Annotated in this window: 749 protein-coding genes, 3 tRNA genes, 86 pseudogenes and 2 riboswitches (1 of these 840 running past the window's edge); of the genes and pseudogenes, 357 read left to right on the top strand and 481 right to left on the bottom strand. The window is 61.3% G+C overall.

The window, feature by feature from the left end:
• Positions 1–1,172: 1,172 nt before the first annotated feature.
• The 19 genes and pseudogenes from ACVMIH_RS38115 to ACVMIH_RS38025 form a co-directional block, all read right to left on the bottom strand.
• Positions 1,173–3,650 (bottom strand): CaiB/BaiF CoA transferase family protein, encoded by a 2,478-nt coding sequence (locus ACVMIH_RS38115; RefSeq protein ID WP_456865592.1) that lies wholly within the window; start codon positions 3,648–3,650, stop codon positions 1,173–1,175.
• Positions 3,651–4,695: 1,045 nt separating this feature from the next.
• Complete coding sequence (locus tag ACVMIH_RS38110) at positions 4,696–5,496, bottom strand: SDR family oxidoreductase (protein ID WP_456865589.1); 801 nt, start codon at positions 5,494–5,496, stop codon at positions 4,696–4,698.
• A 133-nt stretch (positions 5,497–5,629) separates the two neighbouring features.
• Entirely contained in the window at positions 5,630–6,922 is a 1,293-nt protein-coding gene (locus ACVMIH_RS38105) for an aminotransferase class I/II-fold pyridoxal phosphate-dependent enzyme (RefSeq protein WP_456865586.1), read from the bottom strand.
• 421 nt (positions 6,923–7,343) lie between these two features.
• Complete coding sequence (locus tag ACVMIH_RS38100) at positions 7,344–8,669, bottom strand: aspartate aminotransferase family protein (RefSeq protein WP_456865583.1); 1,326 nt, start codon at positions 8,667–8,669, stop codon at positions 7,344–7,346.
• Between the two features lie 98 nt (positions 8,670–8,767).
• A pseudogene (locus ACVMIH_RS38095) lies at positions 8,768–9,092 on the bottom strand (enoyl-CoA hydratase-related protein); the annotation flags it as partial.
• Between the two features lie 33 nt (positions 9,093–9,125).
• A complete protein-coding gene (ectB, locus tag ACVMIH_RS38090) occupies positions 9,126–10,418 on the bottom strand; it encodes a diaminobutyrate--2-oxoglutarate transaminase (RefSeq protein WP_456865581.1) in 1,293 nt (430 codons plus the stop codon).
• Positions 10,419–10,664: 246 nt separating this feature from the next.
• Positions 10,665–11,413, bottom strand: a pseudogene (locus tag ACVMIH_RS38085) (transposase); the annotation flags it as partial.
• Between the two features lie 75 nt (positions 11,414–11,488).
• Positions 11,489–11,710, bottom strand: a pseudogene (locus ACVMIH_RS38080) (IS66 family transposase); the annotation flags it as partial.
• A 301-nt stretch (positions 11,711–12,011) separates the two neighbouring features.
• The gene (locus ACVMIH_RS38075) at positions 12,012–12,395 is read right to left on the bottom strand and encodes a group II intron maturase-specific domain-containing protein (protein WP_456865578.1); all 384 of its coding nucleotides are present in this window, start codon (positions 12,393–12,395) and stop codon (positions 12,012–12,014) included.
• On the bottom strand, positions 12,358–12,702 hold the full coding sequence (locus ACVMIH_RS38070; RefSeq protein WP_456865576.1) for a hypothetical protein: 345 nt from the start codon (positions 12,700–12,702) through the stop codon (positions 12,358–12,360). Before ACVMIH_RS38070 ends, ACVMIH_RS38075 begins: the two co-directional genes overlap by 38 nt.
• A complete protein-coding gene (locus ACVMIH_RS38065; RefSeq protein WP_456865573.1) occupies positions 12,702–13,793 on the bottom strand; it encodes an IS5 family transposase in 1,092 nt (363 codons plus the stop codon). Before ACVMIH_RS38065 ends, ACVMIH_RS38070 begins: the two co-directional genes overlap by 1 nt.
• Before the next feature lie 66 nt (positions 13,794–13,859).
• On the bottom strand, positions 13,860–14,060 hold the full coding sequence (locus ACVMIH_RS38060; protein WP_456865571.1) for a hypothetical protein: 201 nt from the start codon (positions 14,058–14,060) through the stop codon (positions 13,860–13,862).
• A gap of 7 nt (positions 14,061–14,067) precedes the next feature.
• Positions 14,068–14,361 carry a group II intron maturase-specific domain-containing protein gene (locus ACVMIH_RS38055; RefSeq protein WP_316399185.1) on the bottom strand — a complete coding sequence of 98 codons (294 nt, stop codon included), beginning with the start codon at positions 14,359–14,361 and terminating at the stop codon, positions 14,068–14,070.
• Between the two features lie 3 nt (positions 14,362–14,364).
• Complete coding sequence (gene ltrA / locus ACVMIH_RS38050) at positions 14,365–15,318, bottom strand: group II intron reverse transcriptase/maturase (RefSeq protein ID WP_456865568.1); 954 nt, start codon at positions 15,316–15,318, stop codon at positions 14,365–14,367.
• A 518-nt stretch (positions 15,319–15,836) separates the two neighbouring features.
• Positions 15,837–16,037: a reverse transcriptase domain-containing protein gene (locus tag ACVMIH_RS38045; protein WP_456866665.1), complete on the bottom strand. Its 201-nt coding sequence runs from the start codon at positions 16,035–16,037 to the stop codon at positions 15,837–15,839.
• Positions 15,973–16,290, bottom strand: a complete 318-nt coding sequence (locus ACVMIH_RS38040) for a hypothetical protein (protein WP_456866721.1) — start codon at positions 16,288–16,290, stop codon at positions 15,973–15,975. Before ACVMIH_RS38040 ends, ACVMIH_RS38045 begins: the two co-directional genes overlap by 65 nt.
• On the bottom strand, positions 16,287–16,934 hold the full coding sequence (locus ACVMIH_RS38035; protein WP_456865565.1) for a site-specific integrase: 648 nt from the start codon (positions 16,932–16,934) through the stop codon (positions 16,287–16,289). The genes ACVMIH_RS38040 and ACVMIH_RS38035 overlap by 4 nt, the downstream gene beginning before the upstream one ends.
• Positions 16,935–17,202: 268 nt before the next feature.
• The gene (locus ACVMIH_RS38030) at positions 17,203–17,505 is read right to left on the bottom strand and encodes a hypothetical protein (protein WP_456865562.1); all 303 of its coding nucleotides are present in this window, start codon (positions 17,503–17,505) and stop codon (positions 17,203–17,205) included.
• 246 nt (positions 17,506–17,751) lie between these two features.
• Entirely contained in the window at positions 17,752–18,099 is a 348-nt protein-coding gene (locus ACVMIH_RS38025; RefSeq protein ID WP_229167410.1) for a transposase, read from the bottom strand.
• Between ACVMIH_RS38025 and ACVMIH_RS38020 the strand changes: the two genes are divergently transcribed.
• The gene (locus ACVMIH_RS38020; protein ID WP_456865559.1) at positions 18,100–18,564 is read left to right on the top strand and encodes an amidohydrolase family protein; all 465 of its coding nucleotides are present in this window, start codon (positions 18,100–18,102) and stop codon (positions 18,562–18,564) included.
• A gap of 926 nt (positions 18,565–19,490) precedes the next feature.
• On the opposite strand, the gene ACVMIH_RS38015 is transcribed toward ACVMIH_RS38020, so the two are convergent.
• From ACVMIH_RS38015 to ACVMIH_RS37980, 8 genes and pseudogenes are all read right to left on the bottom strand, one after another.
• The gene (locus ACVMIH_RS38015; protein WP_456865556.1) at positions 19,491–20,849 is read right to left on the bottom strand and encodes an LLM class flavin-dependent oxidoreductase; all 1,359 of its coding nucleotides are present in this window, start codon (positions 20,847–20,849) and stop codon (positions 19,491–19,493) included.
• A gap of 798 nt (positions 20,850–21,647) precedes the next feature.
• Positions 21,648–22,136: a hypothetical protein gene (locus tag ACVMIH_RS38010; RefSeq protein WP_456865553.1), complete on the bottom strand. Its 489-nt coding sequence runs from the start codon at positions 22,134–22,136 to the stop codon at positions 21,648–21,650.
• An 8-nt stretch (positions 22,137–22,144) separates the two neighbouring features.
• The gene (locus ACVMIH_RS38005; RefSeq protein WP_456865550.1) at positions 22,145–23,185 is read right to left on the bottom strand and encodes an aminotransferase class I/II-fold pyridoxal phosphate-dependent enzyme; all 1,041 of its coding nucleotides are present in this window, start codon (positions 23,183–23,185) and stop codon (positions 22,145–22,147) included.
• A 1,038-nt stretch (positions 23,186–24,223) separates the two neighbouring features.
• The gene (locus tag ACVMIH_RS38000; protein ID WP_456865548.1) at positions 24,224–25,597 is read right to left on the bottom strand and encodes an aspartate aminotransferase family protein; all 1,374 of its coding nucleotides are present in this window, start codon (positions 25,595–25,597) and stop codon (positions 24,224–24,226) included.
• A 449-nt stretch (positions 25,598–26,046) separates the two neighbouring features.
• Positions 26,047–26,742, bottom strand: a complete 696-nt coding sequence (locus tag ACVMIH_RS37995) for a hypothetical protein (RefSeq protein ID WP_456865546.1) — start codon at positions 26,740–26,742, stop codon at positions 26,047–26,049.
• A 703-nt stretch (positions 26,743–27,445) separates the two neighbouring features.
• Positions 27,446–28,336: a crotonase/enoyl-CoA hydratase family protein gene (locus ACVMIH_RS37990; protein ID WP_456865543.1), complete on the bottom strand. Its 891-nt coding sequence runs from the start codon at positions 28,334–28,336 to the stop codon at positions 27,446–27,448.
• 46 nt (positions 28,337–28,382) lie between these two features.
• Positions 28,383–29,642: pseudogene (ectB, locus tag ACVMIH_RS37985) on the bottom strand (diaminobutyrate--2-oxoglutarate transaminase).
• Between the two features lie 951 nt (positions 29,643–30,593).
• Entirely contained in the window at positions 30,594–33,029 is a 2,436-nt protein-coding gene (locus ACVMIH_RS37980) for a CoA transferase (protein ID WP_456865541.1), read from the bottom strand.
• A gap of 2,564 nt (positions 33,030–35,593) precedes the next feature.
• Here ACVMIH_RS37980 and ACVMIH_RS37975 point away from each other — a divergent pair.
• Together ACVMIH_RS37975 and ACVMIH_RS37970 are read left to right on the top strand one after the other, a co-directional pair.
• A complete protein-coding gene (locus tag ACVMIH_RS37975) occupies positions 35,594–36,019 on the top strand; it encodes a hypothetical protein (protein ID WP_456865538.1) in 426 nt (141 codons plus the stop codon).
• Between the two features lie 167 nt (positions 36,020–36,186).
• The gene (locus ACVMIH_RS37970) at positions 36,187–37,341 is read left to right on the top strand and encodes a M24 family metallopeptidase (RefSeq protein WP_456865536.1); all 1,155 of its coding nucleotides are present in this window, start codon (positions 36,187–36,189) and stop codon (positions 37,339–37,341) included.
• A gap of 297 nt (positions 37,342–37,638) precedes the next feature.
• Here ACVMIH_RS37970 and ACVMIH_RS37965 read toward each other — a convergent pair whose 3' ends face one another.
• The 13 genes and pseudogenes from ACVMIH_RS37965 to ACVMIH_RS37905 form a co-directional block, all read right to left on the bottom strand.
• Positions 37,639–37,875, bottom strand: coding sequence for a M20/M25/M40 family metallo-hydrolase (locus tag ACVMIH_RS37965; protein ID WP_456865533.1), 237 nt, complete (start codon positions 37,873–37,875; stop codon positions 37,639–37,641).
• Between the two features lie 652 nt (positions 37,876–38,527).
• Positions 38,528–39,577 (bottom strand): extracellular solute-binding protein, encoded by a 1,050-nt coding sequence (locus ACVMIH_RS37960; RefSeq protein ID WP_456865530.1) that lies wholly within the window; start codon positions 39,575–39,577, stop codon positions 38,528–38,530.
• A gap of 36 nt (positions 39,578–39,613) precedes the next feature.
• The gene (locus ACVMIH_RS37955; protein ID WP_456865528.1) at positions 39,614–39,880 is read right to left on the bottom strand and encodes a TOBE domain-containing protein; all 267 of its coding nucleotides are present in this window, start codon (positions 39,878–39,880) and stop codon (positions 39,614–39,616) included.
• The gene (locus ACVMIH_RS37950) at positions 39,877–40,281 is read right to left on the bottom strand and encodes an ATP-binding cassette domain-containing protein (protein WP_456865525.1); all 405 of its coding nucleotides are present in this window, start codon (positions 40,279–40,281) and stop codon (positions 39,877–39,879) included. The genes ACVMIH_RS37955 and ACVMIH_RS37950 overlap by 4 nt, the downstream gene beginning before the upstream one ends.
• Positions 40,282–40,369: 88 nt before the next feature.
• Entirely contained in the window at positions 40,370–40,687 is a 318-nt protein-coding gene (locus ACVMIH_RS37945) for an ATP-binding cassette domain-containing protein (protein WP_456865523.1), read from the bottom strand.
• A 438-nt stretch (positions 40,688–41,125) separates the two neighbouring features.
• Positions 41,126–41,338, bottom strand: a complete 213-nt coding sequence (locus ACVMIH_RS37940) for a hypothetical protein (protein WP_456865520.1) — start codon at positions 41,336–41,338, stop codon at positions 41,126–41,128.
• A 126-nt stretch (positions 41,339–41,464) separates the two neighbouring features.
• Positions 41,465–42,870 (bottom strand): annotated as a pseudogene (locus ACVMIH_RS37935) (IS110 family RNA-guided transposase).
• 200 nt (positions 42,871–43,070) lie between these two features.
• Entirely contained in the window at positions 43,071–43,325 is a 255-nt protein-coding gene (locus tag ACVMIH_RS37930; protein WP_456865518.1) for a transposase, read from the bottom strand.
• A gap of 243 nt (positions 43,326–43,568) precedes the next feature.
• Positions 43,569–44,738 carry a M24 family metallopeptidase gene (locus ACVMIH_RS37925; RefSeq protein WP_456865515.1) on the bottom strand — a complete coding sequence of 390 codons (1,170 nt, stop codon included), beginning with the start codon at positions 44,736–44,738 and terminating at the stop codon, positions 43,569–43,571.
• A 209-nt stretch (positions 44,739–44,947) separates the two neighbouring features.
• Positions 44,948–45,727: a carnitinyl-CoA dehydratase gene (locus ACVMIH_RS37920; RefSeq protein WP_456865513.1), complete on the bottom strand. Its 780-nt coding sequence runs from the start codon at positions 45,725–45,727 to the stop codon at positions 44,948–44,950.
• Entirely contained in the window at positions 45,720–47,795 is a 2,076-nt protein-coding gene (locus ACVMIH_RS37915) for an acetate--CoA ligase family protein (RefSeq protein ID WP_456865511.1), read from the bottom strand. Before ACVMIH_RS37915 ends, ACVMIH_RS37920 begins: the two co-directional genes overlap by 8 nt.
• Positions 47,796–47,993: 198 nt before the next feature.
• Entirely contained in the window at positions 47,994–49,151 is a 1,158-nt protein-coding gene (locus ACVMIH_RS37910; protein ID WP_456865508.1) for an acyl-CoA dehydrogenase family protein, read from the bottom strand.
• 49 nt (positions 49,152–49,200) lie between these two features.
• On the bottom strand, positions 49,201–50,415 hold the full coding sequence (locus ACVMIH_RS37905) for an acyl-CoA dehydrogenase family protein (protein WP_456865505.1): 1,215 nt from the start codon (positions 50,413–50,415) through the stop codon (positions 49,201–49,203).
• Positions 50,416–50,807: 392 nt separating this feature from the next.
• On the opposite strand from ACVMIH_RS37905, the pseudogene ACVMIH_RS37900 reads away from it, so the two are divergent.
• The 3 genes and pseudogenes from ACVMIH_RS37900 to ACVMIH_RS37890 all read left to right on the top strand — a co-directional run.
• Positions 50,808–51,019 (top strand): annotated as a pseudogene (locus ACVMIH_RS37900) (methylmalonate-semialdehyde dehydrogenase (CoA acylating)); the annotation flags it as partial.
• A complete protein-coding gene (locus ACVMIH_RS37895; RefSeq protein WP_456865503.1) occupies positions 51,019–51,201 on the top strand; it encodes a hypothetical protein in 183 nt (60 codons plus the stop codon). The pseudogene ACVMIH_RS37900 and the gene ACVMIH_RS37895, both read left to right, overlap by 1 nt.
• A 207-nt stretch (positions 51,202–51,408) precedes the next feature.
• A complete protein-coding gene (locus tag ACVMIH_RS37890) occupies positions 51,409–51,783 on the top strand; it encodes a helix-turn-helix domain-containing protein (RefSeq protein ID WP_456865501.1) in 375 nt (124 codons plus the stop codon).
• A gap of 200 nt (positions 51,784–51,983) precedes the next feature.
• Here the strand turns inward: ACVMIH_RS37890 and ACVMIH_RS37885 are convergent, their stop codons facing one another.
• On the bottom strand, positions 51,984–52,853 hold the full coding sequence (locus tag ACVMIH_RS37885) for a tyrosine-type recombinase/integrase (protein WP_456865337.1): 870 nt from the start codon (positions 52,851–52,853) through the stop codon (positions 51,984–51,986).
• 125 nt (positions 52,854–52,978) lie between these two features.
• On the opposite strand from ACVMIH_RS37885, the gene ACVMIH_RS37880 reads away from it, so the two are divergent.
• Both ACVMIH_RS37880 and ACVMIH_RS37875 read left to right on the top strand, forming a co-directional pair.
• Positions 52,979–53,446, top strand: coding sequence for a hypothetical protein (locus ACVMIH_RS37880; protein WP_456865498.1), 468 nt, complete (start codon positions 52,979–52,981; stop codon positions 53,444–53,446).
• A 5-nt stretch (positions 53,447–53,451) separates the two neighbouring features.
• Positions 53,452–53,649, top strand: a pseudogene (locus tag ACVMIH_RS37875) (ATP-binding protein); the annotation flags it as partial.
• Positions 53,650–53,706: 57 nt separating this feature from the next.
• On the opposite strand, the pseudogene ACVMIH_RS37870 reads toward ACVMIH_RS37875, so the two are convergent.
• The 3 genes and pseudogenes from ACVMIH_RS37870 to ACVMIH_RS37860 all read right to left on the bottom strand — a co-directional run.
• Positions 53,707–54,174, bottom strand: a pseudogene (locus ACVMIH_RS37870) (tyrosine-type recombinase/integrase); the annotation flags it as partial.
• Positions 54,175–54,306: 132 nt separating this feature from the next.
• Positions 54,307–54,528 (bottom strand): hypothetical protein, encoded by a 222-nt coding sequence (locus ACVMIH_RS37865; RefSeq protein WP_456865342.1) that lies wholly within the window; start codon positions 54,526–54,528, stop codon positions 54,307–54,309.
• The gene (locus tag ACVMIH_RS37860; protein WP_456865340.1) at positions 54,525–55,538 is read right to left on the bottom strand and encodes a tyrosine-type recombinase/integrase; all 1,014 of its coding nucleotides are present in this window, start codon (positions 55,536–55,538) and stop codon (positions 54,525–54,527) included. Before ACVMIH_RS37860 ends, ACVMIH_RS37865 begins: the two co-directional genes overlap by 4 nt.
• 358 nt (positions 55,539–55,896) lie before the next feature.
• Between ACVMIH_RS37860 and ACVMIH_RS37855 the strand changes: the two are divergent.
• Positions 55,897–56,136: pseudogene (locus ACVMIH_RS37855) on the top strand (ATP-binding protein); the annotation flags it as partial.
• A gap of 646 nt (positions 56,137–56,782) precedes the next feature.
• On the opposite strand, the gene ACVMIH_RS37850 reads toward ACVMIH_RS37855, so the two are convergent.
• Both ACVMIH_RS37850 and ACVMIH_RS37845 read right to left on the bottom strand, forming a co-directional pair.
• Positions 56,783–58,246, bottom strand: a complete 1,464-nt coding sequence (locus ACVMIH_RS37850) for a 3-hydroxyacyl-CoA dehydrogenase NAD-binding domain-containing protein (protein ID WP_456865496.1) — start codon at positions 58,244–58,246, stop codon at positions 56,783–56,785.
• 12 nt (positions 58,247–58,258) lie between these two features.
• A pseudogene (locus ACVMIH_RS37845) lies at positions 58,259–59,150 on the bottom strand (3-keto-5-aminohexanoate cleavage protein).
• A gap of 1,041 nt (positions 59,151–60,191) precedes the next feature.
• On the opposite strand from ACVMIH_RS37845, the gene tnpA (ACVMIH_RS37840) reads away from it, so the two are divergent.
• Positions 60,192–60,644 (top strand): IS66-like element accessory protein TnpA, encoded by a 453-nt coding sequence (tnpA, locus tag ACVMIH_RS37840; protein ID WP_456865494.1) that lies wholly within the window; start codon positions 60,192–60,194, stop codon positions 60,642–60,644.
• 26 nt (positions 60,645–60,670) lie between these two features.
• Complete coding sequence (gene tnpB, locus ACVMIH_RS37835) at positions 60,671–60,796, top strand: IS66 family insertion sequence element accessory protein TnpB (protein WP_456865491.1); 126 nt, start codon at positions 60,671–60,673, stop codon at positions 60,794–60,796.
• Positions 60,797–60,841: 45 nt separating this feature from the next.
• Here tnpB (ACVMIH_RS37835) and ACVMIH_RS37830 read toward each other — a convergent pair whose 3' ends face one another.
• Positions 60,842–61,603 (bottom strand): tyrosine-type recombinase/integrase, encoded by a 762-nt coding sequence (locus ACVMIH_RS37830; protein WP_456865488.1) that lies wholly within the window; start codon positions 61,601–61,603, stop codon positions 60,842–60,844.
• 660 nt (positions 61,604–62,263) lie between these two features.
• Between ACVMIH_RS37830 and ACVMIH_RS37825 the strand changes: the two are divergent.
• Positions 62,264–62,481 (top strand): annotated as a pseudogene (locus ACVMIH_RS37825) (integrase core domain-containing protein); the annotation flags it as partial.
• Between the two features lie 89 nt (positions 62,482–62,570).
• On the opposite strand, the gene ACVMIH_RS37820 reads toward ACVMIH_RS37825, so the two are convergent.
• The 5 genes and pseudogenes from ACVMIH_RS37820 to ACVMIH_RS37800 all read right to left on the bottom strand — a co-directional run.
• Positions 62,571–63,350, bottom strand: a complete 780-nt coding sequence (locus tag ACVMIH_RS37820) for an SDR family NAD(P)-dependent oxidoreductase (protein WP_456865486.1) — start codon at positions 63,348–63,350, stop codon at positions 62,571–62,573.
• Positions 63,351–63,554: 204 nt separating this feature from the next.
• Positions 63,555–64,688, bottom strand: a pseudogene (locus ACVMIH_RS37815) (integrase core domain-containing protein).
• A gap of 153 nt (positions 64,689–64,841) precedes the next feature.
• Positions 64,842–65,600, bottom strand: a complete 759-nt coding sequence (locus ACVMIH_RS37810) for a class I SAM-dependent DNA methyltransferase (RefSeq protein WP_456865484.1) — start codon at positions 65,598–65,600, stop codon at positions 64,842–64,844.
• Positions 65,601–66,290: 690 nt separating this feature from the next.
• Positions 66,291–66,704, bottom strand: coding sequence for a group II intron maturase-specific domain-containing protein (locus tag ACVMIH_RS37805; protein WP_456866662.1), 414 nt, complete (start codon positions 66,702–66,704; stop codon positions 66,291–66,293).
• A 7-nt stretch (positions 66,705–66,711) separates the two neighbouring features.
• Positions 66,712–66,888, bottom strand: a pseudogene (locus ACVMIH_RS37800) (group II intron reverse transcriptase/maturase); the annotation flags it as partial.
• A gap of 113 nt (positions 66,889–67,001) precedes the next feature.
• Between ACVMIH_RS37800 and ACVMIH_RS37795 the strand changes: the two are divergent.
• The 4 genes and pseudogenes from ACVMIH_RS37795 to ACVMIH_RS37780 form a co-directional block, all read left to right on the top strand.
• Positions 67,002–67,907 (top strand): annotated as a pseudogene (locus ACVMIH_RS37795) (IS481 family transposase); the annotation flags it as partial.
• Positions 67,898–68,671: a tyrosine-type recombinase/integrase gene (locus ACVMIH_RS37790; RefSeq protein WP_456865480.1), complete on the top strand. Its 774-nt coding sequence runs from the start codon at positions 67,898–67,900 to the stop codon at positions 68,669–68,671. The pseudogene ACVMIH_RS37795 and the gene ACVMIH_RS37790, both read left to right, overlap by 10 nt.
• On the top strand, positions 68,668–69,003 hold the full coding sequence (locus tag ACVMIH_RS37785) for a hypothetical protein (protein ID WP_456865477.1): 336 nt from the start codon (positions 68,668–68,670) through the stop codon (positions 69,001–69,003). Before ACVMIH_RS37790 ends, ACVMIH_RS37785 begins: the two co-directional genes overlap by 4 nt.
• Positions 69,004–69,216: 213 nt before the next feature.
• On the top strand, positions 69,217–69,750 hold the full coding sequence (locus ACVMIH_RS37780) for a hypothetical protein (protein ID WP_456865475.1): 534 nt from the start codon (positions 69,217–69,219) through the stop codon (positions 69,748–69,750).
• A 152-nt stretch (positions 69,751–69,902) separates the two neighbouring features.
• Here the strand turns inward: ACVMIH_RS37780 and ACVMIH_RS37775 are convergent, their stop codons facing one another.
• Together ACVMIH_RS37775 and ACVMIH_RS37770 are read right to left on the bottom strand one after the other, a co-directional pair.
• Positions 69,903–70,094 carry a hypothetical protein gene (locus ACVMIH_RS37775; protein ID WP_253624690.1) on the bottom strand — a complete coding sequence of 64 codons (192 nt, stop codon included), beginning with the start codon at positions 70,092–70,094 and terminating at the stop codon, positions 69,903–69,905.
• Positions 70,091–70,771 carry a Fic family protein gene (locus ACVMIH_RS37770; protein WP_456865473.1) on the bottom strand — a complete coding sequence of 227 codons (681 nt, stop codon included), beginning with the start codon at positions 70,769–70,771 and terminating at the stop codon, positions 70,091–70,093. The genes ACVMIH_RS37775 and ACVMIH_RS37770 overlap by 4 nt, the downstream gene beginning before the upstream one ends.
• Here ACVMIH_RS37770 and istA (ACVMIH_RS37765) point away from each other — a divergent pair.
• Both istA (ACVMIH_RS37765) and istB (ACVMIH_RS37760) read left to right on the top strand, forming a co-directional pair.
• Positions 70,763–72,300, top strand: a pseudogene (gene istA, locus ACVMIH_RS37765) (IS21 family transposase). The gene ACVMIH_RS37770 and the pseudogene istA (ACVMIH_RS37765) overlap by 9 nt on opposite strands.
• Before the next feature lie 11 nt (positions 72,301–72,311).
• Positions 72,312–73,055: an IS21-like element helper ATPase IstB gene (istB, locus tag ACVMIH_RS37760; protein ID WP_076828398.1), complete on the top strand. Its 744-nt coding sequence runs from the start codon at positions 72,312–72,314 to the stop codon at positions 73,053–73,055.
• Between the two features lie 329 nt (positions 73,056–73,384).
• Here the strand turns inward: istB (ACVMIH_RS37760) and ACVMIH_RS37755 are convergent, their stop codons facing one another.
• The 5 genes from ACVMIH_RS37755 to ACVMIH_RS37735 all read right to left on the bottom strand — a co-directional run bounded on the left by ACVMIH_RS37755 (position 73,385) and on the right by ACVMIH_RS37735 (position 77,855).
• The gene (locus ACVMIH_RS37755) at positions 73,385–73,777 is read right to left on the bottom strand and encodes a transposase (RefSeq protein ID WP_456865470.1); all 393 of its coding nucleotides are present in this window, start codon (positions 73,775–73,777) and stop codon (positions 73,385–73,387) included.
• 462 nt (positions 73,778–74,239) lie between these two features.
• The gene (locus tag ACVMIH_RS37750) at positions 74,240–75,457 is read right to left on the bottom strand and encodes an NAD(P)/FAD-dependent oxidoreductase (protein ID WP_456865467.1); all 1,218 of its coding nucleotides are present in this window, start codon (positions 75,455–75,457) and stop codon (positions 74,240–74,242) included.
• A gap of 14 nt (positions 75,458–75,471) precedes the next feature.
• On the bottom strand, positions 75,472–76,305 hold the full coding sequence (locus tag ACVMIH_RS37745; RefSeq protein WP_456866660.1) for a sugar phosphate isomerase/epimerase family protein: 834 nt from the start codon (positions 76,303–76,305) through the stop codon (positions 75,472–75,474).
• Positions 76,306–76,382: 77 nt separating this feature from the next.
• Positions 76,383–76,745: a Rieske 2Fe-2S domain-containing protein gene (locus ACVMIH_RS37740; protein WP_456866657.1), complete on the bottom strand. Its 363-nt coding sequence runs from the start codon at positions 76,743–76,745 to the stop codon at positions 76,383–76,385.
• Between the two features lie 117 nt (positions 76,746–76,862).
• The gene (locus tag ACVMIH_RS37735) at positions 76,863–77,855 is read right to left on the bottom strand and encodes a sterol desaturase family protein (protein WP_456865465.1); all 993 of its coding nucleotides are present in this window, start codon (positions 77,853–77,855) and stop codon (positions 76,863–76,865) included.
• Between the two features lie 652 nt (positions 77,856–78,507).
• Here ACVMIH_RS37735 and ACVMIH_RS37730 point away from each other — a divergent pair.
• On the top strand, positions 78,508–78,774 hold the full coding sequence (locus tag ACVMIH_RS37730; protein WP_456865463.1) for a hypothetical protein: 267 nt from the start codon (positions 78,508–78,510) through the stop codon (positions 78,772–78,774).
• 160 nt (positions 78,775–78,934) lie between these two features.
• On the opposite strand, the gene ACVMIH_RS37725 is transcribed toward ACVMIH_RS37730, so the two are convergent.
• A complete protein-coding gene (locus ACVMIH_RS37725) occupies positions 78,935–79,315 on the bottom strand; it encodes a hypothetical protein (protein WP_456865461.1) in 381 nt (126 codons plus the stop codon).
• A pseudogene (locus ACVMIH_RS37720) lies at positions 79,312–80,401 on the bottom strand (IS5 family transposase). Before ACVMIH_RS37720 ends, ACVMIH_RS37725 begins: the two are co-directional and overlap by 4 nt.
• Positions 80,402–80,774: 373 nt before the next feature.
• Here ACVMIH_RS37720 and ACVMIH_RS37715 point away from each other — a divergent pair.
• Positions 80,775–81,020, top strand: a complete 246-nt coding sequence (locus ACVMIH_RS37715) for an AAA-type ATPase lid domain-containing protein (RefSeq protein WP_456865459.1) — start codon at positions 80,775–80,777, stop codon at positions 81,018–81,020.
• Positions 81,021–81,443: 423 nt separating this feature from the next.
• On the opposite strand, the pseudogene ACVMIH_RS37710 reads toward ACVMIH_RS37715, so the two are convergent.
• Positions 81,444–82,024: pseudogene (locus ACVMIH_RS37710) on the bottom strand (recombinase family protein); the annotation flags it as partial.
• A 361-nt stretch (positions 82,025–82,385) separates the two neighbouring features.
• Positions 82,386–82,565: a hypothetical protein gene (locus ACVMIH_RS37705; RefSeq protein WP_456865457.1), complete on the bottom strand. Its 180-nt coding sequence runs from the start codon at positions 82,563–82,565 to the stop codon at positions 82,386–82,388.
• A 567-nt stretch (positions 82,566–83,132) separates the two neighbouring features.
• Here ACVMIH_RS37705 and ACVMIH_RS37700 point away from each other — a divergent pair.
• The 4 genes and pseudogenes from ACVMIH_RS37700 to ACVMIH_RS37685 all read left to right on the top strand — a co-directional run.
• Positions 83,133–83,378 (top strand): hypothetical protein, encoded by a 246-nt coding sequence (locus tag ACVMIH_RS37700; protein ID WP_456865455.1) that lies wholly within the window; start codon positions 83,133–83,135, stop codon positions 83,376–83,378.
• Complete coding sequence (locus ACVMIH_RS37695; RefSeq protein WP_456865453.1) at positions 83,379–84,632, top strand: NAD-dependent epimerase/dehydratase family protein; 1,254 nt, start codon at positions 83,379–83,381, stop codon at positions 84,630–84,632.
• Positions 84,632–85,975 (top strand): UDP-glucose dehydrogenase family protein, encoded by a 1,344-nt coding sequence (locus tag ACVMIH_RS37690; protein WP_456866654.1) that lies wholly within the window; start codon positions 84,632–84,634, stop codon positions 85,973–85,975. Before ACVMIH_RS37695 ends, ACVMIH_RS37690 begins: the two co-directional genes overlap by 1 nt.
• Before the next feature lie 287 nt (positions 85,976–86,262).
• Positions 86,263–86,523: pseudogene (locus ACVMIH_RS37685) on the top strand (helix-turn-helix domain-containing protein); the annotation flags it as partial.
• Here the strand turns inward: ACVMIH_RS37685 and ACVMIH_RS37680 are convergent.
• Positions 86,522–86,904 (bottom strand): annotated as a pseudogene (locus ACVMIH_RS37680) (helix-turn-helix domain-containing protein); the annotation flags it as partial. The pseudogenes ACVMIH_RS37685 and ACVMIH_RS37680 sit on opposite strands and share 2 nt — an antisense overlap.
• On the opposite strand from ACVMIH_RS37680, the gene ACVMIH_RS37675 reads away from it, so the two are divergent.
• The 5 genes and pseudogenes from ACVMIH_RS37675 to ACVMIH_RS37655 all read left to right on the top strand — a co-directional run.
• Positions 86,827–87,225 carry a LexA family protein gene (locus ACVMIH_RS37675; RefSeq protein WP_456865451.1) on the top strand — a complete coding sequence of 133 codons (399 nt, stop codon included), beginning with the start codon at positions 86,827–86,829 and terminating at the stop codon, positions 87,223–87,225. The pseudogene ACVMIH_RS37680 and the gene ACVMIH_RS37675 sit on opposite strands and share 78 nt — an antisense overlap.
• 634 nt (positions 87,226–87,859) lie before the next feature.
• Positions 87,860–89,242, top strand: a complete 1,383-nt coding sequence (gene rfbH, locus ACVMIH_RS37670) for a lipopolysaccharide biosynthesis protein RfbH (RefSeq protein ID WP_456865449.1) — start codon at positions 87,860–87,862, stop codon at positions 89,240–89,242.
• Positions 89,243–89,617: 375 nt separating this feature from the next.
• Complete coding sequence (locus ACVMIH_RS37665) at positions 89,618–89,944, top strand: dTDP-4-dehydrorhamnose 3,5-epimerase family protein (RefSeq protein ID WP_456865447.1); 327 nt, start codon at positions 89,618–89,620, stop codon at positions 89,942–89,944.
• Entirely contained in the window at positions 89,944–90,069 is a 126-nt protein-coding gene (locus tag ACVMIH_RS37660; RefSeq protein WP_456865445.1) for a dTDP-4-dehydrorhamnose 3,5-epimerase family protein, read from the top strand. Before ACVMIH_RS37665 ends, ACVMIH_RS37660 begins: the two co-directional genes overlap by 1 nt.
• 36 nt (positions 90,070–90,105) lie before the next feature.
• A pseudogene (locus tag ACVMIH_RS37655) lies at positions 90,106–90,375 on the top strand (transposase); the annotation flags it as partial.
• Between the two features lie 10 nt (positions 90,376–90,385).
• Here ACVMIH_RS37655 and ACVMIH_RS37650 read toward each other — a convergent pair.
• Positions 90,386–90,497 (bottom strand): annotated as a pseudogene (locus ACVMIH_RS37650) (transposase); the annotation flags it as partial.
• A gap of 9 nt (positions 90,498–90,506) precedes the next feature.
• Here ACVMIH_RS37650 and ACVMIH_RS37645 point away from each other — a divergent pair.
• A pseudogene (locus ACVMIH_RS37645) lies at positions 90,507–91,265 on the top strand (IS701 family transposase); the annotation flags it as partial.
• Positions 91,266–91,899: 634 nt separating this feature from the next.
• Here the strand turns inward: ACVMIH_RS37645 and ACVMIH_RS37640 are convergent.
• From ACVMIH_RS37640 to ACVMIH_RS37630, 3 genes are all read right to left on the bottom strand, one after another.
• Entirely contained in the window at positions 91,900–92,307 is a 408-nt protein-coding gene (locus ACVMIH_RS37640) for a hypothetical protein (RefSeq protein ID WP_456865442.1), read from the bottom strand.
• A gap of 846 nt (positions 92,308–93,153) precedes the next feature.
• Entirely contained in the window at positions 93,154–93,942 is a 789-nt protein-coding gene (locus ACVMIH_RS37635) for a reverse transcriptase domain-containing protein (protein ID WP_456866651.1), read from the bottom strand.
• A 5-nt stretch (positions 93,943–93,947) separates the two neighbouring features.
• A complete protein-coding gene (locus ACVMIH_RS37630) occupies positions 93,948–94,121 on the bottom strand; it encodes a hypothetical protein (protein WP_456865440.1) in 174 nt (57 codons plus the stop codon).
• A gap of 371 nt (positions 94,122–94,492) precedes the next feature.
• Between ACVMIH_RS37630 and ACVMIH_RS37625 the strand changes: the two genes are divergently transcribed.
• The 3 genes from ACVMIH_RS37625 to ACVMIH_RS37615 are packed head-to-tail and all read left to right on the top strand — an operon-like array spanning position 94,493 to position 96,720.
• Positions 94,493–94,654 (top strand): hypothetical protein, encoded by a 162-nt coding sequence (locus ACVMIH_RS37625; protein WP_456865383.1) that lies wholly within the window; start codon positions 94,493–94,495, stop codon positions 94,652–94,654.
• Positions 94,655–95,467: a recombinase family protein gene (locus ACVMIH_RS37620; protein WP_456865380.1), complete on the top strand. Its 813-nt coding sequence runs from the start codon at positions 94,655–94,657 to the stop codon at positions 95,465–95,467. It begins immediately after the preceding gene.
• Complete coding sequence (locus ACVMIH_RS37615) at positions 95,464–96,720, top strand: zinc ribbon domain-containing protein (RefSeq protein ID WP_456865438.1); 1,257 nt, start codon at positions 95,464–95,466, stop codon at positions 96,718–96,720. Before ACVMIH_RS37620 ends, ACVMIH_RS37615 begins: the two co-directional genes overlap by 4 nt.
• An 844-nt stretch (positions 96,721–97,564) precedes the next feature.
• On the opposite strand, the pseudogene ACVMIH_RS37610 reads toward ACVMIH_RS37615, so the two are convergent.
• The 4 genes and pseudogenes from ACVMIH_RS37610 to ACVMIH_RS37595 form a co-directional block, all read right to left on the bottom strand.
• Positions 97,565–98,951: pseudogene (locus ACVMIH_RS37610) on the bottom strand (IS1182 family transposase).
• A gap of 304 nt (positions 98,952–99,255) precedes the next feature.
• A pseudogene (locus ACVMIH_RS37605) lies at positions 99,256–99,735 on the bottom strand (IS91 family transposase); the annotation flags it as partial.
• Between the two features lie 9 nt (positions 99,736–99,744).
• Complete coding sequence (locus ACVMIH_RS37600; RefSeq protein ID WP_456865410.1) at positions 99,745–100,605, bottom strand: tyrosine-type recombinase/integrase; 861 nt, start codon at positions 100,603–100,605, stop codon at positions 99,745–99,747.
• Between the two features lie 280 nt (positions 100,606–100,885).
• Positions 100,886–101,368 (bottom strand): MarR family winged helix-turn-helix transcriptional regulator, encoded by a 483-nt coding sequence (locus ACVMIH_RS37595; protein ID WP_456865436.1) that lies wholly within the window; start codon positions 101,366–101,368, stop codon positions 100,886–100,888.
• Positions 101,369–101,834: 466 nt separating this feature from the next.
• On the opposite strand from ACVMIH_RS37595, the gene ACVMIH_RS37590 reads away from it, so the two are divergent.
• Entirely contained in the window at positions 101,835–103,367 is a 1,533-nt protein-coding gene (locus ACVMIH_RS37590) for a porin (protein WP_456865434.1), read from the top strand.
• 276 nt (positions 103,368–103,643) lie between these two features.
• Here the strand turns inward: ACVMIH_RS37590 and ACVMIH_RS37585 are convergent, their stop codons facing one another.
• Positions 103,644–104,603: an IS481 family transposase gene (locus ACVMIH_RS37585; RefSeq protein ID WP_456866648.1), complete on the bottom strand. Its 960-nt coding sequence runs from the start codon at positions 104,601–104,603 to the stop codon at positions 103,644–103,646.
• 77 nt (positions 104,604–104,680) lie between these two features.
• Here ACVMIH_RS37585 and ACVMIH_RS37580 point away from each other — a divergent pair, with 77 nt between their 5' ends.
• The gene (locus ACVMIH_RS37580) at positions 104,681–105,028 is read left to right on the top strand and encodes a transposase (protein ID WP_456865432.1); all 348 of its coding nucleotides are present in this window, start codon (positions 104,681–104,683) and stop codon (positions 105,026–105,028) included.
• Between the two features lie 188 nt (positions 105,029–105,216).
• Here ACVMIH_RS37580 and ACVMIH_RS37575 read toward each other — a convergent pair whose 3' ends face one another.
• Positions 105,217–105,465: a tyrosine-type recombinase/integrase gene (locus tag ACVMIH_RS37575; protein ID WP_456865430.1), complete on the bottom strand. Its 249-nt coding sequence runs from the start codon at positions 105,463–105,465 to the stop codon at positions 105,217–105,219.
• Between ACVMIH_RS37575 and ACVMIH_RS37570 the strand changes: the two genes are divergently transcribed.
• Positions 105,416–105,583, top strand: a complete 168-nt coding sequence (locus tag ACVMIH_RS37570) for a hypothetical protein (RefSeq protein WP_456866718.1) — start codon at positions 105,416–105,418, stop codon at positions 105,581–105,583. The two genes, ACVMIH_RS37575 and ACVMIH_RS37570, sit on opposite strands and share 50 nt — an antisense overlap.
• Before the next feature lie 207 nt (positions 105,584–105,790).
• Here the strand turns inward: ACVMIH_RS37570 and istB (ACVMIH_RS37565) are convergent.
• From istB (ACVMIH_RS37565) to ACVMIH_RS37545, 5 genes and pseudogenes are all read right to left on the bottom strand, one after another.
• Positions 105,791–106,444: pseudogene (gene istB / locus ACVMIH_RS37565) on the bottom strand (IS21-like element helper ATPase IstB); the annotation flags it as partial.
• An 11-nt stretch (positions 106,445–106,455) separates the two neighbouring features.
• A pseudogene (gene ltrA, locus ACVMIH_RS37560) lies at positions 106,456–107,522 on the bottom strand (group II intron reverse transcriptase/maturase); the annotation flags it as partial.
• 970 nt (positions 107,523–108,492) lie between these two features.
• Complete coding sequence (tnpB, locus tag ACVMIH_RS37555) at positions 108,493–108,711, bottom strand: IS66 family insertion sequence element accessory protein TnpB (protein WP_456865428.1); 219 nt, start codon at positions 108,709–108,711, stop codon at positions 108,493–108,495.
• On the bottom strand, positions 108,708–109,109 hold the full coding sequence (gene tnpA, locus ACVMIH_RS37550) for an IS66-like element accessory protein TnpA (protein WP_141343525.1): 402 nt from the start codon (positions 109,107–109,109) through the stop codon (positions 108,708–108,710). Before tnpA (ACVMIH_RS37550) ends, tnpB (ACVMIH_RS37555) begins: the two co-directional genes overlap by 4 nt.
• Positions 109,110–109,438: 329 nt before the next feature.
• On the bottom strand, positions 109,439–111,337 hold the full coding sequence (locus tag ACVMIH_RS37545) for a hypothetical protein (RefSeq protein WP_456865426.1): 1,899 nt from the start codon (positions 111,335–111,337) through the stop codon (positions 109,439–109,441).
• A 115-nt stretch (positions 111,338–111,452) separates the two neighbouring features.
• On the opposite strand from ACVMIH_RS37545, the pseudogene ACVMIH_RS37540 reads away from it, so the two are divergent.
• Positions 111,453–111,729, top strand: a pseudogene (locus tag ACVMIH_RS37540) (transposase); the annotation flags it as partial.
• 216 nt (positions 111,730–111,945) lie between these two features.
• Here the strand turns inward: ACVMIH_RS37540 and ACVMIH_RS37535 are convergent.
• Both ACVMIH_RS37535 and ACVMIH_RS37530 read right to left on the bottom strand, forming a co-directional pair.
• Positions 111,946–112,248: pseudogene (locus ACVMIH_RS37535) on the bottom strand (transposase); the annotation flags it as partial.
• A gap of 41 nt (positions 112,249–112,289) precedes the next feature.
• A pseudogene (locus ACVMIH_RS37530) lies at positions 112,290–112,445 on the bottom strand (IS5/IS1182 family transposase); the annotation flags it as partial.
• 303 nt (positions 112,446–112,748) lie between these two features.
• Between ACVMIH_RS37530 and ACVMIH_RS37525 the strand changes: the two are divergent.
• The 9 genes and pseudogenes from ACVMIH_RS37525 (at position 112,749) to ACVMIH_RS37485 (ending at position 120,885) form a co-directional block, all read left to right on the top strand.
• Positions 112,749–113,408, top strand: a pseudogene (locus ACVMIH_RS37525) (SDR family NAD(P)-dependent oxidoreductase).
• A 174-nt stretch (positions 113,409–113,582) separates the two neighbouring features.
• Positions 113,583–114,020 carry a thiamine pyrophosphate-binding protein gene (locus tag ACVMIH_RS37520; RefSeq protein ID WP_456865423.1) on the top strand — a complete coding sequence of 146 codons (438 nt, stop codon included), beginning with the start codon at positions 113,583–113,585 and terminating at the stop codon, positions 114,018–114,020.
• Positions 114,021–114,062: 42 nt separating this feature from the next.
• Positions 114,063–115,128, top strand: a pseudogene (locus ACVMIH_RS37515) (IS630 family transposase).
• 221 nt (positions 115,129–115,349) lie between these two features.
• The gene (locus ACVMIH_RS37510; RefSeq protein WP_456865420.1) at positions 115,350–115,880 is read left to right on the top strand and encodes a thiamine pyrophosphate-dependent enzyme; all 531 of its coding nucleotides are present in this window, start codon (positions 115,350–115,352) and stop codon (positions 115,878–115,880) included.
• Between the two features lie 549 nt (positions 115,881–116,429).
• Positions 116,430–117,444: pseudogene (locus tag ACVMIH_RS37505) on the top strand (NADPH:quinone oxidoreductase family protein).
• Positions 117,445–118,353: 909 nt separating this feature from the next.
• Positions 118,354–118,635, top strand: coding sequence for a transposase (locus ACVMIH_RS37500; RefSeq protein ID WP_456865418.1), 282 nt, complete (start codon positions 118,354–118,356; stop codon positions 118,633–118,635).
• A 115-nt stretch (positions 118,636–118,750) separates the two neighbouring features.
• Positions 118,751–118,891 (top strand): annotated as a pseudogene (locus ACVMIH_RS37495) (IS3 family transposase); the annotation flags it as partial.
• The gene (locus ACVMIH_RS37490) at positions 118,874–119,296 is read left to right on the top strand and encodes a DDE-type integrase/transposase/recombinase (RefSeq protein ID WP_456866645.1); all 423 of its coding nucleotides are present in this window, start codon (positions 118,874–118,876) and stop codon (positions 119,294–119,296) included. The pseudogene ACVMIH_RS37495 and the gene ACVMIH_RS37490, both read left to right, overlap by 18 nt.
• Positions 119,297–120,069: 773 nt before the next feature.
• Positions 120,070–120,885, top strand: a complete 816-nt coding sequence (locus ACVMIH_RS37485; RefSeq protein ID WP_456865416.1) for an alpha/beta hydrolase family protein — start codon at positions 120,070–120,072, stop codon at positions 120,883–120,885.
• A gap of 334 nt (positions 120,886–121,219) precedes the next feature.
• Here ACVMIH_RS37485 and ACVMIH_RS37480 read toward each other — a convergent pair whose 3' ends face one another.
• A complete protein-coding gene (locus ACVMIH_RS37480) occupies positions 121,220–121,426 on the bottom strand; it encodes a LexA family protein (RefSeq protein ID WP_456866642.1) in 207 nt (68 codons plus the stop codon).
• A 114-nt stretch (positions 121,427–121,540) separates the two neighbouring features.
• On the opposite strand from ACVMIH_RS37480, the pseudogene ACVMIH_RS37475 reads away from it, so the two are divergent.
• Positions 121,541–122,624 (top strand): annotated as a pseudogene (locus tag ACVMIH_RS37475) (IS630 family transposase).
• An 18-nt stretch (positions 122,625–122,642) separates the two neighbouring features.
• On the opposite strand, the gene ACVMIH_RS37470 reads toward ACVMIH_RS37475, so the two are convergent.
• The 12 genes and pseudogenes from ACVMIH_RS37470 to ACVMIH_RS37415 all read right to left on the bottom strand — a co-directional run bounded on the left by ACVMIH_RS37470 (position 122,643) and on the right by ACVMIH_RS37415 (position 133,696).
• The gene (locus tag ACVMIH_RS37470) at positions 122,643–123,989 is read right to left on the bottom strand and encodes an IS5 family transposase (RefSeq protein ID WP_456865414.1); all 1,347 of its coding nucleotides are present in this window, start codon (positions 123,987–123,989) and stop codon (positions 122,643–122,645) included.
• 405 nt (positions 123,990–124,394) lie between these two features.
• Entirely contained in the window at positions 124,395–125,573 is a 1,179-nt protein-coding gene (locus ACVMIH_RS37465; protein WP_456865412.1) for an IS91 family transposase, read from the bottom strand.
• 9 nt (positions 125,574–125,582) lie between these two features.
• Complete coding sequence (locus ACVMIH_RS37460) at positions 125,583–126,443, bottom strand: tyrosine-type recombinase/integrase (RefSeq protein WP_456865410.1); 861 nt, start codon at positions 126,441–126,443, stop codon at positions 125,583–125,585.
• Between the two features lie 138 nt (positions 126,444–126,581).
• Positions 126,582–127,070: pseudogene (locus ACVMIH_RS37455) on the bottom strand (IS110 family transposase); the annotation flags it as partial.
• A gap of 263 nt (positions 127,071–127,333) precedes the next feature.
• Positions 127,334–128,077 (bottom strand): IS21-like element helper ATPase IstB, encoded by a 744-nt coding sequence (gene istB, locus ACVMIH_RS37450; RefSeq protein WP_456864986.1) that lies wholly within the window; start codon positions 128,075–128,077, stop codon positions 127,334–127,336.
• Positions 128,078–128,088: 11 nt separating this feature from the next.
• A complete protein-coding gene (gene istA, locus ACVMIH_RS37445) occupies positions 128,089–129,627 on the bottom strand; it encodes an IS21 family transposase (protein WP_456866612.1) in 1,539 nt (512 codons plus the stop codon).
• Between the two features lie 203 nt (positions 129,628–129,830).
• Positions 129,831–130,046 (bottom strand): annotated as a pseudogene (locus ACVMIH_RS37440) (IS110 family transposase); the annotation flags it as partial.
• A 151-nt stretch (positions 130,047–130,197) separates the two neighbouring features.
• Positions 130,198–131,199, bottom strand: coding sequence for a glycosyltransferase family 2 protein (locus tag ACVMIH_RS37435; RefSeq protein WP_456865408.1), 1,002 nt, complete (start codon positions 131,197–131,199; stop codon positions 130,198–130,200).
• Positions 131,200–131,479: 280 nt separating this feature from the next.
• Positions 131,480–132,133 (bottom strand): hypothetical protein, encoded by a 654-nt coding sequence (locus ACVMIH_RS37430; protein ID WP_456865406.1) that lies wholly within the window; start codon positions 132,131–132,133, stop codon positions 131,480–131,482.
• A gap of 17 nt (positions 132,134–132,150) precedes the next feature.
• The gene (locus tag ACVMIH_RS37425) at positions 132,151–132,552 is read right to left on the bottom strand and encodes a hypothetical protein (protein WP_456865403.1); all 402 of its coding nucleotides are present in this window, start codon (positions 132,550–132,552) and stop codon (positions 132,151–132,153) included.
• Positions 132,549–133,328, bottom strand: coding sequence for a glucose-1-phosphate cytidylyltransferase (gene rfbF / locus ACVMIH_RS37420; RefSeq protein WP_456865401.1), 780 nt, complete (start codon positions 133,326–133,328; stop codon positions 132,549–132,551). The genes ACVMIH_RS37425 and rfbF overlap by 4 nt, the downstream gene beginning before the upstream one ends.
• Entirely contained in the window at positions 133,325–133,696 is a 372-nt protein-coding gene (locus ACVMIH_RS37415) for a hypothetical protein (RefSeq protein WP_456865398.1), read from the bottom strand. The genes rfbF and ACVMIH_RS37415 overlap by 4 nt, the downstream gene beginning before the upstream one ends.
• Before the next feature lie 585 nt (positions 133,697–134,281).
• On the opposite strand from ACVMIH_RS37415, the gene ACVMIH_RS37410 reads away from it, so the two are divergent.
• Positions 134,282–135,781: an ISNCY family transposase gene (locus tag ACVMIH_RS37410; protein ID WP_456865395.1), complete on the top strand. Its 1,500-nt coding sequence runs from the start codon at positions 134,282–134,284 to the stop codon at positions 135,779–135,781.
• Positions 135,782–135,960: 179 nt separating this feature from the next.
• Here the strand turns inward: ACVMIH_RS37410 and ACVMIH_RS37405 are convergent.
• From ACVMIH_RS37405 to ACVMIH_RS37385, 5 genes and pseudogenes are all read right to left on the bottom strand, one after another.
• Positions 135,961–136,208 (bottom strand): annotated as a pseudogene (locus tag ACVMIH_RS37405) (ATP-binding protein).
• A 160-nt stretch (positions 136,209–136,368) separates the two neighbouring features.
• Positions 136,369–136,920: a hypothetical protein gene (locus ACVMIH_RS37400; RefSeq protein ID WP_456865392.1), complete on the bottom strand. Its 552-nt coding sequence runs from the start codon at positions 136,918–136,920 to the stop codon at positions 136,369–136,371.
• Between the two features lie 178 nt (positions 136,921–137,098).
• Positions 137,099–137,638 carry a group II intron maturase-specific domain-containing protein gene (locus ACVMIH_RS37395; RefSeq protein WP_456865389.1) on the bottom strand — a complete coding sequence of 180 codons (540 nt, stop codon included), beginning with the start codon at positions 137,636–137,638 and terminating at the stop codon, positions 137,099–137,101.
• Positions 137,639–137,714: 76 nt separating this feature from the next.
• Complete coding sequence (gene ltrA, locus ACVMIH_RS37390; protein ID WP_456865386.1) at positions 137,715–138,965, bottom strand: group II intron reverse transcriptase/maturase; 1,251 nt, start codon at positions 138,963–138,965, stop codon at positions 137,715–137,717.
• Between the two features lie 523 nt (positions 138,966–139,488).
• Positions 139,489–139,755, bottom strand: a pseudogene (locus ACVMIH_RS37385) (hypothetical protein); the annotation flags it as partial.
• Between the two features lie 527 nt (positions 139,756–140,282).
• Between ACVMIH_RS37385 and ACVMIH_RS37380 the strand changes: the two are divergent.
• The 10 genes and pseudogenes from ACVMIH_RS37380 (at position 140,283) to ACVMIH_RS37335 (ending at position 147,571) form a co-directional block, all read left to right on the top strand.
• Entirely contained in the window at positions 140,283–140,444 is a 162-nt protein-coding gene (locus ACVMIH_RS37380; RefSeq protein ID WP_456865383.1) for a hypothetical protein, read from the top strand.
• Positions 140,445–141,257, top strand: a complete 813-nt coding sequence (locus ACVMIH_RS37375; RefSeq protein ID WP_456865380.1) for a recombinase family protein — start codon at positions 140,445–140,447, stop codon at positions 141,255–141,257.
• Positions 141,254–142,555, top strand: coding sequence for a zinc ribbon domain-containing protein (locus ACVMIH_RS37370; RefSeq protein ID WP_456865377.1), 1,302 nt, complete (start codon positions 141,254–141,256; stop codon positions 142,553–142,555). Before ACVMIH_RS37375 ends, ACVMIH_RS37370 begins: the two co-directional genes overlap by 4 nt.
• Positions 142,556–143,020: 465 nt before the next feature.
• Positions 143,021–143,167: a hypothetical protein gene (locus tag ACVMIH_RS37365; RefSeq protein ID WP_456865374.1), complete on the top strand. Its 147-nt coding sequence runs from the start codon at positions 143,021–143,023 to the stop codon at positions 143,165–143,167.
• Between the two features lie 72 nt (positions 143,168–143,239).
• On the top strand, positions 143,240–143,668 hold the full coding sequence (locus tag ACVMIH_RS37360; protein ID WP_456865372.1) for a tyrosine-type recombinase/integrase: 429 nt from the start codon (positions 143,240–143,242) through the stop codon (positions 143,666–143,668).
• 309 nt (positions 143,669–143,977) lie between these two features.
• The gene (locus tag ACVMIH_RS37355; RefSeq protein ID WP_456865369.1) at positions 143,978–144,721 is read left to right on the top strand and encodes an NAD-dependent epimerase/dehydratase family protein; all 744 of its coding nucleotides are present in this window, start codon (positions 143,978–143,980) and stop codon (positions 144,719–144,721) included.
• Positions 144,718–145,431 carry an SDR family oxidoreductase gene (locus ACVMIH_RS37350; protein WP_456865366.1) on the top strand — a complete coding sequence of 238 codons (714 nt, stop codon included), beginning with the start codon at positions 144,718–144,720 and terminating at the stop codon, positions 145,429–145,431. Before ACVMIH_RS37355 ends, ACVMIH_RS37350 begins: the two co-directional genes overlap by 4 nt.
• A 312-nt stretch (positions 145,432–145,743) precedes the next feature.
• Positions 145,744–146,729 (top strand): annotated as a pseudogene (locus ACVMIH_RS37345) (IS110 family RNA-guided transposase).
• Positions 146,699–147,115 carry a transposase gene (locus ACVMIH_RS37340; protein ID WP_456865363.1) on the top strand — a complete coding sequence of 139 codons (417 nt, stop codon included), beginning with the start codon at positions 146,699–146,701 and terminating at the stop codon, positions 147,113–147,115. The pseudogene ACVMIH_RS37345 and the gene ACVMIH_RS37340 overlap by 31 nt, the downstream one beginning before the upstream one ends.
• Positions 147,087–147,571 (top strand): annotated as a pseudogene (locus tag ACVMIH_RS37335) (transposase). The gene ACVMIH_RS37340 and the pseudogene ACVMIH_RS37335 overlap by 29 nt, the downstream one beginning before the upstream one ends.
• A 220-nt stretch (positions 147,572–147,791) precedes the next feature.
• Here ACVMIH_RS37335 and ACVMIH_RS37330 read toward each other — a convergent pair.
• Positions 147,792–148,046, bottom strand: a complete 255-nt coding sequence (locus tag ACVMIH_RS37330; protein WP_456865360.1) for a hypothetical protein — start codon at positions 148,044–148,046, stop codon at positions 147,792–147,794.
• Positions 148,047–148,262: 216 nt separating this feature from the next.
• Here ACVMIH_RS37330 and ACVMIH_RS37325 point away from each other — a divergent pair, with 216 nt between their 5' ends.
• The 6 genes and pseudogenes from ACVMIH_RS37325 to ACVMIH_RS37300 form a co-directional block, all read left to right on the top strand.
• Positions 148,263–149,399 carry a tyrosine-type recombinase/integrase gene (locus ACVMIH_RS37325; RefSeq protein ID WP_456865357.1) on the top strand — a complete coding sequence of 379 codons (1,137 nt, stop codon included), beginning with the start codon at positions 148,263–148,265 and terminating at the stop codon, positions 149,397–149,399.
• Positions 149,285–149,677: a tyrosine-type recombinase/integrase gene (locus tag ACVMIH_RS37320; protein ID WP_456866639.1), complete on the top strand. Its 393-nt coding sequence runs from the start codon at positions 149,285–149,287 to the stop codon at positions 149,675–149,677. The genes ACVMIH_RS37325 and ACVMIH_RS37320 overlap by 115 nt, the downstream gene beginning before the upstream one ends.
• A 25-nt stretch (positions 149,678–149,702) precedes the next feature.
• On the top strand, positions 149,703–150,266 hold the full coding sequence (locus ACVMIH_RS37315; RefSeq protein ID WP_456866637.1) for a tyrosine-type recombinase/integrase: 564 nt from the start codon (positions 149,703–149,705) through the stop codon (positions 150,264–150,266).
• Between the two features lie 253 nt (positions 150,267–150,519).
• Complete coding sequence (locus tag ACVMIH_RS37310) at positions 150,520–151,524, top strand: tyrosine-type recombinase/integrase (protein ID WP_456865355.1); 1,005 nt, start codon at positions 150,520–150,522, stop codon at positions 151,522–151,524.
• A gap of 425 nt (positions 151,525–151,949) precedes the next feature.
• Positions 151,950–153,149, top strand: a pseudogene (gene istA, locus ACVMIH_RS37305) (IS21 family transposase); the annotation flags it as partial.
• Positions 153,150–153,160: 11 nt separating this feature from the next.
• A pseudogene (locus tag ACVMIH_RS37300) lies at positions 153,161–153,490 on the top strand (ATP-binding protein); the annotation flags it as partial.
• 25 nt (positions 153,491–153,515) lie between these two features.
• Here ACVMIH_RS37300 and ACVMIH_RS37295 read toward each other — a convergent pair.
• The 3 genes from ACVMIH_RS37295 to ACVMIH_RS37285 are packed head-to-tail and all read right to left on the bottom strand — an operon-like array spanning position 153,516 to position 155,723.
• Positions 153,516–154,085 (bottom strand): helix-turn-helix domain-containing protein, encoded by a 570-nt coding sequence (locus ACVMIH_RS37295; RefSeq protein WP_456865352.1) that lies wholly within the window; start codon positions 154,083–154,085, stop codon positions 153,516–153,518.
• Positions 154,055–155,563 carry a recombinase family protein gene (locus ACVMIH_RS37290; protein ID WP_456865349.1) on the bottom strand — a complete coding sequence of 503 codons (1,509 nt, stop codon included), beginning with the start codon at positions 155,561–155,563 and terminating at the stop codon, positions 154,055–154,057. The genes ACVMIH_RS37295 and ACVMIH_RS37290 overlap by 31 nt, the downstream gene beginning before the upstream one ends.
• Entirely contained in the window at positions 155,556–155,723 is a 168-nt protein-coding gene (locus tag ACVMIH_RS37285; RefSeq protein ID WP_225649575.1) for a hypothetical protein, read from the bottom strand. The genes ACVMIH_RS37290 and ACVMIH_RS37285 overlap by 8 nt, the downstream gene beginning before the upstream one ends.
• 312 nt (positions 155,724–156,035) lie before the next feature.
• Between ACVMIH_RS37285 and ACVMIH_RS37280 the strand changes: the two are divergent.
• Positions 156,036–156,220: pseudogene (locus ACVMIH_RS37280) on the top strand (ATP-binding protein); the annotation flags it as partial.
• A 95-nt stretch (positions 156,221–156,315) separates the two neighbouring features.
• On the opposite strand, the gene ACVMIH_RS37275 reads toward ACVMIH_RS37280, so the two are convergent.
• The 4 genes from ACVMIH_RS37275 to ACVMIH_RS37260 all read right to left on the bottom strand — a co-directional run bounded on the left by ACVMIH_RS37275 (position 156,316) and on the right by ACVMIH_RS37260 (position 159,325).
• The gene (locus ACVMIH_RS37275) at positions 156,316–157,341 is read right to left on the bottom strand and encodes a tyrosine-type recombinase/integrase (RefSeq protein WP_456865346.1); all 1,026 of its coding nucleotides are present in this window, start codon (positions 157,339–157,341) and stop codon (positions 156,316–156,318) included.
• Positions 157,338–157,961, bottom strand: a complete 624-nt coding sequence (locus ACVMIH_RS37270) for a tyrosine-type recombinase/integrase (RefSeq protein WP_456865344.1) — start codon at positions 157,959–157,961, stop codon at positions 157,338–157,340. The genes ACVMIH_RS37275 and ACVMIH_RS37270 overlap by 4 nt, the downstream gene beginning before the upstream one ends.
• Positions 157,962–158,093: 132 nt before the next feature.
• The gene (locus tag ACVMIH_RS37265) at positions 158,094–158,315 is read right to left on the bottom strand and encodes a hypothetical protein (RefSeq protein WP_456865342.1); all 222 of its coding nucleotides are present in this window, start codon (positions 158,313–158,315) and stop codon (positions 158,094–158,096) included.
• Positions 158,312–159,325 carry a tyrosine-type recombinase/integrase gene (locus tag ACVMIH_RS37260; protein WP_456865340.1) on the bottom strand — a complete coding sequence of 338 codons (1,014 nt, stop codon included), beginning with the start codon at positions 159,323–159,325 and terminating at the stop codon, positions 158,312–158,314. Before ACVMIH_RS37260 ends, ACVMIH_RS37265 begins: the two co-directional genes overlap by 4 nt.
• 358 nt (positions 159,326–159,683) lie before the next feature.
• On the opposite strand from ACVMIH_RS37260, the pseudogene ACVMIH_RS37255 reads away from it, so the two are divergent.
• Positions 159,684–159,932 (top strand): annotated as a pseudogene (locus ACVMIH_RS37255) (ATP-binding protein); the annotation flags it as partial.
• Between the two features lie 561 nt (positions 159,933–160,493).
• Here ACVMIH_RS37255 and ACVMIH_RS37250 read toward each other — a convergent pair.
• From ACVMIH_RS37250 to ACVMIH_RS37240, 3 genes and pseudogenes are all read right to left on the bottom strand, one after another.
• Positions 160,494–161,671 (bottom strand): annotated as a pseudogene (locus ACVMIH_RS37250) (IS91 family transposase).
• Positions 161,672–162,541, bottom strand: coding sequence for a tyrosine-type recombinase/integrase (locus ACVMIH_RS37245; RefSeq protein WP_456865337.1), 870 nt, complete (start codon positions 162,539–162,541; stop codon positions 161,672–161,674).
• A gap of 153 nt (positions 162,542–162,694) precedes the next feature.
• Positions 162,695–163,543: pseudogene (locus tag ACVMIH_RS37240) on the bottom strand (IS481 family transposase); the annotation flags it as partial.
• 1,047 nt (positions 163,544–164,590) lie between these two features.
• Here ACVMIH_RS37240 and ACVMIH_RS37235 point away from each other — a divergent pair.
• The 9 genes and pseudogenes from ACVMIH_RS37235 to ACVMIH_RS37195 all read left to right on the top strand — a co-directional run bounded on the left by ACVMIH_RS37235 (position 164,591) and on the right by ACVMIH_RS37195 (position 170,053).
• A complete protein-coding gene (locus ACVMIH_RS37235; protein WP_456865335.1) occupies positions 164,591–165,232 on the top strand; it encodes an SDR family oxidoreductase in 642 nt (213 codons plus the stop codon).
• Complete coding sequence (locus ACVMIH_RS37230) at positions 165,229–166,296, top strand: hypothetical protein (RefSeq protein ID WP_456865333.1); 1,068 nt, start codon at positions 165,229–165,231, stop codon at positions 166,294–166,296. Before ACVMIH_RS37235 ends, ACVMIH_RS37230 begins: the two co-directional genes overlap by 4 nt.
• A 202-nt stretch (positions 166,297–166,498) precedes the next feature.
• The gene (locus ACVMIH_RS37225; protein WP_456865332.1) at positions 166,499–166,651 is read left to right on the top strand and encodes a hypothetical protein; all 153 of its coding nucleotides are present in this window, start codon (positions 166,499–166,501) and stop codon (positions 166,649–166,651) included.
• 58 nt (positions 166,652–166,709) lie between these two features.
• Positions 166,710–167,054, top strand: a complete 345-nt coding sequence (locus ACVMIH_RS37220) for an SDR family oxidoreductase (protein WP_456865330.1) — start codon at positions 166,710–166,712, stop codon at positions 167,052–167,054.
• A gap of 1,160 nt (positions 167,055–168,214) precedes the next feature.
• Positions 168,215–168,526: pseudogene (locus ACVMIH_RS37215) on the top strand (IS66 family transposase); the annotation flags it as partial.
• Positions 168,509–168,771, top strand: a pseudogene (locus ACVMIH_RS37210) (ISAs1 family transposase); the annotation flags it as partial. The pseudogenes ACVMIH_RS37215 and ACVMIH_RS37210, both read left to right, overlap by 18 nt.
• Before the next feature lie 133 nt (positions 168,772–168,904).
• Positions 168,905–169,075: pseudogene (locus tag ACVMIH_RS37205) on the top strand (IS21 family transposase); the annotation flags it as partial.
• A gap of 141 nt (positions 169,076–169,216) precedes the next feature.
• Positions 169,217–169,796 (top strand): annotated as a pseudogene (locus ACVMIH_RS37200) (transposase); the annotation flags it as partial.
• A complete protein-coding gene (locus tag ACVMIH_RS37195; protein WP_456865327.1) occupies positions 169,793–170,053 on the top strand; it encodes a hypothetical protein in 261 nt (86 codons plus the stop codon). The pseudogene ACVMIH_RS37200 and the gene ACVMIH_RS37195, both read left to right, overlap by 4 nt.
• Positions 170,054–170,233: 180 nt before the next feature.
• Here ACVMIH_RS37195 and ACVMIH_RS37190 read toward each other — a convergent pair whose 3' ends face one another.
• The gene (locus ACVMIH_RS37190) at positions 170,234–171,307 is read right to left on the bottom strand and encodes a glycoside hydrolase family 36 protein (RefSeq protein WP_456865324.1); all 1,074 of its coding nucleotides are present in this window, start codon (positions 171,305–171,307) and stop codon (positions 170,234–170,236) included.
• Here ACVMIH_RS37190 and ACVMIH_RS37185 point away from each other — a divergent pair.
• The gene (locus ACVMIH_RS37185) at positions 171,294–171,884 is read left to right on the top strand and encodes a hypothetical protein (protein WP_456865321.1); all 591 of its coding nucleotides are present in this window, start codon (positions 171,294–171,296) and stop codon (positions 171,882–171,884) included. The two genes, ACVMIH_RS37190 and ACVMIH_RS37185, sit on opposite strands and share 14 nt — an antisense overlap.
• Before the next feature lie 305 nt (positions 171,885–172,189).
• Here ACVMIH_RS37185 and ACVMIH_RS37180 read toward each other — a convergent pair whose 3' ends face one another.
• From ACVMIH_RS37180 to ACVMIH_RS37165, 4 genes and pseudogenes are all read right to left on the bottom strand, one after another.
• On the bottom strand, positions 172,190–172,963 hold the full coding sequence (locus ACVMIH_RS37180) for an SDR family oxidoreductase (protein ID WP_456865318.1): 774 nt from the start codon (positions 172,961–172,963) through the stop codon (positions 172,190–172,192).
• The gene (locus ACVMIH_RS37175; RefSeq protein WP_456865315.1) at positions 172,960–173,235 is read right to left on the bottom strand and encodes a hypothetical protein; all 276 of its coding nucleotides are present in this window, start codon (positions 173,233–173,235) and stop codon (positions 172,960–172,962) included. The genes ACVMIH_RS37180 and ACVMIH_RS37175 overlap by 4 nt, the downstream gene beginning before the upstream one ends.
• Before the next feature lie 646 nt (positions 173,236–173,881).
• Positions 173,882–174,423: pseudogene (locus tag ACVMIH_RS37170) on the bottom strand (SMP-30/gluconolactonase/LRE family protein); the annotation flags it as partial.
• A gap of 232 nt (positions 174,424–174,655) precedes the next feature.
• On the bottom strand, positions 174,656–175,609 hold the full coding sequence (locus ACVMIH_RS37165; protein WP_456865312.1) for a tyrosine-type recombinase/integrase: 954 nt from the start codon (positions 175,607–175,609) through the stop codon (positions 174,656–174,658).
• 44 nt (positions 175,610–175,653) lie between these two features.
• Here ACVMIH_RS37165 and tnpB (ACVMIH_RS37160) point away from each other — a divergent pair, with 44 nt between their 5' ends.
• From tnpB (ACVMIH_RS37160) to ACVMIH_RS37125, 8 genes and pseudogenes are all read left to right on the top strand, one after another.
• On the top strand, positions 175,654–175,812 hold the full coding sequence (gene tnpB, locus ACVMIH_RS37160) for an IS66 family insertion sequence element accessory protein TnpB (protein WP_456865310.1): 159 nt from the start codon (positions 175,654–175,656) through the stop codon (positions 175,810–175,812).
• 209 nt (positions 175,813–176,021) lie between these two features.
• Positions 176,022–176,344 (top strand): annotated as a pseudogene (locus tag ACVMIH_RS37155) (IS66 family transposase); the annotation flags it as partial.
• Between the two features lie 1,062 nt (positions 176,345–177,406).
• A complete protein-coding gene (locus tag ACVMIH_RS37150; protein ID WP_456865308.1) occupies positions 177,407–178,498 on the top strand; it encodes an ABC transporter ATP-binding protein in 1,092 nt (363 codons plus the stop codon).
• Positions 178,499–178,586: 88 nt separating this feature from the next.
• A complete protein-coding gene (locus tag ACVMIH_RS37145; protein WP_456865306.1) occupies positions 178,587–179,639 on the top strand; it encodes an ABC transporter substrate-binding protein in 1,053 nt (350 codons plus the stop codon).
• Between the two features lie 150 nt (positions 179,640–179,789).
• On the top strand, positions 179,790–180,854 hold the full coding sequence (locus tag ACVMIH_RS37140) for an ABC transporter substrate-binding protein (protein ID WP_456865303.1): 1,065 nt from the start codon (positions 179,790–179,792) through the stop codon (positions 180,852–180,854).
• A 77-nt stretch (positions 180,855–180,931) separates the two neighbouring features.
• Positions 180,932–182,182 (top strand): ABC transporter permease, encoded by a 1,251-nt coding sequence (locus ACVMIH_RS37135; RefSeq protein ID WP_456865300.1) that lies wholly within the window; start codon positions 180,932–180,934, stop codon positions 182,180–182,182.
• Positions 182,183–182,187: 5 nt separating this feature from the next.
• Complete coding sequence (locus tag ACVMIH_RS37130; protein WP_456865298.1) at positions 182,188–183,018, top strand: ABC transporter permease; 831 nt, start codon at positions 182,188–182,190, stop codon at positions 183,016–183,018.
• Between the two features lie 725 nt (positions 183,019–183,743).
• Positions 183,744–184,612, top strand: a pseudogene (locus ACVMIH_RS37125) (IS256 family transposase); the annotation flags it as partial.
• On the opposite strand, the gene ACVMIH_RS37120 reads toward ACVMIH_RS37125, so the two are convergent.
• On the bottom strand, positions 184,603–184,836 hold the full coding sequence (locus ACVMIH_RS37120; RefSeq protein WP_456866716.1) for a hypothetical protein: 234 nt from the start codon (positions 184,834–184,836) through the stop codon (positions 184,603–184,605). The pseudogene ACVMIH_RS37125 and the gene ACVMIH_RS37120 sit on opposite strands and share 10 nt — an antisense overlap.
• A 460-nt stretch (positions 184,837–185,296) precedes the next feature.
• Between ACVMIH_RS37120 and ACVMIH_RS37115 the strand changes: the two genes are divergently transcribed.
• From ACVMIH_RS37115 to ACVMIH_RS37105, 3 genes are all read left to right on the top strand, one after another.
• Positions 185,297–186,052, top strand: a complete 756-nt coding sequence (locus ACVMIH_RS37115; RefSeq protein WP_456865296.1) for a hypothetical protein — start codon at positions 185,297–185,299, stop codon at positions 186,050–186,052.
• A 150-nt stretch (positions 186,053–186,202) separates the two neighbouring features.
• Complete coding sequence (locus ACVMIH_RS37110) at positions 186,203–187,360, top strand: M24 family metallopeptidase (protein ID WP_456865293.1); 1,158 nt, start codon at positions 186,203–186,205, stop codon at positions 187,358–187,360.
• A 185-nt stretch (positions 187,361–187,545) separates the two neighbouring features.
• Positions 187,546–188,655 carry a M14 family metallopeptidase gene (locus ACVMIH_RS37105; RefSeq protein WP_456865290.1) on the top strand — a complete coding sequence of 370 codons (1,110 nt, stop codon included), beginning with the start codon at positions 187,546–187,548 and terminating at the stop codon, positions 188,653–188,655.
• 182 nt (positions 188,656–188,837) lie between these two features.
• Here the strand turns inward: ACVMIH_RS37105 and ACVMIH_RS37100 are convergent.
• A pseudogene (locus ACVMIH_RS37100) lies at positions 188,838–189,181 on the bottom strand (hypothetical protein).
• A pseudogene (locus tag ACVMIH_RS37095) lies at positions 189,181–189,408 on the bottom strand (transposase); the annotation flags it as partial. The pseudogenes ACVMIH_RS37100 and ACVMIH_RS37095, both read right to left, overlap by 1 nt.
• A 204-nt stretch (positions 189,409–189,612) precedes the next feature.
• Here ACVMIH_RS37095 and istA (ACVMIH_RS37090) point away from each other — a divergent pair.
• The 5 genes and pseudogenes from istA (ACVMIH_RS37090) (at position 189,613) to ACVMIH_RS37070 (ending at position 193,396) form a co-directional block, all read left to right on the top strand.
• The gene (istA, locus tag ACVMIH_RS37090; RefSeq protein WP_456865219.1) at positions 189,613–191,136 is read left to right on the top strand and encodes an IS21 family transposase; all 1,524 of its coding nucleotides are present in this window, start codon (positions 189,613–189,615) and stop codon (positions 191,134–191,136) included.
• Between the two features lie 11 nt (positions 191,137–191,147).
• The gene (gene istB, locus ACVMIH_RS37085; protein ID WP_253624463.1) at positions 191,148–191,888 is read left to right on the top strand and encodes an IS21-like element helper ATPase IstB; all 741 of its coding nucleotides are present in this window, start codon (positions 191,148–191,150) and stop codon (positions 191,886–191,888) included.
• Positions 191,889–192,160: 272 nt separating this feature from the next.
• Positions 192,161–192,724: pseudogene (locus tag ACVMIH_RS37080) on the top strand (IS630 family transposase); the annotation flags it as partial.
• 32 nt (positions 192,725–192,756) lie between these two features.
• Positions 192,757–193,091, top strand: a pseudogene (locus ACVMIH_RS37075) (IS21 family transposase); the annotation flags it as partial.
• Positions 193,061–193,396 carry an ATP-binding protein gene (locus tag ACVMIH_RS37070; RefSeq protein ID WP_456865287.1) on the top strand — a complete coding sequence of 112 codons (336 nt, stop codon included), beginning with the start codon at positions 193,061–193,063 and terminating at the stop codon, positions 193,394–193,396. The pseudogene ACVMIH_RS37075 and the gene ACVMIH_RS37070, both read left to right, overlap by 31 nt.
• A gap of 127 nt (positions 193,397–193,523) precedes the next feature.
• Here the strand turns inward: ACVMIH_RS37070 and ACVMIH_RS37065 are convergent.
• The 11 genes and pseudogenes from ACVMIH_RS37065 to ACVMIH_RS37015 all read right to left on the bottom strand — a co-directional run bounded on the left by ACVMIH_RS37065 (position 193,524) and on the right by ACVMIH_RS37015 (position 205,645).
• A pseudogene (locus tag ACVMIH_RS37065) lies at positions 193,524–194,285 on the bottom strand (MaoC/PaaZ C-terminal domain-containing protein).
• 162 nt (positions 194,286–194,447) lie between these two features.
• Positions 194,448–195,249 (bottom strand): annotated as a pseudogene (locus tag ACVMIH_RS37060) (enoyl-CoA hydratase).
• 395 nt (positions 195,250–195,644) lie between these two features.
• Positions 195,645–196,328 (bottom strand): SDR family oxidoreductase, encoded by a 684-nt coding sequence (locus ACVMIH_RS37055; RefSeq protein ID WP_456865284.1) that lies wholly within the window; start codon positions 196,326–196,328, stop codon positions 195,645–195,647.
• Between the two features lie 110 nt (positions 196,329–196,438).
• Positions 196,439–197,254 (bottom strand): CmcJ/NvfI family oxidoreductase, encoded by an 816-nt coding sequence (locus ACVMIH_RS37050; RefSeq protein WP_456865281.1) that lies wholly within the window; start codon positions 197,252–197,254, stop codon positions 196,439–196,441.
• Between the two features lie 647 nt (positions 197,255–197,901).
• Positions 197,902–198,369, bottom strand: a complete 468-nt coding sequence (locus ACVMIH_RS37045) for a reverse transcriptase domain-containing protein (protein WP_456865279.1) — start codon at positions 198,367–198,369, stop codon at positions 197,902–197,904.
• A gap of 52 nt (positions 198,370–198,421) precedes the next feature.
• Positions 198,422–199,668: pseudogene (gene ltrA, locus ACVMIH_RS37040) on the bottom strand (group II intron reverse transcriptase/maturase).
• Between the two features lie 559 nt (positions 199,669–200,227).
• A pseudogene (locus ACVMIH_RS37035) lies at positions 200,228–200,584 on the bottom strand (reverse transcriptase domain-containing protein); the annotation flags it as partial.
• A 455-nt stretch (positions 200,585–201,039) separates the two neighbouring features.
• Positions 201,040–201,590 (bottom strand): annotated as a pseudogene (locus ACVMIH_RS37030) (carboxymuconolactone decarboxylase family protein).
• A 7-nt stretch (positions 201,591–201,597) separates the two neighbouring features.
• Positions 201,598–201,813, bottom strand: a pseudogene (locus ACVMIH_RS37025) (peroxiredoxin); the annotation flags it as partial.
• Between the two features lie 930 nt (positions 201,814–202,743).
• Positions 202,744–204,156 carry an aminotransferase gene (locus tag ACVMIH_RS37020; protein ID WP_456865276.1) on the bottom strand — a complete coding sequence of 471 codons (1,413 nt, stop codon included), beginning with the start codon at positions 204,154–204,156 and terminating at the stop codon, positions 202,744–202,746.
• 10 nt (positions 204,157–204,166) lie between these two features.
• Complete coding sequence (locus tag ACVMIH_RS37015; RefSeq protein ID WP_456866634.1) at positions 204,167–205,645, bottom strand: NAD-dependent succinate-semialdehyde dehydrogenase; 1,479 nt, start codon at positions 205,643–205,645, stop codon at positions 204,167–204,169.
• 1,103 nt (positions 205,646–206,748) lie between these two features.
• Here ACVMIH_RS37015 and ACVMIH_RS37010 point away from each other — a divergent pair.
• The 3 genes and pseudogenes from ACVMIH_RS37010 (at position 206,749) to ACVMIH_RS37000 (ending at position 211,079) form a co-directional block, all read left to right on the top strand.
• The gene (locus ACVMIH_RS37010; RefSeq protein ID WP_456865274.1) at positions 206,749–207,225 is read left to right on the top strand and encodes an Lrp/AsnC family transcriptional regulator; all 477 of its coding nucleotides are present in this window, start codon (positions 206,749–206,751) and stop codon (positions 207,223–207,225) included.
• A 296-nt stretch (positions 207,226–207,521) separates the two neighbouring features.
• Positions 207,522–208,968: pseudogene (locus ACVMIH_RS37005) on the top strand (aspartate ammonia-lyase).
• 425 nt (positions 208,969–209,393) lie between these two features.
• Positions 209,394–211,079: an MFS transporter gene (locus ACVMIH_RS37000; protein WP_456865271.1), complete on the top strand. Its 1,686-nt coding sequence runs from the start codon at positions 209,394–209,396 to the stop codon at positions 211,077–211,079.
• A gap of 13 nt (positions 211,080–211,092) precedes the next feature.
• Here ACVMIH_RS37000 and ACVMIH_RS36995 read toward each other — a convergent pair.
• From ACVMIH_RS36995 to pimC, 4 genes are all read right to left on the bottom strand, one after another.
• A protein-coding gene (locus tag ACVMIH_RS36995; RefSeq protein ID WP_456865268.1) for an IS5 family transposase occupies positions 211,093–211,844 on the bottom strand; the annotation gives its coding sequence in 2 pieces (ribosomal slippage) (positions 211,093–211,514 and positions 211,514–211,844; 753 coding nt in all).
• 770 nt (positions 211,845–212,614) lie between these two features.
• Positions 212,615–213,439 (bottom strand): enoyl-CoA hydratase-related protein, encoded by an 825-nt coding sequence (locus tag ACVMIH_RS36990; RefSeq protein WP_456865265.1) that lies wholly within the window; start codon positions 213,437–213,439, stop codon positions 212,615–212,617.
• 420 nt (positions 213,440–213,859) lie between these two features.
• Positions 213,860–215,002 carry a pimeloyl-CoA dehydrogenase small subunit gene (gene pimD / locus ACVMIH_RS36985; RefSeq protein WP_456865262.1) on the bottom strand — a complete coding sequence of 381 codons (1,143 nt, stop codon included), beginning with the start codon at positions 215,000–215,002 and terminating at the stop codon, positions 213,860–213,862.
• A gap of 72 nt (positions 215,003–215,074) precedes the next feature.
• Complete coding sequence (gene pimC, locus ACVMIH_RS36980) at positions 215,075–216,262, bottom strand: pimeloyl-CoA dehydrogenase large subunit (RefSeq protein WP_456865259.1); 1,188 nt, start codon at positions 216,260–216,262, stop codon at positions 215,075–215,077.
• A 1,597-nt stretch (positions 216,263–217,859) separates the two neighbouring features.
• On the opposite strand from pimC, the gene ACVMIH_RS36975 reads away from it, so the two are divergent.
• Entirely contained in the window at positions 217,860–219,956 is a 2,097-nt protein-coding gene (locus ACVMIH_RS36975; protein ID WP_456865256.1) for a 3-hydroxyacyl-CoA dehydrogenase NAD-binding domain-containing protein, read from the top strand.
• 1,437 nt (positions 219,957–221,393) lie between these two features.
• Here ACVMIH_RS36975 and tesB read toward each other — a convergent pair.
• From tesB to ACVMIH_RS36925, 10 genes and pseudogenes are all read right to left on the bottom strand, one after another.
• Positions 221,394–222,254, bottom strand: a complete 861-nt coding sequence (gene tesB, locus ACVMIH_RS36970) for an acyl-CoA thioesterase II (RefSeq protein ID WP_456865254.1) — start codon at positions 222,252–222,254, stop codon at positions 221,394–221,396.
• Positions 222,255–223,333: 1,079 nt separating this feature from the next.
• A complete protein-coding gene (locus tag ACVMIH_RS36965; protein ID WP_456865252.1) occupies positions 223,334–224,605 on the bottom strand; it encodes a Coenzyme F420 hydrogenase/dehydrogenase, beta subunit C-terminal domain in 1,272 nt (423 codons plus the stop codon).
• A gap of 76 nt (positions 224,606–224,681) precedes the next feature.
• The gene (locus ACVMIH_RS36960; RefSeq protein WP_456865249.1) at positions 224,682–226,145 is read right to left on the bottom strand and encodes a 3-hydroxyacyl-CoA dehydrogenase NAD-binding domain-containing protein; all 1,464 of its coding nucleotides are present in this window, start codon (positions 226,143–226,145) and stop codon (positions 224,682–224,684) included.
• A gap of 12 nt (positions 226,146–226,157) precedes the next feature.
• Entirely contained in the window at positions 226,158–227,048 is an 891-nt protein-coding gene (locus ACVMIH_RS36955; RefSeq protein WP_456865247.1) for a 3-keto-5-aminohexanoate cleavage protein, read from the bottom strand.
• 773 nt (positions 227,049–227,821) lie between these two features.
• Positions 227,822–230,332, bottom strand: a complete 2,511-nt coding sequence (locus ACVMIH_RS36950; RefSeq protein ID WP_456865245.1) for a CoA transferase — start codon at positions 230,330–230,332, stop codon at positions 227,822–227,824.
• 185 nt (positions 230,333–230,517) lie between these two features.
• Positions 230,518–231,249, bottom strand: coding sequence for a 3-keto-5-aminohexanoate cleavage protein (locus ACVMIH_RS36945; RefSeq protein WP_456865242.1), 732 nt, complete (start codon positions 231,247–231,249; stop codon positions 230,518–230,520).
• Positions 231,250–232,771: 1,522 nt separating this feature from the next.
• The gene (locus tag ACVMIH_RS36940) at positions 232,772–234,409 is read right to left on the bottom strand and encodes a class I adenylate-forming enzyme family protein (protein WP_456865239.1); all 1,638 of its coding nucleotides are present in this window, start codon (positions 234,407–234,409) and stop codon (positions 232,772–232,774) included.
• A gap of 352 nt (positions 234,410–234,761) precedes the next feature.
• Positions 234,762–235,129 (bottom strand): annotated as a pseudogene (locus tag ACVMIH_RS36935) (transposase); the annotation flags it as partial.
• Positions 235,130–235,524: 395 nt separating this feature from the next.
• Complete coding sequence (locus ACVMIH_RS36930; RefSeq protein WP_456866631.1) at positions 235,525–236,382, bottom strand: MaoC/PaaZ C-terminal domain-containing protein; 858 nt, start codon at positions 236,380–236,382, stop codon at positions 235,525–235,527.
• A gap of 398 nt (positions 236,383–236,780) precedes the next feature.
• A complete protein-coding gene (locus ACVMIH_RS36925; RefSeq protein ID WP_456865237.1) occupies positions 236,781–237,410 on the bottom strand; it encodes an IS66 family transposase in 630 nt (209 codons plus the stop codon).
• Positions 237,411–237,445: 35 nt separating this feature from the next.
• Between ACVMIH_RS36925 and ACVMIH_RS36920 the strand changes: the two genes are divergently transcribed.
• Positions 237,446–238,471, top strand: coding sequence for an IS110 family RNA-guided transposase (locus ACVMIH_RS36920; protein ID WP_456865234.1), 1,026 nt, complete (start codon positions 237,446–237,448; stop codon positions 238,469–238,471).
• A gap of 265 nt (positions 238,472–238,736) precedes the next feature.
• Here the strand turns inward: ACVMIH_RS36920 and ACVMIH_RS36915 are convergent.
• A pseudogene (locus ACVMIH_RS36915) lies at positions 238,737–238,907 on the bottom strand (IS66 family transposase); the annotation flags it as partial.
• 548 nt (positions 238,908–239,455) lie between these two features.
• Here ACVMIH_RS36915 and ACVMIH_RS36910 point away from each other — a divergent pair.
• Positions 239,456–239,881, top strand: coding sequence for a GNAT family N-acetyltransferase (locus ACVMIH_RS36910; RefSeq protein WP_456865232.1), 426 nt, complete (start codon positions 239,456–239,458; stop codon positions 239,879–239,881).
• Positions 239,882–240,197: 316 nt separating this feature from the next.
• Complete coding sequence (locus ACVMIH_RS36905; RefSeq protein ID WP_456865229.1) at positions 240,198–240,350, top strand: hypothetical protein; 153 nt, start codon at positions 240,198–240,200, stop codon at positions 240,348–240,350.
• A 150-nt stretch (positions 240,351–240,500) separates the two neighbouring features.
• Here the strand turns inward: ACVMIH_RS36905 and ACVMIH_RS36900 are convergent, their stop codons facing one another.
• Both ACVMIH_RS36900 and ACVMIH_RS36895 read right to left on the bottom strand, forming a co-directional pair.
• Entirely contained in the window at positions 240,501–241,595 is a 1,095-nt protein-coding gene (locus ACVMIH_RS36900) for a KamA family radical SAM protein (RefSeq protein ID WP_456865226.1), read from the bottom strand.
• A 563-nt stretch (positions 241,596–242,158) separates the two neighbouring features.
• Entirely contained in the window at positions 242,159–243,136 is a 978-nt protein-coding gene (locus ACVMIH_RS36895) for a TauD/TfdA dioxygenase family protein (protein WP_456865223.1), read from the bottom strand.
• A 1,679-nt stretch (positions 243,137–244,815) separates the two neighbouring features.
• Here ACVMIH_RS36895 and ACVMIH_RS36890 point away from each other — a divergent pair.
• The 3 genes from ACVMIH_RS36890 (at position 244,816) to istB (ACVMIH_RS36880) (ending at position 248,926) form a co-directional block, all read left to right on the top strand.
• Positions 244,816–245,310, top strand: a complete 495-nt coding sequence (locus ACVMIH_RS36890; protein ID WP_456865221.1) for an avidin/streptavidin family protein — start codon at positions 244,816–244,818, stop codon at positions 245,308–245,310.
• Positions 245,311–246,650: 1,340 nt separating this feature from the next.
• Positions 246,651–248,174, top strand: a complete 1,524-nt coding sequence (gene istA / locus ACVMIH_RS36885; protein ID WP_456865219.1) for an IS21 family transposase — start codon at positions 246,651–246,653, stop codon at positions 248,172–248,174.
• A gap of 11 nt (positions 248,175–248,185) precedes the next feature.
• Positions 248,186–248,926 carry an IS21-like element helper ATPase IstB gene (istB, locus tag ACVMIH_RS36880; RefSeq protein WP_253624463.1) on the top strand — a complete coding sequence of 247 codons (741 nt, stop codon included), beginning with the start codon at positions 248,186–248,188 and terminating at the stop codon, positions 248,924–248,926.
• A gap of 912 nt (positions 248,927–249,838) precedes the next feature.
• On the opposite strand, the gene ACVMIH_RS36875 is transcribed toward istB (ACVMIH_RS36880), so the two are convergent.
• From ACVMIH_RS36875 to ACVMIH_RS36865, 3 genes are all read right to left on the bottom strand, one after another.
• A complete protein-coding gene (locus ACVMIH_RS36875) occupies positions 249,839–252,088 on the bottom strand; it encodes a di-heme-cytochrome C peroxidase (RefSeq protein WP_456865216.1) in 2,250 nt (749 codons plus the stop codon).
• A gap of 63 nt (positions 252,089–252,151) precedes the next feature.
• Positions 252,152–253,537: a hypothetical protein gene (locus ACVMIH_RS36870; RefSeq protein ID WP_456865213.1), complete on the bottom strand. Its 1,386-nt coding sequence runs from the start codon at positions 253,535–253,537 to the stop codon at positions 252,152–252,154.
• Positions 253,538–253,624: 87 nt separating this feature from the next.
• Entirely contained in the window at positions 253,625–256,840 is a 3,216-nt protein-coding gene (locus ACVMIH_RS36865) for a hypothetical protein (RefSeq protein ID WP_456865210.1), read from the bottom strand.
• 797 nt (positions 256,841–257,637) lie between these two features.
• Between ACVMIH_RS36865 and ACVMIH_RS36860 the strand changes: the two genes are divergently transcribed.
• The 3 genes from ACVMIH_RS36860 (at position 257,638) to ACVMIH_RS36850 (ending at position 260,465) form a co-directional block, all read left to right on the top strand.
• Complete coding sequence (locus ACVMIH_RS36860) at positions 257,638–258,549, top strand: ComEC/Rec2 family competence protein (RefSeq protein WP_456852776.1); 912 nt, start codon at positions 257,638–257,640, stop codon at positions 258,547–258,549.
• A gap of 53 nt (positions 258,550–258,602) precedes the next feature.
• Positions 258,603–259,190 (top strand): hypothetical protein, encoded by a 588-nt coding sequence (locus tag ACVMIH_RS36855; protein WP_456865207.1) that lies wholly within the window; start codon positions 258,603–258,605, stop codon positions 259,188–259,190.
• Positions 259,191–259,625: 435 nt separating this feature from the next.
• Entirely contained in the window at positions 259,626–260,465 is an 840-nt protein-coding gene (locus ACVMIH_RS36850; RefSeq protein WP_456865205.1) for a hypothetical protein, read from the top strand.
• 194 nt (positions 260,466–260,659) lie between these two features.
• Here ACVMIH_RS36850 and ACVMIH_RS36845 read toward each other — a convergent pair whose 3' ends face one another.
• The 8 genes and pseudogenes from ACVMIH_RS36845 to ACVMIH_RS36810 form a co-directional block, all read right to left on the bottom strand.
• Entirely contained in the window at positions 260,660–260,878 is a 219-nt protein-coding gene (locus ACVMIH_RS36845; protein ID WP_456865202.1) for a phospholipase effector Tle1 domain-containing protein, read from the bottom strand.
• Positions 260,879–261,164: 286 nt separating this feature from the next.
• Positions 261,165–262,103 (bottom strand): SMP-30/gluconolactonase/LRE family protein, encoded by a 939-nt coding sequence (locus ACVMIH_RS36840; RefSeq protein WP_456865199.1) that lies wholly within the window; start codon positions 262,101–262,103, stop codon positions 261,165–261,167.
• Positions 262,060–264,060 (bottom strand): PQQ-dependent sugar dehydrogenase, encoded by a 2,001-nt coding sequence (locus tag ACVMIH_RS36835; RefSeq protein WP_456865196.1) that lies wholly within the window; start codon positions 264,058–264,060, stop codon positions 262,060–262,062. The genes ACVMIH_RS36840 and ACVMIH_RS36835 overlap by 44 nt, the downstream gene beginning before the upstream one ends.
• A gap of 444 nt (positions 264,061–264,504) precedes the next feature.
• The gene (locus ACVMIH_RS36830; protein WP_456865193.1) at positions 264,505–265,110 is read right to left on the bottom strand and encodes a HipA N-terminal domain-containing protein; all 606 of its coding nucleotides are present in this window, start codon (positions 265,108–265,110) and stop codon (positions 264,505–264,507) included.
• Complete coding sequence (locus ACVMIH_RS36825) at positions 265,107–265,886, bottom strand: helix-turn-helix domain-containing protein (protein WP_456865191.1); 780 nt, start codon at positions 265,884–265,886, stop codon at positions 265,107–265,109. The genes ACVMIH_RS36830 and ACVMIH_RS36825 overlap by 4 nt, the downstream gene beginning before the upstream one ends.
• A 217-nt stretch (positions 265,887–266,103) precedes the next feature.
• Positions 266,104–267,171, bottom strand: a complete 1,068-nt coding sequence (darG, locus tag ACVMIH_RS36820; RefSeq protein WP_456865189.1) for a type II toxin-antitoxin system antitoxin DNA ADP-ribosyl glycohydrolase DarG — start codon at positions 267,169–267,171, stop codon at positions 266,104–266,106.
• Positions 267,171–267,479, bottom strand: coding sequence for a DarT ssDNA thymidine ADP-ribosyltransferase family protein (locus tag ACVMIH_RS36815; RefSeq protein WP_456865186.1), 309 nt, complete (start codon positions 267,477–267,479; stop codon positions 267,171–267,173). The genes darG and ACVMIH_RS36815 overlap by 1 nt, the downstream gene beginning before the upstream one ends.
• A gap of 232 nt (positions 267,480–267,711) precedes the next feature.
• A pseudogene (locus ACVMIH_RS36810) lies at positions 267,712–267,864 on the bottom strand (IS1595 family transposase); the annotation flags it as partial.
• Between the two features lie 23 nt (positions 267,865–267,887).
• Between ACVMIH_RS36810 and ACVMIH_RS36805 the strand changes: the two are divergent.
• Positions 267,888–268,184 carry a type II toxin-antitoxin system HigB family toxin gene (locus ACVMIH_RS36805; protein ID WP_456865183.1) on the top strand — a complete coding sequence of 99 codons (297 nt, stop codon included), beginning with the start codon at positions 267,888–267,890 and terminating at the stop codon, positions 268,182–268,184.
• Positions 268,090–268,470 carry a helix-turn-helix domain-containing protein gene (locus ACVMIH_RS36800; RefSeq protein ID WP_456865180.1) on the top strand — a complete coding sequence of 127 codons (381 nt, stop codon included), beginning with the start codon at positions 268,090–268,092 and terminating at the stop codon, positions 268,468–268,470. The genes ACVMIH_RS36805 and ACVMIH_RS36800 overlap by 95 nt, the downstream gene beginning before the upstream one ends.
• A gap of 1,083 nt (positions 268,471–269,553) precedes the next feature.
• Here the strand turns inward: ACVMIH_RS36800 and ACVMIH_RS36795 are convergent.
• Positions 269,554–270,504: a sensor histidine kinase gene (locus tag ACVMIH_RS36795; RefSeq protein ID WP_456852800.1), complete on the bottom strand. Its 951-nt coding sequence runs from the start codon at positions 270,502–270,504 to the stop codon at positions 269,554–269,556.
• A 2,423-nt stretch (positions 270,505–272,927) separates the two neighbouring features.
• Between ACVMIH_RS36795 and tnpA (ACVMIH_RS36790) the strand changes: the two genes are divergently transcribed.
• The 3 genes from tnpA (ACVMIH_RS36790) to tnpC all read left to right on the top strand — a co-directional run bounded on the left by tnpA (ACVMIH_RS36790) (position 272,928) and on the right by tnpC (position 275,289).
• Positions 272,928–273,353, top strand: coding sequence for an IS66-like element accessory protein TnpA (gene tnpA, locus ACVMIH_RS36790; RefSeq protein ID WP_225162502.1), 426 nt, complete (start codon positions 272,928–272,930; stop codon positions 273,351–273,353).
• On the top strand, positions 273,350–273,706 hold the full coding sequence (tnpB, locus tag ACVMIH_RS36785) for an IS66 family insertion sequence element accessory protein TnpB (protein ID WP_456865178.1): 357 nt from the start codon (positions 273,350–273,352) through the stop codon (positions 273,704–273,706). The genes tnpA (ACVMIH_RS36790) and tnpB (ACVMIH_RS36785) overlap by 4 nt, the downstream gene beginning before the upstream one ends.
• Positions 273,707–273,828: 122 nt before the next feature.
• On the top strand, positions 273,829–275,289 hold the full coding sequence (tnpC, locus tag ACVMIH_RS36780; RefSeq protein WP_456866628.1) for an IS66 family transposase: 1,461 nt from the start codon (positions 273,829–273,831) through the stop codon (positions 275,287–275,289).
• Between the two features lie 199 nt (positions 275,290–275,488).
• On the opposite strand, the gene ACVMIH_RS36775 is transcribed toward tnpC, so the two are convergent.
• Complete coding sequence (locus ACVMIH_RS36775) at positions 275,489–276,124, bottom strand: dethiobiotin synthase (RefSeq protein ID WP_456865176.1); 636 nt, start codon at positions 276,122–276,124, stop codon at positions 275,489–275,491.
• A gap of 980 nt (positions 276,125–277,104) precedes the next feature.
• On the opposite strand from ACVMIH_RS36775, the gene ACVMIH_RS36770 reads away from it, so the two are divergent.
• The 7 genes from ACVMIH_RS36770 (at position 277,105) to ACVMIH_RS36740 (ending at position 282,855) form a co-directional block, all read left to right on the top strand.
• Positions 277,105–277,464 carry a Dabb family protein gene (locus ACVMIH_RS36770; RefSeq protein WP_456865173.1) on the top strand — a complete coding sequence of 120 codons (360 nt, stop codon included), beginning with the start codon at positions 277,105–277,107 and terminating at the stop codon, positions 277,462–277,464.
• Between the two features lie 107 nt (positions 277,465–277,571).
• Entirely contained in the window at positions 277,572–278,966 is a 1,395-nt protein-coding gene (pabB, locus tag ACVMIH_RS36765) for an aminodeoxychorismate synthase component I (RefSeq protein ID WP_456865170.1), read from the top strand.
• The gene (locus ACVMIH_RS36760) at positions 278,963–279,547 is read left to right on the top strand and encodes an anthranilate synthase component II (protein WP_456865168.1); all 585 of its coding nucleotides are present in this window, start codon (positions 278,963–278,965) and stop codon (positions 279,545–279,547) included. Before pabB ends, ACVMIH_RS36760 begins: the two co-directional genes overlap by 4 nt.
• Before the next feature lie 520 nt (positions 279,548–280,067).
• Positions 280,068–280,238, top strand: coding sequence for a hypothetical protein (locus tag ACVMIH_RS36755; protein WP_456865166.1), 171 nt, complete (start codon positions 280,068–280,070; stop codon positions 280,236–280,238).
• Positions 280,239–280,537: 299 nt separating this feature from the next.
• On the top strand, positions 280,538–281,485 hold the full coding sequence (locus tag ACVMIH_RS36750) for a S1/P1 nuclease (RefSeq protein ID WP_456865163.1): 948 nt from the start codon (positions 280,538–280,540) through the stop codon (positions 281,483–281,485).
• 217 nt (positions 281,486–281,702) lie between these two features.
• On the top strand, positions 281,703–281,987 hold the full coding sequence (locus tag ACVMIH_RS36745) for a hypothetical protein (RefSeq protein ID WP_456865161.1): 285 nt from the start codon (positions 281,703–281,705) through the stop codon (positions 281,985–281,987).
• 301 nt (positions 281,988–282,288) lie between these two features.
• Positions 282,289–282,855 (top strand): hypothetical protein, encoded by a 567-nt coding sequence (locus ACVMIH_RS36740; protein ID WP_456865159.1) that lies wholly within the window; start codon positions 282,289–282,291, stop codon positions 282,853–282,855.
• Between the two features lie 193 nt (positions 282,856–283,048).
• On the opposite strand, the pseudogene ACVMIH_RS36735 reads toward ACVMIH_RS36740, so the two are convergent.
• The 9 genes and pseudogenes from ACVMIH_RS36735 to ACVMIH_RS36695 all read right to left on the bottom strand — a co-directional run.
• Positions 283,049–283,800: pseudogene (locus tag ACVMIH_RS36735) on the bottom strand (IS3 family transposase); the annotation flags it as partial.
• Between the two features lie 373 nt (positions 283,801–284,173).
• Positions 284,174–284,665 (bottom strand): Lrp/AsnC family transcriptional regulator, encoded by a 492-nt coding sequence (locus ACVMIH_RS36730; RefSeq protein WP_253624639.1) that lies wholly within the window; start codon positions 284,663–284,665, stop codon positions 284,174–284,176.
• A gap of 596 nt (positions 284,666–285,261) precedes the next feature.
• The gene (locus tag ACVMIH_RS36725) at positions 285,262–286,614 is read right to left on the bottom strand and encodes an amidohydrolase family protein (protein ID WP_456865156.1); all 1,353 of its coding nucleotides are present in this window, start codon (positions 286,612–286,614) and stop codon (positions 285,262–285,264) included.
• 136 nt (positions 286,615–286,750) lie between these two features.
• Entirely contained in the window at positions 286,751–287,644 is an 894-nt protein-coding gene (locus ACVMIH_RS36720; RefSeq protein WP_456828239.1) for an amino acid ABC transporter substrate-binding protein, read from the bottom strand.
• A gap of 1,092 nt (positions 287,645–288,736) precedes the next feature.
• Positions 288,737–290,161, bottom strand: a complete 1,425-nt coding sequence (locus tag ACVMIH_RS36715) for an aspartate ammonia-lyase (protein WP_456865153.1) — start codon at positions 290,159–290,161, stop codon at positions 288,737–288,739.
• Between the two features lie 56 nt (positions 290,162–290,217).
• Positions 290,218–290,985, bottom strand: a complete 768-nt coding sequence (locus tag ACVMIH_RS36710) for an amino acid ABC transporter ATP-binding protein (protein WP_456865151.1) — start codon at positions 290,983–290,985, stop codon at positions 290,218–290,220.
• Between the two features lie 54 nt (positions 290,986–291,039).
• Positions 291,040–291,735: an amino acid ABC transporter permease gene (locus ACVMIH_RS36705; protein ID WP_456865149.1), complete on the bottom strand. Its 696-nt coding sequence runs from the start codon at positions 291,733–291,735 to the stop codon at positions 291,040–291,042.
• A complete protein-coding gene (locus ACVMIH_RS36700; protein WP_456865146.1) occupies positions 291,732–292,523 on the bottom strand; it encodes an amino acid ABC transporter permease in 792 nt (263 codons plus the stop codon). The genes ACVMIH_RS36705 and ACVMIH_RS36700 overlap by 4 nt, the downstream gene beginning before the upstream one ends.
• Positions 292,524–292,735: 212 nt before the next feature.
• On the bottom strand, positions 292,736–293,896 hold the full coding sequence (locus ACVMIH_RS36695; protein ID WP_456865144.1) for an aminotransferase class V-fold PLP-dependent enzyme: 1,161 nt from the start codon (positions 293,894–293,896) through the stop codon (positions 292,736–292,738).
• A 210-nt stretch (positions 293,897–294,106) separates the two neighbouring features.
• Between ACVMIH_RS36695 and ACVMIH_RS36690 the strand changes: the two genes are divergently transcribed.
• Complete coding sequence (locus ACVMIH_RS36690) at positions 294,107–294,904, top strand: IclR family transcriptional regulator (protein ID WP_456865143.1); 798 nt, start codon at positions 294,107–294,109, stop codon at positions 294,902–294,904.
• A gap of 128 nt (positions 294,905–295,032) precedes the next feature.
• Here ACVMIH_RS36690 and ACVMIH_RS36685 read toward each other — a convergent pair whose 3' ends face one another.
• Positions 295,033–295,404: a hypothetical protein gene (locus ACVMIH_RS36685; protein ID WP_456865141.1), complete on the bottom strand. Its 372-nt coding sequence runs from the start codon at positions 295,402–295,404 to the stop codon at positions 295,033–295,035.
• A 26-nt stretch (positions 295,405–295,430) separates the two neighbouring features.
• Here ACVMIH_RS36685 and ACVMIH_RS36680 point away from each other — a divergent pair, with 26 nt between their 5' ends.
• Positions 295,431–296,399 (top strand): DMT family transporter, encoded by a 969-nt coding sequence (locus ACVMIH_RS36680; RefSeq protein ID WP_456865139.1) that lies wholly within the window; start codon positions 295,431–295,433, stop codon positions 296,397–296,399.
• Positions 296,400–296,504: 105 nt separating this feature from the next.
• On the opposite strand, the gene ACVMIH_RS36675 is transcribed toward ACVMIH_RS36680, so the two are convergent.
• From ACVMIH_RS36675 to ACVMIH_RS36665, 3 genes are all read right to left on the bottom strand, one after another.
• A complete protein-coding gene (locus tag ACVMIH_RS36675) occupies positions 296,505–297,881 on the bottom strand; it encodes a serine hydroxymethyltransferase (RefSeq protein WP_456865137.1) in 1,377 nt (458 codons plus the stop codon).
• Positions 297,796–299,136 carry a preATP grasp domain-containing protein gene (locus ACVMIH_RS36670; RefSeq protein ID WP_456865135.1) on the bottom strand — a complete coding sequence of 447 codons (1,341 nt, stop codon included), beginning with the start codon at positions 299,134–299,136 and terminating at the stop codon, positions 297,796–297,798. Before ACVMIH_RS36670 ends, ACVMIH_RS36675 begins: the two co-directional genes overlap by 86 nt.
• Before the next feature lie 159 nt (positions 299,137–299,295).
• The gene (locus ACVMIH_RS36665) at positions 299,296–299,925 is read right to left on the bottom strand and encodes an aspartate/glutamate racemase family protein (RefSeq protein ID WP_456865133.1); all 630 of its coding nucleotides are present in this window, start codon (positions 299,923–299,925) and stop codon (positions 299,296–299,298) included.
• A gap of 504 nt (positions 299,926–300,429) precedes the next feature.
• Between ACVMIH_RS36665 and ACVMIH_RS36660 the strand changes: the two genes are divergently transcribed.
• From ACVMIH_RS36660 to ACVMIH_RS36635, 6 genes are all read left to right on the top strand, one after another.
• Positions 300,430–301,875, top strand: coding sequence for a M20/M25/M40 family metallo-hydrolase (locus tag ACVMIH_RS36660; protein ID WP_456865131.1), 1,446 nt, complete (start codon positions 300,430–300,432; stop codon positions 301,873–301,875).
• Between the two features lie 309 nt (positions 301,876–302,184).
• Positions 302,185–303,843, top strand: a complete 1,659-nt coding sequence (gene nodU, locus ACVMIH_RS36655; RefSeq protein WP_456866625.1) for a nodulation protein NodU — start codon at positions 302,185–302,187, stop codon at positions 303,841–303,843.
• A gap of 543 nt (positions 303,844–304,386) precedes the next feature.
• Positions 304,387–305,613, top strand: coding sequence for a Fic family protein (locus ACVMIH_RS36650; RefSeq protein WP_456865129.1), 1,227 nt, complete (start codon positions 304,387–304,389; stop codon positions 305,611–305,613).
• A gap of 12 nt (positions 305,614–305,625) precedes the next feature.
• Positions 305,626–305,829 (top strand): hypothetical protein, encoded by a 204-nt coding sequence (locus tag ACVMIH_RS36645; RefSeq protein ID WP_456865127.1) that lies wholly within the window; start codon positions 305,626–305,628, stop codon positions 305,827–305,829.
• A gap of 593 nt (positions 305,830–306,422) precedes the next feature.
• The gene (locus ACVMIH_RS36640) at positions 306,423–307,292 is read left to right on the top strand and encodes a hypothetical protein (RefSeq protein WP_456865125.1); all 870 of its coding nucleotides are present in this window, start codon (positions 306,423–306,425) and stop codon (positions 307,290–307,292) included.
• A 24-nt stretch (positions 307,293–307,316) separates the two neighbouring features.
• Positions 307,317–308,321 carry a hypothetical protein gene (locus ACVMIH_RS36635; protein WP_456865123.1) on the top strand — a complete coding sequence of 335 codons (1,005 nt, stop codon included), beginning with the start codon at positions 307,317–307,319 and terminating at the stop codon, positions 308,319–308,321.
• 972 nt (positions 308,322–309,293) lie between these two features.
• On the opposite strand, the gene ACVMIH_RS36630 is transcribed toward ACVMIH_RS36635, so the two are convergent.
• Complete coding sequence (locus tag ACVMIH_RS36630) at positions 309,294–309,683, bottom strand: DUF3102 domain-containing protein (RefSeq protein WP_456865121.1); 390 nt, start codon at positions 309,681–309,683, stop codon at positions 309,294–309,296.
• Between the two features lie 526 nt (positions 309,684–310,209).
• Between ACVMIH_RS36630 and ACVMIH_RS36625 the strand changes: the two genes are divergently transcribed.
• A complete protein-coding gene (locus ACVMIH_RS36625; RefSeq protein ID WP_456865119.1) occupies positions 310,210–310,371 on the top strand; it encodes a DUF2934 domain-containing protein in 162 nt (53 codons plus the stop codon).
• A gap of 13 nt (positions 310,372–310,384) precedes the next feature.
• Here ACVMIH_RS36625 and ACVMIH_RS36620 read toward each other — a convergent pair whose 3' ends face one another.
• Together ACVMIH_RS36620 and ACVMIH_RS36615 are read right to left on the bottom strand one after the other, a co-directional pair.
• Complete coding sequence (locus ACVMIH_RS36620) at positions 310,385–310,594, bottom strand: hypothetical protein (protein WP_456865117.1); 210 nt, start codon at positions 310,592–310,594, stop codon at positions 310,385–310,387.
• 384 nt (positions 310,595–310,978) lie between these two features.
• A complete protein-coding gene (locus ACVMIH_RS36615; protein WP_456865115.1) occupies positions 310,979–312,052 on the bottom strand; it encodes a hypothetical protein in 1,074 nt (357 codons plus the stop codon).
• 345 nt (positions 312,053–312,397) lie between these two features.
• On the opposite strand from ACVMIH_RS36615, the gene ACVMIH_RS36610 reads away from it, so the two are divergent.
• From ACVMIH_RS36610 to ACVMIH_RS36600, 3 genes are all read left to right on the top strand, one after another.
• The gene (locus ACVMIH_RS36610; protein WP_456865113.1) at positions 312,398–313,783 is read left to right on the top strand and encodes a hypothetical protein; all 1,386 of its coding nucleotides are present in this window, start codon (positions 312,398–312,400) and stop codon (positions 313,781–313,783) included.
• Between the two features lie 838 nt (positions 313,784–314,621).
• Positions 314,622–315,140 carry an SET domain-containing protein gene (locus ACVMIH_RS36605; RefSeq protein WP_456865111.1) on the top strand — a complete coding sequence of 173 codons (519 nt, stop codon included), beginning with the start codon at positions 314,622–314,624 and terminating at the stop codon, positions 315,138–315,140.
• Positions 315,141–316,433: 1,293 nt separating this feature from the next.
• A complete protein-coding gene (locus tag ACVMIH_RS36600; protein ID WP_456852849.1) occupies positions 316,434–316,673 on the top strand; it encodes a hypothetical protein in 240 nt (79 codons plus the stop codon).
• A 1,262-nt stretch (positions 316,674–317,935) separates the two neighbouring features.
• On the opposite strand, the gene ACVMIH_RS36595 is transcribed toward ACVMIH_RS36600, so the two are convergent.
• Positions 317,936–318,172, bottom strand: coding sequence for a hypothetical protein (locus ACVMIH_RS36595; protein ID WP_456865109.1), 237 nt, complete (start codon positions 318,170–318,172; stop codon positions 317,936–317,938).
• A gap of 380 nt (positions 318,173–318,552) precedes the next feature.
• On the opposite strand from ACVMIH_RS36595, the gene ACVMIH_RS36590 reads away from it, so the two are divergent.
• Positions 318,553–318,777, top strand: coding sequence for a hypothetical protein (locus ACVMIH_RS36590; protein WP_456865107.1), 225 nt, complete (start codon positions 318,553–318,555; stop codon positions 318,775–318,777).
• 288 nt (positions 318,778–319,065) lie between these two features.
• Positions 319,066–319,641 carry a hypothetical protein gene (locus tag ACVMIH_RS36585; protein ID WP_456865105.1) on the top strand — a complete coding sequence of 192 codons (576 nt, stop codon included), beginning with the start codon at positions 319,066–319,068 and terminating at the stop codon, positions 319,639–319,641.
• Between the two features lie 164 nt (positions 319,642–319,805).
• Here ACVMIH_RS36585 and ACVMIH_RS36580 read toward each other — a convergent pair whose 3' ends face one another.
• From ACVMIH_RS36580 to ACVMIH_RS36565, 4 genes and pseudogenes are all read right to left on the bottom strand, one after another.
• The gene (locus tag ACVMIH_RS36580; protein ID WP_456866714.1) at positions 319,806–320,315 is read right to left on the bottom strand and encodes a type IV toxin-antitoxin system AbiEi family antitoxin domain-containing protein; all 510 of its coding nucleotides are present in this window, start codon (positions 320,313–320,315) and stop codon (positions 319,806–319,808) included.
• 4 nt (positions 320,316–320,319) lie between these two features.
• Positions 320,320–320,373, bottom strand: a pseudogene (locus tag ACVMIH_RS36575) (hypothetical protein); the annotation flags it as partial.
• Between the two features lie 323 nt (positions 320,374–320,696).
• Entirely contained in the window at positions 320,697–321,218 is a 522-nt protein-coding gene (locus ACVMIH_RS36570; protein ID WP_456865103.1) for a hypothetical protein, read from the bottom strand.
• 1,164 nt (positions 321,219–322,382) lie between these two features.
• Positions 322,383–325,763, bottom strand: coding sequence for an autotransporter domain-containing protein (locus ACVMIH_RS36565; protein WP_456865101.1), 3,381 nt, complete (start codon positions 325,761–325,763; stop codon positions 322,383–322,385).
• A gap of 1,116 nt (positions 325,764–326,879) precedes the next feature.
• Between ACVMIH_RS36565 and ACVMIH_RS36560 the strand changes: the two genes are divergently transcribed.
• Complete coding sequence (locus ACVMIH_RS36560; protein WP_456865099.1) at positions 326,880–327,068, top strand: hypothetical protein; 189 nt, start codon at positions 326,880–326,882, stop codon at positions 327,066–327,068.
• Between the two features lie 5 nt (positions 327,069–327,073).
• Here the strand turns inward: ACVMIH_RS36560 and ACVMIH_RS36555 are convergent, their stop codons facing one another.
• The 7 genes from ACVMIH_RS36555 to ACVMIH_RS36525 all read right to left on the bottom strand — a co-directional run bounded on the left by ACVMIH_RS36555 (position 327,074) and on the right by ACVMIH_RS36525 (position 336,165).
• The gene (locus ACVMIH_RS36555; protein WP_076828353.1) at positions 327,074–328,381 is read right to left on the bottom strand and encodes a type II toxin-antitoxin system HipA family toxin; all 1,308 of its coding nucleotides are present in this window, start codon (positions 328,379–328,381) and stop codon (positions 327,074–327,076) included.
• The gene (locus ACVMIH_RS36550; protein ID WP_456865097.1) at positions 328,381–328,635 is read right to left on the bottom strand and encodes a helix-turn-helix domain-containing protein; all 255 of its coding nucleotides are present in this window, start codon (positions 328,633–328,635) and stop codon (positions 328,381–328,383) included. The genes ACVMIH_RS36555 and ACVMIH_RS36550 overlap by 1 nt, the downstream gene beginning before the upstream one ends.
• Before the next feature lie 229 nt (positions 328,636–328,864).
• Positions 328,865–329,065: a hypothetical protein gene (locus ACVMIH_RS36545; RefSeq protein WP_456865095.1), complete on the bottom strand. Its 201-nt coding sequence runs from the start codon at positions 329,063–329,065 to the stop codon at positions 328,865–328,867.
• Positions 329,066–330,066: 1,001 nt separating this feature from the next.
• Positions 330,067–332,130 carry an autotransporter outer membrane beta-barrel domain-containing protein gene (locus tag ACVMIH_RS36540; RefSeq protein ID WP_456865093.1) on the bottom strand — a complete coding sequence of 688 codons (2,064 nt, stop codon included), beginning with the start codon at positions 332,128–332,130 and terminating at the stop codon, positions 330,067–330,069.
• 294 nt (positions 332,131–332,424) lie between these two features.
• Positions 332,425–333,168, bottom strand: a complete 744-nt coding sequence (istB, locus tag ACVMIH_RS36535; RefSeq protein ID WP_456864986.1) for an IS21-like element helper ATPase IstB — start codon at positions 333,166–333,168, stop codon at positions 332,425–332,427.
• An 11-nt stretch (positions 333,169–333,179) separates the two neighbouring features.
• Positions 333,180–334,718, bottom strand: a complete 1,539-nt coding sequence (gene istA, locus ACVMIH_RS36530) for an IS21 family transposase (RefSeq protein ID WP_456866612.1) — start codon at positions 334,716–334,718, stop codon at positions 333,180–333,182.
• Positions 334,719–334,836: 118 nt separating this feature from the next.
• Positions 334,837–336,165: a hypothetical protein gene (locus tag ACVMIH_RS36525; protein ID WP_456865091.1), complete on the bottom strand. Its 1,329-nt coding sequence runs from the start codon at positions 336,163–336,165 to the stop codon at positions 334,837–334,839.
• A 26-nt stretch (positions 336,166–336,191) separates the two neighbouring features.
• Between ACVMIH_RS36525 and ACVMIH_RS36520 the strand changes: the two genes are divergently transcribed.
• Together ACVMIH_RS36520 and ACVMIH_RS36515 are read left to right on the top strand one after the other, a co-directional pair.
• Positions 336,192–336,353 carry a hypothetical protein gene (locus ACVMIH_RS36520; protein WP_253624671.1) on the top strand — a complete coding sequence of 54 codons (162 nt, stop codon included), beginning with the start codon at positions 336,192–336,194 and terminating at the stop codon, positions 336,351–336,353.
• Positions 336,354–337,056: 703 nt separating this feature from the next.
• Positions 337,057–338,388, top strand: a complete 1,332-nt coding sequence (locus ACVMIH_RS36515) for an MFS transporter (protein WP_456852861.1) — start codon at positions 337,057–337,059, stop codon at positions 338,386–338,388.
• Positions 338,389–338,509: 121 nt separating this feature from the next.
• Here ACVMIH_RS36515 and ACVMIH_RS36510 read toward each other — a convergent pair whose 3' ends face one another.
• Entirely contained in the window at positions 338,510–339,514 is a 1,005-nt protein-coding gene (locus ACVMIH_RS36510) for a nucleotidyl transferase AbiEii/AbiGii toxin family protein (protein ID WP_456865089.1), read from the bottom strand.
• On the bottom strand, positions 339,507–340,106 hold the full coding sequence (locus ACVMIH_RS36505; RefSeq protein ID WP_050420737.1) for a DUF6088 family protein: 600 nt from the start codon (positions 340,104–340,106) through the stop codon (positions 339,507–339,509). The genes ACVMIH_RS36510 and ACVMIH_RS36505 overlap by 8 nt, the downstream gene beginning before the upstream one ends.
• 828 nt (positions 340,107–340,934) lie before the next feature.
• Here ACVMIH_RS36505 and ACVMIH_RS36500 point away from each other — a divergent pair.
• From ACVMIH_RS36500 to ACVMIH_RS36485, 4 genes are read left to right on the top strand one after another with little or no spacing between them, the layout of a single operon-like run.
• Positions 340,935–342,428: a Wadjet anti-phage system protein JetA family protein gene (locus ACVMIH_RS36500; protein ID WP_456828213.1), complete on the top strand. Its 1,494-nt coding sequence runs from the start codon at positions 340,935–340,937 to the stop codon at positions 342,426–342,428.
• Complete coding sequence (locus ACVMIH_RS36495) at positions 342,418–343,056, top strand: DUF4194 domain-containing protein (protein WP_456865087.1); 639 nt, start codon at positions 342,418–342,420, stop codon at positions 343,054–343,056. Before ACVMIH_RS36500 ends, ACVMIH_RS36495 begins: the two co-directional genes overlap by 11 nt.
• Positions 343,053–346,487, top strand: coding sequence for an SbcC/MukB-like Walker B domain-containing protein (locus ACVMIH_RS36490; protein WP_456865085.1), 3,435 nt, complete (start codon positions 343,053–343,055; stop codon positions 346,485–346,487). Before ACVMIH_RS36495 ends, ACVMIH_RS36490 begins: the two co-directional genes overlap by 4 nt.
• Before the next feature lie 2 nt (positions 346,488–346,489).
• On the top strand, positions 346,490–347,659 hold the full coding sequence (locus tag ACVMIH_RS36485; RefSeq protein ID WP_456865083.1) for a Wadjet anti-phage system protein JetD domain-containing protein: 1,170 nt from the start codon (positions 346,490–346,492) through the stop codon (positions 347,657–347,659).
• 689 nt (positions 347,660–348,348) lie between these two features.
• Here ACVMIH_RS36485 and ACVMIH_RS36480 read toward each other — a convergent pair.
• The 3 genes from ACVMIH_RS36480 to ACVMIH_RS36470 form a co-directional block, all read right to left on the bottom strand.
• Positions 348,349–350,016: an ABC transporter ATP-binding protein gene (locus tag ACVMIH_RS36480; protein ID WP_456865081.1), complete on the bottom strand. Its 1,668-nt coding sequence runs from the start codon at positions 350,014–350,016 to the stop codon at positions 348,349–348,351.
• Between the two features lie 1,362 nt (positions 350,017–351,378).
• A complete protein-coding gene (locus ACVMIH_RS36475; protein ID WP_253624679.1) occupies positions 351,379–351,585 on the bottom strand; it encodes a hypothetical protein in 207 nt (68 codons plus the stop codon).
• A 692-nt stretch (positions 351,586–352,277) separates the two neighbouring features.
• Positions 352,278–353,501: an IS701 family transposase gene (locus ACVMIH_RS36470; protein WP_280985451.1), complete on the bottom strand. Its 1,224-nt coding sequence runs from the start codon at positions 353,499–353,501 to the stop codon at positions 352,278–352,280.
• A 567-nt stretch (positions 353,502–354,068) separates the two neighbouring features.
• Here ACVMIH_RS36470 and ACVMIH_RS36465 point away from each other — a divergent pair.
• The 6 genes from ACVMIH_RS36465 to ACVMIH_RS36440 all read left to right on the top strand — a co-directional run bounded on the left by ACVMIH_RS36465 (position 354,069) and on the right by ACVMIH_RS36440 (position 358,278).
• Positions 354,069–354,485, top strand: coding sequence for a Tox-REase-5 domain-containing protein (locus ACVMIH_RS36465; protein WP_456865079.1), 417 nt, complete (start codon positions 354,069–354,071; stop codon positions 354,483–354,485).
• Positions 354,486–354,494: 9 nt separating this feature from the next.
• Positions 354,495–354,806: a hypothetical protein gene (locus ACVMIH_RS36460; protein ID WP_456828208.1), complete on the top strand. Its 312-nt coding sequence runs from the start codon at positions 354,495–354,497 to the stop codon at positions 354,804–354,806.
• Positions 354,807–354,964: 158 nt separating this feature from the next.
• Positions 354,965–355,291 carry a hypothetical protein gene (locus ACVMIH_RS36455; RefSeq protein ID WP_456865077.1) on the top strand — a complete coding sequence of 109 codons (327 nt, stop codon included), beginning with the start codon at positions 354,965–354,967 and terminating at the stop codon, positions 355,289–355,291.
• 202 nt (positions 355,292–355,493) lie between these two features.
• Positions 355,494–355,769, top strand: a complete 276-nt coding sequence (locus ACVMIH_RS36450; protein WP_456828206.1) for a hypothetical protein — start codon at positions 355,494–355,496, stop codon at positions 355,767–355,769.
• An 850-nt stretch (positions 355,770–356,619) separates the two neighbouring features.
• Entirely contained in the window at positions 356,620–357,528 is a 909-nt protein-coding gene (locus ACVMIH_RS36445; protein WP_456828205.1) for a hypothetical protein, read from the top strand.
• 582 nt (positions 357,529–358,110) lie between these two features.
• On the top strand, positions 358,111–358,278 hold the full coding sequence (locus tag ACVMIH_RS36440) for a hypothetical protein (protein WP_456828204.1): 168 nt from the start codon (positions 358,111–358,113) through the stop codon (positions 358,276–358,278).
• Positions 358,279–358,456: 178 nt separating this feature from the next.
• Here the strand turns inward: ACVMIH_RS36440 and ACVMIH_RS36435 are convergent, their stop codons facing one another.
• The 5 genes from ACVMIH_RS36435 to ACVMIH_RS36415 all read right to left on the bottom strand — a co-directional run bounded on the left by ACVMIH_RS36435 (position 358,457) and on the right by ACVMIH_RS36415 (position 366,752).
• Positions 358,457–360,691 carry a hypothetical protein gene (locus tag ACVMIH_RS36435; protein WP_456828203.1) on the bottom strand — a complete coding sequence of 745 codons (2,235 nt, stop codon included), beginning with the start codon at positions 360,689–360,691 and terminating at the stop codon, positions 358,457–358,459.
• A 597-nt stretch (positions 360,692–361,288) separates the two neighbouring features.
• A complete protein-coding gene (locus tag ACVMIH_RS36430; protein ID WP_456709152.1) occupies positions 361,289–361,642 on the bottom strand; it encodes a hypothetical protein in 354 nt (117 codons plus the stop codon).
• A 283-nt stretch (positions 361,643–361,925) separates the two neighbouring features.
• Positions 361,926–363,164 (bottom strand): cytochrome P450, encoded by a 1,239-nt coding sequence (locus tag ACVMIH_RS36425; RefSeq protein WP_456709151.1) that lies wholly within the window; start codon positions 363,162–363,164, stop codon positions 361,926–361,928.
• A 586-nt stretch (positions 363,165–363,750) separates the two neighbouring features.
• Complete coding sequence (locus ACVMIH_RS36420; protein WP_456709150.1) at positions 363,751–364,824, bottom strand: ribonucleotide-diphosphate reductase subunit beta; 1,074 nt, start codon at positions 364,822–364,824, stop codon at positions 363,751–363,753.
• Positions 364,815–366,752, bottom strand: coding sequence for a ribonucleoside-diphosphate reductase subunit alpha (locus ACVMIH_RS36415; RefSeq protein ID WP_456828202.1), 1,938 nt, complete (start codon positions 366,750–366,752; stop codon positions 364,815–364,817). The genes ACVMIH_RS36420 and ACVMIH_RS36415 overlap by 10 nt, the downstream gene beginning before the upstream one ends.
• A 97-nt stretch (positions 366,753–366,849) precedes the next feature.
• A riboswitch (cobalamin riboswitch) is annotated at positions 366,850–367,065 on the bottom strand.
• Between the two features lie 1,363 nt (positions 367,066–368,428).
• Between ACVMIH_RS36415 and ACVMIH_RS36410 the strand changes: the two genes are divergently transcribed.
• Positions 368,429–369,310 (top strand): SPASM domain-containing protein, encoded by an 882-nt coding sequence (locus tag ACVMIH_RS36410; RefSeq protein WP_456865075.1) that lies wholly within the window; start codon positions 368,429–368,431, stop codon positions 369,308–369,310.
• A 953-nt stretch (positions 369,311–370,263) separates the two neighbouring features.
• Positions 370,264–372,588: a hypothetical protein gene (locus ACVMIH_RS36405; protein WP_456865073.1), complete on the top strand. Its 2,325-nt coding sequence runs from the start codon at positions 370,264–370,266 to the stop codon at positions 372,586–372,588.
• A 140-nt stretch (positions 372,589–372,728) separates the two neighbouring features.
• Here ACVMIH_RS36405 and ACVMIH_RS36400 read toward each other — a convergent pair whose 3' ends face one another.
• The gene (locus ACVMIH_RS36400) at positions 372,729–372,905 is read right to left on the bottom strand and encodes a hypothetical protein (RefSeq protein ID WP_456828199.1); all 177 of its coding nucleotides are present in this window, start codon (positions 372,903–372,905) and stop codon (positions 372,729–372,731) included.
• 334 nt (positions 372,906–373,239) lie between these two features.
• Between ACVMIH_RS36400 and ACVMIH_RS36395 the strand changes: the two genes are divergently transcribed.
• Entirely contained in the window at positions 373,240–374,358 is a 1,119-nt protein-coding gene (locus ACVMIH_RS36395) for a Fic family protein (RefSeq protein WP_456828198.1), read from the top strand.
• Entirely contained in the window at positions 374,355–374,546 is a 192-nt protein-coding gene (locus tag ACVMIH_RS36390) for a hypothetical protein (protein WP_456828197.1), read from the top strand. The genes ACVMIH_RS36395 and ACVMIH_RS36390 overlap by 4 nt, the downstream gene beginning before the upstream one ends.
• Before the next feature lie 152 nt (positions 374,547–374,698).
• On the opposite strand, the gene ACVMIH_RS36385 is transcribed toward ACVMIH_RS36390, so the two are convergent.
• Positions 374,699–375,439 (bottom strand): hypothetical protein, encoded by a 741-nt coding sequence (locus tag ACVMIH_RS36385; protein WP_456828196.1) that lies wholly within the window; start codon positions 375,437–375,439, stop codon positions 374,699–374,701.
• A 1,721-nt stretch (positions 375,440–377,160) separates the two neighbouring features.
• Positions 377,161–377,601 (bottom strand): VirK family protein, encoded by a 441-nt coding sequence (locus ACVMIH_RS36380; RefSeq protein ID WP_456828195.1) that lies wholly within the window; start codon positions 377,599–377,601, stop codon positions 377,161–377,163.
• Between the two features lie 694 nt (positions 377,602–378,295).
• Between ACVMIH_RS36380 and ACVMIH_RS36375 the strand changes: the two genes are divergently transcribed.
• Entirely contained in the window at positions 378,296–379,276 is a 981-nt protein-coding gene (locus ACVMIH_RS36375; RefSeq protein WP_456828194.1) for a hypothetical protein, read from the top strand.
• Between the two features lie 1,634 nt (positions 379,277–380,910).
• On the opposite strand, the gene ACVMIH_RS36370 is transcribed toward ACVMIH_RS36375, so the two are convergent.
• Positions 380,911–381,171: a hypothetical protein gene (locus tag ACVMIH_RS36370; protein ID WP_253624694.1), complete on the bottom strand. Its 261-nt coding sequence runs from the start codon at positions 381,169–381,171 to the stop codon at positions 380,911–380,913.
• A 126-nt stretch (positions 381,172–381,297) separates the two neighbouring features.
• Here ACVMIH_RS36370 and ACVMIH_RS36365 point away from each other — a divergent pair, with 126 nt between their 5' ends.
• The 3 genes from ACVMIH_RS36365 to ACVMIH_RS36355 are packed head-to-tail and all read left to right on the top strand — an operon-like array spanning position 381,298 to position 384,116.
• Positions 381,298–381,987, top strand: coding sequence for a response regulator (locus ACVMIH_RS36365; protein ID WP_163152289.1), 690 nt, complete (start codon positions 381,298–381,300; stop codon positions 381,985–381,987).
• Between the two features lie 26 nt (positions 381,988–382,013).
• Complete coding sequence (locus tag ACVMIH_RS36360; RefSeq protein ID WP_456828193.1) at positions 382,014–383,471, top strand: type II and III secretion system protein family protein; 1,458 nt, start codon at positions 382,014–382,016, stop codon at positions 383,469–383,471.
• 9 nt (positions 383,472–383,480) lie between these two features.
• A complete protein-coding gene (locus ACVMIH_RS36355; RefSeq protein ID WP_456865071.1) occupies positions 383,481–384,116 on the top strand; it encodes a CpaD family pilus assembly lipoprotein in 636 nt (211 codons plus the stop codon).
• A gap of 171 nt (positions 384,117–384,287) precedes the next feature.
• On the opposite strand, the gene ACVMIH_RS36350 is transcribed toward ACVMIH_RS36355, so the two are convergent.
• From ACVMIH_RS36350 to ACVMIH_RS36300, 11 genes are all read right to left on the bottom strand, one after another.
• Positions 384,288–385,325, bottom strand: coding sequence for an EscU/YscU/HrcU family type III secretion system export apparatus switch protein (locus ACVMIH_RS36350; protein ID WP_456828191.1), 1,038 nt, complete (start codon positions 385,323–385,325; stop codon positions 384,288–384,290).
• Positions 385,322–386,137: a type III secretion system export apparatus subunit SctT gene (gene sctT, locus ACVMIH_RS36345; RefSeq protein WP_456828190.1), complete on the bottom strand. Its 816-nt coding sequence runs from the start codon at positions 386,135–386,137 to the stop codon at positions 385,322–385,324. Before sctT ends, ACVMIH_RS36350 begins: the two co-directional genes overlap by 4 nt.
• A 700-nt stretch (positions 386,138–386,837) precedes the next feature.
• A complete protein-coding gene (locus ACVMIH_RS36340; protein ID WP_025038819.1) occupies positions 386,838–387,113 on the bottom strand; it encodes an EscS/YscS/HrcS family type III secretion system export apparatus protein in 276 nt (91 codons plus the stop codon).
• Between the two features lies 1 nt (position 387,114).
• Positions 387,115–387,780, bottom strand: coding sequence for a type III secretion system export apparatus subunit SctR (gene sctR, locus ACVMIH_RS36335; protein ID WP_456828189.1), 666 nt, complete (start codon positions 387,778–387,780; stop codon positions 387,115–387,117).
• A complete protein-coding gene (gene sctQ, locus ACVMIH_RS36330; protein WP_456828188.1) occupies positions 387,773–388,828 on the bottom strand; it encodes a type III secretion system cytoplasmic ring protein SctQ in 1,056 nt (351 codons plus the stop codon). The genes sctR and sctQ overlap by 8 nt, the downstream gene beginning before the upstream one ends.
• Before the next feature lie 57 nt (positions 388,829–388,885).
• Positions 388,886–389,422: an HlyD family secretion protein gene (locus ACVMIH_RS36325; protein WP_253624700.1), complete on the bottom strand. Its 537-nt coding sequence runs from the start codon at positions 389,420–389,422 to the stop codon at positions 388,886–388,888.
• Positions 389,398–390,747 (bottom strand): type III secretion system ATPase SctN, encoded by a 1,350-nt coding sequence (gene sctN, locus ACVMIH_RS36320; RefSeq protein ID WP_253626046.1) that lies wholly within the window; start codon positions 390,745–390,747, stop codon positions 389,398–389,400. Before sctN ends, ACVMIH_RS36325 begins: the two co-directional genes overlap by 25 nt.
• A 2-nt stretch (positions 390,748–390,749) precedes the next feature.
• The gene (gene sctL / locus ACVMIH_RS36315; protein ID WP_456828187.1) at positions 390,750–391,373 is read right to left on the bottom strand and encodes a type III secretion system stator protein SctL; all 624 of its coding nucleotides are present in this window, start codon (positions 391,371–391,373) and stop codon (positions 390,750–390,752) included.
• Positions 391,370–391,990 (bottom strand): nodulation protein NolU, encoded by a 621-nt coding sequence (locus tag ACVMIH_RS36310; RefSeq protein ID WP_253624702.1) that lies wholly within the window; start codon positions 391,988–391,990, stop codon positions 391,370–391,372. Before ACVMIH_RS36310 ends, sctL begins: the two co-directional genes overlap by 4 nt.
• 22 nt (positions 391,991–392,012) lie before the next feature.
• Positions 392,013–392,867 (bottom strand): type III secretion system inner membrane ring lipoprotein SctJ, encoded by an 855-nt coding sequence (sctJ, locus tag ACVMIH_RS36305; RefSeq protein WP_456828493.1) that lies wholly within the window; start codon positions 392,865–392,867, stop codon positions 392,013–392,015.
• Positions 392,868–392,884: 17 nt separating this feature from the next.
• The gene (locus tag ACVMIH_RS36300) at positions 392,885–393,406 is read right to left on the bottom strand and encodes a nodulation protein NolB (RefSeq protein WP_253624703.1); all 522 of its coding nucleotides are present in this window, start codon (positions 393,404–393,406) and stop codon (positions 392,885–392,887) included.
• Positions 393,407–393,659: 253 nt separating this feature from the next.
• On the opposite strand from ACVMIH_RS36300, the gene ACVMIH_RS36295 reads away from it, so the two are divergent.
• The 10 genes from ACVMIH_RS36295 to ACVMIH_RS36250 all read left to right on the top strand — a co-directional run bounded on the left by ACVMIH_RS36295 (position 393,660) and on the right by ACVMIH_RS36250 (position 403,846).
• On the top strand, positions 393,660–394,301 hold the full coding sequence (locus ACVMIH_RS36295) for a secretin N-terminal domain-containing protein (protein ID WP_305884428.1): 642 nt from the start codon (positions 393,660–393,662) through the stop codon (positions 394,299–394,301).
• 395 nt (positions 394,302–394,696) lie between these two features.
• Positions 394,697–395,233: a hypothetical protein gene (locus tag ACVMIH_RS36290; protein ID WP_456828186.1), complete on the top strand. Its 537-nt coding sequence runs from the start codon at positions 394,697–394,699 to the stop codon at positions 395,231–395,233.
• 615 nt (positions 395,234–395,848) lie between these two features.
• Entirely contained in the window at positions 395,849–397,654 is a 1,806-nt protein-coding gene (locus tag ACVMIH_RS36285; RefSeq protein WP_253626048.1) for an HrpF/NolX family T3SS translocon protein, read from the top strand.
• An 858-nt stretch (positions 397,655–398,512) separates the two neighbouring features.
• Entirely contained in the window at positions 398,513–398,809 is a 297-nt protein-coding gene (locus ACVMIH_RS36280; RefSeq protein ID WP_163152309.1) for a hypothetical protein, read from the top strand.
• A 73-nt stretch (positions 398,810–398,882) separates the two neighbouring features.
• The gene (locus ACVMIH_RS36275; protein ID WP_253624706.1) at positions 398,883–399,089 is read left to right on the top strand and encodes a nodulation protein NopA; all 207 of its coding nucleotides are present in this window, start codon (positions 398,883–398,885) and stop codon (positions 399,087–399,089) included.
• A gap of 115 nt (positions 399,090–399,204) precedes the next feature.
• Positions 399,205–400,095, top strand: a complete 891-nt coding sequence (locus tag ACVMIH_RS36270) for a SctD/MshK family protein (RefSeq protein WP_456828185.1) — start codon at positions 399,205–399,207, stop codon at positions 400,093–400,095.
• Positions 400,096–400,128: 33 nt separating this feature from the next.
• The gene (locus ACVMIH_RS36265) at positions 400,129–400,668 is read left to right on the top strand and encodes a hypothetical protein (protein WP_163152316.1); all 540 of its coding nucleotides are present in this window, start codon (positions 400,129–400,131) and stop codon (positions 400,666–400,668) included.
• A gap of 2 nt (positions 400,669–400,670) precedes the next feature.
• Entirely contained in the window at positions 400,671–401,099 is a 429-nt protein-coding gene (sctY, locus tag ACVMIH_RS36260) for a type III secretion apparatus assembly chaperone SctY (protein ID WP_253624709.1), read from the top strand.
• A gap of 8 nt (positions 401,100–401,107) precedes the next feature.
• On the top strand, positions 401,108–403,219 hold the full coding sequence (gene sctV, locus ACVMIH_RS36255; RefSeq protein ID WP_456828184.1) for a type III secretion system export apparatus subunit SctV: 2,112 nt from the start codon (positions 401,108–401,110) through the stop codon (positions 403,217–403,219).
• 210 nt (positions 403,220–403,429) lie between these two features.
• Positions 403,430–403,846, top strand: coding sequence for a tetratricopeptide repeat protein (locus ACVMIH_RS36250; RefSeq protein ID WP_253624711.1), 417 nt, complete (start codon positions 403,430–403,432; stop codon positions 403,844–403,846).
• A gap of 346 nt (positions 403,847–404,192) precedes the next feature.
• Here ACVMIH_RS36250 and ACVMIH_RS36245 read toward each other — a convergent pair whose 3' ends face one another.
• On the bottom strand, positions 404,193–404,378 hold the full coding sequence (locus ACVMIH_RS36245; RefSeq protein ID WP_456865069.1) for a hypothetical protein: 186 nt from the start codon (positions 404,376–404,378) through the stop codon (positions 404,193–404,195).
• 746 nt (positions 404,379–405,124) lie between these two features.
• Between ACVMIH_RS36245 and ACVMIH_RS36240 the strand changes: the two genes are divergently transcribed.
• The 3 genes from ACVMIH_RS36240 (at position 405,125) to ACVMIH_RS36230 (ending at position 408,257) form a co-directional block, all read left to right on the top strand.
• Positions 405,125–405,835, top strand: a complete 711-nt coding sequence (locus ACVMIH_RS36240) for a hypothetical protein (protein ID WP_456865067.1) — start codon at positions 405,125–405,127, stop codon at positions 405,833–405,835.
• A gap of 893 nt (positions 405,836–406,728) precedes the next feature.
• Complete coding sequence (locus ACVMIH_RS36235; RefSeq protein ID WP_253624714.1) at positions 406,729–407,478, top strand: P-loop NTPase family protein; 750 nt, start codon at positions 406,729–406,731, stop codon at positions 407,476–407,478.
• A 59-nt stretch (positions 407,479–407,537) separates the two neighbouring features.
• The gene (locus ACVMIH_RS36230; RefSeq protein ID WP_456828182.1) at positions 407,538–408,257 is read left to right on the top strand and encodes a hypothetical protein; all 720 of its coding nucleotides are present in this window, start codon (positions 407,538–407,540) and stop codon (positions 408,255–408,257) included.
• A 207-nt stretch (positions 408,258–408,464) separates the two neighbouring features.
• Here ACVMIH_RS36230 and ACVMIH_RS36225 read toward each other — a convergent pair whose 3' ends face one another.
• The 3 genes from ACVMIH_RS36225 to ACVMIH_RS36215 all read right to left on the bottom strand — a co-directional run bounded on the left by ACVMIH_RS36225 (position 408,465) and on the right by ACVMIH_RS36215 (position 413,095).
• Positions 408,465–410,285: an NEL-type E3 ubiquitin ligase domain-containing protein gene (locus tag ACVMIH_RS36225; RefSeq protein ID WP_456865065.1), complete on the bottom strand. Its 1,821-nt coding sequence runs from the start codon at positions 410,283–410,285 to the stop codon at positions 408,465–408,467.
• Between the two features lie 789 nt (positions 410,286–411,074).
• Positions 411,075–411,320: a hypothetical protein gene (locus tag ACVMIH_RS36220; protein ID WP_456828180.1), complete on the bottom strand. Its 246-nt coding sequence runs from the start codon at positions 411,318–411,320 to the stop codon at positions 411,075–411,077.
• A 179-nt stretch (positions 411,321–411,499) separates the two neighbouring features.
• Positions 411,500–413,095 (bottom strand): hypothetical protein, encoded by a 1,596-nt coding sequence (locus tag ACVMIH_RS36215; protein ID WP_456865063.1) that lies wholly within the window; start codon positions 413,093–413,095, stop codon positions 411,500–411,502.
• 3,406 nt (positions 413,096–416,501) lie between these two features.
• On the opposite strand from ACVMIH_RS36215, the gene ACVMIH_RS36210 reads away from it, so the two are divergent.
• On the top strand, positions 416,502–417,572 hold the full coding sequence (locus tag ACVMIH_RS36210) for a cytochrome-c peroxidase (RefSeq protein WP_456865061.1): 1,071 nt from the start codon (positions 416,502–416,504) through the stop codon (positions 417,570–417,572).
• 816 nt (positions 417,573–418,388) lie between these two features.
• Here ACVMIH_RS36210 and ACVMIH_RS36205 read toward each other — a convergent pair.
• The gene (locus ACVMIH_RS36205) at positions 418,389–420,656 is read right to left on the bottom strand and encodes a DPP IV N-terminal domain-containing protein (protein ID WP_456866622.1); all 2,268 of its coding nucleotides are present in this window, start codon (positions 420,654–420,656) and stop codon (positions 418,389–418,391) included.
• 1,251 nt (positions 420,657–421,907) lie between these two features.
• Here ACVMIH_RS36205 and ACVMIH_RS36200 point away from each other — a divergent pair.
• Genes ACVMIH_RS36200 through ACVMIH_RS36190 form a run of 3 tightly spaced genes read left to right on the top strand, consistent with a single transcriptional unit; the run spans position 421,908 to position 424,375 of the window.
• The gene (locus tag ACVMIH_RS36200) at positions 421,908–422,435 is read left to right on the top strand and encodes a hypothetical protein (RefSeq protein WP_456865059.1); all 528 of its coding nucleotides are present in this window, start codon (positions 421,908–421,910) and stop codon (positions 422,433–422,435) included.
• Positions 422,436–422,490: 55 nt separating this feature from the next.
• A complete protein-coding gene (gene modC / locus ACVMIH_RS36195) occupies positions 422,491–423,687 on the top strand; it encodes a molybdenum ABC transporter ATP-binding protein (protein WP_456865057.1) in 1,197 nt (398 codons plus the stop codon).
• Positions 423,671–424,375: a DUF2478 domain-containing protein gene (locus ACVMIH_RS36190; RefSeq protein WP_456865055.1), complete on the top strand. Its 705-nt coding sequence runs from the start codon at positions 423,671–423,673 to the stop codon at positions 424,373–424,375. Before modC ends, ACVMIH_RS36190 begins: the two co-directional genes overlap by 17 nt.
• 86 nt (positions 424,376–424,461) lie before the next feature.
• Here ACVMIH_RS36190 and ACVMIH_RS36185 read toward each other — a convergent pair whose 3' ends face one another.
• Complete coding sequence (locus ACVMIH_RS36185) at positions 424,462–424,905, bottom strand: hypothetical protein (protein WP_456865053.1); 444 nt, start codon at positions 424,903–424,905, stop codon at positions 424,462–424,464.
• A 209-nt stretch (positions 424,906–425,114) separates the two neighbouring features.
• A complete protein-coding gene (locus tag ACVMIH_RS36180; RefSeq protein ID WP_456865051.1) occupies positions 425,115–425,411 on the bottom strand; it encodes a hypothetical protein in 297 nt (98 codons plus the stop codon).
• A gap of 983 nt (positions 425,412–426,394) precedes the next feature.
• On the opposite strand from ACVMIH_RS36180, the gene ACVMIH_RS36175 reads away from it, so the two are divergent.
• Together ACVMIH_RS36175 and ACVMIH_RS36170 are read left to right on the top strand one after the other, a co-directional pair.
• Positions 426,395–426,949: a peroxiredoxin gene (locus ACVMIH_RS36175; protein WP_253624722.1), complete on the top strand. Its 555-nt coding sequence runs from the start codon at positions 426,395–426,397 to the stop codon at positions 426,947–426,949.
• A gap of 6 nt (positions 426,950–426,955) precedes the next feature.
• Complete coding sequence (locus ACVMIH_RS36170) at positions 426,956–427,504, top strand: carboxymuconolactone decarboxylase family protein (RefSeq protein WP_456865049.1); 549 nt, start codon at positions 426,956–426,958, stop codon at positions 427,502–427,504.
• 187 nt (positions 427,505–427,691) lie between these two features.
• On the opposite strand, the gene ACVMIH_RS36165 is transcribed toward ACVMIH_RS36170, so the two are convergent.
• From ACVMIH_RS36165 to nifH, 8 genes are all read right to left on the bottom strand, one after another.
• Positions 427,692–427,988, bottom strand: coding sequence for a ferredoxin family protein (locus ACVMIH_RS36165; RefSeq protein WP_456852942.1), 297 nt, complete (start codon positions 427,986–427,988; stop codon positions 427,692–427,694).
• A 39-nt stretch (positions 427,989–428,027) separates the two neighbouring features.
• Positions 428,028–429,335: an FAD-dependent oxidoreductase gene (locus ACVMIH_RS36160; protein ID WP_456865047.1), complete on the bottom strand. Its 1,308-nt coding sequence runs from the start codon at positions 429,333–429,335 to the stop codon at positions 428,028–428,030.
• Between the two features lie 11 nt (positions 429,336–429,346).
• Positions 429,347–430,456, bottom strand: a complete 1,110-nt coding sequence (locus tag ACVMIH_RS36155; protein ID WP_456865045.1) for an electron transfer flavoprotein subunit alpha/FixB family protein — start codon at positions 430,454–430,456, stop codon at positions 429,347–429,349.
• A 547-nt stretch (positions 430,457–431,003) separates the two neighbouring features.
• The gene (locus tag ACVMIH_RS36150) at positions 431,004–431,135 is read right to left on the bottom strand and encodes a hypothetical protein (protein WP_456865043.1); all 132 of its coding nucleotides are present in this window, start codon (positions 431,133–431,135) and stop codon (positions 431,004–431,006) included.
• 293 nt (positions 431,136–431,428) lie between these two features.
• Positions 431,429–431,770 carry a nitrogenase stabilizing/protective protein NifW gene (nifW, locus tag ACVMIH_RS36145; protein WP_163154794.1) on the bottom strand — a complete coding sequence of 114 codons (342 nt, stop codon included), beginning with the start codon at positions 431,768–431,770 and terminating at the stop codon, positions 431,429–431,431.
• Between the two features lie 479 nt (positions 431,771–432,249).
• The gene (gene nifV / locus ACVMIH_RS36140) at positions 432,250–433,482 is read right to left on the bottom strand and encodes a homocitrate synthase (protein ID WP_456865042.1); all 1,233 of its coding nucleotides are present in this window, start codon (positions 433,480–433,482) and stop codon (positions 432,250–432,252) included.
• Positions 433,483–433,802: 320 nt separating this feature from the next.
• Positions 433,803–434,513 (bottom strand): nitrogen fixation protein NifQ, encoded by a 711-nt coding sequence (locus ACVMIH_RS36135; protein WP_456828167.1) that lies wholly within the window; start codon positions 434,511–434,513, stop codon positions 433,803–433,805.
• Positions 434,514–434,662: 149 nt separating this feature from the next.
• The gene (gene nifH / locus ACVMIH_RS36130; protein ID WP_253626052.1) at positions 434,663–435,547 is read right to left on the bottom strand and encodes a nitrogenase iron protein; all 885 of its coding nucleotides are present in this window, start codon (positions 435,545–435,547) and stop codon (positions 434,663–434,665) included.
• A 561-nt stretch (positions 435,548–436,108) separates the two neighbouring features.
• On the opposite strand from nifH, the gene ACVMIH_RS36125 reads away from it, so the two are divergent.
• Positions 436,109–436,522 carry an ArsC/Spx/MgsR family protein gene (locus ACVMIH_RS36125; protein WP_456865040.1) on the top strand — a complete coding sequence of 138 codons (414 nt, stop codon included), beginning with the start codon at positions 436,109–436,111 and terminating at the stop codon, positions 436,520–436,522.
• Positions 436,523–436,966: 444 nt separating this feature from the next.
• Positions 436,967–437,710: an OmpW/AlkL family protein gene (locus tag ACVMIH_RS36120; protein WP_456828165.1), complete on the top strand. Its 744-nt coding sequence runs from the start codon at positions 436,967–436,969 to the stop codon at positions 437,708–437,710.
• A gap of 565 nt (positions 437,711–438,275) precedes the next feature.
• Here ACVMIH_RS36120 and ACVMIH_RS36115 read toward each other — a convergent pair.
• The 15 genes from ACVMIH_RS36115 to ACVMIH_RS36045 all read right to left on the bottom strand — a co-directional run bounded on the left by ACVMIH_RS36115 (position 438,276) and on the right by ACVMIH_RS36045 (position 449,666).
• A complete protein-coding gene (locus ACVMIH_RS36115; RefSeq protein ID WP_456865038.1) occupies positions 438,276–438,623 on the bottom strand; it encodes a (2Fe-2S) ferredoxin domain-containing protein in 348 nt (115 codons plus the stop codon).
• Positions 438,624–439,824: 1,201 nt separating this feature from the next.
• Positions 439,825–440,298 (bottom strand): Rieske (2Fe-2S) protein, encoded by a 474-nt coding sequence (locus ACVMIH_RS36110; protein WP_456865036.1) that lies wholly within the window; start codon positions 440,296–440,298, stop codon positions 439,825–439,827.
• Complete coding sequence (locus ACVMIH_RS36105) at positions 440,295–440,516, bottom strand: hypothetical protein (protein ID WP_456852953.1); 222 nt, start codon at positions 440,514–440,516, stop codon at positions 440,295–440,297. The genes ACVMIH_RS36110 and ACVMIH_RS36105 overlap by 4 nt, the downstream gene beginning before the upstream one ends.
• Before the next feature lie 342 nt (positions 440,517–440,858).
• The gene (locus tag ACVMIH_RS36100) at positions 440,859–442,013 is read right to left on the bottom strand and encodes a DegT/DnrJ/EryC1/StrS family aminotransferase (protein ID WP_456866620.1); all 1,155 of its coding nucleotides are present in this window, start codon (positions 442,011–442,013) and stop codon (positions 440,859–440,861) included.
• A 44-nt stretch (positions 442,014–442,057) separates the two neighbouring features.
• Entirely contained in the window at positions 442,058–442,327 is a 270-nt protein-coding gene (locus ACVMIH_RS36095; RefSeq protein ID WP_456865034.1) for a hypothetical protein, read from the bottom strand.
• A 32-nt stretch (positions 442,328–442,359) separates the two neighbouring features.
• Positions 442,360–442,719: a DUF3024 domain-containing protein gene (locus tag ACVMIH_RS36090; RefSeq protein ID WP_456865032.1), complete on the bottom strand. Its 360-nt coding sequence runs from the start codon at positions 442,717–442,719 to the stop codon at positions 442,360–442,362.
• Positions 442,720–442,734: 15 nt separating this feature from the next.
• Entirely contained in the window at positions 442,735–442,974 is a 240-nt protein-coding gene (locus ACVMIH_RS36085; protein WP_456865030.1) for a nitrogen fixation protein NifZ, read from the bottom strand.
• Positions 442,971–443,291, bottom strand: a complete 321-nt coding sequence (locus ACVMIH_RS36080; RefSeq protein WP_456828489.1) for a nitrogen fixation protein NifZ — start codon at positions 443,289–443,291, stop codon at positions 442,971–442,973. The genes ACVMIH_RS36085 and ACVMIH_RS36080 overlap by 4 nt, the downstream gene beginning before the upstream one ends.
• 1,339 nt (positions 443,292–444,630) lie before the next feature.
• On the bottom strand, positions 444,631–444,855 hold the full coding sequence (locus ACVMIH_RS36075) for a 4Fe-4S binding protein (protein WP_128970651.1): 225 nt from the start codon (positions 444,853–444,855) through the stop codon (positions 444,631–444,633).
• A gap of 9 nt (positions 444,856–444,864) precedes the next feature.
• The gene (gene nifB, locus ACVMIH_RS36070; protein ID WP_456865028.1) at positions 444,865–446,424 is read right to left on the bottom strand and encodes a nitrogenase cofactor biosynthesis protein NifB; all 1,560 of its coding nucleotides are present in this window, start codon (positions 446,422–446,424) and stop codon (positions 444,865–444,867) included.
• A gap of 342 nt (positions 446,425–446,766) precedes the next feature.
• A complete protein-coding gene (locus ACVMIH_RS36065) occupies positions 446,767–447,612 on the bottom strand; it encodes an SIR2 family NAD-dependent protein deacylase (protein ID WP_456866617.1) in 846 nt (281 codons plus the stop codon).
• A 14-nt stretch (positions 447,613–447,626) separates the two neighbouring features.
• Positions 447,627–447,851, bottom strand: coding sequence for a putative nitrogen fixation protein NifT (gene nifT, locus ACVMIH_RS36060; protein WP_253624742.1), 225 nt, complete (start codon positions 447,849–447,851; stop codon positions 447,627–447,629).
• Complete coding sequence (gene nifS / locus ACVMIH_RS36055; RefSeq protein WP_456865026.1) at positions 447,848–449,098, bottom strand: cysteine desulfurase NifS; 1,251 nt, start codon at positions 449,096–449,098, stop codon at positions 447,848–447,850. The genes nifT and nifS overlap by 4 nt, the downstream gene beginning before the upstream one ends.
• A complete protein-coding gene (locus ACVMIH_RS36050; RefSeq protein ID WP_456828157.1) occupies positions 449,050–449,346 on the bottom strand; it encodes a NifU family protein in 297 nt (98 codons plus the stop codon). The genes nifS and ACVMIH_RS36050 overlap by 49 nt, the downstream gene beginning before the upstream one ends.
• Positions 449,346–449,666: a HesB/IscA family protein gene (locus tag ACVMIH_RS36045; RefSeq protein ID WP_163154771.1), complete on the bottom strand. Its 321-nt coding sequence runs from the start codon at positions 449,664–449,666 to the stop codon at positions 449,346–449,348. The genes ACVMIH_RS36050 and ACVMIH_RS36045 overlap by 1 nt, the downstream gene beginning before the upstream one ends.
• 274 nt (positions 449,667–449,940) lie before the next feature.
• Between ACVMIH_RS36045 and ACVMIH_RS36040 the strand changes: the two genes are divergently transcribed.
• A complete protein-coding gene (locus ACVMIH_RS36040; RefSeq protein ID WP_456866614.1) occupies positions 449,941–450,531 on the top strand; it encodes a hypothetical protein in 591 nt (196 codons plus the stop codon).
• 9 nt (positions 450,532–450,540) lie between these two features.
• On the opposite strand, the pseudogene ACVMIH_RS36035 reads toward ACVMIH_RS36040, so the two are convergent.
• Positions 450,541–450,937 (bottom strand): annotated as a pseudogene (locus tag ACVMIH_RS36035) (Rieske (2Fe-2S) protein).
• A 147-nt stretch (positions 450,938–451,084) separates the two neighbouring features.
• On the opposite strand from ACVMIH_RS36035, the gene ACVMIH_RS36030 reads away from it, so the two are divergent.
• Positions 451,085–451,285, top strand: a complete 201-nt coding sequence (locus tag ACVMIH_RS36030; protein WP_456828155.1) for a hypothetical protein — start codon at positions 451,085–451,087, stop codon at positions 451,283–451,285.
• Positions 451,286–451,640: 355 nt separating this feature from the next.
• On the opposite strand, the gene ACVMIH_RS36025 is transcribed toward ACVMIH_RS36030, so the two are convergent.
• The 10 genes from ACVMIH_RS36025 to ACVMIH_RS35980 form a co-directional block, all read right to left on the bottom strand.
• Positions 451,641–452,501, bottom strand: coding sequence for a host specificity protein (locus ACVMIH_RS36025; RefSeq protein WP_456865024.1), 861 nt, complete (start codon positions 452,499–452,501; stop codon positions 451,641–451,643).
• Positions 452,502–452,914: 413 nt separating this feature from the next.
• The gene (fdxB, locus tag ACVMIH_RS36020; RefSeq protein ID WP_456865022.1) at positions 452,915–453,214 is read right to left on the bottom strand and encodes a ferredoxin III, nif-specific; all 300 of its coding nucleotides are present in this window, start codon (positions 453,212–453,214) and stop codon (positions 452,915–452,917) included.
• Between the two features lie 16 nt (positions 453,215–453,230).
• A complete protein-coding gene (locus ACVMIH_RS36015; RefSeq protein WP_253624752.1) occupies positions 453,231–453,428 on the bottom strand; it encodes a CCE_0567 family metalloprotein in 198 nt (65 codons plus the stop codon).
• 8 nt (positions 453,429–453,436) lie between these two features.
• Positions 453,437–453,901 carry a NifX-associated nitrogen fixation protein gene (locus tag ACVMIH_RS36010; protein ID WP_456865020.1) on the bottom strand — a complete coding sequence of 155 codons (465 nt, stop codon included), beginning with the start codon at positions 453,899–453,901 and terminating at the stop codon, positions 453,437–453,439.
• 6 nt (positions 453,902–453,907) lie between these two features.
• Positions 453,908–454,303 (bottom strand): nitrogen fixation protein NifX, encoded by a 396-nt coding sequence (nifX, locus tag ACVMIH_RS36005; protein ID WP_253624754.1) that lies wholly within the window; start codon positions 454,301–454,303, stop codon positions 453,908–453,910.
• Positions 454,300–455,706: a nitrogenase iron-molybdenum cofactor biosynthesis protein NifN gene (gene nifN / locus ACVMIH_RS36000; protein ID WP_456865018.1), complete on the bottom strand. Its 1,407-nt coding sequence runs from the start codon at positions 455,704–455,706 to the stop codon at positions 454,300–454,302. Before nifN ends, nifX begins: the two co-directional genes overlap by 4 nt.
• A gap of 9 nt (positions 455,707–455,715) precedes the next feature.
• On the bottom strand, positions 455,716–457,362 hold the full coding sequence (gene nifE, locus ACVMIH_RS35995; RefSeq protein ID WP_456865016.1) for a nitrogenase iron-molybdenum cofactor biosynthesis protein NifE: 1,647 nt from the start codon (positions 457,360–457,362) through the stop codon (positions 455,716–455,718).
• 91 nt (positions 457,363–457,453) lie between these two features.
• Positions 457,454–459,010 carry a nitrogenase molybdenum-iron protein subunit beta gene (gene nifK, locus ACVMIH_RS35990; RefSeq protein ID WP_456865014.1) on the bottom strand — a complete coding sequence of 519 codons (1,557 nt, stop codon included), beginning with the start codon at positions 459,008–459,010 and terminating at the stop codon, positions 457,454–457,456.
• Positions 459,011–459,075: 65 nt separating this feature from the next.
• Complete coding sequence (gene nifD / locus ACVMIH_RS35985; RefSeq protein WP_456865012.1) at positions 459,076–460,578, bottom strand: nitrogenase molybdenum-iron protein alpha chain; 1,503 nt, start codon at positions 460,576–460,578, stop codon at positions 459,076–459,078.
• 391 nt (positions 460,579–460,969) lie between these two features.
• Entirely contained in the window at positions 460,970–461,851 is an 882-nt protein-coding gene (locus ACVMIH_RS35980; RefSeq protein ID WP_253626056.1) for a LysR substrate-binding domain-containing protein, read from the bottom strand.
• A gap of 139 nt (positions 461,852–461,990) precedes the next feature.
• Between ACVMIH_RS35980 and ACVMIH_RS35975 the strand changes: the two genes are divergently transcribed.
• The 6 genes and pseudogenes from ACVMIH_RS35975 to ACVMIH_RS35950 form a co-directional block, all read left to right on the top strand.
• Complete coding sequence (locus ACVMIH_RS35975; RefSeq protein ID WP_253626057.1) at positions 461,991–462,740, top strand: SDR family NAD(P)-dependent oxidoreductase; 750 nt, start codon at positions 461,991–461,993, stop codon at positions 462,738–462,740.
• Positions 462,741–462,760: 20 nt separating this feature from the next.
• On the top strand, positions 462,761–463,606 hold the full coding sequence (locus ACVMIH_RS35970) for a transketolase (RefSeq protein ID WP_253624762.1): 846 nt from the start codon (positions 462,761–462,763) through the stop codon (positions 463,604–463,606).
• A complete protein-coding gene (locus ACVMIH_RS35965) occupies positions 463,603–464,613 on the top strand; it encodes a transketolase family protein (protein ID WP_456865010.1) in 1,011 nt (336 codons plus the stop codon). Before ACVMIH_RS35970 ends, ACVMIH_RS35965 begins: the two co-directional genes overlap by 4 nt.
• 166 nt (positions 464,614–464,779) lie before the next feature.
• Entirely contained in the window at positions 464,780–465,805 is a 1,026-nt protein-coding gene (locus ACVMIH_RS35960) for a TRAP transporter substrate-binding protein (RefSeq protein WP_253626058.1), read from the top strand.
• 3 nt (positions 465,806–465,808) lie between these two features.
• Entirely contained in the window at positions 465,809–467,692 is a 1,884-nt protein-coding gene (locus ACVMIH_RS35955) for a TRAP transporter large permease (protein WP_456865008.1), read from the top strand.
• Positions 467,693–468,142: 450 nt separating this feature from the next.
• A pseudogene (locus ACVMIH_RS35950) lies at positions 468,143–468,310 on the top strand (transposase); the annotation flags it as partial.
• A 194-nt stretch (positions 468,311–468,504) separates the two neighbouring features.
• Here ACVMIH_RS35950 and ACVMIH_RS35945 read toward each other — a convergent pair.
• The 25 genes and pseudogenes from ACVMIH_RS35945 to ACVMIH_RS35825 all read right to left on the bottom strand — a co-directional run bounded on the left by ACVMIH_RS35945 (position 468,505) and on the right by ACVMIH_RS35825 (position 495,518).
• Complete coding sequence (locus ACVMIH_RS35945; RefSeq protein WP_456865006.1) at positions 468,505–469,752, bottom strand: cysteine desulfurase; 1,248 nt, start codon at positions 469,750–469,752, stop codon at positions 468,505–468,507.
• On the bottom strand, positions 469,749–471,071 hold the full coding sequence (gene sufD, locus ACVMIH_RS35940) for a Fe-S cluster assembly protein SufD (RefSeq protein WP_456865004.1): 1,323 nt from the start codon (positions 471,069–471,071) through the stop codon (positions 469,749–469,751). The genes ACVMIH_RS35945 and sufD overlap by 4 nt, the downstream gene beginning before the upstream one ends.
• A 19-nt stretch (positions 471,072–471,090) precedes the next feature.
• The gene (gene sufC / locus ACVMIH_RS35935) at positions 471,091–471,843 is read right to left on the bottom strand and encodes a Fe-S cluster assembly ATPase SufC (RefSeq protein WP_456865002.1); all 753 of its coding nucleotides are present in this window, start codon (positions 471,841–471,843) and stop codon (positions 471,091–471,093) included.
• Positions 471,844–471,914: 71 nt separating this feature from the next.
• Positions 471,915–473,411, bottom strand: a complete 1,497-nt coding sequence (gene sufB, locus ACVMIH_RS35930) for a Fe-S cluster assembly protein SufB (RefSeq protein ID WP_456865000.1) — start codon at positions 473,409–473,411, stop codon at positions 471,915–471,917.
• Positions 473,412–473,605: 194 nt separating this feature from the next.
• The gene (locus ACVMIH_RS35925; protein ID WP_128971097.1) at positions 473,606–473,800 is read right to left on the bottom strand and encodes a 4Fe-4S dicluster domain-containing protein; all 195 of its coding nucleotides are present in this window, start codon (positions 473,798–473,800) and stop codon (positions 473,606–473,608) included.
• A gap of 643 nt (positions 473,801–474,443) precedes the next feature.
• A pseudogene (ald, locus tag ACVMIH_RS35920) lies at positions 474,444–475,558 on the bottom strand (alanine dehydrogenase).
• A 400-nt stretch (positions 475,559–475,958) separates the two neighbouring features.
• Positions 475,959–477,005 carry a hydrogenase expression/formation protein HypE gene (gene hypE / locus ACVMIH_RS35915; RefSeq protein ID WP_253624773.1) on the bottom strand — a complete coding sequence of 349 codons (1,047 nt, stop codon included), beginning with the start codon at positions 477,003–477,005 and terminating at the stop codon, positions 475,959–475,961.
• Positions 477,002–478,144, bottom strand: a complete 1,143-nt coding sequence (hypD, locus tag ACVMIH_RS35910; RefSeq protein WP_456828138.1) for a hydrogenase formation protein HypD — start codon at positions 478,142–478,144, stop codon at positions 477,002–477,004. The genes hypE and hypD overlap by 4 nt, the downstream gene beginning before the upstream one ends.
• The gene (locus ACVMIH_RS35905) at positions 478,141–478,377 is read right to left on the bottom strand and encodes a HypC/HybG/HupF family hydrogenase formation chaperone (protein WP_094193819.1); all 237 of its coding nucleotides are present in this window, start codon (positions 478,375–478,377) and stop codon (positions 478,141–478,143) included. Before ACVMIH_RS35905 ends, hypD begins: the two co-directional genes overlap by 4 nt.
• Position 478,378: 1 nt before the next feature.
• Positions 478,379–480,637 (bottom strand): carbamoyltransferase HypF, encoded by a 2,259-nt coding sequence (hypF, locus tag ACVMIH_RS35900; protein ID WP_456864998.1) that lies wholly within the window; start codon positions 480,635–480,637, stop codon positions 478,379–478,381.
• Positions 480,634–481,338, bottom strand: a complete 705-nt coding sequence (gene hypB, locus ACVMIH_RS35895; protein WP_456857487.1) for a hydrogenase nickel incorporation protein HypB — start codon at positions 481,336–481,338, stop codon at positions 480,634–480,636. Before hypB ends, hypF begins: the two co-directional genes overlap by 4 nt.
• A gap of 242 nt (positions 481,339–481,580) precedes the next feature.
• Positions 481,581–481,922: a hydrogenase maturation nickel metallochaperone HypA gene (gene hypA / locus ACVMIH_RS35890; RefSeq protein ID WP_456828485.1), complete on the bottom strand. Its 342-nt coding sequence runs from the start codon at positions 481,920–481,922 to the stop codon at positions 481,581–481,583.
• Complete coding sequence (locus tag ACVMIH_RS35885; RefSeq protein WP_456864996.1) at positions 481,915–483,009, bottom strand: hypothetical protein; 1,095 nt, start codon at positions 483,007–483,009, stop codon at positions 481,915–481,917. Before ACVMIH_RS35885 ends, hypA begins: the two co-directional genes overlap by 8 nt.
• Before the next feature lie 100 nt (positions 483,010–483,109).
• The gene (locus ACVMIH_RS35880; protein ID WP_456853010.1) at positions 483,110–483,973 is read right to left on the bottom strand and encodes a hydrogenase expression/formation protein; all 864 of its coding nucleotides are present in this window, start codon (positions 483,971–483,973) and stop codon (positions 483,110–483,112) included.
• Between the two features lie 20 nt (positions 483,974–483,993).
• Positions 483,994–484,404, bottom strand: a complete 411-nt coding sequence (locus ACVMIH_RS35875; RefSeq protein WP_456853012.1) for a hypothetical protein — start codon at positions 484,402–484,404, stop codon at positions 483,994–483,996.
• A gap of 186 nt (positions 484,405–484,590) precedes the next feature.
• Positions 484,591–484,881 carry a HypC/HybG/HupF family hydrogenase formation chaperone gene (locus ACVMIH_RS35870; protein ID WP_050402936.1) on the bottom strand — a complete coding sequence of 97 codons (291 nt, stop codon included), beginning with the start codon at positions 484,879–484,881 and terminating at the stop codon, positions 484,591–484,593.
• Positions 484,882–484,897: 16 nt separating this feature from the next.
• Entirely contained in the window at positions 484,898–485,497 is a 600-nt protein-coding gene (locus tag ACVMIH_RS35865) for a HyaD/HybD family hydrogenase maturation endopeptidase (protein ID WP_456864994.1), read from the bottom strand.
• Entirely contained in the window at positions 485,494–486,213 is a 720-nt protein-coding gene (gene cybH / locus ACVMIH_RS35860; protein WP_456864992.1) for a Ni/Fe-hydrogenase, b-type cytochrome subunit, read from the bottom strand. Before cybH ends, ACVMIH_RS35865 begins: the two co-directional genes overlap by 4 nt.
• Positions 486,214–486,217: 4 nt before the next feature.
• The gene (locus ACVMIH_RS35855) at positions 486,218–488,008 is read right to left on the bottom strand and encodes a nickel-dependent hydrogenase large subunit (RefSeq protein WP_456853018.1); all 1,791 of its coding nucleotides are present in this window, start codon (positions 488,006–488,008) and stop codon (positions 486,218–486,220) included.
• 23 nt (positions 488,009–488,031) lie between these two features.
• On the bottom strand, positions 488,032–489,123 hold the full coding sequence (locus tag ACVMIH_RS35850; protein ID WP_456828130.1) for a hydrogenase small subunit: 1,092 nt from the start codon (positions 489,121–489,123) through the stop codon (positions 488,032–488,034).
• An 816-nt stretch (positions 489,124–489,939) separates the two neighbouring features.
• Entirely contained in the window at positions 489,940–491,202 is a 1,263-nt protein-coding gene (locus ACVMIH_RS35845; protein WP_456853020.1) for a serine hydrolase domain-containing protein, read from the bottom strand.
• Positions 491,203–491,304: 102 nt separating this feature from the next.
• Entirely contained in the window at positions 491,305–491,985 is a 681-nt protein-coding gene (locus tag ACVMIH_RS35840; RefSeq protein ID WP_253624788.1) for a molybdate ABC transporter permease subunit, read from the bottom strand.
• Between the two features lie 739 nt (positions 491,986–492,724).
• Positions 492,725–493,705 carry a PDR/VanB family oxidoreductase gene (locus tag ACVMIH_RS35835; protein ID WP_456864990.1) on the bottom strand — a complete coding sequence of 327 codons (981 nt, stop codon included), beginning with the start codon at positions 493,703–493,705 and terminating at the stop codon, positions 492,725–492,727.
• Positions 493,706–493,715: 10 nt separating this feature from the next.
• Positions 493,716–494,468 carry a GntR family transcriptional regulator gene (locus tag ACVMIH_RS35830; RefSeq protein ID WP_456828126.1) on the bottom strand — a complete coding sequence of 251 codons (753 nt, stop codon included), beginning with the start codon at positions 494,466–494,468 and terminating at the stop codon, positions 493,716–493,718.
• Between the two features lie 3 nt (positions 494,469–494,471).
• Positions 494,472–495,518: an aromatic ring-hydroxylating dioxygenase subunit alpha gene (locus ACVMIH_RS35825; RefSeq protein WP_456864988.1), complete on the bottom strand. Its 1,047-nt coding sequence runs from the start codon at positions 495,516–495,518 to the stop codon at positions 494,472–494,474.
• A gap of 1,491 nt (positions 495,519–497,009) precedes the next feature.
• On the opposite strand from ACVMIH_RS35825, the gene ACVMIH_RS35820 reads away from it, so the two are divergent.
• From ACVMIH_RS35820 to ACVMIH_RS35795, 6 genes are all read left to right on the top strand, one after another.
• The gene (locus ACVMIH_RS35820) at positions 497,010–498,314 is read left to right on the top strand and encodes a dicarboxylate/amino acid:cation symporter (protein WP_253640872.1); all 1,305 of its coding nucleotides are present in this window, start codon (positions 497,010–497,012) and stop codon (positions 498,312–498,314) included.
• A gap of 236 nt (positions 498,315–498,550) precedes the next feature.
• Complete coding sequence (istA, locus tag ACVMIH_RS35815; RefSeq protein WP_456866612.1) at positions 498,551–500,089, top strand: IS21 family transposase; 1,539 nt, start codon at positions 498,551–498,553, stop codon at positions 500,087–500,089.
• An 11-nt stretch (positions 500,090–500,100) separates the two neighbouring features.
• Positions 500,101–500,844 carry an IS21-like element helper ATPase IstB gene (gene istB, locus ACVMIH_RS35810; RefSeq protein ID WP_456864986.1) on the top strand — a complete coding sequence of 248 codons (744 nt, stop codon included), beginning with the start codon at positions 500,101–500,103 and terminating at the stop codon, positions 500,842–500,844.
• Positions 500,845–502,166: 1,322 nt separating this feature from the next.
• Entirely contained in the window at positions 502,167–504,839 is a 2,673-nt protein-coding gene (locus ACVMIH_RS35805; protein ID WP_456864984.1) for a PAS domain S-box protein, read from the top strand.
• The gene (locus ACVMIH_RS35800; protein WP_456828122.1) at positions 504,836–505,507 is read left to right on the top strand and encodes a response regulator transcription factor; all 672 of its coding nucleotides are present in this window, start codon (positions 504,836–504,838) and stop codon (positions 505,505–505,507) included. Before ACVMIH_RS35805 ends, ACVMIH_RS35800 begins: the two co-directional genes overlap by 4 nt.
• A 93-nt stretch (positions 505,508–505,600) precedes the next feature.
• Positions 505,601–505,987, top strand: coding sequence for a response regulator transcription factor (locus ACVMIH_RS35795; protein WP_253624801.1), 387 nt, complete (start codon positions 505,601–505,603; stop codon positions 505,985–505,987).
• An 894-nt stretch (positions 505,988–506,881) separates the two neighbouring features.
• Here the strand turns inward: ACVMIH_RS35795 and ACVMIH_RS35790 are convergent.
• From ACVMIH_RS35790 to glmS, 3 genes are all read right to left on the bottom strand, one after another.
• Positions 506,882–507,709, bottom strand: a complete 828-nt coding sequence (locus ACVMIH_RS35790; protein WP_456828121.1) for an Effector protein NopP — start codon at positions 507,707–507,709, stop codon at positions 506,882–506,884.
• 439 nt (positions 507,710–508,148) lie between these two features.
• Positions 508,149–510,113, bottom strand: a complete 1,965-nt coding sequence (locus ACVMIH_RS35785) for a glycoside hydrolase family 127 protein (RefSeq protein WP_456864982.1) — start codon at positions 510,111–510,113, stop codon at positions 508,149–508,151.
• 1,171 nt (positions 510,114–511,284) lie between these two features.
• Positions 511,285–513,111, bottom strand: a complete 1,827-nt coding sequence (gene glmS / locus ACVMIH_RS35780) for a glutamine--fructose-6-phosphate transaminase (isomerizing) (protein WP_456864980.1) — start codon at positions 513,109–513,111, stop codon at positions 511,285–511,287.
• A gap of 934 nt (positions 513,112–514,045) precedes the next feature.
• On the opposite strand from glmS, the gene gmd reads away from it, so the two are divergent.
• Positions 514,046–515,131 (top strand): GDP-mannose 4,6-dehydratase, encoded by a 1,086-nt coding sequence (gene gmd / locus ACVMIH_RS35775; protein ID WP_456864978.1) that lies wholly within the window; start codon positions 514,046–514,048, stop codon positions 515,129–515,131.
• Entirely contained in the window at positions 515,112–516,122 is a 1,011-nt protein-coding gene (gene fcl / locus ACVMIH_RS35770) for a GDP-L-fucose synthase (RefSeq protein ID WP_456864976.1), read from the top strand. Before gmd ends, fcl begins: the two co-directional genes overlap by 20 nt.
• Positions 516,123–516,398: 276 nt before the next feature.
• Here fcl and ACVMIH_RS35765 read toward each other — a convergent pair whose 3' ends face one another.
• The 3 genes from ACVMIH_RS35765 to ACVMIH_RS35755 form a co-directional block, all read right to left on the bottom strand.
• Complete coding sequence (locus ACVMIH_RS35765; RefSeq protein ID WP_456866610.1) at positions 516,399–517,538, bottom strand: MFS transporter; 1,140 nt, start codon at positions 517,536–517,538, stop codon at positions 516,399–516,401.
• 1,178 nt (positions 517,539–518,716) lie between these two features.
• Positions 518,717–519,667, bottom strand: a complete 951-nt coding sequence (locus ACVMIH_RS35760) for a sulfite exporter TauE/SafE family protein (protein WP_253624806.1) — start codon at positions 519,665–519,667, stop codon at positions 518,717–518,719.
• Positions 519,668–520,477: 810 nt separating this feature from the next.
• Positions 520,478–523,582 (bottom strand): efflux RND transporter permease subunit, encoded by a 3,105-nt coding sequence (locus ACVMIH_RS35755; RefSeq protein ID WP_456864974.1) that lies wholly within the window; start codon positions 523,580–523,582, stop codon positions 520,478–520,480.
• An 809-nt stretch (positions 523,583–524,391) separates the two neighbouring features.
• On the opposite strand from ACVMIH_RS35755, the gene ACVMIH_RS35750 reads away from it, so the two are divergent.
• Positions 524,392–524,467: transfer RNA gene (locus ACVMIH_RS35750), tRNA-Ile, on the top strand.
• 228 nt (positions 524,468–524,695) lie between these two features.
• Here ACVMIH_RS35750 and ACVMIH_RS35745 read toward each other — a convergent pair.
• Both ACVMIH_RS35745 and ACVMIH_RS35740 read right to left on the bottom strand, forming a co-directional pair.
• The gene (locus tag ACVMIH_RS35745; RefSeq protein WP_253624808.1) at positions 524,696–524,926 is read right to left on the bottom strand and encodes a hypothetical protein; all 231 of its coding nucleotides are present in this window, start codon (positions 524,924–524,926) and stop codon (positions 524,696–524,698) included.
• A 26-nt stretch (positions 524,927–524,952) separates the two neighbouring features.
• Complete coding sequence (locus tag ACVMIH_RS35740) at positions 524,953–525,660, bottom strand: hypothetical protein (RefSeq protein ID WP_456864972.1); 708 nt, start codon at positions 525,658–525,660, stop codon at positions 524,953–524,955.
• A 431-nt stretch (positions 525,661–526,091) separates the two neighbouring features.
• On the opposite strand from ACVMIH_RS35740, the gene ACVMIH_RS35735 reads away from it, so the two are divergent.
• Positions 526,092–526,478, top strand: a complete 387-nt coding sequence (locus tag ACVMIH_RS35735; RefSeq protein WP_456828112.1) for a hypothetical protein — start codon at positions 526,092–526,094, stop codon at positions 526,476–526,478.
• 16 nt (positions 526,479–526,494) lie between these two features.
• On the opposite strand, the gene ACVMIH_RS35730 is transcribed toward ACVMIH_RS35735, so the two are convergent.
• From ACVMIH_RS35730 to ACVMIH_RS35705, 6 genes are all read right to left on the bottom strand, one after another.
• On the bottom strand, positions 526,495–527,772 hold the full coding sequence (locus ACVMIH_RS35730; protein WP_456864970.1) for a type II toxin-antitoxin system HipA family toxin: 1,278 nt from the start codon (positions 527,770–527,772) through the stop codon (positions 526,495–526,497).
• On the bottom strand, positions 527,747–528,070 hold the full coding sequence (locus ACVMIH_RS35725) for a helix-turn-helix domain-containing protein (protein WP_456864968.1): 324 nt from the start codon (positions 528,068–528,070) through the stop codon (positions 527,747–527,749). Before ACVMIH_RS35725 ends, ACVMIH_RS35730 begins: the two co-directional genes overlap by 26 nt.
• Before the next feature lie 88 nt (positions 528,071–528,158).
• Entirely contained in the window at positions 528,159–528,386 is a 228-nt protein-coding gene (locus ACVMIH_RS35720; RefSeq protein WP_456864966.1) for a hypothetical protein, read from the bottom strand.
• Between the two features lie 29 nt (positions 528,387–528,415).
• Positions 528,416–529,060: an SDR family oxidoreductase gene (locus ACVMIH_RS35715; RefSeq protein WP_456864964.1), complete on the bottom strand. Its 645-nt coding sequence runs from the start codon at positions 529,058–529,060 to the stop codon at positions 528,416–528,418.
• Positions 529,061–530,285: 1,225 nt separating this feature from the next.
• A complete protein-coding gene (locus ACVMIH_RS35710) occupies positions 530,286–530,744 on the bottom strand; it encodes an N-acetyltransferase family protein (protein ID WP_456864962.1) in 459 nt (152 codons plus the stop codon).
• 508 nt (positions 530,745–531,252) lie between these two features.
• Positions 531,253–532,152 (bottom strand): cytochrome P450, encoded by a 900-nt coding sequence (locus ACVMIH_RS35705; RefSeq protein WP_456864961.1) that lies wholly within the window; start codon positions 532,150–532,152, stop codon positions 531,253–531,255.
• Between the two features lie 36 nt (positions 532,153–532,188).
• On the opposite strand from ACVMIH_RS35705, the pseudogene ACVMIH_RS35700 reads away from it, so the two are divergent.
• Positions 532,189–532,608, top strand: a pseudogene (locus ACVMIH_RS35700) (CoA-transferase); the annotation flags it as partial.
• A gap of 1,319 nt (positions 532,609–533,927) precedes the next feature.
• On the opposite strand, the gene ACVMIH_RS35695 reads toward ACVMIH_RS35700, so the two are convergent.
• The 7 genes from ACVMIH_RS35695 to sfnG form a co-directional block, all read right to left on the bottom strand.
• Positions 533,928–535,124 (bottom strand): acyl-CoA dehydrogenase family protein, encoded by a 1,197-nt coding sequence (locus tag ACVMIH_RS35695; RefSeq protein ID WP_456864959.1) that lies wholly within the window; start codon positions 535,122–535,124, stop codon positions 533,928–533,930.
• Positions 535,125–535,146: 22 nt separating this feature from the next.
• Positions 535,147–535,935, bottom strand: a complete 789-nt coding sequence (locus ACVMIH_RS35690; RefSeq protein ID WP_456864957.1) for an ABC transporter ATP-binding protein — start codon at positions 535,933–535,935, stop codon at positions 535,147–535,149.
• 61 nt (positions 535,936–535,996) lie between these two features.
• Positions 535,997–537,328 carry an ABC transporter substrate-binding protein gene (locus ACVMIH_RS35685; RefSeq protein ID WP_456864955.1) on the bottom strand — a complete coding sequence of 444 codons (1,332 nt, stop codon included), beginning with the start codon at positions 537,326–537,328 and terminating at the stop codon, positions 535,997–535,999.
• 26 nt (positions 537,329–537,354) lie between these two features.
• Positions 537,355–538,398, bottom strand: coding sequence for a branched-chain amino acid ABC transporter permease (locus ACVMIH_RS35680; protein ID WP_456864953.1), 1,044 nt, complete (start codon positions 538,396–538,398; stop codon positions 537,355–537,357).
• Between the two features lie 3 nt (positions 538,399–538,401).
• Entirely contained in the window at positions 538,402–539,292 is an 891-nt protein-coding gene (locus ACVMIH_RS35675; protein WP_456864951.1) for a branched-chain amino acid ABC transporter permease, read from the bottom strand.
• Positions 539,292–540,200, bottom strand: coding sequence for an ABC transporter ATP-binding protein (locus ACVMIH_RS35670; protein WP_456864949.1), 909 nt, complete (start codon positions 540,198–540,200; stop codon positions 539,292–539,294). The genes ACVMIH_RS35675 and ACVMIH_RS35670 overlap by 1 nt, the downstream gene beginning before the upstream one ends.
• A gap of 25 nt (positions 540,201–540,225) precedes the next feature.
• Positions 540,226–541,326 carry a dimethylsulfone monooxygenase SfnG gene (sfnG, locus tag ACVMIH_RS35665; protein ID WP_456864947.1) on the bottom strand — a complete coding sequence of 367 codons (1,101 nt, stop codon included), beginning with the start codon at positions 541,324–541,326 and terminating at the stop codon, positions 540,226–540,228.
• An 824-nt stretch (positions 541,327–542,150) separates the two neighbouring features.
• On the opposite strand from sfnG, the gene hisN reads away from it, so the two are divergent.
• Positions 542,151–542,942, top strand: coding sequence for a histidinol-phosphatase (gene hisN, locus ACVMIH_RS35660; RefSeq protein WP_229160701.1), 792 nt, complete (start codon positions 542,151–542,153; stop codon positions 542,940–542,942).
• 142 nt (positions 542,943–543,084) lie between these two features.
• Entirely contained in the window at positions 543,085–543,567 is a 483-nt protein-coding gene (locus ACVMIH_RS35655; RefSeq protein ID WP_456864945.1) for a DeoR family transcriptional regulator, read from the top strand.
• 255 nt (positions 543,568–543,822) lie between these two features.
• On the opposite strand, the gene ACVMIH_RS35650 is transcribed toward ACVMIH_RS35655, so the two are convergent.
• The 10 genes and pseudogenes from ACVMIH_RS35650 to ACVMIH_RS35605 form a co-directional block, all read right to left on the bottom strand.
• Complete coding sequence (locus tag ACVMIH_RS35650; RefSeq protein WP_456864943.1) at positions 543,823–544,206, bottom strand: hypothetical protein; 384 nt, start codon at positions 544,204–544,206, stop codon at positions 543,823–543,825.
• A 143-nt stretch (positions 544,207–544,349) separates the two neighbouring features.
• A pseudogene (locus ACVMIH_RS35645) lies at positions 544,350–544,638 on the bottom strand (IS5/IS1182 family transposase); the annotation flags it as partial.
• Positions 544,639–544,806: 168 nt separating this feature from the next.
• Positions 544,807–545,709 (bottom strand): terpene synthase family protein, encoded by a 903-nt coding sequence (locus tag ACVMIH_RS35640; protein ID WP_456864941.1) that lies wholly within the window; start codon positions 545,707–545,709, stop codon positions 544,807–544,809.
• Positions 545,706–547,256, bottom strand: coding sequence for a hypothetical protein (locus tag ACVMIH_RS35635; RefSeq protein WP_456864939.1), 1,551 nt, complete (start codon positions 547,254–547,256; stop codon positions 545,706–545,708). The genes ACVMIH_RS35640 and ACVMIH_RS35635 overlap by 4 nt, the downstream gene beginning before the upstream one ends.
• Before the next feature lie 281 nt (positions 547,257–547,537).
• Positions 547,538–548,536, bottom strand: a complete 999-nt coding sequence (locus ACVMIH_RS35630) for a polyprenyl synthetase family protein (RefSeq protein WP_456866608.1) — start codon at positions 548,534–548,536, stop codon at positions 547,538–547,540.
• Between the two features lie 131 nt (positions 548,537–548,667).
• Positions 548,668–550,012 (bottom strand): annotated as a pseudogene (locus ACVMIH_RS35625) (cytochrome P450).
• Positions 550,012–550,857 (bottom strand): SDR family oxidoreductase, encoded by an 846-nt coding sequence (locus ACVMIH_RS35620; protein WP_456866605.1) that lies wholly within the window; start codon positions 550,855–550,857, stop codon positions 550,012–550,014. Before ACVMIH_RS35620 ends, ACVMIH_RS35625 begins: the two are co-directional and overlap by 1 nt.
• The gene (locus ACVMIH_RS35615) at positions 550,844–551,152 is read right to left on the bottom strand and encodes a ferredoxin (protein WP_456864937.1); all 309 of its coding nucleotides are present in this window, start codon (positions 551,150–551,152) and stop codon (positions 550,844–550,846) included. The genes ACVMIH_RS35620 and ACVMIH_RS35615 overlap by 14 nt, the downstream gene beginning before the upstream one ends.
• 1 nt (position 551,153) lies before the next feature.
• Entirely contained in the window at positions 551,154–552,443 is a 1,290-nt protein-coding gene (locus ACVMIH_RS35610; RefSeq protein WP_456864935.1) for a cytochrome P450, read from the bottom strand.
• A gap of 94 nt (positions 552,444–552,537) precedes the next feature.
• Positions 552,538–553,740, bottom strand: coding sequence for a cytochrome P450 (locus ACVMIH_RS35605; protein ID WP_456864933.1), 1,203 nt, complete (start codon positions 553,738–553,740; stop codon positions 552,538–552,540).
• 624 nt (positions 553,741–554,364) lie between these two features.
• Here ACVMIH_RS35605 and ACVMIH_RS35600 point away from each other — a divergent pair.
• Positions 554,365–554,591 (top strand): annotated as a pseudogene (locus ACVMIH_RS35600) (phospholipase effector Tle1 domain-containing protein); the annotation flags it as partial.
• A gap of 172 nt (positions 554,592–554,763) precedes the next feature.
• Here ACVMIH_RS35600 and ACVMIH_RS35595 read toward each other — a convergent pair.
• From ACVMIH_RS35595 to ACVMIH_RS35585, 3 genes are all read right to left on the bottom strand, one after another.
• Positions 554,764–554,931: a hypothetical protein gene (locus ACVMIH_RS35595; RefSeq protein ID WP_456864931.1), complete on the bottom strand. Its 168-nt coding sequence runs from the start codon at positions 554,929–554,931 to the stop codon at positions 554,764–554,766.
• 572 nt (positions 554,932–555,503) lie between these two features.
• Entirely contained in the window at positions 555,504–557,054 is a 1,551-nt protein-coding gene (locus ACVMIH_RS35590) for a pyridoxal phosphate-dependent decarboxylase family protein (protein ID WP_456864929.1), read from the bottom strand.
• A 145-nt stretch (positions 557,055–557,199) separates the two neighbouring features.
• On the bottom strand, positions 557,200–558,207 hold the full coding sequence (locus ACVMIH_RS35585; RefSeq protein ID WP_456864927.1) for a formylglycine-generating enzyme family protein: 1,008 nt from the start codon (positions 558,205–558,207) through the stop codon (positions 557,200–557,202).
• A 1,427-nt stretch (positions 558,208–559,634) separates the two neighbouring features.
• Between ACVMIH_RS35585 and ACVMIH_RS35580 the strand changes: the two genes are divergently transcribed.
• The 3 genes from ACVMIH_RS35580 to ACVMIH_RS35570 all read left to right on the top strand — a co-directional run bounded on the left by ACVMIH_RS35580 (position 559,635) and on the right by ACVMIH_RS35570 (position 562,763).
• Positions 559,635–559,949 (top strand): co-chaperone GroES, encoded by a 315-nt coding sequence (locus ACVMIH_RS35580; protein WP_456864925.1) that lies wholly within the window; start codon positions 559,635–559,637, stop codon positions 559,947–559,949.
• An 86-nt stretch (positions 559,950–560,035) separates the two neighbouring features.
• Positions 560,036–561,685 (top strand): chaperonin GroEL, encoded by a 1,650-nt coding sequence (gene groL, locus ACVMIH_RS35575; RefSeq protein WP_456864923.1) that lies wholly within the window; start codon positions 560,036–560,038, stop codon positions 561,683–561,685.
• A 937-nt stretch (positions 561,686–562,622) separates the two neighbouring features.
• Positions 562,623–562,763: a hypothetical protein gene (locus ACVMIH_RS35570; RefSeq protein WP_456864921.1), complete on the top strand. Its 141-nt coding sequence runs from the start codon at positions 562,623–562,625 to the stop codon at positions 562,761–562,763.
• 773 nt (positions 562,764–563,536) lie between these two features.
• On the opposite strand, the gene ACVMIH_RS35565 is transcribed toward ACVMIH_RS35570, so the two are convergent.
• Complete coding sequence (locus ACVMIH_RS35565) at positions 563,537–564,028, bottom strand: Lrp/AsnC family transcriptional regulator (RefSeq protein WP_456864919.1); 492 nt, start codon at positions 564,026–564,028, stop codon at positions 563,537–563,539.
• Positions 564,029–564,136: 108 nt separating this feature from the next.
• Between ACVMIH_RS35565 and ACVMIH_RS35560 the strand changes: the two genes are divergently transcribed.
• Complete coding sequence (locus ACVMIH_RS35560; protein WP_456864917.1) at positions 564,137–564,361, top strand: hypothetical protein; 225 nt, start codon at positions 564,137–564,139, stop codon at positions 564,359–564,361.
• 137 nt (positions 564,362–564,498) lie between these two features.
• Here ACVMIH_RS35560 and ACVMIH_RS35555 read toward each other — a convergent pair whose 3' ends face one another.
• From ACVMIH_RS35555 to ACVMIH_RS35545, 3 genes are all read right to left on the bottom strand, one after another.
• Positions 564,499–564,894, bottom strand: a complete 396-nt coding sequence (locus tag ACVMIH_RS35555; protein ID WP_456866603.1) for a helix-turn-helix domain-containing protein — start codon at positions 564,892–564,894, stop codon at positions 564,499–564,501.
• Positions 564,895–565,811: 917 nt separating this feature from the next.
• Positions 565,812–568,283 carry a putative bifunctional diguanylate cyclase/phosphodiesterase gene (locus tag ACVMIH_RS35550; protein ID WP_456864915.1) on the bottom strand — a complete coding sequence of 824 codons (2,472 nt, stop codon included), beginning with the start codon at positions 568,281–568,283 and terminating at the stop codon, positions 565,812–565,814.
• Positions 568,284–568,807: 524 nt separating this feature from the next.
• Entirely contained in the window at positions 568,808–570,439 is a 1,632-nt protein-coding gene (locus ACVMIH_RS35545; protein WP_456864913.1) for an ATP-dependent Clp protease adaptor ClpS, read from the bottom strand.
• 1,070 nt (positions 570,440–571,509) lie between these two features.
• On the opposite strand from ACVMIH_RS35545, the pseudogene ACVMIH_RS35540 reads away from it, so the two are divergent.
• The 5 genes and pseudogenes from ACVMIH_RS35540 to ACVMIH_RS35520 form a co-directional block, all read left to right on the top strand.
• Positions 571,510–571,734, top strand: a pseudogene (locus ACVMIH_RS35540) (S16 family serine protease); the annotation flags it as partial.
• A gap of 857 nt (positions 571,735–572,591) precedes the next feature.
• Positions 572,592–573,171: pseudogene (locus ACVMIH_RS35535) on the top strand (transposase); the annotation flags it as partial.
• A 63-nt stretch (positions 573,172–573,234) separates the two neighbouring features.
• The gene (locus tag ACVMIH_RS35530) at positions 573,235–574,848 is read left to right on the top strand and encodes a recombinase family protein (RefSeq protein WP_456864911.1); all 1,614 of its coding nucleotides are present in this window, start codon (positions 573,235–573,237) and stop codon (positions 574,846–574,848) included.
• A 134-nt stretch (positions 574,849–574,982) separates the two neighbouring features.
• Positions 574,983–575,120: a hypothetical protein gene (locus ACVMIH_RS35525; RefSeq protein WP_456828079.1), complete on the top strand. Its 138-nt coding sequence runs from the start codon at positions 574,983–574,985 to the stop codon at positions 575,118–575,120.
• A gap of 215 nt (positions 575,121–575,335) precedes the next feature.
• Positions 575,336–575,482 (top strand): annotated as a pseudogene (locus tag ACVMIH_RS35520) (SOS response-associated peptidase); the annotation flags it as partial.
• Positions 575,483–575,501: 19 nt separating this feature from the next.
• Here the strand turns inward: ACVMIH_RS35520 and ACVMIH_RS35515 are convergent.
• The 3 genes from ACVMIH_RS35515 to ACVMIH_RS35505 all read right to left on the bottom strand — a co-directional run bounded on the left by ACVMIH_RS35515 (position 575,502) and on the right by ACVMIH_RS35505 (position 579,332).
• Positions 575,502–576,620, bottom strand: a complete 1,119-nt coding sequence (locus ACVMIH_RS35515; protein ID WP_456864909.1) for a hypothetical protein — start codon at positions 576,618–576,620, stop codon at positions 575,502–575,504.
• A gap of 610 nt (positions 576,621–577,230) precedes the next feature.
• The gene (locus ACVMIH_RS35510; protein WP_456864907.1) at positions 577,231–578,562 is read right to left on the bottom strand and encodes a tyrosine-type recombinase/integrase; all 1,332 of its coding nucleotides are present in this window, start codon (positions 578,560–578,562) and stop codon (positions 577,231–577,233) included.
• Positions 578,563–579,026: 464 nt separating this feature from the next.
• A complete protein-coding gene (locus tag ACVMIH_RS35505; RefSeq protein ID WP_057019307.1) occupies positions 579,027–579,332 on the bottom strand; it encodes a hypothetical protein in 306 nt (101 codons plus the stop codon).
• A 177-nt stretch (positions 579,333–579,509) separates the two neighbouring features.
• Here ACVMIH_RS35505 and ACVMIH_RS35500 point away from each other — a divergent pair, with 177 nt between their 5' ends.
• Positions 579,510–579,881, top strand: a complete 372-nt coding sequence (locus ACVMIH_RS35500; RefSeq protein WP_057019306.1) for a DUF4118 domain-containing protein — start codon at positions 579,510–579,512, stop codon at positions 579,879–579,881.
• 70 nt (positions 579,882–579,951) lie between these two features.
• Here ACVMIH_RS35500 and ACVMIH_RS35495 read toward each other — a convergent pair whose 3' ends face one another.
• A complete protein-coding gene (locus ACVMIH_RS35495; RefSeq protein ID WP_168858519.1) occupies positions 579,952–580,092 on the bottom strand; it encodes a hypothetical protein in 141 nt (46 codons plus the stop codon).
• Positions 580,093–580,263: 171 nt separating this feature from the next.
• Here ACVMIH_RS35495 and ACVMIH_RS35490 point away from each other — a divergent pair, with 171 nt between their 5' ends.
• Positions 580,264–580,503 (top strand): hypothetical protein, encoded by a 240-nt coding sequence (locus tag ACVMIH_RS35490; RefSeq protein WP_245288896.1) that lies wholly within the window; start codon positions 580,264–580,266, stop codon positions 580,501–580,503.
• A gap of 425 nt (positions 580,504–580,928) precedes the next feature.
• Here ACVMIH_RS35490 and ACVMIH_RS35485 read toward each other — a convergent pair whose 3' ends face one another.
• Positions 580,929–581,465, bottom strand: coding sequence for a hypothetical protein (locus tag ACVMIH_RS35485; protein ID WP_057019303.1), 537 nt, complete (start codon positions 581,463–581,465; stop codon positions 580,929–580,931).
• 50 nt (positions 581,466–581,515) lie between these two features.
• On the bottom strand, positions 581,516–583,063 hold the full coding sequence (locus ACVMIH_RS35480; RefSeq protein ID WP_456864905.1) for an acetolactate synthase large subunit: 1,548 nt from the start codon (positions 583,061–583,063) through the stop codon (positions 581,516–581,518).
• A 388-nt stretch (positions 583,064–583,451) separates the two neighbouring features.
• Here ACVMIH_RS35480 and ACVMIH_RS35475 point away from each other — a divergent pair, with 388 nt between their 5' ends.
• The 3 genes from ACVMIH_RS35475 to ACVMIH_RS35465 all read left to right on the top strand — a co-directional run bounded on the left by ACVMIH_RS35475 (position 583,452) and on the right by ACVMIH_RS35465 (position 586,578).
• Positions 583,452–584,027, top strand: coding sequence for a L,D-transpeptidase (locus tag ACVMIH_RS35475; protein WP_035633276.1), 576 nt, complete (start codon positions 583,452–583,454; stop codon positions 584,025–584,027).
• Positions 584,028–584,120: 93 nt separating this feature from the next.
• Positions 584,121–584,921 (top strand): DUF2927 domain-containing protein, encoded by an 801-nt coding sequence (locus tag ACVMIH_RS35470; RefSeq protein WP_229192962.1) that lies wholly within the window; start codon positions 584,121–584,123, stop codon positions 584,919–584,921.
• 661 nt (positions 584,922–585,582) lie between these two features.
• Positions 585,583–586,578, top strand: a complete 996-nt coding sequence (locus ACVMIH_RS35465; RefSeq protein WP_456864903.1) for a LysR family transcriptional regulator — start codon at positions 585,583–585,585, stop codon at positions 586,576–586,578.
• 14 nt (positions 586,579–586,592) lie between these two features.
• On the opposite strand, the gene ACVMIH_RS35460 is transcribed toward ACVMIH_RS35465, so the two are convergent.
• Positions 586,593–586,805: a hypothetical protein gene (locus tag ACVMIH_RS35460; RefSeq protein ID WP_168858524.1), complete on the bottom strand. Its 213-nt coding sequence runs from the start codon at positions 586,803–586,805 to the stop codon at positions 586,593–586,595.
• Positions 586,806–587,246: 441 nt separating this feature from the next.
• On the opposite strand from ACVMIH_RS35460, the gene ACVMIH_RS35455 reads away from it, so the two are divergent.
• Positions 587,247–588,395 carry an ABC transporter substrate-binding protein gene (locus ACVMIH_RS35455; RefSeq protein ID WP_253607293.1) on the top strand — a complete coding sequence of 383 codons (1,149 nt, stop codon included), beginning with the start codon at positions 587,247–587,249 and terminating at the stop codon, positions 588,393–588,395.
• Positions 588,396–588,420: 25 nt separating this feature from the next.
• Here the strand turns inward: ACVMIH_RS35455 and ACVMIH_RS35450 are convergent, their stop codons facing one another.
• Together ACVMIH_RS35450 and ACVMIH_RS35445 are read right to left on the bottom strand one after the other, a co-directional pair.
• Positions 588,421–589,539, bottom strand: a complete 1,119-nt coding sequence (locus tag ACVMIH_RS35450) for a M48 family metallopeptidase (protein WP_057019297.1) — start codon at positions 589,537–589,539, stop codon at positions 588,421–588,423.
• 4 nt (positions 589,540–589,543) lie between these two features.
• A complete protein-coding gene (locus tag ACVMIH_RS35445; protein ID WP_210262986.1) occupies positions 589,544–590,695 on the bottom strand; it encodes a DUF898 family protein in 1,152 nt (383 codons plus the stop codon).
• A 266-nt stretch (positions 590,696–590,961) separates the two neighbouring features.
• Between ACVMIH_RS35445 and ACVMIH_RS35440 the strand changes: the two genes are divergently transcribed.
• The 4 genes from ACVMIH_RS35440 to ACVMIH_RS35425 all read left to right on the top strand — a co-directional run bounded on the left by ACVMIH_RS35440 (position 590,962) and on the right by ACVMIH_RS35425 (position 596,095).
• On the top strand, positions 590,962–591,336 hold the full coding sequence (locus ACVMIH_RS35440) for a hypothetical protein (RefSeq protein ID WP_057019327.1): 375 nt from the start codon (positions 590,962–590,964) through the stop codon (positions 591,334–591,336).
• A gap of 241 nt (positions 591,337–591,577) precedes the next feature.
• Positions 591,578–592,849 carry a cytochrome P450 gene (locus ACVMIH_RS35435; RefSeq protein WP_168858527.1) on the top strand — a complete coding sequence of 424 codons (1,272 nt, stop codon included), beginning with the start codon at positions 591,578–591,580 and terminating at the stop codon, positions 592,847–592,849.
• Between the two features lie 30 nt (positions 592,850–592,879).
• Positions 592,880–594,154, top strand: coding sequence for a cytochrome P450 (locus ACVMIH_RS35430; RefSeq protein ID WP_456864901.1), 1,275 nt, complete (start codon positions 592,880–592,882; stop codon positions 594,152–594,154).
• Between the two features lie 225 nt (positions 594,155–594,379).
• The gene (locus ACVMIH_RS35425; protein WP_168858529.1) at positions 594,380–596,095 is read left to right on the top strand and encodes a methyltransferase domain-containing protein; all 1,716 of its coding nucleotides are present in this window, start codon (positions 594,380–594,382) and stop codon (positions 596,093–596,095) included.
• Between the two features lie 239 nt (positions 596,096–596,334).
• Here ACVMIH_RS35425 and ACVMIH_RS35420 read toward each other — a convergent pair whose 3' ends face one another.
• Complete coding sequence (locus tag ACVMIH_RS35420) at positions 596,335–596,844, bottom strand: MarR family winged helix-turn-helix transcriptional regulator (protein WP_057019292.1); 510 nt, start codon at positions 596,842–596,844, stop codon at positions 596,335–596,337.
• A 106-nt stretch (positions 596,845–596,950) separates the two neighbouring features.
• Between ACVMIH_RS35420 and ACVMIH_RS35415 the strand changes: the two genes are divergently transcribed.
• The gene (locus ACVMIH_RS35415; RefSeq protein ID WP_168858531.1) at positions 596,951–597,850 is read left to right on the top strand and encodes an alpha/beta fold hydrolase; all 900 of its coding nucleotides are present in this window, start codon (positions 596,951–596,953) and stop codon (positions 597,848–597,850) included.
• A 69-nt stretch (positions 597,851–597,919) separates the two neighbouring features.
• The gene (locus ACVMIH_RS35410) at positions 597,920–598,723 is read left to right on the top strand and encodes an isocitrate lyase/PEP mutase family protein (protein ID WP_456864899.1); all 804 of its coding nucleotides are present in this window, start codon (positions 597,920–597,922) and stop codon (positions 598,721–598,723) included.
• Between the two features lie 79 nt (positions 598,724–598,802).
• Here ACVMIH_RS35410 and ACVMIH_RS35405 read toward each other — a convergent pair whose 3' ends face one another.
• Together ACVMIH_RS35405 and ACVMIH_RS35400 are read right to left on the bottom strand one after the other, a co-directional pair.
• Positions 598,803–599,756 carry an ABC transporter substrate-binding protein gene (locus tag ACVMIH_RS35405; protein ID WP_057019326.1) on the bottom strand — a complete coding sequence of 318 codons (954 nt, stop codon included), beginning with the start codon at positions 599,754–599,756 and terminating at the stop codon, positions 598,803–598,805.
• A 179-nt stretch (positions 599,757–599,935) separates the two neighbouring features.
• Positions 599,936–601,654 (bottom strand): adenylate/guanylate cyclase domain-containing protein, encoded by a 1,719-nt coding sequence (locus ACVMIH_RS35400; protein WP_456864897.1) that lies wholly within the window; start codon positions 601,652–601,654, stop codon positions 599,936–599,938.
• A 368-nt stretch (positions 601,655–602,022) separates the two neighbouring features.
• On the opposite strand from ACVMIH_RS35400, the gene ACVMIH_RS35395 reads away from it, so the two are divergent.
• Positions 602,023–602,583 (top strand): thiamine pyrophosphate-binding protein, encoded by a 561-nt coding sequence (locus ACVMIH_RS35395; protein WP_156436427.1) that lies wholly within the window; start codon positions 602,023–602,025, stop codon positions 602,581–602,583.
• Positions 602,583–603,176 carry a thiamine pyrophosphate-dependent enzyme gene (locus ACVMIH_RS35390; protein ID WP_253625688.1) on the top strand — a complete coding sequence of 198 codons (594 nt, stop codon included), beginning with the start codon at positions 602,583–602,585 and terminating at the stop codon, positions 603,174–603,176. Before ACVMIH_RS35395 ends, ACVMIH_RS35390 begins: the two co-directional genes overlap by 1 nt.
• Positions 603,177–603,287: 111 nt before the next feature.
• Here the strand turns inward: ACVMIH_RS35390 and ACVMIH_RS35385 are convergent, their stop codons facing one another.
• On the bottom strand, positions 603,288–604,211 hold the full coding sequence (locus ACVMIH_RS35385) for a LysR substrate-binding domain-containing protein (protein ID WP_028334965.1): 924 nt from the start codon (positions 604,209–604,211) through the stop codon (positions 603,288–603,290).
• A gap of 152 nt (positions 604,212–604,363) precedes the next feature.
• On the opposite strand from ACVMIH_RS35385, the gene ACVMIH_RS35380 reads away from it, so the two are divergent.
• The 6 genes from ACVMIH_RS35380 (at position 604,364) to ACVMIH_RS35355 (ending at position 609,964) form a co-directional block, all read left to right on the top strand.
• Positions 604,364–605,533 carry an acyl-CoA dehydrogenase family protein gene (locus ACVMIH_RS35380; RefSeq protein ID WP_050386889.1) on the top strand — a complete coding sequence of 390 codons (1,170 nt, stop codon included), beginning with the start codon at positions 604,364–604,366 and terminating at the stop codon, positions 605,531–605,533.
• 11 nt (positions 605,534–605,544) lie between these two features.
• On the top strand, positions 605,545–606,645 hold the full coding sequence (locus ACVMIH_RS35375; protein WP_456864895.1) for a CaiB/BaiF CoA transferase family protein: 1,101 nt from the start codon (positions 605,545–605,547) through the stop codon (positions 606,643–606,645).
• Between the two features lie 27 nt (positions 606,646–606,672).
• Positions 606,673–607,527: an FAS1-like dehydratase domain-containing protein gene (locus ACVMIH_RS35370; RefSeq protein ID WP_456864893.1), complete on the top strand. Its 855-nt coding sequence runs from the start codon at positions 606,673–606,675 to the stop codon at positions 607,525–607,527.
• 103 nt (positions 607,528–607,630) lie between these two features.
• Positions 607,631–608,683 carry a histidinol-phosphate transaminase gene (hisC, locus tag ACVMIH_RS35365; protein WP_456864891.1) on the top strand — a complete coding sequence of 351 codons (1,053 nt, stop codon included), beginning with the start codon at positions 607,631–607,633 and terminating at the stop codon, positions 608,681–608,683.
• Between the two features lie 94 nt (positions 608,684–608,777).
• A complete protein-coding gene (locus ACVMIH_RS35360) occupies positions 608,778–609,668 on the top strand; it encodes an MBL fold metallo-hydrolase (RefSeq protein WP_456864889.1) in 891 nt (296 codons plus the stop codon).
• Between the two features lie 107 nt (positions 609,669–609,775).
• The gene (locus ACVMIH_RS35355; RefSeq protein ID WP_038386258.1) at positions 609,776–609,964 is read left to right on the top strand and encodes a Rossmann-fold NAD(P)-binding domain-containing protein; all 189 of its coding nucleotides are present in this window, start codon (positions 609,776–609,778) and stop codon (positions 609,962–609,964) included.
• A 19-nt stretch (positions 609,965–609,983) separates the two neighbouring features.
• On the opposite strand, the gene ACVMIH_RS35350 is transcribed toward ACVMIH_RS35355, so the two are convergent.
• From ACVMIH_RS35350 to ACVMIH_RS35335, 4 genes are read right to left on the bottom strand one after another with little or no spacing between them, the layout of a single operon-like run.
• On the bottom strand, positions 609,984–610,277 hold the full coding sequence (locus ACVMIH_RS35350; protein ID WP_456864887.1) for a putative quinol monooxygenase: 294 nt from the start codon (positions 610,275–610,277) through the stop codon (positions 609,984–609,986).
• A gap of 35 nt (positions 610,278–610,312) precedes the next feature.
• Positions 610,313–611,680: an epoxide hydrolase family protein gene (locus ACVMIH_RS35345; RefSeq protein WP_057019282.1), complete on the bottom strand. Its 1,368-nt coding sequence runs from the start codon at positions 611,678–611,680 to the stop codon at positions 610,313–610,315.
• Positions 611,677–612,327, bottom strand: coding sequence for an isochorismatase family cysteine hydrolase (locus ACVMIH_RS35340; protein ID WP_168858541.1), 651 nt, complete (start codon positions 612,325–612,327; stop codon positions 611,677–611,679). Before ACVMIH_RS35340 ends, ACVMIH_RS35345 begins: the two co-directional genes overlap by 4 nt.
• A 57-nt stretch (positions 612,328–612,384) precedes the next feature.
• Positions 612,385–612,990, bottom strand: a complete 606-nt coding sequence (locus ACVMIH_RS35335) for a VOC family protein (RefSeq protein ID WP_076830743.1) — start codon at positions 612,988–612,990, stop codon at positions 612,385–612,387.
• A gap of 122 nt (positions 612,991–613,112) precedes the next feature.
• Between ACVMIH_RS35335 and ACVMIH_RS35330 the strand changes: the two genes are divergently transcribed.
• The 4 genes from ACVMIH_RS35330 (at position 613,113) to mdlC (ending at position 617,014) form a co-directional block, all read left to right on the top strand.
• On the top strand, positions 613,113–613,610 hold the full coding sequence (locus ACVMIH_RS35330; protein ID WP_156436432.1) for a winged helix-turn-helix transcriptional regulator: 498 nt from the start codon (positions 613,113–613,115) through the stop codon (positions 613,608–613,610).
• Positions 613,611–613,722: 112 nt separating this feature from the next.
• Positions 613,723–614,106, top strand: a complete 384-nt coding sequence (locus ACVMIH_RS35325; protein ID WP_456864885.1) for a tautomerase family protein — start codon at positions 613,723–613,725, stop codon at positions 614,104–614,106.
• 127 nt (positions 614,107–614,233) lie between these two features.
• Positions 614,234–615,121, top strand: coding sequence for a BJP family subclass B3 metallo-beta-lactamase (gene blaBJP, locus ACVMIH_RS35320; RefSeq protein ID WP_456864883.1), 888 nt, complete (start codon positions 614,234–614,236; stop codon positions 615,119–615,121).
• Between the two features lie 264 nt (positions 615,122–615,385).
• A complete protein-coding gene (gene mdlC, locus ACVMIH_RS35315) occupies positions 615,386–617,014 on the top strand; it encodes a benzoylformate decarboxylase (protein ID WP_456864881.1) in 1,629 nt (542 codons plus the stop codon).
• A gap of 124 nt (positions 617,015–617,138) precedes the next feature.
• On the opposite strand, the gene ACVMIH_RS35310 is transcribed toward mdlC, so the two are convergent.
• A complete protein-coding gene (locus ACVMIH_RS35310; RefSeq protein WP_057019275.1) occupies positions 617,139–618,683 on the bottom strand; it encodes a 4-hydroxyphenylacetate 3-hydroxylase family protein in 1,545 nt (514 codons plus the stop codon).
• Positions 618,684–618,774: 91 nt separating this feature from the next.
• Between ACVMIH_RS35310 and ACVMIH_RS35305 the strand changes: the two genes are divergently transcribed.
• Complete coding sequence (locus tag ACVMIH_RS35305) at positions 618,775–619,389, top strand: TetR/AcrR family transcriptional regulator (protein ID WP_229190944.1); 615 nt, start codon at positions 618,775–618,777, stop codon at positions 619,387–619,389.
• 113 nt (positions 619,390–619,502) lie between these two features.
• On the opposite strand, the gene ACVMIH_RS35300 is transcribed toward ACVMIH_RS35305, so the two are convergent.
• Positions 619,503–620,297 carry an SDR family oxidoreductase gene (locus ACVMIH_RS35300; RefSeq protein ID WP_076830800.1) on the bottom strand — a complete coding sequence of 265 codons (795 nt, stop codon included), beginning with the start codon at positions 620,295–620,297 and terminating at the stop codon, positions 619,503–619,505.
• A gap of 148 nt (positions 620,298–620,445) precedes the next feature.
• The gene (gene trhA / locus ACVMIH_RS35295; RefSeq protein WP_057019273.1) at positions 620,446–621,141 is read right to left on the bottom strand and encodes a PAQR family membrane homeostasis protein TrhA; all 696 of its coding nucleotides are present in this window, start codon (positions 621,139–621,141) and stop codon (positions 620,446–620,448) included.
• Between the two features lie 193 nt (positions 621,142–621,334).
• Between trhA and ACVMIH_RS35290 the strand changes: the two genes are divergently transcribed.
• Together ACVMIH_RS35290 and ACVMIH_RS35285 are read left to right on the top strand one after the other, a co-directional pair.
• On the top strand, positions 621,335–622,798 hold the full coding sequence (locus ACVMIH_RS35290) for a YcjX family GTP-binding protein (protein WP_057019272.1): 1,464 nt from the start codon (positions 621,335–621,337) through the stop codon (positions 622,796–622,798).
• On the top strand, positions 622,795–623,826 hold the full coding sequence (locus ACVMIH_RS35285; RefSeq protein WP_316395305.1) for a YcjF family protein: 1,032 nt from the start codon (positions 622,795–622,797) through the stop codon (positions 623,824–623,826). The genes ACVMIH_RS35290 and ACVMIH_RS35285 overlap by 4 nt, the downstream gene beginning before the upstream one ends.
• Positions 623,827–623,941: 115 nt before the next feature.
• Here ACVMIH_RS35285 and ACVMIH_RS35280 read toward each other — a convergent pair whose 3' ends face one another.
• The gene (locus ACVMIH_RS35280) at positions 623,942–625,483 is read right to left on the bottom strand and encodes a glycosyltransferase family 39 protein (protein WP_057019270.1); all 1,542 of its coding nucleotides are present in this window, start codon (positions 625,481–625,483) and stop codon (positions 623,942–623,944) included.
• Between the two features lie 220 nt (positions 625,484–625,703).
• On the opposite strand from ACVMIH_RS35280, the gene ACVMIH_RS35275 reads away from it, so the two are divergent.
• From ACVMIH_RS35275 to ACVMIH_RS35255, 5 genes are all read left to right on the top strand, one after another.
• Entirely contained in the window at positions 625,704–627,449 is a 1,746-nt protein-coding gene (locus tag ACVMIH_RS35275) for an adenylate/guanylate cyclase domain-containing protein (protein ID WP_420888265.1), read from the top strand.
• A gap of 162 nt (positions 627,450–627,611) precedes the next feature.
• Positions 627,612–627,839 (top strand): hypothetical protein, encoded by a 228-nt coding sequence (locus ACVMIH_RS35270; RefSeq protein ID WP_028334948.1) that lies wholly within the window; start codon positions 627,612–627,614, stop codon positions 627,837–627,839.
• A 208-nt stretch (positions 627,840–628,047) separates the two neighbouring features.
• Positions 628,048–629,247, top strand: a complete 1,200-nt coding sequence (gene sorA / locus ACVMIH_RS35265) for a SorA family sulfite dehydrogenase catalytic subunit (RefSeq protein WP_057019321.1) — start codon at positions 628,048–628,050, stop codon at positions 629,245–629,247.
• An 11-nt stretch (positions 629,248–629,258) separates the two neighbouring features.
• A complete protein-coding gene (gene sorB, locus ACVMIH_RS35260; protein WP_057019269.1) occupies positions 629,259–629,570 on the top strand; it encodes a SorB family sulfite dehydrogenase c-type cytochrome subunit in 312 nt (103 codons plus the stop codon).
• A gap of 283 nt (positions 629,571–629,853) precedes the next feature.
• Positions 629,854–630,054 carry a cold-shock protein gene (locus ACVMIH_RS35255; RefSeq protein ID WP_057019268.1) on the top strand — a complete coding sequence of 67 codons (201 nt, stop codon included), beginning with the start codon at positions 629,854–629,856 and terminating at the stop codon, positions 630,052–630,054.
• Between the two features lie 213 nt (positions 630,055–630,267).
• On the opposite strand, the gene ACVMIH_RS35250 is transcribed toward ACVMIH_RS35255, so the two are convergent.
• The 3 genes from ACVMIH_RS35250 to ACVMIH_RS35240 form a co-directional block, all read right to left on the bottom strand.
• On the bottom strand, positions 630,268–632,340 hold the full coding sequence (locus ACVMIH_RS35250; protein WP_456864878.1) for a tetratricopeptide repeat protein: 2,073 nt from the start codon (positions 632,338–632,340) through the stop codon (positions 630,268–630,270).
• 208 nt (positions 632,341–632,548) lie between these two features.
• Positions 632,549–633,172, bottom strand: a complete 624-nt coding sequence (locus tag ACVMIH_RS35245; RefSeq protein ID WP_057019267.1) for a hypothetical protein — start codon at positions 633,170–633,172, stop codon at positions 632,549–632,551.
• Between the two features lie 104 nt (positions 633,173–633,276).
• Entirely contained in the window at positions 633,277–633,738 is a 462-nt protein-coding gene (locus ACVMIH_RS35240) for an Lrp/AsnC ligand binding domain-containing protein (RefSeq protein WP_038386239.1), read from the bottom strand.
• A 114-nt stretch (positions 633,739–633,852) separates the two neighbouring features.
• Between ACVMIH_RS35240 and putA the strand changes: the two genes are divergently transcribed.
• Both putA and ACVMIH_RS35230 read left to right on the top strand, forming a co-directional pair.
• A complete protein-coding gene (gene putA, locus ACVMIH_RS35235; RefSeq protein ID WP_456864876.1) occupies positions 633,853–636,861 on the top strand; it encodes a bifunctional proline dehydrogenase/L-glutamate gamma-semialdehyde dehydrogenase PutA in 3,009 nt (1,002 codons plus the stop codon).
• Positions 636,862–637,032: 171 nt separating this feature from the next.
• A complete protein-coding gene (locus ACVMIH_RS35230; protein ID WP_057019265.1) occupies positions 637,033–638,238 on the top strand; it encodes a CaiB/BaiF CoA transferase family protein in 1,206 nt (401 codons plus the stop codon).
• Positions 638,239–638,391: 153 nt separating this feature from the next.
• On the opposite strand, the gene ACVMIH_RS35225 is transcribed toward ACVMIH_RS35230, so the two are convergent.
• The 3 genes from ACVMIH_RS35225 to ACVMIH_RS35215 all read right to left on the bottom strand — a co-directional run bounded on the left by ACVMIH_RS35225 (position 638,392) and on the right by ACVMIH_RS35215 (position 641,468).
• Complete coding sequence (locus tag ACVMIH_RS35225; RefSeq protein WP_456864874.1) at positions 638,392–638,556, bottom strand: hypothetical protein; 165 nt, start codon at positions 638,554–638,556, stop codon at positions 638,392–638,394.
• 99 nt (positions 638,557–638,655) lie between these two features.
• A complete protein-coding gene (locus tag ACVMIH_RS35220) occupies positions 638,656–640,203 on the bottom strand; it encodes a hypothetical protein (RefSeq protein ID WP_456864872.1) in 1,548 nt (515 codons plus the stop codon).
• A 194-nt stretch (positions 640,204–640,397) separates the two neighbouring features.
• On the bottom strand, positions 640,398–641,468 hold the full coding sequence (locus ACVMIH_RS35215) for a hypothetical protein (protein WP_456783731.1): 1,071 nt from the start codon (positions 641,466–641,468) through the stop codon (positions 640,398–640,400).
• Between the two features lie 204 nt (positions 641,469–641,672).
• Between ACVMIH_RS35215 and ACVMIH_RS35210 the strand changes: the two genes are divergently transcribed.
• The 3 genes from ACVMIH_RS35210 (at position 641,673) to ACVMIH_RS35200 (ending at position 643,607) form a co-directional block, all read left to right on the top strand.
• Complete coding sequence (locus ACVMIH_RS35210; RefSeq protein WP_018273297.1) at positions 641,673–642,047, top strand: Crp/Fnr family transcriptional regulator; 375 nt, start codon at positions 641,673–641,675, stop codon at positions 642,045–642,047.
• Complete coding sequence (locus ACVMIH_RS35205; protein WP_057019263.1) at positions 642,044–642,853, top strand: MBL fold metallo-hydrolase; 810 nt, start codon at positions 642,044–642,046, stop codon at positions 642,851–642,853. Before ACVMIH_RS35210 ends, ACVMIH_RS35205 begins: the two co-directional genes overlap by 4 nt.
• A gap of 139 nt (positions 642,854–642,992) precedes the next feature.
• Entirely contained in the window at positions 642,993–643,607 is a 615-nt protein-coding gene (locus tag ACVMIH_RS35200; RefSeq protein WP_225646486.1) for a glutathione S-transferase family protein, read from the top strand.
• Between the two features lie 197 nt (positions 643,608–643,804).
• Here the strand turns inward: ACVMIH_RS35200 and ACVMIH_RS35195 are convergent, their stop codons facing one another.
• The 3 genes from ACVMIH_RS35195 to ACVMIH_RS35185 are packed head-to-tail and all read right to left on the bottom strand — an operon-like array spanning position 643,805 to position 645,837.
• Positions 643,805–644,299, bottom strand: coding sequence for a TPM domain-containing protein (locus ACVMIH_RS35195; protein WP_057019261.1), 495 nt, complete (start codon positions 644,297–644,299; stop codon positions 643,805–643,807).
• Positions 644,300–644,301: 2 nt separating this feature from the next.
• Positions 644,302–645,198, bottom strand: a complete 897-nt coding sequence (locus ACVMIH_RS35190) for a TPM domain-containing protein (protein ID WP_168855762.1) — start codon at positions 645,196–645,198, stop codon at positions 644,302–644,304.
• 21 nt (positions 645,199–645,219) lie between these two features.
• A complete protein-coding gene (locus ACVMIH_RS35185; protein WP_028334935.1) occupies positions 645,220–645,837 on the bottom strand; it encodes a LemA family protein in 618 nt (205 codons plus the stop codon).
• A 160-nt stretch (positions 645,838–645,997) separates the two neighbouring features.
• On the opposite strand from ACVMIH_RS35185, the gene ACVMIH_RS35180 reads away from it, so the two are divergent.
• From ACVMIH_RS35180 to ACVMIH_RS35170, 3 genes are read left to right on the top strand one after another with little or no spacing between them, the layout of a single operon-like run.
• Positions 645,998–646,852: an enoyl-CoA hydratase gene (locus tag ACVMIH_RS35180; protein ID WP_082653946.1), complete on the top strand. Its 855-nt coding sequence runs from the start codon at positions 645,998–646,000 to the stop codon at positions 646,850–646,852.
• An 8-nt stretch (positions 646,853–646,860) separates the two neighbouring features.
• A complete protein-coding gene (locus ACVMIH_RS35175) occupies positions 646,861–648,006 on the top strand; it encodes an acyl-CoA dehydrogenase family protein (protein WP_456864870.1) in 1,146 nt (381 codons plus the stop codon).
• 13 nt (positions 648,007–648,019) lie between these two features.
• Positions 648,020–649,216 (top strand): acyl-CoA dehydrogenase family protein, encoded by a 1,197-nt coding sequence (locus ACVMIH_RS35170; RefSeq protein WP_141342655.1) that lies wholly within the window; start codon positions 648,020–648,022, stop codon positions 649,214–649,216.
• A 139-nt stretch (positions 649,217–649,355) separates the two neighbouring features.
• Here ACVMIH_RS35170 and ACVMIH_RS35165 read toward each other — a convergent pair.
• The 7 genes and pseudogenes from ACVMIH_RS35165 to ACVMIH_RS35135 all read right to left on the bottom strand — a co-directional run bounded on the left by ACVMIH_RS35165 (position 649,356) and on the right by ACVMIH_RS35135 (position 661,153).
• A pseudogene (locus tag ACVMIH_RS35165) lies at positions 649,356–651,684 on the bottom strand (xanthine dehydrogenase family protein molybdopterin-binding subunit).
• 160 nt (positions 651,685–651,844) lie between these two features.
• The gene (locus tag ACVMIH_RS35160; RefSeq protein WP_057019255.1) at positions 651,845–652,933 is read right to left on the bottom strand and encodes a S1C family serine protease; all 1,089 of its coding nucleotides are present in this window, start codon (positions 652,931–652,933) and stop codon (positions 651,845–651,847) included.
• A gap of 97 nt (positions 652,934–653,030) precedes the next feature.
• Positions 653,031–653,906 carry a dihydrodipicolinate synthase family protein gene (locus ACVMIH_RS35155; RefSeq protein WP_057019254.1) on the bottom strand — a complete coding sequence of 292 codons (876 nt, stop codon included), beginning with the start codon at positions 653,904–653,906 and terminating at the stop codon, positions 653,031–653,033.
• The gene (locus ACVMIH_RS35150) at positions 653,899–654,855 is read right to left on the bottom strand and encodes an NAD-dependent epimerase/dehydratase family protein (RefSeq protein ID WP_057019253.1); all 957 of its coding nucleotides are present in this window, start codon (positions 654,853–654,855) and stop codon (positions 653,899–653,901) included. Before ACVMIH_RS35150 ends, ACVMIH_RS35155 begins: the two co-directional genes overlap by 8 nt.
• Positions 654,856–654,878: 23 nt before the next feature.
• Positions 654,879–656,519: a phosphoglucomutase (alpha-D-glucose-1,6-bisphosphate-dependent) gene (pgm, locus tag ACVMIH_RS35145; RefSeq protein ID WP_057019252.1), complete on the bottom strand. Its 1,641-nt coding sequence runs from the start codon at positions 656,517–656,519 to the stop codon at positions 654,879–654,881.
• Positions 656,520–656,749: 230 nt separating this feature from the next.
• A complete protein-coding gene (locus ACVMIH_RS35140; protein ID WP_057019251.1) occupies positions 656,750–658,402 on the bottom strand; it encodes an acetolactate synthase large subunit in 1,653 nt (550 codons plus the stop codon).
• 78 nt (positions 658,403–658,480) lie between these two features.
• The gene (locus tag ACVMIH_RS35135) at positions 658,481–661,153 is read right to left on the bottom strand and encodes a M1 family metallopeptidase (RefSeq protein WP_456864867.1); all 2,673 of its coding nucleotides are present in this window, start codon (positions 661,151–661,153) and stop codon (positions 658,481–658,483) included.
• A 249-nt stretch (positions 661,154–661,402) separates the two neighbouring features.
• On the opposite strand from ACVMIH_RS35135, the gene ACVMIH_RS35130 reads away from it, so the two are divergent.
• Positions 661,403–662,857, top strand: coding sequence for a GH1 family beta-glucosidase (locus ACVMIH_RS35130; RefSeq protein WP_057019250.1), 1,455 nt, complete (start codon positions 661,403–661,405; stop codon positions 662,855–662,857).
• Position 662,858: 1 nt separating this feature from the next.
• Here ACVMIH_RS35130 and ACVMIH_RS35125 read toward each other — a convergent pair whose 3' ends face one another.
• Positions 662,859–663,926, bottom strand: a complete 1,068-nt coding sequence (locus ACVMIH_RS35125; protein WP_057019249.1) for a maleylacetate reductase — start codon at positions 663,924–663,926, stop codon at positions 662,859–662,861.
• A gap of 20 nt (positions 663,927–663,946) precedes the next feature.
• Positions 663,947–664,927, bottom strand: coding sequence for a helix-turn-helix domain-containing protein (locus tag ACVMIH_RS35120; RefSeq protein ID WP_456864865.1), 981 nt, complete (start codon positions 664,925–664,927; stop codon positions 663,947–663,949).
• Positions 664,928–665,079: 152 nt separating this feature from the next.
• Here ACVMIH_RS35120 and ACVMIH_RS35115 point away from each other — a divergent pair, with 152 nt between their 5' ends.
• Positions 665,080–665,805 carry an alpha/beta hydrolase gene (locus ACVMIH_RS35115; protein ID WP_456864863.1) on the top strand — a complete coding sequence of 242 codons (726 nt, stop codon included), beginning with the start codon at positions 665,080–665,082 and terminating at the stop codon, positions 665,803–665,805.
• Positions 665,806–666,002: 197 nt separating this feature from the next.
• Here the strand turns inward: ACVMIH_RS35115 and ACVMIH_RS35110 are convergent.
• Positions 666,003–667,497: pseudogene (locus tag ACVMIH_RS35110) on the bottom strand (flavin-containing monooxygenase).
• 121 nt (positions 667,498–667,618) lie between these two features.
• Positions 667,619–668,068, bottom strand: a complete 450-nt coding sequence (locus ACVMIH_RS35105; RefSeq protein ID WP_057019245.1) for a cupin domain-containing protein — start codon at positions 668,066–668,068, stop codon at positions 667,619–667,621.
• A 263-nt stretch (positions 668,069–668,331) separates the two neighbouring features.
• Here ACVMIH_RS35105 and ACVMIH_RS35100 point away from each other — a divergent pair.
• From ACVMIH_RS35100 to ACVMIH_RS35085, 4 genes and pseudogenes are all read left to right on the top strand, one after another.
• Positions 668,332–669,361: pseudogene (locus ACVMIH_RS35100) on the top strand (AraC family transcriptional regulator).
• A gap of 97 nt (positions 669,362–669,458) precedes the next feature.
• Positions 669,459–670,325 carry a S1C family serine protease gene (locus tag ACVMIH_RS35095; RefSeq protein ID WP_076830668.1) on the top strand — a complete coding sequence of 289 codons (867 nt, stop codon included), beginning with the start codon at positions 669,459–669,461 and terminating at the stop codon, positions 670,323–670,325.
• Complete coding sequence (locus ACVMIH_RS35090; RefSeq protein ID WP_057019243.1) at positions 670,322–670,693, top strand: response regulator transcription factor; 372 nt, start codon at positions 670,322–670,324, stop codon at positions 670,691–670,693. The genes ACVMIH_RS35095 and ACVMIH_RS35090 overlap by 4 nt, the downstream gene beginning before the upstream one ends.
• Positions 670,694–671,090: 397 nt before the next feature.
• Positions 671,091–671,303, top strand: coding sequence for a hypothetical protein (locus tag ACVMIH_RS35085; protein WP_057019242.1), 213 nt, complete (start codon positions 671,091–671,093; stop codon positions 671,301–671,303).
• Between the two features lie 41 nt (positions 671,304–671,344).
• On the opposite strand, the gene ACVMIH_RS35080 is transcribed toward ACVMIH_RS35085, so the two are convergent.
• Positions 671,345–671,794, bottom strand: coding sequence for a hypothetical protein (locus ACVMIH_RS35080; protein ID WP_456864861.1), 450 nt, complete (start codon positions 671,792–671,794; stop codon positions 671,345–671,347).
• Between the two features lie 169 nt (positions 671,795–671,963).
• Positions 671,964–673,310, bottom strand: a complete 1,347-nt coding sequence (locus ACVMIH_RS35075) for a metallophosphoesterase family protein (protein ID WP_456864859.1) — start codon at positions 673,308–673,310, stop codon at positions 671,964–671,966.
• 149 nt (positions 673,311–673,459) lie between these two features.
• Here ACVMIH_RS35075 and ACVMIH_RS35070 point away from each other — a divergent pair, with 149 nt between their 5' ends.
• From ACVMIH_RS35070 to ACVMIH_RS35040, 7 genes are all read left to right on the top strand, one after another.
• On the top strand, positions 673,460–674,554 hold the full coding sequence (locus ACVMIH_RS35070) for a mandelate racemase/muconate lactonizing enzyme family protein (protein ID WP_456864857.1): 1,095 nt from the start codon (positions 673,460–673,462) through the stop codon (positions 674,552–674,554).
• A 219-nt stretch (positions 674,555–674,773) separates the two neighbouring features.
• On the top strand, positions 674,774–676,192 hold the full coding sequence (locus ACVMIH_RS35065) for a M20 family metallopeptidase (RefSeq protein WP_141340047.1): 1,419 nt from the start codon (positions 674,774–674,776) through the stop codon (positions 676,190–676,192).
• 447 nt (positions 676,193–676,639) lie between these two features.
• Positions 676,640–678,430, top strand: a complete 1,791-nt coding sequence (locus tag ACVMIH_RS35060) for a peptide ABC transporter substrate-binding protein (RefSeq protein ID WP_057019238.1) — start codon at positions 676,640–676,642, stop codon at positions 678,428–678,430.
• A 279-nt stretch (positions 678,431–678,709) separates the two neighbouring features.
• Positions 678,710–679,666, top strand: coding sequence for an ABC transporter permease (locus ACVMIH_RS35055; protein WP_016842735.1), 957 nt, complete (start codon positions 678,710–678,712; stop codon positions 679,664–679,666).
• Complete coding sequence (locus tag ACVMIH_RS35050; RefSeq protein WP_028334911.1) at positions 679,632–680,549, top strand: ABC transporter permease; 918 nt, start codon at positions 679,632–679,634, stop codon at positions 680,547–680,549. Before ACVMIH_RS35055 ends, ACVMIH_RS35050 begins: the two co-directional genes overlap by 35 nt.
• Positions 680,546–681,526, top strand: a complete 981-nt coding sequence (locus ACVMIH_RS35045) for an ABC transporter ATP-binding protein (protein WP_456866601.1) — start codon at positions 680,546–680,548, stop codon at positions 681,524–681,526. Before ACVMIH_RS35050 ends, ACVMIH_RS35045 begins: the two co-directional genes overlap by 4 nt.
• A complete protein-coding gene (locus ACVMIH_RS35040) occupies positions 681,523–682,491 on the top strand; it encodes an ABC transporter ATP-binding protein (RefSeq protein WP_057019236.1) in 969 nt (322 codons plus the stop codon). Before ACVMIH_RS35045 ends, ACVMIH_RS35040 begins: the two co-directional genes overlap by 4 nt.
• 187 nt (positions 682,492–682,678) lie before the next feature.
• Here ACVMIH_RS35040 and ACVMIH_RS35035 read toward each other — a convergent pair whose 3' ends face one another.
• Complete coding sequence (locus ACVMIH_RS35035; RefSeq protein WP_076830654.1) at positions 682,679–683,641, bottom strand: LysR family transcriptional regulator; 963 nt, start codon at positions 683,639–683,641, stop codon at positions 682,679–682,681.
• Between the two features lie 100 nt (positions 683,642–683,741).
• Between ACVMIH_RS35035 and bla the strand changes: the two genes are divergently transcribed.
• Positions 683,742–684,641 (top strand): class A beta-lactamase, encoded by a 900-nt coding sequence (gene bla / locus ACVMIH_RS35030; RefSeq protein WP_229190980.1) that lies wholly within the window; start codon positions 683,742–683,744, stop codon positions 684,639–684,641.
• A 34-nt stretch (positions 684,642–684,675) separates the two neighbouring features.
• On the opposite strand, the gene ACVMIH_RS35025 is transcribed toward bla, so the two are convergent.
• Positions 684,676–686,097, bottom strand: coding sequence for an amidase (locus ACVMIH_RS35025; protein WP_456864855.1), 1,422 nt, complete (start codon positions 686,095–686,097; stop codon positions 684,676–684,678).
• Between the two features lie 223 nt (positions 686,098–686,320).
• Here ACVMIH_RS35025 and ACVMIH_RS35020 point away from each other — a divergent pair, with 223 nt between their 5' ends.
• Positions 686,321–687,235, top strand: a complete 915-nt coding sequence (locus tag ACVMIH_RS35020; protein WP_456864853.1) for an ankyrin repeat domain-containing protein — start codon at positions 686,321–686,323, stop codon at positions 687,233–687,235.
• Positions 687,236–687,350: 115 nt separating this feature from the next.
• On the opposite strand, the gene ACVMIH_RS35015 is transcribed toward ACVMIH_RS35020, so the two are convergent.
• The 11 genes from ACVMIH_RS35015 to ACVMIH_RS34965 form a co-directional block, all read right to left on the bottom strand.
• Positions 687,351–687,917, bottom strand: a complete 567-nt coding sequence (locus ACVMIH_RS35015; protein WP_229190982.1) for a c-type cytochrome — start codon at positions 687,915–687,917, stop codon at positions 687,351–687,353.
• 247 nt (positions 687,918–688,164) lie between these two features.
• Entirely contained in the window at positions 688,165–689,874 is a 1,710-nt protein-coding gene (locus ACVMIH_RS35010) for an outer membrane protein assembly factor BamB family protein (protein WP_456783713.1), read from the bottom strand.
• Positions 689,875–690,280: 406 nt separating this feature from the next.
• Positions 690,281–691,219, bottom strand: a complete 939-nt coding sequence (locus ACVMIH_RS35005; protein ID WP_456783712.1) for a carbohydrate kinase family protein — start codon at positions 691,217–691,219, stop codon at positions 690,281–690,283.
• A gap of 10 nt (positions 691,220–691,229) precedes the next feature.
• Entirely contained in the window at positions 691,230–692,882 is a 1,653-nt protein-coding gene (locus tag ACVMIH_RS35000) for an FGGY-family carbohydrate kinase (RefSeq protein ID WP_456783711.1), read from the bottom strand.
• Between the two features lie 41 nt (positions 692,883–692,923).
• On the bottom strand, positions 692,924–693,697 hold the full coding sequence (locus ACVMIH_RS34995) for an SDR family NAD(P)-dependent oxidoreductase (RefSeq protein WP_057019317.1): 774 nt from the start codon (positions 693,695–693,697) through the stop codon (positions 692,924–692,926).
• Between the two features lie 93 nt (positions 693,698–693,790).
• Positions 693,791–694,798 (bottom strand): ABC transporter ATP-binding protein, encoded by a 1,008-nt coding sequence (locus ACVMIH_RS34990; protein WP_456783710.1) that lies wholly within the window; start codon positions 694,796–694,798, stop codon positions 693,791–693,793.
• A 16-nt stretch (positions 694,799–694,814) separates the two neighbouring features.
• Complete coding sequence (locus ACVMIH_RS34985; protein WP_028334898.1) at positions 694,815–695,645, bottom strand: carbohydrate ABC transporter permease; 831 nt, start codon at positions 695,643–695,645, stop codon at positions 694,815–694,817.
• Positions 695,646–695,649: 4 nt separating this feature from the next.
• Complete coding sequence (locus ACVMIH_RS34980) at positions 695,650–696,522, bottom strand: carbohydrate ABC transporter permease (RefSeq protein ID WP_024583852.1); 873 nt, start codon at positions 696,520–696,522, stop codon at positions 695,650–695,652.
• A gap of 136 nt (positions 696,523–696,658) precedes the next feature.
• Positions 696,659–697,972: an ABC transporter substrate-binding protein gene (locus ACVMIH_RS34975; RefSeq protein ID WP_057019229.1), complete on the bottom strand. Its 1,314-nt coding sequence runs from the start codon at positions 697,970–697,972 to the stop codon at positions 696,659–696,661.
• 354 nt (positions 697,973–698,326) lie between these two features.
• A complete protein-coding gene (locus ACVMIH_RS34970; RefSeq protein ID WP_057019228.1) occupies positions 698,327–699,280 on the bottom strand; it encodes a sugar-binding transcriptional regulator in 954 nt (317 codons plus the stop codon).
• Positions 699,281–699,289: 9 nt separating this feature from the next.
• Positions 699,290–699,955 (bottom strand): HAD family hydrolase, encoded by a 666-nt coding sequence (locus ACVMIH_RS34965; protein WP_168855791.1) that lies wholly within the window; start codon positions 699,953–699,955, stop codon positions 699,290–699,292.
• Positions 699,956–700,069: 114 nt separating this feature from the next.
• Here ACVMIH_RS34965 and ybaL point away from each other — a divergent pair, with 114 nt between their 5' ends.
• Positions 700,070–701,791, top strand: coding sequence for a YbaL family putative K(+) efflux transporter (gene ybaL / locus ACVMIH_RS34960; RefSeq protein ID WP_057019226.1), 1,722 nt, complete (start codon positions 700,070–700,072; stop codon positions 701,789–701,791).
• A gap of 61 nt (positions 701,792–701,852) precedes the next feature.
• Positions 701,853–702,086, top strand: a complete 234-nt coding sequence (locus ACVMIH_RS34955) for a hypothetical protein (RefSeq protein ID WP_028343292.1) — start codon at positions 701,853–701,855, stop codon at positions 702,084–702,086.
• A gap of 260 nt (positions 702,087–702,346) precedes the next feature.
• Here the strand turns inward: ACVMIH_RS34955 and ACVMIH_RS34950 are convergent, their stop codons facing one another.
• The 6 genes from ACVMIH_RS34950 to ACVMIH_RS34925 form a co-directional block, all read right to left on the bottom strand.
• A complete protein-coding gene (locus ACVMIH_RS34950) occupies positions 702,347–702,571 on the bottom strand; it encodes a hypothetical protein (protein WP_057019225.1) in 225 nt (74 codons plus the stop codon).
• 64 nt (positions 702,572–702,635) lie between these two features.
• Complete coding sequence (locus tag ACVMIH_RS34945) at positions 702,636–702,911, bottom strand: chaperone modulator CbpM (RefSeq protein WP_057019224.1); 276 nt, start codon at positions 702,909–702,911, stop codon at positions 702,636–702,638.
• Positions 702,908–703,810, bottom strand: coding sequence for a DnaJ C-terminal domain-containing protein (locus ACVMIH_RS34940; protein WP_057019223.1), 903 nt, complete (start codon positions 703,808–703,810; stop codon positions 702,908–702,910). The genes ACVMIH_RS34945 and ACVMIH_RS34940 overlap by 4 nt, the downstream gene beginning before the upstream one ends.
• A gap of 125 nt (positions 703,811–703,935) precedes the next feature.
• Positions 703,936–704,118 carry a hypothetical protein gene (locus ACVMIH_RS34935; protein WP_057019222.1) on the bottom strand — a complete coding sequence of 61 codons (183 nt, stop codon included), beginning with the start codon at positions 704,116–704,118 and terminating at the stop codon, positions 703,936–703,938.
• An 83-nt stretch (positions 704,119–704,201) separates the two neighbouring features.
• On the bottom strand, positions 704,202–705,620 hold the full coding sequence (locus ACVMIH_RS34930; RefSeq protein ID WP_057019221.1) for a YXWGXW repeat-containing protein: 1,419 nt from the start codon (positions 705,618–705,620) through the stop codon (positions 704,202–704,204).
• 96 nt (positions 705,621–705,716) lie between these two features.
• A complete protein-coding gene (locus tag ACVMIH_RS34925) occupies positions 705,717–705,941 on the bottom strand; it encodes a hypothetical protein (protein WP_141340045.1) in 225 nt (74 codons plus the stop codon).
• A gap of 347 nt (positions 705,942–706,288) precedes the next feature.
• Between ACVMIH_RS34925 and clpB the strand changes: the two genes are divergently transcribed.
• The 5 genes from clpB to ACVMIH_RS34900 all read left to right on the top strand — a co-directional run bounded on the left by clpB (position 706,289) and on the right by ACVMIH_RS34900 (position 711,553).
• Positions 706,289–708,907, top strand: a complete 2,619-nt coding sequence (clpB, locus tag ACVMIH_RS34920) for an ATP-dependent chaperone ClpB (RefSeq protein ID WP_456864850.1) — start codon at positions 706,289–706,291, stop codon at positions 708,905–708,907.
• 100 nt (positions 708,908–709,007) lie between these two features.
• Complete coding sequence (locus ACVMIH_RS34915; protein ID WP_057019219.1) at positions 709,008–709,262, top strand: DUF2171 domain-containing protein; 255 nt, start codon at positions 709,008–709,010, stop codon at positions 709,260–709,262.
• 147 nt (positions 709,263–709,409) lie between these two features.
• Positions 709,410–710,471, top strand: coding sequence for a Dyp-type peroxidase (locus ACVMIH_RS34910; RefSeq protein WP_057019218.1), 1,062 nt, complete (start codon positions 709,410–709,412; stop codon positions 710,469–710,471).
• On the top strand, positions 710,464–711,279 hold the full coding sequence (locus ACVMIH_RS34905; RefSeq protein WP_016842715.1) for a family 1 encapsulin nanocompartment shell protein: 816 nt from the start codon (positions 710,464–710,466) through the stop codon (positions 711,277–711,279). The genes ACVMIH_RS34910 and ACVMIH_RS34905 overlap by 8 nt, the downstream gene beginning before the upstream one ends.
• Positions 711,280–711,361: 82 nt before the next feature.
• On the top strand, positions 711,362–711,553 hold the full coding sequence (locus tag ACVMIH_RS34900) for a hypothetical protein (RefSeq protein ID WP_057019217.1): 192 nt from the start codon (positions 711,362–711,364) through the stop codon (positions 711,551–711,553).
• A gap of 9 nt (positions 711,554–711,562) precedes the next feature.
• Here ACVMIH_RS34900 and ACVMIH_RS34895 read toward each other — a convergent pair whose 3' ends face one another.
• Complete coding sequence (locus tag ACVMIH_RS34895; protein WP_057019216.1) at positions 711,563–712,852, bottom strand: MFS transporter; 1,290 nt, start codon at positions 712,850–712,852, stop codon at positions 711,563–711,565.
• A gap of 118 nt (positions 712,853–712,970) precedes the next feature.
• Here ACVMIH_RS34895 and ACVMIH_RS34890 point away from each other — a divergent pair, with 118 nt between their 5' ends.
• A complete protein-coding gene (locus ACVMIH_RS34890) occupies positions 712,971–714,182 on the top strand; it encodes an amidohydrolase family protein (RefSeq protein ID WP_456864848.1) in 1,212 nt (403 codons plus the stop codon).
• A gap of 27 nt (positions 714,183–714,209) precedes the next feature.
• Here the strand turns inward: ACVMIH_RS34890 and ACVMIH_RS34885 are convergent, their stop codons facing one another.
• From ACVMIH_RS34885 to ACVMIH_RS34875, 3 genes are all read right to left on the bottom strand, one after another.
• Complete coding sequence (locus ACVMIH_RS34885; protein WP_057019215.1) at positions 714,210–715,235, bottom strand: glycoside hydrolase family 5 protein; 1,026 nt, start codon at positions 715,233–715,235, stop codon at positions 714,210–714,212.
• Positions 715,232–716,521, bottom strand: coding sequence for an O-antigen ligase family protein (locus ACVMIH_RS34880; RefSeq protein ID WP_057019214.1), 1,290 nt, complete (start codon positions 716,519–716,521; stop codon positions 715,232–715,234). The genes ACVMIH_RS34885 and ACVMIH_RS34880 overlap by 4 nt, the downstream gene beginning before the upstream one ends.
• A gap of 75 nt (positions 716,522–716,596) precedes the next feature.
• Positions 716,597–717,451: a WecB/TagA/CpsF family glycosyltransferase gene (locus ACVMIH_RS34875; RefSeq protein ID WP_057019213.1), complete on the bottom strand. Its 855-nt coding sequence runs from the start codon at positions 717,449–717,451 to the stop codon at positions 716,597–716,599.
• Positions 717,452–717,912: 461 nt separating this feature from the next.
• Here ACVMIH_RS34875 and ACVMIH_RS34870 point away from each other — a divergent pair, with 461 nt between their 5' ends.
• Positions 717,913–719,043: a GNAT family N-acetyltransferase gene (locus tag ACVMIH_RS34870; RefSeq protein ID WP_057019212.1), complete on the top strand. Its 1,131-nt coding sequence runs from the start codon at positions 717,913–717,915 to the stop codon at positions 719,041–719,043.
• Positions 719,044–719,067: 24 nt separating this feature from the next.
• On the opposite strand, the gene ACVMIH_RS34865 is transcribed toward ACVMIH_RS34870, so the two are convergent.
• Positions 719,068–720,288: an FAD-dependent oxidoreductase gene (locus ACVMIH_RS34865; protein WP_057019211.1), complete on the bottom strand. Its 1,221-nt coding sequence runs from the start codon at positions 720,286–720,288 to the stop codon at positions 719,068–719,070.
• Between the two features lie 618 nt (positions 720,289–720,906).
• Here ACVMIH_RS34865 and ACVMIH_RS34860 point away from each other — a divergent pair.
• Positions 720,907–722,232 carry a lipopolysaccharide biosynthesis protein gene (locus ACVMIH_RS34860; protein ID WP_233285827.1) on the top strand — a complete coding sequence of 442 codons (1,326 nt, stop codon included), beginning with the start codon at positions 720,907–720,909 and terminating at the stop codon, positions 722,230–722,232.
• 121 nt (positions 722,233–722,353) lie between these two features.
• Here ACVMIH_RS34860 and ACVMIH_RS34855 read toward each other — a convergent pair whose 3' ends face one another.
• Positions 722,354–724,462, bottom strand: a complete 2,109-nt coding sequence (locus ACVMIH_RS34855) for a GumC family protein (RefSeq protein ID WP_456864845.1) — start codon at positions 724,460–724,462, stop codon at positions 722,354–722,356.
• A gap of 280 nt (positions 724,463–724,742) precedes the next feature.
• Between ACVMIH_RS34855 and ACVMIH_RS34850 the strand changes: the two genes are divergently transcribed.
• Both ACVMIH_RS34850 and ACVMIH_RS34845 read left to right on the top strand, forming a co-directional pair.
• The gene (locus ACVMIH_RS34850; RefSeq protein ID WP_076830674.1) at positions 724,743–725,933 is read left to right on the top strand and encodes a glycosyltransferase family 4 protein; all 1,191 of its coding nucleotides are present in this window, start codon (positions 724,743–724,745) and stop codon (positions 725,931–725,933) included.
• 15 nt (positions 725,934–725,948) lie between these two features.
• Positions 725,949–727,505, top strand: a complete 1,557-nt coding sequence (locus ACVMIH_RS34845; protein ID WP_456864843.1) for a glucosamine inositolphosphorylceramide transferase family protein — start codon at positions 725,949–725,951, stop codon at positions 727,503–727,505.
• A 16-nt stretch (positions 727,506–727,521) separates the two neighbouring features.
• On the opposite strand, the gene ACVMIH_RS34840 is transcribed toward ACVMIH_RS34845, so the two are convergent.
• The 12 genes from ACVMIH_RS34840 to ACVMIH_RS34785 are packed head-to-tail and all read right to left on the bottom strand — an operon-like array spanning position 727,522 to position 739,950.
• Positions 727,522–728,724: an ABC transporter substrate-binding protein gene (locus tag ACVMIH_RS34840; protein ID WP_057019208.1), complete on the bottom strand. Its 1,203-nt coding sequence runs from the start codon at positions 728,722–728,724 to the stop codon at positions 727,522–727,524.
• Positions 728,725–728,779: 55 nt separating this feature from the next.
• Entirely contained in the window at positions 728,780–729,481 is a 702-nt protein-coding gene (locus tag ACVMIH_RS34835) for an SDR family NAD(P)-dependent oxidoreductase (RefSeq protein ID WP_057019207.1), read from the bottom strand.
• 39 nt (positions 729,482–729,520) lie between these two features.
• A complete protein-coding gene (locus tag ACVMIH_RS34830; protein WP_057019206.1) occupies positions 729,521–730,327 on the bottom strand; it encodes a glutathione S-transferase family protein in 807 nt (268 codons plus the stop codon).
• 24 nt (positions 730,328–730,351) lie between these two features.
• Entirely contained in the window at positions 730,352–731,512 is a 1,161-nt protein-coding gene (locus ACVMIH_RS34825; protein ID WP_456864840.1) for an iron-containing alcohol dehydrogenase, read from the bottom strand.
• Positions 731,513–731,552: 40 nt separating this feature from the next.
• On the bottom strand, positions 731,553–732,326 hold the full coding sequence (locus ACVMIH_RS34820; protein WP_456864839.1) for an enoyl-CoA hydratase-related protein: 774 nt from the start codon (positions 732,324–732,326) through the stop codon (positions 731,553–731,555).
• 12 nt (positions 732,327–732,338) lie between these two features.
• Positions 732,339–733,349 (bottom strand): NAD(P)H-dependent flavin oxidoreductase, encoded by a 1,011-nt coding sequence (locus tag ACVMIH_RS34815; protein WP_253625626.1) that lies wholly within the window; start codon positions 733,347–733,349, stop codon positions 732,339–732,341.
• A 21-nt stretch (positions 733,350–733,370) separates the two neighbouring features.
• On the bottom strand, positions 733,371–734,558 hold the full coding sequence (locus tag ACVMIH_RS34810; protein WP_456864837.1) for an acetyl-CoA C-acyltransferase: 1,188 nt from the start codon (positions 734,556–734,558) through the stop codon (positions 733,371–733,373).
• 15 nt (positions 734,559–734,573) lie between these two features.
• Positions 734,574–735,704, bottom strand: a complete 1,131-nt coding sequence (locus ACVMIH_RS34805; RefSeq protein WP_456864835.1) for an acyl-CoA dehydrogenase family protein — start codon at positions 735,702–735,704, stop codon at positions 734,574–734,576.
• 20 nt (positions 735,705–735,724) lie between these two features.
• A complete protein-coding gene (locus ACVMIH_RS34800) occupies positions 735,725–736,906 on the bottom strand; it encodes an acyl-CoA dehydrogenase family protein (protein ID WP_456864833.1) in 1,182 nt (393 codons plus the stop codon).
• 12 nt (positions 736,907–736,918) lie between these two features.
• Complete coding sequence (locus ACVMIH_RS34795) at positions 736,919–737,656, bottom strand: SDR family oxidoreductase (protein WP_456864832.1); 738 nt, start codon at positions 737,654–737,656, stop codon at positions 736,919–736,921.
• Positions 737,657–737,707: 51 nt separating this feature from the next.
• Positions 737,708–739,252, bottom strand: a complete 1,545-nt coding sequence (locus ACVMIH_RS34790) for a class I adenylate-forming enzyme family protein (RefSeq protein ID WP_456864830.1) — start codon at positions 739,250–739,252, stop codon at positions 737,708–737,710.
• Between the two features lie 59 nt (positions 739,253–739,311).
• On the bottom strand, positions 739,312–739,950 hold the full coding sequence (locus ACVMIH_RS34785) for a 2-hydroxychromene-2-carboxylate isomerase (RefSeq protein WP_076830551.1): 639 nt from the start codon (positions 739,948–739,950) through the stop codon (positions 739,312–739,314).
• 206 nt (positions 739,951–740,156) lie between these two features.
• Between ACVMIH_RS34785 and ACVMIH_RS34780 the strand changes: the two genes are divergently transcribed.
• A complete protein-coding gene (locus tag ACVMIH_RS34780) occupies positions 740,157–740,663 on the top strand; it encodes a winged helix-turn-helix transcriptional regulator (RefSeq protein WP_316398899.1) in 507 nt (168 codons plus the stop codon).
• 45 nt (positions 740,664–740,708) lie between these two features.
• On the opposite strand, the gene ACVMIH_RS34775 is transcribed toward ACVMIH_RS34780, so the two are convergent.
• The 3 genes from ACVMIH_RS34775 to ACVMIH_RS34765 form a co-directional block, all read right to left on the bottom strand.
• A complete protein-coding gene (locus tag ACVMIH_RS34775; RefSeq protein ID WP_456864828.1) occupies positions 740,709–741,584 on the bottom strand; it encodes a PhzF family phenazine biosynthesis protein in 876 nt (291 codons plus the stop codon).
• 26 nt (positions 741,585–741,610) lie between these two features.
• Positions 741,611–742,654, bottom strand: coding sequence for an alpha/beta fold hydrolase (locus ACVMIH_RS34770; RefSeq protein WP_456864826.1), 1,044 nt, complete (start codon positions 742,652–742,654; stop codon positions 741,611–741,613).
• 103 nt (positions 742,655–742,757) lie between these two features.
• Positions 742,758–745,079 (bottom strand): molybdopterin guanine dinucleotide-containing S/N-oxide reductase, encoded by a 2,322-nt coding sequence (locus tag ACVMIH_RS34765; protein ID WP_456864824.1) that lies wholly within the window; start codon positions 745,077–745,079, stop codon positions 742,758–742,760.
• 432 nt (positions 745,080–745,511) lie between these two features.
• Between ACVMIH_RS34765 and ACVMIH_RS34760 the strand changes: the two genes are divergently transcribed.
• Positions 745,512–746,171: a hypothetical protein gene (locus ACVMIH_RS34760; RefSeq protein ID WP_456855458.1), complete on the top strand. Its 660-nt coding sequence runs from the start codon at positions 745,512–745,514 to the stop codon at positions 746,169–746,171.
• Entirely contained in the window at positions 746,168–746,434 is a 267-nt protein-coding gene (locus ACVMIH_RS34755) for an HGGxSTG domain-containing protein (RefSeq protein ID WP_253638847.1), read from the top strand. The genes ACVMIH_RS34760 and ACVMIH_RS34755 overlap by 4 nt, the downstream gene beginning before the upstream one ends.
• A gap of 953 nt (positions 746,435–747,387) precedes the next feature.
• On the opposite strand, the gene ligD is transcribed toward ACVMIH_RS34755, so the two are convergent.
• On the bottom strand, positions 747,388–748,311 hold the full coding sequence (gene ligD / locus ACVMIH_RS34750; protein WP_057019192.1) for a non-homologous end-joining DNA ligase: 924 nt from the start codon (positions 748,309–748,311) through the stop codon (positions 747,388–747,390).
• A gap of 122 nt (positions 748,312–748,433) precedes the next feature.
• Here ligD and ACVMIH_RS34745 point away from each other — a divergent pair, with 122 nt between their 5' ends.
• The gene (locus ACVMIH_RS34745; RefSeq protein ID WP_092090290.1) at positions 748,434–748,664 is read left to right on the top strand and encodes a DUF3606 domain-containing protein; all 231 of its coding nucleotides are present in this window, start codon (positions 748,434–748,436) and stop codon (positions 748,662–748,664) included.
• 395 nt (positions 748,665–749,059) lie between these two features.
• On the opposite strand, the gene ACVMIH_RS34740 is transcribed toward ACVMIH_RS34745, so the two are convergent.
• From ACVMIH_RS34740 to ACVMIH_RS34730, 3 genes are all read right to left on the bottom strand, one after another.
• Entirely contained in the window at positions 749,060–749,239 is a 180-nt protein-coding gene (locus tag ACVMIH_RS34740; protein ID WP_456864822.1) for a hypothetical protein, read from the bottom strand.
• A gap of 103 nt (positions 749,240–749,342) precedes the next feature.
• A complete protein-coding gene (locus ACVMIH_RS34735; RefSeq protein WP_057019190.1) occupies positions 749,343–749,534 on the bottom strand; it encodes a hypothetical protein in 192 nt (63 codons plus the stop codon).
• A gap of 25 nt (positions 749,535–749,559) precedes the next feature.
• Positions 749,560–749,802, bottom strand: coding sequence for a hypothetical protein (locus tag ACVMIH_RS34730; protein WP_456864820.1), 243 nt, complete (start codon positions 749,800–749,802; stop codon positions 749,560–749,562).
• Positions 749,803–751,576: 1,774 nt separating this feature from the next.
• Between ACVMIH_RS34730 and ACVMIH_RS34725 the strand changes: the two genes are divergently transcribed.
• Positions 751,577–751,777, top strand: coding sequence for a sigma factor-like helix-turn-helix DNA-binding protein (locus tag ACVMIH_RS34725; RefSeq protein ID WP_456864818.1), 201 nt, complete (start codon positions 751,577–751,579; stop codon positions 751,775–751,777).
• A gap of 2 nt (positions 751,778–751,779) precedes the next feature.
• Here the strand turns inward: ACVMIH_RS34725 and ACVMIH_RS34720 are convergent, their stop codons facing one another.
• From ACVMIH_RS34720 to ACVMIH_RS34705, 4 genes and pseudogenes are all read right to left on the bottom strand, one after another.
• Positions 751,780–752,019 (bottom strand): hypothetical protein, encoded by a 240-nt coding sequence (locus tag ACVMIH_RS34720; RefSeq protein WP_456864816.1) that lies wholly within the window; start codon positions 752,017–752,019, stop codon positions 751,780–751,782.
• A gap of 98 nt (positions 752,020–752,117) precedes the next feature.
• Positions 752,118–752,324: a hypothetical protein gene (locus ACVMIH_RS34715; RefSeq protein WP_229189147.1), complete on the bottom strand. Its 207-nt coding sequence runs from the start codon at positions 752,322–752,324 to the stop codon at positions 752,118–752,120.
• A 175-nt stretch (positions 752,325–752,499) separates the two neighbouring features.
• Positions 752,500–752,709, bottom strand: a complete 210-nt coding sequence (locus ACVMIH_RS34710; protein ID WP_141340037.1) for a hypothetical protein — start codon at positions 752,707–752,709, stop codon at positions 752,500–752,502.
• 98 nt (positions 752,710–752,807) lie between these two features.
• Positions 752,808–753,196: pseudogene (locus tag ACVMIH_RS34705) on the bottom strand (hypothetical protein).
• A gap of 364 nt (positions 753,197–753,560) precedes the next feature.
• On the opposite strand from ACVMIH_RS34705, the gene ACVMIH_RS34700 reads away from it, so the two are divergent.
• The 3 genes and pseudogenes from ACVMIH_RS34700 (at position 753,561) to fabF (ending at position 758,727) form a co-directional block, all read left to right on the top strand.
• Positions 753,561–754,679: a hypothetical protein gene (locus tag ACVMIH_RS34700; protein WP_456864814.1), complete on the top strand. Its 1,119-nt coding sequence runs from the start codon at positions 753,561–753,563 to the stop codon at positions 754,677–754,679.
• Positions 754,680–754,982: 303 nt separating this feature from the next.
• Entirely contained in the window at positions 754,983–757,292 is a 2,310-nt protein-coding gene (locus ACVMIH_RS34695; protein ID WP_456864813.1) for a tetratricopeptide repeat protein, read from the top strand.
• A gap of 171 nt (positions 757,293–757,463) precedes the next feature.
• A pseudogene (gene fabF, locus ACVMIH_RS34690) lies at positions 757,464–758,727 on the top strand (beta-ketoacyl-ACP synthase II).
• 18 nt (positions 758,728–758,745) lie between these two features.
• Here the strand turns inward: fabF and ACVMIH_RS34685 are convergent.
• From ACVMIH_RS34685 to ACVMIH_RS34670, 4 genes are all read right to left on the bottom strand, one after another.
• Complete coding sequence (locus ACVMIH_RS34685) at positions 758,746–759,909, bottom strand: radical SAM protein (protein ID WP_076830437.1); 1,164 nt, start codon at positions 759,907–759,909, stop codon at positions 758,746–758,748.
• Positions 759,910–760,037: 128 nt separating this feature from the next.
• Positions 760,038–760,448: a hypothetical protein gene (locus tag ACVMIH_RS34680; protein WP_456864811.1), complete on the bottom strand. Its 411-nt coding sequence runs from the start codon at positions 760,446–760,448 to the stop codon at positions 760,038–760,040.
• Positions 760,449–760,983: 535 nt separating this feature from the next.
• Positions 760,984–763,767, bottom strand: a complete 2,784-nt coding sequence (locus tag ACVMIH_RS34675; RefSeq protein ID WP_456864809.1) for a UPF0182 family membrane protein — start codon at positions 763,765–763,767, stop codon at positions 760,984–760,986.
• Between the two features lie 216 nt (positions 763,768–763,983).
• Positions 763,984–764,058, bottom strand: a tRNA-Glu gene (locus ACVMIH_RS34670).
• 585 nt (positions 764,059–764,643) lie between these two features.
• On the opposite strand from ACVMIH_RS34670, the gene ACVMIH_RS34665 reads away from it, so the two are divergent.
• Genes ACVMIH_RS34665 through ACVMIH_RS34655 form a run of 3 tightly spaced genes read left to right on the top strand, consistent with a single transcriptional unit; the run spans position 764,644 to position 767,740 of the window.
• Entirely contained in the window at positions 764,644–765,096 is a 453-nt protein-coding gene (locus ACVMIH_RS34665; protein WP_028333166.1) for a (2Fe-2S)-binding protein, read from the top strand.
• Between the two features lies 1 nt (position 765,097).
• Positions 765,098–767,413, top strand: coding sequence for a molybdopterin cofactor-binding domain-containing protein (locus tag ACVMIH_RS34660; protein WP_456864807.1), 2,316 nt, complete (start codon positions 765,098–765,100; stop codon positions 767,411–767,413).
• Between the two features lie 54 nt (positions 767,414–767,467).
• Positions 767,468–767,740: a hypothetical protein gene (locus ACVMIH_RS34655; RefSeq protein ID WP_057018047.1), complete on the top strand. Its 273-nt coding sequence runs from the start codon at positions 767,468–767,470 to the stop codon at positions 767,738–767,740.
• A 179-nt stretch (positions 767,741–767,919) separates the two neighbouring features.
• On the opposite strand, the gene ACVMIH_RS34650 is transcribed toward ACVMIH_RS34655, so the two are convergent.
• The 3 genes from ACVMIH_RS34650 to ACVMIH_RS34640 form a co-directional block, all read right to left on the bottom strand.
• Complete coding sequence (locus tag ACVMIH_RS34650) at positions 767,920–769,650, bottom strand: methanol/ethanol family PQQ-dependent dehydrogenase (protein WP_038387773.1); 1,731 nt, start codon at positions 769,648–769,650, stop codon at positions 767,920–767,922.
• Positions 769,651–769,717: 67 nt separating this feature from the next.
• Positions 769,718–770,365, bottom strand: coding sequence for a QcrA and Rieske domain-containing protein (locus tag ACVMIH_RS34645; protein ID WP_456864805.1), 648 nt, complete (start codon positions 770,363–770,365; stop codon positions 769,718–769,720).
• Positions 770,366–770,491: 126 nt separating this feature from the next.
• Positions 770,492–770,827, bottom strand: coding sequence for a hypothetical protein (locus ACVMIH_RS34640; protein ID WP_028333161.1), 336 nt, complete (start codon positions 770,825–770,827; stop codon positions 770,492–770,494).
• A 21-nt stretch (positions 770,828–770,848) separates the two neighbouring features.
• On the opposite strand from ACVMIH_RS34640, the gene ACVMIH_RS34635 reads away from it, so the two are divergent.
• The 5 genes from ACVMIH_RS34635 (at position 770,849) to ACVMIH_RS34615 (ending at position 776,288) form a co-directional block, all read left to right on the top strand.
• Positions 770,849–771,868 (top strand): RluA family pseudouridine synthase, encoded by a 1,020-nt coding sequence (locus ACVMIH_RS34635; protein WP_244435987.1) that lies wholly within the window; start codon positions 770,849–770,851, stop codon positions 771,866–771,868.
• A gap of 216 nt (positions 771,869–772,084) precedes the next feature.
• Complete coding sequence (gene rpoH / locus ACVMIH_RS34630) at positions 772,085–772,981, top strand: RNA polymerase sigma factor RpoH (RefSeq protein WP_024581019.1); 897 nt, start codon at positions 772,085–772,087, stop codon at positions 772,979–772,981.
• Between the two features lie 454 nt (positions 772,982–773,435).
• Complete coding sequence (locus tag ACVMIH_RS34625) at positions 773,436–773,843, top strand: hypothetical protein (RefSeq protein ID WP_057018049.1); 408 nt, start codon at positions 773,436–773,438, stop codon at positions 773,841–773,843.
• Between the two features lie 434 nt (positions 773,844–774,277).
• On the top strand, positions 774,278–775,297 hold the full coding sequence (locus ACVMIH_RS34620; RefSeq protein ID WP_141340036.1) for an OmpA family protein: 1,020 nt from the start codon (positions 774,278–774,280) through the stop codon (positions 775,295–775,297).
• A 178-nt stretch (positions 775,298–775,475) separates the two neighbouring features.
• On the top strand, positions 775,476–776,288 hold the full coding sequence (locus ACVMIH_RS34615; protein WP_253640905.1) for an aminoglycoside phosphotransferase family protein: 813 nt from the start codon (positions 775,476–775,478) through the stop codon (positions 776,286–776,288).
• 1,150 nt (positions 776,289–777,438) lie between these two features.
• On the opposite strand, the gene ACVMIH_RS34610 is transcribed toward ACVMIH_RS34615, so the two are convergent.
• From ACVMIH_RS34610 to ACVMIH_RS34585, 6 genes are all read right to left on the bottom strand, one after another.
• A complete protein-coding gene (locus ACVMIH_RS34610) occupies positions 777,439–778,314 on the bottom strand; it encodes a L,D-transpeptidase (RefSeq protein ID WP_456816981.1) in 876 nt (291 codons plus the stop codon).
• Positions 778,315–779,271: 957 nt separating this feature from the next.
• Positions 779,272–779,649, bottom strand: coding sequence for a VOC family protein (locus ACVMIH_RS34605; protein WP_456864802.1), 378 nt, complete (start codon positions 779,647–779,649; stop codon positions 779,272–779,274).
• Between the two features lie 192 nt (positions 779,650–779,841).
• The gene (locus tag ACVMIH_RS34600) at positions 779,842–780,462 is read right to left on the bottom strand and encodes a peptidoglycan recognition protein family protein (protein ID WP_253588098.1); all 621 of its coding nucleotides are present in this window, start codon (positions 780,460–780,462) and stop codon (positions 779,842–779,844) included.
• 34 nt (positions 780,463–780,496) lie between these two features.
• The gene (locus tag ACVMIH_RS34595) at positions 780,497–781,702 is read right to left on the bottom strand and encodes a GGDEF domain-containing protein (RefSeq protein ID WP_076827935.1); all 1,206 of its coding nucleotides are present in this window, start codon (positions 781,700–781,702) and stop codon (positions 780,497–780,499) included.
• A 791-nt stretch (positions 781,703–782,493) separates the two neighbouring features.
• A complete protein-coding gene (locus ACVMIH_RS34590) occupies positions 782,494–783,105 on the bottom strand; it encodes a LysE family translocator (RefSeq protein WP_038386831.1) in 612 nt (203 codons plus the stop codon).
• A gap of 114 nt (positions 783,106–783,219) precedes the next feature.
• Complete coding sequence (locus ACVMIH_RS34585; RefSeq protein WP_057018055.1) at positions 783,220–783,624, bottom strand: response regulator; 405 nt, start codon at positions 783,622–783,624, stop codon at positions 783,220–783,222.
• Positions 783,625–783,784: 160 nt separating this feature from the next.
• On the opposite strand from ACVMIH_RS34585, the gene ACVMIH_RS34580 reads away from it, so the two are divergent.
• Positions 783,785–784,654, top strand: coding sequence for an SDR family NAD(P)-dependent oxidoreductase (locus ACVMIH_RS34580; RefSeq protein WP_057018056.1), 870 nt, complete (start codon positions 783,785–783,787; stop codon positions 784,652–784,654).
• A 226-nt stretch (positions 784,655–784,880) separates the two neighbouring features.
• On the opposite strand, the gene ACVMIH_RS34575 is transcribed toward ACVMIH_RS34580, so the two are convergent.
• The 3 genes from ACVMIH_RS34575 to ACVMIH_RS34565 all read right to left on the bottom strand — a co-directional run bounded on the left by ACVMIH_RS34575 (position 784,881) and on the right by ACVMIH_RS34565 (position 787,370).
• Entirely contained in the window at positions 784,881–785,729 is an 849-nt protein-coding gene (locus tag ACVMIH_RS34575) for an FRG domain-containing protein (RefSeq protein WP_076827937.1), read from the bottom strand.
• Positions 785,730–785,984: 255 nt separating this feature from the next.
• Positions 785,985–786,791 carry a lytic murein transglycosylase gene (locus tag ACVMIH_RS34570; protein WP_253624844.1) on the bottom strand — a complete coding sequence of 269 codons (807 nt, stop codon included), beginning with the start codon at positions 786,789–786,791 and terminating at the stop codon, positions 785,985–785,987.
• Between the two features lie 168 nt (positions 786,792–786,959).
• Complete coding sequence (locus ACVMIH_RS34565) at positions 786,960–787,370, bottom strand: ester cyclase (protein WP_057018059.1); 411 nt, start codon at positions 787,368–787,370, stop codon at positions 786,960–786,962.
• Between the two features lie 523 nt (positions 787,371–787,893).
• On the opposite strand from ACVMIH_RS34565, the gene ACVMIH_RS34560 reads away from it, so the two are divergent.
• Complete coding sequence (locus ACVMIH_RS34560) at positions 787,894–790,710, top strand: CHAT domain-containing protein (RefSeq protein WP_199805274.1); 2,817 nt, start codon at positions 787,894–787,896, stop codon at positions 790,708–790,710.
• A gap of 170 nt (positions 790,711–790,880) precedes the next feature.
• Entirely contained in the window at positions 790,881–791,117 is a 237-nt protein-coding gene (locus tag ACVMIH_RS34555) for a hypothetical protein (RefSeq protein ID WP_026192271.1), read from the top strand.
• Positions 791,118–791,276: 159 nt separating this feature from the next.
• Here the strand turns inward: ACVMIH_RS34555 and rpoD are convergent, their stop codons facing one another.
• A complete protein-coding gene (gene rpoD / locus ACVMIH_RS34550; protein ID WP_057018061.1) occupies positions 791,277–793,409 on the bottom strand; it encodes an RNA polymerase sigma factor RpoD in 2,133 nt (710 codons plus the stop codon).
• Positions 793,410–793,775: 366 nt separating this feature from the next.
• On the bottom strand, positions 793,776–795,797 hold the full coding sequence (gene dnaG, locus ACVMIH_RS34545; protein ID WP_253640909.1) for a DNA primase: 2,022 nt from the start codon (positions 795,795–795,797) through the stop codon (positions 793,776–793,778).
• Positions 795,798–796,007: 210 nt separating this feature from the next.
• On the opposite strand from dnaG, the gene ACVMIH_RS34540 reads away from it, so the two are divergent.
• Positions 796,008–796,562 carry a chlorite dismutase family protein gene (locus tag ACVMIH_RS34540; protein WP_057018062.1) on the top strand — a complete coding sequence of 185 codons (555 nt, stop codon included), beginning with the start codon at positions 796,008–796,010 and terminating at the stop codon, positions 796,560–796,562.
• A 155-nt stretch (positions 796,563–796,717) separates the two neighbouring features.
• Here ACVMIH_RS34540 and ACVMIH_RS34535 read toward each other — a convergent pair whose 3' ends face one another.
• The 3 genes from ACVMIH_RS34535 to ACVMIH_RS34525 all read right to left on the bottom strand — a co-directional run bounded on the left by ACVMIH_RS34535 (position 796,718) and on the right by ACVMIH_RS34525 (position 798,940).
• Positions 796,718–797,116 (bottom strand): gamma-glutamylcyclotransferase family protein, encoded by a 399-nt coding sequence (locus tag ACVMIH_RS34535; RefSeq protein ID WP_057018063.1) that lies wholly within the window; start codon positions 797,114–797,116, stop codon positions 796,718–796,720.
• A 109-nt stretch (positions 797,117–797,225) separates the two neighbouring features.
• Positions 797,226–798,038, bottom strand: a complete 813-nt coding sequence (locus tag ACVMIH_RS34530; RefSeq protein WP_057018064.1) for a transglutaminase-like domain-containing protein — start codon at positions 798,036–798,038, stop codon at positions 797,226–797,228.
• Between the two features lie 2 nt (positions 798,039–798,040).
• Positions 798,041–798,940 carry a transglutaminase family protein gene (locus tag ACVMIH_RS34525; RefSeq protein WP_028343411.1) on the bottom strand — a complete coding sequence of 300 codons (900 nt, stop codon included), beginning with the start codon at positions 798,938–798,940 and terminating at the stop codon, positions 798,041–798,043.
• A 104-nt stretch (positions 798,941–799,044) separates the two neighbouring features.
• On the opposite strand from ACVMIH_RS34525, the gene ACVMIH_RS34520 reads away from it, so the two are divergent.
• From ACVMIH_RS34520 to ACVMIH_RS34510, 3 genes are all read left to right on the top strand, one after another.
• The gene (locus tag ACVMIH_RS34520) at positions 799,045–799,842 is read left to right on the top strand and encodes an N-formylglutamate amidohydrolase (RefSeq protein ID WP_456864799.1); all 798 of its coding nucleotides are present in this window, start codon (positions 799,045–799,047) and stop codon (positions 799,840–799,842) included.
• 128 nt (positions 799,843–799,970) lie between these two features.
• Positions 799,971–801,044, top strand: a complete 1,074-nt coding sequence (locus ACVMIH_RS34515; RefSeq protein ID WP_456864797.1) for an adenylate/guanylate cyclase domain-containing protein — start codon at positions 799,971–799,973, stop codon at positions 801,042–801,044.
• Positions 801,045–801,072: 28 nt separating this feature from the next.
• Complete coding sequence (locus tag ACVMIH_RS34510) at positions 801,073–801,711, top strand: tetratricopeptide repeat protein (protein ID WP_456864795.1); 639 nt, start codon at positions 801,073–801,075, stop codon at positions 801,709–801,711.
• A gap of 191 nt (positions 801,712–801,902) precedes the next feature.
• Here the strand turns inward: ACVMIH_RS34510 and ACVMIH_RS34505 are convergent, their stop codons facing one another.
• The 6 genes and pseudogenes from ACVMIH_RS34505 to ACVMIH_RS34480 form a co-directional block, all read right to left on the bottom strand.
• Positions 801,903–802,085 carry a hypothetical protein gene (locus ACVMIH_RS34505; RefSeq protein ID WP_057018065.1) on the bottom strand — a complete coding sequence of 61 codons (183 nt, stop codon included), beginning with the start codon at positions 802,083–802,085 and terminating at the stop codon, positions 801,903–801,905.
• Between the two features lie 7 nt (positions 802,086–802,092).
• A complete protein-coding gene (locus ACVMIH_RS34500) occupies positions 802,093–803,235 on the bottom strand; it encodes a PepSY-associated TM helix domain-containing protein (protein WP_283809206.1) in 1,143 nt (380 codons plus the stop codon).
• Positions 803,236–803,366: 131 nt separating this feature from the next.
• Entirely contained in the window at positions 803,367–805,628 is a 2,262-nt protein-coding gene (locus ACVMIH_RS34495; RefSeq protein WP_456866599.1) for a TonB-dependent siderophore receptor, read from the bottom strand.
• A 336-nt stretch (positions 805,629–805,964) separates the two neighbouring features.
• Complete coding sequence (locus ACVMIH_RS34490; protein ID WP_076827957.1) at positions 805,965–807,170, bottom strand: NAD(P)/FAD-dependent oxidoreductase; 1,206 nt, start codon at positions 807,168–807,170, stop codon at positions 805,965–805,967.
• Between the two features lie 117 nt (positions 807,171–807,287).
• Positions 807,288–807,554, bottom strand: coding sequence for a hypothetical protein (locus tag ACVMIH_RS34485; RefSeq protein WP_233475224.1), 267 nt, complete (start codon positions 807,552–807,554; stop codon positions 807,288–807,290).
• A gap of 166 nt (positions 807,555–807,720) precedes the next feature.
• A pseudogene (locus ACVMIH_RS34480) lies at positions 807,721–808,648 on the bottom strand (helix-turn-helix domain-containing protein).
• A gap of 369 nt (positions 808,649–809,017) precedes the next feature.
• On the opposite strand from ACVMIH_RS34480, the gene ACVMIH_RS34475 reads away from it, so the two are divergent.
• On the top strand, positions 809,018–809,950 hold the full coding sequence (locus ACVMIH_RS34475; protein ID WP_141340931.1) for a helix-turn-helix domain-containing protein: 933 nt from the start codon (positions 809,018–809,020) through the stop codon (positions 809,948–809,950).
• A gap of 12 nt (positions 809,951–809,962) precedes the next feature.
• Here ACVMIH_RS34475 and ACVMIH_RS34470 read toward each other — a convergent pair whose 3' ends face one another.
• Both ACVMIH_RS34470 and ACVMIH_RS34465 read right to left on the bottom strand, forming a co-directional pair.
• Complete coding sequence (locus ACVMIH_RS34470; RefSeq protein ID WP_076827959.1) at positions 809,963–810,142, bottom strand: hypothetical protein; 180 nt, start codon at positions 810,140–810,142, stop codon at positions 809,963–809,965.
• A 9-nt stretch (positions 810,143–810,151) separates the two neighbouring features.
• Complete coding sequence (locus ACVMIH_RS34465; protein WP_028333132.1) at positions 810,152–810,385, bottom strand: DUF6894 family protein; 234 nt, start codon at positions 810,383–810,385, stop codon at positions 810,152–810,154.
• A 193-nt stretch (positions 810,386–810,578) separates the two neighbouring features.
• On the opposite strand from ACVMIH_RS34465, the gene ACVMIH_RS34460 reads away from it, so the two are divergent.
• The 3 genes from ACVMIH_RS34460 to ACVMIH_RS34450 are packed head-to-tail and all read left to right on the top strand — an operon-like array spanning position 810,579 to position 814,863.
• The gene (locus ACVMIH_RS34460; protein WP_076827961.1) at positions 810,579–811,265 is read left to right on the top strand and encodes a TetR/AcrR family transcriptional regulator; all 687 of its coding nucleotides are present in this window, start codon (positions 810,579–810,581) and stop codon (positions 811,263–811,265) included.
• The gene (locus ACVMIH_RS34455) at positions 811,262–813,943 is read left to right on the top strand and encodes a molybdopterin-dependent oxidoreductase (RefSeq protein ID WP_076827963.1); all 2,682 of its coding nucleotides are present in this window, start codon (positions 811,262–811,264) and stop codon (positions 813,941–813,943) included. The genes ACVMIH_RS34460 and ACVMIH_RS34455 overlap by 4 nt, the downstream gene beginning before the upstream one ends.
• On the top strand, positions 813,940–814,863 hold the full coding sequence (locus tag ACVMIH_RS34450) for an FAD binding domain-containing protein (protein WP_076827965.1): 924 nt from the start codon (positions 813,940–813,942) through the stop codon (positions 814,861–814,863). The genes ACVMIH_RS34455 and ACVMIH_RS34450 overlap by 4 nt, the downstream gene beginning before the upstream one ends.
• Positions 814,864–814,927: 64 nt before the next feature.
• Here the strand turns inward: ACVMIH_RS34450 and ACVMIH_RS34445 are convergent, their stop codons facing one another.
• The 4 genes from ACVMIH_RS34445 to ACVMIH_RS34430 all read right to left on the bottom strand — a co-directional run bounded on the left by ACVMIH_RS34445 (position 814,928) and on the right by ACVMIH_RS34430 (position 819,715).
• Entirely contained in the window at positions 814,928–816,643 is a 1,716-nt protein-coding gene (locus ACVMIH_RS34445; protein WP_229192665.1) for an adenylate/guanylate cyclase domain-containing protein, read from the bottom strand.
• 223 nt (positions 816,644–816,866) lie between these two features.
• Positions 816,867–817,481: a LysE family translocator gene (locus tag ACVMIH_RS34440; protein ID WP_168855228.1), complete on the bottom strand. Its 615-nt coding sequence runs from the start codon at positions 817,479–817,481 to the stop codon at positions 816,867–816,869.
• Positions 817,482–817,725: 244 nt separating this feature from the next.
• Complete coding sequence (locus tag ACVMIH_RS34435) at positions 817,726–818,268, bottom strand: hypothetical protein (protein WP_168855229.1); 543 nt, start codon at positions 818,266–818,268, stop codon at positions 817,726–817,728.
• Between the two features lie 7 nt (positions 818,269–818,275).
• Entirely contained in the window at positions 818,276–819,715 is a 1,440-nt protein-coding gene (locus ACVMIH_RS34430) for an LVIVD repeat-containing protein (RefSeq protein ID WP_456853101.1), read from the bottom strand.
• Between the two features lie 120 nt (positions 819,716–819,835).
• On the opposite strand from ACVMIH_RS34430, the gene ACVMIH_RS34425 reads away from it, so the two are divergent.
• Genes ACVMIH_RS34425 through ACVMIH_RS34410 form a run of 4 tightly spaced genes read left to right on the top strand, consistent with a single transcriptional unit; the run spans position 819,836 to position 821,615 of the window.
• Positions 819,836–820,150 carry an ArsR/SmtB family transcription factor gene (locus tag ACVMIH_RS34425; RefSeq protein ID WP_028343393.1) on the top strand — a complete coding sequence of 105 codons (315 nt, stop codon included), beginning with the start codon at positions 819,836–819,838 and terminating at the stop codon, positions 820,148–820,150.
• Complete coding sequence (locus tag ACVMIH_RS34420) at positions 820,143–820,607, top strand: SRPBCC family protein (RefSeq protein ID WP_057018076.1); 465 nt, start codon at positions 820,143–820,145, stop codon at positions 820,605–820,607. Before ACVMIH_RS34425 ends, ACVMIH_RS34420 begins: the two co-directional genes overlap by 8 nt.
• Complete coding sequence (locus ACVMIH_RS34415) at positions 820,600–821,067, top strand: SRPBCC family protein (protein WP_057018077.1); 468 nt, start codon at positions 820,600–820,602, stop codon at positions 821,065–821,067. Before ACVMIH_RS34420 ends, ACVMIH_RS34415 begins: the two co-directional genes overlap by 8 nt.
• Positions 821,068–821,099: 32 nt before the next feature.
• Complete coding sequence (locus tag ACVMIH_RS34410; RefSeq protein WP_057018078.1) at positions 821,100–821,615, top strand: SRPBCC family protein; 516 nt, start codon at positions 821,100–821,102, stop codon at positions 821,613–821,615.
• Positions 821,616–821,673: 58 nt separating this feature from the next.
• On the opposite strand, the gene ACVMIH_RS34405 is transcribed toward ACVMIH_RS34410, so the two are convergent.
• The 6 genes from ACVMIH_RS34405 to ACVMIH_RS34380 form a co-directional block, all read right to left on the bottom strand.
• Entirely contained in the window at positions 821,674–822,918 is a 1,245-nt protein-coding gene (locus ACVMIH_RS34405) for an IS4 family transposase (RefSeq protein ID WP_456785505.1), read from the bottom strand.
• Positions 822,919–823,279: 361 nt separating this feature from the next.
• Entirely contained in the window at positions 823,280–824,890 is a 1,611-nt protein-coding gene (locus ACVMIH_RS34400) for an acyl-CoA synthetase (RefSeq protein ID WP_456864792.1), read from the bottom strand.
• A 270-nt stretch (positions 824,891–825,160) separates the two neighbouring features.
• Positions 825,161–826,681 (bottom strand): FAD-dependent oxidoreductase, encoded by a 1,521-nt coding sequence (locus ACVMIH_RS34395; RefSeq protein WP_456864790.1) that lies wholly within the window; start codon positions 826,679–826,681, stop codon positions 825,161–825,163.
• 27 nt (positions 826,682–826,708) lie between these two features.
• On the bottom strand, positions 826,709–827,326 hold the full coding sequence (gene folE / locus ACVMIH_RS34390; protein WP_028333118.1) for a GTP cyclohydrolase I FolE: 618 nt from the start codon (positions 827,324–827,326) through the stop codon (positions 826,709–826,711).
• 119 nt (positions 827,327–827,445) lie between these two features.
• Positions 827,446–827,901 (bottom strand): GatB/YqeY domain-containing protein, encoded by a 456-nt coding sequence (locus ACVMIH_RS34385; RefSeq protein WP_456864788.1) that lies wholly within the window; start codon positions 827,899–827,901, stop codon positions 827,446–827,448.
• 58 nt (positions 827,902–827,959) lie between these two features.
• Complete coding sequence (locus ACVMIH_RS34380; RefSeq protein WP_057017028.1) at positions 827,960–828,661, bottom strand: alpha/beta fold hydrolase; 702 nt, start codon at positions 828,659–828,661, stop codon at positions 827,960–827,962.
• Positions 828,662–828,821: 160 nt separating this feature from the next.
• On the opposite strand from ACVMIH_RS34380, the gene carA reads away from it, so the two are divergent.
• The 5 genes from carA to ACVMIH_RS34355 all read left to right on the top strand — a co-directional run bounded on the left by carA (position 828,822) and on the right by ACVMIH_RS34355 (position 834,247).
• A complete protein-coding gene (gene carA / locus ACVMIH_RS34375) occupies positions 828,822–830,015 on the top strand; it encodes a glutamine-hydrolyzing carbamoyl-phosphate synthase small subunit (RefSeq protein ID WP_076827979.1) in 1,194 nt (397 codons plus the stop codon).
• A 104-nt stretch (positions 830,016–830,119) separates the two neighbouring features.
• Entirely contained in the window at positions 830,120–830,617 is a 498-nt protein-coding gene (locus ACVMIH_RS34370; protein WP_456864786.1) for a PaaI family thioesterase, read from the top strand.
• Between the two features lie 136 nt (positions 830,618–830,753).
• Positions 830,754–831,854, top strand: coding sequence for a mandelate racemase/muconate lactonizing enzyme family protein (locus tag ACVMIH_RS34365; RefSeq protein ID WP_456822961.1), 1,101 nt, complete (start codon positions 830,754–830,756; stop codon positions 831,852–831,854).
• 66 nt (positions 831,855–831,920) lie between these two features.
• Positions 831,921–832,442 carry a cupin domain-containing protein gene (locus ACVMIH_RS34360; protein WP_229191362.1) on the top strand — a complete coding sequence of 174 codons (522 nt, stop codon included), beginning with the start codon at positions 831,921–831,923 and terminating at the stop codon, positions 832,440–832,442.
• Positions 832,443–832,783: 341 nt separating this feature from the next.
• Complete coding sequence (locus ACVMIH_RS34355) at positions 832,784–834,247, top strand: DUF1254 domain-containing protein (protein WP_076827986.1); 1,464 nt, start codon at positions 832,784–832,786, stop codon at positions 834,245–834,247.
• Between the two features lie 106 nt (positions 834,248–834,353).
• Here the strand turns inward: ACVMIH_RS34355 and ACVMIH_RS34350 are convergent, their stop codons facing one another.
• Complete coding sequence (locus ACVMIH_RS34350) at positions 834,354–834,881, bottom strand: Dps family protein (protein WP_456864784.1); 528 nt, start codon at positions 834,879–834,881, stop codon at positions 834,354–834,356.
• Between the two features lie 123 nt (positions 834,882–835,004).
• On the opposite strand from ACVMIH_RS34350, the gene ACVMIH_RS34345 reads away from it, so the two are divergent.
• The 5 genes from ACVMIH_RS34345 (at position 835,005) to ACVMIH_RS34325 (ending at position 841,025) form a co-directional block, all read left to right on the top strand.
• A complete protein-coding gene (locus ACVMIH_RS34345; RefSeq protein ID WP_057017034.1) occupies positions 835,005–835,694 on the top strand; it encodes a class I SAM-dependent methyltransferase in 690 nt (229 codons plus the stop codon).
• A 77-nt stretch (positions 835,695–835,771) separates the two neighbouring features.
• A tRNA-OTHER gene (locus ACVMIH_RS34340) sits at positions 835,772–835,847 on the top strand.
• 322 nt (positions 835,848–836,169) lie between these two features.
• Positions 836,170–839,634: a carbamoyl-phosphate synthase large subunit gene (gene carB / locus ACVMIH_RS34335; protein ID WP_456864782.1), complete on the top strand. Its 3,465-nt coding sequence runs from the start codon at positions 836,170–836,172 to the stop codon at positions 839,632–839,634.
• A gap of 197 nt (positions 839,635–839,831) precedes the next feature.
• Positions 839,832–840,305: a transcription elongation factor GreA gene (greA, locus tag ACVMIH_RS34330; RefSeq protein ID WP_018269816.1), complete on the top strand. Its 474-nt coding sequence runs from the start codon at positions 839,832–839,834 to the stop codon at positions 840,303–840,305.
• Between the two features lie 324 nt (positions 840,306–840,629).
• Positions 840,630–841,025, top strand: coding sequence for a DoxX family protein (locus ACVMIH_RS34325; protein ID WP_057017035.1), 396 nt, complete (start codon positions 840,630–840,632; stop codon positions 841,023–841,025).
• A 125-nt stretch (positions 841,026–841,150) separates the two neighbouring features.
• Here the strand turns inward: ACVMIH_RS34325 and ACVMIH_RS34320 are convergent, their stop codons facing one another.
• A complete protein-coding gene (locus tag ACVMIH_RS34320) occupies positions 841,151–841,633 on the bottom strand; it encodes an Lrp/AsnC family transcriptional regulator (protein ID WP_456864780.1) in 483 nt (160 codons plus the stop codon).
• A 282-nt stretch (positions 841,634–841,915) separates the two neighbouring features.
• On the opposite strand from ACVMIH_RS34320, the gene trxB reads away from it, so the two are divergent.
• The 3 genes from trxB (at position 841,916) to dapA (ending at position 845,249) form a co-directional block, all read left to right on the top strand.
• Positions 841,916–842,881: a thioredoxin-disulfide reductase gene (gene trxB / locus ACVMIH_RS34315; protein WP_057017037.1), complete on the top strand. Its 966-nt coding sequence runs from the start codon at positions 841,916–841,918 to the stop codon at positions 842,879–842,881.
• Between the two features lie 2 nt (positions 842,882–842,883).
• The gene (locus ACVMIH_RS34310) at positions 842,884–843,804 is read left to right on the top strand and encodes a LysR family transcriptional regulator (protein WP_026192264.1); all 921 of its coding nucleotides are present in this window, start codon (positions 842,884–842,886) and stop codon (positions 843,802–843,804) included.
• 530 nt (positions 843,805–844,334) lie between these two features.
• The gene (dapA, locus tag ACVMIH_RS34305) at positions 844,335–845,249 is read left to right on the top strand and encodes a 4-hydroxy-tetrahydrodipicolinate synthase (RefSeq protein WP_456853122.1); all 915 of its coding nucleotides are present in this window, start codon (positions 844,335–844,337) and stop codon (positions 845,247–845,249) included.
• Positions 845,250–845,412: 163 nt separating this feature from the next.
• Here dapA and ACVMIH_RS34300 read toward each other — a convergent pair whose 3' ends face one another.
• On the bottom strand, positions 845,413–847,806 hold the full coding sequence (locus ACVMIH_RS34300; protein WP_456853125.1) for a heavy metal translocating P-type ATPase: 2,394 nt from the start codon (positions 847,804–847,806) through the stop codon (positions 845,413–845,415).
• A gap of 65 nt (positions 847,807–847,871) precedes the next feature.
• Here ACVMIH_RS34300 and ACVMIH_RS34295 point away from each other — a divergent pair, with 65 nt between their 5' ends.
• Positions 847,872–848,147 carry a metal-sensitive transcriptional regulator gene (locus tag ACVMIH_RS34295; protein WP_018269815.1) on the top strand — a complete coding sequence of 92 codons (276 nt, stop codon included), beginning with the start codon at positions 847,872–847,874 and terminating at the stop codon, positions 848,145–848,147.
• A gap of 240 nt (positions 848,148–848,387) precedes the next feature.
• Here ACVMIH_RS34295 and ychF read toward each other — a convergent pair whose 3' ends face one another.
• The 4 genes from ychF to ACVMIH_RS34275 form a co-directional block, all read right to left on the bottom strand.
• Entirely contained in the window at positions 848,388–849,485 is a 1,098-nt protein-coding gene (ychF, locus tag ACVMIH_RS34290) for a redox-regulated ATPase YchF (protein WP_057016605.1), read from the bottom strand.
• Between the two features lie 59 nt (positions 849,486–849,544).
• On the bottom strand, positions 849,545–850,159 hold the full coding sequence (gene pth, locus ACVMIH_RS34285; protein WP_456853129.1) for an aminoacyl-tRNA hydrolase: 615 nt from the start codon (positions 850,157–850,159) through the stop codon (positions 849,545–849,547).
• 55 nt (positions 850,160–850,214) lie between these two features.
• Positions 850,215–850,937 (bottom strand): 50S ribosomal protein L25/general stress protein Ctc, encoded by a 723-nt coding sequence (locus ACVMIH_RS34280; RefSeq protein WP_168856580.1) that lies wholly within the window; start codon positions 850,935–850,937, stop codon positions 850,215–850,217.
• Between the two features lie 275 nt (positions 850,938–851,212).
• On the bottom strand, positions 851,213–851,473 hold the full coding sequence (locus ACVMIH_RS34275) for an accessory factor UbiK family protein (protein WP_050384261.1): 261 nt from the start codon (positions 851,471–851,473) through the stop codon (positions 851,213–851,215).
• A gap of 177 nt (positions 851,474–851,650) precedes the next feature.
• Here ACVMIH_RS34275 and ACVMIH_RS34270 point away from each other — a divergent pair, with 177 nt between their 5' ends.
• The 7 genes from ACVMIH_RS34270 (at position 851,651) to ACVMIH_RS34240 (ending at position 858,090) form a co-directional block, all read left to right on the top strand.
• Positions 851,651–852,385 carry a dienelactone hydrolase family protein gene (locus ACVMIH_RS34270; protein ID WP_168856578.1) on the top strand — a complete coding sequence of 245 codons (735 nt, stop codon included), beginning with the start codon at positions 851,651–851,653 and terminating at the stop codon, positions 852,383–852,385.
• 15 nt (positions 852,386–852,400) lie between these two features.
• Positions 852,401–853,243 carry a prolipoprotein diacylglyceryl transferase gene (gene lgt, locus ACVMIH_RS34265; RefSeq protein WP_229193255.1) on the top strand — a complete coding sequence of 281 codons (843 nt, stop codon included), beginning with the start codon at positions 852,401–852,403 and terminating at the stop codon, positions 853,241–853,243.
• 99 nt (positions 853,244–853,342) lie between these two features.
• A complete protein-coding gene (locus tag ACVMIH_RS34260) occupies positions 853,343–854,401 on the top strand; it encodes a class I SAM-dependent methyltransferase (protein WP_168856587.1) in 1,059 nt (352 codons plus the stop codon).
• The gene (gene pgeF / locus ACVMIH_RS34255; protein ID WP_076825521.1) at positions 854,398–855,165 is read left to right on the top strand and encodes a peptidoglycan editing factor PgeF; all 768 of its coding nucleotides are present in this window, start codon (positions 854,398–854,400) and stop codon (positions 855,163–855,165) included. Before ACVMIH_RS34260 ends, pgeF begins: the two co-directional genes overlap by 4 nt.
• 136 nt (positions 855,166–855,301) lie before the next feature.
• The gene (locus ACVMIH_RS34250) at positions 855,302–856,234 is read left to right on the top strand and encodes a MerR family transcriptional regulator (RefSeq protein WP_057016611.1); all 933 of its coding nucleotides are present in this window, start codon (positions 855,302–855,304) and stop codon (positions 856,232–856,234) included.
• Between the two features lie 102 nt (positions 856,235–856,336).
• Positions 856,337–856,957 (top strand): hypothetical protein, encoded by a 621-nt coding sequence (locus ACVMIH_RS34245; RefSeq protein WP_456853131.1) that lies wholly within the window; start codon positions 856,337–856,339, stop codon positions 856,955–856,957.
• A 179-nt stretch (positions 856,958–857,136) separates the two neighbouring features.
• Positions 857,137–858,090 carry a ribose-phosphate pyrophosphokinase gene (locus ACVMIH_RS34240; RefSeq protein ID WP_028344316.1) on the top strand — a complete coding sequence of 318 codons (954 nt, stop codon included), beginning with the start codon at positions 857,137–857,139 and terminating at the stop codon, positions 858,088–858,090.
• A gap of 153 nt (positions 858,091–858,243) precedes the next feature.
• On the opposite strand, the gene ACVMIH_RS34235 is transcribed toward ACVMIH_RS34240, so the two are convergent.
• Together ACVMIH_RS34235 and ACVMIH_RS34230 are read right to left on the bottom strand one after the other, a co-directional pair.
• Positions 858,244–859,050 (bottom strand): SDR family NAD(P)-dependent oxidoreductase, encoded by an 807-nt coding sequence (locus tag ACVMIH_RS34235; protein WP_057016613.1) that lies wholly within the window; start codon positions 859,048–859,050, stop codon positions 858,244–858,246.
• 104 nt (positions 859,051–859,154) lie between these two features.
• A complete protein-coding gene (locus tag ACVMIH_RS34230) occupies positions 859,155–859,736 on the bottom strand; it encodes a 6,7-dimethyl-8-ribityllumazine synthase (protein ID WP_057016614.1) in 582 nt (193 codons plus the stop codon).
• A 78-nt stretch (positions 859,737–859,814) separates the two neighbouring features.
• A riboswitch (FMN riboswitch) is annotated at positions 859,815–859,968 on the bottom strand.
• A gap of 441 nt (positions 859,969–860,409) precedes the next feature.
• Between ACVMIH_RS34230 and ACVMIH_RS34225 the strand changes: the two genes are divergently transcribed.
• Together ACVMIH_RS34225 and proC are read left to right on the top strand one after the other, a co-directional pair.
• Positions 860,410–860,910 (top strand): type III secretion system chaperone family protein, encoded by a 501-nt coding sequence (locus ACVMIH_RS34225; protein ID WP_016844492.1) that lies wholly within the window; start codon positions 860,410–860,412, stop codon positions 860,908–860,910.
• 179 nt (positions 860,911–861,089) lie between these two features.
• A complete protein-coding gene (gene proC / locus ACVMIH_RS34220) occupies positions 861,090–861,920 on the top strand; it encodes a pyrroline-5-carboxylate reductase (RefSeq protein ID WP_057016615.1) in 831 nt (276 codons plus the stop codon).
• Between the two features lie 123 nt (positions 861,921–862,043).
• Here proC and ACVMIH_RS34215 read toward each other — a convergent pair whose 3' ends face one another.
• From ACVMIH_RS34215 to ACVMIH_RS34200, 4 genes are all read right to left on the bottom strand, one after another.
• Positions 862,044–862,454 carry a thioesterase family protein gene (locus ACVMIH_RS34215; RefSeq protein WP_057016658.1) on the bottom strand — a complete coding sequence of 137 codons (411 nt, stop codon included), beginning with the start codon at positions 862,452–862,454 and terminating at the stop codon, positions 862,044–862,046.
• Between the two features lie 115 nt (positions 862,455–862,569).
• Complete coding sequence (locus ACVMIH_RS34210; RefSeq protein WP_018269806.1) at positions 862,570–862,773, bottom strand: tautomerase family protein; 204 nt, start codon at positions 862,771–862,773, stop codon at positions 862,570–862,572.
• Between the two features lie 119 nt (positions 862,774–862,892).
• Positions 862,893–864,407, bottom strand: coding sequence for a histidine--tRNA ligase (gene hisS, locus ACVMIH_RS34205; RefSeq protein WP_057016616.1), 1,515 nt, complete (start codon positions 864,405–864,407; stop codon positions 862,893–862,895).
• A 269-nt stretch (positions 864,408–864,676) separates the two neighbouring features.
• The gene (locus ACVMIH_RS34200; protein WP_168856574.1) at positions 864,677–865,756 is read right to left on the bottom strand and encodes a branched-chain amino acid aminotransferase; all 1,080 of its coding nucleotides are present in this window, start codon (positions 865,754–865,756) and stop codon (positions 864,677–864,679) included.
• 330 nt (positions 865,757–866,086) lie between these two features.
• Here ACVMIH_RS34200 and ACVMIH_RS34195 point away from each other — a divergent pair, with 330 nt between their 5' ends.
• The 3 genes from ACVMIH_RS34195 (at position 866,087) to ACVMIH_RS34185 (ending at position 868,858) form a co-directional block, all read left to right on the top strand.
• A complete protein-coding gene (locus ACVMIH_RS34195; protein ID WP_038375766.1) occupies positions 866,087–866,635 on the top strand; it encodes a MarR family winged helix-turn-helix transcriptional regulator in 549 nt (182 codons plus the stop codon).
• A 19-nt stretch (positions 866,636–866,654) separates the two neighbouring features.
• Complete coding sequence (locus ACVMIH_RS34190; RefSeq protein ID WP_038377300.1) at positions 866,655–867,359, top strand: response regulator; 705 nt, start codon at positions 866,655–866,657, stop codon at positions 867,357–867,359.
• A gap of 113 nt (positions 867,360–867,472) precedes the next feature.
• Entirely contained in the window at positions 867,473–868,858 is a 1,386-nt protein-coding gene (locus ACVMIH_RS34185; RefSeq protein WP_028333083.1) for an ATP-binding protein, read from the top strand.
• A gap of 1 nt (position 868,859) precedes the next feature.
• Here ACVMIH_RS34185 and ACVMIH_RS34180 read toward each other — a convergent pair whose 3' ends face one another.
• The 3 genes from ACVMIH_RS34180 to ACVMIH_RS34170 all read right to left on the bottom strand — a co-directional run bounded on the left by ACVMIH_RS34180 (position 868,860) and on the right by ACVMIH_RS34170 (position 872,758).
• Entirely contained in the window at positions 868,860–870,995 is a 2,136-nt protein-coding gene (locus tag ACVMIH_RS34180; protein ID WP_456864778.1) for a TonB-dependent siderophore receptor, read from the bottom strand.
• Between the two features lie 889 nt (positions 870,996–871,884).
• Entirely contained in the window at positions 871,885–872,415 is a 531-nt protein-coding gene (locus ACVMIH_RS34175) for a DUF3617 domain-containing protein (RefSeq protein ID WP_057016619.1), read from the bottom strand.
• 43 nt (positions 872,416–872,458) lie between these two features.
• Complete coding sequence (locus tag ACVMIH_RS34170; RefSeq protein ID WP_028341043.1) at positions 872,459–872,758, bottom strand: hypothetical protein; 300 nt, start codon at positions 872,756–872,758, stop codon at positions 872,459–872,461.
• Between the two features lie 166 nt (positions 872,759–872,924).
• On the opposite strand from ACVMIH_RS34170, the gene ACVMIH_RS34165 reads away from it, so the two are divergent.
• The 4 genes from ACVMIH_RS34165 to ACVMIH_RS34150 all read left to right on the top strand — a co-directional run bounded on the left by ACVMIH_RS34165 (position 872,925) and on the right by ACVMIH_RS34150 (position 875,772).
• Entirely contained in the window at positions 872,925–873,401 is a 477-nt protein-coding gene (locus tag ACVMIH_RS34165) for a hypothetical protein (protein ID WP_057016620.1), read from the top strand.
• Between the two features lie 114 nt (positions 873,402–873,515).
• Positions 873,516–874,202 carry a ribonuclease T2 family protein gene (locus ACVMIH_RS34160; RefSeq protein ID WP_057016621.1) on the top strand — a complete coding sequence of 229 codons (687 nt, stop codon included), beginning with the start codon at positions 873,516–873,518 and terminating at the stop codon, positions 874,200–874,202.
• Positions 874,203–874,437: 235 nt separating this feature from the next.
• Positions 874,438–875,298 carry a 23S rRNA (adenine(2030)-N(6))-methyltransferase RlmJ gene (locus ACVMIH_RS34155; protein WP_076825539.1) on the top strand — a complete coding sequence of 287 codons (861 nt, stop codon included), beginning with the start codon at positions 874,438–874,440 and terminating at the stop codon, positions 875,296–875,298.
• 261 nt (positions 875,299–875,559) lie between these two features.
• Positions 875,560–875,772, top strand: a complete 213-nt coding sequence (locus tag ACVMIH_RS34150) for a cold-shock protein (protein ID WP_016844477.1) — start codon at positions 875,560–875,562, stop codon at positions 875,770–875,772.
• A 273-nt stretch (positions 875,773–876,045) separates the two neighbouring features.
• Here ACVMIH_RS34150 and ACVMIH_RS34145 read toward each other — a convergent pair whose 3' ends face one another.
• A complete protein-coding gene (locus tag ACVMIH_RS34145) occupies positions 876,046–876,669 on the bottom strand; it encodes an outer membrane protein (RefSeq protein WP_456864776.1) in 624 nt (207 codons plus the stop codon).
• Between the two features lie 266 nt (positions 876,670–876,935).
• Here ACVMIH_RS34145 and uvrC point away from each other — a divergent pair, with 266 nt between their 5' ends.
• From uvrC to ACVMIH_RS34110, 7 genes are all read left to right on the top strand, one after another.
• A complete protein-coding gene (gene uvrC, locus ACVMIH_RS34140; protein WP_456864774.1) occupies positions 876,936–879,035 on the top strand; it encodes an excinuclease ABC subunit UvrC in 2,100 nt (699 codons plus the stop codon).
• A gap of 193 nt (positions 879,036–879,228) precedes the next feature.
• Positions 879,229–879,843 carry a CDP-diacylglycerol--glycerol-3-phosphate 3-phosphatidyltransferase gene (gene pgsA, locus ACVMIH_RS34135; RefSeq protein ID WP_057016624.1) on the top strand — a complete coding sequence of 205 codons (615 nt, stop codon included), beginning with the start codon at positions 879,229–879,231 and terminating at the stop codon, positions 879,841–879,843.
• The gene (gene moaD / locus ACVMIH_RS34130; protein ID WP_028333074.1) at positions 879,840–880,091 is read left to right on the top strand and encodes a molybdopterin converting factor subunit 1; all 252 of its coding nucleotides are present in this window, start codon (positions 879,840–879,842) and stop codon (positions 880,089–880,091) included. Before pgsA ends, moaD begins: the two co-directional genes overlap by 4 nt.
• 67 nt (positions 880,092–880,158) lie before the next feature.
• The gene (locus tag ACVMIH_RS34125; RefSeq protein WP_076825543.1) at positions 880,159–880,626 is read left to right on the top strand and encodes a molybdenum cofactor biosynthesis protein MoaE; all 468 of its coding nucleotides are present in this window, start codon (positions 880,159–880,161) and stop codon (positions 880,624–880,626) included.
• Positions 880,626–881,585 carry a 50S ribosomal protein L3 N(5)-glutamine methyltransferase gene (gene prmB, locus ACVMIH_RS34120; RefSeq protein ID WP_456853142.1) on the top strand — a complete coding sequence of 320 codons (960 nt, stop codon included), beginning with the start codon at positions 880,626–880,628 and terminating at the stop codon, positions 881,583–881,585. The genes ACVMIH_RS34125 and prmB overlap by 1 nt, the downstream gene beginning before the upstream one ends.
• Positions 881,586–881,749: 164 nt before the next feature.
• A complete protein-coding gene (locus tag ACVMIH_RS34115) occupies positions 881,750–883,162 on the top strand; it encodes an EAL domain-containing protein (RefSeq protein WP_057016627.1) in 1,413 nt (470 codons plus the stop codon).
• A gap of 15 nt (positions 883,163–883,177) precedes the next feature.
• Entirely contained in the window at positions 883,178–884,032 is an 855-nt protein-coding gene (locus ACVMIH_RS34110) for a TIGR01459 family HAD-type hydrolase (RefSeq protein ID WP_057016628.1), read from the top strand.
• Positions 884,033–884,477: 445 nt separating this feature from the next.
• Here ACVMIH_RS34110 and ACVMIH_RS34105 read toward each other — a convergent pair whose 3' ends face one another.
• Entirely contained in the window at positions 884,478–884,873 is a 396-nt protein-coding gene (locus tag ACVMIH_RS34105; protein WP_016844467.1) for a response regulator, read from the bottom strand.
• Between the two features lie 213 nt (positions 884,874–885,086).
• Here ACVMIH_RS34105 and ACVMIH_RS34100 point away from each other — a divergent pair, with 213 nt between their 5' ends.
• The 3 genes from ACVMIH_RS34100 to ACVMIH_RS34090 all read left to right on the top strand — a co-directional run bounded on the left by ACVMIH_RS34100 (position 885,087) and on the right by ACVMIH_RS34090 (position 887,222).
• Positions 885,087–886,058, top strand: a complete 972-nt coding sequence (locus tag ACVMIH_RS34100) for a bifunctional riboflavin kinase/FAD synthetase (RefSeq protein WP_229190504.1) — start codon at positions 885,087–885,089, stop codon at positions 886,056–886,058.
• On the top strand, positions 886,055–886,606 hold the full coding sequence (locus tag ACVMIH_RS34095) for a sugar O-acetyltransferase (protein ID WP_456853146.1): 552 nt from the start codon (positions 886,055–886,057) through the stop codon (positions 886,604–886,606). The genes ACVMIH_RS34100 and ACVMIH_RS34095 overlap by 4 nt, the downstream gene beginning before the upstream one ends.
• 133 nt (positions 886,607–886,739) lie before the next feature.
• Positions 886,740–887,222, top strand: a complete 483-nt coding sequence (locus ACVMIH_RS34090) for a hypothetical protein (protein WP_456853148.1) — start codon at positions 886,740–886,742, stop codon at positions 887,220–887,222.
• Between the two features lie 254 nt (positions 887,223–887,476).
• Here ACVMIH_RS34090 and ACVMIH_RS34085 read toward each other — a convergent pair whose 3' ends face one another.
• Positions 887,477–888,586, bottom strand: a complete 1,110-nt coding sequence (locus ACVMIH_RS34085) for a helix-turn-helix domain-containing protein (RefSeq protein ID WP_456853150.1) — start codon at positions 888,584–888,586, stop codon at positions 887,477–887,479.
• A complete protein-coding gene (locus ACVMIH_RS34080) occupies positions 888,587–889,132 on the bottom strand; it encodes a hypothetical protein (protein WP_456853152.1) in 546 nt (181 codons plus the stop codon).
• 802 nt (positions 889,133–889,934) lie between these two features.
• Between ACVMIH_RS34080 and ileS the strand changes: the two are divergent.
• The 6 genes and pseudogenes from ileS (at position 889,935) to arfB (ending at position 897,792) form a co-directional block, all read left to right on the top strand.
• Positions 889,935–892,950: pseudogene (gene ileS, locus ACVMIH_RS34075) on the top strand (isoleucine--tRNA ligase).
• On the top strand, positions 892,923–893,444 hold the full coding sequence (gene lspA / locus ACVMIH_RS34070) for a signal peptidase II (protein ID WP_092089066.1): 522 nt from the start codon (positions 892,923–892,925) through the stop codon (positions 893,442–893,444). Before ileS ends, lspA begins: the two are co-directional and overlap by 28 nt.
• A gap of 101 nt (positions 893,445–893,545) precedes the next feature.
• Positions 893,546–894,277 carry a hypothetical protein gene (locus ACVMIH_RS34065; protein ID WP_456864772.1) on the top strand — a complete coding sequence of 244 codons (732 nt, stop codon included), beginning with the start codon at positions 893,546–893,548 and terminating at the stop codon, positions 894,275–894,277.
• A 151-nt stretch (positions 894,278–894,428) separates the two neighbouring features.
• Positions 894,429–895,820 carry a M16 family metallopeptidase gene (locus ACVMIH_RS34060; protein WP_194295318.1) on the top strand — a complete coding sequence of 464 codons (1,392 nt, stop codon included), beginning with the start codon at positions 894,429–894,431 and terminating at the stop codon, positions 895,818–895,820.
• Positions 895,817–897,181 (top strand): M16 family metallopeptidase, encoded by a 1,365-nt coding sequence (locus tag ACVMIH_RS34055; protein WP_168856563.1) that lies wholly within the window; start codon positions 895,817–895,819, stop codon positions 897,179–897,181. The genes ACVMIH_RS34060 and ACVMIH_RS34055 overlap by 4 nt, the downstream gene beginning before the upstream one ends.
• Before the next feature lie 191 nt (positions 897,182–897,372).
• Complete coding sequence (arfB, locus tag ACVMIH_RS34050; RefSeq protein ID WP_057016633.1) at positions 897,373–897,792, top strand: alternative ribosome rescue aminoacyl-tRNA hydrolase ArfB; 420 nt, start codon at positions 897,373–897,375, stop codon at positions 897,790–897,792.
• A gap of 264 nt (positions 897,793–898,056) precedes the next feature.
• Here arfB and ACVMIH_RS34045 read toward each other — a convergent pair whose 3' ends face one another.
• On the bottom strand, positions 898,057–898,356 hold the full coding sequence (locus ACVMIH_RS34045) for a hypothetical protein (RefSeq protein ID WP_057016634.1): 300 nt from the start codon (positions 898,354–898,356) through the stop codon (positions 898,057–898,059).
• Between the two features lie 390 nt (positions 898,357–898,746).
• On the opposite strand from ACVMIH_RS34045, the gene ACVMIH_RS34040 reads away from it, so the two are divergent.
• The 4 genes from ACVMIH_RS34040 to ACVMIH_RS34025 are packed head-to-tail and all read left to right on the top strand — an operon-like array spanning position 898,747 to position 901,651.
• Positions 898,747–899,067 carry a c-type cytochrome gene (locus tag ACVMIH_RS34040; protein WP_057016662.1) on the top strand — a complete coding sequence of 107 codons (321 nt, stop codon included), beginning with the start codon at positions 898,747–898,749 and terminating at the stop codon, positions 899,065–899,067.
• Complete coding sequence (locus ACVMIH_RS34035) at positions 899,068–899,463, top strand: VOC family protein (RefSeq protein WP_057016635.1); 396 nt, start codon at positions 899,068–899,070, stop codon at positions 899,461–899,463.
• A 53-nt stretch (positions 899,464–899,516) separates the two neighbouring features.
• Complete coding sequence (locus tag ACVMIH_RS34030) at positions 899,517–900,065, top strand: twin-arginine translocation pathway signal (RefSeq protein WP_057016636.1); 549 nt, start codon at positions 899,517–899,519, stop codon at positions 900,063–900,065.
• A 17-nt stretch (positions 900,066–900,082) separates the two neighbouring features.
• Entirely contained in the window at positions 900,083–901,651 is a 1,569-nt protein-coding gene (locus ACVMIH_RS34025; RefSeq protein WP_253604242.1) for a GMC family oxidoreductase, read from the top strand.
• 307 nt (positions 901,652–901,958) lie between these two features.
• Here ACVMIH_RS34025 and ACVMIH_RS34020 read toward each other — a convergent pair whose 3' ends face one another.
• Positions 901,959–902,279: a ribbon-helix-helix domain-containing protein gene (locus ACVMIH_RS34020; protein ID WP_456853158.1), complete on the bottom strand. Its 321-nt coding sequence runs from the start codon at positions 902,277–902,279 to the stop codon at positions 901,959–901,961.
• A 232-nt stretch (positions 902,280–902,511) separates the two neighbouring features.
• On the opposite strand from ACVMIH_RS34020, the gene mutL reads away from it, so the two are divergent.
• Positions 902,512–904,332, top strand: a complete 1,821-nt coding sequence (gene mutL / locus ACVMIH_RS34015; protein WP_456853160.1) for a DNA mismatch repair endonuclease MutL — start codon at positions 902,512–902,514, stop codon at positions 904,330–904,332.
• A 135-nt stretch (positions 904,333–904,467) separates the two neighbouring features.
• On the opposite strand, the gene rsmD is transcribed toward mutL, so the two are convergent.
• Together rsmD and ACVMIH_RS34005 are read right to left on the bottom strand one after the other, a co-directional pair.
• On the bottom strand, positions 904,468–905,022 hold the full coding sequence (gene rsmD, locus ACVMIH_RS34010; protein WP_076825565.1) for a 16S rRNA (guanine(966)-N(2))-methyltransferase RsmD: 555 nt from the start codon (positions 905,020–905,022) through the stop codon (positions 904,468–904,470).
• A 6-nt stretch (positions 905,023–905,028) separates the two neighbouring features.
• Entirely contained in the window at positions 905,029–907,071 is a 2,043-nt protein-coding gene (locus ACVMIH_RS34005) for a pseudouridine synthase (RefSeq protein WP_456853162.1), read from the bottom strand.
• Between the two features lie 140 nt (positions 907,072–907,211).
• Between ACVMIH_RS34005 and ACVMIH_RS34000 the strand changes: the two genes are divergently transcribed.
• A complete protein-coding gene (locus tag ACVMIH_RS34000; RefSeq protein WP_225163883.1) occupies positions 907,212–907,658 on the top strand; it encodes a nucleoside deaminase in 447 nt (148 codons plus the stop codon).
• A 128-nt stretch (positions 907,659–907,786) separates the two neighbouring features.
• On the opposite strand, the gene ACVMIH_RS33995 is transcribed toward ACVMIH_RS34000, so the two are convergent.
• Positions 907,787–909,031 carry an IS4 family transposase gene (locus ACVMIH_RS33995; protein ID WP_456866597.1) on the bottom strand — a complete coding sequence of 415 codons (1,245 nt, stop codon included), beginning with the start codon at positions 909,029–909,031 and terminating at the stop codon, positions 907,787–907,789.
• A 433-nt stretch (positions 909,032–909,464) separates the two neighbouring features.
• A complete protein-coding gene (locus ACVMIH_RS33990; protein ID WP_456853166.1) occupies positions 909,465–910,370 on the bottom strand; it encodes an alpha/beta fold hydrolase in 906 nt (301 codons plus the stop codon).
• Between the two features lie 122 nt (positions 910,371–910,492).
• On the opposite strand from ACVMIH_RS33990, the gene ACVMIH_RS33985 reads away from it, so the two are divergent.
• Complete coding sequence (locus tag ACVMIH_RS33985) at positions 910,493–911,725, top strand: acyl-CoA dehydrogenase family protein (RefSeq protein WP_456853168.1); 1,233 nt, start codon at positions 910,493–910,495, stop codon at positions 911,723–911,725.
• 135 nt (positions 911,726–911,860) lie between these two features.
• Here ACVMIH_RS33985 and ACVMIH_RS33980 read toward each other — a convergent pair whose 3' ends face one another.
• Entirely contained in the window at positions 911,861–913,186 is a 1,326-nt protein-coding gene (locus tag ACVMIH_RS33980) for an adenylate/guanylate cyclase domain-containing protein (protein WP_456864770.1), read from the bottom strand.
• 46 nt (positions 913,187–913,232) lie between these two features.
• Positions 913,233–914,510 carry a phosphoribosylamine--glycine ligase gene (gene purD, locus ACVMIH_RS33975; RefSeq protein ID WP_456864768.1) on the bottom strand — a complete coding sequence of 426 codons (1,278 nt, stop codon included), beginning with the start codon at positions 914,508–914,510 and terminating at the stop codon, positions 913,233–913,235.
• Positions 914,511–914,675: 165 nt separating this feature from the next.
• On the opposite strand from purD, the gene xseA reads away from it, so the two are divergent.
• Positions 914,676–916,298 (top strand): exodeoxyribonuclease VII large subunit, encoded by a 1,623-nt coding sequence (xseA, locus tag ACVMIH_RS33970; RefSeq protein ID WP_456864766.1) that lies wholly within the window; start codon positions 914,676–914,678, stop codon positions 916,296–916,298.
• 16 nt (positions 916,299–916,314) lie between these two features.
• On the opposite strand, the gene ACVMIH_RS33965 is transcribed toward xseA, so the two are convergent.
• On the bottom strand, positions 916,315–917,112 hold the full coding sequence (locus tag ACVMIH_RS33965) for a dienelactone hydrolase family protein (protein ID WP_456864765.1): 798 nt from the start codon (positions 917,110–917,112) through the stop codon (positions 916,315–916,317).
• 219 nt (positions 917,113–917,331) lie between these two features.
• Here ACVMIH_RS33965 and ACVMIH_RS33960 point away from each other — a divergent pair, with 219 nt between their 5' ends.
• Positions 917,332–917,559, top strand: a complete 228-nt coding sequence (locus tag ACVMIH_RS33960; RefSeq protein ID WP_016848019.1) for a DUF2093 domain-containing protein — start codon at positions 917,332–917,334, stop codon at positions 917,557–917,559.
• Between the two features lie 14 nt (positions 917,560–917,573).
• Here the strand turns inward: ACVMIH_RS33960 and lpxK are convergent, their stop codons facing one another.
• From lpxK to ACVMIH_RS33930, 6 genes are all read right to left on the bottom strand, one after another.
• Positions 917,574–918,596 carry a tetraacyldisaccharide 4'-kinase gene (gene lpxK / locus ACVMIH_RS33955; RefSeq protein WP_456864763.1) on the bottom strand — a complete coding sequence of 341 codons (1,023 nt, stop codon included), beginning with the start codon at positions 918,594–918,596 and terminating at the stop codon, positions 917,574–917,576.
• Positions 918,589–919,923 carry a 3-deoxy-D-manno-octulosonic acid transferase gene (locus ACVMIH_RS33950; RefSeq protein ID WP_229192932.1) on the bottom strand — a complete coding sequence of 445 codons (1,335 nt, stop codon included), beginning with the start codon at positions 919,921–919,923 and terminating at the stop codon, positions 918,589–918,591. Before ACVMIH_RS33950 ends, lpxK begins: the two co-directional genes overlap by 8 nt.
• Complete coding sequence (locus ACVMIH_RS33945; protein ID WP_050384219.1) at positions 919,886–920,599, bottom strand: lysophospholipid acyltransferase family protein; 714 nt, start codon at positions 920,597–920,599, stop codon at positions 919,886–919,888. The genes ACVMIH_RS33950 and ACVMIH_RS33945 overlap by 38 nt, the downstream gene beginning before the upstream one ends.
• Positions 920,596–920,844 (bottom strand): DUF4170 domain-containing protein, encoded by a 249-nt coding sequence (locus ACVMIH_RS33940; RefSeq protein WP_016848023.1) that lies wholly within the window; start codon positions 920,842–920,844, stop codon positions 920,596–920,598. The genes ACVMIH_RS33945 and ACVMIH_RS33940 overlap by 4 nt, the downstream gene beginning before the upstream one ends.
• Positions 920,845–920,988: 144 nt before the next feature.
• Entirely contained in the window at positions 920,989–921,798 is an 810-nt protein-coding gene (locus tag ACVMIH_RS33935) for a 3'(2'),5'-bisphosphate nucleotidase CysQ (protein WP_456864761.1), read from the bottom strand.
• A protein-coding gene (locus ACVMIH_RS33930) for a metallopeptidase TldD-related protein (protein ID WP_168856546.1) crosses the window boundary here: on the bottom strand, positions 921,785–922,746 show its 3' portion. It continues 427 nt past the right edge of the window; the window shows 962 of its 1,389 coding nt (coding positions 428–1,389); its start codon lies off the right edge, out of view — the gene reads right to left on this strand; it ends in the stop codon at positions 921,785–921,787. Before ACVMIH_RS33930 ends, ACVMIH_RS33935 begins: the two co-directional genes overlap by 14 nt.

The following is a 922,746-nucleotide window of genomic DNA, read 5'->3' as shown; positions in this document are numbered from 1 at the left end:
GCTTTCTGTAGCGAAGCGGCTGATCAGCTGGGCCTCATGTGCCGCCTCCAAATGCTCCGAGCGCTGTGATGAGCTGCTGCTCGAGCAGATGCCGCGCTGGCAGACCGACCGTGGCCTAGGCTTCCGCTGCTAAAGCGCCGCAGTGGCGTATTTTGCAGCCTGGTTAAGCATCTCCGGAACAAACTCTCTCGCTCGCTCATATCGCACGTCATGATCTGGAATTTCCCGATCGCCACAATTTGCCCTCTCGAACTTATTTCCGCGGTCACGATGTTTCAAGCCGCACGTCCGTGCGATAGGTGATCAAGTGACGCGATCATACGTGCGGGATGATCAGGCTGATGGTACGACGTTGTCGCTATCTCAACGAAGCCGATACTTTGTGTTTTCCCTGAGAGAGCCAACAGCAGCATGATTGGCTCAACTGTATCGTTTCGGCCCGCGCGCGATGTTTGCTTGATCACGTTCGACGACACCTTGGCTGTCCGCAAGAAAGATGAAGTTAAATGCCGCGCGTTCTGCAAGTCGCGTAAGATTTGCATAGTGATCGATATCGACTCGCTTAGGAAAAGGGCTGCGAGTTGTCGTGCCGTCCCTTCCATCAAGGTCGGCGCTGGGAACAGCACGTTTGATGTTACATAGCGGACTGGATTCTCCAGCAAAGTTCGAACCGATGGGCGACATGCTCAGCTACAGGATCAATGACGAGCGCTGGCCTCGATTCGCAGTCCCGATTTAGGGTCGGCGACCTGATAAAGTCCCGAGCGACGTGCAAAAGACGCGTGATCAACGCAGCTTCGAGCACACGCGCTACATCAAACTGCCCGGTATAAGCGGGCCGGATGGACCGCCGGCCAAGACAGGGGTTCACTTCTTTGACGGGCCGTTTTCCAGGTGACACTCGTGTCATCAGCGGGTTCACGAATTTCGCACAAATGCATTACCGCGCGCGGTATACTGATGGGTCATGGTTCTAAACGGGAGTGCAACCTGCGCCGCCATCACACATTCCAGGCTTCTTCATTTCGATGCCGGAAGGAAACGCCAACATTTGACGTAGGATTGAAGGTCACCTAGCGCGACGGGCCGACGTGTATCGCTACGCCTGCGCAATCAACGGCAATTATGGGAATACTCTGACGCTCGTTGCGAGCGTTCCGCCTAAACGTGGGCTATGACGTCGAAGTCTCTTGAGGACTCCATCGTCGTCTCAGTTCCACGTCAGAGAGCATTCTTGTGCCGATGATGCCCTCGCTCGCGAGGTCTGCGATCTCGCCCTTGCTGAGCCCGAGCAGGTCTGCCAGAATCTCGCTGTTATGTTGTCCCAGGGTGGGCGCCGCTCGGCGGATTGAATGCGGCCGTGCGCCTTCGCGAATTGGAATTGACGGCTGCGGGTGCCGCCCAATGAACGCACGTTCGACCTCTTGGAAAAATGCACGTGACATTAGGTGCCGATCTTGCAGCAGGTCGATCGGCAGGCGGACCACTCCGGCCGCGATCCTTGCGCACTGCAGCTCGGCCATTGCCTGATCTGCATCACGCGTGCGGGTCCAGCCTTCGATTTCGCTCTCGATCGTGTCCTCAATCATGCGGCGGCGTTCCGCGGCCTTGAGCGATGGGTCAGCGGCCCATTCCACTCGGCCGATGAGTGTCGCAAGTCTCTGCCACATGTTAGTGTCGGTGACCGCTAGCATGATCCAGTTGTCCTCGCCTGCAGACCGGAAACAGCCGTGCGGGACGAATCGCGGATGCCGATTACCATACCTCGTCGACGTACCACAAAGGGAGTGGACGATAATCCATGGGGCTGCAAATGGCATCATGCATTCGATCTGCGCGAGATCAATGAATTGCCCCCGGCCAGTCTCTCGAGCGTGGATCAGCGCGACAAGAACTGCGGCACAGCCATTCAAACCGCCTGTGGCATCCCCGAACGCGACGTGGCTCATCACTGGCGGCCCATTAGCGGTTCCTATCACGCTCGGTAGGCCTGACCCTTGCTCCAGCGTCGAGCCGTAGGCTCGGCAGTCGCGATGAGCGCTGTTCGTGCCGAAGGCTGACATCGACATTACCACAAGGCGCGGATTGAGTGTTCTGAGGACTTCGTAGCCAAGCCCGAGCTTTGGCAGGACGTCGACGGAATAATTGTCAACGACGATGTCGGCGCTAGATGCCAGGCGCTTTGCAAGCGAGAGGCCCTGGGGTCTGGTCAGATCAAGCGTGATGCCGCGCTTATTGCGATTCATCATGCAGAAGCGAAGCGTTTTTTCGTACGTCTGGCCGGTTACGTAGTCCGGCCGTCGATCGACGCCGCGCCACCAGTCCGGGTACTGAATAGCCTCGACCTTGATGACATCCGCACCGAGGTCTGCAAGAGTTCGCGTACAGAATGGGCCCGCCCAGCCCATCGAAAAGTCGATGACGCGAATTCCTAGCAAAGGCCGTTCGGCAGGAGCGCTGCAGCCGCGCGACGCCGTCGCTCCGGTTGTGGAGCTTGTTCGGCTTCTAGCGAAAGTCGATCGCTCACCAGCAGATGGAACCTTCCCGCCCCGGCGCGGCGGTGTCAATGTCAGCCGCTGCATCGAGCCAGCCGTCAGCCCTTGTTCTTCACCCACCAGAATGGGGACGATTGCGCCACGCTCAATCTTCTCTTGGTCGTCCAGAAGGTCGGATATCTCCGGTACCGGTACGATCGGGATCTTGCGTTGTAGTCCCTCGGCAAACCACTGCTGGGCCGTCCGCGTCCTAAACCTCGGGATGAACAATCGTTCGATCCGCTCCTTATGCTTCAGACGATCGACGCCAAGCACCAGAGTTGGATCATCACGCAATTGGGGAAGGTCGAGCATGTCGCAGAATGCACGCCATTGGGCCGGGGTAATTGTCGTCACGCCGAGCCAGCCCTTTTTTGTTTCGTAGATTCCGGACGGAAAGTTCGGCCAGAATCGATTTATGCCGATCCGGCGCATCGCCTCGCCGCGGTCAAATGCCTCGAACAGCTGATACTCGCTGAGCGAGATACATGCTTCGAATATACTGAGCGAGTGTGACCGGCCGGCCCCGCTCCCCATTCGCGCAATGAGTGAGGAGGCTACGGCGATAAAGCCCCAGAGGCCGGCGAGGATGCCGGCCTGGAAATCCGGCGCGTGTAGAGGTGGGCCTTCCATCGGTCCAACCAGCTTGATCAGCCCGGCAAGGGCCCGCAGGGTCGAATCGCTCGCGGCGAATTCATGATAGGGTCCCTCTCGGCTGAACCAGCTCGCTTCGAGGTAGATCAAGCCTGGGCGCCGTTGCCGGATTACGGCGAGATCAATGGGCGGGCACTCCGCGCAATCAATATCGCGCCCATCGACCAAAATATCGCAATCTTCAACCAACAGCGTCAGTCGCTTGATCGCGTCATGATCAACGGGATCGATGATAATGCTTGACTTGTTGAAATTCAAGAACGCGAACCACGCGCTCTGGCCACCTGGGGTCAAGGGAGCCTGGGAGCGAAGCGGATCGCCGGCCGGCGGCTCGACTTTCGAAACGTCGGCGCCAAAATCGGCAAACAGCCGCGCGCAGTAGCTCGTTGCAGCTGAGCTACCAATCTCAACGACCCGCAGCTGCGACAATGCCTCGCTAGAAGTTTGCGCTTCTTCTGCCATACCGATGCTCCGTAACTTCTTCGCCTGCAAACGAAAACTCGCACCCGCTACACCACTCAAGAGCAGCCGAAACACTGGCGATTGCCATTTGAGAGTAGACACGAACTCCGCACTCGTGCTCTCCGATCTCACCTGCTTGCCTTACGGTGAGCCCCAACTGCTGCTATCGGAAGCTCTCGAAGATCCAGCAAGGACTATGCCGGTGTGGACTGGGCTCCAACAAAATCGCTGCGTACGGACAGGAACAATCTTCCTTTCCTTCATCGGAAAGCTCCAGGTGCTCGCGAAAGCGCTGCTACTGGGGTACGCGGCCGATCTGCCGTACGAAGCAGTCCACTCAGATCCATCCATGACGTAGACGGGGTTGCGACGGCGGGGCCACACGTAGACGAACACGGCGCCGAGAGAAGAACGCTCACCGCCTCCGCCCGCTTGCTGCCCAACTCGTTGCGCAAACCGTAGATTTATGGCCTTCCCCACACCTCGATGGGCGGAACATTACGCTTCGTGTCCCTCGCGAACCGACACCCACTTCGTGCGTGTTGTGCATGCCGGCACACGTGTGTCGCACGGCCAGATATCGATTATCGGAGTTCAGAGTCTGAGGCCCACTGCTCAGTTCCTACATTTCATCGCCGACATTCTTGTCTGGTAAACCGCAAATGCCATAGGTCCAACAGCTGACATGCGTCCCTCGACCAGAGCGCTCCGTGTCAGGTCTTCTTATAATCGGGAGAGCGCTATACTCACGACACAGCGCGATCTCGGTCGACACATCTTCGCAACGCACAACGGTCGACTTTCGGCCCTATTCCTTCGGCCTCAACAAGCGGGCAACTTCCAGTAGGCTCGACTGTGGCGCTGCCGATCCTATTCAGCCATTGTAGAAAAGCTGCCATTAGCAAGGCAGATCCGACGACTTGAGCGCTCGAAGCTACTGCCACCGGGTCCATGCATGCCCCTCGGGGACGCCTTACTCGGCTGATTCGACTCAAGCGAAGCTGGTTCAAAAAGCGACTATTGCATCAAACCCGAAGCTCCTCTGCTAGGCGCCGAACTCGCCGCCCGTAATATCGATCGTCGCTCCAGTAATAAAGCCTGCCATGGGCGAGGCCAAAAAGGCAGCGAGATCCGCTACTTCCTCAGCCTTTCCAAACCGACCGAGTGGAATACGGCTGAGGGCGGAACGGTTGACCGCGGCCTCCGCTGGTCCAGTAAGGTCACTGAGAATTCGACCCGGGGCGATGCAATTGACCGTAACACCGTATGGAGCAAGATCCCGTGCAGCAGCGCGGGTTAACCCGATCAGCCCCGCTTTCGATGCAGCATAATGCGGACCGGCGATCAACGGCACGGCGCGGCCCGCAAGAGACCCGATGTTGATGATGCGTCCATAGCCCTTTGCAATCATCGACGGCGCTATGAGACGTATGAGGGTGAACGGCCCGCTGAGATTGACGTCGATGACGCGTGCCCATTCCTGGGGCGACATCTGCGAAAGCCAGGGTATCTTCTGATCCGCACGCTTTGGTGAGACGCCCGCATTATTTACCAAAGCCGTAATTTCACCCCAACGGTTGCGGATCTGATCAACAAATCGGTTCACCTCATTTTGCTGTGTGACGTCGGCCACCCCCGCACAAAGCCGATCTTCTGGACCGCTAAGGCTCTCGAGTGCACGCTGCACGTGGTTAGGCTGTGTCGCCACGAAAGCTACTCGATAATCATCTGCCAAGAACCGGCGTACGATCTCAAGCCCGATTCCCCGTGCTCCTCCGGTGACGAGTACAACGGACGGATCCCCTTCGGTCCTTCCCCTCCCCGTTACTGTCGTTTCAGAAATCATATGTGTTCTCCGATCCGCCCAGCGAGCTGGCGGCATTCTCGGACTAGAGATATGCTCTCCAATGCTATCTCCGTTGCCTAGCCACGGACCTGGCTCGCGACTGCCTGCTTGTTGGTCGCAGAAAACGGATCCCTCACTGCGCCATGGGCGCTGGTGCTCTATCGGAGCCGATGATCGTCCCAGGCACTCTCTCCAAGATGCACTCACACAGGCGCTCTATGTCAACGACCTCGTGATCGGCCGTAATACACACCCGAACGCCGGCCTTTCCTTGCGCAACGGTGGGAAAGAAGATCACCGAGGTATAAAAGCCTGTGTCGAGGAGCTCTCGGGCGAGTGCAATCGCCTTCGTTTCCGATCCAACAGCAACCATTCTGATGGGAAGCGAAGTGCCGTGCTCAGGAGTCTCTACCCGACCGTCAAAGACCTTGATCCGTTGGGCCAGCCGCTTCTGCCGTTCGGCAAGTTCTGCCGAGCGATGAATTTTGCAAGAGCCAAGCGCTGCACCAACTGCAGCTAAATTAGGGGCGACCGAAAATGCGTAAGGAATCGCGTATCGCCGAAATAGATCTTCCTGCTCGGCCGTCCCTAACATTAACATGCCGCCCGATGCGCCGAAGCCCTTGGCCAGAGAGGCTGCTATGATCGTACGGTCACCTAAGACTTCGGGGAATTGAGTGCGCGCGAACCCTTCGCCTCGACGACCAAACAGCGAAATGCCGTGAGCATCGTCAATGTAAAGGAACAGCCCATAACGCTCCTGGAGTTCACGGAGCTCCTTGATCGGAGCGTTTCCTCCCATCGAATAAACACCATCGCAAACGTAGGCAACTATTCTCTGTTCACGGCACAAGCGTTCCAGAGCGCAAATATCATTGTGCTCAATCGTTTCTACTCGCGCTTCATCAGCGACCACCGGTTTGTGATATGCGAGCGACAGATGCGCGATGCGATCGAACACGACTACCGGCTTCGTGCCCCCCGTCAGAAGGCCAGACGCTAGAAGCGGCATCGCTCCAAGATTGGCGAGCATGACGGTTGAAAAGGCGAGAACCCGTGCACTAAACATCTCGGACAGGGCTGCTTCGAGCTCCGCCAAAAAATCGAAATTAAGCCGTGTTCGCGCGCATGACCAGTGCAGCGACCCATGCGCCTCGATTGCCTCGATCGCGGCAGCCACGATTGCAGGGTGATTATCCAGTCCCAGATATGAACACCGCACGAAATCAATGACCTGGGGTCGGTCCTTAAGCGGACCGCCCCCCAGCGCAAAGCCTCGCCCAATCGTCGAACGTCCCTGAACGGCCATGAGACCAGCATTGTGGGCCGCGTCGAAATATGACCTGCTCTTTTTGATGACGTACGCGGTGTTCCGAAAGTGTTCGCTCGGGCGCCCATGATCCGAGGCGGCGCTCTGCTGTCCCATTCCGTTCTCCATTCCATCTGTCAAGCGTGGGTACCAGATGCTAGTCGAGCACCACACGCAATGTGACGAAGTCAGCCCGAGTCGAAGATTCTTTACATATTTTGAAGAACAGCCTAGTCGGCTCATATTATGTCTCTAGCGAACTAACATCCGGCCGTTCGCTGTGACAGCTACTAGATCAAACGGGGCATTACGCCACGTTGGGGCCGCGCAGGAGCGCCGCCCCTTTAGGCGGCGCGGTCGACGGGGCCGAAGCGGAGGTCGCCGCAATGGACTTACATATGCCCCATGGTCTGGCCACAGCAAAGCTTGTGATTGCTTCGACTGCTACACCGATCGGAGAGCCCAGAAGCATTTACCGATCGACGGCAACACACCTTGCATTTTGCGGCCTGCCGAGGGTCTGATGTGTAGAGCGCTATCATGTCCAGGATGTTCGGTTGCTGTCGAGAAAGCGTACGAACACATCAACGACGAACTCAGCGTCGCCGCGGTTCATCGACGTTGACATTGAAGCGGTAGCTCCAGGCAGAATCACGCCGTTCTGTGCAAAGAAGTCCACAAGCTGCTTCATCAGTTTTGACTCTTCTAGTGAGGGATAGGCTTCACGATTATCGTTGGGTGCTTGAGTCTTCGGATGAATGCGAAAAAGCGAAGCGGCCCCCGTGACACAGAACGGCGCTCCCCTTTGTGAGATAGCTCGCGCAATCCCACCGCGAACAATGGTCCCAAGGTCATCAAGGTGTGCGAGGGCCACATGGTCCAGATGCCGCATGGCGGCAAGCCCGGCGGTTATGGATAGAGGATTGGCCGAAAACGTGCCGCCTTGCGGGAGCAGTGGTCGGCCGGAAGAGGCATCAAATACTCCCATCACCTCCTTCCGACCACCGATTGCTCCAATTGGCAGGCCGCCGCCGATGATCTTCCCCATCGTGATAAGGTCCGGAGCGAGACCATAAAGGGCTGAAGCTCCCTCGAAACTTTGCCTGAGATTCAGAACCTCATCGGCAATCACAAGGACGCCATGCGTACGAGCGGTTTCCTGAACCGCGGCAATAAATTCCGGCGTTGGTGGAATCAGCCCCGCTCGGCTTGGCATCGGATCTATGATGACAGCAGCAAGATGACGCCCGTGCGAGGATAGCAACTGGCGCGCGCCCTCAGCATCATTAAACCGCATGACGACGACTTCATCTAGCACGCTTGCAGGCATCCCGCGGTAAAATGGGGTCGACCTTGGGCCGCTCGGATCCCCCCAATTGTCCGGTGTCGCTGCAAAGCTTACCTCGGCCCAATCGTAGGCGCCATGATATGCACCCTCGAGTTTTGCGATCTTCGAACGAGCTGTAAAAGCCCGTGCAGCCTTGATCGCAAACAGCACGGCTTCAGTTCCGGTATTGACGAAACGAACACGCTCGACCCGCGGAATGCGCTCGCATAGCAATTCTGCGAGTGCGATCTCGCTCTCTGTCGGATTTGCGAAACAGCTACCCAACTGCAGTTGCCGGGTCAAGACCTCCACCACGGGTCCGAAAGCGTGGCCGTGAATGAGCGTTGTAAAGTTCGCGTTGAGATCGAGAAACCGGTTGCCGTCTATATCGATAAGGTGGCTGCCCACTCCGCGCTCAATATAGAGAGGAACTGGATTCCGCTCGATGCTTACTCGCGACGTTCCGTCCGGAAACACCAGCCGCGCCCGAGCGAAGCCATCTTTAGATTTTTGCCCAACTTGGAACGCTTCTACCATGCTAGAATCCGAGCGCAGTCATGCTATGCTTCGATTGATCCTGGCCCGCCGCCGTCTAGTTCGCCAGCTTTCCTCGCCGGTATTGCTATTCATGCTCTAATATCCATGGCAATCTTGCCGCCACCCGCTGACGACGGAATCGCTGTAGTTCACCTTGCCATCGGGCAGCCGCTTCACTGGTCCGCGCCGCACGTCCCGATCAACTGTATCGGCGCCAAAAGCCAGGTCGGGCGCCAACGCGGAAGGCACGACCCGCGCCGGTGACAATGATCGCCAGGACGTCATCATCCCTGTCGGCACAATCGAACGCATCGAAGACTTCTCGCTCCGTGAGAGCGGTACATGCGTTTAGCTTTTCCGGTCGATTCAGCGTAATCGTGAGGATTTCTCCGCAATATCACACTTGACTGTCACGTAAGCCATGGCATTCCGTCACCAGCCTAGCTTCATGTTCGGTCAGGACGACCTGATCTGCTTCAGCGCCTCGTTCAACGCTTGCTCAAATATTTCAATACCTCGATCGAGCGTCTCGCAATCGATCGTGAGTGCAGGCAGGAATTTTACGACCTGATCCAGGGGTCCACATCTCTCGACAATCAGTCCTTTCTCGAAGGCGCTCCTGCTCGTAGCCGCTGCAATTTCGGGCATCTGACAATCAAATCCGAAGGCCATGCCCCTCCCCCGAACCGCAAAGCTGTTTCCGTACTTTACTGCGATGGCGTCGAGCCGGCGTCGCAACACTTTTCCCAACCGCGACACCTCTTGCGCGAAGATCTCGTCCCGCCAGTAAAGATCTAGAGCTGCCGTTGCTGATACCAGCGCAAGGTTATTTCCTCGAAAAGTGCCTGTGTGTTCTCCCGGTCGCCACGCGTCAAATTCCTTTTTGATCAACACAATTGATAGTGGCAGACCGTACCCGCTTAGCGATTTCGACAATACAACGAGGTCTGGTGACAGATCTGCGAACTCGAAGCTGAAGAACTGGCCCGTCCGGCCACAACCCATTTGGACATCGTCGACTATGAAGAGAGCGCCAGCGCTCTTCGCTGCGGCTTGAATAGACTGTAGCCATTCCTTGCCAGCGACGTTTACGCCGCCTTCTCCCTGGACGGTTTCGACAAGGATGGCAGCCGGGGAATCGATGCCGCTGCTCACGTCCGTCAGCACTTTATTCAGGTATTCCGCTGTATCGATACCAGGACCAAGGTAGCCATCATAAGGCATGAACGTTGCGCTTGATAGTGCAACGCCGCTGGCCGTCCGGTAGGCGCGATTAGCACTGGCGGCCAAGGCCCCCAAGCTCATGCCATGATAACCGTTCGTGAATGAGATAATGTTTTGCCGTCCGGTGACCTTGCGTGCAAGCTTTATTGCAGCCTCAATAGCATTTGCGCCAGTTGGTCCTGTGAACTGGAAGCGATACTCCAAGTTTCGCTTCTCAAGTATGACAGTCTTGAAGGTCTCCATAAACTGGAGCTTCGCGGGGGTTGCCATGTCAAGCCCATGGACGACCGCGTCAGAGGCCAGATAGTCGGCAATGGCGGCTTTGAGTCGATTATTGTTATGGCCGTAGTTCAGCGCTCCAGCTCCGGAGAGAAAGTCCACGACGTTTCGACCATCCTCCGTTAACATAATCGAGCCGCGCGCTCGGCTGAACATGGCTGGGAATGAACGAGAATATGTGCGTACGTTCGATTCCAGCGCATCTAACGCTTGCATCTTGCGCGATCCGCTAATCGCTCTAGCCATTTATCACCTCTGCCAAGGCAAGTGATTAGAGGAAAAGGAAATCGCTTGGACGCTAGACGCGCCTGGCTCGCGGTCTCGCTGACAACCAACTACCCGATACCCCGGGGTAACGAAGCTACCAAGACGAGTAGTGGTCTGCGCACCAGAATCAAGCGCAAGCTGCGCCCTCCACTCGGAGCCACCTCAGAGAGGCCGTCGGGCGGGGCGTCCACCCCATCATATAGGCCATCTTTGTCGATCCAGAGTGAGCGTCGGCAAAGAGGTTTCGTCGGCAAAGACCCGTTCAGCCTGCTTGACCTCGCTGAAGATGTAATCGACCACGATCTCGGGCTCGACGCCGAGCTTGCCCATTGCGCCATAAGCTGGGGGACGAGCTCGACGTTATCGCGGCCGTAGATAGCCTAACAGCTGGTCATCAGCATATTTGGCGACCGCGATCTGGGCCAGAAGCGCTTCCACCGGAATGCCTCCTTCAATGATATGGGCGGAGGCTAGTGCCTGGATTATGCCGTCCGCGCTCGCGGAGGCATACTTGGGACGGCGCGTGACGATCACCCCGGAACTTCGCCGGCACCAAATCCAGACGCTCCGACACGTCCTCGACGATCAGCACTCGATCAGCACCTTCTGCTTGCCGGCATACCCGCCAGCTCTTCCGGCTTAATGAAGGTTTCGATCCGTTCCAGATGCGGCGCAAAGCTCTTGCGCCGACGCGGTGCACGCTTGCTATCCGACTGCTGACGGTCCTTGCTGACCTGGGCCTTGATCGCAGCGCTGCCGGTCTCGATCTCCTCGAAGACAAGGCATGCTGTTCATCCTGGCCGTCCGCCGAGCCGAGCTTTTCTGATCATCGACCGAACCGGGCTCGGTCGAGGCCTTCAAGATCTGCGTCAGCCGCTCGATGCGCGCATCGGCATCGGCGTTGCAGGGAGATCGGCGACCTCGCTTTCCAGAGGATCGGCGCGCGCCGCTTTCTCGGCCGTGGCAAGCACCATGGCCTTCAGCGTCTCCACGTCATTGAGATCGGACGATCTTCCATCGGACCTTGCGAGTGCCCTGGCGGCGCTGCAGGCCGAGCGCTCGGATCGCTGCCCGTGCAGTTCGCGTTTGAGCTTCTCGATCCGCAGCTCAAGATGTGCGATCAGCGCTTCGTTGTCCGATGGCTCCGCCCGCGCACTAGCGGCATCCGCGACAGCGACATCGCGCTCAGCCTGCAACGCCTCTCGTTCGGCCAGCAGCGCAAGGTAGGCGCTCGCGAGGTCAGAAGGAAGATCGTCCGGCTTCGATATCATGAAGCCATTGAATCAGATCAAGCCGCAAACTCAAACCCAAAAAGGCTATCCGACCCGCGTCGGACGCTGGGCTTCTTGCGGTAGGGTCGAGGACTGGCGCGCCGCACATCCAAGAGCCTTGGATGTGTACGTTTCCAGCCCCCGCCTCATCGCACGCAGCATGCGGATTTCCCGCACTACGCGCCCCCATTCGCTTCGCATCAAGGTTTATGGGACCTATCACGCTGGGCAGCTTTCGTCAGCTGTGTTTTACCCGGTAGTCGTTGAACAGCTTCAGGGTATCGTACAGCCATGATTTACTTCACTGCTCCCAGCCGAAGCCCTTTCGTTGCCGTGCCCGCGCCAGATGGCGCCTGACCTTCTTCTCCACCCAATCTCTGATGTAGCTGAAACACCTGCCAGAGTGTCCAGCCGAAAAGTAGTTCACCCAGCCCCGGAGCTTCGGATTGATCAGGTTGATGACCCTGCCAATCGGTTGCGATCGGTGCCGACGAAATACTTCCTTTAGATCCCGCAGTAACGCCGTTCGCTTCTTCAGCTTGGGCGTGTAGTGCGGCCGCATCGCTCCCCGCAAGCTGCGGATGTAGCGAAAGTCAAAACCCAGAAAGCCGAAGCTCTTGCCTCGCCCTAGCAGGCCGTTGAAGAACTCAGCCGCGTTCGCAAACGAAGGCTGAATCGTCGCCATTGTGGATGTAGAAGTGGCCAACGAGCCTGCCCGCAGTGCCGATCATGGCCCATCCGCGACCACAGGACGGATCATTCTCGTCGTGCCCCTCCCATGAGAACTCGGCGCAGGCCGATCCGTCGCGGGTGCCGTAGCGAACATCCAGGAAGCCCTTGAGAGCCCCAAACGCTATTTCGCCATCGGACTTGCCACGGAAGGTGAGATGCGCCTCTCCGACAAGATCGAGGAAGTCGCTGTCCCAGTTGTCCATTTCGACGCTGCGCCAGCGGCCGGCAAAGGCCTTGGCAAAGCCGGGCACCTTGGCCATCAACCGGTCTCCGCGATCAGCTTGGGCAGCCGCACCAGATTGTAAGCGGCCGCAGCGAAGGTAAAGGCCCATCCGACCCGATCACGGCCACGGAATCTGGTCTTCTCTTGCCCGGCGACCGTCTTGATCCAGCCGAATGCCTCCTCAATCCGCTTGCGGATGCGCTGGCTGACAGCATAACCGCCGTGCCGGGTCGTACGCCCGTCGATCGCAGAGCTACGGCCGCCGGTGTTCTGCGCAACATGCGGCGTCACGTTCATCGAGCGCAGCTCGTTGACGAAGTCTTCTGCATCGTAGGCTTTGTCGGCACCAAGCGTGATCGCTGTCGGTCGATCGGCACGAGGCTCGATCATGTGCAGCGCGGCCACCCGTTCGGCATGCCCACCGGCCTGCGTCAGGCAGGCGTCGACCAGCAAGCCGTGGCGGTTCTCCATCAGCCCGTGCCCGATGAAGCACAGCTTCGTCTCCTTGCCTTTCCCCTTGCGGTAGAGCCTGGCCTCCGGATCGGTGGTCGAAGCATGGGTGTCGTTGGAGCGCTTCTGGCCATGGAAGTTCGCTTCAGCATTGCGCCCGCCGCCTTGGGCCGGCGGCTCGCCGGAGCTATCCTTCGGTTTGACGCTCTTCATCGAGGCCCAGGCCTCGATCAGCGTGCCGTCGACCGAGAAGTGATCGCTCGACAGAAGCTTCTTCACCCTGGGCTGCGCCAGCACCGCCGCCAGGAACTTCGCCGCGATGTCGCCTTCCAGCAGCCGGTCGCGGTTCTTCGAGAATACCGAATGGTCCCAGGCTGTATCGTCGACTCCGATTCCGACGAACCAGCGGAACAGCAAATCATATTCCAACCGCTCCATCAGAAGTCGCTCCGAGCGGATCGAATAAAACGCCTGCAACAGCATCGCCCGCAGCAGCTTCTCCGGCGGGATAGACGGCCGTCCAATCGGCGAATAAAGGGCGGCGAACTCGTGCTCCAGCGCCGCCAGCGCCTCGTTCACGATCGTCCGGATCCCTCGCAGCGGATGATCACGCCGCACCCTTGCTTCCAGGTCGACGTAGCTGAACAGCTCGCCCGTTCGATTGTCGCCGCCGCGCACGCACCATCCCCGAATCTCGTCGGAGCCAATGAATCATGATCCTCGGTCGACGGCGACTGCCTCTTTTCAACAGCCTGCTAGATCGACTATGCGGCTCTTCTCATCATTGATTTCAACCTGCAGCTTGTCGAACTCCTCCCGGAGTCGCTTGGTCACAGCACCAATCAACCAGTCATGACGTTTGTGGGCGTCGATCAAGACCACCAGTCGAGTCGCCCGGGGGAGTTTCACCCCCAGGCGCTCACAGATCCGGACGTCTCCGCTCATCCGGCTCTTACCGTCCAGCCGCCGTCTTGTGCAGCATCGGCCAATGGGCCAACAGCGTGGGGGTGCGGCACGCAATGTCCCGTACCCAGTGCTCTGCCCGTCTTCGATGTCGCCGCAGACGTTTGTATTTCGACATCGCCCATCGCGCGAGACATCGGTCGAGATGGCGTAGTGTCGGATAAAGCGCCGACTTGTAGTACCGACCATAGTAGTTCATCCAGCCTCGAATGATCGGGTTGAACATCCTGGCCAGGTCGTCGATCCTCTTATCGACCCGGCAGCGTAGTTGCCAGGCACGGATTTCCTATCGGATTGCCTTCGTCGCGGCATTGCTGACACCGGGGCTGAAGTTGACGAAGTGCTTTCCCCAACGATTCTTCGACCGACGGGCACGGAACGTGTAGCCCAAAAAGTCGAATTTCTGTTCAGGATAATCACCTCGCCGGTCGTCATCCTTACAATAGACTATCTTCGTCTTGTTCGGATGAAGCTCCAGTCCGCATTCGGCAAAGCGCTTCGCAAGCGCCTCCTTCAGTTCTTGTGCCTGCCGCTCACTGTCGCAATGGCAGAGAATATCATCGGCATAACGCTCGAACGGGATGCTCGGATGATTTCTTCGCATCCACATGTCGAACGTATAGTGGAGAAAGAGATTCGCCATCAGCGGTGATACCACCGAGCCCTGCGGCGTGCCCTTCTCTCGGGGTTCAAGGGTGCCGTCTTCCAGTTGAACGGGAGCTTTAAGCCACCGTTCAATGTACAACAACACCCAGGCGCAGTCCGTATGCTTCCGAAGCGCCTTGAGCAAAAGTTCATGCGATATCGAGTCAAAATAGGCCCGAATGTCGAGATCGAGCACGAAGGGATGCCGCCAGCATCGCTGGCGAGCAACCCCAACGGCATCGAGCGCCGACTTTCCGGGTCGATATCCGAACGAGTCTGGATGAAAGTGTTTCTCCAAATCCGGCTCCAGATATCCTTTGACGACCGCCTGAGCAACGCGATCCGACACCGTAGGAATTCCTAGCGGCCTCTTCCCGCCGTCGCGCTTGTCGATCTGCACACGCTTGACCGGCGGTGGAAAGTAGCTGCCCGAAGACATTCGATTCCAGAGCTTGTACAGATTGCTCTGCAAGTCTGCCTCGAACACCTCGATCGACTGCTCGTCCACACCGGCTGCGCCCCGATTTGCTTTAACCCGTTTGTACGCCTCCCAAACCCAGCGCTTGGGGATGTCATACGGCTTTGCTTGACGCAAAAGAGTCCTCCCGTTTCCGGTTGTTCTTCCAATCAAGCGGGACAGTGCCGTGCCTTCGCTCCGCCACCATTACAGTGCCTTCGTCACTACTACACACGGCTCCGTCCCTGCATCGCGCATTGGTACTCAGACTCTTGTGGGGCTTCCACTTGAACCATTCCCTTGGCACCGCGATACAGGTTCCCACGTTCCGCACAGAAGCCTGAACCGAGGTCACGCCACCTCGCCTGCCGGACGCCGCCTGAGCCGTAAACAGGTATCGCTCAGACTGATCCCAAGATAACGACTACCCCTTGGTTTTGACGTCTTCCCTACGCTTTCGACAGTTCATCGGTGGTTCGCTTGCGCTCGTCTCCTCGATCCTTACCTGACAGAGTCTTGCTCTGCCTTTTCCGGTCTCGCTCACCACCTCGACCATTGGGCCGAAGCAGCAGCCGGTGGTTTGAACCCTGATCCTGCAACCCGAGTTCGAGGGGCCGACCCCCATCTTCTGTGCAGCAAGGCTGCTCAAAGGTGCTCTACATCACACCTCCTCCGCGCCGTCGTGGCGCACGATCGTCCGCGAAACGCGCGTATTCGACATTGATGTACTTGCCGCTCCGTGTGACTTCTCGCGCTCGCTCCAGCATCTTGTCAACCTCGTTGAGGTAAAGATTACTGAGCAAGGGCGAAAGCACACCGCCTTGCGGAACCCCCTTCTTGCCAGCGGCTTTCAGCATAACTTTTAGGGAGATGCATGACGTCCGCGTCGTTGATCCGCTGCGCCACCTTCGCCAATAGCCGGTCATGCCGGACGTTGTCGAAATAGGCTCGCAAATCAAAATCGAGAACGCGCGTCTTCCTTTGAGCTATTGCATTTGTCACTCGCTTGATCGCATCATGCGCTGTCCGCTTAGGCCGATAGCCGAGGGAGCGGCGCAGCTCGATGTAGCGCTCGACCTTGTCGTCGAGGAATGCGGCGAAGGCGGTCATGCGGCGCCTCCCGGAAAGGGGAGCGCGACCTCAGCGAGCTGCGAGGCCGCGACCTTCACGTACAGCGCCGTTGTGTTGATGCTCCGGTGCCCTAGAAGATCGGCGACCTCGTTGATCGGCCTTTGTCGCCCCACGAGCTGGGTGGCTAGACTGTGGCGCAGGAGATGTGCGCCTCCGGCGCGACCGAGCTCGATCCCACCATGCTGCAATCGCTTCCGCACGATCCTCGAAACAGACGACGCGTACTTGAATGGTCCCACGGGCGGCGTGAAGGACAGGAACAGATGCTGACTATCGACCTTCGGTCGAGCCCGCAGGATGTAGTCGGCGAGCGCGGCGCCGGTCTCCTCGATGAGCGGGGCCACTCGGTCACGCTTGCCTTTGGTGCGCCGGACAAAAACCTCGCCAGCTCGCCAGTCGATATCCCGGAGCTGAAGAGCGCGTAGCTCGCCGTTGCGAATGCCTGTGGTGGCGAGCAACAACAGGACAGCTCGATCGCGAAGGTCGATCGGCGTCGCCTTGCCGATCGCATCGATGGCGCGGCGAACATCATCCCACGAAAGCCGGGGCGGTAAATGGGCCAGTCGCCAATATGGCGTTCTTGGAACGACGGGAGCCAGATCCTGCTCGTGGTGGCACCCCAATGCAGAAAGCGGAGAAACGTTCGGATGTGAGAGATCGCCGCCGTGCGAGTGCCGGAGGTCGCCGAGAGCGACAGCCGATACTCGACAGCGGCAAGGACATGCTCTGCCGTCAACGCCTCGAGGCCTTGGCCAGGATGGCGATGGCGGAGCCAATCCAGAAAGCGCCGTGCGCCCAAGAGAACGCCATCGCGGGACCTTGGCTCAAGGCCTCGTACCCTGCTCAGATAGTCAGAAAAGGAGCGCAAAAGCGGAGCGTCCGGATCATCGACTACAATGGGCGTCGAGGCAATGAATCGTTCGGGCGCCACCCGTCGCGCGTGTTGAAGCGCAGACACTGCCGCAATCCGCGGTGAGTCCGTGGTGAATGTGCATAGATAGCTATCGACGATAGCTTCGCCGATCGGCCGTGAACCGCAATGCGCTGCAGCAAAACGGCCGAACCGCGCGATCCGGATGCTTGCTTGTAACCGAGCGAGAAAAAGTGCCCCGCGATGCGATCCATCTCGGCGCCGAGCGCCCCGTCACGAAGGCGTTTAAGCACCCCACGGTACGAAAAATAGAACTCGAGCATTGTGCCCCTCCGGCGTTACGGCGCAGGGGGATCCCGCGTCCGCACGAGGGGCACAAAATATTATGTGGCGGAGGAATCCAGCCGTGGCCGGCCCTGGCTGGCGTTAGGGCGCCTCCGCCACATAATCTCGTCCAACACATAAGAACGGATCTGAGCCCGCATCGCGCACCAGCGCAACAAGCCCATCGATACCCTTGCGGAAGTCGACTGGATGGCTGGCCAGGAACACCTTCACGCCGGAGGGGATCATGCCGAACGGACCGCCCGGATCACCCGCTGCAGCTGCGCCTCGTCGACGTCCACGCCGGCGCGCACGATCACCTCGCCAATGGCAATTTCGATCACAGCGCCTGACACAGACGCCACCTCACCTCCGCAACTCGAGTGCCGCTCGCGATAATGTCGTTCCGCCCGAGCATCACGGCGCCAGGCAAACAGCTGCGATGGGTGAATGCCAATCCGGCGAGCGATCGCCGAGACGCTCGCGCCAGGCTCCAGCGCCTCTGTCACGACTTGGGCCTTAAACTCGTCCGACCAGCGTCGGCGAAGCTGCCGCGGCGCTCCCTCAAGACGGTCAGCGACCGCTTCGATCATATGAAAGGTTCTAGTTCCAGAACTAGGCGCAGACATAGAAGCTCACATCGGCTCACAAACTCAGCAGCCGATAGCCGATTGCTCATCCCCTGCGCCAGACGGGGTCTCTTTGCCGCTTACGGTCATCGCTTGGTGTTCGAAGACTTCGGGCTCGCGGACAGCGCCCACGATCCCACCTTAGATCCCCGCTTGGAGCGGCTCCTGGCACTCGAAGGCACCGAGGTATGGGTGAAGCTGTCGGGGATCGGACGCGTCATGGATGGTTGCCAGGGCAGCGGCGGGTCGCAGCTGCTCTGGGGGTCGGAGTGGCCACACGTGACGGCCGCCCAGGCCTATGCGCCATCCTATGCGGAGACGTTGGCTTGGCTTGAGGAGCTCATCCCAGACGCGGATGCGAGAGGACGGATCCTTAGCGAGACTCCGGCTGCCTTATACGGCATCCGCATCCAAGACCTGTTTGCCTGAGGAAAAACGAAATACGTATCTGCACGGCAAGGCTATCTTTCGGGCTAGCAAAACGCGAACAGGGCTTCCCTTGATAGGAGTGGTAGGATCGGGCCAAGTCCATCACGGCATTCTTAGGACCGACACGACAGTCGCTCTGCACGCCAGGCACGCCGGCGGCGACACTGGTTGATGTCGTTCGAGGCAGGCGGGTGACGTACTTCAACGCGGTGCGATGGACCATCGCTCCTATTAGGACCTTCGCGCAGGAACGGCGCGGAGTGCTCCGAGCAGCGAACCGTCGTCCCGCTTCGAAAGAAGAAATAGCACTTCTCACATACGACAGCGGCGCTGCCTGAGCCAACTTTGCCAACCGGGCAACGGCCGCTGGTTGGGCCGCCCACGGCACGAGCGGATTTGACGTGGAGAAAGCGCGTACCATGCTCAGGGTGCCTGATGGTTTTGCGGTCGAGATTGCGATCGCTGTTGGGCGCAAGGGCGACGGCGCACACCTGTCGCCCGGCTTGTTTCCCGAACGATTTCGGAGCTGACGTATGGGCCGCACCTCCAAATTGAAGCCTTACAAGCGGCACCCTCGGCTCCAATCGGCTAAACTCCGATCAAGTTGATCGATATCCCGCGGCAAAACATTAGTTGGCGCGTTCGTTTGCGCGAGTGGTGCGTCGGCGATCGCCCTCGATGCCTCGATGGTGCGGGCGGCGGCTGTGCGCAGCCTTGATCGCTCCTATAGGGATTTCGCTGGAGAACCCCCGATCCTCTCAGACAGGAGGCCGCCGTTACCACGTCCTCAATCCCACACCACCGGCTTCGTTCAACCTCGAAAATGAAAATTTCCAGCGTTCGAGCCTCCAGCCGCTGAAAGCTTAACAACCTCAAACCCGGCCGCCGTTCCAGAATCCGAATCTCGCCCAACGGCTTACGCACCTTCACGAATGACTGCTTACATCTGCGTGCGCGAATCGGTTGAGCGGCCGCTTGAGACCGAGGTTCTCTCGTAATGTTTCTCCCGAGTATCCGGATCTGAATTTACCTCGTCGGCGCAATTCGGGAACAACGAGCTCAACAAAATCTCTGAGCCCGTCGGGAAAGATCGCCGGTATTACGTTGAATCCGTCGGCCGCATGTTGGTCAAATGTATCCACCATAACGCTGGCGATCTCATCCGGCGTTCCGACAACCATTAGATGGCCCTTGCTGTCCGACATGAACCGGATCAGTTGTCTCCAGGTGAATTTCTGGCGTACAGCCAGGTCGAGATGCAATTTCTGACGACTCTGGAAGTAATTCGTCTGCGGTAAAGACTCGGGGACCAATGAGTCGAGATCCATTGAACGCAGATCGGTGACAAACCCTAGCAAACGATCGGCCAATCCAGTTAGAACGTCGATGTGTGTATACGAATGTAGTCTTTCAAGCTTCTCAGACGCCTCTTGCTTGGTCCTCCCGACGATCGGGACGATGCCTGGCATGACAAGCACCTGATTGTCCGCTCGCCCAAGTGCACGCGCTTTCTCCTTGAGAGTTGCATAATATAGCTTACCGTTTTCTAAGGAAGGTTCGGCAGTGAAAACGACCTCGCCGACTTCGGCACCGAACGCTATTCCAGCATCGGATGCGCCGGCTTGAACCAACACGGGATACCCTTGCGGTGGTCTTGCAATGTTCAGTGGGCCCCGGACTGATAAATAGTTCCCTCGGTGGTTAAGCAAATGCAGCTTCGTGGTGTCAGCGAAAATGCCGCTTTGCTTGTCGCGAATGAAAGCGTCGTCTTCCCACGTGTCCCAAAGACCTTTGACAACTTCCACGAATTCCCTCGCTCGAGCATAGCGCTCGTCATGATCTGGAAGCTCCTCTTCGCCGAAATTTGCAGCTTCGAACTTGAATCCCGAGGTTACAATGTTCCAACCCGCGCGTCCGCGCGATAGGTAGTCAAGTGAAGCGAACATGCGTGCAAGATGATAGGGCTGGCAGTACGTCGTCGTCGCTGTCGCGACAAGTCCGATGTCTTGTATTCTCGATGAAAGCGCCGACAACAGCGTGATTGGCTCGAACCCATCGTTTCGGCTTACACGAGCCATAGCGGCCTGATCTCGTTCTAGTACGCTTGGACTATCGGCAAGAAATATGAAGTGAAACGCCGCACCTTCGGCAAGTGCCGCCAGATGAGCATAATGGTCGATATCAACTCCGCCATTCGCCGGAACGCTCGGATCGCGCCATGCACCTTCGTGATATCCCGCCTGAAGGAGAAACAGTCCGAGCTTCATTTCATCGTTGCGCCGCATGCCGCACCTCCGTTTGAATTGGATTATCCTCGCGCATCGCGTTCAGACGCTTGGTCGCGCTCATTGACCTCATACAACAGCGCGCCTCAACAATCGACGTTTCGCAGCTGCCAGAGATCTCAACGAGTGCGCTTTCCGAAGCAGCCGCTCCGATACACGTCTTCTGAAGCCAATGTTGAGGAGGTGCTCCAGCCAAAGCATTCCAAGCATGGTCAAATCTCACCTTCTGCCGTCGTGATCGGAGCAAATCTGACCGCGCAGCTTTTCTGCGAGCGACGACTCAACGCGTCGATCAAGTCCGTTAGCGAGGACATATCTTGGTTGATGATGCATGCCGAGTCTCGGAGGCGCATTTGACTAGTCCTACTTTGATCGGACGACATGTGACACGCGTCCGCCGTATAAATCAAATACTAGTGTTGGTAGTTGACCGGGCACAAATTGCTACATTGCGCTTAGTGTGACGAAGGACTGGCGGCTAAGCCATGATAATCACAAGACGTTCGATTGTTGATGGCAGATTTCAACAAACGCGTCCGTTCGACCAGTCAATGCGCCCATCGAGTTCATCGCGCTGATCAACGTTGATCTTGTAGTTCTCGGGAGCGCTCAAGTACACCTGATTCGAGAAATGGCTATTATCTCTGGAAGTCCAGCAAGCAAGGTGTCGACAGATTGACTGCCGCCGCGCGCACAGTCGACGGCCGGTGGCGCGCAATCGGGCGCTGCCTCCGGCCAGTGCTGGAGACGCCCCCCATCCCCGCAGATATCTCACCGAGCACGCGGTTGCCCACTTGCTCAAGCCATCGCCGCGATCATTCTTTGTAGATGGCTGGAGATGCAGAGCCAGCTGTCCATACCAGCTGCCATAGAAGGGGTCGGTCCGACGCGGCACCAGATACGACCAAGATGCGCGGCCGGGAAAGTCACCCGAGTAAGCTTAGCGACTGGCAAAGCCCCCGCCTTGTGCAGCACTTTGAACCTCGGGCAATACGACATGCGACAGGATGATGTCGGGATCGAGAATGGCAAACTACGGCGTCGCGCCAAGATGAAGCGTGCGCCTGGAGCACCGATGCGGAACGCATATCGCAGTCGGGCACCAGTGCGCTCTCCGGGAGTATTCATCGTACAAAGCGAACGCTCCGAGGACGTTGACCCTAAAGATTCGAAGTCGCCCTTGAGCGCGAACGATGGCGCGATGGTTGAAGAGCTTTCGTCCTCCTCCACGTAAGGTAATAGCAACTTCGCCGTACAGGTCAGCTCCATGGATTCCTTCCACTGCATCGCAGACATCACTCAGGCAGCGCCGATGCGACAGCCGTTGTGCCGGGTATCCTTTCCAGGATGCTGTCGCATAGCCGCTCTATATCGCGGACTTCATGATCGGCGGTAATGCACACCCGAATTCCTGCCTTTCCTTGGCCGACCGTCGGAAAGAACGTCACCAAAGTGTAGAAGCCGGCATCAAGGAGCTCCCTTGCGATTGCTATCGCCCTGGTTTCGGATCCGATGCCGATCATTCTGATCGGAAATGAATTACCTTTCTCGGCTGTTGTGACGCGACGGTCAAAGACTTCAATCCGATGGGCCAACCGGTTCTGTCGTTCGCCGAGTTCTGCCGAGCGGTGGATCTTGCAGGAACCAAGCGCCGCCCCGACCGCCGCTAGATTGGGGGCCACCGAAAACGCATAGGGAATAGAATAGCGTCTAAATAGGTCCTCGTGGTCGGCCGTTCCGAACATCAACAGGCCGCCGGATGCACCAAATCCCTTGGCCAGCGAGGCTGCTATGATCGTACGGTCACCAAGCCCTTCCGGAAACTGAGACCGAGCAAATCCTTCGCCTTGACGTCCGAACAGCGATATGCCGTGAGCATCGTCGATATACAGAAAAAGACCATAACGCTCCTGGAGATCACGCAGTTCCTTTACTGGCGAATTCCCTCCGATGGAGTAAACACCATCGCATACATAAGCGACCACGGGATGTTCGCGGCATAAGCGTTCAAGACCATCGAGGTCGTTGTGTGCAATCGTTTCTACTCTCGCCTCATCAGCAACCACTGGCTTGTGATAAGCGAGCGAGATGTGCGCAATGCGATCGAACACGACGAGCGGCTTCCTTCCGCCTGTCAATTGGCCCGAAGCAAGCAGCGGCATTGCGCCTAGATTGGCGAGCATGACGGTGGAAAAGGCGAGGACACGTGCACAAAACATCTCCGACAGGGTTGCCTCAAGATCTACCAGAAGATCGAAATTGAGTCGAGTTCGTGCGCATGACCAGTGCAATGATCGATGCGTCTCAATTGCTTCGATTGCTCCAGCGACGATCATGGGATGATTGTCCAGGCCCAGGTAAGAGCATCGCGCGAAATCAGTTACCTGAGGTCGACCGTCAAGCGGGCCGGTGCCCAAAGCGAAAGCGCGTCCGGCCATGAACGTCCGGGGACGGCCATGAGACCAGCCGCGTGGCCGCGTCGAAGTGCGTCCTGCTTTCGTTAATCATGTAGGCGGTGTTCCGAAAATGACCGGCCGGCTGACCCGTGTTGGAGAGCGCGCTCCGCTGTTGCATTTCATTCTCCGTTCCATCTACCGCAAATGCATAGCCAACCCTGATGAGTGGCACGACAGGCGGCTCAACGATTTTGAGCCGCACTGGAAACTCACAAATCTTAAGGGCAGCTCGATCCGCCTCCTTGGCGCACACGAATAAACCACTGAGTACTTTGCTTGGGCCGCTACCAGATTGAATAGGATAGCCTTGCTTGGAAACATCGCGGCAATAGCGCCACCGGATCGTGGTTACTAGAAGTAGATGGCGGCCAACTTCATGACTAACCTCGGGAGATTAGATCACCGTTGTCACGGAGATAGCTGCGGGGGTCGTATGCAATAGCCTCCTCACGAACAGAATCGGCGATCCCTCGGGCTCGGTTCGTCGAATCAAGCTTTCGGATCGAGTTCCCTCGATGACAATTTGACTGCGTTCTCACCGATCGCGGACGATTTGCCGTGGGCTAGTCATCCCAGAAGCTCTTGTGGATGATCGGAAAGCGTATTCTAGCCGTTGCGGCTTTCCCCGGGGCCATGACAACTCCTCCAGCTCGGGCGAAAGTGACGATAGCCGTCTACGAATTGCTGCGCGTAGGGCCGGCCGGAGCGGTCCACGTCACTGAGCATCCCGATAAGGGCGCTGATGATCGGAGTGGCAGGATGGCGCCTCTCTGCCTCCTGCAGTCGCGCAACTTCAGCGCCGCTTCGAGTGCCAACAGATCATAGGGGCTGATGATCCATCATGGCGGCGTTGGACGCTGTATGATGGAGTTGGACGTTGTCGCTCCCAAACTTTCAGTCGTGTACTAAAATCAGGGATCATTCGCGCACCTCAATGGCGTCCAGCATGTCCTGATGGCTATCGATAAAGCCTGCGAACGCATCGACGATGAACTCAGCGTCGGCGCGAGTCATCGGTATCGAGATCGAAGCGGAAGCGCCATGCGGCAGGATGATCCCGTTGTCCGCAAAGAAGCGGGTGAGCTGCTTCATTAGAGTTGCTGCGTTCGGGGTGGGATGCGCCTCACGATAGTCGTTCGGTGCTAGTGCCATAGGATGGATACGAAAGAGTGAGGCGGCTCCGGTTACGCAGAGAGGCGCGCCCCGGTTCGAGATGGCCCGACGGATCCCGCCTCGAACAATTTTTCCAAGGGTTTCAAGATGGGAAAAAGTCGCATGATCGAGATGCCGCATTGCGGCAAGGCCCGCCGTCATGGATAGAGGATTGGCGGAAAATGTGCCCCCTTGCGGAAGCAGTGGCCGGCCCGCTGAGGCATCGAATACTTTCATCACGTCTTCGCGGCCGCCGATTGCTCCAATCGGCAAACCGCCGCCGATGATTCTGCCCATTGTGACGAGGTCCGGAACAAGGCCATAGCGCGCGGATGCCCCTTGGAAACTCTGCCTGAGATTCAGAACTTCATCAGCAATCACCAGAATGCCGTGGTTACGGGCTGTTTCCTGAACCGCAGCAATGAATTCAGGCTTCGGCGGAACTAGACCTCCACGGCTTGGCATAGGATCCACAATGACGGCCGCAAGGTCGCGTCCTTGCATTGACAATGACTGGCGGGCGACTTCAGCTTCATTGAAGCGGAGAACAACCACGTCATCGAGCACGCTCGCAGGCATCCCGCGATAAACGGCCGTCGACTTAGGTGCGATTGGATCACCCCAGTTATCCGGCGTTGCCGCCAGACTCACCTCGGCCCAGTCGTAGGCGCCATGATAGGCCCCCTCGATCTTGGCGATCTTCGAACGTCCGGTAAAAGCCCGCGCAGCCTTGATCGCAAACAGCACGGCCTCAGTTCCCGTATTGACGAAGCGAACGCGATTAGCCTGCGGAATCCGGCCGCAAAGTAGCTCAGCGAGTTCGATCTCACTCTCCGTCGGATTTGCGAAGCAACTGCCGCACCGGAGCTGACGCGTTAGCGCTTCCACGACGGGCGCGAAGGCATGACCGTGGATCAACGCCGTGAAGTTGCAATTGAGGTCGAGAAACCGGCGACCATCGACGTCGAACAGATAGCTGCCCTCTCCGCGGTCGATATAGAGCGGCTCCGGATCCCGTTCAATAGTTACTCGGGACGTACCATCAGGAAAAACCAGGCGCGCACGGGCAAAGCTTTGCTTAGATTTCCGGCCAACACCTGCGATTGCCGTCACATTAGATCCTGCCGAGCCGCGCTTCACGGCACCCTCATCGAATTGTTTACTGCCCTATTTTTCGAATGCGACTTCTCGCCCGCTCACCTCTTTTGGAACCCTTCCATTTGGCGGACGAATTGCCGATGTTTCTCCGGGGTGCGATGGAGCCGACCTGAGCATCGCAACGCTTACCTGAGACGTGAAGATACGCGGCGAACAGAATTGGCTGCATCTCTTAACGAAACGCTGACGTTCGTCTCGCGTAGTGAGCTCCCGCCAGTCGTTCAGGTCCATTTATCTCAAACACGGACGTAGAGCCGGCGCTGACAGAAGCATCTCGCTCGCGTGGGCCGGAATAGCCGTCCGCAATTTTCACATTGCTGTTACGATCATGCCGTGGCTACGAGTCTGAGCGATACCACGCTGGGGATTTGAAGCGAACGGCACGGTTAACTACCGGTTGTCTCATGCTGACATACGCAACTAACGCCAGTTCAATTCGCTTCTGTCGTGCGATTTACAAGGTTTCTCAATTCCTCGCCTGTAAGCCAGACAAGAAGATCATCGTCTACAATATCCTCTTCTACCAAGTGTAATATCGAGCCGCCCGGTTCATGATGCGTATGTCCATATTGTGCAAGAACGCCCTTAGCCAACAGCCAACGTTCTGCGAGTCCAATCACAAAGTCCGGAGTCCACATCGCAAACGACACGCCACGCAGTACAGCAGCCATGATCTCTGGCATACCCTGCCCTCTAAAGTCTTTGCGCAGCCAAAAATCCCCGTGATAGGCTACTTTGCCGATAATCTTCTTTGCGCTAGGTGCCGTGCAAGTACAACGGTCCTGAGGATGTGCATGTATAGTTGGATCAGCGTAGAACGCTTTCAAGGATTCTAAGTGATCTGCAAGATTGCTATGCGATAGGTCATACAGTCGAGCGGCCTCTACAAGTGCGACCTCGTTATTCTTATCGATGCCTATCATCCAATATCCCTCGCCTTGTTTAATTGGCGAGCGATCTGGTCGGAAATTCGGATATGTCGGCTTCTTTGTTGGAAGGGTCCGCGTGATCGAGACATATTCATGAAAATCGAACCCTATCGAAAGCTTGATGCCTTTTTGGGCGGCGGCGGCGTCATATGCTTGAAGGAAGCGTGAGACTTGCAACGGATTAACTACGCTTACCATTGCTGCACCTTTGGCCCTATCGTGATAAGTCGCGTCCTAGCCTATGCGGCGAGGTACAAAACTGATGATACTGCATCAACAATGAATTGAGGCACTACCTACTCTGGTAACGAATGTTGGACCGATTTTGTGAAGGCGCTATATTGGCAGTTATCCGCGTTTTCAGGCGGCAGAGCGCTCTTTGATGGGAAGCGGGGACTTGCGGCAAATGATGTCGACGGTCAGCCCGATGGGCTGGTAACCCTTTGAATGTTCGTGCCACGAACACCGTCAGAGTCGAGCGCGATGCGCATTTGGCGCTGCCATGGAAAGGCCGCGCGCTGACCGGGATCGACTCGCCCTGACCTCGATCACGCTCAGCGATGATCCGCGCTGACAAGGACACGGTTGCGCTCATGGAGTTGGGCGTGATTATTCAGATGCCAGGCCTCTCAACTTGCAGGGCGAACGACGCCCTATTTCCATCGCTTGATCGCGATTGGGTCTGTAATTTACGCCGACAATCCCAAGATTCCAAGAAGAACCACAAGCCGCCGTCGATCTTCTGAGGTCGCGCAAGACGCCGTCGCGCTAGATGTCACTCCCTCGACTATCGATCGCTTGCTCAACGACGGCATGATCGCTCCGCGGCTAGCTCACGCCCGGTGTTCGTAGCGCATTCGGCTGACCGACAAACTCGAGGCACGGCCGGATCGATCGATGATTATTTGTATTCCGGCTCCGTCCACCATGGAAAAAACTCTGGCATGTGGGCGGACACCTTGTTCATGAATACCGCGGGCCGCTTCTCCAGGAATGCCATCACGCCTTCCCTGCCGTCGGCGGAACGGCCAAGCGTATAGCCGGCGCGGCTATCGATTTTATGGGCCTCCATGGGGTCCTCGGCGCACAGCATCCGCCACATCATCTGCCGGGTCAGCGCGATCGATACGGGTGCGGTTTTCTCGGCGATCTCGCGGGCGAGCGCATGCGCCGTTGGCAGCAGCTGATCGGGCGGTACCACTTTGCTGACCAACCGGCCGGTGAGCGCTTCCTGAGCCGAAAACACCCGTCCGCTATAGCACCACTCCAACGCCTGAGCGATTCCGACGATGCGCGGCAGGAACCAACTCGAGGCGGCCTCCGGTACGATGCCACGCTGGGAGAACACAAAGCCGAAGCGCGCGACCTCGCTCGCAATTCGGATATCCATCGCGAGCTGCATGGTTAGACCTACACCGACAGCCGGCCCGTTTACCGCAGCGATCACGGGTTTGAGGCACTTGAAGATCCGCAACGTGAGCTGGCCACCGATGTCGCTGACCTTCGGATCGCTGTAATCCACCGATCCATCGGGCATCCGTTTTACCACCCCGAACAGCGCGTCCGTGTCAAATGAGTTGGCGCCATGCGAAAGATCGGCCCCCGCGCAAAAGGCGCGGCCTTCGCCAGTCACGATGATGGCGCGGACGTCGTCGTTTTCATCGGCGCGATCGAGGGCGTCAATTAATTCGCGCTTCATGCTGAGACCGAAAGCGTTGAGCTTCTCCGGCCGGCTCAATGTGATGGTGAGGATCTGCTCGGCGACTTCATATTTGATGGTATCGTAGTCCATGGTGTTTACTCCTCTCCAGCCTTGATAAACAGCAGGGGTGCGGTCACTACGACCTAGCCTCCTTCAGTGTTTCGGCCAAAGATTCATCGAATATCTCAAAACCTTGATCTAGTGTCTCAGAGTCGATCGTAAGTGCAGGCAACAATTTTATGACCTGATCAATGGGGCCGCATCGCTCGATAATCAATCCCTTCTCAAATGCCTTGCGTGTCGTCGCCTCTGCGATTTCGGCCATTTGGCAATCAAACCCCAACACCATGCCTCGTCCTCGAACAGCAAATCTGTTGCCCTGCCGGGATGCAATGGCCTCAAGTCGACGCCGCATAAGTTCTCCCATGTGCTGAACTCCTTGCGAGAACGTCTGGCTACGCCAATAACGATTTAGAGCTGCGGTTGCAGATATAAGCGCAAGGTTGTTTCCTCGGAACGTGCCTGTGTGTTCTCCTGGCCGCCATGCGTCGAGTTCCTCTTTGATCAACAGCATGGACAATGGCAGACCGTACCCGTTTAGCGATTTCGACAATACGACGAAGTCTGGCGACAATGTCGCGAACTCGAAGCTAAAGAAATCGCCCGTGCGACCACAGCCCATCTGAATGTCGTCAACGACAAAAAAAGGCGCCAACATTTCTTGCTGTAGCCTGAATCGATTGCAGCCATTTCCTGCTAGCGACATTTATGCCACCTTCTCCCTGCACAGTTTCGACGAGAACGGCAGCTGGACGATCAATGCCACTGCTCTCGTCTATCAATGTCTTTTGAAGGTAATCCGCCGTATCAACAGCGGACCCGAGATAGCCATCATAGGGCATGAAAGTTGCGCCCGACAAAGGAACGCCGCTGGCAGCGCGATAAAAGCGATTTCCGCTCGTGGCAATCGCCCCTAAGCTCATGCCATGATATCCATGAGTGAATGAAATGATATTTGACGCCCTGTGATTTTGCGTGAAAGCTTTAACGCTGCCTCAATAGCATTGGCACCTGTTGGCCCCGTGAATTGGAACCGGTATTGCAGATTCCGTTCCTGAAGTATGACAGAGCTGAACGTCTCTATAAATTCGAGCTTTGCAGGCGTGGCCATGTCCAGCCCGTGCACTACGGAATCCGATGCTAGATACTCGGTAATAGCAGCTTTGATCTGATGATTGTTGTGGCCGTAGTTCAACGCTCCAGCACCGGAGAAGAAGTCAATGAGCTTTCGACCATCCTCTGTTAGCATAATTGAGCCGCGCGCTCGACTGAAAATAGCGGGGAGCGAACGTGAGTACGAGCGGACGTTTGATTCCAAGGCTTCGAAAGCCTGCATATTTCGTGGCTCGCTAATCCTCCCCCTCATGTCGTCTCCTTCATAGGTAGGATCAATGAACAAGCACGCCTCTCTCCGATTGCGCGAGCTGTTGACCTATCGACCGAACGCATGCTTGCCGCCAGGGCGTTATGTTGCGCCGCGCATCTCTCAGATCGGCCGCAGTCATTTACCTTAGAACCGGGAATGCCGAACCTACTAAGACTTGTAGTAGCAGAGCAACATGCACGACGTAGATGCGCGTTGTCGACTTCGGAAAACCGGCACGCTCCTTTCAGTGTTTCGATGGACGGCTTCCGAACCAGGCAAAGCGGAGCGGTCAGCGCTGAGATGTGCCGCTGATTTGAGCTATCTGCCAGCGTCCGCTCAAACGTAGTATTTAGTGAGCTCTCATCCCGGTCTTGCCAGTCCCAAATAGCACAGCGCAGGACGCACTTCTAGTGAACGCGCTTCTGGCCCGAACGACATCGCCCTCTGCTTCGATCTATCATCTCCTGGCAGTCTCGACGAATTCGAGTCATTGAACGATACGATGACCGCCGTACGCTCTGCACTTGCCGTTCAGGTGTCCTTTCTCACTCTGAATGCGCATAGGATTCGACCGTCTGCCTCGTTGCGGAAGTAGAGCCGCCACAGCCGCACTCAGCCTCAGCTCCCGGACAGGTGGCCAGCCGGGGGTGCCACTTCCGTCGATGACGGATCCATCGAGGTGCACGCCGAGGTTTTCGGACGCATTGTCCATGGCAAAGTCTCCTTCATGTCAGTCCCGTTGCACTCAGGTCGGTAGATCTTCCCAACATCAAATTGAGCTTGCACAAAGGCCCCGCTTTTCATGTCCTGACGACAGCGCAGACTGTTTCCATCCGCCTAGTTGACGCTGCTCTATCAGAGGCCGGCAATCTAATAGGCCTGATTGGTTCGTCAATCTGGGCCACAGGTCGATTTGTGAGATTACGACACCTTGCTTGCTCTTGCGGGCTCCCCTTCGGAGAGCATCGCTGTACCGATGATCCCATCCCTGCTCAATTCGGCAATCTCGGCGTCGGACAGTCCGAGAAGCGCTGACAGGATCTCCGTGTTATGTTGTCCCAGCGTCGGCGCAGCCGTGCGGATCGCATAGGGCCGAGCGCTTTCACGGATTGGCATCGAGGGCTGCGGATGCAGGCCGATGAAAGCGCGCTCGACCTCCTGCAGATACGCGCGCGACTTGAGATGCCTATCCTTAAGCAGGTCGATCGGCAGGCGGGCCACTCCGGCCGCAACCCTTGCGCCCTGGAGCTCGGACATCGCCTGATCCGCATCGCGGATGAGCGTCCAGGCTTCGATGGCTTTCTCGATCACAGCTTGGATGCCGCGGCGAGCTTCCGCAGATTTCAGCGATGCGTCGGTGGCCCAGTCTGGCCGGCCAATGAGGATGGCCAGTCTCTGCCACATGTCCCCATCAGTCGCCGCTACCATGATCCAGTTGTCCTCCCCCGCACACCGGAAGCAGCCATGCGGCACGAACTGCGGATGTCGATTGCCGTATCTTGTCGGCGGCATGTCGTCGATCGAATGGACCGTGATCCATGGCGCCACGAACGGCATCATGCATTCGATCTGCGAAAGATCAATGAACTGTCCCTGCCCGGTATTGCGGGCGTGAATCAGCGCAACCAGAACCGCAGCGCAGCCGTTCAACCCGCCGACAGCATCCCCGAACGCGACGTGGCTCATAACAGGTGGATCGCCGGCGTTTCCGATCACGCTCGGCAATCCCGAACCCTGCTCGAGGGTCGAGCCGTAGGCCCGGCAATTGCGATGGACGCTGTTCGTGCCAAAGGCTGACATTGACATCATGACGAGCCGAGGATTGAGTGTTCTGAGCACGTCGTAGCCAAGCCCGAGCTTTGGCAGCACATCGACCGAATAGTTGTCGACGACAATATCTGCTCCCGCTACAAGCCGCTTGGCGAGAGCGCGGCCTGGCCGTCGCGTCAAGTCGAGTGTGATGCCGCGCTTGTTGCGGTTTATCATGCAAAAGCGTACCGTCTTCTCATACATCTGACCATCGACGTAAGCGGGCCTACGGTCGACGCCGCGCCACCAATCCGGATACTGCATGGCCTCGATCTTGATGACGTCCGCACCAAGGTCAGCCAGTGTGCGCGTACACAACGGACCCGCCCAGCCCATCGAGAAGTCGATGACGCGAATTCCCTGCAGTGGTAGCTCGCCGGCATCGGTGCGGCCGGATGGCGCCGACGCGGTACTCTTTCGTCGGGAATTCACGAAAGCCTGCCGCTCGCCGGGAGCCGGAACCCTTCCACCCCGACGCGGCGGCGTCAAAGTTAACCGCTGCATCGAGCCAGCCGTCAGACCCTCTTCTTCGCCAAGCAGAACGGGCACAATTGCGCCGCGTTCTTTCTTCTCCACGTCTTGAAGCAGATCGGATATTTCGGGTACTGGTACGATCGGGATCTTGCATTTCAACCCCTCCACAAACCACTCCTGCGCTGTCCGTGTTTTCAGCCTCGGCATGAACTGTCGCTCGATCTGCTCCGCATGACACAGCCGATCTTCGCCGAGCAGCAGATTCGGGTCGTCACGCAATTCGGACAAGCCAAGCCTGTCACAGAACGCGCGCCATTGTGCGGGCGTCAGCGCCGTGATGCCAAGCCAACCCTTTTTGGTTTCGTAGATACCGACCGGAAAGTTCGGCCAGAAGCGATTAATGCCGATCCTACGCATCAAATCGCCGCGCATAGAAGCCTCTAACATGAAATCCTCGCTGAGAACGAGGCTCGACTCGAAAATACTGAGCGACCACGACCTCCCTGTCCCGCCATGCATTCGCGCAACTGCCGAAGAAGCCGTCGCGATGAAACCCCACAGGCCAGCCAAGATACCCGTCTGGAAATCCGGCGCGTGCGACGGCGGGCCCTCGAGCGGCCCAACCAGCTTGACGAGGCCGGCGAGCGCGCGGACGGTCGAATCCGTTGCAGCGAATCCTGCATAGGGTCCCTCGCGGCTAAACCAGCTCGCTTCGAGGTAGATCAATCCAGGACGTCGCTGTCGGATCGCAGCGATATCAGTGGGCGGGCAATCGGCGGGATCAACATCACGGCCATCGACCAGAATGTCGCAATCCTCGATCAGCGCCGTCAACCGCGTGCTCGCGTCCGGGTCCTTGGCATTCATGATGATGCTTGACTTGTTGAAGTTCAGCAATGCAAACCACGCGCTTTGGCCTCCGGGCGTAAGTGGGGCGCTGCGGCGAAGTGGATCGCCGGCCGGCGGCTCGACTTTTTGAACATCGGCGCCGAAATCGGAAAACAGGCGCGCGCAATAGCTGGTCGCGGCCGAGCTACCGATTTCGACCACCCTCAAATGCGATAACACTCCCATCGAAGGGCTCCATTTTCCGGGCCATGCTGATGCTTCGGGACTTCTTCTGCCACGCGATGCCTGCCCGTCGACACAGCGAAAGCCACGCTGCTTACCATGCACAGATACATGGGCGTTTGCGATTGGTGCGAGGTGGGGGCACCCGGACAGATCGCAAGCCGCCTCGATCCGAAGCCTCGCCTTCGCGGGATCAATGAACTTTTCAATTTTGAACACCGATTCAATTAATATTTGATCCGCCGTTCACGTACAGCTCCGCACCTTTCTCCATTAACGTTCTTCGCTCGGCCAAGTCGGCGACGGCGCCCACATCTATCTGAGGACACCCTGCAGCATGTAGGCATGCCGCCGAATTCGCCGGTCCGCCACGCGGCGATAAAGAAGGAGGCATGCAAGCCCGCCCGCCCCGGATCATTGACGTGCACCTTGGACACGGCTCTTGCGCAGCACAATACCGAACAGCCGGACGATCAGACTCGACCCACTAGCCAACATCCAGGAGACGTGACGCACGATGCCAGTCTTTTCGACCTCGACCATGAAACCGGACGTACCGCACAACGATGCGATTAGCAGGTTGAATGCGTCCTAAAGTGCAGAAAGTGGCGCCGGGATGCTTGGATTTGGTGGCGATCAAACCGGATGGCTTGCACTCGATGCGGATCGACGCTGAGCTCATGCCGAGGCCTGCGTCGCAGCACAATTCGAGCATCGAATCCCTGTGAATCCCTGTCGGCGATAACATCGATCACCGCCGGGATGTCGTAGACACTCAGACGGTTCTCCGGAATTGCAGGCCGCAGCAGCCGCTGGTCTGTCATTCTTCCACTCTGCGTCGGCCCCTCGAAATTAAGACAGGTGTTTCTGTGCAGGTGCGCGTCGCTTCCTCCTCATCTTCAACGGGAACGTCGACGACGTCCTTCGGGGACTGGAAACAAATCGAAACCCATCATCGTCACATTGCCACCGAAGCAGTAGCCGGAAACGACGGCCAGCAAAGGTAGGAGGCCAGCAAGCTTGGCACACTGTCTCAAAGACAGCCCATCGAGGATCACGCGAAGCTGTCCGCCGTTGCATTTTGTTCTCCATTCCGATCTGTCAAGAATACGCACCCGACGCTCAGGCGGCTCGGTACGACAGCGCGGCTTGGCGACATCGGGCCGAATTGGACGTTCAAAGCTTGCGGGCGACCGCCGCACTCCCAATGAACTAACCACGGGCTACTTCGCTTGGGCAGCTACCAACTCAGATAGCTGACGTTCGTGCTAACAGCGTCAGCTCCACCCATCGCCCCAAGTTCCGCTGCTCGCACTGCTCGCCGCCGCGGCCGATCATCGATTGTGGAAGGCAGCAGTTACTTGCTCGGGAGGCGGACAAACGAGTTGTCCACGAATTACGCGTATCGAGCCGACGCAGTGCCATAGCCTGGCCGCGGGCTGTTCGGCACTGATTGCCTCACGTGGCGGGGCGCGGGGTTGAAGGGCGCGATTCGCTTCCCTCTGGTGCGCCTTCGATTCATCGTCGTCACCACTTCCCGATCCGGTCGCTATTTCGACCCTCGGGCGACTCCTATCCACGGCCCCAAAAACTGGCAGCAGCTTAGGTCACCCGGCAATCGCCGCAAACCGCTGGGATTTTCCCAGATCGGAAACGCTGCGCAACTCTGAAACACGGAAATGTCCGCGAGGCGCCACAACATCCGCCCACCAAGCTTAGTAGGTTCGCTCTTCTCTTTGTCAAGTAACATAAACGCCCCATGTTCATCCAAGCAACAGGGAAACACCATGGCCTACGAAACCATCAAAGTGGAGCGTGAACCGTGCGTATGCGAAGTCGTTCTGTTAGGAGGTAAGAGTCCGCCTCATGTGAGATCACGCCACATGTGGCCGGAGGCAAACTGCGTCGTGCAACTGCGGAAACGTTGAGGTGGGGGCGCACAGCAGGATATGAGCGAGCAGCAGCATAAGAATCCGTCTCGACCTCGTGGTGCCGATCGTTGCGCCAGCATCGCTACCACGTCGATGCGGACGCACTCGTGCGTATTCTCATGATGGACCGGCTCCACGTCAGCTTCTATCGCGAGACTGGTTCGACACGGCCCCAAAGCTCAGATCGCCTCTCATCCGGCGGCTGTTCGTCCAGCTACAGTTGTCGCGGACGGGTTCTCTAAGGTACCGGGCTTGATCGCACGACACATCCCGTTCTCCCGAAGCAGGCAGAGTTTCGGCCATATCCTGGCTCACATTAGGAAATTCGACTCTAAGGCTCGCTACGTTCGGTTTATGGCATCGCAACGCCCACGCCCTCTCGGAATCCTGGCCCTCGAACGCGGAGTGCCGCCCGGCACCAAGCCGCCGACCTCGCCTGCCGGCTCAATGCTAAATTCTACTACTTTCAATTTCCCTGTCATCGCGGAAACCGTCGCGGGCGCATGGGTTGAGAACGTGGTTCGCGGCGATCCAGAGCTTGAGCCGGCCTATATCGCAGCCGCCCGGCGTCTGGTCGAGCGAGGGGCCGTCGCGATAAGCTCGACCTGCGGCTTCTCTATTCGACATCAGCCCGCGGTGGCTGCCTCCGTGAATGTGCCTGTGGTGATGTCGAGCCTGCTCCTGTTGCCGGCGCTGCTCCGACAGCTGCCGCCGCTCGCCAAGTTCACCGTCCTGACCTACGACTCGACGCATTGCGGCGAAGATCTGCTCGGGCTCGATGATCCGGCCGAACGGGCGCGGATCGTGGTCGGCGGCATCGAAGGCGGCAAGTTCTGGCATGACGAGTTGAAGCGTCCGGCGCCCCCGATCGACGTTGCCGCGATCGAGACGGATGTCGCCGCCTGCATCGCGCGTCTTCGCGCCGCGTATCCTGAGATCGCGAGCATTCTGTTCGAATGTGCCGCGTTTCCAATGGTTGCGCCGGCCATCCGTCGCATCGCGAAGCTACCCGTCTACGACATCACGGACCTCTGCCGGATGACTATGGCTTCGGTCACCTGAGCTCGTAGTTACATACAATGGGACAACGCGGGCTGCACCACCGAGTGAGAAAGATATTCCACAACGCCGTCATTTCGCCAAATAGACTTTGCGACCGCGCCAGGACCATGCTGCGCATCGCCGCTATGCAAAAAACCTCATCCAACTAACATCAGGAGAAATAGCTCATGCCCGCATTTGGTCAACAGGAATATCGTGAGCGTACAGCTAGGCTACGGCAGCGAATGGCGGAGCGGGGCATTGACGAGCTCCTCGTCTTGAACGAGGCAAACATGCACTACCTGACCGGCTATGATGGGTACTCGGAGTACGTTCCGCAGCTCGCGCTTGTGCAGCAGGATGAGGAAGATCCTTGGCTGATCCTGCGGGAGATGGATGTCGCCTGCGCGACGGCCACGTGCTACCTGCCGCACGCGCGCATCCTCAGCTATCCCGAAAAATATATCGGTTCCAGCCAACGGACGCCTTGGGAGCCGATTGGCGATCTGATCCGCGAGCGCACCCGATCGATCCGCATAGGGGTCGAACTAACGGCCAAGAATTGTGGGGTGAAGGCCCAAGCCGCCCTGGGCAAAAATCTGGACCTGTCGAACAGCATCGACGCCGACGGCATGATTTCCAAGCTGAAACTGCTGAAGTCGCCTGCTGAGCTCGTCTATATGGAACAGGCCGGAAAGATCGTCGATCGGGCTATGCAGGTGGGCCGGCTCGCGGTCGCGGTCGGCGCGAGGGAATGCGATGTCGCCGCGGCCATAACCCATGCGCTCTGCACCGGCGTGCCGGAGATCCCGGGGGGAGTTCCTCGCTTTCCGACCATGCCGACCGGTAGTCCCGCCACGGCGCCGCATCTCAAGTGGTCGGATGCGTGCTATCCAATGGGTTGCCAGACCAATTTTGAGCTCGGTGCGGCCCGCCACCGCTATGTCTGCGCGTTGTCCCGCACTGTGTTCTTGGGTGAGCCATCCGCTCGGCCCCGGCATGTGCACCAAGCGGCAGTCGACGGCTTCCTCGCTGCGTTCGATGCTATGCGGCCCGGCGTTACGTGTGGCGACGTGGAGCGAGCATTCCGACGTACTTTCACTCCTCGAGGCGTGCGCAAGGATTCCCGAATTGGCTACTCCATCGGAAACGATTGGCCCGATGGCGGCGCCAGTCTGCAGGACGACGACGAGACCGTCCTTCAACCAAACATGACCTTCCATATAATCGTTGGCATTTGGGAGAAGGACGAGGGTTATGTCTTTAGCGAGACCGTGTGTGTGACCGAAAACGGCGCAAGATCGCTGAGCAGCATGTCGCGCGACTTGCTGATCAACTGCTGAGATTTCCTACCTCTCACCGGTTGGCGCTGTGCCCAGTGGAATGCGTCGGCTCGGCTGCTCGATCATCCGAAGCTTACGTTGTAATTGAGGAGCGGGAAGTCACTATCATTCCGTCAGATGTAGTTAAATCCGAAGGTCGTGCACCACGATGGCGGCGAGGCATTATAACTCCCCTCAACGGTGGTGACGCGCGCTCCTCGATTTCGTTAATCCGGATTTGGCCGCAACAAGTGTGGTTTCGCGCGCGCTGGGATGTTGCGCGCGCTGCGCCATCCCCTTATTTTCGGTTCAAATTGGTCAGCCGACTTCGTCACAGGGCCCGCATGCGCCATATGTGCCCGCAGGAAGATCTGTCTTGACATGGAAACCAACCGCCGCGAAGAAACCATCGAGCAGATTTTCCTCGGCAACGGTACGACCGCCGAGCGGCTCGGCCTCTTCCGCTGGCTGAAAAGTAACGCGGACTCTACCGGAGAACGTATCGCGCCGGCGGTGTAGAGCAATCGCTGTCCCGAGCGCGATCGAAGTGTGCATATCGTGACTACAAGCATGCATGAGTCCGGGAACTCTTGCCAACGGTACGACAGGTCTTCCCGGTCTCCTGGATCGGCAGGCCACCGGTGTCGCCGCGAATGGCAATGCTGCGCTTGGCTCCAGCGGCCAGGCCTCCTCTATCGACGTAGAGACCGATCTTGTGAAGGGTTCGGGCGCCTGTCAAGCCGGCCACCTGTAACGATTCGCGAACTCTCTGCTGAGTTTACCACTTGTTGTTGGAAAGCTCTGGCCCGCGATGCATCGCGTGGCGCATTTGAAGCACTGTATTCCGCTCTTCGTCGGAGAGCAAATTATTCGTAGTCGATCCCATGACGATCCCAATTGTGCCGCGGGCAATCAACTTCTGGACCTACAGCTATCAGCGGCCAATCGGAGAAGGCTATCGAGTTTCCTTCGTCGGGCGCGGCCGAACTGCAAATAACCAAAATTCATCGCAGGATTTGCGCGAAGAGGCCCGGACTATCGGAGCGTCGGCGCCCGCAAGGGCCTAGCGTCAAGAGCTCATCAAACAGCCCGTTTTGACACAGCGAGCATTCCAGTTTTTGCCTTTAGACCATCGAGCGCAATGCGACACTCAGATTGGGCATTGTTCGCAAACTATTGCTTGATGGTAACAAGCGCGAGTCCCTGCCTAACCCTGACGTTCCTTGTTGATTCGCTCTGTTATCTCGCTGCGCCGCTGCATGAGGGAGGCCCAATTTATGGATTTCTTCAGTGCTGCACGTTCGGGCGAATTGATCAGAATCTCAGATGCAATTTCATCCAGCTTTACGTCAGTTGTGGGCCCATAGCGTAGTGTCCGGGGCAGTCCCATCATGCCGTCATCCGATAGCATTTGATTGATGTAGGCCAGCGCAGCCTCCTTATTGCGCCCGCCCTTCACGACGCTAACGTAAGTGGTGATTGCGTACAGCCCCTTTCCCGGCACGACCGTCTGCATTGACGTTCCGGTTTTACGCAGCTCATACGCCCGCCCATCCCAGAGCAATCCCGCTTGGGCTTCACCTTGTCTGAAGAGCTGAACATGAGCAACGGAGCTTGTTACCAGCGCGACAATGTTTTCCTTTGCGGCGCGCAGGACTTTATAGCCGGGCTCGAGGTTCGTCAGTGAGCCGCCATTCTCCTCCGCGAGGGCCAGCAAGGCCAGAAAAGCCGGGAACTGGTTGGATGCAAATATCGCGACCTTGCCTTTGAGATCTCTTCGAGCAATGTCGGAATAGGAGGTAAGCGGCGTTTCGATCGTGTCGGAGTTGTAGACAGGTACGATCGTGGCGACGCTAAACGGAGCGCCGTAGTCGCCGAACTCGCGAAAATTCGGAAGAACACGGCTAATGTTGGGGACCTCCGCCGCAGTGAACGGGTCAATGACATCGGCGGTCATGATCTGTGGCATGAGGGGACTATCCCCCATAAACAGATCGATATGCGGGTTGCCCTTGTTTGAGATCAATTTGACGACGTCGGCGCTCGTGGTTGATGCCATATACTCGATCTTGAGACCGGTCTTCTCTTCGAGCGGCTTGGCCACCGAATCGATCAATGCCTTGTCATAGAGGCCGCCATATCCATTTATCCGGAGCGTAACGCCACCGAACTTCTTTTTGTTGAGCGTGGACGGCGGTACCGCGACAAGCGACGCTGCCGAAATGGAACTGAGCTTCAAGAACTTACGTCTATTCATTACCACCCTCCGTGGTTCATTGTTGGATCATCTCGTTTATGTCTTGGTCGGAACGAATCGAATCCGGGCAGGATCGATCGCGACGCTTAGTTCGTCACCAGGATTAGGTTTCTGGCCGACGGGAAAGCGGGCATCCATGAGAAGTTTTTCGCCGCCGAGGCGGATCTGCAGGCGTGTTATTGCGCCAAGATACTCGCGTGCCTCCACGATCGCAGAGTGGCTGACGATCCCAGACATTTCGTCCGCTTTGCGAACATACTCAGGTCGAATAACGGCAATGGCTTTGCCCGAGGGGCCGGTCACGGGCAGCTTAAGGCCCGCATCTGAAACGAACCCACATTGATCGTTGAACTGACCTTGTAGTAAGGAACTCGAGCCAATGAATTCGGCGACAAAGCGCGTCGCAGGGGCATCATAGATCTCCTCGGTGTGCCAATTTGCTCTACTGTACCTTGGTTCATGACGACGACGCGATCGGCAAGCGTAAGTGCCTCCTCCTGATCACGCGTTCCAAAAACGGTCGTCATGTCGAGACTTCGGATCAGACCATGCAGATCTTCTCGAAGCCGAACACGGAGCTGAGCATCCAGATTTGAGAATGGTTCGTCGAGTAGAAGTACCTTCGGTTGGAGGGCGAGCGCACGGGCAAGGGCCACAAGTTGCTGTTGGCCGCCGGAAAGCGCACGCGGATAGCGATCTCCCATGCTGCAACTCGACGCGACTGAGAATTTCCCGGACTCGATTCCGCCGGTCTTTCTTGTTCATGCCGATATTGTTCATTTTTGGCCACCGTCATGTGGGGAAAAGCGCGTAATTTTGAAAAACGATACCAACATCGCGCTTATAGGCTGGCACCTTTGTTATATCTGCGCTGTCGATCATGATTTGACCACGGGTCGGATCGATACCCGCCAACATACGAAGCGTCGTCGTCTTTCCGCATCCTGAGGGGCCAAAGAGGTAGACTAGTTCCCCGCGACGTATGTCGCGCGACATGGTCGAAACGGCTTTGAACGCGCCGTAGTCTTTCTCTATGTTTCTAAACGAGACCACATATCGCCGATCCGATTCGGGTGCAGCCACGCCTTGAAGAGCAGATTGCGTGCGCATTGCTAACTCACCGATTTTGAACCGGAGAGGCGATCCGCCAAGAAGACGGCTGTGGCTGTGACGAATACAACAACCGATGATACTGCACCGACGAGCGGATCATAATTTTGCTCGACGTAGCTTAGGACTTGGACCGGCAAGGTGACACGCCCATCGTAGCTCAGGAATACAGATAGCGTTACGTTCTCAAACGACGTGACAAAGGCGAATACCATCGCCGATATGATCCGGGAATGAGAAGCGGGATGGTAATCGTGCTCAGAACGGTCACCGGCTGGCCCGCAAGCTCATCGCTGCCTGCTCAAGGTTGCGGTCGAAAAGCATCGTACTGGCTGAGAGCGTGCGCACGACATAGGGAAGCGTGATAACAAGATGGCCAACAAGCAGACCGACAAAGGTCTGGTTCAGCTTGATCCAGACAAGAAACTACATAGGCCCCTAGCCCAGGACGACTGTCGGTATCAAGAGAGGCGAGAGAAGAAATCCTCGAACAAATTCCCGCCCGTGAAAGGAATAGCGATCAAGAGCAAAAGCCGCTGCAAATCCGATGATCAAGGAGAGCACGGTCGTTAAGGCGGCAAGCTCCAGGCTTAGGCTCAGGGAGCCCATGAAGAGCGAAATCTGCCAAACTTCGTAGTACCAGTGCAGCATTGGAAGTTACGCTGGCGCTCACCGGGCGCTCGTGCCACGCGTAGTAGCCGGCCGGCGAGACCTCGTGCACGGCACACATCAGCCGCACCGGATAGGTGTCGCGGTGGTCCTCGATAAAGCGAAAGCTCATGTCCGGGTTCCGGCAAAGATCGCGATCGACTTCCTAAGAATCAGCCGGATCGGGTTCGCCTGGAATTGCCTGTAACACGAACCCAGAGATTTGGCTCGGCGCTGAAGGTTAGCGAGGACACGGTCGCGATATTGCTGCTCATAGTGATCCGCGCCGGGGTCTCTGTAGTGCATGCCGTGCCGGAGGGTGTTGTAGAATAAAACTGCGATCTTGCGGGCGGTCGCTGTCACCGCCTTTGACTTACCAGCACGTGATGATAGTCGGCGATAGAATGCACCGAGCGCCGTATCGCTCCGCCCGACGGTTGTTGCTGCCAACCGCAACAGTGCGGCTGCCCGACTAGACGATCTCCGTGTGCGCGAGGACAACACCTTGCCGCCAGAGATTTTGTTGCCTGGTGCAAGACACAGCCAGGAGGTGAAGTGCTTGGCGCTCTGCCATGCCCGCAGATCGGTGCCACACTCACCGACGAGCTTCAATGCCAGTGATGGACCGAACCCATGGATCTCAGTCAGATCGACGCCGAGCACGCCGTACAGCGCGGTCCTGACATCGAAGGTAGGCGCGTTGACCTGTTTGGTCTTGATGCGTGGCTTGGATAGCTTTCCGGTCGGCTTCGCGCCTTTGTTGTTCCGTGCCGCGATCAGGACCTCGAGCTTGCGGTCGCAGTCCAGCATTTTCGCCTGGTAGACGTCGTAGAGTTCCAGCGACTGGGTCAGCGCGAAGACATGTTCGTGCCGGTCGTTGCCCACCAGGGCCGCACGGATCGTCGCGATGGATGAATGGCATCGCGTCCCGATAGGTTGCCAAGACGTCAGGATTCCGCTCGCCTGCAACAATCGCTCTGATAATCCGCATGCCGGTTGCGCCCGTTATATCCGTGACCACATGATGGAGTTGCAGATTCATCTCCATCAGGGCCTTCTGCATCATGCTGGATATGGGCGGCGGCATATTCCACCAGCCGCTCCCGTTGGCGCAGATACGCGCGCAGGGTTGCGATCTCGGCATCAGGCCGAAAGCTGCCGCGTAACAGGCCATAGGAGTGAAGCTGGCGCAACCATGCGGCATCGCTGACATCGGTCTTGCGCCCGGGCACGTTCTTGGCGTACCGCGCATTGACCAGAATCACCTCAAACCCGCGCTGCTCCAGGATCTCGTAGACCGGGATCCAATAGACCCCGGTGGATTCCATCGCGACACTCGTCACGCCGCACGTTTTGAACCAGTCCGCCAGCTCATGCAGGTCTTGCGTGAATGTGCCAAAAGAGCGCACAGGCACGTCGGTGCAAGCGGGGTTCACCGCAGCCATGTGCATCGTTGATCCGATGTCGATGGCGGCGGCCCCGACGTTGGCCGGCTTCAGTTCCGGACGGTCGCCGGCCGTCCTCTTCTTCTGCATGGCAATCCTCCATTCAATGATGAGCAGGAGGGTCTGGGCTATGCCAATCGCCATCTTCCTAATCGGGATCGTCGCCAGGGCGACGTCACCACTCTCAAGTTCGCATGCACCCATGGACCATGTTTTTTAACGGGGATTGTGCCTCCAATAATCGAACGGCCGCTACCCTCCCAGCCGCCGAGGATAGCACAAGGCTGTTTCTACGCCGCACAGGCGCGCCACCGTGCTGGACAGTTTTTTAAAATGTCGCGCTCCATGCGCAGCCGTTCGTTCTCCTGGCGCAGCCGGGCGATCTCGGAAGCCTGGTCCGCCGACATCGGCGCCGCCTGCGTGGTGGGGCGCCACGCCGCCGCTGTCGGCTCCTGCCGGAACTTGTCCACCCAGCGTCGGAGCACCGAGTCGCGAAGACCGAGCTCTTTGGCCACCGACGTGACCGAGCGACGGCTCGACACCACTAGCTCAACGGCCTAGCGCTTGTAGTCGTCCGTGAACGGCCGACGTTGACGTACTTCCATTCGACACCTCCGGGCTCTCTGAGCCTACTACAGGTGTCCACTCATTCGGAGGAGGTTCAGTGGCCAAGAGTTGCGCCAGCTCAGCAGGCGAGCACGCAGATATTCATCAGGGCGGGCCTTCCAGGTGCGGAGCGCCAAGAGGCTGTCGACCTTCCTCGCCAGAAGAGTCCTTAAGAACCGATGCTAAAGCTCGAAGAGCTTCCGGGGCGCTTGAGTTAAGACTTCCACGTCAGAGTCGGTCACGCGAAACGTCTCGCTGATTACGTACCCGAAATCCTCGTCGATCCAGTTGCCCAGCATCAGATGGAAGGTCATGTTCGGTTTGAGAACAGTCGTGTCCCCTTCCTTGAGGCTAGTGACCGCCTCGTTCCAATCGATGCCTATGCCGTAGCCGCACCGCGACTCTTTCTTGAAACCCTGCTTCTCAAGCGTACGATTAAATGCTTCGGCGACGTCGCTACAGATTGCGCCGGGTCGGACCTTGTCCAACGCGGCCTCGAGGCCAGCGAGTTCAGCCTCATGCAGTCGACGCAAACGGTCAGAGGGCTTACCAATAGAGAAAGTGCGCATGATTGCGGCTGTGTATGCATGACGCACGCCGCCGAGTTCCAGATTGATTTGCGAACCCTGCCGCAGGACGTCATCGCTCCACGTAATGTGGCTCGTTCCGGTGCGCGGTGAGGAGCACATATAGATGTTGGCGATGCCCGTTCCGGACTTGCCATTTGCGCCGCGCGCGAGCGTCGCCAGAACCTCAGCGACCACTTCGGCTTCATGCACACCTGGACGCATTACTTCTGCCGCACGCATTATGCCAGCATCCGCGATGGCGGCCGCCTCCCTCATCAGGGCCACCTCAAGATCGGATTTAATAATACGAATCCACGTTACAACGTTGGTGCAATCCACCATCTTCGCTTCCGGCAGTCGGGCCTTGAACTTCTCGGCCGAGCGCGCTGGCAGCTGGCCCAATTCGAGCCCCACGGCGCGCTTCACCCAACCGGCATCCCGGAGGAAATCAATGATAGCGTCGTAACCATCTTTCTCTGGGTTGCCAACGAGCGCTTCCGGATAACCGATCATCTTGTTCCGCTCCAGGAAGGTCATATGGATGGCTGCCGGCAAATCCATCTGACGCACAATGAACGCAGGCTCCTCTTGGTGAACGGAAACCAATAGTGCCTGGGGGACGTAGGCCGACCGGGCCCTGTAGCCCGTGAGATAATTAATGTTGCGCTCGAATGTTACTACGAGCGTTTCGATATCCCGCTGCACCATTTGAGCCTTCACCGCCTGAAGACGGCGCAGATATTCGGTTCGCGGGAATACTTGAGGACCGCGGGTTACTGTCACTGGCTTGGCTCCTTCGGGTAACTTCTGGCTAGGTTATGTGCAGATCATTAAGTAGGAGAAAAGGCATTCGACATCGCAAAGCATCAAATGCCAACCGCCCTCACGGCAGCACACCGGATCGCAAGCCGCGTGGCAACGCTCCCAGACCTACCGCGGGAGGGAATCCCAGGACACAAGGGGAGACGGAGCGCCTCATTCCCACAAGACCGCTATCTCCCCTTCCAAACTGGATCCCGCTTCTCGGCGAATGCCCGGGCGCCCTCGAGGCTGTCCTCTGAGCCGTAGAGCTTGTCAATCGTCGCGAGCTGGCGGCGGTTCAAGCGGTTTAGGGCGTCCTGGAAGTCGAGCGCCTCGGTGACGCGCGCGGTCTCCTTGATGGCGGCAATGACCAAAGGCGGCCCGTTCGCGAGCAGCCGCGCGACCTCCCAGACGCGCGCCTCGAGCTTTTCCTTGAGAAGCACCTCGTTGATGAGACCCCAGTGACGCGCTTCGGCGACATCCATCCAGCGCCCTGTCAGCAGAAGCTCCATCGCAACGTGATAGGGGATGCGTCTCGGCAGCTTGATCGTTCCCGCGTCGGCCAGTTGTCCGGCCCGAATTTCCGGCAGCGCGAAGGATGAATGATCGGAGGCGTAGATCAGGTCGCAGGAAAGGGCCAGCTCGAATCCGCCGCCGACCGCCATACCGTTGACGCAGGCAATCACGGGCTTGTTGAAGTCGCGCAATTCCTGCAACCCGCCAAATCCGCCGACCCCCCAGTTGCCATTGGACGTTTCGCCGCTGGCCGCCCACTTGAGGTCCATGCCGGCACAGAAGAACTTGTCGCCGGCGGTCTTGAGGATCGCAACGCGCAGGTCCGGATCGTCGCGGAACGCCTTGAACGTTTCCCCCATCAGGCGCGACGTCTTAACGTCGATAGCGTTGGCTTTCGGCCGGTCCAGCGTAACTTCGAGGATGGCGCCTTCGCGGCGAGTTGTGACATCAGCCATTCTTCTTCTCTCCAGTCATGAGCAACGCATCGGCGATCCAGGCCCCCTTACCCTCGGCGCAGACGATCAGGGGATTGATATCGAGTTCCTCGATCTCGGCGTTCTGTTGCACGAAGGCAGCGATACCCGATATGGCATCGATTGCCGCTGGGATATCGGCGTTGGGCCGGCCGCGGTAGCCGTCCAGCAGTGGGTAAAGCTTCAGGTCTCGCAACGCTGCCTCAATGTCCTTGCGCGTTGCCGGCAGCATCAGAGTGACGCTATCGCGGAAAAGCTCGACCAATACGCCGCCGGTGCCCAGCGTCATCATCGCGCCGAACATCGGGTCGCGGGTGAAGCCGACGATCAGTTCGGCGACGCCGTCCTGCACCATCTGCTCGACATAGAGTCCGCTGCCAAGAGGCAACAGATCGCCGGCGGCGGTGCTTACAGACTCGGTATCCCTGAGGTTGAGGCGCACCGCGCCAACTTCCGATTTGTGTCTGACACCCAGCGCTTTCAGTGCCACCGGAAAGCCAAGCGCCTTGGAGGAGGTCACCGCCTCGACCGCATTGCCGGCGCGCTCACCTTTAGGGACGGGCAACCCGGACTTGATTAGTCGCGCCTTCGCCGCCGCCTCATCAAGCGTGATATGGTTGCCTGCAGGCGCGCCGGAGGCCGAGTTATCGACCGCCTGCGCCTCTGGCTGGCGCCAAACCCTACCGATGAACGCGGCGGCCTCGGCGGCATCCACGGCTTCCGAAATACCGAACAATGGCACCATCCGCCGCGCCATCAGCTCGGCAGCGTAGTCTTCAGGGATGTTCTCGGGCAAAGAGCAAACGATCGCGCCGTGCGCCCTGTTAGTCTTCAGCGCCGCTTCGAAGGCACGTATGATCACCCACCTGTCAGCGTTCGAGCAGCGGTCCGCACGCGGGAAGTCGATCACCAGCATGTTGAGGTCGAAGCCACCCGACACCATAGCGGTGAAGGCCTCAGTCAACGCGGGCTCGTTGCTAAATATGTAGGTGTTGTAGTCGAGGGGGTTGGCCACCGCGACCATTGGCCCGAGCGTCGATTTGACCTGGGCGCGGTGCTGGTCGGTGAGGCGGGGGAAATGCACCAAGCGCCCTTCCGCGCTGTCAGCCATCAACGAAGCTTCGCCGCCCGAGTAGCTCATCGACGACAGCCGGTAACCGGGCAGTGGTCCGGTCACGTGCAAGAGCTTCAACGCCTCGATGAAGGCGGGAATGGAGCTGACGCGGGCGATGCCGAGCCGCTTCAGGAAGGCGCTGGACGCGGTGTCCGAGCCGGCAAGCGAAGCGGTATGCGACACGGTCGCCTGCCGGGCCTGCTCGGAACGTCCAACTTTCATCACGATGATCGGCTTCTGCAGCTCCCGCGCCCGCGCCGCCAGTCTCTCGAAGCCGGCCACGGAATCGAAGCCCTCGATGTGCAGGCCGAGAGCGGTGACGCGCTCGTCCTCGATCAGGGCGAGCGCCATTTCGGAAAGACCGGTTTGCGCTTGGTTGCCGGCAGTCATCACAAAAGCGATCGGCAGGCCACGCTTCTGCATTGTCATGTTGATGGCGATGCTGGACGACTGCGTGAGGATGGCGACGCCACGCCCCCCCTCGGCCAACCTTGTGCCGCCATGCTGGTCCGGCCACAAAGCCGATCCTTCGACATAGTTGATCAGGCCGTAGCAATTCGGGCCGATGATCGGCATCTCGCCGGCCGCGGCGACGAGCTCGGCCTGTAGCCGCTTGCCATCTTGCTCGTAGGCTTCGGTTTCGAGGAAACCAGCAGCGTAGCAGACGGCGCCGCCAGCACCGCGCTCGGCCAGCGCCTTGATCACTTCTATGACGAGGTGTCGGTTGACGCCGATCCAGGCACCGTCAGGCGCACCTGGAAGGTCTGCCACCGAATGGTAGGCCTTGAGGCCCGCAACCTCATCCTTGGTGGGGTGCACCGGCCAGATCTCGCCGGCAAAGCCCATCTTGATCGAGTGCGCGACGACGCTGGCCGCAGCGTTGCCGCCAAACACAGCGATCGATTTCGGACGCAGAAGACGCTCGAGTCTATGCATTGATCAGGCCCCAAGCGGACGCAGAGCGCCCAAGAAGTGAAGTAGCGTAGGATTTGCCGACGCGCGGATGCGCACGACGCGGGCGTCGCAACAAATGCGCTCCAGCGGCAGCGCCTCCATCAGTCCCATGCCGCGGATCTGCATCCAGAGAAGTGTCAGCCCTACCCAGCTCGTGGTCGATCGATTTGAGTTTCTTCTTCAAGTCGTTTGCTCCCTACTGAGCCCTCCGAGCTCAGCAAGCCGCCCGAGGTGATGATCGGCGTCCCCGAACAGGGTGTCGATCATGGTCACATGCTTGAAATAGTGACCGATGCTGTACTCCATGGTCATTCCAATGCCACCATGCAGCTGAATCGATTGATGACCGATCGCCTTCGCCGATCGGCCGATCTGGACCTTTGCGGCCGAAATCGCGCGCTCGCGTTCGGTCACATCGCTTTCGCCCGCCATCATCGCGGCGTACATTGCCATGGAGCGCGACTGCTCCAACTCGACAAACATGTCGACCGCCCGGTGCTGCAGCACCTGAAAGGTTCCAATCTTCTTACCGAACTGCTCGCGCGTCTTGAGATAGTCGACAGTGATAGCTTGCATTTCGGCAAAGCAGCCGACCGCCTCCGCGCAGAGCGCTGCGACCGCCTCGTCCGCCACCCGCGAGATGACCGGGAACGCGCCTGCCGGATCGCCAATGACGTCGGCCGCCGTAGCTCGCACATTCTCGAGCGTGATCTCGGCCGCACGCAGCCCGTCCTGCGTCATGTAGCCGCGGCGCGTGAGGCCCGGCGCATTCCCATCGACGAGAAAGAGGCCGATTCCGTCCTTCGCGCGCGAGTCTCCGGCCGTTCGCGCCGATACGATGATCCTGTCGGCTGCATCACCGTGAAGGACGAGGCCCTTGGCGCCGTTGAGCGCCCATCCGCCGCCGTCCTTCTTCGCCTGCGTCTGAACGTCGAAGAGATCGTAGCGCGCCTGTGGTTCGGCATAGGCGAAAGCGAGCTTGATCCGGCCTTCCGCGATGGCCGGAATCAGCTCGGCCCTCTGCGCTTCGCTCGCTCCGTGGCGCAGGATGCCGCCAGCGAGCACCACAGTCGCGAAGTAGGGTTCGAGGATCAGCGCCTTGCCGAAGGCTTCCATAATGATCATGGTGTCGACCGCGTCTCCGCCGAAGCCGCCGTGCGCTTCGCCAAAAGGCAACGCCAGGAGCCCGAGCTCTGCATAGCGCGCCCACATTGCTTCGCTGAAGCCCGGCTTCTCGCGCTGGTACTTGCGGCGCTCATCTAAGCCGTAGCTGTCGAGCAGCAGCCGCTCGACGCTGTCCTTTAGGAGTCTCCGCTCTTCCGATAGATCAAAGTTCACTGCAGAACTTTTCCTGAATCAGAGCCTGGTGCTAGCGCCCCTTGAAGCATCAGAGGCCAAGGATCGCCTTGGCGATAATGTTTTTCTGTATCTCGCTGGAGCCCGAATAAATCGACACCGCGCGGCTGCCGTAATACGTTGAGGCGATCGTTGCGGCCCAGTCAGGGGCGATCGAGGGCTCGTTTCCGCTCTCAAGAGCCTCTTCCGGGAGAAAAGGAAGCTCCGAGAGAAAAGGAAGCGCGTAAGGTCCGATCACATCCATCAGCAGCTCCGCCGTCGCCTGCTCGATTTCCGACCCCTTAAGCTTGAGGATGGAGCTTGCAGGGTCCTGCGTACTCTTCTGCTCCTTTGATGCGTTAGCGAGCACGCGAAGCTGCGTGATTTCGAGCGCCTTCAGCTGGACTTCGACTGCGGCGACCTTCGCGCGGAAGGCGGATTGGTCGATAAGCCGCTCACCGCTGGCGTAGGACCGCCCGGCAAGGTCCTTGATGCGCCTGATGCGCTCCGTGGAAAGGCTTACGGAGGAGTCGGAGAAGCGCTCATTGCCGAGAAGAAACTTAGCGTAGCCCCACCCTTGGTTCTCCTCGCCGACGAGATTCTCGATCGGAACGCGGACGTTGTCAAAAAAGACCTCGTTGACCTCATAAGTGCCGTCGATCAACTGGATCGGACGCACCGTGACGCCGGGCGTTTTCATGTCGATGAGGAGGAAGGAGATACCCGCCTGTTTCTTCACATCCGGGTTGGTCCTGACTAGGCAGAAGATCCAGTCGGCGTACTGCGCCAATGTCGTCCACGTCTTCTGACCGTTAACGATATAGTGGTCACCGTCCCGAACGGCGCGTGTCTTGAGTGAGGCGAGGTCGGAGCCTGCGCCCGGCTCTGAGAAGCCCTGGCACCACCAGTCCTCAGCATTGATGATGCGTGGCAGATAGTATTCCTTCTGCGCTTTATTGCCGAAGGTGTAGATTACGGGCCCGACCAGAGCCACGCCCATGCCGTACGAAGTCCGCGCGTGAAACGCGCGCGCCTCTTCTTCGAAAATGTAATGTTGCACGGGGGTCCATCCCGCCCCTCCGTATTCCTTAGGCCAGGTCGGAACTCCCATCTTATGGAGGACACGCATTCCTGCAGCCCTCTCGCCTTTCGACAGCTGCCGACCCTCGCTCAGTTTGAGGCGCGTCTCCGGCTGCACGTTGTCACGCAGGAACTGACGGATTTGTTCGCGGAACGCCCGCTCGTCTTCTGTGAGCGCGAGATACATTGGATTTTCCCGTAGGCAAATTCAGCTTCGAACTATCGCGATTGTCATTGCGGAGCACGCGATGAACCAGTCGTGAGGGACGGAGCCGCAGTTAACACCTGGCAGAGATCGTGCCGCTGCCGCGGAGATGCGAGCTATTGCTTCGCCCGTGCACAATTTACGCGCTCGATCAGCGGGGCTGTCGGCAGCCTGCTCAGCGATCACGATCAGAATTCCTTCTATATGAGGTTTACTCGCTCAAGCATAAGCCGCTTCAATCATCCTTTTGTGCAATCAAACGTCAGTTCACGCCGAAATCCAGCCCCTTGGTGCAGTTTTTTGAATTAATACGGCGCACACGGTCGCGCCGTGCCGGGACCCGCTTCAAGGATTCGGTACGGGCACGGGCTGTTCGCAGGCCACGCTTCGCGGCTGGCACTAACACTTGCCGATCTCGCGAGATCGGCCACGGCATCGCCAGAGAGGGCGAAGCGGCCCGGGAACCCATCAAATTCAAGTCGGCATTTTGGGCATTGACGTCCATATCCCGGCCCCGATTGCCTTTCATTCACTCGGCGGCTGGAAGGCATCCCTGTTCGGCGGTCATCACATGCACGGCCTCGAATGAACTCGATTTTATACCAAACTGAAAAAGACTATGAGGCCCTGTATGCCTGGTCGATCGCTGAGCGCTGCGATTTCTGGTCGGAGGTCTGGGATTATTGTAGTGTCAAGGGCGATCGCGGTGGTCGTGCGCTGATTCATGGCGATGACATGCTTGCCGCCCGTTTTTTCCTGATGCCGTAGTCAACTTTGCCGATTCCGAGGTGATGGTGCGCACCGTACCGACTTGATGGCGCGCAGGGTTCCGAAATGATCGCGCGCATCCGAGCATTGTCCGCGCAGCATTCCGATTTGATCGCGCGCAGTTTCAGATGGTGTGAGGCCTGATCGTTGGGCCATTTCTCCGGCTGGAAGCAGCTGGGGCATTGGATGCCGACGAGGAGGGTTATCATGCGCCAGGTGCGCGAGATTGTGAGGCTGAGCCTTGAGGCTGGGCTCTCGACGCGCGTGGTTGGCGAGCGCGTCGGCATCGGCCCGACGACGGTACGTGACACGCTGAAGCGGTTTGCGCGCGCGGGCCTGGCATGGCCGGTCCCGGAAGCGATAAGCGACGCCGAGCTGGAGCAACGGCTGTACGGGGTGCCTGGCGTGAAGCCGGGTCGCCGCAAGGTGGTCGAGCCGGACTGGTCCGTTATTGCCCGCGAGCTCAAGCGCAAGCATGTGACCTTGCAGGTGCTGTGGGACGAGTACATTGCAGAGCATCCGGACGGGTACCGGTACAGCCATTATGTTGCCGCCAGGTTTATGTTGTCGCTGCTGGAGTGAGCCAAGGATTTTGCCAACGGCTCGCTCCGCAACGTAAGAGTGTGACCTTTCGGCCTACAGGGCCTTCAGGAATGCCATCAACGACGGGAGAGAGGGTTGCCGAGGCGGCGGCCTCAGGCTGCTGATATCGACCCTGGCTAAAGCCTCTGCTTTCATCTCCAGGTCGACTTCAGCATAGATGTGCGTGGTGCGCCGGGCACCTACTCGGGCCGAGATCTCAATCGTGCGTCGAGATCGTCGAGCGGACTTCTGGCCCGTGCGATCAGATTGGTTGCGACTTGCGTGTAGCGCTCCGTCGATGACAGTCGCGCATGGCCAAGAAGGACTTGGATGAGCCGGATATCAGTCCCGCGCTCGTAAAGGTGAGTAGCAAAGCTGTGCCGCAGAACATGTGCCGTCACCCGCGTATCGAGGCCGGCATGTTGCCGAGCTTTGCGGCAAGCCTCTTGCAGCGTGGCGACGCTCACCGGATCGTCCGGATTGCGCCCCGGAAACAGCCAATGGCGCGGTTTGGCCAGACACCAGTAGGATCGCAGGATGCTGAGCAGCCGCGGCGACAGCATCACGTAACGATCCTTGCCGCCCTTGCCGGCGGTGATCAGGATCAGCATGCGCTTGCTGTCGATCGTGCTGGGCTTCAGGCGGCTGACCTCGCCGACCCGTAGCCCGGCAGCGTAGGCCGTCACCAGCGCAACGCGGTCGCGCAGGGCCGGTACAGCCTCCAGGAAACGGGCGACTTCCTCCGCACTCAGCACCAGCGGTTGCTTGATCGGCTCGCGGGCCGAAATAATGTTCTCAATCGCCTCCTTGCGCCCGAGCGTCACCGCATAGAAAAAGCGCAACGCACACGTCACTTGGTTGATGTGAGTCCACGACCGCTTCAACCCGATCAGGTGCAGTTGGTACGCGCGCACCTGCTCAAGGCCGAGCTTGTCAGGTGATCGGCCGAAGTGTCGGCTAAAGTTCGCAACCGCGTACACATAGGATTGCTGCGTCGACGGTGATAAGTTGCGCAGCGTCATATCCTCGATCATGCGGCGGCGCAGCGGGCTCGAACTCATCGTGGCCATGAGGCACTCCTGGATTAAGAGGAACGGACTTGCGGCCCAATCCTCTCAAACAGATGCCTCTCAGATAAATGGCCTCGCCCTCCCGCGGAGCGGGTTCGTTCAACGGTGGGCGAGATCATTCCGGAATGCTAGGCGACATCGAGCGGAATCAGCAGTTTGGGGCAGCGGCCGCAATCTGCGCCATCCTCATGATCCTATTCATTGGGTGGTTCGATTACGTCCGAAAAGTTCATGTGTGCAGGGTGCCCTTACTCAATGAAGACGGTAGCCAAAAAAAGGGGTGGCTTGGATCGCCCAAGTTCGACACGGTTGTGATTGGCAAAGTGAGTGATATGAAGCCCCAGGCCGCGGCGAAGTATCGGAAGTTCGGCTCCGGTTCGATTTGCAAGTTTCTCAGCGGCTATGGTCAGAACGCAATCAACGATGCTGATGTGATATGGACGAAAGAAACGTTGGCTAAAATCGGCAACAAGATGACAATGTTGTTGATCGGAATTATTCTATGCGGTGTCATGGCGCTCTATCTTGCGGCCTCGGCCGTCGAAGTTCACCAACGTCCCGCGCCGACTAGCGCATTACAGAAGCAACCCTAATAAGGCGTAACAACCGGCGCCTGGCGCTGCGTCTTCGCAAGGCAAAGCTGCGTCATCATGCCGTGCCCGAGGATATCGACTACTGTGCACCCCGTGGGCTCGACCGCCGCTTGTTCGACATGCTGCTCAAGGGAGACTGGATCAAAAACCACGAGAATTGCGCCATTGTCGGCCCGACCGGCATCGGCAAAAGCTGGCTCAGTCGAAACAATCGAGACATGCCCCATATACATCGCAAGCTTCGGCAGATTGGATTGGACATCCGCACCTTGCTGGTACCATCGCAACAGCGACCCAACCGCGAAGCTGTGACGAAAATCATGAACCCGCGGGGTTCGTCCATCGGTGCCGCAAACGTTGGCTGCTCGGAACAGCGCTTGGACTCCTTGCCGGATGCCAGTACCCGTGTAGCCGCGCACCCGCCCCTTGCTGTTGCAAAGCAAGGGGGAATCCGATGAGCAGCTCAGGGGTGGCCGAAGCCGCTTCCGGAGGTACGACCTCAGCTCCCGAGCTGCGTCCGGCGACAGCGGGACGATCCGCGACTTGTGGAACTTCGACACTCGAATGTGCAAAATGCCGTGGCGCGGATCGACATCGGCCAGCGTAAGGCGCAGCAGTTCGCCCCGACGGAGCCCTGCCGTGTAGAGCAACACCACGGCAAGCCGCATCACGGCTGGCCTGAGCGGTGACGTTGAGGTCGGCGCCAAACGATCGGCGGCAGCCAACATCCTGGCAACGTCGGCCGCTCCAAAGATGACCGGCGGTGCATGCGGACACCGACGTGGGAGGCGGTTGATATCTGGAACGAAGCAAGTTGGCTCGGTCCGCCGACGATAGAGGCAGAAGTTGCGCACGATACGCTAGCGGTTGCGCCGCGTGTTTACAGAGAGATGAGATTGTGACGCGCACCATGCCTCGAAGAGCGCTTGATCGAGGTCGGTAGAGCTGGTCTTCTCAAGAAATAGACGCAGAGCGTCGAATACGCGCTCCTCATGAACATAGGCGCGCCCGAGTGAACGTTGCCTCCGCAAATAACGGTCGACCACTTGGTTGAACACGCTGCCCGGTAATGTCGTACTCATGCGGCGTCCTCCTCAATGCCGATGGTCGCCGTCGGCAGAGGAAGCGCGACCTCTCTGAGGGCTCCGGTCTGCAGTCGGAGATAGACACAGGTGCTCTCCAAAGTACGATGACCCATCAGATCACCGATTACCTTCACGCCGACGCCGCGATCGAGCAGACGCATCGCAAATGAATGGCGCAGGCAGTAGGAGGATGTGCCCTGCAGTGGCAGGCCGCTCTGACGCGCGTGCTTTTGGTAGAGATCGGCTATGGTGTAGTGCGTGAGAGGACCTACCGGGGTGCTTGCGCGGAGGAACAGTTCAGGGCGCGTCCCGCCGGACCGGCCGCGGCGCAGATAGTGTCTGAGAATACGTATGGTTTGTCCGGCCAGAGGAAGGATCAGATCTGATCTGGTCTTGCGCTGGTTGACGCGGAGCGTCCTGCTCTCCCAATCGATGGAGGCAAGCGTCAGTGCGACGATCTCCGAGGGCCGCAGGCCGTAGTTTGCCATCAAATGGAGGATCGCATAGTCGCGCCAACCAAGCCGGCTCGATCGGCCGATGGAGCGCAGCAGCCGCTGGACAAGCGGCCATGCCAGGGCTCGAGGCGGCAGTTCACCTCGGTAAGCCCGCGGCGCGTCAATTGCGTCGAGCCGCTGCTGGATCTCGCCCTGGTCGAAGCAAAACCGAAGAAAAGCACGAAGGCGGGCAACAACGTGCTGGAGGGTCTGTCGTTTAATCCGCCGTGCTTCGGTCGTTACGAACCGCTCGACTGTGGCGGCGGATAACGCGTGCAGCGGGGCGTCAGCCGGCAAAACGTGCGCCAGCATGCTCTTCACCGTTGCGATGTGCTGTTCTAGCGTCGCGTTGGTAAGGCCACGCACTTCCGATAGATGTCGTCTGTAGCGCTCAAGAAGCAGTGAGACCGGATCTGGTGCTGGTTCTCTGACGAGCAGCCTTCTCGCGGTGAGAAACCGTTCAACGGCGCATCGGGTGCCTTGCAATGACGCGGAGGCAAATGCTTGCGACAAGAACCTTCGTGAAACGCCAGCCTCCCAATCAAGCGGGGCTGAACCCATCCGCTCGAGGGCTTCCTTTAGCCCTCGTACGTGACGACAGGCTGTGGGTCGGGCGTACCCAGCCGAGATGAGCCAAGTGGCGAAATCTTCCAACAAAGCACCATTGGGCGATCCCGAGTAACACGCGTGAACCTTCCGGAATAAGTGTTCGAGCATGGTTGCCCCCTTTTGGATGTTGGGAGAACCACGCTACCGCTGTCAGTTATGTTGAGTAGGAACGGTCAAGGCGGCTGTTAATAGCGGGGAGATTGATACGACTCCACATCACTGTGCGCTCCACATAAGTCGAGTCACGTTGAGCTCAACGTGACTCGACGATTGGGGCCTCGAGCCGCTCGATGCCCGGCATCATCTGCTCGAAATCCTTGAAGACCGCTACGGCCGTCGATCAACTCTCATCACCAGCCAGCTTCCAATTGCCAAATGGCATGAGCTCATAGATGACCCAACTTACGCTGATGCCATACTCGATCGGTTGCTTCACAATGCTCACAGGTTCGAACTGAACGGTGACTCCATGCGTCGCCCGCCGGTTCTTCCTCGGCCTTGATTACATCGTCAGCCCGATGAAGACCTGGACTGCAGCCCGCGAAGCTGACGGCACTGTTGGGGGTGCACGTCCAGTCAGCTTCGCTCCATCGAGCGACACCAGACGTGATCTCTTCGGCGACCGCTTGACCACGGGCTATCGATAGTGCCAATTGCCTTTAACGATCGGGGCTTCACATGCGCGCGATCAGATTGGAATGCCGCGCGGCATCAGATTGGACTAGGTGAGGGATGCTGTTCCGGCGCGGCCGCAGCCATCGTCACGTCGCCGAGCGTTGCGTCGGTCCCGATCTGGATGTAGGAGTAATAGCCTCCGTTGCTCGAACTAATGCTGACTGGTCGCAGACAGTGCGGCTCGTCGCGTCCGGGCTGCCCGATCTTCGGAGATCTCAGGGGTCTGGGCAGACGAGGGCCCTCCGCCCGAGCTTTGTGATCCAGCAGGCTCGTTCCTGCCCGCTGGGTTCTGGGTTGCGGCCTAAGCATCTTGCTGAAGCTGACCGTGTTTGCCGGTGGCAGTGCTGTAGCAAGCACTGCCGCGGCGACGACGGCGCGCACCTGTTCCCCCTAATGCGGCCGAAACTTGGTGAGCACCCTGTTTCCTCAAACGGCGCTAGCAGACCGTCACGTGCCTCTGGTGATCTCGCAGCTCAGCGCAGCCGGATGCTTGCGCTGGCACGTTCTGGCCGGGCCAGCTCAGAGTGCAGCCGCGACAGCTCTAGGGCGCGCTCGCGCACCTTACCCTGCGCGGGTCCGCTGCGTCCGCTGCCGGCCTTCACGTGAAGCAGCATCTGCTCGCCGGTGGCGGCCGGCGCCTCATCACCCTCGCGCGTCAACGTGTGGAAAAGATGAAGGCGCTTGTCGTCGGCGCCCAACACCTGAGTGCGCACCTGGACGCGGTCGCCAGAGTACAGTTCCCGAAGATGCGACAAATGCGTCTCGACCGTGTAGTAACTACCGTGCTTTGAACGGTACTCGCCGTCAATCCCGATGTAGGCGAGTACGTTATCGCTAGCGAGGCCGAGGATATAGAGATACCGGCTCTCAGTGATGTGGCCATTGTAGTCGACCCAATCAGAAGGCATCTGCAGCGTTGGCATCCGTAGTGGGCCCGAACCGTTCTCAATTCGGGGGGCCTGATCGCGCAGCCCCTGTTCCCAGCGCGCAAGCGTCTCGCCTGCGCCGTAGCCCTGCGCGCGCAACCCTTGCAAGATGGCCACATAGCAGTCGTCGCGTTTCTGTTCGATCTCGAGACTGGTAAGGTTTTCGCCTCGCGCGTCTGACTGCTCGGCAAGTTTGTCCAAGAAGGCGTCTGTGAGCTCTGGCGCATCCGTGAGCTTCGTCAAAGGCCACTTCAGCATGGGACCCCATTGCTGCATGAAGCGGCGCATGCCCGCGCCCCCGCCGGCCATGCGGAAGGGGCCCGAGATTGCTCGGCGCAGACCGAAGGAGTAGCGGATTGCGTCATCGACGTCCTGCACGGTGGCCAGATCGTCGTGCACCAGCCAGAGCGCCTCGCGCCACATCGCCTCCTGCAGCCGGTTCGCGATGAACCCGTCCACCTCCTTGCGCACCACGAGCGGGTGCATCCCCACCCCACGGTAGATCTCTGCCGCCCGAGCCAGCGCCTCTGGGGCCGTGCGCTGCCCGCCGCACAGTTCAACCAGCGGCAGCATGTACACTGGGTAGAAGGGGTGCGCGACGAGAAGGCGCTCAGGATGGTCCATCTCGGCCTGCAGCAACGACGGGCGCAGGTTTGAGGTTGAGGAGCAGATCAGGATCTCAGGCGCGGCCGCCCGGCTGGCGGCCGCGAGCAGCTGCTGCTTTAACTCCAGGCGCTCTGGCGCTGACTCCTGCACAAGCTCCACGCCGTGCACGGCGTCCGCGACCGAGTCCACCACCGTCAGCGCCCCCTCTGCCGGCAGCGGAACCTGCGTCAGTCGCCGATATGCACGCCGCGCGTGGTCTAGCTGCTGCTGCACACGCTCGACCGCACCTGGGGCGGGGTCATGCAGCCGCACGTCCACTCCGTTCAGAAGAAACCGTGCGGCCCAGCCGCCGCCGATCGCCCCGCCCCCCAGCAGCCCGACCGTTCGCACCCGCCTCTCAGACATGCCCTTCACCTATTAGCGATGAACTTTAAGCGCGAGCTTCTCGCGCACCTCATCCGGGCTCATCACCCGACCCCCCATATACTCAAGGATCTGTACCGCCCCGCTGCACGAGCTCGGCATTGGTCGCCAGCCGCCCCCGCGACAGGTAGAGGTTGTCCTCCAATCCCACTCGCACGTTCGCGCCTGCCAACGCCGCCATTGCGACATAGGGAAGCTGCATCCGTCCGATCGAGAAGGCAGAGCAGACGGCACCCGGCGGGAGCCTGCTCACCATCGCCATCAACGTAGTCGGGTCGTCTGGCGCGCCGTATGGGATCCCCATGCACAGCTGGATCAGCGGCTGTTTGATCAGCCCCTCCTCGACCAAGTCGCGCACGCTCCACAGATGACCGGTATCGAACACTTCGAGCTCAGGACGCACCTCGAGCTCCTGCAAGCGTGCGGCCATCTTGCGCAGCGTCGGATAGGTGTTGACCATGACGTACTCACCGGCGCCGAAGTTCATCGACCCGCAATCCAGCGTGCAGATCTCCGGGCGCAACTCTTCGACATGCACCAGCCGCTCAAGCGCACCTATCATGTCCGTCCGCGCGGGGTCCGGCGGCAGCGGAGAGTTAGGGCCACCCAGCACGAGGTCGCCGCCCATCCCTGTCGTCAGGTTGATCACTGGATTCACATCCGACTTCCGGATGCGCTGCACCACGTCCCGGTACAGCGCCGGATCCCGCGAGCCCTTCTTGGTCTTGGGATCACGTACGTGGATGTGGACCACCGCCGCCCCCGCCCGCGCTGCCTCAATCGCCGAGTTCGCGATCTGCTCTGGGGTCACCGGCACATGCGGACTACGCTCCACATTCGACCCACTTCCTGTGACCGCACAGGTGATGAACACCTCGGAGATCATGCTGACGTTCTCCTCCCACCGAAAGCTTGGCCGACCGGCAAAAAGTTTCATTCAAAGGATAGCATCTGGCTGCATCTGGATTTCACTAATATAGTCCGCCGCGGAGTAGAAATTCTGCGCTCATTTGTGAAAACGCGAAGCTTTCATGTCAGAAAGCCACGAGAGGTGATCTGAATTTACATGATCTGGCCGGTACGACGCATTAATGCCTGGTCTGGTTCAATGGGCACCAGCCGCAAGCCGGCGATGACTTCGTCGGCAGCGTTGTGATCTCATGTTTCTTGAGCACGTTCTCGATTGCATGAAAGTAGGATACTACAGGCTGCTAAAAGGCGTGGTCCTCCGGCGGTCGAGATTCATTGGTCGGGCGAGATTCGGCAACGACGGGCGCGGAGCTACTACAAAGGAGCCGGCGGGTCTTTCAGCTCGGTCCGGGTTCGCAAGGACATCTGCTCCGCGCAATGCTTGCGAATTGTAAACGAAGCACGGTTCACGCTAGCGGGCGATTTTTGCGGTGTTGCATTCGCCGCTGGGCCCCGGAAAGCTTTTCTCAGAAGGTGACTCGGATGCCCCCTCGAAAAACAGGTAGCTAAACATTTTTGATTTCGGGCAGCAAGCCGTAGTCTTCTATGCATTACAACAACGACGGCGTGATATGCGATCACTACTTCGCATGGTTTCTAACCTACGCAGTGACCTTCAGGCGTCCACTAATAGAAATTCCGCCTTCGTCACCGGCCTGAATGAACTAACTTGCCCTGTATCGTTACTGGCGTGCATGTTTCCTGTCCGGATGAGCCAAAGCATATTTCCAATCGAAGCGCGTCCAAAAGGCGCTGTGTTTCCAAGATGGATTGGTCTGCCCGTGACCTTGCCCCCTGGACTTAATCCAGTTTGAAACTCGCTCTGGCCCATATGAGGACCAGAAGATGAAGCGCAGCCGCTTTACGGAAGAACGTAAGCGTCGTTCTGCTCCCACCTTCTCGCGGCACACGGGATAGGCGAGTTTCACGATCTCTTTGAAGGGATCGGCTTGTGTCTATGCTTGACCATACGCTTAAGTCGGACGTGACGGCGCGCCGGCTGGAAGTGATCACGGAGACGGGATGCCGTCGTTGGTTCTCCAAGGACGACAAGGCCCGGATTGTCGAGGAGACGCTGGTACCGGGTGCGGTCGTTTCCGAGATTGCCCGGCGACACGGGCTGACCCCACAACAAGTGTTCACCTGGCGCCGGCAAGCACGCCGGTTGCCGACGCCGATGGCTGACGATCCTCCGTTTGTACCGGCAGTGGTAGACGCCATGGTACCGGCCGTGACTGTTGGCCATGAGCGCAAGATAGCGCGACGCAAGGCCAAGCCGGATGTCGGGGCTCGCCGTTGCGATGCCGGGGGCATCGAGATCGAAGCCGAAGGCGTCACTATCCGGGTCGGCCGAGGCGCGGACGTGGCGATGATTGCGGCCATCGTCCATGCGCTGAAGGCACCCCGGTGATCGGCCCGTCCGGAACTGTCCGGGTAATGGTGGCAACCAAGCCGGTCGACTTCCGCAAAGGAATGGAGGGGCTTGCTATGTTGGTGCGCGAGCACATGAAGGCCGATCCGTTCTTATGTGTCGGACGAGATTATGTGGCGGAGGCGCCCTAACGCCAGCCAGGGCCGGCGACCCAGGGTTTCTCCGCCACATAATAATCAGATGTTGGCCAGCAGCTGCAGGATGGTGTCGTTCGGCCGGAAGCGCGCGCTGCGGTCGCCTGAGACGCCCGCCTTCTCGAGTCCCCGGCGCATCATCTCGACATCCGCAGCGGCGTATCGGTGGGTTGTGGCGACCTGAGCATGGCCAAGCCAAGCCTGGATCGTCAGGAGGTCCACGCCTGACCGGAGAAGCTTCATGGCGAGGGAATGCCGGAAGATGTGCGGCGATATCGGCTTGCCCTCCAAGCTTGGCCTCGTGGACCCGGCCTGGGAGGCGGCACGCCGCACGATGTGTGTCGCGCCGAAGCGCGTCAGGCGCTCGTTGTGGACCCCGACGAAGATCGGCCGCGGTTCATGATTGGCGAGGCCGCGTTCGCTCAATAGGTCCGTCAGCGATCGCACCAGATCCTTAGGAATGGGAACGACGCGATCTCGGCGTCCCTTGCCGTGAAGCAGCACCTGCGGGCGTCCTCGCTCCAACTGGAGGTCGTTCGCGTTGACGCCGGTCGCTTCGGACACGCGAGCGCCGATTCTCGCCAAGAAGAGCAGAAAGGCCCGGTCGCGCCGGCCGCGGGGCGTCGTCTGTTCAGGGGCTGCGATGATGGCCTCCACCTCGGCGTTGGTGAGATGATGCGTCACCTCGATGTGGGCCCGTTTGGTGGGGATCGTCAGAACCCGTTGGGCGACGCCGAACGAGGCGGGATCGGCGGCAGCGACGTGATGGAAGAAGGATCGGATCGGGGCGGAGGAGGCGGCCACTGAAGAGCTTGCCTCCGTCCGCCGCACAAACCGGACGTACAGTTTTCCCGTATCCGGCTTTCATGAAAGAGCTTTCGCGATCCGCAGCGAAGGTATGAGCGAGACGAGGCTGACCAGCTTGAACTCCGTGCGCAACCGTTTGGTGGGATATGCCTGGTGGCCTTGTCTTGCCGGGGGCTTCCCTTTTCGGAATCTCCAATCGTCGCACGGCTCGCGGCTGATAGGTGTTCTCGCGGAGCTCTTGATTGAGCCGTTCCGGACACCCTGTCCTCCACCGGCTTGCGCCGCTGGCCGACAGGGCATTACCCCTGCCTTTGGATACAGCGCCCCTCGCTCATCCGAGCGCTGAAGGGACTTTAACCCTCCTGACTTACGCGCTACCCAGCACACACTGCGAGCTGCTCTGTCCCTGCGCCCCGCCTCGGTACTCAGGACCTTGCGGTGTTTCCCCGCTCGGCCGTCTCCCTTCTCATCGGGACGACAAGTTCTCGCGTTCCATGCAAGAGCCTGATCCAGGATCACGCCGCCTAAAGGCCGGATGCCACGCGGGCCGGGCTTCAGGTCTCCGCCCACGCTTATCCCGGAGTCAACACCACCCCGGTTCTGACATCGACGATACGATTTCGACGGGTCATCGACGGTTCGCTTTCGCTCGTCTTCCTGGACCTCACCCGCGCCAAGATCGCTGCCTGGGTCGCCGACTATAATCTTCGGCGGCCTCACTAGTCGCTGAAATACCTAACCCCGCGGCCTATGCCGCCCACCTCACCGGAACGGACGATCGGCTACGCAACCCCGACCAACTCCGCCGATCGTCCGTTGCTCCACCCGCGCCACTTGGCGTACAAAACTCCGAGACTCTAACCGCCGCTGGATGAACATTCAGTGGCAGGTAACGTATATACGTGGACGATAGGTGATCTTTGCATCGCGAGTTGTTCTCGGGAGCTCTCAGCTTAGCCTCTTTTCAGCGCTTGCGGACCTGAAAGCGCGCCATAGTCGCTAAAACGAAAGAGCGTGGAAATAGCCGGAGTAGAAACGGGATCAGCCGGGCGCCGAGACCGGGTAGCACGGCGCGCTTGTTAGCCATCAGGCCGCGATAGCCAGCCTGCGCCACATCCGCGGTTGGAACGTTCAGGATCGTTGGCTCATATCCGCGCGCAAAATCTACGCGGGCCTTAAATTCCGTCGGCACAGGACCGGGGCAAAGTACCGTCACGCGGACGCCACGGTGCCCAAGCTCCGCGCGCAAAGCTTCGGTGAAGGAGAGCACATAAGCCTTGGACGCGTAATACACAGCCATGCCCGGACCGGGCAGGAAGCCCGCTACCGAGCCAACATTAAGAATCCCGCCGCGGTTCTTTATCAAGGTTTCGGCAAATCGCAGCGACAAATCGGTGAGCGCGCGGATATTGACCGCGATGATGCCGAGTTGCTCCGCGCGATCGAGCTTGATCGCTTCCCCGAACACGCCGAAGCCGGCATTGTTCACTAGATACTCCAGTTCCACCCCTTCTGTGGCGAGCGCCGCAGAGATCCGATCGCCGGCATCCGGCTCTTCCAAATCGCAGGTAATGACGATCGGCTTGGCGCCGCCCTTGGCCGAAATCTCTCGGGCCAGCGCATCCAAGCGATCACCCCGCCGTGACGACAGCGCGACGCGGTGACCATTCGCGGCGAACACGCGCGCCAACTCAGAGCCTATACCCGCTGATGCGCCGGTAATCAGCGTCACGAACTCAGTCACGATGGACTGCTCTCTTAAGGTCAATTGGAAGCATCACAGCAACGAAGGAACGAAAGCGCAGATGATGTCTAAGACGCAGCAAAGCCAATGTATAAACCTCGGTGCTGTTACTACTTACTGATACAGAATCTGAAGATTGGCTGAATAGGCCGGCTGTTGCGCTCGTGAGCTGGTTGGGCGAAGGCGTTACCTGCCACTGAATGTTCATCCAGCGGCGGTTAGAGTCTCGGAGTTGTACGCCAAGTGGCGCGGGTGGAGCAACGGACGATCGGCGGAGTTGGTCGGGGTTGCGTAGCCGATCGTCCGTTCCGGTGAGGTGGGCGGCATAGGCCGCGGGGTTAGGTATTTCAGCGACTAGTGAGGCCGCCGAAGATTATAGTCGGCGACCCAGGCAGCGATCTTGGCGCGGGCGTCGTCGAGATCGAAGAACAGGGTCTCATTGAGCAGCTCATCGCGCATCCGGCCGTTGAAACTCTCGATGAACCGTTCTGCATCGGCTTTCCCGGTGCGATGAAGTGCCAATCGAATGACGGTGTCCTTGCTCCAGGCGAGCATGGCATTGCAGGTGAACTCGGTGCCGTGGGTCGGACACGATCATTCCTGGCTTGCCGCGTCGCTCGACGATTGCCGTCAGTTCGCGGGCCACGCGCCGTCGACGATGTTGAGGATGCGGAGGCACCGGCCGTTGGCGAACTGGTCGTGGACGAAGTCCAGCGACCAGCGCGCGTTGGGCCTCGCCTCGACCAGGATTGAGGCACGGGTCCCTACAGCCTTGCGGCGGGCCCGCCGCTTGTGGACTGTGAGCCCTTCCTCTCGATAAAGCCCATAGATCCGGTTGATCCCAGATGGCTCTCCATCCCGCCTCAGCAGGACGAACAGCCGTCGGTAGCCAAAACGCCGCCGCTCGTTGGCGAGATCGCGCAACCGGCCGCGCAGAGCCGCGTCCGGAGGGCGGCTGGAGCGATAGCGGATCATCTTCCGGTTCGCGCCCACGATCGAGCAGGCCCGCCGTTCCGACAGGCTCATGACGGCCTGCAGCTGCGCGACCGCATCGCGCTTGGCGGCGGGCCCTACCATTTTTTTGAAAGCAACTCGCGAAGCGCGGCCGCATCGAGCATTATACTGCGCCAGAAGCCTCTTCAGCTTCGCGTTCTCCTCTTCCAAGGCCCTCGGCCCCTTGGCCTCAGAGACGTCCATGCCGCCGAATTTGGCCTTCCAATTGTAGATCGTCGCTTCGGAGATCCCATGCTTGCGAGCCAGGTCAGTCGTCTTCGCCCCAGCCTCATGCTCCTTCAACACCGCGATAATCTGCTCTTCCATGAACCTTGCTCGCTTCATTCTGTCCGTCCTTCTTCGGGCCGGACTTTAACTCCATCTGTAGGAAATACGCAGTGGCAGGTCAGGCGTCCCCGCAGAAGTGCCAGGCCGTAAGCAAGCGATCGTAACAACATCAAGCCGCCAATAGGGCTGCTGGTTTTGAGCAGGGTGACGCTAGTCATTGCCAGGAAAACTGTCAGAGCGCTTTGTAGCGCTGAGATAGTACTCGGCCCCGAAAGGTAGATACCCCAATACCGAATCCATTCTGGTCAGGAATTTGCCAGCGGGCGGGACTGAAATGATGGTCCTCGTGAAGACATCAGTGAAGCCGGCCGCAGTGAACATGCGACGCAACTTCGCAGGCCGCAACAGGACGGCATCCTTATCAATGTCGCATGTTTTGACGAAGTACTGCATCAGCGGATTGTAGGGATTGTTCTCAAAGACGAGCATTAGCCCACCGGGCGCAGTAACGCGATACGCCTCGGCAACGAAGCTCTCCCATTGGAGCGGAGGGACATGGTGCATCACGCTGATCGTGAAAACCATCGAAAACTGCCCATCGCAGTAGGGCAGTCGGCTGCCCTCGTACGTCGAATAGCGCACAAAAGGGTGCCGCGTCGCCGCCAATTCGACGCTTCGGGCAGACACCTCCACGCCGTGGAGCTCACGAAACTTGCCCTTAAGTCCGGGATGATACGCACCAACTCCGCAGCCCAGATCCAGCACATTCAGGCTTTCGAGATCGGCGAAATGTCGCTGAGCCAGACGCAGGATATGTTCGCGCTTCGCGTCAATATAGAACGCGTGCCCTCGCCCTGCGAACGCGACGGCTTGATTGAGCATTTCCTCGTACGAGTCGGCCCAGCCATCGAAATCTTCCGCAACTTGGCTCTGCGTTACATGGCCGGGCTTCGTAATCTGTCTGTCCATGGTCTACCAAGTCTTCCAGGGGGCTTGGCCCGAGTTCCACATCGTTTCGAGCTCCCGCTGATCGCGCAGAGTGTTCATCGGCTTCCAGAAGCCCCGATCCCGATAGGCCAATGGGTTCGCGATGGAGTTGAGGTGGAGACCTTCGTCGCTGAGATTAAGACCCCAACTTCTGTAGTATAGCAGCCACGCAAAGGAATTGCTGTGGTTCCGGCGGACAGAGTCAGCAAAGTCCAATCCAGCAAGACTGACAACGTCCTTCCGTTGGCAAGGTGGTTATCTTTTGGCATGGCCTCCAGCCTCGTAGAGGAGGCGCATTTCAATGGATATCAGCCTCGAGGAGCTTCTAGCTGACCTGAGCCTCGCAATCTCCTCCAAGAATTGGTAGAGTCCATCACCTCATGCGGATACCGCTCGATGTCTCCCGCTATTGATCGGGATAGGGGGACGTCTCACGACGCCACCCCTCCCACTGCACCGCGCATACGGGTCCGTACCAGGGCGGTTCGACTGAGTTAAGCTGGCCCAGGAATCAGTATTCGGGGCAGACCGAGAGCCTCAAAGAAGTGGTTGCGCAGGGCGTGCTGGACCGCCGGGTGCCCGGACATTCGCCAGAGCCCCGGCGGCAATGCGGCGAACTTGGCGATGCCGACGGCGAAGCTCCGTAAATCGCTTGTGCCCGTTCTGCCATTGTCACCAGAGGTACATTCGCAGTCTCCGACGAATCCAGGCTTCCAGGTTTGTGGGCACGCGAGGGGTCTGGCAGAACGCAAAGTACCCGTGCCATCCGATAAGGTATGCCGAAAGGTCTTTGATGATCCTATCCGGATTGACGTCTCGTGTCCGGCATATGATGTCTCGAACTCGGTCTTTGAACTTAGCGAGCGCGTTCTGCCCAATGCGTCGTTCGCCCGCATCGCTCGCACTGCTGAATCCTAGGAACTTGCGCTCGTCCGGTCGTGCCACCGCGCTCTTGGCCTCGTTGACCTTTAGCCGGAGCTTGTCGGTCAGGAACCGGGTGATCGAGGCCATGACCCGCTCGTCGGCGCGATGACTGCGAATATAGATGTTGCAAATCATCCGCGTAGCGACAGAACCGATGGCCACGTCGAGCCAGCTCCTTGTCGAGATCGTCGAGCACGATACTGAGGAAGGGCGAGAACGGCCCACCCTGAGGGGTCCCCTCATCCACCGGTCTGATCAGACCGTCCTGCAGCACCCCGGCGTTCAGGAACGCCCGGATGAGTTTGAGCACGCGCTTGTCGGTCACCCGTGCGGCGACGCGCGACATCAAGATATATCGTGGTTGACTCGGTCGAAAAATCTTTTCAGATCGAGATCCACTAGGTGTTTAGTCCCAGACTTTGATGGTGCATCCTTATCGCACGATTCGAAGGAAGCGCTATGGGACAGGTTTTACATGGCTGCGCCACCACGACGGAGGCAGTCCGTCGAGCAATACAAAATAGTCAAGAGAGCCTGAGAGCACTCGCCAAGCGCTACGGGATCAACCAGAAGACTGTCGCAAAGTGGAAGCAACGCGAGACCGTCGCCGATCGTTCGACCGGTCCCAAGGAAGCCAAGTCGACCGTCCTTTCCATCGAGGAGGAGGCGATCATTGTCGCTTTCCGACAACATACGCTGCTGTCGCTCGACGATTGCCTCTATGCACTGCAACCGACCATCCCGCATCTGACGCGGTCATTCCTGCATCGCTGCCTTCAGCGCCACGGCATCAGCCGATTGCCGGAGGTCGAAGGCGACAAACCCTCGAAGAAAAAGTTCAAAGTCTATCCGATCGGCTATTTCCACATCGACATCGCTGAGCTCCAGACCGCTGAAGGCAAGCTCTACCTCTACGTCGCAATCGAACGCACCAGCAAGTTTGCCTTCGTGCAACTGACCAGGAAGACCGGAAGGACCTCAGCCTCGGCCTTCCTCGAAGCTCTGATCGCGGCTGTCCCCTACAAGATCCACACGGTGCTCACCGACAATGGGATCCAGTTCACCTTCCCGCCGCGCGATGCGGACGGCCCGACGGCAAGGTACGTGACGCATATGTTCGATATGCGATGCCAAGAGAACGGGATCGAACATCGGCTGACGAAGGTCAAGCATCCCTGGACCAACGGCCAGGTCGAGCGCATGAACCGCACGATCAAGGAAGCGACCGTCCAACGCTACCATTACGATCAACACGATCAGCTCGAAGCTCACCTTGCCGACTTCATCACCGCCCACAACTACGCGCGGCGACTGAAGACCCTGAAAGGTCTCACGCCCTACGAATACATCTGCAAATGCTGGACTTCGTCCTGTCGGTCGGTGGCGCCGCCGACAGCCGTGCGGTCCGTCACGGCGTGCTCCGCCGATTCTACGAGTACCTGGTATCTACGCCCCCCAGACCGAGGTCTTGGAGCGCAAAAGCTTTCCCGCGGTCCAGGGCGATTCCGCCGCCGCGCATCCTAAGTGAGGCTGAGCTGACGTCGCTTATCGACGCATGCAGCTTCATTTCGCCAGGGAACCCTCTCAGGGGCCGCACGATGGCGACGCTAATCGGATTGTTGGCCAGCACGGGATTACGATCGGGCGAAGTGGTCAGCCTTGATCGCGGCGACGTCGATCTGGCCAACGGGGTCGTCCTCGTCCGTAAAACCAAGTTCCGTAAAGACCGCCTGATTCCTGTTCACCCAACGACCCAGGCAGCCCTTCGTCGATACGTCCGTGAGCCCGACACCGTGTTTCCCAGGCCCAAAGGCGAGGCCTTCTTCCTCAGCTCGCGAGGCTGCCGTCTGTTGGCGACCGGCCTGCAAAGCAACTTCGCTAAGGCCCGCAAGCTCGCGGGTCTTGACAATGGCAAGGCTCTGCGACCGCACGATCTCCGGTACCGGTTCACGGTGACCAGGCTCAGGCTGTGGCACCAACAGCGCGCAGACGTCCAAGCGCTGCTGCCCTTACTCACCACCTACCTCGGCCACGCCAACTATAGCGACACAGCCTACTACCTGACCGGTTCGTCGGATCTCCTCGCCATCGCGGCTGAGCGCGCCTTCCTCGACGGAGGCGTGGCATGAACGAACACCTCCTGTTGGCGCCGCTCCTGGAGTCGTACTTTCGTCGCCGGTTGACCAAGCAGCGCAACGCGACCTCCGCGACCTTAGCCGGCTATCGCGATGCCTTGCGCATGCTGATCCTCTTTGCCGCCGCCCATTTGGGGAAGAAGCCGGCGGCGCTGGCCCTTGAGGATCTCGATCGGGACCTTGTTCTCGCCTTTCTTGACGAGCTTGAGGAGAAGCGGACCGCAGCACGCGCTTCCGGCCGAACGACACCATCCTGCAGCTGCTGGCCAACATCTAATTATTATGTGACGGAGAAACCCTGGGTGGCCGGCCCTGGCTGGCGTTAGGGCGCCTCCGCCACATAATCTCGTCCGACACATAAGAACGGGTCGAGACCAAGCATCTCCTGCACCTTCGCAGCAAGCCTATCGTGGCTGCGGATTCCGATGATCGCGCGCAGGTATTCCAATCTGATGCCGCGCAGCGTTCCGATCTGATCGCGCGCAGGTGAAGTACCCGATCGTTAAAGGCAAGACGCAAAGGGGAAGCCTTGGCCGCGCATGCCCCCACTGGAAAACGTCGTCCCGTTCAAGCGGACCGGCGCGGCCGAGATGCCGAGGACGCCCTTGCAAGCAATCCGCGACTGGTTCGAAAAACAAGATGAAGACGTGCGATGTGAGATCGCCGGCATGGCGGCGCTTTTGATTTTCGAAGGTGGCAATCTTCTCGACTTCAGCAACAAGGAATGGTGCGACCATTTGCGCCGATGGCTCAGTGAGACGGGATTACCAAACCATAAGGTCGTCGGCCGTGCTCTGACGTTTCGCACCTGTTTCGAGTATTTCTCGGAGAGCAGGTTCACCGAAGCGGCGTGGATGCGATCCAAAGAGGCAGCCCTAAAAATCCTTGCAGATGCTGGGCTTGACCCAACCTCCGAAGCTGCGAGTCTCGCACCTATTGCCCAAAAAGTGCTGGAGACCTTGCCCGCGCGAAAATGCCGCTGGATCGAAGTAGGCAAGTCCTGGAGCAAACTCGTCGATACCAGACTGGCACCCCGGGTCCTCAGGGTCTGGAGCGCCTCGCATATGGAATAAGGTCAAAGGCAGCGCCTGAATGTGTGCCCGGCGCGGCGCCCCAATACAGTAAGCTGATGGAGTCGTCATCCGTCTCGAAAAACTGAGGCAACACCTGCGGGACAAACGACAGAATACAAACCAGACCGCCCACAGCGAAGAGGAAGCGCCGCTCAGAATGCGACGTTGTAACCCAGTGGCAAGCTGGCCTGGCTCGTTAGCAGGTTGATCGTGCCGATGATCCAAGCCGAGGAGAACGTAAGAAGGGCGGCATTCTTGATTTCGGCGAACTTGACGAAATCGATGGTTCGGACAAGTTGCGTGGAGAGAGTCTTCTCGAAGGCTTTTTCTTGATTGTCCTTCATGAGCTTTCTACCATCGGCTCGATCAAAGAATAGCTGGTACTTCTGCCGCCTGCTGCGTCTTTCTTCAGGATGCCGAGTGCAACGAGTTCATCAATATCTCTCGAAGCCGTCGCTTGGGAAATCTTTGTCAACTTCGCCCACTTGGATGAGCTCATTTTTCCATGGAAGCCATCCAGAAGCCGGTTGAGAACGGCCCGCTGACGCTCATTGAGTTGCTTTCCCGCATGTTCGTCCCAGAAAGTAGCCTTCCGCAGAACGCTGGCGAGGACCACCGCAGCCCCGTCAAAGGCACGGTCCAAGCAATCTAGGAACCACATAATCCACTCGGTGATATTCAGGTCGCCTTTTTGGGTTCTTTCAAGAACCGCATAGGAGTCGTTCCTTTCGCGACGGATCTGGGCCGACATACTGTAGAAGCGGTGCGTGCTGTTCTCGGAGCGCGCCAGCATTAGATCGGCGATGGCTCGCGCGATGCGTCCATTTCCATCCTCGAAAGGGTGTATGGTTACAATGCTGATTCCGCTCGATGTCGCCCACCATTCCGGAATGATCTCGCCCACCATTCCGGGATGATGTCGCCCGGGGTGACGAGGCCTCTTCTGGCTCCGATACGGTCCCGCCTTTCGGCTTTGCGAAGGGGGACCTGGATGCCGACGGAGAGGTTTGCGATGCGCCATGTGCGCGATGTGATCAGATTGAAGTCGGCCGGGATGCCGACCCGCGAGATTGCGCGGCGGGTGGGGACAGCCCCTTCGACGGTGCGGTTGACGATCCACCGGTTCGAGGCGGCGGGGCTGACCTGGCCATTGCCCGACGACATCACCGACGCTGCGCTGGAAGCCCGGCTGTTCGCCAGCGCGGGAGCCGGTCCCGGCACCCGGCGGGGCCATCGCCGGCAGGCCGAGCCGGACTGGGCGGCGGTACACCGCGAACTCCGGCGCAAGCATGTGACGCTGTCGATCCTGTGGGACGAGTACATCGCGGGCGAACCCGACGGGTATCGTTATTCGCGGTTCTGCGAGCTCTACCGCGCCTGGGAAGGCCGCCTGTCGGTGACGATGCGCCAGTCGCATACGGCCGGCGACAAGCTGTTCGTCGACTATGCCGGCGACGGCGTGCCGGTGGTAATCGACCGGTTCACCGGCGAGCGACGCGCCGCGCAGATCTTCGTCGCGGTGCTCGGCGCATCGAGCTTCACCTACGCGCAGGCGACTTGGACGCAGGGGCTCGCCGACTGGATCAGCGGCCACGTCGGCGCCTTCGAGGCGATCGGCGGCGTGCCGGCGCTGCTGGTGCCGGACAATACCAAGGTCGCATGATCAAGGCCTGCCTCTACGACCCGCAGATCAACCGCAGCTACGCCGACATGGCGGCGCATTACGGCACCGCCATTCTGCCGGCCAGGCCGCGACGGCCACGGGACAAGGCGAAGGTCGAACAGGCGGTCCTCATGGTCGAGCGCTGGCTGCTCGGGCGGCTGCGCCACCGCACCTTCCACAGCCTCGCCGAGGTCAACGCAGCGATCACCGAGCTAATGACCCGGCTCAACGAGGAGCGGCCGATCCGGCGGCTCGGCGTGACCCGCCGCAAGCTATTGGAGGAGATCGACCGGCCGGCGCTCAAGGACTTGCCGGAGAGCCCCTACGTGTTCGCCGAGTGGCGGATCTGCCGGGTCAGCATCGACTATCACGTCGAGGTCGAGGCGCATTACTACAGCGTCCCGCATCGCTTCGTCCGCGCCGAGGTCGAGGTGCGCTTCACCGCCCGCACCGTCGAGATTTTCCACAAGGGCGAGCGGATCGCCGCGCATCAGCGCATGAGCGGCAACCACAAGCACACCACCGTGCCGGAACACATGGCGTCCAGTCATCGGCGCTACGCCGGCTGGACCATCGAGCGCATTCGCAAGGAGGCCGCCACGATCGGGCCGGCCACCGCGGCGCTGTGCGACCTGATCCTCGATGAGCGGGCGCACCCGGAGCAGGGCTTCCGCGCTTGCCTCGGCATCATCCGGCTCGGCCAATCCTACGGGCAAGAGCGGCTCGATGCTGCCGCCATGCGGGCGATCGACATCGGCGCGCGCACCTACGGCTCGGTCAAATCGATCCTTGCCAACAATCTCGATCGGCGTCCTTCACCCAAGCGCCCCGCGGACAACGCGCCGGTCCTTCATCCCAACATCCGCGGGCCACGCTACTACAACTAGGAGATCACGCCTTGCTCACGCATCCGACCCTCGATCAACTCCACGCGCTCGGCCTTCATGGCATGGCCAAGGCCTTTGCCGACATCGAAGCCGGCGGCGATGCCGCAAGCCTCGGCCATGCCGAATGGCTCGCGCTGCTGCTCGAACGCGAAGCCTCGCTGCGACGCGACAAGCGGCTATCGAAGCGGCTGCAATACGCCAAGCTGCGCCAGCAGGCTTGCGTCGAGGACATCGACTATCGCACCCCGCGCGGCCTCGACCGCAGCCTCCTGACGATGCTGGTCGAAGGCCAATGGATCGACGACCACGCCAACCTGCTGATCTGCGGGCCCTCCGGCGTCGGCAAGAGCTGGCTCGCCTCGGCGCTCGGCAACAAGGCCTGCCGCGACAATCGCTCCGTGCTCTACCAGCGTGTCCCGCGGCTGTTCACCGATCTCGCTTTGGCGCGCGGCGACGGCCGCCACCCGCGGCTCCTGCGGGCGCTCGGCCGCATCGATCTGCTCATCCTCGACGACTGGGGCCTCGAGCCGCTCGACGCCGCAGCCCGCCACGACCTCCTCGAGATCCTCGAGGACCGCTACGGCCGCCGCTCCACCACCGTCACCAGCCAGCTCCCCGTCGATCAATGGCACGCGCTGATCGGCGATCCCACCTACGCCGATGCCGTCCTCGACCGCCTGGTCCACAACGCCCACCGGATCGATCTCAACGGCGAGAGCCTGCGGCGAACCCGCAAACCCGATCGAAAGGCCTGAGCCAGTGGCGCTGTGGACATGCCGCTGCGCTTGGACAACGCAAAGAGCGTTGCCCACATGCCCACAGCAGACCAACAGCAGACGAAGAAGGGCCTCAAGCCGCGATTCAAGTTGACCCCGCGGCTTCACCGATGCCAGAAACCAAACAGCCAGAACGCCTCGCGCCCCGGGCGACATCAAATCGGAATGGTGGGCGAGATCATCTCGGAATCCTGGGCGAGATCAAGTCGGTACGGTGCGCACCATCATCTCGGAATCCGCATCGTGGCCACAGCGGAAGTCGACAGGCCGCGTCGCGATATAAATCTTCAGCTCTGCGCCGGGTACAATCATCGTGACGCCCGCACCGCGCGGATCACCCGAGACAGCTGCTCCCCATCTATCGCCGCGTCCATCCGCACGACGACGTCGCCAATCGCAATCTCGAGCTTGACCGCCGGAACGTGACGCTCCTCTAACGGCCATTCCACAACCAGCGGCGCGAACGGTGGCTGCGAAGCCTCCAACGACGGCAAGTCGCCTCGCTGGCGAAAGCGTCGTCGCCAATCGTAAATCTGCCAGCGCGTCGCCCCGGGCTTGCGCGCTACCTCCGACACCTGAGCGTCGGACAGCGGACTTTCGGCGACGATCCGAGCCCGCTCAGCCTCCGAACGCACACGACGCCCGGACGGCCCTTCAAGCACTTCAAGCCGGCTGACTGCCCCAACCGACGAGTTGTCCAAATGGACGTCCTTTTGCCGTCCAATCCCATCCCAAACCTCCGTTCAAGCCGGAGGCTTCTTCGCACATTTAATCTAACCCTGAAGCCAGGGTATCGGCGTAGCGCTTACATTGAAGCAGAACTCGTCACGCATGCAAACTTGCCGCCCCCGCCGCTTTATGCTCCATGACCTCATAGCCGTTCACCGGGACCATCGCGTCAGGAGCGCTCTACACAGAAGTGGGCAGCAGCAAAGAGTCATTATTATAGGCCGCGAACTCGCCAAGGTGAGTGTGGCCGGCACGCCGCCGCGCCATCTTCCGCTGGCCCAAGGCAAGCCGCACACGTTTCTTTCGACACGGGCGGTTTCAAACGCCCAGTGCAGCCATGGATGGCTGCCCGGTTCGATATTAGCATTCCAAGAAATTTAGACAGCGTTGAGCCAAGTTGAAGAGTCGACCGTAGAGCTTCCCCGCGAGCAATGCTAAACTAGTAGAGATTTGATATTGATTGCCGGGTCTTTGAGCGCCTCAGACTTGGGAGCAAGCCGCCTGCACATTATCATCTCGGCCATGCGTATTTCCTTCGCGATCGCGCTCAGGCTGCCGAAGCCGCATGCGGCGACCAGGCGTCCGTCCCCGGCAAGGTAGAAGAAGAGCTGGCCCTTCGCGCCGAGGTCCCTGCTTACCCGGACGTCTTCTTCACGACAGAGCCCGGCGATTTGGAGTGTCTGATCGTATTGATCCGACCAAAACCATGGCACATCATCGTAGGGACGGTTCGCGCCCAATATGTTGGCAGCAGCAGCAGCACCCTGTCGCTGTGCATTGCGCCATGCTTCCAGCCTGATTCGCTCGCCATAGAGGCGATGCGGGAACGAACAGCAGTCGCCCGCTGCGAAGATATCTGGATCCGAGGTAGCGAGCGTCTTGTCCAGCACGATCCCGTTATCGACGGCGAGCCCCGCCGCCTGCGCGAGTTCGACGTTCGGCACGGCGCCCACCCCAACGACCACGAGATCGGCGAGGCACGTGCGGCCTCCCGCGAGCATGACCTTTGAGCGTCCTTCGGTAGCGTCGATACGCTCGACCATGGCGCCGGTCTCGATGCGCACGCCCGAACGCTCGTGCTTGGCCTTGATAAGTTCGGCCATGGGCGCTGGGACTGCCCGCGTCAGCAGCCGCGGACCGGCCTCCAGCACGGTCACCGAGGCACCTCTCGACACCGCACTTGCGGCAACCTCAAGCCCGATGAAGCCGCCGCCGATAATGACCACCTCGCACCGTCCGCCAATGATCCGGCGGATAGCCAGCGCGTCCGCATACGTGCGCAGCGTCACCATTCTGCTTGCTGCAGCGGCCGGAATACTCAGTTTTCGGGGGCGAACGCCGGTGGTCAGCAGCAGTCGTTCGTAGGCCAGTTGCGCTCCGTCCGAGAGCGTGACCGTATGTGCTGCGCGATCTATCGACTGGACGTTCCGCCCTTGGAGATAGTCAATTCCCAACTCCGTCAGGCGCTCGGGCGTGACGAGCAGCTTGGGTCCAGGATTCGTCTCCTCGATCAGGATCGCCTTTGACAGCGGCGGGCGCTCATATGGTAGCATATTTTCGTTGCCGATCAGGACAATCGGGCCTCGCCAGCCCCCCTCGCGCAGAGCGATTGCGGCGGAGGCGCCGGCCTGGCCAGCCCCGACGATCACCATTGCCCGTTCGTTGCTCAAGCGACTGAACCATGTTCGAGAGAAGCTTGCCCGTCGGCCGCCGTACGCGCAAACAGGTCACGTACTAAGGACTTGATCAACAGAGCTTCCTCCCAGCGGTCGGTGGTATCGTTGCCCTCACGGTCGGTAATAGCATAGGGCCGCGGGCCAAGTTCACATGCGAAAGAGAGAAGCGCATCCGCACCTGCGCGCTCTCGCCAGCTCCTGAAACCGTACTCCCACCAGCGTAGGAACAGGTCGAGCCAGATCTTGTGCTGCCGGAACGTAATCTCAACCTGTATCTGCTCGCGCGACGCGATGCGGCCGTGAAATGCCCATGTCCGGTCGAGCAGCTGCCGTACCAGAGCTTCGTCTTCATCAGCGAGCGGACACCAGAATTCGCGGCCCACCAGAACGTGTGAGAGGTCCGCCAGCATGCGCATCTCAGGGACCTCATCCATGAGATCGAGTGTGAATAGAAGGTCTGTCGTCATCCTGTTGCGGTGCGTCTCGAAATAGATAGGCATGCCGGCCTCGCCGGCCACCTCGATCCAACCCTTCAATAATGGAATGCAGTCTGTGATGCGGCGTGGGCGGACGTCGGGCTGGACGTTTAGATGTAGAGCGCCGAGTTGCCGGCCGAGATCGATCGCCGCTTTCAGGTCATCGATCGTCCGTGGGAAGCACATGCCCTCTACCGCGAGCCCCGTGCCGGCTAGGGCACGTACGATTAGGGCGACGCGCGCGGGATCGGTACAGGATGTACTGATGCCGTCGAATCCCGCTTTCTTGATCATCGTCAGGTTATATTCGATAGAGCGCTCAATCCCATCGGGATGGCGCCGTTCCATCGCCCAGAGTGACTGCAGTACGATTAGCCTCTGCGTCGACACTATAGTATCTCCAGTATCTCCCGCGTTGATCCCGCTCAGATCTTGACGAAGACGGTGTCGCCCTCGACCTTGACCTCGTAGGCGCGCAGGTCGATGCATGCGGGCAGCGCGCGTGCCTCGCCGGTCCGGTAATCGAAGGCTCCGAAATGCTTAGGGCATTCGATGATATAGCCGTCGACAATTCCGTCCGCGAGATGGACCTTCTCGTGCGAGCAGTGGCCGTCGATCGCGAAATAGCCGCCTTCCGGAGACCGAGCAATCACAAACGTGCGCCCTCCGCGGTCGAACCGGAGCGCCGTTTCCGGCTCCAATGCATCAGCGGCGCAGGCCACCACCCACTCTCCTTCGGCAGTCAATTTGGCTTTCCTCTGATTTAGATTGTCGATAGCGGCCCGCATTGGCGGCGAGGCCGCAGTCCACGGCCGGTCCTGAGTCCGCCCGGGCAGAATGCGGCTGCCGTTGCGGGTAAGGCAGTCGTGCGGAATGGGCAGTCCCATACACCGCTCGACCCTGCACTACCCGCGCGAGTACTTCTTAGCCTTAATCCGCTTGTACATGGCCTCGTCGGCTTCCGGAGAACCGTCATGCGAGGTGCCGAACCACTCGTCCAGCGGGATTTTCATATCCGTGCCGTAGTTCACCTCAAAGTACTTGTGGTGCAGGTAATGATAGTAGTGGTCGTTGTTGATGCATTTTTCATCGCCCGTCACGATCCGATCGAAGCCGGAGTGACCGGCCGCCGGCGCCAGCGCCGAACGCGCAAGGTAAAATACCGCGTGCAGCGGGTTCGAGGGCACAAGGAAAAAGATCAGAACGCCGGAGAAGTAGACGATGTGCTCAAACGGGTGCATCGACAGGCCGGACCAGGGACCCGGATTGACGCTGCGGTGGTGAACCTCGTGAATGATTCGGTATAGCGGGCCCATATGGATCAGGCGGTGAATCACATAGAAATGCAGTGAATACCACATTGGCACAAGCAACGTCAGTGCGATGAAGTAGACCGGCTGTTGTCGGAAATCGACGTAGGGAATGTACCCATTGGCAAACATCCACCACGTGAGCACTTCGTACGCCGTCCAAACAGGCATGCCGCTGCACATTGTCCAGAACACATTCTCGGCGTTCTGGCTTCCAAACAGGAACGTTGAATTGTTCGCATCGGGCCACTTAGCATTGTATTTAAAATCTGTCTGCTGGCGCCGCTGGATGTAGAGCACGGTGTGGAAGCTGCCATAGAACAGCAGCGTAAGCGCAGCATTCCGCAAAAGGATGAGCGAAATCCAGCCGAGACTAAACTCCCGCATCGTTTCCAGCGAAGGTGTCAGGCACCAAGAGACGAGCGCGGTCGCAAAGTAGATCGCGTTCCAAGGCCACAGATAGCCGAACAGCCAGCGCAGGAATGCCTTCGGCTGCACCGGCCAGACGAAGATCGGAGCGCGCGTCGGCCGTGTGTTGGGCGTCCAGTACCCCCGTTTATCACGCGTGCCATATAGGGTGTCGTCCACATCTCCCTCCATCGTGTTGCGGCAGTACGAATACGCGTGCTGGGCTCCGCCACAAACGGTTGACCGATTGTTGCATTACGCGTGAACGTCTTGGCAACACCATACCAGCTTCGAAACACGCTGTAGCCGTAGCGCGATCCGCCTCCTAAGACGCGGATTTGTGCTGGGTCAATCCGCTGACATAGCGATTCACTGTAGCGACATTTCAACCCGGTTTATTGCAATGATCTGCGCTTGACGCTTTAATCCAGCGTTTCGCCTCCATTTTTTGATGTATTTCACTGGCTGGGCCCAATGGGGCTTATAACCCACGCCCGAAACGTCAGTGCTCCGGGTAGAGTTCGCTATGGTAACGACCAGCAAACGTTTGAACTCGGGACAACGCGGGGCGGACGAAATCGTGAAAACGCCAATGCCGTGGACAGATCGGACGGCTTCCGCATGCCTAACGACACTTCCGCGGCCGCAACGACGTAGCATGAGTTAGTGTCACCCTGAGAGCACACGACCAAGGAGCGCACGTTGGATGCGGACCCACACTTCAATCCTCGAAGCGGCCGTTGATCAAGAACACGACGGCCAGTGAGCTGGCCGAATTGGACAGACTGCTGAGAGGCAGTGGTTGGGAGAGAGGCAACGAAAACGGAGAGACATGTTACTCTCTCCTACGTTCGAACCTGTGGCAGAAGCTCAACAGGCTGCACAAGCTGATGTTGATATCATCAATCTCAATCTTGGTTGGAACGTCGGAGGTACGGATGGAGCCGGCGGGCTTGGCCTGACCCAGGCAGCTGAATATGCGAAGATCGTCTTCCGTCAGATACCGGCCATTTCGGCCAATGTGCTCTGCGTTCTGGAGAGCGGTCCCATCGTCAGCCCCGACGAGGTTTCGGCAATCTCCAAGGCGGACGGTTACTAGGCGGTTCCACAATCGACCGGGCACCTCTCGAGGGGTCGATGGAGCAGGTGACATCGGCCTTCAAGTCCGTAGGCACATTGCAAAGGCGGATCGATGAACTGGAACGGCAGCTTTAGTCTGTGCAGCGCGAATACTGCATAGTCGGCCGATCACCATCGGTTCAGCAGATCAAGCAACGGATCGACAAGCTTGCGGCCTCTGCTCTACCAGTATTAATCCGGGGGGAACAGCAACCGGCAAGAAGCTTCTGGCGCAAGGGATTCATGAGGCGGCAGGCTGTTGAAGAAGTCTTTGAGATCTCCCCTTCGAGTGAGCCGTCATCTTGCAGTTCGGCCCAACCATCACCCTCGGCTGGCTCCATTTCGTCGTTTCCATGCCAGCCGAACTCGACGGTATCGCCATGGCTGGCTCCATGAATGGAGCCAGTGAGGCAGTCGAAGGCGAATTCGCCGCCGGCCTCCTCGAACAGGATGTAGGCGCCTGCCAAGGCCATGTCGTAGCCCGGCGCCTCGACGACCTGCCATCTGCCCCGAATGCTCATGCCGGTGCCGCCAGAAGCTTGGGAAGCCGGATCAGAATGTAGGCTGCAAGCGCCAGGACGAAGACGGTATCCATGCGGTCGCGGTCTCGCGGCTTGACCTTGGCCAAGCCAGCGGAACTCTTGATCCAGCCGAAGACTTCTTCGATACGTTTGCGGCAGCGTTGGCTGACGTTGTAGCCGCTGTGACGTGTGGTACGCGCATCGATCGCTGTCTTGCGCCGCTTGCCGTTCTTACTCAGGTGTCCGTCAATCGCGATATGCGGGGTAACCGATCTATCTCTCAGGTCGCGAACGAACTGCGTGACGTCATAGGCCTTATCTGCCCCCAGAGTGATCCGCTTTGCGCCCGCGCCTGTCGATCATGGCAAGCGCAATCTCCTGTTCGGTGGTGCCCGTCGCTGGCTCACCCCCCCAGAACCGCCAAACCATTGCGGTTCTCCATCAGAGCATGGCCCATATAGCTCAGCTTGGCCGGCTGGCCGTCACCCTTCTTGTAGAGCCGCGCGTCGGGATCGGTCGCGCTCGCATGGGTCTCGTTGGATCGCTTCTCCTTGTGGAAGTTGCGCTCGGCGTTGCGTCCCGGACCATCCTCATCTTTGTCGCTGCCGCCCTTCTTCCGGAAGCTCTTGATCGAAGCCCAGGCTTCAATCAGGGTACCATCCACCGAGAAGTGATCGCTCGATAGCAGACGCTTGACCTTCGGCTGCGCCAAAGGCGCGTTCAGGAACTTGGCCGCAATCTCGCCGTCAAGCAGCCGGTCGCGGTTCTTCGAGAAGTCGAATGGTCCCAAACCGTATCGTCCACTCCAAGCCCAACGAACCAGCGGAACAGGAGATCGAACTCTATCCTTCCATCAACTGCCGTTCCGAGCGAACCCCATAAAACGCATGGAGAAGCATCGCCCGAAGTAACTTCTCCGGTGCGATCGAGGGGCGACTAAAGAGCTTGTCGAACTCCCCAGAAAGGTTCGCCCAGCGCTGCATTCGCCAAGTCTCGGATCACCCCTAGCGGATGGTCGACGCGAGCCCGAGCCTCAAGGTCAACATAACTGAAAAGCGAGCCGGACCGTTCGTCGCTCCCCCGCATCGCGTTCCCCCAGTTAATCCTGGTCCTAGAGAATCACGATGCGGAACGCTTCGCTACCGACTTCTTCAACAGCCCGCTAGACGTTCTAAGAGCAACCTAATTAGTGAGAGCTCTGCCAGATCCAAATGAAAAGTGCCTCTCTTCGGCTGCCCCCCCTGCGGCGGCAAGAAAGTAGTTGGGCTGCTACAGTATACCCCAAAGCGACCCTGCTGATTGAGAATGTCGAACGCCTGCGCCATCGACGCGCAAGAATGATTGGTAGAACTCAGGCGTCTATCGGCGTTTCGGCGATAATGAGAAGGGGCGGGCGAGGGGCCGCCTGATCCTGACTGCGACGCGGCCGCTTTCCCAATTGACCGCTACCGGGCTATTGATGCTTTCGCTAGCGTCGCTTTTGGTCCCTGCACACGTCTTCCTTCCGAATCTGCGCGACCACCTTGAAGACCTGCCACTTCTCGCAGAACACATCCTCCAAGGGCTCCGAAAGGATCGTCGCATTCGCAAGCTATCAGTTGACCACTCAGCTTACCGCAGTCATATGACATATGATTGGCCCGGAAACATCCGTGAGTTGCGGTCCGTGCTGGAGACTGGTGTCATGAATTGCGAAGGCGACTGAATCCGGGGCGAGCGTCTGCCTCCCTTGGATGGCTCGATCGCACCACCGCCGCACCCGGAAGACGAACGCCAATGGATTCTCGACGCCTGGCAGCAACATCGTTTCCTTCGCGGGGAAACTGCGCGGTATCTCGGCATATCGCGCAAGACCCCTACACAACAAAATGAAAGCCCACGTTCTGCTTGGGGGAATGACCGCAGCGCCTAGCACAGCGCCGGGTGGTATTGTCCTGTGCCCGCGACATTTGGCTCCTTTCCTGCTCTGCTCCTTATTGTGTCGAGCCTGCCTGAAGCTTGCTCGGTGCGGTCACGCTCGCTGCCGGCTGTCGCGTCACGATTGCATCGTGAAGCTGGGGGCCATGCCCGTCGAGACCTAGGCAGCTGCGGCACGGCGACCACCGGGCCGATGCCCATCTTGGTTGGCTCGCGCGCTGCCCACTTCCTCGACCTTGTCGAACACCAGCTTGATCGCTTCCTGGACACGCCGATCCGGATCCTTCTCATAACGGTCGCCAGCCTTCACGAAGCCGACGGGTGCTGTCACAACCAAATCGCCCCGGCGCGCCTTCTCGTAGCGGGCCGAGAGCGAGCGCTGGCGCTGGCGCACAGATCCAACTCATACTCGTTGAGGCTGCCCTTGAGCCCGAGCAGTAGACGGTCGTTGCCCTGCCGCGGCGCACAAATGGTTTTCTGATCGACCAACTGTCGGCTGTTGCGAGCGAAGCGCGAGACCTCGCGGGCGCAAACCGCGCCAACCTTACCGAGACAGACAGACCTCCGCTACCATTCGCTCGAAGCCGGCGCATTGAACCGCGTCGGCGGCTGAACGACCGAGATCATCATCGATCACTTCGATCTCGGACCATCCGAGCGCCGTCAGCCGGTTCCGCATGGCGTATTGCAACGCCTGCTCTCGCGATTGTGCAACACCTGATGTGAGGATTGACGCACGTAAAGAAGTGCCTTGCGCTCAAGATGATGAGGTCTGACCTTGTCAGAGATCATGATCGGCCTCCTTCGCGGGCGGCATCGCTGCCGTCGCAGCATGGTCGAGGATCAACTGCGTCATCAGGCTCGTGAGGGCCGCCCACCCGCAGCTCCGGCCACGCGGGCGCGCCGATAGCGCCGTGCGCAAGGCCGCTCCCGAACAGGTCCATCTGCTGCCGCCGCGGTTGTCGATTGTATCGGTATCCGCTCCCTGGCGTTGCCGTCTCGCGCGACATGAGTCTCTCGCCGATTCTGTTTGTGAGAGCCCTCTAAACGCGCCAGAAAACAGAGCAGCTGATGGCGTTCGATCCTTCAACGCCAGATCGAGAAGCCCAGCAAGCGCCGCATGTGCATCGATGCTGGAATTACGCTTGAGCTGTCAAAGCTCGGCGCCAGGGCATACCGTCCGGTCGAACATCCATGCTGGAACCTTCCAGCCAACGATCTGCTTGCGAGCCATCCAGGGTGCGGCGAAAAACGACATCATCAGCCTTGCCGACAGTCCCATGAACGCAAACTCGGCGACCAAACCAAGGGTGATGCCGATAAAGAACCTCACGAAGAACGGTCCTATGGGCGTTCTCAGACATTGTTGGACAATCTCCCGCGATCCCACTCGTCACTGAAATACCTGACCCCGCGGCCTATGCCGCCCACCTCACCGCAACGGACGATCGGCTACGTCCAGCTCCGCCGATCGTCCGTTGTTCCACCCACGCCACTTGGGTACAAAGCGCCGAGACTCTAACCGCCGTTGGATGAAAACTCGGTGGCAGGTCATTCCCTCCAGAATTGGTAGGGGACTTCTGTCCCTTTTGCTGTATTCTTCACCACCGTCGAGATCGATTGCCGCTTCGAGACTAAATCGCCGCAATTTATAAGTAGCGGCGAACCGAAAACTGATGGTTCGAGACAACTAGAGATCGTGAGAGCTCTCCAGAAGCTTGTACGTAACAGGGAGCCGCTAATTCAAGGATCTCATCGCGAGATCGGAACCCTACATGGCGCGTCCGATAAACAATACACGCCTCCCAGAAGGGTTCACAAATCCCGCGAGTGGTACGCTGATTGTTGGGATGAACAAAGAGCCCGCGCAAGGCGATGGGGTTCGTGCCAGGAGTTTGCGATGAAGCTTGCCCGACTGATTCTCATCAATTCGCTGACGAGGCTTGTGCTTGCCACCCAAGCGGCGAACATCAATGTCGCGGTTGCCGCGAACTTCATCGAGCCGGACAAGGAGATTGCTGCAGCTTTCAAACAGAAACACGGCCACGAGCCCGTGATGAGCTTCGGCGCGGCGGCAGATGGTTCTACAACCGGATCACGCCAGATGTGCCGCTCCAGGTGCTTCTCCCGACCGAAGACTCCCTGAGTGAAACCGGTCGAGGATGGTCGCCTCGTGCTGGAGAAAGACTCCGTCACCGACTTTGCCCGGGCCGGCGGCGTGCGCGTATGGCGTTACACCGGCTTCTGGGCTCGCATGGATACGCAGCGGGTCGGTTCACGCCAACAACGCCCAACCTTTCGTTCGGAGCGCTTCGTGACAATCAGCCTCATCGTCAAAGAAGATATCGAGTATATCCATGCGGCCTTGCCGCGAGGACGCTTCGCAGGGGCAACCGTCCTGGTAACAGGCTGCGCAGGCTTCCTTGGATATTACTTCCTCCAGTACTTCACGCGAAAAGCGTCCGAACTCGAACTGAAGCGGCTCATCGCGTTCGACACCTTCCTGCTGCATCGGCCCCGCTGGCTGACCGATCTGAGTGCGGAGTTTCCGGACGTGCTCGAGACGCGTACGTTCAACATCGCCACGGATGACCTTCGAACGGTTGACGGTGCTGACGCAGCGGACTACGTAATCCATATGGCTTCGATCGCTTCGCCGACGTTCTATCGGCAGTATCCGGTTGAGACCATCGACGCTAACATCTGGGGACTACGGCGGCTACTCGAATCCTATCGAGGTTCGGATCGGCTCAAGGGTTTGTTGTTTTTTTCGAGCAGCGAAATCTATGGCGATCCAGCGGAGACGGCGATCCCGACTGACGAGGAATACCGGGGCAATGTCGCGTGCCTGGGCCCGCGGGCCTGCTACGACGAATCGAAGCGTTTCGGCGAGACGATGTGCTACGTCTTCTCCAAGACGTATGGCGTGCCCATCACTGTGGCCCGCCCCTTCAATAATTATGGGCCCGGCATGCGCATCGACGATCGTCGGCTGCCGGCCGATTTCGCGCGATGCGTGATCAATCGACGCGACATTGTCATTCTTTCCGACGGCAGCCCGACCCGCACTTTTTGCTACATCTCCGACGCGATCACGGGCTATCTCCTCTGCCTCCTGCATGGGAAGTACGATTACTTCAACATCGGGATCGACAGGCCGGAGATCTCCGTCCACAACCTTGCCGAGATCTATCAGCAGGCTTCGCTGGAGCTTTTCGGAGGCCGCGGCGCGGTCGTCTTCGAGAGGAGTTCCGACGCAGAGTATCTTGTCGACAATCCAAACCGGCGTCGCCCCGAGATCGAGAAGGCGCGGAACATTCTCGGGTACGCTCCCAAGATCCTCGTAAATGAGGGCGTGTGCCGCTACCTGTCCTTTCTACGCGACGAGTTGGGGGCGTGATGCGCATCACAGTAGTTGGCTCCGGTTATGTGGGCCTCGTCTCGGGCGTGTGCCTCGCGGCGAAGGGACACGACGTGACGTGCGTCGATCTGCGGAACGACGTCGTCGCGCAGCTCAACGTTGGCGTGCCGCATATCTATGAGCGTGGCCTCCCTAAACTGCTCAAGTCAGGCCTTGCATCGGACCGCTTTAGGGCCACCACCGACCTTCACGCCTCGATTGAGACAGCGGAAATCGCCTTGATCGCGGTCGGCACGCCGTCCGAGAACGGCGCGATCGACCTCCGCGCCGTCCGGCGGTGCGTTCGCCAGATTGGCACTTATCTCGCGACTTCCCCTCATCACCTGTCAGTCGTCGTCAAGAGCACCGTTATTCCAGGGACAACGGACACGCTAGTGCGGGAAGAGCTCGAGCACTCGTCCGGCAAGGAACTCGGGGCATTCGGCTTGGGCATGAACCCCGAGTTTCTTCGCGAAGGAGAGGCGATCGAGGATTTCATGGAGCCCGATCGCATCGTGCTCGGTCACGAGGACGAGAGGACGCTGGTGCGGCTCGAGGAACTCTATGCTCCGTGGAATTGCGATAAAGTGCGGGTGAACACCCGCACGGCCGAAATGATCAAATACGCCAACAACGCAATTCTGGCCACCCAGATCTCCGTGGCGAACGAGGTAGCAAATCTCTGCGCTGCGGTGGGAGGCATCGACGCCCTCGACGTCATGCGCGGCGTCCATCTCGACAAACGCTGGTCGCCGATCACCCCCTCGGGCCGCCTCGCCCCACAGATCCTGACCTATCTCATTCCGGGCTGCGGGTTCGGCGGGTCGTGCTTTCCAAAGGACGTACAGGCGCTGCGCACTCAGGGCGAGAGCCTGGGCCTCCAGATGAACTTGCTGAATGCCGTTCTCGACGTGAACGCCGCGCAGCCGGGCCAGATCGTCTCTACCCTCGAGCGGAAGCTCGGAGCTTTGTCCGGCCGACGAATCCTCGTTCTCGGCCTCTCCTTCAAACCGAAAACCGACGACATCCGCGAATCCGCCTCGATCAAGATCGTTCGCGATCTTCTGAGGGCCGAAGCGGATGTCAGGTGTTACGACCCGCTCGCGACGGAGAACTTCAAGCTCGCCATCGGAATCGCCGCGGACCGCATTCAGTTTTCGTCTGACTGGCGGCGCGAGGTTGGGTGGGCCGAGATCGTCATCATCGCGACTCGGACGGAGGAATACGGCGAACTCACCTCGTTGCGAGTCGCCGGCAAGACGGTGTTCGACGCGTGTCGACTGATCAACCCAGCCGCTATACCCTCGGCGGACTATCTCTCCATTGGGCGCCGCCTGAGCTGAGATCACGCCATGATCTACGAACCTACCCCACAATATCAGCCAAAGTCCTCGTCGTCACCGTGCGACAGGCGCACCCCACAAGGCAAAGGCCGCACTCCAACGTCTGTTCAGTCAGGATTTCGGAGGCCGACACACGCAAACGGAACTACGGTATAGAGATTGGTCACGTCCCAGCCTTCTTTGAGCGTGTTCACATGAATGACGATCTCTGCGCGGCCGTCATGCTCTAGGTGTTTAGTCCCAGACTTTGATGGTGCATCCTTATCGCACGATTCGAAGGAAGCGCTATGGGACAGGTTTTACATGGCTGCGCCACCACGACGGAGGCAGTCCGTCGAGCAATACAAAATAGTCAAGAGAGCCTGAGAGCACTCGCCAAGCGCTACGGGATCAACCAGAAGACTGTCGCGAAGTGGAAGCAGCGCGAGACCGTCGCCGATCGTTCGACCGGTCCCAAGGAAGCCAAGTCGACCGTCCTTTCCATCGAGGAGGAGGCGATCATTGTCGCTTTCCGACAACATACGCTGCTGTCGCTCGACGATTGCCTGACAGGCTGTCATGATCGGTGAGCTTGACCATCGCGTCGGCCAGCAGCGCCAGCGTCCAGCGCCTCCGGCCGGCGGGCGGCTTGGCGCATGCGGTCGCCACCAGCAGTCCTTGCCGGTCAGCTTGCGCTCCGCACCGGGACGCGGCTCCTCACTCAAGGCCCGATCGAGATTGCCTTCCACGAAGCGGCGTTTGGTTCGATAGACGGTGGAGGCGCTTACTCTGACGGTCCGGGCAATCTCTTCGTCGCGGCTGCCGATGTCGGCCGCCAGCAAAATCTGGGCCCGCTTGAGTTTGCGAGCGGCATGCTTGCCGCCGCTCAGCATCGCCGTCAGCTCCTCTCGCTCGGCTTGGCTCAATTCGACCCGGTACCGTACATTCATCATTCGCCTCCCTGTCGGAGGCTCCGGACGAATCGATCCATGAGTCAAAAATCAGGCGCACGCTTTACCGAGAAGCAGGGCCATTATCTGGCTTTTATCTATACCTACTCGCACATGTTCGGACGGCCACCCGCCGAAGCCGACATGCAGCGTCACTTCGGTGTGAGCCCGCCCTCAGTCCATCAGATGATCGTCACGCTCGAACGTAACGGCCTCATTCGCCGTCAAGCCGACACACCCAGAAGCATCGAAATCCTCGTGCCGCCAGAAAACTTGCCGATCCTAAGCTGGCTCGGTATCAAACCGTCAAAATCACTGTGACGAGCCACTAGCATTCCCTCTTCGCTCGAGCGAGAAAGAATGTCAGGGCGTTCTTAATATGAAAATTGACTGTACACCTGATTTCCAAGGACGATTTTTCCACCGCCATCATTCGCAGGCAATCTTCTCGCGATAGGACAGAGTAACTTGCGATTGCAGTTACTATCCGAGGACTGCGCACCCTCCGCAAAAGCGGTGTAAAAGTCCCAAGCCAGTTGAGGCCTCTCACCCGATTTGCACCGGACGATGCTTCGCATCAGCAAGTCAAGGTGTCGGAGATCCCATTGGACGTCGAGCAGGGTGAGGAGGAGTTGATGACGCCTTGCCGGCCGTCGCGCGTGCGTTGTTTATTTGCGCCACGAACGATCGAACATCTCACGATTGTAGGGCTCCGCCGCGACTCCTGCGCATCTATAGTGAAATGTAACAATTTGCGCCGCAGTCAACTATCAACGCTAGTAATTGATCCAGATGACAGAAACATGCCATGTGTCGGTTGATGACCGTTGGGCCGATCAAGCGCACTTAATAAAGAGTCGGCATGCAAGATCAATCAAAATCCGTTCGCCAACGGCCCTAATCGATACGCTGACTTTAGTGCATCGACCCGGCATTTTCAATCCAGGGGATTATCATGACGATCCAACACACACCTGCATCCGAGCCCGTCGATTCGGCCCTGCAGGCAGAGGACATCCGGCGCCAAATCCATCAGCTGGTCGAACGCCACTGCGCGCTGACTCACGCCCGGCAACTCTTTTCCGCGGGCCATTCGTCGGTGCCTGTCTCCGGTCGCGTCTTCGACGCCACTGATGTCAAGCATGCAGTGGATGCTTCGCTCGAATTCTGGCTCACTGCGGGTCACTTCAACGATGAGTTTCAGGCCAAGCTCGCACAGCGAATCGGGGCACGCTATGCACTCACGGTCAACTCAGGTTCGTCGGCAAATCTGGTTGCCTTTTCAGCTCTTACCTCGCCCCTGCTCCGGGAGCGCATATTGCAGCCCGGCAGCGAGGTCATCACAGCAGCAACCGGATTTCCGACGACCGTCAATCCCTCCATGCTGTGGGGGATGATGCCGGTCTTTATCGATATCGACATTCCCACTTACAACGTTACGCCCGAGCTCGTCGAGGCGGCGATCACTCCGAAAACGCGCGCTATCATGGTGGCCCATACACTTGGGAATCCATTCGATGCCGTGCGGATCGCCGAGATTGCCAGGCAGCATAACCTCTTTCTCATCGAAGACTGCTGCGACGCGCTTGGTGCAACGCTCAACGGGCGGCACGTGGGGACGTTCGGCGACATCGGCACCCTGAGCTTCTATCCCGCGCACCACATCACGATGGGCGAAGGCGGAGCGACTTTTACCAGCCATCCTGGATTGCGGCGGGCGATGGAGACTTTTCGCGACTGGGGCCGCGACTGTTATTGCGGTCCCGGCAAGGACAACACCTGCAACAACCGCTTCGGCTGGCAGATCGGGGATCTTCCCCATGGCTATGACCACAAATACACCTATGGTCACCTCGGCTTCAATCTGAAAATCACCGATATGCAGGCCGCCGTCGGCCTTGCCCAGCTCGGTCATCTTGAAGATTTCATTGCCGCGCGGCGGCGCAATTTCGACTCGTTGAGCCAGAGTCTACGCGGGCTGGAGGACTTTTTCATCCTGCCTGAGGCCACGGCGAACAGTCAGCCGTCGTGGTTCGGTTTCCTGCTCATGGTACGTGAATCAGCGCCGTTCAGTCGGGACGAAATCGTACGACATCTCAACGATCGGAAAATCGGCACACGCTTGCTTTTTGGTGGCAATCTCACCCGGCAGCCCTACATGCAAAATCGGCATTACCGAGTGCATGGTAAATTGACCAACAGCGACCGCGTGATGAACCAGACGTTCTGGATCGGTGTCTACCCCGGGCTTGGAGCCGCGGAACTCGATTATGTGACAGGCACAATTGGTGATTTCTGCCGTGCCCGGCTCGCCACCGATTGCGCGTATAAACCATGAATGGATCCGAATACATTGCGAGTTCCTGGTCCGGTCGGCAGCACGCCCATCCTCACGCTTGCGGGTGGTGCCTCCGCCTTCCAACGGCCAACAGGACAACTATGACCCTTATACCGGCGGGGGCTACAACCCGGCCCTGTCGGAGTATCCCAACTCGAAGGAAGAGAGGAAGATGCAAGAGTTGAAACTGCGTTCCACCGCATTCAAGATCACCGGCGAGACCCTGCCCAACTTGGAGATTATCAAGCCATCGACCGTTTCAGCGATAGCGAGTTTCGGAACTCGTCTCTTATACGCTCAAAACGCTGAACCAACATATTCCGGAAGGGCGCCGCTCAAACGATTTGCGTGACAATAAGGCTCCAGGACTGGCCAATGAAGTTTCACCCGCCCCCGCTGACCGGCGCTTACACCATTGTGCTGGAAAAGCGTGGAGACCATCGCGGCTTTTCGCACGATGCTATTGCCAAAGGGAATTCAATGCGGCGGGATCTTTCCACTCCCGTCGTCAAGATCAACGACTCGCTAAGCGCCAAAGCAGACACCCTACGCGGTATGCACTATCAATTGCCGCCAGCCGCCGAGGTCAAAATCGTGCGATTTATTCGCGGAGCGCAGGGCGACGCAATCATCGACCTGCTCCCGGATTCACTTCCTACGGTAAGTGGTTTGGTGCGGAACTATCGGCTGCGAACCGCTTGATGATGTATGTCCCGCAAGGGTTTGCGCATGGCTTCATCACGCTGACCGATGACACCGAAGCCCTCTATCTGGTTAGTCCTACTGAGTCAGAGGGTCGCAGCGGACTGGGGCTGAGAATCAAGTAATTGATGAGATTCAGTATTTGGCACGTGGAGGGCCAGATGGATCTCGATCGGAGCGAGGATAGCGAAGCGCGGTTTGCAAGGTATGTGGCTGGGCTTGCGGACGTCATCGGTCACGCGAACAGGGCGAGGCCGCTGCGCGATTACTGCACCGGCTTGATACTGCCTGGTGAGCGTAAGAGCGTTGAGCCGATGGCGGCGAGAACCGCACCGGCGCGAACGGCGGCACAACACCAGTCGCTGCTGCATTTTGTCGGCAACGCACGCTGGTCGGACGAGGAAGTGCTGGCCAAGGTACGCGAGATGGTGTTGCCGGCGATCGAGAAGGACACCTGGCAATTGGCTTGCTTGCCCAGTTGTCCGCAATACTGGTGGTGCACGCCGACCGAATGCTTGCCTTGCTTCGGGAATGAAGTGTCATCGATGATCCACGCCTCAAGTTCAAGACCAAGCCAGAGATCGCGCTGGAGCAGATACGCTGGGCATGCGAAGCCGGTCTGCCGCGGGGCGTTGGATTGATGGACGCGGCCTATGGCAATGACTCGCGGCTGCGTGCAGGCATGACGGCGTTGGGAGTGCTTTACGTGGCCAGCATTTTGCCGAATACCTTGATGTGGGGACCTGGAGCCGGCCCGCGTCGCAGAGGCAAACCGCTGAACAATACCGGCCGTCGCGACGAGCCCGAGCTGATCTCGGCCAAGGAAGTGGCGCTTGGCCTGCCGAAGGAGGCCTGGCGCATGGTGAAGTGGCGGGAGGGCTCGGCCGAGTGGCTGTCGTCGCGCTTCGCGCGGGTGCGCGTCCGCATCGGGCACAATAAACGGATCCCCGAGAAGCTGTCGACGGAGTGGCTGCTGATCGAGTGGCCCGAGGGGGAAGCCGAGCCGACCAAGTATTGGCTCTCGACATTGCCCGAGAACGTGAGCTTCCAGCAACTCGTCGACTTTGCCAAGCTGCGCTGGCGCATTGAGCGGGACTATCAGGATCTGAAGCAAGAGGTCGGGCTTGGGCACTATGAGGGGCGCGGGTGGCGCGGGTGGCGCGGCTTCCACCATCACGCCACGCTGTGCATCGCAGCTTACGGCTTCCTGGTCGCCGAACGGGCAACGATTCCCCCCTCAGGACCTCGTTGCACCGCTCCGTTCCAGGCGCCTCGCTTACCCGACGATTATCGACCCAGAGGATCCGCCCGTGCGGCCTGAGCGCCACATCCCGAACTCGATTACAACCATGCGCGCACGCCTAATCCGCGCGCTCATCAAAACCGTGCCGCGATGTCCTTGTTGCGGCGGCAGCGCAGCATCAAATGGACGGCGACGCTCATGACGCAGTAGGATTAGCGTCTTCTACACGCCGGAAGCGGAGCGCGGAATTCGTTTTAATGACCTGCGCTTCAACGTGAGCTGGCCACGGACGACACCTCTGGAAATTTCTCAAAGAGATCGCAACTAGCACGATTTCGATGCTGCTTTTCATGGGACCGAGTTCCTGCGAGGTCTAAAGTGGGATCCTTCTTACCGGCGGTAGCTCTTTCACGGGATTCTGGTACGCCCGTCGGCCGAGCGCGTCCATTGTTGCGGTCGATCTCTACGCCCAGAGTCTGATCAGCATGATGAACCCCTCGAGCTTGTTTGCCGTGCGCTTCGGCGTTCAGATCCAGTTTGCACGGACCGCCGATAGCCCTACGGGATCCAAATCGGTGTTTGCTTCGAATTTATCGCCGATGGCGCCGCTCTCTTGAAATCGTATTGCCGGGCCGCGCGAGAGCCGGCCGTGGCAAGTGACAATCGGGCAGGTGGCGTCCCTGGCTACGAAGGCGAGCGCACATTGATCTGGTCAATTTCGCCAAGTTTGTGCTGGTCGGTATCGCAACACAGCTGCTGGCAAATCTGCCGGAGCGCTTTCTTTGTAGCGCTGAGATGTACTTTCGCGGAACGCAGTTACTTGTTCAGATTCATTGATGTCGAGTATGCCGAACCGACCGGGCGACGGGATCGCCGTCACGGTGGCAAGGAGCCCATACACACGGTGAAAGCCGACCAAGGCCTTATCGACGTCGGCGACGCCATCTCCGTAGGTCATACAGACGGTCTGATTGCCAATGTACGGAGCGATGCGCCTGATCCGGCCGCCGATCATTGTGTCGAGACCGGTATCGACCAGCCTGACAGTCCAATGCTCGGTCGGGGTTTCCGTGGAAGTCGACCCGGTTCTCGCCCAGATGCGCCCCATCCCGGCGGCCAATCACGACTGTCATTCTGTCCCCTGCTAATATTGCGCTGCCACCACAGCAAACATGAACCGCTAATGGCGGTAAGGAGGCTGCGAACCAGCCGCGCAGCGCCGGGTCACGGTAGGGACGGCCGTTGCCAGCCGCCCACCGGGTCGCGCGAGGCGGTCGCCCGCCTCGCGCTCCCACAGAACGTAGCGTGCGGATTTACCGCACTACGCTCTTCGGCAATTGGTTCACAGCCCTTCAGCAACGGTGTCTGATTTGGTGGAAGGCGTCCCAAGTGAGGCGGCGACCTGCCCAGCTGCGGCTACACAATCTTGCGCCAGTAACGCTAGACGACCTGATAGACTTTTACGAGGCTCCGGTGATTTCCGGCAACACCATAGTAAGCATAGTGGCCGCGAAGGACGGCGTTGATTTCGCCAACCTGTTCACTGATCGTTTGATGTCGTATTTGCTGCATCAGTTCTTGCAGAGACATAAGGCTGCGCCGTAGCCGAGATTTCTCGGTGCGCATCCCAACCTTGAAGTTACCTTTTCGGTTTCGCGTGCAATACAGCGTCAGACCCAGGAAGTAGATAGTTTCCGGGCGGTTCCTGCCCCGTTTGCCAGCGTGTCTTTGCGCGAACCGACCAAACTCGACCACTTGGTCTTGGTCGGCTCCAGAGTGAGGCCGAACTTTCCCAACCGTACGCGGATGGCATCCGAGTAGCGCACCAGTCGGGGCTTCGCCACGCAACCGTCCCTTCACCACGCGTTCGAACCAGAGGTCGAGAACGTGGAGAGTAGGTCGAAGGAATTGCACCTTCGGCCTCTCGCAGAACGGTGCATGAGCCTCTCGACTCACACCGCTCCCATCAGACAAACGCGCCGATCCCTCCAAAGCGCCAATGGGCGAACAAAGACGGGTTCTGCTCTGCAATTCTCTGCATGAGCATGCTGGCCCGCACTTTGTGTCCACGTAGCCGGCTGTATTTCCGCATGATCCAGGCACGTATCGTGTAGTCTGCATGCCTGTATATCGGCCAGATCGCAGACGGATAGAATTGCCCGTAGTAAGCGATCCACCCCCGGAGGATTGGATTGAAAATACGAGCGAACTCCTCCAGGCTGAGATGGGACTGATTGCGAAGATTGAGCCGCCGCGTGTGTGCCCGCATGGCCTTAAGAGATTTTGCACTGACTGCGGGTGAGAAGCTCGTGAAGAGTATGCCCCTTGCACGCACTCTGGCACCCCGCGCTCGGAACTCGTAACCTAAGAAGTCAAACTTCGTGTTAGGGTACGAATCCTTTCGATTTGAGTCCTTGCAGTAAACAATCTGCGTTTTATCTGGATGCATCTCCAGGCCACATGCTGCAAGTCGAGCTTGCAGCGCCGTCTTAATGGCGTCTGCTTCGACTTCAGTCCTGCAATGCACGAGCCCGTCATCAGCATAGCGGCACCAAGGAAGGTCCGGAAACATCCTCGTCATCCAGACATCGAACGCATAGTGCATAAACAAATTACTCAAGACGGGACTAACCACACCGCCTTGAGGAGTTCCTCGGGTTCGTTCAACCAGAGTTCCGTCCTCTTGTTGTAGCGGCGCGGTATGCCAACGTTTGACGTAAAGCGTTACCCACTTGCACGTCGTGTGTTTCTCGATCGCTTTCAGTAGAAGCGCGTGGTCGATGTTGTCGAAAGACTACTCGACAGACTACCCACCACCGCGCTCATCATCTCGACGACTATCCCGATCAGGTAACCATCGTTCGGTCGCGCCATCCCTTTGAGGGATCTGCGCTTAACGTGCTTGGCTGGTGTCATCGACGCGGCGAACTTCATCTGACGCTTGTACTGCCCGATGGTACCCGTGCCCTTGTACCGGCCGCGTGGACAGATCTGCCTATCGCACAACATTTACCGCGTGCAAGCCCGCAATGCGCTCGAGCGGCATTCCTGGCTTCCCACGCCGAGCTGCTGCACGCCCGGACGATCGTCGACGCTTTGCTGCGGCAATTGGATGCCGCGCATACTGTCCTGCCACCGGAATCGGAGGACAGCCATGCATGCAGCAGCTAAGCTTTCTCGACCCACCACCTCAGCGCGGGGCCGTACCCGTATGGGGGCCCTCGATAAAGAGCAGCGCGCACATCTCGTGCTGCGACTCGCCCGACTAATCGCCCGAGCAATCGCCACTGCCGGAGATCACAACGATGAACGAACTGAGCAAGATCACCGCTGAGCACCTCTGCCGATGCGCAATCGTCTACGTGCGTCAGTCCAGTACGACGCAGGTCGAGCATAATCGCGAGTCCACTGCCCGTCAGTACGAGTTAACCGAACGCGCCGCGCGGCTTGGTTGGCGACGCGATTAGGTGAAGGTCATCGATGAGGACCTCGGTGTTTCCGGTTCCGGCCTTTCCGAGCGCACCGGCTTCGCGCGTATGACCGCGGAGGTCGGCCTCGGCCAGGTGGGCATTGTGCTCGGCTTGGAAGTCTCGCGACTAGCGCGCAATAGTGCTGATTGGTACCGTCTGCTCGATCTATGTGGCCTGACCCACACGCTCATCGGTGATGGAGATGGGATTTATCATCCGGGCTTGTTCAATGACCGCCTGGTGCTCGGGCTCAAAGGTACGATGTCAGAGGCCGAGCTGCATGTGCTGCGTGCGCGGCTGCTCGGTGGCATCCGCAACAAGGCCGCACGCGGAGAACTGCACCGCGGGCTGCCGGTGGGTCTGGTACGGGGCGACGCCGACGGGGAGGTGCTGTTGCATCCTGACGAGTCGGTGCAAGCCGCGATCCATGCTGTCTTCGACCGCTTTGCCGAATTCGGCTCGGCACGACGCGTGTGGCTGTGGTTCCGCTCGCAAGGCCTGCGCTTTCCGCTGCACTCCAACAGCCTTGTCGATCTCCGCTGGGTCGCCCCCACTTACACAAAGATCCACCAGGTCCTCACCAACCCGTTCTATGCCGGCGTTTATGTGTATGGCCGCACCCAGCAGACATGCTATCTCGATGCGGGCGGTCGGATCCGAAAGCGCATCCGACAACGCGACCGCGAGCAGTGGCCGGTGTTCATTCGTGACCATCATGCCGGATACATCGATTGGAATACCTTCGAGGCGAACCAGAAGCGACTGGCGCGGAACATCCATCTCGACCGCACCAGAGCGGGGGTGCCGTGAGAGAAGGCGCAGCACTCCTGCAAGGCCTCGCCGTATGCGGACACTGCGGTCGGCGCCTGGCCGTACACTACAGCGGCCGGCTCTCGGCGCCCGGATATCACTGCGCCGGCAAGAACATCGTCAACGGCCGGGGCGAGTACTGCCTCAACATCGGCGGTGTGCAGATCGATGCGGCTGTCGCCGAAGCGTTCCTTGCGGCTCTCGCGCCCGCAGGCCTAGAAGCCTCGCTCCAGGCGATCGAGCAATTCGACGCCGATCACGAGACGACCCTCGCGCAGTTCCGTCGCGACGTCGAGCGTGCGCGCTACAACGCGCAGCGCGCCGAGCGACGCTATCGCGCCGTGGACCCGGAGAATAGACTCGTCGCGCGTGGACTCGAAGCAGAATGGGAAAGCGCTCTGCTGGAACTGAAGACTGCCGAATCCGAACTCTCGGACCGCGAACATGCCCGACCGCGCTCGCTTACGCACGAAGAACGCGACGCGATCCTTGCACTCGGTAAAGACCTCAAGCGTATCTGGTTCGCTCCCACGACGAGCGATCGCGATCGCAAGGAGTTGCTCCGCACGCTGCTCGACGATGTCACCTTGAGAGTCGAGCGCGATAAATACAACGCTCACCTGACGCTGCGTTGGCGCGGCGGTCTCTTCAGTGAAGTTAATGTCCCATTGCCGCACTCGTATCCATCGCCGATCCGCACCGCCGACGATACGATCGATCTGCTGCGGCGACTGGCTGCACATTATCCCGACACCAAGATCGCCGGCATCCTCAATCGCCAAGGCCGTACAACGGCCACAGGACTGTCGTTTACGGCAAATCGTGTGTCGAGCCTGCGGACGCACTGGGAGATCCCGTGCTTCCAGCCGAAACAGCAAGTGCAGGACGGCGAGTGCATGACGATCGAGAAAGCAGCACGCGCTCTCGGGATCGCACCCTCTACTTTGCATCGCTGCCTCAACGATGGCTTCATTGCCGGAGAGCAGATCACACCTGGCGCGCCGTGGCGCATCCGTATCAATGACGAGTTGCGGTCGCGCTTTGTGGAGAGCGCGCCCGAAGGTTACGTGAAGATGTTCAAGGCCATGAATCTACTCGGCGTCTCGCGGCAAACCATCTTGCAACGTGTAAAGCGCGGCGAGCTTAAGGCCGTTCACGTCTATCGCGGACGGGCAAAAGGTATACGAATTCAAGTACCTGCAGTTGCTCCGGACCTCTTCGACCCTCTCAAAAAAACTGAAGGTGTAGTATGACGCAACATCCAAGAAGTTCTTCAAGTCCGCCTCCAGCACCCAGCCAGTCATGCCGCCGCTGATGACCTCATTGAGGGTCGCCAAGGCGCGATGGGCGCTGAGCTCCGGCCTGCCGCCGAACGAGCAGGGCAAGAAGTCCTGCTCGCAAATAGCGGACAGCACTTGTTCTTGGGCGACATGGGCTCCATTCAATGGGAGTTACGGCCTTCTACGCAAAGAGAAGATCAGCTGACCATGGAAACGAAGCTTGAACAGACAGCAGTGAAAGCTCGGAGGGAGCCAGATCTCCGCTTCACCTCACTGGCCCATCACATCACCTCATCCGTGGTGCGTTCGAGCGCGGTCGGCGACAGTTGGCACCCCGAGGGGGCGCTGCTCCGTCTTACCAGGCTTCGGGACCGCCGAATGTTGGGCGCGCAATATCCCTGGCGGTGGATGGATTGGAGCACCGGCTCTATCCAGCCCTCGAAGCTGTTCTTCGCCGCCTCCACCGTCTGATTATCCACCCCGGCGGCGGATCGCTTCGGAATCTTTGATAGATTCTCCAGCACCCGGTCGCGCGTGATCGATCCGGCGGCTCGGCGTGACGCGCCGCAGGCCCTCGGCGAGCCCTTGGGTCCACGTCGCCTGCGCGTAGGTGAAGCTCGAGGTGCCGAGCACGGGGACGAAGATCTGCGCCGTGGGTCGGGCCAGGAGCTTTGTTGTGGCCGGCGCCCCGTGCCGGCTTTCCATGTGGGCACAAACGGGACCTCTCAGGTTTCCTGGTGACCGATGCTGTCGAAAAAGGCCCTGGGGCGATTGGCTTGCTATTGCGAAAGCGATTTCGGCGGCTTTCTGGCTGGCGTCACGGCCTGGTCGGCGAACGGCTCGCCCGGGTTGCCATGCCACCTACGCAATCGACGCGGCCGAGTAGACGGAGCGCCATCGTCTTGAGGTTCTGCACGATGGCGGCGAGGTGAAACTCGTCGCGGGCGCCGGAGAGACCTCTGAGCCGCATGCGCTCGAACCCGTGGTGGATCTTGAGATGAGCAAAGCGCATCTCGACGGGCTTGCGTTCATCCCTCGATTTGAGGAAGCGCTTTGTCCTCATGAGCCGTCGCGCCATATCGCGGGCATCCTCGTGAACGTCACGGGGTACCTGTCGGGCAACCATGTTCGGACAGCATCGCGCTTTCAGTGCACAGGCATCGCAGTCGAATTTGGAAGCGCAGTAGCGAAGCATGTTGCCGTCGTGCACGGTTCCGGTGGTGTGTAGCACTTTGTTGTTTGGACAAATGTAGACGCCACGCCCTCCGTCCCAGCGAAAGTCACCGCGCGAAAAGGCGCTGTCATCGCGTTCGCTTGCGTCGCGAACCGGAATATGTGGAGCAATCCCGCGGCCAACCCAGCCAGCCGAGAAAGCGGCCCATTCCATGAGCGGTGTCAGCAGCAAGCCGCTTCGGCTTCAAACTAAAGCGGCGTTCGGTTCGATCGAACATTGCCTTTGTGGACTCGACCTCGTCGTAGGTGCGCGCGGGCGTCGGCTCAACGTCGACAATGACTGCGTGCTCGACGTCAATGAGATAGTTGAACCCCATACGCGAACTGCACGCGCTTGTTGGCTTTCGCCGTCCACGCCGAGGACGGATCGGAAGGCGAGATCACCTTCGGCGGCTTGCGATCGGGCGCTGGGGTCGGGGTCCGATCAGAACCGCCACCGCGGCTATCCCCGTCTTGCTGGACCTGCGCCTCGGCCTCAAGTCCTACAAGATTACTCGGCTACAGCACGCTTCTGAAGCTGCACATCGGTCCAGTTCCAGCTCGTCCGGTGCTTTGTCGTGATAGCAGCTGGCATTGGCCTCCATCACGCTCGCATCCATCGCGAACCCCTCGCCCTTGACAAGGCCCGCGGCCATGCAGGCTGCAACCACGCGTTCGAAAATATGGCGAAGAATCTCGCTCTCGCGGAAGCGGCCGAGCCGGTTCACCGAGAACGTCGAATGGTGCGGAACCTTGTCGTCGAGATCGAGCTTGCAGAACCAGCGGTAAGCAAGGTGCAGCGCCTGGCACAGCCGGCGCTCATGACGAATGCCATAGCAGTAACCGACCAACAGCATCGGGATCATCAGCTCGGGATCGATCGAGGGCCGGCCGATCTCGCTGTAAAACTCTTTTAGCTGGTGGTGCAAATCGGCCAGAACCGCCATCGCAAACACATTGATCCGTCGCAACAGGTGATCAGTCGGAATCATGTCGTCGAGGCTAAACTCATAAAACAGCTGCCCCTGATCTCGGTCCTGCCGCCCATCATCGCCGACTCTCCTGCCGCCTTCTCAGCAGGAATCATTGTTCGCTCGGCTCCTCAAGCCCTTTTTTCGACAGCATCGACCCGTACCTTTGCCCTGCTCTGAGACCCCGGCCGAACCGGTGAACCTGACCATAGCGCCTTTCCCGATGCTGCCCCCGGACCCAACACGGCGAAGGCTTCGGCAATCACATGATTTCGAGGCTGCCACAGGGCTTAGTACCCGCTGTCTACGCTTCACGAGCGACGTTATGCGGATGGTGTTGCAGGGTCTGGCCCCAGGTATGGAGGACGGCAGTCACGCCGAGCTGAGCGCCGAGATGCTTGGGGTCGGCTGCGATGGTGGCGAGCGTCTCGGCCGCGCAGCGGAACAGGATGGCATAGACGACGGCCTTGTTCTGGAAGGCGATCTCTCCGGCGGGGGCCGGCATGGTGAAGACGACGTGGAAATACGGTACGGGAAGGAGTTCAGCTTGCCGTTCGGCGAGCCATTGCGCGCGCGCCGCGCCCTGGCACTTCGGGCAATGCCGGTTGCGGCAGGAGTTGTAGGCGATGCGTGTGGCGCCGCAGTCATCGCACTGCTCGACGTGGCCGCCGAGCACAGCCGTCCGGCATGCCGTGATCGCGCCCATGACGCGCCGCTCGACGCGGCCCAGATGCTCGGCACGGGCTTGCCGAAACGCTTCGCCGTAGCGGCGGAAGATATCCGCCACTTCCAGAACCGGAGCCATCAGGTCCGCTCAGCCGGGCGGCACGACCTCCAGGCGGAGCCGGTCAAGCGGACTTGGCGTGTTGCTGATGGTCTTTGTGGCGACCTGAGTATAGCGCGCCGTGCTGGCCAGACTGGCATGGCCGAGCAACACCTGGATGATGCGCACGTCGGCCCCGTTCTCCAGGAGACGGGTCGCGAATGTGTGCCGCAACGTGTGCACTGTCACCGATTTGCTCAAGCCGGCTGCCGCACAGGCTGAACGGCAGGCGGCGTGTAGCACGTTCGGGACGAGCGGGCGTTCGTCGTCGCGGCCGGGAAACAACCATCGCTTTGGCCGAGTGAGCCGCCAATACGTCCGCAGAATCCTCAAAAGCTGCGGCGAGAGCATAACGTAACGGTCCTTGCCGCCCTTGCCGTGCTCGACCCGGATCAACATCCGTTGGCTGTCAATGTCGACAACCTTCAAGAGGACCACTTCCGATACGCGCAGTCCGGCAGCATAGACCGTGGTCAGCGCGGTACGGCTCTTCAGGCTCGGGATCGCCTCCAGAAAGCTCACCACCTCGTCGGCGCTCAGCACGACCGGCAACTTGCGCGGTTGGCGCGCATAGGCGATGCGTTCCGGAATGGTGTCGTGACCAAGCGTCACACCGTAGAAGAACCGCAGCGCGCAGACGATTTGGTTCAGCGCCGGCCAGGACATCCCCGTCGCCACCAGATGAACCTGGAAGGCACGGATATCCTCCAGATCAAGGCGGTCGGGAGAGCGACCGAAATACCGGCTCAACTTCGCTACGGCGTTGAGGTAGGATTGCTGCGTCGCCGGTGACAGATTGCGGACCGTCATATCCTCGATCATGCGGCGGCGAAGTGGGCTGATATCAGCCATCGGAAAACCTCCTGTCTGAAGGGTTGGGCTTCGAAAACCCGCAATCCTCTCAGACAGGAGGCAATCCTTGCTATGGCTCCCTACATGCCGCGACAGCGGCTTCGTTCAATCCACAAACGAATTTGCAGGGTTCGGGGCGCTCAAGCGCCAAATCCCTGCAATCTCAAAACGCCCCCGAATCCTAAAACAGACTCCCGCTCAATCGCTTAGAGCCTTGTTCACGGACGACTAACTAGCTAGCGCAAAGACGACTGCCGAATTCGATCGGGGCGACTCGCGCCTACAACATGCCGATACTTAGTTTTTGAGATGCCAATCGGCTATTCTTGGCAATCGAGGTTAGCCGTCTGTTGAGATACTGAAGCGACTCCTCATCGAGCCCGCCAAACATGGTCGAGTATAGCGCTTGCCTTGTATCTGACAGCTTCGTTATTTCCGCTCGCGCCTTTTGGGTCAGCGAGATCTGCAGGAATCTTGCGTCATCAGGCGACGTTACGCGGGTCAGGAACTCCATATTCTCGAGTTTTTTTGTTTGGTTGGTAACGAAGGCGGGGTGAATTCGCAGCTTATTCGCAACTGCAATTCCCGAAACACCGCGACCTTGATCGAGCTCGTCAATTGCCATTAGGATCAACCACTGTGGCTCAGTCATTCCTAGCATCTCGGCCCAGCTCTTGTGTATTGCCTCGAGTTGGGAGTGGATCTCGACGATGTTCCAGATGAAGTCCGTAACGGCTCTATTGGCTTGTTCTTTTTCTGCCATGTCGGTCTTTCCGTCTCAGGTGTAATCCACGCACGGATGCTTTCTCTTAGCTAGTTCGCACATATCCGTCTTGGACGCCTTGCGCGACACCAACGCCATGTAACAAAAAAATTGAGCTATGCAATTAACGTAGCTAGCATTCTACGTGTCGGCCTTATAGCTCTTTTGAGCTAACGTATTCCGCCTAAACTGCAAGTGGTACCTCTGAGGTGACTCTCGCGCAAATCGTCGCGGCGGGGCCATTTTCCGTTGCTCCAGGCCCGGATGTTGCTGAATTGTGACACATCAGCGATAAAAAGTGAGCGCCCAAATTAATTAATTGAAGCAATTGATCATCGTAAGTAGACCTTCGTCAACAACGAGGGGGACGCCTCGAAGTTGGTCCGTCAAGCACCCGCCCATAGGCGAGGCTTAGTCGGGGCGGATCTTGGACGGAAAACGACATTTCCAACTTGGAGGTTCATCAATGAAGCTGACAAAGAGTGTTATCCTCTGCTCTGCAGCAATGCTTACGGGAGCCGGGGCGCAGGCTGCCGATGTTCCAGTGAAGGCAAAGCCTGTCGAGTACGTAAAGGTCTGCTCGCTCTATGGCGCCGGTTTCTACTACATCCCGGGCACTGACACTTGCGTCAAGCTTAGTGGTTATATTCGTATTCAGACCGGCTTGGCCTCGAATGCTGTGGCCTACACCGCCGACAGCGGTTTGGGTGGCGCAAAAAATCGACTCAGCAATTACTATACGGCCCATTCCCGTGGAGCTCTAAACATCGATACGCGCACTGCGACCGAATATGGCCTCGTGCGCACCTATTTCCAGAGCGTCTTCAAGTGGACTGATGCGGGCTACAGCGGGGCAGGAAACGGATCGACCGTTTACTCGTCGCTAGGCGGTGTTCAGGCGCCGAACAACGCCAATCCGGGCGCCGTCGCTGGCGGTGTACTCGGCACCTACGACGCCTTCATCCAATTCGCTGGTTTCACATTTGGGCACGCTATATCGGCATTCAACGCCCCCTGGTCCGATTATCCGGGGAACTGGTACGATTTGGCGGGCAGCGGCGGCTGGGAGCGTGTGAACCAGGTCACCTATACGGCCGATTTCGGCCAAGGCATCACGGCCTCCTTCTCGGCCCAGGATCAAGTCGTCAACTACACAAGCAACATCTGGAACGTGAGCGTCGCGTCGGCCGCTGGTCTCGCTGCTGGCGCGTACGGTGGCAATGACATCGGCGGAACGCGCGCTCCAGACTTTGTTGCTAGCCTTCGTGTTGATCAGGCTTGGGGCCTCTTCCAGGCGTCCTTTGCGGCCCACGACAACCATGCGGCCTACTATGGCGCAACTGAGCTCACCGGCCATCCAGACGACAAGTGGGGCTGGGCTGGTCAGTTGGCATTGTCGATTAAGAATATCCCGACTGGCGCGGGTGACACCATCAATATGGCGGGCGTGTATACGAAGGGGGCAAGCCGTTATAACTTCCATAGCTATATGTCGAGCACTATTGCGATGTACAACGGTACGAATGTCGCAGGTGCATATCAGAGCGTCGGACTTGCTGGTGTTTCTGACGCGGTGTTCGTAACTGGCTCCGGCCTGGAGTTGACAACGACGTTCGGCTTAAACGGCGCCTACACCCACAACTGGGATCCGCACTGGAGTAGCTCCATCTACGGTGGATTGGGCGCTGTGCGCTATAACAATACTGCCAAGGGCTACATCTGCGGTGCGGCGGTCACGGGACTCGCGTTGTCGACCGGCCTCGCGGGCTGTAACCCCAACTTCAACTATGCGAGTGTCGGTACGGTTCTCAACTGGACTCCCGTCAAAAAATTGACCTTCTCGGCCGATCTCAATTACACAATGCTAGACCAAAAGTACGCGAGCGGAAGCACTGTGACGCTGCCGCTGCAATCGAGTATTGCAAAGCCGGCTGCTGCGTATGAGCTGAAGAACCAAAGCACCCTGTCGATGGTATTCACCGCTCAGCGCAATTGGTGACGTTCCGGGCAACCAGTAGAGGCGATAAGAAGTGAGATCTCTAGATCTGCGTTTAACTTCCAAAAGGCCTTCGGCATGCCCGCCGGAGGTTCTTTTTTTCGATCCCATATTCGGGCGAACTGAGAGTGGCGTTGCGACAATATCTGGCAAGTTCGTGGGCCGCCCTCGGCCATTAAGCTTAAACTTTCTTAGTCGGCGCGAGTGAGGATGTGAACATAAGATATGTTGACGCATCGATCAGCGGTCTCCACGGCCAGCGGCGATCGCTCGGTAGCACTAAGTGTTTAGTCCCGGCATTTGCTGGAGCGGATTGAGTTTGAATCGTTCTGGCTGGGACGTCCAGCATTTGCAGATGTATTCGTAGGGCGTGAGACCCTTCAGGGTCTTCAGCCGCCAGGCGTAATTGTAGGCGGTGATGAAGTCGTCAAGGTGAGCTTCGAGCTGATCGTGTTGATCGTAATGGTAGCGTTGGACAGTCGCTTCCTTGATCATGCGGTTCATGCGCTCGACCTGGCCATTGGTCCAGGGATGCTTGATCTTGGTCAGCCGATGCTCGATCCCATTTTCTTGGCATCGCATATCGAACATATGCGTCACGTATCTTGCCGTCGGCCCGTCCGCATAGCGCGGCGGGAAGGTGAACTGGATCCCGTTGTCAGTGAGCACCGTGTGGATCTTGTAGGGGACAGCCGCGATCAGAGCTTCGAGGAAGGCCGAGGCTGAGGTCCTTCCCGCCTTCCTGGTCAGTTGCACGAAGGCGAACTTGCTGGTCCGATCGATTGCGACGTAGAGGTAGAGCTTGCCTTCGGCGGTCTGGAGCTCGGCGATGTCGATGTGGAAATAACCGATCGGATAAGCCTTGAACTTCTTCCTCGAGGGCTTGCCGCCTTCAACCTCCGGCAATCGGCTGATGCCGTGGCGCTGGAGGCAGCGATGCAGGGATGACCTCGTCAGATGCGGGATGGTCGGCTGCAGGGCATAGAGGTAATCGTCGAGCGGCAGCAGCGTGTGCCGCCGGAAAGCGACGATGATCGCCTCCTCCCCGAGGGAAAGGACTGTCGACTTGGCTTCCTTGGGGCCTGTCGAACGATCGGCGACGGTCTCGCGCTGCTTCCACTTCGCGACAGTCTTCTGGTTGATCCCGTAGCACTTGGCGAAGCCTCTCAGGCTCTCTTGACTATTTTGTATTGCTCGTAAGCGGCAAAGAGACCCCGTCTGGCGCAGGGGATGAGCAATCGGCTATCGGCTGCTGAGTTTGTGAGCCGATGTGAGCTTCTATGTCTGCGCCTAGTTCTGGAACTAGAACCTTTCATATGATCGAAGCGGTCGCTGACCGTCTTGAGGGAGCGCCGCGGCAGCTTCGCCGACGCTGGTCGGACGAGTTCAGGGCCCAAGTCGTGACAGAGGCGCTGGAGCCTGGCGCGAGCGTCTCGGCGATCGCTCGCCGGATTGGCATTCACCCATCGCAGCTGTTTGCCTGGCGCCGTGATGCTCGGGCGGAACGACATTATCGCGAGCGGCACTCGAGTTGCGGAGGTGAGGTGGCGTCTGTGTCAGGCGCTGTGATCGAAATTGCCATTGGCGAGGTGATCGTGCGCGCCGGCGTGGACGTCGACGAGGCGCAGCTGCAGCGGGTGATCCGGGCGGTCCGTTCGGCATGATCCCCTCCGGCGTGAAGGTGTTCCTGGCCAGCCATCCAGTCGACTTCCGCAAGGGTATCGATGGGCTTGTTGCGCTGGTGCGCGATGCGGGCTCAGATCCGTTCTTATGTGTTGGACGAGATTATGTGGCGGAGGCGCCCTAACGCCAGCCAGGGCCGGCGACCCAGGGTTTCTCCGCCACATAATAATCAGATGTTGGCCAGCAGCTGCAGGATGGTGTCGTTCGGCCGGAAGCGCGCGCTGCGGTCGCCTGAGACGCCCGCCTTCTCGAGTCCCCGGCGCATCATCTCGACATCCGCAGCGGCGTATCGGTGGGTTGTGGCGACCTGAGCATGGCCAAGCCAAGCCTGGATCGTCAGGAGGTCCACGCCTGACCGGAGAAGCTTCATGGCGAGGGAATGCCGGAAGATGTGCGGCGATATCGGCTTGCCCTCCAAGCTTGGCCTCGTGGACCCGGCCTGGGAGGCGGCACGCCGCACGATGTGTGTCGCGCTGCGGATTCCGATGATCGCGCGCAGGTATTCCAATCTGATGCCGCGCAGCGTTCCGATCTGATCGCGCGCAGGTGAAGTACCCGATCGTTAAAGGCAATTGGCACTATCGTTAGTCCGTGGTCAAGCGGCTGCCGAAGAGATCGCGTCGCATGTTTGATGGTGTCGCTCGATGGGAGCGAAGCTGACCGGACGCGCGCCCCCAACAGTGCCGTAGCGGCCGGTCAGCTTCGCGGGCTGCAGTCTCGGTCTTCATTGGCAGACCGCGTAATCAAGGCCGAGGAAGAACGGGCGGACGACGCATGGAGTCACCGTTCAGTTCGAGCCTGTGAGCGTTGTGAAGCAGGCGATCGAGTATGGCATCAGCATAAGTTGGGTCGTTTATGAGCTCATGCCATTTGGCAATTGGAAGCTGGCTGGTGACGAGCGTCGACCGACGGCCGTAGCGATCTTCGAGGATTTCGAGCAGATGATGCCGCGCGTTGGCGTCGATGGCCTGGAGGCCCCAATCGTCCAAAATCAGGAGCTCGACGGCGGCGATGCTCTTCATCCGCGAGCTGAGTCGGCCGTCGCCCCGGGCAAGGTCCAGTTCTTCGAACAACCGCGGCAGCCGGGTGTAAAGTACCGAGTGGTTGTCCCGGCAGGCCTTGTGACCAAGTGCACAGCCAAGCCAACTTTTCCCGATGCCTGTCGGCCCGACAATGGCGCAATTTTCGTGGTTCTTGATCCAGTCTCCCTTGAGCAGCATGTCGAACAAGCGGCGGTCGAGCCTACGGGGGGCGCGGTAGTCGATATCCTCGGGCACGGCATGATGACGCAGCTTTGCCTTACGAAGGCGAAGCGCCAGGCGCCGGTTGTTACGCCAGGTCGCTTCATGGTCCAGCAGCAGCGCCATCCACGGACGATCGGGTTGATCGTTTCGATCATTTCTCTCATACGCAGAGGTATTTTCCTTTGCGTCAAGGCCCTGATCTGATCCTTGAGTCGGTCAACTGACTTCTGTGCGGGAATGGCATAGAGACCATGACGGTTCAGCTTGGACTTAATCCGATCACGATTCAGGCGGAAGTTGCCTTTCCCTCGTTGGATTTTGAATCCCAGAAACTCAAAGCCGTGCGCCACATGCACAATCCGGGTTTTCGCCTGATTGAGCTCAACGCCAAGCTGTTTGAGAATCTTCGCTGCTCGCGCCAAGGCGTATTTCGCCTCAGCTCGTGTCCGGCAGGTCACCACCCAGTCATCCGCCCACCGCGTGAGTTGGTACCCTTGCCGCCTCATCTCCTTGTCGAAGGGAGTCAGCAAGATGTTACTCATCAACGGCGAGACGACTCCCCTTGCGGGGTTCCCGTTGGAGTCGCGTATTTCTGTCCCCGCTCTTCATAGCCTGCTTTCAGCATCTGCTGAATCAACTTCAGCACTCTGCTATCAGCGATCTGCTTTCCGATAAGGGTCAGGAGCTTTTCGTGATCCACAGACCCGAAAAAGTCTTTCAGATCCGCGTCCACGATCCACTCGTTTCCGCTCTCCACTTCACGCCAAATCTTGGTCAGGGCATCCGCGGTCTTGCGACCTTTGCGATATCCAAAACTGCTCGGATCAAAGACGCGCTCAAATATGGGCACCAGACGGTTGACCAGAGCCTGCTGACATACCCTGTCGTAGACCGAAGGTATGCCGAGTGGCCTTGTCTTGCCCGGAGCTCCTCTTTTCGGAATCTCTAATCGTCGCACTGCTCGCGGCCGATAGGTGCCCTCGCGAAGCTCTTGATGAAGCCGTTCCAGATTTTCATCCAGACCGGCCTCGAACTCCTCAATGGTCACCCTGTCTGCGCCGCTTGCCCCATGATTGGCGCGAACGCGCTCCCACGCAAGCTTCAAGTTCTTGCGTGAATACACCTTGTCCACCAGAGAGTGGACCTTCTGCTTCTGATCTTCGAGAACAAGATGATCCGATAGTCTCCTCGAAGCGTGACGTTCGGGTTTTTCACAAAAGGAACTGTCCATCTCCACGCTTCTTTCTCATCTATCTCGACGCATCTTCTCTCGACCCGTTCACGAACGTCCTTCCCCGGATCACTCTCGATCCGCCATTGCTGGTCACGCGAGTTATTCGTCTCGCGCTTCAGGTACTACTCCGTTCTCTGACCCCTGCCTGTGCATCGCTTCCCACTTCGCTTGCGCTTATAGGGTCACTTTCCCGGTTACTGCCGGGACACAGGCAGGTCTCCTGGGGTCACGCATGAATCTTCCGTATCGTGCCGTCAGCAAACACCTTGGTACGATGGGTGAATGAGTAACGCCTTCGCCCCCATAGTGCGGGCTCGACCTTGCCCCATCTTTGGCCGACCTGTTCATCTGTGGGTTGCCCCTCGATTACAGCCCGATACTTCCCCTCAAACCCTTCGGATTCCGGATCGCTCCGGACACCCTGTCCTCCAAACACTCTCGCGTCTGGCCAACGAGGCATTACCCCCGTCTTCGGATACGGTGCTCCTCATTCGAGCACCGAAGGGACTTCAACCCTCCTGATTCACGCGCTGCCCAGCGCACACTACGAGCCGATCCGCCCCAGTGTTGTGCTTCGGTACTCTCGTCTCGCGGTGTGCGCCGCTTGAACTTCTCCCTTGGCATCACAACGACTGGTTCCTGCAGTTCTCTACAAGAGCCTGTATCCAGATCGCGTCCCCTAAACGCCGGTCGCCATCCGCGCAGTAATCCAGGCGTCTCACGGATTGATCTCAGGGATGGCACGCGCCCCTGATTTTGGCGACGCCTTAGTAATTTTCGACGCGTCATCGGAAGATTCGCTTTCGCTCGCCTTCTGGATACTCAGCTGCCCCGTAAACCCGGGACTTTTGCAACACTTGCTGATGACCGCGCCTTTTAAGCAAAGCCACAGTGTCGTGGTTTTGCACCTGCGCCTGGAACGCCGATGCAGGAGGGCCGTCCTCCATCTCTCATAAAGCTGTACGCATTAAATTCGGTTATTCACCTCCTTCATGCTCTGCAGCACACCGTGCCAGATCACTTTCACAAGATCACTGCGCCGACCGCGGAAGACGAACAGATGACCGCTGAGCGGGTCTTTGCGCAGCACCTCCTGCACTTGAAGTGCCAACGACGGAAAACCTCTGCGCATATCCGTGTAGCCTGTCGCGAGCCACACTCGCACGCCGCTCGGAACCGGGATCATCGGCGCACCAGGGCATCGAGAACTCGTCGCAGCGCGTCTCCATCAACGTCACCATCGACCCGGATTCGGTGTCCGCTACCGAGATCAATCTCGATGATGCCCTGGCTCCTCCGTCGACGCGCCGGCGCCGTCGTCAATGGCGCTTCGGCCACATCCCGCGGCGGCACAGACGGCCCAATCTCGACCGGCACTAACGGCGCTACACTCGTTTCACCGTGCTTGCAAAGCTCTTTGCGCCACCTGAACAGCTGGCTCACATGAAGGCCGGCCATGCGAGCCACCTCGGAAACGGTGGCTCCGGGCTCGAGCGATGCTGCAACTAGCCGTTCCTTCTCATCCTGCGACCACCGACGCCGCCGCTCGATCGATGTGATCACCTCTGCCCGCGAAATCGTCATAGCGCTTCTCCTAGGATTACCCCTAGGACCTGCAGCGCTCGCGTCCGTCAAACAAGGCGGCCCTCAACGGAGGGATACCCCGGTGATGATCTCGACACGCTGCAGCGTGTCGGCGCCGTATTCGAGGATAGGCATATGCCTATCCTTATCGCTATCCTTACGACTATCCTTGGACATTGTGACCTCGCGACAAACCATTCCGCGAGATCTTCCTAGCCGACCAGATCAACCCTCAGCGTGTGGTCTCTGCATGACGCTCACGATGGGCTTGGGCCGAAGGTTCGTTTCCTCGGAGATACGGGTTCAAGGCCCCGCGAGGATCACCGCTTTCACGGCTGGTTCCCTTTCTGGGTATGCGGCCGTTGTCGCCTGGCATCACGGCAGGATTGCTCCGCCAGCGCGGCGGAGCGTACGGGCTTGAACAATAACTGCCTGTAAGCATTTGGAAAATCCCCGTCATTGACGGGGGTTTCGAATCTAGCGGCGACAATGTAGTCCGCCTGCCCGGCTCCAAAGGAGGCCATGACGCTGGCCTGGTCAAGATGACGCGGGCCCTCCGGCTCGATCAGTACCCACGCTTTGGCCAGATCGGCGCAGCTCTCAAGTCCAAGCGCTTCCACCGCGACTGCGTTTGTGCCGGGAAACCCCCCGATTAGCCGCGGTAGACCGACCCAATCCTCCGCGGTTGCACTAGCGCCGGAATATGTCCCGATCAGCCATGGTAGACCGAGCGCTCGCGTCTCGAGCACATACAGCAGACCCGGCGAGCGGCCAGTGAGATCGACCACCGGGGTACCGACTTCAAGGCCGGCCGCACGAGCCTGGGCTCTGGCCGTGGCCAGATAGTCGTGGAAGGATTGCGAGAGCACCAATTTTCCACCACGCGGCATCGGCATGACAGCGGTATAAGCGCGCAGATCTTTCACCTGACGGTACGGCTTGAGGATGCCACCATTGACGACTGATGCAGTGAGCAATTGTGCCAACACCGCAAGGGGCAATAGGGTGGCGACGCTGCGTCCTTGGTGCGCAAGAGGGCTTAGGAAGGCAACGACCGCGAGCATCCAGAACAAGGCTTCTCTCGAACCAATAAGCCAGTAATTGATAGTGGAGCCCAGTGCGAACAGGTGCGGCAGGACCAAGAAGGTTAGCGCTAAACCTATGCTGGTGGGAGTCTGGGTGCGCAGAACCAATCCCTCGCGATAGAACATCGCGCCAAGGCATGTGAAGGCCGACACCAGGAACAGGGTCGATGGCTCGATGCTCATTGGATCGGTCCCCAGCAGCGCAATCGCTATTGCTAAGATCAACACCGCAGCGAGAGCCAGTGATCGGAGCAACTTGTGCGTAGGCCCCATGAGGATGCTGAGCAGAAAGACTATCGCCACTAACATAGCGATAGCGACTTGCGAGCGACTGGTGACGAGCCAGTTGATCCGAAACATGAGAGACACCTCGTGCCCGGCACCTAGCAGGATTTCAAACTCAGCGCTGTTGACCAAACGGGTCACCAGCCCGGTGATGCCACCGTCAATCAAGTAGGCGGTCACGATCAGTAGAGCGAGAGCGACCAGCGCCGCGCCAAGCATAGGCAGCAGGGACTTTCGGCGCAAAACGACGACATAGAGCGTAACGACGATGGCAATCGCCGCAGCCGTGGTCGGCTTGGCCATGAAGCAGCACCAGCCGCCAACGCCGACCAGGATCCACCCCGAGATCTGGCGGATGTGGCCTGGCCGATCGGCTAGGAGCAAGCCGATCATCACCATCAAGAGCGATTGAAAGGTCAGCGAGTAGTAGCTGGGGGTGAGCACCCAATAGCGAAATTCGAGTAATGCCATGCTGGCGAACCCTGCCGATAGCACCGCAGCATGCGGCCAGCCAGCTGTCCAGAGGCGCCGGATCACTAGGAAGCTGAGACTCCAGCCCAGCCCCACGTTAACCGTGACGTTCGCCATGCGAAGCACTGCGATGTCGCCGCCCGCCCACTGATATGGCCAGTGATAGACGAAGCCGAAAAGGGACGCCGGAATATTGATTGCGTAGGCGAATGGCCTCGCGATGGAGTTGAGGTAAAGACTTTCATCGCTGAGATCGAGACCGTAACTGCTGTAGTGTAGCAGCCAAGCGAAAAGGATTGCTGTGGTTACGCCGGACAGAGCCAGCAAAGTCCGGTCCAGCAAGACTAACAATGTCCTTTCGTTGGCAAAGTAGCTATCTCTTGGCATAGAGCCTTCCTGCTTGCCTCGTAGACGAGACCCATTCCAATGGATATCCGCCTCGAGAGGCTTCTAGCTGACCTGAGCCCTGCAATCTCCTCCAAGAATTGGTAGAGCCTATCACGTGAAGCGGGATGGACATGCAGCCGAGCCGCTCACGGAAGAACAGATCATCGGGATCTGGCGAGAGCAGGAAGCCGGGACAAAAACGGCCGTCCGAGGTGTGCCGCAAACACTGGATCAGCATCGCAACCTTCGACAAATGGAGGGCCAAATACGGCGGGCTGGACGCGTCCGATGCCAAGCGACCGAAGGCGCTGGAGGACCAGAACACGAAGCTGAAGAAGTTGCTGGCGGAGGCGATGTTCGACAACGCCATGCTAACGGACTTCGCATCAAAATGATGACGGTCGGGTGCGTTCATGTATACGGCCTGTGAGTGCGACCGAACCCATAGCCGCTGGCCCTGATGGAGATCGCGGATCGTGGCCTCATCAACGGGTCGCGCTTGTCGCGCTCAAAGCTCTTCGGGCTTTCTCAGATCGCCAGCTCCGCCGGTTTCCATCATGCTGTCATTTTTGCCCTCACTCCTTGAGGTGGCCAGGATACGCGGCAGCTCAAGCCGCGGGCTTAGGCCGATAGAATTCCCCGGTCGTCATTATCGCCCAGATAATCCGAGCCAACTTGTTGGCAACGGCGATAGCGAAACCATGGGCCGACGTCGTTCAAGCAGAGCTTCGATCCAGCCACCTCCACCCGTGAGCGGACCTTTGGGTACCGAATGACGTTGAATGCCCGATGACAAGCAAGTGCCTGAGATAGGAATCGCCCTGTTTCGTTATGCGGCCGAGTCGGTCCTTCCCGCCGGTGGAATTCTGCTTAGGCGTCAGGCCCAGCCAAGCCGCGAACTCGCGCCCGGATGCGGAACATGGTCAATCCGGCTTATATGAGGTCGCACCTACGACAGGCGGTTCGGCCCCCGGATCGCTGCATGCAGCAGTTTGACGTCGGTCGGGAAGCTGACGGCCTTCGGTTGCACTGTGGTGTCGACCGTGACCGGCTTGAGGTCCTGGCTGCGTAACGCACCGGTCTCGTGCGCCACTGAAGCCGCGCTGGCGCTGCTGCTGCGAGGGGATCTGCGTGGCCCGGCCAAGCGGGAGGGCGAAGGCCTCCTCCAGCGGGTGGAGTGCTTGACGCGGTTAAATTTCTATGGGATCTCCGACGATCTTGCTCAAAACAGATCCCGCGCGATTTGGCGCTGTCACGCGGCCAGCGCCTCACATGAGATCGCAGAGCGCGTATCCAAATTTTTATAATGTGAGAACGTAAGAGAGGGTGCCACGAAATTTCGATTTGATCTCGGAGGCAAGCTTGCGCTCGTGACCGGCGGGCGTCAGGAATCGGCCTCGCGACCGTTCGCATGTTGGCCTCGTGTGGTACCAAAGTAGCGATCAATCATTTTGCAGGCGACGGAGAGGCGGTGTGGACGATTGGCGCGCTAGTCAGCGAAGGGCTGGATGTTGTCAGTGCGCCTGGCAATGTGGCCGATGCCGCGGAATGTGCCGCGATGGTTGACACTGTCTTGCAGCATGAAGGCCGGCTCGATTATCTCGTCAACAACGCGGGAGCGTCAGGCACGACCGTGCCGATCGACTTTGCCGATCTCGATGCTATGACCGAAGAGTTCTGGCAGTTGATTCTTTCGACAAATCTTCTCGGCCCATTTCGTTTGCGCTCGCGCCGCGGCTGCCGCACTTAAGAGTTCCGAGGGGCGATCGTGAATACGGCGTCGAATGCCGGGCTTACCACACGAGGGAGCAGCCTTGCATATGCGGCAAGCAAGGCAGGTCTGATCAACATGACGCGCTCGCTGGCGCGCGCCCTTGCGCCGTCCGTTCGGGTCAACGCTGTTGCGCCAGGCGCCGTTCATACGCCATGGACGAAGGCGTGGCCAGCCGCGCGCAAGAACGATGCGATGCAGCGCTCCTTTCTGAACTGGATGGCGACGCCTGACGACATCGCGGAGGTGATCGTTTTCCTGGCGGCGGGTGCTGCCTCAACGGACAGACGATCGTGCTAGATGGCGGCTCGATGTAGAGCCGCTGGTTACAAATCCATACGATGTAGAGGTTTCAATATGAACGCACCGGCTAAGCAACCTGTCGCTTCTACGCAGCCGAGGAAAATGACCGGGCCGGGGGCCGCTTTATCGCAGAGACGCTCAAGGCGGCAGGGCGTATCCCACGTCTTCTTCATGGATGCGATTCTGCGCCAAGGCCTGACTGAGATGGAGGATCTCGGAATCAAGCGTGTGCTTGGTCACTCCGATAAGGCGGTGGTCTATACGGCCGATGGATATGCGCGCGCCTCGCGACGCCCGGGCGTTTGCATGGCGCAATCGGTTGGCGCGGCCAATCTCGCAGCGGGCCTGCAGGAATCCTGGTTTGCTTTTGCTCCGGTGATCGCGCTCACAGGCCGGCAGCCGGCGCAGAACCAATACCGCAATGCCTATCAAGAGCTTCCGCACGAGCCGCTCTACGCGCCGGTTACCAAATTTCGCGGAAGGATCGATGTTCCTGATCAATTGCCGCATGTCCTGAGACAGGCGTTCCGCGAGGCGATAACGGGTGTCAGCCGGCCGGTACACGTCGATCTCGCCGGCCACGCCGGACAGATTGTCCCGCCGAACTAGTACCCACTTTTCTTGGATCGTGAGTCGTGATTCAAGATATGGATGATACCCGAAGCAAGAGAAGTCCACCTTTCGTGGAAAGATCGCAAGGTGCTTGAGGCGTATTGTCGCTCGCCGGTGACGTTGCAGCGCGATTTGAAGCGGGCGCAGATAGTTCTGTTGGCGGCGGCCGGTCGCAGCACCCGGTCGATCGCCAAGGAAGTTGGGGTCCAGCCGCGGATTGTCAGCCTTTGGCGGCATCGCTATGCCGACCATGGCCTTGAGGGGCTGAAGGACAAGCCGCGGCCTGGCAAGCAGCCGATTTATACGAAGACGACCGACAAGCGGATTCTGAAGCTGCTGGACCAGCCGCCCCCGCAAGGGTTTGCACGCTGGACCGGCCCTCTGCTGGCCGAGGCGCTGGGCGATGTTGACGTCCAGTATGTCTGGCGGTTCCTGCGCAGCCACAAGATTGACCTGGCGGCTCGCAAGTCCTGGTGCGAGAGCAACGACCCGAACTTTACGGCCAAAGCCGCCGATGTTGTCGGCCTCTACGTCGCCCCGCCCGCGAAGGCCATTGTGCTATGCGTGGACGAGAAGCCCTCGATCCAGGCTTTGGAGCGAGTGCAGGGCTATCTGAAACTGCCCAATGGCCGCGCCTTGACCGGCCAGAGCCACGACTACAAGCGGCATGGCACCACAACACTGTTTGCGGCACTCGAAGTCGCCACCGGGAAGATCATCGCAGCCCATTCAAAACGGCGTCGCCGCGTCGAGTTTCTCGACTTCATGAACAGCCTCACCGCGGCCTTTTCCGGGCCGAAAGCTTCACGTCATCCTCGACAATCTCAACACCCACAAGAAAAACGAACATTGGCTCAAGGCCCACCCCAACGTGCAATTTCATTTCACGCCGACAAGTGCGTCCTGGCTCAATCAGGTCGAGGTATGGTTTTCGATCTTGCAGGGGCAGTCGCTTAGCGGCACCTCCTTCACAAGCCTCAAGCAGCTTCAGGACCACATCGATGCCTACGTCAACGCGTACAACGACCAAGCCCAGCCCTTCGTCTGGACCAAGAAAAAGGTCCGTCAGCGCCGATTCAAAGGCCGCCGTATCACTCAGCTCTGATTCCGGGTACTAGGGCGCAATTTCCCTGGCACAATCGGCATGCATGGCGATCCGCTCGCCTCACTGCGCGTGCTCGATCCCGTCATGGCGCCTACCGAACGTTCCGAATGGTTGTGGTCTCGTCTTACGTCGCTAAGTGGCGAGCCGATGTCGAGGCGGAATGTGCTTCGGATGCCGTGCCGATGCGCCCTGAGCGGCTATGTCGCGAGTTAGGTAGGTGGTTGCCGAAGGACGCCATTCTGGTTGCTGATACGGGCTTTGCCTCGCATTGGAGTGGCACGCTGGTCCCGCTGACACATCGAGGGCAGCAGTACCTGCGCGCCGCGGGATCGCTCGGCTGGGCGTTTCCGGCCGCGCTGGGCGCGCAGTGTGCTCATCCGGACAGGCCGGTGATCTGCCTGACCGGCGACGGTGGGTTCATGTATCATTTGCCTGAACTTGAGACGGCGCGGCGCCACCACCTCAACACGATTACCATCGTCAACAACAATCACAGACTCGCGCAGGGACGGCGCAACATCGAGGCCGCCTATAAGGGCCGGACCGGTAATAAAGAGGAGATCTATGTCTATCGCGAAATCGACTTCGCTAAGCTCGCGCTTGACATGGATTGCTTCGGTGTGCGAGTCGACAATCCGGCGGATCTTTCTAAAGCATTCGATGAGGCGCGCGCGTCAGGCCTACCTGCAGTAATCGATGTTCCCACCGATCCGTCGGCTTTGGCTCCGCTGGCTTGGAGCGGAGAAGGCTAGCCGGTAATATAGGTCATAGCCGCTGTCTTCCGGCTCGCCGCCCTCCGGGTGGATGACGTTCCCGCAATAACGGTTTAATGGCCGGGACCGCGCGCGTGACTGATCGGAATTTCGAGCGAGATTATCTTTTACAAGCTGCAGACTGACCAAGGATCGGAGCCGTTCGGCCCGCGTTCTCCCTTGACACCTGAAAAGAGCTGCTCCGTCTTTGTTCAGGCTGCACTGCCCCTCAAAACCCAGAGCGCAGAAACCGGCGCGAGCCGCAAACGGCTTTCTGGCGGCGTAGCCGTTAAGCAACGGCGTGCCCCGTGCATCCTAGCTAGTCAAACTCAAACAAGAATCTGGCTGCCTTCACCGATGACGTGATGAAGCGCTGCACCACCTGAACCCGGCGTGTTCCATGCGTGTCAGGGTGTGAAGTCAGCCAGTAGCGACGCGGATGAGGGTCTGTCCCTGATCTCCGTCGAAGGCGCGTGGTTTGTGCGGCATGAACCAGGAAACCATAATGTCGGGTTCGAAACACCAGCCGTCAATCAACCAGGTGTGTCCATGAAAGCCATCCTCTGCTCGCAATATTGCCAACCTGACGAACTGGTTCTGGCCGACGTGCCTGATCCCGTTGCCGGACCGGGCGAGGCCGTGATTGCGATCAAGGCGGCAGCGCTGAACTTTTTCGACGTCCTGATGATCCAGGGCAATTACCAAGTGAAGCCGCCCTTCCCGCTCTCGTCGGTGGCGGAAGTCGCGGGTGTGATCGAGAGCACCGGCCCCGGCGTAACAGATCTCAAGGTCGGCGATCGCGTGGTCGCCCACTGCGGCCACAACGGGGCGTGCGAAAAAGATCGCGCGGACTGCCGCATCGATCGTGAAGATCCCCGACAATCTCGACTTCGATCGTGCCGCCGGCGCCATCATCATCTACGGCACCGCGCTGCATGCGCTGAGGGATAGCGCAAGCCCGAAGCCCGGCGAGACGCTCGCGGTGCTGGATTCAGCAGGCGGCACCAGCCTTGCCGCCTGCGAGCTCCGCAAGCTGATGGGGTTGAAGGTAATCGCCTGCGCCTCATCGGAAGAGAAGCTTGCCTTTGCCAAAGCGCGTGGCGCCGAGCTGATGCTCAACTACGCCAAGGAAGATCTCAAGGAAGGCCTGCGCAAGCTGACCGACGGCAAGGGCGTCGACATCATCTTCGATCCCGTGGGCGCTGCCTATGCCGAGCGGGCCTTGCGCTCGATCGCCTGCGAAGGCCGCTTCCTTGTAATCGGCTTTGTCGCCGGCGACATTCCAAAGATGCCGCTCAACCTCGCACTCTTGAAGGGCTGCGATATCCGCGACGTGTTCTGGGGCGCCTGGACGCGGCTCAACCCGGCGAAGGATCGAGCCAATCTCGAGAAGCTCGTCAGGTGGACCGCGGAACGCAAGATCTTCTCCCATATCGACCGCACCTTCCCGCTCGCGCGAGCGGCAAACGCACTGAAGGTGCTCGCCGGCCGCCAGGCCATGGGCAAGGTGATCTTGCATCCGCAAGGCGGTGCGTACGCCGCTCTGCTGCTTGTCAATCCTTGACCCAACGTTGCTCTCGATAGCGACAAGAAAAATGCTCGCATGGCCGATCGTCGGTCGCGGTGGGCGCAGTCCTGCACGGCCTCGATTTTGATTGCAGGATGCGGATCGAAACCAGCCCTACTGTTCCGGCTCTCGTTAGCGACATTTGTCCCGCTAAAGCTGAAATTCAGCAATGAATTTCAAACCAGATGTGTTGCAGCGTCAGACCGCGTCGGCCGCCACGGGACGAGCCACCTCTGGGCGGATATGAGGGGGACAAAATCGCAATCAACGTTCCCACAGCGCGCCGACGTCCGAGCAGTCAATGAAGCCGTTAGCCGAATCGTTCACCTGCTGCGCGAACGGGGGACTGTAGCCGGTAACACATTCGCGCTTCCGTCCGGTAACCGCGATGACTTTGTGGAGGACCCTTCAGCTTGCCTCCACAAGGGGTATCCCCTCACGCGGGTGAACTTGGTATCCCAATGCCAACAAAGGTCGGACATCGTCAACAACTGCGACGCCAAGGCGTGGTTCGCAGAAACCCGTTTCCGGCCTGATTTTCGACTAGAGCGCTGACGCTCAAGGGCTCGCCGGCGATTGGACGGATGCGAGCCCTGTGAGAAAATGGTCGAAGAATTTGACTCTATGGACATCCGTGGTTCCTGACTCGCGCTCGACGATGCCCCACACTTCGGGAACTACCCCATCGGCGAGGTGCAAGGAATGGCTACCGATGAAGACTCGCACGGTGAACTGCCCCCGTTTTGACCGGACACCGGCGTTAGCCGGAGGAGCTAGGCCTAGTCCTAGGCATACGCCTATGTCCGATACGTTTTCGAAGGTGGAAGTCATCACCGGCGTTGCCCGGCGGCGGCGGTTTACGACGGAGCAGAAGCTCTTGGTCGTCAACGAGACGTGCAACCGGGCATGTCGATCAGCCATGTTGCTCGTCGCCATGGGCTCTCCCCGAGCCTGGTCTTCCGATGGAGACGGTTGATGAGTGAAGGGGGCAAGGAAGCGGTGCGGGCCGACGAGGATGTGGTCGCCGCGTCCGAAGTCCGGCGGCTGGAGGAACGGGTTCGAGACCTCGAACGCCTGCTGGGCCGCAAAACCATGGAGGTCGAGATCCTCAAGGAGGCTCTTGACCTTGCACGGATAAAAAAACCGACCTTGCTGTCGCGATCGCAGGCACCGGAGGATACCCCGTGAAACGGATCGCAGAGACCCTCGGGGTGGCCCGTTCCAACCTGGTTGAGCGAGCGGGTGGCAACCGTCCGAAGCACGCGGTCCCCAGACCCACGCCGGGGATGCAGAGCTCACGTCTGATATCCGTCGCCTGGTGGATAGCCGCCCGAGCCATGGATACCGGCGGATCGCCGCGCTCCTCAAGCGCGAGCGGCGATCCGCCGGCCACGCCCCTGTCAACGCCAAGCGCGTCTACTGGCTGATGAAGAAGAGCGGCTTGTTGCTGGCCCGGCATACAGGGCGCCGCATCCCGCAGGCCCATGTCGGAACGATCATGACAAGCCGCTCCAACGAGCGCTGTTGTTCGGACGCGCTGGAGTTCACCTGCTGGAATGGCGAGATCGTGCGGGTTGCCTTTGCCCTCGACAGCCATGACCGCGAGGTCATCAGCTGGGTGGCCACAACGGCTGGGATCTCCGGCGAGATGATCCGGGACATGATGGTCCACTGTGTCGAGCAGCGGTTCGCCGACATCTGGGCTCCGCGCAAGGTGCAATGGCTGACCGACAATGGATCCATCTTCGCCGCGTATCGCACCCTTGAGATTGCCGCCGCCCTGAACCTCGAGCCCTGCTTCACGCCGGTCAAAAGCCCCCAGAGCAACGGCATGGCCGAGGCGTCGTGAAGACCTTCAAGCGTGACTATCGCCGGCCATCCGTCGCATCGCGAAGCTGCCCGTCTACGACATCACCGACCTCTGCCGGATGACGATGGCTTCAATCACCTGAGTTCGTTATTCGCGAGTTGCGGGATATTACCCAATCGACAGCTCTTGCCTCCGCGAATGTTTGCGGCGCGCCTAATCGGTTGTGCAATTAGTAGTGCTTTCGCATTTTGGGCGATTCGGAACGTCGGCCGGCGTCTGCATTGGCATCTATGTGTCTCATTACGAGCTCAGATTTCTCGTGCCCAGCTCGAGACCCCAGGGATGATCTCAACGCATGAAAAACTGCGCATTGTCGCCATAAGAAGCAGAGTTTCGGCGATACAGGCCCCTACATTAGGAAACATCGACTTAGGAGCCGAGTAATATTTGCGCGCGATTTGGAGATAAGCTGAACTTGGGGCTGACTGTGTTACCAGTGAAGTCGTGGTCGCTGCTTAATCTTCGTACGGACGATCACGTTATCTCGGCGATGCTGAGTGGATAGCGGGGAACCGCACCAAGGAGCGAATCGCATGTTGTGCGCTGCTTGGCCTTACGTAAGGAGCGACCTTGCATCCACCCGGCGAGCCGCCGCGGCGTTTCTTGACAATCTCGAGGAGAATGACGGGTCCGCAAGTCGGAGGAACTGGGTCGCAAGATGGACTAACATCGGAGATGCCCACTGCCGTGTTGGTGATCTGAATTTCGCAAGCGGAAACTTTGATGACGCGACCGATGCTTGGCTTTGCGCATTGACCGTCTTTGAAGTTGCCAAGCGGCTAATGGACGAAGACGATCCACAGCGTGGAGACGTGTCGGTTAAAGTAGAGGCCGCGATTCAGAGAATCGAATCTCTGGCGCAGAAGGTAAACCGAGTACAAATTGCGTGCTCCGATCAGTCTGAATTGCTGGCCTATTACTTGCCTGCTGGCGGTCGCGACTTGTGCGCACCGGCGGTCATTTGCATCAGCAGGGAAGATGAGACAGGAGCTGCGCTGCTCGGAAGGCTCTTGCCTGTCGCGATTGGTCGCAGCATCTCGATTCTCATTGTGTCTCACGATGACGTAAAGAACCGGTGGCGCGGTCAATCGGAAATCTTGTTGTCTTGCTGTTTGGACTATTTGTCAGCTCGGCCCGACGTTGATACCACTCGGATTGGTGTTTATGGGGAAGGGCTGTCAGCTGTTCTAGCCACTGATTTCGCTGCATCTGATCGCCGCGTTGCTGCGGCAGTTTGCGATGGGGGCCTTTGGAATTGGGTGCGGACCCTGGCATCTATCGGCTGGATGACGAAGCCTGCAAAGGCACTGGACGACGAAGTGATGCCGGCGTATCGCTCGCGATTGGTACGGCAATTGAGATGCCCGATTCTCGTGCTCGCCGGGGGGCGGGGCACGGTCAGCCTGTCGGAGGCGGCCAAACTACAAGTTGACTGCACGGCGGCGCATATTGATTTGGAATTGGCTACGCCACGGATGGGCCGGCCCTCCCTCGGAGAGATCGAAAACTTCGTGACTATCGATGATTGTATCTTCGAATGGCTAGAGAATAAGCTGGCACGCAGTTAAACTTCCAGCGACATGCAAGCTAAGATGGGAAGCCGCAACTCTTCGGATTGAGATCCAAGAACCTCACGTTGCGTTGCCTCTTGAAGCAGGATCGGTCGCGGGCGACATACGCAATTTCGATTTGGCGTCGCACCCATGAATGTTGCGGGGAAGCAGCTAGTCTTCCAGAGCTACCTTGAAGCACTTGCGCGCGCTGCCGCTGTGCTGGTGACATTTGAGCAGGGCAGCGGCCTCGTATCCTAAACCATTGATTGCCGATCTCTCGCGGCCGTGCAGCAATGGCTCAGAGTCGAAATCGACACGAAGCGCCGGCCAGATACCAACTAGTGGCTCGTCACAGTGATTTTGACGGTTTGATACCGAGCCAGCTTAGGATCGGCAAGTTTTCTGGCGGCACGAGGATTTCGATGCTTCTGGGTGTGTCGGCTTGACGGCGAATGAGGCCGTTACGTTCGAGCGTGACGATCATCTGATGGACTGAGGGCGGGCTCACACCGAAGTGACGCTGCATGTCGGCTTCGGCGGGTGGCCGTCCGAACATGTGCGAGTAGGTATAGATAAAAGCCAGATAATGGCCCTGCTTCTCGGTAAAGCGTGCGCCTGATTTTTGACTCATGGATCGATTCGTCCGGAGCCTCCGACAGGGAGGCGAATGATGAATGTACGGTACCGGGTCGAATTGAGCCAAGCCGAGCGAGAGGAGCTGACGGCGATGCTGAGCGGCGGCAAGCATGCCGCTCGCAAACTCAAGCGGGCCCAGATTTTGCTGGCGGCCGACATCGGCAGCCGCGACGAAGAGATTGCCCGGACCGTCAGAGTAAGCGCCTCCACCGTCTATCGAACCAAACGCCGCTTCGTGGAAGGCAATCTCGATCGGGCCTTGAGTGAGGAGCCGCGTCCCGGTGCGGAGCGCAAGCTGACCGGCAAGGACTGCTGGTGGCGACCGCATGCGCCAAGCCGCCCGCCGGCCGGAGGCGCTGGACGCTGGCGCTGCTGGCCGACGCGATGGTCAAGCTCACCGATCATGACAGCCTGTCAGGCGAGACCGTGCGCCGCCGGCTGGCCGAGAATGACCTCAAGCCGTGGCGCAGGGACATGTGGTGCATTCCCCATGTCGATGGCGAATACGTCGCCCGCATGGAAGATGTGCTCGATCTCTACGCTGAAGCGCCTGATCCCGAGCGACCGCTGGTCTGCTTCGATGAGACCCCCGTCCAACTCATCGGCGAGGTGCGCCAGCCGATCCCACCCGCGCCGGGAAAGCGCGAGCGTTCGTCACCTTCGACCCGCATCGGGCCTGGCGCAAGGTCAAGGTCACTGAACGGCGCACCGTCGTCGACTATGCTCACTGCATGCGCGAACTCGTCGACGTCCATTACCCCAAGGCCGCCTGCATCCGTGTCATGCAAGACAACCTGTCGATCCATGCCCCGGGCGCCCTCTACCAGGCCTTTGCGCCCGCTGAGGCCCGCCGCATCTTGCGTCGCCTCGAGTTCCACTACACCTCGAAACACGCCAGTTGGCTCAATATGGTCGAGATCGAGATCGGCGTGCTCCAAGGGCAGTGTCTCGGTCGCCGGATCGACGATCCAAAACGCCTTAGAAACGAGATCGCAGCATGGGAGCGGCAGCGAAACAAAACTCGCGCCCGTATCAACTGGATGTTCACAACGGACAAAGCTCGCACCAAACTGGGGCGCGCCTATCCAGGCATACCCAAAGAGTCAAAATCACTGTGACGAGCTACTAGTCGCCCGTTAAGAAGCCGGATTCAGACCTGATCGGGTGGGCAGGAGCGACGATAGAAGGCCCAAGATGAGGGCCACGACTAATCTCAGCCAGGCGAGGATGCGGCGGAAGTTGTGGCCCACGGCTGAGAGGACGACGTTGGCGGCGTCTCCTGCGCGGCCTTTGAGGTAGCAGCGGCCGAGGTGACCTTCGGCCTTTAGATGTCCGATGATGGGCTCGATGGCGGAGCGGCGGCGCAGTTCGCGCTTGATGACACCGAAGACGCCGCGCTTCTGGCCGGAGATGAAGACGCGACGGGGATTTTGCGCGTCGTGTCCGCGGTATCCCTTGTCGACATAGGCCCGCTCGATCGCACAGCCGGTGAGTGTCTCGGTGCGGTCGATGACATTCCGCAAGGTGTGACCGTCGTAGGGGTTGTCGGGGATCGCCCTGGCGTGCAGCACGAACAGGCCACCGGGAGCCCTGCGGTTGTTGGTGACGATGGCGGCCTTCACACCGAACTCGTAAGGCGCGGCGGCCTTGCCCTTGCCGATGCATTCCACCTCTGGGGCATGGAACGAATACAGCTTCCAGCCGCGCTGGCGCTGCTGTTGCGAACGGATCTGTGTGGCTCGGCCAAGCGGGAGGGCGAACGCCTCCTCCAGCGCTGGCTGGCCCTTGATCTTGCGGCGGATGTCGCGGATGATCCGGCCCAGCCGGATGCGCAGGATGCGCAACTGCCGCTGATGGCGCCTGAACTGTTTGGCATGGGCGTAGCGGCCCGCCATCATCGCGGCGGCCTTGGCCACGCGAGAATAGGATTGCCGCAGCCTGACGCCGCACCTTCTCGCCAGGCGGTTGAGCCCCTTGATGGCCGCATGCAGCAGCTTGGCATCGGTCGGAAAGGTGATGGCCTTTGGCTGCACCGTGGTGTCGACCGTGATCCGCTTGAGGTCTTGGCTGCGTAACGCGCCGGCCTCGTGCGCCACCCGCAGGCTCTCGGCCAGCAGCAGTTCCAGCATGTCGCCGAGCCGCTTGCGCCAATGGCTCAGGTCCGAACGCTCGTGCGGGAAGGCGTGCTGGAAGAACTCTTCGCCGGTGAAGAACTGGAAATACGGGTCATGGACCCAGCGCTGGCACACCCCCTCATCGGACAGCCCGTAAATATGCTTGAGCAACAACAGCCCGATCATGAAGCGGGTCTCGATCCCAGGCCGGCCGTTCTCACTGTAGAGCGGCGCGATCTCGCCGTCGATCCAATCCCAATCGATCCTGCCGGCAAGCAGAACCAGCTCGTGCTTCATGTTGATGATCTGGTCCAGTCGCGCCCGGAACAAATCGTTCGATCCCGTCGCCTTGTGCTTCTTCGGCCGCATCGTCGTCCCCTCCGACGCACCACAGAATCACGGTTCACAGTGAAGGGGAATCTTGAGGATTCAGTGAGGTCGCGTGGCAGGCTCGAGCCGCGCGCTCGGTCGTGCGTGCGACCTCACAGAAGCCGGATTGAACGAAGCTGCGGAGTTGTGGGCGCTATGGGAGTAGTGCCGCGGATGCGGCTGCTGGGAAGGCGCGCCTGTGGTCGCCGCGCGTCGGCGACACATTCATCGGATGTGAAGGGCCCAATTGATCGGGCCAAGGGCGCGATCCAGCGAGCGGTTTGCTACGCTGGAACGCGTGGCCGAACGATTGGCGGGGCGTTTGGTGACGAACGCGGCCACGGCGACATCGAACGTCACCGCTGAGAAGCGGACCACGGAAGGGGTGGATGGTGCAGGTGTTGGTCATGACGTATCACAACGAAACGGTTGGTCGGGCGCGCTCGCTCGCGGGACGACATCGACGCGCCGCATGGTGCCGCCGCAATGTGGGCAGACGGGAATCTCGCATGTGGCGAGGGGATCGGGGGCGGCTTCTTGATCAGTTGGCGCGTTGCAGACAGCCAGGAGTTGACGACAGAGGGCGATCTTATCGTTGCGCCCGCCGTTGGCGAGGAAGCCGTAGTGCCGGATGCGGTGGAAGCCATCCGGCAGAGTGTGCAGGAGAAAGCGGCGAATGAACTCGTCGGCATCAAGCGTCATTACCTTGGCTTTGCGATTTTGCCGATAGTCCTTCCAGGAAAAGCTCACCTTGCCGTCGGCAAGCGAGAGCAGCCTACTGTTGGCGATGGCGACGCGATGCGTATAGCGGCCGAGATAAGTCAGCACCTGTTCCGGACCGCCAAATGGCGGCTTGGCATAGACGACCCAGTCGGTCCGTCGAAGTTGATTAAGGCGCGCGGCGAATGCAGCGGGATCGGCGAGATGGGCGAGAGCGCCAAAGAAGCCCAGCTCGCCAGCCGCGAAGGCCGCTTGCAGCTCTTGCAGAAACAGGCGGCGGAACAGCCGGGAGAGGACGCGCACTGGAAGGAAGAAGCCGGGCCGGCAAGCGACCCAGCGTGTGCCGTCGAGCGAGGGTCCACCGCCCGGCACGACGCAGTGGATATGCGGATGGTGTTGCAGGGTCTGGCCCCAGGTATGGAGGACGGCAGTCACGCCGAGCTGAGCGCCGAGATGCTTGGGGTCGGCTGCGATGGTGGCGAGCGTCTCGGCCGCGCAGCGGAACAGGATGGCATAGACGACGGCCTTGTTCTGGAAGGCGATCTCTCCGGCGGGGGCCGGCATGGTGAAGACGACGTGGAAATACGGTACGGGAAGGAGTTCAGCTTGCCGTTCGGCGAGCCATTGCGCGCGCGCCGCGCCCTGGCACTTCGGGCAATGCCGGTTGCGGCAGGAGTTGTAGGCGATGCGTGTGGCGCCGCAGTCATCGCACTGCTCGACGTGGCCGCCGAGCACAGCCGTCCGGCATGCCGTGATCGCGCCCATGACGCGCCGCTCGACGCGGCCCAGATGCTCGGCACGGGCTTGCCGAAACGCTTCGCCGTAGCGGCGGAAGATATCCGCCACTTCCAGAACCGGAGCCATCAGGTCCGCTCAGCCGGGCGGCACGACCTCCAGGCGGAGCCGGTCAAGCGGACTTGGCGTGTTGCTGATGGTCTTTGTGGCGACCTGAGTATAGCGCGCCGTGCTGGCCAGACTGGCATGGCCGAGCAACACCTGGATGATGCGCACGTCGGCCCCGTTCTCCAGGAGACGGGTCGCGAATGTGTGCCGCAACGTGTGCACTGTCACCGATTTGCTCAAGCCGGCTGCCGCACAGGCTGAACGGCAGGCGGCGTGTAGCACGTTCGGGACGAGCGGGCGTTCGTCGTCGCGGCCGGGAAACAACCATCGCTTTGGCCGAGTGAGCCGCCAATACGTCCGCAGAATCCTCAAAAGCTGCGGCGAGAGCATAACGTAACGGTCCTTGCCGCCCTTGCCGTGCTCGACCCGGATCAACATCCGTTGGCTGTCAATGTCGACAACCTTCAAGAGGACCACTTCCGATACGCGCAGTCCGGCAGCATAGACCGTGGTCAGCGCGGTACGGCTCTTCAGGCTCGGGATCGCCTCCAGAAAGCTCACCACCTCGTCGGCGCTCAGCACGACCGGCAACTTGCGCGGTTGGCGCGCATAGGCGATGCGTTCCGGAATGGTGTCGTGACCAAGCGTCACACCGTAGAAGAACCGCAGCGCGCAGACGATTTGGTTCAGCGCCGGCCAGGACATCCCCGTCGCCACCAGATGAACCTGGAAGGCACGGATATCCTCCAGATCAAGGCGGTCGGGAGAGCGACCGAAATACCGGCTCAACTTCGCTACGGCGTTGAGGTAGGATTGCTGCGTCGCCGGTGACAGATTGCGGACCGTCATATCCTCGATCATGCGGCGGCGAAGTGGGCTGATATCAGCCATCGGAAAACCTCCTGTCTGAAGGGTTGGGCTTCGAAAACCCGCAATCCTCTCAGACAGGAGGCAATCCTTGCTATGGCTCCCTACATGCCGCGACAGCGGCTTCGTTCAATCCCGATTCTGCAAAAAAACAACATGCTCTAGGCCAAGATAGCCCATGAGCGGACGTGAGGCTCAAAACGGCCCACGTCACCAACCTCGGTGGCAAATGTCACCGCGACGATTAGATCGACGTCTCGCAGTGTTTGAAGCGCCCGCACGAGCGCCTCCAAGGACCAGGCCGAGACGAACTCTTCGATCGTGCGCTCCAGACGTTCGACCGCTCCTTGGCGATGCGAACTGCTTCGACCATTTCTTGGAGCGCGATCTGATGCGCGGGATGATCGAACTCCTGTTGGCGGTGGACCCGCAGCGCCTCAACCGCCGCCGCTCGGGCGCGGACGAGATCGCGCATCGCTTCGTGGCTTTCATCGGGAACCCACACCGCCGTCAGCTCGCCGGCCCGCAGCAGCCGGGCAAGAGAAACAGCGTCCTGGCGGTTCGTCTTCACGCGATCGCCCGGCTTCCTCGGGATCAGCGACGGCGCAACACGGTGCATACATGGCCGAGCGACCGGATCAGGCGATAAAGTGCTGATTCCGATGATCTCGCCCGGGTGTACCGATTTGATCTCGCCCAGGATTCCGAGATGATCTCGCCCACCATTCCGATTTGATGTCGCCCGGGGCGCGAGGCGTTCTGGCTGTCTGGTTTCTGGCATCGGTGAAGCCGCGGGGTCAACCTTGAATCGCGGCTTGAAGCCTTTCTTCGTCTGCTGTTGGTCTGCTGTGGGGCATGTGGGCAACGCTCTTTGCGTTGTCCAAGCGCAGCGGCATGTCCACAGCGCCACTGGCTCAGGTCTTTCGGTCGGGTTTGCGGGTTCGCCGCAGGCTCTCGCCGTTGAGATCGATCCGGTGGGCGTTGTGGACCAGGCGGTCGAGGACGGCATCGGCGTAGGTGGGATCGCCGATCAGCGCGTGCCATTGATCGACGGGGAGCTGGCTGGTGACGATGGTGGAGCGGTGGCCGTAGCGGTCCTCGAGGATCTCCAGGAGGTCGTAGCGGGCTGCGGCGTCGAGCGGCTCGAGGCCCCAGTCGTCGAGGATGAGGAGATCGACGCGGCCGAGCGCACGCAGGATGCGGGGATGGCGGCCGTCGCCGCGCGCCAAAGCGAGATCGCTGAACAGCCGCGGGACACGCTGATAGAGCACCGAGCGATTATCGCGGCAGGCCTTGTTGCCGAGCGCCGAGGCGAGCCAGCTCTTGCCAACGCCGGAGGGCCCGCAGATCAGCAGGTTGGCGTGGTCGTCGATCCATTGGCCTTCGACCAGCATCGTCAGCAGGCTGCGGTCGAGGCCGCGCGGGGTGCGATAGTCGATGTCCTCGACGCAGGCCTGCTGGCGCAGCTTGGCGTATTGCAGCCGCTTCGAGAGCCGCTTGTCGCGTCGCAGCGAGGCTTCGCGTTCGAGCAGCAGCGCGAGCCATTCGGCATGGCCGAGGCTGGCGGCCTCGCCGCCGGCTTCGATGTCGGCAAAGGCCTTGGCCATGCCGTGAAGGCCGAGTGCGTGGAGTTGATCGAGGGTCGGATGCGTGAGCAAGGCGTGATCTCCTAGTTGTAGTAGCGCGGCCCGCGGATGTTGGGATGAAGGACCGGCGCGTCGTCCGCGGGGCGCTTGGGTGAAGGACGCCGATCGAGATTGTTGGCGAGGATCGATTTGACCGAGCCGTAGGTGCGCGCGCCGATGTCGATCGCCCGCATGGCGGCGGCATCGAGCCGCTGTTGCCCGTAGGATCGGGCGAGCCGGATGATGCCGAGGCAAGCGCGGAAGCCCTGCTCGGGGTGCGCCCGCTCATCGAGGATCAGGTCGCACAGCGCGGCGGTGGCCGGCCCGATCGTGGCGGCGTCCTTGCGGATGCGCTCGATGGTCCAGCCGGCGTAGCGCCGATGACTGGACGCCATGTGCTCCGGCACGGTGGTGTGCTTGTGGTTGCCGCTCATGCGCTGATGCGCGGCGATCCGATCACCCTTGTGGAAAATCTCGACGGTGCGGGCGGTGAAGCGCACCTCGACCTCGGCGCGGACGAAGCGATGCGGGACGCTGTAGTAATGCGCCTCGACCTCGACGTGATAGTCGATGCTGACCCGGCAGATCCGCCACTCGGCGAACACGTAAGGGCTCTCCGGCAAGGCCTTCAGCGCCGGCCGGTCGATCTCCTCCAGCAGCTTGCGGCGGGTGACGCCGAGCCGCCGGATCGGCCGCTCCTCGTTGAGCCGGGTCAGCAAATCGGCGATCGCCGCATTGACCTCGGCGAGGCTGTAGAAGATGCGGTGGCGCAGCCGCCCGAGCAGCCAGCGCTCGACCATGAGCACCGCCTGTTCGACCTTCGCCTTGTCCCGTGGCCGTCGCGGCCTCGCCGGCAGAATGGCGGTGCCGTAATGCGCCGCCATGTCGGCATAGCTGCGGTTGATCTGCGGGTCGTAGAGGCAAGCCTTGATCACCGCGACCTTGGTGTTGTCCGGCACCAGCAGCGCCGGCACGCCGCCGATCGCCTCGAAGGCGCCGACGTGGCCGTCGATCCAGTCGGCGAGCCCCTGGGTCCAGGTCGCCTGCGCGTAGGTGAAGCTCGATGCGCCGAGCACCGCGACGAAGATCTGGGCGGCGCGCCGCTCGCCGGTCAGCCGGTCGATCACCACCGGCACGCCGTCGCCCGCATAGTCGACGAACAGCTTGTCGCCGGCCGCATGCGACTGGCGCATCGTCACCGACAGGCCGCCTTCCCAGGCCCGGTAGAGTTCGCAGAACCGCGAATAGCGATACCCGCCGGGTTCGCTTGCGATGTACTCCTCCCACAGGATCGACAGCGTCACGTGCTTGCGCTTGAGCTCGCGATGCACCGCCGCCCAGTCCGGCTCCGCCTGCCGGCGATGGCCCCGCCGGGTGCCGGGACCGGCACCGGCGCTGGCGAACAGCCAGGCTTCCAGCACCGCGTCGGTGACGTCATCGGGCAACGGCCAGCTCAGCCCCGTCGCCTCGAACCGGCGGATCGTCAACCGCACCGTCGAAGCGGCTGTCCCCACCCGCCGCGCGATCTCACGGGTCGCCATCCCGGCCGATCTCAATCTGATCACATCGCGCACATGGCGCATCGCAAACCTCTCCGTCGGCATCCAGGTCCCCCTTCGCAAAGCCGAAAGGCGGGACCGTAGCGGAGCCAGAAGAGGCCTCGTCACCCCGGGCGACATCATCCCGGAATGGTGGGCGAGATCATCTCGGAATGGCGGGCGAGATCAAATCGGAATGGTGGGCGAGATCATTCCGGAATGGTGGGCGACATCGAGCGGAATCAGCAATAAAGGCCATAGCCCGTCGGACCGGCCTCATAACAGAAATGCAGCCCCCCAAACCGGCTGGCGATCCGTTCAACGACCCGGCGCATGCCGGTCGCCGACGCGTCGACCTCACCGAAGAAACGAACCTCTCCTTCCCGGCCCGTTTCCGCGATCGCGATGGCGTTTTTCAGCTTCGCGACGTCGATTCCGACAAATGCTTCCCTATAATCTATCACGGCTCGTCCTCCTGTGATGAGGATCGGCTCGGTACGCCCGAGCAACCCTCGGACGCGCAGTGTAGGGCGAGCCACCTCACCGGAAGAGGCGGACATACGGCCTTACAGGAAACTCGCTCAGCCGGGCAAAGAAGCAGGGTATGCGTGGAAGCTAAAGCCTGATTTCGTCCTTACGGAAGTTAAGGGCGTCCTCGACAATGGCGAGAGGTTCGCCACGCAAGATTCGATAGATTCGAAGCAGGTACTCCCCAACAATACCGAGCAGAAACGCGTGCAGGCCTATTCCGAACAAGAGCAGCACGTAAACGCTGGCGAACCCGCGCGGATAGTCCGGCTGAACGATCTTTCCGATGACGAAATACAGCCCGCCGACGATACTGATCACGAGCGCAGCGGCTCCCACAAAGGAAGCAAGGCGCAACGGAACGACCGAGTGATTGATAATCCCGTCAAGCCCTAACTGGATAAGTCGCACGAGGTTGAATTTGCTTTGTCCGAGCGTACGAGGATCCCGCTTGTAGGGAACGCCAATCTGCTCGAACCCGAGTCCGGCGATCATACCGCGAAGGTAAGGACTGGGCACGTTCATTCTTCTCAGTGCGTCGAGGACCGTGCGATCGATCAATCGGAAATCGCCGACGTCCCTGGGAATGGGGTGCTCGCTCAATTTGTCGATCGTCCAGTAGCCAACCCGCCGAAACAAGTTTATCGCGGCGCCTTCTGATCGCACCCTCCGAATGCCGTATACAACCCGGTAGCCCGATCGCCACAAGTCAAAGAACTCGGCAAGAAGCTCGGGCGGATCCTGGAGGTCGGCATCGATGTGCATCACGGCGTCGCCGTGCGCATGCATATAGTTGGCGAGAACCGATCGCTGATACCCGGCGTTCTTGCTGAAGCGAATGGCCCGTACCCGGGAATCCTTGCTCGCCAGCTGCGAGAGCTTCGTCCAAGTCAGATCACTTGAATGGTTATCGCTGAACACGAATTCGAGTGTGCAGCGCCCCGCCATCGTTTCGCCCAGACGGCAAAGTCGCTCGTACAACGCATCAAGATTGTCAGCCTCATTGAGGACAGGGATGGCAATCGTGATCAACGGAAGTGACGATTGTCGATCACCGCGAGTCTTGGATGGAGCTTCCTGGGTAAGCATCAGGAGTACCTTTCTATCTAGAACAGGTTGAACAATCCAAGGTCATTCCCCCTCGGGCGGCCTTGAGCGAGGTAGGTGCTGACGGTCGCGCCAGCAACACAGGATACGTCGGCCAGAGGCCGCAACGCGGTTAGGTACTTGGTATAATAGACTGCGACCATGTAAATCCCGGACAACACGCAGAATGCTTCCACGCTGGCCAGTGCGCCCATGCTCCTAGCGCCATAACTGGAATGGACCAATAGCGCCACAGGCGCCAAAGTAAATCTTACAAGGCCCATCACACGCTGTCTCCGGGATCTCGTCGGGCACCATTGAAATCGATAATGTCGGCGAGCATGCGCGCTGCCATGTCGTCGCCAGCCAGCCAAGCCTTGTGCCAGGATACGATCCGGGTCAGGGCGGTGGACAAGTCCCAACGCGCATGCCAACCCAGCTTCTGGCCTGTCTTTGCGCAATCGAGCCGCAGATGGTGGTCCTCATGCAGTTGTGGTGCATTGGTGACGGTCCAGCGGGCTTCCGGCGACCACAGGCCGGTCAAGCGATCGGCAATCCAAGCCACCGAGTGGGCTTTGGCTGGGCGGAAATTCCATGCATCAGCAAAGGCCAAACCATCGGTGAACAGGCGCTCAGCTAACGCAAGATATCCCCAAAGGGTGGTGAGCACGTGTTGCCACGGACGAATAGCTATCGGCGAGCGGATTTCCACCTCCACCCCCGCAGCGATGGCGCGCAGGATACCGGGGATCAAGCGATTCTGGGCCCAGTCGCCACCGCCGATCACATTGCCGACACGAGCCGTGGCCAACGTCACGGCGTGGCCCACGTGGCTGCCGGGCGGAAAAAAAGAGTCACGAAAAAGCCGAGAATACAAGTTCGGCACAGACTTTGCTGTTGCTATAGGGATCACGTCCGCCGAGCCGGTCGTTGTCACGATAGCCCCAGATCCATTCACGGTTCTCGCAGCACTTGTCGGAGATGATGTTGAGCACGGCGCGGACCGAGTTCACCTGCCGAAGGCCTGCAATAAGTGCACCGTTCCCATGACATTGGTGCGATAGGTCTCATTTGGATTGGCATAGGAATAGCGCACTGATGGTTGTGCAGCCGTATGGATAATGACATCGGGCGCAGCGCTACAAACGTGCTGACCAAACGATTGTAGTTGGTCACGTTCCCCAGAATCGACTCCATGCCAGCCCCGACGCGGATTTTAAAGAGGCTGGCCATTGCGGGCAGCGCGTAGCCAGTCACCCGCGCGCCGAAATGTTGCAGCCAAAGCGCGAGCCACGAGCCGTTGAAGCCTGTGTGCCCGGTGAGAAAGACGCGCTTGCCTGTCCAGAAGTGGCTCATTTTTCCCACACCTTCCATGGGGCCCTGCCCTCAACCCAGAGCGCTTCGAGGAATGTCTTGTCGCGCAGAGTGTCCATGGGCTGCCAGAAGCTGTGGTGCTGGTAGGCCGAAAGCTGTTGCTGCTCAGCCAAGGCTGCGAGCGGCTCGCGCTCCCAAACAGTGGAGTCATCCACCAGCAGGTCAATTACTTTCGGCGAGAGCACGAAGAAGCCACCATTGATCATCCCCCCATCACCCCGGGGTTTTTCCTTGAAAGCGGCGACGCGGTGATCAGCGCGAATTTCGAGGGCGCCGAAACGGCCAGGCGGATAGGTAGCAGTTAGAGTGGCGAGCGTACCCTGGCGACGGTGGAAGGCGATCAATGCGGTTATGTCGATGTCTCCCACACCATCGCCATATGTCAAACAAAAGGCGTCGTCAGCGGTCAGATAATTAGCAACTCGCTTGAGCCGACCACCAGTCATGGTCCTCTCGCCGGTATCGACCAGCGTCACCTTCCAAGGTTCGGAATGGTGCTGGTGAACCTCCATGCCGTTTTTCGTCATGTCAAAGGTGACATCCGACATGTGCAGGAAGTAGTTGGCGATGTATTCCTTGATCAGATAGCCCTTATAGCCGCAGCAGATGATGAAATCGTTGATGCCATGGTGCGAGTAGATTTTGAGGATGTGCCACAGAATCGGCTTGCCGCCGATCTCGATCATGGGCTTGGGCCGAAGGTGGGTTTCCTCGGAGATTCGGGTTCCAAGTCCACCCGCGAGGATCACAGCTTTCACGACTGGCTCCATTTCTGGCTGACCGGCCGTTGTCGGCGCGGGATCACAAGGAAGCTGAGACTCCATCCCAACGCCGTGGTGAGCGTGACGTTCGTCATGCGAAGCACTGCGATGTCGTCCTCTGCCCATCGATATGTCCAGTGATAGACGAAGCCGAAAAGGGTCGGCGGAATACTGATTTGCGTAGCGAATCGGTTGGCGATGGAGTGAAGGAAGAAACCTTCGTCGCTGAGCAAGAGCCCGTAACTGCTATAGTGTAGCAGCCAAGTGAAAAGGATTGCTGCGGTTACAGCGGATAGAGCGAGCAAAGTTCGATCCAGCAAGGCTGACAACCTCCTTCCGCTGGCACAATGATCATCTTTTGGCATAGGCCCCTTCCTGCGAGCCTCGTAGACGAATCTCATTCCAATGGATATCAGCCTCGAGGAGCTTCTAACTGACCTGAGCCCCGCAATCTCCTCCAAGAACTGGTAGAGTCTGTCACCTGGGGGCGGGATGGACATGAAACAAACCGACTCACGGTAGAGATGGGGTATTCGGTCCCGATCGCCGACCTATTTGCCCAGTAGCCCCTTTTGACTGACGATCATGGACCGATTTTATCCGAAGGAGGAAAGTCATGATCTACGTCGGCCTCGATGTTTCGCTGAACTCCGTTGGGATATGCGGAGTGGACAGGTCAAGGCAGCATTGTCGGCTATGCTGCTGAAGACCGATCGCAAGGCGCCTATCTCGGTTTGACGTCCCAATATAGCGCGGCAATCTGGGTGCGAAGAGCGTGACGGTCAGGATCGCGAGTCAGTGTCGCGGCGTGATGATGATCACCGCGATGATTGTCGCGCGCAAGAGCGCATTGCCTCGCCCTAAATTGTTACCGGATGCTGAGCCGTTGCCTCACGTAAATTGCTCCCTTGGATCGGGAACGAGCGGGGGCGAAGACGGGGTGGCTAAGGATGGCAACGCGGAAGGAACTGACGGCGGCAGCAGGCGCGCGCTATCGGCGTTCGGATCGCGCGAAGAAGGCGCGGATATTGGACGAGTTCGTCGACATCACCGGATTCCATCGCAAGCATGCGATGCGCCTACTTCGAGGTCAGGAAGACGCACGCCAGGGCCGACGGGCGCGACGTCGAGTCTATAATGAGGCAGAACACAACGCGCTCGTGCTCCTTTGGGAGGCGTCAGACCGGATCTGCGGGAAGCGGCTGAAGGCGTTAATGCCTGCGCTGATTGAGGCGATGGAACGGCACGGCCACCTCGACCTTGCCCCCGAGATCCGCGACAAACTTTTGGCGATGAGCGCTGCGACGATCGACCGCGCATTGGTGCGGGTCCGAGAAGAATTAGGTCGCAAGCGCCGGCGGCACGCGGCGCACTCATTGCGTCGCAGTGTTCCAATAAGGACGTCGGCAGATTGGAATGATCCGGCGCCGGGATTCGTCGAGGCCGACCTTGTCGCGCATAGCGGTCCATCTGCGCGTGGCAGCTTCATCCAGACCCTCGGGCTCACCGACATTGCTACTGGCTGGACGGAGTGCGCTCCTCTGATCGTGCGCGAACAGACGCTGTTGAGCACGGTGCTGACGGAATTGCGCAAACAATTGCCTTTTGCGCTGCTCGGCCTCGATACTGACAATGATACCGTGTTCATGAACGAGACGCTCAAAGCCTACTGCGAGGCGGCCAACATCGTCTTCACGCGTTGCCGGCCCTACCGAAAGAATGACCAGGCGTTCGTCGAGCAGAAGAACGGCGCCGTCGTGCGCAGGATGGTCGGCTATCGTCGGTTCGAGGGCCTGGAAGCGGCCAAGCTGCTGGCTGAACTCTATCGATCGGCGCGGTTGTTCGTGAACTTCTTCCAACCCTCGTTCAAATTGATAGCCAAGCAGCGCGACGGTGCGCGTGTGCGCAAGACATACAGCGCGCCGACAACACCACACCAGCGCTTGGCCGCCGACGCCCGCACGCCCGACGCGGTTCGTGCCCAACTCCAAGAAATTTATGCCGCTCTCGACCCGGTCGCGTTGTTGCGCGATTTCCGCGGCGCGCAGGAAGGCCTCGCGGCGCTTGCGGATACCCAGCCTATCGTCAATCCTGCTGGGGCATCGCAATCGATTGATCTCTTTCTGGCAAGTCTACGAACCGCCTGGAAGGACGGAGCTATGCGACCGACGGATCGGCCAATCGCGAAAGCGAAGAGAGGTCGGCGCCGTCCCGACCCGCTCATCAGGGCAACGCCAGATTTGCGAAAATGGTTTGAAGTCGAACCTTGGCGGACTGGCAGCGAACTGCTCTCCCGGTTGCAGGTGGAATATCCTGGAGCCTATCCGAACAAGCTTCTTCGAACGCTTCAACGTCGACTTAAATCCTGGCGCAGCGAGCAAGCGAACGCGTTACTGTTCGTTCCTACGGAGGAAACGCTTCCGGAGTATGAGGTCACAACACCCCAATGATGTGCCAGGTGCCAGCGGAGGAGGCCGGGCGCTCCGAAACCCCGGCCATCTCCGCACCCGGCCTCCTCCTCAACCCAAGCCGGGAGCAAAATAAATGAGGCAACCCATCGCACTCGGGAGCATCGATATGTGAGGCAATACGAAGAGTTTTGTTGGTTCTGATTGTCGCGGAGCGACAATCAAGCGAGTGTTTTCGGCGTCGCGTGCTCCGGCGACCGTCCTGGACCGCGCTTTCGCTCGATCGCAGTGCGGCGGCGATAGCTCTCAACGTTCATCTCGATGATGGTGGCGTGGTGAATAAGACGATCGATGGCGGCGAGCGTCATGACGGGTCGGGGAAGACCTTGTTCCATTCTCCGAAGGGCTGATTGGCGGTGATCAGCATCGAGAGCCGCTCGTAGCGTGCGCTGATAAGCTCGAACAGCACACTGCTCTCGGTCTGGTCCTTGGTGACGTAAGCAAGATCATCTAGTCACGCTGAGCTCAACGTGACTCGACTTATGGGTCGTGGTCGAGTAGCTTGGCCATTCTCACAGATCCGGGCGGGCGGCTTTCCCGTACCCGGCTCTCCCCGAGAGTAACCCGCGTCATATCCGCGCCTGCGCCCATGTGCGAGTGATGCGTGGAGTTGGCAGGCGGAAGCGTGCCGTCAGGGCCTCGAACTCCGGCCAGCCCATGCGCCGACTTTTCTGGCTACGCCGTCTCAGACAACGCAGCCAGGTCCGACGCACTTCGCGGTAGAAGCCGTTGAGCGCTGGGTAATTGTGCGGCCTGCCATAATAGCCATAGTGCCCGCGCAGCACGGCGGCGAGGCACTCGTGCTGCGTGGCGAGTGCCGCGTGCATGAGCCGCCAGGCTTCCTGGCGCAACGCCGTCAGCTTGCGCGTCAGGCGTTTCCCTTCCGTCTTGTGCTTCACGATGAACCAGCCATCTCGGGTCCGCGCACAGTAGTGAGTGAAGCCGAGGAAAGCGAAGGTCTCTGGCCGCCGCTCGCCGCGCCGCTGACGTGAGAGGGCCGCGAACCGGCCAAACTCGATCAGCCGCGTCTTGTCCTCATGAGGCGTCAGGCCGAAGCTGGCCAGCCGCGCCTTGAGGGCCAAGAGCATTTCCTGCGCATCTGCCTTGCTCTCGAAGCCCATGACGAGTCGAGTCGCCCGGGGGAGTTTCACCCCCAGGCGCTCACAGGTAGGGTCGAGGACTGGCGCGCCAGCAGGCCTTTCGACCGTGCCACGTTTCCAGTCCCCTCCACGTCGCACGCAGCATGCGGATTTCCCGCACTGCGCGCTCCCATTTGCTTCACACCAAGGCTTATGGGACCTATCCGGCTAGAGCAGCTTTCGGTCCATCGCGTCGCACTCGATAGCCGTTGAACAGCCTAAGAGTGTCGTACAACCACGACCTATTCCACCGCTTCCAGCAGAAGCCCTTTCGTTTCCGAGCCTGAGCCAGATGGCGCCTGACCTTCTTCTCCACCCAATCTTTGATGAGGCTGAAGCACTCGTTGGAGTGTCCAACCGCGAAGTAGTTCACCCACCCCCGGAGCATCGGATTGATCAGGCTTATCACCCTGTCAATCGGCTGCGACCGGTAGCGGCGAAACACCTCTTTGAGCTCGCGCAGAAGCGCCGTCCGCTTTTTGAGCTTGGGCGTGTAATGCGGCCGCATCGCTCCGCGTAGACTGCGGAGGTAGCGGAAGTCGAACCCCAGGAAGCTGAAGCTTTCACCTCGTTCCAGGTCCACGGTTCGGCTCTTTTCATCATTGATTTCCACCTGCAGCTTGGCGAACTCCTCCCGGAGTCGTTTGGTCACGGCTCCAATCAGCCAGTCATGACGTTTATAGGCGTCGATCAAGACCACCAGTCGAGTCGCCCGGGGGAGTTTCACCCCCAGGCGCTCACAGATCCGGACGTGAACGTCTCCGCTCATCCGGCTCTTACCGTCCAGCCGCCGTCTTGTGCAGCATCGGCCAATGGGCCAACAGCGTGGGGGTGCGGCACGCAATGTCCCGTACCCAGTGCTCTGCCCGTCTTCGATGTCGCCGCAGACGTTTGTATTTCGACATCGCCCATCGCGCGAGACATCGGTCGAGATGGCGTAGTGTCGGATAAAGCGCCGACTTGTAGTACCGACCATAGTAGTTCATCCAGCCTCGAATGATCGGGTTGAACATCCTCGCCAGGTCGTCGATCCTCTTATCGACCCGGCAGCGTAGTTGCCAGGCACGGATTTCCTGTCGGATTGCCTTCGTCGCGGCATTGCTGACACCGGGGCTGAAGTTGACGAAGTGCTTTCCCCAACGATTCTTCGACCGACGGGCACGGAACGTGTAGCCCAAAAAGTCGAATTTCTGTTCAGGATAATCACCTCGCCGGTCGTCATCCTTACAATAGACTATCTTCGTCTTGTTCGGATGAAGCTCCAGTCCGCATTCGGCAAAGCGCTTCGCAAGCGCCTCCTTCAGTTCTTGTGCCTGCCGCTCACTGTCGCAATGGCAGAGAATATCATCGGCATAACGCTCGAACGGGATGCTCGGATGATTTCTTCGCATCCACATGTCGAACGTATAGTGGAGAAAGAGATTCGCCATCAGCGGTGATACCACCGAGCCCTGCGGCGTGCCCTTCTCTCGGGGTTCAAGGGTGCCGTCTTCCAGTTGAACGGGAGCTTTAAGCCACCGTTCAATGTACAACAACACCCAGGCGCAGTCCGTATGCTTCCGAATCGCCTTGAGCAAAAGTTCATGCGATATCGAGTCAAAATAGGCCCGAATGTCGAGATCGAGCACGAAGGGATGCCGCCAGCATCGCTGGCGAGCAACCCCAACGGCATCGAGCGCCGACTTTCCGGGTCGATATCCGAACGAGTCTGGATGAAAGTGTTTCTCCAAATCCGGCTCCAGATATCCTTTGACGACCGCCTGAGCAACGCGATCCGACACCGTAGGAATTCCTAGCGGCCTCTTCCCGCCGTCGCGCTTGTCGATCTGCACACGCTTGACCGGCGGTGGAAAGTAGCTGCCCGAAGACATTCGATTCCAGAGCTTGTACAGATTGCTCTGCAAGTCTGCCTCGAACACCTCGATCGACTGCTCGTCCACACCGGCTGCGCCCCGATTTGCTTTAACCCGTTTGTACGCCTCCCAAACCCAGCGCTTGGGGATGTCATACGGCTTTGCTTGACGCAAAAGAGTCCTCCCGTTTCCGGTTGTTCTTCCAATCAAGCGGGACAGTGCCGTGCCTTCGCTCCGCCACCATTACAGTGCCTTCGTCACTACTACACACGGCTCCGTCCCTGCATCGCGCATTGGTACTCAGACTCTTGTGGGGCTTCCACTTGAACCATTCCCTTGGCACCGCGATACAGGTTCCCACGTTCCGCACAGAAGCCTGAACCGAGGTCACGCCACCTCGCCTGCCGGACGCCGCCTGAGCCGTAAACAGGTATCGCTCAGACTGATCCCAAGATAACGACTACCCCTTGGTTTTGACGTCTTCCCTACGCTTTCGACAGTTCATCGGTGGTTCGCTTGCGCTCGTCTCCTCGATCCTTACCTGACAGAGTCTTGCTCTGCCTTTTCCGGTCTCGCTCACCACCTCGACCATTGGGCCGAAGCAGCAGCCGGTGGTTTGAACCCTGATCCTGCAACCCGAGTTCGAGGGGCCGACCCCCATCTTCTGTGCAGCAAGGCTGCTCAAAGGTGCTCTACATCACACCTCCTCCGCGCCGTCGTGGCGCACGATCGTCCGCGAAACGCGCGTATTCGACGTAGGTGTACTTGCCATTGCGGGTGACTTCCGCGCTCGCTCCAGCATCTTGTCCACCTCATTGAGGTAGAGATTACTGAGCAAGGGCGATATCACACCGCCCTGAGGAACGCCCTTCCTGCCGGAGGCTTTCAGCATGATCTTCAGGAGATGCATGATGTCCGCGTCATCAACCCGCCGCGCCACCTTCTCCAACAGCCGGTCATGCCGGACGTTGTCGAAAGACTACTCGACAGACTACCCACCACCGCGCTCATCATCTCGACGACTATCCCGATCAGGTAACCATCGTTCGGTCGCGCCAATCCCTTTGAGGGATCTGCGCTTAACGTGCTTGGCTGGTGTCATCGACGCGGCGAACTTCATCTGACGCTTGTACTGCCCGATGGTACCCGTGCCCTTGTACCGGCCGCGTGGACAGATCTGCCTATCGCACAACATTTACCGCGTGCAAGCCCGCAATGCGCTCGAGCGGCATTCCTGGCTTCCCACGCCGAGCTGCTGCACGCCCGGACGATCGTCGACGCTTTGCTGCGGCAATTGGATGCCGCGCATACTGTCCTGCCACCGGAATCGGAGGACAGCCATGCATGCAGCAGCTAAGCTTTCTCGACCCACCACCTCAGCGCGGGGCCGTACCCGTATGGGGGCCCTCGATAAAGAGCAGCGCGCACATCTCGTGCTGCGACTCGCCCGACTAATCGCCCGAGCAATCGCCACTGCCGGAGATCACAACGATGAACGAACTGAGCAAGATCACCGCTGAGCACCTCTGCCGATGCGCAATCGTCTACGTGCGTCAGTCCAGTACGACGCAGGTCGAGCATAATCGCGAGTCCACTGCCCGTCAGTACGAGTTAACCGAACGCGCCGCGCGGCTTGGTTGGCGACGCGATTAGGTGAAGGTCATCGATGAGGACCTCGGTGTTTCCGGTTCCGGCCTTTCCGAGCGCACCGGCTTCGCGCGTATGACCGCGGAGGTCGGCCTCGGCCAGGTGGGCATTGTGCTCGGCTTGGAAGTCTCGCGACTAGCGCGCAATAGTGCTGATTGGTACCGTCTGCTCGATCTATGTGGCCTGACCCACACGCTCATCGGTGATGGAGATGGGATTTATCATCCGGGCTTGTTCAATGACCGCCTGGTGCTCGGGCTCAAAGGTACGATGTCAGAGGCCGAGCTGCATGTGCTGCGTGCGCGGCTGCTCGGTGGCATCCGCAACAAGGCCGCACGCGGAGAACTGCACCGCGGGCTGCCGGTGGGTCTGGTACGGGGCGACGCCGACGGGGAGGTGCTGTTGCATCCTGACGAGTCGGTGCAAGCCGCGATCCATGCTGTCTTCGACCGCTTTGCCGAATTCGGCTCGGCACGACGCGTGTGGCTGTGGTTCCGCTCGCAAGGCCTGCGCTTTCCGCTGCACTCCAACAGCCTTGTCGATCTCCGCTGGGTCGCCCCCACTTACACAAAGATCCACCAGGTCCTCACCAACCCGTTCTATGCCGGCGTTTATGTGTATGGCCGCACCCAGCAGACATGCTATCTCGATGCGGGCGGTCGGATCCGAAAGCGCATCCGACAACGCGACCGCGAGCAGTGGCCGGTGTTCATTCGTGACCATCATGCCGGATACATCGATTGGAATACCTTCGAGGCGAACCAGAAGCGACTGGCGCGGAACATCCATCTCGACCGCACCAGAGCGGGGGTGCCGTGAGAGAAGGCGCAGCACTCCTGCAAGGCCTCGCCGTATGCGGACACTGCGGTCGGCGCCTGGCCGTACACTACAGCGGCCGGCTCTCGGCGCCCGGATATCACTGCGCCGGCAAGAACATCGTCAACGGCCGGGGCGAGTACTGCCTCAACATCGGCGGTGTGCAGATCGATGCGGCTGTCGCCGAAGCGTTCCTTGCGGCTCTCGCGCCCGCAGGCCTAGAAGCCTCGCTCCAGGCGATCGAGCAATTCGACGCCGATCACGAGACGACCCTCGCGCAGTTCCGTCGCGACGTCGAGCGTGCGCGCTACAACGCGCAGCGCGCCGAGCGACGCTATCGCGCCGTGGACCCGGAGAATAGACTCGTCGCGCGTGGACTCGAAGCAGAATGGGAAAGCGCTCTGCTGGAACTGAAGACTGCCGAATCCGAACTCTCGGACCGCGAACATGCCCGACCGCGCTCGCTTACGCACGAAGAACGCGACGCGATCCTTGCACTCGGTAAAGACCTCAAGCGTATCTGGTTCGCTCCCACGACGAGCGATCGCGATCGCAAGGAGTTGCTCCGCACGCTGCTCGACGATGTCACCTTGAGAGTCGAGCGCGATAAATACAACGCTCACCTGACGCTGCGTTGGCGCGGCGGTCTCTTCAGTGAAGTTAATGTCCCATTGCCGCACTCGTATCCATCGCCGATCCGCACCGCCGACGATACGATCGATCTGCTGCGGCGACTGGCTGCACATTATCCCGACACCAAGATCGCCGGCATCCTCAATCGCCAAGGCCGTACAACGGCCACAGGACTGTCGTTTACGGCAAATCGTGTGTCGAGCCTGCGGACGCACTGGGAGATCCCGTGCTTCCAGCCGAAACAGCAAGTGCAGGACGGCGAGTGCATGACGATCGAGAAAGCAGCACGCGCTCTCGGGATCGCACCCTCTACTTTGCATCGCTGCCTCAACGATGGCTTCATTGCCGGAGAGCAGATCACACCTGGCGCGCCGTGGCGCATCCGTATCAATGACGAGTTGCGGTCGCGCTTTTCCACACTTGCTGCTTCGAGATATCAAACGGTTTTCGCTGCACTCACGCGCCTCCTCCTCTTGCGAGTTGAACGCCAAATACAGCTGTCTGACCCGACCCCTTTTGCTCCAGCCGCATTACCAGCCTTCATCGCTCGTACGAGTCGGTCCGTCCCAGTGCTCCGCATCGGGTGTTTCGCCTTGTGGTTTTGGCCACTTGTGCTTTTCCCTTGCCATCGGAACGACTGGTTCCCGCAGTGCCGTACTGAAGCCTGAGTCAGAGTCACGCCCCCTATACACCGGCCGCCATCTGTCCAGTAATCAGGTTTCCGACAGATTTGTCCCGGGCTCTGCACCCGCACCCGGTTTTGACGACATTTGATTTTAACGACGCGTCTTCGAGGGTTTATTTGCATTCGTCTCTCTGACTCGCACCTGCTGGGGTTCTTCCCCACGCTTTACTCCAGCGCTCACGACCATGGCTCTTTACCTAGGCCGCCTGGAGTGGTTTGAAGCCTGCTCCTGAAAACCGACTTCGGAGGGCCCGCCTCCATCTTCCGTACAGCTTCTTGTTTGATTGGATTAGTTCATCCTGAACCTCCTCTCTTACGACTGCGGCACACAGTGCAGGTAGATGTTGCCGAGGAGCGGTGAAATCACCGTCGCAAACAGCGAAGGCCACCGAGGATCTCGACCTCGTCGAGTCCAAGACTTCCTGGCCTTTGGAGGCCGAGCGTCACAATGGCGTCGCCCCCCAATGCAGGGCTGGCGGCGCTGCTCACATTTGCTCGCTTTCTTGCAACCGAACAGCCTGCCTATCTAGCCAAGCTGCAGCGCGTGCTAGGCATACCGTTCAAACGCAGCGCACGCAGCAAGCCGATCGAATAAAGTCGAAGCGCTGCTCAAATCGATCGATCGCTCCACAAACAGGTAAGCGCGACTACGCCTTGTTTCGCACTGATGCTCAACACGGGTGCCCGCGTTCAGGAGATACTCGATCTGCGGCTATCCGACATCCGCACTGATCCTCCTCGTCAAGTCCGGCTGCACGGCAAGGGCGGCAAAACACGACTGTGTCCAATTTGGCCGCAAACTGCACGGCTTCTGCAAGAACTCTCGAACAGTGCTGCTCACTCAGAAGTCAGGGACGCTCCGCTATTCGTGAACCGCCAGGGCAACAAGTTGACCCGCTTTGGCGTTCGTTACCTGCTCAAGCACATCACAGCCGGAGCCAGAGCAACCCGCACACTGTTAGGAGAAGCGCATCCATCCGCATTCCTTGCAGCATACAAGCGCCATTTTTCTTCTTGCGTCCGCTGCCTCCATTTGTTCCAGCGCCTGGGCATCAAGCATCGTCCCGGCCCGATCCTTCTTAGAGGTGAGAGATGACCTCTGGTGGCTCGCTCAGATCAGCGTCAAAGTTGACGAGACAAAAGCGTCATGTTTCGAGGATCAGGCGCAGAATTACTGCTCCGCGACGGGCGATATTGCTTAAATTCAGATTCCGAAGCCCGGTACTAATTATCGAGCTGTATCGCCGGCCCGGCTTGGTGCAGGTCAAGCTTTCAGTAAAGGAGAAGTAGAGGATGATCTCTGAGGGGTTCATTACCTGTGTAGTCACAGGGGCTGGGAATTCGGTGGAGCGTAGCCCGCATGTCGGAGCAGATCGCTAGGTAGCTCGCGGGAGGAAAGACACGAATGAAAGTCCTAATCACCGGCGCGGCGGGCTATCTCGGCGCGGAGCTGGCGCGAGCATTCCGCGACGAGCACGCCCTGACTCTGCTCGACATCTGCCGTCCGGACGGAGCCGACGACGGGGGCGACGAGCGCTGGGTCGTCGGTGACGTCACTGACCTAGAGCGGTTGCGGCCGATCGTCGCCGGCCACGACGCTGTCGTGCACACCGTCGCGCTGGTCCGCGACCGTTTTTCGGCGCCATTACAACGGTACGTCGACGTGATGGTGAAAGGCACCTGGAACATCGCGCAGGCCTGCGCGACCGAAGGCGTCGCCCGCCTGGTCAACATCTCCAGCATCGCGGTCTACGGCGGCGCGCGATCGCACGACCAGGTCATCACCGCCACGGACGCGTACTCGAAGGAGGACCTGTTCTACGGGCTGTCCAAGCGGCTCGGCGAGGAGATCGTGAACGCCTACGGCGTCGTGTATCCGGAGTTGGCCACGGTCAACATCCGGCCAGGCGTGATCGCCGGCGACGGCGCGAATTCGGGCCCGGTCCGCAGCCCGGACGCCAGGCGCTACTGGTTCCGCTATGTCGACGTACGCGATGTCGCGGCGGCGGTGCGCGGTAGCCTCGCGAAGGACCCGGCACCGCGCGGCTCGTACGCGGTGGTCGCCGCCCGCGACGACGCACTGTACGATTGGCGCAGCGGTGCCGAACAGCTCGGCTATGTTCCCGAGCACACCTGGCCGTCGGTATGACTGCCACGGGCGCGCCACGGATCGCGCTGGTCACCGGCGCTAGCAAAGGCATCGGCCAGGCGCTCAGCCTCGCGCTGGTCCGGGTCGGCGTCGAGGTCTATGGCAGCGGCCGGGACACCGAGGGGCTGGAGCAGACCCTGCAACTGTGCAAGCCGTACGGTACCTTCCACCCGCAGGTCGCCGAGGTGCGGTCCGAGGCAGACGTCGAGCGGGTGGTCGCCGAGCCGCCCCGGCTCGACTTCTGCTTCAACAATGCTGGCATCGCCCGATGGCGGCCGTTCCTGGAGACACCGCTGACCGAGATCGAGGAGATAGTCGCGGTCAACGTACTCGGCGCGTTCCTGGTGATGAAGGCGGCCGCGGCTCGCATGGCGCGCGAGGGCGGTGGCCGGATCGTCACCATCGCGTCCGACGCGGCGACCAAGTCAATCCCAGAGATGGGTCCGTACGTCGCCAGTAAGCACGCCATTTCCGGATTGTCCAAGACGGTGGCTGACGAGCTCGCATCCAGCGGCGTCCAGGTGACCACGGTTTACCCGAGCGGTGTCCACACGTCGCTTCTCATGAAGGAACCCCTTCCACCAATCCGGCCGGGCCGTATGGATCCCGACGAACTCGCCGGCACGATCGTCGCGGCGATGCTCGCGGCCGGAACCACCGTTAGGATCGCCGAGCTGCACCTCCAGGGCTGGAAGTACCGCCGGCCGTAGGACGTCAGAATCGGACGGCGCCGATGCCGACCACGTGCGGTCAGCAGCACGGCCGCGGCCACCCCGGTAGCCGTTCGACCCGCGGCGAGAATTCGCCCCCCGACCGCGCAACGCCGGCCCGGCGAGCCGGGAGCCGCGCCGAGGCCGCAGCACGATCACGGCGACCACGAGCGCTGCCAAGGCGCTCATCGCTACTCTGCGCGGGGATCGCACTCTAGATGTGAGCTTTCAGGAGGTTGATGGGATGGACGCCCCTCACGGCATCGCTGTGCCAAAGCGGCGTCGTTGACCATCACTTGAACGGAGGTGTCCATGTCGGAAGTTAGCATAATCGGGTTGGATCTGGCGAAGAATGTGCTCCAGATGCACGGCGCGGATGCATCTGGGGCCGTGCTTTTCCGCAAGAAGCTGCGCCGCGACCAGGTGCGCAAATTTCTTGCCACGCAGCCGGCTTGCACGGTCGCCATGGAGGCCTGCGCCAGCAGCCATTACTGGGCGCGCGAGATCGCGAGGCTGGGGCATGAGGCGCGACTCATTGCGCCAGACTATGTAAAGCCTTTCGTGAAGCGGCAGAAGAATGATGCCGCCAATGCGAAAGCGATCTGCGAAGCCGTCCCGCGGCCGACCATGCGTTTCGTGGCGGTGAAGAGCGCGGAGCAGCAGGCGGCGGCCGTTGTGTTTCGCGCTCGCGACCTCCTGGTGCGTCAGCGCACCCAGACCATCAATGCGATCCGCGGCCATCTGGCCGAATTCGGATGGTAGCGGCGCAAGACCCCTCCCATGTTGCCAAACTCGTGTCGGCGATCGAGGACCGTGACACCGACATTCCTGAGCTGGCCCAACCGACCCTACACCTTCTCGTGGAGCAGTTGCGATCACTGGACGAGAGGGTGGCGCCGCTCGACAGAGAGCTCGCCCGGCGCGCGAAGGAGGATGCCGAAGCGAGGCGGCTGATGACGATCCCGGGAATCGGGCCGATCATGGCGACGGCGCCCGTCGCCCTGACGCCGACAGCGCAGGCCTTCAAGAGAGGACGCGACTTTGCGGCGCGGCTGGGGCTCACCCCGCTGCAGCGCTCCACGGGCGGAAAGCAGAAGCTCGGCGAGACATCTCGCATGGGCGAACGAACCCTACGTCGACTGCGGATGCGCTGGGCAATGCGCAAAGGCTCGATCGCAGATCCTTGGCTTGCGCGCATGCTTGCCCGCAAGCCGCCCATGCTGGTGATCGTCGCCCTCGCCAACAAGATGGCACGTATCGTCTGGGCATGGATACGCGCCTCGAGCACGCGAGGTTGAATTGGACCCGATGCGCGAACTCCCATACGGGCCGGCGGCATGTGACAGCCGCAGCAAATGGCCGGACACATGTCAGCACCCGACCACGCTCCGTGCTCTTCGGAAGATTCTTCTTGCACCAACGGGGGCGTCCACACATGTCCATAACGACGATATCGCCGGACCTCATCAGCCGGGTCACCGACGCCGTCGTCGAGGAGGCCCGGGAATGGCAGAGCCGGCCTCGCGACGCCGTGTACCCGATCGTCTTTTTCGACGCGCTGCGGGTCAGATACGCGACGACGGGCCTGGTCAAGAACAAGGCCCGTCTACGTCGCGCTGGCATACAATGCCGATGGCGAGAAGGACGTCCGGGGGATGTGGATCGAGCAGACCGAGGGTGCTAAATTCTGGCTGCGGGTCGTAAACGAGCTCAAGGCGCGCGGCGTCAACGACATTCTGATTGCCGTCGTCGACGGACTGAAGGGCTTCCCGAGGCGATCACGTCGGTCTACCCGCAAACGTTGGTGCAGGCCTTGCATCGTGCACCTGATCAGGAACAGCTTTGCCTTCGTCTCCTGGAAGGACCGCAAGGCGATCCTGCCCTCGATCAAGACTATCGGGCCGAGAACGCCGACACAGCTCTGGTGCGGCTTGCGGAGTTCGAGGCCGAATGGGGCCAGCGCTATTGCGCCATCGGGATCTGGCGCAATGCGTGGGAGGACGTGGTGCCGTTCTTCGCTTTCGCGCCAGGCATCCGCAAGATGATCTACACGACCAATGCAGTCGAGGCGCTGCACCGGTCGCTGCGCAAGATCATCAAGACCCGCGGCAGCCGGCGTCCATTGGTGCCGGCCAGTTGAATGGACCGCCGCACTGGGACAGTTTGCCATCCAGTTCGGCGCGCACTTTCCGGGGGCAGCGCGCTGATGATCGAACCGACCTCACGGCGCCGACGATGGTCGCTTGGTCCGAGCCTTCGCCGTTAAGCCCCTCGCCCGCAGCGCGCCGCTCCGCGCTTTCCGAGCTTGACCACTCGGTCCGGCCAAGCAGAGTTGTCGGCCATGCCGTCGATACCACCCCTCAATGTCTAAAACACCAAAATCCACCTTCACAGAAATCCCCTACACAGAATTTCGGACATTCCCGGCAGCGATGCTGGTGCTCGAACCGATCTTCGAAGCCGACCTTCCACCCGATCGCCTCGTTGGCCTGCGTCAGCAAGAACGTCTGATGGCGCAGCCGCCCGAGCAGATAGGTCTGGGCGAAGCGCACCCCACCTTCGACCTTGGGCTTGTCCTTGGCGCCGCGGTCGCGCTGGGAGGACGGCGACACCATAATGCGCCGTCATCATCCCGTAGCTGCGAGTGATTTCGGGATCGTAGAACGACGACTTATGCACCGCGCTCTTGAGATTGTCCGGGTTCTGTGCCGGACATCGTTATGTGCCGAATGCCGTCACAACCTGCATTTCTAAGCATTATCTCCGCGCCAGCGGCAACATAACGGAGCGCTCGTGGCATGGTGATCTTCTTCTTTCCTTAGGAGATTGTCATGCTGGAGAAGTACTACATCCGCCCCACCACCATCGATCGCATTCACAAGTCCTGGATCGCTTCCGCAGTCGAGCAATACGTCAGCTGGATGGCAGAGCGTCGCTATACGGATAGCAGCGTGTCTCGCCGGATTCCCATCGTGGTGAGCTTCGGCGAGTTCGCAAAAGCTCACGGCGCCAGCGATGTCAAAAACCTGCCCGATTACGTCGAGCCATTCGTGCAAGCGTGGGTTGGTGAACGTGCCGGAGGACGACGCTCAGCCCGGCGACGTAAGCAGGTTGGCAATGAAGTCCGCAATCCTATCCGCCAGATGCTAAGGCTGACGATCCCCGGCTACATTGGCCGGGGTCGTCCTCATAAGCCAGACAACCCGTTCGAGCGCCAAGCTCCGGCGTTTTTGAGGTACCTGACCGAAGAGAGGGGACTTCGCCAGCGTTCGATACACCAGTACCAATTTAATTTGCGTCAGTTCGCGGCCTACCTTGAGCGCATCGGCGTCCACGACCTCGCAAAACTATCGCCAACCGTGCTCAGCGGGTTCATTGCCGAGTACGCTCCACCACGAGTTTCCTGGTCAACGGTGCGCAATGCATGCGGAGTTCTGCGGGTCTTTTTGCGTTATCTCAATCGTGAAGGGGTTATGGCCAAGGATCTCAGTTCGCTTGTCGAGTTTCCGCAGTCGTACCGGCACGCTGGCGTGCCACGATCAATCAGTTGGGAGCAGGTCGAGCAAGTGCTGGCGGGTATCGACAGACGGTCCGCCTCTGGCAAGCGCGATTATGCGATGATGCTGTTGCTTGCGACCTATGGGCTGCGGGCAGCGGAGGTCGCCTCGCTCACGCTTGATGACATCGACTGGCGCAACGAACGGCTTAAGATCCGGGAATGCAAAGCAGGCAATACCACCACTTATCCGCTCTCGGCGGGGTGGGAGCAGCGATCGTCGATTACCTCAAAAACGGGCGACCAGCCACGACATGCCGCGAGGTGTTTATGCGCTGCTGTGCCCCGCACGCCCCGATTGGCTCCGCCGCGGTTGTCTGTCGCGCCGCCCATTTCATCCGCAAAGCCGGCATTAGCGTGCCACGAGCCGGTTCGCATGTCCTACGGCACAGTTGTGTGCAGCGCCTGCTAAACGCCAATTTCTCCCTGAAGCATATCGGCGACTACGTCGGCCACCGCAGCGCCTCCTCCACCCAGATCTACGGAAGATCGCCGTCGAACAGCTGCGTGAGGTTGCATTCGGCAATGGGGAGGACGTGCTGTGAGCTCCGATGCACGTTTCCAGAGTTTTCTCGGCCGCGAGATCGAGCAATTCCTCGCCCACAAGCGCTCTTTGCGACGGCGCTATGTTGTCGAAGAGAAGACGCTCGCGCTGTTCGATGCCTACTTGTCGAAGAACAAAATTGGTAGCCTTAGTGAGGTAACCCCGGGACTGGTGGATGAGTTTCTTCTCTCGCGTCCGCGATCGCGGCCAAGAAGCTATAATCACCTACGCTCTACGGTGGGACGACTGCTCTCGTATCTCGTCGATCACGGGAAGCTCGCCCAGACACCGCTGAGATCACCGCCGCGTCGCGGAAGATATCAGCGCACACCATTTATCTTCGACACAGACACAGCCAATCGGTTGCTCGCCCTTGCCAAGGCGCTGCCGAGCCATGGTGGTACGATCGAGCGTGGCAACACGTATTTCGTATTGTTCGCCGTGCTGTATGGGCTGGGACTGCGCGTCGGGGAGGCCTGCCGGCTGCGCCTCAAAGACGTCGATCTGGAGCGGCGGTTGCTCATTATCCGGGAGACGAAATTCTACAAGAGCCGCCTCGTCCCATTTGGACCAAAGCTCGGAACGCTCCTGGCGCAGCATCTACGTCAACGCCAGAATACGGCGCACGCAGCCATTGCTGCAGACGACGCGCCGCTGTTCTGCTTGCGCGGGGGGGGCGGCCAATCAACCCTGGCACGATCAGCCAGACCTTTCACGCTATGGTCCCGAGCTTAAATCTGCAGATCCCGCCAGGCATTTCGCCGCCGCGTCTGCACGATCTGCGACACTCGTTTGCCGTTGGTACACTCACGCGCTGGTACAGGCTCGGCCTCGATCCTCAGACGAAGCTTCTTACACTCTCGACTTTCATGGGGCACGGCGACATCAATTCCACTGCGGTGTATCTGACGCCGACCCCGGAGCTTCTCGAACACGCCAACCGCCGCTTCCGTGCCTTCGCTGCGACAACGCTTGGGGAGGATCAGTCATGACCCCCTCCCTCGGTACACTGGTTCAGTCATTTTTCACCGATCATCTCCCGGTACAGAAGGGCCTGCGGCTCGGTTCGATCCGCAGTTATCGTGACACGATCCGCCTGTTCCTGTGCTTCGTGTCCGAGCAGCGTGGTCGCCGGATTGCTACACTGGCCCTTGATGACCTGACGTTCGAACGAAGTCTGGCGTTCCTGAGGCACCTGGAGCAAGAGCGCGGTAACTCGGTGCGTACTCGCAATCAACGGCGGGCAGCACTGAACACCTTCTTTGCCTACCTCGCTGTGCGTGCACCCGAGATGCTGGCGGTTTGTCAGCAGGACGCGGCGATCCCCGTCAAGCGTACATCACTGCCCGATACACATTTCCTCGAGCGAGAAGAGGTAACGGCCTTGTTTCGTTCGCTGCCTCGACAAGGTCATCTCGCGCTGCGCGACCATACACTGTTGCTCTTCCTGTACAATACGGGCGCTCGGGTGCAGGAAGTTGCCGATCTTCGTATCGAGCACCTCGAACTCAAGCCGTCGGCCAAAGTCCACTTGCACGGTAAGGGTGACAAGTGGCGCACGTGCCCGCTTTGGGATGAGACAGTGAAGTATCTCCAGGCACTCCTGGCCCAGCATAGCGCATCGCCAGGCGAGCCAGTCTTCTGCGCTCCGAAGGCCCGTCCTCTAACGCGGTTCGGAATCTATAAGATTGTCCGACGACACGGCGCATCCTTCGATACACACGGGCCGAAATCCAGGCGGGTCAGTCCGCATCTATTCCGGCACACCGCTGCCTGCCACCTCCTGGAATCCGGTGTCGAAGTTAATGTCATACGGAGTTGGCTCGGGCACGTGAGTCTCGACACGACAAACCGTTATGCCGAGCTGACGCTGCGCGCTAAAGCCGAGGCGCTGCGCGCCTGCGAAGTGGGTTCCGATATTTCAACGGTGTCCCGGACTCGCGCCGCCTGGAAGGACGATAAAACCCTGCTCGCCTGGCTCAACTCGCTGTAGCTCATTATGTGCCCACGCGCCCATGATCCGCCCTCGAAAGCCTCGCCCACGCCGACACCGGCCACATAACGATGTCCGGCACATAACCTCGATTTTGTTACCAGTAACAAAATCGAGGACCACCTGGCGCGGTACGCCGCCGAAGAAACGGACCATGCGCACGTGCGCCTCGATCCACGCCGCAAGCATCTGCGTCCAGGTCCCTTCCGCGTAGGTGTAGTTGGATGCGCCCAGGACGGCGACGAATATCTCGGCATAGCGCACCCTCGCCGGTCGCCGGATTGGCAATCCCGATCTTCTTACCGGCGTAGTCGACGAACACCTTGTCGCCGGCCGTATGATGCTGCCGCATGACCGGCGAGAGCCGGTGCTCGAACTCGCGAAAGAGATCGCAAAATCGCGAAATATGTTCACAATCACATATTTCGCGGTTCTGCGAGCTCTACCGCGCCTGGGAAGGCCGCCTGTCGGTGACGATGCGCCAGTCGCATACGTCCGGCGACAAGCTGTTCGTCGACTATGCCGGCGACGGCGTGCCGGTGGTAATCGACCGGTTCACCGGCGAGCGACGCGCCGCGCAGATCTTCGTCGCGGTGCTCGGCGCATCGAGCTTCACCTACGTGCAGGCGACCTGGACGCAGGGGCTCGCCGACTGGATCAGTGGCCACGTCGGCGCCTTCGAGGCGATCGGCGGCGTGCCGGCGCTGCTGGTGCCGGACAATACCAAGGTCGCAGTGATCAAGGCCTGCCTCTACGACCCGCAGATCAACCGCAGCTACGCCGACATGGCGGCGCATTACGGCACCGCCATTCTGCCGGCCAGGCCGCGACGGCCACGGGACAAGGCGAAGGTCGAACAGGCGGTCCTCATGGTCGAGCGCTGGCTGCTCGGGCGGCTGCGCCACCGCACCTTCCACAGCCTCGCCGAGGTCAACGCAGCGATCACCGAGCTAATGACCCGGCTCAACGAGGAGCGGCCGATCCGGCGGCTCGGCGTGACCCGCCGCAAGCTATTGGAGGAGATCGACCGGCCGGCGCTCAAGGACTTGCCGGAGAGCCCCTACGTGTTCGCCGAGTGGCGGATCTGCCGGGTCAGCATCGACTATCACGTCGAGGTCGAGGCGCATTACTACAGTGTTCCGCACCGCTTCGTGCGCGCCGAGGTCGAGGTGCGCTTCACCGCCCGCACCGTTGAGATTTTCCACAAGGGCGAGCGGATCGCCGCGCATCAGCGCATGAGCGACAACCACAAGCACACCACCGTGCCGGAACACATGGCGTCCAGTCATCGGCGCTACGCCGGCTGGACCATCGAGCGCATCCGCAAGGAGGCCGCCACGATCGGGCCGGCCACCGCGGCGCTGTGCGACCTGATCCTCGATGAGCGGGCGCACCCCGAGCAGGGCTTTCGCGCCTGTCTCGGCATCATCCGGCTCGCCCGATCCTACGGGCACGAGCGGCTCGATGCAGCCGCCATGCGAGCGATCGATATCGGCGCGCGCACCTACGGCTCGGTCAAATCGATCCTCGCCAACAATCTCGATCGGCGGCCTTCACCCAAGCGCCCCGCCGACAACGCGCCGGTCCTCCATCCCAACATCCGCGGGCCGCGCTACTACAACTAGGAGATCATACTTTGCTCACGCATCCGACCCTCGATCAACTCCATCAACTCGGCCTTCACGGCATGGCCAAGGCCTTCGCCGACATCGAAGCCGGCGGCGAGGCTGCCAGCCTCGGCCATGCCGAATGGCTTGCGCTCCTGCTCGAACGCGAAGCGTCGCTGCGACGCGACAAGCGGCTCTCCAAGCGGCTGCAATACGCCAAGCTGCGTCAGCAGGCCTGCGTCGAGGACATCGACTATCGCACCCCGCGTGGCCTCGACCGCAGCCTGCTGACGATGCTGGTCGAAGGCCAATGGATCGACGACCATGCCAACCTTTTGATCTGCGGTCCCTCCGGGCTGGTGGCATGATGCACATCTCGCTATGTCATTGATAATCGAAGCTTCGTTGCCGCGGATCTTGTGATACTGCGCGACCATTGGTCACCGCATGACGGACTTCCTGCCGATTCAGGTCAATCTCCCGGATCACATACGGTGCGCCTACGCAACTCTGTTTGGCCGGCAGGATACCATCCTTGATTAGTCGTACCACCGTCATCTTGCTGAGACCCAAACGGCTTGCAGCCTCGTGCAGGATCAGCTCTCCACGCTCGACGCGTTCGCCATCTCGGTAGACAGGGATGTTGTGGTCGTTGCGGAAGACGCAAACGCGTTGCTGGGTCCACGTGTTGCCTTTGGCCGTGCGTGTGCCAAGCCGATTAAGAACGGACGCAATGCTCCCGTCCCGCAGCAAACGAGCCAGATCACAGATCAGCTGTTCAGTTGAAGCATCGGTCTTCCACCGATGCTGTCCGGCCCGGTTCTTCACAACTTCGAGCGCGGTGTGGTCGCCCCCCTTCCAGTGCAATTTTAGGTGCAATATTCGTGGCTCGACGGTGACGATGATCTCTTCGAGAACCGCTCTCAATATCCGCTTTCGTGTCGCGGCCGACACAGGCGCTCCACGTCTGTCCCTAGTCCAAGAATCTCTGCGCGTTCTGCGTCGGTTAGAGTGGGCGGCTGTTTGTCGCGGGCAATGCGAAGATCATCTTCGAGGCGCGCCACTTCCGCAAGCGGTTCATTCCACCGCCGCTCGAGATCTCCAGCGACCAGGCGGTTTTCTGGATCAACCGCATCATATTGTCGGTGTGCGCGAGCCGCTTCATAGCGTGCCTGCTCGAGCGCAAGCTCTATGTGCTGCAGCCGCTCTCGGCCGGCGCGCTCGCGGTCCGCGATTGCTTGCAGAGCAGCGTCTGGGCCGAGAGGCGCAATCACCGATAATACCTCGGCCGACACAGCTGCATCGATTCGCACATTGCCAAACGCAATGCACTTCGTTCGTCTTCCGTGATTAACGCTGGCATCGTTGCAAAGGTAGCGCGCAACACCTCGCAGCCCATTATGCTGCACTTTGAGCTTGCGACCGCAACGTCCACAACGCAACAGGCCGACCAGCAATCCACCGCCATTGCGCACCGATCCCGGCACCATCGCGCCCTTCATGTTAGCGTTCCCGTTGATGGTCCGTTGATTGTTCTCGTAATCCTGCCAGGAGATGTAGCCGTCGTGATGATCACGAATCAGAACTTCCCAGTCTTTCTGCGTTCGCCGTACATTACGGGTGACCAGCTTGCGGCCGGCTTCGATTCGAACCTGCGAGCCGGTCCGACCAAATACGTAGGCGCCAGCATAGATCGGATTGGTCAGCAGCCGGTGAATCGTATTGTAGCGTGGCAGCCGCCACTCTACCATTCGGCCGCGTGGACCATACACGACAATCGGCATCTTGATGCCGTTATCGCATAACCAAATCGCGACCTGGCGCACGCTGCCAAACTCGGCAAACTTACGGAACGCCAGATGGAGCGCCTCGCGCACCCGCCTGTCCGGATCCAGCTCAAGCTTGTCGTCGCTGCTGCGCACGTAGCCGACGGCCACACTCGTGTGAAGATCGCCATGTACTGCCTTGAGGCGCAGTGCTTCTTGTGAGCGCTGGCGCAAGATCGTTAGTTCCAGTTCGCTGAACGTCCCCTTCATACCTAGCAGCAGTCGGTCATTGGTGAGCTTTGGATCGTAAACGCCTTCCTCATCAATGATCAGGCTGTTCACCAGCGTGCAGAACTCCAGAAGTGTGTGCCAGTCGCGGCCATTACGGGCCAGGCGGGAAGCCTCGACGGCCAGCACAGCGCCGGCGCTTCCGGTGCAGATCGCGGTCAGCAAGCGCTCAAAGCCGGGACGCGCTGTGCCGCCCCCCGAGCGACCAAGGTCATCATCGATGACGATGACGTTTTCCCAGCCAAGCAGCTGTGCGCGAGTTGCGAGCGCGTACTGACGCCGACGGCTCTCAGGATTATTGACGAGTTGGTCCGGGGTCGATTGCCGCACATAGACATAGGCGCTGCGTGATAAATGATCAGACGTTATCTTATTCATTGTCCGCCTCCGTCACCTTTGCGCGGGCGGTGCTGCATTCGTCGAGAAGAAGTTTGAGCAGACTTGTAACTTCCAAACGAATCAGCGGATCGAGCCGCTGGTGCTGGACTGTGCCTGCCGTGACCGCCGCCAGATCGAGCTGTCGCCATTGCTGTTCCATCATCACCTCCAACCGTCCGACTCGTTCCAGATGATGGTGACGACGATACGCGCTGTGCATCAACGAGGCCGCGAAGTGCGCGCAACGAATCCAGGGGAAGCCGAGGGACTTCAACCGTCGGCAGTGCCGCGGCGGAATTCTCTGTCATCCATGCCGGCAGCAAGGCGCGAGAGCCGTCGGGCTGTTCGATCACGAAGTGATGGCGAGCCCCGTGAATGACGCGCCTCAAAGCAATGACGCGCTCACCAGCGCGTGGATGATGTCGATATTGAATGACAACTTCGAACGGATGTTCTTGGGTACTATGTCGCGTGCTCGCCCGGCGTCGGCAAGAGCTGGCTCGCCTCGGCACTCGGCAACAAGGCCTGCCGCGACAATCGTTCCGTGCTCTATCAGCGCTCCCGCGGCTGTTCACCGATCTCGCTCTGGCGCGCGGAGACGGCCGCCACCCCCGTCTGCTGCGTGCCCTCGGCCGCGTCGATCTTCTCATCCTCGACTTATGTGGAGCGCACAGTGATGTGGAGTTGAGGGCCGAAAGTCGGCGCCGGTCCGGCTTTTGACAGCCGCCAACTCCACATAATTTACCTGTAGGTCATAGCCTCTTCAGCCAATCAACGATGTTGATCGCCGCAGAAGAGACGTGCCCGGCACGAGGCGGTGCGAGGATCTCAGGGAACACCTGCATAAGCGCCTGGCGTTTGAGATCGATGTCCGCCCTTGCATAGGTCATGGTTGTGTTCAGCGACGAATGTCCAAGCCATTGACTGATGGTCGCGAAGTCGACGCCCGCCTTCAGGAGAAAGATGGCGGTCGTATGCCGCAAGGAATGGGGATGGATCCGCTTCTCCTGCAGCGTGCGGGCTGCCCTGGCTCCGACTCCGATGTGCTTCTTGAGCAGGTACCGAACGCCAAAGCGGGTCAACTTGTTGCCCTGGCGGTTCACGAACAGCGGAGATTCGCTGCCCCCTGAATGAGCGACGTTGTTCGAGAGCTCTCGGAGAAGCTGTGCGGTTTGCGGCCAAATTGGACATAATCGAGTTTTGCCGCCCTTGCCATGCAGCCGGACTTGATGAGGAGGATCAGTGCGGATGTCGCACAGCCGCAGATCGAGTATCTCCTGAGCGCGGGCACCCGTGTTGAGCATCCGTGCGAATAACGCATAGTCGCGCTTGCCCCGCGGTGTGGAGCGATCGATCGAATTGAGTAGCGCTTCGACTTCCTGCGGCTCAAGGTATTCGATTGGCTTGTTACGCGCGCCGCGTTTGAACGGTACACCTAGCACGCGCTGCAGCTCGGCTAGATAGGCGGGCTGTTCGGTTGCGAGAAAGCGAGCAAACGTATGCAGCGCTGCCAGCCGCGCATTGCGCGTGGCGACGCCATTGTGACGCTCGGCCTCCAGAAAAGCCAGGAAGTCCTGGACCTGCTTCGCTGTGAAATCGACGAGATCGAGATCCTCGATAGCCTTGGCTGTTTGCGACGAAGTAAAACGCAGGAACAGCACGATGGCATCCCGGTAGTTGCGTATGGTGTGTCGGCTGATGCCCCGGAGCGTCGGTAGATACTCACGGAAGAACCGCTCGATGCCCTTGCCGAGTTCGTTAGGTCTTTGGGATCTCATGCGGCACCTCCGGTGATGAGGTGACCGAAGTGCGTCTCGAGCCGATGGCTGGCTGCAGCAGCGAGTTGCGGAATCCAGCGCAGGTAATAGGCAGTCGAAACAATCGAGACATGCCCCATATACATCGCAAGCTTCGGCAGATTGGATTGGACATCCGCACCTTGCTGGTACCATCGCAACAGCGACCCAACCGCGAAGCTGTGACGAAAATCATGAACCCGCGGGGTTCGTCCATCGGTGCCGCAAACGTTGGCTGCTCGGAACAGCGCTTGGACTCCTTGCCGGATGCCAGTACCCGTGTAGCCGCGCACCCGCCCCTTGCTGTTGCAAAGCAAGGGGGAATCCGATGAGCAGCTCAGGGGTGGCCGAAGCCGCTTCCGGAGGTACGACCTCAGCTCCCGAGCTGCGTCCGGCGACAGCGGGACGATCCGCGACTTGTGGAACTTCGACACTCGAATGTGCAAAATGCCGTGGCGCGGATCGACATCGGCCAGCGTAAGGCGCAGCAGTTCGCCCCGACGGAGCCCTGCCGTGTAGAGCAACACCACGGCAAGCCGCATCACGGCTGGCCTGAGCGGTGACGTTGAGGTCGGCGCCAAACGATCGGCGGCAGCCAACATCCTGGCAACGTCGGCCGCTCCAAAGATGACCGGCGGTGCATGCGGACACCGACGTGGGAGGCGGTTGATATCTGGAACGAAGCAAGTTGGCTCGGTCCGCCGACGATAGAGGCAGAAGTTGCGCACGATACGCTAGCGGTTGCGCCGCGTGTTTACAGAGAGATGAGATTGTGACGCGCACCATGCCTCGAAGAGCGCTTGATCGAGGTCGGTAGAGCTGGTCTTCTCAAGAAATAGACGCAGAGCGTCGAATACGCGCTCCTCATGAACATAGGCGCGCCCGAGTGAACGTTGCCTCCGCAAATAACGGTCGACCACTTGGTTGAACACGCTGCCCGGTAATGTCGTACTCATGCGGCGTCCTCCTCAATGCCGATGGTCGCCGTCGGCAGAGGAAGCGCGACCTCTCTGAGGGCTCCGGTCTGCAGTCGGAGATAGACACAGGTGCTCTCCAAAGTACGATGACCCATCAGATCACCGATTACCTTCACGCCGACGCCGCGATCGAGCAGACGCATCGCAAATGAATGGCGCAGGCAGTAGGAGGATGTGCCCTGCAGTGGCAGGCCGCTCTGACGCGCGTGCTTTTGGTAGAGATCGGCTATGGTGTAGTGCGTGAGAGGACCTACCGGGGTGCTTGCGCGGAGGAACAGTTCAGGGCGCGTCCCGCCGGACCGGCCGCGGCGCAGATAGTGTCTGAGAATACGTATGGTTTGTCCGGCCAGAGGAAGGATCAGATCTGATCTGGTCTTGCGCTGGTTGACGCGGAGCGTCCTGCTCTCCCAATCGATGGAGGCAAGCGTCAGTGCGACGATCTCCGAGGGCCGCAGGCCGTAGTTTGCCATCAAATGGAGGATCGCATAGTCGCGCCAACCAAGCCGGCTCGATCGGCCGATGGAGCGCAGCAGCCGCTGGACAAGCGGCCATGCCAGGGCTCGAGGCGGCAGTTCACCTCGGTAAGCCCGCGGCGCGTCAATTGCGTCGAGCCGCTGCTGGATCTCGCCCTGGTCGAAGCAAAACCGAAGAAAAGCACGAAGGCGGGCAACAACGTGCTGGAGGGTCTGTCGTTTAATCCGCCGTGCTTCGGTCGTTACGAACCGCTCGACTGTGGCGGCGGATAACGCGTGCAGCGGGGCGTCAGCCGGCAAAACGTGCGCCAGCATGCTCTTCACCGTTGCGATGTGCTGTTCTAGCGTCGCGTTGGTAAGGCCACGCACTTCCGATAGATGTCGTCTGTAGCGCTCAAGAAGCAGTGAGACCGGATCTGGTGCTGGTTCTCTGACGAGCAGCCTTCTCGCGGTGAGAAACCGTTCAACGGCGCATCGGGTGCCTTGCAATGACGCGGAGGCAAATGCTTGCGACAAGAACCTTCGTGAAACGCCAGCCTCCCAATCAAGCGGGGCTGAACCCATCCGCTCGAGGGCTTCCTTTAGCCCTCGTACGTGACGACAGGCTGTGGGTCGGGCGTACCCAGCCGAGATGAGCCAAGTGGCGAAATCTTCCAACAAAGCACCATTGGGCGATCCCGAGTAACACGCGTGAACCTTCCGGAATAAGTGTTCGAGCATGGTTGCCCCCTTTTGGATGTTGGGAGAACCACGCTACCGCTGTCAGTTATGTTGAGTAGGAACGGTCGAGGCGGCTGTTAATAGCGGGGAGATTGATACGACTCCACATCACTGTGCGCTCCACATAAGTCGAGTCACGTTGAGCTCAACGTGACTCGACGATTGGGGCCTCGAGCCGCTCGATGCCACGGCCCGTCACGACCTCCTGGAGATCCTCGAGGACCGCTATGGTCACCGCTCCACCATCGTCACCAGCCAGATCCCCGTCGATCAATGGCACGCGCTGATCGGCGACCCAACCTACGCCGACGCCGTTCTCGATCGCCTGGTCCATAACGCCCACCGGATCGACCTCAACGGCGAGAGCATGCGGCGAACCCGCAAACCCGGCCGGAAGGCCTGAACCCGTGGCGCTGTGGACATGCCGCTGCACTTGGACAACGCGAAGGGCGTTGCCCACATGCCCACAGCAGGAGCAGCAGAAAACAACCCCTTCGAGCCGCGATTCAAGATTGACCACGCGGCTCCGCCGATGCCAGAAACCAGACTGCCAGAACGCCTCCCGCCCGGGCGACATCAAATCGGAATGGTGGGCGAGATCATCTCGGAATGGTGGGCGAGATCAAATCGGAATCTTTAGGGTTGAGCTGGGTCGCGCTTGAGGATGCGCGACACAGGCACGAGCGCGACGCAGCTCAAGCCGGGTTGAACGAAGCCGCGGGCCGGGAGCTCAAGCGGTTATGGGGATTGAGGGCGCCGCAGACGTGCGCGATCCGCGATCAGTTGGGATGGGTAAATGGACAGATTGGTGCGCAGCCGAGTCGGCTCGGCCGGCTCGGTGTGCAATAAGAGCGGAATCGTGCTTGCAACGGCAATTGCAGCATGGCTGGGCGAGCACCGACCCGCTGTCGGTCAGAGCGGTGGTAGCAGTGATATCGGCGAAAACTATCGCGCGCGATTGGGTTCATGAGGTGTCCGGCGTCAGATTACCCCGACGAGGTCCGGGAAGGATCTCGATCACGACCATGCGGCTTCCGCAACAGGGGCATGGCGGTCGTTCGGATGTGTCTGCGACTGCGCACGCAGGCTGCTGCTCGGGCGCCTGATCAGCAATCGAAGGCGGCGTTGCCGCAAGCAAGCGACGGATCAGCATGAGCTTGGCACGGCGATGCCCGTTAGCGAGAAATCCATAGTGGCGGATGCGCTGGAAACCATCGGGCAGGACGTGCAACAAGAACCGGCGTATGAACTCGTCGGCCGCGAGCGTCATCGACTTCATCCGTGCTCCGTCGCGATAGTCGCGCCAAGAGAAGGTGACGCCGTCATTATCAACTGCGAGAAGCCGGTGATTGGAGATGGCAACGCGGTGCGTGTAGCGAGCCAAATAGGCGAGAACCTGCTTGGGGCCGGCGAAAGGTCGCTTGGCGTAGACCAGCCATTCGATGCGGCGCAGCGACGTAAGGACTGCATCGAACGCTGAATGATCGCTGAGGTGCTTCAGATTGCCGAAGAAACGCAGCTTGTCGGCACGATAAGCAGCCCTCAGCTTCTCCAGGAACAGCCGGCGGTAGAGACGCGACAGCACGCGCACCGGCAGAAAGAAGCCCGGTCGGCAGGCGCCGACAGCCCGCCGCCCGGCACGATGCAGTGGACGTGCGGGTGATGGGTCAGCGTCTGGCCCCAGGTGTGCAGCACCATGATCGCACCGATCTCAGCGCCGAGGTACCGCTTGTCGGCCGCAATCGTCTTCAAAGTCTCAGCCGATGCCTCGAACAGCATCGCGTAGACGGCCGCCTTGTTGTGATAGGCGATCGCCGCCACCGGCGCCGGCAGCGTGAACACCACATGGAAGTACTCGACCGGCAACAGGTCGGCAGCGCGGGCGCTGAGCCACTCGCGGGCTGCCGTACTCTGGCACTTCGGGCAATGACGGTCGCGGCAGCTATTGTAGGAGATCCGCTGGTGCCGGCAGTCGACACAGCACTCGACGTGACCACCGAGCGCGGCAGTCCGGCACGCTTCGATGGCGCCCATCACGCGCAGCTGGGATCGGCTGAGGTGCCCGGCGTGGGCGACGCGGAATGCGTCGCCGTGCTGGCGGAAGATGTCCGCCACCTCGAACGCCGGACGTGCGCCGGGCACCTACTCGGGCCGAGATCTCAATCGTGCGTCGAGATCGTCGAGCGGACTTCTGGCCCGTGCGATCAGATTGGTTGCGACTTGCGTGTAGCGCTCCGTCGATGACAGTCGCGCATGGCCAAGAAGGACTTGGATGAGCCGGATATCAGTCCCGCGCTCGTAAAGGTGAGTAGCAAAGCTGTGCCGCAGAACATGTGCCGTCACCCGCGTATCGAGGCCGGCATGTTGCCGAGCTTTGCGGCAAGCCTCTTGCAGCGTGGCGACGCTCACCGGATCGTCCGGATTGCGCCCCGGAAACAGCCAATGGCGCGGTTTGGCCAGACACCAGTAGGATCGCAGGATGCTGAGCAGCCGCGGCGACAGCATCACGTAACGATCCTTGCCGCCCTTGCCGGCGGTGATCAGGATCAGCATGCGCTTGCTGTCGATCGTGCTGGGCTTCAGGCGGCTGACCTCGCCGACCCGTAGCCCGGCAGCGTAGGCCGTCACCAGCGCAACGCGGTCGCGCAGGGCCGGTACAGCCTCCAGGAAACGGGCGACTTCCTCCGCACTCAGCACCAGCGGTTGCTTGATCGGCTCGCGGGCCGAAATAATGTTCTCAATCGCCTCCTTGCGCCCGAGCGTCACCGCATAGAAAAAGCGCAACGCACACGTCACTTGGTTGATGTGAGTCCACGACCGCTTCAACCCGATCAGGTGCAGTTGGTACGCGCGCACCTGCTCAAGGCCGAGCTTGTCAGGTGATCGGCCGAAGTGTCGGCTAAAGTTCGCAACCGCGTACACATAGGATTGCTGCGTCGACGGTGATAAGTTGCGCAGCGTCATATCCTCGATCATGCGGCGGCGCAGCGGGCTCGAACTCATCGTGGCCATGAGGCACTCCTGGATTAAGAGGAACGGACTTGCGGCCCAATCCTCTCAAACAGATGCCTCTCAGATAAATGGCCTCGCCCTCCCGCGGAGCGGGTTCGTTCAATGAGTGGTCACAATCCGTCGTAACGGGTGGTCGCGATCATCGGAATACGCAGTCTTCAGCCGCCGGGCGTAATTGTAGGCGGTGATGAAGTCGTCAAGGTGAGCTTCGAGCTGATCGTGTCGATCGTAATGGTAGCGTTGGGCAGTCGCTTCCTTGATCGTGCGGTTCATGCGCTCGACCTGGCCATTGGTCCAGTGATGCTTGATCTTGGTCAGCCGATGCTCGATCCCATTTTCTTGACATCGCATATCGAACATATGCGTCACGTATCTTGCCGTCGGCCCGTCCGCATAGCGCGGCGGGAAGGTGAACTGGATCCCGTTGTCGGTGAGCACCGTGTGGATCTTGTAGGGGACAGCCGCGATCAGAGCTTCGAGGAAGGCCGAGGCCGAGGTCCTTCCCGCCTTCCTGGTCAGTTGCACGAAGGCGAACTTGCTGGTCCGATCGATTGCGACGTAGAGGTAGAGCTTGCCTTCGGCGGTCTGGAGCTCGGCGATGTCGATGTGGAAATAACCGATCGGATAAGCCTTGAACTTCTTCCTCGAGGGCTTGCCGCCTTCAACCTCTGGCAATCGGCTGATGCCGTGGCGCTGGAGGCACCGATGCAGGGATGACCTCGTCAGATGCGGGATGGTCGGCTGCAGGCATAGAGGCAATCGTCGAGCGGCAGCAGTGTGTGCCGCCGGAAAGCGACGATGATCGCCTCCTCCTCGAGGGAAAGGACCGACTTGGCTTCCTTGGGGCCAGTCGAACGATCGGCGACGGTCTCGCGCTGCTTCCACTTCGCGACAGTCTTGACTATTTTGTATTGCTCGACGGACTGCCTCCGTCGTGGTGGCGCAGCCGTGTAGAACCTCCCCATAGCGCTTCCTTCGAATCGTGCGATAAGGATGCACCATCAAAATCTGGGACTAAACACCTAGGCCCCCGTGTTCGTTGAGATAATAAGGGGCTTCGAGGTGCGCTCCACGGCGACGCGTTGTCGACATTGATGAGAACACGGAGACTCTCACGTTCGAACTAGAAAAACTGCTTCGTTGGCGCAGGCAGGATTGGATACGCACGTCCATTTTTTGAGCGCGCAGACAGCTCTTCTGGAGGGGCAGGCGGAAGGGGTGAATGTTGTCAACTTGCTCGCGTCCCAGTGGGGCGAATGTTCAGTAATGTTGGCGACTTCGATTGCCGAACGACTTTAGGAGCGAAAGACTTCGGTGGCGATGGCGAGTTCTTGGTCCGCATGGGCACCGAGAATCGTATGCAGGTGTAGGGCACATCTCTCTGCTCGGCTATGCGGGCGAGATCATAGACCCGCTGTGCAGTGGAGGCCCAAACGAGGCGGCGATCGGTGGTCCATTGGAGGGCACAATGGCTGGCCGGGCAGAACGTTGCCGTCAGCAAGGGGGGGCTCATCGTGATGCCGCACGCACCGAACCCGCAGGCGGAGCACGCGGCGGACATTGTTCTTGGACTGGTCGACGCGATCGAGATGATGTCCGCGAGCGTGACAAGTTATCATGCCAAAGGCATAACCTGCGGCCGGTCTCAGAGTCTTGTTGGCTAGCAGAACTTGTGACCCAGGAGACTAACGTCACTCCGGCCGAAAACGCGGTTGCTAACAATCTTTCTGGTTTGCCCAATCGACGCAGAATTTCGGCTATCCGAAGGGCGACATCAATGAAAATCAGCTCTATGAGCCCGTTAAACTTTCGTCAAGCACAAGTGACCTCTCGCTTCCGACGTCGTGGAGTGAGAGCGCATGTGGGGAGAAACAGTGTGCCATTTGATCAACCGCAGCCGTATGAGCAGTGGGCAGCTCGTCACGACCTCATCCGCTCCAAGATCGAAGCGCTGCGGAGATCGGGTTGTTTGAGCCTAAGGCGAGCCATAGAGACACGTCCCGAAGAAGGACGCAAGCTCACCAAGACGGACGAATAGGAAGGCCCCTGGTGAACCGACTGAAGAATAAGACCGCGATCGTGTGCGGCACCGCGCAAGGCGCGGGCTTGGCGATCGCGACAGCATTCGTTGAGGAGGGGGCGCGCGTCGCGCTCGTGGATATCCATGAGCGGCGCGGCAGGGAGGCGGGGGGAGCCCTGACATCGAAGGGTGCTGAAGTATGCTTCATCGAGCTCGACGTCGCAGACTTCAGAGCCGTCAACGCCATGGTTGCGCGGGCGACGGAATGCCTCGGCGGGCCCAACGTGCTCATAAACAATGCCGGCGTCGCGGTTTTTCGCGAGTCCCTCGAGACGGCGGCGGAGGACTGGCGCGGTGGACTTGGACGGGGTCTGGAATTGCAGCTACGCGGTGCTGCCTCTTCTGCTTCACCATTGCAGGGGCGACATCATCAACATCGCCTCGGTGCATGCCTCTCAGATCATCCGGAAATATTTTCCTTACCCATTTTCGCGAGCGCCCTATATCCCGAGAAGCCGCGCGCGGAGACGAGCGCGCTCCACCCGGTCAAGCGTATCGGCCGGCCTGAAGAGATTGCCGCCGCCGTCTTTCTGGCGTCCGACGAGGCGCGTTTTCTGACTGCGCAGAACATTGTCATTGATGGCGGACGCTCAGTGGTGTTCCCTCAATGAGGAGCTTTGCCGCCACCGTGTCAGCTCTTGAGGCGGCACACATCCCGGTGAAGACAGCGGCTGACGTTGGCGCTCTCGCGCTCACCACGAACGGCGCGCGGTTGATCGCGTTGAGCCTTGACGAGGCGAGCGAAAACCTCCTCTACACGCATCCACGGTTGGAGGAGAGTGATCTTGTCTGCGAGCATCCAGAAGAGCTGCCCGCAGGCATTGGCGGCGATCGGCTGTGGTTCTCGCCCGAGGTTCGGTATCATTGGCGCGGTGCACCGGATTGGGTGAACTTCTCCAACAATTGCGTACCGGCGGAATCTGATCCGGGGACCTATGCATTTATTGACGCCGGCTCTAGCGCGCTCGGGGTCGCGGCCAAAGTCGCCCTGCCGACGACAGACGATTCGCCGCCTCTGCCTATTGAGGTCAGCAGATTTGTGAGCTTCGCTGATCCGCCGCTGTCGCGGGATCATGCGCTCATGCGTGGCGTCGATTGCGTCGGCGTTCGCTCAGATTGGCGTTTGGAGCTCGATAAGACCGCCAGGGCGGGACGCGTTGCGCTGTGGCATATCCTGCAAGCGCAAATCGGAGCGCGTGCTATCGCTCCAGTCACGAAAGGCGGTGAATGCACGCTCACCCTCTACAGCCCGAAATCCAGCGGTTGGTCCATTCATTGGGATCACGTGGCCTGGCGATTCGATGGAGCGGCGAATGCGAAGTTCGGCCTGAGCGTGCGCAACGTGACAGGGCGGGCTGGGGTTATCCGGAGACTAAGCGATGGCCGCGCGTGTCTGATTGTACGCGAATTTCCATTCGGGCGCGAAGCTGCGTACGGCGACCATCCATATGGCGTCGAGCGAGACGATCAAGTCTTGCAATTATGGGACGGCTTTGGTTTCGGTGAGCTCGAGTATCACAGCCGCGTATTGGACGCATTGCGCGGGCCGCGAATGCTCGCCGAAAGCGACACGATTTGGGCGTTCGTTGGCGAAAGCAGCGCAATCGCAGCGCTCGGCGGCGAGATATTGAATGTCGATCTTTATTCCTACTTGACGAAGGAGATAGGGGCATGAGCGGGCCGCCTGCTGAGAGCCAGCACTTTTGCGACTAGGTCGCCGTGATTCCGGGCGGGGCGAGAGGACTGCGGCTCGTCGCGGGCGGTGGTCTCGCAGCTGGCGGGGCGGCTCATACTCTGGGACCTCGATGAAGCGGCGCTGGCGGCGGCCGCAGTGGACTTCAAGTTGAAGGGGTTATTGTGACGTCCGCAAGCTCGACGTGACCAGTGCTGATGATGTCGAGGCCGCCGCGAACGAAGCGGTTGCGAAGCTCGGCAAGATCGATGTCCTGCTCGCGAGCACCGGCATCACTGGGCCCAATGAAACGGCTTGGGAATGTCCGCTACGTGCCTGGCGAGATGATGGACGTTAATCTCGGCGGCTCTTTTATTGCTGCCGAGCCGTCGTGCCGCACATGATCCGCAACGGCTATGGCCGATTTGTCAATGTGCATCGCCGGCAAAGAGGGCAATGCGAAAGCGTCGGCTTACGCGGCGGCGAAGGGTGCTGTCATTGCCTTCACCAAAGCGCTCGGTAAGGAGCTCGTTCACCAAAACATCAGGGTCAACTGCATTTGTCCGGCAGCCATCGCGGCCGAGTTGCTGGAGCAAATGAACGAAAGGTTTGTGCGTGAGCTCAAGGCAAATATACCGATGGGCCGTTTGGGCGAGGCGGATGAAGTGGTCGCCCTCATGACATGGATGTCTTCACAGGAATGTTCCTTCTGCACCGGCGCAGTATTTGGCGCTTCCGGGGCGGGGGACCTACTAAGTTGACGGGTTGCAGGAGAAATGTTCATGGAAGGTGCTCTCAAGGAGTTCTTAAAAGAGGGGGGACCTTCGTAGCCCCGCCTGGGGCAGGCTTCTCGTTCGTATATATGGAAAAGTCTGCGGACCTCAGTTTGACCAGAAATCATACGGGGCGCGGAAAGCATTGGAAACGGCGTAAGTCACGTTACGTACTCTCACAGCAGCGGTTTGCTGGTAACTCGCGACAAGTGCGCATTTTCGACACCCAAGACGATCTAGAATACAAAATCACTTTCCGAAACAGCGCAAGCAAGACTCTGGTGCCGGTCTCAGCACTCTGCCCTCTCAATATCACGTTCGCCCAAGATGCGATGCTGCCACCGCGAAATTTCGCCATTCGGCGCAAACAGTGTTCGGCGCTGGGCAATGCAATTACGTCGATACCTTGTCGGGCGACGACTCCCTTGACGGATCAAATAAGCTTCGTCGCAGATTAAAGACCACTATAGACCACGGCTATCCGGGAAAAAGTGCATCCCGTGGCGACATATGACGCCTGGCCTCAATCTGAACTTCCATGAGGAGGCTCTGCGCAAGGCCGCGGACGCCGCGGTGGACGCTTGACAGGAATAATTTCCTGACAGAAATGGCGCCGCGGGCTGTCGCAAAGTCTAATCAACACTCGCGCCTGCACTTCCTATCAGATGTGATGGGATGACCGGATCGCCGCCGCTTCCGCATCCTAGCCATCGTCGGCGACTTCAAAGCGAATATCTGGTTGGCCGCCCGCCATGGCAGAGCACTACGAGACGACGATCTTGCCGTCCGCGCAACGCGCAAGTACGAACATCGAGCTCGTCCCGGATCAGCTTCTTGAGATCAATCGTCTGATACTCCTCGCACCGCAAGCAGGTCATGGAGGCCCATTACGGGCGCAGTAGCTTGTAATCGCGCAACGCGCATCATCGTCGGACCGACAAGCGGAACCGTTGCTGAATGGAGGCACCCACGGAGTAACAGCTTATCGATCGAATGCCGGTTCACCAGTTGATCGAGAACTCGCATAGAGCGGCGATACACCTTGGCGCCATCGTATAGTCCGGTCGATAGCTCTGATAGCGCACCGAGGTGCGATTGGATCCAAGCGCCGTACACGCCGGCCGCTCGCTGACCTCATAGGCGACCTGAAGCTACGACGCACGATATATGGCGCGCGCTCCGAGCGGTCGGCGCGGCTGTTCGATCAACTGGAACTTGAGCTTGAGGAACTCGAGGCGGACGCGACCGAGGATGAGCTCGCTGCCGAGAAGGCAACCGGAAAGACGCAGACGGTGCGTTCGTTTGAGCGCAAGCGGCCGGTGCGCCAGCCCTTTCCCGATGACATCGAGCGGGAGCGCGTGGTTCTGCCAACCCGGACGCAGTGTCCCTGCTGCGGATCGGCCCGGCTGTCGAAGCTCGGCGAAAGCGTGACCTCGACGCTGGAGGAGATCGTGGCGCGGGGCGACGATTACGTGCTGGCGGTGAAGGAGAACCAACCCGCTCTGCTGGCCGACGCCAGGCGGCGATTGCCGCGGCGGCGCGCAAGGCAAAGAAACCGGTTACTACCGCCGATGCAGACCATGGGCGCAAGGAAAAGCGCAGTGCGCTTGTCGTGCCGGTCAAGGACATGGAGAAGACGGACAACTTCCCTGGCCTCAAAGCCGTCGCACAGATCCTCGGCAAGCGCGGCAAGGATAAAGCTGTTCCGGCGTCGGCGCGATCCACAGCGGTCGCCGACTCGTGATCGCGGCCGGCTGGCTATGCAAGTGGTTCTTCCGCCAAGAGGAATCACTCGCGTGCCCGGCCAACACATTACTGATCACTAACTGAGGCTCTACATGAAGTGCCGTCAGACCGATAGCCCGCCAGTGGCTGCTGCCAAGGCGTCGTTCAGCACCTCGACCGCTTATCGGCTCGAGAAGGATCCCCGGCCCCCATCGCAGAAGAAGGCTCCCCGCGGCCGGCACCGGCCGGACCCGTTGGCCAGCGTGTTTGAAACGGAGATCGTGCAGATATCTTGTTACCCTGCCGCGCGGGGGGGGGGGGGCGCAGCCCGACGGCAAGCACAACCAGGTCGTCGACTATCGGCACGTCATCCATTCCTTGCGGCGCAAACCAATGGCGATACTCGGGCTCGCTTACCCCGGCCGCCCGTGGCCGCCATCGCGTTGCAGAATAAGGCGGCGGTGTACGAAATCCTGCTCAAGGCGGCAGCCGAGACGCTCCGTCTCATCAGCGCCGACCCGAAGCATCTCGATGCCGAGACCGGGATGATCGCCATTCTCCATACCTGGGGCCAGACCCTGACGCGTCATCCGCATGCCCATTGCCTCGTGCCGGGCGGCGGTTTCGCCCCTGATGGAAGCTGGGTTCATTGTCGCCCTGGCTTCTTCCCGTTCGCGTCCTGTCACGGTTGTATCGTCGGCTATTCCTGGAGCATCTCCAGGCGGCGTTCGATGACGCCAAGCTCCAGTTCGTTCCGCCGCATCCGTCATTTCGGCTTCCTGGCGAACGCCCGGCGCATCACCAAACTCGAGCGATCCGAGCGGCGCTGGAGGCGCCAGAGCCGCCTCCACCTGCCAAACCTGTCGATTATCGCGAGCGATACGCCATCCTCACTACTCGCCGCCTCGATCTGTGCCCGTCTGCGGAGGCCGCATGGTCGAGATTGGCCTTGTGCCGCACTCGGACACGCTGCGACACGCAACACCCCGCTGCGACACGGCATGACGGACGACCTTGACTTGTTCACTCCCGCTGCGCGCATCGCCCTGCCGGCGCTTTCCGCTTTGATCGCCGCGATCGTCGCTGTCGACGCGATCCACCGCGGCCCTTTCTCCAATGTTAGGCAACCCGTCCGGAAAATCGATCACTTCGTCACGGCATACAACGCCACCTGCCAGCCCTTCCGGTGGACCGCTACAGCGGATGCAATCCTCGAAAAGCTGCATCGACTGTGCTCACGAATTACCGGGACAGGACACTAGGGTGCGTCCAGGTGAAATGCGAGCACCTGGGCAGCGCCCTCATGGAGGCAGGTCGAACTTGATGCGCCCAGGATGTTTGTCGACCCAGCCAGGCAAGAAGAGGCAACGATGTCTTGGTCGAATTTCCGGCGGTTTGCTGCGAGAGCCATTTCCCCGAGTTGCGTCAAACCGTCAACAGCATCAGTCGTCGATGGTCGCGCTTGCGGTGTGGGGGCCATTGGCGCCGTTCAGCTCGATGACCAGCTGCTGGCCGCCATCGCTCCACGTGTGCACCTCGTGGGCGGTCGGGTTCTCGGGATCGGCGAGCTCGAACCGGTAGTCGCCCAGCAGCAGGCGCCGGAAGCCTTTGTAGGTCTTGAGCGCGTCGGCGTAGCCGCGCCGCTGCGCGTCGGTCGCCTCCCAGAGGCGGCCGCTGTACCCGAATGGGCCGCAGCTGTGCGAGAGGTAGTCGTAGTCGGTGAAGTCGTGCCGCAGCTGGCACAGGTTGGTGTTCGCGTAGTTGCCCGGCAGGACCTGATTGAGCCGGGTCTGCAGCCGGCGAACGATGTCGGTGTCGGTGGTGTAGTCGTTCATCCAGAAGGTGTGTCCGCGACGGACGGTGCCCAGATCGATCCGGTTGCCGCCGCTGGCGCACTGCTCGATCACCAGGTCGGGCAGTGTCTCGATCAGGTGGTCCCAGACGGTGTACAGGCCCTGGATGTGGTTGATCTGGGCCCAGCCCGGTTCCGGAGTCGCGGTCCAGTAGAGCATTGGTTTGTGGTTGAAGTCCCAGCGGATCCAGCGCACTCCCCAGTCGGCGTACGCAGCGCTGATCCGGTCAACCCAGTACTGCTGCACCTCCGGGAGGCCGAAGTCGAGCATCCGGTAGTCGTTGGCCTGCCAACCCGGCCACGTCCGGTTGCCCATCCAGTTCTCGTATGTCGACGGCCGCTTGAGCGCTTCCACGGGCACGAACCAGTCCGGGTGCCTGCGGTACAGCGAGCTGTCGACGTGTACGTATTCGGGCTCGAACCATGTGCCGTACTGCATGCCCTGTTCGCGCACGTACCCCGCGAACGGGGCGACGCCGTCGGGGAAGCGATCCGGGTCGGGCTCGTCCCAGTTGCCGATGCCCTTCGGAAACCCGCCGGAGAACCAGCCGGCGTCGATCACGAAGTACTCCAGCCCAGCAGCGCCGGCCGCTTTGACTGCGGGCCGCAGCAGCGCGTCGCTGAAGTCGTTCCTGAACGCGAAATAGTGGTTGAACGAGGTCATCGGGACCACCTCCTCGCCATCGAGCCGCGGCATCGCGTGCCGGGCGGATGTGCCGCCGGAGCGCGTTGCCGCCGTCGGCCGCATCGCCGGTGTACGGGGCGAGCAGGACAGTCGGCAGCGGAAGTGTCTGGCCGGGGCGCAGGTCCAGCCCGATGCCCCACAGGCCCGCCTCCAGCCGCACCGGGTACCCGCGGCCGACATCCGTCTGCGGGTCGTTGCGCACGTCGACGTACCAGGTCCCGGACCACTCGACGCCGATCGCAATACCACCGCCGGCCCCAGCCAGCAGCGCAAATGGGAGGTCCTCGGACGAACTGCGGCCGTCGATGCCGCAGCGCACGGAGACCGCCGAATTTCCCGGGTGGCCTACCGGGTTGAGCAACTGCCGGCTGACGGGTTCGAAGTCGACTGGCGGGAAGGCGCTGGCCGTCATGCCGCCGCGCCAGGTCCGCAGCTTCGGCGCGCCCCAGCCGGGGTCGGTGCGCAGGAACAGCTGCAGCGTCGCGCAGCCGGTGACGCCGGCGACGGTGTGCGAGCCGGTGTTGCGGATCGAGCCGGAGACCTCGATCGCTCGTGAGTCGCCGAAGGTGCGAGCGCGCAGCTCGGCCCGCACCCCGCTTGCGTGCGCGAACTCGGCGGAGAATCCGCCGCTTTGCTCGGTCAGGCCGGTCTCGGTCCACTCGAGGTCGCTATTGTCGGACAGCAGCAGCGCGAAGGGTGCGCGGCCGGTGGAGTTGTCGGTGATAGCGGCCAGGCCAAGGTGGTCAACGAGGCGATGGGCGAATGTCATGGAAGCCTCCGGGGGCGTGTGGCGAGATGGAGATGATCGGGTGAGGCCGGGACCCACTGACTTTTGACTTATGACGGTGGCGGCGAAACCCCTCATTGATGGAAGACGATCGAACGTCCGCCATCGATGACGATGTTCTGTGCGGTCAAAAAGCGCGCCTCATCCGACGCGAGAAAAACCGCCGTCCAAGCGACCTCTTCTGGCCGTCCGATGCGTTTGACCGGGTGGAGCGCATTCGTTTCTGCGCGGAGCCTCGCCGGATCGGGCGCCCTTGCAAAAATATTCTCGACAATCTCGGTGCCGATATAGCCCGGCGAAATTGCATTCACGCGAATGCCGCGATCGGCATATTCAATAGCGAGTGCACGGGTGAGACCAACCACAGCGTGTTTGGCGACGGGATAGGGAAAGCACTTCGGGATGATTTGAGCAGCATGCACCGAAGCGATATTGATGATATCGCCCTGCCCATGTCGCAGGAGATGAGGCAACACGGCACGGCTGCAGTGCCAGACACCATCCAAGTCAACCGCAAAGCAATGCCGCCAATCTTCTACTGCCATCGCCAGCGGATCTCTGAAGACGGCGACCCCGGCATTGTTGACGAGCACGTTTGGCGGCCCCAAACGGTCAGTCGCTTCCGCCATCATCGCGTCTACTGCCTTGGAGTCGGCGACGTCGACTTCGATGAAGCAAACTTCCGCGCCTTGTCTAGCGAGCTCCTCGGTTGCTTCGCGGCCGCAGCGAGGATTGATGTCAACCAAGGCGACACAGGCGCCTTCGGCCGCGAAGCTTCGCGCAATGGCGAAGCCGATCCCCTGGGCGGCACCGGTTACTATCGCCGTCTTGTTCGTCAATCGCTTCACCACAGACCTCCGACCGTATGATCGGCGACCTCGCCAGTGGCGTTGTCCCGCAGATAAGCAACCGGGATGCCCCGCTTCTTCGCCCCGTTGGAGTCGGCATTGTCGAGGCCGATGCTATACCGCACGATCCCGGCGCCATCGGGGAGCCCTGTGGCGACCTGTTCGTCGGATTTCAGCTGAGCGAAATGAAAGGAGGCCCCGTGGCGCGCCGCGACGGCCTTTTCGTGGTCAAACGCCTGGAAAGTGGCGTCGGCGACTAGTATCTTTCGCAAATCTCCCCCCTTAACTCCTTAGGTGATATCTCGCTTTTCTCACAGATATTAGCGATGTCCGAAGGCGAATTTCTCTGATTCAAGCCCTAGCATTTCTGAAATTGTGCGCCTCACGGGGAGAATGCGCAGCTTTGACGCAACCGATCGCCAACCTCAGGATGTGCGCGGGCAAAGCCTAGACACAAAAGCTAATGCTGGCGCGCGTGCGGATCTGCATCGCGCAATTTGGCGTATCCATCAGGCTCGAGGTCCCCAGCAAGTCTCAAAGCCTGTTGAGGTCACACGAACTTGGATTTGGCCTCGGTCACTGCACGCGATTCTGGTGGACTACGAGCGTCGCGCGGGCCCTTGTGCCTTCTGCATCCCAAGCCGACACCCACCTCAATCGAGCAACATTCCTCTAACGGATAGGTCGACAGTATCCCATAGCCATTCTCGACCACGAGAACACGCTGCTCGAGCTTAATATCGCGCTCGCCGACCAGCATAGCTTTCGACAAAAATCACCATCCCGCCTTCCGTGTCCGCCATAGGGTGACGCCTTCGAACACGGGATTGATTCGTGGATACTCGTCGACCATCCAACACCATGGCCAAGACAGGTGTAGGCTCGTTGCGGCGGAATATTCGTATAGCCGGTCACCTCCTACGAGCTTGCAAGCCTGACATCGGGCTCCGGGCGACCGCGCGCAGCCACCTCCATCAGAAAGGCGCGCCCGTGCTCCGGATCGGCGGCACGCGCCACCTCGTCCATGTGCTGCCAGGCCGAAGTAACCAGGAGGCGTGACAGATCCTGCCCGACGAAAGCCGGACAACTCGCCTGCCGCGCCGGAACGCGCAGATGCTTGCCTTGCGGACTATAGATGTCGATGCAGCCGCCACCCAGCACGCATTCCAGATCAGGCCATCGGCGTCGACCACGGCACCATCGAGTCTGCCGGTGCCACGGTGGCGCAGCAGCACCTCTGGCGCACCGCACGGCAGTCCGGTCGCGGGATCAAGCATGACGCGATACAGCGCGTTCTTCGCGGTGTCGGCAAAATAACCGAGCGCGCCGTCGGGCGAGAAGCAGATCGCGTTCGGAATCGTCACGCCGGAGTACAATCGTGAGAGTTCGCCGCGATAGAGCGCGTAGATCGCGCCCGCCTCGGCCTTGCGCCCATTTGTGCCCATGCAGAATGTTCCGGAGCCCGGAGCGAGCGTCGGCAAAATGGTTTCGTCGGCAAAGACCCGTTCGGCCTTCTTGACCTCGCTAAAGATGTAGTCGGCCATCCCACCATACGATCTTAATTCTGTCGGCCCTTTTTGGCCCGGAACACATAAAGCGCACCGTCGAACGGTTATGTTGCGTGCAACATAAGCGGAGGCGCCCTAACGCCAGCCAGGGCCGGCGACCCAGGGTTTCTCCGCCACATAATAATCAGATGTTGGCCAGCAGCTGCAGGATGGTGTCGTTCGGCCGGAAGCGCGCGCTGCGGTCGCCTGAGACGCCCGCCTTCTCGAGTCCCCGGCGCATCATCTCGACATCCGCAGCGGCGTATCGGTGGGTTGTGGCGACCTGAGCATGGCCAAGCCAAGCCTGGATCGTCAGGAGGTCCACGCCTGACCGGAGAAGCTTCATGGCGAGGGAATGCCGGAAGATGTGCGGCGATATCGGCTTGCCCTCCAAGCTTGGCCTCGTGGACCCGGCCTGGGAGGCGGCACGCCGCACGATGTGTGTCGCGCCGAAGCGCGTCAGGCGCTCGTTGTGGACCCCGACGAAGATCGGCCGCGGTTCATGATTGGCGAGGCCGCGTTCGCTCAATAGGTCCGTCAGCGATCGCACCAGATCCTTAGGAATGGGAACGACGCGATCTCGGCGTCCCTTGCCGTGAAGCAGCACCTGCGGGCGTCCTCGCTCCAACTGGAGGTCGTTCGCGTTGACGCCGGTCGCTTCGGACACGCGAGCGCCGATTCTCGCCAAGAAGAGCAGAAAGGCCCGGTCGCGCCGGCCGCGGGGCGTCGTCTGTTCAGGGGCTGCGATGATGGCCTCCACCTCGGCGTTGGTGAGATGATGCGTCACCTCGATGTGGGCCCGTTTGGTGGGGATCGTCAGAACCCGTTGGGCGACGCCGAACGAGGCGGGATCGGCGGCAGCGACGTGATGGAAGAAGGATCGGATCGCGGCTAGTCGGGCGTTGCGCGTTGCGACGGAGTTGTTCCGCTTCTCCTCAAGCTCGTCAAGAAAGGCGAGAACAAGGTCCCGATCGAGATCCTCAAGGGCCAGCGCCGCCGGCGTCTTCCCCAAATGGGCGGCGGCAAAGAGGATCAGCATGCGCAAGGCATCGCGATAGCTGGCTAAGGTCGTGGAGGTCGCGTTGCGCTGCTTGGTCACCCGCACAAACTGCCGCGCTGCATCCGAAGAGTCTGCATTCTCAGTTGAGGTACAAACGGCTTGAGAAGACGAGGTTCTGCTGGCCGCGGATCGGGCATCATCGGGTGCAGCTGAATGCTGCGCAGTTGATGGCCCTGGTCGATGGGATGGACTGGAAGCGGGTCCGGACCGTGGCGGTCAAGCCGCCGGAGATTGTTGGGTAAAAGCACTGCGGCGAAGTGAATCCGCGGCCTGAAAGGGCAAGAGAACCGGGGCAAAATGTGCTCTGGTCGGGTCAATGACGCCGCCCGATCTCAGCCTCCCGAATGACGTAGAGACGCTGAAGGCCATGGTGCTTGCCATGGCCGAGCAGCGAAATCGACGCGCTTATGCCATGGAACCACGGCGCTTGACGGCCTTAGCTTGCCGCTTACCGCTCAACCGCCAGAGTGCGCGCTTCAAGGCCGAGGGATCGACCTGCCGTTGTCGACGCTGGCCGACCAAGTCGGCCACGGGACCTTCGCCGTCATGCCGCTCTTCCACTTGATCGAACGCCATGTGCTCGCGGCCGAGCGCCTTCATGGCGATGACACCACCATCCGTATTCTGGCGAAGGGCAAGTGCAGGACCGGGCGGATCTGGACTTATGTGCGGGATGATCCGTTCGCCTGGCTCGCCTTAACACTTCAGCGTATCGCCAACGGCTGGTCGAGCAGCGAAATCGACGCGCTTATGCCATGGAACCGCGCAGCTTGACGGCCTCAGCTTGCCGCTTACGGACCTTTGCGATTGCGTTCGTCTAGCAAGGCGGGCTTTGGCGGAGCGATACAGAACGATGATCATCTTGCGATCCGCGCCCACAATCGAGTAGGTCCGCGCGTCGTACTTAGAATCGGCAAGTGGTGTAAGGTGGGCAAGGCGATCGCCGACCATATCGCCATGCTTGGTCCTTGCGGCCTCTAACGTCATAAATCAACCGAGCCGCGGGTGCGGCCGAGTAACCTCCCTCGGTCTAAGCCCGGCAGGTAGATATCTTCGGCTATCGCTCCGGTGCGCTGGCAGGCGAAGCGTCCGAGCTGTCAACAAAGATTTCACGCGCTCGCAGGTCACCGATTTCTCCGATACCCTTGAGGGAGCGCGGTCCAATTGGAGTACGATGATAGAAGAGAGCCGGAGACGTTCCTTCAGATTAAAGTCGAGCGCCACCTTTCGTTGAGCCGGTCGTCACGAAAGTGCCAGGCCTCGCAGGGACATCCAATTCTCATCTTTGATTCCGAGGTTGGAACGCTGGCTCTACCAGTTCAGTGCGTGAACTCCGGTTTCGATTTACATTGGCACTTCTACACGAGCCGCAACAAGGTCAGTTCCACTTGCCCTGCGCTCTCCAATCAGCGAGCAAGATGTACCTAGTTTTCGCTGTGCAGCTTCGAGCGCAATATGTCCAGTATAGCTAGAATATCGTCAATCTCGGTGCTCGCTACTTCGTCCCGCCTGAGACTAGCTATCATTCAGATGACGTTCCCCCGGGCTTAAACCGTACGGACCAAAACCTTCGAAGTTGCCCAAATCGGCGCAGAATTTCAGCGACGTGACCCAACCAAATTGATGAAATTCAGCTCTGATGGCTCGATAATATTTCCGTGAAAGATAAAAATTTTCGTCGACCGCAAGGTCGCCGAGTCAAAATACAGGGCAGGAAGCATGAGCCATTTGGTCAACCGTAGACGTGTACACGCGTATCCCTGCGATCTCGACCGCGCGCGCAACTTCGTCGCAATGGCGGGAGCGCGAGGGGACACGGTGGAGGGAAGAGGGTCGATGCCTGGCATGAACAATGCCTTTGTGAAGTTTTCCGACGTTCAGAAGACCTATGACGGCGAAACGTTGGTCGTTAAGAATCTCAACCTGGACATCGCCCGGGGTGAGTTCCTGACGATGTTGGGACCTTCCGGCTCCGGCAAGACGACGACCCTCATGATGCTCGCCGGCTTCGAGGCGCCCACCCGGGGTCGGATTCTTCTGGAGGGGCGCTCCATCGACAACATGCCCCCGCATAAGCGCGACATCGGCATGGTGTTTCAGAACTACGCGCTTTTTCCGCACATGACCGTGGAGGAGAACCTCGCCTTCCCACTCAAGGTTCGCAAGCTCAGCAAGGCTGAGATCGAAGCCAAGATTAGGCGGGCGCTCGACATGGTCCGGCTCGGCGCCTATGGCAAGCGCCGGCCCGGTCAGCTTTCCGGTGGTCAGCAGCAACGCGTCGCACTTGCCCGGGCCCTCGTCTTTGATCCCAAGCTCGTGCTGATGGACGAGCCGCTCGGCGCGCTAGACAAGCAGCTGCGCGAGCACATGCAGCTTGAGATCAAGCATATCCACGATGATCTCGGCGTCACCGTCGTCTATGTGACGCATGACCAGGGCGAGGCGCTGACCATGTCGGACCGCATAGCGGTGTTCAACGACGGCGTCATCCAGCAGCTCGCCGCGCCCGCCGAGTTGTACGAACAGCCGCAGAACGCGTTCGTCGCGCAGTTCATCGGCGAGAACAACCGGCTGCACGGCAGGGTCGTCGAGATGAACGGAAGGACGTGCACGGTCGAGATTGCGGATGCCGGCAACGTGCAGGCGCTGGCGGTCAGTATCGAGGCGGTCGGCCGGCCGACCGTGCTGTCATTGCGGCCGGAGCGGGTAAAGCTGAACCCGACGCCCGGCTCGCTGCCCAATGTCTTCAGCGCGCAAGTCGCGGAGGTGATCTATCTGGGTGACCACGTACGTACCCGGGTCTCGGTCTTCGGCTACGATGATTTTGTGATCAAGCTGCCGAATTCGGAAGGCGCGGTGCAGCTCGAGCCGGGCACAGCCATCACCATCGGCTGGAAAGCAGAGGATTGTCGCGCGCTCGACGCGTGATGACGGATAGCCCGAGGCTCCACAAAGGAGTCGTCGCGTTTTCGGCAATGCCGTTTTCATCCTGGGGTTAACAGAGGAGGAGCAGACGATGAGGAGGACATTATGCACGGCCGTAATCGGCCTGTCGCTGGGGGCGCTGGCGCCGGCGAAACTCGCCTTCGCGGCCGATCAGGTGACGGTCGTCTCCGCTGGCGGGGCCTACCAGACGGCCCTGCGCAAGGCCATTCTCGAGCCTTTCACAAAGACAACCGGGATCAAGATCACCGAAGACGAGTTCAGTGATGACATTGCCAAAATCCGCGCCATGGTCGAGTCCAAGAGCGTGAGCTGGGACTTGGTGGACACCGCCGGGGGCAACGCCACGCAAATGTGCGCCGAGGGCATCGTTGAGACGATCGACTGGAAGAAGCTGAGTCTGGACCGGGCCAAGTTGCTGGGCGGCGACAACTATGACTGTGGCGTGCCGTACGTCCTCTATAGCGGGGTCATCGCGTATGACAAGGACAAGCTGCCGAACGGCCCGAAGACCATGGCTGACTTCTTTGACTTGAACAAATTTCCGGGCAAGCGTGGACTGAGAAAAGATCCCTTGGGCAACCTCGAATGGGCGCTGATCGCAGACGGCGTGCCCGTCAAGGACGTCTACAAAGTCCTTGGTACGCCCGAGGGCGTCGACCGCGCCTTCAAGAAGCTCGACACGATCAAGAAGGACGTTGTCTGGTGGGCAGCTATCAGCCAGTCGGTGCCGATTCTCGCCGATGGCCAGGTCGTTATGACCTCTACCTTCAACGGCCGGATCTATGATGCGAACAAGAAGGCCGGCAAGCATTTCGAGATCATGTGGGATGCCCAGCAGCAGGACTTGGGTATCTGGGTTATTCCCAAGGGCAGTGCTCATGTGGATGCCGCCTACAAGTTCCTCGCCTTCGCCGCTTCGCCTCAGCCGCAGGCTAACCTGACGCAATATCTGCCTTACGGAGCCACCAACAAGGACGCGATGGCGCTTGTTGATCCGGCGATCCTGCCGGACCTTCCGACTGCGCCCGACAATATGGGCAATCCTCTGCTGAGAGACTCCGCCTTCTGGGCTGAGAAGGGCGATGACTTGCGCCAGCGCTTCACTGCCTGGCTCGCGAAGTAAGACCACGGAAGGACAGGCGGGGAGGACTTCGGTCCTTCTCGCCGCCACGAACGGATGCAAGCCGGGCGGCGCGCGAGCGTTCTAAATTTGCGCGCCGGCTTTGATCAATGCTGCTCCTAATCCGGACGGCGTAATAGGAGAAAGTAGACGATGCGGAAGTCATTGAGGTTCGCTGCCGTCCTGACCGTGACCGGCCTGACAGCCGGGGTGCTCGCGCCGGCGAAGCCCGCCTTTGCGGGCGATCAACTGACGATCACCGCCTTTGGCGGTGTCATCCAAGCGGCCGAACGCAAGGCCTATTTCAAGCCTTTCGCCAAGCAGACTGGCATCAAGATCATTGAAGAAGAATACAACGGCGAGGCCGCGAAGGTTCGAGCCATGGTCGATTCAAAGAGCGTGACCTGGGACGTGGTTTCTACAGATGCGACGACAGCCCTGCAAATGTGCGTTGAAGGTACCCTTGAGACGATCGATTGGAAGCTGCTGGGCTTCGACCGCTCCAAGTTCATGGGCGCGGACGAGCATGAGTGCGGCGTGCCGGAGTACTTTTATACCTACGCTATCGCCTATGACAAAGACAAGCTGCCGAGCGGTCCGAAGACTATGGCTGACTTCTTTGACTTGAACAGATTCCCGGGCAAGCGCGGACTGAATAAGAGCGCCTTCGGCAATGTCGAATGGGCCCTGATCGCCGACGGCGTGCCCGTCAAGGACGTCTACAAGGTCCTCAGCACACCCGAGGGCGTCGACCGCGCCTTCAAGAAGCTGGACACGATCAAGAAGGACGTCGTCTGGTGGCAGGCCGGTGCCCAGGCGCCTCAGTTCCTTGCCGACGGCCAAGTCGTCATAAGCAAAGCCCCGACCGGCCGGATCTATGATGCGAACAAAAACGCCGGCAAGCATTTCGAGATCGTGTGGGATGGCCAGGGCCTGGGCTCGGCAGTCTGGGTAATTCCGAAAGGCACCCCGCGGCGGGCCGATGCTTACAAGTTCCTCGCCTTCGCCGGTTCGCCTCAGGCGCAGGCCGACCTGACACGCTACATTCCCTACGGGCCCACCAACAACGATGGTATCTCGCTTGTCGATACGACCGCCCTACCATATCTGCCCACTGCGCCCGACCACATGCGGAATGCCCTTCTTATCGACAATACCTTCTGGGCTGAAAAGGGCGACGAGCTACGCCAGCGCTTCACTGCCTGGCTCGCGAAGTAAGATCAGGAAGGAGAGAGGCGGGGAGAACTTCGGTTCTCCTCGTCGCCACGAACGGATGAAGTGCGAGGGATGAATCGATGGCAGCGATGACCGCCCATGCCGCCGGCGGCTCCGACGGAGTGCCGCTGCGGATCAAGCTGCAGCAGGTCGAGCGACGGCGCAAACTGAAGGCCTTCTCGCTCGTCCTGCCGCTGCTGCTGTTCATCCTCATCGCCTTTGTCCTGCCGATCGGCCAGATGCTATTCAAGGCGATCCATGACAATACACTGCCGGCGCTGATGCCGCGAACCACGACAGCGCTAAGCGCCTGGGACGGCAAGGACCTGCCCGATGAGAGCGTCTATGCCGCTCTCGTATCAGACCTCAAGCAGGCCTGGGTGCAGAAGACCACGGGGGTGATCGGCAAGCGGATGAACTATGAGTTGCCCGGTGCCCTCAGCGCGGTGATGTCGAGCGCGCGCAAGGCGAACACGCTTTCCGCTGGCCCCTACAAGGCGGCGGTGATCGAGATCAACCCGTTCTGGGGGCAGCACGACGTCTGGAGCCTACTCAAGCGCGGACGGTCGGCCTATACGGCCCATTACCTGCTGCGTTCGGTCGATTACCAATATGGCCCCGATAGCCAGATCGTCGCCTCGCCGCCGGAGAACGCCATCTTCCGTGACATGTTCCTGCGGACGCTTGGCATCAGCATCGCCGTGACCGCCGCGACCCTGCTGCTAAGCTTCCCGACGGCTTATCTCCTGGCGACATTGCCGCCGAGATCCAGCAATCTGCTGATGATCATGGTGGTGCTGCCGTTCTGGACCTCGGTGCTGGTGCGCACCACGGCCTGGGTCGTGCTCCTGCAGCAGCACGGCGTTGTCAACGAGATACTGATGGGGCTGCATATCATATCGCAGCCGGTCCAGCTCATCTTCAATCGGGTCGGCGCGGTGGTGGCGATGACCCATATCCAGCTGCCCTTTACGCTGCTGCCAATCTACAGCGTGATGAAGACGATCTCGCCCAGCCATGTCCGCGCGGCCCGTTCGCTCGGAGCTGGCCCATTCTACGCCTTCTGGACAGTCTACTTTCCCCAGACCCTTCCGGGGATCGCCGCCGGGTGCCTGCTGACCTTCATCCTGTGCCTGGGCTACTACATCACCCCCGCGCTCGTCGGAGGGGCGAACGACCAGATGGTCGGCTACTTCGTCGCTCACTACACAAACGAGGAGCTCAACTGGGGCATGGCCTCGGCCCTTGGCGCCATCCTGCTCACCGCGACCCTGCTGCTCTACTATGTCTTCAACAAGCTGGTCGGCGTCGACCGCATCAAGATGGGGTGAGAACGATGGCCGCTTCCGCTTATGCTTCACCGCTGGAGAAGGGCTGGCACTATCTGCACCGGCTGATCTGCGGGGCGGTGCTGCTGTTTCTGATTGCACCGATCCTTGCCATCATCCCGCTGTCCTTCAATTCTGTGCCCTTTTTCTCCTATCCAATGCCAGGGCTGTCGCTGCGCTGGTATGAGGAATTCTTCCTGACAGAGCGTTGGCAGGGCGCGCTGGACAACTCTATCTTCGTGGCGATGTCGGTCACGCTACTGTCGACCACACTAGGCACGCTAGCCGCGCTCGGGCTCAGTCGCCCGAACTTCCCGTGGCGTACGGCGATCATGAGCCTGTTGGTCACGCCCATGATCGTCCCGGTCGTCATAACCGCAGTAGCCGTATATTTCTTCTATGCCGATATCGGGCTGCTCAACAGCTATACCGGGCTGATCCTGGCGCACACCACGCTGGCCACGCCCTTTGTCGTCATCACCGTGACCGCGACCCTGACAGGTTTCGACCACTCGCTCACCCGCGCAGCCGCCGGACTCGGCGCGCCGCCAATCACCGTGTTCTTCAAGGTCATCTTGCCGCTCATTCTGCCCGGCATGACCTCCGGTGCGCTCTTCGCCTTCGTCACCTCCTTCGACGAGGTGGTGGTCGCCCTTTTCGTCGCCAGCGCGGAGCAGCGCACCCTGCCCCGGGCCATGTTTTCCGGCATCCGCGAGGACGTCAATCCGACCATTACCGCGGCTGCCACCGTGCTGATCCTGTTCTCTATCATCATGCTGACCACAGTCGAGCTCCTGCGGCGCCGCTCGGTGCGGCTGCGCGGCATCCGAAATACCTGACCGGGGAATCGCAACGCAAATGCGGCTCTTCGCGGTCAAGCTGCGGCAGCGGCTCATTGCGTCGGGAATGGCACGGGGTGCGCCGATGCTCGATGATGACATTGAGCAATACGAGGTCGCTCCTCGAAGAAGGCAAATCAGTCAACGCGATCACGCTCGCTAGCGACGTCGAGACGGTTCGTAACAGTACACGCGACCTAGCCAGACGACGCGCGCGCTATGACGTTATTGCTGTGCCCGGTCTACATCGCCCACATCTTCCGACGAGGCGAAGGTGCCTACGACCCCTTCTCCGACGAGCAAAAGGTTGCATTCAGTGAATATCTCTCAACGATCAACGAGTGCGGAGTGCCCGCGATTTCACTTCCAGTGGGGAGTATTCCATGACGGGCTGCCGTTGGGCATGCAACTGGTGAGGCTGTATCGGGATAAGGTTACGCTGCTTCAGGTTGCGACCGCTTTGGAGCAGCAACTTCGCTGGCACGAGCGACGGCCGCCGATAGTCGAAGGATGAGTGTCACGGTAACCCGGTTGCCCGCAGCTGCGCCGAGTTTAGGTGGAGGCCTTGTCGCGCGGCGATCTGCATAAGCGCCTGGGCGCGGAGGCAGTATTTTTTCCATCCGGCCCGAGCGTCGAATCGTGACTCACCAGTACCAGCATCTTGGAGGGTGTTCGGAACGATGTGTAAGGAGGTTTCTGTGAGCTTACCTCTAAGAGGAGACTCAATGACGACCGATTCGACGATCACTCCTGAACTGCTGGACCGGCTTCTTGCAAACTACAGCAAGCCAGAAGACCTGACCGGCGAGAACGGGCTGTTCAAGCAGCTCAAAGAAGGCCTTGATCGAGCGCGCGCTTGGGGCCGAGCTGACCGAGCATTTAGGCTACGAGAAGGACGATCCCGCCGGCCGGGGCTCGGGCAAAGCCGCAACGGGACGAGCTCGAAGACGATCCTGACGAAGGATGCGAGATCGAGATTACCCTGCCTCGCGATCGGGCCGGCAGCTTCGAGCCGCAGTTGATCGCCAAGGGCAGATCCGGTTCGATGGCTTCGACGACAAGGTCCTGAGCCTCTATGCCCGCGGCATGACGGTGCTGGAGATCCAGGGCCACCTGGCCAAGCTCTACGGCGCCGAGGTCTCGCCCGATCTCATCAGCCGGGTGACCGACGCCGTCCTCGAAGAGGTCCGAAAATGGCAGAGCCAGCCGCTCGACGCCGTGTACCCGATCGTTTTTTTCGACGCGCTGCGGGTCAAGATGCGCGACGAAGGGCTGGTCAAGAAGAAGGCAGTCTACGTTGCGCTCGCCTACAACGGCGACGGCGAGAAAGATGTGCTCGGGCTCTGGATCGAGCAGACCGGAGGGCGCCAAGTTTTGGCTGCGGGTTGTCAATGAGCTGAAGGCGCGCGGCGTCAATGCCATCCTGATTGCCGTCGTCGACGGACTGAAGGGCTTCCCCGACGCGATCATACCGGTCTACCCGCAGACGCTGGTGCAGACCTGCATCGTGCACCTGATCCGCAACAGACTTGCCTTCGTCTCCTGGAAGGACCGCAAGGCGATACTGCCCTCAATCAAGGCGATCTATCGGGCCGAGAGCACCGCATCTTGCCGAGATTGGCTCCCGCGCAACATTTCGACGAAAGCGGTTGGGATGGTCTCAAAGCCGCGGCGAATATCCCCGCGGTACTTGATCTTCCCCGCGGCCAGCAGAGGCGCGACGTGGGCCAGCATCTCGTTATGGTAGTCCACGACGAAATCGCTCACCAAGAGGTTCTTCACCGCCACGCTCCGCGCTTTGAAGATCGACTCACCCATTTCATCAGCGCTACGCGCCTGTTGACGCCGCCGTCCATATCACCACAGTGAGCGATAAAGCCGCAGATGGTCATCCGCGCCGCCTGGTTGAACGCGGCAGCAATGCCTCGAACACCTTACCATCGACATTCTCGAAATAGGCGTCGTCGCCGCCCCCCGCATCACAGTCGGCGCCCCTTTGGCAAGGCGAGGCATTGCCGCAATAAGCTCGACTTGCCGCTTCTCTGCGCGGCAACCGTCACCTCGGGCAAATGTCCAGCGATGTGGCGCGGATTCCCGATGATCACTTTGCATGGAGAACCGCATACGGTGCACAGCGGCTGCCAGTGATATGGCTTCCGACGCTCTGCATTTCCCGGGCACCGGCGAAAGCGCTTGCATCGGCCATTGCGAAAATGGACACAGGGAACTTCGCTTTCACCCGAGTTGACGCAGAATTTCGGCCATATCGGCGTCAATCTTGGCTGAATTCGTCCCGAAGGAAAGCTATGCTTCGCACATGACACTGCAGCCCACACGCTCTCTTGGAGTCCTGCACCTCGAACGCGGGCTGCCGCCCGACGCCCCGCGCCCGGCGCCGCTGCCCGGCGCGTTGCTCAATCCGGCGACCTTCAACTTCCCGGTCATCTCGGAAACCGTCGCGGGAGCTTGGGTGGAGAACGTTGTCCGCGGGGATCCATCGCTCGAGCCGGCCTACATCGCTGCCGCTCGGCGGCTGGTTGAACGAGGCGCCGTCGCGATAAGCTCGACCTGCGGCTTTTCTGTCCGACATCAGCCAGCCGTGGCCGCTTCGGTGACTGTACCGGTAGTGATGTCGAGTCTGCTCCTGTTGCCAGCGCTGCTCCGCCAGGTGCCCTCCTCCGCCAAGATTGCCGTCCTGACCTACGACTCGACGTACCTGAGCGAAGATCTGCTCGGGGTGGATGATCCGGCCGATCGGGCAAGGATCGTGATCGGTGGCATCGAGGGCGGAAAGTTCTGGCACGACGAGTTGAAGCGCCCACCGCCGCCGGTCGACGTCGCCGCGATCGAGACCGATGTCGCTGCCTGTGTCACGCGACTGCGGGCCGCGGATCCAGAGATCGTGGCTGTGCTGTTTGAGTGCGCGGCCTTCCCGTTGGTTGCGCAGGTGGTCCGCCGTATTGCGAAGTTACCTGTCTACGACATCACGGACCTCTGCCGGCTGGTGCTCGCGTCCATCGCAGGTCATTGTTAGATGTAGACTAAACGCGGACGCGGCCAGAGGCTGAGACAGATATTCTGCAACAGCGCAGTTCGCCAATGAAACCTTTGCGGCCGCCCAGCTACAATGTCACGCATCGTGCCGTGTAGGGAAATCATCTAACCAGCATCAGGAGAAACGCTCATGCCCGCATTTGGTCAACAAGAATACCGCGCGCGTATGGCTCGGCTGCGCCAGCAAATGGCGGAGAGGGGTATGGACGCCCTGCTTGTCTTTAACGAGTCGAACATGAACTACCTCACGGGCTATGACGGATACTCGGATTACGTTCCGCAGCTTGCGCTCGTGTGTCAAGACGAGGAAGATCCGTGGCTGATCCTGCGCGAGATGGATGTCGCATGTGCAACGCCAACCTCCTACCTGCCGCACTCGCGCCTTCTCGGCTATCCCGAGAAATTCATCGGTTCGAGCGAGCGGACGCCATGGCAGCCGATTGGAGATCTGATCCGCGAGCGCACCAAGTCAAGCCGCATCGGGGTCGAACTGACGGCCAAGAATTATGGGATCAAGGCCCAAGCCGCCCTTTCCAAATGCCTTGACCTTTCGAAGAGCGTCGACGCCGATGGCATCATCTCCAAGCTGAAGCTGCTGAAGTCCCCGGCTGAGATCGCCTACATGGAGCAGGCCGGAAAGATCGTCGATCGAGCGATGCGGGTCGCGCAACTCGGTGTCGTTCCCGGGGCGCGAGAAGGTGACGTAGCCGCGGCCGTATTGCACGCCTTATGCGCCGGCACACCGGATTTCCCGGGTCATGGCTCCCGCATTTTCCCGACGATGCCGACTGGTCGCCCCGCGACTGCCCCGCATACCAAGTGGACGGACGCGCGCTATGAGATGGATTGCCAGACCAACTTCGAGATCGGCGCGTTCCGATACCGCTATTGCTGCGCGTTGTCCCGGACAGTGTTCTTGGGTGAACCGTCCGCCCGGTCACGGTACGTGCACCAGGCGGTTGTTGACGGCTTCCTGGCGGCGTTTGAAGCAATGCGGGCCGGAGCGACGTGCGGTGACGTCGATCGAACGTTCCGGCGCACCTTCGATCCTCGCGGCGTGCGCAAAGAATCCCGAATCGGCTACTCCCTCGGAATCGATTGGCCCGATGGCGGCGCGAGCCTGCAAGAAGACGACGAGACCGTACTCCAACCCAACATGACCTTCCACTTGATCATCGGCATCTGGGAGAGGGACGACGGTTATGTGTTCAGCGAGACCGTGCGAGTAACTGAAAACGGCGCAAAGTCGCTGAGCAGTATGTCGCACGACATGCTGGTGAATCGCTGAGATTCCAAATCCGGATGGACGGCGGCGCAGTGCCCAGCGTGGGGTGCAGCGTCGCCGGCAGCTCAAGGATTCAAAGGCACATTATGCTCGAGTGAGTGGGAAGTCACTGTGACTTGATGATCGTAGTGACGTCCAAGGGACATGCACCACTGATTACTCTACCTCGCACCTTGATTGGAAAGCCGATGAACGACGCCATTGTCGACGCAGCGAATAAGCATTTCTCATCGAATTATTTCGAAGCTCGTCAAAAGTTTCGTGATTACGTTGGAAAGGCCGATGTTGGCGAGCTTGCAGTTTATCCATCGCCGGCTCGTGGACCTCGTGGAGAAGAACTCTCGACGGATGTTGCCTGGTTTGGTGACCGGCGCGCACCAAAAGTGGGGATCATGGTGTCGGCCACGCATGGCGTCGAAGGATATTGTGGATCCGCGGCACAGCTCGATTGGCTGGCTGAGCGTGAATACGAGAAGCTCAGATCTGATGAAGCGATGTTGCTGATCCATGCTATCAATCCTCATGGGTTCGCATGGGATCGGCGCATCACGCAAGAAGGATGCGACCTCAATCGAAACTTTGTCGATTTCACCGCCCCCTTACCTGATAACGAAGCGTACGATCTGCTTGTTGATTGTATTGTGCCACGTGAGCTGGACGGACCACTTTTCGCTGCTGCCGAGGCAAAATTGGAGGAGTTCCGCACGGCACACGGCGACACCGCTTTACGAAAGGCTCGCACTAGCGGGCAATACCGGCATCCGACTGGGATGTTCTTTGGGGGTTTCGGCCCCACTGTTGCACGCCAAACACTCGAACGGATCGTATTGGACCACGGCATCGACTCTCGCCGGTTTGGTTTGGTCGTCGACTACCACACGGGCCTTGGACCTTATGGTTATGGTGAGCTGCAATGCGAGCAGGCATCAGGAATGTCAGGGTATCAACGTGCACGTGACATTTTTGGCCCTTCAGTTACGTCGCCAGAACTTGGCACCTCATCGGCTGTTGTGCTCAATGGCACGCAGGATGACTATTGGCAGAGGCTCCTCGGCGATCGGCACGTCTACGTTTGTTTGGAGTTCGGAACCTATCCCGCGCAGGAAGTCAGATCAGCATTGCGCGCTGACCATTGGCTTTACGCCTATGGTCAAGCCGAACTTGAAACAGAAACTGGTCATGAAATTCGAAGGCGCGTAAGGCAGATTTACTATCCAGAGCTAGGCGATTGGAAGGAGATGGTACTATACCGCAGCCGCCAGGTTCACCGGCAAATGGTCGAAGGCCTGCGGCTATAGAAACTCGCCGCCGCTTCACACAGAGTGTGCGCTTGTATCACCGAGGAGCAGTGGCAATCACGGGCGGCTGTAGGTCCGCAATACGCGTCGGCGAGCTCTACTGCCGCTTCGCCTCGATCGAGAGGGCGCCGAAGAGCGTCGACCTCTCCGCGCTTTCGAGCTCTAGCAGGCCGTTGAAGAACTCAGCCGCGTTCGCAAACGAAGGCTGATCGTCGCCATTGTGGATGTAGAAGTGGCCAACGAGCCTGCCCGCAGTGCCGATCATGGCCCATCCGCGACCACAGGACGGATCATTCTCGTCGTGCCCCTCCCATGAGAACTCGGCGCAGGCCGATCCGTCGCGGGTGCCGTAGCGAACATCCAGGAAGCCCTTGAGAGCCCCAAACGCTATTTCGCCATCGGACTTGCCACGGAAGGTGAGATGCGCCTCTCCGACAAGATCGAGGAAGTCGCTGTCCCAGTTGTCCATTTCGACGCTGCGCCAGCGGCCGGCAAAGGCCTTGGCAAAGCCGGGCACCTTGGCCATCAACCGGTCTCCGCGATCAGCTTGGGCAGCCGCACCAGATTGTAAGCGGCCGCAGCGAAGGTAAAGGCCCATCCGACCCGATCACGGCCACGGAATCTGGTCTTCTCTTGCCCGGCGACCGTCTTGATCCAGCCGAATGCCTCCTCAATCCGCTTGCGGATGCGCTGGCTGACAGCATAACCGCCGTGCCGGGTCGTACGCCCGTCGATCGCAGAGCTACGGCCGCTGCGGATTCCGAGATGATGGTGCGCACCGTACCGACTTGATGGCGCGCAGGGTTCCGAGATGATCGCGCGCAGCATTCCGAGCATTCTCCGCGCAGCATTCCGATTTGATCGCGCGCAGTTTCGGATGGTGTGAGGCCCGATCGTTGGGCCAATTCTCCGGCTGGAAGCAGCTGGGAGGATTGGATGCCAACGAGGAGGGTTATCATGCGCCAGATGCGCGAGATTGTGAGGTTGAGCCTTGAGGCTGGGCTCTCGACGCGCGTGGTTGGCGAGCGCGTCGGCATCGGACCGACGACGGTACGTGACACGCTGAAGCGGTTTGCGCGCGCGGGTCTGGCATGGCCGGTCCCGGAAGCGACAAGCGACGCCGAGCTGGAGCAACTGCTGTACGGGGTGCCTGGCGTGAAGCCCGGTCGTCGCAAGGTGGCCGAGCCTGACTGGTCCGTTGTTGCCCGCGAGCTCAAGCGCAAGCATGTGACTCTGCAGGTGCTGTGGGACGAGTACATTGCAGAGCATCCGGACGGGTACCGGTACAGCCGCTTCTGTGACTTGTTCCGCAATTGGGAAGGCCGGCTGCCGCTGGTGATGCGCCAGCACCACGGCGGCGGCGAGAAATTGTTTGTCGACTATGCCGGCGACACGGTGCCGGTGGTTGACCGTAAGACTGGCGAGGTGCGTGACGCGCACATCTTCGTCGCGGTCATGGGCGCATCCAGCTTGTCGTTCGCGCTGGCGACGTGGACCGAGCAGCTCGGCGACTGGATCGCGGGACATAACGCGGCCTACAGCTTTTTTGGAGGCGCGACGCAACTGCTGGTGCCCGACAACGCCAAGGTCGCGGTGATCAAGGCCTGCCTCTATGACCCTATGGTCAACCGCAGCTACAGCGATATGGCGCAGCATTACGGCACGGCGATTTTGCCGGCACGGCCGCGTCGCCCGAGAGATAAGGCGAAGGTTGAGGCCTGCGTCGGAATCATCGAGCGCTGGCTGCTGGGGCGGCTGCGCAACCGAACTTTTTACAGCCTGGCCGAACTCAACGGTGCGATCGCCGAGTGGCTGGCCAAGCTCAATGACGGACGGGTGCTGCGCCAGTATGGCCGCACACGGCGCCAGCTGTTCGAGGAAATTGACGCGCCGAATCTTAAACCGCTTCCCGGCAAGCCGTGGGTCCATGCCGAATGGCGCCGATGCCGGGTCGGGCTCGACTATCACGTCGAGGTCGAACGACACTACTACTCGGTGCCCTATCGCTTCGCCCGTCGCGAGGTAGAAGCGCGGATCTGTGCGCAAACGATTGAAATCTTCCTGGGGGGCGAGCGTATTGCCGCGCATATGCGCGGCAGCGGCAACGGGCGGCACACGACGATCAGCGCCCACATGCCCTCAAGCCACCGGCGCTATGGCGAGTGGACGCCGGCAAAGATCCGCAGCGAGGCAAGCCGGATCGGCCCGATGCTGCGCCTGCTGATCGACCGGATCATCGAGGATCGGCCGCATCCCGAACAGGGCTATCGTTCGTGCCTGGGGATCATCCGGCTTGAGAAGCGCTTTGGCGCCGAGCGCCTCGAGGCGGCCGCGCTGCGCGCAATTGAGATCCAGGCTCGCAACTACCCGAGCGTCAAATCGATCCTCGAGAAGGGGCTCGATCGCGTTGCAACGCCCACGTCCCCCGAGCGCGAGCCGATCCTACACACCAACATCAGAGGCTCGGACTATTACCACTAATAGGGAAGAAAATGCTGACACACCCCACGCTCCACTTGCTTACCCAGCTCGGCCTTACCGGCATGGCCGAAGCCTTTAAGAGCCTTGCCGACAACGAGGAGGTCCATGGCCTCGCTCACGCCGAATGGTTGGCGCTGCTGCTGGACCATGAAGCGACCTGGCGTAACAACCGGCGCCTGGCGCTTCGCCTTCGTAAGGCAAAGCTGCGTCATCATGCCGTGCCCGAGGATATCGACTACCGCGCCCCCCGTAGGCTCGACCGCCGCTTGTTCGACATGCTGCTCAAGGGAGACTGGATCAAGAACCACGAAAATTGCGCCATTGTCGGGCCGACAGGCATCGGGAAAAGTTGGCTTGGCTGTGCACTTGGTCACAAGGCCTGCCGGGACAACCACTCGGTACTTTACACCCGGCTGCCGCGGTTGTTCGAAGAACTGGACCTTGCCCGGGGCGACGGCCGACTCAGCTCGCGGATGAAGAGCATCGCCGCCGTCGAGCTCCTGATTTTGGACGATTGGGGCCTCCAGGCCATCGACGCCAACGCGCGGCATCATCTGCTCGAAATCCTCGAAGATCGCTACGGCCGTCGGTCGACGCTCGTCACCAGCCAGCTTCCAATTGCCAAATGGCATGAGCTCATAAACGACCCAACTTATGCTGATGCCATACTCGATCGCCTGCTTCACAACGCTCACAGGCTCGAACTGAACGGTGACTCCATGCGTCGTCCGCCCGTTCTTCCTCGGCCTTGATTACGCGGTCTGCCAATGAAGACCGAGACTGCAGCCCGCGAAGCTGACCGGCCGCTACGGCACTGTTGGGGGCGCGCGTCCGGTCAGCTTCGCTCCCATCGAGCGACACCATCAAACATGCGACGCGATCTCTTCGGCAGCCGCTTGACCACGGACTAACGATAGTGCCAATTGCCTTTAACGATCGGGTACTTCACCTGCGCGCGATCAGATCGGAACGCTGCGCGGCATCAGATTGGAATACCTGCGCGCGATCATCGGAATCCGCAGACCCCGTCCAACTCATCGGCGAGGTGCGCCAGCCGATCCCACCCGCGCCGGGAAAGCGCGAGCGTTACGATTACGAGTACCGTCGCAACGGCACTGTCAATCTCTTCGTCACCTTCGACCCGCATCGGGCCTGGCGCAAGGTCAAGGTCACTGAACGGCGCACCGTCGTCGACTATGCTCACTGCATGCGCGAACTCGTCGACGTCCATTACCCCAAGGCCGCCTGCATCCGTGTCATGCAAGACAACCTGTCGATCCATGCCCCGGGCGCCCTCTACCAGGCCTTTGCGCCCGCTGAGGCCCGCCGCATCTTGCGTCGCCTCGAGTTCCACTACACCCCGAAACACGCCAGTTGGCTCAATATGGTCGAGATCGAGATCGGCGTGCTCCAAGGGCAGTGTCTCGGCCGCCGGATCGACGATCCAAAACGCCTTAGAAACGAGATCGCAGCATGGGAGCGGCAGCGAAACAAAACTCGCGCCCGTATCAACTGGATGTTCACAAAGGACAAAGCTCGCACCAAACTGGGGCGCGCCTATCCAGGCATACCCAAAGAGTCAAAATGACTGTGACGAGCTACTAGGACGTCCAGCAGTTCTTGAAGTACCGTCAGACCGATAACCCGCCAGTGGCTGCTGCCAGTGCGTCGTTCAGCACCTCGACCGCTTATCGGATCGAGAAGGATCCCCGGCTCCCATCGCAGAAGAAGGCTCCCCGCGGCCGACGGCCGGACCCGTTGGCCAGCGCGTTTGAGACCAAGATCATGCCGATGCTGAAGGCCGCTCCGGCGTGCGGCTCGTCGCGATCTTCGAGGAGATGTTACGGCGCCATCCCGAACTCGGCGCTGGCGTCCGTCACACACTGGAGCGCCGGATCCGCATCTGGCGAGCGATCGAAAACGGATGGCGCATCTTCTTCACCCGAACCACCTACCTCGTGCAGAAGCTCCGGTGGCTCGTCGCGAACTCGCCGCCATCAATCGTCTCGATCGCGTCGATCTCCCGGTCCTTGATGATCTTGCCCATGTCACCAAGGACCAGGCCGAGACCAGCGTGCTGTTCGAACTCATCAACGCATGCTACGAACGGCGCTCGATGCCGATCACCGCCAATCAGCCATTCGGCGAATGGAACAGGGTCTTCCCGGCCCCCGCCATGACGCTCGCCGCCATCGATCGCCCCGTCCACCACGCCACCATGATCGAGATAAACGTTGAGAGATATCGCCGCGCACTCTGATCGAGCGAAAGCGCTGTCCTGGACGGCCGCCGGAGCACGCGACACAAAAACACTCGCTTGATTGACGCTCCGCGACAATCAGAGCCAACAAAACTCTTGCACGCGACAATCATCACGGTGATCGTCATCACGCTGCGACACTGACTCGCCATCCTGATTGTCGCGCTCTTCGCACCCAGATTACTGCGCTATATCTAGGCGTCCCTCGCGTCATGAGCGCGCCGCGGCAAGTGATTCCGTAAGTGCACATGCCATGCAGAATCGGTCTGTAAAATCCGGCCCGCTTGGCGTATGCCGGATCGGAGTGCAGCGGGTTGCGGTCGCCGCAGAGCCGATAGATGAGCGCCTGGTCGGGGTGCGTGGAGATATCAATGGTCTTGTCCGGCGCGCGGGCCGGCACTTGGTGCGGCTCGGGCTAGCCCTCCGAGGGCCCGCCAAAGCCGCCATCAGCACGTGCAAAGCGCGAGCCTACGAGCGTTGCCAGCCGTTCGCCATCGCTGTTCCTCAGCACCGTCTGGTGTCGAATCACCGCGCCCTTATCCTTGCCCTTATCAAAGACGGCAAGCACGGAGGAATCGGCGGTGATGTGCGCAGCGGTTGGGAGCGGCTTGTGAAAACTGATGTCGCGCTCGCCGTCCATGGACATGACGCGGTCGATATTCATATCGCCCGGCTCAGCCCCACAGGCAGCGACCGCGGCAAAGGTCGGAACCACTTTTAGAGGCCGCGGCACCACGGAGGCCTCGTTGATAAAGGCAAGCTCCTTCTCCTCCATGGGATCGGTGCCCATGCCGATGCCATAGGTGTAGAGCATTACTTCGCGATCGGTGTAGCGGTATTGCTGGCCAAGATGTTTCAAGGCGATCAGCTGCTCATAATTGATTGGCATATGCGGTCTTCTCCTCCTGCCAGGCCCCAGAGCTCTGTTGATTAGTGCCCCTTGCCCCTTGTGCAATCGACCTGATGACGCCCGCGGCGCACAGGACTTTCTCAGCGGCGAACGAACTTTGGGTGATTGCGATCCCGACAGGCACGCCTAGCCATCCATCGCTCAATGCCCATGGAACACCGCCTTGCGCTTCTCAACAAAGGCTTTCGCTGCCTCCTTGTGATCGGCGGTTTCGCTTGAGCGGGTGTGATGGATCGCCTCGCCGTCAAAGCAGTCCTCTCAAGCGGGAGATGCTCGGCGTTGTTGATGTTTGCACTTGATATAGCCGAGCGCCACCGATGGCCCTTGCGCCAGCGACATCGCAAGCTCGCGTGCGGCTGCATCGATGGCGGTATCCGGCGTCACTTTGTTCACGACACCGAGCATGAGCGCTTCATTCGCGCTGAGCACTGGCGACATCAGGTAAAGCTCGCGTGCCTTCGCGCTGCCTATGAGTTGGGTGAGGAAATATGTGCCGCCATAGTCGCTCGCCGGAGAGCCCGACTTTGGCAAAAGCAGTAGTGATCTTGCAGGACTCGCTTGCGATGCGAAGATCGCAAGCGAGCGCCATGGACAGCCCTGCGCCGGCCCCTGCGCCGTCAAGCTGCGCTACTACCGGCTTTGACGTCTGATGCAGGATGCGCGAGACTTCCATGCCGCGGCGCAGGTTTGCGACCTTGGCTTCGAATGGAAGCGGTGCTCTTCCCTCGGCCATCCCCTTGACGTCACCGCCGACACAGAAGGTCCCGCCGGCGCCTTTGATCAGCACGGCGCGCACCTTATGATCTTCGCTCGCGCGCCGCGCGACCGCAACCAGCTCCACGAGCATATCCGGGTGCAGCGCATTGCGCCGCTCGGGGCGGTTCAAGGTGATGGTGAGAAGTCCGGACTCGAGGTGCTGCAGCACCATTTCAATTGAGCTCATGGGATGTCGTGTTTCTTTTATATCAGCATTGAGCTTGGCCGAAATCATCGAGCTTGGCCGAAAGCATCGGAAACAATTTCTAGACAAAAATTGTCCTGGTCACCAAAGCTGAAGTGCCGACACCGCGCCCACGAAAACGTCTGCAGCCGAGCAGCGCGCAAGGGTCGTTGCGCGATTCCGAGCGTCAGCGGTTCACCAGAATCGCGCGACACGCTGTTCAGCGATTTTGCGCCGATTTCGGTCACAGGCACGGTTTCACTGAAGATGTAACCTCCTCCCACCCCCAATTGCCAACGATCATATGGAAGGTGCGCTTTGTTGGAGGACGGCCTAGTCATCACCTGGGAGCCGGCACAGACTATTTGGCGCAAGCTCATAACCTGCAAAGGGAACGCTCACCAGCGAATGGGAAGGCCTTGATAGTCCTGAAACCTGCCACTCGTTGCAGCTGTCAGCTGCGCGATCCGCGCTATGAGCCCGCGAGCGCTCTCTTCAGCAGAGATGTAGGCGTCCTGGCCGCCCATGTCGGTCTGAACCCACCCGGGGTCCAGGATTGCCACGAGAATGCCGTCGCCCGCCCAGCTGCGAGACAGTGTGCGCATTCCATGGTTGAGTGCGGCCTTCGACGGTCCGTAGGCGTACCTGCCCGGCTGAGCGGCGCTGATGGAACCCATGATGCTGCTGATCGCCACCAACTTCTTCTCGGAACTGCGCGCAAGGTTCTCGCGCAGCGCCTGGGCGATGAGCATCGGAGCGAGAGCGTTGACGCGCATCGTCGTAATCCAGCCCGCGGCCTCTACACGCTCGTTCGAAAGGCCGGTGACACCCGCATTGTTGATCAGGATGTCGATCGGCCGATCGCCGATTTCACGCTTTAAGGACAACGCGGCCCCCTCGTCGGCAACATCAAGCTGAACGACCTTTACGCGTCCGCCCGATGAGCGCGCGAGTTCCCCAAGCGCATCGGCCTTCGCCGGTTCACGGCAGCACGCGATAACCTCGGCGCCTTGGGAGGCGTATTGCCACGCAAGGGCGAGACCGATGCCGCGGTTGGCGCCTGTAATGAGAACTGTCGTCATCCAGAAAATGCTCCCGCTTGCGTGCGCCGCCAATCGCAGCGCCGTACATCTTGACTTGCGACGTTCACCACCCGGTCCGGCTCGTTACTCAGGAATACTTTCCAGAGCGCTCAATCGAAATAGACATAGAAGCGCGCCTCGACACTCTCGCGCGGCCTCGCGTTCGGGAACGCCCGACGGTTGTCAAAGGCCGAGTGAGCCGAGCGAGGGTCGTAGTGCCGGTCCGAATCATATCCCGTAAACAGAACGACTTCGTCCGGATGCATGCCGGAGAAGTAGTACCAGCGGATAGCGGCGCCGTAGTGAAGGCATATGCTCTTGTGGTCCTTACCGAGATGACTTCTGAAGGTGTGCTCGAAAAGGTTGGTGTCGTAAATCGTGCTGGCGTCCGCGAATGCCAACGGAAAGTCCTGCGGAGGCGGCGACAACGCGCGCCACGCCTGAACGATCATCATCCGCGAGTAGAGGGGACTCGGAATGCCTTGCGCCTGATTCTCCTGCGCCGCGAGCAGAGGGGCGGAAACGGGAGCAAAGTCGATATGCGCATTGTAGGAAACGGGACGAACTCCGGCCGCGGGGCTGGCCGACGCCAAGCGCATGACGACGCCATCGCGTCTTGGCACGACCCAGGATGCATTGAAGAAGTCTTTGATGAACGGGACCATTTCATCAATGTACTTCTGACGCATGACCTCGGGATCGCGCACGTCCGCGCAAGACGTCTTGTGCGGAACGAGGATAAAGCCTTCGCGATCTAGAGAAAGCTCGTCAACGATGGGCCGAGCATCTCGGATATCAACGTCATAGAGAACCTGGGGCGCACCAGCGTCATATAGCGGCGCGGCCACTTCAGGAGCCCGCTCCCCTGGCGAGCGCCGAGCAAAGGCGATTTCACCCTTCACAAGGTCAAGGCGATTACGGTCCACTCGCGCCTCGTGTGCCATACTTGTCATAGTTCTTATCCTCCCTCGCTCGTTGCCCCCACAACTTCTCAAGGATACGAAAAGCCGACGCTCGATGTCCGCAAAATGAGGCAGTTGGCGCAGCATTTATGCGCAAAGGTCCGATTCTGAGCAGGTTCTCCAAGTCCCCCGATCCTACGTCCTGGGCCTATGAGAAGAGCACCGCGTCGCACCCGCCCCGATGGCATACCGACCTGAGGGCGTCAGCTGCTTGGCGTGCTTACCTCCTCGTCGTGGACGGATCGCTGGCGAGTCAGCGCGGTTCGATGAAGCTCAGAGCTTTGCACTCGACATACAACGATCGCTCGAGAGTGTTCCTGTCTAAACCTGAGATCGATGCTCACGCCTGAGCAGCCGACGGGTCGGTCGCGGTAGGGCGCTGGTTTCCCAGCCCCCCCGCTCAGATCCGTACGTGCGGAGCTACCGCATACGGCTACTGCCTTGGGTCATGACGTGTACCGCGGATTGGGATGCGGATGATAGGCGCGGACTTTCGGGATGTATCACCTAACGTGACGCTGGAATCGATCCCAGGCCATGCGGGAGCGCTGGCTGCGTCGGCGAAGCGAGCGCAGCCATGCCCGGCAGACCTCGGCGCGGAACGTGGTAGCTCAGGTACCCTGCACCACGCGACGGAGCCAGGCGCCGATCTCAGCGATGGGCGCATGGCGGCGTTTCATCAGGTCATGTCGTATCGCCCTCAGCGTCGCCCGCATGCGGCAGGCGATGGTCACGCGCCGGATTGTGAAGTGCGGATTCATTCGGGTCACAGCGCAGATGTGCGTGAACCCGAGGAAGTCGAACGTTTCCGGGCGGCGTTGCCCCCGGTGTGCGCGGCGCTCGGCCGCGTACCGTCCAAATTCCAGAATCCGTGTCTTCTCCTCATTCAGCGAGAGACCGAACTTCGCCATCCGCTCACGCAGTGAGTCGAGAAAGCGTAAGGCCTCGGACTTTGTTTCGAAGCCCACGACGCTGTCGTCCGCATAGCGGACGACGATGAGATCCCCTTTCGCCGTTTTGCTTCGCCACTGGCGGGTCCAGAGGTCGAAGACGTGGAGAGTAGGCCGAAGGAATTGCACCTTCGGCCTCTCGCAGAACGGTGCATGAGCCTCTCGACTCACACCGCTCCCATCAGACAAACGCGCCGATCCCTCCAAAGCGCCAATGGGCGAACAAAGACGGGTTCTGCTCTGCAATTCTCTGCATGAGCATGCTGGCCCGCACTTTGTGTCCACGTAGCCGGCTGTATTTCCGCATGATCCAGGCACGTATCGTGTAGTCTGCATGCCTGTATATCGGCCACATCGCAGACGGATAGAATTGCCCGTAGTAAGCGATCCACCCCCGGAGGATTGGATTGAAAATACGAGCGAACTCCTCCAGGCTGAGATGGGACTGATTGCGAAGATTGAGCCGCCGCGTGTGTGCCCGCATGGCCTTAAGAGATTTTGCACTGACTGCGGGTGAGAAGCTCGTGAAGAGTATGCCCCTTGCACGCACTCTGGCACCCCGCGCTCGGAACTCGTAACCCAAGAAGTCAAACTTCGTGTTAGGGTACGAATCCTTTCGATTTGAGTCCTTGCAGTAAACAATCTGCGTTTTATCTGGATGCATCTCCAGGCCACATGCTGCAAGTCGAGCTTGCAGCGCCGTCTTAATGGCGTCTGCTTCGACTTCAGTCCTGCAATGCACGAGCCCGTCATCAGCATAGCGGCACCAAGGAAGGTCCGGAAACATCCTCGTCATCCAGACATCGAACGCATAGTGCATAAACAAATTACTCAAGACGGGACTAACCACACCGCCTTGAGGAGTTCCTCGGGTTCGTTCAACCAGAGTTCCGTCCTCTTGTTGTAGCGGCGCGGTATGCCAACGTTTGACGTAAGCGTTACCCACTTGCACGTCGTGTGTTTCTCGATCGCTTTCAGTAGAAGCGCGTGGTCGATGTTGTCGAACAGACCTTTAATATCAAATTCCAAAACCCAATCGTATCGCCAGCAACGATCGCGGGTGACAGCGATTGCATCCAGCGCCGATTTCTTCGGACGATAGCCGAAAGAATCGGGCAGGAAGATAGATTCTAGAATCGGTTCAAGGTATTGCTTGACAACCGTCTGTGCCACGCGGTCGGCCACTGTAGGCACACCGAGAATTCTTTCCCCGCCATTCTTCTTCGGAATGGCGACCGCTTTGACCGGCGGCGGAAAATAGCTTCCCGACGTCAGCCTGTTCCAGATTTTATACAGATTGCCCTTCAAGTCCCTTTCGAAGTCAGTGATCGTCTCCTCATCCACGCCAGCAGCACCCGCATTGGCTCGGACGGCCTTGTAGGCTTTCCACACTTGCTGCTTCGAGATATCAAACGGTTTTCGCTGCACTCACGCGCCTCCTCCTCTTGCGAGTTGAACGCCAAATACAGCTGTCTGACCCGACCCCTTTGCTCCAGCCGCATTACCAGCCTTCATCGTTCGTACGAGTCGGTCCGTCCCAGTGCTCCGCATCGGGTGTTTCGCCTTGTGGTTTTGGCCACTTGTGCTTTTCCCTTGCCATCGGAACGACTGGTTCCCGCAGTGCCGTACTGAAGCCTGAGTCAGAGTCACGCCCCCTATACACCGGCCGCCATCTGTCCAGTAATCAGGTTTCCGACAGATTTGTCCCGGGCTCTGCACCCGCACCCGGTTTTGACGACATTTGATTTTAACGACGCGTCTTCGAGGGTTTATTTGCATTCGTCTCTCTGACTCGCACCTGCTGGGGTTCTTCCCCACGCTTTACTCCAGCGCTCACGACCATGGCTCTTTACCTAGGCCGCCTGGAGTGGTTTGAAGCCTGCGCCTGAAAACCGACTTCGGAGGGCCCGCCTCCATCTTCCGTACAGCTTCTTGTTTGATTGGATTAGTTCATCCTGAACCTCCTCTCTTACGACTGCGGCACACAGTGCAGATAAATATTGGCGAGGAGCGGCGAGATCACCGCGCCCTGCGGCGTACCTATCCGTGCTAAAGACTTCGATCCACTTTCGACAACGCCAGCGGTCAGCCACTTGCGTATCAATCGCAAGAGCCGGCGGTCTGCGATCCTGTGCTCGAGGAACCGCATGTCGGCGTCGAGCACCCAGTTCACTCTTTTCTGATGGATGCCGATCCAGAGTGCGTCCAGCGCTTTATGCTGACTTCACCCCTCCCGGAATCCGTAGGAAAAGCCGAGGAAGTCCGCCTCGTAGATGGCATTCAGGACCGTCGTAACCGCATGCTGGACGATCTTATCCTCCAGCGCAGCGATTCCGAGCGGTCTCAGTTTGGCGCGCGAACATATCTCGTGATCGCCAACGCGGCTCGAAACCCTTGATGAGATGGGTTTGAGCCATGCAGCACTCTCCGCGGGAGACAACGGAGCATCATTGCGGCGGCCCCATCGGGCTTTGGCGCCGAGCGGCCATCCTCGCGCATCCAGCCGACCGCATTCTCGGCCACAACCTGTTCGACGACGCGTTACCAAACTGCGGCGACGTCGGTTGGCGACAACAAGCGGGAATGAGACCGCAGCCATCATGTGCGAAATCGGCCTTCGCCTTTGCCGGATCAACCGCCGACCAATGATCCCATTACGCTGCTGGGACGATATTGACGTATCTTCCTTTGCTATTGACACACCTCCTTCGCGGTACCCACGGTATGCGCCCATCCGTCATTTTGCTGTCTTTCCGATCCACCCTCTTTTCACCACCGTCGCGTCGGAGACGACACGCGCTACGTCGCCGCGACCGAGATTGCCGCGCAGCCGCCTTCGATTGCTACTGCCACGGACTGGAATAATCGCGGCAAAACGCACGGCGGTCTGGATGGCGCTTGCCGCGACGCCCGCCTCCTGCAATGCCTCTCGTGTGCATCGAGGCAAGCGCAGCAACCGTTGATGGCGGACACTGCCAGCTTTCACAATTCAAAATCGGTCTTTTCAACTCCGGGATTCCCGATGACCTTCATGCGTAGCCGCGTCGGCATCGTGGGTATTCGTTATTCGAGACAAGGTGCACGAACCGATAGTAGACGTTGTTCATAGCTGTTACGGCAGCTGCTGCCTTTGCTGCGGCTACTGCTGTCGAAGTCAGTTTTTCAACCGCAAGCGCTTCGAACGCTGCCATCACATGCGGTTTTCGTGTCGCGATCGCGCAGGCGAGGAACAGACCGTATCGGGTCTGCTCAGCAAGCGTCTCGTCGGAAACCACCACCATGGACGAGAAATTGAACCTCACGTCCCTGGCGAAGTCCGGAATCAGATCCTTGAGCTCGTCGATCGACATCGGTGCTTCACGCTACTTTTAGCGTTTCGCCGCCGACCTCGCGGTTGCATGGGCACAGTTCGTCGGTCTGCAGTGCATCGAGCACACGCAGCGTATCCTTCGGCACGCGGCCGACATTGAGGTTGGTCGCATAGACGTGCTGGATCGTGTTGTCGGGATCGACGATGAAGGTGTAGCGATAGGCGACGCCGTCGGGCGAGCGCACGCCGAGGCCGTCGACCACGATGGCAGCTTGCTTCAATTCCGAGCAGGGTCGTACCCTTCTTAATGAGGCGGAGAGCGATTCACATGCAATCTCCGCGTCCGTGAAGAAGGGCGGCGGATTGTCCTTCAAAGCAAGCATCACTCTCCAACAAACGCTGTCGACAATTCGCGCAGCATTTCACCGACTTTGCCCCAGCGACCACGGAATTTCGGCGTCTGCCCTTCTTTGAGCAACTTTTAATGCATCCTTATCCTTTCGGCGCGATGATCTTCGTTTCATTCGCATGCTCCGATCAGAGAATTTGCCGTTGGTCCGCAGCGAGTGCCTCTCCTTGAGTTCCCGAGTCTCGCCGTTGATGTCTCGAGAGGCTCGAAGTTCAGGTGACCCAGTGCAGACAATATCCTGAATGTGCCGCACCGAATCTCTTTAAAAACGCCTCGGTGCGGGAGCCGTTTGTCAGAGCGACTACCGTTTTGAGAGCGACTCCTTCATCGCTCCCGGAGCCCAGTCGGCCTCAATGCCACAGGCACGAGATGCTTTTCCGACCCCACCAAGCATGCCCGGCGACAAAGATCGGCGCGGGCATCAGCGCTCTTTTGCAAATCGGCCGGCGTCTATCACACGACTAGCCTCGCAGTCGGCCTCCAACGCTTGAGTGATTGTGCATCACAGCGTTTCAATAGAGAGATCAGCATAGACGACAGCATGACAATCGATGCTCACCATCGGACCGCCATTCGATCGGAACGGCTTAAACTCCGAGTGAGGGCCGGAAACGATGCATCGCATCCCCGGCGTTGCGATTTTCCTCGTGCGGCAGTTCGATTTGCAATGGCTTTGGACCACCAGCCCACTGGAGGTCTGTCACGCAGTCTTTCTCTGTTCGAGTCCGACCCGTCACAGCTAATGCTCGCGCGACAGCCGGACAAAGGTGCGCAAAGCGCCATGCTAACCCGCATCCCAAGCGGTTGGAGATTCCTTCGCCAGCTCGTCCATTACCTGCTTTGTCGCTTTGTACGCCAGCTCAACAATCTCATCGATCTCAGATTCGCATACTACGAGAGGCGGAGCAAAGCCAAGAATGTCTCCGTGCGGCATTGCTCGTGCAATAAGTCCCCGATCACGGGCAGCCTTCGAGATGCGGGCACCTACCTTGAGCTGCGGATCAAATCGTCGCTTTGTTTGACGATCCGCAACGAACTCAATCGCGCCAAGTAAGCCCACTCCTCGCACTTCTCCAACGATTTCTAGCTGCGAAAACTGATCCTTCAGTCGCTTTTGAAAGTGCGAACCGACGATCCTGGCACGGTCGCTTAGTCGCTCCTTCTCAACGATATCGAGAACTGCGTTGGCAGCAGCGGCGGCAATCGGATGCCCGGAATAGGTATATCCATGCGAAAATGCTCCGACTCGATCCGCCGCATCCTCCATTACCGAGTAGACCTTCTCGCTAACGATGGCTCCGGAGAGCGGCACATAACCGGATGTCAGACCCTTGGCGACTGTCACCAGGTCGGGCTCGATCCCGTATAGACTGCTACCAAAGTCAGCACCGGTTCGACCGAATCCACAAATCACTTCGTCGACGATCAAAAGAATGTCGTAGCGACTAAGCACAGCCTGAATTTCAGGCCAGTAGCCGGCAGGAGGCGGTGTGATACCGCCCGTACCCAGCACCGGCTCAGCAATAAAGGCACCAACCGTTTCCGGCCCCTCTCGCACGATCAGCTCTTCAAGTTCGACTGCACGCCGACGAGAAAAGGATTCTTCCGTCTCACCCGACTCTGCACCCCAATAGTGGTGTGGCGCGCCCGTATGCAAAATGCCCGGAAAGGGAAGATCCATGTGATCATGGTAGAACGACATACCAGTCATCGAACCGGAAATTACCGAGCAACCGTGATAGCCGCGCTCCCGCGAGATGATCTTTTTCTTCTTGGGCTGACCACGGAGATTGTTGTAATACCAAACGAGCTTGGCTTGAGTTTCGTTGGCATCTGATCCGGACAAGCCGTAAAAGACTTTGCTTGCCTTGCCCGGCGCCATTCGCACGAGACGGTCAGACAAGGTGGCCAGCTCTTCGGTCGTATGAGCCGCATATGTGTGGTAGTATGCAAGCTTGTAGGCCTGCCGCGCGATGGCCTCAGCGACTTCGGTGCGGCCATATCCAATATTTACGCAATAGAGGCCAGCAAACCCATCAATGTAGCTATGCCCCTGCGCATCTTCGATGCGAATGCCCTTTCCGCCGACAACAATCGTCGGATCACCAGTCTTACCAGTGGCGAATTCCTTGAGCTGAGTGAATGGGTGCAGAACGCTCGAGCGATCTCGTTCAGCGATGGTTTTGATGTCATTCATAACGTTTCTCCTAAGCCGCCAGATCGCCGAAGCAGACGTATTTCAGTTCCATGTATTCAGCCAAGCCGTGTCGTGAGCCTTCGCGACCGAGCCCGGACTGCTTCCATCCGCCGAACGGAATAGGAGGGCCTGTGAGTGAAGCCGTATTGATACCAAGCATGCCACACTCGATCTGCTCGGAAAGTCGGAGCGCTCGACGTAGACTGTCCGTGTAGACGTATCCGGCAAGCCCCATTTCGTTAGCATTAGCTCGGGCGATGACCTCTTCTTCGGAATCGAACGGCAAGACTGCAGCTACGGGCCCAAATGTTTCGTCACGCGCGATAAGCATCTCTTCAGTGACATCGCTGAGCAACGTCGGAAGAACGAAGTTAGGACCCAGGCTTTCGTCTCGCTTCGCGGAAATGACCCGCGCCCCCTTTGCCGCAGCATCCTCAATTTGCGTTCTGCACTTGTTGGCCACCGACAGCTTCGTCATTGGCCCGATATCTGTCGCAGGCTCCAGGCCATGGCCAACCTTCAGTTGGGCTACTGCCGCAGCAAAGGCCTCAACGAAGACACCATAGATGCTCCTTTGCACATAGATGCGGTTCGCCGCCAGGCAATCTTGACCCGATGTAGCGAACTTTGCGGCCATTGCCCCTTTGACAGCCTTGTCGAGATCGACGTCATCGAAGACGAGAAAGGGGGCATGCCCGCCCAGCTCGAGCGACACCTTCTTTACGGTCTGAGCCGCCCCTTCCAGAAGAAGACGGCCAACTTGGGTAGAACCCGTGAATGATAGAGCGCGTATTCTTGGGTCGCACAACAGAGGCGCCGAAAGCTCGATCGGATCGCCGACGAGCACTTGAAATACACCGCGCGGAATCCCGGCCTCTTCAGCCAACCTGGCCACCGCTAGAGCAGAAAGCGGGGTCTCCCGAGCTGGTTTCACAATGATCGGACAACCGGCAGCAAGAGCGGCGCCAGCCTTTCGCGTAATCATGGCGACAGGAAAATTCCACGGAGTGATCGCCGCCGCCAAGCCGATCGGCTGCATTCGCACCTGAAGCAGACTTCCAAGCTTGTGACTGGGGATCGTCTCTCCGTACGCACGTTCGCCCTCGGCGGCGAACCACTCGAGAAATCCAGCACCGTAAGCAATTTCGTGCCGTGCCTCAGCGAGTGGCTTTCCCTGCTCGCTCGTCACCAGGATGGCGAGCTCCTCCGAATGGTCGAGCATCATTGACGCCCAGGACCGTAGGATCTCCCCTCGCTTTGCCGGCAATAGTTCGCGCCAGGCGACGAAAGACCGCTGTGCCGCCGCGATCGCCAGATTCATGTCCGGCGCACTGCAACGAGCAACGTCCGCGATCTCTTCCCCAGTAGCCGGGTCGACCACAGCGTCTCGTTGATCGCCCGCAATCCAGTGACCGTCGATAAGCGCGGCTCCCGCAACAAAGTCGGAACGCCGCAGACTTTGCAGGTGCCTCGCAGCAAGCGCGATCAAATGCGGACTTTTGTGCCGAACAGTTTCAAAGGCCATTTCAAGGTGTCACGCGGTATTTGAGTTGCCTATGCATTCAGCATAGTGCCGTCGCGAACATCTTTGCGTCGCATTTCCCCGCCGCTCGGCCGATTTCCTGCATTGCGCGACGTTTCGCAGCGAAATTCACCTTGGCCCGGAGGCCGTTGCGCAATCCGACACGGTCCCATCTCGGAGAAGCCCTTACTGCAAGCGCAGCGACTCACCTCTCCATATCCACATAAGTGTGGCGATATGGCTCGATGGGCCGGCGCCGGTCCATGCACGCGCTGACCGCATCGCAGATTTAATCTCGACGCTATCCGGCTGGCGTGGTGACGATGGCCCGGCTACAGCCACCAGCGTCCGCAATCTTGGCTTCGGCACTGCCGAGACCGGCTTTGCACCAGCTATCTAAGCGGTGCCCTCAGAACTACCGGCTCAAAACTGCGCTGCACTCGCCGTATCGTTTTCGGCGGGCTCTGCGTGACCTCGGTACCGCGGTCTCGTCGCATGCCGCACCATGTCGGCAGGATGATCGAAACACGCGTGAAACGACAGCCCCGGCTAGGCTTCCGGCCAACGGAGGCGCGCCACAACGTGCAGACGCGAGTTAAATGAGCCAAGCCGCTGAGCGGGGCCGGAAGCCACGATCGGCTTCGCACGGAATGCCCCGGTCACACCGCATTAATTTGCGCCAGCGTAGACAAATGGCTCCACCGCCGCGACCGCTAGATTCATATCCGGGGTATCGCAACGGGGGACCTTCGTGGTGTCTTCTATAGACGAATCAACCACAATGTCTCTTTGTTCGCGGCTATTCTTCGATGAGCACGGCACCAGTGTGAGGCTCGCGAGAACGCAAAGTTTGCAGGTGCGCCCTGGCAAGAGTGATCAGATGGGCTTTTGCGCCGAAGGTCTTGAAAGACCATTGCCAATCTCAGGCCGCTCCCGTTGAAAATTGCCCATGCGTTCAGAATACTGCTATTGTAAACGCATTTACGTCCCGTTTTCGCATCGCTCTGACGATTTCCTGCATTGCGCGAGCGTTTGAGGGCGAAATTCACCTGAGGGGCTGGAGCCAACCTATGCAATACGACCGAATAGATGCCCGCATCCTCGAGATCGTACAAAAGAATAACCGCCTGACGTCCGAGACAATCGGCGAAATGGCCGGCCTTTCTGCTACCGCGTGTCAACGACGCCTGAAAAGACTCCGCTCGGAAGGCATTATCGAGGCTGATGTCTCGATCGTCTCGCCGAGGGCGGTAGGAAGGCCAATTCAGATGCTTGTGCTAGTGACTTTGGAACGCGAGCGCTCAGACATAATCGACAAGTTCAAGAAGGCCATCAGATCGTCAGATGACGTGGTGAATGGATTCTACGTTACCGGCGACGCTGACTTTGTCCTGTATGTCACGGCACGCACCATGGAAGATTATGAGCGGTTCACTAGGCGATTCTTTTATGAGAACTCGGATATCAAGGGCTTCAAGACGATGGTCATAATGGACCGAGTCAAAGCGGGCTTTGCCATTCCAATTGATGCTCCTTCCGAAGCTTGACGCGGGGGGCACCCCGCGGATCGGTGTGTTCGCGCGTCTTTTCTTCGGTGGCCTGCACAGAACGCAAAAAATCCGCGCAACGGATCCCTTACTTTGTCACCACTTCGGCTGAGGAGATTTCCTTTCAGATGGGTATTCCAAAACGACTACGCCCCGTGAATATCGCGTTGGGCTCACTCCGAGCTCTTTGTCGCGCTCGCGTACTGAGCCTGGCGCGGCAGCGCGCACAGGTCACAGAGGCTTTCAGTTCCACGCATAGCGTGTCGTAACTCCGCAAGCAGAGATAGAGATCAAGAATGGGCAAAACCCGCCGCGAGGTCGATCGTTTGGGAGAAGTAGAGGTCCCGAGTGAGGCCTACTACGGCTCTCAGACTGTGCGAGCGATCAGAAATTTTGCGATCTCGGGGATTCCAGTCAGTCATCTTTCGCAGCTTGTCCACGCACTTGCTGTGGTAAAAAAGGCAGCCGTACTGGCAAACGCCAAGCTTGGCGATATTTCAGCCAGCAAAGCTAGCGCGATTGCCGCCGCTTGCGATGACATAGCTGCTGGCGACCTGACCGGTGAATTTCCCATCGATGTTTTTCAAGGTGGTGCTCGAACGTCCACGAACATGAACATTAATGAAGTGATTGCAAACAGGGCGCTCGAGCACCTGGGATTTTCTCGTGGAGCGCTACGACGTTGTTCACCCGATGTCAACCTTTCCCAGTCGACGAACGACGTCTATTCAACTGCCATCCGACTTGCCATTCTGTTGGCACACCGCTCGTTAGACCGGGAGCTCCGTCAGCTTGCTGATGAGCTGGAGCAAAGGAGGCGGAGTTCGCCAACGTCCCAAAATTAGGCCGCACACAGTTGCAGGACGCGGTTCCAATGACTCTCGGCCAAGAATTTGGCGCCTTCGCGACGACAGTGCGGGAGGACGTGGTCCGGCTGGAAGAGCTCGTCTCCCTCTTCAGGGAAATGAATCTCGGCGGCACAGCTATTGGTACCGGAATCAACACAAAGCCGGATTACGCTGGGATCGTTGTTGAGGAACTCTCCACACTTACTCAGCTCCCCTTCCTCGCAGCTAACAATCTGATCGAGGCATGCTGGGACACGGGATCATTCGTTTTGTTCTCCGGCATGTTAAAGCGCACCGCGATAAAGCTCTCCAAGATCTCGAATGATCTGAGGCTGCTCTCAAGCGGACCGCGGGGGGGGGGGCCTTGCCGAAATCAATCTACCGGCCGTTCAGCCGGGCTCTTCTATAATGCCGGGCAAAGTTAATCCGGTGATCCCCGAAGTGGTAAATCAAGTCGCCTTCCAAGTAATGGGTGCGGACTTGACCATATCGTTGGCCGCCGAAGCGGGTCAGCTCCAACTTAACGTCATGGAGCCGGTGATTGCTTACAGTATACTGCAATCTATTGCTCTTCTCACTAACGCCGCCCGAGCGCTTCGCGAAAATTGTATTGTCGGGATAACAGCCAATGTGGAGCGATGCCGCGAGCATCTGGAGGCAAGCACGGCTATCGTAACGGCTCTAACCCCGCTGATCGGATACGAGCGTGCGTCCGATGTTGCGAAGGCAACGCTAAAGAGCGGTCAGATGATTTGGGAAATTCTCCATTCCAGAGCTGCACCTTGCACCCGAGTTGCTCAAAAGGTTGCGTGATCCAACCATTCTGACGAAACCATGGAAAGCGCCGGAACTCGACATTTCAGGAGGTTCATCTGAGGTTCAAGTGACGAAATAGAATCTGGGAACAGGCGACCATGGCCTTCGTACAGTGTTCGCCGGTCAGGGCCAGCAAGTTTGCAGTCCAGACGGTGACCGAGCAGGACATCTCCATCCTACCGCGGCGAGCTCGTCCCGGACGCGGGACATCATCGCGTCCGATCCGAACATGGGCACTGCTTTGTCGACGAAGTCGATAAGCCCACGGGGTGGCTTGGCGCCCACCCTCAGAGGACGAGAGGCGGACTCTCGCACGCGAGGTTACAAGCACCGCTTGCCATGGATACCTCAGGGCGTCAGGCGCCCCCATAATGCTTTCGCGCTGGAACCGCCCAAATCAGATAGGGTTGCAAAGGCACTTGCCCAGTTGCTAACGGCCAAGTCTGCGCGACCATCACTGATCTGGTCGAAAATGAAACCATCGCAGGCTAGGCAGGAACTGCTATGACTGAGACGCCCAAGCTCCAGACGTTCAGTGTCGACGGCATCACCGCGCCGCTGCGCTCCGCCACCTTCCGGCGCATTTGGCTGGCAAGTATTCTATCCAATCTCGGTATCCTGATCCAGGGCGTCAGTGCGGCCTGGGCTATGACGGAGATGACGTCGTCGGCTGATATGGTCGCGCTGGTACAGACCGCCTTGTCGCTGCCCGTGATGCTGATCGCCATGCCGGCCGGGGCCATTGCCGACATGTATGACCGTCGTATCATATCGCTGGTCGCGCTCTCGATTGCGCTTTGCGGCGCCACCGCGCTCACTGCGCTCGATTGGTCGGGTCTTGCCACGCCGAATCTGTTGCTAGTGCTTTGCTTTGTGGTCGGCAGCGGCATGGCATTGATGGGGCCGGCCTGGCAATCCTCTGTCAGCGAGCAGGTGCAGGCCGAATCGTTGGCGGCAGCGGTGGCGCTCAACGGCATCAGCTACAATATCGCCCGCAGCTTCGGTCCCGCGATCGGCGGCATTGTGGTTGCGAGCGCAGGCGCAGCCGCAGCCTTTGCGCTCAACGCGATTCTTTATCTGCCGCTGATGGTGGCGCTGTTCTTGTGGAAGCGTGTGGCCGAGCCGTCACGGCTGCCGCGCGAACAACTGAACCGCGCCATCATCTCCGGCGTGCGCTACATCACCAATTCGCCATCCATCAAAATCGTGCTAACCCGCACCCTGGCAACCGCCGTGATCGGCGGTGCGATCCCGGCGCTAATGCCGCTGGTCGCCCGTGACCTACTTCATGGCGGGGCGCAAACTTACGGCCTCATGCTCGGCGCCCTCGGACTTGGCTCAGTAATCGGAGCGCTCAACATCGGAGAGGTGCGTAAGCGCATGAGCGGCGAGGCCGCGGTACGCGCTTGCACTCTGTCGATGGGCGGCGCGATCGCCGCGGTCGCGTTCAGCCGCGAGCCGATTCTGACTGCCGCAGCACTGGTCTTGGCGGGCGCCGTGTGGACGATAACGTGGACGTTGTTCAATATTGGCGTGCAGCTCTCCGCACCGCGCTGGATCGCGGGCCGATCGCTTGCGGCCTGGCAAACTGCGTTCTCCGGCGGTGTTGCGATCGGTAGCTGGGTCTGGGGCCGCCTCACCGATGCCGCCGGCGTGGAAAACGCACTGCTGATCTCCGCAGCGCTGATGATGATATCGCCGCTGCTTGGGCTCTGGCTGTGCATGCCGTCCATCGGCGCGCACGGCGAGGATGCCGAGCCGCCGGCCGATCCTGAGGTGCAACTTCCGCTTACCGATCGTAGCGGGCCCCTGATGGTCGAGATCGAATATCGCGTCGCGCCGGAGAATGCGCGCGCCTTCCACAGCGTGATGCAGAATGTGCAGCTGTACCGGCAGCGAAACGGGGCCTATGGTTGGTCGATTGCCCGCGATATCTCCCATCCTGAGCTGTGGATGGAACGCTATCACTGTCCAACATGGCTCGATTATTTGCGCCAGCGCAACCGCTGGACACAGTTGGAGCGCGCGCTGGATCGTCAAGCGGCGGGTTTTCACATCGGCCCAGAGCCCGTGCGTATCCGCCGCATGCTGGAGCGCCCGTTCGGATCTGTGCGCTGGAGGGAAGACGTGCCCGATCGAGGCGCAACAGACATCCTGCCTTTTGATTCCGAGCGCGGCGAGTTGCACTAAGGCCTGTTTACAGTCAGCGGCTTGCGAGGCAGCTCGCGATGAGATTGAGAAGGCCGGCAAAGCTGGTATCGGTCTTTTCGTAGCGAGTTGCGATGCGCCGGAATGCCTTGAGGGAACAGAAGAAGTTCTCGACCAGATGGCGCCATTTGTACATTTCGGCGTCATGCGGGATACGGCCGGCGCGATCGGCTTTGGACGGAATGACCGCAGCAGCACCGCGTTCATCGAGGTTGGCGCGCAGCCAGTTGTTGTCGAAAGCCTTGTCGCCGATCAGCGCCGCAAAATCGAGGCCGGTGATCAAAGGTTCGATGCCGATGCTGTCGTGACGCTGGCCGGGTAACAGCACGAAGCGAATGAGATTGCCAAGGGCGTCGACCAAGGCCATGATTTTGGTGGTCAAGCCGCCACGCGAGCGACCTATGGCCTGATTTTGAGTCCCCCTTTTGCGCCGGTGCCATGTTGGTGGACCCGGACCAGCGTGCCATCGATGAGGACATATTCGAAATCTGGATCCTCGCAGAGCGCCTTGAAGACCCGCTCCCAGACTCCCTTCTGCGCCCAGCGCCAGAAGCGCGTGTAGACGGTGAACCACTTGCCGAACGCTTCCGGCAAATCGCGCCACGGCGAGCCGGTGCGCGCAATCCAAAGAACCGCTTCGATAAAGAGCCGGTTGTTGCGCCCTGTGCCGCCAGGATCACCGGCTTTGCCCGACAGCTCCGGCGCGATCCGCTTCCACTGGCTGTCGCTTAACATCAATCGAATCAAGGCTGATCTTCATTTTCAGCCTTGAATCAATCTTCGACCGATCTGGGAATCCCCCGACTGTAAACAGGCCTTAATAGTGGTCGACTAACGGGCAAGAGATCTGATGTTTCCGGTTGAAGCGTAACTCGCTCATGCACGCTGTCGCAGAGGAAACACCACATTGCGCCACCGAGGCGGTCACTTGCCACCTGATTGATGTGCGACCACGAATGCTTTTGGCTGATGAGATGCGGCTGATAGGTGAGATGCGGCTGGTAGGCGCGGACCTGTTCGAAACTCAGCCGGTATCTGGGACGCAGGCCAAATGTCGGCTAAACTTTGCGATTGCATGGATACGGGACGGCGGCAGATTGCCTACGGTCATATCCGGTGATGTGCTACCGAAGAGGGCCCATCGTAGCCATCTGGGTCTTCTGTTTGAGAGGGGGTGGTGCGAAGATCTACATTCTCTCAGACAGTACACCTCAGTTCAGCAGGCATGCCTCTACGCCCGCGCTGCGGGTTCTTCCACAATACGAAGGCAACGAAGCGCATCAGGCGTGTAGGTCAGATTCGTCTGCGCTGCGCATAGGTCAAGCGACCGCCCCGCTCAGACCACCCTTCTCGACCGTCTCAGAATCATCCTACCCAAGCGCATGCTCTCAAACGCGAGCAGGCTACTAAGCTATTGATTCGGTTATGTGGGCTGTCAATTCTGCACAAGTCGGGCTTCGATCATTCGTTATCCGGACGGTATTGGTTCAGGAAGTCCGGGCGGCGAGATCAACGCTTCAATGTCCCTCGAAAGCGGGCGTTCGCTTCTCCACGAACGCGCGCACGCCCTCTCTATGGTCGAGAGTCTGTTCGGTCCTGATAACGTTCTCGGCCTCATAGTCCAACGACTCCAAGAATGTGGAGATCGCCGCGTGGTCCAAATTGTCCTTCATGAGGGCGAACGCGATAGAGGGCCCCCCTGCGAGCGAGGCCGCGAGCGCGCAGGCGGTTTCGCGCAAATCCGCATCAGGCACGACGCGGTTGACGAGGCCGATCGCTTCTGCGCGCTGCGCCTCAATGCGTTCGGACAGGAACATCAGTTCGCGCGCGCGGGAGAATCCTGCCAGTCGCGTCAGAAGCCATGCGATTCCGTAATCGCCGGACAATCCGATGCGCGCATATGCAGTGGTCAGAATGGCTGATCGTGCTGCAATGCGGATGTCGCAGGCAAGCGCGAGCGCAAGGCCTGCGCCCGCTGCCGGACCCGGGATAGCAGCAACGGTCGGCTTTCTCACCGCGACCAGTGCACCGGTCAGCGTTCGCTGTTTGACGCGCAAGTTGGCGACCCGCTCTTCGAAAGTCACCTCGGTCTTCGCCAAACTCTGGCCCATGCTTTTTGTATCGCCGCCCGCGCAGAAGGCGGTTCCCGCGCCGGTGATAAGGATCGAACCAACTTGCGGATCGTCACCAAAGCGTTTGATCAACTTGTGCAATGCCTGGGTCAGGCGGTTGGAAAATGCGTTCCGCGCCTCCGGTCGATTGAGCGTGACAATGGCAACGCGGTCGCGGATTTCCGCCAACAACTGACCTGTTCCTGAATCAATTTCTAGTCGCTCGGACATGCTTGTTGCTCCACGTGCTCGCCATCGAGGGTACCGAGCTTGGGCAGCTCTGCAGCGTGTATTCAATCAGCTGGCCGACGCGCGCTTCGCGGTTCATCGCCCTGGTTCGCTGAGGGTCAGAGCGCCGCTCGACGCGGTGACTACAGCGACATTTCGAGACCCTTTGGCCGATCGAAAGCCGATCGTCCATTCGGTGTGTTCTGGACGATGCCAACTCTGTCACGGCACGCACTCCCTTCAGTTATCCGTCGCTTCTCGCTACTGTCATGACAGCGCTTGTCCCGGCCATTCGCGTTCCTTTTCGGCCAGACGCGGATGCCCGGCACCCGCTTTCCAAGGTTTCGCCAGGGGTTCTAAGGGCGCTCCCGCTGAAGGCCTAGACGATCGTTGGGTGGCTATTCCTTCGTCACGAACACCAGATCACACCAGAGCGCCGCTCTCACTGACCCGACGGAGGTGATAGTCGCCATCGCCAAACGTGTTCTCGATCATGGTCAACCGCTTGAAATAGTGACCGATTTTGGCCTCCATAGTCATGCCAATGCCGCCATGGAGTTGGATCGACTGCTGGCCGATGAATTTTCCGCTCCTCCCGATCTGCACTTTTGCCGCAGCGACCGCTTTCGCTCGCTCCGCGGCATTATCAAAATCAGCGGCCATGGTGGCGAACATCGACATCGAGCGCGCCTGCTCAAGCGCCACAAACATGTCGGCGGCGCGGTGCTGCAGGCTCTGAAAGGAGCCGATCGGCACACCGAACTGTTTTCGCGTCTTCATGTACTCGACCGACATCTTTAGCGATTCGTCCATCAGACCAACGGCTTCCGCGCAGAGTGCGGTGCGGGCGTCGTCGACCACGCGCTCGATCAATGGCAACGCGTTCCCGGGATCACCTATTGGAGAATCGCCGCCTACCTCGACGCCGGTGAACTGGATGTCGGCCGCATGCAGGCCATCTTGGGTCGGATAGCCCCTTTTTGAGATACCTTGCGCCTCGGCGGGCACCAGGAATACGCCAATCCCGCTTGTGTCGCGCTGGGTGCCTTTCGTCCGCGCGGTGACAATCAGCGCGTCCGCGCTCTCGCCGTTGATGACGACGAACTTTTCGCCATCGATGATCCATCCGTTGCTGTTCTTCTTCGCTGAGGTAGTGACGTCGTTCAGATCATAACGCGAGTTTTTCTCAATCTGGGCGAACGCAAAGGTGTTGCTGCCGTCGATGATCGACGGAATATGCGCGACCTTCTGCGCCACTGAGCCGCCATGGCGCAGGAAGCCGCCGCCGATCACGACGGTCGGCAAATAAGGTTCCAGCACCAACGCGCGTCCCAAGAGCTCCATCACGATCAAGGTCTCGACAGCTCCGCCACCAAAGCCGCCGTCGATTTCTGCAAACGGTAGACCGAGCAGGCCTTGCTCGGCGAGGCGACTCCAGATTGCCGTGCTCCAACCGCCCTTCTGCTTCATGTATTTCTTGCGCTGCTCGAAATCGTAGGCCTCGGTCAACAGTCCGTCGACGCTTTCCTTCAGCAGCCGCTGCTCCTCGGATAAATCGAACTCCATTTTCTACAGCTTCCCTGACACAAATCTGGTTTGCCCCCTTGACCGCGTCCACTTACAGGAGAGGCAGAGGAGTTAGAGTCCCAGCACAGTCTTTGCAATGATGTTGCGCTGGATTTCATCGGAGCCGCCGTAGATCGAAACCTTACGGTTGTTGAAGTAGCTCGGCGCGATCTGCGCGGTCCAGTCCATCGTTTGGTGCGACGACTCGGGATGCTCGTCATAGGGCAGGGCGAACGGCCCGATCACTTCCATCAAGAGTTCAGTCGTGGTTTGCTGGATCTGCGAGCCCTTGATCTTGAGCATGGAGGAAGCCGGATTGGGCTTTCCCTTGCCGTGCTTGCCTTCATCGGCGACGACGCGAAGCTGCGTAAGCTCGAGCGCCTTCAGCTCGATCTCGCAGGCGGCAAGCTTCTCCCGGAACGCGAGGTCCTCGGTCACCGGTCGGCCGCAACACTCGACTCTCGAGGCCAGCTCCTTGATACGGCGGATGCGCTCCTTGGAAACACCAACGCGCGCAATGCCGGTGCGCTCATTGCCGAGCAGGAACTTTGCGTAGTCCCAGCCCTTGTTCTCCTCGCCGACGAGATTTTCCACGGGCACCTCGACGTCGTCGAAGAACACCTCATTGATCTCATGGCCGCCATCGATTGTCTGGATCGGGCGCACCGTAATGCCCTTGCTCCTCAAGTCGATCAGGATGAAGGAGATGCCGGTCTGCTTTTTGGCGGCCGGATCGGTGCGGCAGAGGCAGAAGATCATGTCGGCATATTGGGCCAACGTGGTCCAGGTCTTCTGGCCATTGATGATCCACTTGTCGCCCTTGCGCTCGGCTTTTGTCTTCAACGACGCCAGGTCCGAACCAGAGCCCGGCTCGGAGAAACCCTGGCACCACCAGTCATCGACATTGGCGATACGCGGCAGGTAGTACTTCTTTTGCGCCTCATTGCCGAAGGTGTAGATGACCGGGCCGACCATGCTCACGCCGAAGGCGAGTGGCGTCGGCGCGGGATACATCTGCAGCTCCTCCTTGAAAATGTAGTGCTGCACCGCGCTCCAGTCTGTGCCGCCGTATTCCTTCGGCCAGTGGCTGACGCCCCAACCCTTCACGTCGAGGATACGCCACCAAGTGATCATTTCCATCTTCGAGACATGGCGGCCTTCGACCAGCTTGCGCCGCATCTCTGGCGGCACTTCGTCGCGCAGGAACTGTCGCACTTCTTCTCGGAACGCTTGTTCTTCTTTTGTGAATACAAGATCCATCGAATTTTCCTAACGAATTTCACTAGCGAATCGAGATTGTCAGCCCGGAAGACGCGAGAAATCCGTGACTCGAACAGCCGAGCCTCACTCTCAATGGCCGTCAATCCGAGTGGCGACAACCTTGGGCCACCTGAGACGCGTATCGGCAGGAGCTAGAGAGAGAGAGAGAGAGAGGCAAAGGATGGGTCAAACTCTCCAGCGTCCTTTCCGTGGTGATGCGAAGCATCAAGCCGCCTTGGCCTGCGAACCAGTAGGATGTCACGACCGATCGACCAGGGCCGCTAACGTCTTCTGGGAAGATCGACTTCTCGATGCCATCCTTGCCGTAAAACGTGATTTGTCTCACTGAAGGCATGTTGCCCTCCGTCAACCGATTTTCAAAAATTGCATCGCGGGTCCTGTACTCTCGTTTCCTCCTCGAAACGGCCCCCGGCTTAGCCGAGCGATAGCGTCCCTCGTCTTGCGCGTCTGCTAGATGCATTCAGTCGTCTCCTCACTTAGCGTGCCGCGTCTCACTAGCAACGGCCGTGCCACCGGCACTAAGCACACTAAGCTTCTGATTCGCTTGAAAAGAGTTGTCACACCGCAGTGTTTAGAAGCTGACAGCCGCTGTAGTGATGTCAAAACCGGCCAAAGATTAGACGCCGCTTGCGCCCAAGGCCGTAGTTTGCATCGATTGTTGCGGCAGCCGGCGGAGCGGAATTTTGCCAGCCTCATTGACAACACTTGTCGGCTCGATGCGACGAGATCTCGATAGACAATACCGGTAACCAAGCCGCTCGGAACGCCAATAAGCCGCCCGAGGTGGTGAGATCGCCATAGGGCACATCATCCTCAAGCAGACGTTCGAGGTCAGCACGAGAGCTTACCGGCATCATTTTAAGCCTCCACCTTTGTCCTACCATCCACGTCGGGCTGATGAAGCCGATGTCGCGATTCCGACAAAGCATCGATCGTTTCGGCCACCTCGCTGTGGAGGAGAACGCCATTGTTCGGACCAATGCGCCAGACCTCATGCTGCGCGGCTATCCGACACGGGACGGTCTGCGCGGTCGAGGGCACACTCGAAAATGTGCGAGCAGGCGTTCGCAGGACTGTGCCTTAAACCCGTCGGCTGCTTCGCTGAGATGCAAGCCATCACACTGGATCTTCTGTAGATGCGCATGCAGTTCGGCTCGGTTATCGGCTCATCGCTGATTGGCTGGCCTACAAAGGCTCGTAGTTGACGCCTGGGTCGTTTTCTTCCAACTAGATGCCCAGTTCCAGCGACCAGCATCGGGCGGTCGACATATTCGGCGAACTGGAGTAGTCGCCATGGGAATGTACGCCACGACGATGCCAGGCGAAAGCGATGACCGAGCGCGAGCCGGCGATCTCGGTGGCGAAAGCCCAGATCGGCCGCTCGGCGAGAGGCGATCGACCAGCAGTCGATCCGCCGCCATGGTGGCATCGGCATGACGATAGAATACCACATCGACCAATATTTCAAACGCGTGACCATGATCGACGCTCTTCTTGGGGCATGCTCGTCATCATCTCCGGCGGTTAGCCTCATCAGACAAGAAGCCATTAAAATAACAAAGCCAAGGAGCGCAACATGAGGAAAGTGGTCAAGTTCGACCGTCATGAAGTGATCGCCGTCGTGACGGTCAACAATCCACCTGTGAACGCGCTGAGCGCGGCGGTTGAAGACTGTATTCTTGAGTGCATCAACGCCGCAATCGCCGACTCCAAGGTAAATGGTGTCATCCTGACCTGCGCGGGCCGCACCTTCATTGCCGGCGCAGACATTAGTGAATTTGGCAAGCGGTCGAAGCCGTCGGCGTGGGACGACCTTCTGGCAACGATGGAGAACTCGCCGAAGCCTATCGTCGCCGCGATCCACGGAACCGCTCTTGGCGGCGGCCTCGAACTGGCGCTGGCCTGTCATTTCCGAGTCGCGATCAAGGACGCCAAGCTCGGCCTCCCGGAGGTGAAGTTGGGCCTCTTGCCTGGCGGCGGTGGCACGCAGCGCCTGCCACGCGCGGTTGGGCCTGAGCTTGCAGTGAGGATGATCGTCGGCGGTGATCCGATTTCAGCGACCGAAGCCTTGAAACTTGGCCTGATTGACGAGATCGTTGAAGCCACGAGGGCTGGCGGTGAAGCCTTCATACGAAAAGTGCTGGCCGAGAAACGGCCGTTGCGAAAGCTCCGCGACGACGATTCAAAGCTCGCTGCGGCGAAGGCGGATCGCTCGATTATTACTAATGCGGTTGCTTCCATGACAAGGCGGGCGCGCGGTTTGGAAGCGCCGTTCGTTGCAGCTGACGCGGTCGGGTTCGCCATTGACTTGCCGTTCGAGGAAGGATTGAAGAAGGAACGCGAGTTATTTCGGAACCTAGTCCAGAGCGACCAGTCCAAGGCGCAGCGCTATGCATTCTTTGCCGAGCGCGCAGCAAACAAAATCGCAGACGTCCCCAAGGGAGCACGCCCGCGCAACGTCGAGCGTGTGGCCATGATTGGGGCCGGCACTATGGGAGGCGGCATCGCGATGTCCTTCGCCAATGCCGGCATTCCTGTGACTCTGATCGATACCACCGAGGAGCAGCTCAAGCGCAGCATGGGCGTGATGCAGAAGAACTGGGAAGCGACCGCTGCTCGCGGCGGTATGCCAGCGAATGCGCCCGCCAAGTGCATGAAACTGATCAACGGCATGGTAGGCATCCAGAACGCTAAGGACGCCGACCTGGTCATCGAAGCGGTGTTCGAGACCATGACGGTGAAGAAGGAAGTGTTTCGACAGCTCGATGGATTCGCAAAACCCGGCGCGGTGCTCGCCTCCAACACTTCATATTTGAACATCGACGAGATCGCCAAAGAGACAAGGCGTCCGCAGGACGTCTTGGGGATGCACTTTTTCTCACCGGCTAATGTGATGAAGTTGTGCGAGATTGTGCGCGGCCCGCGAACCGCACCGGACGCGCTGGTGACCGCGGTATCGATCTCGCGCAGGATCGCCAAAGTGCCGGTGGTCGTCGGCCTCTGCCATGGATTCGTCAGCAACCGCATGTGGGACCAGAGCGACAAGCAGAGGCAAAAGTTGCTGCTCGAGGGAGCGCTGCCGCGGCAGATCGATAAGGTCGCAACGAAATTTGGCATGCCAATGGGACCTTTCGTGATGAGCGATATGGCCGGCATGGATGTCGGCTGGAGTTCACGCAAGGATCAAGGCATCAGGTTGGAGATTGCGGATGCGCTGTGCGAAGCAGGCCGCTTTGGCCAGAAGACCGGCAAGGGCTGGTACAAATATGAAGCCGGTTCGCGAATGCCGATACCCGACCCGGAGGTAGAAAGGCTGATAGACGAGATCTTGACGCGACTCGGCCACAGGCGCCGCGCCGTGAGCGACGAGGAGATCCTCGAGCGGATGATGTATCCGATGATAAACGAGGGCGCGCGGATCTTGGAGGAAGGTATCGTGGACCGACCGGGCGATATCGACGTGGTCTGGCTTTATGGCTATGGTTGGCCGATCTATCGTGGCGGCCCGATGTATTGGGCCGACCAGGTCGGGCCGAAGCATATCGCCGACCGCCTCGCGTTCTACGCCAAGGAAACTGAAGATCCGTCGCTCGAGCCAGCCCCACTGCTCAAGCGGTTGATAGCCCAAGGCAACGGCTTTGCCTCGCTCGCGTTGGCCGCGAGAGTAGCGTGAGGGCCAAGACACACGACACGTCATATCGACAATATGACTAGTAAATGGCCATTGGAAACAGAGTACGGCAAGGGATGGCCGAGGCCAACAGGCCTGCATAGTCGGTGCCTACGAGCATCCCACGCGACAGCGCCAGTCGTGTAACTTCATGCGGAATGTGCAGCCGACGCTTATGGACGCCGGACTGGCGCAATGCGCTGCACCGGGGACAGGTGGCAGGACTGGTTGCGGTCGCCAGGTGGAGGATCAAGAGACGCGCGCCGTGCTGTTCTTAGGTGCCCCGGAGCACCTGCGATCTTCGCCTCGCAAGCGAGTCCTGCAAGATCACGATGGCTTTTTCCGAGGCCGGCTTCTCCAAAGACTACAGTCGGGGGCTATCTTCTCACTCAATTCATGGAAAGCGCCAAGGCGCGAGCTTACCTGCTATGGCCGATGCTCACCGCAGGCGAAGCGCTTGCGCTCGGCGTTGTGAACAGAGCCGCGACGGATGCCGCGGTCGATGCTGTCGCATCGCGAGCTAGCCATGTCGCGAGTACAATAGGCTTCGGTCGCGCTCTGCTGTATCAGATGCAACATCAACAATGCCAGAGGCATCGGTCGCTCGAGGACTGCTTTGAGGACGACGCGATCACCATACGTGCGTATGAACCGCCGATCACACGGAGGCGGCGAAAGCCTTTATCGGGAAGCGCTAGACGGGGGCTTCAGCGGCATTGAGTGGTGGACGGCGGTCGCGACCGATCTACTTGTGGCCGCCCGTGGAGAAGGTGGGCCTGAGCCCGTGATTGACCTTGGAATCTCGCGTGGCGTTGTAGCCAACGTCAGCCTTTGTCGAGGAGAATGCGCTCAAACGCGTCGCGGAAATGATGCTTTATTCCCGGAAAATGGTTGCAAACGTATGCTCCTCGTAGGAGCTGCTGGGCAGCGTCTGGAATGGCGACGGACAGCCGCCGGCTCGCGTGCGCCAGTGTAGTGGCGACCAAAACGTTGACACCGATCTGTGAACCACGTTGGCATTGCACGATGACAAGAATGTAGTGGTCTGTTCCTCATCTCTTATATAAGTCGTTTCGACGATCATCACCAATCACCGCATCATCAGCATCGAAGCTCTTCCAGAAGTCAGGGTCCTTACGTCCGCCAGCGTTACCCAGCCTCAACGGTCATGCGCCATGTCCGATTCCGCACGGTCGTGCCAGATGCAGGGTTGGAGCCGCCCCTTCGACCAAACAGATTTCCCCCTATTTACGTATCACCCTCCCAACGTGCTGGTCACCCATAGATGCGGTCCAGAACTTCCCGGCGAGTTGGCACTCGAGACACAGTTCCTCGATATCTCAACTTCTTGCATTATTTTTACGAGATCGATTGTGGACGACGATCGTGCAATCCGTGCGCGGCCGAATGTCGCGAGAGGCGCTTGTGTGAGGTGAGACCTCAACGTGGCTCACGCACCGAGCCTTCCTGGCCGACAGACGCCACCAGCGTGCCGTCGGGTTTGAAGATCTGGCCGCGCGTAAGGCCACGCCCGCCGTGCGCGCTCGGGGAATCCTCCGTGTAGAGCAGCCAGTCGTCGACTCGGAACGGGCGGTGGAACCACATTGCGTGGTCGAGGCTCGCCGATATCATGCGCTCGTCGAACACGGTGCGGCCATAGCGCGCCATCACTGCATCGAGCAGCGGCAAATCCGAGGCATAGGCCAGCGCACACATATGCAGCGCTGGATCATTTGGCAGCTTCGCGGCGGTTTTGATCCAGATATGGACGCGACCGTCGTCGATCTTGTGACCGACGTAACGGCCGATCTCGACCGGGCGCAATTCAATCGGGCGATCGGGTTCATAATAGCGACGGATGCCTTCCGGTAGCTCGCGAAACATTGGCTGCTTAGATAATTCCTGGGCGGAGAGCCTTTCCGGCGGCGGCACATTGGGCATCTTGTCCTGATGGTCAAAGGAGCCGTGCTCCCCGGCATGAAACGAAACCATCATCGAGAAGATCGTGTTGCCATGCTGAATCGCGGTGACACTCCGTGTCGAATAGCTCTTGCCGTCGCGCAGCCGTTCGACTTGGTAAATGATCGGCACCTGCGGGTCGCCGGTTTGGATGAAATAGGCATGCAGTGAATGCGGCAGCCGACCTTCTACCGTGCGTGACGCCGCTACCATCGCCTGCCCGATCACCTGGCCGCCGAACACCCGTTTCAAGCTGGAGTTCGGGTTGTTGCCGCGAAAGAGGTTCACCTCGATCGGTTCGAGGTCGAGGATAGCGAGCAAGTTGATCAAGCTTTTGGACATTGATGTTCTTTCGTTCTGCGTCATTCCGGAGCATGGCACATGCCATGAATCCAAAATCTCAAAGTGCCTAGGTCGACTCTTTACAGCGTCCGAAGAACGCCGGTATCGGCCCGTTGGGCCTTGTGCCGCGCAATTCCACGCAGCTGTCGCGCTGCAGGATTTGGGCCAGCGCCGGTGATGCTGATTGAAATCGGCTCGGTCCTGCGCAACATCGCGCTCACAACGGGTTGGCCGATCTGAAACAAACCGCACGTTCACTTTCAGACAGAAGCACATGCCGCGCGTTTGCGCGATTCTTGCGGCAACACGCCGCACACATGAGGAATGGGCCGGTCTCTTGCACCGGCGTGGCTAGACGTGCAAACTAATGCTTTCTCAAATTGTGAGCTGCAGCACAAGACAATTCAGCACAGTTCGAACGTTTCTACGAATTGCCCCCAAATCGAGAAATGCGGAGTCTCTCTGCAATCAGACCTGCAACGGAATAAACGTGATGTTGCCACGCCGACGCCGCTTCATGCCCTGGCCGGTGATCTTTATCACTTGCGCCACCTCTCATGATTAACGAGGTTTCCTCGCTGCCGCAGTTCAAGCGTCATGCGGCCGTAATCGTACTCGGCAACTCGTTTTGGATGTGATCTTCACGAGACCATCTCTCCTCGTTAAAGGTCCAGCCAACGTATCAGTCTTGCGTCCCTCCTCGGTCCACGTTCAGGGTTTGCTCGACAACCACCTACAAGTTGGTGGCATCAACATTCAACTCACTGCGATGGAGGTCGGAGGCCGAACACAAGAATTAAATCGTACCCGCAGCGATAAGACTCCCCTACATTTGCGACCGGCTTGCGTGGACGCGCGTGCTCGGCGAGCTGCATCACGCGATCTCGACGGGCGCCGTTTGCGCGATGCCAAGTTCGCGGAACTGAGCAAAGTCATTGCTGGACGGGCGGCCAGCCGCACGAGCGATGTGGACGCACGGTTTCGTTCTCACGGGAATGGGCGTCCAGGAAACGACGATCGCAAGTTCGCGCTGGCGTGAGTTCTCGCGCCGGCGCAGGAATGACTTTCGAAGGCTGACATTAGATCAGGTGCTCCCGATTTTCCCCGGTGAGCACGCGTCTAATAGTTCCTGCGAATTGCTGGAAGGTGCCTCGCAATCCGGCACGTTTCAGGCCGTCCTTCGTGCGGTAGCCGGAAGCCTTGATCGTCCTTTGGCCCATGAGCCGCAGGGCGAGCAAAGCGGCAGAAGCGGCCGCCTTCCTGTGATGGTTGGTATGCATCTGTTCGATCTCCTCGATCGAAACTGATGCAACCTCGAGATATCCCGCGTCGATGGACGCATGGAGCAACTCTTCGCCGACTGGCGTGCGAACGACGGCCAGGTTGGTTCCCGGCGCTTCAGCGTATGAGCGTTTTCCGTTCTGGAGGATCCAGCCATCGGGCGCGGAGATGTCGGCGACTTCTCCCACTCCATCCGGACAGATCTTGCAGCGAAACGTGAGTTCGTAGCCGAATTTACCCATGAGCCAGGCCTCTGGATAAGGGAGGTCGTAAACGGCTCCGTTGCGGGTCTGCACACGCAGCGGGCCGGGCCATCCTTCCCCACGGTATCGGTACAACGCGACGTCCAGCTCGTCGACGCCGTGGTGGCGCATTACAGCCTTCGCGATGTGGACGGAGTGGACCCCGCCACAGAAGTTGGTCAACATATAAGGGATCAACTGCTCGACCCGCGAATCGATACGTCCGAGGGCACGAACGGCCGATATGTCGCAAGGTTTGGCGATCACGGCAAAGCGCTTGCCTTCGTCGAGCAGCCGATGCAGATTGACAAGAGGCGACGATGGGCCATAGCGAGACTGGGCACCGCGCAGAACTTCTTCCGGCGTTCTCGAGATCGTGGATGTTGTGAGCCACGGCTTTTGATCGTCGGCGCGGACATGCAGCACGGCGTGAACGCGGTCACTGGCAAGGAGATATCGACCTAGGGCCGTCAATGTGCCGCCTGCGGCACCCTTGTGCCGGACGACGGGATCGCTCGACCAGGACCTATGTATCTCACGCATGGGTCCCCACACTGGATGAACGGTGACACCTTGAAGCCTGCCGGGCCCTTGGACCGACACGCCCGGGCAGACCGCCATGATCAGCTCGTTCTTTCCGGCTGCAACTTCATCTCGGACGAGAGGCCGCATGTTGCCTTCGATATTGATGCCCATCGATATCGGAGGGCCGGCGATGCTTGCGCACAGGCCACAGCCCGTGCACAGGCCGGAGCCCACCACATCCTCGACGTCTTGGGCGGGCGCTGCGAAGAACGTCCACTTGCTGCGCAACTGCTTGCGTGTCATTGGGCTGCTCCTGTAGGGTCCGGAGGTCTGGTAAGCGCCTGATTACCTGGGCGGGCTTGACCGGTGAGTTCGCGGCTCAGTCGAGCTGGATGTTTGCGCTGACGCGTTCCGGCCGGGGCAGCTCCGAGTGCAGTCGCGCCAGCTCCAACACGCGTGCGCGCACGATCCCTTGCACAGGTCCGTTACGTCCGCTGCCGGCGCTCACGTGAACCAGCATCTGTTCGCCCGTCGCGGCCGGCGCCTCATCACCCTCGCGCGTCAACACATGGAAAAGACGAAGGTGCTTGTCGTCCGCCGTCAGGACCTGCGTGAGCACCTGGACGCGGTCGCCAGCGTACAGTTCCCGGATATGCGACAAATGCGTCTCGACAGTGTGATAACTGCCGCTGTTTGAGAGATACTCGCCGACGACACCGACGTAGCGGAGCAGGTTATCCGTGGCAATGCCGCACAACTCGACGTAGCGGCTCTCACTGACTTGGCTGTTATAGTCGACCCAATCAGACGGCATCTGCAGCGTTGGCATCCGTAGTGGGCCCGAACCGTTCTCAATTCGGGGGGCCTGGTCGCGCAGCCCCTGTTCCCAGCGCGCAAGCGTCTCGCCTGCGCCGTAGCCCTGCGCGCGCAACCCTTGCAAGATGGCCACATAGCAGTCGTCGCGTTTCTGTTCGATCTCGAGACTGGTAAGGTTCTCGCCTCGCGAGGCTGACTGCTCGGCAAGCTTGTTTAGGAAGGCATCGGTGAGCTCGGGCACGTCGGTGAGCTTCGTCCACGGCCGCTTCAGCATGGGACCCCATTGCTCCATGAACTGGTGCATACCGGTCCCACCGCCCGCGATGCAGAAGGGCCCGACGATCGCCCGGCGCAGCCCAAAGGAGTAGCGGATCGCGTCATCGACCTCCTGCACGGTGGCTAGATCGTCGTGCACCAGCCAGAGCGCCTCGCGCCACATCGCTTCCTGCAGCCGGTTCGCGATGAACCCGTCCACCTCCTTGCGCACCACCAGCGGCTGCATCCCTACCCCCCTGTAGATCTCCGCCGCCCAGGCCAGCGCCTCGGGCGCCGTTCGCTGGCCGCCGCACAGCTCAATCAGCGGCAGCAGATACACTGGAGTGAATGGGTGCGCGACGAGCAGGCGCTCGGGATGGTCCATCACCGCCTGTAGTAACGACGGGCGCAGGCCTGAGGTCGAGGAGCAGATCAGGGTTTCTGGCGCCGCGGCTTGGCTGGCGGCAGCGAGCAGCTGCTGCTTGAGCTCCAGGCGCTCCGGCGCCGACTCCTGCACGAGCTCCACGCCGCGCACTGCGTTCGCAACCGAGTCGACCACCGTCAGAGTCCCCTCGGGCGGCAGCGGGACCAGCGTGAGCCGCTGGTATGCCCGCCGCGCGTTGGCCAGCTTCTTCTGCACGCGTTCAACCGCACCCGGCGACGGACCATATAGTCGCACGTCTACCCCGTTGAGAAGAAACCGTGCGGCCCACTCGCAGCCGATCACCCCGCCCCCCAGCAGCCCGACCGTTCGCACCCGCCTCTCAGACATGCCCTTCACCTATTAGCGATGAACTTTAAGCGCGAGCTTCTCGCGCACCTCATCCGGGCTCATCACCCGAACCCCCATATACTCAAGGATCTGTACCGCCCGCTGCACGAGCTCGGCATTGGTCGCCAGCCGCCCCCGCGACAGGTAGAGGTTGTCCTCCAATCCCACTCGCACGTTCGCGCCTGCCAACGCCGCCATTGCGACATAGGGAAGCTGCATCCGTCCGATCGAGAAGGCAGAGCAGACGGCACCCGGCGGGAGCCTGCTCACCATCGCCATCAACGTAGTCGGGTCGTCTGGCGCGCCGTATGGGATCCCCATGCACAGCTGGATCAGCGGCTGTTTGATCAGCCCCTCCTCGACCAAGTCGCACACGCTCCACAGATGACCGGTATCGAACACTTCGAGCTCAGGACGCACCTCGAGCTCCTGCAAGCGTGCGGCCATCTTGCGCAGCGTCGGATAGGTGTTGACCATGACGTACTCACCGGCGCCGAAGTTCATCGACCCGCAATCCAGCGTGCAGATCTCCGGGCGCAACTCTTCGACATGCACCAGCCGCTCAAGCGCACCTATCATGTCCGTCCGCGCGGGGTCCGGCGGCAGCGGAGAGTTAGGGCCACCCAGCACGAGGTCGCCGCCCATCCCTGTCGTCAGGTTGATCACTGGATTCACATCCGACTTCCGGATGCGCTGCACCACGTCCCGGTACAGCGCCGGATCCCGCGAGCCCTTCTTGGTCTTGGGATCACGTACGTGGATGTGGACCACCGCCGCCCCCGCCCGCGCTGCCTCAATCGCCGAGTTCGCGATCTGCTCTGGGGTCACCGGCACATGCGGACTACGCTCCACATTCGCCCCACTTCCTGTGACCGCACAGGTGATGAACACCTCGGAGATCATGCTGACCTTCTCCTCCCACTGAAAGCTTGACCGCAGCAAATCGGGTCAGACCGGCAAAAAGGTTCATGTCGTGATATTCATTGCATTTGGAGTTCAGAGCATAAACAGCGTCAGGGCATTGACTGGGATCACCGGGTCCTTTGCAGTAGGGCCGCCGCGAACGTCTTCGGGTGCGGCGGTCCTCATTCCAGCAATCGGCGTGCCATTCATAGAATTGCGTTCGCAGCTAACAGAACGCGCGTGGCTACTAGCTTGCTCTTGGAATGACCTTACGGGTTGTCGGAGCTCTGACATCGCCGTACCCAAATGGACACGGCTGGCACAAGATGGATCCTCATGTGAGGCGGTCGCCTTCCTTCCCCGCCCCTCAAGATTAAGCTTCGTGAATTCGAACATCGAGCGTTTTTGAGCTATCCCGCAGCTCGGCGGTTAGTTGGTCCGGTCGGGAAAATTCTGCCTGAAGAATTCAACTGGATTGGCGATTGCTTCCAATGCCGTCGAGAATCGGCGAGCCATGCAAAGCGCACTGATGCAACTAAGCTGAATATTACCGAAACGAATTCTGATGAACAGTGCTCGCTAGGGTGGAAACCCTTTTTTCGCCACTTTCAAGCGCCGTATGCCAATCCGTCGGGAAGGCAAGAGCACAGGTCACGCTGGCCGCTGTGGAACGTCGGCGTAGGACTGCAATCGCCTCATGAGGCTTCCCCGTAAACGACAGAGGCACCTGCTCTAAGGGAAATGATCCGCCAGAGCTCGTTTTCACTGCCTCCTCAACTGGGCAAGTATTCGCGACTCCAGCTTTCGCTTATAGCGCCCTCGGCGAGAAACGCGTCTATGTCGGCCTCGGTGTATTCCAACAATCGTAGGACTTGCCGTGTCGAGCCACCGTATTTTTCCGCGGGAGGGAGTGTATGGACCTTTCCGACCGCCGGGCGGATCGCGGAAGGATTGACTTGCGTTACGGCATGCCCACTGGGATGATCGTAGAACGTTGAGAAGGAATAGCTGCCCTGTGCGCTTCCACAAGTGCCATCCGCGAGCATCGAATTGGCCGACCTTATGGTCGCAAGATTCTCGCAAGTTGCAGCGCCGATATCGACTGCAATAAGTCTCGACACCCACTCCTCAGCGGTAACCTTTACGATAGCCTTAGTGAGAAAGGATACCCGATCCTCCTCCGGTACACCGGCAAGTCCTTCAAGTCCCTTGACCCGCGCAAGGCGAGGCAGATCGCCCTCGAATGCGTTAAGCAAGAGGCTGGCCCCCGAGGCCGTCTCGTAAAGACGAGTCAGTGTATCATAGCCCTTGGCATCGATACCGGCGGGCTCATCAAACTGTCCACGCCCTCGATAATCGTAGCAGAACGGCATCTGCAGGAGGCTGGAGATTGCCGACAGCGATGTCCTGGCCCGTCCTGCATGGCCAGTCCTGGCCTTCTGGTACAACGCGAGTGCGACGCCGAGAGCCGCGCCTAGCCCCCCCATCACGTCGATCGTGCCGACGTGGGCGTATTCCTCGGGCGTCTCAACGGAACCACCGGACCTCAGCATGATGCCTGTCGCCGCCTGGACGTGGTTTTCGTAGCCGAGATAATCACTGCGTGGCCCGCGCCGGACGCCGCCGAAGCAATCGAGCTGGCAGAAGATCGCGTCCTGATTGAGCGCTTTCAGGCCCTTCAGATCGAGCCCCATGCGGTTGACTTGCCGGTCAGTCGCATTCCAAATCACAACATCAACCGACTTGACCAGCCTCTCGAAAATCTCCCGGCCACCGGATGAGCCGATATCCACCAGAACCGAGCGCTTGCCGCGCATATGGGTCATGCCGTATATTACTGTGATTGAGCTGTCGTAAAGTGGCCTCGCCGGGTCGAGCTTGATCACCTCCGCCCCGAACCGGGCAAGATAGCACGCTGCGTGCGGGCCAGCGATGACATTGCACAGGTCGAGAACCCGTACTCCGTCAAGCCATCCTGTCGAGGACTCCGCCGTCCGGGCCGCGGGCCGTCTGGCTGGGATCGCCGAAAGCGCAGCGACTGCTTGGTCGAAGGAGACCCATTTGCGGGGCGCAGGGCGCAGCATCGTTTCGCCGCTTTCCTCCAGCCAAACCACAGGTCCCGGCTGGATCATTCGCGAATACACGGGATCGTCGACCTCGATCATTAGGCCCGCGCATCGTGCGTGGTCGTCGTCGATCCATTCCTGCAACCAACGTTGCGGCGCGGCGGGAATCTGGCGCTCTCCGAAGACTCGCTCCCACTCCTTTGCAGTTCGGGTCAGGAAGATGGCCTTCATCCGTCCGGCGATCTTGTCAGCCCAGTACTTCGGCAAGGGAGAGGCGTCGAGAGAGTGTCCAGATCGCCATTCGCGAATAGGAAAATAGGTATCCCCCTCCTGTGCCAGTCCCTCGGCCACGAGTTCGTCGTATAGTCCGAGAAGCTGCAAGCAGCGCTTGGTATGATGCTTGTGGCCCGAGCAGACGACATAGAACATGCGTCCGTCCTTACATTTGTAATTGCGGCTAAATGGATCGAGCAGCTCCTGTGAGGCTTCGTAGGAAAGATCCATCGGCAAGCCCGCTTCGCGCCGCTGGGCGATCTCGCGCTCACGTCGTGACTTGTAACGGACCGGAAGATCATCAATACTGATCGAATTGTACGCGAGTCCTTCCATGACCGCGCATGCAAGAGGCACCTCGATCTGGTCGCCAATCGTGTTGCGCTCTCGCGCCTGAAGCGCCAGCACGGCGGCCGATACCGCGAGCGTTGTGCCGTAGGCCGATGCTAGAGGCAGCGGCGAGAAGGAAGGATTGACACCCATCAGCACGCGGCTCATCCCCATATCGGTGAACACGCCTGAGGATGCCGCGATCACGGATTCGAAGGCGCGCCACTCGCGACGGAGCTGATCGTTAGAAGCAAAGCCCGGAATGGACACGGTGATCAAATCCGGTCGTGTCCGCCGCAGCGCCTTAAAGTCGATCCCGAGGCGGCTCAGGATCCCTGGGCGGAAATTCTCGACCACGATGTCCGCTTCCCTGATAAGGGCCTGCGCTTGCGACACGCCCCCCTCGGTCTTCAAGTCGATCGGGACGATCAGCTTGTTTCGATTGAGGGTCGCATTGGCTGGGCTGTCCCAGAGGGGACCGGATGGCGGATCGATATGCACGACGGTGGCGCCAAGATCTGCGAGGATCATCGCCACCGCCGGGCCGGCAATGTACTGGCCGAAATCGACGACCTTGACGCCGAAGAGAGGAAGGGTTGAACGTCGCATCGTCATCACTCCGTCTGTTGTCCGGGCGTGGAGTTGCGGGATTCACGCATGCCGATGGGATTGGGGTGAAACCACGAGCCTTCTCGGCAACATTGGTATTGACGCTCGGCAAGATGCCGGCATCCACAACGCACAATCTGTATATGCCCCTGACACGCAAATGCCTTACGACCGCCCGGCTTGGGTTGTCGTCACCGCCAATTCCTTGTGCCGACCGGCCGTAAGATCGTGGTACCGATATCGCCCGCGACCTTCGCCGGATCGCTCCGGCACGGAACGATCTGCCTCGGTTCATCGGGTTTGCATCCGGCAAGCGCCGACTGCGATACGATCCTTCGGATCTCGCGTACGCTGTCCTCAGCGATCCTGCGATCTCCGGATTCACCGGAACACGCGAGCTCCGCTCGAGCGAACTCCCACCCTCTGTGATCAGATGGGCGATGACCGTTTGGGAGATCATCCTCACCCTCTCCCGTCGCTAAAAGCCTGGCACCTCCAAAAGCCGGGCCGCCACGGCCCAGAGCACCTTCGGCGCTTTGATCATGACGCAAGCGCGGATTGAGGTTCATCGTGCTCAGTCGCGCGTACAGACTTCCGACAGGCAATGGGCCACGTCTGACGCGTTGCTGACACCTGCCCATGACGGCTTTATCGGATTGGAAGAAGTGGGCTTTCCGAGCCGCCGAATACGATCTCACTCTGCGGTCAGTGACTTCACCATACAGATCATTGCGGCGGCTCAGCTTGCCCGCCTCTGGATCGCGTAAACGGCAGGCAACGACATTTGCAGCGGCCGTGGTGGCGTTAATCGCGGATTCGACGATTTCCTTCGAGCGGGCAACATGAAGAGAATTGTCCGAGGTTTGGCTGGATCCAGTAACAGCGCGCGCAATAAATACTGCTCTGTGCGTAGCTAATGGCATGGGATCATGTCTCTCCGCACAAAGACAGTTCAAATTCTGGCAGCATCAACACGTGAAACTCTCGGTAAGACAAACACGGGCCGCTGAATCGCCGCTTCGTCGCTCCCCCGTCAACCCAATCAATGGCCTTCATGAGGATGATACCACTTTCTGGGACGCACTCGTTGGAAACGACGTCGGCGATGAGCCGAGTTGTCCCACGGCATGAGCCGCTCCAAAATCGACCAATCCATTGATCCTAGGTGGTCCACGAACGGTCCGACTTTCCTTGTCATATTGCTTCATGCTGTAGGGTCTCCCGCCATCCCCGACTGACGCTGCGATAGTGACCGCCGCCCAACCAGCCGTCGGCATCATGCCGCCGGTGTTTGCATCATCATCTAGCAGCAATTGAACACTCTAAAACGGCTGTCACACCCTTCAACTATCAAATCTGATAGTTAATATCATTGATGAGCTATTCAAATTTATGCGTATGACAATGATCAATTGATCCAGGTGTTCTACGTAGCTTCATCGCGCCTGATCGGTAACCGACTGCACTGCGCCGCCTACGGCAACATAATGATACGCGGAGCGTCACTGGCGGCGATTGCAAGCAGAGCAAGCCCCAGGCAATAGCAGGTGTCGGCTACTGGGTTGTCTGCTGTTCGGGCACATGGCGCACCAACAGCCCCACTGCGCGCATCTGGGTCAAGCCACGTGTGAGTTGAAAAAGGCAAGCATACGAGCGGCGGCTCCGAACCGCGACCGACCAGCAGCGTGCCGATCGTCACCAGCGTCGATTGATGCCTTTTCGAACAACAAGCGGCAGCGCATCGAACCGCGTGGCGGTAGGAACCGCGCTAATGTAATGACTACGATCGAATCGATGCCAAAGCGCGCAGCGACACCGGGATAACGGCGACTCGGCGCCGGTCAGACTGAACCGCGTGCCGTGCAACAGCACGAGCCGCGCCAACGGTCGCCGCCCTTTGCGCGCTGGGCGTTTGTGATTTGGGCGACTTCAATTCAAATGCAATGCAATCGACGTCGTGGTCATAGTTAACCTAAAAGCCGTGCTTGCGCGGCGACTCAGCGTCAAGCGCCCACTTTTCCTTCTACCAGCTCTGGAAGCGGATTTCGATGCTAGTCTAAGTCTAAAGGAAGCACGTTCGCTTCCGCACCGCAGGCTATTCGCCGCTCTAGAACAACAGGACGAGGTCGCACGATGATGATCCGATCGAGCCCCAGCAACGAGGTCCGTGTCACATCGGCTAGCTGCGCGATCCGAGCTGACATCGACTGAACGACCGATCTGAAGACCGGTCTCAACGACGGAGTCCCGAACATAGGTGCCGAGCATGACCACTCCGGCCCGCCCCCCGTCGACCAGGAGAAAATCTCGGATGCAGTGATCTCGGCAAACCTCCTCACCACTTATGTCCAGTCGACAGCCAAGGCGCTAGTGGTCATGGTCGCGCCTTGGGTCACTTGTATTGGCAACCGCCCCCGTATGAGCTGGAGTGAGAACCTTAGGCTTTCAGCGCCAGCGCATCTCTTCAGTGTCGTAAGCGCCGGAAAGCGGATCGCTCAGGGCCATCAGCTCACGTTTGAGCACTTTATTACTGGACGTTGTTCTAGGAAGCACCGGGATAAAGGTGATATACCGCGGGACCTTGAACACAGCAAGACCGGCACGGGCATGTTCGAGAATGCGTTCCACGGGAAGGTCGCGAGGTGTGAGACCTTCTTTCAGCTCCACGTAGACCTTGACCTCCTCGCCGCGCTTGGAATCGCGAACAGGTACAGCAGCCACATCGGCAATCTCGGGAATTTCGCGGATGACGGCCTCGACCTCGCGGGCGGCAATGTTCTCGCTCGAGCGTCGGATCATTTCCTTCGTGCGTCCTACCAGCCAATAAAAGCCGAGTTCATCGCGCCGCATCAGATCGCCAGTCTTGAACCATTCACCTTCAAACAAGGCGTCATTTGCTTCCGGCTTATTCCAATAGCCCTTGAACATCCCGCGCCCGCTCACCCACAGTTCCCCGACGTCGCCGACCGGCGTGGGGCTGCCATCCTCGTTCATCAATTGTAACGCCCGAAAAGGTGCGCGGATCCCGACCGAACCGGAATCGGCCATTTCGTCGAGCTCGTTTGTCATTCGTGTGCCGAAGCCGATTTCCGTCATCCCGTAAGCGTCCTGGGTGGACACTCGAAACCGCTTGCGAAACTGGCGCACTAAATTAGGGCTCCAGCCCCAATTCATGGTTTGCTTCAGGCTTGTCGTCCCGTCCTCACCGGCAGTCTCCGCCTGCCGGGCGACGAGCGCGGGAAACTGGCACCACTCGATGCGGTGCTGCCTGACCCAACCGATGAAACGGGTCGAGCTGACTTGCGGAGCCAAATAGAGCGTGCCTCCCTGTCGATACGAATTCAGAAGATGCCATTGCGGATCGATATAGAAGAAGGGTTGCGCCGACAGAAACCTGTGGTACGGCTGCCCGTCCCAACACGCCCACTGGTACGAGCTTACGCCCCAGTAGTCATGCGTCAACATACATCCCTTCGGAAAGCCTGTTGTCCCCGACGTAAATTGAATGTTCAACAGGTCATCGGGGCGGATATCCTCCTGCACCCACGAGTCGTCCAGGCCCTTGAGCAATTCATGGAGGGTAGTGGCAGCCCCATCGGAAGGCTGTTCAACGAAAATTACTCGCTCTTTGGAGAGGTCTTCCGGCCAAGGCTCCATCGCCGAGAATACTGACCATGCAGACTCGTCGACGACGGCGAACTTGGCTTGTGTATCGCTGAGAACGTATTCGATCTCTCTCGCCGTGTAGCGCATGTTGATCGGAACGATCACCGCCCCGAGCTTGGCAATCGCGAACCAAAGGATCGGGAATTCGATGCGATTTGGCAGCATCACCACAATGCGATCTCCCTTGCGGACACCAAATGCACGCAGCGCATGGGCATATTTGTTGGACCATTGGTCCATCTCGGAGTAAGTAGCACGCTCACCGCGATCGAAAACGTCGACCGCGACCGCGGAGCCGTGCGTTATCGCCCGCCTTGAAACCAGCTGTCCGACCGTGATGGTCTCGTATGCAGATTCCAGCATCTCGATCTTGCGCAACACATCTGCGATGCGCTCTTGCAGCGGGGTTTGCGTCACTCTTGGAGGTGGCATCATCGGAAACCTTGTTTGGGGAAACAAAGAAAGGTCTAGTCGGAGCGCAACGCTTCCATTTGACAGCTTGCCCTGGGCTGCCGCTCAGCAAGATCGGCACCTGCCGGCGATTTCCCAGAACTCAGCCCGCTCGTCCAGTATGCGCGTGATGGAGACGACGTTGATCAGGGCCTCGCCACCGCGAGGCTCCAACCGCCGGAACGCACGGCTTCTCACTCGCATCAATATCGAGCGGTAAGAGCACGCGCAGAACTGTGCGGTGCGTATCTTGTGACTCATTCAGGCCCGTGTGGCGTCGTTGGTACCTCGTGAACGGAGATCGGGATACTACCCACTTTAATAGCCAATCCAGCTTGCCAGCGAGCCGCTTGCGCCAGTGGCTCTAGGTCCGAGCGCTCGTGTAGGCACGCATGCTGAAATCTTCGCAGGTGAAGTACGGGAAATACGGGTCGTGGACCCAGCGTTCACAGACCCCCTCATCGGACAGCCCGCAGATGTGCTTGAGCAGCAACAGGCCGATCAAGAAGAGGGTTCCGATACCAGGCCGGCCATTCGCTGCAGTGTGGCGCGATTCTCCCAATCGATCCATTCCCAATCGTTCTTGCCAACCAGCTGACCCAGTTCGTGCTTCACATTGGTGGTCTGGTCCCCCCTTGCACGGAACAGATCGTACGGTCCCGTCGTCTTGGGCTTCTTCGGTCGCATCGGTGAGCAGGGAATCACGCTTCGGCCTCTGAGGGAATCTTGAGGGTTCAATCTTGAGGGTTTTGGGAGGTCGCGGGGCAAAGGCCAGCCGCGCGCGCGGTGGCGCGTGCGACCTCATAGAAGCCGGATTGAACGAAGCGGAGTTGTGGGCGCTATGGCGATAGTGCAGCTAATCCAACTGCGGAGAAGGCGCGCCTGTGGTCGCCGCGCGTAGGCGCGATATTGATCGGACGTGAGTGGCGCCATTGCTTGGGCCGAGAGTGCGATGCCGCAAGCGATTTGCTGTGATGTGAGGCGCGACCGAATGACTGACAGGGTGAGCGGTGACGAGGGCGGGGGCTAGTCAGAAATAGAATTTGCCGCGAGTTTCCGTTGGGGCAGCAGCTCCGGAAAGTTCAGCCTAGCACTGTCTGCCCATTCTTGGCGACGGTGACTTGGCGCGATCGAACATGAGCCTCGAAAGAAATCGAATTTCCGTCCTTCCAGAGATTGATCGTGATGACCTCACCCGGGAACACCGGAGCCGAAAAGCGAACACGATGACGACGGAAGGCAGAGGGATCATAGTCGGCATACGTTTGCAACACGGCCCTGCAGGTCAGTCCATAGGTGCACATGCCATGGAGAATGGGCCTGGGAAAACCGGCTCGACGCGCGAATTCCGGATCGCTATGCAATGGGTTTCGATCACCCGACAGACGGTAGATCAGCGCTTGGTCCGGCCGGGTTGGGATATCGACCGACTTGTCGGGCGCTCGGCGAGGTACCTGGTGCGGCTCGGGCATTCCTTCCGATGGCCCACCAAAACCACCGTCGCCCCTCGCGAAGGTCGAAGAAAGGATCGTGACGATCTTGTCATCATCACGATCCCTGACCACGATTTCGCTCTGAATGATAGCGCCTTTCTCCTTGCCCTTATCGTACACAGCGCGCACGCGAGCATCCGCAGTAACGTTGGCAACGACAGGGATCGGCTTGTGAAAGGTGACGTCGCGTTCGCCATCAACGATCATGACGCGGTTGAGGTCAATGAATCCGGGTCGGGCCCCCCAGACGCAGACCGAACCAAAGGTCGGAACCACCTTCAGCGGCCTTGATGCAAATGCCTCGTTGACAAATTGCAACTCTTTTTCGTTCAAAGGATCCGATCCCATGCCGATGCCGAGCGCATAGAGCATCACCTCGCGATCGCTCCACGAATAGGGAGTCGCTTCGGTTTTCAGTTTGAGTACCGCTGGATAGTCGATTGGCATCGGATCCTTCCCCTGTTTGCTGCTTTCGTGAGCTGAACCCTCATCCGCTGCCTTCATGTTTCTCTTGCAGCTGTATGGAGATGACAGAACTATGTGCTCTCCAGCTGACGCCAAACGTTGCGCAACCTGATGCCAAAGCCAGTCTCTATTAAAACGCGGTACACCGGTTTAAGTGAATGAGAGCACTCTTCCAGCCCGTTTGCGTGCACTCAAGCCGCAATCGGGGTCGCAGCGTCTCAAAGCAATGGCCGTGCCAGGATCATCGGCACGCATTGAGTGCCTGAGTAGCGCGTTGAAAGCCTTTACGCCGCAAGGTGGTCGGGTCCTGAACCTGACCGGATTTGTGCCGCTGTCACAGATCGGACACGAAATGCAGCGTAAGCGGCAAGCTAAGGCCGTCAGGCGGCGTGGTTCCATGGCATAAGCGCGTCGAGTTCGCTGCTCGGCCATCCGTTGGCGACACGCTGAAGTGTTAGGGCTAGCCAAGCGAACGGGTCGACGTTGTTCATCTTCGCCGTCTGCAGCAGTGTTGCGATGGTCGCCCAGGTTCGTCCGCCGCCGTCGCTGCCAGCGAAGAGACTATTCTTTCTCGTAATTGTTTGTGGCCTGATGGCGCGTTCGACGATGTTGGAGTCGAGCTCGATGCGGCCATCGGCCAGGAAGCGCTCGAAGATGGCGCGGCGCGAGACGGCATAGCGGATCGCCTCAGCCAGTTTTGATTTGCCGGAGATCCGCCGCAAGGTCTGCTGCCAGAGGTCGAAGAGATCTGCGACGATCGCGGCGACGCGTGCGTCGGGACTTTGACTGCGCACGGTCTTCTCGACCTGCCAAAGCTTCGCCATCCGCTCGACCGTCGCCGTTGCCACTTCTGAGCTCCCTGCAACATGTAACTCGTAGAACTTGCGCCGGCAGTGTGACCAGCAGCCAGCCAATGTGACGCCATCATTGCCGCGATCGGATCGCGCGAGCTTGTTATAGGCGGCATAGCTGATGGAGTGGACGCCCCCCGACGGCATCGATTGTGCCAAGATGTGGGTGTTTAAACCCGGTAAGGAGGACGTCCGTGGACGAGGTTAGCATCATTGGTTTGGACTTGGCCAAGAACGTGTTCCAGGTCCATGGCGCTGGACAGGATGGCAGGACCGTTCTGCGTAAGAAGCTCAACCGTGGCAGATTGCTTGAGTTTTTCGCCAAGTTGCCAAGGTGTATGGTCGCGATGGAGGCCAGCGCCAGCGCCCATTATTGGGGACGGGAGATCGGTAAGTTCGGCCACGATATCCGGCTGATTCATCCCTCCTACGTGAAGCCCTTCGTTAAGCGTCAGAAGAACGATGCAGCGGATGCCGAAGCGATCGCCGAAGCCGCGTCTCGACCAACGATGCGCTTTGTCGGCGTCAAGAGCGCCGAGAAGCAAGCTTCTTCCATGGCGTTCAAGGTTCGTGATCTCTTGGTTCGACAGCGTACACAGGCGATTAATGCCTTGCGCGGGCATCTTGCGGAATACGGCTTGATCGTGGCTCAGGGCGTGAGACATATCCCCCGCCTGGCTGAGCTCCTGGCAACATATCCGGACCTGCCTGATCTGGCTCGCAGCGTTTGCCAGAATCTGTTGAAGCATGTGGAATCTCTGTCGGAGCAGGTTGCAGAGCTGGAGAAGGGACTGCGGGTGCGCGCGAGACAGGACGAAGTCGCCTCTCGTTTAATGACCATTCCGGGAATCGGCGCGATCTGCGCTACAGCGATAGAGGCCTTGGCGCCGTCGGCGGAGACCTTTTCCAAGGGGCGCGATTTTGCGGCTTGGGTTGGTCTCACGCCCAAACAGACTTCCTCTGGGGGCAAGGATAGGCTCGGCAAAATCTCCAGGATGGGCCGGCGAGATCTCCGACGCCTCCTTGTGCTTGGCGCGACCGCCGTCGTGCGATGGGCAAGATGCTATGGATCACCAGCAGGATCATGGCTGGCGAGAATGCTCTCGAAGAAGCCACCAAAGCTGATCGCGGTCGCTCTAGCGAACAAAATGGCGCGTATCGCCTGGGCCTTGATGGTCCGCGGTGGCGCTTACCAAGCTCCAGCGTCTGGCGCTGCTTAAACGCAAGGCCAGAAGCCGAGAGACGTCGGAAATGTGGTGAGGTCTAACGGAGGGTTATGGGCAATCGGTCAGGGACTGGGATTGGAAGAATCAACAGGTGGATGAATGCCAGCGAGCACGCGTAGCCGAATTGGATCCAATCCACGCATTCCATAAGGGCCCGCGACGTGTCGAGGTCGCATCACGAGGCCGGACACACGTCAGCACCCGACCACATGCCTGTTCCGAAGTTATATTTTGCTTGCATTTACTGGGGCGTCCACACACGGACCGCGCATTCGCCGGAGCGGCTGTCTTCGAAGCGATAAGCCACCATCGGGGGACTGCTGCGGCCAAACGTTCGGTCATCCCTGGCATAGGCCCATAAGTAGGCCGTCTTTGTCGATCCGGAGCCCGGAGCGAGCGTCGGCAAAGTGGTTTCGTCGGCAAAGAGCCGCGAACCAACAGTACGGGCAATGCTCATGTGTAAGCCAACCGCGGCTCGCCGGCGCCCGGCCGTGCTTTCCTCAAATAACTAAACGTCCACTATCGACCCTGATAGTTTCGAGCCGCAACCCGCCATATAGTCTTCCAGTCACCGGCCATTTATTCGGCCCCGCGGGAAGGCGCTCGCAGATGAGGAAGCCGCCCCAATAGCTACTGGGCTGGCCAGCGCTGTTGAGCAAGCCTGAAATATGGACCCATATTTTACTTCGCCGAGGTTTTGATGCCCGCGTCTGGCTCTTAAGACGCGGTAACGCAATGCCCCGGCGCGCATATCCGCTTCGCTACCTTAAGAGATGCTGTCGCGGTGACCAGCGCGCAAGGGACCGGCCGAGGACCAACAAAGGAGTGTATAGCGAGAGTACCACCAACAGACCTATGTATCGGTTCGCCGCGTCGCCAGCCAGTTTGATCGGCTCGCGCTTTTCTGGGATCGCGACCTCATCAGAGGTCGAGGTTGCTGCGACGCTCTTGCAACAGTCAGTTACATAAGGAACCAAAATGCCCGACATCGTCGTAACCGACGTAATCTCTTCTTCCATCGTACAGGCGATCGAGCGAGGCAATGAGGATTACGCAGATCTCATCACAGGCGACGGCAACAGCCGACCCATTGCTGTGGTATTACAGGACACTCACACTAAGCGTGCTCTCGGCGGTGTGATAGGACTTTCATCGGTAGGACTGCTGTTCCTGGACTCGTTCTTTCTGCCAAGGCAATTACGCGGAAAGGGCTTGGGAAACGCGATCTTGAGGACATTTGAAGAGGAGGGCCGACAGCGCGGCTGCCGATCGGCCTTCCTTTACACTGTCAATTTTCCTGATTTCTACGCTCGGAACGGTTGGAAGGCCTTCGGCCGAACGCCTTGCGACCGCCCCGGAGCGTTCCGCGTTTTTATGACCAAGAACCTGGAAGCGCACTCATAGCGTGCTTCACAATCCTCTTCTTGGGCTATGTATCCAGTCCTTCGCAACATGATCCTGGGCTGGTTAGCCGTATGTCCGAAAGTTGGTGCCGGGGCGATCATTCTCAGTTGCAAACCGTGTGGCCGCAAGTTCATCTGTTCCCAATATCCTCATGGGCATGCCGTTTCTTGTGAACCTTTGAGCGCGAGAGGAGGCGAAAGAATGCCTGCATCGCAAATTCGGGAAGGTCATAGTTGGCTCTGCTCACAGCCGCGCTATCGACTTGAGGGGTGTTGCAAAACGGAAATACTGCGAACCCGTCCGGCGGAAGCTGTGCGTGACAATCCAAGACATCACCACGCCGGAGCAAAGGATCGTCGCCAAAGACGTTGTCGGAATGGATCAACCAGCAAAAGCGCGACGGCGGTCGCTATTGATTGCTTGCGGCGCGCACTTCAAGATCGGCGGGATCACGTACAAGCATATGTAGGGGCCCACCCTATGCTCAAGGCTCGTGGCGGACATCCGCTTAGCTCTACTTGACGTTTGTTTCTGAGGGCACTCCCCGACCTCGCTATTTCCGTAGCCGGCGCGCCGTACTCGTTCCGAGTTCGTAATCAACCTTGCGCGCGGTAGGATCTCATCGTCCTGACAGATCGTCCAGCCAGCAGGCCCCCTCGACATGAGGCCGGGAAAAGATCCGTCCGATCTTCTCGGACATTTTGTTCTGGTGGTATCGCATGTACACGCGCCCCTCGCCTCCCAAATCCAATATTTCGATCTTTCCTGTGTAATGAGACATAATGTATTTGAATGTCTTCTCGATGCCACTGAGACGCTGGTTGACGCCGCGCGCAATCTCTATTCCCCGTCGGAGTGCAACTTGAAAGTGGGATGCGCCCTTCACTGGCCTGGCTTGGAAGAGGTAGTAAGGGCGCACTCCGATTTCGTGGCATTTGCCGAACGTTTCGGCCAAGATTTCGGGATCATCGTTGACTTTGGCGAGGAGCACGGCCTGATTGAGGAACTGCACGCCTTGCGCTCGCAAAGTACGAACGTTCTGCTCAGCATCGGACGAGATCTCACCTACGTGATCGAAATGCGTGACGATTATTGGAGTTTTACCTGACTTGTGAATCCGCTCGAATAGCGCCGCCAGAGCGAAATCTTCAAACCGCCTTGGTTCATAAGCCAGCATTTTCGTGCCAAATCTGATCGACCTCAAATGTTTGATAGGCAGCAGGTGATCAAGGATCCTGTCGAGTTTGGCCGTACTAAGCACGAACGGGTCACCTCCCGATAGTAGCACGTTCGTCATCTCAGGATGACGCGCAATATATTGCGCGATCCGAGCGAAGTCAGGCGCGACTTCGTCGGACGCCTTGCCTACGATCCGCTTGCGAAAACAATAGCGACAATATGAACCGCAGCGTTCGGTCACCAGCAACAGGCCGGTCTGCGGGTACTTGTGCTGCAATCCTGGAACGACCGTGTTGTCGTGCTCGCCGCTCGTATCCAACGTGCCTGGGCTCTCGAACTCCTCGACCGAGGGCTCCACAATACGCTTCAACTGATCGTAGTACCCGTTCTTGGCGATCTGCTCGCGATAGAACTTTGTGACATGATAAGGCGTGATGTTGTTGATTTGCAGTTCGCTCTCGCTAACGACGCGCGTTTCTTCGATGAATTTCAGTACGTGTGCTCTGCAATCCAGCGCATCAGGTATGGTTTTCATTGCGACACCTCGTCTGTCCTGATCAGCGCATTTGATCCACTACGATCTGTTTATCTACACTACAGCATCAATAGTGGGTCGATACCTACCTGGTGTGGTAAGGACTATCAGACTCGGCAGTTGAGAGAGGCACCGTCGTACTCGCCAGATATCGGCACGCCGAGAATGGCACTCAGCAGCGGGCCCGAAAATATGCGACAGGCGCGCCTACGCCGTTACTGCGCGTACAACACGATCGCCGCCCTTCATAAGCGGGGTGGACGTTATCCTTGATTGCGAAGGATACGTTTGAGCCCTCATCGATGATCAGGGCGCTGAACTGCCGAGGCCCCCAATTCGGAGGTCCTTCAGTAGTGAGACGTCGCAATTTTACCGAGTAGCGCCTCTCGACCAGGCCACGACCGCTCCATCCTTTCGTTACCTACACAGTGAGCGTCGCAACAGTCGGCCCGTATTGTGGCACGCTGGCGTTCTCACACGCAGGCTGCTCACGCCTTCTCAGAAATTTGAATAAGCAGATCGCTCGCGCCGGCCAGGCCGCTCTGGCGGGATTACAACAAACCCTAAAAGGTTCGGCTCCTCACGACACTCGATGGGTTCCATTGAACCGTCAGCGTCTTAGGACCGGACGTGCGGCCCCTGCTAGCAGCCTCAGCGGCCCGTGATTTCAGCCTGCCTATGTGGGGCAAACCGACATCAATCGCAAGCCGGCCCATGGCCAGATGAGGACTGCCGATTTCATTGATGCGGTACCGCTCAGTCGCGCGATTATCCCAGATTGCAACGTCGCCTGATTTCCAGTTCCAGCGCAGGGTGTTCTGCGGCGCAGTAAGATAGGATTGAAGCAGTTCAAACAGTCTTTGGCTGGGATAACGCTGCAAGCCGACAAAATTCTGCACGGAACCGCCTAGCGAGAGCATGCGCTCGCCGGTCTCCGGATGAACGCGAACGATCGGATTTGTCGTTTCGTAGATCGTTCCGGTGGATACGTCGTCCAACCGCCTCTTGTCAGTTTCCGTGACGCCTTCCGCCGCAGCGTAATCGAATGCGGCGCAACGCACAGCCCAGAGGTTATCGGCAAGCATCCGCAGGGGATCGGGAAGATCAAGGTAAGCAGCCGCAGTGCTCGACCAGGCGATGTCACCGTCAAAAGGCGGAATCGCGGCACCTCGCAGCACTGAGATCTTAGGACGGCCGGCACTGAAGGCGTCGTCATCGTTCATCTGCTGGACATAACGATACCAGCGATCAGGGAGCGTTTCCGGGATTGTCATCCCTTCGTTAGTGTCCAGCATTATGGGATGCGGTATCAGCGAGCCGAGGCGAACGGCGAAACGCTGTTGCTGGGCATCATCGAGATGCCCCTGATCACGGAAGAAGATGACTTTATGCTCAAGCAGCAGCCGCTTAATGGCTCTGATGACCTCGTCTGGCAAGCGGTCCGATAGCGCAACGTTTTTGATTTCGGCGCCGAGACGCTCCGCATGCCTGACGATGTCTGCTCGGGGAATGACGTTATCAGCGATCACATTGCTACTCACGACGGCGCCTCTCTCTGTGGATGTCTAAACAAAGCCCCCGAGATTGGTGATGATGCTTGGCGAGTCGACGAGCGATCTTGATGACGCGCATCCGAATTGCCTGATCCACGCCGCGCAACGAGCCAAACAGGATTTGCGATATGGATCACCGTCATTTTACGCTCTGATTCCCTCTGCGGGCGTACACCAGTTGGACCGAAAACCCCGCGGTCTATGTCACACGCGTCTGTCCGGCTTCGACTGACGGACACTCGCGTATAACGCCGTCGGATCGATTTGCAGGTCGATCAACAGCCTCGCTTGGACGCCAGAAATCATAGAGGCAATCCATGTCCAGTCCATGAAACGAAACCAGCTTTCTTTCCCCGATCCTCAGCAAGGTTCGCTCGTCGCCGAACGAGGCCTTGAAAGATATTTGACACGACGGTCGATACGCCACTGAAGCGATCCACATGGCCTCATCCGCACGACAAATAAACGAATGCATTATTCGGCGATCTGCACTCATTGAACAGTGAGCTATCACAATCTGTTATTGTTTATACATATAACGCCACTTTTGCGTGTCTACAATCTTTAGTTTGCGGCTTTGAGTTGTTTAAATGCGCGCACCTTTCATCAACTTGTCATGTCGACTCTGAATTATGAGCGACGCGCAAAGCATGAGCTTTGCAACCGCAATTGCAGTTTAACAACTGACTCAATCCCACCATTTGCGGAATCTGCGTACCTGACCGTGATTGAGTCGTTCGGCCGTGACTTGCGTCTTTGCTACCGTAGGGCTCGGTCGCGGATTACCACTTAGAATAGAAATAGTGTGCCGACCAAGCAGGAATACCGTGCGCCACAGCGCGCCAAACCGGACCCGCGGCGGTATTTTTCTTCGGCTCTTGCCTGGCCGAATAGAAATGGCACCCGTCAACCTGACGTTAGCGTCGTTCAGTTCGAGCCCCCGAGACATAGCCATTTTGATTTCGAGCGTGAATATCCATGTGCTGCGCAGATACACCCCCGCTAGACGTCGTCGGGTGCGCCATGTGGAGCGAATGTCTGCCCGGCCCTCCGACCGTATTCGAGTGGGGCCGCAACTATGCAGCGCTAGGTCAGGATCTAGAGAGCTGCCTCAAATTCACTGCGCTCTATTAGCCACCCCACCCCTATTGGCAGGTCGACGCTCAAGCAACCTCAGTTAAGGTCGTAAGCGAAGATAATTCTTAATGATCGGCCTGTCCGCCCCTTCCCGAGCGACAACTGCAAGGCCACACGCAACAAAAATGCACGTTCTCCGGACAAAGCGATGAAAGAATGCGCCAGCAGCAAAACAAAGCCGCCACACGGCCGAGCCATGGAGCAAAATACGCGCAACTGAGCCGATCTAGTAGCCGAAGGTCCGTCACAAAGGGAAATGACTCAAGCATTGCTTCCATGGGTAGATGCGCGAGCACCGCGCAGTGCCTGTCCCGCGTCTCTTCATCGCGCCGACACTGAGCTGGTAACCGCTACACGCAATGACGTCTTTTTCTCGGGGAAGCACTTCGCGAAGCAGAACAGCAGGAAGCGAAGCACAATTTGTGGAACGACGTTTATGGAGGTTCTTACAAAATTGAGTGGTGCCTTCATGGATAATTGGCTCCTTACGGAGCTCCGCGAAGTGGACGATGTCACAGGAGATTTTTAGAATGTCGCGATGGATGGCTTTGGTATGCCTGTGCTTTGGAGCGTTACAGCTGTCTCCGGCCAAGGCGCAACCGATCTGGACCTGGACCAACCAATATGGCTCAACGCTGAGCGTCGACAGCTTCAACCAGAACACAGGCGCAATCTCCGGCACTTACACGAATAATGCAAGCAACAGCTGCGACGAAGGTGTGCCTCAAGCAGTAAGCGGCTGGCTTGCTCAGACCAATCAAGGCACAGCGATCAGTTTCACCGTGAACTTCGCTGGATGCGGCTCGACCACCGTTTGGACGGGGCAGCTCAATAGCGCCTCTGGCTTTCAGGGGCTTTGGCTGCTCTCACTTGCAGAGCCGGTTGTATGGAATGGCATCAGCGCCGGCGCCGACACCTTCGCATTCAAGACGGGCGACAAGGCGAAATTGCTATCCAGTGGCGGCGCGGCGGCTGAGAGCAGCGCAGGCGAGAAACTCTCGAACACGAAAAAAGGCTCGAAGTGACATCAAACTCCACTTGGCGAGCTCGATCCCAAATACTGAAGCAGACAGCCATGTAATGGTTCGCAAGCGAACATGCGACCGGCGGGAACGATCCGTCCGGTTCATATGCGTGAACTGCTGATCGCTTGTCATTTACGCGCCTTCACCGAGGCTCACCGACTTCATGCGCAGCGTGCCGCCGCGCTTGTACGCTTGTTTGCCAAAGCTGCAGGATCGCGCAGGCCGCGAGATGCAAGTGGCCTTGGCGACCTTTTCTTGTTGCCAATTAGCACCGCTCGGGCTGCCTTGCCAATCAGGTTTACCCGCAACACGTTAAATGACTCATCTCGCTCGCCCTCGACCGCTACGCTTCCTCTCAACGCGTCCCGGAGAATTTCTTGTCCGACATCCATAATTCTGCTTGATTTGGTTGGACCCAACACAGCACAGGCCCAGCTGATCTCACAATTGCGGTTCTACTCGGTGTGACAGGTCGACAGAGTTGATCGATGGACCTGATCTTTGAGGGCATATGGTCAGGATCGATCTTCTTGCTTTTGAGCCCCTTGCCAGTATTCGCTATATTATTCCGGCCACAATAGCCATGCTGCACTCGAGCTGGTCGTCCTGTCTGCCCGGAAGCTGTCCATGCTATTCCCGGAGTAGCCTGATCAATAGCGGATGCACGCGGTCCCCCCTCCGGAAGCCTGCACCTTGTCGCGTTAAACACGACTTCCTTATGTGACGCCGACGCAAGTCGCTGATCCGTTCCCAGATGGCGCGTTCCGTGAATGCTTCCAGTTCCGCGAGCATCCTGCCGACGGATCCGGATCGGCGTGCTTAATCCTGGTTGAACCGGTAGGTTCGCGGGCACCGCTACCTTCCGGTGAATGCCGACGAGAACCTTGCTGGGGGCCACATTGAAGGAGCGCTGGTCAAGGCGTTCTGGCCAACTTGCCGGAGAACTTCGACAGACGTCTCACCTCGAGAGGCGGCCTCTAAAATCTTGGAAGCGACGTGCGCTCTGGTGCCGGTCTCGTGAGGGGGCAATCCCTTACAAACCTCATCCAGAACGCGACGAAGGCAAGCAGTCATTTCGGAGCCGAGCATAGAATGTCTCCTCCAATAGAGCGGCGAATGATTTCACCGCATGCGATGCGGATTCCGAGATGATGGTGCGCACCGTACCGACTTGATGGCGCGCAGGGTTCCGAGATGATCGCGCGCAGCATTCCGAGCATTCTCCGCGCAGCATTCCGATTTGATCGCGCGCAGTTTCGGATGGTGTGAGGCCCGATCGTTGGGCCAATTCTCCGGCTGGAAGCAGCTGGGAGGATTGGATGCCAACGAGGAGGGTTATCATGCGCCAGATGCGCGAGATTGTGAGGTTGAGCCTTGAGGCTGGGCTCTCGACGCGCGTGGTTGGCGAGCGCGTCGGCATCGGACCGACGACGGTACGTGACACGCTGAAGCGGTTTGCGCGCGCGGGTCTGGCATGGCCGGTCCCGGAAGCGACAAGCGACGCCGAGCTGGAGCAACTGCTGTACGGGGTGCCTGGCGTGAAGCCCGGTCGTCGCAAGGTGGCCGAGCCTGACTGGTCCGTTGTTGCCCGCGAGCTCAAGCGCAAGCATGTGACTCTGCAGGTGCTGTGGGACGAGTACATTGCAGAGCATCCGGACGGGTACCGGTACAGCCGCTTCTGTGACTTGTTCCGCAATTGGGAAGGCCGGCTGCCGCTGGTGATGCGCCAGCACCACGGCGGCGGCGAGAAATTGTTTGTCGACTATGCCGGCGACACGGTGCCGGTGGTTGACCGTAAGACTGGCGAGGTGCGTGACGCGCACATCTTCGTCGCGGTCATGGGCGCATCCAGCTTGTCGTTCGCGCTGGCGACGTGGACCGAGCAGCTCGGCGACTGGATCGCGGGACATAACGCGGCCTACAGCTTTTTTGGAGGCGCGACGCAACTGCTGGTGCCCGACAACGCCAAGGTCGCGGTGATCAAGGCCTGCCTCTATGACCCTATGGTCAACCGCAGCTACAGCGATATGGCGCAGCATTACGGCACGGCGATTTTGCCGGCACGGCCGCGTCGCCCGAGAGATAAGGCGAAGGTTGAGGCCTGCGTCGGAATCATCGAGCGCTGGCTGCTGGGGCGGCTGCGCAACCGAACTTTTTACAGCCTGGCCGAACTCAACGGTGCGATCGCCGAGTGGCTGGCCAAGCTCAATGACGGACGGGTGCTGCGCCAGTATGGCCGCACACGGCGCCAGCTGTTCGAGGAAATTGACGCGCCGAATCTTAAACCGCTTCCCGGCAAGCCGTGGGTCCATGCCGAATGGCGCCGATGCCGGGTCGGGCTCGACTATCACGTCGAGGTCGAACGACACTACTACTCGGTGCCCTATCGCTTCGCCCGTCGCGAGGTAGAAGCGCGGATCTGTGCGCAAACGATTGAAATCTTCCTGGGGGGCGAGCGTATTGCCGCGCATATGCGCGGCAGCGGCAACGGGCGGCACACGACGATCAGCGCCCACATGCCCTCAAGCCACCGGCGCTATGGCGAGTGGACGCCGGCAAAGATCCGCAGCGAGGCAAGCCGGATCGGCCCGATGCTGCGCCTGCTGATCGACCGGATCATCGAGGATCGGCCGCATCCCGAACAGGGCTATCGTTCGTGCCTGGGGATCATCCGGCTTGAGAAGCGCTTTGGCGCCGAGCGCCTCGAGGCGGCCGCGCTGCGCGCAATTGAGATCCAGGCTCGCAACTACCCGAGCGTCAAATCGATCCTCGAGAAGGGGCTCGATCGCGTTGCAACGCCCACGTCCCCCGAGCGCGAGCCGATCCTACACACCAACATCAGAGGCTCGGACTATTACCACTAATAGGGAAGAAAATGCTGACACACCCCACGCTCCACTTGCTTACCCAGCTCGGCCTTACCGGCATGGCCGAAGCCTTTAAGAGCCTTGCCGACAACGAGGAGGTCCATGGCCTCGCTCACGCCGAATGGTTGGCGCTGCTGCTGGACCATGAAGCGACCTGGCGTAACAACCGGCGCCTGGCGCTTCGCCTTCGTAAGGCAAAGCTGCGTCATCATGCCGTGCCCGAGGATATCGACTACCGCGCCCCCCGTAGGCTCGACCGCCGCTTGTTCGACATGCTGCTCAAGGGAGACTGGATCAAGAACCACGAAAATTGCGCCATTGTCGGGCCGACAGGCATCGGGAAAAGTTGGCTTGGCTGTGCACTTGGTCACAAGGCCTGCCGGGACAACCACTCGGTACTTTACACCCGGCTGCCGCGGTTGTTCGAAGAACTGGACCTTGCCCGGGGCGACGGCCGACTCAGCTCGCGGATGAAGAGCATCGCCGCCGTCGAGCTCCTGATTTTGGACGATTGGGGCCTCCAGGCCATCGACGCCAACGCGCGGCATCATCTGCTCGAAATCCTCGAAGATCGCTACGGCCGTCGGTCGACGCTCGTCACCAGCCAGCTTCCAATTGCCAAATGGCATGAGCTCATAAACGACCCAACTTATGCTGATGCCATACTCGATCGCCTGCTTCACAACGCTCACAGGCTCGAACTGAACGGTGACTCCATGCGTCGTCCGCCCGTTCTTCCTCGGCCTTGATTACGCGGTCTGCCAATGAAGACCGAGACTGCAGCCCGCGAAGCTGACCGGCCGCTACGGCACTGTTGGGGGCGCGCGTCCGGTCAGCTTCGCTCCCATCGAGCGACACCATCAAACATGCGACGCGATCTCTTCGGCAGCCGCTTGACCACGGACTAACGATAGTGCCAATTGCCTTTAACGATCGGGTACTTCACCTGCGCGCGATCAGATCGGAACGCTGCGCGGCATCAGATTGGAATACCTGCGCGCGATCATCGGAATCCGCAATGCGAGCTTCGCGAGATAAAGATCACCGATTCCTTATGTCGAACCGCGAAGAAATTGCTTTGCACCGTCTTGCTGCAGGTCGCGATCTCACTCGCGACGCCTCCGCCAGTCATCATCGCTGCCGTCTTTAGCGGGGTGCCGATAGGTCGTTCGAGAGGATGATTTGTCTTCCTGCTGCCTAACAAGGCCTCAAGCCTGAGAGTATTAGCTTGCGGCAGTGATCAATCATCATCGAGCTATTCCGGTATCAAGGGGCCTGAACAGAAACTCGGTCGGCGCGGAAAGGCCGGCATGCACGATCCAGTTCACGGCCGCGTAAATGCTGCGTCATCGGTATGCCTGGCTCAGCGCGAGAGCACGTCGCAAGGTCGGCAGGACCGACAACGGAGGCCTCACCCGGGCGACCAGAGCCGCAGCCCTGACCTTCTTACATTTGATCAGCCAGATCCGGAGCCGCCCGGAACGAGCGGCAGTCAAATCAAGGGCGCCTCCTCCCACGGGAACGAGTGCGACAGCTCACTTCATGGGTCACTGAGCGACACCTCCTCAATTCGTCCATGATTCTACGTCGATAGTGGTCTTTCCAATCATCGGCTTGCTCTGCCACCCGCGACAGGGTTGCCTCCCAGGATAAGCGCTCCCCTACAATGTCTTCAAATACTCGAGAAGCGCGCGGCGGTCCTTATCGCTCAGTTCCGGACCGATGACCCCAGGCGGCAGCCTCGTAATATCGGTTTCCTTGCCCTCGAACGAATGCCCGCGATTACTGTTCCCGAGCAGCGATACGTTGAAGTCTGTCAATCCGGCTGCGCAGGCCTCGCTCGCTCGCGCTCTCGAAACAAGCCCAACATTGACAGGATCGAACTTGCGGCTACCGACGCAAAATGAGCTCGGGCGCCGGCCCTGCGGCAACAACATGTCCTTCAGCGTCGGCACCGATCCATTGTGCAGATACGGAGCTGTTGCCCAAACACCATCGAGCGGGCGCGCTCGGTATTGAGGTTCAAGAGCAAGGACTTCGTTGTCCTTGCTGTTACGGCTCACCCGGGCTCCAACATATGTTCGTGGGTTTTGGCAGTTTTTCCTCGGTCCCCACATCTGCTGCTTGACCGTTTCGGAAGAGTTGTTCGCCAGGTTCCATTGATCGATCGTCTTGCCCACCACGTCCATCAGGGCTAGCACAAATAGCGGGTCGGCCGCCCGATCGGTCGGAAGGCCGCAGCCCCAAGCTTTGTTGAGATCATCGACTGGATTGAGAGCGAGCGACTCGGGTAAGTGAACGCGCCGCGTCGTCAGGACGTTGGATTGTTGATGGTCAGTGCCGATCACGTTCACCGGGAGCTGAACGACGTTGAAATAGTGGCGTCCCCCGATCTCCAGCCAATTCTTCTCGTTTTTCGCAGAGCGATCCGGGTTCTCGGTCTTCCAGAAGGAATCTTCCGGCCACTTTGCGTCGAATGCGGGATCATTGACCGGTCCTCGGTGACATTCAAAGCAATGCGAGCGATAAAGATCCCGACCTTTCTCAACGAGTTTTTCGTCAATGGTCCAAGCCGGGTCGCCCGGGAACCTGTCCTGCGCGTCCTTCCATCGCGGCGCGACAAGCCCGTTGAATTTCCTGGCGCTCGCGTCCGAAGACGAAAAGGGATCGGTACCGCGCAAAAGCTCCTCGAAACGCGCGATCTCCGACAGATGGATGGATGATTCAAAAAGCGGCCGTCCCGGCGCGGGTGCCCGCATATTAACTTTCGCGCTGACGCCGAGCGCCTCGCCGGAATTACGAACAAGCTCGTTGAGCACAGAAGCGTCGTACTGCGCCCAAAGGAAGTACGGCGTGTCCCAGATTGGAGGAAAACTCACAGGCGCGTCGTTGCGCACGAAGTTGCTCTTGAGCAGCGGATCTGGGAGTTTTCCGGTCACAGGATCCAGAAAATTGGTGTAGAAGACCTGGTTGCCGATCCGGTTCAAGGCATCAAGTCGACCGAAACCCTCATCGAGATTCGCCACACCCTGTCCTTCCAAAAGTCTATCGCTCGCGGCTTTTTGCTCCTTGATTTTTTGAAGTGCGCGCTCCAGATCAGTTCGAAGTTTCTTGCGGTCAATGCTTCTACCTTCAATGCTTTCCAGCCTGTTGGCGAAGCGTTCGAACCGCCACGGCAGGATCAGCGTGTAGCCGATCGATAGTCCAATGACCCGTTCCACCTCACCGAGGTTGACCATCGCTGGTCCACCATCGAAGCGAATGCTGACGTTCTTGTACTCGAGATGACCGGTATGACAGGCAGCGCAGGTTAGTCCGATCTGATCTTCGTAGAAAGCCCCCGTTGCCGGATCGATGCCCCCTTTCAGAATTGCGAAGCCAACCGGCAAACCGGCCGGATTATCAGGCGTGCTCGGTGTCCAAATGTTGTCTTTCCCCTTCGCGTCCTCGTGGTAGCCGTATGCAGGTGAGCTCGCGTCAAAGTCCTTTGAGCTCGGACTGGGGATAAAACCAAGGCGTCGCAGATACTCATTGTCAGTCAAGCTCGTGTAACGGACTGATAGCTCAGGACGTTCGAGGGCCAAGAACCATCGATAGGGTACGGGAATGGTCGCCGTGCCCTGGGAGGTATGGTGGAACCAGTAACGCTGCCGCGAACTCCAGTTCTGGGGCAGCCAGTACGCGCTATCGATCTTCGACGGCGCCGGCAGCGTCGCCGGCAGCAGCTGGGCAACCATATTTGCGCCATTCTTGATCTTGAGCGCCGTATCGTGAAGCTTCTCCGGTGCAAAGTACGCCATGCCCGCTACCAGTGCCGCCACCACGAATACGATCGCGACCAAGAGACCGATGATGTGAGGCAACCGCCTCAGCCGGCCACCGACCCAAGAACTGAACGAACGTGCCCCCATGGCAATCCTCCTAGTTTCAAATAGTGCGCGTCGCCGTGCGAGCGCGCCGGACGATGACGGTCCTTACTTGTTCAGCAATTGGCTATTGATGAAGGAGACGACGTCAGCGGTCTCGGCTGCCGCGCGCCGTGTTATGGTCGCGGCCGTCGGGCCACCATGCAAGAACGATGGAAACCAACCAAAATTGCGAACATTCCAGTCTTCTTTCGGTAGAACAGCTCGGTTCACGCCGGGCACTGTGAAGCCTTGCACTTGCCTTTTGAGTGGCTGCGCTGTTTCTGTATGACAGCTCACGCAGTCCGTATTGAAGAAATGGCTCTTCTTCGTATCCGCGATGACATTGACGATTTCGAGTACGCGGCTATTGGGGACGTTGGCATCGATAAAATCGGCCGTCGAGACACCCTTGCGATCGGCCGGCAGCAAGGGAGGATTCTGCAGCGCCGCGTGCCGACAAGTAACTGGATTCTCGTTGTTCGTGACCGGCCGCGGGACGACGTGCGTTTCGCCGACGATGCTGAACATCTGCGCGGCATGAAGACCATCGAGAGTGGGGCCGGGCACTGGTATCAACCCCGCCTTTGGCACCCTTAACATCGAGACGAAAATCCAGGGTTCGGGCGGTGAGATGCCCATGACAGCCATGGTGTTGAGGCGCTGTGGCGAGAGATGCTTTTCCAGCAATGCTTTAACCGCATCACGAAACGGCTTTGCCGAGGTGCCGACCAGCCCCGGGTGCACGTTCATGTCACCGGCGGTCGAGATTTTGACATTGCCGAACTTTCCCACCGCGAGTTGATCACGCAAAGACGCAACGTCCCGCACGATCGCCTTGAAGGCTTCGTCATCAGGTTTGAAACGCGGGAATGGCGCACAACCATCAAGAGGTGCATCGGGTTCCAGGTTAAAACTGAAGATAAGGTGACCGGCAGTGTCATGGACCTTGAACCCTTGGGGCCCATTGGTCACCGGCTGAATGATCAGGCGGATTTGCGGCTGCCGGCCAAACTGGGCGATGACATCAGCAGATAATCCTGGGGCTCCCGGGTCGATCCGGATGCCCGCAACGAACCAGGCATCGATCCTCTTCACGCTGTCGGGCAGCTGAATGCGACGCGCGCCCGAGTCCGGCACGCCGTCGCGTTCTGGATGTTCAGCGTTGCCGATAAAGCGCGCGAAATCCTCGTCGGACAAAAGCCGCTGCGGAGCTCCAGTGGGACCCGCGAGATCGGATACCGCGATCAAACCAGCGAGGTCTGCTGGCGTCTTGGGTGGCGGAAACAGAATGGACACGTCGTTGGCCGAAAGCGGCTTTGATAGCGTCTGGGCCAGGGCTGTTCCTGCTCCCAAACCAATGGCAAATATCAGCCCCGCCGCAAACAGACTTGTAAACAGCCAACCAAACTTTGACCGGCGGATTTCAATTTTTGCCATTTCGGCAATTCCCATGTCAGATTGAAGAATCGAAAGTCCTATGTAGACATGACCGCTTCCGGCCACTCATAGTCGCAGCATGCACCCCTCAGATCAGGATGTTCACTCGCTGCCGTAGAATTTGCTTTGCAATGTCTTGAATTGAGTAGGATGCAACGCCTCATCTATGCAGCCGAGAAACATCTGGCTTCTTGCATTGACACGCTCCGTATCAGCCGGACCATGCTCCATGTCGGTTTGCAACGAGCGCACAGCGATCCAATCTTTCGAGCGATCCTTAAGCAGCTCGAACAGCGTACGGTTTTGATAGGAATGGAATCGAAAGTGAGCGAAAGCCACCTTGGCTGAGATCTTCGCATCACGCAGTGCGTCGGGAAGCGCAAGCAGATCAAGCCCAGCCAGATCTCCGACTTGCTGCATTTGATTCTGCGCTTCCTGATATTGCTCGCGTCCCACTAATTGATACATGCCTCGTGGACGATACAGCCAACCGTCATCCGTATCAGGCAAGTTTCCGAACGGGTTGGCCGCGTAACCAAGCACAAAGTTCGCCAATTCCTTGGGATGGTTGAGCAATGCGTCCATACCGAGGGGCGGTTTGTTCGCGGCCGTCAGGTCAGCGTTGTTCTTTTCTATTCGATCGCGCCACTTGCGTGGCATTTGCGAGATCGCGCTGTAAGAGAAGTCTTCACTGCTGCGTGTAAAATCGGCGCTGTCGTAGGAAATTGCGCCCAAAATATAGGCCAAGATCCGTGGATCGGTCTCCTCGATACGGTCCCATTCCTGCAGCAAGGCTTTGACCTGCTCGGCCTGGAAATAGGCCATATAGCTGTTTCGATATGGCGGCACGGGTGCAGGAGCCGGCGAATGGTCCTTGATCGATTGCGCCAGCCGATGCTCGTAGGCAGCAATTCTATCCTGGTATTTTTGATAGCCGCGCTCCTGCAGCCACTTGCTCTCATAACAGGCAAGTAGCGGCTGCGGTTTGATCTTTTGAGCGGGCTGGTACTCTTTGTCCAACTCGTCAGCGTAAGCAGCCTGGGCAAGCTTGGCGTCCTTGAGCGTTTCAAAGGCGGACGCGACGGATCCATTCAAGAGATGAAACACCTTTACCTGCAAGCAGTCCGCGTTGCTTTGCTTTTTGCGGGATTGATCGAAGTCGTCCTTCGGCACACAATCCCAAAAACGACCGCTGCTTAGCGAGATGATATCCTCGGTCTTCTGAGATAACGTCCAACCAAGCGGAAGGTTGTAAAACGAGCCTGTTATGTCGATGCGGCCGAACGTTGGAAAGCGCTGCACGCTGGAAGTTACATCGCTCGTTCGCCCACGATCGATATTGTTGGCGTGATTGAGCGCAACATAGGTTCGAGAGATACGTGTGCTCAAGAGCGCGCGCACCGGCTCCATGAGCTCACCGAACATGAAGGAACCGTGATCTCCGAACTGACCGCTCACCAGCGACAACAAATAGATCCGGAATTTGGGCGCGTCAGAGGTGCCCCTGATGCTGTTGAGTCGCTCGATCAAATCGAGCGCGGTCTCTATTCCCGAATTCTCGACATATCCGCCGTCGACCAGACGCGCCTGCGAGTTGGCGGTCACGCAATCATTCTTCAAGGGCACTGTCGCGGCCGGCGTCACCCATGGAAACCGAGCGCTCGTAAACGCCGCAGCGCTCAGCGGGATCCGCAGCGAGTGGCTCTTGACGGCCTGATCGACCCCGGTGCCCGCGCGATCAAGACTGGAGAGAATACAGAGGTCTTTGTCTTTCGCGTGGAGCGGGTCGATATCGAAGGGAGAGATAACAACGCGCTTGCCGCTGCCGGCATCTGTCGTATTCAACAGCAACGCCGGCATATTGTTGGATGGTGTCCAATGTGACTGAAAGTCGGCCTTTAGCAGGTTGGACTGATCGCCGGCGCCCTTTTGGGCCTTGAGCATTCTGTCTGCAGCATTCTCCAGCGTGTATTCCAGAAAACGCGCGCGGTCAAAGCTCGGAATAGCGACCGGAGAAAACAACTGGGTGAAATCTGTAAATAGAAACCCGGCAACCAACGGCGAGAGGAAATCGGTCTCCAAGATGCTTGCAACTCGCTGTTCTACCGGTCCAGAAGCATCAATATCCTCGGCCCGGCCGACGCCGGCCAGAAAGTCTGCGATCTTCGGGCACGTCTTTGCGTCGGGAGCGATCGCATCAAGTGGCGCATTGTCGGCATGAAGCGCAGCCGCGAAAACTGCTGAACCGACGCTTCCCCCGGAAACGCCACTTATCGCAAACAGATGTTGCCGAAATGCCGGACAGAGATCCTGCATTCTGGCAAGAAAGCGCGCCGCATTGTGGGCTGCGTAGATGCCGCCGCCTTGGGCAGCCACAATGAATACGGGATATTCTCCGAGCCTCTTGGCCTCCGCCACCCGCGGCTTTTGCAGAAGCCACTCACGAAACGCTTCAACTGCAGCAATGCGCTTTTCTTGCACTTGGCCGGTTGCTTCCGGCGAACTGCGCAGGCCGTGGCCATCGCTTCCAAGCAAGGAGGCAACCAGGAATAAGCCCCCAAAGACAACCGGTATATATGGGAAACTGAACCTGATGGTCAGTAGCGCAAAGTGAGTGGTGAGAGCAACCACGCACATCGTAAACAGCGCGATCACGCCGAACGATCCGACGAATTGCGCAAGCCGATCCGGAAGTACAACGAACCCTGTCGTCAACAGGACGATGACGCCGATCGTGAGCGCGAGGAATCTGTAGCGGGTGAAATAGGCAATGTTCGCCCGGCTCGCGAGCGCAGTCGAACGACCTTTCGATCCCATCCGCCAAGCGAAGACGACAAACGAGGCGAGCAAGATTAACATAGCGAACGCGAGAATAATGAGCATGTGCCGCTCGAAGGCGAGCGCCTGGTCCTGAATGCGGAAGATACTTCCGACTTCCTCGACCTCGCCGATCTTTTCAGCCGGCCGTGAGGCGAGCTGACCTGCCATCGCGGCGATGATCGGCAGCGCTCCGAGCACAACGGGAGCAGCTTTTATATAGAAGGCCAATTTTATATAGAAGGCCAAGCGGCCTGTAGCCGTGGGGATGTGAGGCAGGGTTGCGGCGGTAAGCTGAAAAGCCGCCGCCCAAATCGTTAGCGCAATCACTCCAAGGGCGACGAATTCCTTGAGCGTAATCCACCCGATGTCGTCAGCGGCTATCCGGTAGAGCTCCTGAATCTGATCTGGCAGGTACAGCAAAATTGAAATCACCACCGAGAGAACAACAATCCACCGGAGGTTGCGCAACAATGTAAACAGCTGCTCGCGCACAGTCATCGCGTCAATTTCCTACCGTCAACCGGACTTAGCCGCAGCGAATGAAATAGCCTTAGATTTTAGGAACTCGTAACTAGCCCCTTCGAAGCATTGCACCGCAGTTCGCAGCGGCTTGCCATCAAATGGACGAGCAACACCTATCGAGTACCGCGCTAAAATTTAGGACTTAACCTACAGTAGTAGCGCGATTTATCGAATATTCTGTTGAACGGTCAAGAGATTTTCGATTGCCGAGAGTCAAAACCGTAACGCCGGTGTTTTGCACTTTCGATCCGGCAGCTTGCGCACTTTTTCTTCGCTCATTTGCCTTGAGCGCAATAAAGCTGCATGCCCGCACCCTCGATCTCGTGATCGGTCCTCATCGACCGCAGCTCATCTCGCCGGATGTGGCTTACGGACACGTGGACCGCATGAGGCAATTGGCTACTTTGTTGAAGCCTCGTGACCTCACGCCCGCTCGCACTCGCCGATCCGCAACCGGCTTATCCACCATTAGGATAGCAATCTCGGCTCGTGTACGCGGTCGGTGGTGGTGGCTGGCGTTGCCCGAGCAGTGGCGCCGCTGAGCATTTTTACATTTCGGCCTTGCGCGATTCCTAGGCAACCCCATATCGCCGACCAGCAGGCGGGACCACTCGCACGAGTTTTTCCGACTTCTCCAGAGTTGAAAACCGCCGCTCCGTAAGGGCGGACGAACGCAGGAGCATGGCTTTGCGATACGTATCTGACCATCCAGGCCACGGCCGCCGCGACACGCAGCCGACACGGACCGATTGCCGCCGGAAGGCGGTGCTGCGATGACCATCATCAAGAGCTTCGCTGTCGGAAACGGCGACACGTTCTATATCCGGCACGCGAGCGACAACTTCACGCTCATCGACTGCGACCTGAACGACGACAACGCCGACACGATCATCAAGGAACTGAAGGAGCAATCGGCCGACAAGGGGATCACGAGATTTATCTCCACGCATCCCGACGACGACCACTTCGGCGGCATCGAGCTGCTCGACGCCGAGATGCCGATCCTGAACTTTTACGTGGTCAAGAACAAGGTCATCAAGGACGACGAGACGCAGTCCTTCAAGCACTACTGCAAACTCCGCGATGACAACGGCAAAGCGTTCTACGTCTACAAGGGATGTACGCGTCGCTGGATGAACCAGGGCAACGATGAGCGAGGTTCCGCCGGCATCAATATCCTGTGGCCGGACACGACGAACGCGCACTTCAAGCAAGCGCTTGCCGATGGCGAGAATGGGATCAGCTACAACAACATGTCTGCGGTGATCCGCTACGCCATGAACGGCGGCGCCAGCTTTCTGTGGCTCGGCGACCTCGAGACCGAGTTTATGGAAAGCATCACTGACAGCATCAAGCTGGAGAAGACCACCGTGGTGTTCGCGGCGCATCATGGCCGGAAGTCGGGCAAGATCCCCGACAGCTGGCTAGAAAAGCTCGATCCGCAGATCATCGTTATTGGCGAGGCGCCCTCCCGCCATCTGCATTACTACACCGGATATCAGATCATTACTCAGAACAGTGCCGGCGACATCACGTTCGAACTCGACGGCAATAAGGTTCACATCTATGCCTCGAACCCGACATACTCGCTGGACGATCTCGATAACGAGAACCAGAAGACCTTCTCTGGCTACATCGGCAGCATCACGGTCGAAACCGAGTATACGCTACAGCCCGCGAAATGACTGCCGCAAGCCGATCTAAGGTCCTCAAGGCCGGGAACATTAAGTGGCTCGTCATGCTGGCCATGCTCGACGCCGGCGCGCTCTTTCTGTTCATCGCGCCGGGCCTGGTGCAAGCCGATACGTTCACGGCTGTGCGCGCGAGCCTAGCGCCGGTGCTGCCTGTCGCGGTGCTGATCCTGAATGGGCTGCTCTCCCACGAGGCCAAGGCTCGTTTGGTCTACTGGAAGCTCGCCGACCCGCTGCCAGGCAGCGAAGTTTTTAGCAAGCATGCGCCTGCCGATGCGCGCATCGACATGGCCGCGCTCAAGCGCAACGTCGGCGTGCTGCCGACCGATCCGGCGGAGCAGAATGCGAAATGGTACAAGCTCTATAGGAGGGTGAGCCGTGATCCCGCCGTCGTGGAAGCACACAGACTGTACCTTGTGTACCGTGACATGGCGGCCATCTCGATCATGCTCGTCGCTCTCGTGCCGGCCGCACTCCTCTATACCGGTTCGCCCGGCATCGCGTGCGCGGCAGGCGGCGCACTATTCGCCGTGCAGTATCTGCTCTGTGCGATCGCAGCACGACACAGCGGCATTCGCCTTGTGACCAACGTGCTCGCGATCCATGCGACCAGGAAGGTCGCTGCTAGTTCGTGACCGATGAGGATCCAGCGCTGTATTGCTGTTGGCGACATCGAGCCTGAGCGGATTCCTCCAGGCAACGGTGCCACCGCAAGACAGACCAAAGCGGTGCGTGCCACCGGCGCATCGCCGCAACGACATAGCGGTCAGACGCAGCGCAGCGTAGTGAACCCGCGAGCATCGAGACGATCCTTGCTTGGAACCGGGAAGAGGGAAGTGATAACGACGAGGACATCGCAGTTGACGACTCGCCCGAGGCCGAGAGCCCGGCGAGACGTTCATGAGGGCTTTGCGCGAGGAATTGTTTACCCAGAGGGCCGAGACCGATCTTGAGGGCTAGGTAAGCGCGAGCGCATGGGGCATGATCTGCGAAGCCGGTTTCGGCCAAAGCACACGTCGCCGGCGTGAAGGAAGATCGGGGCAAGCGCTCTGCAAGCGGAGTTTAGGACTTTGCCGAGAAAGCGCGAATACGGCATCTGCCGCCTGACGGGCCTACAGGGCAAGTTTGTAAAGGCCCATCTCTTGCCCAAGGCGCTAACCCGGCCGGGCGTAGCCGGAACGCCGTTTGTGGAGACGTCCTCACATGGGGACCGGCCAAAGCGGTCGTGGAGCAGTTGGTACGACACTGAGCTCGTCACCGCCGACGGCGAGGCAATACTGGCCGATTTCGACAACGAGGCGATCAGCGAGCTGCGCAAGCAGAAGCTGGTGTGGAGCGGCTTTGGACCTCTGCAAAAGTTACCGCATGGGCCGGACCATGACGCGATCGGTGAGACGGGTCTGGGCTTGCGCAAGTTGCGCGGAACCGACTTCCGTGCCTTGCGACTGTTCTTCCTGAGCCTGCTATGGCGGGCCGCGGCCTCCAGGCACGAGGCGTTTGGCGGGGTTGCCCTTGCTGCGGACGAGCTCGCCGATCTCGGTTCGAGACTGGTTGCGCGCGATCCTGGATCCCCCACCTATTTCGCCGTTCATTTGATTCAGCTGTCGACGCTGGGCGCGGTGCAGAACCTGTCGCCATTCGGGAAGTTCATGCGAATTCCCGAGCTTGGCGACGTCAAAGCACACTCCATTCCGATCTTTCGGATCTATCTTGACGGATTGATTGCGCATATTCATCCGAACCGCGACACCGCCTATGACGGCAGAAAGATGGGCACGTTGGTTCTTGGCCAGTGCGATTTCACGGCGGTCCTCACTATTGAGTATGAGATATCGTTTCAGCATGAGGACATGCTGACGCGGCTTGCAGAAGCGTGGATCATCTGGCCCAATCTCATGGAGAAGCTCTAGCCGCAGCTCACACCGGACCCACGTCCTCGCAACGCGCATGGCGCGCGCCCCGAACAGCCGCCCCGGAATCCCACGAGCTGCCATTTGGCTTCGATGTCGTCGGCCGCACACTGCGGATTCGGTGCAGACTGATTGGTCGCCCCTACCCCGAAATACCCAAATGCTGCGCGAACTCGACATGCACCGACATGCGCTCATAGGACGAGCAGAACTGATAGACGTCCTTCACGGCATGCTCTGGGAGCTTGCGGGAGCCTGCAACATCGAGCGCGGCTTAACCTCGCTGGCAGCTGGCGTGGAACGCCGCAATAGGAGATGACGTCGGCGAGAGTATGCACCGTATAGGCGTCACGGCCGAAGCCGATCAGGAAGATGCGGTCGCAATTTTCGTAGGTGGCGGATGATCGCGGCATGGCAGTCGTTGGCAGTGATTGCTAAGGCCGGTCCCCATGCTGAGCAAGTTGTAGATCTTGCGTGTCCGCCGAAGTCGAGATGGCGGTCGGCGGCCGCGGATCCGAGCAGCGGATCGTAGAAGGCGACTTGCTCGGTGGGATCGATCCTTGTGTCAGTCCGACCCGGCAGACGCGGTACAGTTTGCAGACGCTGGTACGCACCTCATCGAAATTGATGCCGCCGGCTTAATCGGCGCCGTCCGAGAAGATGACGATATTCGTTCGAATAGCCCCCAAACTCTTCAGGCTAGCAATGGCCGCGCTGCAGGCAGTGCTCGCGGCCTTCCTGATCGGTGCGGAACGTCTCGACGAAGCCGCCCTGCCGCTGGCTGACGAAGACGGTCTTGCCGTCACTGCCGCCGAACGCCAGATTCGTCGGCTCCTTGGCTCCGAGCGTCACTTCTCGCTCGACGGCGCCGTCTGGCCGCAGGATGGCGATCGCGCCGCGCAGAATGCGGGCAACGAAGAGCCTACCGGCGACATCGGTGCGCAGGCCATCAACTGTATCGGGCTCAAATGTCCTGATCAGCTTCGCATCGGTAAGGCCGGCTTCGCCGACCGCATAAGACCAGATCTGGCCGGAATTGGACTCGCTCACATAGAGCCGCTTGCCATCGGGACTGAGATCAATGCCGTTGGTGGTGCCCATAGTGCGGGGCGCGGCCATCACCTCGCCGCCGACCGATCCATCGGCGGCGCGCGCAACGCGCCATATCCGGCCACTGCGTCCCTTCCAGTTCGGATCGCTGGCATAGATCGTGCCATCGCTTGCAAGCGTGATGTCGTTGGGCTGGTGCATCTGATCGGAGTGAAACCAGACCTCTGGCTCACGGCTCCCTGTCCTGAGCATGAAGATGTTGTGCTTCTTGTAGTCGGCAATGAACATGCTGCCGTCACGATTGATGCGGATCGCATTGCCGACGCTTCCTTCCGGTAAATCGATGAACTTCTCCGATCGCGTAGCGCCGTCGGCGAGCTTTCCGATGGTGCCCGGCTTGCCGATATTGACCACGAAGAGATTGCCTTCGCGGTCGGCCGCCGGCCCCTCAATGCCAAACGTATATTCACCGGCCGGCGTTGCCTGGCGGCTCTGAAAAAGCCGTGGCTCTCTAGCCGCGGCAGCGCCGCTCGTCAGCAGGATTTCACAACAGAGGCACCAGGAAATTGCTCTGGATGTAATAGCCATCGCCGTCGCTGCATTCGCCATTGAGGAAGGGGTCGGCTGGCCGATAGAAGCGGCTGTAGCCGGGCTTACCGGTGGCGTCCTTTTGTGTCACCACGACGACCTTAGTGGTCGGGATTTCGCCGCAGACCTTGCCGTCCTTGCTGAAAAAGGCGCGTTCGGGCCGGCCTTGCTTAATGCGCATGCGGGTCCCGGGAACCATCTTGCCGATCAGATAATCGGCAAAATTGAGAACCCGCGAATAGCCGGGCTCGGTCTTGGGCAGATCCTTGCCCCCCGGCGGCATCTGCTTCTCGGCCCCGATGCCGCGGAGCCGGATCCGCAACTTCCCGGAATCTGGGTCACCTGGATACATCCAGCCGTCCTGCCCCAACATGAAGCGCAGTACGGCCTCATCCTTCTCGGCGTCGCTCTGGCCGGCTTTGAGGCCGAAATCGGTATGACAGCCGACGCAGTGCTTTTCGACGAGGTTGACGCGGACCGAAGTGAGATAGCCGGACTTCTGCGCGTCCTGCTTGACGAAGGAAACCAACTCGTCGATCTGGGCCTGGGAGCGCATGTCGCACGGCAGCGGCGCCGGAAGCTCGCCGCTGGCGCGATCAATCCGGATGATCGTCTGGTTCTTGTCCTCAACCAGCCAGATCGCGCCATCGCTGGCAACCGTCAGGCCGACCGGAGCGCCGCGGGGTCGCGTGCCGTTAACGCGGTGCCAGCCCGAGATCAACTCCTCATAGGGCGCCGCCCTGACCGGACCGTCGTCGGTCTGAAACGCGCGTGTGGGCTCCGAGGCGCAGCTGACTTGGTAGCGAACCAGCTGTGGGCTGAGTTTGGGGAAGCCGTGGTCGTCGACATTGTAGATCAGGAGGCGGTTGCCGGTCGGCCGATAGCCGTGAAGGCTGATGAGCAACTTGCCCTCGAGCTCGGGGAATTTGCTGCCGTGATAGTACAGCATGCCGAGCGGCGCAGCATGAGGCGGCAACAGCGAATAAGGTTGCCTGTAGAGCGCAGCATTGTTGCAGAGGTTCTTATAGGGACCGGACTGCAGCACAGCCTTGAATTCCGGGCTTGCGGTCGAAAGGTCATAGCAATAGGGCCAGCCGTAGTGCTTGCCCTTCTCAAGCGCGTTGATCTCCTCGTTCGGCTTGAAGACGTCCTGCAGATCGCGGCCGTTTTCGCCCTGGAGGAAGGCATAACCCGGATCTGGAAAACGCGGATGGACGGCGAGCGCCATCGAATTGCGCAGGCCGCGCGCATAGATCTCGCGCGGCGGATTGGCATCGCCGGGCTTGAGCGCCGGGAATATGCCGCCTGCCGGCGGCGTAAACATCCAGATCGATGCAAGCGGCGACGGCCCCTCGCCCGCCGAACATGGCTTGGTGATCGGCGCCCTTGCAATGCAGTCGTCGCTGTGCGAGCCGATGTTGACGAAGATACGCCCCAGCCGGTCGAAGATGAAATGCTTCAGCGAATGGCTGCTCTCGGCGATCCTTGTGCCATCCGGCAACGTGATTTTGCGGCCCGGCAGCCCCTGTACAACCACCTCCATCGTGCTACGGGGATCAGCCGCGAGCGGATCGAAGCGGAAGATCATCTCTGCAGTCGACGCATAGACCTTCCTGTCAGGCCCGATCGCCAGTCCGAACGGATATTCAAGGTTGGTTATCGCCTCCTTGAGGCGCTTGCCCTCGGCCGCTCGCGGATCGAGCACCAGGAGCCGACCATTGGTACGATTCCACCCTCCCATATCAGCGACTACGAACAGGTCGCGACCAGGGATCTGCACGATTGAACGGGGAAACTCGAGGCCGTCCTCTTCACTCACGACAAGACCGGCACAAAAGTTCGTCTTCATGTCGATCTGAATCCGGGGGAAAGCCCCGCAGCGATCGGAGCCAACAGCATAGCCGCCTTTGCGGGCTTGCTCGGCAAGGCTGACCGTGCCGGATGCCGCGAGTATCATGGCATTGACGGCCAAAACTACTGCGGCACAGAAGCTCATGGCATGCCGCGACCCTAGGCCGAATGCCCAGCGATAAAATAAGCTCACCAGAAGCGCCCCAATCATTACAAGAGGAAGGTACTGCCCAAATCTATAGCCGTGGGCATTGCACAACCTTTACGATAGTCAGGTACCGCGAGCAATGCTCAATCGCAGTCCGTCGGCATTAACGTTTTGGTCCATTTTGTACAGACTTTATGCGCCGACGACGCGCGCGTCTCTGACGACGCGCCGGATCAGAATCAAAACTGGCGAACTTCGTTTCTATCAAGCTTGAACTTTGCCCGCCATTGATCCCCCGCTCGTTCAAGGGGGCCTGTTCAAAGGTAAGGGCAGGCAAACGAGAGAGAAGTGTTCGGCGCAGCGCCTACGGGAAGTTGGCTGCTAGACGGAAGGCAGAAGGTTTCATTCTCGACCGCGTTGTCGAGATACTTGTTGGTCGGCTTGAGGATGTGCGTCATAGGCGCTCCCGTCGAGCGCGAGGCCGATGCCACCGTCTGGGTATCTGACGATTGGAAGTTTGTCCTGCGCGCCGGCCAAGGACATGTGGATGCCCTTTTCGCCGACGAGAAGCGGTTTCTCCGGAAGTCGGCGGATCGCTCCGCGAACTCGGCTTCCGTCAGACGAGATAACGTGGTCTGCGCCGGGCGCCGGTCGGCGGGACGATACACCTCGAGCGCGCCGGGAAGACCCTCTCCCCAGTTCTCCCAGAAGCGCGAAAACATCGGCCTCCGGAATCTTGGGGATCGTGCCTACCGTGGCGAGGGTTCGTCCTTCGGGCAGCAGGTTCAGAAACCACCGGTACACGACGCCCGGTTCATGGACCCGTTGCGCCAACGGCATGCGGGTAGAAACCGCAAACGCCTGCGGATCCGCCGTCCATGCGTCGTCGTACACGAACTCGATGTCTTGGATCCCTTCTGAGCGACGGCGCAGCAGTCCGACGAGCTTGTCTCCGAAGATCACTTCGAGAGTTTCACCGGCACCACCGAATTTCTGCGTGTCCTTCATGGGTGAAATTGTTCTGGGTCGAAGGGTTCGGTATCGTCGGCCGTCGGCCGTGCCGGCGGCGCCGGGTTCATCTCGGCAATCAGCGTTATGCCGAGCGCGCTGAGCAGCCGAAGGACGAGCCCCACTTGACTGGTTCGCTTGCCATTCTCGATGTCGACGATGAACCGCACGCCGACGTTCGCCGCGAGCGCTAGGTCCTGCTGCCGTAACCCAAGCGATCGGCGTCGCGTCGGTTCCGAATGGCTTCGCCCAGTTCCGACGTTGTTGTGATAGTCCATTTCCCGAGCGGGAATATCTAGGTTGGGAACCAGTTGGCCAAGCCGAAATTTACTGAGCGGTAAATTCATTCCACCATCCTGGCTGGCCACCGGTTTTTTTCCCAATCGGGAACCTGCGCGCCAACGGAGGCCAATTCTCAAACGTTCCTGGTCGCGCCACGAGCCGCTACCGCGCAAATGCGCAGAGCATTGCCGGACAAATCGCGGCGTACTCTCGAGACCGAGTGACGTCTCCCGCAGCGCGACAACCTCATGATTGCGGACCTTCACGGCACCGATCTCGCTGATGCGGTCGCCATTCGTGCCGGTTGTCTCGATGCCAACCACCGAAGCAACCGTGCTCGGGGTCGAAGCGGTGAAGCGGTAGCACAAACGCAACAATCCGCCACCACGTGAGCGGACGCCGGCCAGGGGCACCAAGTAAAAAAACATGAGTAATAACAATAGCTTGATGTCCCAATTCGAATCCTGATTTTCAGGAGAATTTGGCCGGCGCATTTGAAAACATTGGTAAAAGTTCGCGGAAGCGCCCGCTGCAGACGACCGTGTTGTTGGTAGTTTTGTTGGTATCAAGGGGCAAACGTTCACAGCGAATTTCGCGATTCCCGAACGAGGGAATTGAGCAGATGGCCCGCAAGAACGATGGCGCGAGCGCCAAGACCATCCTCAATCTCATCCGGAAACAGCGTAAGAAACTTGAGGTGGCGTGCTCGAATCAGTTGAAGGTCGCGAGCCGTTCAACGGCAAGGTCGACAAGGCGATCCTCGAACAGCTTCAGCTTTCGCGCTGCTGAAGCCTCGCCGCCTGTCCATCTCTTGAGCGCTGTCTTGATCGATTCCCGATCCGCGGCAACGCCGTCATTTTGGATGAGCCAGCAGATAGTTGCCAGAAGCTCCATACCCAATGGAGACTCGAAGCCGTCGATCAGCGTCGCAGTCGCTTCGAGTGCGGGCAGGAACGCCTTTGCATCACCCGACCTCAGATAGGCTGCTATTTTGTCTCGTTTGGCGTCCTCGAACCAGATTACATCGAATGGACTGGCATCGCCGATGCGCTTGCCACAATGTAAATAGCTGCCGTCGAGACCGTTGAGCAGATGGGTCAATCGAGGAGCGTACGGACCATATTTATCGGCCTGAAAACGCAGATCGAGCGGGTTCTCTAATTCCAGCTTCTCGATGCTGCGCTCCAGGAAGTACGCCAGCTTTTGGATTTCGAGCAAGGAGCATTCGATTCCGAGTATCCAATACCTGCGAACCAGCTCAGCGACGAGCGCACGCGCCGGCGTCAGCTTCTCGACGCCGGCGCGCTTTGACACATTCTGGTATTGGTCCGTAGGCTCATAGACGATCACGCTGACGTCGTTCAGTGTTCCGAGCGCGGCTTCAATCTTGGGACGCACGTCCGGCCAATTGAGACCTCCGTTCCCGCTCCCGAGCGGCGGAATAGCAATCGAGCGAACCTTCTTCTCAGTGATGACGCCCTTTAGATCCCTCAGACCACTCTCAATCCACTCCATCTTGGAGGCGCCGCGCCAATGCTGCTTGGTAGGGAAATTGATGATCCATTTCGGACCGATCAATGCTTGGCGTTCGGTAACGAACATGTGGCCGACCCTGACTACCTTCTTCTTGCAGGCCGCCTCGTACGCTTTGAAGTTCTCAGGATAAGCTTCCTTAAACATCAAGGCGACGCCCTTCCCCATCACACCGACCGTGTTCACGGTGTTGACCAATGCTTCGGCCTTGGAGTCGAGCAGATTGCCACGCGTAAATTTGATCATCAGAAGTACCAATCGGGCTTCTTGACCACGGTCATGGTGCGGTTGCGCTGCGCCAATGCCGCATTCAGTGACTTGAGCACATCGTCGTTGTAGCAGACGAGCCCCGACAGGGCGTCGACTAGGAGATGCTTGTGGACAAGAGCTTCGGCCTGGTAGCGTTCTTTTTTCGACGGATCGTCCGGATCATTGCGGAAATCTCGTCGTTGCAGCATGTCCCAATCGATCTGATCCAGGCGGGTAAGATCGGAGTAGAATTGCGCGGCGACAAGAAAGGCGTGCCGGTCAAGCACCGCAGCAAGCGCAAGCATCTGCGAACGGGTGGCGCGGGCAAGGAAGCCGTGTTCTCTCTGGTCGAGCGTGGCGGCAAGGTCAGCATCTCGTACTCTGTCTGCCGTTGAGACACGTCTAGATATTTGCGCTCAGCTTGCGCCAAGGCAGAGAGAAGCTTGCGGAGCTTATCCACGAGGGCATGTGCGAGCACGTTCCCCCTTTGACCAGGATGGCCCTCTATGTGTAGCGTTAGGTCTTTGTGGGGCATCTTTATTCGCCTTCCACGACCGAAGACGAGTCCCGGTAGGTCAACCTCTTTCCAACAATACCACAAAGCACCTTGGTTGTGCGAGCCTCGTCGGACACGCCCAGAGCCATCCTTTTATACCTAAAATCGAACTCAGCCAGATAGCGCTTCAAATGCTGTCAAGTATATAATTCCCGCGATGGATGAGGTCCGGCAGGCTGCGCCCCATGCGGTGATCTTGAATGCTCAGCGTGCAAGGTTTGAGGTCGCGGGCGGTAACTATCGGCTGATCGTAATGATCCATTTCCGGAGACAAATCGCCTACGTGAATTTCATCGGGACCCATGCCGAATGCGACAAAATCGACGCTTTGACGGTTTCGATGTTTCAGAGGACGCAACATGGAAATTCGCCTGATCAAGAACGATGGGGACCATGCCGCAGCGCTCGCGGAGATCGCGAAGCTTTGGAATGCTGTCGAAGGTTCGGAGGATGACGACAAGCTCGATCTTCTCGCGACACTGGTCAGCCGCTACGAGGCGACCCGCTGGCCGATCGATAGTAACATGGATCCCATCGAGCTTATCCAATTTGCCATCGATGAACTCGGACACACCCAAGCCGAACTCGCGGAGCTGCTCGGACCGCGATCGCGTGCATCAGAGGTTTTGAATCGGAAGCGCGCTCTCTCGATCGATATGATCCGGAGGATCAACGAAGCTTGGAAGCTTCCTCTTGAGCTTCTGATCAAGCCGTACTCATTGCAGCCGGCCGCCGCCTGAGCGACGACGCGCTCGCACGGCCTGGATGGGCGCGCTTGCGCCTCGTCCAATCGCTATCTGGAACTGCCCCCGCCGTGAAGAACTGCCCCTAGCAACAGTTGAGTCGTCGGATTTTATGAACCGACTGCTGCGCTTCCGGCACAGGATCGCTCGTTTCGGACAAAGCGGCCCGTTGAAATAATCGGCGCGGTTCGCATCGCTCGCGGATCCAGTGACGGGCGCGACGCGCCCTGACGCCAGAAGCCGCATCATAGATGCTGCTGCAGCCATTTTCTCGCGGCGCTGCCGGCGTATTGTAACCAATCCTGATTCGTACTTCTCCGGCGATGGATCAGTCGGGGTCATTTCGATCGGCGTCATTCGAGCGGTACCGATAAAGCGCCGGAGACGACCTCCTGCCGTGCTCACAGACCGTCCGGCCCTTGAGCGGCAGGCTCGGAGCAGGGCCAACCGCGACCACATCAGTCCGCTCATGAATTCGGCCAAATTCGCGACCGCGGACCACCAAATAGCGGAAGACCACAAAGGCGAGCGCTATTACGATGAGGATTTGGCGTGTTCGAGGCGGTAGCTGCTCCTAAGCTGCCCAGGCGCGCGGAACCGTTCTGGCTCTGGCGCCGTGGCCTTTCCGCGGACCGGAGACTCCGCCCAAAGGCAGATTCGGTGCACACCAAGCTGATCCGGAAGCTCGCGGAGCTGCCGGACGATTTCAGCGCATCCGGAGGTCAATCGTCCTCTCCACGCAGGACGTTCGCGGCGCTCGAACTCACAGAGTGGCCGCTTCGTGTAGGGAGAAGCCGATGCGCGTAACGAGGTCGTCGCAGCCGCGCGCCTTTCGTTGGCGGATGATTGACGACTCTATGACTCTGGTCGAACTACTCGTCCTCCGGGAAGTCGTCGGCATCCAAAAGCGTCAGCGCTGTCTGAGCGCCTGATTTCGCGCAACGAGCTTTGCGACTGTCGACATCTGGGTTTCCGCTATGCACGGCAAACAGTTTCGCTATGCATCCGAGTACGCCGACGACCTTGGCAGCAATGGTGGATTGCTTCAGGTGACCATTTGCCAACAACCAACAACAAAGGCTACCGAGGATGGGCTCGCACCCGAACGAGCAAACCCGGATTCAGCTGTTCGTATGTGATTTCGCCTTCGAGCTGCTCGGTGAGCAGAAGCACGATTCGGGAGCCCAGCCCGCCCGACTGCGCTCCCTCTCGGAGGCCGACGCCATTGTCTGAGGTCGACAACTCGATGCCGTCCCCTTTAGATAACGAGACCACGATATGGCCCGGACTGTCGGCGGGAAAGGCGTATTTCAGTGAGTTCGTGACGAGCTCGTTCGTAATCATGCCTATCGCGAGCGCGTGATTGTTCGGCAGGTCGATATCGTCGCAAACCACCTGGAAGGCGACCGGCCCGGACGGAGCCAAGGAATGGAAGACCTTTTCGACAACGTCATTCAGGAAGTCGCGCATGTTCACCGAGCGCGAGTCCTCCTTCAGCAAGAGATGATCGTAGACCTCGGCCATCACTTGCACTCTGCGCGCTGTGGCCTCTAGCGCAGCTGCGACCTCCGGCCCGCCGTGCCTTGCCTCAAGCCGGATCATGCCGCCGAGAATAGCAAGATTGTTTTTCGTCCGGTGCGCCATCTCCTGCAGCAGCACAGTCTTCGTCTTGTCCGCCAGCATGACCCGCCGGAGTTCGGCTCGCTGGAATTCGGCTATGGTGGCTGTCCCGGCGGCCGTGATAACAAAGAGCGCATTCGGTGCAAGGAAATCAATGGCGAAGTGGCCCGCGTAGGTGACGTAGGCGCCCACGGCGATCGCGATGATCGCCGCGAATATTCCGGACCCGCGATCAAAAATTAGGCCCGACAGAAACACGCCGGGGAGTAGAAGGAAGTATCCCGGCGCCCCGGTCTCCATCTGAAGCGCGATCTGCAGGACCGCGCACACCACCATAATGCACGCCGAGATACAGTACCGAACCAGGCTCGGAAGCCGGTGCTCCAGAACTAGCGGGTAGAGCCTGTTCATGGAATTCAAGCCGCGCGATTAAAATTCAGTAGCCATTAATTTGCCCACCCGCCCCACAACATGGCAAGGGCAATCGGAGCCTCACCCATGCGAGGACTTCGTCCTACCACTTTGTAACTCAACAGCGCTCGTCGGAGCGCAGGAGCATGCGCCGGCCGCGCGCTCGATTGCGGATCCGCAGCCTGGTCCCATATGGCTGAGTGAGCTCCTCCTCATCGCCCGGAGCTCGGTTCAGGACGAGCGGCGCTTTTCGCAAATCGCGGTCCCGAGCTAGCCCGCTTACTTTCTCGTTGGCAGCTCGGGCGGTCGACCGAGTTCGCCGACGTCCGTCAGCATCAGAGCCGCGCACGCAGCACGACGATAAGCCCGGTTCCGCGGCTCCCTTTCCATAGTATCCTGCGGCCTTTAGTCGTCCGCGGATAGGCAATCGTGCCGCCGGCACGCTGTATTTGAGCCCGAAGACGTGCCTTCTTGACGGTTGATTGGCGCAGGTCGCTTCGACGGCTTCATTCGAGAGGTACGGAAAGTACCCAGGGCGACTTCTTGCCGTGCTTGCAAGCTGTTTGTCGGTTGAGCGGTAGGATCGGAGTTGAGGTAGCCGCCGCGACCTCGGTCCGGTTGATGAATTCCGTCAGATTAGTGTTCGAGGACCACTCCAAATAACGAACGAGCGCAAAGACAAGCGCTACGACAATGAGAACGCCGAGCCCCGACGCTATGGCTGTTCCCGACCAGCTTTCGCTACTGAATAATGACATCATGGTGTCCGAGACCGGAGCTGCTAGGTCCATCTAGGTCATCTCTCGATCATCACGTGTGAACGGCCTCACATCTCACGCGCACTTGATGTCGATACAAGTCATACCAAGGCTCGCTGACGCCAACGGGCAAGGCGTTTCGGACCTCCTGCCGATCTAAGTTGAGGATCGGAGCGATAATCCTCGCCTAGCTGATCGTGCAAACCTTCCGTGCCGACCCGGTCAACACCGGGCCGCCTCTGTCGACCTAGCATAGCGACGGCGACCGGAGTTGGGCTGGCTGGAATCGGACGAGGTGATCAATTTTGCGAGTGTTTGCATGCCCACCGCATCGATTCGGATGCCACGGACGCGCTTTCGAAAGATGACTCGGCCACTGGCACGGGCCGTGCAGTACGTTCGTTGCGGGGAATTTCAGTGTCCCGGTTCAGGAATAAAGCGCGGATCGTGTTTTCTTGACACGAGTATCGTTTTTCCCTGGAACAGCGATTTGCAGGTGGCAGGCCAATAAAGGAGGAAGTATTGAACCAGGAATTACCACCGCAACAGCCCAGGTTCCTCGTTCGAATGGGGACCACTGGCTGGATGGTTTACGATCGGGAACGCAAGGGGCCGGCTCTTTTAAAGGATCATAGCTTGGCCGAGAAGCTGTCCAAGGAACGGGCCGAACAAATAAGGCAGGCATTGATCGATGGTTCGATCAAGTGTCGACTCTGAGCCCTTGGGGTTGAGCGTTCGATTGAGGGGAATGAACGACGCGATAGTCCCGCGCACCAGCCGTGCAATGTTCTTCAGCTGAGCAGCCGAAGGACGAGCCCCCATTTGACTGGTTTCCTTGCCGTTCTCGATGTCGACGATAAACCAAACCGCACGCCGACGTTCGCCGCGAGCGCTAGGTCCTGTTGCCGTAGGTTCCGAATGGCTTCGCCCAGTTCCGATGCTGTTGTGATAGCCATATCAATTTCCAAGCGGAATATTTCGCAAGTAAGCCAAGCCTTTCAAGGCGTATTCCCGAGCGGGAAATCTAAGTGGGAACCAGTTGGCCAGGGCCAAAATTTTACTGAGCAGTAAATCATCCACCATCAGGACTGGTCCCGGGGCTTATTTTCCCGATCGGGAACCTATAAATGCGCTGAGCATTGCCGGTGCAAATCGCGCCGCACGCACGGGACCGAGTGACGTCGCCCCCAGCGGCCGACGGCCTCATGTCACGGCACCGATCTCGCTGATGCGGTCGCCGTTCGACCAGTTGCCGGTTGTCTCGATGCCAATCACGAAGCAACCTGCTCGGGGTCGAAGCGGTAGCACAAGCGCAACAATCCGCCACCACGTGAGTGGATGCCGATCAGGGTCAAGCTGCCTTTTGCGAAGCCGCCTGCGAGCGTACCGCCTCCCACGGGGAGGACGACCTCTGGGAAGCGAGCGCGTCAAACGCGGCGAGACCGCCGGGACCTTCGCATCCGTTCAATAGAGCCTCGAGAGCCCTTAACCGTCTCTCCTTGGGCGGAGTGCTCGGAGCGATGGAAGTCGCAAAGGAACGATGGGATAAAGGTAAGCGCTGTTCCGCGGCCACCTACCGGATGACGGGGTGATCTGCGAGTCTGCGGATCGGTTTGGACCGTTAGGCTTAGAATGGACACAGTGCATAGTGCTATCACGGAGCCGGTGCGACGTCTTGAGGTCTTCACCGGAGCTGGCCGTCGGCGGAAGTGGAGCGACGAGGACAAGGCGCGGATCGTTGCGGAGATCGTGGCGAGCGGCGACTCGGTGTGTTCCGTGGCTCGACGGCATGGTTTGTCGCCGCAGCAGTTGTTTGGCTGGCGCCGTCAGTTGCGAGAAGCTGCGGTCGATTGTTCCGAAGAGCAAGAAGTAGAGTTTGTGCCGGCGGTGGTAGATGCTGCGATGCCGGCGACCGCTGTTGGCCGGGAGCGCAAAGCGGTGCGCTGCAAGGCCAAGGCGGATACCCGGGCTCGCCGTTGCGATGCCGGGATCATCGAGATCGAAGTCGACGGAATCACGATCCGGGCCGGTCGTGGTGCGGACCCGACGATGATTGCGTCGATCGTTCAGGCACTGAAGGCGAACCGGTGATTGGTCCGTCGGGTGCGGTCCGGGTGATGGTGGCGACCAAACCGGTAGACTTCCGCAAGGGGATGGAAGGGCTTGCGACCCTGGTGCGCGAGAGCATGCGGGCAGACCCATTCTCGGGAGCTGTCTATGTGTTCCGGGCCAAGCGGGCGGATCGGATCAAGCTGGTGTTCTGGGACGGAACGGGTCTGTGTCTGTTCACCAAAAGGCTCGAGGATGGGGTCTTCCGCTGGCCGAAGGTCGAGGACGGCGTGATGCGTCTGTCGGCGGCGCAATTGTCTGCGCTGCTGGAAGGACTCGACTGGCGGCTTGTGCATGAGGCGCGGGAGACGCCGGCGCCAACGCAAGCGGGATAGTTGTTAGCGGCACTGCGGCGAAGTGAATCAAGAGCGTGGGACGTGTCGCCAGATGGCGGCGAATATGCTCTGAATTGGGTGTGAGTGACGCCCTGCCTGACGATCCTGAGACGCTGAAAGCGATGCTGCTTGCCGAGCGGTGCGAGAGCGAACGACTGCGTCAGATCATCAAGGAATTGCAGCGGCATCGGTTTGGCCGGCGGGCAGAGACGCTGCCTGAAGATCAGATGCTGCTGGGCCTGGAAGACGTCGAGCAGGTCGCAGCCTACAGCGAGACAGCGCAGGACATCAGCGCACCTGAAGGCCGTGAGGCACGGGCTCGCACACGCCGCGGCAACCGTGGTGCGTTGCCGACGCACCTGCCGCGGATCGAGGTCGTCGTCGACATCGAGGGCAAGACCTGTCCCTGTTGCCAGGGCGAGTTACACCGGATCGGCGAGGATCGAAGCGAGCGGCTGGACCTGGTCCCGGCGCAGTTCCGGATCCTCGTGACCCGGCGTCCCAAATACGCCTGCCGGGCTTGCGAGGACGGCGTCATGCAGGCGCCGGCCCCGGCCCGGCTGATCGAGGGCGGATTGCCAACCGATGCCACCGTCGCCCAGGTGCTGGTGTCCAAATATGCCGATCACCTGCCGCTCTACCGGCAGGCGCAGATTTACGCCCGCCAGGGCATTGAGCTCGATCGTTCGACGCTGGCGGACTGGGTAGGACAAGCCGCCTTCCACCTGCGTCCGCTGCATGACCGTCTCCTCGGCAAGCTCAGGCAACGGCCAAAGCTGTTCGCCGACGAGACGACGATGCCGGTGCTCGATCCCGGCCGAGGGCGTACCAAGACCGGTCAGCTCTGGGCCTATGCGGCAGACGACCGGCCATGGGGCGGCGCCTATGTCTATGCTCCCGATCGCAAAGCCGACCGACCAATCGCCCATCTGGCAGGCTTCAAGGGGATCCTGCAGGTCGACGGCTATGCTGGCTATGGCAAGCTGGCCGAGCGTGGCGACGTTCAGCTTGCATTCTGCTGGTCGCATATGCGGCGTAACTTCTACGAACTTGCCACACCCGGTCCCGCGCCCATCGCAAGCGAGGCGCTTCAGCACATCGCCGAGTTCTACGCGATCGAGAAGGACATCCGTGGCCGCAGCGCCCAGGAGCGCTGCCTCGTCCGGCAGCAGAAGAGCCGGCCGCTGGCGGAAGCCTTCGAACGGTGGCTCCGCGCAAAGCTCGCGTTGATCAGCCAAAAGGGCAAGCTGGCCGATGCCATCCGTTATGCGCTCTCACGCTGGGAGGGGCTGACGCGCTTCATCGATGATGGCCGCATCGAGCTCGACAACAACGCGGTCGAGCGATCAATCCGCCCGATTACGCCCAACCGGAAGAATGCGCTGTTCGCAGGCTCCGACGGCGGCGCCGAGCACTGGGCCATCATCGCCTCTCTGGTCGAAACCTGTAAGTTGAACGACGTCGATCCGCTTGCTTACGTGACCGACGCACTCACCAGAATCGTCAATGGTCATCCGAATAGCGACATCGATCAGTTGCTTCCGTGGGCCTATTGCCGTCACGAACTCAAAGCCGTGGCCTGAAAACAGCGCTTACGGATAAAGCCTGGGAGATCATCGAACTCTTCACGGTCTCAACCGAAGCCGACCTGACGCTAGCCGTCAGCGTGACATCAGACATTCGGCTCGAGACCTATACCTGATGCATCAAGTCACGCGCCCTAGCAAAATGTGTCTCGATTTCGACCCTTGCCTGACCACTCCTACGGCTTCTTCTTTAGCGTCATGGCTTGAAATCATCTGGCCAAAAGGATGCTTTGAACGCGGCTTGCAGCGTGTCTGCCGACAGAGACGCAATCCAGGGCAATCGTCCTAACCACCGCACCCGGCCGATTTCGCAAATTGCTCTCACAGCATCCGAATTCTTTTCGCCAACGAAAGCGATTCCAAGAATGTCGATCTGGCGTCGCCGGAGCGCGTCTATGGACAGCAGTGAACAATTGATCGCGCCCAAAGTTGTGCTCGCGCAGAGCACGACAGGAAGTCGCCATTTCTCCAAGACATCAATATAGAGCGAGCCGCAATTGAGCGGCTCCATGAGCCCGCCGGTCCCCTCGATCACGAGCGGCTGTCCTCCAGTGTTGGGCACATCAAGCGAGTCCGCGCTGATGTGAACCTCGTCAGTCTCCACGGAACAGTGGGGCCAAGCGGCCGTCTGCAGTCGGTAACGCTCAGGCACGATGCGATCCGACGCAAGATTGGCAAGCCGAGCGACGCGCTCGGTGTCCGTTTCTCCTTCAAGGCCAGCTTGAATTGGTTTCCAGTATTTCGCCCCGAGGAGACCGACGAGTCCTGCGCAGAACACCGTTTTTCCGACGCCGGCGCCTGTACCTGTCACCACTACCTGCTGCTGGCTCATCAAGCTTGTCCTCTTGCCCAGCATTGTACGCACCAACCTCCATTATATGCAGTAACGGCGCAAAACCGGCTCCAGCCGACGGAACCGCCTTGCTCTTGCGAGAATGATTGACGCTCAGTGCCCTCGCCTCCCGGTTCGAAGCAAACGCTGCTCAGCAATTCAAACGGGCCGTGTATCCACAATTCATGCCAGATAGCTGCACAATTCATGCAAGATACCCGTCGCGATCACGGCTCATCGCTCCAAACTTAAAACGGCTACGGGATGCCAATGTTGTGTTGAATGCTAGAAGGTCGCCGCGGATGACTGCCGCTTCCCAGAGTTGCGCTTTGCGCCTTGTGACAGGTTAAGATTGCTATCGGCGCACAAATACGGTCCGGATCGGACGGCCGCGTTCAGCTGCGGCAGGATGTATCCTAATCGATACAGAACGGTACGCTTCGAACGGAAGCTGTACGATTGGACTGACTTCGCTTGATTCTTCGCATTGAAATAGCGCGATAAATCGTCTTGCCGGAAAGTAGCCTCGACGCTTATCAGCTGCGATCAGGGCAATCTTCGCGTTTGGACTTGCGCGCGGGGAGTGTCTACCGAGGTACGAACCGGTGGGCCGATTTCGCTTCATCGATCACTGTGATCGCCAAATAACACGCCGACTTCAGTCGTCTGGCAAGCATTGCCCCCAATCGAAGAAGACAAGCCCGGTAAGATCCCGAATTTTTTGTCGTAGGCAGGGCTTTTAAAAGCGATCAGAGCACGCCACGTCGATCACGCCTTAACCTTTTGTGCGCCACATTCGGACCATCGGGAAACGGACAACTCTCACATCCGCTCAGGCAAATTGTACGAACTCGTACTGCAAAAGTCGCGGCATCGTGCAATTTCGGGGCCGCTCGGATGTCGGGACTGTCCAGCATTGCGTCGAGCTACATCCCGATATAAGAACGCGGCCAAGTTGCGGCGTCACGTTTACGGTCACCATGATCCGTCACATCGTCTTCTTCACAGCGAAGGATAGAGCCGATATGGACCAAATCATCGAAGGTCTCTCGGTTCTCACCCTAATCCCATGTGCACGCCGGTTCGAGATTGCCCGCAACCGCAAGAGCGATCAACTGGGCAACGACATCGATGTCGTGGTGTATGGTGAATTCGACAGTGAGGCGGACCTCGCTGCGTACAAAACGCACGGTCTTTATCGAGAAGCGATCCAGCGCGTCAGGCCACTCCGGGAGCTAAGGTTTGCAGCTGACTACGAGCTGTCAACAGATGTGCATTTCGCTGGAACAAGGGGGCTAAGGCAAGTCGCTCGGAGCCATGGACCAGTTGGCCGCGAGTAGCTCAATGATCAGCTGCAAGCTCTGCTACGTGTCCGGCAGCGAGAACCCTTATTGGGAAGAGCCTCACGAGGCACGGGCAACTGCCGGTCGCCAGTAGCGGAGAGCCTATGCACGTCCGCGAGTTGCCGTGGATTGAGCCTGTCACGGCCTTGCGATGCGTTGCGCAGCGGCCGCAGCTTACCTTTCTCGATAGCGCAGCAGGGCATGAGTTGCTTGGGCGTTACTCGTATTTGACCTGCGAGCCGTTCGGCACCTATTTGGTCGCCGACGGACAGGCAAGTTGGAATGGAAAGGCTCTCATAGGCGACCCATGGCAAGCCCTCCGCGACCTCCTTGCCAGATACAAACAAGACCATTGTTCCGATCTCCCCCCATTCCAGGGCGGCGCAGCCGGCTTCCTTGCTTACGATCTCAACCGCACACTGGAGCGGTTGCCGTCGCCGTCGAATCTTGGTCTGCGATTGCCCCAATCAATACTGCATTTTTACGATGTGGTGGTCAGCTTCGATCATCGAAACCATAGGTGCTGGATTGTCTCGACCGGATGGCCGGAGCAGGACTCCACGCGACGAGCCGAACACGCGCGTCGTCGCGCCGACGAGTTTGCAGCACTGCTTGCCAGGCCAAAGCCAGCGCGGATCATAATCCCTGGCACCGCGGGGCGATGGCATTCGAACTTTAGCCGTGAAGGCTTCATGGCGGCGGTCCAGCGGGTCATCGATTTAATCCTGGCTGGAGATATATTCCAGGCGAACATCGCGCAACGGTTCGGTACCAAATTGTCGCCCCTGTTCGATCCGCTCACCTTTTATTGCCAGCTCCGTTCATTAAACCCAGCCCCGTTTGCAGCCCTCCTGCGTTATGACAGGCTGACGATCGCCTCGAGCTCTCCTGAGCGATTTCTGAGACTTGACGGACGCCAGGTCGAAACACGCCCGATCAAGGGCACAATCGCGCGCTCAGCTGATTGTTCGGAAGATGTGCGCCGCGCTGAACTCCTCCTTGCCTCCGAAAAGGATCGCGCCGAGAACATTATGGTCGTCGACCTGCTGCGCAACGATCTGTCACGCGTTTGTACAGACAATTCGGTCGACGTTTCAGCCCTATGCAATCTCGAGACCTACGCCTCAGTGCACCATCTCGTGTCGGCAGTCAGCGGCGCACTTGCCGCAGATCAAGATGCCGTCAGTCTACTTCGCGCCTGTTTTCCCGGCGGTTCCGTCACTGGCGTTCCAAAGGTGCGAGCAATGCAGATCATTGCGGACATCGAAAAAGTAACGCGAGAGATCTATTGCGGGGCCATCGGCTTCATCGGATTCAATGGACACATGGACACGAATATTGCGATCCGCACCGTCGTGATCGCGGGTGATCTGGCTGTATTTCACGCAGGCGGCGGAATAACCGCGATGTCGAATCCTGAAGCCGAGTATGAGGAGACACTTACCAAGGCAAAACGGCTGTTCGAGGCCTTTGCATCCGATCCATCTGGTGCATCTTGATTGTCATCATTGATAATTACGATTCCTTCGTGTTCAATGTTGCGCGCTATTTCCGCAAGATTGGTGCAGAGACGAAAGTCGTTCGCAATGACGCGATCGGCGTGACCGATCTCGTTGGGTTGCAGCCGCGTGCAATCGTCATATCTCCCGGCCCCTGCACGCCGATGGAGGCTGGTATATCCACTGCTGTTGTCCGCGAGCTTTCGGGGCGCATCCCGATTCTTGGCATCTGTCTTGGGCACCAGTGTATCGGAAGCGTTTTCGGCGGACGCGTGGTGCGTGCACGTCGCCCCATGCACGGCCGCGCATCGCGCATAACGCATGACGGTCGTGGGTTGTTTTTGGCACTTCCGTCACCACTTTGGGTCGGGCGCTACCATTCTCTTGCGGTCGAACTCGATCTATCAGATGCACCCGATCTCATGGCGACGGCCCATTCAGATGAAGGCGAGATCATGGCCTTGACACATCGGCATCAACCTACCTACGGCGTACAATTTCACCCGGAGTCGGTCCTTACTGAGCAAGGTCACTCGCTCCTTATGAACTTCTTGCGATTGGCGGAGAGTTTCCGATCGTGAAGCCGATACGTCCCCGCGCTCTCGGCAATCTTGTCCGCGGACGGGAATGACAAGCTGCGGCGTGACTCCAGCTCAGCGCAACGTGGTGCGAGAGAGCTCCGGCCTGATCAAGATTGTAACAGGCAGCACGAAACAGCTCGCTTTGTACGCTGCGTACTCAATTTTTTCTTTTAGTGCCGCCTCGATTGAATTACTTCAAGCCCGCAACGCGTAGTTCTCTTCGCATCAGCTGCATTGGGTCAATAGGCGCAAAACACCCTCTGGCCTAAAAACGCAAAGATGTTTTCTTGAGATCCGCCAATAGCTTGGCGGTGCCTTGCGGTAGTCTCGCTACCGCTGCCCTCACGGGCGTTTCCTCCCTTGACTTGGCCGCCGGTCCCATCAGGATCGGCGGCTCTCTTACAGATGGGGCAGCGTCACTATGCTTGAGGAATCAAGATCAATCTGCACTCGGCCGACGCGGTAACGAACTGGCGCAAACGGCGGTGATGAGGCTGAAAGAACTATGCAACACAGAGGCGTGCAGTTCAGCATTCGAGAAGCGTCGGCAGGCGAATGGCGCTACAGTTTCGAGATGGGCGGCAAGACGATCAGCGGCAAGACCCGAACAAGATTGCAGCTTCTTGCAATCCGTCGGGTCAAGGATCGCATTAATCGTGAACTGAATCGCAGTGCGGAAAGTCAGAGTTGATATCGGCATGAATGCTTCTGCCGGCTGTGCTAGCTCAATCTTTGCCGCCTTGGAACGCGGCGGAGTTGGCTCGCATATCGCACTTCCTGTGCACGCTCCACACTGGGCGCGATTCGCCATTGGACATCGCTCACCTGACAACGAGCGGTACCTCTGCGTCCCGCCCGGCGTCGACATTACGGAGCCTTCTTTACCAGGTCCCCATCCATAGGTCCGCATCCATCGGCACGTCACAGAGCACTGGTAAACTTACCCGAGTTGGTGCAACCTCAGGTAACAAACGAGCTGGAGACCCACATATGCGCCGCATGGTTTTGATCAGCGTTCTGGCCTTGGCTCTCGGCGTCGCTTCATCCCCGGCCCGCGCGTGGTGGGACGAAGGGCACATGCAGATCGCTTATTTGGCGTATAAGCGCCTCTCCGATCCTGTCCGCGACAAGGCCGACGCCTTGCTGAAGTTCAACAAGGATTATGCGAAGTGGACCTCCGGCACCGCCGACGACAAAACGGCGAAGATGTACGCTTTCATCCATGCCGCGACTTGGGCTGACGACATCAAGACCAAGGAGTACGGCTATACGCGCGATGCGGTCACCAGCCCGACGGCCGGCCAGAACATCGGCTACTCGGATCACAACCAACATGCCTATTGGCATTTCAAGGACATCGACTTCACACCCGACGGCACGCCATTGGCCGCCGCGGCCCCAGTCGATTTCGTCACCCAGCTCAAGCTGATGATCGCCGCGCTGCCGGCGTCCTCGGGCGCACCCGACGATGTGCGCTCATATGACCTTGTCTGGATCCTTCATCTCGTCGGCGATGCCCATCAGCCGTTGCACGCGAGCGCCCGCTACACGCATGAGATCCCCGACGGAGATTCCGGCGGCAATGCGGAATCTGTGATACCGGCGAGTGGATCCAGCATGGCGCTGCACGCCTACTGGGACGCGATCTTCGGCGGTTATTCCTCGCCCCATGGCGCCATTTTCGACGCCGACGATAAGGACGGGCTATCGAGCGTCGGTGTCAACCAGGTTGAGGCGCAGATTGACGATCCCGCCGTCTGGGCTCAGGAAAGCGCGGACCTCGCCAAGCAATATGCCTACGCTCCGCCGATCAGCACTGGAAAGAATCCTGTCCTTCTGACGCGCGACTATGAGACGAGCGCCAAAAACCTGGCCCGCGCGAGGGCTGCACTTGCCGCGGCGCGACTAGCCAACCTGATCGAAACGGCGCTCAAGTAGATTTTTTGCCAAATTGCTGCAGACGATAATTTGGAGGAGGAGATCAGCCCAGATTTTTAGCGTCCGTAGCCTTTTCCTTGCTTGTACATGACCCGCAGGCCTTGGCAGGGCGGCCGGATCGAAGGCCAAGCTCTGAATACCGCTTTCCAGTACCCCTTACCTTAGTAGTGGCGCGGCGCCCCCGTAATAACCCCCAGTTGCATCACAGGACCCTGTCATGCTCTATGGCGGCGTCAATAAAATCAAGGGACACAAAATGAAGCAGATCGTACTTGCCACGGCCTTGCTGCTGGCAACCACAGCCGCCCAAGCGCAGTACCTCGGCGGCACCGGTTCAAATCCAAACAGCCATGGTGTGTCGGGCTATACGCGCAGCAATGGCACGTACGTGCAGCCCTACCAAGCGACGAACCCCAACGGCACCCAGCGCGACAACTACGGCACCAGCGGCAACGTCAACCCCTACACCGGCGCCACTGGCCATCGCACGCCGCGCTATTGAGCCCGTGTAACCTCCTGCTTAGGCAATGGGCGCGGGCACATCTGCATCCCACGAGATTCAGTAAGCAGAAGTCTACTTGCGATTTGCGATGATCATTTTTGTCTCACCAGCTGAGCGTTCGGGATAAAGAAAGGGCTAGTGGAATGAACAAAGAAAACGAAGGCACCAGGGAGTTGCGCCAGCTCCAAGCAGGCCATCTCCTTCCCCATCGCGGCCAAGTCCTGACGTTCATGCTCCGGTTCGCCCTGCTCCGTCCGTGCCTTCGCCAAGCCCGCCGCCAAAGCGGGATTGAGCCGCGAGCATGGTCGAGGAAATCAGTGCCCCGAAATTTGATGCGCTACGGAACTCGATCTACCACGCTTCGCGTCGCGAATATTATGACACTCTCAATCGCATACTGAACTTTCTAGTCATCGTCTTCGGAGCCGGCGTCGCAGGAAAGGTCTCGGAGCTCTTTCATTTCAGGGAGCTTTGGCTTGAATTCGGTGTTTTGATTTTCGCCACCTCGCAGCTTACGTTCGATTTCGGCTCGAAAGCACGAACCCACGAGTTTCTGCGGCGCAAGTATCAAGAGATGCTTGCAGAAATTGAGCTTGAACCTACGCCAGAGGCGGCGAGATGGAGGTCTAAGCTTCAGACGATCGCTGGCGAAGAGCCTATGCCTATGCGAGCGTTAGACGCTCTCGCCTATAATGCTGCGCTGGATGCCACTTATAGCGATCCTGAAATTCGCAATGGAAACAGACTTTACGTGCCGTTCTGCCACCGCTTGCTCAGACACCTGATCGCGCGCGAGGGCTATGAATATCGACTCGAAAGTGAGCCACGTAGTTGGTGCCAAAGGTTTTTGAGCTGCTTCAAATCTTAATCAGGAGTTGGCATTGGCGAAGAAAGCCAAGAAAGCAAAGAAGGCCAAAAAGTCGGCAATAAAGAAGACCACCAAAAAGACCAGGAACATTGCAAAGCATCATGGTGTTCGCCCTCCTCCAAAATGAGGAAAGCCCCACGCAACCCGAACGCAGACCTTGGCGCCGCGCTATGATTGACCTGCCCCTGAATTTTCATCCAGCGGCAGTTAGAGTCTCGGGGGGTTGTACGCCTTGCGGCGCGGTTGAAGCAACGGGCGATCGACGGAGCTGGTCGGGGTTGCGCAGCCGAGCGCCCGTTGCGGTGAGAGAGGCGGCGTAGGCCGCGGGCGTGAGGTATTGCAGCGAGGAATGGGGGCGTTCGCCGTTGTGGTCGGCGACCCATGCCGCGAGTTTGGCCCGGGCATCGTCGAGACCGAAGAACAGCGTCTCATTCAGGAGCTCGTCGCGCATCCGGCCGTTAAAGCTCTCGGCGAAGCCGTTCTGCATTGGTTTGCCCGGTGCGATGAAGTGCCAGTCGATGCCGGTTTCCTTGCACCAGGCCAGCATGGCGTTACAGATGAGTTCGGCGCCGTTGTCGGAGACGATCTGGCCGGGTTTGCCGCGCCGCGCGACAACCGTCGTCAGTTCCCGCGCCACACGCCGGCCCGAGATCGATGTGTCAGGAATGGCGCCCAGACATTCCTTGGTGACATCGTCGACGATGTTGAGGATGCGGAAGCAAGCCCGTTGGCGAACTGGTCGTGGACGAAGTCCAGCGACCAGCGCGCATTCGGCTTCGCCTCCACCAGGATCGGCGCCCGGCACCCCAAGGCCTTGCGGCGAGCCCGCCGCTTGCGGACTGTCAGTCCTTCTTCCCGATAGATCCGGTGAATGCGGTTGAGCCCTGATGGCTCGCCCTCTCGTCGCAGCAGAATGAACAGCCGACGGTAGCCGAACCGCCGGCGAGGTGACGGAGGAGGCGGAGCCGACCGGATGATCATCAGCGGCGGGCTCCCGATGAGGCTGTTCTTTGGTTTGGCGCAGAGCCGGTCGCTGTCGCCGCGGACAATCAGCGCGTAGCCGTGGTGCAACAGCTGCTTCAGGATCACCCGAATGCAAATGACAACCTCAGATCAGTGGACATGGTGCCGGATTCGTCAACGCTGCGGTTCACGCGATCAGCGTTGCGCCGGTTTCATGACGCCGGCTGACCAGCTGGAACAACAGATGCGTCTGCGTCAGGCTCCGGCTTCACTCAAGTATAAGTCAGTTGACTAGAGAATGGTCGGCGCACTTCAGTGCGCAGCACTTAGTGGATCTGCTGGTCGAGATACCAGATCAACGATTGGTTAGTGTGTCACAGGGAGGCACCTCAACGGGAACAGCGAAGCCAGCCTTTACCCGATCCAAGACGACCAGCGTCTTGAAGCATTTGATGTCCGGCATCTCGTAAAAGAACCGTCTGGTGAATTGCTCGTAGTCCTCCATGGTACGCGCGGTAACGTATAGGATAAAGTCAGCATCACCGGTGACGTAGAAGCCATTGACGACTTCGACTGAAGACTTGATGGCCTTCTTGAACCTGTCAATGATATCAGAACGCTCCCGCTCCATAGTCACCAGTACAAGCATTTGGATGGGTCTACCAATGGCCTTCGGCGAAACGATCGAGATATCCGCCTCAATGATGCCTTCCGAGCGCAGCCTCTTCAAGCGGCGTTGGCACGCTGTTGCAGAAAGCCCCGCTATTTCGCCGATCACCTCGGAAGTCAGGCGATTGTTCTTCTGCACGAGTTCGAGGATGCGAGCGTCTATCCGATCATATCGCATTGCATACCAGCTCCAAGCCTAAGATGAAACTCTCCGGCAGACCCACGCGCTGGCGACGAGAAGCGCCCAAGGGCATGAAGATATAGAAGATGTTCAGCGCTCCCTTGATCGATCAAGCTCGGGAAACTACCGGCTTTCGGCGGGCACTCGTCAAAACACGCCCGCGTTTCGATCGTCTCGGCTATTCGAGCCCCATTTCCGCTCGAGCTCGAACTGATTCCTATGCACATGCAGGACTTCCCCGATGCCGTTCGCGCGGTGCACTGCGAATCCTTTCGGGCACTGCTGCACCCACCTCGCCAGAAATGAAGTGAACCAGGCCAAGTTCGGCGGTTGACGGATTCGCCATCGATTAACGATCTGCCGGGTCGTGGCACTTTGAAGTCGAGCGGCAGCGCTTCAATTGGTCGCCGCGCATGATCGATGGCTGTCGGCTCCGCCCTCTTTTCTCGCCCAATTGGCCGCGCATTGACACGCCGATCACGAGAGAGCGGCACTGGCCAGTTGATCATGCTCGATATCTCGGGTGCACCAATCACCTTCGATCATTGACGTTCATGCACGTCGACAAGCTTTTTCAAGCGGCTGGCCGCCGCTCACCGTTGGGTCGTATCCTCCCGATGCGCATTCTGAAAGAACTGAAGCGCATTGCCGCGCATGATCCGGTCAATGAGGCCACGGGTGTCCTCGAGCGCGATCCAGCCTTCGGCGACCAATTGCGAGATGGCTTGTGCGATTCCACGGCGCGCAACGCACGCATGGCCATAAATTGGCTCGACAGCGACATAGTCGCCGCCGAAGGTGAAGATCTTGTTGGACGGAACCGCCATCAAAAACTCCTTCAAGAAGCGAACGCCCGCCACCGGATTGATGATCCATGCCCAGCACATGTCGATCGCCGCATTAGGATAATGTTTGGCCAGTGCGATAAACTCGTGCTCGTATGGGTAGCCAATATGCATGAGCACGAATCGGGTTTCAGGAAAATCCTGCAGCAGACGACAGACGTCTGCGGCATTGCTGCGAGTACGGGCGAGTTGCATCACGCCGTAGCCAGCCAAAACGCCGGTGTGGAGTTTGACAGGCAAGCCGTACTCGCCAGCCTTGCCGACGCAATAGCGGAATAGATAGTCTTGCAGCGCCTTGAGGTCCTCAGGACCCAGAGCGTGCAAAGCGCCTACCCTGTCGGCATGGTGGGGGAATAGTCTTGCGGCATGCGCCTTCGTGACCGGCTCGAAATCGAGGGCGCGCGAATAGGCGATTTGCGATTTTACGGCCACGGCTTTGGCGCCGTATGTTGCAAAATAAAAGTCAATAACATCGAGCCATTCATCGAGCGTGGTCGGGCGCCTGCCCGTTTCGGCTTCCACCCACGCAAAATCAGCAGCACTACACCGGCACAATTGAAGAATGCTTATGTCGTGGGCGAGCAGCCCTGGCTGCTCGGTCTCCATAAAGATGCGCTGCAGCGAATTGACGTGACAGCCTTTGATGTTTGCCAGCTCCAGAATCTGTGCGTAAAAACCCGGCTGTACGGTTTGATGGTATTTCTCGGCGATGCGGGGCAGGCTTTCATCCGTCAGCTCCTCTTCACCGTAAACGCCACGAAACGTATGGCGCAGCGCCTGGGCGTAGCCGGTGTGGCGGATTCTTTCCCAATAGGGCGCGATCAACCGATATTTTTCTTCGCTCGTAAGGTCCGGCCCGAGAAATCCTCGAAGGTCGCTCGCTGGCAGGCCTGCAACGACCAGATCCTCGGCAGCATAGGATCTGAACAGATAGGCCCAGTCGTTGCATGGCAATGTTCGTGGATGGATCGCTCCGGAAAGGCGCTGACTTTCCTCGATCAGGTGTTCATGGGTGTCGACAAATGGCGTCTGCTCGACCCATTGCGCGATTTGTCGATCCACGTCTGTCATCGACTTCCAGTCAACTGCTCCGCTTGTCATTTCGCGCTCCCTTGAGGTGACGACAGTTGCTTGCGTCCGCATTAGCATTCGCAATCAGAACCAGCATTGGACCATGCTGATAGGTCTGGCGTTGACGTCCTATCGCCGCGGCGGCTTCGGCTCGCCGCGGTCAAGCTCAGTAATTGACCACATCACTGGGGTGAGCGACGCGCTCCTTGAGCGCATCGGTCATTGGAAAGTTCAGATTGATGTTTTTCGGCGGAATCGCAGCCACGAACCATTTGTCGTAGATTTTGGTGAACTCGCCGGAAGCCATGAGTTTGGAGAGAACGTCGTCGACTAACTTTTTGAAGTCGGGATCATCCTTCGAGAACATCAGGCCATAATAATAAATGGTACCATAGTTAGCATTCAGAAAGATGAGGTCGGCCGGTTTCGCATAATCCGCCTTCATGCCGGCCAAGAGAATGTCAGCTTCCACCCAAGCCGCCACACGCCCGGTCGTGAGTAGCAGCAATGATTCCGCATGGTCTTTGGCTTGCGCGATGGTCAGGTTGAGATCGTCCTGCTGCGAAATGCCTTTGGCAATGCCGAGAGCATCGGAACCCTGAGTTACGACAACGGTCTTCCCTTTCAGATCTTTCGGCGTCTTGAGCCCGCTCGACGCCTTTGCGAGCCAGGCCGTTTGACTGGCGAAGGTGGCAACACTGAATGAGACCTGTTCTAGACGCTGCTTACTGCTGGCAGTGCCGCCGCACTCGATGTCGATCGTGCCATTCTGGATAAGTGGAATCCGATTGGACGAGTTGACCGGCGTCAGCTTTGTCTGAATGTCCGGAGTACCAAGATCAACTTTCAGACGATCGACGACGTGCGCGCACAGGTCGAGCGAAAAACCAACAGGCTTCTGGTCAGCGCCGAGATAGGAAAAGGGAATCGAAGCCTCGCGATAACCAATGGTGATCACCTTTTTCGATCTGATGTTGTCAAGCGTTGGACCCGCGTCCGCAGTGGAAATCGCGGTTGCGGTGATCGCGATCGCTGAAAGCAGTGCAAATATTTTAGCCATGGGAATTCCTCTGATTCATATGAAACGCGTTTTTTGCGCTTTTGATCTTGGGCAGCGCGTGCGCTCCCAGGCGATCCGTGCGCGATCCGGCGTCGCTAAGATGACCGCTTCCAACCGCCGGCAGACGCCTAGTTCCCGAAGCTGGGCAGCGTACGATCCGCGCATTCCGCACCGCACATTAACCGGGCAGCGTTCAGCCATGGCTAAATGATAGGCCTCTCGAGCCTTTTGGCACTACAAAATGTCAGTTTGCGAACATTTAGATTTCGAAATATGAGAATTTGTTGGATGAATGTCATGAACCCGACGGGCCGTCGTCCCCGCTTGTGTGAGGCGCTCCCGCCCATCGGCGATCATGCTCAATCGGAAAACACGAAATCCGGGCGATACGCATTTTCTAGTTTTGGTTGCCCGAAGTTTTTCATGGTTCGCAATTTGCTCCATCGCCGGGCATCAGAGCGTCTTTCCGCAGCACAAAGCTTGTGGTTTTAGAGCAAGGCGGCGCCGACTAAGGCTACGGGATGGTCGAGGCCGAGCCGAAGGGATACCGGACCGGGTCGAACCGCGAGCAGAACTGGCGATGCTTTTATTGATGTTGTCGGCGCTCCCCCGATCGCACGGCATCTCGCCTCGTCGTGTGCTGGCGAGACAACCGGTCGAGTTTTGCAACTCAGTCTCCACAGAAAGGCCAAGTCGAACGGCTCGAGAGAAAGAGCGGCCACAGCCTACGCGGTGGCCAAGTCAGGACGCAGACATGCTGATCGCCGAGCTTGATGGTCAGACGACGAGCGTGTCACGCGGCCGGCTCGTACTGAACAGCCCCGCTTGCATGCTTCGAGGTCCTTGCATTGCCCGGCACCAATTTTCATTTTGGCTATGTCTTGGCGGAACATGCCGCCGGTCGGCGTGTCGCTTAAGCGTTTCCTCCGACTTCCGAGCAGAATGATCTGACGAGCGCGTCGTCGAGGGCAGCCGAGGTCGATCAATTCTATCGATCGAGCCGGCTTGCTGCTCTGCTCTTTTGAAAGATTTCTGAAAAGCGACGATCTATATATCGTCGTCTCGTACTTGCCTTTGAGCCTTGATCGGGACCTATGATGCCAATCGCGTCCGCGTTGGCCTGGTAAGTCGATGCGGATCGGCCGTCTGGGCAATCAAATCCGGGGAAAGACCCGGCTCCTCGTCAAATACTTCGCGGATTGTCTTGCCCGAGATGAGCACCTTTTTCGCCAGCTCCGCCGCACGCTCATAACCAATCGCCGGCGCGAGCGCTGTCGCAACCGCAGCGCTGGCCTCGAGGTGTCCAAGGCATACTTGCACGTTTGGCGTGATCCCGGCGACGCACTTCGTGCGTAGTACCTCGATCGCATTCATCAGCAGTTCGAGAGAGTGGAGAATATTGTACGCTATCACCGGCTCCATGGCGTTCAATTGGAGCTGTCCGGCTTCCGCAGCAAGCGTGATCGTTAGATCGTAGCCGATGATTTGGAATGCGACCTGATTGACAACTTCCGGAACCACCGGATTGACCTTCCCAGGCATGATGGACGAGCCGGGCTGAAGCGGCGGCAGATTGATTTCGTTCAGTCCTCCGCGTGGGCCACTAGAAAGGAGCCTCAGGTCGTTGCAGATCTTCGACAGCTTAGTCGCGGTGCGCTTGAGCATCCCGGAGAACAAAACGAAGGCTCCGGTATCCCAACATGCTTCTATCAGATTGCCGGCGGCAACGAGCGGGAGACCCGATATCTCGCAAAGCTCCGAAATGGCAAGTGCCTGATAGTCAGGGTTGGTGTTGATGCCGGTACCGATCGCCGTGCCTCCAAGATTGATCTCCTGGAAGAATGAGGCGATCTCTCCAAGTCGAGCGACGTCCTCGCGAAGGGTCGTCGCAAAGGCTTGGAATTCCTGCCCCAAAGTCATGGGGACGGCATCCTGCAATTGCGTTCGGCCGAGCTTTATCACCTCGCTGAAGCTAGTTGCCTTCTCCTCAAAGGCAGTCGCCAGACGCTCAAGGGCAGCCTGGAGTTGCCCATGGGACAGCAATATCGCAAGCCGGATTGCTGTCGGATAGACGTCATTCGTGGATTGCGACAGGTTGACGTCGTTGTTGGGGTGGACGACGTCGTATCGCCCCCGCGGCAGTCCCATGATTTCGAGAGCGCGATTTGCAATCACCTCGTTTATGTTCATGTTGGTCGATGTTCCCGCCCCTCCCTGGAAGACGTCCAGCGGAAATTCTCTCCACAACGCTCCCCGCGCTATTTCGCCGCAAACCGCGCAGATTACATCAGCCTTATCTTTCTCAAGATCCCCGAGGCGCGCATTTGCCCTGGCTGCGGCCATCTTCACGAATGCCAGCGCCTTTATGAAGATGGGAAAGTGATTAATCGGAATACCTGAGATCGGAAAATTTGCGATCCCGCGCGCGGTCTGCGGACCATAGTAGGCTTTGAGCGGGATCGTCACCGGGCCAAGGGAATCGCTTTCGATACGCTCTGTTGGCGATGCGCTGGTCATATCAAGCTCTCGTTTTCTGTGGTGGCTTCTCAGGGAAAACCGCGCGGGCTGCGATCTCAGTGAATGATCTGATTGAGGAACGCCTTCGCGCGCTCCGTCTTGGGCGCGCGAAAGAAGGTGCTCGGATCGCCCTCTTCCACGATTGAGCCGCGATCCATGAAGACCACTCGATCCGCAACTTCGCGCGCAAAACCCATTTCGTGCGTGACGCAGACCATCGTCATCCCATCCTGCGCGAGCTCAACTATGGTTTCGAGCACCTCCTTGACCATTTCCGGATCGAGGGCAGAGGTCGGCTCGTCGAAGAGCATGATCTTGGGCTGCATGCACAGGGCACGGGCTATCGCGACACGTTGCTGCTGGCCGCCCGACAATTGCGCGGGATATTTGTTAGCCTGGTCATGGATCCGGACTTTCCTCAACAGCGCCATCGAGCGCTGATGCGCCTCGGAGTCAGCAAGGCCCCTGACCTTCATCGGAGCTAGCATGCAGTTTTCGAGCACCGACAGATGCGGAAACAGGTTGAAGCTCTGAAAGACCATTCCGACTTCAGAGCGAACGTTGTTGATGTCGCAAATCCGGTCTGTCAGTTCGATCCCATCGACAACTATACGTCCGGAATCGTGCTTTTCGATATGATTGATGCAGCGAATGAGAGTCGACTTCCCGGAACCCGATGGTCCGCAGAGTACGATCTTTTCTCCTTTTGCGACTCTGAGGTTGACGTCGCTCAGGGCGTTGAAGCTACCGAACCGCTTGACGAGGTGCTCGACGACAACCATCGGGAACGGGTCAGCTGGGCTAACTGTGCGCTCTTGCTGCATGCTGATCTCCAGGTTGTAGCCCCAGGGAATGACGGGCCATCAGATTGTGATTGACTATCGGCGGGCGCCCGCGAACGCGTACTTCCTGCGGAGCGAGGCGACGAATTGGGACGCGGCGCAGCCTATGATGAGATAAACAACGGCCACTGCGAGGTACATCTCGACGAGACGACCATTGAGCTGTGCAAGCTTGGAAGCCGCACCAAGGAGATCAGTGAGCGATAGAACGTAAACAAGGGACGTATCCTGAAACAGGATAATGGTCTGGCTCAATATGATGGGGCTTGCGACCCGAAACACCTGTGGAAGGACGACATGACGATACGTATCGAACGTCGACAGGGCGAGAGCCTGGCACGCCTCGAATTGTCCTTTGTTCACGGCGCGCAATCCGACACGGATGATTTCCGAATAGTAGGCGGCTTCAAACAGGCCGAAGGTGATGAACGCTGTATAGGTGGCACCGACTGGAACCGGGCGACCGTTGCCTGACAGGTGCCCCAGAACGAGGGGCACCAAGAAGAAGAACCAAAACAGGACCAGAATGAGCGGAATCGATCGCATCAGCGCGACATAGCTACGGACGAGCTGGCTCAGAATGCGGAGCTCAAAGTGCTGCACGAGGGCGAAGAGCGTTCCAAGAAACATCCCAGCCAAGAAGGCGGCTGCCGTCAAGGAAAGCGAGAACAGCAATCCTGACCACAGATAGGGCCATGCCTGTACGACAATCGAGAAATCGAGACCGGTCATTTCACGACCTCCATACCGTTAGGGACGGGGCTTTCCAGCTTCAAAGCGTCGAAATCTGACCCACCAGCCTCCCTACCCGGAGCGGTACCGGGTATGCGCACGGCTTTGTCGATAAGCATCATCGTCTGGTAGGCGATCAAGGCCAAAGCGAGATAGATGAGTGTGGCGGCACCGAATGCCGCGAAGGTTTGGAACGTCGCATCGCTGATTTGGCGCGCCTGGGCGGTCAGCTCCATCAAACCGATGGTTAGAGCGACGGATGTGTTCTTGTAGATGCCCATCACCTCGCTTGTCAGGCTCGGCACGATCAGGCGAAGTGCCTGCGGCAAGATGATATGGCGATACGTTAGATAACCGCTCAGGCCGAGTGCGGCAGCGGCTTCGTCCTGCCCCCTGGGCAAGGCTTCGATGCCTGCGCGAACCTGTTCTGCGATGCGCGCGGCGGTGTAGAGGCCCAGGCACCACAGCGCCGGAAAGAAAGTTCCCCAAGGCGGAGGTATCTGCTTTATCCAGTCGCCTATGGTCGTTGGAAGAAGCTCGGGCAGGACGAAGTACCAGAGAAACATCTGCACGAGAACGGGGATGTTTCGGAAGATCTCAACGTACAATCGAGCTAGGGCCCGGAAGAAGGGATTCTGCACAGTTCGACCTATGCCGACAACGACTCCGATTGCGAATGCAATCGACCAGCCGAAGAAGGCAAGCGCCAACGTCCAACCGAGACCCGAAACAAGCCAGTCGATGTAACGCTGGCCATCCACGGTCTTTTCAAGAAGAACTGTGAACATCGCGAACCTCACGATTGCGGGTGTGCACGACGACCACGCTCGGCATGGTCGCTCATCGTACGCGTTGTGCCTGTACTAGTCGACCGCGTCAGCTGAATGCACGATCCTCTACTTCAGCGTATCGGCAAGCGGAAGGCCATGATCTTCGTGCTTTGGCTCGATCAGGCCGTCCGCTTCGAGCGCTTTTTCTCGAACTGCTCCCATGCCTAGTCCTACGCAGCTTTGAATGACTTTTTTGACAGCCGTCCGCGGATGAGATGCACTAAGCGATCCACATCGGCGATCGTGTTGAACATGCCGAACGATATACGGATGCCGTCACGCTCTGGGGAAACACGCACGCCATTCTCTTCGAAGTAGCTGAGCCATTCTGTCGCAGGAAGACCGACGACGTAGATGTGAGGCGATCGATGTTGCCGCTGACGCGGACCGATGAGACTGACGCCGAGATCGTCCAGCTGGGCAAGCAGATGATCACCTAAATCGAAGCAATGGTTCTGAATGTTCTTCACGCCGATCTGCTCGATCATGTCGAGCGAGGCCCCGAGCGCATGAATTGCAGGAAGGTTGAAGTTGCCTAACTCGAAGCGTCGCGCGGTAGGAGACGACGCCAAGCGATCGGGACGAGCGATAAGATCGTCAGGAATTTCTGCCAAACTGGCAGCGGCAAGATAGGCGGGCTCCAGCTCCTTCAGAGTCTGGTCCCAATAGAGCAATCCGAGACCTTGAGGGACGAGCAATCCCTTGTGACTTCCGCAGCCCACGAAGGTTGCCTGGATGGCACTCACATCGATCGGAACGACCCCGATTGCCTGCATGACGTCGACGACGAAGTAGAGCTTCTTATCCGCGCAAAGAGCGCCGATACTCTCGATATCAAAACGATGGCCTGCGTGGAAGGTCACGTGCGACAGCGAAATCGCGCGAGTCGTATCGTCGATGTAGGGAAGAAAAGCCTCGGCGTTTACGACATCCGTCATGGGAAGGAAGTCAATCCGGATCCCCTTCTTCTTCAAATTGAGGAAAGCATAGGTGTTGTTTGGATGATCGCCATGGATCATCAAAACGCTATCGCCGGCTCGCAGAGGCAACGCGTTTGCCGCGATGTTCATGCTTTCCGATGTGTTCTTGGTGAAGGCAATTTCGTCGGCCGACACCCCAAGGAAACGGGCTACTTTGGCGCGCGTTTGCTCAACCCGATCAAGCCACACGCTTTTCGGCCCGGCGCTCTCCAAGCCTTCACGAAGAAAGGTTTCGATGGCGGCCATTACGGGACGGGCGAGCGGCGCCTGAAAACCGGAGTCGAGGTAGACCATCCTTTCGGCTGCAGGGAACTCCTTGCGCACAGCTTCCACGTCGTAATGACGAGACATTCCCAATCCCCTTTCAAAACGCGTCGCCCGTATTGCCAAATTTCCTGGGCTTGCTTGATCGCCAACCAAGCCTGTGCAGTGCACAAAAACCAATCAACGATCGACGACGCCAACGATATGAGCAAACCGGAGCTTGATCCAGGTAGATTTTCATATTTCAGTAGCAATAGTTCCGAAAAATGATAATTTACTTCGACTAGGGAGATTGCGATGGCTGACCAAAAAAAGACTGCCGGCCCCCTCGACCGAGCGTTCGCCATAGTTGGCCACGTCGCTCATCAGACAAAGGCCGTCTCGGTCGTTGAGATCGCGAACGCCCTTTCGTTACCCGTCCCGACGGCGCATCGACTTGTCGGAAATCTGGAAGAACGCGGCCTTCTTCAGAAAGCGCTTGGATCGAAGCGCTACGTGGTAGGCAATCAGTTGGTGATGCTGTCCGCCAGAGTCATCGGCGCGGCTTTTCGCACGGCTCGGCGCCATGCGGTGCTGCGCGCGGTTGCTGGCGAGATCGGCGAACAGTGCGAGATCGGCGTCGTGCGCGACAATCTCGTCACTTACGTTGACAGCGTACGCGTGTCCCAGCCACAGGGGCTTCAATTCAATCCCGGCGAGGCGGCTCCCCTTCACTGCACCTCGACGGGAAAGATCTACATGAGCCGACTGCCCAAGAGGCCGCGTGAAAAGTTATGCCGCTCACTCGCTCTGACCCAGTACACTGACAATACCATCGTCGATTGCGAGACGCTTCTGAAGGTTCTCGAGGAGACGCGCCATCATGGGTGGGCCAAGACCAATGAGGAATACGTGAAAGGCGTGGTCGGCTGCGCGGTCCCTATCGTTTCTCCGGACCGGGAGCTGATAGCCTGTCTCGGCGTCTCGGTACCCGCGGCGCGAGTGAGCTTCGCAGAGCTTGACCGGTTCATTCCTCCACTCCAAAGAGCCGCCGTGCTCCTATCGCAAACCATTCTTCAAACCGACAGCGAGGATGAAACGCTCGAGGATAGTTGAGGAAAAGGATCCCTCGACTTCGCCCCTTCTGGTCGGGAGAAAGCACGGATATCTTGGGAAACGATCACCGTGTGCTTCGGTATAAGTCATTGCGGCAAGCACTTCTAGTCTCCACAAGATCCGAGCCATCAGAGCTCGAACTGCGCCGCAGCGCCATCGTCAACTAGCATGTCTAGTGGTTGATTGAGATGGAGGGCACCTGGCAAGGTAGAAGCCAGAGCAGAGTTCGAATGGGGCTGATAGTTCCAGTACACCCACCTTTCACGCATGATCGTTTCGGCTCCGCTATCCCTGAAAACGGCAGGCGTACCTTTGCCGATCCGGCTCACGCCCAATCCTTGGCATGTACCGCCCGCATGTTGCTGCTTGCTGCCATGCACGGCTCGCGCCTCGATGCCGGACGGCATACCGATATCGTCCCGCATCCGCTTTTTGCGTGACCGGCTCAAAGCGCGAGTCTCGCCGTTTGACGTATATAAATTGACCGCCGGTGACCGCATGACATGTCTTCAGACAATCTCACCCTATGACCACCATCTCTATGAGCAATCGCGGCCGATGCATTGCTGTCTATGCCTACGATTTGAGGCGTAAGACCATCATGCCTTCATCTTCCAGATTCCTAAGGAGGTTGTGGATAAAGCGCGATGCCGAACTAGGCGGTATGGCTCATATTGTTTTCGCTGGCCTGATCTTCGTTACTATGTCATCGGCTATCAAGGTTGTAACGCAGACAGTTTCTCCCTTGCAGGTGACTGTTCTGCGCAGCATGCTGGCGATCCCAATACTCTTCTTTATTATTCCTAAACATGACCGCTGCGACTTTCGCCTCCTGTTCTCGAAGGAGCAGTTCTTCAGATCCGTCTTCGGTTATACGGGATTTCTGGCATTCGTCGCCTGTGCGTCGAAGCTCCCCTTAACGGTAGCTGCGTCAATATTGTACACCTCCCCCATCTGGTCCTTACTATTGTCGGCGCTAGTACTGAAGGAACGACAGAACATTGCGCCGGCCTTCGGACTGATTATCGGGTTCTTCGGCATGCTTGTCGTAGTTCAACCCACCCTCAGCAGCGCAGACGGCTGGATTGTCATTGGCTTGATTGGCGCAGCGCTCGACAGTCTCGCTGTTATGATGATACGGCGCATAGCAAGCATCGATGCTCCGGAACGGACGGCGCTATGCTTTATGCTTTGGAGCTCTGCGATCGGCCTGCCTTTTGCAATCCCTGTGTGGGTTTGGCCGGCACCCGCTGATTGGCCGTTGTTGTTGCTTATTGCGGTGCTGGCCGCGCTGTCACAGATCGCGCTGGGACGAGGCTATGCTCTCGTCCGCCTCGCACGCGCCGCTCCTCTCGACTTTGTCCGTCTGCCAGCAAGTTTACTGGTTGATCTGGTGTGCTTTGGTACCACTCCCACACCCATGATGTGGCTTGGCACCGGACTTATCCTCGTCGGATCTTCGGCCTGTCTGGCAGGGCGAGTGATGCGCGAGTGATTATGAGCGTGTTCACGTTCAACTTCATTCCCGCGGATCGCGCGGACAGGATAGAAAACTCGTAAGCATCGACTCTTACGAAAGATCGACCTGAACTGAATCCTCCTACGTCAGCCATTTCTCATTGAATAACGGCAGCCCCTCTGTGTTGTCCCTGACAAACGCGCTCAAGCTTGCAATGCCGCGATGCTTGTCGGTCGATGTGACCACATCTCCGATCAACTTTCCAAGCTGAACGAATTGCGCTTCGTCAAACCCTCTCGTCGTGAGAGCGGCACTACCGATTCTCAGTCCACCGGCTTCTGATGGCGGACGCCTGTCGAACGGAATCGGATTCCTGTTGGCGATGACCTGCGCCCCTGACAAGGCGACTTCAAGTTGACGACCGCTCATATCCGAGCTCATCAAACTAAGAAGCAGCAAGTGCGACGAAGTGCCTCCGGAAACGAGCGTAGCGCCCGCCTCGAGCAAGCCATTCTCCAGCGCCTTCGCGTTTTTCAGTACCTCCCTGGCATATCTCTGAAAACAAGGCGTTTGCACTTCAGCAAACAATGCTGCTCTTGCTGCAATCAAGTCCATTTTCGGCGCCCCTTGCAATCCGGGAAATATGGCCCGATCAATCGCCTTCCCCAAACTGCTTTTGCATAAGATAAGCCCGCCGCCCCTGGGACCTCGGAGTGTCTTGTGTGTGGAAGTTGTTACAATGTCGGCGTGAGGGAAAGGAGACGGAACGGCACGGCCAGCAACGAGGCCTGCGGTATGCGCCAGATCCACCCAGAGAAGCGCGTCAATCTCACGTGCGATCTCATGCATCTTCTCATACTCAATCAAGCGTGGATATGACGAACCGCCACACATGATTGCTACGGGTCGGTTCTCGAGTGCTATCGAACACACCTCATCATAATTCAGCTGCTCGTCGCTCTTTGACACTCCGTAGAAGCACCACCGAAAGTTTTGGCCGCTCGCATGAAATGTGGCACCGTGGCTCAGATGACCACCATCTTGAAGACGCATTGCCATCAGCCTGTCTTGAGGCTGAAAAAGCCCGTTCATTACTGCGAAATTTGCGATGGTGGCACTCATCGCTTGCACATTCGCATGTTCGCATCCGAATACGGATTTTGCTCTCTCTATTGCCAAACGTTCCAATTTGTCGGCATACTCGCAGCCTGATACACAACGGCTTCCCGGGTAACCCTCCGCATTCTTGTCGGCAAATATGCTGCCTTCGAACTCCCTGACTCTGGGAGAGGAATAGTTTTCAGAAGCCACTAAGCTCAGCTGGCTTAATTGGCGTCGCTCCTCCAAGTCCAGTAAATCCCCTATTTCTTTGTCGAACGTTTCGCATCGATTACCCATAACCGCCCTATTCTCAGTGATGCCGCCATCGTGGTCAGTTTCTCGTATGCGACAGTTGAGCCAACTCACGCTCAATAGCCTGAAGCTCTTCGAGATCTTTTCCGAAAATGACAAAGTCATAGGGGCCTGCATCTTGATGGCCCTCCACCATCACAACGACGCCCCGTCTATCAACAGGCCTATAGTGAAGTTGCTTTCGCTGCAGCAGATCGATGAGATCGGAAAATCGACGTGCGATCGAGATGCAGTTTCGGGAGAGAGCAACACGTGATCCACTTTTGATATCGAACTCCAGTCCAAGCGCTTTTGATACGGCCCTGATGGAAGAGAATCCGCCGTGGCGTCCATTCACTTCACATGCAAAGAACCCAATCTCCTTGGCTCTAACGATGTCGACACTAAGCGGCCCGAAATACCCGATCTCTTGAGCATAGTTGCCAAGACTTTTGCACCAGGACAGAACATCGCCCGGCAATTGATCGAGCAGAGCGCTACTCCAGTATGCCCCGCCGTATCCCGGATTGAAGAGGATCGACGCTACGCCCACAAGGTCAACACTATCTCTTCTGACGTCAAAATGGACGCCCATCGACGACTCATTTTCGCTATACACCTCAACAATCACGGGCTCTTCGACCGTCGGAGACAGCCTAAGTTCATGAACGGTCTCGCGCAAAGAAGCGGCGTCAATTTTTGCTGCTGCCACCGACCGCGTCGCGCCTTGGGACGAGCGTGCCGCGCTTTTCGAAACGACGATATTACCGTCCCCACCTGCATGACGCGCCATCTTCAGTATGGCACTCTCGCAATCCGACAGGACTTTACATACGGCGTCGACTAATTGTTGTGTGCTCGCACAATTGCGGCCATTAGCGATAGGCACGCCAAGATCGGGGGCGAACTGGCGGAACTTTTCCTTATCATTAAGAAGTCGAGTTGCGACAGGGCTTACTCTGACGTCCTCGTCTGAAAACCTTACAGGAAGATCCCCCAAGACCCTCGCGATGGAAATTGATACCTCGTCGGCGATATACGGCTCCAGACATGACAATTGAGCACCTGAAGCCATCAGACGTAGCGTGCTAGAAAAGGCGCTGCCGGGCGCGATGTCCTTTTCCGAGATTGGCAAAGGACGCTTCGTTGGCGTCGATGAGGTCGACAGTAACGTGATGTTACTTCCACCTGTTAGGGAATTGACGTAGTTCAAGAACTCCTTCGTGACCGGAGTTGGGGTAATAAGTATATCGTTGCCGTTGGCAAGCCAGAGTAGCCTCTTGGCGGCGGCTGCATTTGTTCGCAGGAGTTCATCCGAGAGCGTGTGAGCCGAGGGCGCCATTGCGGCGGAGCCGGTGTTCGCAAGTATTACCCGGCTCATCATTCTCCTCCGTTACGCGCCGGGGTTACGAGCTCGCTTTCGTTCTCCCACCAGGCAATGCAAGCGTCGGCAAGAATGCTGATTGGATCAACGATGTCATCGTCGTCTACCAGACCGCCAGAAATGGCGGACAATTCACTGCAACCAAGAATAATTGCGTCAGGCGCGAAGGATCTGATCTGGTGAACAAGCTGCTTCAGCTTTGGTCGTGTTTTCTACGGTATTTCCAGACTTGACATCCGCGATGATCTCTATTGCTTCCCGTTGAATATCTGCACGGCAGCGTGCGAATTGTTCGCCGAAACATTTCTCATCCGTTTGCGGATATAGAGAGCGCTGCATAGTTGCGTTCGTCCCCAGCAGGATCAACCGAAGATCGCGAGCTGCAGCATCCCTCATGCCACAGATCACCTTGGCTGTGATTTCGGTTACATCAATCAAAACGGTCGACAGCCCCTGCTTGATCTCGCCAACCCAGAAGTGCGCGGTATTGCAGGGGATGGCTATCGCTCCACATCCCGCTTGCTCTAACCAGCGAGCCCGCTGCAATATTTGCTGCAGCGGCGCGTCGCTCCCCTCTGAGAGAGCTTGCGATCGATCGGAGATATCGGGAAGCGATAGGGCGACATACGGGATGTGATCCTGATCTTTCTCCGCTCGGCGTCTTTGAGCGAGCGATTCCAAAAATTTGGCAGTTGCGAAGCTTCCCATTCCGCCCACTACTCCAAGCGGTCTTTGTTGCCCGAACGGTCCAGCAAACGGCATATCGAGCCTCGAGACGAAGTTCATAATGTGATGACCTGCCTTTCACGCCACTTTGACCGCAACAGAACTTTCCGCTCCGCGACCGCTATTTCGAGAGACGATGCTCGCGTAGTAGCCGAAAAGTTCGCTCCCTCGAGTTGCGACAACCTTCGACGCCGGTTGCAACGGTAGGTGATGAGCCGTGCGAACAGCAAAGCGCATGCCAACTCAACGAAAACGTCTTCCGGGGCTCAATCGAGATTGCGATATCGATATCTCTCGACGCATTGCCTGCGTCACGAAACAGACACGCTGGCCGACGTTATGTGCGCAGACCTACAAACACGACCAGCGACATCGAGTCCATGTCGGACAGGTTGCTCTAACGGCCACCGAAAATGTAGAGATCGCCATCGACGTGCGAGCGCAATTTATTCTTTGCTGGACAAACTGCTCTCGGAGGCAGGCAGAGCATCCGAGCAACGGCTTCCGTAGAGGAAAGGACAAAGAGGCATGTCTTCGAAAGTATCCGGGGAGGATCGCCATCACATGCCCAAGCAGACAGTTGAAGAGGTCCTGCGGCATGCGGACATCAACCTGGATGCCAGCCTCAATCGGCTCTTCCAATTGCTGCGAATCCCGTCCATCTCGTGCGACGCGCATTATGCACGGCAATGCCATGAGGCAGCTTCCTGGTTAGCTAACGAGCTATCTGGCATTGGCTTTGATGCATCCATCAGAGCTACAACTGGAAACCCCGTCGTAGTCGGACACAGCAAGCAGGTCGCCGGTCCACACATCCTGTTCTATGGTCACTACGATGTTCAACCTGCAGAGCCTCTGGATGAATGGGAGTCTCAGCCGTTCGAACCGACGCTTAGGGTGCAGCCCAACGGAGAAACCCACATTGTTGCCCGAGGCGCATCTGACGATAAAGGCCAGCTCCTGACCTTCATTGAGGCGTGCCGTGCCTGGAAGGCGACGACAGGAAGTCTGCCCGTCGGCGTATCTATGTTGTTCGAGGGAGAGGAAGAAAGTGGCAGTCCAAGCATGCCGGCATTCTTGGACGAATTCGAACATGAATTGCTTGCCGATGTCATGCTACTTTGCGACACCGCCTTGTGGAACGACTCGGTACCCGCGATCACCGTTATGTTTCGCGGCCTATTGGAAGAAGAGATTCGCGTAACGTGCGCAGACCAGGACTTGCATTCGGGTGCTTATGGGAATGCTGCACGCAATCCGATCCAGGTGCTCGCTGAACTCATCGCCAGCCTGAGAGGTCAGGACGGGGAAGTGGCGATTGAAGGCTTCTACGACAACGTGGTGGAGTTGGACAGTACTATCAGAGACGAACTGCTGAAGCTGAATTTCGACGCCGAGCAATTCCTGGCAGCTGCTGGCCTCTCCCAATCGGCTGGAGAGGTTTCTTACTCGGTAATGGAGCAGATCTGGACCCGCCCTTCTTGCGAGATCAATGGAATAGCAGGCGGGTATTGCGGAGTAGGCCTGAAGACGATCATTCCGCGCAGTGCCGTGGCCAAGGTCTCTTTCAGGTTGGTAGAAGGTCAAGATCCGGAAAGCATACGATCGAAGTTTCGCAACCATATTTGCGCTCGAACACCGCGCGACTGCAAAGTGCAGTTTACCGGGCATCCAGGCAGCCCCGCATCTGTTATCAGGCCAAGTAGCTCGTATCTGGACTGCGCGCGCGCCGCGCTGAAACAGGAGTGGGGTTGCGAGCCGGTTCTGATAGGAAGTGGCGGGTCGATCCCCATCGTAAGCATTGTCAGGAATCGGCTAGGGCTGGAGTCTCTGCCCATCGGCTTCGCGCGAGCTGATAATCACCATCATAGTCCAAACGAAAAGTACGACCTCTCTACGTTTCGAAAGGGAATTCGTTCGTGGATTCGCATTCTTGCGGAGCTTTCAAGATACACAAGCGATCGGATCGAATCCCAAGCCGGACGCGTTAGGCGGACGAAATGCGAATGATCGATGAAGCCGGCCTGCAATGACCCGCTGACGCTTCGACGCCACCTTCTGGAGGCTCCTTCCGTTCCAGTTGAAGCCATTCAAAGTGACACGGGAATACGCTGACCGTCAGTTAGCAATGATCTGGTTCGCGTATGTCGCGCATGCAGTTGCGCCAGACCGAACACGCACCCCTGTACGCTAACGGACAAACTGCTGGTGGAATGACATTCCGGATCTAAAACGTCAGGCGATTCCGCTAGTTGGCCCGCTTTCTGCATCATCGTGACGCGGTGGAACTAGATGTTCGACGTTAGACATGGAGACGCAATGCGGATCTGCGGCATCAAATTGAGGCATGACGGAGCGATTGCTCTCATCGAGGATGGAAGGTTGGTTTTTTGCGTCGAGCAGGAGAAGCGGCACAACAATCTGCGGTATCAGGCCATCGAAACTCTTGACGACGTCGTTACCGTCTTGGCCGAGTACGGACTGGATTCGCGTGACGTTGATCAGTTTGTGATCGACGGCGGAGGAGACGGTCAGTCCGAAGTGCTCGCTGGTGCTAGATCTATCATTCTCAAATGGGGACCGTACGTGGAATCCCATGCGGAAGGGCTTCTCACGCCGTACGAAGGCTCCGGCTTGATTCTCGAGGGCAAAGCATTTCCCTATAGAAGTTACTCACACGTCTCGGGCCATGTGGCTTCCGCGTACTGCACAAGTCCATTTGCGCAATCCGGACAGTCCGCTTTGTGCCTTGTGTGGGACGGCTCCGTCCTTCCGCGTCTCTATCACGTTGAACGTCGGGGCGCTCGGTTCCTTGAATGTCTGTTTCCAATTGTAGGCCACGCCTATGCTGTGGCCGGCGATCACTTTGGACCTTATAAAGACCTGGATCGTAAACCCTGGGATTTAGGTGTCGCCGGCAAGCTGATGGCCTACATCGCACTGGGTTGTGTCGATGATACGATCGTGAGTGTGTTTCGGGAGCTCTACGAGGAATGCTTTGCCGGCGACACGCAGCGTGCCCGCAGCTACCGGACGCAGATCGAGAGCGGGGATTGGTTTCCGGCTATGCATGCCTTCTTTGAAGCCAGCGCCTCGCGATTGGATCGCAAGCGAGATGAAGATATACTTGCATCATTTCACTCGTTTCTCGAGCATCTCCTCGTCGAGCAATTGGCTACTGCTGTACAGCGTCATTCACGCCTCCCAGGGCGACACAATCTATGCATAGCAGGTGGCTGTGGTCTTAACATAAAGTGGAACAGCGCAATACGATCCGCCGGACTGTTCGATGCTGTTTGGGTGCCCCCATTTCCGAACGATAGCGGCGCGGCTATAGGTGCAGCTTGTGCCGCATTAGCAGAGCGGAACGGCTTCGTGCCGATCGAATGGTCGGTCTACAGTGGTCCGCGATTGCTGCAGAACGAGGTGCCGTCAGGATGGAAAGCCGTACCATGCAATATGCGCGAGCTTGCTAAGATTCTTGCGAGTAACACGCCGATCGTCTTTCTGGCCGGCAGCGCTGAGCTTGGACCGCGGGCGTTAGGCGGACGAAGCATCCTGTCGGCTGCGACATCAGCGAGGATGAAAGATCATCTCAATCAGATCAAACGTCGTGAATGCTTTCGGCCGGTGGCACCGATATGCATTGAGGATCGTGCGCCGGATATCTTCTGCCCCGGAACCCCGGATCCTTACATGCTGTTCGATCATCAGACCCGGGCGGAATGGCTCGATAGAGTACCAGCTGTTGTACATCTTGATGGATCTGCACGATTGCAGACTGTCTCCAGAACCTCTGAACACAAGATCGCCGAGCTTCTCGTGGCCTACGAAGAGCTTACCGGCATTCCACTGCTTTGCAATACGAGTGCTAATCTCAACGGACGCGGGTTCTTCCCGGATGCCGCAGGGGCTTGTGAATGGGGAGGCGTTGACCATGTATGGTGCGATGGCCTGCTGTGGACAAAAGCTGCATAGGCCGGTGGTGATCAGCAATGTGATCTGCCTTTAGACCCGGCTAGAAACAATTCCCTACGGCTCTCGCTGCTGCGAACTCCGTAACCCAACCTGCCGCCGCGAATGGGCTGTCGACAAGAACGCTCTAGCGAACTTTGGTCGAGCAAGACGCAAGAAGGCCCACAGTGGTTGATAATCTTACTCCTGCGTCAAGCCGAAACCTCTCTTGACATGTGCGCCGTGATCGAAGCCCGGCTCTGAAACATTTCCATGCCGCAGCGCGCGGCCGCGATTCATCGGGCACTGGCGATGGGGAGTTATCTGCAGCGAGTCCGAGTCCGCGCCAGGAAGCCATAAGGCCGCTCCGCCGGCCCACTGACGCGGGACGAACCCAGAGGGTTCTGTTCAGAGAATCGGATGACAGAGCCAGGCGCTAGCGCCGTTCCGCCGTATCTTTTGCGGAGAATATGGGCCCTCCGGTGCTCCTAGCGGCCATTTATCCGGCCAGAATCAGGGGCAAATGAGGGCTGGTATCCACTCTAAATTATTGCTATCGCTATAAAAATGAGCGACGGCAAACAGGACAAGAAACCGGCCAAGTCAGCGGACCCAGACCGAGACGAAAGCACCGGCCTGATGGAACCGATGCTCGTCTCGGAAAGCTCGGGACGCCGGACCCAGCTCGCCGACCTGACGGTAGAACTGGCGGCAAAGTCGGCCGCTTTCAGGCACAGCCTGCCCGGGGGAGTTCTGATCTCCCTGGCCAGGCTCGTACGCTCGATGAATTGCTACTACAGCAACCTGATCGAGGGGCACGACACTCACCCGGTCGATATAGAACGCGCGCTCAAGCACGACTACAGCGCCGACCCCGAGAAACGCGACCTGCAACAGGAAGCCATCGCCCATATCGCCGTACAGAAGTGGATCGATGAGGGAGGCCTCAACGGTCGCGCGACGACGCAAGACGGCATCATCGAAGTCCATCGCCGCTTCTGCGAACTGCTCCCGGCAGAACTGCTTTGGGTCAAGAATCCGGACACCAAGGAACGGATCGAGGTCGTCCCCGGCAAGCTGCGCGACCGCGACGTTGCGGTAGGCCGCCATGTGCCGGTCAGCCCAGGCGCCCTGCCGCGCTTCCTCACCCGCTTCGAGGAAGCCTATGCAAAGCTCGGCAAGACCGACGCAATCATCGCCTCGGCCTGCGCCCACCACCGCCTGCTCTGGATTCACCCGTTTCTGGATGGGAATGGCCGCGTTGCGCGGCTCATGTCCTATGCCATGCAGCGGGAAACGCTCGACACCGGCGGCATATGGTCGATCGCGCGCGGCCTTGCCCGCAACGAGGCGGCCTACAAGCAATATCTTACCGCCTGCGACATGCAGCGCCGCAACGATCTCGACGGGCGCGGCACACTGAGTGAAGAAGCATTGGCGGAATTCTCAATCTTCTTTCTGCAGACCTGCATCGATCAGGTCACCTTCATGCAAGCTCTCGTGCAACCCGATCAGCTCCGTAACCGCATCCTGATCTGGGCCGAAGAGGAAGCGCGGGCCGACCGCCTGCCCCAAAAATCAGGAGCCGTTCTAGAGGCGATCCTCTTCCGTGGTGAACTTCCGCGCGGCGATGTCACTGCTTTACTGCAAACAAGCGAGCGCAGCGCCCGCAGGGTTACATCGGCCTTGCTTGAAGCGGAAATTCTAACCTCCGAAAGTCCGCGAGCGCCGCTACACCTCGCCTTCCCGGCAAGGCTCGCGTCCCGTTGGATGCCGGGACTGTTTCCTGGGTAGGATTGCGCGGCAATGACAGCGATAGAAATCCGTTACCCCGCATGGACCGACCACCGCAGGAAAAACGGGCTCGACCCGCTAGGCATGCAGAACAGCAGCCTCGCTCTCTATCAGACCTTGCTGCCCGGCGTCGGCAACGTGACCCTACGCATGCGCTACTACGGCCTTTATGCCTGGCTATGCCGCACCCCGGCGGCATTGCGCTCTCGCACCTGATTCCTCTTTGCGTGAGTCGGATAGTCCGCCGCTGGCGGACGCACGTCAGACACCTGCGGAGATTTCCTCGGAGCACTACAGCCACCTATGAATGCCTATGCGTCGGAAGATTCGGAGTGATCGCTCGCCGGCGACATCATGAAACGCGCTGGGCGTATCGATGCAAATCTTTGCCCTCCGGAAACGGCATAGATGGCGGTAAAGCTGATCGCAATTCTGCACAGACAACAAAGATGCACATTTTCAAAGAAGACGATGAAAGAATGCGCCAGAACCACAACAACGCACCCCGCGCAGCCGAACTATAGTGCAAGATGCACAAGATTGCGGGTTCCAAGCCGACGGTGGTCGCGAGCATATAGTAACTTTCACAGGCATCATTGCGAGCGATGGCAGTTAGGCCGCTGGCGAAGTGGTCAGTCTACAACTCGATCGACGCATAGTGGGTTATGTAGAAGGTCTAGGTAACTTAGAAGGGGCAAGCTGTCTGAGGCGTAAATTCTACTACCGGCTGAGATGCAAAACTCATTACAACTATGGATTTCTGCACAGAACAGGCTTAGCTTACTGGTCATTTCGGGGCTGGTTATTGCATGTTACTCCACATTGCTTTGGTCTCCCTCACCAAGGAAGTCTCCCTGGCGCAGCTCGCACCGGTATCTGCCGCCATCCAGAAACAGGTCTCGCGCGATTTCGGCCCACTGTGGAACGTGGACGCCACGGTCGATGCCTTCGGCAAATTGGAGGACGTCCCTGTTGGCTATTGGCACGTGCTGCTCCAGGACGAATTGCGAAACGGCGCCGCCGGCCTGCACCAGCGCGACGACGACAAACAACCGTTCGCTCTCGTTGGCTTGACCAACAACTGGACAGTATTCATGAGCCACGAAGTGCTCGAAATGCTGGTGGATCCTCAGGGTACGCTGACCCGCACGGGCAATTCTCTGAAGTCTGGCCAAGGCCGCGTCGAATATCTGATCGAAGTATGCGATCCTTGCCAGTCTTCGAAATTCGCCTATTCAGTCAACTCTGTCCTGGTATCTGATTTCTACACCCCTCACTATTTCGACCCTGTGAAGACCAGTAGCGTGCGCTACAGCTATTCGGGGCAAGTGCGTGGTCCGCGCGAAGTGCTGGATGGTGGCTATCTTTCGTGGTTCGACCCACAGACCCGCCATTTGTTCCAGTTCCAGGTTGACGGAACCAAAGCCACGATCGCAGACAAGGGCGATATTCCGTTCAAAGCCGAAAGTCTGCGAGCATTTTCGGATCGCGTTTCGGTGGACCGGCGCGAAGCGGTGATCGAGGGTGGCTCGCGCACTGGGCTTCTCTTGAACGCTGCAACCGACTACCGAACGACAGCTCGTATCGTGAAGCCAAAGCCGACAGTCGCGGACGACGCACAAGCTGCTCACGCTCGCAATCTGCGAGCGCAGCTCGAACAAATCACTTCGGCACGCTAACGCCCGATCCTAGAGGGAAGTGAAATGAACCTTTATCTTTTGATCGGATTTTCAATTGTCTTGGCGTCTTTCAACTCGGCGAGCGCTACCGCCGAGGAAGACACTCCAGTTTTTGGACAGGTGACAACCAACAAGAAAACGGCCTTCAAGATCGCACCGAACGCCCAAGCGGCCGCGTCAAAGACGATCGACCCCAACACGGACCTGCGCTGGGTGAGGGGCGATCGCAAGGGAAAGTATCTGCGTGTCATGCTCCCAAAGGGGCCGATCGGGTGGGTTCTGGCGGCAGACGTCAAGACCAATGCCCAACCGGATCTATCCAGCATCGCACTTGAAGGATCAGCGCAGCCATGCGTATCCCCGGAGACGTTGAACGCCTGCACCACAAGAAAGCCTACGGGCTGCGCGGCGGCCGACAGTGCCCATGGCCTGCTCAATCAATTAAAACGGACAACGCCGCCAGTCGGCGCGCCGATCACAGTAACTTTCGACACCTTCTCCCAGCTGCAAAGCAGGGCGGAGGAGCTCGTGGACCAGGGCGTGGACATAGCACCGTCCGATCGAGACAAAATCAAGAACATTGATACAGCCGAGGGAACGGTGGGCGAAGGCTCCCTGGTGCGCTTGGTTGCGTTCTTGTCGAAAGGAAAGCCACACGCAAATACGGGCGAGTCCGTGAACTGCAATTTGAAGGGCGAAGCCAAAAACGATCTTCACATCTCGGTCACGGAAAAACGAAACGGCAGTGAATTCGATGGGATCGTTGTTGAGATGATCCCGCAGGATCGGCCAGATAACTGGACTTCGGCAGACATAGCCACATTGCGCGGAAAGGTGCTCCTCATAGAAGGAGCCCTGCTGTATGACAACATGCACGTAACGAACGGTGATGAGAACAATCCGCTCAATGGACAACCGAAGCGTTTCTCGCTCTGGGAAATTCATCCGATCACATCATTGAAGGTGTGCAAGAAGTCGGCAGTCAGTCAATGTGATCCAGACCGCGCCTCCGATTGGAAGGACTTTTAGTGCGAGAGGCTGACTTGCCGATCGAGCGGCGAAAGTCGGAACATCAAGGGTGTTGAATGTCCGGTGGCTATCAACGTGAACACGCTGTTCGCGGTGCTCGCAGCCAACGAGGCGATCGCATGGCAGCACCCGTTTCGCGAGAAACTAAATCGCGCACGCGAACATCGGCCTCAGCCTCCGCGAGATGGCGTTCTATCCCGAAGCTGAGCGTTAAGACGTTGTCGCTACACGAGCAGTCAACGCTCGACATAGACCATTTTTTGCGCAACCAAGGCTCGCCAGGCCTCCAATTTCCCATACTTCGGGAATTTATCATCGAGGCCTGCGTTTCACGTGCTCGGAATTCAGTGCGCCATCACGACTGTTTTCGAGTCAATAGCAAACTGACGGCGAGTGCGGAATTGATTGATGGGACCTTGTATCGTTCGCTTCTCACAAGTTTGCGCGGCTTTTCCTGTTTGGCATTTGGCGGTTTGCTTGGCAAGTTGCGCCCTCAAAACGCGCTCACAGCCCTACAAAGGAGCTTGGATATGCCGAGAACATGGGTGCGCGCGCATCGCATTTGCAGCATCATCCCAATATGTCGGAAGACTTCGATATCGATTCTACCGCCCATTGGGGCAATTCCGGAAACGCTGATTCTAATTGGTCGCGACTGGCACATCTGGCTCTGAGCGAGGGCTCGAGCATTGCGTCTGCAGGCCGACGTTCGTTTGCGGAGTACCGCAATCCTCTGCTATCCGTTGAAAAGCGCGCTCCAAATTCTGGACCAACAGGGGATCTGAAAGCACCACGTCGCTGGTCATTATCTCTCGCACCCGCGCGAGATCGTGAGCTGGCAGATTCCGTATCAGGATAGCGACAAGTTCGCTCACGACCCCGGTCGTGCCCCACCCTGCTCTCGTCGCATCCAAATTGGACCGATCTAGCCGATCTTCGGCCGCGGTTGAGGTTCGGTGGAACGAAACATTTTTAGCTCGGCGCGCATGGCGAGAGAGGAATATATTCCACAGCTTCTATAGGCTTTAGGATGTTAGCTGCGAATTCTTCTGGCTGCCGGATGCACAGAGCAAGTAGAGGGCTGACGGCGACAAACGCGCGACGGTTGCGTGTTCGTCTGCGACCCACTTGGCAGCCCGCGTGTAGGCTTGAGCAGAACGCGATGCACACCTCACTTTCGACCCAACGAAGGAACTCACCGTGAGATAAGTATCGCTTCGCCTCTATTAGGGCCTTGCCGATAACTGAGATGGCACATTGCTGCCTAATACGGTCAGCTTGCGAATTTGCGCGAGCGCCACCGATCAAGCGCAAGGTGATATTGCAAGACTTGTTTGTTCTACAATTGGCTGCTGAGCCCATTCGCGCTGTTTGGCCAGTACTTGGTTGGCGATGGCCAGCAACCCGTTTCAGGATACTGGCAGCTCAAATACGAGGTGGCCTAATCTCGAAAGGCGGATGAACCCTATCGCTGGAGAGAACCGAAGCTTACTGGACGTGAAGGGTCCAACGCGAGGAGCTTCCGGTTCGGCTTCATCAGGCCTATACGGCGCCTCTGCCTGCGCAAGCCGGAAGGCCCGGTAGCTGGGCTAGATGAGCAAGGTCGGGATTAGTTGATCGCAGACAGTGTCCTGCCAATCGGCGAAGCCGTTCGACTCTAGTCGTGAGCCCGAAGTCAACGCTCACCGAGCCAGTCAGAAAAGGCGAAGGCTCGATGGGTTGAGGCGCCGCTCTCATCCTGATTGTCGCGCTGTAGGCGTCGATTGTTGCCGACTCGAATACCGCGACGTCACAACCGAAAGGTTGCGACGCGCCAGTTCGTTCAAGGGCCTGCCCAGGACGTTGGAACGCATGAAGCTTCCGTCCGTTGAAGCTCCGGAGAAATCCTATGAACAGACGGATTGACGAAACAGTCGCAGTGCGCGCCTATCAGCTCTGGGAAAAGGCCGGCAAGCCGGAAGGACGCGACGAGGAATTCTGGCGTCTCACCGAACAACAGTTGCTCAACGAGGATAAGAGCTCGCCTCTACGCACCCCCGACACTCTCTGAGGACGCCAACTGCTCATTGGCCGAACTCCGGCGATTGGGCCGCGACCGCGTCGGCATACGGATGAATGTCGTAGGCCCAAACGATCGATGCGCCTTCAAACTGGCGCCAATTGATGTCGTCCGCCTTGGCTTGGGTGAAGACCACGGCCGTTCCGGCAAAAAGCGTGGAACAGAACGTTTCGGGCAACCAATAACCGCGAGAAGCGGCGAGCTTTCTTGTCATCATTCCCTTCTAGGCTCTTTGGCCCGTGAACCCACGCGCCCTCCTCTTCCGGGGCCGCGGGGCAGGGATGCTAATCCGTCATTTTTTCGCCTTGAGGCGGCTTTCAAACCAACGTTGGGTAACATTGGGTAAGATCCAAATTCACGCTTGGTGCCGACGGCGCACCTGGTGGGTAAGACAGCATCACGGTCGGGTTCCGTAAAACAGGTCCTTCTCGGCGAAGCATGATCGCTTTCGCTGACTTGGCTATCGACCTGACGAGGGGCCCGGCCTTCGGACCGGACGCGCATGCGCTCGGCACGCTTGACTTCCAAACAGCTGAAAGCAGGGGCGCCAGTCCCGCCCGATTCGACCGCAGTCGATAGCTCGTCAGGACTGAGAGGGTCAGTTGCCGGAATCCGAGGGGCAATGAGCTCGAGAGTCCGTCATCATCTCGGGCGCATCGAAGGTGATCCTCGCTTTCTTGATCGGTGCACGATCTTGCGGTGTGCTAGTAATGTTCGAATTATCCACGCTGGCTGTCCGATAATCAGCTAGATTGCCGCCCAGAAACAAGACCTCGGTCTCCTCGCGCGGTATTCCCCCTAACCAATCTCGCAGCTCCTCATCTCCGCGAGCATGCCCACGCTCTAGAATATCGTTGATCTTTTTGATCGGCCAGGCGGTGACGCTTGGTACCGTATAAGTGTGCAGCTTCTTAGCGTTCCTTGCAATCGCGTTCGCGCCATTCTCGCTGTGGTCCTTTGAAAGGAGCAGTCGCGAGGGGGTCTGGCACAATGACACAAAAGCACTCTCTGTAACGCCTTTCGTGTGCCATGCCGCGAGACGCGCCATATCAATTTCGTCCTCCCTTTCGTCGTCCGAGCAGATAGCAGCCTTATAAACATGCGGGCTAGCCTGAGCACGCAAACCGGCTAGGGAACGCACATGCGCGATGGCACTCACCTCCTTGTCTAGAATGGGCTCACAATCGATGTCCTCGTTCTGAAAGCGGTGCAGCGACAGATACGATGATGCCAGCACATCGTCGAAAATGCGGTCGCCGTCGATACTGCCGGCAGAAGATCCGGCAGTTCGTTGCCACTGAGCGGCTCGCTGTGCAGCGAGTTTGATCTCGTTCTTCAGCGCCTTAACGCTCGCTCCGGCTAGCGATGCGGCAAGTTCGGCGCGCCCCCTGACGAAGGATGCGGCCGGGCACCGCTCGCTTTCCTGGATGGCGGCCGCTCTCCGATTGCCCCTCGTCATGGTCGAGGGTGATCCAATCCGGGAATCCGTCGAAGCGGCAGTTGAATATGATGTTCGGTGTGACCGCAGTTCGCTCAGCTGCTGCTCAAAGTCCGCTTGATCCGGCGACGGATGTGCTGGTGAGCTGGTTTGTGCGCTTAGGCCGCCCGGCTGTTGCTGCGTCCGCTGCTGCTGGGTCAAGGGTTCTAATGTGTTTGGTGGATCGATGTTCATCTGTTCCCCTCGCGCACGTGACGTTCAGTTTGATCTTGGCAGGTGCGTCTTTCGAGAAGCTGACAAGTGAGGAAAGGAATGGGACCGACCGCCAACTTTTCGGGGGCTTCCCGCTCGGCTACCGACGCTACGGTGCCGGCTCCGACTCAGCCCAGCCAGTGTTTCCGAAAAATGCATTCCGGCATCCCTGGCGCGTCCCTCGCGTGAGTGTGGCAGCCGGGCTAGCCAATTTGGCTCTCTTAAGTCTCTAAGTGCGTCAGCTTGTCGACAGCTGAACCTAATAGAGCGAGAACAGAGAGCGACACTATCTGCTCGGGATTGCGACCGACTCAAACGGGAGGTGACATGGACCCATTTAACAGCATCAACCCATTCAACCAAGATCGCGCTGCTCACAACGCCGCGGAGCCACAACCGCAACAGCAGCAAGCGGAGTTTGAGCCGTATTTGGATGAAGTGTCGCAGCTTGATACCCGTGCCGTCGCAGGGGTTCCTGTTTCTCCAGATCACTACTATCCTCGTTTGTTCGACGAAGACCGTAGACTCACCGAGGCGTTGGAACTTGTGCACCATAGGGCCCAAGATCCTCATCCCGAAGATGTAGTTGCCAGACGCCTCGGGGGCGCCGCCGCGCAGCACAGCGCGCCGCGAGAAGCTTTGAGTTGGCCGAGGCAGCTGACTGCGGAACATCACGATCAGGATCCGCTGCGGGGGATGATGGACGAAGCCATCCCAGCACCGTCTCTCAACCCAACCGCGCGCGATCACCAGGCATCGGATCCCGGCGAAGCCGTTCGTCACTTCAACTGGAGCGACGGTTACCAGCCGGCTGCGAATGAACGGACGGGGAGCGCCTCCCTTTCAAGTCACGCGGCCCTCATGGGTGAGGATTTCAGCGGGCAGTTGAGTCCTGCGAAGAGGCAGAGGACGCTAAGCCATGCGGAACTGGATGCTATTGAGCGCCAGCTGAGCGAGCCGGGCAATTCAATGGCTCGTGTGCTGATGGAAAGCACCGGCGCACCGTCGCCTTTCGGGCCAGCGGTCGCTTCGCCATTGGTCCTTCCTGAGGAAGGTTACGATCAGGATCAGCTGTGGGCGATGGCGGAAGACGCCGGCCCATCATCGTCTCTCGAGCCAACCGCGCGCCATCAGCAGACCCTGGATTTAGGAGCGGTCGTTCGTCCTCTCAACTTCCGGCAGGGCGACCAGCACGCGTCGGCTGCGCTTGACGGTAGCAGCACCCCGCCGATCCAGGACAGCCGACCCAACAGTTTCGTGGTTCACACTGACCGCTACACCGCGCTGTTCGTGCCCGCGGCGACGATGAGGCGAAGCAGCCCACTCAATCCGCCAGGCGCTGCCATGCGTCCCGGCTTTCGACTGGAAGGCGTTCCGAACCCCAGTGCGCAGCCGGCGAATCGGGCCTCGCAAGCGCAGCTTGGACGGTCGACGGAAAAAGCCGCTCCGGCGTCCGCCAGGGCTGAGACGCCGTCCCCCGCGGCCCGCGAGATTTATGCTGCATCATGGGCCGTTCCCGAGGGCTTTTCGCACGGCACCCAACCCGCCCCGGACACGATGCTCTCGAAGCTCGGCCGCTGGGGCCTCTTGCCGGACGCGGCGCAGCCGGCAAAACAGTACGACATTCGTGGCGAGCGCTACACCGCCCTCTTGGGCCCGGGAGGGCCCAATGACGTTCGGCTCATCCATCACCCACGAATGGAGGCCGACTGACACTCCCGACGCTAGGAGCCCGTCCAGATAGCTCTGGTATCGGGCTTGTTAATGGACGATAGCTTGCTCCAGCGACTCTTGCGAGCTTGGCGACCTTATGGGCGGTGCAGATGAGCGCTCCCCGATGAACTTGCGCGCATCATCGCTCAGCGACTCCTCGTTCAACCGAACGGCCACCGCCTCTTGTTAGCAGGCCGCCAAAGCTGCGAAGAAACACCTACGGTGTTCTTGACGGCACGTTTGGCGGCATTGCCCTTCGTAAGGCCCTGCTCAAGCCCCGAAATAAAGGAAGCATCCTCGGAGTAAAGAGGCTGCTTCCTGCCTCCCATTGAAACCCCGGTCGACTGAGCTGGCGGCACCCGACGACGACGGATCTGGTGGTCCATCAGCCCCAGATGCATATCCTGGTCGTGGCCTTCCGCAAAAGCTCCTCTGGCCAACGGCGTCTGCGGCGTCGTCCATCCGCCTCGAGCCTATCAGTGCCGTATCTTCGGGATCAGCAATGGTCGGGATACCGGGCGCGATCGCCATCGCTCTAGCGCCCACCGATGACTTCCGCAGCTGAGCCAGTGCTGCGCCGACGTTGCCGCCAACGCCAGTGTCCTGGTTATAGCTCTTGACATCAGCATCCAGCGCCTCCGCGGAAAGCCGGCCAGCAATGCCCTTCCTATTTTTTGAGGCAGATAGTCGCTGAAACCTCTGAGAGCAGTGCATAGATCCTCCCAACTACGCCACCGACGCTCGCCGAGTTCACTGAGAATCCTGATCCGACAGCAGCAGCACCGAAAACAATGCAGAGATCGAAGAAAACTCGAAATCGTGGTGGATGCGCGATTAGATGACCCTACCGATTCTTGCAGGAGATTTGCGGGACTTAGGTCAGTTAGCTTGCTGGGTGTTAGTCACTTCTGGGGATATTTCAGTGTTGATTGTTGAAACCATTTTGAAGCCAGACCGCTTTGGCGGCATCGGACTTTTCTCTGCCACTCTTTTACCTAAAGGCACGTTGGTTTGGATTCATAATCCAATCGTTGACATTGCCGTGACGCCTGAACAGTACGAAGCCCTTCCTCCAACATTTCAAGCTTTACTTGACAAGCATGCCTATCCAAGAGACCGCGATGTTGATGATGGTGTTTTAGAGTACAATGCTGACAATGCCCGTTTCATGAATCACAGCAGTCAGCCAAACACATATCAAGAGGATCATCGCCGAATTTTCACAGCCCGTGACGTACAACCCGGTGAAGAACTGACTTGCGATTACTTGTCTTTCGATCCACGGTGCGATTTATCGTGGGTTAAAGAGCTGGCGCCGAATCCTGGAGCCCGAAGGCGCCAAGCGGCGTTGGATTGAGTTTGCGGTCTGGCGACGTTGATTCCGTCGGCGAATTTACACCGGGAAGAGTTTCGGCAGCGGCTGTCCCCCATCGAGACGACGCGAGTTGAAGATCATCGTGAGCGCGGTCTTGTTCGACGTGCCGCGGCCGCGCACGAACGCGGGAGTTCACTACGCCTGTTGTGCCAACCTAAGGCTTCGTTACTGACTCGCTTTTTTGCTCGCTAATGTCCGCAACGCGTCCTGGCAGCGAAAACACTGGGCTGCTGCGTCCCCCGTGAGTCTTTAAGGGAATTGGAGCGGCGTTCATGCAGAAGCAGACCGTGGGAGCGGACGCTGCTGCCCCGAATGCCTCGACGACTTGATTGACGAGAGCAGCCCGGTTCGCGTGACGACGTATTTGTCGATGCGCTCGGCTGAGATAGGCTTTGAGGTTGCAGAGCCGGCGGCGGTTGGCCATCGTACCATCCCTCGGCGCTCCTCAGGCTTTACATTTAGGCTATCTAAACCCGGGTGCAGTCGGGGGGCTGGCGGCTGGAACGAGAGGCCGGGCGCAATGTCGACGTGATGTGGCTGCTGGTTCGGCTCGCTCCCGATCACAGACGATTGCGGACTTCCGCAAGGACGACGGCCTGGCGCTGCGCAAGGTGTGTGCGAGCTTCGTCGAACTCTGCCAAGAAACGGGCCTTCTGGCGGCGGCCAGCCGTCGCCATCGACGGTAGCAAGTTCAAGGCCGCGAACAACCCGGACAGGAACTTCACGCGCGCGAAGATGGAGCGACGGCGTGCTCTGTTGGAGGAGAGCGGCACACTATCTGAGCCAAATTGACATGGCCGAAGCCAAGAGCCGACGAGCCTCCGACCACGAAGGTGACGAGGCTTATCCACAAGCTGACAAAGCCGAAGGAAGGAAATGGACATGCTTGCTTTATGCGAGGAGCAAATGCTTGCTTCACCAAGTGACCTGCCACTGAAGTTTCATCCAGCAGCGGTTAGGTACGCCAAGTGACTTGCAGCGAGACCGAAGTTTGGACCACCCAGAACTAGAGTTTTGCGCCTTGGTCACGTTGGCGGGCTGGTTGCGCCGATACGCAACAGCCCCCTGAGACCACGATTTGCGGTGTAAATAGAAACCCTTAGAAGCCATTTGGAGAGTCGCTGAGCGGCCTCCCCGGATGGCCGGTGTTCTTGCCCTGCCCGTCCGAAAATAACGCATGGGCGACTCGCTTCCGTCGACTGTGAAGCGTCGGAACTTCTCTGAACCATGCCTCGTCAAGATCGTTAATCCGAGCACCGTGCGAAGGAGGGCAACATGCAGGACATGGCGGCCAGACTGGAAAAACTCCGCAAGGACGCTGCGGAATGCGCACTCATCCGAGACTTAGCAACCGATCCAGCAAAGCGCGAACTGTTCAAGCAACTGGCGGAGCAATACGGAGCGCTCGCAGATGCCGTCGAGCAAACGATGAACCGCTTCGGCAGCGGCTCAAACACGTTTCTCGCCACCAATCCCATTGTAGCGCACGGAACCGGCTCGTTAAAAGTTGAATGATCTTGCCAAAAATATCTTAGAGGTTGCACCGGCTATCTAGCGCACCTAGCGTATTCTCCCTGACTTTTAGGGATGATTTTGCCATGCGAAGTAGCGTGCTTTCTAGCATTTGCATTGTGTTGATCGGACTGACCCCTCTGGTCGTTATCGGAATAGCTATGTTGATCTGGTGAAAGTCTCGGCGCGGATGCATGTGAAGTACACCTGATGACGAAGGCCCCGTCGCCCGACGACCGGATCGAGCAACGGGGACAGCGCGGTCCAAGCGCGTTGGCAAGTCTGGGCGCCATGAATTTAGAACCCGCCGCGCTTGGACACAGCAACACCGTTTCTGGCTGTTCGTTCCGCTTTCTCGCACCTGCTATTCGCCGTAGCTGCGCTCCGGAGGTTTGTGCGGCGTACTGGGCCGGAACCATTTCCGCTTTTCACGACTTAGTGAGTCCGCCAGCGCGGTGCGCGGTCCCTGATGGTTCATCCGCCAGCCCCGGATATCAGGGACCGCCTTACTGCACTGCGGCGAGGGCCATGACTGGTTTGTCCAATGACCGAAGCGACATTGTTCATGTTGGGCGTGGCAGGTTTGGCTGTGTGGTCCGCTATCGTCGCGGTGTTTGAAATCAATGCGGCATGGCGACGAAGCCAGCTACGACGGCGAGGCTCTACACGATCTCGATAGCTTGGACGATCGCCGGGCCGCTCAGCACCGCCCCTGCTTCCAGAGACCGGGCGGGCACCCGTGTCCGCGCCAGCCGACCTTGCGACCGCGACTCCAGCCAAATGGTCGATAACCGTAGCCACGACCCCAGCCGTGACCGTGACCCCAGCCGCCACCGCCTCTTACTTGAATTAGCTCAGTGCTGTTCGTGGTACCCGCCGCGAGGGGGTAAGCAGGCGATCGGGGCAACGCCGTCACCGGCGAAGTCATGAAGGCGATCGGCAGTGCGAGCGTCACTCCAAGAAACAATATGCGCATGGCGCGGTCTCCTTCCGCATTTCGATACCTTGATAGCCTGAACGGGAAAAATGGGGGCGAAACCTTTCACCCCCGTCCGGTTCGTCCCCAGAGGAAAGAAACAGGCGGTCCTGACCGTGGGGTAGTCCATTGGGTGGCAGGACCGCCTGACGGCGCAGCTTCAGCCGTGCCTGATTGAGTAATTCCAATTCGGGCAGCATCAGGGCGGTGCGAATGTTGGGCGATCGGTGAGCGGTCGAGGCGATTGCGGATCGGCACGATACGCCGGACGAGAAAAAGTCATCGATTTCTAGTTCAACCGAGCACCTGAGGTGATTGGGTCCGTCTTGTTGTCGAACAGGACTAGGACCTCACCTGTATCAAGGCCAAGGTCCCGCAACTCTTCTTCGCTGAGTTGCGAAGCCGCCGTCGCCGCTTCGCCGGAGCAGTCGTTCATAGCAGCCGTGATGGCGTCGGCTGCATTAGGGATCGCCACCGCGTATGTGATGTGCCCGAAATTGCCGCCCTCATCGAAGACGGCGACCATGATCACCCATCCCGCCGCGGCGACACCCTCGTTTGTCATCCAAAGAACCACCAATAGGTGAGATATCCGATCGCCCAAAATATGACGATCAGCACGCCAGCTTCAACGAGGCGGCGTGACAGGCGATCGTCATACGGCATCGGGCGGTTACCTTGTGCAGGCGAGACGGTCCCCGCCGTGGGGTAGCTAGAATGGGATGGCCGGGACCGCCCGCCCCAGCACCGCAGAACCGCCGCTGGCGCGCGTTTAATCTCTCGTGGCCCTGGCAGTCGCAGAAGTGTCTAAAGTCATGAACCAGAGCTGTCCGTAGGATACCGGAAACCTCTTCCACGCGCGTCGCGTGTTGCGCTAGGCTCACAACTTCAAGAGGAGCATCCGGGGTGACGAGCGAGAAACGGGCCGGTGTTTTTAAGGAGCGTCCACCGATCCTGCCGCGCCTCCGTCGCGTGCAGGCATGGCGCAGGGCGCGGCTGCAACGCCTTTTAGCTGATCCTGATATTGCCAAGAACGACCCGAGGCGGTTGAAGTCCATCAAGGCCGCCAAGCACTACATGGCCGTCTCTGCGCGCGCGGAAGCCATCCTGCGGGGTCTGATCGACCGCTAGCGACGAGCCATCTGCGCTGCCCCCGACAGTGCGTTTGGTAGTGGGTAGACCTTCGCACAGCTTGCACGGGTCTGTTACTTCCGGTTCAGTCAGGGCCTACTTTGAACGGGCGAGGTTAATCTCTCCATGAAATTGTTCGCAACCGATGTTTTCACACCGAACCAATTCCCTGAGTACACGTATATCGAACGTCCGAAGGAGGACCTCGAAGGTAAATTGAAGAGGCTCTCGCGACGCCCAATGTAGTGACGTCACTATCCAGCCCCTCGAAATCGGCAAAAGACCGTTTTGGCGAAAAGGCTGGTCGGAGAGGACAATCTGATCCACGTTTTTAGGGCCGAGGTCAGAAGTGGATCGGAGCTTTGGGAGCGTGTTCTTTCGTGGATGGATGCACCGAGCACTGTCGCTGAACAATCTAGTGAGAGCCGCGCCAACAAGTTAGGGATAGAGGCTGGCGGCAAAGGCTCGTTATTCGTCGCTGAGGCTAGTGGTAAAGGTTCGTTTGACACCACAGGCACCAAATCCAGCAGCGTCACGACGACGAGAGCCGACGCCTCGCTCTCTCGCATCGTGCGGGATATCGGAAACAGCGAGTACGTCGTATCCTTGGACGATTTTCACTACATTCCGACCGCTGAGGCGCAGGAGGACGTTGCTCGCCAGATCAAAGCGGCGAGCGAGCGCAGCATCAAGATTTGCACCGCTACGGTGCCGCACCGCGCCGACAACGTTGTGAGGAACAATCCAGAGCTGGGGCGAGGCTCGCGCAAGTTGACACAACCTTTTGGGCCGCACCTGATCTGGTCGAGATTGCGAAGTCCGGTTTTGCGAGGCTGCAAGTCAATCTGCCTGTATCCAAGATGATGGACCTCGCACGAGAGGCTTGCGGGTCGCCGCAACTCATGCAGCGCATCTGCTTGGATGTTTGCTTCACGTAGCGGGTGAGGAGAAGATCGAAGGGCTGATTGCGTTCCTTGGAGAGCGCAAGCAGCCGTGCACAGACCGAGGCGCCGACATTTTTGGGTTGGTTAGCCATTGGCGGTCATCGCCTCGATGTAGGGTTGCATTGCTTTCCAAACCCCGGCCTTGCGCGCAAAATCCGCAATCTCGGAAGGCTTGGCCTTGCGTGTACGCAGGACCTCGCGCAGTCCTTCGAGCGCGAGATTGAGGCCGGTGCTGTGACGATAGCGCGTCCCGGCGCTCCGCCGGTAGCGGAAAAGATCGACGACGGTCTTGGCCGGGCTGAAGATCTTCACCGGGCAACCTTCGATGATATGCGTCTCGACACCCTCCAGAAGCCGTTCCGGGCTGAAGCGAACGAATTGCATAGGCGGGTTTGCCGGGAGCGGTTGCCGGTCTTTGGGACCGATGGCGATCCAGACCATCGAGGGGATGGTGTCGGTCAGGTCATGGAAGGAGAGTGCCGAGGTCAGCGCGACGACCCCTTTGGGCACGCGCTTGGCGGCCTCGGCGAGGGAGTGATGGGGTGTCGATAGGCGCGTCGGGTAGTTGGTAGAGCCCGCGTCCGAGTTGGACAACGAGGCCCTTCTGTTTCATGCGGGCGATGGTCGCCCGCCGTGACGCCCGCCGTGGCAAGCTCAGCGCGCGATACCGCGTTCCTTGAGGAACTCAATAGCGCGGTCTTGTTGCGAAGCGGCTTGGTCATGGCGCGATTTAATTTGTCGGATATAGGATATTTATATCCGACATTTCACATCATAGACGGCTTGGCTGTTTATCTTCACGCGTCTCCAGACAGGCCAAGCTTGGCGTAGCACACTCGGCGCGGGTGGCTCCTCCAGACACCCGCGCGTCTTTTTCCGCTACCCCCAGGCCGCGGCCGGTCCAAAGACCTGTGGAGACCATTCCATGAACGTGAAGCCTTCTAAACGTGGCGAGTGTCTGCGCCCGTTGCCAGACTAGCGCCTTGACTTCGGTTTCCACCCGCGCCTCGCGCTGAAGCGGCCGGCATAACGCTTCGGTCGCGACCCGGGCAGTATTTGTATTTTATCGGCCTTCAGCTCCACACTTTTTGCAACCTCGCCGCCAAACCATTCGCTAAACCAAGCTGGAATGATCCGAATGTTCTTTCGGCAGGCAGCCGACTGCAGCATCGCCTGAAGCGTCGTGCAGTTGTTTTTTAAGACCGCCCGCTCGCCCCACGGAATGACAGACTTTGCAAAAATCGTAACTGTTTTTGCAGAGGCTGTAATCTTGCGTGGAAATGCAACGCAGCGGAAACCGTCCATGCCGTAGACGCATCTCATCTTTCGAAGCTCGATAGGCTGCCCAATGAACTTGGCGGGGTCGGCACAAATGTCGTTCCACCCAACAAGCCGAAAATCATTCACGGGGAAAGTCATAACGAACTTGTTTGCAATCTCTGTTTCCGGCGAGCGACGTACGTCGGCAGTGAGCGCGGGCCGCGGCGAACAGAGCATGATTGCAGCTCCAAAAGAACACCATAGCAATCTACTGAATTGCACATTCGACATCAAAGCTAGCCCTTTTTTGTATTAAGAATTCGCATCGTCAGCGCCATAACCGAACATTTCGACTGAGCGGCTTGTGCACAGCAAGAACCACACCAACGTTCTACGGCAGAGGCGACGAAGCGGCACGCCGCAGATGCGCGGTACAATCAATTATGTCTGACGAGCTCACATCGCGCTGCGTTCCCTACACTCAGCCTCAACACTTAATGTAAGCGATTTAACGTGCGAGCTGCTCGATGAACCAACAGCGTTTTCGTGCAGGATCGCGGGACCAAACCGGCTCGGAAGCGCAATGCATAGCCACCCCCTAAGACTAGCGAAGCGGCCGACCGCGTTGAGCGACACCTCACTTCGCGTGGACAATTGGAAAAGAGCCACTTCGAGGTCACGGCCCAAGGGTTAACTTCGAAGTTTAATCCGCTTGGAGACGAGGTTATCTCAACGCCGTATTGGACGATGGTTCGTATGGTCCCGCCGGCCTATTCCGGGGGGCACGCCGCAAAGGGGCTCCAGCCGCTGCCGCTGCTTTTCCAGAGCTCGTCCGCAGCGCGCGAGCGTTTCTCCAGAGCCTCGACCTCGGCCAGGATGGCCGAACCCGTTGCGCGTACTCGCTCCCGGCTTTGTCCAGCGCTGCCTGCCCCGAAGCCATTGACTTGTCGCGCCGGTCGCGACCCGTTGCGTCGAGGTTTCCTTCCCGCAGGCGCTCGGTCCTTCGGCCCCAATGTACCGTTGGAATTCAGCTGGGACCTCCGCCTCACGCTCGGTGATGCGAGCGCTTCACTTCACCGGCTTTACGGGAGACTTTTCCCGCCGACGCCTGTTTGCGCCTGCCCCGAGTCGGACGGAAAATCGCAGTGCCGGCGGAGCGGCCGCTCGATCCCACCCGACGCTTGAGGCGCTCAAGACGATGTCGGAAGATCGTCAGCGTTGATAAAAATGCTGCTTGCCCTCAAGAGAGTTCGCTCCGACATCCCGCGCGGACGTCAGCCACCGGCGTTCAGGCAGGCTAGCCTCGATCGTAAGCGCCAGCCCCTTGTCGAGGAAACCTGGATTGAAATAGCCTGATCTCATTGCTGTACACCACGCGAGCCAAAATGCATTGCGTGCGTATTAGAACTTCACGTTGAAGGTGGCATTCAGTCCATTCTGGGTGATGCCTGAACCGAACTGACCCTGGTAGGCGACGCCAAGGGTGCTGTTGCTCGAAAGCTGGAAGTCCAAACCGGATTCGACGAGTGCCACGTCCTTGCCAACGGATAGGCCTGAAGCTGCAAAAGAGCTGGATCCAGCAGCAAAGCTGGCGGTCGACAGCGGAATGAGGTCACCTACGGCATGACGCCAGCCAATATCGGCTCGCGCGGTCGTGGCTATCTCGCCAACTCGAAAGCGCGTGGTCGCGTAGACGCCGAGCGTGGAGAGCGTCGTATCCATCGCGTCAGCGCGAACACTAAGCGCCGCTCCGTTCAATCCCCTCTCGCTAAAGCTATCCGTCGCCGCGCGAACATGGGCGAGATTGGCATAGGGCTCGATCACCGACCCGTCACCGAGATGGACTTTATAGCCGAGTTCTCCAAAAATCTGGAACGTGCCTGCATCGTAGTCCGAGATCAAGTTGTCGTTGAACCCTGGGAACCGAACGTTGCGGTTCATCTCAAGATCGTGCCATGTATAGGCAAGGCCTGAACGGAAGGCGATGGCCCCTTCTGGCACGGTCCACTCGGTGCCGGCATAGGTCCCGAACGTGTAATTGTCGCTGCGGCCTGACGACGAGGCCGCGCCGACCTTGAAAATGGAACGGCTATAGCCTGCAACAACACCGACCCGCCAGTCGTCAAATGCCGACGTGTCTATCCCGGTCATAAAGCCGCTGATGGTGGATCTGGTGCTCGCACCATTGCTATCGCCCGATTGGGTCGTCCATCCGCCAAAAGCAGAAGCCCACGCTGCATACCCCTGCAGATCAGAAGAAGCCGGGCCGACCAGGCCTCTGGCAGAGGCAGAATTGCCGTCTCGCCTCGGCTCAGGACCATAACCCATCACCGCCATCGCTGAGGTTGGCGCGCCGCCAAACGCCTGTTCGAGACGGTTGTAGACTGCCGAACGCGCATAGTAGCTGTCATTGACACGTCTGCCCTGCTCTGACGCATAGATGGACGGCGAAAGCTGACGCAGCCCAGATGTCACCGCCGTGCCGTCCGGCGCGGAAAAGTCGAGTGCCGCGACGAGCGGGTGCAGCTCTACAGCCGCGTTGCCAGCTACTCGATCGAGCGCCGCGCCCACCTGGCGGCTGTTGGCGTCGGCCCCATAACGCGAATAGGCATCGGATGGGCGGGAGAGTGTCAAGGCGTAGGTGTTGTCGCCTTGAGCCGTGGCACTCGCCAGCAAGGTTGGCGATTGCAGCGATGTCGTCACGTTCGCGAACGAGCCCGTGAGATTTGTTGCATTCAGCCACTGATTGGAGGAGACGCTAAAGCCGCTGCCATACCAGCCGCGCTGCGGGGTGATCGTGAGCGTGCCGTCGAGCGTCGCATTGCCGTTCACCACGAGACGGCTGAACGCACCGATATCATTTACCGCGACCTGCAAGCGCCCGGCCGAGGTCTGCAGATAGTCGCCATTCACTTTGATGCTGTTGTCCAGACCGTTGATGAGGGGAGCGACAACACCGCTATTGGCAAAGCGGCCGTTGGCATTGAGGAGATAACTGCCGCTACCGGCCAAGATTGCATCTTGTGCGACACTTGCCTCGTACAGCTCGTGATTGCCAGTCAATGTCGTGGCGCCACCGGCGAACTGCAGCGAAAGATTGTTGCGTCCAACGATATTACCATCGTAGCGGGCTGCAAAATTTGCGTCGGGCTCCTGCGTTGAGTGACCGTTCGCATCAGGCTTCAACCCGAACGTTAATTTGGTCAGGCGCGGAGCGCCGTTCTCGTCAAGCTGGTTGTAGTCAGACAAGATGTCCCCCGACAATGCAGAGCCACGCATCACATTAATCTCGCCGACGTAACCATTGTTCGACATGAACATCGCTGCATGACTGCCAGCCAGGCGACCGGTCAGATCGAACTTGCTGACGAGCGGACCTGCGATCTCGTTCAGCATCGGGGCCGCGTTATTGCCAATCGTGCGAATATACGAGCCACGATATTCACGGTCATTGCCCATCGCATTGTTGCCAAAGTCGAAACTTGCTGCGATGCCATGCTCGCCGAGAGCCTGCACATCCCCACGCTGAGTCAGTGTGTGATCCTTGCCATAGGCGAACATGACGCCGCGCCCATAGGCGCCGTCGGCGTACACGCGGGTTCCGGGCGGGACCATGATGTGATTGTTTTCGCCGTCGACGCGGATGCCGGCGCCCCCTGCTCCTTTCGAAAGCAGGTCGGCGCGCTGGACTACAGTGTTGCCGCTGCCATAGACGTGCAGTCCCAGTCCGAGCGTAGCTGTATTGTATGTATTTGGCAGATAGGCGGTACCCTCAGCATTGCGAGCGAAGAAGGGATTGTCGTTGACCAGATTCTGGCTGTTTCCGTAGATGGAGTACCCGAACAAATTGCGCCGATCGATACTGTAACCTATATCTTGAAACGCGGCGATCTCAACCTCCATCAGGGCGGTGTAGCTCCGGTATCTCTGATGGCTCATCAAGCTGTTCTTAAGCTCGCTATGCGCGGCGAAGGGTGCATCCAGCCGGCCGTCCTCAGTCATCACTCGCACCGGAATACCTGGCATGGCACCGGCCAGCACTTCACTCACATGCTTCCCGGCGAAATAGCCCCGATCGCCGCGCAGGTCGAAAACGTCCTCAGCTGGCAGGTTCACGCACAGCGAGCAATAGATCGTCTGTCCAGGCTTGGCTTGTTTGCCACTGTCGTCGTGCAAATGCTCCGTCCAGGCGTTTACCTTTTCAGGGAAATGCGCTGATAGCGCCCCGTCGGGAGATAGTTCATAGCTAATAGTGCTGAGCATACCGTGCCCATGGGTGAGCTCGTGGATCACGACGGGCGTAAGACCAATCTCTGGAGTCCTTGGCAATTGCGAAGGAATGTATGCTTCGGACGAAAACCCCATCTGGCCGATTGTAACCATGCCATGTGCGCCGTATTGCAGCTCGCCCGGCTCCTGGCCCGTGAGCGCCGCCTGCACCTTGGTGACGCCACCAGGGGACGTACCACTATAGGCAGATGCGTTGCGCTCGCTATCCCCACCGATGTTGACAATGGCCGGCAATTGCCCCGGAACAACCTTGATGATTTCCGCCCAATACCGAAGCGCCGCCAGTGAATGATCTATTTCTGATTGTGGCAAGCTCCGCGTTGAACGCGCGTCACCTCCCCCGTAAGCGCCATCGCCGGGACCAAATATCCGCGCCCGCATGAAGGGCAGGCCATTCGGATCCCTGACGTCGTAAGTTTCAACCGCTCTACTGGGCGAATCCAGCAAGGCACTAGCCGCAAGCACGATGGTCGTAATTGTCTTCGTCTTCATTTACAGATTCTGTTCGAGGTCTTGATTACCGGCGTGCTTCACCGTCCAACTGGATCGCGCGTGCACGCAGATGCGCCAGCGAAGCGCAGCCGTCATTGATCGGACATCGGCCTTGCGCCTTCGTAGCCCGAGTCTGACGGTAGAACTTCAATTCAAAAGGACGGCTAGTTCTCTGCAGGGAAGTCGGCCTTGATGAAGTCAAGTCAACTCACAAGTATGTCCCTCATTGCTGGTGGCCTTGATTTCAACTTCCTCAAGCTCAAGCTCTGGCACTTCACGCTTGCCATTTGCGACCCGCCGAGCCGCGGCTCCCCTGAGCGAAGATGACCGCCCGATGCTTCGCGGCCGTGGCCGATGTTGAGCGTTTTCATTGGCCCCGTTAACAATGCGAGCTCCTATTGTCTTTTGATCGCAGACAGATCCTGCATTCTGCGGCGCCAATCCCGACAAAGCAGGCGACTGCACGCAACTAACAAGCAGCGGAGCAAAAGCCGGGCCAAATCGCCTGATGCCTTCGCCGTGCGCAAACAGATGAACGCAGCAACGCCGCGCGGCGGCCCTTCTGCGTGAAAACGGGCGATGCCTGTTCGTCGCCCGCCAATGTTGTCGCAAACTCGCCATTGCACAGGAGCAAAACGACTGCCCCGCCCGACAATTGCAGCGCGCCCTATTCATCTTTGCTGGCGATCGCCGTGATCGGTTCAAGGTTTGAATGGGGCGCAAGAGGCAGGCATTTTTGTTGCACTCATCGTCGTGAGCTTCGCCCGGCATGCGTCAGGCAGATGTAGAGCATCGGGACGTAAGCCCGGCCACCTCAAGCTAGCTCGGCGATGTTTACAGATTGAGGAAGTATAGCCTGCTGCATCGCAGCTACCTATTCAACGCTTACGCCGTTTGCTCTCAGCCGGTTCGCGGCCTTAAGCTGGTCTGCGATGCGATCGGAGATGTCGCCGATTTCAGCTTGCAAGTCGGCCTGGATGTTCGGAAACCGAGCCCGTAATAGCGAGACTCAGCCCGTTCGTTGAATATCTCAAGTGCGGCCCGAATCGAGCTCCTCTCGAGCAATCGGGCCATCATAGCGGGAACACCCTGGAGGGCGCGGGGCTGGCGTTGCTGGTGACCATGATCATCATCGGCGCGCCGATCATCGCGTTCCGGCAATTCTGGCGCCGGCGCCGCCGACGGCGATCATGGCGCGATGATCGCGCTGTCGACATTGATACCGACGCCGACGATCCTCATCCTGCTGGTGCCGGTGTTGGTGCCGCCAGCGTTGGCCCGCTCGCACGCAGCCCCTTAGGCTGAAAGTGTCAACGGTCGTTTATAAGACCGATGCGGCGAATAGCGGCGACTCTTATCGAGTCTGCCAATTCTTTGGGAAAGCCCTTGGGGAGGTCCTTTATCACTTTCGCAAAGGCTGCCTCGAAGTTTTCGACGAGATCCTCAAAGATTGCGTGGACTACGGCCGGCCCAACGCCGGAGATTTCGGCGGTCTGTAGGAAATGACGCGGCAAAATATCAGTCATTCCATAGTGGCGATTTTTGCCGACCGACATTGCAAGTTTAAAAGCTTTGCGCTGAATTTGTCCGGCGTCGAGGCTTGGTTGCGCGCTCAAGACATCATAAAGCGGCGTGAGCCGGAAGCGCCCGCCGGGGCTCAGGAATAGGCTAAAATTCTTGGCGTGTCCGTCGGTTGCGCCGATGAGCCAGAACACGATGCTGGCCCGCAAAAATGTCGCGATGTCTTCGGTCGGTTCATCGCTACCCTTGAGCAGTTGCAGGATGTCTTTCATGCCGGGGCCGCCATCCGATTGATATTTCCGGGTGGTGGGTACGGATAGAGCCTGGCAGCAATCTTCTTGAGGAAGGCGCAGCAACCTTTTATCATTGGTCCAGCGCCTATCGAAGCGCTCGACAATCAACGTGCGGCGACCACCAAAATCGGCGATCTCGACGTTCGCCGTTGGTACGCCAAGCGCGGCCAGCAGCTTAAGGCAGAAATATTCGTTCTCGACGCTGTTCGAGAGATCGATCCCGTTCGGCAAACGACCGATTTGCGGTTTGAGAATGTGCGTCGTCGCCGTGGTACCAGTCGGCTTGTACCATTTGCCATCTCGCCGCAGCAGGGCGGTCTTCTCCTGGGCACCAGCGATGGAAATCCGGAAATCGTCGTCTTCCCCCATCCCAAGTGGAGCGCTCGCAAGGTTCTTGATGATGGCGGCGACATCGCGGTCGGTGACAGCCTTCCCTTCGATCGTACCGGCAGGTCCAGGATCGACACGCTGTGGAAGAAACTGGAGTGCACCAACGCAATCATGCCCGAGTGCAGAGAGCATGCTGTAGGCGTCAGTACCTTTTGCCCCCACCCGCTCCGCGACTCGTTTGCGTATCTGTTCGCTATCGGGCAACAGGTTGTCAAACACGGCGATTACAGGTGCGCCGATATAGCGGTCTTCGCGCAAGGGCAGCGATAGCGAGATTGGGAAGGTCGATTCCCAGGAGAGCCATTGCGGAGTGTAACGAAAGTCGATCGCACCGCTGGACTCGCGCCGGAGCATGCCTGCCAGGCGTGCGTTGACGAACACATTCAGGGGCGCGTTTGCTGGAGGCCGGCCCATCAGAAAATGTCCTCGATGTCAGTCGAGGTGGCCTTGCTGCGGGTACGGACCACCAGTTCAAGATTGAGCGCGGCCAGCGCCTCCATGAGGGTGTGGAGCTGAATGGCAGGCTCGCCCGCTTCCAGTCGGGATACGGTGCCCTGACGCAGATGGATCTGCTTTCCTAAGCCTGACTGGGTAAGTCCGGCCTGTCGGCGGACCCGCCGTAGAATGGCGCCGAGTTGCTTTTCCGTACGAGCAATATGCTGCGTCATGTGAATCTCCGAGTTCAATATACGCGAATCCGTATAGATCGTCAATATACGCAAATCCGTATATTGTAGTAATATACGCGTATGCGTATATAAAGCAGATATACGCGATCGCGTATCGGCTATTCTCGATTGCGGGCCGTGCGGGTGGTGCTTGGCAAGTCAGTGTTCGGCAACATTCCAAAATGTCATCGATCGCCGCCATCAATGCTGCCGTACTCGAGAGGCGTGCTTATCCGTCGTGCCAGATGGTCGCAAAGACGCATCCGCTGTTGGGATCGAAAAATGCGGCTTGCTCGTCCTTCTTGATCTCCTTGCGCTTGGCCCGAAGCAACTGAGCGAGACAGCATCCCTCACCCGCATTGACCAGAAAGTGGCCGGTCGGTTTGTCCTTGGGGCCGCGTTCGGGTTCGACGACAGGAAATTGCAGCATGCCGAGGATGCGATACTGGCGGCGAGAGCTTCGACTTCAGCCTTTCGAATTTGGCATCTTACGAGCATTCTTGGGCGACTTCTTCAGTTTGCCGCGCGGCACCATCACGACGGGCTGCGGCGGAGGTCTTGGTTCTGTTGTGCTCCTTAAGGCTGAGGTTGTGCGCGGCAAAAAGCCGCCATAACCCCTGCCTCGCAGCGCGTAGCGAGGTGTGCAAGGCGCAAGGGCTGAAGGAAGTTGGAACAACTTTTTTGGGGCACCGCGGACCGTGGGGGGAGCCAAAACCGAAGGCCTGTCCTTGCGCCGCGCTGAGGGGCGACGCCCCTAAGCTGCTGCCGCGGCAGCGGCGATACAATGCTTTATAGAACTAAAGGCGCGCAGGGCTTGGGAATAGAAGTATTTCCAAAGCCTCGGGGAGAGTGGTGCTCCGGCGGCACCGGCCTTTGACCGGCACCCGTCTGACGCGGCAGCGATAGCGACGGTGGCTGACCGCCGGACCGCTTCAGCGAGTGCCCCCGGCGAGGAGAACCTTATGTCTTGCGCGAGAGTCGTGACCCGAGGCCGAGACAGCATGCTCGGTGAGCTGGCGCATAGACGAGGTCGTCACCGCATGTATGGCGGTCTGCGCACCTCAAGGTCCTCTTGCTCGTCAATGAGCAGTTTGAGCACATTCTAAACTGTTTGAACGCCAAATTGAACGAGCATATGCGGCGGCATCATCGACAGCAGGCGTTGCATTAGCCGGCAAAGTTCTAGTTTGGACCCCCGATCCCCCTAAGCTTTTCGGCGGCAAACGATCTTACTTCGCGCCACCTCAGGCGGGCGCGGCGCCGCGACGTCGTGGCATGTCTTCGGCTGATGGCGGCGGCAAGACCGCTGTGAGGCGCCGGCGGCGGCATTCAGGTGAGCTCGATGGCCGGCCAAGTTTTTGCCGACGGGATGTGGACGGAAATCAACATGGTTCCCTGCACAGCGGCGCCGGAGCCACGCATCCCTATTCATCAGAACTTCACGTTGAAGGTGGCATTCAGTCCGTTCTGGGTGATGCCTGAACCGAACTGACCCTGGTAGGCGACGCCAAGGGTGCTGTTGCTCGAAAGCTGGAAATCCAGACCGGATTCGACGAGTGCCACGTCCTTGCCAATGGATAGGCCTGAAGCTGCAAAAGGGCTGGACCCAGCAGCAAAGCTGGCGGTCGACAGCGGAATGAGGTCACCTACGGCATGACGCCAGCCAATATCGGCTCGCGCAGTCGTGGCGATCTGGCCAAGTTGAAGACGGGTGGTCGCGTAGACGCCGAGAGTGGAGAGCGTCGTATCCATCGTGCCAGCGCGCACATTAAGCGCCGCTCCGTTCAATCCCCTTTCGAAAATCCCATCGGTCGCGACTCGAAGATGGGCGAGATTGGCATAGGGCTCGATCACCGACCCGTCACCGAGATGGACTTTATAGCCGAGTTCTCCAAAAATCTGGAACGTGCCTGCATCGTAATCCGAGATCAAGTTGTCGTTGAACCCTGGGAACTTCACGTTGCGGCTCATCTCGAGATCGTGCCATGTATAGGCAAGGCCTGAACGGAAGGCGATGGCCCCTTCTGGCACGGTCCACTCGGTGCCGGCATAGGTCCCGAACGTGTAATTGTCGCTGCGGCCTGACGACGAGGCCGCGCCGACCTTGAAAATGGAACGGCTATAGCCTGCAACAACACCGACCCGCCAGTCGTCAAATGCCGACGTGTCTATCCCGGTCATAAAGCCGCTGATGGTGGATCTAGTGCTCGCACCATTGCTATCGCCCGATTGGGTCGTCCATCCGCCAAAAGCAGAAGCCCACGCTGCATACCCCTGCAGATCAGAAGAAGCCGGGCCGACCAGGCCTGTGGCAGAGGCAGAATTGCCGCGCGACCTCTTCTGCTCAGGACCATAACCCATCACCGCCATCGCTGAGGTTGGCGCGCCGCCAAACGCCTGTTCGAGACGGTTGTAGACTGCCGAACGCGCGTAGAAACTATCATTGACACGTCTGCCCTGCTCTGACGCATAGATGGACGGAGAAAGTTGACGCAGCCCAGATGTCACCGCCGTTCCGTCCGGCGCGGAAAAGTCGAGCGCCGCGAGAAGCGGGTGCAGCCCTATAGCCGCGTTGCCAGCTACTCGATCGAGCGCCGTGCCCACCTGGCGGCTGCTGGCATCGGCTCCATAACGCGAATAGGCATCGGATGGGCGGGAGAGTGTCAAGGCGTAGGTGTTGTCGCCTTGAGCCGTGGCACTCGCCAGCAAGGTTGGCGATTGCAGGGCTGTCGTCACGTTCGCGAACGAGCCTGTGAGATTTGTTGCATTCAGCCACTGATCGGAGGAGACGTTAAAGCCGCTGCCATACCAGCCGCGCTGCGGGGTGATCGTGAGCGTACCGTCGAGCGTTGCATTGCCATTGACCACGAGATGGCTGAACGCGCCAGCATCGTTTACGGCGACCTGCAAGCGACCGGTCGAGGTTTGCAGATAGTCGCCATTCACCTTGATGCTGTTGTCAAGGCCGCCGATGAGGGGCGCGACAGCACCGCTGTTGGTGAAGCGACCATTTTCATTGAGCAGATAACTGCCGTTACCTGATAGCGTTGCGCCTTGCGCAACCGTTGCGTCGTACACCTCGTGATTGCCAGTCAATGTCGTGGCGCCACCGGCGAACTGCAGCGAAAGATTGTTGCGTCCAACGATATTACCGTCGTAGCGGGTTGCAAAGCTTGCGTCAGGCTGTTGCGTTGAGTGACCGCTCGCGTCAGGCGTCAAACCGAACGTTAATCTGGTCAGACGTGGAGAACCGTTCTCGTCGACCTGGTTGTAGTCAGACAGGATGTCCCCTGACAGCATTGCGCCACGCATCACATTGATCTCGCCGACGTAACCATTGTTCGACATGTACATCGCCGCATGATTGCCAGCCAGGCGACCGGTCAGATCGAACTTGCTGACGAGCGGACCTGCGATTTCGCTCAGCATCGGGGCCGGTTTGGTGCCAATCGTGCGAATATACGAACCACGATATTCATAGTCATTGCCAACCACATTGTTGCCAAAGTCGAAACTTGCCGCGATGTGCTGATTCCGATGATCTCGCCCGGGTGTACCGATTTGATCTCGCCCAGGATTCCGAGATGATCTCGCCCACCATTCCGATTTGATGTCGCCCGGGGCGCGAGGCGTTCTGGCTGTCTGGTTTCTGGCATCGGTGAAGCCGCGGGGTCAACCTTGAATCGCGGCTTGAAGCCTTTCTTCGTCTGCTGTTGGTCTGCTGTGGGGCATGTGGGCAACGCTCTTTGCGTTGTCCAAGCGCAGCGGCATGTCCACAGCGCCACTGGCTCAGGTCTTTCGGTCGGGTTTGCGGGTTCGCCGCAGGCTCTCGCCGTTGAGATCGATCCGGTGGGCGTTGTGGACCAGGCGGTCGAGGACGGCATCGGCGTAGGTGGGATCGCCGATCAGCGCGTGCCATTGATCGACGGGGAGCTGGCTGGTGACGATGGTGGAGCGGTGGCCGTAGCGGTCCTCGAGGATCTCCAGGAGGTCGTAGCGGGCTGCGGCGTCGAGCGGCTCGAGGCCCCAGTCGTCGAGGATGAGGAGATCGACGCGGCCGAGCGCACGCAGGATGCGGGGATGGCGGCCGTCGCCGCGCGCCAAAGCGAGATCGCTGAACAGCCGCGGGACACGCTGATAGAGCACCGAGCGATTATCGCGGCAGGCCTTGTTGCCGAGCGCCGAGGCGAGCCAGCTCTTGCCAACGCCGGAGGGCCCGCAGATCAGCAGGTTGGCGTGGTCGTCGATCCATTGGCCTTCGACCAGCATCGTCAGCAGGCTGCGGTCGAGGCCGCGCGGGGTGCGATAGTCGATGTCCTCGACGCAGGCCTGCTGGCGCAGCTTGGCGTATTGCAGCCGCTTCGAGAGCCGCTTGTCGCGTCGCAGCGAGGCTTCGCGTTCGAGCAGCAGCGCGAGCCATTCGGCATGGCCGAGGCTGGCGGCCTCGCCGCCGGCTTCGATGTCGGCAAAGGCCTTGGCCATGCCGTGAAGGCCGAGTGCGTGGAGTTGATCGAGGGTCGGATGCGTGAGCAAGGCGTGATCTCCTAGTTGTAGTAGCGCGGCCCGCGGATGTTGGGATGAAGGACCGGCGCGTCGTCCGCGGGGCGCTTGGGTGAAGGACGCCGATCGAGATTGTTGGCGAGGATCGATTTGACCGAGCCGTAGGTGCGCGCGCCGATGTCGATCGCCCGCATGGCGGCGGCATCGAGCCGCTGTTGCCCGTAGGATCGGGCGAGCCGGATGATGCCGAGGCAAGCGCGGAAGCCCTGCTCGGGGTGCGCCCGCTCATCGAGGATCAGGTCGCACAGCGCGGCGGTGGCCGGCCCGATCGTGGCGGCGTCCTTGCGGATGCGCTCGATGGTCCAGCCGGCGTAGCGCCGATGACTGGACGCCATGTGCTCCGGCACGGTGGTGTGCTTGTGGTTGCCGCTCATGCGCTGATGCGCGGCGATCCGATCACCCTTGTGGAAAATCTCGACGGTGCGGGCGGTGAAGCGCACCTCGACCTCGGCGCGGACGAAGCGATGCGGGACGCTGTAGTAATGCGCCTCGACCTCGACGTGATAGTCGATGCTGACCCGGCAGATCCGCCACTCGGCGAACACGTAAGGGCTCTCCGGCAAGGCCTTCAGCGCCGGCCGGTCGATCTCCTCCAGCAGCTTGCGGCGGGTGACGCCGAGCCGCCGGATCGGCCGCTCCTCGTTGAGCCGGGTCAGCAAATCGGCGATCGCCGCATTGACCTCGGCGAGGCTGTAGAAGATGCGGTGGCGCAGCCGCCCGAGCAGCCAGCGCTCGACCATGAGCACCGCCTGTTCGACCTTCGCCTTGTCCCGTGGCCGTCGCGGCCTCGCCGGCAGAATGGCGGTGCCGTAATGCGCCGCCATGTCGGCATAGCTGCGGTTGATCTGCGGGTCGTAGAGGCAAGCCTTGATCACCGCGACCTTGGTGTTGTCCGGCACCAGCAGCGCCGGCACGCCGCCGATCGCCTCGAAGGCGCCGACGTGGCCGTCGATCCAGTCGGCGAGCCCCTGGGTCCAGGTCGCCTGCGCGTAGGTGAAGCTCGATGCGCCGAGCACCGCGACGAAGATCTGGGCGGCGCGCCGCTCGCCGGTCAGCCGGTCGATCACCACCGGCACGCCGTCGCCCGCATAGTCGACGAACAGCTTGTCGCCGGCCGCATGCGACTGGCGCATCGTCACCGACAGGCCGCCTTCCCAGGCCCGGTAGAGTTCGCAGAACCGCGAATAGCGATACCCGCCGGGTTCGCTTGCGATGTACTCCTCCCACAGGATCGACAGCGTCACGTGCTTGCGCTTGAGCTCGCGATGCACCGCCGCCCAGTCCGGCTCCGCCTGCCGGCGATGGCCCCGCCGGGTGCCGGGACCGGCACCGGCGCTGGCGAACAGCCAGGCTTCCAGCACCGCGTCGGTGACGTCATCGGGCAACGGCCAGCTCAGCCCCGTCGCCTCGAACCGGCGGATCGTCAACCGCACCGTCGAAGCGGCTGTCCCCACCCGCCGCGCGATCTCACGGGTCGCCATCCCGGCCGATCTCAATCTGATCACATCGCGCACATGGCGCATCGCAAACCTCTCCGTCGGCATCCAGGTCCCCCTTCGCAAAGCCGAAAGGCGGGACCGTAGCGGAGCCAGAAGAGGCCTCGTCACCCCGGGCGACATCATCCCGGAATGGTGGGCGAGATCATCTCGGAATGGCGGGCGAGATCAAATCGGAATGGTGGGCGAGATCATTCCGGAATGGTGGGCGACATCGAGCGGAATCAGCAGCGATGCCATGCTCGCCGAGAGCCTGCACGTCGCCACGCTGAGTCAGCGTGTGATCCTTACCATAGGCGAACATGACACCGCGCCCATAGGCGCCGTCGGCGTACACGCGGGTCCCGGGCGGGACCATGATGTGATTGTTTTCGCCGTCGACGCGGATGCCGGCGCCCCCTGCTCCTTTCGAAAGCAGGTCGGCGCGCTGGACCACAGTGTTGCCGCTGCCATAGACGTGCAGTCCCAGTCCGAGCGTAGCTGTATTGTATGTATTTGGCAGATAGGTGGTACCCTCAGCACTGCGAGCGAAGAAGGGATTGTCGTTGACCAGATTCTGGCCGTTTCCGTAGATGGAGTACCCGAACAAACTGCGCCGATCGATACTGTAACCTATATCTTGAAACGCGGCGATCTCCGCCTCCATCGGGGCGGTGTAGTTCCGGTATTGCTGGTGGCTCAACAGGCTATTCTTCAATTCGCTGTGCGCCATAAAGTCCTTCGATCGCAGCGGAATACCTGGCATGGCACCGGCCAGCACTTCGTTCACATGCTCCCCTCTGAAATAGCCTTGATCACGTCGCAGATCGAAAACGTCGGCAGCTGGCTGGTTCGGGCATTGGGAACAATAAATCGCCTGCCCCGGCTGAGCCTGTTTGCCATTGTCATCGTACAAATGACTCGCCCACCGATTTATCGTTTCGGAAATATACAGCCCGTCGGCACGACCAATGAAGGCAGCACCAGTCATACCGAGCAGATGCGCGTTCTCGTGCACGCTAACGGCTGAAAGGTTTGTGCTCGGTGTCATAGACACTTGGGACGGGACGTAGGTGTACGGTGAAAATCCCATCTGGCCGATGCCGATCGCGCCATGAGCACCAGATTCAAGTTCGCCCGGATCCTGACCGGTGAGCGCAGCCTGCACCTTCGTGCCGGCTCCATGAGAAGGGGACACGCCCCAGGCGTTGTTATCGTAGTCCGCGCTGATACTAATAATCGCTGGCGATTGACCAGGGATGACCTTGATGATTTCAGCCCAATACCGAATCCCGGTAAGCACCTGATCTATCTCCCAACGAGACAAATTGCGCGATGAAGATCCCGGATCGGCCTCGTCGGCGCTGAGTATGCGAACCCGCATGAACGGCACACCGTTCGAATCAGCGACATCGTAAATTTCGACGGCCCTACTGGGCGACCTCAGCACCGCTGTAACTGTAAGCACGACGGCCGCGATTGTCTTCGTATTCATACTACCCATTCTATTCGAGGCGTTGATTGCAGCTGGTTGCCATCACACGTTCGACCATGCGCACGCGTGATGCGCTTGAGCAAAGCGCGCCTGCCGTTGATCAAACACTGGCTGTGCGCATTCGCGGCGACAACCTGACGGCCGCACCGCAATATCAAAGGAAGGCTCCTCCCGTGGAGGTGACCTGATGAATCCGGGTCAACTCACAGAGGCGCACTCGCTGATGACGTTTACTTCCATTTCCTGGAGCTCAGTGCCCGGTGCATGAAGTTCGCCATGTGCGTCCGGCTGAACGCGGCCCACCATGAGCGGATATCCTCGACGTCTGCAGCGCAGGCTGCGATCCGTCCTTTAGATTGTGTCGTCAACAATGCGAGCTCGTGCTACCTCTGATCGTAGGAAGATCCCTGGGTTCTGCAGCGACATCCCGACAAAGTAGGTGGCTGCACACAATTGGTAAGCAGGGGAGCAAAAGCCGGGCCAATTGCCTGACGCTTTGCGCATACGCGCAGCCGGCTGAACCCTGCGTGCATGCGCGGTCATCTGTGTGAAAGCAGGCGGCTTCTGTTCGGCGCCCACCAATATTGTCGCAAACTCGCCATGCATAGAAGCACAACGAGCGCTGCGCCCGACAATTGCAACGCGCTTGCTCATCTTTGCCGGCGATTGCCGCGATCCGTTCAAGTTTTGAAACGGGCCGCAAGAGGCAGGCATTCTTATTGCATTCATCGTCGTGAGCTTCGTCCTGGCATGCGTCAGGAATGTAGGGCACCGGGACGCGGGCCCAGCCCACCTCAAGCTAGATGACGTGCAGAGCAAGTGAAGTGCAATGCGCCCGACCTCGCTGGTCGAAATGCTCAGGCCGGCGATCGTGCCTCAGACGGATCGAGGATGGGCAAGCAATCTACTCGGCAGAAACCGGAGCCGGTCCTCGTTCCGGCAGACGAACGCTTGACCGGCCGCGCCGTGTTAGGTGCAACGATCGGCAATATTCTCGAATTCTACGACTTTGGGACCTATAGCTTTTTCGCGATCCAGATCGGACAAGCGTTTTTCCCGGCAAGCGACCCGTTCGCCAGCCTCATGCTGTCGCTCGCAACCTTCGGCGCGGGTTTCGTGACCAGGCCGATCGGGGCCATCGTGCTCGGCTCGTATTCGGATCGGGCCGGGCGCCGGCCCGCGATGACCGCCAGCTTTGTCCTGATGAGCGCCGCGATCCTTGTGTTAGCGCTCACCCCCTCATACGGGACAATAGGAGCTGCTGCTCCGCTCCTGGTCATTGTCGCGCGTTTGGTGCAAGGCTTCGCGCTCGGCGGTGAGGTTGGTCCGACAACTGCCTATTTGCTGGAAGCGGCGCCGGCCGAGGGGCGCGGTCTTGCTGTCTCGTTTCAGCCTGCCAGCCAACAAATCGCTGCAACGGCCGGGGCGCTTGTTGGAGAAATACTCTCCCTGACCATGACAAGCGAGGCACTCAACGCGTACGGATGGCGGATCGCGCTCTTGCTCGGCGCCGCTACGCTGCCGTTCGGATTTTGGCTGCGGAGCGGCTTGCCCGAAACGTTGCACCGGCCCCAAGCGCCGACTCCGGGCGTTCACCCTGTAAGAAGATTGCCTGCCACTCGCCGTATCATGAGCTTGGGATTCGTCGTCCTGGCCAGTTGCACGATCATCACCTACGTCACGGGATATATGACCACCTATGCACTGAACACCCTACAAGTTTCCGCGCCTCTCGCCTTTGGCACCACGCTCGTTAGCAATACGGTAGGAATTGCTGCCGCGCTGCTGGGCGGCTGGCTCGCAGACCGCGCGGGCCGCCGGCACATCATGATATGGCCGCAGATCGCTGCGTTGTTGATGACCTATCCGGTGTTCTTCTGGATCTCAGAGAGCCGCAGTGCCCTCGCACTTCTCGGGGGTCTCGGCGCGCTCACACTTATCGGAACGATTCCGTATAGCGCCTTCTATGTGAGCATGGCCGAAGGTTTGCCCAAGAACATTCGTGGTGGCGCCTTCGCGATCATCTACGCTTTTGCGATAGCGATCTTCGGAGGCACAGCTCAACCAGTCGTCACCTGGCTGATCTATCTTACCGGGAGCGCGCTGGCGCCCGCCTGGTACATGCTTATCGCTAGCGCGGCTGGGCTCCTTGCCATGCTCATGATGCCGGAGACGGCACCGCTCAAAATTAACAGCGCTGTAAACAAGCAAAGCCCGCTATAGCGTGGCGAATGCGCTATTTTTCCAACGTGCAGCAGCGCGTGCTGGGGCTCATCTTCGGCAATCCTCAGCACAGCTTCTATACGTCGGAAATCTTTCGAAGCGTCCGTTCCAGCAACCGGCCTTACTTACTATTTGCGCGCCGCTGCAGAGCTTCACAGCGCTTCATGAGCTGCTCAAACGGCTCAGGTTCGCCGAGAAGTAATCCAGCGTCGATCGTCTTTTGATAATCGGCCTCAAGGTCCTTACGCATCTTTTCGTCAGGAACTAACTGAAGCTTGCCGGATACCGCGGCGTGATAGTCGATGACATTGCCGTCGCGATCTTTCTCCCGGAAGAACTTGCTCTTCCAATCGGCGACTTCCTGCGCCAGCACTTTGTCATCGAAGGCAGCTTGCGCAAATCCCTTATCATCGAGCTTCACGAGATCGTACCAATGGCGCGACACACGATCGCCCGCGATACCCTGAGCGCAAAGAACGTGGACGGCCGTTGCTTTCTCCCAAACGGTGCGCTTGGGAAGCATGATTTTTGGGGTCGCTACAGGAAACTCGAGCTCGGGCAGGGATTTCGCCGCATCGCAGGTGATCTCTCTCGTCTCGGACGGCTCACCGGTCGAGCGCGCACCGAATTCAAGCTTGATCCAGGGCGGAACATAGTCCGAGCCCTGGGTCAGCTTTTCATAGTCGACATAGATGACATCGTTCTCACCACGGAACGTGACGTCGACTCCTGTAGCTGCTGCGTGTTTCTGTAGGACAGGAAGGGTCTTGTCTTTGACCCAGGCGGTGAGCCGCTCGCGCGCAAGCTTTGTCCACTTGTCGGCCTGGCTTCGCGAAGCGGGTATGGGTGGGTCGCCCGTGGCAAGCTCAGGAATGATCCGGCGGATATCGTAAGTGAGATCGATATCCTCCGAGAACCGTTCGATGACGTCGTAACCTTTGGAGAGGGACGTACCTCCCTTAAAGACAAGATGCTCACCCAATTCAGAGTCAAAGAGTCCTTGCAGGGCCCAAACGGCCCAGATGTCCTTCTCCAAAAGATGGACCGGGCGGCCTGAGGCGGTGGCGGCGACGCCAAGTGCCTCAGGCCTCTCGTCACGAGAGAGCGTCAGGTAAAGTTCAGCCATGATTTAGAAGGGATTGGCTGACGGATTTCGACATCCACGGAGGCATCGCGCGACGCAGCGCGACGAGATCCTGCAAAGTGTCGTCGGGCAGCTTGCGCTTCAATACCTTAAGAGCCTCGCCCGCCTCTCGCTCGCCGAGCCAGGCAAGAGCCCGGATTGCCTGTCCAGCAATCGAGTCTGTCGGCAGAAGCATCCAGTGCGGTGCATGCCGCATCTCAACCGTCTGTGCTCCGAGACGAAACTGACGATCAGGACCGGAGGTCAAATAGACGAGCTTCGTCGGCACTTGCGTAGTGAGACCAAGTTTATTCGCGGCCGCGGCTCCGTGTGGAACGATCGTTTCCGCGTGCGTGGAAGCCAGCGCTTCGATGACCTTTTCGGCAGCCGGCGCGCGTATGCCAAAACGTGTTTTCACTGGCAGAGCGTAGAGCCCATGGGCAAGACGCATCAACTCGTTGCGTTTGGCGAGACGCTTCAAAGCTTGATCGACCGCAGCACGGCTTCCCAAATGCAAAACTTCCTTAGCACCGATCAAAGTGCCTTCTGGAAGCGCTTGGGCATAACTCAAAATACGCTCGGCGACGGTTTGCATGGCTTCCCTCCGTTGTCAGAAACATATGCCAATTTCTGACAAAACGCAAGGTTTATCGAAATAAACAATAAAAATCAATAGCTTATCCACTGCTTGATATTACTTGGCAGGGGCCAAAATCAGAACGGCAAGGGCATGAAAGGCCATGAGCGTGTGGGGTCTCATTGCTCGGGGCATCGAACGGTGGGCTCAATCCTCAAGCCCTCCGTCGGCAAACGAGATAGAGGCGGCAGAAGCGCGGCGTGGAGGGCCAGGAAAAAACGTGGGATCGGACATCGCGAGCGCGATTCCGGCTCTCCCTTGAACACTCTATTATGGGTGCTGGGTATCGAAGAACACGCACACTGAAAGATTGGCCGTTACACACTTCAGCGGTTAGCAGGGCACAAACTACAGATCACGACTACCTTAGCACCACGCCCGGCTTGGATACTCAACGGAGCCCTGCTCGTCCGGAGGCTTCCGTCCTCAATAGTTCTTCCCTAAGATCTCCGCGCCTGCTTCGGCCGAATAGCGGGGCTTTTTTGTCTCATTGGACAACATAGCTTGCCGAAGTTCTTAGAACGGCCCTTCTCCGAAGACCCATCCCTCCCTGAAACCGCCGGCACGGAGCCCTGAGGCTCGACAGCTTCCCTTCGGCAAGCTATATACGAACATACAGCGAACAAAACCCTTCTAGTTGCGAGTGCCTCGCGATACATCTCGACTGAAGTATTTCCCCAGTAGATCATGAAGTTAGGGGCAGGCAGCTCGCCCCTTTTCTGGATGACGCCGACTCTGGAGTGGTAGCGATTGTCCTTGTTCCGTCATTTGCATGACGAGGCTTTTTTGGCCTTCTCGCGCGATCACAAGCACCTGTACGCGGCTTGTCTGCTCGACCTCCTTGAACGCTTCTTTTCAGGCGCGCCGTCGTTCCCGACTCCGCAGCAGGTCGTCCACGCGATCTACGACGTCATGCGCGCCAACCCGACCCTCTGGAGCGAAGGCGATGACTTCGGCACCCTGCCTGAAATGATCTCGGCAGGTCGCCGCCGTATCCGGAAGGCCGACGTCGCGCTCGCGTCCGAGAAGGGCGACAAGGCGCTCGGTCTGGCGCGGCAACTCTACGCGCGGCTGCTCGCCTGGGGTTGGCTTGAGGAGGAGGAATACGGGCTCCGTGTCACGGTCGACATGGCTATGGGACCGCTGCTCGTGATCCAGCGGCTCGCGAGCCTCAATAAGGATCTCTCGCAGCGGTTCGGCGGCTTGATTGTGCAGATACGCCTCAATCTCGAGGCTGTCGAAAAGCTGAAGCCCGAGATCACCGACCGCAAGCAGCGCGAAGCCGCGCTCGCCGTCCGCGAGGCACGCAACCAAGCCGACCAGTTTACCAAGAGCCTGCGGGCCATTCTGGCCGACCTGAAGCGGATCCGACGGACCGTCATGGAATCGAAGACGGTGGCTACCCGGCTGGAAGCCTTCTTCGAGGAGTTCGTCGACCAGCTCCTGCTGAAGGATTTCGAGTCCATCCTCACCGTCAACCATCCGTATCGCTTCCGCGATGCCATCGTCGATCTCGCACGGCGGATCTCCTACACCCCGGACACCATGCAGGTCCTCGCCGAGGAGTACACCGCTTCCAGCATGGCCGCCGACGTCGAGGACGGTCGAATGGCGGCGGCCGACGATCTGCTCGCAATCGAAAACATCTTCGAACAGATCGGCGAGATGTTCGAACGGATCGAGGCCTTCCGCAGGCAGCTCGAAGCCCGGGTCCGCAACACCATCAAGTACGCCGAGCGCGGCGGGCAAGGACTCGTCGGCCGGGCCGGCGACCTGGTGCGGCGGCTGGACGCTCTGCTGCGAGACGGCAAGCACGACAAGTCGACCGTCGAGTGGAGCATCGAGCCGCTGCGGTCGCCCTGGTCGGAGCACCATCAGGCGCCGGCCAGGCAGCCGCGCCGCCCGGTCGAGGCGAGGGAGCTCGCCGGCCCGCCCTCGGACCCGTTGTACGAGCTGAGGAAGAAGCTCCGTCTCGAGTACATCGCTCGCATCGCGCCCCGGCCCGAGGATGTCCGACGATTCCTTGAGGGCCAGGTGCCGCCATTCGCGACCAAGGAAGCTCGCTTCATGGAAATCGACACCGTGGACGACTTCCTCGCCTTCGATTGCGCCCGCCGCTATGCGCTGACGGGCGAGGTTCCGCCGCAGGTCGCGGCCGGATTCGATCTGGAGCCGCGCCCAGACACGCCGCCACACGACAGCGAATGGCTTCGTTGCGCGAACTTCCTGGTCAGGCGATCCGGCAGGCTCCGGAAAGCGGAGGCGCCCCATGCTCAGTGAGTTCGAACACGTCGAGCGCTCCTTCGGTGCGGAAAAGGCGGCCGACCTCCGCAAAGCGCTGCACTTCCTGCTGCGGCGGCAGTTCGTGTTCGCGGGAGATCCCAGAACCGGAACCGTCTACAACATGATCATGGACGGCCGCTTCCGCAATGTGGTCGATGGCTTCTTCGATAGTTGCGGATACCGCCTCCATCGCGATCCGGAGGCGCAGTGGGCCGGCATCGTCGCCATGGACGAGGACGTGCCGCTGCCCCGGATGAAGCTCGACGAAACCATCGTCATTCTGGTGCTGGCAGCGTACTGGCAGCAAGAGGTGAACGTCGGAGCGGTCGAAGACCGGGCCGTCGTGGTCGCCACCTTGAACGACCTGTTCGACCGGTACCGCGAGATGGCGCAACACGGCGGCGGAGGCGCGATCTCGGCCGCCCGCTTCCGCGATATCCTGCGCGAGGCCGCCCAGCGCAGCCTTGTCGAGATCGGCGACTTCGACGACGAGCAGCAGGATTGCGAGGTCAGGATCCGCCCGATGATCAAGCTGATCAGCGGCGGCGACGCCCTGCAACGGCTCGAGCGCTACGTGCGCAGCGAGGAGGCCCGCTTTCCGCAGCCCCCGGGAGACGAGGCATGATGGAGCTACGCCACCTGACGATGGTGAACTGGCACCTGTTCGACGTCGCGGACATCGACGTGACGGGGCACGTCGGCGTCCTTGGCGAGAACCGTTCCGGCAAATCGACGATCCTCGACATGGCCCAAGTCGTGCTTACCGGCGGCAGCCGACGGTTCCTGCGCCTGAACGCAGTCGCCGGCGACAGCGGAAAGTCGCGTAGTGGCTCGAAGCGCAGCGTCGTCGACTACTGTCTCGGCACGCTCGGCGAGGACCAGCGCCGGCGCGACGAGGCGCGCACCTACGTCGCGCTCGGTTTTGAAGACACGGAAAGCGCGCGGCCGCCGGTCACAATCGGCATGGCGCTCGAGGCGCGGAAATCAGACAGCAGGGAAACCGTGCTGGCGCTGTTCGTCACCGTCGGCGCCGTTCTAAGCTCCAAGGACTTCATCGAACAGCGAGGGAAGTTGCAGTTCCCGGCGCAGTGGGAAGACGTGCGCGCCCGGATCGTCGCGGCGGTTGGCGAAGGCAACTTCGTCAACCACCGCGATCGGGCCGGCGACTACGTCCGCGAGTACATGCGCCATCTCCTGCCGCATTCGCCCTACGGCGAGCAGAACGCAAGCGCCCTGCAAAAGTCGATCGTCAATGCGATGACGCTCGATCACAACCAGACGGCCACGCAGTTCGTGCGGAACTATATCCTCGAGGACAGTCCGATCGGGATCAAGGAGCTGCGCGAGTCGATCCAGACCTACCGCAATATCAGCGAAACGATCCGGAAAATGCGCCTCAGACTCGAAGCCCTGAGGGCACTTCGGGGGGTTCTCGCCGCACTCGAAGAGGCGCTCGAGACCAAGTTCAGGGAGGAGTGGATCGCCAAACGCGCGGCCTGGCTCGCGGCGCGGGCGATCAACCTGGACTTTAAGACCAAACGGCGTACCGAGATGGCGCGCCGAGATGCCGCAGCAAAAGAGCTCGAATTCATCGAGGAGGACGTCAAGGCCATCGATCAGGAGATCGAACGCCTGACGGCGGCGATCGCCGAGCACGATGCCAAGACCGGAAGAAAGTCGCTGCAGCAGAGCGCCGATGTGGCCGCGCAGGCGGCGCACCGCGCCTCGGCCGAGTTCAAGGCACGCCTGGATAACATCCGCAGCCTATATCCGCTCCGGGCGATGTGCGCGGACTCTTTCGAAGACTTCGTCCCTGCGCTGGAGCGTCTTCTAACCGCCGCCGTCGGGGCCGACATAGCGGGCGTCTCAGACGAGCTCTCCGCGGCCGAGAAATCCTTCGCGACCAGCGGTGCGAAATGGCTGCCGAAGATCGACGAAGCGCGTCAGGCGATCATCGCGGAGCTTTCCGGGCTGCGAGGCCGGCGCGACGAGGTGCTCGAACGGGTCCGACAGCACGCCTCCGGAGGGGCGCGGGCCTATCTTGGCGACGACACTGAACTCCTCTGCCGAAGGCTCCGGCAGAAGGGAATGGCCCCGCGCGTGCTCTGTGACATCATCGAAGTCGCCGAACCCGAATGGGTGGGGGCCGCCGAGGCGCTCCTCGGCCGCGACCGGGAGGCGGTGTTCGTGGACAGAGCGGACATCAGCGCCGCCACGGCGATGTTCAAGGAAGGCCGCCGCGAGTTTCGCCACGCATCCCTCGTGAGCCTGAACAAGCTCGAGCAGTTCAGGGCCAAGCCGGAGCGCGGCAGTTTCCCCTCCATCTTCCGGAGCCAGGATCCGGACGCGATGGCGTTCATCATGCGCCGCTACGGCACGGTCCGTCTCGCCGATACGCTCGACCAGTTCAACAGGCCCGGCCGGGCCATCATGAAGGACGGCCTCTACGACGATGGACTCGTCAGGACCCATCGCTGGATCGAAGCCTCGCAGCACAAGATCGGAAAGGCGGCCCAGGCGAACGCCCTGCGCTCCCTGCAAGATCAGGCCGAGGAACTGGATCGGCTCCTGGCCGACAAGAGCAAGGAGGCCCAAGCCGCGGAGCAGGCCTTTGCCGCTCTGAAGAACATCTGTGAGGGGCATGACGACCTGAAGGCTTTCGCTGCGGCCTTCGCGGCCGCGCAGATCGAGATCGGCGAAGCCCATGCCAGACTCGATGCACTCGATGGCGCGGGCGACGGCGGCCTTCGCGACAAGAAGCGAGCGCAGCAGAAGCTGAAGGACAAGAGGCTCGACGAGAGAAGGACCCAGCAGAAGGCGTTTGGCGAGCATGACGGCGAACTCAGATCGGCCGAGAGGAGGCTCGGAGATGGGGAGAACGTGCCGGGCTCCGAGCTCAACCTGCGGGTCGCCCGATCGATCTACCGCAAGACCTTCCCGCTCTACTCCGCCGCGAAAGGCAGGCTCGTCTACCGCGAGCGCCTCGATGCCGCAGCAAAAGGCGGTTTTGCTGAGAAACACCGTGCCATCGCAGACAAGGCGGTTAAAGATGCCGACGCCTCGGACGTCGAGCGCGTCCGGATCGAGCGCCGGGTTCGCGAGTTCCTCTACGATTACTTCGACCAATTCGGGATGAGCTCGCAAGTTGGCGCCGAAAGCGAGCCGCTACGCGAGGTGAAGCCCTGGATGGAGCAGCTCATCTCGGATATCGAATCCAACGAGCTGCGCCAGTACGAACGGCAGGCCCGAGAAGCGGCAGAAAAGGCCTCGACGCTACTTCGCGGCGAGTTCATCAACGCGCTCACGGCCCGGATCGGCAAGATGGAGCGGGAACTGCAGTCGTTGAACCGTAGCCTCTACGCACATCCCTTCCACAACGAGAGATATTCGTTCCATCGCACCCAAGTCGTGGAATTCCAGCCCATCCTGAAGATCATCGAGATCGCCAAGACCTCTCCGGAGGCGCTCGACATGCTGTTCCGGGGCGATGTGCCCGATGACTTCCCGCACAAGGATACGATCCTTGCACTCGAGGCGCTGCTAGAGGATCCCGACAAGGACTTCACCCAGTTTGAGGACTACCGCAACTTCTACACCTTCGAGATCCACATGGAGGATGTCGCTACCGGCCGCTCGACCCGCTGGGAGCAGCGGCGCGGCACCGGATCGGGCGCCGAACAGCAGGTCCCCATCTATGTCGCCATCGGCGCTTCGCTCGCCGCCGTCTACGGCAGCGCCGAGCGTCGTACGGGCAAGCCCGCCGGCTTCGCTCTCGCCATGTTCGACGAGGCGTTCTCGAAAATGGACGGCAAGAACCAGCGGCAGATGATGAGCTTCTATAAGGATCTCGGGCTCCAATTCGTGATCGCGGCGCCGTTCGAGAAGCGGGTCGCCGTGCTCGAGCACATGGATACGATCGTGGAAGTGGACCGCATTGGCGAGCAGTCCAGAGCCACCGTGGTGCAACTGAAAGAGAAGGCCAAGCGCGAGCTGATGGCCATCGATCCGGACCTGATGTCCGAAGATGAGCTCGCCAGCCGTTTGGCCGCCGAATAGCCATGGCGCGGCGTTTCACGGACGCGAACGGTCTCTTGAATGACCTGCTCGATCGCTTCGAGGGCGGTGCCGCAAGCCCGATCGCGCACCCGGATTATGCCGCCTTCGCCTCGGTCGTCGCGGCGGACGCCTTCCTCAAGCAGATCAGGGAAGCCGAAGGTACCGGCGCGGTGTCCGTCGGCTGGGGCCGAGGCGTCAAGCGGGATCAGGTCGCACACGTGCGGCTGGCCTCGGCGGAGATCCTATACCGATATCTCGACCGCACCCCCGCGTCACGGATTGCGCAGGACGCTGCGGCAAGGCTTGCCGCCGGATCGGCGCTGCGCGACTCTCTGAAGAACAGCGCTTCCCAAATCGCCGAGGTCTGGGGACGGGGGAAGACGTGGCACGGATTCGCTTCGTCCGACGTCGAGATGCTGCGCGACGCCTTCGTTCTCGCCCAGGCCATCCTGGACGACAAGCATCTGGACGTCGACTACAAGACCTTCTCGCGACGGACGGTGGGTCACAGCAAGACGCTCGAACGCATCGAGGGGGCGGTCGTGCGGCTCCTGAGCGGCATCCTGGAGTTTCCGCCCGGCGCCCGGCCCCGCGAGGCACTGCGGGCAATCGGACTGGAACGCTTCGCGCCACCGCTGCTGGTCGCAGGAAAAATCGACCTCGAGGGAGCCGACCTCTCCAGGATTTCTCCACATTATCTCGGAATCACTCCCAACGAAGCAGATCGCGTCCGTTTTCGGGAGCCGCCGGCGTACATTCTGACGATCGAAAACTTCGCAAGCTTCAACCGGCACATTGCCGAGGCGGACCCCGGTCGACTGGGAACGACGATGTACGTCGGCGGTTACCCCTCGCTCGCCACCCAGCAGGCACTGCGGATGATCGCAGGGTCGGTATCCGAACAGACGCCAATCTTTCATTGGTCGGACATCGATCCCGACGGGACCTGGATCTTCCACACCATCGAGCGCGCCATCGGCCGACCGATCCGCCCCCACCTGATGAGCGCCGAAATTGCCGAGCGCTCGGGACAAGTGCCGTCCAAAAAATCCGCACCCGCCAGATGCTCACCAGAGTCCGGTATCGCGCGGCTGGCAGCGTACCTGGCAGAAGACGGAGCCAAGACGCTTGAGCAGGAAGAACTCGATCCCGTTTTGCCAGAGCTTCGTTAGAAAATCCGTGTCGGTGTGAGGCCGACATCGCGCCGTCCGCAGTTCAAGGATCTCGGCCGGCGATGGTTGAACAACACCTGCGATCGGCGAAGCGGACGCCATGAGTAAGGCGGCTGCTTGCCGGGATCGAAAAACGCCGTCGGCACGCGCTCGACACGCCCCCAAGTACCGCCTGCTCTCCAGAAAAGATCGCGTCCCCCGTTTTCCTGAGTTGCATACCCACCCTCGTGGTCAAGCGCATGCGCGCAAGGGCGACGCCTGCGATCCAGGTGACGGCGCAGGACCATTTCCATCTCGCCAATGCCCGCGAAGGCATCGTGGCCGATGTTGTCGTCCGGACGCAAGTAATGGGTAGTGGGGCGATGTCTACCTTGTCGACGAGCTCATCAATCGCGGCACATATGCGCAGAATTCCGTCTGGTGCAGCCTGAATTCAGGACGAAGGAGCCTGTTCCGACCGCAAGCCGGCCGATCGCCAATCTTACACCCGCCCCTGCCGACTGGCGTCGCAGATTGGCAATCGGCACCCTGGAATACTTCACGTCTACCGGAGCACAGGGCCCCGATTCCATCATAGATACCGAGGATGGTCTCTATGACGTGGGCAGCTCCTTGAACGGCGAAGGCATCTCGTCCGGCGATGCACCTTCTGTGCGGCGTCAACGCGCCGGGCCGATCATTCACTTCGCCTATGTCACTGACAAGCCGCAGTCGGTCAGGTCGACCACGACGTCGCTTGTAGAAACGACGCCCTTGCGGTGAGTGATCGCCAGCACGGTCACATCTTTGGCTAGCGTACGGATATGGTTCATAATGTCCTGCTCGGTTTCTTCGTCGAGCGCGGAGCTGGCCTCGTCAAGAAGAAGGATCGCCGGCTCGCCATAAAGCGCGCGGGCAATAGCAATGCGCTGGCGCTCCCCGCCGGAAAGCTTCAAACCACGTTCTCCAATTGCAGTGTCAAATCCTTCAGGCAAGGCCTCGATCAAGGGGAGAATAGCGGCTTTTTCCGACGCAGCGCGAAGGCGCACCTCGTTGCGGGGCCGCCCTAGCAGGATGTTGTCGGCTAGGGACTCATTGAGCAACATCACGTCCTGCGGTACGACAGCAACTGCGGCATACCAATCCGCGCGTTCGATGCCCGCTATATCGGTTCCATCTACCAGAATACGACCGCGGTCCGGTTCAATCGATTTCAAGACGAGCTTAAAGATTGTCGATTTTCCCGATCCCGATTCACCGACAACGAAGGTGATCCCACCCCGCCCAGCCACAAACGAGACGTCCGTAACGCCACGACCGTTGTCGTAGGCGTAACCAATGCCCTCGAAAGAGAGCTGGCCAGCGGAGGGCGTGAAATCTTGAGCGTGAGATGGTCTCCGCTCTTCGGGTGCGGCCCATAGTCTAGCCAGAGGGATGAGGTCGGCTCGCGACCGCGCCGCGTCAGAGATGGCACGCGCAACCATCTCGAATGGCATATTGAGCTGGAGTAGAAGCGTGTTGAATAGCACCATATCCCCGATGGTGACCGCCCCGACCTGGTATTCAGGTATGAGAAGGAGAAACGTGACCGCAAATTGTAGCGCGACGGCTGGGCCGAGCACGGCGATGTAGGCAACGCGTTGCAACACATAGGCGCGCCAGTTATCACGCACCTCCCGCGCCGTCATCGTAAAGCGCTGGCTCATCCACGAATGACTGCCGAAATAGCGCAGGGTGTCCATGGAGCTCATGACGTTGCCAACGAAACGCGCATTGTCCTGTCCGGCTTCTCTGGCTCGTTCCAGGAACACGTACGCCCGACGCGTGGAGCTCCACGTCAATGTAATCAGGACTGCCCCATAGACGACGACGATTGCAGCGATCTGGATATTGAGGAGCGCGCCGAGAGTAACGAACGTAAGTAGAAGTTGTGTTGCAGCAGGGATGAAGACGACGATCCCAAGCTGGACCAAAGCCGTCAGGGCGCTGCGCCCGCGCGCGGCCGCATTCTGTATCTCTACGGGATTGTGCTCAAGAAAAAAGGCTGCGGTTTTCCTCAGGATGCGATCAAAGAAGCCCGTTGCAGCGATGAAGCCCAGGTTCTCGGCTGTCATGAAGGACAGATACTGCAGCATGCGCTGCAATGCGGAGGCTACCCCAAGTAGGACCGCATAGCCTGCGAACCCCCACGCAAGCACCGACATGTCTTCCTCGCGCGGGAGACGGTCAATGAGACAAGAAAATACATAGGGCGCTGCGACGCTGGTCGCGCTTGAGATCAGCACCACTGCGACAACGACGAGAAGCAACCACCGATCGGAGCGCCAGTACGCATGCAAAATTTCGGAAACCGGTGATAACGTGCTGCCGTGCGACATATCTAGCGGACAGAGGAATGGGCTTTGCTTAGGTTGAAAGAGCCGACATAGCCCTTTCGCACGATGATTCCATGCAAGCGCACGTGAAGATTCTCGATGAGGACTCGGCGGACTTTCCGTTTACCATTGCTTGGCTTCAAATCAATTGATCCAGCACGGTCATCAACTCACCAAGGCTGGTAGGTTGTCGTCTGCCTTCTCACATGAGAGACCATTTTTGTGGCGAGGTGGCTGAACGCCAGCTGCGAATTTTGCGATTCTTGTTTGGCGATTGACAACTCGACGGAGCGCTATGGATCTCACCTCGAAGCGCGCCGAGGCAACATTAGGCAGGAGGTCTGAACTCAACGATTTTGCCCGCGTTTTAATCTCGTCCCGGGTTGGTGACAAAGCGGAGCTCAGCAGCGCGCGTTGCCTGATCGTTGTTAAGCACCCTGTCCCTATCCGCGCGATCCCAAAGCTCCTGTGGCGAAACTTGAACAGCTTCAGAGACCGGAACGCAACGGCTTTGATCAAACCGCGGTTGGCTTGGCCTTTGAACATAGCCGGACGCACACATGTGCTCAGTAAGTCTTGATCTTTACCGGCAGGTGAGCCTTGGAGGCTTACAGCGCGATAAATGTATTCGGGCGTTCTGAAGTTCGCGGCTATATTGGAAAGTATGGCATCCGGGGTGCTCAATCGGGAACACCGAGTAGCCCGCCTGCCTCGTCCGCCTGCCTCTTTGCCTTTGGCGGACCGATTTCGGAGTTGTCGGGATGCTCGCACGCGCGCCGCGACCCAGCGCACTTCTTTTCCTGTCCGCAGTGCTCCTCACAGACCGGCTGGCCGCTCATCAAGAGCAGATTCAGCCAGCTCGACCAGGCGAAGCCTCATATGGGACGCGCCGAGTCGCCTGCGAGTCCCAGACCGCGTTCAGTTTCTCAGACGGCTTTGCAGTGCCCGCCGATCGACGACGAGGTTCCTAAGGTTCAGGTCTGGCTGCGGACCTGCCGCTAATCGACTGACCAGTGCCCGCGTGCCAACCACGAAGACGCCGCAGTCATACTCATTCCTCTGCTGGCTTATGGGCGCGTCTTGCAGGTTGGCTCCGACTCGTTCAGCGATCCTGCTGCGTATCATTATGTCCTAGAACTGAGTCATAGTGATAGGCAACGAGCCGAACGCGGCGATCCACCAGCAGGAACGACCAATGGGAGCCAAGGCGATTGAGGTCTGTAGCGCTAGCATCATTCACCTGCAAGAACAGGATTCACCGGCAAGAACAGGAAGTCGGCTGTAGCCGGAGGAGGAGGACGCGACCGCTGTCCAGCTAGCGGCCGGCGCCTCTATCCTCGTTCTATGCTTGGTTGTCTTCCGTCGTTAGTGCTGCACGCACGAGGGATCGGTCAAACAGAAGAATAAGTCGCAGATACCATCCAATGGGTCATCCGCGCATTGAGGATATGACGTATCGGCTACCTGCACCTTGGTGGCGACTGGTTGGGCGGCAACCTCAGCAACAAAGGTCGGCACCGCCGCCGTTCCAAGCGCGAGGGCGCTCGCAGTCACAATCACGAATTTTTTCATTCTAGAGTCGCTTCCCTAGGTTGGCCCCAGCCGTCCACCACGTCTATATGACCTCACCGCAAGTGGTAAAATTGATTTTCTTGATTGGGTCTATCTACGGAATGGATACGTTCGGATATCTCGGCAGGGCCTCGCCTTAAGTCAATCGGAGTCAGCGGAGCCGTTTATGCTCGAGCTCTCGCCCAGCCATCGAAGCTATCGATACATCTGTCGAAGCAATCGAAGCATTGATCCTGGCACACGGTGCGTTGCATTGGTTGGGACTGCACGGGGTTTCCCGACGGCCCCTGCGTCACTCTCCGGATGAGTGTATACGCGATTTCTTCACCGCCGATACGACCAATTGCGGAGATCGCTCTACTAGTTCCTTTTTCTTATGGCTGCGCTGCAGGCCACACCGCAAGGCTTTCGCCGCTGTGGTGCCAAGTCTGGTGCAGCACCGGGCAAGTTAGTCCCTACGACCTCATCAACCGAATGAAATCGTTGAGGCCAAGATTCACGATCGCGAGGATTGAGCGACCGATCCGGGCAAAGCAGATCCCCTAGCATTACAGTTGTAATTTTTGCTTGAGATGCGCTTTGCGCGCGTTGGCTTGATGAGCCCTGCGCCAGGATGACCATGTGGGCATGCGGGATGCGCCGCTGGGCGAGCTTCATGGCGATGCGGCGGATTTCCTGGATCGACCAGCGGATCAAGAACGATGCTTCGGTCGGGGCCGCGGTCGCGTTTTTTTAAGCAATGCTCCGGTGTTGGCCCGATGACGGATGACGGCCATCGTGGCGAAGGCAAGCATGACCAGTGAGACATGGCGATGCCAGCCATGCCAGGAGCGGGTTTCGTTGTGATCAAGACCGAGCTCGTTCTTGGCGGTTTCGAAGCTGTCTTCGATGGCCCAGCGATGGCCTTCCACGGATACCAGCTTCTGCATGGACGTGCCCTTGGGGCACCATGTGGAGAAGAAGGCTAAGCTGTTGTCGGCAATATTGCGGCGGATCAGAAGACCTCGGGTCCATTCCCCGGCAAGGTCGTCGTTGTATTCGCCGGCGTCGAGATCGGCCAGCTCAAGATAGGCCCAGTCGTGCCAGCGCGGACCTTTGGTTCCTTCGCCGGACGGCAGGCGGCGCCAGGCCTTCTTGGGAAGGCTCTGCGCGATCGTAGAGGCAGTGCCGGCGACAGGCTGCTGCTTGCCCCAGGAATAGAACACGTGATTGGAAGCAACCCCCAGAACATAGCCTTTGCCCGCCTTGCGCAGCAGGGTTTCGATCGCTCCCGTGCCATACACGCTGTCCGCTGCTACGAACGAGAACGGCACCTTTGCGGCGATCGCGCGAGCGATCATTTGATGCGCGATCCGGGGCTTCGTCGCAAAGCTCACATCGCTCGGGACATGTGCGGCCTTCAGGCGAGCGGGTTCGTCCGTCCATTCCTTTGGCAGGTAGAGCGCCCGATCGATGAAGGCATGGCCATGCCGCGACACATAGGAGGCAAACACTCCGATCTGGCAATTGGTGATCTTGCCCGCCGAGCCAGTGTACTGGCGCGCGACCCCACACGAGGCCTTGCCCTGTTTCAAAAAGCCGGTCTCATCGATGACCAGAACCGCGTCCTCGTCACCCAGCGTTTCCAGCGCGTACTCACGTACAATATCGCGCAGCGCGTCGGCATCCCACTGCCCCCGACCCAGAATCGCCTGCTGGCGCCACGGGCCTGGATCGCCAGCCGCTTCCGCCCGCATCCAACCCGTCTTGCGCGGCTCGTTGCCCAACAGTCCGTCGAGAAATTGCCCCGCCGAGGCCGCGACCCGCTCTTGCGTAAACAGCGGACGGATGCGTTGCTTGGCATCTCGCAACGACGAAGCCCACAGCGTCAGCGTATCCTCAACCGACGCGCCACCAATCATCAGATCCCGAATCATGGTCGCCCATAGATTCAGAACCTTCAGGAAGATGCAACTGTAATGCTAGGTGGTGTGGACTCTAAGGATTCCCTTTTGAGGGCAAATCAGATTCAAGGCGTCTTTTTGGGAGGCAGTCTTGGGTGTGATGGATCGTTTGGTGTTGAGTGCGTATTTCGCAAAAACGGGACAGCGGTTTCGCTAACTGACGGACAGCAGTTTCGCTAAATCGCGGACGGCGTGGCGGCGCTGGCTTTTGGTTGCCTGGTTGTTGAAGTCAGTTGGTATTCGTTTCGCTGTTTTCGACGTCGGTCAAGGGGCGCGCGGCTTTTTTCCTTCGCATGCTGTCGCCTTCGAGGGCGATACGGTGGGAGTTGTGGATGATCGGCCCAAAGCACGTCGATCATTCAGGACCTCGAGACAAGCTCAGCCACCACAGAATTGTCGGCCCTCCGAGCGGCCATTGATACGGCCGCGTATCGTGAAAGCGCACCCACCGCTGCGTACCCACCCTTTCCGTGCTGCAGGCGTTGGAATTGCCGCTGATCGCGTTGGACTCGTCTGGCGCCGACCAAGGCCGGCGAAGCAGTGGCAGCCGAAGTCGACGAACGGGAAGATGAGGGCAATTGCCCTCCGTCAACGCCCGTCAGTGAATCGATGTCGGCCCGAGCGGCTGCGTACCAGAAGCAGATTACCGGCCTTGATCCGGGTTCGGCCGTGGTGCTGAACAACGTCAAGTTCGACGGATGTCGGCAGAGCGACGGTACCATGCTTGAGGCCAAAGGGCCTGGCTACGCGCAATTCATCGTTGCCAGCGCCGATGCGGTTCAAAGCTGGTACCAAGGCTGGACCAGCATCCTTGAGTGGACGGAGAGGCAGGCCGAAACCGCCCTCGCGGCCCGCAAATTGGAGTGGCATTTTGCGGAAAAGCTTGCGAGCGAATACTATGCCCGGAAGTTTCGGGCCAGCCCGTATGCGAGGACAATGTACGATCCACCCCTTTAGAAGATGACGATGGACAGGCACTCCTTCCAGATTCGAAGTCAATGGCGTCAGCGGCCGGAAACCGCGCTGCAGGCTGCAACTCATCTTGCGAGATTGCTGCTGGCTCTGTCCAACCTTCATCCAGGACTCAAACGCTGGTTCAAGAAATCCTCAAACCGGCCGTCTCAGGTAGCGTTTTGCCCCATGCCGCCGGAGGCGAGCGAGCTCGAAGCCATTCTCAAAGACGGCGCCCAGTTCAGGGGCACAGTCCCGCCAGAGCCGTGGCCGGAGCGCGGTTTCCATGCGAGCGCCTGGAACGGCGTCCGTGGAGACGTCGGCTAGTTTCAGCCTCAAAATCGGTGCGTATGACGGCAAGCTCGCGGCCTTCAACCGCTTCGAACTCGTTTTGACGTAACGCTCCAGTCGAAGGTTCGCTAATTTCAGCAGAGGTCATCAGGGTGTTGCTTCCGCTATTAATGCAGAAATGCAGAAATGCAGAAATGGAGAAATGGAGCCATCTTGGCTTTGATGTGATGAGCAACAAATGGCTCCATGAGGGGCCGATGGATCTAGACCTTACGTGGCCCGCCGGCGGCTGGATGTCGTACGTGAAAGGCCGACGTGATTTCGATCCTCCGGAGGGCATGAATGTCGAGTCCATGGGGGATGGCATCGTGGTGTCCGTAACCTCCGAGATTTTCTCAGATGCCCAGCCGGAGCACGTCAACGCAGCAAATCGGCTGAACGAGGCTGTTGTTTCAGTGCGGACGGCGGAGAATGAATTAGCCTCCCAACCGGACAGCCGGCGGGTCAGTCCTATCCGGTGAAAAAAGGCGTCGGCACCGGCGAGTTTGCGGAACCTGTCCAACCATGTAAGGGCCAAAAAGGGCCAAAACCGCGAAATTTTAACCTACTAGGCCTCCAATTTTCGACTAATCGAGAGGAAAGTCTATATTTTGTCGATGGCTTACGAAGCAACCGAGGAGCACAAAACTAGTACAGCCGAGGGCATCTCGGCCGTCGACAAGGTTGTTTTGGGCCACGGTCAACGCACCGTTCAAGCGGGATATCAGCGCGGCAACGCTCCAGCACTGCATTGCGCGGGCGGAGCTTGGCGAGTGGCCAGTCCACGTCGCGACGTTCTTCACCGACGTTTCGCCGCACTTGATTTTGAGTTTTGCTGCCGGTCACGGTATCTCCAAGTCCAAGCTTGCCGAAGCGTACGTGGTCATGAAGACCAAAACGGGCGAGCAAAATCTGGATTTGGAGAGCGATCTTGTCCCACTGGCGACTGTTGCTCGATAGAGCAATTACCGGTTTAGAGCGCTTTCGATCCAACGGACAGCCTGTTCCTGATTGGGTGCTTGGAGGCGGTACCGCTCTGATGATTCATAGCGCGCACCGCCTCAGCAAAGCATTTGCGCTTGGGCTTGCCGTCGACGACAGCTGAACGATCTCGATCGAACCGCAACACGCCATCTTGGCGGCGTCCTTGATGTTGGCCTGAGGCCACGGCAAAGGCGCTGCCCGACGCCGTCCAGGTCGCCGAGCCCACGCGAATCCTCGCGCTCCGTCAGGAATCCCAGCAGAGCACAATGTCGCTTCCACGCAACGCCAACCGGTCAGGAGCCCGATGGCTGTGACAAGATCGGCTATTCCGACCAGAGCCAGCGTCTCGAGCGGCACTTTCGGGCATCGATTCACGATCGATGCAAGCCTGGCTCGGCAGCCTTCCTTACGCAACTCAAGCTCAGGATCGTTGCGCCTCCGCCGGGCTGCGTCTGCCAGACTTTCGCACTGCCGGATTTAGCGACGATGGCGCCATCTCGCCAAAATCAGCTCTGCGATGAACAATGGACGGCCAGCACAGTCGCAAGTGCTTCACTTTCTTCAAGCGATGAAACTCGTCAGCTGATCGACAGCTAAACCCTCTAGCAATGAGACCGTCTATATCCGGACAAGGCTGGGCTTGATGGGCTCAAAATCTGGAACAGAAGAAGGAGCGGGATCCCCTCAACATACCGCCCCGTCGAGAACCAGATCCGCTCCATTTTATAGCCGTTTGTGCATGTCTCGGTTTCCGACCCTCGCGGCTCGCTCAAATCGGATCAACTTGTCCGATTGATATCGACAAGGCTACCAAAGGGAAAATGGAATGCACCCGTTTGATAATATTGGCCCGTCTGCGGCTTTTAAGAATTGCGTCGAGCAGCAACCAGAAGAAACCGGGCAAGCAGACTTTGAGCAGCGGCTTGGAGAGCCTCAGCCGAGCCTCCAAACATCAGATGCGCCCGGGGCCGGATCGTCCCGGACTGACACGGAAGGCAATTTGAGAGCGCAGGCTATTCAGGGGGACGAACGGTGCGCAGCTGCATCCTTTATCAGGACGCGCGCTCAGCTTGCCGCGACGCTCACCTGCGCAACCGTTGCGGAACTCAGAAGAGAAATCGAACTCGCTGCGCAAAAATCGGCACGATGGTCGCAAGCAACTGGGCCATCAGCCGGCGGCATCGATCGTGGCCGCGTTTACGACGAGGTGGTGGCATCGTCGTACGCTGAGCTGCAGCGCTTTCAGAATCACGCCAGCCATTGCAAGCCACGCGTACTGGACCGTCAAAGCGCGATGGACCATTTGCGTTCCATGGCGGCTTTGCGTTACGACGTCGCCCCCTGGAATATTTGGGGAGGCCAACAACTTGATCTGGGTCGCGCAGCGGCAGCGCACATGAGAGGGGACACCTATTCTTCGCCTTTTGTATCACTGTCCGAGGAGGCCTCACAACTGCTCCTGTCGCCGGACGATGACAACGAGTATGGCGCCAAAGCAATTGCGGAAAGCGCGAACGAGTTGCACACCTATACGGTACCACGGGTCACCACCTGGACGGCCGAAGAGATCGTCAGTATCCTTGAGGACGGGACCGAGAATGATGAACCCAATCTTGCATGGGTGAGCGATACCCCAACCGAGGAGCGCGAGGTACTGTTTCTGGGCGGGAATCTGGATGACTATCGGACCGCTAGCGAATTGAATCCATACAGAAAGTCACAGACGAGAGGATGAGGCTAAAAGGGTGCGAGAAAGCGCGACATCTCTTGTTGCGCTGCTTGGAAAAATCGGAAGCAGCGTTGCGGCATCTATAATGCCTGATCGGAGTGGCCAGCGCCTGCTGGCCGGGTAGCGGACGTCGACCATCAAAGTGTCCGCCGAGATCTGTATCATCTTCAAATTCGTCGCACATGTCGTCGGAGGGAAGCGAGGTATTTCGCTCGCCGACGGACCAATATGATCCATTATAATCGCCAGAGCTCCCGCTCGGTCTGACACCAATGCCAGCAGAGCACAACGAGCTTGCCGCCACGCCGACGGGGTCGTGGCCGTCACAAGATCAGTGTTTGCAGAGAAGCAGCTCCGCCCTCAGCGGCCGGGACACTCGGAAGAACGAAAAGCCCCAGCACCTTCTGGGAGGCCTGGAGGCCGGGATGCTGAGGCTCTCGTCGCCTTATCCAAGAGAACAAAAAGGATAGGCAGGCTCATTGTGCATTGCAAAGTCGATTCGTCAAACAAGAGCGCATAGTTTTCTTTTGGCATGCCAACCATCCGAAGCAATCCCTCTGGAGGTTTACTTGTCAGTTGGCGGCGCACATGCAGGCCTTTCGCGGCGAGCGCGACGACATCCGGCCGTATCGTCTTCGGGATCACGCACATGTTTCTCCGGCTGCCGCGCTCAGCGGCTGGCTTCGTGCCCACGCGCCGATCTTCGGCGTCACCAATGGCCTCATAGAGAGCTTACTTGCCCGTGATTGGAAATGATCCGGCTCTCCGGCCGACGAGCGTCTCGTGGATTTGGTGCGTGTTCTCTTCCTCCGAGCTCCATCCTTTGGGAGATGGAGCCTGAGGAGGCCCGGTGCGGCTCAGGTAATCCGCCGAGCCGAATTGGAGGCATGAAAGCTGCCATCGAACGGCATGCTGCCGCAAGACAAGAAGCTCACTAGATTCCCAGTAGCCCTATCTGCGCTGACACGTGCCCAGCGTCGGGAAGGTGGTACAACGCCTGGCCGCCGGCTGCGGTGCTCAACAAGGACTTGCAAAACGCAGGTGTGAGCTTGCCGCGGTGGATCACGACGTGGTTGCGCCCCTCGGCGGCTCGAGCGTTCTGCCAGTGCCGATTATAGCCGCGCTGTTCATCGGACTTCACGTGGCAAGCGGCGAAGTCACGGTCCCCCAGCATTGGCAATTGCCAGGCATGTACCGGCCGCTCGGTATGGATGTGCACCCACATCGGGCTTGGCCTCGCACCACTGCTCAGCGCCTTGGGCTGCAGCTTGACCTCGAACAGCTTCCCTGGCTCTCCCTGCAAGGCGCGCGGTGGATCGACTGGCGCCAATTCCCCCGCCGCCCGCAATTGTTCAAGGTACCTTTGGGACGGAAACGCATAGGTCTTCATGCAATCGCTCGTGATTGCCGCCTTTCGCACGTTCAATGATTTTGCCTGCCCCTGCACCTCGGACTGCATCGCCTTAAGCCGAGATATTTTTTTGTGCACTTCGGGCACTTGCGCCGGCGTGAGCAGGCTCAGGCGAGGCTCCTCCAGCGCGGCTATAGCGGCTATACAGGCCTCAGTCTCGGCATCCTGCGTCTGCAAGCGCTTACTGACGAGATCCAAGACGTGGTCGGCGTCCTCGGGCTTCATCTGGCGCGCTTGCGAGACGGCACTTTGTTGAGCCGGAACGCTGAATTGCAGCAGTTCATCCAGTCGCTTAAGTAATCCCGCCAGCGCTTCCCTTGAGGGCGGAGCCTGCCACATCCGGAGGTGCTCGGTAGCAGAGGTTGAGGCGCTCGCGCGTGCCTCCTCCGCGGTCACGAGTTTTTTGGTACCGAGGTCCGAGAGCACGATAACCTTGCCGGTCGGGGTCGTGGCCGCATCGGGCCTGGCGAGTTGCGGCTCGGGTGGGCGGGCCGTCGAACTCCCCTCGCCTGCGGCCGCTGCGCGCCTTCCTTTGCCCTTTCTGCGCGCTCTGCTGCTTTCACCCACCATGGCGGCATTTTCCGGCAGCGCAGGCCGGACCGGCGGTTCAATTGTGGCTGCCAACTTTGGCTGCAGTGCCAGCAACCGCATGACTTCGTTCGCCGTAAGCCACGCACCTTCCACGATCTGGTCCAGCAACTGCAACGGAAGGTCAGCTCCTGATCCGGCTTCCCTCAGCGTGGCAACCATGGAACTCACTCCTGAAGCGAATTCCGAAAGCCGCTCCATGACGCCTTCCAGAACGGCGCGATGTTCGGCGTCGAGCGATGCCCCGTTGCTGTACATAACGGCATGGCCGGTCGAGACGAATGCTGGAAAAACATCTTCGATGAAGGTCCCGAGCAGACGCACCTGCCCGTTCTCGCCCATGAGGGCTTGGTGCGCGTCTGGTTCCAACGTGCTCACTTGCGAGTCAATCAAGAGCTTCGCGAGAGCTATCCGGGTTTGCAGATACATGCACTTCGTATTGAGCGCATGGCCGGTATGCAGCCTTAGTGCGGCCTCTTCGGCCTCGCGCATCGCGGGCGTAGCGCTTGGCAAGTCCGCAGTAGCTGCGCAGACGGATTGCATCCGCTCCAAGCGCAGTGTCTTCTTTCCCCACCACTCCATGTGGGCCGCATAATGTTCCGCCACGCTTGCAACCGAGCGGCTCAGCTGGTGGGGCGTAGCGATGCCTTTCAACCTCTCGAGGCATCTCAACGCTTCTTTTCTCTTCGTCTCCAGTTGGTCAACAATCTGCCTGGCCACGGTGTTACATTGGGTGGCTGCGTCAAGCACGTCATCGCGGAGAAGGCGGGCCCGATCGTCGGGCAGAATGCGACGCGCCAAATTTGGGGGCAGATCGGCGTAGTAGTCCAGAGCCGCTGAGCCTGCCCTGACGACTTGGTCGATCAGCTCTTGCGCCTCGGGCAAGTCCCGGGCGCGCATGGCCGCTCGACGACAAGTTTCCAGCTCCTCAAGCAGGCTCTCCAATCTTCGCCTTGCTGCTCTGATCTCGTCCCGCGTTGGCACCACCACATCTGAATCTGGTGGCTGGTGCGCGAGTGGCACGGCTCGCTCCTGAGGCCCGGAGCGCATCCGCTCCACGACGGCGTCGAAGGATCGACTGCGTTCTCCAGGGAGGACGCCGAGTTCCACGGTGCTGTCGGCTGCTGCCGCCCCAACGTGCGATTTCCCGGATCGGCCAATGCCCGTCATGCTTTATCTCCGATTAAGTCGACGATGTGCAGCCTGTCTGGATAGACCGCTTGGCTGACGAGTAGCTGACCAAGAGCGTTCTCCAGGGATGCGCAAAAAATTATGTGGCCTGTGGCTTCATTTCCCGTCGCACCTCCTATGTTGCTGAAGTGCGGGGATGACCGCGTAGGTTGCCGAATAATCAGCTGAAGCACATGACCGCGGACTGACCTGTCCTGGTCGTGATCTGCTTTTCCGAATGCGACAGTACAGGCCGCGAGGCGATCCGTGATCATCCTGCCTCCAGAGCAGTGGTGAGTTCACACGAACTGGATCCAAATGCTGGAGAACACCAGGCAACGACTGTGGTCAGGCAGAAATTGGCCAGCGTAGATCGATCAAGATCTACGCCCCCGCACGCGTCTCACTATCCGGCAAGGAGACTTCGAGAAGAGTTTACGAAGCCAACGGCAACGCACCGACCGTGATGAAACGTTGAAAGCCGATCAGCAACAACATTAGCCCCCGTGCGAAGCGAGCAGAACCGACGTTGCGCAGGTCCCTTTCAAACTACATCTCGCCGAAGCCAGCACCCATCCAGGCTCAATCAGAATACCCTCATAGACATATGGCAGCGAGCGTACCAAGCGCACCGAGCATCAGCCCGATCAGCGAACCGGTTGTCGGAACGTCTCTAAAGAGGAGAAGAGTGAGTATCGGCTCCACCACCAGAATAGCTCCCACCGATATTGCGACAATGATCCAAATATTCTTCAGATGCATGTAGCCCAGCGCGTATCCGAAAACGAGAAGGATGCCACCGAAAGATATCAGCAGAAACATCGGCAAGAGCATTGTCACATCCCCGCCGGCTTTTCCAAACCGCCTTGAGGCAATCAACTCGGCGATGATCGAAATCGCTTCTCCAACGAAAATCGCTGCCACCGCTACAATCTTCAATATCAAGCTCATCGGCCTTTACCGTTGCAGCTATCCAGGAGGCCCGGAGATAGGGCATTTGGGGGGCACCGTTGGCGTTGCCTTTTTCGCTTATCCGGCGCCTGCAGGGCGCCGGGCCGGCTCAACTGTCGCTCCTTACGCGGGCTCGTCAACGCCTGCCTGATTGCCGACCGGCTCGCGACATGCAGCGATTGTTTGGCGCCGATCAAGCCGCTTTCGCTAGCGGCGTCAACGAATGCGGTTCAAGACGAGCCCAACCGCACCGCGTGCCGCCGGCCGCCGACGCGATCAGGGACTAGGCTGCAATCCGCACTGGGAGTGAGGAATAGCCGCGCACGAAATTAGATGCGATTCGCTCGGGTTCGCCGACAACGCTTACGTCTAGCCCTGCACGCAATATTTCGTCCCAGAGGATATTCAACTGCAATTGCGCAAGGTGCCGACCAACGCACCGATGGATACCAAATCCGAACGATAGATGCTGCCGCACATTCTTGCGGTCGATCACAAAGCTGTCGCCATTCTCGATAACTTCTTCATCTCGGTTGCCAGAGATATACCACATAACGACCTTGTCGCCCTTGCTGATCTGCTTGCCACCCAGAATGCAATCTGCCGCGGCGGTGCGGCGCATATGGGCGATCGGTGTCTGGTATCGAATAATCTCCGACACGGCGCTCGACACGAGCGCAGGGTTATCGCGCAGTTTTCGCAGCTCGCCGGGGTACTGATTCATGAATAAGACGCCGCCGGTCATCGAGTTGCGGGTGGTGTCATTGCCTCCGACGATCAGCAGGATCAGATTGCCGAGAAACTCATCCGGCTTCATATGGCGCGTGTCGGGCGAATGTGCCATCAAAGAAATCAGGTCCAGCCGCGGCTCGGCATTAATGCGCTCGTTCCAAAGTCGCGTGAAATACTCAAGACATCCGGACAGGATTGTCCTTCGCTTTTCCCAGCTGTCGATGGCATGGCCGGCTCTCGGAGGTGTGACAGCTACATCTGACCAATAGGTCAGGAGCCGTCGGTCTTCGAAGGGAAAGTCGAAGAGCGTGGCAAGCATCTGCGTCGTCAGCTCGATCGAGACCATATTCACCCAATTGAACGGATCATTGCGCGGCAGCCCGTCCAGAATCACCCTGACCCGCGAGCGGATCAGACTTTCAAACTTCGCCAGGTTATCCGGTGCAACTATCGGACTTACGGTATTGCGCTGCCCGGCGTGTTTTGGAGGACCCATCTTAATGAAGCTCGGGGTCCAATGCTCGTCAGGCACATCGACGATCGTGACACCGTGTTCTGACGAGAATGCCTTATGGTTTGTATCCACCGCGACAATATCGCGGTACTTCGTGACGGACCAATAGGGGCCATAGCAGCTATCTTGGCAGTAGTGAACGGGATCCTCCCTTCGCAGCCGCTCGAAGTACCCCCATATGCTATCATCCTGAAAGCGCTTGGCTTCGCTAACATCCAGCTTGCTCAGCGGGATACTCGACGCCTCATCGGCTCTACGTGCCGATCTCGCTTTCATGATGGTCTCCGCAGATTTTGTTCATTCGAGAGCATACGGGTCCGCATAGTCGCTCTCCACGACCGTCCTCTTGTGTTGATTGCGAGCATGTCCTCGCTCCAACAGAGTATCTCAAAGCGCGAGCCGGCCCCTCCTACCATTTCCGGCAGTCAGAACCGCATTGACTTTCCATATCGATCTGCTTGTGGCTGGCCGAGAGCCATCATCCCATGGTTCGGCGCCAGGGCTGCGCTGTAAAGGGGCGCAAGCTCAGAACGCAGCTCCGCCACCCGCATGCCGCGAGGCTAAGCTTGTCAAACTCGCAACACATACGCGTTTGAGCACCGACCGAGTGCGCAGGTTCACTATCGACTGCCTGCTCTGTCGACGCCAGAACGGCCGATCCTCCACAAGCATAAGGACCTGAGCGACTGATGGTGAGTGGCGCCAGATCCAGCGGCTTTGCTGTCACGGGTCCGCGATAATCATTTCGAGCGGACCAGATCGATGTCACGCGATGTGGCCTTCCTGCGCGGTCTCCAGCGGACTTTCGCGAAAAGTCCTAGGTGCACCAGAATCGAAGAGCAAAAGCGTTGTTGCGTTCGTGCTAGATACGGCCGAAAGTAGCCCATACTCCCTCTTCGCCGTCCCAGCTGCCGCGGCTCGCTGCCTTGGAGTACTCCGTAGCGCGCTGCTCGAAGAAGTTGGCGTGCTCGACCCCATTGAGGATCTCGACCAGCCAGGGCAATGGATGCGGCTTGAGCTGGGTAAACCCGCTCTGACCAGCCTCAAAAAAATCGAAGACCGGGGCAATCCCGAGCTGGGTCAGCCGCCAATCGGCGACATAGCGGACATAGGCATGGATCTGCTCAGGGCGCATGCCATCGATCTCGCCGAGACCAAAGGCGAGATCAACGAAGTTTTCCTCCAGCTTCACCATGGTCCTGGCGACGTCGATGATGTCGTCGCTAACGGAGCGCGTCACCGCGCCAGTTTCGCGGTGCCATTCGTGAAATAGCTTGATGATGCCCTCGCAGTGGAGACTCTCGTCGCGCACTGACCAGCTCACGATTTGTCCCATGCCGTTCATCTTGTTGTGCCGCGGAAAGTTAAGCAGCATGGCAAAGCTCGCGAACAAAGCCATGCCTTCAGTAAAGGCGCCGAACATGGCCAGCGTGCGAGCGACGTCGGCCACAGTATGGACGCCGAATTGGTGCATGTAGTCAGCCTTGGCGCGCATCTGCGCATAGCCGCGGAATGCCTCAAACTCGGCCTTGGGCATGCCAAGCGTCTTGAGCAACAACGCATAGGCGTCAATATGGACGGTCTCCATATTGGTGAAGGCAGCCATCATCATCTGCACGGTGAGCGGCTGGAAAATCGGGATGTAGCGCTTGAGATAATTGTCACCGACCTCGATGTCCGATTGAGTGAAGAAGCGGAATATCTGGGTGAGCAGCGCGCGCTCGTTGGCAGTGACACGATCCGACGCCCAATCCTTGAGGTCGGAGCCGAGCGGAACCTCCTCGCCCATCCAATGGGTCTGCTGCTGACGTTTCCAGAACTCGTAAGCCCAGCCATAGCGATCAACGTCATAGCTTCCGGTCGAGTCCAGGAGGCCGACCCGTCCCTTGCCGATCAACGTGCGCGGATCGACAGCCGAGAGGTCAATCACTGACATGCAAGGCACTCCTCATAGTCGGTGCGCTGCGGCTGCGGTCGTTCCGCCTCGTCACGGCCGCTGATTTTGCCGGCGAACGCTGCGCGCGAGATCGACTTCGAACGGCAGTAATAGAGGCTTTTCAATCCGCGCTCCCATGCCGTCCAATGCAGCATATGGAGATCCCACTTATCGACGTCGGCCGCCAGATAGAGGTTGATCGATTGGCTCTGGCAGATGAACGGCGCGCGGTCGGCGGCGAGCTCGATGATCCAGCGCTGATCAATCTCGAAAGCGGTGCGAAAGATCGCTTTCTCGTGCTCCGAGAGGATGTCGAGATGAGCGACCGATCCCTCGTGCGCTATGATCGACTGCCATATCGCCGGGGTGTTGGCGCCCTTGGCCGTGAGTACCCTGGCGAGATGCGGATTGCGCACCGAGATGGCGCCAGACAATGTCTTATGGGTGTAAATGTTGGCCGGGACTGGCTCGATGCAAGCGCTCGTGCCGCCGCAGATAATGCTGATCGAGGCGGTCGGCGCAATTGCGATCTTATGGCTGAATCGCGCCATCACGCCGCGTTCCAGCGCATCCGGGCAAGGGCCGCGCTCGCGAGCGAGCGTCACCGACGCCGCGTCGGCATCACGCCGGATTTTCCGGAACATGTTCAGATTGAACGACTTGGCCAGGACGCTCTCCATCGGAATGCCCTTGGCCTGAAGGAACGAGTGGAAGCCCATGACACCTAGGCCGACGGAGCGCTCGCGTAGGGCAGCATAGCGGGCACGCCTCATGCCCTCCGGCGCCACCGTGATGAAGTGGGTGAGCACGTTGTCAAGGAAACGCATGATGTCTTCGATGAAGCCCGGCTCCTCGCTCCACCGGTCCCATGTCTCGAGATTGAGCGATGAGAGACAGCACACCGCGGTGCGCTCCTCGTCGCGATGATCGATGCCGGTCGGCAGGGTAATTTCGCTGCACAAATTGGAGGTTGAGACCTTGAGGCCGAGGTCGCGCTGGTGCTTGGGAAGGGCGCGGTTCACGGTGTCGATGAACAAGAGATAAGGCTCGCCGGTCTGCAGCCGGTTCTCAAGGATACGTTGCCACAGCTGGCGAGCGTCGATCTCGCGAACCATTTCGCTGGTCTTTGGACTGCGAAGCGCGAACGCTGTCCCGGCTCGCACGGCATGCATAAATTCGTCAGTAACGTTGATGCCGTGATGCAGGTTGAGGCTCTTACGATTGAAGTCGCCGGACGCCTTCCGGATCTCAAGGAACTCCTCTATCTCGGGATGTTGGACATCGAGATAGACTGCCGCCGAGCCTCGCCGCAACGAGCCTTGACTGATCGCCAGCGTCAGGCCGTCCATGACGTGGATAAACGGGATGATGCCCGAGGTGACACCGCCCTTCACCTTCTCGCCGATCGAGCGAACATTCCCCCAGTAGGTACCGATGCCGCCGCCGTTGGAGGCAAGCCAGACGTTCTCGTTCCAGACGCCGACAATACCTTCGAGCGAATCCGAGACCGAATTGAGGAAGCATGAAATGGGTAGACCACGCAAGCTGCCGCCATTCGAGAGCACCGGCGTCGCCGGCATGAACCACAGTCGGGACATTGCATCATATAGACGCTGAGCATGTGCAACATCGTCCGCAAACGCGCACGATACCCGCGCAAACATGTCCTGGACGCCTTCGCCCGCGAGCAGATAACGGTCGGTCAATGTCAGCTTGCCGAACGATGTCAGGAGGCTGTCGCGCGATCGATCAAGGGCAAGGTCAGACGGCTTTGGAGCTGGCGCGAGGGGACGCGGCAGCGGGGCCAGCGATGGAGGCTGCGCAACAGACCGCTGAAGCGGGGCAAGCTCTGCCTGTGCGTGCGCTGCCCGCACACTGGATGGTGTAACGAGATGACCCTGTTGATCGAAATCAAAAGACGGCGACATCGGCAACCCCGCGATGTTTGGAGCCGGGGCCGCGGACGACTTGCAGGGAGACAAACGTCCCTCAGTGCAAGCGCTCCACCGGGGCACCCCGCCCGAGGACGTTTGTTCTGTCGCGGCAGGTCTCCTGGCTTGCGGGTCGCTGCGGCTGTCGACCTTCCCGGCGCGTTTCTGCGCCAGTGGCCCATGATGACAACCGCTCACCGCCTGCAGTTGCGGGGGCAGCCCCGGAGTAGCCGTTCGGCGCACCGGGTTCCCTCTTAGCTTCCTGTCCTACAAGATAAAGGATGGAAGAACCATGACAGATCTACATCTAGGCGTCACATGCCGAGATTCGTCAAGTCTCGTTTGGGGGACATCAAGCTTCAGAAGAGGACACCGCGAAGTCAATGAATGGAGCGGCCGGCGCCGAGCACCGGTATGTTCCGCTATCCATACACGTCCACCTGTGGCTGTTCAGGCAAATCAATCCAGAAATCCGGCCGACCATTCATCAGTCTATGCTGATCTGGAACGTAGATCCTACCAAAGGCTCTGAGACCGTTTTTTCCGTTCCGATGAGTATGAGCGGATCTTCAGCTCAAGATCTTCGAAGCTATCAGCGTCAACGATCCAGATGAAATCGTGTCTAAGGCGCTGGAAAGCTATCATGGACGTAGCCGACGCAGTCAGCTCCTCGACGCACGACGCTCCCCGCGCGATCTCGCTGCTCGAACGGCTGAGGGCCCTGAAGAACACGAAAGCTCATCGAGCTCGCAGCGGCTAAGCCGCTGTAAGCGCGACGAAACCGGCTCCCTTCGTGAATTTACCGTCGGCGCAAGCCTTGTCTCACAATGAAGGAGCAGGTCCGTCCCACCGAGATCGCCTGGTCAATATCTTTCTAGCCAGTATAGCTGCTGTTCGGCGCGCATAGCAGATCGATTTGGTCGCGGCGCATCTAGGTCGCCGCCCTTCTGATCAATTCGGCACGTGCCCGGTGCATGTTTGTAGCGGACCAATTGTCTGGCCCATTCTCGCGATCTGCCGATAAAGGCCTCGCCTACTGTTCGGTGCCCAAAGAAGTCAGGTTGGTCCTACTCGGCCGCGTCCATCAGGATTTCCGGATCGTTCGCGCCTCTCATCGCGACCCAGAGCACTCTTCGCAACACGCGAAAGCCTCCAGGGCCGTGCTGGATCACGCCCGACGCGCTTGAATCGTACCCGACGTCATGTTGCAGGATTCGGCGCAAGCCACGACTGTTTGGCAAACAAGCTTGGCATTTCGGACCCGATCGGAACAACGTATGTCGCCTCTGGGCGGTCCCATGTCGGCGATTGACTGCCCGGTCCGGCGACACGGAGATGATGTGGTCCTCAGGATCGAGCACCTCCCGGAGCCCGATTTGCGGCTCTCCTCGACAACATTAAGAGCTGTCGAGCTGACGTGTTTCTGGAGGAGAGGAGGATGCTAGGCGCAGACATGGTGGTAGGCGGCAATCGACACCCAGAGAGAGGAGCGCCGTACGGGTCCTCCTGTACCCTGTTGTCGAAACCAGCGTGGCAAGGCACGGGCTTCATTCAAGGCATCTGGCCCAACGTCCAAACTCCGGTTGCGATCGTTTCAGGCAAGGCGCGACGCTGCGTTAGCTGCGCTCGATCTGCGGCAATTGCCTGCTCCGGCACCTGAAAGGACCAGATACATGACGGCATACCCTAGGGTCTTACAAGAGTTGCGTGTGGTTGAGCCCGGCCATCGGGTATTGGAGATAACCACGACCACCGGCTGCATCGTCAGATGTTCTTATTGCTCCCAGGACAAGTTTGCAGATCGCCAAAGGCCCGTATCCCAAGCCAAGCATCTGGGTGTTCAGGATTTCAAGCAATGTCTCTCACGCGTACCGACAGCTACTGGCATTAGTTTTTCCGGATATTCGGAACCCTGGTTGCATCCGCATTGCAGCACGATGGTTGAGCATGCTCACGCACGCGGCCACGACGTCCGGATCTTCACGACCCTTGTTGGAATGAACAGGACTGACGTTCGACGCCTGCAAATGCTCCGATTCAAGACTTTCGTCGTGCACGTTCCCGACGATGGCACTTATATGAACAGCCGCCTCGTCGGAAAAAACTACATCAATGTCATGCGCCGACTGATTGAGGCAAACATTCCCTCGATTCAATTTGTGATCCTGGGTAAAATCCATCCTGATCTAGCCGATGTAATCCCCGCCAAAAAGCTGCAACGCTTGCGGCCGCTGAGTAGCAGGCGAGGACATATAGATCCGAAAATGATCACCCCGCGGCAGCCGATCGCCGGCACTCTGACATGCAATGGGAAACAGCAACATCGGAATGTCCTTCTTCCAAACGGCGATGTTACTTTGTGCTGCATGGATTTTGAGCGGCGTCATGTCATTGGGAATCTTTTGCGCGACGAGTACGAAGATCTGTTCGAAGGCCGGATCTTTAGCGAAATCGCCGACCGCATGAACGGTACGGATGGCTTTCTACTTTGCAGGACGTGTGAATTTGCCAAACCGGAGCCGGAATGCTGTAGGGCCCCTGCCCGCGCGCTGTGAGGAATGGCGATACCAATGGAAGCTCGCCGCACCAGCTGGACTAGTGCCAGAAGGCGGATCAGAGCGCGCTTCGGCGAAATGCACGAGCCGGGGCCCGCCCGTAAGAGAGCCCCGAGGATCGCCTATGTTCAACTGGTGCGACTGGAGGTGGTAGATGCTTTTCCGGCAGGATGACGAACGATTCGGCCTCGCGGTTGATCTCGTGCCTCTCGATTGATCCAAAAGCCCTTGCCGTGTTCAGTAATTCAACACCGCTCTCCAATGGAAGTTTCGAGAGTACAAGAGAGCGTAACGGGCCTGCCCCACATGCCCGCCTTGACGCGACCAACGTTGCGCTTGCAATTCAGCAAGGTGAATAGCTACAGAATATTCCATCCACGATCGATCACAACGACATCGACTTGCGGATCGTCCCAAGAAAACCCGCACACGGCGGCGCCGGTGCCGTCAGCTCCCACAAACCGTGCGATGTGGGCATCCGACAACTCGTTCCCCGGAAGGTCATCACCTGCGCATCGTGAGATGCTGCCGCAGAATCAACTGCGACATTTACGCTGATCTTCCGCTCAATAGGACGCTCATAGCGCAAACAGTATTGGCCGACGACCGTTCTCATGGGGGGAGGGATTATCTGGCTGAAGGAGCGATACGCTCTCCTCTCATCAATCGCGAACTCGGCCAATGGCAGACCGATCATCACGATGACAGGCCTGGGATCCTCGCGATCGCGAGCTGAGCGTTGGATCGAGGTCCTCGCATCGCATTTCAGTTCGAACCTCAGTTGAAGGATTTGTCATCCTGCGCTCTCCTTTTCGCGACGCGAACACTCAGCATCGCCTTGGGTGCCGCCCTTGTTCGCTGTCATTCTCTGTCTTGCTTGGGGGCCACGTCAGGTTTTGGACAGCCACCGCTAGTACCGAGGCGCCGAGACCGATGCAAGCGGAGACGCGACCATGAACCAATTTGACAATATCAACCCTGCCGGTAATCGTCCCGCTGCGTCCGAGACAAACGTGGAACAACGGCAACCGCAGCAAGCCCACTTTGAGCAGCAGCTGGCAGATGTGCAACAGCTGGGGCCTATATATGCTCACAGTCAGCTTTACGATGTCACTCAGGAAGACGATCGCCTGATCCAGGCAGCGTCTGGTGCGGCTCTCGAGCGAGGACCACCGCCTGGGCCGACAACCATCAGCATTTACGATCGCCGCCTTCGCAAGTTGGCTGAGGCGCTGAAGAAGGATGGCAAATCAATAGCGGCCCTCGATGATGATACGCTGCTCGATTGCGCCAAGAAGCTGCTGCCAAACGATAAGATTATCGCCCCAGCATTGTTGATTGTCAGCCGCTACCGCAAGCCTGGCGCCCCCCTTCGGATCACGACACATTACCGTCCATCGAACGAAGACGAACGCCTCATTAGGAAGGCCGCCGAGGCAGGCTTCGGTCGAGGGATCGACGCGAAAACGGCCGGAAATTACGCAAGCTGCCTCCGGAAGTTGGCGTCAGCTCTCCGCCCCCTGTCCATTGCCAGGCTCAGTGCCGACACGTTGCGCGGTCACGCCGATACTTTGTTCCCGAAAGACAAGATACTCCGCTACGCTTTGAACAGACTCCGCGACTATCGCGCGGGCGTCAGGCAGGACAATTTAGAAGGACAAGGAGGTGGCTCGCATCCGCCAACTCAGCCGGCCGCGCGTTCGTCCATGCTGACTGTCGAGAACCAGCTTTTGGAGAATGCTGCGGATCAGGGCGTATTGCTGGCTGGCAATCTCAATGCTCCGCAGGTTTGGGGTGAAATGGATTTGGCCGCTCATTCTCCCCTACAAAGTGTCGCGCAGGATGTGCTTTTCGACAACGCGGCGCGGAGCGGAGAGCTTGCGGTCTCCGGCTTCGATGCACCGTTACTTTGGCAGGGAATGCGCGCCCCCGCTTTCTCGTCCGTACAGAGTTTTGCTCAGGAAGAGCTTTTCGATGCTACGGATCGCGAGAGCCTGATGGCAGCCGCACCCTACGATCAATCGGCGCTTTGGCGAACGATGAGCGCAGCCTCCCATTCGAACCTGCAAAGCGCCGACCAAGCGGCGCTTTTCCATGGCATCGATCGAGATGATTTGCTGCCGGGGATGGCCTTCGATGCACCGGAACCGGCGTCGCGGGTGAATCTGGTCGTCCCTTCGCCCGTGCAAAGCATAGCCCAGAAACAGCTTTTCGAAGCCGCGGATCTGGAGGGCTTCCTGGTCGCGGACGATCTTATTGTGCCGGAGTTTTTGCGGGAACTGGAGTCAACTGCCAACCTGCCCATTGAAAGTGCCGGCCGAGAAGAGTTTCTCGATGCTGCAACCTCACCGCCGAACCCGCGATTGCAGAACCTTGCCTCTGAACAGTACTTCCCACGGATGATGGACCAAGGCGGTGCCGCCCCGGCCACAACGCCACTTCCAGTCAGCGAAAGCTTTGATGCTTCTTTGGTCGTTCCAGATGACTTCTCCCACGGCAACCAGCCCGCGCCGGATATGATGCGCTCCAAACTGAGCCATTGGGGTCTGTTACCTGACGCGACGCAGCCGGTGAAGACCTACGACATTCACGGTGAACCCTATACTGCTGTGTTAGGACCCGGAGGGCACAATGATATTCAGCTTATTCATCTGCGCTCTCTCGCCGTCGGCGACACGTTTGATGTTTCATTCGCCGTGCCGAAGGACTTTTCCCATCACACCCAGCCAGCTCCAGACATGATGCTTTCTAAGTTGGGTAATTGGGACTTCTTGCCTAATGCGGAATATCCGGTGATGAACTATGAGATTGCCGGTGAACGCTACACGGCTGTATTGGGACCGAAAGGGCCCAACGACGTTCAACTTATCCACCACCCTAGGTTCGCTTTGCGGGGTGAAGCTGCCCTTGCGACGCCGACGGCGCCCCTGCATACCTATGGCGGCCCTGTACCCGGGTTTAATCCATCCGCCACGCTCGAATTACGAAAGGACGCCCCTTCGGCACCGGGGCCAAACCTTCCACTTCCGTCTGCGGCTTCGGCATGGAGCCATCAGCCGGCCCCGCAAGTGCCTGAACTTGGAGAGTTGTTCGGCCAAGACTGGAGGCACGGCCCCCGAGAGGCTTCGCCTCTCGTGATCGACATGCTCCAAGACCTGGGCCTTCTGCCGAGCCAGGGCGTCCCCATGACCTGTTTTTTGATCCACGGTCAGCCCTACACGGCCGAAAGCCTGCCCGGAGGCCGCATTCTTCTGTTTCATCGGCCGCAATTTGACTGAGTGAGGTGCTCGTTGGCACCTTGCACGGCTACTCAGGCCGCCGAAACCACATCGAATCGTTTGCTTTCAGAGAACTTAAAACGGCAAGCGCATCAGAGGAGAGCTCGGCAAACTTGTCTCCGCGAGCGCGGAGAAGACCTTCAAAGACGCCGCTGGACAGCTTCACCTTCAACGTCGGTGACGGCCAACATGTCCTTCATATTGAGAATGTCGGCATAGAGATGGACGCCGTCCACGCGGTAGGCGATGTTCGTCGACAGGTTGGCAAGGTTGGTGTCCCGGACATACTCCTTGATTTCGATATCCTTGAGCGGCAACGCGTCGATCTTGGCGCCAATGCGCTTTGTCGCCCGATCCTTATTCCAATTGCGGCCTGCCTCTAAAGCTCCTGTTCAGCGCCGAGCGCCCTTTCGGTAATAAAATCAGATGCAACCGCAAATGGTGTGTCCCTGGAAGTTCCGCCAGCCTCGAACGGGAACAGCTCTATAGAACATATCAGGAACTCACGGGAGGCCCTGGCTAGCGATACCTACCAAGATCCGGGTCGTCGGGTGGGCTCGCACGTTAACTAGATTATTCTCATCATTTTTTGACGAGTAGCTTGCAGATGACGAGAATATCCCCATAATCTCTTCATAGGATGCAGAGATTATGCCGTATATTCACAACACTCCCGGCTGGCCCAGCTTCAACTGGAACGTTCAAAGCATTGCTGATCGGCTCGCCGCAGTCCGCCACAAGCAGGGGCGCCTCATAGGCCGCATGGAGCGCCTAGGCTTCCCACTTAAAGCAGAAGCAACACTTCAAAGCCTCACCGAAGAAGTCGTGAAGTCCAGTGAGATCGAAGGCGAAGTCCTCGACCGCAACCAAGTGCGCTCGTCAATTGCTCGCCGATTGGGCGTGGACATCGGTGCGCTTACACCGGCTGACCGGAATGTCGAAGGCGTCGTCGAAATGATGCTCGATGCCACAGAAAAATATGCCGATGAGCTGTCAGCCGAACGCCTCTACGCTTGGCATGCGGCGCTCTTCCCCACCGGACGAAGCGGCATGACCAAGATCGTGGTCGGTGCCTGGCGCACCGAGAAGTCCGAGCCCATGCAAGTCATCTCTGGACCCATAGGGCGAGAGCACGTGCATTACGAGGCTCCCGCCGCCGCACGGCTCGAAAATGAAATGCGCGCCTTTCTGGCCTGGTTTAACAGCCGGGCTGACATGGACCTCGTTCTCAAAGCCGCAATTGCCCATCTATGGTTTGTAACCATACACCCTTTCGAGGATGGAAATGGACGCATCGCGCGAGCCATCGCCGATCTAATGCTGGCGCGTTCCGAGAACATCACGCACCGCTTCTACAGTATGTCGGCCCAGATCGGTCGCGAAAGGAACGATTACTATGCGGTTCTCGAAAGAACCCAAAAAGGCGACCTGAATATCACCGAGTGGATTAAGTGGTTCCTAGATTGCTTGGGCCGTGCCTTTGACGGGGCCGCGGTGGTCCTCGCCAGCGTTCTGCGGAAGGCTACTTTCTGGGACGAACATGCGGGAAAGCAACTCAATGAGCGTCAGCGGGCCGTTCTCAACCGGCTTCTGGATGGCTTCCATGGAAAAATGAGTTCATCCAAGTGGGCGAAGTTGACAAAGATTTCCCAAGCGACGGCTTCGAGAGATATTGATGAACTCGTTGCACTCGGCATCCTGAAGAAAGACGCAGCAGGCGGCAGAAGTACCAGCTATTCTTTGATCGAGCCGATGGTAGAAAGCTCATGAAGGACGATCAAGAAAAACCCTTCGAGAAGACTCTCTCCACGCAACTTGTCCGAACCATCGATTTCGTCAAGTTCGCCGAAATCAAGAATGCCGCCCTTCTTACGTTCTCCTCGGCTTGGATCATCGGCACGATCAACTTGCTAACGAGCCAGGCCAGCTTGCCACTGGGTTACAACGTCGCATTCTGAGCGGCGCTTCCTCTTCGCTGTGGGCGGTCTGGTTTGTATTCTGTCGTTTGTCCCGCAGGTGTTGCCTCAGTTTTTCGAGACGGATGACGACTCCATCAGCTTACTGTATCGGGGCGCCGCGCCGGGCACACATTCAGGCGCTGCCTTTGACCTTATTCCATATGCGAGGCGCTCCAGACCCTGAGGACCCGGGGTGCCAGTCTGGTATCGACGAGTTTGCTCCAGGACTTGCCTACTTCGATCCAGCGGCATTTTCGCGCGGGCAAGGTCTCCAGCACTTTTTGGGCAATAGGTGCGAGACTCGCAGCTTCGGAGGTTGGGTCAAGCCCAGCATCTGCAAGGATTTTTAGGGCTGCCTCTTTGGATCGCATCCACGCCGCTTCGGTGAACCTGCTCTCCGAGAAATACTCGAAACAGGTGCGAAACGTCAGAGCACGGCCGACGACCTTATGGTTTGGTAATCCCGTCTCACTGAGCCATCGGCGCAAATGGTCGCACCATTCCTTGTTGCTGAAGTCGAGAAGATTGCCACCTTCGAAAATCAAAAGCGCCGCCATGCCGGCGATCTCACATCGCACGTCTTCATCTTGTTTTTCGAACCAGTCGCGGATTGCTTGCAAGGGCGTCCTCGGCATCTCGGCCGCGCCGGTCCGCTTGAACGGGACGACGTTTTCCAGTGGGGGCATGCGCGGCCAAGGCTTCCCGTTTGCGTCCCATAAGACCCAACGCTCTGCGATCGCTTTTGCTTCTTCCGGTGACCTGGTCCGCCAAAGTTCCTTGAGCGCCTCGTCGACGTAATAAGAAACATCCGCCTTCAGGCCACATGTACGCGCGATTGCTGCTAGGCGTCCGGCGTCAAGGAGCCGGGCCGCGAAGTTGTTCTCTGCGTTCATTTTCCGAGGTCTTTCGCGCCCTCTCCAGCGCGTCCCGTTCATTCTGCTCTAAACGCGCCACTAACCCGCTATTCACGCCGTTGAAAGTTAGCGGCGACGTGACAAGACGCCCGTCGGTATCGGCCGAGCAGGCGCCGTCTGCCTTATGTCACGCGCCACTAACTTCAGTGGCCAGCCACGGCCGCAACTTGCGATGGTAGCCATGCCCGGAAAGCCCCTAGGCACGGCTAGGTGTGTGCATTCTTCGTGCCAAGCAATAGTCGACAGTTTGGATGACGTTTGTGCTGGGTTTGTCAGCTTCCCGACATACTAAGGTCTCGATCCTAGCAGTAGAGTTTGTCCGCAGCGGGCTCAATCTTGATGCTGCCGTCTCCGCAACCACGCGAGCGACGTCGCTGGTGGATCAAAAAGCCATTCCGTTTTCGCTATTGGCGCTTTAAATTGGCACCCCTGCAGCAACGCTGGGCTCCCTCATGGTTAGTTTAGTCCGTCCAGTTCGTACAAAATTCCTGCTCCAAACTGGTTGCGGTCACTCTTTGACACACAACCTGCGTTCGAATCATCTCAATAGCAGTCTGGCCATTGGTGATTTGTGCTTTCTGTCTCAGGCGTCTTCAAAATCTTTCGACAACGACGGCAGTTTAACGTCGCCGGCACGTGCATACGAGAGAGATGCACTGATACTCAGTTAGGACAACGTTTACTCGTCGAATTTTGGACATCTTAATGAGCGTATCGGGTGCGGAGAATCTAACAACAGATCGTTCCTTTCCGAGGAAGATCATTTCTTTCTTCCATCGCCAAAAAGGGAATGGTTGGCCCTCAACTCTTGAGGAGGTCGATCGGCGCCGTGTTGTGTTTGCCTTAGTCGAACAAGCAATTTATCGAGTTGGCGCGTCGGCTTCGCCGACTTGGCTCGACACGCGCCGAGCCTCCCATCCCGGCCTTCGATCACGCCCCTCGCGCGGGGCTCCGCCCCGGCGCCCACGAGGACCGTTCGCTCGCCGCGGCCATCTCCCCAGCTTTCCGCGCTGCGCTTGTGCAGGCTGAGTGATCCCCTCGGCAGCGATCGTCCCTGCGTGCGCCCCCCTGTCTCAGTGGGCTGGGCATGACGATTCAGCGTGGAAGTCTGCGCTGAATCCTCACCCCAAAAGGAAAACTGAAAAATCAAGAACTGCGTCCAAACGACAGCTTAAGGGTTTGCAAACCCCACCCGCGGCAGTCGCGGCACGATCTTAAGCGGGATGGTTCAATCACTTTGACCGCATTCGGAAGCACGGAACCTTCAGATGAAAGGACCAAAAAGACGCGGGATGCATGATACGAGCGCATTGTCGGGCGGCCGAGGCGTAAGCGCCATCATTGCGGGGCCAGCAGCTTGATCGGGTTGAGCAATAGTCCTCATCGGATCGCGGATCAGGCGCGGACGTACTTTGGAACAGCCCGTCTGGAATGTTCAAATGACGGGCCCTTTCTCCGAACAAAATGAGGATAGCCGGAACCGCAGATCTTCCGACAACTGAGGTTCAATGAGGATCGATGGCCGTCATACGGTACTTTGGGACAGCAAGTTCGTGCACTCGATGCGCCTCAGGAAACGACGGCCAGAAACAATCTGGCCGTCTCTCACGATCGAAACCATCCGTCATGACCTGCGAAGGTGTTTGCACGGTTAAAGGATCAAGGTTTCGAAGCGCGTCCCCCTGCGCTGTTCTCTTCGTTTACCAGATGAACTTAGCGCCATCCGGCAGTTCGCAGATGAATTCGCCCTGGTTCACGAGTTCGGTGGTCCCGACAACAAGCTTCGAAGCCCGCACCGTGAGCCTGCCTTCGCGGCTGAGGCTATGGCGGATGTACTCGGTCACGGCATGTCCGGAGCTGTCCACCGTTTGGTGAGCATTGGCGAAGCTAATGCCGTTCTGGGGGGTCACCCTGAAGGCATTGATGACCAGACCAGCCTGGGTTGCCGACGCAGCTTTGCCACCCTCCGCGGCGGTACAGCGGCTCATGTCCAATACGAGCTTCACATTCTTGCCGGTCTGCAGGGCATTGAGCACCTCGATGTATTTCGGCGAGGGCTCATCGGCTCTCGCCATCGTGCTCACGCCTACGGTCGAAAGCAAGGACAATACGATCGCCAGTCCTTTGCCAGTACACTTCATACGCTCTTCTCCCTCAATAAGTACCACAGATCGCACGTTGCAAGACGTCGTGTAAGCCGATTGGCGGATTTAAGACATCAAGTGCCTACGACAAAGACAATTTGCCGCAAATAGACGCAAGTGGTTGTGACGGCTATTCCGACGTCACAACCTCGTAGGTCAGGTTTGCTAAAGCGGCTCGCCCCCGTGCGAAATCGACTAGAACGATTTGATCGAGCGTCGGCCGCTTGGAAACCACAAAACGGTAACCGGTCGCGCTCATCCATCGCAAGTTCGACGGCCGAGAGGATGCCGTTCTTGCGTCTTTGTAAGTAAACGACTTGAAAAGAACACGTCGGCCCGTCGCATCCGCCAGCTTGTCCATGTGATAGGCGGGCAATGACTGCTGACCCAGAGGGCGTGCCCGCAACGAGGTGGTGGTGGAGCGAACCTGACGCGGCGGTCCGAACAAGTTCAGTCAAGGGACCTGATCTCGGCCCATTCGAAACAGCAACGACAGAGAGCACAAGACAGCGCCGACTTGTGATCCCTGGCTTTTCGCGCCTTCCTTCTGGCTGACGATCGCCTCACTGATAAAATCCATCCGGCTCCCTCAAAGGCCAAGGCAAATGGCTTCCTTCCTGGTCCGTCAGCTTCTCGAAAGCTCCGCCTGCAATAGTCTGCGCCAATAGCCGGCACTCGAACGGAGACTGAAATGAATGTTGATCCCCGGAATGCCGCCGACACTCCATTCGAGGTTCACAACGTGCTGCAGCAGCCGAGCCGGATCGACAGGCAATCAGACGAGCTTAGCGCCCAGTCCAGCGCACCCGCACACAGTTCCGAAGATCAAGCAAGCTTTGAGCAGCAGCTGTATGACCTGGACCTCAATGACCAGGATTCGGTTTTGCCAAGGTCGGATTCAGTCTCGTCGGTGGCAAGCTCCGTAACCGGCACGTCGTCGTCTGCGTCGAACCAGGCGGCCCCGGAAGCCGGTTGCTATCCAGCCTCATCATTTGTCAGCGCGCGCGCCCAACTTGCCGCAACACTGACAGGTGCCACTCTTGAAACGCTCCGGAACGAGATCAACCTTGCCGAGCAGCAATCGGCACGTTGGTCACCGGCGACCGCACCTCCCGTCGATCGGGACCGCGTATTCGAGGACGTGGCGGGCTCGTCATATGTCACACTGCGGCGCTTTCAGAATCAGAACAGCGATTGCAAGCCGCGCAAGGAAGAAAACACAAGCGCAATATCGCATGTTCGTAACACGGCTCGGGATCACTCTTCCGTTGGATACCCGCTAGAGCGCTATCCTCTGGACCGGGCGCGCCAAGCTGGCTGGCATATGCGCGGCAAGACAACCGCATCTGCCTTCGTATCGTTGGTCGAGGATCCGGAAAAACTCGCCGTTTCGCGCGACCCTTGGGCAAGAGCGATCGCCAACCATGCGGACGCGCTGCACACCTACACGGTACCGAAGTCCGCGGTCTGGACGCCTGACGACGTGCTGAGCAGCATCGGTCTTGGAATGAATGCCGAAGATCCGGACCACGTCGACGGGGACGTCGATTTGATGTGCTCACTCGGCAGAACTCCAACCCGAGAGACTGAGCGCCTGTTCCTGGGCGGCAATTTGGAGAGTTACCGAACCGCAAGCGAAGCCAATCCCTACAAGCGCGGGAGTAATGAATAGATAATCTGTCGACCGCGCCATTTGGCAGGTTCGTTTGGGTTCATGCGCCGAGACGACCGCCTCAAGGTAGACCTGGAGCACGGCACATCTCACGCGTTACAATTTGAGCATAGGGCGTGGCACGACCGATGTCTGATTAACTCGTCGATCGAACGGGGCAGCCCTCTACGCAGTGCGCAACAGGCGGTTGAGGGCTCCGAGACGGAAAGTCGCACTACGACGGCCGGGAGGAGCTGGCCGTTTGGGGGATCCTGGTATCTTGACTGCGTTCTGACATCGCACGGCATCAATTTGTTAATGGCCATCCCGCGTGGCCGAAGACGTGATGAAATAAGCCGCTGAACGCGAAGCATCGCCCCTTTTAGCTAGCTTGACCTGACATTGAACAGGCGATCAACGCTTTGGCCGCGATCGCATCAGCTGTCCACTCGTCCGCGGCAAGCGATACTGTTGCAGCAAGGCCGATCCGTCACCTGGATGTGTTCCATCAAAACAATCGATTTTGCCGGGGACGGCTAAACGGCTCATAGTCGACCGCGATCTATGGAGGCAGCATTCAAAAATGACGTCTGGCAATCGATTCTCTCCTCAATCTCTTGATGATCAAATTGGCTCGCGCGATCACTCGTCCGCATCTCGGCTGTTAGCCCGTGACCGTCACGTGAACGCATACCCGCCCCGGTCTTCCCGCAAAATTGCCACGCATGTGGCGGATCCGTCGATCGTCCGATTGTGACGCCATGGCTTTGCTCAAAGCCTGGCACGAACGACTGGCTCTTCGTGCACATCCATGGCTCTGGCGCCAAGCTTGATCGGACGACGAAATGGTGACGACCTGGACAGCGCGAGACAAACCGCCATGCGCAGGTCGATGGTCTGGTCCAAACTGTGTCACCGTTAGCTCACAAGGCTTTCGACTTTGATGGCACCGCCACAAGCAGTCGAAGGCCCTTGAATCTTACCTAGCGTCAGATTGTAGGATTTCCGACAGTCTCGCGACAGAATCCGCTCGCGTGAACTCTTCCCGACAGGTAGCAAGAAATGCGAACGTCTCAAAAACTCAATGCTCGGTGGCTCCGCCTCGTTACGCTCCTCGATGGCTTCTCTTCAGAGCGGACATCGTGCGTCGCCTCTGCGCACAGCAGAGGACGAAGCATCCCACACGTAACCAGGGCAGGATCCAGCCGGCGAGAAGAACGGGGGCAGTCGCAATTTTGCTCATGCCGGTCACACACCGAGTTGGAGATCAAATCATTCATTCGCCGTTCATCCCGTGTGATGACACGGTGCCAGCGTAAGCACCTTAGGCGATGCGCGATGACAACACCGGATTCGATTCGTTCTTTGTTCGCAGCATTCGCTCCGCGGCGTGGGAGGACTTCAGCGCGTCCCAACTTCGGGACGCTTGGCACCTCGCGTGGCAATCCAGCGAGAGGATGCCTATCAGGCCGCTAGACGTACTGATCTTTTGTCATGCATCTCGGCCCTATCCAGCACTCGGCCAGATGCAGAGCGCGTGAACCGTCTTAAAAGCGCGGGAAAACTTGCATTGTCGTGGCTTGACGACACTACAGGCTCAACAGCCTAGCAGGACCGACCGCGGATTAAGACGAATTGGGGGAGTTTCCAAAATGTCAACTTCGCTTGTCTGTTCGGCCAATTCCGCCGCTCTCGCCTGCGATTTCGTTTCGCTCGTGCGGTTTGGCGCAATCGCTCCTGCAGGCGGCGGGCTCGGCCCACAGATGCATCAGCGCGCTGCCAAGGCTTTCAACCTTGTTGGAAATCGCAGAGCTCTTGCCGACATACAGGGTCTTTTGAACGGTGTCGCCGGCGGAGATGCGCGGCAGGCCGCCTATCCGATGACGATAGACCGGCAGACATTGATCGCCTGCCACTATGCTCCACCCTGGCATTTCCGACTTTTCGAATTCGCGTCAAAGCGGCCGCCTCTCGGATCCACCGAGCTTCATGGTCAACCGTGACACGCTCAAGTCCTGCCGAGGATGGACGAGAGGCAATGAATGCGAATTCTCCTGGTTGATCATCATGCGGACTTTGGCCGCGCCGTGAAGGAAGCGCTCTTGAATTGCGGCTTCGCCGTTGATGTGACGCGCACACTGGATGAGGCGTCGGCCGCGCTGGAATGCGCGAACTACCACATGGTCCTGCTCGAATCTGTCTTGCCCGACGGAGACGGACTGGACTGGCTGAAGCAGTTACGGCGCGAGGGACGATCAATGCCGGCGATGATGATGAGTAGTCTCAATGATCTCAGCCGCCGAATTGCAACTTTCAATGCAGGTGCGGATGATTTCCTGCCCAAGCCCGTGTCTATCGACGAACTCATCGCCCGCATGCGAGCTATTCTGCGGCGGTCGACGCAAATGACGGCGCCGGTGGTGACATTCGGCAATCTGCATTTCGACCCGATCGCAAGGCAAGTCTCGGTTGGCGGCCGGATACTGAGAATTGCGCGGCGCGAAGTCTGCATTCTCGAACATCTGCTCAACCGCGCCGGCCGCACCGTACCGCGCACATCGTTGGAAGATAGCTTGTATGCGTTTGACGACGAGGTCTCGACCAATGCGCTGGAAGTCGGGATCTATCGCTTACGCGCGCATTTGAATCAGGCCGGTGCGACGCTCAGGATCAAGACCGCGCGCGGGGTCGGCTACACCCTTGAACTCGTCGGCGCAGCATCGGCTGCCTAGCAATCTAACTTGAAAGCAACAATCCCTTGAAGGTCGTCAAGAATGCTGCCGGCGCCAGTTTGCCGCCGATGGTCATGATCGCGCAACGCTCTGCCGCCCTGCCCCGCTTGTGCTACGCCCTGTGCGGACTTGCTCTGCTATTTCCACTTGCTGGCGCAGCCGAGACCAAACGGGACGGCAAAGGAGAGCCGCCACGTGCGGCGCCTGGCAGCACCACCGGCACGCTCAACCTCACCTCCTCACAGGGCAAGACGGTTCATCTGAACGCGCCGGCAGCGAGCATTTTTGTTGCCGACCCGACGATCGCCGATTACCAGGCGCCATCGAGCAGCACGATATTCGTATTCGGCAAAAAATCCGGACGAACCAGCCTGTTCGCCTTGAACGAGAACGGCGAGGCTCTCGCCGAGCTGCGCGTCGTTGTCACCCAGCCGATCGAGGACCTGCGTGCCACGCTGAAAGCTGAGATCGGCGATTATCCGATCCAGGTCAGCTATACCCCACGCGGCGCAATCCTTGGCGGTACGGCTCCCAACGCCGATATCGTCGAGACGGCCAGGAAGGTGACCGAGCAGTTTCTCGGTCCGGGTGCGCTGGTCGTCAACAAGATCCAGGTGGCAGGCTCGCTGCAGGTGAATCTGAGTGTGCGGGTGGCAGAAGTCTCCCGCAGCGCCGTCAAGGACCTCAATATCAACTTCACGGCTTCCGGTCCGAACGGCGCTTTCCTTGTCACCGGAAAAGGTGGCGGTTCCGGGCCGGCCCGTGGCGGCGGCACGATCGGCATCGGGTACAGCGCTGGCAATACCAACCTGAGCGCGGTTCTCGACGCACTCGCCAGCGAACACCTCGCCTCGATCCTGGCTGAACCGAACCTGACCGCCATGTCTGGGGAATCCGCAAGTTTTCTGGCAGGTGGCGAATTTCCAATTCCGGTGATGCAGGACAACCGGCAAGTCTCGGTCCAATTCCGACAATTCGGAATCAGCCTGGAGTTCGTCCCGACCGTCCTCAGCAATAATCAGATCAATATCCATGTGAAGCCTGAAGTCAGCGAACTGTCGAAAGAAGGCGAGGTCAGCGTCAACGGAATATCGGTGCCCGGTCTCTCCACGCGTCGTGCCAGTACTGTCGTCGAGCTTGCCAGCGGCCAAAGCTTCGCCATTGGGGGGCTTATCAGACGCAATTTCAGTACCGACATCGGCACTTTTCCTTGGTTAGGAGATGTTCCGATCCTTGGTGTGCTGTTTCGCTCCTCTTCATTTCAGAAGCAGGAGACCGAACTGGTCATCATTGTCACTCCCTACATCGTCCGACCGGGATCTGGCCCGGGCAAGATGAGCGCTCCAACTGATCGCATCGGGCCGCCTTCGGACGCAGGGCGCACCCTGACGAATACGCTGGCTGGTTCATCGAAGGGCCGTGAGGCGGCGCCCGCCACGGTCAGATCGGGTGCAACCGTCGGTGCCGGCTTTATCATTGAATGAGGACTGCCAATGACCTTGCGACGACACCTATGTCTTTTGGTCGCAGTTGCGGCTGCCCTTGGCGGATGTGCAAATAGTACTGCGATTTCTTCCGGACCGGTCGGACAAGCGGTCAGCGTGGAGCGGAAGACCAGTGTCCTGCTGCTTCAAAATCTTCGTCGCAACGAGAGGTACGGCCTGCGGGATTTCATTGCGAATGCCAGCCGCGGCCGGCGCGATGCACTCCAACTCGACGTCGCCGGCTCACCGCGGCTCGTAGCGCAAGTTGCCCATGAGGCGCGCGCGATGGGCATTGCCCCCTACAATATCCGCCTGTCCGCCTCTCCCGTCGATCTACCCGCACATTTCGGGGTCCGGATCGAGGCAATTACCTACGAAGCACATCCTGCCGCTTGTCCGCCGTTCGCTGTCACCGGCCCTTCTCTCGGCGACAATTCGTTCGATCCAACGCTTGGCTGCTCAGTTCGTAATAACCTTGCAGTCATGGTCAACGATCCCGGCGACCTGCTCGGCAATAGCGCCGTCATGCCGACCAGCGGTGATCGGGCAGTGCTTCCCATCACAGTCCGCGGGCCCGCGGCGACCGGCAATCGCAGCAATTTGGAGGATGGAACCCAAAGCAAGGGTGCGCCCGAAACCCAATAATATCCGGCCAGGACCAACGACGCCGGGCACTCTGGTTTCCATATCAGTTTTACGATCGGCCGACGAGCGCCTGGACTCCGGTCTGAGCTCGGCCGTTGTTTTTGGTTCGCGGAGCTTTTACCAAGTCCTGCGACAATAGGGCTTTTGACCGAAGGTCTGAGCGCGTCGACGCTACACAAGGCCGGCGGCAAACACCGCCTTTGCGACCCTCTCGAAACAAACCATGGGAACGGCCTTGCCCATCGCACCTTTACTGATCAGCTGACGCGCCAACACATGATCCTCGACAATGCTCAAACGCTGGGCCCGCGCCTGCGCCAGTAACTCTGACGCCGCCTCGTCTTCACCGCGGCACACCAGGACCGGGACGCCTGTCTCGCCCCGCACGTAGCGCAGCCCAATCACCGTCGCCGGTCCAGTCAATATCAATGTTGCCCGGTGGATGCCGAGCGGAGACTCGTTCGCCGACTCGCGACGGAGCCTGCGGTGTTCACCCTTGATGTGCGGATTACCATCTTGTTCCTTGGACTCGCGCTTGGCCTCGCTCTGCGTCATGCGCATGTCGCGCAGGAATAACCAACGCTGAATGAGCAGATCGGCGAGCCCACCAATCAAAAAGGCGCCGGCAGCAATCGCTATCAGTACTTTCAGCTCGTTAAAGACAAAACCAAGGCAGCTTAAATCGCACACCGGCAAATAGACCAATGCCCTCCAACCTGAGAGCACAGTGAAGACGAACGTGGCGCCAAGAACCAATACTTTGACGAGGGACTTTCCAAGCTCCACAAGCGAGCGCTGGGAGACAATCCGCTTCAGCCCTTTGACCGGATCCAATTTCTCAAAGCTAGGTTTCAGTGGCTCGACGGAAATCGTCAGCCCGCCGTTGGCCAAGATGCCGGCCAAGATGGCCGCAACCAACGCCGCACCCAGAATGGGGGCTACGGCTGCCATAGAAAGGTCCATCAATCCGACCAAGGCCTGCCGGACCGCACTGTTGAATGGCTGGCCCTGCAGCTTGTCGATGAGCCGCACCGCTTCGCGCCATCCGTCTTCGATCGGGCCTGCCCTGAAGCACAGGCAGCCGAAACCAGCGCAGAGGCTTGCCGCGGTCACAAAGTCGGCGCTGCGCGGGCTCTGCCCTTTCTTACGCGCGTCCCTCAGCTTCTTGTGACTCGGTGGAAGCTTTTTCTCTTCACTCGTATCATTCATTTCAAGAACTTCTCGAGCCGCTCCAGCACACCGTCGAACTGAACGATCTCGGCGCCCATATATTCGATCAGGAAGACGGTGTAGCTCACCATGATGATGCCAAAGGCAGCATTCTTGATGGTCGGAGAGAGATCGTTCAGCTTGATTTGCGGCGCAAAGCGCCCAAGCAGCATGAGGGATACGTCAATCAGAAGCAGCAGAGCCAGCACAGGCCCGGCGACCACGAGCGTCGCATGCATGATATGGTCGAGAAGCTTGATAAATTCCATTGCCCCCTGCTGGGTCAGGGGCGGTAGCAGCCGATACACGGGCCAGATCAGATAACTCCCGTAAAGGCATCTGACCATTGTCTGCAGGCCTCCCGATACGACGAAGATCGTAACCGCCGCAGTTCCGAGAAAGAGCCCCATTGCGGAGGTTTGGCTGCGTGTCGCGGGATCGTCTACCTGACTGGAGATGCCGCGCTGGGTATCAATGATGTCACCAACGGCTTGGATGCTCCAAAGTGGTATGCTGAGCAGAAAGCCGAACAATAGGCCGATAAATATCTCCTTCACACCGAGGAGCGCGACCGCAATCATACGGGTGCCGGGATCCAGCGCCTGCAAGCCGCTCTTGACTTGCATCAAGCAAGGCAATCCAATTACAATCGTCACGCTTGCGCGGATCATCCCGCCAATGTGCGGCCGCGTGAATACCGGATGAACCAGCATAATGCCAAGCGCACGGGCCGCGCTAAGTCCAGCCGCAACGACGAATTCGACGGCAGTCTGAACCAGACTTTGCGTCTCGGTGGGTGACAACGCATCCATTTGAGCTCAGCTCACCGCTCGCTTCAAGCTAATCTAATCGCCCGGGCGCCTCGCCATTATGCGAGTCGTCAACTCTGCTGGTCATCTACCTCGTGTCCGAGCGGCTGCAAATCGACATACCTAGCGCTAGGGCCACGTCACTTGCGCTTCCACTCTCCGCAGCCACGGCTGTCCACCAATAAGGTATGACCATCTCAATGATAGGCCCCCCAAATAGCGCCGTTACCGGGCCAGCAAGCCAAGCTCCTTTGGCTGTCACCGGCCCGTAGGGCGGTTTCTGGTGACCTGGAGCTTCGGAGCTTGCATCAATTCAACAGTTCGCGGCGATCGGTCTCGGCCGGCACTTCATCGCGGCTTGATCCATCAGATCGTCAAAACCCTGCGCCCACTTGAGATCAAATCGGTTCGCCTATCCACCTAGTTAACAACTCGCCAGGTTATGCATCGAGGGCCAGGCCTCACAGCAGATCATTTCATCGTGGAGCCAGACTCGAATTGAGTGGATGGCAATTTCAGATGAGGTCATTCCTCCTTCGAAGGCCGATCGAGCCGAACAGGACAGTCCGGACATCTATCTGTCCCATGATAATGAGGCGAGCTTTCGGTAAGCTGACGAAACTCGTCTCTTCCATGGTTCAAAATGAGGACAGACAAGCGCGACGCCATAGCTGCAGGCTTGGTCCGCCTTGCGTTCCCCGCACTAATACCTCGCTGTGAGCGCCGGGAACTCGGTGAAGATGTGCTGTGCTTGCTCGATCAGTGGCGCGCTCAGCACCGGGGCAAACAGAACGAGAACCGCGACGACGACGAGGAGCTTCACTGTCAGTGGCAAGGTTTGATCCTGGAGCTGGGTTGCTGCCTGCACGATGCCGATACCCAGTCCGGCCACGAGCGCTGCCAGGAGCGGCGGAAGAACCCAGATCATGAACAGGACAAGTGATCGGCTCAGGTGGGTGAGGATGCTGGCTTCGTCCATCTCAACCTCCGGGGGATGCGTAGCTTAACACCAGTCCGTGCATGAGCCGCGACCAGCCGTCGATTGTGACGAACAGAAAGAGCTTGAAAGGAACGGATATCATTGTTGGTGACACCATTGACATGCCCATGGCCATCAGAATTGTCGTCACGATCAGGTCGATCGTGATGAACGGAAGGTAGAGAAGGAAGCCGATCTCAAATGCACGCTTAAGTTCCGAGATCAAAAACGACGGCACGAGAATTGCCAAATCATCGGCTGTTGCGTTGCTGCGCATCTCGTCCGACCAGATATGTTCCGTCGATGACAGGAAGAACGTGCGCTGCTCCTCAGTAGTGAACTTTTTGAGGTGGGCGCGCAGCGGCTCGCTGCCCTCCTTAGCGGCGATCAACCAGTCGTCGGCGGTTTGGTAGCGAAGTTGCGGATCGGTCACGCGGTTGTAGGTCTGCTCGAACACTGGGGCGCCTATGAACACGGTAAGAATCAATGCAGCGCCATACAGAACGATATTCGGTGGTATGGACTGAGTCCCGAGCGCGTTGCGAACCAGGAACAGAACGACAGAAACCTTTATGAAGGCGGTCGTTGTGACGACTGCGAACGCCAGCAGGCCAAGGCCGACCGTCGCCGCAAGAAGCGCAAGGATGCTCGGTTGAATGTCAACCATTGACCGCCAACCTGCTACGCAACCGGATCCCAAGCGCCTCACCGATGCGCACGATGTCGCCCCGGCCGATCAATTGACCGTTGGCTACAATATCGACCGCACCGTCCAGGGACCGCCCAAGTTCGAACACGTGTCCCTCGTTGATGCTTCTCAACGTACCCAGCGGGATAGGCCAGCGGCCGCATTCGAACACAAGCGTGATCTCAACACTGTCGATGTCGGCTTCCGAGGGCGGGATTGCTTGTTCCGTTTGGGGGCGTATCGTCATATTTACATACCTTAGAGGATGGGGCTGCAGGCGGAATGGTCCGCGAAGGACAAGTCTGTCGTCCACGGCCTGCGCCGGCGCCCACAACTTGTCCGCCGTGAGGATCAGCTGGCTATGGGCAAAGGGAATGAGGTCGGGCAGCAGTGCGTCGCCGGGCTGTGCTTGGCGAAGTAGCCTGACAGGCGCCCGCAGCGAGCCGATCTCTGTCTTAAGCACGACCGGAAATTCCGACGAAATCTTGCCTTGCTCTCGCGGTAATTGACCAATCAACTCGCCTAGCAAGCGAAACGCAGAAGGAATCAGACCGTCAAGCGGCGCGAACAAGAACAGGCGAGCCTTTCCCGCCAGCGCTCCGATGGCAACATCGAGCTCCAGATAGGGGTCTTTGGCCGTTGCGTCTTCGATGCGGATCAGCTGCACATTCGATGCGAGAACGTTCTCTAATCCAGCGATCCAGGGTTCCAGTGCGAGCTCGAGAACGAGCGAGCGGGTTGGGTCGGAAGGTAACGTAAGGCCCTGCTGGACCGTTGAAATCAGTGTCTCGACGAGAAGACGAGGCAAGGACAAAACAGCTGTCTCGCCGCCGGCGCAAAATACGCAGTCGAGCATCGACATGTCATATGGCTCCGCCTGCCAGACAAGCCGGCTCACACGGATGGATAGTGGCTTGTCGCCAAGGCGGCTCTGCAAGATGGTACGCCGTACGGCAATCTCGTTGGCCCACGAGACCACTTCATGCGCCAGCTTCACCGCTGGCTGAAATAGTGCGGGTTCAGCCACGGCGCTTACCGACAGGTTGCACAGGCGCAGTTCGCGACGTCATAACAGAACCAGCCATTAGAACGCCCCGCCGATCGTCTGGCTGCGCGAACCACCCTGATATCGGAGCAAAACCTCATCGTCGGCGTCGATTTCGGCCGCAGACTCCGAACGGACGGCGCTCGCGCGCTGGACATTGCCCTCAATCTCTTGCCATTTCTGGCTCGCCGCCGAACGCCCGGCCCATAGTGCCCGCGCCTCACTCACCGCCCGCTGTGCCTCCTCATGCGCGATGCGTGCCTGCTCAAGCGCCTGACGCGCCGATTCGATCTCTGCTGCCAGTCGCCCAATGACGAGTTGACACCGTCGATCGAGCTCGGTCACGGACGTTGTCTCGAGCTGCGCCAGTTCCCGATAAAGTTCAGCTTCGACCTTGGCGCGATGCTTCTGCGCGGCTTCAAGACCCTCAGACGCCCGCTGCAGCGCGTCGGCTGCAATTCGGCGCTTGGCTTCCATGTTCGACAATTCACGAAGCGCGCTTCGCTCCCTCATGTCTTTCACCAGCCGCAATTTCGACGCTTGCACGGGATTCAGGCCGTGAGACGCGACATCCATGAAACGGTCTCCTCAAAGCTGGACGGCTCGTCCTGTCCCTGGCGCAAGAATGCGCGCAGTTCCTCGATTGAATCGATTGCCCGATCAGTCAGTGGGTCGCTGCCGGGCTTGTATTCACCGACCTTGATCAGAAACTCAGCCTCATTGTAGCGCGAGAGCAGATCGCGGAAGACGGAGGCCGCCTTGCGATGTGGCGCGGAGGCGACCGCATCCATGACACGACTTCGGCTCGACAGCACATCGATGGCGGGAAAATGCTCGCGCGAAGCCAGCGCGCGCGAAAGAATGATATGACCATCAAGAATGCCGCGCGACTCTTCGGCAATCGGATCGCCCGTGCCGTCACCTTCGACAAGCACTGTATAGAATGCCGTGATGGAGCCCCGCTCTCCCATACCGGCACGTTCCAACAGACCGGGCAGCAGCGCAAAAACGGAAGGAGGAAAGCCGCGTCGGGTGGGAGGTTCTCCCGCGGCGAGGCCGATTTCGCGCATCGCGCGGCTAAAGCGCGTCAGCGAATCCATCATTAGCACGACCTGCAGTCCTTGATCCCGAAAATACTCCGCGAGTGCGGTCGCCATATGAGCGCACTGCGCCCGCTCCATTGCGGATCGATCGGATGTCTCAACGACAACGATCGTGCGCGCAATGGCATCTCCAATATGACGTTCAATGAATTCACGCACCTCGCGGCCGCGCTCTCCTATGAGTGCAACTACGGTGACATCAGCGGCCGCCCCTTTTACAATTTGCGACATCAGCGTCGACTTACCGCACCCAGCATCTCCATAGATTCCGATCCGCTGACCTTCGCCACACGTCAGAAGCCCATCCAACACGCGAACGCCGAGAGGAAATGACTGCTCGATGCTACGCCGTTTCATCGGGTTGGGTGCCCTGCCGCGGAGCGGACAAGTGTGGACCGTCTTTATGGGCCCCTTGCCGTCGAGTGGACGGCCGAAGCTGTCGATCACGCGACCGAGCAGGCCGGGCCCGACCGACACTTCCTGCATGCGCCCGGTCGGGACCACTTCCGCGCGGTGTGACAGGCCCACCATATCGCCGATAGGCGTCAGCAGAACCCCATCCGGCAGCAAACCGATGACTTCCGCCTCAAGCGCCCATCCGGATGCGTGATCCTGCAACAGGCAAAGTTCTCCGACACGGGCCCCTGGTAATACGGCATGAAGTAACGTGCCGATCGCCCGCGTGATCCGTCCCCGCACAGCGCGCGTATCGACATCCTTTGCTGCGGACCTTACAGATGCTAGCGCCGCATGCAAATCTCCTTCTCCGGCTGCTTGATCAGGGTCTGATCGTTGCATCGTCACGATTCGCCTTCCTGAGAAGATGGATCAAGGCTGAGACGCAGTTTGCGGAGCTGTGCGGCAAGTCCTAAATCCACATTGCCAAACTCGCTCCACAGAACGCACTGGTCAGGCCCCATAGCCGGGTCCGGATCAATTCTGACTTTCGGCCGACCATCCGTCCCGTCGAACGCCTGGAATTCATGTCTTAGTGCATCAGCGTTCACAGGAGACACGTGAAGGCATACTTCTGCGCTGCCATATGTTTGCTCGACGGCGTGACGAACGGTCCTTACCAGCATCTCGCCGGGATCAAAGGAGCCCAGCAGGTCGGTCAATATCTCAAGGACGAGCTGTGGCAACTCCTGTTGCAGAACGGCTTTTCGCCGGGCCACATCGGAAGCAGCTCGGGCGATCAGCTGTGCCATTTCATCCGATCCTGACCTAAGACCCTCGCTGTGGCCGCGCTCCCGCTCTTGCTGATGGGCTTTGCTTGCCCAGCTGCGAACCTGCCGCAGATAGCGGTCGGCTAGCGCACGCGTCTGCACCGCATCGTACCAGATGCCGAGTTCCGCGGCTGGTATGAGTGGACCAAGCGGCCTTATCCGTGGGCTATCTGGCCGGGCTATTTCATCGGCCGTCATGCCGCTGACGCCTCGCTGGCCAAGTGGGCTACCACCAAAGACAGCAAACGACTCGCTGCGTTGTGGTGTTCGGCTGCTGGGGATTCGGCGGCGGTCCCCACAGGTAAACGGAAAAGGACGCGCACACGGTCAAGCTCTGATGCGTCCTTGAGCCAGGCACCAAGGCAGGCATGTCCGTCATGTTCAATCTGGCTCGATAGTTTATGCGGATCGACAATCGATGTGGTCGCGACTGCGCCAGATAAGTGTCGGATTGCGAAAGCATGTGCTTCCGCACCAATATTTTCGGTCAGAATCGCCACATCATGCTTTGACACAAGCTTCAGCACCGAACGGGCATGCCAGATACTGCCAGCGAGCAAGGCCGCCCGACGCGGATCATGCCCGAACAGAACGTCCCTGCCCCAGTCAGTTACATTCGATGCCAGTTCACTTTTCAGCAGCAATTCGGCCAGTCTTTGCTGCAGCCTCGGAGTCTTCTGCAACTGAAGCACTGTGGCCTCCGACAGGAGCCCATCAAGATGGCCGGCCAAACGGCTGGGATGGATCAAGACGGCAAGCTCGCGCAGGCGATCGGAATGCGCGTTGAGTGAATGATTTTTGTCGAGGGATACCATCTATACGGACCTGAATGTCCGCCTATTTCGCATCGGCGGAGAGCTTTTTGCCAGCGGACTGGACCGCTGGCTTGCTGGCACCACTGCCGAGATTTATCAGCTTACGCCAGGATTGGCGAAGTTGCCCCCCGCGTGCGCTCAGCAGTAGGCAAGATACGACGCCCAATACGGCGAGCGCACCTCCTGCGCCGATCGCAATGGGAGCCGCAACGAACCTGCTTGGCTCGTTTGAAGCTGCCGCTGGTGTAACCGAGACCTCATGCTGAGTCCGCTCAACGGGCACAAACACGACCGCCACCTTGTCGTATGATAGACCTTCGATGCTGTTGGCGACGAGCATCTTGATTTGCGGCAGCAAGGCTGAGAGCTTCGCGCTGGAGGCGTGTCGAATGAAAACCGACGCCGAGGACGGGGTTGCATCCTGCCGCAGAAGATCATTCTTCGGCAGAACGACATGAACACGGGCGGAGAGAACCCCATCAATATCGTTGATCGTGCGCGACAATTCTTCACTTAGGGCATAGACGTAGCGAGCCCGCTCCTCGACCGGAGAGGCAACGAGCCCCGACCCCTTGAACACCTCACCAAGGCTCTTGAAGGGCTGGCGCGGCAAGCCCTGGTCATTTAGCAACTCGATGGAATAGGCGAGCTGCTTTTCTTCGACCTGAATGGTGCTCGTCCCATCCTTGCCGACGACCCGGATGGCATCTACGCCCCTGCTCAGCAGCAGCCCAAGCATCTCGTTGGCGTCCCGCTCCTGAACTTTGGTATACAGATCCGTTTTGCAACCGGTGAGGATCGGTAAAAGCAGCAGCAGAACAAGAGCATGAAGCCGCCTGCTCGCGGGCCGACCGTTACCGATCTTACCTTTCGTCAAGACAGCCAACGGCTCGCTCAGCCTGCTGATAGAAGTTTATTCAGAGATGAACTGACGGCACCTGTACCCTTGGAGATGAGCGAAACCTGGACGACGCCGTTGTAAACATCGCGCAAATTCGTCAACGCCGAATCGAAATGATCAGCACCTTCCGGCTTGCCCGCCGGATGCACTTCGACTTGCTGCGGCCGCAGGAGCGGTTGCGCGGCCGGCCCAAGCTGGAAACTCTTCGCAGGATCAAGGTCGCCGACGAGCGTCGGCGAAACTGCACCTCCAGGAAATGGTTTACCCTGGTGGATAGCAGAAATGCTCTGAAGGACGCGATCGCCAAGCGGGCTCGCCGGCGTGACTGCGCGCTGCACTTCCGGCACCGATGACACTGGCGCGCGCTCGGTCACAGAAGAGGCGCCCCCCTGCTTCAAGGCGGCCTGCGTGAGACTCTCGTGAAACTGAGCGTCTGCCAGCGAACAGCCGCTGGATGCACACTCGACGGGGTTGGCGGAGACCGACGCAATTCCAAGCAACATGGGAGAAATCATTTCTGTCACGTGGTGAGATTAGCCATTCGCTCGCATGAATGGGCTGGCACCCTAGAGACGCAAGCTGACCAAAAGCTGACGAGCATCTGTCATCTAATGATCACGGTTGGCTTCCAATTTCGGGCGAAGCGTCGGCCTCCAAATTTTGGGACGAATTCCGGTGCTTGGTCTTAAGTAGAAGAAAATCGCTGGAATGCTCATCCCGTCTACAAGGCTGCATATCTTGAAGAAAGTTCTCTATCTTGCTGTTTTCATGTGCTTGGGCGCCATCAAGGCGCTCGGCGCCCCGCTGGCGCTGCCGTCGACGCCGTATAGTTACACAGTGCTGGATCAGGACCTCGCGGCCGCGCTGCAGGAGTTCGGCAACAACCTCAATATCAGAGTCAATATCAGCACCGGGGTGAAGGGACGAATTCGCGGGCGAATGCCGGATCTCCCACCGCGGGAGTTTCTCGAACGGTTGATCAATCTCTACAATCTTCAATGGTACTACGATGGGCTGGTGCTCTACGTATCTGATGCGCATGAGGCGCAAAGTCGCCTTCTGATACTGGATCCGATCAGCTTTGACGCACTCAAGGCGGCACTCGATGCGCTCAACATCTCGGACGAGCGCTACATCGTGAGAGCCGTGCCGGGAGATGGGCTCGTCTTCGCGTCCGGTCCACCTCGCTTTATCGCGCTTGTGGAGCAAACACTCAAAGGAATGGTGACGGAGGCACAGGCGCGACGAAACCCAAACGGAGCCGAAAAGCCACCGCATGAGTCGGTCTTGATGCTGTTTCGCGGATCTTCCAGCGTGGTCGTTCGCGGAGGACGCCCCAATGACGCTCCTTCGCCCGAGCTTTCACATCAAGACGGCATGGTTCACGCACCTGATACTGGCAAGAAATGAACGGATGTAGCAGATGGGTTGGAAGAGATGTAATTTCTACTCTACTTATGTCCTCTGTCAGCTTTTCGAAAGCTGCTGCTGTCATGATTAGAGGGCGGCTGTCCAGCGGCGATGCCGCAAGACAGGCGATAAACGTCCGGGCCCGCACCACGGATGCTCGAGCCGGAAAGGGCAAGCAGTATCCGTGACCTGCTTTGCATCCTTAGCGCTTCATGCGAGCCTTTGAAAAGCTCTAGGAAGTCCGTCATGAACTTCGCCGCATCGGTTGAGAGCCGCTTTGTTGTGCAAAAGGTAGGAACAGGATGGACTTCAATGCGCTAGGCGGAGCAGACAAGAGCCCACCACCCCGCTCGGCCTCATCGCCAGCCGATCGAAGTGAGTTTGAGCGTGAACTGATGGCATTGCATGAAATGCCCGAATACAACCAGGACCTGATTTGGCAGGAGCTGGGAGGCCAATCATCGCGCGGCGAGCCGTCATTGATCGACGGCGAGCAGTCCAATTCCCAACAGGCGGCCGCTCAAGATCGCGCGGACTCCTCCGATTTCGGCAAGGACCCTGTTTGGCAAGATCTTGAGCCTGGACTCATGCAGGCGGGGTCGCCTCACGCCGGACGGTCCCAAGGGCGGCCCGCGCTGCCCGCACGCGTCGCGCCGCCGGAACTTGGCGATTTCGTCATGGCGAACGGATATCCCGCCAGGGACAACTGGGTCTTCATCGGCCAAACAGCTACGCCTGCTCAGATCGAAATGCTGAGAGGCCGTGACGTCATGCCGAGCAGAAATGTCCGGACTACAACGTTCACCATCCTGGGTGTGCCTCACACGGCGCAATGGCGAGCAGAAGGGTTCATTCGTCTCGAACCGTCGCTGGACGCCGCCCTTGGGCCCGCAGGTTCGAGCGAACACCCGCCAGGTGACGAAGCACAATGACATTGACAGATGCAGAGGTGCATCTGAGATCCGAGGTGTCCGGAGTACCATGCACCGCTCAACTTTTTGGGCGATGGATTGATTCGTGCGGCCACCCCAGCAATCTGATCCGATCATGCTGCATCGCCCCGATCGGGCAGACGCCAACAACTTGTTTGACACGCAGGCGCGAGCTGGCTGAGCGCTGGTGAGTTGCCGAGAGATGTTGCGGAACCCGCGATGTGTTGCATGAATCAGCGCACGCGAATCCTGCGAAGAGCGGCAGACTCGTTGACCTGGCTGTCGCAGAGGCGAGCGACCGAGCACCGAAGCAAGCCGATGCCGAATTGAGGACCCGTCGCCGCCTTGAGCGACGTCATTTCTCAACTCATTGTGAAATCCTTTGAGCGCCGTCAGCTTCTCGAAAGCTAATCGCTCCTACCATACGGCGTGAATATCTAGACGGCGATATGCCTATAGATTGTAGCCAAACTGAGCGCTGGGAGCGCTGTGCAATCGGAAGCAAGCGGTAGGAGCCATTGAAGCCTATCGACCTCTCTTGCTCGTTGTTCGCCGCGATCTCAGGCTGCGCCACATAGCCAGCTTGTGGTGCGATCTCAAATCAGAGGACGTATGATGTCAGTCAACAATCTGCCGCTAACCACCAGCTCGAATTTGGCTTTGTCGGGGCTAGCTTCCGGGCCCTCGCCGGCGCGTGACTTTTCAAGCTTCGAGGCGGTGCTGGTCAGTTTGTCGTTGAAGGGCGCGACTGACGAGCATTCCCCACCGCAAGGTCCGGCGACCGAGGACTCGGCCAAGCAACTGACGGAGGAACTCACGCAAGAGGTGCGGAACATCATCCCGCCGGAGATTAAGGCCGCACTGGACGCATGTCAGGAGACCCCCGAGCCGTCCTCTGAGGAAGCCTCCTCCGCTGCGAACGCCCCAAAGATTGCAGAAGCCCCCGTACAAAGCTCCAGAATTACGTGGAACAGCGGCACCCCGACTGAGGCCGAGCTGCAGATTGTGTCGGTGCTGATCCGACACAAGGACAAATGCCCGCTGGATTGGAAATCTCTGGGAGATTTGGCCAACGATCCCTCCACACCGCCGGATCTGAAGGCGGCGATCGAGGCACTGCAGCGAGACCCCGAGCTCTTCTACGCGATAGGCTCGCAAGGCGACGGCCGCTGCGGCGGTAAAATCAAAGCGGGTGATCTCTCCGGCTTCTCCGATCACCACCCGCAAGTTGCTGAGTTCCAGGAGCAGCGGGCAAAGAACTATACGCAAAACTACATCCCCTCCGACGGCAGCGGCAATGGCGAGCCATCGGTTATGATGCTGACCGATGCATTGCGCGAGCTCTATCGCTATTCCGACAACCTGCCCAAGAACCTAAGCCTTTCGGATTTCAAGCAGATCGTCGACGGCGAAGCTAAGACGGGCAAATGCCCGCCGCAGGTTCTTGCGGCCGCTCAATACTTCCTCGACCATCCGGATGAATGGAAGCAGTTGTATGGCGGCTCGATAGACAAGGTCCACAAAGAGGACTTCCTGCAGGTTGCTTCATCATCGGTGAATCTCACGAAAGCCGAGCTCGATACGCTCGACACGATCAGCAAGAACCAAAGCGCCTTTTTCGGGAAGGGCGACCTGACACGGGAAAAGCTGGCGAGCATGGCCGATGACAAGAGCCTCGCGCCCGCGGTGCGAAAGGCGGCATCCCAGCTGCTGTCCGACCCTGTCCTGTTCGGGTTGATGAACAACGCGATTACGGGCTACAAAACCCACCACAAGTTCTTCGACTTCGGCGGCGGCCATACGGTCGATTCCGGCAATATCAGCAAGAGCGACTTCAACCAGTTCTTCAGCAACATGTCCGGTGCGAACCGCACCGTTCAGCATGTGAAGACGCATGTCGCCCGAACGGCCGCCGAGAAGGACGCGGTCGCGGACATGTCGATGGGCGTGGCAGACCAACCCGACATCAAGTCTCCCAAAAAAAACGGTGGCGCCTTCATGCACGCAATCAATGACGTGCTCAAGGTTGGCTCGAAGGTACTCGACTGGGCCGCGACAGCAGTCGGTGTACTTAGCTTCATTCCAGGCCTGGGCGAATTGGCCGATCTGGCGTCAATGGTGCTCGAAGCCGAAGCGCAAGCTGCAAATCTTCTTCACACGGCGATCAGCGGTGGCAACATAAAACAAGCGCTCGAAGAAGCTGGCCTGAACCTTGCGGCACAGGCGGTAGGCTGCATCGGCGGCCCTGAGGTCAAATTGGCAATGCGAGAAGGCTTGGTGAAGCAGGCAATCCAAGAAGCGGCCACGGCGGGGGTCAACCTCCCGGTTTCGGTAGCCCAGTCCTACGCGGAGGACTACCTGAACAACTTGAAGGCTCGCATCGAGTCCGAACGCATGCAAGCTGCAGGCGCTAACGCCTAGCCGGATCGCACTACCTGTCAGGATCAGGCTGAAAACGCCAGTCGAGCTTGTGCGGCTTACGCGCGGTCGGGTCTCCCTGCCGAGCAGTCGGTCGCGCAAGCTCTACCATCCTCGATGCCGTCCGCCGGATCCGAGGAACTTGCTCGCTCTCCACTGCGCACAATTTATGTAGGCCGCGCCCGATCGCGCGAGGCCGACCTCAAATCCAGTCTGCCGCTGCGAAGGTCAATCGGCTGAATACGCAGCCCGGCAAGAAGGTCGATGCATTAAAGCCGCGCGACAGAACCGGTCAGAGGTGCGGATCCTGCCGGCTTGCGCAAGGATCAGGAGCATGCTGATCGCAGAGCGCCAGGGCGATGGACCGCTTCTCGAGCGGGAGGCTGCTGTTCGCTCTCCTGAAGGCGGGCCCCGATTGACGGATCCTTCATGAGCCCTCCAGGACCGAGGGATCATCCTTGACCGCTGAATCGCCGTCAATCTGGCTTTCCGCCCCGCCCCAAACCAGGTCAAGCTCCGTCCCGCTGCGCCCGGCCGCAAGAAAATTGTCGAAAGACCCCGCGGGCATCGAAAGTGACGTCAGCCCAATTGCAGCGCGTCGACTTCAAACGCGATCTATTAATAGTCGCGTTAACATCCGCCTGCTGAAGCTTTCGACTTGATGAGCAGCGATCCGACCCGATCGAGCTCCACAAACGAACGTTTGTCCTGGTACATACCATCTGATCTGCAGCTTTCGCAGATCCAGCATCGGCCCATTGCATTTTGTAGAACTCGTCAGCTTCTCGAAAGCTAACGTTTGCACATTGGTGGGCGGAGACTGCCTCCATTGGCACGATTGAATTGACATAGGAGAACCCGATGCGCGTTACAAGCTCCAGCGCCACTGGGCACGTTGATGCCGACCTCCATGCGGCTGGCGGCAAAAGCAGCGGCAAAAAAGGATCTCACAAACCTGACGAGCGCGATGATCATGGCCGATCGCCAGATGCGAACATTCCCGTAAACGGCGGCGCGTCCACGCCAGGCGGAACCTCGCGCGAAGCCGCTATGCAGCAAGCATTCAACGTCGCTCTGGGAGCCGCTGCTCTGCAGCTTGCAAATAGTGCAATGAGTCATTTCGACGACGTCATGGCCGAAACAGAAGAGGATTCCTGACGTCGCATGTTGCGGCGTCAGGAAAATAGGAGCCGCACGTTGCGGCGAAATTCAAGCAAACAGGAGAACTAGTATGACTAAGGGTGTTGGTGCAGCTGGCACCGCTGCTGCTGCAACCGCTTCCACCGCCGCTGAAGTTGCTGGAGAGGCGGCATTCCAACGGCAAATCGCCGCTCTGACTATCACCAGCACCAAGGCTGCTGAGAGGGATGTGGAACTTCGCGTCGTCTCGACCGAGCTATCGACCGTCAAGAAAGCAGCCGATGAGCGGGTGCAGTAAGAGATGAGGCGGGGCGACGTACGTCGCCCACTTTCCCGGGCTGCTTAGTCCGTGAAGTCGCAACGGGCCGTACGGTTTTGCCGTACGGTCCCGTTCGCAGTTCAGGAGAGCGACCGTGAATGAACCACATTGCCCGCGTTTCGAAGTGCTGCTGGGGTGCTATTCCGGGTTGACGGGCAAAGTAGGGGTCGGATCGTGTCTGGTCGGCAGCAGCCTCGATGCTGATTTAATCTTTGTCGAACAGGGCCTCGAACCGCACCATCTTCGTGTCACCCCGCATTCCAACTCGATCGAGATCGAGGCACTGGCGAGCGACGTTCGTGTCGAGGGGCATGAGACTGTTTTGCCAAACACGCCCATCGTTGTCCCTCTTCCTGCCGTCCTTCATGCCGGCGAAATGTCGATCCGGTGGTCTTTCGAGGATCTCGAAAAACCTGGCTCTATCGATCGCCGGCGTGTATCGCTCGCCAGACTCGCCATGGTCGTGATCAGCTTTGCCGCGGTTGGCACATTCTCAACCAGTTTTGTCCAGACCGACACCGCTGCGGTGCCAAGTTCCTCCCCTCCTGCCGCGGACGTTGCACCCAAGCTGGCGCTCAGCGCTCCTGATGCTCCGGCCAGCGATGCAGCTGCCGGGCTTCTGCAAGAGGAAGTTGACAGAGCGGGCCTTGTCGGCATCAAAGTCGGTTCTGGGGCCGGCGTTGTCACGGCCGACGGCAGCGTTACGCCCGCTGCACTCGCCACTTGGCAAGACATCCAGCAACGGTTTGATCGCACTAGCAACGGCGCTTATACGCTCGTCAATGCAGTCGCCATCAAGGATGAGAAGACACCTTCCGCAATCGGGATCCAGGCTGTGTGGCGCGGCAGCGATCCTTATATCGTCGTCGCTGGCCAAAAGTATTTTGTTGGTGCGCTCTTGAGCAATGGATGGACCGTCAACGGAATTGAGGAAGGGCGTGTTCTGCTAAGCCGGAATGGCCGGCTTGCCGCTCTGTCCTACTAGCGTTTCAGGCTGCAGGTAAGGAAGCAAAGTGCCATGACTAGGCTGCCCCCCAATTCCGTCGAGCCTGGCCCATCTTTTCAGGGACCAAGCGTTGATCATCATGCATCTGCCATCACGCCGGTCAATTCTCGAGCCAGGTCCATCGGGATTGACCGGACGCGTGGCAATGATGAGAAGAGCCACAGCGCGTTTTCCCGGCATAGTGACGCACCGGATCGCTTGGTTGAAGCCACGATCGACAGCGCGCTTGAGCTCGGTTCGATCAATGCGATTTCGCGCGTCAATCTCGACGAGGCTCGCGCCCAGCCAGGTCAGATTGAGCCAGGCTCGGAACTCGCTTGGCTTAACGGGCCTAATCTCGCGCATAGCCTGCTCTCTTTCGTGACGCCGCGCCTACGTCATTCGCACGTTCTGCGTCCCGAGCAACACGGCCCTCTTTTGGAACGTTTAGCCAATACGCTATCTGCCGCCCCGGAGGACTTGGTGGCACGTGAAGGAGCCGCCCTTCTGCAGCTGGAGCTGCAGCGGTTAATCTTGCTCCGGCAGAGCCACAACGGCCTGATCAAAGGCTAGCAATGGCCGATCCAGACAAATTGCAACACGTCACATCTACACAGCCGCCAAACGTTTCCGAAGCCGATGCTCTCGAGCTGGTCTCTGGGCCGGAGCGAGATTTGCTCTGCGTGCTTTCTTATATCTATCTTTCGTGCGGGCAGAGCGCAAAGAGCCTGGCTCTGTTGCGGCTGGTTGCTCACGAGCAGTCTCGAGACATCGGCTTGCTGCGGATCCTGGCCTACGCTCTCATCTCGGAGCGTCGCGGTGACGAAGCACTGTCGGTATTGGATCGCCTTGACAAACTAGATGACGAACCGTCCTCGTCTCTGCCCTTGATGCTGATGCGTAGCCACGCCCTGCGCCACGCCGGCCGCATGACCGAAGCGCAGGCTGTCTTCAAGCGCTATGTTTCATTGCGGGGCAACACAGCTGCAGCTAGGCAACAATAAGGCTTTTCATGGCCAACGTTCTACGAAATCTCATCACGCGCGCGCCCGCCCACCCGGATTTGATGGTCGCGCTGATGCTTCTTCTGGCGATCGGAATGATGATCATGCCGATCCCGATCGTCGTGATCGATATGCTGATCGGCTTCAATCTTGGCTTTGCCATACTGTTGCTGATGGTCGCGCTGTATCTCAACACGCCGCTCGACTTTTCGTCCCTGCCGGGCGTGATCCTGATCTCCACTGTTTTTCGTCTCGCTCTTACCGTTGCAACGACGCGGCTGATCCTGTCTGAGGGTGACGCCGGCAGCATCATCCATACGTTCGGCGATTTCGTCATATCCGGCAACATCGCCGTCGGCATTGTCATATTTCTGATCGTAACCATGGTGCAATTCATGGTTCTGGCCAAGGGCGCCGAACGAGTGGCAGAGGTGTCGGCGCGCTTCACGCTCGATGCGCTGCCGGGCAAGCAGATGGCGATCGACGCGGAGCTGCGCAACGGCCATATCGACCAGCACGAAGCGCGCAGCCGACGCGGCGTGCTGGAGCGGGAAAGCCAGCTTCACGGCGCGATGGACGGCGCCATGAAGTTCGTGAAGGGCGATGCCATCGCCGGACTCATAGTCATCTGTATCAATATGCTAGGTGGCATCACGATCGGCTCGCTCTCCAGGGGTATGTCCCTTGAGGAGGCGATGCATCAATACACTATCCTGACAATCGGTGATGCGCTCATTTCGCAGATCCCAGCCCTGCTGCTGTCAATTACAGCCGCGACCATTGTCACTCGTGTCAACGGTCCTTCCAGACTCAATCTCGGCGCCGATATCGTCAACCAGCTTACGGCCAGCACACAAGCGCTCCGGCTGGCCGCCTGCGTCCTGCTTGTGATGGGGCTCGTTCCTGGCTTCCCTTTGGCCCCCTTTGTCATACTGGCCGCGCTCTTTTCCGCCGCCAGCTTTGTCAAGGTTGGCGTGCCAGAGAGCAAGACCGCTCCCAAGGCCGGCGTCAATCCCACCGGTTCAGCTCCCGCTTCCACGCAGGGTCAGAAGCAAACCGTGCCGGCCGAAGCACTTCCGATTACCCTGTTGCTGGCGCCGAACCTGATGAAGGTAATGGACGTGAGGGAACTCGAGCAGTGCGTCGCACGGGTTTCAGCACTGGTCTCAGCTGATCTGGGTATCACAATTCCACGCATTCCCGCCCAAAGCGCCAACCATCTGGCCCGATCGCAATTCAGTGTAGCCGTCGAGGGCGTGCCTGTGGAAGAGGGCGCTATTGACCCGACAAAGCTCTTGCTTGACGACGACGTAGCGAACATCGAATTGAGCGGCATCCCCTTCTGGCAGGATCCAGACACGAATCGGATCTGGATCGAACAGGACCATGCGGCTGCTCTCAAAGCGGCCGGCATAGGGCATCACGGTCCGAGCGAAATCATCGCGTTGCGCGTCCGGTCCACGTTGACGCGCTATGCACAGCGCCTGGTTGGCATTCAGGAAACGCGCCAGTTGCTTGGCCGGATGGAGCAGGAATATGCCGATCTGGTGAAGGAGGTGCTACGCACGACACCGATCCCACGGATCGCGGATGTCCTGCGTCGTCTGCTGGACGAGGGCATCCCAATCCGGAACACCCGCTTGGTTCTGGAGGCGCTTGCGGAATGGAGCGAACGGGAGCAAAATGCTGTACTGCTCACCGAATATGTGCGCTCTGTTCTGAAGCGGCAGATCTGTCACCGCTATGCCAACGCACATCGCGTTGTGGCCGCCTTTATCGTCGAGCGTGAGACTGAGGATATCGTGCGGGGTGCCGTGCGCGAGACCGCCGTCGGCCCATACCTCGTTTTGGAGGACCGGCAAAGCGAGATGCTGCTTTCCCAATTTCGCCAGATCCATTCGAGCATCGCGCGCAGCCAGAACCAGCCAGTTATTCTAGGTTCGATGGACATCCGGCGTTTCGTTCGCGGCTTTCTCACCCGCAACGGAATCGACCTGCCTGTCCTTTCTTATCAGGACCTCGCCGCGGATTTCACGGTCCAACCGATCGGATCCGTGAAGCTGGCAGCTGCCAAGGACAAGAGCCCTTCCCCGGGCGGTCTCCTGAGCGCTGCGAGTTGAGACTGCGCGGCAGATCATCGTGAGCAGGCTATGAATTTAAATGGAACCAAACGTCGGCGGCGCTTGTGCTTCGATAGTCCAGGCCCATGGTCGGCTCTGCCTGCGATACTCACTACTGTGATGCTCGCCGGTTGCGCGAGCCCGTCCGACCTTTCACGCCAACAGTGGTCCACGTCAGCCTCGGCAGGCACCAAAGAAGTTGATCCCGCCATGCGCGAGCAGAGTTCGCGCACTCTCGTTGATGCTGATGGGCAGAGTCTGCGCGATGCCTTTAACCAACAACCGAACAACGTCAATGCGGCGATTTCTCTTACCCGGGTCTTGTTGGCGCGCAATTCCGCAGATGAGGCACTTCAAGTGCTTGATGAGGTACTATTGGCAGCACCCGGTGACCTGCGCGCATTGAACGCCAAAGGCGTCGTACTCGATCAACAGGGGCGCCACCAAGAAGCGCAAGCGCTATACCGTCAAGGTCTCGCGATCGAGCCGACAAATTCGATGTTGCGCAACAACCTCGAACTATCGGCCGCAATTGAAGGCAAGACGGGCATCCGAAACTCCAATCAGGAGCTGCAAGGCGAACAGTACGCCTTAGCCAGATCGAGATCTCACAGCCGACAAAGGTAAATCGCGGATGCATATCCATGTCAGTCGGCTGGCCGACAGACAGCCAGATGGCCGACAGCCAGCCAGATAATGATCACGTGGAGATTACAAGGCGCATTTCCTTTCGAACGATGTGGTCGCGCGGAACGCAAATTTCTCGCGTACAATCGCGAGAGCCGAGCGCCTTCTTCTGGCTAGACGGCGTGAGCCCACCACGCACTCGTCTGGGCGAAGCATGCCTCCACCCTCAATTAGACGCCATTAGGTCAACCCTCTCTTACACGACTTCGTAACCAAGTCACCTGGCCAACATTCTGTATCTTGAGTCTACCCATTCTTGGGTAACGAACTCGGTCGTCCGGTCACTTCAACGAGGACATGCAGTCGAACAGTCAAAATATCTCTCAAGCTCCGCAGCTGCGCGCTCTTCCCAATCTGCAGCTTGCGCCAGCAATGAGCCCCCTTGGATTGGCCGGAACGCAGCAGCCTGACGACATAGCGAAGCTATGGCGCGGTAGCGCCGCACGTTTTCCATAACGGCCAGTCCGATCATGTTTGCATCTCCCCTGCCATCTCGGGCTAGAACTTGCTACACAACTGTTTTCGAACCGTTATCGGGCAGAACGGAAAGCGAGAATAGTTGGCAAAAGCTTGCCGACCTGCCCGACGAACTTTTCCACACTGGACGTCCACATTAAAGGCTCTTCGGAAAAGCTACAGCGCGGCGCTGCCGCATGCAGGGAGGACGTTGATAGCAAGCAAGAGCGCCGCACTTCCCGGCCAGCCCCTCGACCATGATCTTGCTTGACCTTCCAGATGGATCTGAAGCCGGAGGACGGTGTCTCGTAAGAATCATTTACCGATCACGTTCGGGACCTACGCTGACGCGGATCAAGCATCCATCGGTACCCGCCTCGCGGCTGAGCCTTAATCCGGTGTCCGTGATGGCGCCGATTATAATCGAAATATGCGCAGGGCCACGGGCATGATCGCGGGTAGGGCCTGAGCCCCTCGCTCGATGTTTTGTCGCCAGACGTCCTGTCAGCATGCCAGATCACGATGGCGACACTCCTGTCGTCAGGCGAGCCCTCCTGCCGGGCGATTTGAACACGCAGCCTTGACTAAAACACGCGCTGAGCTCCATTCAAGACGACATTTCAGGCGGAACGCTCCGCAGCAAACAATAAACCTCTTAAAGCAGATAGGCGACGGCACAGCTTGTCTGCGGCAGATTGTCTTGAGACCGTTCGGCCCGCAATGCTGCGCCAGAGCGCTCGCACCACGATTAGGGGCACTGAGATGATTACCCCGGTCCGGCGGCACTGGAGTCCAAAAGAACTATTCAATGATCTTACACCAGCGATGTTCAACGCCGAGCCGTCAGCTGTACGCGCACGTTGGGATAAATTGTGGCCCGACCTGTATACGGAATACGATGCGAGGTTCTTAAAAGAGGAGCTGACGCACCGAAACCTCATCATTAGCGATGAAGCTGCGGCATTCTTCAGCGCCTGGGCGATCGACGAGGAGCGGCACACCGATGGCTTCATCCGCATCATTGAACTCGTCGCTAATGGATCCGAAAAGGATCTTCGGGAGAGATTGGACGCTCGGTCGCACGACTTTGGTCCAATCGCTGAACACCTGAAAGACGAATTCTCCCTAATGGTTATGATTGCATTTGATGAGATGTGCACTTGCCGTGCCTATGCAGCAGAGAAGCCCTTCTACGACGCCCTTGGTAACAACACGTTTCATCACTGGCTGAGGGAGGTGATTGCCGACGAGGCTGTTCACTCGATGAACGCCGTAAACGTTATCCGTGCGCGCTACCGCGACCGCATTGGCCAAGTGGAGGCAATTCTCGATAACCTGATCCGCGCGACCGAAAGTCTACGCTATTCCGGCACCTTCGTCCTCGACTACTTCGGCGCAGTGTACTCTAAAGAGCTGCTCGCCAACTCTCGCCTCGTGACCATGAGAAATATCGCCAGGCCATTCACGGTGTAGAGCGAAATGTTGACAGCGGACCTGTCGAAACTTGAGTCGGCGCCACATCGCCGCCCTTCCCCGTAAATTTCCATTGTGCCAATTGGCTCCAGCTTTTCGTTTGCGTTCGAGCGCGCCGAATTTCGTCGACCGGGTCGGGAAGCCGCAATTCGACGCCCGATTTTCTGCAAGTCCGCCTTAGCTCGATAGATGCGGTTGTGGCCGCGCGCGATATTGTCGGACCGCGCTGCCGGGCCGGCGCTCTGGCTTCCCTGCCGACCTCGTCCGCGACAAGATAGCCTTGCTTCGACGCGAACAGATGCAGGAATTCGATTTGCGTGGTCGCGGATGCAAGCACTCGCACATCCCGACACCTCTCCGAGGGAGAGAGCGAGTTCGTTTCAACCCAGTTTTGGAACTGACGCATTCTAGCGAAAACGTCATCACGCGTCTGGAGACACCTAGATCGGGCCAACTCATGTCGAACGAGCTAGATCCGCGACTTTTCTCCAGGCCAGTGTAGCACCACCTCGATCCTGCTTACATCGAGGTTACAAGCTGACGCAGCGTAAGATTCACGTCCTTTCCATGCAGATCCAACGATCGGTAGATAGAACGCTATCCTTATCGCAACGACCACCAGGCTCACGGTTGATCCTTTTGTGGCTGACCTTTCGGCTACTCACAAACCTCACGTAGATCACGAGCAGGAGCGATTACTTGCTGCTCTCGGCCTGCGTCGACGTCTCAATCACACGACGCAACTCGCTCGATGTTGAAAACGTTGGTCAACCTGAGGCGCTCTCTCATCGAAAATTCAATTACCCTTCTTTCTGCCATGTTCTCACCCAAAGCAGAGACGCGCCGATTGCGCACTTCGCGCGCGGCAAGAGCGAGTGTCTCAGGAGAATTTGATGGTGAAGCCAGTTGTGATTGTGGTGGGCGCAGACAAGGGAGGAGTCGGCAAGACGACCGTATCACGAACGCTGCTGGACTACTTCAGCGTTAACAACGTGCAAACGCGCGCCTTCGATACGGAGTCTCCGCGAGGGACGTTGAAGCGCTTTTATCCCGAGATCACCGAGATCGTCGACATGACGACGACCGCCGACCAGATGAAGATTTTCGATACCCTGAACTCCGGACTATCCGTCACCGTCATCGACGCTCGCGCCGGATTGCTGTCCTCAGCACTGGCCTCCTTGCGCGACATCGGATTTCTGGATTCGGCGCGATCCGGCCAGATTACCTTTGCCGTATTCCACATCCTAGGATCGTCTATCGCTTCGCTCGACGAGATCGCGGAGACCGCTACCTTCATGAGCGGCGCAAAGTACTATCTGGTCAAGAACTTCATCAATGACACTCAGTTCTTCCAGTGGGACCAGTCGACCTATAATTCCTATTTTCACCGCATCAAACAGGCGACCGAGTTGACTATCCCGAAACTTAACGAGATGGCCTATGAGCAGGTCGAAGTCGCATCCGTCCCGTTCGTAGATTTCGTGGCAAACAAGGGCCGCAACGATGAGCCCGCGAACAACTCCTTCGTGCTACGCGGTTATGTCCGGCACTGGCTGGCAAATGTCTGGAGCGAATTTGATCGCATCAACTTGACGGAATTGGCCGGCGCCAAGTCCGCGACGCGAAGTGGCGAGAAGTAGTCGCAATTCTTGCGGGCCAAGAGCAGGCCCATATACGAAACGAGATTGATCTGCTGGCTATGTTAGCGACCCCTATCTACATCATCTGCTCTCCTAGCCCGCAGGTCGGAAAAACCCTCATCGCTCGCGTTCTGAGCGAGTTCTTGCTGCTCAAAGACGGCACCGCCCTGTCGTTCGATGTCAATCTAAAAGAGCCATCACTGCTCGATTACCTGCCTAAGATCACCGAGACCGCGGATGTGACGGACACTTACGGCAAGATGCAGTTGATGGACCCGCTTATCGTCCACGATCAGGTACCCAAGGTGATCGATCTCGGCTTCCATGCCTTCGACGAATTCTTCAAGATGTGCGAGGAAATCGGCTTCATAAAGGAGACGGCGCGCCGATATGTCGCTCCTATCATTCTCTTCATCGCAGGCGCTGACCGCATTTCCTTTCGCGGTTATGACATGCTGCGGCGGCAGATTCCGCCAGCATCGCTGGTCACCGTCCACAATGAATTTGCGCTGCGCGGCGGATTACCTGAAGTCATGGATGGCGAGCGGGTGCTCCAGATTTCCGCGCTGCCGCTGTTTCTCAAGAGATATATAGACCGACTTGGCTTTTCCTTCACCGGATATCTGCGGGACGAAAAGGACTGGTCCACCGAGCTGCATCAGTGGATACGACGGAACTACACGATGTTCCGCGATCTAGAATCGAGTTTGATGCTGCGAAGATCCTATCGATCGCGTGGGACGAACATCGAGAGCCTGCGTTGCACAAAGGCAACTTGAGGCTGGGACTACTCGCCATCTATTTGTCGAGCTTATGGGCAGTCGTTTGACCGGCGATAATGAAATGCACCGCGCGAATCCCCGCCTGGATTGGGTGCAATCAAGCGTACGTTTCCTTGAGCTCATCCGCACCCAATCGCGCGACCGGCAACTGCCCTCTTGGGCTTTGCGGGCGGCGAGACGCATCGATGATGCCAGCGGAGGAGCTCATAGCTCGAAGCCGAGCCTCCCGAGCACCCGGTCCATGACCGCGCCTTTGATCTCGCGGGCGATCTCGTTGCGTATCTGGACGCCGAGCACCCGCTCGGCATCGGCGTCGCCTGTCAGCCCATCTTCCGCCAGCCGCCGATCCAAGCGGGCTTGAAACGGCTCGCTCATCGCATCGACGAGCCGTTCCTGCATCTTAGCATAGTCTTCGGGCGCGATGCGCCTTAGCACACTTTCCCATGGCTGCCATCGGGTCGCCAGGAACTGCGCAAATTCGGTCGCTTCCTGGTTCCGCACTGCCGTCTCGGCCCTGGCGACATCGTCCCGAGTAACGTGAGAGACGCTCATGAAGCGCATGTCGGGAGCGATGTGCCGCAGCTCCAGCGCATCACGCAGTTGGGTCTGGTAGGCAAGGTAGACTTCGATCTCATCGACGTCCGTGTCCGGATCGGCTCGACGAAGCGAGTTGACGGTCTCGCGCGCGATTCGGTCCAGGGCCTCCAAGCGAAACATGACGCGGCCGTGCTGGAGCAGTTCGCCAAGGCGTCCGTCATAGGCGCCGTCCTCGACATCCGCGTTCAGGCGTGCGCTCTGCATGCCGTTCCAGGTCAAAGTGACGCGATCTTCGCAGCTCGCGCTCGCTCCGGAGGCCAGTTCGAAATACTGCTCGCGCAGATTCGACCTGATGGCTGCCTGCCGCAGATCTTCGGCGACCGCGTGCCGGAACGCGTCGCTGCCATAGTTCACGGTGCCGCGGAGCCTGTCGAGAAAGCGTGCATAATCTAGGGCACCTGGCTCTTCGGCGAAGGCCTGCCAAGCGGTTATTGTTGCCGGCTCGCCCTCGAGCCAGTGCGCGACAACCTCCTGCAGCGACCGCAGCTCAACTTGCACAGCGCCTGCGGTGTTCGAGAAAAAAACCTGCGGGCCGGCATAGTCTCCGGCATGCATGGCGGTCGCCAGGCCGGCCTGCACCGCGTCGGACAGAGGATTGTTCTCCAGATCAACACTCGCGTCACGGCTTAGCTGTGTCAGCACAGTCTCGGGCAGGCTGGTTAGCTGATTGTTGCTGGCGCCAAGCCATAGCAGCACGGCCGGAAACGTCTCGGGCAGACTGGTCAGCCGATTATGGCTGGCACTAAGCCATTCAAGCCCGGCCGGAAGAGGCTCGGGCAGATCGGTCAGCTGGTTATAGTCGACATTCAGGCGCGCGAGCCCGGCTGGAAGCTCGGGCAGACGAGTCAGCTGATTACCCGCGACGTCCACCTCCTGAAGCGTCGCTGGAAGGCGATCGGGCAGACTGGATAACTGATTGTTGTCGACATTCAGGCGCCGCAATCCAGGCGGCAGCTCTGCGGGCAGGCTGGACAGCCCGTTGCTAATGGCATAGAGCCGCCGCAGACCGCGCGGAAGCTCGGGCAGCCCGGTCAAGCGATTATTGTTCGCATAGAGCCGCTGCAGACTGGCCGGAAGTGTTTCGGGAAGGCTGTTCAGCTGATTGTCGTCGACATTCAGGCGGCGCAAGCCGGCCGGGATCGGGGCCGCCAAGGTGGTCAGGGACAGGGATGACAGATCTATTGGTTCATTCAGATCGCCCGTGTCCCTCCAGGCCCTCATTCGACTTACCGCCAGCTGCCGATTCTCATGCTGCCCCTGCCCGTCTTCGGCAGCCCAATCCGTCAAGACCTGGTCCGGCAAATCGGCAGACGCCAGCTCATCCGTCAAGGCTTCGTCCCATTGCGATGAGGCCGGAGACCCTGGTTCGGAGCTTTCCCAATCGGAAGCTTCGGAAGGAATCCCAGTGCCAAGCTGTTCTGTATTCACAGATGTCGTCTCTTCGGTAGCTAAAGGAAGCGAATGCACCGGGGCGGCGTATCATGAAGCCGGTAGAGCCCCGCTATGGATGCGCTTCATCGGTTGACGAGGGCACATCACGAAGCGGTCGCCACGCAGGGCTTGGTGCGATTACTCTGCGCCCGATGGCGACCGAGGACCATTCTCAACGGGCCTCGCTCGCGGATCGGGTTGATACTGGACTCCATCTCCCCTCTCCTGCCATGCCTGAGCACATCGAGCCGGCCTTGCGAGCAATTCGGGGACATTCAGCCTACGAGATATAGCTGTCGACAAGCTGACAGCCTCGAAGCGATGATCAATACGCCGCCCAACATTCCTTCGATGTCTCTCGACGCTTAGGCGCAGCGCTCCGCAAAAAGTCCGACGGGATCGAAACAGTTTCCTGCTCGGCAAAATTGGTGTCCGAGCGGCGGCACTCCGGCAGCGTGATGCTGACAGGACGGCGACGTTGCCGCTCCTGTGCCGGCGAGCTAAGCTACCCCTCCTGCGAAAGGTCGTGTTTGATCGCTGAGCCGAAAGCTAACAGATCTTTGCGCGTAACGCGCTAGCTGCTCACCGAGGCCAAGGCGCGTACCCAATCAGCAAAGCCGACCAGAATGAATAGCCTCCAGCTATTAATGACCGCGGCCATGATTCTCAAGCTCGACGGGCGATTTCGCGGCTTGCGGCATGCAGGCGGTATTCCGCTCGCGGATCCCTTCCGAGTCGAACAGACACCGCACATCACTGTCGGGACCGAATTTCCTTACGTTGCGCTTAGTGTAGCCGACCCTCGCCGCGACCAACGAACTCAAGCACCGACTGCGCTTGGTTGATCTCGCGCGACACGCGCTTCAATATCCGTATTGCGACCTCTTCCGTCGCGATCAACCCCGCTCTTTCGCAGGCCAGCCCGAAATGATACATTACCTGTTCGTCGGATGGCGCGATACGATTCTGAAACAAGCTGATCGTCAATGATGAGAGCATCTGCTCGACGACGTCGTTTTCAGCCTGACTCACGAATCTACGTCCTTCTGATTAGTCGCTCAATTCTGTACAATGTGGGCGTCGCCGATAGGGTTATGACACCTGTCATTGTTCCGGGTCGTCGTGTCATGACATCCCCCATGAGTATCGAACACCGCGCTTTCGTTCCTCGATCGCCTCATCTGGTAACATTGCTTCTCCTCCTCACGGACCTACGCGGTCTCAGACGCGAGTTGCAGCTCCCTGATGATCTCAGTCACCCTCCCTTGCCCGGCGGCGTGTTGCGGCCACTTGCTAAAGCCACTCAGCAAATTCTCCGCTTCCAGCCTGGTAAAATTAAAGAGCCTGATACCCCGCCCAAGGATCTCATTGACGATCGTGATCGTGGCCTGGCGGCCGGCACTTTCTGGTGGCGATCTGTTGAAGCCGATCAGCAGGCCCCTGAGATCCTGGGTAGTGAAATCCGAGAGCCCCGTCCTCCGATCGGCGCGGCGAAGGACCTCGCCTGCGAGCACCACGGTCACTTGACCGCATGGTAGCTCGTCCGGCCAGTTACTGAAGCCGCTCACTAGGTTCGCAAGTCCCTGCTGTGAGAACTCGCAGAGCTGATCAGCGCGGCGCAGGACCTCGCGAGCGAGTGCGACCGCAGCTCGGCGAGAAGCGGCCTCTTCCGGCCACTTACTAAAACCGTTCACCAGGTTTGCCAGCCCCTGCTGAGTCAGATCGGGGAGCGGGGCAGCACGGCAAAATACCTCACCGGCGATCGCGACCGTAGCCTTACGGCAAGTCGCATCTTCGGGCCATTTGCAGAACCCGTTCACCAGGTTCGCCAATCCTTGCTGGGTATAATGGGGAAGCTGGGCAGCACGGCGCAGGAGCTCGCTTGCGATCGCGACTGTTGCCTGACGAGATGCATTCTCCTCTGGCCATTTGCTGAAGCCATTCACCAAATTCGCCAGATCCTGCTCGCTAAACTCGTGGAACCGCGTCGCACGTCCAAGCACTTCGGTTGCAACCGCGACCGTGACTTGACCGCAGGGCAGCTCTTCAGGCCACTTGCTAAAACCGTTTACAAGGATGGCCAACCCCTGCTGAGGGAAATCGGCGAGCCGGCGGGGGCGCCGCAGGATTTCTAGTGCAAGCGTGGCCGCGGCTTGGCGCGAGGCCGCCTCTTCTGGCCATTTGCTAAATCCGTTTACCAGGCTCACCAACCCTTGCTGTCTAAATTCAGAGAGCTGATGGGGGCGGCCCGCTCGGCGGATGACCTCACCCGCGATTGCAACCGCGGCCTGTCGAAAGTCACTCCCTTCCGGCCACTTGCTGAAGCCGTTTATCAGCCCTGCCAGGCTGAGATTGTTCAATTCTTGAAGCGATCTGCTTTCCTCGCGACAAAATTTGGCTATTCGGACCGCCCCATCGCGACATTCCGCTCTCCTGGCGTGCCTGCCGAATGATGCCGCAAATATGGAAAGCGCCCTGATACCGATCTTTCTCATCAGAGCATGGTCCAGCTGCGACACGCGAGAAGCTATTCTCTCGCAAGTATCCCGACCCGCCTGACCTCCAGCCCTTCGGCTCACCGCATTGCATGTCGTGGCATAGCCCCACGATTTCTCTGCACGGATGCTTTCCTCGAAACTCGGTAGAAATCTGGATTGAAACTCAACGGCTGCTTGTTGCAGAAACACCGGCAGGTCCGCCTTGCACAGTTGCTTGTCGCGCCTGACCACTGCAGTTGAGAATTCAACAATGCCGCCAGCACGATCGATTTCGTTTAGCGCCGTCGTGAGACTAGTTTGAACGGACATAGGACCTTCCGAGCCTTCATCGCAGCACCCTTCGGCTATATGCGACCGGTCATCGCCTCTGGCTAGATATTAATCGTCTACGCTCTTGGAGCATCTGCCTGACGCCGGGCTGTTCACTCTGCGCGACTTTCGCTGCGCGACTAAAAACGCGATTGCAGTTGTGGCTAACCACATTTTGCTCCCCGCACCATTCCAGCGTTCCAGCCAAATGGCGACTCCGCTTGCCAGCACTTGACAATGCCCCGCCCAGCGTTCCCGTGGCGATGGTGCAAACTCCCCTTCCTGGCCATCGCCTGAACAAGGTTGGCAATCAGCAAGCCATTCCCTCGGTCTCGATTTGCCAATGAGCCGTCGACGCCTGCCCCATTCTGAGCTTTGTCTTGACGCATCGGCAAGTCTACAACCTGCCGCAACGTGAGATTCAAGCTGTAAATCGGCCTCCTGAGGCAGAGGCGGATTGTATAAAGCGGATATCGATTGCAATAATTGCCGGTGGAGTGCTTATTTAGCTCGACACCGCGTCCAGCTGACATTTGCCGTCGATAGCTGAGATCTCACCCTTGGCTCATGCGCTTTGTTTGATCGATTCGCGCCGGCGGTCGCGGTCAGGCTCACCCGCCCGCCCCATAGGCGAAAGCATCTGCGCCATGTCATTTCTTAATGAGAGCGCCCTCACTCATAAATTTATCCATTCGGAAAAACGATTGCCCGTACCCGGTGGCGGCGCGGGACTGCCCAACCATTAGAGAGGAGGCGAGCGCAATGAAGGCGCCACTCTTTATACCGCTCGCACGGCCAGAGAACGACGTCGCTTCATTCCGGGTCTCGCGCTACTGTCCTACGGTTTAGCCGCGCCCACCCTGGGCAATCAACAAAGCCGCCGGACGCTTGTAAGTTTTGGTGCCATAGAGCATGGCGAGATGCGCCCTAGTTTGCCAGCTCGTGCTCAAGCTACCTAATGCCGGACGTGATTTAACATCTCTCCATCTTTCGTATCTGATGGGCACGAAACTGTAGAGCGCAGGAATTATGCAAGATACGCTATCAGGGCGCGGAGAACACTCGCGGATCTGTCGCGATTTCTCGTCAGACGCGCTGTGTACGGTGATATTGCTTAAGAGGGGCCTTGCACAAATCGAACCGCTCGCCACATCTGCGCAGAAACGGGTGAGCAGTCACAAGTCCTCAGACGGAATTATTCGGCATGAATGCGGAGCCACCGCTACTCATGAAGATCCGCGTGCTCAAGCTCGAATGCCAAAGTGAACTACATCTGCAATGACTTCGATCGATGATAGATTAAGTGAGATCAGGTGGCTGCGGAACGAAATCTGGCGCTGCCGGCGGTTACTTAAGACGGACCTATCTGGCGCGGAACGCGAGGGTGTTGAGAAGCGCCTGCTTGAACAGCTGTCAGCCTTTGAGCGGCTCTTGTCGACGACGTTTCCTTTGGTTTTAAACCCTAATGTGAATTCGACCACGAGCACCACGACCCGGCCAAACGGCTCCTCTGAAGCGTCCATCGAAAACGCCGCAATGGCATCATGCAGTTCCTTCGCGAATTCGATTGGGGGTTAACCTCTGCGGTCTCCTTGGCTCGATTCGCCCCCCCTCGAGCCCAACCTAATCCCAATGTGAGAATATCTGGAAGACCGCGATCAAATGCCCGCCCCAACGCGAGCATTCCGGCGATCTTTTGCCAGTCATAGTCGATCTAGTCACCTGCGAGAAATGCCAGGCCGCCGACAACAACGTCATAGATTGATGGACAATACGGACTCCTGAACGATGTGCGGCCTAACGACCTCCGACGTTGAAGCAGATTCGTCCGTCGGATCATTTCCAGCCAGTCGATGGCAACTTCACGGTTGCCTCGTCCGCCGAACGGGCTGCAGCGCAGATAGCGCGCAACCGCCGCAGTAGCACATCGAACCTCAAAGCGAACCATGACCTCGTAACACGCGTGGTGGCCCTGTCGATCGCCGAACGAGGTCAATCGGTTCACGACGTTCAGTGCCGCTGGCGGATGCGTCCGGCTCAACAGGGTGACGATTCCAGCCCGATAGACTTTCGAACAGCAGGCAGATCAAAGTCCAGCGCTAATCAGCCTGGAACACGTCACCGTGCGTCAATTTCTGTAGCTTCTGCTCGGACGGATCACTCTCGATCGAGGACGATCGGAACCCTATTGAGACGTCGTTTTCGTCCTCCGCTTCTATCCGCGGCGGTTGGCATCGCGCGGCGACATTCGACGCCCAAGCTTTTGAAATTGTCCCTAAGACAAAACATGGCTGCGTCTACATCCCTACGTCCTGTGAAGCGCTCACAGAAGCGCATTACGTCTGGTCTGCACGACGTAAGGACTTCTTCAGCCCGCTGATCTCGCGCGCGAGCGTATCCTGTACACCACATGGCCGCGATCGCGATCGCAACAAGGGCGGTTGCCGAGCGGTGCGCATTGTAAGTCCACCCCATTCGTCGTTCTTGATCCACCAAATCCCTCTTAAGCCGCATATCCTTCACTATGGTTCTTTGCCCAACGAGCGTCACCTGTTTATCGGGAGCTAGGCAACAGCTCGGCAGCGGCCGTCGCGGGGCCGCCGTAATCATAGCGGTCTCCCGAATCATCGCCTCGCCACGCGCAACCCGTTCACTGCGAAGACCGAGACACGACAGAGGCCGGCTGCGCTTTGCAGCGCGCGCGATGCGTTCCACTGTGACATTCGCGATGCTAGTTCCCAATGTGGCGTTCCCTGATGCGAAGCTCTGCTTCGCAATGACTACAACCTGACGCTACGATCGATTCAAGCATTTTTGAGCGTCCAGCAAGTGTGAATACGCTCCGGGACGGGTACATCCGCATTGTGGACGAACTCGCGCCAGCTGCACGCTTCAGCGGCTGCCCCCGTGTGTGAAACGTCGCCGGTGTTGGTCGATGATCGCTCGGCCTAGTGTTGGGTTGAAGGCGCGCTGGGACGATCGGCGATAAGTTGTCGCCGACGCTGCTCGCTTGTTCGTCGTCCGAGCCAACGGTCTTAGAGCCCGCAGACAAGAGTTTGGCACGATAGTTTTCCGAGAAGCACAAGACTTTGGACCGCTGGGTCAGAATGGCTTGTTGTGCACTGTGACGGCCGCGGCTCTGACCGACGGCGGATTCCGCAGGCTCAAGCTGCCGCTGCCTATTACTAGTGTGGAATTGCTCGACGCCAGCTCAGCGGCTTCGATCTTGAGCTCCGCTGGCACGGCAGTTGCTACTCAGCGCGTGAGCTGGATTTGCGCGCAGCCTAGCCGCAACGCGGAAGATATCATTCGTCGTTGATTGCTGCGGGTCTTTCTGCGGACGGACTGAAGCGGCCGCACCGCCCTATGCTCGCGATTGCCTGATCTACGACGAAAGAGGCTTAATATGAGGAAACCAGCGACAGGCCAGCTTTACATGGTAGGCAAGCTATTTGTCGTGGCCATTGCCATTCTGGTTTCGCCGGCAGCAGGTGCCAATGATGATCTAATGAGCGCCGCCAGGCGACTTTTCAAGCCAATCCCCTCAATGGTTCCAGCGGTGAAGGACAACCCGATCACCCACGAAAAGGTCGCCCTTGGCAAATCCCTGTTCTTCGATCCGAGGCTTTCGGCGAGCGAGGTCATTAGCTGCAACACGTGTCATAACGTTGGGATGGGCGGGGTAGATGCCGGTCCGACTTCGATCGGTCATCGCTGGCAGCAGGGTTCACGTCGCGCGCCAACTGTCTACAACGCGGTCTTCAACGTGGCGCAGTTCTGGGACGGGCGCGCGGCAGATCTCAAGGCGCAGGCCGCGGGGCCTATCCAGGCCGGTGTCGAAATGAATGCGACGCCCGATCGCGTGCTCAGCACGTTGAATTCCATGACGGAATATGTCGTTATGTTCAGTAAGGCGTTCCCCAACGATGCGGCGCCCGTTACCTTTGAAAATTCTGCCAAGGCCATCGAGGCTTTCGAGGCGACCTTGATCACACCCACCGCCCCCTTCGATCAGTACCTTGAGGGCGATGCATATGCTCTCAGTGACCAGCAGAAAGCCGGGCTAAAGCTATTCATCGAAAAGGGATGCTCCTCTTGCCACAACGGAATCAACGTCGGTGGACAGGATTACTTCCCGTTCGGCGTGATTAAAAGGCCCGACGCAAACTTGCTTCCGAGAGACGATAAGGGACGTTTTGCCGTCACTAAGAATCCTAGCGATGAGTATGTTTTCCGCACCGCGCCATTGCGCAACGTCGCATTGCGGTCTCCCTACTTCCATTCCGGTCAGGTTTGGAGCCTCAAACAAGCGGTTGGCGTAATGAGTGAGGTTCAACTCGGCATAAAGCTGAGTGACAAAGAAACTGACGAAATTGTCGCCTTTCTAAATTCGCTTACCGGTCAGTTGCCGAAGATCGATTATCCGATACTACCCACACGCACCAACGTCACCCCAAGGCCCTCTTTAGACAAATAGGCCGTCACGATCGCGAAACTCCATGTGATTAGCGAGAATACAGCGCAGTGACTCAGGCCGCGACGAAGTCAGGATCGTGTGGTCGAGCTAAAGCTGTCAGCCAAACCTTTAGGCCGCTACTCTTTCGCAGCCGACACAAGCACTCTTTGGGCGCGGGTCGACTTCATCTCGATCCTAGGTGGCTCAGCCCCGGAAGGAACAGCTGGCACTGCAACAAAAGTCGCACTGAGACGCGCCAAGTAACGTTGCTACAAGGGACCCGCGCCTTCCGTAGCTCGCGGGCACCGCATATCATCTTACGCCGGCGATTTTTCCAACCCCGACTTCAACGATCAAGACGCCCTACCCTTGCGCGAGGAGCGAGCGCGACGTCGCAGCATTTGCAAGACTGTCCGATTATGCGAAAGGCAACCGCTCTCTCTGACAGGAGTAAAAGTGATGCGGCAGCCGCACGTTTTCGGGAAACATCGCCCTGTACGATCTCACTCCAGTTGAACAGGTCGGATTTGCGGGGAGCAGCTTTGCTTCCCCATTTGCGCAATGTTGCGACGGCACGGCAGCTTCGATCTCGTATGCGGGACGCGCAACGCTGACGGGCGGACGCAGGCGCATTCGAAGATGCGCACAAGCTCCCGGAGGCTGCGAGCTGAAATTGCCGCCTCAGCCGCGATGAGCTTCTTAAGAAGCCATTCAGTTGTGAATGGCCTTTTTGCCTGAAATGCTACAGAGCCCGAGTTTCGGGAGAGCCGTCGTGCGAAGTGTCATGGCGACAGCGAAGCGACCAAAATGATCAGGCGTCCTTACGCCATCACCGCCCTATTTGCCCTTCGGCAGCTCGCTCATTGCGGCATTCCAGTTCGGCGTTCTCTGACCGAGTATGTTGCAAACAAAGAAGTCCAGCAGCTTGAGCTCGGCATAATTGCCCGGTGTTCCGTGATTGCCGCCGGGCACATAAAGCATATCGAAGAATTTTCCCGCCCTGATCAGCCGATCTGCAAGCTGCAACGTGGAGGACGGATCAACATTTTGGTCCATTTCGCCGACGACAAGCATCAGCTTACCCTGCAACCGATGTGCGTTGTCGATCATCGAAGACTGCGAATATTCGACGCCGACCGGCCAACCCATGTACTGTTCGTTCCACCAGATTTTGTCTATGCGGTTGTCGTAGCAGCCGCTGTTGGCCACGGCTACTTTGTAGAATTCAGGATAAAACAGCAGCGCGCTCACCGCATTCTGCCCGCCGGCGGACGTGCCAAAGATGCCGACATTGGAGATATCATACCAAGAATATCTTGCGCTGACCGCCTCGTGCCACAGGATTCGGTCGGGAAAGCCGCCGTCCTTCAGATTCTTCCAGGCAACGTCATGAAACGCGCGCGAGCGGTTATTCGTACCCATGCCATCGATCTGAACAACGATAAATCCCAGCTGGGTGAGCGGTTCGACCCGGGTCGAGAAAGATTTCGGAACGGAGGATCTGTGTGGGCCGGCATAGATGTCCTCGACGACCGGATATCTCCTGTTTGGATCGAAGTTGACCGGCAGGTGAATGACGCCCCATATATCGGTCTTGCCGTCCCGCCCCTTGGCAGTGAAGCTCAGTGGCGGCTTCCAACCGACGCCGATCAGGTCTCTTATATCGGCGCGCTCGACATCCGTAAGTTCGGAATTATCGCTGGCCCGGTACAACACCATGCGCGGCGGCAAGTCAATGCGTGACCACAGGTCGACATAGTAGCGTCCGCTCGGTGAGAACTCGATGTGATGATTGGCCTGCTCAGGCGTCAGCGCAGTCAGTCCCCTCCCATCGAAGTCGATGCGATAGGCGTGGACGAAATAGGGATCCTCCCCAGGGTTCATCCCGCTGGCGCCAAACCAGATCTGGCGTTTGATCGGATCGACATAATAGACCGCGCGGACCACCCAATCTCCTCTGGTGATCTGATTTTTGAGCTCACCGGTCCGGCCATTGAACAAATACAGGTGCTCATGCCCGTCGCGCTCGGACGCCCAGATGATCTCCTTCCCATCCTCAAGGTCGTACCGGAAGGTCTTTCCAGTACGTGGCTGCAGACGCCCGTACTCGATAAAGGTCTCGCTGACCTCGTCAATCAAGGAGCGCACCTGCCCGGTGGCGGCGTCCACCTCGACAAGTCGATAGAGCTGATGCCCACGTTGATTGTATTCGAAGGTAAAGCCACGTCCGTCCTTCCACCACTTGATCGGCGAGAGTTTATACGGATTTGGGAAAGCGGCGCTGTCGATTGCAATCACGCGCCGGCTGACGACATCAATGAGCACCGGCTGGGACAACGCCAGGGCATCACCCGGCTTTGCGTATGTCATCGACAAAGGCCTGGGTTGAATCTGGTCGGTTGGAGACGATTCGACGTAATGAATCTTCCTTTGGTCGCCTGGACGGATCCGATAAGCAGCCAGGCGAATTGAGTCCGGAGACCATCTTAACGTCGACAAAGCATAGTAGTTTCCTTCTGATCCGTCCCAGGTCAATGGGATGTCCTGCAGGCCGTCCTTGCTGCGCAGAAAGATATTGTAGTTTCTAATATAGGCGTCCCATCTCCCGTCGGGAGATGTACTTGTCTTCGACGAATGATTGACGGCAGGTAGCGTGTCGTCAGCACTCAGCCCCTGATGGACCTGCATGCTTGTGCAGACATAACTCGCAAGTTCGCAGCTCCAGCGGGTATTCTCGATTTCGAAACTGAGAGTTTGGCCGCTATCGGTCAGCTCGAAACGGGCGAAGGGCAGATCGTCGGCTTTGTAGTTCTTATGGCTCCTCTTGTTTAGCGCCGCCGCGAGGCGAATCTGATCAAAAGCTGGTCGCTTTACACCTGTGGCAGCATTCACCAGCATGAACTGGCGTTTGCCCTGGGTTGTACGTCGGTAGACGAACGACTCGCCCTCTGGCAGCCAGAACGGCACTTCGGGTACATTGACGGTGAGTTGGCCATAGCGATCGCCGATCGTCAGCGCTCGCTCATAATCGGACTGAACCAGCGGCGGACGGGCGATTTCGTCGGCCAGGGCGTGCGCGGCAGCAGATTCCGGCTGGACCAGCATCGCAAGCACTACAAGAACTCCAGGTCGCATTTCATCCCACGAAAATGACAAGCTCGTGCCAACCGCGGCGACCTGACCAATGTCCGATCGCTGCTCTGCCGCCGGTGATATGCAGGGGCCATGCCAGCTGATGCGGCGCGCGTGCCGGCTCTTTTCGATCTCAACGTCGTTTTCGCGCCAAGATCTGTGACTGTTCAACGCACAGCTGGTCGGACGTCGAACACAAAGCGTATATCGCACGTGGTCTAGTGGTTGATTTCAGGCCAGTATGCTGAAAAACTTGAACTCCGGCTCCAACAACTGCCAAGGCAGCATGAAGATGCCATCGAAAGTCAACCGATTGGCTCCTACCGCCACCACATGCAAGGACGCAGCGATCTCCTCTTCGTTTCGCCACGGCAGCCGTGGTTGTTGCAGCTGGTCAGATATGCGATCATCTTCGTCATCAGATCGCGCGCCTCGGCCTCGACGGCAATTGTAACCGGATGCTAAGTGCCGCTGGTTAGACGTACATCATTTGGTCGACAGCTCTTTGACTTGCCGTGAGGCGCAATCGATGGGCTGCCAATGATCGAGCCTCTGTCGGTATCGTTGCAGAGGCCCCTGCCGGTCGAATCCGTCTGCTCCGAGAACGCAACGTCGTACTCTCGACACCTTGATGCGGGGACTGACGCGCAATGGAGCGGTGGTGTTGCGGTGTGCTGCTCCTGATGAGAGAATGTTGCACGCAGTGGCATCGTTGATCGTTCGCGGCCGAAACCACCTGTGTGCTGATGTGACCAGGAGAGAGTTTCGCGGGTGATGCCTCGCCCTCCGGTTGCTGGGACGATCGCGCGCGGCTACGAACTGGGCTGGATCTGAATGCTCATGACCTAGCGATAACTCGCATCCGTGAGATGTCCGTCCAGGCGATCACGAAAGCTTCTAGATAGCCAGTCAAGTCCCTCAGGTTGCCAATGAGCTCACCTTCTCTCCTCCGGCAGAACGGTGAGGTCTGACAAACTGGATCGCATCGCCTTGTGCATTATTGGCGAGTTTGACGGTCGCACGTTCGCCAACGCACCATCTCCAGCGCAAGTGACGATGGTACCGCGCCCAGCTTCCATCTCATCGTCCTGCATGTGCGGTTGATGACGCGAGTGTCCAAAACCCTACCATAAGATACGACCATCTAAGACGCCGGGCGGAGAGCGATGCGAAGCCCCTTTGTCACGCCGGCCGCGCGCCATATTCCTGGGAACGGCACGCGGATTGCTGGGCAAGGATCAACGAGCTGCCGCGAAGAAGGCGGTCGCAGCGGACCCGGAGTCCAAAATGAGGCTTATCCGATTGATCTTGATCGATCTGACTTTGATGCTGCTTGCACCCGGGAACGCAGAAGCCACGATTAGGGCCGCCGGCGCAGCCTTCACATCTGCTACCAAAACTGTGACGTCATCGGAGCGGATTTCGGCCCCAGATCCAATCTTGAGCTCTGGCGCGAGCCGACAGCCTTCCCGCCCAACGACACAAGCGGCGCCATTTCAGCTTGCAACGAACCCCCTCGGTCCGGTCAAGCCGGCTGAGCATTCCACGATGCTGGAATTGGGCTCTCCCTGTGTGATCGGCAAGCGCGCAGGGCAGCTTCCGATTGCCACGATCATCGATGGCTCGGAGATGCTCAACAAGCCGCTTGTCCTAACACCATCGATCTCTATTGCCGCAACCATGCGTTATGGCCTTTTGGGGCGCAGACACGGCGTTGGAGCGGAACAGACTGGATTCTCGGAGGCATGGTGATCGCGGCGATTCTGCTCGTGATCTTGGTAGAAAGATACTTCACAGGCGCGGGCACGTGAGAGAAGCAAAACCTGGCTATATCGAATTCGCCTTCAACGGCTCTCTCGCAAACATCCCGCTGGTGGCCCAATTCAGCGCGCCAGCCAAAGGCATCACGGCTATTTTCGGGCCGCCCGGCTGCGGCAAGACCGCGCTCGCACGCTGCATCGCCGGCGTGCAGCGTCTGCCGGGTGGATTTTGCGCAATCGATGGTGAGATTTGGCAGGATCAGACGACGTTTCGGCCGCCTCATCTGCGTCCCGTCGCTTATGTATTCCAACGACCAATTCTTTTTTCGCATTTGTCCGTCAAGCGCACCCTTCTGTTCAACGCGTCGAAATCGAAACCGACACTGATCGATTTTGATGGCGTGGTCGAATTGCTCGCCCTTACCCCGCTGCTCGAGCGTTCGCCATCGCATCTTTCTGACGCCGAGCGACAGCGCCTTGCCCTGGGCAGCGCGCTGCTGGCACAACCTCGGCTACTTTTGCTTGACGACCCGCTCATTTTGCTCGACCGCTCCGCTAAGTGCGAGATCTTGCCGTTTCTCGAGCGGATGCGGGAAGAGCTCCCATTACCCATGATCTATGTCAGCCATGACATGGCTGACATAGAGCGCTTTGCCGATCATCTCGTCATGATGAAAGATGGCGCTGTGACTGCAGCCGGGCCACTCAATGTCGTTCAGATCGCCCCGGCTCTTGCCGCGCGCGGCGATGCGGCAGTCTGCCTTGATACCGTGGTCGGCGGCTATGACGGGCGCTATGGGCTGATCATCCTCCGCCTCAAAGGTGCGCGCCTGTTGATTCCTGGATCGCCGCTTAGGCCGGGCGCGCAGCTTCGGCTGCGCGTCGCAGCCGGCGATGTCAGCATCGCGTGCGAGCCGCCGCGCGCCAGCTCCATCCTCAATGTCTTTCCGGCACGCATCAAAGCCTCTCTGCCGTTCGACGATGCTGAGGTCACCTTGGTCCTGGCTCTCGAAACTGGCCGTTCGGGCGTACCGCTTCTGGCCCGCATCCCGCGTCGCTCCTTTGATGCGCTACGGCTCAGCAATGGTATTGACGTATTCGCCGAGGTCGCGCGCGCCGTGCCGGTCGCAGTCCCCGAGCGGTTGCTCGCAGGGCCTTCCACATCAGCAGGAGGCGTTCGACGGGTAAGCGCCGATACGAGAAACGAACAGCAATCGGAGTACGACAGTGAGCGACAATCTTGATGAGATAGATCCGAAGCATGTTGCGGCTGCCTTCGACCGGCCAGACGATGTAGATATGCTACAGGGCGATTCAGCCCAGGATCTCGCGCGGCGAGTCGTACGCATCGGCGGCATCATCCGGCGACACTTGACGGGCGCACACGGTACCCGGCCTGGTCGCAAGGGACATTGCGTCAGGGCGAGAAATCTCGACTTCCGAGCAAGTCGGCAGCGCAGCTTTGTCTATAAGCTCGATACAAATGGACTCGCGAAGGCCGCAGCTATCGCTTTCCGAGCGCCTCGCGACCTGGTCGATCTCCTCGCGATGAGCACATTTTGCCGGCAGCAAGCAACTGGCGGCCGTCTGCGCGCCGAATTCGTCGACCCAATCGCCCGGGACGTACCACTTCTGACAGCCGTTCTAGTTAGATGTCTTGCCGCTTGGCGAACTTTTACGGGTGATGTTGGCACGTTGCTATTTTGCGATCGCCAAATCGTTCAGCGATGGTGGCGCGATATCTCCACGCGCCTGGCGCGCAGCTGGGCTTTCATTCCCACCTGCGACTATTTGGGCACTATGATACCGGAGCGCTTGATGACGACAGTACGACCACCGGATACGCCGCTCCGAAATCGCCCGTCAGACACTTCGCCGTCTCTGAAAACAGCCTTAGCTCCGGGCTCCGCTCCTCGTTACGAGACACCATGATGCTTTGCGAAGGCTCCGATTATGGACGTTCAGCCGGCGAGAAGTCGCAGTTTAATCAACTTGGCGCTATTCAGTCGAGGCGGATTTCAGCCCCTCAGCCGGTTTTGCAGTGCCTGCCGATCAATGACGAGATTGGTGAGACTGAGGTCTGACTGCCGTCTTCCCGCGAGCCGCCTGACCAGCGCCCGCGTACCGTCGACCACAAAGACACCGCAGTCATAGCCGTTCCTCTGCTGGCGTATGGAGGCGCCTTGCAGATCGGCTCCCACCCGCGCTGCGAGCATTGCTGCAGGTCTGTCATCGTATCCCTGAGCTGAGTCGTAGTGGTAGGCAACCGGCCCGTCGCGATCGCGGCGGTCCACCAGCAGCAACGACCAATGGGAGCCGCGGCGATCGAGGTCCGTGGCGCTGGCATCATTGACCGGCAAGAACAGGAGGTCGGCTGTATCGTTGCCATCCCGATCGTCGACAATGCGATGGAATGCGGCTAGCGCGTCGGCATCGGTCCCCTGGCCCACCCGAAAGGCCATGAGAGGATCGACGAACCGAGTCCTGGCGGCGAGGTTTGGATTGCTCGCCCACAATTCCTGCGCCAGGAGTTCGTAGTCCCGCTGGATATGCTCGTCGCCCAGCCATTCCCTCGCTCCGAGAACCCGTCCGCTGCGGTCGCTGGCAGAGGCACCCGCAGCCGAACCAGCGACCCGGGTCTTAGGAACCGAGGATGGGCCAGCATGATGGATCAGCTGAGCGTCGCGGCGTCCTCGCGGACCCACGTGATGGAGTAGGTCTCCCCGTTGATGGAGACCGGCTGGGGAGCCATTCGCGAACTCGGCAACAGCATTTTATTATCCAGTACATCGAGCAGGAAATCCGGCACCGGCTGTGAGCCATGCTGCCAATCCTCGCCGACGAGATATCCGATGTCCTCGAGCTCTTGAGGCATACCCGATGGCCCGATGAAGAACGGAGGTCTCTGCACCGACCCTGACTGGGCGTCGTCACGCATGTCCTGCGGTGTGGACGGCAGGTCAACCAAAGAACCGAGACCCCGATAGATGTCTGAGGACCAAGCTGGCTCGCCTCGCCCATCGGCGTTGGAAAGTCGAAATAGGATGGCAGTTGCGGAACCAAGTCGAGCTCGACCCGGCCTGCTCCTGCAAGCCGGCCTGACCAAACGGGCCTAACACCGGCGGCCACTCACTTTCGGACGGCGGCGTCGGCAAATCTCGCATCCAGGTCGAGGTGGAGGTTGAGTCCGAGCCTGCGCTTTGCTGAGGAAAGGGTACACCCAGCGCTCTGTTTGCCTCGACGACTTGCGCATACTGCCTGAGCTTCTTGAGCGTCACGCCAGATTTCCCGTTGGCTTCGGCGTAAGCCCGGTAGTCTGCATCCAGCGAGCGTTGCTGCTCATTATTGCCGTTGATTCGCCTCGCGATGCTCGCCTTGCCCTCTGTGCGGAGCCAATCACCGAACTTGCGTTGCGCCGAAGCAGTGCTTTGAATGGTTTCCTATTCTGCGAACTCGAATCGAGCTTGCTCAGCTCTTCGTTGGCAAGGCCCGCGATGAGGCTGGGGTCGTCGTCGTAACGACGAAATCCTTGTTGGGGCTCGAGACCTAGATATTCTCTAAAGGGATCGAGTAGGGCCGTCCGCTTTGTGGCTCTACTGAACGCCGCATAATCTGCGTTCAATGACGATTTCTGCGCAGCATTGCCGTCGATTCGGTCCATGATGTGATAGCCGCATGTGCGTTGACACTCTACAACCTGACGCTACGTAGATTTCCAGCCTTCATTGCCACCGCAGCGAGCCTGGTTGGGTTCATTCATGTTTCAGGTGCGGCACATCCTCGCAGCTTGGTGATCACCTGCCGTTTCGAGCGGCCTCAATGCGCGAGGCGCACTCTGCAGCCAAGCCGCTGCGCGGCGCAACCAGGACAATCGGCTCTTGAGAACTGATGGCATGTCGTTTGCTTCACCAGCGTGGTCACCATGTCCGAAAACAAACGTGTGAGGACCGTATGCTTGGAATTGGAAGTCAATTGCCGCCGTTCGAGATCACAGGCGTGAAGCCTGGCTTTCAGGCGCAGGAGGAAGATGGGCAGAGTGCATTCGAGACGTTGACCGAAGCCAGCTTCCCAGAAAAATGGAAGATCATCTTCTTCTATCCCAAGGACTTTACCTTCGTCTGCCCGACCGAAATCGCCGAGTTTGCCCGGCTTTCCAAGGAATTCGTCGACCGCGATGCAGTGGTACTGGGCGGCTCGACTGACAACGAGTTCTGCAAGCTTGCGTGGCGACGCTCTCATTCCGACTTGCACAATTTACCAATCTGGCAGTTTGCCGACACAAAGGGGACCCTGGTCGATGGCCTTGGTGTGCGTTCCCCCGAAGGGGTCGCGTATCGCTACACCTATATTGTTGACCCTGCCAACACGATCCAGCACGTCTATGCGACCAATCTCAACGTCGGGCGCAGCCCCAAGGACACACTGCGCGTGCTGGACGCCCTCCAAACCGACGAGCTCTGTCCCTGCAACCGCGAAATCGGCGGCGAAGTCCTGAAGGTCGCTTGAGGCAGCATGTCGTCGATTGAACAGTTGAACGAAAAGATCCCAGATTTCGCCAAGGACGTCAGACTCAATCTGACGTCCTTGATGGCCGATGAGACACTCTCGCCGCAGCGGCAATACGGGCTGTTGCTGGCGAGCGCGATTGCGACCCGCAATGCAGACGTCATTGCCGCAATGGAATCCGCCGCGGTCGCTGTGATGACGCCCGTGGCGATCGCGGCAGCGAAATCTGCGGCCGCTGTGATGGCGATGAACAATGTCTACTACCGCTTCGTTCACCTCGCCTCTAATCCGGAATACAAGACAATGCCGCCACGGCTGCGCATGAACGTGATTGGCAGTCCGGGTGTTGACAAGTCTGATTTCGAGCTATGGTCACTTGCTGTCTCCGCCATAAACGGATGCGGTGCTTGTATCGATGCCCACGAGAAGACACTGCGAGCTGCGGGCGTCAGCTCCGAAGTGATCCTCACTGCCGTGCGCTCTGCAGCTATCGTCCAGTCAGTGGCGATTGCTATCGAAGCCGTTCGGCCGAGCCCATCCCAGGCAACGGGCTGACTCCTCCTCTGCCATCCGATCGACAGGGTGTCGCGCCGTTCCGTATCGCCACACCGGTCCTGTTACCTTAATACGTGTCTAGCTCAAATTGCGCGCACCGTGCCAGAGGCGGAACGCGCGAAAGATGCTAATATCACGACGCTTAGGGCGGTTCGTACCACGGCTTCGTTCCATCCTCACCTTACCCTCAGCCAAACTTGAACAGCACCCCATATCCGCCGCGCGGGTAACTCCACTGGACATCGCCGGTGGGCTCGGCGATCACCCGACAGGTACCGCACTCGATACAGCCGTCAACAGTCACCTCGACCCGCCCCTCATCGTTCAGCTCGTAGCATCGCGCGGGGCACGCTTTCAAAAGCGCGACTAGCTGCGGCGATGGGGACGTGTGTGCGCGAACCTTTACGTGAGGACGACCAATGTCGACAAGGTAGCGGTTGTAATACAGCTTGTCTTCTACGCGCACCGAGGGTTCGGCATCCATGCTCTGTCCTTCCATACTTGGAACTCACACTGTTGATAATTAGCGCCAGGCTCGCGCAAAACGACATGCATCGCCGAACAGCCCCATCCATGAGCGCGCCTTGACAAAGGATTTCAAGGTCGCCTTCTCCTTCTCAACCTTGGGCGTACCATCGACCCGCACAAAGTTTTGCATTGCCTTAGAGATGAGCTGCGGATAGGTGAGAAAGAAGTTTTGTGAGTGAGTATGCATCAGGGGCGGCAAATCCTTGTACTTCTTGAGGTCCTTGATGACGAAGGACTCATCCAACATCTTCTTGTAGAGCGACAGATTTGTCGCTGTCATCGGCTCGCCGCGCGATTTCACCAGGCCGATCGCTTCGGCCGCTATGCGACCTGAGGTCATCGCGAGATTGGACCCCTCTCGATGAACGGCATTGTTGAGTTGCGCCGCATCGCCAACGACTACCCAGCCTTCCCCGTAGAGCTGCGGGATCGATTTGTAGCCTCCTTCAGGGATGAGATGCGCCGAATATTCCTTGACTTCGGAACCTGCTAGCAGAGGCAACACAGAGGGATGCCTTTTGAATTGATCGAGCAAGCCGTAGGGCGTCTGTCCGGTGCGCTGGAAATCGGCGACGAGACAACCGATGCCCAGCGAAATACACTCCTTGTTGGCATAGATGAAACCCATTCCGGTCATACCGCGGGAAATGGTGCCCGCCGCCTCGATCACGACGCCTTCTTCGCCCTTAAGATTGAAACGCGCTTCGATAGTCTCGCGAGGCAAGAAGTGCATTTCCTTGACGGCGAGCGCAACGTTATCGGGTGTCGGCCGCGCGCGCAGGCCCGCGCGCGTCCCAAGCAGACCATTGACCCCTTCAGCGAGCACGACGACATCGGCATGTATTTCGCCGTCGCGGCGATCTGTACGAACGCCGACAATCCTTTCACGCTGGTCCCGTATGAGCTCCGTCACGGTCGTCTCGCAGAGCACGGTCGCGCCGGCTTCGCGCACCTTTGACGAGAACCATTTGTCAAACTGCGCGCGTATGATCGTGTAACGGTTCGGCCGCTCCTCGTTGAAATCGTCCGAGCGGTAATGCATCCCGACATGCGAGCGGTCGTCCATCATCCAGAACCGTTGTTCAACCAGATGACGTTCGAGCGGCGCCTCTTCGCGAAACTCGGGGATTAGCTTTTCCACCATGTCCGCGTAGAGGATTGCGCCCTGCACATTTTTCGATCCAGGATATTCGCCGCGCTCGAGCTGCAGCACCTTCATGCCTTGCCTGGCCATGGACAACGCCGCCGCGTTACCAGCCATACCGGCTCCTACCACGATGGCATCGAACCTCTCTTCAATCATCATCGTCTCCTCTAGACCGCGATCCGGGCGCGCGAATTCGGCAAGAGCCGAGCGCGAAATGCCGCCGTCAGCGCCGGCAGCAATTGCATGGCATCACTGACGATCGCAACATGGGCGAAGTCGAAGATCGGAGCACGTTTGTCAGTATTGATGGCGACGATCAGATCCGCCCCCTCGACACCCACCCGGTGCTGGATCGCGCCGGAAATACCGGCCGCAATATAGAGCTTTGGCCGGATCGTCTTGCCGGTCTGACCGATCTGCCGATCAGATGTAACCCACCCCTTCTGCACCAGAGGACGCGAGCAGCCATATTCAGCGCCAAGAAGAGTTGCGAGCTCGCGCACCAGCCGGAAGTTCTCAGGCGATCCCAATCCCAAGCCACCCGCAACCACGACGTCGGCATAGGCCAGATTTGATGTCTCGGAATCACGATCTGGGAGGAACGACAGAACTTTCGTGACAATATCGTCTTCGACAAGGCCGAGCGGATGGACGATGATACGGGCCGCATCACGTTCGACGCGCTCAGGCATCGGCATGACCCGCGGGCGCACTGTTGCCATCTGCGGACGATAATTCAAGGTATAGATCGTGCAGAGCAACGAGCCGCCAAAGGTCGGACGCGTCGCCGCAAGAGAACCATCGGCGTCGACATCGAGCGCGGTGCAGTCGGCAGTGAGTCCCGTTGACAAAGTCGTCGCCACGGAACCCGCGAGATCGCGCCCCAGCGTGGTCGCGCCCAACAGCAGGATCTCGGGCTTGTAGGTATTGACGAGTTCGGTGAGCGCCTTGGTATAGGATTCATTGCGGTAATCCGCCAAAACGTTGTCGCTCACGAGATAGGTCAGATTGGCCCCATAGCAAAAGGATTCAAGTGCGGCGTTACGGGTGGACTGTCCCTCCGGGCCGACAACGACCGCGGCGAGATTCACCTTCAGCTTGTCGGCAAGCCTGCGCCCCGCTCCCATGAGCTCCCAGGAAACCGGATGCACCTGGCCGCGCTCCAGCTCGACGAAAACCCAGACATGCTTGTAGGCCTTAAAGTGCTCCGGCAGTTCCTTCTTGGCTGCTGCCCGGCCGGCCGCCGCAGGCACAGCCGATTTGGTGACATTGCTCATGCTTTAAAGTCCCCTCAAGAATACGCGCGCCCGCGCCACAGGTTTGTATCTAGATTCAGTTGACTGAGGATCAGTTCTGATCGGCAAGTGGCCGGCTGCTCGGCTGCCCGGCCCGCTTAGTGCAAACCGACCAGGTAGTAAAACTCGTCATCGACGTAGACGCTCCGGGCGGGCCAGAGCCAGAGATGTCCTCGACGGTAGTGCCTCGCGCGCTCGGTTCGACAAGCGCCACGGTGCCGGCGACGCCGCTACGGCATCTGTGCCCGGAAGAGTTGTTGCGTCCGCCTGCTCTGCAGTATCGGCGCCTCGCTTTCGGCCCAGCGCTCTGCACCGGGTGCGACCACCAAGGCGATCGGAGCTGCACACCTTTCATGCACTGCGTGGTCAGCCTCCAGCCCCGGCACCTTGCATCGGCCGCGCTTGGCGCCTCCGCCGGACGCATGTTGCTATCCGCGTTGCGACGAATGCCACTTTGCGCGCATCCGCGGACTCGCTCGACGCTGACGACTATGTACATGCCCTCTCCAGATGTTGCGCAACGGACGACTTAGCCACTGACCACCATCTCACGGTCGGTGTCGGCTTCGTCCGCATCAAAGGCCATATCGAACGGACCGGGCGCGAGCGTGAGCCGCGAGATCATGCCGCATCGCTCGGTAGGCGGTAGAAGCAGTGTCATAGGTGTTCCTTTTCATCTCGGACGACCGCCATCTGTCAGCATCGATGACGGGATAGGCACGACAACAGCAAGTGTCGTACCACTTGCAAGAACCATCGAAAGTCAGGCGGAAGCAATGATTTGACAGACACTTAAATGCTCGCTCAGGGCCTTGGACACGACCGGTCCGGACATGGGTCGGGAATGCGACAGCGTCGCGCGGGTCATGGCTGGCAGATAGATGATCTGGATGAAGGAGCTGTCAGACCGCACGGCAATTGTTAGAGAACACCTCAATGCGGTGGAGCGCGAAGTCACTTCAGCTCGCTCAACGGAACAAAGGCTGTCGGTTTGCCTGGCCCTGCAACCGCATCCTTCAAAACCTTGAATACTCGCTGATCAATCGGCCGCGATGCCACGAAATCAGCATAAGCCTGCTCCAGCATCGCTTTGCACCGAGCTCTGATTTCCGGCTCTGTGGCGCCAGAAAATTGCTCTTTGGCGAAATATTGTCCCATGCGCTTTAGGATGTGAAGGCGCGCGACATTTACAATCTTTGGATCATAATCGACGCCAAGCAGCGAAAAGAACTCCTCTGCCGACGAGGCGTTGCTAAGCCGGTCCAGAATAGGGGCTGCCGGGGATGAGTTGATCATCGAAAGGTCTCCTTTGGATCAGCTCTCGGACGCCAAATAAGATACTCTTAGCGCCTGATGATATTGCCGCGGTTCTACCTCGCACAGCGGGTGCGCATCGCCAACGCCCGCCCCTGGAACGCCGACGCGCTCAACTTCGCTATCCAGATCTGCAGGTTCGGCGGGCGGCAGCCCGGAGGAGGAAGGGGCATGAACGGCCAAACCGCAATCGGTGCTGATGCTCGTCCGACCGGTGGTCGGGCGGGACGGCAGCCTCAAGAGAAGACGTCGCTTGGCAGTCCGCGGACGGCTCGCTGCCGGATTGCAGATCACAGCATGAATGCCGGAATAGCCCGTAATAGCTGGAGCGCAGATTTGCGAGCGGCGAGCTGGCATGCGGAAGTGAGGCATTTTCGCGCCAATCAGTGGCATCGGATGGCCTCCTTGCGATGCACTTGGTCTCTCGAATAGTCGGCGCAAACGATGCTAAGCACGGCTCTTCACCCGCTTTGGGTGGCTGGGCATCCGCACACGTCGCGCCAGATCGCCGCCACCGTTTTGCGCTCGACCGGCAGCTTGTGTTCGATCGCATGCTTGCGAACCTGCGACAGGATCTGTCTGGCTTGATCGGCGCTGGCGGCCAGCTTGAGTTCATCGAGCAACGCCGTAATCGCCGCAAGTCCGGAATGCTTGCCGATCACAAAGCGGTTGCGGCGGCCAAGCAAAGCCGGATCGAGCGACTGATAGGTGCGCTGATCCTTCAAAAGGCCATCGACATGAATGCCGGATTCGTGCGTAAATACGTGCGCTCCAACGATGGCCTTATTCAGAGGAATGGCACGCGCGGCTGCGGCTGCGACCAGTGCGGCGACGTTCTCGAGCTCCGGAAGTATGATGCCGGTCTCGCGCCCGTAGAGCTGCTTGAGTGCGACCGCGACTTCCTCGAGCGGCGCATTTCCGGCCCGCTCGCCTAGCCCGATGACGGTCACCGAAGCGTGGCTCGCGCCAGCTTTGATGGCTGAGAGTGTATTGGCGGTCGCGAGTCCGAGATCGTCGTGGCCGTGAAACTCGAGTTCTAAATCGGTGGTCACACGCAGTTTCCTGACCAGCGCGTAGGTTGCGTCGGGGTCGAGCACACTGAGCGTATCTGCAACACGAAAGCGACGCGCGCCCGCGGCTTTTGCGACTGCAACCAGCCGGATCAGAAACTCGACATTGGCGCGCGAAGCGTCCTCGCCGCCAACAGAAACTTGAAGCCCCTTCTGACGAGCATAACCGACCAATTGTCTCACCTGTTCCAGTGCCAGGCTGCGATGACCGCCGAGCTTGGCTGCGATCTGCACATCGGAAGTCGGGATCGACATGTTGATCATGGACACCCGGGCTTCAATCGCCGCATCGACGTCCGCTTTCCTCATCCGGCACCAGCCTATCGTCGTCAGCGGAAGATCTGCTTCGACAATGGCGCGGATTGCTGTGATTTCCTCATTGCCCATCACGGGCGTTCCCGCCTCGATCTCCGTGACCCCGGCCCGCGCAAGCGCCTGCGCGATCGCTAGCTTTTCCTTCGTGGTGAACGCAACACCGGGCGCCTGCTCCCCGTCCCTTAGCGTCGTATCGTTAAGCACGGTCGGCTTCGCGCGTTCTTGATCGAACCATGAGGGTTCGTCGCTAGAGGCGATCACGCAGGCTGGCTCCTTATCTTTGACCACATCCCTTTCAGCAACCCGCATGCCACTGCGCTATCCCTGCCAACGGATTGAAAATCTACGCTTCCTTCCTTAACCTCCTCCCGCCAATGGATTGCCGCAAACGCGACTGGCTCATGAAAAGGGCGCTTTTGCCATTCCCAAGTCGAGTTCGAAAGCCAACCCGATTGCAGCGCGACGCGATGTTGGCGATTGATCCCGGAGCAATTCTGGCCGGCATGTCTTGGATCCATGGTCACTTGCTCGCATTAAAGCGGCGTTTATCCGCACGATGACATGCCGCGGGGATCGCTAGATCCTGGAAGCGTTGTCGCGCTGCAACGCACGAGAACGTTTGTGGCAAGTCAGATGGGCCAATCAGCGGTGACCTGCTGGCGAGCCGCCTCCAGCAACTGGTCGCGCCGGCGCTCGGCCATCCGGCTCTCACCGCTTTCTTCGCCGAAACAAAGGTTGAAGTCGTTACATTGCGTGCACACTGGTGTTGTGCACATCGCGAGGCCTTCATCCTCGCAAAGCATGCGATAGAAGAAACGCTTCCAACGCATATTGTTGACATTGCGCGCGGCGAGCGGCGCATAGTGACGGCTGAGCAGCCGAGAGAGCTCGCCACGATTGCGCAATCCGAGATCTTCCCATAGATGGTCTGGTTCGATGGCTCGTCGGGCGATCATGGCAGCCAGCCAGCGGCCGAGATCTCCTTCCGTCGAGCGGTGCTTCAGGAGAAGATCGCGCACCATTGCGATTTCGTCGTTCTCGTTGCATTTGTACCTCAGGAGCTCATCGGGGAGTTCGACCTCAAGTGAGGGAAAGTACTGCGCGAGCAAAGCCGCGAGTTCATCGCCCGATAGGCCAGTCTTCTCCGGAAGAGCGCCACCATCCATCGTGGCAGCCGCCAGAATAGATGCCAAAGCGTGGCGGTCGAAATGACCGTCACTGGCAATGTCGGCATCCGCAGGAAGTACGCCGGTGAGGAGGCGGTAGGCTACAATTCCGTTGGAACTGCTCGCATCAGGCTCACAAGCAGCCATAAACGGAAGGAAGTGCACTTCGGACATGATTTTGTGGGTCTCTATAGCGGCCAGGTTTGCGCCGCCGCATCCTGGTCCCGGCCGGGGGCGCTGATCAGAATGCCGGCCTCCCCGGATGGGGGGTGAGGGAGGCCGGCATCCGTCGCGCGCCTTCGCAAGGCCGCGACTCACGACCTTTACTCGGCCGCGAGCTCGGCGGCAGTTTTGCCGATGATGGATTCGTCGACCGGCTTCATAATGCCATGCTCCATCAGCATGTCCTCGAGCTCGTCCATGGAGATTGGAGTCGGAATGATGCCCTTGCCGCCATTGTTGTGAACCTTGGTAGCGAGATTGCGATAGTGATCGGCCTGCTTCGAATCGGGCGCATACTCAAGCACCGTCATGCGGCGGAGTTCGGCATGCTGCACCACGTTGTCGCGCGGCACGAAGTAGATCAGCTGAGTGCCTAGCTTTTTGGCCAGCGCCTCCGCCAGTTCCAATTCCTTGTCCGTCTGTCGTTCATTGCAGATCAGGCCGCCCAGCCGCACACCGCCCGAGTTGGCGTATTTCAGGATACCCTTCGAAATGTTGTTGGCGGCATACATGGCCATCATTTCACCGGACATCACGATATAGATCTCCTGCGCCTTGTTTTCACGGATTGGCATCGCAAAGCCACCGCAAACGACGTCGCCGAGCACATCATAGGATACGTAGTCAATGTTCTCATAGGCGCCGTTCTCCTCGAGGAAGTTGATCGAAGTGATGACGCCACGACCGGCGCAGCCGACGCCCGGCTCAGGACCACCGGACTCTACGCAACGGATGTCCTTGTAGCCGACCTTCATCACGTCCTCGAGTTCAAGATCCTCCACGCTGCCGGCGCTCGCCGCCAAGCTCAGAATCGTGTCCTGCGCCTTGGCGTGCAAGATCAAGCGGGTCGAGTCCGCTTTAGGATCGCACCCGACAATCAGGATTTTCTGACCCATCTCGGCCAGCGCCGCCAACGTGTTCTGGGAAGTCGTCGACTTGCCGATGCCACCTTTTCCGTAGAACGCGATTTGCCTTAGTGAAGACATGTTGCTCTCCATCAACCGATTTGCCAAAAGTTGCGCGCCTCTGACGCGCGAGCTTGTTTCTCTCTCTCAGAAACGGGGCACACGGGTTCAAGGGAAGGAGCACATCGCTCGTCTTACGCGTCGGCGTGCACTCAGCCCTCACTCAGTGTTGCTGCCCGATATTAGCAACCGCCGTGCCAACGCTCGTAAGCGCTGCCCAAGTCTTTGATTACATTTAAAAAGCCACCTGCCCGCGAGTGCGCCTGACTGTTTTGGAATCTATCGGTCAGCGCGGCTGTCAGAAAACGAACAAGAGCGGCAACCGCTGACGCGAAGCCCATTTGCATGGGCTGTCCCATATCCTCAGCCACGGAATGGGACTTGCTACTCCTCTCGTGAACCGGCTCTCTGGGACTTGAGCGGTGCGACAATGTCGGTTGTGATCCAGACTGACCGGACAGCGGATACCAGCGGCGCTTAGCCGACTGACATTGAAGATAATTGGCAAGACCATCGAATGGGCGTCGAACGCAGCAGCGACATGGCCATCGCTCAGCTCAGCCCTGCCAACATAGGTATGACATGGCGACAATCATCTTTTATCAAAAGCCCGGCTGCGCGACCAACGCGCGTCAGATTCAAGCGTTCAACGCTGCCGGTCACGACATCATAGCCAAAGATATTTTGATGGAGCCGTGGGCTTCGGAAGAACTGCGCCGCTTCTTCGGCAATACCCCGGTCGCCTCCTGGTTCAACCAAGCGGCCCCCCGTATCAAATCAGGCGAAGTCAATCCCGCCATGATTGACGCCCAGCGCGCACTAGCGTTGATGTTAGACGATCCGCTCCTGATACGCAGACCTCTGATCGACGTCGACGGATCACGATGCGCCGGATTCGATCATGAGCTCGTGCTGTCGCTGCTTGGCCGCAAGACCCCAGATGATCTCGATGGATGTGTGCATGACGCAAACGAGACGCGCTGTCCGCAAACGTGAGGCTAGGACAGAAGGCTTTGATGCGAAGAACCACATTTTTCTGCTTCCGGCTTGGTTCGTGACCGCCGACTCGGACCCTCGCTGAGAGGGCCAACCTGGCTGCTCCGTAACACGGATCTGCCGATATTGCCCCTCGGGTGAATGCTGCCTCTACCGGCCCTGCAATGTGCGGGGTTGCTGCGTTGCCACTTTAATCGCGATGGCACAACGAGACTGGATAAGGCATCAAGCCAACAAACAATTTCCTGAAGAGATTGAGACTCAGCACAGGCTATGAATCGAACAGCTATAAAGCAAAGACAACGACGCTTCGATAGCCGTGCTTCTTATGCAACTCAGCCGCATAATTGCTGTGAGCCAGGCACCTTTTTGATCCGCATCAAATCCTCCGCCGCTCGTCATGTGTGACAGAGATCCCGCGCGCCTTATCGCGCGACTTTTGGAATGGAGAATTCGATGAGAACAAGAACAATTCTGACGACGACGTCGCTCCTCACGCTCGCGATCTCGTTGGCCAGCATCTCGGCACAGGCTGCAGATCTCGGTCCGGCGCCGGTTTATTACAAAGCGCCCCCGATCGAACCGTTCAATCCATGGATGATCCGCCTGCGGGTGCTCGGCGTTTTGCCGGATACCGCAGGCAGTTCAGTCCACGTCGCAGGAGTGCCCTCGCTGTCTTCTCCCAACTCCGGGCTATCGATCAGCGATCAAGCCATACCGGAGCTCGACATCACCTATTTCTTCACGAAAAACATCGCGGCTGAACTTATTCTCGGCGTGACCCGCCATCACATCAACGGCACTGGCACGCTTAATGGACTCGATATCGGCAAAGCTTGGCTATTGCCCCCGACGCTGACCCTGCAATATCACTTCAACGATTTCGGCCCACTGAAGCCTTATATCGGCGCAGGCATCAACTACACCGCATTCTTCAATCAGTCGGCGGCCAATACGTCGCTCGCCGGCCTTACCGTGACGGATCTGCACATCAGCAACAAGTTCGGCGCGGCGGTCCAATTTGGCTTCGATTACATGCTTGACCGTCATTGGGGCCTCAACTTCGACGTGAAAAAGCTGTGGCTGCGGCCAGACTATTCTGCGACCGTAAACAATGCGATTCCCGTCTCCGGGCGCGCCAATATCGACCCATGGCTCATCAGCGGCGGCATCGCTTACAAGTTCTGACGTCAGAATAGGGTCCAGAGAAGAAGACAAGGTTGTCAATCCGGACGCGGCGAGCCATCGAGCGCGTCCTTCAACCGCACCGCAGTTCATCCGCGAGCGAGATGGCGTGTCAAAGACGCGTCGTCTCGCGAAGAAAGTAAGCGCCATCCGCTCCTTGCGCTTGCCCCGTGCAGCGCACCAGACAATATAGAGTGACGCGAACAGATTGATCCAACAGCCATCAAAGAAACACGTTCTTGCTTTGTCAGGCGTTGCGACCGCGCCAGTTGCCGATCGGGTCTGAAAATTCAAGGCGCCGCGCTGCGCCGTGACAATGATAGTCTGACGAGGGAGTTGACGCTCAAGGTTCAGGGCCCGGGCACGAGCAGCGCTCTAATCTGGGCCCGTCTCACCGAACATCTCAAAGAGCGCCATAACGACAAGCTCCATGACGCGCTGTTCGCACGTCCTGACGCCTGAGGGCCGCCCGGTCATCGTGAGCCGACCGACGTGCCGAGGGGACAGCTCATCGACGGAGGAGCTGTCCATACTTGATTGCCCGGCCAAGCGGCGCGAAGCAAGGCGTTTAGCTGCGCTTTAGCACCATCACCAGGCGGTCGACACGTTTACCCTGCTTGAGATGGGATTCCAGGATTTCATCGACGTCCTCCGGCGTAGTCGCGCGGTACCAGATTCCGTCAGGATAGACGACCATCAAGGGACCGGAGTTACAATAGCCGAGGCAGCCAGCCATCGTGAAACCGATATCGTTAAGGCCTTGCGCTTCGATCGCCTTGCCCATGCGATCCCACAGTGCTTGCGCGCCAGAGGCGCCGCAACTGCCGTGCGGATGAGTGAGCGGACGCTGCGTGTTGCAGGCAAAGACATGATGCCTATAAATTTGGGGGAGCTCGAATTCGGTTTCTGAGTCCATGCGCTTATCCTGTGATCAGTGCGAGCGATCCGAAAGAGACATGGCCCGGGCCCGCATCGCCCTCACAGGGTCTGTTGCTGTCGAACGCCGCATCGATCGATTGATGCTACTGATTTCGACGCGCGCCTGCGAACGCAGGCGAAATGAGCGAACGCAACACTAATTGTAAACGCTGAAGATCAGCCACACATGATTCACGTCTGGCACAACCTTCCTGATTCGTTTCAACGTCTTCTCCTACCATCGCACTCTCTTCGCTCCGACATTGCTCAACCATCCGATTGCTCCGAAGCAAGTTCCACACCAAATGCAGAATCCTTGCGTTTTTACGACTATCTTTTGTTCTGCCAAGGCGCTCTTCATCGTTGATGCTGGAATTCCAACATGTCGTTTCTCTTCTGTTTTGGACAGGACAATCGTTGGCTTCGCATTTGACGCTCCCCATTCTGCTTCAGCCGTTCGCACGCATGATGTGCGCTCTGCTGTTTCCGATCTATTGTTTACCTCAACAAGATAGCGCCTGACGCAAACGTCCCGACAGTCAGAGTGAACGCAGACCCGCGTTCAAGGCTATAGGTTAAGCTGCCTGGACTTGATCGGCCGTCACGAAACCCGCAATACAGCGGACCTAGATCGCGCCCACAACCGTGCAAGATACGGTCAAGGCGGACTTGCCGCCTCAATCCGAACAGCGAACACGTGTTCATTCATGCATGCGTCCGTAAACCGGCGGCCCCCGAAGATCGCGGCGCCACTCGCTGAGAGGTCGCATTGAGGCGTTTGGCATTGCAATTGCAGCGCAGAAAATAAGCCGGCCGTCGCTGACGGCCAAAAGCTTCTGACACAGGATCGTCATTGTTCCTCCCAAACGATCCTGTCAGTCTGGGTCTCCCCATTCTCGCAGCCCAGACGGTGTCCTCGGCGGACTTCCAGCCGCCGAGGACATTTCTTGAACATGTTCTATCGGCCGGCAGCAAGAAGCACGTCCCGCCTGCGAGATCCATTTGGCGAGTTGACGTAAGAGCAACCTTTTGTTGGTACGGCGGAGCTCGCTGGCGCCCGGCAGCAATGCGTTGGACTGCCGTTCGCTCTGACAAGCTAAGAGAGCATAATACCCATCTGCACCAACGCTCAGGAGCGACGATTTCGTCCTCCGATAAAATCCCTCAGCCACCTTGAACAACAGCCAAATGATACGCCGTTAATCCGGATGGATCGTGATATCCATTGTTTCTTCGCTGTCCTCGAAGCGCTCGGAAGCCCGATCCTCCTCCAGCAGCTTGACGCCACATAGGCAAACGTCACCTTCGATCACGGCGAGCGCTACTGGCTCAAGCGCTTGTCCATTGCAGGGACCATCGATGCACACTCCGGTCTCGATCTCGAACCTTGCACCATGCCGGCCGCATCTGAGAAAGGAATGGTCTGCCGAGAAAAACTCGCCGGATCCGATGTTCAGCCAGACGCCGTCATGCGGACAACGGTTGACATAGCCAAAATAGTCGTTGCCGAAGGTGCGCACCACGATAATGGAAAACAACCGGCTCTCGCCGCTATCATCGATACGCGACAGGCTAAAGCCCCTGGCGCCACTCCGCTCGATGGCATCGGCCGGACAGACGGTAAAAACCTCGATCTGATCGCCCATTGGGTTCCGGATCATCGCTTGGCTCATCCCGGCCTCGCAGTTTCCTGCTTGAAGGCTTCGACCGTAGTACGGCTCAATCGGAAGATGCCACGACCACGAGCGAGCGGTCGATATGCCGAGCTAGCGCGGGCGTTGAGAACTTCAAACCATTGGTTCGGCGTGAGCTTTGCCGGGCGTTCGCTGATCTGGACCACCCTTCCATTCGGAGCGAAGCGGACGTGAATGATGACTTCCTGTACGTTCATGGTAAGCTCTGTTTGACTAACTCGAGACACCCCAGCCGAAACCGATGGTGGCGTGCTCGGATTCGAGCATCTTGGCGCGTAGGCCTTAAGCCACGGCGTGGGCACGACACTTTGCGACGATCGAGCAGGCTTTCTGCGAGCGCGAGGCTGGAGCATTTCTCCCGCAGCTTCCCGAACAGTACATGATGCGGCGGCATGCGACATGTTCCGCATTTATGCGGATATCTATCCGCCCGCGGGGCATCGCATGACATGCGCTCGATTGATTTCTCATCTCGCGCACGCCCAGAGCTACGATTGTGCTCAATCAATCCTCCTTTCATGTGGTGCACAACGATCATCTCAGTAAATCGCCGCACCTGCGCCCACGTTGATCGAGGCATCTTTCATGGTCTCCACGATAAACGCGATCTGCTTGTTCGTGAGATGGGTGTGAAACGGCAGCGCTAAAGCGCGATCAGCGACCTTTTCGGTAACCAGGAAATCGCCACGGCGATAGCCGAGGTCAAAATAGTGGCGTTGCAAATGCAACGGCTGGCTGTAGGCAGCGGACTGAATCTGGGCGGCGCGCAGATCATCGATGATGGCGTCCCGACCGGATCGCGTGAAGCGTGTCCCCAATTGAACGAGATAGAGCATCCAGTTCACATCCGTCACATCGGGACCGACATAAGGCGGCTTGATGCCTTCAAATGACTGGATATGCGCGTTATAGAGCTGCTCGATGAGCCGACGCCGCTCCAGGATTTCATCGAGACGCTTCAGCTGCGCCAGCCCCAAGGCAGCCGTGAGGTCGCTGATGCCAGCCTGGTAAGGTGCTGTGCTCGCGACGACGACTGAGAATCGCTCGTCCAGGCGGTGGGCGCGATGGCGGCGCAACCCAAGCGCAATATCAATGTCATCCGTCACCACCATTGCGCCTTCACCGCAGCTTAGGGCTACCGGCTGGGCAAAGTCGAACACGGCCAGGTCGCCAAATCGGCCGACGAGCTCCCCCTTGTAGCTCGACCCGATCGCCTCGGTGGAATCCTCCAAGAGCAGCAGCCGGTGGCGCTGTGCGACCGTCCGCAGTTCTGCCCATGGCGCAGGATGACCGTTGGGATTGCCGGCAACAATCGCCCGCGTGCAGGCCGTAATGCTCTCTTCGACCTTCGCTGGAACCAATGTTCCCGACCAATAGTCGACGTCGGCAAATACCACCCGTGCGCCTGCGAGACTGATGGCATGCGCTGTTTCGCGAAAGGCGTAGGGCGAGGCGATGACCTCATGTCCTGCTCCGATCCCGAGCGCCTTGAGTGCAAGCAGGAGCCCAATAGTACCACTCGAAACCGCAACGGCATGTTTGCGGCCCAGATAGACCGCGAAAGCCTGCTCGAACGCCTCAGTGATCCGCCCACTGGAGATCTGCGACGAACACAGCAGGGTTTCCACTGCAGAGAGCTCAGCGACGGTAATATCCGGGTCCGACAGTGGGATGAAGGATGCATTATTCTCCACATCGTGCGCGCCATCGCACGGATGCTCTGCGAGCTCAGTGCCGCTCACTGCGCAGCGTTCCTTTTGGCTAATATGATGCCAGTCGCCCGTGCCGGATCGGCCGTAATCTGCACGCAGTGATCCGATCCATCGATCAGATGGAGATCGAAACGCACAAACTGCCGGAACGGCTGATCCGGCATATCCGACGCATCACAGCGCACACAAGCAAGCTGCGGGAAGCGGCGCCGCAGCTCGACAAACGGCCCCTCCTCGGCCCTGTCGGCCGCAAGCAGCTGCTCGATTTCAATCAATTCCTCCGCAGTGAGCGTCATCGTGGCTCCTCTGCCCCCTCAAAAGCCGCCCCTCATTGCCAGAACAGACGCTCCGGATCCGCGTTCAATTCGTCGATCGCTGAAGTCAGGCGGTGATATAGGCTGTAAAATTCCCAGATTCCTTGGGCGTGGTTCTTGCAAAACACCTTCCAAATTCCGCTCACGCCATCATAAAGAATCAGCGCGACGTCGATTAGCGCGCCGTCCTTGTCAATATTGCGCGAGCAACAGGGGCTCTCGACGAGGTAGCCGCCCTTCACCGGCGTCACCTTCGGCGAGACGTAGAGATAGCGCGTGCGGGAGCTCAAGCTGCGCTCGATCCGCTTGCGATCAAGCTCGTTGGGGTGCGCCACCAGCCCGGTCTTGACCTTTCTCATCAGCCCGGCATTCATCGCGGAAGCCTCCCTTCAAAGACCTGTGATTTCTTCTTCAAGACAGCCGATGAGCCGCCGTTCTCCAAAATCGACAGTATAGATCGGAACGTTCGCTTCGGTATGGATGGCAACCCTGATGATCTCTCCAGTCACTCCGGCGCCGAGCAAGACGCCGTCAGGCTCCGCATTGGGAAAAGAGCCGTCGTTGATGATATCGACTACGGTTTTAACCTGCTGGCCCCGCCGATATTTCAGAAAACCGCGTTCACTCACGACACGGCCTCCTCCGGCAATGGCAGATCATCGATCCCCTCGCAGGCATCCACCGGCTCGAGTTCCTTGCGCTTCATGCCAACGCGGTAGCCGCTTTCCAGAAACTCGACACCGTAGATGTAGAACTGCTGCAGGAACGTGCCGATCGAGATGACGTACCCGATCTCACCCTTCTTGACCAAGATGTCGCCAATCTCCTTGCCGCGAAAGGTGCCATCATTCCGGATGCTGCGATTGGCTCGTACCTTTTGGCTAAAACTGAAGACAGGCGGCTCGTCGAGCTCGACGACGTCGCTGTCGCGAACAATACCGCTCATGTAGCGCTCCTCATGCATCGCTCGCCGGCAGACATGCAGGGGTGCCGCCCGGCCCGACCAGGAGACATCCTCCGCGATTGTGCTCATCCCTCGCCGCACTCAGCCGATTCGCCCACCGCATGCGGTTCGCCTTTTCGTGTCGACGTGCTGACCAGGATGTCGCTGTAGGACAGTTCGTGCCCCGAGTGACAGCCGTGCTGCGATATCCAGCCGCGCTCTAGCGTATCGGCCCGTAGCTACACCAAGTAGCCCCGCAACGGCAGGGCGACGCGGCACGATGTGGACGTCCCCAGCGCAGACCGATTGATTGCGGAGCTGCGGGGCGAAGTGGCGCGCGACGGCGTCGCCAGCTCCTTGTCGGTCAGCATCGGCATCATTTCCCCGTATGAAACGATGTTCCGGCTTGGGCGACGAGGCTTCTATGGCCATCAAGCATCGACGATAAGACAACGGCATTAGCCTGCGCAGACACGATCGCTTGGACCTCGACGTCTGCGCGCCACGTGCCGCCGTTGCTGAGCGCGGGATTCCGCTGGGAGACGTGCTGGAGACGTTGCCGGCACGATCATTTGCACAAATAGCCGAACGCCGGCAGTCGCAGCCCTTCTTGCGCGACGGACGAGCGCAGGCACCGTAACTAGAGTGATGCCCCGGGGCGGCGTTGCCAATGTGACCGATCTTCGGATTGGCTCCTCCGCTCCAGGACGTCCGCGAACGATTCGGTACCGATCGTGTCAGCCGGTTCGAGTTCGAGCAGCTTGGTCGCGGCCTCGCCCCTGCTTCCAAATTGCCGGCCCATATCGGGAGGCCGGTGAGGTCCCTCAACACGGTGGGATGCAACCGCGGCATGATGATATCGGCGTGGTCAAGTGCAGCATCAGTCGCGTTAACCATCCACCAGTCTTGGCCCGGGACTTCGCCGAACAAAGTGGGCGCGATCAGCGCTCCCTGACCGGCAGATGGCGACTTGGCTGCTGCCTCGAAGGTCATCGGCGGCTTCGCTCGCCCGGCACATTCCGCGATGTTGCGGCTCGGTAAGGCTGATCCCGCCGGGCATGCGCCGATCAGCGTGACCTCGTCAGTCACATCAACGATAACGGCGCTGCCCAGAAGCCTACGCTCGGAGCTGAGAGGCGGTTTTGGCCTGCCGCGCCAAATGAAATGCCTGCCGACGCTCCGCTGCCGGCGAGCAGCAGCACGATCGCGGGGACATCCGGAGCAGTCGTCTTCGCGAAGGGAGGTGCGAAGGCCGAGACCTGCGGTGTTGACAACGCGCCGCACGAAGTTTGCAACTTTTTCAGCCCCAGCTCTTGGTATGCCGTTCATGGAAGCTCGCGTCCTAGGCTGGCGCCTGATAGCGGGGCAAGGAAGTGTCAATTACGCAGGTATTGTCGACCGGACAGGCCGCGGCGCATTGCGGCTCGTCGAAATGGCCAACACATTCGGTGCATTTCGTCGCTTCGATGACAAAGCTTCCTCCCTTTTCCGAGATGGCAACGTTCGGGCATAAGGGTTCGCAAGCTGAGCAGCTGGTACACTGAGAGGCGATGATCTTGAATGGCATATATCCCCCTTACGCCGCGGAGATCAGAGCTCCCTGGCGGATCGCGGCGTCGCCGCGCTTCTCGTGCTGGACATCGCCGCTCTTCACCTTGTCTAGATAGGACCTGAACCAGGCGATCGTCGACTTCTCGATGAACTCATGCGCGTATTGATCGACTGGCTCGATCCCGGCCTTGATCAGGTTGCTTTTTGGGCAGCCACCGATCTTGGCCACGAACACCGCATGGCAGTCATGGATGCCACGAATGATGGTCGAAAGCCTGTCCTCCTCGCCATAACCGTCCTGGCAGTAGACGTCGACGCGACGGTGACCGATGAATTTGGCGCCGGATGTAGAAAGTTCATATACTTGGAATTCCTTTGCATGCCCAAAGTGCTCGTTGATGAGTCCCGCGCCCTTTGTTGCGACCGCCACCAGAACCGTGATCGCGCTCGTCTCGCCGGCGAACTGTGTAAGCTCTTGTTGGTGGGCCACGACGCTGGCGGCCCGCTCATCCTCCACCCTGTCTTGATAAGCCTTGCGCGTCCCAAGGTCATATTTGACGTCCATTTTCATGATCTGATCGGTACTGAACTCTGCGCTGCGATCCTCTCCGATCAGTCCGACAGCATCAGCGCGGCACTGGCGACAATGCCGCATCATGTTCATCTTCCCTTCACAAGCATCCTGCAGCGTCTTCAATTCCTGCGCCGTCGGCCCCCGCTGACCGTTTAGGCCAAACACCGTGCCGTACTCAGGCGCGGAGATCAGCGGCATGATATTGTGAAGGAAGGCACCGCGGGCCTTCACCGCCTTGTTGACCTCGACCAGGTGCTGATCGTTGATGTGGGGGATCATCACCGAGTTGACCTTGCCCAGGATCCCCCGTTCGCTAAGCATCTCCAGTCCTTGCAGCTGACGGTCGATGAGTATCCTCGCCGCATCGATGCCGGTGTAGCGTCTATGGTTGAAGAAGATCCAGGAATAGATCTTGGCGCCGATTTCGGGATCGATCGTGTTGATAGTGATGGTGACGTGGTCGATTCTGGACCTGGTGATCGTGTCAATATGGTCCGGCAGAGCCAGTCCGTTGGTCGACAGACACAGCTTGATGTCGGGCGCCGCCTTGGCGACCAGTTCGAATGTCTTGAACGTCTTTTCTGGATTGGCGAGAGCATCGCCGGGACCAGCGATTCCGAGCACGGTCATCTGCGGAATGGTGGTCGCGACCACGAGCACTTTTCTCACCGCCTGCTCGGGGGTGAGCTTCTCGCTCACCACGCCCGGGCGAGATTCATTGGCGCAGTCATATTTGCGGTTGCAGTAATTGCACTGGATGTTACAGGCCGGCGCGACCGCCACATGCATGCGGGCGTAATGATGATGCGCCTCTTCGCTGTAGCAGGGATGATTCTTCACCTTTTGCCAGATTTCGCTCGGCAGATCGCCTTGGCTTGTCCGTGACCCGCAGCCTGCCTGGGCGGTCTTGGCTGCGGTGCGACAGCCCTGTTGCTCGGCGGCAGACTGCATCATCGTGCCGTTATCCAGCGCAGCTTTGGCGTATCCTCCGCCCCCCACGACCGCATTCATTCTCTTTCTCCCCGCAGGCACATTGGCTTCCCAGGACCATCCGTGAGCGAGCCTCTAGACGAGACATAGCAACTCACATGCCACGGCGCAGAAGACGCACTTTCGTCGGTTTGTCATAGCGTTAGCGGACCCGGTCGACGTTGAGACATGTAAGAGCCGCAATGATACGCTTGTTAAGAATGCGACAGATGCGTCCCCATCCTCACTCAGAGCTTCGCGGGGCTGGCGCATCAATGATGGCCGCAAAGCGCGCGCAACACCCGGCTCCATCTGAGCGGGCCTTTCGTGCGCCGCCCCCACTCACAACTGGTGATACCAGTCGGGCTATCCAGCTTCGCACATCTAACGGGTGAGCAGTATCTCAACCGCGCAAGGGAGCCGAATCGCAATCGGCGCCAGACCTTGTTCGAGCAGAAAACGGAGCTCGTTGCGCGACAGCGTGTCCGGATCGACGATCGCATAGTGGGCGCCACCCGAGCGCTTGATAATCTGCCGCGCATAACCGCGCAACAGCTGGTCGTTAAAGCGACAACCGATGAAGAGAAAGGCCCGTCCGCTCCGCCTTTCCTTGATGATGTCCGGAATTGGCGTCTGAATGTCGATCTCGGTCAAGGCCTCGACATAGTCAGCATCGGAGATCAGGAAGTTGTTGGCTGGATGCACGCTGCCATGCGGCTTATAGAGCACTGTCGCCCAGCTACCGGCCACGGCACTGTCGACCTCTTGGCCAGAGAAATCATAGAAGCGGTACCAACGATTCTCGCCAATGCCGGCACGGGTAATGCCCTGAACTTCACCCCAGCCCTCGCGCTTGCCCAGCGCGGCGCGCATTGCGCCGTCGTACCATGCATCGACGATGACGGGAAGCGACAGGGACGCGAAATGATGATGTAACGGCGTCGGCTCCGCTGACCGAGCGAAGGCCTGCACCATCAATGTCGTCAGCGTAGAGCGATGTTTGCTGACCTCGATATGCTGCGCCGATGCCCATGCATTGCCTTTGGCCCGCCGAGGCAGTGCAACCTTGCTGGCGAAGAAGTCGGCCAGCGCCTCGGGCGAGGTCGGCACATCGGATCTGGACAGTTCGGTGAGGCCAGGACCGAGATAGGGCACCACGCGCGCAGCCCTTAGCCCGGCAGCGATGTCGACGAGAATGGTCCTAGCCTCAGCTGCATCGACCAAGTCGATCCGCCGAGGCCCCTTCACTGACCCTCTCCGTCCGCTCCTCGTTTTTTGGCGTCGATTGTGATTGGTAATTTTGTATCGCTCGCCATCTTGGGCAAATCGAGTACCCAACCGTTGGCTATTTTGATCCACCCACCCCAGAGCGTCTCATACTCGGACTCAACGATCGGCTCCTCGAGATCTTTCTTTGGTACGTAGATCGACAGGCCTGCCTCTGGAGACCGGCGGATCATGATTTTCACATTGAACTCCTTGACTGTGAACCATGGCTGGCCAAGCGGGCCGACTCCCGCGAAGCGGCGCGCAGGCGAGCCACGATGTCAGACACGGCGCACACGACCTCGTCGACCTCTGCAAATGAGGTTTCTCGCGATAGCGAGAAGCGCACCGCGCCACGCATGCTCCACGCCGGCACCTGCATGGCCCGCAAGACATGCGATGGCTCCATTGAGCCCGCGTTACAGGCTGATCCGAGCGACACAGCAATGCCGGCCCGATTGAGATGATGGGCGATCGCTTCGCCTTCGAGATGGTCGAAGGCAATATTGGTCGTGTTCGCCAGCCGGTTACTGATATCGCCGAGCGCAATGCACTGACCAATGTGCAGTATCCCCTGCTCCAGGCGGTCGCGCAACGCAGCAATGCGAACGCGCTCCGGTTCAAGCCGCTCCGCCGCGAGCTCTGCAGCCTTTCCAAGGCCGACGATTGCGGGAATATTCTCCGTTCCGCCGCGGCGCCGTCGTTCCTGGGATCCGCCCCAGATCAGCGGCCGGAAACTTGTCCCTTTGCGCAGATATAGCGCGCCGATGCCTTTGGGACCATGCAGTTTGTGCGCGGATAGCGACAGCATGTCGATCGCACTATCCTTAAGGTCTACGCGCATCTTGCCGACGACCTGGACCGCATCGGTGTGAAACAGCGCGCCCGCCTCATGGGTCAACCCTGCAAGAAACTCTACAGGAAATATCGTACCGGTCTCGTTATTGGCCCACATGACGGAGGCAATCGCTGTCCTTGGTCCGAGCGCGCCGCGAAACGCCTCGATATCGAGCCGGCCGCGGGAATCTACCGGTACGACATGCGTCTTGACTCCGCTTGCCGCCAATTGCTCGGCTACGGCGAGAACGGCAGAGTGCTCGACTGAGGTGGTGACGATCTCGTCGCGGCCTTCCTGGGTCGCAAGCGCAGAGAGAATCGCGGCATTGTTGGCCTCGGTCCCTCCCGAGGTGAAAACGATCTCATGCTCGTATGCGCAGCCTAGCAACCCCCGTAATCTACCCCGGGCCTGCTTCATGGCGACTGCGACTTCGCCGCCAAAAACATGCGTGGATGACGCGTTGCCGAATTGCTCGGTGAAGAACGGCAACATGGCTTGCACCACGGATGGATCGGTCCGCGTCGTTGCATTATTGTCGAGGTAAATCGGCACTTGGGTCCCACTCAATCCAGGGCCTCGCCGACAGCCGCAATCGGGACGAGACGAACGCATTCGCCGAGCTTGTCGACCAGCCTCGTCTGAATGCGGTCCAGCGTCAGCCTAGGAAGCTTACAGAACGCGGATGCGCCGGCCAGACCGATGATTTTCCTGTGGCTATTGGTCCCGATGAGCCGACAGTCGCCATGCAGATTCGATCGCATCTGTCCGATTGCGCCGCGAATGCGAAGCTGTCGCGGAGTGGCCGACGATTGCCATACTTGTTCCGGTTCGGCCAGCATGCTGCGATGTTTCTTCTTCATCAGCTAAACGATTTGCCGCAAGAGCAGCTCGCGGTGGCGTTCGGGTTTTGAAAGGTGAAGCCGGAGCTCTCCGGCGCCATGACGAAATCAATGGTCGTGCCGACCAGATGCTCATGGCTCTTGCTCTCGACAAACACCTTCAGACCGCCGCATTCGATCACGGTGTCACCAAGCGTCGGCACCTCGGCCAAGCCCATCTTGTATTTGAACCCATTGCAGCCGCCTGCTTCGACCATAATGCGCAAGCCGCCGATCGGGCGCGTCGATGATGCCATCGCGCCTTTGATGGCACTCACTGCGCTATCTGTCAGGTTGATCATGGATTACCTCTCATGAGCTTAGGTCTGGCTGACAATGGCAAGTCATGTGCCAGCGTGCACAAGGTTGATCCCGCTTACTTTTTTTGATCGCATCTGTCGGCTTCAGGACCGGTGTCGAGTTCGTGACAACGCTGCCTAGGACGATCGCCTCTCGTATACACGTTTTGTTTCGAGGCAAGGCTGGAGGTCGCTACGGATGCGGCGGCAAGCTATTTGCATTGCACCTGGCATCGGCCAGCGCGCCGGTGAAAAGCTCAAATCGAGGACGAATTTAATGACTGCAATCGAGAACACAGCACTCGGTCGACTTGAAAAGGAGGGCCGCCTGCTCAATGCTGTACTCAAGGGCGGAACGACCAAGCCGGGCCGGTTTGGCTTTCGCGGCGACATAGCACTAAAATTTCAGACTCAAGTCGCGGACGAGAAGCGACCGCCGGACTATTCGATCGAACAGGTTCTGACCGTTGCGCAGGACGGAGAAGGCACTATTCCGGTGCTGGCCGGCTACCTGCACTCCTTCGCCTATCTTGCTGATGTCGCGGCGGTGCTTGATGGTGCGTTAAGCCCCCACGGCAGTTATTTCTTGTTCTGCAACAATATCGATCTGCTGGCGAAGTACCACATCAAGCTCGGTGGCATTACCTTCCACGTCCTGCCGTGCGATGAATCCACTGTTTGGAAGGAAATGATGGACCTGGTCGGGCTCAACAAGGACGACCTCAAGAAGCTTGATGCAGGCGGTAAGCTTGATTACCTCCTCGATGCGGCAAAGACTCTCGATCTGTCCTACGACGAAATCTCATACGAAGACGGGCTGAAAAGGATGGAGCCGGTAAAAAACCGCAACGAGAACCGGCCGGTCTGAGCGCGGACGTCATTCGTTCCGGGACGCACCGTCTTCGACAAGACGCACGCCGACGACACAGATATCACCATCCAGAACTGTCAAGGCGATCGGCGTGAGCGTTCTGCCCTTACACGGACCATCGACGCACAGCCCGGTTCCGAGCTCGAAGGTGGATCCGTGTTTGCCGCACATCCACCGGACGCCGTATGGATCGAGGAACTCGTTTCGTTCCCCAGTCCAAAGCAATGCCGTTGTGCGGGCATCTATTGACATAGCCAAGCACCTTCTTGCCCCAGCGTACGACAACGATGGACCACGGCCGGTGATTGCCGTCATGATCGAGGACCATAAAATGGAATCCCATGGCCTTGCGGCTCGGAATGTCGTTAAAACCACAAATCGCGTAAATAGCATCTACCTGCATTTATTGCTCGTCTATCCCAAGGGCTCTGCACTGTTCCTGTGCCTTGTGCTTGCAAGAACCATAGGACTGCTGCTCGGCTTCCTCCTAGCCCGACGCACAGCCTTAGCGCTGCCGCACGACTTGACCGGCTAGCAGAATCGCAAGCGCGTGCGCAACTCGCTGCTCCTGGCGCAGCGATCCATTCCGCCTCTCGGCGTACGCGCATTGGCGCTCTCGGGCGTCTCTATAAAGCTGATGTTCTATTTTACCGATAATTTCGTCCATTTGCTGGACGAGCCCGACAAGACGCTTCATCGTATGCTGGAACGTCCGTTTCGTCGCACACCCGATCCGGGCACCTCGCGCTAGCCGTCGCAAAACGATTTTCACGATCGCCAACTTCGCAACCGCCTAAGTGATACCGGATTCAACGGAAGTACTGATTTCGTGCGCGCAATCGGTTCTCGCATTTGCCTCAGATTGCCGCTCAAAAAGCCGGACTAAAGCAGGTCCTCTCCCAAACCGTACCAAAGCCCCGCTGGCTCGGCGCCGCAGGCCCTCCGGCACGTATGACACAAGGCCGGCTCAGCTCCACCAACCAACTCGCGAACCGGTATCTGGCAAGCATAAGGGAGCGCGACGTGGCGCACGCCCCCTTCAAGGCTACGACTTCTGCTCGTGCGCGAGCTATGGCGAAAAACCGATCAGTTCCGCCGCACTCCGATTATTCCGAATCGTCTTCAACAGCCATTCGTCGAAGTTCGCGCTCCAAGTAAAACGAAGGGTCATCGTCAGATGAGTCCGTCTCAACGCTCTCTTGACGACCGCTGCGGGCCTCTTCGACTTTGGAAAGATATTTTGTAGGCTTGTCTACTCGCTGCCACTTGTCGTTCTCGTTCTTCGTCCACACTTCGGGATGCTGGTGAGGGTCGAGCACCCAGTGATTTTGAGCCACGTGAACAAAACCCATTTCAGCCAGACGGGGCTCCATCCCCGGTCGGGCAGGACGTGACAATACCAATGGATGATCGCCGTCCAATCGCAATTGATGCTCGAGCAGAATATCGCCTGCGTTTTCGACAAGCGGGTGAGTAACGCGTAGATCTACGACGGACGTGATATCGTTACGCCCGAACTGTTCTCGAAACCGGTCTCCCTTGATCCGGACCGGGCCACCCACTGCTAGCAGGCCGACACTTTCGTTACCCAGTTGATAGCTGAAGAACCGCGCGGGTCTATTCGGGTCATGGTAGGTGTTGGCATAGGCTCCAGCAACAGTTGCAGCCCACTCAGCTTTCTTCGAGACAAACTCAGGGTACTCTTCTTGTGGGTTGTCTGCGATGTCCATGATATCGCGACGCAAGTATCTCTCCACGAGATCCATGAAGTCGTCTTGTTCGTGGATTTCGATAATGGGTGGATCGGAACTCAGAGAGTATGGCGCCGCGGCCCCCGACGACGACCCACCTCGCTCCATGCGCGCAACTGTTTCCGCAAAACGGGGGCTATCTCCCGCCTCGCTCGAATCATCAGCCTGATTAGCGCTTGTGGACTGGCTGGATGAGCCAACGATTCTGCCATACATCCGGATCGTTCTCCTATCGGCGAATTGCACGCAATCGAGCTCGTGCCGCGCAAGCTCTGCCGACGAGGATACAATCTCTAGCTGACCACAAGCTTACCACGCCACCGGCCCACCACGGGCTCGGCAAGGCATCCGCCGGAAGACAGACAACGACTCGGCCGCCTTAAGGCTCGACTGGATAGATGAACTGCGTGTCCCTTGTCGCGGACGGGCGGTCAACGACGTGCCGCTCGACGTTGTTACTCTCAACCAACTAAAATACCCAATCAATCATTTCCAAGTCACTTGGTCTCGGAGGTTTGAGCACGATGGCCCGATCAAAGCGGCGAGCTCACTAATCACGTGCGCGTCATCCGCAGGCGGCGCATGTGAGTGCACTATCCTCTGCTGCTGCTCGACGGGGCGGTCTTCGCTCACGCGACTTCAGCTCCGACGGAGGTGTGGATCTGGCAATTGGCCGGGCACACCCTTGCGCAGGCGCCGCAGCCGATGCAGGCGCCCTGATCATTTAGAACCATGATCTTCTTTTCGATCTCATCGTCCGCGTCATCGTCTAGATCGACAAGCTCGCCCTCTTCGCTGATTCCCTTCAAAGTCATGACATCTCGACCGCACACCTTGAAACAGCGGCCACAACCGATGCACTTCTTGTCATCGATCGATGTCAAGTATTGCGGTATCCACTCGCGGCCATCGCGCGCTGCAAATGACATAAGTCAGTCCCTCTGGTTATTTTTCCAGCGCCTTCAAATCATGGCTCTTGCGCTCGAGTTCGGCATAGGCATCGTACGCCTTCTGCGCCACCGTCATGATCGAGCCCCAGTTGACAGGCAATTCCTCCGACAGGTCGTGCAAATCCATTTTGGCTTGCAGCGCTTTTCCTGACAGCTTCTTCAGTTCTGCTTTCAATGCGTCACGATCACTCATGAGCGCCCTCAATAGTTCGCCACGTCCGGAAATCTGCGAACCATCTCGATTCCGTCGTTGACATATTTGTCGCCTTCCTGTGCAAGCTTTACGAGATTAACGAAGCCAAAACGATGCACATCGCGTAGCTGCTTGTTAACGGCGATCAGACGGCCTGCGATCAACACCACGCGGCCGAAGCCTTCATGATGCAGCTTCATAATGGGCTGGATCATCACGCCGGTGACCCTCTCGATCGAGATCGCGACCGCGTCGAAGAACAACTCAAGCCGCCACAGCGTGTCGGGATCGGGATCGCCGACAATCGGCAGGGCGCGCCGCTTCTCCTTGTCCAAGACATAGGGTTCGAGCAGGTCGAGATCGCTCTTGTTCGTCCAGGCGCCGTTGGCATCCTGAGCGCGCCAAATCTTGATCAGCTCCATGAGGAACGGCGCGTCGATGCCGCTACCCTGCCGCACTATTTCTTCGGTCATCTCACCTCATTCGTCGAACTCAAACGCGCGGCGCTGGTCCTTGGCCATGGCCTTGCGCAGCCAGGGAGGTGGCGTTCCCTTCAGTACGTCCTGAAGCTTTTCAAGCAGCACTAGGATACTTTCCGGCTTGTTCACCTTGATAGGATGGATCTTGTTGGCCACCACCCGCGCGGCAGCAGCACCACCGATGGCGGCGACGTACAAAATTGCGCAATCTTTGATTGCCTCGATCTTCGGCGCCAACTTATCGTCGTTGCCGTCTTCCTTGAGATCGCCCTCGAACTCAATTGCTTTAAGAAAGACGTGCCCGCCCGGCGTGACATCATAGATTGCGATGTTCTTTGCCCATCCAAAATGTGCATCGACCCGTCTGAGATCTTGCGTAGCGAAGGCGACCTTCATGCAATCGACCTCTCAGCTGTGCCAGGCAAGCTGTGGCCGGCTCGTCGTGGTAGTGCGGCCGGAGCCCGCCAGCTATCGGGCGTTGGCTGATGGTTCTCCTCGCGGTCAGCAATCACGAGATTGGCGATATCGAAGATCATATCACGCGTACCACGGTAGCCGACGGATAGCTGGTGTCCTGCTCCAAGCCGATCGAACATCGGAAAACCCGCGCGATAGAACGGGATTTTCAGCCGAGCCGCCGCTTGCCTGCCATGCGAATGCGTGACCAGTAGGTCGCATTGCTTGGTTCCGGCGAGTTCTTCGAGGTCCTCGAGGTCGCCAATGAGGACCTCCTCGGCCTTGACTCGCTCAATAACGACCGACTGCGTCGTTGTCACTGCTGCGGTCACCTGCGCACCCATGTCATGCAGCATACTGGATAGGTCGAACAGGAGGTCTGGCTCGGCGGCGATCGCAACTCTGCGACCACCAATATGGAAGTGCGCGTCCAGCATTGCATCGGTGAGCTGGCCACGCTGACGCCGATATTTCACCGGTAGGGGCCGGCCGCTGATCTCGCTCAAAAAGGTGATAAATTCGTCGTTGGGATCGAGACCGCAAAGCCGTTCGAACAGGCGAAATGGCACGCCGGCCTTGGCCTGCAGGACCTCCGCCGCGCGTCGCATCTGTGCGCCAATTGCGATCGTCCATTGAGCGCGTCCCATGCTCGCAATTTCGTCGATGCCGATGCCGCCTATGGTTGTCGGCGTAAACTCATCGGGGATATGCCCATCAAGCGAGCCTGCCAGATCAGGCAAAAAGGACGGCCGCAACCCGAAATCCTCCAGGATGGCCCGGAGTTCGTCTAGATCACCGGGGGTGAGGTGGCATCCTGGAAGAACATTCACCTTGGACGGGTCGCGCAGTCCACTTACGCCCGGCCCCTCGACCAACGCCTCCACAATGCGCGCCACAGCCTTCTCCCAGCCGTCCTGGAACGCTCCCTTGAAATCTGGTGTCGAGACATAGACCAGCGGCAATTTTGCAAGTTGCGGATGCTTGTCCCGGATCAGCTTGAGGTAGGCATCGACATCGTCGCCATTGGTCTCTGTAACCCCGGTCGAGCAGATCCCCACGATCTTTGGCTTGGCTCGGCTGTGGATATTGAGTATCGCCTGCTCGAGATTCTCGTAGCCGCCAAGCACGGTTGCGACCTCGCTCATAGCGGTGGTTTGCAGCGGTACTGCTTCCTTGAAATGGCGCACGAAGAGCGTGAGCCCGAAGGATGTACAGCCTTGCGAACCATGCAGAAGCGGCATAGCCCCACGCAACCCCATAAAGGCGAAGGCTCCGCCGATCGGCTGGCTCATCTTCAGCGGATTGACCGCACAAGATTTAGTAGACGCTTTGACGAGGGCCATAACAGGTCCTTATTCTGCGGCCTGTGGCAGGGCAGATGGTGAGGCCGCCAAGATTCCCTCGATGCGTCTGTTGCAGCAGCCGCCGACCGCATTGGTGTGCTCTCTGACAGCTTCCACGCTGATCAAGCCATGCGCGGTGATTGCATCCTCGATTGTTCCGAGATCGACCTTGTTGCAGCAGCAGATCTCCTTGGCTCGGCGCGCCGTTTCGCCGAGCGCAGGATCGCAAGCGATCTCGGCCAGCGGTGATCGCATCTGCACCATCGCCTTCGCCAAGACCTGCCATGGCGCAGGTCGACGCAGCTGCTCCCACATCGGATTGGAGAGCGACTTGTCGATCTCCTCCACCAATTTGACCATTCCAAGATAGCCCAGATAGGCATGGCACCGCTCCTGGTTGATATCGATCCAGGGCATCGCCGCCTTCAGTGCGACAAACTGCGATTTGCCGCCCGACAGCATGATGTCCGCTTCCGCTTCTTTCAACATTCTGTACATTTCGCGCGGCGTCATCTCCTCGATCATGTGGGCATCCTGCCCCATCAGCTCCTTGATGCGTTCCTTGTCCTCCCTGGTCGATTTCTTCACGCTGGTTCCGACCAATTCGAGACCGGCTTCCTGCAGTGCCGCCACGACCGACCATGACTTGACGCCGCCGGTAATCAACAAGACCTTCTTGCCTTTGAATCGTGGCTTGTACGGTTCGATGGCAGCCCAGGCGCGCGTTTCCTCGCGCGCGATCACCGCATCAGTGCGCCCGAGCAACTCTTCGGGGGCGCCGCGCTCGACCAATAAGCGGGCGATCTGGCGAAGCGAATCACTCGAATCCTGGATACCGTAGAACGACCCCTCGAAGAACGGGATCCCGTAGCGTTCCTTCATTTTGCGTGCGACGTTGATCATAGATTTTGAGCAGACCAACATCGCCGCCCGCGCACGATGAGAAGAAGCGACCTCGCGATACTTTCCGTCTCCAGAGATGCAGGAGAGAATCCGGACTCCGAGCTCGTCCAGCAATGGCTTCACTTGCCAGAGCTCTCCTGAAAGGTTGTATTCTCCGATCAGGTTGATGTCGTACGGCGTTGTGTAGTCCGGCTCCTGCGTTCCGATGACATGTTCGAGCAGAGCCTCGCCGGCGAGCTTGTTACCCAGGTTCTTGGAGCCAACGAACCCCGGGGAATTGATCGGGATAACTGGTTTTCCGAACCTTTGAGACGCAGCCTTGCAAACCGCATCGATATCGTCGCCGATCATCGCCGGGATGCAAGTCTGATAGACGAAGATCGCGGGAGGGTCCCACTTATTGATGATTTCTGTGATTGCCTTGCACAGCCGCTGCTCGCCTCCGAATACGATATCGGTTTCGTTCAGATCGGTTGTGAATGCGGTCCGCCACAGATTTGAGCCAGACGACGCCGAGCCGCGATTGTCCCAAGAGTTGCCTTCGCACGCAATCGGACCGTGCACCAAGTGAGCGACATCGGTAAACGGCTGCAGCGCGATCTTGGCACCGTCGAAGGCGCAGCCGCCCGCAGCACTGCCCGGCTGCAGTTGCCTGGTGCAGCCCTTCCTGCGATCAGCCTTCGACTTACTGCCATTCTTGGCGCAGCCCGGCTCGTCGAAGATATTCTGGACCGTGGCCGCTAGCGAACTCATCCGCTTTCCCCTCAGCAAACTAATTGAAGGATTAACCGCCGTGCGTTTGTGCCATCGCCGGGTTTGGCGATGGCACGCGCACCGTTCGTCATCAGCGAATGATGTCGAAGCTGTAGTCGGTTTTGCCAAGAAGGTTGGTCTTCTTGTCGATTTCGTCGAAGATCTTGTCGAGGATCTTGACCAGCACATTCAGGCCACCCTGATAACCCCAAACGGGCGAGCGGTGATGGTGATGCCGATCAAAGACTGGAAAGCCAATTCGGATCAGTGGCGTTCCAGTGTCGCGCTCGAGGTACTTGCCGTACGTGTTGCCAATCAGAAAATCGACCGGCTCGGTAAATAGGAGCGAGCGCATGTGCCAGAGGTCCCGCCCAGGGTAGACTTGGCAGCCCTGCCCAAACGGCGAGCTTGCAAGCAGCGCCGCCATTTTTGTCTGCCATGCCTTGTTGCCGTTGGTGGAAAGCACATGGGTTGGCTCGGCGCCCAGTTCGAGCAGAAAGGCAGCTACCCCGTAGCAGAGATCCGGATCACCGTAGATCGCGAACTTCTTGCCATGGATATGCGCACTGGAATCGGCGATGGCATCGACCAAGCGGCCACGCTCTCGTGCGAGTTGCTCCGGAATGTCTTTGCCTGCGATCCGCGATAACGCCACCAGCAAGTCATCCGTTGCGGATATGCCAATCGGGTAGTTGAAGGACACGACATCCTGCCCATGCTCGGCCACGAATTGCAACGTTTTCTCCGTACACCACTCCTGCATCGAGATTGTCGCCTTGGCGTGAACGGCGTTGGCCGCGTCTTCCAGCGTGGTGCCACCGTCATACATCCGGAACTCGCCATCTGTCGGGGTGTCGAAGACTTCGGAGTTGTCGGCGAGTATGGTGTGCTGGATTCCCATCAGTTCCAGGATGCGCTTGATCTCGCGAAGGTTTCCGACGGTATAGCCATCGAAACCGCCGATGATGTTGATGGCCTGGTTCGGCCTGCGCTCCAGCTTCGGCACCGTTCCAGCCTTGCCGTCCCAAAAATGCTCCAAGATGCCCTTGAGCGCGTTGTCGTAGCCGGTGACGTGGCTGCCGACGAAGGCGGGCGTGTGGGCGAATGGCACGTCGAACTCCGCCGGAACCGAGCCCTTCTCCTTGGACGTCTTGATGAAGGCGTTCAGGTCATCGCCGATCACCTCAGCCATGCAGGTCGTGGAGACCGCAATCATCTTAGGTTTGTACATGTTGTAGCTGTTGGCGAGCCCGTCGATCATGTTGTTCAGGCCACCGAATACAGCAGCGTCCTCCGTCATCGACGAAGAGACGCAGGAGCTCGGCTCTTTGAAGTGTCGCGACAGATGGCTGCGATAATAGGCCACGCAGCCTTGCGAGCCGTGAACGAAGGGCAGCGTGCCTTCAAAGCCGACGGAGGCGAATACGGCGCCAAGCGGCTGGCAGGCCTTGGCCGGGTTTATCGTTAGCGCCTCCCGCGCAAAATTCTTCTCGCGGTACTCCGGCGTTTTCGTCCATTCCTTGATACGCTCGACTTCGGCGGGCTCGCGGGGATCCTCGAACATCTTCTTCTTGTCCAGCATCTGCTGGTATTCTGGACCGCGGAACAGTTCGAGATGATCGAGCACGTGCTCGGCACTTTGCGCCATTATTAAGATCCTTTTACTATCGAAATTGACCGCCCCGCTCTCCGCTGAGAGCGAGACTTGTTGCCCTATTCTGCAGCCAAGAGCTTGGCCCTCGGCGTTTCCTTCCAGGGCGCCTTCGTCTTTTTCCAGACAGGCGAGTTGACAGCCATGTCCATGTCGCGCGCAAAGATCGCAAAGCCGTCATAGCCGTGATATGGACCCGAATAGTCCCAGGAATGCATCTGCCGGAACGGCACACCCATCTTCTGGAACACGTATTTTTCCTTGATGCCCGAGCCGATGAGGTCAGGCTGGAGCTTTTCGACGAAGCGCTCGAACTCGTAGCCATTGACGTCGTCATAGATCAGCGTGCTGTCCTTTACGTAGTTCTGAGCGGTGCGCTGATAATCGTCGTTGTGGCCAAACTCGTATCCGGTGCCCACGACTTCCATCCCGAGGTCTTCGTAGGCGCCAATCACATGACGCGGACGAAGCCCGCCGACATACAGCATGACCGTTCGGCCCTCCAGGCGCGGGCGATACTTCGCAACCACCGCGTTCACCAGCGGCTGGTACTTTTCAATCACCCGCTCGGCCCCTTCCTTGATCTTGTCGTCGAAATAGGCCGCAATCTTCCGCAGCGATTCTGCGATCTTTGAAGGTCCGAAGAAGTTGTATTCGCACCAGGGGATGCCGAATTTCTCTTCCATGTGACGGGAGATGTAGTTCATTGAACGGTAGCAATGCAGAAGGTTGAGCTTGGCTTTCGGAGTTGCCTCGAGTTCAGCGAGTGAACCGTCCCCGGACCATTGCGCGATCACCCGCAGGCCCATTTCCTCCAGCAGAATTCGCGATGACCAGGCATCGCCGCCGATATTGTAGTCGCCGATGATCGCAACATCGTAAGGCGTCGACTCGAACTTTGGTGCGCCGTCGGGCTCGAGCTTGTCGAAGATCCAGTCACGTACCGCGTCGTTGGCAATGTGGTGACCTAGTGACTGCGACACGCCACGAAAACCCTCGCAGCGGACCGGCACGATGGTCTTGCCTCCATACTCCTTGGATTTAGTTCTTGAGACAGCCTCGATATCGTCGCCGATCAGTCCGATCGGGCATTCCGATTGGATGGTGATGCCGTTGTTGAGAGGAAACAGCTCCTGGATTTCGTCAAGAACTTTGACCAGCTTCTTGTCACCACCGAATACGATATCCTTTTCCTGGAAGTCGGAGGTGAATTGCAGGGTCACGAAGCTATCGATCCCCGTCGTACCAACGTAATAGTTGCGGCGCGATCCCCACGAATACTGACCACAGCCAACAGGACCATGGCTGATATGGACCATGTCCTTGATCGGTCCCCAAACCACGCCCTTGGATCCCGCATAGGCGCAGCCTCGGATCGTCATCACGCCGGGTATGGATTTGATGTTGGACTTCACCCCGCAGTCGGACTTGCCGGCCTGGTGAACGTTGAGGTGCTTGGCACGCCTTTTCGCGGTTTTCTCCGGATAGACTTTCAGCACCTCCTCGATCAGCTGTTTGTTGCGAGCCCTGATATCTGCGATACTCTGGGTCGTGGCGAGACTCATCTGATGTCCTCAAGGTTAGCTGTTGCAAGAGCGGCTTCTGACCAGGACTTTTGCAACCAGCATGCCAGCGCCTCGTGAACACAAAACCCATAACGATTAACGGCAGTTAGCGCGTCTCGCGCGGGGGGCAACGCCGTTGTTGCGAACGCGACATCGCGCTTTGCTCGCAGACTTCTTGGTTTGACCTGTTCGAAATGGAACAAGGGCGAGCTATGCGCGAAATGGCCCCGCTCAGCTATCAGCGCGTGTTTTCGTTCTAGACGTGAACCCATAAATCTGCCGAGCGGACGGCTTGCCAGAATCCGCTATGGCCCGACAGCGACCAAATTCCGCAGCGCGACGAAATAACGCGAAGGGCGAGGAGCGGATGTCAGCTCCAGTTCACGCTACTCTATAAACTTGGCGCAATCTCAGACCTGATCCATTCCACGAAGGTCTGCAAAGCGCGGCGCTGACGGCCAGCGCGCGGGAACACTAGATGATGACCAACGTAGCGGATGTCGGTGGAGCGGCCAGCCAGGGGCGCTATCAGGCGCCCCGATGCTATCTCACTTTCAGCCAACCGAGTTGATTCCAACGTCACGCCAACCCCGCCGCAAGCCATGGCTATCGCGAGGAAGCTGCGGTCGAATCGCATTCCATGGATCGCCGGAGGTTCGAGCCCGTTCGCGGTGAACCATTGATACCATTGAACCTGCTTCACGTCGGAGCGAATAAGAACTTGGCTCAACAAATCCTTTGGCTGGCGGATTCTCTTCGCGATCTGAGGAGCACACAGAGGGGTGACGGTTTCCTCACCAAGTGGGATCACTTCGAGGCCCTCACCGCGAGGTGAACCGTAGACGATGTCCAGATCGAAATCGTCGTTCGTGAAGCGGGCGTACTCCGTATTGGCGGCGAGCCGAACCTCCAGTTTCGGTTCGGCCGCTAGAAATTTGGTCAGGCGCGGGGCCAGCCATTGCGCGGCGAAACTTGGGGCACAATGCACCCTCAGGAGCTGCGGCCCGCGACCTGCGACTTCTTCGATCCCGCGCCGCAAATTGTCGAAGGCCGCACCGGCGTGGCGCATCAGGTTCTCGCCAGCGGGCGTTAGACGGACGGAACGAGCACTCCGCTCGAACAGAACGGTGCTCATGGTGCTTTCCAGCTTGCGGATCGCGTGGCTGACGGCGCTCGGCGTCAAATGCAACTCGTCGGCCGCGTCGCTGAAGGAGCCAGTGCGCGCAGCCGCTTCGAAGGCCCGGATAGCGGAGATCGGGATGCTCGACAGCAGCATACCCATAAGTGAACCAGATTCACACATCCAAGACAACTGCGCGTTTGTCCCGGCCGGCCCCTCGGCTCTAGCAATGGGGCAAGAGGACCGGCTGCCACCCGCGGCGTCCAAAACGACAGGGACAGGGAGGATTCGAATGCTGCTTCGCGGCAAAACGGCGATCATCACGGGGGCGGCCTCGCCTCGCGGGATTGGCCTCGCAACCGCCAGGCGATTTGCCGAAGAGGGCGCGCGGGTCGCCATCCTCGACATCGATGGGACCGCCGCACAGGCCGCCGCTCAAGGCCTCGGCGACGCTCATATCGGAATTGCTTGCGACGTCGCCGACCAGGCTTCGTGTCAGAAGGCAGTCGAAGCTGTCGCTGACGCTTTCGGCCAAATCGATATCCTGATCAACAATGCCGGCATCACACAGCCGGTCAAATTCCTCGACATCACGCCGGCCGACTGGGACCGCATCCAGGACGTCAACCTGAAGGGCATTCTGTTCCTGTCCCAGGTAGTGATCCCGCATATGCGCAAGCAAAAATCGGGATCGATTGCATGCATGTCGTCGGTATCGGCCCAGCGCGGCGGCGGCATTTTCGGTGGTCCGCACTACTCGGCGGCGAAGGCGGGGGTCCTTGGGCTTGCCAAGGCGATGGCTCGGGAATTTGGCGCCGATGGTATCCGCGTCAACTGCGTCACGCCGGGATTGATAGGCACCGACATCACCTCTGGCAAGCTCGACGACGAGATGAAAGCGAAGATCCTGGAAGGCATTCCGCTCGGACGGCTCGGGGAGGCCAAGGACGTTGCCGGTATCTACACATTTCTTGCATCGGACCTCTCGGCATACGTCACCGGCTCCGTGATCGACGTCAACGGCGGGATGCTCATTCACTAAGAGCAGCGATGGAGAGACGGATGTCCACGAGTTTACTTGTCAACACGCCCAGCCTTTCGCAGCGTGCGCGCAACATTCGCCGCAACGCCCTGCGCATGGGCGAAGTTCAAGGCCAAGGCTATATCGCGCAGGCGCTCGATATTTCCGACGTGTTGGCGGTCGCATATTTTCACGCGATGCGCTACCGGCCCGAGGAGCCCACCTGGGAAGATCGCGATCGTTTCCTCCTTTCCAACGGTCACTACGCGATCGCCCTTTATGCCGCACTGATCGAGGCCGGTATTATCCCCGAAGTCGAACTCGAGACGTATGGCTTCGACGAAAGCCGCCTGCCGATGTCAGGCATGGCGTCCTACACGCCCGGTATGGAAATGTCCGGCGGGTCCCTGGGGCTCGGACTGAGCATCGCGGTCGGCATGGGGCTCGGGTTGAAGCGCAAGGGCTCCAAGAGCCGCGTTTTCACGCTGTTCTCGGACGGAGAGCTCGACGAGGGTTCGAAGTGGGAAGCGATGATGTCGGCTGCACACCACAAGCTCGACAATTTGATCGCGATCATTGACGTCAACAACCAGCAGGCCGACGGCCCTTCGAAACAGATGATGGGGTTCGAGCCGTTGGTCGACAAGCTCGAGGCCTTCGGCTGGTTCGTACGCCGCGTCGACGGCAATGACCTGGACGCCGTCGTGGCAGCATTCGACGCGACGATTTCGCACCCCGAGCCGCAACCAAGGATCATCATCGCCGACACTCTCATGGGCAAGGGAGTTCCGTTCCTCGAACAGCGAGAAAAGAATCACTTCATTCGGGTCGAAGCGCACGAATGGAAATTGGCGCTGGCAGAACTTGATGCGGGAGACAGGTCATGAAGTCGGTTACCTCAGCTACGCCCGGGAAACCGCGGCTCACCACCTCCGCGATGATCGCGTCGATCGCCGCCGAGGGACAAAAGACGAAACCAGCGCCGTTCGGTCACGCGCTTGTCGAATTGGCCCGGAGCTGCCCCGAGGTGGTGGGCCTCACCGCCGATCTGGGCAAGTACACGGACCTGCATATTTTCGCGAAGCAGTTTCCAGACCGCTACTATCAAATGGGTATGGCGGAGCAGCTCCTCTACGGTGCGGCTTCGGGCATGGCGGCTGAAGGATTCATGCCTTTCGCTACGACTTATGCGGTGTTCGCCTCGCGGCGCGCCTACGATTTCATCCACCAGACGATTGCAGAGGAAGACCGCAACGTAAAGATCGTCTGCGCCTTACCAGGTCTCACTTCCGGCTACGGCCCAAGCCACCAGGCGGCGGAAGACCTCGCGCTGTTCCGCGCAATGCCGAATATGACCGTGATCGACCCCTGCGATGCTCACGAGATCGAGCAGATCGTTCCGGTCATCGCGGCGCATCACGGGCCCGTATATATGCGGCTCTTGCGTGGTCAGGTGCCCCTCGTCCTGGACGAGTACAACTATCAATTCAGGCTCGGCAGGGCATCCTTGATTCGGGACGGTCGGGACGTCCTGATCATCTCCTCTGGAATCATGACCATGCGAGCGCTGGAAGCCGCAAAGGAACTCGCCGGTGATAGCGTGGACGTAGCCGTGCTGCATGTACCGACAATCAAGCCGCTCGACCACGGAGCGATACTGCGCGAAGCAGCAAAACCCGGCCGTCTCGTCGTGGTCGCCGAGAACCATACCATCATCGGCGGGCTCGGAGAGGCGATTGCAGCGCTGTTGATGCGCTCCGGCGTCCATCCAGCTTTCCGCCAGATCGCGTTGCCCGATGAGTTCCTTGCCGCTGGGGCGCTTCCCACGCTGCACGATCGCTACGGCATTTCGACTGCGGAAGTTGCAAGGCAGATCAAGGGGTGGCTGCGCTAAGCGCGCACCTAGATACGTCAACTTCGACTGAGGGAAGCATCGCCTACGCGGCGTCGCCGCGGAGAACGATGGCCGCTGCCTGACGGCCGGTGCCCGAGAACCGGCCGGAGGCTGCAGAAGCGTGCTGCTGCCGATCAACATACCGATACTCAACAAGGAGGAAGCAATGACCCAACGCAAATCGACTGCCATCACCCGTCGCAAGTTGCTCCTGGCCGGCGCGGCTGTCCCGTTGTGCGCCGTCCTCAGCCGCCCGGCCGCCGCCGCAGAGTTCACTTACAAGCTCGCGACCGGGCAGGACCCCGCGCATCCGGTGAATGCTCGGGCCAAGGAGGCCGCCGATCGCATCAAGGAAGCGACTAGCGGGCGCTTGGAAATCAATCTCTTTCCCGCCAACCAGCTTGGCTCGGATACGGATCTGCTGACGCAGGTTCGCAACGGTAGCGTCGAGTTTTTCAACCTCTCCTCTCTGATCCTCGCTACCCTTGTACCCGCCGCGGGCGTCGTGAATCTCGGCTTCCTCTTCCCCAACTACGATGCCGTCTGGAAGGCCATGGACGGCGAACTCGGCGCCTACATCCGCGCGCAGATCGCCAAGACGCCCATCATGGCGGTGTCCAAACCTTGGGACAATGGCTTCCGCCACATCACGTCGTCGGGCCGTGAGATCAAGACACCGGACGACCTCAAGGGCTTCAAGCTCAGGGTACCTGCCGCACCCAATCTGACGTCGCTGTTTCTTGCGCTCGGGGCAGGACCAGCGCCGATCAACTTCAACGAGGTCTATTCCGCGCTCCAGACCAAGGTCGTGGACGGTCAGGAAAATCCCCTTCCGATCATAGCAACGGCGCGCCTGTATGAGGTGCAGAAGACCTGCAGCCTGACGGGTCACGTCTGGGACAATTACTGGATTCTCGGCAACAAGCGCGCGTTCCAGAAGCTTCCGCAGGACGTGCAAGAGATCGTGACGCACGAACTCGATCGCTCGGCCAACGATGAACGAGCCGACATCGCAAAGCTCAGTGAATCCCTCCGCACCGACTTGACAGCCAAGGGGATGCAATTCCTCGACGTCGATCGATCCGCCTTCCGGCAGGCGCTGGCAAAGACGAGCTTCTATGCCGACTGGAAATCCAAATTCGGCGCGGAGGCCTGGGTTCAACTTGAGAAAGCCGCGGGCAAGTTGGGGTGAGCCATGGAACATGTGCACATGGACGGGGCGACACTTGCTCTTCCTGAGCCTGCCTCCGGATGGCGCAAGGCCATTGTGAACCTGAACAAGGCACTGAAGCCCGTCGTCGCCATTCCTGCCGCACTGCTGGTCATCGCAGAGGTGATAGTCCTTTTCGTCGGCATCGTCTCTCGCTACGTGCTCCATACCCCGATTGTCTGGTCGGATGAGCTCGCCGGCATCCTGTTTTTGTGGCTGGCGATGCTGGGATCGGTCGTCGCCTTCCAGCGGGCCGAGCATATGCGGATGACGGCCATCGTTGGCATGATCCGCCCGGAAGCCAGGTTGTTCCTTGACGTCTTTGCGACGGCTGCCTCGTTCGCGTTCTTGCTTCTGGTAGTTCGCCCCGCCTACGAGTTTGCGGCCGACGAAGTCTTCGTCACAACTCCGGCTCTGGGAATCGTCAACACTTGGCGCGCCGCCGCCCTGCCGGTCGGCATCGGCTTGATGCTGGTCGTTGCCACTCTGAGGCTGGCAGCCACGGCCAATGTGAAGCACCTCGCGGCTGCAATCGCTGCGGTGGGAACGCTGATCGGGGTTCTCGCGCTGCTCGCACCAATCCTTAAACTGCTCGGCAATCTGAACCTGCTGATCTTCTTCGTGTTTATCGTTGGCGCCATGGTTTTCGCAGCGGTGCCGATCGCCTTCGCGTTCGGCCTTACGACCATCGGCTACATAACGCTGACGACCAGCACACCCGACGTGGTCGTTATCGGTCGCATGGACGAAGGCATGAGCCATCTCATCCTGCTTGCGGTACCGATGTTCGTGTTCCTCGGCTTGTTGATCGAAATGACCGGCATGGCCCGCGCCATGGTCGGTTTCCTCGCCAGCCTGCTTGGCCACGTTCGGGGCGGCCTCCAATATGTGCTTGTCGGTGCGATGTATCTGGTCTCGGGTATTTCGGGATCCAAGGCGGCCGATATGGCAGCAATAGCGCCTGTGCTCTTCCCCGAAATGACCAGACGCGGCGCGAAGCGTGGTGACCTCGTCGCGCTCCTGGCGGCGACCGGCGCTCAGACCGAGACGATCCCCCCATCATTGGTGTTGATCACAATCGGATCGGTGACGGGCGTGTCGATCGCGGCCCTGTTCACGGGCGGGTTATTGCCGGCGATCGTGCTCGCGGTCGGACTGTGCGCGGTGGTGTGGTGGCGGTACCGTGGAGAGGATTTGTCGCACGTTCAGCGGGCGACCAGCCGTGAAATCGGCCGTTCCTTTCTGATCGCGCTTCCCGCCCTTGCCCTTCCATTTGTGATCCGCGCTGCGGTGGTCGAGGGGGTCGCAACAGCCACCGAGGTCTCGACGATAGGCATCGTCTATTCCGTATTGGCCGGGCTTTTTATCTATCGCCGGTTCGACTGGCGTCGCCTCTATCCGATCTTGGTTGAGACTGCGGCTCTTTCCGGCGCGATCCTCTTCATCATCGGTGCGGCGACGGGGATGGCCTGGGCTTTGACCCAATCGGGCTTCTCGGCATCACTTGCGAAGTTCATGACCTCCTTGCCGGGTGGTGCGCCGATATTTCTGATCGTCACGATCCTTGCGTTCGTCGTCCTGGGAAGCGTGCTCGAAGGCATCCCTGCCATCGTGCTCTTCGGTCCGCTGCTTTTCCCCATTGCCCGTCAGGTGGGGGTGCATGAGGTCCACTATGCCATGGTCGTCGTTCTGGCGATGGGGATTGGACTTTTCGCGCCGCCATTCGGCGTCGGCTACTATGCGGCGTGCGCCATCAGCCGGATTCATCCCGACGAAGGCATGGGTCCGATCCTGGCGTACATGCTGGCTCTGCTCCTCGGCACGGTCATAGTGGCTGCAGTGCCGTGGATTTCGATAGGTTTCCTTTAAAGTCCGCAAATCGTCTCAGCTGCGGAGATCGTCCGCAAGGTGAGCTTCTGGCGAGCTAGACAGGTTGTTCGCACAGTTCTTTGCCCCTCGTGGAGGCAACGATCCGGGCGCGAAGCGACACACCGCGTTCAGGGCCATACGCGACTATGGATCGCGCATCGACCGAATCACCATGCGAGTTTTCGAAAAGACCTGACGTGAATGCGGGTCGCCCTTCGCTCGAAGCTCCGATTACTTTCACGACAGCGCGACTAGCCTCTGGAAGGCCGATCCTACGTCGTGTCCACTTCGATCATGGACGACCGGGTCGAGCCACTAGCAAGCCCGGCCAAGTCCGCTATGCCGCCGAAAGCGGAAGTATATGCAAAGCGTTACCGGTACGGCCGCGGGGCGTTGCCGGTTGATGGCGCGGCCCGAGACATGATTCAAGCTCCGAAACCAGAGCCTCGAATCATGCGCTACGAACTCAGCGATTACGAATGGACCGCCATCAAACCGATGCTGCCGAACAAGCCGCGCGGCGTTCAGCGCGTAAATGTTCGTCGCGTGCTTAATGGCAACTTTTGGGTCCTGCGTTCAGGTGCGCCATGGCGCGACCTGCCGTTAGACCTACGGCCCCCGCGCTCGACGAAGGCGGACGCAAAGGAAAAACGGCTGCAAGGTGCCCTGGCCGACCAGGCTTGCCAATGCGAACTTTGCTTGCCGAGACCTCAGGTGTTGACCTTCTGCGATGACGATGATCAGGCAAGACGTCATTCTACTTCGCAGCTCAATGCAGCCTCCCTCTCACCTCGACGCAGCACGCCCGCCGATCACGCCAATAGCTGGCGTGCCTTGATAAGTGCGCGCGTCAGCACATCAATTTCTTCAGGGGTATTGTAAAGTCCAAGGGACACACGGCATGTTGCCAGTGCGCCGAAGCGCTTGAGCAGCGGCATCGCGCAGTGAGCCCCCGCCCGCACCGCTACACCGGCGCGATCGACGACGGTGGCAATATCGTGCGCATGCGCACCTTTCACATCAAACGAGATGATCGGCCCCTTCTCGGCCGGCGTCCCGATCATGCGCACGGAGTTGATGTCCCCGAGCTTCTCATGCGCGTAAGCGAGCAGCTCGCTCTCGTGCTTGCGGATCTGAGCCTTGCCTATTGAATTGATGTAATCCACGGCTGCGCCCAACCCAATCGCCTCGACGATCGGCGGCGTACCCGCTTCGAACCGGTGCGGCGGATCCCCATAAATGACGCCGGAACGCGAGACCTCGCGGATCATCTCGCCGCCGCCATTGAAGGGCGTCATCGATGCCAGATGCTCGGATTTTCCGTAAAGCACGCCGATTCCGGTCGGACCATAGAGTTTGTGGCCGGTCATAACGTAGAAATCGCAATCAATATCGCAGACGTCGACGCTCAGATGGACGCATGCTTGCGAGCCGTCGACGAGCACCGGGATACCACGAGCATGTGCGACCCTCACCAGGTCTTTCACCGGCAAGACCGTGCCGAGCACGTTCGACATCTGTGTGATTGCGACCATCTTGGTGCGCGAGGTCAGCAGTCGCTCAAATTCATCGAGTAAGAAGTTGCCGGCATCATCCACTGGTGCCCATTTGATCACTGCACCGAGCCGTTCCCTAAGAAAATGCCATGGCACAATGTTGGAGTGGTGTTCCAAAATTGACAGAACGATCTCATCACCCGGGCTGATGCGCTCACGACCAAACGTCTGTGCGACCAGATTGATCGCCTCGGTGGCGCTGCGCGTGAAGATAATCTCTTCGTTCAAATGCGCGTTCACAAACCGCGCTACCTTGGTACGGGCGCCCTCATACGCTTCGGTCGCCGCATTGGCGAGATAGTGCAAGCCACGATGAACGTTGGCATATTCGCTGGAGTACACCTGCATCATGCGGTCAAGCACCGCATTTGGCTTTTGCGCGGACGCAGCGTTATCGAGGTAGACAAGCGGCTTGCCGTACACGGTCATGGCCAGCGCCGGAAAGTCACTACGCAGACGGTCGACCTCGTAACGACCATTGCTGACCGCGGGATGTTCGCTCATTGCCGTTCCTGCAGCCAGTGTTCAGCTTGCGCGGTCACAAAATCGCGCAGGTTATCGGCGAAAATCTCCTCAATCGACTCTCCAATGAACGCTTTAATCAGCAACATCTGCGCATCCTTCTCGGACAGTCCCCGCGCGCGCAAATAGAATACGAGATTGCCGTCTAGCGCTCCTGAGGTCGCTTCGTGGCCGCAGGTCACGTCGTCGGCCGAGATTTCAAGTTCCGGCTTACTGTTCGCCTCGGCCTGGTCGGATAAGAGCAGCGCTCGCGTCGACAGGCTGGCGTCGGTCTTCTGGGCGACGGGACGAACGACGATTCGGCCCTGAAACACCGAGCGGCCGCAATCATCAACGACCGCGCGGAACTTCTGCCGACTGGTGCAATGCGGCACGGCGTGGTCGACCACGATTGTTGTGTCGGCGTGCAGTTTATCTTTGATGAGATTAACCCCGTTCGCAGAGAGCTTGGATCCCTCGCCACCCAGCGTCACGAATCCCTGATAGCGATTGATGGAGCCGCTGCACGTCATGCTGAAGAGATCGAGCTTAGCTCTGGTGCCGACCGCGATGATCCCCGACGAGATGTTCACCGCATCAGCGGCGTCAGCCGCTATGCGGATATGCGAAAGGCTCGCCTCGTCCCCAGCCAGGGCGATTAAGACATCGTTGGCCTGATAGCCGCTCGCGCCTTCGGCCGAGATGAAACTTTGCACCACGGTCGCATGCGCCCCTCTATCGAGCTGTAGATATGAGCGTGTAAAAGCGGACACCGACGATCCCGTTGCGACCTGAACGATTTGAATAGGGCGTCTGATCGTGTTGCCTTCGGCAATCGAAATCACCAGACCATCCGAGGCCATTGCCGCATTGAGCGAGATCACCGCATCGTCCGTCGTCGAAAGCACCAAACCGGCCATTGCGCCGGTGGCCGAATTCTCCAACACCTCTCGCAGTGACTGCACATGGAGCCCATTTTCCAGCTCGCCGAGATCCGATAGCTCAGGCGCGAATATGCCGTCCACCAAGACCAATTTGACCGCCTGATCGACAGCCACTCGCCTGGCCGACGCCTTTGCGCGCGCCAACGCCGCTGCATCTGGTCGCGGAGCGAGTGGCAACACCTCGCCGATCAGGGCACGCAGATCCGTGTATTTCCAGGCCTCCATGCGCCGATGCGGCAGGCCGGCGCGCTCATAGGCTTCGAATGCCCTCGCACGGATATGGGGGACGATGCCCGCGCCAGGCAACCGTCCGAGCGCGGCTGCGAGAAAATTGCTCGTTGCGCACCCGGCATCGGCCTTAGCCAATACTTGCTTCATGGGGAAATCCCTAGAGCCGTCAGGCCGCGGTTTCGAACTGGGCGTAGCCATAGGCCTCGAGTTCCAGCGCGAGTTCCTTGCCGCCGCTCTTCACGACGCGGCCTTTCGACATCACGTGCACATAATCGGGCACGATGTAATGAAGGAGCCGCTGATAGTGGGTGATCACGATCATCGCCCTTTCCGGCGAACGCAGGCCGTTGATGCCGCTCGCGACAACACGCAGGACGTCGATATCCAGCCCGGAATCGATCTCGTCCAGTATGCATAGACTCGGCTCGAACAACGCCATCTGCAGGATCTCGTTGCGCTTCTTCTCGCCGCCCGAGAAGCCGACATTGACGCCGCGCTTGAGCATGTCCCGGGTAATGTTGAGTGACTCGGCCACCTCACGGACCTTTTTCAGAAATTCGGGCGTGGATAATTCCCCTCGGCCGCGCGCCTTGCGCTGGGCGTTCAGCGCCGTGCGCAGGAAGTTCATGGTGGTGACGCCGGGGATCTCGACCGGGTACTGGAACGCCAGAAACACGCCCTTGGCGGCGCGCTCATTGGGCTCCATCTCCAGGAGGTCCTCGCCCCTGAACAGGATCTGGCCGCCCGTGACTTCATAGCCCGGTTTGCCGGCGATGACGTGGGAGAGCGTCGACTTGCCGGAGCCGTTCGGCCCCATGATCGCGTGCACTTCGCCCGCATTGACCATAAGATCGAGGCCGCGGATTATTTCACGACTGTCGACACCAACATGCAGATTTTGGATTTCGAGCAGCGTCATTTTTGATCTGATCCCTCAAAATGCGTCGTCCGGAACGGCGAGCCGCGTTCGGGGGCTCGCGGGACGTTTGGTTATCCGACAGATCCCTCGAGAGAGATCGAGATCAGCTTCTGCGCCTCCACTGCGAACTCCATCGGAAGCTTTTGCAGGACATCTTTCGCGAAACCGTTGACGACAAGGCCGATGGCCTGTTGCTCGCTCAAGCCTCTTTGCAAGCAGTAGAACAGCACGTCCTCGGAAATCTTCGACGTCGTCGCTTCGTGCTCGAACGTCGCCGAGGAGTTCTTGGCCTCGACATAGGGCACGGTGTGCGCGCCGCATTTGTCGCCGATCAGGAGCGAGTCGCAGGCGGTGTAGTTGCGCGCGCCGGTCGCCTTGCGATGGGCGCTGATGAGGCCGCGATAGGTGTTCTGCGACTTGCCGGCGGCGATGCCCTTGGAGATGATCCGGCTCGACGTGTTCTTGCCGAGGTGGATCATCTTGGTGCCGCTATCGACCTGCTGAAAACCGTTCGAGATCGCGATCGAGTAGAACTCGCCGCTCGAATTGTCGCCGCGCAGGATGCAGCTCGGATATTTCCAGGTAATCGCCGAACCGGTCTCGACCTGGGTCCAGGAGATCTTAGAGTTCTTGCCGCGGCAGTCGCCACGCTTGGTGACGAAGTTGTAGATGCCGCCCTTGCCCTCGGAATTGCCGGGGTACCAGTTCTGCACCGTCGAATATTTGATCTCGGCGTCATCGAGCGCGACCAGCTCGACCACGGCGGCGTGCAGCTGGTTCTCGTCGCGCTGCGGCGCGGTGCAGCCTTCGAGATAGGAGACGTAGGAGCCCTTGTCGGCGATGATCAACGTGCGCTCGAACTGGCCGGTGTTGCGCTCGTTGATGCGGAAATAGGTCGACAGCTCCATCGGGCAGCGCACGCCCGGCGGCACGTAGACGAACGAGCCGTCGGAGAACACCGCCGAATTCAGCGTCGCGAAATAGTTGTCCGAGGTCGGCACCACGGTGCCGAGATATTTCTGCACCAGCTCGGGATGCTCGCGGATCGCCTCCGAGATCGGCATGAAGATCACGCCGGCCACCTTCAGCTCCTTCTGGAAGGTGGTCGCGACCGACACCGAGTCGAACACCGCGTCGACCGCGATCTTGCGGTTCGGCGTCTGCTCGCCGCCGGGCGGCGGCTCGACGCCTTCCAGGATCGCGACCTCGCGCAGGGGGATGCCGAGCTTCTCGTAGGTCTTGAGGATTTCGGGATCGATCTCGTCGATCGACGACAGCGTCTTCTTCGGCTTCGGTGCCGCGTAATAGTAGATGTCCTGATAGTCGATCTTCGGATACTCGACGCGCGCCCAGGTCGGCTCGGTCATGGTCAACCAGCGGCGATACGCCTCCAGGCGCCATTCCAGCATCCAGGCCGGTTCGTTCTTCTTTGCGGAGATGAAGCGGACGGTGTCTTCCGACAGCCCCTTAGGAGCCTTGTCGGACTCGATCAGCGTCTCAAACCCATATCGATACTGGTCGACGTCGATGCGCCGGACGCGCTCGACCGTCTCTTGTACAGCTACCATTGCCCACTCCGTTCACGCATGGACGATTCTCGGCGGCGATGATCGCGTCGCCTCTCCTCCGAGCGGATCGCGCAAGTCACGGCCGACTCGAGGCCAGGTTGGGAAAGGACCAGGAGACCGACCCAAAGGGGAGCCGCCCTCGATAGGGTTTCGATCATGTTTTGCGCCGGAGTGCCACCCGTCGGCTACTCGATCTATGCCGGCACACAGGTATCAGGCACCGGACAAACGACGGCGCATTGCGGCGCATCAAAATGCCCTTCACATTGAGTGCACTGGCTCGGATTGATCACATATATGTCGTTCTTCAGGCTGATCGCGGCGTTAGGGCATTCGTACTCACACGCACCACAGACCGTGCATTGTGACGCGATTATTTTGTAGGCCATCACTACGATTCCATAAGCAAAGGTGCGGGACGACGCCTTGCCTTCAAGTCTCATGCCAAGGAGTCTTGTGCTTGATTTGTCTTGGCTACTTTCGATAGCGCAAGCCGCCGTCTCGATCAGGTGTCGTAAACCCTACAATCGGCATCGCAGCTACTTGATCTCATAGCTTGCGCATTGTCGAGATTTCGCGATAGCCAGCGATCTTGCGAAGGAGTTCGCCAATAAGACGCAGCTCGGCTCGACCTGACGTGGCGGCGGAGCGCTTTTGAAGTGGTGTCGATTGTAGCCGTGCCACCGTCTCGGGGGATCGCAGATCGCCCTCTGGTGATGGTTCTGCTCACCCGGACAGCGGCAGCGAAGGCACCACGATGTCAATCGGGCGACGTCGTCATCGGCTCAAGCAACGTCTCCATATCGCAACCAGAAATATCGTCGCGAGATGGCGCCAAATAGAGCCGCTCTGGTGATCGAGTGCCCCCTGGCCGAGCCGGCGCACGCAAATGTTCAAATCTCGCAGATTACGGCCGCGCTCGGCGTCGCAAATAAATCTCAGCGGACCCCAGCAGATTGATAGAGCCGAAAAAAAAGCCACCCCGGAGGGTGGCCCAAGTCAGGGAGGAAACGCCCGTAGGGGCCTCTGGGATCAGGCTGCAGCCTGCTCGATCGGTGAGAACGGGAGCCCGAGACTGTCGGCCACCGCCTTGTAAGTCAGCCGGCCTCGATGGACGTTGAGGCCTGCACGCAAATGCGGATTTTCCAGCACGGCGGAAAAACCCTTATTGGCCAGAGCCAAGCCAAACGGCAGCGTGGCGTTATTTAGTGCCTGGCTCGAGGTCAGCGGCACGGCGCCGGGCATATTGGCCACGCAATAATGAATGATGCCATCCACTTCATAGGTTGGATCGGCGTGGGTGGTTGGGTGCGAAGTCTCAAAACAGCCGCCCTGATCGATAGCGACATCCACGAGCACGGCCCTCTTACGCATCGAGCTCAGCATGCTCCGGCGGATCAGCTTCGGCGCACTCGCACCTGGAACGAGCACGGCACCACAATCACAACATCGGCCGCAAATACCTCTTCCTCCACAGCTTCGATGGTCGAAAACCTGGTTCGAACGCGCCCTTCGAATAGCTCATCCAACTCGCGCAACCGAGGTATCGAGCGGTCGATGATGCTCACCTCTGCACCCAGACCGGCCGCCATCCGTGCCGCGTGCGTACCAACGACGCCACCACCGATCACCACGATGCGGGCCGGCTGAACACCGGGCACGCCACCGATCAGCAGCCCTCGTCCGCCTGCACTGCGCTTTAGGGCGCCACCCGCCGCTTCGACCGCGAGCCTGCCTGCGACCTCGCTCATCGGAGCCAGCAGCGGAAGACCACCATGCCCATCAGTCACGGTCTCATAGGCGATTGCGGTGCATCCCGATTTTAGAAGCCCCTTGGCCTGCTCCGGGTCCGGCGCCAGATGCAGATATGTGAACAGGATCTGGCCCTCCCGCAGCTGGCTCCATTCGGACGGCTGAGGCTCCTTGACCTTCACAATCATTTCGCTCGATGCGAATACCTCAACTGCAGAATCCAGAATCGCTGCGCCAGCGCTGCGATAATCATCATCGGTTGCGCCAATGCCAGCGCCGGCATTGGTCTCGATCATTACGCGGTGTCCTGCTGCCGCGTATTCGCGGACGGCTCCAGGGGTCAGGCCCACTCGATATTCGTGTGCCTTGATTTCCTTGGGAACTCCGACCTTCATTTGCAAACTCCCTGCCTAGTGCGCCTTTCTAATTGAAAGAGCGCAGCGATATTGCGACGCAGCAGCCCAAATTGCGCAGGAATTCAGCGATCTTTGACCAGCCGTGCAGGTTTTCGATGCCGAATGGGTTGAGCGACCGTGCTCGCTAAGCTTAACCGTCGTACTCCGCGATGGAGATGACGCGCTTAATCGGATTCTCGGCTCGCGAAAAGTTAACAACGATTCCAGTCTTGCCGACCTTGTTAAAGAACGAACAACGTAGTCTGCCAGTGAGGCAGGATTTGCCCAGAGGCTGGATTGTTTGCCACCGCTGATGGCCAAATGACCATTGATCATCAATCTGATTCCTAGATGCGCACGCTTGACGCCTTCATGCTCGTCGCAAATGGGCGTGGATTGTTCAACAAATCCGAGGCAACTGTTCGCCTGACAACCAATCGACGATCCGTCCGCCGCCGAAACTGGTCGCTATCTGCACAAATTTGTGATCGTCAGCTACCGTCTCGCCAATATCAGCAGCATCGCGTCCGAGCGGATGCGCCTTCATAGCTGCAAGCACTGCATCGGCCAAATCGGGCGCGACGATCGCAACGAGCTTGCCCTCATTGGCGACATGGATCGGATCAAGCCCAAGGAGTTCGCAGGTTGCCGCGACCGCTGGCTTCACCGGAATGGCTGCTTCCTGTAGACGGAAGCCAAGGCCCGATTGATGCGCAATTTCGTTGAGGGTTGCGGCAAGACCGCCGCGCGTGGGGTCGCGCATCACCCGGATGCCGGCGCCGCCAGCCGCAATCATAACGGCGACAAGGTCATGTAGCGCTGCGGAATCCGACACGATCTCGGTTTGAAACCCGACGTTCTGGCGTTTTGACATGATCGCCACGCCATGGTCGCCAAGGCTGCCGGACACCAACACACGGTCCCCGACCATAGCCTTATCGGCGGAGAGATCGAAGCCATGGGCCAGAGCCCCGATTCCGGTCGTGGAGATAAACAGACCATCAGCCTTGCCGCGCTCGACGACCTTAGTGTCCCCCGCAATGATGTAGACGCCCGCGCCGCGCGCTGCCGCGCCCATCGAATCCGCAATCGCCTTCAGATCAGATAGCGGGAACCCCTCCTCAATGATGAAGCTGGCCGACAGATAGAGAGGGCGCGCGCCGGACATCACGACGTCGTTGATCGTCCCGTGCACAGCGAGTGAGCCGATATTGCCGCCAGGGAAGAACAGCGGCGAAACCACATAACCGTCGGTCGTCATCACCATTTTACCCGTCGCAACGTCAAAGGCCGATTGATCATTGCAGCGGGCAAGCCATTCATTACCGAAGGCTCGGTGAAAAAGGCTGGAGATCAGCTGTGCCATGGCTCGTCCCCCGGCCCCATGGGAAAGATCAACGCGTCCGTTCTCGAGATCGAGCTTGCGTTGATAGCCCTGCACGCTCATGACGTTCGCCTCACCTGATCATCGCGAACGCGGCCATATGTCCAATACGCCGCACAGGCGCCTTCCGATGAGACCATGCAGGATCCTATGGGAGTTTCCGGCGTGCAGAGGGTTCCAAACAGCTTGCAATCGACTGGCCGCTTGGCGCCGCGCAGGATGGCGCAGCACTCGCACGCCGGATTGTCGGCGACCCGCAGTTCGTGCATCGCAAAACGCGCCTCCGCGTCGAACCGCGTGTAGGCCCGCTTCAGCTTCAGTCCACTATTTGGTACGAAACCGAGCCCGCGCCATTCGAACTGCTCACGCGGTTCGAATGCCTGCGAGACCTCGTCTTTTGCGCGCCGATTGCCTTCACGCCTCACTGCACGGCTGTATTGGTTCTCCACGTCGTAGCGGTCTTCGTTCACCTGTCGCACCAGCATCAGGATCGCCTGCATCACGTCGAGCGGTTCAAATCCCGCGATCACGATCGGCTTGCCGAATTGTTCCGCCAGGAGCTCGTAAGGCTGCGTCCCGATGATCGTGCTGACATGTGCAGGCCCGACGAAACCGTCGATTGCAGCCCCGCCGATATTGCGGATCTTCGGGTTCTCGAGAATGCTCTGCATCGCAGAGGGTGTAAGCACGTGGTTGCAGAACACGCTAAGGCTCTTCAGCCGCTTCTTCTCGGCTATCCGGATCATCACGGCCGTCGGGGGTGTCGTGGTCTCAAATCCGATGGCAAAGAACACGACCTCGCGGCTCGGCGCCTGTTCGGCGATCCGGATAACGTCGAGCGTCGAGTACACCATCCGGATGTCTGCGCCGAGCGCCTTGGCTCGCAACAGGGACTGTCCTTGCGAGCCAGGCGCCCGTATCAGATCGCCGTAGACGCAAAGGGTGACCTCCGGCCGCTCGACGAGACGAATCGCCATGTCGATCCGGCTGGCAGGTAGAACACAGACCGGACAACCGGGCCCGTGGATCATGCGAATATTCGCGGGCAGCAGATCCTCAAGGCCATAGCGTGATATGGCATGAGTGTGTCCACCGCAGAATTCCATGAACCGATAGGCTTTTTGCCGATCGGCTTCGGCGCTAATCGCAGCGGCGAGCCCCTGCGCAAGGGTCTTGTCGCGAAATTCGTCGGTATATCTCATGGCCGGAGTTCCTGCCCTGTGCTGCCTAGCTCCTGCAGGAGCTCCAGCGTGCGCTTGGCTTCTATCGGATCGATCTTGGCCAGCGCATACCCAACATGGACAAGGACGTGATCACCGACGTCGAGCTCGTCGATAAGAGCAATCGATATCTCCAGGCTAACACCATCGATGCACACGGCGGCCATGTGGTCAGGAAGAATTTTTACGATCTTTGCCGGAACCGAAAGACACATATCAGCCTCTCCCTTCGCTGGCGGACGACTGTTCAGCAATCTGCAAAGCGGCAATCCAGGCTTGGCCAAGGCTCAAACCACCGTCGTTGGGCGGCACCCGCTGTGGCACCAGCGGGGTCAGGCCGGCAGCGCAGCACCCGCGCCAGATTTCATCCATCAGTATCGCGTTCTGAAAGCAGCCGCCGCTCAGAACGACGGTATTGACGCCGGTTGTCCGCGCGGAGCGCATGACCCAGTCAACGCAGGCAGCGGCGAAGGTGCCATGAAACAAGCCGGCTCCGCCCGCGGCGTCAATGTCATCTGCAATCAACCGCGCAAACAGCGGACGAAGCGACAGCACGCCACCATCGATCGCCCACCCGGCCTCTAGAATCGCAGTCCGCCGCACTAGCGCCTCGAGCTTGATCGCGGCTTCCCCTTCATAGCTCTGCCAACTCACAATCCCCAAGAGCGCCGCCACCGCGTCGAATAACCGGCCCGCGCTGGTCGTGGTGGCTCCGCCCGCCTGATCGAGCAAGGCCGACATACGTCCAGCTTGCTGTTGCGCTGCAAAGCGCGGCGCGATTTCGTTACCCCGTCCGAGCCAGTGTAGTATCGCGCTCGCCATGCGCCACGGCTCACGGGCTGCGCGATCACCACCAGGCATTGGCAGCGGCGCGAGATGCCCGATGCGTCGGCACATCGCGCCATCGCACAACAATAGCTCGCCACCCCAGTTACCGCTATCCGAGCCAAAGCCATGGCCGTCGAGCACCAGAGCAAGCGCCGGTCCCGCATGACCATGTTCAGCGATCACGGCGGCAGCGTGCGCGTGGTGGTGCTGGACTGCAATCAGCCCGCGGCCGCTTGCTTGCGCAAAGCGTGTGGATGCCATGTCGGGATGCAGATCATGAGCGATGACGACAGGCTCTACGTCAAGAATCGATGTGAGGTGCTGGATCGTTTCCTCGAACACACGGATGCCTTCGGGCGTGTTGAGGTCGCCAATATGTTGGGAGACGAACGCTTGGTTGTCTCGCGTGATGGTGACGGTCGATTTCAGCGCGCCACCGACGGCGAGCACGGGCGGCACAGACTGCGCAAGCCGAATCGGTTCGGGAGCATAGCCACGAGCGCGACGAATGAATTGGGAGCGGCCAGCTACCACTGCGACCACGGAGTCATCAGCACGCGTCACAATATCCCGATCATGGGTCACGACAAGGTCGGCAATCGCCTCGAGTCGGCGCAGCGCCTGCGCGTTGTCGATCAGGAGCGGCTCGCCGCAAGGATTGGCACTGGTGACGACGATGACCGGGCTTGGTTCCGCAATCCACGCTCCTGTCGAGCGAAGCGCATGAAAGATCAGATGATGCAGCGGGGCTACAGGCAACATGACGCCAACGCGAGACAAGCCGGGCGCTATGGCGGGCGCTAGACACTTGCGCGAAGTTAAAAGCACAATGGGCCGCGCTGCGGATTCGAGTAGCGCGAGCTCGAGAGCGTTCGCTTCCGCGATCTCGTTGACGCACTCTATGGAACCGAGCATAACTGCAAACGGCTTCTGACGGCGCTGCTTTCTGCTGCGCAGGCGCTGCACAGCGTCCTGGTTACGGGCATCGCAGAGGAGCTGGTAGCCGCCGAGACCCTTTATGGCTATGACTTGCCCGCCTGCGATTGCAGCGACAATGGCGTTGATCCCATGGCTAAGCCGAGGGCCGCATTCTGGACACGCGATCGCCTCCGCATGAAACCTGCGGCTCGCCGGATCCGCATATTCGGCCGTGCAGGCGGCGCACAGCCTGAACGCCTTCATCACCGTGTTGTGGCGATCGTATGGGAGCCGCCCGGCAATAGTGTAGCGTGGACCACAATGGGAGCAACTAATGAAGGGATAAAGGTAATGGCGATTCTGTGGATCGAACAGCTCGCTGAGGCATTGCCCGCAGATCGCAGCGTCGGCAATGATGTGCGTTGACAATTTGCCGCCTTCGCTCGCGCCGATCGAAAAGTTTTCTGTCGCGAGCGCCGCTGTCTCCTGAACGCAGATGTGGTCGATGCGCGCCAACGGAGGCGCCTCGAGCGGCAATGTGGCAAGAAATTCCGACGCACGGCCACCTTCGACTTCGATTGTGACGCCCTCCGGGCCGTTGGCGACAAATCCCGCCAATCCGTACCGCGTAGCGAGGCCATAGACGTAAGGACGAAAGCCGACCCCTTGCACCGCTCCGCTCACGCGCACGCGCAGTCGTGTTCGGTCGCAAATGGTTGCGGCGCTCATCGCCTGGCGTCCTCTACGGCCTGCCTTTGGTGGGCCACCTGTCTATCGATCCAAGCGTAGAGCGCGCCAAAACCCTCGCCGGTACGGGCCGAGACCGTAAGCACTTCGATCTTTGGATTGGCGCGTCTGGCATATCCAACGGTCTTGTCCAGATCGCACTCAAGCAGTGAGGCCAGATCGATCTTGTTGATCACCATGAGTGAAGAAGCCGCGAACATATCGGGATATTTCAGCGGCTTGTCTTCACCTTCGGTCATCGACAACACAACGATCTTGCACGCCTCGCCAAGATCGAAGGCCGCCGGACAGACCAGGTTACCGACGTTCTCGATGAAGAGAATACCCCGCGTGAGCCGCGGCAAGCGGCGATAAGCCTCGCCAATCATTGCAGCATCGAGATGGCACCCCTTACCCGTATTGACTTGAATAGCTGGCACGCCGGCCGCTCGAATGCGTTCGGCATCGTTTGAGGTCTGCTGATCGCCCTCGATGACTCCGGTCGGATAGCTGAGCTTGAGCTCGGATACGGCGCGGACGAGCAGCGAGGTTTTGCCCGCACCGGGACTCGACATAAGATTAAACACCAGCAGCTCATCGGCCGCAAAGAGCGTCCGGTTGTCGGCCGCGATCGCATTGTTCTTGCCGAGGATGTCACGCTCGACCCGAATGACGCGTTCGCGGCTCGTGCCCTTGACCTTCAATCCAGCTGGGCCGGCGCCGCAGCTCAGAGGCGCTTGCCGACCATCACTCTGATAATGTTCGTGATCATGACTGTGGCGGGCATGGGACGAATGCTGCACCCTCTCGTCGCCGTGAAAATGCGCGTCATGGCGCTCGCCATCGTCCTGCCTATGAGGATAGCAACGGCCTTGGCTCTCCGGATCACGCACTCTGGCGAGTTCGATCGAAGACGTCGCTTGGCTGCAACCGCAAACGGTACACATCAACCGATCTCCAGTTCTTTCACTCGCATCTGCTCGCCGCCCGTTACTTGCAACTGATAGCTGCCGCAGCAAGGACAGGGGTCACCGCGGCGAGCAATTTCGACACTGTTAGAACAGCTCATACACCAGGCGATACCCGGAAGTTCGAGGATCTCAAGAGCTACCCCCTCGGCAATCGTTCGCGTCGCAACGACAGCAAAGCAGAACCTGATCGCATCAGGCGCGACATGGCTGAGCGCCCCGATTTCCAGACAGATGCTCCGCACCCGCGACAACGATCGCTGACGCATCTCCTCCTCGACGATTTGGATGATGCCCAGACAAATCGCCATTTCATGCATCGTCAACTTTGCGAAACCTGAGTGTGAATCCGACACAGGGATCAAGCGATTCAATCACCGCACGAACCGCTTTCTGATGCCGTCTCGCCCTCAGCACCACGCCCTGCAGGTTCCGGACAAGCGGTCCGCTCCTATGGAAATTCCATTCCGTCGGAGCAAGAAATTCGAAGCGGCATATCTGGCCCTGAGGATCAAGCTCAACCGCGTGATAGAGCCTGCCCCTGGCGCATTCGACCGCGGTCGCGGCGCGTCCCGAACCCAACCGGTAGCTTTCGATGATCCCAGGCTCCGCTGAGTCGATATGAGCGCCGGACTTGAGCCAATCGCAGAGCCGAACGATTTCTGCAATTCTGGCCTTCAGCCGCTCGACCGCACCCGACCGACCCAGCCAGAGCCGATCACGCGTCATTTGGCGTGCCCATGGACCCGTCTCGGGCGCACGCCCCCCAAGGTCGGGACAATGACAAAATGTCGGATCATCGCCGAGCAGCCGTTCAATGATGTTGCGGTCGTCGGCAACGGACAGGAACGAGTGCGCGATCCGGATCGATTTCAGGTCGATCTCGTCCAGCGCGGCTATGCGAATTGCCAATGGGCTGCAGGGCCTGGGCACGCCATCTCCGTTCGGCATGCCGATCGCGGCCAGCCCAGCCACAATTCTTGTCGTCGCTTCGCGTCGAGCAGGCCCGCAGGCCGGTTGTCCGCTACCGATAAGTGCGGACATTCCCTGCATCACGGAGCGAATAGCCGCGGCACTGGCGGTGTCCCGGGCAAGATGTCCGACCAAGAGACCCCGCAGCAATTCCGCGATGCGCTCGGCAACGACCAGCGCAACACGATGCTGCCTTGTCGTGGGGCTGATCGCTTCGTCGCGCGCCGTCTCGATCGCAGACAGCAGCGCCGTTTGCTGCGCAACGGCACACAATGCGAAGAGCCGCGGGATCTGTTTGAGCAGCGACGAGGCCGGTTTGCCGACGAACAGCCGCGCCAGCGGTGGCCGGCCTCGGGGCATGATCTCGACCGCGGCAATTACGTCGGCAGCAAGCCAGACCGAGACATCGATTTTGTTGCGGACCGCGAAGCTCATATGCACCGCTGCGTCATTAGCCCACGCAAAACATGTCGGCAGCAGCCGTCCGCGCGCAGTCTGCGAGGTCCCACCGGATTGCGAGCATTCTTTGAGTTCTTCATGTGAAGTACGCCTCCATAATTTCCTGCAGGCGCTCGGCAGAGTCCTCGAAATCCTCGTCAGCAGCCAAGGCAACGATCGGCACGTCTCCGACCTCCACCGTATCAAGGATGACGTCGTCCAAAGAATTGAAGTACTGCACCGACCAGACGTTCCTCACTCCGGTCGCCTGCACGCGGCATGTGCCGTAACCGCGGAAGATGAGCTGGACCGGACCATTGCCCAAACTTTGCTGCAGGAACGCCATGTCCACAGCACTCATCGGCAGCAACGTCAGATTGATAACATGCGCCCGCATGCCCGACCGCCAGACACGCGCCCGCTCGCGTATTTCCGCAAGCACCGCGAGCACGTTCATGGCGCCGTCCGGTACCGCGCCGATCGGAAAGTCGGCAGACGTCAACTCAGTTGCGGCGCGCTGCACAATCTGCGGGATTGCCCCAACCTCAACATATTCGTGCGCCGATTCGGCCCCGATACGCACGCGCCAGATTCCCGCAAGGACCGCCTCCCGGAGTTGCGCAAAAGAGCCATCTGGCAGCGCAACCACGCCGGCGACCTCGCCCTCCCCGAGCACCTCGCCAATCAGCTTGCGCTCGAGCTCGCTGAGATTGGCGAGTCCGTACAGCTGCGTCCGAGTGCTCTGCCTCTGGCCGCGAGCGGCAGCGGCGACATTCGACAACAGCACCGTGACATTCGAATAGTTCCTTGCAAGCTCGTTGCCGTCGCGCCGGGCGCGCTTGGCTACCGCCTCCATAGTCGTCAGCCCGCTATGGAATACATCGAGACTTTCCGCGCCCGTGGCAGACTTGCTCACCACCTGCTCGGCGTCCTCGGATACGACGCGGACCGCTGTCTTCATGATACGATGTCCCGTTGGATCTATCGGGAGGCATAGCCGGCACAAATGCTACCCGCGTACAGCCAAACGATCGGTGCGACGATGCGGCCGATCTTGACCAAACGGTCCAGACGCCTGCCGATCAGGCAGAGCGTATCGTGCCGATGGCACAAAATTGGCGTCGATCGACGACGCGGGCCGAGTCTTCCGACCAGCTTTCCAGCCAACGCATGCGTAGGACCTGCGCTTTGCACGCAATGCCGAAAAGCCTTGATCAATTCAGGAAGGGATAATGCGACATGGACGGCCCGGAGCGAATGCACGGCAGCGACCGCCAGCAGCACTTCGGGCGCGCTCGCGGAAGCGTGCGTGGCCAGGCGTGCATGCGCGCTGATGCTCTTCACCTCGGACGGACAGGGTGCGAGATCATGCCGCGCCGGCTGGAACTTCATCAGACTCCCTTCAGATAGTCCTTGGTTTGAGCTAGGTGAGATGTAGCAAGGCACGTGCCAATCATCGTCGCGCTGTGAGGGAGACTGGAATCATCGCTCGAAGCATTGACCTTTCCATGCGGAAGGTGCGCGCGATTGATCGATTTGCGAGCAGGCGTAGTCACCGCAACATCCGCAGCAGAACCGCTAACGTAGATGCTCGGGCAATTGCGGCTCACGACCGACCAGGTCCGCAAAGAAGGGGCCGCAGTCCTGGCCGTTACGGCTAGCGTCAAGCCCGTCGAGTGCTTCCGAGATCAGTCTTGCTTCATCCTCATCCAAGAGTCGCACGGCGGTGTCGATATGAACGAGCACCCTGGCGCCGACCGGGGCGCAGTAGAGCAGCATGACCGAGACACGCCGCTGTTCGTTGCGATACTCACAAAGTGCCGTGATGTCGTCCGTCTCAACAATCATCATTGGTAAGCCAAGACACATGATCAATCGCGGGCCGCTAGATCGGCTGCGCTCCCATCTCATAACTTGCATGGTCGATATTGTTCGCCAACAGCCGTTCTGATGCAGGCAGCGGCGCCGTTCGCAGTGTGGCCGGCGAGCCCCACTGCGCCAGGAGTTTGCAAGCCAATTCGATCGCCGGCGCAATCTGGAAGCGCACCTGAGGTGTCAGCGGACCGCCCCAGTGCTCCAGGTCCAGCGCCTGACACCCGATGAGAGCGAGGTCTCGCGGGCAGCGGCCAAGCAGATCGGCCGCACTCAAGACCTCCTGAAAGCCGGTCTGATGTAGGCTTATCTTCTTGGCGCCAGCAAATTTTGGCACCTCGGCATCCCGCATGAGCTTCAACTCTCCGGGTGGGAGTGCAAAGTCGATGGCGTCGAACACGATCAGGCAATCGGCCTGCTCAAGATAACTCACGAGGTAGAGCCCCTGCGTGCCGCCATCAAGGACGGTGACGTTGTCAGCGACTACATATCGGCGATGGAACTCCTCTACCGCCCGCACGCCGAACCCCTCATCGGCCCACAGGATATTGCCGATGCCAAGCACAAGGATCCGTTGCTTTTTCTCCGGAACTAGTAACCGCGTGCCATTCAATCGCGAAACTCGCGCTCACCCGAAATCATGGAGGAGATGCTCCGGCGCGACATGATGTCCTCCCGGATCACTGCGTAGATGTGAACCAGCACAAAGACCAAGATCACCCACAGGCCGAGATGATGCCAGGTATGGACGTCCTGGCTATTCGGCCAGATTGAAAACACCCAGCCGAACAGCCTGTCCTGCCAACTGTCGCTACCGGCGCCCTGCCCATAAAGTGCAAAGCCTGTGATGATCATGAACGTGATCGTTTGCGTAAACATAAGGAACATTGCGAGCTGAGCCAGGGGGTTGTGCCCGACGCGTCTGTCGGGCTCAACTGCAAGGAACCCGTACCGGCGAATCTCGTGGTGCACCTCGCGCCAAAAGCACCCGCGCCAGAGCGGAACGCAAAAGATCTGCGTGGCATGTCGATTTCCAATCAGGGCCGAGTAAATGCGCAGAACAAAGCCGACGCTGAGGACATATCCCGCAGAGAAATGCGCAAATCGGATATAGCCGAACAGGAAATTGCCGCTTGCTTGTCCCGACATCGCCGGTGTGCCCGTTCCAATCAGATAGCCGGTTAAGGCCAGCATCAGAATGGCCGCCGCATTGACCCAGTGCCACAGTCGCACCGGCGCGTCATAAACGTAGGCGCCGCGATGGCCGATGCTGCACTCGGTCGGTGCCGCATCGACGGCAGCGGGGGGCTGCCGAGCCTTGTTCAGCATGTCCCTAACGAACATTGACTGAAGCCATTTCTTGGCCGTCAAGACTCATCACATGGGTCGAGCACGCCAGGCACGGATCAAAGGAATGGATCGTACGCAAGATCTCCAGGGGTCGCAGCGGATCGGCCAACGGGGTGCCGATCAGCGAGGCTTCAAAGGCGCCAATATTGCCCTTGGGATCGCGAGGAGATCCGTTCCATGTCGTCGGCACGACACATTGATAGTTGTCGATCTTTGTGTCCTTGATCTTGATCCAGTGTCCAAGCGCACCGCGCGGCGCCTCAGCGAAACCGTAGCCCATCGCCTCCTTGGGCCAACTTTCCGGCTTCCACCTTGTGACATTGGCAGTTGCCGTATTGCCTGCCTTAATGTGGACGACCAACTTATCCTGGAAATAACGGAGCTGATGCGCCGCCCACTGGCATTCGAGTGCCCGCGCCGCGGTACGGCCAAGCGTCGAGAACATCGCCGTCAGGGGAAGATTCAGTCCCTTGAGCAGTCTGTCGGTCGGCTCCTTGAACTCGGCTTTGCCCTGCGCATAACCGATGATGTATCGCGCCAAAGGTCCGACCTCGACGGCGTGGCCGCGCCAGCGCGGCGCTTTGATCCACGAATACTTGCCGCCTTCGTCGAGTTCCTTGATATCGGTCTGACTGCCCTTGACTTTTGGCCCGAGCTCGAAACTCGGTTCGGTGATGCCATCCCATGGATGCAGTCCACAGCAATCGTGCGGGTATTTATACCACGAATGCGTGACGAACTCCTGGATCTGCTCCGGATCACTATGGTCGATCGGCAATATCTCCGTGAGGTTGCCATCAAGGATCACGCCGCGCGGCAGCTTGAGATTGTTCGAAGAACAGTCGTTGGCGTTTTCGAGGATGTCGCCATAGGACATTACGCTTTTGCTTGAAAGTCCGCCGCCATGGAGCCAATCCTTATAGAACGAGCCGATCATTGCGACGTCGGGCAGATAGACCTGCTCGACAAACTCGATCGAACGGTCGATGATCGAGGATACGAGATTAAGGCGCTCCATGTTGATCGCACCCACCGCACCAGTTCCGTCGATGTTGATCGCGCAGGGCACGCCGCCGACCAGCCAGTTCGGATGCGGATTCTTGCCCCCATAGACGGCCTGGATTTTGACGATCTCCTTCTGGAAGTCGAGCGCTTCCAGATAATGCGCCAGGGCTATCAGGTTCGCCTCCGCCGGCAGCTTGTAGGCCGGATGCCCCCAATAACCGTTCTTGAAGGGACCTAACTGCCCTGATCCGAAGAATTTAGTCAGCCTGATCTGCAGATCCTTAAAATAGCCAGGAGACGACAACGGCCACGGCGAGATGGACTGCGCCAGCGCGGAGGTCGACTTGGGGGCGGCCTGGAGCGCGGAGACCACGTCGACCCAATCGAGTGCATGCAGATGGTAGAAGTGCACGAGATGATCATGCACGAGCAAGCACAGCTGCATGATGTTTCGGATCGAATTGGCATTCTCCGGAATCGTGATCCCTAACGCATTCTCAACCGCGCGCACAGAGGTCAGCGCATGGGTGCCGGTGCAGACACCGCAAATCCGCTCAGTAAACGCCCAGGCGTCGCGTGGATCGCGCCCGCGCAGGATGACTTCGATGCCACGCCACATCGTCCCGCTCGAAACCGCATTGCGGATCACGTTGTCGGAATCGACATTGGCTTCGACACGCAGGTGGCCTTCGATGCGCGTCAACGGATCGATGACAATTCGCTTGCCGGAGCGATCGAGATTGAACCCATTTGGTATCTGTCCGGCCACCGTCGCCCTCTTCTCAATTCCGTTTACTTTGGTGGAGCTGTGCGATCCGGCTTGTTGGTCAACCGCTTCACGGCGGTGACCGCCGCATGGGCGGCGACGGTCAGCCCAACCACCCCGGCAGCAGCCATACCAATCTGATCGGCGTTCTTCTCAATGCCGAACTGCTTGATGGTCGTGAGTCGGTCGTAAAATGAACCCTTGTCCCAAAAGCCGTCTTCGGAGCAACTGAGGCAGCCGTGGCCGGATTGAATCGGAAATGAAACACCGCCGTTCCACCGAAGGGCCGAACAGGCATTGTAGGTGGTTGGCCCCTTGCAGCCCATCTTGTAGAGGCAATAGCCCTTGCGTGCGCACTCATCGTCCCACTCTTCGACAAATTGGCCGGCGTCGAAATGGGAACGTCGATAGCATTTGTCGTGAATGCGCTCGGAATAAAACATCTTTGGGCGCCCTTGGCGATCGAGCTCCGGAAGCTTTCCGAACGTGGTGATGAAAGTCACCAAGCCGCTCATGACCTCTGCGATAGGCGGACAGCCGGGCACCTTGATGATCGGCTTGTTCTTGATCACCTGATCGATCGGCGCAGCGCCAGTCGGATTGGGCTTGGCCGCCTGGACGCATCCCCAGGACGCACACGTGCCCCAAGCGATGATCGCCATCGACTCTTCCGCCATCGACCTGAGCTTTTCAACGAACGGCTTGCCGCCGTCAATGCAGAACATGCCCCCCTGCTTCAGCGGCGGATTACCTTCGACCGCAAGCACATACTTGCCTTTATACTTGGCGCGGACTTCCTCCAGGATGGCTTCAGCCTGGTGTCCAGCCGCCGCCATGATCGTATCGTCATAGTCGAGCGAAATCATCGACAGCAGCGTGTCTTTGATCAGCGGATGGGCCGAGCGGATGAAGCTTTCCGAGCAGCAGGTGCACTCGAGCCCGTGCAGCCAGATCACGGGTACGCGCGGCTTGGTCTCCAGGGCGTCGGCAATAGTGCTTGCGGCAAGCGGACCAAGTCCCAAGCTTGCGGCCGTCAAACTGCAGAATTTGTGGAAACTACGACGCGTGATGCCCTGACGTCTGATCACGCTGTAAAGCGTCTCCGTTGCCCCACCCATGAACCCTTCCATGTGAGTCGTCGTCGGCAGTAACGAACTGCTGACGCAGCAGCAAGAAACAGGCCATCGGAGCGCAACGCTTGACTTGGTGCCAAGCCAGCCTTTCGACTCTTGTCCTATCGGCGAGCCGGCCAGCAAACCCCAGGCTCGCGCCGTTGAGCCCTGTCACGCCAGTGATGTCGGGCTTTGAACGTCGATGTGAGAACTTCAACAGAGCAGCACAATGATTTTGCCAATCCAGGGCGACGACGTCATACCCGCTTTTGCACGATCGGAACACGCGCGCGCATACCGGTTGTTGAACGAGTTGGTGCAGTTGACGGGCACCGCCCATCTCAATCAGACTTGCTCTCTGCGGGCCAAATGGGGTTCGATCCGTGTCATAGTCCGACTGCGGAAACATGCCAAAGTGGCCGGCCCAGCGCCGAACAGAACGCGATGCCGAGCCGCGCAGCGCAGCGCACATGCTTTGATTTGCAAGGCGGATCGGTCCGATCTGTCTGTCATTCAATGTGGCTGCCGCACGGCGTTACCAAGGGATCGGGCGCCACGGTCTGGATGTTCTAAAGCGATCATCTAGGAGAGCATCGCGCGGGTCAATCGACGGCAAGCCGCGGTTCTCTTAGCATATCACGACACCGCACTCGCCTGCGAGAGTCTCTTCGCGATGCCGGAAGCGTCACGTTCGTTCCTAGCACCGGCGCAATCCGGCCGAGGATAGCAGCTCCGGCGCTGAGTTCAGTCATCGGTGTCTAGCGGCAACGCCGGTTTCCAACCACGCAAAACTGTCGTCGGGGTCTTTCAACGCCGGGCGAATTATCGAATTATTCCAGCATAGACGATGTACTGGACTTGTTCGCGATAGTACTTGCGGATTTCTCCGGGCGCGGCCGTTCCGACCACCACGATCAGACGCTCCTTCGGGTCGCAGAAAAATTGTGTTCCGTAAGCGCCGGTCCAGGTGAACTCACCTGGATTGCCCGGAACCGCCGAGATACCCTCGCTTATGCGCACAGCCACTCCGAGTCCAAAGCCGAAGCCGGCACGATGCGCCTCCACATTGGCGACCTTATTCTTGATCTCCGGCCCGAGGTGGTTGGAGATCATGTGGCGCACCGTCTTCGGGCCGAGAATGCGCTGCCCATCGAGCTCCCCGCCGTTTAGCAGCATTTGCCCGAAGCGCACATAGTCACCGACTGTCGCAAACGCGCAGGCTCCTCCGCAGTCAAACATTGTCGGACTTTCGAGGAGCTCGATCTTTTGTGGCTTTCCAGTCAGCGGGTCGTCTGGAAACGGATGCGCGAGGCGCTCGCGTTGTGATGTGGACAAATGGAAAGTGGCATCCTGCATCCCGATCGGCTTCCACAGGTTGCTGGCAAGATAGTCGCCCAATCGTTGTCCGCTGACCTGTTCCACAACAGCTCCGAGCACGTCGGTCGAGAAGCCGTATTCGAATTCCGTCCCCGGTTGGTGCGCTAGCGGCAACTTGGTAATGGCCTGGATGAATGCCTGCTTGTCACCCTTTAGCGGCGGGGCTGCAAAATCCGGGTAGAGACGCGCCACTTGGTCTGGACTATCTGGAGGCGCGCCATAGGTGAGACCTGATGTGTGCCGATAAAGATCGTGGATGTAGATCGGAGAACTCTGCGCTTGATACTTTAACGAACCGTCAGGCCGTGGCACCGCGACCTTCATGTTTGCGAATTCCGGGTAATAATCCGTAAGCTTGCCCTGTAGAGGCAGGCGACCTTGCTCCATGAGGGTGAGCCCGGCAACGGCCACCATCGGCTTGGTCATAGATGCAAGCGCGAACATCGCATCGAGCCGCATCGACGATCCTCTTGCAGGATCAAGTTGGCCATACGCCTTGTAATGAATCAGCTTGCCGTCTCGGGCGATTGCAACCACCGCGCCCGGCACGCGCTTGCTTTCGATCTCACGATCGAAGAACTCGTCTAGCTTGGCAAGGCGTTGCTGAGAAACTCCGACGTCATCGGCCATGGCCTCGGGCAGAGGCGCTGAATGCACTGAGTTGAAGCTGATTCCAGCAACCACTGCGGCCATAACAAGCTTGTTCATTCTATCCTCGCCAATAGACGGAGCTGGCTTGCGCTGCTCCAGCTCTGGCATGTCTGGTCTGGCAAGCGGAACGCCCCTCGACCCGGCTTGGCGTGCCTGCGCTCATGTGCTTCTCCTGGAACAGCGTCTGTCGAGGAGAGCTAAGGTGAAGATGACCGCAAAAGCGAACATCACCATACCGCCCGCAACCACACTCGCCTCGCGCCAGCGTGATGCTTGGACGTAGTCTATGACGTAGGCCGACAACACCTTGGTGCGCCCGGGAATATTGCCGCCGATCATCATCACGACGCCGAATGTGCCGATCGTATGAGCAAAACCAATCACAGCGGCTTTGACAAACTCCAATCGCGCCAGCGGCAAACCGATGGTAATGAAGGCATACAACGGAGAAACCCGCGCCGCAGCTTCCAGCGGAGGGTCGCCCATCGCAGCAAAGGCGTTGCGGATTGGCTGCACCACCAAGGGCAACGCCGAGAGCACCGATCCGACTACGATTCCTGCGAAGGTAAAGGCGAGCGAGCGTTCGCCCCAGAAAGAAGCGAGAAGCCCGCCCGGGCCGCTGGGGCCGAGCAGCACGAGGACGCAGAAACCGAGTGCCGTCGGCGGTAGCACCAGCAGCAGCGTGATGATCGCTGCCACCGCCTCGCGCAGAGCAGTCTTTGAACGCGCTAGCCACCACGCGAGCGGCGCACCAATCACCAGGAGGATCATGGTCGTCACGCTGGCGAGCTCGACCGTAAGCGCAACGGATTGCCAAATCTCTGCCGAAAACGCATCCATCGCCGTCAGCCCCCCAGCGAGAGACGGTCGCCGTCTCGGGGCAGTGATCGCCTGCACGTCCGGCGCGCCGAGGCATGGGGCGCGCAGCGCCTCTTAGTCGTGCGGAACTTCGTGGCGGCCCCCACATTGACGCGCGTCGTTCTCGCAAGCAAGAGCAGCGTCGCAAGCTTCATAGGAAACTCCTGTTACGGGGCCACTTCGACCGATCTTGACGGCGGCAGCTCCTCGCTCGTCATCCAGCAATCCCTGTGCCGCTTGCGCAATGTGGTGCACCCTAGGCTCAACGTGAGAAAATACGCACAGACGACGAGTTCGCTGTGGAGTGGATTTTGCGCTCTGTCAGGTTTCCGGCATCTTTGTTCCCGAGCAGACAGCGGCGGCACAATGATGCGGCAGAGTTTGACGCCCTCAGGGTTGCTATTGGATCTTTCGGCGCTTCATGATCACTCGACGCGACCCTTAAGTGGATTCTGTTTCGAAAATTGCCCCGATCGTTTAGAGTTCGCTCGAACGCGGGCGCGGCTGAGCGCAAGCACAACCGCCACAGTCCCATTTACGATAATGGACGCGGCTGGTAGCAAGGGTATCGGAATTCATGCCTTGCTGGACATTGCCGCAAAGGACCTTCAAGCAGCGACGCCTTCATCCGGTAATCATGTGCGCACCGTGATAAACGAGCGCACAACCTTGCGACATGCAGCTAGTTGTGCCGGAGGCACCGAAAACGGTTTGCAGCGATCTACAGAGCGTCCGGGCGGTGCCGTATATCGACCGTGATAGTCCCCCGGGCGCGGGAGACACATGCACAGATCTTTTCGTTCGCGCGTTTCTGCGGCTCGCTGAAGAAGACGTCACGGTGATCAAGCGCACCGTCGATCTTGATGATGTCGATGGCGCAAACACCACACTCGCCGCGCCGGCAATCCGCAATCACCTCGCAACCGGATTCATTGAGTACGTCCAGCAGCGAGCGATCACTCGGAATTTCGATTTCGAGGTTCCGATCGACAAAGCGAACCCGAAATCCTTCAGTCGGCAGCGAGCCGCTCGACCCGAAGGTTTCGTAGCGCAGGTCGGACACCGTTCGTCCTGCGCTATCCCAGGCCCGGCGCGCGGCATCGAGCATCCGCATCGGACCGCACAACATGGTCAAGGCGTCAGGCGGCAGCGAGGCGAACAGATTATCGAAATTGAGCCGGCGCCCCTCATTGGCTGCATGGACAATAAGCCGCTCGTTCAGCAAGGGGGCGAGGACATCCAAATAGGCGGCTTGCTCGCGGGAGGGCACAGCATAATGCAGCGTGAAATCGGCATCGCGGCGGGCGAGTGCCTGAGCTGCCCCAACCAGTGGCGTAATGCCGATGCCGCCCGCAATCAGGCAGTAGTGCCGGCGCGCCCAGTCGATCTGCAGCAACGAGGCAGGCAATGTGATGCTCAGCCGCGCACCCGGCGCAAGGGACCACATGTACCGCGAGCCGCCGCGGCTGTCCTCGGCGCGGCGCACCGCGATACGATAGCCGCCTGGGTCGGCTTCGCCGACCAGCGAGTAAGACCGCGTCTCTGGGCGCCCATCGATAGTGACAGCGACATTGATATGGCTGCCGACCGGATAGGTCGCGCCATCAAAGCTTTCCGGTCTGATCAGCAACTCGCGGATCGAAGGCGTCAGATCGCGCGTCGCGACAAGGGTTGCCGGTATCCAGCTTTCAATGAACCGCATGCAGATTCCTTTACTCGCCTGCCATCCTGATAAGCGCCAGCCCCGGCAGTAGGTCAAAATGCGTCCTGTTCTGGAGCACCAAGCGCAAATTGCGCGCCGCCACTCGCGCATGCTCGCGCATGATCGCCTCAGCGCGCGCACCTTCGCGGTTTTCGATTGCGTCGATCACGACGCGGTGTTGATCTTGCGCAATCATGAGCGTGTCGCGCGCATCCGGCAGTGTCGATTGGGTCATCACAAAGCCGCTTGGGGAGGCAAAGGGCAGCGCGGAGGCGCGATCCACCTGCCGGATCAAGGGCGGGCTACGCGACAATTCAGTCAACATGGCGTGAAGGCGCGCATTGAGCGCGACGTAGGAAGAGAAAGCGTCCACAGAGATTGGATCCTGCCGCACCACGCCGTCGATCTCGTCAAGGCATCGTTTCAAGGGCTCGAGATCGCGCGACGAAGCACCGCGCTCGGCTGCAAAACGAGCGGCGAGACCTTCGAGCGTGCCACGCAGCTCAATCGAATCCATGACATCTCGCTCGGAGAACGTCTTCACCATGAAGCCGCCAGAAGGAATCGCTTCCAGAAGTCCCTCCTCCTCCAGGCGGACCAATGCCATTCGCACAGGGGTGCGCGAAGCGCCGGTCGTCTCAGCAGCCTGCAATTCGGAGATCCGCTCGCCCGGCCGCAAGTCGCCGGACAGGATCAGATCGCGCAAGCCGAGCTGGGCACGTACAGTTTGTGAGACGGAGCGATCGCTTTCGCGCTCGGCCATGCCCTACTCCGTGGCCTGCCGACTGTGCGATTTCTCGGCGTCGATCATCCGGTCTACCAGGCGGCGGGCCCACATCGCGCCCGCATCGATATTAAGATTGTAAAAGGCGCGGTCAGGATTTTCGTCAATCGCGCGCTGCTGCGCCTCGAGGATGACCTCGTCCTCACGGAAGATGCCAGAAACACCTTGGCGGAGCTCGGTCGTCAGGCGCTGTTCGTTTAACCGATAGTTGCGCACAAATGCCCAGAAATAATGGCAGCTCGTTTCCGTTTCGGGCGTGATCGTGTTGAGGACAAGACCGTTGACCCCGGCAGCGCGATTGCCTTCGGGCGCGCCGGTTCCAGTGGGCGCCACGCCGACGTCGATATTGATCGTGCACGGGGCCTCGAAACGAATGATTTGCCAGCGGTCCACCGGACCAGGTTTTTGCAACTGCTTGGCCCAAAATGGCGGCGCGGTAATCCTCTTCATCCAGCGCGTCACGGTGGCGGTCTTCTCCCCATGAGTGACGTCAAACGGCGCTTCCGCGATGGCGTCGTTGCCGATGCTGGCGCCGTGCACAAAAGTTTCGTGCGTCAGGTCCATGAGGTTGTCGATAACCAGACGATAATCGCATTTCAGATGAATGGTATCACCATCGCCGGCCCAAGCGGGATCATCGTTCCAGTGCATGTCCGGCACCAAGGCCGGGTCGGCTAGCGCCGGATCACCCATCCATAGCCAGACGAAGCGATGGCGCTCGACGACGGGATAGGCACGCACACAGGCGGAGGGGTTGATCGTTTCTTGCGAGGGCATGAAGGTGCAGCGGCCCTGCGCGTTGAATTTCAGACCATGATAGCCGCAGACAACGCTGTCGCCCTCAAGGCGGCCTTTTGAGAGAGGCACTAGTCGATGCCAACAGGCGTCCTCGAGCGCTACCACTTCGCCATTGGTGCGCCGATACATCACCACGTGCCTGCCGCAGATCGTGCGCGGCAACAAGGCCTGCTTCACTTCGGCATCCCAAGCGGCTGCGTACCAGACATTCATCGGAAAGCACCGGCTCATGTATCACCCCCAACTCTGGACACTTTATGTATACAATGACGGGTAACTTCGGTTGAAGTGTGGCCATAAACGCACAACTGCGCGGCTGGCCCGGAAAATATGTATACAGAAAAGGGTCCTAAATTGATCTCGCTAGCCAAGCATCAGCTTGGGTTAGCGCGCGGCAAAACGGCAGTACCCGCTGAGTTCGACCTCGCCGGCGCGCATGTCCGACGGCATCTCGCGCCAGAATCTGCGCTGTCCTCATATGGCGGTCTGCTGGGTCCCTAGCCTGATGGGACTCTCAGCACCGTCCAGCGTGCGCAACAACCGCGCGATAGCCCGAGATCGGATCGAGCTTGATAGCTCCAGGTGAAATGCGCAGCGCGAATCGCAGCAACTTTATTGATGCCAACATCGTGCATACGCGCGCTCCCCGAAGCGATAGCAAAGTCGATGGGCGACATTCAACACCCAAGCAGAAGGCGCCATTGGTCCGTGCGATCCGAATGGCCTCCGCCAATTTTGCCGAAGCGCGCCTCTGCGCGATTTACGATAGTGGCTCCCCTCCCCCGATGCGCATGGATGGCGGGAAGGCGCGTTGCTCAAGCATCGCGCAATGCTTGAAGAATCCGATAAAAACGACGGAATCAGCGCGCCCATTCATCTTGCGCCGCGCCGCATGCGCTCGTGCTCGGAGATTCTCATCAAACGACGATTCGGCTCTGTAGTGCGCCTACATGCGGGAGCTATCGAGCATGTTCGGTGTTCCCATTCTGGCCAACCGCGAGGTCGAGCAGCGACGACGGTACCCCGTCTTGAGGGGCCACGTTGCCGCTGAACTCGGCAACAGACGGCAGGACTTCAAGGGCCATAAGATTGCTTCTTCTTGGACGACCGCTGCGGGCTCTTGTGCGCACAGCCAGATCTCCGCCTTCTGCTGAGCTGTGCGGTCACTTCACCTGGAGACAAATGCCCCGCGAACGGACATGCTTTGCCGCTAGCGAAAATGCAGCGCCTCCATCACAGAATTTGCGGCAATCGGGTTCTAGATCTTCGATGTGCCAGACTTCCATCCTGTGAATGCCTACGATCAAAACTATCGATTTTACCAATCTCACGCAGTGTTGCATCAATCTCATCAGTCGGGGCATCCGATCACGCCAAGTTTCCAGCTCGAGACGTGCCCGCGCTACGCCCAGCCGACCAAAGATACGCATTATGCTGCAACGTCATGTTAGAGCTTGCAACCGCGGTCCGAGCACCTGGACCGAGAGCCAACGGCGAGAGACGGTTTATCCGCGGACACTTGATTGGCCGCAGATCGGGCATCTGGTGCATATCTTGCTTAGCGAAAAAAGATAACGTAACTGAACGCCTGCCTTTGGGATGACGCGCCGCCTCTCGGATCGTCTTCAATCGGACACGGCTAAAACGACGAGCCTCGCATGATGCTGTCGCCTCTCAACGACGCGGCGGCTTGCATTCGAGTATATTCGGGAAGGAAGCGTCATGACCACCATGGCAACCGCGGCGCCCGCGCGCGCGTCGCAAACTTGGTATAAGATCCTCTACGTCCAGGTGTTGATCGCCATCGTGGTTGGCGCCTTGGTCGGTTGGCTGTGGCCATCTGTCGCGACCAACGATTGGGTCAAGGCGCTCGGTGACGGATTCATCAAGCTCATCAAGATGGTGATCGCGCCGATCATCTTCTGCACCGTCGCATCCGGCATCGCACACATTCAGGATGCAAAGAAAGTCGGGCGCGTCGGCGTCAAGGCATTGGTCTATTTCGAGATCGTCTCCAGCTTTGCGCTGCTGTTGGGCCTTATTATGGGTAATCTGGTCCAAATCGGTCATGGCCTTGCAGTCAAGCCGGACGCTGCAGCGGTCGCCAATTACGTCAAGCAAGCGGAAGCCTCCAAGAGCGTCGATTTCGTTCTCAACATCATTCCCGATACAATAGTTGGCGCGTTTGCTCGCGGCGATGTTTTGCAGGTGCTCCTGTTCGCGATCCTGTTCGGCTTTTCTCTGATGGCGCTAGGAGAACGCGGGGAGCGGCTGCGCGGCATGATTGACGACGTCGCGCACGCGGTGTTCGGCGTAATCGCCATCATCATGAAAGCGGCCCCGATCGGAGCCTTCGGCGCCATGGCCTTCACGATTGGCAAGTTCGGGCCGGCAGCGCTCGGCAATCTGATCGGTCTGATCGCGCTATTTTACGTGACGGCTGCGCTTTTTGTGGTGGTGGTGCTCGGCATTATCGCACGCATCGTCGGCTTTTCGATTTTCAAGTTCATTGCCTATATCAAGGACGAGCTTTTGATCGTGCTCGGCACTTCGTCCTCGGAAAGCGCGCTGCCGCAATTGATGGGGAAGCTTGAGCGGCTGGGCTGCTCCAAGCCCGTGGTCGGCCTGGTGGTCCCAACTGGGTACTCCTTCAACCTCGATGGCACCAACATCTATATGACGCTTGCCACATTGTTCATTGCCCAAGCACTCGGAGTCGATCTCACCTTTGGCCAACAGCTCACGATCTTGCTCGTGGCAATGCTGACCTCCAAGGGGGCAAGCGGCGTCACCGGCGCGGGCTTCATCACGCTCGCCGCAACATTGTCGGTCGTCAACCCAGCGCTGGTACCGGGTATGGCAATCGTGTTCTCGATCGACAAGTTCATGAGCGAGGTACGCGCCCTTACCAACATCACTGGCAATGGCATTGCAGCCGTGTTCGTATCCTGGTGGGAAGGCGAGCTAGAGCACGCGACGTTGCACGCTCGGCTCGACCGGCCCACCACTGTCGACACAAGGAGGTAGGCCCCGGATCTTGGTCGCCGTCATTGCAAGACGTGCTGATTCCGCTCGATGTCGCCCACCATTCCGGAATGATCTCGCCCACCATTCCGATTTGATCTCGCCCGCCATTCCGAGATGATCTCGCCCACCATTCCGGGATGATGTCGCCCGGGGTGACGAGGCCTCTTCTGGCTCCGCTACGGTCCCGCCTTTCGGCTTTGCGAAGGGGGACCTGGATGCCGACGGAGAGGTTTGCGATGCGCCATGTGCGCGATGTGATCAGATTGAGATCGGCCGGGATGGCGACCCGTGAGATCGCGCGGCGGGTGGGGACAGCCGCTTCGACGGTGCGGTTGACGATCCGCCGGTTCGAGGCGACGGGGCTGAGCTGGCCGTTGCCCGATGACGTCACCGACGCGGTGCTGGAAGCCTGGCTGTTCGCCAGCGCCGGTGCCGGTCCCGGCACCCGGCGGGGCCATCGCCGGCAGGCGGAGCCGGACTGGGCGGCGGTGCATCGCGAGCTCAAGCGCAAGCACGTGACGCTGTCGATCCTGTGGGAGGAGTACATCGCAAGCGAACCCGGCGGGTATCGCTATTCGCGGTTCTGCGAACTCTACCGGGCCTGGGAAGGCGGCCTGTCGGTGACGATGCGCCAGTCGCATGCGGCCGGCGACAAGCTGTTCGTCGACTATGCGGGCGACGGCGTGCCGGTGGTGATCGACCGGCTGACCGGCGAGCGGCGCGCCGCCCAGATCTTCGTCGCGGTGCTCGGCGCATCGAGCTTCACCTACGCGCAGGCGACCTGGACCCAGGGGCTCGCCGACTGGATCGACGGCCACGTCGGCGCCTTCGAGGCGATCGGCGGCGTGCCGGCGCTGCTGGTGCCGGACAACACCAAGGTCGCGGTGATCAAGGCTTGCCTCTACGACCCGCAGATCAACCGCAGCTATGCCGACATGGCGGCGCATTACGGCACCGCCATTCTGCCGGCGAGGCCGCGACGGCCACGGGACAAGGCGAAGGTCGAACAGGCGGTGCTCATGGTCGAGCGCTGGCTGCTCGGGCGGCTGCGCCACCGCATCTTCTACAGCCTCGCCGAGGTCAATGCGGCGATCGCCGATTTGCTGACCCGGCTCAACGAGGAGCGGCCGATCCGGCGGCTCGGCGTCACCCGCCGCAAGCTGCTGGAGGAGATCGACCGGCCGGCGCTGAAGGCCTTGCCGGAGAGCCCTTACGTGTTCGCCGAGTGGCGGATCTGCCGGGTCAGCATCGACTATCACGTCGAGGTCGAGGCGCATTACTACAGCGTCCCGCATCGCTTCGTCCGCGCCGAGGTCGAGGTGCGCTTCACCGCCCGCACCGTCGAGATTTTCCACAAGGGTGATCGGATCGCCGCGCATCAGCGCATGAGCGGCAACCACAAGCACACCACCGTGCCGGAGCACATGGCGTCCAGTCATCGGCGCTACGCCGGCTGGACCATCGAGCGCATCCGCAAGGACGCCGCCACGATCGGGCCGGCCACCGCCGCGCTGTGCGACCTGATCCTCGATGAGCGGGCGCACCCCGAGCAGGGCTTCCGCGCTTGCCTCGGCATCATCCGGCTCGCCCGATCCTACGGGCAACAGCGGCTCGATGCCGCCGCCATGCGGGCGATCGACATCGGCGCGCGCACCTACGGCTCGGTCAAATCGATCCTCGCCAACAATCTCGATCGGCGTCCTTCACCCAAGCGCCCCGCGGACGACGCGCCGGTCCTTCATCCCAACATCCGCGGGCCGCGCTACTACAACTAGGAGATCACGCCTTGCTCACGCATCCGACCCTCGATCAACTCCACGCACTCGGCCTTCACGGCATGGCCAAGGCCTTTGCCGACATCGAAGCCGGCGGCGAGGCCGCCAGCCTCGGCCATGCCGAATGGCTCGCGCTGCTGCTCGAACGCGAAGCCTCGCTGCGACGCGACAAGCGGCTCTCGAAGCGGCTGCAATACGCCAAGCTGCGCCAGCAGGCCTGCGTCGAGGACATCGACTATCGCACCCCGCGCGGCCTCGACCGCAGCCTGCTGACGATGCTGGTCGAAGGCCAATGGATCGACGACCACGCCAACCTGCTGATCTGCGGGCCCTCCGGCGTTGGCAAGAGCTGGCTCGCCTCGGCGCTCGGCAACAAGGCCTGCCGCGATAATCGCTCGGTGCTCTATCAGCGTGTCCCGCGGCTGTTCAGCGATCTCGCTTTGGCGCGCGGCGACGGCCGCCATCCCCGCATCCTGCGTGCGCTCGGCCGCGTCGATCTCCTCATCCTCGACGACTGGGGCCTCGAGCCGCTCGACGCCGCAGCCCGCTACGACCTCCTGGAGATCCTCGAGGACCGCTACGGCCACCGCTCCACCATCGTCACCAGCCAGCTCCCCGTCGATCAATGGCACGCGCTGATCGGCGATCCCACCTACGCCGATGCCGTCCTCGACCGCCTGGTCCACAACGCCCACCGGATCGATCTCAACGGCGAGAGCCTGCGGCGAACCCGCAAACCCGACCGAAAGACCTGAGCCAGTGGCGCTGTGGACATGCCGCTGCGCTTGGACAACGCAAAGAGCGTTGCCCACATGCCCCACAGCAGACCAACAGCAGACGAAGAAAGGCTTCAAGCCGCGATTCAAGGTTGACCCCGCGGCTTCACCGATGCCAGAAACCAGACAGCCAGAACGCCTCGCGCCCCGGGCGACATCAAATCGGAATGGTGGGCGAGATCATCTCGGAATCCTGGGCGAGATCAAATCGGTACACCCGGGCGAGATCATCGGAATCAGCACAAGACGCGTCGAATCCAAGCGCAACCGCATTCACGATTCTTCGTAGTTCAAGTCGGCAGCGTGCTTGAACTGCGAATCGGAGCTTTTCTCCCACGGGATCTCCAGAACGCAGCTCTTGCTCCGCGTCACGCCCCCGGCAGTCGCCTGTGAGGCGCTACCGCACGCGAGAAGGAGCTGCAATTTTGGAAAGTCATTTTCAAGCGCGGTCTTTCGAGGTTAGGCTTCTGGCCAGCCGAGCGCCTGTGCAACATTGCCGAGCCAGACAGTAAGACTGCGAAAGAACGTATCCAGCGTGACGGACCAAGGCGTTGGCTTGCCCACAAATGGCCACGTCCGTGGTCACCGCACTCGCCTCGCCCGGCCGGCTAGGCGGTAGCCTCTTTCGCGTTCGGCTCAGTCTAACGGTGCGTATCCAGATCGCGATAAGTGTGATCTGCGTGGACTAGATTAGCACCTTGACTGAGACGAGGCGGCTCGAAGAAGCTAGTGTCGGCTCGGCGTCATATACGCGCTCTCGATTCCGGCTAACGGCTCATCGGCACGAAACCTGGGCTGAGATGGCCGCGAGGCATAGACAGCCGTTGCATAACTTCGCCTTGCTATCTTGGCACATTACATTGCGTTCCCTTCCGCATGATCGATCGCGAGATGCGTGGTCCCGCGGCTTGCATCTATCCTTTCCGGATTCGGCGAGCGGGTTGCTTTTCGGCCGCGACGTCCTCGCTGAACTGCAGCCCTTGTCCTCGTCGTGGCGTGCCAACAGGTTCCGGCGGCGATCCTAGGGCCGCAACCTCGAATGCCTGCCCCGAGGTCACCGGCCGCGGAGGAAACCAGACAACGCAGCCTCGATTGTACACAGGTTAGCGCGCGCTATTGAAAGGTTTAGGACAACTATACGTACGTTTGTAATGCGTATTTCTTCGGCGCGTGCTGAGTTCAACAGAAGGCAATCGATCTTGGATCCGCTCACGAACGTCTGTCGGCAGCGAAACGATTGCCCCATTTTTGCCTAGAATGTTATAGCTCTCCCGCCGGAGAAAAGGCCGGACGGTATAAAAATGCGTAGCCAGATCAGCAGTTTGAAAGTTTCAGCGCCTCAGTTTACCTTCGGCAGCATAACGTTGGCCGTGGTAACGCTGGGTTGCTTGTACCTTCACGCGCAGTTCGCTGCGACGGCGTTCGCCTATTTGTTAGTCGTATTGCTGTTTTCGTTGATGGGCAGCTTCATCGCGTCATCCGCGCTTTGCGTCGTGGCCATCGCGGCTCTCGCTTACTACTTTGCGCCGCCGGCGTTCAGTCTGCGGATCGATGATCCACAAGATCTTCCGGTGGTCGTTGCGTTTTTCATTGTCTCGATCGTCGGAACGCACTTGATCGGAAAAGTCCGCCAGGAAAGCCAAGCCGCGCGTGAGGCCGCAGCCAAGCTCCGGATCAGCGCAGCCGATTTGGAGGACCGCGAGAAACGCTGGCAAGCAATCTTTGAACACAATCCGGCCATGTACGTCATGGTCGACGAAGCCGGTACCGTCCTCAATACCAATACGTTCGGCGCGGCACAGCTCGGCTATGCGCGTTCCGAACTGATCGGCCACTCCATCCTGGGAGTCTTTCTGGAGGAGGATCGCGAGTTAGCTCGCGAATGCATTCGCGCCTGCCTTGAAGATATCGGTCAATCGCGAACCTGGGAGGCCCGGAAAGTCAGGAACGACGGCTCGGTACTGTGGGTACGTGAAAATGCCAAAGCCATGATCTGGGCTGATGACCGGCCCATTGTTCTGATATCCTGCGAAGATATCACCGAACGGAAGCGGACCGAGTTTGCCCTGCAGCGGAGCGAAGCACATTTGGCCCAGGCCCAGGAGCTGAGCCATACAGGCAGCTTCGGCTGGAATGTCGTCACCGGCGAGGTCTTCTGGTCAAAGGAGACGTTTCGAATATTTGAGTTGGACCCGCAGACCGTTCCGTCGCCGCACCTCGTCGTCGAGCGCACGCATCCAGATGATAGGGCTTCGGTTCAAGAGGTCATTGATCGGGCGATGCGAGATCCGAAGGATTTCGAACATGAATACCGGCTGCTGCTGCCGGACGGCTCGGTGAAGCACATCCATGCGCGGGCACGAGCCACGAGAACCGCCAGCGGTGATATTGAGTTTGTCGGAGCAGCGACGGATGTTACCGCGGAGCGGCAAGCAGAGCAGAAGCTGCGGCGCAGTGAGGCCTATCTCGCCGAAGCCCAGCATCTCAGTCACACGGGCAGTTGGTCCTGGGACGTTCACGGGCTCGATTTTGTGTATCGCTCCGCCGAGGTCGATCGTCTGTTTGAGTTTGATCCGCAAGAGACTGTATCAATAGAGACCATTCGCTCGCGCATCCATCCAGACGATCTCCCCGGGCTCCAGGAGGTGCAGCGCCAGGCTATCGAGCTCAAGCAAGACCGCTTCGAGTATGATTTTCGAATTCTTCTAAAAGACGGCGGGATAAGGCGCATACACTCTGTTGCGCATGTCGTGGTCGGCAACGATGGCTGCGTGAGCGAACTGATCGGAACGCATATGGATGTGACCGAGCAATACGCCGCTAGAGAGCGCCTGGAAAACACACTGGCTGCGCTGCGCGAAAGCGAGCAGCGCTTTCGCGATTACGCCGAGACGGCTTCCGATTGGCTCTGGGAGACCGGGCCGGATCACCAGGTTACGCGCTTGTCCGAGCACACCAGCGCTGCGGGAATCTTAGCGACAGGATTGATGGGCCTGCTCCGCTGGGACATTGCGTGCGATGTGGAAGAGGAACCTGAGAAGTGGCGGCAGCACCGGGCCACACTGGAGGCGCATCTGCCGTTCCGGGATCTGGTCTACCGTACCGTCAACCGGACCGGATCTCCGATCTACGTTCGGACGAGCGGCAAGCCCTTTTTTGATGCGAACGGCAAGTTCCTTGGCTACCGCGGCGTCAGCACCGACATCACCGCTATTATTCGCGCAAATCAAGCCGAACAACAGTTGCGGAAGGCACAGGCGGAACTTGCGCATGTGACACGTGTGACGACGTTAGGAGAGCTGACAACCTCCATTGCCCATGAAATCAACCAACCACTCGCCGCTATTATCAGCAACGCTGACGCGTGCCTCGGTTGGATGGGCCGCGAAACTCCTGATCTTTCCGCGGCGCGCTCTTCGGTTGAGTGGATCATCGAAGACGCAATACGGGCAAGCGAAGTGATCCGTCGCGTGCGCGCTCTTGCGAAGAAGGGCGAGATCGAGATGGTGCCGCTCGATATCAATGAGGTCGTTGGGGACGTCATTGCGCTGGTGACACGAGAGCTGGTGAGCCACCAGGTGGCGTTAAGAACCGAGTTGACGGCAGCGCTGCCTACGATTCTCGGTGACCGGATTCAGCTGCAGCAAGTGATGATCAATCTGGTGATGAACGGGATCGAAGCCATGGACGCAGTCACGGACCAAAAGCGTGAGTTGCTGATTCAGTCATCTATGGACGATATGGGGCATGTGCAGGTGGCCGTGACAGATTGGGGCGTCGGGATCGCCGAGAATGATGCGGACCGCGTGCTAGATCCTTTCTTCACCACTAAGTCCAGCGGACTTGGAATGGGTCTTTCGATCTGCCGGTCAATCGTAGAAGCTCACGGAGGACGGCTGTCAGTGGTGCGCAAGCAGGAGCCGGGCGTGACATTCCAGTTTGCCCTGCCGTTGCATGAGGAGGTCGGCTCGTGACGCGACGCTTTGACTCGCCAAGCAGCAATCCCGAGACCTCGACAAAGGCGATCGTCTTCGTCGTCGAGGACGACATCTCCATGCGTCGGTCGCTCACTAACCTTTTTCAATCGGTAGGTTTGGACGTCGTTGCATTTGGGTCGGCCCGCGAAATGCTGCAGAGCGCACTTCCGGACGTTGTTAGCTGTCTGGTTCTTGATGTCCGGCTCCCAGGCTTGAGCGGCCTGGAGTTCCAAACTGAGCTGGCGAAGTCGAACATCCATATTCCGATCATTTTCATTACCGGCCATGGCGACATTCCCATGAGCGTCAGGGCGATGAAAGGAGGCGCGGTCGATTTTCTTACCAAACCGTTTCGCGATCAGGAATTGCTTGACGCGGTGATCGCCGCGACCGAGCGCGACCGCAAAAGGCGGGAGACCCAGCAAACCGTCGCGAAGCTTCAGTCCCTATTTGAGACCCTAAGCCCGCGCGAACAGGCGGTGATGAAGCTGGTCGCTGCCGGCCTGATGAACAAGCAGGTCGCCGCTGAGCTTGGGCTCGCCGAGATTACGGTCAAGATCTATCGGGGACACGTAATGAGAAAGATGCGTGCCCGCTCGCTGGCCGATCTGATCAGAATGGCTGAGACCCTGGGGATCGGCGCCAATCGTCCTGAACAAACCTAAGTATGATTTTACAATTTCGTCACTCGAGCCCACTTTTCGCCCAGGGTGGCTAATGCCTCGGCAGCCGTTAGTCCCGCGCCAGGAGGGATCGTCTTGTCCACGCCTTTGATTTCTGTCGTTGACGACGACGCATCTGTTCGTGCGGCGACGGAGAACCTATTGAAATCGCGCGGCTACATCGTTCAAACGTTTGCGTCGGCCGAGGATTTTTTGAGGTCCCAGCGGTTGAATGAGACCTCCTGCGTAATTACGGACATGCAGATGCCGGTTATGAGCGGCCTGGATCTGCTGGCGGAAATGCGGACCCGCGGCTACGGGGTGCCGTTCATTTTCATTACTGCCTTCCCGAACGACCGCGTGCGCGCCTCAGCTCTGAGCGCAGGAGCGATTGGCTTCTTGGCCAAGCCCTTCGCCGGACATGCACTGATCGAGCACCTCGATGCCGCACTGAAGGAAAGCCGCAACGGAGGACGCACTTGAAACGATCAGCCGGCGGCGAGTCATTTCAGCCCTGAATGTTGAGATCCGGTCGCGAGCTCGGTACGATCTTATATGAAGCGGACTCTCCGAAATCTGGCGGCACCAGCGGTAGTCGATGTCGTATTGACTTCTTGGCCCGTGAGCTGCCCACCAGGCATCAGGCCGCTCAGAACGACGTTGTCACCAACGGCCGCAGTACTTGGCACTTCTAGGCTCCGCTCGTCTCCGCTTTTTGACACTTCGGATGACCTTGCGCAGAAGCTATTCGACAAAGCTCAAGCGCTTCTTCGCCCAGATTCGTAGCAGCTAAATGCGATTGCGACATATCGCTTGGCGCAACAAAAGAGCTTCGTTCAACCCAGAAGCTCTCTGTGGGGCCATCGTGAGAAGTCATGCGTGTTTTGGGTGATATGGGTTGGCGCGCAAAGGCCCTGCGCGAGTTCCTTCGGCCACGACGCCAGTCACCACATTTTTGCCCTGCTTGTCTATTGGAGCTTGGCATCGCTCCGCGCCTTCTTCAGGCCACCCCTTGTGACGACCTCTTCGACCCTCCCCAACTGCTGCGCATGTTAGATGGTGTACAAGACCTCCACAGCCAAGCCGCCCAGATACTCATGCGAAACGCCCGGCCGCCTAACGGCGGCCGGGCGGAACTGGTCTGATCTGACGCAACGAATCAGCGGATGCGAGCTATTCCATCTATTGGATTGCGCATCGGATCGGCTGCCCAGTAGGCACTGAGCCCGGTGGCGCGGCTGCACTCCAGGCGGTATCTCGCTCGAAACCAGCAGGCTCTCTACGGGCTGCGGCGGCAATAGACCGCTTAGCTACGCAAGATTTTGCGAAGAGCGGCGCTAAATAGTTTAGATGCCGACCTTATGTAAGATCCTCTCGTCACATGAAATCGTCCTCGTAGTCGTACCTTGAGGAGCTTTCTACGTTCTCGCTATCGCTACCGTCACTGTCGTCAGCTTTTGAAAGGTACCGCCCAGTGGTGCCTTTCCGCTGCCATTCACCATCACTGTTCCTTATCCAATTGGCCGACTTTTCTGGGTCGAGAACCATGTTGTCTTCATCAACCTCGACGAAGCCCATCTTTGCCGCGCGGGCTCTTGCTTCTGGATTAACCGGACGCAAATTGAGCAATGGCCTTTCGCCGTCCATTCGGAGCTGGTGCTCAAGCAAGATATCGCCGGCGTTCTCGACAAGCGGATGAACGACTTGAAGGTCCACAGTTGATGTAGTCCCAGTTCGCCCAGGAAATAGCTGCTGCCATCTCTTGACGTCGAACTCCGTCATGCTGTCGCCGCCCTCCATTCTTAGAAGTCCGACACTCTTGTTCCCCAACTGGTAGCTGAAGTATCGCGCGTCGTCGGAATCTCGGGTTGTTCCATATTGTTTGGCAACTTCTGCAGTTCGCCTTGCTCTAGCGGACACGAAGTCGGAGTACTCTTGCGGGTTATCGGCGATGTACTCGATCTCGTCGCCATGATAGGCCTTCGCGGCTTCCCGGAATGATCCGCGATCTTTGAATTCTATCACAGGAGGAGTTGAAACCAGCGAATACGGCCTTGTTGCCGAAGATGAGCTGCCGCTTGAGCCAGATTCGCCCAACCGCATGTTGGTGAACGCATCCGCAAAGCTGTTTGCATCCGCTTGCTCGTCAGCTTCGGCAGAGGGCGGTGATTGGTAGTAGTACGAGCCGTTGATGCGATTATACATGGCGATTGGTGCTCCCGTCGGGCAAGATTTCTGCACTTGGTCAAGGCCTGTTAGGCCGTGTGGAGCTGATAGGCAGCCTGGCTTACGAAAACCTGACGTGGATTCCGCTAATCGTACTTCACTCTGGCTTGTCACCGTGCTTGCTTCCAAACGAGCACGGCACACGCTCAAGCCATTGGCATTCAGTAGGCTTGATGAGGCCGCGAGCAAGTCCCAGAATGCCTCTTCACAATTGGATCGTTCGATGTTGGCCTGCCGACTCCAAGCGGATCGTTGGCTTTCCAAACTCCCACCGCACCGCCTCATATCCTGTTCTTCGTTTCGATGGTTCAGTGCAGCTCGTAAGCGGGCCGTCTTAAATAGATTGACGATGTCCAGGCTTTGGCCGGCGATATCGCCTATCTAACTGCGGCTCGTGGAAGCGCGCCCTTTGTCAGCGTCAGCGCTCATTTATCCAAATCCGCATTTCGCCTTCGCCGCGGTTAGCCCAGCTGAACCACGGAATGAATGTCAACCGCTGCGGTTCTAGCTGTCCAGGCATCTTGTCGTAGTAGTAAAGTGCCGCTTCTTCGGATTGCGTGTGTTGCAGTCGCACTCCGTCAGCCTGCAGCAAAATCTTGCCCTTGAAGAGACCAGTTCCGTCGACAAGCGAAAACCGGCTGTCTGCATGAAGCCAAACGTTGTGTAGCTCGGTCCCGTTGTCGACTTCTTCAAGGCAATAAACTAACGGGCCACGCTCTATGGCCACCTTGCCAGCCAAATTACGAACTTGCGGATGGCCGTAGACGCGACGCACTTGCATCGGCAGCAATAGTTTGACGCGATCTCCCTGCCTCCATGTCCGGTTAATGTGCAAATAGCCATTTCGCGGCTCGCAATTGATACGCTCCCCGTTCAGGCTCGCCTCCGGCGCGCTGCACCATTGTGGTAGGCGCAGAGCGGGCGTGTGGGAGATTGGCAGTGCAGATTCGACGGCGATCTCCACCTCGTCTTTCCAGGGATAGTTGCCGCTCATGAGCAGTCGCAGCTTAGCCCCGCCGACCGATATTTCCACCCTATTGCCGACGTAGAGATTTACATAGAGCGCATCGGCGCGGAGCGTATAGATATAATGACCAATCGATGCGAAAAGCCGTGCGATGTTCGGTGGACAGCACGCGCAGCCAAACCAGGGCCTTCGCACCGGCGAGACATGATTATAAATGCCATTGGACCTCAGTGTTTTGGGATGCATTTCGAGCGGGTTAACATAGAAATAATGACGACCGTCGAACGCGATACTGCCGAGAACGGTATTGTAGAGCGCGCGCTCCATCACGTCGGCATATTGACCATCCAGCTCCATCTCCAGCATACGACGCGCGAACATCATTAGGCCAATAGACGCGCAACTTTCCGCGTACGCCGTATCGTTCGGCAGATCGTAATCGCAGCTAAACGCTTCGCCCGCGCTTTGCGAGCCGATGGCTCCGGTGATATAGATCTGGCGCCGCACCATGTTTTGCCACAGCCGTAGGCAAGTCTGACGTTGCTGATCGTTCTGACGCAGACGCGCAAGATGCGCTACGCCGGTCATGAGGTATACAAAGCGAACCGCATGGCCGGTGGCAGTCCGCTGCTTGGAAAGTGGCAAATGCGCTTGGCTATATGCTTTGTTTTTTAACATCCAGGGCGGGCCGCCTGATTCGGTGGCGCAGGATTGCCGGCGCTTCTCGTACTCAATGTCGTAAAAATGTGGCTCCGAGCCGCGTTGCTCCACGAAAAAATTGGCTAGCGTGAGATATCGCTGCTCATGCGTCACTTCGTAGAGGCGCGCCAACGCAAGTTCAATTTCCGGGTGGCCATCGTAGCCATGTAGCTGATCGCGTTCCGGGCCGAAAACTGTGTCGACGTGGTCAGCAAGTCTGCAACCAACCTCGAGCAATCGCCATTTGCCAGTCGCCTGAAAGAAAGCGACACCCGCTTCAATCAAATGGCCGGCGCAGTAAAGCTCGTGGCACTCTGCTAGGTTGCTCCAGCGCTCCCGAGGCGCGTTCAGTATGAAATAGGTGTTAAGATAGCCATCGCCACATTGGGCGGTTGCAATCAATTCAATCAGCTCGTCGGCAGCCTTCTCCAGCTCTGGATTGGGTGCCTGGCATAGTGTCCAAGCAACCGCCTCTAGCCATTTTGCGACGTCACTGTCCTGAAAAACCGTTCCATGGAACTCGCCTCTCGCATCTCCTGCGGCGATGCGGAAGTTCTCCACCGCATGGCTCGGTATTGCCTCGGGATTGCGATCGTTCAGCACCTCCCATTGGTAGGGAATTGCTACTTCCCTTACCAACTGCTGACATTTCCCAATCAGCGGATCCAAGACGTGTAGGTCGTGAAGATCGATTTCGGCAACATTCCGCGCACTCATTTCGTTCCTCCCTGGTGGGTCGGAAGGACGCCTAGCAAGGCAAGCCGACTCACCATGATTGCGTTGCTGGGGTTGCGGCCCAGAGGTTTGCGGCTGCACAGTCCTATTCCCGAAGCGAGCGTTGCAGTGACAGAAATGGAGAGGGTTCTCCTGCGGCGTCGCACGACCACACATGTGCTGGCAGCAGCTCGTTCGAGGAGCGGGCCAGCAATTCCCATGCCGAGAATGAGGACTGTTCTTCTGGTCGATCCGATCTGCGGCTCTGCGATAAGCATCCGTTGCGATCGCTGGTCCACCAACCGGATTTGCCAGTCGAGCTAAATCCCGCGTCGCCGCGGCGCTGGGTCGATCCTGGTACACGAACCGATCGGCTGTCCCCGGGGCAGATAATGGCCCACGGTACTCGCCGGCCGCAGATACAGCCGGAACGCCGCTCCTTTCGTCGCGACCAGGCGCCCGCACCTGATTCGAGGCCTTCAATACGCTGCGCGGCAATGTCCGGTTTCGGACAATCCATTGATGACGCGTGGCAGGTGGGAGGGCCGCACAATGGCGCGTGGGACCCAAGTCGAATCGAATGGGCAGCTGCTACGCAGGCTTCAACGGAAAAACTAGACCGTTAATCCTAGGCAATCCCGACGGGTCGAAGCGCTTGCTCAACTTGGCCGACATGGCGCGCATGCTGGCATTTGGAAAAAAGTAAGTTGCCGCGCCTACGCGCTGCCAATGAGCTAGCCGCGGCGGAGCAGCCCGAAGCTCTCTACGCTGGTCTGCTCGTCGGCTTCGGCAAGGTGCGAGGAGGAGAAGCATCCGTCCTGAATCGGCTTCGGTCTGATTTCGCCCTGTAGGAAGGTAGGCCTCGCCTCCATCGTCTTAGTTAGGGTTACGATCCAAGCAACACTGAAGCTGCTCGTCCAGCTGATCGGTCTATGATTGACCCTTTGATGCTGGGATCGTTCTCCTTCGAAGCCCACCTGTCCGGCCGATCAGCGGAGCCCGGGGCGACGGCGACAGCATTGCCTGAGCGCGCAACCGGGCAGAAACTACGAGCAACTTCGGATGCAACTAGATCAAGGACTTGTCCGCTCCATCATCCACAACCAACGCAACGGAACGCAAATCCAACAGCCCCATGCCGAGGCGAGAGGCTCCGACATTAAACACTGCGGCTTCATTCGACAGTCACCGATTTGGCGAGATTACGCGGCTGATCTACGTCGGCGCCTCTTACGAGGGCGGCATGGTAAGCCAAGAGCTGAAGCGGAATGGCATAGACCATCGACGTAAAGTTTGCGACCATCTCCGGCAGCACAATGGTCATGAGTGTGTCCAGCGTCGCTTCCAAAGCGCCCTTCGCATCGGTGATCAGGATGATCTTGCCGCCACGAGCCGCAACCTCTTGCATATTCGATACGGTCTTCTCGAAGAGCTCGTCGTAAGGCGCAATCATCACCACCGGCACGGCCTCATCGATCAAGGCGATCGGTCCGTGCTTGAGCTCGCCGGCGGCATAACCTTCTGAGTGGATATAGGAAATTTCCTTCAACTTGAGTGCGCCTTCCAACGCCAGGGGGGCCGACGTGCCACGGCCGAGATAGAGCACGTCCCTCGAGTTGGCGATATCACCCGCGAGCTTTTCGATCTGCGGTTCGGTCAACAGCGCCGCAGCAATCAACCGCGGCACTTCGATGAGCTCGCGCACGAGCTTCGATTCATGGATCTCTGACAGCTTACCGCGCTCTCTTCCTGCTGCGACGGCAAGCACCGCCAATACCATCAGCTGGCAGATGAATGCCTTCGTAGAAGCGACGCCTATTTCTGGCCCCGCCAGCGTCGGCAGCACGGATTCGCTCTCGCGCGCAATCGTCGACGTAGGGACGTTGACCACAGATATCGTGTGCAGGTCCTGGCTCTTGGCGTATCGCAACGCAGCTAGTGTGTCAGCGGTTTCGCCGGACTGCGAGATGACAATCGCGAGATCGCCCTGACGCAAAGGCGCCTCCCTGTAGCGGAACTCGGAGGCTACATCGATCTCGACAGGCAAGCGAGCCAACCGCTCGAACCAGTATTTGGCGATGTGACCGGCATAGTTTGCCGTTCCGCATGCGGTAATCGAGATGCGCTGAATGGAGTTAAAATCGAACGGCAATGTGAGCGGCAGGGCTACGCGCTCGCCTGCGCTATCAAGATAATGCGCCAGTGTTTTGCAGGCCACTCTCGGCTGCTCGTGGATTTCCTTGGCCATGAAATGGCGATAGTTCTCTTTATCCACAAGGAGTGACGATACGCCAGGCTTTGATGTCTCCCGCTGGACGACGGAGCCGTCTGCGCCATAGATCACGCAGATCGCGCGGGTAAGGACGGCCCAGTCGCCGTCTTCAAGATAGGTAATGGTGTCGGTCAACGGCGCGAGCGCGATCGCGTCCGATCCTAGGTACACTTCGCCGTTGCCATGTCCGATCGCGAGGGGCGATCCCTTGCGCGCACCGATCATAAGGTCGTCGTGGGCCTTGAAGAGGAATGCAAGCGCGAAGGCTCCGCGCAGCCGCGGGAGCGATGATTGTACTGCATCCTGCGGCGAGTAGCCATTCTTGAGATAAGATTCGACGAGATGCGCCACCACCTCCGTGTCCGTCTCTGAGCGGAAGTTGGCCCCATCCCGCTCCAACTCGGCTCGCAACTCGCGGAAGTTTTCAATGATCCCGTTATGAACGACCGCGACATTTTCCGTCGCATGCGGATGAGCATTGCTCTCGGTCGGTTTTCCATGAGTCGCCCAGCGGGTATGACCGATACCGGCATGACCCTCGGGCGGACAATAGCGCAGCCGCTCCTCAAGGTTTCTCAACTTACCTTCAGCCCGCCGGAGCTCGATACGTAGCCCTTCGAGCGTCGCGAGGCCTGCGGAGTCGTAGCCACGATATTCCAATCGCTTAAGCGAAGCGACCAACTGCCCGACGACCGGACCACGCCCCAAGATGCCGACAATTCCACACATATCGATTAATGCCGCCCAAGTTCAAAGAGCCCGACGTCCCCGACAGGAAATCTGGTCATGAAATTCGCTTTCGACAAAAACTGACTTTCGCTGGATAGCGACGATGGCGTCATTGCCGAACGAGGCCGCCGCAAGGATACGTCGTGCAAGTCGTGTGGTGTCACCTTACAACGTCCTGCTCTCGCATTCACGCAACCGTTCTAGGGTTTGTCGCGCTGGTGTAATAGGCTCATCAGCCTCTGACGGTTTCCAGCTATGTTGGTCGGGATGAGACTAATTGATTGCCACCGAAGCTCCATTGTACGAACGTAAGCTTTCGATATCGAACTTGTTCGAAGAACTATACCAACGTTTGCTGCATTCTCACATTTCGTGCTCGCGTCGACCATCCGCCGCTTACGACAACGGGCCGTCAGCAGAAGAGCGATGATCATCGTCGATGATCCTGCCGCCCAGACTATGGGTTCCGTTCAGAAGAAGGATCGGGGCATTTTGTAGAGCTAATGTTGTTGATGCGCGGGCTTCGCCGTGCTCTGGCTTACGTGCCAGAGTTCAGACGAATGCATCGACTACCGCGGCTTGAGCAAGTCACCCTCTTGCGCCATCGCCACACCGAACGAATGCACGCACCCAATGAAAGATAGAGAACACGGACTTTCGGACTTTCGGCCTCTCTCATTGACGTATGCACATAACGGGGTTCGCCATCTGCGATGGTTCGTTGGTTTTCATTTTGAAGCTCGATGGTATTCCCCCTCCAGCACGATATAAATCAATGTATATGGTGTGCATTCCGGCACGATGTGTATGACTAGATCTAACGATCGGCTTCCTCTGATTGCGGGTGAAGTGCGCCGGCGGATTTCTCGAGAAGCCCGTTTCGCAAAGGACGATTCGAAGGGAAGCTTTCTTTCCAGCGTAGCTAAGAGAGACCATGGCGGCTCAGGATTCGAAGCGGCGCGTTGCGCTGATCACCGGCATCACCGGACAGGACGGTGCGTATCTCGCCGAATATCTGCTCGGTCTCGGCTATACCGTGCACGGGATCAAGCGTCGCTCGTCCTCGTTCAACACGGCGCGCGTCGATCATCTCTACCAGGACCCGCATGCCGGCAACGTGCCGTTCCTGATGCACTACGGCGACATGACCGATTCGACCAATCTGATCCGCTTGATGCAGCAGATCCGGCCGACCGAGATCTACAACCTCGCGGCCCAGAGCCACGTCCAGGTCAGTTTCGAGAGCCCGGAATACACTGCCAATGCCGACGCCATCGGCGTGCTGCGCCTCTTGGAGGCGATCCGCATCCTCGGCATGGAGAAGGAGACGCGGTTCTACCAGGCCTCGACCTCGGAACTCTACGGGCTAGTGCAGGAGGTGCCGCAGAAGGAGACCACGCCGTTCTATCCGCGTTCGCCCTATGGCGTTGCCAAGCTCTACGGCTACTGGATCACGGTAAACTACCGCGAGGCCTACGGCATGTTTGCCAGCAACGGCATCCTGTTCAACCATGAGAGCCCGATCCGCGGCGAGACCTTCGTGACGCGCAAGATCACCCGCGCCATCGCCCGCATCGAGGTCGGCCTGGAGAGCAAGCTCTATCTCGGCAATCTCGATGCCAAGCGCGACTGGGGCCACGCCCGCGACTATGTCGAGGGCATGCACAAGATCCTGCAGGTGGATGAGCCCGGCGACTTCGTGCTCGCGACCGGCAAGACGCGCTCGGTCCGCGAGTTCGTCGAGCTGGCGTTCGCGGAGGTCGGCCGCAACATCGAATGGCGCGGCAAGGGCGCCGAGGAGGTCGGCGTCGACAAGGCGTCCGGCAACACCCTGGTTCAGATCGATCCGACCTATTTCCGTCCGACCGAGGTCGATCTCCTGATCGGTGATGCCAGCAAGGCGCGCGCCAAGCTCGGCTGGACGCCGAAGACGCCGTTTGCGCAACTGGTGAAGGAAATGGTCGAAAGCGATCTCGTCGAGGCCAGGCAGGATGCGGCCAATGGCAAGCACGGCGTTTGAACTGAGGGGCAAGACGGTTTTCGTCGCCGGCCATCGCGGCATGGTCGGCTCGGCGCTGATGCGCCGGCTGGCGCGCGAACAGGCTGATCTCCTGACGGTGTCGCGCAGCGAGGTCGATCTGCGCGACCAGGCCGCGGTCAACGCCTGGTTTGCCGCCAAGCGGCCGCAGGCCGTCTTCCTCGCCGCCGCCAAGGTCGGCGGCATCGTCGCCAACAACACGCTGCGCGCCGAATTCCTCTACGATAATCTGGCGATCTCGACCAATGTGATCCAGGCGGCGCACGCCAATGGCTGCGAGAAGCTGATGTTCTTCGGCTCGTCCTGCATCTATCCGCGCCTCGCACCGCAGCCGCTGCACGAGGACTCGATGCTGACCGGCCCGCTGGAGCCGACCAACGAGCCCTATGCGATCGCCAAGATCGCCGGCATCAAGATGGCCGAGGCCTATCGCAGCCAGTACGGCGCCGATTTCATCAGCGTGATGCCGACCAACCTCTACGGTCCCGGCGACAATTATCATCCCGAATACAGCCACGTCGTCGCCGCGCTGATCCGCCGCTTCCACGAGGCCAAGGTCTCGGGCGCTACCAACGTCGTGGTGTGGGGCACCGGCACGCCACGCCGCGAATTCCTCTATGTCGACGATCTCGCCGACGCCTGCATCCATCTGATGAAGACCTATTCCTCCCCTGAACTGGTCAATATCGGCACCGGCGAAGATATCACCATCGCCGAGTTCGCCCTGTTGGTCGCGGCCGCCATCGGCTTTCGCGGCGAGATCAGCTTCGACACCTCGCGCCCGGACGGCACGCCGCGCAAGTTGCTCGACGTCAGCCGACTGGGCAGGCTCGGCTGGCGCGCCCAGACCTCACTGCAGGAGGGCATTCAGTTGGCGTATCGGGCGTATCTCGCCGACAGCAGATGGACGGCCAGAGTGACCGCGTGTCCCGACAAGCGGGCGCAGGGCCGATCCCAGAATACTCGGCGGTGAATGTCCCAACATAGCCGGGCTAACCGATCACGCAGATAATCAACCTCGCCGCGCGGTCAACCCAGTTCGTTAACAACAACGCTCGGTGGGACGCCCAACGCCGCGTGATCCGGTATGTCAAAGCTGCGGCTCAGCCAGCCGACTTGCAGGGACAGAGGCATGATCGACGTGCTGTTCCACAGCCATCAAGTTGCGAGCTATCGACGGTCGGCACGAACGCCGCCTTGCGACCGGTCATTAGCTCGACGCGCGTCGCTATTCCCTCTGAGCCGACGCTTAGAGAGACTCTGCCATCACCATCCGCGCCGACAGCGTCGCGATGCACATGAGCACGCCTAACATCGCGAACGCTAACGGCAAGCCGACCATGTGTGCGACGAGCCCGATGCTGGCGGGACCGACCAGTATACCCGCATACCCGGCTGTGGTGATGACTGCAATCGCAACGCCTACGGGCATCACTCTCTGTTTGCCGGCGCGTCGACACAGTACGGGTACAACATTTGAAACACCCAATCCAATAAGCACGAACCCCGCCATGGCAATCAACGCAATCGGCGCGACCACCACGGCCAAGAAGCCGGTCAAAATTGGCACGGTCCCGAGCATCAATGTGGTACGCTCGCCGAGCCGAGCTACCATGGTATCTCCGCTGAGACGGCCTGCGGCCATCGCAATTGAGAAGAGCATACAACCAAGGCCGCCGTGCGCCTCTGCGAGGAGGCCTTGCCCAACGAGAAGCAAAGCGCTCCAATCAAGCATTGCACCTTCGACGAGAAAGGTGACAGCCGCGAGTACGGCTACCAGCAACACACTGCGATTGGGCAAGACAAACAACGGTTCCTGCGGTCTCAAACTCATGGCGAGCAGCCGCGGCCATGCTGACATAATCGCGATCATCATTAGGGCCGAACAGATCAACGTCGAGATAAGCGGTCCACGCTGCAGCGAAAGGAACGAGGTCACCGCGGCAGAGCCGGTGAATTCGCCAATGCTGTACTGGGCGTGGAAGCCGGACATCAATGGACGTCCTGTGACGTGCTCCAATTCGATCGCATGAATATTCATGGCTACGTCGATCGAACCAAGTGAAACACCGAAAGCAAACAGCATGGCACCAAGGCTGAGAGGTGTGCCGGCAACTGCAAGCCACGGCAGGATGAGCGAGATGCCAAGCCCACCCGCGATGATGATGGGCTTGCTGCCGTAGCGCGCATTCGACACACTGGTCAAAAGCATAGCGATGACGGACCCCGCTCCGAGACAGAGCAGCAGAAGACCGAGCACGCGGTTATCCACCCCAAGCCGCTCCTTCGCGAGCGGCACCAAAGGCGCCCAGGCCGCGAGGCCGAAGCCGGCCACAAAAAATGCGAGCCGCGTCCCGAGCAGGCCCGCAGACCAATTGGCAGATGGTATCACAGGCACTCCTGAGAGAACGGCTCGCGAGCGCGGCGCACCTCATCCCGTGCGCTACGCCTGCAAGCGGCCCGAAGCTCGATGATGACGGCCTCAAGTTGACAATCTTCATCTCTGCAAATGCTATGCCGTCGCAAAACGGGCCCAAGTCCTGGCGCGCGAACGTCAAATGAGAGTAATTGTCGATCACCATCCGGCGTGTCGCGCAATCTTTCTTGGATAAACCAGCCCTACGAGTGACAATCGTCTTTGCTGGTACCCGACGGAGCGCAAAGCTCAAGGATCCTTGTCGGAAAACATACAAAGCCCAGCGCCCCCTTCCATGCGCTGATTCACCTCGAACACGGTCGTCAGTTTTTATGACATCCCTTTTCAGCCAATCCGGAAGCTCTCATCATAAGCAACGACACTGGTTGCAAGATCAATACAACGCGCATCACCAGAGCGGGCTTCCAGATCAACACCTAGCTTTATTCGGCACTGTCGCGGAGGCCAAGGCCCCCTTCATTCGTGCGGCGTGCGCGACGCCTCGGGCCGTGCATCTGGCTTCTGCGCAAGCGCTTCCGTCAGCCCAATGATCTCAGCGAATTGCCATCTCGTTATCTGGCAGAGATTGCGCCGAGTGCGACGATGGTAGAAGCTGAGCAGGCTGAACGTGTGCGCGGGGATCTCTGGGACGAGCTGGGACGTAATTAAGTCCCCGCTGATGACGAAAAAGACCTCTCCGCCGATAAAGCCGCCGGGGACGATTGAGCCTTAGTGAAAGGCGATGACCGATAGGATGGCGGTCGCGCGCAAGCCGTCAATGCCGGTCCAATACTTGTGAGATTCCTTTTATTCCCGGCTTCAGGCTGGTGATCCCCTACGCCGTGCCAAATGTCTTCGCATTTCGGGTGATCCGGTCTTTCAAGGTTAGTGTGCACTGGCGAAGATCACCACCATTTCGAGTGGAACGGCAAGAACATCAGCCTCCAAATGTTCTGGGCTTTCCTCTGATATTGGATATCTGGCTCGTGCGCTGTGTTGTCTTTGGAGCAATCAGCTGGATGTCCATGTCGTTCTCGTCGACACCGAAAGGGGCAGCGCGGCGCCGCCAGCACATCAATTCAATTAGCTCCGCGATCGCTTGGCCAGGTCCAGGACGGGTGCCTTCGACATCAAGGGCCCGCTGGCATCGTTCAAGCGCTTATACCCGCACCTTGCCGAGGTCGCCGTTCTGACCAGCTCGAACGGCGCGTGGTAAGGAACGAGTATAGCAACCAAAGATCGATCAATATCGTCGCGGCCATCACGCTATAAGCCCATGCGCTCTGCACTAGATTGAGCTCGATCAGAACCCGTGACAAACCGAAGCCCACGATCCAAGCATCGAAGCTCATGCAGATGCGTCGAAATATCTCCGGATCAAGTCGGCGAATGACGTAGGATCCCAGCGGGATGCCGAGCACAACGCTGGGTACTAAGACATGGAGAAGACTGCCGCTTTCGGAAATGAACAGACCGAGCTTGTAATAGACGAAAGCGGTCACGCTCGATTCCGCCACGCGCACCAGGGCAAGGCCGGCGCGAAATTCGTTTTTGACCAGGCCCTGATTGTTAAACAGCATCGCCAAGGGCGGGCCGGAGATAGTCGTCACCGAATAGAGGATGCCCAGCATCGATCCGAATGGCAGACCGATCAGCCAGCTTGCTTCGATAGGGCGGCGCCAACCGGCGGCTTGCAGCAGGATCAAGGGAAGAATGATCGTGTAGGTGGCGAATTTGATCCAGCCTGGCTGCAGTGAAGCCAATGCATAGCCGCCAAGCGCAATGCCCGGCAAGAGCCCAACCAAGATGGGAAACACGCGTCTCCAAACCGCCGGTACGCCCTTCAAATTGATGAGGAGCACGTAGACGTTGACGAAGACTTCGACGATGACGATGGCAGGATTGAGAATGCGATTGGTGTAGAAAACCAGCGCAAGCGGCACAGTGAGCGACGAAAAACCGTAGCCAATGGCTCCGTTTACGAAAGCCGCAAAACACGTCGTTGCGGCCAGGAACCAGATAGAAGCATCAAACCCAGGCATTTCCTTAACTTTCTCACGCCAGAGCGCGTCCAATCCCGCCAGGGAATCAGGCGTAAACATTGGTCTTCAAGATTGCGAAAGATTCTGACCACTCGCTTACGAGCTCCGGCCGCCTTGATAATGGCGACGGCCGTGGTCAAGTGCAGAGCTTCTACATTCGCTCCCTGTTACGGGCTGCAGTTGTGCAACAATAAGCGGCGCTGTACTCCCCGCTACCTAACTAAATCACCCAGCCATGCGCCTCAGTTTGCTCAACCAATGGCCTTCGTATCGAAATCGCAACAGCGTCAGCATCCGTATAAGTGCGGACAACCAGTTCTCCAATCCCACAGAATTGCACTTGCGGTAGCACCCTAAGGCGGATCAGACCGGAGTTCATCTCTTTCAGCTAGCAATTCAACGCGGCCAGACGAAAGAAAGCAAATTCTCTTTCAAGAGCAATTTGGATGATAGAAAAGCTGTCTTCTGCTCGAGAACGCATTAATTCTCTCCGCGCGCGGCGCGGTGGGCCAACGTTCGGCTGCGGTGAACATGCGGCAATTCATCGTGGCGAAGCAACAGCGGATTGTTGACGTGTTCTTCGAGAGCCCGATGCGCGGCAACCTCGGCGGCAATGGCGCGAAGATCTCGATGCAACGGAGCGTTACGCCCCTCCTGAGGCTCCGCCGTTCACGACGCCGACACCTTGAAATGATCTTCTTTCCCCTCTATGAGGCAGTCCTTTGCCGCGGGCGAACGACGGGTCGAGAGGAGCGCCGCCACGAGAGACCGTCCTTTGGTCCCGCCCCGAATTTCGGGCAGCATTACCACGTTTGGCAAGAAACGTCCCTACCGAGAGCAGTAATCAGTCAATCCGGCCTGATCCTGGCGTTATTGCTCGGCCGGCTGGGCCTCGGCAGCGCTGGTGAGGTCGAACTTGGCGCCCTTCTTCGCGTGACCGGCACTCGCATCGACACGGTGATCGGAGGCGATCGCGACATAGACCGCCGGCAGGACGAAGAGCGTGAACAGCGTGCCGATAGACATGCCCGCGACGAGCACCAGCCCAATCGAGAAGCGGCTCGCGGCGCCAGCTCCTGTTGCCGCCAACAAAGGTACCACGCCTGTGACCATCGCCGCCGTCGTCATCAAGATTGGACGAAGTCGGACGCGAGCCGCCATCTCTATCGCCGAGCGACTGTCAAGTCTCTCCTTGAGCTGCAGCTCGTTGGCGAACTCAACCATCAGGATCCCGTGCTTGGAAATTAAACCGACCAGCGTCAGCAACCCGACCTGAGTGTAGATGTTCATCGTCGCCCAGCCAAAGAATAGTGGTATCAAGGCGCCGACAATTGCCATGGGTACACTGATCATAATAATGAGGGGATCGCGCAGACTTTCGAACTGCGCCGCAAGCACCAAGAATATGACGATCAGTGCAAATGCGAAGGTGATGGCAAGTTGGTCACCCTCGTGCACATATTGCCGCGCGTCGGCAAGGAAGTCGTGGCTGAAACCCGCCGGCAGCTTCTTTGCCTCTGCTTCCAAAAAGTCCACGGCTTGACCGATCGTGACCCCAGGCATCGGCACGGCCTGAAAGGTCGCGCAGTTGAGCTGGTTGTAGTGGGTGAGCGCGTTCGGATCAGTCGCAGTCTCGACCGAGACGACGGTAGATAGCGGAAGCATCGAGCCCGTCGCAGTCTTTACATAGTAGTTCCCAATCGCTTCCGGGGCCATGCGTTTCTCGCGCGGCACCTGCGGGATCACCTGGTAGGAGCGGCCCTGCAGATTGAAGCGATTGATGTAGTTTCCGCCAAGTAGGGTGGCGAGCGCGTCGCCGATATTCTGCATGGTGATGCCAAGATCGTTGGCCTTGGACCGATCGACCTTGATTCGCACCACCGGCTGGTTGAATTCGAGGTCAGAGTCGCTAACGATGAACAGACCGCTCTTGCGCGCGGCGTCCTTCAGTTTCGACATCTGCTCATAGACGGATTGGAAGCCAAGCGTCGAATTGATCACCATCTGAACGGGCAGGCCGTCCGATCCGCCCGGAAGCGCCGGTAAGCTAAAAGCAAATGCGTTAATGCCTTCGATTTTCGACAGCTCAGCTTGAACAAGGGACCTAAGCACGATCGATGATCGCTTGCGCTCGTCCCATGGCTTCAGCAACATTCCGGCCATGCCTGATTGCGAGCCGCCACTTCCGTTGAGCACGAAGCTCAAATCGGTCTCGGAAAACTTCCGGAATGCCTTTTCGAGCTTGGCACCGTAATAGTCGAGATAGTCGATATTGGCATATTTCGGCGCCTTCGTGAGTGCGAATACGATACCTTGATCCTCCTCGGGTGCAAGTTCCTTAGAGGTATGCACATAGAGAAAGCCGACAAGGCCCAGCATGGTCAGCGCAAACAGCCAGGTAATTGGGCGATAGTCGAGCGAGCGATCAAGCTTGCGGCCGTACCAGCATGTCATGGCAGCGAACACGCGGTTCGCGGATCTTGCAAACCGCCCCTCCCCGGCGCTCTTTAGAAAGACCGAGCACATCATCGGCGACAGCGTCAAAGCGATCACGCCAGACACGATCACCGCCCCGGCCAGCGTGAACGCGAACTCGCGGAACAGCGCACCGGTGAGGCCACCGAGAAAGCCGATGGGGGCGTATACGGCCGCCAACGTAATCGTCATGGAGACAACGGGGACCACGATCTCGCGCGCTCCCCTCGTGGCGGCCTGCAGGGGCGGCGCCCCTTCCTCTAGATGACGATGGATGTTCTCCACCACGACGATCGCGTCGTCGACCACAAGACCTATCGCGAGCACCATCGCAAGCAGGGTCAGGAGGTTGAATGAGAACCCCAGCGCCAGCATCAAGCTGCAGACGCCAACGAGCGACAGCGGAATGGTGACGACGGGAATGACGACCGATCGCAGCGAGGCCAGGAACAGGAAGATCACCACCACCACGATCACGATGGCCTCGATGAGCGTCTTCTCCACTTCATCGATCGACGATTGGATGAATTTCGTTGAATCGTAGGCCACTTTCATCTTGAGCGATGGCGGCAGGTTACGCTCCATTTCTGGAAACAGCGCGCGAACACCTCGCACTATGTTCAGCGGATTGCCTTGTGGACCCGCCTGCACGCCGATGACGACCGCGTGCTCGCCGTTCATGACGGCACTGACGTCTGTCGTCTGTGCGGCAAGCTCGACTGTCGCAATGTCCTCAATGCGCACAAAGCCACCATCATTGGCTTTAACGATCATGCGCTTGAAGTCATCTACACTCCGTAGGTCGGTATTTGCCGTGACGTCGGAGATAGTGAAATATCCCTTGGTCTGGCCGGCCGCCGCCTGGAAGTTATTGGCGGCGATTGCAGCCGAAACATCAGCCGGCGAGACGCCGCGCCCTGCCATTTTCGCCGTATCGAGCCATAGCCGCATCGCAAAACTTTGGCCGCCCAGGATGTCTGCCGCGGCGACGCCGTCAACGGTTGACATAACCGGTTGCACGACGCGCGAGAGATAGTCAGAAATCGCGCTGGCCGTCAGTTCCTCGCTGGAGAAAGCGATATACATGACAGCGGTGGCCTGACCCGTTGCCTTAGTGACGACTGGATCGTTTGATTCCTTCGGGATTAAATATTTGATTGAGTTGACCTTAGAAAGCACCTCGGTGAGCGCCTCGTTGGGATCGAAATTCAGCTTTATGTGGACTTGGATCGTCGACGTACCGAGTACCGATGAGGAAGTGATGTAGTCGACGCCCTCGGCGGAAGCGACGGCCTGCTCCAGTGGAGCGGTGATGAACCCCTGGATCATGTCGGCGGAGGCGCCAGGATAGGAAGTCGTGATATTGACGACCGTATTGGACAGCTTGGGATACTGCCGGATCGGCAGAACGGCGGCCGCGCGAAGTCCGATCAGCAGGATCAGGAGACTGAGGACGACGGACAGCACCGGGCGTTTGATGAAAAGTTCGGTAAATGCCATCTCGACTCGCATTCAAGGTAACGCAAATTCGCGAGCAGGTCGCGCTGCCCGCGGCTAATGCGCGTAAAATTTGGGAGCTGGAAACGCCTGATCCAAAGGCACACGCTCCCAAGCAGGGAGCTCAGTGCTGCGCTTCTTACATCTTGGTTGCTTGGATGAACATCGGCCCTACCCTTCTCATCACTGACCGCGACCTCGAATTGCGGGAGCACTTCCCAAGTTAAACATCCATGTCTTTTTTGCGCCTAAGCAGCCTGCGAGCCGCCTCGAGACGTGGAATTGGGCTCACCTGTTTTCATGTAGTTTCGTCCTCAGACCTTGATGGAACGCAACCACTTCCAGCAAGGAATCAAGCCAGCTCAAGGCTTCGCTTCGATCGCTCGTTCGAATGATCCGGCTTCGATGTCGAAAGTAGAAACGATCTGATGGATGCTCAACTCTACAAAGGTGAGTGGGTAATATAGGATGGGCTGTCAAACCTATACCAAGGTTTTGTCAAAACGGAACGCTGAAGCCTCATCGCCCGCCTCAACACCAGTGAAGAGCTCGCTAGGTTGGAAAACCGTATCTTTTGACTCGGCTCCGGCGCGGCCTGCTAATTCTACGCACGTCGCGCGCCTTCATAACGACACATGATAACTGCGCCAAAGCAGGCCTTCGGACCGAATTCACGCTTCGAGCTACAGAACGGGAAAGGAACGTATGCGGAGAAGTCCGAAGCCCGGGCGCGGAAGTGTGACTGAACCTTGCGGGAGCGACAGACAACCTGTAACGATGCCAGCATGCCGCGCCGCCGCCTTTTAGTGGCGGGGCCTGTAGCTCAATGGTTAGAGCCAACCGCTCATAACGGTTTGGTTGCAGGTTCGAGTCCTGCCGGGCCCACCAATTTCGTTAATAATATGTTGGTCCACTTTAAGAACGACTCGCTTGGGCTATAAGAGCGACTCGATTCCGGGCTCTAAGAACGACTCGATTTTGTAAGTCATTGCCAGATCACCTCAAATCGGAAGAAAATCTCGAACCCAAACATTAACGCTGCGCTGCTTTCACCGTGAGTACGGTGCGCGATTTCGCTGAGATCGCAACTATGGTCAGCGGCCCCTGGGCCGTCGGCTAGTCCGACGGCGCCGATCGGGATGCGAGGATGGTATTGCCGCCGGTGGTGGTGGTGCTGCTGCTGGTAGTGCTGGAGATGATGATGCCGGTGACGATGCCGATGCCGTGGCGATCATCATCGACATGCCGACGAGCAGCAGCACCATGCTGATCATGCGGCGCCGATGATCGGCGCCTGCTAGGCGGTTTCTCTGGGTCCCATTCGTACATTTCGACGATGATGATCATCGTCGCGTCGCTGGCATTTCCGGCGCCTACTCTCGAGCGGCATCCAACTCGGCCAGCCGCTCCAATGCCTGGTCTATTGACCGGTCGTCTGCCTCGGTCTGCGCGCGCGCGACGTCGCGGTCCAATTGGTAGACCAGATCCGCAAGATCCCGGTCGTTCAATGAGGGTACCAGATCAAAGGCCTCATGCTCGATCACCAAAAGCGGGACACCGTCTTCACCGTAAAGCTTGAACGCTTCGGCCGTCTGCGTCGGCAGCCACCGTTCGTAGTCCCGCAACGGGACGCGGAACGCGCCGTCGTATTTCCTGAGAGCAAGGCGGTTGCTCAGCAGACCTTGATAGTCCTCGTTCCGTCGAGCCCGAGCCCGCGTCTGGCGGGCCCGTTCGTAAACCGCGCGTCTGGCTGCGCGAAGAGCGTCCATCTCCGCCGCGGCGGCATTGCTGGCGAACGCCACCCCACCGCCCTTCGCGGTTCGCACCAGAAAGCCTTGTTTCTCGGATAGGCGGCCTTTGTAGCCCTTTTTGACCGGGCAAGCCTGCCAGACGTCTACGACGGTAAGCGAGGCCGGTCCTCGAAGAATTTGGGACGGCACCCTCTTCAAGCTCAACGGATGATATTCAAGAACAGAATGCAATCCAGTGTCGTAGACGGCGGTTAGCCAGTCCCGATGAACGGGCAGAACGTCGCGGTTGAACATTGCACAAGCTTCTTTGTGATCGTCGACGACCTGCACGTTCCACCCTCCGACCCTGGATGGCATCACCTGCCTGACCAGCGCCGCAAACCTTTCATCAGCCAATCTCGGCATCCGTCGCCCCCTCGCTTTGTGCCGTTTCTGCTCTCGCTTTGGCTTCCAGAAGATTAAGTCGAGGCCGCCGACGGCGATGCCGACGGGGCAACCGTCGCTTCTTCGTCAACGAATCCTTGAAAGCTCCAGGCATCAATCGTCTCGAAAAGCGACGGATTATTTTCGACGACATGTACCGGTGTCATTTCTCACCGCGACGCCTTCAATCTTAACGATCCGCGCGGGACGCCACCGGTCTCCGCGTCCACCCTTTCAGGGCCGCACGTTTTGACCACGCTTCATATCGCCGACGTGCTTTCCTCGCTCGCGTCTTGCAGGATGCGGTCATAGAATCTTCGGCAGCAGGAGTGCCGACGATGAGAGCCACCGATATCGCAGCCTACTTTGTGAAGAAGATCGCCAAGCCGATTCAGTTTGATCTTGTTTGTGGAAGCGACCACCGCTTCTATGCGATCGAGCCGACTGCAGTCGAAGACGACGTCATCCATGTGCTGGTTTCGCTGAAATACGAGATGTCGGGGCTCGAGAAGCGGAAGCGGGACGAGTATCTCGGGGCAGTCGCGATCCCCTTTTGTGATGGCGACACCGTGGAAAGCGTCTTCGATACGGCGATCGCAGTCGCCGCCTTTGGGGAACGAAGTGAAAAGACCCACACCGGCGGAGACGACGACAACCGAATCCGCCGGGCCTACGCAAAGTACGTGGAGCGTTCAGAAGCGCAATCAGCCCGACCGCGGATCTAGATGGGCAGCACCAAGCTCAGGGGTTAGCCAGGGAAGGCCTCGGAACGTTGCCGGGATCTAGAACCGGGCTCATCTCCTCGATTTTTGCATCGATCTTACTAAGAACAGCGGCCGGAACGACTTCCCGTTCTGGGAGCTGCCACCAATGGTCGTTCACCAACGATACGACCTCCTCGACGGCCGAGATGACCGCCGGTTCAGGTAGCCGGGCGCGATTGGCGAACTTTCGCCAGCGGTCCGGAGTAAGCGCTTTGAAGGATTTCTCTCCTCCCAAAGAGAGCGCCATATCGTCCTTCGGAAAATAAGCGGTGGTTGATAGGACGTCGTACACGGGGCCGATGGCCGGAGTGCAACCATCACCTGGATATATTGTTGACCAGTTCTTCAAGTGCATGTCGCCGTTGCCGACGAGCGCGGCAAGTGCCAGTCGGCGAACGAATTCGAGTGCGGCGTCGGTCGAAACCGCGACATTCAGCGCGGAGGCGATGTCGTGGTATGATGCGTCATCGTATTTTTGGGATGGCTGCCGGCCAAAGATCTGAGCGAAGTCTTCGATGTGAATTCGAGTACCTTTGGGCCCACGGTCGAACCGCTTCACCAGCAAGACCTTGCCGGTCGATAGCGTATTGAATTCTTCGGGAATTCCCTCGAAGTCGGATTTTTCGACAAGCTCGCGTTCCGGCACATCCATTCCGAGGACCTCGGACAGCGCCAAAATGGCGAATTCGTTTTCTGACAATCCGACAAGATTGGTCGAGGGGAATTTTGCGATGTACTGACCTTGCCCGTCGCCGATAGGCAAAGTCAATCCGCCACCCTTGCCCGTGTTTTTCATCACGGAGAGCTTCATCTGAACTCCCGCCAAGGAAAACCGCGCTTTGATCTCACGTGGATTGTCTTGTACGGCTGTCGTGGTGCTGCCGTCGCTCGGCACGACGCGCACTGCACCTGGCAGGTCTTCGCCAAGCGCCGCCAGGAGGTCGAAATCGTTTCCTTGCCTCACTGCTCCCGCGTGGTGCTTTTCCATCGCCTCGCGAAGCTTGTCCTCGGGCAACATATTCGCGAAGAACGCGGGCAGCATGTGCGCTGCGGGCTTCGGATCCTTGCGAAGACCACCATCGGCGGAGCGGAGCGAGAGGCTTAGTATCGGGGGCTTCGCCATAGCTCGATAGGCCGGATCGAGACTGAAGGCGTTGAAATCGCCCGGCGTACGCACAACCGTTCCGACCTTGAGGTCTTTAAGGAACACGTCCAGCGACTGAATGGTGTTAGGGGCGCGGACCCGGGTGCTCATCATCATCATCCATTTCGGTGGTGAACGCTGGTCGGTCCTCGTCTTCGGACGGCCGAAGGAGTGCGTTGACGCCGGGCACCATGGCCTGTGGGATCAGCATTAGCTCCATGCCGAGGGCGCGCGCGACGTTGATCAGCGTGGTCGCCCGCGCAGCGGCGTTGCCCTGCTCAATATCGCGGTAACGTGGCCGGGAAATACCCGCTCGTTCGGCCACCTGCTCTTGAGTCAGGCCCGCTTGCTTTCTTGCATCCCGGAGGAGGCGTCCTAGTTGTTGGGTTGCTTCCGAGTTCCGTTCCATGATCTGTTTACGTATCTTTTTTCTTTTATAAGATACGAGAAGGTATCATTTCTTGTCACCCTCGTCAAGGACCGGATCTGTTTACGTATCATTTAACAATGAAATGATCCTCAAACGTATCTTCTAGGCCAAAGCACGGTTCCCTAAAGCAATCTGCGACCAGCGCGGGGCGAACCGCGGCGTCCGTATGGACTTCCACGGCTCCCGCCGCCCCGCCAAAACGGCTGTAGAGCAAAGTCTCCGACGGCGCCGGCGACACGCCAAAATCAAGGAATTTTTTCATATTTTTTTCAAGTGCAGGCAATGCGTCCGCCACAGGTAGTTTTGCAGATCCACGCTGGTTACCTACGCCGGTAGTTTAACTCCGGTCAGCTCGCCCAACTTATCGATGAGTTCGTCCTGAAAGCTCGGATCAGTCGCCTGATTCGCCGGCTCCTGTTGCCGGAGTTGATGCCAGTAGCGGCCGCTAACTAGCGCGGCCGGATCGTCGCTCACGGCCAGCCAGGCTTGCGTCTTCTGAGCCGTTTCGACATCTACCGGGGCGCCCGCGCCGCCCATCTTCGTGCGCGCCCAGCCTGGATCGACCGCGTTGCTTAGGACGCGCGGCCAGCGTCGCGCCAGCGCGGACGCCAGCGCAACGAGGTGCAGCTTGCTCTCTGCGTAGGCCCTGGCCGAATCCCAAGACCTTTTCGTCCAATCGAGGTCGTCCAACGAGCCTTCCCCGCCACGATGCAGCCCGCTGCTGAGATAGACCAGTCTAGCGGGGCGCTCGATCAGTGCCGTCAGCAAGTAGGGTGCAAGAGTATTGATCGCCAGCGTTCCAGCATGGCCTTCCGGGGTCGAACCACGACTCCGCTGTGTGTAGACGCCCGCGTTATGGATGACCGCATCCATGCGCCCGATCGCATTCACTTGGTCCGCGATGCCTTTCGTCTCGACGCCGCTCTGCAGATCCCTCCACCGAACTGTCGTGGAGATCGTTCGGACCATTGGACGTCTTAATGACATTCGAGCTTCCGATGATGTATTCGGAATTGCTTGGAGCCTCGACGATCACCAGCGACTTTTCCTGAAAGGCCCTCAGCACTTCTCCGCTTGACTTCCTGAGCGCACGCCCTGGGATCTCCTTCAGGACGTCTGGGTTATCGAGGCTATCAATGAGACGGGCCTTCTCGTCTTCGGGCAAAAGGCCCTTTGTCCGCTCGTAGTCGCCTATCGCAGTTTCGACCCGGGAGCGGAAGGTTTCGGGCTTCAGAACTCGCGCGTGCATATCGGGCACGCGCCGCCACTGCTCATAGATGAAATGATCTAGGAGCCGACGGCTCCGGGCCGAAAGTACCGGACTTCCTCCCTCATCGAGCTTCTGCTCAATTCGATCGAAAAGCTCATTCGCCGCTCCTCGAGGCGGCTGTATCGCTCCTCAAGGGAAAAGTCCCGTTCGCCATCTGCATTTGCCGGCGAATACAGATAACGTTGGTGCAGGATGTTTTTTCGGAGTCGAAGGCCGGATCAGATTGTCGTCCAACCTTTTATCATGGAAAAAGAACTTGCCATCTGGGCGCGCGAAGCGCTTTGAAAGCATTTCGGGAATGAAGTGCTGCTTCCTCGTCGTGTTCATCAGATCCTTAGCGTCCATTCTCAGACCGTTGCGACTAGCCCTCTTCGATCCACGCATATGACGCCCAGCAACCGCCTCCGGGCATCGATGGAACGCTAAACTCATGCGACGCAACTGCCGCCATCGGCCGATGCTGGGAAGCCGGTGCCTCCCCTCATCAAAAGTCGAAAGACAGTTGACCGGGTGCCGATCGGTAGTGAGAACAAACCTGTTCCAACTTCCCGAATCTCCACCGGAGATACGCGTTTACAAAAACTGACTTCCGACTGGCGCTATGACTTCGCATAGCTCTGCCTCCTCTGTTGCGCGGAAAAGACAACCCGCAGGCTCGCTCCTTGTACGCGGAGCCCGGACCGATTGAGCCTCCAGCCTTGCGGCTAGATCACAGAAGAGATGCCGATGGCGGCAGACCGAGACTACCCTCACAGGGGAGCCCCGGACCGATGAGAATCGGCGAGTCGTGACTACTCGGCAAGTCGCGATTCTTGAAATTCACCATTTGCCACGTTGGGCGAAGGACCAAATCTATCTGTTTGGTACAGCACCCAAGGTGGACACTCGAAGATGCCGTCGAGGCATCGGAAGGGTGGATGACGGTCAACTTGCGTCGTCCACGAGACGGTTTAAAGCGTCAGTCGGCAGGGTCCATCGTCTCCACTCAGGGTCCTCTGTCGCACCGACACCGCGGTAAAACGATTGCGCCGGCGCATTGTCGGTCAGCACGAACCAGCAGAAGCGCTCGTGACCCGTTTTACGAGCATGCAGCGCCATCTGGCGCATAAGCCTTCGGCCAATACCCGTGCCTCGATACTCGGGATCGATATAGAGCCACTTCATCATCAAAAGGGGCTGCAAAGTATGCATGAATGGGATCTCGTAGTGGACCGCCATTCCGGCGAGTGCCCCTGCGTCTGCAACGTAAGCGCCGAACTCGGGCCGCTCACCGAAGCCACGGCGAAGCAACTCCGCTTCGCTGAGCGCGAAGTTCTGACCACGCTCAAAACTGACGATCGCATGCATTAGCCGAAGCAATTCCGGAACGTCGCTCTCGACCATTGGCCGTATCGCAATTGTGTTCGTTCTACCGTGGCTTGTCGGCTGCTCCATGTAGCGCGTACCTTTTCCTCGGCTGATGGACGGAGGGATCACTTTTATGCGGTATCGCTCTCCGCGGCCAGCCGAGATGATAGTTCACGTCCGAATCTAGCCACTCGCAAGATATCGCCATGCCGCAAAGCTTTGTCGCTGTGGGAGTAATGCGGCTGTAGTCCGCGTCCCCACCGGTGCGTACGCGGCCTATCATTGGTTGTTGCAGCCTTATGGTGGCAACGAATAATAGGCCCATCAAACGTAGAAACTACTGTACCATCCCTGGGATCAGCAGACACCTTGATCGACCGTTCGCGTGGCCGAACTAGCAAGCCGACGCTTGCATCCCGCTGTAGAGGCCTTTGACTGCCGGCCGGGCGCCAAACGTCACGCAACACGCCTGCAGTCCTTGGTCCGAAACAAGGGCGGGCTGCGACCGACGGCGCCGCAGCCCGCATAGGCTTGCGCTACGGGATCAATGGACGATGACGTCCAGCTTCTTAAACCCGCGCAGTGTGTTGTTTATGGCTCGTTCGCTGGATCTGATCTCAAAACGCTTCACTCTCTTGGCAAGCGCAGTCAGCAATGCTGCCATCTCCATGCGAGCCAGGTTTATCCCGATGCATGAGTGTTCACCGTGGCCAAAGGCCAGTTGGCCGGACACTCCCTCTCGACGTACGTCGAACCGGCCCGGATCCACCCATCTCCGCTCATCACGATTGGCGGAGCCGTAAAGCACGATAACACGCGATTCTTGCGGAATCGCCATGTCGTCGAACGAGTGCTCTTGCACAGCAAACCGTGAGAATCCTTGGATCGGCGACTCCATCCGAATCACTTCGCTGATCGCGTTGGGAATCAGCGTCGAATCCTCCCTGATGAGATCCCATTGATCGGGATTATTGGCGAATAGCCAAATCGCACTGGAGGTCGCAAAGATCGTTGTATCGAGGAAAGGCTCCACATAAGACAGCGCCATGAGGCTCGCTTGCTCCTTGGGTATTTCTCCTCGATCCGCCGCATCGTGCAACATCTCGGCCCAACTGCCTGGCTTGAGCTTTCCGCGCCCCTCGGCAATGAACTGTGCGAGCGCGAGATGAGTTGCCGTCGCGAAGGACGGCGACAGACACGCTGCAGCTTCCCCAAACCGCGATTTTAGATCATCTGGGACTACCAAGAAGCCGAGGTTCAGGGACGGTTTCAGCGTCTTGCTGAAACTCCCGATGTGAATGCCTTTTCCGTAGCCGTCTTCAGACGCGAGTGCCGGCCGGGCACGCCCCACTAGCTGAAGTTCGCTCAGATAATCATCTTCGATGATCCAGCGGTCACCATACGTGGCCCATTTGAGTAGCTGGCTCCGCCTTTCCTTAGACATAGTAACTCCAGTTGGGGCGTGCTGGCCTGGTGTCACGAGGCCTATAACCTCCCGCTTGGTTGCATCTCCCACCTCTATCGCAATATCGCTGCACGCGGTCCCGGCGTGATCTCCAAGGTCGGGCTGAAGACTTTCGTGGATCCGCGCCTCGAGGGCGGCAAACTGAACGAGAAGACCACCGAAGATCTCGTCGAACTGATGCGGATCAATGACGAGGAGTGGCTTCGCTACAAGTCCTTCCCGATCAACGTAGCGTTGCTGCGGGGCACGACGGCCGATCCGGCGGGGAACATCACCATGGAGCGGGAGGCGCTTACGCTCGACAATTTGGCGATGGCAATGGCCGCGAAGAATTCTCGCGGCTTCGTCATCGTGCAGGTGGAGCGGATCGCCGCCAGTAACTCGCTCAATCCGCGGGAAGTGCAGATTCCGGGCATCCTCGTCGACTGTGTCGTCGCCGACGCTATCCATGCCGCTGGTGACTCGTTCTGCCCTCCAGAAGCTTAAGCTGGAACGCCGCCCGCGATCCTGACGGAATGCTCGTTCGAGTCTTCCTCAACGAATCCTTGGGAAATCGCCAGAGCCGAGGTCTCGAAGGCAACGGATTCTTTCCCATTAAACGAACCGGCCCCGCCCTTCGCCGGAACGTTTCAAATTGTAGCGATCGTTCGCGGCACTCGTTCACCGCCGCCGGCCAATCCTCGAAGCACACGCGAGAGCTTCTCCCGCGCACGAAGAAACTTTGCCGCAGGCGACGTGCCTGGCCGGCGACAAAAATGGAAGTGCGACGTGTCCTCGGCCCCCTCAAGCATCTGCAGGCGGAAACTGCCTTATCGGGACTGCCACGTAATCGTCTCAGGACCGGAAGATCCGGCGGGCCCGGGCACCGTCACCTGTATCGACGTCGAGACCGGCACGTTCGTCGGTAACGCGCGGATCGCCGATCGGGACGATCGTCCGATCGGGGACGAGGAAGTCACGCGGATGGTCGGGGGAGCGTACCGATTGGCCTCGATCGCGGTGGATTTGGAGACGGATCTCCTGTCTCGCCGCAGCAGGCGCATTTCGGATATCCTGCGGACCCGCCGACGTCTCTGGCGTCGCCGCTGCCACGCCCGACTGCACGCTCTCGGCTGATTTTTCGCGCCGCCCGCGTCTTGCAGGGCCGAACCATCAAAATCTTGAGCACGAATGTAGCGCGATCACGGCCACTTCGGACCGGCCGGGAAATCATCCGGATCAGGCTCGTCGGGATCGACCTCATCTTCCTGACGGCCGGTCAGCCGAGCGCAGGCATCGTCGAGGAGCCGCTGGCCGACCTCCTGCCAGACCGACTCGGGACCGTACAGTCGGAGCGCTAGCGCCGGCGCCCGCCGGTCCTTTGTTCGAATCCTGGATGTCCCGATGGCGCCATTACATTATCTGCCCCTCTCTCGGGAGGCCCTCAATAGCGAGTTCGGGAAGGCAGGCGATGATGAATGTCATTATCGACCTCAATATCGAAGCAAAATGGCGGATCCAATTATCGCCAACAGGATCGCTCTTGATCTCGGACGCGCCCTAGCTGCCATTCGACAGATAAGGCTCCGTTTAAGGCGCCCTGAGAAGACGGCGGGAGTCTTGCTGTAGACATGGACGCCGCTGGTCTGATCGAGAGCGTCGACCTCCCGACAGACACGTCCCGGTCGCTCTAGCATCGCCGCCACCGGCAATGGAGAGCTATTCAAGAGAGACATCTCATGTGCGCCAAGGTTGGCGATGTCCCCCTATTCGACTTACTCTCCCCCCTCGTAGAAGAGCTCCAGCGGCAGACCGACCACTGCCTTCCCGATCCAGTCGCGTGCGATGACATTGGACGGCCCCATCGCGATCGCCGCGCGCGCGTCGCGATAGGCGCGCTCGATCGGGCCGCGATGATAGCCATAGCCGCCCGTCACCGTCAGCGCCGTCGCGGCGACCTTGTTGGCGACCTCGGCGGCGTGCACCTTGAACTCGGTCAGCGGGATCAGGATTTCGCTCTGCGGCTTGCCGGCGCGCCAGAGCGCGTCGAGCTTGCCCGCGAGCTCGTTGCGCCACGGCCGCAGCGTCTCGACCAGCACCTTGGCCGCGCCGAGCTCCTGGCGGATCGCCTGATAGTCGGACAGGCTCTTGTTCCTGTCCTTGTGCACGAAACTCGTGGTGTGGGCGATCGCAGCATTCAACGCGCCGCGCGCGACGCCTTCCCAGACCGCGCCGAGCCCAATCAGATAGACCGGCGACACGCCGTCATAGATGATTTCCTTGCCCTGCCCTTCGGCGCCGAGCCGGTCGCGCTGCGGCACCCGCACATTGTTGTAGCGGATCGGGCCCGAATGGTTGGCGCGCACGCCGAGCGCATCCCAGGGCCGCGACTCGATCCCCTCCGCCTTGCCGTCGACGATGAAGAAGATGATGTCGGCCTGGTCCTTGGCGCCCGGCGTGCGCGTCTGCACCACGTAATAGTCGGCCTGGCCCGAGCTCGTTGTGAACGACTTCTCGGCGTTGACGCGGTAGTCGTCGCCGTCGCGCGAAGCTTCGGACAGATTGTACCACCAGTGACCGCCGGTGGCGCGTTCGCTGGTCGAGTAGGTGCCGAGCAGGCTGCCATTGGCGGCCTTCAGCCAGCGCTCCTTCTGATCGGTGTTTCCGAACAGGTTGATGGTCTGGGCCGCGCCGACGTGCATGACATAGACCAGGCCGGTGGAGGCGTCGGCCTGCCCGATCCGGTACGCCGCCTCGGCGAAATCCAGATGGCCGAGGCCGAGCCCGCCGAACTGGGTCTCGTTCAGCACGCCGGTCCAGCCGGCCTCCGCCAGCGCGCGAAGATTCTCGCGTGGGAAGCGGCTCTCGCGATCGTTGCGGTCGGCATTCACCTTCACCGTCGCGTCGATGGCGGCATCGAGCCTGGCATAAACGTCGTCGTCGATCTTGCGTGCGAGATTGTCGTTGGCCATGGTCAGTCCCTCCGGGTTGCAATCATGCGACAGCCTGCGTCGGCTGCTTCCGGCTGAGATCGCTCTGCGACGATCCGCCGAGATAGTGGGTCTTGATGTCGGCACGCTGCCGCAACTCGGCTGCGCTCCCTGCCAGCACGCTGCGCCCGTTCTCGAGCACCACCGCGTGGTCGGCAAAGCGCAGTGCCACGGTCGAATTCTGCTCGGCGACCAGGATCGACAGCCCCTGCTCGCTGTTGAGCTGCTTGAGCGCGCGAAAGATCCCTTCGACGACCAGCGGCGCCAGCCCCATCGACGGTTCGTCCAGCACCAGGAGCCGGGGCCGCGACATCAGGGCCCGGCCGATCGCCGTCATCTGCTGCTCGCCGCCGGAGGTCAGACCGGCGAGCGCGCGGCGATGCTGCTTCAGGCGCGGAAACAGCTGATAGATGCGCTCGAGGTCTGCGGCGATCTCGGTCCGCCGCGCATCACGCCCCATCGCGCCGGTGATGAGATTCTCCTCCACCGTCAGCGAGCCAAAGCAATGCCGCCCCTCGAGCACCGGCACGAGGCCGGCGCGAACCAGGGTCGCCGCCGATTGACCCGCGACGTCGCGCCCGTCGAACACGATACGGCCGGCGGTGATCTGGCCGCGGCGGGCGGAGAGCAGCGCCGAGACCGCCTGCAGCGTGGTCGATTTGCCGGCGCCATTGGCGCCGAGCACGGCGATGATCTCGCCGCGCCGCACGGCGAGGGAGACGTCGCTGACCGCCGCGATCGCGTGGTTGTACGTGGCGGCGAGTGCCTCGACCGAAAGCAGGATTTCACTCATCTGTTGGTCCATGGCGTTGCAGGACGCGGGAGCCGGATAGCTCCCGCGGCCTGTGGCTGCGTCAGTTGCTGACCGCGTCGTCGCCGGAGGCTCGCACCTTGATGCCGTGCTCCTTGGCATAGGCGCCGGCCGACTTCTCGATGATCGGGCGAAGGAAGGCCCAGTCCGGCGCGATCCAACCCGAGATGACCTTCCATTTGCTGCCATCCCATTGCTGGAAGGTGACCCGGCCGTCGCCCTCGTGATTGTCCCAGGTGACGTTGATCGAGTGGAACAGATCCTTGGCGCCGAGCGCTTCGACTCGCGCCGGATCGAGCTGGAGGTGCTCGAAGCCCCAGCGCACTTCGTCACCGGTCAGGGTGCGCTGGCCGAACTTCTTCTGCGCGATCCTGATCGCCTCGACATTGAGGATGCCGTTCACGATTCCCAGATTGTGGTAGACGCTGCCGATCCGCTTCTTGTCGTCGAGATTGCCCTTGCCGGCGCCGTAGACCGTCTTGATCACCTCCTGCAGCACCGGATATTGCTCGCCGGATGCCTGCGTCGTGATCGCGATATAACCCTTGGCGGCGTCGCCGGCCGGAATCACGTCTTCCTCGGAATTGGACCAGACGTTGCCGATGATGTGGTCGGCGGGGAACCCGACCTTCTGCGCGGTCTTCAGCGCCACCGGGTTCATCACGCCCCAGCCGCGCAGCACCACGTAATCGGGCTTCGCCCGGCGGATCGACAGCCATTGCGATTGCTGCTCATTGCCGGGGTGCGGGACCTCGATCTGCTCCAGGCTGAACTGATACTTGTCGGCCAGCAGCTTGTAGATCGGGATGGTCTCCTTGCCGTAGGGCGAGCCGTGGTAGAGCACGACGAGCTTCTTGCCCTTCAGCTTGTCGACCCCGCCCTCGCGGCTCGCGATGTAGTTCACGATTCCCGAAGTCTCACTGTAGGGATTGAGCAGCAATGGGAAGACGTAGGGAAATACGCGACCGTCGGTCGAATCGGTGCGGCCGTGATTAATGGTGATGAGCGGCACCTTGTCCTTGGTGATGCGATCGATCATGGCATAGGCGATGCCGACCGACAGCGGATTCCACGCGGCAACCCCGGGCCGCCCCTTCAGCCGCTCATAGACCTCGACGCCACGCTCGACTTCGTACTGGGTCTCGCCCTCGTCCCAGGTCAGCTTGACGCCGTTGACGCCGCCATCGCGGATGTTGATCAGGTTGAGATAGTCGATGAACCCGCCGAAGAAGCCGGTGCCCCCGGCCGCATAGGGGCCGACCCGGTAGCTTTGCAGGGGGAAAAACTGCTCGTCGGCCCGCGCGGCAGGTAGCCCGGCCAGCACCGAGGCGACCGCCGCGGCAAAGGCAAATTTCAGATATCTCGATTTAATCATCTTGAACTCTCCAGTGGTGCGAAATGTCATGTGTTGCTGATGGCGGCCGGCCGCGTGACGGCGCTCCAAAGCCGATCCCACAGCGCGACCAGGCCGCGCGGTTCGGCAATCAGGAATGCGATGATGAGCGCGCCGACGACGATGCGCTGGCTCATCTCCAGCACGCCCGAATCGAACACACCGCCAAGCAAGGCCGCGCCGGCGCGTGACAGGATCAGCGGAAACACCACGATGAAGGCGGCGCCGAGAAACGCGCCGCGCAGCGAGGCCAGCCCGCCGATGATGATGATGAACAGGATCTGGAAGGAGCGGTCGAGATTGAAGCCGGCCGGCTCGACCGTGCGCAGATAGGCGAAGGCCCACAACACCCCGGCGATGCCGATCAGGAACGAGGAGACGGCGAAGGCCAGGAGCTTGGTGCGCAGCAGCGGCACGCCGATCACCTTGGCCGCGAGCTCGTGATCGCGCACCGCGATGAAGTTGCGGCCGCTCTGCGCGCGGAGCAGTCGCAAGGTCAGGAACGTCGCCACCACGACGACACTCAGCGAGAACACATAGCGCCCGGCCGGGCTTGTGAAGGTGAGCCCAGCCAGGCTGAGCACCGGAGCATCGATCACGCCGGACGGATTGTCGTTGGAGAACCAGCCGAACTTGGTGAGCGCCCATTGCACGAAGAACTGCGCGGCCAAGCTCGATACCGCGAGATAGAACCCGCGCAGGCGCAGGCTTGGCAAGCCGAACACGATGCCGATCGCGGCCGCGATCAGGCCGGCGAGCACCAGATCGACGATCAGCGGCAGCTCCGGAATCCGGAGGTGAAGGTTGTAGGTGGCATAGGCTCCGACCGCGAGGAATGCGGCGGAGCCCAGCGACACCTGCCCGGCATAGCCGGTGAGAACGTTGAGCCCGACGGCGGCGAGCGCCAGCGCCAGAAATGGCGTCAGCACCGCGTCCATCAGATAGTCGGAACCAAGCAGTGGAACGGCGCCAAAGGCGATGACCGCTGCGGTGGCGATCGCAATGGTCCCGACGCCAGGCGCGAGCCGTGCTCCCGGTGCTGCTGCGCTCATCGCCTAGACCCTTTCCACCAGCTTCTGCCCGAACAGCCCGGACGGCCGCACCAGCAGCAGCACCAGTGCCACCACATAGGCGGCCCAGGCCTCGATGCCGCCGCCGAACAGCGGCCCGACATAGACTTCCGCGAGCTTCTCGATGGCGCCGATCAACAGACCGCCGATGATCGCGCCGGCAATCGAATCGAAGCCGCCCAGCACCAGCACCGGCAATGCCTTCAACACGACCAGCGACAGCGAGAACTGGACGCCGAGACGCGCGCCCCACAACAGCCCCGCGACCAGCGCGACGATGCCGGAGGCGGTCCACACACTGGCCCAGACCCGCGGCAGCCGCAGGCCGACGGCAAGTGCCGCGAACGGGTCGTCGGCAACCGCGCGGAACGAGAGCCCGGTCCGGGTGTAGCGGAAGAACAGCGCGAACAGCGCCACCAGACTCCCTGCGACTGCTGCGGCGAACAGATCGAACCGGCTGATGAAGACCCCGGCGATGTCGAGCGGCACGTCGCTGATCCCGATGTCGAGGCCGTGAACCTGCGTGCCCCACAACAGCTGCGCCGCGCCCTCGATCACGTAGGACAACCCGAGCGTTGCCATGAACAGCGTAATCGGCGGCTGGTTGACGAGCGGCCGCAGCACGGTTCGCTCGACGCTCACGCCCAGCACGACCATGATCACGAGCGTGACCAGGAACGAAACCGGAAACGAGACGCCCCGCTCGATCAGGCTGACGAAGGTCAGCGCCGCGAACAGCAGCATCGCTCCTTGCGCGAAATTGAGCACGCCCGAGGTCTTGTAGATCAGCACGAAGCCGATCGCGACCAGCGAGTACATCACCCCCGACAGCAGACCGCCGACCAGCACCTCGATCAGAAACTGATAGTCGAACATCAGATCGCGAGCTCCGTGACGTCCTGATGCGCGACGCCGAGATAGGCGTCGATCACCGCCTGGCTGGATGTCACCTCGTCGGGCGTGCCGTCGGCGATCTTGCGGCCGTTGTCGAGCACCGCGATGCGATCGGACAATCCCATCACCACAGCGATGTCGTGCTCGATCAGCACGATGGTGGCGCCGTAGCTGTCGCGCGCATTGCGCACGTGCTCGGACAGCTCGAGCTTCTCGCTCAACGTGACGCCCGCGAACGGTTCGTCGAGCAGCAGCAGCGCAGGCCGCGCGACCAGCGCCCGCGCCAGCTCGACCCGCTTCTGCACGCCATAGGGCAAGGTTCCGGCGGCGCGCTCGCGGACATCGCCAAGATGCAGGAAGCGAATGACGTCGTCGGCGGCGGCGCGGTTCTCCGCCTCGATCCGGCGCGCCAGTGGCGAGCCGATGATCTGGCGCAGGAAACCTGTGCGGACACGATGCGCGAGCCCCATCAGGACATTGTCGAAAACCGACAGCGCCTTGAAGATCGCGAGGTTCTGGAACGTGCGCGCGACGCCGTGCGCAGCCAATCGCGCCGTCGGCACCTGAACGAACGCATGCTCGCCGAGCCACACCTGGCCGCGGTCGGGCCGATAGAGCCCGCTGATGACGTTGAGCAACGAGCTCTTGCCGGCGCCATTGGGCCCGATCACGGCGCGGATCTCACCCGGCGCGACCGCAAGGTCGACGTCGCGCAGCGCCGTGACGCCGCCGAATGTCAGCGCGATGTCGCTCAACGCCAGCACCGGCCGTGCCGCGCGATCGGCGGCCGGCGCGAGCCGCCGATCGGGAGCATCGGCCATCGCCGTTGCACGCAGCTTGCCTTCCGCTGGAGCCGCCTCCAGCGCAAGGACGTCAGCATTCGTCGCCATCGCCGTCACGTCGAAAGGCTCCCGATCATTCGGCGGCCTGGGCGTGCGCGGCGGTTTTCGCCTCCAGCGCACGGACCAGCGGAATGACGCGGCGGCCGAAATACTCGACCTCTTCCTGGAAATGCAGGAATCCGAGCAGCACGAGATCGACGCCGACCTCCTTCAGCGCGACGATACGCTCGGCGATCTGTTCCGGCGTGCCGATCAGATTGGTCTTGAAGCCGTCATTGTACTGGACGAGATCCTCGAAGCTGGATTGCGCCCAATTACCCTGCCCCTCCGGCGAGGCCTTGCCGGCATTCTTCACCTCATGACCGAAGGCGTTGACCGCCTCCGGATCGGCCTTGACGACGATCTCGTCGAGCACGGCACGCGCCTCGGCCTCGCTGTCCCGCGCGATCGCAAAGGCGTTGACGCCGATCTTGACCGAGTGATTGTTGGCGCGCGCCTTGGCCCTGATGTCGTCGACCTGCTTCTTGATCTCCGCGACCGAATTGCCGTTGGTGAAGTACCAGTCCGACACCCGCGAGGCCATGTCGCGGGCGGCACGCGAGCTGCCGCCCTGGAAGATCTCGGGCAAGGGATGCGCCGGCTTCGGCTTCAGCGTGTAGTCCGAGAAGCGGTAGAAATCGCCGCGGAACGTAAAATTGTCCTGGGTCCAGATCCCGCGCAGCGCGCGGATGAATTCTTCGGAGCGCCGATAGCGCTCGTCGTGGTCGAGCCAGGGCTCGCCGATCGCGGCGAACTCGCCGCGGAACCAGCCGCTGACGATGTTGACGGCAACGCGCCCCTCGGTCAGCTGGCTGATGGTGGCGATCTGCTTGGCGGCGACCGCCGGATTCCACGGTCCGGGCAGCAACGCCGCGATCACCTTCAGCTTCGTGGTTGCGGCGAGCAAAGCGTGGCTGAAGGCGACCGGCTCATGCTGGAACTCGGCGCCATAACCGGCGGTGAAGCGGATCTGGCTCAGCGCATAATCGAAGCCAGCCTGCTCCGCGATCTGCGCCAGGCGGCGGTTATAGTCGATGTCCCATCCGGTTCGCTGTTCGATCTTGCTGATTACAAGGCCACCGGAAACATTTGGAACCCAGTAAGCGAATTTGACCTGATCATGGCTGGTAGTCATTTGAATTGCCTCAAACGTTGGACGCGAAGGGGTGAGGAAGGCAGCACGAAGCGTTCGCGCGGGTGCCCATCCAGCGGGTTACAGCGCGGCTCATGCGAGCTGCCGGCAGATTTGAACTAGGGGAAGGGTGGCCGATCAGTATCCGTGATACGCGCCGGCACACGCTCGCTGCGTCAACAACACACCGTTCGACACGATGTCAGCGGCGCGGCGCGACTTCGAGATCGGTCAAACGGGCCATTGCAAGTCATCCGCATTTCCCTCGCAGGCAGCATCGGCGAACGATCAATAGTCTCAGAGAAAGCAGAGACGAGCGAGTCCAAGGCAATCTCTTTTTCAGCCAGTCCGGGAAAGCGGTATTCTTTTGTTGATGCAAAATGCATCGTTTGATGCTGAACGGTCGATTTTCTTCGGATTGAACGCGCCGCCAAACACCAAGCGACGCTTATAACGCGCTGGTATTGCGTCTAGCCCCGAGCCTTGCTGCTCCATTCGGTAAGGCGAGCATGCATGCGCGAAGAGATGAGGAGCTGACTATCACGGACCAATGTGGGTTTTGCGCGCCTCCAGGAGGTGTCGGCAAATTGTTCCAGCGATTGGTAATTGCCCGATGAAGCCAAAAGCATTTCTCTGTCGAAGCCAATATCTATTACCGCATGGTAGGCCGGAGTGGCCGTCCGGTTAGAGATGCGAGCAATAATCGGGATAGCTTTTTTTGTTTTTGGGTTTCTGCGTGGCAACCGAAGCCAAGGTATCAAAAGCAATATGGCAATATGTGCTTTTGTACCTTAAGCTGGATCTGTAATGCTCAGGAGGTTGCCAGCATGGATGGTGCAGACTCGATGTCTGATTTGGTCGATTTCGCGTTCGAGATCGCTGGAAGCGCAGGTTCTCACGCCACCGAATGGTTTCGACGGCCGATAGACATCAACACGAAGGATGACGAGAGCCCCGTTACGGAGGCAGATCGGCGTGTCGAGGAAGCCATCAGAAAGGCGATTTCCGCTCGATTTCCAGAGCATTCGATTTTCGGTGAAGAATACGGGATCCAGGGTGATCTCGATTCGCCTACGTGGGTGGTCGATCCCATAGATGGCACGCGCAGCTTCATTTCCGGGTCTCCGCTTTGGGGAACGCTGGTCGCGCTCGCTATCCAAGGACGTTCACAGATTGGCGTCGTCGAGATGCCCGCATTGCGGGAACGCTGGACGGGCGCAACCGGCCTGGGTAGCTGGTTTGTCAACTCGAGCGGCATTCGCACAAAATGCCAAGTTCGCGACTGCAGGCGCCTCGCCGACGCGAACTTCTACACCACGTCGCCCCTCTATTTTGCAGAATCAGAACGCGATCAAATCCTGGGCATCAGCCAAACTGCCCGGATGTGTCGCTTCGGCGGCGATTGCTATAATTATGGGTTGCTTGCATCGGGACACATCGACCTCGTCATCGAGACGCGGATGGAGCCTTACGATTTCATGGCGCTGGTGCCGGTGATCGAAGAAGCCGGCGGCATTGTCACCGACTGGGAGGGCAAGCCGCTCACGATCACCTCCGGCAAGCGGGTCATCGCTGCAAGCACGGCAGAACTTCACGCCGAAGTTCTGCCGTTGCTCTAGAAACGATAGAAGCGCGGCTGAGCCGGTCAGTTACGTGGAAGGATGGGCGCCAGCATCATGTCGGTTGGACGCATCGAGCCTATTGTCGTATCGCGCTATGGCCAGCCGACGATAGAAACTGCTAAGATACTGGGGAGCATCTATGTGGCAAGAGGAACGACGGCGTCACATTCGATCGATGTTGGCAACGTTCGGCACGCTAAGCGTTGATCGGCTGACGGAAGATTTTGGAGTGTCGCTCGAACCGATACGCCGCGATCTCATGGAAATGAAAGAAAGCGGAGAACTCCGCCGGGTCCGCGGCGGAGTCGTTCCGGTTGCCAAGGACAAGGCTCCCTGCCAATTGCGCACTGCCGTACGTAGCCGCGAGAAAAGAGCGATTGCCAAGGCAGCGGCAGCAATGGTCGAGGCCGGTCAGACGATCTTTCTCGACGCGGGAAGCACGACAATCACCCTGGCCCAACGCTTAGCTCAGATGGAAGGACTCATTGTCGTCACCAACTCTCTGAATGCCTCCAAGTGCTTGACTTCCGCGGGTGATTGCACGCAGCGCGGAAACAGGGGTGTGATCCTGGGTGGGGACAGACGATCCGCCCGCAACGCTCGGGGCGATTACCGTCAATGAGAAAGCTCGCTACCGAGAAGATTTCGCGATGGTCTCTCCGTTCGGTCTCGACGCGACCGCTGGTTCGATGAGCTACATCACGACGAAGCAGAGATAGCAAGAGCGATGTTTGCTCATGCGCGGAAGCGCGTTATTCTCGCCGACTATTCCAAAGTGGGTGTCGTCAGCCGGGTTCATATTGCGCGCTGGTAGACGCAGACTGCGTGATTGTCGACGTCAGAGCTCGTCAGAACGCCACGTTTTCCGCAACTGCGCTCAGTCAATCCGAACGTAGTTGTCGCTTAGGGAATGCGGCGCATCGAGAGGCACGTAAGGCGTCTCCTCCATCCCCAACATACCTAGATTCCAAATTTCTAAAAACTGGCAGGCCAGTATCCAGCCTGATACGATAGAGGGTACATTGTTGAAGAAGATCGTGGTTTGTCTTGAGAACTGCCCCCTGACGCCTTTGGGGGCTTGGCCCCGCACCAAGCGGCGGATATTCAAGGTTGCGGGCCAAGCGGATCGTAGAGTGTCCCCTTCCCGCATGTAGGCGATCACCTGCGCCGTTTCCTTGGCGAGGAGAGATCGATGAAGGAGCGTGAAGGTGTACACCGACGAACTGACGATCGATTCTGATCGGGTGTGGTAGCCCACCATAACAACCTGCCTCGTCCTACCCTTTCAGCGACTCACGTACTGTCAAGAAAATCTCAGCCCCAGTTGTGAGCTGCGGCGGAGGCTCTAGAGACCGCTTGAGGCTCGCCCCATTGTGCCGCCATCGAATTGCTCAGAAGTGAGCGGAGCGCGTGTCCGATGTCGCGAAGCGCCGTGCTGCCTTTGCGATACAGCCGCGCATCCGGATCGCTGATGGACACGTGCGTGTGGTTGCTGCGCGGTTGTCCGCGGAAGTCGCTGCCGCCCTTGTCATCGCCGTCCTTCTTGAACTCTTCTGCCCGGCTCAGGCCTAAATCAACTTGCCACCCACACTGAAATGTTCGCCCGACAACCAGCCCCGGTCATTGGCGATCTCCACCACTTTGTTGAACAGCGCGATCACCGCATCGTGTCGATCAATCGCTCGCAGTTCTTACGATCGTGGCCGACGCCGTTTGCCTATCCAAGCACGAAGTCCAGATGGTCGTCCTTGCGCCGGCCCAGGGCGGTGTCGCTCATGTTCGCTCCATCGGTCGCATCGGGCGACGGCGTTGCGTCGGATCGGACCGATGGCGGTGCGGCACGCCATCGCGTCCCGCGCGTTCAGGCCGGCGCACGCTCGCCTTCCCCCGCAGCGTCGCTGCGGTAGCGGCTGGTCGAGGTCTGGTAGTACTGGGCGCGGATGGCCGCCATGGCCTCGATCAACGCGCCCCACGGCGCGGGAAAGCGTTGTTCCGCCATCACCCGGTGCAGCATGCGCGTATGGCCGGCCAGCTCGTCGTTAAGGAACTCCACCACAGGCATAGCCGGATAGCGCTGCAGCAGCAGGATCGCCGCGTTGCCGGCCTCGCCGGCCGACCTGTCCCTCTCCCGTCCATGCAGATCGTTCTGCAAGCGCCCTATCGCGGAGATGAGCCGCAGGACCTGACGAAACGCCGGACGCGCGCGCAAGGTCGTCATGTCCAGCCCCCACAGCAACGATAGGCAGCAGAACACGTTCGCGTAGGCGATCGAATCGATGCCGTTGTGCAGGTACTCGGCGTAGGACCAGCGTTCCGCTTCTGCCGCCCGCGCTTGTCCGGCGCGCAGCGCCGCGCAGTAGCGCCGGGTATCGTCGAGAAGCTGAGCATAGTCGCGACGATCGTAGGCAAGCGCCGCCAGCGAAGCGCGCAGCACAGCGCAGCCCTCGAATCCGGGGAGCGCGCACGGCTCGCCCTGCCCCAGCGCCTGCTCCACCGCGGCGAGCTGTTCCGGCGCGATCAGGCCAAGGTCGTTGCAATCGTCGAGCCAGAACAGCAGCGCCAATTCGCGATAGAACGCCACGATCAGCATTTCGTCCTGCGGATCGCGGCCGGTGCGGGCGCTGGTGTCGCGCAGGCTCGGGTGGATGCGCTGCAGGATGTACTGGCCGCCCCTGACCGCTTCCACGGCATGCTCGTCGACGAACCCGGTCAGGGAACGCCCCCACTCCAGCACCTGCTGCAGCGCGCGTTCGGGCTGGATCATGGCGCCGCTCCTGCGCCCTCGGCCTGGACGCGCCGCCCCCAACGAAACGCCAGCCACAACCCGGCGAGTTCGGCCACGCGCACGACCCGCGTGGGGCAATACAGTTCTTTACCGATCCACAGCGGCGTTTGCGGCAATGCATGCGCCGCATGGCGGGCGAGCATCCACTCCAGCGCACGCGCGACCGCCTGCGCGATGCGCCAGCGCCCTGTCGGCTCTTCGCTCCCGTCCATCACGCGCAGCGCGAACAGGGCATAGGCAGTTTCCTCAAATGTGGACGCGCGACCGGCGCCCCAGCCGCCGTCGTCGCGCTGCGCCTGTAGCAGCGCCGCCAGCGCGCGCTCGTCGCGCCACTGGGGCCTGCCTTGCGCCAGCGCAGCGACCGCATGCGCGGTGGGATACAGCCACGAAACGTGCCATTTTTCGTTGTCCCATAGACCGTGCGGGTTGCGATTGGCCTCGACGTAGGCGCTGGTGCCGGCGGCGGGCTTTCCCAACAGTCGCAAGGCATGCAGGGCATGGATGTTGGTCGACACCGAGGCATTGCGCTCGCCGGGGAAGGTGGCGAACAGCTCGCCGATTTCGAAATGGCGCAACGCATCGACCGCCGGGTCACGGCCAGCAAGGCGCAGGACGCACAACGCAACCGCGGTGTCGTCCGCATCGGCCGCGAAGTGCAAGGCCGGGCCCAGACCGCGCCCGCTCAGACGCGCGTCAAGCTGCGCGACGATCACGCGCACTGCCTCGGCGAGCGCGGGATGCGCGAATAGCCCGGCCAGATGCAGGGTGTACAGCGACCAGCATGGTTCGAACACATTGATCGGCCAGACGTTGGGAACGACACCTTCGATGCCGCTGCGCGTCGCCCGCGATGCCGTCTGCAAATACGCGTCGGCGCGCCCGACCTGCGGCATTTTCCCCTGTGTCACGGCGTGCGCGCGCCACGCGGCGGTGGCCGCCGGACTGATGCCGATGCTGCCGTCCTCATCCGGGAGTGCGGTGGTCGGCGACGTCCCCCAGGCTTCCCAGGAGTGCAGCAACGGATGGCCGCTCGGCAACGTCACCACCGCCGCCAGCTTGACCAGACACGCTTGCCGCAACGGCAACAGCGCCGAGTGGCGCGGAAACGCCACGCCGTCCAGCAAGGATGTGGCCTCGCCGCAAAACTGCGGCAGGATCAGCTCCGCGCCGATCGGCGCGTCTTCCGGGACCGCATGCGCGTAGGGATCGGGCTGGCGCTGGAGGAACCGGGTTGCAGCCTGGACTGCGTCGGCAGCGCCGGGAAGAGGATAGGCCCGCTGCAATGCCAGCAATGCCGCCCACGTAGGCGCATGGCGGAACAGCGGGAAGTCCGCGCTTCCCCATCCGCCATCGGCCTGTTGCTGCGCCATGAGCCACGCGTATGCATCCTGCCGACCGGTGACGTTGCCATGGAACCGCAGAGCTCGCGCCGTGTCGTAGACGGACGGACCGACGCTGCCGCCATCGCTCATCTCGGTCAGCAGGCGACGCAATTCGGAGAGGATCTGTTCGGACAGCGCGTTCACGCGGGATGCTCCTTCAGACGGATGGGCAAACGTCGCGCGCATGTCGCCGCAGGCCGTCGCATAGGCAGTGCCGGACGGCCGTCCCGCTCCGGCGCGGCGATGCGCCCCGATGCTGGCGCCGGCCCGCCGCATAGGCTTGCGGGCAGCGCGCCCGCGTGCGCCGCGGCCGTGCTGGGCAACCGCTGCGATCGGCGCCGGAGACTTCGCACATAGTGCAGCATGCACCGCTGCCGCCGGCCGATCGCAGCGGCACAGGAGCGTCTCCAAGCGGACGGGCACGCTCATGCGCATGGCGCGTGCTTGAACAGATACGCGTTGGCCCGCTGCAGGATTTGCGCCAACCGTTCTGCACGCGGCCCCAGCGGCGCGATGGCCTCCCCGGCATCGCGCAACAGATCCCGCGCGAACTGGCGCGCTGCCTGCAGTCCCATGATCGACGCGCAGGTCGGCTTCTGCACCGCCGCGTCCTTGCCGGGGGTCTTGCCCAGCGTCGCGGTATCCGCTGTCACGTCGAGAATGTCGTCGATCACCTGCAACGCCAGGCCGAAACAGGCGCTGTAGCGATCGAGCGCACAGTACAGCGCAGCGTGCGCGGCATCCTCCGCGATGGCGCATAGCGCGCCCATACGAACGGACGCGCGCACTAGCGCTCCGCTCTTCATCCGGTACATCGCCACGATCCTGTCCAGCTCCACGTGCTTTCCGACCAGCGACAGATCGATGGCCTGCCCGCCTGCGGCCCCCTCGGCGGACACCGCCTGCGCCAGTTCGCGCACGAGCGCGATACGGTAGTCGCCCGGCGCATCCAGGCTCGCCAGGGTCAGGAAGGCGTGCGCCTGCAGCGCATCGCCGACCAGGATCGCAGTAGCTTCGCCGAATTTGACGTGCACGGTCGGTAGGCCGCGACGAAGCACGTCGTCGTCCATCGCGGGCAGATCGTCGTGGACCAGGGTACAAGCGTGCATCATCTCGATGGCGGCGCCGACGTCGTCGAGCATGTGCGCCGGCTTGTCGGCCAGTGCGCCGGCAGCCAGACAGAGCAAGGCGCGGGTGCGCTTCCCGCCATGCAAGGTGGCGTAGCGCATCGCCGTCATCAGCTCGGTCTCACCGTCACGTTCGGCGCAGAGAAGGCGCGCCAGCACCTGTTCGACCCGCTTTGCGCCGTCCTGCATCCAGATCTCGGGCAGCAGCCCGCCGGATGCGCTGCGCGCCTGTCCGCCCAATCCGCCGAGCGCGGAATCACCAGTTCTGTCGTCCTGTGGCGTGGAACCGGTCTGCATGTTGTTCATGTCCTTGTCCCTGACAGGCGAGCCGCCGAGGTGTTGTCCGATCGCACCGTGCGCGCGCCGAGTGCAGCAATGCCGCGCGTCGCTGGCACCGCTGCCTCGCCACAGGGGCATGCGGTGCCAGCTCATGAGAATCCGATGCGGATAGTCATGGACGGATGTGCGGTCGGGTAATAGCGCTGGCCTTTTTCGACGTCGCTCAACAACCGCGGCCGCACCCCGGCCTCGTGCATGGTCAGCGCCAAGGCGATGCAGAACTGCACCAGTTCCAGCCATGCCAGGTGGTAGCCCATGCAGACGTGTGGGCCCGGTACCGAACTGCAGCATGTCCACCGGACGGATCGGCTCGGTGCGTTGCAGCCACCGCGCCAACCGAAACTGATCAGGCGCCTCGTGCAGCAGCGCCGAGGTCGAGAAATGCAGCAGCGGGATGCACAGATCGGTGCCCGCGGGAATGCGCCGCTGGCCGATTCGCAATTCACGCACTGCGCGACGCACTAGGAGGGGCGTCGGCGGATGCACGCGCAGCGTTTCGCGGAACAGCGCCTCGGCGACCGGACACTGCGCCAGGTCCGCGTGCCGGGTCGGCACCGCGCCCACGCGTTGCGCCTCCTCGACCAGGGCGTCCCACAGCCCAGGCTGCCGCGCCAGCTCGATCACCATCCAGGCCATTGTCGAGGCGGTGGTGTCGTGCCCACCAAGCAGCAGCAAGCGGATATTGGCGACCAGGACGTCATCGGTAAGCGCATCGTCGCTGCGATCGAAGTCGCTCACCATGTCGTTGATCAACCCGGTGCGCGAGGCATGTTCGCGCGCGGCGCGGACGAATTCGCGCAACCGCGCATCGATCCAGTCGCGGGCGGCGCGACCGCGCCGCAAGGGCAGCCCGGGCAGGTCGACCGGGGGCGCGACGATCAACTGCAGCAGTTGCCGGTACTTGCGATGCCATCCCGGCAGGTCCTGCGCGGGGATTCCCATGAGACTGAAGATGAGCTTGAGCATCAGATCGCCGGTTTCACGCAGGATGGTTACGTCGCCGCGGTCGCGCCACCTCTGCACGCGCGCCCGGATGACGGGCGCGAACAGCTCGCCGATGCCGGCCTGGGTCAGCCCCTTGGGTAGGAGCGCCGCCTGGATCGCATCGCGCGCCTGCCGGTGCGCGATGCCGTCCTGGGCGACCAACGTTCCGCCGAACAATTCGGGCGCGATGTCTTCGATCAGCGCCGATGACACGTCCTTGTGCCGGAGCAGTGCGAGAGCATCCGGGTCCAGACTGGTCATCAAGTGTCCGGCAGGGCCGAAATCCAGCCAGAAGTGGCTACCCAGCGTCCGTTCCGCGCGCCGCAGCAGGCGCGGCAGGTCGCAGACGACGGCGGGAAGATGCCCGACCAAGGGGAAAGCGCCCGGCACGACCGGGATGTCGTGCCGCAGCCGATGCCGACGGTTCAGCGGGTTGAGCAGCATGTCCATCAGCAGCGCCGCGACGCGTCCGCTTCGGCGGTCTTGCCGGAAGGCCGCGCGGCGCGGCTGTTGCCACCATCGGCGTACGTCGGCACATGCGCCAGCATGCCGCCGTCGATGCACACGACCTGGCCGGTGATGAATGCAGCATCGTCGGAGAGCAGGAACACCACCAGCGCGGCCACGTCTTCGGGGCGGCCGACGCGCGGCAGGAGCTGGTGCCGGCGCAGATGCCATTGCGTGCACTCGTCCAGCTTGGCGAGGAGACGATCGGTCATGATGAGACCCGGCGCAACCGCGTTGCAGCGGATCTGCGCATGACCGTACTGGGTGGCGAGCGAGGCGGACAGCATGTTCATCGCCGCCTTCGACGCGGCGTAGGACGTCTGCGCGGTGTCACCACTGAGCCCCTGGCACGACGACATGTTGACGATTGCGCCACCACCGCGGGCGATCATCCGCGGGATGGCCTGCCGGCAGCAGAGCAACGTGCCGCGCAGATTGGTCGCCATTGTCTGATCCCAGACCGCCAGGTCCAGGTCGAGGATCGCGCGGTCGCGCGGAGTCAGGTGCATGGCGCTCGCGTTGTTCACCAGCAGGTCGACCCCACCGAAGTGCCGCTCCGCCGTTTCGAACAGCGCAGCCACCGCCTGCGCATCGGCGATGTCTGTGGCCAAGGCCAGCGCGTGGTCCGCTTTGGATGCAATTTGCGCGGTGCAGGCGATAGCCGCCGAGCCATCAATGTCGGCAACCACCACCCTACCTCCCTCGCGCGCGATAGCGAGGGCGCATGCCCTGCCGATGCCGGCGCCGGCACCGGTCACCACGGCCACCTTGTCTTCAAACCGTCCCATCGTGTCCTCCTGGATGGCGTTGGTCTCTTGCGGCATGCGGCTCGGCCTCCCGTGGAGAAGGCGGAGGGTCGGCGCTGCCGCGCTCGTCATCGCCAGCGTCGCTTTCGATGACCCGAATGGCGGCGACTGGGCACTGGCTCGCCGCCAGCCTCACGGCGGCGTGCAGCGCCTGCGGGACCGTCGCCACGCACACTTCGGCCACGCCGTCCGATTCGCGCTGGCGAAAGGTGCCCGGCAGCGTCAGCACGCACTGCCCGCTGGTTCCGCACAGATCCTGGTCGACCACGACGCGCATCTCAGCTCCGCTGCGCATGCAGCCGCACCGGCAGCGCGCGGAACGTCCGAAGGAACGCGGAGGGCTCCCGGGTCGGCTGCCCGGCCAATGCCAGCGTGGGGAAACGGGCCTGGATCCGCGGCAGGCTCTCGGCCAACTGCACCCGGGCCAGTTGCGCACCGAGGCAGAAGTGAATGCCGTGGCCGAAGCTCAGCATGATCTGCCCGTCGGTCGACATACCTGGACTGGTGCCGTAGAACCGCGCCGGATCGAAGCGATCGGGATCGGCGAAGGCGTCCGGGTCGCGATTGCCGGACGCGATCAGCACGCGCACGTCCGCGTTCTTCGGGATCACCACGCCGCCCAATTCGATGTCGCGCTGGGCGATACGCGGAATGGAGCTGAACATCGCGGGCGCGTCGCAGCGCAGGACTTCTTCGACGAACGCCTTCACCCCCACGGCGTCTCCCTGCAGCCAGTGCCTCTGTTGGGGATACGCCAACATCGCCAGGACCGCATGGTCGATGGTGGCAGCAGTGGTGGCGAAGCCGCCCAGCAGCATGCCCCACAACATGCTGATCAACTCCGCATCCGACAGCGTATCGGCATCATCGTCGTGTGCGCCGACCAGCATCGACACGATGTCGTGGCGGGGATCGGTGCGCTTGCGCTGTATGAGGCCGCCGAAGTAGGCCTTCACTCTGGCACTGGCCGCGTCCGCCGCGGCGAGCTGGGGATCGCTGGCGTGCGGGCTCAGGCCTTCCAGAATGGCGCCTATGCCGGCGGCGAGCCCGAACATGTCGTCCTGGGGCATGCCAAACAGTTCGGCGAAGACCAGCATCGGCAAGGCCAGCGCGAATTCCCGATGCAGGTCCACGGTCTCCCCGCGCTCCAGCGCGGGCGCCATGTCGTCCAGGCGCGCGGCGACGATGCGCGCGATGCCCGGCCGCAGGTCGTCGATCTGGCGCATGGTGAAATCGCGCGAGATCAGCCGGCGCAGACGCGTATGCGTCGGTGGGTCCTTCATTGCTAGCGTGGACGCCAGCAGATTGAGCGACAGGCTGGTCGCCGCACGCGGGAAATAGCGCGCCAGTTCGCCCGGCGCCGGTCCCCGAAACGCATCTCCCGTGGCCTTGAGCGCCCAGTAGATGTCAGCGTGGCGGCTCAACAGAATGAGGCCCGACGCCGCGCGATGCACCGGATCGCACTGGCGCAACCACCGCATGAACGGATACGGGTCGTGGATGCACGCTGGCGACGCCAGTTCGGCGAAGGCGTCCCGGCATGCTGCCGTGGTTTCTTGCACGTCCATCTTGGTTACCTGTTGGCTGGCTGATCTGACCGGCGCGCGCCAGGCGCGCCGGCAAATTGCGAAGAAGATCGCGATCCGCGGCGGCGTCCGCGCATCACCAGAGCACCGGAAACTTCTCGAACCCGCCAGTGATGATCTCCTTGCGCAACTTCAGTTCTTCGGGCGCCACGGCCAGGCGCAGCGCGGGAAAGCGCTGGAAGATCGAACCGAACACCGCCTTGAGTTCCAGCCTGGCCAGCGCTCCGCCGATGCACGAGTGCGGCCCGTAGGAGAACGCCAGGTGCGGCTCTTCCTGGCGTCCGATGTCGAAAATTTCCGGGTCATCGAAATGGCGCGGATCGAACGACGTCGCCGGCAGGCCGACCAGCACTTTGCTTTCCGCGGGAATATCCACGCCCGCGATGGTCACGTCGGTCCTCGGATAGCGCATGATGCCGTCCCAGCCCGCGCCCGGCGGGTACATGCGCAGGATTTCCTCCACCGCCTTGTCCACCAGGGATGGATCGCCGACCAGGCGTTCGCGCTGTTGCGGATGGCGGAACATAGCCAGCAGGCCGAATTCGATCTGCGCGACGGTGCTCTCGTGCCCTGCCACCAGCATGCCCGCCGCCAGGCCGATCGCCTCTTCCTCGGTCGCCTTGCCCTGGTCGACCGCCGCGAGCAGATCCGTCAGCAGGTTGTCGCCCGGATCCTGGCGCTTGTCCCGGATCTTGCCGCGCATGTAGGCGCACAGTTCTTCCCAGGCTCGGCGCGACGCACTGCGCGGACCGCTTTCATGCTGGTGCGTCATCACCTCGTCGGACAGCCGGGCGAAAAAGGCGCGATCCTCGTAGAGCACGCCCATCAGCGCGCTGATGACCATGGCCGGAAGCGGAAAGGAGAGGTGGCGCCGCAGATCGGCGGGCTGAGGCTGGGCCGCCAGCGTCTCGAACAGCTGCGCGGCGATCGCCTCGACCTGCTGCGCGAGCAGCTTCACCCGGCGGTTGCTGAAGGCCGGCGCCACGATCGTGCGTAACCGGGCATGCTCGCCCCCCTCGTGCGAGACCAGCCAGCCCGGCGAACCGAGAATCACCGAATCCGGGGTGAATGCCGCCGGCGGCATTCCCGCGGGCCGGAACGCCGCGTCGGACAGCACCGCCTTGGCCTCATCATAGCCTGTCACCCACCAGCCTTCGTGTCCGGACGGGAAGCGCACGCGGTGGATCGGACCGTTCGCGCCTAGCGCCAACATCTCGGGCGAGGGCTCGATGTGATCGACGCGCCACATCGGCAGCGTCGGCAAGGGTTGTTCAGACATGGTGGCACTTCACTCTCTAATGGAAGGGCGGAAGGTGACAGGCAGGCGCTGCGGGCAGCGAATGCATAAGACGGGATGTAGACGAAGTCCTCCGCGGCGATTGTCAGCGGCAGATCCTCCAACCGCACGAGCGGCGCGGGAAAGGCGCATCGCAATTCCAGGCGCGCCAGCGCAGCGCTCAGGCAGAAATGCGGCCCCTAGCCGAAGGACAGGTGCGGGTTGTGCCGCCGGATGACATAGAACCTGTCGGCATCGCCATAGATCGACTGACCGTAGGGATTGGTGAAGGAGGCTCGAGGTACCCGCCACCGACTTGTCCGCCAATATAGCCTCCGGACCAGTCGCACACTCCCGGTGGCAGTTTCACTGTGGCTCCCAAAAGAAGAACTCTAGACCGCATCCAACGCTTCCCTGCATTTTCTCGGTCCACAACCGAACGCCAAGTCGTCGCCATAGCAAAACGTCGGAACGGACCAAACGCGAACAGCGACGCGCGCCGTGTCCGTCCCGAAGACCATCACACTGCAATTGATGATGATGCCATGAACAGAGCAAATCGCGTGCCGAGGTGAATTCGCAGGCTCAGCTGGCACTTTGTAGCGGCGTAGTGTCAGGTTTCTGGCATTGAGTCTCAATGCCGACAACCGGCGCAGCAAGTGCCCGACAAAGGCCTGCTCTCGAGCTGAATGTGCGGGGCGGCCCTTGCGCGATATCAAGCATCCGGATTGGCTGCAGCAGCTGTGGTTCGCCGGAAACCACTCCGATGTCGGCGGTAGCTATCCGGAAAATGAAGCCCGCTCTCCGACATCTCGCTGGGTTGGATGACGCATGCGGCCGAGAACTTTCCCGACCGCACGGCGCCCGGCCGCTTCGGCATCAAGGTAGACGATAGATTCCTGAAGCTGAATCCGGATCCGCTTGGTCCCTAGGCGTCGATGGATCAATAGGAGCGGGATAAGCAGCTTAGCGCAATTGCTTGGCTACTTGGCGTCCTCCAGTGGATTGTCACTCGCGGCGACAGCCCTACTCCTTCGTAGGCTTGGGCGGTGGCGGTGTTGGAGCTTGAGCCTTCACCATCGGTGCAGGCGCAGGCGGCCGCTGCTTAACCTGTGAGGTCTTGATTTCGTCCTGACGGCTCATGATTTTGCCGTCCATCGCGTAGCCGTCATTTGTCACGTGCTTATTGGTCATTGCTGCGTCCTCCCGACGGCGGCCCATTTGGGGCTGGCGGCGTTCTCGGCGCGGGGATTGGCGTTGGCGCTGGTGGACGCGTCTGAATTTGAGACGTGCCTGGGTTGTGGCCGCCCTTCACGACGTAGCCTTCGGTAAGGGGTCTAACCGGGGGACGTGGCGGGTTTGTCATTGTCGCCATATCGCTTCGTGGCGCCTATCTTGCGCGGCGACTTGATCGAAAAAACTCGCCCATTCAGCGGCCAAATGGCATGTAGGCTCTCCTCCACCCGGTGGGGCGTAGCTGCGCGCGTCCCGTATCGTGCTGAAGCTCGGAACTCCCAGCGCCGGATCGTGGCGGATGAGGCGCGCGACGCCGAAGATATCTCCACCAGCGTTCTCCGCCGTTCGGGCCAGGTAGAATTCGCTTGTTCGCTCGAACTAACGATAGGTAAGCATTTCTCCCGCAGCTATGTCGTCCGGGGTCGAAAACCGGTTGGGGATACCGAAAATTTCGAACTCCGCCCGGCGTGCATGCTCATATCGGGGGGCGCCCCAATTTACCCGCTCGACAAGAAGACCGTCATGAGTCGTCACTTGCCTGCTCCGACCAATAGCATTTCGTCCGGACGATCAGCGCCGGACCACAACTCTGCGCCGAGCTTGCCCGCGCAGGCTTCGATCGCGGCCAACACCGGGATGACCCGCTCTTTCGCGCATTCCGGATGCAGCAGGGTCAGCTTCAGAGCTGCGAGACCCCGGTAAACTGTCTTCCCGATGACGGCGATTCGATCATTCCAGAGGCGGCCGGGGAGCTGCCGATTGACTTCGTTGATGAGTGCGTCCGGTAGGCTCTGCCCAGTGGGTCGCCATCGGAACAATACGATATTGGTTTCGGGCCGAACCAGCAATTCGAGCTCCGTCGATTTCTCAATCTCCTCCGCGGCAAATTGCGCTTGCGCTAGCATCAGGTCGAGCAGTTCGCCCACACGTTCCCTGCCGAGCGCCCGCAGCGACATGAACACCTTCAAGGCATCGAACCGGCGCGTCGTTTGCAACGACTTCCCGACCAGATTCGGTCCGAGACTATCGGCCTTATCGCTCGGGCTGAGGTAAGCAATCGACCGGTCGAGGATCGACAGCGTCGCACGCCTGCGAACCATGAAGACTCCGCAGCTGATGGACTGCAACAGCAGTTTGTGGAAGTCGATTGAGACGGAATCGGTGAGTTCGACACCGCGCAAAAGCGACGCGTGATCGCTCAGCAGCAGCGCGCCGGCGGCGGCAGCATCCAGGTGGACCCACACGTTCGCGCCGTGGGCCACACGCGTGCATTCCTCGATTCGATCGATTGAGCCGCATTCGGTGGTGCCGGCCGTCAGCACCAGCGCGATCGGACGATGACCTCCGTTGGCCTCGGACCGTATCGCCCGGTCGAGCCGGTCCGCGCTCAACTTGCCATCGCGCTCGGCCTCGATCGGCACGACTGCGGATTCGCCGAGACCCAGGATGTGGGCACTTCTGGCGACTGAGAAGTGCGCGAGCTCCGAGCACAGAATGCGCCACCCCCGTGCCTCGGCCGGCAAGCCGGATATCCTCACAGTATTCTGTTCGCTCGCCTGGGCGTGATCGCGAGCCAGCATCAGCCCCATGAGATTAGCCTGCGTTCCTCCACTCGTGAACACGCCATCACCGGCCGCGCCGAACCCCACGAGATCGCTCAGCCAGCGCACTACATGGCATTCCAAAGCCGTTGCAGAGGGGCCTTGGTCGAACGAATCCAGCGACTGGTTGCTCGCGCTGATCAGAAACTCCGCAACCAACGACGGCAATATCGGCGCGGAATGCATATGCGCGACATAGTGAGGATGCGAGACTGAGACGAAGTGCGGCATGATCTGCTCGCGCACCTCCAGCATGACGGCATCGAGACCGCGGCCGACGGCCGGGCAAACGTCGAGCGACGCCAGCAGATGCTTGAGCTGGTCAAACTTGATGCCGCTGGTCGGAGCAGATTGCTCGTCCCAACTTTCCATCACGTGATCGATGACGCGCTCCATGGCGTAGACGAAAGCGGCGCGGGTGCTTTCATTGGTCGCCGGGAACAGAGCCAAGTGATGCGCTTCACCAGTGGTGCCGGGCACCTGTCAGCTCCTTACTGAACGCCGGCCCATCGCAACAGGCGAGAAGGCATCGGTTATGTCGGCGGCTGTCGCGCCTTGACGCGGCCCCTGGAAAAGGTCGCACAGCGCAAGACCAAGGGAGGAACGAACGGTCGTACGGAAACGGCTATTCCTGCGGTTGATCACCCGCTCCGTTTCGACGGTCTTGTGGTTGTCGCTGCTCATTCAACACTTCCTCTTCAGACGGCGTTTGCGGTGGTTGAGAAGGGACGGGCGACCGCACCACGCAGTGAAAGCCGAGGTGACTGGTTGACGTATCGATCGGCTCAGGTTGCCGAGCCGCGGGGCTATAGCGCGGGCAGTAGTTCGGCGCACAGAGATGCGAGCCCCCTTCGGGACCTTGCGCGGAATCCTGATGGCGGGCTGGCAGGGATAGTAGCTCGCGGCCGCCGCGCGGGTTCTGCGGGATGCAGCAGGGCTTCGCGGCGTCGGCCTCATGGCGGGCCGACCACCAGTCGGCGGTCCACTCCCAGACATTGCCGATCATGTCGCATACGCCGTATCCGTTCGCTGGGAATGCGGTCACTGGCGAGGTGCAATCGAAGCCGCCTTCGCAGAGATTCTGGATCGGAAAGCTGCCCTGCCAAACGTTAGCCATGTGCTTGCCGCCGGGCGTCTGGGCATTGCCCCAGGCGTACTCCTCGGCTTCGAGCCCACCGCGTGCAACGAATTCCCATTCGGCTTCAGTGGGGAGTTCCTTGCCTCCCCATTTGGCATAGGCGAGCGCGTTCGAATAAGCGACGTGGACGACGGGATGATCGCCGAGTACATCGATGTTGCTGCGCGGACCGTAGGGACGGCGCCAGTTCGCGCCCCGCATAAAGGTCCACCATTGGCCCAAGTCCCGCAGGTTGTGCACCCGGTGCGGCGGCTCAAACACCAGCGAACCGGCGTAAAGCATATGCGGCAGCGCACCGGGATAGTGTGCCGGATCCGGTGCTGTCTCGGCCACCGTTATGTGGCCGGTCTCCTTCACGAACCAGCGAAACAGCGCGTTGGTGACCGGGGTACGGTCAATCCAGAAGCCGTCGACCCTGACCCGGTGCGACGGGGCTTCCTCCCGATAATGATGATCGGAGCCCATGCGGAACGTGCCACCCGGAATCCAGACCATCCCGTCGGTCCGAATATCCCGCGGAGATTCAGCGCACCCGAGGTCGATCTGGAAGATGGCGGTCCACCCGCATATGCTTATCGAGGACAGTAATCCCAGAAGTCCTGCGTCTTGGACGGATCGGTGTAGTACCAGCACATGCCCGGCGCCGGCGGCGCACCCGCCCATGTCGCCGCAGCCGCAGCTCCGACAAAAGCCAATCGCCGCGCCCTCCGCCAATGCTCCCCCAATCGGCCAGCCATACCAGTCGGGTCGCGCCCACGGGCCAGGCCGCGCGCGTTTTCTTGCCATTTTTCACCTGCCGCCCGGATCCATCTGTTCTCTCTATGACGCGGAAATTCTACGCGGATCACAAACAAGCTGTTCGCAGCGTTGAAAGTTAGCGGCGACGTGACAAGAGGTCCGTCGGTATCGGCCGAGCAGGCGCCGTCCCTGCCTTATGTCACGCGCCGCTAACCTCACCGGCCAGCCACGGCCTCAACTTGCGATGGTAGCCGTGCCTAAGGGAGGGAGGATGCCCCAGGCACGTCGAGGGTGTGCATTGTTCGTGCCAGCGAATACTCGACAGTTAGCACCACTTTGTGCTCGCTTTGTCTGCATTCCGACATTTTCAGGTCTCGATCGTTGCACTCCGGCTTATCCAGTGATTTCGACGCGCGTGGTGTACGATCACCGACCAGACCGACGGCGGAGACGGCACTTCAAATCTCCCGGGAGAATGCAGGCAGCGACGTCGGGCGTCGGATGGAAAGCGATGCACGCGTCCAGACCAAAGCCGCTGCTCCAGCTTCATTCGCCCGAATAACTCGCGCATCGCCGAGCCCGCTCCACATGCCCTCCTTGATGCGGCCGCCAGCGTTCGATAGCTCCATCGCTTCGTCGATCTGATGAACTCGAGCCGCAGCGAGACCGCACGGTTCATCTGCGTCATTTGCCCGAAAGGTAGCGAGAGCGAAACCACGAACGTCGAGCGCGCTCGCAATAAGGGGCGACGGCCGACAGCCCGGCGCCTCAATCCGGCACGTGAACGCCAACTGGCTGCGGCCCTGAATTCCGGGCGCAGGACAGCAGTCGTTCGGTGATGCGCTCCCGGCCAAGCACCAATTCGTCGCCATTCCGAGCGCGGTTTCCAACCATAGCTTGAATCTGATCTACGACCCGACCAAGGCGAAAGGCGCATAGCAGCGGCACATTCAGGAAGCGTTCGCACTCGATACGCGTCTTCATCCTCCGGCGTCTACGTCCTGATGAGTTCGTTGCAGCCCACTTTGTCCGCTCCGTACGGTATTTGTCGGAGCAGGCCCCCTACAAACCCTTGCTCCCGAAAAACACCGTCCTATTTCAGCTGCGCCCGCACTGGCACTCGCAGGCATGGATTGCTAGCAATCCATAAATCGTCAACTTATGCAAATGCTTAGGAGGACTGCATGAAATTCCGTCCACTTCACGACCGCGTCGTGGTCAAGCGCATCGACGCCGAAGAGAAGACCGCCGGCGGCATCATCATTCCCGACACTGCCAAGGAAAAGCCCTCGCAGGGCGAAGTCGTCGCTGTTGGCCCCGGTGGCCGCGATGAGACCAGCAAGCTGATTCCGATCGACGTCAATGTCGGCGACCGCGTGCTGTTCGGCAAGTGGTCGGGCACCGAGGTCAAGATCGACGGCCAGGAGCTGTTGATCATGAAGGAGAGCGACATCATGGGCGTTCTCACCAACGTGTCTTCCAGCAAGAAGGCAGCCTAATCCGCCGCTCGCACCGCTCACCCCTGAGGAGCGCCTGCCGGGCGCCCCGTCAAGGGTGGGAAGAATGAAACTCAGGGAAAATCATCATGTCAGCTAAAGAAGTTAAATTCGGCATAGACGCGCGCGACCGCATGCTGCGCGGCGTCGACATCCTCGCCAACGCCGTGAAGGTCACCCTCGGTCCGAAGGGCCGCAACGTGGTGCTCGACAAGTCGTTCGGCGCTCCCCGCATCACCAAGGACGGCGTCACCGTCGCCAAGGAGATCGAGCTCGACGACAAGTTCGAGAACATGGGCGCCCAGATGGTGCGCGAAGTCGCCTCCAAGTCCGCTGATGCAGCCGGCGACGGCACCACCACCGCAACTGTGCTGGCGGCCGCGATCGTCCGTGAGGGCGCCAAGGCCGTTGCCGCCGGCATGAACCCGATGGACCTGAAGCGCGGTATCGACCTCGCGGTCGAAGCCGTCGTCGCTGACCTCCAGAAGAACTCCAAGAAGGTCACCTCGAACGACGAGATCGCCCAAGTCGGCACCATTTCGGCCAACGGCGATTCCGAGATCGGCAAGTTCCTCGCCGACGCCATGAAGAAGGTCGGCAACGAGGGCGTGATCACGGTCGAGGAAGCCAAGTCGCTCGAGACCGAACTCGACGTCGTCGAGGGCATGCAGTTCGACCGCGGCTACATCTCGCCCTACTTCGTCACCAACGCCGACAAGATGCGCGTTGAGATGGACGACGCCTACATCCTCATCAACGAGAAGAAGCTCTCCTCGCTGAACGAGCTGCTGCCGCTGCTCGAGGCCGTGGTGCAGACCGGCAAGCCGCTGGTCATCGTCGCTGAAGATGTCGAAGGCGAGGCCTTGGCCACCCTCGTCGTCAACCGCCTGCGTGGCGGCCTGAAGGTCGCGGCCGTCAAGGCTCCGGGCTTCGGTGATCGCCGCAAGGCCATGCTGCAGGACATCGCGATCCTGACCGGCGGCCAGGCCATCTCGGAAGACCTCGGCATCAAGCTCGAGAACGTCACGCTGCAGATGCTCGGCCGCGCCAAGAAGGTGATGATCGACAAGGAAAACACCACGATCGTCAACGGCGCCGGCAAGAAGGCCGACATCGACGCCCGCGTTGCCCAGATCAAGGCGCAGATCGAGGAGACCACCTCGGACTACGACCGTGAGAAGCTGCAGGAGCGCCTCGCCAAGCTCGCAGGCGGCGTCGCGGTGATCCGCGTCGGCGGCGCGACCGAGGTCGAGGTGAAGGAGCGCAAGGATCGCGTTGATGACGCGATGCATGCAACCCGCGCGGCGGTCGAGGAAGGTATCCTGCCGGGCGGCGGCGTCGCGCTGCTCCGTGCCACCGAAGCGCTCAAGGGCCTGCGCACCAAGAACGACGACCAGAAGACCGGCGTCGAGATCGTGCGCAAGGCGCTGTCCTGGCCGGCTCGGCAGATCGCGATCAACGCCGGTGAAGACGGATCGGTCGTGATCGGCAAAGTCCTGGAGAAGGATCAGTACTCTTACGGCTTCGATGCGCAGACAGGCGAATACAGCAACCTGGTCTCCAAGGGCATCATCGACCCGACCAAGGTCGTGCGCACCGCAGTCCAGAACGCGTCCTCCGTGGCAGCTCTCCTGATCACCACCGAGGCCATGGTCGCCGAGTTGCCGAAGAAGCCGGCTGCCGGGCCCGCAATGCCTCCTGGCGGCGGCATGGGCGGCATGGGTGGAATGGACTTCTGATCCAATCGCGTCACGCGAACCGCGAAAACCCCGGCAGCAATGCCGGGGTTTTTGTTTGCTCTTGCAATCTTTCTACCACGTTAGTCCAAGCTCGCATTACGCGTACCCCGAGCGTCACATCCGTTCGAACCGTACGAAGCATTTCATCTGCTTCTTCGGGCAGCATTGCATGTTTTAGTTAGCGCTGAAGGGAACCACCATCGAGTTGAAACCCTGACATGGGGGATTTACCTGGCTGGAAAGATTGATCGGCAGCAGAGTACTGTTGTGAATCAGCAAACCATCGCGGAGCTGCCCGGACTGTGGTCGACGCCATCGGTCACCAACCGAAAGGAAACCGAAGGGCATCGATGCAGGCGCTGACGTCCGCCGAACTGCTGTCTGGTCGACGTGTCAACGTTACACCAACTGTCGCCGAGTACCCGGCAAGCGTGCTCTAGTCGCGTCGTGTCATATCTGCACCTCGCCTGCGATCACGACCAACCCGCCCGCGACGTTCCAAGCGAGTGTACTCGAGCCGCAAGCCGCGCTGCAGTATCTGGTGCTCGCTCTCGATCCTTGCATCCCGCCATGGGTGCCTTGATGCGAAAAGTGGCCGGGACGACGAGATTAGCGGACGCTTGGTGGAGCAGCCAGGAGTTACTGCCGCCTCACAGATGAGCTTACAATCCCGCTCGTTGCGAGCCCCAGGGTTTGTACGCAACGGACCGATCCTCTTGTTGCGAATGCTTCACTTTCTCGAAGCCATATTGCGGCGCTGCTTTACTCAATACTAAACATCGTCGAACCGAAAGAGCGCACGATCGAACCAAGCGACCGTCTCGTCAGCTTCGTGTAAGAGTGCGCTCGTACCATCGGCTCCCAGATTTCAGTCACGACGTCGCGTCGAACTTGTTAGGCTCGCATCATGTGTATAAGTGTATTGGGTAGCTTGTGCATGGCGGCAGCCGCCCTTCCGGTGGCCATGCATTTGAGATTCGCCGTTTGGGAGGTCTGGGCTTTCGCACTCCTCGTCGGGATCGGCGCCCATTTGCTGAACATGACGCTGCGGGAGCACAAGGCTGCAGAAAAAGAATAAGCAATCACTCGCAAACGTCCGTATCGGCCGCGTAAACCAGCAATACTGAAGCAAACAAAGAGCCCGCAGCCGCTAGGCGGCATTCACTGCCACTTGCTATTGAGACGATTTTAAGTCGATCGGACATACCCAGCTATCGACGTTGAACGCAGTCCTGAACCGATGCAACTTGCGGTCAAGCTTGTCACGCTCTGGCCCGTGGGGCGTATCCACGATTTGGGCCTCTATGCGCGCCAGTTCGGCAGCAATCAATACTTTGAAAGGCGGCGCTCTGGTCGTCACGTCGGCAGCAGGGTGCTTGAATGCGTTGGCAGATGGTAGGTGAACGGGCCGCACGGTCCGACTCTGCCGCGATACACGAGTCAGCTCTTTACCACGAGTCTGCGGCATGACGGCTTGCCCCGTTCTATTGTGGCATCGTCGCCGAACAGCAGCACGGCGATTGCTCCTCACAGCTTTGTGCACCTAGCGCAAGAGTTCGCCAGCCATAATGCTCCCCGCTCGCCAACGAAGTGGCCTCCACGCATGATCACAAAACCTTGGCGGGATGCAAGGCCTCAGACGACACCTTCCCACGCTGGATACTGTACGTGAGGTACTAAACAATCTCGGCCCTCGCCAGAGCCTGTCTTCTCGGCTTCATTTTTGCGCGATTCGAACAAAAGTTCCCGCGCAGCGCCGTCGTCACGGTGAGATAGGGCCTCTGCCTGTCCTCCAGTAAAAGAGATTGGCAGCGCGCAGTCGCTAGTGGACCTACTGAATTGAGACCCCCGTCAACGATTGCTTAGTCTATCGCAGGGAGGAGTTTCGACCGGAATAGCAAAGCCCGCCTTTACGCGGTCCAGTATAACCATCGTCTTGAAACCCTTGATGTCCGGATTCGTATAGAAGAATTGCCTGGTGAACTGCTCATACTCTTCCATGGTGCGGGCGGTAACGTAGAGCACAAAGTCAGCGTCGCCGGTGACGTAGAAGCCGTTGACGACTTCAGCTGACGATTTGATGGCCTTCTTAAACCTGTCGATGATATCCGAACGCTCCCGCTCCAGGGTCACCAGCACAAGCATCTGAATCGGTCTTCCCACCGCCTTGGGCGAAACGATCGAGACATCGGCCTCGATGATGCGTTCCGCGCGGAGCCTCTTCAACCGTCGTTGGCACGCGGTGGCAGAAAGCCCCGCCAGTTCGCCGAGTACCTCGGAAGTAAGGCGGTTGTTCTTTTGCACGAGCTCGAGGATACGGGCGTCTATCCGATCGTACTGCATGATCACCTCCAAGGCGTTGAGGTGAATTCCCCGCGAAATAGCCTGCAACGCAGGAAACCGTCCACAAGCAGCAAAATACGAGGAAATTTTCTGTCAAAACAGCCCCCTTTGGGGGTCTTTCTGCTGCGCCGCAATAATCAGGATGTTGAAGCCGCGAAGATGGGCTGCGAAACATCGAGCTGGTGGCGTGGGCAGAACGTGGTGGCGTCCGCGGGCGCACTGCGTGACATAGTCGATCAACTCGCAGGCCGGATCGCTAAACTGACGTCGGATCCTGAGACCCGCGACAGGCCGGTCGCACTCGCTCGAACCGTCACCGTCGTCGACGACTGACTGCTTTGCCAGCACCATCAAGGCCGAAATTGACCGCCGAGCCGCGATTGTGAAGAATTCCGGCGCCGCGATCGAATTATCAAGCGGTGACCGGCTAGCAGGCGATCGCGTTCGCGGGACGCGACCTCCGGCACTGTTCAATCCTCGTTGGCGGCAATCGATTCCATCAAGGCCACCAGCTGACGTTGCACGGTCTGGTCCCTGATCTTGCTGTAGGCCCGCAGCAGCCGCAGGCTGAAGGCGCTGTCGAGGAACAGAAGGCTATCGACCTCGCGCGCCTTGTTGTCACCGTCGTAGAAGAAGGTGACCGGCACATCGAGCGCGGTCGCGATCTGCTGAAGACGGGCAGCACCGACGCGGTTGACGCCCTTCTCGTACTTCTGGACCTGCTGAAAGCTGACGCCGAGCTTGTCGCCGAGGTCGGACTGGGAGATCTTCTGCTCGACGCGCCGCAGGCGAATCCGCTTGCCCAACTCAATGTCCGGTTTACCGGTACTGCGCGGCTTTATCTTCTTTGCTGCTGATCTGTTCATTCTGTCGACCCGTTCTTCAAATCGGGAAGCCATGGCCCGCATAGGCCCAAGGATTCATCCATGATGTACCATATTAAAGTTCGACTGGATCGTCAGTTGGTCGTCGTGAGAATCGCGGCAATCCAAGAAGATCGTGGGAGGGTATCTATACGCATTTGCACGCTGGAAGCTCCCATGATACCGACGCTGCCGACTACTTAAAGTCGATCGCGCCAAGGCGTCTCTCTCAACACCCCGCCCTCCACATTGGCAAAATATCGACCGAACCACAACTACCACGGATTTGGATCGTTACAGATTTTGCGCGCATGCTTACCGTCGGCTTGCGGGCAAATCTCATGCAGGCCGATGTCGGGATCGCGATGGGCGGCGGGACCGACATTGCCATAGATTCTTTTTAGAAAGAATAGATTCTCGTGCGGAGCGCATTTTCTCGTCCGATTCCATCTCATTGCTGCTTGCTATTTCGTGATGCAGAAGAGCGCACGCGACCATTGTATTGGCATTCCAGCCTCCGTGTATTATGCGATGTAGATGCGATCGCTCGTTGCGAAAAAGCTACGCTTGCGCTGCGCTGGTCTTGAATCTGTTCGCTACGAATTTGCTACATCACGAAACGCAGCCGTTCTAACCGCTTGGTGTCTCGCGAGAATTCGATGCCGCCGGTCCAGTTCATCAAAGACACTGCAACGGTCGCTCACGAATGGAAGGTCGAGCCTCTGCTGCCTAGACATTTCGTCGCATACCAGCACGCGACCTGCCGGTGCCCCGTCGGTGCTCCGCGACTTTTATTCTGCTCAAAAGAGGTGCTTTAGGGATTAAAAAAACCTGGAAGGCAAATCGCTTGAGAGTGGTGGACACACCGGGCTCGAACCTGGGACCCGCTGATTAATGGATGGCACCCCAACAAGTCTAATTCACGCCGCGCTCGACGCTCTCGTCCCAAAACGAAGCAATAGCTGCTCCACCTCAGCGGCCGGCTTGGCACTGCTGAACAGGAACCCCTGCACCTCGTTGCAGCCTTCCGCGCGCAACCGATCGAGCTGCTCGTTGGTCTCCACCCCCTCCGCAATCGTCGTGATCTTGAGCCTGCGGCCGAGGCCCGCGATGGCGCCCACAATGGCGACGCAGTCGGAACGTTCGCCAAGATCCTTCACAAAGGAGCGGTCGATCTTGATCTTGTCGAACGGAAAGCTGCGCAAATAGCTCAAGCTCGAGTAGCCCGTCCCGAAATCGTCCATGGAAATGACAACCCCGAGCTCACGCAGCTGATGCAGGATCGCGAGGTTAGCCTCAGTCTCGGCCAGAAACACCGTTTCGGTGATTTCGAGTTCGAGCCGCTTCGGCGACAGGCCCGAACTCGCCAGCGCTGAAATCACCACCTGTACCAGGTTGCGGCTGCGGAATTGCATCGGCGACAGGTTGACCGCGACCTTCACCTGCTTCGGCCATTTCACCGCCTCGTTGCAGGCTTCGCGCAACACCCACTCGCCGAGCGGAGCGATCAGTCCGATCTCTTCTGCAACCGGAATGAACTCCGCAGGCGAGATCATGTCCTTCTCCGGATGGCGCCAGCGCAGGAGCGCCTCGAAGCCAGAGATCTGGTCGGTCGCAACATCGATCAGCGGCTGGTAGTGTAGCTCAAACTCGCCATGGGCAAAGGCATGGCGCAGGTCGTACTCCATCTCCCGGCGTTTCTGGGCCTGGAGGTCCATTTCGCGCTCGAAGAAGCGATGCACGCAGCGGCCGTCCTGCTTGGCGCGATAAAGCGCCATGTCGGCGTTGCGCATCAGCTCCTCGGTGCTCGTGCCGTCGCCCGGCGACAACGCGATCCCGATTGAGGCACCGATCACCACCTCGTTGCCGCCGATCTCGTAGGGCGCACTCAGCGTCTGGATCAGCTGGGCAGCAAAGTCGCTCGCCTCGTTGGGCGAGATGTCGGCACCAAGGAGCACCGCAAATTCGTCGCCGCCGAGCCGCGCAGCAAGGTTGTCGCCGCGCACATGCGACCGCAACCGATCGGCCACCTGCCGGAGCACGCAGTCGCCTGCCGGATGGCCGAAGGAGTCGTTGACGTTTTTGAACAAGTCGAGATCGATACACATCACCGCGACGCGTTTGCCCGCGGTGTTGCCGACGTCCAGCACCTCTTTCAGTCGCTCCTGGTAGAGCTCACGGTTGGCCAGATTGGTCAATCCATCATGGTGCGCCATATAGGCGATGCGGGCCTCGGCCTTGCGCCGCTCTGTGATGTCGACCACGGCAACCAGATAGCCATCACGCCCCTCGAGCATGAGGCGTCGCCCGAAGGACAGCACGCAAATTTCGCTGCCATCGGCTCTCACATGACGCCAGTGCCGTTCAGACTGGGAGGTATTTCCGATATCCTGCAGCGCCTGAATATGGCTGCCGCACTCGTCCTTTGGCCAGATGTCATAGACTTTCATTCGCAGGAACGTCTCGCGGGCATAGCCGTAGTGCTGCACCGCCGCGTCGTTGACCTTCAGAAAGGCCATCGTCTCTGGATCGAACACCCACATCGGCATCGGATTGCCGTCGAACAGCAGCCGGAACGAGGCCTCTCGCTGCTTCAAGGACGTGATGTCGGAAATGGTCAGCGAAACGATGTCACCAAAGGCGGTCACCCCGAACCGCAGGCTACGATCACCGCTGTCGATCTCGAACTGCTCACGCAGGTTCTTGTCGGCCGCCTCACGCAGCTGCGCCATCACGGTCTCGCAACAGAGCAGATGTCCCCCATTGCTCAGATGCTGCCACTGCAGGCTGCTTCCTACCACTTTGAGCAGTCTTGCTGCGGCTTGATTGTGATGCACGATCTGAAAATCGGACGGACGGCCGGTCGCATCACGAATGGTCGACAGCGAGATCACGCCGTCCTCGGTCGTAGAAAAGATCGCATCGAGCAGATTGTATTGCGCGCCGCGCTCGTTGACGTAGGCGCCGATCAACGTGCCGCCCCAGCGCGACGACGTCGGCAGCGCCAGCACATCATAGGTCCGCACCATGCCGTCGCGCACGCAATGGACGGTCCTGAGATAGGGACGGTTGTTTGCAATCGCGTTCGTGGCCACCTCGGCCAGGACCGTCGCGCAATCCGGCGGCAGCGCCCGCATCGGAATGTCCCAGCGCTCATCGCCCAGCCACTTCTGCGCATAGCGGCCGGTGCGCGAGACGGCGAACGCATCGTTCTCACACTTCAGCAGCACGATGTGATCGGCGAGCCGTCCGAGGCTGCCGAGCATCACGTCTTCATAGCGGGGAAGGTTTTCACCGAGCCTAAGCGCAGCCTGCCACTTGCGCCACAGGATGGGCACGTCCTCGAACATCTTTGTATCTGCTTTCGCAGCTTGCTTCCTGGCAGCGCCCATCACACGTACCCCGAAACCCAAGCTTTCTGACTTGGGCGGCATCCAATGCGAGGTTCAGCTTAATTCGGTGTAAAGAATGGACGTGCGCTGCAGCGAATAGGCGGCTGCGACAGTTTTAAATCATCTGATGGTTAGCGCGCGCAACTTAATGTACGAGATGTACGATCTTGGCCGACGACATACGAAGCGTAGCGCCATGACCCGATTTGCGTTTGCTTGCAGAGCGCATGCACCGGCCCGTTCCGTACAAAGAGAGGCGCACCATCGAAACGTTCCGAGCACTGCGACGATCGACGTAGCAGCGATGTCAGCTTTCACCCTGATTTCCGCGCGGCGGAGCGAGACCCGTATGGGTTCAGCGGAAAGCATGCCGGCTCATGGTCCGTCTGCATGCGCTGACGCACGAGCCGCCTGCGGGATTCCAACTCGCCGGTCAGCTCGCCGCCGATCTGAACGTCTGCCAACAGACCGGTTTCGGACAACTGCGCGCACACCTTGTGGCCGCTTCTGCCCCTTGTCGCGGCTCATGGTCCAGCTTGCTCGGCCCGCGATCTGTGCCCCCTCATCGGCAGCATATCGTCCAGCGCCTGATCGACATCATTGCAGATGACCGTTTTGCCGCCATCGCGCGCGATGGACGATTGCGCGATGCGCCGCATGAACTCCTTGATGAAGGCGGCGCTGAGGCCCTCGCTCTGTCGCACGGCTTCATTGACAACAGCCTCAGTAAGTGGCAGGCGTTTGCCATAGAGCCGCACCAGCTTGTCGCGGCCATGAGCATCAGGTAAAGGCACCTCGATGACCTGGTCGATCCGGCCAGGCCGCGCCGCGATCGCGCCCTCGAGCTCTTCCAGTCGGTTGGTGGTAAGTAAGAACAGGATGTCGGCGTCCTCCTTCAGCCCATCCATCTCATTGAGCAGCTTGTTGAGCAGCACTTCTTCGCGCGTATCTCGCATCTCATTGCGGTCGCGCGCGATCAGATCGACGTCCTCGATCACCACTAATACCGGCTGCAACAGCCGGGCGAGGTTCATATAGACACCGAGCAAACCGACCTCGTCGGCTGCCATTATTAGGGTGGTCTGATCAGCCAGGTTAGTTGCGAGGTATCGGATCGTGTGGGTCTTGCCGGTACCGGGAGGGCCATAGAGCAAGATGCCCTTGCGTGTCGATTGGTCGAGCTGGCGCAGCGCATCGCGCATTCCGACAAAGCTCAATACATTTCCATCGAGCAGTTTGAGCACCTTTTCGGGCAGGATCACGTCCGCGCGGTCTACTCGGGGCCAACGATGCACCGTAATGCCGCGCGAACGACCGCTGTAATTCGGATCGCTCTCGAGGGACAGGATCTTGCCACGGTACGATCCGGCGGATTGTACCGCTCTCTCCAGTTCCGCGAAGCAGTGCTGCGCGAAAGACTCGCCGGCCCCGCCGGCGGGCACCGCGACCTCAATGAGCATCTCCTCCTCTGGGTCTGTCCCGCATTGTTGCGCTTGCTCGCGGTAATAGGAGAGCACGACAGCGTAACGAAACTCGTTCGCCTCGGATAGCCACAGCCCATTGTGCAGGCATTTGACTGGCGTAGCCTCGCCGATGTCGATCTCGTGGTATTGTGGCGACGCCAGCACGACGGGATCGTCCCCGGCGCGCCGAAGCTCTGCGAATGACAGCTTCCCGAAAGTCCATCGCTGCTGCAGGCCAAAGAAGCGGACCGGCGAAGCGAACAGCTTGTCGATTGCGATCTGGATGTCCGCGCGCATGTGGCCGGGAAATCGCCGCACCATAGTCACGAGGCTGTTCGGCGGGATATCGGCGAAATGCCAGGCAACCGCGTCACGCGCCCATTCGAACTGGATTTCGGACGGATCTGGCGCCTCGGCTTCGCCAGCAGGCTCGGAGGTGATTTGCAACGTATGTCCTTTAGCTTTGATTCGTTCCTGCGCCGCATCGAAGAGCGCCTTTGCAACTGACGGTGGGAAGGGGCCGCACGCGGCCTTGTCCTGCCGTTCGACCAACATGGAAAGGGCGTAGGCATCGCGCTGATGTCTACCGAACACCTCCCGGAATAGATCCACCACGAAACCGCGCGGCGTCCCACCGCCATCTTGAAAAACCAGCTGTACAGACTCGGGCACAGTGCAAACTCGATAATCCATCCGAAGCTCCTGGTATGAGTGAAACGGTTTGTCGTTGGCCTTACTTCGCCTGATGCGCTCCATTCGTCGTAGTGCTTCGATGAATTTGCGCTTTGCCGTTCAAGCGCCATTCGTCCGCATGGACTGCGGGAGGGTTCATTGGCGGCTCACGGTGCGCCCCATCAAGCCCGGCGTCGATTGGCCCGAATGGAGCAATCGACTCGGATAGCCGAGTAAGGACACGTAGGACCTGGCGGACCAACCGCACAATCGTGTCGTGGACCCGGGCGACGGCGTGTTTGGCCTTTGTCAGTATCCTCACAATTGTGCTCTCTCCTACAGTCCTTCAAGAGACGCGCCCGTGTTGGTGTAATTGGCGAACGATGTCACTGCTTGTCATCAAGCCTCTCTCGTTTCCGGATCTTTCAGCAAATTGCATGCCGGTCGCGAAAACGACTCTCAATCTGTTCTTTGCAGGAGAATCGGTACATGCCCAGGAGCATGAGGTTCGCTTCTCGAAGCTCGCGAGTTGCCAGATTAGCGAGCGGAAATTCACACGCATCGCGGTTCTGCCGACGGCACTGGCTACGCTTGGGCCGGACTTTTCGCAACCGACATCCCCCTTTGGATAAGCGCTAGCGATAGGCCCCGCCCCCCCCAGGATACGGCCGAACTGGCTCTAACAACCGCGCCGTCGATCACCAATCGACGGCCTACGTTACGATGACGCGTGCGACTTCGTGCGGGCCCTCATCATGGACTTTCAGCGGTTTATCGATGCACCACCAGAAGCCATGGCCGAGACACTGGCAGAGCAGAAGCGGCACGAGCGTGGTGGTATGCACTAAGAGATGCATCTTCTGCCCCTAATAGCCAAAGTTGGCCATTGTGCTGCCAAGAGAGCTCGCCGCAATCTTGCGCTTTGTGACGAACAAGAGCCCGACGTCCTTAATGGGAACCGAGGTTTGGATGCGTTCCTTTCGCAAAATCGTTAATCGCGGGGATCTGGAATGTGCTTCGGCCCGCCGGCGCTCTATTGATCACCTGGAGCTTTTCAAGCCAGCGCGCAGATCTCCAGCGTGACGGCGCCGGCCAGTACCAGAGAGATCTCGCTTCGCGGGCTGGTGCTGCCGGTCGGCGGCATCAAAGAGAGAGTCGTCGCAGCATCCACGGCCGGCCTCACCCGCATCATGCTGCCTACGCGCAACCGGCGCGACTTCGATGACATTCCGCAAGGCGCTCGTGAGAAGCTGGAGTTCATCTGGCTGGAGAACGTGGACGAAGCCGTTGCCAACGCACTGGCCTCGAAGAGCTGATCGTGGGCATTTCCCGCCGCGCGGCCGCCCCTGCCCGAGCGGCAGTCAGCGGCAAGGTCGGAGCGTTCCACGCCCGTCGCGATGGGCGCGAAACCATTGGGCGGGGCGCGATGCCTCGAAGTCAAAGGGAGCTGGTCGTCGTGGGAATGGCGCCAACGCCACGATCCGCGCAGCTGTTATAGATGTCCTCCCAATAGCTTTGGCAGCCCGCTCAAGCGGCCAGCTTGCGAATTGATTCTGGAGCGAGAAGCGTAGCGCCGATCGGCCGGTTGGCTCGTGCCGCGGCGTGGCCAGCGGGGCATTCCATAACCGTTCATTTCGCGAATGCAGCCGATCCAACTGATAAGGTTTGTGTATTCCTTATTAGTCCGCCAGCTGAAGCGCTGAAGCGACGTCGAGAGCGGTCCAGGAGCGTTGCCCTCCGAAAGCAAGGTCACACGTTCGAATCGTGTCGGGTGCGCCATCTCTCTCATAAGAGATTGGGCATTGGCTGGCCTGTACATCGTGGCACTTCTTCCCAAATTAGACAGGGTGCTGCTCAGGTCCGGCGACGGTGCACCTTTGAGAACGTTGCATCTGCGGCTTCGCGTGTTGTCATTATTGACATGCTCTTGCGCATTGACGGAGGCACCACGACCATTCCCCGATTAAGCATGACCGTAGGGTTTCGGTAATGGCTTGGGCGACGATCCGTGCCAGGGGCTATCCCGTGCTTGGGAATAGTTATCTCTGCCGGAACGAATGGTTGAACGACATGATCAGCGGGCCGGCGATGTATTCGAGCGCGGTGCGCTGGACGGTGTGAATCATGACCGTTGCCGGCATGCCCCGGTAATTCCTCCGAACTGTTGAAAACGGGAATCAAACTAGTCGTGTCCAACGCCCACGAGGGTATCAAGACCGCTATCAGCAAGGTGCTCAATGCCGCTCGGCAGCGGTGCCGCGTGCACTTCATGCGCAATGCACTGGCATGCCGGCAAGAGCGGGGCGGCGTGTCGTCTCCGCCTTTGCCCAGGACGATGCGGAGGAGACTGATGTGCTGGCCTATATGACCTTCCCACCGCACCACCGGACCAAGCTACACTCCACCAAACCGATCGAGCGCCTTAACGGCGAGATCAAGCGGCGCATCGAGGTGATCGGCATCTTCCCGAACGAAGATGCCATCGTCCGACTCATCGGCGCGACCCTGCTTGAGCAGAACGATGAATGGGCCGTCCAAACGCCCGTTACATGACTCTGGAAACCATCGCGCCATTGAGCGATGATCTAGCCGTCAGCCTTCCGGCTATCGCCAGCCGATCTGCCGGGCTCCTGCCGGTGAACGCGGTGCCTCGCCGCCAACTACACGACGCAACGGGACACGATCGAGAGTCATTCGCCCAAGCTGCATCGATACCTGCGGCGATAGCGGGGCTATTCTTTCAATTGAACTAATTCTTGCTGTAACGTCGTATAGATGTTTGATTTGCTCCGGTGTAACGTTCGGGAGCGAGAACGATGGCCAACGCGCTCGAGATCTATAAGGCTCACCCGCTACGATCGCAGCTCGGCATGAGAGCGGCACAGTATGTCCGCATGTCGACACAACGGCAGCAATACTCGATTCAGAATCAGGCTGCTGTGATTGCAGCATACGCGCACGCCCATAGCCTGACGATTGTACGAACCTATCGCGACGAGGGAGAAAGCGGTCTGCTGATCAAGAACAGGACCGGCCTTATACAGCTCATCAAGGATGTCCAAGCAGGAGAAGCTGATTTTGGTCATATTCTGGTCTATGACGTAAGCCGGTGGGGCCGCTTTCAGGATGTCGACGAGAGCGCGTATTACGAATTCGTCTGCAAACAGGCAGGCATCAAAATCGCGTATTGTGCGGAGCAGTTTGACAATGATGGCAGCGTGCTCTCCAGCATTATTAAGAACATCAAGCGAGTAATGGCAGCGGAGTACAGTCGCGAGCTTTCGGCAAAGGTTCACGCTGCGCAGTGCCGGTTCGCCCGACTTGGCTTCAAGCTCGGAGGTCGCCCTGGTTATGCTCTCTTGCGAGAACTTGTCGATCAGAGTCAGCGGTCGCGAGGCGTGCTGAAGAACGGTGATCAGAAGTACCTCGCAACTGATCACGTCCGAGTGCGACCCGGCATTCCTGAGGAAGTAGCCGTGGTTAGGTGGATCTTCGAGCGATTTCTGCAGGTAAAGTCTGAGGCAATTATCGCCCGGGAGCTAAACCGGAGGGCCATATTCACGAGCACAGGAGTTCGGTGGACGCGAGCAGCGGTTAACGCAGTGCTTAGAAACGAAAACTACATTGGAAACCTGACCTTCAACCGCCGATCACGCAAGCTGCGGCGGAACTCTACCTACAATCCTCCCGAGCTTTGGATCACCAGCGAAGGATGTATCGAGCCAATTATCGAACGCGAAGCCTTCCTGAAGGTAAGCAAGATCATTGAGGAACGGCGTGTCGACCTCACTGAAGAGGAGATGCTTGCCCGTCTACGCAAGACGCTGCTCAAGGAAGGACGCCTGAGTTCTGCTATCATAGCGAGCACGATAGGCCTTCCCTGCGCCTCCACCTATCAAACTCACTTCGGCAGCATAATGAACGTGTATCGACTAATCGGCTACACTCCCAAGCGAAGCTATGAGTTTCTTGACTCGCGTCCGCAGTGGGCCGAGCAAAAGGCAAAGCTCGGCTCGCAAATCGCCATGGCTATTAGAAAGGCCGGTGGCCGCACTTCCTCTCGCGACGGGACTGGTTACTTGCGCGTGAACGGATCGATCAACATCTCAACTCGAGTAGCCCTCTGGTGCGGAAGGCAAGACCGCGCGCCGTACTGGTCTATAAGGCGTGAGGCACGCCTGCCTCACGGCTGGATTGCCGCCGCCAGGATGGCTGAGCATAACAAGTCGGTGCTCGATTACGTACTGCTGCCCACTGACGGGAAGGTAAAACGAACCATTACGTTTTCTGAAAGGGCCCGCATTCGCCGTGGAATAGCTCGCTTCGAAACCGCTGGTGGCTTAGCACGAGCGATCGCCGGGCGAATAGTTGGGACAGGCCGATCGAGACCAAAGCAGCCCAAGACCAAAATGGCCCGCGCGCGGAGCTGATCGAACGCAGATACAGGACTTTCGCGAAGCAGTGCTCCATAATGCTTTCGGAAGCCTTGTCCAGATGCCGAGCCGCATTCCCTCTTGCCGCGCTTCGCTGCCTAGGGCGGCATGCCTCAACCTCGAGGACTCCATTGACGCGCTCAAGTGATCGCTTCCGCGGCAGCGCCGAGGGCACCTTCGTCTCGACCGCGTACCTGCTCTATGTAGCCGGCCCTCTGCTGGTGAGCGCCGTCACCAACCGCATCAGTTTCGCGCAAGAAACAACCTGATCAAAGCAACAAGGAACGCGTCGAAATCAAAGGAAAACAGAGCAAATCAATGAACCCGACCGTATCTCCGTCGCTCCGGTCTGGTTGCATGTTCGAGTCCTGCCCGTCCCACCAAATAAGTCAGTAACTTATCAGGCGCCACTTCGCCGAATGGCAGACGATCAGACGCCGATATCGCTATCCAGCTCATGCTGGTGATCGAGAGCGAGCCCTTAATCCGCAATCTCTATTCGATCACAACGAGCCAGGCGGCGATCGCCGGTCTGTTCAGGCACATGAACCGCTATGTCGGCAATCTGGCGCCGATGCCCGGTGTGTTTCCGGACTATCCGGCACCGGTAGTCCGCAATGCCGGCGCTGAGGTAGCATCCAGAATACCGATTAGTCGTCCTTTGACATCAAATGATCGCAGTATGAGCAGAGGGTCGAATTCGCATCCGACACGTGGTCCGGCGTCAATCCAACGCCGCACCGACCGCATTCCTCCAGTGTGGTTTCGCACCACGCGCAGCCGTTCTCTTCGTTCCACGTGACATAAGCGGTCACACCACATTCCGGACAGATATTGAGCGGCGGATCGTCTCCGTCCTTCACAGCAACGTGTGCCTCAACTTCGAAATGTGCTTCGAGGGCAGCCTCGACAAGCTTTTCAGCCGAGATTTCCGTCCCACAGGCGCGGCATACCGCATCGGCGTATTGAACGTGGGTCTTCGACGTATCCTTGCGGAAGACAAGGTGCGAGCCGCACTCAGGGCAGAGCATTGCTGCCTCGCCCAACGCGACCGACTTCCAATCGACGCCATCGAAGCTCTTGCGACACTCGGCAAGTTCCCGGTCGTGGAATGCTTTCACCTCCAGCATCGCAAGCCAACTTTCCTCCAGGGCTGCACGAGGGTCTTCGCCCGCCAGTCGAAAAAGGGCGACCACCACCGGAAATGCCGTTGCAATCGCTTCACGGACCGTTTGCGGGTTTGCGTTCGTGTAAAAATGTTCGATATCATTGCGGATACGATTGAGATCGTTGAGCGCAGCCTGGTCTATCTTCAAACCGAAGCTCTTGAAGCGCTTGCCGATCTCACTGAAGTCTATGGTGCGGTCGCTTGCGTCATAGGTGATGCCGCCCAAGCCATCGGGCACCGGCTCGTAACGCGCGCCCAGAACATCCTTCGGATCGGCGTTCGGCGCCGCACGCACCAGCACTTCTTTTGCGAGTAGCAACACGCCCGCGTAGAAATTTCGGACGGCAGAAAGAGCGCGCTTGGGATCATTCGCGCCATAGTCCTCGATGCCGAGCTGGAGCGACTCGACGGCGTTCCGAAAGAGTGAACCTGCGGTTGTCACGATGCACTCGGGTACGAGTGGAGGGACTTCAAAACTATCATCGGTGAACGCAAAGGCCGCGCGTTTTTTGAACCATTTTGAGACCATCAGAATTTGGGAAAGAGAAGTAAATGGTGGGTAGCGAGTAACGGATTGAGATAAAATGGTTCTTGACGTCATCGACTGTAACGCAGCCAAAGTCCTGCAACGCATCGAAAGTGCCCGATAACAGTTTTACTGACTGAATTGACTGGAGACTTGGCTGCGGGCATGGTTTGAACTTGCGATCTTTAGTTATAGGTGAGGTCGGAGTGAAATCAAGAAGCGCTTCCCATCACGCCCCAGAGCAGTAGAACCGGCTCCTCCTTTTTGTACGCCACGGCTACCCAGCAGCTATACCTGCCCACTCGATTTCTTTCTTTTTGCAGAAGCGTAACATCCTATTGCCTCGGACCAATCGTGGTTCGAGGCGGAGACATGGGCTGCAAGAACGAAGAGACTCGGATCGAGGTTTTTGGGACGCCAGGTTACCCAAAGATGCCGTGTGGGACGAAGCGCCGACGGAGTAACCGCGGTATGCCGCCGCCGGCAACGTTTGACATCGATACGCTGCCGGGCAGCTCCAATTTGACGGCACTGGAGGCAGCCGCGGTCATCCGGCGCACGCCCGGAGCGCTGGAGCAGTGGCGGCGCGATCCGAACCATCCGCTGAAATGGCGCCACGTCGACGGCCGCCCGCTCTATCGAGTAGACGCGGTGCGCAACTATTTGGCCGGAGGCGACAAAACCGCTAAGCCATCTCAGCCGCATAGTGCTCCCGGAGACGGCCGAGCAACTCGGCCTTGATCGGATCGAGCGGGTTCGTTCTCTGCAGGCGCACGACCTTGCCACTCCGTATCGCACCGACCAGCTCCGCGATGTAATCATGAGCCGCTTCGAACGCCATCTTGCGGATGATCCACTGTTCGTCGTGATTGTAGACCTGATCAATTCCGCCTGGCTTTTGCCCGACACACAGACGCTGGATCTCATTGTCGTAGCCGCAGCGGGACATGATAGTACGCAGGCTGCGCCTCAAATCATGCATGGTGAACTTGTCAACACCCGCTTCCTTAATCAAACGATTGACCATCTTGGTGAAGCCCGACATCTGGCCGCCGGTCTTCGGTGACGGGAAGACATAGTCTGAAGTCGCCCGCTGGAAATGTTTCGCGGCAGCGAGCACCTCATCAACGAGATGAGTACGCGGTACATCGTGGTATAGGCCCATCTTGGTCCATGCCGCATCGAAGGTGATACGGTCCTCCATGACGTGCTTCGACCACTCGATCATGGTTGGCTCGCTCCGGCGCGGACCACCGAGCAGGCACGTCCTTGCCAGAAGCCCGAAGGTCCCGAGCTTGCCGGATGCCTGCCAGACCTTGATGATTTCTTCGTCAGTTAGGGCGCGGCCCTTCGTTCGGCGTCCGACCCTTTGCGCACGGGTTTCCTTGGGCTCGCGATAACCGGCAAGCACATTGTGGTCGACATAGCCCTCGCTAACGCACCATTCGAGGAACGTGTGGGTGTGCTTGCGCAGGTCCTTGGCTGCGCCACGCTTACCGGTCTTGGTAACCTTGTCGACCGCTGCCATGATTTGCCGGCGCGTCAGGTCTCCGACGCCACTACCTGCGTGCTCCTTGAGCCCGCGCCGCAACGCCGACATTGCCGGCTTCCAGTTGACGACCTGGCGTCCGGTCAACGACGTCTCGTAGGGACCATCTTCAACGATGAGGTCAGCCAGCATCGTGCGCAGCTTTTCGGCGGCCTGTTGCCGCCTCGCCTCGCGTTTCGCATCGTTCGGGTCCACGCCTTTGAACACCTCACCAGCGGCGATAGTGGCGGCCTTGCGAGCGGCCTTCTCATTATACTTGGGCCACGGGCCGAGGGTCTTGCGCTGGGTTCCCCTCACTCCCGGCTTGGAGAAGAGATATACCCACGTCCGACCGCCAGTGGCACGCATGCGCAAGGCGAGGCCGGGCAGCTTGTCGTCGTGGAGATAATGCTGCGCCTTGCCGGGCGGCAACGTGGCGTTGCGGATCACTGCGTCGGTGAGTGTCAGTTGGTTGGTCGACTCCGGCATGGTTCCTGCGCTCCCTGTCGCGGTGTGCCCCGCAGACGCCCGGATCATCCAAGCGACGGGAAAGTGGTCATTGACTTTCCTTCGCTTTTCCCGTCTCGGGGCACACCCAGCGTGGAAGGACGGCCCTTGAAGCACATAAGGGCAAAGACCTTCCCCGATTTGTGTGCCCCAAGGGAAAATCTGCGGCGGGCACAACGGGGGCACACAAAATGCAGTATGGCCGCTTATGGCCCACTGGGGTCAAAACGAACATAAGCCGCTGTAATAGAATGAATTATTTCGACAACACTATGGCCGCGTGCGGTCTACTTGGATCTACGGATTGTGGTTCACACGGGAGAGGTCCAAGGTTCGATCCCTTGTGCGTCCACCATTCCCCTTCGGGACCGCTTCATCAAAAATATCGAAAACAACCCCATGCAAAGTAGCCGACGCGTTAGCGGCGGCGGCCTTGCGTTTCCGGCTCACTGCCGGCGGCGCTGCGGTGCGGATGACGGCTTGGCGTTGCGCCGGCTGAGCTCGCCGAGCAGGTCGCGAACGGCGCCGTCGAGTTCGTCGGGTGGCGGGATGGCGTGATCGGCGTGCTGCGTGCCGGCCCGCCGATACCAGCCGGAGGCGGAGCTGTCGTCATTCGCGGCGCGAACCTGCGGCGCACGAACGTGAGCGCGCGAGGCGGATCCCCGCCGCCGGCGCGAGATCAGCTCGCGTGCGCCGTACCCCGAGATGAAACCGATCCCGGCGACGAGAGCGACAATCAGAAGCTCAAGCATCGTGTTGCCCCCAATCACCGTGCCGCAATGCAATATGCGCGACAATGCGGCGGCGGCTTGACCGGGCCGGTTCCTTTTCACTGTATCGAGCACAACCCTGCCCCTCGGAATCGTACGGGGTTTTGTTTGCAGGCCTCCTCGGCTACCTTCCCGGAACTCGCGGGGGCCGGAGTCTGGATGCGCAAGGGCAACGACTACATTTTGAAGCTGCGGCCTTGGTCGTTGTCGACATTCGTCGTCGCCCTGCTTGCGGTGGTGCTGGCCACCGCGACCCAGGAGATGTTCTCGAGCTTCGGCATGCAGTTCTATTTCGCGGGCTTCGTGCCGGCGATCCTGATCGCCGGCCTGATGGGCGGCGCGCCCGCCGGCGCGTTTGCGACCATCATCACGGTACCGATCGTCTGGTGGGCGTTCATGCCGCCCTATTTCGAGTTCGGCTGGCCGACGGCCGGCGACTATGACAGCCTGGCGATGTTCCTGCTGTCGAGCGCGCTCTTGGTCTGTTTCTCGCAGCTCTATCGGGAAGCGCTGGCAATTCTGCGGAAGTAGCGGACGACCCAGGCCGCGGCCCGGCCGCCGGCGATAGCGCACCGGTTGCCTTGTCGTGGATCGTTCGCTCTCAGATCCCGAACATCCAGATCGCGACGATGGTGGCCAGCGTTGCCACGCCGCTGATGGTCCAGCCCGCCGCGTAGAAGGTGTCCTCGGGGGCGGTGTCGAGCACCGTATTGGTGGTTTCCGTCATTGACCGCCAGCGCATGGCGTCTCTCCTCGGAACTCCTGCCCGGCCAGATAACGCGGCGCCCGGTTCCCGGTTCCGCAGCGGCCATGCCGTTCACGCAGAGCTCACGGATTGCTGATCGGTGCCGCGGAACCCTGCGACATTCTGTCCCGTTGAGGCTCGCCGGAAACCAACTTGGGAGAACATCCGATGCGAACACTGATCCTCGCCGCCACCGCCCTTGCCTTCGTCTCGTCCACCGCGCTCGCGCAGGACAAGGCGGGCGGCAGCCCGGCCCCCGCCGCGCAGAGCGGCGACACCGCGACCAAGGGCGAGGCGGCCAAGGCGCCGAAGAAGAAAGCGAAGAAGACCGCCAAGAAATCGAGCGCCAAGACCGGTGCCGCCGCCACCGGCGCTGCCCCGACCGGCAGCGATGCCACCAAGCAATAAACAGAAACAATCGCGCTCGGTGATCCAACTGGCGACCACGGACTTGCCGAGCACGGACTTGTCGAGCACGGAAAAGGCCGCCCGAAGGCGGCCTTTTTACTGTCTCGGTGCGGATGTTGCCTCGGCCCGTCGCGTCGCAATCGAGTGCGCCGACCACCTCGGGCAGTGGAAAGTTGGGGCAGTGGAAGTTGGATCAGTGCAGGCTGGACCAGCGAGCGTTGGACCAGCGAATTCAGGTGCGGGAGGGGGAGCGAAAGAGTTGCGGAGCTGATAATCCGCACCGCCATCGGATCGTTCTGAAAATTGACCACCAGCTCCAGGAATTGCTCCACCTCCCGCACCTTCTGTTGTGCCGCGCGTGCAGGGGCGACGCATGATCCAAACGGGCTATCACTGCAAACGCGAGGAAAGATTCACCGATAGACTTAATGCGGAGCGCCATCGTCGCGCCTGTTCGCGAGCCCGCTCTCGCGTAGCCGCTCGGCAAACCAGAGCGAAGTCGCGCTATCGATGGCTCCGCCGGCATAGACCTCGGTAAAGCTCACCCCGCCTTGTCCGACGATCACCAGCACGCCCATCGCATAGGCAAACCAGACATTCGGATCGGTCAGCGCCTGCAGCTTGCGCTGATCGTGCTCGATCGGCTGGTGATTGCTGTCCTTGCGCAGTTCGATGGCCAGGAGATTGTTCGGGATGTCGCGCTGATGCACGACGATATCGGGATAGATCGACTTGCCGAGATGGTCGTCGGTCGAGCTCCCTGAGCCGCGCGGCAGCCGCAGCGTGCGTTCGCCGAGCCGGTCGTAGTTGCAATCGACCTGCCAGCCGGAAAATTGCCGCTCGACATAGACCGCCAGCCGGTGAGTGAGCGTTCGCTCGCCGAGATCGCGCTCCAGCAGGAACATCTCCTGCGCATAGAATTCCTCCACGGCGGCGATCACCTTGTTCAGCTCGGTCTGCATCGACGCCTCCGACTGGACTGGGCCGCCGCCGCGGCCTTTCAGCTACGCCTCTACATATGCACTTCGATCAGCCGCGGTCCCGGCTCCGCGACGGCTTCCGCGAGCGCCTTGTTGAACTCGTCGGCCGTCGTCACCGCCCTGCCCGGCACCCCCATGCCCCTGGCGAGCGCGACGAAGTCGAGCGTCGGCCGGTCGATCTTCAGCATGTCCTGAGCCCGCTTGCCCGGCTCGCCGGCGCCGACGCCGTCGAACTCGCCGCGCAGGATCTGATAGATGCGGTTGGCGAACACAATGGTCACGACGTTGAGCCCTTCGCGCGCCTGGGTCCACAGCGACTGGATCGTGTACATCGCGCTGCCGTCGCCGACCATGCAGATCACCTTGCGGTCCGGACAGGCGACCGCCGCGCCGGTTGCCACCGGCGTCGAGAAGCCGATCGAGCCGCCCATGTTCTGCAGCCAGTCATGCGGCGCGGCCGCCGCCGTCGGCGGGAAGAAGCCGCGGCCCGTGGTGACGGATTCATCGACCATGATGGCGTGCTCGGGGATCGCGCACGCAATCGCCTGCGCGATCGTGGCGTGGTCGAGCGCACCGGTCGGCTCGACCAGTTCCTGCAATTGCTGCGGCTTGACGTCCTGCGCGGTCGCATGCAGCGCGCCCGCGAGCGCCTCGAGCGCCGCGACCGAATTCTCGCCCCAGGCGGTCATGCGATGCACCTCGCAGCCTTCCGCCTTCAGCATGCTCGGCTTGTTCGGATAGGCGAAGAACGCCACGGGATCGTTGGCCTCGACCAGCACGATGTGACGGAATTTCTTCAGGATCGGCAACGCCTGCTCGATCACATAGGGAATGCGGTTGATCGAGAAACGGCCGCGGCCGCGCGCCATGCGCGGGTGATAGGTCTGGCCCATCACCGTGCAGCCGGTCTTGCCGGCGATGCGCTCGGCGAGCGCCAGCCCGTGCTCGGTCAGCGCGCTGCCGGTGACGAGCAGCAGCGTATGCGCGGCATCGCCATGCAGGATCTTCGCCGCGGTGTCGACCGCCTGCGGCGAATAGCTCGGACGCTGCGTGTCCACGGGCACCTCGGCGATGCCGTCGGCTTCGTTCCAGGCGGTGTCGGCCGGCAGGATCAGGGTCGCGATCTGCGGCGGCGCGCTCCTGGCGGCGGCGATCGCAGCCGCGCCGTCGGCGGCGACCGCCTTGGCATCCGGCGAGGTGCGCACCCAGGACGACATCGGCCGCGCCAGGCCCTCGATGTCGGATGTCAGCGGCGCGTTGTAGCCGATGTGGTAGGTGGCATGCTGACCGACGATGTTGACGATGCCGGAATGCGCCTTCTTGGCGTTGTGCAGATTGGCAAGGCCGTTGGCGAGGCCGGGCCCGAGATGCAGCAGCGTCGAGGCCGGCGTTCCCTTCATGCGGAAATAACCGTCGGCCGCACCGGTCACCACGCCTTCGAACAGACCGAGCACGCAGCGCATGCCCGGGACCTTGTCCAGCGCCGCGACGAAATGCATCTCCGAGGTGCCGGGATTGGTAAAGCAGACATCCACGCCGCCTGCGACCAATGTCCGCACCAGACTTTCCGCACCATTCATGCTCTCGCTCCCGTTTCGAGATGTTCTTGAGGTCGCTCAGAGTATGATCCGATCCGATTGAATCGGATCATGCTCGTATCCTTTTGTTTGGTCGCTTTTTCTTCACGCGAACCGGTGCCCACTTCGCTTGAAAACGCTCCAGCTTTTGTTTGGTCGCGCTTTCTTGACGCGAACCGGTACCCACTTCGCTCGAAAACGCTCCAGATCAACCATTCTTCAGCCGCTTCGTCAAAGGCTTGGCCGGACAATGCAGGTATCGCTTCCGATCTGTTGCCTTTTTAAACCGTGTTGTTCGAAAATGCCTGAGGTCACGGCTTCGTCGCTTGCGAAACGCCGGCAATTGTGGCCTCTCTGACTACATATTTGATTGTTCGCGAGGACGACGACCATGCGCCCGATTGCCTTGATGTTTGCCGCGCTCACGATCCTGGCAGGTGCCGGCCAGGCCCACGCCCAGTTCTTCGACTCTCGCGGCTATCAGTCCGAAGCCCCGAGTTTCTTCGGCGGCGGAGGCGCAAGCCCGATCCCACGCACCACCGTCAACTACCCGACCAACTACGCCCCCGGCACCGTCGTGGTGAACACCGCCGAGCGCCGGCTCTATCTGGTGCTGGCGAACGGCCAGGCGCTGCGCTACGGCATCGGCGTCGGCCGCGACGGCTTCCGCTGGAGCGGTGTCCACCGCATCTCCGCAAAGAAGGAATGGCCGTCCTGGACGCCGCCGTCGCAGATGCTGCGCCGCCGCCCCGATCTGCCGCGCCACATGAACGGCGGTATCGAGAACCCGCTCGGCGCGCGCGCGATGTATCTCGGCTCGACGCTCTACCGCATCCACGGCTCGAACGAACCGGAGACGATCGGCCAGGCCGTCTCGTCGGGCTGCTTCCGCATGACCAACGACGACGTCACCGACCTCTATGGTCGCGTCTCGGTCGGCACCACCGTGGTGGTGAAGAACAACTGATCGCGTCGATTTCAACGGAACCAGGCGCCGCCATTCGGCAAGATCGCTGATCCCGCCTTGCGCTGCCGCAAACCTTGCGGCAGCGTTGTCACAATGCCCCAGCACCGTCCTTCGATCCTCGTCCTTCTTGCCGTAGCGCTCGCCGCTTGCCTCGCTGATGCCGCGCTGCCCGCGGCCGCCAACGAGGTACCGGCGATCGCCGCGCGCCAGCGCAACGAGAAGAAGGTCTTCACCGACGCCGAGATCGTGGAGGGCTTTCTGAAGACCGCGTTCGGCGCCGAATATCATCTCGCCGGGCGGGTCGACCGAATCCGCAAGTACGACAGTCCGGTGCGCGTGTTCGCCGACGGCAGCCGCGCCGACCGCAAGGCCCAGCTCGCCAGGGTCGTCGCCGACATCCGCAGCAAGGTGCAGCATCTCGACATCGCGATAACCGAGAACAACGAAGCGGCCAATGTCGTGGTCAAGCTGGTGCGCGACCGCGAGCTGTACCGCACGATCGCGACTTTCTACGGCCAGGAGCGCGCCAGGGAGATCCGCTCCTCGCTCGACCCGCAATGCCTGTCCGGCTTCCGCAAGAACGAGAACTACGAAATCGAGCATTCCGACGTGATCCTCACCGTCGACAACGGCGATTTCGTCTTCCTCGACTGCGCCTATGAGGAGCTGTTGCAGTCGCTCGGCCCGATCAACGACACCGCCACCGTGCCCTGGACCATGTTCAACGACAACGTCTCGATGGGCTATTTCGACGTCTACGACCAATATCTGCTCAACCTGCTCTACGACCCCCGCATCAAGCCCGGCATGACCGTGCAGGAGGTCAAGGCCGTGCTGCCCGCCGTCCTCGCCGACGTCCGCGCCTGGGTGGCGAAGGTGAACCATCTGGAGTGAGGGTGGCGGCCTCCGTCGATCGGCGCACACGCTCGCGGCATTCACAGCCGTCGTCCCGGCGAAGGCCGGGACCCATACGCCGCAGCGGGTGTTGTGGATGGGACTCGTCGTTCCGAGATCGCGCAACAATGAACTTCGGTGGCAATGGGTCCCGGCCTTCGCCGGGACGACGATGAAGTCGGAAAGCAGTCCAGGTCCCCTCATCCTGAGGCGCACTCGCGCATCTCGAAGGATACACGGCCACAGTCAGGCCGTCGTGGTTCGAGACGGCCGCTGCGCGGCCTCCTCAGCATGACGGTGATGGAATGAGCGCGCGATCTCCCCAATCGTCGTCCTGGCGAAAGCCAGGACCACCGCACTTGATGATGAACGAGATCGCGGCCACAGCATCGCGCAACAATCGACATTTGGGGTAATGGGTCCTCGCCAGGACGACGAGGATGGTTCTCGCGCGACGTAACGTAGCGTCATTGCGTAGTCCTCGCCCGGCTTTGACCGGGCGATCCAGTATTCCAGAGACAGTCATTGTTGAACCGCGCGCACCGAAGGCATGGTTGCGTGGCGGCGGTCCTGAATTCTCGCATTGGTTGTATTATAATCGCATGACAATGCACGACGCAGGTCGGATGCGCGCCAAAAAAGTGTGCTATAAGCACGTGCGATGATCGAGCTTCCCCGTACCCAGGCCTTGCGTTGCTTCATCACGGTTGCCCGTGAGGGCACGGTATCGCGCGCAGCGGCGATGCTGAAACTGACCCAGCCCGCGGTCAGCCTGCAGCTGAAGGCACTCGAGGAAAGCACCGGGCTGCAGCTGTTCAACCGCACGCCCAGCGGATTCACCCTGACCGAGGCCGGCGCAGCGCTGCTGCCGCTGGCGCACCGGGCGGTCGCGGCCGCCTCCGATTTCAAGGCGATGGCGGACTCGCTGAACGAGGCACAGCGCGGCACGCTGCGCGTCGGCACCATCCTCGACCCCGAATTCACCCGGCTCGGGCCGTTCGTGCGCAGCCTTGCGATGTCCTCGCAGCGCACCGAAGTCTTCCTGCGCCATGGCGTGAGCGACGACGTGCTGGCGCAGATCGGCCGCGGCGAACTCGACGTCGGCTACTATGTCGACGCCACGCCGCAGGACCAGCTCGTCCATCACAGCTTCACCGAACGGACCATCGTCGACGGCCGCTACCAGCTCGCCCCGCTGCTTTGCTACGACTACCGGGTGATCGCACCGATCGCCTGGCGCGATCGGGTGATGGGCAAGGGCTGGGCCGAGCTCGCCGAGCTGCCCTGGCTCGCGACACCGCCGCACTCCGGCCACCGGCGGCTGCTCGACGACATCTTCCGTCCGCTCGGCGCATTGCCGAAGCGGATCGGCTACACCGACCAGGAAGAGGCGATGATCGACTTCGTCGAATCCGGCCTCTGCCTCAGCCTCGCACGCGACAACGTGCTGGCGCCGCGGATGGCGCGGCCGCATCAGTTCGTGGTCGCCGACAAGGTGAAGCTGACCTGCGATCTCTCCTTCGCCAGCCTCGCCGCCCGCCGCCAGGAGCCGGTGATCGCCCACGCCTTCGCAAGCGTGCGCGCGGTATGGAATATCAAGCCGACGATCGCCGGCGCCGGACCGACGCGGACACGAAAGGTCGCGAAGAACGTGTGACGCAGACGCTCGGCTTAGGCCGCGGCGACCAGCGGCCTCGTCATCTCAGCCATTGTCGGCACCAGCGACGGCGCTTCACAGTCCTGCAGAGCGAGCTCGTTGACCAGCTCGCGCAGCCTTGGCGGCAGATCGGCGTAATCGCCGCGCAGGGCATGGCGCAGCCGTTCGCCAATCTCTTCGCAGATGGCGCGCGCGTGCTCGGACGCAATCGGATGAGGCTCAATCATGGACGTGGACCGCTGGCGATGACTGCGCGCCGTCCCACTGCACTTCCGCAACCACGGATCCCGCATGTGCACATGCGATCAAGACGAGGATCCGAACAATACTGGACATGTTCGTACTCCCTTTTCTGATCCTTCAATAACAGCGAGACGTTGCCGCCCGATTAGGGAAACTGGTTCCCGCGGCCTTTAAGGGAGTGGTAAACGCGAAGTTTCAGGACCGAACCGAAGCTGGGTCAGAAATTTGGCCGGGCGCCGTCGACCCAACCGATCGCGGACAATTTGAGGCCTCGGGCCGCAGAGCGCGCGAACCTTGCCCGAGCGCAGTCCGGTGTCCCCAATCAGGGGGACAGACGGATCGGGCGGAATCAATATGATGCGCGACCGGACGGCGGTCGGCTATCATCGGCCGCAGATAAAAAGAACCTGCTGGGAGGAGTTGCAATGAAGCTGGCCATGGCCGGACTGTTGACATTTGCGAGCGCGATCCTGATTGCGCCGGGCGCGCGTGCCGACATCAAGGTCGGCGTCGTGGTGTCCGGATCCGGACCGGGATCGGCGCTCGGCCAGCCGCAGATGCGCACCATCGCCGCGCTGCCGAAGGAGATCGGCGGCGAGAAGGTGACCTATATCGCGCTCGACGACGAGTCCGACCCGACCAAGGGCACGCAGAATGCGCGGCGCCTCGTGATCCAGGACGGCGTCGATATCCTGATCGGCTCCTCGCTCACCCCGGTGACCATGCCGATGCTCGACGTCGCCGTGGAGAGCAAGACGCCGATCATCTCGCTCGCGGCGGCGACCGCGATTGTGCAGCCGATGGACGACCGCCGCCGCTGGGCGTTCAAGGTGGTGCCCAATGACGACCTGATGGCGGCGGCGATCCTGAAATACATCGCCAAGTCCGGCATCAAGACGCTCGGCTATATCGGCGTCTCCGACGGCTATGGCGAAGGCTACTACAAGGAGGTGTCGCGGCTCGCCCCGCAGCTCGGCCTCACCGTGACGACGCATGAGGTCTATGCGCGGGCCGACACCAGCGCGATGGGCCAGGCGCTCAAGGTGATCGCGACCAATCCGGAAGCGGTGTTCATCGCCTCCGCCGGCACGCCCGCCGTACTGCCGCAGGAGGCGCTGCGCAGCCGCGGCTATGCCGGCAAGATCTTCCAGACCCATGGCGTGGCCTCGGAGGAGTTCATCAAGCTCGGCGGCGCCAATGTCGAGGGCGCGATCTTCACCGGCGAAGCCTTCACCATCGCCGACGATCTGCCGGCGAACGATCCGTTCCGCCAGGTGCGTGACGAGTTCGTGTCGTCCTACGAGAAGGCCAACGGCTCGAGGCCGAACATCTTCGGCGCGCATCTGTGGGACGCCGTCACGCTGTTCAAGCGGGCGGCGGCGAATGCGCTCAAGACCGCAAAGCCCGGCACGGCGGAATTCCGCGCCGCGCTGCGCGACGAGCTCGAGCGCGGCAAGGACGTCTATCTGAACAACGGCCTCTCGACCATGAGCCCGACCGATCACAACGGCTATGACGAGCGTTCGGCGTTCCTGATCAAGGTCGAAGGCGGCAAGTTCAGGCTGGTGAAGTAGCGAGGGAGCGTCGGCGGCTGCGCCGTCACACCTTGCCGGCGCCGCTGCAGATGCCCTTCAGCGCCTGCCATTCGGCCGATGACAGCAGCGGCGGACCGTCGGGCCGGCTGGCGGCATCGGCCTTGTCCATGCGCGCGAGGCGGTCCTCGGTCAAGGGATGGCTGGAGACGAGCGAGAGCCCCTTGCCGCCCTCCTTGCCGGTGACGCGGAACATCAGTTCGCCCATCGGCTTGGCCGGACGGCCGAGCTTGTGCATGGTCTCGATCGCGAAGCTGTCGGCGTTGGTCTCGGCGTCGCGCGAATAGGACGACGTCACCAGCGAGCGCGAGGCGAAGATCAGCGCGCCGGAGCCGGTGACGTCACCGAACAACAGCCCGATCAGGAACGAGGTGCCGCCGTTGTGGATCAATTCGCGCATGCTGTCGCGGTGCCGGAGATGGCCGAGCTCATGCGCCAGCACGCCGGCGATCTCGTCGGGGTTCTCGGCTTTCTCCAAGAGTCCGTCGAACAGATAGACCTTGCCGCCGGGCAGCGCGAAGGCGTTCGGCACCGACGTCGCTAGCACGCCCGACTGCACCGACGTATCGAAGCCTGCGGACTGCCGCAACTTGCCGACCAGCTTCGCGAACGCCGCCTGGCCGGCCGGATTGCTGCACGGCTTGCCGTCGAACAGCACCTTGACCTGCGCCTCCGCGACATCGCCGATGCGACGCTCGAACGAGTCGGGCACCAGCGGCGTCAACCGCTCGGCGGCGAGCGGCACGCCGAACAGCACCACCAGCACGATCGACACCGCGGCCGCGAGCGACCAGCCGACGATCGCGGCGACGCCCCTGCGGTTCGGCAAATCCGCCTCGAGCGTGTCGCAGCGCGCGACCAGCGCGGCGATCAGCCCGGCGTCGCGGATGTCGAGCCGCGCCAGAGGCGGTGCGGTCAGGCAGCTCAGCCGCAACAGGCCGGACGGGCTGTCGGCGCGGCGGATGTCGTGAAACACCCAGCGCGCGAGCAGTGCGCCGTCTTCGCGGATCTCCAGTGCGTCGGACAGTCTGAGTGCGACGATGCGCCGCCGGTTCGACAGGCCGTCGAAGAAGACGCCGCCGGGAGCCGGCGCCGCGGAATTGGTCTGACCGGAATCGGATTCCATGGAGCTAGAAGCCCCCGACGTCGAGGCCATCGGCAAAGCCTTCGCCGAGCGCGTTGGCGAGCTCGCCGCGCGCGGTGACGTTGGCGGCCGCCTGGATGTTGTGCACGATGGTCGAGGACAGCACCCGGACCCAGAGATCGCGCATCAGATAGACGCGCAACACCACGTTCAGCGCCAGCGCAAAGGCGAGGTAGCCGATGCCGAGCAGCACGATCAGCGGAATGCTCTTGGCGAACGCCTCGGTCCTGAAGAAGTCCGCGATCGAGGAGCCGTCCATGCTGGCGACCAGCAAGGTGCAGAGCGCGAGATAGGCCGCGAACACCACGCCGAGCAGCACGACCCAGCCGATCACCTTCCAGTACAGGCCGATCAGCGCGCCGCGGCGGAGGGTGGATTCCAGCCTCACTTCGCCGAAGCGGATTCCCGACAGCCACCAGCGCCACTCGACCGCCTTGAACGCGGCATAGGCGAACGGGGCGAAGATCGTGCTGTAGAGCGCGAACGGCATCAGGACCCAGAGCCACCAGCCCCGCGCGAAGAACTCCCAGCCGCGGCCGTCGAACGAGCCTTGAAGGTCGCCGTAATAGGAGTGCCGCATCTTGTAGCGTTCGAGCGCCGCCTCGCGCCACGGCAGCGCGAGGCCGAGCGTGATCACGACCAGCACGCCCCAGAGCGAGGCCTTGAGCGCATAGACCCAGCCCGAGCCGCTCATCCAGAAGCGGACGCCGCGCCACACCGTGCGGGTCAGGCGGTAACGCCGCGCGCGATAGATCGCGAACTGGCCGAACAAATAGAAGAAGGCGACCAGCGGCAGCGAGGCGAACGCCTTGAAATGCTCCGCCTCGATGCCGATCAGGAAATAGCCGAGATAGATCGGCACCAGGATCGCGAGCGCGACCAGGAAGCCGATCAGGAGCTCCTTGCCGCGGCCGGTATATTCCGGCGCGTCGCCATCGATCTGGCTGTTCGACCACAGATGACGGCGGATGTCGGTGGTGAGCCAGAACCGGTAGAAGCCGACCGTGACCAGTTCGAGCCCGGCGCCGCGCGCGACCAGGCGAAAGAACTCCTTCCGGTTCCCTGAAAACGCCACCGGCATCGGCGGCGGGGCCGGTTGCGGAGGCGGCTGCGGCGGCCCCAGCGGGGTCCAGCTCATGTCGTTCACGGGATGGCTCCTGGCGGGACAATCTCTGGGTATCAAAAGCACAGATTTGTCGTCGCGAGTGTGATCCAGGTTTCACACAAGGTCGAGATCGCCGGCCGATTTTTGGCGGGATGCGGTTGGCCATGCCTTAACGGCAATGCCGGAAAGCGCGCAGTCCTCGATCGACCGCCGGCGTCGAACCCCCGGGCGGCAATGACATACTTAACGATCAGGCGATGGAGGCGAAGCCGCCGCCGCAAAGCGAGGAAACCGCAGCGATGAACAGATGGATCCTGTCAGCATGCCTCCTGACGCTCACGGCAGCTCCGGCCGCTGCCGTCGACGTGCGGCTCGATTCCTATCGCAATCCAAAGAGTGAGAATTTGCGCATCTTCAATCACATGTACCTCGACGGCGTCAGGGGCGGCCTGATGGCGTCCAATGCCTGGCTGAAACGGCATGGCGGCCAATTGTTGTTCTGCATGCCCGACGACCTCGCACTGAGCAGCGAGCAGACCGAAGAGATCATGCTCAAGTCCGCCGACAAGCGGTCGGCGAAAGGTGAGATGGTGATCGCTCTCCTGCTGCTGTGGGGGATGCAGGACACCTACCCCTGCGAAAAGCCCGCCGGCGAGAAGACCGGCAGTCAATAAACGGCGCCGGCACCGTTCGCACGCCGCCGCCCGGCCAGATCAAACGCCGTTTCAAACGGGCGTGGTCGCGGCCGCAGCCCCTCCCCGCCGGAAAAGCCCGGATTCGGCCGCTTTGGCCTGACATCAATGCGGCCAAATGCGCGTCGAGAGCCCTTGCGCAAACCGCGGAATGAGAATGTAATTCGGTAAAACATGCCGCGCCGGCCATGCCCCGGCAGCTCAAACGGTTGAGGAGCCGCTCATGCACGGGACCATCGATCTCGTCGACAACACGAATCTGGACGCCGCACGCGAACGCGCCAATTCGCTTGCGCTTTCGGACTACGATCCCGGCAATCCCGAGCTGTTCAAGACCGATACCTTCTGGCCGTATTTCGACCGGCTGCGCCGCGAGGATCCGGTGCACTACTGCAAGGACTCGATGTTCGGTCCGTACTGGTCGATCACCCGCTACAACGACATCATGGACATCGAGACCAACCACTCGGTGTTCTCCTCGGCCGCCTCGCTCGGTGGCATCACCATCCGCGACGTACCGCCGGATCTGCGCCGCGAAAGCTTCATCGCGATGGACCAGCCGCGCCATTCGGCGCAGCGCAAGACCGTGGCGCCGATGTTCACGCCGACGCACCTCGACGAGCTCGCCACCAACATCCGCAAGCGCTCGACCGAGTGCCTCGACAATCTGCCGCGCGGCGAGGTGTTCGACTGGGTCGACAAGGTCTCGATCGAGCTGACGACCCAGATGCTCGCGGTGCTGTTCGACTTCCCCTGGGAAGACCGCCGCAAGCTGACGCGCTGGTCCGACGTCGCGACCACCCTGCCCGGCGCCGGCGGCCTCGTCGCCACCGAAGACGAGCGGCAGGCCGAACTGATGGAATGCGCGAGCTATTTCGCAAGGCTGTGGAAGGAGCGCTCGAACCAGCCGCCGAAGAGCGATCTGCTCTCGATGATGGCGCACAGCGACGCCACGCGGAACATGGACCCGAAGAACTTCCTCGGCAATCTGATCCTGCTGATCGTCGGCGGCAACGACACCACGCGCAACACGCTGTCCGGCAGCATCTATGCGCTGAGCAAGCATCCGGAGCAGTACCGCAAGCTGCGGGAGAACCCGGCGCTGATCGACAGCTTCGTGCCCGAGGTGATCCGCTGGCAGACGCCGCTCGCCCATATGCGGCGCACCGCGCTCGCCGACTACGAGTTCCGCGGACGCCAGATCAAGAAGGGCGACAAGGTGGTGATGTGGTACGTCTCGGGCAACCGCGACGAGGAAGCGATCGAGAAGCCCTACGAGTTCCTGATCGACCGCGCCCGGCCGCGCACCCATATCTCGTTCGGCTTCGGCATCCACCGCTGCGTCGGCCTGCGGCTTGCCGAGTTGCAGCTCAAGATCATCTGGGAGGAGATCCTCAAGCGCTTCGACACCATCGAGGTGGTGGAGGAGCCGCAGCGGGTGTATTCCAGCTTCATCAAGGGCTACGAGACGCTGCCAGTGCGCATCGCCGCCTGACGCGTCGCGAGCCAACCGGGATCAAGGAACATGAACGTCCAGACCGCCATCCGTGCCGACCGGGCCGAGCTGCTGCGCCAGGCCCGCGAGGAAGCGTATTCGACACCGCTCAAGGATTTTCATCCCGGCGCGCCAAAACTGTTCCAGAACGACACGTTGTGGCCGTGGTTCGAGCGGCTGCGCCAGGAAGAGCCGGTGCACTACTGCACCAATGCGCCGATCGAGCCGTATTGGTCGGTGGTGAAGTACAACGACATCATGCATGTCGACACCAGCCACGGCATCTTCTCCTCGGACTCCACGCTCGGCGGCATCTCGATCCGCGATGTGCCGCCCGGCTACGACTATCCGAGCTTCATCGCGATGGACCAGCCGAGGCACGCCCATCAGCGCAAGACCGTGTCGCCGATGTTCACGCCCACGCATCTCGACGAGCTGGCAAAGCTGATCCGGCAGCGCTCGGCCAGCGTGCTCGACAATCTGCCGCGCAACGAGACCTTCAACTTCGTCGAGCGCGTCTCGATCGAATTGACCACCCAGATGCTGGCGACGCTGTTCGACTTCCCCTGGGAGGAGCGGCGCAAGCTGACGCGCTGGTCCGACGTCTCCACCGCGCTGCCGAAGAGCGGCGTCGTCAACTCGCCGGAGCAGCGGCGGCAGGAGATGGACGAGTGCTACGCCTATTTCTCGAAGCTCTGGAACGAGCGCGTCAACGCCCCGCCGCGCAACGACCTTTTGTCGATGATGGCGCATAGCGACGCCACGCGGCACATGGACCCCGACAATCTGATGGGCAACATCATCCTGCTCATCGTCGGCGGCAACGACACCACGCGCAACACCATGAGCGGCTCGGTGCTGGCGCTGCACGAGCATCCCGACCAGTTCAGGAAGCTGAAGGAGAATCCCGCACTGATCGACACCATGGTGCCGGAGGTGATCCGCTGGCAGACGCCGCTGGCGCATATGCGGCGCACCGCGCTTGTCGACACCGAGATCGGCGGCAAGACGATCAGGAAGGGCGACCGCGTCGTGATGTGGTATGTCTCCGGCAACCGCGACGACGAGGTGATCGATCGTCCGAACGAGTTCATCATCGACCGCCCGCGGCCGCGCATCCACCTGTCGTTCGGCTTCGGCATCCACCGCTGCGTCGGCATGCGGCTCGCCGAGCTGCAGCTTCGGATCGTCTGGGAAGAGATGCTGAAGCGCTTCAACCGCATCGAGGTGGTCGGTGAGCCGAAGCGGGTCTATTCCAGCTTCGTCCGCGGCATCGAGAACCTGCCGGTGCGGATCCCGGGCTGAAGCCAGATTGTCCTTGGCCACAAAGACGATCGGCCCTATGTCTTCCCGGGCGTGGTAATTGATGCACCGCGTCTTGCAGCTCGGGCCAGTTGACGGAACATGAACCGAAAAGAGCGGCGTGCGGCCGGGAAGCAACGGGACGCGTCCAGCAAAAACGCACCTGCCTTCGGTTCCACGGGTGTCAGCATTGGCGGCCTCGCCGCTGAGGCCAGCCGCTTCTACGGGATGCGACGCTTCAACGAAGCGCAGGAGATCTGCCGGCAGCTTCTCGCGCGCGATCCTGGCCATGTGCAGAGCCTGAATCTTCTCGGCCTGATGGCGCAGGCTGCCGGCGATCACCGGGCTGCAGCAAAGATGTTCACCAAGGCGATTGCCTCGGACGAGGTCAATGCCGCCTGCCATTACAACGCCGGCAATTCCTACCAGGCGCTGGGCAATCGCAGCAAGGCGGCCGCGCATTTCAGCAAGGCGCTGGCGCTCGGCATGGACGCGAAGGCGGTCGGCTTCATCCTGCAGAGCCCGACCGTCACCACCTATGCCGGGCGGATTGCAAGCAAGTGGCCGCTACCGGTCACAAGCGTCGAATTGTTCGGCAGCGAGGGTGTCGCCCCGCTCGCGAACGACCTGTTCCTGCGCTGCGCGATGGAAACCACCACGCTGGCGAGCATGCAGCTTGAGGTGCTGTTCGGATATGCGCGGGCCGAGCTGTTGCGGCTCGCGAGCAAGCCGGATCAGGATGACGTCGACGACGATATCGTAGCCTTTGCCTGCGCGCTCGCCCGGCAATGCTTCATCAACGAACATGTCTATGCGCAGACCGGGGCGGAGAGCGAAGACGCGGGCGCGCTGCGCGACCGGTTGCTGCAGGACCTGGCATCAGGCGCTGCGATCGCGCCGCTCACGCTCGCCGCTGTCGCCGCTTACTTCCCGCTTCATGCCTTGCCGACGGCGGACGCGCTGCTGCGCCGGGATTGGCCCGCGGCCGTCGCCGGCCTGTTGCGGGTGCAGCTTCGCGAGCCGCGCGAGGAGATCGAAGAGCGCAGCACTATTGCAGCGCTCACTCCGATCAGGAACGACATATCCGTCGAGGTGATGCGCCAATACGAGGAAAATCCCTATCCGCGCTGGACCGTCAACCCGTTGACGGCCTTCGCGGCCGATCGGGCGCGGGGAAGGACCGTCGCAACCGCGGACCAGCGAGCCGAACGGGATATCCTGATTGCCGGCTGCGGCACCGGCTCGCACGCGATCCAGATCGCGCAGGTCTATCCCAACGCCCGCCTGCTTGCGGTCGACATCAGCAGGACCAGCCTTGCCTATGCGCGCCGCAAGACGCGGGAGCTCGGCTTGCGCAACATCGAGTATGCGCAGGCGGACATCCTGGAGTTGGCCTCGATCGATCGCAGCTTCGACAGCATCGAGTCGGTCGGCGTGCTGCATCATCTTGCCGAGCCCTTGGCCGGCTGGCGCGTGCTGGTCTCGCTGCTGCGGCCGGGCGGCACGATGCGCATCGGGCTCTACAGCGATCTGGCGCGCCGCGTCATCGTCGAGGCCCGCGATCGCATCGCGGCGCGCAATTATCGCGCCACCGCCGGCGACATCAGACGTTGCCGGCAGGACATCTTCCGCGAAGCCGACAAATGGAAGCCGCTGATCGGCGCCAAGGATTTCTACAGCATGAGCGGCTGCCGCGATCTGCTGTTCAACGTCATGGAACACCGCCTGACGATTCCGGCGATCGCGGCATTCCTGAACGAGCATGGCCTGTCGTTCGAGGGGTTCGAGCCGTTTGACGATCCGGCGGTCCTCGACCGATTCCGCAAGCAGTTTCAGGGCACGGCCGACGAGACCAATCTCGATCAGTGGCACCGCTTCGAGGTCGATCATCCCGAGACTTTCTGGGACATGTACGTGTTCATGGCGGGCAAGAACGCGCGCTGACGGCAAGCTGCTGGAGCGTGAGGAGATGAGGTCGAATAGCGGCCGCGATGGCACCGCGCTCCCTCTCCCCGTTCTTACGGGGAGAGCGTTGGGGTGAGGGGCACTCTCCGCATAAGCGGTGATAGCTGTGTTTGCGGAAACTCCCCCTCACCCGGAACGCATCTAGCGATGCGTTCCGACCTCTCCCCGCACGCGGGGCGAGGTGAGCGGAGTTGGCCGCTCGATTCAAAGTAACCTCTCTAGCGCGCGTGCTGACCCTTGCTGGTCGGCAACGGGCAATTGGTGCAGACCCGGTCGTCGCACATCCGGCAGATCGTGAAGCGATCCATCTCGGATGTGTCCTGCCTTGCCAGCAGCTCGCGGATCAGCGTTGCGAGCTGCTTCCGCTCAGCGACCGACAGCACGTCGAGCAGCGACGTCACGGCTGAAATCCGCGACGCCAGCAGTTCATTCCGGGACGCAGCGCCCGATGCCGTCAGGTGCAAGGCGACTTCGCGGCCGTCCTTGCCCGCCCGGCGTTCGACAAGCCGATCCGAAACCAGCCGATCGACCAGGCGGACCGTTCCGGAGTGCGACAGGCCAAGAATCCGCCTCAGCTTGTCGTTGGTCATGCCCTGGCCATAGCCGATGACGATCAGCGCCGCGGGCGTTTCGCCGCCGCGGCCGACGACCTCGCGCGCGCCTTGCTCGATCCGATCCATGACAGCGAGCGACAGCGCGCCCAGCAGATTAGCGATTCCGTTTTCCATGCCGGGAACAATATGTGCGCTGCGCACAAAAAACAACTTGACCAGATATGTGCGCTACGCACATATTTGCCCGGGAGCGCAACGACGACACAAATGGAGAGCAGCGATGACGACCCGAAGCACCGCACTGGCAACGCGTGACGCCGCCGGCAGCGAACCCGCCCTGAAATACGTGCAGGCCAACGGCGTGCGATTTGCCTATCTCGAACAGGGCAGCGGACCGCTCGTCATGTTCATGCACGGCTTTCCCGACAATGCCTGGTCGTACCGAAAGCAGCTGCAGGTGTTCGCGGATGCCGGCTATCGCGCGGTCGCGCCGTTCCTGCGCGGCTATGCGCCGACGGAGATTCCGGCCGACGGCATTTTCGATCCGATCGCGCTGGGCCAGGATCTCGAAGCGTTGATCGCGGCGCTGAGCGACGACGGACAGGCCTACGTCGTCGGCATGGATTGGGGCGGTACGTCAACCTTCCAGGCGCTGGCCACGGCGCCGTCGGCGATCAAGGCCGCGGTGGTCATGAACACCGCGCACCCGATCACAATCCCAAGCCTCCGGAGCGACCCCGATGCCGTTCGATCGGTTTTCCATGTCTATTTCTTCACGGTGCCTGGCGCTCACTCGGCGGTCAACATCGAGGGACTTCCCTTCGTCGACTACCTTTGGAAGCTGTGGTCGCCAACCCTGCAGAACGACGAGCATCTCCGCTCGGTCAAGGAGACGCTCAGCTCTCCCGGCACCATGAAGGCGGCGCTGAAATACTACAATGGCCTGGTCGATGCGGGAGTTGCGGGCCGCCTACCGATCAACGACATGCATACACCGACGCTGACAATCTATGGCGGCAACGATCCGACGGCGCGGTATTCGATCAAGGAAGAGCCGCTCTTCAAGGGACCACATCGGCGCATCGTCCTGCCCGATGTCGGCCACTTCCCGCACCTCGAGCGTGAGGCCGAGGTCACAGGTCTGATCATGGACTGGTTCACAACGCACGCCGCCGACTGAACGGACGTCACCACTTGCGGCCGCGTCAGCCACACCATCCTTCGAATTCTCTGACCAGGAGTGCGCGCAATGGACGCCACGACACAGCAGCACTACGCCGAAGCGTTTCACCGACTTCACAAGCAGGGCGATCCGCTCGTCCTGTTCAACGCCTGGGACGTCGCCACCGCCAAGGCGATCGCGAAGGCCTCGACGGCGGTGGCGACCAGCAGCGGCGCGGTCGCATCCGCGCTCGGCTACGCCGACGGCGAAAATGCCCCGCTCGACATCGTGGAAGGCTTGGTCTCGCGGATGACCGCGTCGGTGACGGTTCCGGTGTCGATCGATCTGGAGGCGGGTTATGGCGACACGCCGGATGCCGCCGCGCATTCGGCGGCAAGGATCCTGAAGGCCGGCGCGATCGGCATCAATATCGAGGACGGGCTTGTTGGCGGAAAGCGGCAGCTCGCCACTCCGGAGCAGCATGCCGCGAAGATCAGGGCGGTGCGGGACGCCGCGCAGAGACTCGGCGTTCACCTCTTCATCAATGCGCGAACCGATCCGTTTCTGCTGAAGTTCGGCTCGCCCGAGCAATGTCTGGATGAGGCGGCGCGACGTGCGAAGGTCTATGCCGATGCCGGCGCTGATGGAATTTTTGTACCGGGGCTCACCGACCTCGTACTGATCGCGAGGTTCGTTCAGCTCACGCCGCTGCCCGTCAACATCATGGTGACGCAAGGCGTGCCCGAAATCGGCGAGCTCGCCCGCGCCGGTGTTCGCAGGGTGAGCCTTGGGCCGTGGCCGATGATGGCGGCAATGCGTGTCATCGGACAGGCGGCCGCCGCGGTCGCCACGAGCAAGCAATACGGCGCGTTTCTACAGCCCGGCAGCTGAGCACGTGAGCGCACGCGATGTCACGGTCCGGCCGGACCGTTCAGCCCGTGCCGGCCGGACTACCAGGTTCATGAACGAGTCACTCGATCACTTCGTCTGCGCCGCTGACGACTGAAGCAGAGAACTCGTGGCCAAGCAGTTTGGCGGTCTTCAGGTTGATGACGAATTCGACCTTGGTGACCAGTTGGACCGGAAGATCGGCAGGCTTCTCACCCTTCAGAACCCGGCCGGCATAGACGCCCGCGCGTCGATGCGACTGCACGAAATCTCCGCCATAGCTCATCAAGCCTCCGGCTGTCGGGAAATCCCGGGTCTGCGTGATTGCGGGAACACGATACTTCAGTGCGAGATCGGCCAATCGCCGGCTGCGAAATGCAAAATAGGGATCGGAGGTGAAAACAAGCGCGTTTGTCGAATCTCTCTCTACGGAAGCAAATACGGCTTCAAACTCCTCTTCCTTGCTTGCCCTCGATATCTGCAGATGGACCCCCAAAGTTTCGGCAGCGGCCTGAAGCTTCTGCAGTTGCGAGCTGGCCGTTGGACTTGTCGGGTTGGTCACGACCCCCAACGTTTTCGCCGCCGGCAGAAGTTCGTGCATCAACTCGAGCCGCTTCGGCGACACGTCGACGCTCAGGCTCGAGATTCCCGTGATGTTGCCTCCCGGCCGCGACAAGCTGTCCACCACACCCAGCTGAACGGGGTCGCCGCCCATCTCGAAAACGATCGTCTTGGTGACGCCGGCAGCTTTGGCGGCAAGCGCGACGGGGGCGCCGCCGGGCGCAACCACCACATCGACGTCGCGCGCGATCAATTCGCCGGCCAGTGCAGGTAACCGGGCATATTGCCCATTGGCCCATCGATATTCGATCGCAACGTCGCGGCCCTCGACAAAGCCGGCTTCACGAAGTCCCTGGTGGAAAGCCTTCAGCCGGCTGCCAAACAACTCCGGCGATTCCGGACAAAGATAGCCGATCACAGGCATCGACGGCTTCTGCGCCCGCGAGGATGTGGTCCAGGCCGCGGCGGCGGCCATCAACAACAGGACCTCACGCCGGCTGCCGCGTCCGTGGGATGCTGCTGCACGAGAATGAGCGCAACTCATGCTCTATCGACCCGCTGGCGTTCGCCGTCGGCGGAAGTATATCCCACGATCCGAAACCAGTCGCCAATGGACTGCACCGAACCGCTCCGGCCGGCATCGGCCAACACACATCAAAAAGATATTCCGAACACCGGAATGGCGTCATCGAAGCCCTTGATTTGGCGACTCCCGATATCCTCCAGGGAGCGCTTGCCTCTGACGCTTGCGGCGGTCCCTGCGTCCATCAGGATTTCCCGATCTGCGGCAGATGCGCACAGGCGGGCGGCGAGATTCACGACACTGCCGATCGCCGTGTAATCGAGCCGGTCTTCGTAGCCGATCCGCCCAACCGTCGCCGATCCACTGGCAAGCCCTATTCCAAAGCCAACCTGGTAGCCCCGCGACCGCCAGCCGCCGATCAAGCCCTGCACGCGCTTCTGCATTTCGGTCGCGAGGTCGACGGCTCTCAGCGCCGGCTCCTCGACCGGCACGGGTGCGTTCACCAGCACCATCAGCCCGTCTCCCGAGAAGCTGATGAGCGTTGCTTCGAACCGCGCAATGACCCTGCCCAGAACCTCATAATATTCGGACAGCACGCTCATGACCTCCTCGGGAGCGACGCCTGCGGAAAACGCGGTGAATCCGCGCAAGTCACAGAACACAACGACGACATCGGTGCGGCGGCCATCAAGCACGCTGTCATCGCCGGCACGATCGACGAGATCGGCGACTTGAGGCGCGAGAAACCGCTTGAGCTTCGCGATCCGCTCCTGGTGCTGCTGCGCCAGCGCGAGCTCGCCCGCCATCCTGTTGAAGCTGCTTGCCAGACGCTGAAATTCGTCCCCGGTCTGGATCGAAATGCGGTGCTCGAACGATCCGGCGCCGATCCGCTCCGTCCCCTCCTCGAGCAGCCTGATCGGCTCGGTCATCCGGTGCGCGAATGCATAAGCGAGCAGCCCTGCAAATACGGTGCTGCCTGCGAGAAGCACTGTGGTCCGTCGCAACGCGGCATAGATCGGGGCGTAAGCCTCGGAGAGCGGCTGCGCCACCACGACGGTCCAATCGGGACCCGCCACCGGAGCCGCGCGGGCGGCAACCGGACGTCCCTGTCCGTCGCGGCCCGTTGCAAAGCCCGCTCCCGGGCCGATCGAGTCGCGTATGGTGCGAAACGGCTGGGAGGTTGTTTCTTCCAGCCCGCGGAGGACGAGGCTGATGTCGGGGTGGGCGATGAGACGGCCCGGCCGGTCCAGCACGAAGGCGAGGCCCGTCTCTCCCACCTTGATCGCCGATACGACATCCCAGATCAGCTTGAGATTGACTTCGGCGATGACAGCGCCGACCGCGGATCGGTTACCCACGAGCGCAATGGTCAAATACGGCTCTGAGCCTCTGTTGTAGCTGACATCGCTGAACCAAACCTGGCGTGCGTGGGCGCCGACCAGCGCAGGTTCAGCCGATCGGTCGATACGACTTTCAATTCGATTGAGGCCGACCCGTGAGACGTAGAGACGCTCCAACCCATTGTTGTCGATGAGTGTCAGGCTGACGACGGCCGGCGCTTGACGAAACAGACGCAACGCATCGGTTCGGCGTCCCTCATCGACCTCGTCGGTCCAGGGAAGCTGGACCAGCCAGCCGAGCTGGCTTGCAATGTCGGAGATGAAGTTATGAATTTCAGCGGCCGCGGAAGCCGCCTGAACACCGAGCAACTGGTCCAGCCTTGCGCGCTGATCGCGGTAACCGAACCAGGCTTCGATCGACCCGTTGATCACGAGCGGAAGCGCGACGGCCAGGAACAGCGCGAGAAAATACTTTGGGAAGAGGCCGCGAAACCGATCTCGGACAATCATGCCCTGATCCCTGAAAATGCGACGGATATATCGATATGCGAAATAAAGCCTTGAAAATGAAGCCCGGCGCGGCCGCCAACCGGCATCTTCTAGCATAGAGCATCGTCTTAGGCCGTAATGGGGCTGTTGCTCGACCCGACCAAAAGACGCAGCCGGCTCCGGCCGCCATTTCGCTTGCGTCGGCCCTGCAAAACCTTGGGCCCTATAAAATTCCGGCATAGCTGGGCGAGCCAGATGCGAAGAGAATAAACCCCTGACCTGGCTTAAAGCCAGCGGTGTGAGGACGCGCCCATGCGCGTCCCTTGTATTGACGCGTTTTTCTTCGCGAACCGGTACCCGGTTCGTTCGAAAACGCCACCGCCGAGGCCATGATGGACCAGATTGCCGTTCACCAGGACAGCGCGACCAGCCGGGACTGGCCGGTTGCGATCTACCGCACGCTGAAGAGCTTTGGCGTAGCACAGGTGTCCTACGTTCCCGATGCGGGACATTCCAAGCTGATCAAGCTGTCGCACGCCGATGCCGACATCAAGACCACGGTGCTGACGACAGAGGAAGAGGGCGTGGCGCTTTCGGCCGGCGCCTGGCTCGGCGGCGATCGCGCGGTGCTGTTGATGCAATCGAGCGGCGTCGGCAATTGCGTCAACATGCTGTCGCTGATGGCGAGCTGCCGTTTCCCGCTGCTCACCTTGGTGACGATGCGCGGCGAATGGGCCGAGTTCAATCCCTGGCAGATCCCGATGGGCCGGGCGACGCCGCAGGCGTTCGAGATCATGGGCACCACCGTGCTGCGGCTGGAGAACCCCGATGATGCCGAGGAGGTGATCTCGGCCGCCGCCTCGCTCGCCTATGACGGCGACCAGCAGGTCGCGGTGCTGATCTCGCAGCGGATGATCGGCCGCAAGAAGTGGACCAGGGAGACGCACTGATGTCGGCATCAACAGGCACTCTCGATCGCCGCGCCGCCGTGAAGGCGCTGCTCGCCGACCGCGGCGATCTGCTCGTGATCTCCGGGCTCGGCTCCTCCTCCTACGACGCGTTCGACGCCGGCGAGCATCCCGGCAATTTCTATCTGTGGGGCGCGATGGGCGGCGCCGCGATGGTCGGGCTCGGCCTCGCGCTGGCGCAGCCGAAGCGCCCGGTACTGGTCGTCACCGGCGACGGCGAGCAGCTAATGGGGATCGGCAGCCTGCTGACGATCGCGACCAAGCAGCCCGGCAATCTCTCGATCGCGGTGCTCGACAACGGCCATTTCGGCGAGACGGGCATGCAGCCGAGTCACTCCGGCCTCGGCGCCAGGCTCGAGGTGATCGCTGATGGCGCGGGCATCGGCAATGTCTGTGAGATCGCCGACATGGCCGGTATTGAGAAATTCCGCAACAGCCTGCGCGATCTCGGCGGCGGCCCGCGGCTGGCGCGCATTCGCATCGCCGCCGGCGAAGTCGAGCGCGCGCTGCCGCCGCGCGACGGCACCTACCTGAAGAACCGCTTCCGCGGCCATCTCGGCTTCAAGGTGAGCTGAGAGCAGAATGCGTGCGACCCAGTCATTGCGAGCGAAGCGAAGCAATCCATCGCGCAGCATTCGCGGACGGATGGATTGCTTCGTCGCTATCGCTCCTCGCAATGACGGAACTCAGGCGAGCTGGATATCCCAGAGCCCCTCGGCGCGCAGCGCGGCGACCTCATCGCGTAACAGCTTCGCGATCAGCGTCATCGCGTTGGAGCCGGGATGCTCGACCGGCGAGGCCAGGGTCAGCTCGCGCCGCGGCGCCGGCCGCGCGATGGCGGCGGTCTCGAGCCGACCCTCCGCCACCTCGGCGCGTACCGAGGACGGCGGCAGCAGGGTATATCCGAGCCCCTCCTCGACCAGGCTGGTCAGCACGCGGAACGAATCTGCCTCGAGCTTGACGTCGAGATCGATCTTCTTCTTCGCCGCGGCATGTTCGAGCAGCGCACGGAGGCCGTGCGAATGACTTGGCAGCACCAGGCGCTGGCGCATCAGCCAGCCGAAGTCGACTTGCTTCTTCGGCTTCAGCCCGCTGCCGCGCGGGCCGACCGCGACGATGCTGTCGCGGCCGAGGCTCTGCACCGCCAGATGCAGATCGACCGACGGGCCGTAAATCACGGCAAGGTCCATCTCGCCGCGATGCAGCCACTCGATCAGATGGCCGCTGTAGCTCTCGACGATGCAGAGGGAGATGCCGGGATAGCGCTCCACCGTGCGCCGCGCCAGCCGCGCCGACAGCACGCAACTCACCGTCGGCACCAGCCCGAGCACGACGCGCCCGGACGGTGCACCGCCAGCGGACTGGATGTCGTCGCGGATCTGGTCGATCTGCCGCACGATACCGCTGGTGCGCGCCAGCAGCAGCCGGCCGGCATCGGTCAGCACCATGCCGCGACCGTTGCGCGTGAACAATTCGGTGCGCAGCTCGTGTTCCAGCAGCTTGATCTGCCGGCTCAGCGCCGGCTGCGCGACCCGCAAGGTATCGGATGCCTTGCTCAGGCTCCCGAGTTCCGCGACGCAAGCAAAGGTCCTAAGCTGGCGGAAATCCATGCTTGCCAATCCTGGAAGGCAGGTTCATACGCTATAACAAAACAGCATAGGGAGTTTACCGGGGCCCCACAACAGCGGGCGTTTTCTTCACGCGAACCGATTTCCGCTTCGCTCGAACACGCTCTGGCGCAACCTCTCGGCAAGACGAAACAATGACCGCACACGATCAACACATCGACGACCATTCCGACATCCGCGACGCGGTGGCAAAACTCTGCGCGCAGTTTCCAGGCGAATACTGGCGCAAGCTCGATCGCCAGATGGCCTATCCGAAGGAATTCGTCGATGCGCTGACGGAGGCCGGCTATCTCTCGGTGCTGATCCCCGAGGAATATGGCGGCGCCGGCCTGAAGCTGTCGGCGGCGGCGGCGATCCTGGAAGAGATCCAGCGCGCCGGCTGCAATGGTGGCGGCTGCCACGCTCAGATGTACACGATGGGCACCGTGCTGCGGCACGGCAATGACGCGCAAAAGGCCAAGTATCTGCCGAAGGTCGCGACCGGCGAATTGCGGCTGCAGGCGTTCGGCGTCACCGAGCCGACCAGCGGCACCGATACCTCGTCGCTGAAAACCTTCGCGCGCCGCGAGGGCGACCATTACGTCGTCAACGGCCAGAAGATCTGGACCAGCCGCGCCGAATATTCCGACCTGATGGTCCTGCTGGCGCGCACCACGCCGAAGGAGCAGTCGAAGAAGCGCACCGACGGTCTCTCGGTGTTTATCGTCGATATGCGCGAGGTGAAGGGCAAGGGGCTGGAGATCCGCCCGATCCGCACCATGATGAACCACGCCACGACCGAAGTGTTCTTCACCGACATGAAGGTGCCGGCGGAGAATCTGATCGGCGAGGAAGGCAAGGGTTTTCGCTACATCCTCTCCGGCATGAATGCCGAGCGCATCCTGATCGCCGCCGAGTGCGTCGGCGACGCGAAGTGGTTCATCGCCAAGGCCACCAACTACGCCAAGGAGCGCAGCGTGTTCGGGCGGCCGATCGGCCAGAACCAGGGAATCCAGTTCCCGGTCGCCAAGGCCTATGCCTCGATGCGCGCCGCCGAATTGATGGTGAAGGAAGCCACCCGCAAATATGAAGCCGGCCTCGACTGCGGCGCCGAGGCCAACATGGCCAAGATGCTGGCGGCCGATGCCTCCTGGGAAGCGGCCAATGCCTGCGTGCAGACCCATGGCGGCTTCGGCTTCGCCGAGGAATACGACGTCGAGCGCAAGTTCCGCGAGACCCGGCTCTATCAGGTGGCGCCGATCTCGACCAACCTGATCCTGTCCTACGTCGCCGAGCATGTGCTCGGCATGCCCCGCTCCTACTGAGTTGCTTGATCATGCTGCCGCTTGAGGGATTGACCGTCATCGCCGTCGAACAGGCGGTTGCCGCGCCGTTCTGCTCGTCACGCCTCGCCGACGCCGGCGCCCATGTCATCAAGATCGAGCGACCCGAGGGCGATTTCGCCCGCGGCTACGACGCCGCGGCGAAGGGCCAGAGCAGCTACTTCGTCTGGCTGAACCGCGGCAAGGATTCCGCCGTGGTCGACCTTGCCACCAAGCATGGCCGCGCGCAGCTCGAGGAGCTCATTGCGGGCGCCGACGTGCTGCTGCAGAACCTCAAGCCCGGCTCGATGGACAAGCTCGGCTTCGCGCGCGAGCGGCTGCGCAAGGATTACCCGAAGCTGATCATGTGCACGATCACGGGTTATGGCGACACCGGTCCCTATGCCGACCGCAAGGCCTATGACCTGTTGATCCAGGCCGAAAGCGGCCTTGCCTCGATCACCGGCGGCCCGGAAGGCGCCTCGCGCGTCGGCATGTCGATCGTCGATGTCGCAACCGGCGCCACCGCGCATGCCGCGATCCTCGAGGCGCTGATCGGCCGCGGTCGCACCGGAGACGGTGCCGACATCCGGATCTCGATGTTCGACGTGATGGCCGACTGGCTCACCGTGCCGCTGCTCAATGCCGAGGACGGCAAGTCGCCGAAGCGGATCGGCCTCGCCCATCCCTCGATCGCGCCCTACGGCGTGTTCCGCTCGAAGGACGGCAAGGAGATCCTGATCTCGATCCAGAGCGAGCGCGAGTGGAAGACGCTGTGCGCCAAGGTGCTGGACCAGCCCGGCCTGCCCGACGATCCGCGCTTTGCCAACATGGTCGAGCGCGTGCGCAACCGGGTGCTGACCGACGGAATCGTCAGCGACAGCTTCGGCAAATTGACGCGCGAGGAATTGCTGGCGAAGCTCGCCGAGGCCGACATTGCCTTTGCCGAGGTCAACAGCATGGACGACCTCGCGAAACATCCGCATCTGCGCCGCATCGAGGTCGACACGCCGAACGGCAAGGTCAGCTATCCGGCGCCGGCCGCGATCGTGGTCGGCGAGGACAGGCACTACGGCAAGGTGCCCGCGATCGGCGAGCGCAGCAGACGTTCCTGAAATCCCTCCTGCCCGGGCAACACAATCATGAGCGACAAACTCGACCTCGATCATCTCCGCCAATGGATCGGCAAGACCACGGAGGCCTCCGACCTCGTCACCAAATATCTCGTGATGGGGCTGCGCGCGACGCTGTTCCAGGAGATCGGCGAGCCGAAGGCCGGTGACGCCGCGCCGTGGACCACGCATTGGTGCCTGGCGCAGCCGGTGTTTCCGATGTCGCAGCTCGGCCCCGACGGCCACCCGACCCGCGGCGGCTTCCTGCCGCCGGTGCCGCTGCCGCGGCGGATGTGGGCCGGCGGCGAGCTCGAATTCTTCGACAGCTTGCGCATCGGCGATGAGGCCAAACGCAGCTCGAAGATCGTCGACGTCACGGTCAAATCGGGCTCGACCGGCACGCTGTGCTTCGTCTCGGTCAATCACGAGGTGACGACCTCGCGCGGGCTTGCGGTGCGCGAGCGGCAGGACATCGTCTATCGCGAGATGACGAGCACACAAGGCGCAGCGCCCGCCAAGGCGCCGCCGCCTCCCCCGGTCGCGCAGCATCGCGAAAGCCACGTCTCCGACCCGGTGCTCTTGTTCCGCTACTCGGCGCTGACTTTCAACGGCCATCGCATTCATTACGACCGCGACTACGTCACCAAGGTCGAGGGCTATCCTGGCCTGATCTTCCACGGCCCGCTGCAGGCTTCCTTCATCGTCGAGTTCGCCGCCAAGCTGCGCGGCGGCAAGCCGCCGAAGAAGCTCGCCTATCGCGGCGTGCAGCCGCTGTTCGAGGGCAGCGAGTTCTCGATCAATGCCAGCGACAAGGACGGCGGCTTGGAGCTGTGGACCGCGAATGCCGAAGGCCAGCCGACCATGAAGGGCACGGCGACCTGGTAACGCGCGAGCACGACGCCTGTCATAATGCGAGGGAATAAAGAGGCGCTTTCATCAGCGCCTCGTATTCCTTATTGTGATCGCGTTCAATCCTGGGTCGCAGATCATGAGTCGCTTCTGGAGTTCGGTCGTCCACAATCTGTCGCCATACGTGCCCGGCGAGCAGCCGAAGATCGACGGCCTCATCAAGCTCAATACCAACGAAAACCCCTACCCGCCGTCGCCGCGCGCGGTGGCGGCGATCACAGCGAACACGGATCGCCTGCGGCTCTATCCTGATCCGCGCGCAACCGCGCTGCGCGAGGCGATCGCGAGGCGTTACGGCGTCACGGCGGACGAGGTGTTCGTCGGCAACGGCTCGGACGAGGTGCTGGCCCACGCTTTCCCGGCGCTGCTGAAACACGACACGCCGCTGCTGTTTCCCGACATCACCTACAGCTTCTACCCGGTCTATTGCCGCCTCTATGGCGTCAGCTACGAGACGGTGCCGCTCGACGCCGCGATGCGCGTGCAGCTTGCCGACTACCGGCGGCCCGGCAGCGCAATCCTGCTGTGCAACCCCAACGCACCGACCGGCACCGCGCTGCCGCGCGCCGCGATCGAGGCGCTGCTCGCCGAGCATCCCGACCGGCTCGTGGTGGTCGACGAGGCCTATGTCGACTTCGGCGCCGAGAGCGCCGTGCCGCTGGTCGCGCGCCGCGACAATCTGCTCGTCATCCAGACGCTCTCCAAATCGCGCGCGCTGGCCGGCTTGCGCGTCGGCTTCGCCATCGGCCAACGCCCGCTGATCGAGGCGCTGGAGTGCGTCAAGGACAGCTTCAACTCCTATCCGCTGGACTGCTTCGCGATCGCCGGCGCGGTCGCCGCCATCGAGGACGAGGCGTGGTTCGAGGAGACGCGGCAACGCATCATCAGGAGCAGAGAGGCGCTGGTCCGCAGCCTCATTGAGCTGGGGTTCGAGGTGCTGCCGTCGCAGGCGAATTTCGTGTTCGCCCGCCATCCCAGCCATCGCGGCGCCGATCTCGCCGCGAGGTTGCGCGAGCGCGGCGTGCTGGTGCGGCATTTTCAGAAGCCGCGGATCGAGGACTTTTTGCGCATCACGGTCGGCACGGACGATGAGTGCGGCCGCCTGATCGGTCTGCTGCGCGGCATGGCCTGATAGCCGTTCACCAACAACGCAACTTGCGATCGACGGCGCCACCCTGCATAGTGACCGCGCGTTGGGATGCACGGTTCTCCGGGAAGGAGCGGTCATGCGATTTGCGATCGGCGACGCAACCGTCGACGTCATCGTCGACGACGACGATTTCGGCCTTCCGCTCGCCGAATTCCTGCCCGGATACGATCGCGGCTTGATCGAAGCGCATCGTGCCACGCTGGAGCCGGTGTTCATCGACCTCGCCCGCGGGCTCGCGAAACACGCGATCCAGAGTTTTGTGGTGCGAACCGGCGGCCGAACGCTGCTGATCGACGCTTGCATCGGCGAGCAGAAGGACATCCCCGAGATTCCGGCCTGGCATCGGCGGCGCGGCAGCGGCTTCCTTGATCGGCTGCGCGCGAGCGGCATCGACCCGGCCGGCATCGACGTCGTATTCTGCACCCATCTGCATGTCGATCACGTCGGCTGGAATACGCACCAGGACAACGGCCGCTGGCAGCCGACCTTTCCTAACGCGCAGTATCTGTTCGGCCGCCGCGAGCTTGCCGACTGGATGACACAGCATGATGCCGGGCGTGCCCCGCCGATCCACGCCCGCGCCCTGGAGCAGAGCGTCATCCCGATCGTCGAGGCAGGCCGTGTCGATCTGGTCGACGATGGCCATCAGTTGGGACCGGGCCTGCGGCTGGTCCCGCTGCCGGGCCACACCAGCGGCCAGATGGGGCTGATGGTAGACTACGCACAACATCGCGCGATCTTTTGCGGCGATGCCGTGCACAATCCGGTGCAGATCTTCCAGCCCGATCTGTCGACATCATCCTGTGCCAACCCGCAGCTCGCGCGCGAGACGAGGACGAAGATCCTGGAAGAGGCTGCGGACAGCGGCCGCCTCGTCATACCCGCCCACTTCCGCGGCCCGCGCTGTGCTCATGTTCGTCGGGACGGTGGTGGCTACGCACCGGTGCTCGACGCGCGGCATGGGTAAGATGCAACACCCGGAGCCACAGCTCACCGGGTGAAAGCCGGGTGTATCATCCGGCCCCTTGGAACCGAAACCCGGCTTGCGCGTTCCCCGCCCTGACGGAGGACGCCATGCTTAGAGATGAACAGGTCGCGGTTCTCTGCGACATCGCCCAATCCATCGCCTTCGCCGACGACGTGCAAGGCGAAGTCGACCGGCTCATCAGGGAGGGATACGTCGCCAAGGACGGCGACCTCTACGAGCTGACGCCGAAGGCCGAGAAGGTTTTGTCCGAGCGCGGCGCCTGCCTCAAGGCGTAACGCCGCTCGCGGCAGCTCCCTAGGCGGCAGGCGTGCACCGCATCGCTGATATCTTGATGCCGAGCCCTGCGCTCTCCTCGCGGAACTGCGCGATCGACCGCGCATTGCGGTGCGCCTCGAACGCGGCGTCATCCTGATAGACCTCGTAGATCAAGAGCTTGGCGGCATCCTCGCGCGGCACCAGGATCTCAAAATTCAGTGTGCCCGGTTCATCCCTGAGCGACCGGGCGCCATGCGCTGACAGCAGCGACAGCGCGTGATCGCGCTTCTCCGGCGCCACCTCGACGGTGGCGATCAGTGCAAGTTTCGACATGACGAATCCGCCTTCGGTTCTTTTGCACGTTCAGATCAGCTGCGGAGCGGCCGAAACGCGTCGCGAATTTCCCTGCTGAAGATGTCGGGCTGCTCCCATGCGGCGAAGTGGCCGCCGGCTTCAGCCTGATGGAAGTAGATCAGCTTGTGATAGGCCTTCTCCGCCCAGCTCCGCGGCGCCACGAAGCTCTCGCCGGGAAATGCGGTCACCGCGGCGGGGATCGCGACATTGGCAGGCAGATAAAGGTTGGTCTTGTTTTCCCAGTACAGGCGGCCCGAAGAGATCGCCGTGTTGGTCAGCCAGTAGAGCGTGATGTTGTCGAGCACGTCGTCGCGGGTCAGTGCGCCGGCGGAATGCCCGTTGACCTCGCGCCCGAGCACAGCTGATTGCATCGCGGAGGCCGGCTGGGCATAGCCGTCGCCGTGATCGAGCAGCCAGGCGGCGAGGCCGGCCGGCGAATCCGCAAAGGCCGCAAGCGTCTGCGGGCGCGTGCCCATGATCTGCGCGTAGGCCCGCCGTTTCGCGAATTGAAGCTTGATCTGGTCGAAGGCGTGCTGCTCCTCCGCCGACATATTGTCCGGCGCAGGGCCGCCGGTGATGACCGCCTTGAAGACCTCGGGCGGAACGACACCGGGCAGATTGACGTGGATGCCGAGCAGCTCCGGCGCACCAAGCTTGGCCATCTCATTGGAGACCGGCGAACCCCAGTCACCGCCCTGCGCCACGAACTTGCTGTAACCGAGCCGTTTCATCAATTGCACCCAGGCCCGTGCGATGCGCTGGGGATCCCAGCCGACCGTGGTCGGCTTGCCGGAGAAGCCGTAGCCCGGCATCGACGGGATCACGAGATGGAACGCGTCCGACGCACTGCCGCCATGCGCGGTGGGATTGGTCAGCGGGTCGATGATCTTCATCTGCTCGATGACCGAACCCGGCCAGCCATGCGTGACGATCAGCGGCAGCGCATTGTCATGTTTCGAGCGGACGTGAATGAAGTGAATGTTCACCCCGTCGATTTCGGTGATGAACTGCGGCAGGGCGTTGAGCCGCGCCTCCACCTTCCGCCAGTCGTAGTCGGTCTGCCAGTAGCGGACGAGATCGCGCAGCATCGCCTGCGGGACGCCCTGGGAGTCGTCATTGACGGTTTCCTTGTCGGACCATCGGGTTGCGGCCAAACGGCGGCGAAGATCGACAAGGTCTTCCTCGGGAATGTCGACGCGGAACGGGCGGATCGCATCGCTGGTGGCCGCTGCGGCGGGATGCGCGGGGAACAGGCTGGCAGCACCGGCAGCAGCCAGGCCCAACGCCGCGCCCGTCAGCAGCCTGCGCCGGTCCTGGTCGATCGCTTCCTGGGTCGATTGGCTTATCGCAATTGCAACGGGCGTCTTCGATGGCGCGCTCATTTGACAGTCTCCTTGGAATGAGAGGCCGCCGGCAACGCCGCGATCACCTCCTTGGTTGTCAGGATGGAATGGGCGTAGGTCGGGCCATTCAGCTCGTGAGCGGCGTGCATCATGTCGTGCGAGAAGGCGGCGGTGGCATCGCGCACCAGCGTCACGTGGTAGCCGAGCTCCATTGCGAAGCGGGCGGTCGATTCGATGCAGGTGTTGGCCAGCAGCCCGACCACGATCACATGCGTGACGCCCTTCTGCTCCAGCAGGAAATCGAGATTGGTGTTGGCGAACCCGCTCTGCCCCCAATGCTCTTGGGCGATCAGGTCGCCAGGCTTGGGCGCAAGGTCCGGATGCCATTCCCCGCCCCATTCGCCGCGCGCAAAGCTATGGCGCTGCATGATCAAGCGTTGAGTCGGATTGGGATGATCCCAATCCTCATAATCGCCCGGCTCCCAGCGACGGTGCGGGACGATCACCACCTGGATGCCGGCGGCCCGGACCGCGCCGTCGAGCTGGCGCAGATTGTCGAGCAGCCCGACCTCGTCGGCGATAGGCTTGATGCGCGGAAAGACCATGCCGCCCTCGGAGAGGAAATCATTGTAAGGATCGACGAGGAGCAGCGCGGTCCGCTCGCGTGGATAGGTGATCTGGGACATCGATCGCTCCTTGGCTATCAGGCGGCCGGTTGGATTTGCTTCGATGACGAGCTCCGTTCACTCGGGCAGCGGCTTGCCGGCCTGTTCGCGGACCATGTACTCGGCGTACCAATCGGGCCAGTTCGCATCGTGGCCGCCGGTTCGCTTCTCGTGCTCGCCATGGGCCATAGCCGCGCGGCGCAGCGCGGCAGCAAGATCAGCCGATGAGGAGAAATTCGTACTGTTGCCGTCGAATCGCCCGGGCAGGCGTTGCGTCACCTGCTGCAGCAGCCAGACGTTTCCGTCGGGATCGTTGAACGTGGCGAGCGACCCGTAACTCGGCCGCTCCGGGTCCGGCCCCTTGATGCGCCCTTCCGCGCCGCGGTGAAACACCTCGCTGACATCGGCGCCACGCGCGATCAGCTCGGCGCGCGCCGCTTCGATATCATTGACGATCAAGAAGCGCGGCAGCGCGGGTCCCGAGCCGAGATGGATCGACGTCGGCGAACCCGGCGGCGTTAGCTGCACGGCGCGCGAGCCGTCGGGCCTGACGAAGTCGGCATCAAGCCGCCAGCCCAGGTCCTGATAGAAGCGCTTGGCGCGATCGACATCCGAGACGGGGATGACGACGACCTCGAGCTTCAAATCGACTTTGGCCGCTGTCGGCCCCGGTTCGGTGGTCATGGCTCACTCCTTGGCGATGACAGATCGGGCCATCGACGGCCCATTGCATTTGCGATGATGTCGGGTCATATTACTATGAAAATCATAGTCTCACGCCTGATGAAGAAAACGTGATGACGAAAATGAAGGACAACACGGCTGACCAAACGCTCTGTCCTGTCGCTCGCGCCGAAACCGTCGTGGGCGACCGCTGGACAGTACTGGTTCTGCGCGAACTGTTCGCGCGCAATCATCGCTTCGAGGAGATTCAGGCGCAGTCCGGCGGCACGCCGCAGATGATCACGGCACGGCTGAAAAAGCTGGAAGCGGACGGCCTGGTGACGCGGCGCGTCTACAACAAACGCCCGTTGCGCCACGAATATCACCTCACCGAGAAGGGCGACGCGTTCTTTCCGGTGCTGATGGCGCTGCGCGCCTGGGGCGAGACCTGGTGCAAGTCACCGCGGGAAGGCCGCGCAATGAACTACACCCATCGCGTCTGCGGCAAGCCGGCCGGGCTCGGTCCGGTCTGCGAGTCCTGCGGCGAGCCGGTTCATCGCGCCGACATGGTGGGCGAGCGAACTCCCAAATACCAAAGAGAGCGAGATGCGCGCTGGGAGGCCTTCAAGGCGACCCGCTGAATTCCCCGACGCCGCCGGCGCAAGCGGACGACGCGAGAGCCTTCGCACCGCCGCAGCGTCTCGATCACACGGGGCCGATCCGGCCGAGCCTCGCACAACACAGGAGACCACCATGCCATTCGTTCGCATCGACCTGAAGCGCGGCAAGTCCGCCGAATATCGCAAGACGCTGGGCGAGATCGTCTACAAGGCGATGCGCGAGGTGATCAACGTGCCCGAGAATGACAAGTTTCAGGTCATCACCGAGCACGACTGTGGCGACCTGAACTACGCCGACAACTATCTCGGCAATACCTACAGCGACGATCTTATCTTCATCCAGATCACCATGAATGCCGGGCGTACCGTCGAGATGAAGAAGGCGTTCTACAAGCGGATCGTGGACGACTATCAGAGCCAGCTGCAGGGACGGCCGGACGATGTTGTCATCAACCTCGTCGAGGTCGCCAAGGAGAACTGGTCGTTCGGTCACGGCATCGCGCAATACGCGAGCTGAACGCAGAACAGGAATGCGCCGGACGGACGGCCGTCAGCCCTGCGGCTTGCCGTCCGCAGCTTGCGGCCGGCGTCGCCAGCACGCATAGTGCCGCCCGTGCACGAACAACAACAAACAGGGAGCAACCATGAGGACGATCGCAGCCGCGCTGTGCGCGCTCACGCTGATCGCAACCGGTGCGCAGGCACAGACGCTCAAGGACTTCATGGCTGTTGTCATGAAGAAATGGACCGCGCCGTTCGAGCCGTTCCAGCTCATCGGCAATATCTACTACGTGGGCACTGACGGGATCGCGGTCTACATCATCAAGACGTCGCAAGGGCTGATCCTGATGGACACGGCGATGCAGCAGTCGACCGGCATGATCAAGGACAACATCGCCAAGCTCGGCTTCAAGGAGGGCCACATCAAGATCATCCTCAACACCCACGCCCATCTCGACCACACCGGCGGCTTTGCCGAGATCAAGAAGGAGACCGGCGCGCAACTGATCGCCGGCGAGCGCGACAAGCCCCTGCTCGAGGGCGGCTATTATCCGGGCGACGAGAACAACGCCGATCTCGCCTTTACGCCGGTGAAGGTCGACCGCACCGTCAAGGAAGGCGACAAGGTGACGCTCGGCGATGTCACGCTGACCGCGCACACCACCCCCGGCCATTCGCCCGGCTGCACCAGCTGGGAGATCACGGTCAAGGATGGCAGCCAGGCGCGCAACGTGCTGTTCTTCTGCAGCGGAACGGTGGCGCTGAACCGGCTGGTCGGCCGTCCGACCTATCCCGGCATCGTCGACGACTACCGCTCGACCTTCACCAAGGTCAAGGCGATGAAGGTCGACGTGCTGCTCGGGCCGCATCCGGAGGTCTACGCCATGCAGGCCAAGCGGGCGCAGATGAAGGACGGCGCGCCGAACCCGTTCGTCAAGCCGGGCGAAAATGCCACCTACGTGGCCGGGCTGGAGCAGGATTTCGACAAGCAGCTCGCCAAGCAGACCGCTGCGCTGCAGAAGGCCAATTAGGTAGTCACCCCGTCATCCTGAGGAGCGCGTAGCGCGTCTCGAAGGATGAACGGCCCCGCCGTGGCCGTCGATCCTTCGAGACGCGCGCAAGCGCGCTCCTCAGGATGACGGGATAGCCGCCTACGCAAATTTGCAGCCGTTGCCGCGGCAACTATGCGCGCAGCGGCTTGACATCGTCAGGCAATCCATCGACAGGTGGATTGCCTTTCCGCTTTTGCCGCCCGCAATGACGGAACGTAACAAGACAGAAATGGGAGCCGCCCGATGTCCTCGCGCAAACCCGCCGCCAGCAAAGTCAAGACTGTCACCGTCAAGGATGCCACCTTCGGCCTGCTTCGCGCATGGGGCATCAAGAAGGTGTTCGGCAATCCCGGCTCGACCGAGCTGCCGTTCCTGAGCGACTGGCCCGACGACATCGACTACGTGCTCGGCCTGCAGGAGGCATCCGTCGTCGGCATGGCCGACGGCTACGCGCTGGCGACGCGCAATGCCGGTTTCGTCAATCTGCATTCGGCGGCCGGCGTCGGCAACGCGCTCGGCAACATCTACAACGCCTATCGCAACCAGACCCCGCTGGTGATCACCGCGGGCCAGCAGGCACGCTCGATCATGCCGCTGCAGGCCTTCCTCTATGCCGAGCGGGCCTCCGAATTCCCACGGCCTTACGTGAAATTCGCGGTCGAGCCGGCGCGCGCCGAGGACGTGCCTGCCGCGATCGCGCGCGCCTATTATGTCGCGATGCAGCCGCCCTGCGGGCCGACCTTCGTCTCGGTGCCGATCGACGACTGGGCGCATGCGACGCAGCCGCTCGACGCGCGCCAGGTCAGCCGCGAGATCGGCCCCGACCTGTCGGCGATGCAGGCATTGGCGGCCGCGCTCGGCGAGGCCAAGCGCCCTGCCCTCGTCGTCGGCCCGGCCGTCGATCGGGCCGAGGCAGTCGATCTCATGGTGAAGGTCGCCGAGAAATCAAAAGCCGCGGTCTGGGCCAGCCCGTTCTCGGCGCGCTGCTCGTTCCCCGAACGGCATCCGCAGTTCGCCGGCTTCCTGCACGCCGCTCCGGGCCAGCTCTCCGATGCGCTGCGCGAGCACGATCTCGTCGTCGTGGTCGGCGCGCCGGTCTTCACCTTCCATGTCGAGGGCCATGCCGCGATCTTCGACGGTTCGACCACGATCTTCCAGATCACCGACGATCCGGACGCCGCCGCGATGACGCCGACCGGCCACAGCATCGTCGCGACCATGAAGCCCGCGCTGACGGCGCTGCTCGACATGCTGCCCGAGACCAGGCGCACCGCGCCGGCCGGCCGCATCCTGCCGCCGGCTCCCGCCGCCGGCGACCCGATCCCCGCCGAATACGCGCTGCATGCGCTCTCGGCCGCGATGGGGCCGTACGATGCGCTGGTCGAGGAAATACCGTCGCATCGCCCGCTGATGCAGAAGGCGATGCCGATGCACGGCCAGGACAGCTTTTACACCATGGCGAGCGGCGGCCTCGGCTACAGCCTGCCGGCAGCGGTCGGCATGGCGCTCGGTCGACGTCAGGGACGCACGGTTTGCCTGATCGGCGACGGCTCGGCGATGTATTCGATCCAGGCGCTGTGGACATCGGCGCAGCGCAAGCTGCCGCTGACGGTCGTCGTGCTGAACAATTCCGGCTACGGCGCGATGCGCTCGTTCAGCCAGGTGATGCAGGTGCGCAACGTGCCGGGCCTCGATCTGCCCGGCATCGATTTCGTCAAGCTCGCCGAAGGCCTGGGCTGCGACGCCGTGCGGGTGACGAAATCAGCCGAGCTCGCCGGCGCCTACCAGCGCGCGCTGTCGCATCAAGGCACCAGCCTGATCGAGGTGATGGTCGATTCCGCGGTGCCGCTGCTCTACACGCAGAAGAGCTGAGCGGCAATCTCGCCACGTCATTGCGAGCGAAGCGAAGCAATCCATCTTTCGGCAAGTGGAGATATGGATTGCTTCGTCGCTGCCGCTCCTCGCAATGACGGCTGGACATATATTCGCAACCTTATTACGAGGGCATTGGATCGCCGAGCATGGGCGCCGCTGACGGCGTCGGCACCTCGCAGCCGGAGGCGCAGCAGCGTCCGGGCTGCTTCGACACCCGTTGTCCCTGGTCGACGAGGTCGCGGCCGAGCAAATTCTCGACCAGCTCGGCCTTCTCCATCACGGGATAGTTGCGCCAGATCTCGCGCTTCATCGCCTCCGGCGAGCCGCCGCCGTGCAACGAGATCACTGAATACCAGCCGGCTTCGTGCGAGACGGTGAGGTCCTCGATCAGCCGCGCCACCTCGGCGCGCTGCTCGGCCGGGATATCGGGACGTCCGCCCATGACAGCGGCAAGCGAGGCGCGCGTTTCCGGATTGTGATCCTCGTCGGGACCCGGCAGCGCGACGATCAGCCCGCCGGAGACGTAATGCGCGACGCGGTGCATGTCGTAGATCTTGGTCGCCAGCAGCAGCTTGCCGATGTTGGAGAACACCGCATCCGGCATCACCGAGCCCGCCGGATCCTTCGTGCAGTAGACCGAGGAGGCGACGCCGCAGGCATAGAAACTCTCGGTGATGGTGATCAGCTCGACCATCGCCTCGCGGATATGCGCATGCTTCTCGGCATCGAGCCCGTTGGCCTCGATCATCAGCGCGCCGGCGCCGATCAGGAGATCGCCGAAGCCGGCGCGGGCGCCGATGCAGGAATGCCGGTGATGCGTCGCGTAGGAGGTGGTGAGGAAGCCGCCCTCCTCGGTCTCGCCGGCGAGGAACACGCGGTCATGCGGCACGAACACGTCGTCGAACATCACGACGCCGACCGACTGACCGTACTTCGCCGAGAATTTCGCCGCGGCATCGCCGGGCCGGCCGGCCGGACGCGCGACGATGGTGACGCCGGGCGCATCGACCGGCACGGCACAGCAGACGGCAAAATCCTTGTCGACAGGCACATGGGTGCGGCACGGCATGACAAGGAATTCGTGCATGTAAGGCGCGCCGGTCACGATCGCCTTGGTGCCGCGGATCACGATGCCGTCGGGCCGGCGCTCCTTGATATGGACGTAGACGTCCGCATTGGCCTGCAGGCCGGGACGCTTGGAGCGGTCGCCCTTCGCATCGGTCATGGCGATGCCGAGCGTCAGATCCTGGTCCTGAACCTCGTGCAGATAGTTGAGGAAGCGCTGGCTGTAATCGGTGCCGTGGCGATCGTCGGTCAGCCTGGTCGCCTGAAAGAGACCGTTCAGCGCATCATGGGTCAGGTAGCGCTGCGCGCAGCCCGACGTCCTGCACACCAGCCGCACCGCCTCGAGCTTGTCGAGCAGGTCCTGCGAGCTCCGATCGATGTGGAGCATGCGGTTGACGGTCTTGCCCGAGGTACCCTGCCGCGCCGTCATGATCGGCACATGCTCGGGCTGTAGCGCGAAATCATAGGTCACGCCGACGCCTGCCACGCCGGGCGCCAGCAACGGCTCGTCCGCGACGCTCGCAACGGCCGCGCCGTTGATGAACACACGCGGTTTGTAGCGGCGCAGGGATTCCCGGTAGTCCGCAGCCGTCATCAGCATGGCGCTTCTCCCTTGCTCATTTATTCTAACACCGTTAAATTATCTAACGCTGTTAGAATTGAGTCAAGAACGGATTTGCCGGGCCATGCAGATGCGCGAGAGCAGGAAGGAAGCGGTCAGCCGCCACAAGCGGGAGCTGATCCTCGACGCGGCGCGCAGCGTGTTCGCGGAGGAAGGCCTCGAGGGCGCGAGCCTGCGGGCGATCGCGACGCGGGCCGGCTACACGCCGGCGGCGCTGTATTTCCATTTCGATTCCAAGGAGGCGATCTACGCCGAGGTGCTGCGGCAATCGCTGGCCTCGCTCGGCGAAGCCGTCAGTGCGGCGGTCGCGACGACGCGCGGCGCCAAGCAGAAGCTGCACGCAGCAGGCATGGGCTTCTTCCGCTATTACGCGGAGAACCCGCGCGACCTCGATCTCGGCTTCTACTTGTTCCGCGGCGGCATGAAGCCGGCCGGGCTCGGCCATGACCGCGATCACGCGCTGAACGCCGCGCTGGAGGCGGCGCTGCATCCGATCGCCGAAGCCGCAGAGGCGCTCGGCGCCTCCAGGTCGAAGGCGAACACGGTGATGGTGGACTGCTTCGCGCATGCGACCGGCCTCCTGCTGCTATTGCACACCGGCCGCATCAGGATGTTCGGCGCCTCGGCACCCGATTTGATGGATGCCTATCTGCGCGACAGGATCGCACAGATCGCAAAGGAGTGAGGCGCCTCAGTTGCGCGGCCGATATCGTAGCTCGGATGAAGCGCAGCGAAATCCGGGATTCACGCGCGCACGTTCGACCCGGATTACGTTTCGCACCATCCGGGCTACAGGTCTCACTTCCCGTGCGCTTCCCGCATCTTGGCCTGGATCTTGGCCATGCCGCCGATCCAGCGGTCGTAATTCTCGGTCTTCTTGCGCATGTAGCCGAGCACCTGCGGATGCGGCAGGATCAGGAAGGTCTCCTGCTCGATGCCCTTGAGTGCATCCTGCGCGACCTGCTCGGCGGAAAGATCGCCGTCGCCGGATTGCGGGCCCTTCGGGATCGAGCGCAGCATGTTGGTGTCGACGCCCTGCGGGCAGAGGATCGAGACCTTGATGTTGTCGGCGCGGTGCGAGATCGCGAGGTTTTCCGCAAAGCCGACCGCGGCGTGCTTGGTGGTCGAATAGGCCGGGCTGCCGACCTGCGACAAGAGGCCCGCGGCCGAGATCGTGTTGAGGAAATAGCCGCCGCCGCGCGTCTTCATGCGCGGCACCAGATGCCGCGCGGCATAGACATGCGCCATCACATGGATCGCCCAGCTCCGCGACCACGGCTCGTCCGAGGTGCCGCCGGCGTTCACCGACAGCGGATCGAAGCCGCCGCCGATGCCGGCATTGGAGCAGAACAGCGCGATCGGGCCGAACATGCGCTCGGTCTCGTCGATCACATGCAGGATGTTCTTCTCCTGCCCGACGTCGCATTTGAAGGCGGCACCACCGACCGTGGCCGCGACCTTCTCGGCCGCGCCATGATCGAGGTCGACGACCACGACCTTCGATGCGCCCGCGGCATGGAACGCCTCGCACAGCGCCTTGCCGATGCCATTGCCACCGCCGGTGACCACCACAACCTTACCTGCCACCTGCATGGCCATCCTCCCGATATCTTGATTTCAGCGCATGATCCGGAGAGCCGGTCTCATGTTCAAACAGAGGGATCATGATATCCCATCTTTTGCCGATGCATGATCTTTTCGCGAGGCCGGCCCGGCCCTGTGCGTAACGCTGGCGGACCGCTCAGCTCGCCAACACGACGTCGAACACGGCCGTGTAGTGGCAGGCGGCCCCGAGCAGCACGAAGCAGTGCCAGATCGCGTTCTGGAAGCGCAGCCGCCGCCAGGAGTGGAAGATCACGCCCAGGCTGTAGAGGATGCCGCCGGCCAGCACGAAGCCGAGCGCCATCGCCGGCAGTGCCTTCACGACGCGGTCGTAGAGCATGATGCCGCTCCAGCCCATCGCGAGATAAAGCCCGATCGAGAGTCGGTCGAAGCGGCCGGGATAGCGCAGCTTGAGCCAGATCCCGACGATCGCCACGCACCACACCCCGACCAGCAGCGCGATCGCGAAGGTGCTGTCCTTCAGTTCCACGATGAACGGCGTGTAAGTCGCGGCGATCAGCAGATAGATCGCGGAATGATCGAAGCGCCGCAGCACCCATTTGGCGCGCGACACCGGCCACAGATTATAGGTCGCCGACAGCACCAGCATCGCGAGCAGGCCGGCGACATAGACCGACACCACGGCGATGTCGAACGGGCCGGCATAGACCGCGGTCAGCACGATCAGCGCGGTGGCGGCGACCAGCCCGAAAGCGACGCCGACGAGATGGACGACGCCGTCGGCGATCAGCTCGGCACGGTCGTAGTTCCACAGCGCGGCGCCGGCCGCGTGGATCGAGGTCGAGGCAAGTTGCTTCAGGCGGAAGACCGTCATGCAGGCTTTCCCGTGGGCCGATGGACGATGGGTAGCGCGGGTGGTCTGACGCGTTCAATTCCCTGCCCCCCGACAACCCCTCGCCTGCAAAGGCGCCGGAAATGTGAAGCTTGATTTTGGCCCGATAATCGCCACCTTGCGGGTGATCGCCCGCCCCTTTTGGTCCCTCCTGCCGGGTTTTCGTTAACCCTCCATGCCCCCCAGCTTCACTGATATCGTCGAGGAAGCCCGTCTCTCGGCGCGGGCGCTGCTCGACTATGGCGAGGGCTTCTTCAACCCGACGGTGCGGCTCGGCGTCACCGGCCTGTCGCGCGCCGGCAAGACCGTGTTCATCACCGCGCTGGTGCACGGCCTGACCCGCGGCGGCCGCTTCCCGGTGTTCGAGGCCTATGCCTCGGGGCGGATCGCGCGCGCCTATCTCGCCCCGCAGCCCGACGATGCGGTGCCGCGCTTCGCCTACGAGAACCATGTCCGGACATTGGTCGAGGAGCGACGCTGGCCGAGCTCGACCACCGACATCTCCGAGCTCCGTCTCGTGATCGAGTATCAGCGGCAAAATGGCGCGGACCGCACGCTGACCCTCGATATCGTCGACTATCCCGGCGAGTGGCTGCTCGACCTGCCGCTGCTCAACAAGAGCTACGAGCAATGGTCGGCGGAGAGCCTTGCGCTGTCGCGCGAGCCGCTGCGCGCAAAACTCGCGGCGTCCTGGCACGCCCATCTCGCGACGCTGAAGCCCGAAGCCAAAGAGGACGAGCAGGCCGCGCTCACCGAAGCACGCCTGTTCACCGACTATCTGCGCGCCTGCCGCGACGAGCGCTTCGCGATGAGCCTGTTGCCGCCCGGCCGCTTCCTGATGCCCGGCAATCTCGCCGACACGCCGGCACTCACCTTTGCGCCGCTCGACGTGCCCGCAGGCGGCAGCGCGGGTGACGGCTCGCTGTGGGCGATGATGCGGCGGCGCTTTGAAGCCTACAAGGACGTCGTGGTGCGGCCGTTCTTCCGCGACCATTTCGCGCGGCTCGACCGCCAGATCGTGCTGGCCGATGCGCTCGCCGCATTCAATGCCGGCCCCGAGGCGCTGCACGATCTCGAGGCCGCACTCGCCGGCATTCTCGACTGCTTCCGGATCGGCCGCAGCACGATCCTGAGCGCGCTGTTCCGGCCGCGCATCGACCGCATCCTGTTCGCGGCCACCAAGGCCGACCATCTGCACCACCAGAGCCACGACCGGCTGGAGGCCGTGCTGCGGCGGATCGTGGCCAAGGCCGCCGAGCGCGCCGAATATGCCGGCGCCGATATCGACGTCGTCGCGCTCGCCGCGGTGCGCGCCACGCGCGAGGCGCAGGTCCAGCGCGGGCGCGACCGGCTGCCGTCGATCCTCGGCACGCCGGCGCCGGGCGAGGTCGCCAATGGCGAGCGGCTCGACGGCGAGACGGAAGTTGCGACCTTTCCGGGCGACCTGCCCGATAATCCGGAGGAGCTGTTCAACGGCGGTTTCCGCGGCCTCTCAAGCTCGGACACAGAGGCCGTAGACTACCGCTTCCTGCGCTTCCGTCCGCCAAAGCTGGAACGAAACGGCGATGCAGAGCCGGTGCTGCCTCACATCCGCCTTGACCGCGCCCTTCAGTTCCTGATCGGAGACAAACTGCAATGAACGAGAAGACGCCCCCGCGGCGGCCGGCGACGTTCAAGCTCGACGATCCCGGCGTGGTCGTGATGGATCCGGACGACGGCAGCCGCCTCACCCGCGGCACGATCCAGATCGTGCCCGAGGCCGAGCCCGCGCAGCTCCCGGTCCCGGTCGATACGCCGCTGGTGCCGGCGCGCCGCGGCTTCCGCTGGGGCACACTGTTCTGGAGCGCGGTCGCGGGCCTCGTGGTGCTCGGCACCGGGCTTGGCGTCCTCAACCTGGTCGAGGACCTGTTCGCACGCAATGAAGGCCTCGGCGTCCTCGGGCTGGGACTCGCCGTCATCGCCGCGGTTGCGCTCGCCGTCGTGACCACGCGCGAGCTCGTCGGCCTGGCAAGGCTTGCGACGATCGAGAAGCTGCATCTGCGCGCCGCCGAGGTGCTGATCAGCGACGACCGGGCCGCGAGCCGCGCGATCGTTGCCGATTTGCTCAAGCTCGCGCACCAGACCCCGCAGCTCGCTCGCGCCCGCAGCGAGCTGCAGAGCCACACCGACGACATCATCGACGGCGCCGACATGATCCGCCTCGCCGAGCGCGAGCTGATGACACCGCTCGACGAGGAAGCGCGACGGCTGGTGTCGACGGCCGCGCAGCGCGTCTCGGTCGTCACCGCGGTCAGCCCGCGCGCGCTGTTCGACGTGCTGTTCGTGTTCGTGGCGAGCTTGCGGATGATCCGCCAACTGGCGCGGCTCTATGGCGGCCGGCCCGGCGCGCTCGGCATGATCCGACTGCTGCGCCACGTCATCGCGCATCTCGCGATCACCGGCGGCATGGCGGCCAGCGACAGCCTGATCCAGCAGATGCTCGGTCACGGCATCGCGGCAAAACTGTCACAACGCCTCGGCGAAGGCATGCTCAACGGCCTGTTGACCGCCCGGCTCGGCCTCGCCGCGATCGACGTCACCCGCCCGCTTCCCTTCAACGCCCTGCCGCGCCCGGCGCTGACGGATCTCGCGAAAGACCTGATCCGCAAGCGCGAGGAAGAGGAATGAGGTGCTTGCCTCGCCCCGCTTGCGGGGAGAGGCCGGAATTTTCGCGAAGCGCAAATTTCGGGTGAGGGGGAGTCTCCGCGAGACCAACTCTCGCCGTCCCCGTGGAGAGTCCCCCTCATCCCGACCTTCGCAGAGCGAGCTCTGATCGTCTCGTCCCCGCAAGCGGGGAGAAGGAGGAGGCCAGCACGCGCCAGCGGAAGAAGGTGGTGTCCGGCGGCGGCGACAGATCGGGGGTCCAGCCGCTGATCTTCTCCAGCGCATAGGTGTCCATCACCATGCCGCGCCAGCTGCGCGTCACGCGCTCCAGCGGCTGGCGCACCGCTGATGTCTCGCTCCACAGCGGCAGATTGTTCTCGGGCTCGCGCCCGACATAAATGCCGGCGTGATCGCGGATCTTGCTCATGCCGGGATCGGCAAAGCCCTGGAAGCGGCCGCGTTCGTTGATTTCGATGACCGTCACCTTCCCGCGCAGCAACCAGCGCAGCATCGCATAGGTGCGATAATCCGTGGTCGCGACCCAGGTCGCGCCGGTCGCCTCAACCTGCGCCAGCGTGCGCGCAGCCACCACATCGTAGCCCGCCTCGGTGCCGATCGGATCGGTGCGGCCGATCAGATTCCACGGCGCGAACATGTAGTAGAGGAAGACGCAGACGACGAACACGATGCCTGATGTGATCGCGGTCCGCGCCCAATATACCGTCGATTTGACGAGCTCGACCGACCAGCCCTCGAACGGCATCCGCGTGACGTTGATCGCGACCGCCGCAAATCCGGCTGGCCACAAAAACATCGGCCAGGTGTCGCCGACCCGCAGCGTCAAGGACTTCCAGAGGAAGTAGATGGACGGCGCCAAGACCGCGGTCGCCAGCAGGATCGCAACCGGCTCGCGCTTGCGATAGCCGCGCCATGCCGTCAGCGCGGTGCCGAACAGCGTCACCGGCAGCAGCACGAAGCCGACCAGGCCGAACTGCATGCCGACGAATTCGCCGACGGTGCGCAGCGTGAAGGCGCGCTCGGCGGTGGCGCGCACCGCCTGGAAGCGGAACGAGGCCCAGTCGTGCTCGGCATTCCAGATCAGCACCGGCGAGAACACAACGATCGCGATCAGCGCGGCAAGATACGGATACGGGCTGCGCAGCCAGCGCCAGCGCCAATCCGGCACCAGCGCAAAGGCGAGCACCGCCGGCGCGAACATGATCGCGGTGAATTTCGACAGCAGCGCCAGCCCGGCAAACAGCCCCGCGGCGAGCCACCAGCGCCCGTCACCGCTTTGCGCAAGCCGCACCAGCGACCACAGCATCGCCACCGAAAACGGGATCAGCGCCGTATCCGGCGCGACCTTTGCCATCAAGAGGCCGTAATACAGCGCCGTCTCCGGCAGCAGCAACGCCAGCATCACGGCGCGGACGTTGTTGGCCGTCACGCGGCGGACGATGTCGGCGAGCAGGAGCTGGGTGGCCAGCATCGCGACGATGCCGCCGAGGCGGACGCCGAGATTGGTGTCGCCGAGGATCGCGGTGCCGAAGCGGATGAACCAGGCGACCATCGGGGGATGGTCGAGGAACGACAGCACGTTTTCCTTCGACCAAGTCCAGTAATAGGCCTCGTCGGTGCGCAGATCGAGCGCATGGGCGTAGACCAACCGCATCGCGGTCATGGCAACGATCACGGCGATGACGCCCCGCCAGTCCGGCGCGCGCGAACGGGCCGGCTTAACGCTGTTGTTATCGGCTCCGGGTTCGGCTTGGGCTATCGTCACGGCGCGCTTTTTGTTCGACTCTTAACGGAGTGTCAACGTGCCGCACGGCCCGCTCTCACGGCTGGTCCGGACCCGCGGTGGTGTTCAGCGCGGGAATTAACCACTAGACTTGCCGATCATGAATCACATGGCCTCCCCCTCGCGCGAGCACTTGCAGGACATGGCCCGCGGTATCGGCCTGCGGCAGGTCCGCATCGTCACGGGGGCGATCATGTTCGCCTACCTGACCAGCCATTTCCTCAACCACGCGCTCGGCAATATCTCGACGGAGGCGCTGGCGATCGGGGTCTACTACCACACCGAGTTCTGGCAGTTCCTGCCGGTCGCGATCGTGTTCTACAGCGCCTGCCTGGTGCATACTGGGCTCGGCATCTGGGCGCTCTATCAGCGCCGCGAGTTCCACTGGAAGGCGATCGAGCCGCTGCAGCTGACGCTCGGCCTCAGCATCCCGATGCTGATCGTCGCACACGTCGTCGGCGTACGGCTCGGCCAGACCCTGTACGGGCAAGAGAAGCTCTACCCACAGGAGCTGTACACCTTCTTCATCGCCTCGCCGAACCGGCTGTGGCAGATGCTGGCGGTGCTGGTGATCGCCTGGGTACATGGCTGCATCGGCCTGTATTTCTGGCTGCGGCTGCGTCCGTTCTTCAAGCGCGCCGCGCCGTTCCTGCTCGCTGGAGCGGTGCTGATCCCGACCCTGGCGATGCTCGGCATCTACCAGGGCGGCCGCGCCACGATGGCGGATTATCAGGATCCCGACTGGCGGCGCGAGGAGCTGTCGGTGCAGAAGCTCGGCACGGCGGCGCAGGGGACCACGCTCGAGAAGATCACCGACGGCCTGACCATCGGCTATCTCGGCCTGCTCGGCCTCGTGCTGCTGGCGCGCGGCGCGCGGGCCCTGCTGGAGCGCCGCGGCGGCATGATCGCGCTGTCCTACGGCAACGGCCGCACGCTGCGGGTACCGAAGGGATTGAGCGTGCTGGAAGCAAGTTTGCGCTACAACGTGCCGCATGCGAGCGTCTGCGGCGGCCGCGCACGCTGCTCGACCTGCCGCATTCGCATCATCGGCGACCACGCCGGATTGCCCGAGCCCTCGCCGCGCGAAGCCTTCGTGCTGCACCGGGTCGGCAATGACGATCCGTCGATCCGGCTGGCCTGCCAGTTGCGGCCGACCGCCGACCTGAACTTCTTCCAGCTGTTCCTGCCGAGCACGACGTCGGCCAACGCCCACGCCGCCAATCCGGCACGGGTCGGCCAGGAGCGCTATCTGGTCAGCATGTTCGTCGACATGCGCGGCTCGACCCAGCTTGCCGAGAAGCGGCTGCCGTTCGACACCGTGTTCATCGTCAACCGCTTCCTCGGCGCGGTGTCGCAGGCGGTGCTGGAGGCCGGCGGGCGGCCCAACCAGTTCATCGGCGACGGCATGCTGGCGCTGTTCGGGCTTGCCACCGACCGGCAGGTGGCCTGCCGCCAGGCGTTGCGCGCGGCGGCGCTGATCGCAACCCATATCGACGAGCTGAATCAATTCCTGAGCCACGATCTGCGTGAGCCGATCCGCTTCGGCATTGGCATCCATGGCGGCGAGGTGATCGTCGGCGATATCGGCTATCGCGACCACATGGTGTTCACCGCGCTCGGCGATGCCGTCAACGTCGCGGCACGGCTGCAGGACATGACCAAGGCGCTGGCCTGCGAGGCGATCATCTCGGACGAGGTGCGCGTCACCGCCGGGCTCGCCGACGATGCCCTGCCGGCGCAGGAGGTCGCGATCCGCGGCCGTAACGAGCCGATGACCGTGCGCACGGTCGAAAAGACGCAGCTCCTGTCGACGCTGGTCGACGACCGGCGCGCCGTCGCGGCCTGACCGGTTCATCTCCGCTTCAGCCCAATGTGACCTACCGCACACCCGCCGGTGCGTTCAGCAGAGATGCTCGAACGTGCCCGGTGCCGGATGCGACTGACTGGCGACGGGTAACACTGCAACCGCGCCGCGACAGAACTCAACGCGCACCTGAAGGAGAAGACCATGTTTCGCAAAGTCACGCTCGCTCTCGCCACTGCCGCAACCCTCGGTGCCGCCGCGCTGGCGCCGACCGCAGCTTCCGCCAAGCCGTTCTTCTGGCATCCGCATCACCATCACTTCTGGGGTGGCCCGGGCGTTGCCGTCGGCTTCGTCGACTCCGGCTGCTACGCCACCCGCCTGGTGCTGACGCCCTACGGCTATCGTTATCGCACCGTGAACGTCTGCTACTGATCGAACCTTCTACTTGGATGGAAACGCCCCGGTCGTCCACGCGACCGGGGCTTTTCGTTGTTGCGACGCAACGCTGCGAAAGCTCAATTGACTCGCGGTTGTCAGGTGCGACATTCGGACCGCGCGCATTCCATGATGCGAAGGCGCGCAAGGCAATCTGGGCCTGGTGATGACCGGCTCACGACAGAACAGCTTCGGAGGAAGCGGAATGCTCGATCGACGAGACTTGATGAAGCGCGCCGGATTGGCCGCTTTGGTGACGGGGCTGGGATCAAGGGGTGCATTCGCCCTCGACACCGTGACGCTGCCCTTTGGCAATGGCGAGCGCCCGCTGGTGCGCTACCCGCAAAAGCGCCCGATGATCGGCCTGACCGCCCGCCCGCCGCAGCTGGAAACGCCGTTTGCGATCTTCAACGACGGCCCGATCACGCCGAACAATGCGTTCTTTGTCCGCTATCACCTCGCCGACCTCCCCTACAATCTCGATCCGGACAAGTTCACGCTGGAGATCAAGGGCAAGGTCGACAAGCCGCTGAAGCTGTCGCTGAAGGACATCAGGAAGCTGAAGGCGACCGATATCGTTGCCGTCAACCAGTGCTCCGGCAACAGCCGCGGCTTCTTCAGTCCGCGCGTCGCCGGCGGCCAGCTCGGCAACGGCGCGATGGGCTGCGCGCGCTGGCACGGCGTGCCGCTGAAGACCGTGCTCGACATGGCCGGCGTGCAGGCCGGAGCCAAGCAGGTCACCTTCAACGGCATGGATGGTCCGGTCAGCGACAAGACGCCGGATTTCGTCAAGGCACTCGACATCGACCACGCACGCGACGGCGAGGTGATGCTGGCCTGGGGCATGAACGGCGAGGACCTGCCCTTCCTCAACGGCTTCCCGCTCCGCCTCGTGGTGCCCGGCTATTACGGCACCTATTGGGTGAAGCACCTCAACGAGATCACCGTGATCGACAACGTGTTCGAGGGCTTCTGGATGAAGTCCGCCTACCGGATACCGGATACGCCGAACAATGCGGTCGAGCCCGGCACCGCACCGAAGGCGACGATCCCGATCAATCGCTTCACGGTGCGCTCGTTCATCACCAGCGTTGCCGACGGCGCCAAGCTGAAGGCCGGCCGCACCATGCTGCGCGGCATTGCCTTCGACGGCGGTAAAGGCATCAAGGAGGTGATGGTCTCGACCGACGGCGGCAAGAGCTGGACGCCGGCCAAGCTCGGCAAGGACCTCGGCAAATACGCCTTCCGCGAATGGAAGTTGCCGGTGAAGCTCGCGGCCGGTCCCGCAGAGCTGAAGGTGCGCGCCACCAACAATGCCGGCGACACCCAGCCGATGGATCCGTTGTGGAATCCGGCCGGCTATCTGCGCAACGTCGTCGAAACCGTGCGCGTCACCGCAGCGTGAGGAGAAGCATCATGACCAGCAAGCTGCTTCCATCCCTCGCCGCGATCGCCGCGCTGTCGATCGGCGCCGCCATCGCCGCGCCCGTGAACTACACGGTCCCCGAGGAAACCGCGGCCTTCAAGCCAGGTCCCAACCTCGAGGTGGTGCAAAACAACTGCACCGCCTGCCACTCGGCCGACTACATCAAGACCCAACCGCAGGGCGAGAAGTTCAAGAAGGATTTTTGGCAGGCCGAGGTGACCAAGATGATCAAGGTCTACGGTGCGCCGATCGAGGAAGCCGACGTCGGCAAGATCGTCGAATACCTCTCCGCGACCTATTGAAACGCGGCCGGTCGATCCCTGCGTGCCGGCCGAAAAGGCAGCGCGCGGGACGATCGATCCAGTTCGGGACATTGGAACCGGTCCGTTTTTGCAGCGCATCAATTGACCACGAAACGGGCAATCCGGCGTAAAACCCCCGCAAAGCGGGTTGTTTCCGGTCAAAAACACACCGTCGTTTGATCTACCCAGCTTTTTTCAAACTGCTATCCTGTCGTTGCGGACAAGCCGGTTTTTGCGGGGACCGACTGGTCTGTTTTCGATTGATTCCGCGGAGACGACTGGAATGCCCAAAGGTACAGTGAAGTGGTTCAACCCGACCAAGGGTTATGGATTCATCCAGCCCGCATCGGGCGGCAAGGACATTTTCGTTCATATTTCAGCAGTTCAGAAGGCTGGCCTTCAGACCCTCAACGAAGGTCAGTCGGTTGAATACGAAGAGATTGCAAATCGCGGCAAGACGTCAGCCGAAAATCTCAAGGTCTAGCGTCACAGCGCCAGATCCGGCGGCGCACTCTCGGACGCCATCCGGGAGTGGGGGCCGATCCACACACCAGACAACGTGACGTTCGGCGGGGCGGGCACGATGCCCGCGCGCCATGGCGTTGAACTATATGGCGTTGAACTATTTCGGCGGCCACCGCTCGCGCGCCGACAACAGCCTTTTGCGCCGGGAAGCGCGCGGCTGCGCATTGCAGCATCACAGGCACGTGCCGCTCTGGCCGTTGCCGCACGGCACCCGCTTCGACAGCTGCTGAACCTTGCGCTTCGACTCGGCCTGCGCCAGCACGTCGAACACGCTTGACGGGGTGAGCTGCGTGGCCTTGCGGAAGTCCTCGGTCGCCTTGTCGACATGGTTGAGCGCCTCATGCGCCTTGGCGCGGGCGAACAGGCCCTCAACCGTCTCCTTCTGCGCGATCGCCCGGTCGAGATCCTCGACCGCCTTGTCGTAGTTGCGCAACGCCGACCAAGTGATGCCGCGCAATGTCAGCGCCGGCTGATAATCGGGCCGCGCAGAGAGGATGAAGTTGAGATCCTTCATCGCGTTATCCGGCTTCTTCAGCCCGAGATAGGCCCGGGCGCGCAGCACATGCGGGAAAGCATCGTTGGGCGCCCGCGTGATGATCTGGTCGAAGGCGGCGATGGCGCGGTCGTACTGGGAGGAAGTCAGCATCGCGAGCCCGCGGCCGAGCTGTGCCGTCGGATTGTTCGGGCTTCGCTCCAGCACAGCGTCGATATCGACCAGTCCCTCATCTGCGCGGCCCTTGAGCATCAACGCGAGGCCGCGCCACGATTTGGCGATCAGATTGGTCGGCACCAGCGCCAGGGCCTGATCGAAATCCAGCAGCGCCTTGTCGAGCTGATTGAGGCCGATATGGGCGAGTCCACGCTCTGTGAAAGCGAGCGTCTCCTTGGGATTGAGCGAGATCGAATGATCGTAGTCGGCGAGCGCGTCCTGCACCTTGCCGGTGCCGGCCTTGACGAGGCCACGCGCCAGATACGCCAACGAATTGTTCTGATCGAGCGTGATGGCACGGCCGGCGTCGGCCATCGCTTGATCGAACTGCCGCGTGCCGGCGGCATTGAGCGCGCGGGCCGCCAGCAGCTGCGGATCGTCCGGCTTGACCTTGAGCAGGGCATTGAGATCGTTGCGCGCGTCCGCCGACCGGCCGAGCTTTGAATAGGCCACTGCACGCAGGCGCAGCGCAGCCTCGTTGCGGGCATCGCCGCCCAGCACCTGGGTGAGATTGGCAACGGCGCCCGCGTAGTTGCCCTGTGCGACGAGCTCCTTGGCCTGCTCGACCTGCTGGTTACCCGCCGCCGGCCCGGCTGGCCGCGCCGGCGGCGCGCCTGGAGCCGGTGCGGCCTGCGGCGGCGCGGCGCCGCCTGCTGCCTTGGCGAGTTCGGCCTGCATCGTGACCGCCTGCTGGCGCTGCTGCTGGATCTCCTTGTTGTCGGGAAGCACCGCCAACAACCGGTCGAAGTCGGCAATCGCGCGGGCATAGTCACCCTTGGCGCTGTAGAGCTGGGCACGGGCGAAATAAGCGTTGCGCTCGGCCTGCGGCGCCTGCGCGATCGCACGCGAGAAATCCTCGATCGCTTTATCCATGTCGCCCTTGCGGCGATGGGCCTGACCCCGCCAGTAGAATGCATTCGGCGTGCCGGCGTTGACGGCAATCGCGGTGTTGGCGTCGGCCACCGCCGCATCGGGCTGTCCGGTTTCGACATAGGCCCGCGCGCGCCCGACACGGGCAGCGGGAAGATCCTGCCGCAACGTGATCGCCTGGTCGTAATCCGAGATCGCATCGCTCCAGGCGTGCTGGTCGGCGCGCAGATTGCCGCGCGCCAGGAAGCCGAACGGGTTCTTCGGCTCGAGCTCGATCGCGCGATCGAAATCGGCGCGGGCCTGATCCAAGCTGCCCTTGCGTTGCTGGACATAGCCGCGCGCGATCAGCGCCGGCACGAATTGTCCATTCAGCTGCACCGCTGCATCGGCATCGCTGAGGGCCTGATCGATCTTGCCGCGCGCGATGCCAAATCGCGAGCGGCCGGTGAAGGCCTTGGTGCGGTCCTCCGTGGAGCGTGCGGTATCGTTGATGATGCCCGAGCACGCCGCCTCGACCTTGTCCGTCGGCGGCCCGCTGCAATCCTCGACATCGCCCGCGCGGGCCGGACCGGCGAGCACGGGCCAAAGTAGCAGCGCAAGCGCCAGCAGCTGTGGGAAACGAACGCCGCGGGTGGCGGCATCAATGCAGATCGAACGTGAACGCATATGGTAGCCTCGGGTTGACCGAATGCTGCCGGTGTTAACGCGTCACTTGGTTCTTATGGTGATCGGCACTGAACGTATTTTTTGGAACCATATCGTGCGAAGCTATTGTTCGAATCCTGGCATTCGGTTCCCAGCGTCGCGCGGACGCTATCCCTGCGATCAATGAGGATGGAACAGCGCGGAACGCGCAGCTGCGACGCTCAGCCGTTCAATCTTCCGTCACCCATTTGGCGACGGTCATGACATCAGGCGGTTGCAGATAGCCGCGGGGCCAGAGATCGACCGCCCATTCCACCTTGGTCGCGCGCTCGACGAGAACGGCGGTGTTGTGCGGCGTTTGCACCAACGAAAATCCGCGGTAGTGGGGATCCCCAACGTCATGAAACCTGAACAGGTTCCACGCCTGCATCACCAGCATCAGGCTGGTCGTGTTCCGCGTCGTGTCCCAGCAATCATAATTGTGTTTGTCGTCGTTGGCGCGGAAATCCGCTTTCGCCACGCGCTTGTCGGTGCCGAGGATCGGCCCCATGCGCCGGTCGAACCAGATCACGGCCTTTTGCACGGCCGCGCGTTCGGCGGCGGCATTGGCGCGGCCCGTGGCCATGATCTTGGCCAGAGCCGCCCGGTCGGCTGCGCTGAAGTCGAGCATCTCGCGACGCCGGCAGACGAAGCCGTAACAGACGGTCATCCCCGTCGCCGACGGCGGATAGATCGAGACCGAGGTGTAGAGCTGCAGGATGCCGGAGCTGAGCTCGGCCGCGCGGGCCGGCATGGCCGACGGCAACGACAGCATGAGCACAGCAAGCGCGCCGGCAAATCCGGCCCGCTTCATTCGTATCGGCTGATCAGCGTCTTTCATGAACCACCGCCCCAACTCGACCAAAGGATTATCGCGGGCGTGTCGCGATGCCAAGACATCCGGCGCATGGCTGTGGATCAGACCGGCAGCGGCGCGTCGCGCTTGACTTCCTCCATCACCGCGTAGGTTCGCGTTTCCCGCACGCCCGGCAGCGCCAGCAGGGTCTCGCCGAGAAACCTGCGATAGGCGGTCATGTTGGCGACCCGCGCCTTGACCAGATAGTCGAAGCCGCCGGCCACCATGTGACACTCGAGCACTTCCGGCGCGGTCTGGACCGCCCTGGCGAACTTCTCGAATACATCGGGCGTGGTCTTGTCGAGCAGCACCTCGACAAACACCAGCAGGCCAAGCCCGAGCCGGTGCGGATTGAGCCGGGCGCCATAGCCCTCGACGAAGCCGTCGCGCTGCAGCCGCTTCAACCGTTCGCCGACCGAGGTCGGCGACAGGCCGATCCTTTCCGCCAACTCCACATTGGCAATCCGGCCATCCCCTTGCAGGATCGAGAGGATTTTGCGGTCAGTCTTGTCGATTTCTGTCATATCTACGGTAATTCTCGAATTGATCCTGATTTTCTAAGGCAAATCTGCTAATTTGTCTATCGAACTACGGTTCGCTAGCGCGTACGTGTTCCCACACAATCTCAAGGAACCGCCATGCCAGACCCGTTGCCGCTCCCGCCCCCGTTCAGCGCGCCGTATGCGCCAGACGACAGCGCCATCGCCGCCCGCCTGCGCCAGGACGCGACGCTCGGCGCGGAGGCGGAGGCACGGATCGACCGCACCGCGACGCGCCTGATCGAGGCGATCCGGGCCAATGACGATCCGCTCGGCGGGGTCGAGGACATGTTGCGGGAGTTCGCGCTGTCGACCAAGGAAGGGCTGGCGCTGATGGTGCTGGCGGAGGCGCTGCTGCGGGTGCCGGACGCGCGTACCGCCGACCAGTTCATCGAGGACAAGCTCGGTCAGGGCGACTTCGTCAACCACGAGACCAGATCGAGCGCGTTCCTGGTCAACGCCTCGGCCTGGGCGCTCGGCATGTCGGCGCGCGTGATCCAGCCCGGCGAGACGCCGCAGGGCACGATCGGGCGGCTGACGAAGCGACTCGGTGCGCCGGCGGTGCGCGCCGCGACACGGCAGGCGATGCGGCTGATGGGTAGCCATTTCGTGCTCGGCGAGACCATCGAGGCGGCGCTGTCGCGCGCGCAATCGCACACGGCGCGCGGCTCGCGCTATTCGTTCGACATGCTCGGCGAGGGTGCGCGCACCGCCGACGATGCCCATCGCTATTTCGAATCCTACGCCCGCGCCATCGATGCGATCGGCAAGGCGGCCGGCGATCAACCCCTGCCCGACCGGCCCGGCATCTCGGTGAAACTCTCCGCGCTGGATCCGCGCTTCGAGGCGGTGAGCCACGCGCGGGTGATGACCGAGCTGGTGCCGCAGCTGATCGATCTCGCGCGCCGCGCCAAGGCGTTCGACCTCAACTTCACCGTCGATGCCGAGGAGGCCGACCGGCTGGAGCTGTCGCTCGACGTCATCGCCGCCGCATTCGCCGACCCCTCGCTCGCCGGCTGGAGCGGCTTTGGCCTCGCGATCCAGGCCTATCAGAAGCGCGCCGCCGACGTCATCGACTATGTCGATGCGCTGACGCGTGCGCTGGATCGCAGGATGATGGTGCGCCTGGTCAAGGGCGCCTATTGGGACACCGAGATCAAGCGCGCGCAGGAGCGTGGGCTCGACGGCTATCCGGTGTTCACCCGCAAGGCGATGACCGACCTGAACTACGTCGCCTGCGCGCGCAAACTGCTGGCGCTGCGGCCTCGGCTGTTTCCGCAATTCGCCACCCACAACGCGCTGACGATCGCAACCATCCTCGAACTCGCCGACGATCCCTCAAGCTTCGAATTCCAGCGGCTGCACGGCATGGGCGAAGCGCTCTACGCCCAGCTCGGCGAGGACAGGCCCGAGATCGCCCACCGCACCTATGCGCCGGTCGGCAGCCACCGCGACCTGCTCGCCTATCTGGTGCGGCGGCTGCTCGAGAACGGCGCCAACTCGTCCTTCGTGGCGCTGGCCGCCGACAATCGCGTGTCCATCGTGGACCTGCTGCGCCGCCCGGCCGAGATCGTCGGCACCGACGACAAGGCGTCGCACTCCGCGATTCCGTTGCCGGCCGAGCTTTATTGGCCGCAGCGCGAGAACTCGCACGGCATCGAATTCGGCGAACGCAAGGCGCTCGGCGCGCTGACGTCGGCGATCGCGGCCGAACGGAAGGCTTCGCCTTCCGTCACGCCATCAACCACCGAGCAGGCGAATGCCGCCGTTGCCGCGGCGCGCCGCGGCTTCAAGGCCTGGAACGCCACGCCGGCCATAAAGCGTGCGGCGATCCTGGACAAGGCCGCGGAGCTGCTCGAGCAGCGCCGCGCCCACTTCCTCGCTCTGCTGCAAAGCGAGGGCGGCAAGACGCTCGATGATGCGCTATCGGAAGTGCGCGAGGCGATCGACTTCTGCCGCTACTATGCCGCGCTGGGGCAAGAGCTGTTCGGCGAAGGCGAGACGATGCCGGGCCCGACCGGCGAAAGCAATGTGCTGGAGCTGCACGGCCGCGGCGCGTTCGTCGCGATCTCGCCGTGGAATTTCCCGCTCGCGATCTTCCTCGGCCAGGTGACGGCGGCATTGATGGCGGGCAATGCGGTGATCGCAAAGCCGGCCGAGCAGACGCCGCGCATCGCAGCCGAAGCCGTTGCCATGCTGCATCAGGCCGGCGTGCCGCCATCGGCGCTGCATCTGATCCAGGGCGACGGCGCGGTCGGCGCCGCGCTGGTGGCGCATCCCACCATCGCCGGGGTCGTCTTCACCGGCTCGACGGAGGTCGCGCGGTCGATCAACCGCACGCTCGCCGCCAAGGACGGCCCGATCGTGCCGCTGATCGCCGAAACCGGCGGCATCAATGCCATGATCGTCGACGCCACCGCGCTGCCCGAGCAGGTCGCCGATGACGTCGTGACCTCGGCGTTCCGCTCCGCCGGCCAGCGCTGCTCGGCGCTGCGGCTGCTGTTCGTGCAGGACGACGTCGCCGACCGCATGATCGAGATGATCGCCGGCGCCGCGCGCGAATTGAAGATCGGCGATCCCTCCGAACCGTCGACGCATATCGGACCGGTGATCGATGCCGACGCCAAGCAGCGGCTCGATGCGCATATCGCGCAAATGAAGCAGGAGGCGCGCGTGCATCTCGCCGGCGAGGCGCCATCAGGCAATTTCGTCGCGCCGCACATCTTCGAACTGTCGGCGGCCGGGCAATTGAAGGAAGAGGTGTTCGGCCCGATCCTGCATGTGGTGCGCTACCGCGCCGACAAGCTCGGCGAGGTGCTGAGTGCGATCGAGGCGACCGGGTTCGGGCTGACGCTCGGCATCCATTCCCGCATCGACGACACGATCGAGCACGTGATCGACCGCCTCCAGGTCGGCAATATCTATGTCAACCGCAACATGATCGGCGCGGTGGTCGGCGTGCAGCCGTTCGGCGGCAGCGGCCTGTCCGGCACCGGCCCCAAGGCCGGCGGCCCGCATTACCTCGCGCGCTTCGCCACCGAGCAGACGATCACCATCAACACCGCCGCCGCGGGCGGCAATGCGGCGCTGATGGCGGGGGTGGAGTAATACTCATCACCGACATGTCATTCCGGCATGGTGCATGGGCGCCAGGTCCGGAATGACTTGGTTGCATCGTGCCCCCCAGATGGGTCAAATGGCGGTCCGATCGGGATCATTGCTTGCGATAATTCCAGCTACCGGAAAAACACCAACAAGCGCCACGGGAGCGACGGCACGATGGAAAAAGGCATTTTTGACGGGCTCAAGGTCCTGGACTGCGCGAGCTTCATCGCGGCACCCGCGGCCGCCACCGTGCTGTCCGACTTCGGCGCCGACGTCATCAAGATCGAGCCGCCCGGCGCCGGCGATCCCTATCGCAATCTGCCCAATCTGCCCGGCTATCCATCGAGCGAGCACAATTTCGCGTGGATGCTGGAGGCCCGCAACAAGAAGAGCCTCGCGCTCGACCTCACCAAGCCTGACGCGCAGCAGGTGCTGTACAAGCTCGTCGCCGAGGCCGACGTGTTCATCACCAACATGCCGCCGCAGGTGCGCGCAAAGCTCGGCATCACCTACGACCATCTTGCCCATCTCAACGACCGGCTGATCTACGCGTCCTTCACCGGCTATGGCGAGAAGGGCGAAGAGGCCAACAAGCCCGGCTTCGACTCCAACGCCTATTGGGCCCGCTCCGGCCTGATGGATCTGGTGCGCGCCGACGAGGAGACCACGCCGGCCCGTTCCGTCGCCGGCATGGGCGATCACCCCTGCGCGATGGCGTTCTACGGCGCGATCGTCACCGCGCTGTTCCAGCGCGAGAAGACCGGCAAGGGCTCGCACGTCTCGACCAATCTGATGGCCAACGGCGTCTGGGCCAATGGCGTGCTGGCGCAGGCCAAGCTCGCCGGCGCCAAGTTCAAGAAGCGCAAGCCGCGCGAGGAGGCGCTGAACGCGGTCACCAACCACTATAAGTGCAAGGACGGCCGCTGGCTGATCCTGTCGCTGCTCAACGAAGACCGGCAATGGCCAACGCTGGCGCGCTGCATGGGCCGCGAGGATCTCGTCGCCGATCCGCGCTTCGCCACCAAGGCGGACCGCCATGCGCGCTCGGTCGAGCTGATCAAGATCTTCGACGAGGTGTTCGCCGGCAAGGACCTCGCCGAATGGCGCAAGATCCTCGACGGCAACGGTCTCGTGTTCGGCGTCGTCGGCATCCTCGACGACATCCCGAACGACAAGCAGATGATCGAGAACGAGGTGCTGGTGCGCTTCGAGAACGACACCATGCTGACCGTCAACAGCCCGATCTTCATCGACGGCGCGAGGAAGGTGCAGCCGCGCAAACCGCCCGAGGTCGGCGAGCATTCCGACGAGATCCTGCGCCAGGCCGGCTACGACGAGGCCACGATCCAGAAGCTGCGCGCATCGGGCGCTGTGGCGTAGCGAACTAACCACCTTCGTGAGTAGCCCGGATGGAGCGAAGCGAAATCCGGGACAAGTCTCGCAATCGGATCACGCAATACCGGATTTCGCTTCGCTCCATCCGGGCTACGAGGTCATCGAGCATTCCATCGCAGGCATCCGACGCCTAGGAAGCTATCTTTTCATCCAGGCCCAGACGATGGCCACAACGATGATGCCGAGGATAACCGCGAGCCCGATCGCCCAGCTGCTGACGCGGACGGCGCTGACCGCCTGACGCTCGGCCTCGTTGGCCGCGATCTCGCGGTCGCGCTGCTTGTCGTCCTCGGGAGCACTCATCGGCCGGTCTCCGCTCAAGGCTGGGCTGTTCGGGGCATGGTCGCAACGTGGAATGTAGCATCGAATAATGACGCGCAGCGGCTCCGGTTCCGGCGGAAATCACCGGCCCTTCACGAAGCACATGCCGATGCGCGAGGCCTTCCCGGCAACCTGGCAGGCAAGGCCGTCGGCGCAGGTCCAGCCGCGGAAGCTGCGGTCGCTCTCGGCGGGCCTGGCGCCCGGCAGATAGCAATGCGCGCCCCAGCCGTCGCTGTATTCGGTGCCGGCAAGTTCGGTGCTGCCGCGCAGCTGCGGCCGGTTGGAGAAGCCGCGCGAAAAGTCCGGCGCCTTGCCGTCGCGGAGGCTTGCGAGGATATCGCGGCGGCGGGGCTGGTCGCCGAAGAAATGCGGCGAGGCCGGCACCACGGTGGAGTTCGACGGCTTTGCCGCCATCCAGTCGACGCCGGGGAAATGGAAGCCGCCGATGCCGCGGGTCTGGTGACAGCCCGCGCAGGTGACATCGTTGAGGCGCCGCTCGAAGCCGGCCAGCGACTGGATGTTTTGCAGCTTCGTTCCGTCGGCCGCAGCCTTCTGCAGGGCGCCGACGACGTCACCATCGGAGAACACCGCATTGCCGGCCGTGCCCTCACCCTGCACCATGCCGAATTCGGGCTCCAGCTCGCTGACATCGAAACCAGTCGGCGTCGGCGCGACCGCTACGGTCGCGAGGAAGCGATCGGGGATCAGCAAGGTGCCGCGATCGAGCTCGGCAAGATGTTTGGGATCGAGCAACCACGCCTTGAAGTCGCGCCTCAGTGCCCCGTCCGCCAGAATGCGGTCGCGATCGATCTGGTTCTCCAGCGGTGCTTCGGCAAACCGTTTTGCCACGCCGTCATAATCGAACACTTTGAGCAGATAGTCGGTGCGGAAATCGCGCACCGCGGATTTCGGCGCGTGCGCGATCTGCAGATTGGTCTCGATACGATCGATATTGCGCGCATCGATCAGCTCGAGCGGACCATCCTTGCCGAGCAACTTCTCCATCGCCGGCGGCGCGCTGCCGGTCGCGAGCCAGCGCCGCGCGATTTCGCGGCAGCCGAGCGATGCGTCGTTGCCGTCGCCTTTCGCCTTCAGCACGAGGTTCAGCGTCATCGGCAGCCGCTGCGACACCGCGTTCTCGCCGATCGGCGACACATCGGTACGGGTCAGCCGGTAGATCAACCGGATCTCGCCGCAATCTTTCGGCGCCACATAGGCGCGGTCCATGCGGTTGACGATGCCTGACAGCACGAAGCGGACGTCGGAGGATTCAAGTAGCGCGCGATCGAACAGCTGAAACGCGAAGCCGTCGCCGATGCCGATGCTCTCATTCGGCAGGCTTGCTTTATGCTTTGCGACATAGCGATCGAACTCGCGATCCAGCGCCTCGCGCACCGGAACCATCGCGGCGAGCCCGAACAGATCACGGTTGGACAGCAGCGTGTCGGCGGAACGCTTCGGCGCGAGCATCCGGCCGAGGTTGAAGCGGCCGTGATCGAGCTCGCGCAGGATGGCGGGATCGATCACCGCCGCGCCGCGCTCGAGCGCGCGATCCTCGGCGGCACGTCCAGGCGCGGCGCCGCAGAGCAGAACGGACATCACCAGAAGGCATTTCAGCGCGCGGGTCATGCCCCCACTAACACCGCGCGGCAAACCCTATTCAAGAAAAAAGGCGCTTCACATCGTGGTGAAGCGCCTTGGTGTTGTCGTGTTGCGGAGATCATAGCGTTTTCGAGCGAAGTGGAGCCCGGTTCGCGTGAAGAAAACGCGTCCAAACGACGAGTTGGAGCTTCGGTTCTGATTCAATCAGAACCGAAAATGCTCTAGCGCGAAACGATCAGGCCCTTGCTGGTGACGACCACCCAACGGCCGTCCTGCTTGCGGATGGCATCGACGCGGCCCAGGCCCGGGACGGGGTCGCCCGCGTAAACCTCGTAGATGCCGCCGCGGCCTTCGATCAGCGCGCCGCCATTGCCGACGTCGCGCAGCGACCAGCCGTCGACCACCGGCAGGCGGCCGACCTCTGGCCTGGGGGCGGCCGGCGCCGCCGCGGGCGCCGGGGTGATCGAGCCCGTGACCTCGCGGGCGGGCGTCGCCGCGGCGACGGTGGTCTGCGGCGCGGCGCGGAGCTTGTCGACCGCCTCGCTGAGCTTGTTGAGCTTGGCCATCGGCTCGGCCTGGGCCTTCTCGACCTTCTCGATCCGGTCGTTGGCCTTGCTGAACTGGGTCTGGCCGGCCCTGGCGGTCTGCTCGACGCTGGCCTTCAGCGCGGCGACCTCGGATTCGATCCGGGCGAGCGCGGCATCGGCCGCTTCCTTGTTGGCGGCGGCGTCCTTGGCAGCCACATCCCTGACGGAAGCAGCGGCGGGGGCGGCGAGATGGCCGAGCCCCGCGGTCGCGAGCGCACCGCCGATGGCGCCGGCCACGGTCGCCAGCGCGATCACCGCGGCCATCGCGCCGATCCGGCGCGTGCCGGCCGGCTTGCCCGCCGCCTTGGCCGCCTGTTCGGCGCCTGGCCTGGATGCCGTCGCCTCATGGTCCCAGGTGCGGTCACCCGGCGCCATGATCATCAGCTTGCCCGGAAAATGCGGCTCTTCCCGCTTGCCGGTCGCGACCCTGGGCACGTCCATATTGGTCGGCTCGACCTTGGCCTCGACCTTCGGCTCGATCATGGACTCGATCTTGGGGTCGATCTTGGGCGGCTCAACCTTCGAGGGTTCAACCTTGGGCGCGTCCATACGGGGCGCGTCCGCCTTTGGCGACGTCTCTTCCTGCTCGGGCGCAAGCCGGGGAGCTTCGACACCGGTCGCGGCCATCACGGGCTCGCTTTTCGCCGCCATTTCGGCGCCGGTTTGACCGCTGACCGGCTCGCTCTGCTGCTCACTCACGTTCAAAGTCTCCAGACTAGGTTGACAATTCGGTAACTTTTATTGCTTGCGAAATGGTTACCCCGCTCCGCCATTACCTAAATTTTAGGGAGTTTTCCGGGCCGGATTTGGGCGATGCTGCCCTGCGGCAATCTGCGCCGCTTCCGTTTGCGCGCGGCGCTTTCCCGATTAACATACCGTCATCTTCCAGCCAGAAGGCAGGAGAGCGCCATGACGATCGAGAAATGCATCAAGGAATTTGGTGTCGATGACGTCATCTTTGAGGAAGGCTCGACCGGCCGCGAGCTGTTTGTCGTGCTCGACGGCAAGGTCGACATCGCCAAGATCGATCGCGGAAACAAGACTGTTATCGTCAGCCTCGGCAAGGGCGAGTTCTTCGGCGAGATGGCCGTGATCGACGGCTCGGCGCGCTCGGCGACCGCCATCGCCTCCGCGCCCGCAACGCGGGTGATGCGGATCAACCACGCCCGCTTCGTCTATCTGGTCAGCCAGCAGCCGGCGTTCGCGCTGATGGTGATGGATGCGCTCTCGAAGCGCCTGCGCGCATCCAACGCGGTCACTTACCGGACGGCGGCAACCCCATGAGCGACCGCAAGCCAAGCCCGTTCAAGACGCTGTTCGACGCCGAGGTCGCAACGCTGATCCAGGCCGCCGACGACGTCTATCAGATCCGCTTCAAGAACCGTGCGGCGAACGCCTATCTGGTGCGCGGCAGCAAACGGACCATCATGATCGACGTCGGACTGTCGAGCAATTATCCGTCGCTCGTCGCCTGTCTCAACCATCTCGGGGTGACGCCCGAGATGGTCGACATGGTGGTGCTGAGCCATGAGCATCTCGACCACATCGGCGCGGCGTACCATTTCCACGGCAGCGCCTACGTCGCCGCGCACCGGCTCGCCGCCAACAAGATCATGCTGCGCGACGATTTCTCGATGCTGCGCAAGATGTTCAACGAGCCGAACGTGCCGATCGATATCGACATCTGGCTCGAGGAAGGCAACCTGATCGACCTCGGCAATTTCCGCCTCAACGTGATGTACACGCCCGGCCACACCTCGGCCTGCATCACGCTGTTCGACCAGGACAAGGGCCTGCTGTTCGCCGCCGACACGCTGATGCCCGGCGGCGTGATGGGCGGCGTGTTCGGCTCCGGCTCGATCGCCGACTATATCCAGTCGCTGGAGCGGCTGAAGGGCCTCAACTCGAAGATCCTGCTGTCGGGACATGGCCGGCTGTCCGACACGCCACAGGACGATGTGCGGATCGCGCTGCAGCGCTCGCACGGCCTGCTCGAGGACACCGCGCAACTGTTCGATGCACTCGATGCGCGCTCGAATTTCGAGCCGATCATGCAGTCGGTGCGCGACCTCAACAAGCTCGACGATTGAGCTCAGTTCCTCCCCGTCGTTGCGAGCCAACGGGTCGCAATGACGTTCGGGCGACCGAGCGCCTTCACATTTGACAAATCCGCGCCCGGTCTGTTCAACAGCCGCAACAACAACGGTGAAGAAACAGGGAGCGAGGATCATGAAGCTTTACGACTCGATCGGACCCAATCCGCGCATCGTGCGCATGTTCATGGCGGAGAAGGGCATCGAGATACCCAAACAGGCCGTCGACCTGCGCAAGGGCGAGAACCGCGAGACGGAACACCTGAAGCGCAATCCGCACGGCCAGATGCCGGCGCTCGAGCTCGACTGCGGCAACTACCTCTCTGAGATCACGGCGATCTGCGAATATCTCGAGGAGAAGCATCCCTCGCCCGCGATGATCGGCACCACGCCGGAAGAGCGCGCGGAATGCCGGATGTGGACGCGCCGCGTCGATCTCAACATCGCCGAGCCGCTCGCCAACGGCTACCGCTTCGGCGAAGCGCTGAAATTCTTCGAGAAGCGCATTCCCGTTGCGCCCGAAGCCTCGCCCGGCCTGAAGATGATCGCCGCCAACCGCATCAAATGGCTGAATGACCAGATGGCCGACGGCCGCGACTACATCTGCGGCAAGCGCTTCACGCTCGCCGACATGCTGCTCTATTGCTGGCTCGATTTCGGCAACCAGGTCGGCCAGCCGCTGGACCAGTCGAACGCCAACATCGTCGCCTGGTTCAACCGCGTCGGCGCGCGGCCATCGGTGAAGGCGTAAAAGGCGGTCGTCTTATCCTCCCCTCGAGGGGGAGGATCGGTTCGCATGAAGCGTAGCGCAATGCGAACCGAGGTGGGGTGATCTCTCCCCTCGGGTAGCGTTCACGCGGAGAGACCTTCACCCACCTCGCCGCTCATTGCATTCGCGTCGATCCTCCCCCTCCAGGGGAGGATGAAGAGCACCCGACCACTCAGTCCCTAAATCACCACCGGCTTGTCCGGCAGCTCGTTCGGGCCGGCCGGTGGCGGGAAATGCTTTGCCAGCTCGCGCGACACCGCCTCGATCCCCTTGATCACGCCCTGCTCGAACCGGCCGGCCCGGAAATCCGTTTCCATCGTGCGGCAGATCGCCTCCCAGCCGGCATGGCCGACCTTTGCGTCGATGCCGCGATCGGCGACGATCTCGACGTCGCGGTCGGCGAGCAACAGATAGATCAGGACGCCATTGTTGTGATCGGTGTCCCAGATCCGCAAATGCGAGAACACGTCGAGCGCGCGCTCCCGCGCAGGCTGATTGCGGAACAGCGGCACGCCGTCGAGCGCGCCCTCGACGACGAAACGGATCTGGCCGGAATGAGTGGCCTCACCGGCCTTGATCGCCCGCTCGATGGCGTCGAGCACGCGCGGCGGAAAATCACGCCGCACCCGCCAGCGGTGCTCGAGCAGATGCTTGCCGATGCGCTTGATGCCCATGCCTACCAGCTCCCCGAGGCGCCGCCGCCGCCGAAGCTGCCGCCTCCGCCGCTGAAGCCGCCGCTATCGCTCGAGCTCGAGCCGCTGCTCCAGCCCCCGCCGCCGGACCAGCCGCCGGAATAACCGCCGCCGCGCCGGTACGGTCCCGAGCCTGCCGTCGGACCGCCGAAGTTCAATCCGCCGAAGATCAGCGCCGCGACGGCGGCGAACAGGCCGACCACCAGCGCCGTCGCGAGCGAGCCGGCTACCATCCAGGTGAAGACGCCGACGACACCGCCGGTCGCGACCGAGCCCAACAACCGCCCCAGTATCCCGCGCAACACACCGGCCACGATGATGACGATAAAGATCGTCACCGGATTGGCGAAGTCGACCAGGTTCGGCCCTTGCCAATGCTCGGGCTCCGGCGCCGGCAATTGCTCGCCATTGATCAGGCGGATCATCCGGTCGACGCCGGCCGAGATGCCGCCAGCGAAATCGCCGGCCTTGAATTTCGGCGTGATGTCTTCGTCGATGATGCGATGGGTGACGGCATCGCTCAGCACGCCTTCGAGGCCATAGCCGACCTCGATGCGCAAGTGCCGGTCGTTCTTGGCGACGACTAGGAGCGCACCGTCGTCGACCTTCTTGCGCCCGATCTTCCAGGCCTCGGCCACGCGGATCGAGAACTGCTCGATGGTTTCCTCGCCCGTGCTCGGCACGATCAAGACCGCGATCTGGCTGCCCTTGCGGGCTTCCAGATCCTTCAGCCGGTCGGTGAGCGAGGCGACATCGCTCGCCGACAGCGTCCCGGTCTGGTCGACGACGCGGCCGGTGAGCGGAGGCACTGCGACCTCGGCCCATGCCGGGCACACGAAGCCCAGCAGGAAGGCGAGCAGGATGACGCGTGCGGCGGTCATCGCGATGCGCGCGCGTCGGCGCTATTTCGACGGCGCGGGAGCCGGTGACGGATTATTGAAATCGACCTTCGGCGCGGTCGATATTTCCTTTTCATTGTCGACCGTGAAGTTGGGCTTCTCCTTGTAGCCGAACGCCATCGCTGTCAGATTGTTCGGGAAGGTGCGGATGCCGACGTTGTAGTCCTGCACTGCCTTGATGTAGCGATTGCGCGCCACCGTGATGCGGTTCTCGGTGCCCTCGAGCTGCGCCATCAGGTCGCGGAACAGCGCGTCCGATTTCAGCTGCGGATAGTTTTCGGTGACGACCAGCAGCCGCGACAGCGCGCTGGTCAGTTCGCCCTGCGCCTGCGTGAACTTCTGGAACGCGGCCGGGTCGTTGAGCACCTCCGGCGTTGCCTGGATGCTGCCGACCTTGGCGCGCGCGTTGGTGACGCCGAGCAGCACGTCCTTCTCCTGCTGCGCAAAGCCCTTCACGGAGTTGACTAGGTTGGGCACGAGATCGGCGCGCCGCTGGTACTGGTTCACCACCTCCGACCAGCTCGACTTGACCTGCTCGTCACTGGTCTGGATCGCGTTGTAGCCGCAGTTGGTCAGGCTCAATGTCGCCAGCGCTGCGAGCACGGTCCAAAGCTTGCGCATGAAGATGGTCCTCCCCGGGTGGATTCTGCGTCAGCGTAACAGATTTTCGCCGGATAATCCCGTGCGGCGGATTTCGCGGCTTCTTTTGCGGATGATGACGCTTGCCTATCCTTGCCCGCGCCGTTCATCATGGCGAAAAAATCGATCGCGGGAGGATCCATTGGCGTCTGAACAATTCGAGACGATTGTTGTCGAACGGCCCGAGCCCGCGATTGCGCGGATCGTGATGAACCGCCCCGAGGCCCGCAACGCCCAGAACCTGCAAATGACCTACGACCTCAACGCCGCCTTCGACCGAGCGGTGCAGGACGACGCGGTCAAGGTCATCATCCTCGCCGGCAACGGCCCGCATTTCTCGGCCGGTCACGATCTGCGGCCAGGGGCCAAGAACCAGGCCGGTGCCGATTTCCCGCCAGTCGGAAATTGGGGCGGCTTCGCCGAGCCGAACGCCCATGGCCGCTTCGCGCGCGAGCAGGAGATCTACCTGCAGATCACAAGGCGCTGGCGCAATCTGGCAAAGCCGACGATCGCCGAGGTGCACGGCAAGTGCATCGCCGGCGGACTGATGCTGGCCTGGGCCTGCGACCTGATCGTTGCCAGCAACGATGCCGAGTTCTGCGACCCCGTGGTGACGATGGGCGTCTGTGGCGTCGAGTGGTTCGTGCATCCCTGGGAGCTCGGCGCGCGCAAGGCCAAGGAGATGCTGTTCACCGCCGACGTCTGGAACGCCGACGAGGCGCATCGCCTCGGCATGGTCAATCACGTGGTGGCGCGCGGCGATCTCTCGTCGTTCACGCTGGCGCTGGCGCGGCGGATTGCCGCAAAGCCCGCCTTTGCGCTGAAGCTTTCCAAGGAGGCGGTGAACCGCTCGATAGACATCATGGGGCAGCCTGCCGCGATCGATCAGGCCTTCGCGCTGCATCAGCTCTGCCACGCCCACAACCTTCAGGAATTCGGCATGGTGGTGGACCCCGCGGGTCTGCATCCCTCCGTCAAGAAAACCGCCAACGTGTAGCAAGCCAGATGGACCTCACCCTCAGCGACGAGCAGCGCCTGCTGCGCGAAAGTGCCGACCGCTTCGTGGCGGAAACCTTCAGCCCCGAGCATCGCAGGAAAGCGGCGAACGATCCGCTGGGCTATTCGCCCGCGATCTGGAAACAGTTCGCCGAGCTCGGCTGGCTGGCGCTGCCGATCAGTGAAGCCCATGGCGGGCTCGGCGGCGGCGCGATCGAGATCGGACTGCTGATGGAAGCGTTCGGCCGCGGACTGGTGTCCGAGCCGTTCCTCTCCACGGTCGTGATCGGCGCCGCGCTGGTCGCCGAGTGCGGCACCGAGGCGCAGAAGCAGGCGATCCTGCCTGATGTTGCCGAGGGCAAGCTTACGCTCACCTTCGCGCATTCGGAGCGCGCCGCGCGCTTCGATCTCGCCCATGTCGACACCACGGCCAGCAAGACCGCCGACGGGTGGCGCCTGAACGGCAGCAAGATCGCCGTACTCGACGGCGCTTCAGCCAACCAGATCATCGTCTCGGCCCGTATCGCCAACGCCAATGGTGCATCGGGCAAGCTTGGCCTGTTCCTGGTGCCGGCGAAAACGCCCGGGCTCACGCTGCGCGACTACGCGCGGCTCGGCGGCGGGCGCGGCTGTAATCTTGATCTCAGGGATGTGCAATTGCCCGCCGATGCGCTGCTCGGCGACGGCAGCGATGCGCTACCCGCGATCGAAACCGTGGTCGACCGCGCGATGGCCGCGCTCGGCGCGGAGGCGGTCGGCATCATGCAGACGCTGCTCGACACCACGCTCGAATATACCAAGATCCGCAAGCAGTTCGGCCGGCCGCTATCGAGCAACCAGGTGATCCGCCATCGCCTCGCCGACGTGGCGATGCAGGTCGACGAGGCGCGCTCGATGGCGTTGCGCGCCGCGCTGATGGCCAATGCCGAGCCCGTGGCCCGCAGCCGTGCGGCGTCCGGCGCCAAAGCGAAGATCGGCAAATGCGCGCGCTTCGTCGCCGAACAGGCGGTGCAGCTGCACGGCGCGATGGGCGTCACCGAGGAGCTCGACATCGGCGCCTATTTCAAGCGGCTGCTCGCCTTCGATACGCTGTTCGGCAACAGCGCCCATCATTATCGCCGCCACGCCGCGCTCAGCGGCCGCGCCCACGCCTAACGGAGAGCGCACCATGGATCTCACCTTCAGTGCCGAGGAACGCGCTTTCGAGCAGGAAGTCCGCGATTTCATTGCCGGCAGCCTGACGCCGGAGATGAAGCGCGCCACCGCGCTGACGCCGTCGGTGTTCTCCGATCCCGACATCGGCATGGCCTGGCAGCGCGCGCTTCACAAGAAGGGCTGGGGTGCGCCGGGCTGGCCGGTGGAGCATGGCGGACCGGACTGGACACCGGCACAGCGCTGGATCTTCGAGGCCGAATGCGCGCGCGCCGGCGTGCCCAATGTCAACGTGATGGGCGTGAAGATGGTCGGCCCCGTCATCATCGGGTTCGGCTCGCCCGAGCAGCAGAACTTTTACCTCCCGCGAATTCTCTCCGGCGAGGATTACTGGTGCCAGGGCTATTCCGAGCCGGGCTCGGGCTCCGACCTCGCCTCGCTGAAGACCCGCGCGGTGCGCGACGGCGACGACTACATCATCAACGGCACCAAGATCTGGACCACGCATGCGCATCACGCCAACCGCATGTTCGCGCTGGTGCGCACCAATGACGGCGAGCGGCAGCAGGACGGCATCAGCTTCATCCTGATCGACATGAAGACGCCGGGCATCACCACGCGCCCGATCCTGACCATCGGCGGCGACCACGAGGTCAACCAGGTGTTCTTCGACGACGTCCGCGTGCCCGTCGCCAACCGCGTCGGCGAGGAAGGCAAGGGCTGGACCTACGGCAAGTATCTGCTCGAATTCGAGCGCGGCTCCGGCATCGCGTCGGCCAAGCTGCGCGAGGCGCTGAAGACGATCACCGATCTCGCTGACTCCGAGGTCACCGGCCGCGCCATCGAGGATCCCGATATTGCGATCCGGATGTCGGAGGTCGAGGTCGATATCGACGCGCTCGAGATGACCGAGCTCAGGGTGCTGTCGGCGCTGCAGACCGGGCAGAATCCGGGCGCGGTGTCGTCGCTGATCAAGCTCAGGGTCAGCGAGATCCGCCAAGCGGTGACGCGGCTCGGCGTCGACGTGATCGGCCAGGACGGGCTTGCCGTCGAGCCGGCGCGTCCGTTCTACCGGCTCAACCACGAGCCGGCGATCCCCGAAGAACTGCTGCCGGTGGTGCCGGAATATCTCAACGGCCGCGCCTATACGATCTTCGGCGGATCATCCGAGATCCAGCGCGACATCATCGCGAAGATGGTGCTGGGACTGTAGGGCACCTCGTTCCGGGGCATCGCAAAGCGATGAACCTCAGGTGCGCAATTGCGCACCGGGGAACCTCGATGTTGTGGCGCGAGATTCCGGGTTCGCGCTAACGCGCGCCCCGGAATAACGGTGGAGGAGAAAGCGCGGCCTATGCCGCCCCCACCTTCGCGTCGCGGATCGCCTGCCAGATCTTCGACGGCGTCAGCGGCGTGTTGAGCTGGGTGATCCCGACCTCACTCAGCGCATCCATCACGCCGTTGGTGATGCAGGGCGGCCCGCCGATCGCGCCGGACTCGCCGCAGCCCTTGGCGCCTAGCGGGTTGGTCTTGCACGGCGCGGAGCCATCGAGCGTCACCGTGATCGGCGGAATGTCGTCCGCGCGCGGGATGCAATAGTCCTGATAGCTCGCGGTCAGCAGCTGGCCTTCCTCGCTATAGGCCACGCCCTCGTAGAGTGCCTGGCCAATGCCCTGGACAACGCCGCCATGCACCTGCCCCGTCACCAGCATCGGATTGACCGCGACGCCGACGTCGTCGACCGTGGTGTAGCGCACCACCCGCGTGACGCCGGTCTCGGGATCGATCTCGACCTCGCAGATATGGGTGCCGTTCGGCCAGCTCGGCCCGTCGACATTGCCCTCGCTCTCGACCGAGAGCTTTGCGCCGTTTTCCTTCGCCGCGATCTCGAACAGGCTGATGCGCCTGTCGGTGCCGACCACGGTGAGGAACCCGTCGCGATACTCGATGTCCTCGACGGAGGCTTCCAGCAGGTTGGAGGCCTTGTCGCGCGCCTTGCTGATCATGTCGTTGGTGGAGACCGCAACCGCGGTGCCGCCGACGAACAGCGAACGCGAGCCGACGCTGCCGAAGCCCGTGGCGAGGTCCGTGTCGCCCTGGATCACGTCGATCTTGTCCATCGCGATGCCGAGCGTATCAGCGATCATCTGGGTGTAGGTGGTGGCGAGGCCCTGCCCCATCGCCATCGTGCCGGAGTGCAGGATGACGCGGCCTTCGGCGGTCGCGTGCAGCGAGACGTTCTCGGTGTGGGCCCGGCCGCCGGTCCATTCGATGTAGCTGGTGAGACCGCGGCCGTAGAGCAGGCCCTTCTTCTTCGCCGCCTTCTTGCGTGCGGCAAAGCCGTTCCAGTCGGCCAAATCAGACGCGCGCTCCAGCATGTGCGCGAAGGCACCGGAATCGTACACCTGCCCGACCGCATTGGTGTAGGGCAGCTGTGCCGGCTTGATGTAGTTGACCTTGCGGATGGTGCGCGGGTCCATGCCGATCTGGCGCGCGGCGGCGTCGAACAGCCGCTCGACGATGAACACCGCCTCGGGCCTGCCGGCGCCGCGATAGGCGCCGACCGGCGCGGTGTGGGTCATCACCGACTTCACCTCGAAATGCACCAGCGGCAGGTCGTAGACGCCGGTCTGCACGAACGGGCCGAGCACCAGCGGAATGATGTTGGCGGTGCCCGACGAATAGGCCCCGGTGCCGCCGATCGAGCGCACCCGGTAGGCCAGCACGCGGCCCTTGGCGTCGAGCGCGAACTCGCCGGTAGATGTGAGGTCGCGGCCATGGGTGCCGCCGACGAACTCGTCGGTGCGGTCGCCGCGCCAGCGGATCTTCTCGTTCAGCTTGGTCGCGGCATAGGCGACGATGCCGTCTTCCGGATACAGGCTGGTCTTCTGGCCGAAGCCGCCGCCGATGTCGCCGACCAGCACGCGCACGCTGTCCTTCGGCCGCTTCAGGATCGATTCCGCCAAGAGGTCGCGGGTCGAACCCGGAGTCTGCGACTGCACGTGCAGAATCAGCCGGCCGGTCTTCTTCTCGATCTCGGCAATGGTCGAGCGCGGCTCCATCGCCGACGGCACCAGGCGCTGGCTGACCAGGTCGAGCGACACCTTGTGCGCGGCGTTGGCGAAGGCTTCCTCGACCTTGGCGGCATCGCCATAGCTCATCGCGGCCACGATGTTGTCGGGCGCCTCCGGCCAGACCGCCGGCGCACCGGGCTTGATCGCCTCGACCGGATCAACCACCGAGGGCAGCACCTCGTAATCGATCTCGATCGCCTCGGCCGCGGTCTGCGCCAGCACCCGCGAGGTCGCGACCACAGCCGCGACGCCCTCGCCCGCGTAACGCACCACATCATGCGCCAGCAGGCGCCGTGGCGGCACGGTCATCGGCGAGCCGTCGGGCCGCTTGAAGATCGCAAGCGTCGGCAGCGTGCCGATATCGTCCTTGACGAGGTCGGCGCCGGTATAGACGGCCTTGACGCCCGGCATCTCCAGCGCCGCCCTGGCGTCGATCGAGCTTGATGTTGGCATGGGCGTGCGGCGAGCGCAGCACGTGCAGCCAGAGCGCGCCGTCCTGCGGCTTGTCGTCGATGAAATGCCCCTTCCCGGTGACCAGCCGCTGGTCCTCCAGACGCTTGACTGGCTGGCCCGCACCAAAACGCATATTGCCGGGAAGAATGTTCATCAGAGGGTCCTTCGAGCTTCCAAGAATTTCCAGAGAATTTGGCGGCGGTTTTAGCGGATTTTGGCGGCCTGACAACCACAGCGCCGGCCAGAGGACAGGCGTGTCGTCGCGCGGCGCGCGGAAGCACAATCCGGTGGCACGCGTCAGGCCAGTGACGACATCATTGCGCCCGGCCGATATCGACGATGGCGACCTCGACATCGCGCGCCGAGCCGTCGCGGTTCACGCTGAGCCGCACTTTCTTGCCGACCCCGATCTGCTCGAGCTGGTCGGCCAGATCGGAGAGCCGGTGCACCGGCTTGCCGTCGACCGCGGTGATCACGTCGCCGAGCTCACCGGTCGACATGTCGACCCCGCGTATCCCGGCGCGCTCGGCCGGCGACCCCGGTGTCGTGCGCACCACGATCAATCCTTCGGCACCGATACGCGTGGCGACCGCCTCATTCGCGGTCACGATGCCGATCCCCGGCGTCGGCACGCGGCCGTTGCGGATCAGGTCTGGCACCACGCGATTGACGATGTCGACCGGGATCGCAAAGCCGATGCCGGCATTCGAGCCCGACGGCGACAGGATCGCCGTGGTCACGCCGATCAGCCGGCCGGCGGAATCGAGCAACGGGCCGCCCGAATTGCCCGGATTGATCGCGGTGTCGGTCTGGATCACATTGGAGATCTCGCGCCCGCTCGAGGTCGGCAGCCGGCGCTTGAGCGCGCTGATGATGCCGCTGGACATCGATTGATCGAGCCCGAACGGGTTGCCGATCGCGTAGGCGAACTGGCCGACCTTGAGATCGGCCGAGCTGCCGAGCGCCAGTGACGGCGGCAGCTTGCGCGCGCTGCGGATGCGCAGCACGGCCAGATCGTAGTTCGGCGCCGTGCCGACGATTTCGGCGCGTACCGCTTCGCCGGAGGCAAAGCGGATCGCGACCTGGCTTGCGTTCTGCACCACGTGGTTGTTGGTAACGACGTGGCCGTCATTGTCCCAGACAATGCCGGTGCCCGACGCCGCGCCGCCCTCCTGCTCCTCGCTCAGCGGATTGGCGGCGGTTTGCGTCACCACCTGCACGACCGACGGCGAGACCTTCTCGAAGATCTCGACATTTGCCTTTTCGGCATCCGACAGCGCGCCGCGCTCGGCGACCGCGCGGGCAGCCGGGCCGCTCCACGGCGCCTGACGGATGCTGCCGGCCGCGAATATCAGCAGAATGGCCGCGATCACGGCCAGGACAAGGACGGTACGCCGATTCATTGCTGTGCTCCACGCAACAAACGCGCTGACCAAGCGGAGGTTTCCGGCATAGCCAAGGCGGATTGCCCGGCATTTTGCCGCGCAGTCCCCGACGGCTTCAGGCCAGATCGCGCAACGCCGCCTCGACCACCTTGCGCTGCTCGGCCGTGAGCGGCGCCTGCGGCGGCACGGGATCGCCGACGTCGTAGCCCTGGCTCGCGAGCCCGGCCTTGATGCAGGCGGCGAGGTTGAAGCGGGCGAACGCCTCGTTGATACGCCACAGCTTGCGCTGCAGGGCCATCGCCTCATCCCAGCGGGTGCGGCGGCACAGATTGTAGAGCTCGACACTCTGCCGCGGGATGATGCAGGCCGGGCCCGCCATCCAGCCATGGCCGCCGATCAGCATCACCGCGGCCGGAATATGGGCGGAGGCCGAGAACACTTTCAGGCTGTCGCCGCAACGGTTCATGATCGACAGCAGCCGCCCGGTGTTGGTCGACGCGTCCTTGATGTAACCGATGCGCGGATGCCCGGCGAGCCGCGCGATGACGTCAAGCGTGAGGTCGGAGCGCTGGAAATTCGGATTGGTATAGATCACGACCGGAATGTCGACGGCGTCGGCGATGGCGCGGAAATAGGCTTCCACCTGCGCATCACCGACCGGAAAATACGCCTCCATGATCGCGAGAATGCCGGTCGCGCCGCGCTTCTGGTAGGCCTTGGCCTGCGCCACCGCATCCGCCGTCGAGGTCGAGGCGACGCCGGCGACCACCGGCACGCGGCCCTGCGCGGCCTCGATCGTGGTCGCCACCACCTGCATGCGCTGCGCATTGTTGAGGTAGGCGAATTCGCCGGTCGAGCCGAGCGGCGTCAGGCCGTGGACGCCGGCCTTGACCAGATCGTCGCAGAGCCGGCCCAGCACCTCGGTGCGGACATGGCCGGCAGGGTCGACCGGGGACACCAGGTACGGAAAGACGCCGTGGAAATCAGCCATTTGCGAGCCTCGTTGACGGCGAGACATAATCGGGATCGTGCGCAAAGGGAAGCGGCGCGCCGCTGCGCAAGGCGCCGAGCACCGCTGCGAAATCCGTGCCGGCGCGGAAGCCGAGCAGCCGTTCGGCCTTGCCGGCATCGTAGATCCGGCCGATCGATTTCGGCAGGCGCCAGCCACGCCGCGCGAACAGCGCCGGCGCATCGGGGAATGTGCGCGCGATGACCCCGGCCGCGTCCGTCTTCAGGTCGGCGACATCGCCACGCTTGAACGGCGTCGGCGCGCTGATCACGAAGACCTCGAAGCCGCGGATCTTGTCGAGCGCCACGACATGGGCATCGGCGGCGTCCTCGACCGTGAGGCGGCGGTACAACAGCTCGGTCGCCTTCAGGTTCTCGCCATGGATGTCACGGATGGTGTCGTCATCCTCCGGGAAGAAGCGGCTGGTGCGCAGCACCGCGCAGTTCAGCCCGTGCTCGCGGCTATACAGGCGGCACAGCCCTTCAGCGGCGAGTTTTGTCACTCCGTAGATGTTGCGCGGCTCGAGCGGTCCTGTCGTCTCGTCGAGCCACACCGCAGCATGGCCTTCCTCGTCGCGGATCGCCTGCGAAATCATCAGCGAGGTCGTCGAGGTGAAGACGAAACGGTCGTGGCCGGCAGCAACTGCCGCCTGCAGCAAATTGAGCGTGCCTGTGACGTTGACGTCGACAAAGGCCTGCGGCGCGAACCGCGCGATATCAGGCTTGTGCAGCGCCCCGCCATGGATCACGGCCTCGATGCCGTGATCGGCGAACACACGCTCGACCACCGATCGTTCGGCTACCGAGCCTGTGACATCGGTCGCCTCGCCCGGGACGACGTCGAGGCCGACCACGTCATGGCCGGCCTGTCGAAGCCACGGCGCGAGGAAACGGCCGAGCCAGCCGGAGGAGCCGGTCAACAATATTCGCATGAATTCTGCCCGGCCCGCGCCTTTCAGAACACCTTGGCGATCGCGGCCTGCGCATCGCCCTGGATCTGCTTCAGATGATCCGGCCCGCGGAAGCTCTCGGCGTAGATCTTGTAGACATCCTCGGTGCCGGAGGGACGCGCGGCGAACCAGCCCGCCTCGCTCTCGACCTTGATGCCGCCGAACGGCTGGTCGTTGCCCGGCGCCTTGGTCCTGACCGCGCGCACGGCATCGCCGGCGAGCTGCGTCATGTTGAGCTGCTCGGGCCCGAGCGCCTTCAGCGCGTTCTTCTGCTTCGGCGTCGCCGCCACATCGATGCGCTCGTAATAGGGAACGCCGAGTTCGGCGGTCAGCTCGCCGAACAATTCGCTCGGATCGCGGCCGGTCCTGGCGATGATCTCGGCTGCCAAGAGGCCGAGGATGATGCCGTCCTTGTCGGTGGTCCACACCGAGCCGTCGCGCTTCAGGAACGAAGCGCCCGCGCTCTCCTCGCCGGCAAAGCCGAAGCCGCCGCTGCCGAGCCCGTCGACGAACCATTTGAAGCCGACCGGCGTCTCGACCAGCTTGCGGCCCAGCTTCTTCGCCACGCGATCGATGATCGAGCTCGACACGATGGTCTTGCCGATCGCGGCGTCCTTGCTCCATTGCGGCCGGTGCGCGAACAGATAGGCGATCGCGGTGGCAAGGAAGTGGTTCGGGTTCATCAGCCCGTTCGAGCGGGTCACGATGCCGTGGCGGTCGGCGTCGGTGTCGTTGGCGAAAGCGACGTCGAAACGGTCGCGCATCCCGATCAGGCTCGCCATCGCATAAGGCGACGAGCAGTCCATCCGGATCTTGCCGTCCCAGTCCGCGGTCATGAAGCGGAAGGTCGGATCGACCGCCTCGTTGACGACTGACGCGTTGATGCCGTAGCGCGCGATGATCGGCTGCCAGTAGTGCACCGCCGCGCCGCCGAGCGGGTCGATGCCGATCTTGACGCCGGCAGACTTGATCAGCGCGAGATCGACGGTGTTGCCGAGATCGGCGACATAGGGCGTGATATAATCGTGCAGATGCGTGGTCGCCGCCTTGCGCGCGCGATCATAGGACAGCCGCGCGACGCCCTTGAGGCCGGCCTCGATGTAGCGGTTGGCGTTCTTCTCGACCACGGCGGTGACGTCGGTGTCGGCCGGACCACCATGCGGTGGATTGTACTTGTAGCCGCCGTCCTCCGGCGGGTTGTGTGACGGCGTGATGACGACGCCGTCGGCGAGGCCCGCGCTACGGCCCTTGTTGTAGCTCAGAATCGCATGCGAGATCACCGGCGTCGGGGTGTAGCCGGCCTGCGCGTCGATCATGATCTCGACGCCGTTGGCCGCGAACACCTCGACCGCGCTGGCCAGCGCCGGCTCAGCCAGCGCATGGGTGTCGATGCCGACGAACAGCGGTCCGGTGAGGCCCTTCTCGCGCCGGTAATCGCAGATCGCCTGCGTGGTGGCGAGGATATGGTCCTCGTTGAAGGAATTCTTCAGCGACGAGCCGCGATGGCCCGAGGTGCCGAACGCAACCCGCTGGGCGGGATCGCCGGCGTCGGGCTTGCCGGCAAAATAGGCCGTGACCAGCCGCGGCACATTGGCGAGCGCGGCGGGATCGATGGGTTTGCCGGCGGCAGGATTTGGTGCAGTCACGTGACCTCTCAGATCTGGTATCGCCGACCATCTGCGCAATGGTGATGCAGTGGCGTGCTACCATGGCGGCTTACGTTCAATCAAGCCGAGGGCTTTTCGTTCCTTGCCCACCGCAGCAATGCTTCAGCGTCTTGTTTGAGCATGATCTCCGCGCAAACGCTTTGCGTTTGTCGCGAGGAAAGCCGCTTCGCACTTTGCGCTAACGCGGCCCTTCGGGTCCGGATCATGCTCTACGACACATCGATCTGCTGCACCTTCTCGCGCAATTCGTCGACCAGCACCCGCTTGTTCTCGGTATAGTCGATCGGCACCACGACAAGATGCACGCCGCCGCCGGAAAACGCCCGTTCCAGGGTCGGAACGATCGCATCCGTGCTCGCGATCCGCGAACCCTTGGCGCCGTAGCTTTCGGCGTATTTGACGAAATCCGGGTTGCCGAAGGTCAGGCCGAAATCCGGGAAATTGTCGACCGCCTGCTTCCAACGGATCATGCCGTAGGCGGAATCCTCCAGGATCAGGATCACCAGATTGAGCTTGAGGCGGACGGCGGTCTCGAGCTCCTGCGAGTTCATCATGAAGCCGCCATCGCCACAGACCGCGAGCACGCGGTTCTTCGGATACAGCATCGCCGCCATCATCGCCGACGGCAGGCCGGCGCCCATGGTCGCGAGCGCGTTGTCGAGCAGCAGCGAGTTCGCGAGCAGCGTGCGGTAATTGCGCGCGAACCAGATCTTGTACATGCCGTTGTCGAGCGCGACGATGCCGTCCTCGGGAATGACCTGCCGCACATCGTGCACGATGCGCTGCGGCGTCGGCGGCCAGCGGCCCTCGGTGGCGCGATCGGTGATCTTGGCCAGAATGCTTTGGCGCAGGCTGAGCAGCGCGCTGGCATGCGGCAGCTTTCCCTCGACCCGATCGGCCAGCAATTCAAGGCTCGGACCGACGTCGCCGATCACCTCGCATTGCGGGAAATAGACCTGCTCGACCGTTGCCGGCATGTAGCTGACATGGATCACCTGCGGCCCCTTCGGGCCCATGATGAAAGGCGGCTTCTCGACCGTGTCGTGACCGATCGCGATGATGAGGTCGGCGCGGTCGATCGCCTCGTGCACGTAGTCGCGCTCGCTCAGCGCGGCGGTTCCCATATACTGATTGGTCCCGCCCGACACCGTGCCCTTGCCCATCTGCGTGGTGATGAACGGGATTTTCGTGCGCCGCACGAAATCGCCGATCCCGGCAGTCGAACGCGGACGCGATGCCGCAGCACCAAGCATGATCAGCGGGCGCTGCGCCTTCAGGATCATGTCGGCGGCGCGGTCGAGCGCGGCGGCGTGCGCGATCGGAATCTCGATCGGATGCGGCGGTATCATTTCGACCGGCGCAGTTTCCTCGCCAGCGATATCTTCCGGCAGTTCGAGTAGCACCGGCCCCGGCCGTTCCTGCGTCGCAATTCGGAAGGCGTCGCGAACCAGCGTCGGAATGGTCGCGCCGCTGACGATCTGCAGCGACAATTTGGTCAGCGGGCGAAACGTGTTGACGATGTCGACAATCTGGAACTTGGCCTGCCGGCTGCTCAAGATGCCCTTCTGTCCGGTCAGCATCACCATCGGCATCGCGCCGAGCAGCGCGTAGGCGGCGCCGGTGGTCAGGTTGAGCGCGCCGGGACCGAGCGTCGTCATGCAGACGCCGGGCTTACCGGTCAGCCGGCCATAGGTCGCCGCCATGAACGCCGCCGCCTGCTCGTGGCGGGTCACGATCAGTTTGATCGAGGATTTGCGCAGGCTCTCGACGACATCGAGATTCTCCTCGCCCGGGACGCCGAATACCCGCTCCACGCCCTCATTCTCGAGGGCCGCGACCAGCAAATCGGAACCTTTGACCATCTCAGCCTCGCATCGTTGATTGCATGCCGCGCACGGAGCATAGCCGCATCGCGCGCCGCCGGAAACTGCTTCGCGATCTCACGGTTTGCGCGCCCTGATCCAGCCGTCGGCGGCGGCGGCGGGCAGCACGCGCGCGGCGAGATCGGCCGAGATCGCGATCGCCTGCACGGATCGCGCCACCATCACCCGTCCGCCGGTGGTCGATTGCGACGGAGCAAACGCGGCCAGTTCCGCCGCATGGTCCTCATCGGTAAAATTGGTCATGAAGTTCGGCACGAACTGGTCGCGGAAGTTCGGCCCCTGCCTTGCCAGCAACGTATCGAAATTAGTCCGGACGAAGTCCCAGGCGAGCTGCGGCTGCTCGCCTGAAGACGCAACCGCGTTGATCATCCCCGTCACGATCGTGTCGGGCAATTCGTTGGTCAGCGTCAACGCCAGCGTCGCCCGCGCCAATTCGGCATCGCGGGCGCTTGCCGCCGCGAGATAATAGCGCAGCCGTTCATTGGTCGCCGTGCTGTTGCGCGCGAGCGCCAGCAGCTGGACGTAGGTCGCCCGATCGGCGGTCACACCGACAACATGCGTGACGGCATCGCGCAATGCGGTCGGAAGCGAATTGGGATCATCGACGAATCCCGCAAAGCGCCGCTTCGCTTCCGCCACAATAGCTGCATCCCCGAGATCGCCAAGCGTCGAGATCAGGCTTGCACGCAACAACGCAGTGTCATCGTCGCCTGAACCGGCGCCGTCCCATCCGACCCGATCGAACACCGGGCGCAGCTTGGCGCGGGCATAGGCCTGGATCACCGGCCGCTCGGTGCGGCCGCGCGACAGCCGGTTCAGCGCCGCGAATGTCGAGATCACCTGGTCCCACACCGCGCGTTGGTCACCGGCATCGAGCGCATCGAGCAGCGCGAGATAGGACGGCGCCTCCGCGCGGCCCGCCTGCACCAGCGCCCAGCTGTCGGTGACGACATTGAGACGGTCCGTGACCTGCATTTGCGGGAATGCGTTCAGCAACGCCGCACGGTTCTTCGGGCCGTACTCGACTCTGAAGTAGCCGACGTCGCCGAGGTTGACCTTGATCGCATCGCCGCAGGCGCCGGCCGGGATATTGGTGCTCCCCTTCAACAATATCTCGTCGAACGGTTTGCCATGCGCCGGTCCGACCGCAACGGGGATCTGCCAGTTGCGGGCCGGCAGCGGCGGATTGCTGGCCGGCGCGATCACGAAGCGATCCTGCCGCAGGGTCAGACGTTGCGCCATGCCATCGCAGGCCGCCTCGGCCACGACCAGCGGCACGCCGTCCTGCTCGGTGAACGAGGCGGCGATACCGGTGATGGTCTTGCCGCCGCTACTCTCGAGCGCCTGCCAGAGATCAGCTGTTGTCGCGTTGCTGTAGGCATGCGCAGCCATGTATTTGCGGATGCCGTCGCGGAACGCCGGTTCGCCGAGATAGGTCTCGAGCATGCGGATCAACGCCTGCCCCTTGCCGTAGGTGATGGCGTCGAACGCCGTCACCGCTTCGCTGTGATCGGCAATCGGCTGCTGCACGGGATGCGAGGTGCGCCGCGCATCGAGCGCCATGGCGAACTGCTTCGCGCCGTAGCCGTTCAGCCAGCCCTGCCACTCTGGATAGAACTGCTCCGACGCCTTGGTTGCCATCCAGCTGGCAAAGCCCTCGTTGAGCCAGAGATTGTCCCACCACGCCATGGTGACGAGATCGCCGAACCACATATGCGCCATCTCGTGCGCGATGATGGCGAAGATGCCACGCCGCGCGGTCTCGGCGGACGTCGCGGGATCGAACAGCAGCCGGCTCTCGAAGAAGGTGATGCCGCCCCAATTCTCCATCGCGCCGCCGAACCCGCCCGGAACTGCGATCAGGTCCAGCTTCGGCAGCGGATATTTGACGCCGAAATAGTCGTTGTAATAGGCGAGCAGCTTCACCGCGCTGTCGAGCGCGAACCGGCCCTGCCCGCCCTTGCCCTCCGTCGTCACCACGCCGACCGTGACGCCGCCGGCATCCGCTGTGACGCGCTCGAGCTCGCCAACCGTGAGCACGAACAGATAGCTCGACATCTTCGGCGTCGGCGCGAACGCAACCTTTTTGAGATCGCCGGCGACCGGCTCTTCGCTGGTCACGGGCATGTTGCCGACCGCGAGCAGATTGCGCGGAATGACGACGGTCAGCGCGAAGCTCGGCTTGAACGACGGCTCGTCCCAGCACGGGAAGATCCGCCTCGCATCGGCCGGCTCCAGCTTGCTGGAGATCATCCGCTTGATCCCGGTCCTGGTCGGGTAGTCGACCGAGAACAGGCCGGTGCCGAATTTGTTGATCTGCGCCGTGAAGGCGATACGCAGCTTGTGGCGGCCGGCCGCAAGCGGCCTGGCGAAGGTCAGCGTTGCGGTCTGCGCGGCGGCGTCGGTCGCGACCTCCGCGTGCTGCGCGCCGTCATCGATCGTGACCTCTGCGAATGTCGTGTTGACCGCGTTCAGCGTCAGCTGCGCGGTCGCCTCGCGTACCTCGATGTCGACGGTCTCGACGCCCGGCAGAGCGAGGCCCGTGATATCAGGCGTCAGCTCGATCGCGTAATGCAACGGGACGACCGTCTTCGGCAGCTTTCCGGGCGTGCGGTCGAACGAAAATGTCTGCTCGGCATGCGCGCTTGCGGCCATCGCCAAAGCCAAGCCGATCGCAGTGGCAAGACAACGCAGCAGCGCCGTTCGGACATGGGTTGCAGGCTTGTTCATCGCGCGCAGCTCACGGGAATCTCGGGGATATTCGGATGTCATTGCGGAATGACGTAGCAGGCAATCTAGTAGAGAAAATGTCGCCACAAAACTGACAACTCCGCGACATTGACATCACAATGGTTCGCATTGATTGGTGCGCCGTTCGCCACGGCGCTTTGGCCCACCGACCCTTGTTGCTCAGCGGCGGAATGGAAGGTTAACCTACGGCCCGCATTCCAGCGGCAACATCCGCGACGGGAGACAACAATGTTCGGAAAGTTCTCGCGCCGGCAGTTTGCGGGCCTTGCAGGCCTCTCGGCGCTCGGTTTGACCGGCCCTGCCGAGGCTGCAAACCGCGCGTCGCGGCCGGACGGCACGAACTTTCCCACGGGCTTCGTCTGGGGCACCGCAACCTCGTCCTACCAGGTCGAGGGCGCGGTCAATGAGGACGGCCGCGGCCCATCGATCTGGGACACTTTCACCCACACATCGGGCAAGATCGAGGACGGCTCGACCGGCGACCGCGCCAACGATCACTATCACCGCTACAAGGAGGACGTCCGCCTCATCAAGGATCTCGGCGCCAAGGCGTATCGGTTTTCGATCGCCTGGCCTCGGGTATTTCCCGACGGCACCGGCACGCCGAACCCGAAGGGCCTCGACTTCTACAACCGCCTGGTCGACGAGCTGCTGGCGAACGGCATCGAGCCCTACGCCACGCTCTATCACTGGGACCTGCCCCAGGCGCTGCAGGACCGCGTCGGCGGCTGGCGCTCGCGGGACACTTCGAAGGCGTTCGGCGACTATGCCGGCTACGTGGCGCAGCGACTGACCGACCGCGTGAAGAACGTCTTCACCCTCAACGAGGTCGGACGTTTCCTCCCGTTCGGCTATGCGCTCGGCGTCGACGCCCCGGGGCTGAAGCTGCCGGCTGGCGAGGTGAACCAGGCGCGCCATCATGTGGCGCTGGCGCACGGCCTTGCGGTGCAGGCGATCCGCGCCAAGGGCCGTGCCGGCACGCGGGTCGGGCCGGCCGAGAACATCACCGCCTGCGTGCCCGCCTTCAACACGCCGGAGAACATCCGCGCCACCGAGACCGCGACGCGCGAGCTCAATGCAGGTTTTCTCGGTGTCGTCCTCGAAGGCAAGTACACCGAGGGATTCCTGCAATATGCCGGCGCGGATGCGCCCAAATTCACCGCGGACGAGCTGAAGATCATCTCGCAGCCCAATGATTTCGTCGGGCTGAACATCTACGCGCCGCAATGCTACATCCTTGCCACCGACCATGCCCCCGGCTGGAAGCCGCTGCCGATGCCGGCTTCCTTCCCGCATATGAGCTCGGAATGGCTGCGGATCGCGCCAGAGACGATCTATTGGGCGCCGCGGATCGCCGCCAAGCTGTGGAACATCAAGAGCATCTATATCAGCGAGAACGGCACGTCCGGTGAGGACAAGGTGCATCCGGACGGGCAGATCTACGATCTCGACCGCATCATGTTCCTGCGCAACTATCTCGCCCAATTGCAGCGCGCGACCGCCGACGGGGTCCCGGTCCACGGCTATTTCCTGTGGAGCCTGATGGACAATTTCGAATGGATCTTCGGCTATGAGAAGCGCTTCGGCCTCTACCGGGTGGATTTCGAGACCCAGGCCCGGGTGCCGAAATTGAGCGCGGCGTTCTACCGCGACGTGATCGCGCGCAACGCGATCGGGGTGTGATCTATCCGGCCTGCGGCCGCGACCCGGACCACGCGCGCTTCAGCAGGTCGCGGATGCCGCTCTCCTCGATCGGCCTCGGATTCCAGTAAGGATTTTTGGTGGCGAGCGCGGCCGCCTTTGCGATGCCGTCCTCGGGCATGCCGATCTCGGCGAGCGAGCGCGGCGCGCCGAGCCTTGCCGACAGATCGAACAGGCCATCGGCGGCGCTGGCCGCCCCAAGCGCGTTCGCGGCACGGCCGATCGCCTCGCGTGCGGCCGGCGTGTTGTAGGCGATGGTATGCGGCAGCAGCACCGTATGGGTCTCGGCATGCGGCAGGTCGAACAGCGCGCCGACGGTGTGGCAGAGCTTGTGATGCAGCGCCATGCCGACGGTGCCGAGACAGACGGCGCACAGCCAGGCACCATAGAGCGCGTCCGCGCGTGCCTCGAGATCGCGCGGACGCGCGATCACGTTGGGCAGCGACGAGGCAAGCTTCGCAATCGCCTCTTCCGCCATCAGCCAAGTGATCGGGTTGCCGTCCCGCGCGTACAGCGCCTCGGCCGCGTGCGCGATCGCGTTGAGGCCGGAGATCGCGGAGAATTTCGCCGGCATCGAGATCGTCAGGTTGACGTCGTAGATCACGGTCTCGGGCAGGATCTTGGGCGATGATTGCGTGGTCTTGACGCCGTCGACGGTCTCGCCGAGCACCGGCGTCATCTCGGAGCCGGCATAACTGGTCGGCACGATCAGTTGCGGCAGGTCAGTGCGCAGCGCAATCGCCTTGCTGAGGCCGGTCGCGGCACCGGCGCCGATCGCAACCACGCCGTCCGGCTTGAGCTCGCGGACGATCTCCATCGCATGTTCGGTCACCGCGACCGGCGTGTGCACCACTGCACCGTCGAACAATCCGGCCACACGGCCGCCGGTCAGGTCAGCAAGATCGCCGAGCTCGGCCTGCTGCCGCCGGCTCGCCAGCACCAGCGCGCGATTGATGCCGAGCCGGTCGAGCTCGTCCGCCAGCTGCGCGACGGTGCCGACCCCAAACACGACCCGCATCGGGCTGACCTGGTAGGTGAACGGCTGCGTCATGGCGATTTCCGAAGCGTTGGTCAGCCGCGGCGCCAGTCGCGCGGCGTGCAGCCGAAGCGGTGCCTGAAGCGCCGCGTGAAATGCGACAGGTCGGAGAAGCCCCAGTCGAACGCGATGTCACCGATCGCGCGCCCGGCGACCGCGGGATCTCTCAGATCGCGCGCGGCGCCGTCGAGACGGCGGTCCATCACATGGCTGGCGAATGTCGTGCCGGCGCGCTCGAACAGTTTGTGGACATAGCGCTCGCTGATGCCGATCGCAGCCGCAATGGCGGCAACGCCGAGGCCGGGCTCGCGCAGCCTGCGGTCCACGGCGCGGCGCAGCGCAAGCCACGTCGCATCGGCAAGGCCGGCACTCTCGGCGACGCCGGCGCAGCCGCTGCGCGACAGGCTGAGCGCGACCAGATCGAGCAGCACGCCGAACAGCCGTGCGTTGTCCGCGTCCGAAGCACGGAGCGCGGATGTGTTCAGGACCTGCGCCGTCTCGGTGATGAGATGGCCGACGAAAGGATCATCCGAAACCCGCGCCGGCGCGACCTCGGGCGCCGACGGCAGCCGTTCATCGAGCGCCTCGGCCGGCACCCAGAACGAGGCGACCTGCAGCGCCGGGCCGCGGTCGTGCGGCAGCGCGAAGCGCTGGCCGCTGTCGAAGATTCCGACCTGCCCCGGCGACAGGCTGATCTCGCGTCCCGCCTGCTGGATCCGGCAGCGGCCGGCAAGCTTCAGATTGAGGTAGTAGCAGCGCCGGCTGGACGCGGCGATGTCGGCAGCGGAGCGCCGCACGACATGCTCCGGGAAGCTGACCCGGTTGACCGCGCCATCGCCGAGCCCAACGGTCTCGACGCGGGCGAGGAAGCCCGGCGTCGCCGGCGGCTCCGGCGTCAGGTTCATGAAGGCCTGGCAGATCGCCTCGCGGTAGTACGCGAACTGCTCGCCGGGCCTCGTGTCCGCGGTATTCCAGCTCAGCCTGCGCGAGCGATCCGCGGCGGCGATTTGCTGCATCAGTTCACTCCGAGCCCAGTCCGGTTCGCTCACAGCCAAGCGCGTTCCGCGGGTCCAGGTCAATATCCAGGTCAATATCCATCAGGAAGCGGATGAAACTTGCGCGTATCCCGGGCGGTCCGGACGCGGCAATCCAGACAGGGAGGTACAACATGTCGACCTATGTTCTCGTCCATGGCGCCTGGCATACCGGCGCCGAGTTTGAGCCGGTTGCGGCCGCCATCCGCAAGGCCGGCCATGTCGTCCACACCCCGACCATCAGGGGTAACCGGCCCGGCGACCGGAAGGATTCCGGCCTCGCCGAGGCGATCCAGTCGATCGTGGATTATCTCGCCGAGCATGACCTCAAGGACATCGTCCTGGTCGGCCACAGCTATGGCGGCATGGTCATCACCGGCGTTGCCGACGCCGCCGCGAACCGCATCCGCCGCCTCGTCTACTGGAACGCCTTTGTCCCGAACAATGGCGAATGCCTCAACGACATGGTGCCGCCGCACTATCGCGGCCTGTTCGACGCCATTCATGCCGAGCGGGGCGACGGCTCGGTGGTGCTGCCGTTCCCGATCTGGCGCGAGGCCTTCATCAACGACGCCGATCTCGAGACGGCGCAGCGCACCTATGACAAGCTCAACCCGCACCCGTTGAAGACCTTCCAGGACAAGATCGCGCTGCGCACCAATCCGGCCGAGATGCCGATCGCAAAGTCCTACGTGAACTGCACGGAGGACACCGCGATGCCGCACAGCCTGCCCTGGCATCCACGGTTGTCGGAGAAGCTCGGACTGTTCCGCCTGGTCCAGGTGCCGGGCAGCCACGAGCTGTGCTTCTCCAACCCCGAGCGGCTGGCGCAGGCCTTCCTCGACGCCGGCCGCGATTAGCGGCCTCCGTTTCACCTCGCCCCGCGTGCGGGGAGAGGTCGGAACGCATCATTAGATGCGTTCCGGGTGAGGGGGAGTCTCCACAAACGCAGCCATCACCGCAGATGCGGGGACGGCCCCTCACCCCAACCCTCTCCCCGTAAGAACGGGGAGAGGGAGCGCAGCGCCCTTGCTGCTCGCCCCAATCCCGTGATGCTCTACGCCACCGCTCTGTATGCTGGCGCAGTCGCGAGGAAGCGGGCATAGGCGTCGGCGTCCGGCGGCGTGAACTTTTCGACGAGCGGGTTGCGGCGCGACGCCTTGGTGCCGATGTCCGCCAGCAGCTCGTCGAAATGCTTGAAGTGGTACGGCGCGACGCACAATCCGCCATAGACGCCCGCTGCCGGACGCTCGACGCGCTTGAAGTTCAGCATCATCGCGATGTTGTCGTGCATCTCGGCCGCGCTCGGCTGCCGCGCCAGCTGGCCGTCGGCGTAGCGCACCAGCCAGTTCGCGGCGAGATCGGCGCACAGCACGGTGCAGAAGCTCGAATTGAAGCCGACGAAGCCCATGTCGGGCAGATCGGGATTGGCGATCAGCCGGTAGAGCCGGTACTGCCCGTCGGGCTCGACCAGCTTGCTCTGATACTCCTCGGGCAGGAACGGCACGCCGAGCTTGTAGCCGATCGCGAGCACCGCGACGTCGGCCGCGACGCGCTGGCCGCCGCTCATCACGATGGTCTTGCCGTCGTAATGGTCGAAGGTACCGCGCACCGCCTTGATCCGGCCGTCGGCGACCATCGGATAGAAGCCGGGGGTTGCGATCGGCACCGAGCAGTTGACGCCGTCCTCGATCCGCTCCTTCGGCACCATGCCGCATTGCTTCAGCTTGAGCTGCATCTTCAGCATGCTCTCGAGCCCGCGCCAGTTCGCCCACACGAACGGCTTTGCCACGACATGCGCGAGGCGCGCCATCGGCCCGATGCCCCAGCTGGCAAACATCTCCTCCTGGGCGCGGATGTAGAGGATGCGCTTGAAGTTGACGAGGCCGCCGACGAAATAGGGAATCCGCCAGACCGGCTCGCGAAACACGATGGTGACTTCGCTGGCGCCGGAATTGACCGCATTCACCGCGATGTCGGTCGCCGATTTGGAGCCGCCGAGCACCACCACCTTGCGGCCCTTGGCAAGCGTTGGATCGCCGTATTGCGATGAATGCAGGATCTGCCCGCCCTGCGCGCTTGAAGCCGTCCTCGCCGGCCAGCGGCAGGGCCTGCGGCTCGTTGAATTGCCCGGTGCAGACCGCGACGAAGTCGAAATCCTCGTGGCCGGTGGCGCCGTCGGTCGAGCGCAGCGCCAGCGTCCAGCCCGGCCTGCCGTCAGTGCGACGCGTCATGGTCTCGACCTTGGTGTCGAACCGCATCGCGCCGTCGAGCCCGTGGCTGCGGGCATAGTCGCGCAAGTAGGCATGAACCTGCGGACCCTTCGGCCATTCCGGATAGGACTCCGGCATCGCCTTGTCGGTGTAGCGATAGAGCTCCTTCGGGCTCTGGGTCTGCACGTCGGGATAGGAGCGCGCCGGCTCCCAAACGCCGCCGAGATCGCCGCTGCGCTCGATGATGGTCACCTTGTGGCCGCGACCGGCAAAGGCCTTGCCGGCGGCGAGCCCGGAAATGCCGGCGCCGATGACGCACACATGCTTCTGCTTGACCATGAAACCGCTCCGAATTGAATGAACAGGTCCAATTTCGTTAAGCGCACGCGTCCCCGTCATCGCCTGAGTCCAGCTCCGGCGATTGCCGCCTCGTGTGCGTATTGTCTGTTTGACCGCCGGGCTAGTCGTTGGCTTCCGGCGGCAGGAAGTCCACCTCGTGCTCGGCGGAGATACGCACCACCTCGGCGGGGTCCTGCAGATTGTGCAGCTTCTCGAATAGCGCCTCGAGCTTCTGCATCGGCGACACCCAGAACAGCGCCCGCGCCGGCTTGTCCGACTTGTTGAAATAGCCGTGCGGGATGCCGCGCGGCATGCGCACGAGGTCGCCGGCCTTGGCCTGCACCCAGACGCCGTCGAGCTTGAGGTCGAGCACGCCTTCCTGCACCAGGATGAACTCGTCCTGGGTCGGGTGGATGTGCACCGGCACGAACTGGCCGGGATCGCTGTTGGTTTCGAACGCGAAGGTCGAGTCGGTGACCGCCTTCGGATAGTAGATTTGGCCCAGGATATTCCAGGTCTTGCCGCCGTAGCCGGTGCCGGTTCGGGTAATGCCTTTTTCGAGCGTGCCCATGTCAGCCTCTCCAGTTTTGATGCGCAGTGCCGGCACGGAGCCTGTCGCCGGCCGGTGAGGCTGTCTAGCCGATAAACGAATCCACACCCGGCACCTTCATGCTGCAATGCGGGAGCATTGCGCCGGCCAGCTGCTGCCCAATGCCGTCGCATCGTCCTGACCGCCGATCAGGCAGATTGCACGACGAAACGGCGTTCCCCTTTGCCGCGGGATGCTCTAGGCTGCCTGATGTTTTAGACCTCAAACAACTCCGGACGGCCGGCGTGACTGCTGTTGGCAACGAGGTTTCGGCAAGCGCAAATCCGGCAAGCGCAAGGCTCAAGGATTTCGCACGCGTCGCGACGGCGCGCGTCGACGACGCGGCGGAAGCGATCGGCCGCATCTTCTGTCCGCACGATCTGACGCCGGTCGATCATTCCGCGAGCGATTTCTCCGCGCATCACAATTGCGCCGACTTCGACGGCTTCTCCGTCAACTATGTCGCCTATGGCGGATCGGTCGCGATCAATCCCGGCTGCCTCGACCGCTTCTTCCTGCTGCAGATGCCGCTGTCCGGCTCGGCCGCGGTGCGGACCGCCGCGCGCGAGCTCACCACCGGACCACGGCACACGGCCTCGCTGCTGTCGCCGACCATTCCGACCGAGATGACCTGGCGCGGCGACTGCGCTCAGCTGATCTTGCTGCTCGACCGCAAGCTGGTCGAGCATCGCGCCGCGGCGCTTGGCGGCGTGGCGGTGAGGCCGGTCGAGTTCGATCCGGCCGTCGCGCTGAGCGGGCCACTCGGGCAGACGCTCTCGGCCAAGATCGAGCAGCTTGTCACGGCCGCCGAGCAGCTCGGGCCGCGCAAGGCTTTGTCGGCGGTCGCGGCGGCCGATTGGCGCGAGTCGTTTCTCAATGTGCTGCTCAACGAGCAGCGGCACAGCCTGAGTTCGGCGATCGATGTCTTCAACGGCCGCCACCGAGGCCCAGCCGGCCGCCTTGAAACGCGTGCGCGCCTATCTGGAGAGCCGCGCGACCGAGCCGATGGACCTCGCCGAGCTCGCGGAGATCGCGGGCACCGGCATCCGCGCGCTGCAACTCGGCTTCCGCCGTCACTTCGGCACCACCGTGTCCGAGATGCTGCTCGACATCCGCCTCGCCCATCTCAACGCCCGCCTCAAGACGGCGCGGCCGGGCGAGCGCATCGTCGATATTGCATTCGACCTTGGCTTTACCCATCTGAGCCGGATGGCGAGCGCCTACCGCGCCAAGTTCGGCGAGAGCCCGAAGGCGACCCTGCAGCGGCTGAGCTGAGCGGCAGTTCCGGGCGGCCCGGCCACGCCCTGCCCATCCGGCCAGTATCGCCGTCAGCCGCGACATCCCAGATTGAGGGAAGCCAACGGAGTTTCCCATGACCGAACCGAATATCCTGTCATCGCTGTCATCCGCCCTTGCAGAGACCATTGCACGCGCTGCGCCCGCTATCGTCTCCGTGCATTCGCATCGCGCGCGCGCCTCCGGCTTTGTCTGGAAGGCGGGCTTGATCGTCACCGCCGACGAAGCGCTGGCCGACGAGGGCGAGATCGAAATCCAGTTCGCCGACGGCAGCCGCAGGCCAGCGACCGTCGTCGGACGCGACCACACCACCGACGTCGCGCTGCTGCATGTCGAAGGAGATGTCGCCCCCGTCAAGCTCTCGACCGAGAACCCCGCGCTGGGATCGCTCGCGGTGATCGTCGCCGCCGACCGCGGCGCGCCGACCGCGCGGCTCGGCATGGTCGCACTGTCCGGCCCGGCCTGGCGCAGCCTGCGCGGCGGCGAAATCGATGCGCGGATCGAGCTCGACGTCCGGCTGCGGCACAGCCAGCAGGGTGGCCTCGCGCTGAACGCCGCGGGCGAGCCGTTCGGCATGGCCGTGCTCGGCCCGCGCCGCGTGCTGACGATCCCGGCGACGACCATCGAGCGGGTCGCAGGCCAGCTCGAGAAGAGCGGCCGCATCGCACGCGGATATCTTGGCGTCGGATTGCAGCCGGTCCGTCTCGACGACGGCCTCGGCGCGATGGTGATGAACGTCGACAAGGCCGGCCCCTCGGCCGCCGCCGGCATCCGGCAAGGCGACGTGATCATTGCCGTGAATGGCGAGAAGCTGTACGGCGTGCGCGCGCTGTCGCGCGGCCTCGGACCGCAGAGCGTCGGCACGGTGGTCGAGCTCACCGTGCATCGCGGCGGCGAGCCGCTGAACTTCAAGGTGACAGTCGGCGAGAGGCCCGAGACGTGAGCGGTGAGCCGGCCAACGACATCGTCATCGCGCTCGAGGTCGACGACGCCGTCCTCGCCGACCGGCTGGCGACCCTGCTCGGCAGCGTCGCCGGCCTGCGGCTCGCCGCGCCGGGCGAACAGGCCACGGCTGCGGTCGTCGCACGCAACCGCGAGGCCGCGGGCGGCGACTTCGAGCTGACGCCGCGCGAGCTCGACGTGCTGGCGCTGCTGGCGGAAGGCGCGTCCAACAAGATGATCGCACAGCGGCTCGGGATTTCCGTCCACACCGCCAAGTTTCATGTCGGCTCGCTGCTCGACAAGCTCGACGCCACCGGCCGCACCGACGCCGTCGCCCATGCCGCGCGGCGCGGGGTGATAAATTTGTGAGGGCTGGGATGACTGTTGTAGTGACGCTGAGCTGAGATTTCTCCACCCGTCGTTCCTGCGAAAGCAGGGACCCGTACGCTGCGGCGGATGTTGCAGGCAGGACTCGTCATTGTCGTCCTGGCGAAAGCCAGGACCATAACCACCGCATTTGACAGTGAACGAGATCGTGGCCCTAGCGTCGCGCAACATTGCGCACTTGGGGTAATGGGTCCTGGCCTTCGCCAGGACGACTGCGAATCTTCGTGCGCACTCGTCAGTTGCACGCAGCCACTGCACAGCGACCCCAAATCAGTGATTTGGAAAATTCCGCCCTGCGGACACCCGACTCAGTATTCGACCGGATACAGACGCCTTCACGATCTGGCTATGCAATCTTCAGCCAACAAGAAGAAACGGCATGAAGAAGCTGATCGGTCGTCATCGGGACATTCAATACACACTCACCAACATCGAACCCGACCTCTGGGCCTGGTCGTTCGACATCAACGGCAAGACCAGGCAAGGCACCACGCGCGCGCGGCTCGACCTGCTGGCGCGGCGGCGCGTCTGCACGCTGATCGATCGCGAATTGAAACGCGCGGAACGTACCAGGCCCAACGAGCCTGACTGATCGCTCTCCCCGGTGAGGGTCCATTGGACGGGCCGCGCCTATCAGAAATGAAAACTCCCGCAGCGCCGGCTGCGGGAGTTGTTGGCATCGGTGGCCGCGGGGAGGTCCAACCACCGATACCGACATTCGCTGACCCTGGTCAGGCTGTTTTGGCGAACATCGTCAGCACGCCATCGGCAATGTTGATAGCGACGACCTGCGACGAAGTCAGGCCCTTGGCCCTTGAGCGCGGAGACCGCCTGCGGTGTCGCGTCAATCGACTTCCGAAGCGACTGGATGTCGTCTTCCTTGGTCTTTGCCATCGCATCCTCGATCTTCGATCGCATCTCGGGCTTGAGGTCCTTGATGTCGACGACCTGTATGCTCCGGATGACGGTGGACTGATCAGATGACTGCGGCGGCGCATTGGGTTGCGTGCCTTGCGCTTGCACCAAGGCGGGCGTTCCGAGGACGAGCGCGGCAACAGTGACGAATGCTGTGAGATTGCGCATGGTCGATTCCTTTTCGAGGTCAGCAAGCGATAAAACCTACGCGCGAAGTTTGGCTGACGTCTGATTTTTCCATGGCCATTCATTGGAGCCAATGCGACCGCAATGCGGGCGTCGAAGCCCGCTCAGCCGCAGCGTCGACGTCCAGCACGTCGGCCCCGGGCGCGATTAACTACAATGCGGTGACGGAAATAGCGATCTCGAACCGTGGTCCGGCATAGCGCCTGTCATCCGGCCCACCCTCGCCGCACCCGACGTTCCAGACCGCCGGCCATGCGAACCGCTCCAGCCCCGTTGCCGATATCGCCGCGCACGACGTCCAGCGCGTGTCACCGCTGCGTCGCCACAGCACGCCGCCCGGTCCCATGTCCGGATAGAAGGCGATGTCGAGGTTGAAATCGCTGTTGGCACCGAGATCGGGACCGATCCAGTAATAGGGACTGCGTCCACGCTCGCGTCCAAGGATCAAGGTGAGCGTCTGATTCGGCCCGCGCAAGCCAAGCCAGAGCGGTGCGATCACGCCGGGCGCGGGCGTGCAGAGCAGCGTTTGTGGCGCGGCGGTGCGGCCCGCCAGTTTCAGCGCGATGACCGCCGCGGGCGCCAATGTCCCCGACAGCGGTGCAGGGCTGGTCCCGCGCGGCAGCGGCGACCACGCGGCCTGGTCCAGCGATGGCAGCGGCCATGCCAGCTGCTCGCGCGCCACACCTTCGGTATCGAGCACCTGATAGCGGAACCCATCCTGATCGAGCGCGGCCTGCACGCAATGCAGATACTCGACGCCTTCGGGCATCCGGTGCGCAGTGCCGGCGCCCGCCGTGCAGACCTGCAGCACACCACGATGAACCTGGACGTCGAATGCGAGAATGTGGCTGCACAGATAGGCGGTGACATCGGCGCGGACGAGGATATCCCAGAAGCGCTCGCGGTATTCGTGGCCGATCTCGCGCTGATAGCTGCCGCTGTAGCCGTTGATGGGGTACACGGGATGATGGCCCAGCACCAGCTTGTGCCTAGCGTCCTTGTGCTGTGCGAGGACCGCTTGCAGCCAGTCGGTCTCGACATGCCCCTCGCCGCCGAGGCCGCTCCACAGCGTGTGCACGAACACCATCACGAGATCGTCGCGGCGAACCCAGTAGGACAGCCCCTCCTGACCGGGCGGGCCGTTGCGCGGCAGCTGCAGCACCTCGCGGAACACCGCCTCGCTCATCTCGTCATAGGTGGTGTGGTTGCCGGTCGTGTGCCACAGCGGCACCGCGCGCCGGTCGAACCAAGACATCTCGACCTCGAACCAATGCCGCCATTGCGCGCGCAGCGCGTCGGCATCGGCGGTGAGGCCGATGATCTCGTCGCCGGGGAACAGAATGAATTCGGGCGCAGGATGCAGCCGGCGCACCACATCGTTCACCGATGCGAAGGTGCGCTCATGCAGCGCGCCCGGAACGCCCGAGCAGGCATCGGCATAGATCACGAACTGGTGGCCCGAATATCTCGGTAACAGAGCCGGAATTGCATCATCCATGGTCGGACCACGTCCTCGCGAGCCACATCATAAAGGAAGGCAGACTAATCGCTCAAGGCAGACATTCGCAGGCGCAAGGTTGCAGGCAGCCGGGGCTTTTGAGATCGTGTGTCACGCATTGCATTCGTCCCATGACAAGGAGTTCCGGCGTGGCCATCCTCAAGGACCTCAGCATCGGATTCTACAAGATCCCGCTCCCGGTGGTGCTGAGCGACAGCACGCATGGCGAGATCAAGGCGTTCGAGCTCGTCACGATCCGCGCCCGCGATGCCGACGGCGCGGAAGGCACCGGCTACACCTACACGGTCGGCCGCAATGGCGGCGCCATCGCCGATATCCTGGGGCGCGAAATCACCGAGATCGCGCGCGGGATGGAGGCCGACGACACCGAGCAGCTTTGGCACAAGGTGTGGTGGGCGCTGCATTATGGCGGCCGCGGCGGCCCGGCGGTGCTGGCGCTGTCCGCGCTCGACATCGCGTTGTGGGACCTCAAGGCGCGGCGGGCATCGCTGCCGCTGTGGCGGCTGCTCGGCGGCTTCGACCGCCGCGTGCCCTGCTATGCCGGCGGCATCGATCTCGATCTGCCGCTCGATGGCCTGCTCAAGCAGACCGACGACAATCTGGCCAAGGGCTTTCGCGCCATCAAGATGAAGGTCGGCCGGCCGAGCCTTGCGTCCGACGTGGCGCGCGTGAAGGCGATGCGCGGCCATCTCGGCGACGAGTTTCCGCTGATGGCCGACGCCAACATGAAATGGACCGTCGAGGAAGCGATCCGCGCCGCGCGCGCCCTGCAACCGTTCGACCTGACCTGGCTCGAGGAGCCGACGATTCCGGACGACGTCGCGGGACACGCTCGCATCGTGCAGGCCGGCGGCGTGCCGATCGCGGCCGGCGAGAACCTGCGCAGCCTGTGGGAGTTCAAGCCGTATATCGCCGGCGGCGCGCTGTCCTATGCCGAGCCCGACGTCACCAATTGCGGCGGCGTGACCAGCTTCATGAAGATCGCCCGGCTCGCCGAGGCCTTCAATATTCCCGTCACCAGCCATGGCGCGCATGACATCACCGTGCATCTGCTAGCTGCGTGCCCGAACCGGTCGTATCTCGAGGCGCACGGCTTCGGCCTCGACCGCTATATCGAGCACCCGCTGGTTCTGGAGCAGGGCATGGCGATCGCGCCCGATCATCGCCCGGGGCACGGCATCGCCTTCGACTGGAAAGGCCTTGAGCGGCTCAGCGTCGCCTGACGCAGAAACATTTCTGCACACCAGGACGTGACATTCGGAAATGCAGGTCTGCCGGCGCGCGCTAGGCGGCGTCGCGACAAGCTGCTAGCGTTTCGCGCTTCAGATTGCCCAAAGAGCGATGAGATCATCGCGCTTTGGCTCATTGTCTGAGCATGATCTTTTCGGAAAACCGCTTCACACTTTTCCGGATCATGCTCTAGCGTTAAGGGATCGGAGCAAATGGACAACCGTAGTGATGTTTGGCGCGGCGTCGACGCGATCAAGCCGCGTTTCATCGAATTGAGCGACCGGGTCTGGGCGATGCCCGAGGTCTGCTACACCGAGGCGCGCTCATCCGCCGAACATCTGGCCGAACTGCGCCATCAGGGTTTTCGCATCACCGAGAACGTCGCCGACATCCCGACCGCGGTGATGGGCGAATGGGGCGAAGGCGGCCCGGTGATCGCCTTCCTCGGCGAGTATGACGCCCTGCCCGGTCTCAGCCAGGAGGCCGGCATCGCCGAGCATCGCCCGGTCGAGAGCGGCGGCCACGGCCATGGCTGCGGACATAATCTGCTCGGCTCCTCCGCGCTGCTCGCCGCGACCGCGGTGAAGGACTGGCTTGCGGCCAACAAGGTGCCGGGCCGCGTGCGCTATTACGGATGTCCTGCCGAGGAAGGCGGCGCGGCAAAGGCCTTCATGGTGCGCTGTGGCGCGTTCGAGGACGCCGACATCGCCATCACCTGGCATCCGCACAGCTTCTGGGAGGTGGCGGTGACGCCGTCGCTCGCCAACACCCGCGCCGATTTCATCTTCACCGGGCGCACCTCGCATGCGGCAGCCTCGCCTCATCTTGGCCGCAGCGCGCTCGATGCGGTGGAATTGATGAATGTCGGCGTCAACTACATGCGCGAGCACATGCCGAGCGACGCGCGGGTGCACTACGCGCTGCTCGACACCGGCGGCATCGCGCCCAACGTGGTGCAGGCCCATGCCCGGGTGCGCTATTCGATCCGCGCCCGCGACCTGCCCGGCATGAACGAGCTGGTCGAGCGCGTGCACAAGATCGCGCAGGGCGCGGCGCTGATGACCGAGACCAAGGTGGAGATGAAGATCATCTCCGCGGTCTCCAACATCCTGCCCAACACGCCGCTGGAACAGACGCTGCACCGGATCATGGAAGAGCTCGGCCCGCCGCATTTCGACGATGCCGACAAGGATTTCGCCGGCAGGATCCGCGCAACCCTGACCGACAAGGACATCGCCTCGGTCTATTACGCGATCGGCATGGAGCCGACCGACCGGCCGCTCGCCGACTTCCTGGTGCCGATCGACGCCAAGCGCAATCCGCTGATCGGCTCGACCGACGTCGGCGACGTCAGCTGGGTGGTGCCGACCGTGCAGGTCCATGCACCGACGGTTGCAATCGGCACGCCGTTCCACACCTGGCAGGTTGTGGCGCAGGGCAAGACGCCGGCCGCGCACAAGGCGATGGTGCAGGCCGCCAAGGCGATGGCCGGCCTCGGCGTCAAGGCGCTGATGGAGCCGGAGCTGATCGCGGCCGCCAAGGCCGACCTCAAGAAGCGGACCACAAGAACGCCCTATGTCAGTCCGCTGCCGGCGAATGTTGCGCCGCCGTTGAACATGTCGATCGCCTGAGAGCCGCGTGTGCGGGCCGGACCTGCTCTCCGGGATCAAGCAATCGCATATCCCCATCGTCATGGCCGGGCTTGTCCCGGCCAACCACGGCTTTCTCACGCGGAAACGGAGACGTGGATGCCCGGCACAAGGCCGGGCATGACGAGTTTGTGGACGGATCGCTTCAGACGCGAACTCCGGCCTGCGTGGCAAAAAAGCATCTCGGAACAAAGGATAACGAACAAATTTTCCGCACTGCGAGGCGCGCAAGGGCGCGCTTTTGGCGCCGATCTGCTGAACCGGTGTGCGGCAAGGGGAGGTTCTGCACAAGCGATAGCCAAAAGACCTAGGCGCTGAAGGGCGGGAGGCGTTGACCTTCGCGGTCATTCGGTGTGCCATCCTGCCGCCAACACGGCGGCCGGTTCCACGGCCCGCCGCAATAACCAATTGAGCCGGACCGAGGGGACAATGTTCGACAGGAATCTGCGTGGCATGATCGACGACGTGAAGGACGGGCGGATGGATCGCCGCGCCTTCGTCAAGCGAATGATTGCCGTCGGCCTCACCGCGCCGATGGCCAACCAGATCCTTGCGATCGGCGGCGTCGCGATGGCGCAGAGCCCGAATCCCTACAAGCCGACCAAGCGCGGCGGCGGCGGTCCGCTGAAGCTGTTGTGGTGGCAGGGCCCCACCCTGCTCAATCCGCACTTCGCCACCGGCACCAAGGACCAGGACGGCTCGCGGCTGTTCTACGAACCGCTGGCAAGCTGGGACGTCGACGGCCATCTCAACCCGATCCTCGCCGCCGAAATCCCCTCGATCCAGAACGGCGGGCTTTCCAAAGACGCCAAGTCGGTGGTCTGGAAACTCAAGCCCGGCGTCAAATGGCATGACGGCAAACCCTTCACCGCCGACGACGTCGTGTTCAACTGGGAATATGCCACCGACCCCGCGACCGCAGCCGTCTCGAGCGGGACCTATTCCGGCATGACCGTGGAGAAGGTCGACGACCTCACGGTCCGCATCAAGTTCAAGGATCCGACGCCGTTCTGGGCCAATGCGTTCGTCGGCGCCTATGGCTGCATCATCCCAAAGCATTTGTTCGCCGAGTACAAGGGCAGCAAGTCGCGCGAGGCGCCGAACAATCTGAAGCCGGTCGGCACCAGCCCCTACAAGTTCGTCGAGTTCAAGCCGGGCGATCTGGTGCGCGGCGAAATTAATCCCGATTACCACATGCCGAACCGGCCCTATTTCGACACGATCGAAATGAAGGGCGGCGGCGATGCGGTGTCGGCGGCGCGCGCGGTGATCCAGACCGGCGAATATGATTTCGCCTGGAACATCCAGGTCGAGGACGAGGTGCTGCTGCGGCTGGAAAAGGGCGGCAAGGGCAAGACGCTCTATGCCGTCGGCGGCGACATCGAATTCATCGCCATCAACTTCACCGACCCGAACACCGAGGTCGACGGTGAACGCTCGTCGATCAAGACCAAGCATCCGATCCTGTCGGATCCGGCGGTGCGCAAGGCGCTGGCGCTGCTGGTCGACCGCGACTCCGTCAAGAAGGTGATCTACGGCCGCGCCGGCCGCGCCACCGCCAATTATCTCAACGGCCCCGAGGAGTTCGTTTCCAAGAACACCAGATGGGAGTTCTCGGTCGAGAAGGCGAGCGCGCTGCTCGAACAGGCCGGCTGGAAGGTCGGCTCCGACGGCATCCGCGAGAAGGACGGCAAGAAGCTGAAGCTGCTGTACCAGACCTCGATCAACGGCCCGCGGCAGAAGACCCAGGCGATCGTCAAGCAGGCCTGCCAGAAGGCCGGCATCGACGTCGAGCTGAAGTCGGTGGTGGCCTCGGTGTTCTTCTCCTCCGACGTCGCCAACCCCGACACCTATTCCAAGTTCTACGCCGACATCGAGATGTTCCAGATCCCGATGACACAACCCGACCCGGGCCTGCACATGCGCCGCTATCTGTCGCGCAATGTCGCGACCAAGGAGAACAAGTGGCAAGGGCAGAACTTCCCGCGCTGGGTCAACAAGGATTTCGACGCCGCGATCGAGGCGGCCGATACCGAGACCGATCCGATCAAGCGGGCCGAGCTCTACATCAAGTGCAACGATCTGATGTGGCAGGACACGGTGGTGATCCCGGTGATGCACCGCCTCGCAGTGGAAGCCTGCTCCAACACGGTGCGGCCCGCACTCTCCGGCTGGGCCAACCAGACCGACAATCTGCAAGACTGGTATCGTGAAACCTGAGACACGGGGACAGGTTCGGAGTTTGAGTAGGTGCATCTTCTCCCTCTCCCCGTTCTTACGGCTCGAGACGAGCGGAGCTCGCTCTTGGAGGGTCGGGGTGAGGGGCTCTCTCCGCAAATGCGTTGGAAGGTGAGTTCGTGCAGAGTCCCCCTCACCCGGAATTCAAGCTGTGCTTGAATTCCGACCTCTCCCCGCACGCGGGGCGAGGTGAAGCTCGCCTTTCGACTGGAAGCAAGATCAACGTGCTCAAGGTGCGAGCGTTAGTTAGATGATCTCTCGATGAGTCAATATATCCTGCGTCGCCTGATGATCGCGATCCCGAGCCTGCTCGGGATCTCGCTCGTGCTGTTCGTCGTGCTGGCGCTCGCGCCGGGCGATCCGTTCAGCGAGCTCGCGACCAATCCGAACGTGCCGCCCGAGGTACAGGCCGCGTTGCGCGCCAAGTTCGGCCTCGACGACCCAATCTATCTTCGCTACCTGCACTGGCTCGCGGCGATGGCGCAGGGCGACTGGGGCTTCTCCTTTGTCAGCCGGATCAATGTCGACACGCTGATCCTGCAGCGGCTGCCGACCACGCTCTACGTGATCGGCTCGGCGCAGCTGCTGGCGCTGCTGATCGCGATCCCGGTCGGCGTCTATGCCGCCACCCGGCCGTATTCGATCTTCGACCAGCTCGCCAACACCTTCGCCTTCATCGGCTTCTCGCTGCCGACCTTCTTCACCGGCATCCTGTTCATCCTGGTGTTCTCGGTGAAGCTGGACTGGCTGCCCTTCGTCTACACCGACGTACCGGGCAGCGGCATTCCCTGGCTGCTGGAGATGATCCGGCAGGCGATCATGCCGGTGATGGTGCTCGGCCTGTTCCAGGCGGCGTCGATGACCCGCTTCGTGCGCTCGGCGATGCTCGACGTGATCCGGCTCGACTATGTCACCACGGCCCGCGCCAAGGGACTCGGGCAGGCCAAGGTGATCGTCAAGCACGTGATGCGCAACGCGATGATCCCGGTCGTCACGCTGATTGCGCTGCAAATGCCTGCCGTGTTCGGCGGCGCCATCGTCACCGAGCAGATCTTCCGGATTCCCGGCATCGGCTCGCTGCTGATTTCCTCCATCCTCGCCAATGACACGCCGGTCGTGATGGCCGTGACCTTCGTCTTCGCGTGTCTCGTGGTGCTGTTCAACCTGATCGCAGATGTCCTCTATGGCTGGCTTGACCCTCGCATCTCCTTCCGCTGAGCGGCGCGGCTATTCGCCCTGGCGCGAAACCTGGCGGCGCTACCGCCGGCACCGGCCCGCCGTGGTCAGCGCCGTGCTGCTGCTGCTGCTGATCGCAGCCGTCGTGATCGGCCCGTTCGTCTGGCGCGTCTCGATCAGCGACATGGACGTCGTGGCCGGCCTGCAGGGCCCCTCGCTGGCGCACCCGTTCGGCACCGACGATCTCGGCCAGGACCTGCTCGCCCGCATGATCTATGGCGGGCGCATCTCGCTCGCGGTCGGTCTCGCCGCGATGCTGGTCTCGGTGTTCGTCGGCACGCTGATCGGCGCGCTCGCCGGCATGTCGCGCGGCGCGCTCGGCTACGCGCTGATGTGGCTGACCGACTTGTTCCTGTCGCTGCCGCAATTGCCGCTGCTGTTGATGCTGATCTATCTGTTCCGCGACGGGCTGAAGGCGATGTTCGGCCCGGAGGGCGGCATCTTCATCCTGATCGTGCTGGTGATCGGCGGCTTGCGCTGGATGCCGGTCGCGCGCCTGGTGCGCGCCCAGTTCCTGTCGCTGCGCGAGAAGGAATTCGTCGAGGCCGCGCGCGCGCTCGGCGCAAGCCCGGTGCGCCAGGTGGTGCGCCACATCCTGCCCAACGCGCTGGGCCCCGTGATCATCGCCGGCACGATCGACGTCGCCGCCGCCATCATCGCGGAATCGACACTCTCGTTCCTCGGCCTCGGCTTCCCGCCGGATACGCCGACCTGGGGCCGCATCCTCTATGACGCCAAGGATTTTCTCGACATCGGCCCGCATTGGGCGCTGTTCCCGGGTGGCGCGATCTTCATCGCGGTGGTCGCCATCAACTTCATCGGCGACGGGCTGCGCGACGCGCTCGACGCGCGCAAGGTGATCTGATGGCGCTGCTCGACATCAAGGGCCTGAAAACCCATTTCACCACCGACGACGGCATCCTGCAGGCGGTCGACGGCGTCGACATCAGCATCAACCGCGGCGAGACGCTGTGCGTGGTCGGCGAATCCGGCTGCGGCAAGACCGTCACCGCGATGTCGATCCTGAAGCTGATCGCCATGCCGCCGGGCAAGATCGTCGAAGGCGAGATCATCTTCGAGGGCCGCGACCTGGTGCCGCTGACCAGCCACCAGCTCGACGACATCAGGGCCAAGGAGATCGGCTTCATCTTCCAGGAGCCGATGACCTCGCTCAATCCGGTGCTGACCATCGGCGAGCAGATCGCCGAGAGCCTGCGCCGCCACGAGGCGGTGACCAAGAAGCAGGCGCTCGAGCGCACCATCGAGATGCTGAAGCTGGTGCAGATCCCCAACGCCGCGGGCCGCGTGCATCATTATCCGCACCAGTTCTCCGGCGGCATGCGCCAGCGCGTGATGATCGCGATGGCGCTGGCCTGCCGGCCCAAGCTTGTGATCGCAGACGAGCCGACCACCGCGCTCGACGTCACCATCCAGGCGCAGATCCTCGACTTGTTGCAGGACATGAAGGAACGCTTCGGCATGGCGGTGATGCTGATCACGCACGCGATGGGCGTCGTCGCCGAGACCGCGCAGCGCGTCGTCGTGATGTACGCCGGCAAGGTGGTGGAGAAGGCGCCGGTCGACGAACTGTTCGGCAATCCCGGCCATCCCTACACTCAGGGCCTGATCCGCTCGATCCCGCGCATCGATCTCGACGCCGCGCACAAGACGCGGCTGGAGGCGATCGGCGGCTCAGTGCCGATCCTGATCAACCCGCCGCCCGGCTGCCGCTTTGCCGCCCGCTGCAAATACGCCATGAGCATCTGCACCGAAAAGGAGCCGCGGCTGCGCGAGATCGCGCCCGGCCACCGCATGGCCTGCCACCTCGGAGACGCGTCATGAGCGAACCACTGCTGCGCGTTTCCAATCTGAAGAAGCACTTTCCGGTGCTGGGCGGCCTGCTCTCGCGCGAGGTCGGCCAGGTCTATGCGGTCGACGGCGTGTCGTTCTCGGTCAATCGCGGCGAGACGCTCGGCCTCGTCGGCGAATCCGGCTGCGGCAAGTCGACCACCGGCCGCTGCGTGCTGCGCCTGATCGAGCCGACCTCGGGCGAGGTCGTGTTCGACGGCCGGAGCGTCACCGGCCTCGGCGGCGGCGACCTGCGCGCCATGCGGCGCAACATGCAACTGGTGTTCCAGGACCCGTTCGCCTCGCTCAATCCGCGCATGACGGTCGGCGCGATCCTCGGCGAGCCCTTCATCATCCATAACCTCGTGAGCTCGGCCAGCGAGCGCGAGGACCGCGTCGCGAGCCTCCTGGTCAAGGTCGGGCTGAAGGCCGAGCACATGCGCCGCTACCCGCACGAATTCTCCGGCGGCCAGCGCCAGCGCATCGCGATCGCCCGCGCGCTGACGCTGGAGCCGAAGCTGATCGTGTGCGACGAGCCGGTCTCCGCGCTCGACGTCTCGATCCAGGCCCAGGTCATCAACCTGCTCGAGGATCTGCAGGCCGAGCTGAACCTCACCTATCTGTTCGTCGCCCACGATCTCTCGGTCGTGGAGCACATCTCCGACCGGGTCGCGGTGATGTATCTCGGCCGCATCGTCGAGCTCGCCAAGGCCAGCGATCTCTACCGCAACCCGCAGCACCCCTACACCAAGGCACTGCTCTCGGCGGTGCCGGTGCCGGATCCCAAGGCGAAGCGCGACCGCATCCGCCTGAAGGGCGACGTGCCGAGCCCGATGAATCCGCCCAAGGGCTGCCACTTCCACACGAGGTGTCCAATCGCCGAGGAGCGCTGCCGGCAGAGCGCGCCGGAGTTGCTGGAAGGCAGGAACGGGCATTCCGTGGCGTGCCATCTGGCGTAGGTCGCGCGCCAGATGCGATAGCCAGCCGGCGCGGGAGCGCACCGCCTAAAATATCGAAAACAACCCCATGCAAAGTAGCCGGCGGCTGCGGGCGTCCGACACGGCACTTGACATGTCGGGCAAATCAGCGGCATCATTCGATAATTCCGAAATAATGGCGACGATAGTTGAATCACGTCGTCAGACGTTAACGCCGCTTGGTCTTGGTCCGCGGCTTCGGTCCGGCCTTTGTCTTGATCTTCCGCCGCGGTGCAGGCGCGACGGCGTCCTCCACCTCATTCACCTCCGTCCGCAGCGTCTCGAGCAGCCAGTCGCGAAACGCGCGCATGCCCGGCGTCACCTCGCGCGACTTCAGCCAGGTCAGCCAATAGGATCCCGCCGGGACCTCGGCCGCGAACGGACGCTTGAGCCGGCCGGTCGCCAGCTCATTTTCGAACATCGCGATCGGTACCAGCCCGACGCCGACGCCGCGCGCGGCGGCCTCGGCCATCGCGACCGAACTGTCGAAGATCGGCCCCTGGATTTTCGGACACGGCGCGCCGGCGACCGCAAACCATAGCGGCCATTCCTCGGCGCGGTAGGACCGCAGCAGGAATTCCTGCGCGAGATCGGACGGCTTGCGCAGCCGGTCCGCCGCGTCGGGGCAGCACACCGGCGAGAGCGGTGCGGACAACAGATGGATCGCCTCGGTGCCGTGCCACGAGCCGTCGCCGAAGCGCAGCGCGAGATCGAGCCCGTCGCCTGCGATGTCGACGCGGTTGTTGTTGGTGAGCAGACGCAAATCGATATAGGGATGCGCGCGCTTGAAGCGGTCGACCCTTTGCAAGAGCCATCCGGTCGCGAACGTCGTGACGCAGCCGACGGTCACGACCTCGCGCGTGCCCTTGGCCTCGATGCGGTCGATCGCGGCGCCGATCCGGTCGAGCGCGTCTGACAGCACCGGCAGCAGCACCAGCCCCTCGTCGGTGAGCACCAGCCCGCGCGGCAGCCGGCGGAACAGGCTCGTGCCCAGGAGATCCTCGAGCTGCTTGACCTGATGGCTGATCGCAGTCTGCGTCACGCGCAGCTCCAGCCCGGCGCGGGTGAAGCTGAGCAGCCGCGCGGAGGCCTCGAAGGCGCGCAGCGCGTTCAGCGGGAGATGCCGGCGCACGGCGTCATGACCAAGTTTTCCTCATGTCTCGCTGTATAAATGATTGTTTGTGCGCCGTCACGCCGCCCGGCAGGTTCGCGCCGCCAACGGGAGATTCGACATGCTGACGAGACGGACATTTGGATTGCGCGCGCTGGGCCTTGCGGTGTCCTGCACTTTGCCGCGGCAAGGCGCAGCGGTAGGACCAGGCGAGCCGGCGCAGCGGCTGCAGCAGGAGTTTGCGCGCATCGAGCTGGCAACCAGCGGCCGGCTCGGCGTCGCCGCGCTCGACATGGAGACGGGATTGCGCGCGAGCCGGCGCGGCGACGAGCGGTTCCCGATGTGCAGCACCTTCAAGGCGTTGGCCTCGGCCGCGGTGCTGCACCGGATCGACCGCGGCGAATCCAGCCTCGATCAGCAAATCCGGTTCGAGGCCAAGGATATCTTGGCCAACTCGCCCGTCACCAAGGAGCACGTCGCCTCGGGCATGACGCTTGCCGAGCTTTGCGAGGCCGCCATCACAAGGAGCGACAACACTGCGGGCAACATGATCCTCCGCGAGATCGGCGGGCCAGCCGGCCTGACCGGCTTCTTCCGCACCATCGGCGACAATGTGAGCCGGCTCGATCGCTGGGAGCTGGCGCTGAACGAGGCGGTATCAGGCGATCCGCGCGACACCACGAGCCCGGTGGCGATGCTGAAGGACTTGCAGCGCGTCGTGCTCGGCGATGTCCTGTCCGCGGCCTCGCGCCAGAAACTGATCGATTGGATGGTCGCAAACAAAACCGGCGACGCAAGGCTGCGTGCCGGCGTGCCCCGCGACTGGCGGGTTGCCGACAAGACCGGCACCGGCGAGCGCGGGACCTACAACGACATCGGCGTGTTCTGGCCGCCCGGCCGCAAGCCGATCGTGGTGACGGCTTACCTGACCGGGGCAAGTGCTCCCATCGAGAAGTGCAACGAGGTGATCGCCAATGTCGCGCGCGCCGTCGCCAATGCGAGCACCGGGCAGACCGGCTAAACCGGCGACGCCGCGACCGGCGGCGCCGACAACATCAGGCCGGCCAGCGACCAAGCAAGTCGCTCGCCGCCTCGAACAACGCTGCAACGCGCAATAGTTCGGCATCGGCCCGGAAGCGGCCGACCAGGTGCAGTCCGATCGGCAGGCCGTCGCGGCCGAAACCTGCGGGGATGCTGACGGCGGGATGCCCGGTCATGTTGAACAGCATGGTCCAGGGAAACCAGTGCGGCCGCACGCTGTCGAAACTCCGGCCGTCGATCTCGATCGTGCCGAACAGGTCCTGGTCGATCGGCAGCGCCGACCGGGTCAAGGTCGGCATCGCCAGGAGATCGCCGCGCGCGAACAGCGACTGCACCCGGCGGAAGAGCGCGGTGCGCTCGAACATCGCCCGCTGGTAGTCGACACCGCTGACCTGGGCCGCCAGCGCGAGCTGCTTCAGGAAGGTTGCGCTGAGATCATCCGGATGATCGGCCGCGAGCTTCTCGAAGCGGGTGCGCCAGACGGTGTGATTGATCGCACGCCAGATCGGCTCGATGTCAAAGCCGTCGCCGGAAAACTCTTCGAGCGCGGCGCCGAGGCTCGCCAGACGGTCGAGGCTTGCCTTGAACGCCGCGGCCACATCGGATGTGACCGGACGCCCCGGCGGCGACAGGCAGAACAGCACCCGCCGGCCCTTGAGGTCGCCGCGCGGCGCGGCAAGCCCGAGATAGTCAGGCACCGGCACCCCGATCGACCAGGGGTCCGACAGATCCTCTCCCGCCATCGCCTGCATCATCAGCGCCGTATCGGCAACGGTGCGCGTGGTCGGTGTGACATAGGTCTGGTTGCCGAAAGCGTCCTGCACCTGGCTATGCGGGATCACCCCGTTGCTCTGCTTGATTCCGACCACACCGTTGCAGGCGGCAGGAATCCGGGTGGAGCCGCCGCCATCGGTCGCAACCGCCAGCGGCGCGATGCCGCTCGCGACTGCCACCGCCGCGCCGCCGCTGGAGCCGCCACTGGACCGCTCGGCACTCCATGCATTGCGCGTCCGCCCGAACAGCGGCGAGTCGGTCAGGCACTTGCTGCCGAACTCCGGCGTCGTGGTCTTGCCGATCAATATGCCGCCCTGGGCACGGAGGCGTGCCACCGCGACGGCGTCATTGTCGGGCACGTTGTCCCGGTACGGCACCGCGCCGAAGGTCGTCCGGACGTCTTTGGTGTTGACGATGTCCTTCACGGTGAAGGGGATGCCGTGGAGCAGACCGGCCGGCTCACCAGCCGTGATTTGCCGCTCGGCGGCTTTGGCCTGCGCCATTGCCGCATCGCCGCACAGCGTGATGAAGCAGTTCAATTCGGGTTGCAGCCGTTCGGCACGGGCGAGCACCGCGCGCGTAACCTCGACAGGCGAAACCTCCTTGCGGGCGATGCGCCCACGAAGCTCAACGGCAGACAGCAGACACAGATCGTCGCTCATTTGGGCAAGGACTCGCGTCAGATAGGGTCGACGCCCGCATCGTGCCGCGCTGCATACGGCAAGTCCATCCGCTCGGACGCATGGCGCGCCGCCACCGAGCCGCGACGGCGCATGGCCTGCCGGCGCGGCGGGCCCTTCCCGGCCGCGCGGCTTGGCAGCGACGGAGGATCATGCGACGCTCGAACCGAATGGCGCTGCTGTCAGCATGACGGAGGACCACGCCTTGTATCGCCGCATCGCCCTCGCCGCGCTGATCGTTGCCGGCAGCGTGCACGGCAGCCTCGCGGCGCCCGATCCGGCGCGGTGCCGCGAGCTGATCCGCAAATACGAAACCGACAAGGCCCAGCTCAGCGCGATCGAGATCTCGCTGTCGCTGTTTGCGGCCGCCAATGCCGATTGCGTCAACCTTGCTACCGAGCTGCTCGATCACGGCGCCTCGGTCGATGCGCGGGACCGGCTGGGCGCAAGGCCGCTGAGCCACGCCGCCCGCTCCGGCCATCTCGCGATGGTCGACCTGCTGCTGGCACGCGGCGCGCCGCTCGATGCGCGCAACCTCGCGGGATCGACCGCGCTGTATTTTGCCGCCGAGCGCGGCCATGTCGCGATCGTGCAGCGCCTGATCGACCGCGGCGCCGACGTCAATCTCACCGGACGCAGCGGCGCCTCCCCGGTCGCGGCCGCCGCCTATGCCGGCAGGGACGTGGTGGTGCGCATGCTGCTGGCGCACGGCGCCGACGGCCGCAAGGCTGACGACACCGGCAAGCCGCCGATCGTCTACGCCGCGGCCGGCGGCCAGTTCGGCATCGTCAAGCAGCTGCTGGCGCGCGAGATCGACATCAACGCGCGCTATGCCAACGATCTGACGCTCCTGATGTGGGCCGCCGGCCCTGACGAGACCGTGCCGGAAGCGCAGGCGCTGGAGGTCGTCTCATATCTCCTGGACGCCGGCGCCAAGGTCGACGACCGCGATGCGCGCGGCCGCACCGCGCTGATGATCGCCGCCGAAGGCAATCATCCGGCGATTGCCAGGACACTGCTGGCGCACGGCGCCGACCCTGGGCTGGCCGACAAGGCCGGCAAGCACGCCGCCGATCTCACCATCCTCTCAGTGCTGCGCGAAGAGCTGACGCCGCGTTGAGGCGACTTGCTCGGACGTCATGGCCGGGCTTGTCCCGGCCATCAACGTCTTCTTTTGCCTGGATACCAAGACGCGGATGCCCGGGACAAGCCCGGGCATGACGAGTGCCCGCCGCTCACAGCCCCGCCAGATAGTCCACCAATGCGGCAAGGTCGTCGGGCGACGTTGCCAGCATCAGGTCGGACATGCCGGGATTGTTGCCGCGCGCACGGGTGCGGAAATCGGCGATGGTCTTGGCGAGATAATCCCGTCCCATGCCGGCAAGCCGCGGCACCGTGCCGTCTCCCTGGAAGCGATCGAGATGGCAAGCCGGGCAACCGACCGAGCGGCTGGCGCTGACCGCCTTCTCCGCCACGTCCTTGGGCGCGCGCGGCTGGCTGAGGTCAGGCCACGGCTTCTGCGAAAAATATTCCGCGATCGCCAGCATATCGTCGCGCTCGAACTGCGCCGCGATCGGCTGCATGATCTCGTTCTTGCGATCACCGCGCTTGAAATCGCGCAGCTGGATGTAGAGATAACCGGCCTGCTGGCCCCAGATCGTCGGAATGGTCTTGTCGACGGGCTTGCCGTTCTCGCCATGGCAGCCGGCGCAGACCTGTACTTTTTCCTCAATCGTCTCTGCGCGCGCCTGCGCCGCCATCAGCAACAGCGCGACGCCGCAAATCATCAATTTACCGAACATTGGCTCATCCTGAGGCGCAGTATCGGTCCACCTCCGTCATTGCGAGGAGCTCGCGACAAAATTGCAAAGCAATTTTGCGCTGGAGCGACGAAGCAATCCATGCTTCCACAAACGCGGCACAATGGATTGCTTCGCTTCGCTCGCAATGACGTGGCTGGACCTTTTATCCGACCAAAACAGAGGCGGGACCGAACCGGTCCCGCCTCGCCGTCAATGTTTGCACGCGTGATGATGCATCAGGCCCGGCTCAGTCGAGCGTGAAGGCGATGATGTTGTTGCCACGCTTGTAGTCGAGCTGGGTGTTACCGCCCGCGCCGACCACAATATATTGCTTGCCGCCGACCATGTAGCTCGACGGCGGCGCGTTGACGCCGGCGCCGGCGCGGAAGCTCCACAGCTCCTTGCCGTTCGACGAATTGTAGGCCGCGAACTTGCCGTTGCCTTCGCCGGTGAAGACCAGGCCGCCGGCGGTGGCGAGGATGCCGCCGATCATCGGCTCGGGCGTGTTGACCTGCCATTTGATCTTGCCGTTGTTGTAGTTCACCGCGGTGATGTTGCCTGCCTGCTTCTCGCCCGGGATCACCTTGAAGGCGCCGCCCAGCCAAAGCTTGCCGTTCGGATAGGCCGAGCTTTCGACGTGGTAGGTCATCGGCTGGTGCAGATTGATCGCGTAGGCCAGCTCCTGTCCCGGATCGGTTGCGATCGGCGACCATTCGACGCCGCCATTGGCGCCGGGCAGCATGCGCGCGCCTTCCTTGGTCGGCAGCACCCACATGTTCTCCTGCGGCACCATCGCCTCGGAGAAGCGGATCAGGCTGCAATCCTTGCGATCGTGCACATAGATGTGCCCGGTCTTGCCGGCATGGATGACGCCGGGAATCGTCTTGCCGCTCTTGTCCTTGACGTTGACCAGCACCGTCGGGCTGACCGCGTCGAGGTCCCAGACGTCATGGGCGATGTACTGGAAGTGGCAGACATACTTGCCGGTGTCGAGATCGAGCGAGACCAGCGAATTGGTGTAGAGGTTGTCGCCGGGCCGGTTCGACCCGTCGAGGTCGGGCGACGGGTTGCCGACGACGAAGTAGATCCGGTTGGTCGCGAGATCGACCGACGGGTTCTGCCACACGCCGCCACCGAGCTTGGCATAGGGATCGCCGATCTTGGCGAGCATGTCCTTCTCGGCCTGGATATTGCGATGCATGTCACGGCCGGTGGCATCCTTGGTCGCCCAGACACCGACGGAGTTCTCCGGAATGGTGTGGAAATTCCAAAGCTGCTTGCCGGTCTTGGCGTCATAGGCGCGCACGAAGCCGCGGATGCCGTACTCGCCGCCATTGGTTCCGATCAGCACCTTGTCCTTGACCACGGTCGGCGCCATCGTCTCGCTGTAGCCGAGCTCGGGATCGGCGATGTTGGTGGTCCAGACCACCTCGCCGGTCTTGGCATTCAGCGCCATCAGCCTGGAATCAAGCGTCGCCAGATAGACCCGGTCGCCGAGCACCTGGACGCCGCGATTGTTGGGACCGCAGCAATAAACCGTGATCGGGCCCATCTTGTGGGCGTAGTGCCAGAGCTGCTGACCGGTCTTGGCGTCGAGCGCATAGACATGGCTGAACGACGTCGTGACGAACATCACGCCATCGACGACGATCGGAGATGTCTCAAGCGATTCCTTGACGTCGGTCTGGAAGATCCATGCGACGTGCAGGTCCTTCACATTGTCCCGGCTGATCTGCTTGCCCGGATAGAATCGCGTCTGGGCATAGTTGCCGTTGGTGAGCAGGAAATCCCTGCTGTTCTTGTCGGCGGCGTTGAGCTGCTCCTGGGTCACCGGAGAAACATTGGCGTTGCCGAGGACCGACTGCTTCTCCTGCTTGACTTCCTGCGCGATGGCGGCGCCCGACAACAGGCCAACGCCGAACGCGGCGGCGAATGCCGCAATCCCTCTCACATACATATCTTCCCCCGTTGTTTCTTGGTTGCAATATTAGGGATGCGTGTCTGCTACTTCCCTTCGAGGCCCGGTCGCCCTGGCGAGCCCGCAACCCGTTGCGTGGCCTGGTTGCGCTGCAATAGACGATCAAAAAAGGACGAAGACAGGTATCGATGGATGGATTCCATGTTAGCGCGGTCTTTCACAAAGACAACCGATGCGCTCAATGCGAAGCCTAAGCAGCATGACTTCGCACGATCGAAATGCAGCGATCGCGGGTTGGCATCAAATCCGAGCGATATCGGGTGCTTCGGACGCTTTCACGCATCGCCGGGCAGATTTGCCTTCGCAGGCGCAGCACGCAAAATGAGACTAAGCGTCAAGCGACGGCATCGCGCGGGAGGCCGCGCCGGCTGAGGCCCTGCATGGCTTACCAATAGTCGGCCGGCAACTCCCGGCTGCGCGGCGGATCGGCGCCGGGCCGCGTGCAGGTGAAAGCGGCGCATTTGCAGGCAAAGGACAACGCACGGGTCAGCTCAGCTGCGGAGACGTCGCGCAACTGCGGCTGCGCGATCCGGTCCAACCGATGCAACGCGGCGAGCAGCGCCGCCTGAAAGCTGTCGCCGGCGCCGATCGTATCGACGACGTTGACCACCGGCGCTTCGGCCGCGATCGGTCCGGCATTGCGATGCCAGGCGCAAGCGCCATCATTGCCGCGCGTAATGACTACGAGCGATGCGCCGCCCGACAGCAGCGTCTCGGCCCGCGCAGCATGGGCCTCGTCACCGAACAGATAGGCGAAGTCGACGTCGGACATCTTTACGATGTCGGCCTTGCCGCAGAACGCCAGCATGCGCGCGCGATAGGCGTCCTTGTCCTTGACGAGGTTCGGTCGGCAGTTCGGATCGAGCGAGATCGTCACGTTCGGCCGCGCATCCTCGATCAAGGCCAGCGTCTCCGCCGCACCCTTGTCATGGACCAGCGTGGTCGAGCCGGTGTGCACGCAGGTGACGCCGTCAAGCGCGACCGCATCGCGCCGATAGGTCCAGTTCCGCGACGCTGTGTCGGCGTCGTAGAAGGCGTATTGCGTCTCGGTGCCGGTGACGCGCGCAAAGGCCAGCGTGGCCTGGCGATTGCTCCGCGTGGCGCGACGAAGATCGACGCCGGACGCCGCGGCATGATCGGCGATCATCCTGCCGAAGGTGTCGGTCGAGATGCCGCCGACAAAGCCGGTGGGAACATCGAGCCGGGCGCTGCCGATCGCGATGTTGAGGCAGGAGCCGCCGACGGCGGGCGTCAAGGCCTCACGTCCGTCCGCCGTCTTCGACGGCAGGAAATCGATCAGCGCATCTCCGCAACTCAGCAGCATGGGGCAAACCTTACGTCGGCGCTTCGCCGGGCACCCGCCTCATCGCCTCGCGGCTGTCGCGGTCAAGCTCTCGCAGCAGCTTGTGCACGCCGCGCTTCTTGCGGTGGAACTCGGCGAGCTCCGGCCTGGTCGGCTCGCTCAACCGTCCAAGCGCCGACATGCCGGCCATCGCCGCATTGATCGAGTTGTGCGCGCCGCTGGCGACCGCGCCCAGCATCGCGGCGCCGAGCAAGACGGGTTCTTGGGTCTGCGGCAGTGCCACCGTGTAGCCTGTCGTGTCGGCCATGATCTGGCGCACCAGGGGGCTGCGGCTCGCGCCGCCGCCGATCACGATGGTCTTGCCTTTGACGCCATGCGCCTGCAAGGCGTCGATGACGTCGGCAAGGCCATAGGCCAGCCCGCACAAACCGGCGATGAACAGCCGCTCCAGCGCCGACACGTCGGTGTCGAGATCGAGCCCCGCGATCACCGCGCGCGAGCCGGGATCGGCATAGGGCGAACGGTTGCCGAGGAACTCCGGCAGAACGTGAACGTTGCGCGCGAGCAACGCCGCAGCACCGGCATTGCCGCTGCGCGCCAGGATGCGCCTCTCGAGATATTCGATGACGTCGACGCCGTCGGTCTTCGCCGCGAGCGCAACCTCGGCATGCGCCGGATGCGACTTGAGCAGGTGATCGATCGCGGCGCCCGCCGCCGATTGGCCGCCCTCGTTCAGCCAGAAGCCCGGCACCATGCCTTCGAAATACGGGCCCCAGACGCCGGGCACGAAGCAGGGATCGACCGTCGTCGCCATGATGCAGGCCGACGTTCCCATGATGTAGGCGAGCCGTTGGCAGACATCGACCTCGGCGCCGGAGCCATCGCGGCCGCCGATCGCGCCGACGCCGCCGGCATGGGCATCGATCAGGGGGGCACCGACCGCGGTTCCCGGCAGCAGGCCGAGATCGCGCGCGGCATCCTCGGACAGCCCGCGACCGAGCGGCGAGCCGGGCGGCACGATCTCGCTGCCGATCCGCCCAAAACGGTCGGCCGCGAGCGCCTCGAGCCCGACCCGCTTGAAAAAGGATTCACTCCAGCCGCCCTCGCCGGCGACATAGGTCCATTTGCAGGTGACCGTGCAGGTCGAGCGCGCCAGCGAGCCGGACGCGCGGAACGACAGATAGTCGGCAAGATCGAAGAAATGCCCGGCGGCCTCGAAGGTCGCGGGCAGATGCCGCTTCAGCCAGAGGATCTTCGGGATCTCCATCTCCGGCGAGATGGCGCCGCCGACATAGCGCAGCACCTTGTCGCCGGTCGCGTTGACGAATTCGGTTTCATCCATCGCGCGGTGATCCATCCAGACCACGACATTGCGCGCGGGATCGCCCGACGGGTTGACGGTGAGCGGCCGGTCCGCCCTGTCGAGCACGACCAGCGAACAGGTCGCGTCGAAGCCGATGCCTTTGACGTGTTCGGCGGCAACCGCAGCCTCCCGCATCGCACCGCGCACGGAGGCGACGCAGGCCGCCCAGATGTCATCGGACGATTGCTCCACGATATCGCCGGGCTCGTGCCAGACCCGGATCGGATGCCGGGCCGACCCGAGCAGCTTCCCCGACTCGTCGAACACGCCCGCCCGGGCGCTGGTGCTGCCGACGTCCACCCCAATAAAGGCTTGCCGCATGACCGCTCTATCTTCCGTTGAGCACGATCCCGGGCGCAAGCCTACCAGCAAGTGTAGCCGCCATCGACCAGAACGATGCTTCCGGTCATCAGGCTCGCCGCCTCGGACGCCAGGAACAGCACCACGGAGGCGATCTCGTCAACCTGCCCCATCCGCGCCATCGGGGTTCCACCGATCCAGGCGTCGTACATTCTGGGGCTGTTCTTCACGAAGGCGTTCAGCGGCGTCTCGATATAGGTCGGCGCCACGGCGTTGACGCGAACCCCGCGCGCGCCCCATTCGGCGGCGAGCGATTTGGTCAGGTGATGCACCGCGGCCTTGGAAGCGTTGTAGAAGCACTGTTCCTGCGGCTTGTTGACGATGAAACCGGACATCGAGCCGACATTGACGATGGTGCCGGACTTCGCCTTCAGCATGTGATTGCCGAAGGCGCGGCAGCACCAGAAGGTGCCGTTCAGGTTGACGTCGATGACGTTGAGCCAGTGCTCGTCGGTCACGGTTTCCGCCGGCGTCTCGCTGCGGGCGATGCCTGCATTGTTGACGAGAATGTCGACCTTGCCGTACTTGCCGACCAGTTCGTCGGCGACCGCAGCGACGCGACCGGAATCCGTCACGTCCATCAGCGCGATGTCGGCGTCAAAGCCCTTGGCCTTCAGCGCCGCCTGCGCGTCATTGGCAACCTTGGCGTCGCGATCGCCGATGATGACCTTGGCGCCGGCTTCGGCGAGCGCCTCGGCGCAGGCGAGCCCGATGCCCTGACCCGCGCCGGTGATGATGGCGGTCTTGCCGCCGAGCCTGAATTTTTCGAGATACATTTTCTTCTTCCTTAGCTTCTCTTTGAGCATGATCTGTTCGGAAAGCCGCTTCACGCTTTGCACTAACGCGGCCCTCCGGGTCCGGATCATGCTCTACGCGTGAATCGATTTTCCGCTGTCGTCGAAACGGTGGATGCGCGCCGGATCCGGGATCAGCGACACCCGGTCGCCGGGATGCAGGTCGAGCTCGCCGACATAGCGCGCGGTCAGCATTCCCAGCGGTCCGGCGTCGACATAGAGGAAGGTGTCGCTGCCGAGATGCTCGGCGACCGAGACGGTGCCGTGCCAGCCGCCCTGCCCGTCGCGCTCGACCTTCAGATGCTCGGGCCGTACCCCGATGGTCGCGGCGCCCTGCTGCTTGGCGATCTCACCGGTGACGAAATTCATCTTCGGCGAGCCGATGAAGCCGGCGACGAACAGGTTGGCAGGCTTCTCATAGAGCTCGAGCGGCGATCCGTATTGCTCGATCTTGCCGCCGTTCAGCACCACGATCTTGTCCGCCATGGTCATGGCCTCGACCTGGTCGTGCGTGACGTAGATCGCCGTGGTGCCGAGCTGCTTCTGCAACCGCGTCACCTCGAGCCGCATCTGCACGCGCAGCGCGGCATCGAGATTGGACAGCGGCTCGTCGAACAGGAACGCCTTCGGCTCGCGCACGATGGCGCGCCCGATCGCGACGCGCTGGCGCTGGCCGCCGGAGAGCTCGCGCGGCTTGCGGTCGAGATAGGGCGTCAGGTTGAGCGTCGCCGCGGCGGCCTCGACCTTGCGGTTGATCTCGTCCCTGGCGATCCCGGCCATCTTCAGGCCGAACGCGATGTTGCCGCGCACGCTCATATGCGGATAGAGCGCGTAGGACTGGAACACCATCGACAGCCCGCGCTTGGCCGGCGGCACGTCGACCACGTTGCGTCCATCGATCAGGATGGCGCCGCCGGTGACATCCTCGAGCCCTGCGATCAGCCGCAGCAGCGTGGTCTTGCCGCAGCCGGACGGACCGACGAACACGACGAAGGAGCCGTCGGCGATGTAGAGATCGGCGCCCTTGATGATGTGGACCGGCCCGAACGATTTTTGCACACCCTGCAGCGTAATCTGACCCATGGCAAAAGCCTTTCTGCTACTTGACCGCGCCGAAGGTCAGTCCGCGGACGAGCTGCCGCTGACTGAACCAGCCGAGCACGAGAATGGGCGCGATCGCGAGCGTCGACGCCGCCGACAATTTCGCCCAGAACAATCCTTCCGGGCTGGAATAGGACGCGATGAAGACGGTGAGCGGCGCGGCCTCGAGCGTCGACAGATTGAGGGTCCAGAACGCCTCGTTCCACGCCAGGATCAGATTGAGCAGCAACGTCGAGGCCAGCCCCGGCACCGCCATCGGCGTCAGCACATAGATCAGCTCGCGGCCGATCGTGGCGCCGTCCATCCGCGCCGCCTCGAGGATGTCCTTGGGGATCTCCTTGAAATAGGTGAACAGCATCCAGATCACGATCGGCAGATTGCCGAGGCACAGGATGAAGATCAGGCCGGAGCGAGTGTCGAGCAGGCCGAAGGTGCGGTAGATCAGATAGATCGGCACCAGCACGCCGACCGGCGGCATCATCTTGGTGGAGAGCATCCAGAGCAGCACGTCCTTGGTCCGCTTGGTCGGCGAGAACGCCATCGACCACGCCGCCGGGATCGCGATCAGCATCGCGATCAAGGTCGAGCCGCCGGCGATAATGATCGAGTTGAGCGCGTGATGGAAATAGTCGCTGCGCTCCTGCACCGTGGCGTAGTTCTCGGTGGTCCAATGGAAGAACAGGAACGAGGGCGGGATCGCGAACGCCTCGAGCTCGGTCTTGAAGCTCGCCAGCACCATCCAGAGGATCGGGAAGAAGATCAGGAAGCCGACCAGCCAGGCCGCCGCCGTCGAGATCACCTTGCGCCGTGTCGTGACCATCCGCGCCATGACGTTACGCCTCCAGATTCCGACCGACGATACGAACGAGGAAGAAGGCGACGATGTTGGCGAGGACCACCGCGACCAGGCCACCCGCCGAGGCGCTGCCGACATCGTACTGGATCAGCGCCTGCGAATAGATCAGGAAGGCGATGTTGGTGGTCTGCAGGCCGGGGCCGCCGCCGGTGGTGACGAAGATCTCCGCGAACACCGTGAGCAGGAAGATGGTTTCGATCAGGATCACCACGGTGATCGGGCGCGCCAAATGCGGCAGCGTGATGTAGATGAAGGTCGAGATCGCGCTCGCGCCGTCCATCTCGGCCGCCTCCTTCTGCTCCTCGTCGAGCGATTGCAGCGCGGTGAGCAGGATCAGGGTTGCGAACGGCAGCCATTGCCAGGAGATGATCAGGATCACCGAGAACAGCGGCGCGTCGTTGAACCAGTCGATCGCCGGCAGCCCGAACAGATGCGCGATCCAGGCGAACAGGCCCGACACCGGATGCATCAACAGGTTCTTCCAGACCAGCGCGCTCACCGTCGGCATCACGAAGAACGGCGCGATCACCATCAGCCGGACGATCGATAGCCCGACCACCTGCTGGTCGAGCAGCAGCGCCAGCGGCACGCCGAGGATGATCGTGATCGCGAGCACCGAGCCGACCAGCACCAACGTGTTCTGCAACGAGGCGAGGAAGGCCGGATCGGTCAGGAAGTAGCGGAAATTCTCCAGCCCAACGAATGATTCAGAGCCGGGATCGAGCAGATTGTAATGCAGGGTCGCGAAATAGATCGTGAGCGCCAGCGGCACGATCATCCAGATGAACAGCAGCGCCACCGCGGGCGTGAGCAGCGTGCGTGCAAGCAGTTGGGTCTGCTGGGTCGCCATCCCCGCCTCCTTCTCAAGGAAAGGAGCGACCATCCCGCTGCGGGACAGGATGGTCGCAAGTGGCCCAGCTCGGGAGGTCTAAGCTGGTCGGGCGGCCAAGGCGGCTGTCGCGCCCCGGCTTTGTTTCAGGCGTGCTCTACTTGATGTAGCCCGCGCGCTTCATTTCGCGCTCGGTCACGGACTGGGCAGCGGTGAGCGCCGCATCGACGGTGGTCGAGCCTGAGAGCGCCGCGGAGAACTGCTGGCCCACCTGGGTGCCGATACCCTGGAATTCAGGGATCGCCGCGTACTGCACGCCGACGTAAGGCACGGGCTTCACCGTCGGCTTGTTCGGATCGGCGGCATCGATCGAGGCCAAGGTCAGCTTGGCGAAGGGGGCGACCTTCAGATAGTCGGGGTTCTTGTACAGCGAGGTGCGCGTGCCCGGCGGCACGTTGGCCCAGCCTTCCTTCGCGGCGACGAGCTTGGTGTAATCCTTGCTGGTCGCCCAGGCGATGAACTTCTCGGCCGCCTCGACCTTCTTCGAGCCGGCGGGGACCGCGAGACTCCACGCCCACAGCCAGTTAGCGTTCTTGCCGAGCCCGGTGTTCGGCGCCAGCGCAAAGCCTACCTTGTCGGTGACCGTGGATTCCTTCGGATTGCTGACGAACGACGCCGCCACGGTGGCATCGATCCACATCGCGCATTTGCCGGCGTTGAACAGCGCGAGGTTCTCGTTGAAACCGTTGGAAGAGGCGCCGGGAGGGCCGGCCTGCTTCATCAGGTCGACATAGGTCGTCAGCGTCTTCTTCCATTCCGGCGAATTGAACTGCGGCTCCCACTTCTCGTCGAACCAGCGCGCACCAAAGGAATTGGCCATCGCGGTCAGGAACGCCATGTTCTCGCCCCAGCCGGCCTTGCCGCGCAGGCAGATGCCATAGACGCCGGCGGACTTGTCGGTCAGCTTCTTGGCGGCGTCGACCACGAAGTCCCAGGTCGGGCTCTCCGGCATCTTCAGGCCGGCCTTGTCGAACAGGTCGGTGCGATACATCACCATCGAGCTTTCGCCGTAGAACGGCGCGGCATAGAGCTTGCCGTCGACCGAGACCGCATCCTTGATCTTGGGCAGGAGGTCGCCGACGTCGTAATCGGCGCCGAGCTTGTCGAGCGGCACCAGCCAGTTCTTCTTGGCCCAGATCGGCACCTCATAGGTGCCGATGGTGAGCACGTCGAACTGGCCGCCCTTGGTGGCGATGTCGGTGGTCACGCGCTGGCGCAGCACGTTCTCCTCGAGCGTCACCCATTTGACGGTGATGTCGGGATTCTTCGCGGTGAATTCGCTGGTGAGCCCCTGCATGCGGATCATGTCGCCATTGTTGACGGTCGCCACCGTCAGCGTGGTCTGGGCGATCGAGGGGGCAGAGATCAAAACAGCAGCCGCGCCCGCAACGGCGCAAAGGACGTTTTTCAAGGTGACCTCCCTTATGTCACGTTGAGCATATGCCCACGTGTTGAGCGTATGTTCACTCCGTCGCCAAACTTTGTCAAGCACGCGGGAGCGCCGTCCCGCGCGTTTGCGGGTTCCACTGCACGCTGGAATGGAGGTGTTTGCGGAGATGAAGAAGGGCGCTGAGACCCAGAAGGCAACTTGATTTGCGGCCACAGCGGGACTGCGCTCCCTCGCCCCGTTCTTACGGGGAGAGGGGCTCTTTCCGCGCATACGAAGCGGACGAATGCGCGGAGACTCCCCTCACCCGGATCGCATCTCCGATGCGATCCGACCTCTCCCCGCAAGCGGGGCGAGGTGAAGTACGACTCGTGGCGCCTAACGATCCAGCACCGCGCGCGCGGTGGCCTCATCGGTAATGAGGCCGTTGACCACCCGGCCCGCCAATGCGGCCTTGATCGAGGGCACCTTGGCGGCGCCGACCGCCGCGGCGATCGTGGTCGCTTCCGCGGGGATCTGCGGCGGAATGCTCGTCAGCCGCTTGTTGGTGCCGCCCTTGATCAGGCGGCCCTTGGCGTCATAGGCCCAGCCGGTCACCTCGCCGACCGCGCCGAGCCGCATCATCTCCAGCAGCTCCTCGCGGGTGACGAAGCCGTCGACATGGACCTGGGCCTTCTGGTCCATCTGGCCGATGCCGATCAGCCGCAGATCGGCCTTGGCGGCGACCGCCCTCACCCGCGCGATCGGGTCGATGCGCACCATGCGGTTGCGCTCGTCCTCGCTCGACATCAGGAACGGCAGCGGCATCGGGTAATGGCGCGCGCCGGTGCGGTCGGCGAGCCGTCCCACCGTGTCGTAGAAGCTCGCCGAGCCGTCGGCGGAGATGTTGCCGACCAGCGAGACGATCTGGTGATCGGGCCGCTCGATCGGCGAGACCCGCTCGACCGCGGCGCGCACCGCGCGGCCGGTGCCGAGCGCCACGATCACAGGCGTCTCCGAGCGCAGCGTCGTCTCCAGCAGATTGGCGCTGCGCTCGGCGATCCCTGCATTGGACAGCGGCGCCGCCGGATCGGTCGGCACGACGTCGCAATGCACCAGATCGAACCGCGCCTTCAGCCGGGAGGCCAGCTCCATGCAGGCCGCGATGGGGTGTTCGAGGCGAAACGTGATCAGCCGCTCCGCCAAGCACAGCGACACCAGACGCTGCGCGGAGGCGCGCGACACCTGCAGCATTTTCGCAATCTCATCCTGGGTGTGGCCCGCGATGAAATACAGCCAGCCGGCGCGCGCCGCATCGTCGAGGCGAGACTTTTCGTTGTCGGGCGCAGCCATCGTCTTGCGTCAGCCTTCCATCCAGAAATCCGTCATCGCGGCGAAGATTCGATCCGCCCCCGCTTGCCGCAGCAGAGCACTGCCATCCGCCAACCGATAGTGGGCGCCGCCGACAAATCCCCACACTTTCATGCCCGCCGCCTTCGCGGCCATCACACCGCTGACGCTGTCCTCGATCACGAGCGTGCGGCGCGACGCGGCGCCCATTGCGCTTGCCGCATGCAAGAACAGATCCGGGGCCGGCTTGCCGCGCTTGACCATCTGCGCGGTGTAGAGCCGCGGCCCGAAGCTGGCAGCGAGGCCGGTCAGCTCCAGCGAAAACTTCACCCGCTCGAGATCGCTCGATGAGGCGACACAATATGGCAGCCGCAATTCCTCGAGCACCGCCGCGATGCCGGCGATCGGCTTCAGCCGGGAGCGGAAGGTCTCACGGACCTGCAGCGCGAGGTCAGGCAGAAACGTCTCGGGCAACGGCTTTCCCACGCCCCGGCAGTAGTCGACCAGGGCCGCGGTGCTGCGGCCGAGGAAGAGCTCGAGCGCCCGCTCGGTGCTCATCCCGATGCCGGCCCGAACCATCGCCTCGGCAAGACAGCGGCAGCTCAATTCCTCGCTGTCGACGAGCACGCCGTCGCAGTCGAAGATGACGAGATCAGTCTCGGGAAGCCGCGGATCCATCCCGACATGAGATCATATGCTCACGCCATGAGCAATAGATCACAGTTTCCGCGCGGAATGCCGCGCCTCAAATGGTCGCGGTGCACCGCCACGGATGCTGTGCGACAAGGCGAAATGCCGCATGACACACCTCTGATCGCGACCGTCGTCGCGGGCCTCGGCCTCGCTTTTGTCTTCGGAACCATCGCCCAGCGCTTTCGGGTTCCGCCACTGGTCGGTTATCTGCTCGCGGGCGTGGCCGTCGGTCCCTTCACGCCCGGCTTCGTTGCCGATCAGGCGCTGGCAACCGAGCTGGCGGAGCTCGGTATCATTCTCCTGATGTTCGGCGTCGGCCTGCATTTCTCGCTGAACGATCTGTTGTCGGTGCGCGCGATCGCGGTGCCCGGCGCGATAGCGCAGATTGCGGTCGCCACATTGATGGGCCTCGGCCTCGCGCTATTGATGGGCTGGACCGTCGGCGCGGGTCTGGTGTTCGGCCTCGCGCTGTCGGTCGCAAGTACCGTCGTGCTGTTGCGCGCGCTGCAGGAGCGCCGCCTGATGGACACCGAACGCGGCAAGATCGCGGTCGGCTGGCTGATCGTCGAAGACCTCGCCATGGTGCTTGCGCTGGTGCTGTTCCCGGCGGTGGCGAGCCTGCAGGGCGGCGATGGCGCGGCGCTCACCTCCGACCCGCTCGCCGCCCGTTTCGGTCTCGGGCTCACCGGCGTGCTGGTGCTGACGCTGATCAAGATCGCCGTGTTCATCGCGCTGATGCTGGTGGTCGGACGCCGGCTGATCCCGTGGGTCCTGCACTACATCGCGCATACCGGCTCGCGCGAGCTGTTCCGGCTGACCGTGCTCGCGATCGCGCTCTGCATCGCGTTCGGCGCGACCAAGCTGTTCGGCGTCTCGCTGGCGCTCGGCGCCTTCTTCGCCGGAATGATGCTGCGGGAATCGCCGCTCAGCCAGCGCGCGGCCCAGGAGACCTTGCCGCTGCGCGATGCGTTCGCGGTGCTGTTCTTCGTCTCCGTCGGCATGCTGTTCGACCCGATGAGCGTGGTCCGCGAGCCCTGGCCATTCGTCGCGACGCTGTTCGTCATCGTGGTCGGCAAGTCGATCGCAGCCCTTCTGATCGTCGTGCTGTTCCGTCATCCGATGGCAACCGCCCTGATGATCTCGGCGAGCCTCGCCCAGATCGGCGAATTCTCCTTCATCCTGGCCGAACTCGGCGTTGCGCTCAATCTGCTGCCGAAGGCCGGCCGCGACCTGATCCTGGCGGGCGCGATCTTCTCGATCATGCTCAACCCGCTGGTGTTCGCGGTCGTCGACTGGCTGACGTCGCGGCTCGAGAAGCCGCAGACCTCCTCGCCAACTGCCGCAGCTTCTGAACCAATCCCGGTCACTGAATTGCAGGATCACACCATCCTGGTCGGCTACGGCCGGGTCGGCAGCATCGTCGGCGATGCGCTGCATCAACGCAGCGCGCCGTTTCTCGCGGTCGAGGCATCCGACGACATGGTCGCCAAGCTCAAGGAGCGTGGCATCGAAGCGCTGATGGGCAACGCCGCGCGCGCCAGCGTGCTGCGCGCGACCAATCCGGCCGGCGCGCGATCGCTGGTCATCGCCATTCCCGAAGCCTTCGAGGCCGGCCAGATCGTCGAACAGGCGCGCGCCGCGAATGCCGATATCCAGATCATCGCCCGTGCACATTCCGACGCCGAGGTCGATCATCTCAAAGCACTTGGCGCCGACATCGTGATCATGGGCGAGCGCGAGATCGCCCGCGGCATGATCGAGGAGCTCGACAGGGCGCGTCCGGCTGCTATGCGAACGGCCGAGCAGGATTCGGCAGCTTGAGATAGACTGCACCCACCGTACAGATGCGCGCCGCGCGTCACGCGATGAGGGAGATCGAGCGATGGCCTTCAAGAGCCCGCACGTATCGCTGGTGTCGTTCTCGGTCGAGATCGGCGCCGCGGACACGACAAACGTCATGCAGATCGAGACCGACTTGCATCTGAACACCCGTCATCCGAGCTATGACGCGGCCGCCGTGGAGCGGCTGGTGCGTGACGCACAAGCCTATCTCGCCGGCAATGCCGGCCAGGTCACCCGGATCCGACTGGTCTCCACCCGCGGCGGCCAGACCTGAAGCCTCATTATTTGAGCTCTTTGTTTGAGCGTGATCACCGCGCAAACGCTTTGCGTCTGTCGCGAGGGAAAACCGGCTTCCACTTTTCCGGATCATGCGCGAGTGTGCTGAATGCGAAGTTCGTGCAACTTCGCGGCAGCCACTTTCACGAACTTCGCATTCATAAAGCACACTAGAATCATAAGTTCGCTAGTGTCCTTATCGAATCCGAAGTTCGCCCCGAAGGTGCGGCAAATGATGCGAACTTCGGATTCGGGACACTAGCTGCCAAGGAATGCCGGCGCGAGATCCTCCTGCACGATGATGTTGGCGGCTTCCGTCGTCAGTTCGCTGCCGACCAGGTCAAGATTCTTGGCGGCCTCGAACAGCATCGACCGGACGTCGTCCGGCGTCAGCACGCCTTTCGCGATCAGCTTGCGCACCAGCGCCTGCAGGATAAGAACGTCGATCTCGCCATGCGCCAGCGGCGTCGGCTTGTCCGTCATGATCGCCTCCCAGGCTGATCCCAAGGCTGAGTCCCAAGGCTGAGGTTCATCGCAAGTGAGGCGCCTAGCGCGGTGGTGACGCCATGTCCTTGTGCAATTGTTCGAACGCGCGGCGCAGGCCGTGCAGCTGATCGACCAGATGAAGGATGACGTCGATGCCCTCGTCGTTGACGCCGAAGTCGCCCTTCAGGTCGCGGATCAGATGCGCGCGCGCCACGTCGGTGTCGGAGAAGCTGATCTCGCTGGCGGTCTCGTCCGGCACGAGCCATTGCTGCTCGATCCAGAACTCCAGGGTCTGCACCTCCAGACCCGCATCGATGAGGAACTGCTGCTTGTTCATGATGCACCATCCTCGCGCGGATCGAATGCCTTTCGATCCCAGTTCGACACAAACGCCTCGAGCTCGGGATCGGGTCCCTTGGGCAGGACCACCTTGAGCTTGACGAGCTCGTCGCCATGGCCTCCGCCGACGCGGGGCGCACCCTTGCCGCGCAACCGCATGGTCGTGCCGGTGTTCGATCCCTTCGGAACCGTCATGGTCACGGCACCAGTCGGCGTCGGAACGCGGACTTTTCCGCCGAGCACCGCCTCGGACAGCGAGATCGGCAGTTCCAGCGTAATGTCGTCACCCTCGCGGGTGAAGCGCGGGTCGGGGCGAACTTCCACCTCGATCAGCGCATCGCCGGGACCGCCCTTGCCGCTGCCGGGCATGCCCTTGCCGCGCAGACGAATGATCTGGCCATCGACGAGCCCCGGTGGGATCGTCACATCGAGCGTACCGCCGTCGGGAAGCGTCAGCCGCTTGCTCGCACCGGTGATCGATTCCGCGAAGTCGATCGCGAGAGCGTAATGCAAATCGCGGCCGCGCCGGTTGGCGCGCGCCTGCTCGCTGCGCCGGAGCAATTCGGCGAAGGCGTCGTCCTGGTCCATGTAGTCGGCATAGCCGGAACTGTCGGCATAGGGATGCCCCGCATCCGCGGTGGCGAAATCCCGGTAGTAGCGATGCTGCGGCCGCTCGACGCCATCAGCATCGATCTCGCCGGCATCGAAGCGCTTGCGCTTCTCGGCATCCGAGAGCAGATCGTTCGCAGCAGCGACTTCCTTGAATTTGTCTTCGGCCGCCTTGTCACCCGGATTGAGGTCCGGGTGCAGCTTCTTCGCCAGCTTTCGATAGGCCTTCTGGATATCGGCCGCAGACGCCGTCGGGGCAACGCCAAGAACCTCGTACGGATTTCTCACAACCTGCTCCGCAACACCGTGAATGCACCTGTAATCATGAGGGCGCAAAAGCAGGCGATTTGCAAGTGCGCAGACGCGCCGCCCGGAAGCGGCCGACGCAGCATGCGCTCACGTGACATGACAAGTTAGGATGTATGTCCGGGGTCCAGATAAGTGGGCATGTTCTTTTGCTGCTGCGGCGTCATCTTGGCGGTATCCGCCTTGCCTGGCACGCCCCGCGGACCGAGCAGGGCGCGCTGCATATCGTCCTCGCTCAAACGCGGCTTGCCATCGTCGAGCTGTCCATCGCCACCGTGACTCTGTGCCATGACCAACCTCCCGTGATGATCGCTTGCACAGGCGGAACAATACCGCGCTCCGCCGGAACGAGCCAGCGGAGCGCGGACGTGCCTTAGTGTTGCTCCTGCCGCTTCTCCTCTGCGGGATGACCTGCCGCAGGCGCAGCATGCGGAGCGGCATGCGGAGCGGCGTGCGGCTCCGGCCGTGCCGCCGGCTGGGGATGGGCGGCCTGCGGCTGCGGATGCGGCTCAGGGCGCGCCATCGTCTCCGGGTGCGCTTGCGGCTTCGCTGCTGGCTCCGGTCGCGCTTCGGGCCTCGCTGGCTCGGGCCGCGCGACGGGCTTCGCGGCAGGCTCGGGACGCGGCTCTTCCTTGCGCACCTCTTCGGGCCGCTTCTCCTGCACGGCAGGCCGCGTCGCTTCTGCAGGATGCGGCTCAAGCTTCGGCTCGGCGGCAGGCGCCGCGCGCTTCTCTTCGACCGCGGGCCTGTTCGCTTCGGCGGGCGGATGCGCCGCAACGCCCTTCTCGGGAACCGGAAGCGCGTGGGATCCGGCAGGCGCCGGCGCAGCAGGATGCGGCTCGGCCTTGGTCTCGGGAGCAGGTGCTGCGCGCTTCTCCTCGGCCGCGGGCTTGTTCGCCTCGGCGGGCGGATGCGCCGCCGGAAGCTCCTTTCCCGGGACTGGGAGCGCATGGGAATCAGCCGGTGCGGGTGCAGGTGCAACTCCCGGGTGCCCCGGCTCCCCGGCCGCCGGCCGTGCGGCGTTGGCCGGCACCGCCTCGCCGGCCGGCCGCGCGCGAACTACGCCCGGTCCCTTCAATTCGCCGGGACGCGCCGTTGCGGCGACTGCGGGCACGCCATTGTTGGTCCGCTTGAACAGGCTCGGATCCTGGCTTGCGGTCTCGACCTGCTTGCGTTGCAACGGCGTCGCCGCGAAGTGCTGCTCCTTGGCGACCGCGCGCTCGGCCGGCGTCGGCCGCACCTCGATGCCGCCGCGGCCGCCATTGTAGCTGACGTTGTTGACGGTGGTCTGATTGATCGTGACATTCTTCTCGTAGACGTTGGTGATCCGCGCACCCTGCAGATTGTTCACGGTCCGATTGTAGAAGAAGTTGCCGTGATCCCAGCGGCCGCCTTCATAGCCCGACCCGCCGTAGCCGAAGCCGTAATTGATGCCACCGTAGAAGCCGACGCGGTCACCCCAGTAGCCCTGATGGAAGATGAAGCCGCCGCCGAACGCGCCCCAATAACCAGGTGTCCACAGCAGCCCGACCCGCGGCGGCTGCACCCAGGTGCCCGGCACCCAGTAGTAGTCGCCGCGATCCTCGTCCCACGACCAATTGCCCGGCGACCACATGTAGCCGGGACCAGGCACCGGCGGCTGATCGTAGGTCGGCAACGGCGGCGGCGCGGTCTCGACGGCAGAGACCGGCGCGCATGCCGCATCCTGCGCGATTGCGGGCACCGCGGTCGCATAGAACAGCGCCGTGGCAATCGCTGCACACGACGCGGTCGAAAGGAGACGAGTTGTCATTGGGAGCCTCTTCGATGAGCACGTTCAACGTGAGACGGAACAAAAGTTCCGTGCATCGGCAATGCACCGACACACTTCATCGCTAGCGCCTTGACCTTACACCAGGCTGAAACGCATCGACGCAAACGGAAACGCGCTCATCCGGCTATTCATGGTCGGTTCAGAGCGCGCCGTGATGCAACGTTGCGCGATGCAGTGGAACATCGCGCGTTGCTTCTCTGCATCATCGGGCGAGCTACGCGAAACGCGACGTGATCGATTCCGATAGCGTGTCCCGATCATGCCTTTGGCCTTTGTACGATCACGGCGATCCATGCTCATCCAGCACTCGCTTCGCGAGCCCGGCGATCCATCGAACCGCAATCAGCGCGACGCGTGCACCCGGCTTGCCGGCGCGGCCGTAGCAGTGCCCCCGGATGAGTGCCAGCGACGAACATCAGCCCTCGCAACGGCTTAACCGAAGCATCCCAGCGAGCGCGCTGCGCGATTGACACTCCCCTGAAAGGACCACACGATGCGAGATGCGGCAGCCTTTGGCCCGCGGTTTTCCGCCGGCGCAATTGCACGGGGCTGTTGCATGATGGATGTCATCGTTCCGCCATCTGTCGCCGACGGAACTGCGTGGCATAATGGATCTCGACGAGCCTGCGTTGCCTTGAGGTGCCACGATGAACATAGAAAAATATACCGATCGCGTTCGCGGCTTCATTCAGTCGGCACAATCGCTCGCGATGCGCGAGGGGCATCAGCAGTTCTCGACGCTGCACATCCTGAAGGTGCTGCTCGACGACAATGAGGGCCTCGCGGCCGGCCTGATCGACCGCGCCGGCGGCAATTCGCGCGCGATCCTCAAGGCGACCGAAGACGCGCTGGCGAAGATACCGAAGGTCAGCGGCGCCGGCTCCGGACAGATCTATCTGGCGCCCGAGACCGCGCGCGCCTTCGCGGCGGCGGAACAGGCCGCCGACAAGGCCGGCGACAGTTTCGTCTCCGTCGAGCGCCTGCTGCAGGCGCTCGCAGCCGACAAGGACAGCGAGGCCGGCAAACTGCTCGCCAAGGGCGGTGTCAATCCGCAGAACCTGAATGCGGCCATCAACGCGCTGCGCAAGGGCCGCACCGCCGACAGCGCATCGGCCGAGAACGCCTATGACGCGCTGAAGAAATACGCCCGCGACCTCACCCAGGCCGCGCGCGACGGCAAGCTCGACCCGGTGATCGGCCGCGACGAGGAGATCCGCCGCACCATCCAGGTGCTGTCGCGGCGGACCAAGAACAATCCTGTGCTGATCGGCGAGCCCGGTGTCGGCAAGACCGCGATCGTCGAGGGCCTCGCGCTGCGCATCGTCAACGGCGACGTGCCGGAAAGCCTGCAGGACAAGGCGCTGCTCGCGCTCGATCTCGGCGCGCTGATCGCCGGCGCAAAGTATCGCGGCGAGTTCGAGGAACGGCTCAAGGCAGTGCTGCAGGAAGTGACCTCGGCCGAGGGCGGCATCATCCTGTTCATCGACGAGATGCACACGCTGATCGGCGCCGGCAAGGGCGACGGCGCGATGGACGCATCCAACCTGTTGAAGCCCGCGCTCGCTCGCGGCGAGCTGCATTGCATCGGCGCCACCACGCTCGACGAATACCGCAAGCATGTCGAGAAGGATGCAGCGCTGGCGCGGCGCTTCCAGCCGGTGTTCGTTTCCGAGCCGACGGTCGAGGACACCATCTCGATCCTGCGCGGCTTGAAGGACAAATACGAGCAACATCACGGCGTGCGCATCGCGGATTCGGCGCTGGTTGCAGCCGCGACGCTGTCGAACCGCTACATCACCGACCGCTTCCTGCCCGACAAGGCCATCGACCTGATGGACGAAGCGGCCGCCCGGCTGAAGATGCAGGTCGATTCCAAGCCGGAAGAACTCGACTCGCTCGACCGCGAGATCATCCGGCTGAAGATCGAGCAGGAGGCGCTGAAGAAGGAGACCGATCTCGGCTCCAAGAGCCGCCTGCAGACGCTCGAGAAGGATCTCACCGACCTGGAAAAGAAATCGGCGGATATGACTTCGAAATGGCGGTCGGAAAAGAGCAAGCTCTCCGATGCGCAGAAGATGAAGGGCGAACTCGAGCAGTTGCGTACCGAGCTTGCCAATGCGCAGCGCAAGGGAGAATTCCAGAAGGCCGGTGAGCTGGCCTATGGCCGGATTCCCGAGCTCGAGAAGAAGCTCGCGGCGGTCGAAGCCAGCGAGACCTCGTCCGCCAGCGAGACCGTGACCGCCGACAACATCGCGCAGGTGGTGTCGCGCTGGACCGGCGTGCCGGTCGACAAGATGCTGGAAGGCGAGAAGGACAAGCTGCTGCGCATGGAGGAGATGCTCGGCAAGCGCGTCGTCGGCCAGGCCGAGGCGGTCCGCGCGGTGTCGGGGTCGACCGCGGTGCGCCGCGCCCGCGCCGGCCTGCAGGACCCCAACCGGCCGATCGGCTCGTTCATGTTCTTAGGTCCCACCGGCGTCGGCAAGACCGAGCTTGCGAAAGCGCTTGCCGAATATCTGTTCGATGACGAGACCGCGATGATCCGCCTCGACATGTCCGAATACATGGAAAAGCATTCGGTCTCGCGGCTGATCGGCGCGCCTCCCGGTTATGTCGGCTATGATGAGGGCGGTGCCCTGACCGAAGCGGTGCGGCGGCGGCCTTATCAGGTGGTGCTGTTCGACGAGATCGAGAAGGCGCATCCCGACGTCTTCAACGTACTGCTGCAGGTGCTCGACGACGGCCGTCTCACCGACGGCCAGGGCCGCACCGTCGATTTCCGCAACACGCTGATCATCATGACCTCGAACATCGGCGCCGAGTATCTGGTCAACCAGCCGGAAGGCCAGAGCACGAGCGCGGTGCGCGAGCAGGTGATGAACATGGTACGGGCGCACTTCCGGCCCGAATTCCTCAACCGGATCGACGAGATCATCCTGTTTCACCGGCTGCAGAAGAGCGACATGGGCCGCATCGTCGAGATCCAGTTCTCGCGGCTGCGCAAGCTGCTCGAGGATCGCAAGATCGAGCTGGAGCTCGACCCGAAGGCGCGGGACTGGCTCGCCGAGAAGGGTTGGGATCCGGCTTACGGCGCCCGCCCGCTGAAGCGGGTGATCCAGCGCAGCGTGCAGGATCCGCTGGCGGAGATGATCCTTTCCGGCGATGTGCGCGACGGCTCAGAGGTAAAACTCTCGGCCACCAAGGCCGGCCTCACCTTCAACGGCAAGAAGCCGGAGAACGCGGCGGCGGACGAATTCGAACCGGTGTGAGACAGGCCGGATCGCCAACGACGCGCTGTCATCGCCGCGTCGTCTGCCGGCATCATATGCAAGCCGAATATACAAGCTGACCTGCAACCAGGAGAGCGCCATGACGCAGCACAAGATCAAGGACAACATGGAGGTCATCGGCGCCGATGGCGTGCATGTCGGCACCGTCGATCACGTCGAGGGCAACCGCATCAAGCTCAAGAAGAGCGAGAGCGACGGCTTCCACAAGGGCCATCACCACTTCATCGAGCTCGGCTTCGTGGCGGGTGTCGAAGGCTCCAAGGTTCGGCTCTCGGCCAACGCCGCGATCGCGGTGACCCTCGAGGAAGAGAAGTCCGGCAAGCCCGTCGATTGAGACAGGCACCTCTGCAAGAGCGTAAGCCATTCGAGCCCTTGTAAAGGTTCCAGTGGCATGCTCCTCTGACCCTGTCTGGACGCCGATCCGGCGTCCAGCGCCTGCCTTTTGTCCTCGTGGAAGTGCCGTTTAGTCAAGGAGACATGCGTGCCATCAGCCGTTCCGCAACCGGTCGCTGCGAAGCTGACGCGCGCGGCCATCTTCCTTGCGGTCACGATCAAGCCCAATCCGGAATATGACGCGGTGGTGCGGTCGCTGTGCGCCGATCTGGGCGCGCTGCTGCGTGCGGTGGGCTTCCGCGATCTCGAGGGCCGGCTGTCATGCGTCATGGGCATCGGCTCCGACGCATGGGACCGGCTGTTCGGCGCGCCGAAGCCGAAAGGCCTGCATCCGTTCCGCGAGATCGACGGCGTCCACCACGCCGTCGCAACGCCGGGCGACCTGCTGTTTCATATCCGCGCCGTGCCGATGGACCTGTGCTTCGAGCTGGCGACCCAGATCGTGACGCGGCTCGGCGATGCGGTTGCGACCTCCGACGAGGTGCACGGCTTCAAATATTTCGACGAACGCGACCTGCTCGGCTTCGTCGACGGCACGGAGAATCCGGAGGACCAGGCGGCCGCCGACGCCACCATCATCGGCGACGAGGACGCGGCGTTCGCCGGCGGCAGCTATGTGATCGTGCAAAAATACCTGCACGATCTGAAGAAGTGGAACGAGCTGCCGGTCGAGATGCAGGAAAAGATCATCGGCCGCACCAAGCTGTCCGACATCGAGCTCGACGATGCGGTGAAGCCAAGCTACGCGCACAACGCGCTGACCACGATCGTCGAGAATGGCGAGGAGCTCGATATCGTCCGCGACAACATGCCGTTCGGCAATATCAGCAAGGGCGAGTTCGGCACCTATTTCATCGGCTATGCCAAGTCCCCGCAGCGGATCGAGCAGATGCTCGAGAACATGTTCGTCGGCAAGCCGCCGGGCAATTACGACCGCCTGCTCGACTTCAGCCGCGCCGTCACCGGCATGCTGTTCTTCGTCCCGTCGGCGACCTTCCTGGAGGATGTCGCGAGCGAGGCGCCGGCACCTTCGCCCGCCGAGCCGTCTCCGGATGACGCCGGGGCTCGCGACACACCTGCACCAGGAATACCGCCGTCCGACGGCTCGCTCGGGATCGGCTCACTGAAAGGAGAGGCTGGACATGAATAATCTTCATCGGGGACTCGCCCCTATCTCGGACGCGGCATGGGCCCAGATCGAAGAGGAGGCCTCGCGCACGTTGAAGCGCCATCTGGCGGCGCGCCGTGTCGTCGACGTCGACGGTCCGAAGGGAACGGATTTCTCCGCGGTCGGCACCGGTCATCTCAAGAAGATTGCGGCGCCCGGCGACGGGGTCGAGGCGACGCAACGCGACGTTCGCGCGCTGGTCGAACTGCGCGTGCCGTTCGAGCTCTCGCGCCAGGCGATCGACGATGTCGAGCGCGGCGCGAATGATTCCGACTGGGATCCGCTCAAGGAAGCCGCGCGCAAGATTGCCTTCGCCGAGGATCGCGCGGTGTTCGACGGCTACGCGGCCGCCGGCATTGAGGGTATCCGTCAGGGCACCAGCAACCCGGTGCTGACGCTGCCGTCGAGCGTCAAGAACTATCCCGCCGTGGTCGCGCAGGCGGTCAGCCAGTTGCGGCTTGCCGGCGTCAACGGTCCCTATACGCTGCTGCTCGGCACCGAGCCCTATACCGCGATCGGCGGCGCGACCGACGACGGCTATCCGGTGCTGCAGCACATCCAGCGCCTGATCGACGGCAAGATCATCTGGGCGCCCGCGATCGAGGGTGGCGTCCTGCTGACCACCCGCGGCGGCGATTTCCAGCTCTCGATCGGCCAGGATCTTTCGATCGGCTATCTCAGCCACTCGGCGAAATCGGTTCAGCTGTATTTCCAGGAGACCATCACCTTCCTGATGCTGACGAGCGAAGCGTCGGTGGTGCTTGCGCCGGAGGCGAAGAAACCCGCCTAGTCTTGCCGGCGTTGACCTATCCGGGAAGTCTCCAGCCGTCGCCGGAGCTTCCGCCAAACGTGAAACGGAGAGGAGGCGCGCAATGGACTACGATCTCTACATCAATCCGAAGAAGGCATCGGTCGGTCTCTACGTCCGCAAGGGCGCCGGCCTTCCCGACCTTGCCGACGCCAAGGACTGGGTGTTCGACGGCACCTCGGCGCAGGCCAATCTGCCGCCGCAGCTCGTGAAGGAAATCGAAGCCAACGGCCACGCCTTTCGCGACATGGATTGAGCGCGGCGGTTACTTCTCGCCGACCTTCACCGGGGCGGTCTCGGGCATCAGGCTCATGGCCACGATGCCGACCGCCGCCGCGAGCAGAAGATACCAGGACGGCGCCAGCGGATCGCCTGACACGTGCAGCAGCCACGTGACCACGAGTTGCGCGGTGCCGCCGAACGTCGCGATGGCGACCGCGTAGATCGTGGCGAACACGCCGCCGCGAATGCTCTGCGGCAGCGCTTCGGTGAAGGCGGCATAGAACGCGGTGAACGGCAGCGATCCGATGAACGACAGGATGCCGAAGCCGAACAGCAGCGACCACGCGCCGGGGTCCTGGACGATCCACAGGAAGGCCGGATAGGTCAGCACCAGCACGACCAGCTGCGGCCAGATCATGATCGGCTTGCGCCCGAGCCGGTCGGCAAGCCAGCCGCCCAGCACCGCGCCGATGATCTGCAGTCCGTTGCTGACCAGCGATACCGTGAACGCCAGAGACGGCGACACATGCAACGTATTCTTGGCGTAGGTCGTCATGTATTGCGTCACATAGGTCGAGATCGTGCCGCTGGCCAGGATCATCACCGCCAGCACGATGACGCGAAGATGCCGCCGCGCCAGCGCCACATGGCTCGAGCGTTCGATCTGCCCGGCGACGTGCTCGCCGTGCGAGACGGTTTCCGGCAGCGTGCGGCGCATCCAGATGCCGAACGGCAGGCAGACGGCGCCGAGCAGGAACGCGATGCGCCATCCATAGGCCTGCAGCATGTCGGGCGCCATCGCGCTGCTCAGGATGACACCGACAAGCGCGCCCACCGTCGCCGCGATCTCCTGGCTGGCAGGCTGCCAGGCGACCACGAGGCCGCGGTTCCTCGGTGCAGCGATCTCGATCAGATAGGCCGTGGTCGGCCCGACCTCGCCGCCCAGCGCAAATCCTTGCACCATCCGCGCCAGGATCACGATGATCGGCGCCACAATGCCGATCGCGGCATAGGACGGCGTCAGCGCGATGGTCAGGATCGCGCCGCCCATCAGCGCGAAACTCAGCAGCATCGCCGGCCGCCGTCCGACCCGGTCGGAGAAGACGCCGAGCACGATGCCGCCGATCGGCCGCGTCAGGAAACCGGCGCCGAAGGTCGCAAGCGACAGCATGAGGCTGCCGTATTCGCTGTGCGCGGGGAAGAAGGTGCGGCCGATCTCGGTCGCAAAGAAGCTGTACGTGATGAAGTCGTAGAACTCCAGCATGTTGCCGATGGTCGCGGCAAAGGCTGCGCGCTTGACATCGAACTGTTCCCCGCTTGCAATCTCCGGCAACGCTCTCGGTTCCTTGTCTGCTTGTGCGAGCGGAGTATTATTCCTCTGACCATGTTAGGCAAGGCATGGAGAGCCGCGCGATCTGCATGCGACGCAAGCGAGAAGAGGAACAGATCCGATGCCAGCCGACAAACTCTTCATCAATGCCAGGTTCGGTGACGGCGCCAGCCGCGATATGCTGGTTCGTGGCGGCCGCATCGTTGCGATTGAGGCGAAGGGCGAACGCCCCAGCGGGGTCGAGATCGTCGATCTCGGCAATGCGCTGGTCGTGCCCGGCTTCGTCGAAGGCCACATCCATCTCGACACCAGTTTTTACGGTGATACCTGGCGGCCACACCGTCCCTGCACCGACGGATTCGACGTCCATGAGCGGGTGGCGTTTCAGGCCAAGAACCTTGCCGCCGCCGCGCCGATGGACGTGCGCGCGCGGAACCAGCTCGACCTCTGCATCGGCCATGGCACGACGCAGATGCGCAGCCACGTCATGGTCGACGGCTCGGTGGGACTGAAGTCGCTGGAGACCATCCTCGGGGTTCGCGAGGAATACAGCGACTTGATCGATATCCAGCTCGTGGCGTTTCCGCAGAACGGCATCCTCATCAGCCCGGGCACGCCGCAGCTGCTCGACGAGGCGATCAAGCTCGGGGCCAATGCCGTCGGCGGGCTCGATCCCGCAAGCTTCGACCGGGATGTCGAGGGCCATCTCGACGTCGTGTTCGGCGTTGCGCAAAACCACGGCGTCGATGTCGATATCCATCTTCATGACGGCGGCATGCTCGGTGCCTTCGAGGTCGAGCAGATCGCGACGCGAACGCGCGCGCTCGGCATGGCGGGCCGCGTCACCGTCAGCCACGCTTACGGGCTCGGCGACATTCCTGCCGATGCGCTGAAGAAGACCGCCGACAGTCTGGCGCGTTCGGGCGTGGCGATCATGACGAATGCCCCGGGCAGCCGGCCGTTCCCGCCGGTCGCGCTGTTGCGGAAAGCCGGCGTCACGGTGTTCAGCGGCAACGACAACATCCGCGACTCCTGGTGGCCCTATGGCGACGGCGACATGCTGGGCCGTGCCATGATGATCGGATACCGCTCGGGCTTCTACACCGATGAGGAGCTCGCGATCGCGTTCGACATGATCACCGCGGCCGGCGCCAAGGCGCTCAGGCTCGAGGACTACGGCCTGCACGTGGGGGCCAAGGCCGATTTCGTGACCTTGAACGCCGTGCATATCCAGGAGGCCGTGGTGGCGCGGCCGTCCGGGCGTTCAGTCTACAAGGGTGGCGTGCTCGTTGCGCGGGACAATCGCGTCGTCAAGGCCGCTGGCCGATCCTGAAGCGGACGCTGCGTCCAATCGAAGGGCTCAGCGGACCGGAGGGATGATCGCGCGGAGGATGTCCGCCTTCCAGCGTTGCCGGACGCCGTCGAAGGCCGCAAAATCGTGGTCGAACTGCCAGTACGCCCACGCCCAGCCATTGCGTTCCGCGCGTCGCGCCATGAACGACAGATACGTCGCGCGGCTCTCCGCGGGCGCACGTTCATAGACACCGAACTCGCCAAGATAGATCGGGCGCTGTTCCTTCTCGGACCAGGAGCGGATCTTGTCGAAATCGGCCGAGGCCCTGGCTTCGTCTTCCGCAGAGCCCCAGCGCAACGGACCGATCTTCGAGAAGGTCGGCGACCACGGCGCGCCCTGATGGGTGAATTGCAGCGGCAGGTAATAGTGGAATGTGACGATGAGGTTTCGGTCGCCGGCCGGCAGCACCAGCTGATCGATCGGCAGCTCCTCAGTGTTCAGGATCGCGACCACGACATTGCGCTTCGGGTTGGTATCCCGGATGATGGCAAGACAATCGCCGAGCAGCGCATTCCATTCGGCCGAGGTCATGTTGCCACCGGGCTCGTTCAGGATCTCGAACACCAGCGCCGGGTACTTCCCCGCATAGCGCGATGCGATCTGGCGCCAGAATGCCTTGAGCTTCACGCCGCATTCGGCCACGTCGCGTTGGCAGAGATCGGTGTCGTGCTCATCGAGGATCGGAACGAGCCTATTCTCCAGCACCTGCTCGATCACGGCATCGAGGCGCCGCAGGACGGCATCATCGAGGATGTTGCCGGACTCCATATGCCTGAAGCCGAAGAAGTTGATCCGGACATGGGAAAATCCGGCCCTGCGAATCGCGGCGAGGTTTTCCAGCCGGAACGGCGCGTTCCGGTAGCCTTCCCAGATGCCATCATAGCCGAGGATATTGATGCCGCGCCCCAATGGCGCGGCGTCCGGCGGTGCCCCCTGCCCCGCAGCGTTCGCCGGCGCGATCAGCGGGAGAGCAAGTGCCGCCGCCGCCAGCATGACGAAGGCTCTTTGCAGAAGCAATCGGAACGCGGTCATGGCTGCTCCAACTCGCGCGGCTCTACGCGCGATGACGGCACCGGCCGGCAAATGGCGAGGAAGAAGGCGATCAGCAGCACCGACGTGAACATCGTCGAGCGAAGGAAGACCGTCTCGGTGAAATTGGTTTGGCAGTTGAGGAAGACGAACCCGATGATCAACGCGCAGTGCAGACGGTCGATCGCCCGCCCTGCGATCAGGCAGAGCACCTTGTAGGAAAACAGGAACACGCTCGCCGTGAACAGGAAATAGCCCAGGAATCCGGTCTCGACGAGAATGGCGATATAGCCGTTGTGATAATTGTCGAGCACCCAGCCGTGGTTCTGGTTGAAATAGTCGTAGATCGCCGGATTGGTCCAGAATCCGTTGATGCCAAATCCGAACAGCGGCGCGTCATCGAAATGGCTGATGGCGTACTGCCAGATGAAGGTTCGCTCGGTGAAGTCGATCGTCGTGTCGAAGGCATGAATCGAATCGTATCCGGTCGTGTAGAAATACAGGATCAATAGCGCTGCCGCGACGCACATGACACATGGCAGGATCGCGTAGACCTGCATGCACCGGACCGACCACAGGGAGGTGAGCAGCAGCGCGCAGGCAACCAACGACAGGGCGCCGGCGCCGCGCGACTCCGAAAGCATGACGCAGGTCGAGGCCAGCACGAACGTCACGAGGAACGGCAGCCATCCTTGTCCCGCTATCTTTCGATAGCAGGCGAAGAACATGAGATAGGCCCCGGCGAAGCCGAGGGTTTGCTTCGACTCGAAGACCCCCTGCCACTGCCCCTTGTGCATCCAGGTCTGATCGATCCCGATGTCCGGGAGGATCACCGCACAGAGCGCAGAGGCCGCGATCAGCACCAACAGGCCGCGGGTGGCCGATGTCACGATGTCGTCGATATCGACGCGAGTGATCATGCAGAACGCGCCAAGCGTCGTGATTGCGAGCGCCGCGGCCTTCATCAGGGCCGCCACGCCGAGGTTGGTCCACAGCACGGAAACAGTGGCGAACGCATAGAACGCGACGATCACGAGCGCGTCGAGATTGAGGGCCAGCCGCAGGCAGGGACGGATGAACAGGCTTGCGTAGATCAGGACGCCCCACATCAACAGGGCGACGGCTTGCTGCACCAGGGTCAACTCGGTCGGAAGCAGCGCGGCGTGGAAGGTCCCCATCGACATGATCACATTGATGGTGATCGACCAACCGATGACGGTCTTGGCGAAATTTTCCGCCCCGACGCCGGGTGCCTGCCAGACCGAACTGTCGATCGCACGTCCGTCCATTCGGTTGTACTCCGCTCATGGAATGAGCTTGCTGCTCCGGTGGATCGGAGCAGCACATTGCACTCGTGAGAGGCGTCAGTCTTTCGTTGACGAAGATCGGGTCCGGTTGAACAGCAGATAGAGCGCGTGCGGGTTGGTCGTCAGGTAACGCCAGAACAGCCGCCGCGGCTCGAGCCACAGGCGCCAGGCCCATTCGAGGCCGACGATCTGCATCCATCTCGGCGCACGCGGCCGCGAGCCGGACAGGAAGTTGAACAGCCCGCCCGAGGTCTTGATGACGCCGACATTGCCGAGTCGAGGCATGAATTCGTCGACGAAAGCCTGCTCATAGGGCACGCCGAGCGCGACCCAGAGAAAATCCGGCGCCAGGGCGTTGATCTCGTCGACCTTGGCCCGCAGCGCGTCGCCGCGCAGATAGCCGTGCGAATGGCCGACGATCTTGAGCGCCGGATAGGCCCGGCGGACATTGGCGATGGCAGCCTTGTTCTCGGCCTCGTTGGCGCCGAACAGATAGAAAGTCAGCCCGAGTTCTTCCGCCTTGCGCGCGACGTCGTGAAACAGGTCCGTGGTCGCGACGCGCTCGGGAAGCGGATTCGGCGACCGAAGCTTGGACACCATGACCAGCGGTTGCCCGTCGGCGTTGATCAGGTCGGCGGTACGGAACAGCCGATCCGTCATCGGCTCGGTCGAGCAGCGCGACAGCACCTCGCCGTTGGCGGAGGTCAGATACAGCGGACGATTGACACGCCGGTTCGGATGCACCGCCTCGACCATGAACTCGGCGGTCTGCTCGCGATCGAGCACGGCGAGCCGCAGTCCACCGATGGTCGCCCGGGGAACACCGGCAGTCGCAGCCCTGCCGACAGGATTGATACGCCGCTCCGGCGCACCGTGTGGCAATGATCCGATCTGCGCCGACGCCAGGGACATCTGCTCGGCCCGCGACGTGTCGCAAATCCGGACAGGCGGAGCAGCGATGTCCGAATTGAGACGCCGAGGCGGCTTGCGGTCGGCCTGCGGGAACGAAATTGCGTAGGAAGCGCGGGTTTTTTGGCTGTGACTCAGCATTTCGGCGGGACTCCAGGACTTGCGAGCCCTTAACTGCAATATCCGGTCCAGACCGGGTGCGATATCTCACCACGGCGCGATTGAACGCATCCTTAAGGGATTGTTAACGATGCTGGTCCCCGGACGCGGCCAACTGAGATGACAGCCGATCGCAGTCGATGCGATGAAGGCAATGGCTCGCCCCAGCAACAATGTGCAAAGGTCGAGGCATTACATTAATACAAATCGTGTTCTGCCGCTGCCCGAGCCGATCGACCTTTGCTATAAGGGCGGCGTGCCGGATTCAATCGGCGCTTTGAAACTGTCGTTTTGTTTGGTCTCACATGAACAAGAATGATGACGCGTTCGATGTCTGCATCGACGACGCATTCGACTTCCTGTCTGAAGAGTACGTGAAGTTATTTGAAGGCTCGGACGCGACCGCCTTCCAGCATCCGCTATGGCTGGACAGCCTTTATCGCAAGCTCGCTCCCGCTGCGTCGGCCAAGCCGCAGGTCGTCGCCGTCCGCCGTCGTGCGAACAAGTCGCTTGCGGCCGTGCTGCCGATGCTGCGCGTGCGGCGCGGCCCGATGCGCACCATCGAATTCGCCGATCTCCGCGTGTCCGACTATTTGTCGCCGGTGTGCAGCATCGCGACATTCACCGACCTGCTGCAAGACCAGCGTGCCTGCGAACGGCTTCGACAGCTGCTGAGGCCGTTCGACCTGCTGCGCATACCCAAGCTGCTCGATGCGAGGATGCCGATCGAGAATCTGCTCGGAGCGCCCCATCGCAGCCTGATGGATACCAATGCCTACGCGACGGTCCTGGTTGCGCCGTTCGAGCAGTGGCAGATCAATGCAATGGGAAAGTCGTACCAGAAGGAGCTGGCAAAGAAATGGCGTCAGATCCACAAGAAGGGCACGCTCACCTTCTCATGCTGCGACGATAGCGCTTCCGTCGGCGAAGCCATGGAGACGATGAGAAAGTTTCGCGGTCCGCGGTTTCACGAACAGGGTGATGGCGACCTGTTGCAGCGACCGGAGTATTTCGATTTCTACTCGAGCGTGGCACTTCGCGGCATGGGCTCGTTTGCCCGGCTCTACGCCATGAAGATGGACGGCAAAGTCATCGCGGCGGCCCTTGGGCTGGTTCACCGTGACAGCCTCCTTGTCGTCATGACGGCGTTCGATGTCGAGGGATACAAGAGCCAATCGATCGGCGCGCTGACATTCGAGAGCGTCGCCAAGGATTGCATCGAGCGCGGCGGTCGGGTGCTGGACTTCACCATCGGTGACGAACCCTACAAGACGTACTTCGGCGGTCAGCCGACCCCGATGTCGGCCGTGACGCAGGCCGGGAGCGCGGCCGGCTCGCTCGCGCTGTTTGCCTTGAAGCAGGCGCCCTGGATCAAGCAGGCCGCCAAGCGTGTGACCGATTTCAGGCCGGTCCGCACCTCGACCGGCACGCGCTAGCGCCGCCCGGCGCTGGCAACCCGATCAGCGGAGCGCGCTGCGGACGCGCATCACCCATCCCGGATGAATCCGGTCCACCCGGTGTGTGATCGTCCGGCGCAGGAAGTGCAGCTTCCGCCGCAAGTTCCAGCGCACACCGGTGTTCAACGTCAAGGCCTGGCGGAAGCTCGCCAGGTGCAGCGAGTGCTGATCCGCGGCGAGCTTGTCCTGATCGGAATAGAACTGCGCAATCTTGTCCGCGCCCATACCGGCGGTCTTCAGCCAGCGCGGCACATAGTCCGTGCAAAGACGTTCGACGTCCACCAGCAGTCGGCCAACGCCGGTTCCGGCTGCGGGACAATTGGTCTGAAACGCATCGCCGATCAACACGACGCCGGGCTGCAGATGGCCCTCGGTCACGGTCAGATCCATGACCCAGTTCTGCACCTGGCCGACCACCTCGAAATCGCCGAGATACGGCTGCAATCCCGGCATCAGGCGAAGCAGCGTTCGTCTGGTGTCGCGGCGCAGCTCACGCATGATCGGATCGGTCGGATCGCGGAACATGAACAGGTTCGCCCGCATGCCGCCCGACATCGGAAACAGGCTGAGATAGTCGACGCCGTCAGCCGCCTGCTCGCCATAGCAGGTCAGCGCATCGAAATCGAATGGCGCGTTGTCCGGCCGTGCAATCGTGAAGCCGAATGAGACAGAGTGGCGCGCAGCAAGCATCTGCCGGCGCATTCCGAGACTGTGGCCGAGCACGTTCGCCATGCCGGTCGCCAGAACGACCAGACGCGAGACGACGCGCTTTCCGGAGGCCAACGTCAACTGCTGACGTTCCTCGCTGCAGCTGACATTGGTCACCTGGTCGAGCAGCAAGCTCGACGCATCGGGCGTCAGGCCGCGTGCCATGTTGACGAGGTTGGCATAGGAAATCCCGTAGGACCGGCCGACGCCGATATCGACCAGCTTGCCGCTTCTGATGTTGAGCACCCGGTCATAGGGCGCGGCAATGGCCTCGACGTCGTCGATGAAGCCGAGGCGGCGCAGGATGTCGATCTGCCGTCCGGCGATTTTTTCAACCCGGAATTCGTCCGTCGGGATCGATCGCTTGTCGATCAGGACGACGCGGTATCCGGCTCGGGCGAGCACAGCCCTTGCGAGCGAGCCTGCCAGACCGGCTCCGACAATTGCGACGTCCGCTTCGATGACCTCGGTCTCGCAGGCCACGATTGGCTTGGTCGCACTTTTCTCGGCAATCATGTTCGTCCGCTCCGACGGCTAGAGCGTTTTCGAGCGAAGTGGATACCGGTTCGCGTGAAGAAAACGCGTCAAAACAAGAATCTAGAACGCCGTTCCGATTCCATCGGAACGGGAAAAGCTCTGGTTGGCCGCAGGACTGCAATTTCCTTGCCTGCGGGGCCGCCTTGCCGATCGAGCATGGCGAGTTCCAGAATTGCGGTTAATGAAAACCTCCGGGCCACGATCAGCGGTCTCTCGGCACATGGCTTGCACGACGGTCGGCCATGAAACCGATCCTTTGCAGGCTCCGCAGCGGGATGGCGAGGCGATCGCCAGGCCATCGAGCAGCGACAAATGGCGTTGACGCGCAAGCGCGGTCTGTTCCGGCAAGGTCCGCACCACTGGACCGGACGCTGGAGGCAAATCCAACCTGCGCCGTTTGGAGACAGGGCAGACGGCGCCGTTCCAGAATGGAGCAACGCGACCTGGCCCTGTTCACAACTGCGTTGGGCCCGGCAGCCGTTCGAAAGGAACGGAATCTTAGCAAGAGAACATTAACACTCCAGGCTTCACCGATTGCTGCGGTCAACAGCCCGACTGGATATTGAGACGTCTCTGGTGATTGCCTCCGTGCTCCAACTGTTACGGCGCGACGTTACGCGCGGCGTTGCCGGGACCATCCTGCTCAAGGTTGGTAGCGGCGGGCTCGCATTCGCGTTGTTCTCGCTCGCCGCGCGGGCGATGACGCCGGACGCGTTTGGAAACTTCGCAACCCTGCTCTCCGTCGCCCAGATCGCCTCGGTCGTGGGCCTGGTCGGCCAGGAGCTGCTCCTGGTTCGATTTCTCAATGAGTATGAGGTGCGCGGCCAGGCCGAGTTCACCAAGGGTGTGCTGCTGTCGAGCCTGAAGAACTCCGCGATCGGGATGCTGATTTCGATCGCCGCGATCGCCGCGGTGGCAAGCATTCGCGGCGAGTGGTGGCTCTTGATCCTGTCGGTCTCGGCGTTCACCGCGATCAATGCAGGGCTGATGCTCGGCAGCCAGATCGCGCGATCGCTGGTCAGCATCCTGATGGGCGAAGGCAATCGGGAGTTCTTCTGGCGCGTCGCCGTCGTCCTGTTCCTGATCGCGGTGCTGTTCGGCCACCGGCAGCTCACCCCCGCCGAGCTGTTCAGCGCGATGTCGGCCGCGATGGCGCTCGGGCTCGTCGTGCAGATCGTATCGATCATGCGGGCGCTGCCGAACCTGCGGTCGGTCACGGCGCGCTTCGAGGCCTCGCGCTGGAACAAGAGCGCATTCCGGTTCTGGCTCGCCTCCATTCTCGAAGCGGCAAACCAGTATTTCGACGTCATCCTGGTCTACTGGATGCTGGATCCGGCCACCGCCGGCGTCTATTTCGCCGCCTCGCGGCTGGCGAACATCTTCGCGATGCTGTCGGCTGCGCTCTACACGTTCGGCGCGCGCCGGCTCCCCTCGCTGTATTTCAGCAAGAACCACGGCGAGCTTGAACATACGTTGAAGCTGATGGCCGAGGTGACCGCGCTCTGCGTGCTCAGCGGGCTCGTCATTGTCTGGGTGGGCGCCCCCTATCTGCTCGGCCTGTTCGGGCCGCACTTCGCGGCGCAGCAGTGGGTGCTGATCGTGCTCGCGATCGGAACGGCCTTCCAGGCGGCAGGCGGACCCTCTGCCGCTGTTCTGCAGCTGACAGGTCATGAGCGTGATTATGTTCCCGTCGTCGCAGCCAACGTGGCACTACGGCTGCTGGGATTTGTCGTGCTGATCCCGTGGCTCGGCGTGCTCGGCGCCGCGATCTCGGCGACGGTTTCGCTGGTCGTCGCCACCATCGCGCTCAATGTGCTGTGCCGGCGGCGGACCGGCGTCGACCCATCCATTCTGGTGCTATCGCATCTATGGCCGTCGAAAGGTGACGCCTACGCGGTCCGCGTTGCAGACAGCAACGACTAGAGCGTTTTTCGAGCGAAGTAGATTACCGGTTCGCGTGACGAAAGCGCGTCAAAACAAGAATCCGGAGCCGCGTTCCGATACTCTGGGAACGGAAACGGCTCTAGCTTCAGCCGAACCGCCTTCAGCTCGCCAGGCCCAGCGCCTCGCCCTGGGGATCGCGAACGGCGGCATTGACCGCCACGCGATTGACGACCAGCACGGTCGGGACCGAACCATACCCGGATAGATCGGCCCGCGCCTTGCCGATCGCAGCCGAGTTGGCAGCCCCTTCGCGAACCACGAGGATCACGAGGTCGGCATGGGCAGCCAGCGCCACCGCGGCAGGCTGCAGCGCAAACGACGATGCGTCGGCGATGATCAGGCCGAAATCGGCGCGAATATCGTCCGGCGGAAAGGGCGGCGCCTTGCTGCTGGCGCCCAGCAGTTCGACGACGGACGGCAGATCGGCCTTGATGATCCCCGAGCCTTGCGGCGGCGCGTCCTCGGCGCGCCTGGATTCCATCTCGATCAAGACGCTGAGCATGCCGTTCTTGACGGCGGATCGGTTGAGCGACCGCGCAACGGTGCTGCCGCCCGCACCGCCCTCGACCGAAAGCAACAGCGCCACCTTGCCGTGCTCTCCCGAAAGCTGCTCGATGTTCTCGATCAGCAGCTGAAGATGCGGCGCGAGATCGGGCTCGGCCGTCGACGGGATCGGGGTCTGCCAGACGCTCCTGACGGCATCCGGCGACGCGATGTTGGGAATGCGGGCCAGCACCGGCAATTCCGGCGGCAGCGCAGGTTGCGGCGCGGCCGGCGCCGGCGGTGCGGGCGCCTCGGCCCGACGAAGCGGCGGAATGGCCTTGATCGGGAGCTGCTTCAGATTCAGGCCGGGAACGGCGACGATCGCCGTCGACGTCAACAGCGAGACGATCGCGAGCGCGACCAGCAACAGCGGAAGCGGCGGCAGCGTCGAGCGCACCGGCGGCGTAGCAGGCGATGCGACCTTGGTCTGCGAGCTCTGCAGCAGCCGCTGCTCGTCGGTGGTCTTGTAGCGCGAGAGGAATTGCTCGTAGATATTCTTGTTGGCATCGGCGTCGCGCTGCAATCCCTGCAGCTTGACGAGCGCCTGACCGTCGACCAGGATTTGCTGTTCGACCGCCTTCTGCTGATCCTCGAGCGCTTTCTGCTGATCGCGCTGCGCCTCATATTCCGACTTCGCGGTGTCGATGTTCTTCTTCCGCTCGATCTCGATTTGTCGGTTGAGATCGCTGAGCTGGCTGAGGGCCATCACGAGGTCTGGATGACGGTCGCCCAGCACCCCGCGCTTCTGTGCGATCTGGTCGTTGAGCGCGGAGCGCTGGGCGCGCAGCGCACTCAGCAGGTCCTGCTTGACGGGGCCGTCGACATTGGCCTTCAGGTCGCGCTGCAGTTGCTCATAGCGGACCTTGGCCTCCTCGGTGCGGGCGCGCGCGGCGGCGACCTGCTGGGTCAAATCGGTGACGCGCAATTGTTGCGTCGTCGATTCCTTGCCGGCGTTGACGATCCGGTGCTCGAGCTTGAACTTCGCAACGGCATCTTCCGAAGACCGCAAGCGGTCGTCCAATGTCTTGAGCCGGCTCTTCAGCCAGTCGGCGGCTTCGTCGGTCGCCACGCTGCGCGTGCCACGCTGGCTGGCGACGAACGCCTCAGCCACCGCATTGGCGTAGTAGGCCGCACGCTGCGGGTCGTTGGACGTGAACTTGATGGCGATGACATAGGTCAATCCGCGCCGGGAGATGTCGAGCCGGTTGCGAAACCGGTCGAGCAGGCGCGTCGGGTCGGTTCTGCCGCCGGAGATGTCGCTGTCCTCGGCGACCTTGAGTTGCTCGATCAGCGGCCCGAGAAATCCGTCGGATTTGGCGATCTCGACATAGCTCTGCAGTGCTGCGGCATCCTGACCGATCCCCGGCAGGACGTCCTGATCGGTGGTCACGCGCTGCTCGCGCGGGTCGACCACGACGAGCGCGGTCGCGGCATAGCGCGCCGGAATCAACATCAGCAGAATGACGCCGACCGCGAAGATCACCGCGGCGAGCATCAGAATGCGTTGACCGTTCTCGCGGAAAAAAGCCACCACGCCGGGAATGCTAAGCACGCCCTTGGTGGTTTCCGCAGAGGATCGGCTGGTCGGCACGCCGGCAGCTTCCCACGACGCGGCGGGTTCCGTGGCTTCGGAACGTCTCGGGCCTACGCGGCTACCGAACTTCATGGGGCGGTTACTCGAATTCAACTGACAGTGCTGCTCCAACGTAAATATCTATGGTTAATCCACGGTTACCCCCCTCCTCATGCGGACGTAACCAATTAGTTAACGAGCCAGCTGTACCCTATGTGTGAAACAATGGCTCTCGATTGCTGGCAATGTCTGATCGCACTAAATGAGCAGTAACCTCAACACGCGCTACTCGATCTACGAGCGCGCTTCGCGTGATAAGTACGCGCGCAATAGCGAGGGAGACGATTTCACTCCTTCGACGGGTGAGGAAGCCGTGCTTCATTACAGGCCAAGCACAGAATTGCGCGAGGCATCGACCGCATCACGCGATCGACCGAACGAGAGCAAGCCAAAGCTGCGTGTCGTCCTGGTACAGACCCAGGCCGAGAACGCCGGCGCGCAGGAGATATCGCGGCTGCTCGGCGCGGGCCTCTCCGCGCGCGGCTATGACGTCGCCAACCTGTTCTTCTTCCGCAAATCGGATTCCTTCGACGAGCCGCCCAATACTTTCTATTGCGCGCAGACCCGCCCGGGAAATCCCCTGGCCCTGCTGCGGATGCTGTGGACGCTCGCCGGTCATCTCAGGACCATCAGGCCCGATGTCGTGCTGACCTTCCAGCACTTCGGCAATGTGATCGGCGGAGGCGTGTCGCGGCTCGTCTGCCGCGCTCCGGTCATCGCCAATCAGGTATCCTCGGCGATGTCGATGAGCATGCCGGTGCGCGCCGCCGACATCTTCATGGGCTCGACCGGCTTCTTCCAGTGCATCACGCTGAACTCGCGGGACATGGAGCGTGAATACGCCCGCTACCCCGCGACCTATCGCGCGCGCATGACGCACGTCCCGCACGGCTTCGACGACAAGTCGCACAGCCTGCCAAAGAACGTCGCGCGGCAGCAGTTCAGGTTGCCGCCGGATCGCACGCTGCTTGGCTGCGCGGCAAGGCTGCATCCGCACAAGCGGCTCGATGCGGCAATTCGCCTGCTGGCCGCCGACCAATCCTGGCATCTTGCCCTTGCCGGACAAGGAGCGGACGAGGAACGGCTGCGAGCCCTGGCGAGCGAGCTGAAAGTCGCGGATCGACTGCACTTCATCGGCGAGATCCCACCGCGCCAGATGGCCGAATTCCTGGCGTGCCTCGACGTCTTTGTATTTCCGACGCAGGCCGAAACCTTCGGCCTTGCCGCTGTTGAAGCCGCGAGCGCCGGCATTCCCTGCGTCGTCAACGATCTTCCCGTGCTGCGCGAGGTGCTGTCCTACCAGGGACAGCCCGCGGCGGTCTTCGTTGACGCGGCTAACGAGGCCGAGTTTTCGGCCGCCGTGTCGAAAGTCCTGACCGATCGTTTGTTGAGCGACCAGCTGCGGCAAAGTGCCGTGGGCCTGAAGTCGCGTTATTCGTTGGATGCCATGATAGAGGAATACGTCCGCATTCTCGGCAATGCCGTGGGAGTGGACGCGCACTAGGAAATTGGGCTGGACATGATTATCGAGTTTCGCTGCGATCGCGCGCAGGCGCGACTCTGGATGCGTCGCGAGACGCTGCGCGTCAGCGATCAGGATATTCCCGTTCAGATCGCCTGGACGACGACGCCGGGGCCGAGGCCCGCCGGCCTCGACATGCTGTTCGAGCTCGAACGCATCGTGCTGCGCAAGGGCAAGGCGGGTGATGTCGACAGGCTGAAGACGATTGCGGAACGGCCGCGCATGGGCAACCCCGATGTGGTGGTCGACTTCACCACTGCCGAGCGGGACCCGAACTGCTCCGCCAGGCTCTACCTCCGTCCACACTTCAACGGACAGGCGGGCGAAGCCGCCGCACTGGCCGCCATTCTCGCCGGCGACCTGCCGGTGATTGAAATCGTCAACGAGCTCGACGGCACGGTCATGGACCGCGGCCATCCCTCGGCGGAAATCGCCACCGGCCTGAGCGGCGGGCTCGAAACGGTGATGGCGCGCACCCTGTCCATGCTGCCGCCGATCCTGTCCGGGGCTCCGCGGCTGGTGCCGCAACTCGCTGTGCCGGCGACCGGCAGCGCGCCGGGAAATCCCGCGCCCTTTGTCCTGCGCGGCGTCGCGACCTCGATCGCGAAGGAGATCTATCGTCTTTGCTGCTACGCGCCGCATTGGCATGTCGGCTGGCGCTACGCCGACGACGCGGATATCTGGCGGACCGGTGACCTGTCGGGACCTGCCTGGAGCGTGCTCGGCGATCCCGGCAATCACTTCTATGCCGATCCCGTCCCGGTGAAATGGCAGGGCAGGACGTTCGTGTTCTTCGAGGACCTCGACCACCGAACCGGCAAGGGCATCATCTCCGCGATCGAATTCGACGGCAACGGTCCGGTCGGCACGGTGCTGCCGGTGCTCGAAGAACCGTGGCACCTGTCCTACCCGTTCCTGATCGAGAACAATGGCGAGCTGTGGATGATCCCGGAAAGCACCGCGCATCGCGATGTCCCGATCTACAAATGCGTTCGCTTTCCCGACAAGTGGGAACGGCAGGGCACGCTGCTGTCCGGGCTCGAACTCGCCGACGCGACCATCACGCAGCATGACGGCCTCTACTACATGTTCGGAGCCTGGCGCGACGGCACCGGCGGATATTCCGACACGCTGGCGATCTATTACGCCGAGCAATTGTTCGGGCCGTGGCGGCCGCATGCAAGCAATCCGATCCTGATGGATCGCGCGACGACGCGGCCGGCCGGCAATTTCGTGACCATCAACGGCAAGCTGTGGCGGCCGGTGCAGGACTGCAGCAACGGATACGGCGCGGCGCTCGGACTTGCGGAAGTGCTCGAACTGTCGCCGACGACCTACCGGCAGGCCGTGCGCCATCTGCTCAAACCCGGGCCGCTGTGGACCGGACGCAAGCTGCACACGCTCAACCGCTGCGGCCGGCTCGAGGTGATCGACGGCTCGCGGGTCCAGCCGAAGACCACCGCCTTGCTGAACAGCCTGCGGTCAAGCGACCGACCAGCCCAGCGGGAGTGGCAAGGCACGCTGGCGAAGCCGATCGCGCGACGGCTCCACTAGCCTCGGTCGACCCGGTTCAGTTCAGGTCGGCACTCAGCACGCCGCCGAACTGTTCCCATGAGCTTCCGGTCCAGCGTTGCAGCTGAAGCTGCGTATAGGCCATGCTGTTGTCGGGGCCTGTGTTGATGGCGATGCCCGGCATCAGCGTCGGCAGCACGAGCCCTCTGATGTTGCGCGCCTGCTTCACGATGTTCTCGCGCGACAGGTCGTCACCGCACTGCTTCAGCACCTGCTCCAGGATCTGGCCCTGCTGGGTGCCGAACAGATAGTTGTTGTCGCCGATATCGGCGCCTGGGAGATATTTCTCGAAATGGGCGCGATACCATTTCATGCCGGGATCGTCGGCCCACTTCTTGTCGTTCGGATCCTTGGTGATGGTCGCCACGACAACGCCCACCGCCTTGTCCGCGCCCGCCGGCACGATGGTCGCGGACACCGAGCTCGACACATAGTTGACGATGGTCAGCGGCGACCAGCCGATCTCGTTCGCCTTCTTGATCGCCTGGGCCACGAATTTCGGTGTGCCGGCGATCAGGAACGCCTGCGCACCCGACGCCTTCAACGTCACCACGCGGGATTCGATGGTCGGCTCGGTGACCTCATAGGGAGACGTCACCACCTTCTTGTCGAAATCAGCCTTCAACACCTCCTTGAACGCGGCGACGAAATCGCGGCCGAGATCGTCGTTCTGGTAGAGGATCGCGATCTTCGCATCGGGCGCCGTCTGCGTGATGTATTTGGCGTAGATCTTTCCTTCGGTGTTGTAGCTCGGCAGCCCCGTGGTGGTCAGCGGAAACTCGGTGAAGTTCGCAAACTTGGTCGCACCGCTGACGACGAACAGATGCGGCACCTTCTTCGCGGTGACGTATTTGATGGTCGCACCGATGCCGGGCGTGCCGAGCGGGCTGAACAGGAACGCCACCTCGTCGCTCTCGATCAGCTTGCGGGTCTGCTCCACGGCCTTGGGCGGCGTGTAGGCATCGTCATAGGTGACGAGGTTGATCTTGCGGCCGTTGATGCCGCCGCGGTCATTGACGGAATGGACGTAGGCGATCAGGCCCTTGCCGGTGTTGCTGAGCGGAGACGCCGGGCCGCTGAACGGGAACGTCGCCCCGACCTTGATCTCCGATTCCGATACCCCCGGCGTTTCGGCGCGGACTGGAGCCGCGGCAAGCGCCGCGAGCATCGCAACGGACACGGCAAGCGTCTTCAACAACATGAAATTCCTCCTGAGCTTTTATGAATTGACCAACTCTTGCGATCGGCGCGCCGCGCTACCAGGCTTCGCCGAACGGCCTGATCTCGACATTGAACGACCACGCGCTGCGATCCTGATGGGCGACGTGCCAGACCTCGTCGGCGATCGCTTTCGGCTTGATGAAGAAGTCGTCCGGCCGATCCGGCCAGCGCTTGCGCGTCCACTCCAGATCGATCACGGCATCGATCACGAGATAGGCGACGTGAACACCTTGCGGCCCCAGATCGCGGGCCATCGCCTCGGCGAGAATCCGCTGTGCCGCCTTGGTCGGCGCGAACCCCGCGAAGCCAGCCTTGCCGCGCAACGCCGACGTATTGCCGGTCGCGACGATGGCGCCCTTGCCGGCAGCAATCATCGCCGGGGCAAATCGCCGTGCCAGGTACAGCAATCCCATCGTGTTGACCTGGAAGTTGCGATTGAGAATCTCTGGATCGATCTCGCGGAAGGTGCCGAACGCCCCGCCGACGGCGTTATGAATGACCACGGCGGGATTGCCGAGATCGCGCTCCACGGCGGAGGCCACCGCCTCGACCTGCGCGGGATCGGACACGTCGCACCGATAGGCCTTTGCGCCCGGCAGCTGCTTTTCGAGCGCGGCGAGGCGCGCCTCGTTCCTGGCGAGAAGCGCGACGCGATAGCCGCCCTCAGTGAATCTCCTGGCGAGCGCCGAACCGGTGCCGGGCCCAACGCCGGATATCAGAGAGACAGGTGCGGTCATGCGATCAACCCTCCGCGTTGCGGCTCATGGCCTTCATGGTCAGGCGGCCGCCTTCGACAGCAGCTTCTCGACATAGGGCTTGAGGTCCGGCCCGACATGCTCATGCGCGATCAGGCGGCCAAAGTGCGCAAACATCAGCGGATACTCATCCTGCACGCCCGGGTGCAGAATTTTCGCCAATCCTTGCTTTTGCAGCTGCTCGGTCCGCGCATGTTCATTCATGAACAGCGCGAGTTCGGCGGCAAAGCAGATGTCGGCAATCGAGATGCCGTTCCCGACCAGCGCCTCCCGCCGCGGCGACAGCGCCTGCTCGATGCCGGACGCATAGATCGCGAACGCATCCTTGGCGCGCGCATGAATGGCCGCATCGACCGTGCCGCCCGAGAGCGCCAGCAGGTAGATTTGCGAGTCCCGCGCGAACACCAGGCTGACATCGAGAAAACTGTCGATCCGCGACGCCTCAAAGGCGTCGCGCCCGTAGAGCGGGAACGTGGCCTCGCCGAGCCGCGCCACCGCGCGCATGATGCTGTTCGATTCGAAGATGCCGACCTTGCCGTCGGCGCCGAACGCGGCCGGCACATTACCGAACGGCTGCGCCGCCATGAACGCATCGGTCTTGAACAGTTGCGCCCCGGTCAGTCCGACCCGCCCGGTCCGTGCCAGCGACGACAGCGAGGCGCGCTCATGCTCCGCCAGCGGGCGGGCATCATAGTCCCACAACCAGTCCCGCAACTCCTTGCCGGACGCGCCCCTGACCTCGACGTCGACGCCGCAGAACCGCGCCGCGATGGTCGCCTTCCAGACCCGTGGGTTCGGCAGATAGGAGAAGATGCGCAAGGCGGCCATGGCGGCTGCTCCGGTGCTGATGCCTCAGGCGGCCAGCTTCAGGATCTTGACGACGTCGGCGGGCTCGCGGATCGGCTGCGGGTTGGCCCGCGTGAAGATCGACAGCATGGCGTTCCGGCCGATCAGCTCAAACCGGTCCTCGCCGACGCCGACATCGGCAAGCCGGCGCGGCAGGCCGAGCTCCGCGATGAACGCCGCAAACGCCTCGCCGGCGTCGCGCCCCGGCGCGCCGAGCGCGGCGGCGATCGATTGCTGGGCTGCCTCCGTCGCCGGGCGGTTGTAGCGCAGCACGCTCGGCATCATCACCGCCGTGCAGAAATAATGCGGCACATCGCAGGTGCCGCCGAGCACATGGCCGATGGCATGACTGGCGCCCATCGGCACCCGCGACTGCAATCCGAACGCCGACAGCCAGGAGCCGAGCTGGCAGCTCAGCCGCGCCGCCGCGTCGTCGGGGTAGGCCTTGGTGCGCAGCAGACCGTCGTGCAGATAGCGCAGCCCCTGCTGGCACACCGCATCGACCAGCACGTTGGGGCGGCTGGAGCAGATCGCCTCGATGCCGTGATCCATCGCCCGCGTCCCGGAACCGAGCCAGAGCTTCTCCGGTGTATATTTCGTGATCGCGGGATCGAGGATGATGCTGCGCGGCATCATCATCGGGTGGTTGAAGATCTGCTTCAGCTTGCGGCTGGTATCGGTGACCAGCGCGCCGGAATTGTATTCGCCGCCGGAGAGCGTGCTGGGGATCGCGATCATGCGCACTTTCGGCGTGCGGAACGGCCCGAAGCGGCGGTCCGGCGTGGTCTCGAAGCCGTCGAGGCCATCAGGCTCGAAGATCTCGTGCTCCATGCACATCAGCACGATCTTCGCCGCATCGACCACCGAGCCGCCGCCGATCGCGACGACGAGGTCCGCCTTGGCCTCGCCGGCTTGCCGCGCGATCTGCGTCACCACGTCCCGCGTCGTGTGCTGCGGCACGCCGTCGAAGGTCGCGGCGTGGCGGTCGCCGAGGGCTTGACGGATTTTCCCGATCTCGTCGGTCGTGGTGTTCAACGTCCGGCTGGCGATCAGATAGACGCGCCTGGCATCCAGCCGCTCGGCCTCCTCGCGCAGCGCTTCGGCCGCCGGCTTGCCGTAGATCACGGATTCCATGGTCGGGTATTGATGGCTGCCGGTGACGCGCATGCTTTCACTCCCTCGATGTGTCCGTGAGTTCCGCTGTCGGTCAGGCCGACAGCTTGGTGAAATCAGGCTGACGCCGTTCGGCGAAGGCGGCAAAGGCTTCGCGCGCCTCGGGCGTCGTCAGCCGCTCCTTGAACAGCACGCCTTCCTCGGCGATCTGCGCCGCGATCCGTTGCTGCTCGCGCATCAGCTTCTTGGTCATGCTGAGCGACCCCGCCGGCCGCCTGGTCAGTGCGACAGCCGCGTCATGCGCCCTCTTGCGCAGATCGGCCTGCGGCACCACGGCGTTGGCGAGACCAGATGCCAGCGCACCCTGCGCATCCATCGGCTCGCCGAGCGCGAACATCGCATAGGCCCGCGCGTGTCCGATCCTCAAGGGGAGCAGCCAGCTCGACGCCGCTTCCGGAACCAGAGCGAGGTTGACGAACGGCGTGATCAGCCGCGCATTCTCGGCAAGATAGACCAGGTCGCAATGCAGCAGCATGGTGGTGCCGACGCCGACCGCATTGCCCTGCACGGCGGCGACCAGCGGCTTGCCGACCTTGCTGATGGTCTCGATGAAGCGATGCGCGGGGCTATCGACTGCGCTTTCGCCGCGTGCCTGGCTCGCGAAGTCGGCGAGGTCGTTGCCCGCGGTGAAGCTGTCGCCGTCGCCCTGGAACAGGATGACGCGGACGGCCGGATCGGTCTCGGCCTGCTTCAGCGCCTGCGACATGGCGTCATACATGGCGCCGGTCAGCGCGTTCTTCTTCTCGGGCCGCTGCAAGGTCAGCGTCATGACGCCGGCGGCGATCTCAACCTTGACATGCTCGGTCATGGCACTCTCCCGTCAGGCGACCGCGCGGGCCGCCGTGGTTTCGAACTTGCCGTCGAGGAAGCCGGTCAGCCGCTGCCGGATGATCGCTTCGGCCTCGGCCATGATGCGGTCGATCAGCTCCTTGACGGTCGGAATGTCGTGGATCAGGCCGACCACCATGCCGCAGCTCCAGGCGCCGGCATCCATCTCGCCGTCGATCATCACCTTCGGATAGACGCCGGCCACCTGCTCGTGGATGTCCTCGATCTTCAGCCTGGCGCCCTTCTCGCGCTCGATCTCGAGCAGCTCATCGACGCCCTTGTTCTTCAGCACCCGCTCGGTGTTGCGCAGCGCGCGCATCACGAGGCGGGTGTCGAGCTCGTCGGCGTCGAGCAGCGCCTGCTTCACATTGGGATGAACCGGCGCTTCCTTGGTCGCGATGAACCGCGTGCCCATGTTCATGCCGGCCGCGCCCATCGACAGCGCCGCGACGAGGCTGCGCGCATCCGCCATGCCGCCCGAAGCGACGAACGGGATCTTCAACTCGTCCGCCGCGCGCGGCAGCAGGATCATGTTCGGGATGTCGTCCTCGCCGGGGTGACCGCCGCACTCGAAGCCGTCGACGCTGACCGCGTCGCAGCCGATCTTCTCGGCCTTCAGCGAATGCCGCACCGAGGTGCATTTGTGAATGACCTTGATGCCGGCCGCCTTCAGCGCCGGCATGTACTGCTCCGGGCTGCGGCCCGCGGTTTCCACCGCCTTGACGCCGCCCTCGCGGATCGCCGCGATGTATTCGGGATAGGGCGGCGCGGTGAAGCTCGGCAGGAAGGTGAGGTTCACGCCGATCGGCTTGTCCGTCATGTCGCGGCAGCGCGCGATCTCCTTCGCCAGCAGCTCCGGTGTCTTCTGGGTCAGGCCGGTGATGATGCCGAGACCGCCGGCATTGGACACCGCGGCCGCCATCTCGGCGAAGCCGACAAAATGCATGCCGCCCTGGATGATCGGATGCTGGATGCCGAACAGTTCAGTGATTGCTGTCTTCACAAGTCTCTCCCGCGTTTCCGCTCAGTGGACGATTTCGAACAGGCCCGCCGCGCCCATGCCGCCGCCGATGCACATGGTCACCACGCCGTATTTCGCCTTGCGCCGCCGGCCCTCGATCAAGAGGTGACCGGTGAGCCGCGCCCCGGTCATGCCGTAGGGATGGCCGATCGCGATCGAGCCGCCATTGACGTTCAGCTTGTCCGGATCGATGCCGAGCTTGTCGCGGCAATAGATCACCTGCACCGCATAGGCCTCGTTGAGCTCCCAGAGATCGATGTCGTCGATCTTAAGGTTGTGCCGCTTGAGGAGCCGCGGGATCGCGGCAACCGGGCCGACGCCCATCTCGTCCGGCTCGACGCCGGCGGCGACGAAGCCGCGGAAAATGCCGAGCGGCGTCAGGCCCTTCTGCGCGGCAACCTTGTCGCTCATGATCACGCAGGCCGAAGCGCCATCCGATAGTTGGCTGGCGTTGCCGGCGCTGATGGTCTTGCCCTCGAACACCGGCTTGATCTTGGCGAGTCCATTCGCCGTGGTATCCGGCCGCGGCCCCTCATCCTTGGCCAGCGTCACCTGCTGATAGCTGACTTCCTTGGTGTCCTTGTTGACCACGGCCATTTTGGTCGTGATCGGCACGATCTCGTCGTTGAAGCGGCCGCCCTGCAGCGCGGCGCCGACGCGGCGCTGGCACTCGAGGCTGTATTCGTCCTGCTTGTCGCGCCCGATCCCGTAGCGCTCGGCGACGACTTCCGCCGTCTCCAGCATCGACATGTACATCTCGGGCTTCATCGCCATCAGCTCGTCGTCGACGGCGTGGAACCTGTTCATGTGCTCGTTCTGCACCAGGCTGATCGACTCGATGCCACCGCCGATCGCGATCTCGACGCCGTCGAGCATGACAGAGCGGGCGGCGACCGCGATCGCCTGCAGGCCGGAGGCGCATTGCCGATCGATGGTGGTGCCGGCGACCGTCACCGGCAGCCCGGCGCGGATGGCACCCTTGCGCGCGACGTTCATCACCATGGTACCCTGCTGCATCGCGCAGCCCATCACCACGTCCTCGACCTCGCCGGGCGCGATGCCGGCACGCTTCACCGCTTCGGCCATCACATGGCCGGCCAAAGTCGGGCCGTCGGTGTTGTTGAGCGCGCCGCGATAGGCCTTGCCGACGCCGGTGCGCGCAGTGGAAACGATGACTGCATCCTGTGACATGCTTGCCTCTCTGGCTTAGGCGACCGCGTCGAGCTGCGCATAACGCAGCACGTGATAGGCGGGATCGCCGAACTGGATGTTGATGGAGGAAATCCGCTTGAAGTAATGGCCGACATTGAGCTCGTCGGTCATGCCCATGCCGCCATGCAGCTGCACCGCCTGGTCGGCGACGAACTTGCCGGCATATCCGATCTTCGACTTGGCGCCGGAGGCGAGCCGAGACACGCCGGCCTCATCGTCGCTGAGACTGAGGCTCAGATGCTGCATCAGCGACAACGCCTCCTGATGCGCGATGAACATGTCGACCATCCGGTGCTGCAGCACCTGGAAGCTGCCGATCGTGACGCCGAACTGCTTTCGCGTCTTGGAATAGTCCAGCGTCGCGGCGTTCAGTTCGCCGATCGCGCCGACCGCCTCGGCGCAGAGCGCGCCGATCGCGCGGTTACGGCAGGCTTCCAGCGCGGCGACGCCCCCGCCTTCGCTGCCCAGCAATTCCGCGCGCACGCCGCGCAGGCTGATCTCGGCCGCCCTTCGGCCATCGATCGTCCTGAAGCTTTGCAGATCGAGATTGGCGGCGCGGCGATCGACGACGAACAGGCTGACGCCGCCGCGATCGTGACGATGACCCGCGGTGCGCGCGGAGACGATCAGATAATCCGCCCACGGCGCGGCCAGCACCGCCGTCTTCTCCCCGGTCAGCACGTAATCGTTGCCCTCGCGGCGCGCCGTGGTGGTGACGGTGGCGAGATCGAAGCGCGAGCCCTTCTCGGTCCAGGCCAGCGCCCAAAGTTTCGTGCCTGCGATGATGTCGGCAATGAACGCTTGCCTCTGCGCGTCGGAACCTGCCTGCTCGATCAAGCCACCCGCAACGACGACCGTCTCGACGAACGGCTCGACCACGAGATGCCGGCCGAACTCCTGCATGATGATCATGGTCGACAGCGGCCCGCCGCCGAGCCCTCCGACCGCTTCCGAGAACGGCGCGGCGAGTAGGCCGAGCTCGGCGAACTCAGCCCATTGCTTGCGGCCCAACCCCTCTTCGCTCGCGACGATCTTGCGGCGGGCGTCGAAATCATACTGGTCGCGCAGCAGCCGCTGGACGCTGGACCGCAACAATTCCTGCTCTTCCGTGAACTGGATATCCATCCGATCCTCGTTGCTTGTGGCTAGAGTCCAAGCACCGCCTTGGCGATGATGTTGCGCTGGATCTCGTTAGACCCGCCGTAGATCGAGAGCTTGCGCGAGTTCAGATATTTCTCAGACGCCGTGTGGCCGTAGTCGGGGCCCGGCATGAAGTGATTGGCGCTGACCGGATGCTCGCGGATCGCAAGCCCGTAATTGCCGATCGCCCGATGCGTCAGCTCAGTGATGTTCTGGAAGATTTCGGTGCCCCGGATCTTGAACAACGAGGCGGCCGGTCCCGGGTCGATGCCGCGCGCCATCTGGCCGACGACGCGAAGCTCGGTCGCCTCCAGCGCCAGCACGTCGAGCTCGACGCGGGCGATGTCCCGGATGAATTCCAGATGCGCCGGATCGTCTTCGGGGATCTCCGCCTTCACGATCTTCTTCAGCCGCGCGATGTAGCGCGTCGAGCGGCCGATGCCGGCCATGCTGGTACGCTCATTGCCGAGCAGGAATTTGGCGTAGGTCCAGCCCTTGTTTTCCTCGCCGATCAAGTTCTCGGCGGGAACGCGCACGTTCTCCAGGAAGACGTCGTTGACCTCGTGCGAGCCGTCGATGGTGATGATCGGGCGCACGGTGACGCCGGGCGACTTCATGTCGATCAAGAGGAACGAGATGCCGGACTGCGGCTTGGCCGTGGGATCGGTGCGCACCAGGCAGAAGATCCAGTCGGCGTGCTGCGCCAGCGTGGTCCAGGTCTTGTGGCCGTTGACGATGTAGTGGTCGCCGTCACGCACCGCCTTGGTGCGGACGGTCGCGAGGTCGGAGCCGGAGCCCGGCTCTGAATAGCCCTGGCACCACCAATCCTCGCCGGACAAGATGCGCGGCAGGAATTTCTTCTTCTGCGCATCGTTGCCGAAGGTGTAGATCACCGGGCCGACCATGGTGACGCTGAACGCCAGCGGCGGCATCGTGCCGGCGCGCGTCGTCTCCTGCTCGAAGATGAAGCGGCGGGTGATCGACCAGCCGGGCCCGCCATATTCCTTAGGCCAGAGCGGCGCGATCCAGCCCTTCTTGTGCAGGATGCGATGCCACAGCAGCATCTGCTCCTTGGAGAGATCGGTCTCCGGATTGGCGACGCGCATCTCCGCCGGGTAATTGTCCTTGATGAAGGCGCGAACCTCATCGCGGAACGCCGCATCTTCAGGGGATAGCGCGAGCTCCATCTGACCGGCTCCCTACCACTTCTCGCCGAAGGGCCGGATTTCCAGCTCGAAGGTCCAGGCGCTCTTCGGCTGCTGATAGAGCTGCCAATAGGCGCCCGCGACCGATGCCGGCGGCATCAAGAGATCGGGATCGTCGAGCGCGTTCGGGCCGAGCGCCTCGATGCGGCGCTGCCGGACCCATTCGGTATCGACGCCGGAATCGATGATCAGATGCGCGACATGGATGTTCTTCGGCCCCAACTCGCGCGCCATTGCCTGCGCCACGGCGCGCAGACCGAACTTTGCGCTGGCAAACGCGGCATAGCCGCTGCCGCCGCGGAGTGACGCGGTCGCGCCGGTGAAGAAGATGTTGCCCTCGCCGCGCGGCATCATCAGCCGCGCCGCCTCGCGCCCAGCCAGGAAGCCGGAGTAGCAGGCCATCTCCCAGACCTTGCGGAACACGCGCTCGGTGGTTTCCAGGATCGGGAAATTGACGTTGGCGCCGATATTGAAGATGCAAACCTCGAGCGGCGCATGCTTGTCGGCATCGTTGAGGAAGGCCGTGATCTCCTCTTCCTTGCGCGCATCGAGCGAGCGGGCATGGATCTCGCCGCTGGCGGCCTCGATCTCCTTGACCAGCGGCGCCAGCTTGTCGCCGTTGCGGCGGCCGGCGAAGATCGTAAAGCCTTCGGAGGCGAACTTCTTGGCAATCTCGCCGCCGATAAAATCACCGGCACCAATGACGGCCACCGTCCTGTTTCTCTTCTGCATGGTGTTCTCCGGTCTTGTTTGAGTGAACTGGCTTGCGGCGACGGCTCGGCCTCAGCCGCGCAGCGACTCCGCGAGCTTGTGCTTCAGCAACTTGCCCGTCGATGTCGCGGGCAGCGCGTCCATCAGGATAATCTCCGACGGCCGCTTGTACGAGGTGAGTTGCGGGGCAATATGCGCCATCAGGTCCTGTACCGTGGCGGTCGAACCCTTGATCAGCTGCACAAAGGCAACCACCTCTTCGTTGCCCTCGACCGGCCGGCCGACCACGGCGCACTGCACCACGGCGTCGTGCGTGCTCAGCACCGCCTCGATCTCGGCCGGATAGACGTTGAACCCGGAGCGGATGATCATCTCCTTGGTCCGCCCGACGATATAGAGCGCATCATTCTCGAAGCGGGCCAGATCGCCGGTGTTGAACCAGCCGTCGCGGTCGATCGCCTTCGCCGTCAGGTCGGGCGCGCGGTAATAGCCGCGCATCACGTTGGGGCCGCGAACATGCAGCTCGCCGACTTCGCCTGACGCAACCGGCTTGAGGTCGCGGCCGATCAGCTTGGCCTCGAGGCCGGGCATGACGGTGCCGACCGCATGGTCAGCCCGCGGATTGTCGGGGCGGACGCCGGAGATGCCCGGCGAGCATTCGGTGATGCCATAGCCGTTGAGCAGCGGCAGCCCGAGCTCCTGCTCGACCCGGGATTTGAGATCGAGGTCGAGCGGCGCGCCGGCCACCGAGATCACCCGCAACCGGCCGCGATCGAGCTTCGGCAGGCCGGTATTGCGCCGGTATTCGAGCAGACGCTGATAGGTCGCGGGCACGCCGTTCAGGATCGTGATGCCCTCTTCAGTCATCGCCTTGACCAGCGCGGCCGGATCGTATTTCGCCACCAGACGCACGGTGGCGCCGATCATCAGGGTCATGGTCAGCAACGAGATGCCGACGATATGCGAGATCGGGAGCACGCAATACTGCACGTCATCGGCCGCCATCTTTCGGAAGCTTGCCGTCGCCCGGGCGCTGAACAAGAGATTGCGATGGGTCAGCATCACGCCCTTCGGCGTGCCCGTAGTGCCGGAGGTGTAGATGAGAACTGCAACCTGGTTGGCGCCGTCGGCCTCGACCGGCTCCGCCACGGTTGCCAGGTTCAAACCGGTGACGGCGATGCCGCGGAGCGGACCGACATCCTGCACGGCGGCCTCGTAACGCGCGGCATGCGTAGCCGCCTCCTTCGAGACCTCGGCGGTCAGCAGCACGCGGCGGGCGCCGCTGTGATCCCTGATCTGGTCGAGCTCACGCGGCGACAGCCGGGGATTGACCACGATGGACCAAGCATCGAGCCGGCTCGCCGCCAGCAGCAGGCAGGCGAGCGGGATCGAATTCTCGCTCACGATCATCATGCGGTCGCCGGCGCGGATGCCGAGCGCCCGCAGCGCCTCAGCGACGCGACTGACCGCCCGATCGAGCTCGCGGTAGGTCAGCCGCACCTTGTCGTCGATCAGCGCCGGATGATCCGGCGTCGCCCCGACGTGGTGATCGATCACCTCGTGGATGCGGTTCGGCAAGCCTTCCACACTTCCTTCAAACTGGGTCGACGCCTGCACTGAAACCTCCCTGTGACAGCCCTTTGGGCCTGATTTGTTGTCTTGAGGAATTTTCCCGCTCAGGCGGTCTTGCGCCGCCCCGCGGCCAGCTGCGCGACGATCTCGTCCTCGACCTCGCGCAGCTTGTCCTTGCCGAAGAAGATCTCGTCGCCGACGAAGAAGGTCGGTGAGCCGAACGAGCCGCGCGCCACCGCGTTGCTGGTGTTGTCGATCAGCTTCTTCTTCACCTCGTCCTGCTGGGCGCGGGCGATGATGCGGTCGATATCGAGGCCGGAGGACAGGAACGCTTCGCGGAACACCTGCGGATCGTCCATCTTCTTGGGCTCGGACCACATGTGGTGATAGGCGGCGCGAAAGTACGGTTCGAACAGCCCTTCGAAATCGGCAGCGACGACGCCGCGCATCAGCATCAGCGTGTTGACCGGAAAGAACGGGTTGGTCTTGAACGTCGTGATGTTGTAGCGGCGCAGGAAGCGCTCGGTCTCGAGCGCGTTGTATTCGGGCTTGTTCTTGATGCCGCGCAACGACTCGCCGGGCGACATGTTGCCGGTCGCCTTGTAGACGCCGCCGAGCAGCACCGGGATGTAGTCGAACTTCACGCCGGTGCGCTTCTCGATTTCGGGCAGCGCCTGCTCCGCCAGATAGGCGTTCGGACTTCCAAAATCGAAATGGAATTCGACCTTGAGCGGAGCAACCATGGAACGCCCTTCCCCTTGAGTACCAGCAGCCCTCAGCCGCCGCGTTGATCGAGCCGGGACCTTAAGTTCTATTTTAGAACTGTCAATATGATATTTGTCATCCAATGACTAAGTCACGGCTGCACGCGAGGCATCCTATTGAAATTGCGTTAGTTCTGTTTTAGAATTTTACTAAGCGATATCGTTGCTGACCGCAGGAGATGCTGATGAAATGGGATGCCCTCGAGGAGGAGCCGTGCTCGGTGGCCCGCACGGTGGCTGTCATCGGCGACCGCTGGAGCCTCTTGGTCCTGCGCGAATGTTTCCTGCGCATCCGCAGGTTCGATGACTTCCAGGCCTCGCTCGGGATCACGCGGCATCTGCTCGCCGACCGGCTGAAGAAGCTGGTGCGGTTCGGCGTGCTGCGCAAGATCCCCTATCAGGAGGCGCCGAAGCGCTACGAATACATCCTGACGCAGAAGGGCCTCGACCTTTATCCGATCATCATGTCGATCGTGCACTGGGGCAACGTCCACATGGTCGATTCGCGCGGCCGGCCGATGCTGCACGAACACAAGACCTGCAAGAAGATGTTCGATCCCGTCATGGTCTGTTCGGAATGCGGCGAGCCGCTGAGCGCGAAGGCGGTCCACGTGCATCCGGGCCCGGGTGCGCGGAAATCCTCACCCGTGCACGCCAAGGCGCACGAGCGGGCCAGGCGTGCCGCTGACTAGACCTGGATGCTGTTCGCGAAGCCGGCGCCCAGCGCTGGCGGCTACTCAGCCTGACGGCGCAGCCATCAGCGCGACATTGCCGCCAAGCAGGCAGCCGACGGCACGGCCGCCAGCGAAGCCGATGCGGACCCGAATCTCGGACAGCCGCCCCATCGCCCTGCCCTGCAGGATTCGAATCTCGTCGTCATCAGGAGCGACCAGGCCGTAGTCGAGCAGGCCGAACGCCAGCGCCGCGGCCGCAATGCCGGTCGCGGCATCCTCACGATAGCCGGAGGAGCGCGGGAATTGCCGCGCCTCGAACAGGCGAGCCTTTCGGTCGATCACGGCGAATGGATAGAGCCCGGTCGATCCGATCCGGCCGCAGACCGCCTCGACTTGCTCGGCCGCGGGATCGAGCGCATTCAGCGCGTCGGGAGAACGCATCGGAACGAGTGTCTTGATCCGCGATGTGACGGCATTGCAGGCCATTCCCGCGCCCATCGCGTCGGGCCCGACCGCGAGCGCCCGCAGCACGTCGTCGCGTTGCGCCGTGGTGAGCGGAACGGTCTTCCCGGCCGGCTGGGTGATCTCGACACGCGGCTCGCCATGACGATCACGGCTGATGAAGCCGGTGACCGGACCGCTGCGCGTCGAGATCCGCATCGTGTCGCCCGGCAACTTTCCATGGCGCGCAAGCAACCAGAGCGCACCGATGGTCGCGTGGCCGCACATTTCCATCTCGTGATTCGGAACGAAGAAGCGGAACGTGGCGTCGAAATCGTCACTCTGCGCCGGCAACACGAAGCCGGATTCGTGACCATGGCGGCGGGCGACGTCCTGCATCTCGGACGCGCTCATGCCGCTTGCATCCACCACGATCGGACAGGGATTGCCGCCCTGCCCATCCACCGTGAACACGCTGACCAGTTCCGCTGTCGCCATGATGTCGCTCGCCTGTCTCGCCGTCCCTACTTGACCAGCGTCGCGCCGGTCTCCGGATGCTGCAGCCAGCCGAGCAGCGCCTCGTGGAAGCGCGCCGGCGCCTGGATTTGCGGCGAATGGCCGAGGTCGGGGAATTCGATCAGCTGCGCATGCGGGATCCGCTTCACGGCCTCCTTGCCCAGCACCGGATAATTGCCGAGCGTCTTGCGGATCTCCGGCGGCGCAGTGTCCTTGCCGATCGCGGTGGTGTCCTTGTCGCCGACAAACAGCAGCGTCGGCGGCTTGATATGCTCGAATTCGTAGAACACCGGCTGGGTCGCGATCATGTCGTAGAGCCGCGCCGAGCTCGACGCCACGGCGGCGCGGCCCTCTCCGCGATACATGCCGGCCAGCATCTGCACCCACGTCTCGTAGGACGCATCCCACGTGTCGGCGTAATAGGTGGCGCGCTCATAGGCGCGGATGCTGTCCGCGGTGACGCGCGTCTCGCGCTGCATCCAGCCGTCGAGGCTGAGCCACGGCACGCCCTTGGCCTTCCAGTCCTCCAGCCCGATCGGATCGACCAGAACCAGATGGTCGGTCGCCTCCGGATACATCAGCGCATAGCGCATCGCCAGCATGCCGCCGGTCGAATGGCCGACCATGATCGAATGCGCGATCCCGAGCGAGGCGAGCAGCGCGCGGCTGTTGCCGGCGAGCTGCTGAAAGGTGAACTGATAGCGCTCCGGCTTGCTGGACTTGCAGAATCCGATCTGGTCGATCGCGATCACGCGATAGCCGGCGCCGCTGAGTGCCTTGATGGTGCCGTCCCAGGTCGCGGCACAAAAATTCTTGCCGTGCAGCAGCACCGCGGTCTGGCCGTTCGGCGTCGCCGGCTTGACGTCGAGATAGGCCATGTCGAGCTCCTGCCCCTGCGAGCTGAAGCGATAATGCTCCACCGGATAGGGATAGTCGAAGCCCTGCAGCTCTGGTCCATAGGCCGGCTCGGCGGCCGATTGCGCCAATGCGCTGGACGAACTGAGCGCGACGGTCGCGGCGACGGCGATGTGAAACAGGGTTTTCAGGTGCATCTCGGCAAATCCAGAACTCAGGGGCGATCTCGTGATGCCGTAGCCGAACGCGTGGGCGCCATCCAGCGCCCAGCGATGATTTGTTCGTGATCTCCGCGCAAAATTACGCCGGATCGAACGCGCGGATCGGCGGCAGATTGCCGTTGAAGCGCTCGACCTCGACGCTGGTGAGCTGGCCGGTGCAGCCCTGCGCGAAGGATGACGTGCCGACGTCCCGCGTCAGCACGTTCGGATTGCCGTGCACGCAGAGCGGCGCATCCTCCTCGGGGTCCATCGGATCGTACCAGGCGCCGGTCGGCAGCTGCACCACGCCGGGCGCGATGCCGTCGGTGACGTGCACCGCGGCGAGGCAGGCTCCGCGCGCATTGAAGATGCGGATGATGTCGCCGTCGGCGATGCCGCGCGGCTTGGCGTCGCGCGGATTCATGCGCGCGACCTCGCGGCCGCGATGCTTGGCGTCGAGCGAATGGCCGCCGAAATCGAGCTGGCTGTGCAGCCGCGTCACCGGCTGGTTGGCGACCAGGAAGCACGGCGCGCCCGGCGTCGGCGTGTCGGTCTTCTCGAGCCAGACCGGATGGCCCGGACAATCCGCATCGCCGTGGCTAGCGATCTTCTGCGAAAAGATCTCGATGCGGCCGCTCGGCGTCGGCAGCGGGCGCGCGAGGGGGTCCTCGCGAAAACGGCGCAGCGAGCCGCCGTCGTCGAGATGCTGCGGCACCACCTGGCTGCCGCGCTCCCAGAATTCGTCGAAGCTCGGCGCTTCGAGCCCGCGCGCGGCGAGCGCCTTGCGGGTCGGCTCATAGAGATGTTCCAGCCATTGCCGCGAGGTGCGTCCCTCGGTGAAGGGCTCGCGGGCCCCTAACCGCTCGGCGAGGTCGGCGAAGATCTCGTAGTCGTCGCGCGCAAGGCCGAACGGTTCGGCGATCCGGTGCATCGCGACCATCAAGGGATCATTGCTGGAATAGCCGATGTCCTCGCGCTCCAGCGTCATGGTCGAGGGCAGCACGATGTCGGCGTGGCGGGCGGTCGCGGTCCAGGCCAGCTCATGCACCACCAGCGTGTCGAGCCGCGCAAACGCCTTGCGCAGGCGGTTGAGGTCCTGGTGATGGTGGAACGGATTGCCGCCGGCCCAATAGACGAGGCGGATATCCGGATAGGTCCGCGTCTCGCCATTGTAGCGATAGCTGGTGCCGGGATTGAGCAGCATGTCGGCGATGCGCGCCACCGGAATGAAGTCGGCGACGCCGTTGCGGCCCTGCCCGAGCGTCGGTCCGGGCACGGCGTTGACGCGGCGGCCGTAATAGCCGATCGCGCCGAGCGAATAGGCGTAGCCGCCACCGGGCAGGCCGATCTGGCCGAGCGCCGCCGCCAGCACCATGCCCATCCACACCGGCTGCTCGCCATGCTCGGCGCGCTGCAACGAATGCGACACGGTGATCAGCGCTCTGCGGCCGGCAAGCCGGCGCGCGAGCGTCTTGATGGTGCCGGCATCGATGCCGCAGATCGCCGCCGCCCATCCGGCGCTCTTGGGCTGACCGTCGCTCTCGCCGGTCAGATAGCGCAAAAACACTGGCCAGCCCTCGGTGTAGCGATCGAGGAAGGCCTGATCGTGCAGGCCCTCGCTGACGAGCGTATGGACGATGCCGAGCATCAGCGCGGTGTCGGTGCCGGGCGTGGCCGTCAGCCATTCGGCGCCGGCCTCGACGGGGAGATCGTCGCGCAGCGGGCTGACCAGGACGAACTGGCAGCCGCGCCGCTGCGCGGCCGCCATCGCGCCGCGCTCGACATGCTTGCTGATCGAGCCGCCGGCCACCATCGAGTTCTTCAGCGCCATGCCGCCGAACGCCAGCACGACGTCGGTTTCGGCCGCGATCTGCTCCCAGGTGACGTTGCGCTTGGTGATGTCCTCGTAGCCGGTCAGAATCTGCGGCAGCAGCACCGATGACGCGCCCGAGGAATAGGTGTTCACCGAACGCACATAGCCGCCCATCGCGATGTTGAGGAAGCGGTGCACCTGGCTCTGCGCGTGATGGAAGCGGCCCGCACTGGACCAGCCGTAGGAGCCGCCGAACACCGCGCCGGGGCCGATCGTGTCACGGATCCGCGTCAGCTCGCCGCCGAGCAGATCGATCGCCTGCTCCCAGCTCACCGAGACGAAGTCGTCGCGGCCGCGGCGATCGTCCGGGCCGGGCCCGCGCTCGAGCCAGCCGCGGCGGATCGCGGGCTGCGCGATGCGCGCCTGGTGGCGCAGCGCGCCGGGGAAATTGTTGATGATGCGGTTCGGATCGGGATCGGCGGCATAGGGCCTGACTTCGAGACCCGCCTTGCCGAGCCGCGCCGAGAACACGCCCCAATGCGAGGTGTGCGGCTTGAAACCGTCGGACAAATCGAGGCCGGGATCGGGGCGGCCAATGGTCTCGCTCATCGATGCTCCTTCATCCCAGGCCGGTTCATCCGAGGCCGGCACCTCGCCGCGCCGTCGCAACGTTCCGGCCAGTATAATGATCCAATCGGCGCGCGGTACCCGCTAACACGGATCGCACCGTGCCTTGCCGGCATGACTGCGGCTGACGGCGGCGGAACTCCCGCCGGGGCCACGCCGCCAAAATATCGAAAACAACCCCATGCAAAGGGCGCCGGGCGGCCGCCGGCGCCCGACAACGCCACTTGACGCGTCGGGCAAATCAGGGATACATTTCCAATATTCCGAAATCGTGCAAGTGCCCCGTCGCCCGCAACAGCGGGCGCGACGTATGCACGTGAGACCGAAACCCCTCCCCACAATCGACATCGCACCGGCTGCCGCAGCGAGCGATCGTCTGCGCGCTTGCCGCGCGCATTCCAGGGACTACCCGACATGGACACCGCTCCCGACATCGCGACGGCAACGGCGATCGCCGCAACCGCCCAGACCCAGGCTGCCACTCCTCCGCGGATCAAATTCTCCTCGCACGGCTTCTGCATCGACCATCCTGATCCGGAGTTCGGCGCACAGTTGATGGCGAACGCGCTGGGGGTCGCCGATCGCGACGCGATGGACGGCATCCTGCGGCAACTGGTCAAGGCCAGCGTGAGCGGCGGCAAGCCCTGCGAGGTCAACCTCGCCTTCATGATCTCGATGGTGAGAAGCATTCGTCCACGGGATTCCGTCGAGGCCATGCTGGTGGCGCAGATGGTGTCGGTTCATGTGATGGCAATGCGATGCGCCCATCACCTCGCGCATGCCAAGGACCTCGCCCAGCACGACAGCGCCGCGCGCGCATTGGGCCGGCTCGCCCGCACCTTTCCCGCCCAGATCGAGGCGCTGAACCGCCACCGCAGCCATGGCGAGCCCGCCATCACCGTGCAGAACGTCAAGGTCGAGGACGGCGGCAACGCCATCGTCGGCACCGTCACGCAGCATGCGAGCGTGATCGTGTCCGAGAACAGCCCGGCATCCGCGGCGCGGGCACTGAGGCCCGCGGGCGCGAGGCGACGGCGGAATTCCACCGATGCGGCGCGGGACCCACAGGCATGAGCGGCCACATCCAAACGACCGGCCCGATGCTGGCCAGCCGGCGTTGCGGCGCCAGGACCCGCTGCGGCGGTTCTTGCCGCGCGCCGGCGGTGCGCGGCAAGACGCGCTGCCGCATGCACGGCGGCGCAAGGGGATCCGGCGCGCCACGGGCGAACCGGAATGCGCGCAAGCACGGCCGGTTCACGGGGGACGCGATCGCCGAGCGAAGGCAGATCCGGGTGTTGTTGGGGGAGGTGCGGAGGATGCTGGAGGGGATGAAGTGATTGCGTTTCGCAAATGGCCGCGCGCAGAAACGACCAATGGGCCGCCGGGCGCGAAATCCCGCCGGCCCATTCCCGCTAAAGCATGATCCGGAAAAGTGCGAAGCGGTTTTCCCTCGCGACAAACGCGGGACGCGTTTGCGCGGAGATCATGCTCAAACAAAGAGCTAAAGCGCGATGACGATTCAACCTAATCTCATCGCGCTTTAATGGATCATGAGGGCTGCGGCGATGCCGAACGCCGTGAGCGTTGCAACGGCCAAACTCATCAGGGTTATCGCTACAGGCCTCGGCATACGTTTAAACCCGCTGACGCAGTAAAAGCTTGCCGGTTGCCGGACATCGCCGCGTTCCGCGAAGACAACGCACCCCGTAGCGGCCCCGCGAGCAAATATCCGGATTCCCGGCGGTCAGTGCACGAAAGCCAGCATCAGCGCAAAGGTGACCAGCGCGTAAGTGCTGGTGACGGTGATGCCCAAATACAGACGCTCCATTGCGGCCTCCTGCCCTCAAGGCGCCGCCCCCGCGCCATCAACTTAGCGCCCGCTCCGGCGCCGAGCAGCTGGAATTCCGGGTCATGGTAAATCTACGGGACCGTCCATCCGGGCTAGCCCCTGTAAGCTGCCGGCGCCGACCCCGTGGGCTCTTTGCGTCCGACTGAGGAAGTACCCCTCTCTTTCCAATTGCCGGCCCGTTGGGCTTATCACCGTGCAGAACGTGAAGCTGGAGGACGCCAGCTGCGAGATCGTCGGCAACGTCACGGCCAAGCCTCGTTTATTCGTCTGGTTGGAAGCCCTCCGGCATTCGAGGAGGACCGTCATCATTCGGCTGATTGCAGGCCGGACAGGGCGCACCGGCGCCTCCGCAAGCGCAGGCGTGCGGACCGGTCCAGGGCTGGTCCTGATGATTCTCGCACACCCATCTTGTGTCGTCGCAAAAGATGCAGCGAGGCTTGCTCATAGATCTTCTCGCACCCCACGAAAGAACGGATGCCGCACCTTGCCCTCGGCGGATTTGGCGCGGTACTCGATTTCGGCCAGCACCTTCGGCTCGACCCAGATCGCCTTGTGTGCAATGCGCTTGGTGTAGGGCTGCGTCTTGCGGATCAGCGGCGTCAGGCGTTTGCGGAGATCGGCGGCCGAGGCCTTGTCGAAGCCGTGGTCGACCTTGCCGGCGTAGATCAGCTCGTTGCCCTTGCGCCGGCCGACGTAAATTCCGTCCCATTCGTTGTCGTCCAGTGCAAAGCCGGCGATGGTCAACGTCTCGCGCTGGGCGCAGGTTTTCTTGACCCAGTCGCGGCTCCGGGTGCCGGTCGGATAGGCGCTATCCGCCACCTTCGACACCACGCCTTCATAGCCGAGCCTACAGGCATGCGCGAACATCTTGGGGCCGTCCACCTCGAAGCTTTCGCTGAACTGGACCTCGGTGCCAGCGACGAGCTTCTTCAGCAGCGCTTTGCGCTCCTTCAGCGGCAGCTTCCGGAGATCGCGGCCATTGAGATAGAGCAGGTCGAAGGCCACCATCACGATCCTGGTCGACTTACCGCGCAGCTCGTTCTGCAGCACGGAGAAGTCGGTCGTGCCGTCTGGTGAGGGAACGACGATCTCGCCGTCGATGATGGCTGATGATGCGGAAATGTGCCAGGCGTCTTGGACCACCTTCTTGAAGCGCCTGGTCCAGTCGTTGCCGCGCCGGGTGTAGATCTTCACGTCTTCATTAGCGATGTGAGTCTGAACCCGGTAGCCGTCGAACTTGATCTCGTGAATCCAGCGTGTGCCGCTCGGCACCTTCTCGATCGGCGATGCCAGGGCCGGCGCGATGAAGCCGGGAAAGAGCGCCTTGGTCCCGATCGCCTCGGGCTTCCTACGCTGAAACGCCACAACGCAACTCCACAAACAATAAGCTGATTCAAACTGGCGCAATCGCAATCGTTCCGACGCGGGTCCGCAAATGGAACGGTCGATCATAAACCGAGTTGGCCCTCATCGACAGGGAGGCCGGAATGGCAAAGAAAGCGAAGAAGCAGACCGCGCGCGGTCGCAAGCAGGACCGAGCGCGCGTCGCCGGCGGGCAGGATTACGAAGTGCGCTATGAGGCGAAGAAGACCGGCAAGTCGGCCGCATCGGTGAAGAAGGCCGTCAAGAAGGTCGGCACCAGCCGCAAGCGAGTTGAGCGCCGGCTCGGGTCGGCGATGAAAAGGTCGTTAGGAACGGCACCTTCGAAGCGACGTTAGCAATGTGCTGCTCGCGGCAGAGCGGCATCATGGATGAAAGTGCCCCGGCTCTTGCCCCCGAAGACCGGGGCACATTCTCGATCAGTTTGAGCGGCCCCGGCTGGCACCTCGCTGGGGCCACCGAATCGGCCTCAGAATGTCCCCTCGCTGGGGCCGTTTCGCTTCGGGGAACAAGCAGCAGTCCACGACGTTAAAATCGCCACGATGGAGTGGGACTACTACCGAGGCCTCAGCACTCACCCCGGGGTGCTGGGGCCATCTTTTTTTCAGAAGGTCGTTTCGCGAGCGCTCTTTTGTCGCGGTGGCCGTCAGCCGCAAGCGCGTCGATCGTCGGCCTAGTTCCGGTGCCAGGAAGGCTCGGAGTTAGGGCCTGGTCGGCAGCAATCAACCGGTACTCATTCGATCCCGAAATCGCGCTCGTTCGGAAGCGGAATCGGCTCATGGTGACTTCGTCCCAGAAACGTGTCGGGCTTGGGCAACCCCAGCGCAGCGTTGGCTCGGGCGAGGAGATCGTCCGCTGACCTGCGCAGCCGTTGGAGTTCAATCTGCAAATTCGTTGGGCGGTAAACAAGCATTGCCGGCTCCGAATAACTGGACTGCTCGTACAGGATTGAGCGTAGGCCTGAATATTTCTCGGAGCAAGGGCTTAGATGACCGGCCTCGCCGCTCGGCTCGGATCTAATGGGTCGTGGGCGCGGATATAGTCCCAATGATTTGCATGTCTTCTTTCCGCACGGTTACGCGGCGTCCTGTCTCGGCAGCGATCTTTCGGGCGGCTCGCATCGCGGAATCCTCGTCCGTCAGTTCGAGCAGGATGATGCTGCCTGTTCCCGAGAACGCGTCAGGGTTCAAGAGTTCGATGATGAACAATGGTCCCCCCTCCGGACGATCATTTTCACCGCGCGTTTATAGCGGCCTTGACGCACCGCAATTGCGCAGGATCATCCGATCTCGCACGAATCTGGTTCGTCAGCGCGTGCGCTATGATCTCGGCTTGTTCCTTGGTCAGCTTCTCGGCAAAGGGGCCATTTTTCTTTATCTGTGCCGGTCCTTTGAGTTCGCTGTCGTAGACCATCCAGCCAATGCTTCCTTGCCGAACGAGGAAACGGCCTCGCATCGGGCGTCCAATAAATTCCATTGCAACCATCTACCTGTGAAACGCAAGTTCACCGATTAGCTTGCAGGATGGTGTGCTCCGCATTGAACTATGTGAATCGTTGCGATCAACTTTGGACAAGCACCGCTCGCGCTTTCCGCAGCGAACTGAAAACGGCCCCAACCAGGGGGCCGCCAACCCGAGCGATACGGGTTTTCTTCAGGCAGTCGGGGGGCACCTTGGCTGACCAGAAGCGCCAATTAGACGCTCTTGTCCTCTCGATGGTTCCTTGCCTACTGCGCATATTTTGGGAGAAACTGGCGGTCGCACAGGAGCGTGCTAGCAATAGCTCCGTCGGGTCGCGCCCCGGCAATATCGGACGACTGGGCCTCAGCAACGGCGTTTCGGCGTGCTGGGGCCTTTTTGCGATTACCTAAAGGGGGCGCCATCGAATTGCTAGGAAGTCGCCATCTCGCCAGACGAGCTGACACGAACTTCGGCTAGCTAAGGGCTTCAAGAGATTAACACATGCAAGTGCCGGAACTTTCGTCGCCAGCATGATCCGGTGAACCTGCCTCCAACAACACAGACCGGAATCAGGTAGCGGCTCAAGCACCGGCCTCCCGGCCCCCAGAGGTGCTGGGGCCGTTTTTACAATTAAGGGGTAATCCAAGGTGCCGTCGGCGTTTGTCGCATTCCCCGGTAATATGCAGTGCGCTCTCGGACATGAGCGCGCGTGGGGACGGCTCTGGCGCGCACGCTAGCCCCGCAAAGCGCCGGAGCCGTCTCACGGCGGCGACGGGTGCTATCCTACATGAGATGGATCACCGGCTCATAGCGGTCCAGATGCGCGGACCGAGGCTGGGGTTAATAACCGGCTCGTGGTGATCGCCAACAGAGCCAGACGGGCCGAGCGCCGTCAGCCAAGCGCGGGCCATAGCGCCCTCGCTGAGGGCATTTTCTTGGGTCAAGAAAAAAGCCCGGCGCGAGCGTGGTCGGCTTCTCTTGGGCGGATGCGAAAATGAAAGAGGCCGCCAACTGAGGCGGCCGTAGCCCCAAATTGGGTCATTCCGCCATTTGGTCGCTCCAGATGCGTTCGCCGCATTTGCATTCCATGAGCCGCACGGTTTTCCCGCCGACAGGATCGAGGAAGGCACGGACGAGTTCGGGGATGTCAGAGCATCTGGGGCACTGCTGCCAGTTCATGGCTTTGTGCGGCGTCGTTCGCTGATCTAGAGTGGGCTGGTTCACTTCAGTTCTCGATGCGCTCTTAGTGGACTCCTTAAGTTACAAAGTGAACAGTTGTTCCTGGGTTGCGCCGCGAATCCTAAAAAGGAATGGAACATCTTGGAGCATGCTGTTCCAGCCAAAGACCTTTGTTTGCCTCGAAAAGCGCTAGCTCTAACCGGAACGACCGAAGGCCGGCCTCGGCGAGATGGCGTCGCCTCTGTTCACGCACCAGGATCGCATATCAATGGCTCGCTGAGCGCGATCCAATAACGCTATCGTCTCTTCGCTGAATGGCTGGCTCATGGCGCAGCTCCTCCTTGCAGGCGGGAGCGCGCTCGGTCTCTCAGCCACCGACGCCTACGGACAAAGCCTTCGCCGGTGATCGCGGGACAATGAGCCAGTGCAGCAAGCCTGGCAAGTTGATTTACTGTCCACCCGCGCCGGTCATCCCTTTCGGGACGACCGACGGCGAGCTTTGGGCCGGGCATCCCGTGCTAAGGGAGATACTGTCCTAATTAGGACACTCGACCGAACAAACGAGAAGGACCGGCAAATCCCGGGAAGACGAGATGACCAGGATGTGCAATTGGTACTGGCATTTCAGGACGAAACAATTCGGAGAACATCCTTGCCAGCTTGGGCCGAAGAGGAAGAGCAGCGCCTGCTACAGATGATCCGCGAGACCGAGCTAACCCAGCGCGAGATCGCCCAGAAACTCGGCCGCACAGAGGCCGCAGTCAGCGCCCGACTGACGATAATGAGGAAGCGTCTCGCGGCGGGGAGCTAGGCTCACTCAACAGCTTCTTCCCGCGAAGAATCTTCACTTAAGATAAGGCCGGAACCTAGATGGGACACGGCTCCTGACACGCCTAAGTAAATGCGAACACCAAGGCCGCGGCGCAAGCTCTCCATATGTTCAGGTTCAGTCACGACGACGGCGTCGAGTACAGCCTCATGGCGTTGGCGGCGATATCGTTCGTAGCGCTCATCGTAGGCGTCGGCGCCCTGTTTATGTGATGAGCCTGCCATCTCATGGATGATCCAACCGTCTTGGCCTCAGCGTGTACCCCCTCGCTGGGGCCATTCTTTGGGGCGCCAGCCTAACGGTGCTATCCCGCCGCCGAAAATCAAACCGGAAGCTCGACACCTCGCCGCTTGAGCAGGTCCTCGATCTCAATGGCCCGCCGGGCTTCGCGCGCTTTTTTCAGCAAATGCTCGCGCTCTGCTCCGGGGGGAAGACCTGCCGCTTTCGCCCTCGATTCCTGAGCAAGCCGGTCAAGCCGAGCGGTGAGCGACATCGTTTGTATCGTCCGTTTGCGCCGTTTCTTTACCATGACAGTTCGCCTGACATTCCAACTAGCGACCGTCAGAACCCCAGCCGCACGGGCTCGCATTGTCCTGGGATAATCTAGGCGCTCGAAATTTTTTTCATCCGTTAGGAACTGACGCGCCGGTGCTTTTTGAGCGAACAGGTCTCAGCTTGAATCTCGCAGCGGGTGGTCAGCCACTTTAAGACCGGGCCAGATTGGCAGGTCGCCTGCCTTCGGGATGCTTGTCGATTGTCCGCTTCGCTGCAGCGATCGCTTCTTGAGTACGTTGGTAGGTCATTGTTCTGATGGTTTGGCCGCCGGCGATCGGCGTGACTTCGACCAAGAACCCACCGCCGGGTTGCTCGATAATCACCAATCGGTGCGCTAGATATTCAAATTCGTCAGTCACGTTAGTGAACTCGTTCTGGATTTCGGAACAAGCGGGTAAGGCCTGGAATGTTCCAATAGTGAGGTGGGACTTTGGGCGCAGCATGCTCTGCGACGGTGTCAGCGCTCTCCCGGCCACCAGGTTGAGGGCGGGTTCATGGCGGAGATCTTAGTCGTCCGCAGTACCACAAGATGGCTGCGCTTGAACGGGTAGCCGGAGCGTCGCGAGCACAGCTTGCAGCGCATATAGCGCTCCAGCTCGTGGATCGGCGTCCACTTCGGCCGCCTCACGTCTCGCAGCCGAGGCATTTCACTTCGAGGTAGCGGAAACCGGCGTTGAGTGCATCGCCGAGCGCGGGCGACGGCTGGGCGGGCCCCTGAAAAGCGAGCATGCGGGCGTTCCATGCCCGGCAGGCCGCACCATCCGCCTCGAGCCGAGCCTCCTTGGCGCGCTCGGCCAGATGCCTGACCGTCGCTCCGAACAAGTACTCCCGAGATTTAGAGCCCATGCTGGTCACAAAAGCCGGATTCTCCTGTCGTTGCAAATTCCCAAGATATGGTCGCGCGGAACCGGTCCTGAGTACAGAAATCAGGCCGGTCAGTCGTTGTACTGGTTGCAGTCCGCGGCAGCGAGTCGATCGTTGTGCAATACGATCTGATCTCCGCCGTGGCAGCGATTTCAAGAAGACTCTGCAGCGGCCGCAACCTCGACTGCGAGCACCGCCGGTAACTGATCCGCCGACGCATCCTGCGCGTTTCAATCCGAGGCCCGCGTCATTTTCAGAAACAAATCTCCGGGCGAAACGAGCGCCCGAGTGTGTCATCACAACGGAATTGTTTGCTCGATAGACGGCACGACCCAGGATAAATTTCATGATTGTGCGGGGACTTGTTTTCGTCATCCTCACGCTTTTCCCGGCAGGCGCAATTGCCAGAAGCTGGTTTCTCAATGGCGTCGGGAGCAGCGGCATTTATCACATCTGGGAGTTCGGCGACGACGGCCTGGTGTCGAGCCTGACGCCGGCGCTGTCGCCGCCCGATGGCGTTCTTCATTTGGCGTGGCCATCCGCGATCGCGCCGGATGCGCATACAAGGCGTCTTTATGCGTCGGCCTATACGACGGGCTGGTTTCAGCTGCGGCTCTGGACGTCGACGAACGAAGGAGCCTGGATTCCGCAGGGAATCGCCTTTCAGTCGGACGCGTCCGAGCCCGGCGGGATCGGCCCGGCGCAGGTGGTGTATGAGCCCGGAGCAGCCGAGCCGTACATGATCTATTACCTCGACCGCGCGGCGAAGCAGATCAAGCTTGCGACCAGCGTTGACGGCATGACGTTCACGCGCCACGGCGCCGTGATCACGCCCTCACTGCCCGAGGAAGCGTCCGGGCTGTCGATCAGCTATGCCTGTCGGCGCGCGAACGGCGAATATGTCATCTTCTATCACGGCTACTACAACAACACGCAGAACGCCGTCGCGCTGGTTGCCACGGCAGATGGCCCGCACGGCCCGTTCACGAAGAAGACCGTCATTGCGCGGCCGGATGGTTTTGCGTCGACGCTTTCCGCCCACCGTCTCAATGCAACCGCCACCGCTGATGTCGCGGTGCCGCTGGGGATTCCCCTGCTGGTCGGTGGCGGCACGGCACGACAGGAGGCCAACGTCGCAATCAAGCAGGATGAGACCACGATCTGGTTCGAGCGGCCATTCGTGTTCGATCACGCTTCGGATCGTCTGGTTTCGGTCTCGCGAAACAAGGTGGAGCTGTCCTACGCCCAGGAGCAGCCGGACGGCAGCTGGCGCGGCGTCTTCTCGCTCTACAATCCAGATCCTGGCGTCGCTTCAGAATATACGACGGAGGGCAGCGCCCGATCCCTGACCGCGCCATGGTCGTATGCGAGAACCGGGTTTCGCTTCAAGCCATGGTATCGCGGCGGGGAAAATTCGACCGAGAACCCGACGCCGCTGCTCAGCAACGACGCGTGTTCGAGCTAGAATGGCAGGCGCATCGTGAACGCCGGCCTTAATGCTCCGGACGATGTCCCGCTTCAGTCGTGACCGTCCACGGTTCGGCTGCGGCCGACGAGACAGCCGCTGGGCTGACCGAGGACCATCCGCTTCAGCCCGACTATTGGTGGAGCTGTTCCTGGAGCTGTTCCTGGAGGCCGTTGCGCAATCGAGGACGATCTGCCAGTTTTCAACCTTTAATCAACGGGCGATCCCTATCGCGGGCACAGGATGCGACATGTCCGCCGGCGTGAGGCCAGGACCCGGACACCGAGCGCGTGAAGACGTCCGATGCCCGAAACAGGTGAATCTCAAAAATCCAGTTCGACCGACTTGCAGCGCGCCTTCGCGCAGGCGGTCGCGCTGCATCAGCGGGGTCAGTTGGCGGCCGCAGAAAAGATCTATGAAGACATGCTCCGACAGCAGCCGGACAACTTCGATGCGCTGCATCTGCTGGGCCTGATTTCCGCGCAGACCGGCCGCAGCGAGCGCGGCGTCGACCTGATCCGGCGCGCGATCAGGCTCAACGGCAACGTCGCGGACGCGCACAGCAACCTCGGCAACGCGCTGCGCGCGTTGCGCCGCTTCGACGAAGCGCTCGCGAGCTTCGATGTGGCGGTCGCGCTCAGGCAAAACCTCGCGCCGGCGCTCTATAATCGCGGAATCACGCTTGCGGACCTCGGGCGCCACGAGGAGGCGCTCGCAAGCTTCAATCGCGTGCTCGCGCTGGTGCCTGACCATGCAGACGCCCATCGAAACAGGGGCACCGCGCTGAGAAAGCTGCAGCGGCCGGAGGAAGCCCTGGCGAGCCTGGACAGGGCGATTGCGCTCAAGCCCAACGATGCCGGCGCACACAACGATCGTGGCAACGTGCTCAACGACCTCAAAAGGTTCGATGATGCGCTCGCGAGCTACGACCGGGCGCCGGGAATCGCCGGCGCGTGCTACAATCGCGGCAACGTGCTGGTCGAACTGGATCGTCTCGAAGAGGCCGTTGCAAGTTACGACAAGGCGATCGCCCTGCGGCCCGACTATGCCGAAGCCTACAACAACCGCGGCTCGGCGCTGTTCAGGCTCAGGCATCACGAGGCGGCGCTCGCCAGCATCGACAAGTCGATCCGGCACAAGGGCGACGATGCGGCTGCTTACGCCAACCGCGGCAAGGTTCTATCCGTTCTGGCGCGCTACCCCGAGGCACTCGCCGCCTATGACAAGGCCGTCGCGCTCAAACCGGACCAGGCCGACATCGAAGGCTATCGTCTGCACGCCAAATCCCACATTTGCGACTGGGCCGGCTTTGACGCCGAGTGCGACCGACTTGTCGAGTTGATCAGGACCCGGAACGCGACGACGCCGCCATTTCTGTTTTGTAGCGTTCCTTCATCGACCGCCGACCAGCTGCTGTGCGCCACGCGATGGACCGCGAAGAATCATCCGCCGTCCGCAAGCCAGCGCTGGCGGGGCGAGCGCTACCATCACGATCGAATTCGCGTCGGCTATTTCTCGTCGGATTTCTGCAACCACGCGACATCGCTCTTGATGGCAGGGATGTTCGAGTGCCACGACCGGTCGAAATTCGAGACGGTGGCAATCTCATGGTCGCCCAACGACCCCTCGGAGATGCGTCAACGGCTGGAGGCGTCGTTCGATCGATTTGTCGAGGTCCGGGACATCAACGACGATGAGGTCGCCGACCTGATCAGACAATTGGAAATCGACATCCTGGTCGATCTGAAAGGCTTTACCGGGGGATCCCGCACCAGAGTCCTCGGCCGCCGGCCCGCCCCCATCCAGGTCAATTATCTGGGCTATCCGGGAACGCTCGGTGCCCCGTTCATCGACTACATCATCGCCGACCGTACCGTGATCCCGGACCGCCATCGCGAATTCTACAGCGAAAAGGTGGTCGCCCTGCCCGACAGCTATCAGGCCAACGACGACAAACGCGTCATTGCCGATCGCGCGTTCACGCGCGGCGACGTCGGGCTGGCGCCGACCGGCTTCGTGTTCTGCTGCTTCAACAACAACTACAAGATCACGCCTGACATGTTCGATCGGTGGATGAGGATTCTCGGCCGCGTCGAGGGCAGCATGTTGTGGCTCCTCGAAGCCAACGCCGACTCTGCCGCAAATTTGCGAAAGGAGGCGGTCGCGCGTGGCGTCGCTGCGGAGCGCCTCGTGTTCGCACCGCGTATGTCGTCACCCGACCATCTCGCACGCCATCGCCTCGCCGGCCTGTTCCTCGACAGCACGCCCTACAACGCCCACACCACCGCCAGCGATGCGCTATGGGCCGGCCTGCCGGTGCTGACCATTCTCGGCGACACGTTTGCCAGCCGGGTCGCGGCGAGCTTGCTCCATGCGGTCGGCCTGCCCGAGCTCATTGCGGAATCTCCGGAGGCTTATGAGCGCATGGCGGTCGATCTTGCGACCGATCCTTCGAGGCTCGCGGCGCTCAGAACCAGGCTGGCGGCCAACCGGCTGACGGCGCCGTTGTTCGATACCAAACGTTTCACCCGGCATATCGAGGCCGCCTACACCACGATGTATGCGCGTCACCGGGCGGGCATTGCGCCGGACCATATCGTCGTCCCGGCGTGATCGTTGCTGCCTGACGGCAGTTGCTCGTCAGCGGAGCGCTGAGAGCGAAGTCAATCCCTTGACGTCCGGCCGGTCGAGACAATAGATGACGAACATCATATAACGACCCGACGCCCGGGCAGGTTCGAATCCCGGCCATGCCGGTTCGCACCAGGGCGCGACAGGAGAGCCATGCGTCGAATTGTTGTGACGGGCCTGGGGACGGTGTCGCCGCTGGGCTGTGGCACCGAACTGGTGTGGTCGAGGCTGCTGGCGGGGCATTCCGGGCTAACGGCATTGCCGGAATGGGCGGCGGCGCTGCCGGCGCGCGTCGCAGGACAGGTTCCTGACAAGGCCGGGGATGCCGAGGGCGGCTTCGATCCTGACCTGGCGGCCCCGCGCAAGGACCAGAAGAAGATGGACCGGTTCATCCTGTTCGCGCTGCTCGCAGCGGCTGAAGCCGTGGCGCAGGCCGGCTGGATGCCGGCCGAGGCGCTTGCGCAGCAGCGCACCGCCACCGTGATCGCATCCGGGATCGGCGGGTTTCCCGCGATCGCGGACGCCGTGCGCACGGCGGAGAAGAGCGGCCTGCGCCGGCTGTCGCCGTTCACCATTCCCTCCTTCCTGGCCAATCTCGCGGCCGGGCAGATCAGCATCCGCTACGGCTACAAGGGTCCGATCGGCGCGCCGGTGACCGCGTGCGCCGCGAGCGTTCAGGCGATCGGCGACGGCGCGCGCCTGATCAGATCGGGCGAAGCCGACGTTGCGATCTGCGGCGGCGCGGAGGCCTGCATCGATCCCGTGAGCCTCGGCGGCTTTGCGGCGGCGCGGGCGCTGTCGACATCCTTCAACGACACGCCCGCCCGGGCGTCGCGGCCGTTCGACCGCGACCGCGACGGCTTCGTGATGGGCGAAGGCGCGGGCGTCCTCGTCATCGAGGAGCTCGAACACGCGCTTCGGCGCGGCGCGAAACCGATCGCCGAGCTCATCGGCTACGGCACGACGGCGGACGCCTATCACATCACCGCTGGTCCCGAAGACGGCGACGGCGCCCGGCGCGCGATGGAGGCGGCGCTGCAGCAGGCCGGCTTGCGGCCCGACCAGATCCAGCATCTCAACGCGCATTCGACATCGACGCCGGTCGGCGATCTCTCCGAGCTGGGAGGCGATCAAGCGCGTGTTCGGGCGCGCGGGAGGAATTGCCGTCAGCGCCACCAAGTCGGCGACCGGACATCTGCTCGGCGCCGCCGGCGGCATCGAGGCGATCTTCACCATCCTGGCGCTGCGCGACCAGGTCGCGCCGCCCACGCTCAATCTGGAGAACGCCGATTCCGCAGCTCAGGGCATTGACCTCGTCGCGAACGTTGCGCGGCGGATGGCCATCGAACACGCGATCTCGAACGGTTTTGGATTTGGCGGCGTCAACGCCAGCCTGGTGTTTCGACGGTGGTCTTAAGGCGGTCGGGCGTTGCGCTCAGCGCACTCCAATCCGTTCCCCGTCCTGCTTGCGGACGTAGAGATGACGTTCCAGCACGGATTGCATGTTCTCGAACATCGAATAGAGATCGTCGCAATAAACCGACGGATTGTCGAAACCGTTCTTCGTGGAGAAGCGGTGCGGAAGGTAGCCTCCGCCGCAGGCGTTCATGAACTTGCATTGCCGGCACTTCTCGCAAAGATTGACTGAAGCATCGCGTGCGGCTTTCCAGCGCGGCTCGGTCCTGACGTCGTCGATCGCGTGATCGAAGATGTTGAACCGCGTGTTGGTGAAACCGTCACCCGCAATGCGCAATACGTCGTGGGCCTCCACCGTGCCGTCGGTCATGACCGTGCAAAGCTCGACCGGCTTGTGGCCCACACCTTCGGTCGGCGCGTTGTTGCCGATCAAGGCCGCGACCATGTCGGAAATGATGCGGACATTTGATGTCGGCGTCGTGCGATTGGCTTCCAGCCACAAGTCGAAAAGGCCGTTATAGAACGGGGCAATGGACGACGGCTTCTCGTCCACCGTCGCGTCGGGAATCATGATGTCGTAGTTGGCGATGCCGCACGCCGCGAAAAAATCCGCGTACTCCTGCGGCGCGTAGGCCGGGTTGCACACCGCGAGCGCGATCACGCCGATGTCGCGCGATACCAGCATGCGGGCGGCGCGTTCCACGGCGGCATGGGTGCCGGTCCCCTGAAACGTCTTGCGGTGAGCGTCGTGAATATGTGCCGGCCCATCGATGCTGATCGCCACCGAAATATTGCGGGCCTCGAAGCAGTCGAGCCATTCATCGTCAATCAGGATGCCGTTGGTCGTCACCGCGATCGGGATCTCGCAGCCGGTCCGGGATGAAATGCCCTCGCAGCCCTCCGCAAAACGGTGAAAATTATCGACACCCCAAAGCAGCGGCTCACCGCCGTGCAGGATCACGGGAAAGTCGACGAGGGAGTATCTGGCGACGTGCTGTTCGAGGCGCAGCAACAGCTGTTGCAGCACCTCGGCACTCATCAGCTTGGGCTTGTCATAGACGGCCGCATCGCGAAACCAGTAGCAATAGGAGCAATCGATGTTGCACCTCGCCGCTACCTTGACCAGCAACTGCGTGATCGGCTGCTCCTGGAACGCGACGGAATTTGAAGCGTCAACCGACATGCGGATTACCGGCAAGCTGCGATCGGGCTAGATCATGATGCGTTTCCACGGAATCGCATCATGATCTCATCTGGTTGTTTGAGCATGATCTTTTCGGAAAACCGGTTTCCACTTTTCCGGATCATGCTCTAGTAGCCCCTGACGAAGCCACCTCGTCGGAACGCGCCTGCTCCGGGATAATATCCGCCGGCCCTGCGAAATGCGCCGGCGCCCGGATAGTAGCCGCCGCCTCTGCGAAAGCCGCCCGCATAGGGCCCCCTGGCAAAGGCCCCGCGCCTGAAATAAACCTGAGTTGCCTGGGGCTGGTCGGAAATCACCCCCAGCTGGAAGCCCTGTACGTCTTGAGGGCTCTGTTCTTGAAAGCTCTGTTCTTGAGGGCTCTGTTCTTGAGGGCTCTGTTCCTGAGCGCCCTGTTCCTGAAGGCTCTGCTCGCGCACACCACTCAGCAATGCGTCGATACCCTGATGATCGCTTTCGATTGTCGCACCCGGCCCGTGCAGTTGCAGCAGGCTCGCCAAGACCGTCAGCGTGATCGCCATCGTTGAGCTCCTTTTCGCGATATCGCAATCAAACGAAACGTCGGCGCGTGCCTTACGCCGGTCGAGCAACTGAAAGTATAGCAGCGGATTTGCAGCGGAGTCTAGGTATCGCGTCTGATGCTGCGCCGATCAGTTCGCGATGGGCGAACGACCAGGGCACGCTCTCGCGCGAGCCCGTTCCGAAAGACCTGCGCAATCGTTCACGAATGTGATCGCGGCCAACGGCACCGCAATCCGAATCGGGAGCCGCAGGCATGCGCGCGAAATGGCCGCTTTTGCGTGCCGAAGCGGGTCAGTTCCGGGTTTGCGGATGAGGGCTCAATGGCGCGCCAATCGGAACGAAACCGCGAACTCTTATGTGATTGAAATTGCAATGCGACCTTTAACAATACCCGATTGAGGCGTGCGTCCGCACTCACAATTCCCCGAGCCCATTGGAGCGCGATGACTTTTCTTCGAATCGTCATCCCGCTCTGGCCCTTTGATTTGACACGATCTTTTCGGACAACCGCTACACGCTTTTCCGGATCATGCTCTAGTGACCGGCGGAGCGTCGGTTCATTTCCTCAAGGGGCTCGCGCAGGGCATCGAACTGGGTACCGAAACCTTTCCAGTCTCCCGCCTTCAATCGCTCCATCGCCTGATTGTAGTGATCGAGCGCCTGCTGCGCCGGGCTCGCCGTCCCGCCCGCAGGGGACACCGTTTCGGTTGCGTTTGAAACCGCCGGCACCGCACCGGGCTCCGCGAACAACGCGGCCAGGGCGTCAGCGAGCGTCTCCTTCATCACGACGTGCTCACCGTAGGCCGCGATCACGCGTTTCAGCTCCGGCAGGTGTCCAAGCTCGGCGCGCAAATAGAGCGGCGAGACATAAAGGATCGAGTTCTCGATCGGGATCACCAGCAGGTTCGCACCGCGTATCACCCGCGAGCCCATCTGATTCCACAGCGTGAGTTGTTGCGAGATCTCGGTATTCTGATTGATCCGTGCCTCGATCTGAAACGGCCCGTAGACAAGCTTGTCCTTGGGGAACTCGTAGACAATCAGCTTGCCGTAGTCGGGGGCGTCGCAACGCGCCGCGAGCCACGCGATCATATTGTCGCGACGGCTCGGTACCATGGGAAGCATCAGGAAGAACTCGGCCTGCGGCTCGCCGGGCAGCCGCATGATGATGTAATAGGGGGTCATCACCGAAGTGCCGTCGCCGCCCGGCTGTCGCGGAAACTGCCAGAAGTCCTCGCGGTTGTAGAATATTTCGGCCTGCTCCATGTGGTAGGTCTGATACAGCCGCGCCTGGATCAGGAACAGATTCTCCGGATAGCGGATATGCTTCTGCAAATCCGCCGGCATGGCCATGAACGGCTTGAACAGGTCCGGGAAGATGCGCTGGTAGGTCGCTGCAATGGGGTCGCTTGGGTCGATCAGGTAAAAATCGACCGTCCCGTTATAGGCATCGACGACAATTTTCACCGAATTCCTGATGTAGTTGAGATCGAGCTCCGGCACGGGCTGCGCTGAGGGGAAATAGGAGCTCGTGGTGTAGGCATCCTGCATCCAGAACAGCCGACCGTTGCTGACGACCAGATAGGGATCATGATCGAGCCTGAGGAATGGGGCGATCGTGCGCACCCGTTCCGTAATGTTGCGCCGGATCATGATCCGGCTGTCGGCCGTGATATAGCTTGAGAGGACCAGATTCGCGTCGTTGAAGTAGTAGGCGAACAGCGTTCTCCATCCCAATGCTCCGATCGGCACACCGCCGCTGCCGTCATAGGCCGCATAGACGTTGTCCTTCCCCTTCGGATAATCGAACTCCGGGATGCTGGCCTTGACGATGACGTAGTCGTCGCTCTCTTCGCCGAAATAGATGCGCGGTTCGTCGATCCTGGGGCCACCGTCGGCAACGGGCGGAATATCGCGCAAATAGAAGAACGGCAGTCCTTCCGTGCTCTTGCGGGTGACCGGGCTCATCACTGCGCCGTTGCCGTGCGTAAACAGCACGTGGCGGTTGACCCAGGTCTGGGCGTTCGCCGGCAGCAGGGAGGCCCGGAGTTCGCGGGCCGAGAGCATCACGCTCTGGTAGGAGCCGTCGAGCCAATAGCGATCGACGTCAAGATCGTGGAATTTGTAATAGGTACGGATCTCCTGCAGCTGCGCGTAGGTATTCGACAGCGGCAGCCAGTCCCACAGCCGGATGTTGTCGATGGTCGCCTTGTTCGCTTCCAGCGTCTTGAAGGTCAGCCTCTGTTCAGCGGCAAACGGCTTGGTTGCGATCCGGTCGAGATTGTAGGCCTGCCTGGTGAGCGCAATGTTGCGTTCGATGTAGGGCTTCTCCAGCTCCAACTCCGTCGGCTTGACGACGAAGTGCCGGAAAAGCGAAGGGACGAGGCTCGACAGCATGACAGAGCCGACGCCGACGAGGATGAACGCGGCGGCAAGAAGCCGGTAGGTGCACGCCCGCAAGTTGGCCCATGCGATGAGCGCCGCGATGATCGAAAGCCCGATCATCAACCACAGAGCCGGCAGCCCCAGATGGACATCGGTGTAGCTCGCCCCGACCACGACACCATTGTCGCCGTAGAGCAGCAGATAGCGGTCGAGCCCATAGGACCAGGCTTTCACCGCGAACAGAAGGCCAATCAGCGCCGAGCCATGCGCGATCACGGTCGGCGAAATTGAACGGTTGTGAACATCGTATTCGATGTCGCCGCGCACCCAGTAGATCGCTCCGGCAAACAGCGCGCCCAGGATAATTGTCAGCAGCATCCAGTTCTTGATCGCGATATAGGCGGGTAGCGAAAAGAGATAGAACCCGATGTCCTTGTTGTAGAGCGGATCCTGCGCACCGTAGGGCACGTGGTAGAGAAACTGCAGGAAGATGTTCCAATTGCCGACTTCGCCTGCGGCAACCAGCACGGCGAGCACACCCGCACCGAGCGCGACAAACCGCGGCCGGGCTAATTGGTCGCGCAGTTCTACGAACGGATCGGGCGGCGCCGTAAAACCGGCGACCTTCCCCGGGGCGACTCGGTTCTGTAGCGGCTGCTGCATGGCAAACAGCACCGCCAGGAGTCCGTTCAGCGAGAGGACGACGGTGGTCACCGCGAAGACGGAGAGAAAGACGATTGCCTTGGCGCCGATCGCCGTCAGGAAAACCTGTAGGTAGCCGATCGATGAAAACCACAGCCAATCGACCAGGAAGTCGCTCGCGAACGAGAGCAGGATCAGGCAAATCGTGATGACGATGGCCGCAACGATCAGCCTGACCACGCCACTTTGCCGTGGTCCTTTCCGGCCGGGTCCGGTAATCCCGATCGTCATGACTTCATCATAGCGGAAACGAGGGACGCCCGCCGCTTGTTTCGTGGTGGGGATTGCCCGCCAAGGCGCGATGAGGGCTCGAAGCTGCGTCACCGGGACGCAAATGAGCACAAGGCGGCAACTGCTCAGGCGGACCGCGTGATCAATCAGTCGTCGAGCAGGAAAGCTCCCGGCGAATGGAGCCGTATCGTAAAATGTCGTGGAATAGCGAACATTTGGCGCTCCCTAGGGGAATCGAACCCCTGTTTCAGCCTTGAGAGGGCCGCGTCCTAACCGCTAGACGAAGGGAGCGTTGAGAGGCAAGGCAATAGCCTTGAAATCCGGCCGCCGCAAGATGCCTTGTGCATTGCGGCGGGGATTTTGTCACGCATGCTTTACGAACGCCCCCGGGGGCATCCGGCGCCATAGCGCTGGATTCCGGGTTCATCGCCGCGCGATGCCCTCAGGTGTGCAATCGCGCATCCGGGAAGACGAGGCCGGGCGAGATGCCGCGCGTGCCTTTGCCGAGCGCGTCGCACCTGCACGCTACAGTGGCACCGCCCGCGCGATCGCATGATGGCCACCCTGAGATGTCATGTCGTCGTCGTGCACGGCCCTGCTTTCGCCAAATGGCAATGCAAAACACTTGGCTGTGAAGTCACCCGGCGTCCGTCTCTGCTAACATCGCAGCCCTTCACCATGCTGCGCCCCGCACGGCGCCGGACAAGCGAGAGGAGTGCTTGGAACAAAGCGCAAGCGCTTGACGGCCTTGGCGCACGGCAGATTTGGCTCACGAATATCTTGGCACAACAAACATCAGCGCGGTCGCAGGCCATGGAAGACGTTCCGCACCTCGCGCCGCACAGGTCAATAGCTTAAGCAGAGCGAGGACAGACCATGATCAAACTAAAAATCAACGGCCAGGAACAGAATTGGGACGGCGACCCGGATCTTTCGCTGCTCTGGTATCTCCGTGACGAAGCAGGCCTCACGGGCACCAAGTTCGGCTGCGGCCAGGCGCTGTGCGGCGCCTGCACCGTGATCGTCGACAAGGAGGCGGTTCGCGCCTGCATCACCTCGGTGTCCGACGTCGTCGGCCGCGAGGTCACCACCATCGAGGGGCTGCATCCGACCGGCGACCATCCGGTGCAGAAGGCCTGGCGCCAGGTCAACGTGCCGCAGTGCGGCTACTGCCAAGCCGGCCAGATCATGCAAGCCGCGGCGCTGCTGGACCAGAACCCGAAGCCCAGCCACGACCAGATCCGCGAAGCCATGGCGGGCAATATCTGCCGCTGCGGCTGCTACCAGCGGATCGAGAATGCCGTCCATCTCGCATCGACGGGGGTGTGACATGAATATCCGCACCAATCCCAGCAAGCTTCGCGGCTTCGAGAAGCACGTGAAGGTCGAGAACGTTTCGCGCCGCAGCATCCTCAAGGGGCTCGGCATCGCCGGCTCTTTCGTGCTCGCCGCGCGCGTGATGACGCGCCAGGCGTTCGCCTATGAAACCGGCGCCGGCAAGATGCCGCACGGCGTCGTGGTCGACCCGCGCGTGTTCGTCGCGATCGCCCCCGACGGCATCGTCACCATCCTGGCGCACCGCTCCGAGATGGGCACCGGCGTCCGCACCAGCCTGCCCTTGATCGTCGCCGAGGAAATGGAGGCCGACTGGTCGCGCGTCCATGTCCAGCAGGCGCATGGCGACGAGGTCAAGTTCGGCAACCAGGACACCGACGGCTCGCGCAGCACGCGGCACTATCTGATCCCGATGCGCCAGATCGGCGCCTCGGCGCGCTCGATGCTGGAAGCCGCCGCCGCCAAGAAATGGGGCGTGCCGGTCACCGAGGTGAAGGCGCAGAACCACGAGGTGGTGCACAGCGCGAGCGGCCGCAAGGCAGGCTTCGGCGAACTCGCGGCCGACGCCGCAAAGGAGTCGGTGCCGAGCGTCGAGGGCCTCAAGCTGAAGGACCCCAAGGACTTCCGCTATCTCGGCAAAGGCCAGGTCTCGATCGTCGACCTGCACGACATCACCACCGGCAAGGCGAATTACGGCGCCGATGTCCGGCTGCCCGGCCTGAAATACGCCGTCATCGCGCGTCCGCCGGTCACCGGCGGCAAGCTCAAGTCGTTCGACGACAGCGCGGCCAAGAAGGTGCCGGGCGTCGAGAAGGTGATGGAGGTCAAGGGCTGGCCGTGGCCGTCCAAGTTCCAGCCGCTCGGCGGCGTGGCCGTGATCGCGCGCAACACCGGCGCCGCAATCAAGGGCCGCGACGCGCTGAAGATCGTCTGGGACGACGGCGCCAACGCCAAATACGACTCCGTCACCTATCGTGCCTCGCTCGAGGAAGCCGCGCGCAAACCCGGCCTCGTGGTGCGCAAGGAAGGCGACGCCGATGCGGCCCTGAAGACCGCCGATAAGGTGATCACGGGCGAATATTATTTGCCGCATCTCGCCCATGTCAGCATGGAGCCGCCGGTCGCGGTGGCCGACGTCAAGGGCGACAAGGCCACGATCTGGGCGCCGGTGCAGAGCCCCGGCGGCACCCGCGAGGATGTCGCCAAGACGCTTGGCATCCCCGAGGACAATGTCACCGTCAACGTGACGCTGCTCGGCGGCGGCTTCGGCCGCAAGTCGAAATGCGACTTCGCGCTCGAGGCGGCATTGCTGTCGAAGGAGCTCGGCGCGCCGGTCAAGGTGCAGTGGACCCGTGAGGACGACGTGCATCACGACTTCCTGCACACCGTCTCGGTGGAACGGATCGAGGCCGGTCTCGACAAGAGCGGCAAGGTGATTGCGTGGCGGCACCGCAGCGTGGCGCCAACCATCGCCTCGACCTTCGCCGCCGGCGCCAATCACGAGGCGCCGTTCGAGCTCGGCATGGGCCTGATCGACAACCCGTTCGAGATCGCCAACCTGCAGTGCGAGAATCCGGAAGCGGCCGCGTTCACGCGGATCGGCTGGTTCCGCTCGGTCTCCAACATCCCGCGCGCCTTCGCGGTGCAATCCATGGTCGGGGAAATCGCGCATGCGACGGGCCGCGACCAGAAGGAGATGCTGCTGGAACTGATCGGAAGCCCGCGGATCGTCAACCTGTCCTCGGTGAAGGATCCCTGGAACTACGGCGAGCCCTATGACAGCTACCCGATCGACACCGCGCGCTTGCGCAAGGTGGTCGAGCTGGTCGCCGAGAAGGGCGAGTGGGGCCGAAAGGTACCGAAGGGCCACGGCCTCGGCATCGCGGTGCACCGCTCCTTCGTCAGCTACATCGCGACCATCGTCGAGGTGGCGATCGACGACAAGGGCAAGTTCTCGGTGCCGCGGGTCGACACCGCGATCGATTGCGGCACCTATGTCAATCCGGAACGGATCCACTCGCAGATCGAGGGTGCCGCGATCATGGGGCTCAGTCTCGCCAAATACGGCGAGATCAGCTTCAAGGACGGCAAGGTGCAGCAGGGCAATTTCGACGACTTCCCGGTGATCCGGATGGACGAGTCGCCTGTGATCACCAACGTCTACATCGTGCCGCCCGGCGCGGACACCCCGCCGAGCGGCGTCGGCGAGCCCGGCGTGCCGCCGTTCGCGCCGGCATTGATCAACGCGATCTTTGCCGCGACCGGAAAGCGCATCCGCGCCCTTCCGATCGGCAAGCAGCTGGAGACCTGAAGCTGGAACGTCGGACGAGATAGGTCGTTCTCATCGATCCACTGGAGCAGATCGATGAGAACCCCACCTCAAACATTCGGGACGCTCGCGGCAACCCTGTCCGCGGGCGTCTTGCTTTTTGCGACACAGACGGCGCTTGCCCAGACCGCCTCGCCGCCGAACGCAACGGCGACCCGTCCGGCGCGGGTGCTGCCCGACCAGAACTCGGTTCCGAGCAGCGGCCCGCCAGCGACCACCGGCCAGACCACTGGCGAGGCCAGCCGCGATCCCACGATCAAGCAGATGAACGACGACGAGAAGCGGAAGGTCGATACCAAGGGCAAATAAAGCAAGCGCGGACCGGGAAGCGGCGGTCTCCCCATCCGCCGCTTCCCGATCGCATCGCCCCCTATAGGTGAGAAGCGTTTTCGAACGGAACGAACACCGTTTCGCTTCGAGAAAACGCGTCATAACAAGCCGGCGCTTCGGTCCTGATTCAATCAGGACCGAAGCTCGGATCACGTGGCTTACTTCTTGTCGAGCGCGAACACCCAGATCACGCCGCCTTGCGGGACGTTGTTCTCGAAGCCCTTGACCTTGCCGGCCAGAGCATCCTGGATGCGTTGCGCGTCGACGCCCCAACCCGACTGGACCGCGATGTATTGCGTTCCGTCGACCTCATAGGACATCGGCATCGCCATGATGCCGGAGTTGGTCTTCTGCTCCCACAACAGCTCGCCGGTCTTGGCGTTGAAGATGCGGAACATCCGGTCGTTGGTGCCGCCGGCGAGAACCAGATCGCCCGCGGTCGCCGTCACCGAGCCGAACAGCTGCGAGGTCTTGAAGTCGTGCTGCCAGACCTTCTTGCCGGTGGCCGGATCCCACGCCTGCAACTCGCCGAAATGATCGGCGTTCGGTGCCGGCGTCAGTCCGATGTCCTCCGGCTTGGTGCCGAGCCAGAGCTGGCCGGGTACCAGCGGCTGCTTCTCGCCCGTGAAGCCGCCGCAGAAGTTCTCGTTGGCGGGAACGTAGACGAGCTTGGTGCTCTGGCTGTACGCCGCCGACGGCCAATCCTTGCCGCCCCACAGCGACGGGCAGAACTCGACCCGCTTGCCGATCACCGGCTTGTGCTCGGGATCGACGATCGGCCGACCGGTCTCGGCCTCGATGCCCTTCCAGACATTGGTCTTCACGAACGGCCAGCCGGACACGTAGTTGATCTTGTCGGGCTTGTTCTCGAGCACCCAGAAGATGGCGTCGCGTCCCGGGTGGATCAAGCTCTTGAACGAACGTCCGTCACGCTGCAGGTCGACCAGCATCGGCGCATCGACCTCGTCCCAGTCCCAGGAATCGTTCTGGTGATACTGGAAGTGCTTCTTGATCTTGCCGGTCTCGGGATCGAGACCGATCACCGAGCTGGTGTAGAGGTTGTCGCCGGCGTGAGCCGAGCCCGGCCACGGCGCAGCGTTGCCGACGCCCCAGAGGATCGTCTTGTTGTCCTTGTCGTAGGTGCCGGTCATCCAGGCCGATCCACCGCCCGACTTCCAGTCGTCGCCACTCCAGGTCTCGTGCCCGGGCTCGCCTTCGCCGGGGATGGTGAAGGTGCGCCAGAGCTCCTTGCCGCTCTCGGCATCGTAGGCGACGACATAGCCGCGCACGCCGAACTCGCCGCCGGAGCCGCCGACGATCACCTTGCCGTCGACCACCAGCGGCATCAGCGTCAGATACTGACCCTTCTTGTAGTCCTGGACCTTGGTGTCCCAGACCACCTTGCCGGTCTTGGCATCGAGCGCGACGACATGGTCGTCGGTGGTGGCGAAGTAGACCTTGTCCTGCCACAGGCCGACGCCACGGCTCGTCGGGTGCAGCTGGAACAGATCGTCGGGAAGCTGCCGCTTGTAGCGCCAGTACTCCTCGCCGGTCTTGGCGTTGAGCGCGATCACCTGCCCCATCGGGGTCGCGGCAAACATCACGCCGTTGTTGACGATCGGCGGCGCCTCATGGCCCTCGATGACGCCGGTCGAGAAGGTCCAGACCGGCTTGAGGTCCTTGACGTTGGAGGTGTTGATCTGGTTGAGCGGACTATACCCCTGTCCGTCATAGGTCCGGCGATACAGCATCCAGTTGCCGGGTTCGGGATTTTCGAGACGCGCCGAGGTCACCGAACTGTAGTTTTCGATCGGCCCCGCGACGGCATAGGTCGAAATGAGGCACGTGAATGCGACACAACTCGACAGTAACCACTGCTTGCTTGTCATGAGATGCTACCTCCCTGCTCTGTTTTGATTTTTTCAGTTTAGGTCATGCAGAAATCCCGATGTGGCCTCATCCTCCCTGCTGAGCACCCACCTTTCCGACGAATGGCGCTGCGACCGTGATCGCGCCGTCGGCAACCGTCAGCGGCAATGCCGCGAGGCGACGTGGCGCCGGCCCGAACACGACCTGCGCATTCTGCCGCGGATCGTATTCGGAGTTGTGACAGAGGCATTTCAGAACGTTCTTGTCGCCCTGCTCTTCCTTCAACCAGGCAGTGATCGGACATCCGGCATGCGTGCAGATGACCGAGTAGCAGACGATGCCGTCGGGGGCGCGGGCGCGCGTGGCATCGTCGAGTTCGCTCGGATCGAGCTTGACCAGCACGACCTCGTTCAGCCGCGAGCCCTTGCGGACGACCGAGGTGTTCGGGTCCTGCGGCCAGGCGCGAATGGGCGGGCCGCCCAAGGTCAGATCTTCCGACTTGATGACCTGGCCCGCCTTGTCGCCCTCGGCGCGCACGAGCCGATCCGCTTTTTGCGGCCGCTCATTGGCGCCGGGCTGTTCGTCATCATCAGCGGCCGCAGGCTCGATCGCGGCGAGGCAGGCGCAGCCTGCGAGCGCGGTCAACACCGCGCGGCGCGTCGGGTCGGCGCACGAGCCCGACAGATCGGACTCACCAGACGGTTCGATGGAAGCGCTCGGGTTGGATCGCGACATGGCGCAAGCTGAACGTGCAACTCGGCCGAAAAGATGGCGACACACCTTCTCGATGCGAGAACGCATGCGCAAAAAATACGCTGCAGCTTTCGGTTGATCGACGGCGCGGCTTCGCGACTGCTGCGATCAGGGTTCGTTGACGAAGCTCAGCCTGCCGACAGGTTTCAGCGTCTTTGCATCAAATGTGCGAATCTCTGTTGCACCGCCCACGTCAAGCGTGAGGACCAATCGTTCGCCGGCGACACCGGTGGCGACGATGCGCGCGCCTTTCGGCAGCGCAGCAGTGACGTCGGAAACGGAAACGGGGCTTCCCTCGCTGCGATAAAGGCGGTAGCCGATGGCAATCAATACGACGGCCACGGCCAGTGCCGAGGTCAGGCCCGCGATCAGCATCATGCGCCGCACCCGCGCGATCAGCGCGGCCTGGTCGGGGGTCGGTTCGGTCACAGCGGTGTCGGTCATCACAAGGCTCTATCTTTGCAAGTGTCTTCGCAACAAGTCTCTTCGAATGGCGGTCGGAAGCTGGAGGTCGTCGTCGCCGGCGACGAGGGCTCGGCCCGGCTCGACCGCGTGCTCGCGCAGCGCAGTCCCGAGCTGTCCCGGTCCCGGCTGAAGGCGCTGATCCTCGCCGGTTCCGTGACCGTCAAGGACGCCGTCGTCCGCGACCCCGCTTATCATGTCGCCAAAGGCGATACGATCATAATCGACGTGCCGGAGGCCGCGCCCGCCGAGCCGCAGGGCGAGGACATCGCGCTCGATATCGTGTTCGAGGACGACGACATCATCGTCATCGACAAGCCGAGGGGCCTCGTCGTGCATCCCGCCGCCGGCCACGCCAGCGGAACGCTGGTCAACGCGCTGATCGCGCATTGCGGCTCGAGCCTGTCCGGCATCGGCGGGGTCAAGCGGCCGGGCATCGTGCACCGCCTCGACAAGGACACCACGGGGCTGATGGTGGTCGCCAAAAACGACCACGCCCACCAGTCGCTGACCGCGCAGTTCGCCGACCATGGCCGCACCGGGCCGATGGAGCGCGGCTACATGGCGTTCGTCTGGGGCGTGCCGAACCGGCCCCACGGCACCATCGACGCGCCGATCGACCGCCACCCGCACGCCCGCGAGAAGATGGCGGTGCGCCAGGGCGGCCGCGAGGCGATCACGCATTTCGAGGTGCTCTCGAGCTTCGCCGGCCGCGACGGCAAGCCGGTCGCCTCGCTGCTGGCGTGCCGGCTCGAGACCGGGCGGACCCATCAGATCAGGGTGCACCTCGCCCATCTCGGCCATCCCCTGCTCGGCGACAGCGTTTACGGCGCCCACTTCAAGACCAAGGCCGGGCAGCTCGGCGCGGAAGGTAAGGACACACTCACTGCGCTGGGCCGGCAGGCCCTGCACGCCTATCTGCTGGCATTGGAGCACCCCCGGACCGGAGAACTTTTGCACTGGGAGGCGCCTTTGCCGGAGGATTTGCTTCTTCTGCAACGGGCGCTGGAAGCGGCGGTATGACGCACCCCTCCCGGAAAAGCCGCGTTATGACAACAGGTTATACCTGCCACACGGGGACGTGACGTCAGCAATCCTTCCCTATCACGGACAGTTTGGTGTATGTTGCACCTGCGCTGAATATCCAGCGCGGAACATCGCAGCATGGCCGGCTTTAACCCAGCGGCCACCTGCCGGGCCCGCCGCTATCGGGGGCCTGAACCACTGGAGGGCGCTCAAATGGCCCGTACAGCTACGTTGCCGGTCCTCAATGGAGAATCCGGCCTCTCTCGATACCTCGCCGAGATCCGCAAGTTCCCGATGCTGGAACCCCAGCAGGAGTACATGCTCGCCAAGCGTTGGCGCGAGCATGACGATCGCGACGCGGCGCATAAGCTCGTCACCAGCCATCTCAGGCTCGTGGCCAAGATCGCCATGGGCTATCGCGGCTACGGCTTGCCGATTTCCGAGGTCGTCTCGGAAGGCAATGTCGGCCTGATGCAGGCGGTGAAGCGATTCGAGCCCGAGAAGGGCTTCCGTCTCGCCACTTACGCCATGTGGTGGATCAAGGCGTCAATACAAGAGTACATTCTGCGTTCCTGGTCGCTCGTGAAGATGGGCACCACGGCGAACCAGAAGAAGCTCTTCTTCAACCTGCGCAAGGCGAAGAGCAAGATCTCCGCCCTGGAAGAGGGTGATCTCCACCCCGACCAGGTCAAGCTGATTGCCAAGCGCCTCGGCGTGACCGATCAGGACGTGATCGACATGAACCGCCGCCTCGGCGGTGACGCGTCGCTCAACGCCCCGATCCGCGACGACGGCGAAGCCGGCGAATGGCAGGACTGGCTGGTCGACAACTCGCCCAACGCCGAAGCCCTGATGGCCGAGAGCGAGGAGTTCGATCATCGCCGCCAGGCCCTGAACGGTGCGATCGGCGTGCTCAACCCGCGCGAACGCCGCATCTTCGAGGCGCGGCGTCTGGCGGACGAGCCGATGACGCTGGAAGACCTCGCCGCCGAGTTCGGCGTGTCGCGCGAGCGCGTGCGGCAGATCGAGGTCCGCGCGTTCGAGAAGGTGCAGTCGGCCGTGAAGGGCACGATTGCCCGGCAGGAAGCCGCGCTCGAAGCCGCGCACTGATCGCGCAGCAGCGAGCCAACAGACACGAAAGCCGGCGGCAACGCCGGCTTTTTTGTTGTTTGCAAAGTGGTGCTCGGCACGCACCTCGATCCGGGGCGTGTAGCCATCAATCCGCCTGCCGACGAATGTCCGCATCAGCCTCGGGTGCAGTGCGCACTCGCGAGGCGCACTCGGTCATGCCGGCTAAGGGGCCAGTTTCGGACCTTCCCGACAGGCTGCAGTGTCTTCGTGCAACGCCACCTGTTCCCCGGATGCGTCAGGTGCCGTAGAATGTCACGGCCCTTGAAGCGGGACGTGCCGAAATCACCGTCCGGGCAAACGAGCAGCACTGGTGCTATCGGCAGGCACACGCTCTCCTAGAGGCCGTTCTTTTTTCGGTTTCACACCACCGTTCACCACGAACTTTGCGCGCTGCATTTGCGGCCGCTCGTTCGGTAACGTCGGGAGAAAAGCGATGAGGAAGGTCGATCGAAGGTCCGCACTGGGAATCGCGTTGGCAGCGGTTTCGACTGCCATGATCAAGCCCGCCAAGGCTCAAGCCACGGGCTACAAGGATGCGGCACCTTGGCCAGGTGTCGTGGTGCGTGAATATGAAGGCGAGACACCATCCCTGATCCCAGGATTTAAGACGGTCTCAATGCGCGATGTCATTATGCAGCCGGGATCGAAGACCATGGGCCCCCCGATGATGAATGCCATGATCTGCCATATCACCGAAGGGGAGCTTCGGCTTGAGCAGGACGGAAAGACCTTTACGGGCAAGAAGAATTTTGTCTGGACCTGTAACAAGGAAACAAAAGAGCAGGCGTACAATGATGGGAATGTGGTCGCGATCATGCGGATCACGGACCTGAAGGCCTGAGGCTCTTTTTCTTCGCAAGAGATAGCAAGAGATAGATTGCAGGAGCGGATGGCGCACGCGACGACGCGCCATCCGCGTACAGGACCGCTTCGGGTCAGAAGGCGATATCCGTGAACTCGGATCGGGTTTCCGCTTCGTCCCCGAAAGCAGGCGTTCTGGATTTTGATGGAGTACACGGCCCTAATCGCCCACTGCCGCGCTTCGCCGCGACATCGCGATGAAACCCGAGCCGCCCACGCTCATTCCACCGAAAACCACGGAGTGTCCTATGGCTTCGCCTTCACCGACTTCGACGGCACCTTCAAGTAGCCGCCGGGAATCCGAGGGCGACGATGAACCGGCATAAACTCCAAAGCGACCCATTGATACGCGGATATTTCAATCCGGGTCCTACCCGATTCCGCAGTCGGTCTCTCCGTTGGGAGATAGTCAACATGGCATCACCTGGAAAAATCCAGGAGTACGGATCGCAGGCACCGGATACGATTGCGGCGAAGTTGTTCAACTTTGAAGTCGGCAAGTTCGCCATAAAGCCGGAACATTCCAATTGGCTGATCAGTGTCGTCGCTCCAAAGTTGAGGAGCGGAGGAAGCCTTACAATCATAGGACTTGCGAGTCGTACCGGCAGCGACGATTTCAACATGGAATTGTCGCAGAATAGGCTGCGGGCCGTAATTGATCTGCTTCGCAAGCAAGTGCCCAACAATTTCAAAGTTGCGCTCGAGGTGGCGAAAGGGGAACGCGCGGCCAAGTATGCAGGTGAAATGGATGGGGTGGAAAACGAAGCCTGGCGTGGTGTGATCATCTCGGTTTGGAATAAGCCAAATCCACCGCCGCCGCCGCCACCACCGCCGCCTCAACCGAAACCTCAATTTTATCCGGAGGAACGCAAGTTCTTCAAACGTTGGCTTGGCTTCGGCGTCAAGTCTGGCGGACAGTTGTTGATCGGCGGCATCGAGAGCACGACCGCGTACGTCGTGAACCTGGGAGATTTGGAGACCTTTGATCTCCAGATTATTAGCAGCCGGTGGGGACTGGGTCTTGGAGGCAGCGGAGGGGCGGTTGCTGTTATCGGCTTTGGTTTCAGCGTTCCATATGAGTTGCACCGTGAACCCCTGAATGACTGGGGCGTCAATGTCGCATTTACCGAAAAGCTGATCTCGAAATCGGCACTACAATCGATCCATAACAGCAAGTACTTCATCGATGGCTTGAAAAACGGCAGGTACGTGGCACCCGCGCTGAATACGCGTAACACCTTTACGGCTATTGGCTTACTTCAAAACGTGAGAAATGCACTCCACACGCTGTACGGAGGATTCGAGGCAGCCAAGGGCTCGGGCGTCATTGTGCTCGACTTGCCGTTTTTAGGTGTGGGACTTGAATTGTCCGCTTTCTTGACGCGAGGAACCATGTACGTCTCGAATCCTTCCCATTGGATTGAACCGAGCTGAAGGCTCGGACGAGACTCGCCAAAGCCTTGCCGCTACCGAGGGACTTCCGGTTCACCTCGAAGACCCGGCGTTCTCGATGGTCACGCAGGCCGTCAGCGATGGTGTCCGGCGGCCCCGCGACGGGAGGGGTTCCTTTTTGCTCGCCGCCGGTGTTTGCTCTGCACGGCGGAGAACGGGCATGCAGGGATCGCTGGGGGAAAAGATCGGTGAAGGCGCCTACTCCGAAGCCTACGCCTGGGCGCCGGGGCGAGTCGTCAAACTGTTCAAGCCCGGCTTGCCGCGGCGGATGCCCTGGTTCGAGGTGCACATGATCCGCGCCGTCCACGCCGCCGGCGCTCCGGTGCCGGAGGTGTTCGGAGAGGTGACCCTGGACGGGCGCTTCGGCATCGTGCTGCAGCGCCTCGACGGACCGACCCTGCTGCAGCTAACCCGAACCGGCGCGGTGACGTTCGAACAGGCCGGCGCGATCGTCGCGGCTCTCGCCATGTCCATTCACAAGACGCCCCTGCCGCCGGAGGTCCTCTCCATGCGCGAGTATATGGAGGCTCAGTTGGAGCACGACGACGGCAAGCTACCGAAGCACATCGCCACTGAAATCCTCGCGCTGATCGATCGCCTGCCGCCGGGCGACGGGCTCTGCCATACCGACCTGAGCCCCGGTAACGTGATCATGACAGCGGAAGGCCCAAAGCTGGTCGACTGGGTCAGCGCGATGCGCGGGCCCGCCGTCCTCGAGCTTGGGTTCTTGCGCGTGATCCTGTCCGAGCTCGGGCCGGAAGTCGCCGACAATCCGGAGCGGCCGCGCGCGACCAATGCGGCGGCGCAATCCGAATATGCCCGGCTCAACGGCATGTCTCTCGCGGATCTAACGGCGGCAATGGAGCCGTATTTGCCCATCGTCCGCACCTTCGCCGTTCTCGGCAACGCGGTGCCTTCGCTGCGGGAGCGGCTGATCCAGCGCATCGAAGCGACTCTGCGCTCGGAAGACTGAATGGTGACCTCTCCGCACGCTTCACAGCGCTCCGTCGCAATTCATCGAACTGGGTTAATTGCCTGGCGTTTTCGAACCTTGCCTGGGCCTCTGAGAGGGCACTGTCGATGGCGAGTCCCAGTCAATCATTTTCAAGCAAATGAGGAGTTCGACATAGCTTTGTACTTGCCCTGACCCTGCCATGAGTTCGCAACTTTCTCGCGGTCCCGCCGGGACAGTTAGCCAGATCGAGTTTAGCTGCTGCCGCGCAACCGCCTCGTCACTCACGCACTTGCTCGCGTCCTGGGGAAGTCCCGACGCTTTATCGTCAACGGAAACGTCCGCGCAAAGCGACTTGATGTCGAAGTTGGGAACACTGTCTGAAATTTGTACGGGCGGCTGACCAACGAGCGATAATGCCAAGAGCGCTGCCCTCATGAGATCTCCCTCCTCGTCCGGTGCGCCCAGCTGGAAGGCGGATTGAGCTGGGACTGACGCGGCTTCGGAGGCTGTAGCGGCCGCCCTCCGCCCACGACGTTACATTGCGCCTTTTTCCCAATTTCTATCCACTACGAACCGCAATGCTGCGGCGCGCTACTACTTTTGCGCATGCGATTTGCCTGCCCGTCTGTTGGTTAGGACCAGTTCCGAATGGCAATTGCCGCCGGCATTTGCCGATTTACGATGTGCTCAGTGAGACGTGATCGCTAACGCGAAAGGGCGCCTGTGACCGCGGTCCCTGCATGCTGGTGCTCTTGGCCGTCGCGATGGTGTGGGGGTTGTAGGGCTGATCATCCGAGCAGAAGAGCGCCCCCGCCGACGACGAAGAAAACGATCGCTAGACCTATCAGGCCGTACTCGACGCCATCCATCCCGATCGACCATCGAACGAGGAACCAAGCAAGCCCCAGCTCAGGGGGTGAGCTGGGGCTGCCGGGGCTGGAAGGCTGTAGCGGCACAGCCTCTACTCACGACGCTACGACTTTCCCGGATTTGATCCACAAGAAACCGCTGTTGCTGCAGCGCGCTACTACCAATGCCCCACGCACGCGATCATACGGTCTCATACAGCGCACCGACGCCTGGCATGCCGCAGGTTACGGTGCGGCCACCCAGCCCATTTTGAACGGGGCTGCTTCTCAAGTTGTAGATCTGGGACAGAAGAATTGAGTTACTGGGCGTCGGCCATCTTCGATCGAGAAGCCTGCGGTTGCGCGTTGACTGCCGAGGGCCGGCTCGACGGCGACGCCGGTTCCTGCGATGAGACGGCGGCGTCGGGCGGCGCGCCCGGGGATGGTCGATGGGCAGCTGGTGCCGGAAGCACGATCACTTTCGCGCCGACTTTCACCCGATCATAGAGGTCCATGACGTCGTCATTGGTCAGCCGGATGCAGCCGGATGAAACCCGCTTCCCGATCGTATCGGGCTTGTTGGTGCCGTGGATTCTGTATTCGGTATCGCCCAGATACATCGCCCGGGCACCGAGCGGATTGCCAGGACCGCCCGCCATGAACCGCGGCAGATAAGGCTGGCGCGAAATCATCTCTGCCGGCGGACGCCAATCCGGCCATTCTGTCTTGCGGGCCACGACCTGCTCACCGGACCATGTGAAACCTTCGCGGCCGACACCAATGCCGTAGCGCATCGCCTGCCCGCCATTCAGAACCAGATAGAGGAATGTGTTTCCGGTATCGATGACGACGGTGCCCGGCGGCTGGTGACTGACGTAGTCAACCACCTGCCGAGCAAATTTTCCGGGAGCGTCAGCGGCTTTTGGTGTTTCGATCCGGGGCGCGGGGACCGGGATCGGAACCGGAGCTGGCGCTGGCGCCTGAACCGCCGCCGCTACGTGAATGGGAGTCGACGGCGTAGGACTAGATGGTGCCGGCACCTGGTGCGCGGCTTGCTTCCGTATCGGTTGAACGCCGGCCGGCCGCCACAGCAAGCCGTACCCCAATGCGGCAGCGGCCACGACGCCAATTACAACTCTTCCGGCCACTGGTAGCGCGAGCGTCTCGGTCTTTCCACGTTTGGCCCGCTTACCCATACCTCTCCCCTGATCGCAATGCCCGGAAGGGGTATCCGGCAAATTTTAACAAGCTTCGAAGCGATGTCGCCCAGGCTGGAAATCGCCAAGCGTCGTTAACGCCAGCCCTTGTTCTGCAACACCCATCGTCCACATCCGATCGCCGGTTCGGGCAAAGCAAGGGCCGCCCAAAGGCGGCACTCGCGCAAAGATGCAACATCACTTCAACGTATAGGTACCAGTCTGGTGATTGCAGTCTTGAAAGGTTCCCTCTTTGATGACCGGGAAAGGCCCTAAGGGTTGTATCGTTGCGGTCATGACCATGCCGTCGTACTTCCCAGTCCCCGCGACTGTCTCTCTGGTTACCTTTCCTTCTGACGTCGAGAAGTACGAAAGTCGCTTATCACCGTCTCGATCAATGGACTCGCAGACCGTGGTGCCAGTAATCTTCCCACCAAGAGATGCACTAACCCCTACGCACCGGAATGTATCTTTGTCGAAAAGCCCACCTGGAGGATTGCTTCGGATAGAGCCGGTATGCTCATAGCTTCGCGCGATGTGGGTCTTGGAAAATGAGATAGTGTTGCTCGTGCCCGACCAGCACGCCGTGTAATCGAAGTTGCCTTCTTTTGGGAGCTCGGCGGCGAAAGCAGACGGTGCCAACGCAAAGACGATCAACGCTAAGGGATACCTGCATGCGCTTTCCATAGTACCCTCCGTATGGATTGGCAGAACGAACGATGCCAACGCGAACGTGAGGGGACGCATTGATCCAGATCAATGGATGAAGACGAGGAAATGTCCGCGATGGGTCAAGGCTGCCCTGGCCAGTCCGTAGGATAGGTGGAGCGCAGCGATACCCATCATCCCACCGCGCAGCACAAGCTTGATGGGTATCGCTTCGCTCCACCCATCCTACGAAGCGGACAAAACAGGCGCTCTTGGCTATGTCGGCTAGGGGGGCTAAAAGCAGACGAATTATTGCGCTCCGGCGCGGAGGCGGGTTGGCCAACCGACACGGACCAACGTTTCATCAGGGTCAGAGACCGCAAATTCGTGCATCCCCCACGGCTTGTCTTCGGGTGATTGCTGAAATTCGCGGGCCGCAGCATCAACACTCTCGAGGTAAAGATAAAGCCCAAAAGGGTTTCTGCCCGGCGTCAGCCATCCCTCGACCGCGTCCGTCAGATGTAGATAGCCGCCCTTCCCGTTCGACAGCATGCGATAGGTGTCGGGCTCTCCCGGAGCAGGCCTTTCGCCGTCCGGGCGCGCAAAGCCCAGCCGATTGTAGAACCGCTCCGACGCATCAAGGTCATTACACGGCAGGATCGCGATCAAGGCTCCGGAAGGGCTCATCTTGGTGCACTCCAACGTCACGCAACAACTTGCGTCCGCACTTCTCAATGTCTGAAAATTTGTCACCTTTAAGGTGGGAGTTGGGGTTGGGACAGCCAGATGACCGCTTCAGAAGGCGATATCGCCGAGGTCGGGTCGGGTTGCCGCTTCGTCACCAAACGCTAGCGTCCCGGATCTTGATGAGTACCTGCCCTACTCGCCCCACTGCCGCGCCATGGTGGCGAGCGCGCAGCCCTCGCAGTAGCGGGCATCCTTGAAGTCGATCCAGTTGTGGGCGTAGACGCGCTCCGGCGGGATGCCGTAACGCGCGCGCAGCAGCTTCACCAGCACCCGCCAGGCCGCGACCTGTGCGTCGGTCGGGCCCGTCGTGACGTCGGGATAATTGCCGGAGAACTCGACGCCGATCGACGTGTCCTTGTTCACCTGGTGATAGGTCTTGCTGTTGTCGATGTATTTGTTGTCGTTGCGATCGGCGCCGTCTGTGTGGGTCGGAACGAGGCTGTCGGCGACCGCCCAATAGACCGTGCCGTCGGTTTCGACCCAGATCATGACGCCGCGCCGGGTCGGGTTCTTGTGCTGCGCCTCGGCGCCGTATCGCGCCGAGCCCTGCGGCCCCTCGGTCTGGTGCACGATGATATTGCGCCAGGGATGCGATTTGGCGACGTCGCCCCAGGGCGCCAGCCAGACCATCTTCAAGCCGGGAATCTCGGGCGTGCCTTGCGATCGCGCGATGGCCGCGAGATCGGGCGTTTCGGCCGATGCGGCAGTGAACAGGACAAGCACAAGTAGTGCGGTGAGCAGGCGAGGCATCATCACGGAGATCCGGTGTCGTCTCTCGTTAGCACGCTCAGGCGCGCTTGCGCAGGCTCGCCTCGACCGTCTCGGGCGCCGGCTTCGGCTCGTAGGTCGCGTAGCCGTTCTTGCCGCCCTTCTTGGCGTCGTAGAGCGCGTGGTCGGCGGCGGCGACCAGGCGATCGGGATGCAGGCCGATCTCGCGGGTCCATTGCGCGACGCCGATCGAGACCGCGATCGGAATGTCCCTGCCGGTGCACTGCTCGGCATCGGCGCGGCAAACCTCGAGCACGCGGCGCGCGATCATCGCGCCTTCGCGCAGCGTCGAGGACGGCAACACGATGCAGAACTCGTCGCCGCCGGTGCGGGCCAGCATGTCGCCCGGGCGGAGCCGCGTCTGCGCCATCAGCGTGAAATGCTGCAGGCAGGCGTCGCCGGCGGCGTGGCCATGGGTGTCGTTGATGCCCTTGAAGCCGTCGAGGTCGATCACCAGCAGCGCGAACGCCTCGCCGTTGCGGTCGGAGCGCGCGCATTCCTCGGTCAGCCGCTGCAAGAGATGGCGGCGGTTGCCGACGCCGGTGAGATCGTCGAGCAGCGCGAGGTCGGCGACCTCGTTGCGCAGCCGGTCGATCGCCATCAGCAGGAAGCCGAAATTGAGCGCCATCGACAGGAACACCATCAGCAGGATCACCAGCGACTGCCCCGCAGAGAAGCGGAGGAAGGAGAACTCGCCGGGCTGCAGCAGCGCGCCGACGGCACGCAGCGCATAGATGCCGATCAGCACGGAGGCGACGATGCCGGCGAGCCGGGCACCGGGGCTGACGCGGCCGTTCTCGGACGATAGCAACAGCTTCAGCGTCAGCGCGAACGGCGTGACCTGGGCAATGGTGTAGACCAGGATGCGCATCGGCATGCTGTCATAGGCGAAGATGAAGGTGCCGAGACCGGCGAAGGCCAGCGCCGTGGTCAGCAGGGTGGCGCGCCAGGTCGCAGGCTTGTCGTAGAACCGCTCGATGCCCATCGCGGCAAGGCCGGCGGCGAACACCATCAAGGTCCCGGCCGCAAGCAGCGGCAGCAGCGAGTCCGTCAGCATCACGCGAAGCATCGCGCAGCTGGCCCCGGCGGAGGCGACGAGGGCCGACGCGGTCCAGAACCGCGCCGCGCCGAAAGCAGGATAGCTGCGCGCGACATAGGCCCAGATCAGCCCGAGCGCGAGAAAATTGATAATGAATACCGTCCAAAGCGTCGGAACGCTCAACATCGCCCCTGTTCGAGAGCCGTATCGGCCTCGCCTCTCCTGAAATGACCGTCTGCCGCTAAAGCGCGATGAGATCAGGCTGAATCATCATCGCGCGTTAGATTCTTGTTTTGGCATGATCTTTTCGGAAAACCGCTTCGCACTTGTCCGGATCATGCCCCCGGGGCGCTTCCTCAAATGACAATCCCCGTTGTCTTACGGAACAGCATGCGGCCGCGCCGCTTAACGGAGCGTCACCCACAACGTGCCAATCCGCGCCGTGGTTTTGAATTGATGAAGATCTGCGCATCCGCCGTTTGCGCATCGTTAAGCATGACGGATGCGCCGACGCCGCGACGCGCGACATGCGCAACGCTTTGCGAAAAAGCTGGCGAAAACGCGTAACAGTTGTGGATAACACGATGACGACGCCGTGACAGCACGCGGCAGCAGCCTCCGAATCTGCTGAGTTTGATATCGAGGATGTTGCGAGGCTGGCCCTCCGCCAAGCATGCCTCGGAGTCGCGTTCAATCCATGAAACCCTGAGAGGATACTATGGCTAAGAAAGCGAAGAAGGCGAAGAAGGCGAAGGCGAAAAAGGCCACCAAGAAGAAGGCCGCCAAGAAGTAACGAATTCCAGCCCGGGTAGCGGCTCTTGCCCTGCCCGGGCACCCGGACCGGGACAACCGGTCGCAGCGACGTCAACCTCGAATTCACCACCCTACATCGATCGGCCCCGAACTGACGGGGCGCAAGGCAGCAGGCGCAACGCCTGCTTTTTTATTGCCTGCGTCCGGGCGTGACGGCCGCGACGTCAGCGCTCCGCCAAGGCGAGCCTGGCGCCGAGCAGGGCAAAGCCCGCGGCAAAGCTTCGCCGCAGCCAGGCCATCACCTTCGGCCGGGTGATGACGCGGTCGCGCACCGAGGCGGCGAACAGCCCGTAGACCGCGAACACCGCAAAGGTCATCGCCATGAAGACACCGCTGAGCTCGACCATCCGCGCCAGCGGGTGCGGCTCGTCGACCGCGATGAACTGCGGCAGGAAGGCCAGGAAGAAGATCGACAGCTTTGGATTGAGGATGTTGATCAGGATCGCGGTCACGATCACCCGCCGGCGCGAGCGCGGCTTGATCTCGGTGTCGACGGCAAGCGCGCCGCGCTCGCGCAGCGCCTGCCAGGCCATGTAGAGCAGATAGACGACGCCGCCCCATTTCAGCGCCGCGAACGCCACGGCGCTGGTGTGCAGGATGGCGGCGAGCCCGAGCATCGCCGCGATCATCTGCGGCACGATCCCGAGCGTGCAGCCGAACGCCGCCGCGACGCTCGCCCGCGCTCCCCGGGTCAGCGCCACCGCCAGCGTATAGAGCACGCCGGTGCCGGGCGAGGCCACCACGATCAGCGACGTCAGCAGAAAGGACCAGGTCACTTCAAATCCTCGGCGGGCGGGACAGGCGGACGGGACATCGTCCGCCAATATCACGGCGACGGGGACGGCGGAAGCGGCTGCCGGCCTCCGCCCGGCGCCAGCGTCGACACCCCGTTATGACGACCTGCGCCATCCGCGATGCGAAAGCTCCGACGCCTTCATCTCGGCGACCCGGATCACGTCCAGCGGCGCCCAGGGCTTGGCCCAGAACAAGGCGCCTTCGGGCAGGCGCTGCCGCAGCGGCTTGCCCGAGGTGACGATCACGTCGAGATCGGGTCTGTACTTCTTCGCGGCATAAGCGAGCTCGATGCCGGTCATGTTTCCGGCCAATTCGACGTCGGTCATCATCAGCACGACGTTGTCGCCGTTGCCCTGCAACACGAGCTCGGCGGCCTCGGCGCTCTCGCAGGCGATGACGTCGAACTCGCTCTCCTCCAGCAGCAGCCCGATCATCTCGCGCTGCATCGGGTCGTCCTCAACCACCAGGGCCTTCGCACGGTAGGGCTTTGACTGTCCCATGGGTGTGGCTCCCTTGGTTTGAATGCTTCGCTTCGAGCGCGTAACATAGATTAAATGCCCAAAATCACTGGATGGTTCAGTTCCAATTTGAGAAAAGCGTGGAAATGCCGTGTTCCTCGCTTGGCAACCACCACCCCCGTTGAGATGGAGCTCACCCGACATGACCGCGATCCCTGGATCCGCCGCTGCCGTGACCGGAGCCGCCAGCGGCATCGGCCGCGCGCTCGCGCATGAACTGGCGCTGCGCGGCTGCGATCTGGCGATCGCCGACCGCGACGAGGCCGGCCTGCAGGCCGCCGCCGCGGAGATCGCGAAAGCGAGCCCGCGCAAGGTCACCGTGCATCGGCTCGATGTCAGCGAGCCGGACCAGATCACGGCGTTCGCGGAGGCCGCCGTTACAGCGCACCCCTCGCTCAACATCGTCGTCAACAATGCCGGCGTCGCGCTGCTCGGCGAGTTCGGCGAGTTCGATCAGGCGCAGATGGAGTGGCTGTTCAACATCAATTTCTGGGGCGTGGTGCACGGCACCCGCGCCTTCCTGCCGCAGCTTTCGCGGCGGCGCGAGGCGCATATCGTCAACATCTCGTCGATCTTCGGCATCATCGCCCCGCCCGGCCAGAGCGCCTATTGCGCGGCCAAGTTCGCGGTGCGCGGCTTCTCGGAAAGCCTGCGCCACGAGCTTGCGGTGGCGAACAGCCCGGTGCGTCTGTCCGTGGTGCATCCGGGCGGCGTTGCCACCAGCATCGCGCGCAACTCGCGCGCCGGCACCGGCGTCACCGACAATGCCCGCCGCGCCGAATCGATCGAGCGCTTCGACGCACTGGCCAGGACCACGCCGACCGCGGCCGCGCAGCGCATCATCGCCGGCATCGAGAAGAACCAGCCGCGCATCCTGATCGGCAAGGACGCATACTTCATGGACCTGCTGCAACGCTTCCGCCCGGCGACCTACTGGAAAACGATGCAACGGATGATGGAGAAGACGGCGGCGCGGCGGATCGCGCGCGATGCCGCGAGTGCGAGCCAGTAGCACGATAGCGCGGAGTAACCCGCGCACCGCCGTCGTCCCGGCGAAAGCCGGACCCATAACCACAGGATTGGGTTGGTGAGGCACGCCGGGGGCCACAGCGTCGTGCAACACGGACATTTGTGGTTATGGGTCCCGGGTCAAGCCCGGGACGACACCGGGGATGTTGCACGGCCCGCGGGTCATACCATGCCTGCGAGTCACGCCTGCGCGTCATCGCGACACGAGATTACCCGCCCAGCTGCTTCTTCACCCCGAGCGCCAGCCGGAACAGCGGATCGCTCCGCTCCGAGGGATAGAGCGCGCTCCTCGCCACCTGCGGAAAATTATCATTCTTCCAGAACGACGCCGGCGCGAACGAGAATTTGGCGACCAGCCGCCGGCCGAAATCCATCTCGTAGGGAAAGTAGTTTTCCTTCTGCTCGGTGCCGGACATCTCCGGATACTCGCCGAGCAGATAGCCCTCCTGGATGTGCGGCCGCACCGCCGACGGCGGGCAGACGCTGGCGAGGCGCACGATCTGCAGGCCGGCCTCGGCGCTCGCGGTGATCGCGCCGCTCAGATTCGGCACGCCGAGCACATAGAGGAAGGCGGTGCCGGTCTCCGCCAGCGAGGCAAAGGAGGCGGCAATCCGGATCGAATGGGTGACGTCGAGCAGCGGCGTGGTGCAGACCTCGTAATGCTGCAGGATCGACCAGCGCAGGATGCGATGCCGCTTCAACCGCTCGAGCCCGAGCAGCTTTTCCCTGGCGTATTCGGCGATCAGGATCCGCTCGGCGCGTTGCAGCGCATCGAACCGCCCGACCAGCGTCGCTTGATCGGGATTGCCGCGGCCGCCGCGAAACAGCGTCGGCTTCAGCGACGAGTTGCGCTTGATGTTCCTGTAGTCGGCGCCCTGGCCGCGAAACAGCAGCACATGATCGCGGTTGAGGAATTGCAGCTCGGCGATCTTGGTGGCGAGCTCGAGATAGGAGCCGACGCGATGGCCCGGCCCCTCCCGCACCGCCGAGTTCTTCGCGACCTGGCATCCGCGGCGGTCGAAGAACGACCAGATTTTTTGGCTGCCGATGGTTTCCATGGAGACACCAGAATTCTCAACCGTCATTCCCCGATGCGCAATTGCGCATCTGAGGGCAGCCCGCAAGGCTGAACCCGGAATCCATTTTTCCATGCGTGATGCGGCCCGATGGAAACGATCGTCATTGCGAGGAGCTCGGCGACAAATTTGCGAAGCAATTTTGCGCTGAAGCGACGAAGCAGTCCATCGCCCCGCATGTGCCGAAAGATGGATTGCTTCGCTCCGCTCGCAATGACGGACAAGGCCGCCGCGCCCTCACCGCCCCACGAGCTGATCGGCAAAATACCCGATGGTCTTGCGATAGATCACCGCCCTGTTCCACTCGCGCATCGCCTCGAAATTCGCGGTGCCCTCGCCATAGGGCGCGCCCATCTTGAAGCCGCTGGTGTGCAGGAGGTTCGCGGTCGAGGCCAGCACGTCGGCGACCGAGTGGCGCAGGTCGACATGGCCGTCGCCGTCGAAATCGACGCCGTACTTGATGTAGGACGACGGCAGGAATTGCGTCTGGCCGATCTCGCCGGCATAGGCGCCGATCATGTCGTTGAGACGGAGATCGCCGCGCTGCACGATCTTGAGCGCGGCGAGCAGTTCGCCCTGGAACAGGTCGGTGCGGCGGCAATCATGCGCCAGCGTCGCGAGCACGCGAAACACCGGCAGCTTGCCCATGTCGCCCTTGCCGAAATCGGTCTCGAGCCCCCAGATCGCGACCAGGATCTGGCGCGGCACGCCGTATTGCTGCTCGATCTTCGAGAGCAGCGCGGCGTGACGCTGCAGCATCGCGCGGCCGCCATTGATGCGCCCGGGCCCGACCCGGGTTGCGACATACTGCTCGAACGTCTTGTTGAAGGTGTAGCGCTGCCGCCGGTCGAAGGCGAGCACCCCGCCATCCTGCTGCACGCCGCCGAGCGCCGCGGAGATCACATCCTGCTGGATGCCGGCGCTCGCCGCCTCCTGCGAGAACGACTGGACGAAGGTCGGAAAACTGCCACCGCAGCGCGCGGCATAGGAGGGGGTGGCAAGCAGCAAGGCGCCGAACACAACCGCCAAACGACACCTGAACATGCAAAAAATCCCCCTGCTTCGATTGGCCGATCATGCCATGGAGCAAACGAGGCAGTCAAAGCGTCGGCACGACACTCCATCCTCGGCGGGCAGCTACGCGCCTCTATCCATGTTCGCACGGTGAATGACCACGGCGCATCCATCAACCGATCGGCACGTAGCCGAAGCTCAATCCCTGAGCTGGCGCTCCAGGTCCACAAAATCGATCTCCGCCCAGCGCTCGGAAATCCTGCCGTCCTGAATCCGCCAGAACGTCATGCCGCGGAATTCGACGTGGCGGCCGGTTGGCTGAATGCCGCGCCACGGGCTGCGGTGCCGGCCACGCCAGACGAAGCGGCCGGCGACGATGTCGCGCTCGGCCACCAGGCATTCCGCCACCGCCGACAGGTCGGCGAAGGTCTCGTGCATCGCGGCCGAATGCGCGATCACGTCCTCGGCGCTCAGCCGCTTGCCCACCGCATGGTCGAAGAAGTCGGGCGCCAGCTGCGCCCGGATCGCCTCGGGATCGTGGCGGTTGGTCACGGCGTCGTAATGCGCGAGCACGAGCGCCTTGTTGGCGTCGATTGTGGCGTGGGACATCGGCGTCGGTTCTCGAAGGAAAGGTTGTAGAAAGAGAGAGATGCGCCTCATACGCGAATCGGACGGGATGGCGCAAGTGACGATGGTCAGAACAAGCTCAACTTTCGGCCGTCGTTCGTTTGCGCGACGATACGAAAGACCGCTGCCGGAAAAGTGCGCTGGCGCGCGAGGCTCCACCGCCAGCCATTCCCTCACCTCTGCCCTCGCCTCTGCGCGAACGGCGGGCCGGCCGGCCGGCGGTAACATCGTCCGTTGGCTTGACTGCCGGTGGCATGCAAGCGGCGGTGCCCGGGCGAGCGACGCACCGCACGGCAGCATTTGAGAACGCGACGCATGAACGCCGAAGCCGCCGGCCGCGACCAAGAAGCGCGGGCCGGGCAAGCCGCTTCCGCCGGCAGGCGGCCGGTTGCGCTGTCTAGTTCATGCAAAGCCGCGCCGCTAAAGCCAGGCACGCCGGCTGCAACGCCGCCGTCATTTGGGGATGCCATCCGATGACGCGTTTGGGGATGAGGATGTGCTGCCGATGACGATCGCCTTGGGCTTCCCCTTGGGTTTCGCACGCGCGCGCAGGGCTGCCGCATCGATCGGTGTCGTGCTCGCGCTCGGCGCTTTCTTGAGCGCAGCGATCGACACCGCCGCCGCGCAGAACGCCCCCGCCAAGCGCGCGCCGGCGCAAGGCGCCGGCAGCACGCAGGCGATCGCCGCACAAATGAAGAACGCCGTCGCGCTGACGCGCGGCGGCAAGTTCGACGCGGGCTATGCACAGCTGCTTGCAGCACTGGATGCCGCCGACAAGCTCGACGACGCCCAATTCGTCATGGAGCAGTATTTCGACGCGACCACGACGCTGCGCGCGGTCAAGCGCGACGATCTCGCCGAAAAACTGTTCGTGCGCGCGTTCCAGAGCAAGGCGGCGGCGCAACGGCCGCCCGGCAACGCCGACGTGCTGCTGATGTACGCGATCCTGCTGTCCGACCACGCCAGGATCGCCGAAGCCGTTCCGCTCTACATGAAGGCGATCGCGGCGTTCCACGCCTATTGGGGCGAAGGCTCCGAGGAATCGCTGATCGCGAGCGACAAGCTCGCGGTCGCGCTGTCCGCCAACGGCTCGGCGGCGTCGGCGACCAATTTGGGCCGGCACAATTTCGAGCGCGCGGAGAAGGCGCTGGGGCCCGACCATCGCACCACCTGGAAGCTCGCCAACAATTATGCCGACATGCTGCGCGAGATCGGCGCGCCGGCGAAGGCGCTCGAGCTCGATCTGTTCGCGATCGAGAAGCGCGCCAGACATTATGGCGAGAACCATCTCAACACGCTGGTGACGGTCAACAACGCCGGCCAGGATTTCCTCAATCTCGGCCGCTTCGACGACGCCCGCCGCTACTTCCGCCGCCACCGAGCGATCGCGGCCGCGATGGCGCCGAAGGATCCGAGCTTTGCCGGACAGGCCGACGGCTGGCTGTTCTACACCGACATGCTCGCCGCCGGCGATGCCGCGATCGCGCCGGCCGATCTGGGGCGGCTGGAGGCGATCGTCGCCAATGAGGCGAATTATGCGGATTTCCTGCGCATCAAATCCGCGGTGCTGGCTGCCGGCCAACGCGAGCAGCGCCGCGAGCGGGACAAGGGGATGCGGCTGCGCGAGACCGCGCTGGCGATCTCGACCCGCGCCTTCACCGCGCAGCATCCGATCAGCTTCGAGATCAAGCTCGGCATCGCGACCGCCCTGATCGCTGATGATCCGAGCCGCGCGGTGCAGGCCTTCGCCGCGCTTGACCGCGAGATGTTCGACTGGATGAAGCGCGAGGTCGGCACATCGGGCGATCGCGCCGTCGCCGAAGCGATCCGCGCCCATGCCGACCATCTCTTGTTCGCGTTCGGCCGCTTCGCCACCGGCGCCGGCTCCGCCGTGGCGCAGCCGGCCTTTGCCGCCGCCGTGCTGCGCTGGAAGACGCTCGGCGGCGCCGACGCCACGGCGCTGCGCCAGCTCGAGACGGAGGTCGCCGGCAAGGACGAGGAGACCGCGACGCTGCTGCGGACGGCGCTCCGGCTCAACGGCGAGAAACAGGAGCTGTTCTCGTCGGGCAATATCGACGACTGGGCGAGGTCGGTGTGGGGGCGGCAGGACGCCGCCGAGAAGGCGCTGCAGAAGCGGCTCGATGCGATCGGTGCGAAGCGACCGCAAGACCCGATCCGTCCGTCACAGCTGCTCGCGGCGCGGGAAGCCGTCGTCAACTATTTCATCACCCGGCAATGGAAGGCGGATCGCCAGGCGAAAGACCCGTTGGCGGCGACCGTGCTCTACGCCATCGTCGAGACCGCAACGAGCGAGCCGCGCGTGGTCGATCTCGGCGATCCCGGCCGGATGGTCGACACCGGCGTGCGCACCGAGATCGCGCGGCTGCGCGCGACGCGGGCCGCTGCGCCGGATCCCGACACGCACGCGCCCGACGTCAAGGGCCGCTTCCAGAACCTCCGGGCGCGGCTGTTCGCGCCGCTGGAGCCGCTGCTGAAGGACAAGACCACGCTCTATGTCGTGCCTGACGGCTTCCTGTTCGCCGTGCCGTTCGCGCTGCTGCCTGGCAGTGGCGGCGGCCTGCTGGAGGACAAGTTCACGATCCGGATGCTGACCAGCCCCGATGCGCTGATCGCGATCCATGCGCGCGAGACGCTCGATCAGCGGGGCGCGATGCTGCTCGCCGGCGGCATCGAATACGGCGAGCCGGGGCCGATGCCGCTGCCCGCGACCCGGACCGAGATCGAGGCGATCGCCAAACTCGCCCGCGCGCGCGGCGCGCCGGTCGAGATGCTGACCGGGCGCGGCGTCAGCGAAGGCACGCTGCGCGCGGCGATCGGCAAGGCGCGCATCGCGCATCTGGCGACGCACGGCTTCTATCGCGACAGCACGGCCTCCGGCCTCGATACGCTCTGGCAGAGCGGCATCGTGCTGTCGGGCGCCGGCGACAGCCGATTTCCGCTGCGCGACGAGAACGACGGCTATCTCTATGGCTTCGAATTGATGGACTGGGACCTGTCCGGTCTCGACTTGCTGGTGCTGTCGGCCTGCGAGACCGGCCGCGGCGACGAGAGCTTCGTCAGCGGCCTGCGCGGCCTGCCGACCGCGCTCGGCATCGCCGGCGCGCGGCGCGCGCTGCTGACGCTGTGGCCGGTCGCCGACCAGGGCACCGCGAACTTCACTGTGCGGTTCTACGAGCACCTCGCGGAGGGCCTGACCTGTTCCGATGCGCTGCGCCAGACGAGGCGCGATGCGCGCGACGGCAAGGTCGCGGGCGCGGGCGACGCCAGCGTGTGGGCGGCGTTCGTGCTGTTCGAGGGCTGAGCCGTATATGTCGTTGATGTGACCGGACGGGCACCGCGAGCGCATGCCGGGCCGAACTGCGCCCGACGTTGCGCAAGGGCCGCACGCAACCCCATCGCGCAGGGCAGACCGGCGCGCGGACGCAGGCGATTTGCTTTGACAGCGGCGCCCCGATCGAGGACAAGCCGCGCATGCCGAAAAAACCCGGGACCAATCCCAAAGGCGAATTCGCCTTCTTCAACGTCTTCTATGAAGACGGCTCGCAGCGCTCCAACCGCCGCGTGCCGTCGGAGCTCATTGGCGGGCTCGACGGCGACGAGCCGGTGCGTGCCTTCCTGCGCGAGCAGGACCGCGAGATCGCCGAAAAGGGCGGCCGCCCGCCGCTCGAGATCAAGTCCATCGAGCGCGTCGGCGCGAAGAAGAAGTAGCGGCGGCCACACAACTCTATCCACGTCATTGCGAGTGCAGCGAAGCAATCTCCTCGCGATGACGTCGGAGACGGATCAAAATGAAAACGGCGGGCCCAGGCCCGCCGTTGTTGTTTCGATGGATTGCCGGGTCGAGTCCGGCAATGACAATCGGAAATATTAGTTGTCCAGGAAGCTCCGCAGCTTCCGCGACCGCGACGGGTGCTTCAGCTTGCGCAGCGCCTTGGCCTCGATCTGGCGGATGCGCTCGCGGGTGACCGAGAACTGCTGGCCGACTTCTTCCAGCGTGTGGTCGGTGTTCATGCCGATGCCGAAGCGCATGCGCAGCACGCGCTCCTCGCGCGGGGTGAGCGAGGCCAGCACGCGCGTCGTGGTCTCGCGCAGGTTGGACTGGATCGCGGCGTCGATCGGCAGGATCGCGTTCTTGTCCTCGATGAAATCGCCAAGATGCGAATCCTCTTCATCGCCCACAGGCGTTTCGAGCGACAGCGGCTCCTTGGCGATCTTGAGGACCTTGCGCACCTTCTCCAAGGGCATGCCGAGCTTCTCGGCGAGCTCTTCCGGGGTCGGCTCGCGGCCGATCTCGTTCAGCATCTGGCGCGAGGTGCGGACGATCTTGTTGATCGTCTCGATCATGTGCACGGGAATGCGGATGGTGCGGGCCTGGTCGGCGATCGAGCGGGTGATCGCCTGCCGGATCCACCAGGTGGCGTAGGTCGAGAACTTGTAGCCGCGGCGATATTCGAACTTATCGACCGCCTTCATCAGGCCGATATTGCCTTCCTGGATCAGGTCGAGGAATTGCAGGCCGCGGTTGGTGTACTTCTTGGCGATCGAGATCACGAGCCGGAGGTTGGCTTCCACCATCTCCTTCTTGGCCTGACGGGCCTCGCGCTCGCCCTTCTGCACGCCGTGCACGATCTTGCGGAATTCGCCGATCTCGAGCCCGGTGAGCGCCGCCAGCGACTGGATCTCGTGGCGCAGGTCCTTGATGCGGTCCTTCTCGTGATGGACGAAGTTCTTCCAGCCCTTGGCCGACAGCTTGGAGACGCGGTTGAGCCAGCGGGGGTCGAGCTCGGAGCCCTGGTAGTTGCGCAGGAAGTCCTCGCGCGCGACGCCGTGGCTGTCGCCGAGGCGCAGCAGGCGGCCCTCGAACGAGACCAGCTTCTTGTTGATGTCGTAGAGCTGCTCGACCAGCGAATCGATGCGGGCCTGATTGAGGCGCAGCGACTTCACCTCGACGATGATCTCGTCCTTCAGCTTCTTGTACTTGCGCTCCTGCGAGGGCGACAGCGACTCGCTCTGCAGCTGGTTGGCGATGTCCTGCTCCTGCAGGCGGCGCAGCTTCTTGTACTCGGATGCGATCTTGTCGAAGGTCTCGACCACCTTCGGCTTCAGCTCGGCCTCGATGGCGGCGAGCGACATCTGGTTCTCGAACTCGTCGTCGTCCATGTCGCCTTCGGCGGCGGCCTCGGCGGGATCCTTCTCCTCGGTGGCGGCTTCGCCACCGGCGGGCGCGGCGCGGAACGGGGTCGGCGACGGCGGCGCTGCCGGCGGCGCGACATGGGCCGGCGCACCGGCCTGCGCGTCGCCGCCATTGCCCTCAGCGGCGGCACCCTCGGCGCCGTTGTTGCCGATCAGGTTCGGATTGATGCCGCCCTTGGACTCGGGGCCGGCATAGGTGGCTTCGAGATCGATGATGTCGCGGAGGAATATCTTTCCTTCGTTGAGCTCGTCGCGCCAGATGATGATGGCCTGGAAGGTCAGCGGGCTTTCGCAGAGGCCCGCGATCATCGCCTCGCGGCCGGCCTCGATGCGTTTTGCAATCGCGATTTCGCCTTCGCGGGAGAGCAGCTCGACGGTGCCCATCTCGCGCAGATACATGCGCACGGGATCGTCGGTGCGCTCGCCGGGCTCCGACTTCTTGACCTCGGTGACGGCCTTCTGCGTGACCTCGACGAGCTCGTTATCGGTCTCGTCGTCGCCGTCGTCCTTCTCGTCCTCGCCCTCGCTATCGTCGGCCTCGGTGACGTTGATGCCCATGTCTGACAGCATCGACATGATGTCTTCGATCTGTTCGGGCGAGGTCGTATCGGAGGGCAGCACTTCGTTGAGCTGATCGAAGGTCACGAAGCCGCGCTTCTTGGCCTGCTTGATCATCTTCTTCACCGCGGCATCCGACAGGTCGAGCAACGGCGACGGCGCGTCAGCGGCATCCTTCTCAGGAGCATCCGCTGCCTTGTCGTCCTTTTCCTTGTCCTTAACCTGCAGCGTCTTTGCCTTGGTGGCCATTCACTAAGCTCCCGAAACGCGGTCATGCAAAATGGCGCCACGCACGCGCATCCGCACGAAATCTAGATTTACTCTCTCGACGCACAAAGGGCGGCGCAATATCTCGCCACCCCTGTCATCCGTCTCGACGGTTTCCAATCTGCAATAGCCCGTCGCGTCTTCCGTAAAAGTGGACACCGGTTTTACGATCGGAAGACGCGACAGATCTAGATCTGACGCATTTTCTGACGGCGAACCGGGAACCACTTCGCCTGAAAATGCTACGGTAGCTATTAAGTTTCGCTTAACCCTGTTTTTGCAGCCAAACCATGGATTTGGCGAGTCTTTTCGCGGGTGCGGCCAGCGCCGTCCGCAGCATTTTTGTTATCAGACATTACGCTGGAACCGGCCCGATAATTCGCCGAACCCTTCAATCAGGGCTTCGGTCCCGTCGGCTTCTGCCATCCGGGCCTGGATATCCTGCAACCATGCCAGATTGGCCTCGCTGGAGTCTTCAGCCAAAGCCGCTTCCGCATCTTTTCTTTCCCTAAGTAAGGCGTGGGTTTTCTGATGCAAGGCAACTAGTTGACGCCAGGTTGATAAAACATCCTCGCGCGCCGCGCCGACCTGCGCGCCCCACACCGCCTGGGTTGTGATTGCCCGCTCAACCCTTTGAAGAATCGGGGATAATCCGCCCGCTTCGAGGTCGGCCCGCATCTTCTCGGCCTGCTCCTCGGCGTCAGGGGAATGGTGATGGTCGTGGGCAAAGGCGGCGATGATGGCGGCCCTGAGCTTGTGGGCCTCGGGATGGGCGAGCTCCAGCGCCGCCACCTCCTCGAGATGGTCGTGCAGCAGCCAGGGGTGGTTGATCAGCGATTGCAGGATCAGGGCCTCGCGGCGGGAGACCGCGCTGCGCTGGCCGCGCATGATCGGGCTGTTGGCCAATTGGGGGCTGGCGGCCTGATAGGGACCCCGTGAAATCCCGGGGGTGACACCGAACCGGCCGCCCTGCGGGCCTCCCTGTCGGCCGTTTTGGGCAGGTCCCCGGGGGACAAACTGGCGGGGTGATTCGCCGCCGCGGCCGCCGCCGAAATTGCCCCTTCCGTAGCCGCCGCGGCCATAACCGCCGCGGCCGCCCTCGGGCGCAAAATTGCGCTGCAGCCGCTCCTGCAGGTCCTGCCGGTAATAGCGGCGCACCACCTCGTCGCGGATGCCATTGGTGAGCTCGCCGATCCGCGCCTCCAGCGCGGCGCGGCGCTCGGGCGTATCGAAATTGCCGCCCTCGATCTCGCGCGACCAGATCATTTCGGCGAGCGGACGCGCGGCCGAGATCACGTCCTCGATCGCGCCGCGGCCGCCGGAGCGGGCGAGATCGTCGGGGTCCTGCCCTTCCGGCAGCAGCGCAATCCGCAGGCTCTTGCCCGGCTTGAGCTGCGGCAATGCAAGGTCGGCAGCACGATAAGCCGCCTTCTGGCCGGCGCGGTCGCCGTCGAAGCAGAGGATCGGCTCGTCGACCATCTTCCAGAGCAGGCCGAGCTGGTTCTCGGTCAGCGCGGTGCCGAGCGGCGCGACGGCGCCGGGAAAGCCCGACGTGACCATGGCAATGACGTCGACATAGCCCTCGACGACGATCAGCTGTGCGCCGTCATGCGCGGCCTGCCGCGCGGTGAACAGATTGTAGAGATTGTCGCCCTTGTGAAACAGCGTGGTTTCCGGCGAGTTCAGGTACTTTGCCGGAACGTCCTTCTCCAGCGCACGCCCGCCGAATGCGATGACGCGGCCGCGGGCATCCGTGATCGGGAACATGACGCGGTCGCGGAAGCGATCGAACGGCACCGGCTTGTCCTCGCCGGACACCAGAAGCCCGGCCTCTACCATGTCGTCGGTGGAGATACCTAGCGCGCCGAGATGCTCCTTCAGCGCGAAGCGATCCGGCGGCGCATAGCCCATCCGGAACTGGAGCTGGGTCGCCGGCGAGATGGCGCGGTCGGCAAGATAGCCGCGCGCCTTGGCGCCGCCCCGCGAAGCCAGCGTGTCGGCGAAGAACTTGGTCGCCAGTTCCATCACGTCGTGCAGGGTGCGGCGGTGCTGCTCGTGTCGCGCGGCATCGGGCGTCACCGCCGGCAGCGGGACACCCGCCATCGCGGCGAGACGTTCCACCGCCTCGGGGAAAGTCACTCCCTCGGTCTTCATCAGGAAGTCGAAGATGTTGCCATTCAGCCCGGACGAGAAGTCGAACCAGGCCTGCTTCTGGTCGTTGACGAAGAACGACGGCGTCTTTTCCTGCTGGAACGGCGACAGCCCCTTCCACTCCCGGCCGGCCTTCTTGAGCTTGACGCGCCTGCCCACGACTTCCGAGACCGGAAGCCGGGCGCGCAGCTCATCGAGGAATTCGGGCGTGAAACGCATCAGTCAGGATTTTGGGCTCGGGCGGCGAATCGCGGACAACCGGTTAGCCATATAGCGGCACGGCCCGCCATGCCGAACAATGTGGGGCTTTTCCGGGCTATTCACAGGTCTGGCCCGTCGCGGCTCTGTCGAGCGGGTTACCCCCAAATCCACGGTGGAGAGCCTGTGCGGCAAGCTTGCCCCCTCCCCGCTTCCGGGATTGGATAGGCCATGTTCACGACATTCAGAGGCGGACAGAGCGGCGGCTGGCAGGTCACGTCCATCACGCGGGTGAAGGGCGAGACGCTGCCGAAGGTCGCGGCGTTGTCGATCGTTGCGAGCGAATCGATCGCGCTGCCGCTGCTGCCGGCGCAGACCTCCTGGCGGCTCGCCGGCGTCGCCAGCCATCTGCGCTACACCGAGAAGGAGGAGCGCGAGAAGCTCTTGGCCGTGCAGGCCGGGCTCGGCCGCAGCGAGGCAACGCACGCGGCGCTGATCCCGATCCGGAAATCCGCGGCGTGGTGGGAGCTCACGCAGGAGGAGCGCCGCAAGATCTTCGAGGACAAGTCGCACCACATCGACGGCACCCTGAAATTCCTCCCCGCAATCGCTCGCCAGCTGTTTCATTCGCGCGACCTCGGCATGCCCTTCGACTTCCTGACCTGGTTCGAATTCGCCCCCGACCACGTCACCTTGTTCGACGAACTGGTCGGCATGCTGCGCGCGACCGAGGAATGGAGCTATGTCGAGCGCGAGGTCGACATCCGCGTGGTGCGGGAGGATTGACTTCTCTTTCGTGGTGGCCGGCACAGCCGTCAGAATGACGGCGTCGCTTCCGCTCGCCTGTGACCCGGCAATCCATCAAAAGAATGACTATTGCGAAGTGAGATGGATGCCCGGGTCAAGCCCGGGCATGACGAAACATGCGGTACGTCCGAGCGCTAATGCTCGAGGAATTTTCCTGACGCGATCCGCGGCAGCTCGGTGACCGGCCAGTTGTAGAGATAGGTCCACGCCTCGCTCACGCTGCCGTCGGCGAGCGTGACGGCAAGCATCTCGCGGACATATTCGGTCGGCGGCGGAAAGCCTTCGCCGCAGGCTTCGTACATGTCGAATTCACGCAGCATGGCCTCACGCTCCCGCAAGCGGAACAGCTCACCATGCACGATGTCGGCCGGATCGTCCGACACCACGAGGCCCGGATAATGCTTCACCAGATAGAGCCGGCCGCGGCACTGCGCGGGCCCGAGGAATTCGGCATTGCCCGCGAGCAGCTTCGCCATCGGATGGTCGAAGCCGCGCATCAGCGTGCCGTAGACGAAAAGAATATCGGAGGTCATAGGTTCAGTTGTCATTCCGGGATGGTCCGAAGGACCAGACCCGGAATCTCGAGATTCCGGGTCTGGTGCTAACGCACCATCCCGGAATGACAGAAAATCCCGGGGGACGCTAGGCCGCCGCCACCTCGTCCGTCACCACGACGAACTTCGTCAGCGTCATGCGGCCGAAGCTCGTGGTGAGGGCGACGTCGGCGGCGTCGCGGCCGGTCGCCATCAGGATGCGGCCGATCCGCGGCGTGTTGTGGCGGGCATCGAAGGTGTACCACTGGCCCGACAGATAGACCTCGAACCAGCCGGAGAAATCCATCGGCGCCGGGTCCGGCGGCACGCCGATGTCGCCGAGATAGCCGGTGCAGTAGCGTGCCGGAATGCCCATACAGCGGCAGAAGGTGAGCGCCAGATGCGCGAAGTCGCGGCAAACGCCGGCGCGGCTTTCATAGACGTCGTGCGCCGACTTCATGTGATGGGCGTGCTGATAGCCGAACGTCACGTGGTGGTGCACGAAATCGGTGATCGCCTGCACCCGCGCCCAGCCCTGCGGTGTGTTGCCGAACAGCGACCAGGCGACATCGGTCAGCTTGTCGGTCTCGCAATAGCGGCTCGGCATCAGATAGAGCAGCATGTCGTCCGGCAATTGCTCGACCGGCAGCTGCTGTCCAGCCGGATTGACGATGTCAGGCAGTCCGGAATCGCGCACCAGCGCGCTGCCGCGGAAGGTGACGCCACCGCTGGGGGCAACGAGCCGCCCGCAGACATTGCCAAAGCCGTCGCGATAGAGGCCGATCGGCACCTCCGGTTCGGTCGAAAGGCGCTCGGTGCCGACGATGTCGGCGTAGCGCGACGGATGGATCGACAGCATGATCACCATCGGGGTCGGCTGCGCCGCCGTGTAGGTGATCTCGAAGCCGACCTTGATCTGCATCGTCAGGCCGTCTCCTGCTCCGCGTTCTCGCCGACCGAGACCACCTTGATGTCGACATCCATGCCGAGAAAGGCGTCCGCCGCGCCGAGATAGACGCCGTGCAGCGGGATCGCCTGGCGCGGGTCGCGCGCCACCGCGACGCGGATCAGATCGCGCGTGCCAACGATGCCGTTGGTCGGATCGAACTCGATCCAGCCCGCGCTCGGCAGATAGACTTGCACCCAGGCATGGGTCGAGCCGCCGCCGACATAGCCGTGCGCGCTGCCGGGCGGCATGGCGAGATAGCCGGAGACGAAGCGCGCGGCGACGCCGAGCCGGCGCAGCGCCTCGATCATGAACAGCGCATAGTCGCGGCAGGTGCCGGACTGCGTGCGCAGCGTGTCGAGCGGATGCTGGGTGCCCTGCTCATAGCGCTTGCGATAGCTGAACGCCTCGCGGATGCCGTGGGTCATGCCGCTGAGGATCTTGAAAGTCGGCGTCGGCGCCTCGACATCGAGGAAGCGCCGCGCCCAGGCCGACAGCTCGCCGTTCGGGTCGCCATATTGCGGCGTAATGAACTGCTGCAGGTCGGGGAATTCCTCATCGTCGTAGAGGAACGGATAGAAATAGGCGGGATCGTCCGGCGTCAGCGCGAACGTATCGGCCGGATTGTGCTCCACCGTCGCGGTCGAGACGAAGGACAGCGTGTCGGCGCGCTCGTCGAAGGCGGCGATCGCCATGCTGTTGCCGAACACATCGTGGATCCAGCGCAGCGACATCGGCTGTGGATCGATCACAAGTGCGCTGTCGAGCACGCGCAGATCATGGCCGTCCCGGGGGCGCAGCATGATGCGGTGTTCGCCGAACGCCACCGGGCGCGCGTAGCGATAAACGGTCTTGTGATGAATAGTCAGCAGCGGCATCTTCAAACAATCATCGTGATTTCGGGCTGCATAATCTATAGAGAAAGCTGCCCGATTCCAGTTCAGCATGCCGCCTGAATAGGCAAAGTTGAGGAAAAAAGCCCTTGAATTACGGAGGCGGTCCATCGTTCCTGCTCGCGAGCACCGACGCTTCACCGGTTCTTGAACACAATGCCGGCGGCCGCTCGCCGTTCCTGTTCACCTGCGACCATTACGGCAGGCTGATTCCCTCTCCGCTCGGCGATCTCGGCCTGCCCGAAGACGAACTCGTGCGGCACATCGCCTGGGACATCGGCATCGCCGGCGTCGCAACCCGCCTCTCGGACCGGCTCGGCGCGCATTTGATCGCGCAGCGCTATTCGCGGCTCGTGATCGACTGCAACCGTCCGCCGCATGTCGCAAGCTCGATCCCGCTGATCAGCGAGGCCACCACGGTGCCGGGCAATGAAGGCCTGTCGCGCGAGGCCGCCGAGCTGCGCCACGCGCAGATCTTCGATCCCTATCACAAACGCATCGACGAGATCATCGATGCGCGCGCGCGTCGGGGCCTGCCGACGCTGCTGGTGTCGCTGCACAGCTTCACGCCGATCTACGCCGGCATCGCGCGACCCTGGCACATCGGCACGCTCTACCACCGCGACACGGTGCTGCCGCCGCTGCTGCTGAAGCATCTGCGCGCCGAGGGCGATCTCGTGGTCGGCGACAACGAGCCCTATGCGGTCAGCGACGAGACCGACTACACGATCCCCGTGCATGGCGAGGCACGCGGCCTGATGAACTCGGGCATCGAGATCCGCCAGGACCTGATCTCCGACCAGGCCGGCGAGACGGCGTGGGCCGAACGGCTGGCGCGCATCCTCGGCGAGATCGAGGCGACGCTGCGCATGGAAGCGCTGATCTAGCGACTAACGGTCAGCCAGGGCGTGGCCTCTAGCCCGAAGGCGGCTCGACGTGCTTTAATTGGCCGGGTTGAACTTCCAAGTTAGGGTAGTCCGTGGCGCCCGAGCGAGTGGAAAGGCGACTGGCAGCAGTGCTGGCGGCAGATGTCGCCGGCTACAGTCGCCTGATGGGAACGGACGAGGAAGGCACGCTCGCGCGGCTCAAGGCGGCCAGAAAAAATCTCATTGATCCAACGATCGCCGCTCATCGCGGCCGCATCGTCAAAACGACCGGCGACGGCATGCTGGTCGAATTCGGCAGCGCCGTCGATGCAGTGCGCAGCTCTGTAGAAGTCCAGAGCAGGATGGCAGAGCTTAACGCATCCGCACCGCAACAGCAGCGGATCGAATTTCGCATCGGCATTCACGTCGGCGACATCATCATCGACAACGACGACATCTTCGGCGACGGCGTCAACATCGCCGCGCGGCTGGAGAACATCGCGGACCCGGGCGGCATATGCCTGTCCGACGACGCCTACCGGCAGATCCGGGGCAAGGTCGATGCAGCCTTCGAAGACATGGGCCAACAGAATCTGAAAAACATCACTGAACCGATCCGCGCCTGGCGAATGAAGATCGGCGCCAGACCTTCGCCTGAGCGCCATCCGGCTCCTGCCGAATCGCATCACATGCGCCCGTTTTCGGGAAAGCCCTCCATCGCGGTGCTGCCGTTTCAGAACATGAGCGGAGACAACGAGCAGGAGTATTTCGCGGATGGGATCGCGGAAGACGTCCTTACGACCCTGTCAAAGATTCAGGAATTGATGGTGATAGCTCGCAACTCGAGCTTCGCGTTCAAGGGGCAGAACAGGGACATTCGCGAAATCGGGCAGATCCTGGGTGCTCGTTATCTGCTGGAGGGGAGCGTTCGAAAGATCGGCAATCGCATCAGGTTGACGGCGCAGTTGATTGATGGTCGAGACGGCGGTCATCTCTGGGCGGATCGCTTTGACGAAGACCTGGACGACGTGTTCGATCTCCAGGACCGAATTACGCAAGAGATCGTCGAAGCGCTTGAGGTCCAGTTGACGGTCGGCGAACGCGCGAGGGTGTGGAGAAAGCGCTCGGGCAGTCCGCTGGCTTATGAGTATGTTTTAAAGGGGCGCGCCCTGTACGTTAATTTCGCAAGGCAAACTCACGCACAGGCCCCGGAAGCTTTTTGAACAGGCGCTGGAGATCAACGGCTCGTTTATGCCTGCGCTCTACTTGTTGGGTCTGACCCTGACTGACCAGGCGCGCTTCGGTTGGATCAAGGATGAAAATGAAGCGTATCAAGCCGCACTGGGCTGCGCTGATCGGGCTCTCGCCGCCGACCCCAGCTTCGGGGAAGCATACCTGGTGATCGGCTATGTTCGTACCTATCAACGCCGTCATGATGAGGCTGTGGCAGCAGGAGAAACCGCGATCAGCCTCGCTCCCAGCAGCTCTGACGCCCATCACATGGCGGGCATGTACCACGGCTACGCCGGCAATTTCCGAAAAGCCGTCCTCTACGAGGAACACGCCCAACGGCTCAGTCCGATTGAGCGCAACGAATCCATGGTGGACGAAGCGCGCGCAAGATTTCATCTCGGAGATTTCGCGGCGGCGCACGATATAGCCTCCCGCGTTCTGAGGCAGCGGCCGCTCTGGCTGACTGCGCAGTCGACACTCATAGCGGCGCTTTGGAATCTCGGCCGGCAAGATGAAGCGCGCATGATCTCAAGCGACTTGCTGGCGGGCCACCCCAATTTCAGCCTGGCCCGCTGGGCCAGGCTGCTTCCGTATCGCCGACAAGGCGACCTGGATGCATTGGTCAACCCGCTACGCATGGCGGGGCTCCCGGAGTGAAGACCTGTCATCTTACAATGCCGGCGCGACGCCACACGCCAGACACCTGCGCGGCCGCGACTGCTTATTCGATTGCTCGTTCGGCTTCTTGCGCATCTCCGCGGATGAGACACCGCAGGGAACGGCATATTCCGATTGGACCGGCTTTGCTGATTGCCCGGCCGGTTCGAAGCGCGATCAGGCAAACCCGATCAATTCGGCTGGCGCCGCCAGATGAACACCAGATAGAGCAGGAGAGGCAGGCCGAGCCCGGCCCACGAGACCGCATCCCACCAGCCGTCGCCAACCAGCGCGCTGATCAATCCGACCGTGCTCACGATCGCGATGACGAGCGGGGCAGCGAAGATCTGGGTCAATGAACGATGCGAGACCATGCTGACGTCACGACGATAATGCGGGGTTGTCGAGGGAGTCGGCGTTGGCGATCGCGCGTTCCTGGCTCACGCCCGCCTTGCGGCGACGCATCCACAGATACACGCCGGTCACGAGGATGAAGATGGTCAGGATGTCGAGCAGTGCCCAGACGATCTTGAGCGGCATGCCGCCATAGTCGCCGAAATGCAGCGGCTGCGAGACGAACAGGGTCGTCACATACCAGGGCATGTCCCTTGTGTCGGTCAGCTTGCCGGTTTCCGCATCGATCAGCGCCGGCTTCAGCAGCCGCGAGGTCAGCGGCGTATCGCCATGCAGGAACACCGCGTAGTGGCTCTTGCTGCTGAACAGGGTTCCCGGGAAGGCGACGAAGCTCGGCGTCATGCCGGGCACCGCATGGGTGGCCACTTCGACCGCCGCATTCAGCGAGGTCAGCTTCGACGGCACCGGCCGGTCCTTGTACTGCGCGGTCATTTCGGCGAGCTGGCCGAACTGCCACATCTTGAGCACGAGATCGGCCCAGGTGTTGATGACCCCGGTGAAGCCGACGACCAGCGTCCAGGCGACGAGCAGGATGCCCGCGAGATTATGGACGTCGAGCCAGCGCACGACGCGGGTCCGTTGCGCGCGATAGGCGCCGAAACGCAGTTTCCGCATCGACGGCGCATAGACCACTATGCCGGAGATGATCGCTACGCAGAACAGGATCCCCATCAATCCGAGGAACAGCTTGCCGGGCAGGCCCGCGAACATGTCGGTGTGCAGCTTCAACATGATGTAGGTGAAGCGGCCGGTCACGTCGGGCGCATCGAGATAGGCGCCGGTATGGGTGTCCATCCGGATCAGCAAATTATTGGTCGGATCGGCATCGATGGTCGGGCCGACGCTGACGAACATCGCGCTCGGATCGTCGCGATCCCAGATCAGGAAGTGAGGCACCTTCCCGGGCGCCTGCGCCAGCGCGTTGCCGAGCAGACGGTCCAGATTGGCCGGCGGCGTGCCTGGCGGCACGTCGGCCGGCTTGACCTGGCTGTGCAGGAGATCGTCGATCTGCTCGTGGAAGATCAGCGGCAGGCCGGTGATGCAGAGCAGCAGCATGAACAGCGTGCAGATGAGGCTGGTCCATTTATGAACAGCGCCCCATCGCCGCAAGGATCTGGTCGTCGCAGTCAATTTCGTTACCTAAAGCGCGATGGGATCAGGTTGGATCGTCATCGAGCTTTAGCCTCTTGTTGAAGCATGATCTTCTCGGAAAACCGCTTCGCACTTCTCGGGATCATGCTTTAGTTCCAGGTGTACTTCATTGTGCCCAGCACCGTGCGGCCATTGCCGAGGCCGCAATAGGGAAGCCCGGTCAGGCAGGACGCAACGTAGAAGTGGTCGGTCAGATTGGTGACGTTGATCTGCGCCTTCCATCCCTTCAGGTCCGGCCGCAGATAGGCGAAGTCGTAGCTGACCGACGCATCGAGCAAGGCATAGGAGGGAATGACAAAGGTATTGAAGTTGTCGCCGTAGGTCTCGCCGACATAGCGCACGCCGAGGCCGAGCCCAAGGCCCGCGAGCGCGCCGTCATACCAGCTATACTTGCCCCAGACCGCGACCTGGTCCTGCGCCGTGTTCATCATGTACTTGCCGGCATAGCCGGCAATGCTCGTCGTCACCCGCGGGTCGAGATGGGTGTATCCCGCCGTGATCTCGAGCTCGCGCGTGAGATTGCCCTTCAGCTCGAGCTCGAGGCCGCGGACGCGCACGGCATCGGTCTGCACGTTGAACAGCGGGTTTAACGGATCGGCCGTCAGCACGTCCTGCTGACGGATATCGAACGCTGCCGCCGTCACCATGAAGTTCGAGCCGTTCGGCTTGAACTTGACGCCGACTTCCGCGCCCTCGCCCGTCGTCGGCCTGAACGACCGGCCGGCGCTGTCGGCGCCGAGGTTGGGCGTGAACGAGGTCCCGTAGCTGACATAGGGCGCCAGGCCGATATCGAACAGGTAGCTCAGGCCGATGCGACCGGTTTGCGCCGAGTCATCGCGCGAATAATGGCCGGCCGGCGGATAGAACGCCATGCTGGTGAAGCCGGAGCTGACCCAGTCCTGGCGGCCGCTCATGGTCAGCGTCCAGCGATCGAGCTTGATCTGATCCTGCAGATAGGCGCCGAGCTGCGACTGCCTGTCGTCGCGCAGAATGAAAGGCGCCAGCGAGCTGGCTGACGGAACGGCGGTGCCGTAGACCGGACTATAGGCATCGATCGGCGCAATCGGCGTCGTGCGATAGTCCGTGTTCGCCCACAGATCGAAGTAGTCGACGCCGGCCAGCACCTTGTGGACCAGCGGCCCGGTGGCGAAATCCGCCTGCAGCTGATTGTCGAGCGCGACATTGGCGGCGTTGGCCTTGACGTAGTTGTAGGTGCGCGCGACCAGACGATCCGTCACCATGCCCTCGGTCCGCACCGATGCAAGGTCGTTGCTGACCTGGGTGTAGCGGAGGTTTTGCCGGAACTGGAAGATGTTGTCGAAGCGATGCTCGAACGCGTAGCCGACCGCGAACTGCTCGAGATGATAGCCATCCAGCCCGGGCTCGCCGAGGTAACGGCTGTAAGGAATATGTCCGTTGGGGTTGGGCAGGAAGGACACCTGTCCCGGGACGTATTGCTGGTAACCCTTGTTGTCGACCTTCTGGTACTGCGAGAGCACGGTGAAGCTGGTGTCGTAGGTCGGGCGCCAGGTGAAGCTCGGCGCGATGAACAGCTTGTTGTCCTGAACGAAGTCGGTCTGGCTGTTGCTGTCGCGGCCAAGGCCGACGATGCGGTAAAGGAACCAGGCGTCCTTGTCGGCCGGACCACCGATATCGAAGGCGCCCTGGAAGCGATCGAACGAGCCGAACGATCCCTCGATCTCGTAATGCGGCGTCTCGGTGGGCCGCTTGCTGACCAGGTTCAACAGGCCGCCCGGATCGGATTGTCCATACAGGCCGGATGACGGGCCCTTCAGGACCTCGATGCGCTCGAGACCATAGGTCTCGATGCGCGGGACCGCGAAGGTCGTGGTGTCGGTCGGCAGCCGCAACCCGTCGAGATAGCGTGGCGCGGTGAAGCCCCGCAGCTTGAACTCGTCGAAGAACGCGTTGGCGCCAAAACTCTCGATCGTCACGCCGGGCGTGTAGCGCAGTGCTTCGGTGATGTTCTGCGCGCCCTGCGCCTGGATCTGATCCTGGGTGACGATCGAGATCGACTGCGGCGTCGTCAGCACCGGGCTGTCTGTCTTGGTTGCGGTGACGCTCTGGCTGGCGAGATAGCCGGTGACCGGCCCGTTGCCGCGCTCTCCGCCGCCACCTGCCCCCGGTGCTGGAACGTTCTGCGCGGGCGCCCGGTTCGCGATCGATCGCGGCGTCGTACGTGCAGGACGCGCCGCGCGTCGCGCCGGCAGCGTCCGCCGCGCCTGCTGCTGTTGTTTCGGCGCCTCGACCGTCACCGGCGGCAGCGCCGATTGCGCAACGCTTTCTCGCGGCATCACCACACTCAGCACGAACAAACCGCTGCCGGCCATGTACCCGGCCGCCAGCGCAGTGCGACGAAACATCCGACCCCCGTCAACTCACATCGCCTTCATCCTCGCCGTCACTAACACGATGAAAGACGTACGCAGCTGATCGGTGATTAGAACACATCCAGTGTTGGGCTTATCGCCGATGGTGTTGCGAGCTCGCAACGTGAACGCAGCGAAACTGCGTCAATGCGCCTCAGATTTTTCGAGCGCTTCTAAGGACGATTCTAAACTGCGTTTCGCTCCGCGATACTTCGAGTCAGTTCCGCGCACTGCGATCGAACGACGCCGTGCGCGGAAGCGATGATCGCAGTTGCGGTGCTCTCGCCGAGCTCAGCGTCAGACTTCGGTGACGTGCTCCGGATCGGCCGATGCCAGCGCCGCGGCACGCTCGGCGCGCGGCGGATAGATCCAGACGGTGTTGATCTCCCGCTTGGTCTTCTTGGCCACATCGCCGACCATCTCGACCTTGCGCTCCCAGCCGCGGGTGAACAGAGCACCGGCCTCGCCGAGGTCGAGGCAGGTGACATAGGCCTTCTGGTGATACGGCCTGGTCGGGACACCGAGCAGCTCGGCCGCGGGGTTGTTGCCGGCAAAGGCGCCCATCCGCGTCGCGTGCTGGCACGACATCAGCGCGTAATTGCCGACATCGTCGCATGCGGCACGCGCCGCATCGCCGGTGGCGAACACACCCGCGACCGACGGTACGCGCAGATCGCGATCGACCAGCAGCCGGCCAAAATTGTCGCGCTCCGCCGGGATCTGCGTGGTCAGCGGCGCGGCGCGAATGCCCGCCGCCCAGACCACGGTCGCGGCCTCGATATGCTCGCCGCTGGAGAGCGTGACGCCGGACTTGCTGACCTCGGCGACGCCGGCGCCGAAGCGGCCTTCGACGCCGAGCTTGCGCATCGCGTCCTCGATGATCGGGCGCGGGCCCTCGCCCATGTCGGGCGCGATCGCCACGTTGCGATCGACGATCACGACGCGCGGCTTGGCGTCGCTGCCGAGGATGTCCCGGAGCCGCGCCGGCATCTCGGTCGCCGCCTCGATGCCGGTGAAGCCGCCGCCGGCAACGACCACGGTGTCGCGTGCCACTGATGCCGGCTGCCTGGCGAGGTCGTGCAGATGGCGATCGAGCGCGATCGCATCCGCAAGATTGTCGACGCTGAAGCCATGCTCGGCGAGACCGGGTACGTTCGGACGGAACAGCCGGCTGCCGGTCGCCACCACAAGGCGATCATAAGGCAGCGTCTTGCGCGCGTCCTTGGCGGTGACGATCTGCACGGTGCGGGCCTTGGTGTCGACGGCTTCGGCGCTGCCCTGCACATAGACGACGTCGATCGCGTTGAAGACGTCGAGCAGCGGCGCGGTCAGTGTCTCCGGCTTCGGCTCGTAGAGCCGCGGGCGCACCACCAGGGTCGGCTCCGGCGCGACCAGCGCGATCTCGAGCTCCTCGGGCGAAACGCCCTTGATGTCGCGCAGGCGGGCTGCGGAGAGCGCGGCGTACATGCCGGCAAAGCCGGCGCCGATGATGACAATTCGCATGGGTATCTCCTCTGGGTTGGCAGTCTCTGATGTCCGCGCGTTGCCGCCGCTGCCTGCCGCTTGCGGCGAAGCCTGTCGCGATCGGCGACGCGAAGAGGTGAAACGAAAAGCGAGCGCCTATTGCCGGGCGGCGCAGCTCGACAGGAACGGCGTGCGCGCCCCGGGCATGCAGGCTGCGCGGCAGCCTCTCGCGCCCGACAGCGCTCCATGCTGAAGGCCGATCGGCAGCGCGGCCCCCGGGAGCCAGTCCCGGTAGAGCGCCTGGGCGGCGTCGCTGATCATCACCGACGTCATGGCATCGGCGCCCTGAACGGCCTGCGCCGGCGCATCGGCATCCTCGCCGGTTGCCGACGTGAAGCGCACGGTGAGCGTAAGCCCGTACATCAGTGCAGTCGCGAGGACCCGGCGTCGCCGTGTCACTGCAAGGGAGCTACCGAAATCCTTCCAGGCCATCGCTTGTCTCCGTTGTTGGCCTGGGCGCCACGGTGATCTAGCGAATTGGCCTTATGAGTGCCCCAGAGCGATTGCCCGACCTGAAGAGCGATTGCGGCTACCGCAGGCGCCGCCGCCAATCGCTCGGGGTTTTCGCCGGTCAGCTTCCTGAACGCGGCCGCGAACGCGGTCTGCGAACTGTAGCCGAGCGCCGCCGCGATCGAGACCACGGATGCGTCGGTGTCGCGCAGCATGTTCATGGCCTGCTCGAGCCGGTGCTGGCGCAGCCAGGCATGCGGCGAGAGCCCGGTGCTTTCCTTGAAGGCGCGGCAGAAGTGAAAGCGCGACAGGCCGGCATCCGTCGCCAGCGCCGCGAAGCGCAACCGCTCGATGGCGCGGCGCAGCGCGGTCGGCGCCAGACCGCCCACGGTCGCCTGCACCGTAGCAGGCACGCCGGCATGCGCCGACAGCAGGCGCGTGGCCAAGAGATCCGTCAGTTGCTGCCGGAACAGCGCATCCAGCGCCGCGCTGCCATCGAGCGCATCAGCGGCGCTCAGCAGCAACCGCGATGTAATTGGATCGGGATGCCCGGTGCGCTCCAGCAGATCGCCGGGAGCTGCGGTGTCGGCCTCGCCGGCGACGCGCGCCAGCGTCGCATGCGGAAGATAGAGCTGAACGACGTGCACCGACTGGTGGATATCCCAGCGCGAGCTCGAGCCGGCCGGAATGATCGTCACGACCCCGGACCGTGCCGTTCCGATCGAAGCCACCCTGCCGGTCCGCCGCTCCAGCCGCTGCGAGCCGGCGGGATAGCTCATGACGACATGGTCGACCATCGGCCTGACCACGTCGTGCAGGGCGTCATGCTTCCAACAGGCGATCGCGCCGCTCGACGGGTCGGCCGCCATGCGAAGCGGCTGCGTCTTGAGCACGCGGGCCATCTCCTGGCCGGCCGGGCAGCGCGGACCGGCCGGTGCCTCGGCCGGCCGCGCTTCGGATGCGGCGGGCGAATCCCGCAAAGGATCGTGCAGGATCGGCTTACTCATCACCTGTGCTCGCGTTTGAAGGCTCATGCGCTCCCTCCTTGCGGGCCGGTCTGTCGGACCCATGAGGCGCGGAACTGCCCGCCGGACCTAAGCGCCGCGCAGTTCGAATGTCTTTCCTGAAACGGCCATGCTTTGCCCAATTCGGCGCCAAGCGCGCGGCTGCGACATTTCTGCGTCCGGCACGGTCGATTGGACCAAAGCAGTTGAATTCATTCCGGAATCGCATTGCGCTGAACGACCGGCAGCATCGTTCATGATCGCCTGAGACAATTGGACTGCGCCGCAGCAATCCCGGATAATGAGTGACGGCTTCGCAGGCTGACTGACAAGTCCCTGCCCGGCCGCACATCAATGATGGACTCAACACGCATGGCACAGGCGGGCGCCTACGGGCAGCGGCTCGGGCAATTCCTACGCCTGAGGGATACGCCGCCGGCGCTGATCACGCGCACGCTGCGCAGCGCCGAACTCGCGGTCACCGAAACCCGGGACGACAACCCGGTGCCCGGGCTGTCCGGATCGCTCACCGCCGAGGATGCCTTTCTGGTCAGCCTGAAGCTGCACGATTATCCGGACTGCGAATTGTGGGAGGGCGGCAAGTGCCTCATGAAGCGGGACATCCCGGCGGGCGCGACCTATCTCTACGATCTCAAACGCGATCCGCGCTACGTGATCGACAAGCCGTTCCACTCGCTGTTCTTCTATCTGCCGCGCTCGGCGCTCACTGACTTCGCCGAACAGACCGGCTCGCCGCGCATCGGCGAACTGGCCTGCGAAATCGGCACCGGTCACGACGACGGCGTCATTCGTCATGTCGGGGCGCTGCTGCGCGAGGGATTGCACCGGCCGGACGAAACCAACCAGCTGTTCATCGATCACATGATGCTGGCGCTGACCGCGCACGTCACCCGGACCTATGACGGAATACAACATCCGACCGGACCGACCCGTGGCGGCCTCGCCGCCTGGCAGATCAACCGCGCCTGCGAAAAGCTCGAATCCGACCTCAGCGGGAAGATTTCGCTGAAGCAGATTGCGGCCGAGCTCGATCCGTCGGTCGGCCATTTTTCGCGCGCCTTCCGCATCTCCACCGGCTTGCCACCGCACCAATGGCTGCTTCAGCAGCGCCTGAAGGTGGCCAAGCAGCTGATGGCGGCGCGCGACCTGTCGCTGTCCGAGATCGCGATTTCGGCCGGCTTTGCCAATCAAAGCCACTTCACGCGGGTGTTTTCCGCCGTGGTCGGCGTCAGCCCGGCGGCGTGGCGGCGCGAGATGTACCGCCCGGCGAGAAGCGAGAGCTGAACAGCGCCGCGCTCAACCGGCGGGCGCAGCTTGAACGGCGTGCTTCGCATGCCATTTGGGACCCGGTCCGCGCATGTAGTGCAGCTCGGGCCGGTAGGGATCGCGAATTCGCGCGATCAGATTCTGCAGGCCCGCCGTAATCGCGTTCCAGCTGTCGTGCAGAGAGAGCAATGATGCGTGCGGTGACAGCATGGCGCCCTCTCAGTGCGGCTTGCCGAGCACGGACGCGAAGGACAGGATCACGATCTCCTCGCCGGACTCGTCGCTGACATGCACGACCCAGTCGCGCCAGTCTTCCAGGCTGACCGTTGCGACCAGCGATCGCATCATGCACGTCGCCGCCTCGCAGGCCTCCGAGAGGCTTGTCACCGAGGTGCCGCGGCGATCCATCAGCACCCCGTGCGTGGTCGAGCAATGGAAAAAGACCTGGGTCATGTGCGTATCCTCGCAAGCTCCGGACCAGAAGGTCATCTTTGGAGCTCCACGTTTCTTCGACGCGACCATTCGCAAGGCGGTTCACATGGGCGCCGGCCGCGCGGCGGCCTCGCGGAATGGTGATCAAGCCCCAGCACCGCCTCCTCACCAAATCGCGATTTGACAGTTTTTCTATATTTGTCAAAATCGTCAAATGGGACCGAAAACCCGCATTCTCGATGCCACCATGCTGGTGTTCCGCCGGCACGGCTTTCGGCGCTCCTCGATCGAGCAGGTCGCCGAGGCGGCCGGCCTGACGCGGCAGGCGCTCTATCACCACTTCGAATCCAAGGAAACGCTGTTCCGCGCCGTGATCGAGCGCGTGCATGAGAGCGCGATCGCAGCCGAGGACACCGCCATTGCCGAGGCGGAGGCGGCGGGCAGCGATCTCGGCGACATCCTCGCTACGGGCATGACCGCGCGGATGTCGACCATGATCGGGTCGCTGGACGGCTCGCCGCATCTCGAGGAACTGTATTCCGAGCACCTCGTGCATGCGCGCGACCTCTTCCAGACCTACGCTGCGCGCTATGCTGAGCGCATGGTCACGACGGTCGCGCGGGTCGTGCGCAAGCAGCAGCTTGCGCTGCCGCAGGACCTGACGCCGGCCGAGTTCGCGCGGCTGGTCGAAATGTCGATTCACGCAGCGAAGTCGCAGTATCCGGCGATGCAGCCGGCGGAAGCGTTCCTGAAGGACATGGCGATCATCGTGCGGACGCTCTGCGCCGGCGCCAAGCCGAAATTCAAGTCCAAATCCTTGCCGAAACCGCAGAAGCCGTACGTCAAGAGGGCGGCAATCCCCAAGAGGCCGACACGCAGGACAACTGGAGGACATCCATGAGCACGACGACCGTCAATGGCCGCGTCGAATCCCTGCCCGATGATCCCGATGCGCTCTTGATCGACATCGTGCGCGACCAGCTCAAGCTCACCGGCACCAAGCTCGTCTGCGGCGCCGGCGTCTGCGGCGCCTGCACCGTGCTGGTCGACGGCGCGCCGGTCGCAAGCTGCCTGATGCCGGCACACGCCGCCGCCGGCAAATCGGTGACGACGGTGGAAGCCATCGGCGCGTCCGGGCTGCATCCGGTGCAGAAGGCGTTCATGGCGCATGACGCCCTGCAATGCGGCTTCTGCACGCCCGGCTTCATCGTGGAAGCGACCGCGTTCTGCGACCATTGGCGCGCGACCAGGGGAACGGCGATGCCGTCGCGCGAGGAGATTGGCGCGGCGCTGTCCGGCCATCTCTGCCGCTGCGGCGCCTATGACGGGATCTACCGCGCGGTGGCGGATGCCTGTGCCGGCCGCTTCGACGGCGATCACGTCACGGCGCCCCGCATCGAGGCGCGCGACAAGGTGACGGGCGCGGCGAAATACACCGTCGACATCCATCATGACGGCCAGCTCGAAGGCCTGATCCTGCGCTCGCGCGAGGCGCATGCACGCATCGCCACGCTCGATCTGGCGCCGGCACGCGCGCTGCCCGGCGTTAGTGCGGTGTCGCTGCTCGGCGACGACCACATCGTGCGCTATGTCGGCGAGCCGATTGCGGCGGTTGCAGCTCCGGACCGCAAGACGGCGCTGGCCGCGCTCGCCGCGATCAAGCTGACCAGCGAGCGCCTGCCCGCGGTGGTCGGGCTCGACGCCGGACGCAAGGATGATGCGCCCGTGGTGTTCGACAAGGCGAGCCGCAAGCGGGCCGGCAACGTCTCGGAGGCGGCCGGCGGGCCGGCGCCCTGGAAGCAGAACATCCGCGGGCCGACCGCTGTTTTCTCGACCCGCGCCAAGAAGGCCCGCAACTGGGTGGACGAGGCGCGCCAGGCCAACAACAAGCTACTCGTCGAAGCCACCTTCCGCACCGCCACGCAGCAGCATGCTTGTCTCGAGCCCCACGCCGCGGTGGCGCGCTTCGACGGCGACCGGCTGACCCTGCACGCCTCGACCCAGCAGGTGTTTCACCTGAAGGAGCAGATCGCAAAACGCTACAAGCTCGATCACGACAAGGTCCGCGTGATCGCGGAGCACGTCGGCGGCGGCTTCGGCTCGAAAGCGAGCCTCGGCACCGAGACGATCGCCGCGATCGAGCTGGCCCGCGCGGCGAAAGCGCCGGTGCGGGTCGCCTATGATCGCCAGGAAGAACTCTCGGTCGCCGGTTATCGGCCGGCCGCGGAGTTGAAGGTCGCGCTGCTACCTTCCGAGCAAGGCGGCCTGAAGGCGCTCTCGGTCACCGCGCATGCCGATACCGGGGCCGCGACCAACTCGACCATCGCGGGACTGGCGCGGCTGATCTATCCGGCCGAGGCGAAGGACCTTTCGGATTTTGACGTCATCAGCAATCTGCCGCCCGGCGCCGCCTTCCGCGGCCCCGGCGGTCCGCCGATGGCATTCGCCGTGGAGCAATCGATCGACGAGGCCGCGCTGCGGCTCAAGGTCGATCCGATCGCCTTGCGCAAGCGCTGGGATCCCGATCCCAACCGGCAGCGGCTCTACGATTGGGCATCAGGGCTCGAGATCTGGCGCAACCACAAGCCGGCGCAGAACGGGCGCTATCGCCGCGGCATCGGGGTCGCGACGGGCTACTGGCTCTATCTGTGGCAGCCGAAGGTGAAGGTCGAGGTCGCGGTCAGGGGCGGCCGCGTCGTTGCTAGCACGGCGACGCAGGACATCGGCACCGGCACCCGCAGCGTGCTTGCCGACGCGATCGCGCGCGAGTTCGATCTCGAACCCGGTGAGATCGATGTGCGGATCGGCGATTCCTCGCTGCCCGAAGGCCCCGGCTCCGGCGGCAGCCGCGTCACCGCCTCGGTGATGCCGCCGACGCTGCAGGCAGTGCGGAAGCTGAAGGACGCGATGCTCGAACAGGCCACGCGAAAGCCGGCGCCCGGCTCGAACGCGCCCTGGCGCGAGCTGATCGCGCGCTCGCCCGACATCGCAATGGTGGAGACGCGCGGCGAGGACGGCAAGAACACTGCGCCCGGCATCCGCTCGCCGCTGCGCGAAGTCGGCCTGATGGGCATGGTGTTCGGCTGGATGATGCGCCGCTTCTCGAACATCGCCGTCGGCGCCGGCGTGCCGAGCTCGGTGCAGGTGATCGAGGTGGAGGTCGACACCTGGCTCGGCCATGTCCGCGTGCTCAACGTGCACACCGGCATCGCGGTCGGCAAGATCGCAGCGCCCGCGCTGGCGCGCAGCCAGGCCTGCGGCGCGGTGATCCAGGGCCTCGGCTACGCGCTCTACGAGGCGCGCGAGCTTGATCCGACCAGCGGCGACGTCCTGACCGCGGGAATGGAGGATTATCGTATCCCTGGGATCGCCGACACGCCGGAGATCGAGGTCCATTTCGACGAAGCCGGCTTCGACCATGTGCTCGGCAACAGCGTCGGCATCGGCGAGGCGTCGACGGTGCCGACCTCGGCCGCCGTCGCCAACGCGATCCACAACGCGATCGGCGTCCGCCTCACCGAGATTCCGATCCGGCCCGACCGCATCGTCGCCGCGCTGAAGGGGAGGGACGCCGCATGAGTGTCGCGACTGCAGACGTCATCTCCGCGCCCGAATTCCGCGCCGCCGGCACCGATCTGTCGGAGCGCCGCCGCAGCGGCCTGTCGTGCGGCTCGATCATCGATCTCGCCGCCAGTCCCGATACGATCGGCGTTGCGTGGAATGCGGACGGCTCGGCCCGCATCGGCGCCCTGACCACGATCGCTGCGATCGCATCCGATCCGCGGCTCGCCGAGGCTTACCCCGGCATCGCCGTAGCCGCGCAGGGCCTCGCCACGCCGCAGATCCGGCACATGGCGACGCTCGGCGGCAACCTCGCCCAGCGCTCGCGCTGCTGGTATTTCCGCAATCCGCAGATCGCCTGTCTCAAGAAGGGCGGCCCCGACTGCCCGGCGCGATCCGGCAACCACCTCTATCACGTCGCGTTCGATCTCGGCCCATGCGTCGCGCCGCATCCGTCGACGATGGCGATGGCGCTGCTCGCCTATGATGCGAAGGTCACCACCGATCGGCGCAGCGGCTTGTCGATCTCCGAGCTGCTCGGCGACGGCAGCAACGGCGCGGCCGACAATCTGCTTGCACCGGGCGAACGCATCGAGCGGATCGAGCTCCCCGTTCCGCTGGCCGGCGAGCGCGCGCTGTACAAGCGCGCCATCAGCCGGACGCATGCGGAATGGCCGCTGGTCGAGATCTGCGTGCGTGCGGTGATCTCCGGCGGCGCGTTCCAGCAGGTCCACATCGCCGCCGGCGGCATCGCCCCGGTCCCGCTGCGTCTTGCCGCGTCCGCGGCGGCGCTGCAGGGTAAGCAGATTAACGCGGCGACCATCGCGCAAGCCACCGAGCTGGCGATCTCGGGAGCCAGGCCGCTGCCGATGACCGGATACAAGCTCGAGCTGCTGACGGGCCTGGTGCGCGACGTGGTCGAGCGGATCGTGGCGTAGGATCAAGCGCCCATTCGCGGCCTCGAGGCAACGTCGCGTCTAGAATGCATAGATCCAGGAATTCCTACGCCGGAATGCCGGCCTCACACAGCACGGCGACCATGCGTTCGCCCCATTCGACGGTCCTGGTCGGAAAATTCTGCCGCGCGTAGGACGTGCGGAAATCGGGTCGCAGCTTGAGCAGGCGGCCGGCGATGACGCGCGCCTCGTCGAGGCGCCCCGAGCCGACTTCGTTCATGATCAACGCGCTGAGCGTGTGTGCGTCTTCGCCGATCACCAGCGCCTTGGCGGCGGCCGCGCGGCCCTGCTCATACTGACCGAGCATGAAATGCGCGAAACTGATTCCGTTCCACATCGACGCACGCCCGGGATCGATCGGGCTGAGCCGGAGTCTGTGCTCAACACTTTCGATCGCGCGTGCCGGCTGGACGCACATGAGCGAAATCCAGCCACGATATCCCCATGCCGCAGCATCGTTCGAATTGAGCGAGATCGCCTCTTCGATCATGGTCTCGGCGCGATCGTAGTCGTGGCCGAGATAGGCAAACATGTGAGCCGCGCGCGCCAGCACGAACGGATCGTCGCTGGCCAGCACGCAGGCGAATTCGGCGATCCGCAGCGCCTCCGCCAACTCCTCCGCGCCGGGGGGCGTGCCGCGCGTGGTCTGTTTCAGCAGCGACGAATAGGCCAGCATGACCTGAGCGGCTGCATAGTTCGGATCAAGCCCGCAGGCCTTGTTGAACCACTCGCCGAGTTCAGCGTCGCCCCACTTGGAGCGATCTGCATAGGCCGCAATGCCTCTCAGAAAGAGATCGTAGCTATCGAGACGGTCGGTCGGCTTGGTTCGGGTTCGTTCGATTTCGCTCTGCTGGATCTTCGGAGCTATGATGCTGACGACATTCGCGGTGACCTGGTCCTGCAGGTCGAACACATCCCTCAGTTCGCCGTCGAACCTGTCCGCCCAGAGATGCGTACCGCTGCCGGCCTCGATCAGTTGCGCGGTGATCCGAACGCGCCCACTCGACTTGCGCACTGATCCCTCCAGCACGTATCGCACACCGAGCTCGTGCCCGACCTGCTTGATGTCGACGGACTTCCCCTTGTAGGTGAAGCTTGAATTGCGCGCGATCACAAACAGCGATCTGAAGCGCGACAGCGCGGTAATGATGTCCTCGACGACGCCGTCGGCAAAGTATTCCTGCTCCGGATCACCGCTCATATTCTGGAACGGCAGCACCGCGATGGAGGCCTTCTCGGCAATCGCGGCTGGGGAAGCCGGTGCAGTGAACGCGTGCTTCGCGATCGCGGCCGCTGCGGAGGCGCCGCCGACGCGAACTCTCCATGTCCGAATAGGCTCGGCAATATTCTTCAGGACCTGCGGCCCCATGTCCTCGAAGGTCGCATCGACCTTGCCGCGAATGTGCCGTTGCACGTCATCGGAAATGCAGACGCCACCCGGCTCGGCAATCCCCTCCAAGCGCGCTGCGATGTTGACGCCGTCGCCAAAGATATCGTTGTCGTCAAAGATGATGTCGCCGACGTGGATTCCGATTCGGAATTCGAGCCGCTGCTCCGTTGGCACGGCAGCATTCTGATCGGCCATGCGGCGCTGCACTTCGACGGCACTGCGCACCGCGTCGACGGCGCTGGCGAATTCAACGAGGATTCCGTCGCCGGTCGTCTTGACGACGCGGCCGCGATGTGCCGCCAGCGCTGGATCCAGCAACGCTCGCCTGACCGACTTCAGCTTGGCCAGAGTGCCTTCCTCGTCGATTCCCATCAGCCGGCTGTAGCCGGGGCGATATCGGCCGCCAGAACCGCTGCCAGACGCCGATCCATGCTATCGGTGGTCAAAGACATGCCCCCGGACGAGGGGTTAATTTTCGTCGCCGATCAAAGCACGGCTGACGGCCTCCGGGCTAGAGCAAACGTCTGCGCTGCTTGCCCAGGCTGGAAATCGGCGGCATTGTCAACGACGACCTTGAGGCTATCGCCCAGCGGGTCTATCGCGCCCGGGTCAGCGCCAGCCAGATGCCGCCGCCGATCATGAAGCCGCCCGAGATGCGCGACATCAGCCGGGTCCGCTCCTTGGAGAAGAATTTGCGGGCGCGGCCGGCCGCCAAGGCGTAGGCGGCGTCGGTCAGCACGGCGGTCGCCATGAAGGTGAGGCCGAGCAGCGCCACCTGCGGAACGTGCGGCTTGTCCATATCCATGAACTGCGGGATGAAGGCGCCGAAGAACACCAGCACCTTCGGGTTCGAGAGCAGCACCAGAAAGCCTTGCAGGAAGAAGCCGCCGCGCGGCGGCGGCGTGTCGTCGGTGCTGACGCCCTCGACCGGAGAGCGGATCAGCTTGAAGCCGAGCCAGACCAGATAGGCGGCGCCGGCAAAGCGCACCCAGTCGAACCAGTAGCCCATCGTCGCCATCAGCGAGGTCAGCCCGACCGCGACGGTGCCGATCACGATCGCAAGCCCCACCTGCGCGCCCAGCACGTTGGTGAGCGCGGCGCGCGTGCCGTAGCGCAGCCCGTTGGCGATCACCATCGTGACGATCGGACCGGGCAGCAGCGCCAGCGCGATGCAGGCGGCGACGAAGGCGAAATAGGCTTGCAGGGACATGGGAGAGCTCGTTTGTTTCTTATCGTCATTATGCACGAGAGTGGCAGACATGGAAGCGCGTCTGCCCCCTCGCCCCGCTCTTCACCGGGTCGAGACGAGCGAAGCTCGCTCTTAGAGGGTGGGGTGAGGGGCTCTCTCCGCCAGGCGGTGCGAGTCGTTAGACCTGTACCCCTCACCCGGATCGCATCTGGCGATGCGATCCGACCTCTCCCCGCAAGCGGGGCGAGGTGAAGAGAGATCACGCTCAAAGGCCTTCCATTGCCGCGATCATCCATGACCTGATCTCTCGCCCCTCCAGAAATTTCAACGTCGCCCGCTGCACCCCTGCGGCATCTCCCCCGCCCTGCGCCACGACCGCCATCAGGTCGCAGCGATGCGACACCGCGATGCCGATCGCAGTGCGCTTCCCGTTGGGCATCTCGAGATCATAGACCCTGATCCGCCCCGGCATATCGGCGACAGCAACGACATCGCCGGCCTTCAGCGGCACAAAGCGCGGGCTGATCATGTCGACGTCGGAAACGCGGTCGACCTCGTCGTCATCGGCGACGCCGCCGTCGCAATTGCAGAAGCCGAGCTTTGGCCTGAGATAAACCTCGACGTCGCCGCCGCACTCGGCCGCACCACACCGGAACGCGCGGCCGGCGGGCCAGCCGTCGCGCGGGAACGGCCAGCCGATCTCGTACCACGCGGCTGCGCGCGGCGGCGCCATCTCGTAGCCGGCGACGGCGGAGAGCCCGCCGAGCGCCAGGACCATCGCCGCGATGACCGGCCATGAGCGCATCATCGCGCGCTCACGGCAGACCGGCGATGGCGCGCGCCGCGCCGGTCAGTTCGAGGATGTGCAGGCCGGTGTTGGCGCGGTCGACCGCGTAGATGTAGCCGCGCTCGTCGGTCTCGACATTATTGGTCTGGATCGCGACCTTGCAGCGGTCCTTGCCGTCGATGGTGACGCATCGCGTGTCGGTCGCCGCCGTGATGGAGGGAATGAAGTAGCCGACTTCCCTGGGATGATAGGGATCGCGGATGTCGAGCGCGCGGACGCCGGCGTTGAAGAAGGCGATGAAGGCCAGCTTCTTGTAGTAGACCGGCGCCATGCTCTCGTTCGACGAATGCGAGCCGAACCGGCCGCCGCGCTCGCAGAACGCTCCGGAGGCCTCGGGCACCGTATAGCTCGAGATCAGCATCGGCCGCGCCTCGGTGGTGACGTCGGCGAACCACACCATCTGCCGGGCCTCGCCACATTCGTTCTGGATCGCCTCGTCGACGATCATCACGATGTCGCGGCTCTTGCCGTCCTTGTCGTGGGCGAACTCGGCGATCGGCATGCCGGGCATCGGAAACACCGTATGCGCGCCGTTCATGGCGGACAGCGGCATCCGCGCGATCTCCGGGAATTTCAGATTGTCCGGCGTCGGCTCCTTTGGTCCGTTCAGCAGCTTGTCGCGGTCGACGATCTGCAGGAAGCCGCCCTTGTTGGTGCCATAGCCGAAATAGACGCGATTGCCCTGCGGCCCGGTCGAGATCGGCCCGTGCAGTTCGGTCGGCACCGCGCCGGTCGCGCCCGGCTCCTGCCCGGGCAGGCCGAAGTCCCTGATCTTCGTGGGATGCGCGGGATCGGAGAGATCATAGACCTGCGTCATGCGCCGCGTGCGCCAGTCCGGCGCGCCCGACACCAGGAAGGCGATGCCGGTGCCGCATTCCCAAAAACTCTTGTGCGTGTCCTTCAGGCCGCCGATCCGGGTGACGAGCGCCGGATTGGCGGGATCGGCGACGTTCCAGATCTCGTGCGCCTCGCTGCCGAAGGTGCGCAGCATGTAGACCGCGTTGCGATCGCCCTTCGGCAAATCCTTGCCGTCGCAGATCCGCACCATCTGCGCGCCGCCGGATTCATACTTGCCTTCCTGTCCGGGAATGTGCCGCAGATATTTCGGGTGCGCGGGATCGGTGACGTCGACGATCGAGGTGCCGTTCGGTTCGGCCTTGCCGGTCACCGGGTTGACGGGATCGGGAATGTCGTCGGTGCCGCCGTGATGACCGATATAGGCGATCCATCTGTCGCCCTGATGATGAATGGTCGGCTGATAGGCGCTGCGGGCCTGCAAATCGTTGGTTCCAACCAGCCTCATGTTGGAGGCTTCAGGCGGATCGCCGATCTTCTGCTGGGCGCTCGCACCATTCGCGAGCAGGACAAGAACCAACGTGCAGCAAACTGCCGTAACGCGACCGCCCATGCGCACCACCCAATGTTCCACACCAATCTGCGTTGGCTGCCGGCAAGGCTAGCACGGCGCTGCCGATGCCAAAACACACGCTCTTGACATGCAACCATTTGGTTGCCTATTATCCGACCCATGGATGAAGTCTTCAAAGCCCTCGCGGATGCCTCACGGCGAACGCTGCTTGACCGGCTTCACGATCAGAACGGGCAGACGCTCGGTGAGCTCTGCGACGGCCTCGACATGACGCGTCAGGCCGTCACCAAGCACCTTGTGATTCTCGAGGAGGCCAACCTCGTCACCACGATCAAGCATGGCCGCGAGAAGCTGCACTATCTCAACCCGGTTCCGATCCATCAGATCGGCGAGCGGTGGATCAGGAAGTTCGAGCGCGGGAAACTCGCCGCGCTGAGCGAGTTGAAAAGACAATTGGAGAAGCGTGATGAGTAAACCGGACTACGTCTACGTCACCTATATCGAGACCACCGCCGACAAACTGTGGCACGCGTTGACCTCGAGCGAATTCACCGAACGCTTCTGGTTCGGCTATCGCGTCAGCTCCGACTGGAAGGTCGGCTCCCCCTACCACCTCACCAAGGACGGGCGACGCAGCGTGCAGGGCGAGGTGCTGATCGCCGATCCACCGAACAAGCTCGCCTACAGCTGGGACGTCGTGAAGGAAGGCGTCGAGCGCGAGCAGCTCTCGCGCGTGACCTTCGACATCGAACCGCACGGCACGGTCGTCAAGCTGACCGTGACGCACGACAATCTCGGCCCGAAGACGCTGCGCGACATCTCCGGCGGCTGGCCGATGGTGATCGCAAGCCTGAAGAGTTTCCTGGAGACCGGGCGCGAACTGCCGGCCGACCTGCTCACCAGCGGCGCCAGGGAGGCCTACCATGCCTAAGCCCGAATTCGCCTACGTCACCTACATCGAGACCACGCCGGACAAACTGTGGGACGCGCTGACCAAGAGCGCGTTCACGCGGCAATACTGGTTCGACACCGAGCTACAATCGGACTGGAAGGTCGGCTCGCCGCTCGCGCTGGTGATGGGCGGCAAGACCACCGACACCGGTGAGATCCTCGAGGCCGACCGGCCGCGACGCCTCGCCTACACCTTCAAGCACGTGCTCGACGAGGACATGCGCAAGGAGCCGGCAACCAAGGTGGTCTTCACGCTGGAGGCCCATGGCAAGATCGTGAAGCTGACCGTGACTCATGAGGGCTTCGGTGCGGGCAGCAAGCTGCTCGACGGCATTTCCAAGGGCTGGCCGGCGATCCTGTCGGGACTCAAGAGCCTGCTCGAGACCGGCAAGGCGGTCACGATCCCGCCGGCCGCGCTCGGGATCGACGGCTTCGAATGACAATGAAAATCTATCGACGGGTGCGTACAGACATGAACATCGAGAAATTCAAACCGGCAATCGTCTACGCGATCTACATCGCCGCCACGCCCGAGAAGGTGTGGCAGGCTTTGACGACTGCCGAACTCAGCCGGCAGTATTTCTCCGGCAACGCGGTCGAGGTCGACCTTCGGATCGGCGGCGCCTACGTCGTGCGGACGCCCGACGGCGCGCTGCACATCTCCGGCGAGGTGATCGAGTGCGATCCGCTGAAGCGGCTGACCGTCACCTTCAACGTCAACTGGCCGCAGCTGGTCGAAAAGCTCGGGCCGACGCTCGTCACCTGGGAGATCGAACCGGCAGGCGACGGCGTGAAGCTGACGCTCCTGCAATCGCATGACCGTCCGATCAGCGACGACATTCTCGCAGGCGGCCGCACCGGCTGGCCGGCGATCCTCTCCAGCCTCAAGAGCCTCGTGGAGACCGGCAAGGCTATGGTGATCCCGATGCAGCCGCCAGCGCGCATGATGGCCGCGCTGAAGGAATTGGGAATCGCGATGCCGACGTGAGGTTGGCGATACAGCCGCTCCATACTCCGCTGTCGTCCCTGCGAAAGCACTAGTGCATCTACACGTTTGTCGGGCCATTTGCGAGGATTTGGAAGCGGGCCATTCCGGTGTGGAAGGTGATTGGTCCAGGTGGACGGTGGGAGGCGTAGCCGGTCCATCCGCCGAGTTTTGCGATGATCCATGCCGCCCAAGCAAGGGTGTTGGGGCGATGGTGGTTTTTCTGAAGCTCGGTGCGACCTTTCATGGTTTTGTTGATGGCCCTGAGCGTCTCGATCTCTTCTGCGGTGAAGACAAATTCAGCCGGCAATTCTTCGCCACTGTTGCGGGCCTGAACGAGTTGAATGACGATACATGCCGCTCTGGTGGCGACCGCCACGAGCTTGATCAGGCCTTCGGCGCTCTCGATCTGACTATCCTCGATGCGCAAACCCTGGCTCTTCAGCGAGCGAAAGAGTTGCTCAATGATCCAGCGCTGGCGGTACCAGGAGACGATCTGCCAGGCGTCTTTAGCGGTGGCGACCGGATGAGTGGTCAGGAGCAGCCAGCGAATGGGCTCCGCACCTCTCGGCGGATGCAACTCGACCACTTCTACGAAGCTGAGTTTGATGCCCTCCGCCAAGTCGGTGACGCCGGGCCTCTGCGGCCGCTTGAGCACGACGGTTCCGAAGCGCATCGAGAGATGGGCCTGCCGGCCGCGCCGATCCATTCGCTGCGGCAGATCGATCACCGCGTTGTCGCAGAAGCGGCTCCGCTCGACCGCCTGATAAAGTGTGTCGCCATCGACCAGCGCATGGTCGTGCATGGCACGCGACAGAAGATGGACATTCTCAGCTGGCGTCAGCGCCCAGTGAGCAAAGAAATCCCCCTCGCGGTCGTTGACGACGGTGATCATGCGGGCATCTGCCAGGACGTCGCGGCCTTGCTCGGCGGCCGTCACCCAGCGCGCCGACTCCTTGTCGGCCAAGGCGCGCCGCTCATGCGGGATTTTTACCTTGCCTTTGCGCGTCCAAACGTTGCCGCCAGTAAGGCCAAGACAGACCCCGCTGTCGGCATCCACCGCCATCATCGCATGCAACAGCACGCCGCGAGCATTGCCCTTGCCGACTTTGCCCAGCCCGCGCCGCCGTCCCGCCTGGGTCTGGAACTTGACCTCGCTCGTATCCTGGATCGCCAGCACATGACGCCCGCTGACCGCAGTCCGCGTCTGCGTGCTCCAGCCCTCAATCAATTTATCGATCGTGACTTGGGGGTTGTTCACAAACCGCCAGAACGCCATATTGGCAGCCCAATCGCCCCGGGCCATCTGGCGCAAGCAGACGCTGCGCGTGCAAAGCATAGCCCGGAGAAGCGTCGCCCCCTTTTGTCGAGACGAACGTCCCCGAACTCACCCAAAGACAAATCCGGCTGCATCGCTGGCGCTCCTTCGAATCAAAGCGCCAGTGAGAGAATCATACAACATGCTGCAGAGACGCCACTTCTTGCTGCACCGAGTCAATCTGTCGCGCCCCAAAACCGTGTAGACACGCTAGTGCGAAAGCAGGGACCCATAACCACCGCTCCAAACGTTTAGAGTTCGCTGGGGCCATAGCGTCGCACAACAACTTTACCTTGTGGTTATGGGTCCCGGGCCGCGCTGCGCTTGCCCGGGACGACGACGGAGAAAACTACCCCAGCGCCCTCAGCTCCCGGCGCAGCACCTTGCCCGTCGCCGTCATCGGCAGGCTATCGGCGAACTGCACGAAGCGCGGATACTCGTGGGCGGCGAGCTGGACCTTGACGAACTCCTGGATCTCGCGCGCCAGGGCATCGCCCGGCGCGTAGCCCGGCCGCAGCACGATCCAGGCCTTGATCGATTCGGTGCGGATCGGATCGGGGATGCCGACCACCGCCGACATCGCGACCGCCGGATGCTTCATCAGCGTGTGCTCGATCTCGGACGGGCCGACACGATAGCCGGCCGTGGTGATGACGTCGTCCTCGCGGCTGACGTACCAGAAATAGCCGTCCTCATCCTGCACGCCGAGATCGCCGGTCAGCAGGAATTCGCCGGCATATTTCTTCGCGGTCGCTTCCGGATTGCGCCAGTACTCGATCATGGTGCAGGGGCACGGTTGGCGCACGCCGATGATGCCGCGCTGGCCCCGCGGCAGCTCCTCGCCCTTCTCGTCGACGATGCGGACGTCGAAGCCCGGCGTAGCGCGGCCCATCGAGCCCGGACGGATCGGAAACAGATTGGAATTGCTGCCGATCACGAGGTTGCATTCGGTCTGACCGAACACCTCATGGGCGTCGATGCCGAAGGTGTCGCGCACCCAATCCAGCAATTGGCCGCCGAGCGACTCGCCGCCGGTGAAGATGCTGCGCAGCCTGACGCCGGAATTCTTTACATTGGCCTGCCGCATCAGCTTCAGCGCGGTCGGCGGCAGGAACACGTTGCGGATGCCGAGCTCGGCCATCATCCGCATCGCCGCCTGCGGCTCGAACTTGCGGGCGCGGTGTCCAACCATCGGGATGCCGTGGTACCAGAATGCGAACAGGCCGTTGATCAGGCCGCCGATCCAGGCCCAGTCGGCCGGCGTCCACATCAGGTCGCCGGGCCTCGGCAGGAAGTTGTGGCACATCTCGACATTGGGCAGATGGCCGAGCACGACGCGATGCGCGTGCAGCGCGCCCTTCGGGTTGCCCGTGGTGCCGGACGTGTAGATGATCAGCGCGGGATCGTCGGCCGAGGTGTCGACGGTCGCGAACTCGGGCGACGCCGACTTGATCGCGCTCCAGAACGGTCTCGTCCCCGCCGGCGTCTTTTCGCCGACGATATAGATGCTCTTCAACTCGGGCAGGCGATCGCGGATTTTCGCGATCTTCTCCCAGCCCGCTTCATCGGTGATCACGGCCTTGGCAGCAGAATTCGACAGGCGGAATTCGAGCGCGTCCTCGCCGAACAGCGCGAACAGCGGGATCGAGATCATCGCTGCGCGAAACGCCGCGAGATGCGCGACCGGCAGTTCGAGCGATTGCGACAGGAACACGGCGACGCGGTCGCCGCGCACCAGCCCGTCGGCGGTCAGCACATTGGCGAAACGGCGCGAGGCGTCCGCGACCTCGTCGAACGAGGTGCGCGTGGTGCCGCCATCCTCGTCGACATAGACCAGCGCGAGCCGCCCGGTGCCGTCGGCATGGCGGTCGCAACACGCGGTCGCCATGTTGAAGCGCGCGGGAACGTCCCAGCGGAAGTTGCGATAGAGCTCGTCGTAAGTAGCGGCTTCCTTGAGCATGGTGTGTGTTGCTTCCGTCCCTCGTCATGGCCGGGCCTTTCCCCTGCCATCCGCATTTGCTGCGGCAGATTGTAGAGACGTCGATGCCCGGGACAAGCCCGGGCTGACGAAGAATGTGATGCCCGGATAAAGAACCCCGGATGGAGCGGTCGCGCGAACGCGCGCCCGATGACAGGCTCCGCGCAATCCGGGGTTCTCATCGAGTGGACAGACTCCCCCGGATTTCGCTTCACTGCATCCGGGCTACGAACATCCTTGAGGAGAAAGCCGTCAGGCTGACGCCCGCTCCATTGCGACCTCGGCCTTGAGGCTATCGAGGTCGCGATAGATCGACGCGACCGCGAGCACGCGCCCGCCGCGCTTGTAGCGCAGCACGCAATCCCTGCCGGCAATGCTGCCGTCCACCGCGATCTCGTCCCACTGCTCGGCATGGCCGACATAGTTGATCGGCACGTCGTAATGCTGGCTCCAGAAGAACGGCACCGCGTCGAACACCTCGCGCTGCCCAAGCATATTCCGCGCGGCGGTCTGGCCCTGGCGCTCCGCCACCACCCAATGCTCGACCCGGATCGTCTCGCCGCCGTGCGGATCGGGCCAGCGCGCGATATCGCCGGCCGCGTAGATGCCGGGAACGCTGGTCTCGAGATAGGCGTCGACTGTCACGCCGCGGTCGATGGCGAGCCCGGCCGCTTCCGCCAGCGCCAGCCGCGGCTTCACGCCGACACCGACCACGACGAGATCGGCATCGAGCACAGGCCCGCTCTTCAGGCGGGATCGCTTGCCCTCGATCGCGGTCACCGTGTCGCCGAGGTGGAATACGACACCATGCTCTTCGTGCAGCGCACGGACGAAATCGCCCATCTCCGGCCCGAGTATGCGCTCCATCGGCCGCTGTTCCAGCCCGACCACGTGAACCTCGATCTGGCGCGCGCGGAGCGAGGCCGCCACCTCGAGACCGATGAAGCTTGCACCGATCACCACCGCGCGGCGCGCTCCGCTGGCCGCGGCGATGATGGCCCGGCAATCGTCGACGGTGCGTAGCACATGAACGTGGGGCTGGTCCGCGCCCGGGATCGGCAGCCGCACCGGCTCCGCGCCGGTCGCCAGCAGCAGCCGGTCATAGGCGAGCGTTTCGCCGCCGGCGAGCACGACGTTGCGGCGGCCGGTATCGATCGACTTGACCTCGGTCCTGAGTTTCAGATCGATCGCCGCGTCACGATAAAAATCGTCCGGCTTCAGCGGCAGCCAGTCTTCCGGCGCGCTGCCGGCGAGGAAGTCCTTTGACAGGTTCGGACGATCCACCGGCGGCGCGGCCTCGCCGCTCAGCATGACGATGCTGCCGCGATAGTCCTGCCGTCGCAGCATCTCGGCGGCGGCAAACCCCGCCCCGCCGCCGCCGACAATCACGATGCTGCCGGGCGCATCGACCGGGCCCTTGACGCGGAGTTTCGGCTGCGCGCGCTTCTCGCGCACGATGATGCGATCGCCCTCCCGCTCGACCTTCCAGACAGCGAGCGCGTTGAAGGCGGGCGCGGCGGTCGCTTCACCGGTGCGAATATCGAAGCAGGCGTGATGCCAGGGGCAATGGACGGTCTCGCCCTCAAGGAGGCCTTCGGCGAGCGGGCCGTGGTAATGGCTGCAATGCGCGTCGATGGCGAAGATATCCGCCCCCGAGCGCACCAGCAGCACGTCCTCGTCGCCGACATGGCCGAGCAACATCGCGCCCGTGAAGTCGGAGAGGGCAACGCCTTGTGTCAGATCCGGACCGGAAGGAGCTTGCTGATCGGCCATATCATTCCTCCATCGCCCTGTGACGCTCTAAACCGCTATGCCGAGGAATTCCTGGCGGGTTAGCGCATTGTCGCGAAAGCAACCCAGCATGCGGCTGGTCACGAGATCGGTATCCGGCTTGTGCACGCCGCGGGTCGTCATGCAGTGATGCGACGCCTTGATGATGACGCCTACGCCCTGAGGCTTCAAGACGTCGTTGATGGTGTTGGCGATCTGCGCCGTCATCTTCTCCTGGATCTGCAAACGCCTGGCATAGATGTCGACCACCCGCGCCAGCTTGCTGATGCCGACCACGCGGCCGTTCGGGATGTAGGCAACCCAGGCCTGACCGATGATCGGCGCCATATGATGCTCGCAATGGCTCTCGAAGCGGATGCCCCGCAGGGCAATCATTTCGTCGTAGCCTTCGATCTCCTCGAAGGTCTTTTCCAGGATCTCCGCGGGACGTTGGTCGTAACCCGCAAAGAATTCCTCGAACGAACGCGTCACACGCGCCGGAGTTTCAAGCAAACCATCCCGCTCGGGATCGTCACCAGTCCAGCGGATGATGGTGCGGACTGCTGCCTCGACTTCGGCCCGGGTCGGCTTGTCGGATTCGGTTTGAGCGGCTCTTGCACGATCCAGCGCATGCACAATCGGGTTCATCGGGGCCTTTCCTTTGCGGAGTCATCGCGAGGTCATGCCCGTCAGATGCTCCGTCAGCAGAAAGGTTCCCGCAATTCGGTCCGCGGCACTTTGCGCCGCAAGCCAGCCGGGACGAACGGCTAGCCCGTCAGCGCCGCCTTCACCAGGCCGCTGGCCTTGCCGAAATCCATCTGGCCGGCGTATTTCGCCTTCAACGCGCCGATCACCTTGCCCATGTCCTTGATGCTGGCGGCACCCGTCTCGGCGATGATCGCCGAGATCGCGGCCTTCACGTCGTCATCGGACATCTGCTTCGGCAGGTACGCCGAGATCACGGCGATCTCCTCGCGCTCCTGGGCCGCGAGCTCGGCGCGGCCGCCCTTGTCATAGAGCTCGACCGACTCCTGGCGCTGCTTGATCATCTTCTGCAGCAGGCCGAGCAGGTCGGCATCGGAGAGGGGCGGCTTGCCCTGCCCGCGCGCGTCGATGTCGGCGTTCTTGATGGTCGAATTGACCATGCGCAGCGTGGACAGCTTGCGCTCGTCCTTCGCCTTCATCGCTTCCTTGACCGCAGTATTGATGTCGTCGCGCAGCATTTCGTTGTCCTTGAGCCAGCAATCCCCTCATCTAGGCAGTTTGCACCGGCAGAACAACCTAGTTCCTCAGCCATTCGACCAGCGCATCGGCGCAGGCCTGCGGCAGTTCCAGCTGCGGCAGGTGACCGCAATTGGCGAGCACTACAAGTTTTGCGCCGGGAATGCCGTTGGCCATCTCGTCCGACAGCGAATTTGGCACGGTGTTGTCGGTATCCGACGTCAGCACCAAGGTCGGGCACTTGATCCAGGCCATGCTCGGCCGCGAATCCGGCCGGCTGAGCACCGCGTTCTGCTGGCGGATGAAAGCCTCGGCGCCGATGTCCTCGCTCATGTCGTCGACGATCCGGCGCAGGCTTGCATCGCCCTGCCGCGACGGATGCACGAAGCCCGGAAACAGCTCATCGACCACGCTGCGATATTGGCCGCTTCTGGCACGCTCGATCATGCCGCGGCGACGCGCGGTCGCTTCCGGCGTATCGGCCCGCGCCTGGGTGCTCATCAGCGCCAGCTTCGCAACCCGGTCCGGCGCCTGCCGCATGATCTCGAAGGCGATGTAGCCGCCCATCGAGTGCCCGGCGAGCGCAAAGCGCGGCGGCGCCTCGGCCAGGATCCGGCGGGCGATGGCCCCCATATTGTCGTCCCTGATATGGTTGGCGACCGTCACCGGCCCGCATCGCCACATCGCCGGAATGACGGGGGCGAAAATCCGCGGCGAGCAGATGAGGCCCGGGACGAGCAGGATCGGCATCGTATTATCCATGCGGGAGCTCCGGACGGGTCATTTTCGGCAAGCAAACGGCCGCTTCAGGGAACTTTAGATTAAAAGGCCGTTCGGGCCTGTCAAATCGGCCGGTATTGCCGTGTGAATCCGTGCCCTTTCGCTTTGACGCCGCCGGGTGCGGCGTCTATTTAAAGGGCTCATGACAACATCCGAAAACGCTCCCGCCTGGCCGGACCATAAACCGACCGCGCTCCTTGTGCTCGCCGATGGTACCGTGCTGGAAGGCTTCGGTCTCGGCGCGGAAGGCCACGCCGTCGGCGAGGTCTGCTTCAACACCGCGATGACCGGCTATGAGGAGATCCTCACCGATCCGTCCTATGCCGGCCAGATCATCACCTTCACCTTCCCGCATATCGGCAATGTCGGTACCAACGAGGAAGACATCGAGACGGTGAACATGGCGGCGACGCCCGGCGCGCGCGGCGTGATCCTGCGCTCGGCGATATCAGATCCCTCGAATTACCGCGCCACCCGCCATCTCGACCTGTGGTTGAAGGCGCGCGGCATCATCGGCCTCTCCGGTATCGACACCCGCGCGCTGACCGCGCTGATCCGCTCCAAGGGCATGCCCAATGCGGTGATCGTGCACGCCAGAAACGGCGAGTTCGACCTGCACGGCCTGAAGGAAGAAGCCCGCGAATGGCCCGGCCTCGAGGGCATGGACCTGGTGCCGATGGTCACCTCCGGCCAGCGCTTCACCTGGGACGAGACGCCCTGGGTGTGGGGCAACGGTTTCGGCCAGCAAACCGCGCCGGAATTCAACGTGGTCGCGATCGATTACGGCATCAAGCGCAACATCCTGCGCCTGCTCGCCGGCGTCGGCGCCAAGGTGACCGTGGTGCCGGCGACGACCGCCGCCGAAGACATCCTGGCGATGAAGCCGGACGGCGTGTTCCTGTCGAACGGCCCCGGCGATCCCGCCGCCACCGGCAAATATGCCGTGCCCGTGATCCAGAAGGTGATCGCGTCGGGGACGCCGACCTTCGGCATCTGCCTCGGCCATCAGATGCTTGGCCTTGCCGTCGGGGCCAAGACCATGAAGATGCATCAGGGCCATCACGGCGCCAACCATCCGGTCAAGGACGAGACCACCGGCAAGGTCGAGATCACCTCGATGAACCACGGCTTTGCCGTGGACCAGGCGACGCTGCCGAAAGGCGCGACCCAGACCCATATCTCGCTGTTCGACGGCTCCAATTGCGGCATCGCGCTTGAGGGCAAGCCGGTGTTCTCGGTGCAGTACCACCCGGAAGCCTCGCCCGGCCCGCGCGACTCGCACTATCTGTTCCAGCGCTTCGCCGATCTGATGCGGAAGAACAAGCAGGCCGCGTAGACACACCCGTCATTGCGAGGAGCGCAGCGACGAAGCAATCCATCTATCCCAGCCTGGAGCGATGGATTGCTTCGCTTCGCTCGCAATGACGGAGATTTTTCTCAATGACCGCCCCCGCCACCCCGAAGCCCGTCTACGGCGTCTCCTCGATGGCGGTGATGGCATCGATGTCCGGGCTCGACTTCGTGCGCGGCATCTTCGCCCGGACCCTGCCGGAGCCGCCGATCATGGAGAATGTCGAGCCGTTCGACTGCTCCGCCGAGACCGGCCATGTGGTGATCCACAGCGTCCCGGGCCTGCGCCACTACAACCCGATCGGTTCGGTGCATGGCGGCTACGCCGCGATCCTCTTGGATTCCGCGATGGGGCTTGCGGTGCAGACCACGCTGCCGCAAGGCTTTGGCTACACCACGCTGGAGTTCAAGATCTCCTTCGTCCGCGGCATGAGCCAGAACACCGGCAAAATCCGCACCGAGGGCCATGTGCTCAACGCCGGCCGCCGGGTTGCGACGGCGGAAGCGCGGATTACCGACGACAATGGCAAGCTGCTCGCCCATGCCACCACGACCTGCCTGGTGTTCGAGTTGCCCAAGACGACCTGAAGGCAATCGCGTCTTGGCGCCAGATCTTGGCGCATTGGAGCCATGACGAAGCGCGCTGGATCGCGGCCTGCGCTCTGTGATTGAGTTTCCCTGTCCGAGATCAGGCAAACATGATCCGGCCTGGAAGGAAACGCCGATGATTTCAGCCCATTCAGACATGACCATCCGCGACATCCGCGTGACGATGCTGCGGCTGCCCTGGGCCGACGATCCCTGGCTGAAAGGCGCGGCGCTCGGCGCGACGCGCGACATTCTGATCTGCGACGTCGAAACGTCCGGCGGCGTTACCGGCATGGGCTATCTGTTCGTGTTCAAGCCGGCGATGAAGTCGATCGCGGCCTGTCTCGAGGAATGCATCATCCCGCGCGTCATCGGCAAGGACGCCACCGCGATCGAGGCGATCTGGCGCGATCTGTGGACGGCGACGATGACCTATGGCCGCGGCGGCATCGCCACGATGGCCATGTCGGCGCTCGACATCGCGCTGTGGGACGCGGTCGGGAAACGGGCCGGCCTGCCGCTGCACCGGCTGTGGGGGCACTATCGCTCGGAAATCCCGATCTATGGTTCCGGCTGCTTCCGGGGCGCCGGCGGCGACGGGATGATCGAGAAGGCGCTGCATTTCGTGAAGCAGGGCTACAAGGCGATCAAGATGCAGGTCGCGCACGTCCACACGCCGGCGCAGGACCTCGACAATGTGCGCCGCATGCGCGAGGCGCTCGGGCCCGACATCGACATCATGATCGACGTCAACATGGGCTGGAGCGCCGATGTCGCGATCGAGATGGGACGCAAGTTCGAGAAGTACGATATCTACTGGCTTGAGGAGCCGGTGCCGGCCGATGATTTCGCCGGCTATCAGCGGATCGCGGCGGCGCTGGACATGCGCGTCGTCGGCGGCGAGACGCATTTCACGCGCTACGATCTGCGGCCGTTCTTTCTCAATCCCTGCCTGCCGATCCTGCAACCCGACCCGATGCGCGGCGGCATGACCGACCTGCGCAAGATCGCGGCGCTTGCGGACACGTTCGGCATCACGATCGCGCCGCATCTGTTTCCCGAACTCAATGTGCACCTCTTGGCTTCGATTCCGAACGGGATCTGGTGCGAGAACATGGCGCTGATCGACGATCTCTGGGTCGACCCGCCCGAAATCGCCAACGGCATGATCACCGCGCCGGAGCGGCCCGGGCACGGGCTCAGGTTCAGGGAAGACGTGTTGAAGTTCAAAATCTAGCTGGAACGGTTTGCGGACCGACGGTTTGATGGTCTGGAGACCACCTCGCAGCGCTGGAGAGCCACCATGTCGGTCGTCCGTACCGATATCGAACCCCAGACCATCGTCTTCCGGGACGACGGCCTCGTGCCGAACAATCCGATGCCGTTCCTAGTCTACAAGGCCGCCGTCGACGTCAGCAAGAATCCTGAGGCCACCATCGAGCAGCTGTTCGGCGAGAACGGCTGGGGCGCGATGTGGCGCAACGGCGTCTACGACTTCGCGCATTACCACGCCACCGTGCACGAGGTGCTGGGCGTCGCGCGCGGCCGCGCGCGCGTGCAGTTTGGCGGCGAGCGCGGGCAAGCAATCGAGATCGCGGCCGGCGACGTTGCGATCCTGCCGGCCGGCACCGGGCATCAATGCCTGTCGGCGAGCGACGATTTCTGCGTCATCGGCGCCTATCCGCCAGGCCCGCCGATGGATCTGCAGCGGCTGACGCCGGAGAACCACGCCAGGGCGCTGAAGACGATCCCACAGGTTGCGACCCCCGCGACCGATCCGGTGATGGGCAAGGACGGGCCGCTGGTGCGGCTGTGGAAGCGATAAGATCTAGGATGGTCGAACGGGTTGCTCTTGCCCTGCCCCCTCGCGAGAGGTGACCGGATACAGGCAACCTGAATCGATCATCGGAATTGCAGGCCATTTCAATCAAGCCTGCCGGCTTCACATTTCCAAGCTCCTTGATTTAAGTCAGCATCGCTGCGGCGATTTATGCCGCCAATGACACCTTAAAGCGCGCGATTCATCTGCGGGAGTGACAGAGCTTCCGCGTCCGCTGCTGCTCTTTTTGCAGGAGCAATGGAGGTCATACACATCACCTGACGGCATCAGATGCTCCGCGCTTCCCACAAGCAACCGCAACAGAGATCAGGAGAGGAGAATTCGACATGTTTCGAGGAATTCTGACGCTGACATTGTCGCTCTGCATTGGCGCGGCTACCGCGCCTGCAGCGCTGGCCCAGACGGCGCCGGCAATCAACGAGCAGGAGGCACACGCGATCGCGGTGGACGCCTATATTTACTTCTACCCGCTCCTGACGATGGACATCACGCGAAAGCAGTTCACCAACGTCGAGCCCGGCAAGGATAACTTCAAGGGCCCGATGAATACCTTCGTCAACGTGCCCGAATACCCACCGGCGAATTTCAAGGGCGTGGTGCGGTCCAACTTCGATACGCTCTATTCCGTTTCATGGCTGGACATGACCAAGGAGCCGGTTGTCGTCTCCGTTCCCGATACCGATGGACGCTTCTATTTGCTGCCGATGCTGGACATGTGGTCGGATGTGTTCGCCTCGCCCGGCTGGCGCACCACGGGCACCAAAGCGGGGACCTTTCTGGTGACGGCTCCGGGATGGCGGCCTGATCTGCGCGACAGGTTTGCGGAGGAGTTCAAGCTTCCGAAGGATACCCAGCGCATCGACGCGCCGACGCCTTACGTCTGGGTCATTGGCCGCACCAAGACGGACGGCCCGCCGGACTACGATGCGGTCCACAAGATACAGGCCGGCTACAAGGTCACGCCTCTTTCCGAGTTCGGCAAGACTCAGAAGCCGACCGAGGTCAGGATCGATCCCAGCGTCGACATGAAGACGGCGCCCAAGGTGCAGGTCGATACCATGTCGGCCGGCGTCTACTTCGCGCAGGCCGCCGAGCTGCTCAAGCTTCACCCGCCGCACATCACCGATGAACCAATCATCGCGCAGATGAAGAGGATCGGCATCGAGCCCGGCAAGAGCTTCGAAATCAGCAAGGTGGACCCGGTGCTGCAACGGGCGCTGGAGACGGCGCCGCAGGACGGGCAGAAGCTGATGGCATGGAAGGTGCCGACGCTGGCGCGCGTTGCGAACGGCTGGTCGATGAACACCGACACGATGGGCGTTTACGGCAACTACTATTTGAAGCGTGCGATCGTCGCGCAGCTCGGGCTTGGCGCCAACCTGCCGGAGGACGCGATTTATCCGCTCAATCTCGCCGACAATACCGGCAAACCGCTCGACGGCGCCAACAAGTATACGATCACCTTTGAGAAGGGCGCGGCCCCGCCGGTCAATGCCTTCTGGTCGATCACGCTTTACGACCAGGAAGGATTCCAGGTCGGCAACGTGCTGAACCGCTTCGCTGTGTCCAGCTGGATGCCGTTCAAATACAACCCGGACGGCTCGCTCGATCTCTACTTCCAGAACGAAAGTCCGGGCGCGGACAAACAAGCCAACTGGCTCCCGGCGCCGAAGGGCGCTTTCAACCTGACCATGCGCCTTTACGGTCCGAAATCGGAGGCGCTGACCGGAAAGTGGAATCCTCCGCCGATCGTGCGATTGGAGACAGCGGTGGGTCTGTCAGCTCAGTAGGCTTCAACCGCACTGACCGCAGCCGGGCGGCCAGACCGCAAGCTTCGCGAAGCAGTCCGGAGCAAAGCAGCTCTGGATTGCTGCCTCGCGGGTGCGGGCGCGCAGCTTACGCCGCGTTGCTGCCTTCCTGGCGGCTTGCCTCGAACAGGAACCAGGTGCGGCGCTCGGTTTCGTCGATGAAGGTTTCGAGCAGGCCTGCGGTGCCGGAGTCCTCCTGGTCGTCAGCCAGCTTGTGCGCCTTGCGCATCGCAGCCGCCATGTGCTTGTTGTCTTGCATCAACTCGCGCAGCATTTCGCGCGGCGGCACATAATCGTCGTCATTGTCCTTGATGGTCTGGTGCCTGGCGATATCGCCGATCGACTTCAGCGTCGCGCCGCCAAGCTTGCGCACCCGCTCGGCGAGCTGGTCGGTGGTCGCGAAGATCGCCTCCGACTGCTCGTCCAGCAACAAATGGTAATCATGGAAATGCCGGCCGCTGACGTGCCAATGGAAATTCTTGGTTTTCAAATAGAGCGCGAAGGCGTCGGCCAGAAGCGTGTTGAGCGAGGCCCAGATCGTGTCCACCGCAGCCTGCGGCAGGTCGCTCGGCGTGTCGAGATCGGGCGAGATCTTGTCAGTCTTGGCTTTGCTCACGTTGGACCTTCCTGTTAGGAACCCGTATTTCGGCGCATTGAACATTGGCCGCCGGACCGCTAACGCATCATCAGCCCACCCGTTCCTGAGGCCAGGAACCCGTTCTGCCGGATACCAAACGCGATGGATGAATGGATCGATTATTACGATTCCACGCATACGATCTATGCGAGCCGACTGCACCGTGACCTGCATTTCCAGATCATCGCAAACGACATCATCGGCTACATCGCTTCGCCGGATGCCGTGGTGCTCGACTATGCCTGCGGCGAGGCGCTGTCGGCGGCGAAGGTCGCCAATGCCTGCGCCCAGCTCTATCTGGCGGAGCCGGCGCCCGGCGTACGCGGCCGTCTGGTCGCGCGCTTTGCGCCCGACACCCGCATCCGTGTCCGCTCGCTCGATGACCTGAAGCACATGGACGCGGACTCGATCGACCTCGTGGTGATGAACTCGGTGGCGCAATACATGACGCCGCAGGAGCTCGATTCCGCGTTCGACGTGATCCACCGCCTGCTGAAGCCCTCGGGCCGGTTCGTGCTCGGCGATATCCTGCGGCCTGAAGTCGGGATGGCGAGGGACGTCGCGGCCCTGCTGCGCTTTGCGGCGACCCACGGTTTCCTGCGCGATGCGCTGGTCGGGCTGGCTTCAACCGCGCTGTCCGACTACCGCCAGCTGCGCACCCGGATCGGACTGCAGCGCTACCGCGAGGACGAGATGATCGCCAAGCTCGGCGCCGCGGGGTTCAGCGCCCGCCGCGCGCCGCGCAACATCGGGCACAATCCGTGGCGGATGACGTTCGTGGCGCACCACTGATCCTGGGTTGCGCCGGCTATTAACGTTACCCATCAGTAAACGTGGCGGCCGCTGAAATAATCAGCAATGATCCACTCGGCCCGGTGGCGGAAGCTTCGACGCGGCAGTGGTGCAACACTGTTTATCCTGGTTCAAATCCAGGCCGGGCCTCCAGCCTTCGCTGCTGACGCAGCTTCGGCTCGGCAGGCCTTCTCGTAGCGAAGGCTGCCGCGGCGTAGCCCGCAGGGCGAAGCCGGGCCGGTAGCCCCTCCCAATCCCGAGCACCCCCAACCGGGCATACGCCGAATGCGGATTTTCCCCCAGAATCGCGGTTGATTGCGCGTTTTTGGGGGTTTCGCGGGTGCGGAAACTGGTCTAAAGACCACCCGCGCGCGAGGGATCGCGCTTCCGGCGCTACAACATGTAGCGCATGGCTCGAGGGACGCGCGGGAAGCGCGCCCTTTTTTTGTGCCTAAATTCCAGTCCGCGAGAGCTGATGCCCAAAAGAACCGACATCTCCACCATCCTGATCATCGGCGCCGGTCCCATCGTGATCGGCCAAGCCTGCGAGTTCGACTACTCCGGCACGCAGGCCTGCAAGACGCTCAAGGAAGAGGGCTATCGGATCGTCCTGGTCAATTCCAACCCGGCGACGATCATGACCGACCCGGAGCTGGCGGATGCGACCTATATCGAGCCGATCACGCCCGAAATCGTCGCCAAGATCATCGAAAAGGAACGCCACGTCGTGCCCGGCGGCTTCGCGCTGCTGCCGACCATGGGCGGCCAGACCGCGCTGAACTGCGCGCTGTCGCTGCGCAAGCAGGGTACGCTGGAGAAGTTCGACGTCGAGATGATCGGCGCCACCGCCGACGCCATCGACAAGGCCGAAGACCGCCAGTTGTTCCGCGACGCCATGGAGAAGATCGGGCTGCAGACGCCGAGGTCGCGGCTCGCCAATGCGTCGGCGCTGAAGAAGTCCGACCGCGACAAATACCTCGCCGATCAGGCCAAGCTGTCCGGCCCCGAGCTCGAAGCCTTCGAACGGCAGTGGGAAGGCGGCGAGAACGAGCGGCGCAAGCGCTACCAGCAGCAGGCCTTGGCCGAAGCGCTGATGGCGCTGTCCGACATCGGCCTGCCCGCGATCATCCGCCCCTCCTTCACGCTCGGCGGCACCGGCGGCGGCATCGCCTACAACAAGGAAGAATATCTCGACATCATCGAGCGCGGCCTCGATGCCTCGCCGACCAACGAGGTGCTGATCGAGGAATCCGTCCTCGGCTGGAAAGAGTTCGAGATGGAGGTGGTGCGCGACAAGAAGGACAATTGCATCATCATCTGCTCGATCGAGAACGTCGATCCGATGGGCGTGCACACCGGCGATTCCATCACGGTGGCGCCGGCGCTGACGCTCACCGACAAGGAATACCAGATCATGCGCGACGCATCGATTGCGGTGCTGCGCGAGATCGGGGTCGAGACCGGCGGCTCCAACGTGCAGTTCGGCATCAATCCGGACGACGGCCGCATGGTCGTGATCGAGATGAATCCGCGCGTGTCGCGCTCGTCGGCGCTGGCCTCGAAGGCCACCGGCTTCCCGATCGCCAAGGTCGCCGCCAAGCTTGCGATCGGCTACACGCTCGACGAGATCGCCAACGACATCACCGGCGGCGCGACGCCGGCCTCGTTCGAGCCGACGATCGACTACGTCGTCACCAAGATTCCGCGCTTTGCGTTCGAGAAATTCCCCGGCGCCTCCTCCACGCTGACCACCTCGATGAAGTCGGTCGGCGAGGTGATGGCGATCGGTCGCACTTTCCAGGAGAGCCTGCAGAAGGCCCTGCGCGGGCTCGAGACCGGGCTGACCGGCCTCGACGAGATCGACATCGAGGGCCTCGGCCGCAGCGACGACAAGAACGCGATCCGCGCGGCGCTCGGCACGCCGACGCCGAACCGCCTGCTGCAGGTCGCGCAGGCGATGCGGCTCGGCTGGTCCAACGAGGATATCTTCAATTCCTGCAAGATCGATCCCTGGTTCCTCGCGGAGCTGCGCGCCATCGTCGAGATGGAAGGCAAGATCCGCAGCAGCGGCCTGCCGACCAATGCGTTCGCCATGCGGATGCTGAAGGCGATGGGCTTCTCCGACGCACGGCTCGCCGTGCTCACGGAGACCACCGAGGCCGACGTCACCGCCAAGCGCCACACGCTCGGGGTGCGCCCGGTATTCAAGCGCATCGACACCTGCGCGGCGGAGTTCGCTTCACCGACCGCCTACATGTATTCGACCTATGAGCGGCCGTTCGCCGGCGAATTTGCCGACGAGAGCGCGCCGTCGGACCGCAAGAAGGTGATCATCCTCGGCGGCGGCCCGAACCGCATCGGCCAGGGCATCGAGTTCGACTATTGCTGCTGCCACGCCTGCTTCGCGCTCGAGGACGCCGGTTACGAGACCATCATGGTCAACTGCAACCCGGAAACGGTGTCGACCGACTACGACACCGCCGACCGGCTGTATTTCGAGCCGCTGACCGCCGAGGACGTGCTTGAGATCATCGCGACCGAGCGCAAGAACGGCACGCTGCACGGCGTGATCGTGCAGTTCGGCGGCCAGACCCCGCTGAAGCTTGCCCGCGCGCTCGAAGCCGCCGAAGTGCCGATCCTCGGCACCTCGCCCGACGCGATCGACCTCGCCGAGGACCGCGACCGCTTCAAGCGCGTGCTCGACAAGCTGCGTCTCAAGCAGCCGAAGAACGGCATCGCCTATTCGGTCGAGCAGGCCCGCCTCGTCGCCGGCGATCTCGACCTGCCGCTGGTGGTGCGTCCGTCCTACGTGCTCGGCGGCCGCGCGATGCAGATCATCCGCGAGGAGAACCAGCTCAACGACTACCTGCTGGGAACGCTGCCCGAGCTGGTGCCCGCCGACATCAAGGCGCGCTACCCGAACGACAAGACCGGGCAAATCAACACCGTGCTCGGCAAGAACCCGCTGCTGTTCGACCGCTATCTGTCCGACGCAACCGAAGTCGACGTCGACTGCCTCTGCGACGGCAAGGACACCTTCATCGTCGGCATCATGGAGCACATCGAGGAAGCCGGCATCCATTCCGGCGACTCCGCCTGCTCGCTGCCGCCGCATTCGCTCGACGCCAAGACCATCGAGGAGCTGGAGCGGCAGACCCGCGAGCTCGCGCTCGGGCTCGACGTGGTCGGCCTGATGAACGTGCAATACGCCATCAAGGACGGCGAGATCTACGTGCTCGAGGTCAACCCGCGCGCATCCCGCACCGTGCCGTTCGTCGCCAAGGTGATCGGCACGCCGGTCGCCAAGATCGCGGCGCGGATCATGGCCGGCGAAAAGCTCGCCGACTTCAAGCTGAAGAAGAAGAAGCTCGGCCATGTCGGCGTGAAGGAATCGGTATTCCCGTTCGCGCGTTTCCCCGGCGTCGATACTGTGCTCGGACCGGAGATGCGTTCGACCGGCGAAGTGATGGGCATCGACCGCTCCTTCGAGGTCGCGTTCGCGAAGAGCCAGCTCGGCGGCGGCACGCGCGTGCCGCGGCAGGGCACGGTGTTCGTCTCGGTGCGCGGCGACGACAAGATGCGCATCGCGGATGCGGTGCGGCTGTTGCACTCGCTCGGCTTCAAGGTGATGGCAACCTCGGGCACGCAGCGCTACCTCAGCGACAACGGCGTGCCGACGGAAAAGGTGAACAAGGTGCTCGAAGGCCGTCCGCACATCGTCGACGCCATCACCAATGGCGACGTCCAGCTGGTCTTCAATACCACCGAAGGTCCGCAGGCGCTGGCCGACAGCCGCTCGCTGCGGCGGGCTGCCCTCTTGCATAAAGTGCCATATTACACCACTCTTTCGGGCGCGGTGGCGGCCGCACGGGGAATCCGGGCCTATCGGGACGGGGACCTTGAGGTCCGCACGCTTCAGAGTTACTTTTCCGAAAGCTGACCGCTGCCCGGGCTGAAGGCCCGAAGCGGTCAATTAGCCGAATGGCTGGAACTCACCGCGCGATTGGATGTTGTCACGGCCCTTAGCGGGGCCGAGTATCACTGGGCTTCCGGGCGCGTTGGCGCCCTGATTCCTGCGTTAGCTGAACTGGATATTCGTGCACGGCCGCCGGGCGCGCGCGATGAAGGACGAAGATGATGGATAAGGTTCCGATGACCGCGGGCGGATACGCCGCGCTGACGGACGAGTTGAAGCATCGCCAATCGGTGGATCGTCCACGCATCATCGAACACATCGCGGAAGCGCGCTCGCACGGCGATCTCTCGGAGAACGCCGAGTATCACGCCGCCAAGGAAGAGCAGTCGCACAACGAGGGCCGCATCGCCGAGCTCGAGGACAAGCTCGCGCGCGCCGACATCATCGACATTTCGAAACTGTCAGGCGACACCATCAAGTTCGGCGCGACCGTGACGCTGATCGATGAGGACACCGAGAAGAAGGCGGTGTGGCAGATCGTCGGCGAAGTCGAGGCCGACGCCAAGAAGGGCCGCATCTCCATCACCTCGCCGCTCGCGCGCGCGCTGATCGGCAAGAAGAAGGGGACCACCGTCGAGGTGATGGCGCCGGGCGGCGCCAAGGCCTACGAGATCACCAAGGTCGAGTGGCGGTAGTTACCTTCACGTGACTGGTGCAGAAAAGCCGCGTCCCGCACGCGGCTTTTTTTATGCCCCGCGTTTCTCCCGCTGCACGCCATGCCAGTGAGGCCGTGACATGTTTATGCAGTATAATCATGTCGGGGGACGGAGTTCGGGCTGACGATTGCGTCGCAACACGCATCGCTGCGCGTCACCGTGTCACTGCCGCGTTCTCTCGCAACTGCCATCGCGCGAGGAATGATTCCAGGCGCAAGGTGTTGACATCACACTCCGGTGGCGGACACCGTGTGTTTCTGCATCTTGCAACGTTCCAGTGTGTCAAACAGGGGGTAAATGACAATGGACCAGATGTTCTCCAAGCTCCAGCCGGTGGCGCTCAGCCTGTTCCGGTTCATCACCGGACTGCTGCTGTTTCAGTTCGGCGTTGCCAAAATTTTCAAATTCCCACCCGGGACAATGTTCGAGAAGGTCGAGCTGTTCTCATTGATCGGCGCGGCCGGCGCCCTCGAATTGGTGCTCGGCGGGCTCCTGATGATTGGCCTGTTCTCGCGGATCGTAGCCTTTATCCTGGCGGGTGAAATGGCCTTCGCTTACTTCATCGGCCATTTCCCAAAAGGGTTCTACCCGCTGCTCAATAACGGCAGTCTGGCGATCGCGTTCTGCTTCGCCTGCCTCTACCTCGCGACCTCGGGTCCGGGTCCGATCAGCGTCGACGCTGCGATGGGGAAGAGGTAGCAGCGCTAGGCGCTTCCCACTCATTGACGACGTCATTCCGGGATGGCGCGTTAGCGTCAGACCCGGAATCTCGAGATTCCGGGCTCGATGCTAACGCATCGCCCCGGAATGACGCGCACAGCGCTCTAGCCCACCGCCTTCAATCCCAGCGGCACCGCGGCCTCATATTTCGAATTGTGCAGCACCAGTGACGTCCTGACGTTGCGCACATGCGGCGCGGCCGTCAGGTGGGTGACGAAATCCTGGAACGTCGCCATGTCGGGCGCGACGCATTTGAGGATGAAGTCGACTTCGCCCGACAGCATCCAGCATTCCCGCACCAGCGGCTCGGCGCGCACGAAATTCTCGAAGGCGCGGAGATCGGCGTCAGCCTGGCTCGACAGATGCACCGAGGCGAACACCGTGACGTCGTAGCCGAGGCGGCGCGGATCGAGCAGGCCGCGGTATCCCTGGATGTAGCCTTCCTCCTCCAGCGCCCGGACCCTGCGCAGGCAGGGCGGCGGCGGCGAGATACCGACGCGTTTGGCCAGTTCCACATTGGTGATTCGGCCATCGGCCTGGATCTCGGCGAGGATTTTGAGGTCGATCTCGTCAAGGTTCTTCGACACGCGACTACAGTTCCCTAGGGGTTTGGAAGGCTTGGCGGGTCCGCCGGCAACTCTCATAGCGCAGCCCGCTGGCATTGCGCAATTTTATTGCGCGTGCAGCGCACGATTTCGCGAATGTGACTTCAGTTCCGGGGAAAAATCGCTGCCATGGATTGCAAATCTTGCATAGCTTCCCAGATATCTTAGACTTGGATTTGACACTTTCAGCACCGCCGTGACCTGCTTCCGGGGTGCTTCCCACACAAGTCCCCGTCAAAGTCCCCAGCAGAGAGGGATCAGCTAATGCCCGCGCCTGTCCACGCCAAGGTCGTCATCATCGGGTCCGGCCCCGCCGGTTACACCGCAGCGATCTACGCGGCACGCGCGATGCTCGAGCCGGTGCTGATCCAGGGCATCCAGCCGGGCGGGCAACTCACCATCACCACCGACGTCGAGAACTATCCCGGCTTCGCCGATGTGATCCAGGGCCCCTGGCTGATGGAGCAGATGGAGAAGCAGGCGGCCCATGTCGGCACCAAGATCGTCACCGATCTCGTCAACAAGCTGGAACTCGGCCAGCGCCCGTTTCGCCTGACCTGCGATTCCGGCGACGTCTATCTCGCCGAGACCGTGATCCTCGCCACCGGCGCCCAGGCGCGCTGGCTCGGACTGCCCTCGGAAGCAAAGTTCCAGGGCGGCGGGGTGTCGGCCTGCGCGACCTGCGACGGCTTCTTCTACCGCGGCAAGGACGTCGTGGTGGTCGGGGGCGGCAACACCGCCGTCGAGGAAGCGCTGTACCTGACCAATCACGCCTCCCAGGTCACCATCGTGCATCGCCGCGATCATTTCCGCGCCGAGCGCATCCTGCAGGAGCGGCTGTTCAAGAATCCCAAGATCAAGGTGGTGTGGGATTCGGCGATCGACGAAATCTGCGGATCGGAGAACCCGAACAAGGTCACCCATGTGCGGCTGAAGAACGTCAAGACCGGCGCGCTCACGAACCTCAAAACCGACGGCGTCTTCATCGCGATCGGCCATGCGCCGGCGACGGAGCTCGTCAAAGGCCAGATCAAGCTGAAACCGTCGGGCTATGTCGAGGTTGCGCCGAACTCCACCGCGACCTCGATGCCCGGCCTGTTCGCCGCGGGCGACGTGGCGGATGAAACCTTCCGGCAGGCGGTCACCGCCGCCGGCCTCGGCTGCATGGCTGCGCTCGAGGCGGAACGCTTCCTGGCTCTTCGCGCGAGCGATCGCGCAGCGGCGGAATAATCATGGCACGATCTCGCGACGGATTTACGGATATGGATTGGGACAAGCTGAAGGTCTTTCACGCAGCGGCGGAGGCGGGCAGCTTCACGCATGCCGGCGAACAGCTTGGCCTGTCGCAATCGGCAGTCTCCCGCCAGGTCAGCGCGCTGGAGCAGGAGCTCTCGGTGTCGCTGTTTCACCGCCACGCCCGCGGCCTGATCCTCACCGAGCAGGGCGACCTCCTGTTCCGCACCGCGCATGACGTGTTCATGCAGCTGCAGGCGGCCCGCGCAAAGCTCACCGACAGCCGCGAGCGGCCGAGCGGCGACCTCAAGATCACGACGCCCCCGGCGCTCGGCATCAACTGGCTGATCCCGCGGCTCGACGAGTTCACCGCGCTCTATCCCGACATCCGGATTTCGCTGATCGTCACCGACGAGGATCTCGACCTCTCGATGCGCGAGGCCGACGTCGCGATCCGCACCCGCAAGCCGACCCAGCCGGACCTGATCCAGCGCAAGCTGTTCTCGATCGGCTTCCATGCCTACTGCTCGCCGGAATACATCAAGCGCTTCGGCACGCCGCGCACGCTCGATGATCTCGACTCGCACCGCATCATCATGCTCGGCGACTCGCAGGTGCCGGCGCATCTGCAGAACCGCAGCTGGCTGATCGATGCCGGCCGCAACGGCTCCGGTCCGCGCGAGCCCTACTTCAAGGTCAACAACATCCTCGGCCTCGTGCGCGCCTGCCAGCAGGGCCTCGGCATCGCCGCGCTGCCGGACTATCTGGTCGAACAGAACAACCTCGTGCAGCTGTTCGGCGAGTCCGACTCGATCGCGCTCGACACCTACTTCGTCTATCCGGAAGAGCTGAAGACGGTGGCCCGGGTGCAGGTGTTCCGCGACTTCGTGGTCAGCAAGGCGCAGCGCTGGCCGTCGTGATTAAGCCGCCCTTATAGGGCTGCTTTATAGGGATATCCGTGCTGCCCCCGGTCTCCGCATGACTGACATGCGACCTGGATAGTTGCTGCAAGCCGTCGATGGGGATCATAGTGCTTACACGCTGAGCGTTCGCGTCGCGCATATGTCCCCCTCCTCCAGTGGCGCGGAAGTTCAGTAATCCCTCTTGGAAGGTGATTGTGTCGGCCTCACGTGGCCAATACCTTAAGCCGGGCTCACTCGAGCCCGGCTTTTTTTCATCGCCGTGCCTTTTCACCTCCATGGCATGCGCAAAACGCGCCGCACGCGCCGATCAGCATGTGCATTGACAACAACCTCGCAGCGCAGCATCATTATCCCATGATCACGACTTCGTGCGCCGTTCTGTCGTCGAAAAAAGCTCCCCTCCCGGGGACACGAGATCGCGCGCGATAAGATCACCTTCGCATTCAGACCGATCCCGAAACCCCGCCGCCTGGACGGGGTTTTTTGTTGGTCCCGTCTCCGGCTTTGCCTTCTTAAGGAGATGGAACATGACCGATCTACATCAGCAATTGCAGGGCCTCTGGCTGCCTTTGATCACGCCATTCCGTAACGGCGAGCTCGACGTCACGTCGCTGCGGCGTCTCGTACGGCACTACGCCAATGGCCGCGTCGACGGGTTCATTCTCGGCGCAACCTCCGGCGAGGGCATGGCGCTCAGCGTGGAGGAACTGGAGGGGCTGGTGAGCGTCGTGCTCGACGAGCTCAGTGCCAGCTCCCGCCATTTGCCGGTCTGTCTCGGGCTCTCCGGCGCCTCGACCGCCCGGATGAAGGAAGCGCTGGATGATACGGCCGACTGGCCGATCAACGGCTATCTGATCGCCAGCCCCTATTACATCAGGCCCTCGCAGCGCGGGCTCGTGCAGCACTTCAACGCGCTCGCCGATCACGCGTCGTGGCCGATCGTGCTTTACAACATTCCCTATCGCACGTCGGTGAACCTGACCAACGAGACGCTGCTGGCGCTCGCGGACCATCCGAACATCGCCGGCATGAAGGATTGCTGCGCCGACCGCGCGCAGTCGATCGACTTCCTCAACCGCCGGCCGGCCGGCTTTCGCGTGCTGACCGGCGAGGACGCGCAAACCTTCGATGCGCTCTCGGACGGCGCCGACGGCGCGATCCTGCTGTCCGCACATCTGGAAACAAACACCTTCGCTGCGATCCGCACGCTGCTGCAGCAGGGCCAGCGCGACGCGGCGCTGGCCGCCTGGCAGAGCGTCGTCGGCCTGACGAGGCTGCTGTTCGCCGAACCGAGCCCCGCGCCGGCCAAGCACTGGCTGTGGCGGCAGGGGTTGATCGACAGCCCCGAGGTGCGGCTGCCAATGGTCGCGGTCAGCGAGGATCTCGCAACCTGGCTCGACGCCGAGATGGAGCGCCGCGCGCAGCTGCTGCTGCCAGCGTGATCGCTCCGCTCCCTCTCCCCGTTCTTACGGGGAGAGGGCTGGGGTGAGGGGCTGCTTCCGCACAAAAGGCGAGAGACAGACTCGTGGAGAGTCCCCCTCACCCGGATCGCATTTTGCGATGCGATCCAACCTCTCCCCGCAAGCGGGGCGAGGTAAGAGACGCCTAGTCCAGCTTCACCTGCGAAAGCCGCAGCGCATTGCCGATCACGCTGACCGAGGACAGCGCCATCGCGGCGGCGCCGACCATCGGCGACAGCAAGATGCCGAACAGCGGATACAGCACGCCGGCTGCGATTGGCACGCCGGCGGCGTTGTAGACGAACGCGAACGCCAGGTTCTGGCGAATGTTGCGCATCGTCGCGACCGACAGCCGCCGCGCGCGCACCAGGCCCATCAGATCGCCCGTGAGCAGCGTGACGCCGGCACTCTCGATCGCGACGTCGGTGCCGCCGCCCATCGCGATGCCGACATCGGCGGCGGCGAGCGCCGGCGCGTCATTGACGCCGTCGCCGGCCATCGCGACGGTGCGCCCCTCGCCGCGCAGCCGCTGCACGACCTCGCTCTTGCGCTCCGGCAGAACGCCGGCCTGGACGTCGTCGATGCCGAGCGTCTTTGCCACCGCCCGCGCGGTGGTCTCGTTGTCGCCGGTCAGCATCACGATGCGCAGGCCCTCGGCGCGCAGCGCCTGCAACGCACTGGTCGCGGACGGCTTGACCGGATCGGCAATCGCGATCACGCCGGCGATGCGGCCGTCGACCGCGACATAGATCGCCGTGGCGCCGTCCCGCCGTGCGGCCTCGGCCGCCTCGTCGAGCGCTGCCGTCGCGATCTTCAGCTCGGCCATCAGCACCGCGTTGCCGAGCGCAACCTGCCTGCCCTCGACCGTGCCGGTCGCGCCCTTGCCGGAGGGCGAGGCAAAATTGCTGACGGCGGACGATGCGAGCTTGCGCTCCCCGGCGGCGGCGATAATCGCCTGCGCCAGCGGGTGCTCGCTGCCCTGCTCGACACTGGCGGCAACGCGCAGCAGATCGCTCTCGTCGAATCCTTCGGCGGCAATGACGCGCACGACCTTCGGCTTGCCTTCGGTGAGCGTTCCGGTCTTGTCGATGACCAGCGTGTCGATCGCCTCCATCCGCTCCAGCGCCTGCGCGTCGCGGATCAGGATGCCGGAATGCGCGCCGCGGCCGACGCCGACCATGATCGACATCGGCGTCGCCAATCCCAGCGCGCACGGACAGGCGATGATCAGCACCGTGACGGCGGCGACCAGCGCGAAGGTCAGGCGCGGCTCAGGGCCGAACACCGTCCAGGCGATGAAGGCGAGCACGGCAGCGGCGATCACCGCCGGCACGAACCAGCCGGCGACGCGATCGGCGAGCCGCTGAATCGGCGCGCGTGAGCGCTGCGCCTTCGCCACCATGTCGACGATCCGCGACAGCATGGTGTCGCGGCCGATCTTCTCGGCGCGCATCACGAGGCCGCCGCTCTGGTTGACCGTACCGCCGATCACGCTCGCGCCTTCGGCCTTCGTGACCGGCATCGACTCGCCTGTGACCATGGACTCATCAATGACCGCACTGCCCTCGACGACGACGCCGTCGACCGGAACCTTCTCGCCCGGCCGCACGCGAAGGCGGTCGCCGACCTTGATCGCATCGATGTCGATGTCCTCGTCGCCATGATCGGTGATGCGCCGCGCGGTCTTCGGCGCGAGACCGAGCAGCGCGCGGATCGCGCCCGAGGTCTGCGCGCGGGCGCGCAATTCCAGCACCTGGCCAAGCAGCACCAGCACCGTGATCACCGCCGCCGCCTCGAAATACACCGCGACCGCGCCATGCATGTCGCGGAACGCGGGCGGGAATAGCTGCGGCGCCAGCGTCGCGACCACGCTGTAGACATAGGCAACGCCGGTGCCCATCGCGATCAGCGTGAACATGTTGAGATTGCGGGTGACCAGCGACTGCCAGCCGCGCACGAAGAACGGCGCGCCGGCCCACAGCACGACCGGCGTCGCCAGCACGAGTGAGACCCAGTTCGACCAGTGCTGCGGCACCAGCTGCATCAATCCGAGATGGCTGCCCATCTCGAGCACGAACACCGGCACGGTCAGCGCGAGACCGATCCAGAACCGCCGCGTCATGTCGATCAGTTCAGGATCGGGACCGTCGTCGAGCGAGACCTGCTCGGGCTCCAGCGCCATGCCGCAGATCGGGCAGCTGCCGGGGCCGACCTGGCGCACCTCGGGATGCATCGGGCAGGTGTAGATGGTGCCCGCGGGCGCCGGCGGCTCCTCTTCACGCGGCTTGAGATACTTCTGAGGGTCGGCCTCGAAACGCTCGCGGCAGCGGCCGCTGCAGAACAGGTACTCCTCGCCCTGGTAGCTGAAGCGATGCTTGGCGGTCGCCGGGTCGACCTTCATGCCGCAGACCGGATCGATCGCGAACGCCGTCTCGGCCGGCGGCGTGTCGTGATCATGCTTGCCGCCGCAGCAGGAATGCGCGGCCGCGCCATTGTGGTGATGATCCGCGTGCGAATGGTCGTGCTTTGCGTGTGCCACGAAACTCTTCCCGGCCGGTAATCCGACCTCTTGATTTAGATACCCTAGGGGGGTATATGAGACCTATGAGAGACGAGGTCAAGACATCCTGCTTAAAACGGCTCAAACGGATCGAAGGTCAGATCCGCGGATTGGCCGCCATGGTCGAGGACGACCGCTATTGCATCGACGTGGTGACGCAGATCGCGGCCGCGCGCGCGGCGCTGCGCCGCGTCGAGGAAGAGGTGCTGCGCGATCATGTGGCGCATTGCGTCGAGCATGCGATCTCGTCCGGCGACAAGGCCGACCAGCGGCGCAAGATCGCCGAGTTGATGGACGTGATCGGCCGTGCGGATAGGTGATCTAAGCGCCACCCCATACTCGATGTCGTCCCTGCGAAAGCAGGGACCCATAATCACAGGACGCCGGGATGGAGCGAGCTAGGCCACAGCTCGCTTCAACAACGCGACCCTGTGGTTATGGGTCCCGGGTCGCGCTTCGCTTGCCCGGGACGACGTGGGAAAGAGCGGCACCCGCACATTCAGCGTCGTCCCGGCCTTCGCCGGGACGACGTGGGGAAAAAGCTCTCTCGAAATCGATGCTCAGGTATTGAATCTGAAATGCATGACGTCGCCGTCGGCGACGACGTACTCCTTGCCTTCAAGCCGCAGCTTGCCGGCATCGCGCGCGCCGGCTTCGCCGTTGCCGGCGATGTAGTCGGCATAGGCGATGGTCTCGGCACGGATGAAGCCCTTCTCGAAATCGGTATGGATCACGCCGGCGGCAGCGGGCGCCTTGGTGCCGCGGTCGATGGTCCAGGCGCGGGCTTCCTTCGGGCCGACGGTGAAATAGGTGATGAGATCGAGCAGCCGGTAGCCGGCGCGGATCAGCCGATCGAGGCCGGCCTCTTCCAGACCCAGCGTCTCCAGGAAGTCAGTGCGTTCCTCACGCGACAACGTCGCGATTTCGGATTCGATCTTGGCCGAGATCACGACCGCGACCGCGCCCTCCTCCTTGGCGCGCTCGAACACTGCCTTGGAGAAATTGTTGCCGTCCTTGGCCGAGCCTTCCTCGACGTTGCAGACGTAGAGCACGGGCTTCGAGGTCAAGAGCCCGAGCATGCGGAACGCACGCTCCTCCTCCGGCTTGCGTTCCAGTCCGCGGGCAGGCTTGCCGTCGCGCAGCAACACCAGCGCGCGGTTGACCAGCTCGAGCTGCTCCTTGGCTTCCTTGTCGTTGCCCTTGGCCTTCTTCGAGAGGTTGTCGACGCGCTTCTCGAGGCTGTCGAGATCGGACAGCATCAGCTCGGTCTCGATGGTCTCGATGTCGGCGAGCGGCGCGATCTTGCCTTCGACATGGGTGATGTCGGAATCCTCGAAGCAGCGCACCACATGGGCGATGGCGTCGACCTCGCGGATGTTGGCGAGGAACTGGTTGCCGAGACCTTCGCCCTGCGACGCGCCGCGGACGAGGCCCGCGATGTCGACGAAGGTCAGCCGGGTCGGAATGATCTGCGCCGACTTCGCGACCGCCGCGAGCTTCTCCAGCCGCGGATCGGGCACCGCAACCTCGCCGACATTCGGCTCGATGGTGCAGAACGGATAGTTCGCCGCCTGGGCGGCCGCCGTCTCGGTCAGCGCATTGAACAGCGTCGACTTGCCGACGTTAGGCAGCCCGACGATCCCGCATTTGAATCCCATGTCTTCCTCAATAATCTCTGGTTCGTCATGGCGGGCTCGTGCCGATGACGAAAGGGAGATCAGGCCGGCTTCTCGCCGCCGTTCTCACCCTTGTCGAAAAATCCTTTGGCCTGCATCGTCAGATGCACCTTGTTGGCGAACGACGCGTCGTGCCCCGCAGCCAGCAGGCCGGCATTGTCGGCGACGGCCTGGCACAAGGCCTCCACCCACGCCCGGTCGCTCTTGGCGAAGTCCGACAGCACGTGGCTGTGCACGAGCTCCTTGACGCCGGGATGACCGATCCCGAGCCGCACCCGCCGATACTCGTTGCCGATATGCGCGGAGATCGAGCGCAGGCCGTTGTGGCCGGCGATCCCGCCGCCGATCTTGACCCGCACCTTGGCCGGCGGCAGTTCGAGCTCGTCCTGGAACACGGTGATGTCGGAGGGCGCGACCTTGAAGAAGTTCGCCGCTTCCTGCACCGCGCGCCCGGAGTCGTTCATGTAGGTGGTCGGCTTCAGCAGCACGACCTTCTCGCGATCGACGACGCCCTCGGAGGTCTCGCCCTGAAAGCGACGGCGCCATGGTCCGAAACCATGACGCCGTGCAATCTCATCGACCGCCAGGAAACCGATATTGTGCCGGTTGCTGGCGTATTTCGCGCCGGGATTACCGAGACCGACAAAGAGGCGCATGGCGCGGCATCCCGCGTCGGCGCGCCATCAGACGATCGCGCGCCGACCTGATCGATTACTTCTTCTTGTCGCCACCGGCGGGAGCCTTGGCACCCGCGGCCGGAGCCGCAGCACCCGCAGCCGGAGCCGCCGCAGCGGCCGGAGCTGCAGCACCCGCGGCCGGAGCAGCGCCACCGGCAGCAGCCGCAGCCGCAGCTTTCTGCTCTTCGGCGTAGCCGGACGGCGGCACGAGGGTGACCAGGGTCGCGTCCTCGCGGGTCAGCGACTTCACGCCCTTGGGCAGCTTGATGTCGGTGAGATGCAGCGAGTGGCTGATCTCGAGGCTGCCGACGTCGGCTTCGATGTATTGCGGAATGTTGTCGACCGCGCATTCGAGCTCGAGCGCGTGGGTGACGATGTTCACGGTGCCGCCGCGCTTGACGCCGGGGGCAGTTTCGGCGTTCACGACGTGCAGCGGCACGCTGACGCGGATGGTGGCGCCTTCGCCGAGCCGCATGAAGTCGACATGGACCGGGAAGTCCTTCACCGGGTCGAGGTGGTAGTCGCGCGGAATCACGCGATGCTTCTTGCCCTCGAGATCGATGTCGAACAGCGTGGTGAGGAACCGGCCCGCCAGGATGCGCTGGCGCAGTTCACGGTCGTCGACCGAGATGGTGACGGGGGGCTGGTTGTCTCCGTAGATCACTCCGGGAACTCTCCCGGCGCGACGCTCTGCCCGGGCGGCCCCCTTGCCGCTCTTCGGACGCGCGGTCGCCTTCAATTCCTTGACGGTCGCCATAGCGTTAAGTCCTTGTATTTAAAAAGTTAAAGGCCGCAGCGCGGCCCATGCTCAGGTCCACAGCAAGCCTCCAGGGGTGCGGGGGCCGCGGACGTGGCGGGCTTTTAGCCCCAAAGGGCCGAAATGACAAGGAAATGAAGGGATTTTTCTCGGGTTACCGAGCGAGGATCGTAGCCCGGATGGAGCGAAGCGAAATCCGGGACCACTGCCTCCGCGGGCCGGCCCCGGATTGCGCTTCGCTCCATCCGGGCTACGGGACTGCGCTCCGGGCCGTATCAGCCGGCCGTACCGCCGAGCTTGGCCTCCAGCGCCGCGATCCTCGCCTTCAGCGCCTCGTTCTCCTCGCGCGCCAGGCGGGCCATGTCCTTGACCGCGTCGAATTCCTCGCGCTTCACCACGTCGAGGTCGCGCAGGATCCGTTCCGCCTGGTTGCGCATGACCGTGTCGACCTCGCGCTTGACGCCCTGGGCGGCGCCCGCGGCATCGTTCATCAGACGGCCGATCTCATCGAAAAACCGGTTGCTGGTCTGGGTCATTTCGCAAAACTCTCCGCGTTCACTGCCTCGCGCCAAAGACAATGGCGATCTCAGCCATCCGGTTCAAGTCCGCCGCGAATGGCAGGCCTCCTGAGGCTTGCCTTGTCATGCTCCGGTTTCCTTGCAATCGTATGAACTCACAACAGAAATCGCACACATAACGCGAGCAGAAGCGCCATGATCGACCAGACCGTCGAGATCCCGACCAAGGACGGCAAGACCACCACCTTCATCACCCATCCCGAGCGCGGCGGCCCCTTCCCCGTCGTCATCTTCTACATGGACGCGCCGGCGATCCGCGAGGAGCTGCGCGACATGGCGCGCCGGCTCGGCACGTCAGGCTATTATGTGATGCTGCCCAATTTGTATTACCGCGCCGGCGTGATGGAGCTCGGCCCGATCAATCCCGATCCGGAATCGCCCGAGCGCAAGCGCATGTTCGAGCTGATGCACTCGCTCAACATCCCGCTGGTGATGGAAGACACCAAGGGCCTGCTCGCCTATGCCGAGACGCAGAAGGCCGCCAACACCAGGATCATCGGCACTGTCGGCTATTGCATGAGCGGCCGCTATGCGGTGAACGCGGCGACGCATTTCGGCGATCGCGTGAAGGCCGCCGCCTCGGTCTACGGCACGCATCTGGCGACCGACCAGCCCGACAGTCCGCATCTTGCCGCGCAAAAGACAAAGGCCGAACTCTATTTCGCCTGCGCCGAGACCGATATCTACGCGCCACAGGACATCATCGAGCAGGTGAAGGCCGGCATGAAGGGATCGAACAACGAGGTCGAGATCTATCCCGGCACGCATCACGGCTTTGCGTTCCCCAAGCGTCCGGTCTATGACCGCGACGCCGCCGAACGCCATTGGGAGCGGCTCCTCGCGCTTTACCGGCGCAACCTCGTGGGCTGAGCCTCAAGACGCACGATGCCGTTCCTGCTGATCGACTTTCCGGTGTTCAATCCCGTCGCGCTCTCGCTCGGGCCGATCGTGATCCGCTGGTATGCGCTGGCCTATATCGTCGGCATCGTGCTGGGCTGGATCTACGCCCGCTCGCTGATCAAGAAGGAACGGCTGTGGGGCGGCCCGGCGCCGATCACGATGCCGCAGCTCGACGATTTCATCCTCTGGGTCACCATCGGCATCATCGTCGGCGGCCGCACCGGCTATGTGCTGTTCTACAATTTGCCCTTCTTCATCGCGCATCCGGCCGAAATCCTCGAATTGTGGAAGGGCGGCATGTCGTTCCACGGCGGCTTCCTCGGCTGCGTCGCCGCGGTGATGCTGTTTGCCCGCCGCAACAACATCCCGATCCTGTCGCTCGGTGACATCACCACCGCGGTCGCGCCGATCGGGCTGTTCCTCGGCCGGCTTGCCAATTTCATCAACAGCGAATTATGGGGCCGTCACGCCGATCCGAGCCTGCCCTGGGCCATGATCTTCCCTAATGGCGGGCCGCTGCCGCGGCATCCGAGCCAGCTCTACGAGGCCGGGCTCGAGGGCATCGTGCTGTTCGCGGCGCTGGCGATCATGATCCGGATGGGTGCGCTCAAGCGTCCCGGCCTGATCCTCGGCAGCTTCATCACGATCTATGGCGTTGCCCGAATCATCGGCGAGCACTTCAGGGAGCCCGACCCGCAACTCGGATTCCTGTGGGGCGGACTAACCATGGGCATGCTGCTGTCGGTGCCAATGATCATCGTGGGCGTTATCATCATCACGGCCGCCGTCCGCCGCAGGGCGAACGGTCCGGCACCGAGTTCAACCTGAACAAGTTCAATCCAAAGCAAGTGCAATCCAAGGAAGGCCGTGAACGAACCCTCCCCGCTGCTGGATGAGATCAGGAAGCTGATCAAGCTGTCCGGGCCGATGCCTGTCTGGCGCTACATGGAATTGTGCCTGATGCATCCGCGGTACGGCTACTATCTGTCGCGTGATCCGCTCGGCCGCGAGGGCGATTTCACCACGGCGCCCGAGGTCAGCCAGATGTTCGGCGAACTGCTCGGGCTGTGGAGCGCCTCGATCTGGCGCGCGATCGGCTCGCCGGAGACGTTCCGCCTGATCGAGCTCGGGCCCGGCCGCGGCACCATGATGTCCGACGCGCTGCGTGCGCTGCGCGTGCTGCCGCCGCTCTACCAGTCGCTCAGCATCCACCTCGTCGAGGTCAACCCGGTGCTGCGCGAGAAGCAGTACGCCACGCTGACGGGCGTGCGCAACATCACCTGGCACGATAGCATCGACGACGTGCCCGAGGGACCGGCGGTGATCCTCGCCAACGAATATTTCGACGTGCTGCCGATCCACCAGATGGTCCGCCGCGAGACCGGCTGGCACGAGCGGACGGTCGGGATGGATGCCAATGGCAACCTGTATTTCGCGCCCGCGCCAGAGCCGACACCGCATTTCGAGGTGCTGCTGCCGCCGCTGGTGCGCGCCGCGCCACTCGGGGCAGTGTTCGAATGGCGGCCCGACAACGAGATCATGAAGCTCGCCACGCGGCTGCGCGACCAGGACGGCGCCGCGCTGATCATCGATTACGGCCATCTGCGCAGCGACGCCGGCGACACCTTCCAGGCGATCGCGCGCCACAGCTTCGCCGACCCGCTGAAGAACCCCGGACAGGCCGACGTGACCGCGCATGTCGATTTCCAGGCCCTGGCGCGGGCCGCCGAGGATGTCGGCGCGCGCGTCCACGGACCGGCGACGCAGGGCGACTTCCTCAAGCGTCTCGGCGTCGAGGCCCGTGCCGCCGGGCTGATGGCGAAAGCAAGCCCCGAAGTCTCCGCCGACGTTGCCGGTGCGCTGAAGCGGCTGACCGATTCCGGGCGCGGCGGGATGGGCTCGATGTTCAAGGTCATGGCCATCTCCGACCCGCGCCTCACCTCGATCGCCGGATTGAGCGATCAGCCTGACGAGACCGAACAATGACATTGGGATCACCGCTGCTGTCGGCCATTCCGGGCCTGCGCCATGCCTTCTTCTCGCGCGAGGGCGGCGTGTCGGAGGGCATCTATGCCGCGCTGAATGGCGGGCTCGGCTCGCGTGACGATCCAGCCAAGGTCGCGGAGAACCGGCGGCGGATGGCGGCGCAGCTCGGCGTGCCGCTCGATCACCTCGTCAGCGTGCATCAGGTTCACTCGCCTGACGTCGTGGCCGTGACCGGTCCATGGAATGGCGCCGCGCGCCCGAAGGCGGACGCGCTCGTCACCCGCACCGAGGGCCTTGCGATATCGGTCACGACGGCCGACTGCGGCCCAATCCTGTTCGTCGATCCCAATGCGCGGGTGATCGGCGCGGCGCATGCCGGCTGGAAGGGCGCGCTGACCGGCGTGCTGGAATCGACCATCGACGCGATGGAGAAGCTCGGCGCCGAGCGCGGCGGCATCGTCGCCGCCATCGGCCCGCTGATCCGCAAGGAATCCTACGAGGTCGGCAACGAATTCGTCGAACGCTTCATCGAGGCCGATGCGGAGAACGGCATGTTCTTCATGCCCGCCGAACGCGACGGACACGCGATGTTCGATCTTGCCGGCTTCATCCGCATGCGGCTGGAAAATGCCGGCGTGCTGATGATCGACGATCTCGGCATCGACACCTATTCCGACGAGCGCTGCTTCAGCTACCGCCGCTCCGTGCACCGCAAGGAAGCCGATTACGGCCGACTCGTTCACGCCATCGCGCTGGAAGGCTGACGCCGGGCATCCAACGCGTTTTCCCGCGAAGTGGATACCGGTTCGCGGTGAAGAAAACGCGTCAAGATAAAATCTGGCGATTTTTGTGCGACAAGCGTCTTGACTCTCCACCTGCTGGAGACCGGACAAGCGGCGCATGACACAACGCACCTACAGCATCGGCGAGGCGGCACGGCTCAGCGGAATTTCCGTCCGCAAGCTCCGCTTCTATTCGGACCAGGGGTTGCTGCCGCCGGCCGGCCGCACCGCGAGCGGCTATCGCGTCTTCACCGACGACGAACTGGTTCGCCTCGACCTGATCCGCTGTCTGCGCGATGCGGGGCTCGGTCTCGATGCTATCCGCGAGGTCCTGACCAAGGAACTCTCGCTGGTCGAGGCGCTGCAGCTTCGCCTCGAGACGCTGGAAGCGGAGATCGCGGCACAGCGCCGCGTCGCCTCGGCCCTGCGGGCTGCGTTGCGTTCACCGCAACTCACCGAAGCAGACTTGAGGAGATTTTTGACCATGACGCAGCTGTCCCGCGCCGAGCGCCGCAACGTCGTCGAACGCTTTTTCGAGAAGGTGTCCGACGGTATCAACATCGACCGGAAATGGATCCGGCAGATGATCGAGACCAGCGTGCCCGAATTGCCCGACGAGCCGACGCCCGAGCAGTGCGATGCCTGGATCGAGCTTTCGGAGATGCTCAACGACCCTTCCCTCGTCGCCAACATCCGCGCCAACGCGGAGGACGTCTGGAATCACCACGTGCTGGATCTCACCGCCTGGCAAGCGGCCAACGAAACCGTGCTGGCGAGAGCCAAGGAGATTATCGCGACCGACCTCGGCCCGACGTCGGAGGTGGGCCAGGCGCTGGCCCGCGACTGGCTGGAAACATCGGCGCGATTGCTGAAGCGAAAACCTGATCTGGAATTCCGCAACTGGATCCGCGGCAAATATGCCCTGCACGACGCCCGTGCGGCGCGCTATTGGGAGCTCGTCGCCATCATGCGCGGGCAATCGCCGGACGCGAGCCCGAACCGCGAATGGGCCTGGATCACTGCAGCCATGCGGCACCATCTCTCTGACTGAGCAGGGAAATCCGAAACCTCGCGGCGCGCCGCCCGGATCGGTTAAGCGCTGTGGCCGTCCTGCCCTAGACGTTAAGCCGTTTTAACGATATCGCAGGACGCAATGAGGGAAGCGTCGAACCGCCAGTTTCAAACTGGGACAGCCGTGCGTGCCGCGATCGCATGCTCGTGGCTCGCGATCGCGTGCGCGCTTGGCGGCTGCGCGGCCGGCGGCAACGTGGCCGATTCCTACGCCATGGCCACGCCGGCAAGCAGCGGCGCAACGGTTGCGTTCGAATCGATCGACGGCCCGCCGCCCCAGGTGTTCGACCGCATGGTCGGCGTGCTCGACAGCGAGTCCAAGCTGCGCAGCCTGTCGATCGTGTCGCGCCAGGGCGCTGCCGCCTATCGCGTGCGCAGCTATCTGTCGGCTCAGGTGGTGCGCGGCCGCACCATGATCGCGTGGGTGTGGGACGTCTACGACAGCAACCAGCAACGCGCGCTGCGGCTCTCCGGCGAGGAGCCCGCCGGCAAGGCCGGCCGCGACGCGTGGGCCGCCGCCGACGACCTGGTGCTGCGCAAGATCGCCCAGGCCGGCCTCAGCGGCCTGTCCGGCATGATCAATGGCGGCCCGGCGGACGGCTCCGCGCCCGCCCCGGCACCGGACCTCCGCGGGCCCACGGTGGCAAGCGCCCCGGCCGCCGCCGCGCCCGAGACCGTGGCGCTCGGCTATTCCGCCGACTAAACCCCGTTATCGCCCGGGGAAATGCGTTTTTTGCCCAGGAAAACGGCGGCCAAGCCCGGCTAATGGGTTGCCATCGGATGCGCCTGCCTGATATTCCCTCGCGCACCGAAAACCCGCCGGTTCTGTAAGGACTTGAGATGCTGAACGTCGTATCCAGCAAGGCGCGGGGGGAAGCATCGATGTCGGCAAAGAACGGATCAATCAAACTCGTCGCCGGCAACTCCAATCCTGCGCTGGCGCAGGACATCGCCAAGGGACTTGGCATCGAACTGACCAAGGCCGTGGTCCGGCGCTTCGCCGACATGGAGATCTTCGTCGAGATCCAGGAGAACGTCCGCGGCTCGGACATGTTCATCCTGCAGTCGACGTCGTTTCCGGCCAACGACAATCTGATGGAACTGTTGATCATCACCGACGCGCTGCGCCGCTCCTCGGCGCGCCGCATCACCGCGGTGGTGCCCTATTTCGGTTATGCCAGGCAGGATCGCAGGTCCGGCTCGCGTACGCCGATCTCGGCCAAGCTGGTCGCCAACCTGATCTCGCACGCCGGCGTCGACCGCGTCATGACGCTCGACCTGCATGCCGGCCAGATCCAGGGCTTCTTCGACATCCCGACCGACAACCTGTTCGCGGCGCCCCTGATGGTGCGCGACATCAAAGAAAAGTTCGACCTCGCCAAGGTGATGGTGGTGTCGCCCGACGTCGGCGGCGTGGCGCGTGCCCGCGGCCTCGCCAAGCGCATCAACACCCCGCTCGCCATCGTCGACAAGCGCCGCGAGCGCCCCGGCGAGTCCGAGGTGATGAACGTGATCGGCGACGTCGCCGGCTACAACTGCATCCTGGTCGACGACATCGTCGATTCCGGCGGCACTCTGGTGAATGCGGCCGAGGCGCTGATCGCGCACGGCGCCAAGGAAGTCTCGGCCTACATCACCCACGGCGTGCTGTCCGGCGGCGCCGCCGCGCGCATCGCCTCGTCGCGTCTGAAGGAACTGGTCATCACCGACTCGATCCTGCCGACGGAAGCCGTCAACAAGGCACCGAACATCCGCCAGATCTCGATCGCCGGACTGATTGCCGAAGCGATCGGCCGCACCGCGGCGGAAGAGTCGGTTTCCAGCCTGTTCGATTAAGCCCCACTGTCGTCCCGGCGAAAGCCGGGATCCATAACCACAGGCCTCCATTGTGGAGAGCCACTGTGGCCCCAGCTTTCGTGACAACAAACATTCGTGGTTATGGGTCCCTGCCTTCGCAGGGACGACACCAAGTATGTGGCGCCAGACGCGTTAGAACCCCGGCCGTGGAACGTGGCTCATCAGCGTCCGCGCATAGCCGCCATCGACGATGATCTCCTCACCATTGACGTATGACGAGCGGTCGCTGGCTAGGAACAGGGTCGCGTCCGCCATGTCCTGCGGTGCTCCGATCCGGCGCATCGGCACCACGGCGGTGCGCCGCTCGGTGACCCCTGGCGTGTCGTAGAAGGCCTGGCTCATCGGCGTCACGACAAGGCCGGGGCTCACCACATTGCTGCGGATGCCATGCGGCCCCCATTCGGCGGCGAGTTGCTGCGAGAGCATGACGACCGCGGCCTTGCTGACGCTGTAGGCGCCGCTCTGCCCCTGCGCATTGCTGGCAGCGATCGAGGCGACGTGGATGAGGCTGCCGCGTCCGGCCTTGCGCATCTGGTGGCCGAACGCCTGGGCGCAGATGAAATAGCCGGTGAGATTGACCGCCAGCACCGCATTCCACTCCGCGAGCGGCAGCGTGTCGAGCCCGCCCGGGCGCAGCACCGCCGCGGTGTTGACGAGGATGTCGCAAGCGCCGAGCGTGCGCGCGACGGCGTCGGCGGCTGCCGCGACATTGTCCTCGCTGGTCGTGTCGCAGGTCGCGACGAGATGACCGTCGCCGAACTCGCCAAGCTTTGCCTTGGTCTCCGCGAGGGTGCGCTCGTCGCGATCGAGCGCGGCGACCCTGGCGCCGGCCCGCGCGAAACTGACCGCGGTAGCGCGGCCGATACCGCCGCCTCCGCCGGTGACGACGGCAACGCGGCCCGACAGCCCGAGCCAGTCGGAGGAATGTTGTTCGGTCATGGGGCGCCTCCCGCGCGTTTTGGTTTTATGCCGCAAGCATAACCGAACGCGCCGCGGGCGAGAGCGATCCCGGCACGCATGCCGGAATCGCTTTTCCGCCGATGCTAGCCGGGAATCCCCGCCGCGACCTGGCCGCGCAGACGCTCGAGGCTGAGCAGCGTGTTGGCGCAGGCTTCCGCGACCTCGATCCCCTTGATGACGAAGTGCTTGCGGAAGAACTCGTAATGCACCTCGGTCTCGTGGAATTGCTGCGGCGTCAGCACCGCCGAGAACACCGGCACCTCGGTGCGCAATTGCACATCCATCAACGCCTTGATCACGGTGTCGGCGACGAATTCGTGGCGGTAGATGCCGCCATCGACGACGAGCCCGGCCGCGACGATCGCGGTGTAGCGGCGGGTCTTCGCCAGCAGCTGGGCATGCAGCGGGATCTCGAACGAGCCCGGCACCTCGAACACATCGACATTGGTGATGTGCCTCGCCTCGATCTCCTTCAGGAAGGAGATGCGGCACTCTTCCACCACGTCCCGATGCCAGGACGACTGTACGAAGGCAACACGCTGCGGCTTTGCGAAGTGCGGATGCTCCGGCGTCGGCGGAATGGCCGGCGTATCGGGAGCGCTTTCTGCCTGGGGGGTTTGGACTTGAGAAGCTTGAACGTCTTGGTCTTGCAACATCTGATTCATGGCTTTCCTCTTTCAGGACCAGAATCAGGGCACACGGACAACGACACGAGCCCACGCGAAAATCGCGTTGGCTGCCGCAACCGTTCTCTTTCATCCGGACTGTAACCGTCGGCTTCGGAATTGCACCGAATCTGCTGACCCTTCTCCCGGCTTCGCGGAGGAAGGCGCTCGCGGGCTTGGGCTCATCACCCTTACCGCCGGTGGGGATTTTCACCCCGCCCTGAGAACTCGGCACGCCCGGGATGGACGTGCCTGAGACGAAATATGACCAAAGCGCGACAGCCGGGCAAGGCCTTTGGCATGGGGAAACGGCATGTCCCCATGAGCACGTTGCGGCTCTGCGAGGTTGATGCGAGGGCCCGACAGCTGATTCACAGGCGCGGCGAAGCGCCGGCAAATGGTTAACAAAGCGTTACGCAAACGCTTAGATTCCGATTTGTTCTCAAAATCACAGATGTGGCGGAGATCAGCTGTGGACGATGCGCGCTTTGGCTGTGGACGGACTCGGCGTGCGGTTGCGCGGATTCCGCAAATCACATCACTTCATCGGCGTCAGGTCCAGGGGCATCCGGAAGCCCGCATCAGGAACTGCACTCGGCCACGACGCAGTATGTCGCAAGTGCCGGCTTCCGTGTGCGTATCAAGCGATCATAAGAACAAGGTCCGAGACGGCATGTCCCTCCTCGAAAGCATTATCGATTCCCGGAATAACCCGCTTGCGGTGGTCGAAGATATCGCCACCGACAACAACTGGGCGTTCGAGCGTTCCGGCGAAGACGAGGTGACGATCGTCTCCAAGGGAGACTGGATCGATTATCAGCTCTCGTTCACCTGGATGGGCGAGATCGAGGCGCTGCATCTCGCCTGCGCCTTCGACATGAAGATGCCGCAGGCGCGCCGCGCCGAGGTGCAGCGGCTGGTCGCCGCGATCAACGAACAATTGTGGGTCGGCCATTTCGATCTGTGGACCCACACCGGCATGGTGATGCACCGTCAGGCGCTGGTGCTGCCCGGCGGCCTCACCGCCTCCACCGCGCAGTGCGAGGCCATGGTGGTCAACGCAATCCACGCCTGCGAGCGCTACTACCCGGCGTTCCAGTTCGTGGTGTGGGCCGGCAAGTCGACCGCCGAGGCGATGGCCGCGGCGATGTTCGATACCGAGGGCGAGGCGTAAGGGTTTCGCTCCAGCGCTCCCACACGCTCGGTGTCGTCCCGGCGAAGGCCGGGACCCATATTCCGCGGCCCCTGGGCTTAAGCAAACTGCTTGTGGCTGATCGCGTGCCTCACTAGAACCGCCTGTGGTTATGGGTCCCGGCCTTCGCCGGGACGACGTGAGAGTTTGCGGAGTCACCTGTGAGCACATCCAGCAGCGCACTGACGAATACTTCCGGCACCATCGCGCTCGCGGGCGCGGGCAAGATGGGCGGCGCCATGCTGACCGGCTGGCTCGCGCAGGGCCTTGCACCCGAGCGCGTCGCGGTGATCGACCCGCATCTCTCGCCGGAGATTTCCGCGCTTGCCGCAAAGGGCGTGCGGCTCAATCCGCAGGCGAAGGATCTCGGCACGGTCGACACGCTTGTCGTCGCGGTGAAGCCGCAATCGTTCCGCGACGCCGGCGCCGCACTGAAATCCTTCGTCGGTCCCTCGACACTCGTCGTCTCGATCATGGCCGGCACGACCATGTCAGCGCTGGAAGAGGTTGTCGGCGGCGCGGTGGTGCGCGCGATGCCGAACACGCCGGCAGCGATCGGCCGCGGCATCACCGTCGCTGTACCGTCGAAGCGCGTCACCGCCGCGCAGCGCGCGATGACCGATGCGCTGCTGAAAGCGACCGGGCTCGTCGAATGGGTCGACGATGAGAGCCTGATGGACGCGGTGACCGCGGTCTCCGGCTCGGGCCCTGCCTATGTGTTCCTGCTCGCCGAGGAGCTGGCGCGCGCCGGCGTTGCGGCCGGCCTGCCCGAGCAGCTTGCGACCACGCTGGCGCGGGCGACCATCGCCGGCTCCGGCGAATTGCTGCATCGCTCGGATCTGCCGTCGGCGACCCTGCGGCAGAACGTCACCTCGCCCGGCGGCACCACCGCCGCGGCGCTCGAGGTGCTGATGGCCAATGACGGCATGCAGCCACTGATGACCCGCGCGATTGCCGCCGCGGCAAGGCGCTCAAGGGAATTGGCGAAGTAGCGCATGCACCGTCATTGCCGGGCTTGACCCGGCAATCCATCGAACAAGGACGCTTTCTTCCTTGATGGATGCGCGGGTCAGGCCCGCGCATGACGAGTTCGCCGGACCAACGACACAGGCCGCCTACTGCGCCGAACCCGACGTCCCGGCCAGCCGCTTGTTGAAGCTTTCGACATTGATCAGACCGCGGGCGTGGCGGCCTTCGCCGAGCTTGCGCGTGCCCTCAAAGGCCTCGACCTCGAAGCGGATCACGCGGCGCTCGACCGCGATCACTTTGGAGGTCGTCCGCACGGTGGCGCCGACCAGCGCGGCGGCGAGATGGCGGATATCGACCTCGGTCCCGACCGTGACCCAGCCGGGCTGCAGCGCGGCGCGAATGGCATCGCCCGACGCCATCTCCATTTCGAGGATCATCATCGGCGTCGCATAGACCATCGGCATGCCCGGCACGAAATGCCCGACGGTGCGCTCCGGCGGCACCACGAGCATGCGCTCGGCGCTCATGCCGATCCTGATGAAGTCGCGTGCGTCCATGGATGCCTTGCTCGTCATTCCGGGGCACGCGAAGCGTGAACCCGGAATCTGGAGATTTTGATCGAGATCCCCGGCTCGCGCTAATGCGCGCCCCGCGATGACGCGCTTTCGCGCGTCACTTCTTCGCCGCAGCCGCGCGCTCGACGAACGACTTGCCGCCCTTCATCTTGTGATGCAGCGGCGCTTCGTTGATCTGGATCACGACCGCGTCGGCATCGACGCCGAGATTCTTCACCAGCGCCTGGGTGATGTCGCGCATCATGCCGAGCTTCTGCTCGTCGGTGCGGCCGGCGGCCATGCTCACGGTGATCTCAGGCATTGTTGCTCTCCCTCTTGTTGTCGCCATGGCCGGGCTCCTCCCGGTCATTCACGTCGCCGCGCATCAAACAAGAGGTGGATGCCCGGCACAAGGCCGGGCATGACGTCACAAGCGAATGGCTATCCCCACGCCACGTCATGCCGCGCCAGGACCTCGCGGACCCTGACGACCAGATCGGCCTCCGCGCAGGAGAACTGCGCCGGACGCGTCTCACGCCATTCCTGGTTGGAGGCGATCGCAGCTGCGGCCTTGGCGCCTTCGATCAAATCCTTGATCTGCACCTCGCCGCGCGCCTTCTCGTCCGAGCCCTGGATGATCACGCAGGGCGAGTTGCGGCGATCGGCATATTTGAGCTGGTTGCCCATGTTCTTCGGATTGCCGAGATAGAGCTCGGCGCGGATGCCGGCCTGGCGCAACTGCGCGACCATCTTCTGGTAGTCGGCGACACGATCGCGGTCGAACACGGTGACGACGACAGGGCCGAACTCGGCCCGCGTGTCGAGCTCGCCGAGCATCGTCAGCGCCGCCTGCAGGCGCGACACCCCGATCGAGAAGCCCGTTGCCGGCACCGGCTCGCCGCGGAAGCGCGAGACCAGGCCGTCATAGCGGCCACCGCCACCGACCGAGCCGAATCGCACCGGGCGCCCCTTCTCGTCCTTGGTGTCGAGCAGCAGCTCAACCTCGTAGACCGGGCCGGTGTAGTATTCGAGGCCGCGAACAACGGTGGGATCGATGCGGATGCGATCCGCGCCATAGCCGGACGCCGCGACCAGCTTGGCGATCTCCTCGAGCTCGCTCACGCCGGCCTGACCAACTTCGCTCTTCGCCAGATAGGTCTCCGCCGCAGCAATCGCCTCTCGCCAATCGTCGCGCTGCTGCGTGACGGCCAGGACGATATCGGCATCCGCGGGGCTCAGGTCGGCGCCCTTGGTAAAGTCGCCCTTGCCTTCTTCGCCGCCATCCCATCGTCCGGGACCAAGCAGCTTGCGAACCTCGTCGGCGGGAAATTTGTCCAGCTTGTCGATCGCGCGCAGCACCGTGAGACGGCGGCCCGCATTCTCCTCACCGCCGAGGCCGATCGCCTCGAGCACGCCGTCGAGCACCTTGCGGTTGTTCACCTTCACGACATAGGAGCCGCGCGGAATGCCGAGCGCTTCCATCGTGTCGGCCGCCATCATGCAAATCTCGGCGTCGGCCGCCGGCGTCGCCGAGCCGACCGTGTCGGCGTCGAACTGCATGAACTGGCGGAAGCGGCCGGGACCGGGCTTCTCGTTGCGGAAGACATAGCCAAACCGATACGACCGATAAGGCTTCGGCAGCGCGTCGAAGTTTTCCGCGACGTAGCGCGCCAGCGGCGCGGTGAGGTCGTAGCGCAGCGAGATCCACTGCTCGTCATCGTCCTGGAACGAGAACACGCCCTCGTTGGGACGGTCCTGGTCGGGCAGGAACTTGCCGAGCGCGTCGGTGTATTCCATCGCCGGCGTCTCCACCGGCTCGAAGCCGTAGAGCTCGTAGACGGCGCGGATCTTCTCGACCATCGCCCGCGTGGCATTGATCGCGGCCGGGCCGCGATCTTCCAGCCCGCGCGGCAGGCGCGCCTTCAGTTTCTGGGGTTTCTTGGGTTTCTCGGCCATGTCATGCGCTGCAAGGTCTGTAAGCCGCGGTAGCTTACAAATAGAACGCCGGGTTACCAGCCGAGGCGGCGCGGAGCAAGGTATCCGGCCGCTCTTACCTCGCCCCGCTTGCGGGGAGAGGTCGGAATTCAAGCGTAGCTTGAATTCCGGGTGAGGGGGACTCTCCGCGAGCCCCAATGTAGAGGAAGCCCCTCACCCCACCCTCTCCCCGCAAGCGCGGGGCGAGGGAGTCGGAGAGCGTGCCTACCTTACGTCCGCCAAACCGCCAGTCAGGCGACGTTCCTGATCCAGTTATGCGGGTCGTTGGTGCGACCGTACTGGATGTCGACCAGCTTCTTGCGCAGGCCCATGGCGACCGGGCCGGCCACGCCGCCGCTGATCTGGAAGTCGCCGCTCGCCGAGCACACCTTGCCGATCGGCGAAATGACGGCCGCGGTGCCGCAGGCGAACGCCTCCTTCAGCTTGCCGCTGGCGGCGTCAGCGCGCCATTGCTGGATCGTATAGGGCTCCTCGCGCACGCGCGTGCCGGCATCCTTGGCAAGCGCGATGATCGAGTCGCGGGTGATGCCGGGCAGGATGGTGCCGAGCGGCGGCGTCAGCAGCGAGCCGTCGTCGAATGCGAAGAACACGTTCATGCCGCCGAGCTCCTCGATGTAGCGGCGCTCGACCGCATCGAGGAACACGACCTGGTCGCAGCCCCGTTCGATCGCCTCGGCCTGCGCGCGCAGGCTGGCGGCGTAGTTGCCGCCGCACTTGACGGCGCCGGTGCCGCCGATCGCGGCGCGCGTGTAATTCTCCGACACCCAGATCGACACCGGCGCAGGGCCGCCCTTGAAATAGGAGCCGACCGGCGAGGCGATGACCGAGAAGATGTATTCGGCCGACGGCTTCACGCCGAGGAAGACCTCGCTCGCGATCATGAAGGGCCGCAGATAGAGACTGCCCTCGCCGCCCGGGATCCAGGCGCGATCGATCCGCACCAGCTGCTCGACTGCATCGATGAACAAATTCTCGGGCAACGGCGCCATCGCCATGCGCTCGGCCGAATCATGGAAGCGGCGGGCATTGGCGTCCGGCCGAAACAGGTTCACGCCGCCGTCGTCGCGCTTGTAGGCCTTGAGGCCTTCGAAAATTTCCTGGGCGTAGTGCAGCACCGCGCCGGCCGGATCGAGCGGAAAATTCGCGCGGGCCTCGACGCGGGCGCTGTGCCAGCCCTTGCCCTGGCTGTAGCGGACGATCGCCATGTGATCGGTAAAGACCCGGCCGAAGCCGGGGTCCACGAGCTTCGCCGCGCGATCCTTGTCGGACGTCGCATTCGGCGAAGGCTGGATGTCAAATTTCAAAGTCATTTTTCTTGCTTTCCGCTGTCGGAACCGGCGCGATACCCGGCGCCGGCCTGTTTCCCCCGGAGCCATCAGGCTCGGCTGGCCCGAACTTCACCACCGCCGGCCACGCCGCCGGCTTCCATCGCCAACATGCCGTTTAGACATGCTTTTGCGGAATGCTGAAGTCCAGTATGTTTGCCGAAATGCCGCTCGACAATCGCACGGTAGTCCAATTTGCGGCCCAAACCGCCTCGCAGGCTCGTTCAGGCCGCCTGAAACGCTGTCGAGGACAAAACGACCTAATGTTTCGTCGTGACAGGCAGTTTTGTAACATTGAACCCAAGATACGTCAATATGACTGACATAAATTTCTCAGGCATGGCTGCCAAGCCCGATTCGCAGGGAGACGACAACGCCCCGGCGGCGGGGGCGCGCGACCTGCGCTGGGATATCATCGAGCTGTTGTTCTTCGCCTACCGCGACTTTGTCGGCGATGCCGACCAGGAGCTGGAGGCGTTCGGCTTCGGCCGCGCCCACCACCGCGTCATCCACTTCGTTACCCGCTATCCGGGGCTGAAGGTCGCCGACCTGCTCGACGTCCTGCGCATCACCAAGCAGTCGCTCGGGCGCGTGCTCAAGCAGCTCCTGGACGAGGGCTATATCGTGCAGAAGACCGGCAACAACGACCGCCGGCAGCGCCTGCTCTACGCCACACCGAAGGGCGAAGCGCTGGTCGCCAAGCTCGCGGGGCTGCAGACCGACCGCATCAACCGCGCGGTCGCCGGCATCGATCCGGCCGGCGTCGAGACGGTTCGCCAATTCCTCCGCGCGATGATCGACCGCGACGATCCCGACAAGGTGCTCGAAGCGATCTTCGGCGGCGGCAGGAAAACGAGGGAGTGAGCTGGTGCAGGCTGCAACCATGATGCGCGCGCCGGTCGAGCCGGCCGACGACGCGCCGCATCTTCTGCTGGTCGACGACGACCGCCGCATTCGCGACCTGTTGTCGCGCTTTCTCTCCGGCGAAGGCTACCGGGTCACGACGGCAATGAGCGCCACCGATGCGCGCGCCAAGCTGCTCGGGCTGCATTTCGACCTGCTGATCCTCGACGTGATGATGCCCGGCGAGAACGGCTTCGACCTCGCCCGCTTCATCCGCAGCTCCTCGACGGTGCCGATCATCATGCTGACCGCCCGCCACGAGGCGGAAGCCCGCATCGAGGGCCTGCAGATCGGCGCCGACGATTATGTCGCCAAGCCATTCGAGCCGCGCGAGCTGGTACTCCGGATCGGCAATATCCTCAAGCGCACCGCGCCGCCGCAGGTCGCGGTCGTCGAGCAGATCGCGTTCGGCCCCTATATTTTCCACATCGAGCGCAGCGAACTGCGTCAGGGCGAGGAGATCATCCACCTCACCGATCGCGAGCGCGAGATGCTGCGCATCCTCGCCAGCGCGCCCGGCGAGACCGTGCCGCGCGCCGAGTTGACCTCCGGCGGCACCGTCAACGAACGCGCGGTCGACGTGCAGATCAACCGCCTGCGCCGCAAGATCGAGCACGATCCTGCCAATCCGCTGTTTCTGCAGGCGGTGCGCGGCATCGGCTATCGCCTGGTGGCTTCGCCCTGAGCATGACCCAGAAAGTAGCCCGCATGAGCGAAGCGATATGCGGGGTTGGCAAGCCCCGGATATCGCTTCGCTCATCCGGGCTACGAAATCCCATCGCTCTATAAGTATCGAACATGAGCACGCTCGACTCCGGCCTGACCCTGATCCGCAACGCCTCGCAGCGCGTCTCGAAGGCGAACGGCTGGATGGGCAATGCGTTCAAGAGCTGGATGCCGACCGGCCTCTATGCCCGCGCGCTGTTGATCATGATCGTGCCGATGGTGATCCTGCAGACCGTGGTAGCGTTCGTGTTCATGGAGCGGCACTGGAACACGGTGACGCGGCGCCTGTCGGCCGCGGTGGTGTCCGATATTGCCGCGCTGATCGACGTCTACAAGAGCTACCCGCAGGACAAGGACCGCGCGCAGCTTCGCCGCATCGCCCAGAAACTGCAGCTGGTGGTCGACTTCCTTCCCGCCGGCGACATGCCGCCGCCGGGGCCGAAGCCGTTCTTCTCGCTGCTCGACCAGACGCTGTCGGTGCAGCTCGGCCGCCAGATCAGCCGCCCGTTCTGGATCGACACCGTCGGTAAATCCAATTTGGTCGAGATCCGCGTGCAGCTCGACGATTCGGTGATGCGGATCTTCGCCCAGCGCAGCGCGGCCTACGCCTCCAATTCGGAGATCTTCATCTTCTGGATGCTCGGCACCTCGACGATCCTCCTGATCGTCGCCGTGCTGTTCCTGCGCAACCAGATCAAGCCGATCCTGCGGCTCGCCGACGCCGCCGAAAGTTTCGGCAAGGGCCGCGAGGCGCCGAACTTCCGGCCACGCGGCGCGCGCGAGGTGCGGCGCGCGGCGCAGGCCTTCATCGAGATGAAGGCGCGCGTCGAACGTTCGATCGAGCAGCGCACCGCGATGCTCGCCGGTGTATCGCATGATCTGCGCACCATCCTGACCCGGTTCAAGCTCGAGCTTGCCCTGATCGGCGAAGGCCCCGAGATCGACGCGATGCGTAAGGACGTCGACGAGATGTCGATGATGCTGGAGGACTACCTTGCCTTCGCGCGCGGCGATTCCGGCGAGGTCGCGCAGCCGACCGACATGGCGTTGGCGCTGGAGGAATTGCGCAGCGACGCCGAGCGCCACGGCCACACCGCAACCGTTGCATTCCACGGCCTGCCCGTCGTCACGGTGAAGCCGGCCTCGTTCAAGCGCTGTCTCGCCAACCTCGTCTCCAACGCGGCGCGCCACGCCAACACGATCTCGATCACCGGCCATCGCGACCATCGCTATCTCAACGTCACGGTCGACGACGACGGGCCGGGCATCCCCGCCGACATGCGCGAGGAAGTGTTCAAGCCGTTCCTGCGGCTCGACGATGCCCGCAACCAGGACGAAGGCGGCACCGGGCTCGGGCTTGCGATCGCCCGCGACATCGCCCGCTCGCATGGCGGAGACATCATGCTCAGCGAAAGTCCGATGGGCGGCCTGCGCGCCGTCGTGCGGGTGCCGGTGTAACCTACCAGCGGTAGGATAAGGTGCCGATGACCTGTCGCCGTTCGCCGGCATAACAGTAACCGGACTGGCAGGTCTGGTAGTGCGTATCGAACAGATTGGTGGCGTTGACGCGCATCGTGGCGCCGAGGAAGCGGCGGTCCAGCTTGCCCAGATCGTAATCGATCACCGCGTCGAACAACGTCGTCGCAGCGTTCTGGAACGTGTTCTGGTCGTTGCCGAAGTTCGTGCCGATATAACGCACGCCGAGACCAAGCCCGAGGCCTTCGACGGGCACGCCGGACTGGAACGTATACTTGCCGAAGGCGGCGAAGGAATTCCCCGGAATGCCGGAGAACTCATTGCCGGTCGTATCGGGATTGCCCTGCGTGATCACGACGTTGAGATGGGTGTAGGCGGCGGTGAGATCAAATCCCTGCTTGAGCGCGAGCTTCGCCTCGAGCTCCACACCCTTGGATTCGACCTGCCCGGTCGCTGCCTGGAATGCCATGTTGTTCGGATCGGTACGCAGCACATTGTCCTGCGTGATGTCGAACACCGCGGCGGTCAACAGCACCGGAACGTTCGGCATCTGGTACTTGATGCCCACTTCCTTCTGCTCGCCGGTGGTCGGCCTGAACGGCAATCCGGATGCGTCGACGCCGACCTGCGGGGCGAATGCCGTCGCGTAGCTGATATAGGGCGCAATGCCGTTGTCGAAGACGTAGCTCAGGCCCGCACGGCCCGTGAAGGCGGTCGCCTTCTGCGTTGACGGCACGCCGTCGAGACCCGCGGTCGTGGTCTGCGACACCCAGCTCTGGCGGCCGTTGAGCGTCAGAATAAAGGCTCCGAGCTTGGCCTGCTCCTGCGCATAGACACCGACCTCGTCGGTCGACTGCTTGTTGAAGATCGAGAATGCCGGCGTCGCGATGGCCTGGGCGCCGTAGTTCATGGTCAGGAGATTGAGATCGGGCGCCGGGCCGTAACCGATCTTGTCGTTGTAGTAGGAGTGACCGTAGTCGACGCCGAACAGCACGGTATTCTTGATCGCGCCGAGCATGAACTTGGCCTCGGCCTGATTGTCGAGCGTCACCGTGTTGAAGCTGTCCAGGATCCGCCACGCGGACCGCGACGCCAGATTGGTGCTGCTGTCGATTGAATCGATCTGGGTGTATTTCGCGTCGACGTCGACCTGGTAGAAGCGGAAGTTCTGCCGCACCGTCCACACGTCGTCGACATTGTGCTCGAACGCGTAGCCGATGCGATATTGCTTCTGATCCATCGCGCTGAACGCCGGATCATTCGAATAGATGTTGGTCAACTGTCCGTCAGGCGTGCGGAAGTTGCCGATGCTCGCGGCGGTTCGGCTGCTTTGATATTCGCTCAGGATGGTGAAGGACGTGTCGGCGTCGGGCCGCCAGGTCAGCGCCGGCGCGATATAGGCGCGATCGTCGTCGTTGCCGGGGTACCAGGTCTTTGCGTCGCGAAGCAGGCCCGTCAGCCGGTAGTACAGCTGATCGCTGCCGGGCACCGGACCACCGACATCGAAACTGCCCTGGTAACGGTCGTAGGTGCCGCCCTGCAGCTGCACCTCACCGAATGCCGTCAACGGCGGCCGCTTGGTCGTGACATCCACGATGCCTCCCGGAGAGCCGAGGCCATAGAGGCCCGAGGCTGGTCCGCGGAGGATCGACACGCTGTCGAGACCGTAGGGTTCGATCTTGGGAATTGCGAAGTTGCCGCCGCCCTGGCGCAGGCCGTCGCGATAGATCCCTGTATAGGTCGCGTCGAAGCCACGGATGTAGAAACTATCGAACCTTGGATCATAGCCGAACGCCGTGGTCGTCACGCCGGGCGTGTAGCTGACGGCGTCCTTGAGCGTCTGAACGTTGCGATCCCTTAGCTCCTTTTGCGTGACGACCGAAAGCGACTGCGGCGTTTCGATCAGCGCTGTGCTGGTCTTGGTGCCGGCCGTGCTCGCGGTTGCGACGTACCCCGTGGTCGTACCGATCGCGCCTCCTGTGCCTTGCGACCGCGGAGCCTGGCTCCGGGCGGGCGCCGCGGCACTGCGGCGCCGGTTCGCCGCGACCGCGCGCGAAGTCCTGGTGTTCTGGCTTGAAACGACGGCACCGCGCTTCCTTGCGGCGCCAGGTTCATCCACCGTCACTGCGGGAAGTTCGCTGACATTGCTCTGCGGAGGACTTGTCTGCGCCTGAGCGCTGGCGACGTCTGCACCCATTGGCACAAGTATGACCGAACCGAGTAGCGCCGCATTGATCGCAGCCGTTGATGCGAGCAAGCCGCGCTTGCTCCGCAACGAAGCCATTCCCACCGAACAAATCCCCACATTGCCTTACGCCGACATCGATCGAGTCGCGTTTGCGACAAGGCCGACATCGATTGGGGCGGACTTCTATCGGCGGGATGATCGAAATTCCACACGCGCAAAATAGAATCGATGGAAGCAGCAACGAAGCGCAACACTGGAGTGATTCAAGATGCGCATCACTGGAACGATTCAAAACGACATGTTGGCGCGTCAGGCTTTCGACACGACGAATGCGATGCGCGTCGTCTCTCGCAGAGAGTCTCTCGAACGCGAGGTACGCGGCGATCATTCAATGACGTTGCATCCCGTCGACGTCATCACGCGCCGAGGAGCACACGAACGCGGTGAACCGTCATCTCCGCGCAAAGGCTATCGCTTTTCGTGGCGGCGTGCTCGTGGCCATCCTTCGAGACGCCCGCCATTCGGCGGGCTCCTCAGGATGAGGTCTTGTTCTGCGGCACAATAGTAGACCCTCATGGTGAGGAGCGCCTCTTGCGGCGCGTCTCGAACCACGAGGCCAAGCACTTGCGCGGTCGCCAAGGGGCATATGCGATAGCCCTGGTGACGGGAAGTATCGGATGGATTGCACATCGCCTCAGCGCAAGATTGCTTTGCAATTTTGTCGCGAGCTACTCGAAGTGATGGTGGTGCAAGCTGCGCAGCCTCTCAGCATGCGAGGCGATGCATTCGGGCGCCCGGCAACAGCCGGATGCGCTGCGCGCTACTTCTGCTTGGGCATGAGGCCCTTCAGCTTTTCCATGTCCTTGACGTTCATCTTCATGCCGCCGGGCATGATGATGTCGCCGGCCTTCTGGTCGCTCTTGCAGGCGCCGAGCCATTTCGCCTCGATGGTCATCGTGGTGTCGCGCGAGCCGGCCGCGCCGCCCTCGGCATGCGAGGTGCTCTTCACCGTGTAGGCGGAATTGAAATCGCCGACGATCTCGGCATGGCTCTGCATCGTCATGCCGGCGACGCTGCAGACGCTGTCGCTGACATAGCCGGTCGCGGTCTTCTTGATATCCTGCTTCGAGCAGACTTCCTTGGCCATCGGCGAGGCCGCCGCGCTCATCTCCTTGTCGGTGGTCTCGTCGGTGCAGTGCTGCATGGTGATTTCGGGCATCGGCCCGCCGGTGCGCACCATCTTCATCTCCCACAGACCGGCCTTGCGGATCGGCAGGTCGACGGCACTTGCGGCGCCAGCGGACAGGACAAGGCACACAGCCGAACCAAGCAAGGCAAGCTGTCGGGTCATGCGGTCGGCTCCCGGCTGAACGATCGAAAGATCCGGTGCGCGCTCAGTAGAGCGTGCGCAGCGGCCTCTGGGCTGCGCCATAGGGCACCCAGCGACAGGCGAAAGAGATGTAGCCGCCCGGATAGTTCTGCATCGCAAGGAACTTAACCACCTTGCCGTAGGAGGCGCAGTGATCGACTGCGAGTTGCCGGGCGTCGCTCTGGGTCGCCAGCGTATAGGCGATGATACCGCCGGTATCATTGCCCTTGAACGGCGGTACCGGCTGCATCCAATCCGCCCGCGCCGGCACAACGGCCAGCATCCCGCAAACGGCAACCAGGCACGCGGCCAATTTCCTTCGCATCGCAGACTCCATTTCGCTTCGAGCCAACATAGAGTGCGCCGGCGACCGTGAAAAGAACGAGCCGGCTCCCCAAAGTGGACTTCTCCGCAGGTGTTGCCGCCCTGCACTTGACCTTGCCGGGGCTTCGCGGCACCGTCCGCGGCATCGGATAATCGGGTGGATTCCCATGCGCAACCTGTTCAACTCCCGCAATAAACTCGGCCGCAAGCTCGGCCTCGGCGCCGCACTCGTGGTCGGCCTGCTGGCTTTCGGGGGTACGGCCCAAGCCGCCAATCCGCTCGAAATGAACTTCTGGCTGTCCGGCCCGCGCTATGACGGCAATGTGGCCCCATGCGAGAAGGCCCTGACAGTCATCAGCACGCAATTCCAGGAAAAGGAAGCCACCTTCTGGAATTCGCCGCTCGTGATCACCGGCTTCAACGGGATTCACGAAACCGCCTTCCGCCCCTGGCAGTCCGACAATATCCCGCGCCGTTATTGCACGGGCGAGGCGATGCTGAGCGACGGCAAAGTGCGCAAGGTGCACTATTCGATCATCGAGGACGGCGGCTTTGCCAGCATCAATCAGGGCGTCGAATGGTGCGTCGCGGGGCTCGACCGCAACTGGACCTATAACCCGTCCTGCAAGGCCGCGCGGCCCTGATCTCCGACCAGATTGCTAAAGCAGGAGCCGCCGCCATTTGGACGGCGGCTTTTTGTTCTTGAAATGTTCTCGCGGCCTGCTAGGCTCTGGGCGGTCGAGTGAGGGAGCGTTTTGATGCCTCGGTTGGACACGATTTCCCGATTTTTGATTTCGGTTGCCATTATTCTGTGCGGTGCGGTCGGGGCGTCGGCCCAGGATCGCCGCCAGAATGCGCCCGGTGAGTTCGATTTCTATGTGCTGTCGCTGTCGTGGTCGCCCTCGTTCTGCGAGGCGGCGAGCGAGCGCGGCAACAACGGCCGCGGCACGCAGGCGCAATGCGGCGGACGGCCCTATTCCTTCGTGGTGCACGGCCTGTGGCCGCAATATGAGCGGGGCTTTCCGGAATACTGCCAGCGGCCTTCGCCGCGACTCGCCCGCAGCATCATGAGCTCGATGCTCGACCTGATGCCGGCGCCCGGGCTGATCTACAACGAGTGGGACAAGCACGGCACCTGCTCCGGTCTCGGCGAGCGCGCCTATTTCGAAGCCATCCGCAAGGCCCGCGCCACGGTGAAGATCCCCGAGGAATTCCTGCAATTGTCGGAGCCGAAGACGGTCGCGCCCGACGAGCTGGAGACGGCATTCATCAAGGTCAATCCGGGCCTCAGCAACTCCGCGATCTCGGTGACCTGCGACAGCAAGCGGCTCAGCGAGGTGCGGATCTGCCTCAGCAAGGATCTGCAATTCCGCTCCTGCGAGGAAATCGACCGCCGCGCCTGCCGCCGCGATCAGGTGCTGATGCCGCCGGTTCGCGGCGGCTGAAACTCTGGGTCATGGCCGGCAGACCCGCGCTGCGCGTCGTCGCGCAGCATGTCCCGGCCACCTGCGCCATCGCGAAACAAGCAAGATAAGGCGCAGATGCCCGGGAGCCCCGGCTACGCCAAGGCTTCGCCGAGCTCGGACGTTACCCCCGCCGAAGCTTTAGCGAAGGCCGGGACAAGCCCGGGCATGACGAGTACAACATGCGCACCCTTTGGGAGCGCAGCACGATCATCACATGAACTACCGTCACGCCTTTCATGCCGGCAGCTTTGCCGACGTCATCAAGCACATCGTGCTGGTGCGCATGCTCACCTATCTGCAGGACAAGCCGGCGCCGTTCCGCGTCATCGACACCCATGCCGGCGCCGGTCTCTATGATTTGACGTCGAGCGAAGCGCAGCGCGGCGGCGAATGGCTCACCGGCATCGCGCGGCTGATGCAGGCGCGGCTCTCCGACCAGGCATTGCCGCTGATCGCGCCCTATCTCGACATCGTCAGAGCATTCAATCCGAAAGGCGAGCTGAAAGCCTATCCTGGTTCGCCGTTGATCGCGCGGGCGCTGCTGCGTCCGCAAGATCGCCTCACCGCCTGCGAGATCGAACCGTCGGCGCGCAAACAACTGATCGACGCGCTGCGACGCGACGCGCAAGCGCGCGTCGTCGATCTCGACGGCTGGATGGCGCTGCCCGCATTCGTGCCGCCGAACGAACGGCGCGGCCTGGTGCTGATCGATCCGCCGTTCGAAGCGAAGGACGAGTTCGAGCGGCTGGCCAGTGCTTTCACGGAAGCGTACGCGAAGTGGCCGACCGGCTCGTATCTTTTGTGGTACCCCGTAAAAACCCGGAGAGCCACCGATGAGCTAACGCGCAGTGTGGCTGCTGCAGCAGCAAGCAGCCGGCCCGCCGGCAAATGCCTGCGATTGGAATTCAGTGTGGCACCGCAAGAAGCAGGCGCAGGCCTCGTTTCCACAGGGCTTTTGCTGGTGAATCCGCCGTGGACGCTGGCGAATGAGTTGAAGGTCATCCTGCCCGAACTCGAGAAGCCGCTCGGTCAAGGCGGCGCGGGACGCTTCAGACTCGAGACGCCTAAACCATGATCGACAACCTCCTACTGAAAAGTTCAATTTTGAGCATAGGCAATTTGCGCGGAACCGTATTATGCTCATCCTGTTACGACTGGCTTTACGTTCCGCTTCCGCGAATGGTTGCGGCGGAGTGACAAGGCCGAAATAAATCCAGGCAGACCGGCGGCGTGACGCCGGCCTGTTCAGGTGGCCAAGCTTCCGACAAGCGAATGTCGGTCAACCGCTACGCGGCGTGCGCGTAGCGGTGGAGCAATACGGGGGAGGAGTTTCCCGATGGCCATGACTGGGACAGTCAAGTTCTTCAACGGAGAGCGTGGCTACGGCTTCATCAAGCCTGATGATGGCGGCCGCGATGTGTTCGTTCACATCACAGCTGTCGAGCGTGCAGGATTGAAGGACCTGACTGAAGGACAACGCATTACGTTCGAGGTTGAGCCCGACAAGAAGGGCAAGGGCCCGAAGGCGGTCAACCTGGTGGTCTCATGACGAGCGCTCGCGATGCGCGGCTTGGAATGAACACCGAATGAGGCGTTGCGTGTGAGTTGGCTGCCGAGCGCGTGGCTGGCGCTCGCTGGATGACCACCTGCATGATGCGGACGCGACCGGCGGAGCCGCATATCCCACACGTGCGGCCCACCGATTGGATTCGCGCACGCCGCGGCATGCATGTCGCATGCGCGACGTTGAGATCATCAACACAAAGAAAAACCCGGCCGCGCTAGGCGCGGCCGGGAGTTGATGGTCGACGTTTTCTTGTTCTCAGAAGTGATAGTTGATGCCGGCGCGAACCAGGCTGAAGCTGTAGCCGTTCGACACGCCACCGGTGATCGTGAAATTGCTGTTGGCAAGGTCGACGTAGAGATACTCGATCTTGGCGCTCCAGTGCGGGGCAAAGCCCATTTCGGCGCCGGCACCGACGGTGAAGCCCGCATTGGTGTGGCTCTCCGCGATGCCGAACGTCTCGCCGCGCAGTTCGCCGAAGGCGAGACCGCCGGTCGCGTAGAACAGCACGTTGTTGACCGCATAGCCGGCGCGGCCGCGCACCGTGCCGAACCACGGGTTGGAGAACTTCCACGGCGCGAACCGGTCGTCGGCTGTGGTGCCCTGGATATCGGCCTCGATACCGAACACCCAGGGGGAGCCGTTCTGGAAGTTGTAGCCGGCCTGTACACCGCCGACGAAACCAGACGGCTTGGTCGGGTTGTTCTCCACCGAGCCCCAGCCATAGCCGACATTGCCGCCGAGATAGGGGCCGGCCCAGCTATAGGCATTGAGCGGCTGATAGACGGTATAGGGCGATCCGTAATTGAGGTCGGCCGACGCGGCCGAGGTCGTCCAGCCTGCAACGATCAGTGCCAGCGCACGCGCAACAAACCGGGTCATTGGTACTCTCCAGAACGCAACTGCCGCAGCCCGCCGGCGAGGGCCGGCGTGGTTACGGAATTCCACTTTTTTCGCTAAGGTTTATCGAGAGTTTTAAGTTAAAGGGCTGTTAAGCCCGGTTACCGGCCCGCTCATCAGTCTTAACAAGGTGTTACGCACCCCCTCCCGGCGCCCGTGCGGGGCCGGTAACCTCCTGCAATCGAGGTGCTTTTTGTAGGTGCCGTCAACGCTGGCGACCGCTCGCCCAAGCACTTAGTTTACGGCCCATGGTTCACGATTCTCCCGAGCGCCCGACGCCGGCCCCCAAGGTTGACTCCAAGGCTGCCCCCAAACCACGGCGCGGTTCGAAGTCCGACCTGCCGCAGGACGATCTGACGCTCGATACAAGTGACGTCGATCCCGAAACCTCCGCCGCCGAGGAGGAGGACGAGGCGCGCCTGCCCGAGACTTCGGAGGACGCCGCCGAGGCGGTCGCCGAGGGCACGCTCTCGGTCGGGCATGCCGCGATCGAGAACGCGGTCCGCCTCGCCCCGACCTCGCCCGGCGTCTACCGCATGCTCAACGCCGCCAACGACGTGCTCTATGTCGGCAAGGCGAAGAACGTCAAAAAGCGGCTGTCGTCCTATGCGCGGGCCAACGCGCCGCTGCCGGCGCGGATCCTGCGCATGATCGCGGCGACCACGCAGGTCGAGATCGTCTCGACCATGACCGAGACCGAGGCGCTGCTGCTCGAAGCCAATCTGATCAAGCAGCTCCGTCCGCGCTTCAATGTGCAGCTGCGCGACGACAAGTCGTTTCCCTATATTCTGATCACCGGCGACCATTGGGCGCCGCAGATCCTCAAGCATCGCGGCGCGCAGTCGCGGCCCGGGCGCTATTTCGGCCCGTTCGCCAACGCAGGCGCAGTCAACCGCACTATCACGGCGCTGCAGCGCGCGTTTCTGATCCGCTCCTGCACCGACGGCTTCTTCGAAAGCCGCAGCCGGCCCTGCCTGCTCTATCAGATCAAGCGCTGCGCCGGTCCCTGCACGCGCGAGATCGACTTCCCCGGCTATAGCGAACTGGTGCGCGAGGCGACCGAATTCCTCTCCGGCCGCAGCCACGCCGTGAAGGAGCTGCTCGCGGCCGAGATGGAGAAAGCCTCCGGCGAGCTCGAGTTCGAAACCGCGGCGCTGTACCGCGACCGTCTCGCGGCGCTGTCGGCGATCCAGTCGCAGCAGGGCATCAATCCGCGCACGGTCGAAGAGGCCGATGTGTTCGCAATCCACCAGGAGGGCGGCTACTCCTGCGTCGAGGTGTTCTTCTTCCGCACCGGCCAGAACTGGGGCAACCGCGCCTATTTCCCGAAGGCCGAGAAGAGCTTCACGCCCGAGGAGGTGCTGTCCTCGTTCCTCGCGCAATTCTACGACGACAAGCCGCCGCCGAAGCTGATCCTGCTCTCGCACGAGATCGAGGAAAGCGCGTTGCTCGCCGACGCGCTGTCGGTCAAGGCCGGATCCAAGGTCGAGGTCACCGTGCCGAAGCGCGGCGAGAAGAAGGAGCTGATCGGCCACGCCCTCACCAACGCGCGCGAGGCGCTCGGCCGCAAGCTCGCCGATACCGCGACGCAAAGCCGGCTGCTGGAGGGCATGGTCTCGACGCTCGGCCTGCCGCACACACCCAAGCGGATCGAGGTCTACGACAACAGCCACATCCAGGGCACCAACGCGGTCGGCGCGATGATCGTGGCGGGACCCGACGGGTTCATGAAGAACCAGTACCGCAAGTTCAACATCAAGTCCGAAGGGCTGACGCCGGGCGACGATTACGGAATGATGCGCGAGGTGCTGGAACGCCGCTTCAAGCGGTTGCTGAAGCCGCCGGAGGGCGAGGCCGCAGCCAAGACGAAAGCGGATGACGATTCGTTCCCGCAATGGCCCGACCTCGTCATCATCGACGGCGGCCGCGGCCAGCTCAACGCGGTCCGGGAGATCTTCCAGAATCTCGGTCTGACCGAGGTCTCGCTGATGGCGGTGGCCAAGGGTCCGGAGCGCGATGCCGGGCGCGAAACCCTGTTCATGCCCGACCGCGAGGCCATCAAGCTGGAGCCGCGGGACCCGGTGCTCTATTTCATCCAGCGGCTGCGCGACGAGGCCCACCGCTTCGTGATCGGCTCGCACCGCAAGCTGCGCAAGAAGGACATCCGCGAGGCCGGACTGCAGGAGATCCCGGGCATCGGCCCGTCCCGCAAGCGTGCCCTGCTGCACCACTTCGGAACGCTCAAGGAGATCGAGCGGGCCTCGATCGCCGACCTCGGCAAGGTTCCCGGCGTCAGCGCCGAGAGTGCCCGCAAGATTTTCGAGTTTTTCCACGCCCAGCCGGGTTAAACCAAAGGCGAGTCATCAGGGCGTCGGCTGCGACAGGGCATCTAGGGCATGATGCGGAAAAGTGTGAGGCAGTTATCCGAAAAGATCATGCTTAAACAACGAGCTAAGGCGCTATGACGATGCAGCGCAATCTGGTCGCGCTTGACGCCTCCGCACGGTTGACCTTCTCGCTTCAGCGGTATTGGTAGAACGGATGAACATCGCCACGACCCGGGGACAGACCAAGACCATGTCCCTTCCGAATATCCTGACCTACGCCCGGATCGCCGCGATCCCGGTGGTGATCGGCTGCGTCTACTGGCAATCGATCCTGGACGGCCCGTTGTGGCTGCGCTGGGTGGCGCTGGCCGTGTTCATTGCGGCGGGAATCACCGACTATCTCGACGGCTATTATGCCCGGATCTGGGACCAGCAGTCCGCCTTCGGCCGGATGCTCGATCCGATCGCCGACAAGCTCCTGGTCGCCTCCAGCCTTCTGATGCTGGCCGCCGACAATTCGATCCATGGCTGGACGCTGTGGGCGGCGATCGTGATCCTGTGCCGCGAGATCCTGGTCTCGGGCCTGCGCGAATATCTCGCAGGGCTCAGGGTCAGCGTTCCCGTCACCAAGCTGGCGAAATGGAAGACGACGATCCAGCTGGTGGCGATCGGCTTTCTGATTGCCGGCGAAGCGGGCGAGCAGGTCTTCCCGGCCACCACCCTGATCGGCATCGTGCTGCTCTGGATGTCGGCTATCTTCACGATCTACACCGGCTGGGATTACTTCCGTGCCGGCATCCATCACCTCATCAAGGAGGATGAGGGATGAAGCTGAAATATTTCGCATGGGTGCGTGAACGCGTCGGCAAGGCTGAAGAGATCGTCGAGCCGCCGGCTGAGGTGCGCACCGTCGGCGACCTGATCGGCTGGCTTGCGGCGCGCGACGATGCCTACGCCTATGCCTTCGAGAAGCCGACGGTGATCCGCGCCGCGATCGACCACGCCCATGTCAAATCGGACGCGGCGATCTCCGGCGCCCGCGAGATCGCGTTCTTTCCACCAATGACCGGCGGCTAGGATAGCGTTTTCGAGCGAAGTGGGTACCGGTTCGCGTGAAGAAAACGCGTCAAGCAAAGAAGTCCACATGACCGTCGCAGCGACCATCCGTATCCAGCAAGCCGACTTCGACGTCGCGCAGGAGATCGCGGCCTTGAGCAGGGGCCGCACCGATGTCGGCGCGGTCGTCAGCTTCAGCGGCATCTGCCGCGGCAGCGAGCAGGGCGAGCCGATCGCGGCGCTGACGCTCGAACATTATCCGGGCATGGCGGAAGCCGAGATTGGACGCCACGCCGACGAGGCGCTGGCGCGCTGGCCGTTGCAGGGCCTCACCATCATCCATCGCTTCGGCCGCATCGCGCCGGGCGAGAACATCGTGCTGGTCGTGACCGCCTCGGCGCACCGGCAGGCCGCGTTCGAGGCCGCCGAGTTCCTGATGGACTATCTGAAGACCAGCGCACCGTTCTGGAAGCGCGAGGAAAGCGCGCGCGGCGCGAGCTGGATCGAGGCGCAGGGTCATGACGACGCGGCCGCCGCGCGCTGGACCAAATCCTGATGGCCAAGCGCAGCAAAGTGCCGGCCAGGCGCAGCCCCGCCGTGCCGAAAGCGCCGAAAGTCGGCGCCGGCGAGCTGCAGACCCTGTTTGATTTCCTGCGCTATGCGACGAGCCGCTTCAACGCGGCGAAGCTCGTGTTCGCGCACGGCACCACCGATCCGGTGGCCGAGGCCGCGTTCCTGATCTGCGAAACGCTGCACCTGCATCCCGATCAGTTCGAGAACTTCGCCACCGCGCGCGTCACCGTGGCCGAAGGCAAGCAGATCCTCGACCTGATCGAGCGCCGGATCGCGACGCGGAAGCCGGCCGCCTATCTCGTCAACAAGGTCTATATGCGCGGCCTGCCGTTCTATGTCGACGAGCGCACAATCGTGCCGCGCTCCTTCATCGGCGAATTGCTGGATTCGCATTTCGGCGGCGACGAGGACGGCACCTCGCTGCTCGGCGATCCCGAGGAGGTCGAACGCGTGCTCGACCTCTGCACCGGCTCCGGCTGCCTCGCGATCCTGGCCGCCCGGCATTTCCCCAACGCCGCAGTCGATGCCGTCGATATTTCAAAGGATGCGCTCGAGGTCGCCGCGCGCAACGTCGCCGACCACGGCCTCGACGGTCGCCTGACGCTGCATCGCGGCGACCTGTTCAAGCCGCTCGGCGGCAGCAGATACGATCTCATCATCTCGAACCCGCCCTATGTCGACGCCGAAGGCATGGCGGCGTTGCCGCGCGAGTGCCGTGCCGAGCCGAAGATCGCGTTCGATGGCGGCGCCGACGGGCTCGACATCGTCCGCCGCCTGCTCGATGAGGCGAGGCAACATCTGACCCCGCAGGGCGGGCTGCTCTGCGAGATCGGCCGCGGCCGCGACAATCTCGAGGCCGCCTATCCGAACCTGCCGCTGCTCTGGCTCGACACCGAGGACTCCGAGGGCGAGGTGTTCTGGATCGCTGCCGCGGACCTCTGACCGGCGTGCCGCCGCCGGCTCCGGCGCTTTACGGAGCCCGACCCCGGCGAAACGAAAATCGTGTGCAGTTCCAGCCGGTTCCGAAGATCTCTGGCCCGTCGAATCAACAATGGTGCTAAGGTCGCGGTCCGGGGACGTTCGGACAGAGGGCGCGGGCGCGCGACATGATTCGCATTTCGACGATCTTCATCGCCATCTGCATGGTGCTGGTCGCAGCCTCGCTCGGCTTCGTGCTGTATTCGGTGGCGGGCATCAGCGGATCGGAATCGGCGATCGTGGCGCTCACCGCCCTCACCTGCCTGATCCTCTACAACGCGGTCTCGATGCGGCTGCGTGACCGCAGCGACGTCGGCGGCCAGATCGCGGATCTGTCGCGCGGCACCGCCGACCTTGCCCGCCAGGTCGCCGAATTCGGCCGCCGGCTGGCCGCGGTCGAAGGCCGCGTCGCCTCGGCCAACTCCACCGGCGCCGACCGGATGCAGGGCATGGCCGGCGAGATCAGCGAACTCGGCGGACTGGTGCGGCAGCTCGCGGCATCCGTCGCGCATCATGAGGATCTGCTGGCGGCGGCTCCGGCGATGCAGCCCGTCGCGTCCCCGCGTGACGATGTGCTGCAACGGGTTGCGACGGCGCCGACCGTCGTGGTTGCGCCTCCGCCGCCACCTGCGGCTCCGCCGGAGGTCTCGCGCAGCCAGACCCAGCTGATCGGCGCGATCAAGCAGGCCATCGACGAGAACCGCCTCGACATCTACCTGCAGCCGATGGTGACGCTGCCGCAGCGCAAGGTGCGCTACTACGAGGCGGTGACGCGGCTGCGCGACGAGCGCGACCAGGTGCTGGCCGCCGAGGATTTCATCGAGGCGGCCGAGGCCGGCGGCCTGATCGGCCGCATCGATCACATGGTGATGCTTCGCTGCGTCCAGGTGCTGCGCCGCCTGATGATCCGCAGCAAGGATGTCGGCGTGTTCTGCAACGTCTCGGCGGCGACGCTGTCCAACCAGGCGCATTTCACCCAGTGTCTCGACTTCCTCGAGGCCAACCGCGCGCTGGCGCCGTCCTTCGTGCTCGAGTTCAAGCAGGCGACCTTCCGCAATCTCGGCGGGACCGAGAGCGAGAACCTCGCGGCGCTGGCACAGCGCGGCTACCGGTTCTCGATCGACCATGTCAGCGACCTTCGCCTCGAGCCGCGCGAGCTCGCCGATCGCGGCGTCCGCTTCATCAAGGTGCCGGCGGCGCTGCTGCTCGACGCCAGGCAGATCGCGAGCACCGATATCCATCCGTCCGATCTGTCCGACCTGCTCGGCCGCTACGGCATCGACCTGATCGCCGAACGGATCGAGGGCGAACGCTCGGTGGTCGATCTGCTCGACTACGATGTCCGGTTCGGCCAGGGGTTCCTGTTCGCGCCGCCGCGGCCGTTGCGGCCGGAGGGGGCATCTGCTACCGCCGAGGCTCCGCAGACCAACCCCCAGGATCTTAATGGCGCCAGCACTTCAGCCCCTGTCTCCAGCCCCGCAGCTCCGCCGCGCGCGACCGGCAGCGCCGCGCTGGCGCGCCGCGCCCTCGGTCCAAATTAGCCGGCAATTTGCATCATGACCTCACTGCGTTTCGTGGAGCAGCTGCGCGACCTCGTCGGCGGCGTCGATGTGGTGCTGTCGGACATCTGGGGCGTCGTGCACAACGGGCTCGAGTCCTTTCCCGAGGCCTGCGAGGCACTGCACACCTTCCGCCAGCAGGGCGGCACGGTCATCCTGATCACCAACGCGCCGCGGCCGGCCGATTCCGTGCAGCGCCAGCTGCGCAAGCTCGGCGTCGCCGACGAGACCTATGATGCGATCGTCTCCTCGGGCGACCTGACGCGCCACTTCGTCGCCGATCATCCCGGCCAGAAGATCTTCTGGATCGGCCCGGAGCGCGACAGCTCGATCCACCGCGGCCTCGACGCCACGCTGGTACCGCTGGAGCAGGCCGACTACATCATCTGCACCGGCCTGTTCGACGACGAGACCGAGTCGGCCGAAGACTATCGCGACACGCTGCTGAAGGCGCTCGAGCGCAAGCTCACGCTGGTCTGCGCCAATCCCGATATCGTGGTCGAGCGCGGCGACCGGCTGATCTATTGCGCCGGGGCGGTCGCCGAACTCTATCGCGAGCTCGGCGGCGAGGTGATCTTCTACGGCAAGCCGCACCGGCCGATCTATGAGCGCGCCATGGCGCTGGCCGCCGAGCGCCGCGGGCGTCCGACCGAGCTCAGCCGGGTGCTCGCGATCGGCGATTCCGTGCGCACCGATCTCACCGGCGCCCTTGGCTTCGGCATCGATCTCCTGTTCGTCACGCGTGGCATCCATTCCGAGCAGTTCGAGGGCATCGAGCAGCTCGATGCGGCCTCGATCAAGGAATTGTTCGGCCATCCGCCCCGCGCGCTGATGCGCGAGCTGAAGTGGTAGCGGCAAGCGACGCTGTCCCTCGCCCCGTTCTTCACCGGGTCGAGACGAGCGAAGCTAGCTCTTGGAGGGTTGGGTGAGCGGCTGCCTCCCCAGGCGCCGGATGCCGAGAGACACCCCCTCACCCGGATTGCATCTCTCGATGCAATCCGACCTCTCCCCGCAAGCGGGGCGAGGTGAAGGGGCGCGCCGCCAAAATATCGAAAACAACCCCATGCAAAGTAGCGCGTGGCGCGCGGGGTTCGACCAGTCGCCTTGACACGTCGGGCAACTCAGCGATACTCTTCTAATATTCCGAAATCGTGCAGCCGCCCTCCCCCTCGTGTTGCACAAGCGGGGCGGGTAAAGGGAAGCGTGATCAAATGCAAATGCCCGGGACATCTAGCGCGAAGACGCGCTTCTGCCCGGGCATGCGTGAATTTCAGCCGATGCGATCGATGTCGGGCGGTTATGCCGTCGCCATGTCCGGGAACACCGCCTCGATCTTGGTCTTCAGCGTGGCCGCATTGAACGGCTTGACGATGTAGTTGTTCACGCCGGCCTTCTTGGCCGCGATCACGTTCTCGGTCTTGGATTCCGCCGTGATCATGATGAAGGGCGTGGTCGCGAGATTGGGATCGGCGCGGACTTCCTTGAGCAGGTCGTAGCCGGTCATCGGCTCCATGTTCCAGTCGGAAATCACCAGGCCATACTTCTTGCCGCGCATCTTGTTCAGCGCTGCGGAGCCGTCGGAGGCATCGTCGATATTTTCAAATCCAAGCTGCTTGAGAAGATTCCGGATGATGCGGATCATGGTGCTGTAATCATCAACCACCAGAACCGGCATGGACAAATCAACCGCCATCTTTCCCCCCAAAACACAAACGCAACTTGGCTTCTGCACGAACGCAGCTTTCCGCCAACGACTAACAGCAGCCGTTAAACAGCGCGTTAACCGGCTGAATCCGGATTGTTACGGATTTGACGCGATTTTCGTTAGCCTTGACTTCCACGCCGCCGCCGCGTCACGGTCCGGCCCGCACCAATCATGCTTAAGAATGCTTGAAGAATACCGCTCATGAGCACCGGCTTTACCGTTATCCGCGACAACACCCCCACAAGCGCCATTCCGAAAGGCGCCGTGGTCGCGATGGGGAATTTCGATGGCGTCCATCTCGGTCACCGCGCCGTGATCGGCGCGGCGCTTGCGATGGGCAGAGCGCGCGGCGTGCCCGCGCTCGCCGTGACCTTCGAGCCGCATCCGCGCAGCTTCTTCAGCCCGAACACTCCGCAATTCCGTCTCACGGACGAGACCAACAAGCTGCGGCTGCTCGCGGCCACCGGCCTCGCGGGCGCCGTCGTCATGACGTTCGACAAGGCGCGCGCCGGTACCACGGCACAGGATTTCATTCACCATGACCTGATCGGCCGGCTCGGCATCAGCGGGATCGCGGTCGGCTACGACTTCCATTTCGGCAAGGGCCGGGTCGGCTCGCCGAGCCTGCTGGTCAGCGAAGCGCCGCGGCTCGGCATCGAGGTCGATGTGCAGGCCCATGTCGACATCGAGGAGCGCCCGGTCTCCTCCAGCGCGATCCGCATGGCGCTCGCCGAAGGCGAGATCGCGGATGCGACCACGATGCTGGGCGGACCGTGGTTCGTCACCGGCAAGGTGGTCCACGGCGAGAAGCGCGGCCGAGATCTCGGTTACCCCACCGCCAATATCCGCCTCGACAAGCATTGCGGCTTGAAGCACGGCATCTACGCGGTGCGGGTCGGCAAGGGCTCGCAACGGTTCGACGGTGTCGCAAGCTTCGGGCGCCGGCCGACCTTCGACAACGGCGCGCCGCTGCTCGAGGTGTTCCTGTTCGACTTCAAGGGCGATCTGTACGACGCGGTCCTTGATGTCGCATTCATCGGTTTCATTCGCGAAGAGCTGAAATTCGACACCATCGAGGCGTTGATACGCCAGATGGATGACGACAGCGCCAAGGCGCGCGCGGTGCTGGCCGCGGCGCCCGACGCGTTCCCGCAGCTCGGAGTGATTGGTTGAACCGGACTGAAAAGCAAAAAATGCTGGCGGGCGAGCTGTATCGCCCGGATGCAGAGCTCGCCGCCGAGCATACAGCGGCGGAACAATGGATGGCACGCTACAATGCGTCGGGCGCATCGTCCGCGGCCGAGTTGCACGCGCTGCTCGGCGAGCGCTTCCGCAAGGTCGGCAGGGATGCCGTGATACGCCCGCCGTTCTTCTGCGATTACGGCAGCAATATCAGCCTCGGCGACGGCGTGTTCCTCAACTTCAATTGCGTCATCCTCGACGTCGTCGAGGTCGCGATCGGCGATCGGACCCAGATCGGACCCGCGGTGCAGATCTATACCGCCGACCACCCGCGCGATGCCGAAACCCGCCGCGCCGGGCTGGAATTCGGCCGCCCGATCCGGATCGGCAGCGACGTCTGGATCGGCGGGGGTGCCATCATTCTGCCCGGCATCACGATCGGCGACGGCGCCCTGGTCGGGGCCGGCAGCGTGGTCACACGGAACGTCGCCCCCGGCGCGATCGTGGCGGGAAATCCGGCCCGGCGGCGGCCGGGCTAGCCGCCCGCGGCCCGGATGGCAGGCACCCCGTAGTGGGTCAGTTTGAAAACCGCCCCTGAAAGAAAGGGCTTGGTTAACGTGACTCGCCTTTTGCGAGTACTGACCGATAGGATCACGCTCGCCGGGGGGCTGCGTGATTCATTTAATCGATCCTCAAGAAGCGGAGATCGTCGTTGGTGGCGACCAATACAACTGCTTGGTTGTCGTTGGCCTAGCCGAAGACGACGACGGCGAGCCGCTCTCGTCGATTATATGCCGGGGTACGCACGGCTACGGCGGCGGCTTCCAATTCATGGAACTCGGCTTCGAAGTGCAGCTAATAGCCTCAAATGGCGAGGTTTTCAGCACTCAGCACGCCCATATCGTTCGCCAGTATTTGCCGGATCACATCAGACGGGAAATCCTTCCTCTGGTCGCGCGCTGCTATGCAGCAATTTTGGAAAGATTCCGGCCCGGATTTGTTTACAGATCTTGCGCATATCCCGAATTGCCTGATGCGGCCATGGAGAAACACCATTTCCTAACCAGGGCTGTTTTAGGCTGCGGATACTACCTATATCGAGAGGGAACCGATGAGGACGGCCATACCTATTGGTTCTGCGGGGCGACTGATTGACAAGATCGGTACCGCGATGCACGTTATTGGGAGAATCCTGGAGAGGATAATGGCCCTCGCCAAAAGGTCAGACTCGCTAGCGAGTTACCGCAGCAAACTGGCTCACGGTAAGACCTACAAAATGGACCAAGAGCTGGCTGACGCTCTCTTGCGCAAGTTGAGGCAAGACAAAAAGCGACGTGCTGAGAAAAAACAGCGCGAGCATGAGCATGCGTGAAGCCCGGCCAATCAGCCGGGCTTTTTAGCATCAGGCATTACTTTATCACGCGAAGTTGCGGACGCCCCTTTCCCGGCTCCGGCGCTTGGCGCGGCATGTACATCCGCGCAAACTCATCGACGCTGATGAACAGCGTTTTCGCCAGTTGTTCGGGCGAGTACTTCAGAACGCTGATGTGATAGTCGATCATGCGATTGATCGCCCGGGGATACTCCTTCGGAGGCTCATGAGGCTCAGCCTTGCGATAGCCAAGCTGCCCCATTTGAATGAAGAACATCTTCTTTTGATAGGGGCTGATCAGTTTCAGACTGTCAGCACGCATCGCAATAGCCGCCATTGAAACCTTCCAATGCCGCTTGAGGTTCGCGATCTGCCGCAAATCGAATTTCTGAAGCTGCGGTCTGATCTCCTTGGCGGGCAGCAAGAAAGCGCCAGCAAAGCGGTCAGCCTCGTCTTCCATAATCTCATCATCAAGCAGTGACGACGTGTGCAAAATCATGTGCCCCAACTCGTGGCACAGGGTCAGCCGAATCCGGTCTGCCGGAGCGTTCATATTGACAAAGAACAGGACCGGAAGCCCATCTATGCGCTGACTCACCGCATCGATCAGGTCGCTTTCGAAGTTACAAGGCAGCACGACGCCACCTCGCTCCTCAATGAGTCCGATGACGTTGTCGATTGGGCCGTCCGGCAGCATCCATAGTTCACGGACATGGCGCGCGGCATCTTCAACGGAGAATTGCTTGCGTGATCCGGACAGGTATTCATCCCTGTCGATTTCAGGAATGAATAAGTTGGACTTCCTCTCAAACGAGCGCAGCAAGATCGAGACGTGAATACGCCTGATGTTCATTTCCCCTATCATGCGCTCAAGGGGCCTTTTGCCGAGCTTCTTCCGTTTACGATAATGAAATGGAGGCATCCCGTAAGGACGGCCCGGTTCAAAGAAGAACGCCGATTCGTACTGGAGTGTGCGCGACAGAGCCTCGACAAAAGCTGGAGTCGCTTCGTTTACTCCAGCTTCAATCTTCGAAACGGTGCCTTGGCTGATGTCCATCAGCGCGGACAGTTCAGACTGTGTGATACCCCGCGATTCTCTCGCGAGCGCCATCATGTGGCGATTGAAACGCTCAACTTGCAGCATCATTTAAAACGCGCGGCGCTGCCTGGTGACCTCATACCATGCCTGCTCGCTCATCTCTCTCAGATCGAGAGGCACAATCGCAGCGCACCACATCGCTCCCTTATTTGTCGGCAGAGATATTTGCGAACGCATAAACGACGTCCCCGTCGCGTCCAACAGATATCCGGCGGTCAAGCGCGTCGGCTTCTGTGGCAATCCCGGCAACTCATCGCCATCATCGAAGGCGACTGCCTGAGGTGTTGGATAGTTCGACGAAATCCCATCTTCATCCGTTTTCTTAAACCTGATCACTGCATTTGCGGGCTCGATCAGCCACAGATTCTGGCCCCGAATTTCCATGTGGCGAATGCTAGGCAGATCGTCGAGCACTCGATGCGCTTCAGCCAGAGTATGCCTGAAGGTACAGTGAGCCTGCGTGCTGGCGTCATGATCTAAGACGACTGCTGGCGGATAGGATTCGTATACCTGATGGCCGTGACGAAGGATCGCATCAATCCGGTCGAGGTATGGGTCCATGCGACCCATAACGACGTCGATATCAGTTTCCACGCTTGTCTCCAGCGGAGTTGATTCTCTAGAGGCAGCTTAGGCCAGATCACGACAATAATGAAGAAAATTATTCCTAAAATTATTCTTCGCGGTCCGACGCCCAACTGCCGCTTTTTTGCTAATTCTTTCCATCGCTTAGCAGTCATGCTCCGGCAGCGCCTTCCCGCCCTTCCGGCCCAATTCCACCGCAGCAGGGTTTCTCCCCTCTTCCTCCGGCGTGGGTCACGTTCGCGCGTCTCGCCGGTAGCGATATCAATAATCCGCTTGACGAGCTGGTTGGGTCTCTGGGGCGCTTGGGGGTCATTCCTCAGGCTTCCGGTGTTTCCGTTTGATGCCATCGAAGTTGTGACCGAGGTAGCAGCCCGGATTGGCCTCATAATGCTCAAAATGAGCAACCTGGCCGTCACTTCCTGCTGCATGCGCACGGACACGGCCTTGGCATTCACGGCAGCGCAAGACCCGATCCCGGGGCATTTTCAGAGCTTGGGAAAGGTCGATTACCTCCCACTTCCCGAACGCCTTGATCTCACAGGTTTCACCAGTCTGCATGCCCTAATATGCGATGCCGACACTCAACATACCAGCGGGGAGCCTCGCCACAATCAAACTGACCCCAAGCACCCGGGGCTTTGCGATTTCCCCGTCCGGCTGCTATGGAAACCCCATGTTTTCGCGGCGCATCATACGGATTAGCGGCCCGGCTTCCGCCTGAGCCTGAAGGCTCGGCGCAAGACCGGGACTTCGCCGTTTCACCCGCGATTGATCGCGTATCCGCGCCCGCACCTGCCAAATCAGAGCTTTCATGTCCGACAAGCCGCAAAAGACCGACGCCCAAAAGACTGACGTTAGGGACTATTCCAAGACCCTTTACCTGCCGCAGACGGAATTCCCGATGCGCGCCGGCCTGCCCCAGCGCGAGCCGGAAATCCTGAAATACTGGAACGATATCGGCCTCTACACCAAGCTCCGCCGGGAAGCCGAGGGCCGCGCCAAATTCGTGCTGCATGACGGCCCGCCCTACGCCAACGGCAACATCCATATCGGGCACGCGCTGAACAAGATCCTCAAGGACGTCGTGACCAAGAGCCAGCAGATGCTCGGCTTCGACTCCAACTACGTGCCGGGCTGGGACTGCCACGGCCTGCCGATCGAATGGAAGATCGAGGAGGAGAACTACCGCTCCAAGGGCAAGCAGAAGCCCGACTTCCGCGACTCGGCGGCGATGGTCGCGTTCCGCAAGGAATGCCGTGCCTATGCGACGCACTGGATCAACGTGCAGCGCGAGGAGTTCAAGCGGCTCGGCATCATCGGCGACTGGGATCATCCCTACCAGACGATGAGCTATCCGGCGGAGGCGCAGATCGCCCGCGAGCTGATGAAGTTCGCGGCCAACGGCACGCTCTATCGCGGCTCGAAGCCGGTGATGTGGAGCGTGGTCGAGAAGACCGCGCTTGCCGAAGCCGAGGTCGAATACGAGGACTACACCTCCGACATGGTGTGGGTGAAATTCCCGGTCACCTCGCCGGCGCATGGCGCGCTGGCCAATGCCTCGGTCGTGATCTGGACCACCACGCCGTGGACGCTGCCCGGCAACCGCGCCATCTCGTTTTCGCCGAAGATCGCCTATGGCCTCTACAAGGTGACGGATGCGCCGGCGGACAATTGGGCCAAGACCGGCGATCTCCTGATCCTGGCCGACGCGCTTGCCGCCGAGGTGTTCAAGCAGGCCCGCGTCACGTCCTATGAGAAGGTCCGCGATATTCCCGGCGACACGCTGGACGCCGTGGAATGCGCCCATCCGCTGCGCGGCTTCGGTGGCGGCTACGAATTCATCGTGCCGCTGCTGGCCGGCGAGCATGTCACCGACGACACCGGCACCGGCTTCGTGCACACCGCGCCGAGCCACGGCCGCGAGGACTTCGACGTCTGGACGGCCAACACCCGCGAGCTCGATGCGCGCGGCATCCCGACGGCGATCCCGTATACGGTCGACGAGAACGGCGCCTACACCGCGCAGGCTCCGGGCTTCACCGGCAAACGCGTGCTCAACGACAAGGGCGAGAAGGGCGATGCCAACGAGGCCGTGATCAAGGCGCTGATCGAGGCCGGCAGGCTGCTCGCGCGCGGCCGCCTCAAGCACCAGTATCCGCACTCCTGGCGCTCCAAGAAGCCGGTGATCTTCCGCAACACGCCGCAATGGTTCATCGCGATGGACAAGGACATCGCCGAGAACGGCCACGCCAGGAAGGGCGACACGCTGCGCGCCCGCGCGCTGCACGCGATCTCGGTCACGCAATGGGTGCCGCCGGCCGGCGAGAACCGCATCAACGGCATGATCGCCAACCGTCCCGACTGGGTGATCTCGCGGCAGCGCGCCTGGGGCGTGCCGATCGCCGTGTTCGTGAGGGAGAACAGCGACGGCTCGGCCGAGATCCTGCAGGACGAGGTCGTCAACCAGCGCATCACCGAGGCGTTCATGGAGGAAGGCGCCGACGCCTGGTACATGGACGGCGCCCGCGAGCGCTTCCTTGGCAGCCGCGCGTCCGAGAACTGGAAGAAGGTCGACGACATCTGCGACGTCTGGTTCGATTCCGGCTCCACGCACGCCTTCGTGCTGGAAGACCGCCAGAACTTCCCGCAGCTCGGCAACATCGTCCGCAAGGTCGATGGCGGCAACGACACCGTGATGTATCTCGAAGGCAGCGACCAGCATCGCGGCTGGTTCCACTCGTCGCTGCTGGAAAGCGCCGGCACGCGCGGCCGCGCGCCTTATGACATCGTGCTGACCCACGGCTTCACGCTCGACGAGAACGGCCGCAAGATGTCGAAGTCGCTCGGCAACACCGTCGAGCCGCAGAAGGTGATCAAGGATTCCGGCGCGGACATCCTGCGCCTGTGGGGTCTGCGCGACCGACTATGCCGACGACCAGCGCATCGGCCCGGAGATCCTCAAGAACACCATCGAGACCTACCGCAAGCTGCGCAACTCGATCCGCTGGATGCTCGGCACGCTGCATCATTTCAAGCCGAGCGAGAAGGTCGCCTTTGCCGAGATGCCCGAACTCGAGCGGCTGATGCTGCACGAGCTCGCCGGCCACACCGAGACCATCCGCAAGGCCTATGCCGACTTCGACTACAAGACCGTGGTCGCAAGCCTCGCGGCCTTCATGAACTCCGAGCTGTCGGCGTTCTACTTCGACATCCGCAAGGACACGCTGTATTGCGATCCGCCGTCCTCGGTGGCGCGCAAGGCGGCGCTGACCACGATCGATCTGCTCTGCGACGCGATCCTGAAATGGCTGGCGCCGATCCTGAGCTTCACCACCGACGAAGCCTGGCGGATGTATCGGCCGAACGCCGAGCCTTCGGTGCATCTCACGTTGTTCCCCGAAGGTCTCGAACAATTCCGCGACGACGCGCTTGCCGCGAAGTGGGAGACGATCCGCGACATCCGCCGCGTCGTCACCGGCGCGCTCGAGCTCGAACGGGCCGCCAAGCGAATCGGCTCCTCGCTCGAGGCATCGCCGGTGATCTACGTCGCTGACAGACAGATGCTGGCCACGTTGTTCGACATCGATCTCGCCGAAGTCTGCATCACCTCGAACTACGAGGTGCGCGAGGGCGAGGCGCCGGCGAACGCCTTCCGCCTCGACGCCGTGCCTGGCGTTGCGGTCGTGGTCGAGAAGGCGGTCGGCACCAAATGCGCCCGTTCGTGGAAGATCCTGCCGACGGTGGGCGAGGACGGCGAATATCCCGACGTCTCGCCGCGCGACGCGCAAGCGCTGCGCGAATGGAAGGCGCTGGAGGTCACGGCTTGAGCTCGCCCGTGCGCGCCGGTGTGCTTGCGGCGGTGATCACCCTGATCGCCGACCAGGCCTCCAAGCTCTGGCTGCTCCACGTCCTCGACATCGTGCATCACGCCCCGGTGCGGGTGACGCCGTTCTTCGACCTGGTGCTCGCCTGGAATCCAGGGATCAGTTTCGGCTGGTTCCAGAGCGAGACCCCGGCGGCCCAGATCCTGCTGATGGTGATCAAGGCCGCGGCCGTGATCGCGCTGGCGATCTGGATGGCGCGGTCGCGGACCTGGCTCGCGACGGTGTCGCTCGGCCTGATCATCGGCGGTGCTATCGGGAACGGCATCGACCGCTTCGCCTATGGCGCGGTGGTCGATTTTGCCCTGCTTCATGCCGAGATCGGGGGAAAAACCTTTAATTGGTACATCTTCAACCTCGCCGACGTAGCCATCGTTGCTGGCGTGGCAGCCCTATTGTATGATTCCGTGGTGGGGACCCCCGCCGTAAAAGCGCCCTGATCCCGGCCGATACGAGCCGGTCAGCGGCCCACACCTGTATCAAGCGAAACTGTGCCTAAGCCAGTGATCGCTTTGGCGAATTTTGAGATGGGAATGGCGCAATGCGCAACACCAAAGCCCGCGGTTACCTGATCGAGACGTCCCGGCTGTCGCTGATGCGCGGCCTGCGCCTGGCGTTCGTCGCAGCCGGGATCGGCCTTGTCATGACGGCCGGCCCGGTGCGCGCCGGCGACGATGAAGATGACGGCGACGACGGCCTGACCTTCGAAGAGCGGATCGTCGACAATCTGATGACCGGGCTCGGCGCCAAGAGTGCGGCCAGCAAGGGCATCGACTACCGCGAGCGCTCGCCGCTGGTGGTGCCGCCGAAGCTGGATTTGCCCCCGCCGGCGTCCACCGCCCAGGTCAACGCGCCGAACTGGCCGAAGGACCCTGATATCGCGGCGCGCAAGGCTGCGATCGCGGCGCGCAAGAAGGAAGTCAAGAAGGAGCCCTGGCAGTCAGCGGTAGCGTTGACGCCGGCCGAGATCGAGGCGGGCCGCAAGCAGCAGACGGCCACCGACGGCCGCAAGGAGCCGCTGGAGCCGGGCGTGAGCACCAATCCGTCGCTGATGCCGAGCCAGCTCGGTTACACCGGCGGCCTGCTCGGCATGTTCAAGGGAAACAGCAGCGAGTCCAAACCGTTCAAGGGTGAGCCGACGCGCGACTCCCTGACCGAGCCGCCACCGGGCTACCAGACGCCGTCCGCAGGCTATGCCTACGGCACCGGCCCGCAGGCGCCGATGGCGAAAGAAGGCCAGTACGACGTCATGAGCGGAAAACCGGTGCAGTGATCGCCTGGCCTCCGCGGGCGAAGGCTGACATGAGCAAAGCTTAATGCGGGGAGGCGGGTGTCTCTCCGCTTCGTGACCATCGGCACGGGAACGACCGTGTACGATGGCTTGCTTTCGCGCCCCGGCCGGTGTCCGGGCTTTCATAAGGACCATGATGCGCTCTCGCCGATCGATCGCCCTGTTCGCTGCCGCATTCGTTTCCACCATCCCGCTGCCGGGTGCCAGCCTCCGCGCCCAGACCACCGTCACCTCGGAACGCCCCGCCAGTTTCACGCTCGACAACGGCCTGCAGGTCGTGGTGATCCCCGACCACCGCACGCCCGTGGTCACGCAGATGATCTGGTACAAGGTCGGCTCGGCCGACGAGACGCCCGGCAAATCGGGCCTCGCGCATTTCCTCGAGCATCTGATGTTCAAGGGCACCGCCAAGCATCCGGCGGGCGAGTTCTCGCAGACCGTGCTGCGCGTCGGCGGCAATGAGAACGCCTTCACCTCGGTCGACTACACCGGCTACTTCCAGCGCGTGCCGCGCGAGCAGCTGCCCACCATGATGGAGTTCGAGGCCGACCGCATGACCGGCCTGATCCTCAAGGACGAGAACGTGCTGCCGGAGCGCGATGTCGTGCTGGAGGAGTTCAACATGCGGGTTGCCAACAACCCGGATGCAAGGCTGACCGAGCAGATCATGGCCGCGCTTTATCTCAACCATCCCTATGGCCGGCCGGTGATCGGCTGGCATCAGGAGATCGAGAAGCTCGACCGCGAGGATGCGCTCGCCTTCTACCGGCGCTTCTACGCGCCGAACAACGCCATCCTGGTCATCGCCGGCGACGTCGACGTCAAGGATATCCGCCCGCTGGTCGAGAAGAACTTCGGCCCGATCCCGGCGCAGCATGCGATCCCCGAGAAGCGGGTCAGGCCGCAGGAGCCGACACCGGCCGCGCCGCGCACCGTGACGCTGTCGGATCCGCGCGTCGAGCAGCCGAGCCTGCGCCGCTATTACCTGGTGCCGTCGGCGACGACGGCGGCAGCGGGCGAGAGCCAGGCGCTCGATGTGCTCGCGCAGTTGATGGGCGGCGGCGCCAATTCCTATCTCTATCGCTCGCTGGTGATCGACAAGGGCCTCGCGATCTCGGCCGGCGCCGGCTACCAGGGCACCTCGCTCGATCCGTCGCAATTCTCGATCTCGGTGACGCCGAAACCCGGCGTCGAGTTCGCGCAGATCGAGGACGCGATCGACAAGGTGATCGCCGACCTCGCGCAGAACCCGGCGCGCGCCGAGGATCTCGAACGGGTCAAGACCCAGCTCATCGCGGAGGCGATCTACGCCCAGGATAACCAGGCGACACTGGCACGCTGGTATGGCGGCGCGCTGACCACCGGGCTCAGCATCGAGGATATCCGCAGCTGGCCGGATCGCATTCGCGCCGTCACTGCCGAGCAGGTGCGCACTGCTGCCGCCAGCTGGCTCGACAAGAAGCGGTCGGTGACCGGCTATCTGATCAAGGATACTGCGCCGAAACGCGAGGAGAAGCGCTCGTGATCTATTCCCTCACCCGTCGTGCGGCGCTGATCGGCGGCGCCTGCGCCGCGCTGTTGACGCTGACGTCGGCGCCCTCGCAGGCCGCGGCCAAGATCCAGCGGCTGGTGTCGCCGGGCGGCATCGAGGCGTGGTTCGTGCAGGACGCGACCGTGCCGTTGATCGCAATGGAATATTCCTTCAGCGGCGGCGCCAGCCAGGATCCGCCCGGCAAGCCCGGCGTCGGCAATCTGGTCGCCGACCTGCTCGACGAGGGTTCCGGCGATCTCGATTCCAAGACCTATCACGAGCGGCTCGAGCGCCGCGCCATCGAGCTCAGTTTCCAGTCGAACCGCGATCAGTTCCGCGGCTCGCTGCGCATGCTCAAGGACAACAAGGACGAAGCCTACGACCTGTTGCGGATGGCGCTGACCTCGCCGCACTTCGAGCCGAAGGACGTCGAACGGATCCGCGCCCAGGTGATCGCCAATCTGCGCCGCGAATCGACCAATCCGTCCTCGCTCGCCGGCCGCAAGTTCCTCGAGCTCGCATTCGGCGATCATCCCTATGCCAGGACGGCCACCGGCACGCTCGACAGCGTGCCGACCATCCAGATCCCGGATCTCAAGGACTATACCCGCCGCATCATCGCCAAGGATACGCTGCGCGTTGCCGTGGTCGGCGACGTCGATCCCGATACGCTCGGCAAGCTGCTGGACAAGACCTTTGGTGGCCTGCCGGCGAAAGCCGAATTGACGCCCGTCCCCGACGTCGTGGCGACCAGGCCGCCGCAGCGCGCCTTCGTCCCGCTCGACGTGCCGCAGACCGTCGTCACCTTCGGCGGCCCCGGCATTGCCAGGCATGACCCGGACTTCATGGCGGCCTATGTGGTGAACCACATTCTCGGCGGCGGCGGATTGTCGTCGCGGCTCTACAAGGAAGTGCGCGAGAAGCGCGGGCTGGCCTACTCGATCTATGAAGCGCTGGTCTGGATGGATCACTCCTCGCTGTTCATCGGCAACACCGGCACCCGCGCCGATCGCGCCGGCGAGACCGTCGATGCGATCGAAGCGGAAGTGCGCCGCATCGCCGAGGAAGGTCCGACGCAGAAGGAGCTCGACGAGGCGAAGTCCTACCTGAAGGGCTCGCAGATGCTGGCGCTCGACACCTCCTCCAAGCTCGCGCAGGCGATGCTGCAATACCAGCTCGACAAGCTGCCGATCGATTACATCGAGAAGCGCAACGCCATCGTCGACGCGGTGACGCTCGACGATGCCAAGCGGGTCGCCAAAAAGCTCTGGGGCAACGGCCTACTCACCGCAATCGTCGGCCGCGCCCCGCAAGCCGCGGCGCAGCCGGTGTCGGCGCCGCCGAAGGCGAACTGACGCGTTTCGGCGGGCCACCTTCCCTCTCCAACCCCGAGAGCGAGCTTCGCTCGCCTCGGACCCCCGCAAGGGGGAGAAGGGGGAGCCGCGCACTCGGACGCCGACGTAACAACCACTGCATCAACACCACCCAAGCAGATCCAAACCCGCTATCCTGCGGCCTGCCGATTCTTCCCTCCACGGGTGATGTCATGCTGCGGGTGTCCCGCGACCTTACGATCGATGAGAACGACATTGAGATCGTCTTTGTCCGCGCCTCCGGCCCGGGCGGACAGAATGTCAACAAGGTCTCGACCGCAGCGCAGCTTCGCTTCGACACCAACAAGATTGCATTGCCGGCAGACGCCGCGCAGCGGCTGGCGCGGCTCGCCGGCAGCCGCATGACCAAGGAAGGCGTGATCGTGATCCACGCCTTCCGCTTTCGCACCCAGGAACGCAATCGCGCCGATGCGATCGAGCGGCTGCTCGAGATGTTGAGGGAGGCGATGATGCGGCCGACACCGCGGCGGCCGACCAAGCCGACGCTCGGCTCCAAGCAGCGCCGGCTCGAGGGCAAGAAGCGCCGCAGCGACATCAAGGCGGGGCGCGGCGCCCGCCGTTTCGACGATTAGATCATAATGCGTTTCCACGGAATCGCATCATGATCTCATCTCCTTGTTTGAGCATGATCTTTTCGGAAAACCGGTTTCCACTTTTCCGGATCATGCTCCAGGGAACGCCGGACGCAGCGCGCGCGGCACTGCATCCGGGATCCGGTCAGCGTAACCAGAAGCGTTCTCGCGCGAAGCGGATGTCGGTTCGCGCGAAGGAACGCGTCAGAACAAGAAGCTTGAGCCTTGGTTCCGATTGATCAGAACCTCGAAGGCTCTCGTGCTTCAGTACTTCTTGGTTGCGGGCGCCATCTCGGAACCGCCCGACTTCGGTGCCGTGCGTCCGCTGCCGACCGTTCCCTTGCTGCCCGACTTGGCGGCGGCGCCGCTCTTCTGCGTCGTCGCGCCAGGTTGCGCCGTCATTTCCTCATCGCCGCTGCCGGACATGCCGCCGCCCTGCTGCATGGTACCTCTGCCCTGCGCACCGCCGCGGGTATCCGGTGCAGTCGTTCCCTGTGCCAGGACGGGGCCGGCCATCGCGGCCGAGATGGCAAGGGCGAGCACGCTGGTTTTTGCAAACGTCATCCATTTCTCCTGGGACTTTAATTGACGATGGAGGAGCGGCGCAGGTGGTGCGCCGTTTGCAGCGCCGACCCTGAACCCCATCGCGCAAGACTGCATTTTCCGCAAACGGCGCACGCGAGATGCAAGCTGCGTCGTGTGGTGATCGTGCAGGGATTTCGCGGTCATTTTGCGAAATTGTCGTCCGCATATGCGGCAACCACCGGTTCCGCGCCAGATCACCGCCCAGCTTTGTTCTGCTGTGAAACAGCCCGCTACTACCAACGGCGGATTTCAGCCTCCTACAGTCACCGCACAGAGGCGGTGATGTAGATGACAAAGCTGCGCGCAAGGTGGTCGTTGGGGCTGGGATTTTGCAGCGCAATGCTTGCAGTGCAAATGACGGCTGCGCAGATGCCCCTGCCCGCCGCCAGGCCGCCCGATGGGGCGACGCTGTTCAAGCAGCAATGCGCGACCTGCCACACGTCAAACATGTCGGATGCCGTCCGGCAGGGACCGTCGCTCTACAAGGTCGTCGGCCGTCACGCCGGCAAGGCCGACGGCTTCAAATATTCCGCGGGCTTCAGCAAGGCCGACTTCGTCTGGGACGACGCCAGGCTCGACGCCTGGCTGACCAATCCGCAGGAGGTGATCCCCGGCGCCGTGATGGCCTACCGGCAGGCCAAGCCGGAAACCCGCGCCATGATCATCGCCTATCTGAAGGAGCTGAACTGAATGGCGAAACCCGTGCATTCGATGATCCGCGTGTTCGACGAAGGAAAAGCGCTCGACTTCTACCAGCGCGCGTTTGGCCTGGAGATCGCGGACAACCTGAGATTTCCCGATTTCGCGCTGATCTATCTGCGCCATCCCTCCTCGCCGTTCGAGGTCGAGCTCACGGTCAACTTCGATCGCAAGGAGCCCTACACGCTCGGCGACGGCTACGGCCATCTCGCCGTCATCGTCGATGACGTCGATGCCGAGCACGCGCGCTTCGAAAAGGAGAAACTGTCGCCCGGGCCGCTGCGCGACTTCAAGCACGACGGCAAGACGCTGGCGCGCTTCTTCTTCGTCTCCGATCCCGACGGCTACAAGATCGAGGTGATCCAGCGCGGCGGGCGCTTCGGCTAGAGCATGCTCAGACAACAAGGCAATTGCACAAATAAAAATTGACGGAGGAACCCATGAGAGAAATCGATCGACGCAGCAAATATGACCGGCGTGTCTTTCTCAAAGGCGCGGCCGTGACCGCACCCGCAGTCGCGATTGCGACCTCGACGGGGCTCGGCATCACCGATGCGTGGGCCGAAGGCGCCACGACGCTGACGCCGGCCACGATGAAGACGCTGCTCAAGATGGCGCGCGACATCTATCCGCACGATTTCCTCGGCGACAGCTACTACATAGCAGCGGTCAAGCCGTATGACGAGAAGGCCGCGAAGGATCCGGCGGTCAAGTCGCTGATCAATGACGGCGTCACGAGGCTCGATCAGGCGGCCAACGACCGCCACAAGATGCCTTATGTCGAGGTCGCCTGGGAAAACGATCGCGTCGCGCTGCTGCAACAGATCGAACCGAGCGCCTTCTTCCAGAAGATCCGCGGCGACCTCATCGTCTCCATCTACAACAACAAGGAGGTGTGGCCGCGGTTCGGCTACGAGGGCTCCTCGGCCGAGCATGGCGGCTACATCAAGCGCGGCTTCGCCGATATCGACTGGCTGCCGAAGGTCTAACGGGTCGGGAGGAAACAATGGCAAAATTCGATCTGAATGACAGCGGCGTTGTGGTGATCGTCGGCTCCGGTGCCGGCGGCGGAACGCTCGGCAATGAGCTGGCGCAGAAGGGCGTCAAGGTCGTGATCCTGGAGGCCGGCCCGCGCATCGAGAACCAGGACTTCATCAACGATGAATGGGACAGCTTCACCCAGCTCGCCTGGTCCGACGCGCGTTCGACCTCGGGCAGCTGGCGCGTCCACCAGGACTTTCCGGGCCTTCCGGCCTGGATCGTGAAGGCGGTCGGCGGCTCGACCACGCACTGGGCCGGTGCGTCACTGCGGTTCGACGAGCACGAGTTCAAGATCAAGTCGGCCTATGGCACCATTCCCGGCGCCAACCTGATCGACTGGCCGATCACGCTCGCCGAGATGGAGCCGTGGTACGCCAAGGCCGAGGACAAGATGGGCGTCACCCGCACCAACGGCATCCCAGGGCTGCCCGGCAACAATAACTTCAAGGTGATGGAAGCCGGCGCGAAGAAGCTCGGCTACAAGGAGGTGCACACCGGGCGGATGGCGATCAACAGCGAGCCGCGCGACGGCCGCGGCTCCTGCCAGCAGATCGGCTTCTGCTTCCAGGGCTGCAAGTCGGGCGCCAAATGGTCGACGCTCTACACCGAGATCCCGAAGGGCGAAGCCACCGGCAATCTCGAAGTGCGCCCCGGCAGCATGGTGATCAAGATCGAGCACGACCAGTCCGGCAAGGTCACCGGCGTGGTCTACGCCGATGCGACGGGCGCGATGCAGCGCCAGAAGGCCCGCGTCGTCGCGGTCGCCGGCAACTCGATCGAGAGCCCGCGGCTCTTGCTCAACAGCGCGTCCAGCATGTTCCCGGACGGGCTCGCCAATTCATCCGGCCAGGTCGGCCGCAACTACATGCGGCATATGACCGGCAGCGTGTATGCGAGCTTCGAGAAATCGGTGCACATGTATCGCGGCACCACGATGGCCGGCATCATCCGCGACGAGGCCAAGAACGATCCGAAGCGCGGCTTCGTCGGCGGCTACGAGATGGAGACGCTGTCGCTCGGCCTGCCCTTCATGGCCGCGTTCCTCAATCCCGGCGCCTGGGGACGCAGCTTCACCAGCGCGATCGAGGGCTATCCGCGGATGGCCGGCATGTGGCTGGTCGGCGAGGACATGCCGCAGGAGACCAACCGCATCACGCTGGATCCGAAGATCAAGGACAAGTTCGGCATGCCGGTCGCCAGCGTGCATTTCGACGATCATCCGAACGACGTCGCGATGCGCGACCATGCCTACAAGCAGGGCTCCGCGGTCTATGAGGCGGTCGGTGCCACCGTCACCTATCCGACGCCGCCCTATCCCTCGACCCACAACATGGGCACCAACCGGATGAGCGAGAAGCCGCGCGACGGCGTGGTCAACAAGTTCGGCCAGACCCACGACATCAAGAACCTGTTCGTTTCCGACGGCAGCCAGTTCACGTCAGGCGCAGCGTGCAACCCGACGCTGACGATCGTGTCGCTGGCGATCCGCCAGGCCGACCACATCGCCGGCGCGATGCAGCGCAAGGAGATCTAGACCAGACGACCATTCGAACCGAGTCGCGGATTCCGCCTCACCTCGCCCCGCGTGCGGGGAGAGGTCGGAGCGCATCGTTAGATGCGTTCCGGGTGAGGGGGAGCCTCCGCAAACGCAGCTGTCACCGGATACGCGGAGACGGCCCCTCACCCCAACCCTCTCCCCGTAAGAACGGGGCGAGGGAGCGCAGCGCCGTCGTGGTCGCCACTGCGCTTTAGCAAGAAAATACAATTCCCCTCTCACTGAAGCGGCCTTGCCCAACTGGACAGGGCCGCTTTCTTCTTTGCGTGATGGACCGGTGCGAAATCTATTCCGCCGCATCCATGATCGCCGTCGTCCCGCGATAGTCCGGGACCACCGCCGGCGCGTTGGCCTTGGCGCGGTAGATCAGGCAGGAGCAGCGCAGCAGCGAGGCGAAATTGTTCACCTCGCCGTGATGATCGAGCACCTCGTTGTGCAGGGTGGTGAGGAACTTGGCCAGCGTCATGCCTTCCTTGGCCGCGATCTCCTCCAGCGTGTCCCAGAACGACATTTCCAGCCGGATCGAGGTGCAATGGCCGTCGATCCGCAACGATCGGGTCTGCGATTCATAGTCGCGTTGCGGCTGATGCGCGAAAAGATGGCACATGGCGTTCCTCCGGCGAGAACTTATAATTTTTCTAAACGATATACCTGTGCGCGCGGCCCCACAATCGGGACGTAGGGCGTGACGCGCCGGCCGCCGAAGCCAAGCGTCTTCAAGGCGATAGGCCGGAATCATCCCCAACCTGCTTGCGGCCGCCAGATCGGTCCCATGCATTTGCCGGCGCGGCGATTTATAGTAGCGGCCAGTCTCGAATCGCGCTCCGAACGTCCAATCCATGCCTGTCCGCCAGCTTCCCGAACAGCTCGTCAACCGCATCGCCGCCGGCGAAGTGGTCGAACGCCCCGCGAGCGTGGTCAAGGAACTGGTCGAGAACGCGATCGACGCCGGCGCCAGCCGGATCGACGTTTTCACCGATGGCGGCGGGCGGCGCCGGATCGGCATCACCGACGATGGCGGCGGCATGACCCGCGCCGACCTCGCGCTTGCGGTCGACCGTCACGCCACCTCCAAGCTCGACGACGAAGACCTGCTGCGCATCCGCACGCTCGGCTTCCGCGGCGAGGCGCTGCCCTCGATCGGGGCGGTCGCAAAGCTCGGCATCACGACGCGTCATGCCAGCGAGCCGCATGCCTGGTCGCTGTCGGTCGAAGGCGGCGAGAAGTCGGAGGTCATGCCGGCCGCGCTCGGCCAGGGCACCCGCGTCGAGGTCAACGAACTCTTCTACGCAACGCCGGCGCGGCTGAAATTCCTCAAGACCGACCGCACCGAGGCGGAGGCGATCCGCGAGGTGGTGCGCCGCCTCGGCATGGCGCGCCCGGACATCGCCTTCACGCTGGCCGGCGAAGACCGCGCGCCGGTCACCTGGGCCGCAGCGCTGCCCGGCGCGGCCGGCCGGCTGACCCGGCTCGGCGACATCCTGGGTGCGGATTTTCGTGCCAACGCGATCGAGGTGCGCGCCGAGCGCGAGGGCGTCGTGGTCGAAGGCTTTGCCGCCGCGCCGTCGCTGACCCGCGCCAATGCGCTCGGGCAATATCTGTTCGTCAACGGCCGCCCGGTGCGCGACAAGCTGATCCTCGGCGCCGTGCGCGCGGCCTATTCCGACTATCTGCCACGCGACCGCCATCCCGTCGTGGCGCTGTTCGTGACCTGCGACCCCGAGGGCGTCGATGCCAATGTGCATCCGGCCAAGACCGAGGTGCGCTTCCGCAATGCCGGCCTGGTCCGCGCGCTGATCGTGCACGCCCTGAAGGAAGGCCTCGCACGCGAAGGCAGGCGCACCGCGGCCAATACCGCCGACGGCGCCGCGCTCTCGGCCTTCCGCCCCGCCTTCACCACGCCGCCGCGTCCGGGCAATTGGGACTGGCGCGGCTCGCCGTCCTATCCGGCTGGTCCGATGCGCGCGTTCGAGGGCGCGGCGGCGCCCGCCTTCGCCGAGCCCGGACAGGCCGCCTTCGACGTCGGCATGCCGACCGCCGACGTGCGCTTCGAGGCCGCGCCCGCGCCCGACCTGCTCGACCGGCCGCTCGGCGCCGCGCGCACCCAGATCCACGAGACCTACATCGTCTCGCAGACCCGCGACGGCCTCATCGTGGTCGACCAGCACGCGGCGCATGAGCGCATCGTCTATGAGAAGCTGAAGGCCTCGCTGGCGAAGAACGGCGTGCAGCGGCAGATCCTCTTGATCCCCGAGATCGTCGAGCTCGATGAGGCGACTGTCGAGAAGATGCTCGATCGCACCGAGGAATTGGCATCGTTCGGGCTCGCGATCGAATCCTTCGGCCCCGGCGCGGTCGCCGTGCGCGAAACGCCCTCGCTGCTCGGCAAGGCCAATGCGGCCGGTCTCTTGCGCGACCTTGCCGAGCACATGGCCGAGTGGGACGAGGCGCTGCCGCTGGAGCGCCGGCTGATGCACGTCGCCGCCACCATGGCCTGCCACGGCTCGGTCCGCGCCGGCCGCCGCCTCAAGCCGGAAGAGATGAACGCACTGCTCCGCGAGATGGAAGACACGCCGAACTCCGGCCAGTGCAACCACGGCCGCCCGACCTATGTCGAATTGAAGCTGAGCGATATCGAGAAGCTGTTCGGGCGAAGATAAGACCGCATACTCCGGTGTCATCGCCCGGCTTGACCGGGCGATCCAGTACGCCGCGGCGATCGTGATCAATCGAGAAGCCGCGGCGCACTGGATCACCCGCATGCGCGGGTGATGACAGCACAACAAGCGGCAACATTACGCCTTGCGAAGAAACACGAACTCCGTGTCGTCATAGGCGCGCCGCTCGAGCTCCTCGAAGCCCTCGGGTGCCGCGAACGCCGCGGCCTTTGCCTCTTCCACCACGAGCAGCGCGCCCGGCGTCAGCCAGCCGCCGTCGCGCAGCGAGGCGAGCGCCTTGTCGGCCAGCCCCTTGCCATAGGGCGGATCGAGAAACACCAGCGAGAACGGCTCGACCGGATGCGCCGGTCCAAGATCGGTGGCATCGCGGCGATAGACCTTGGTCGTGCCGCCGAGGCCGAGCGACTCGACATTGTTGCGCAGCAGCGCGCGCGCCTCGGCGCCATTGTCGACGAACAGCGTGAACCTGGCGCCGCGCGAGACGGCCTCGATGCCGAGCGCGCCGGTGCCGGCAAACAGATCGAGCACGCGCGCGTCCTCAACCGGATTGTCGTAGGCGTGGATCAGAATGTTGAACACGGACTCGCGCAGGCGGTCCGCGGTCGGACGAATCTCGCGGCCCGCAGGCGAAGCGAGATTGCGGCCCTTCAGCCTGCCCCCGACGACGCGCATCGACCGTTACTCGTCCCGCGGCTTGAGATCGCGCTTGCCGTGATAGCCGCGCTTGGGACGGCGCGGCGGGCCGTAGCCGTTGGCCTCGTCTTCATTGCGGGCACGCGCTTCCTCGCTGCCGGTGCGCTGCACCAGCACGCGGCGGCCCTTGCGATCGTTGATGGTTTCGCGCTTGCTGGGCTTCGGCTTCCTGGCCGGCGCATCGTCGCCGTCGGCTGCGTCACGCTGCTCCGGCCGCGTGAAGTCGGCACCCGCGATCTTGGCGATCTTCTCGCCGAGCTGCTCGCGCAGCACCCGCGTCTTGACCTCCTCGACCTTGCCCTCCTCGAGCTCGCCGAGCTGGAACGGGCCGTAGGAGATCCGGATCAGGCGGTTCACCTCGAGCCCGAGATGCGCCATCACGTTGCGCACCTCGCGGTTCTTGCCTTCGCGGATCGCGAACACCACCCACACATTGGCGCTCTGGTCGCGTTCCAATGTCGCGTCGATCGGCCCGTATTTGACGCCGTCGACCTCGACGCCGCCCTTGAGCTGGTCGAGCTGGCCCTGCGTCACCTCGCCATGCGCGCGCACGCGGTAACGGCGCAGCCATCCGGTGTCGGGATGCTCCAGCGTCCGTGCCAGGCCGCCGTCGTTGGTCAGCAGCAACAGGCCTTCGGTGTTGAAATCGAGCCGGCCGATCGAGATCAGCCGCGGCAGGCCCTCGGGCAGATTGTCGAACACGGTCGGCCGCCCCTCGGGATCGGCATGCGTCGTCATCAGCCCACGCGGCTTGTGATACATGAACAGCCGCGTCCGCTCGCGCGGCGGCAACGGCTTGCCGTCGACCGCCACGACATCGTTGTCGGTGATATCGAGCGCCGGCGAGTTGATCACGCGTCCGTTGACGGTGACGCGCCCTTGCGTGACGATCTCCTCGGCATCGCGGCGCGAGGCAAGACCGGCGCGCGCCAATACCTTGGCGATGCGTTCACCTGTCTTCTTCGGCTTCGGCTCGGGACGCTCGCGCCGGTCGTCGGTGGCGCGTTCGCGATAGGCACCGCGGCCGCCGAAGGCCGGGCGCTTCGCAAAGATCCTGCTGTCGTCCTCATTGTCGCGGCGCGGCCGGTCGGAGAAGCGACCCTCGCTGCGCGGGTGCTCCTGCCAGTCGGTGCGGCCTTCGGGCCGCTCACGCCGGCGATTGTCGCGGCCACCATCTTCATCATGACGATCCCAGCGCGGCCGGCCGAACTTCGGACGATCACCCTGCTCGCGGTCGTCGCGTGACTTCGAGAACCGCGGACGTTCGCCGCCACCGCGATCGTCGCGCGAACGCGAAAAGCGCGGGCGCTCGTCGCCGCCGCGGTCGTCGCGCGGTTTGCGATCCCGCTTTTGCCAGGGCTTCTCGTCGCCGCGGTCGCGGCCCTCGAAGTCGCGGTCGCGCTTGAAGCGCGGCCGATCGCCGAAATCGCGGCGCGGTGCGTCGCCATCCTCGCGGCGACGGAACGGGCGGCCTTCGCCCTTGTCCCCGAACGAGCGCTTGTCACGATCGCCGCGCGAAAACTTCCTGTCGTCGAATTTGCGCTCGGCGCGATCGCCGCGCGGCGCAAAGCTCCGCTTCTCGCCGTCGCGGTCGCCACGCGGCGTGTAGGGGCGCTTCTCGCGATCGCCATAGGACCGCTTTTCACCGAACTTGCGGTCGGACGACCGGCCCTCCGAACGCGCGCCACCGCGCTGCGGACGATCGCCCGCATCAAAGTCGCGGCGCTCGCCGCGCGGCTTGAACGGGCGCTTTCCGCCCCCCTCGCCGCCTCGGTCGTCGCGCTTGAAGCGCGGCCGGTCGCCGTAATCGCGGCGCGGCGCATCGCCGTCCTCACGGCGGCGGAACGAGCGGCCCTCGCCCTTGTCGCCGAACGAGCGCTTGTCGCGATCACCACCTTTGCCGCCGAAGCTGCGCTTGCCGAACGGCTTGTCCGATCCGCGGGAACCACTGGGCCGCCCCTTCCCGGGCGCCCCCCGGTCCCGCCGGCCGCGCGGGGAATCGTTGTTTTTGTCGCTGTCGCGGGGCATGAATGTTCTCGCCTGGAGGTTCAATTGGGGCGCAGGGCAACCGGCGATACGCGCGCCATCTGGGCGCGACTGGCGCAAAACCGGCATCCACTTCTGCTGAAGGCGACGCTACTAGCAGGTTTCTTCCGATGATACGAGGCATGTCCGCCCCTTCTTTCATGGATTTGGCGCTAAAAACCGCCGAAAGTGCCGGAAAAGCTGGCGAGGTTCCGATCGGATGCGTGATCGTGCGGGGCTACGAGGTGATCGCCACCGCCGGCAACCGCACCCTGACCGACCACGATCCGACGGCCCATGCGGAAATCCTTGCGATCCGGCAGGCCGCCGAGGCCATCGGCACCGAGCGGCTGGTCGATTGCGACCTCTACGTGACGCTGGAGCCCTGCACCATGTGTGCCGGCGCGATCTCCTTTGCCCGCATCCGCCGGCTCTATTACGGCGCCGCCGACCCCAAGGGCGGCGCGGTCGAGTCAGGCGTCCGGTTCTTCGCGCAGCCGACCTGCCACCATGTGCCGGAGGTCTATGGCGCGGTCGGCGAGACCGAGTCCGCGCGCCTGCTGCGCGAGTTCTTCAGGGAGCGGCGGTAGGTGCACGAAAGACAGACCCGTCATCCCGAGGTGCGAGCGCAGCGAGCCAAGAGGCGAGCACCCCGGGAGGACGGGACTGAAGGCGGGACAACATGTCCGTCGTCGTCCCTGCGAAAGCACTAGTGCATCTACACGTTTGTCGGGCCATTTGCGAGGATTTGGAAGCGGGCCATTCCGGTGTGGAAGGTGATTGGTCCAGGTGGACGGTGGGAGGCGTAGCCGGTCCATCCGCCGAGTTTTGCGATGATCCATGCCGCCCAAGCAAGAGTGTTGGGGCGATGGTGGTTTTTCTGAAGCTCGGTGCGACCTTTCATGGTTTTGTTGATGGCCCTGAGCGTCTCGATCTCTTCTGCGGTGAAGACAAATTCAGCCGGCAATTCTTCGCCACTGTTGCGGGCCTGAACGAGTTGAATGACGATACATGCCGCTCTGGTGGCGACCGCCACGAGCTTGATCAGGCCTTCGGCGCTCTCGATCTGACTATCCTCGATGCGCAAACCCTGGCTCTTCAGCGAGCGAAAGAGTTGCTCAATGATCCAGCGCTGGCGGTACCAGGAGACGATCTGCCAGGCGTCTTTAACGGTGGCGACCGGATGAGTGGTCAGGAGCAGCCAGCGAATGGGCTCCGCACCTCTCGGCGGATGCAACTCGACCACTTCTACGAAGCTGAGTTTGATGCCCTCCGCCAAGTCGGTGACGCCGGGCCTCTGCGGCCGCTTGAGCACGACGGTTCCGAAGCGCATCGAGAGATGGGCCTGCCGGCCGCGCCGATCCATTCGCTGCGGCAGATCGATCACCGCGTTGTCGCAGAAGCGGCTCCGCTCGACCGCCTGATAAAGTGTGTCGCCATCGACCAGCGCATGGTCGTGCATGGCACGCGACAAAAGATGGACATTCTCAGCTGGCGTCAGCGCCCAGTGAGCAAAGAAATCCCCCTCGCGGTCGTTGACGACGGTGATCATGCGGGCATCTGCCAGGACGTCGCGGCCTTGCTCGGCGGCCGTCACCCAGCGCGCCGACTCCTTGTCGGCCAAGGCGCGCCGCTCATGCGGGATTTTTACCTTGCCTTTGCGCGTCCAAACGTTGCCGCCAGTAAGGCCAAGACAGACCCCGCTGTCGGCATCCACCGCCATCATCACATGCAACAGCACGCCGCGAGCATTGCCCTTGCCGACTTTGCCCAGCCCGCGCCGCCGTCCCGCCTGGGTCTGGAACTTGACCTCGCTCGTATCCTGGATCGCCAGCACATGACGCCCGCTGACCGCAGTCCGCGTCTGCGTGCTCCAGCCCTCAATCAATTTATCGATCGTGACTTGGGGGTTGTTCACAAACCGCCAGAACGCCATATTGGCAGCCCAATCGCCCCGGGCCATCTGGCGCAAGCAGACGCTGCGCGTGCAAAGCATAGCCCGGAGAAGCGTCGCCCCCTTTTGTCGAGACGAACGTCCCCGAACTCACCCAAAGACAAATCCGGCTGCATCGCTGGCGCTCCTTCGAATCAAAGCGCCAGTGAGAGAATCATACAACATGCTGCAGAGACGCCACTTCTTGCTGCGCCGAGTCAATCTGTCGCGCCCCAAAACCGTGTAGACACGCTAGTGCGAAAGCAGGGACCCATAACCACAGGGTTTGATTGTTGAGGAAGGCTGTGGCCCCAGCCCTGCGCAACAATGGCCTTCGGTGGTTATGGGTCCCGGCTTTCGCCAGGACGACACCGAATGTTTGGTGCCGCTCCTCCGCCATACATTCAGATTCTCTGAGGTGCGCGCATCGCGCGCGTCTCAGGATGACGGTGCCGCGGTTGCATTACCCCGCCAGGAAAAACTCCCGCAGCAGCTTCGCCGTCGCCTCCGGATTCTCCTCGGGCAGGAAGTGCCCCGACGCCACCGGCGCACCGCTGACATTGGTGGCCCAGGTCTTCCAGGTGTCGAGCGGTGTCGTTGCCGCGCTGGCAACGCCGGCATCGCCCCACAGCGCCAGCATCGGGATCGTGATCTTCTTGCCGGCGTCGACATCGGCCTTGTCGATCTCGTAGTCGGCATAGGCGCCGGCGCGATAGTCCTCGCACATCGCATGGATGCGCGCGGGATCGCGGAATGGCGCGAGGTAGTGCTCGAGCGCGCGCGGATCGATCGCCTCCAGCGTCTTGCTCCTGGTCTGGCTCGCCATCTTCTCCTTGAGGAAGAATTCGCCATTGTTGGAGATCAGCGTCTCCGGCAGCGGATAGGGCTGCGCCAGGAACGCCCAGTGGTAGATCTTCAGCGCCGAGAGGCGATTGAGCTTCTGCCAGTAATCATAGGTCGGCGCGATATCGAGCACCGCAAGCTTCGACAGCCGGCCGGGATGATCGAGCGCGAGCCGGTACGACACCCGGCCGCCGCGGTCGTGGCCGGCGAGCGCGAAATGCACGTGCCCGAGTTGCTCCATCACCTCGACCATGGTCTTCGCCCAGGCCCGCTTGGTGTAGGGCGTATGGTCCTTGTCGCTGTCGGGCATGTCGGACCAGCCGTAGCCCGGCAGGTCGGCGATGATCAGCGTGAACCTGTCGTCGAGTTTCGGCGCCACCGTGTGCCACATCACATGCGTCGAGGAGAAGCCGTGCAGCAGCAGCAATGGCGGGCCCTTGCCGCCGACGCGGGCGAAGATGCGGCCCTGCGAGGTGTTGATCCATTCGGACGCATAGCCGGGAAAAAGATCAGCGAGATCAGGCATCGGTAGCTCCTTCCCTGGGGCGGCCGCGCTGCTTCAAACTTTGTTCGGCGTTGCCGCTGACTTTGGCGAGGTTTATGCCATCCTCAAGTCCTGCCAACAACAACATGAAACGAGGAAGTGCCATGTCGATCGACTTCGAAATTCCCGCCGAAGCCAAGGCGATCCGCGAGAAGGTTCGCAAATTCGTCCACGACGAATGCATTCCGGCGGAAAAGGAACTCGACACCAAGCCGCTTGCCGAGGTGCTGGGACCGCTGCGGAAGAAGGCCCGCGCGCAGGGCCTGTGGTGCCCGTTCGTGCCCAAGGAGTATGGCGGTATGGGCCTCGGCCCGCTCGCCAACGCCCTGGTGCAGATGGAGCTCGGCGAGAGCATGCTCGGCGCGCTCTCGATGAACACGCAGGGACCGGACGACGCTTCGATGATGACGATCCTGGCGCACGGCACCGAGCACCAGAAGGAAAAATTCCTCAAGCCCCTGTTGAACGGCGAAAAGCGCATCTGCTTCTCGATGACGGAAAAGGCCGCCGGCGCCGATGCCACCGGCATGCAGACCACGGCGGTGAAGGACGGCAACGAGAACTACATCCTCAACGGCGAGAAATGGTTCTCCTCGTCGGCGAGCGTCGCCGACCTCGCGCTGGTCATGGCGAAGACCGATCCCAACGCGCCGCGCCACAAGCAATATTCGACCTTCATCGTCGAGCTGCCCAACCCCGGCTACCGCATCAGGCGCAACGTCGCCAACATGGCGATCGAGGGTCCGCATGACGACGTGATCCATGGCGGCCATTCCGAGATCGAGATCAAGGATCTGAAGGTGCCGGCCGACAACCTGCTCGGCGGCGAGGGCAACGGCTTCAACATGGGCCAGCACCGCCTCGCCTACGGCCGGCTGCGCCACGGCATGCACAACGTCGCCAAGGCGCAGCGCGCGCTCGACATGGCGGCCGCCCATGTCACCAAACGCTCGACCTTCGGCCAGTTGCTGGCCGACCGCCAGGCGGTGCAGTTCATGCTCGCCGACTGCGCGAGCGAGCTCTATATCGGCCGGCTGATGCTGCTGCACATCGCCTACAAGGCCGAGAAGGGCCTCGACATCCGCCAGGAGAACTCGATCGCCAAGATCTTCCACGCCCACATGGTGCACAAGGTGATCGATACCGCGATCCAGCTGCACGGCGCGCTCGGCTTCAGCCAGGATACGCCGCTGGCGAAGTGGTACACCCAGGTGCGCTCGCAGCGGCTGGTCGACGGCCCCGACGAGGTGCACAAGTGGAAGATCGGCAAGAACGTCATCAAGGCGTTCCGCGAGCACGGCACCACAGCGTCAGCGGCGGGCGGGGATTTGCTTTAGCCCACTTCGTCATTCCGGGGCGGCGCAACGCGCCGAACCCGGAATCTCGAGATGAGGTGAGAAGGTGTCCACAACATCGAGATTCCGGATCGACGCGCGATGCGCGTCGTCCGGAATGACGGCGTGGGGCCGAACCTAGCCGCTCGCCGCAAACAGCTCCCATGTCCCGGGCAGTCCCTTCAGCTCGAACGCGCCGCGCTCGGCGAATTTCAACCCGGCGCCCGCGACCAGATCGGTCACCACGCGTGACACCAGCACCTCGTTCGAGCCGCACTGCGACATCACGCGCGCCGCGGCGTGGACCGTTATGCCGCCGATATCCGCCCCCCTCACCTCGATCTCGCCGGTGTGCAGGCCCGCTCGTACCGGCAGGCCGATCTGCCGCGCGGCCGAGCCGAACGCCAGCGCACAGCGTACGGCGCGGCCGGGACCGTCGAAGGTCGCCAGAATGCCGTCGCCGGTGCTCTTCACCAGATGGCCGCGATGGCGGCCGACCACCTGCTGCGCGAGTTGATCGTGATCGTCGAGCAGACGTCGCCAACGATGATCACCCATCGCGGCGGCGCTGCGGGTCGAATCGACGATATCGGTGAACAGCACGGTCGCAAGCACACGGTCGAGCTCGGCATCACCACCATCGCGATGGCCGGTGACGAATTCCTCAATATCGCCGAGCATCGCCTCGGTCTCGCCGACCCAATAGTAGTGATCGCAGCCGGGATATTCGACGTATTTCGCGGCGGGGATCGAGCGCGCGACGGCACGGCCGAGTGCCACGGGAACGCGGGCATCGCCGGTCCGATGCAGGACAAGCGTCGGAGTCTGGAGCACCGGCAGGATCGTCGTGACGTCGATCGCGCGATTGAGGATGAGCAGCGTCCGCAACGCTCCCGGACTGCTCGACAGCCGCTCGAATTTCGCGATCTGCGCGATCACTTCTGCATTCGTTGCCTGGCTCGGCGCGACGGTCTTGACCGTGTCGCCAGAACCCCAGCTCTGCACGATCTCGTCGCAGCGCTGCTGCCACACGCCGTCCGGCAGGCGATCCTTGGAGCGGGCAAAGCTGCCGAGCAGAACGAGATGCGAAACGCGGTCCGGATAGGTCGCTGCAAACAGCACACTCATCGGGCATCCCTCGGAGAAGCCGAACAACACCGCCTTCGCGGAGCCGATGGCATCCATGATGGCCCGGACGTCGTCCATGCGCTGCTCGAGGGAGGGCGCGCCGGTCATCCGATCCGACAATCCCTGTCCGCGTTTGTCGAAGGTCACGACCCGGGCGAAGCGCGACAGGCGGCGCAGCACGGCGGTGTAGCCGGGCATCTCGTGCATGAACTCGATGTGCGAGAACAGGCCGGGGACAAGGATGATGTCGACAGGACCATCGCCCATCACCTGATAGGCGATGCTCGCGTCGGCGCTTTGCGCGTAGTGGGTCTCGGGCAGTCTGAAATCGGTCATTCGAAGGCCCCGGGGCGCGCCATTGTCGCCGCTGAGGCCGGATCGATCAACCCTTCTCCGCCTCCACCGCCTGCCAGGCGATGTCGTGGCGGCAGAAGCCGTCCGGCCATTTGATGCGATCGACGGACTGATAGGCGCGGTCGCGCGCCTCGGTCACCGTCTTGCCCATCGCGCAGACGTTCAGCACCCGGCCGCCATTGGCGATGATTGCGCCATCCTTCGCAACCGTGCCGGCGTGGAAGATCTCGACGCCCTCGACCTTGGCCGCGTCGTCGAGGCCATCGATCCGCGTGCCCTTGATGTAGTCGCCGGGATAGCCCTTCGCCGCCATCACCACCGTCAGCGCCGGGTCCGGATACCAGCGCAGATCGAAGTTCTTCAATTGCCCGTCGATCGAGGCGAGCAGCGCCGGCACGATGTCCGACATCATCCGCAGCATCAGCACCTGGCACTCGGGATCGCCGAAGCGGACATTGTACTCGAACAGTTTTGGGCCCTGCGCGGTCAGCATCACGCCGGCATAGAGCACTCCCTTGAACGGCGTGCCGCGGCTCTTCATCCCGGCAACCGTCGGCAGGATGATCCGCGCCATGATCTGGTCGTGCACCTCAGGCGTCACGAACGGCGTCGGCGAATAGGCGCCCATGCCGCCGGTGTTCGGCCCCTTGTCGTGATCGAACACCCGCTTGTGGTCCTGCGCCGAGGCCAGCGGAATCGCGGTCTCGCCGTCGCACAGCGCGAAGAAGCTGATCTCGCGGCCCGACAAGAATTCCTCGATCACGACCTCGGCGCCGGCCGAGCCGAACGCGCCCTCGAACATCATCGCAATCGCGGCCTCGGCCTCGGGCAGCGTCTGCGCCACCACGACGCCCTTGCCGGCCGCAAGCCCGTCGGCCTTGACCACGATCGGCGCGCCCTGGGCGCGGACATAGGCCACCGCGTCCTTTGCATTGTCGAAGCGGCGATAGGCACCGGTCGGAATGTTGAACTCGCTGCAGAGGTCCTTGGTAAAACCCTTCGAGCCCTCGAGCTGGGCGGCCTGCCGGCTCGGTCCGAACGCCTTGATGCCTTCAGCGGCGAGGTCGTCGACGATCCCGGCGGCGAGCGGCGTCTCCGGACCGACCACCACCAGATCGACCGCATTGCCCCGGCAGAATTCGATCACCGCGGCATGGTCGGCGATATCGAGCGCAACGCATTCGGCCTCGCGCGCGATCCCGGCATTGCCCGGCGCGCACCACAGTTTCGTCACCAGCGGGGATGCGGCGATCTTCCACGCCAGCGCATGTTCGCGGCCACCGGAACCGAGCAGGAGGATGTTCATCTGTGTCGCCGATCAGAGGGGTTGTAACGCCATTTCGTCCGGTTTAGCACGCTCCCGAACCGCGGCAACACGCGGTTCGATCAGATGTGGATATGTGATTCGACGCCCGAAACGCGGCGTCCGGACCTTGCACACGGGGTCGAAAACCCCGATTCTATAGATCAGATGACCGCTGCTCCGAATCTCGTCAACGCGCCTGAATTCACCGTCTCGGAACTCTCTTCCGCCCTGAAGCGGACGGTGGAGGACCGCTTCGGCCATGTCCGTGTCCGCGGCGAGATTTCGGGCTTTCGCGGCCCGCATTCCTCCGGCCACTGCTATTTCGCGCTGAAGGACGAGAGCGCCAAGATCGAGGCCGTGATCTGGAAGTTCGCCCATGCCCGGATGCGCTTCAAGCCGCAGGAGGGCCTCGAGGTCATCGCCACCGGCAAGCTGACCACCTATCCGAACTCCTCGAAGTACCAGATCGTCATCGATTCGCTGGAGCCTGCCGGCGTCGGCGCGCTGATGGCGCTGATGGAGGAGCGCAAGAAGAAGCTCGCGGCCGAGGGCCTGTTCGACGAGGCCCGCAAGCAGCTTTTGCCCTGGCTGCCCGAGGTGATCGGCGTCGTCACCTCGCCGACCGGCGCTGTGATCCGCGACATCCTGCACCGGCTGGAGGACCGCTTTCCCCGCCGCGTGCTGGTCTGGCCGGTCAAGGTGCAGGGCGACGGCTCGGCCGAACAGGTGGCGGCCGCGATCCGCGGTTTCAACGCGCTGCCGGAGGGCGACAGGATTCCACGGCCTGATCTCTTGATCGTCGCGCGCGGCGGCGGCTCGCTGGAGGACCTCTGGTCGTTCAACGAGGAGATCGTGGTCCGCGCCGCGGCGGAGAGCCATATCCCGCTGATCTCGGCGGTGGGCCATGAGACCGACATCACGCTGATCGACTTCGTCGCCGACAAGCGCGCGCCGACGCCGACCGCCGCCGCCGAGATGGCGGTGCCGGTGCGCAGCGAGCTGTTCGTCGAGGTTGCCGCGCTCGCCCGCCGCACCATGGTGTGCTGGCAGCGTGCCCAGGAGGCGCGCCGCAACGAGCTGCGCGCCGCGGCGCGGGCGCTGCCGGCGGCGCACGAACTGCTGGCGATCCCGCGGCAACGGCTCGATCATCTCGCAGCAGGTTTGCCACGCGGGCTGAAGGCCAATACGCACGCGCATTTCCGCCGCTTTGCCGCGAGCAGTTCGCGCCTCACCATCGGCGTGCTGCGCGGCCAGATCGCGCATGCGCGGCAGAGGCTCACCGCATCCGGCGAGCGCATCACGCTATCGGCGCGCGCGCTGCTGCATCGCCGCCGCGAGCGCTTCAGCGGGCTCGAGATCCGGCTCAAGGCCTCGAAGCTCGCCAACGCCAAGGCCCAGCGCAACGCCATCGCCCGCGACCTCGAGCGCACCCACCGCCTCGCCGAGCGCGCCCGCCGCGCGCTGGAGACGACGATGCAGCGGCTCGAGGCACGCGTTGCCCATAGCGGCCAGCTGTTGTCGGCGCTGTCCTATCGCGGCGTGCTGGCGCGCGGCTTTGCGCTGGTGCGCGACGCGCACGGCCACGCCCTGCACTCCGCCGCGGCGGTCGGCCCGAACGCCGGCCTGTCGATCGAATTCGCCGATGGCCGCGTCGCCGCCACCGCGAACGCCGATCAGCCCCCGGCGTCGGTGGCGCCCGAGAGCCAGCCGAAGCCTCAGCCGCGCGAGGCGAAACCGGCAGCGCCGAAGCGCGTCACCAAGCCGGTCGATCAGGGCAGCTTGTTCTAGCCCGGCAACAGCTGTCCTAGCGCGACAGCCACTCGGCGACTTGCTTTTGCGCATCCTTGCGCGCGCCGGTATCGGTGCCGACGTGACCGCGCTCGGCGATCTCGGCATCGGAGGCCGCGACCGCGTGCAGCGGCAGGTTGGGCCGGTCGAAGTCGTGATAGGCCTCGGGATAGACCACGATCCGCGCCAGCGCGCTGCGGCCGCGGGCGCCGTCGACCATCTGGTGGCAGGCCGATGACGATGTCACGTCGTCGCGCGCGCCGATCAGCACCAGCGTCGGCACCCGCGCGCTCCAGCCGAGGCCGAACGAGGCGCGGCAATCCGGATAGAATGCGACCGCCGAGCGAAAGTCCGGCTCGACGTTGCGTGACCACATCTGCGGCCGCACCGCCCACAGCAAAGCGGCGGCGCCGTTGCCCCAGCCGATCAGGCTGATGCGGTGCTTGGCCACCCATTTCTGCTGCGCCAGCCACTGCCGCGCCGCGTTGATGTCGGCGACCCGCGCACGGCGGGTCTGGACCTGATGCTCTTTGATGCGGCACTGCGGACCGAGCGCGCGCGAGCCGTAGCTGTCCGGCAGCAGCACCGCATGGCCGGTCGTCAGCAATTGCTCGGCCCAGTCGCGATAGCGCGGCAGCACCAGCTCGGAACGGCCGGCGAGACCGCCGCAGCCATGCAGCGCGATGACGGCCGGGAACGGGCCGTCGCCATCGGGCCGGTAGAGCTGCGCGTGCAGCGTGACGTTGCCTTCGGGGATCTCGACCTGATGCGGGTCCGGGAGCGGCGCCGCGGCCGCGGCCGGCACGGCAAGCATGGCGAGGCACATGAAAACTGACGTGAGGCGCATCCGATCCGGCCGGCTCGTTATGGCGCTGCAAACACAGCGGACCACGGCCGCAAGGCTACCATGCGCGTCCGCCGCCAAATCATCACAAGTCGGTGGTTTAACGGGCGGACATGACACCCTATCTGTGATAGACGGTTTCATCGACATCCAGATGGCCTCGTTGGAGGCAAGGCGGAGAGCTCAATCGTGCTGAACAAGTTCGGTCCCTCGGGCCATGGCGAAGCGCAGGTGCAATATCTCGACGGCGATTTCCGCGTGATCTCGCCCGGCACCTTTGTGCGCTGTGCCATCACCGACGTCCGGATTCCGCTCGACGAGCTGAAGTACTGGAGCGTCGACCTGCAGGAAGCCTACGCCACCCCGACCGCCGTGCTGCAGCGCCACCATCCCGGCGTCCTCAAGCCGCAGGCCTAGGCTCAACGCCGGGTTCATTTGGAGAGCCTCCTGTCCCGCGCCCTGAACAGTTGATCGGCCACCAGGCGCCGCAGCGCGTCGCCATCATCGAATTGCAGCGTCACCGCAAACGGCACGATCGCCTGTGCCCAGGCCGGCATCCCGTCCGGACCACGCAACCGCGCGAGATCCTTTTCCGTCGTCACCAGCGTCAGGGCGTCGCAACGCGCGTCAGCAACGAGCGCTTCGATCTCCTCCTTCGTGAAGGCATGATGATCGGCGAAAGCCTTGCTGCGCACGACGTCGACGCCGCTTGAGCGCAACGTGTTGAAGAAGCGCGCGGGATCGCCGATGCCGGCAAAGGCGAGCGCACGTGTTCCGTTCAGCGCCGCCAGCGAAGCCTGCTCCGGCTTCAGATGCGCCGACAGCACCGGCTTGCCGCGGGACGCGAGATCGGCCGCAATCCTTTGCGCCGCGCTCCCCTCGCCGACCACGATCAGCGCGTCGGTCCGTTGCAGCTGCGGCACCAGCGGCGCGCGCAGCGGTCCCGCAGGAATCACACGGCCGTTGCCGACGCCGCGCGTGCCGTCGATCACGATCAGGCAGACATCCTTGAGCACGCTCGGATTCTGGAAGCCGTCATCCATCAGGATCACGCTGGCATCCTGCGCGCGCGCCAGCGCCAGGCCCGCGGCACGGTCGCGCGACACCACGACCGGCAAGCTCGTCGCCATCATCAGCGGCTCGTCGCCGACATCGGCCGCCGTGTGGCTGTCGCGATCGACCTTGACCGGGCCAGCGAGCCTGCCGCCATAGCCGCGGCTGAGCACCACCGGCCGCTCGTCGAGCTCACGCAGCAATCTTGCCAGCGCCAGCACCGTCGGCGTCTTGCCGGCGCCGCCGACATGGTAATTGCCGACGCAGACCACGGGAATGCCGGCATCGACGCCGGATTGCCGCATCCGCCGTGCGGCGACCGCGCCGTAAAGCGCGGCGAGCGGTTGGAGCAGTTGCGATAGGCAAGACGACGGCCGGTGCCAGAAGGCCGGCTCACGCATTGGCGGCTCCCATCTCGAGCCGCAACTGCAACAGATAGGGCTCGAGAGCGGTCACCGTGCGCTCCAGCGCGCCACCGAGCTGTTCGACGACGCGCTCGGAGGCCGCCAGCGAATTGTCGCGAGCTGTGGAATCCGCAAGGAACTGGCCGAGCTGCTTGACCAGCGCTTCCCGATCATCGGCGCGGCGCGCGCCGCCGGCGCGATCGAGCGCCTCATAGACATCGGTGAAGTTGAACACGTGCGGGCCGTGCACGATCGCCGCGCCAAGCTTGATCGCCTCGATCGGATTCTGGCCGCCATGCGCAACCAGCGAGCCGCCCATGAACACGATCGGCGCGAGGCGATAGAACAGGCCGAGCTCGCCCATCGTATCGGCGACGTAGATATCTGTTGTCGCGACCGGCAGATCCTCATGCGAGCGCAGGCCGGGGCGCAGGCCGGCCTCCGTCACCAGCCGCGCCACCGCCTCGCCGCGCGCGGCATGCCGCGGCACGATGACTGTGAGCAGGCCGGGGAAGAATCCCGCGAGCGACTTGTGCGCCTCGATCAGGATCTCTTCCTCGCCGGGATGGGTCGACGCCGCAACCACGATGGCACGGCCGCGGGTCACCGACATCAACCGCTCCAGCTTGGCCGGATCGGCCGGCGGCGCCGCGACGTCGAGCTTGAGGTTGCCGGTGACGACGACGTTGTGGCTGCCGAGCGCGGCAAAGCGTTCGGCGTCGGTGTTCGACTGCGCGAGGCAGATGTCGAACCGGCCGAGCAACGCGCCGATGGTGTTGGAGACCCGGCGCCAGCGCGGGAAAGAGCGCTGCGACATTCGCCCATTGATCAGCACCATCGGCAGCCGCCGCGCGGCGCTCGACAGGATCAGATTCGGCCACAAATCGGATTCGATGAACAGCGCCAGCGACGGATGCCAGTGATCGAGGAAGCGCGTCACATAACGCGGCGAGTCGTACGGCACGTATTGATGGATGACGTCGGGCGGGAAGCGCTTGGCGACGATCGCGGCCGAGGTCACCGTGCCCGAGGTGAGCAGGATGCGCAAATTGAGCGCGCGCAGCCGCTCGATCAGGCCGGCCGCTGCCAGCACCTCGCCGACGCTGGCGCCGTGAATCCATACCAGCGGGCCCTGCGGCCTGGTATCGGCGCTCACGCCGCGCCGTTCGCCGACACGTTCGGGATCTTCCTTGCCGAGCTTGAGCCGCCGCTTGATCAGGGCAGGCGCGAGCGGCACCATCGCGGACGACAGCTTGCGGTACACACGCAACGTCATCGGTAGCGAGCTAGCCAAGCGCTGCCTCCGGCCGCCCGACCGCTGCATAGGCACGTCGGGTCGCTTCGTTGAGAAGTTCCTCCACGTGCTGCCGAAGCTTTTCCATCGTCGCGGCGTCGGCGTCGGGCGGCACATAGACCGGCTCAATACCTACCACTGCGCCGCGCCCGAATGGCAAATTGATGGTGGTCGAATCCCAGTTTTTCAACCGGATGAATCGGCTGGTGACCATCGCAAAGGGGATGATCGGCCGGCCGGTCTCCCGCGCCAGCATGATGGCCCCGAGGCCCGCCACCCGCGCCCGCTTCGGCACGTCGGCGGTGGTGGCCATGTTGCAGCCGTCTTCCAGCGCCCGAACCATCTCCAGGAAGGCGCCGACGCCGCCCTTGCGATGGAACGCGCCGGAATGATCGCCGGAACCTCTGATGGTGCCGATGCCGAGCCGCTCCACCGCGAGGGCGTTGAACTCGCCGTCGCGGTGGCGGGAGATCAGGACCTTGGCGCGGTAGCTCTCCTTGGTCTTGATGAACGGCGTCATGAAGTGCTGGCCGTGCCAGAACACGAAGATCGCCGGCATCAGGGGCTCGACGATCCCGTACACGTCATGCGGCTGGTAGCTGAAGCGGTTGGTGTACCACACCAGCCGCAGATACTCGGCCGCAAGCACACCCAGCGCGCGCTGCACGAAGCCGCTGCGCAGCAGATCGCGAAAAAGTCGTTTCAATGGGAATGCTTTGTGTCCTGCTCAGGATCGAGCAACCGGTGGAGGTGAACGACGAAGTAGCGCATCTGGGCGTTGTCCACGGTCTGCTGCGCCTTCGCCTTCCAGGCCGCATAGGCGGTCGCATAGTTCGGGTAGACGCCGACGATCTCGACTTCGTCCAGATTCTTGAAGGTGTTGTGCTCGAGATCGGTCAACTCGCCGCCGATCACGAGGTGAAGCAGCTGGGGCTGGGCATTGTCTGACATGATGGTGCTTTTCCTAACGAGATGCCCGGCAAACAAATGAAGTCGTGGTCGTCACAGGTCTGGTCGTCACAAGGCTAGTCGTCACAAGGCTGTCGCAACAGGTCTGGTCGTCACAATCGGAAAGCGGCGTGGATCGGCGAGGCCTCACGGCAAAGGACGGCTGCGAAAATGCTCGACAATGCGTGCATGACGTTCGCGTCCTGCTGCCACCAGCACCCCATGCGTCACCTCCCGGCGATTGTACTCAATCGCGTCCCCCGAGAGCGCGGTCATCTTACCACCCGCTTCCTGCACGATCAAATTCGCGGCGGCAAGATCCCAGTCGCGGCTTTGCCCGCCCGCAAAGGCCGCGTCAAGTCGACCTTGTGCTACACGGCACAACCGCAGCGCCAGCGATCCGATGCGCGGATAGAGCGTGATCTCGTCCGGCGTCGGGCTGAGCCGCTGCACCAGCGGCTTCGGTCCCGCCATCCGCGGAAAGTTGAAATCGGTGCCTGCGGCTGCATGTACCGCGCCGTCGTTCAGGGTGGCGCCCTGTCCACGGGCGGCGAAGAAGAATTCCTCGCTGACCGGCGCATACACCGCCGCGAGCACCGGAGATGCATTTTCAACCAGCGCCACACTGACGCACCAGTCCTCGCGGCCGGCGAGATAGGCGCGGGTGCCGTCGATCGGATCGACGATCCAGGTGAAGCGCCTGCCGAGGCGGGTGTCGTTGTCGGCGCTCTCTTCCGACAGCCAGCCATAGCCGGGCGTTGCCGAACGCAGCTGCTGCTCCAACAGGTCGTTGACCGCGATGTCGGCCTCGGAGACCGGCGAGGACGCGCCCTTGATCCAGTTCTTCAATTCGGTGCGGAACAGTGACGATGCGAGCCGGCCCGCTTCCTGCACCGATCTGGTCAGCAAGGCGGCATCGCGCGCCTTGGTCCAGTCGTCCGTATCAGCGTCCGCCAAGCGTCAGGCCCTCGATGCGCAGCGTCGGCGAATTGACGCCGTAGCGGAATTCCAGATCGTTGGCGGCGACCAGCGACTTGAACATCGGCAGCAGATGGCCGGCGATGGTCACTTCGCTGACCGGATAGGTGATCTCGCCGTTCTCGATCCAGAAGCCGGACGCGCCGCGGCTGTAATCGCCGGTCACGCCGTTGACGCCGGAGCCGATCAGGTCGGTGACATAGAAGCCCTGCTTGATGTCGGAGATCAGCTCCTTCGGCGTCACCGCACCCGGCTCGAGATGCAGATTATACGTTCCGGGAGACGGCGAGGACGACACGCCGCGATGCGCATGACCGGTCGTAACAAGCCCGAGCTCTCGCGCGGTCGCCGAATCCAGCACCCAGGTGGTGAGCACGCCCGCATCGATCAGCGCGGTCTTCTTCACCCTGACGCCCTCGGCGTCGAAGGTCTGCGAGCGCAGGCCGCGCACCCGCAACGGATCGTCGATGATGCGGATATCTTTCGAGAACAGTTGCTCGCCGAGCTTGTCCTTCAGGAAGCTGGTCTTGCGCGCGATCGAGGCGCCGTTGATGGCGCCGACGAGATGGCCGACGATCGAGCCGGCGACCCGCGGATCGAACACCACCGGCACCTTGCAGGTCTCGACCTTGCGCGGATTGCCCCGCGCCACCGCGCGCTCGCCGGCCTTGCGGCCAACGGAAGCAGGTGAATCGAGATCGGAGGCATGCGGCGCGCTGGTGAAATCGTAGTCGCGCTCCATGCCGGTGCCCTCACCGGAAATCGCCGTCGTCGAGATGCCGTGGCTGGAGCGCAGATAAGAACCGTGGAAGCCGGTCGACGTCACCAGCACCATGCCGCCGATCCCGGTCGAGACCGACGCGCCGCCGGACTTGGTGACACCCTTGACCGCGAGCGCCGCGGCCTCCGCTTCGATCGCGCGCTGCT

Source organism: Bradyrhizobium sp. USDA 4503, from assembly GCF_054055815.1.
This window is presented reverse-complemented; position numbering and strand designations above follow the sequence as displayed.

Excerpts from the sequence above, each read along its gene's own strand:
- ACVMIH_RS37220 (WP_456865330.1), top strand. The coding sequence starts at position 166,710 with ATGGCCGATTTGTCAATGTGCATCGCCGGCAAAGAGGGCAATGCGAAA.
- ACVMIH_RS34820 (WP_456864839.1), bottom strand. The coding sequence starts at position 732,326 with ATGACCGAGCATGTCAAGGTTGAGATCGCCGCCGGCGTCATGACGCTG.
- ACVMIH_RS37810 (WP_456865484.1), bottom strand. The coding sequence starts at position 65,600 with ATGGACAGACAGATTACGAAGCCCGGCCATGTAACGCAGAGCCAAGTT.
- sctT (WP_456828190.1), bottom strand. The coding sequence starts at position 386,137 with ATGGATGCGTTGTCACCCACCGAGACGCAAAGTCTGGTTCAGACTGCC.
- ACVMIH_RS36095 (WP_456865034.1), bottom strand. The coding sequence starts at position 442,327 with ATGACGCTCACTGCGGAGGAATTGATTGAAATCGAGCAGCTGCTTGCG.
- ACVMIH_RS34800 (WP_456864833.1), bottom strand. The coding sequence starts at position 736,906 with ATGGAGCTCGCGCTATCCCCTGAAGATGCGGCGTTCCGCGATGAGGTT.
- ACVMIH_RS34400 (WP_456864792.1), bottom strand. The coding sequence starts at position 824,890 with ATGCTCAAGGAAGCCGCTACTTACGACGAGCTCTATCGCAACTTCCGC.
- ACVMIH_RS35545 (WP_456864913.1), bottom strand. The coding sequence starts at position 570,439 with ATGGATTATCGAGTTTGCACTGTGCCCGAGTCTGTACAGCTGGTTTTT.
- ACVMIH_RS36930 (WP_456866631.1), bottom strand. The coding sequence starts at position 236,382 with ATGCCAATCGACTATCCAGCGGTACTCAAACTGAAAACCGAAGCGACT.
- ACVMIH_RS35570 (WP_456864921.1), top strand. The coding sequence starts at position 562,623 with ATGGCGGCAGCCGCCCTTCCGGTGGCCATGCATTTGAGATTCGCCGTT.
- ACVMIH_RS38015 (WP_456865556.1), bottom strand. The coding sequence starts at position 20,849 with ATGCGGCGCAACGATGAAATGAAGCTCGGACTGTTTCTCCTTCAGGCG.
- ACVMIH_RS35355 (WP_038386258.1), top strand. The coding sequence starts at position 609,776 with ATGCTTAGAGATGAACAGGTCGCGGTTCTCTGCGACATCGCCCAATCC.
- ACVMIH_RS35185 (WP_028334935.1), bottom strand. The coding sequence starts at position 645,837 with ATGCGCAAGCTTTGGACCGTGCTCGCAGCGCTGGCGACATTGAGCCTG.
- ACVMIH_RS36950 (WP_456865245.1), bottom strand. The coding sequence starts at position 230,332 with ATGACGATGCGACGTTCAACCCTTCCTCTCTTCGGCGTCAAGGTCGTC.
- ACVMIH_RS34000 (WP_225163883.1), top strand. The coding sequence starts at position 907,212 with ATGTCCGCCCCTTCTTTCATGGATTTGGCGCTAAAAACCGCCGAAAGT.
- ACVMIH_RS36675 (WP_456865137.1), bottom strand. The coding sequence starts at position 297,881 with ATGACTTTGTCATTTTCGGAAAAGATCTCGAAGAGCTTCAGGCTATTG.
- ACVMIH_RS37000 (WP_456865271.1), top strand. The coding sequence starts at position 209,394 with ATGACTGAGACGCCCAAGCTCCAGACGTTCAGTGTCGACGGCATCACC.
- ACVMIH_RS34810 (WP_456864837.1), bottom strand. The coding sequence starts at position 734,558 with ATGTCACAGGATGCAGTCATCGTTTCCACTGCGCGCACCGGCGTCGGC.
- ACVMIH_RS35460 (WP_168858524.1), bottom strand. The coding sequence starts at position 586,805 with ATGATTGAGCCTCATCCGATTGCGTCCGAGCACGCGCGCGCCATCTGC.
- ACVMIH_RS36415 (WP_456828202.1), bottom strand. The coding sequence starts at position 366,752 with ATGTCGCCGTCTTTTGATTTCGATCAACAGGGTCATCTCGTTACACCA.
- sufD (WP_456865004.1), bottom strand. The coding sequence starts at position 471,071 with ATGAAGCAAGTATTGGCTAAGGCCGATGCCGGGTGCGCAACGAGCAAT.
- ACVMIH_RS37950 (WP_456865525.1), bottom strand. The coding sequence starts at position 40,281 with ATGGGAGATCGCTATCCGCGTGCGCTTTCCGGCGGCCAACAGCAACTT.
- ACVMIH_RS37410 (WP_456865395.1), top strand. The coding sequence starts at position 134,282 with ATGGCAACGCGGAAGGAACTGACGGCGGCAGCAGGCGCGCGCTATCGG.
- lgt (WP_229193255.1), top strand. The coding sequence starts at position 852,401 with ATGCCGTTCCTGCTGATCGACTTTCCGGTGTTCAATCCCGTCGCGCTC.
- ACVMIH_RS35615 (WP_456864937.1), bottom strand. The coding sequence starts at position 551,152 with ATGCGCGTCGTGGTCGACCAGGATCTGTGCGGAACCAGCGGGCAGTGC.
- ACVMIH_RS37460 (WP_456865410.1), bottom strand. The coding sequence starts at position 126,443 with ATGGCTGATATCAGCCCACTTCGCCGCCGCATGATCGAGGATATGACG.
- ACVMIH_RS35010 (WP_456783713.1), bottom strand. The coding sequence starts at position 689,874 with ATGTATGTGAGAGGGATTGCGGCATTCGCCGCCGCGTTCGGCGTTGGC.
- ACVMIH_RS35435 (WP_168858527.1), top strand. The coding sequence starts at position 591,578 with ATGCACGGGACCATCGATCTCGTCGACAACACGAATCTGGACGCCGCA.
- ACVMIH_RS36290 (WP_456828186.1), top strand. The coding sequence starts at position 394,697 with ATGGCATTGCATGAAATGCCCGAATACAACCAGGACCTGATTTGGCAG.
- ACVMIH_RS34765 (WP_456864824.1), bottom strand. The coding sequence starts at position 745,079 with ATGAGCGAGACCATTGGCCGCCCCGATCCCGGCCTCGATTTGTCCGAC.
- ACVMIH_RS37120 (WP_456866716.1), bottom strand. The coding sequence starts at position 184,836 with ATGGGTGAGTCGATCTTCAAAGCGCGGAGCGTGGCGGTGAAGAACCTC.
- clpB (WP_456864850.1), top strand. The coding sequence starts at position 706,289 with ATGAACATAGAAAAATATACCGATCGCGTTCGCGGCTTCATTCAGTCG.
- ACVMIH_RS38045 (WP_456866665.1), bottom strand. The coding sequence starts at position 16,037 with ATGCTGAAAGCCGCTGGCAAGAAGGGGGTTCCGCAAGGCGGTGTGCTT.
- ACVMIH_RS34115 (WP_057016627.1), top strand. The coding sequence starts at position 881,750 with ATGATTCGCATTTCGACGATCTTCATCGCCATCTGCATGGTGCTGGTC.
- pth (WP_456853129.1), bottom strand. The coding sequence starts at position 850,159 with ATGCGCCTCTTTGTCGGTCTCGGTAATCCCGGCGCGAAATACGCCAGC.
- ACVMIH_RS36900 (WP_456865226.1), bottom strand. The coding sequence starts at position 241,595 with ATGAAAACCATACCTGATGCGCTGGATTGCAGAGCACACGTACTGAAA.
- sctN (WP_253626046.1), bottom strand. The coding sequence starts at position 390,747 with ATGCAACGATCAGACCCTGATCAAGCAGCCGGAGAAGGAGATTTGCAT.
- ACVMIH_RS36105 (WP_456852953.1), bottom strand. The coding sequence starts at position 440,516 with ATGAACGTACAGGAAGTCATCATTCACGTCCGCTTCGCTCCGAATGGA.
- ACVMIH_RS37970 (WP_456865536.1), top strand. The coding sequence starts at position 36,187 with ATGCCCGCATTTGGTCAACAGGAATATCGTGAGCGTACAGCTAGGCTA.
- ACVMIH_RS34770 (WP_456864826.1), bottom strand. The coding sequence starts at position 742,654 with ATGCACCTGAAAACCCTGTTTCACATCGCCGTCGCCGCGACCGTCGCG.
- ACVMIH_RS36555 (WP_076828353.1), bottom strand. The coding sequence starts at position 328,381 with ATGGGCCGGCCTCCAGCAAACGCGCCCCTGAATGTGTTCGTCAACGCA.
- ACVMIH_RS34900 (WP_057019217.1), top strand. The coding sequence starts at position 711,362 with ATGGACTACGATCTCTACATCAATCCGAAGAAGGCATCGGTCGGTCTC.
- ACVMIH_RS35130 (WP_057019250.1), top strand. The coding sequence starts at position 661,403 with ATGTTCGGAAAGTTCTCGCGCCGGCAGTTTGCGGGCCTTGCAGGCCTC.
- ACVMIH_RS34885 (WP_057019215.1), bottom strand. The coding sequence starts at position 715,235 with ATGACCGCGTTCCGATTGCTTCTGCAAAGAGCCTTCGTCATGCTGGCG.
- ACVMIH_RS35190 (WP_168855762.1), bottom strand. The coding sequence starts at position 645,198 with ATGACCGCCGCACGCGTCATCCTGCTCGCCTTCCTGCTGGGCTTCGTG.
- ACVMIH_RS34280 (WP_168856580.1), bottom strand. The coding sequence starts at position 850,937 with ATGGCGACCGTCAAGGAATTGAAGGCGACCGCGCGTCCGAAGAGCGGC.
- ACVMIH_RS36250 (WP_253624711.1), top strand. The coding sequence starts at position 403,430 with ATGCGCGAGCAGAGTTCGCGCACTCTCGTTGATGCTGATGGGCAGAGT.
- ACVMIH_RS35000 (WP_456783711.1), bottom strand. The coding sequence starts at position 692,882 with ATGCGGCAAGCCTTTATTGGGGTGGACGTCGGCAGCACCAGCGCCCGG.
- ACVMIH_RS36300 (WP_253624703.1), bottom strand. The coding sequence starts at position 393,406 with ATGATTTCTCCCATGTTGCTTGGAATTGCGTCGGTCTCCGCCAACCCC.
- ACVMIH_RS37055 (WP_456865284.1), bottom strand. The coding sequence starts at position 196,328 with ATGACGACAGTTCTCATTACAGGCGCCAACCGCGGCATCGGTCTCGCC.
- ACVMIH_RS36120 (WP_456828165.1), top strand. The coding sequence starts at position 436,967 with ATGGAGAATTCGATGAGAACAAGAACAATTCTGACGACGACGTCGCTC.
- ACVMIH_RS34040 (WP_057016662.1), top strand. The coding sequence starts at position 898,747 with ATGCCCCTGCCCGCCGCCAGGCCGCCCGATGGGGCGACGCTGTTCAAG.
- tesB (WP_456865254.1), bottom strand. The coding sequence starts at position 222,254 with ATGTCCAAAAGCTTGATCAACTTGCTCGCTATCCTCGACCTCGAACCG.
- ACVMIH_RS36635 (WP_456865123.1), top strand. The coding sequence starts at position 307,317 with ATGAACCTTTATCTTTTGATCGGATTTTCAATTGTCTTGGCGTCTTTC.
- ACVMIH_RS36725 (WP_456865156.1), bottom strand. The coding sequence starts at position 286,614 with ATGACAAGCGGAGCAGTTGACTGGAAGTCGATGACAGACGTGGATCGA.
- ACVMIH_RS34660 (WP_456864807.1), top strand. The coding sequence starts at position 765,098 with ATGAATATCCGCACCAATCCCAGCAAGCTTCGCGGCTTCGAGAAGCAC.
- ACVMIH_RS36350 (WP_456828191.1), bottom strand. The coding sequence starts at position 385,325 with ATGAATGATACGAGTGAAGAGAAAAAGCTTCCACCGAGTCACAAGAAG.
- ACVMIH_RS36025 (WP_456865024.1), bottom strand. The coding sequence starts at position 452,501 with ATGTATGGCAGAATCGTTGGCTCATCCAGCCAGTCCACAAGCGCTAAT.
- ACVMIH_RS36835 (WP_456865196.1), bottom strand. The coding sequence starts at position 264,060 with ATGATACTCGCGGCATCCGGCACGGTCAGCCTTGCCGAGCAAGCCCGC.
- sctV (WP_456828184.1), top strand. The coding sequence starts at position 401,108 with ATGGCCAACGTTCTACGAAATCTCATCACGCGCGCGCCCGCCCACCCG.
- ACVMIH_RS35280 (WP_057019270.1), bottom strand. The coding sequence starts at position 625,483 with ATGACCGCGATGCGGTTGGTCTACGCCCATGCGCTCGATCTGCGCACC.
- ACVMIH_RS35380 (WP_050386889.1), top strand. The coding sequence starts at position 604,364 with ATGACCGCACACGATCAACACATCGACGACCATTCCGACATCCGCGAC.
- ACVMIH_RS36175 (WP_253624722.1), top strand. The coding sequence starts at position 426,395 with ATGCTTGGAATTGGAAGTCAATTGCCGCCGTTCGAGATCACAGGCGTG.
- ACVMIH_RS36595 (WP_456865109.1), bottom strand. The coding sequence starts at position 318,172 with ATGGTCGCCGTCTTCGATGAGGGCGGCAATTTCGGGCACATCACATAC.
- rpoD (WP_057018061.1), bottom strand. The coding sequence starts at position 793,409 with ATGGCCACCAAGGCAAAGACGCTGCAGGTTAAGGACAAGGAAAAGGAC.
- ACVMIH_RS34650 (WP_038387773.1), bottom strand. The coding sequence starts at position 769,650 with ATGACAAGCAAGCAGTGGTTACTGTCGAGTTGTGTCGCATTCACGTGC.
- ACVMIH_RS35385 (WP_028334965.1), bottom strand. The coding sequence starts at position 604,211 with ATGGATTTCCGCCAGCTTAGGACCTTTGCTTGCGTCGCGGAACTCGGG.
- ACVMIH_RS35675 (WP_456864951.1), bottom strand. The coding sequence starts at position 539,292 with ATGTTCGACTATCAGTTTCTGATCGAGGTGCTGGTCGGCGGTCTGCTG.
- ACVMIH_RS34965 (WP_168855791.1), bottom strand. The coding sequence starts at position 699,955 with ATGGATCCGCGGCTTCCCGAGACTGATCTCGTCATCTTCGACTGCGAC.
- ACVMIH_RS35125 (WP_057019249.1), bottom strand. The coding sequence starts at position 663,926 with ATGACGCAGCCGTTCACCTACCAGGTCAGCCCGATGCGGGTCGTGTTT.
- ACVMIH_RS36215 (WP_456865063.1), bottom strand. The coding sequence starts at position 413,095 with ATGTCCGTTCAAACTAGTCTCACGACGGCGCTAAACGAAATCGATCGT.
- ACVMIH_RS34695 (WP_456864813.1), top strand. The coding sequence starts at position 754,983 with ATGCCCGAAACAGGTGAATCTCAAAAATCCAGTTCGACCGACTTGCAG.
- ACVMIH_RS37770 (WP_456865473.1), bottom strand. The coding sequence starts at position 70,771 with ATGGCGCATCGCAAACCTCTCCGTCGGCATCCAGGTCCCCCTTCGCAA.
- ACVMIH_RS38025 (WP_229167410.1), bottom strand. The coding sequence starts at position 18,099 with ATGATCGAAGCGGTCGCTGACCGTCTTGAGGGAGCGCCGCGGCAGCTT.
- ACVMIH_RS36705 (WP_456865149.1), bottom strand. The coding sequence starts at position 291,735 with ATGACCGGTCTCGATTTCTCGATTGTCGTACAGGCATGGCCCTATCTG.
- ACVMIH_RS35200 (WP_225646486.1), top strand. The coding sequence starts at position 642,993 with ATGAAGCTTTACGACTCGATCGGACCCAATCCGCGCATCGTGCGCATG.
- ACVMIH_RS34755 (WP_253638847.1), top strand. The coding sequence starts at position 746,168 with ATGAGCGGCCACATCCAAACGACCGGCCCGATGCTGGCCAGCCGGCGT.
- ACVMIH_RS36670 (WP_456865135.1), bottom strand. The coding sequence starts at position 299,136 with ATGAGCCGGGTAATACTTGCGAACACCGGCTCCGCCGCAATGGCGCCC.
- ACVMIH_RS36010 (WP_456865020.1), bottom strand. The coding sequence starts at position 453,901 with ATGACCGAAGAAATAGTGCGGCAGGGTAGCGGCATCGACGCGCCGTTC.
- ACVMIH_RS34405 (WP_456785505.1), bottom strand. The coding sequence starts at position 822,918 with ATGGCCCGGGGCGATTGGGCTGCCAATATGGCGTTCTGGCGGTTTGTG.
- ACVMIH_RS34325 (WP_057017035.1), top strand. The coding sequence starts at position 840,630 with ATGGACCAGATGTTCTCCAAGCTCCAGCCGGTGGCGCTCAGCCTGTTC.
- ACVMIH_RS33980 (WP_456864770.1), bottom strand. The coding sequence starts at position 913,186 with ATGACCGATTTCAGACTGCCCGAGACCCACTACGCGCAAAGCGCCGAC.
- ACVMIH_RS34460 (WP_076827961.1), top strand. The coding sequence starts at position 810,579 with ATGGGACCGAAAACCCGCATTCTCGATGCCACCATGCTGGTGTTCCGC.
- ACVMIH_RS34655 (WP_057018047.1), top strand. The coding sequence starts at position 767,468 with ATGAGAACCCCACCTCAAACATTCGGGACGCTCGCGGCAACCCTGTCC.
- fdxB (WP_456865022.1), bottom strand. The coding sequence starts at position 453,214 with ATGTCATTTGCAGCGCGCGATGGCCGCGAGTGGATACCGCAATACTTG.
- ACVMIH_RS35250 (WP_456864878.1), bottom strand. The coding sequence starts at position 632,340 with ATGCGTTCACGTTCGATCTGCATTGATGCCGCCACCCGCGGCGTTCGT.
- ACVMIH_RS34665 (WP_028333166.1), top strand. The coding sequence starts at position 764,644 with ATGATCAAACTAAAAATCAACGGCCAGGAACAGAATTGGGACGGCGAC.
- ACVMIH_RS35490 (WP_245288896.1), top strand. The coding sequence starts at position 580,264 with ATGCGAACACTGATCCTCGCCGCCACCGCCCTTGCCTTCGTCTCGTCC.
- ACVMIH_RS34540 (WP_057018062.1), top strand. The coding sequence starts at position 796,008 with ATGTTCACGACATTCAGAGGCGGACAGAGCGGCGGCTGGCAGGTCACG.
- ACVMIH_RS35845 (WP_456853020.1), bottom strand. The coding sequence starts at position 491,202 with ATGAACAAGCTTGTTATGGCCGCAGTGGTTGCTGGAATCAGCTTCAAC.
- ACVMIH_RS34775 (WP_456864828.1), bottom strand. The coding sequence starts at position 741,584 with ATGGCGACAGCGGAACTGGTCAGCGTGTTCACGGTGGATGGGCAGGGC.
- ACVMIH_RS34170 (WP_028341043.1), bottom strand. The coding sequence starts at position 872,758 with ATGCGAAGGAAATTGGCCGCGTGCCTGGTTGCCGTTTGCGGGATGCTG.
- ACVMIH_RS34685 (WP_076830437.1), bottom strand. The coding sequence starts at position 759,909 with ATGTCGGTTGACGCTTCAAATTCCGTCGCGTTCCAGGAGCAGCCGATC.
- ACVMIH_RS35500 (WP_057019306.1), top strand. The coding sequence starts at position 579,510 with ATGCGCAAGGGCAACGACTACATTTTGAAGCTGCGGCCTTGGTCGTTG.
- ACVMIH_RS34065 (WP_456864772.1), top strand. The coding sequence starts at position 893,546 with ATGCGCAACACCAAAGCCCGCGGTTACCTGATCGAGACGTCCCGGCTG.
- ACVMIH_RS36695 (WP_456865144.1), bottom strand. The coding sequence starts at position 293,896 with ATGTCTCGTCATTACGACGTGGAAGCTGTGCGCAAGGAGTTCCCTGCA.
- prmB (WP_456853142.1), top strand. The coding sequence starts at position 880,626 with ATGGCCAAGCGCAGCAAAGTGCCGGCCAGGCGCAGCCCCGCCGTGCCG.
- ACVMIH_RS36495 (WP_456865087.1), top strand. The coding sequence starts at position 342,418 with ATGCTCAGTGAGTTCGAACACGTCGAGCGCTCCTTCGGTGCGGAAAAG.
- ACVMIH_RS36210 (WP_456865061.1), top strand. The coding sequence starts at position 416,502 with ATGAGGAAACCAGCGACAGGCCAGCTTTACATGGTAGGCAAGCTATTT.
- ACVMIH_RS35340 (WP_168858541.1), bottom strand. The coding sequence starts at position 612,327 with ATGTCCCAGATCACCTATCCACGCGAGCGGACCGCGCTGCTCCTCGTC.
- sorB (WP_057019269.1), top strand. The coding sequence starts at position 629,259 with ATGACCAGCAAGCTGCTTCCATCCCTCGCCGCGATCGCCGCGCTGTCG.
- pgeF (WP_076825521.1), top strand. The coding sequence starts at position 854,398 with ATGACATTGGGATCACCGCTGCTGTCGGCCATTCCGGGCCTGCGCCAT.
- ACVMIH_RS34210 (WP_018269806.1), bottom strand. The coding sequence starts at position 862,773 with ATGCCTGAGATCACCGTGAGCATGGCCGCCGGCCGCACCGACGAGCAG.
- ACVMIH_RS37190 (WP_456865324.1), bottom strand. The coding sequence starts at position 171,307 with ATGACCTCGTTCAACCACTATTTCGCGTTCAGGAACGACTTCAGCGAC.
- ACVMIH_RS35730 (WP_456864970.1), bottom strand. The coding sequence starts at position 527,772 with ATGAGCACCCGGGTCCGCGCCCCTAACACCATTCAGTCGCTGGACGTG.
- purD (WP_456864768.1), bottom strand. The coding sequence starts at position 914,510 with ATGAACATCCTCCTGCTCGGTTCCGGTGGCCGCGAACATGCGCTGGCG.
- ACVMIH_RS35015 (WP_229190982.1), bottom strand. The coding sequence starts at position 687,917 with ATGTTCGGTAAATTGATGATTTGCGGCGTCGCGCTGTTGCTGATGGCG.
- ACVMIH_RS35505 (WP_057019307.1), bottom strand. The coding sequence starts at position 579,332 with ATGCTTGAGCTTCTGATTGTCGCTCTCGTCGCCGGGATCGGTTTCATC.
- ACVMIH_RS34525 (WP_028343411.1), bottom strand. The coding sequence starts at position 798,940 with ATGCCGCTGCTGACTATTCATCACAAGACCGTTTATCGCTACGCGCGC.
- tnpA (WP_456865494.1), top strand. The coding sequence starts at position 60,192 with ATGCTTGACCATACGCTTAAGTCGGACGTGACGGCGCGCCGGCTGGAA.
- ACVMIH_RS35875 (WP_456853012.1), bottom strand. The coding sequence starts at position 484,404 with ATGAAGTTCCAGCCGGCGCGGCATGATCTCGCACCCTGTCCGTCCGAG.
- ACVMIH_RS36645 (WP_456865127.1), top strand. The coding sequence starts at position 305,626 with ATGACAGCGATAGAAATCCGTTACCCCGCATGGACCGACCACCGCAGG.
- rsmD (WP_076825565.1), bottom strand. The coding sequence starts at position 905,022 with ATGCGCGTCGTCGGGGGCAGGCTGAAGGGCCGCAATCTCGCTTCGCCT.
- ACVMIH_RS36515 (WP_456852861.1), top strand. The coding sequence starts at position 337,057 with ATGGGCAAGCAATCTACTCGGCAGAAACCGGAGCCGGTCCTCGTTCCG.
- ACVMIH_RS38115 (WP_456865592.1), bottom strand. The coding sequence starts at position 3,650 with ATGGCAGAAGAAGCGCAAACTTCTAGCGAGGCATTGTCGCAGCTGCGG.
- ACVMIH_RS37465 (WP_456865412.1), bottom strand. The coding sequence starts at position 125,573 with ATGGCTCCGGTTCTGGAAGTGGCGGATATCTTCCGCCGCTACGGCGAA.
- ACVMIH_RS34360 (WP_229191362.1), top strand. The coding sequence starts at position 831,921 with ATGTCGGTCGTCCGTACCGATATCGAACCCCAGACCATCGTCTTCCGG.
- ACVMIH_RS35005 (WP_456783712.1), bottom strand. The coding sequence starts at position 691,219 with ATGCTGCTGAGTTGCGGAGATGCGCTGATCGATTTCCTGCCGTCGAAG.
- ACVMIH_RS36800 (WP_456865180.1), top strand. The coding sequence starts at position 268,090 with ATGGAAATTCGCCTGATCAAGAACGATGGGGACCATGCCGCAGCGCTC.
- ACVMIH_RS33965 (WP_456864765.1), bottom strand. The coding sequence starts at position 917,112 with ATGCTTGCCGTGCCGGCCGCGGCCGCGGCGCCGCTCCCGGACCCGCAT.
- trxB (WP_057017037.1), top strand. The coding sequence starts at position 841,916 with ATGCCCGCGCCTGTCCACGCCAAGGTCGTCATCATCGGGTCCGGCCCC.
- ACVMIH_RS34870 (WP_057019212.1), top strand. The coding sequence starts at position 717,913 with ATGAACAAGAATGATGACGCGTTCGATGTCTGCATCGACGACGCATTC.
- ACVMIH_RS35420 (WP_057019292.1), bottom strand. The coding sequence starts at position 596,844 with ATGGAAAACGGAATCGCTAATCTGCTGGGCGCGCTGTCGCTCGCTGTC.
- ACVMIH_RS36870 (WP_456865213.1), bottom strand. The coding sequence starts at position 253,537 with ATGGGAATTGCCGAAATGGCAAAAATTGAAATCCGCCGGTCAAAGTTT.
- ACVMIH_RS34745 (WP_092090290.1), top strand. The coding sequence starts at position 748,434 with ATGGCAAAGAAAGCGAAGAAGCAGACCGCGCGCGGTCGCAAGCAGGAC.
- ACVMIH_RS36815 (WP_456865186.1), bottom strand. The coding sequence starts at position 267,479 with ATGCTTGCGCTTGCTGCGGTGCTTGACCGGCACGCCTTTCTTGTCGCC.
- ACVMIH_RS37580 (WP_456865432.1), top strand. The coding sequence starts at position 104,681 with ATGATCGAAGCGGTCGCTGACCGTCTTGAGGGAGCGCCGCGGCAGCTT.
- ACVMIH_RS35945 (WP_456865006.1), bottom strand. The coding sequence starts at position 469,752 with ATGAGCGAACATCCCGCGGTCAGCAATGGTCGTTACGAGGTCGACCGT.
- ACVMIH_RS36425 (WP_456709151.1), bottom strand. The coding sequence starts at position 363,164 with ATGAAAGCGAGATCGGCACGTAGAGCCGATGAGGCGTCGAGTATCCCG.
- ACVMIH_RS34935 (WP_057019222.1), bottom strand. The coding sequence starts at position 704,118 with ATGGCACAGAGTCACGGTGGCGATGGACAGCTCGACGATGGCAAGCCG.
- ACVMIH_RS34125 (WP_076825543.1), top strand. The coding sequence starts at position 880,159 with ATGACCGTCGCAGCGACCATCCGTATCCAGCAAGCCGACTTCGACGTC.
- hypE (WP_253624773.1), bottom strand. The coding sequence starts at position 477,005 with ATGAGCGTGCAGGGCTATCAACGCAAGCTCGATCTCGAGAACGGACGC.
- ACVMIH_RS35790 (WP_456828121.1), bottom strand. The coding sequence starts at position 507,709 with ATGTATAATCGCATCAACGGCTCGTACTACTACCAATCACCGCCCTCT.
- ACVMIH_RS35120 (WP_456864865.1), bottom strand. The coding sequence starts at position 664,927 with ATGCAGCAAATCGCCGCCGCGGATCGCTCGCGCAGGCTGAGCTGGAAT.
- ACVMIH_RS36910 (WP_456865232.1), top strand. The coding sequence starts at position 239,456 with ATGCCCGACATCGTCGTAACCGACGTAATCTCTTCTTCCATCGTACAG.
- ACVMIH_RS35580 (WP_456864925.1), top strand. The coding sequence starts at position 559,635 with ATGAAATTCCGTCCACTTCACGACCGCGTCGTGGTCAAGCGCATCGAC.
- ACVMIH_RS33990 (WP_456853166.1), bottom strand. The coding sequence starts at position 910,370 with ATGCCTGATCTCGCTGATCTTTTTCCCGGCTATGCGTCCGAATGGATC.
- ACVMIH_RS37230 (WP_456865333.1), top strand. The coding sequence starts at position 165,229 with ATGAGGAGCTTTGCCGCCACCGTGTCAGCTCTTGAGGCGGCACACATC.
- ACVMIH_RS34235 (WP_057016613.1), bottom strand. The coding sequence starts at position 859,050 with ATGACCGAACAACATTCCTCCGACTGGCTCGGGCTGTCGGGCCGCGTT.
- ACVMIH_RS37425 (WP_456865403.1), bottom strand. The coding sequence starts at position 132,552 with ATGAGCCACTTCTGGACAGGCAAGCGCGTCTTTCTCACCGGGCACACA.
- ACVMIH_RS35585 (WP_456864927.1), bottom strand. The coding sequence starts at position 558,207 with ATGGTCTGGATTCCGGGTGGCACGTTCCGCATGGGCTCCGATCATCAT.
- ACVMIH_RS35880 (WP_456853010.1), bottom strand. The coding sequence starts at position 483,973 with ATGAAGACAGCGGTCCGCGTCGTATCCGAGGACGCCGAGCAGGTGGTG.
- ACVMIH_RS36945 (WP_456865242.1), bottom strand. The coding sequence starts at position 231,249 with ATGCCATTAGCTACGCACAGAGCAGTATTTATTGCGCGCGCTGTTACT.
- ACVMIH_RS36640 (WP_456865125.1), top strand. The coding sequence starts at position 306,423 with ATGTTACTCCACATTGCTTTGGTCTCCCTCACCAAGGAAGTCTCCCTG.
- sctY (WP_253624709.1), top strand. The coding sequence starts at position 400,671 with ATGGCCGATCCAGACAAATTGCAACACGTCACATCTACACAGCCGCCA.
- ACVMIH_RS37905 (WP_456865505.1), bottom strand. The coding sequence starts at position 50,415 with ATGTATCTCGCGCTCACAGAAGACGAGCGGGCGTTCCGCGAACAAATC.
- ACVMIH_RS34645 (WP_456864805.1), bottom strand. The coding sequence starts at position 770,365 with ATGTCGCGATCCAACCCGAGCGCTTCCATCGAACCGTCTGGTGAGTCC.
- ACVMIH_RS34905 (WP_016842715.1), top strand. The coding sequence starts at position 710,464 with ATGAATAATCTTCATCGGGGACTCGCCCCTATCTCGGACGCGGCATGG.
- ACVMIH_RS35725 (WP_456864968.1), bottom strand. The coding sequence starts at position 528,070 with ATGGAACGGAACTCGGAAGCAACCCAACAACTAGGACGCCTCCTCCGG.
- ACVMIH_RS35160 (WP_057019255.1), bottom strand. The coding sequence starts at position 652,933 with ATGAATCGGCGTACCGTCCTTGTCCTGGCCGTGATCGCGGCCATTCTG.
- ACVMIH_RS36050 (WP_456828157.1), bottom strand. The coding sequence starts at position 449,346 with ATGAAGAAGAAACATCGCAGCATGCTGGCCGAACCGGAACAAGTATGG.
- ACVMIH_RS34785 (WP_076830551.1), bottom strand. The coding sequence starts at position 739,950 with ATGGTTGCTCCGCTCAAGGTCGAATTCCATTTCGATTTTGGAAGTCCG.
- ACVMIH_RS37600 (WP_456865410.1), bottom strand. The coding sequence starts at position 100,605 with ATGGCTGATATCAGCCCACTTCGCCGCCGCATGATCGAGGATATGACG.
- ACVMIH_RS35335 (WP_076830743.1), bottom strand. The coding sequence starts at position 612,990 with ATGACCACCGAACCGGGGCCGACAGCGGCCAAAGTCGATTTGAAGCTC.
- ACVMIH_RS34450 (WP_076827965.1), top strand. The coding sequence starts at position 813,940 with ATGAGTGTCGCGACTGCAGACGTCATCTCCGCGCCCGAATTCCGCGCC.
- ACVMIH_RS37915 (WP_456865511.1), bottom strand. The coding sequence starts at position 47,795 with ATGCATAGACTCGAGCGTCTTCTGCGTCCGAAATCGATCGCTGTGTTT.
- ACVMIH_RS37380 (WP_456865383.1), top strand. The coding sequence starts at position 140,283 with ATGAACGAACTGAGCAAGATCACCGCTGAGCACCTCTGCCGATGCGCA.
- ACVMIH_RS35515 (WP_456864909.1), bottom strand. The coding sequence starts at position 576,620 with ATGACGTCAAGAACCATTTTATCTCAATCCGTTACTCGCTACCCACCA.
- ACVMIH_RS36610 (WP_456865113.1), top strand. The coding sequence starts at position 312,398 with ATGGACCCATTTAACAGCATCAACCCATTCAACCAAGATCGCGCTGCT.
- nifB (WP_456865028.1), bottom strand. The coding sequence starts at position 446,424 with ATGAATGCGGTCGTGGGGGGCGGAGGATACGCCAAAGCTGCGCTGGAT.
- ACVMIH_RS36230 (WP_456828182.1), top strand. The coding sequence starts at position 407,538 with ATGTTAGCGACCCCTATCTACATCATCTGCTCTCCTAGCCCGCAGGTC.
- ACVMIH_RS36155 (WP_456865045.1), bottom strand. The coding sequence starts at position 430,456 with ATGAGCAATGTCACCAAATCGGCTGTGCCTGCGGCGGCCGGCCGGGCA.
- ACVMIH_RS35025 (WP_456864855.1), bottom strand. The coding sequence starts at position 686,097 with ATGAGCGACGATCTGTGTCTGCTGTCTGCCGTTGAGCTTCGTGGGCGC.
- nifW (WP_163154794.1), bottom strand. The coding sequence starts at position 431,770 with ATGATCAACTCATCCCCGGCAGCCCCTATTCTGGACCGGCTTAGCAAC.
- ACVMIH_RS36265 (WP_163152316.1), top strand. The coding sequence starts at position 400,129 with ATGACTAGGCTGCCCCCCAATTCCGTCGAGCCTGGCCCATCTTTTCAG.
- ACVMIH_RS35715 (WP_456864964.1), bottom strand. The coding sequence starts at position 529,060 with ATGGTCCGAACGATCTCCACGACAGTTCGGTGGAGGGATCTGCAGAGC.
- ACVMIH_RS35195 (WP_057019261.1), bottom strand. The coding sequence starts at position 644,299 with ATGGGCATCAAGCGCATCGGCAAGCATCTGCTCGAGCACCGCTGGCGG.
- ACVMIH_RS34190 (WP_038377300.1), top strand. The coding sequence starts at position 866,655 with ATGATGCGCGCGCCGGTCGAGCCGGCCGACGACGCGCCGCATCTTCTG.
- carB (WP_456864782.1), top strand. The coding sequence starts at position 836,170 with ATGCCCAAAAGAACCGACATCTCCACCATCCTGATCATCGGCGCCGGT.
- ACVMIH_RS33950 (WP_229192932.1), bottom strand. The coding sequence starts at position 919,923 with ATGCAGCGGTCGGGCGGCCGGAGGCAGCGCTTGGCTAGCTCGCTACCG.
- ACVMIH_RS35695 (WP_456864959.1), bottom strand. The coding sequence starts at position 535,124 with ATGGCCAACGACAATCTCGCACGCAAGATCGACGACGACGTTTATGCC.
- ACVMIH_RS36385 (WP_456828196.1), bottom strand. The coding sequence starts at position 375,439 with ATGAACGCAGAGAACAACTTCGCGGCCCGGCTCCTTGACGCCGGACGC.
- ACVMIH_RS35850 (WP_456828130.1), bottom strand. The coding sequence starts at position 489,123 with ATGGGTGGGGCAACGGAGACGCTTTACAGCGTGATCAGACGTCAGGGC.
- ACVMIH_RS36420 (WP_456709150.1), bottom strand. The coding sequence starts at position 364,824 with ATGTCAGTGATTGACCTCTCGGCTGTCGATCCGCGCACGTTGATCGGC.
- ACVMIH_RS36550 (WP_456865097.1), bottom strand. The coding sequence starts at position 328,635 with ATGACGCAGCATATTGCTCGTACGGAAAAGCAACTCGGCGCCATTCTA.
- ACVMIH_RS37275 (WP_456865346.1), bottom strand. The coding sequence starts at position 157,341 with ATGAGATCCCAAAGACCTAACGAACTCGGCAAGGGCATCGAGCGGTTC.
- ACVMIH_RS37520 (WP_456865423.1), top strand. The coding sequence starts at position 113,583 with ATGGATGCGATTCTGCGCCAAGGCCTGACTGAGATGGAGGATCTCGGA.
- ACVMIH_RS36630 (WP_456865121.1), bottom strand. The coding sequence starts at position 309,683 with ATGGGCTCAGCAGCCAATTGTAGAACAAACAAGTCTTGCAATATCACC.
- ACVMIH_RS36455 (WP_456865077.1), top strand. The coding sequence starts at position 354,965 with ATGGAGAAATGGAGCCATCTTGGCTTTGATGTGATGAGCAACAAATGG.
- ACVMIH_RS36830 (WP_456865193.1), bottom strand. The coding sequence starts at position 265,110 with ATGAAGGACACGCAGAAATTCGGTGGTGCCGGTGAAACTCTCGAAGTG.
- ACVMIH_RS34020 (WP_456853158.1), bottom strand. The coding sequence starts at position 902,279 with ATGTGCCATCTTTTCGCGCATCAGCCGCAACGCGACTATGAATCGCAG.
- ACVMIH_RS34185 (WP_028333083.1), top strand. The coding sequence starts at position 867,473 with ATGAGCACGCTCGACTCCGGCCTGACCCTGATCCGCAACGCCTCGCAG.
- ACVMIH_RS35450 (WP_057019297.1), bottom strand. The coding sequence starts at position 589,539 with ATGGAATCCGATTCCGGTCAGACCAATTCCGCGGCGCCGGCTCCCGGC.
- ACVMIH_RS34195 (WP_038375766.1), top strand. The coding sequence starts at position 866,087 with ATGACTGACATAAATTTCTCAGGCATGGCTGCCAAGCCCGATTCGCAG.
- ACVMIH_RS34440 (WP_168855228.1), bottom strand. The coding sequence starts at position 817,481 with ATGTCCCTGCAAGCCTATTTCGCCTTCGTCGCCGCCTGCATCGCGCTG.
- blaBJP (WP_456864883.1), top strand. The coding sequence starts at position 614,234 with ATGAGGACGATCGCAGCCGCGCTGTGCGCGCTCACGCTGATCGCAACC.
- ACVMIH_RS36160 (WP_456865047.1), bottom strand. The coding sequence starts at position 429,335 with ATGATTGAAGAGAGGTTCGATGCCATCGTGGTAGGAGCCGGTATGGCT.
- ACVMIH_RS37435 (WP_456865408.1), bottom strand. The coding sequence starts at position 131,199 with ATGCTTACCCAGGAAGCTCCATCCAAGACTCGCGGTGATCGACAATCG.
- ACVMIH_RS34570 (WP_253624844.1), bottom strand. The coding sequence starts at position 786,791 with ATGTTCAGGTGTCGTTTGGCGGTTGTGTTCGGCGCCTTGCTGCTTGCC.
- ACVMIH_RS36170 (WP_456865049.1), top strand. The coding sequence starts at position 426,956 with ATGTCGTCGATTGAACAGTTGAACGAAAAGATCCCAGATTTCGCCAAG.
- istA (WP_456866612.1), bottom strand. The coding sequence starts at position 129,627 with ATGCGCCATGTGCGCGATGTGATCAGATTGAGATCGGCCGGGATGGCG.
- ACVMIH_RS37135 (WP_456865300.1), top strand. The coding sequence starts at position 180,932 with ATGGCAGCGATGACCGCCCATGCCGCCGGCGGCTCCGACGGAGTGCCG.
- glmS (WP_456864980.1), bottom strand. The coding sequence starts at position 513,111 with ATGTGTGGAATTGTCGGCATCTTGGGGCGTGGTCCGGTCGTCGGGCAG.
- ACVMIH_RS38020 (WP_456865559.1), top strand. The coding sequence starts at position 18,100 with ATGAAAGGTTCTAGTTCCAGAACTAGGCGCAGACATAGAAGCTCACAT.
- hypF (WP_456864998.1), bottom strand. The coding sequence starts at position 480,637 with ATGAGCGCCGCAACCATTTGCGACCGAACACGACTGCGCGTGCGCGTG.
- ACVMIH_RS37945 (WP_456865523.1), bottom strand. The coding sequence starts at position 40,687 with ATGCGCACGCAATCTGCTCTTCAAGGCGTGGCTGCACCCGAATCGGAT.
- ACVMIH_RS35835 (WP_456864990.1), bottom strand. The coding sequence starts at position 493,705 with ATGCGGTTCATTGAAAGCTGGATACCGGCAACCCTTGTCGCGACGCGC.
- tnpC (WP_456866628.1), top strand. The coding sequence starts at position 273,829 with ATGCTGCTTGCCGAGCGGTGCGAGAGCGAACGACTGCGTCAGATCATC.
- ACVMIH_RS37330 (WP_456865360.1), bottom strand. The coding sequence starts at position 148,046 with ATGGTGTCGCCGTCCTCCCAGCGCGACCGCGGCGCCAAGGACAAGCCC.
- ACVMIH_RS34610 (WP_456816981.1), bottom strand. The coding sequence starts at position 778,314 with ATGGGTAAGCGGGCCAAACGTGGAAAGACCGAGACGCTCGCGCTACCA.
- ACVMIH_RS37895 (WP_456865503.1), top strand. The coding sequence starts at position 51,019 with ATGAACTCGATTTTATACCAAACTGAAAAAGACTATGAGGCCCTGTAT.
- ACVMIH_RS35220 (WP_456864872.1), bottom strand. The coding sequence starts at position 640,203 with ATGACCCGCGCGCTGAAATGCCTTCTGGTGATGTCCGTTCTGCTCTGC.
- ACVMIH_RS36150 (WP_456865043.1), bottom strand. The coding sequence starts at position 431,135 with ATGACACTGCTTCTACCGCCTACCGAGCGATGCGGCATGATCTCGCGG.
- ACVMIH_RS35205 (WP_057019263.1), top strand. The coding sequence starts at position 642,044 with ATGAGCGACCGCAAGCCAAGCCCGTTCAAGACGCTGTTCGACGCCGAG.
- ACVMIH_RS36510 (WP_456865089.1), bottom strand. The coding sequence starts at position 339,514 with ATGGCTGAACTTTACCTGACGCTCTCTCGTGACGAGAGGCCTGAGGCA.
- ACVMIH_RS35455 (WP_253607293.1), top strand. The coding sequence starts at position 587,247 with ATGAAGCTGGCCATGGCCGGACTGTTGACATTTGCGAGCGCGATCCTG.
- carA (WP_076827979.1), top strand. The coding sequence starts at position 828,822 with ATGACAACATCCGAAAACGCTCCCGCCTGGCCGGACCATAAACCGACC.
- ACVMIH_RS34605 (WP_456864802.1), bottom strand. The coding sequence starts at position 779,649 with ATGAGCCCTTCCGGAGCCTTGATCGCGATCCTGCCGTGTAATGACCTT.
- ACVMIH_RS34425 (WP_028343393.1), top strand. The coding sequence starts at position 819,836 with ATGGATGAAGTCTTCAAAGCCCTCGCGGATGCCTCACGGCGAACGCTG.
- putA (WP_456864876.1), top strand. The coding sequence starts at position 633,853 with ATGCCAGACCCGTTGCCGCTCCCGCCCCCGTTCAGCGCGCCGTATGCG.
- ACVMIH_RS34555 (WP_026192271.1), top strand. The coding sequence starts at position 790,881 with ATGCCGAAAAAACCCGGGACCAATCCCAAAGGCGAATTCGCCTTCTTC.
- ACVMIH_RS37355 (WP_456865369.1), top strand. The coding sequence starts at position 143,978 with ATGAAAGTCCTAATCACCGGCGCGGCGGGCTATCTCGGCGCGGAGCTG.
- ACVMIH_RS35655 (WP_456864945.1), top strand. The coding sequence starts at position 543,085 with ATGTGGCAAGAGGAACGACGGCGTCACATTCGATCGATGTTGGCAACG.
- ACVMIH_RS34600 (WP_253588098.1), bottom strand. The coding sequence starts at position 780,462 with ATGATGCCTCGCCTGCTCACCGCACTACTTGTGCTTGTCCTGTTCACT.
- ACVMIH_RS35840 (WP_253624788.1), bottom strand. The coding sequence starts at position 491,985 with ATGGATGCGTTTTCGGCAGAGATTTGGCAATCCGTTGCGCTTACGGTC.
- ACVMIH_RS37700 (WP_456865455.1), top strand. The coding sequence starts at position 83,133 with ATGAAGCTTGCCCGACTGATTCTCATCAATTCGCTGACGAGGCTTGTG.
- ACVMIH_RS35735 (WP_456828112.1), top strand. The coding sequence starts at position 526,092 with ATGAGAGCCACCGATATCGCAGCCTACTTTGTGAAGAAGATCGCCAAG.
- ACVMIH_RS36660 (WP_456865131.1), top strand. The coding sequence starts at position 300,430 with ATGCCCAAGCAGACAGTTGAAGAGGTCCTGCGGCATGCGGACATCAAC.
- ACVMIH_RS36650 (WP_456865129.1), top strand. The coding sequence starts at position 304,387 with ATGAGCGACGGCAAACAGGACAAGAAACCGGCCAAGTCAGCGGACCCA.
- ACVMIH_RS36245 (WP_456865069.1), bottom strand. The coding sequence starts at position 404,378 with ATGATCGGACTGGCCGTTATGGAAAACGTGCGGCGCTACCGCGCCATA.
- ACVMIH_RS34165 (WP_057016620.1), top strand. The coding sequence starts at position 872,925 with ATGCGCAACCTGTTCAACTCCCGCAATAAACTCGGCCGCAAGCTCGGC.
- ACVMIH_RS37265 (WP_456865342.1), bottom strand. The coding sequence starts at position 158,315 with ATGAGTACGACATTACCGGGCAGCGTGTTCAACCAAGTGGTCGACCGT.
- rfbH (WP_456865449.1), top strand. The coding sequence starts at position 87,860 with ATGACGATCCAACACACACCTGCATCCGAGCCCGTCGATTCGGCCCTG.
- ACVMIH_RS35610 (WP_456864935.1), bottom strand. The coding sequence starts at position 552,443 with ATGGACGTGCAAGAAACCACGGCAGCATGCCGGGACGCCTTCGCCGAA.
- ACVMIH_RS36375 (WP_456828194.1), top strand. The coding sequence starts at position 378,296 with ATGAATGTTGATCCCCGGAATGCCGCCGACACTCCATTCGAGGTTCAC.
- ACVMIH_RS37730 (WP_456865463.1), top strand. The coding sequence starts at position 78,508 with ATGTTACTCTCTCCTACGTTCGAACCTGTGGCAGAAGCTCAACAGGCT.
- ACVMIH_RS37960 (WP_456865530.1), bottom strand. The coding sequence starts at position 39,577 with ATGAATAGACGTAAGTTCTTGAAGCTCAGTTCCATTTCGGCAGCGTCG.
- ACVMIH_RS38110 (WP_456865589.1), bottom strand. The coding sequence starts at position 5,496 with ATGATTTCTGAAACGACAGTAACGGGGAGGGGAAGGACCGAAGGGGAT.
- ACVMIH_RS36545 (WP_456865095.1), bottom strand. The coding sequence starts at position 329,065 with ATGCTGCAATTTCCTGTCGTCGAACCCGAACGCGGCCCCAAGGACAAA.
- nifK (WP_456865014.1), bottom strand. The coding sequence starts at position 459,010 with ATGGCGCAAAGTGCCGAGCACGTGCTCGATCATCTCGAACTGTTCCGC.
- ACVMIH_RS35135 (WP_456864867.1), bottom strand. The coding sequence starts at position 661,153 with ATGAACAAGCCTGCAACCCATGTCCGAACGGCGCTGCTGCGTTGTCTT.
- ACVMIH_RS36440 (WP_456828204.1), top strand. The coding sequence starts at position 358,111 with ATGCAGGCCTTTCGCGGCGAGCGCGACGACATCCGGCCGTATCGTCTT.
- dapA (WP_456853122.1), top strand. The coding sequence starts at position 844,335 with ATGACCGATCTACATCAGCAATTGCAGGGCCTCTGGCTGCCTTTGATC.
- ACVMIH_RS34060 (WP_194295318.1), top strand. The coding sequence starts at position 894,429 with ATGATGCGCTCTCGCCGATCGATCGCCCTGTTCGCTGCCGCATTCGTT.
- ACVMIH_RS35480 (WP_456864905.1), bottom strand. The coding sequence starts at position 583,063 with ATGAATGGTGCGGAAAGTCTGGTGCGGACATTGGTCGCAGGCGGCGTG.
- ACVMIH_RS35060 (WP_057019238.1), top strand. The coding sequence starts at position 676,640 with ATGTTCGACAGGAATCTGCGTGGCATGATCGACGACGTGAAGGACGGG.
- ACVMIH_RS37880 (WP_456865498.1), top strand. The coding sequence starts at position 52,979 with ATGCTAGGCGACATCGAGCGGAATCAGCAGTTTGGGGCAGCGGCCGCA.
- ACVMIH_RS34260 (WP_168856587.1), top strand. The coding sequence starts at position 853,343 with ATGCCTGTCTGGCGCTACATGGAATTGTGCCTGATGCATCCGCGGTAC.
- ACVMIH_RS37920 (WP_456865513.1), bottom strand. The coding sequence starts at position 45,727 with ATGGCTGATGTCACAACTCGCCGCGAAGGCGCCATCCTCGAAGTTACG.
- ACVMIH_RS34415 (WP_057018077.1), top strand. The coding sequence starts at position 820,600 with ATGCCTAAGCCCGAATTCGCCTACGTCACCTACATCGAGACCACGCCG.
- ACVMIH_RS34275 (WP_050384261.1), bottom strand. The coding sequence starts at position 851,473 with ATGACCCAGACCAGCAACCGGTTTTTCGATGAGATCGGCCGTCTGATG.
- ACVMIH_RS35140 (WP_057019251.1), bottom strand. The coding sequence starts at position 658,402 with ATGGTCAAAGGTTCCGATTTGCTGGTCGCGGCCCTCGAGAATGAGGGC.
- nifX (WP_253624754.1), bottom strand. The coding sequence starts at position 454,303 with ATGAAGGTCGCCTTCGCTACGCAAGATCTCAGACGGGTCGATGCACAT.
- ACVMIH_RS38075 (WP_456865578.1), bottom strand. The coding sequence starts at position 12,395 with ATGGCGACGATTCAGCCTTCGTTTGCGAACGCGGCTGAGTTCTTCAAC.
- ACVMIH_RS36430 (WP_456709152.1), bottom strand. The coding sequence starts at position 361,642 with ATGAGCTTGATATTGAAGATTGTAGCGGTGGCAGCGATTTTCGTTGGA.
- ACVMIH_RS35275 (WP_420888265.1), top strand. The coding sequence starts at position 625,704 with ATGAATCACATGGCCTCCCCCTCGCGCGAGCACTTGCAGGACATGGCC.
- arfB (WP_057016633.1), top strand. The coding sequence starts at position 897,373 with ATGCTGCGGGTGTCCCGCGACCTTACGATCGATGAGAACGACATTGAG.
- ACVMIH_RS34295 (WP_018269815.1), top strand. The coding sequence starts at position 847,872 with ATGAGAGACGAGGTCAAGACATCCTGCTTAAAACGGCTCAAACGGATC.
- istA (WP_456865219.1), top strand. The coding sequence starts at position 189,613 with ATGCGCCAGATGCGCGAGATTGTGAGGTTGAGCCTTGAGGCTGGGCTC.
- ACVMIH_RS38100 (WP_456865583.1), bottom strand. The coding sequence starts at position 8,669 with ATGGTAGAAGCGTTCCAAGTTGGGCAAAAATCTAAAGATGGCTTCGCT.
- ACVMIH_RS34110 (WP_057016628.1), top strand. The coding sequence starts at position 883,178 with ATGACCTCACTGCGTTTCGTGGAGCAGCTGCGCGACCTCGTCGGCGGC.
- ACVMIH_RS35475 (WP_035633276.1), top strand. The coding sequence starts at position 583,452 with ATGCGCCCGATTGCCTTGATGTTTGCCGCGCTCACGATCCTGGCAGGT.
- ACVMIH_RS35065 (WP_141340047.1), top strand. The coding sequence starts at position 674,774 with ATGGACAACCGTAGTGATGTTTGGCGCGGCGTCGACGCGATCAAGCCG.
- ACVMIH_RS36490 (WP_456865085.1), top strand. The coding sequence starts at position 343,053 with ATGATGGAGCTACGCCACCTGACGATGGTGAACTGGCACCTGTTCGAC.
- ACVMIH_RS35305 (WP_229190944.1), top strand. The coding sequence starts at position 618,775 with ATGCGCGAGAGCAGGAAGGAAGCGGTCAGCCGCCACAAGCGGGAGCTG.
- ACVMIH_RS37940 (WP_456865520.1), bottom strand. The coding sequence starts at position 41,338 with ATGCTGCACTGGTACTACGAAGTTTGGCAGATTTCGCTCTTCATGGGC.
- hypA (WP_456828485.1), bottom strand. The coding sequence starts at position 481,922 with ATGCATGAAATGGCGATTTGTCTGGGCATCATCCAAATCGTCGAGGAG.
- ACVMIH_RS36990 (WP_456865265.1), bottom strand. The coding sequence starts at position 213,439 with ATGTCCGAGCGACTAGAAATTGATTCAGGAACAGGTCAGTTGTTGGCG.
- xseA (WP_456864766.1), top strand. The coding sequence starts at position 914,676 with ATGACCGCTGCTCCGAATCTCGTCAACGCGCCTGAATTCACCGTCTCG.
- ACVMIH_RS36240 (WP_456865067.1), top strand. The coding sequence starts at position 405,125 with ATGATTACCCCGGTCCGGCGGCACTGGAGTCCAAAAGAACTATTCAAT.
- ACVMIH_RS37110 (WP_456865293.1), top strand. The coding sequence starts at position 186,203 with ATGCCCGCATTTGGTCAACAAGAATACCGCGCGCGTATGGCTCGGCTG.
- ACVMIH_RS34835 (WP_057019207.1), bottom strand. The coding sequence starts at position 729,481 with ATGACCGCACCTGTCTCTCTGATATCCGGCGTTGGGCCCGGCACCGGT.
- ACVMIH_RS36525 (WP_456865091.1), bottom strand. The coding sequence starts at position 336,165 with ATGAATACGAAGACAATCGCGGCCGTCGTGCTTACAGTTACAGCGGTG.
- ACVMIH_RS34840 (WP_057019208.1), bottom strand. The coding sequence starts at position 728,724 with ATGTTGTTGAAGACGCTTGCCGTGTCCGTTGCGATGCTCGCGGCGCTT.
- ACVMIH_RS34160 (WP_057016621.1), top strand. The coding sequence starts at position 873,516 with ATGCCTCGGTTGGACACGATTTCCCGATTTTTGATTTCGGTTGCCATT.
- bla (WP_229190980.1), top strand. The coding sequence starts at position 683,742 with ATGCTGACGAGACGGACATTTGGATTGCGCGCGCTGGGCCTTGCGGTG.
- ACVMIH_RS36235 (WP_253624714.1), top strand. The coding sequence starts at position 406,729 with ATGGTGAAGCCAGTTGTGATTGTGGTGGGCGCAGACAAGGGAGGAGTC.
- nifH (WP_253626052.1), bottom strand. The coding sequence starts at position 435,547 with ATGTCTTCACTAAGGCAAATCGCGTTCTACGGAAAAGGTGGCATCGGC.
- ACVMIH_RS37675 (WP_456865451.1), top strand. The coding sequence starts at position 86,827 with ATGCTTGCCGCCGCTCAGCATCGCCGTCAGCTCCTCTCGCTCGGCTTG.
- hypD (WP_456828138.1), bottom strand. The coding sequence starts at position 478,144 with ATGAGATATACCGACGAATTTCGCGACAAGACCCTTGCGCAGGGGCTC.
- ACVMIH_RS37245 (WP_456865337.1), bottom strand. The coding sequence starts at position 162,541 with ATGGCCACGATGAGTTCGAGCCCGCTGCGCCGCCGCATGATCGAGGAT.
- ACVMIH_RS36740 (WP_456865159.1), top strand. The coding sequence starts at position 282,289 with ATGGTCGAGGAAATCAGTGCCCCGAAATTTGATGCGCTACGGAACTCG.
- ACVMIH_RS34925 (WP_141340045.1), bottom strand. The coding sequence starts at position 705,941 with ATGAGCATGGATCGCCGTGATCGTACAAAGGCCAAAGGCATGATCGGG.
- tnpB (WP_456865491.1), top strand. The coding sequence starts at position 60,671 with ATGGTGGCAACCAAGCCGGTCGACTTCCGCAAAGGAATGGAGGGGCTT.
- ACVMIH_RS37750 (WP_456865467.1), bottom strand. The coding sequence starts at position 75,457 with ATGGTGATCGTCGGGGCTGGCCAGGCCGGCGCCTCCGCCGCAATCGCT.
- ACVMIH_RS34385 (WP_456864788.1), bottom strand. The coding sequence starts at position 827,901 with ATGCTGCGCGACGACATCAATACTGCGGTCAAGGAAGCGATGAAGGCG.
- ACVMIH_RS35430 (WP_456864901.1), top strand. The coding sequence starts at position 592,880 with ATGAACGTCCAGACCGCCATCCGTGCCGACCGGGCCGAGCTGCTGCGC.
- sfnG (WP_456864947.1), bottom strand. The coding sequence starts at position 541,326 with ATGACTACCAGCCATGATCAGGTCAAATTCGCTTACTGGGTTCCAAAT.
- ACVMIH_RS34475 (WP_141340931.1), top strand. The coding sequence starts at position 809,018 with ATGGCACAGGCGGGCGCCTACGGGCAGCGGCTCGGGCAATTCCTACGC.
- ACVMIH_RS34310 (WP_026192264.1), top strand. The coding sequence starts at position 842,884 with ATGGCACGATCTCGCGACGGATTTACGGATATGGATTGGGACAAGCTG.
- ACVMIH_RS36770 (WP_456865173.1), top strand. The coding sequence starts at position 277,105 with ATGATCCGTCACATCGTCTTCTTCACAGCGAAGGATAGAGCCGATATG.
- ACVMIH_RS34780 (WP_316398899.1), top strand. The coding sequence starts at position 740,157 with ATGAAATGGGATGCCCTCGAGGAGGAGCCGTGCTCGGTGGCCCGCACG.
- ACVMIH_RS35785 (WP_456864982.1), bottom strand. The coding sequence starts at position 510,113 with ATGAGTGCGCGGAATGTTGCCGAAATCGATCTTCACGACCTACACGTC.
- ACVMIH_RS36955 (WP_456865247.1), bottom strand. The coding sequence starts at position 227,048 with ATGATCTCCGAGGTGTTCATCACCTGTGCGGTCACAGGAAGTGGGGCG.
- ACVMIH_RS37480 (WP_456866642.1), bottom strand. The coding sequence starts at position 121,426 with ATGTTCGGACGGCCACCCGCCGAAGCCGACATGCAGCGTCACTTCGGT.
- ACVMIH_RS37105 (WP_456865290.1), top strand. The coding sequence starts at position 187,546 with ATGAACGACGCCATTGTCGACGCAGCGAATAAGCATTTCTCATCGAAT.
- ACVMIH_RS35805 (WP_456864984.1), top strand. The coding sequence starts at position 502,167 with ATGCGTAGCCAGATCAGCAGTTTGAAAGTTTCAGCGCCTCAGTTTACC.
- ACVMIH_RS34380 (WP_057017028.1), bottom strand. The coding sequence starts at position 828,661 with ATGGATAATACGATGCCGATCCTGCTCGTCCCGGGCCTCATCTGCTCG.
- ACVMIH_RS35925 (WP_128971097.1), bottom strand. The coding sequence starts at position 473,800 with ATGGCCTACAAAATAATCGCGTCACAATGCACGGTCTGTGGTGCGTGT.
- ACVMIH_RS34760 (WP_456855458.1), top strand. The coding sequence starts at position 745,512 with ATGGACACCGCTCCCGACATCGCGACGGCAACGGCGATCGCCGCAACC.
- sctL (WP_456828187.1), bottom strand. The coding sequence starts at position 391,373 with ATGACGGCCGATGAAATAGCCCGGCCAGATAGCCCACGGATAAGGCCG.
- ACVMIH_RS35115 (WP_456864863.1), top strand. The coding sequence starts at position 665,080 with ATGTCGACCTATGTTCTCGTCCATGGCGCCTGGCATACCGGCGCCGAG.
- ACVMIH_RS38105 (WP_456865586.1), bottom strand. The coding sequence starts at position 6,922 with ATGGGACAGCAGAGCGCCGCCTCGGATCATGGGCGCCCGAGCGAACAC.
- ACVMIH_RS34615 (WP_253640905.1), top strand. The coding sequence starts at position 775,476 with ATGCAGGGATCGCTGGGGGAAAAGATCGGTGAAGGCGCCTACTCCGAA.
- ACVMIH_RS35640 (WP_456864941.1), bottom strand. The coding sequence starts at position 545,709 with ATGATCCAGCCCGAACGCGCGCTGCAGCAGGTGCTGGAGTGGGGGCGT.
- istB (WP_253624463.1), top strand. The coding sequence starts at position 248,186 with ATGCTGACACACCCCACGCTCCACTTGCTTACCCAGCTCGGCCTTACC.
- nifN (WP_456865018.1), bottom strand. The coding sequence starts at position 455,706 with ATGGCCCTCGTCAAAGCGTCTACTAAATCTTGTGCGGTCAATCCGCTG.
- ACVMIH_RS37140 (WP_456865303.1), top strand. The coding sequence starts at position 179,790 with ATGCGGAAGTCATTGAGGTTCGCTGCCGTCCTGACCGTGACCGGCCTG.
- ACVMIH_RS35445 (WP_210262986.1), bottom strand. The coding sequence starts at position 590,695 with ATGAGCTGGACCCCGCTGGGGCCGCCGCAGCCGCCTCCGCAACCGGCC.
- ACVMIH_RS36750 (WP_456865163.1), top strand. The coding sequence starts at position 280,538 with ATGCGCCGCATGGTTTTGATCAGCGTTCTGGCCTTGGCTCTCGGCGTC.
- ACVMIH_RS37145 (WP_456865306.1), top strand. The coding sequence starts at position 178,587 with ATGAGGAGGACATTATGCACGGCCGTAATCGGCCTGTCGCTGGGGGCG.
- ACVMIH_RS37660 (WP_456865445.1), top strand. The coding sequence starts at position 89,944 with ATGATGTATGTCCCGCAAGGGTTTGCGCATGGCTTCATCACGCTGACC.
- ACVMIH_RS36395 (WP_456828198.1), top strand. The coding sequence starts at position 373,240 with ATGCCGTATATTCACAACACTCCCGGCTGGCCCAGCTTCAACTGGAAC.
- pimC (WP_456865259.1), bottom strand. The coding sequence starts at position 216,262 with ATGGATCTTGTATTCACAAAAGAAGAACAAGCGTTCCGAGAAGAAGTG.
- hisS (WP_057016616.1), bottom strand. The coding sequence starts at position 864,407 with ATGGCCGAGAAACCCAAGAAACCCCAGAAACTGAAGGCGCGCCTGCCG.
- ACVMIH_RS37310 (WP_456865355.1), top strand. The coding sequence starts at position 150,520 with ATGACCCCCTCCCTCGGTACACTGGTTCAGTCATTTTTCACCGATCAT.
- ACVMIH_RS34740 (WP_456864822.1), bottom strand. The coding sequence starts at position 749,239 with ATGCTTGTTTACCGCCCAACGAATTTGCAGATTGAACTCCAACGGCTG.
- ACVMIH_RS37415 (WP_456865398.1), bottom strand. The coding sequence starts at position 133,696 with ATGCCAAAAGATGATCATTGTGCCAGCGGAAGGAGGTTGTCAGCCTTG.
- ACVMIH_RS35390 (WP_253625688.1), top strand. The coding sequence starts at position 602,583 with ATGTCGGCATCAACAGGCACTCTCGATCGCCGCGCCGCCGTGAAGGCG.
- ACVMIH_RS34035 (WP_057016635.1), top strand. The coding sequence starts at position 899,068 with ATGGCGAAACCCGTGCATTCGATGATCCGCGTGTTCGACGAAGGAAAA.
- ACVMIH_RS37590 (WP_456865434.1), top strand. The coding sequence starts at position 101,835 with ATGAAGCTGACAAAGAGTGTTATCCTCTGCTCTGCAGCAATGCTTACG.
- ACVMIH_RS35870 (WP_050402936.1), bottom strand. The coding sequence starts at position 484,881 with ATGTGTCTTGGCTTACCAATGATGATTGTTGAGACGGACGACATCACG.
- ybaL (WP_057019226.1), top strand. The coding sequence starts at position 700,070 with ATGCCGCATGACACACCTCTGATCGCGACCGTCGTCGCGGGCCTCGGC.
- ACVMIH_RS34005 (WP_456853162.1), bottom strand. The coding sequence starts at position 907,071 with ATGCCCCGCGACAGCGACAAAAACAACGATTCCCCGCGCGGCCGGCGG.
- ACVMIH_RS36685 (WP_456865141.1), bottom strand. The coding sequence starts at position 295,404 with ATGCGGTCACCGGCGGTCAATTTATATACGTCAAACGGCGAGACTCGC.
- ACVMIH_RS36710 (WP_456865151.1), bottom strand. The coding sequence starts at position 290,985 with ATGCAGCAAGAGCGCACAGTTAGCCCAGCTGACCCGTTCCCGATGGTT.
- ACVMIH_RS35440 (WP_057019327.1), top strand. The coding sequence starts at position 590,962 with ATGAACAGATGGATCCTGTCAGCATGCCTCCTGACGCTCACGGCAGCT.
- ACVMIH_RS34030 (WP_057016636.1), top strand. The coding sequence starts at position 899,517 with ATGAGAGAAATCGATCGACGCAGCAAATATGACCGGCGTGTCTTTCTC.
- nifV (WP_456865042.1), bottom strand. The coding sequence starts at position 433,482 with ATGCGGGTTGCTGAAAGGGATGTGGTCAAAGATAAGGAGCCAGCCTGC.
- ACVMIH_RS34085 (WP_456853150.1), bottom strand. The coding sequence starts at position 888,586 with ATGATGCTGCAAGTTGAGCGTTTCAATCGCCACATGATGGCGCTCGCG.
- lpxK (WP_456864763.1), bottom strand. The coding sequence starts at position 918,596 with ATGCGTGAGCCGGCCTTCTGGCACCGGCCGTCGTCTTGCCTATCGCAA.
- ACVMIH_RS34825 (WP_456864840.1), bottom strand. The coding sequence starts at position 731,512 with ATGCGCGTCACCGGCAGCCATCAATACCCGACCATGGAATCCGTGATC.
- ACVMIH_RS35285 (WP_316395305.1), top strand. The coding sequence starts at position 622,795 with ATGAACGAGAAGACGCCCCCGCGGCGGCCGGCGACGTTCAAGCTCGAC.
- ACVMIH_RS35530 (WP_456864911.1), top strand. The coding sequence starts at position 573,235 with ATGGCCAACGCGCTCGAGATCTATAAGGCTCACCCGCTACGATCGCAG.
- pimD (WP_456865262.1), bottom strand. The coding sequence starts at position 215,002 with ATGGAGTTCGATTTATCCGAGGAGCAGCGGCTGCTGAAGGAAAGCGTC.
- mutL (WP_456853160.1), top strand. The coding sequence starts at position 902,512 with ATGCCTGTCCGCCAGCTTCCCGAACAGCTCGTCAACCGCATCGCCGCC.
- ACVMIH_RS36075 (WP_128970651.1), bottom strand. The coding sequence starts at position 444,855 with ATGCCATTCAAGATCATCGCCTCTCAGTGTACCAGCTGCTCAGCTTGC.
- ACVMIH_RS36775 (WP_456865176.1), bottom strand. The coding sequence starts at position 276,124 with ATGAGCCAGCAGCAGGTAGTGGTGACAGGTACAGGCGCCGGCGTCGGA.
- fcl (WP_456864976.1), top strand. The coding sequence starts at position 515,112 with ATGGCAAGCACGGCGTTTGAACTGAGGGGCAAGACGGTTTTCGTCGCC.
- ACVMIH_RS34640 (WP_028333161.1), bottom strand. The coding sequence starts at position 770,827 with ATGACCGACACCGCTGTGACCGAACCGACCCCCGACCAGGCCGCGCTG.
- ACVMIH_RS34805 (WP_456864835.1), bottom strand. The coding sequence starts at position 735,704 with ATGGATATCCAGTTCACGGAAGAGCAGGAATTGTTGCGGTCCAGCGTC.
- ectB (WP_456865581.1), bottom strand. The coding sequence starts at position 10,418 with ATGGCTAGAGCGATTAGCGGATCGCGCAAGATGCAAGCGTTAGATGCG.
- ACVMIH_RS35290 (WP_057019272.1), top strand. The coding sequence starts at position 621,335 with ATGCCCCCCAGCTTCACTGATATCGTCGAGGAAGCCCGTCTCTCGGCG.
- ACVMIH_RS37725 (WP_456865461.1), bottom strand. The coding sequence starts at position 79,315 with ATGAGCATTCGGGGCAGATGGCAGGTCGTCGAGGCGCCGGGCTACGAC.
- ACVMIH_RS35175 (WP_456864870.1), top strand. The coding sequence starts at position 646,861 with ATGGACCTCACCCTCAGCGACGAGCAGCGCCTGCTGCGCGAAAGTGCC.
- ACVMIH_RS35245 (WP_057019267.1), bottom strand. The coding sequence starts at position 633,172 with ATGAAGCGGGCCGGATTTGCCGGCGCGCTTGCTGTGCTCATGCTGTCG.
- ACVMIH_RS35885 (WP_456864996.1), bottom strand. The coding sequence starts at position 483,009 with ATGAGCTTCGCGGTCCGCAACAAAATCGATGTCTCGGTCTGGCTTGCT.
- ACVMIH_RS35495 (WP_168858519.1), bottom strand. The coding sequence starts at position 580,092 with ATGCGCTGGCGGTCAATGACGGAAACCACCAATACGGTGCTCGACACC.
- ACVMIH_RS37980 (WP_456865541.1), bottom strand. The coding sequence starts at position 33,029 with ATGGGAGTGTTATCGCATTTGAGGGTGGTCGAAATCGGTAGCTCGGCC.
- ACVMIH_RS37850 (WP_456865496.1), bottom strand. The coding sequence starts at position 58,246 with ATGTCTGAGAGGCGGGTGCGAACGGTCGGGCTGCTGGGGGGCGGGGCG.
- groL (WP_456864923.1), top strand. The coding sequence starts at position 560,036 with ATGTCAGCTAAAGAAGTTAAATTCGGCATAGACGCGCGCGACCGCATG.
- ACVMIH_RS36410 (WP_456865075.1), top strand. The coding sequence starts at position 368,429 with ATGACGGCATACCCTAGGGTCTTACAAGAGTTGCGTGTGGTTGAGCCC.
- ACVMIH_RS34985 (WP_028334898.1), bottom strand. The coding sequence starts at position 695,645 with ATGGCGCGGATGGTCACGACACGGCGCAAGGTGATCTCGACGGCGGCG.
- ACVMIH_RS35375 (WP_456864895.1), top strand. The coding sequence starts at position 605,545 with ATGCTGCCGCTTGAGGGATTGACCGTCATCGCCGTCGAACAGGCGGTT.
- ACVMIH_RS34200 (WP_168856574.1), bottom strand. The coding sequence starts at position 865,756 with ATGACTTTGAAATTTGACATCCAGCCTTCGCCGAATGCGACGTCCGAC.
- ACVMIH_RS35080 (WP_456864861.1), bottom strand. The coding sequence starts at position 671,794 with ATGCGCAATCTCACAGCATTCGTCACTGTTGCCGCGCTCGTCCTCGGA.
- ACVMIH_RS35565 (WP_456864919.1), bottom strand. The coding sequence starts at position 564,028 with ATGCAGTACGATCGGATAGACGCCCGTATCCTCGAGCTCGTGCAAAAG.
- lspA (WP_092089066.1), top strand. The coding sequence starts at position 892,923 with ATGGAAGGCGCTGGAGGTCACGGCTTGAGCTCGCCCGTGCGCGCCGGT.
- ACVMIH_RS36040 (WP_456866614.1), top strand. The coding sequence starts at position 449,941 with ATGACTGCAATCGAGAACACAGCACTCGGTCGACTTGAAAAGGAGGGC.
- pgsA (WP_057016624.1), top strand. The coding sequence starts at position 879,229 with ATGAACATCGCCACGACCCGGGGACAGACCAAGACCATGTCCCTTCCG.
- ACVMIH_RS35710 (WP_456864962.1), bottom strand. The coding sequence starts at position 530,744 with ATGGTCGAGAGCGACGTTCCGGAATTGCTTCGGCTAATGCATGCGATC.
- ACVMIH_RS36975 (WP_456865256.1), top strand. The coding sequence starts at position 217,860 with ATGAGGAAAGTGGTCAAGTTCGACCGTCATGAAGTGATCGCCGTCGTG.
- ACVMIH_RS36615 (WP_456865115.1), bottom strand. The coding sequence starts at position 312,052 with ATGAACATCGATCCACCAAACACATTAGAACCCTTGACCCAGCAGCAG.
- ACVMIH_RS34435 (WP_168855229.1), bottom strand. The coding sequence starts at position 818,268 with ATGATGCGCTCATGGCCGGTCATCGCGGCGATGGTCCTGGCGCTCGGC.
- istA (WP_456865219.1), top strand. The coding sequence starts at position 246,651 with ATGCGCCAGATGCGCGAGATTGTGAGGTTGAGCCTTGAGGCTGGGCTC.
- istB (WP_253624463.1), top strand. The coding sequence starts at position 191,148 with ATGCTGACACACCCCACGCTCCACTTGCTTACCCAGCTCGGCCTTACC.
- ACVMIH_RS35955 (WP_456865008.1), top strand. The coding sequence starts at position 465,809 with ATGGAACATGTGCACATGGACGGGGCGACACTTGCTCTTCCTGAGCCT.
- ACVMIH_RS35755 (WP_456864974.1), bottom strand. The coding sequence starts at position 523,582 with ATGGCATTTACCGAACTTTTCATCAAACGCCCGGTGCTGTCCGTCGTC.
- ACVMIH_RS34930 (WP_057019221.1), bottom strand. The coding sequence starts at position 705,620 with ATGACAACTCGTCTCCTTTCGACCGCGTCGTGTGCAGCGATTGCCACG.
- ACVMIH_RS35210 (WP_018273297.1), top strand. The coding sequence starts at position 641,673 with ATGACGATCGAGAAATGCATCAAGGAATTTGGTGTCGATGACGTCATC.
- ACVMIH_RS34025 (WP_253604242.1), top strand. The coding sequence starts at position 900,083 with ATGGCAAAATTCGATCTGAATGACAGCGGCGTTGTGGTGATCGTCGGC.
- ACVMIH_RS34980 (WP_024583852.1), bottom strand. The coding sequence starts at position 696,522 with ATGGCGACCCAGCAGACCCAACTGCTTGCACGCACGCTGCTCACGCCC.
- ACVMIH_RS35055 (WP_016842735.1), top strand. The coding sequence starts at position 678,710 with ATGAGTCAATATATCCTGCGTCGCCTGATGATCGCGATCCCGAGCCTG.
- ACVMIH_RS35050 (WP_028334911.1), top strand. The coding sequence starts at position 679,632 with ATGGCTGGCTTGACCCTCGCATCTCCTTCCGCTGAGCGGCGCGGCTAT.
- ACVMIH_RS36565 (WP_456865101.1), bottom strand. The coding sequence starts at position 325,763 with ATGAAGACGAAGACAATTACGACCATCGTGCTTGCGGCTAGTGCCTTG.
- ACVMIH_RS37365 (WP_456865374.1), top strand. The coding sequence starts at position 143,021 with ATGGCGTCGCCCCCCAATGCAGGGCTGGCGGCGCTGCTCACATTTGCT.
- ACVMIH_RS36690 (WP_456865143.1), top strand. The coding sequence starts at position 294,107 with ATGGCTGACCAAAAAAAGACTGCCGGCCCCCTCGACCGAGCGTTCGCC.
- ACVMIH_RS34680 (WP_456864811.1), bottom strand. The coding sequence starts at position 760,448 with ATGGCGATCACGCTGACGGTCTTGGCGAGCCTGCTGCAACTGCACGGG.
- ACVMIH_RS35680 (WP_456864953.1), bottom strand. The coding sequence starts at position 538,398 with ATGAGCGCAGCAGCACCGGGAGCACGGCTCGCGCCTGGCGTCGGGACC.
- ACVMIH_RS37990 (WP_456865543.1), bottom strand. The coding sequence starts at position 28,336 with ATGGACTACGATACCATCAAATATGAAGTCGCCGAGCAGATCCTCACC.
- ACVMIH_RS34855 (WP_456864845.1), bottom strand. The coding sequence starts at position 724,462 with ATGAAGTTCGGTAGCCGCGTAGGCCCGAGACGTTCCGAAGCCACGGAA.
- ACVMIH_RS37775 (WP_253624690.1), bottom strand. The coding sequence starts at position 70,094 with ATGAAGGACAATCAAGAAAAAGCCTTCGAGAAGACTCTCTCCACGCAA.
- ACVMIH_RS35745 (WP_253624808.1), bottom strand. The coding sequence starts at position 524,926 with ATGATCATCATCGTCGAAATGTACGAATGGGACCCAGAGAAACCGCCT.
- ACVMIH_RS36090 (WP_456865032.1), bottom strand. The coding sequence starts at position 442,719 with ATGAATGCCGGGCTGATGAGAAAGGTCAAGACCGGGCTGGTGGCGCAC.
- tnpB (WP_456865428.1), bottom strand. The coding sequence starts at position 108,711 with ATGATCCCGGTTCCGAGCGGCGTGCGAGTGTGGCTCGCGACAGGCTAC.
- ACVMIH_RS34890 (WP_456864848.1), top strand. The coding sequence starts at position 712,971 with ATGCCAGCCGACAAACTCTTCATCAATGCCAGGTTCGGTGACGGCGCC.
- folE (WP_028333118.1), bottom strand. The coding sequence starts at position 827,326 with ATGAACCCGATTGTGCATGCGCTGGATCGTGCAAGAGCCGCTCAAACC.
- ACVMIH_RS36855 (WP_456865207.1), top strand. The coding sequence starts at position 258,603 with ATGCTGGCCATGCTCGACGCCGGCGCGCTCTTTCTGTTCATCGCGCCG.
- ACVMIH_RS34955 (WP_028343292.1), top strand. The coding sequence starts at position 701,853 with ATGGCCTTCAAGAGCCCGCACGTATCGCTGGTGTCGTTCTCGGTCGAG.
- istA (WP_456866612.1), bottom strand. The coding sequence starts at position 334,718 with ATGCGCCATGTGCGCGATGTGATCAGATTGAGATCGGCCGGGATGGCG.
- ACVMIH_RS34225 (WP_016844492.1), top strand. The coding sequence starts at position 860,410 with ATGTCCCTCCTCGAAAGCATTATCGATTCCCGGAATAACCCGCTTGCG.
- ACVMIH_RS36470 (WP_280985451.1), bottom strand. The coding sequence starts at position 353,501 with ATGATTCGGGATCTGATGATTGGTGGCGCGTCGGTTGAGGATACGCTG.
- ACVMIH_RS37500 (WP_456865418.1), top strand. The coding sequence starts at position 118,354 with ATGTCGATCAGCCATGTTGCTCGTCGCCATGGGCTCTCCCCGAGCCTG.
- ACVMIH_RS34565 (WP_057018059.1), bottom strand. The coding sequence starts at position 787,370 with ATGTCCCACGCCACAATCGACGCCAACAAGGCGCTCGTGCTCGCGCAT.
- ACVMIH_RS35690 (WP_456864957.1), bottom strand. The coding sequence starts at position 535,935 with ATGAGTGAAATCCTGCTTTCGGTCGAGGCACTCGCCGCCACGTACAAC.
- ACVMIH_RS37340 (WP_456865363.1), top strand. The coding sequence starts at position 146,699 with ATGGATACGCGCCTCGAGCACGCGAGGTTGAATTGGACCCGATGCGCG.
- ACVMIH_RS36620 (WP_456865117.1), bottom strand. The coding sequence starts at position 310,594 with ATGACAAGAAAGCTCGCCGCTTCTCGCGGTTATTGGTTGCCCGAAACG.
- ACVMIH_RS37350 (WP_456865366.1), top strand. The coding sequence starts at position 144,718 with ATGACTGCCACGGGCGCGCCACGGATCGCGCTGGTCACCGGCGCTAGC.
- istA (WP_456866612.1), top strand. The coding sequence starts at position 498,551 with ATGCGCCATGTGCGCGATGTGATCAGATTGAGATCGGCCGGGATGGCG.
- ACVMIH_RS35705 (WP_456864961.1), bottom strand. The coding sequence starts at position 532,152 with ATGTCTAAGGAAAGGCGGAGCCAGCTACTCAAATGGGCCACGTATGGT.
- ACVMIH_RS34990 (WP_456783710.1), bottom strand. The coding sequence starts at position 694,798 with ATGGGTCAGATTACGCTGCAGGGTGTGCAAAAATCGTTCGGGCCGGTC.
- ACVMIH_RS34155 (WP_076825539.1), top strand. The coding sequence starts at position 874,438 with ATGAACTACCGTCACGCCTTTCATGCCGGCAGCTTTGCCGACGTCATC.
- ACVMIH_RS35170 (WP_141342655.1), top strand. The coding sequence starts at position 648,020 with ATGGATCTCACCTTCAGTGCCGAGGAACGCGCTTTCGAGCAGGAAGTC.
- ACVMIH_RS36380 (WP_456828195.1), bottom strand. The coding sequence starts at position 377,601 with ATGAAGTGTACTGGCAAAGGACTGGCGATCGTATTGTCCTTGCTTTCG.
- ACVMIH_RS36960 (WP_456865249.1), bottom strand. The coding sequence starts at position 226,145 with ATGTCTGAGAGGCGGGTGCGAACGGTCGGGCTGCTGGGGGGCGGGGTG.
- ACVMIH_RS35425 (WP_168858529.1), top strand. The coding sequence starts at position 594,380 with ATGCGACGCTTCAACGAAGCGCAGGAGATCTGCCGGCAGCTTCTCGCG.
- ACVMIH_RS34700 (WP_456864814.1), top strand. The coding sequence starts at position 753,561 with ATGATTGTGCGGGGACTTGTTTTCGTCATCCTCACGCTTTTCCCGGCA.
- ACVMIH_RS38010 (WP_456865553.1), bottom strand. The coding sequence starts at position 22,136 with ATGCAGTGGAAGGAATCCATGGAGCTGACCTGTACGGCGAAGTTGCTA.
- ACVMIH_RS35555 (WP_456866603.1), bottom strand. The coding sequence starts at position 564,894 with ATGAACAGATCAGCAGCAAAGAAGATAAAGCCGCGCAGTACCGGTAAA.
- ACVMIH_RS36015 (WP_253624752.1), bottom strand. The coding sequence starts at position 453,428 with ATGAGTGATCGTGACGCATTGAAAGCAGAACTGAAGAAGCTGTCAGGA.
- ACVMIH_RS35370 (WP_456864893.1), top strand. The coding sequence starts at position 606,673 with ATGAGCGACAAACTCGACCTCGATCATCTCCGCCAATGGATCGGCAAG.
- ACVMIH_RS36795 (WP_456852800.1), bottom strand. The coding sequence starts at position 270,504 with ATGAACAGGCTCTACCCGCTAGTTCTGGAGCACCGGCTTCCGAGCCTG.
- ACVMIH_RS34395 (WP_456864790.1), bottom strand. The coding sequence starts at position 826,681 with ATGGCCGATCAGCAAGCTCCTTCCGGTCCGGATCTGACACAAGGCGTT.
- ACVMIH_RS36325 (WP_253624700.1), bottom strand. The coding sequence starts at position 389,422 with ATGGATGTCGCGTCTCACGGCCTGAATCCCGTGCAAGCGTCGAAATTG.
- ACVMIH_RS34175 (WP_057016619.1), bottom strand. The coding sequence starts at position 872,415 with ATGACCCGACAGCTTGCCTTGCTTGGTTCGGCTGTGTGCCTTGTCCTG.
- ACVMIH_RS37490 (WP_456866645.1), top strand. The coding sequence starts at position 118,874 with ATGAAGAAGAGCGGCTTGTTGCTGGCCCGGCATACAGGGCGCCGCATC.
- ACVMIH_RS34560 (WP_199805274.1), top strand. The coding sequence starts at position 787,894 with ATGACGATCGCCTTGGGCTTCCCCTTGGGTTTCGCACGCGCGCGCAGG.
- ACVMIH_RS36720 (WP_456828239.1), bottom strand. The coding sequence starts at position 287,644 with ATGGCTAAAATATTTGCACTGCTTTCAGCGATCGCGATCACCGCAACC.
- ACVMIH_RS34530 (WP_057018064.1), bottom strand. The coding sequence starts at position 798,038 with ATGCAGATCAAGGTCGGCTTCGAGATCACCTACACGGCGGCGCAGCCG.
- ACVMIH_RS35310 (WP_057019275.1), bottom strand. The coding sequence starts at position 618,683 with ATGCTGATGACGGCTGCGGACTACCGGGAATCCCTGCGCCGCTACAAA.
- ACVMIH_RS34045 (WP_057016634.1), bottom strand. The coding sequence starts at position 898,356 with ATGACGTTTGCAAAAACCAGCGTGCTCGCCCTTGCCATCTCGGCCGCG.
- ACVMIH_RS34215 (WP_057016658.1), bottom strand. The coding sequence starts at position 862,454 with ATGGACGCACGCGACTTCATCAGGATCGGCATGAGCGCCGAGCGCATG.
- ACVMIH_RS35105 (WP_057019245.1), bottom strand. The coding sequence starts at position 668,068 with ATGGGCACGCTCGAAAAAGGCATTACCCGAACCGGCACCGGCTACGGC.
- ACVMIH_RS36845 (WP_456865202.1), bottom strand. The coding sequence starts at position 260,878 with ATGCCGCGATCATCCGCCACCTACGAAAATTGCGACCGCATCTTCCTG.
- ACVMIH_RS34230 (WP_057016614.1), bottom strand. The coding sequence starts at position 859,736 with ATGAATCAGATGTTGCAAGACCAAGACGTTCAAGCTTCTCAAGTCCAA.
- ACVMIH_RS34430 (WP_456853101.1), bottom strand. The coding sequence starts at position 819,715 with ATGGGCGGTCGCGTTACGGCAGTTTGCTGCACGTTGGTTCTTGTCCTG.
- ACVMIH_RS34625 (WP_057018049.1), top strand. The coding sequence starts at position 773,436 with ATGAGGAAGGTCGATCGAAGGTCCGCACTGGGAATCGCGTTGGCAGCG.
- ACVMIH_RS37715 (WP_456865459.1), top strand. The coding sequence starts at position 80,775 with ATGCTTTCGCTAGCGTCGCTTTTGGTCCCTGCACACGTCTTCCTTCCG.
- ACVMIH_RS37890 (WP_456865501.1), top strand. The coding sequence starts at position 51,409 with ATGCGCCAGGTGCGCGAGATTGTGAGGCTGAGCCTTGAGGCTGGGCTC.
- nifS (WP_456865026.1), bottom strand. The coding sequence starts at position 449,098 with ATGCGTTCGTCTCGTCCCGATTGCGGCTGTCGGCGAGGCCCTGGATTG.
- ACVMIH_RS37595 (WP_456865436.1), bottom strand. The coding sequence starts at position 101,368 with ATGGCAGAAAAAGAACAAGCCAATAGAGCCGTTACGGACTTCATCTGG.
- ACVMIH_RS34730 (WP_456864820.1), bottom strand. The coding sequence starts at position 749,802 with ATGGAATTTATTGGACGCCCGATGCGAGGCCGTTTCCTCGTTCGGCAA.
- ACVMIH_RS34845 (WP_456864843.1), top strand. The coding sequence starts at position 725,949 with ATGATTATCGAGTTTCGCTGCGATCGCGCGCAGGCGCGACTCTGGATG.
- ACVMIH_RS34465 (WP_028333132.1), bottom strand. The coding sequence starts at position 810,385 with ATGACCCAGGTCTTTTTCCATTGCTCGACCACGCACGGGGTGCTGATG.
- ACVMIH_RS35415 (WP_168858531.1), top strand. The coding sequence starts at position 596,951 with ATGACGACCCGAAGCACCGCACTGGCAACGCGTGACGCCGCCGGCAGC.
- mdlC (WP_456864881.1), top strand. The coding sequence starts at position 615,386 with ATGTCCTCGCGCAAACCCGCCGCCAGCAAAGTCAAGACTGTCACCGTC.
- ACVMIH_RS36125 (WP_456865040.1), top strand. The coding sequence starts at position 436,109 with ATGGCGACAATCATCTTTTATCAAAAGCCCGGCTGCGCGACCAACGCG.
- ACVMIH_RS35975 (WP_253626057.1), top strand. The coding sequence starts at position 461,991 with ATGCTGCTTCGCGGCAAAACGGCGATCATCACGGGGGCGGCCTCGCCT.
- ACVMIH_RS35685 (WP_456864955.1), bottom strand. The coding sequence starts at position 537,328 with ATGATTAAATCGAGATATCTGAAATTTGCCTTTGCCGCGGCGGTCGCC.
- ACVMIH_RS34505 (WP_057018065.1), bottom strand. The coding sequence starts at position 802,085 with ATGGTCTCGCATCGTTCATTGACCCAGATCTTCGCTGCCCCGCTCGTC.
- ACVMIH_RS35325 (WP_456864885.1), top strand. The coding sequence starts at position 613,723 with ATGCCATTCGTTCGCATCGACCTGAAGCGCGGCAAGTCCGCCGAATAT.
- ACVMIH_RS35630 (WP_456866608.1), bottom strand. The coding sequence starts at position 548,536 with ATGCAGACCGGTTCCACGCCACAGGACGACAGAACTGGTGATTCCGCG.
- ACVMIH_RS35550 (WP_456864915.1), bottom strand. The coding sequence starts at position 568,283 with ATGGGCGCTGCCAGGAAGCAAGCTGCGAAAGCAGATACAAAGATGTTC.
- ACVMIH_RS38060 (WP_456865571.1), bottom strand. The coding sequence starts at position 14,060 with ATGAGCGGAGACGTCCGGATCTGTGAGCGCCTGGGGGTGAAACTCCCC.
- ACVMIH_RS35330 (WP_156436432.1), top strand. The coding sequence starts at position 613,113 with ATGAAGGACAACACGGCTGACCAAACGCTCTGTCCTGTCGCTCGCGCC.
- ACVMIH_RS35510 (WP_456864907.1), bottom strand. The coding sequence starts at position 578,562 with ATGCCGGAGTCGACCAACCAACTGACACTCACCGACGCAGTGATCCGC.
- ACVMIH_RS36605 (WP_456865111.1), top strand. The coding sequence starts at position 314,622 with ATGACCCTACCGATTCTTGCAGGAGATTTGCGGGACTTAGGTCAGTTA.
- ACVMIH_RS36445 (WP_456828205.1), top strand. The coding sequence starts at position 356,620 with ATGCACCCGTTTGATAATATTGGCCCGTCTGCGGCTTTTAAGAATTGC.
- ACVMIH_RS36340 (WP_025038819.1), bottom strand. The coding sequence starts at position 387,113 with ATGGACGAAGCCAGCATCCTCACCCACCTGAGCCGATCACTTGTCCTG.
- ACVMIH_RS34880 (WP_057019214.1), bottom strand. The coding sequence starts at position 716,521 with ATGGACGGACGTGCGATCGACAGTTCGGTCTGGCAGGCACCCGGCGTC.
- ACVMIH_RS38070 (WP_456865576.1), bottom strand. The coding sequence starts at position 12,702 with ATGGCCAAGGTGCCCGGCTTTGCCAAGGCCTTTGCCGGCCGCTGGCGC.
- ACVMIH_RS35270 (WP_028334948.1), top strand. The coding sequence starts at position 627,612 with ATGTTTCGCAAAGTCACGCTCGCTCTCGCCACTGCCGCAACCCTCGGT.
- ACVMIH_RS36460 (WP_456828208.1), top strand. The coding sequence starts at position 354,495 with ATGGACAGGCACTCCTTCCAGATTCGAAGTCAATGGCGTCAGCGGCCG.
- dnaG (WP_253640909.1), bottom strand. The coding sequence starts at position 795,797 with ATGCGTTTCACGCCCGAATTCCTCGATGAGCTGCGCGCCCGGCTTCCG.
- ychF (WP_057016605.1), bottom strand. The coding sequence starts at position 849,485 with ATGGGATTCAAATGCGGGATCGTCGGGCTGCCTAACGTCGGCAAGTCG.
- rpoH (WP_024581019.1), top strand. The coding sequence starts at position 772,085 with ATGGCCCGTACAGCTACGTTGCCGGTCCTCAATGGAGAATCCGGCCTC.
- ACVMIH_RS35225 (WP_456864874.1), bottom strand. The coding sequence starts at position 638,556 with ATGAGTGCTCCCGAGGACGACAAGCAGCGCGACCGCGAGATCGCGGCC.
- ACVMIH_RS34420 (WP_057018076.1), top strand. The coding sequence starts at position 820,143 with ATGAGTAAACCGGACTACGTCTACGTCACCTATATCGAGACCACCGCC.
- ACVMIH_RS34575 (WP_076827937.1), bottom strand. The coding sequence starts at position 785,729 with ATGGAAACCATCGGCAGCCAAAAAATCTGGTCGTTCTTCGACCGCCGC.
- ACVMIH_RS35970 (WP_253624762.1), top strand. The coding sequence starts at position 462,761 with ATGTCCACGAGTTTACTTGTCAACACGCCCAGCCTTTCGCAGCGTGCG.
- ACVMIH_RS35230 (WP_057019265.1), top strand. The coding sequence starts at position 637,033 with ATGGAAAAAGGCATTTTTGACGGGCTCAAGGTCCTGGACTGCGCGAGC.
- ACVMIH_RS36600 (WP_456852849.1), top strand. The coding sequence starts at position 316,434 with ATGCAGGACATGGCGGCCAGACTGGAAAAACTCCGCAAGGACGCTGCG.
- ACVMIH_RS36275 (WP_253624706.1), top strand. The coding sequence starts at position 398,883 with ATGACTAAGGGTGTTGGTGCAGCTGGCACCGCTGCTGCTGCAACCGCT.
- cybH (WP_456864992.1), bottom strand. The coding sequence starts at position 486,213 with ATGCTGAACAAGGCTCGGCAGCCCCCCGCTGCCGTCGATGCGGCACCG.
- ACVMIH_RS35075 (WP_456864859.1), bottom strand. The coding sequence starts at position 673,310 with ATGGATGATGCAATTCCGGCTCTGTTACCGAGATATTCGGGCCACCAG.
- ACVMIH_RS35670 (WP_456864949.1), bottom strand. The coding sequence starts at position 540,200 with ATGGCGACGAATGCTGACGTCCTTGCGCTGGAGGCGGCTCCAGCGGAA.
- nifD (WP_456865012.1), bottom strand. The coding sequence starts at position 460,578 with ATGAGTCTCGCCACGACCCAGAGTATCGCAGATATCAGGGCTCGCAAC.
- ACVMIH_RS34445 (WP_229192665.1), bottom strand. The coding sequence starts at position 816,643 with ATGGGAATCGACGAGGAAGGCACTCTGGCCAAGCTGAAGTCGGTCAGG.
- ACVMIH_RS35595 (WP_456864931.1), bottom strand. The coding sequence starts at position 554,931 with ATGACCAATAAGCACGTGACAAATGACGGCTACGCGATGGACGGCAAA.
- ACVMIH_RS36115 (WP_456865038.1), bottom strand. The coding sequence starts at position 438,623 with ATGGACTCAGAAACCGAATTCGAGCTCCCCCAAATTTATAGGCATCAT.
- ACVMIH_RS37780 (WP_456865475.1), top strand. The coding sequence starts at position 69,217 with ATGCCCCCACTGGAAAACGTCGTCCCGTTCAAGCGGACCGGCGCGGCC.
- ACVMIH_RS35825 (WP_456864988.1), bottom strand. The coding sequence starts at position 495,518 with ATGAGCCGGTGCTTTCCGATGAATGTCTGGTACGCAGCCGCTTGGGAT.
- ACVMIH_RS36840 (WP_456865199.1), bottom strand. The coding sequence starts at position 262,103 with ATGGCTATTACATCCAGAGCAATTTCCTGGTGCCTCTGTTGTGAAATC.
- ACVMIH_RS35345 (WP_057019282.1), bottom strand. The coding sequence starts at position 611,680 with ATGAGCGCGCCATCGAAGACGCCCGTTGCAATTGCGATAAGCCAATCG.
- ACVMIH_RS36165 (WP_456852942.1), bottom strand. The coding sequence starts at position 427,988 with ATGGATGCCGAACCCTCGGTGCGCGTAGAAGACAAGCTGTATTACAAC.
- ACVMIH_RS37790 (WP_456865480.1), top strand. The coding sequence starts at position 67,898 with ATGCTGGACTTCGTCCTGTCGGTCGGTGGCGCCGCCGACAGCCGTGCG.
- ACVMIH_RS34915 (WP_057019219.1), top strand. The coding sequence starts at position 709,008 with ATGACGCAGCACAAGATCAAGGACAACATGGAGGTCATCGGCGCCGAT.
- ACVMIH_RS37130 (WP_456865298.1), top strand. The coding sequence starts at position 182,188 with ATGGCCGCTTCCGCTTATGCTTCACCGCTGGAGAAGGGCTGGCACTAT.
- gmd (WP_456864978.1), top strand. The coding sequence starts at position 514,046 with ATGGCGGCTCAGGATTCGAAGCGGCGCGTTGCGCTGATCACCGGCATC.
- ACVMIH_RS37270 (WP_456865344.1), bottom strand. The coding sequence starts at position 157,961 with ATGTTGGCTGCCGCCGATCGTTTGGCGCCGACCTCAACGTCACCGCTC.
- ACVMIH_RS36825 (WP_456865191.1), bottom strand. The coding sequence starts at position 265,886 with ATGCGCCGGCCAAATTCTCCTGAAAATCAGGATTCGAATTGGGACATC.
- ACVMIH_RS33940 (WP_016848023.1), bottom strand. The coding sequence starts at position 920,844 with ATGTCAGACAATGCCCAGCCCCAGCTGCTTCACCTCGTGATCGGCGGC.
- ACVMIH_RS37745 (WP_456866660.1), bottom strand. The coding sequence starts at position 76,305 with ATGGAACGGCGCCATCCCGATGGGATTGAGCGCTCTATCGAATATAAC.
- ACVMIH_RS37865 (WP_456865342.1), bottom strand. The coding sequence starts at position 54,528 with ATGAGTACGACATTACCGGGCAGCGTGTTCAACCAAGTGGTCGACCGT.
- ACVMIH_RS36745 (WP_456865161.1), top strand. The coding sequence starts at position 281,703 with ATGCTCTATGGCGGCGTCAATAAAATCAAGGGACACAAAATGAAGCAG.
- hisN (WP_229160701.1), top strand. The coding sequence starts at position 542,151 with ATGGATGGTGCAGACTCGATGTCTGATTTGGTCGATTTCGCGTTCGAG.
- ACVMIH_RS37665 (WP_456865447.1), top strand. The coding sequence starts at position 89,618 with ATGAAGTTTCACCCGCCCCCGCTGACCGGCGCTTACACCATTGTGCTG.
- ACVMIH_RS34150 (WP_016844477.1), top strand. The coding sequence starts at position 875,560 with ATGGCCATGACTGGGACAGTCAAGTTCTTCAACGGAGAGCGTGGCTAC.
- ACVMIH_RS36805 (WP_456865183.1), top strand. The coding sequence starts at position 267,888 with ATGGATGAGGTCCGGCAGGCTGCGCCCCATGCGGTGATCTTGAATGCT.
- hisC (WP_456864891.1), top strand. The coding sequence starts at position 607,631 with ATGAGTCGCTTCTGGAGTTCGGTCGTCCACAATCTGTCGCCATACGTG.
- ACVMIH_RS35405 (WP_057019326.1), bottom strand. The coding sequence starts at position 599,756 with ATGGCCGCCGCCGCGGCCTGGACCACATCCTCGCGGGCGCAGAAGCCG.
- ACVMIH_RS36295 (WP_305884428.1), top strand. The coding sequence starts at position 393,660 with ATGTGCTTGGGCGCCATCAAGGCGCTCGGCGCCCCGCTGGCGCTGCCG.
- ACVMIH_RS38030 (WP_456865562.1), bottom strand. The coding sequence starts at position 17,505 with ATGCTCGAGTTCTATTTTTCGTACCGTGGGGTGCTTAAACGCCTTCGT.
- ACVMIH_RS34485 (WP_233475224.1), bottom strand. The coding sequence starts at position 807,554 with ATGTACGGGCTTACGCTCACCGTGCGCTTCACGTCGGCAACCGGCGAG.
- ACVMIH_RS34580 (WP_057018056.1), top strand. The coding sequence starts at position 783,785 with ATGACCGCGATCCCTGGATCCGCCGCTGCCGTGACCGGAGCCGCCAGC.
- ACVMIH_RS34945 (WP_057019224.1), bottom strand. The coding sequence starts at position 702,911 with ATGAACAAGCAGCAGTTCCTCATCGATGCGGGTCTGGAGGTGCAGACC.
- tnpA (WP_141343525.1), bottom strand. The coding sequence starts at position 109,109 with ATGACGATTTCGCGGGCAGAGGTGATCACATCGATCGAGCGGCGGCGT.
- ACVMIH_RS36480 (WP_456865081.1), bottom strand. The coding sequence starts at position 350,016 with ATGTCGCACGGCAGCACGTTATCACCGGTTTCCGAAATTTTGCATGCG.
- darG (WP_456865189.1), bottom strand. The coding sequence starts at position 267,171 with ATGATCAAATTTACGCGTGGCAATCTGCTCGACTCCAAGGCCGAAGCA.
- ACVMIH_RS35830 (WP_456828126.1), bottom strand. The coding sequence starts at position 494,468 with ATGGCCGAGCGCGAAAGCGATCGCTCCGTCTCACAAACTGTACGTGCC.
- ACVMIH_RS35485 (WP_057019303.1), bottom strand. The coding sequence starts at position 581,465 with ATGCAGACCGAGCTGAACAAGGTGATCGCCGCCGTGGAGGAATTCTAT.
- ACVMIH_RS34245 (WP_456853131.1), top strand. The coding sequence starts at position 856,337 with ATGAGGGAAGCGTCGAACCGCCAGTTTCAAACTGGGACAGCCGTGCGT.
- ACVMIH_RS37020 (WP_456865276.1), bottom strand. The coding sequence starts at position 204,156 with ATGAATGACATCAAAACCATCGCTGAACGAGATCGCTCGAGCGTTCTG.
- ACVMIH_RS35150 (WP_057019253.1), bottom strand. The coding sequence starts at position 654,855 with ATGCGAATATTGTTGACCGGCTCCTCCGGCTGGCTCGGCCGTTTCCTC.
- ACVMIH_RS37360 (WP_456865372.1), top strand. The coding sequence starts at position 143,240 with ATGCTCAACACGGGTGCCCGCGTTCAGGAGATACTCGATCTGCGGCTA.
- ACVMIH_RS36715 (WP_456865153.1), bottom strand. The coding sequence starts at position 290,161 with ATGACCAGCGCATCGCCAACAGAGCGTATCGAAAGCGATTCCCTTGGC.
- ACVMIH_RS34410 (WP_057018078.1), top strand. The coding sequence starts at position 821,100 with ATGAACATCGAGAAATTCAAACCGGCAATCGTCTACGCGATCTACATC.
- ACVMIH_RS35470 (WP_229192962.1), top strand. The coding sequence starts at position 584,121 with ATGCCCCAGCACCGTCCTTCGATCCTCGTCCTTCTTGCCGTAGCGCTC.
- ACVMIH_RS36505 (WP_050420737.1), bottom strand. The coding sequence starts at position 340,106 with ATGCAAACCGTCGCCGAGCGTATTTTGAGTTATGCCCAAGCGCTTCCA.
- pabB (WP_456865170.1), top strand. The coding sequence starts at position 277,572 with ATGCACGTCCGCGAGTTGCCGTGGATTGAGCCTGTCACGGCCTTGCGA.
- ACVMIH_RS36185 (WP_456865053.1), bottom strand. The coding sequence starts at position 424,905 with ATGGCCTTTCGGGTGGGCCAGGGGACCGATGCCGACGCGCTAGCCGCA.
- ACVMIH_RS34345 (WP_057017034.1), top strand. The coding sequence starts at position 835,005 with ATGGATGAATGGATCGATTATTACGATTCCACGCATACGATCTATGCG.
- ACVMIH_RS37630 (WP_456865440.1), bottom strand. The coding sequence starts at position 94,121 with ATGAAGTTCGCCGCGTCGATGACACCAGCCAAGCACGTTAAGCGCAGA.
- ACVMIH_RS34240 (WP_028344316.1), top strand. The coding sequence starts at position 857,137 with ATGTCGGCAAAGAACGGATCAATCAAACTCGTCGCCGGCAACTCCAAT.
- ACVMIH_RS37010 (WP_456865274.1), top strand. The coding sequence starts at position 206,749 with ATGCAATACGACCGAATAGATGCCCGCATCCTCGAGATCGTACAAAAG.
- ACVMIH_RS34720 (WP_456864816.1), bottom strand. The coding sequence starts at position 752,019 with ATGGCAGGCTCATCACATAAACAGGGCGCCGACGCCTACGATGAGCGC.
- ACVMIH_RS36405 (WP_456865073.1), top strand. The coding sequence starts at position 370,264 with ATGAACCAATTTGACAATATCAACCCTGCCGGTAATCGTCCCGCTGCG.
- ACVMIH_RS36285 (WP_253626048.1), top strand. The coding sequence starts at position 395,849 with ATGTCAGTCAACAATCTGCCGCTAACCACCAGCTCGAATTTGGCTTTG.
- ACVMIH_RS35040 (WP_057019236.1), top strand. The coding sequence starts at position 681,523 with ATGAGCGAACCACTGCTGCGCGTTTCCAATCTGAAGAAGCACTTTCCG.
- ACVMIH_RS34490 (WP_076827957.1), bottom strand. The coding sequence starts at position 807,170 with ATGCGAATTGTCATCATCGGCGCCGGCTTTGCCGGCATGTACGCCGCG.
- ACVMIH_RS37195 (WP_456865327.1), top strand. The coding sequence starts at position 169,793 with ATGACGGACGACCTTGACTTGTTCACTCCCGCTGCGCGCATCGCCCTG.
- ACVMIH_RS34970 (WP_057019228.1), bottom strand. The coding sequence starts at position 699,280 with ATGGCTGCGCCCGACAACGAAAAGTCTCGCCTCGACGATGCGGCGCGC.
- ACVMIH_RS37965 (WP_456865533.1), bottom strand. The coding sequence starts at position 37,875 with ATGCACACTTCGATCGCGCTCGGGACAGCGATTGCTCTACACCGCCGG.
- ACVMIH_RS34250 (WP_057016611.1), top strand. The coding sequence starts at position 855,302 with ATGACACAACGCACCTACAGCATCGGCGAGGCGGCACGGCTCAGCGGA.
- sorA (WP_057019321.1), top strand. The coding sequence starts at position 628,048 with ATGCTCGATCGACGAGACTTGATGAAGCGCGCCGGATTGGCCGCTTTG.
- ACVMIH_RS36365 (WP_163152289.1), top strand. The coding sequence starts at position 381,298 with ATGCGAATTCTCCTGGTTGATCATCATGCGGACTTTGGCCGCGCCGTG.
- ACVMIH_RS36355 (WP_456865071.1), top strand. The coding sequence starts at position 383,481 with ATGACCTTGCGACGACACCTATGTCTTTTGGTCGCAGTTGCGGCTGCC.
- ACVMIH_RS34875 (WP_057019213.1), bottom strand. The coding sequence starts at position 717,451 with ATGTCCCTGGCGTCGGCGCAGATCGGATCATTGCCACACGGTGCGCCG.
- ACVMIH_RS34535 (WP_057018063.1), bottom strand. The coding sequence starts at position 797,116 with ATGACCTCCGATATTCTTTTCGTCTACGGCACGCTGATGCGCGGCTTC.
- ACVMIH_RS34100 (WP_229190504.1), top strand. The coding sequence starts at position 885,087 with ATGAGCACCGGCTTTACCGTTATCCGCGACAACACCCCCACAAGCGCC.
- ACVMIH_RS35395 (WP_156436427.1), top strand. The coding sequence starts at position 602,023 with ATGATGGACCAGATTGCCGTTCACCAGGACAGCGCGACCAGCCGGGAC.
- ACVMIH_RS36865 (WP_456865210.1), bottom strand. The coding sequence starts at position 256,840 with ATGACTGTGCGCGAGCAGCTGTTTACATTGTTGCGCAACCTCCGGTGG.
- ACVMIH_RS36205 (WP_456866622.1), bottom strand. The coding sequence starts at position 420,656 with ATGCTGGTCCAGCCGGAATCTGCTGCCGCGCACGCCCTGGCCGACGAA.
- ACVMIH_RS33985 (WP_456853168.1), top strand. The coding sequence starts at position 910,493 with ATGTCGATCGACTTCGAAATTCCCGCCGAAGCCAAGGCGATCCGCGAG.
- ACVMIH_RS34145 (WP_456864776.1), bottom strand. The coding sequence starts at position 876,669 with ATGACCCGGTTTGTTGCGCGTGCGCTGGCACTGATCGTTGCAGGCTGG.
- ACVMIH_RS35605 (WP_456864933.1), bottom strand. The coding sequence starts at position 553,740 with ATGTCTGAACAACCCTTGCCGACGCTGCCGATGTGGCGCGTCGATCAC.
- ACVMIH_RS36965 (WP_456865252.1), bottom strand. The coding sequence starts at position 224,605 with ATGACACGCAAGCAGTTGCGCAGCAAGTGGACGTTCTTCGCAGCGCCC.
- ACVMIH_RS34795 (WP_456864832.1), bottom strand. The coding sequence starts at position 737,656 with ATGCAGAAGAGAAACAGGACGGTGGCCGTCATTGGTGCCGGTGATTTT.
- ACVMIH_RS34595 (WP_076827935.1), bottom strand. The coding sequence starts at position 781,702 with ATGTTGAGCGTTCCGACGCTTTGGACGGTATTCATTATCAATTTTCTC.
- ACVMIH_RS33995 (WP_456866597.1), bottom strand. The coding sequence starts at position 909,031 with ATGGCCCGGGGCGATTGGGCTGCCAATATGGCGTTCTGGCGGTTTGTG.
- ACVMIH_RS34455 (WP_076827963.1), top strand. The coding sequence starts at position 811,262 with ATGAGCACGACGACCGTCAATGGCCGCGTCGAATCCCTGCCCGATGAT.
- ACVMIH_RS36665 (WP_456865133.1), bottom strand. The coding sequence starts at position 299,925 with ATGAACTTCGTCTCGAGGCTCGATATGCCGTTTGCTGGACCGTTCGGG.
- moaD (WP_028333074.1), top strand. The coding sequence starts at position 879,840 with ATGAAGCTGAAATATTTCGCATGGGTGCGTGAACGCGTCGGCAAGGCT.
- ACVMIH_RS37285 (WP_225649575.1), bottom strand. The coding sequence starts at position 155,723 with ATGGAACAGCAATGGCGACAGCTCGATCTGGCGGCGGTCACGGCAGGC.
- ACVMIH_RS35905 (WP_094193819.1), bottom strand. The coding sequence starts at position 478,377 with ATGTGTCTTTCGGTTCCGGCAAAGATCGTAAAAATTCTTCCTGACCAC.
- ACVMIH_RS35650 (WP_456864943.1), bottom strand. The coding sequence starts at position 544,206 with ATGGTGGGCTACCACACCCGATCAGAATCGATCGTCAGTTCGTCGGTG.
- ACVMIH_RS37400 (WP_456865392.1), bottom strand. The coding sequence starts at position 136,920 with ATGGGCTTCGAGAGCAAGGCAGATGCGCAGGAAATGCTCTTGGCCCTC.
- nifE (WP_456865016.1), bottom strand. The coding sequence starts at position 457,362 with ATGAGTTCGCTAGCGGCCACGGTCCAGAATATCTTCGACGAGCCGGGC.
- ACVMIH_RS37625 (WP_456865383.1), top strand. The coding sequence starts at position 94,493 with ATGAACGAACTGAGCAAGATCACCGCTGAGCACCTCTGCCGATGCGCA.
- uvrC (WP_456864774.1), top strand. The coding sequence starts at position 876,936 with ATGGTTCACGATTCTCCCGAGCGCCCGACGCCGGCCCCCAAGGTTGAC.
- ACVMIH_RS38005 (WP_456865550.1), bottom strand. The coding sequence starts at position 23,185 with ATGATCGTCGCTGGAGCAATCGAAGCAATTGAGACGCATCGATCATTG.
- ACVMIH_RS34270 (WP_168856578.1), top strand. The coding sequence starts at position 851,651 with ATGATCGACCAGACCGTCGAGATCCCGACCAAGGACGGCAAGACCACC.
- ACVMIH_RS37885 (WP_456865337.1), bottom strand. The coding sequence starts at position 52,853 with ATGGCCACGATGAGTTCGAGCCCGCTGCGCCGCCGCATGATCGAGGAT.
- ACVMIH_RS36435 (WP_456828203.1), bottom strand. The coding sequence starts at position 360,691 with ATGACGGGCATTGGCCGATCCGGGAAATCGCACGTTGGGGCGGCAGCA.
- ACVMIH_RS36485 (WP_456865083.1), top strand. The coding sequence starts at position 346,490 with ATGGCGCGGCGTTTCACGGACGCGAACGGTCTCTTGAATGACCTGCTC.
- greA (WP_018269816.1), top strand. The coding sequence starts at position 839,832 with ATGGATAAGGTTCCGATGACCGCGGGCGGATACGCCGCGCTGACGGAC.
- ACVMIH_RS36110 (WP_456865036.1), bottom strand. The coding sequence starts at position 440,298 with ATGAGCCAAGCGATGATCCGGAACCCAATGGGCGATCAGATCGAGGTT.
- ACVMIH_RS37570 (WP_456866718.1), top strand. The coding sequence starts at position 105,416 with ATGGCGAGGGAATGCCGGAAGATGTGCGGCGATATCGGCTTGCCCTCC.
- sctR (WP_456828189.1), bottom strand. The coding sequence starts at position 387,780 with ATGGTTGACATTCAACCGAGCATCCTTGCGCTTCTTGCGGCGACGGTC.
- ACVMIH_RS35255 (WP_057019268.1), top strand. The coding sequence starts at position 629,854 with ATGCCCAAAGGTACAGTGAAGTGGTTCAACCCGACCAAGGGTTATGGA.
- ACVMIH_RS36475 (WP_253624679.1), bottom strand. The coding sequence starts at position 351,585 with ATGAAAAAATTCGTGATTGTGACTGCGAGCGCCCTCGCGCTTGGAACG.
- ACVMIH_RS35965 (WP_456865010.1), top strand. The coding sequence starts at position 463,603 with ATGAAGTCGGTTACCTCAGCTACGCCCGGGAAACCGCGGCTCACCACC.
- ACVMIH_RS37070 (WP_456865287.1), top strand. The coding sequence starts at position 193,061 with ATGGCGCATCTTCTTCACCCGAACCACCTACCTCGTGCAGAAGCTCCG.
- ACVMIH_RS37545 (WP_456865426.1), bottom strand. The coding sequence starts at position 111,337 with ATGCCAAGAGATAGCTACTTTGCCAACGAAAGGACATTGTTAGTCTTG.
- ACVMIH_RS36280 (WP_163152309.1), top strand. The coding sequence starts at position 398,513 with ATGCGCGTTACAAGCTCCAGCGCCACTGGGCACGTTGATGCCGACCTC.
- ACVMIH_RS37785 (WP_456865477.1), top strand. The coding sequence starts at position 68,668 with ATGAACGAACACCTCCTGTTGGCGCCGCTCCTGGAGTCGTACTTTCGT.
- ACVMIH_RS34675 (WP_456864809.1), bottom strand. The coding sequence starts at position 763,767 with ATGACGATCGGGATTACCGGACCCGGCCGGAAAGGACCACGGCAAAGT.
- ACVMIH_RS34620 (WP_141340036.1), top strand. The coding sequence starts at position 774,278 with ATGGCATCACCTGGAAAAATCCAGGAGTACGGATCGCAGGCACCGGAT.
- ACVMIH_RS36730 (WP_253624639.1), bottom strand. The coding sequence starts at position 284,665 with ATGCGATATGATCGGATAGACGCTCGCATCCTCGAACTCGTGCAGAAG.
- ACVMIH_RS35465 (WP_456864903.1), top strand. The coding sequence starts at position 585,583 with ATGATCGAGCTTCCCCGTACCCAGGCCTTGCGTTGCTTCATCACGGTT.
- ACVMIH_RS34370 (WP_456864786.1), top strand. The coding sequence starts at position 830,120 with ATGACCGCCCCCGCCACCCCGAAGCCCGTCTACGGCGTCTCCTCGATG.
- ACVMIH_RS35240 (WP_038386239.1), bottom strand. The coding sequence starts at position 633,738 with ATGACAGAAATCGACAAGACTGACCGCAAAATCCTCTCGATCCTGCAA.
- sufC (WP_456865002.1), bottom strand. The coding sequence starts at position 471,843 with ATGACGCTGCTCGAAATCCAAAATCTGCATGTTGGTGTCGACAGTCGT.
- ACVMIH_RS35095 (WP_076830668.1), top strand. The coding sequence starts at position 669,459 with ATGACCGAACCGAATATCCTGTCATCGCTGTCATCCGCCCTTGCAGAG.
- ACVMIH_RS34995 (WP_057019317.1), bottom strand. The coding sequence starts at position 693,697 with ATGTATCTCGAAAAATTCAGGCTCGGCGGCAAGACCGCCATCATCACC.
- ACVMIH_RS35760 (WP_253624806.1), bottom strand. The coding sequence starts at position 519,667 with ATGTTTACGCCTGATTCCCTGGCGGGATTGGACGCGCTCTGGCGTGAG.
- ACVMIH_RS34495 (WP_456866599.1), bottom strand. The coding sequence starts at position 805,628 with ATGGCCGGCAGCGGTTTGTTCGTGCTGAGTGTGGTGATGCCGCGAGAA.
- ACVMIH_RS34950 (WP_057019225.1), bottom strand. The coding sequence starts at position 702,571 with ATGACGGACAAGCCGACGCCGCTGGCGCATGGCGAGATCGACGTTCTT.
- ACVMIH_RS37290 (WP_456865349.1), bottom strand. The coding sequence starts at position 155,563 with ATGAATAAGATAACGTCTGATCATTTATCACGCAGCGCCTATGTCTAT.
- ACVMIH_RS35300 (WP_076830800.1), bottom strand. The coding sequence starts at position 620,297 with ATGCAGGTGGCAGGTAAGGTTGTGGTGGTCACCGGCGGTGGCAATGGC.
- ACVMIH_RS37995 (WP_456865546.1), bottom strand. The coding sequence starts at position 26,742 with ATGGTAAGCGTAGTTAATCCGTTGCAAGTCTCACGCTTCCTTCAAGCA.
- ACVMIH_RS36135 (WP_456828167.1), bottom strand. The coding sequence starts at position 434,513 with ATGTCCGAAGTGCACTTCCTTCCGTTTATGGCTGCTTGTGAGCCTGAT.
- ACVMIH_RS34365 (WP_456822961.1), top strand. The coding sequence starts at position 830,754 with ATGATTTCAGCCCATTCAGACATGACCATCCGCGACATCCGCGTGACG.
- ACVMIH_RS35085 (WP_057019242.1), top strand. The coding sequence starts at position 671,091 with ATGAAGAAGCTGATCGGTCGTCATCGGGACATTCAATACACACTCACC.
- ACVMIH_RS35350 (WP_456864887.1), bottom strand. The coding sequence starts at position 610,277 with ATGTCGAAACTTGCACTGATCGCCACCGTCGAGGTGGCGCCGGAGAAG.
- ACVMIH_RS34585 (WP_057018055.1), bottom strand. The coding sequence starts at position 783,624 with ATGGGACAGTCAAAGCCCTACCGTGCGAAGGCCCTGGTGGTTGAGGAC.
- ACVMIH_RS36080 (WP_456828489.1), bottom strand. The coding sequence starts at position 443,291 with ATGAGCGGTATTGTTCGCGACAGCGACGTCGTCGAGCTCGACGAGCCG.
- ACVMIH_RS36680 (WP_456865139.1), top strand. The coding sequence starts at position 295,431 with ATGACCACCATCTCTATGAGCAATCGCGGCCGATGCATTGCTGTCTAT.
- ACVMIH_RS36390 (WP_456828197.1), top strand. The coding sequence starts at position 374,355 with ATGAAGGACGATCAAGAAAAACCCTTCGAGAAGACTCTCTCCACGCAA.
- ACVMIH_RS34355 (WP_076827986.1), top strand. The coding sequence starts at position 832,784 with ATGTTTCGAGGAATTCTGACGCTGACATTGTCGCTCTGCATTGGCGCG.
- ACVMIH_RS36860 (WP_456852776.1), top strand. The coding sequence starts at position 257,638 with ATGACCATCATCAAGAGCTTCGCTGTCGGAAACGGCGACACGTTCTAT.
- ACVMIH_RS37325 (WP_456865357.1), top strand. The coding sequence starts at position 148,263 with ATGCTGGAGAAGTACTACATCCGCCCCACCACCATCGATCGCATTCAC.
- ACVMIH_RS36625 (WP_456865119.1), top strand. The coding sequence starts at position 310,210 with ATGAACAGACGGATTGACGAAACAGTCGCAGTGCGCGCCTATCAGCTC.
- ACVMIH_RS37740 (WP_456866657.1), bottom strand. The coding sequence starts at position 76,745 with ATGCGGGCCGCTATCGACAATCTAAATCAGAGGAAAGCCAAATTGACT.
- ACVMIH_RS37470 (WP_456865414.1), bottom strand. The coding sequence starts at position 123,989 with ATGCGGCCGAAGAAGCACAAGGCGACGGGATCGAACGATTTGTTCCGG.
- ACVMIH_RS35410 (WP_456864899.1), top strand. The coding sequence starts at position 597,920 with ATGGACGCCACGACACAGCAGCACTACGCCGAAGCGTTTCACCGACTT.
- ACVMIH_RS38040 (WP_456866721.1), bottom strand. The coding sequence starts at position 16,290 with ATGACCGCCTTCGCCGCATTCCTCGACGACAAGGTCGAGCGCTACATC.
- ACVMIH_RS37150 (WP_456865308.1), top strand. The coding sequence starts at position 177,407 with ATGCCTGGCATGAACAATGCCTTTGTGAAGTTTTCCGACGTTCAGAAG.
- ACVMIH_RS36890 (WP_456865221.1), top strand. The coding sequence starts at position 244,816 with ATGTCGCGATGGATGGCTTTGGTATGCCTGTGCTTTGGAGCGTTACAG.
- ACVMIH_RS34510 (WP_456864795.1), top strand. The coding sequence starts at position 801,073 with ATGCCTGCGCTCTACTTGTTGGGTCTGACCCTGACTGACCAGGCGCGC.
- trhA (WP_057019273.1), bottom strand. The coding sequence starts at position 621,141 with ATGACGGTCTTCCGCCTGAAGCAACTTGCCTCGACCTCGATCCACGCG.
- ACVMIH_RS36700 (WP_456865146.1), bottom strand. The coding sequence starts at position 292,523 with ATGTTCACAGTTCTTCTTGAAAAGACCGTGGATGGCCAGCGTTACATC.
- ACVMIH_RS37690 (WP_456866654.1), top strand. The coding sequence starts at position 84,632 with ATGCGCATCACAGTAGTTGGCTCCGGTTATGTGGGCCTCGTCTCGGGC.
- ACVMIH_RS35155 (WP_057019254.1), bottom strand. The coding sequence starts at position 653,906 with ATGGCTGATTTCCACGGCGTCTTTCCGTACCTGGTGTCCCCGGTCGAC.
- ACVMIH_RS34865 (WP_057019211.1), bottom strand. The coding sequence starts at position 720,288 with ATGATTGCCGAGAAAAGTGCGACCAAGCCAATCGTGGCCTGCGAGACC.
- ACVMIH_RS34470 (WP_076827959.1), bottom strand. The coding sequence starts at position 810,142 with ATGCTGTCACCGCACGCATCATTGCTCTCTCTGCACGACAGCTGGAAC.
- ACVMIH_RS36045 (WP_163154771.1), bottom strand. The coding sequence starts at position 449,666 with ATGATCAACCTGACAGATAGCGCAGTGAGTGCCATCAAAGGCGCGATG.
- ACVMIH_RS36310 (WP_253624702.1), bottom strand. The coding sequence starts at position 391,990 with ATGGTATCCCTCGACAAAAATCATTCACTCAACGCGCATTCCGATCGC.
- ACVMIH_RS35400 (WP_456864897.1), bottom strand. The coding sequence starts at position 601,654 with ATGATTGTCCGAGATCGGTTTCGCGGCCTCTTCCCAAAGTATTTTCTC.
- ACVMIH_RS35620 (WP_456866605.1), bottom strand. The coding sequence starts at position 550,857 with ATGGGACGGTTTGAAGACAAGGTGGCCGTGGTGACCGGTGCCGGCGCC.
- nodU (WP_456866625.1), top strand. The coding sequence starts at position 302,185 with ATGCGGATCTGCGGCATCAAATTGAGGCATGACGGAGCGATTGCTCTC.
- ACVMIH_RS36570 (WP_456865103.1), bottom strand. The coding sequence starts at position 321,218 with ATGCTCTGTTCGCCGCGGCCCGCGCTCACTGCCGACGTACGTCGCTCG.
- ACVMIH_RS35960 (WP_253626058.1), top strand. The coding sequence starts at position 464,780 with ATGACCCAACGCAAATCGACTGCCATCACCCGTCGCAAGTTGCTCCTG.
- ACVMIH_RS35820 (WP_253640872.1), top strand. The coding sequence starts at position 497,010 with ATGACCACCATGGCAACCGCGGCGCCCGCGCGCGCGTCGCAAACTTGG.
- ACVMIH_RS34715 (WP_229189147.1), bottom strand. The coding sequence starts at position 752,324 with ATGGTAAAGAAACGGCGCAAACGGACGATACAAACGATGTCGCTCACC.
- ACVMIH_RS34830 (WP_057019206.1), bottom strand. The coding sequence starts at position 730,327 with ATGGCCGCCTTGCGCATCTTCTCCTATCTGCCGAACCCACGGGTCTGG.
- ACVMIH_RS34105 (WP_016844467.1), bottom strand. The coding sequence starts at position 884,873 with ATGGCGGTTGATTTGTCCATGCCGGTTCTGGTGGTTGATGATTACAGC.
- sufB (WP_456865000.1), bottom strand. The coding sequence starts at position 473,411 with ATGGTAGCTGTACAAGAGACGGTCGAGCGCGTCCGGCGCATCGACGTC.
- ACVMIH_RS36875 (WP_456865216.1), bottom strand. The coding sequence starts at position 252,088 with ATGGGGGCACGTTCGTTCAGTTCTTGGGTCGGTGGCCGGCTGAGGCGG.
- ACVMIH_RS35360 (WP_456864889.1), top strand. The coding sequence starts at position 608,778 with ATGCGATTTGCGATCGGCGACGCAACCGTCGACGTCATCGTCGACGAC.